General features: G+C 36.8%; 784 protein-coding genes, 9 tRNA genes, 6 rRNA genes, 1 other RNA gene, 4 pseudogenes, 1 CRISPR repeat array, 8 riboswitches and 2 other annotated features (2 of these 815 cut by a window edge). Of the genes and pseudogenes, 338 read left to right on the top strand and 466 right to left on the bottom strand.

Translation table 11 applies throughout. From position 1 onward, the window contains the following. Nucleotides 1-1,270 carry the 5' portion of a sensor histidine kinase gene (locus ACZ41W_RS13210; RefSeq protein ID WP_464312452.1) on the bottom strand. 416 nt of this gene lie to the left of the window's left edge, so only the first 1,270 of its 1,686 coding nucleotides appear in the window; it begins with the start codon at nt 1,268-1,270; the stop codon falls past the left edge of the window. A gap of 122 nt (nt 1,271-1,392) precedes the next feature. Between ACZ41W_RS13210 and ACZ41W_RS13205 the strand changes: the two genes are divergently transcribed. Then, nucleotides 1,393-2,454 (top strand): HD domain-containing phosphohydrolase, encoded by a 1,062-nt coding sequence (locus ACZ41W_RS13205; protein ID WP_464312451.1) that lies wholly within the window; start codon nt 1,393-1,395, stop codon nt 2,452-2,454. A 10-nt stretch (nt 2,455-2,464) separates the two neighbouring features. Here the strand turns inward: ACZ41W_RS13205 and ACZ41W_RS13200 are convergent, their stop codons facing one another. From ACZ41W_RS13200 to ACZ41W_RS13170, 7 genes are all read right to left on the bottom strand, one after another. Further along, nucleotides 2,465-2,848, bottom strand: coding sequence for a hypothetical protein (locus ACZ41W_RS13200; RefSeq protein ID WP_464312450.1), 384 nt, complete (start codon nt 2,846-2,848; stop codon nt 2,465-2,467). A 189-nt stretch (nt 2,849-3,037) separates the two neighbouring features. Continuing rightward, the gene (locus tag ACZ41W_RS13195) at nt 3,038-4,855 is read right to left on the bottom strand and encodes a hypothetical protein (RefSeq protein WP_464312449.1); all 1,818 of its coding nucleotides are present in this window, start codon (nt 4,853-4,855) and stop codon (nt 3,038-3,040) included. A gap of 24 nt (nt 4,856-4,879) precedes the next feature. Then, nucleotides 4,880-5,683 (bottom strand): TPM domain-containing protein, encoded by an 804-nt coding sequence (locus ACZ41W_RS13190; RefSeq protein WP_464312448.1) that lies wholly within the window; start codon nt 5,681-5,683, stop codon nt 4,880-4,882. Further along, nucleotides 5,676-6,716 carry a TFIIB-type zinc ribbon-containing protein gene (locus tag ACZ41W_RS13185; RefSeq protein WP_464312447.1) on the bottom strand — a complete coding sequence of 347 codons (1,041 nt, stop codon included), beginning with the start codon at nt 6,714-6,716 and terminating at the stop codon, nt 5,676-5,678. Before ACZ41W_RS13185 ends, ACZ41W_RS13190 begins: the two co-directional genes overlap by 8 nt. Nucleotides 6,717-6,725: 9 nt before the next feature. After that, nucleotides 6,726-8,081 (bottom strand): SPFH domain-containing protein, encoded by a 1,356-nt coding sequence (locus tag ACZ41W_RS13180; protein WP_464312446.1) that lies wholly within the window; start codon nt 8,079-8,081, stop codon nt 6,726-6,728. A 134-nt stretch (nt 8,082-8,215) separates the two neighbouring features. After that, nucleotides 8,216-8,860 (bottom strand): hypothetical protein, encoded by a 645-nt coding sequence (locus ACZ41W_RS13175; protein WP_464312445.1) that lies wholly within the window; start codon nt 8,858-8,860, stop codon nt 8,216-8,218. An 88-nt stretch (nt 8,861-8,948) separates the two neighbouring features. After that, the gene (locus ACZ41W_RS13170) at nt 8,949-9,419 is read right to left on the bottom strand and encodes a putative signal transducing protein (RefSeq protein ID WP_464312444.1); all 471 of its coding nucleotides are present in this window, start codon (nt 9,417-9,419) and stop codon (nt 8,949-8,951) included. A 427-nt stretch (nt 9,420-9,846) separates the two neighbouring features. Here ACZ41W_RS13170 and ACZ41W_RS13165 point away from each other — a divergent pair, with 427 nt between their 5' ends. Together ACZ41W_RS13165 and ACZ41W_RS13160 are read left to right on the top strand one after the other, a co-directional pair. Then, on the top strand, nt 9,847-11,037 hold the full coding sequence (locus ACZ41W_RS13165) for an S-layer homology domain-containing protein (RefSeq protein WP_464312443.1): 1,191 nt from the start codon (nt 9,847-9,849) through the stop codon (nt 11,035-11,037). Between the two features lie 29 nt (nt 11,038-11,066). Continuing rightward, on the top strand, nt 11,067-11,696 hold the full coding sequence (locus tag ACZ41W_RS13160) for an S-layer homology domain-containing protein (RefSeq protein WP_464312442.1): 630 nt from the start codon (nt 11,067-11,069) through the stop codon (nt 11,694-11,696). A 102-nt stretch (nt 11,697-11,798) separates the two neighbouring features. On the opposite strand, the gene ACZ41W_RS13155 is transcribed toward ACZ41W_RS13160, so the two are convergent. The 3 genes from ACZ41W_RS13155 to ACZ41W_RS13145 are packed head-to-tail and all read right to left on the bottom strand — an operon-like array spanning nt 11,799 to nt 15,479. Next, nucleotides 11,799-12,422: a hypothetical protein gene (locus ACZ41W_RS13155; RefSeq protein WP_464312441.1), complete on the bottom strand. Its 624-nt coding sequence runs from the start codon at nt 12,420-12,422 to the stop codon at nt 11,799-11,801. A 16-nt stretch (nt 12,423-12,438) separates the two neighbouring features. Continuing rightward, nucleotides 12,439-13,992 (bottom strand): stalk domain-containing protein, encoded by a 1,554-nt coding sequence (locus ACZ41W_RS13150; RefSeq protein WP_464312440.1) that lies wholly within the window; start codon nt 13,990-13,992, stop codon nt 12,439-12,441. 53 nt (nt 13,993-14,045) lie between these two features. Further along, the gene (locus tag ACZ41W_RS13145) at nt 14,046-15,479 is read right to left on the bottom strand and encodes a zinc-ribbon domain-containing protein (RefSeq protein ID WP_464312439.1); all 1,434 of its coding nucleotides are present in this window, start codon (nt 15,477-15,479) and stop codon (nt 14,046-14,048) included. A gap of 265 nt (nt 15,480-15,744) precedes the next feature. On the opposite strand from ACZ41W_RS13145, the gene ACZ41W_RS13140 reads away from it, so the two are divergent. Together ACZ41W_RS13140 and ACZ41W_RS13135 are read left to right on the top strand one after the other, a co-directional pair. Next, nucleotides 15,745-17,007 carry a sensor histidine kinase gene (locus ACZ41W_RS13140; protein WP_464312438.1) on the top strand — a complete coding sequence of 421 codons (1,263 nt, stop codon included), beginning with the start codon at nt 15,745-15,747 and terminating at the stop codon, nt 17,005-17,007. A gap of 113 nt (nt 17,008-17,120) precedes the next feature. Next, nucleotides 17,121-18,380, top strand: coding sequence for an ATP-binding protein (locus tag ACZ41W_RS13135; protein WP_464312437.1), 1,260 nt, complete (start codon nt 17,121-17,123; stop codon nt 18,378-18,380). Between the two features lie 28 nt (nt 18,381-18,408). Here the strand turns inward: ACZ41W_RS13135 and ACZ41W_RS13130 are convergent, their stop codons facing one another. The 5 genes from ACZ41W_RS13130 to ACZ41W_RS13110 all read right to left on the bottom strand — a co-directional run bounded on the left by ACZ41W_RS13130 (nt 18,409) and on the right by ACZ41W_RS13110 (nt 24,303). Next, a complete protein-coding gene (locus ACZ41W_RS13130) occupies nt 18,409-19,122 on the bottom strand; it encodes a hypothetical protein (RefSeq protein ID WP_464312436.1) in 714 nt (237 codons plus the stop codon). A gap of 23 nt (nt 19,123-19,145) precedes the next feature. Continuing rightward, nucleotides 19,146-19,853: a LytR/AlgR family response regulator transcription factor gene (locus ACZ41W_RS13125; RefSeq protein ID WP_464312435.1), complete on the bottom strand. Its 708-nt coding sequence runs from the start codon at nt 19,851-19,853 to the stop codon at nt 19,146-19,148. Nucleotides 19,854-20,038: 185 nt separating this feature from the next. Then, nucleotides 20,039-21,781 (bottom strand): transglutaminase domain-containing protein, encoded by a 1,743-nt coding sequence (locus ACZ41W_RS13120; protein WP_464312434.1) that lies wholly within the window; start codon nt 21,779-21,781, stop codon nt 20,039-20,041. 35 nt (nt 21,782-21,816) lie between these two features. Continuing rightward, nucleotides 21,817-23,343 carry an S-layer homology domain-containing protein gene (locus ACZ41W_RS13115; RefSeq protein WP_464312433.1) on the bottom strand — a complete coding sequence of 509 codons (1,527 nt, stop codon included), beginning with the start codon at nt 23,341-23,343 and terminating at the stop codon, nt 21,817-21,819. 30 nt (nt 23,344-23,373) lie between these two features. Continuing rightward, nucleotides 23,374-24,303: a stalk domain-containing protein gene (locus tag ACZ41W_RS13110; protein WP_464312432.1), complete on the bottom strand. Its 930-nt coding sequence runs from the start codon at nt 24,301-24,303 to the stop codon at nt 23,374-23,376. A gap of 424 nt (nt 24,304-24,727) precedes the next feature. Between ACZ41W_RS13110 and ACZ41W_RS13105 the strand changes: the two genes are divergently transcribed. Both ACZ41W_RS13105 and ACZ41W_RS13100 read left to right on the top strand, forming a co-directional pair. Beyond that, a complete protein-coding gene (locus tag ACZ41W_RS13105; protein ID WP_464312431.1) occupies nt 24,728-25,273 on the top strand; it encodes an RNA polymerase sigma factor in 546 nt (181 codons plus the stop codon). 35 nt (nt 25,274-25,308) lie between these two features. Next, the gene (locus tag ACZ41W_RS13100; protein ID WP_464312430.1) at nt 25,309-25,680 is read left to right on the top strand and encodes a hypothetical protein; all 372 of its coding nucleotides are present in this window, start codon (nt 25,309-25,311) and stop codon (nt 25,678-25,680) included. Nucleotides 25,681-25,785: 105 nt separating this feature from the next. Here the strand turns inward: ACZ41W_RS13100 and ACZ41W_RS13095 are convergent, their stop codons facing one another. From ACZ41W_RS13095 to ACZ41W_RS12980, 24 genes and pseudogenes are all read right to left on the bottom strand, one after another. Then, on the bottom strand, nt 25,786-26,019 hold the full coding sequence (locus ACZ41W_RS13095) for a hypothetical protein (RefSeq protein ID WP_464312429.1): 234 nt from the start codon (nt 26,017-26,019) through the stop codon (nt 25,786-25,788). A 185-nt stretch (nt 26,020-26,204) separates the two neighbouring features. Beyond that, nucleotides 26,205-28,270: direct repeats of the CRISPR family, unit length 30 nt; unit sequence ATTTCAATACATCTAATGTTACGGTTCAAC. Between the two features lie 170 nt (nt 28,271-28,440). Then, nucleotides 28,441-28,731 (bottom strand): CRISPR-associated endonuclease Cas2, encoded by a 291-nt coding sequence (gene cas2 / locus ACZ41W_RS13090; protein ID WP_464312428.1) that lies wholly within the window; start codon nt 28,729-28,731, stop codon nt 28,441-28,443. Next, nucleotides 28,731-29,726: a type I-B CRISPR-associated endonuclease Cas1b gene (gene cas1b / locus ACZ41W_RS13085; protein ID WP_464312427.1), complete on the bottom strand. Its 996-nt coding sequence runs from the start codon at nt 29,724-29,726 to the stop codon at nt 28,731-28,733. The genes cas2 and cas1b overlap by 1 nt, the downstream gene beginning before the upstream one ends. A 12-nt stretch (nt 29,727-29,738) precedes the next feature. Further along, nucleotides 29,739-30,212 carry a CRISPR-associated protein Cas4 gene (locus ACZ41W_RS13080; protein ID WP_464312426.1) on the bottom strand — a complete coding sequence of 158 codons (474 nt, stop codon included), beginning with the start codon at nt 30,210-30,212 and terminating at the stop codon, nt 29,739-29,741. Nucleotides 30,213-30,226: 14 nt separating this feature from the next. After that, the gene (cas3, locus tag ACZ41W_RS13075) at nt 30,227-32,719 is read right to left on the bottom strand and encodes a CRISPR-associated helicase Cas3' (protein WP_464312425.1); all 2,493 of its coding nucleotides are present in this window, start codon (nt 32,717-32,719) and stop codon (nt 30,227-30,229) included. 61 nt (nt 32,720-32,780) lie between these two features. After that, nucleotides 32,781-33,410 (bottom strand): type I-B CRISPR-associated protein Cas5b, encoded by a 630-nt coding sequence (gene cas5b, locus ACZ41W_RS13070; protein WP_464312424.1) that lies wholly within the window; start codon nt 33,408-33,410, stop codon nt 32,781-32,783. A gap of 90 nt (nt 33,411-33,500) precedes the next feature. Beyond that, the gene (gene istB / locus ACZ41W_RS13065) at nt 33,501-34,277 is read right to left on the bottom strand and encodes an IS21-like element helper ATPase IstB (protein ID WP_464311843.1); all 777 of its coding nucleotides are present in this window, start codon (nt 34,275-34,277) and stop codon (nt 33,501-33,503) included. Further along, on the bottom strand, nt 34,267-35,814 hold the full coding sequence (istA, locus tag ACZ41W_RS13060) for an IS21 family transposase (RefSeq protein ID WP_464311844.1): 1,548 nt from the start codon (nt 35,812-35,814) through the stop codon (nt 34,267-34,269). The genes istB (ACZ41W_RS13065) and istA (ACZ41W_RS13060) overlap by 11 nt, the downstream gene beginning before the upstream one ends. A 160-nt stretch (nt 35,815-35,974) precedes the next feature. Beyond that, nucleotides 35,975-36,076: pseudogene (locus ACZ41W_RS13055) on the bottom strand (type I-B CRISPR-associated protein Cas5b); the annotation flags it as partial. A gap of 2 nt (nt 36,077-36,078) precedes the next feature. Continuing rightward, nucleotides 36,079-36,999: a type I CRISPR-associated protein Cas7 gene (locus tag ACZ41W_RS13050; protein ID WP_464312423.1), complete on the bottom strand. Its 921-nt coding sequence runs from the start codon at nt 36,997-36,999 to the stop codon at nt 36,079-36,081. Then, nucleotides 36,992-38,728, bottom strand: coding sequence for a hypothetical protein (locus tag ACZ41W_RS13045; RefSeq protein WP_464312422.1), 1,737 nt, complete (start codon nt 38,726-38,728; stop codon nt 36,992-36,994). The genes ACZ41W_RS13050 and ACZ41W_RS13045 overlap by 8 nt, the downstream gene beginning before the upstream one ends. Before the next feature lie 23 nt (nt 38,729-38,751). Then, nucleotides 38,752-39,435: a hypothetical protein gene (locus tag ACZ41W_RS13040; protein ID WP_464312421.1), complete on the bottom strand. Its 684-nt coding sequence runs from the start codon at nt 39,433-39,435 to the stop codon at nt 38,752-38,754. A 69-nt stretch (nt 39,436-39,504) separates the two neighbouring features. After that, nucleotides 39,505-40,458 (bottom strand): helix-turn-helix transcriptional regulator, encoded by a 954-nt coding sequence (locus ACZ41W_RS13035; RefSeq protein WP_464312420.1) that lies wholly within the window; start codon nt 40,456-40,458, stop codon nt 39,505-39,507. Between the two features lie 279 nt (nt 40,459-40,737). Further along, on the bottom strand, nt 40,738-41,805 hold the full coding sequence (locus ACZ41W_RS13030) for a nucleotidyl transferase AbiEii/AbiGii toxin family protein (protein ID WP_464312419.1): 1,068 nt from the start codon (nt 41,803-41,805) through the stop codon (nt 40,738-40,740). 9 nt (nt 41,806-41,814) lie between these two features. Next, nucleotides 41,815-42,558 (bottom strand): DUF6577 family protein, encoded by a 744-nt coding sequence (locus ACZ41W_RS13025; protein WP_464312418.1) that lies wholly within the window; start codon nt 42,556-42,558, stop codon nt 41,815-41,817. A gap of 372 nt (nt 42,559-42,930) precedes the next feature. Continuing rightward, nucleotides 42,931-44,304: a 23S rRNA (uracil(1939)-C(5))-methyltransferase RlmD gene (rlmD, locus tag ACZ41W_RS13020; protein WP_464312417.1), complete on the bottom strand. Its 1,374-nt coding sequence runs from the start codon at nt 44,302-44,304 to the stop codon at nt 42,931-42,933. A gap of 174 nt (nt 44,305-44,478) precedes the next feature. Further along, nucleotides 44,479-45,165, bottom strand: a complete 687-nt coding sequence (locus ACZ41W_RS13015; protein WP_464312416.1) for an HAD family hydrolase — start codon at nt 45,163-45,165, stop codon at nt 44,479-44,481. Between the two features lie 131 nt (nt 45,166-45,296). Next, nucleotides 45,297-45,713, bottom strand: coding sequence for a thioesterase family protein (locus ACZ41W_RS13010; RefSeq protein ID WP_464312415.1), 417 nt, complete (start codon nt 45,711-45,713; stop codon nt 45,297-45,299). Between the two features lie 14 nt (nt 45,714-45,727). Further along, a complete protein-coding gene (locus ACZ41W_RS13005) occupies nt 45,728-46,270 on the bottom strand; it encodes a DUF6648 family protein (protein ID WP_464312414.1) in 543 nt (180 codons plus the stop codon). A 19-nt stretch (nt 46,271-46,289) separates the two neighbouring features. Further along, complete coding sequence (locus tag ACZ41W_RS13000) at nt 46,290-47,006, bottom strand: metallophosphoesterase (RefSeq protein WP_464312413.1); 717 nt, start codon at nt 47,004-47,006, stop codon at nt 46,290-46,292. A gap of 34 nt (nt 47,007-47,040) precedes the next feature. Then, a complete protein-coding gene (locus tag ACZ41W_RS12995) occupies nt 47,041-47,769 on the bottom strand; it encodes a tRNA 2-thiocytidine biosynthesis TtcA family protein (protein WP_464312412.1) in 729 nt (242 codons plus the stop codon). Beyond that, nucleotides 47,766-48,587 carry a GTP diphosphokinase gene (gene yjbM / locus ACZ41W_RS12990; protein ID WP_464312411.1) on the bottom strand — a complete coding sequence of 274 codons (822 nt, stop codon included), beginning with the start codon at nt 48,585-48,587 and terminating at the stop codon, nt 47,766-47,768. Before yjbM ends, ACZ41W_RS12995 begins: the two co-directional genes overlap by 4 nt. Then, nucleotides 48,584-49,531, bottom strand: a complete 948-nt coding sequence (mnmL, locus tag ACZ41W_RS12985; protein ID WP_464312410.1) for a tRNA modification radical SAM protein MnmL/YtqA — start codon at nt 49,529-49,531, stop codon at nt 48,584-48,586. Before mnmL ends, yjbM begins: the two co-directional genes overlap by 4 nt. 237 nt (nt 49,532-49,768) lie before the next feature. Beyond that, the gene (locus ACZ41W_RS12980) at nt 49,769-50,212 is read right to left on the bottom strand and encodes a universal stress protein (protein ID WP_464312409.1); all 444 of its coding nucleotides are present in this window, start codon (nt 50,210-50,212) and stop codon (nt 49,769-49,771) included. 190 nt (nt 50,213-50,402) lie between these two features. Between ACZ41W_RS12980 and ACZ41W_RS12975 the strand changes: the two genes are divergently transcribed. Continuing rightward, nucleotides 50,403-50,642 carry a hypothetical protein gene (locus ACZ41W_RS12975; protein ID WP_464312408.1) on the top strand — a complete coding sequence of 80 codons (240 nt, stop codon included), beginning with the start codon at nt 50,403-50,405 and terminating at the stop codon, nt 50,640-50,642. 181 nt (nt 50,643-50,823) lie between these two features. Here ACZ41W_RS12975 and ACZ41W_RS12970 read toward each other — a convergent pair whose 3' ends face one another. From ACZ41W_RS12970 to ACZ41W_RS12875, 20 genes are all read right to left on the bottom strand, one after another. Next, complete coding sequence (locus tag ACZ41W_RS12970; RefSeq protein WP_464312407.1) at nt 50,824-51,231, bottom strand: hypothetical protein; 408 nt, start codon at nt 51,229-51,231, stop codon at nt 50,824-50,826. A 93-nt stretch (nt 51,232-51,324) separates the two neighbouring features. Then, a complete protein-coding gene (rlmN, locus tag ACZ41W_RS12965; RefSeq protein ID WP_464312406.1) occupies nt 51,325-52,356 on the bottom strand; it encodes a dual-specificity RNA methyltransferase RlmN in 1,032 nt (343 codons plus the stop codon). Between the two features lie 37 nt (nt 52,357-52,393). After that, nucleotides 52,394-52,738, bottom strand: a complete 345-nt coding sequence (locus tag ACZ41W_RS12960) for a PilZ domain-containing protein (RefSeq protein WP_464312405.1) — start codon at nt 52,736-52,738, stop codon at nt 52,394-52,396. 89 nt (nt 52,739-52,827) lie between these two features. After that, entirely contained in the window at nt 52,828-54,465 is a 1,638-nt protein-coding gene (locus ACZ41W_RS12955) for an RCC1 domain-containing protein (RefSeq protein ID WP_464312404.1), read from the bottom strand. Between the two features lies 1 nt (nt 54,466). Continuing rightward, entirely contained in the window at nt 54,467-55,291 is an 825-nt protein-coding gene (locus ACZ41W_RS12950) for a bifunctional 5,10-methylenetetrahydrofolate dehydrogenase/5,10-methenyltetrahydrofolate cyclohydrolase (RefSeq protein ID WP_464312403.1), read from the bottom strand. Between the two features lie 81 nt (nt 55,292-55,372). Next, nucleotides 55,373-56,419, bottom strand: a complete 1,047-nt coding sequence (locus ACZ41W_RS12945; RefSeq protein WP_464312402.1) for an ABC transporter substrate-binding protein — start codon at nt 56,417-56,419, stop codon at nt 55,373-55,375. Nucleotides 56,420-56,478: 59 nt separating this feature from the next. Then, nucleotides 56,479-57,252 (bottom strand): ABC transporter permease, encoded by a 774-nt coding sequence (locus ACZ41W_RS12940; RefSeq protein WP_464312401.1) that lies wholly within the window; start codon nt 57,250-57,252, stop codon nt 56,479-56,481. Further along, on the bottom strand, nt 57,246-58,082 hold the full coding sequence (locus tag ACZ41W_RS12935) for an ABC transporter permease (protein WP_464312400.1): 837 nt from the start codon (nt 58,080-58,082) through the stop codon (nt 57,246-57,248). The genes ACZ41W_RS12940 and ACZ41W_RS12935 overlap by 7 nt, the downstream gene beginning before the upstream one ends. Nucleotide 58,083: 1 nt before the next feature. Continuing rightward, nucleotides 58,084-59,124, bottom strand: a complete 1,041-nt coding sequence (gene potA, locus ACZ41W_RS12930) for a spermidine/putrescine ABC transporter ATP-binding protein (RefSeq protein ID WP_464312399.1) — start codon at nt 59,122-59,124, stop codon at nt 58,084-58,086. A gap of 15 nt (nt 59,125-59,139) precedes the next feature. Further along, nucleotides 59,140-59,679: a helix-turn-helix domain-containing protein gene (locus ACZ41W_RS12925; RefSeq protein ID WP_464312398.1), complete on the bottom strand. Its 540-nt coding sequence runs from the start codon at nt 59,677-59,679 to the stop codon at nt 59,140-59,142. 186 nt (nt 59,680-59,865) lie between these two features. Next, complete coding sequence (locus ACZ41W_RS12920; RefSeq protein ID WP_464312397.1) at nt 59,866-60,777, bottom strand: chemotaxis protein; 912 nt, start codon at nt 60,775-60,777, stop codon at nt 59,866-59,868. Between the two features lie 241 nt (nt 60,778-61,018). After that, the gene (locus ACZ41W_RS12915; RefSeq protein ID WP_464312396.1) at nt 61,019-62,206 is read right to left on the bottom strand and encodes a glycine C-acetyltransferase; all 1,188 of its coding nucleotides are present in this window, start codon (nt 62,204-62,206) and stop codon (nt 61,019-61,021) included. Nucleotides 62,207-62,279: 73 nt separating this feature from the next. Next, nucleotides 62,280-63,362, bottom strand: a complete 1,083-nt coding sequence (locus ACZ41W_RS12910; protein ID WP_464312395.1) for an epoxyqueuosine reductase — start codon at nt 63,360-63,362, stop codon at nt 62,280-62,282. Next, nucleotides 63,355-65,004: an ABC transporter substrate-binding protein gene (locus ACZ41W_RS12905; RefSeq protein ID WP_464312394.1), complete on the bottom strand. Its 1,650-nt coding sequence runs from the start codon at nt 65,002-65,004 to the stop codon at nt 63,355-63,357. The genes ACZ41W_RS12910 and ACZ41W_RS12905 overlap by 8 nt, the downstream gene beginning before the upstream one ends. Nucleotides 65,005-65,021: 17 nt before the next feature. Then, nucleotides 65,022-65,582, bottom strand: a complete 561-nt coding sequence (locus ACZ41W_RS12900; protein WP_464312393.1) for an ArsR/SmtB family transcription factor — start codon at nt 65,580-65,582, stop codon at nt 65,022-65,024. Between the two features lie 85 nt (nt 65,583-65,667). Further along, complete coding sequence (locus ACZ41W_RS12895) at nt 65,668-67,260, bottom strand: PP2C family protein-serine/threonine phosphatase (protein ID WP_464312392.1); 1,593 nt, start codon at nt 67,258-67,260, stop codon at nt 65,668-65,670. Between the two features lie 45 nt (nt 67,261-67,305). After that, nucleotides 67,306-68,952, bottom strand: coding sequence for a uridine kinase family protein (locus ACZ41W_RS12890; protein ID WP_464312391.1), 1,647 nt, complete (start codon nt 68,950-68,952; stop codon nt 67,306-67,308). A 12-nt stretch (nt 68,953-68,964) separates the two neighbouring features. Further along, on the bottom strand, nt 68,965-69,789 hold the full coding sequence (locus ACZ41W_RS12885) for a hypothetical protein (RefSeq protein ID WP_464312390.1): 825 nt from the start codon (nt 69,787-69,789) through the stop codon (nt 68,965-68,967). A 7-nt stretch (nt 69,790-69,796) separates the two neighbouring features. Then, on the bottom strand, nt 69,797-70,696 hold the full coding sequence (locus tag ACZ41W_RS12880; protein ID WP_464312389.1) for an RluA family pseudouridine synthase: 900 nt from the start codon (nt 70,694-70,696) through the stop codon (nt 69,797-69,799). Between the two features lie 33 nt (nt 70,697-70,729). After that, nucleotides 70,730-71,560, bottom strand: coding sequence for a GNAT family N-acetyltransferase (locus ACZ41W_RS12875; protein ID WP_464312388.1), 831 nt, complete (start codon nt 71,558-71,560; stop codon nt 70,730-70,732). 120 nt (nt 71,561-71,680) lie between these two features. On the opposite strand from ACZ41W_RS12875, the gene ACZ41W_RS12870 reads away from it, so the two are divergent. Next, complete coding sequence (locus ACZ41W_RS12870) at nt 71,681-72,244, top strand: hypothetical protein (RefSeq protein ID WP_464312387.1); 564 nt, start codon at nt 71,681-71,683, stop codon at nt 72,242-72,244. 73 nt (nt 72,245-72,317) lie between these two features. Here the strand turns inward: ACZ41W_RS12870 and ACZ41W_RS12865 are convergent, their stop codons facing one another. After that, entirely contained in the window at nt 72,318-73,046 is a 729-nt protein-coding gene (locus tag ACZ41W_RS12865) for a pseudouridine synthase (RefSeq protein WP_464312386.1), read from the bottom strand. A gap of 13 nt (nt 73,047-73,059) precedes the next feature. Next, nucleotides 73,060-74,391: an RsmB/NOP family class I SAM-dependent RNA methyltransferase gene (locus tag ACZ41W_RS12860; protein WP_464312385.1), complete on the bottom strand. Its 1,332-nt coding sequence runs from the start codon at nt 74,389-74,391 to the stop codon at nt 73,060-73,062. A 139-nt stretch (nt 74,392-74,530) separates the two neighbouring features. On the opposite strand from ACZ41W_RS12860, the gene fba reads away from it, so the two are divergent. Beyond that, nucleotides 74,531-75,466 (top strand): class II fructose-1,6-bisphosphate aldolase, encoded by a 936-nt coding sequence (fba, locus tag ACZ41W_RS12855; RefSeq protein WP_464312384.1) that lies wholly within the window; start codon nt 74,531-74,533, stop codon nt 75,464-75,466. Nucleotides 75,467-76,145: 679 nt separating this feature from the next. Here fba and ACZ41W_RS12850 read toward each other — a convergent pair. After that, a complete protein-coding gene (locus ACZ41W_RS12850) occupies nt 76,146-78,524 on the bottom strand; it encodes an ATP-binding protein (protein ID WP_464312383.1) in 2,379 nt (792 codons plus the stop codon). A gap of 369 nt (nt 78,525-78,893) precedes the next feature. Between ACZ41W_RS12850 and ACZ41W_RS12845 the strand changes: the two genes are divergently transcribed. Further along, nucleotides 78,894-79,463 carry a hypothetical protein gene (locus ACZ41W_RS12845; protein ID WP_464312382.1) on the top strand — a complete coding sequence of 190 codons (570 nt, stop codon included), beginning with the start codon at nt 78,894-78,896 and terminating at the stop codon, nt 79,461-79,463. 120 nt (nt 79,464-79,583) lie between these two features. Here ACZ41W_RS12845 and ACZ41W_RS12840 read toward each other — a convergent pair whose 3' ends face one another. From ACZ41W_RS12840 to ACZ41W_RS12805, 8 genes are all read right to left on the bottom strand, one after another. Next, nucleotides 79,584-81,077 carry a TrkH family potassium uptake protein gene (locus ACZ41W_RS12840; protein ID WP_464312381.1) on the bottom strand — a complete coding sequence of 498 codons (1,494 nt, stop codon included), beginning with the start codon at nt 81,075-81,077 and terminating at the stop codon, nt 79,584-79,586. Then, nucleotides 81,074-81,742 (bottom strand): potassium channel family protein, encoded by a 669-nt coding sequence (locus tag ACZ41W_RS12835; RefSeq protein WP_464312380.1) that lies wholly within the window; start codon nt 81,740-81,742, stop codon nt 81,074-81,076. Before ACZ41W_RS12835 ends, ACZ41W_RS12840 begins: the two co-directional genes overlap by 4 nt. An 11-nt stretch (nt 81,743-81,753) precedes the next feature. Next, nucleotides 81,754-82,179: a potassium channel family protein gene (locus tag ACZ41W_RS12830; protein ID WP_464312379.1), complete on the bottom strand. Its 426-nt coding sequence runs from the start codon at nt 82,177-82,179 to the stop codon at nt 81,754-81,756. A 15-nt stretch (nt 82,180-82,194) separates the two neighbouring features. Beyond that, complete coding sequence (locus ACZ41W_RS12825) at nt 82,195-82,560, bottom strand: hypothetical protein (RefSeq protein WP_464312378.1); 366 nt, start codon at nt 82,558-82,560, stop codon at nt 82,195-82,197. Between the two features lie 203 nt (nt 82,561-82,763). Continuing rightward, a complete protein-coding gene (locus ACZ41W_RS12820; protein ID WP_464312377.1) occupies nt 82,764-83,462 on the bottom strand; it encodes a response regulator in 699 nt (232 codons plus the stop codon). After that, the gene (locus tag ACZ41W_RS12815) at nt 83,455-84,978 is read right to left on the bottom strand and encodes an ATP-binding protein (protein ID WP_464314291.1); all 1,524 of its coding nucleotides are present in this window, start codon (nt 84,976-84,978) and stop codon (nt 83,455-83,457) included. Before ACZ41W_RS12815 ends, ACZ41W_RS12820 begins: the two co-directional genes overlap by 8 nt. Nucleotides 84,979-85,126: 148 nt before the next feature. After that, a complete protein-coding gene (locus ACZ41W_RS12810; protein WP_464312376.1) occupies nt 85,127-85,762 on the bottom strand; it encodes a response regulator transcription factor in 636 nt (211 codons plus the stop codon). Nucleotides 85,763-85,772: 10 nt separating this feature from the next. Continuing rightward, nucleotides 85,773-86,222, bottom strand: a complete 450-nt coding sequence (locus ACZ41W_RS12805; RefSeq protein ID WP_464312375.1) for a hypothetical protein — start codon at nt 86,220-86,222, stop codon at nt 85,773-85,775. Between the two features lie 403 nt (nt 86,223-86,625). Between ACZ41W_RS12805 and ACZ41W_RS12800 the strand changes: the two genes are divergently transcribed. Continuing rightward, nucleotides 86,626-88,335 (top strand): methyl-accepting chemotaxis protein, encoded by a 1,710-nt coding sequence (locus ACZ41W_RS12800; protein ID WP_464312374.1) that lies wholly within the window; start codon nt 86,626-86,628, stop codon nt 88,333-88,335. 304 nt (nt 88,336-88,639) lie between these two features. Here the strand turns inward: ACZ41W_RS12800 and ACZ41W_RS12795 are convergent, their stop codons facing one another. Continuing rightward, a complete protein-coding gene (locus ACZ41W_RS12795) occupies nt 88,640-88,966 on the bottom strand; it encodes a peptidylprolyl isomerase (RefSeq protein WP_464312373.1) in 327 nt (108 codons plus the stop codon). Between the two features lie 265 nt (nt 88,967-89,231). Between ACZ41W_RS12795 and ACZ41W_RS12790 the strand changes: the two genes are divergently transcribed. Then, nucleotides 89,232-89,747, top strand: coding sequence for a peptidylprolyl isomerase (locus ACZ41W_RS12790; protein WP_464312372.1), 516 nt, complete (start codon nt 89,232-89,234; stop codon nt 89,745-89,747). A 29-nt stretch (nt 89,748-89,776) separates the two neighbouring features. Here the strand turns inward: ACZ41W_RS12790 and ACZ41W_RS12785 are convergent, their stop codons facing one another. From ACZ41W_RS12785 to ACZ41W_RS12775, 3 genes are all read right to left on the bottom strand, one after another. Further along, nucleotides 89,777-90,334, bottom strand: a complete 558-nt coding sequence (locus ACZ41W_RS12785; RefSeq protein WP_464312371.1) for a recombinase family protein — start codon at nt 90,332-90,334, stop codon at nt 89,777-89,779. 259 nt (nt 90,335-90,593) lie between these two features. Then, the gene (locus ACZ41W_RS12780) at nt 90,594-90,980 is read right to left on the bottom strand and encodes a hypothetical protein (RefSeq protein ID WP_464312370.1); all 387 of its coding nucleotides are present in this window, start codon (nt 90,978-90,980) and stop codon (nt 90,594-90,596) included. A 74-nt stretch (nt 90,981-91,054) separates the two neighbouring features. Beyond that, entirely contained in the window at nt 91,055-91,300 is a 246-nt protein-coding gene (locus ACZ41W_RS12775) for a hypothetical protein (RefSeq protein ID WP_464312369.1), read from the bottom strand. Nucleotides 91,301-91,485: 185 nt separating this feature from the next. Here ACZ41W_RS12775 and ACZ41W_RS12770 point away from each other — a divergent pair, with 185 nt between their 5' ends. After that, nucleotides 91,486-92,163: a BglII/BstYI family type II restriction endonuclease gene (locus ACZ41W_RS12770; RefSeq protein ID WP_464312368.1), complete on the top strand. Its 678-nt coding sequence runs from the start codon at nt 91,486-91,488 to the stop codon at nt 92,161-92,163. A gap of 32 nt (nt 92,164-92,195) precedes the next feature. On the opposite strand, the gene dcm is transcribed toward ACZ41W_RS12770, so the two are convergent. The 13 genes from dcm to ACZ41W_RS12705 form a co-directional block, all read right to left on the bottom strand. After that, nucleotides 92,196-93,392: a DNA (cytosine-5-)-methyltransferase gene (dcm, locus tag ACZ41W_RS12765; protein WP_464312367.1), complete on the bottom strand. Its 1,197-nt coding sequence runs from the start codon at nt 93,390-93,392 to the stop codon at nt 92,196-92,198. Between the two features lie 426 nt (nt 93,393-93,818). After that, nucleotides 93,819-94,556, bottom strand: a complete 738-nt coding sequence (locus ACZ41W_RS12760) for a hypothetical protein (protein ID WP_464312366.1) — start codon at nt 94,554-94,556, stop codon at nt 93,819-93,821. A gap of 499 nt (nt 94,557-95,055) precedes the next feature. Beyond that, nucleotides 95,056-95,298, bottom strand: a complete 243-nt coding sequence (locus ACZ41W_RS12755) for a hypothetical protein (protein ID WP_464312365.1) — start codon at nt 95,296-95,298, stop codon at nt 95,056-95,058. 12 nt (nt 95,299-95,310) lie between these two features. After that, complete coding sequence (locus ACZ41W_RS12750; RefSeq protein ID WP_464312364.1) at nt 95,311-96,267, bottom strand: hypothetical protein; 957 nt, start codon at nt 96,265-96,267, stop codon at nt 95,311-95,313. A 9-nt stretch (nt 96,268-96,276) separates the two neighbouring features. Continuing rightward, nucleotides 96,277-96,891 carry a hypothetical protein gene (locus ACZ41W_RS12745; protein WP_464312363.1) on the bottom strand — a complete coding sequence of 205 codons (615 nt, stop codon included), beginning with the start codon at nt 96,889-96,891 and terminating at the stop codon, nt 96,277-96,279. A gap of 3 nt (nt 96,892-96,894) precedes the next feature. Beyond that, a complete protein-coding gene (locus ACZ41W_RS12740; protein WP_464312362.1) occupies nt 96,895-97,080 on the bottom strand; it encodes a hypothetical protein in 186 nt (61 codons plus the stop codon). A gap of 120 nt (nt 97,081-97,200) precedes the next feature. Then, nucleotides 97,201-97,509 (bottom strand): hypothetical protein, encoded by a 309-nt coding sequence (locus tag ACZ41W_RS12735; RefSeq protein WP_464312361.1) that lies wholly within the window; start codon nt 97,507-97,509, stop codon nt 97,201-97,203. A gap of 72 nt (nt 97,510-97,581) precedes the next feature. After that, a complete protein-coding gene (locus tag ACZ41W_RS12730) occupies nt 97,582-97,944 on the bottom strand; it encodes a hypothetical protein (protein ID WP_464312360.1) in 363 nt (120 codons plus the stop codon). Further along, a complete protein-coding gene (locus ACZ41W_RS12725; RefSeq protein ID WP_464312359.1) occupies nt 97,944-98,906 on the bottom strand; it encodes a DNA adenine methylase in 963 nt (320 codons plus the stop codon). Before ACZ41W_RS12725 ends, ACZ41W_RS12730 begins: the two co-directional genes overlap by 1 nt. Before the next feature lie 195 nt (nt 98,907-99,101). After that, nucleotides 99,102-99,299 (bottom strand): hypothetical protein, encoded by a 198-nt coding sequence (locus tag ACZ41W_RS12720; protein WP_464312358.1) that lies wholly within the window; start codon nt 99,297-99,299, stop codon nt 99,102-99,104. A gap of 36 nt (nt 99,300-99,335) precedes the next feature. Beyond that, nucleotides 99,336-99,857, bottom strand: a complete 522-nt coding sequence (locus ACZ41W_RS12715; RefSeq protein ID WP_464312357.1) for a hypothetical protein — start codon at nt 99,855-99,857, stop codon at nt 99,336-99,338. A gap of 31 nt (nt 99,858-99,888) precedes the next feature. Beyond that, nucleotides 99,889-100,509, bottom strand: a complete 621-nt coding sequence (locus tag ACZ41W_RS12710) for a hypothetical protein (protein ID WP_464312356.1) — start codon at nt 100,507-100,509, stop codon at nt 99,889-99,891. Between the two features lie 110 nt (nt 100,510-100,619). Continuing rightward, nucleotides 100,620-101,156, bottom strand: a complete 537-nt coding sequence (locus ACZ41W_RS12705) for a hypothetical protein (RefSeq protein WP_464312355.1) — start codon at nt 101,154-101,156, stop codon at nt 100,620-100,622. 209 nt (nt 101,157-101,365) lie between these two features. Between ACZ41W_RS12705 and ACZ41W_RS12700 the strand changes: the two genes are divergently transcribed. Continuing rightward, the gene (locus ACZ41W_RS12700) at nt 101,366-102,568 is read left to right on the top strand and encodes a hypothetical protein (protein WP_464312354.1); all 1,203 of its coding nucleotides are present in this window, start codon (nt 101,366-101,368) and stop codon (nt 102,566-102,568) included. A 26-nt stretch (nt 102,569-102,594) separates the two neighbouring features. Here the strand turns inward: ACZ41W_RS12700 and ACZ41W_RS12695 are convergent, their stop codons facing one another. The 10 genes from ACZ41W_RS12695 to ACZ41W_RS12650 all read right to left on the bottom strand — a co-directional run bounded on the left by ACZ41W_RS12695 (nt 102,595) and on the right by ACZ41W_RS12650 (nt 107,743). After that, complete coding sequence (locus ACZ41W_RS12695) at nt 102,595-102,792, bottom strand: hypothetical protein (RefSeq protein ID WP_464312353.1); 198 nt, start codon at nt 102,790-102,792, stop codon at nt 102,595-102,597. Nucleotides 102,793-102,850: 58 nt separating this feature from the next. Next, complete coding sequence (locus ACZ41W_RS12690; protein ID WP_464312352.1) at nt 102,851-103,378, bottom strand: hypothetical protein; 528 nt, start codon at nt 103,376-103,378, stop codon at nt 102,851-102,853. A 32-nt stretch (nt 103,379-103,410) separates the two neighbouring features. Beyond that, nucleotides 103,411-103,902: a hypothetical protein gene (locus tag ACZ41W_RS12685; protein WP_464312351.1), complete on the bottom strand. Its 492-nt coding sequence runs from the start codon at nt 103,900-103,902 to the stop codon at nt 103,411-103,413. Between the two features lie 15 nt (nt 103,903-103,917). Then, nucleotides 103,918-104,133 carry a hypothetical protein gene (locus ACZ41W_RS12680; RefSeq protein ID WP_464312350.1) on the bottom strand — a complete coding sequence of 72 codons (216 nt, stop codon included), beginning with the start codon at nt 104,131-104,133 and terminating at the stop codon, nt 103,918-103,920. A 239-nt stretch (nt 104,134-104,372) separates the two neighbouring features. Further along, nucleotides 104,373-104,654 carry a hypothetical protein gene (locus ACZ41W_RS12675; RefSeq protein ID WP_464312349.1) on the bottom strand — a complete coding sequence of 94 codons (282 nt, stop codon included), beginning with the start codon at nt 104,652-104,654 and terminating at the stop codon, nt 104,373-104,375. 14 nt (nt 104,655-104,668) lie between these two features. After that, a complete protein-coding gene (locus tag ACZ41W_RS12670) occupies nt 104,669-104,878 on the bottom strand; it encodes a hypothetical protein (RefSeq protein WP_464312348.1) in 210 nt (69 codons plus the stop codon). Between the two features lie 39 nt (nt 104,879-104,917). Beyond that, on the bottom strand, nt 104,918-105,085 hold the full coding sequence (locus ACZ41W_RS12665) for a hypothetical protein (protein WP_464312347.1): 168 nt from the start codon (nt 105,083-105,085) through the stop codon (nt 104,918-104,920). Nucleotides 105,086-105,528: 443 nt separating this feature from the next. Then, nucleotides 105,529-106,662: a DUF3825 domain-containing protein gene (locus ACZ41W_RS12660; RefSeq protein WP_464312346.1), complete on the bottom strand. Its 1,134-nt coding sequence runs from the start codon at nt 106,660-106,662 to the stop codon at nt 105,529-105,531. A gap of 57 nt (nt 106,663-106,719) precedes the next feature. Further along, entirely contained in the window at nt 106,720-107,202 is a 483-nt protein-coding gene (locus ACZ41W_RS12655; RefSeq protein ID WP_464312345.1) for a hypothetical protein, read from the bottom strand. 4 nt (nt 107,203-107,206) lie between these two features. Continuing rightward, nucleotides 107,207-107,743, bottom strand: coding sequence for a hypothetical protein (locus tag ACZ41W_RS12650; RefSeq protein ID WP_464312344.1), 537 nt, complete (start codon nt 107,741-107,743; stop codon nt 107,207-107,209). A 111-nt stretch (nt 107,744-107,854) separates the two neighbouring features. Here ACZ41W_RS12650 and ACZ41W_RS12645 point away from each other — a divergent pair, with 111 nt between their 5' ends. Next, nucleotides 107,855-109,243, top strand: a complete 1,389-nt coding sequence (locus tag ACZ41W_RS12645) for a hypothetical protein (protein WP_464312343.1) — start codon at nt 107,855-107,857, stop codon at nt 109,241-109,243. A 2,356-nt stretch (nt 109,244-111,599) separates the two neighbouring features. On the opposite strand, the gene ACZ41W_RS12640 is transcribed toward ACZ41W_RS12645, so the two are convergent. The 14 genes from ACZ41W_RS12640 to ACZ41W_RS12575 all read right to left on the bottom strand — a co-directional run bounded on the left by ACZ41W_RS12640 (nt 111,600) and on the right by ACZ41W_RS12575 (nt 123,837). Next, entirely contained in the window at nt 111,600-112,055 is a 456-nt protein-coding gene (locus tag ACZ41W_RS12640; RefSeq protein ID WP_464312342.1) for a hypothetical protein, read from the bottom strand. Between the two features lie 97 nt (nt 112,056-112,152). Next, the gene (locus tag ACZ41W_RS12635; RefSeq protein ID WP_464312341.1) at nt 112,153-112,641 is read right to left on the bottom strand and encodes a hypothetical protein; all 489 of its coding nucleotides are present in this window, start codon (nt 112,639-112,641) and stop codon (nt 112,153-112,155) included. A 133-nt stretch (nt 112,642-112,774) separates the two neighbouring features. Then, nucleotides 112,775-116,605, bottom strand: a complete 3,831-nt coding sequence (locus ACZ41W_RS12630; RefSeq protein WP_464312340.1) for a hypothetical protein — start codon at nt 116,603-116,605, stop codon at nt 112,775-112,777. 36 nt (nt 116,606-116,641) lie between these two features. Then, complete coding sequence (locus tag ACZ41W_RS12625) at nt 116,642-118,204, bottom strand: S-layer homology domain-containing protein (RefSeq protein ID WP_464312339.1); 1,563 nt, start codon at nt 118,202-118,204, stop codon at nt 116,642-116,644. 129 nt (nt 118,205-118,333) lie between these two features. After that, complete coding sequence (locus tag ACZ41W_RS12620) at nt 118,334-119,167, bottom strand: hypothetical protein (protein ID WP_464312338.1); 834 nt, start codon at nt 119,165-119,167, stop codon at nt 118,334-118,336. Between the two features lie 14 nt (nt 119,168-119,181). Next, nucleotides 119,182-120,003 (bottom strand): hypothetical protein, encoded by an 822-nt coding sequence (locus ACZ41W_RS12615; RefSeq protein ID WP_464312337.1) that lies wholly within the window; start codon nt 120,001-120,003, stop codon nt 119,182-119,184. Nucleotides 120,004-120,147: 144 nt separating this feature from the next. Continuing rightward, on the bottom strand, nt 120,148-120,486 hold the full coding sequence (locus ACZ41W_RS12610) for a hypothetical protein (protein WP_464312336.1): 339 nt from the start codon (nt 120,484-120,486) through the stop codon (nt 120,148-120,150). A 15-nt stretch (nt 120,487-120,501) separates the two neighbouring features. Then, nucleotides 120,502-120,987, bottom strand: coding sequence for a hypothetical protein (locus ACZ41W_RS12605; RefSeq protein WP_464312335.1), 486 nt, complete (start codon nt 120,985-120,987; stop codon nt 120,502-120,504). A 17-nt stretch (nt 120,988-121,004) separates the two neighbouring features. Further along, a complete protein-coding gene (locus tag ACZ41W_RS12600) occupies nt 121,005-121,403 on the bottom strand; it encodes a hypothetical protein (protein ID WP_464312334.1) in 399 nt (132 codons plus the stop codon). 16 nt (nt 121,404-121,419) lie between these two features. Beyond that, entirely contained in the window at nt 121,420-122,058 is a 639-nt protein-coding gene (locus ACZ41W_RS12595; protein WP_464312333.1) for a hypothetical protein, read from the bottom strand. Between the two features lie 194 nt (nt 122,059-122,252). Continuing rightward, nucleotides 122,253-122,525, bottom strand: coding sequence for a hypothetical protein (locus ACZ41W_RS12590; protein ID WP_464312332.1), 273 nt, complete (start codon nt 122,523-122,525; stop codon nt 122,253-122,255). 21 nt (nt 122,526-122,546) lie between these two features. Next, nucleotides 122,547-122,801: a hypothetical protein gene (locus tag ACZ41W_RS12585; RefSeq protein ID WP_464312331.1), complete on the bottom strand. Its 255-nt coding sequence runs from the start codon at nt 122,799-122,801 to the stop codon at nt 122,547-122,549. 7 nt (nt 122,802-122,808) lie between these two features. Then, nucleotides 122,809-123,090, bottom strand: coding sequence for a hypothetical protein (locus ACZ41W_RS12580; protein ID WP_464312330.1), 282 nt, complete (start codon nt 123,088-123,090; stop codon nt 122,809-122,811). Between the two features lie 6 nt (nt 123,091-123,096). Then, nucleotides 123,097-123,837 carry a ParA family protein gene (locus tag ACZ41W_RS12575; RefSeq protein ID WP_464312329.1) on the bottom strand — a complete coding sequence of 247 codons (741 nt, stop codon included), beginning with the start codon at nt 123,835-123,837 and terminating at the stop codon, nt 123,097-123,099. Between the two features lie 387 nt (nt 123,838-124,224). Between ACZ41W_RS12575 and ACZ41W_RS12570 the strand changes: the two genes are divergently transcribed. After that, the gene (locus ACZ41W_RS12570) at nt 124,225-124,530 is read left to right on the top strand and encodes a hypothetical protein (RefSeq protein ID WP_464312328.1); all 306 of its coding nucleotides are present in this window, start codon (nt 124,225-124,227) and stop codon (nt 124,528-124,530) included. A 30-nt stretch (nt 124,531-124,560) separates the two neighbouring features. Here the strand turns inward: ACZ41W_RS12570 and ACZ41W_RS12565 are convergent, their stop codons facing one another. From ACZ41W_RS12565 to ACZ41W_RS12550, 4 genes are all read right to left on the bottom strand, one after another. Then, nucleotides 124,561-125,346, bottom strand: coding sequence for a hypothetical protein (locus tag ACZ41W_RS12565; protein WP_464312327.1), 786 nt, complete (start codon nt 125,344-125,346; stop codon nt 124,561-124,563). A gap of 170 nt (nt 125,347-125,516) precedes the next feature. Then, a complete protein-coding gene (locus ACZ41W_RS12560) occupies nt 125,517-125,660 on the bottom strand; it encodes a hypothetical protein (RefSeq protein ID WP_464312326.1) in 144 nt (47 codons plus the stop codon). A 249-nt stretch (nt 125,661-125,909) separates the two neighbouring features. After that, entirely contained in the window at nt 125,910-128,087 is a 2,178-nt protein-coding gene (locus ACZ41W_RS12555; protein ID WP_464312325.1) for a P-loop NTPase fold protein, read from the bottom strand. A gap of 84 nt (nt 128,088-128,171) precedes the next feature. Beyond that, nucleotides 128,172-128,411 carry an AbrB/MazE/SpoVT family DNA-binding domain-containing protein gene (locus ACZ41W_RS12550; RefSeq protein ID WP_464312324.1) on the bottom strand — a complete coding sequence of 80 codons (240 nt, stop codon included), beginning with the start codon at nt 128,409-128,411 and terminating at the stop codon, nt 128,172-128,174. A gap of 112 nt (nt 128,412-128,523) precedes the next feature. Between ACZ41W_RS12550 and ACZ41W_RS12545 the strand changes: the two genes are divergently transcribed. Continuing rightward, on the top strand, nt 128,524-130,512 hold the full coding sequence (locus ACZ41W_RS12545; RefSeq protein ID WP_464312323.1) for a tetratricopeptide repeat protein: 1,989 nt from the start codon (nt 128,524-128,526) through the stop codon (nt 130,510-130,512). A 21-nt stretch (nt 130,513-130,533) separates the two neighbouring features. Here the strand turns inward: ACZ41W_RS12545 and ACZ41W_RS12540 are convergent, their stop codons facing one another. Further along, entirely contained in the window at nt 130,534-130,968 is a 435-nt protein-coding gene (locus ACZ41W_RS12540; RefSeq protein WP_464312322.1) for a hypothetical protein, read from the bottom strand. Nucleotides 130,969-131,040: 72 nt separating this feature from the next. Here ACZ41W_RS12540 and ACZ41W_RS12535 point away from each other — a divergent pair, with 72 nt between their 5' ends. Then, the gene (locus ACZ41W_RS12535; RefSeq protein ID WP_464312321.1) at nt 131,041-131,808 is read left to right on the top strand and encodes a hypothetical protein; all 768 of its coding nucleotides are present in this window, start codon (nt 131,041-131,043) and stop codon (nt 131,806-131,808) included. A 769-nt stretch (nt 131,809-132,577) separates the two neighbouring features. On the opposite strand, the gene ACZ41W_RS12530 is transcribed toward ACZ41W_RS12535, so the two are convergent. The 23 genes from ACZ41W_RS12530 to ACZ41W_RS12420 all read right to left on the bottom strand — a co-directional run bounded on the left by ACZ41W_RS12530 (nt 132,578) and on the right by ACZ41W_RS12420 (nt 161,318). Further along, nucleotides 132,578-133,015 carry a hypothetical protein gene (locus ACZ41W_RS12530; RefSeq protein WP_464312320.1) on the bottom strand — a complete coding sequence of 146 codons (438 nt, stop codon included), beginning with the start codon at nt 133,013-133,015 and terminating at the stop codon, nt 132,578-132,580. 416 nt (nt 133,016-133,431) lie between these two features. Further along, on the bottom strand, nt 133,432-134,394 hold the full coding sequence (locus tag ACZ41W_RS12525) for a hypothetical protein (RefSeq protein ID WP_464312319.1): 963 nt from the start codon (nt 134,392-134,394) through the stop codon (nt 133,432-133,434). Between the two features lie 221 nt (nt 134,395-134,615). Then, nucleotides 134,616-135,272, bottom strand: coding sequence for a hypothetical protein (locus ACZ41W_RS12520; protein WP_464312318.1), 657 nt, complete (start codon nt 135,270-135,272; stop codon nt 134,616-134,618). A 218-nt stretch (nt 135,273-135,490) separates the two neighbouring features. Further along, on the bottom strand, nt 135,491-136,177 hold the full coding sequence (locus tag ACZ41W_RS12515; protein WP_464312317.1) for a hypothetical protein: 687 nt from the start codon (nt 136,175-136,177) through the stop codon (nt 135,491-135,493). A 13-nt stretch (nt 136,178-136,190) separates the two neighbouring features. Beyond that, the gene (locus ACZ41W_RS12510; protein WP_464312316.1) at nt 136,191-136,493 is read right to left on the bottom strand and encodes a hypothetical protein; all 303 of its coding nucleotides are present in this window, start codon (nt 136,491-136,493) and stop codon (nt 136,191-136,193) included. Nucleotides 136,494-136,580: 87 nt separating this feature from the next. Further along, a complete protein-coding gene (locus ACZ41W_RS12505; protein ID WP_464312315.1) occupies nt 136,581-140,504 on the bottom strand; it encodes a hypothetical protein in 3,924 nt (1,307 codons plus the stop codon). A gap of 121 nt (nt 140,505-140,625) precedes the next feature. Then, nucleotides 140,626-141,516 carry a hypothetical protein gene (locus ACZ41W_RS12500; protein WP_464312314.1) on the bottom strand — a complete coding sequence of 297 codons (891 nt, stop codon included), beginning with the start codon at nt 141,514-141,516 and terminating at the stop codon, nt 140,626-140,628. A gap of 18 nt (nt 141,517-141,534) precedes the next feature. Further along, nucleotides 141,535-141,789 (bottom strand): hypothetical protein, encoded by a 255-nt coding sequence (locus tag ACZ41W_RS12495; RefSeq protein ID WP_464312313.1) that lies wholly within the window; start codon nt 141,787-141,789, stop codon nt 141,535-141,537. Continuing rightward, nucleotides 141,782-142,225, bottom strand: a complete 444-nt coding sequence (locus ACZ41W_RS12490) for a hypothetical protein (protein ID WP_464312312.1) — start codon at nt 142,223-142,225, stop codon at nt 141,782-141,784. Before ACZ41W_RS12490 ends, ACZ41W_RS12495 begins: the two co-directional genes overlap by 8 nt. A gap of 24 nt (nt 142,226-142,249) precedes the next feature. Then, entirely contained in the window at nt 142,250-142,945 is a 696-nt protein-coding gene (locus ACZ41W_RS12485; protein ID WP_464312311.1) for a hypothetical protein, read from the bottom strand. Next, on the bottom strand, nt 142,942-143,622 hold the full coding sequence (locus ACZ41W_RS12480) for a hypothetical protein (RefSeq protein WP_464312310.1): 681 nt from the start codon (nt 143,620-143,622) through the stop codon (nt 142,942-142,944). Before ACZ41W_RS12480 ends, ACZ41W_RS12485 begins: the two co-directional genes overlap by 4 nt. 531 nt (nt 143,623-144,153) lie before the next feature. Beyond that, nucleotides 144,154-144,393, bottom strand: coding sequence for a hypothetical protein (locus ACZ41W_RS12475; protein WP_464312309.1), 240 nt, complete (start codon nt 144,391-144,393; stop codon nt 144,154-144,156). Next, entirely contained in the window at nt 144,374-144,703 is a 330-nt protein-coding gene (locus ACZ41W_RS12470) for a hypothetical protein (protein WP_464312308.1), read from the bottom strand. Before ACZ41W_RS12470 ends, ACZ41W_RS12475 begins: the two co-directional genes overlap by 20 nt. Nucleotides 144,704-144,852: 149 nt before the next feature. Then, nucleotides 144,853-150,657 carry an InlB B-repeat-containing protein gene (locus tag ACZ41W_RS12465; RefSeq protein WP_464312307.1) on the bottom strand — a complete coding sequence of 1,935 codons (5,805 nt, stop codon included), beginning with the start codon at nt 150,655-150,657 and terminating at the stop codon, nt 144,853-144,855. A 171-nt stretch (nt 150,658-150,828) separates the two neighbouring features. Next, entirely contained in the window at nt 150,829-151,782 is a 954-nt protein-coding gene (locus ACZ41W_RS12460; protein ID WP_464312306.1) for a hypothetical protein, read from the bottom strand. A 208-nt stretch (nt 151,783-151,990) separates the two neighbouring features. Further along, nucleotides 151,991-152,809 (bottom strand): leucine-rich repeat domain-containing protein, encoded by an 819-nt coding sequence (locus ACZ41W_RS12455; protein WP_464312305.1) that lies wholly within the window; start codon nt 152,807-152,809, stop codon nt 151,991-151,993. A 12-nt stretch (nt 152,810-152,821) separates the two neighbouring features. Then, on the bottom strand, nt 152,822-153,109 hold the full coding sequence (locus ACZ41W_RS12450) for a hypothetical protein (RefSeq protein ID WP_464312304.1): 288 nt from the start codon (nt 153,107-153,109) through the stop codon (nt 152,822-152,824). Between the two features lie 194 nt (nt 153,110-153,303). Beyond that, nucleotides 153,304-154,320 carry a hypothetical protein gene (locus ACZ41W_RS12445; protein ID WP_464312303.1) on the bottom strand — a complete coding sequence of 339 codons (1,017 nt, stop codon included), beginning with the start codon at nt 154,318-154,320 and terminating at the stop codon, nt 153,304-153,306. Beyond that, complete coding sequence (locus ACZ41W_RS12440; protein ID WP_464312302.1) at nt 154,298-154,567, bottom strand: hypothetical protein; 270 nt, start codon at nt 154,565-154,567, stop codon at nt 154,298-154,300. The genes ACZ41W_RS12445 and ACZ41W_RS12440 overlap by 23 nt, the downstream gene beginning before the upstream one ends. 186 nt (nt 154,568-154,753) lie before the next feature. Further along, nucleotides 154,754-155,245 (bottom strand): hypothetical protein, encoded by a 492-nt coding sequence (locus tag ACZ41W_RS12435; protein WP_464312301.1) that lies wholly within the window; start codon nt 155,243-155,245, stop codon nt 154,754-154,756. Nucleotides 155,246-155,260: 15 nt separating this feature from the next. Further along, nucleotides 155,261-155,653: a hypothetical protein gene (locus ACZ41W_RS12430; RefSeq protein ID WP_464312300.1), complete on the bottom strand. Its 393-nt coding sequence runs from the start codon at nt 155,651-155,653 to the stop codon at nt 155,261-155,263. A 198-nt stretch (nt 155,654-155,851) separates the two neighbouring features. Then, a complete protein-coding gene (locus ACZ41W_RS12425) occupies nt 155,852-158,677 on the bottom strand; it encodes a TrlF family AAA-like ATPase (protein ID WP_464312299.1) in 2,826 nt (941 codons plus the stop codon). 2,440 nt (nt 158,678-161,117) lie between these two features. Further along, the gene (locus ACZ41W_RS12420) at nt 161,118-161,318 is read right to left on the bottom strand and encodes a hypothetical protein (protein ID WP_464312298.1); all 201 of its coding nucleotides are present in this window, start codon (nt 161,316-161,318) and stop codon (nt 161,118-161,120) included. A 124-nt stretch (nt 161,319-161,442) separates the two neighbouring features. Here ACZ41W_RS12420 and ACZ41W_RS12415 point away from each other — a divergent pair, with 124 nt between their 5' ends. Further along, complete coding sequence (locus tag ACZ41W_RS12415) at nt 161,443-163,749, top strand: recombinase family protein (protein ID WP_464312297.1); 2,307 nt, start codon at nt 161,443-161,445, stop codon at nt 163,747-163,749. Between the two features lie 166 nt (nt 163,750-163,915). On the opposite strand, the pseudogene ACZ41W_RS12410 reads toward ACZ41W_RS12415, so the two are convergent. The 6 genes and pseudogenes from ACZ41W_RS12410 to tig form a co-directional block, all read right to left on the bottom strand. Further along, nucleotides 163,916-164,110 (bottom strand): annotated as a pseudogene (locus tag ACZ41W_RS12410) (peptidylprolyl isomerase); the annotation flags it as partial. A gap of 53 nt (nt 164,111-164,163) precedes the next feature. Next, on the bottom strand, nt 164,164-164,802 hold the full coding sequence (gene yihA, locus ACZ41W_RS12405; RefSeq protein WP_464312296.1) for a ribosome biogenesis GTP-binding protein YihA/YsxC: 639 nt from the start codon (nt 164,800-164,802) through the stop codon (nt 164,164-164,166). Continuing rightward, nucleotides 164,792-167,131, bottom strand: coding sequence for an endopeptidase La (lon, locus tag ACZ41W_RS12400; protein WP_464312295.1), 2,340 nt, complete (start codon nt 167,129-167,131; stop codon nt 164,792-164,794). Before lon (ACZ41W_RS12400) ends, yihA begins: the two co-directional genes overlap by 11 nt. Nucleotides 167,132-167,230: 99 nt before the next feature. Continuing rightward, on the bottom strand, nt 167,231-168,514 hold the full coding sequence (clpX, locus tag ACZ41W_RS12395) for an ATP-dependent Clp protease ATP-binding subunit ClpX (RefSeq protein ID WP_464312294.1): 1,284 nt from the start codon (nt 168,512-168,514) through the stop codon (nt 167,231-167,233). A 29-nt stretch (nt 168,515-168,543) separates the two neighbouring features. Continuing rightward, nucleotides 168,544-169,128 (bottom strand): ATP-dependent Clp endopeptidase proteolytic subunit ClpP, encoded by a 585-nt coding sequence (gene clpP, locus ACZ41W_RS12390; protein WP_464312293.1) that lies wholly within the window; start codon nt 169,126-169,128, stop codon nt 168,544-168,546. Between the two features lie 23 nt (nt 169,129-169,151). Continuing rightward, complete coding sequence (gene tig / locus ACZ41W_RS12385) at nt 169,152-170,438, bottom strand: trigger factor (protein WP_464312292.1); 1,287 nt, start codon at nt 170,436-170,438, stop codon at nt 169,152-169,154. 359 nt (nt 170,439-170,797) lie between these two features. Here tig and ACZ41W_RS12380 point away from each other — a divergent pair, with 359 nt between their 5' ends. Continuing rightward, on the top strand, nt 170,798-172,687 hold the full coding sequence (locus ACZ41W_RS12380; protein WP_464312291.1) for an ATP-dependent helicase: 1,890 nt from the start codon (nt 170,798-170,800) through the stop codon (nt 172,685-172,687). Here ACZ41W_RS12380 and ACZ41W_RS12375 read toward each other — a convergent pair. The 6 genes from ACZ41W_RS12375 to ACZ41W_RS12350 all read right to left on the bottom strand — a co-directional run bounded on the left by ACZ41W_RS12375 (nt 172,604) and on the right by ACZ41W_RS12350 (nt 178,519). Beyond that, nucleotides 172,604-173,230 carry a regulatory protein RecX gene (locus ACZ41W_RS12375; RefSeq protein ID WP_464312290.1) on the bottom strand — a complete coding sequence of 209 codons (627 nt, stop codon included), beginning with the start codon at nt 173,228-173,230 and terminating at the stop codon, nt 172,604-172,606. The genes ACZ41W_RS12380 and ACZ41W_RS12375 overlap by 84 nt on opposite strands. A gap of 39 nt (nt 173,231-173,269) precedes the next feature. Further along, nucleotides 173,270-174,028, bottom strand: a complete 759-nt coding sequence (locus ACZ41W_RS12370) for a hypothetical protein (protein WP_464312289.1) — start codon at nt 174,026-174,028, stop codon at nt 173,270-173,272. 14 nt (nt 174,029-174,042) lie between these two features. Continuing rightward, complete coding sequence (locus tag ACZ41W_RS12365; protein ID WP_464312288.1) at nt 174,043-174,408, bottom strand: hypothetical protein; 366 nt, start codon at nt 174,406-174,408, stop codon at nt 174,043-174,045. Between the two features lie 63 nt (nt 174,409-174,471). Then, nucleotides 174,472-175,182: a pseudouridine synthase gene (locus ACZ41W_RS12360; RefSeq protein WP_464312287.1), complete on the bottom strand. Its 711-nt coding sequence runs from the start codon at nt 175,180-175,182 to the stop codon at nt 174,472-174,474. Nucleotides 175,183-175,208: 26 nt separating this feature from the next. Continuing rightward, nucleotides 175,209-176,177 carry a nucleoid-associated protein gene (locus tag ACZ41W_RS12355; RefSeq protein ID WP_464312286.1) on the bottom strand — a complete coding sequence of 323 codons (969 nt, stop codon included), beginning with the start codon at nt 176,175-176,177 and terminating at the stop codon, nt 175,209-175,211. Nucleotides 176,178-176,287: 110 nt separating this feature from the next. Further along, on the bottom strand, nt 176,288-178,519 hold the full coding sequence (locus ACZ41W_RS12350) for a methyl-accepting chemotaxis protein (protein ID WP_464312285.1): 2,232 nt from the start codon (nt 178,517-178,519) through the stop codon (nt 176,288-176,290). Between the two features lie 397 nt (nt 178,520-178,916). Here ACZ41W_RS12350 and ACZ41W_RS12345 point away from each other — a divergent pair, with 397 nt between their 5' ends. Next, entirely contained in the window at nt 178,917-180,032 is a 1,116-nt protein-coding gene (locus ACZ41W_RS12345; protein ID WP_464312284.1) for a M20/M25/M40 family metallo-hydrolase, read from the top strand. A 78-nt stretch (nt 180,033-180,110) separates the two neighbouring features. Here the strand turns inward: ACZ41W_RS12345 and ACZ41W_RS12340 are convergent. The 18 genes from ACZ41W_RS12340 to ACZ41W_RS12255 all read right to left on the bottom strand — a co-directional run bounded on the left by ACZ41W_RS12340 (nt 180,111) and on the right by ACZ41W_RS12255 (nt 195,426). Continuing rightward, a tRNA-Arg gene (locus tag ACZ41W_RS12340) sits at nt 180,111-180,187 on the bottom strand. A 75-nt stretch (nt 180,188-180,262) separates the two neighbouring features. After that, a tRNA-Lys gene (locus ACZ41W_RS12335) sits at nt 180,263-180,338 on the bottom strand. Between the two features lie 9 nt (nt 180,339-180,347). Next, nucleotides 180,348-180,422 (bottom strand) — tRNA-Gln (locus ACZ41W_RS12330). Nucleotides 180,423-180,429: 7 nt separating this feature from the next. Further along, nucleotides 180,430-180,505: transfer RNA gene (locus ACZ41W_RS12325), tRNA-His, on the bottom strand. 26 nt (nt 180,506-180,531) lie between these two features. Continuing rightward, nucleotides 180,532-180,608: transfer RNA gene (locus tag ACZ41W_RS12320), tRNA-Arg, on the bottom strand. A 5-nt stretch (nt 180,609-180,613) separates the two neighbouring features. Beyond that, nucleotides 180,614-180,690, bottom strand: a tRNA-Pro gene (locus ACZ41W_RS12315). Nucleotides 180,691-180,770: 80 nt separating this feature from the next. Further along, nucleotides 180,771-181,262, bottom strand: a complete 492-nt coding sequence (locus ACZ41W_RS12310; protein WP_464312283.1) for a metallophosphoesterase family protein — start codon at nt 181,260-181,262, stop codon at nt 180,771-180,773. Continuing rightward, complete coding sequence (locus ACZ41W_RS12305; RefSeq protein WP_464312282.1) at nt 181,243-181,860, bottom strand: XTP/dITP diphosphatase; 618 nt, start codon at nt 181,858-181,860, stop codon at nt 181,243-181,245. The genes ACZ41W_RS12310 and ACZ41W_RS12305 overlap by 20 nt, the downstream gene beginning before the upstream one ends. An 89-nt stretch (nt 181,861-181,949) precedes the next feature. Then, a complete protein-coding gene (gene rph, locus ACZ41W_RS12300; RefSeq protein WP_464312281.1) occupies nt 181,950-182,660 on the bottom strand; it encodes a ribonuclease PH in 711 nt (236 codons plus the stop codon). Between the two features lie 64 nt (nt 182,661-182,724). Continuing rightward, nucleotides 182,725-184,878 carry an N-acetylmuramoyl-L-alanine amidase gene (locus tag ACZ41W_RS12295; protein ID WP_464312280.1) on the bottom strand — a complete coding sequence of 718 codons (2,154 nt, stop codon included), beginning with the start codon at nt 184,876-184,878 and terminating at the stop codon, nt 182,725-182,727. 36 nt (nt 184,879-184,914) lie between these two features. Then, nucleotides 184,915-185,916: an AIR synthase family protein gene (locus tag ACZ41W_RS12290; protein ID WP_464312279.1), complete on the bottom strand. Its 1,002-nt coding sequence runs from the start codon at nt 185,914-185,916 to the stop codon at nt 184,915-184,917. 116 nt (nt 185,917-186,032) lie between these two features. Continuing rightward, nucleotides 186,033-188,048 carry an NAD-dependent DNA ligase LigA gene (ligA, locus tag ACZ41W_RS12285; RefSeq protein WP_464312278.1) on the bottom strand — a complete coding sequence of 672 codons (2,016 nt, stop codon included), beginning with the start codon at nt 188,046-188,048 and terminating at the stop codon, nt 186,033-186,035. 4 nt (nt 188,049-188,052) lie between these two features. Beyond that, nucleotides 188,053-190,278, bottom strand: a complete 2,226-nt coding sequence (gene pcrA, locus ACZ41W_RS12280) for a DNA helicase PcrA (RefSeq protein ID WP_464312277.1) — start codon at nt 190,276-190,278, stop codon at nt 188,053-188,055. A gap of 34 nt (nt 190,279-190,312) precedes the next feature. Then, the gene (locus ACZ41W_RS12275) at nt 190,313-190,771 is read right to left on the bottom strand and encodes a YaaR family protein (protein ID WP_464312276.1); all 459 of its coding nucleotides are present in this window, start codon (nt 190,769-190,771) and stop codon (nt 190,313-190,315) included. Nucleotides 190,772-190,853: 82 nt separating this feature from the next. Continuing rightward, nucleotides 190,854-191,078: a hypothetical protein gene (locus ACZ41W_RS12270; RefSeq protein WP_464312275.1), complete on the bottom strand. Its 225-nt coding sequence runs from the start codon at nt 191,076-191,078 to the stop codon at nt 190,854-190,856. After that, nucleotides 191,075-193,276 carry a hypothetical protein gene (locus ACZ41W_RS12265; protein WP_464312274.1) on the bottom strand — a complete coding sequence of 734 codons (2,202 nt, stop codon included), beginning with the start codon at nt 193,274-193,276 and terminating at the stop codon, nt 191,075-191,077. Before ACZ41W_RS12265 ends, ACZ41W_RS12270 begins: the two co-directional genes overlap by 4 nt. A 45-nt stretch (nt 193,277-193,321) precedes the next feature. Further along, on the bottom strand, nt 193,322-194,206 hold the full coding sequence (locus ACZ41W_RS12260) for a DMT family transporter (RefSeq protein WP_464312273.1): 885 nt from the start codon (nt 194,204-194,206) through the stop codon (nt 193,322-193,324). Continuing rightward, nucleotides 194,203-195,426: a BaiN/RdsA family NAD(P)/FAD-dependent oxidoreductase gene (locus tag ACZ41W_RS12255; protein WP_464312272.1), complete on the bottom strand. Its 1,224-nt coding sequence runs from the start codon at nt 195,424-195,426 to the stop codon at nt 194,203-194,205. The genes ACZ41W_RS12260 and ACZ41W_RS12255 overlap by 4 nt, the downstream gene beginning before the upstream one ends. A gap of 243 nt (nt 195,427-195,669) precedes the next feature. Between ACZ41W_RS12255 and ACZ41W_RS12250 the strand changes: the two genes are divergently transcribed. Continuing rightward, nucleotides 195,670-196,818: a BREX system ATP-binding domain-containing protein gene (locus tag ACZ41W_RS12250; RefSeq protein WP_464312271.1), complete on the top strand. Its 1,149-nt coding sequence runs from the start codon at nt 195,670-195,672 to the stop codon at nt 196,816-196,818. A gap of 6 nt (nt 196,819-196,824) precedes the next feature. Here the strand turns inward: ACZ41W_RS12250 and ACZ41W_RS12245 are convergent, their stop codons facing one another. Next, nucleotides 196,825-198,207, bottom strand: coding sequence for an MATE family efflux transporter (locus ACZ41W_RS12245; protein ID WP_464312270.1), 1,383 nt, complete (start codon nt 198,205-198,207; stop codon nt 196,825-196,827). Between the two features lie 79 nt (nt 198,208-198,286). Beyond that, entirely contained in the window at nt 198,287-198,895 is a 609-nt protein-coding gene (locus ACZ41W_RS12240; protein ID WP_464312269.1) for an ECF transporter S component, read from the bottom strand. A gap of 103 nt (nt 198,896-198,998) precedes the next feature. After that, nucleotides 198,999-199,112: riboswitch (FMN riboswitch) on the bottom strand. A gap of 160 nt (nt 199,113-199,272) precedes the next feature. On the opposite strand from ACZ41W_RS12240, the gene nox reads away from it, so the two are divergent. After that, nucleotides 199,273-200,604 carry a H2O-forming NADH oxidase gene (gene nox, locus ACZ41W_RS12235; protein ID WP_464312268.1) on the top strand — a complete coding sequence of 444 codons (1,332 nt, stop codon included), beginning with the start codon at nt 199,273-199,275 and terminating at the stop codon, nt 200,602-200,604. Nucleotides 200,605-200,698: 94 nt separating this feature from the next. Here the strand turns inward: nox and ACZ41W_RS12230 are convergent, their stop codons facing one another. Beyond that, nucleotides 200,699-202,072: an MATE family efflux transporter gene (locus ACZ41W_RS12230; protein ID WP_464312267.1), complete on the bottom strand. Its 1,374-nt coding sequence runs from the start codon at nt 202,070-202,072 to the stop codon at nt 200,699-200,701. A 258-nt stretch (nt 202,073-202,330) separates the two neighbouring features. Between ACZ41W_RS12230 and ACZ41W_RS12225 the strand changes: the two genes are divergently transcribed. Then, complete coding sequence (locus ACZ41W_RS12225; RefSeq protein WP_464312266.1) at nt 202,331-202,678, top strand: cupin domain-containing protein; 348 nt, start codon at nt 202,331-202,333, stop codon at nt 202,676-202,678. A gap of 164 nt (nt 202,679-202,842) precedes the next feature. On the opposite strand, the gene purD is transcribed toward ACZ41W_RS12225, so the two are convergent. The 7 genes from purD to purE all read right to left on the bottom strand — a co-directional run bounded on the left by purD (nt 202,843) and on the right by purE (nt 210,208). Further along, the gene (gene purD, locus ACZ41W_RS12220; RefSeq protein WP_464312265.1) at nt 202,843-204,099 is read right to left on the bottom strand and encodes a phosphoribosylamine--glycine ligase; all 1,257 of its coding nucleotides are present in this window, start codon (nt 204,097-204,099) and stop codon (nt 202,843-202,845) included. Between the two features lie 67 nt (nt 204,100-204,166). Further along, entirely contained in the window at nt 204,167-205,711 is a 1,545-nt protein-coding gene (purH, locus tag ACZ41W_RS12215; RefSeq protein ID WP_464312264.1) for a bifunctional phosphoribosylaminoimidazolecarboxamide formyltransferase/IMP cyclohydrolase, read from the bottom strand. Further along, entirely contained in the window at nt 205,708-206,328 is a 621-nt protein-coding gene (purN, locus tag ACZ41W_RS12210) for a phosphoribosylglycinamide formyltransferase (RefSeq protein ID WP_464312263.1), read from the bottom strand. The genes purH and purN overlap by 4 nt, the downstream gene beginning before the upstream one ends. Next, entirely contained in the window at nt 206,316-207,356 is a 1,041-nt protein-coding gene (gene purM, locus ACZ41W_RS12205) for a phosphoribosylformylglycinamidine cyclo-ligase (protein ID WP_464312262.1), read from the bottom strand. The genes purN and purM overlap by 13 nt, the downstream gene beginning before the upstream one ends. Before the next feature lie 15 nt (nt 207,357-207,371). Continuing rightward, nucleotides 207,372-208,781: an amidophosphoribosyltransferase gene (gene purF, locus ACZ41W_RS12200; RefSeq protein ID WP_464312261.1), complete on the bottom strand. Its 1,410-nt coding sequence runs from the start codon at nt 208,779-208,781 to the stop codon at nt 207,372-207,374. A gap of 15 nt (nt 208,782-208,796) precedes the next feature. Beyond that, the gene (purC, locus tag ACZ41W_RS12195) at nt 208,797-209,501 is read right to left on the bottom strand and encodes a phosphoribosylaminoimidazolesuccinocarboxamide synthase (protein ID WP_464312260.1); all 705 of its coding nucleotides are present in this window, start codon (nt 209,499-209,501) and stop codon (nt 208,797-208,799) included. Nucleotides 209,502-209,722: 221 nt separating this feature from the next. Further along, nucleotides 209,723-210,208, bottom strand: a complete 486-nt coding sequence (gene purE / locus ACZ41W_RS12190; protein ID WP_464312259.1) for a 5-(carboxyamino)imidazole ribonucleotide mutase — start codon at nt 210,206-210,208, stop codon at nt 209,723-209,725. 245 nt (nt 210,209-210,453) lie between these two features. Here purE and ACZ41W_RS12185 point away from each other — a divergent pair, with 245 nt between their 5' ends. Further along, complete coding sequence (locus tag ACZ41W_RS12185; protein WP_464312258.1) at nt 210,454-210,654, top strand: hypothetical protein; 201 nt, start codon at nt 210,454-210,456, stop codon at nt 210,652-210,654. On the opposite strand, the gene ACZ41W_RS12180 is transcribed toward ACZ41W_RS12185, so the two are convergent. The 4 genes from ACZ41W_RS12180 to ACZ41W_RS12165 all read right to left on the bottom strand — a co-directional run bounded on the left by ACZ41W_RS12180 (nt 210,640) and on the right by ACZ41W_RS12165 (nt 214,005). Continuing rightward, the gene (locus tag ACZ41W_RS12180) at nt 210,640-211,305 is read right to left on the bottom strand and encodes an NAD(P)H-dependent oxidoreductase (RefSeq protein ID WP_464312257.1); all 666 of its coding nucleotides are present in this window, start codon (nt 211,303-211,305) and stop codon (nt 210,640-210,642) included. The two genes, ACZ41W_RS12185 and ACZ41W_RS12180, sit on opposite strands and share 15 nt — an antisense overlap. Nucleotides 211,306-211,634: 329 nt before the next feature. Continuing rightward, nucleotides 211,635-211,961 carry a TfoX/Sxy family protein gene (locus tag ACZ41W_RS12175; protein WP_464312256.1) on the bottom strand — a complete coding sequence of 109 codons (327 nt, stop codon included), beginning with the start codon at nt 211,959-211,961 and terminating at the stop codon, nt 211,635-211,637. Between the two features lie 15 nt (nt 211,962-211,976). After that, nucleotides 211,977-212,732 (bottom strand): TIGR03915 family putative DNA repair protein, encoded by a 756-nt coding sequence (locus ACZ41W_RS12170; RefSeq protein WP_464312255.1) that lies wholly within the window; start codon nt 212,730-212,732, stop codon nt 211,977-211,979. Then, entirely contained in the window at nt 212,716-214,005 is a 1,290-nt protein-coding gene (locus ACZ41W_RS12165) for a putative DNA modification/repair radical SAM protein (protein ID WP_464312254.1), read from the bottom strand. Before ACZ41W_RS12165 ends, ACZ41W_RS12170 begins: the two co-directional genes overlap by 17 nt. A 462-nt stretch (nt 214,006-214,467) precedes the next feature. Here ACZ41W_RS12165 and ACZ41W_RS12160 point away from each other — a divergent pair, with 462 nt between their 5' ends. The 3 genes from ACZ41W_RS12160 to ACZ41W_RS12150 are packed head-to-tail and all read left to right on the top strand — an operon-like array spanning nt 214,468 to nt 216,411. Continuing rightward, the gene (locus ACZ41W_RS12160) at nt 214,468-214,842 is read left to right on the top strand and encodes a response regulator (RefSeq protein ID WP_464312253.1); all 375 of its coding nucleotides are present in this window, start codon (nt 214,468-214,470) and stop codon (nt 214,840-214,842) included. After that, nucleotides 214,832-215,458, top strand: a complete 627-nt coding sequence (locus ACZ41W_RS12155) for a chemotaxis protein CheC (RefSeq protein ID WP_464312252.1) — start codon at nt 214,832-214,834, stop codon at nt 215,456-215,458. The genes ACZ41W_RS12160 and ACZ41W_RS12155 overlap by 11 nt, the downstream gene beginning before the upstream one ends. Beyond that, nucleotides 215,455-216,411 carry a diguanylate cyclase domain-containing protein gene (locus ACZ41W_RS12150; protein ID WP_464312251.1) on the top strand — a complete coding sequence of 319 codons (957 nt, stop codon included), beginning with the start codon at nt 215,455-215,457 and terminating at the stop codon, nt 216,409-216,411. Before ACZ41W_RS12155 ends, ACZ41W_RS12150 begins: the two co-directional genes overlap by 4 nt. Before the next feature lie 166 nt (nt 216,412-216,577). Here ACZ41W_RS12150 and ACZ41W_RS12145 read toward each other — a convergent pair whose 3' ends face one another. Further along, a complete protein-coding gene (locus ACZ41W_RS12145) occupies nt 216,578-217,378 on the bottom strand; it encodes a stalk domain-containing protein (RefSeq protein WP_464312250.1) in 801 nt (266 codons plus the stop codon). A 229-nt stretch (nt 217,379-217,607) separates the two neighbouring features. Beyond that, nucleotides 217,608-221,465: a phosphoribosylformylglycinamidine synthase gene (locus tag ACZ41W_RS12140; protein WP_464312249.1), complete on the bottom strand. Its 3,858-nt coding sequence runs from the start codon at nt 221,463-221,465 to the stop codon at nt 217,608-217,610. A gap of 393 nt (nt 221,466-221,858) precedes the next feature. Here ACZ41W_RS12140 and ACZ41W_RS12135 point away from each other — a divergent pair, with 393 nt between their 5' ends. Genes ACZ41W_RS12135 through pulA form a run of 7 tightly spaced genes read left to right on the top strand, consistent with a single transcriptional unit; the run spans nt 221,859 to nt 232,948 of the window. Further along, nucleotides 221,859-222,773, top strand: coding sequence for a LysR family transcriptional regulator (locus ACZ41W_RS12135; protein WP_464312248.1), 915 nt, complete (start codon nt 221,859-221,861; stop codon nt 222,771-222,773). Nucleotides 222,774-222,783: 10 nt separating this feature from the next. Further along, nucleotides 222,784-224,736, top strand: a complete 1,953-nt coding sequence (glgB, locus tag ACZ41W_RS12130; protein WP_464312247.1) for a 1,4-alpha-glucan branching protein GlgB — start codon at nt 222,784-222,786, stop codon at nt 224,734-224,736. Continuing rightward, nucleotides 224,733-225,872, top strand: coding sequence for a glucose-1-phosphate adenylyltransferase (locus ACZ41W_RS12125; RefSeq protein WP_464312246.1), 1,140 nt, complete (start codon nt 224,733-224,735; stop codon nt 225,870-225,872). Before glgB ends, ACZ41W_RS12125 begins: the two co-directional genes overlap by 4 nt. A gap of 8 nt (nt 225,873-225,880) precedes the next feature. Then, entirely contained in the window at nt 225,881-227,020 is a 1,140-nt protein-coding gene (gene glgD, locus ACZ41W_RS12120; RefSeq protein ID WP_464312245.1) for a glucose-1-phosphate adenylyltransferase subunit GlgD, read from the top strand. Then, nucleotides 227,017-228,456 (top strand): glycogen synthase GlgA, encoded by a 1,440-nt coding sequence (gene glgA, locus ACZ41W_RS12115; protein ID WP_464312244.1) that lies wholly within the window; start codon nt 227,017-227,019, stop codon nt 228,454-228,456. Before glgD ends, glgA begins: the two co-directional genes overlap by 4 nt. Before the next feature lie 10 nt (nt 228,457-228,466). After that, a complete protein-coding gene (locus ACZ41W_RS12110) occupies nt 228,467-230,908 on the top strand; it encodes a glycogen/starch/alpha-glucan phosphorylase (protein WP_464312243.1) in 2,442 nt (813 codons plus the stop codon). 15 nt (nt 230,909-230,923) lie between these two features. Beyond that, the gene (gene pulA / locus ACZ41W_RS12105; RefSeq protein WP_464312242.1) at nt 230,924-232,948 is read left to right on the top strand and encodes a type I pullulanase; all 2,025 of its coding nucleotides are present in this window, start codon (nt 230,924-230,926) and stop codon (nt 232,946-232,948) included. Between the two features lie 101 nt (nt 232,949-233,049). On the opposite strand, the gene ACZ41W_RS12100 is transcribed toward pulA, so the two are convergent. Together ACZ41W_RS12100 and ACZ41W_RS12095 are read right to left on the bottom strand one after the other, a co-directional pair. Beyond that, a complete protein-coding gene (locus ACZ41W_RS12100; protein ID WP_464312241.1) occupies nt 233,050-233,184 on the bottom strand; it encodes a hypothetical protein in 135 nt (44 codons plus the stop codon). A gap of 320 nt (nt 233,185-233,504) precedes the next feature. After that, nucleotides 233,505-233,816, bottom strand: coding sequence for a hypothetical protein (locus ACZ41W_RS12095; RefSeq protein WP_464312240.1), 312 nt, complete (start codon nt 233,814-233,816; stop codon nt 233,505-233,507). 365 nt (nt 233,817-234,181) lie between these two features. Here ACZ41W_RS12095 and ACZ41W_RS12090 point away from each other — a divergent pair, with 365 nt between their 5' ends. Then, nucleotides 234,182-235,993, top strand: a complete 1,812-nt coding sequence (locus ACZ41W_RS12090; RefSeq protein WP_464312239.1) for a heme NO-binding domain-containing protein — start codon at nt 234,182-234,184, stop codon at nt 235,991-235,993. Between the two features lie 83 nt (nt 235,994-236,076). Here ACZ41W_RS12090 and ACZ41W_RS12085 read toward each other — a convergent pair whose 3' ends face one another. The 7 genes from ACZ41W_RS12085 to ACZ41W_RS12055 all read right to left on the bottom strand — a co-directional run bounded on the left by ACZ41W_RS12085 (nt 236,077) and on the right by ACZ41W_RS12055 (nt 242,315). Continuing rightward, nucleotides 236,077-236,889 carry an ABC transporter permease gene (locus ACZ41W_RS12085; protein WP_464312238.1) on the bottom strand — a complete coding sequence of 271 codons (813 nt, stop codon included), beginning with the start codon at nt 236,887-236,889 and terminating at the stop codon, nt 236,077-236,079. Nucleotide 236,890: 1 nt separating this feature from the next. Then, entirely contained in the window at nt 236,891-237,685 is a 795-nt protein-coding gene (locus ACZ41W_RS12080) for an ABC transporter permease (RefSeq protein WP_464312237.1), read from the bottom strand. After that, the gene (locus tag ACZ41W_RS12075) at nt 237,682-238,680 is read right to left on the bottom strand and encodes an ABC transporter ATP-binding protein (RefSeq protein WP_464312236.1); all 999 of its coding nucleotides are present in this window, start codon (nt 238,678-238,680) and stop codon (nt 237,682-237,684) included. The genes ACZ41W_RS12080 and ACZ41W_RS12075 overlap by 4 nt, the downstream gene beginning before the upstream one ends. Then, on the bottom strand, nt 238,673-239,563 hold the full coding sequence (locus tag ACZ41W_RS12070) for an ABC transporter ATP-binding protein (protein WP_464312235.1): 891 nt from the start codon (nt 239,561-239,563) through the stop codon (nt 238,673-238,675). The genes ACZ41W_RS12075 and ACZ41W_RS12070 overlap by 8 nt, the downstream gene beginning before the upstream one ends. A 122-nt stretch (nt 239,564-239,685) precedes the next feature. After that, entirely contained in the window at nt 239,686-240,408 is a 723-nt protein-coding gene (locus tag ACZ41W_RS12065; protein ID WP_464312234.1) for a sensor histidine kinase, read from the bottom strand. Then, nucleotides 240,405-241,109 (bottom strand): LytR/AlgR family response regulator transcription factor, encoded by a 705-nt coding sequence (locus ACZ41W_RS12060; protein ID WP_464312233.1) that lies wholly within the window; start codon nt 241,107-241,109, stop codon nt 240,405-240,407. Before ACZ41W_RS12060 ends, ACZ41W_RS12065 begins: the two co-directional genes overlap by 4 nt. Nucleotides 241,110-241,130: 21 nt before the next feature. Beyond that, complete coding sequence (locus ACZ41W_RS12055) at nt 241,131-242,315, bottom strand: MFS transporter (RefSeq protein WP_464312232.1); 1,185 nt, start codon at nt 242,313-242,315, stop codon at nt 241,131-241,133. Nucleotides 242,316-242,626: 311 nt separating this feature from the next. Between ACZ41W_RS12055 and ACZ41W_RS12050 the strand changes: the two genes are divergently transcribed. Beyond that, nucleotides 242,627-244,090, top strand: coding sequence for a methyl-accepting chemotaxis protein (locus tag ACZ41W_RS12050; RefSeq protein WP_464312231.1), 1,464 nt, complete (start codon nt 242,627-242,629; stop codon nt 244,088-244,090). 146 nt (nt 244,091-244,236) lie between these two features. Here ACZ41W_RS12050 and ACZ41W_RS12045 read toward each other — a convergent pair whose 3' ends face one another. The 9 genes from ACZ41W_RS12045 to ACZ41W_RS12005 all read right to left on the bottom strand — a co-directional run bounded on the left by ACZ41W_RS12045 (nt 244,237) and on the right by ACZ41W_RS12005 (nt 256,338). Further along, nucleotides 244,237-246,240: a methyl-accepting chemotaxis protein gene (locus ACZ41W_RS12045; RefSeq protein ID WP_464312230.1), complete on the bottom strand. Its 2,004-nt coding sequence runs from the start codon at nt 246,238-246,240 to the stop codon at nt 244,237-244,239. A gap of 149 nt (nt 246,241-246,389) precedes the next feature. Beyond that, complete coding sequence (locus ACZ41W_RS12040; RefSeq protein ID WP_464312229.1) at nt 246,390-246,752, bottom strand: response regulator; 363 nt, start codon at nt 246,750-246,752, stop codon at nt 246,390-246,392. Between the two features lie 13 nt (nt 246,753-246,765). Beyond that, the gene (locus ACZ41W_RS12035; protein WP_464312228.1) at nt 246,766-249,318 is read right to left on the bottom strand and encodes an ATP-binding protein; all 2,553 of its coding nucleotides are present in this window, start codon (nt 249,316-249,318) and stop codon (nt 246,766-246,768) included. 327 nt (nt 249,319-249,645) lie between these two features. Further along, nucleotides 249,646-249,825: a hypothetical protein gene (locus ACZ41W_RS12030; RefSeq protein WP_464312227.1), complete on the bottom strand. Its 180-nt coding sequence runs from the start codon at nt 249,823-249,825 to the stop codon at nt 249,646-249,648. A gap of 6 nt (nt 249,826-249,831) precedes the next feature. Then, entirely contained in the window at nt 249,832-249,969 is a 138-nt protein-coding gene (locus ACZ41W_RS12025) for a hypothetical protein (RefSeq protein ID WP_464312226.1), read from the bottom strand. Nucleotides 249,970-250,105: 136 nt separating this feature from the next. After that, nucleotides 250,106-251,323, bottom strand: a complete 1,218-nt coding sequence (gene iadA, locus ACZ41W_RS12020; RefSeq protein WP_464312225.1) for a beta-aspartyl-peptidase — start codon at nt 251,321-251,323, stop codon at nt 250,106-250,108. 66 nt (nt 251,324-251,389) lie between these two features. Further along, a complete protein-coding gene (gene yfcC / locus ACZ41W_RS12015; RefSeq protein ID WP_464312224.1) occupies nt 251,390-253,138 on the bottom strand; it encodes a putative basic amino acid antiporter YfcC in 1,749 nt (582 codons plus the stop codon). A 337-nt stretch (nt 253,139-253,475) separates the two neighbouring features. After that, nucleotides 253,476-255,545, bottom strand: coding sequence for a sigma-54 interaction domain-containing protein (locus ACZ41W_RS12010; RefSeq protein WP_464312223.1), 2,070 nt, complete (start codon nt 255,543-255,545; stop codon nt 253,476-253,478). Between the two features lie 19 nt (nt 255,546-255,564). Beyond that, the gene (locus ACZ41W_RS12005; RefSeq protein ID WP_464312222.1) at nt 255,565-256,338 is read right to left on the bottom strand and encodes a SagB/ThcOx family dehydrogenase; all 774 of its coding nucleotides are present in this window, start codon (nt 256,336-256,338) and stop codon (nt 255,565-255,567) included. Nucleotides 256,339-256,668: 330 nt separating this feature from the next. Here ACZ41W_RS12005 and ACZ41W_RS12000 point away from each other — a divergent pair, with 330 nt between their 5' ends. Beyond that, entirely contained in the window at nt 256,669-258,024 is a 1,356-nt protein-coding gene (locus ACZ41W_RS12000; protein WP_464312221.1) for a hypothetical protein, read from the top strand. 149 nt (nt 258,025-258,173) lie between these two features. On the opposite strand, the gene ACZ41W_RS11995 is transcribed toward ACZ41W_RS12000, so the two are convergent. The 3 genes from ACZ41W_RS11995 to ACZ41W_RS11985 all read right to left on the bottom strand — a co-directional run bounded on the left by ACZ41W_RS11995 (nt 258,174) and on the right by ACZ41W_RS11985 (nt 262,180). Beyond that, nucleotides 258,174-259,361 (bottom strand): MalY/PatB family protein, encoded by a 1,188-nt coding sequence (locus ACZ41W_RS11995; protein WP_464312220.1) that lies wholly within the window; start codon nt 259,359-259,361, stop codon nt 258,174-258,176. A gap of 74 nt (nt 259,362-259,435) precedes the next feature. Next, complete coding sequence (locus ACZ41W_RS11990) at nt 259,436-261,484, bottom strand: efflux RND transporter permease subunit (RefSeq protein WP_464312219.1); 2,049 nt, start codon at nt 261,482-261,484, stop codon at nt 259,436-259,438. Then, nucleotides 261,485-262,180 (bottom strand): TetR/AcrR family transcriptional regulator, encoded by a 696-nt coding sequence (locus tag ACZ41W_RS11985; protein ID WP_464312218.1) that lies wholly within the window; start codon nt 262,178-262,180, stop codon nt 261,485-261,487. It abuts the gene before it with no gap. 185 nt (nt 262,181-262,365) lie between these two features. Here ACZ41W_RS11985 and ACZ41W_RS11980 point away from each other — a divergent pair, with 185 nt between their 5' ends. Next, nucleotides 262,366-263,082, top strand: coding sequence for an SDR family NAD(P)-dependent oxidoreductase (locus ACZ41W_RS11980; protein WP_464312217.1), 717 nt, complete (start codon nt 262,366-262,368; stop codon nt 263,080-263,082). Nucleotides 263,083-263,287: 205 nt separating this feature from the next. Here the strand turns inward: ACZ41W_RS11980 and ACZ41W_RS11975 are convergent, their stop codons facing one another. The 4 genes from ACZ41W_RS11975 to ACZ41W_RS11960 all read right to left on the bottom strand — a co-directional run bounded on the left by ACZ41W_RS11975 (nt 263,288) and on the right by ACZ41W_RS11960 (nt 267,473). Next, entirely contained in the window at nt 263,288-264,469 is a 1,182-nt protein-coding gene (locus ACZ41W_RS11975; protein WP_464312216.1) for a hypothetical protein, read from the bottom strand. Between the two features lie 315 nt (nt 264,470-264,784). After that, entirely contained in the window at nt 264,785-265,033 is a 249-nt protein-coding gene (locus tag ACZ41W_RS11970) for a CPF_0552 family protein (protein WP_464312215.1), read from the bottom strand. A 135-nt stretch (nt 265,034-265,168) separates the two neighbouring features. Further along, entirely contained in the window at nt 265,169-265,528 is a 360-nt protein-coding gene (locus ACZ41W_RS11965) for a YccF domain-containing protein (RefSeq protein WP_464312214.1), read from the bottom strand. An 877-nt stretch (nt 265,529-266,405) separates the two neighbouring features. Continuing rightward, nucleotides 266,406-267,473: an alpha/beta fold hydrolase gene (locus tag ACZ41W_RS11960; protein WP_464312213.1), complete on the bottom strand. Its 1,068-nt coding sequence runs from the start codon at nt 267,471-267,473 to the stop codon at nt 266,406-266,408. A gap of 240 nt (nt 267,474-267,713) precedes the next feature. Between ACZ41W_RS11960 and ACZ41W_RS11955 the strand changes: the two genes are divergently transcribed. The 3 genes from ACZ41W_RS11955 (at nt 267,714) to ACZ41W_RS11945 (ending at nt 270,223) form a co-directional block, all read left to right on the top strand. Next, the gene (locus ACZ41W_RS11955; RefSeq protein WP_464312212.1) at nt 267,714-268,583 is read left to right on the top strand and encodes a helix-turn-helix domain-containing protein; all 870 of its coding nucleotides are present in this window, start codon (nt 267,714-267,716) and stop codon (nt 268,581-268,583) included. 351 nt (nt 268,584-268,934) lie between these two features. Next, the gene (locus ACZ41W_RS11950; protein WP_464314290.1) at nt 268,935-269,252 is read left to right on the top strand and encodes a PadR family transcriptional regulator; all 318 of its coding nucleotides are present in this window, start codon (nt 268,935-268,937) and stop codon (nt 269,250-269,252) included. 2 nt (nt 269,253-269,254) lie between these two features. After that, nucleotides 269,255-270,223: a hypothetical protein gene (locus tag ACZ41W_RS11945; RefSeq protein WP_464312211.1), complete on the top strand. Its 969-nt coding sequence runs from the start codon at nt 269,255-269,257 to the stop codon at nt 270,221-270,223. Nucleotides 270,224-270,447: 224 nt separating this feature from the next. On the opposite strand, the gene ACZ41W_RS11940 is transcribed toward ACZ41W_RS11945, so the two are convergent. Continuing rightward, on the bottom strand, nt 270,448-271,887 hold the full coding sequence (locus ACZ41W_RS11940; RefSeq protein WP_464312210.1) for an RNA-binding domain-containing protein: 1,440 nt from the start codon (nt 271,885-271,887) through the stop codon (nt 270,448-270,450). 349 nt (nt 271,888-272,236) lie between these two features. Here ACZ41W_RS11940 and istA (ACZ41W_RS11935) point away from each other — a divergent pair, with 349 nt between their 5' ends. Both istA (ACZ41W_RS11935) and istB (ACZ41W_RS11930) read left to right on the top strand, forming a co-directional pair. Beyond that, nucleotides 272,237-273,784, top strand: a complete 1,548-nt coding sequence (istA, locus tag ACZ41W_RS11935) for an IS21 family transposase (protein ID WP_464311844.1) — start codon at nt 272,237-272,239, stop codon at nt 273,782-273,784. Then, on the top strand, nt 273,774-274,550 hold the full coding sequence (istB, locus tag ACZ41W_RS11930) for an IS21-like element helper ATPase IstB (RefSeq protein WP_464311843.1): 777 nt from the start codon (nt 273,774-273,776) through the stop codon (nt 274,548-274,550). The genes istA (ACZ41W_RS11935) and istB (ACZ41W_RS11930) overlap by 11 nt, the downstream gene beginning before the upstream one ends. A gap of 424 nt (nt 274,551-274,974) precedes the next feature. Here istB (ACZ41W_RS11930) and ACZ41W_RS11925 read toward each other — a convergent pair whose 3' ends face one another. The 6 genes from ACZ41W_RS11925 to ACZ41W_RS11900 form a co-directional block, all read right to left on the bottom strand. Beyond that, nucleotides 274,975-275,127, bottom strand: coding sequence for a hypothetical protein (locus tag ACZ41W_RS11925; RefSeq protein ID WP_464312209.1), 153 nt, complete (start codon nt 275,125-275,127; stop codon nt 274,975-274,977). Nucleotides 275,128-275,141: 14 nt separating this feature from the next. Beyond that, nucleotides 275,142-277,550, bottom strand: a complete 2,409-nt coding sequence (locus ACZ41W_RS11920; RefSeq protein ID WP_464312208.1) for an AAA family ATPase — start codon at nt 277,548-277,550, stop codon at nt 275,142-275,144. Between the two features lie 40 nt (nt 277,551-277,590). Continuing rightward, nucleotides 277,591-279,012, bottom strand: coding sequence for an HNH endonuclease (locus tag ACZ41W_RS11915; RefSeq protein ID WP_464312207.1), 1,422 nt, complete (start codon nt 279,010-279,012; stop codon nt 277,591-277,593). 155 nt (nt 279,013-279,167) lie between these two features. Next, nucleotides 279,168-280,289 carry a restriction endonuclease subunit S gene (locus tag ACZ41W_RS11910; RefSeq protein WP_464314289.1) on the bottom strand — a complete coding sequence of 374 codons (1,122 nt, stop codon included), beginning with the start codon at nt 280,287-280,289 and terminating at the stop codon, nt 279,168-279,170. Further along, a complete protein-coding gene (locus tag ACZ41W_RS11905; RefSeq protein ID WP_464312206.1) occupies nt 280,279-282,693 on the bottom strand; it encodes an HsdM family class I SAM-dependent methyltransferase in 2,415 nt (804 codons plus the stop codon). The genes ACZ41W_RS11910 and ACZ41W_RS11905 overlap by 11 nt, the downstream gene beginning before the upstream one ends. 12 nt (nt 282,694-282,705) lie before the next feature. Further along, entirely contained in the window at nt 282,706-282,978 is a 273-nt protein-coding gene (locus tag ACZ41W_RS11900; protein WP_464312205.1) for a winged helix-turn-helix domain-containing protein, read from the bottom strand. 169 nt (nt 282,979-283,147) lie between these two features. On the opposite strand from ACZ41W_RS11900, the gene ACZ41W_RS11895 reads away from it, so the two are divergent. Then, on the top strand, nt 283,148-283,513 hold the full coding sequence (locus tag ACZ41W_RS11895) for a hypothetical protein (RefSeq protein WP_464312204.1): 366 nt from the start codon (nt 283,148-283,150) through the stop codon (nt 283,511-283,513). A 47-nt stretch (nt 283,514-283,560) separates the two neighbouring features. Here the strand turns inward: ACZ41W_RS11895 and ACZ41W_RS11890 are convergent, their stop codons facing one another. The 12 genes from ACZ41W_RS11890 to ACZ41W_RS11835 all read right to left on the bottom strand — a co-directional run bounded on the left by ACZ41W_RS11890 (nt 283,561) and on the right by ACZ41W_RS11835 (nt 293,935). After that, nucleotides 283,561-284,223, bottom strand: coding sequence for a hypothetical protein (locus ACZ41W_RS11890; protein ID WP_464312203.1), 663 nt, complete (start codon nt 284,221-284,223; stop codon nt 283,561-283,563). A gap of 213 nt (nt 284,224-284,436) precedes the next feature. Next, nucleotides 284,437-285,321, bottom strand: a complete 885-nt coding sequence (locus tag ACZ41W_RS11885; protein ID WP_464312202.1) for an ArdC family protein — start codon at nt 285,319-285,321, stop codon at nt 284,437-284,439. Between the two features lie 195 nt (nt 285,322-285,516). After that, on the bottom strand, nt 285,517-287,205 hold the full coding sequence (locus tag ACZ41W_RS11880) for a hypothetical protein (protein WP_464312201.1): 1,689 nt from the start codon (nt 287,203-287,205) through the stop codon (nt 285,517-285,519). A 67-nt stretch (nt 287,206-287,272) separates the two neighbouring features. Beyond that, complete coding sequence (locus ACZ41W_RS11875; RefSeq protein WP_464312200.1) at nt 287,273-287,911, bottom strand: hypothetical protein; 639 nt, start codon at nt 287,909-287,911, stop codon at nt 287,273-287,275. A gap of 15 nt (nt 287,912-287,926) precedes the next feature. Next, entirely contained in the window at nt 287,927-288,811 is an 885-nt protein-coding gene (locus ACZ41W_RS11870; RefSeq protein ID WP_464312199.1) for a FliH/SctL family protein, read from the bottom strand. Nucleotides 288,812-288,841: 30 nt separating this feature from the next. Further along, on the bottom strand, nt 288,842-289,186 hold the full coding sequence (locus ACZ41W_RS11865; protein WP_464312198.1) for a hypothetical protein: 345 nt from the start codon (nt 289,184-289,186) through the stop codon (nt 288,842-288,844). Nucleotides 289,187-289,213: 27 nt separating this feature from the next. Continuing rightward, the gene (locus tag ACZ41W_RS11860) at nt 289,214-289,612 is read right to left on the bottom strand and encodes a hypothetical protein (RefSeq protein WP_464312197.1); all 399 of its coding nucleotides are present in this window, start codon (nt 289,610-289,612) and stop codon (nt 289,214-289,216) included. Nucleotides 289,613-290,734: 1,122 nt separating this feature from the next. After that, nucleotides 290,735-291,811 carry a hypothetical protein gene (locus ACZ41W_RS11855; protein ID WP_464312196.1) on the bottom strand — a complete coding sequence of 359 codons (1,077 nt, stop codon included), beginning with the start codon at nt 291,809-291,811 and terminating at the stop codon, nt 290,735-290,737. Between the two features lie 471 nt (nt 291,812-292,282). Further along, on the bottom strand, nt 292,283-292,513 hold the full coding sequence (locus ACZ41W_RS11850) for a hypothetical protein (RefSeq protein ID WP_464312195.1): 231 nt from the start codon (nt 292,511-292,513) through the stop codon (nt 292,283-292,285). An 11-nt stretch (nt 292,514-292,524) separates the two neighbouring features. Continuing rightward, nucleotides 292,525-292,788: a hypothetical protein gene (locus ACZ41W_RS11845; protein ID WP_464312194.1), complete on the bottom strand. Its 264-nt coding sequence runs from the start codon at nt 292,786-292,788 to the stop codon at nt 292,525-292,527. A gap of 41 nt (nt 292,789-292,829) precedes the next feature. After that, entirely contained in the window at nt 292,830-293,144 is a 315-nt protein-coding gene (locus tag ACZ41W_RS11840; RefSeq protein ID WP_464312193.1) for a DUF2958 domain-containing protein, read from the bottom strand. A 173-nt stretch (nt 293,145-293,317) separates the two neighbouring features. Continuing rightward, on the bottom strand, nt 293,318-293,935 hold the full coding sequence (locus tag ACZ41W_RS11835) for a hypothetical protein (protein ID WP_464312192.1): 618 nt from the start codon (nt 293,933-293,935) through the stop codon (nt 293,318-293,320). Nucleotides 293,936-294,157: 222 nt separating this feature from the next. Here ACZ41W_RS11835 and ACZ41W_RS11830 point away from each other — a divergent pair, with 222 nt between their 5' ends. From ACZ41W_RS11830 to ACZ41W_RS11820, 3 genes are all read left to right on the top strand, one after another. Beyond that, a complete protein-coding gene (locus ACZ41W_RS11830; protein WP_464312191.1) occupies nt 294,158-295,393 on the top strand; it encodes a hypothetical protein in 1,236 nt (411 codons plus the stop codon). 227 nt (nt 295,394-295,620) lie between these two features. Further along, nucleotides 295,621-295,806 carry a transcriptional regulator gene (locus ACZ41W_RS11825; RefSeq protein ID WP_464312190.1) on the top strand — a complete coding sequence of 62 codons (186 nt, stop codon included), beginning with the start codon at nt 295,621-295,623 and terminating at the stop codon, nt 295,804-295,806. Nucleotides 295,807-295,835: 29 nt separating this feature from the next. Then, nucleotides 295,836-296,900 carry a site-specific integrase gene (locus ACZ41W_RS11820; protein WP_464312189.1) on the top strand — a complete coding sequence of 355 codons (1,065 nt, stop codon included), beginning with the start codon at nt 295,836-295,838 and terminating at the stop codon, nt 296,898-296,900. 83 nt (nt 296,901-296,983) lie between these two features. Here the strand turns inward: ACZ41W_RS11820 and guaA are convergent, their stop codons facing one another. Together guaA and guaB are read right to left on the bottom strand one after the other, a co-directional pair. After that, nucleotides 296,984-298,516, bottom strand: a complete 1,533-nt coding sequence (gene guaA, locus ACZ41W_RS11815; protein ID WP_464312188.1) for a glutamine-hydrolyzing GMP synthase — start codon at nt 298,514-298,516, stop codon at nt 296,984-296,986. Between the two features lie 41 nt (nt 298,517-298,557). Further along, nucleotides 298,558-300,027 (bottom strand): IMP dehydrogenase, encoded by a 1,470-nt coding sequence (gene guaB, locus ACZ41W_RS11810; RefSeq protein WP_464312187.1) that lies wholly within the window; start codon nt 300,025-300,027, stop codon nt 298,558-298,560. 92 nt (nt 300,028-300,119) lie between these two features. Continuing rightward, nucleotides 300,120-300,218, bottom strand: a riboswitch (purine riboswitch). Between the two features lie 386 nt (nt 300,219-300,604). Between guaB and ACZ41W_RS11805 the strand changes: the two genes are divergently transcribed. The 5 genes from ACZ41W_RS11805 (at nt 300,605) to ACZ41W_RS11785 (ending at nt 307,729) form a co-directional block, all read left to right on the top strand. After that, entirely contained in the window at nt 300,605-302,362 is a 1,758-nt protein-coding gene (locus ACZ41W_RS11805) for an ABC transporter ATP-binding protein (RefSeq protein ID WP_464312186.1), read from the top strand. A gap of 2 nt (nt 302,363-302,364) precedes the next feature. After that, on the top strand, nt 302,365-304,470 hold the full coding sequence (locus tag ACZ41W_RS11800; RefSeq protein WP_464312185.1) for an ABC transporter ATP-binding protein: 2,106 nt from the start codon (nt 302,365-302,367) through the stop codon (nt 304,468-304,470). 16 nt (nt 304,471-304,486) lie between these two features. Then, a riboswitch (TPP riboswitch) is annotated at nt 304,487-304,586 on the top strand. An 86-nt stretch (nt 304,587-304,672) separates the two neighbouring features. Further along, the gene (gene thiT, locus ACZ41W_RS11795; RefSeq protein WP_464312184.1) at nt 304,673-305,212 is read left to right on the top strand and encodes an energy-coupled thiamine transporter ThiT; all 540 of its coding nucleotides are present in this window, start codon (nt 304,673-304,675) and stop codon (nt 305,210-305,212) included. A gap of 245 nt (nt 305,213-305,457) precedes the next feature. After that, a complete protein-coding gene (locus tag ACZ41W_RS11790) occupies nt 305,458-307,098 on the top strand; it encodes a DHA2 family efflux MFS transporter permease subunit (protein ID WP_464312183.1) in 1,641 nt (546 codons plus the stop codon). Between the two features lie 79 nt (nt 307,099-307,177). Then, nucleotides 307,178-307,729 carry a TetR/AcrR family transcriptional regulator gene (locus tag ACZ41W_RS11785; protein WP_464312182.1) on the top strand — a complete coding sequence of 184 codons (552 nt, stop codon included), beginning with the start codon at nt 307,178-307,180 and terminating at the stop codon, nt 307,727-307,729. 126 nt (nt 307,730-307,855) lie between these two features. Here ACZ41W_RS11785 and groL read toward each other — a convergent pair whose 3' ends face one another. The 12 genes from groL to gdhA form a co-directional block, all read right to left on the bottom strand. After that, nucleotides 307,856-309,475, bottom strand: a complete 1,620-nt coding sequence (gene groL / locus ACZ41W_RS11780; protein WP_464312181.1) for a chaperonin GroEL — start codon at nt 309,473-309,475, stop codon at nt 307,856-307,858. A gap of 67 nt (nt 309,476-309,542) precedes the next feature. Further along, complete coding sequence (locus ACZ41W_RS11775) at nt 309,543-309,800, bottom strand: co-chaperone GroES (RefSeq protein WP_464312180.1); 258 nt, start codon at nt 309,798-309,800, stop codon at nt 309,543-309,545. A gap of 257 nt (nt 309,801-310,057) precedes the next feature. Then, nucleotides 310,058-311,278, bottom strand: coding sequence for an EAL and HDOD domain-containing protein (locus tag ACZ41W_RS11770; RefSeq protein WP_464312179.1), 1,221 nt, complete (start codon nt 311,276-311,278; stop codon nt 310,058-310,060). 1 nt (nt 311,279) lies between these two features. Beyond that, nucleotides 311,280-312,191, bottom strand: a complete 912-nt coding sequence (locus tag ACZ41W_RS11765) for a DNA-3-methyladenine glycosylase family protein (RefSeq protein ID WP_464312178.1) — start codon at nt 312,189-312,191, stop codon at nt 311,280-311,282. A 178-nt stretch (nt 312,192-312,369) separates the two neighbouring features. Then, complete coding sequence (locus ACZ41W_RS11760; protein WP_464312177.1) at nt 312,370-313,056, bottom strand: DUF554 domain-containing protein; 687 nt, start codon at nt 313,054-313,056, stop codon at nt 312,370-312,372. A gap of 18 nt (nt 313,057-313,074) precedes the next feature. Then, nucleotides 313,075-314,745, bottom strand: a complete 1,671-nt coding sequence (locus ACZ41W_RS11755) for a formate--tetrahydrofolate ligase (protein ID WP_464312176.1) — start codon at nt 314,743-314,745, stop codon at nt 313,075-313,077. Between the two features lie 37 nt (nt 314,746-314,782). Then, nucleotides 314,783-317,602, bottom strand: a complete 2,820-nt coding sequence (locus ACZ41W_RS11750) for an AAA family ATPase (RefSeq protein WP_464312175.1) — start codon at nt 317,600-317,602, stop codon at nt 314,783-314,785. 63 nt (nt 317,603-317,665) lie between these two features. Continuing rightward, complete coding sequence (locus tag ACZ41W_RS11745) at nt 317,666-319,708, bottom strand: urocanate hydratase (RefSeq protein ID WP_464312174.1); 2,043 nt, start codon at nt 319,706-319,708, stop codon at nt 317,666-317,668. A gap of 168 nt (nt 319,709-319,876) precedes the next feature. Continuing rightward, nucleotides 319,877-321,325, bottom strand: coding sequence for a helix-turn-helix domain-containing protein (locus ACZ41W_RS11740; protein ID WP_464312173.1), 1,449 nt, complete (start codon nt 321,323-321,325; stop codon nt 319,877-319,879). Further along, nucleotides 321,326-321,505: a hypothetical protein gene (locus ACZ41W_RS11735; protein WP_464312172.1), complete on the bottom strand. Its 180-nt coding sequence runs from the start codon at nt 321,503-321,505 to the stop codon at nt 321,326-321,328. A 116-nt stretch (nt 321,506-321,621) separates the two neighbouring features. Continuing rightward, the gene (gene aroD, locus ACZ41W_RS11730) at nt 321,622-322,368 is read right to left on the bottom strand and encodes a type I 3-dehydroquinate dehydratase (protein WP_464312171.1); all 747 of its coding nucleotides are present in this window, start codon (nt 322,366-322,368) and stop codon (nt 321,622-321,624) included. A gap of 151 nt (nt 322,369-322,519) precedes the next feature. Continuing rightward, complete coding sequence (gene gdhA / locus ACZ41W_RS11725) at nt 322,520-323,863, bottom strand: NADP-specific glutamate dehydrogenase (protein WP_464312170.1); 1,344 nt, start codon at nt 323,861-323,863, stop codon at nt 322,520-322,522. 596 nt (nt 323,864-324,459) lie between these two features. On the opposite strand from gdhA, the gene ACZ41W_RS11720 reads away from it, so the two are divergent. Further along, entirely contained in the window at nt 324,460-324,624 is a 165-nt protein-coding gene (locus ACZ41W_RS11720; protein ID WP_464312169.1) for a DUF362 domain-containing protein, read from the top strand. 63 nt (nt 324,625-324,687) lie between these two features. On the opposite strand, the gene ACZ41W_RS11715 is transcribed toward ACZ41W_RS11720, so the two are convergent. The 3 genes from ACZ41W_RS11715 to ACZ41W_RS11705 form a co-directional block, all read right to left on the bottom strand. Further along, a complete protein-coding gene (locus ACZ41W_RS11715; RefSeq protein ID WP_464312168.1) occupies nt 324,688-325,140 on the bottom strand; it encodes a MarR family winged helix-turn-helix transcriptional regulator in 453 nt (150 codons plus the stop codon). Between the two features lie 82 nt (nt 325,141-325,222). Next, nucleotides 325,223-326,401, bottom strand: a complete 1,179-nt coding sequence (locus tag ACZ41W_RS11710) for an acetyl-CoA C-acetyltransferase (protein WP_464312167.1) — start codon at nt 326,399-326,401, stop codon at nt 325,223-325,225. A 111-nt stretch (nt 326,402-326,512) separates the two neighbouring features. Beyond that, entirely contained in the window at nt 326,513-327,157 is a 645-nt protein-coding gene (locus ACZ41W_RS11705; protein WP_464312166.1) for a redox-sensing transcriptional repressor Rex, read from the bottom strand. 163 nt (nt 327,158-327,320) lie between these two features. On the opposite strand from ACZ41W_RS11705, the gene abc-f reads away from it, so the two are divergent. Next, on the top strand, nt 327,321-329,225 hold the full coding sequence (gene abc-f / locus ACZ41W_RS11700; protein WP_464312165.1) for a ribosomal protection-like ABC-F family protein: 1,905 nt from the start codon (nt 327,321-327,323) through the stop codon (nt 329,223-329,225). Nucleotides 329,226-329,372: 147 nt separating this feature from the next. After that, on the top strand, nt 329,373-329,606 hold the full coding sequence (locus tag ACZ41W_RS11695; protein ID WP_464312164.1) for an acyl carrier protein: 234 nt from the start codon (nt 329,373-329,375) through the stop codon (nt 329,604-329,606). Between the two features lie 84 nt (nt 329,607-329,690). Here the strand turns inward: ACZ41W_RS11695 and ACZ41W_RS11690 are convergent, their stop codons facing one another. The 10 genes from ACZ41W_RS11690 to ACZ41W_RS11645 form a co-directional block, all read right to left on the bottom strand. After that, nucleotides 329,691-331,052, bottom strand: coding sequence for a short-chain fatty acid transporter (locus tag ACZ41W_RS11690; RefSeq protein WP_464312163.1), 1,362 nt, complete (start codon nt 331,050-331,052; stop codon nt 329,691-329,693). A gap of 527 nt (nt 331,053-331,579) precedes the next feature. After that, nucleotides 331,580-332,599: a tRNA (adenosine(37)-N6)-threonylcarbamoyltransferase complex transferase subunit TsaD gene (tsaD, locus tag ACZ41W_RS11685; RefSeq protein ID WP_464312162.1), complete on the bottom strand. Its 1,020-nt coding sequence runs from the start codon at nt 332,597-332,599 to the stop codon at nt 331,580-331,582. A gap of 1 nt (nt 332,600) precedes the next feature. Continuing rightward, complete coding sequence (gene rimI, locus ACZ41W_RS11680) at nt 332,601-333,041, bottom strand: ribosomal protein S18-alanine N-acetyltransferase (RefSeq protein ID WP_464312161.1); 441 nt, start codon at nt 333,039-333,041, stop codon at nt 332,601-332,603. An 11-nt stretch (nt 333,042-333,052) separates the two neighbouring features. Next, the gene (tsaB, locus tag ACZ41W_RS11675) at nt 333,053-333,745 is read right to left on the bottom strand and encodes a tRNA (adenosine(37)-N6)-threonylcarbamoyltransferase complex dimerization subunit type 1 TsaB (RefSeq protein WP_464312160.1); all 693 of its coding nucleotides are present in this window, start codon (nt 333,743-333,745) and stop codon (nt 333,053-333,055) included. Nucleotides 333,746-333,999: 254 nt separating this feature from the next. Beyond that, nucleotides 334,000-334,479, bottom strand: coding sequence for a tRNA (adenosine(37)-N6)-threonylcarbamoyltransferase complex ATPase subunit type 1 TsaE (gene tsaE, locus ACZ41W_RS11670; RefSeq protein ID WP_464312159.1), 480 nt, complete (start codon nt 334,477-334,479; stop codon nt 334,000-334,002). A 214-nt stretch (nt 334,480-334,693) separates the two neighbouring features. Next, a complete protein-coding gene (locus tag ACZ41W_RS11665) occupies nt 334,694-335,851 on the bottom strand; it encodes an amidohydrolase (RefSeq protein ID WP_464312158.1) in 1,158 nt (385 codons plus the stop codon). Between the two features lie 144 nt (nt 335,852-335,995). After that, the gene (locus tag ACZ41W_RS11660) at nt 335,996-338,305 is read right to left on the bottom strand and encodes a Tex family protein (protein WP_464312157.1); all 2,310 of its coding nucleotides are present in this window, start codon (nt 338,303-338,305) and stop codon (nt 335,996-335,998) included. Further along, nucleotides 338,280-339,408 (bottom strand): peptide chain release factor 2 gene (prfB, locus tag ACZ41W_RS11655; RefSeq protein ID WP_464312156.1). Its coding sequence is split into 2 segments (ribosomal slippage): nt 338,280-339,332 and nt 339,334-339,408, totalling 1,128 coding nucleotides; the frame shifts between segments, so codons are not numbered across the junction. The genes ACZ41W_RS11660 and prfB overlap by 26 nt, the downstream gene beginning before the upstream one ends. A gap of 65 nt (nt 339,409-339,473) precedes the next feature. Continuing rightward, entirely contained in the window at nt 339,474-342,212 is a 2,739-nt protein-coding gene (secA, locus tag ACZ41W_RS11650; protein ID WP_464312155.1) for a preprotein translocase subunit SecA, read from the bottom strand. A 107-nt stretch (nt 342,213-342,319) separates the two neighbouring features. After that, nucleotides 342,320-342,919 carry a DUF5317 family protein gene (locus ACZ41W_RS11645; RefSeq protein ID WP_464312154.1) on the bottom strand — a complete coding sequence of 200 codons (600 nt, stop codon included), beginning with the start codon at nt 342,917-342,919 and terminating at the stop codon, nt 342,320-342,322. Nucleotides 342,920-343,267: 348 nt separating this feature from the next. On the opposite strand from ACZ41W_RS11645, the gene ACZ41W_RS11640 reads away from it, so the two are divergent. Then, nucleotides 343,268-343,468 carry a hypothetical protein gene (locus ACZ41W_RS11640; RefSeq protein ID WP_464312153.1) on the top strand — a complete coding sequence of 67 codons (201 nt, stop codon included), beginning with the start codon at nt 343,268-343,270 and terminating at the stop codon, nt 343,466-343,468. Between the two features lie 78 nt (nt 343,469-343,546). Here the strand turns inward: ACZ41W_RS11640 and hpf are convergent, their stop codons facing one another. The 69 genes from hpf to rho form a co-directional block, all read right to left on the bottom strand. After that, the gene (gene hpf, locus ACZ41W_RS11635; protein ID WP_464312152.1) at nt 343,547-344,077 is read right to left on the bottom strand and encodes a ribosome hibernation-promoting factor, HPF/YfiA family; all 531 of its coding nucleotides are present in this window, start codon (nt 344,075-344,077) and stop codon (nt 343,547-343,549) included. Nucleotides 344,078-344,213: 136 nt separating this feature from the next. Next, a complete protein-coding gene (locus ACZ41W_RS11630) occupies nt 344,214-344,636 on the bottom strand; it encodes a hypothetical protein (protein WP_464312151.1) in 423 nt (140 codons plus the stop codon). Between the two features lie 48 nt (nt 344,637-344,684). After that, on the bottom strand, nt 344,685-344,864 hold the full coding sequence (locus ACZ41W_RS11625; RefSeq protein WP_464312150.1) for a putative motility protein: 180 nt from the start codon (nt 344,862-344,864) through the stop codon (nt 344,685-344,687). An 85-nt stretch (nt 344,865-344,949) separates the two neighbouring features. After that, complete coding sequence (fliS, locus tag ACZ41W_RS11620) at nt 344,950-345,423, bottom strand: flagellar export chaperone FliS (protein WP_464312149.1); 474 nt, start codon at nt 345,421-345,423, stop codon at nt 344,950-344,952. Nucleotides 345,424-345,629: 206 nt separating this feature from the next. Further along, nucleotides 345,630-346,004: a hypothetical protein gene (locus tag ACZ41W_RS11615; protein ID WP_464312148.1), complete on the bottom strand. Its 375-nt coding sequence runs from the start codon at nt 346,002-346,004 to the stop codon at nt 345,630-345,632. After that, nucleotides 346,001-347,917 (bottom strand): flagellar filament capping protein FliD, encoded by a 1,917-nt coding sequence (fliD, locus tag ACZ41W_RS11610; RefSeq protein WP_464312147.1) that lies wholly within the window; start codon nt 347,915-347,917, stop codon nt 346,001-346,003. Before fliD ends, ACZ41W_RS11615 begins: the two co-directional genes overlap by 4 nt. 125 nt (nt 347,918-348,042) lie before the next feature. After that, on the bottom strand, nt 348,043-348,444 hold the full coding sequence (locus ACZ41W_RS11605; RefSeq protein ID WP_464312146.1) for a flagellar protein FlaG: 402 nt from the start codon (nt 348,442-348,444) through the stop codon (nt 348,043-348,045). Between the two features lie 139 nt (nt 348,445-348,583). After that, a complete protein-coding gene (locus ACZ41W_RS11600) occupies nt 348,584-350,110 on the bottom strand; it encodes an aldo/keto reductase (protein WP_464312145.1) in 1,527 nt (508 codons plus the stop codon). Nucleotides 350,111-350,122: 12 nt separating this feature from the next. Next, nucleotides 350,123-351,808 (bottom strand): B12-binding domain-containing radical SAM protein, encoded by a 1,686-nt coding sequence (locus ACZ41W_RS11595; RefSeq protein WP_464312144.1) that lies wholly within the window; start codon nt 351,806-351,808, stop codon nt 350,123-350,125. Between the two features lie 20 nt (nt 351,809-351,828). Then, nucleotides 351,829-353,511, bottom strand: a complete 1,683-nt coding sequence (locus tag ACZ41W_RS11590; protein ID WP_464312143.1) for a radical SAM protein — start codon at nt 353,509-353,511, stop codon at nt 351,829-351,831. Between the two features lie 3 nt (nt 353,512-353,514). After that, the gene (locus ACZ41W_RS11585) at nt 353,515-354,306 is read right to left on the bottom strand and encodes a 4Fe-4S cluster-binding domain-containing protein (protein ID WP_464312142.1); all 792 of its coding nucleotides are present in this window, start codon (nt 354,304-354,306) and stop codon (nt 353,515-353,517) included. A 39-nt stretch (nt 354,307-354,345) separates the two neighbouring features. Then, nucleotides 354,346-355,350, bottom strand: a complete 1,005-nt coding sequence (locus ACZ41W_RS11580; RefSeq protein WP_464312141.1) for a radical SAM/SPASM domain-containing protein — start codon at nt 355,348-355,350, stop codon at nt 354,346-354,348. Between the two features lie 34 nt (nt 355,351-355,384). Then, entirely contained in the window at nt 355,385-356,212 is an 828-nt protein-coding gene (locus ACZ41W_RS11575; RefSeq protein ID WP_464312140.1) for a radical SAM protein, read from the bottom strand. Further along, nucleotides 356,205-357,536 (bottom strand): glycosyltransferase family 2 protein, encoded by a 1,332-nt coding sequence (locus tag ACZ41W_RS11570; RefSeq protein WP_464312139.1) that lies wholly within the window; start codon nt 357,534-357,536, stop codon nt 356,205-356,207. The genes ACZ41W_RS11575 and ACZ41W_RS11570 overlap by 8 nt, the downstream gene beginning before the upstream one ends. Further along, nucleotides 357,524-359,059 (bottom strand): glycosyltransferase, encoded by a 1,536-nt coding sequence (locus tag ACZ41W_RS11565; protein ID WP_464312138.1) that lies wholly within the window; start codon nt 359,057-359,059, stop codon nt 357,524-357,526. The genes ACZ41W_RS11570 and ACZ41W_RS11565 overlap by 13 nt, the downstream gene beginning before the upstream one ends. 8 nt (nt 359,060-359,067) lie before the next feature. Then, entirely contained in the window at nt 359,068-360,195 is a 1,128-nt protein-coding gene (locus ACZ41W_RS11560; RefSeq protein ID WP_464312137.1) for an FkbM family methyltransferase, read from the bottom strand. A 14-nt stretch (nt 360,196-360,209) separates the two neighbouring features. Next, the gene (locus ACZ41W_RS11555; protein WP_464312136.1) at nt 360,210-361,304 is read right to left on the bottom strand and encodes an FkbM family methyltransferase; all 1,095 of its coding nucleotides are present in this window, start codon (nt 361,302-361,304) and stop codon (nt 360,210-360,212) included. A gap of 21 nt (nt 361,305-361,325) precedes the next feature. After that, the gene (locus ACZ41W_RS11550; RefSeq protein WP_464312135.1) at nt 361,326-362,267 is read right to left on the bottom strand and encodes a glycosyltransferase family 2 protein; all 942 of its coding nucleotides are present in this window, start codon (nt 362,265-362,267) and stop codon (nt 361,326-361,328) included. Nucleotides 362,268-362,299: 32 nt separating this feature from the next. Then, a complete protein-coding gene (gene rfbF / locus ACZ41W_RS11545) occupies nt 362,300-363,088 on the bottom strand; it encodes a glucose-1-phosphate cytidylyltransferase (protein ID WP_464312134.1) in 789 nt (262 codons plus the stop codon). A 16-nt stretch (nt 363,089-363,104) separates the two neighbouring features. Then, nucleotides 363,105-364,547: a glycosyltransferase gene (locus ACZ41W_RS11540; RefSeq protein WP_464312133.1), complete on the bottom strand. Its 1,443-nt coding sequence runs from the start codon at nt 364,545-364,547 to the stop codon at nt 363,105-363,107. A 204-nt stretch (nt 364,548-364,751) separates the two neighbouring features. After that, nucleotides 364,752-365,564 (bottom strand): flagellin N-terminal helical domain-containing protein, encoded by an 813-nt coding sequence (locus ACZ41W_RS11535; RefSeq protein WP_464312132.1) that lies wholly within the window; start codon nt 365,562-365,564, stop codon nt 364,752-364,754. A 185-nt stretch (nt 365,565-365,749) separates the two neighbouring features. After that, nucleotides 365,750-366,562, bottom strand: a complete 813-nt coding sequence (locus tag ACZ41W_RS11530) for a flagellin N-terminal helical domain-containing protein (protein WP_464312131.1) — start codon at nt 366,560-366,562, stop codon at nt 365,750-365,752. A 221-nt stretch (nt 366,563-366,783) separates the two neighbouring features. Then, a complete protein-coding gene (locus tag ACZ41W_RS11525; RefSeq protein ID WP_464312130.1) occupies nt 366,784-367,596 on the bottom strand; it encodes a flagellin N-terminal helical domain-containing protein in 813 nt (270 codons plus the stop codon). Between the two features lie 134 nt (nt 367,597-367,730). Beyond that, entirely contained in the window at nt 367,731-367,955 is a 225-nt protein-coding gene (gene csrA, locus ACZ41W_RS11520) for a carbon storage regulator CsrA (protein WP_464312129.1), read from the bottom strand. Continuing rightward, complete coding sequence (fliW, locus tag ACZ41W_RS11515) at nt 367,955-368,401, bottom strand: flagellar assembly protein FliW (RefSeq protein WP_464312128.1); 447 nt, start codon at nt 368,399-368,401, stop codon at nt 367,955-367,957. Before fliW ends, csrA begins: the two co-directional genes overlap by 1 nt. Before the next feature lie 12 nt (nt 368,402-368,413). Further along, entirely contained in the window at nt 368,414-368,983 is a 570-nt protein-coding gene (locus ACZ41W_RS11510; protein ID WP_464312127.1) for a DUF6470 family protein, read from the bottom strand. A 14-nt stretch (nt 368,984-368,997) separates the two neighbouring features. Continuing rightward, a complete protein-coding gene (flgL, locus tag ACZ41W_RS11505; RefSeq protein WP_464312126.1) occupies nt 368,998-370,593 on the bottom strand; it encodes a flagellar hook-associated protein FlgL in 1,596 nt (531 codons plus the stop codon). 20 nt (nt 370,594-370,613) lie between these two features. After that, nucleotides 370,614-372,269: a flagellar hook-associated protein FlgK gene (gene flgK / locus ACZ41W_RS11500; RefSeq protein WP_464312125.1), complete on the bottom strand. Its 1,656-nt coding sequence runs from the start codon at nt 372,267-372,269 to the stop codon at nt 370,614-370,616. Nucleotides 372,270-372,311: 42 nt separating this feature from the next. Then, nucleotides 372,312-372,803 carry a flagellar protein FlgN gene (locus tag ACZ41W_RS11495; RefSeq protein ID WP_464312124.1) on the bottom strand — a complete coding sequence of 164 codons (492 nt, stop codon included), beginning with the start codon at nt 372,801-372,803 and terminating at the stop codon, nt 372,312-372,314. Nucleotides 372,804-372,875: 72 nt separating this feature from the next. Beyond that, on the bottom strand, nt 372,876-373,169 hold the full coding sequence (flgM, locus tag ACZ41W_RS11490) for a flagellar biosynthesis anti-sigma factor FlgM (RefSeq protein ID WP_464312123.1): 294 nt from the start codon (nt 373,167-373,169) through the stop codon (nt 372,876-372,878). 165 nt (nt 373,170-373,334) lie between these two features. After that, complete coding sequence (locus ACZ41W_RS11485) at nt 373,335-373,745, bottom strand: hypothetical protein (RefSeq protein WP_464312122.1); 411 nt, start codon at nt 373,743-373,745, stop codon at nt 373,335-373,337. A gap of 57 nt (nt 373,746-373,802) precedes the next feature. Beyond that, on the bottom strand, nt 373,803-374,561 hold the full coding sequence (locus ACZ41W_RS11480; protein WP_464312121.1) for a phosphoribosyltransferase family protein: 759 nt from the start codon (nt 374,559-374,561) through the stop codon (nt 373,803-373,805). A gap of 8 nt (nt 374,562-374,569) precedes the next feature. Continuing rightward, nucleotides 374,570-376,786, bottom strand: coding sequence for an SF1B family DNA helicase RecD2 (recD2, locus tag ACZ41W_RS11475; RefSeq protein ID WP_464312120.1), 2,217 nt, complete (start codon nt 376,784-376,786; stop codon nt 374,570-374,572). A 131-nt stretch (nt 376,787-376,917) separates the two neighbouring features. Then, entirely contained in the window at nt 376,918-378,111 is a 1,194-nt protein-coding gene (gene metK, locus ACZ41W_RS11470; RefSeq protein ID WP_464312119.1) for a methionine adenosyltransferase, read from the bottom strand. 116 nt (nt 378,112-378,227) lie between these two features. Beyond that, nucleotides 378,228-378,330, bottom strand: a riboswitch (SAM riboswitch). A 140-nt stretch (nt 378,331-378,470) separates the two neighbouring features. Beyond that, nucleotides 378,471-379,604, bottom strand: coding sequence for a hypothetical protein (locus ACZ41W_RS11465; RefSeq protein WP_464312118.1), 1,134 nt, complete (start codon nt 379,602-379,604; stop codon nt 378,471-378,473). A 32-nt stretch (nt 379,605-379,636) separates the two neighbouring features. Further along, nucleotides 379,637-381,289: a phospho-sugar mutase gene (locus ACZ41W_RS11460; RefSeq protein WP_464312117.1), complete on the bottom strand. Its 1,653-nt coding sequence runs from the start codon at nt 381,287-381,289 to the stop codon at nt 379,637-379,639. 54 nt (nt 381,290-381,343) lie between these two features. Continuing rightward, nucleotides 381,344-382,591 (bottom strand): patatin-like phospholipase family protein, encoded by a 1,248-nt coding sequence (locus ACZ41W_RS11455; RefSeq protein ID WP_464312116.1) that lies wholly within the window; start codon nt 382,589-382,591, stop codon nt 381,344-381,346. Between the two features lie 259 nt (nt 382,592-382,850). Then, nucleotides 382,851-383,288: a rod-binding protein gene (locus tag ACZ41W_RS11450; RefSeq protein WP_464312115.1), complete on the bottom strand. Its 438-nt coding sequence runs from the start codon at nt 383,286-383,288 to the stop codon at nt 382,851-382,853. A gap of 24 nt (nt 383,289-383,312) precedes the next feature. Further along, the gene (gene flgG, locus ACZ41W_RS11445; RefSeq protein ID WP_464312114.1) at nt 383,313-384,107 is read right to left on the bottom strand and encodes a flagellar basal-body rod protein FlgG; all 795 of its coding nucleotides are present in this window, start codon (nt 384,105-384,107) and stop codon (nt 383,313-383,315) included. 39 nt (nt 384,108-384,146) lie between these two features. Then, the gene (locus tag ACZ41W_RS11440; RefSeq protein WP_464312113.1) at nt 384,147-385,217 is read right to left on the bottom strand and encodes a flagellar hook-basal body protein; all 1,071 of its coding nucleotides are present in this window, start codon (nt 385,215-385,217) and stop codon (nt 384,147-384,149) included. Nucleotides 385,218-385,384: 167 nt separating this feature from the next. Beyond that, nucleotides 385,385-386,218, bottom strand: a complete 834-nt coding sequence (gene nadC, locus ACZ41W_RS11435) for a carboxylating nicotinate-nucleotide diphosphorylase (RefSeq protein WP_464312112.1) — start codon at nt 386,216-386,218, stop codon at nt 385,385-385,387. After that, the gene (nadB, locus tag ACZ41W_RS11430; RefSeq protein WP_464312111.1) at nt 386,196-387,683 is read right to left on the bottom strand and encodes an L-aspartate oxidase; all 1,488 of its coding nucleotides are present in this window, start codon (nt 387,681-387,683) and stop codon (nt 386,196-386,198) included. Before nadB ends, nadC begins: the two co-directional genes overlap by 23 nt. A gap of 4 nt (nt 387,684-387,687) precedes the next feature. Then, nucleotides 387,688-388,587: a quinolinate synthase NadA gene (nadA, locus tag ACZ41W_RS11425; RefSeq protein WP_464312110.1), complete on the bottom strand. Its 900-nt coding sequence runs from the start codon at nt 388,585-388,587 to the stop codon at nt 387,688-387,690. Nucleotides 388,588-388,816: 229 nt separating this feature from the next. Continuing rightward, on the bottom strand, nt 388,817-389,845 hold the full coding sequence (gene mreB, locus ACZ41W_RS11420; protein WP_464312109.1) for a rod shape-determining protein MreB: 1,029 nt from the start codon (nt 389,843-389,845) through the stop codon (nt 388,817-388,819). A 51-nt stretch (nt 389,846-389,896) separates the two neighbouring features. Further along, nucleotides 389,897-391,156 carry a UDP-N-acetylglucosamine 1-carboxyvinyltransferase gene (gene murA, locus ACZ41W_RS11415; protein ID WP_464312108.1) on the bottom strand — a complete coding sequence of 420 codons (1,260 nt, stop codon included), beginning with the start codon at nt 391,154-391,156 and terminating at the stop codon, nt 389,897-389,899. A gap of 325 nt (nt 391,157-391,481) precedes the next feature. Next, nucleotides 391,482-391,895: a F0F1 ATP synthase subunit epsilon gene (locus ACZ41W_RS11410; protein WP_464312107.1), complete on the bottom strand. Its 414-nt coding sequence runs from the start codon at nt 391,893-391,895 to the stop codon at nt 391,482-391,484. An 11-nt stretch (nt 391,896-391,906) separates the two neighbouring features. Continuing rightward, nucleotides 391,907-393,313 carry a F0F1 ATP synthase subunit beta gene (atpD, locus tag ACZ41W_RS11405; protein WP_464312106.1) on the bottom strand — a complete coding sequence of 469 codons (1,407 nt, stop codon included), beginning with the start codon at nt 393,311-393,313 and terminating at the stop codon, nt 391,907-391,909. A gap of 23 nt (nt 393,314-393,336) precedes the next feature. Continuing rightward, nucleotides 393,337-394,194 carry an ATP synthase F1 subunit gamma gene (atpG, locus tag ACZ41W_RS11400; RefSeq protein ID WP_464312105.1) on the bottom strand — a complete coding sequence of 286 codons (858 nt, stop codon included), beginning with the start codon at nt 394,192-394,194 and terminating at the stop codon, nt 393,337-393,339. Between the two features lie 23 nt (nt 394,195-394,217). Beyond that, nucleotides 394,218-395,729, bottom strand: a complete 1,512-nt coding sequence (gene atpA / locus ACZ41W_RS11395) for a F0F1 ATP synthase subunit alpha (protein ID WP_464312104.1) — start codon at nt 395,727-395,729, stop codon at nt 394,218-394,220. 17 nt (nt 395,730-395,746) lie between these two features. Then, complete coding sequence (locus ACZ41W_RS11390; RefSeq protein ID WP_464312103.1) at nt 395,747-396,289, bottom strand: F0F1 ATP synthase subunit delta; 543 nt, start codon at nt 396,287-396,289, stop codon at nt 395,747-395,749. Next, complete coding sequence (gene atpF / locus ACZ41W_RS11385; RefSeq protein WP_464312102.1) at nt 396,277-396,810, bottom strand: F0F1 ATP synthase subunit B; 534 nt, start codon at nt 396,808-396,810, stop codon at nt 396,277-396,279. The genes ACZ41W_RS11390 and atpF overlap by 13 nt, the downstream gene beginning before the upstream one ends. A gap of 46 nt (nt 396,811-396,856) precedes the next feature. Next, a complete protein-coding gene (gene atpE / locus ACZ41W_RS11380) occupies nt 396,857-397,126 on the bottom strand; it encodes an ATP synthase F0 subunit C (protein WP_464312101.1) in 270 nt (89 codons plus the stop codon). 51 nt (nt 397,127-397,177) lie between these two features. Further along, complete coding sequence (gene atpE, locus ACZ41W_RS11375) at nt 397,178-397,729, bottom strand: ATP synthase F0 subunit C (protein ID WP_464312100.1); 552 nt, start codon at nt 397,727-397,729, stop codon at nt 397,178-397,180. Nucleotides 397,730-397,747: 18 nt separating this feature from the next. Further along, nucleotides 397,748-398,476 (bottom strand): F0F1 ATP synthase subunit A, encoded by a 729-nt coding sequence (gene atpB / locus ACZ41W_RS11370; protein ID WP_464312099.1) that lies wholly within the window; start codon nt 398,474-398,476, stop codon nt 397,748-397,750. Continuing rightward, complete coding sequence (locus tag ACZ41W_RS11365) at nt 398,457-398,876, bottom strand: ATP synthase subunit I (protein ID WP_464312098.1); 420 nt, start codon at nt 398,874-398,876, stop codon at nt 398,457-398,459. The genes atpB and ACZ41W_RS11365 overlap by 20 nt, the downstream gene beginning before the upstream one ends. Nucleotides 398,877-399,013: 137 nt before the next feature. Continuing rightward, nucleotides 399,014-399,346: an AtpZ/AtpI family protein gene (locus tag ACZ41W_RS11360; protein WP_464312097.1), complete on the bottom strand. Its 333-nt coding sequence runs from the start codon at nt 399,344-399,346 to the stop codon at nt 399,014-399,016. Nucleotides 399,347-399,436: 90 nt separating this feature from the next. Beyond that, nucleotides 399,437-400,555, bottom strand: a complete 1,119-nt coding sequence (gene wecB, locus ACZ41W_RS11355) for a non-hydrolyzing UDP-N-acetylglucosamine 2-epimerase (protein ID WP_464312096.1) — start codon at nt 400,553-400,555, stop codon at nt 399,437-399,439. Between the two features lie 63 nt (nt 400,556-400,618). Beyond that, the gene (locus ACZ41W_RS11350; RefSeq protein ID WP_464312095.1) at nt 400,619-401,647 is read right to left on the bottom strand and encodes an MraY family glycosyltransferase; all 1,029 of its coding nucleotides are present in this window, start codon (nt 401,645-401,647) and stop codon (nt 400,619-400,621) included. Between the two features lie 13 nt (nt 401,648-401,660). After that, nucleotides 401,661-402,290 carry a uracil phosphoribosyltransferase gene (gene upp / locus ACZ41W_RS11345; protein WP_464312094.1) on the bottom strand — a complete coding sequence of 210 codons (630 nt, stop codon included), beginning with the start codon at nt 402,288-402,290 and terminating at the stop codon, nt 401,661-401,663. Between the two features lie 10 nt (nt 402,291-402,300). After that, a complete protein-coding gene (rpiB, locus tag ACZ41W_RS11340) occupies nt 402,301-402,747 on the bottom strand; it encodes a ribose 5-phosphate isomerase B (protein WP_464312093.1) in 447 nt (148 codons plus the stop codon). Between the two features lie 86 nt (nt 402,748-402,833). Further along, the gene (locus ACZ41W_RS11335) at nt 402,834-403,925 is read right to left on the bottom strand and encodes an L-threonylcarbamoyladenylate synthase (RefSeq protein ID WP_464312092.1); all 1,092 of its coding nucleotides are present in this window, start codon (nt 403,923-403,925) and stop codon (nt 402,834-402,836) included. Between the two features lie 245 nt (nt 403,926-404,170). Then, nucleotides 404,171-404,653: a hypothetical protein gene (locus ACZ41W_RS11330; protein ID WP_464312091.1), complete on the bottom strand. Its 483-nt coding sequence runs from the start codon at nt 404,651-404,653 to the stop codon at nt 404,171-404,173. 17 nt (nt 404,654-404,670) lie between these two features. Further along, nucleotides 404,671-405,945, bottom strand: a complete 1,275-nt coding sequence (locus tag ACZ41W_RS11325) for an ArsB/NhaD family transporter (RefSeq protein ID WP_464312090.1) — start codon at nt 405,943-405,945, stop codon at nt 404,671-404,673. 320 nt (nt 405,946-406,265) lie between these two features. Next, complete coding sequence (prfA, locus tag ACZ41W_RS11320; RefSeq protein ID WP_464312089.1) at nt 406,266-407,339, bottom strand: peptide chain release factor 1; 1,074 nt, start codon at nt 407,337-407,339, stop codon at nt 406,266-406,268. After that, nucleotides 407,332-408,240, bottom strand: coding sequence for a peptide chain release factor N(5)-glutamine methyltransferase (gene prmC / locus ACZ41W_RS11315; protein ID WP_464312088.1), 909 nt, complete (start codon nt 408,238-408,240; stop codon nt 407,332-407,334). The genes prfA and prmC overlap by 8 nt, the downstream gene beginning before the upstream one ends. Then, the gene (locus ACZ41W_RS11310) at nt 408,203-409,147 is read right to left on the bottom strand and encodes a DUF1385 domain-containing protein (RefSeq protein WP_464312087.1); all 945 of its coding nucleotides are present in this window, start codon (nt 409,145-409,147) and stop codon (nt 408,203-408,205) included. Before ACZ41W_RS11310 ends, prmC begins: the two co-directional genes overlap by 38 nt. Continuing rightward, on the bottom strand, nt 409,140-409,742 hold the full coding sequence (locus ACZ41W_RS11305; RefSeq protein WP_464312086.1) for a thymidine kinase: 603 nt from the start codon (nt 409,740-409,742) through the stop codon (nt 409,140-409,142). Before ACZ41W_RS11305 ends, ACZ41W_RS11310 begins: the two co-directional genes overlap by 8 nt. Nucleotides 409,743-409,803: 61 nt before the next feature. Continuing rightward, nucleotides 409,804-410,004, bottom strand: a complete 201-nt coding sequence (gene rpmE, locus ACZ41W_RS11300; RefSeq protein WP_464314288.1) for a 50S ribosomal protein L31 — start codon at nt 410,002-410,004, stop codon at nt 409,804-409,806. 132 nt (nt 410,005-410,136) lie between these two features. Next, nucleotides 410,137-411,624, bottom strand: a complete 1,488-nt coding sequence (gene rho / locus ACZ41W_RS11295; RefSeq protein ID WP_464312085.1) for a transcription termination factor Rho — start codon at nt 411,622-411,624, stop codon at nt 410,137-410,139. A gap of 209 nt (nt 411,625-411,833) precedes the next feature. Here rho and ACZ41W_RS11290 point away from each other — a divergent pair, with 209 nt between their 5' ends. Then, a complete protein-coding gene (locus ACZ41W_RS11290; protein ID WP_464312084.1) occupies nt 411,834-413,636 on the top strand; it encodes a stalk domain-containing protein in 1,803 nt (600 codons plus the stop codon). A 143-nt stretch (nt 413,637-413,779) separates the two neighbouring features. Here the strand turns inward: ACZ41W_RS11290 and kce are convergent, their stop codons facing one another. The 3 genes from kce to ACZ41W_RS11275 form a co-directional block, all read right to left on the bottom strand. Next, a complete protein-coding gene (gene kce / locus ACZ41W_RS11285; protein ID WP_464312083.1) occupies nt 413,780-414,595 on the bottom strand; it encodes a 3-keto-5-aminohexanoate cleavage enzyme in 816 nt (271 codons plus the stop codon). A gap of 12 nt (nt 414,596-414,607) precedes the next feature. Beyond that, nucleotides 414,608-414,994, bottom strand: coding sequence for a 3-aminobutyryl-CoA ammonia lyase (kal, locus tag ACZ41W_RS11280; RefSeq protein ID WP_464312082.1), 387 nt, complete (start codon nt 414,992-414,994; stop codon nt 414,608-414,610). Nucleotides 414,995-415,153: 159 nt separating this feature from the next. After that, on the bottom strand, nt 415,154-417,154 hold the full coding sequence (locus tag ACZ41W_RS11275; protein ID WP_464312081.1) for an S-layer homology domain-containing protein: 2,001 nt from the start codon (nt 417,152-417,154) through the stop codon (nt 415,154-415,156). Between the two features lie 183 nt (nt 417,155-417,337). Between ACZ41W_RS11275 and ACZ41W_RS11270 the strand changes: the two genes are divergently transcribed. From ACZ41W_RS11270 to ACZ41W_RS11245, 6 genes are read left to right on the top strand one after another with little or no spacing between them, the layout of a single operon-like run. Then, a complete protein-coding gene (locus tag ACZ41W_RS11270; RefSeq protein WP_464312080.1) occupies nt 417,338-418,105 on the top strand; it encodes an alpha/beta fold hydrolase in 768 nt (255 codons plus the stop codon). Continuing rightward, on the top strand, nt 418,102-419,691 hold the full coding sequence (locus tag ACZ41W_RS11265) for a UDP-N-acetylmuramoyl-tripeptide--D-alanyl-D-alanine ligase (RefSeq protein ID WP_464312079.1): 1,590 nt from the start codon (nt 418,102-418,104) through the stop codon (nt 419,689-419,691). The genes ACZ41W_RS11270 and ACZ41W_RS11265 overlap by 4 nt, the downstream gene beginning before the upstream one ends. 17 nt (nt 419,692-419,708) lie before the next feature. Next, nucleotides 419,709-420,875: a D-alanine--D-alanine ligase family protein gene (locus tag ACZ41W_RS11260; RefSeq protein ID WP_464312078.1), complete on the top strand. Its 1,167-nt coding sequence runs from the start codon at nt 419,709-419,711 to the stop codon at nt 420,873-420,875. A gap of 40 nt (nt 420,876-420,915) precedes the next feature. Continuing rightward, the gene (locus ACZ41W_RS11255) at nt 420,916-421,599 is read left to right on the top strand and encodes a response regulator transcription factor (RefSeq protein ID WP_464312077.1); all 684 of its coding nucleotides are present in this window, start codon (nt 420,916-420,918) and stop codon (nt 421,597-421,599) included. A 4-nt stretch (nt 421,600-421,603) separates the two neighbouring features. After that, nucleotides 421,604-422,671, top strand: coding sequence for a sensor histidine kinase (locus tag ACZ41W_RS11250; protein WP_464312076.1), 1,068 nt, complete (start codon nt 421,604-421,606; stop codon nt 422,669-422,671). 17 nt (nt 422,672-422,688) lie between these two features. After that, a complete protein-coding gene (locus tag ACZ41W_RS11245) occupies nt 422,689-424,176 on the top strand; it encodes an AMIN-like domain-containing (lipo)protein (RefSeq protein ID WP_464312075.1) in 1,488 nt (495 codons plus the stop codon). An 86-nt stretch (nt 424,177-424,262) separates the two neighbouring features. On the opposite strand, the gene ACZ41W_RS11240 is transcribed toward ACZ41W_RS11245, so the two are convergent. The 7 genes from ACZ41W_RS11240 to ACZ41W_RS11210 form a co-directional block, all read right to left on the bottom strand. Then, nucleotides 424,263-424,637: a hypothetical protein gene (locus tag ACZ41W_RS11240; RefSeq protein ID WP_464312074.1), complete on the bottom strand. Its 375-nt coding sequence runs from the start codon at nt 424,635-424,637 to the stop codon at nt 424,263-424,265. A gap of 112 nt (nt 424,638-424,749) precedes the next feature. Next, nucleotides 424,750-425,769 carry an electron transfer flavoprotein subunit alpha/FixB family protein gene (locus ACZ41W_RS11235; RefSeq protein WP_464312073.1) on the bottom strand — a complete coding sequence of 340 codons (1,020 nt, stop codon included), beginning with the start codon at nt 425,767-425,769 and terminating at the stop codon, nt 424,750-424,752. Between the two features lie 10 nt (nt 425,770-425,779). Beyond that, nucleotides 425,780-426,562, bottom strand: coding sequence for an electron transfer flavoprotein subunit beta/FixA family protein (locus ACZ41W_RS11230; protein ID WP_464312072.1), 783 nt, complete (start codon nt 426,560-426,562; stop codon nt 425,780-425,782). 59 nt (nt 426,563-426,621) lie between these two features. Further along, nucleotides 426,622-427,761, bottom strand: coding sequence for an acyl-CoA dehydrogenase (locus tag ACZ41W_RS11225; protein WP_464312071.1), 1,140 nt, complete (start codon nt 427,759-427,761; stop codon nt 426,622-426,624). Between the two features lie 143 nt (nt 427,762-427,904). After that, the gene (locus tag ACZ41W_RS11220) at nt 427,905-428,336 is read right to left on the bottom strand and encodes a hypothetical protein (RefSeq protein ID WP_464312070.1); all 432 of its coding nucleotides are present in this window, start codon (nt 428,334-428,336) and stop codon (nt 427,905-427,907) included. A gap of 111 nt (nt 428,337-428,447) precedes the next feature. Further along, entirely contained in the window at nt 428,448-428,918 is a 471-nt protein-coding gene (locus ACZ41W_RS11215; protein WP_464312069.1) for a hypothetical protein, read from the bottom strand. Nucleotides 428,919-429,049: 131 nt separating this feature from the next. Further along, nucleotides 429,050-430,423, bottom strand: a complete 1,374-nt coding sequence (locus ACZ41W_RS11210; protein ID WP_464312068.1) for an MATE family efflux transporter — start codon at nt 430,421-430,423, stop codon at nt 429,050-429,052. Nucleotides 430,424-430,699: 276 nt separating this feature from the next. On the opposite strand from ACZ41W_RS11210, the gene ACZ41W_RS11205 reads away from it, so the two are divergent. Then, nucleotides 430,700-432,232 carry a CAP-associated domain-containing protein gene (locus ACZ41W_RS11205; RefSeq protein ID WP_464312067.1) on the top strand — a complete coding sequence of 511 codons (1,533 nt, stop codon included), beginning with the start codon at nt 430,700-430,702 and terminating at the stop codon, nt 432,230-432,232. Between the two features lie 109 nt (nt 432,233-432,341). On the opposite strand, the gene ACZ41W_RS11200 is transcribed toward ACZ41W_RS11205, so the two are convergent. From ACZ41W_RS11200 to ACZ41W_RS11160, 9 genes are all read right to left on the bottom strand, one after another. Further along, a complete protein-coding gene (locus tag ACZ41W_RS11200) occupies nt 432,342-433,733 on the bottom strand; it encodes an MBOAT family O-acyltransferase (protein WP_464312066.1) in 1,392 nt (463 codons plus the stop codon). 16 nt (nt 433,734-433,749) lie between these two features. Next, complete coding sequence (locus tag ACZ41W_RS11195; protein WP_464312065.1) at nt 433,750-434,988, bottom strand: DHHW family protein; 1,239 nt, start codon at nt 434,986-434,988, stop codon at nt 433,750-433,752. 96 nt (nt 434,989-435,084) lie between these two features. Then, nucleotides 435,085-435,537 carry a Fur family transcriptional regulator gene (locus tag ACZ41W_RS11190; protein ID WP_464312064.1) on the bottom strand — a complete coding sequence of 151 codons (453 nt, stop codon included), beginning with the start codon at nt 435,535-435,537 and terminating at the stop codon, nt 435,085-435,087. Between the two features lie 2 nt (nt 435,538-435,539). Then, on the bottom strand, nt 435,540-436,361 hold the full coding sequence (locus tag ACZ41W_RS11185) for a metal ABC transporter permease (protein ID WP_464312063.1): 822 nt from the start codon (nt 436,359-436,361) through the stop codon (nt 435,540-435,542). Beyond that, the gene (locus ACZ41W_RS11180; protein ID WP_464312062.1) at nt 436,354-437,049 is read right to left on the bottom strand and encodes a metal ABC transporter ATP-binding protein; all 696 of its coding nucleotides are present in this window, start codon (nt 437,047-437,049) and stop codon (nt 436,354-436,356) included. Before ACZ41W_RS11180 ends, ACZ41W_RS11185 begins: the two co-directional genes overlap by 8 nt. After that, nucleotides 437,042-438,100, bottom strand: a complete 1,059-nt coding sequence (locus ACZ41W_RS11175; protein ID WP_464312061.1) for a metal ABC transporter solute-binding protein, Zn/Mn family — start codon at nt 438,098-438,100, stop codon at nt 437,042-437,044. The genes ACZ41W_RS11180 and ACZ41W_RS11175 overlap by 8 nt, the downstream gene beginning before the upstream one ends. A gap of 115 nt (nt 438,101-438,215) precedes the next feature. After that, nucleotides 438,216-438,941, bottom strand: a complete 726-nt coding sequence (locus ACZ41W_RS11170; protein WP_464312060.1) for a pseudouridine synthase — start codon at nt 438,939-438,941, stop codon at nt 438,216-438,218. Between the two features lie 259 nt (nt 438,942-439,200). Further along, nucleotides 439,201-440,532 (bottom strand): sensor histidine kinase, encoded by a 1,332-nt coding sequence (locus ACZ41W_RS11165; protein ID WP_464312059.1) that lies wholly within the window; start codon nt 440,530-440,532, stop codon nt 439,201-439,203. Between the two features lie 133 nt (nt 440,533-440,665). Next, a complete protein-coding gene (locus ACZ41W_RS11160; RefSeq protein ID WP_464312058.1) occupies nt 440,666-441,379 on the bottom strand; it encodes a hypothetical protein in 714 nt (237 codons plus the stop codon). A gap of 269 nt (nt 441,380-441,648) precedes the next feature. On the opposite strand from ACZ41W_RS11160, the gene ACZ41W_RS11155 reads away from it, so the two are divergent. Further along, on the top strand, nt 441,649-442,347 hold the full coding sequence (locus tag ACZ41W_RS11155) for a coenzyme F420-0:L-glutamate ligase (RefSeq protein WP_464312057.1): 699 nt from the start codon (nt 441,649-441,651) through the stop codon (nt 442,345-442,347). A gap of 118 nt (nt 442,348-442,465) precedes the next feature. Here ACZ41W_RS11155 and ACZ41W_RS11150 read toward each other — a convergent pair whose 3' ends face one another. The 5 genes from ACZ41W_RS11150 to ACZ41W_RS11130 form a co-directional block, all read right to left on the bottom strand. Further along, nucleotides 442,466-443,122: a GntR family transcriptional regulator gene (locus ACZ41W_RS11150; protein WP_464312056.1), complete on the bottom strand. Its 657-nt coding sequence runs from the start codon at nt 443,120-443,122 to the stop codon at nt 442,466-442,468. A 21-nt stretch (nt 443,123-443,143) separates the two neighbouring features. After that, nucleotides 443,144-443,626, bottom strand: a complete 483-nt coding sequence (locus ACZ41W_RS11145) for a COG2426 family protein (protein ID WP_464312055.1) — start codon at nt 443,624-443,626, stop codon at nt 443,144-443,146. A gap of 110 nt (nt 443,627-443,736) precedes the next feature. Next, nucleotides 443,737-444,540: a CHAD domain-containing protein gene (locus tag ACZ41W_RS11140; RefSeq protein WP_464312054.1), complete on the bottom strand. Its 804-nt coding sequence runs from the start codon at nt 444,538-444,540 to the stop codon at nt 443,737-443,739. 273 nt (nt 444,541-444,813) lie between these two features. After that, a complete protein-coding gene (gene trhA / locus ACZ41W_RS11135) occupies nt 444,814-445,449 on the bottom strand; it encodes a PAQR family membrane homeostasis protein TrhA (RefSeq protein ID WP_464312053.1) in 636 nt (211 codons plus the stop codon). A 198-nt stretch (nt 445,450-445,647) separates the two neighbouring features. Beyond that, on the bottom strand, nt 445,648-446,979 hold the full coding sequence (locus tag ACZ41W_RS11130) for a dipeptidase (protein ID WP_464312052.1): 1,332 nt from the start codon (nt 446,977-446,979) through the stop codon (nt 445,648-445,650). A 174-nt stretch (nt 446,980-447,153) separates the two neighbouring features. On the opposite strand from ACZ41W_RS11130, the gene lysA reads away from it, so the two are divergent. Then, nucleotides 447,154-448,446, top strand: coding sequence for a diaminopimelate decarboxylase (lysA, locus tag ACZ41W_RS11125; RefSeq protein WP_464312051.1), 1,293 nt, complete (start codon nt 447,154-447,156; stop codon nt 448,444-448,446). Nucleotides 448,447-448,595: 149 nt separating this feature from the next. Here lysA and ACZ41W_RS11120 read toward each other — a convergent pair whose 3' ends face one another. The 8 genes from ACZ41W_RS11120 to ACZ41W_RS11085 all read right to left on the bottom strand — a co-directional run bounded on the left by ACZ41W_RS11120 (nt 448,596) and on the right by ACZ41W_RS11085 (nt 458,737). Beyond that, nucleotides 448,596-450,413 carry a serine hydrolase domain-containing protein gene (locus ACZ41W_RS11120; RefSeq protein WP_464312050.1) on the bottom strand — a complete coding sequence of 606 codons (1,818 nt, stop codon included), beginning with the start codon at nt 450,411-450,413 and terminating at the stop codon, nt 448,596-448,598. Nucleotides 450,414-450,442: 29 nt separating this feature from the next. Next, nucleotides 450,443-451,246, bottom strand: coding sequence for an MBL fold metallo-hydrolase (locus ACZ41W_RS11115; protein WP_464312049.1), 804 nt, complete (start codon nt 451,244-451,246; stop codon nt 450,443-450,445). 11 nt (nt 451,247-451,257) lie between these two features. Continuing rightward, nucleotides 451,258-452,121, bottom strand: a complete 864-nt coding sequence (locus ACZ41W_RS11110; protein WP_464312048.1) for a hypothetical protein — start codon at nt 452,119-452,121, stop codon at nt 451,258-451,260. A 36-nt stretch (nt 452,122-452,157) separates the two neighbouring features. Then, nucleotides 452,158-453,621: a hypothetical protein gene (locus tag ACZ41W_RS11105; RefSeq protein WP_464312047.1), complete on the bottom strand. Its 1,464-nt coding sequence runs from the start codon at nt 453,619-453,621 to the stop codon at nt 452,158-452,160. Nucleotides 453,622-453,639: 18 nt separating this feature from the next. Further along, nucleotides 453,640-454,443, bottom strand: a complete 804-nt coding sequence (locus ACZ41W_RS11100; protein WP_464312046.1) for a hypothetical protein — start codon at nt 454,441-454,443, stop codon at nt 453,640-453,642. A gap of 98 nt (nt 454,444-454,541) precedes the next feature. Then, on the bottom strand, nt 454,542-456,308 hold the full coding sequence (locus ACZ41W_RS11095; protein ID WP_464312045.1) for a sensor histidine kinase: 1,767 nt from the start codon (nt 456,306-456,308) through the stop codon (nt 454,542-454,544). Between the two features lie 41 nt (nt 456,309-456,349). Next, entirely contained in the window at nt 456,350-457,048 is a 699-nt protein-coding gene (yycF, locus tag ACZ41W_RS11090; protein ID WP_464312044.1) for a response regulator YycF, read from the bottom strand. A gap of 129 nt (nt 457,049-457,177) precedes the next feature. After that, nucleotides 457,178-458,737 carry a peptidoglycan DD-metalloendopeptidase family protein gene (locus ACZ41W_RS11085; protein WP_464312043.1) on the bottom strand — a complete coding sequence of 520 codons (1,560 nt, stop codon included), beginning with the start codon at nt 458,735-458,737 and terminating at the stop codon, nt 457,178-457,180. Nucleotides 458,738-459,139: 402 nt separating this feature from the next. On the opposite strand from ACZ41W_RS11085, the gene ACZ41W_RS11080 reads away from it, so the two are divergent. Both ACZ41W_RS11080 and ACZ41W_RS11075 read left to right on the top strand, forming a co-directional pair. Continuing rightward, nucleotides 459,140-460,183: a DnaD domain-containing protein gene (locus ACZ41W_RS11080; RefSeq protein ID WP_464312042.1), complete on the top strand. Its 1,044-nt coding sequence runs from the start codon at nt 459,140-459,142 to the stop codon at nt 460,181-460,183. A gap of 49 nt (nt 460,184-460,232) precedes the next feature. Further along, nucleotides 460,233-461,207, top strand: a complete 975-nt coding sequence (locus ACZ41W_RS11075; protein WP_464312041.1) for an ATP-binding protein — start codon at nt 460,233-460,235, stop codon at nt 461,205-461,207. A gap of 276 nt (nt 461,208-461,483) precedes the next feature. Here ACZ41W_RS11075 and ACZ41W_RS11070 read toward each other — a convergent pair whose 3' ends face one another. The 11 genes from ACZ41W_RS11070 to ACZ41W_RS11020 all read right to left on the bottom strand — a co-directional run bounded on the left by ACZ41W_RS11070 (nt 461,484) and on the right by ACZ41W_RS11020 (nt 476,843). Beyond that, on the bottom strand, nt 461,484-462,107 hold the full coding sequence (locus tag ACZ41W_RS11070; RefSeq protein ID WP_464312040.1) for a hypothetical protein: 624 nt from the start codon (nt 462,105-462,107) through the stop codon (nt 461,484-461,486). Next, nucleotides 462,097-462,597, bottom strand: coding sequence for a zinc ribbon domain-containing protein (locus tag ACZ41W_RS11065; protein WP_464312039.1), 501 nt, complete (start codon nt 462,595-462,597; stop codon nt 462,097-462,099). Before ACZ41W_RS11065 ends, ACZ41W_RS11070 begins: the two co-directional genes overlap by 11 nt. Then, nucleotides 462,569-464,122, bottom strand: coding sequence for a hypothetical protein (locus ACZ41W_RS11060; RefSeq protein ID WP_464312038.1), 1,554 nt, complete (start codon nt 464,120-464,122; stop codon nt 462,569-462,571). Before ACZ41W_RS11060 ends, ACZ41W_RS11065 begins: the two co-directional genes overlap by 29 nt. Before the next feature lie 9 nt (nt 464,123-464,131). Continuing rightward, a complete protein-coding gene (locus tag ACZ41W_RS11055) occupies nt 464,132-468,172 on the bottom strand; it encodes a vWA domain-containing protein (protein WP_464312037.1) in 4,041 nt (1,346 codons plus the stop codon). 48 nt (nt 468,173-468,220) lie between these two features. Next, nucleotides 468,221-469,942 carry a hypothetical protein gene (locus ACZ41W_RS11050; RefSeq protein WP_464312036.1) on the bottom strand — a complete coding sequence of 574 codons (1,722 nt, stop codon included), beginning with the start codon at nt 469,940-469,942 and terminating at the stop codon, nt 468,221-468,223. A 3-nt stretch (nt 469,943-469,945) separates the two neighbouring features. After that, entirely contained in the window at nt 469,946-470,416 is a 471-nt protein-coding gene (locus ACZ41W_RS11045; RefSeq protein ID WP_464312035.1) for a zinc ribbon domain-containing protein, read from the bottom strand. After that, a complete protein-coding gene (locus tag ACZ41W_RS11040; protein ID WP_464312034.1) occupies nt 470,416-470,838 on the bottom strand; it encodes a hypothetical protein in 423 nt (140 codons plus the stop codon). The genes ACZ41W_RS11045 and ACZ41W_RS11040 overlap by 1 nt, the downstream gene beginning before the upstream one ends. Before the next feature lie 72 nt (nt 470,839-470,910). Further along, nucleotides 470,911-471,819: a M15 family metallopeptidase gene (locus ACZ41W_RS11035; RefSeq protein WP_464312033.1), complete on the bottom strand. Its 909-nt coding sequence runs from the start codon at nt 471,817-471,819 to the stop codon at nt 470,911-470,913. 59 nt (nt 471,820-471,878) lie between these two features. After that, a complete protein-coding gene (locus ACZ41W_RS11030) occupies nt 471,879-473,981 on the bottom strand; it encodes a hypothetical protein (protein WP_464312032.1) in 2,103 nt (700 codons plus the stop codon). A gap of 251 nt (nt 473,982-474,232) precedes the next feature. Further along, nucleotides 474,233-475,516, bottom strand: a complete 1,284-nt coding sequence (locus tag ACZ41W_RS11025; RefSeq protein ID WP_464312031.1) for an adenylosuccinate synthase — start codon at nt 475,514-475,516, stop codon at nt 474,233-474,235. Between the two features lie 148 nt (nt 475,517-475,664). Then, complete coding sequence (locus ACZ41W_RS11020; protein WP_464312030.1) at nt 475,665-476,843, bottom strand: class I SAM-dependent methyltransferase; 1,179 nt, start codon at nt 476,841-476,843, stop codon at nt 475,665-475,667. A 283-nt stretch (nt 476,844-477,126) separates the two neighbouring features. On the opposite strand from ACZ41W_RS11020, the gene ACZ41W_RS11015 reads away from it, so the two are divergent. Both ACZ41W_RS11015 and pepV read left to right on the top strand, forming a co-directional pair. After that, entirely contained in the window at nt 477,127-477,981 is an 855-nt protein-coding gene (locus ACZ41W_RS11015; RefSeq protein WP_464312029.1) for a zinc dependent phospholipase C family protein, read from the top strand. After that, complete coding sequence (pepV, locus tag ACZ41W_RS11010; protein WP_464312028.1) at nt 477,963-479,351, top strand: dipeptidase PepV; 1,389 nt, start codon at nt 477,963-477,965, stop codon at nt 479,349-479,351. The genes ACZ41W_RS11015 and pepV overlap by 19 nt, the downstream gene beginning before the upstream one ends. Before the next feature lie 120 nt (nt 479,352-479,471). Here the strand turns inward: pepV and ACZ41W_RS11005 are convergent, their stop codons facing one another. The 12 genes from ACZ41W_RS11005 to metG form a co-directional block, all read right to left on the bottom strand. Continuing rightward, on the bottom strand, nt 479,472-481,880 hold the full coding sequence (locus tag ACZ41W_RS11005) for an ATP-dependent DNA helicase (protein ID WP_464312027.1): 2,409 nt from the start codon (nt 481,878-481,880) through the stop codon (nt 479,472-479,474). Nucleotides 481,881-482,092: 212 nt separating this feature from the next. Further along, a complete protein-coding gene (locus ACZ41W_RS11000; protein ID WP_464312026.1) occupies nt 482,093-482,842 on the bottom strand; it encodes a lytic transglycosylase domain-containing protein in 750 nt (249 codons plus the stop codon). 327 nt (nt 482,843-483,169) lie between these two features. Next, the gene (locus ACZ41W_RS10995; protein WP_464312025.1) at nt 483,170-483,637 is read right to left on the bottom strand and encodes a hypothetical protein; all 468 of its coding nucleotides are present in this window, start codon (nt 483,635-483,637) and stop codon (nt 483,170-483,172) included. 7 nt (nt 483,638-483,644) lie between these two features. Beyond that, nucleotides 483,645-484,445, bottom strand: coding sequence for a hypothetical protein (locus ACZ41W_RS10990; RefSeq protein ID WP_464312024.1), 801 nt, complete (start codon nt 484,443-484,445; stop codon nt 483,645-483,647). Between the two features lie 73 nt (nt 484,446-484,518). Further along, the gene (gene tyrS, locus ACZ41W_RS10985; protein ID WP_464312023.1) at nt 484,519-485,748 is read right to left on the bottom strand and encodes a tyrosine--tRNA ligase; all 1,230 of its coding nucleotides are present in this window, start codon (nt 485,746-485,748) and stop codon (nt 484,519-484,521) included. 301 nt (nt 485,749-486,049) lie between these two features. Continuing rightward, on the bottom strand, nt 486,050-487,252 hold the full coding sequence (locus ACZ41W_RS10980; RefSeq protein WP_464312022.1) for an HD-GYP domain-containing protein: 1,203 nt from the start codon (nt 487,250-487,252) through the stop codon (nt 486,050-486,052). 35 nt (nt 487,253-487,287) lie between these two features. Further along, nucleotides 487,288-488,145, bottom strand: a complete 858-nt coding sequence (locus tag ACZ41W_RS10975; RefSeq protein WP_464312021.1) for a DegV family protein — start codon at nt 488,143-488,145, stop codon at nt 487,288-487,290. A gap of 20 nt (nt 488,146-488,165) precedes the next feature. After that, on the bottom strand, nt 488,166-488,714 hold the full coding sequence (locus tag ACZ41W_RS10970; RefSeq protein WP_464312020.1) for a GNAT family N-acetyltransferase: 549 nt from the start codon (nt 488,712-488,714) through the stop codon (nt 488,166-488,168). Between the two features lie 2 nt (nt 488,715-488,716). Then, nucleotides 488,717-489,589, bottom strand: coding sequence for a 16S rRNA (adenine(1518)-N(6)/adenine(1519)-N(6))-dimethyltransferase RsmA (gene rsmA, locus ACZ41W_RS10965; RefSeq protein WP_464312019.1), 873 nt, complete (start codon nt 489,587-489,589; stop codon nt 488,717-488,719). 12 nt (nt 489,590-489,601) lie between these two features. Beyond that, a complete protein-coding gene (gene rnmV, locus ACZ41W_RS10960; RefSeq protein WP_464312018.1) occupies nt 489,602-490,174 on the bottom strand; it encodes a ribonuclease M5 in 573 nt (190 codons plus the stop codon). 62 nt (nt 490,175-490,236) lie between these two features. Further along, nucleotides 490,237-491,007 carry a TatD family hydrolase gene (locus tag ACZ41W_RS10955; protein WP_464312017.1) on the bottom strand — a complete coding sequence of 257 codons (771 nt, stop codon included), beginning with the start codon at nt 491,005-491,007 and terminating at the stop codon, nt 490,237-490,239. Nucleotides 491,008-491,182: 175 nt separating this feature from the next. Continuing rightward, a complete protein-coding gene (gene metG / locus ACZ41W_RS10950) occupies nt 491,183-493,138 on the bottom strand; it encodes a methionine--tRNA ligase (protein WP_464312016.1) in 1,956 nt (651 codons plus the stop codon). Between the two features lie 109 nt (nt 493,139-493,247). After that, nucleotides 493,248-493,478, bottom strand: a binding site (T-box leader). Nucleotides 493,479-493,716: 238 nt separating this feature from the next. Here metG and ACZ41W_RS10945 point away from each other — a divergent pair. From ACZ41W_RS10945 to ACZ41W_RS10935, 3 genes are all read left to right on the top strand, one after another. After that, nucleotides 493,717-494,100 carry a YxiG family protein gene (locus ACZ41W_RS10945; protein WP_464312015.1) on the top strand — a complete coding sequence of 128 codons (384 nt, stop codon included), beginning with the start codon at nt 493,717-493,719 and terminating at the stop codon, nt 494,098-494,100. Between the two features lie 150 nt (nt 494,101-494,250). Beyond that, the gene (locus tag ACZ41W_RS10940) at nt 494,251-494,739 is read left to right on the top strand and encodes a hypothetical protein (protein WP_464312014.1); all 489 of its coding nucleotides are present in this window, start codon (nt 494,251-494,253) and stop codon (nt 494,737-494,739) included. Nucleotides 494,740-494,872: 133 nt separating this feature from the next. After that, nucleotides 494,873-495,115, top strand: a complete 243-nt coding sequence (locus ACZ41W_RS10935) for an AbrB/MazE/SpoVT family DNA-binding domain-containing protein (RefSeq protein WP_464312013.1) — start codon at nt 494,873-494,875, stop codon at nt 495,113-495,115. Nucleotides 495,116-495,154: 39 nt separating this feature from the next. Here ACZ41W_RS10935 and rsmI read toward each other — a convergent pair whose 3' ends face one another. The 10 genes from rsmI to murI form a co-directional block, all read right to left on the bottom strand. After that, nucleotides 495,155-496,000 (bottom strand): 16S rRNA (cytidine(1402)-2'-O)-methyltransferase, encoded by an 846-nt coding sequence (gene rsmI, locus ACZ41W_RS10930; protein ID WP_464312012.1) that lies wholly within the window; start codon nt 495,998-496,000, stop codon nt 495,155-495,157. 11 nt (nt 496,001-496,011) lie between these two features. Next, complete coding sequence (locus ACZ41W_RS10925) at nt 496,012-496,800, bottom strand: tRNA1(Val) (adenine(37)-N6)-methyltransferase (RefSeq protein WP_464312011.1); 789 nt, start codon at nt 496,798-496,800, stop codon at nt 496,012-496,014. A gap of 84 nt (nt 496,801-496,884) precedes the next feature. Further along, nucleotides 496,885-497,793 (bottom strand): PSP1 domain-containing protein, encoded by a 909-nt coding sequence (locus ACZ41W_RS10920; protein ID WP_464312010.1) that lies wholly within the window; start codon nt 497,791-497,793, stop codon nt 496,885-496,887. Further along, nucleotides 497,794-498,645 (bottom strand): DNA polymerase III subunit, encoded by an 852-nt coding sequence (locus ACZ41W_RS10915; RefSeq protein ID WP_464312009.1) that lies wholly within the window; start codon nt 498,643-498,645, stop codon nt 497,794-497,796. Nucleotides 498,646-498,690: 45 nt separating this feature from the next. Continuing rightward, nucleotides 498,691-499,014 carry a cyclic-di-AMP receptor gene (locus tag ACZ41W_RS10910; RefSeq protein WP_464312008.1) on the bottom strand — a complete coding sequence of 108 codons (324 nt, stop codon included), beginning with the start codon at nt 499,012-499,014 and terminating at the stop codon, nt 498,691-498,693. Nucleotides 499,015-499,154: 140 nt separating this feature from the next. Continuing rightward, nucleotides 499,155-499,715 (bottom strand): signal peptidase I, encoded by a 561-nt coding sequence (gene lepB / locus ACZ41W_RS10905; RefSeq protein ID WP_464312007.1) that lies wholly within the window; start codon nt 499,713-499,715, stop codon nt 499,155-499,157. A gap of 43 nt (nt 499,716-499,758) precedes the next feature. Continuing rightward, a complete protein-coding gene (locus tag ACZ41W_RS10900) occupies nt 499,759-501,192 on the bottom strand; it encodes an aminotransferase class I/II-fold pyridoxal phosphate-dependent enzyme (protein WP_464312006.1) in 1,434 nt (477 codons plus the stop codon). Nucleotides 501,193-501,309: 117 nt separating this feature from the next. Beyond that, nucleotides 501,310-501,540, bottom strand: coding sequence for a hypothetical protein (locus ACZ41W_RS10895; protein ID WP_464312005.1), 231 nt, complete (start codon nt 501,538-501,540; stop codon nt 501,310-501,312). Nucleotides 501,541-501,614: 74 nt separating this feature from the next. Beyond that, nucleotides 501,615-501,854, bottom strand: a complete 240-nt coding sequence (locus ACZ41W_RS10890) for a hypothetical protein (protein ID WP_464312004.1) — start codon at nt 501,852-501,854, stop codon at nt 501,615-501,617. Continuing rightward, nucleotides 501,844-502,659, bottom strand: a complete 816-nt coding sequence (gene murI / locus ACZ41W_RS10885; protein WP_464312003.1) for a glutamate racemase — start codon at nt 502,657-502,659, stop codon at nt 501,844-501,846. The genes ACZ41W_RS10890 and murI overlap by 11 nt, the downstream gene beginning before the upstream one ends. Nucleotides 502,660-502,815: 156 nt before the next feature. Here murI and ACZ41W_RS10880 point away from each other — a divergent pair, with 156 nt between their 5' ends. Then, nucleotides 502,816-502,983: a uracil-DNA glycosylase gene (locus ACZ41W_RS10880; RefSeq protein WP_464312002.1), complete on the top strand. Its 168-nt coding sequence runs from the start codon at nt 502,816-502,818 to the stop codon at nt 502,981-502,983. Between the two features lie 202 nt (nt 502,984-503,185). Here the strand turns inward: ACZ41W_RS10880 and ACZ41W_RS10875 are convergent, their stop codons facing one another. The 8 genes from ACZ41W_RS10875 to ACZ41W_RS10840 form a co-directional block, all read right to left on the bottom strand. Beyond that, the gene (locus ACZ41W_RS10875) at nt 503,186-504,259 is read right to left on the bottom strand and encodes a PTS sugar transporter subunit IIC (RefSeq protein WP_464312001.1); all 1,074 of its coding nucleotides are present in this window, start codon (nt 504,257-504,259) and stop codon (nt 503,186-503,188) included. Between the two features lie 316 nt (nt 504,260-504,575). Beyond that, nucleotides 504,576-505,097, bottom strand: coding sequence for a 3H domain-containing protein (locus ACZ41W_RS10870; protein WP_464312000.1), 522 nt, complete (start codon nt 505,095-505,097; stop codon nt 504,576-504,578). 17 nt (nt 505,098-505,114) lie between these two features. Further along, nucleotides 505,115-505,780 carry a GntR family transcriptional regulator gene (locus ACZ41W_RS10865; RefSeq protein WP_464311999.1) on the bottom strand — a complete coding sequence of 222 codons (666 nt, stop codon included), beginning with the start codon at nt 505,778-505,780 and terminating at the stop codon, nt 505,115-505,117. Nucleotides 505,781-506,174: 394 nt separating this feature from the next. Continuing rightward, nucleotides 506,175-506,291, bottom strand: a 5S ribosomal RNA gene (gene rrf, locus ACZ41W_RS10860). 327 nt (nt 506,292-506,618) lie between these two features. Next, nucleotides 506,619-509,534 (bottom strand): 23S ribosomal RNA (locus tag ACZ41W_RS10855). A 172-nt stretch (nt 509,535-509,706) separates the two neighbouring features. After that, nucleotides 509,707-509,782 (bottom strand) — tRNA-Ala (locus ACZ41W_RS10850). Nucleotides 509,783-509,992: 210 nt separating this feature from the next. Then, nucleotides 509,993-511,526, bottom strand: a 16S ribosomal RNA gene (locus ACZ41W_RS10845). The 16S, 23S and 5S rRNA genes sit together here with 1 tRNA gene alongside, the layout of an rRNA operon. A gap of 366 nt (nt 511,527-511,892) precedes the next feature. Beyond that, nucleotides 511,893-512,864 (bottom strand): 1-aminocyclopropane-1-carboxylate deaminase/D-cysteine desulfhydrase, encoded by a 972-nt coding sequence (locus tag ACZ41W_RS10840; protein ID WP_464311998.1) that lies wholly within the window; start codon nt 512,862-512,864, stop codon nt 511,893-511,895. 171 nt (nt 512,865-513,035) lie between these two features. Here ACZ41W_RS10840 and ACZ41W_RS10835 point away from each other — a divergent pair, with 171 nt between their 5' ends. Then, nucleotides 513,036-513,500 carry a nucleoside deaminase gene (locus ACZ41W_RS10835; protein ID WP_464311997.1) on the top strand — a complete coding sequence of 155 codons (465 nt, stop codon included), beginning with the start codon at nt 513,036-513,038 and terminating at the stop codon, nt 513,498-513,500. A gap of 123 nt (nt 513,501-513,623) precedes the next feature. On the opposite strand, the gene rrf (ACZ41W_RS10830) is transcribed toward ACZ41W_RS10835, so the two are convergent. From rrf (ACZ41W_RS10830) to ACZ41W_RS10820, 3 genes are all read right to left on the bottom strand, one after another. Further along, nucleotides 513,624-513,740 (bottom strand): 5S ribosomal RNA (rrf, locus tag ACZ41W_RS10830). 183 nt (nt 513,741-513,923) lie between these two features. After that, nucleotides 513,924-516,839: ribosomal RNA gene (locus ACZ41W_RS10825) — 23S ribosomal RNA — on the bottom strand. A gap of 346 nt (nt 516,840-517,185) precedes the next feature. Continuing rightward, nucleotides 517,186-518,719, bottom strand: a 16S ribosomal RNA gene (locus ACZ41W_RS10820). 903 nt (nt 518,720-519,622) lie between these two features. Here ACZ41W_RS10820 and trpS point away from each other — a divergent pair. Then, nucleotides 519,623-520,609 carry a tryptophan--tRNA ligase gene (gene trpS / locus ACZ41W_RS10815; RefSeq protein ID WP_464311996.1) on the top strand — a complete coding sequence of 329 codons (987 nt, stop codon included), beginning with the start codon at nt 519,623-519,625 and terminating at the stop codon, nt 520,607-520,609. 201 nt (nt 520,610-520,810) lie between these two features. Here the strand turns inward: trpS and ACZ41W_RS10810 are convergent, their stop codons facing one another. From ACZ41W_RS10810 to dnaA, 9 genes are all read right to left on the bottom strand, one after another. Continuing rightward, complete coding sequence (locus ACZ41W_RS10810) at nt 520,811-521,614, bottom strand: SigB/SigF/SigG family RNA polymerase sigma factor (protein ID WP_464311995.1); 804 nt, start codon at nt 521,612-521,614, stop codon at nt 520,811-520,813. Nucleotides 521,615-521,644: 30 nt separating this feature from the next. Then, nucleotides 521,645-522,043: an ATP-binding protein gene (locus ACZ41W_RS10805; RefSeq protein WP_464311994.1), complete on the bottom strand. Its 399-nt coding sequence runs from the start codon at nt 522,041-522,043 to the stop codon at nt 521,645-521,647. A gap of 21 nt (nt 522,044-522,064) precedes the next feature. After that, the gene (locus ACZ41W_RS10800) at nt 522,065-522,382 is read right to left on the bottom strand and encodes an STAS domain-containing protein (RefSeq protein ID WP_464311993.1); all 318 of its coding nucleotides are present in this window, start codon (nt 522,380-522,382) and stop codon (nt 522,065-522,067) included. Between the two features lie 209 nt (nt 522,383-522,591). After that, complete coding sequence (gene gyrA / locus ACZ41W_RS10795) at nt 522,592-525,060, bottom strand: DNA gyrase subunit A (protein WP_464314287.1); 2,469 nt, start codon at nt 525,058-525,060, stop codon at nt 522,592-522,594. Nucleotides 525,061-525,153: 93 nt separating this feature from the next. Then, entirely contained in the window at nt 525,154-527,070 is a 1,917-nt protein-coding gene (gyrB, locus tag ACZ41W_RS10790) for a DNA topoisomerase (ATP-hydrolyzing) subunit B (RefSeq protein ID WP_464311992.1), read from the bottom strand. 10 nt (nt 527,071-527,080) lie between these two features. Continuing rightward, on the bottom strand, nt 527,081-528,190 hold the full coding sequence (recF, locus tag ACZ41W_RS10785) for a DNA replication/repair protein RecF (protein WP_464311991.1): 1,110 nt from the start codon (nt 528,188-528,190) through the stop codon (nt 527,081-527,083). Nucleotides 528,191-528,192: 2 nt separating this feature from the next. Continuing rightward, complete coding sequence (locus tag ACZ41W_RS10780; protein ID WP_464311990.1) at nt 528,193-528,435, bottom strand: RNA-binding S4 domain-containing protein; 243 nt, start codon at nt 528,433-528,435, stop codon at nt 528,193-528,195. Nucleotides 528,436-528,445: 10 nt separating this feature from the next. Continuing rightward, entirely contained in the window at nt 528,446-529,552 is a 1,107-nt protein-coding gene (gene dnaN, locus ACZ41W_RS10775; RefSeq protein ID WP_464311989.1) for a DNA polymerase III subunit beta, read from the bottom strand. Between the two features lie 221 nt (nt 529,553-529,773). Then, on the bottom strand, nt 529,774-531,105 hold the full coding sequence (gene dnaA / locus ACZ41W_RS10770) for a chromosomal replication initiator protein DnaA (protein ID WP_464311988.1): 1,332 nt from the start codon (nt 531,103-531,105) through the stop codon (nt 529,774-529,776). Between the two features lie 617 nt (nt 531,106-531,722). On the opposite strand from dnaA, the gene rpmH reads away from it, so the two are divergent. The 68 genes from rpmH (at nt 531,723) to ACZ41W_RS10430 (ending at nt 600,814) form a co-directional block, all read left to right on the top strand. After that, a complete protein-coding gene (gene rpmH / locus ACZ41W_RS10765; RefSeq protein ID WP_464311987.1) occupies nt 531,723-531,857 on the top strand; it encodes a 50S ribosomal protein L34 in 135 nt (44 codons plus the stop codon). A 57-nt stretch (nt 531,858-531,914) separates the two neighbouring features. Then, nucleotides 531,915-532,247 carry a ribonuclease P protein component gene (gene rnpA, locus ACZ41W_RS10760; RefSeq protein ID WP_464311986.1) on the top strand — a complete coding sequence of 111 codons (333 nt, stop codon included), beginning with the start codon at nt 531,915-531,917 and terminating at the stop codon, nt 532,245-532,247. 11 nt (nt 532,248-532,258) lie between these two features. Then, nucleotides 532,259-532,468, top strand: a complete 210-nt coding sequence (gene yidD, locus ACZ41W_RS10755) for a membrane protein insertion efficiency factor YidD (protein ID WP_464311985.1) — start codon at nt 532,259-532,261, stop codon at nt 532,466-532,468. Between the two features lie 18 nt (nt 532,469-532,486). Further along, entirely contained in the window at nt 532,487-533,203 is a 717-nt protein-coding gene (locus tag ACZ41W_RS10750) for a YidC/Oxa1 family membrane protein insertase (RefSeq protein WP_464311984.1), read from the top strand. Between the two features lie 2 nt (nt 533,204-533,205). After that, entirely contained in the window at nt 533,206-533,841 is a 636-nt protein-coding gene (gene jag, locus ACZ41W_RS10745; RefSeq protein WP_464311983.1) for an RNA-binding cell elongation regulator Jag/EloR, read from the top strand. A gap of 53 nt (nt 533,842-533,894) precedes the next feature. Further along, nucleotides 533,895-535,262, top strand: a complete 1,368-nt coding sequence (mnmE, locus tag ACZ41W_RS10740; protein ID WP_464311982.1) for a tRNA uridine-5-carboxymethylaminomethyl(34) synthesis GTPase MnmE — start codon at nt 533,895-533,897, stop codon at nt 535,260-535,262. Nucleotides 535,263-535,272: 10 nt separating this feature from the next. Beyond that, nucleotides 535,273-537,162 (top strand): tRNA uridine-5-carboxymethylaminomethyl(34) synthesis enzyme MnmG, encoded by a 1,890-nt coding sequence (gene mnmG / locus ACZ41W_RS10735; protein WP_464311981.1) that lies wholly within the window; start codon nt 535,273-535,275, stop codon nt 537,160-537,162. Next, nucleotides 537,162-537,857: a 16S rRNA (guanine(527)-N(7))-methyltransferase RsmG gene (rsmG, locus tag ACZ41W_RS10730; protein ID WP_464311980.1), complete on the top strand. Its 696-nt coding sequence runs from the start codon at nt 537,162-537,164 to the stop codon at nt 537,855-537,857. Before mnmG ends, rsmG begins: the two co-directional genes overlap by 1 nt. Before the next feature lie 937 nt (nt 537,858-538,794). After that, a complete protein-coding gene (locus ACZ41W_RS10725) occupies nt 538,795-539,559 on the top strand; it encodes a ParA family protein (protein WP_464311979.1) in 765 nt (254 codons plus the stop codon). Nucleotide 539,560: 1 nt separating this feature from the next. Next, nucleotides 539,561-540,448 (top strand): ParB/RepB/Spo0J family partition protein, encoded by an 888-nt coding sequence (locus tag ACZ41W_RS10720; protein WP_464311978.1) that lies wholly within the window; start codon nt 539,561-539,563, stop codon nt 540,446-540,448. A 1,487-nt stretch (nt 540,449-541,935) separates the two neighbouring features. Then, nucleotides 541,936-542,847 carry a diacylglycerol/lipid kinase family protein gene (locus ACZ41W_RS10715; protein ID WP_464311977.1) on the top strand — a complete coding sequence of 304 codons (912 nt, stop codon included), beginning with the start codon at nt 541,936-541,938 and terminating at the stop codon, nt 542,845-542,847. 120 nt (nt 542,848-542,967) lie between these two features. Continuing rightward, nucleotides 542,968-544,398, top strand: coding sequence for a helix-turn-helix domain-containing protein (locus ACZ41W_RS10710; RefSeq protein ID WP_464311976.1), 1,431 nt, complete (start codon nt 542,968-542,970; stop codon nt 544,396-544,398). Between the two features lie 521 nt (nt 544,399-544,919). Then, nucleotides 544,920-545,339 carry a hypothetical protein gene (locus tag ACZ41W_RS10705; RefSeq protein WP_464311975.1) on the top strand — a complete coding sequence of 140 codons (420 nt, stop codon included), beginning with the start codon at nt 544,920-544,922 and terminating at the stop codon, nt 545,337-545,339. A gap of 12 nt (nt 545,340-545,351) precedes the next feature. Continuing rightward, nucleotides 545,352-545,735: a helix-turn-helix transcriptional regulator gene (locus tag ACZ41W_RS10700; RefSeq protein WP_464311974.1), complete on the top strand. Its 384-nt coding sequence runs from the start codon at nt 545,352-545,354 to the stop codon at nt 545,733-545,735. Nucleotides 545,736-545,835: 100 nt separating this feature from the next. Further along, the gene (locus ACZ41W_RS10695) at nt 545,836-546,612 is read left to right on the top strand and encodes a hypothetical protein (RefSeq protein WP_464311973.1); all 777 of its coding nucleotides are present in this window, start codon (nt 545,836-545,838) and stop codon (nt 546,610-546,612) included. A gap of 3 nt (nt 546,613-546,615) precedes the next feature. Continuing rightward, nucleotides 546,616-547,317 (top strand): OmpA family protein, encoded by a 702-nt coding sequence (locus ACZ41W_RS10690; RefSeq protein WP_464311972.1) that lies wholly within the window; start codon nt 546,616-546,618, stop codon nt 547,315-547,317. Nucleotides 547,318-547,323: 6 nt separating this feature from the next. Further along, nucleotides 547,324-547,399: transfer RNA gene (locus tag ACZ41W_RS10685), tRNA-Arg, on the top strand. An 88-nt stretch (nt 547,400-547,487) separates the two neighbouring features. Continuing rightward, nucleotides 547,488-547,952, top strand: a complete 465-nt coding sequence (locus tag ACZ41W_RS10680) for a nucleoside deaminase (protein WP_464311971.1) — start codon at nt 547,488-547,490, stop codon at nt 547,950-547,952. Between the two features lie 45 nt (nt 547,953-547,997). Then, nucleotides 547,998-548,087: transfer RNA gene (locus ACZ41W_RS10675), tRNA-Ser, on the top strand. Between the two features lie 8 nt (nt 548,088-548,095). Beyond that, nucleotides 548,096-548,360, top strand: an RNA gene (ffs, locus tag ACZ41W_RS10670) — signal recognition particle sRNA large type. A 121-nt stretch (nt 548,361-548,481) separates the two neighbouring features. Next, on the top strand, nt 548,482-550,383 hold the full coding sequence (locus ACZ41W_RS10665) for an HD-GYP domain-containing protein (RefSeq protein WP_464311970.1): 1,902 nt from the start codon (nt 548,482-548,484) through the stop codon (nt 550,381-550,383). Beyond that, nucleotides 550,376-552,226 (top strand): HD domain-containing phosphohydrolase, encoded by a 1,851-nt coding sequence (locus tag ACZ41W_RS10660; protein ID WP_464311969.1) that lies wholly within the window; start codon nt 550,376-550,378, stop codon nt 552,224-552,226. The genes ACZ41W_RS10665 and ACZ41W_RS10660 overlap by 8 nt, the downstream gene beginning before the upstream one ends. Nucleotides 552,227-552,319: 93 nt before the next feature. Continuing rightward, nucleotides 552,320-554,029 (top strand): DNA polymerase III subunit gamma/tau, encoded by a 1,710-nt coding sequence (gene dnaX, locus ACZ41W_RS10655; RefSeq protein ID WP_464311968.1) that lies wholly within the window; start codon nt 552,320-552,322, stop codon nt 554,027-554,029. 20 nt (nt 554,030-554,049) lie between these two features. Beyond that, complete coding sequence (locus ACZ41W_RS10650) at nt 554,050-554,388, top strand: YbaB/EbfC family nucleoid-associated protein (protein ID WP_464311967.1); 339 nt, start codon at nt 554,050-554,052, stop codon at nt 554,386-554,388. 8 nt (nt 554,389-554,396) lie between these two features. Next, complete coding sequence (gene recR / locus ACZ41W_RS10645; RefSeq protein WP_464311966.1) at nt 554,397-554,996, top strand: recombination mediator RecR; 600 nt, start codon at nt 554,397-554,399, stop codon at nt 554,994-554,996. A 179-nt stretch (nt 554,997-555,175) separates the two neighbouring features. After that, nucleotides 555,176-556,351: a hypothetical protein gene (locus ACZ41W_RS10640; RefSeq protein WP_464311965.1), complete on the top strand. Its 1,176-nt coding sequence runs from the start codon at nt 555,176-555,178 to the stop codon at nt 556,349-556,351. Next, nucleotides 556,342-557,520, top strand: a complete 1,179-nt coding sequence (locus ACZ41W_RS10635) for an ATPase, T2SS/T4P/T4SS family (RefSeq protein ID WP_464311964.1) — start codon at nt 556,342-556,344, stop codon at nt 557,518-557,520. The genes ACZ41W_RS10640 and ACZ41W_RS10635 overlap by 10 nt, the downstream gene beginning before the upstream one ends. Then, nucleotides 557,517-558,395 carry a hypothetical protein gene (locus ACZ41W_RS10630; RefSeq protein WP_464311963.1) on the top strand — a complete coding sequence of 293 codons (879 nt, stop codon included), beginning with the start codon at nt 557,517-557,519 and terminating at the stop codon, nt 558,393-558,395. The genes ACZ41W_RS10635 and ACZ41W_RS10630 overlap by 4 nt, the downstream gene beginning before the upstream one ends. Nucleotides 558,396-558,412: 17 nt before the next feature. Next, the gene (locus ACZ41W_RS10625) at nt 558,413-559,003 is read left to right on the top strand and encodes a hypothetical protein (protein ID WP_464311962.1); all 591 of its coding nucleotides are present in this window, start codon (nt 558,413-558,415) and stop codon (nt 559,001-559,003) included. 10 nt (nt 559,004-559,013) lie between these two features. Next, nucleotides 559,014-559,247, top strand: a complete 234-nt coding sequence (locus ACZ41W_RS10620; protein WP_464311961.1) for a hypothetical protein — start codon at nt 559,014-559,016, stop codon at nt 559,245-559,247. 5 nt (nt 559,248-559,252) lie between these two features. After that, entirely contained in the window at nt 559,253-559,639 is a 387-nt protein-coding gene (locus ACZ41W_RS10615; protein ID WP_464311960.1) for a hypothetical protein, read from the top strand. Between the two features lie 8 nt (nt 559,640-559,647). Further along, a complete protein-coding gene (locus ACZ41W_RS10610) occupies nt 559,648-560,088 on the top strand; it encodes a hypothetical protein (protein ID WP_464311959.1) in 441 nt (146 codons plus the stop codon). Nucleotides 560,089-560,098: 10 nt separating this feature from the next. After that, entirely contained in the window at nt 560,099-560,698 is a 600-nt protein-coding gene (locus ACZ41W_RS10605) for an SAF domain-containing protein (RefSeq protein ID WP_464311958.1), read from the top strand. 67 nt (nt 560,699-560,765) lie between these two features. Next, nucleotides 560,766-562,355: a response regulator gene (locus tag ACZ41W_RS10600; protein WP_464311957.1), complete on the top strand. Its 1,590-nt coding sequence runs from the start codon at nt 560,766-560,768 to the stop codon at nt 562,353-562,355. Nucleotides 562,356-562,620: 265 nt separating this feature from the next. After that, complete coding sequence (locus tag ACZ41W_RS10595; protein WP_464311956.1) at nt 562,621-563,766, top strand: THUMP domain-containing class I SAM-dependent RNA methyltransferase; 1,146 nt, start codon at nt 562,621-562,623, stop codon at nt 563,764-563,766. A 20-nt stretch (nt 563,767-563,786) separates the two neighbouring features. Further along, a complete protein-coding gene (locus ACZ41W_RS10590) occupies nt 563,787-564,887 on the top strand; it encodes a DUF5711 family protein (RefSeq protein WP_464311955.1) in 1,101 nt (366 codons plus the stop codon). A gap of 13 nt (nt 564,888-564,900) precedes the next feature. After that, nucleotides 564,901-565,614, top strand: a complete 714-nt coding sequence (locus tag ACZ41W_RS10585; protein WP_464311954.1) for a CvpA family protein — start codon at nt 564,901-564,903, stop codon at nt 565,612-565,614. A 14-nt stretch (nt 565,615-565,628) separates the two neighbouring features. Next, nucleotides 565,629-566,225 (top strand): sulfurtransferase-like selenium metabolism protein YedF, encoded by a 597-nt coding sequence (gene yedF, locus ACZ41W_RS10580; RefSeq protein WP_464311953.1) that lies wholly within the window; start codon nt 565,629-565,631, stop codon nt 566,223-566,225. 34 nt (nt 566,226-566,259) lie between these two features. Then, nucleotides 566,260-566,583: a putative Se/S carrier protein gene (locus tag ACZ41W_RS10575; RefSeq protein WP_464311952.1), complete on the top strand. Its 324-nt coding sequence runs from the start codon at nt 566,260-566,262 to the stop codon at nt 566,581-566,583. Between the two features lies 1 nt (nt 566,584). Further along, nucleotides 566,585-566,788: a DUF951 domain-containing protein gene (locus ACZ41W_RS10570; RefSeq protein WP_464311951.1), complete on the top strand. Its 204-nt coding sequence runs from the start codon at nt 566,585-566,587 to the stop codon at nt 566,786-566,788. A 205-nt stretch (nt 566,789-566,993) separates the two neighbouring features. Continuing rightward, the gene (gene rpsF / locus ACZ41W_RS10565) at nt 566,994-567,281 is read left to right on the top strand and encodes a 30S ribosomal protein S6 (protein ID WP_464311950.1); all 288 of its coding nucleotides are present in this window, start codon (nt 566,994-566,996) and stop codon (nt 567,279-567,281) included. 20 nt (nt 567,282-567,301) lie between these two features. Next, the gene (locus ACZ41W_RS10560; RefSeq protein WP_464311949.1) at nt 567,302-567,745 is read left to right on the top strand and encodes a single-stranded DNA-binding protein; all 444 of its coding nucleotides are present in this window, start codon (nt 567,302-567,304) and stop codon (nt 567,743-567,745) included. Between the two features lie 20 nt (nt 567,746-567,765). Next, nucleotides 567,766-567,987, top strand: coding sequence for a 30S ribosomal protein S18 (gene rpsR, locus ACZ41W_RS10555; protein ID WP_464311948.1), 222 nt, complete (start codon nt 567,766-567,768; stop codon nt 567,985-567,987). Between the two features lie 182 nt (nt 567,988-568,169). Continuing rightward, complete coding sequence (locus ACZ41W_RS10550; RefSeq protein WP_464311947.1) at nt 568,170-569,129, top strand: DUF2232 domain-containing protein; 960 nt, start codon at nt 568,170-568,172, stop codon at nt 569,127-569,129. Nucleotides 569,130-569,241: 112 nt separating this feature from the next. Beyond that, nucleotides 569,242-571,233 (top strand): DHH family phosphoesterase, encoded by a 1,992-nt coding sequence (locus ACZ41W_RS10545; protein WP_464311946.1) that lies wholly within the window; start codon nt 569,242-569,244, stop codon nt 571,231-571,233. Beyond that, nucleotides 571,230-571,676, top strand: a complete 447-nt coding sequence (rplI, locus tag ACZ41W_RS10540) for a 50S ribosomal protein L9 (protein ID WP_464311945.1) — start codon at nt 571,230-571,232, stop codon at nt 571,674-571,676. The genes ACZ41W_RS10545 and rplI overlap by 4 nt, the downstream gene beginning before the upstream one ends. Before the next feature lie 456 nt (nt 571,677-572,132). After that, nucleotides 572,133-573,050: an AAA family ATPase gene (locus ACZ41W_RS10535; RefSeq protein WP_464311944.1), complete on the top strand. Its 918-nt coding sequence runs from the start codon at nt 572,133-572,135 to the stop codon at nt 573,048-573,050. A 28-nt stretch (nt 573,051-573,078) separates the two neighbouring features. Then, complete coding sequence (locus tag ACZ41W_RS10530; protein ID WP_464311943.1) at nt 573,079-574,257, top strand: DUF58 domain-containing protein; 1,179 nt, start codon at nt 573,079-573,081, stop codon at nt 574,255-574,257. After that, nucleotides 574,244-576,622: a transglutaminase-like domain-containing protein gene (locus ACZ41W_RS10525; RefSeq protein ID WP_464311942.1), complete on the top strand. Its 2,379-nt coding sequence runs from the start codon at nt 574,244-574,246 to the stop codon at nt 576,620-576,622. Before ACZ41W_RS10530 ends, ACZ41W_RS10525 begins: the two co-directional genes overlap by 14 nt. A 51-nt stretch (nt 576,623-576,673) precedes the next feature. Continuing rightward, entirely contained in the window at nt 576,674-578,005 is a 1,332-nt protein-coding gene (gene dnaB, locus ACZ41W_RS10520; RefSeq protein WP_464311941.1) for a replicative DNA helicase, read from the top strand. Nucleotides 578,006-578,009: 4 nt separating this feature from the next. Further along, entirely contained in the window at nt 578,010-578,561 is a 552-nt protein-coding gene (locus ACZ41W_RS10515; RefSeq protein WP_464311940.1) for a GNAT family N-acetyltransferase, read from the top strand. A 229-nt stretch (nt 578,562-578,790) separates the two neighbouring features. After that, nucleotides 578,791-579,660, top strand: coding sequence for a 4-(cytidine 5'-diphospho)-2-C-methyl-D-erythritol kinase (gene ispE, locus ACZ41W_RS10510; RefSeq protein WP_464311939.1), 870 nt, complete (start codon nt 578,791-578,793; stop codon nt 579,658-579,660). A 21-nt stretch (nt 579,661-579,681) separates the two neighbouring features. Further along, complete coding sequence (locus ACZ41W_RS10505; RefSeq protein WP_464311938.1) at nt 579,682-580,347, top strand: GntR family transcriptional regulator; 666 nt, start codon at nt 579,682-579,684, stop codon at nt 580,345-580,347. Next, entirely contained in the window at nt 580,332-580,817 is a 486-nt protein-coding gene (locus tag ACZ41W_RS10500; RefSeq protein ID WP_464311937.1) for a YwiB family protein, read from the top strand. Before ACZ41W_RS10505 ends, ACZ41W_RS10500 begins: the two co-directional genes overlap by 16 nt. 2 nt (nt 580,818-580,819) lie before the next feature. Next, complete coding sequence (locus tag ACZ41W_RS10495; protein ID WP_464311936.1) at nt 580,820-581,566, top strand: GGDEF domain-containing protein; 747 nt, start codon at nt 580,820-580,822, stop codon at nt 581,564-581,566. An 86-nt stretch (nt 581,567-581,652) separates the two neighbouring features. After that, complete coding sequence (locus ACZ41W_RS10490; protein ID WP_464311935.1) at nt 581,653-583,065, top strand: sigma-54 interaction domain-containing protein; 1,413 nt, start codon at nt 581,653-581,655, stop codon at nt 583,063-583,065. A gap of 332 nt (nt 583,066-583,397) precedes the next feature. Further along, nucleotides 583,398-584,435, top strand: a complete 1,038-nt coding sequence (kdd, locus tag ACZ41W_RS10485) for an L-erythro-3,5-diaminohexanoate dehydrogenase (protein ID WP_464311934.1) — start codon at nt 583,398-583,400, stop codon at nt 584,433-584,435. A 13-nt stretch (nt 584,436-584,448) separates the two neighbouring features. Next, on the top strand, nt 584,449-585,711 hold the full coding sequence (kamA, locus tag ACZ41W_RS10480) for a lysine 2,3-aminomutase (RefSeq protein WP_464311933.1): 1,263 nt from the start codon (nt 584,449-584,451) through the stop codon (nt 585,709-585,711). Nucleotides 585,712-585,783: 72 nt separating this feature from the next. Then, a complete protein-coding gene (gene kamB / locus ACZ41W_RS10475) occupies nt 585,784-586,815 on the top strand; it encodes a lysine 5,6-aminomutase reactivase subunit KamB (protein ID WP_464311932.1) in 1,032 nt (343 codons plus the stop codon). Between the two features lie 15 nt (nt 586,816-586,830). Next, nucleotides 586,831-588,462 (top strand): lysine 5,6-aminomutase reactivase ATPase KamC, encoded by a 1,632-nt coding sequence (gene kamC, locus ACZ41W_RS10470; protein ID WP_464311931.1) that lies wholly within the window; start codon nt 586,831-586,833, stop codon nt 588,460-588,462. Beyond that, nucleotides 588,452-590,005 carry a lysine 5,6-aminomutase subunit alpha gene (gene kamD / locus ACZ41W_RS10465; RefSeq protein ID WP_464311930.1) on the top strand — a complete coding sequence of 518 codons (1,554 nt, stop codon included), beginning with the start codon at nt 588,452-588,454 and terminating at the stop codon, nt 590,003-590,005. Before kamC ends, kamD begins: the two co-directional genes overlap by 11 nt. Nucleotide 590,006: 1 nt before the next feature. Beyond that, on the top strand, nt 590,007-590,765 hold the full coding sequence (kamE, locus tag ACZ41W_RS10460; protein ID WP_464311929.1) for a lysine 5,6-aminomutase subunit beta: 759 nt from the start codon (nt 590,007-590,009) through the stop codon (nt 590,763-590,765). A 403-nt stretch (nt 590,766-591,168) separates the two neighbouring features. Then, the gene (locus tag ACZ41W_RS10455; RefSeq protein ID WP_464311928.1) at nt 591,169-591,396 is read left to right on the top strand and encodes a hypothetical protein; all 228 of its coding nucleotides are present in this window, start codon (nt 591,169-591,171) and stop codon (nt 591,394-591,396) included. Continuing rightward, nucleotides 591,397-591,517, top strand: a riboswitch (cyclic di-GMP riboswitch). Between the two features lie 25 nt (nt 591,518-591,542). Further along, nucleotides 591,543-594,623: an InlB B-repeat-containing protein gene (locus tag ACZ41W_RS10450; protein WP_464311927.1), complete on the top strand. Its 3,081-nt coding sequence runs from the start codon at nt 591,543-591,545 to the stop codon at nt 594,621-594,623. Between the two features lie 255 nt (nt 594,624-594,878). Further along, a complete protein-coding gene (locus ACZ41W_RS10445) occupies nt 594,879-595,109 on the top strand; it encodes a hypothetical protein (protein ID WP_464311926.1) in 231 nt (76 codons plus the stop codon). Between the two features lie 50 nt (nt 595,110-595,159). Then, a riboswitch (cyclic di-GMP riboswitch) is annotated at nt 595,160-595,255 on the top strand. Between the two features lie 30 nt (nt 595,256-595,285). Further along, entirely contained in the window at nt 595,286-599,179 is a 3,894-nt protein-coding gene (locus ACZ41W_RS10440) for an InlB B-repeat-containing protein (RefSeq protein ID WP_464311925.1), read from the top strand. Nucleotides 599,180-599,373: 194 nt separating this feature from the next. Then, nucleotides 599,374-599,775, top strand: a complete 402-nt coding sequence (locus ACZ41W_RS10435) for a GtrA family protein (RefSeq protein WP_464311924.1) — start codon at nt 599,374-599,376, stop codon at nt 599,773-599,775. Between the two features lie 103 nt (nt 599,776-599,878). After that, entirely contained in the window at nt 599,879-600,814 is a 936-nt protein-coding gene (locus ACZ41W_RS10430) for a glycosyltransferase family 2 protein (protein WP_464311923.1), read from the top strand. A gap of 8 nt (nt 600,815-600,822) precedes the next feature. Here ACZ41W_RS10430 and ACZ41W_RS10425 read toward each other — a convergent pair whose 3' ends face one another. Further along, nucleotides 600,823-603,432, bottom strand: a complete 2,610-nt coding sequence (locus tag ACZ41W_RS10425; protein WP_464311922.1) for a YfhO family protein — start codon at nt 603,430-603,432, stop codon at nt 600,823-600,825. Nucleotides 603,433-603,573: 141 nt separating this feature from the next. Beyond that, nucleotides 603,574-605,139: a methyl-accepting chemotaxis protein gene (locus ACZ41W_RS10420; protein WP_464311921.1), complete on the bottom strand. Its 1,566-nt coding sequence runs from the start codon at nt 605,137-605,139 to the stop codon at nt 603,574-603,576. A gap of 192 nt (nt 605,140-605,331) precedes the next feature. Continuing rightward, a riboswitch (cyclic di-GMP riboswitch) is annotated at nt 605,332-605,415 on the top strand. 22 nt (nt 605,416-605,437) lie between these two features. Between ACZ41W_RS10420 and ACZ41W_RS10415 the strand changes: the two genes are divergently transcribed. Continuing rightward, a complete protein-coding gene (locus ACZ41W_RS10415; protein ID WP_464311920.1) occupies nt 605,438-607,774 on the top strand; it encodes an InlB B-repeat-containing protein in 2,337 nt (778 codons plus the stop codon). An 83-nt stretch (nt 607,775-607,857) separates the two neighbouring features. Here the strand turns inward: ACZ41W_RS10415 and ACZ41W_RS10410 are convergent, their stop codons facing one another. Then, entirely contained in the window at nt 607,858-609,096 is a 1,239-nt protein-coding gene (locus tag ACZ41W_RS10410; RefSeq protein WP_464311919.1) for an AfsR/SARP family transcriptional regulator, read from the bottom strand. A gap of 626 nt (nt 609,097-609,722) precedes the next feature. On the opposite strand from ACZ41W_RS10410, the gene ACZ41W_RS10405 reads away from it, so the two are divergent. The 7 genes from ACZ41W_RS10405 to ACZ41W_RS10375 all read left to right on the top strand — a co-directional run bounded on the left by ACZ41W_RS10405 (nt 609,723) and on the right by ACZ41W_RS10375 (nt 627,822). Then, nucleotides 609,723-616,508: an IPT/TIG domain-containing protein gene (locus ACZ41W_RS10405; protein ID WP_464311918.1), complete on the top strand. Its 6,786-nt coding sequence runs from the start codon at nt 609,723-609,725 to the stop codon at nt 616,506-616,508. A 10-nt stretch (nt 616,509-616,518) separates the two neighbouring features. Beyond that, on the top strand, nt 616,519-619,554 hold the full coding sequence (locus ACZ41W_RS10400; RefSeq protein WP_464311917.1) for an S-layer homology domain-containing protein: 3,036 nt from the start codon (nt 616,519-616,521) through the stop codon (nt 619,552-619,554). Nucleotides 619,555-619,635: 81 nt separating this feature from the next. After that, complete coding sequence (locus ACZ41W_RS10395; protein WP_464311916.1) at nt 619,636-621,189, top strand: S-layer homology domain-containing protein; 1,554 nt, start codon at nt 619,636-619,638, stop codon at nt 621,187-621,189. Nucleotides 621,190-621,505: 316 nt separating this feature from the next. Beyond that, entirely contained in the window at nt 621,506-622,795 is a 1,290-nt protein-coding gene (locus tag ACZ41W_RS10390; protein WP_464311915.1) for a DUF1576 domain-containing protein, read from the top strand. Beyond that, nucleotides 622,792-623,136, top strand: coding sequence for a hypothetical protein (locus tag ACZ41W_RS10385; protein ID WP_464311914.1), 345 nt, complete (start codon nt 622,792-622,794; stop codon nt 623,134-623,136). The genes ACZ41W_RS10390 and ACZ41W_RS10385 overlap by 4 nt, the downstream gene beginning before the upstream one ends. Before the next feature lie 15 nt (nt 623,137-623,151). Then, nucleotides 623,152-624,753, top strand: a complete 1,602-nt coding sequence (locus ACZ41W_RS10380; RefSeq protein WP_464311913.1) for a S41 family peptidase — start codon at nt 623,152-623,154, stop codon at nt 624,751-624,753. Nucleotides 624,754-625,098: 345 nt separating this feature from the next. Continuing rightward, entirely contained in the window at nt 625,099-627,822 is a 2,724-nt protein-coding gene (locus tag ACZ41W_RS10375; RefSeq protein WP_464311912.1) for an Ig-like domain-containing protein, read from the top strand. Nucleotides 627,823-627,970: 148 nt separating this feature from the next. Here the strand turns inward: ACZ41W_RS10375 and ACZ41W_RS10370 are convergent, their stop codons facing one another. Then, complete coding sequence (locus ACZ41W_RS10370) at nt 627,971-629,767, bottom strand: O-antigen ligase family protein (protein WP_464311911.1); 1,797 nt, start codon at nt 629,765-629,767, stop codon at nt 627,971-627,973. 137 nt (nt 629,768-629,904) lie between these two features. Here ACZ41W_RS10370 and ACZ41W_RS10365 point away from each other — a divergent pair, with 137 nt between their 5' ends. Beyond that, the gene (locus ACZ41W_RS10365; protein WP_464311910.1) at nt 629,905-630,963 is read left to right on the top strand and encodes a Wzz/FepE/Etk N-terminal domain-containing protein; all 1,059 of its coding nucleotides are present in this window, start codon (nt 629,905-629,907) and stop codon (nt 630,961-630,963) included. Between the two features lie 19 nt (nt 630,964-630,982). Next, a complete protein-coding gene (locus ACZ41W_RS10360) occupies nt 630,983-632,404 on the top strand; it encodes an undecaprenyl-phosphate glucose phosphotransferase (protein WP_464311909.1) in 1,422 nt (473 codons plus the stop codon). Nucleotides 632,405-632,481: 77 nt separating this feature from the next. Here ACZ41W_RS10360 and ACZ41W_RS10355 read toward each other — a convergent pair whose 3' ends face one another. The 3 genes from ACZ41W_RS10355 to ACZ41W_RS10345 are packed head-to-tail and all read right to left on the bottom strand — an operon-like array spanning nt 632,482 to nt 635,976. Continuing rightward, entirely contained in the window at nt 632,482-633,615 is a 1,134-nt protein-coding gene (locus ACZ41W_RS10355; protein WP_464311908.1) for a glycosyltransferase family 4 protein, read from the bottom strand. Beyond that, complete coding sequence (locus ACZ41W_RS10350; protein ID WP_464311907.1) at nt 633,605-634,054, bottom strand: VanZ family protein; 450 nt, start codon at nt 634,052-634,054, stop codon at nt 633,605-633,607. Before ACZ41W_RS10350 ends, ACZ41W_RS10355 begins: the two co-directional genes overlap by 11 nt. A gap of 38 nt (nt 634,055-634,092) precedes the next feature. Then, nucleotides 634,093-635,976 carry a polysaccharide biosynthesis protein gene (locus tag ACZ41W_RS10345; RefSeq protein ID WP_464311906.1) on the bottom strand — a complete coding sequence of 628 codons (1,884 nt, stop codon included), beginning with the start codon at nt 635,974-635,976 and terminating at the stop codon, nt 634,093-634,095. Nucleotides 635,977-636,268: 292 nt separating this feature from the next. Here ACZ41W_RS10345 and ACZ41W_RS10340 point away from each other — a divergent pair, with 292 nt between their 5' ends. The 29 genes from ACZ41W_RS10340 (at nt 636,269) to ACZ41W_RS10200 (ending at nt 665,452) form a co-directional block, all read left to right on the top strand. Next, a complete protein-coding gene (locus ACZ41W_RS10340) occupies nt 636,269-636,742 on the top strand; it encodes a winged helix-turn-helix transcriptional regulator (RefSeq protein ID WP_464311905.1) in 474 nt (157 codons plus the stop codon). 5 nt (nt 636,743-636,747) lie between these two features. Continuing rightward, complete coding sequence (locus ACZ41W_RS10335) at nt 636,748-637,350, top strand: sugar transferase (protein WP_464311904.1); 603 nt, start codon at nt 636,748-636,750, stop codon at nt 637,348-637,350. Nucleotides 637,351-637,377: 27 nt separating this feature from the next. Then, entirely contained in the window at nt 637,378-638,271 is an 894-nt protein-coding gene (locus tag ACZ41W_RS10330) for an SDR family oxidoreductase (protein WP_464311903.1), read from the top strand. 10 nt (nt 638,272-638,281) lie between these two features. Continuing rightward, nucleotides 638,282-639,487, top strand: a complete 1,206-nt coding sequence (locus ACZ41W_RS10325) for a glycosyltransferase family 4 protein (RefSeq protein ID WP_464311902.1) — start codon at nt 638,282-638,284, stop codon at nt 639,485-639,487. Beyond that, a complete protein-coding gene (locus ACZ41W_RS10320) occupies nt 639,480-640,502 on the top strand; it encodes a polysaccharide biosynthesis protein (RefSeq protein ID WP_464311901.1) in 1,023 nt (340 codons plus the stop codon). The genes ACZ41W_RS10325 and ACZ41W_RS10320 overlap by 8 nt, the downstream gene beginning before the upstream one ends. Next, nucleotides 640,499-641,608 carry a capsular polysaccharide biosynthesis protein CapF gene (locus ACZ41W_RS10315; RefSeq protein WP_464311900.1) on the top strand — a complete coding sequence of 370 codons (1,110 nt, stop codon included), beginning with the start codon at nt 640,499-640,501 and terminating at the stop codon, nt 641,606-641,608. The genes ACZ41W_RS10320 and ACZ41W_RS10315 overlap by 4 nt, the downstream gene beginning before the upstream one ends. Before the next feature lie 2 nt (nt 641,609-641,610). Beyond that, nucleotides 641,611-642,735 carry a non-hydrolyzing UDP-N-acetylglucosamine 2-epimerase gene (wecB, locus tag ACZ41W_RS10310; protein ID WP_464311899.1) on the top strand — a complete coding sequence of 375 codons (1,125 nt, stop codon included), beginning with the start codon at nt 641,611-641,613 and terminating at the stop codon, nt 642,733-642,735. 39 nt (nt 642,736-642,774) lie between these two features. After that, nucleotides 642,775-643,911, top strand: coding sequence for an N-acetyl sugar amidotransferase (locus tag ACZ41W_RS10305; protein WP_464311898.1), 1,137 nt, complete (start codon nt 642,775-642,777; stop codon nt 643,909-643,911). Nucleotides 643,912-643,926: 15 nt separating this feature from the next. Beyond that, nucleotides 643,927-644,544 carry an imidazole glycerol phosphate synthase subunit HisH gene (hisH, locus tag ACZ41W_RS10300; protein ID WP_464311897.1) on the top strand — a complete coding sequence of 206 codons (618 nt, stop codon included), beginning with the start codon at nt 643,927-643,929 and terminating at the stop codon, nt 644,542-644,544. Between the two features lies 1 nt (nt 644,545). Next, nucleotides 644,546-645,313, top strand: a complete 768-nt coding sequence (locus ACZ41W_RS10295; RefSeq protein ID WP_464311896.1) for an AglZ/HisF2 family acetamidino modification protein — start codon at nt 644,546-644,548, stop codon at nt 645,311-645,313. A 15-nt stretch (nt 645,314-645,328) separates the two neighbouring features. Continuing rightward, a complete protein-coding gene (locus tag ACZ41W_RS10290; RefSeq protein ID WP_464311895.1) occupies nt 645,329-645,946 on the top strand; it encodes a CatB-related O-acetyltransferase in 618 nt (205 codons plus the stop codon). 6 nt (nt 645,947-645,952) lie between these two features. Further along, the gene (locus ACZ41W_RS10285) at nt 645,953-646,762 is read left to right on the top strand and encodes a 6-hydroxymethylpterin diphosphokinase MptE-like protein (protein WP_464311894.1); all 810 of its coding nucleotides are present in this window, start codon (nt 645,953-645,955) and stop codon (nt 646,760-646,762) included. A gap of 25 nt (nt 646,763-646,787) precedes the next feature. Further along, nucleotides 646,788-647,885 carry an O-antigen ligase family protein gene (locus ACZ41W_RS10280; protein WP_464311893.1) on the top strand — a complete coding sequence of 366 codons (1,098 nt, stop codon included), beginning with the start codon at nt 646,788-646,790 and terminating at the stop codon, nt 647,883-647,885. Nucleotides 647,886-647,888: 3 nt separating this feature from the next. Next, nucleotides 647,889-648,869: an NAD-dependent 4,6-dehydratase LegB gene (locus ACZ41W_RS10275; protein WP_464311892.1), complete on the top strand. Its 981-nt coding sequence runs from the start codon at nt 647,889-647,891 to the stop codon at nt 648,867-648,869. Between the two features lie 18 nt (nt 648,870-648,887). After that, nucleotides 648,888-650,057, top strand: coding sequence for a LegC family aminotransferase (locus tag ACZ41W_RS10270; RefSeq protein ID WP_464311891.1), 1,170 nt, complete (start codon nt 648,888-648,890; stop codon nt 650,055-650,057). Then, nucleotides 650,057-651,103, top strand: coding sequence for a sugar phosphate nucleotidyltransferase (locus ACZ41W_RS10265; protein ID WP_464311890.1), 1,047 nt, complete (start codon nt 650,057-650,059; stop codon nt 651,101-651,103). Before ACZ41W_RS10270 ends, ACZ41W_RS10265 begins: the two co-directional genes overlap by 1 nt. A gap of 16 nt (nt 651,104-651,119) precedes the next feature. After that, nucleotides 651,120-652,409, top strand: coding sequence for an ATP-grasp domain-containing protein (locus tag ACZ41W_RS10260; RefSeq protein ID WP_464311889.1), 1,290 nt, complete (start codon nt 651,120-651,122; stop codon nt 652,407-652,409). A gap of 17 nt (nt 652,410-652,426) precedes the next feature. Continuing rightward, nucleotides 652,427-653,428 (top strand): N-acetylneuraminate synthase, encoded by a 1,002-nt coding sequence (neuB, locus tag ACZ41W_RS10255; protein WP_464311888.1) that lies wholly within the window; start codon nt 652,427-652,429, stop codon nt 653,426-653,428. A 44-nt stretch (nt 653,429-653,472) separates the two neighbouring features. Continuing rightward, a complete protein-coding gene (locus tag ACZ41W_RS10250) occupies nt 653,473-654,453 on the top strand; it encodes a polysaccharide deacetylase family protein (RefSeq protein WP_464311887.1) in 981 nt (326 codons plus the stop codon). Nucleotides 654,454-654,503: 50 nt separating this feature from the next. Further along, complete coding sequence (gene neuC / locus ACZ41W_RS10245) at nt 654,504-655,667, top strand: UDP-N-acetylglucosamine 2-epimerase (RefSeq protein ID WP_464311886.1); 1,164 nt, start codon at nt 654,504-654,506, stop codon at nt 655,665-655,667. 3 nt (nt 655,668-655,670) lie between these two features. Beyond that, nucleotides 655,671-656,354, top strand: coding sequence for an acylneuraminate cytidylyltransferase family protein (locus ACZ41W_RS10240; protein WP_464311885.1), 684 nt, complete (start codon nt 655,671-655,673; stop codon nt 656,352-656,354). 55 nt (nt 656,355-656,409) lie between these two features. Further along, nucleotides 656,410-657,921, top strand: a complete 1,512-nt coding sequence (murJ, locus tag ACZ41W_RS10235) for a murein biosynthesis integral membrane protein MurJ (RefSeq protein WP_464311884.1) — start codon at nt 656,410-656,412, stop codon at nt 657,919-657,921. A gap of 65 nt (nt 657,922-657,986) precedes the next feature. Next, nucleotides 657,987-660,236: an O-antigen ligase family protein gene (locus ACZ41W_RS10230; protein ID WP_464311883.1), complete on the top strand. Its 2,250-nt coding sequence runs from the start codon at nt 657,987-657,989 to the stop codon at nt 660,234-660,236. Nucleotides 660,237-660,349: 113 nt separating this feature from the next. Then, nucleotides 660,350-661,840 carry a class I adenylate-forming enzyme family protein gene (locus ACZ41W_RS10225; protein WP_464311882.1) on the top strand — a complete coding sequence of 497 codons (1,491 nt, stop codon included), beginning with the start codon at nt 660,350-660,352 and terminating at the stop codon, nt 661,838-661,840. Next, the gene (locus tag ACZ41W_RS10220) at nt 661,830-662,897 is read left to right on the top strand and encodes a 4-hydroxy-2-oxovalerate aldolase (protein ID WP_464311881.1); all 1,068 of its coding nucleotides are present in this window, start codon (nt 661,830-661,832) and stop codon (nt 662,895-662,897) included. The genes ACZ41W_RS10225 and ACZ41W_RS10220 overlap by 11 nt, the downstream gene beginning before the upstream one ends. Then, on the top strand, nt 662,898-663,509 hold the full coding sequence (locus ACZ41W_RS10215; protein ID WP_464311880.1) for a hypothetical protein: 612 nt from the start codon (nt 662,898-662,900) through the stop codon (nt 663,507-663,509). It abuts the gene before it with no gap. 3 nt (nt 663,510-663,512) lie between these two features. Further along, a complete protein-coding gene (locus tag ACZ41W_RS10210; protein ID WP_464311879.1) occupies nt 663,513-664,172 on the top strand; it encodes a cyclase family protein in 660 nt (219 codons plus the stop codon). Nucleotides 664,173-664,187: 15 nt separating this feature from the next. Further along, nucleotides 664,188-664,427: a hypothetical protein gene (locus ACZ41W_RS10205; RefSeq protein WP_464311878.1), complete on the top strand. Its 240-nt coding sequence runs from the start codon at nt 664,188-664,190 to the stop codon at nt 664,425-664,427. 8 nt (nt 664,428-664,435) lie between these two features. Continuing rightward, nucleotides 664,436-665,452 (top strand): hypothetical protein, encoded by a 1,017-nt coding sequence (locus ACZ41W_RS10200; RefSeq protein ID WP_464311877.1) that lies wholly within the window; start codon nt 664,436-664,438, stop codon nt 665,450-665,452. Nucleotides 665,453-665,602: 150 nt separating this feature from the next. Here the strand turns inward: ACZ41W_RS10200 and istB (ACZ41W_RS10195) are convergent, their stop codons facing one another. The 3 genes from istB (ACZ41W_RS10195) to ACZ41W_RS10185 all read right to left on the bottom strand — a co-directional run bounded on the left by istB (ACZ41W_RS10195) (nt 665,603) and on the right by ACZ41W_RS10185 (nt 669,155). Further along, a complete protein-coding gene (gene istB, locus ACZ41W_RS10195) occupies nt 665,603-666,343 on the bottom strand; it encodes an IS21-like element helper ATPase IstB (protein WP_464311876.1) in 741 nt (246 codons plus the stop codon). Beyond that, a complete protein-coding gene (istA, locus tag ACZ41W_RS10190; RefSeq protein WP_464311875.1) occupies nt 666,336-667,889 on the bottom strand; it encodes an IS21 family transposase in 1,554 nt (517 codons plus the stop codon). The genes istB (ACZ41W_RS10195) and istA (ACZ41W_RS10190) overlap by 8 nt, the downstream gene beginning before the upstream one ends. 147 nt (nt 667,890-668,036) lie before the next feature. After that, nucleotides 668,037-669,155, bottom strand: coding sequence for a glycosyltransferase family 4 protein (locus tag ACZ41W_RS10185; RefSeq protein ID WP_464311874.1), 1,119 nt, complete (start codon nt 669,153-669,155; stop codon nt 668,037-668,039). Between the two features lie 521 nt (nt 669,156-669,676). Here ACZ41W_RS10185 and ACZ41W_RS10180 point away from each other — a divergent pair. The 5 genes from ACZ41W_RS10180 (at nt 669,677) to ACZ41W_RS10160 (ending at nt 685,410) form a co-directional block, all read left to right on the top strand. Further along, nucleotides 669,677-670,900, top strand: coding sequence for a YibE/F family protein (locus ACZ41W_RS10180; protein ID WP_464311873.1), 1,224 nt, complete (start codon nt 669,677-669,679; stop codon nt 670,898-670,900). A gap of 140 nt (nt 670,901-671,040) precedes the next feature. Further along, nucleotides 671,041-678,108: an S-layer homology domain-containing protein gene (locus ACZ41W_RS10175; protein ID WP_464311872.1), complete on the top strand. Its 7,068-nt coding sequence runs from the start codon at nt 671,041-671,043 to the stop codon at nt 678,106-678,108. A gap of 445 nt (nt 678,109-678,553) precedes the next feature. Next, a complete protein-coding gene (locus tag ACZ41W_RS10170; protein WP_464311871.1) occupies nt 678,554-683,164 on the top strand; it encodes a S8 family serine peptidase in 4,611 nt (1,536 codons plus the stop codon). Between the two features lie 201 nt (nt 683,165-683,365). Next, the gene (locus tag ACZ41W_RS10165) at nt 683,366-684,088 is read left to right on the top strand and encodes a hypothetical protein (protein ID WP_464311870.1); all 723 of its coding nucleotides are present in this window, start codon (nt 683,366-683,368) and stop codon (nt 684,086-684,088) included. Nucleotides 684,089-684,444: 356 nt separating this feature from the next. Next, entirely contained in the window at nt 684,445-685,410 is a 966-nt protein-coding gene (locus ACZ41W_RS10160) for an anti-sigma factor domain-containing protein (protein WP_464311869.1), read from the top strand. Nucleotides 685,411-685,643: 233 nt separating this feature from the next. Here ACZ41W_RS10160 and ACZ41W_RS10155 read toward each other — a convergent pair whose 3' ends face one another. Beyond that, nucleotides 685,644-687,359: a 5'-nucleotidase C-terminal domain-containing protein gene (locus ACZ41W_RS10155; protein WP_464311868.1), complete on the bottom strand. Its 1,716-nt coding sequence runs from the start codon at nt 687,357-687,359 to the stop codon at nt 685,644-685,646. A 467-nt stretch (nt 687,360-687,826) separates the two neighbouring features. Between ACZ41W_RS10155 and ACZ41W_RS10150 the strand changes: the two genes are divergently transcribed. Beyond that, nucleotides 687,827-689,659 (top strand): putative bifunctional diguanylate cyclase/phosphodiesterase, encoded by a 1,833-nt coding sequence (locus tag ACZ41W_RS10150; RefSeq protein ID WP_464311867.1) that lies wholly within the window; start codon nt 687,827-687,829, stop codon nt 689,657-689,659. Between the two features lie 2 nt (nt 689,660-689,661). On the opposite strand, the gene lipA is transcribed toward ACZ41W_RS10150, so the two are convergent. Then, complete coding sequence (gene lipA / locus ACZ41W_RS10145; protein WP_464311866.1) at nt 689,662-690,522, bottom strand: lipoyl synthase; 861 nt, start codon at nt 690,520-690,522, stop codon at nt 689,662-689,664. 17 nt (nt 690,523-690,539) lie between these two features. After that, complete coding sequence (locus ACZ41W_RS10140) at nt 690,540-691,526, bottom strand: lipoate--protein ligase (RefSeq protein WP_464311865.1); 987 nt, start codon at nt 691,524-691,526, stop codon at nt 690,540-690,542. A gap of 199 nt (nt 691,527-691,725) precedes the next feature. Here ACZ41W_RS10140 and ACZ41W_RS10135 point away from each other — a divergent pair, with 199 nt between their 5' ends. The 12 genes from ACZ41W_RS10135 (at nt 691,726) to lon (ACZ41W_RS10080) (ending at nt 709,006) form a co-directional block, all read left to right on the top strand. After that, entirely contained in the window at nt 691,726-692,460 is a 735-nt protein-coding gene (locus tag ACZ41W_RS10135; protein ID WP_464311864.1) for an NAD-dependent protein deacylase, read from the top strand. Nucleotides 692,461-692,563: 103 nt separating this feature from the next. Then, a complete protein-coding gene (locus ACZ41W_RS10130; RefSeq protein ID WP_464311863.1) occupies nt 692,564-693,355 on the top strand; it encodes a TIGR00266 family protein in 792 nt (263 codons plus the stop codon). 209 nt (nt 693,356-693,564) lie between these two features. Further along, nucleotides 693,565-695,070: a WG repeat-containing protein gene (locus ACZ41W_RS10125; RefSeq protein ID WP_464311862.1), complete on the top strand. Its 1,506-nt coding sequence runs from the start codon at nt 693,565-693,567 to the stop codon at nt 695,068-695,070. Nucleotides 695,071-695,176: 106 nt separating this feature from the next. Continuing rightward, nucleotides 695,177-695,692, top strand: coding sequence for a cob(I)yrinic acid a,c-diamide adenosyltransferase (locus ACZ41W_RS10120; protein WP_464311861.1), 516 nt, complete (start codon nt 695,177-695,179; stop codon nt 695,690-695,692). 102 nt (nt 695,693-695,794) lie between these two features. Further along, on the top strand, nt 695,795-696,298 hold the full coding sequence (locus ACZ41W_RS10115) for a hypothetical protein (protein ID WP_464311860.1): 504 nt from the start codon (nt 695,795-695,797) through the stop codon (nt 696,296-696,298). A gap of 140 nt (nt 696,299-696,438) precedes the next feature. Then, nucleotides 696,439-698,415 carry a diguanylate cyclase domain-containing protein gene (locus tag ACZ41W_RS10110; protein ID WP_464311859.1) on the top strand — a complete coding sequence of 659 codons (1,977 nt, stop codon included), beginning with the start codon at nt 696,439-696,441 and terminating at the stop codon, nt 698,413-698,415. Between the two features lie 11 nt (nt 698,416-698,426). Beyond that, a complete protein-coding gene (locus tag ACZ41W_RS10105) occupies nt 698,427-699,248 on the top strand; it encodes an alpha/beta hydrolase (RefSeq protein WP_464311858.1) in 822 nt (273 codons plus the stop codon). A gap of 173 nt (nt 699,249-699,421) precedes the next feature. Further along, nucleotides 699,422-701,995, top strand: coding sequence for an HD domain-containing phosphohydrolase (locus ACZ41W_RS10100; RefSeq protein WP_464311857.1), 2,574 nt, complete (start codon nt 699,422-699,424; stop codon nt 701,993-701,995). Between the two features lie 147 nt (nt 701,996-702,142). Further along, complete coding sequence (locus tag ACZ41W_RS10095; RefSeq protein ID WP_464311856.1) at nt 702,143-703,360, top strand: EAL and HDOD domain-containing protein; 1,218 nt, start codon at nt 702,143-702,145, stop codon at nt 703,358-703,360. Nucleotides 703,361-703,372: 12 nt separating this feature from the next. Continuing rightward, a complete protein-coding gene (locus ACZ41W_RS10090) occupies nt 703,373-705,208 on the top strand; it encodes a sigma-54-dependent Fis family transcriptional regulator (protein WP_464311855.1) in 1,836 nt (611 codons plus the stop codon). Between the two features lie 124 nt (nt 705,209-705,332). Next, nucleotides 705,333-706,439: a hypothetical protein gene (locus ACZ41W_RS10085; protein ID WP_464311854.1), complete on the top strand. Its 1,107-nt coding sequence runs from the start codon at nt 705,333-705,335 to the stop codon at nt 706,437-706,439. A 137-nt stretch (nt 706,440-706,576) separates the two neighbouring features. Beyond that, the gene (gene lon / locus ACZ41W_RS10080; RefSeq protein ID WP_464311853.1) at nt 706,577-709,006 is read left to right on the top strand and encodes an endopeptidase La; all 2,430 of its coding nucleotides are present in this window, start codon (nt 706,577-706,579) and stop codon (nt 709,004-709,006) included. Between the two features lie 122 nt (nt 709,007-709,128). Here lon (ACZ41W_RS10080) and ACZ41W_RS10075 read toward each other — a convergent pair whose 3' ends face one another. Further along, nucleotides 709,129-710,427, bottom strand: a complete 1,299-nt coding sequence (locus ACZ41W_RS10075; protein ID WP_464311852.1) for an L-cysteine desulfidase family protein — start codon at nt 710,425-710,427, stop codon at nt 709,129-709,131. 556 nt (nt 710,428-710,983) lie between these two features. Here ACZ41W_RS10075 and ACZ41W_RS10070 point away from each other — a divergent pair. From ACZ41W_RS10070 to ACZ41W_RS09925, 30 genes are all read left to right on the top strand, one after another. Next, a complete protein-coding gene (locus ACZ41W_RS10070; RefSeq protein ID WP_464311851.1) occupies nt 710,984-711,403 on the top strand; it encodes an OsmC family protein in 420 nt (139 codons plus the stop codon). A gap of 96 nt (nt 711,404-711,499) precedes the next feature. Further along, nucleotides 711,500-712,144: a glucosaminidase domain-containing protein gene (locus ACZ41W_RS10065; protein ID WP_464311850.1), complete on the top strand. Its 645-nt coding sequence runs from the start codon at nt 711,500-711,502 to the stop codon at nt 712,142-712,144. Nucleotides 712,145-712,195: 51 nt separating this feature from the next. After that, nucleotides 712,196-713,215, top strand: coding sequence for a DUF362 domain-containing protein (locus ACZ41W_RS10060; RefSeq protein ID WP_464311849.1), 1,020 nt, complete (start codon nt 712,196-712,198; stop codon nt 713,213-713,215). Between the two features lies 1 nt (nt 713,216). After that, nucleotides 713,217-713,894, top strand: a complete 678-nt coding sequence (locus ACZ41W_RS10055) for a pentapeptide repeat-containing protein (RefSeq protein WP_464311848.1) — start codon at nt 713,217-713,219, stop codon at nt 713,892-713,894. 158 nt (nt 713,895-714,052) lie between these two features. Next, nucleotides 714,053-714,532: a 23S rRNA (pseudouridine(1915)-N(3))-methyltransferase RlmH gene (gene rlmH, locus ACZ41W_RS10050; RefSeq protein WP_464311847.1), complete on the top strand. Its 480-nt coding sequence runs from the start codon at nt 714,053-714,055 to the stop codon at nt 714,530-714,532. A 51-nt stretch (nt 714,533-714,583) separates the two neighbouring features. Then, nucleotides 714,584-716,722, top strand: a complete 2,139-nt coding sequence (locus tag ACZ41W_RS10045) for an ATP-dependent nuclease (RefSeq protein ID WP_464311846.1) — start codon at nt 714,584-714,586, stop codon at nt 716,720-716,722. Then, nucleotides 716,712-717,866: a UvrD-helicase domain-containing protein gene (locus ACZ41W_RS10040; RefSeq protein ID WP_464311845.1), complete on the top strand. Its 1,155-nt coding sequence runs from the start codon at nt 716,712-716,714 to the stop codon at nt 717,864-717,866. Before ACZ41W_RS10045 ends, ACZ41W_RS10040 begins: the two co-directional genes overlap by 11 nt. A 144-nt stretch (nt 717,867-718,010) precedes the next feature. Next, nucleotides 718,011-719,558 (top strand): IS21 family transposase, encoded by a 1,548-nt coding sequence (gene istA / locus ACZ41W_RS10035; RefSeq protein WP_464311844.1) that lies wholly within the window; start codon nt 718,011-718,013, stop codon nt 719,556-719,558. After that, nucleotides 719,548-720,324 (top strand): IS21-like element helper ATPase IstB, encoded by a 777-nt coding sequence (gene istB / locus ACZ41W_RS10030; RefSeq protein WP_464311843.1) that lies wholly within the window; start codon nt 719,548-719,550, stop codon nt 720,322-720,324. The genes istA (ACZ41W_RS10035) and istB (ACZ41W_RS10030) overlap by 11 nt, the downstream gene beginning before the upstream one ends. Before the next feature lie 94 nt (nt 720,325-720,418). Continuing rightward, nucleotides 720,419-721,012, top strand: coding sequence for a 3'-5' exonuclease (locus ACZ41W_RS10025; RefSeq protein WP_464311842.1), 594 nt, complete (start codon nt 720,419-720,421; stop codon nt 721,010-721,012). A 59-nt stretch (nt 721,013-721,071) separates the two neighbouring features. After that, nucleotides 721,072-721,677 carry a dTMP kinase gene (gene tmk, locus ACZ41W_RS10020; protein ID WP_464311841.1) on the top strand — a complete coding sequence of 202 codons (606 nt, stop codon included), beginning with the start codon at nt 721,072-721,074 and terminating at the stop codon, nt 721,675-721,677. Nucleotide 721,678: 1 nt separating this feature from the next. Beyond that, a complete protein-coding gene (locus tag ACZ41W_RS10015) occupies nt 721,679-723,031 on the top strand; it encodes a B12-binding domain-containing radical SAM protein (protein ID WP_464311840.1) in 1,353 nt (450 codons plus the stop codon). Next, nucleotides 723,006-723,557, top strand: a complete 552-nt coding sequence (locus ACZ41W_RS10010; RefSeq protein ID WP_464311839.1) for a uracil-DNA glycosylase family protein — start codon at nt 723,006-723,008, stop codon at nt 723,555-723,557. The genes ACZ41W_RS10015 and ACZ41W_RS10010 overlap by 26 nt, the downstream gene beginning before the upstream one ends. Nucleotides 723,558-723,929: 372 nt before the next feature. Beyond that, a complete protein-coding gene (locus tag ACZ41W_RS10005) occupies nt 723,930-725,033 on the top strand; it encodes a hypothetical protein (protein ID WP_464311838.1) in 1,104 nt (367 codons plus the stop codon). Further along, nucleotides 725,018-726,739: an ATP-binding protein gene (locus tag ACZ41W_RS10000; RefSeq protein WP_464311837.1), complete on the top strand. Its 1,722-nt coding sequence runs from the start codon at nt 725,018-725,020 to the stop codon at nt 726,737-726,739. Before ACZ41W_RS10005 ends, ACZ41W_RS10000 begins: the two co-directional genes overlap by 16 nt. 327 nt (nt 726,740-727,066) lie before the next feature. Continuing rightward, on the top strand, nt 727,067-728,278 hold the full coding sequence (locus ACZ41W_RS09995; protein WP_464311836.1) for an ATP-binding protein: 1,212 nt from the start codon (nt 727,067-727,069) through the stop codon (nt 728,276-728,278). A 173-nt stretch (nt 728,279-728,451) separates the two neighbouring features. Next, entirely contained in the window at nt 728,452-729,066 is a 615-nt protein-coding gene (locus ACZ41W_RS09990) for a type IV toxin-antitoxin system AbiEi family antitoxin domain-containing protein (protein WP_464311835.1), read from the top strand. A 6-nt stretch (nt 729,067-729,072) separates the two neighbouring features. Continuing rightward, on the top strand, nt 729,073-729,768 hold the full coding sequence (locus ACZ41W_RS09985) for a nucleotidyl transferase AbiEii/AbiGii toxin family protein (protein WP_464311834.1): 696 nt from the start codon (nt 729,073-729,075) through the stop codon (nt 729,766-729,768). Between the two features lie 158 nt (nt 729,769-729,926). Next, nucleotides 729,927-730,172, top strand: a complete 246-nt coding sequence (locus ACZ41W_RS09980; RefSeq protein ID WP_464311833.1) for a type II toxin-antitoxin system prevent-host-death family antitoxin — start codon at nt 729,927-729,929, stop codon at nt 730,170-730,172. A gap of 3 nt (nt 730,173-730,175) precedes the next feature. Then, complete coding sequence (locus tag ACZ41W_RS09975) at nt 730,176-730,484, top strand: type II toxin-antitoxin system RelE/ParE family toxin (protein ID WP_464311832.1); 309 nt, start codon at nt 730,176-730,178, stop codon at nt 730,482-730,484. Nucleotides 730,485-730,805: 321 nt separating this feature from the next. Beyond that, the gene (locus ACZ41W_RS09970; RefSeq protein WP_464311831.1) at nt 730,806-731,366 is read left to right on the top strand and encodes a histidine phosphatase family protein; all 561 of its coding nucleotides are present in this window, start codon (nt 730,806-730,808) and stop codon (nt 731,364-731,366) included. A gap of 145 nt (nt 731,367-731,511) precedes the next feature. Continuing rightward, the gene (locus ACZ41W_RS09965; RefSeq protein ID WP_464311830.1) at nt 731,512-732,027 is read left to right on the top strand and encodes a DUF6886 family protein; all 516 of its coding nucleotides are present in this window, start codon (nt 731,512-731,514) and stop codon (nt 732,025-732,027) included. 29 nt (nt 732,028-732,056) lie between these two features. Further along, nucleotides 732,057-732,542, top strand: coding sequence for an N-acetyltransferase family protein (locus tag ACZ41W_RS09960; protein ID WP_464311829.1), 486 nt, complete (start codon nt 732,057-732,059; stop codon nt 732,540-732,542). A 367-nt stretch (nt 732,543-732,909) separates the two neighbouring features. Next, on the top strand, nt 732,910-734,226 hold the full coding sequence (locus tag ACZ41W_RS09955) for an RNA-binding domain-containing protein (RefSeq protein ID WP_464311828.1): 1,317 nt from the start codon (nt 732,910-732,912) through the stop codon (nt 734,224-734,226). Between the two features lie 189 nt (nt 734,227-734,415). After that, a complete protein-coding gene (locus ACZ41W_RS09950) occupies nt 734,416-735,120 on the top strand; it encodes a DUF1905 domain-containing protein (RefSeq protein ID WP_464311827.1) in 705 nt (234 codons plus the stop codon). Nucleotides 735,121-735,208: 88 nt separating this feature from the next. After that, nucleotides 735,209-736,231 (top strand): helix-turn-helix transcriptional regulator, encoded by a 1,023-nt coding sequence (locus ACZ41W_RS09945; RefSeq protein ID WP_464311826.1) that lies wholly within the window; start codon nt 735,209-735,211, stop codon nt 736,229-736,231. A 176-nt stretch (nt 736,232-736,407) separates the two neighbouring features. Further along, on the top strand, nt 736,408-737,628 hold the full coding sequence (locus ACZ41W_RS09940; protein ID WP_464311825.1) for an RtcB family protein: 1,221 nt from the start codon (nt 736,408-736,410) through the stop codon (nt 737,626-737,628). Between the two features lie 257 nt (nt 737,629-737,885). Then, the gene (locus tag ACZ41W_RS09935; protein ID WP_464311824.1) at nt 737,886-739,337 is read left to right on the top strand and encodes a DUF2828 family protein; all 1,452 of its coding nucleotides are present in this window, start codon (nt 737,886-737,888) and stop codon (nt 739,335-739,337) included. Nucleotides 739,338-739,471: 134 nt separating this feature from the next. Next, complete coding sequence (locus tag ACZ41W_RS09930; RefSeq protein ID WP_464311823.1) at nt 739,472-741,259, top strand: hypothetical protein; 1,788 nt, start codon at nt 739,472-739,474, stop codon at nt 741,257-741,259. A gap of 362 nt (nt 741,260-741,621) precedes the next feature. Beyond that, entirely contained in the window at nt 741,622-742,995 is a 1,374-nt protein-coding gene (locus ACZ41W_RS09925) for an MFS transporter (RefSeq protein ID WP_464311822.1), read from the top strand. A 104-nt stretch (nt 742,996-743,099) separates the two neighbouring features. Here ACZ41W_RS09925 and ACZ41W_RS09920 read toward each other — a convergent pair whose 3' ends face one another. Beyond that, nucleotides 743,100-743,996: a MerR family transcriptional regulator gene (locus ACZ41W_RS09920; protein ID WP_464311821.1), complete on the bottom strand. Its 897-nt coding sequence runs from the start codon at nt 743,994-743,996 to the stop codon at nt 743,100-743,102. A 328-nt stretch (nt 743,997-744,324) separates the two neighbouring features. Between ACZ41W_RS09920 and ACZ41W_RS09915 the strand changes: the two genes are divergently transcribed. From ACZ41W_RS09915 to ACZ41W_RS09905, 3 genes are all read left to right on the top strand, one after another. Beyond that, entirely contained in the window at nt 744,325-749,586 is a 5,262-nt protein-coding gene (locus ACZ41W_RS09915) for a DUF7601 domain-containing protein (RefSeq protein WP_464311820.1), read from the top strand. A 175-nt stretch (nt 749,587-749,761) separates the two neighbouring features. After that, the gene (locus tag ACZ41W_RS09910; protein ID WP_464311819.1) at nt 749,762-750,064 is read left to right on the top strand and encodes a hypothetical protein; all 303 of its coding nucleotides are present in this window, start codon (nt 749,762-749,764) and stop codon (nt 750,062-750,064) included. A gap of 96 nt (nt 750,065-750,160) precedes the next feature. Continuing rightward, nucleotides 750,161-751,108, top strand: a complete 948-nt coding sequence (locus tag ACZ41W_RS09905) for an aminoglycoside phosphotransferase family protein (RefSeq protein ID WP_464311818.1) — start codon at nt 750,161-750,163, stop codon at nt 751,106-751,108. A 106-nt stretch (nt 751,109-751,214) separates the two neighbouring features. On the opposite strand, the gene ACZ41W_RS09900 is transcribed toward ACZ41W_RS09905, so the two are convergent. Together ACZ41W_RS09900 and ACZ41W_RS09895 are read right to left on the bottom strand one after the other, a co-directional pair. Beyond that, nucleotides 751,215-751,694 (bottom strand): flavodoxin family protein, encoded by a 480-nt coding sequence (locus ACZ41W_RS09900; RefSeq protein WP_464311817.1) that lies wholly within the window; start codon nt 751,692-751,694, stop codon nt 751,215-751,217. Nucleotides 751,695-751,753: 59 nt separating this feature from the next. Next, entirely contained in the window at nt 751,754-754,507 is a 2,754-nt protein-coding gene (locus ACZ41W_RS09895; RefSeq protein WP_464311816.1) for a tetratricopeptide repeat protein, read from the bottom strand. Nucleotides 754,508-754,661: 154 nt separating this feature from the next. Here ACZ41W_RS09895 and rsmH point away from each other — a divergent pair, with 154 nt between their 5' ends. The 10 genes from rsmH (at nt 754,662) to ACZ41W_RS09845 (ending at nt 765,147) form a co-directional block, all read left to right on the top strand. Beyond that, nucleotides 754,662-755,717, top strand: a complete 1,056-nt coding sequence (gene rsmH, locus ACZ41W_RS09890; RefSeq protein WP_464311815.1) for a 16S rRNA (cytosine(1402)-N(4))-methyltransferase RsmH — start codon at nt 754,662-754,664, stop codon at nt 755,715-755,717. Between the two features lie 270 nt (nt 755,718-755,987). Further along, complete coding sequence (locus tag ACZ41W_RS09885; RefSeq protein ID WP_464311814.1) at nt 755,988-756,371, top strand: YxeA family protein; 384 nt, start codon at nt 755,988-755,990, stop codon at nt 756,369-756,371. 511 nt (nt 756,372-756,882) lie between these two features. Next, nucleotides 756,883-758,121, top strand: a complete 1,239-nt coding sequence (locus ACZ41W_RS09880) for an MFS transporter (RefSeq protein WP_464311813.1) — start codon at nt 756,883-756,885, stop codon at nt 758,119-758,121. Nucleotides 758,122-758,283: 162 nt separating this feature from the next. Beyond that, complete coding sequence (locus tag ACZ41W_RS09875; RefSeq protein WP_464311812.1) at nt 758,284-758,724, top strand: LytTR family DNA-binding domain-containing protein; 441 nt, start codon at nt 758,284-758,286, stop codon at nt 758,722-758,724. A gap of 10 nt (nt 758,725-758,734) precedes the next feature. Next, nucleotides 758,735-759,244 (top strand): hypothetical protein, encoded by a 510-nt coding sequence (locus ACZ41W_RS09870; RefSeq protein ID WP_464311811.1) that lies wholly within the window; start codon nt 758,735-758,737, stop codon nt 759,242-759,244. Nucleotides 759,245-759,603: 359 nt separating this feature from the next. Then, nucleotides 759,604-760,137: a hypothetical protein gene (locus ACZ41W_RS09865; RefSeq protein ID WP_464311810.1), complete on the top strand. Its 534-nt coding sequence runs from the start codon at nt 759,604-759,606 to the stop codon at nt 760,135-760,137. Nucleotides 760,138-761,481: 1,344 nt separating this feature from the next. Then, the gene (locus ACZ41W_RS09860) at nt 761,482-761,781 is read left to right on the top strand and encodes a hypothetical protein (RefSeq protein ID WP_464311809.1); all 300 of its coding nucleotides are present in this window, start codon (nt 761,482-761,484) and stop codon (nt 761,779-761,781) included. A gap of 327 nt (nt 761,782-762,108) precedes the next feature. Then, entirely contained in the window at nt 762,109-763,449 is a 1,341-nt protein-coding gene (locus tag ACZ41W_RS09855; RefSeq protein ID WP_464311808.1) for a sensor domain-containing diguanylate cyclase, read from the top strand. Nucleotides 763,450-763,730: 281 nt separating this feature from the next. Beyond that, the gene (locus tag ACZ41W_RS09850) at nt 763,731-764,189 is read left to right on the top strand and encodes a hypothetical protein (RefSeq protein WP_464311807.1); all 459 of its coding nucleotides are present in this window, start codon (nt 763,731-763,733) and stop codon (nt 764,187-764,189) included. Between the two features lie 217 nt (nt 764,190-764,406). Continuing rightward, nucleotides 764,407-765,147, top strand: a complete 741-nt coding sequence (locus ACZ41W_RS09845; protein ID WP_464311806.1) for a hypothetical protein — start codon at nt 764,407-764,409, stop codon at nt 765,145-765,147. Between the two features lie 11 nt (nt 765,148-765,158). On the opposite strand, the gene hydE is transcribed toward ACZ41W_RS09845, so the two are convergent. Then, entirely contained in the window at nt 765,159-766,238 is a 1,080-nt protein-coding gene (gene hydE, locus ACZ41W_RS09840) for a [FeFe] hydrogenase H-cluster radical SAM maturase HydE (protein WP_464314286.1), read from the bottom strand. A gap of 446 nt (nt 766,239-766,684) precedes the next feature. Between hydE and ACZ41W_RS09835 the strand changes: the two genes are divergently transcribed. The 7 genes from ACZ41W_RS09835 (at nt 766,685) to ACZ41W_RS09805 (ending at nt 773,026) form a co-directional block, all read left to right on the top strand. Next, complete coding sequence (locus ACZ41W_RS09835) at nt 766,685-767,482, top strand: inositol monophosphatase family protein (RefSeq protein ID WP_464311805.1); 798 nt, start codon at nt 766,685-766,687, stop codon at nt 767,480-767,482. Nucleotides 767,483-767,495: 13 nt separating this feature from the next. Then, on the top strand, nt 767,496-769,499 hold the full coding sequence (locus tag ACZ41W_RS09830) for an amylo-alpha-1,6-glucosidase (protein WP_464311804.1): 2,004 nt from the start codon (nt 767,496-767,498) through the stop codon (nt 769,497-769,499). Between the two features lie 95 nt (nt 769,500-769,594). After that, entirely contained in the window at nt 769,595-770,314 is a 720-nt protein-coding gene (locus tag ACZ41W_RS09825) for a LytR/AlgR family response regulator transcription factor (protein ID WP_464311803.1), read from the top strand. Beyond that, complete coding sequence (locus ACZ41W_RS09820) at nt 770,311-771,588, top strand: sensor histidine kinase (RefSeq protein WP_464311802.1); 1,278 nt, start codon at nt 770,311-770,313, stop codon at nt 771,586-771,588. The genes ACZ41W_RS09825 and ACZ41W_RS09820 overlap by 4 nt, the downstream gene beginning before the upstream one ends. Nucleotides 771,589-771,756: 168 nt before the next feature. Further along, nucleotides 771,757-772,122 carry a hypothetical protein gene (locus ACZ41W_RS09815; RefSeq protein ID WP_464311801.1) on the top strand — a complete coding sequence of 122 codons (366 nt, stop codon included), beginning with the start codon at nt 771,757-771,759 and terminating at the stop codon, nt 772,120-772,122. A gap of 198 nt (nt 772,123-772,320) precedes the next feature. Continuing rightward, on the top strand, nt 772,321-772,464 hold the full coding sequence (locus ACZ41W_RS09810) for a cyclic lactone autoinducer peptide (protein WP_464311800.1): 144 nt from the start codon (nt 772,321-772,323) through the stop codon (nt 772,462-772,464). After that, nucleotides 772,451-773,026 (top strand): accessory gene regulator ArgB-like protein, encoded by a 576-nt coding sequence (locus tag ACZ41W_RS09805; protein WP_464311799.1) that lies wholly within the window; start codon nt 772,451-772,453, stop codon nt 773,024-773,026. The genes ACZ41W_RS09810 and ACZ41W_RS09805 overlap by 14 nt, the downstream gene beginning before the upstream one ends. A 109-nt stretch (nt 773,027-773,135) precedes the next feature. Here ACZ41W_RS09805 and ACZ41W_RS09800 read toward each other — a convergent pair. Continuing rightward, nucleotides 773,136-773,387: pseudogene (locus ACZ41W_RS09800) on the bottom strand (ABC transporter ATP-binding protein); the annotation flags it as partial. A gap of 288 nt (nt 773,388-773,675) precedes the next feature. Here ACZ41W_RS09800 and ACZ41W_RS09795 point away from each other — a divergent pair. Both ACZ41W_RS09795 and ACZ41W_RS09790 read left to right on the top strand, forming a co-directional pair. Beyond that, entirely contained in the window at nt 773,676-774,431 is a 756-nt protein-coding gene (locus tag ACZ41W_RS09795; protein ID WP_464311798.1) for a hypothetical protein, read from the top strand. A gap of 177 nt (nt 774,432-774,608) precedes the next feature. After that, nucleotides 774,609-775,439: a rhodanese-like domain-containing protein gene (locus ACZ41W_RS09790; RefSeq protein ID WP_464311797.1), complete on the top strand. Its 831-nt coding sequence runs from the start codon at nt 774,609-774,611 to the stop codon at nt 775,437-775,439. A gap of 491 nt (nt 775,440-775,930) precedes the next feature. Here ACZ41W_RS09790 and ACZ41W_RS09785 read toward each other — a convergent pair whose 3' ends face one another. Next, complete coding sequence (locus ACZ41W_RS09785; RefSeq protein WP_464311796.1) at nt 775,931-777,673, bottom strand: ABC transporter ATP-binding protein; 1,743 nt, start codon at nt 777,671-777,673, stop codon at nt 775,931-775,933. Between the two features lie 233 nt (nt 777,674-777,906). Between ACZ41W_RS09785 and ACZ41W_RS09780 the strand changes: the two genes are divergently transcribed. After that, nucleotides 777,907-779,340 carry a hypothetical protein gene (locus ACZ41W_RS09780; protein ID WP_464311795.1) on the top strand — a complete coding sequence of 478 codons (1,434 nt, stop codon included), beginning with the start codon at nt 777,907-777,909 and terminating at the stop codon, nt 779,338-779,340. Here ACZ41W_RS09780 and ACZ41W_RS09775 read toward each other — a convergent pair. Beyond that, complete coding sequence (locus ACZ41W_RS09775; RefSeq protein WP_464311794.1) at nt 779,337-780,266, bottom strand: helix-turn-helix domain-containing protein; 930 nt, start codon at nt 780,264-780,266, stop codon at nt 779,337-779,339. The genes ACZ41W_RS09780 and ACZ41W_RS09775 overlap by 4 nt on opposite strands. Before the next feature lie 249 nt (nt 780,267-780,515). Between ACZ41W_RS09775 and ACZ41W_RS09770 the strand changes: the two genes are divergently transcribed. The 6 genes from ACZ41W_RS09770 (at nt 780,516) to ACZ41W_RS09745 (ending at nt 785,282) form a co-directional block, all read left to right on the top strand. Next, on the top strand, nt 780,516-781,136 hold the full coding sequence (locus ACZ41W_RS09770) for a CPBP family intramembrane glutamic endopeptidase (RefSeq protein ID WP_464311793.1): 621 nt from the start codon (nt 780,516-780,518) through the stop codon (nt 781,134-781,136). Between the two features lie 54 nt (nt 781,137-781,190). Beyond that, entirely contained in the window at nt 781,191-782,135 is a 945-nt protein-coding gene (locus ACZ41W_RS09765; RefSeq protein ID WP_464311792.1) for a TraB/GumN family protein, read from the top strand. Between the two features lie 449 nt (nt 782,136-782,584). Continuing rightward, nucleotides 782,585-782,905: a hypothetical protein gene (locus ACZ41W_RS09760; protein WP_464311791.1), complete on the top strand. Its 321-nt coding sequence runs from the start codon at nt 782,585-782,587 to the stop codon at nt 782,903-782,905. A gap of 580 nt (nt 782,906-783,485) precedes the next feature. Continuing rightward, a complete protein-coding gene (locus ACZ41W_RS09755) occupies nt 783,486-783,935 on the top strand; it encodes a hypothetical protein (RefSeq protein ID WP_464311790.1) in 450 nt (149 codons plus the stop codon). Nucleotides 783,936-784,123: 188 nt separating this feature from the next. Next, a complete protein-coding gene (locus ACZ41W_RS09750; protein ID WP_464311789.1) occupies nt 784,124-784,612 on the top strand; it encodes an RNA polymerase sigma factor in 489 nt (162 codons plus the stop codon). Nucleotides 784,613-784,721: 109 nt separating this feature from the next. Continuing rightward, nucleotides 784,722-785,282, top strand: coding sequence for a hypothetical protein (locus tag ACZ41W_RS09745; protein WP_464311788.1), 561 nt, complete (start codon nt 784,722-784,724; stop codon nt 785,280-785,282). A 214-nt stretch (nt 785,283-785,496) separates the two neighbouring features. Here ACZ41W_RS09745 and ACZ41W_RS09740 read toward each other — a convergent pair whose 3' ends face one another. Continuing rightward, complete coding sequence (locus ACZ41W_RS09740) at nt 785,497-787,062, bottom strand: alpha-amylase family glycosyl hydrolase (protein WP_464311787.1); 1,566 nt, start codon at nt 787,060-787,062, stop codon at nt 785,497-785,499. 257 nt (nt 787,063-787,319) lie between these two features. Here ACZ41W_RS09740 and malQ point away from each other — a divergent pair, with 257 nt between their 5' ends. The 5 genes from malQ (at nt 787,320) to ACZ41W_RS09715 (ending at nt 794,353) form a co-directional block, all read left to right on the top strand. Next, the gene (malQ, locus tag ACZ41W_RS09735; protein WP_464311786.1) at nt 787,320-788,801 is read left to right on the top strand and encodes a 4-alpha-glucanotransferase; all 1,482 of its coding nucleotides are present in this window, start codon (nt 787,320-787,322) and stop codon (nt 788,799-788,801) included. 148 nt (nt 788,802-788,949) lie between these two features. Next, nucleotides 788,950-789,966 carry an ABC transporter permease gene (locus ACZ41W_RS09730; RefSeq protein WP_464311785.1) on the top strand — a complete coding sequence of 339 codons (1,017 nt, stop codon included), beginning with the start codon at nt 788,950-788,952 and terminating at the stop codon, nt 789,964-789,966. Continuing rightward, the gene (locus ACZ41W_RS09725) at nt 789,963-790,919 is read left to right on the top strand and encodes an ABC transporter permease (protein WP_464311784.1); all 957 of its coding nucleotides are present in this window, start codon (nt 789,963-789,965) and stop codon (nt 790,917-790,919) included. The genes ACZ41W_RS09730 and ACZ41W_RS09725 overlap by 4 nt, the downstream gene beginning before the upstream one ends. A gap of 74 nt (nt 790,920-790,993) precedes the next feature. Continuing rightward, nucleotides 790,994-792,802, top strand: coding sequence for a glycoside hydrolase family 13 protein (locus tag ACZ41W_RS09720; RefSeq protein ID WP_464311783.1), 1,809 nt, complete (start codon nt 790,994-790,996; stop codon nt 792,800-792,802). A gap of 99 nt (nt 792,803-792,901) precedes the next feature. Further along, complete coding sequence (locus tag ACZ41W_RS09715) at nt 792,902-794,353, top strand: aminoacyl-histidine dipeptidase (protein ID WP_464311782.1); 1,452 nt, start codon at nt 792,902-792,904, stop codon at nt 794,351-794,353. A gap of 105 nt (nt 794,354-794,458) precedes the next feature. Here ACZ41W_RS09715 and ACZ41W_RS09710 read toward each other — a convergent pair whose 3' ends face one another. Next, nucleotides 794,459-797,224 (bottom strand): nuclease-related domain-containing protein, encoded by a 2,766-nt coding sequence (locus ACZ41W_RS09710; RefSeq protein WP_464311781.1) that lies wholly within the window; start codon nt 797,222-797,224, stop codon nt 794,459-794,461. 73 nt (nt 797,225-797,297) lie between these two features. Further along, nucleotides 797,298-798,491, bottom strand: a complete 1,194-nt coding sequence (locus ACZ41W_RS09705) for a Fic family protein (RefSeq protein ID WP_464311780.1) — start codon at nt 798,489-798,491, stop codon at nt 797,298-797,300. Between the two features lie 407 nt (nt 798,492-798,898). Here ACZ41W_RS09705 and ACZ41W_RS09700 point away from each other — a divergent pair, with 407 nt between their 5' ends. From ACZ41W_RS09700 to ACZ41W_RS09680, 5 genes are all read left to right on the top strand, one after another. After that, on the top strand, nt 798,899-800,149 hold the full coding sequence (locus ACZ41W_RS09700) for a hypothetical protein (protein ID WP_464311779.1): 1,251 nt from the start codon (nt 798,899-798,901) through the stop codon (nt 800,147-800,149). Between the two features lie 14 nt (nt 800,150-800,163). Next, a complete protein-coding gene (locus ACZ41W_RS09695; protein WP_464311778.1) occupies nt 800,164-801,075 on the top strand; it encodes an ABC transporter ATP-binding protein in 912 nt (303 codons plus the stop codon). Between the two features lies 1 nt (nt 801,076). Beyond that, nucleotides 801,077-802,279 carry a hypothetical protein gene (locus ACZ41W_RS09690; protein ID WP_464311777.1) on the top strand — a complete coding sequence of 401 codons (1,203 nt, stop codon included), beginning with the start codon at nt 801,077-801,079 and terminating at the stop codon, nt 802,277-802,279. A 131-nt stretch (nt 802,280-802,410) separates the two neighbouring features. Continuing rightward, entirely contained in the window at nt 802,411-804,483 is a 2,073-nt protein-coding gene (locus tag ACZ41W_RS09685; RefSeq protein ID WP_464311776.1) for a C25 family cysteine peptidase, read from the top strand. A 403-nt stretch (nt 804,484-804,886) separates the two neighbouring features. Then, nucleotides 804,887-805,165, top strand: coding sequence for a hypothetical protein (locus tag ACZ41W_RS09680; RefSeq protein ID WP_464311775.1), 279 nt, complete (start codon nt 804,887-804,889; stop codon nt 805,163-805,165). 174 nt (nt 805,166-805,339) lie between these two features. On the opposite strand, the gene ACZ41W_RS09675 is transcribed toward ACZ41W_RS09680, so the two are convergent. Beyond that, a complete protein-coding gene (locus ACZ41W_RS09675) occupies nt 805,340-806,509 on the bottom strand; it encodes a cation:proton antiporter (protein ID WP_464311774.1) in 1,170 nt (389 codons plus the stop codon). Between the two features lie 126 nt (nt 806,510-806,635). After that, a riboswitch (Fluoride riboswitch) is annotated at nt 806,636-806,716 on the bottom strand. Between the two features lie 124 nt (nt 806,717-806,840). On the opposite strand from ACZ41W_RS09675, the gene ACZ41W_RS09670 reads away from it, so the two are divergent. Further along, the gene (locus tag ACZ41W_RS09670) at nt 806,841-808,043 is read left to right on the top strand and encodes an ATP-binding protein (RefSeq protein ID WP_464311773.1); all 1,203 of its coding nucleotides are present in this window, start codon (nt 806,841-806,843) and stop codon (nt 808,041-808,043) included. 440 nt (nt 808,044-808,483) lie between these two features. Here ACZ41W_RS09670 and ACZ41W_RS09665 read toward each other — a convergent pair whose 3' ends face one another. After that, nucleotides 808,484-808,903, bottom strand: a complete 420-nt coding sequence (locus ACZ41W_RS09665) for a hypothetical protein (RefSeq protein ID WP_464311772.1) — start codon at nt 808,901-808,903, stop codon at nt 808,484-808,486. A 369-nt stretch (nt 808,904-809,272) separates the two neighbouring features. After that, nucleotides 809,273-809,472: a binding site (T-box leader), on the top strand. Between the two features lie 152 nt (nt 809,473-809,624). Between ACZ41W_RS09665 and proS the strand changes: the two genes are divergently transcribed. Continuing rightward, nucleotides 809,625-811,073, top strand: coding sequence for a proline--tRNA ligase (gene proS / locus ACZ41W_RS09660; protein ID WP_464311771.1), 1,449 nt, complete (start codon nt 809,625-809,627; stop codon nt 811,071-811,073). A 35-nt stretch (nt 811,074-811,108) separates the two neighbouring features. Here proS and ACZ41W_RS09655 read toward each other — a convergent pair whose 3' ends face one another. The 5 genes from ACZ41W_RS09655 to ACZ41W_RS09635 all read right to left on the bottom strand — a co-directional run bounded on the left by ACZ41W_RS09655 (nt 811,109) and on the right by ACZ41W_RS09635 (nt 815,435). After that, complete coding sequence (locus ACZ41W_RS09655; protein WP_464311770.1) at nt 811,109-812,296, bottom strand: tRNA-specific 2-thiouridylase; 1,188 nt, start codon at nt 812,294-812,296, stop codon at nt 811,109-811,111. A gap of 1 nt (nt 812,297) precedes the next feature. Next, entirely contained in the window at nt 812,298-813,176 is an 879-nt protein-coding gene (locus tag ACZ41W_RS09650) for a DegV family protein (protein WP_464311769.1), read from the bottom strand. 22 nt (nt 813,177-813,198) lie between these two features. Next, on the bottom strand, nt 813,199-813,729 hold the full coding sequence (gene pgsA / locus ACZ41W_RS09645; protein ID WP_464311768.1) for a CDP-diacylglycerol--glycerol-3-phosphate 3-phosphatidyltransferase: 531 nt from the start codon (nt 813,727-813,729) through the stop codon (nt 813,199-813,201). Nucleotides 813,730-813,900: 171 nt separating this feature from the next. After that, the gene (locus ACZ41W_RS09640; RefSeq protein WP_464311767.1) at nt 813,901-814,566 is read right to left on the bottom strand and encodes a hypothetical protein; all 666 of its coding nucleotides are present in this window, start codon (nt 814,564-814,566) and stop codon (nt 813,901-813,903) included. Between the two features lie 185 nt (nt 814,567-814,751). After that, the gene (locus tag ACZ41W_RS09635; protein ID WP_464311766.1) at nt 814,752-815,435 is read right to left on the bottom strand and encodes a hypothetical protein; all 684 of its coding nucleotides are present in this window, start codon (nt 815,433-815,435) and stop codon (nt 814,752-814,754) included. Between the two features lie 169 nt (nt 815,436-815,604). On the opposite strand from ACZ41W_RS09635, the gene ACZ41W_RS09630 reads away from it, so the two are divergent. The 5 genes from ACZ41W_RS09630 to msrA all read left to right on the top strand — a co-directional run bounded on the left by ACZ41W_RS09630 (nt 815,605) and on the right by msrA (nt 820,332). Beyond that, on the top strand, nt 815,605-816,627 hold the full coding sequence (locus ACZ41W_RS09630) for a diguanylate cyclase domain-containing protein (RefSeq protein ID WP_464311765.1): 1,023 nt from the start codon (nt 815,605-815,607) through the stop codon (nt 816,625-816,627). A gap of 25 nt (nt 816,628-816,652) precedes the next feature. After that, nucleotides 816,653-818,032 (top strand): A/G-specific adenine glycosylase, encoded by a 1,380-nt coding sequence (mutY, locus tag ACZ41W_RS09625; protein WP_464311764.1) that lies wholly within the window; start codon nt 816,653-816,655, stop codon nt 818,030-818,032. Between the two features lie 15 nt (nt 818,033-818,047). Next, nucleotides 818,048-818,842, top strand: coding sequence for a GNAT family N-acetyltransferase (locus tag ACZ41W_RS09620; RefSeq protein WP_464311763.1), 795 nt, complete (start codon nt 818,048-818,050; stop codon nt 818,840-818,842). 13 nt (nt 818,843-818,855) lie between these two features. After that, nucleotides 818,856-819,752, top strand: a complete 897-nt coding sequence (locus ACZ41W_RS09615) for a YegS/Rv2252/BmrU family lipid kinase (RefSeq protein WP_464311762.1) — start codon at nt 818,856-818,858, stop codon at nt 819,750-819,752. A 106-nt stretch (nt 819,753-819,858) separates the two neighbouring features. Continuing rightward, entirely contained in the window at nt 819,859-820,332 is a 474-nt protein-coding gene (gene msrA, locus ACZ41W_RS09610; protein ID WP_464311761.1) for a peptide-methionine (S)-S-oxide reductase MsrA, read from the top strand. Nucleotides 820,333-820,522: 190 nt separating this feature from the next. Here msrA and sdaAA read toward each other — a convergent pair whose 3' ends face one another. Together sdaAA and sdaAB are read right to left on the bottom strand one after the other, a co-directional pair. Further along, nucleotides 820,523-821,407, bottom strand: coding sequence for an L-serine ammonia-lyase, iron-sulfur-dependent, subunit alpha (gene sdaAA, locus ACZ41W_RS09605; protein ID WP_464311760.1), 885 nt, complete (start codon nt 821,405-821,407; stop codon nt 820,523-820,525). Nucleotides 821,408-821,527: 120 nt separating this feature from the next. After that, nucleotides 821,528-822,202: an L-serine ammonia-lyase, iron-sulfur-dependent subunit beta gene (gene sdaAB, locus ACZ41W_RS09600; protein WP_464311759.1), complete on the bottom strand. Its 675-nt coding sequence runs from the start codon at nt 822,200-822,202 to the stop codon at nt 821,528-821,530. 455 nt (nt 822,203-822,657) lie between these two features. Between sdaAB and ACZ41W_RS09595 the strand changes: the two genes are divergently transcribed. The 3 genes from ACZ41W_RS09595 (at nt 822,658) to ACZ41W_RS09585 (ending at nt 826,813) form a co-directional block, all read left to right on the top strand. Then, complete coding sequence (locus ACZ41W_RS09595; RefSeq protein WP_464311758.1) at nt 822,658-823,359, top strand: NPCBM/NEW2 domain-containing protein; 702 nt, start codon at nt 822,658-822,660, stop codon at nt 823,357-823,359. A gap of 842 nt (nt 823,360-824,201) precedes the next feature. Continuing rightward, the gene (locus ACZ41W_RS09590; protein WP_464311757.1) at nt 824,202-826,007 is read left to right on the top strand and encodes a DegV family protein; all 1,806 of its coding nucleotides are present in this window, start codon (nt 824,202-824,204) and stop codon (nt 826,005-826,007) included. Nucleotides 826,008-826,018: 11 nt separating this feature from the next. Further along, nucleotides 826,019-826,813, top strand: coding sequence for a DUF1295 domain-containing protein (locus ACZ41W_RS09585; protein ID WP_464311756.1), 795 nt, complete (start codon nt 826,019-826,021; stop codon nt 826,811-826,813). A gap of 801 nt (nt 826,814-827,614) precedes the next feature. Here ACZ41W_RS09585 and ACZ41W_RS09580 read toward each other — a convergent pair. After that, on the bottom strand, nt 827,615-829,171 hold the full coding sequence (locus ACZ41W_RS09580) for an ABC-F family ATP-binding cassette domain-containing protein (RefSeq protein ID WP_464311755.1): 1,557 nt from the start codon (nt 829,169-829,171) through the stop codon (nt 827,615-827,617). Nucleotides 829,172-829,378: 207 nt separating this feature from the next. Between ACZ41W_RS09580 and ACZ41W_RS09575 the strand changes: the two genes are divergently transcribed. From ACZ41W_RS09575 to ACZ41W_RS09565, 3 genes are all read left to right on the top strand, one after another. Then, nucleotides 829,379-829,978: an NUDIX hydrolase gene (locus ACZ41W_RS09575; RefSeq protein WP_464311754.1), complete on the top strand. Its 600-nt coding sequence runs from the start codon at nt 829,379-829,381 to the stop codon at nt 829,976-829,978. Nucleotides 829,979-830,087: 109 nt separating this feature from the next. After that, nucleotides 830,088-831,047, top strand: coding sequence for a hypothetical protein (locus ACZ41W_RS09570; protein WP_464311753.1), 960 nt, complete (start codon nt 830,088-830,090; stop codon nt 831,045-831,047). A gap of 3 nt (nt 831,048-831,050) precedes the next feature. Continuing rightward, the gene (locus tag ACZ41W_RS09565) at nt 831,051-831,698 is read left to right on the top strand and encodes a response regulator transcription factor (protein WP_464311752.1); all 648 of its coding nucleotides are present in this window, start codon (nt 831,051-831,053) and stop codon (nt 831,696-831,698) included. Here ACZ41W_RS09565 and ACZ41W_RS09560 read toward each other — a convergent pair. After that, nucleotides 831,679-833,391, bottom strand: coding sequence for a sensor histidine kinase (locus ACZ41W_RS09560; protein ID WP_464311751.1), 1,713 nt, complete (start codon nt 833,389-833,391; stop codon nt 831,679-831,681). The genes ACZ41W_RS09565 and ACZ41W_RS09560 overlap by 20 nt on opposite strands. A gap of 293 nt (nt 833,392-833,684) precedes the next feature. On the opposite strand from ACZ41W_RS09560, the gene ACZ41W_RS09555 reads away from it, so the two are divergent. After that, nucleotides 833,685-834,050 (top strand): YegP family protein, encoded by a 366-nt coding sequence (locus tag ACZ41W_RS09555; protein WP_464311750.1) that lies wholly within the window; start codon nt 833,685-833,687, stop codon nt 834,048-834,050. Between the two features lie 344 nt (nt 834,051-834,394). Beyond that, nucleotides 834,395-836,263 (top strand): DEAD/DEAH box helicase, encoded by a 1,869-nt coding sequence (locus ACZ41W_RS09550; protein WP_464311749.1) that lies wholly within the window; start codon nt 834,395-834,397, stop codon nt 836,261-836,263. A gap of 575 nt (nt 836,264-836,838) precedes the next feature. On the opposite strand, the gene ACZ41W_RS09545 is transcribed toward ACZ41W_RS09550, so the two are convergent. From ACZ41W_RS09545 to ACZ41W_RS09530, 4 genes are all read right to left on the bottom strand, one after another. Next, nucleotides 836,839-838,332 carry a polysaccharide deacetylase family protein gene (locus tag ACZ41W_RS09545; RefSeq protein ID WP_464311748.1) on the bottom strand — a complete coding sequence of 498 codons (1,494 nt, stop codon included), beginning with the start codon at nt 838,330-838,332 and terminating at the stop codon, nt 836,839-836,841. A gap of 12 nt (nt 838,333-838,344) precedes the next feature. After that, nucleotides 838,345-838,674, bottom strand: coding sequence for a DUF1904 family protein (locus ACZ41W_RS09540; protein ID WP_464311747.1), 330 nt, complete (start codon nt 838,672-838,674; stop codon nt 838,345-838,347). Nucleotides 838,675-838,696: 22 nt separating this feature from the next. Beyond that, nucleotides 838,697-839,893 carry a class I SAM-dependent rRNA methyltransferase gene (locus tag ACZ41W_RS09535; protein WP_464311746.1) on the bottom strand — a complete coding sequence of 399 codons (1,197 nt, stop codon included), beginning with the start codon at nt 839,891-839,893 and terminating at the stop codon, nt 838,697-838,699. Between the two features lie 240 nt (nt 839,894-840,133). Then, a complete protein-coding gene (locus tag ACZ41W_RS09530; RefSeq protein WP_464311745.1) occupies nt 840,134-841,807 on the bottom strand; it encodes a SulP family inorganic anion transporter in 1,674 nt (557 codons plus the stop codon). A 195-nt stretch (nt 841,808-842,002) separates the two neighbouring features. Here ACZ41W_RS09530 and ACZ41W_RS09525 point away from each other — a divergent pair, with 195 nt between their 5' ends. The 4 genes from ACZ41W_RS09525 to ACZ41W_RS09510 are packed head-to-tail and all read left to right on the top strand — an operon-like array spanning nt 842,003 to nt 845,657. Then, entirely contained in the window at nt 842,003-844,054 is a 2,052-nt protein-coding gene (locus tag ACZ41W_RS09525; RefSeq protein ID WP_464311744.1) for an LTA synthase family protein, read from the top strand. A 21-nt stretch (nt 844,055-844,075) separates the two neighbouring features. Further along, the gene (gene sfsA, locus ACZ41W_RS09520) at nt 844,076-844,783 is read left to right on the top strand and encodes a DNA/RNA nuclease SfsA (protein ID WP_464311743.1); all 708 of its coding nucleotides are present in this window, start codon (nt 844,076-844,078) and stop codon (nt 844,781-844,783) included. Beyond that, entirely contained in the window at nt 844,780-845,076 is a 297-nt protein-coding gene (locus tag ACZ41W_RS09515; protein ID WP_464311742.1) for a LysO family transporter, read from the top strand. The genes sfsA and ACZ41W_RS09515 overlap by 4 nt, the downstream gene beginning before the upstream one ends. After that, nucleotides 845,073-845,657 (top strand): LysO family transporter, encoded by a 585-nt coding sequence (locus ACZ41W_RS09510; RefSeq protein WP_464311741.1) that lies wholly within the window; start codon nt 845,073-845,075, stop codon nt 845,655-845,657. The genes ACZ41W_RS09515 and ACZ41W_RS09510 overlap by 4 nt, the downstream gene beginning before the upstream one ends. Nucleotides 845,658-845,769: 112 nt before the next feature. Here ACZ41W_RS09510 and tpx read toward each other — a convergent pair whose 3' ends face one another. Further along, complete coding sequence (gene tpx / locus ACZ41W_RS09505; protein WP_464311740.1) at nt 845,770-846,270, bottom strand: thiol peroxidase; 501 nt, start codon at nt 846,268-846,270, stop codon at nt 845,770-845,772. A gap of 181 nt (nt 846,271-846,451) precedes the next feature. Between tpx and ACZ41W_RS09500 the strand changes: the two genes are divergently transcribed. From ACZ41W_RS09500 to ACZ41W_RS09490, 3 genes are read left to right on the top strand one after another with little or no spacing between them, the layout of a single operon-like run. After that, entirely contained in the window at nt 846,452-847,303 is an 852-nt protein-coding gene (locus ACZ41W_RS09500) for an inositol monophosphatase family protein (protein ID WP_464311739.1), read from the top strand. Beyond that, the gene (locus tag ACZ41W_RS09495; protein WP_464311738.1) at nt 847,300-847,932 is read left to right on the top strand and encodes a flavodoxin family protein; all 633 of its coding nucleotides are present in this window, start codon (nt 847,300-847,302) and stop codon (nt 847,930-847,932) included. Before ACZ41W_RS09500 ends, ACZ41W_RS09495 begins: the two co-directional genes overlap by 4 nt. Before the next feature lie 25 nt (nt 847,933-847,957). Continuing rightward, nucleotides 847,958-848,776, top strand: coding sequence for a carbon-nitrogen hydrolase family protein (locus ACZ41W_RS09490; RefSeq protein WP_464314285.1), 819 nt, complete (start codon nt 847,958-847,960; stop codon nt 848,774-848,776). On the opposite strand, the gene ACZ41W_RS09485 is transcribed toward ACZ41W_RS09490, so the two are convergent. Then, nucleotides 848,748-849,491, bottom strand: coding sequence for an HAD-IB family hydrolase (locus tag ACZ41W_RS09485; protein WP_464311737.1), 744 nt, complete (start codon nt 849,489-849,491; stop codon nt 848,748-848,750). The two genes, ACZ41W_RS09490 and ACZ41W_RS09485, sit on opposite strands and share 29 nt — an antisense overlap. Nucleotides 849,492-849,706: 215 nt before the next feature. On the opposite strand from ACZ41W_RS09485, the gene ACZ41W_RS09480 reads away from it, so the two are divergent. The 8 genes from ACZ41W_RS09480 to ACZ41W_RS09445 all read left to right on the top strand — a co-directional run bounded on the left by ACZ41W_RS09480 (nt 849,707) and on the right by ACZ41W_RS09445 (nt 858,400). Further along, nucleotides 849,707-850,312: an acetate uptake transporter gene (locus ACZ41W_RS09480; RefSeq protein ID WP_464311736.1), complete on the top strand. Its 606-nt coding sequence runs from the start codon at nt 849,707-849,709 to the stop codon at nt 850,310-850,312. A 142-nt stretch (nt 850,313-850,454) separates the two neighbouring features. Beyond that, a complete protein-coding gene (locus tag ACZ41W_RS09475; RefSeq protein WP_464311735.1) occupies nt 850,455-851,453 on the top strand; it encodes a LacI family DNA-binding transcriptional regulator in 999 nt (332 codons plus the stop codon). A 241-nt stretch (nt 851,454-851,694) separates the two neighbouring features. Beyond that, nucleotides 851,695-852,819, top strand: coding sequence for a sugar ABC transporter substrate-binding protein (locus tag ACZ41W_RS09470; protein ID WP_464311734.1), 1,125 nt, complete (start codon nt 851,695-851,697; stop codon nt 852,817-852,819). 115 nt (nt 852,820-852,934) lie between these two features. Next, on the top strand, nt 852,935-854,440 hold the full coding sequence (locus tag ACZ41W_RS09465) for a sugar ABC transporter ATP-binding protein (RefSeq protein WP_464311733.1): 1,506 nt from the start codon (nt 852,935-852,937) through the stop codon (nt 854,438-854,440). Beyond that, a complete protein-coding gene (locus ACZ41W_RS09460) occupies nt 854,437-855,426 on the top strand; it encodes an ABC transporter permease (protein ID WP_464311732.1) in 990 nt (329 codons plus the stop codon). The genes ACZ41W_RS09465 and ACZ41W_RS09460 overlap by 4 nt, the downstream gene beginning before the upstream one ends. Nucleotides 855,427-855,428: 2 nt before the next feature. Next, nucleotides 855,429-856,370: a ribokinase gene (gene rbsK, locus ACZ41W_RS09455; protein WP_464311731.1), complete on the top strand. Its 942-nt coding sequence runs from the start codon at nt 855,429-855,431 to the stop codon at nt 856,368-856,370. Nucleotides 856,371-856,645: 275 nt separating this feature from the next. Continuing rightward, entirely contained in the window at nt 856,646-856,954 is a 309-nt protein-coding gene (gene trxA, locus ACZ41W_RS09450) for a thioredoxin (protein ID WP_464311730.1), read from the top strand. Nucleotides 856,955-857,089: 135 nt separating this feature from the next. Further along, on the top strand, nt 857,090-858,400 hold the full coding sequence (locus ACZ41W_RS09445; protein WP_464311729.1) for a redoxin domain-containing protein: 1,311 nt from the start codon (nt 857,090-857,092) through the stop codon (nt 858,398-858,400). A 59-nt stretch (nt 858,401-858,459) separates the two neighbouring features. Here the strand turns inward: ACZ41W_RS09445 and ACZ41W_RS09440 are convergent, their stop codons facing one another. Continuing rightward, a complete protein-coding gene (locus ACZ41W_RS09440) occupies nt 858,460-859,365 on the bottom strand; it encodes an NAD(P)/FAD-dependent oxidoreductase (protein WP_464311728.1) in 906 nt (301 codons plus the stop codon). Nucleotides 859,366-859,619: 254 nt separating this feature from the next. Between ACZ41W_RS09440 and ACZ41W_RS09435 the strand changes: the two genes are divergently transcribed. The 3 genes from ACZ41W_RS09435 to ACZ41W_RS09425 all read left to right on the top strand — a co-directional run bounded on the left by ACZ41W_RS09435 (nt 859,620) and on the right by ACZ41W_RS09425 (nt 862,360). Continuing rightward, a complete protein-coding gene (locus ACZ41W_RS09435; RefSeq protein ID WP_464311727.1) occupies nt 859,620-860,405 on the top strand; it encodes an ABC transporter ATP-binding protein in 786 nt (261 codons plus the stop codon). Then, the gene (locus tag ACZ41W_RS09430; protein WP_464311726.1) at nt 860,398-862,062 is read left to right on the top strand and encodes a hypothetical protein; all 1,665 of its coding nucleotides are present in this window, start codon (nt 860,398-860,400) and stop codon (nt 862,060-862,062) included. Before ACZ41W_RS09435 ends, ACZ41W_RS09430 begins: the two co-directional genes overlap by 8 nt. A gap of 70 nt (nt 862,063-862,132) precedes the next feature. Continuing rightward, nucleotides 862,133-862,360 carry a hypothetical protein gene (locus ACZ41W_RS09425; RefSeq protein ID WP_464311725.1) on the top strand — a complete coding sequence of 76 codons (228 nt, stop codon included), beginning with the start codon at nt 862,133-862,135 and terminating at the stop codon, nt 862,358-862,360. A gap of 70 nt (nt 862,361-862,430) precedes the next feature. Here ACZ41W_RS09425 and ACZ41W_RS09420 read toward each other — a convergent pair whose 3' ends face one another. Beyond that, nucleotides 862,431-863,090, bottom strand: a complete 660-nt coding sequence (locus ACZ41W_RS09420; protein ID WP_464311724.1) for a lactate utilization protein — start codon at nt 863,088-863,090, stop codon at nt 862,431-862,433. A gap of 210 nt (nt 863,091-863,300) precedes the next feature. On the opposite strand from ACZ41W_RS09420, the gene ACZ41W_RS09415 reads away from it, so the two are divergent. From ACZ41W_RS09415 to ACZ41W_RS09375, 9 genes are all read left to right on the top strand, one after another. Then, nucleotides 863,301-865,742 (top strand): ATP-dependent Clp protease ATP-binding subunit, encoded by a 2,442-nt coding sequence (locus tag ACZ41W_RS09415; protein WP_464311723.1) that lies wholly within the window; start codon nt 863,301-863,303, stop codon nt 865,740-865,742. Between the two features lie 358 nt (nt 865,743-866,100). Then, nucleotides 866,101-866,763 carry a TetR/AcrR family transcriptional regulator gene (locus tag ACZ41W_RS09410; protein WP_464311722.1) on the top strand — a complete coding sequence of 221 codons (663 nt, stop codon included), beginning with the start codon at nt 866,101-866,103 and terminating at the stop codon, nt 866,761-866,763. Nucleotides 866,764-866,872: 109 nt separating this feature from the next. Continuing rightward, nucleotides 866,873-868,339 (top strand): DUF6937 domain-containing protein, encoded by a 1,467-nt coding sequence (locus tag ACZ41W_RS09405; RefSeq protein WP_464311721.1) that lies wholly within the window; start codon nt 866,873-866,875, stop codon nt 868,337-868,339. A gap of 56 nt (nt 868,340-868,395) precedes the next feature. Continuing rightward, the gene (locus ACZ41W_RS09400; protein ID WP_464311720.1) at nt 868,396-870,798 is read left to right on the top strand and encodes a glycoside hydrolase family 2 protein; all 2,403 of its coding nucleotides are present in this window, start codon (nt 868,396-868,398) and stop codon (nt 870,796-870,798) included. Nucleotides 870,799-870,842: 44 nt separating this feature from the next. Further along, nucleotides 870,843-872,186, top strand: coding sequence for a glycoside-pentoside-hexuronide (GPH):cation symporter (locus ACZ41W_RS09395; protein WP_464311719.1), 1,344 nt, complete (start codon nt 870,843-870,845; stop codon nt 872,184-872,186). 42 nt (nt 872,187-872,228) lie between these two features. Continuing rightward, on the top strand, nt 872,229-874,625 hold the full coding sequence (locus ACZ41W_RS09390) for an alpha-galactosidase (RefSeq protein ID WP_464311718.1): 2,397 nt from the start codon (nt 872,229-872,231) through the stop codon (nt 874,623-874,625). Beyond that, nucleotides 874,615-875,784 carry a galactokinase gene (locus ACZ41W_RS09385; RefSeq protein ID WP_464311717.1) on the top strand — a complete coding sequence of 390 codons (1,170 nt, stop codon included), beginning with the start codon at nt 874,615-874,617 and terminating at the stop codon, nt 875,782-875,784. Before ACZ41W_RS09390 ends, ACZ41W_RS09385 begins: the two co-directional genes overlap by 11 nt. Before the next feature lie 189 nt (nt 875,785-875,973). Then, nucleotides 875,974-876,960: a UDP-glucose 4-epimerase GalE gene (galE, locus tag ACZ41W_RS09380; protein ID WP_464311716.1), complete on the top strand. Its 987-nt coding sequence runs from the start codon at nt 875,974-875,976 to the stop codon at nt 876,958-876,960. A gap of 91 nt (nt 876,961-877,051) precedes the next feature. Then, the gene (locus ACZ41W_RS09375; protein WP_464311715.1) at nt 877,052-878,617 is read left to right on the top strand and encodes a UDP-glucose--hexose-1-phosphate uridylyltransferase; all 1,566 of its coding nucleotides are present in this window, start codon (nt 877,052-877,054) and stop codon (nt 878,615-878,617) included. Between the two features lie 62 nt (nt 878,618-878,679). Here the strand turns inward: ACZ41W_RS09375 and ACZ41W_RS09370 are convergent, their stop codons facing one another. Further along, nucleotides 878,680-879,855 (bottom strand): stalk domain-containing protein, encoded by a 1,176-nt coding sequence (locus tag ACZ41W_RS09370; protein WP_464311714.1) that lies wholly within the window; start codon nt 879,853-879,855, stop codon nt 878,680-878,682. A 32-nt stretch (nt 879,856-879,887) separates the two neighbouring features. Then, nucleotides 879,888-881,258: a D-serine ammonia-lyase gene (locus tag ACZ41W_RS09365; protein WP_464311713.1), complete on the bottom strand. Its 1,371-nt coding sequence runs from the start codon at nt 881,256-881,258 to the stop codon at nt 879,888-879,890. Nucleotides 881,259-881,476: 218 nt separating this feature from the next. Here ACZ41W_RS09365 and ACZ41W_RS09360 point away from each other — a divergent pair, with 218 nt between their 5' ends. Further along, nucleotides 881,477-881,986 (top strand): hypothetical protein, encoded by a 510-nt coding sequence (locus tag ACZ41W_RS09360; RefSeq protein ID WP_464311712.1) that lies wholly within the window; start codon nt 881,477-881,479, stop codon nt 881,984-881,986. Between the two features lie 128 nt (nt 881,987-882,114). On the opposite strand, the gene ACZ41W_RS09355 is transcribed toward ACZ41W_RS09360, so the two are convergent. Then, nucleotides 882,115-883,308, bottom strand: a complete 1,194-nt coding sequence (locus ACZ41W_RS09355) for an ATP-binding protein (protein WP_464311711.1) — start codon at nt 883,306-883,308, stop codon at nt 882,115-882,117. A 305-nt stretch (nt 883,309-883,613) separates the two neighbouring features. Between ACZ41W_RS09355 and ACZ41W_RS09350 the strand changes: the two genes are divergently transcribed. The 10 genes and pseudogenes from ACZ41W_RS09350 (at nt 883,614) to ACZ41W_RS09305 (ending at nt 899,024) form a co-directional block, all read left to right on the top strand. Continuing rightward, complete coding sequence (locus ACZ41W_RS09350; protein ID WP_464311710.1) at nt 883,614-890,051, top strand: RHS repeat-associated core domain-containing protein; 6,438 nt, start codon at nt 883,614-883,616, stop codon at nt 890,049-890,051. A 15-nt stretch (nt 890,052-890,066) separates the two neighbouring features. Beyond that, on the top strand, nt 890,067-890,924 hold the full coding sequence (locus tag ACZ41W_RS09345) for a hypothetical protein (protein ID WP_464311709.1): 858 nt from the start codon (nt 890,067-890,069) through the stop codon (nt 890,922-890,924). A 285-nt stretch (nt 890,925-891,209) separates the two neighbouring features. After that, nucleotides 891,210-892,025 (top strand): hypothetical protein, encoded by an 816-nt coding sequence (locus ACZ41W_RS09340; RefSeq protein WP_464311708.1) that lies wholly within the window; start codon nt 891,210-891,212, stop codon nt 892,023-892,025. Nucleotides 892,026-892,079: 54 nt separating this feature from the next. Further along, complete coding sequence (locus tag ACZ41W_RS09335) at nt 892,080-893,471, top strand: RHS repeat-associated core domain-containing protein (protein WP_464311707.1); 1,392 nt, start codon at nt 892,080-892,082, stop codon at nt 893,469-893,471. Then, nucleotides 893,468-894,070, top strand: coding sequence for a hypothetical protein (locus tag ACZ41W_RS09330; protein ID WP_464311706.1), 603 nt, complete (start codon nt 893,468-893,470; stop codon nt 894,068-894,070). The genes ACZ41W_RS09335 and ACZ41W_RS09330 overlap by 4 nt, the downstream gene beginning before the upstream one ends. A gap of 372 nt (nt 894,071-894,442) precedes the next feature. Beyond that, a pseudogene (locus ACZ41W_RS09325) lies at nt 894,443-894,823 on the top strand (RHS repeat-associated core domain-containing protein); the annotation flags it as partial. 75 nt (nt 894,824-894,898) lie between these two features. Beyond that, nucleotides 894,899-895,531, top strand: coding sequence for a phage tail tip lysozyme (locus tag ACZ41W_RS09320; protein ID WP_464311705.1), 633 nt, complete (start codon nt 894,899-894,901; stop codon nt 895,529-895,531). A 35-nt stretch (nt 895,532-895,566) separates the two neighbouring features. Next, entirely contained in the window at nt 895,567-896,448 is an 882-nt protein-coding gene (locus ACZ41W_RS09315) for a hypothetical protein (protein ID WP_464311704.1), read from the top strand. Nucleotides 896,449-896,731: 283 nt separating this feature from the next. Continuing rightward, on the top strand, nt 896,732-897,838 hold the full coding sequence (locus tag ACZ41W_RS09310) for an RHS repeat-associated core domain-containing protein (RefSeq protein ID WP_464311703.1): 1,107 nt from the start codon (nt 896,732-896,734) through the stop codon (nt 897,836-897,838). Between the two features lie 40 nt (nt 897,839-897,878). Beyond that, a complete protein-coding gene (locus ACZ41W_RS09305) occupies nt 897,879-899,024 on the top strand; it encodes a hypothetical protein (protein ID WP_464311702.1) in 1,146 nt (381 codons plus the stop codon). A gap of 182 nt (nt 899,025-899,206) precedes the next feature. On the opposite strand, the gene ACZ41W_RS09300 is transcribed toward ACZ41W_RS09305, so the two are convergent. The 4 genes from ACZ41W_RS09300 to ACZ41W_RS09285 are packed head-to-tail and all read right to left on the bottom strand — an operon-like array spanning nt 899,207 to nt 903,669. Then, the gene (locus tag ACZ41W_RS09300) at nt 899,207-900,949 is read right to left on the bottom strand and encodes an NADH-dependent [FeFe] hydrogenase, group A6 (protein ID WP_464311701.1); all 1,743 of its coding nucleotides are present in this window, start codon (nt 900,947-900,949) and stop codon (nt 899,207-899,209) included. Nucleotides 900,950-900,962: 13 nt separating this feature from the next. Next, nucleotides 900,963-902,756, bottom strand: coding sequence for an NADH-ubiquinone oxidoreductase-F iron-sulfur binding region domain-containing protein (locus ACZ41W_RS09295; RefSeq protein WP_464311700.1), 1,794 nt, complete (start codon nt 902,754-902,756; stop codon nt 900,963-900,965). A gap of 11 nt (nt 902,757-902,767) precedes the next feature. Then, nucleotides 902,768-903,163: a (2Fe-2S) ferredoxin domain-containing protein gene (locus ACZ41W_RS09290; RefSeq protein WP_464311699.1), complete on the bottom strand. Its 396-nt coding sequence runs from the start codon at nt 903,161-903,163 to the stop codon at nt 902,768-902,770. Then, a complete protein-coding gene (locus tag ACZ41W_RS09285; protein ID WP_464311698.1) occupies nt 903,163-903,669 on the bottom strand; it encodes an NADH-quinone oxidoreductase subunit NuoE family protein in 507 nt (168 codons plus the stop codon). Before ACZ41W_RS09285 ends, ACZ41W_RS09290 begins: the two co-directional genes overlap by 1 nt. Before the next feature lie 430 nt (nt 903,670-904,099). On the opposite strand from ACZ41W_RS09285, the gene ACZ41W_RS09280 reads away from it, so the two are divergent. From ACZ41W_RS09280 to larB, 5 genes are all read left to right on the top strand, one after another. Further along, nucleotides 904,100-905,110, top strand: coding sequence for a hypothetical protein (locus tag ACZ41W_RS09280; RefSeq protein WP_464311697.1), 1,011 nt, complete (start codon nt 904,100-904,102; stop codon nt 905,108-905,110). Nucleotides 905,111-905,266: 156 nt separating this feature from the next. Then, the gene (truA, locus tag ACZ41W_RS09275; protein WP_464311696.1) at nt 905,267-906,040 is read left to right on the top strand and encodes a tRNA pseudouridine(38-40) synthase TruA; all 774 of its coding nucleotides are present in this window, start codon (nt 905,267-905,269) and stop codon (nt 906,038-906,040) included. A gap of 100 nt (nt 906,041-906,140) precedes the next feature. Continuing rightward, nucleotides 906,141-907,487, top strand: a complete 1,347-nt coding sequence (larC, locus tag ACZ41W_RS09270; protein WP_464311695.1) for a nickel pincer cofactor biosynthesis protein LarC — start codon at nt 906,141-906,143, stop codon at nt 907,485-907,487. Between the two features lie 103 nt (nt 907,488-907,590). Beyond that, a complete protein-coding gene (gene larE / locus ACZ41W_RS09265; protein WP_464311694.1) occupies nt 907,591-908,433 on the top strand; it encodes an ATP-dependent sacrificial sulfur transferase LarE in 843 nt (280 codons plus the stop codon). Continuing rightward, the gene (larB, locus tag ACZ41W_RS09260) at nt 908,414-909,160 is read left to right on the top strand and encodes a nickel pincer cofactor biosynthesis protein LarB (RefSeq protein WP_464311693.1); all 747 of its coding nucleotides are present in this window, start codon (nt 908,414-908,416) and stop codon (nt 909,158-909,160) included. The genes larE and larB overlap by 20 nt, the downstream gene beginning before the upstream one ends. 66 nt (nt 909,161-909,226) lie before the next feature. On the opposite strand, the gene ACZ41W_RS09255 is transcribed toward larB, so the two are convergent. Beyond that, nucleotides 909,227-909,652: an acyl-CoA thioesterase gene (locus ACZ41W_RS09255; RefSeq protein ID WP_464311692.1), complete on the bottom strand. Its 426-nt coding sequence runs from the start codon at nt 909,650-909,652 to the stop codon at nt 909,227-909,229. Nucleotides 909,653-910,006: 354 nt separating this feature from the next. Between ACZ41W_RS09255 and hcp the strand changes: the two genes are divergently transcribed. The 4 genes from hcp (at nt 910,007) to ACZ41W_RS09235 (ending at nt 914,880) form a co-directional block, all read left to right on the top strand. Continuing rightward, nucleotides 910,007-911,656, top strand: a complete 1,650-nt coding sequence (hcp, locus tag ACZ41W_RS09250; RefSeq protein ID WP_464311691.1) for a hydroxylamine reductase — start codon at nt 910,007-910,009, stop codon at nt 911,654-911,656. A gap of 308 nt (nt 911,657-911,964) precedes the next feature. Continuing rightward, nucleotides 911,965-912,210, top strand: a complete 246-nt coding sequence (locus ACZ41W_RS09245; RefSeq protein ID WP_464311690.1) for a hypothetical protein — start codon at nt 911,965-911,967, stop codon at nt 912,208-912,210. A 246-nt stretch (nt 912,211-912,456) separates the two neighbouring features. Continuing rightward, complete coding sequence (locus ACZ41W_RS09240) at nt 912,457-913,740, top strand: MFS transporter (RefSeq protein ID WP_464311689.1); 1,284 nt, start codon at nt 912,457-912,459, stop codon at nt 913,738-913,740. 45 nt (nt 913,741-913,785) lie between these two features. Then, nucleotides 913,786-914,880, top strand: coding sequence for an ArsR/SmtB family transcription factor (locus ACZ41W_RS09235; protein WP_464311688.1), 1,095 nt, complete (start codon nt 913,786-913,788; stop codon nt 914,878-914,880). A gap of 167 nt (nt 914,881-915,047) precedes the next feature. Here ACZ41W_RS09235 and ACZ41W_RS09230 read toward each other — a convergent pair whose 3' ends face one another. The 4 genes from ACZ41W_RS09230 to ACZ41W_RS09215 form a co-directional block, all read right to left on the bottom strand. Next, the gene (locus ACZ41W_RS09230; RefSeq protein ID WP_464311687.1) at nt 915,048-915,869 is read right to left on the bottom strand and encodes an ABC transporter permease; all 822 of its coding nucleotides are present in this window, start codon (nt 915,867-915,869) and stop codon (nt 915,048-915,050) included. Continuing rightward, the gene (locus ACZ41W_RS09225) at nt 915,836-916,618 is read right to left on the bottom strand and encodes an ABC transporter permease (RefSeq protein ID WP_464311686.1); all 783 of its coding nucleotides are present in this window, start codon (nt 916,616-916,618) and stop codon (nt 915,836-915,838) included. The genes ACZ41W_RS09230 and ACZ41W_RS09225 overlap by 34 nt, the downstream gene beginning before the upstream one ends. Continuing rightward, nucleotides 916,611-917,450: an ABC transporter ATP-binding protein gene (locus ACZ41W_RS09220; protein WP_464311685.1), complete on the bottom strand. Its 840-nt coding sequence runs from the start codon at nt 917,448-917,450 to the stop codon at nt 916,611-916,613. The genes ACZ41W_RS09225 and ACZ41W_RS09220 overlap by 8 nt, the downstream gene beginning before the upstream one ends. Nucleotides 917,451-917,569: 119 nt before the next feature. After that, complete coding sequence (locus tag ACZ41W_RS09215) at nt 917,570-918,652, bottom strand: ArsR/SmtB family transcription factor (RefSeq protein ID WP_464311684.1); 1,083 nt, start codon at nt 918,650-918,652, stop codon at nt 917,570-917,572. A gap of 127 nt (nt 918,653-918,779) precedes the next feature. Here ACZ41W_RS09215 and ACZ41W_RS09210 point away from each other — a divergent pair, with 127 nt between their 5' ends. The 4 genes from ACZ41W_RS09210 to aroC all read left to right on the top strand — a co-directional run. Beyond that, entirely contained in the window at nt 918,780-919,589 is an 810-nt protein-coding gene (locus tag ACZ41W_RS09210) for a Cof-type HAD-IIB family hydrolase (protein ID WP_464311683.1), read from the top strand. A gap of 265 nt (nt 919,590-919,854) precedes the next feature. Beyond that, a complete protein-coding gene (gene aroB / locus ACZ41W_RS09205; RefSeq protein WP_464311682.1) occupies nt 919,855-921,051 on the top strand; it encodes a 3-dehydroquinate synthase in 1,197 nt (398 codons plus the stop codon). Then, nucleotides 921,029-922,501 carry a 3-phosphoshikimate 1-carboxyvinyltransferase gene (locus tag ACZ41W_RS09200; RefSeq protein ID WP_464311681.1) on the top strand — a complete coding sequence of 491 codons (1,473 nt, stop codon included), beginning with the start codon at nt 921,029-921,031 and terminating at the stop codon, nt 922,499-922,501. The genes aroB and ACZ41W_RS09200 overlap by 23 nt, the downstream gene beginning before the upstream one ends. Next, nucleotides 922,491-922,746, top strand: partial view of a chorismate synthase gene (gene aroC / locus ACZ41W_RS09195; protein WP_464311680.1) — the start only. The gene runs 845 nt beyond the window's last position; 256 of the gene's 1,101 nt are visible here — the first part of the coding sequence; the start codon lies at nt 922,491-922,493; its stop codon lies off the right edge, out of view. The genes ACZ41W_RS09200 and aroC overlap by 11 nt, the downstream gene beginning before the upstream one ends.

Raw genomic sequence — 922,746 nt, 5'->3', positions numbered from 1 at the left:
TCAGCACGCTATCGATCGCCTCATGCAAATCTGCATCTTTAAATTCCGATTGATCGATCCTCGAGAAATTTTTGATGCTTCTCACGATCTCAATAATCCGCGTAGACGCCTCTCCAATCAGTCCAGATGTGCTCTTCATCAAGGTGAGTTTTTTCTGCATCGGTTCAGAAGGCTCGAGTTTTTCCACTTGAGCTATGGCCATATCCAGCATTTGTGCATTGCTTTTAATCGCGCCAATTGGCGTGTTGATTTCATGTACAACAGCGGCTGCAATCTGCCCGATAGAAGCCATTTTTTCACTTTGAATGAGCTGATTGCTTTGGGATTCAATAATTTCACGATTTCTCACGAGTTCGTCGTTTTGCATTTGAAGTTCTTCATTTTGCAGCTCGAGTTGATGGTTAAATGCCTGATGACGCTCCATAATCCTATTGGAATAGCCCATCATCTCTTTGATTTCAACTGGAGGCTTCTTCATCTCTAGTTTTGCCTGTTGCGTTTCAATGGACTCATTGTCCGACATTTGTTTGAGTTGACGATTCATGATGTAAATCGGCTTCACAATGCCATTTGACATGAGTTTGCTGACGAGTTTTACGATGAATATGGATAAAAGTGCAAGTAGTATGAGGAATATAACCACGAGTACTACGAGCATCTCAAAGAGTTTCGGATTGAGTTCAAACAGCACCGAGCCTATGGCGTTACCGGATGCATCTTGAATGATAATTTCGTTAGAGGCGAACTTTTGAAGTTCTTCATTTGGCGCAAAATCCGTTTGAGTTTTTGCTTCGCTTGGGATGGTTAAGATGTGATCATCTATTGTGGTCTTTATTTGAATCAAGCTGAGGTCAATGCCAAACTGGTTGGAGTTTTCATAAACTTCCTTCGTCAGCACCATGATGCGTTTATAGTCATCTTCCGATTTTGCAATAATCGCGGCATCTTCCATCTCGATGGATTCAATGGCCATGTCCATCGGAATACTTTCTTCTTCATCAATCATCGTCTGAAGGTTTGCAGCGACTTCATCGAGGGTATAATTTTGCATAAAACTATGATTCGTCTGACTTTTCATCGCGGTATCAGCCACGGCTATTTCATAGCGTTTTAAAAATTCAAACGTGGCGGATTTGGTCATGTAATACCCAATCGGCGCATAAGTCAACTGAGTCACGATCATGATGACCCCCATTGTAATTGCTAAGGTAATTAAATTTGCAACGATCATCGACCGTTGAATTTTCCGTTTTATAGAAATTTTTGACATCCTTCACCTAACCCTTCACGAATCCTTTACATCTTATGGTGTTTTTACACTTTGAACTATGGTAGAATACTTATTAACATTATAACTGTTTTATGTTCTTAAAAACAAGATTAGGAGTCATTATGAGTAAAATATTACTAATCGACGACGAAACGATGATTACCACCACTTTATCGACATTGATCGAAATGATGCTCGATTATGAAGTGAGTACGTTCAACAATCCTCAAACACTGATAGAAAGTGGCCTTTTAGAAACTGAAAAGTTCGACCTTGTGATCTCAGATTTTATCATGCCCTATATGAATGGTCTTGATTTACTATCTTTAATCAAAGAAAAACAGCCTCACATCGTTCCCATCTTACTGACGGGATATTCGGATAAAGACAGTGCCATCAAAAGCATCAACGAGCTTGGGCTGTATTATTATCTCGAAAAGCCTTGGGATAACAACGAGCTCATCAAAGTAATACAAAATGGCATTGAAAAAGCAAAGCTAGAGAATGAGCTCAGTCAAAAACTTGTGGTAATCGAAAAGAAAAATCACGAAATTTCAAGGCTTTACGACCTTCTCAGACGTGATTTTGATAAAGAAATGGGCAATGTTCTTGAATTTGTGGTGAGTCTCACCAATCTCGTCGAAGCCAAAGACGAATACACGGAAAACCACACGCGTCGCGTGTCAGATATCGCCATCGCTCTTGGCAGAAAAAAATCACTTTCAGAGCAGGAATTGAGACAACTTGAAATTGGCGCTATGATTCACGACATCGGCAAAGTCTCAACGCCTGAGTCCATTCTCAACAAACCCGGTGCGCTGACAAAAGAAGAATTTGAAATTATGAAGAATCACCCTGAAGCGGGAGCCAAGATCATCAAGCCCATCAGCGCCCTTCAAAAGGCTTCTGATATGGTGCTTTCACATCATGAAAAACTCGACGGAAGCGGGTATCCGCATGGATTAAAAGAACTAGAAATTTCCATTGAAACGCGCATCATCACCATAGCAGATATTTTTGATGCCCTCTATACAGATCGTCCTTATCGAAAAGGCATGCCTCTTGAAAAAACGCTTGCTATCTTAAAAGAAGAAGCTGATCTCGGAAAACTCGATCAAGAACTGGTTTCATTTGTAATTGAAATGGCAAACTCTGGTGAAATACAGGCCATTTACGGCGAATAAACACTTAGGATTAAGCCCGCATCATTGCGTCGCCTAAGAAAAATAATAATGTGCCTGAAAGGCCCCACCAGATGAGAAAGGATAGGCTACTTGCCGTCATAAAACCATCGTGTTCAAGTTCTCGAATCTTCGAATCGCGCATCTTTGACATGTTGTAGTTATAGTCGTTTCGCATGCCAAATTGTCCAAGTACTGAGCTCAGTCCAATGAGTGCAATAATAGCGCCGATGATGCGCATGGAAGCACCCATTTCAATATCTTTTATCTGATAAAGTACAAAACTGATGAGCACGCCTACTGAGGATAAAATGGCAATTTTGAGCATCATTTTACCGACGAATTTTACAACTGCTTGTATGGTTTGATTGACCTGTTGATGTGTGATCTCTTTCATGAGAATACCTACCTTTCACTGGTATGATCCGCTTATTGCGCTGTTTTTATCAGTTTACTGCGGGAATCCTCAAAATGACTTAACAAAATATTAAGGAATGATAAATTAAATGCGGCAAATATTAAAAAAGACGCTAAAACTACACTTTGAGATTTTTAGATCTCGTGCGGTTTAAGCGTCTTTTGATTTTTATAATTCTGTAGAAATGGTATAAAACATGCGATGATCTTGATTGTTGACAAACCAAGTGATGTGCTGATTTTGTACAATTGGTTGCATATCGCTTAAATGAAAATACCGATAGTGTGCGACTTCTTTTATCAGCACCCCTTTGGCATCTAGCCACGCCACTTTCAGCCCAAGTGAACGACCTTCAAGTGTGAACTCTTCCCAAAGCACTGCGAACAAATTATCATGAACGTGAACCAATTTTGGTTTTGAAGATTGATATTTTGTACCGGTATATTTCCCTACAACAGTCGTTTGAACTTGAGAATCGTCCATACTCGTCTTTGGCAATGATGTGATTAAAATATCCCGTTGATCAATCGTCAATCCTTCCAAATCATAACTCGTATATTCTTTAACTTTTGAATGGTCCACGCTGTTCATCGCCACCAAATAATGTGACTCAGACACTTCAAATCCACCGACTTCAACACCTGTTTGATTCGCTCCAATAGTGCCCGGTATTTTAAATAAGTCGACCGAACTTGCACTTTCTCCTTGAAACTTCGTCAGAACAACCGAGCGAGGATAAGCATCCCCATGATCGACAAAAACAGGATCTTCACCATCAAATTTTACATATTGATCGAATGAGTGGCTGACATGATTGGTCTGGAAAAGTCCCAAATCATTGGTTACCGTCATTTTTTCCGTGTCTATCCGAACAGTCAATTGCGATTGATGATTGAGTCCGTCAGAAGATGTATAGCGCTCACGCCCAGTATGAAGAATCAACATACGACCTGATTCGTCCATTCGCGACGACCCAGCATCAAATGGAACCGTGGTAAAGCAATCGCCGCCCTTTATTGACACACTGCCAATGCGTTTAAAAGACTTATCATACTTAACAACTCGAATGACTTCTTTTTGGCTATTTTCTTCTTCATTTGAATTCCCAAATACCAAATAATTATAAGTCTTTCCACTATAAAAACCTCCAAAAATCGGAAGTTCTAACGCTAATGACTTTGTTTGCTTCTGTTTAAAATTTTGGTCATAGTTTTCAATGAGAATGGCATCATCACTATCAATATCAATAACGGTCAGTGTTGCATCGCTATTTTGATACAAATACGACCTTGCCACCGATTGCCATCTATTGTGATACTCACTTAAATTATTTTCATTTAGATGGGATTTGACATTCACGCGTGTTACATTTTTAGGTACCTTTGAACGAATGGCAATCATTTGATCTTCAGGAACCCATTTAACCTCTGCACCTGACAAATCAGATAACGCTTTAATGCTAAAATAGGTTTTATTGTTAATCACATACGAATCGAGTGTCTTCACCTGACCATCTATTATCACTTTCGAACGACTTAAATAAGCTTTTTGTCGATAATAACCAGATGTGCCACTTCCATATTCATACTTTTCTGATGCATTTGACTGACCTGTTGTGATCTCAATTTGCTTAGATTGTGCATTCCAAGTCCAGCTAAATTCACTAGGTGTACCGCTAAAAAGCTGCGCTACGTCTCTGAGCATTAAATAATTGCTTCCCTTGATATTATAGGCATCTAGCCATTGGCTATCGCCATCCACCATGACTAAGCACTCACTTAAAGTCGCTGTCGTAGATGCAGAAGTCGTCGTAGTAGTCGCAGTAGCTGCGGCAGTTGCAGTAGACACGTTATCGTTGGAAACAGTACTCGCTACCGCGAACTGACTATTTATATTTATGGATACCATCATCACAATCGCTAAGCACCATGGAAGTATCCTTACGATAGATGACGTTTTGATTGCTCTACGTTGATCCAGATGCATTTATTGAATCTCCCTCAAATTGTTTTAAAATTTCTTACCGCCACCACCATGGCTCGTACCGCTACTCCCTCTATGGGTGGTAGAGGTATTGTTAGAATTTTGCTTTGGAATCGGCGTTTTTGAGATGCTTTCTCTGATATACGTATCCTCAGAACGTCTCAAATCAAATGATCCAGCAGACTCGTACGTTTGAAAATGAGTCGTATCTCTTCCTTTGCTATTGATGGATAACCCTAAAGTCGCAAGCACACTCACTGCCAGTGCTGCAAGGTATACCCACGGCGTGGTAACGAGCATGCCCACTTTTTCCAAATAGCTCATAGAATCCGTTGCATCATAAGAGGATTCGACCGTCACTTGTCCCGCTGGAATTCCGCGATCGAGGTACGTCTGAACATCCTCTAAAAAGACCTCACAACTTTCAAAGTAGTCTCCATCCGAGAGATATTCTGCGATTCGATCTGTCATCACATCAATACGACTGTCCGTAAAAACTTCAATCCCCATCCCTGTTGTAGACAGCCAAACTTCTCGGTCGTCCATATTGATAAGCATTAAAATGCCACTATTTCGGTCGTCCAGCCCATAGCCATTTTCATCATAAAAATCATCTGCATACGCCATAGAAGACTTACCATTCATCTGGTCGGTAATCACGATGACCACCTCGAAAGCATCTGTTTCGTTAATGCTTTCGATTCTTTGCGTTAAATCCATTTCTTCATCTGAAGTCAATGCTTCATATTCATCAATCACCACAGTTCCTTGAGCGAAGCTCACTCCAAGACATAAGATGATCACCATTAGGCACATTATTTTTTTATACAAACAAAGCACCTCCCAACACTGCAAGTACCCACGAAGCCGCAAATACAGCTGCTGCAAATGCCAATCTTTTTTGATTGCTAATCGGCGTCTCTCCTACGACTTTTCCCGTCTGTCCATTGATGATGAACATGTGATTTTTGCCATTATACACGTTATTCAGTAGATAAATAGGCATCAATGTGTATTGATGGTCGATTTGCGCGGCTTGAAAAGACTCGTGACTCGCTGAAAAATGATGATATTTATTAATCGATTGTTTAAACTTTTCATTCGCATACCCTTTGACGCGCATCAGCATGGTCTTTTGAGCATCGAGCGCTTCAACATCGTATCTCTCTGCTAAAAATCCAGATAAATACTGCATATTAAAAGGAACAAGTGCTTGATAATCATAGGGTTCAATTTTATGCATATATTGATCATCTAGTTTTTTTGAAGCATCCACCGGAACCTTCTCATACGCCACAGAGCCCTCGCGATAAACGCGATAAAACTGAGTTCTGGTATAGCGATAATCATGATCTTGCCATGAATTTACAATGGTACCTTCACCTTCAAGCATCCCATCAAGGGTTGAATCGAACATCCAAAAGGGTGCATAGATGCCTTTGATTTCTTCGACTTTTCGTTTTTGTTTAAAGGCATTCGGCGCAAAAAACCGCTTCTGAATCCACTGTTTATAGAGCGTTTCCGCTTGTTCTTGAGATAATTTAAACGGAATGACGTACTTCGGCTGAAATTTTCCTGTAAAACGCGATTTAATCACCGTTGGACTTTTGCAATAAAGACAAAATGTCGCCGTAGTTGTTTCATCCGCTAAAATGTCCGCGCCGCAATTTTGACAGTGATAGACATCTAATTCCGGTTGTTCGACATTGAGTTCTTCATCGTTTTGTGCTGTCGACGGCGCAGCTTCAAGCTGCACCAAATCAAAACTATTGAAACAATAATCGCAATCCCATTTCTGAGATTCTGGATTAAACGCTAAGGGCGCCTTACACGTTAGGCAGGCATAGTTTTTAACAGTTTCCATAGCGCCTCCTTAAGGTCGTTTGGTTCCACAATTGAGACAAAATGAGCCAGTCTCCATCTTAGTACCACACGAAGGACAGAACCATCTCGGTGATTGTTCTGGTCGAGCTGACCCACAGTTTACACAGAATTTTGCTTCTGCTGCACTTTGAGTGCCACACGAACACGTCCATCCACCTGCTACTGGCTGTGCGCCAGATTGCGGCTGAATGCCTGATTGCGGTTGAGCAGGGGCTTGTGGCTGTGCGCCTGCTTGTGGCTGTATGCCTGATTGTGGCTGTGCGCCTGATTGTGGCTGAGCGCCTGCTTGTTGTTGAGGCATTGCTCCGAATCCAGCGGCTGCATTCATACCCATGGCCATACCTGCAAAGCCCAACATCGCGCCGCCTTCATTGGAACCAGCCGCTTCGAGTCCAGCTGCCATACCCGCAGTCATACGCGCTGCTCGTGTATTTGGATCGAGTAAAAGTGAATCGCTTGCATATTGATCCAATAATTCATTTGTTTTATCGTCAAAGTGAATACCTGCAATTCCGACACTGTTAATAAGGAATCCGCGTTTTGCAAGCCACTCAGCATCAAGAACTTGCGCCATGAAAGTACCTAGTTCCATTTGTCTCATTTGAATCTCAGATACCGTGATGCCTTGTGTTGAAAGGTTTGCAAGCGCTGTTGAATATGCCATGATAAATTCATTGATGTATTGCTCAGCCAAATCATCCGATTCAAGCACGTCTTTACCTGTTTTACTACATACTTCAGAATAGAATAAAATTGGATCGGCAATCTTGATGGAATACGTACCAAAAGAAGTCACTTTACATGCGATAATTCTCCCCGGAACGAGCACGCGGTCTGCAAAAGAAACCGGATTTTTCGTCCCAAAGCGAATATTCGGAATTTCCATTTTATTGATATAATATACAAACTGTTTCGTTGGCGTTGATCCACTGTGTTTAAAGCGTTCCCACGAATCTGAGATCGTATTTAAAAATCCACCTGGTCTAGCGATGGCATTTTGCCCTGTGTTACCATATCCAGAAACATTGACACCCTCTGCTGACTTGAAGAAAATGGAAGGCGCACGGCTGTTATCTACTTGATAGTATCCCGCCTCGTCCGTTGCAGAGATGACTTTTCCACCATCGACCAAAATCATGAACGTATTTTCAGGTACGTGAATCACCGAACCGTTGCTAATGATGTCTGGGGTTCCGTTGTTTGTATTGCGCTTGTCGTCTTTTCTCACCATAATCCCCGGTGATGCCAACACAGTGTTATCCATTTTAAGTGGCTCAATCGTCTCTAACCACTGATCGGCAAGAGCGCCTCCTACTGCCTGAACTGCTGCTTTAATAATCCCCATAAATACCCATCCTTTCTCAACTTAATTGTTGTTTTGAATTCATGATGATACATCGAAGTATCATGCTTTAATTATAATGCGTCTATTGACAAGACTTTCATGATGCTGTGTCTAAGTTGTTATTTTTTAGTTCGTTATCCCCGCTGATAAGAATCAAAGAGCCAGATGCGGTCGTTAATTTCCGTTACGCCTGTTTGACAGTACTCACAATACGTACGCTCTCCGTTTTTTACGACAGGTGCGCCACAATTGGGACAGTTATGCCCTTTTAAAGACCCATCTCCAAGCACATTTTTGTTCTGTAAGTAAATGGCTTTGATCGTGTACTTGTGCTGTGTTTTAGGTGTGTCAGGGCTTCTATTTCCAATCGCATATCGATATTCAAGGGCGATATCCACATCGATTTCATAGCTGCCTTGCGCGTGTCGATACCGATTGATGGCGGATTTGTGTATCGCAATATCGTCAAAATACCACCGTTCGTTTTTTGAGCGATGATCCAAGATAACCGCGTCAACATGCTGAATGAGGTGCTCTGAATAACTCGGCTTAACCTCTAAGTGTTCCATTTCAATTGCGCTAAGAATCTCCACGAGGGTGTTCTCTGCTTGACTTAAAAAAGCGCCTGCATCAAATTCCGGAAAATCCCTACGAATGAGTTCACTATACGTCTGCGTCAAGTTTTGAATCTGCCTTGGCCGATTTTGTGCTTCTGCAGTTAGTTGTTTTTCAGCCATGCGCATCATATTGATGAGTGCTCTTAAATTCTTAAACAGCATGTAGCCCTCTTTCTTGAAATTTTCTGAATAAACTGTATGATTCAGGATTACTCTTATTTTATCATAGCGCTACCGGATTGAATATGGACTAAAACATTTTTATATATGAAATGGCCATGATCATCGCCGCTGCACCAAACATCGTGAAAATCAGTATCTTAAGTAAATTTCTTCTTCGATGGTCTAATTTTTGATACTGTTGACGATAAACCCTCATTTCTCGATCGTCATACTTGTTATACATTTTATTGGATTGAACTGGCGATTGATTTTTTTTATGACTTTCTATCGCATCATGTCCCCAAAACCTTTGTATTAAGGATTTCGCTGTTTCTTCATCCGCTTCATTTACACAGATCGAGGTACCCATATAATTTGTACCGCTATATATCTGAAGATATGAACCTGTACCTTCGTTTTTAATCGTAGAAACAATGCCATTTTCCTTTAATAACGTAGATACAAAGGATATTTCGCTTTCAAGTGTGGATTCATACACTGTTACCAATTGTACCGCTGGTTGCTGCGCCTTATTTCTATCATCTTGACTCTCTCTCATAAAATATCTCCTTTGATTCATATTATTAAATCAAATGTACCATATAAATATTAACACTCTCTTAAAAAATGATTATGACTCAGTTTTCAATAATAGGACCCTTCAGCAGATATTATGATGTCTCATTTTGACGCAACTTATTAATCAATTCAAAGTTTTGATTATTTGCAATATAATTAATATATAAATATTCTATAATTCTATTTTAAATCTCGCACACAACTAAATTGAATCAAATAATAAATTTGCGCAAACAGCAAAATAATCACTTTGCTCTATTGACTCTTGATTTTAAGCTCAGTTTATGACATGATAAGAGTGATGTAACAACTTAAAAAATGTTAAGCATTACTTGATGTGTCATTCCAATTATTAACAACTCATGTGCTTCTTTTAACCAAGTCAATGTTACAAATGGGAGGTTTAGTTGAAAAAAGAAATATCCTTATTGGTCGTTTTCATGTTATTCATCAGTTCCATTGTATCGCCAACATTTGCAAGTGATGCAGATGAAGAATCTTATGGCGAACTTTTAGCAACTTTAGGTGTTATTGCAGGTGATGAATCAGGTAATCTTAAAGGTGCTTCAAAAATCACCAGAGCGGAAATGGTTGCTATTTTAGTTAAATTAACTACTCCAAAAAATGATTCATTCGTACTACCAAGTACGCCATCATTTAAAGACGTTCCAGTGGATCATTGGGCATATGAATTTGTCGAACGCGCGAAAGCGAGCAACATTACACAAGGGATATCTTCAGATGTCTTTGGAGTAAATACCTATGTGAATTATGAGCAAGCACAAGCATTCTTGTTGAATTTATTGGATTTTAGCTATGAATGGGACGACGTTTCTTACATTTGCAGGAACGAAAGAATCTATATTTATGGTGTGCAGCCTTATGGAAAATCTGTTTCACGAGATATCGTTTTTGAACTTCTCGCTAAGGCACTTTTTGCCAAAAGAACAGGTGGTCAATTATTATGTACTTATGTAGCAGAGACGAGCAATTTAGGATGGGAACAATCTGATCTAGAGTATCTTGCCAACGGAATGCAAGCACTTGCATATACGGATGATGAAGTAGAATTCAAAAAAGTTCTGGACACAATTGATTTAACCACATGCACTTTCGACGAAAAATTGACCCCTTTAAGCGATCCAATTTGGAGCGAATGGAGTCCTTTTTACTCAAAACTATATGGTGTGTTTTTCTCCGGCGTTAAATTTGCTTCATCCACAAGTACAGCATTAAAGGATACAGCGAGCGACGCAACGATTAAAAACGGAAGTGTTGCCTTAAATTTGTTAATGCCAAGTTATGGTCAAACGCCTTTTCGACTAGAAATCGGTTCAAAGACGGCTACAATCCATATGCTATATCCTGATAAAACACTTCGAGTTGAAGATGTACAGCAATTTAAAGTGGATAAAGTATACAAATCAACAGCCTCTAAAAAAATCACATCAAAAACAATTGTTACCAACTTTATCGTGGACATGACTGATAGTGCAACGGGTTTCAAATACAAACTTGCCGTTGCTTTTAAGCCTAATGGCGATGTTTTGGGTGGCGTTATATTTGGAAAAGATTTAACGGTTTGGTTGCAATACTAGAAAATTATTTATTTTAAAAGGAGTATTTTATGAAAAAGGCAGTACTATTTATGTTCATTGTTGCGCTCATTTCTTTCAATACGCTCTCCTTTGCCGATGGCGTTGATTATGGCGCTGGTCTCCAAAAATTAGGCATCATCAAAGGCGATGCAAGCGGCAATTTAAACGGTGAAAAATCATTGACACGTGGAGAACTCATTGCCATGATCAGTGTAATTACGATGAAATCTAACGATACATTTGTCCCACCTGCAAAAGCATCCTTTAGTGATGTTCCTACAACGCATTGGGCCTACAAATTTGTAGAGTTAGCCAAAGCGAACAATCTGACACAAGGCATTGGAAATGGTAAATTTGGAATAACTGATCAAGTAACATATCGTCAAGCACAAGCATTTATGTTAAATGTTTTAGGATACGAAGTCGCTTGGGATGATGTTGCAGAAATCGCATTTGAAGTAGAACTAACTTGTGAAGGTGCAGGTACAAACAAACCATTTACTAGAGATATGATGTTCACAATTTTATGGAGAAGTTTAAACAAAATCGTTCTTGATGAAAATCTTCCGCTCATCCAAAAAATTGCAAATAATCAATTCATTCCAATTAGCGAAGCTGATGTAAAATACGTCATCGACGGTCTCATTTATCAGGAATAGGTTTCCTTATAATCACCACAAATACCTTCGTTAACGATTATCAAGTTAAAAAAAGAACCGGAGAACATTGTTTGTTTTCCGGTTCTTTTGCAGTGCTCTTAATCAATTCACATCCATTCCGCTTTTCATAAGCAATAGTTTTAATGATTTATAAATTTTGTCGAACTCTTCCTTATTTTCTAAATGGTCAGCATACATCTTTTTAGGATCAGAACCCATAGGGACCAAATCATTGCACATCCCTAATAGACTCATATTTAAATCATAGGCAGTTAAAAATACTCGCTTTGTGTATGGCGAATGAAAGCATTTATCGTACGATTGGTGGTAATCCCCCCACAAATAGTCTTCCTCTCCCTCTTCATCTTGTTCGCCAACTGGAGGCCAGATTTCGTCATAAAATTCTTTAAAACGATCATCCAATTCAGATGTTTCATTAAATATACCATATACATTTAAATCTATAGTTCCATCTTCCATAAGACCAGGGCCTCTATAGTTATACCAATAGTTTGCTTGTTCATCAAGTACTGCATTATTTTCTGATACAAATTCTAAAAACTCAGCGACATCGTTATAAAATACTTTTTCTCTTTTTTCATTTTCCTTATAAATACCGAACCCCACTATGATGATGATAATGGCAATTCCTAAAATAATTTTACTTTTATTTGATATCCTTCTCTTATTGGGATTCTCGATATCCTTCTTTTCCGAACTGATCATAAAATCGTCTCCCCTGTTATTCATTTGGATAAATATACCCTACTATTTTTCCATATTCTGTGGTGCTTAATGTCCGATACTGAAAAAGAACATCTGGATTTTTTCCTCTAAACAACGATTCCGAAATTGTGATGGTATTATTACCAATTCCTTCAACAATCGCAACATGACCATAACTAAATACAGCAATTGCGCCTAACTTAGGTGTATTTCCGTATTTGTATTTTGGATTGTTTGTTCCATAGTAGTTCTTGTTTGCATTCCACCATTGTGAAGCGTCTCCAAATCGACTTCCTACACCTGAAATTCCATATAACTCAAGAATTCTACCACACACATACCAAGTACAGTTTCCTTGTATCACCTTTTGATACTCTGTATCGAAAGCACCTGGCGAGAAGTTTGGATAAAATATATTTGATTTTGAGTAGTAATTTTTATCCGAAGTTGAAGGGGCAACTGTTCTCGGTGTCCAAGCGGATGATTCAATGGTCCATCTTTGATTCACATCTGACGTATCCAGTGTTTTAAGTTCAATATTGCTACCGTTTATTCCTAAAGCAAGATCAGAATAATGAACCGGCTGAATCGAGTAGTAGCCATCTGACAATTTGACGAGCTTCCATTCTTGATCTTTCCAATATGATTTTGAGTAATCTACATTCAACTTCCATAAGTCTATGTTCGTTCCGTTTTTACGCGTCGAATAATCGTTACCACCTATATCCACCACCAGATTAGGTGAGCAAACAGACCATATGCGATAGGCATTTTCAATTTTTTCTATTTTAAATAACTGTGCTGAATTTCCAACATAATTCGCCAATTGCAGGTTCGTTCCATTCGCAGTTCCATAATTGGCAACATCCAGTGATGAGTTTGTACTCGCTTGTTTGATACTATAAATACCCGTTGACAACTCAGCATTCGGTGCAGGTGTTGGTGTTACAGGCGCTGGAGTAACCGGTATTGGCGCTGGAGTAACCGGTATTGGTGCTGGTGTCACGGGTGCTGGAGTTACTGGTGTTGGCGTCACCGGCGCTGGTGTTACTGGAGCTGGTGCTGGTTCCGGTGTCGCTGGAGCTGGCGTTACAGGCGCTGGTTCTGGTGTCGCTGGCGGTAAAGTGAAATTCGCTTGTGAGGATGGTCTAGAAACATGAACAGAAGTCGTTGTCGAATTCCAATAAACTGTCGCGCCTAAACTTTCAGAGATAAATTTAATTGGCACAAATGTCCTGTTATTAAACAGAATTGCTGAAACTTCCAACGTCACCGCTTTACCATTAACAAAAGCGACTTTGCTTGAAATCGGTAAAATCATTTCAATCTGATTGGATTTTGCAATCACGCTCTCCGATTGAGCATCCCATTTCGTTTCCAGACCAAAGGATTCTAAAATCACCTTCAAAGGCACAAGAACTCTACCGTTGACATTGATTGGTTGGACATCTAAAACAAGTTTTTGATTATCTACATAAATTTCAATACTTTGATCTGCACCATAAGAAAATGTCGACATCATGCCAAATAATATCATCAGCAATCCCAACATCACGCATATTTTTTTCATGACTTCCTCCTATTTATACTCTGAACTGTGAATTAAGAATCGTGCTCATTTTATTATGCATCGAATCTCATACTTTCCTGTTCGACAAAAATGGCATTCAACTCTTCAACCATCTTCAGTATTTCTTGATGCATTGAATCATATTTCAATCCGAACTTTAACACTTCCTCAGCAGCATCGTAATTTTTACAGTCGATGAAATATCTTGCCTGTCGTACATGCTCATTTAAGCATTTTACCTTCATTTGCCTAGAGATTTCACTTTCTGGATTGCTTTTGTAAGTCTCAAGCCATGTATCATACATCTCTTGAAAATAATTTGAATCAAACATCAATTGAGTTTGAAGATCTAAGTGCGGTTTATTTTCACTAACTTGAGTATTCACTTCATTTTGTGTATTTAAACGACTATGACTTTGATGATTTTGTTGACTTTGATGACTTTGATGACTTTGATGACTTTGATGATTTTGTTGACTTTGATGATTTTGACCTACTACTTGTTTCGATAAATACATCCCCAAAATAACTCGTGCAGCTATGGCTACCACAATAATAAACATTGGAACCATTGTCGTCTCCAGTGTTCCCCGCATCATTTCAAGTTCATAACTACTCGAATAAATTTCTTCGTTTAACACGTAAAGCAACATGTAATAAAGAACACAAGTTAAACCAGTCACCAATAACGCAATATTGCCCAGCATTTTAGTGACCTTATTTTTAATGACGATCCATCCTGCAGCAGCAAGATTTATTCCTATAATGGCAAGTGCCATTGTTTTATAAAGCATCGATAATCCTGCAAGATCAGAACTTGAAACGTAGTCATTGAACGCATTCAATAGATCGGATATTTGAAACAGCGAATAGTAGACCTCTATCCTCTCAGAAGAACCGAAAAATTCAAATACATCATTAACAGAATTCATGCTCGATACATAAAGCCATTTTTGAGTTGCTAATAAAGCAATACCGATATAAGCAATTACTAGGATAAATTTTAACGACTTTAATTGGCTGACTACTTGTAAGGATTGTGAACTCTGTAAATGTTGTGTATTCTGTGAGTATTGTGTATTTTGTGGCACCGTTTGTTGATTTGCACTCACTTTTGCGCCACACATTTCACAAAAAATCGAATCCGATCTTAATGAAGCTCCACAGCTTGTACAAAATCGAGGTGAAGAGACAACATTTTGAACCATTGGCCTTTGAACACGTGTCACTGAAATTGCCATGTAGTTGATATAAACAATCCATCCGCTAAATGCCGCTAAAAGAAGAAGAATAACTGTAAATATTGCTCCTCCCATCTCAAGATTGACGAAAAAATAAACGCCCCAAAGGCAATACCCTATAATACAGACATTTGAAACAATATACACGATGCTCCATGTTTTATTCTTTTCAGTAGGATTTTCTCGAAATCTTTTTGGCTGCATCAATGCTAATACCATCATGACGATCATAACAATAAAAAACATAATTTTTCCCCCATTTCATTTTTGTACTGTCCCATTCATTTCATCATTGCATTATGCTAAAATGCTGATCACTGTTCATCAGTTTGTCTCTGACCGCCTCTATTTTATGACTAAATATTAACATTTACAACCCATATTGCCTATTTGGTGTACTTTTATGTCTATTCCGTTACAATTAATCGGCAAACGAATCAAATTCACGTGCATTTTTAATGGGTATTGCACCTGAATGAGTTAATAGATAAAATGAGGTAGAGGTGATTCGATGCTGTTATATTTTATTCAAGATACGCTATTACTCATGATGGGTGTGTACATTCTGTCACGATTTGTTGATGCAAAAAAATTCCCGGTTTTTAGAACCATCATTCTCTTTGGCATGAATGTGATCCTGATGGATATCTGGTACCCAGATTCTTTTAAGCTGTATATTGACTTGTCATTAAGTGTTTTTTCCCTACTGTTTTTAGTTTATTGGCTTCATTATTTTACGAAATCCATAATAGATTCCTTGGTCATTTATTGTCTTTGTAGTATTTATAGACTAATAATTAGCATTCCTTTGGGGCTAGTATTTAGCTTTTTATTTCCTGATGAAATGATGAAATCGGGACCACCCAATTTCACTTTAGGCATAATATTGATTGCTTTTATCATGATTACGACTTATTTTATCGACCGAAAATGGCCACTAGTAAAATTTTCAATCAAGGTAATCGAATTAAAACCTAACATAAAGCTGGTAATTGTCAGCATTTTCATGTGTTATCATCTTCTAACTGATATTGTTATCACATATACAAACCACCTCGTTAGCTCTACCTCCCTATTAGACATTCTCTTTTTTTATACAGAAGTCTTACTGGCTTTTTTTGTATTTAGATCGTACAAGCAAAATCAATTGGCGCAAGAAAAATCACTTTTTTACAATCAATACGTAGAGGGTGTCTATCATCTACTAGATGACTATCAACAGTCCTATCTCGACCATAAAAAGCATCTCGAAACATTTTCAAGCGACAGTTTCACCGTTACTAATGATCACAGCCATTTTTCAAATTTAAGTCAATTGAAAAACAAAGTCCTCGCAGCGTTTTTATATGCACAAACTTTAGAGGCAAAGAAAGTAGGCGTTCAGATTGCGCTTCATATAGAATCATCGATGGAAACATGTACACTCAGCAACTATCAAATCATCGAAATTTTCGGCATCGTGGTCAACAACGCCATTGAAGCTGCTAAAAATACACAGGATGGCGCAGTAAATCTTCTCATTTCTGATATAATGCATCCTTCATCGTATAAAAAAACATACAACGTATCTGTTTCGAATAGTTGTATGCCTTTATCGCCAAGTGATATTCAAAATTTATTTAAAAAGGGATTTAGCTCGAAAAACAAACACTCAGATTCTAAAAGAGGGATCGGACTTTACAAGCTAAAACAGCTCATGCATCACCGCGGAGAACTCAATGTCGAATATCATGAAACGTCTTCAACTTTTGAGATTCAATTGTCATTTTCATAAACGACTTCTCGCGTAAAGCTTTGAAACTCAAAAATATGTTTCTTGGACGATGCTTATTATTACAGTTTTGCTCCTAATTGAGTTGATGGATTAAATGAGGAAGAGGTGATTCGATGCTGTTATATTTTATTCAAGATACACTATTACTCACTATGGGGATGTACATTCTGTCACGATTTGTTGATGCAAAAAAGATACCTATTTTTAGAACATTTGTTATTTTTAGCTTAAATGTATTTTCTATGGATATCTGGCATTCAGTTTCTTTTAATCTGTATAGTGAATTTTTATCAAATGTTATATCCTTGCTTATTTTCGTTTACTGGCTTCATTATTTTACAAAATCTACAATAGATTCCTTGGTCATTTATTATCTTAGTACCATTTATCGATTGATATATCTTCCATTGGGTTTAGTTATTAGCTTTTTGTTTCCAAAAGAAACGATGAATCCAGGATTACTCAATTTCATTTTAACCACAACAATGATAACATTTATCATGACTACGACATATTTTATCGACCGAAAATGGTCACTGGTAAAATTTTCGATTAAGTTAATCGAATCTAATTCTAACATTAAGCTGATAATCGTAAGCCTTTTCTTGTGTTATGATTTTCTCAATGATATTGTCACCACATATTTAAACTCTTTCATCGGCTCTACTTCGCAATTAGACATTCTCTTTTTTTCTACTGAATTATTACTGGCTTTTTTTGTATTTAGATCGTACAAGCAAAATAGATTGGCTCAAGAAAAATCACTTTTTTACAATCAATACGTAGAGGGGGTCTATCATCTACTAAATGACTATCAACAGTCCTATCTCGACCATAAAAAACATCTCGAAACATTTTCAAGCGACAGTTTCACCGTTTCTTATGATCACAGCCATTTTTCAAATTTAAGTCAATTGAAAACTAAAGTCCTTGCAGCGTTCTTGTTTGCACAAACTCTAGAGGCAAAGAAAGTCGGCGTTCAGATTGCGTTTCATATAGAATCATCGATGGAAACATGTACACTCAGCAACTATCAAATCATCGAAATTTTCGGCATCATGGTCAACAACGCCATTGAAGCTGCTAAAAATACACAGGATGGCGCAGTAAATCTTCTCATTTCTGATATAACGCATTCTTTATCACATAAAAAAACATACAACGTATCTGTTTCGAACAGTTGTATGCCTTTATCACCAAGTGATATTCAAAATTTATTTAAAAAGGGATTTAGCTCGAAAAACAAACACTCAGATTCTAAAAGAGGGATTGGACTATACAAGCTAAAACAACTCATGCATCACCGTGGAGAACTCAATGTCGCGTATCATGAAACGTCTTCAACTTTTGAGATTCAATTGTCATTTTCATAAAACGACTTCTCGCGCCAAGCTTTAAAACTCAAAAATACGTTTCTTGGACGATGCTTATTTCAATTTGTGCGTGGTCATTTTTGCGAACGAACAAATCGCAATTCAGGTGATGCGTCATCTCTTTCTTAAACTGATTGGTTTTATAATAAGGAAATTCAAATGATGTAAATTCTACTATGATTGTGAGTTTACACAGTTTCTCTTTAATTTCACTGGATATAATGAGGCGTCCATTTGGTATATCTGACACATGCGCCTCTTTATTGTCTTTTAAACTTTCTAAAAGTCGATTCAATACATTTACTAAAACTAAAAGCACTTCATATTTTCGGTCAAATGCTCGTTCATGATGAAGACTTTGATCCACCTCTAACTCGATTCCAACTTCATCAAATTTCATTCGATATGAAAATATTAACACCATCAGAATAGAACTTTGAATTTGACTGATTGCCTGCCAATCAAACTGATCATTCATTTCCGTAAGATACGTCTGAACGTCTTCATTTGAATACATGTCAGGATGACTTTTCATCATACTCAAAGTGGCGTAATGATTGCGATAATCATGATTCACTTTTCGAAAATCTTCAAAAATAACATCTAATATCGGGATGAATACTTCCAGAAGCTGATTTTTTTCAATTTCATTTTTATCTTTAATTCGCTGTGCTGAAATGTACATTAATACAATGGTCAATACACCTACAAGCGCTAAAAAAAGAGATAAATACCGTTCCATGATCATTCCTCATCTCGTCACGATTAAAGTGAAAAATACTCTTTCACACTCTGTGTAAAGTTTCTACCTATTGGAAGTTCTGTTTTTTGTCCTTGTAAATGGATCAATTTGTCTGAGAAGTTTACAGCTTTTATTTTCTCGCGATTCACGATAATCGACTGGTGAATCTGTAAAAACTGATCGGAAAGTAGGATTGCAAAATCCTTGAGCGGCATGGATTTATAATCTATATAGGATTGATCAAAATGAATCCGTATCTTACGACTTAAATACTCGACAAAATAGATATCCTTCTCGTTAATCCATTGATTGTGGGTTCTGAACTTGAGCAAAAGTTTATTTTCACTAACGGGTTTCGTCGTCTCCCACGAATCCATCAACTTGCTCACCACACTGATTAAGGTAGTTTCTGAAAAGGGTTTGGTTAAATACGAATGACAGTGTGTAAATCGATACGCTTCAAGTTCTTTTGTGGCATCTGCAGTAATGAAAATAACCGGAGTCATATAATGCTTTGGGTGCTCCCTCAGCCTTTTGATCACGTCAATTCCACTGAAATCCGGAAGTCCAATATCTGCAATAATCAAATTGATGTCCTTTTCATTTCCAATTTTAATGGCATCCATCCCATTGTCTACCGTATATATGTCTTCAACTTTAAATGTCCGAAGGATTGCCTCTTTAATCAAATCACTGAGCTTTTTACAATCTTCTATCACAAGTAACTTCATCACCATGACGCTCCTATCTGGATTTTGTCCGCGTATCTAAAGATAAATGAAACTGATTCTCTTTCTAATCATATAATAAAATCCGTTAATAATCAAATCGTTTCACGTTCAAATTCAACTGACAAAAATAAGGAACAGCGATTTAAATCACTGCTCCTATCATAACATTCAAAGGTGTTATTTCATCAATATTCCACATAAAATCTATAACCACCCACACTTTGTTCATAACTGCCCCTAACGGTAAAATAATTGATGATACCTCTATCAGAATAAAAATATAATGGACCAAGTCCTCCATAGGCACTGCCGTTTTTAACTTTCACAACAAAACTTGGCGTCTGATTTTTCATATTGGCGATGAGGATTTTGATAAAATCTTCTTGTGTCTGTGCTGTTTTACCAATCATCTGCTGCCAATCAGGTTGATATTCAGGCATGTTATAATCAGCCCCATTCCAGTAGTGTGTTTGTGTCAATGACTTAGCTAAAATATCAAAGTATCTTCTTGAAATGCTCTTTGGATTTTTAACATTTGGCAAGGGGTCATCCCATGTGACGTCGACAAATCGCCATTTTCCGTCGTAAAAAACGCGATTCCACAAATGCGTGTCACTCGCAGCGATTCCATATTGCAGTGTTGAAGGAATCCCCGCACGAATACACATTTCATGTAATAAAGTCGCGTAGTCTTGACACACCCCTGTTTTTGCAGAGAGCGTAATGTTATTGCCATAGGTATATTTTTGATTCGCACTTGCGATTGCCTGTTCTGTTCGTATAGCATCCGCCGTATCATAAGTAAAATAATTCGTGTTGTATTCCAGTGTTCGCACAATGTAATCGTGAATCAATTCTAGCTTTTGTTTTGGCGTCTTGCCAGATAATGCCAGAGTCTTTAAGGCCTCATTGACGAGGTCTTTCTCAATCGCAGGTGTTTTTTCTGGCAACATATCTTCAAATAGGTTTATCGTTTTTTTCGTATGATCATATCGAACTGAGGTGATGGACTTAAAAGCTTCAAGGTCTATTAAAATCAACTGATCGCCTAATTCATATAAAGCATTTTTAAAGTGGATCTCATCAGACTCAACACTTAATGTTAAATAGCGTTTCATCGGTTTTATAGTTCCCACCGTTTGATGATCCGTCACACTGACCGGAGACTCTAAAACTGTTTCAACTTCTCTGAGTTCAGTAGGTTCACATTTAAGATAAACGTGCGGGTCAATATATAAATACGAAAATAATGAACTATAGCGTATGTCAAATCCTGTGTTGCAAAACGCATAGTAAAAGCGGTCGCCAATCTTATAGACGCCCTTTTGCGGTTGAGCACCGAAGTGTATCGTATAATCTGTCGCTGTAAGTGTCGTCGAAGTGTTTTCACCTATATCTGTGAACTTTAATGTTTTAGGATTTTGAGGATCCGTTATATGAATTGTACTTGTCGAGGCATCCCAATTAATTTGATAACCTAATAGCGTCGCAACATCCTTCATTTTAATGTGATTTCGCCCCTCAATCAGATAACTTTGTAGAAGATAATTTTGTCCATTGATGTTCACACTCATCTCGTTGGGTATTGCCTTTCTTGTCTGATCTCTCGGTAAATTGTCATCATCCCAGTCATGGATGTAGCCATCTCTTTTTATCAACTGCGTCACTTTGGTTTCAGAGTCCCATTGAATGTTAAATGCCATTTTAGAGTTGCTCAGAAGATACGCAATATCTGTGAGTTTTAAATACGTCGCACCTTCTATCACATACGAATCTACCTGAGTAAGTAAATCGTCTACAATCACAGCTGATTTTCCAACTTTAACGGCAACATAATCCTCACTTGCATAATTCGCTGTAGATAACAATGGCACTATAATAAGGGTCAATACAACTACATAAAAAATACATCTCAACCGTCTCAACATGAGTTAGGCCTCCTCAATGACTTAATTTGAACGACTTAATTTGAACTTTTTACCAAATCAAAAAGTTTTCCCATCAAAATAATGGCTTCTTCACGAGTCACTGCATTTTTAGGGTTATACCTTCCATCCGAGTACCCTTTAATCAAACCGAGATTCGCCGTAATACTAACAGCTTCTTGTGCCCAGCTTGAAATGGCTGTTTTATCTGTAAATGAGAGCGTGTTTTCCTTTGAATATTCGACATGATGTACATTTAATGCATTTACAATAATCGTTGCAAGTTGTTCTCTTGTCACTGTATATCCAGCGCCAAAATCGGTTGCTGTAACCCCTTTCATATATCCAGCATTATAAGCCATAAACTCAGTTACATTTCCACCATCTTTAATAGGAGAACCTACATGCTCGGGATAATAGTCATTCACTTGAAGGTAAATCTCTACAAGCACAGATGCAAGTTCACCTCTCGTAAGAGCTTTCTGATAATTTTCTTGAATATTAATCGGAATGATATTCTTTTTAATACTTTGAATTACAGATGCCTGCGCCCATTTTGAAGTACCCTTTTCCGGATTTTCTTTTGAAAGATTATAGGGTACGGATATATCGATTTTTTTTGGTTCTTTAAATATAAACTTGTGTCTTAACGTTTCATATACATTCGTTCCTAATTCCACTTTTTCTTTGGTGTATGTTTCAGGATTGAAACTTGTTGTATGAAGTTCTTCATACTCTTTATAATGACTATTTTTCTTTAGATCCTCATCCCCAACTAAGAAAAATGCGCGTTTCGGTGCAGTTCCGTTTTCTTTTCTTAATTTCAGTTCATCTCCCGGTGAATAAAAATACTCTTTTCCATTAATGGTCACCACTAACGATAAACATGAGTAGTCCCATCTCACAATATTGCAAAGCCTATTTTCAATCCCAAAATCAGTCAATAATTTGGATGTCATCAGATTAATATCGTCCATATTTCCCGATTTATTCATGATCAAATGAGAAAATCCAACCCTATCGTATTCAGCATATTGATAGTTTTCCACCATATAATCATATACAAGTTCAAGTATTTCCAGTTTGTCTTGAGTTATTTTATAAAAGTCATTTGCTACTTTTAGGGTTTCTTTCTTAAAATCATCGAGACCAGTTTTATCGTAAGGTTCAGTGACATACCGCGTGTTATGAGCAAACAGTATATGGCTATTTCCAAAACCATTCATGACATCATCGCCATATATTAAATTATAGTAAATGCCTGCACGATCTAAAACATGTTCCTCTATGGCAATTACCTGTTGCTCAGAATACTTAACTGTATTGATAATCGTGAGGCCTTTCGTTCTTAATGCTGCAAATAGAAACTCTTCGATTTCTTTTTCTGACGCAAAATAATCAATGTTATAAGTAAAGTTTAACTGTTCAAAACTCTCAAGGGGGAGTCTCAACAAATAGCTATTATCTGCAAATGAATGGATGCTCGATTCACAAATAATGACCAAAGCTAACAGCCACATGCTGATCACTTTCAATAACTTTTTACGACTCTTTTCACTCAACATAACGCCTCCTGACATACAAAGCTTCACTTTTTACTCCGTCAATCCTACCAACTTCATTTCGTAGACATCTTGATAAGCATCTCGCTGAATCACAGTTTTTACCACGCCATACCCTCGCACGATCCAGTCTGTTCTAATCTCTGGAAATTCATAACTCACTATACCTGCGTGAAATTTTACCGTGTCCACTGTTTCAACGATCATAGCAGTATACTGAGTTTGATTGATTTTTACGTCTTGCGTTTTAATAAATTTAGCTGTGGATTGAATAGACACTTTTGAAATTTTATCCACTTTTGACTCAAGTGAGGTTGGTATGCCTAAATTTTTAAGAGAATATTCATACTTAGAGGTCCAAGACTCTCCTAATTTAGCCTTCTTGATGATTGTGTTTGTTCCTGCGATATTGACGATATTACCCCCATCATAAATCCCTGTTCGTATCAAGGCGTCATCCTTAATCACGTAGGTTTCTGCTGGTCGTTCATTATCTTTTAATGTGTAGCTTGTCCCCTTACTATCCATCATTGACCACGAGTAATAAATTTTGTGTTTCGTTTCATTGCTTCCAGTTTGTTTAATTGTTAACACATAATTATTGGGTTCATTTGATATATAATCTTTAGGCGTTAAAACGATCGACGCTTCAATGATTTTATTGGGATCATGTTTTCCAATAAAGACACTTCTGCTCTTTCCATCCCATGCAATGTTTTTTCCAAAAATAGTAGCGACTGATTTCACAGGTAAATAAGTGGTTCCATTGTAACTAAATACCTCCACAGGTTTTCCATTCCCATCGGTTGGGAATATCTCCGTATCATCAACAAACAAACGAATACCTGATGAAATGGTGATTTTCTTTTCAAATGAATCCGCAATGGATGGATCTATTGCGCTAAATACAATCGCCATGATTAACATCCCAATAAAAATATGCTTCATATCTCGTTTTTTCATACTTCCCTCCACCTTTATGGTTTATAAACCGCCTGCTTCAAATCACGGCTCAATGTGTCCTTAGACAAATTGACATACCACATCTTAAATTTGTCACTAAGCATTTTATCCTTATATTATTTCTTATTCGTAATAATTTCAATGGTAATTGTCTATTTGGTCGTAATCTTTGTCTATTCCGTCTCTACAGCAGATCAATTTCTACTACTAAAAAGTCTATAAAATTACCATTGGAACTATTTTTTTGATACTATTAAATAGTCCGTTAAGTGAATGGGGATTAAATGAGACACTTCAGTCTATTTGAAATTATAGAATGCTCTAGATTTGCTTTGATATTCTAACCCATTAGAATTTTTTTAATATATATGCAATAAAACGCTATTTCATTCGTCTATAGAGTATAAGCGGAGGTGAACCTAACATGAGTCAAGATGACATACATCATCTATATGAGTTTTTCATAAAAGAAGGGCAGAAATTGCAAAACTACCTTTTAAAAAAATCTAAGCGCATCAATGAGATGGATGCACAAGATATCGTCGACGAGGTCATGTTACAGCTTCTTTCCGCAATCGGTATGCGAGGACCTGTCCAGAACTTACCTGCTTATGTCTATCGAGCCCTTCAAAATAAAATGCTAGATACTTTCCGCCAAAGCGAGCGCACGACTTCACTTTCGTCTACACTGAATAATGAAGCCGGACTCACCATTCTTGATCAGTTAAGAGATCCTCAAGATGTCTCTTCAAAAGTTGAGAATAAAGAGCTCGCTAAACGGCTCACCGAGGCAATTGAAAAACTCGAACCGAAGCAACGTGCCATATTTATCGCAACGGAGTTTGATGGAAAATCATTTAAAGAACTTTCAGAGCTGTGGAATGAACCCATCGGAACACTTTTATCCCGAAAATCACGCGCCATGAAAGCGTTACAAACACACATTCAAGACCTAGATCCACGAAAGTAAATTTATTCATTGATTCATTTGAAAGGAGATTCATTATGACTACAATTAGAAAAACATTTACCGCTTTACCAAAATGGACACAAATTCTGTTTTTCGCGCTACTTTCCATAGCAGGAATTGTCTTTTTCGGCTTTATCTTCGGCTACATCATCATGTGGCTCTGGAATCAACTCATGCCCGAGATCTTTAAACTCCCGACCATTTCGTATTGGCAAGGTATCGGACTCTTTATCCTCGCTCGCATACTACTCGGCTCATTTGGCTCCAACAACTCACACAAATCCGAAGTAAGATCCAACAAAAAAACCACCACAGCTTCATGCGACCCCGACTGGGAACACTATAATGCTTGGTGGGAAAATGAAGGCAAAGCTGCCTTTGAACTGTATACGAACTCGAAAGAATAGTTAATTGATGGACCTAATCCCCGCATGGAATGTGGGGATTTTTTTTGTATCTAAACAATTTTCACAAGTTGATTTATGAGCAATATCAATCTAATTTGTTGAATTCTATGTAAATAGGATACTTTCAATGTCTTCTTCTGATTCAATATATAAAGCTCCAATATATTCGTCATTTTTTACATAAACGTTTTTACCCATATAAGTGAACACTCCATATAAGCTTCCATCAACATCATTAAGTGTTTCAACAAATTTCATTCCGTCAATTCCTTTTAGTTTAATTATGCTCTTATCATATAATTTCTTATCTGTTACGGTACAAATATTGTAAGTAAACATCTTTATCACCTCCAATTGATCATTACGGGATTATGATCAAATCCACATCTAATTTGAGCATAAATTCAATCACTGATGCAATGTAACTACTTATCAAATCTCATCAAATTCATGGAGTTGTAGAAACTGTTCATGGTTGGGTAAATTACTGATAATCGGTAAAACACTCAATGATCAAACACTCGAATTCAATACATCTAATGTTACGGTTCAACAGGGTACCGAGTACCCGATGCGAGAAGATTTTAAATTTCAATACATCTAATGTTACGGTTCAACCAATAGAGGCTGCGGTAAAACGTTTGGGTGTAAATAATTTCAATACATTTAATGTTACGGTTCAACGACATTTAAAAAAGAAGATGCATGCTACTTTAACACATTTCAATACATTTAATGTTACGGTTCAACAGTGATTAGTGTCTTGCCTTTTGCGTCTTTTCTATCATTTCAATACATTTAATGTTACGGTTCAACGTAGGTCTTCTAGATAAAACATATCAAGTTAAAATATTTCAATACATTTAATGTTACGGTTCAACAATTGGTAATATCACTGGTATATATGGTGGGTACGCATTTCAATACATTTAATGTTACGGTTCAACGACCTTATATGAAATGGTTAATCGAGTCAATATTTAATTTCAATACATCTAATGTTACAGTTCAACAGGGGGCATGTAATGGGCTGTATGACGTTTATTAAATTTCAATACATCTAATGTTACGGTTCAACGAAAGAAGGTCTTTCTATACCGTCCGTTTCATCTGCATTTCAATACATCTAATGTTACGGTTCAACAACAAAGGTTTAAACGCATATATTTATCCTAGCTAATTTCAATACATCTAATGTTACGGTTCAACGGTGACATTTGCGAAACAATTTGCGCTGGATCAACTATTTCAATACATCTAATGTTACGGTTCAACTTTCTTGATACACAACAATCGCTTTCACATTTCCGTATTTCAATACATCTAATGTTACGGTTCAACATAAGACTTTCCACAATGAGGACATCTAATATAATTTCAATACATCTAATGTTACGGTTCAACGGCGTTTTAGCAACGGGCGCAACAACCGTAAACGCTAATTTCAATACATCTAATGTTACGGTTCAACGATGAGCGCAAGTTTAAGATACTCGCGCGGTACAAATTTCAATACATCTAATGTTACGGTTCAACGCAAAACTGATGGTGGCGGAAAGTGGATGATTCAGATATTTCAATACATCTAATGTTACGGTTCAACGTGTAACAAGCCAGAAAACACATTCAGCAAAATGCATTTCAATACATCTAATGTTACGGTTCAACAACCAGTTGTAGTTTGCCGATGGCTCGACTAGAAATATTTCAATACATCTAATGTTACGGTTCAACGTTGTCACACCGTAGATTAAGTTTGCCCCGAATGATATTTCAATACATCTAATGTTACGGTTCAACATAATAAAGCGACCACATTCTTCTCCTCGGATTATATTTCAATACATCTAATGTTACGGTTCAACGAAGTTATACTCCCACGCTTTGCCATCGTTACATGATTTCAATACATCTAATGTTACGGTTCAACCCATACTCGACGCATTGAGTCATGCAGATTAAGGGGATTTCAATACATCTAATGTTACGGTTCAACTTCGGAAACAACGCAACAAAAAGGAGTGATGAAGATATTTCAATACATCTAATGTTACGATTCAACACGAACAAGAAGTTGTATATGCGTTCCTAGATTTCAAATTTCAATACATCTAATGTTACGGTTCAACAGCATTACAAAATCAAATTGCGCAGCAAGACCGCCAATTTCAATACATCTAATGTTACGGTTCAACTGTTTTTACTGCTTCGCGTCTCTCTCGCTCAAGCCCATTTCAATACATCTAATGTTACGGTTCAACCGGAGGAATGGCGAGAGTTATCTCGAAACCAACACTATTTCAATACATCTAATGTTACGGTTCAACACAGGTGTTTCAGTCCCATTTACTTTTAAAATGGTTATTTCAATACATCTAATGTTACGGTTCAACCCAATTGGACCCGCTAAACTTCCTATTGCAGCTCCTATTTCAATACATCTAATGTTACGGTTCAACTGAAGGGCTGCTCATTAGAAGATACCGCCAAAAGGATTTCAATACATCTAATGTTACGGTTCAACGACAACTAGGCGCATCACAGTTACAACAAGCACAAAATTTCAATACATCTAATGTTACGGTTCAACTACCGAAAAATACACATTTCTATCTTGGTACAATTCGCTATCTATATGATTTTTAAACAGTTTCAGTAATTTTGAAAAGTGATTTTGAATAAACTGGAAATTGCATCACAAATAATATCTAAACGGTTGCTAATGCATTGTTTTCAGCTTTATAGAATAAAGTAACACTTTTATACAAACAGGTCTGTTTCTAGAAAGTTAATCAGCTTTCCAAGTGACTCTTCTTCAAAATAGTGGTTACTAAGTAATTTAATGATGACAACATGATCTACGTCTTTATGGATTACTTTTTTGAGCTCATTTTTCAAACATATGATTTGCGATGGTGATATTTTTCCTCTAAAGACAGAAAGCTGATAATGAGTCAGATATTTTTTGCAAATTTTAAATACCTTTTGACATCTCTTTTGATCCACATCATACATGACAAATACATAATTGTAATTATATCCTTTTCCCATCACATACCTGCTTTATCTCGAAACGTAACAAATTCAACATCCTCTAAAAGATATTTTGTAAGCTTATAACCTTCATATTTTATTGCAGCTTCATAACTAACTGCACGTCCCAACTTTGCATGTTCGAACGTTGAATTTAGCTTTCGCTCTAACTCAATAATGTATTTCTTTCTGCCCGCTTCATTTAAGTGGCAATAATTTAGTGATTTATCAAAATGCTCACTGATATGAATCATTTTTTTATTAATCATATTGATTATTACAGGAAAAACAATAATTAGCTTAAATACTTCCGAAATATCTAGTGATAATGAAAATCGACCTTCACTTGGTTCATGTAAAAAACTGATGCATTGATCTAAATGCGTATGATAAAGTTGACTCACAGTTTTAGAATATAGCCAACTATTTCCAAATGAAATCATCGCATTCAACGGATTATCTGGTGGTCGTTTAACTCTTTTATCAGAAATAAAAGCTTTGTCAATAATTACATTTATGGATTGATAAAAATACTGCCAAATTTCACCTTCAGCTGCCAACAAACGCTTGCTATCAACGATTTGATTAATGTTGTCAATACTTTCTAATTTATCGATTATTTCATCTAAAATAATCGGATCTCTATACTTCTTGCTTTTTAATAAATCAATTGTGTTTAGTCGTATTCCCTCTACAAAAGTATTCGCAATTTTCATACGATTTTGCTGATAACAAACCGCTTGTTCAACTCTGAGTTTGCCACTTAAATACTTATCCCTCGGATAAAAACTCCCACTATAGTGTCCATAGTAATTAAAAAAATGTACCACTATACCATGATGCGATAAAAAATCTAATAATTTAGTATTCACATTAACCTCATTCATCAAGTAAAGATCTTTAATACCTTCAATTGGCAAATGTGTCAGTCCTTCATTCGACCTAAAAGTAAGAGAATTATCTTTTCGACTCAATGTTCCCACCGAAAAAATATATCGTGTTGTTCCAGACATATCTAAAACCTCCTAAATAAAACAGTAGGAATAATATGCACATTTTTTACATATTAATTTTGACACAGCAATTGGTGGTCTCTTTAATGTGATTAAATTGTTTATTTTTTCTTGAATCAATAAGATTTCAAGTTCAATTTCCGATGTCAATTCAAGTTCAAGCGTTTTAGGTGACTTATTACATTTTTCATAACAAATTAGCTTTCCTTTTTTTTCAATGCCTTTTTGTTTTAGAATATACAAATAAAAATAAACTTGCCATTTTGCTGCGATTAGATCACTATTTGACTTTTTGTATTCAATGAGATAATCTCCTTGAATTTTATCAATCTTAACATTCTCAACACTTATTTCAGTTTTATCACCCATCAACTTAGTTTCATGCATTGCCTTTCCTATTTTCACGAGCTCACTATTGTCTTCAAGATTCAGACGATTACCCGCTAAATAGCATTGCCTTTGACAATGAAAGTAATAATTTACCAACGTACCCGTAACTTTTATAAGATCATCTCCTCTGGTGAAAAAATGCCCTTTCCATTTTCGTCATTATAGGCTTTTCGATTAAACTTACCCTCTTCTATGAATTTGCCATGCCCAAGTAGAAACACCTGTTTATTAATGTCTTCTTTGTAACTCAATGGAAGATACTTAACACTATAAGTGAAATATGAAAATAATTTTTTATGTCTCGATAATAAAATTTGTTTGCGAGGGTATGAGATTTCCTTATCTTTTAGTAGTGCGTCATATTTAGTCCAAACCTCATGTCCTTCAATAATGACGCCATCAACTTCGATCGTTTGCGGAATAAAAATAGTTATGTTTTCCTGATCAATTAGCCTCAAATGCTTATGAATTTCAATATAATTCAAATCTGATAATAATTTAAAGTAATTATGGATATTATTGGTGGTAAACCGTTGCTTTTCATGTGCCAATATCTCTAGGACTGAATCAAAATACTTCTGATAATCTTTCTCACAAAACCACTTTCTAGCTTCAGTTTGTCTTAGTGTGAAGTTAATCCTTACATCATTTTTATAAATCAAAGCTTCATTAAATAAGTCAAAGAAATATATTGGTGCTTCGCTCAATCGACACGAACGGTTAATTCGACCAGCAAACTGCTCCTCACTATCAATAATCGAAATATCTTTGTATCCGATGTTCATATCAATATCTACACCGGCTTCTATAACTTGAGTTGCAATAACGACTACTTTATTTAGACAAAAGTTGCCTTCTGAATCTTGATTTTTTAACCGACTAATTAATTTTTCCCTATAATAGACTGGATCATCACCCGTGAGTTCGAGAATCTCATAATCTTCTTTTGTATTTCTTGATTTAAGTAAATTATAAAAACTTCGAGCAGAGACTTTATCAATAAATTCTATTAAAATTCGCTCTTCGTTATATTCAATTTTGGAGCAAATCTCATCACATAGAATATCAAGTGTTATTGGATCATGCTTCAACAACTCAAATTTGGGAACTGTACGGTATTTAAACAATGGATGTTCAAAATATTCTTTAGGATTACAAATTAACTGGACGCCTTCATGTGAAGTCAATTTAGAAATTTTAGGTAATGTTGCTGACATAATAATAAATTTGATATTATACAGCATGCCTGCCATATGGATAACTTCTATAAGTTCTTGCCAGATCATGTTTTTATAACTTTGAACTTCATCTATTACAACGACGCTATTTCTTAAATGTGAAAGCATCAAATGTGATTCTCTAGAAACACCCACAAGTGCACTGAAAAAATGAACATGACTCGTTACAATCAATGGATAATGCAACATAATTCGATCAAGATATGATTTGTTATAATCCTCAGTTTCATCCACTTTTATCGCCTCAAGACTGTTGATTACTGCTAAACTCGATTCTTCAAAGAGTGATGATAATGTAATCGCGGTTTGCTCTACTAAAGTATTAAATGGAAAAACATAAAAAATGCGTTTGATTTCTTTACACTGTTCAATAGCTTTAACTGCTAAATTTATTGAAGTTAACGTTTTACCGCAACCAGTTGGTGCTTCTAAATAAAATACTGTTTCCGTATTATTTTTCAAAAAATTTATTTCTGCCTCTAAAAATAATTTGCTTCGCAAATTGTTAATTGGTGCGCCTTGATTTTCTACTTGAGTATGTGAGGCCCTAATTTTTTGAATCATTGAATTTGAATAATATTTGTTTGTAAAAACTGCTAAATTTTCTATTTCACCAAAATTATTTACTTCACTTTGACTCATGTATTCTCCAGTTGCGTAAAAATCACAAGTCACAATAAATGAAAATAACGTCTTGCATAAAAACCAGAAACTTAAAGCCGTATTTGGTGAACTACTATCCTTATTTCTTAGCGTTTTGTTAATTAAATACAGTATTTGTTTTTTATCTTGAATTAAGAGTTCTACCTCTAAATATTCATTGATAATTGTTGGCTCATTTTCAACTTTTTCTAAAGCTGTTCTTATTGCATCTTCAAAACATTCTAAATTATTCAAATAGCCATGATGCCTTGATATAACGTATGCAAAATTTAGCCATATTTTCAAAAGAACTTGCTGTTCCATCTTTGTATAATTTTTAGTAATAACCTTTTCCTTAAAAATATGAAGATAAATAAGTGCAGAGTATATACTATGAAAACTATCTTCAGTGGCTTCATTTCCAAAATAGGTGTTTTTCATTTTTTCAATTTGAAAATTTCTGTTTATCTTTCCTATATCATGTAGCAAAATTGCACTTTCAAATAAATTTTTAACTTCGTCATAAACTGATGAATTTTCAATTCCACAGTTTTGTAAGTAGTTGGTTATAACAGCTAATTGATCTGTCATATCTTTAGTTGTTTTGGTTAGTTTATTATAGTACACAAATGTTAAATTGGTGTGTTCTGCTAAAGTCTCCTTATGCTTATCTCTTACATGTGCAAAATAAGGATATGTATTCTTTAAATAACGATTGATCATGTTTATGTATCTCCTTTTATAAAAATAAGGTCATGTAAAGGTCACATGACCTTATCTTTCCCTACATAAAACAAATAATATCTGTACCGTGACTATAAAGGGGGTTCACTGTTTCTAAAATCATGCGGTTGCTGAGTCCTAATTTTTTAAACTCATACATGCCGTGCATATTAATACCAACAGGCATTTCATCTTTAAAAGTATACGCATTTGAATAATCTAAAGTATCATCATCCAGTTTAACAGATTCGCACGGGTATAAACTTGAAATATACTCAGGTTTTTCCACATGCTCAAGGTCGACAATCAATGCATTTTCAATGGTTGCAAAATGGTCATTTTTTCCTAAATAGGGTGTATAAATCGACTCGCCACTTAGTAAATTGTTCGTGAGGTTTTCTAAAATTTGTGCTTCTATAGGCGACTCTAAATTCAAAAAAATCCTCCATCGCACGTCTTCTAACCACTGCTCTCGTACAATCAAATTATTACCTTGTTCATCACTTGCATAGCCTACAGAATTATTGAATACTTGTATCTTTTTGCTAAAAATACCTTGTTGGGCGTATATTGGTATAATGGCAATCTCTAGTGATTTCAGCTTATCATAAAATTCTGGATAAGTTGCTTTTCCTTGATTATTATAACCACCCAGACCAATTACTGCACCTAAAAGCCCTAAAAGTGCCATTTTATTGAATATTCCTATTCGGTGGAGCCTCAGTTCCGGTGTGGCGTGAGCCACTTGTCCGGAACCATTGAGCCACCAGCGAGTTTTTAGTTATTCGCTTAATCGTTTATCTAGACCATAGACTTCTCGCATGGATAAATCTTTTGTAGGATCTACACTTTCGATGTTTATCTTGTATGAATCATGTACGATGCGATCTAGTATTGCATCTGCTAAAGGTGAATCATCTCCACCAAGTTGATCATACCAACCTTCGTGTCGGTATTGTGAACAGAAGATTGTAGATGAGTGTTTTCTTCTTCTGTGCAAAAGTTCAAATATGTCTTTTGCTTCCGTAGCTGTAGGTTTTAATAGCAACCATTCATCAATAATCAGCAGCAAAGGATTAGAATATTTTGCCATTACTTTTTTATAGGTACCTTCGTTTCTTGAATGTTCAAGATCAAGAAGTAAGTCAGGAAGTCGCACATATTGTGTTTTAAACTTATGTTTACAGGCTTCCATGCCAAAAGCATTAGCAAGATATGTTTTGCCACTTCCAGTCGCACCTGTTATAAATATATTTCTAAATTCAGCTATATACTCACAAGTTGCAAGACGTTTAATCAAGTCTTTGTTGATTTTTCGACCTGAGGAATAATTAATATCTACGATACTTGCGCCGGGTTGTTCAAACTCTGCATTTTTTATCAAACGATACAGTCGATTATTTTTCCTTCTTGTGTACTCAATATCAACCATCATTCCAATACGATCTTCAAAATCAATATCTTTCATTTGAGGATCGGTAATTTGTTGACGATAAGCATCTGCCATTGCGGTTAATCGCATTTCTATAAGTTTATCAATAGTCGAATTATTTATCATTATTTTTACCTCCATAGTAGTTAGATCCGCGTGTTACACCGAATTTGTTCTTTACGATCTGCTCAGGTATAGGCTTTGGCTTATCAAGTATCCTAGCGGCAAGAATATTTTTGATACTCTTGTAACTTGGACTCGAAGTATAACTCAAAGCTTTTTCACAAGCTGCTTCAAGGCTTTCTTCAGAATGTCTCTCGGCTAGCCTGAGTAATCCCATGCAGCTTTTATAGGTTTGTTGCTCCACGCGACTGGAGGCAAGAATAGCGCTGATAACTTTATGTGTATGTGTGCCAATTTGTTCGGCCCATTTTCTAAAGCGATCGCCATTCCATTCAAGATACTTTTGATGATCTAGAGGCATATGCTCCAAGATGGTACTGTATTGACCCTTGCGTCCATAAAGTCGCTTGTGGGAGGCAATACGGTTATGATTGTAAAAGATTTCGATGACTCTATCTGTTACCCGCACATCTACTTTACGTTTGATATACTCATACGGAACGGAATATAGCATTCCATCCAAAGATATGTGATAATTAAACTGAACGGTGGCTTGTTTCCAGTCTGCCAGTTCGTAAGAGGTAGTGGGTAGTGGGCTTAGGAAAGGCAACTCTTCGTAGTGGAAGAGACTCCACCTGCTGCCTTCTTTCTTTTGGAAATCCTTTGAGTTAAAAATCTCAAGTTTTTCTTTAATCGCAGCATTGAGTTCCACTAAAGTGAAGAACTGTTCATTTCTTAAAGCAGCTGTAATCCAAGTAGAAATGTTACCAACGGTACCCTCGACATTTGCTTTGTCTTTCGGTTTTCTAACCCTTGCTGGAATGATTGCAGTACCATAATGTTCAGCCATTTCATGATACGTGGCATTGAGTTTTGGCGTGTACCAATCTTTGGTGTGAACTACCGCTGTTTTGCAATTATCTGGAACTAGAATCTTAGTAACACCACCAAAGTAGTTGTACATATGAACATGGGCCGTTATCCAAGCACGTTGCTTTTCATTGATGAAGGCTTCAACATACGCGTATTGACTATAAGTCATGACACTAACAAAAAGATATGCATCTATGACTTCGCCGGTATCGGGATCAATTATTTTGGCTGGATCACCAGCCCAATCTACCTCGACTTGTTCTCCAGGTTTTCGACTAATATGCATAGTTGCACGACGCTTTTGTTCATCCTCTTGAAGGTAACGACAAAACTGAGAGTACATGAGTGGTGTTTCACCGCTAAGTCTGCATTCTTCCATGTACTCAGCCCAAAGCAACTTCTTGCTTACACCGTTTTTAAGCAGTTCGCCTCGGATGTACGCATAGTTGGGTTGGCGCTTGCCATGAGGCTCTTTCTGAGCAGGGAAAAGTAATGTTTGCCACTCATGGTTGGTTCTTGTGTTACTCTTTGTCCACTGGACACCTAATTCGGTCGCTTTTTTAACTATTTTTGCGACTGTGTTGCGCGAACAAGAACAGCTGAGCGCAATATTTCGCTCACTAAACCCAAGACTTTTAAGTCTCAGAATTTCATTATAATCGGTCATTAAATGACCTCCTTTACATGTATTTACATCTTTTGGATGTATGATTACAGTATAAAGGTTTTATTTCAAATGGCTCACACAACGGAATGGTGGCTCAATCTAAAACGGAATGATGGCTCAATTATATCGGACAGGTGGATCAATTTAGTGCGGATTATTCAATTTTATGAATATGGCCATACGTAAAATACGCATAGGTATTAACATCTGGTCTTTTAAAATGTGCTGTCTTCCCTGAAAGTTCAAAACATAGTGTTTTCATACTTAAACTTCTTTCTCAGTGATAATGTGATATTTTCGATAATTTTGGTTTGTACTGTCATCAACAATTTGAATTAATGCTGGGTTATAATAAACTTCTATCGCTTCAATCTCTTCAACCTCTGATAAAAATGCCATTAACTTAGTAACATTAAGAAAATTTGTATCATTATCTTTTTCAAATGTCACATAAGGAGTAAGTATAGGAAGTGATTTGTTAGATGCCTCATTAAGTTCAACAAAGATTGCGTATTCGTTGTCACATCCAAATTTACTATTCGTTGCAAATGCGGTTGCACAAATTCTTGATGCTTCTTTGAATTTTTTATAAGCATCATTAGTATAGCCTTCGAAACCATCAATAATCTCAACATAATTTCTATAATTATTAGGATTCACTGTAAATGGATAGCAATAGTGCGCTTCATCTGATGTTATTTTTGTTCCTAGTGAAGAGTTCCCTGCATCTTCATTTTTTGAATTTCTAAATGGTGATAAAATGTCTTGAACCTCTACCCTTGTGTCATCATAAAGATTAAAACCTTGCCCAATTTGGACTGCTCCAGTAATTGAAAAATTTGATTTTTCTTCTGCAAATGTCGCCCCAAAATTTAGAACATCCAGACAAGAAAAAAGATTTTTTAATACCACATTATTATCTTTTGATACTTTTTCATTAAATATATATTCATAACGCTCTGATAAAGACCTTGGAGAAACATTCCCTTTTAACTCCTTAAATGATTTAATGTAAAGTACTTTTTCACCTTCAGAATCCCATTTTACTTTCATTGGATACTTAAGTGCTTTATCACTACCAAAAATTTCTCCTTTTGATGTTGATTTAGGTCTACCAGTAAAATCGGCATTCCAATTTGACATAATACTTGAAACCCTAATCAATCCATATACTCGTCTATTCATTTTCTAGTACCTCCCTTTTTTCGTATAGTAAATTATTTGATAGATATCCTGATAAAAAAGCGTCATCAACTTTTGAATCTTTTTTGTCATATGCAAGTAAAGCCGCATATAGACGGTTAAATTTTTTAAAATTCATCCCAATATCATGCGCATATCGCTTAAACCAATATGTTAATTCCTCGTTTAATTGAGCCACTGTTTTTCGGTTTAAAAATGATTCAATAACATCATGATTTTTTTTACTTGCTCCTGATCTTGATAGCAAATAGTAAGCAAGTTGCCCAGCAGCAAACGAATATACTTCTGAATTTTCTAAGTACTGCTCTTCTTCACCCTCTATTAGAGTTTTAACTTGTTCCCTATACATTTGAATTGTATTCACTTGTTCCTCCCCTTTACAGAATTTTTTAATAGAATAATATACATTAAAGGCATCTACACCTTTATCTTTTTTGAGTGCTTCTATTACTAAAAAAAATCCATATTTCTCTATAAATACATTCAAATTATGCTCAATCCCTTTATAAAAATAGTCAAAAAGCAAATTTCTTGATTGTAATAGTAATTCAATTTGAATTTTAGTTATAAACTTGCTCGGTTTGATTTCTTTACCTTCAACAAAATAATTTCGCGTCAGTTGTCCTAGAAAAAGAAATTTATCAACTGCTGTTTCTAGGTTACTTTTATTGCCGAAAAGTAATTGTTCATATGACTTAATTTTAACAATGCCTGTTTCAATATCTTTTCTTACAACTGCTAAATGATTTTCTGTTTTATAATCGGATCGCACGTCATAAACTGGAATAATATCATAATCTTTAATGACTACACTGCCATTATCTTGTTCTAAGTAAATTAAGTTTTGACTCTCCATGCTGTTTTGAAGATTAGAATTTAACTGCCCTTGCAACATTTCTCCCATAATCTGAAATCGTGTGCCATATCCATGATTTTTTAGATACAAACTGTATTTATATCCTAATAGAGCATCTTCTAATGAAACCATATATGGCGTATTTCGCTTCATCGTTTTATGTTCTAAGTAGGGTTTTTTAGTATTTAATCCCATGTTGAAGTTTGATAAACCATAGATATGACCGTCAACATCAATATTGTACACATCACTATTAAAAATTTTGTGATACAGGTAGCGGTTACTTTCTCTTTGATACAGCTCATATTCAAAATCAAAGAATACTTTAACATAAAAAGTGAATTTTTCATTATACTCTAAAACTTCTGATTCTATTAATTCATAATTTTGACATATGAAATCACGACAATAGATATATGCTGTTTCATTGAAATCACCAACCAACATCTTTTGTACGCTTTCGTTATTTAATTTCTCACCAATCAGACTTTGAAAATAACTTGCACTTAAACTTATAACTTGGTCTCTTGCTAGTGTTTTATCTGTGCCTATTAAAGTGTCTTTCTTAACAAACCAGGTTAAATAGTTATTACTGTGAATAAGTTTTCTAGGTTCTGTTTGAATTGCTTTATTTGACTCAAGGTATTTAGATATAAAATCTCTTCTTTGAAACCATTTATAAGCTTCATCAATCGGTATTTCATCTTTACTTTTTTCAATTATGTGTGATGTTAGCGTACCATCTGGTTTAATACAAATATACAAACCCGCATCCAGTTTATGTTGATCGCTGATGAAATCATCTCCATACTGTTCATAAGATAATTTAAAGCCTTCTAATAAATTTGCAAGCACTTATTTCACCTCCTCTCAAATATCTAAATACAGAATCCACTTCCTAAACTAGCTGATTTTTCAAGTATCGAGGTCGTATACGCTAAATACGCCATTTTTAACGAAGTTTCATCTGTTCCAAATCCAATCAAAAATTTATTACCTACCATTTGGCCTTTTTTATATCTTAAAGCAATTGGTTTTGTATTTTTAACCTGAACATAATTAATGAATCCATGCTCTATTTTCGGTATGTCTCCATAGTAAACTTTAAATTTTGTCACTAAATTTTTCTCAATTTTTTCTTCAATTACATCTAGCCCTAATTCTCTAGTCCAATAACGTTTACCAAGTGTACATACTGTCGGTGTCGACGTATACAATTCAGTTTTAAAATTAAATACTTTTTGTTTTCGTTGCGAAGCTACGATTAAAAAATCTTCATTTACAAAATCACTTAATACACGAGCAAACTCAAATGCCGTTTCTTTTACAGGTGTTCTTAGTTTAAAATAGTATACTCGATTCTCTAGAAACATTTTGTTTTCAGCTCTCGGATAAAGATAATCAAAACAGAAGAGTTTTACTTCTTTTGATGCATGAAGTTCTGAAAGATAACCTGATTTATGCATGACACACTTAATCAACTCACCTTGCTTTTCCCCTACCTGATTCAATGCAATATCCCTCTTTAATAAAACAGTTACTACAATTTCATCGTATTCCACCTTTTACCTCCTATTCTAAATCATCCTCTGTGATTTAAGTTTATCTTGCATTAGTTACAAAAAACGGGTTTAAGTAAAATTCTTATTATAAATTTTTTTCACTGTTTCTAAATAGTGTTTTTTCAAATTTGACGGTTCAATGATTTCAACACAATCTTTTAAACTCAACAACCAAGTAATGGTTTCATCATCATCAGAAATAATCCCCTCAAACAGCACTGTCCTCTCATCTATTCGAGTGATATTTTGATGATCAACCCATTGTTTTTCGCTTATAATGACATCAAATGGCGAACTTATTTTCAGTTTTACATTTAATTGTGTTCCAATATGAATGCCCAAAGTTGATGCCATAATCTGCGACAAGTCATACGTTTTATTTTCTTCATAAATACTTTCAGTATATTTTACATCTTCAATTCTACTCAGTTTGAAAATTCTTACTTCTCCTCTGAGGTGGCAATGAGCTACTAAATAAGTACTTCCTTTAAAACCAACAATTTCATACGGATCAACCATACGATCTTTCACATTTTTATAGACATCACTATATAAAATTTGAATCTTTCGTTTTTCGTTTATAGCCTTATTAAGTTTTGTTTCTTTTTTTCGGTCTTCAATCGTATGTACATTTTGTCCGTGTGCTGATTTGAAATAATCATTTGGCAGCGGCTTTTTTTCTTGCGTCTGCTTATTATATATATTTTGAATCTTATCACACAATTCATTAAGCTCTAAAGATATTTCCGGTCTCGTTTTTTCAATAACTTCCTTTGCAATGCGTAGCGCATTGAGTTCACTATCATCTATTTTAATTTTCGTGTCATAATTTGTTAATGTGTATCCCCCATATTTCCCGGTCTCAGAGTGTATGTAATAATGATGATCTGCATTTATGTCATTAATATAGCTCGTAATTGTTTTTTTATCCACATTTAAGTAATTTGCCAATTCTTCACGCGATGCTTGTTGTCTATTTTGAAGATAATCAAGCAATTTTTGAATTTTAGATGCCTTAGACATAGTATATACCTCTTCAATAAAATGATTTTTTTATTATAGTCATCTAATAATTATATTTTACCAGTTCTAATTACAGTATACCCTTTAAGATTCAAAAAGAATAGTTCTAATTATTATGATATAAATTATAATCAGAAGCTGAACTTCAAGTACTTTGTTTGTAATTATTGTAAACATCACATTAATTTCATAAAAGCCATTCACGTTCCTCCTATTTTGTTTTTTTATATAGAAAAAGCACCTGTTGAATGGAACCTTCAATCAAGTGCTTAACTATCTTTATTTACTTTTCCGATCTATTGCCTTCTTCCAGTAGAAGAATCCTTCTGGGGTAATCTTTTTAATGGTTGTAAAATACTTTGTAAATCCATCTATATCGATTTTATCTTTACTCAAATCGATTGAGGCATCAAACTTTTCGATGGCAACATCTTTATGCGTCAAAAGTACAGAGCAATACGCCGCTTTTGATGCACATAATAATGCATCTTCAATAATAAAATTTTTAGAAAAAATATGACTTTTCACCCGCTTTACGCCAAGTTCTAATTGTTTAAATTCTTCTTCCTTGTGTGCACCTCTCATCGCAATGACAAAAGATGTATCATAAATATCATTCAGTACATCCTGGATTGTGACATCAGTCAAACCTCGATAGTTCAACTCATTTTGTGCAATTCGATTAAATGTTTCTTTTACATGCCCCCAATTTGAACTTCGATCAAATAAATTGCTAACATCAAACAACTGCTTGATGATTTCCAGTTCTTTATCTGTGCCATATGGAATCCCTGTCGTTTTAGGTGCAAATGCCGTTAGTTTATCGCCTAAGATACAGTTTATCGATGGCATCACAACGTTTACAGGTTCACCACTTGATATTAAAAATGCACTCTCAATTGGCTGAGTTACCAATTCTTCGTATGGATTTTCTTCAAAAAGAATATCTAAAAGGATATATTTTTCAGTATTGTCTAAAATGGATGTAAAGTAAAATTTGTAATGGGCTTTAGGTATACCGTTTGTATTCCTTCGTTCGTTTTTTTCGACTCTTTGGAATACAAAATTATCATTTATGATTGCATCTAACAATGTATCCAAACCTATATCATTTGGAAGAATTATATCTATATCAATAGAAAATCTATGTACCTCTTCTAAAAGAAGGACAAGCGAAGTTCCACCCTTGAATATCAGATTGATTCCACTAGAAACGAGTTTTTCTAATAAATATAACGCATGGATTTCTTTTTCAATCAATTCACTGTTGCCTTTAGATTTGCCTTTTTTGAAATGATTACTTCTATCTTCAATCCACTCTCGTGTAAATGTTTTTCTATCGATCATGACCTCTCCTTATGCGTCCTGACGTATACCGATCTCATCTTGAACATACTTTTCAATTTTGTCTTTTATACCACGATTACGTGCATACCTATAAAGCGTTGTAAGATTAACTTCATAGGAGTTAAACGCTTGCTTAAAGATGTTCTTCATTTCATGCCCTTGATAAGCTGTTAATAGTATTTTGTCAAAAAAAAGATCGACAAGTATTTTCTCCAATTTTGCTACTTTGAATTTACCAATTTCCTGCACTGGTGCTTCTTTTACTAATGGCCTGATGATAATCGCATTTTCACTCAGAATATAATTTTCTACATCTTTCTCCGTCGGATTCATGAAGACATTATCCTTCTTTTCTTTCAGTACGTTATAGACTGAATGCACCACTTCTTTATCGACTTCAAATATTGTAAATGCGTTGTAAATCTGATGATTCATAAAATTATCTAACCACGATGTCTGCCAAACACTCATTTCTATATATGGAAATCTATTATTGATTATGTTGTATTGCATCTTTGTGCTTCGTGATAACTCAGGGTGATATTTTTTTCTATGATCTAAAACATACACGCCTCTTTTGACACTGCTTAATAGCCCCACTTTTTTTAGTGCATAAATGCGCCATCTAAATGTATTTTCATTTAGATCCGCCTCATGTATTCTGTAAAATTCAAAAAGTTCTTTTGATGAAAAAGGGTTTCCATATCCAAATTGCTTAATAATACCGTCCGTCATCAACTTCATGTCGCTCATAAATCTCCTCCGATTTCAAACAAACCGGAATTATATTTTTATTTTCCGGTTTGTTTGGTACAGTTAATTATAGCACAAACGTTTATTTACAACAAGTTTATCTATATGTTTTAAAGATTTAAAATGTACATTTAGAAATCAAACAAACCGGAAAATATTTAGATTTTTCCGGTTTGTTTGATTTTAATTCACTCTTTATCATATTTCGCTCTTTATCCTTCTTTTAACAAAGATTTTTATTTTTGAAATAGAAAAAGGATACCCGTTATATGGCATCCCTAAATGTCTTGACTACATTATTCAATTTCATCTATAAATTGCATTTTGTATCCTGTGTCCAAAAGATAACAAATTCTATAAATAAGCCCATTTCTACACGGATTTCTTTTGTAACTTCACCACACACTCCACTCCCCCCGTCCAAGGGAACATATCAACAAGTGTGATTTCATCCGTTGTATATCCGCAGCTTCCAAATACCAACAAATCGTCTAATAATGTAGACGGATTACATGAGACATAGATGATCTCTGGGATGCCATAAGCTGCAACGGCACGAGTGGTCTTCTCGCCCATGCCACTTCGCGGTGGATCCACTACGATAACCTCTGGTTTTTCTGTCACTTCAGATAGTTTTTCAAAGACATCTCCGCAGATGAACTCGCAGTTGGTAATGCCATTGAGCGCTGCATTTTCCCTCGCTGCCACCACTGCATCTTCCACCCATTCGATGGAAACTACTTTTTTGGCGCGCTTCGCCATGATCTGACCGATGGTACCTGTACCACTAAATAGGTCAAAACACACCTTTCCGTCGATTTCAGGAATCTGATCAAGCGCTGTTTGATAGAGTTTTTCAGCCCCATACGTATTTGTCTGAAAAAAAGAATAAAGCGTCACTTTAAACGTTAAATCAAAGAGTTTTTCGACGATATAATCACGGCCATGCAAGATACAAATCTCGCCTGCTACAACATCTCCAAGGCCATCGTTCTTCACATAAAGGAGGCTTTCCACTTTCCCCGTCAACGGAAGACTTAGGATCAATTTCTTGAAATCTTCTTGATCAAATGCATTGCCTTCAGCGTCACACGGTTGTGTCGTCGCAGACAGTGCTATCATGATTTCGCCGGTTGCTTTCGCTTTTCGCACCACCAAGTGACGGAGAAATCCTTCATTTGAACGTTTGTTGTATTTTAAAAGTCCTTTTGCCTTGGCATAAGCCAGTATTTCACGCAAAACAATGCGGTAATCTTCATCCATCAGATGGCAACATGGCACATCCACCACATCGTGATGGTGCCCTTTTTTATGCATCCCCAACGTGAGTGGTCCATCCTTAAATTCATCTCCAAAGGAAAATTCCATTTTATTTCGGTATTCAAAATGCTCTGGGCTTGGAATAATCGTCTCGATTTTATGCATCATATGCGCTTCATGGAACAAGTTCTTCACCATGTCGAGTTTCACTTTAAGTTGATTCTCATAGTTAAACGTCTGAAGCATGCAGCCGCCGCATTTTTCAAAGTGTTCACAGAACGATGCTTGCTCGTATTCAGCGCGTTCAATCACTTCGAGCAAACGAGCTTCCACTCGATCGCCTCTTTTTTTACTCACGCGCACCTGTAAAAGTTGACCTTTAAGCGCACTCTTTACACGCACAGGTTGATCTTCATAATAGCCAATTCCGAAATTCGGATATTTCATCTTTTCAATTCTTAATGAGATTTCTTGTCCTTTTTTCAAACCGATTTCCTTTCCGATAACAAAATATTATCCACTTCAAATCGTACAGACGTTCCCATCATTGGATCTTCAAACCCAACACGTGATTCGCTCTGTACATACTTAAAATGGATAAGTAAACTACACTATAAAATTGCACCATAGTCTATACTTACAAAATTTAATATACAATCTCTACAAAATCTCTTTAAAACTATAAATAAACAGTTCTGCATCCTCTTTAATTTGATCCATATACGGCTCAGAAAGTTCATCATAAACTGCGATGACTCTCATACCTGCATTTTTCGCTGCAAGAACCCCCGCATGTGTATCTTCAAATACCAAACAATTTTCAGGACGGATTCCCAAATCATCGGCCACTTTCAAAAAGATATCGGGACTTGGCTTCCCTTTATCCACTTCACAAGAGGTGCGCATGGATTCAAAATAGTGATGAATCTCATGAGCATTGATGACTTCTGTAAGGAGCTCTCTTGAATTACTGGTGCCGATCCCCATCTTGATATCGTGGGCATTGGCATACTCGATAAGAGGTCGTACGCTATCTTTCAGCTGAATTTTATCTCGATAGAGCGCTTTCGCCATATCGTTCCATTCCGCTTGAATGGCTTCCACCGATTCAGTCATACTAAATCTCGTCTTAAAATAATTCGCGGTTTCTCTAAAGCTCATGCCTTCAATGTCTTTAGTCAGATCATCTGGAAGCTGTATGCCGCGTTTGGTTAAAAAATCAATGTCAATTTGCTTCCAAATCCACATTGAATCCACCAAGGTCCCATCTAAATCAAAGATGATGGCTTTTATATCTTTAAAAATTTCGTTCGAATGAATCGGCTGCTTATTCACTTCAGATGTCATTTTATCTATCTCCAATCTTCATTCTTCATTCTTCATTCTTCAAGTTCCAATTTAAGTCAACCATTGGCCTAATGAAACAATTCATCTAAGAATACATTTTCCATAAAAATGCACATTATTTGGTTTATTTATCAACCTTCAAATTCATGTTCGCGTTTTTCAGCGATTTCTTCAAGTTTTCTAAGTGGGATAATCGAGCGTGTATGAAGACCTGTTCCGATTTGACCAAATTCATCATAAGCTCTCATAGATAAGATGTATTTGCCACATTCAATGCGAACCAATTTCACTTCTACACTAACCGTTGAACCTAACATGGTCGGTTTAAAATGCTCCACTTCCACATGATGACCCACGGATACGACGCCTTCTGGTAAGAGAGGGTCTATGAGTCTTGAACTAGCTTCAATCATAAAAGCAACCAATCTTGGTGTTGCGAGTAAATTTTCAATTTTACCACTGCCATAATTTAAGGATGTGTCTTCATGCTCCACTTTCTTTTGCAAAGTCAGTGTCAAGCCAACGTGAATATTGTCATAAGCCGTCATTGAAATGCCCCCTTTTAATAAATTTTAGTGTTCACATACTCCTCAATCACCGACGCCATTCTCTCTTCAATAAAGCAATTGGCTTCTTTGAGTTTATAGAGAATTTTACGGTCTTTTGAATGTAATACCACTTTTTCGTAGTCACTAAACCTTATTTCGTAAATCTGTCCTTCGAGGGTTCTTGAATTCATGTGAATAAAATAGGATTCAACGCCCTTATAATCCACAAACTCAAGCATATTTAAGCTGATTTTATCTTTTTTTAAATAATAATCATACGCTCGATTTTTTAGATACGTGTACGTTCTAGGATCTCGAAATTCATAAGCATCTGCATCAATCATGCGTTTTTTCGCCATGGTGTTAAAGTAATGATACTTAATCACACCTTCTTCAATGGAGGTCACGTCAAAACTCACTTTTTGATAAGGTGCCATCATTTCATAATTCTCAATAATAAATGCTTCCTTGGAGATCTCACCTATTTCTAACTTGCTAATAAGCTCTAACCGTTTATCGCACAACGTTCTAATCTGATCTTGATTTAAATCTTTCAATGGACTCGCCTTTCTAATCTCACAGGAGTTTTAGCAGTTTGAAGTCTAAAAAATCACAAGACGTCAAAAAGTAATCAATCCCTCTAAATTTGCCATTAATGGCATTCTTAAAATTGGGTTTACCATGTACATGTCCGTAAACCACTTGTTTCACATGATATTTTTCAAAAATTTCGGTAAATCCCGAAGCTTCTTTTCGTTCATTTGTAGGTGGATAATGTAATACACCGATTATTTCTGTAAATCCTGCATCCAGTGCCATTTTGATGGAATTTTCAAGTCTCAAGAGTTCTCTCTTATAGACTTTTTCATCTTCAGGCGTAAATTCTTCCCCTGGACATAACCATCCTCGCGTTCCACAGATGGCGATCTCTTTTGTCTCGCCCGTCTCTTCACACTTATGTGTATAGACATCAAAACCATTATGAATAAAAGAAAGATGTTCATATGCCGCAGACATCTTTGCTTTAGATACCCACCACAAATCATGATTTCCTTTAAATATCAGCTTTCGACCCGGTAGCGCATCAATCCAATCGAGATCTGCTTTCGCATGCGGAAATGTCATCGCCCATGAACTATCACCAGGGATGATTACCGTATCATGCTCCGTTACCTGCTCAGTCCAATCTGCTTTTATTTTGTCAAAATGAGATTCCCAATGTGCACCAAATACTTCCATTGGTTTATCCGAACTAAATCCCAGATGTAAATCTCCAATCACAAATAATGCCATATATCACCTTTCTCATCTATTGTCGTTCACAGCGTCATTCTGTTTTCAATAACAACCGTTCTAAATCCACGTTTTGTAGTGCCTGAATTACTTTATCCGAAAACTCTGGCGCTGTCAATTCGATTGTTTCTATCAACTCCTGAGCTTGACTTCTCAAGCGTTTATGCGCAAAAGTACACTGATCTTTCATTAAGGGGATTTCTAAAAGTTCGACGCCCTTTCGAATGGTTGTTTCTCCAACAAAAACCAACGGCCGAATGAGCTTTATCTGAGATTCTTCCTCAAATGAAACAGGTGCAATTGACGCGAGTCTTCCATGCTGAAGGATATTCATCAGAAATGTTTCCACTTCGTCGTCTTTCGTATGTCCCAGTGCAATGGTATCAAAGCCATTTTCCATGGCAAATCGCTTAATAATCCCTTTTCGTATGCGTGAACACGTATAACACGGTGCAAATTCAGCTGTTTGAGAAAGTTCTTTGGCATAATGTTCACGGTGAATGTACAGCTTCATCCGCTCTCTTTCGCAGAACTCGATAAAAGCTTCTGTTTCATCAATCAACCCATTGTCGACAAATAAACCTGCCACTTCAAAATCGTAAATGTTATATTGACTCAATATAGATAAAGCTAGAAAGAGTATGGCGCTGTCTTTACCTCCCGACACACCCACCAAAATGCGGCTTTTCGGCGGAATCATTTGAAACTGATCAATTGCTCGCCGGATGTCTTTTATAAAAAGACTTTGCATCCATCGATTCATATAAGTTGCCCTTTATCAAATTGATGATATCTTGGAATGGCGTTCTTAATTTCTGTGAGGAGCACTTCAAATTCAAAAATATCATCTTTATTTTTAATGATGTCAAATCGTCTTTGAAACTCAGTTGCTTCCCGTTCTTTACCTTGATTGAAGAGAATCTGAATATTGTTGATAATCTCTCTAAACGTATTGGATTTTTCTTCAAACAAAAGTTGAGCATTGACTACTTCTCGACTGATTTCTGACATTTCCTCGTCAAGTCTTGTTGCAGCAAGCGCTGAATTTTTTAGTCTCTCAATAATATCATCCGGTATATGGGATTTATATTTGTAGTTGAGGGAATGCTCTATCGTCGCCCAGAAATTCATCGCGAGTGTTCTAATTTGAAGCTCTGCAAGGATTTCTTTTGTTCCGACTGCCGTTTGAACAGGATATTTAATGATCATGTGGAAACTCTTATATCCGCTGTCTTTCGGATTTTTAATATAGTCCTTTTCATATAAAACCGTAAAGTCTTTACCACTGCGCTGACGGATTAGCGCCACCACTGCGTAAATATCGTCGATAAATTGACACATGATGCGAATGCCAGCGATATCTTCCATTTGTTCTTCTAAGTCTTCCATTGGAATACTTCTGCGTTCTGCTTTCTCTATAATACTCGAGATTTTTTTCACGCGACCCATGACGAATTCTATCGGCGAATACTCGTTCATTTCTCTATATTGATTTCGAATTGCTTTGAATTTAACTTTAAGCTCCTCCACTGCTTGCTCATATGGAATGAGGAGCGTTTTCCATTCTTTTATACCATTCATTGATTACCTCCTATGATGACGATTTCATTCGCTGGTTGATAGAGATCTCCTTGCTGAACATTCATTTTTGTCATTTGATCTTCTAGCATGTTTTGAAGTTTTCTCCAGCTCATCCCCCAGTTACAAAAAAGCGTTACCTCTTCAGGTGCACGTCCAAATAATCTTTGTACAACAGTATCTGGATGAAGCATTCTTAAGAATGTAATGACGCGTTGGATATACGTTTCGGGATCAATTAAATTGAGTTCTCCGTTTTGATACCAATTTCCTAATACGGTATCTTTTAAAATATATAATGAATGTATCTTAACAGATTCTATTTTTAATGTATTGAGTAGTTTGGCAGCTTCGTACAGATCGTCTTCCGTATCCCATGGTAAATTTCCAATGAGATGCGTACAGATTGAAAAACCAAAAGGTTTGATCTTTAAAACCGCATCGATAAAATCAGCGAGTCCATGACCTCGATTGATTTTTTTTAATGTATTGATGTTAATACTTTGAAGTCCTAACTCAATCTCTATGGTAACCTGTTTGTTTTCTTGAATCTCTTTTAAAATTTCCAAATGCGCAAGCGAGACACAGTCAGGACGCGTGGAAATACTAAGCCCCACAACACCTTCGATACACGCTTCTTCCACGACTTTCCGAAACTGTTCAATGGGCATATACGTGTTGGTATAATTTTGAAAATAGGCAATATACAGATTGGCGTGATACTTGTCTCCGATGATGCGAATGTTGTTTTCGAGCTGTTCTCGAATGGATAGCGATGCACATTGTGCTTCAAATCCTGCACCTACCTCGCCACAGAAAACACATCCTCCGGTACCGATTCTACCGTCCCGGTTTGGGCACGTAATCGGCAAGTTAATGGGAATTTTATATACTTTTTCGCCATATTTGCGAATCAGTGCTTCACTGTATTTTTGATAATGTGCCAATGGTTCTATCCTCTTTTCACGTATGCATATATGCCTATTTTATCATAAATTCAGCCTAAAATGAACTTTTATTCAATTTTAGCCCGTCTCGTCCGGTCTATTTTCACTGACTTCCACGCAAAAACTCCACACAAAAAATATGCCTCTGCTTACAAAATCAGCCAAATGCTGTTTTCATAAGAAAGGCATACGATTCACTTACATGATATAACACGGTGCTTTACATGGTACGATGCTTTAAACACGTTCTTTTTCTAATGCGATCTCGCTTAAGTTATCGCATACATCATCCGTAAAATTAAGCGGTACAATGAAGAATTTAACAGGAATTTTCGTATTCATCTGGAGTCTTCGAATCATATTTTGTTGCTCACTATGTTCTAATGATTCTCCCATGATAATATCTGTAATTTTGTTTTTTTCAGCAAATTCAGAGAGTGTTTTTTCGATATCTTTTGCTTTGACTACCGTTAGTGCTGCATGTTTAGATTTTGAAACTTCAAACAAATAATCTAATGCATCCTTTTCCTCTAGCTGTCCAAAATACTTCCAGTTCTCTTTAACGACGTGGATGACGTGAAGTTCATCAGCTTCACTTCTGACGAGATTGACACCGTACTCAATCAACCGTTCACACGATTTTTGTTGCGTCACACAGACCATAATTTTCTTGTGCTTCATTTCAAATCTCCTTCCAGATTTCTCTGCACTCATGTTTATTATAGCAAATTCACTCCAAAATAAAATTAAATAATTCTACACAATTCGTAAACTTTTATCATCGGTCCATGATGACTTCGACCAATTCCTCATGTATAATAGGGTAAGATCATTAGAAAGTAGAACATGAAACACATGGAGGAAAGAAAATATGAACCGCTATACCAAAGTGATTGGTTTAACTGGCTCAATGTTCATCAAAGAACATGAAAAGATCAAACACCACAAAAATAAAATTCGTACAATCAATGAAGAGACTGTTGCTAAAGTTTTTAAAACCGAAGATACAGAAATCGTCATTTACTTTGAAGAAACAGATACTGAGATCCTCATCGACAATTTCACTGATCAAGAAACCATCAAAAAATATTTAGGTAAACGCTTTATCTAGATTTCAACGAATGTCTGTGATGTCAGCAATCTTGAAGATACCCAAATCTAATCTTACAAACCAAAAAATAAATAGATCCTAGCAAACCATTTAGTATACGGCATTTCAGTGCTCGTATCGATGATTCGTTAGGATCTTATTTTCTTAGGCGTTGAGGCATCACACCTCATGAGTCGTATGGTTAATTCATATATTTTTTCAAATTCTCAGGAACTTCTGAATCGAGGTTCAACGTCACGATAAAGTCGATGCTATGTGCGTTTGAAAGATCTTCAATACGCGAGAACCAACTATTCAGCTCTTCATCAGACATTTTTACAGTATTCATAATACCGTCTATAAAAATCTTTTCTATATCATAGTTATTGGAGATGAGCCCACACACGAATCCCAAGAATTCACATGTACTTTTGATTGGAAATTCGCTTAAATTAATAAAGCGAACATCATGATGTAAATCATACATTGCACGATTGTCATCATCGATAAAAATCATATTACCCTTTGATGCAAGCATTTCGCTATTTGCTCTGTTAACAATATCTTTTGACTTGCCAGAACCTTTTTTTCCTGCAATTAAAGTAACCATTTCAATCTCCTCCTTTTTTAAAAACACCTTAATGTATTATTCTAGATACAAGAGTGTTTCTCCTTCAAAACATTAAAAAATATTTTAAATATTTTATTCGTCTTTTTGAAGCTTGCTATTTCGAAGTTGACCACATGCGGCATTGATATCTGAACCAAGTTCGCGTCTAATAGTTGTGTTTATATGATATTTGTTTTCCAATTTCGATTTAAAGGCTTGTATCCGTTCATTGTTGGCTGGACGATAAGCCTTTTCTGCTACAGCGTTAACCGGTATCAGATTCACATGTACGAGTTTTCCCCTAAGGAGGACGCCGAGTTGTTCTGCATGAAGATCCGTATCGTTGATATTTTCAATCAATGCGTATTCAAACGTCACGCGTCTACCCGTTTTTTCGATGTAATAATCCACCGCCTGTATTAACGACTGTATCTGATACTGCTTCGATACTGGCATAATTTCCACACGCTCCTCTTGAAATGGATTGTGTAGCGAAATCGCCAGCGTAATTCCGAGTTTTTCATCGGCGAGTTCATAGATTTTAGGCACAATACCACAAGTAGAGAGCGTAATGTTTCGGATGGATAAATTCAAACCCGCTTCATCTGTGGCCATTTTCAAAAATCGCACCGTCTCTTGATAGTTATCCAGTGGTTCACCACTTCCCATCAATACGACGTTGTTGACGCGTTTTCCCGTTAGATTCTGAAGCGCGTAAATTTGACCTAGGTATTCACCGGCTGTTAAGTTACGAACGACACCGTGAAGTGTAGAAGCACAAAAAGAGCATTTCATCCGACACCCTACTTGAGTTGAGATGCAAACACTGTTTCCGTGTTTATACGTCATAAATACCGATTCCACCATGTTGCCATCTGCTAATGCCCCTAGTGCCTTAATGGTGCCATCTTTTGCTTGATGGTGCTCGATGATTCGATAATTGTCTAAAAGACCCTCTGTTCTGATTTTATCGCGAAAAGACGCTGGAATATTGGTCATCTCATCGATGGTCTGAACGCCTTTACAAATCCATTCGTACATTTGCTTTCCACGAAAAGGTTTTTCTCCTTTTTGAACAATCCACTCAATCAGTTGATCTTTGGTTAAATTTCGTAAGTCTTTCATTATTTTTCCTATTCTAAAAATTCCGATTCAAAATTTCCTATTCGATATGTTCTTTCTCAAACTGATCAATATATAACGAGAGAACGTCTGCTAAGCCCGTAAATTCGCACCCATAGATAAACTGATCATCTTCTTGCCGCTTGCGAATGATCTTTAATACGCTATAAAATTGTTTGCCATTTCCAAGATCTAATTTAGCGTTAAAATAATAGTTCATTGGAAGTTCTGTTTGTGCGATAAAGCCCACGCCACCTTTCGAAATATCGACAATTTCTACAGGAAATGACTGTGTCTCTTTAATCACTTGATCTTGATTGTATACTTGATCAATATTGATCACTGCATTATAGGATACTCTGTGATTTCGTCTGCGCTCTTTCATTGTACGCCTCCATCCAAATAAAATTAATTGATAGTTTCATTATACATGATAATCACACGCTAAGCGTGATTATTTCTTACGATTATTTCTTACGATTCTTCAACTTCTCTAAAGTCGTGAATGTTTTCAAAATACTTTTTCTTTTCATATTTACCCAATAAATCCGTTATAATAAACAAATCATATTGTGGAGTTAACACGTAACATTTTTTTCCGTTATTTGCCACCATTATCGGATTCTCTATTCCTATAAGTTGCGTTGGATCAAAAATTGGACGCGAACCCGGTCCATTGAAGTTCCCCCATACGACAATCACGCCATTATTGAGCGTCGCCATGGTGACGGACTCTTTTACCGCTAAACTGACCACTTCCGCAATCGGAACTCGTGTCGGCGTGTGAACTTCCGTTTTTCCTTTAAATCCAAGCTGACCGAACGAATTGCTTCCAGCGCCTAAAACATAGCCTTCATTTGTGATAACTTCAGTAAATTTATCCCCTGCAAAGACGTGTTTCACATTTTCATACAGCGTTTCAATCGGATAGAGTATCGGCGATTTGTGACCAACTCCAAGTTGACCATAAGAATTGTCTCCCCAACCCATAACCACACCATCATGCCTAAGTGCAAGTCCAAAATTTGCGCCACAAACAATCTGTTTAATGCCTTCAAGTCCTTGAATCTTTACTGGAAGCATCGCATCCGCCATATCATCTCTCATGAGCTGATTGAAACTATTATCTCCCCAAGCAAATACATAGCCCTCAGAATCCAGTGCAGCAGCAAAATTCTTACCAGCAGAGATCTGAACGATATTTTCAAGTCCCCAGATCAGTTTAATGTTCTTCTGAGAAGTTTTATCCCCAGTACCGAGTTCACCGTGACGGTTGTTACCTGAAGCGCCCACTGATCCATCGTGAAATAAAAAGATATTGAATCCCTCTCCGCATGCAATCTCAGCTACACCATCGTGCAACGAGTTATATCGCATTTCAGTATACGGGTTCAAACTGCCAATACCGAGCTGACCAGACTCATTTTTACCTCTGCAGAGCACTTTTCCACAGTTATATACGACAAAATACGACCCGTCATAAGCGGAGATAGAGCTGATACCCTTTTCTTCAACGACGCGAATTTCTTTTTCACAAAAATCCGACCAATTGCCATTTTTGTCTTTGACTTTTAACCGTATCGTATAAAAACCAGGTTCTTTAAAAAGCACTTGGCGATTTTCCCATTTCACTTCAGCGATTTCACCGTCTTCAACGACGCAATCTTTATGATCATAAGAAATCGGTGTCGTCGTTGTGAAACCTGAACTTGGATGCATGGTAAAAAAAGCAACGGGTTTTATTTTGCTGACGTCGTTGAGTCTCAATAATGTTAAATACGTATAATTACCATTAATATAAGAATTACCGCCAATTTCATTGATCAAACCTTGACTTTCTTCTGCACCGAGTTGACTCACCACGAGAAACTTTCCATCCAATGAAAGGGAGTATCGCTTGAAATTCATTTGTTCAGCGTGTTCTATTAAAGGCATTAATTTCTTAATATCTTTCGCATAATCACCGTGATTTTCTCGATAGACTGCTGCGGCCTCCATGATCAATTGATAATCACTATACACGTCAATTTCTTTTTCATCTTTTCCTTTGACTAAAAATGCTACTGCTCCAACGAGCGAGCTCACTGCGAATAGAATTCCAAATAGTTCCACATTAACCCCTTTTAAAATGTTCGACTAAGTTTAACAATAATACTGCATTTGTGACTGGGCCAACGCCACCCGGAACGGGTGTAATCATATGCACATAGTCCACTAAATTTTCAAAATCCGCATCTCCCACTAAATTGCCATCCACTTCATTCATCCCAACGTCGATGACAATTGCCTTTTCGCTCACCATGTCCTTGGTTAAAAAGTTGGGAATTCCAACTGCGACGATGATGATATCTGCTTTTCGTGTATGTTCTTCAATATCCACTGTTTTAGAATGGCAAATTGTCACGGTTGCATTGTTATGCATCAACATAACAGCGAGCGGTTTTCCGACGATATTGCTTCTCCCAATAACGACAATATACTTGCCTTCAAGATCAATTTCAAGCTCTTTAAAGATGGTCATAACAGCCAGCGGTGTACACGGCCTTGTTGCTTTCTCGCCTTTAAAAAGTTTTCCTGCATTCATCGGATGAAATCCGTCTAAATCCTTTTCAGGTTGAATGGCCATGATGACTTTTCCTTCGCTGATATGCTCTGGAAGTGGCATTTGAACTAAAATACCATCTACAGAAGGATTTTGATTCAGACCTTCAATCACCTTAAGGAGTTCTGACTCCGAGATGGTTTCGTCTAAGCGAATCAACTCATAATCAAATTTAACGCTGTAAAGGGTCTTTTCAAGCATTCGAAGATACGATTCCGAAGAGGGATTGTCCCCTAGCATAACGGCCACAGCTTTCGGTGCCCGCATGCAATCCGAGCATCTCAGTTTTGCTCTCTCTTTTACTTTTTTTGCAATTTCTCTGCCGTCAATGATCATTTCCGTCTCCTTCTGTAGGACTTGATATAACGAAAAAGCCCATTAAAAATGGGCTTCTTTGAAGTTAGGGTTGAACATGTGCTATTTTGCTTTAATTTCTGTCCAGATTCTGTCATATTCTGTTATAAAATCACCTGGATCAACGAAAATCTCAAAGTTCTCTAAAAGCGCTTCATCTGGATACGCATAAGTTGTGCCCATTAACGATGGATCAAGCTCTTTCATCGTCTCAGTGTTACAAGTTGCATACCCTACATAATCTGCATTTTTAAAACCGATATCTCCTCTGCAAAGGAAGTCGATAAATTTGTGTGCCGCTTCAATATTTTTAGATCCTTTTGGAATGACGATGTTATCAAACCACATATTGGATCCTTCTTTAGGAAGCGCGTACTCAAAATAGTCATACTCTTGAATCACTGTACTCGCTTCACCCGACCAAACAACAGCCATAGCAGTCTCTTCGTTGATCAGCATATCTTTTACGTTATCTCCAACATACGCAAGCACAAGTGGTTTTTGTTTGATAAGGAGTTGTTTTGCTTCTTCAAGTTCCTTAGGATCACGTGTATTCATGGAATATCCAAGTTTTTTAAGGGCAACCATGATGGAATCTCTTTGAGAATCTACCATTGTAAACTGACCTTTATACTGTTCATCCCAAAGAACATCCCACGAATCAACTGGTTCTTTGATCAATTTGGTATTGTAAATGATCCCTACAGTTCCCCAGAAATAAGGAACAGAATACTTGTTTTCTGGATCAAATGCTAAGTTTTTAAAACGATCTTGGATATTGGCATAGTTCGGAACTTTTGTTAAATCAATTTCTTCCAGCATGTTTTCCTTAATCATTTTTTCTATCATATAGTCAGATGGAATGGCAATGTCATATTTTGTACCGCCATTTTTAATCTTTGTATACATTTCTTCGTTTGTTGCATAGGTTTCATAATTGATTTCAATACCCGTTTCTTCTTCAAATGTATCAAAAATATCTTCATCAATGTAATCGCCCCAGTTGTATACATTGAGAACGATTTTATCACTGTTATGACAACCAGATGAAAGTGGTAGCACCATTGCTACAAGTAGGATGACAGCGACTAATTTACCGAATTTTTTCATATCATTCTCCCTTCTCTCTAGTCGATTACATCTGTATTCGTATCGATCTAGTTCGTAATTTATAGTTCCTCAATGTTGGTACGTTTATTTAATATCAATAATAATATCAATACCGTTAAAAACATCAAAGTTGATAATGCGTTAATTTCAGGTTTAATGCCTCGACGTGCCGTTGAATAGATGGCAATGGAAAGGTTGCTGACACCATTTCCAGTATTGAAAAAACTCACGACGAAATCATCAATCGAAAGGGTAAAGGCAATGAGAGCGCCAGTAACGATCCCCGGTTTAATCTCTGGGTAAATGACTTTTCTAAAGGCATACCAAGGGGTTGCACCAAGATCCAGTGCTGCTTCAAGCATCTCGTTTGGCATTTGTTTAAATTTTGGTAGAACTGACAATATGACGTACGGAATACAAAATGTCACATGTGCAATAATCATGGTCACAAGTCCAAGCTCAATTTGAAGTGCAACAAAAAGCGTCATCAGCGAGATCCCTGTTACGATATCCGGATTGAGGATGGGAATCGAGTTCACATTGAGCACTAAATTCTGTTTCCAGCTCTTCATATAGAAGATGCCAAATGCTGCAAATGTTCCGATAATCGTCGCGATAATTGCCGCGATAAAAGCAACAATCACCGTATAGTAAAGCGATTTCATCAGATAATCGTTTTGAAAGAGTTTCTCATACCATTCAAAGGTAAACCCTTTCCATTTTGCCGTAGACTTTGAGTCGTTAAATGAAAAAACCACAAGTACGACAATAGGTGCATACAAAAATCCAAAGATTAATAGTGTATAGAGTCTTTTTGTAAATTTGCCTACCATAGATTGACACCTCTTTCTTCAGGTTTTTGACCACCCACGCGATTCATAATCGCCATAGAAAGTAAAATCAGTGCCATCAAGATCATGGCAATCGCCGATCCAAAATGCCAGTCATGTACCACAAGGAACTGTTGTTCAATGAGGTTACCGATGAGCATATACTGACCGCCATAAAGTAAGTTAGAGATGACAAACGTACTGACCGCTGGCATAAATACCATTGAAACCCCAGAAAAAACACCTGGAAGTGATAGAGGCAAAACGACTTTCATAAAAACAGTCTTTTTATTTCCACCCAAGTCTTCTGCTGCTTCAATCAAATGCTTGTCCATCTTTGTTAAGACCGTATAAATAGGCAATACCATAAATGGTAAGAAGTTGTACACCATACCAAGAAGCACTGCACCTTCAGAATAAAGGAAGGTCATCGTCGGTAATCCTAAAAAGTGCAAGATGCCATTTAATACACCGTTTTTTCCAAGAATCGTCATCCATGCATACGTTCTTAATAAGAAGTTCATCCACATTGGCACGACAAACAGCATAATCGCAATTGTACGATATTTAGGATTCATCTTTGACAGAATCATCGCCATCGGATATCCAATTAAAAGACAAATAACTGTCGCTTCTATGGCAATTTTAACTGAACGTCCAAGAACCATTAAGTAGATCGGTTCGACTGAACGTTTGAAGTTGTCAAATGAAAATTGTAACTCTCCATCAGTTCCAGGAGCTGCAAAACTAAAAGCCAAGACCATGAGAATTGGAACGATGATGAACATCAGCATCCAAACAAGGTAAGGCCCCGATGAAAGCTTTTTGATCATCTTAGCCCTCCTTACTCATAATATGGATATCATCTGGCGTAATGAGAATGCCCACTTCTTTTCCTTCTGGTTCCATCGTTGTACTGTGTACCATCCACTCGCGATCTTGCTCTTTAATGAGCATTTCATAGTGAACGCCTTTAAATACAACGGATTTAACCACACCCGTTAAACAGCATTCACTTGGTGCAACCAGCCGAACATCTTCTGGTCGGATTACGACGTCAATTGGCGTGTTGTTTCCAAAGCCTTTATCGACACAGACAAATTCTTTTCCAGCAAACGATACGCGTAAATCTTCAATCATAACGCCATCAAAAATATTGCTTTCTCCAATGAAGTCTGCCACAAATGCATTTTCAGGTTCGTTATAGATATCTGTTGGAGAACCAATTTGTTGAATTTCGCCTTGATTCATAATAATAATTTTATCGGACATCGTGAGTGCTTCTTCTTGGTCATGTGTTACATAGACAAAGGTAATTCCAAGCTCTCTTTGCATATTTTTCAGTTCAATTTGCATTTCTTTTCGAAGTTTTAAATCGAGTGCACCCAGTGGTTCATCTAACAAAAGCACTTTAGGTTCATTGACAAGTGCGCGTGCAATGGCGATTCTCTGTTGTTGTCCACCTGATAACGAGTGAACACTTCTTTTCTCGAATCCCTTAAGGTTAACGAGTTCAAGCATCTTTGCCACTTTTTTCTCAATTTCTTTTTCGTTAATTTTCTTAATATGAAGTCCAAAAGCGATGTTTTCATAGACATTCATATGTGGAAATAATGCATATTTTTGGAACACCGTATTGATTTGCCTTTGATACGGTGGTAAATGTGTGATGTCTTTTCCTTCAAAAAATAAAGAACCTGATGTAGGCGTTTCAAAGCCTGCAATCATACGAAGTGTCGTTGTTTTTCCACATCCACTTGGTCCAAGAATGGTTAAAAACTGGTTCTTTTTAACCCAAAAATCAATATTTTTAACTACTGGTACACCACCAAATTCTTTGGTAATATTCAATCCTTTTACAATTTTATCACTCACTATTGCCTCCAAAAATTAGAAATTTGGGGGGGTCCCAACTAAGAGAAGCATCGCTTCTCTCTTCCCTTTATTGATGATTTCATGTCCTTTATTTGCCTTATAATAGAACGTATCACCCGTTTTTGCGACGTATTTCTTACTGCCAAGCTGAATGACAACAGATCCTGACATGACGTATCCGAACTCTTCACCTTCATGCGGTTCATGTGCTTCATATGAACCGTTAGGTGCTAACGTCAACAAAATGGGTTCCATCATATTCTTTTGCGCATTAGGAATAATCCACTCTAATTTATAGCCTAATTCTTCGTTTTCTTTTTCAAAAAAATCTTCTGTTTTAAAGACGATTTTCTCTTCAACAGACTCACTAAAAAATGCTTGTAAATTCGTTCCTAAACTTTCTAATATATCGACCAAACTCGCAATGGAAGGAGACGTCATATCTCTTTCAAGTTGCGATATAAATCCTTTGGAAAGCTCACAGCGATCTGCAAGTTCTTCTTGGGTAAGGTTGTTTTCAAGTCTTAGCCGTTTTATTTTTTCACCTATTTGCACAACCATTGCTCCTTTTTTGTGTTTACTATCATTAAACTTTTCACTCGATTTATTATACTCGCATGTTCATAGTCCGTCAATATATAGTCAAAAAAAACCTGTAAAATTATGATAAATTTTATGCATAATTTCACAGGTTTTATTTCATTTTTTTTATATTCTTTTTAACGAACTTTGATGGATGATTTAACCTTTTACATCGAGAATTTTGTCGATTAGTTTAACCAAATTTTCAATCTCCGGTTTACTCATTTGTGCATCTGCTCCAACAGCGTCACCTTTATGCATCAAATCATTTGTGATAAGAGATGAGAAGATAATCACTGGTAAATTTCTAAGAATCTTATGTTCTTTTACACGTCTCGTCAATGCATGACCATCTAGTTGTGGCATCTCAATATCCGTAATCAAAAGGTCAATTTCTCTCTTATACCCATCACCGTACTTATCTGCAACCATCATGAGATAGTCATAAGTTTGCATTCCGTCATCAAAGAATTTGAGTTTTGTAAATCCAGCTGAAGTTAATGTATCGAGTAACACTTTGCGAATCATTGGGGAATCGTCTGCAATGGCAACTTTAATATTAGAACGATCTTTTACTTCGATGTTCTTAGCGCGATCCATATTAATACCCGTACTTGGATTGATGTCCATCACGATTTTTTCAAAATCTAAAAGCATGATAATTTGATTATTTAAATTGATGTTTCCAATAATCAATGAATTCGCACTCAAATCATCCGGTTTCATAATGGCATTCCAACCAATACGATTGATGCCAAGAACAGTTTCAATGGCAAACCCAACTTTGATTTTATTAAATTCACACACCAAAGTCATACTATTTTTCACATTTTCATTTTTCTTATGTTCAAGGACATACAATAGGTCAATAATGGAAATCATCTCACCACGAATCAGTGAAATTCCTGAAACTGCAGGATGTGAATTTGGAATTTTTGAGATATTTTCTATTTGAAGCAATTCCTTAACTTTAATAACGTTGATTGCGTAATGTACGCCTGCTACGGTAAAATGAAGAATTTCAACTTCTCCGGTTCCGCTTTCTAATAAAATACCTGGTTTATTATCCATAACTGAAACATCCTCCATATAATTAATTTAATGGTGTCATACATACTTACATGTGTGATTTTATTTATTATTATATCTTAATATCCTCTTTTAGGATATATGCTAAATAAGGTTTAGCAGAATTTTTGTTATAGGCATTATACCCACAATCGTTCCTTAAAACACAATTCTTTGCTTTAAATAAATTAAGGTGCACCCAAACTGTGGATGCACCTTCTAAAGATTATTTATTGACTACGTACTAGATTAATTTCATTTCTTCTCCAACTTGCTTAAATACTGCAACAGCACGTGCAAGTTGTTCTTCCGTATGAGCTGCAGTCACCATGCAACGCACGCGACCCGTTCCTTTTGGTACAGTTGGGAATATAATAGGAGAAACGAATACGCCAAGTTCCAACATGCGTTTTGAGAACGCGACAGTTTGAGCTTCATCGCCAATAATAACTGGTGTGATAGGTGTTTCGCTCGCTCCTGTGTTAAAGCCTAATTTTCCAAGTTCTGATTTAAAGAATCTTGCATTGCTCCAAAGGCGATCTGTATACTCAGTTGTTGAGCTAAGGAGTTCTACTGCTGCACTGATTGCGCCTACTGCTGCTGGTGGTAAAGATGTACTAAATAAAAGTGGTCGTCCTCTGTGTAATAACCATTCTTTCATGACTTTGTTGCCGGCAACATAGCCGCCAATCACGCCGATTGCTTTTGAAAGTGTTCCGATAGAAAAATCTACACGTCCGTGTAAATGGAAGTGATCAACTGTTCCACGTCCACTTTCTCCAAGTACACCCGAACCATGTGCATCATCTACATAAGTCATACAATTATATTTTTCAGCAAGATCAACGATTTCAGGAAGTTTAGCGATGTCGCCATCCATACTAAACACACCATCTGTAATAATAAGGCAATTCACATATTGATCGCGCTTTTCTTTTAATACGCGCTCAAGATCTGCCATATCACTGTGTTTGAAAACGGCTTTATCAGCTTTTGAAAGCTTAACGCCGTCAATGATACTTGCGTGGTTTAATTCATCTGAAATAATCAAATCACCTTTATTGGTAATTGCTTGGATTGCACCTGCATTACAATTGAATCCCGATTGAAATACCATCACGGCTTCTTCTCTTTTAAACTCAGCAAGTTGTTTCTCTAATGCTTCGTGAATATCCATATTGCCTATGATCGTTCTTACGGCACCGGAACCCACACCATATTTTTCAATGGCTTCAATGGCTGCTTTTTTGAGTTTTGGATGATTGGCAAATCCTAAATAGTTATTTGATGATAAGTTGATAACTGATTTTCCGTTTAAAATAACTTCTGGTTCATTTGCACCTTCAAGAATTGGAAGTACTCTGTATACACCTTGATCTTTAAGTTCTTGCACTTGATCTTGTAAATACTTTAACTCATGTACATTTGACATAGTTGCGCCTCCGTAAGTGATTATTCGGTATTAGTATATCACCATCTGAATCGTCTGAAAACATGAAATGATGTTACAATTTTTTAGTACATTTTAGTTCTTCCTTTTTAGTTGATAATTGTTTCACCGCCCACTGATAATAAAAAACGCACTTTTCATCATTTAAAAGGGATTTTTCAAAGCTTTCAAGTCGTTTAAGATGTTTTTCATTTTGTGAATGACCAATCTGGATCAGTGCATTTCGCTTATACACCCAGTGGCTCCTCCAAGCAAACCCCATTTGACCGTAGATGTGTTTAAATGATTTTTGTGTCATTTCTAGCAGTTCAAAGCAATCCACCCAGTTTGAAGAATGAGATCTAAGTATTTCCGCACTCCCAATTTCATTCGCAGAAAGCGGACACACTTTTTGACAAATACTACAACCATAGATCGTATTTTGAATTTTTGATAAAAGCGCTTCTTCTATGTGTGTTTTTGTTTGAGTCAGCGCTGAAATACAGTTCGTCATGTCGATCTCTGATTTGTCCTCACAAACATTTGTCGGACATGCTTTGGTACACATGTCGCACGCTTCGCACACCGGATGCAATAGCGTATGTGGCAAATGCTCCGGTAATTTATAGCAAGATGTTTCAAATGGTAATTCAAAAGGATACACCAAATATCCAATAAAAAAAGATGCGCCATAGCGATCGTTAATTAACATATGATGTTTTCCTAGTTTACCCAATCCTGTTAAAAATCCCACTTCTTTATCATTGTAAGGCGATTGATCCACATAGCATGCCACTTGATTCAGCTTTGTACTCGAAATCTGAGTGCTTTCATCGCGCAACACCAGCTCTTCAATCTGCTCCGCCAACGCCTTAAGTCGTTCTCGCACCAGCACATGATAATCAAATTCCCAAGAAAAAGGTTCCACTTTTCCCCAAACAGTGGTATCATCCTGCGGTTTCGGATAAGATGCATTTGAATAAGGCACAGCTATGGCAACCACAGTCTTGGAAAGATTCCCAGCGAGTATGCTATTGTTGATATCAAAATATGTACGCGAAGACACTTTTTGTCGATACGTATCATCGATTGAAATAATGCCCCAACACTTTAGCATTAGGGCATTCATCATCCGTTCTAATTCTTCTTTATTAATCATTTTGTCCCTCGATTTCAATCAGCGTAATGCTTTCAGGCCACAATGACAAATGGTTGGTATTTATATTGGCAACATGATCATTGTAAGCCCATATTGTCTTGAGTCTTGCAATCGGCAAATATGGAACGTCCGAATTTTGAATTTCGTGCCACTTCGCATAATACGCATCTCGCTCAGCTTGTGACGATGCATCATCTATTTTTACAAATAGCGCCTCTGCATCTAAATTAACATAACCAGAATAATTGCTATTTTTTGATATTTCTGGTGATCCAAACAGGTGACTTGGATTATGTCCATAACTCATCAGCCACCCCATATTCCACATAGAGTAACGCTTACCAGACTCTAGAGTCGCTGTCATCGTTTCATAATCTCCAAAAACCAACTTAACATCAAATCCTAATTTCTTCCAAGATTCAGCTGCGTATACCGCTAGATTGTATGACCATTGAGAATCGGCAAACACATACCATTCAAACGAAAGCGTCTCGCCGTTGCGTTCTCTAACTCCATCACCTGTGGTATCTTTCCAGCCATAGTCTTCAAGCAACTGAATCGCGCGTTCTTCACTATATGCATAAGTATCTGCAGGAAGCGTACTCATTGCATACTCTTCTGGACAAGATGCAATAAAAGGAATAGTTTCAGCATATCCACCAAATTCACTTATAATAAACTCTTCTCGATTCAAACCATAAATAAGCGCTTTTCGAATATAAGCTTCTTTAAACAGGGGATTGCTATGATCCATACCAATAAAAATATTAACTGCGGATTTCTCAGTAATGATGTTGGCATAATCTAGTTTTTTCATTTCATTGACAATCGCTTTTTTTCTCGGAAGTTCTAATAAGTCAATTTGCCCCTGTTCAAATGCACTACGTGCTTCATCTAAATTCATCTCCAAAATCTCAACGCCAGAAATTTGGGCAGATTTTCCCCAATAATAAGGATTCGTTTTAAGGACAATTTTTTCATTCTCTACGTATGCATCAAAACGCATTGGACCAGTTCCCATGGGTGCTTTCATATCATTAACAAAAACATTCCATGAAGGAAATTGGTAATAGGACTCTGATAAAATAGGAATCGCAAAAAGTTCTAAATTTTCATGTTCCCATTTATTTAAGGTTAACTGTACGGTTTGTTGATCTATCGCTACGATTTCACGAATCACCGCTTTAAATCTTTGGTATTCACCTTGATACGCTTCGCTAAGAATGATGTTATACGTAAAAATGATGTCTTTAGATGTGAGTGGATGTCCATCTTGAAATTTGATGTCATCTTTTAATGTGATGGTATAAGTTAAGCGGTCTTCGGACACTTCAGGTAAAATTGCCAATTGGTCGATCAACTCACCTGTAGCGGCATCAACTTTATATAATCCCTCAAAAACCAACATCTTTACCCATTTTTGCGCAGTTGTGCTCGACAGCAGTGGATTAAAGTTTCCTTTTACAGAATCCGTTGCAACGACAAAGGTATCCACCCTCGATAATGCGGGATTTTCAACTATTGCTTCACTTGTTGTGTTGATTTCACCTACATTCTTCTTATTGAATGATGCGCACGCGACCAACATCACGACCATACAAGCCATGCACAACAACAAAATTACCCTTTTGAAGCTTTTCATTATAATCTCCCCTGCCACTATTCTTTGTCAGGCATTGCGAAAACCATTGTCGCCAAACTATGTCTAACTGCGCCTTCTCTTGGATCTTCTTTGCCCACTAAAAAAGAATCTACCATATTATTGAGCAATGTATTCAGCTCTTTTGACTCGTCCTCAGTTAAATAAAAATCTGAGTAATGTGAAATTTTTCGTGTAATTTGCCCTTCATAATGCTGTATTGAATCATAAAATTCTTTAGAAACACTTTCAAAGAAAGCCAGCGATATACTGCTGATAGAACTGTTTAAAGTCGGATCTGGAGCCACTGCATTGCTGTCAATCTTGATGCTTTTAGCCACTGGACAGTAATACTTTTCAACGACACCCATTTTCGTTACTTCTTCAACGAGTTCGATAATCCCTACTTTTTCAAGAACTTTGATGTGATAATTCACTCTACCATGTGGTTCATTTAAGCTTTCAGCGATTTGCTTTGCTGTCTTAGGTTCATTGTCAAATGCTTCTATTATGTTCAGCCTATTTTGTTGCGATATCGCCTTGATTTGTTCTAAATCCCTCAATACCATAAAATCTTTCATTGATCCCTCACCCTATTATCCCTCAATTTTGGTGCGCTTTAAACACACATACATTATAGTTGCATTCATTTTTTGAGTCAACTCACTATATTTCAACTAAAACATAGGTAATATCGTCATTCAATGTTTTTCGATTTGGATTGACTACTTTTAAGATAGACTCGTTGAGTTCTTCTATCGACAAATGTCTGTTGATTTGCAGATGATGAACTAAATCTTCAACTTCCATGGTTTTGTTTTTCTCTTTATCTACTAAACCATCCGTATAAAATAAAAGTCGGTCGCCCTTATCTAATTTGATCCGCTCACTGCGGTATTCCGGAGTCACCAATCCTGCTAGTTTACAAATTGCAAACCCCTCACTACGATCTAAAAATTCAGCTTTTCCATTGCGTTTAACACGTATTGGACTGCAGTTCAAACCACCAGTACAATATGTGAGCATCCGCGTATTGAGATTCAGTGTCGCGTAAAATACGACCATATGCATCTCATCCGGAAAATTTATGCGATTAAACTGATTGTAAAAATATTCAAGTGCTTTTTCTGGCTTTAGACTTCTCATCAATTGAAGATTGCGATCATTGGTTTTTAACATATTGTTGCAAAACATGGTCAAGAGAGCTGCTGAAATCCCATGGCCCGAGACGTCTAACAAAAAAATGGCGATGTTGTCTTCATCAATTTTATAGTGATCATAAAAGTCTCCACTCAACTGCTCGCATGGAAAATAGGAAGAAATGATTCGCACATCTCTGTACATTGCATCCGCTGCCGGCAGTAAGGATTGTTGAATACTCTTCGCATACTCTATTTCTGCAATGATTTTATCATTTGCCTCAGTGACTTGATAGGTTTTCTTATCGATAATCTTTTTGAGATTCAGCGAGTAGAGATTAAACTGCTTGAGCAAAGAATCTTGTTCTCGCTGCGGTATGATGACATTATTTCTATTGACGTGAAAAAAGAAGAAGCCAAGTCCTACCGCCAACAAAACATAACTATCAATCTGTGCTTCATATCCAAGTGGCGAAAGTGCCAATACGACCTGTGAGATGAGCATCACAAAAAAAGCAAACAAAATTGCATGTGAGTTGTTCGTTCGATCCGCAAGTACCAGTTCGTAATTCAGAACAATCAACATCGTCACAGATAACCCATCTGTAACAAACAAAATCGAATCCAAGTCAAGTTTTAAAAACATAACAGCATGAACACTAGCAATTTGAAGTATCAATACCACTAGGCAAGATACAATCATCCATCGAATTTTCATGCAAATTCTACTGATATCCACTTTTAAATGCAAAAGAAGCATCCCTAAGATTAGAAAAATCCGACCAAATCCCAAATATAGCGCTATATAGGCTAAGTATTTTTCTGGATTAAACGCAATGAGCATCAAAGCAATCATGTAGTCTAATGTGAGGATAAACAGTAATAGTGATATGGTGATATATCTCTGATCAATTTTGACACGGCTGGTATAGTAGGTTGTATTTGCTAGTACGCTGTTAATCACTATGTTCACTAAAATAACTACTGAAAAATAATAGGGCATAATTGCCGACAATTGATTGAATAAAAACAGCTCATTTATGGCTATAAGGGCTAACATCAAGGCAATTGCTACTATATAGGTCATAACACCTAATTTTTTATCATCATCGCGAACCATCTAAGCCTCCTAAGAGTTGATCTTATTCTGCTATTCCATAGATGTCTATAAGTCAAATCCACTGCCACCGATAAATTCTTTTAAAATAGAAACCTTCGGTACCAACGCTTCTTCTTCAATGGTTTTAAAATATCCTAAGAATTTTCTCAGCAAGAGTGCTTCTGCGTATTCTTCTTCTGTTTCTGTAATTTGCTCAAGTAGAGGCATTGCATGTTTTTTGAGTACAGCGAGTTCATATGGCAGTGCAGTGTTAAAAATCTCGTCCGCTTCTTCTTGATAAGGGAAGATATTTTTTTCTTCGCCACGTCGTACAGAAGACCACATACCGATGGTGCGTTTTGCTGAATGTCCTCTAAATTGATTGTCTCGAACAATCCGTCTGAGAAGTCTCGCTTGAGTTGTGGGAATTCGATTATGTTCGTCAATATTGAGCTGTGTCAATGCACTGACATATATTTTAAACTTATCGCGTTTAAAGATTTTGGATGTAAGTGCTTCATTTAATCCGTGAATTCCTTCGATAATGATGGGTTGTTCTTCTGTTATCTGGATGGTATTGCCCTTATATTCTCGCTTGCCCGTCTGAAAATTAAACGTCGGTAACTGTACCGGCTTGCCATCAAGCAAATCCGTTAAATCTTGGTTAAAGAGTTCAACGTTTACCGCTTCAATGGATTCAAAATCATAATCGCCATTTTCATCTCTTGGTGTAAACTCACGATCGACAAAATAATTGTCCGTTCCAAGTGTAATTGGATGGAGTCCATTGACCTTAAGTTGAATTCTCAAACGATTGGCAAAAGTCGTTTTACCCGACGAAGAAGGTCCAGCGATGAGAATGACGCGCTTTTTCTTTTTCGTAATTTCGTCTGCGATATAGGCGATTTTTTTCTCGTGTAATGCCTCAGCGATTTGAATGAGTTCTTTGTACTCACCACTATCAATCATGGCATTGAGATTACTTACATAACCAATCCCCATAATATCTGACCATTCTTCAGATTCTTTAAACACTTCCGCAATTTTAGGAGACTCTTCAAACTTAGGGACAGAAAATGGACTGTATTTCGTCGGGTGCATCAAAATAGCGCCATCATCGTACTTAATCATATCAAAAATATGGATATATCCTGTACTCGGTACCATGTAACCATAAAAGTAATTGACTACACCATCCAATTTATAGAGTCGAATATCTGATTTAGGGCGATATTTTAAAAGATCTACTTTAGAATACATATGAGAGGATTCGAAAGCTGCCGAAGCCTCTTCATTGGAATAAATATCTTTCGTGATACTCATATCTTGTTCCACGTAATGCTTCATTTTAGCGAGAATCACTTCATAGTCTTCATGTGTCAAACGGCGTTCATAATCAAACTCACAATAAAGGCCCTTACTCAAACTATGCTCAATTCTAACGCGGATGCCTTCAAAACAAGCCATAGCAGCTCTTACCATTAAAAAAGATAGACTTCTCTGATAGATTTTTTCACCATCAGAATGCTTGAGGTCAACGAACTCAATCTCACATGACTCTTCAATCACATGTGATAATTCCCTCAATGTGTTTTTACATTTTGCAGCGACAATTAACGGCACATCTGGTCGCTGAATTTTTTTTGAGATGACTTCATAGGTATCGCCTGCTTGTACTTCAAAAACACCATATCCCTTCACAGTCACTTTCATCGTAAACCCCTCCTACAAAAGATTTGTTTCTTTAGATGATTCCGCATCACCATATTGTGTATCGTCAGCAAGGATGAACTCCATAATTGTCTCATTGACCATTGAGTACTTATATCGGTGAACATCAATTCCCAATATTTCTAAACACGTTCTAAAATCATCTAACACGTGGTAAGGATTGCCATAAACCCTTTGAATTTCACTGATGCTGACACCTCTAAATCCATGTCCTACTAAAGAGTCATGTCGAATTTCAATCAGTTGGTTCATTTTTTCGGAGTTCATCAGCTTAATAATAGGATCGACCACATGTCCGTTTTTATCATATTTCTTGAAATATGAGTTCAAAGCAAAAATGAGATTGTTGTTAAATATTTTGTAGTGATTTCTGAGAATTTTAAGAATCTCTTTTTTCTGCAAAAATTTAATTTGAAAGGTAAAAGGTCTCGTCGGCAGTTGGCTTTTTATAAACATATACTTATAAATGGCTTCCTTAAAGCGATACACTCGTCCTAGAAAATCGATATACTCTTCATTGACGATTTGAAATTTAAGATTTTCAAGCAGCTCAGACATCAATGCATCAGGTTGCCCGTCATTGAGATCGTCTAAATTGTCAATGAGCTCTGCGCATTCGGGTACCTTTTGTGCTGCCTTTGATAGGTTCCTCAACTCTTTTCTAGCCATGTAAAAATCAAAGTTCACCGCATATCTACACGAGTTCATCAACACGCCAGCATCTGTATTTTCAAGGCCCATTTCTTTTAGCATCTCATATGCGCCGCAGTAGTCGTAACGCTCAATTAACTTTTTAATCACTTTTATCGATTCTACCATAAAGACCTCATTCTTGAGATTCTATAAACGCCTCAATCTCTTGGGAATTTGCTTCAAACGATCGAGAGTCAATGACCAATCGATTGCTATGAAGCAGTTGATTGTTGATACCATCCACTCGTCTTCCACCATATTTTAAATCTCCCACAATGGGATGACCCAGTAATTGCATAGAAGCCCTGATTTGGTGGCTTCTACCGGTTAATAGTTCTACTTCAACAAGCGTATAATCGCCAAACTGCTTGAGTGGTTTGTATTTTGAATGGCAATACTTCCCTTCGTCGGTATCTCTAGAAACGATGCGCACTTTATTTTGGACTTCGTCCTTAATCAAGTACCCCTTTACTTCTCCTGCTTTTTTAAGATGCCCATGAACCACACAAATATAATACTTTTCAACTGCTCGTTCCCTCATTAAGTGATTATATTTTTTTAAGGCTTCATAGGTTTTGGCGAAGATCACGACACCACTGGTGTTCTTGTCAAGTCTATGAACGGGAGCTGGTCTAAATGTGTTCGTACATAGATCTTTTAAATAAAAATGCACCATGGTTGCCAAGGTGTTTTTATACTCTGTTTTGTCAGGGTGCGTCAATACGCCTTTGGGTTTATTGAGAACTAAAATTTCATCATCTTCAAAGACAATATCTAATCCTAATTTTTCTGGTTTAACTGGTATAAATGGTTTCATCAACGAATCGATGGTTTCTTCTGACAAAAATATTTCCAAAACGTCGTTTTCTTTTAAAAAATAGTCTTCTTCTGTCATGCGTTTTCCATTGATTTTAAACACTTTCTTGCGAATTAATTTATAGATATTGCTGCGAGTCGTATTGTTAAAGTATTTCAATAAAAATCGATCGAGTCTTTGTTCAGATTCATTTTTAGTAATTTCAATTGTTCTCATAAGTCCCCTTTTTAATAGTGTATTGTCAACATGCTAATAGTGTATTGTCAACATGGAATATCCCGTCACCTGTTGATAGCCCATTTTCTCATATAACTTTCTCGCATTTGGATTGTTGTTTTTCACGAGTAAGTATGGCGTTTTACCTCTGCGTATCAGCTCTTTTGTCAGTTCTCCCGTAATCCAGTGTCCAAGTCCCTTTTGTCGATACTGTGCGTTGACATAAATTCCAGATAAGATCCCCATGTGTTGAGTTTCATCTTCGATTAAGCCCTGTGCCACAATTTGCTGTTCTTTGACGATTAAATAATAATTGCCTTGATGAATCAAGTGCTTAAAAGTTTTTGCAATATCATTAATCGCTTTAACTTGTCTTCCAAAATGCGTCTCGACTTCAATAAAAAATCTCAAATCCGTTAACAAATCGTCTATACGATTATTTTTACCCGTAATTACTTCAAATCCATCTATTATTTTTGTCTGGATATCATTATTTTCATATATCATTAATGTTGATTTGTTCTCAGTAATGGATTGAACTGCTCGGCACATGAGCTTATAGATGCCGTCTGTACTCATCTGAGATCCTTTTACAAATCTAGGTTTAAAGTGTTTAATGGCTTTTAAAAGCTGCAAATTGCCCAAAATTTTGGGATCGTCACAATGAAGCGCCAGCACGCTTTTATTTGAAAAATAAAATAATCCTTTTAATGCGTCGGATTCAAGATACCCATAAAATGTCCCTTGCAAGTTGCCAAGGCTCATTTCTTCTACGGGCTTTACGAGATAAATCGTTTCTTTTTTATGCATTTTTATATATTCTACCATCATAGGTAAATGTGTTTGTTCTAATCGAATTAACATAAAGACACCTCATGAAAATTGTAACACGAAAGTAATCAATTTGGGAAGAACTATACTTTGAGAATCCTCTAAATTGTGCTATTCTATTAAGAGAGCATCACTTTTTGGAGGAATTTTGAAATGTTTGAAAAATTAAAAGATTTTTTATATGATATGAGCGATATTTTTGTTTCATTACTCATTATTGCCGTCATTTTTTTAGCTGTCTCATGGAAAATTTCAGATACATTGAAAGTGGATATTGATGAAGAACAAGCGGTTAAAACAACAAACGCTACAGATTCATCTTCCATCGTCGTAACACCAGTCGAATCAACTGAAGCGACATCCGAAGGCGTTACAGAAACAAATTCGGATGCAACTACCACAGAAGCAGCAACTCAAGCACCTACACAAGCGGCGACTCAACCTACGACACAAGCTCCTACCCAACCGACGACTCAACCAGCCACTCAACCGACAACACAAGCAGCAGTTTTAGAAAAATTTGTCGTATCTGAAGGCGAACTAGGTAACACCATTGGAAAAAATCTTCAATCACAAGGATTTATATCGAGTTCAAATGCCTTTGTAAAACGTCTTATAGAGATGGGATATGACAGCAAACTCAAAGCTGGAACCTTTAAAATCAGCAAAACTTACGACTTAGATACCATTATTAAGATTTTAGCTGGTGAACGTTAATCCATACGGATCATCTTCATTAAAATAAGCCAACGTATGAACTCATGAGTTTACGTTGGCTTTCATTATGTGCTTAAACACCTGCAGTTAATTGCTGAAACTCGTCCTCAGTCAACTCTCGATACTGTCCAAGTTCAATTCGTTCATCTAAGATCAATTGATTCATTGAGACGCGTTTTAGATAAACAACTTTACTCCCTGCCGCTTCAAACATCCTTTTAACTTGATGGAATTTTCCTTCGTGAATCGTCAGTGTCACTTCTGTCAATCCTTCAATTTTGTCACCAATCACAAGTTCTGCTGGTTGACACGCATATCCATCATCAAGGACGATGCCCTTTGCAAACGCATCGATATCGCGTTGACCTACTTTGCCAGCTACTTTTGCAAAATACGTCTTCGGTACGTGTTTTTTAGGCGCCAGCAAATTATGTGTCAGCTCGCCATCATTGGTTATGATCAAAAGGCCTTCAGTGTCTATGTCCAGTCGTCCTACGGGAAAGAGTTCATAATGCTTATAATCTTCTTCTATTAAATCAATCACCGTCTTATGAAAGTTATCCTCTGTTGCTGAAATAACCCCTTGAGGTTTATTCATCATTAAATAAACGTGCTTCTTGTATTCAACGACTTCGCCTTTATACGTTACTACATCTAAATCGGCATCGACTTTTTCTTTTCCCGTGCGAATCACGACGCCATTTACTTTGACCTGACCGTATTTGAGAGCATCTCGCATCTCACTTCTAGTTCCCTTGCCCATATTGGCTAACAATTTATCAATTCGAATCTTCTCGCCCATTAAAACTCCCTCTTTATAACATTCGCCAAGAAATTGGCAACATATTTTTCACTGTTCCTGCTGAAATTTTTGCAAATCCCACCGGATAACCATCTGTGCACACGAGGTGTAATCCTTCCGTTTTGACCTCGGTGAAAATGGTTTCACCTTTCAAGTACTTCATGATATCCACGCCGCTAGAAGGTAAGTCCAGACAAGGTGTGAATTGTTCCTTCTTTAGATACATGGCAAGTGCTTGACTGGGAGTAAATCTGCCTTTTTTTATTTCACCTAATAACAATCCTTCTCTAACGACTTTTAGCCCTTTCGTTGGAAATTGAATTTCTGGTTTTAATAAAACGCGCTCACCTTCCATGACAAAATGTCCCGTTAAAGGTTGCTTGAGATGATGCGTCATGAATGCTTCCACTTCAGCTGGCGGATCACAACTGTGATTCATTTCATCGAAACTGTGCGTGCGCATCTTCTGATGTCCGTAAACACTTCCGATAAAATGCCCTTCGCCTTTGTGAATATGCGGCCAAATATGCGCCATATGCTCGGCATTTACCTCAGAATCAATACCATTTAACGCCACCGTTCTCGGTGAAAAAACAGATGCATTTTCCAAGAGGTGCGCGATTTGTTCTTCATTTTCTTGTGGCGCAAACGTACAGGTCGAATACACGATGTGCGTTTGATCTTTCACGAGATCCTCTAGTTGATCGATAATCGTTCTTTGTATGTCATGGCAAACTTGTGGACCATAGGTTTCCCAAGATTTAACGGCTTTGGGATCCTTTCGAAACATGCCTTCGCCAGAGCAAGGGGCATCGACTAAAATTCTGTCAAACCGGTGGCCCATGACTTGTGCGATTTTATCTGGACTTTCATTGAGTACAATTACATTGCGCAGACCAAATTTTTCTGCATTTCTAAGGATGGCTTTAACGCGGGTTTCATTGATATCATTGGTCACCAGCATGCCTGTATCTTCTATCGCAGTGGCAATTTGCATGGATTTACCACCTGGTGCAGCGCAAAGATCCAGACAGCAATCGCCTTTTTCCGGTTTCAATGCATTCACAGGTGACATGGCAGAGGGTTCCTGAACATAAAACAGTCCCGCATAAAAATAGGGGTGTTTGGTCACAGGATCCTCTGAATGATAATAGAATCCATCTTCTGTCCATGGAACAGGCGTCAATTCATAAGGAAAAATTTCTAAAAAAGTTGCAACATCTATTTTTAAAGTATTCACTTTCAAACTCGTATAATGGGTTTCTTCTAAGGACTGGATAAAGTCATCATATGAAGCACCGAGTAATGCTTTCATTCGCTCTGTAAATTGTTCTGGTAATTTCATTGTGACTCCTTGGCAATATTTTTGCATATGGACTAGCAAATTCAAACATCATGCTTTATAATATCATATATAGCAGGGCATTGTTAGTAGGTTCTACTCAAGATTTGCACTTAATCCATAATTAAAAGGAGTGATTCGAGTGCCATTAGTTACTACGAAAGAAATGTTTAAAAAAGCCTATGAAGGCGGATATTCTGTTGGTGCTTTTAACGTTAATAACATGGAAATCATCCAAGGTATCGTTAAAGCTGCTGCTGAATTAAAATCACCAATTATTTTACAAGTTTCTGCTGGAGCAAGAAAATACGCAAGCCCAGCATACCTTAAAAAACTTGTAGAAGCTGCTCTTATCGAGCACCCAGAGTTAGATATCGCATTACACTTAGACCACGGTGAAGATTTTGAAATCTGTAAACAATGTATCGATGATGGTTTTTCATCAGTAATGGTAGATGGTTCACATTTATCTTACGAAGAGAACATTGAACTCACTAAAAAAGTGGTTGAATACGCTCACGCTAGAGGCGTAGTGGTTGAAGCGGAATTAGGAAGACTTGCTGGTATTGAAGATGCTGTAAATGTATCTGCTGAAGATGCAACTTACACGGATCCAGAACAAGCAGTTGATTTCGTTAACAGAACAGGTTGTGACTCACTTGCAATCGCTATTGGTACAAGCCATGGCGCATACAAGTTTGCTGCAGATTCAGATCCTAAACTTGATATCGAGCGTCTTAAAAAAATCTCTGATTTACTTCCAGGTTTCCCATTAGTTTTACACGGCGCATCTTCTGTAGTTCCAGAATATGTTGAAATGTGTAATGAATACGGCGGTAAACTCGTTGATGCTAAAGGTTGCCCAGAAGATCAATTAAGAGAATCAGGTAGATACGGTATTTGCAAAATCAATATCGACTCTGACTTAAGATTAGCGCTTACTGGTACGATCCGTAAGCAATTTGCTCTTGACCCAAGTAACTTCGACCCAAGAAAATATTTAGCTCCTGCTAGAGAAGCTATCTACGGAATGGTAAAACACAAAATTATCAACGTACTTGGTAGTGATCAAAAATAATTCAATAAAAAATGCTGATAAGGCGGCCTTTGGAGACAAGGGCTGTTTTATTTTTTTGCGCGCTGTGCCCTTAGTCATCTTGATAGACATTCCGTCTCACTTGGTCCTCGTGCGCTTCGCTTCTGCGGAATCGTTCGAAGGCATGTCTATCAAGATGCCTATGGGCACTTGTGTGCAAAATTGACCATGGGTGTTCAGATGTAGATGAAAGGATAAATGAGGGCTGAGGCGTACAACTGATGACATACTTTCTCACTTGGTCCTCGTACGCTTCGCTTCTGCGGAATCGTTCGAAGGGTTGTCTCACATGGTGCCTAGGGGCACTTGTGTGCAAAATGACCATGGGGTGTTCAGATGTAGAAGAAAGGATAAATGAAGGCTGAGTTGTGCAAATTGATTACGAGATGTTTATAGCGATGGATTTATGAATGGATCAATGGTACAAAATAGGCAATACTATGCCGCGTAACCGAAGGGTGTACCTCCAAACGATTCCGCAGAAGCGCAGCGCACGAGGACCAAGTGCGGGGGTACACCATTCGGGTGCACGGCGTAAATGTCTATTCAGTAGCGCGGCTGAATTTTCGTTCGGTTGCGCGGCGTAAATGTCCATTCAGTTACACGACAGAAAAAGCCTCCTTTAACATAACTCAAAGGAGGCCACATCATTCACTCTATTTCACTTGACTATAACTTCATTGAGTTCATTGAAGCTACAATGGATCATTGTCCCATGGTTTTCTTTTGGATATGGAATGGATTCTAAGAACACTTTGCCACCGAAAGTACCTGTGACGAGGTTAAAGACGATACTAAGTCCAAGTCCTGTGTTGCCATCGGATCGCTTCGTCGTATAGAACGGTTCAAAAACATGTTCCTGAATTTCAGGACTCATGCCAACGCCGTTATCGGCAATGGTTAATGTCACGCCATTAATTGTTTTCTTGATTGCGATGGACACTTTTAAAACTTCGCCTGACTCTCGACTCTGTGCATGTTTAAATGCGTTATGAAGCAAATGCGTGATAATTTGTGTAAACGCTCCAGGATATGTCTTGAGTTTCAAATCATCTTCACAATCCACTTGAACTTCTACTTGACCCAGATTAAACTCGGATTTCAAACTTGCAAGGCTCATATCAATCAAAAGTTTAAGCTGAATTTCAGCAATTCGCTCGCTATAATTTTCAATGCTAAGCAGTTTAAAGTGTTCAATTATCGCAATGGCTTTACACAAATTTCGATTTAGTATTTCAAGCGATGGTATAACAGTTTCATCAATACTCACATCGTCTTTAGTGACATACTGATCTTGTAAATAACTGGTGAGTGTCACTGCATTTCCAATCGGTGTATTGAGTTCGTGAGCAATCCCTGCGACAAGCCTACCAAGCGCTGCATATTTGTCCGTCTGCATAATATCAAAAAAGGCCACTTCTAAAGCTTTTGATTTTTCTTCAACTCTCAAAGTCAATTTCTCGTTTTCTTTTTCAAGTAAGTATGCAATTTGTCTTTCAGCTATAATTTGGTCTGTAATATCCGACGAGGTTCCCATAATAGATGCCAACGATCCATTTTCGTCAAAAATCGGAATGAGCATCGTCACCAGTTGTCTCGTTTCACCATTATCTGCATCAAAACTACTTTCTACAGTTTTTATCTCTGGATTATTGACGTATCCTACAAAAATATCCCTCCAGAAAAGTTGATCTTTTTCTTTTTTAAATAAGACTTCAAATGATTGATTGAGAAGCGCTTCCTTAGATTTTCCAACGAGGTTTTCTAACCTTAGATTGCTCGTTGTAATTTTCCCATCAAGTGATAATGTAAAAATCATATGCTCTGAGTTTTCTACGAGGGTTCGATACTGAGATTCACTATATCGCAATTCACTGAGGGCGGTTCGAATATCATCAAACATGCGATTAAATGCCTTAACCAACACGCCAATCTCATCATTTCCTTCAACAATATAAGGTAAACTCAGTTGATCATTTAAAACATTTTCAGCACCGACAACCAAATGGTGAAGACGTGTCGTAATCGATTTCGAAAGAGTAATCCCTATGATTAAACTCAATGGAAATGCCAAAAGAAGTATCCCTGCAATGGTCATCCCCATTTTTTTAAGGGCACTGAACATTTCAGAAGCTTCTGGCCTGGCGATTAGAAACCACCCATTATCAAGCTCCTTCCACGCGATAATTTCTTCATCCAGAAGGGAGCCACCTTTTAAATATTGAATCCCTGATTTTTCTGAAAGCAATAAAACTTTATTGTTTTGATACCAATTTTGAATTGACTCAGGTTCAACTTCACTTGGGATGACAATTTGCTTTCCTTCTTCTGAAATAAGCATTACAAAACCAGTATTATAGACTTTAACTTGTCGCAACCGTTCTTGGAACGGACCCATAAAGAATTCAGCTCCCGTTACTGCGACAACTCGTTCATCTACGATAATCGGGATTGAATATGAAATGACATCCGCTTGCCATGGTTCCCAAAAATAAGGTTCCGTCCAATATTCACCATAGGTAATTGCTTCTCTCCACCAAGGTTCACTTGAAAACCCATCGCGAATCACGTCATATTCAGGTTCTCTAACAAAAGCGCCCGATTCATATGTATAAGAAACCGTGTGTTTCCCGGGAACGACATTTGAGTTAAATAAAATCCAACCAGAAATATTATCAAAATTGGTCATTGCGGATTGAACGTGTGGAATCAAACTCGTTTTATATTGATCCATATAGCTAACTTGATCTAGATTTGAACTTGTCGCTTGATCAAAATCAATCGTATTGATAACTGTATTTCGCAGCGAAAAAGAAAGTCGCTTCACTCGAAGTAACTCTGCATTAAGCGCCTCAGATTCTTTATTTAAAATCGTCATAAGGTTTCTCTCTGCTTCAACTTTTAAAGCGCTACTAAATTGAATTGTGATTAGAAAAGATAAAATCGCAATAAAAACTATAGATGTCAATGTAATTGCGATGGTGATTTTTGTGCTAATTTTCATTTGATATCCCGTTTTCAAACCCCTTATTCGCCCCATGTCTATCTCACAATCCTTCCGTAAAGTCACTTAATCTTTATATATTCAATAGTACCCAGATTACTTACATAAACACAATTGCATTAAAATTTTTCCATTGCTCAACTTCATTTCGTACATTTTGAGCGTATTAATTATTGGACTTATCTTGAATGTGACAATTTTCATTCAAAAATTCCTATCTTTAATACAAACCAATATATATGATTTTTAATATGCTTAATTCCAATATGTAATTGAATTTTTATATGCGATTACATACCAACATATGAATGCATTTCTATATGTGGTTGATTCTTCATATGTGATGGAATCACTGAATGTCTCAACCATATGAGATATACTGATTTTATTTGGGAGGACACAGCATTGAAGACATCAAAATCATTTTATGATTGGCTATTTATTGGAACACTTTTATTTTTCGGACTCAGTTTGATTCATATTTCATTTGCACTATTGGGCATTCTCTGTGCGATCACGCCTTTTGTCCTTGTCTCAAAAACGGGTAAAAAGCGTTGGTGCCAATCCTATTGTCCAAGAGCGAGTCTTTTGACGACTTTGTTCAATCGATTTTCGCTAAAATTGACACCCACTAAGTGGCTATACGCTCCAAATACCAAGCGATATGTGCTGAATTTATTTTGCATGAATCTCGTGATGATCGTATTATCAACTATGATGGTTGCTTCAAATCGAATGCCAGCAATGGACTATGTGAGATTTCTCATGGCTTTTCCCATTCCGATAGAGCTTCCACAATTATTGACTTTCAATATGCCCGAGGTTGTCATTCATCTGAGTTATCGCGTTTTCTCAATTATGTTTACCTCGACAATTCTCGGTTTACTGCTTGGGTTTCTGTTCAGACCAAGATCATGGTGTGCAGTATGCCCAGTTCAGACGCTTACAACGACAATGATTCAAACAAACTCCTAGACCGGCGGAAGATTTCCATCATTAAGAAAAATGCTATTTTTTGACCTTAAAAAATAAAACACCAGATTCTAAGCATTATCACAAAGTGATTGCATAAGAATCTGGTATATTTCAAACCATCTAATTTCGTTTTAAAATTCTTTTCATCAGAAGTGATGCCCCTGAATAAACGCCTATAATCACGATAAATATCTCTAGTCTTCCGAGTACCATCCCTGTAATAAGAATATAGGTTGATGCGACATCAAGCGTTGGTACAGTAATACCGATTGATAAACCTACTGTTCCAAGCGCAGATGCAAATTCAAACATCGATTCAATCAATCCACTGTTTGAAGTCACAGAAAGCAACAATGAACCACAAATGTAAATCATCATGTAAAATGTTACAAACCCGCGAACATCATCAACAAACTCTTTTTGAATTGCCGTTTTCCCTTGTGCTCTTACATAAAAAGGTGTTGTTATTTTTCTTTGCGGACTTATTCTTTTTCGAAGATTATCATACGCTGTTCTCATCAAAATATAGACCCTTGTCAATTTCAATCCACCAGCAGTTGAACCTATTCCGCCACCTATCAGCATGAGCACGATTAGAACGCCTATTGAAAATGGTGGCCAATTTACATATGAAACAGTAGAATACCCAGTTGTAGAAAGTGCCGAGACTACGTTAAAAACAGCTATTCGAATGCTTTCTCCCCAACTCTTATAAAGTTGGAAAAATAGTGAAAAGCTCACAGCGATCGTGGAAAGTGTTATAACCCACATCATAAATCTCATTTCACTGATTTTCGAGACTTGTTTTAGTTTTCCCTTCATGATTAACAATAAAACTGCAAAGTTCGTCGTTCCAATAATCATTAAAAAGATTGTGACAGCTTCAATCCCGATACTTTTATAGGCGCCGATACTATCCACTTCAGTTGAGAATCCACCCGTTGACAAAGATGACATTGCATGTAAAAGGCTCTCAAAGCTCGGCATACCAAATACGATGTACAGCAAGGTGCCTATAATTAATAAGACAACAAACATTAATGTCGTTATGCGTGCAGTCTTCTTTAAATTAGGCATCAATTTATCTGGATGCCCTTCTGCACTAAATAAATTCATAGACTGCTTACCTTGAATAAACATCACCATTACCATCACAAATCCTAATCCACCGCAAAATTGCATAAAACTTCGGTGAAACAAGAAAATATCTGGAATTTCTGCCACATTCATGACAGACAATCCCGTTGTCGTCCAGCCACTTACGGCTTCAAATAAAGCTTTATCAAATGTTAATTGTTTTGAAATCACAAAAGGCATCGCACCCGCTACAAATCCATAAATCCATCCAAATAATACCGTTAGCTGGCTATGCTGTAACATTTTCATCCATTGTGTTTCATTATCATCTCTTTCAAGCACGGAACACAAAATAATCCCTAAAACGATTGACCCTAAAGATGGAATCAAAAATGATACGGTATATCTCACATCCTCAGGATATATTGGAAGTAATAGCAGTGGCACACCAACAAGTATTCCAATTAGAATCATCAGTTTGGCAAAATTATTTGCATTCCGAAAAAAACCTTTAATCGTTCCAATAATAGGTGTCATATTTTCCCCGTCAACTCCTTAATAGCTTCCATTTCACTGTCTATCGATGAAATCAGCACCAGTTTGTCTCCAAACTCAATTCTCGTATCTCCTCTTGGGATAAAGCTTTCATCCCCTCTAACTACACACCCTACAATTACATGCTCGGGTAAATTGACTTCCCAAATTTTTTTTCCTACGCAAGGCGACGTTTGTAAAATTGGGACCTCTGCAATGTTAATTCTACCTTCTCCGCTTGGGATTTTGGTTACAATTCCCTCGTAAAAAGCTTGTTGTTCAATAATATTCGCGATAGCATTTACTTCACAAATAACAGAATCCACTCCCATTTTATAAAAGAATTCTGTTTTTAATGGATCATTCAAAACTGAAATGGTCTTTTTAACATTGAACTTTTTCTTGCAAAGTTCACAAATTACCAGATTGTCTTCATCTCTGTTTGTCAAAGAAATGACTAGATCTGCGTTATGGACATTTGCATCTTCTAGAATAAATGGTTTGGTTTCATCTCCATAAATGACATTAATTTTTTCATTTTCAGCTAGTATTTTGCACTTCTCCATATCGTTGTATACAACCGTGACTGCATATCCTTTTTTCAGTAAAGATTGTGCTAAGAATTTAGCTCGATTAAAACTTCCTATTAAAACTGCATGTTTTTTCATGTTCCACCTCACTATTTTTGATTAATCCGCTTGCTGACTTCTGCTTTTGATAATAATAATGGACTAATTGTCGAAATTCCCTGTTCATTATAAACGTCTACCCGCTCAGGATCATACAATCTAATCACTACATGATCTACAGTGTGATAACATTTAATCATTTGAGCTATCATCACATTTGTATTGTCTTTATTTGTTACGACTACCACTGTTGTCGCTTTACTGATTTGAGCCTCTTCTAAAACTTTATAATCTGTTGCGTCTCCAATGAGTGTTAATCCTCCATAAGCAGGCGATAACTTCCTAAACGATAACTTATCCCGATCAATGACTAATACATCTTCATTTTCATCGGATAATTCATTTGCTAAACTCGCACCTAATCTTCCACATCCAATAATGATCGTATATTTTTTTAAACTCATATTATGTTTCATGTTCATCCTCCAATATTAAGTCAATGCTTTATCAATCATTTTATAAACGCCTTCTTTTTCACACTCTTCACAATCTGAAAGCTCATATGCACAGTGCCCACTAGAAAAAAAAGTTCCATAATGTTCTAAATTGTGCCGAGCTGGTAAATACGTTGAATCAAGATCCCATGCAGCTCGAAAATGCTTCATGGCAAGATTGTGATCAGATTTTTTTTCGTACAGAATTCCGTATAAATTCTGAGGTTCTGGCGAATGGGGGTATTTTCCGATTAAAATTTTTAGCATTTCTTCACTTTCATCCAGTTGATTGCTCTTTAACAACTCTATTATTTTAGAAATTAATATTTCTTTATCATTCGATTTATGATTTAAAAAATTCACTATTTTCACCTCCAGCTATTGTTTATGCTTTGTTTCTAATTATAGTTTAATCTTTTGTCTGTGAGTTTTGTGTGAGCGTTCAGCAAATCCTGTGATGATTGCGTGAGAAAAGCCACTAGAATCATCATTCTAGTGGCTTTACATCATTACTCATTATGATATTGACATTGATATTTCAAATAATTGGCTAGATTTCTAAAAAATTACATGTCTTTAAGTCTATATCCCACACCAATTTCAGTGATAATATATCGCGGTTTTGCTGGATTTTCTTCAATTTTCCTTCTCAGACCTGCCATCAGAGTTCTCAATGCTTGAGTATCTGTTCCATATGAGATTCCCCATATTTCCTGAATAATATACTTCGTCGTGAGTATTTTTCCCATATTCTTAAACAAGAGCGACAATAAATTAAATTCCATCGCTGTTACATGTATTTCTTCATCGTTTTTATAAATCAACCGTTTACCAAGGTCTATTTTCAACTGATCAACCGTTAAAATTTGACATATTTCATACGTGTTTCTTCTACTGCTATGCCGCAATGCCACACGAATTCGTGCCATTAATTCTACAGCAGAAAAGGGTTTGGTTAAAAAATCGTCTGCACCTAAATCGAGCGCAAACGCTTTATCTTTATCTTGTTCGCGTGCTGAAATAATAATGATGGGAATATCCGACCATTCCCTTACTTTTTTTATTACTTCTAGTCCATCAAAATCCGGCAATCCTAAATCTAATAGAATCAAATCGATCTGCTCTGTAACCATAATACCAAGTGCACCTTGAGCTGTTCCGATACTTTTATACTTATAGGATTCATGATCAAGTGCATAACAAATAAAACGATTAATCTGATGATCATCCTCAACAACTAAAATAGTTACATCTGAATTATTCATCCTTTTCCTCCATTGGTAATGTAAATATTACTTCAACACCTTTTGAATGCGTGCGATTCATTATTTTTAACGTCCCATGATGTGCCTTTATAATTGCATCACAGATTGGCAATCCTAACCCCAAACTTGACTTTTCAGGTGATTTTGAAGCGCTTGAAGTATAAAATAGCTCAAAAATATGTGGATAGTCTGCTTGTGATATCCCTGATCCACCATCACGAATAATAAATTTTACATGTTTATTAAGATCATCTTGTTCAACAACAATGCTTATTTCATCTTCTGGATTCGTATGTTTATATGCGTTATCGAGTAAATTGAGCAAGAGTTGCTCAATCAACTTTGCATCTATAGGTATCATCACAGGTTCGTCCGGAATTCTAACATCAATCTCTCTGTTTAATGCCTTAATAGAGAATCTCTCTAACGCACTACTGATGACTTCTTCGACAATCTCAATTTGCTTTCCAATGACGAGTTTTCCCTCTTGAAGCCTTGTCAAACTCAAAATATTTTCAACAAGTGAATAAAGCCAATTTGCATCATTGTATATTGAGTTTATTAATGTATTGCATTGTTCATTGTCATACTGCGTTAATATATCCGATAGCATTTCAGAAGTTCCCATAATGCTCGATAACGGTGTTCTTAGATCATGCGAAATCGACCGAAGAAGTGTTGTTCGGTACCTTTCTTGAATGGCTTGATCTCGTTCCTTAACACGTTGTTCCGCAACGCGAATTCGATCCATCGCCAAAGAAGTACTCTCAATGACTGAATGCAAAAAATTAAACTGTGTCTCTGTCATTTTACATCCCGTTTCCGTTGGAATCCGTATAATCCCCAAAATATGCTCGCTACCATAAATTGGCCAATCGTGAAATTCTTCTGTTTTATCACAGCCCACTCGAAGATTTTCAATGTTGTGTTTCAGTTCAGTTTTTCCAACGACTTCTCTTCTTATTTGCACATCCGAGTTCCGCCTTTGAATGTATGTATTTTCAGGCATTCCGTCTTCGTCAAAACACAAAAGTCCAACGTTTGTATTTAAATATTCACTTAATGTCTTGATTACAATAGAAGTAATTGCTTCAATATCAATGGCATCTGTAAGGTGATTCGTTAACTGATATAACGCAAGCGTTTCTTGTTCTTTCTCTTGAGCAATTAAAGCATTTTTTTTAGAAATAGAAGTAAGTGTGCACGTAATAATCGATGTAAATGTCATCACAGCGAATGTGATTAAATAACTAGAATCATGTACAGATAGAGTAAAATAAGGACTCGTAAAAAAATAGTTAAATGTAAGTGTCGCAATAATTGATGCCACTATGCTAATGGGAATACTATCCACTTGCCACGCGAGTATTTGTATTGCCAAAATATAAATAATCACAATATTTGTTTCTGGAAAACCAAACATATTAAAAGCGCCAGCTACAATCGTTGCGATAATCATCACTAAAAACATCATACCGATTTTTTGAATTACTCTTGCTTTTTTGTACTTATTCATACTCTTCAAATGAGTATCCTCCTATTTATCGCTCACTTTAATTTATACTTTATCTCATGATATTGACTTTATCAATAAAAATGACATGAAAAACCCCTTATGTTCGTCCTATAAACATAAGAGGTCAAAAAAGTTTCTATTGTTGCTCCTATTTTTTAGCAAGTTCCCAAAACCACACTAAAAACGCTTGTCGATCCGTGACTTCACAGCGTTTATAGATGTTTTGGATATGTTTTTTGACTGTTCCTTCACTAATAAAAAGCTGGTCGGCTATTTCTTTATTGCTGGATCCTTGAATAATTTTGAGTGCAACGTGACATTCTCGTGTGGTAAGTCCTTGACTGACGAGAATGGGTTGTACGAACGCTGGTGTATTCCAGTTACTTGGAAGTTCCCTTTCTCTTTCATCTGCTATGCCCCTTACACCGCCACTTGAAAGCTCTGATGGGATCTCTGCTGGAACGAGAAATCTTAAAACGGTATACCAAAGTCCACCATAAATGGCCGGTAGCATCGCTTCAACCATTTGTGTTGAACCCTTTGTGCTATTGGCAAGTAGACTTAAAAGTGTGCTTAAAACACCTGCAACAAGACCATTTTTCATGGCAAATGGAGATAACGATTTTAGAGTCATGCCTTTTTTCCACTGCGTCAAAGTTAGAATCATTATGCCTAGAAAAACTGACAGAATCGGTATAGGCCGAAAGAGATTTCCAATCTGCCACTGAAAAAGTATCATGAGTATGACAAAATAAATCATTAACCCCATTTTCTTATTCAACATGCATCCTCCTCTACTCAAGTGAAGCGATGACGGCTTTTGCTTTCGCCTCAATTGGGAGTAAAATAAAAGTAAAAACAAGCGCATAAATCAACGTAATACACGCAACACCGCAGCTTTTTACAAGCATTTCGGTTGAAGCATCCACTGTGTACATGGACATGATGGAGACAAATCCACTCAACGTTCCAATGATTCCAGACAACAATATCGCCTTAATCATGAGTTTCACAGCAGATAGAATGCGTTTAGACTCAACCAGTGAAAATGAATTCACTTTTTCCGCCATCATTTTAAAACCGTTCAAAAAGTCATTAAAAAGTCCCGAAGCCATGACAATTGGTAAAGAAAGCCCTACAATAACAATCAGACTTGGAATGTCTAAAAACGCACCAAAAGTCGAAGAAAACATAAACAACACGCTCATCAAACTGATAAAAATTGCAACTCCAATATAATACATAAGACACCTCACTTTTTTTGATTGAATCACCTTTGTGATCCTAAGTCCAGTGTACCCCTCAAAAGTGCTTTTGAGAGGTCGAATAAAAGGCGTATTAAAGGCGTATATCGGGAATACTCCCTTATTTTCTTCCATAGTACCACTAAATGTCTTCAATGACTATAGCGATTAGCATCCTCATTAAAACAAATTCGTGCCTATTTTTTTCTTTATTATCCTGTTTAAAGGGTATTAATATATAAAAGAAAAGAAATGCGATATGAAAGCGAGGATTTTTTGATACTTTTCTGTAAAACAACGTTGAATTTTAAGATAACAATATGGAAATTTGATATTTTAGATTGTAATTAGTATATGATTATTATAGTTACTTACTGTGCTATAGATTACATTGGAGGATTATATGAAGCATTTGAAATTAAAAACCAAAATAATTATATTAGCCGTCCTTATATTAGCTGTTTTCATGAGCTTTATCTTAATTTTTGTTCTGCCTAAGGCCAACGGATTAGTCGAAGAAAAAACCGTACAAAAACTTGAGCAATTAGTGGACTTACCGCTTTCTGAGATACAACGTGAATATGACCTGTATCAAAGTGGCGAAATCAGTGAAGCGGATGCTAAACAGAACGCACTTGAAGTTATTCAAAACTTTAGGTATGAAGAAGTTGAGTACTTTTGGGTCAATGATTTAGATGGTATCATGTTAATGCACCCAATTAAACCTGAACTAAATGGTACCAATGTTCTCACTATTCAAGATCCAGACGGCAAATACTTGTTTCAAGAGATGGTCGATGTTGCTAAATCCACAGGAGAAGGCAATGTACGTTATCAATGGCCAAAACCAGGTAGTGAATCACCTCAACCCAAAATTTCTTTCATAAAAGTATTTGAACCTTGGGGTTGGGTTGTAGGAACTGGCGTATATGTCGATGATTTAAAAGCAATTGAACAAGGACTTTTTAGAGATGTCATGATTGCACTTGCAGTTATAATCGTATTTTCAATCATCATTATGGCCTTTATAATCTTACCACTCAATAAAAATTTGAAGAAAATTACTGAAGAAACTTCTAAATACGCAGCACTTGATTTTTCTGAAAAAATGACCATCTTATCAAGAGATGAGCTTGGTGGTATTTCAGCTTCTTTTGAAAAAGTGAGAAGCGAATTGATCCATATGGTAACGAATCTGAAGTCAATTTCAATTCAGCTAAATCAAAGTGCACAGGACATCGGAGTTAGCTCAGAAGCGCTTGAAGAAGCTTCTGAGTCAACCTCATTATCTGTAACGGATATTTCAGCAGTTATCGAAGAGACGAGTGCTTCTATGCATCAAGTGAATCAGACGATAGATGAAGCAAGAGATGCCATAGAGGTTGTCGCTTCAAAGGCATCTGATGGTGCACTTAATGCTTCAGCGGTTAGCACCCGTGCTGTAAAACTCAAGAATGATGCTGAGCTATCAGAAAAAGATGCCGTTAGAATCTACGATGAAGTCAAAGAAAAGTTGGAAATAGCCATTAAAAAAGCAGAAGAAGTAGATAAAATTAACGAGTTTCTTGAAGGTATTCTCAGAATTTCATCTCAAACTCAATTACTTGCACTCAATGCCTCCATAGAGGCTGCTAGAGCGGGAGAGGCAGGAAGAGGGTTTGCAGTCGTAGCAGGTGAAATCAGTAAGCTTGCTGATGAATCCACAGATATGGTTAGCAGTATAAAAGTAACTGTCGACTTTATAAAAAATACGGTAGGAAGTTTAGTCACAGATGCAAATAGCATTTTATCATTTGTTGAGGAACGTGTTTTGAAGGATTACAAAAAGCTCATTGAAATTGGTGATCAGTATAATGTCGATGCAAATGTATTTAACGATATCATGTTAGAGCTTAGTGCAATTTCTGAGGAATTAAGTAGTTCGATGATGACGATTGCTACCAGTGTCGGTGAAGTTTTTAAAGCGACCGAGCAAGAAGCTGAGCAAATCGACAGGATTCAAGCTATGACTATAACTGTTGCAGAAAACGCTTCTTTGGTAAGTAGAAGCACTGAAGAAAACCATGCAATCGTAAACGAATTAAACGATATGATTGCCAAATTCAAAGTTTAGACGAATAAAAGCATCATCATACAGAAACACAATCATAAAAAAATCAATCACATAAAAGCAATAAAACCTGCCTATCAGAGCTATTCACAATGTGTTTAATCATTGGTGTATTACTCTATGGCAGGTTTATTTATTTGCATATTTATTTGCATATTAACTTGAATATTAACTTGAATATTAACTTGAATATTAACTTGAATATTAACTTGAATATTAACTTGAATATTTACTTGATATTAACGAGTTAAGGTAAAACAACTAATCTTCGTCTAATCTAAGAATTATTCAGATTTATATGCTTTGATTAAAATTTCTCAATCGCACCAATTTCATAACCATTTAACACCACTTCCATGGATTCAATCACAACGTCAGTTAATGGACGGTCGCTATGGTTGGTTTTTACGTTTGCGATTTGATCAACGAGTTCAAGACCTTCAGTCACTTTTCCAAATGCTGCATAGCTGCCATCTAAATGCGGAGATGTTTTGTGCATTACAAAGATTTGACTGCCTGCGCTATTCGGATTTGCCGATCTCGCCATTGAAAGCACGCCTTCTGTGTGTTTTAAAGCGTTGTTTACGCCATTGTTGATAAATTCGCCTTTAATGCCATAACCTGGACCACCCATACCCGAAGTGGTGGGTTAAATAAACCGCCATTCAAAATCCTTTATTTTTCTTACTAAAATTAGGTTTTTAATTTCCAAATGACCATAAAAATGACATGTAGATTTTACCCTATTTCAACTTTTAGAAAAAATTTAGATTTCTTATTTTGATTTATTACTATTATACAACCCATAATATAATATCAATTACTAATTGACCAGTATGTATTTATATTTTATCTGCAAACTGGTATAATTTATTTATGTAAATTTAGGAGGTTTTAATATGAATCCACAAGTTAAAATAGTTGTTAAAGAGTTTGGTACAATGGTTGCAGAGTTATACCCGGAAATAGCACCTAACAGTGTTAATAATTTCCTTACATTAGCATCTGAGGGTTTTTACAATGGTCTGATATTCCATAGAGTTATAAAAGGTTTTATGATTCAAGGTGGGTGTCCATCCGGCTCTGGAATGGGTGGGCCTGGGTATGGTATCAAAGGTGAGTTTCTAAAAAATGGCGTGAACAACAACCTTAAACATACAGAGGGTGTATTGTCTATGGCAAGGTCACAAAGTCCAAACTCTGCAGGCAGCCAAATCTTTATTATGCACAAAACATCACCGCATTTAGATGGTTCTTATGCTGGATTTGGTAAAGTTATTGAGGGTCTTGAAATTGTAGACCAAATAGCTAATGTGAAAACAGCATATGGAGATAAACCATTAACTGATGTTGTTATAGAGAGTATTACAGTTGATTTAAATGGTTATGAGATTGGACCAATTGAAAAATTTTAAGTAATAAGGGAGTGCATTTGCACTCCCTTTTAATTTGTTTCTGCTAATAACTGATACAGTTTTTGTCTAGAAACTCCAAGTTCTTTTGCTAACTCCGATTTAGATTTGATTTGTCTACTATTATATAAGGCTAATTTGTCTTCAAAGTTTTTAACATCTTTCTTTTTTCTTCCTTTATATTTACCTTCCCTTTTGGCTACCTCAATTCCCTCTCGAATTTTCTCTTTTTGCAAGGTAGATAAAAACTCGGAAACCGCCCCTAATATTGCTATTTGCATTTTTCCTGTTGCTGTAGATGTGTTTATTCCCTCGTGGATACTGATTAACTCAACACCTTTTTTATCTAATAATTCCATAGTTTTCAATAAATCAGATAAACTCCGTGACAAGCGAGAAAAATCAAGTATGATAATACTGTCACCTTCTCTAGCGTAATCTATCATATCCTCAAAACCTTCTCGTTTAAGATTGAAACCTGTTTTACCCTCATCTACAAACCATTTATCTATTTGATACTTTTCTAAAACTTCTTTTTGTGATTGTAAATTTTGATTAGCACTAGATACCCTAATATATCCTATTCTCATATGCACCTCCGACTATGGACAAAGCATACCGCGCTTGTGTCTAATCATCAAGTGTTTTATGACATACAGTAAATTTTATTAAATAATAGTCTATAAGTACAAAATTATGAATCTAAACAGTAGTTATTGCAACAAGTAAAAACTAAGCATTTTCTGATATAAAAACTATAGTCTAAAATAACATTTTATTTAGACTAAATAAAAAAGTAGTCATAATTCAAATAAAAAAAATACAGCACATAAGCGCTGTATTAACAAATTATTGGCATTTTTTGCATATATACTTATTAAGCAATACTTCTGCATATTCACTATCATATTCATATACAAAATCTAATGAACTTGAAAAACAACCCTTATCTTTATATTCTTCTGTATCAACTTGTGTCATATCTTCAATCAAATTTACTTCATCACATTTTACACACATGTTAACACATTCTAAACAAGCCAAATAATCCAAACTATCATTATTCTGCAATAATAATAACTCATCTAAATGGACTTGATTACCACATTTTTTACAAACATCTGCACAAAATTTACAATATACTTCACCTGAAACACTATGCTCCAACATATCTTCTTGAGATATTATTGCTTCACAACTAGCGCAATTTATACTAGACTCTTTACTTTTATCCATATGTCAACTTCCCCTTATATAAAATATGTTCATATTATAACATAAAAAGTTGTCAAGTTTGACCACTTTAAAAATTACCTTTTTTTGTTACTTTGCGATACTACACTAGCAGCTAATGTTTTAGTAGTTTCAGCTGACCTTGGATTACTTAAAGCTTTTGCTGCTTTTGATTCCATTGCACTACTTGTTTGCTTACTTGAATTAGCTTGTGATAAAACCGAGCCTGATAATTCTCTCTGAATTTTTGATGCACTTGAATTATTTAATGTTTGTGCCGCTAATTTAGTTGTATCTGGACCTGATTTCTTATTATTTGCCATATAAATACCCCCTTTCTTTTTTTTTATGTACTTCCGAGCATATTATACTACCATTTAATACATTGTCAATATATTGTGGTCAAAATTCCCCAACCACTATATATTGTATTTGTGTAAGTTTATTTACTGTTGTGTCCATTCTCAAAAACTGGTAAACTGGTCTAAAAGGTAAATAGGAGGACACAATGATAATTAAAACATATTCTTACCGATTCGCAGAAGAAATTTTACAGCATCCAAATTACATACAGGTCTATAATGAGATTATTAGCGTGTGTGAAAAATGTCCATTACCGCTCTATAATGGTAAATCGGCTAGACAACCGAGACTTAATATAGTACAGCAAATTATGAACACATATTTTAAAATGATGTTTACCCAACTAGGTTGGGAGCCTGAACCATTAGCAACACCTCTAGATAATGCAGATGCACTTCGGTCAGATTTTAGAAAATCATTTGTTAACCAAGAGACCGGTGAGATTAATTTAACCGCGCAAATTGAAGTTGAGTTTGGTAATGTAGCTAGTAGTTATCGAAACTATTTCAAATTTCAACTCTCATTTTCATATGGATTAACTGATGTATGTATTATTATTCTACCGTCTCAACAACTTTCTACCCGAATAGATAGTGGTGTTTCCAATTATGAAAAAACAATTAGAGAAATACCATCTGCTAAACTATCAGTTACAGTACCAGTATTAGTAGTTGGATTATTTGATAGAAATGATGCTGGGGATTTAGAACTAGAATGGAATGTTAGAGAAATCGAAGAAGATTTAGATATTCTCAAAGGAGATAAGTTAGGCAATATATTAGCGCATCGAGAAATTGTTCAATCTTATATAGATAGTTTATAACACAAAAGCAGGTGGATTTATCCACCTGCTTTCTATTTTTCTGATTCTATTATTTTTGATATTGTTTTACCCATTTCTTCAATCAATCCAACCACTAGTGCATTACCCATACAAAAATACCTCATTCGCTTTGGCATACCTGTATTAGTCCAATCGTCATCAAAACCATTTAATCTCTCGGCTTCAATTTCTGTTAAAACCCTTATTACACCCGTGTCTAAATCTTCTATAGCATGGCTACTTCTATTTGTGGATGCCTCAGATGTTAACATTGTTCTACCTGGTCTGTCTAATGGGTCAGGAAATATAACAGGACCCTCAGTATATTTATATTCAAACCCTGAACTGCTTGTTCTAGGCTCATTTTTAGAACCTTTTAAATACCGCCACTTTTCTTCATTTTTAATCTGATACTCATCAATATCTACATTGGATTGTACAATATCTCTCAACAATGTTGGGGTTTTATACACAGGTTCAGTTTTAGCAGTAACAACTTCATTACCCCTCAATATACCACTATTGTCAAAATTAAATGAAAAATTATCTGAAATACTTTGTAAATCACTACCATCAATTTCTAGTGTTTTATACTTAAAATCTTGCTCTACCTTAAATGTTGCAGCAAACATTCCTTTATCTCTAATAATATCTTCTAATTTAAATTTAGATTGTTTCTTGCCAAACTTTGTATTGTTTTTATATGCATATATAAAAACTCTTCTTCGTCTCTGAGCAAATCCATAGTCTGCAGCATTAATTACTCGCCACTCAACAGTATAATCTAAAACTTGAAAACATGACAACATTACAGCAAAATCTCTACCCCTTTGTTTTGCTGGGGATTTTATTAATCTATCTACATTTTCTAACAATACAAATGGCGGTTTTTTTTCCTTTAAAATATCATTAATCTCCCACCATAAAACACCTTTTTTACCAGCAATACCTTTTGCACCTGTTGTGCTAACCGAGTAATCTTGACAAGGAAATCCCCCTACCAATAGAGTATGCTTAGGTATTTCATTTTTTACTTTTGCTATATCTTCATTGACACAGATAGTTCCATTTTTTTCAAAATGACTTCTGTAACAATCATATGCGTGTTGCACATTTTTCCCTGGTTCCCATTGATTTGCCCAAATAACTTTATACTCTGGGTCAGCTTTTCCTAAACCTAAATGAAAACCACCGACACCGGCAAACAACTCCACAACTTTTTTATCCATACTACACCACCCATAATTAAGCAAAAAATGAGAAACCTTATAGGTCTCTGACAATTTCGCGTATATTGCAAATCTTCATTATACATCATAATTTAAACTAATACTTAAAACTACTTTTTTTATGGATTTCATTAAAAACCACTTATTATTATACCGCAAATGTTGAGTTTATCGCAAGGTTAGTTGAGTTTTAGTTTTCATTATTTCAGTTTTAAACTAGACTATTCCAGTTTTCAACTTGGTGTGTTCAGTTTTTGTTTAGATGAGTTGAGTTTTTTACTTCTCGAGTTGAGTTTTAGAGTTGGTTTGTTCAGTTTCTGTTTAGACTATTTCAGTTTAAAATAAAATGTGTTGAGTTTTTTAATAACTCAACACCTATCTACCTTAATAATATACTTTTCTACAAAACACCATTTTATTATCATTTTATTTGTGTTTCTCTTTAATTTTATCTATAAACCACTGATAATCCACTTTACCCATAATTAACCCCAAAATTTGAGTGTTTCCATCCTTAATTTCATTCAGCACCCAAGCCATCTTCTCTTCATCTTCTATAACCTTTTGTTTGTCTTGCTCTAACTTGAATTTACTATGACTATGTAGGTAGTCAATTTGTGTCATACAATCCATCATACTATAGCGATATTTGACTTTACTATCTGCTGATGGTAAGCCATCTAGAACCATCTCATCTATATAATCAGTTAGTTTTGCTCTACCCGATGCTAGATAAAAACTGGCTTTTGCATCTGCAATTTGCCCCTCTCTTATTAACCTTAGTGTTTCATTTCCCAATTTACTTTTTAACCTTTTATTGGCTTCGGATATCACTACCTTAATGGTCTTTTCTCTTTTTTCATACATTTCTTCATAGTTTTCATCGTGTGCAGTGATACCCATTTCTTCTAGTTCTTTCTTTATTAATGCTGTTCTACCATTTTCTAAATGGTATTTATACCGAGCTGCAGCATCTATCCTCAACCATTCACAATCATTTACATACTCTACTATTTCACCCAACAATACCAAAGCCTTTTGAGTGTTTTCATACTTCTTCTTTAAATCTTTGTTTTTAGGTTCAATCACCATAACTCTTTTGAAATCTAATAATTCTTCTTCTTTCTGTTTTACTAAATGTTCCAACTCTTTTTGTATTAACATTGCGCTACCTCTTTCCTTTACTGTTACCTAATTTGATTTAAATTTTTAACTCAGCGACCTAATTTTAAAACTCAAAATTGTTTTATAAAAAAGGTAAAGTTTATTTTTTTGAATAACCTTAACTTTTAAAAAATTTATTCTTAACTAATATATTTTAAACTGACCATTTTTTGCTTATTTATGTCCATTTGATTTTGATTTTTAAAAAGTTTCAAATTTTGATATTTTTAATGTTAAGTCAATTTTTATTACATAATTCGACACAAATTATAGAGTTTATTTAGAAAAAACACATATTATCAAATAACCCTATTAAACAATCAAAATATCAAAAATTAATCACTCACAACTTAAATACTAACCACATTACTTATTAATCTAGATAAATGTACAGAATCTCCATTTAATTTAAAGCATATTTTAAAAATTAAAAGTAATAAAACTAAACTACATAAAATATGCAAAATAAAAGTTGCTAATATTGATTAGCACCATCTACTTAAACCGCTTTTAAAACCATTCCATTTCTTGTTTTAACTATATACTCCTGTTTTCGCTCTACCTCTTTGCGATACACCAAATAAGCATTTTCTGTTAATTGATGACATATTAAATCTATATGGTTACCTCTTGCTAATTCTTCTAACCGCCTGAGTTCTGGACTTGAAAACATACATCCTAACTCTTTATAACCTAACCCTATCATTTCATCCCTGCTGACTGATTTTTTAACCTCATACATTATATCTACCCCTTATAAAACAACTTCTTTTTCAAATGCTTCAAACAACTCTTTCTTGACTGTTTCAAAATCCTTAAACACCAATGGATGTTTATCTGCCCATCTATTAGCATCTTGTTCTGTTGCACCTTTTACTTTAACTGGGCTTATAACATTAAATGTCCCTGAGTTTAATATATCTACCCAAGGTAATAAAACCCAAGGTTTTACACTATTATCTGTTATACCATAATGTACACCTATTGATTTTGACACTATATTGTCAAATAATATAACACCATAAAAATAACCAAATTCCTTTTCATCTACCTTATCAACTATACAGTTTACACGATAGTATTCGGTCAATTTTGCTTTTAATGCTTCATAAAGTTTCTTTAATGCTGATTCAGTCAATCCTATTCTGCTGTATAGGTCTGGTTTTGGTTTTTTTTCTACTTTTGTATCTGCTTTTGGTTCTGCTTTTGGTTCTACTTTTGGTTCTGCTTTCGGTTCTGCTTTATTACCACTTATTGGTTTAAAAGATGCTGGTAGCTCATATACCCCAAGTTCTTTAGTCGGTAGTGTTTTTTTCTTAAATGCTTCTGATTGCTCAATTTTTGGTTTTACTACCACATCACTTTTATACCCGATAAACATCGCTTTTGAATTTGAGTTAATTTGTCTACATACAGAAGTATATGCACTTTTTAAACCCTTTACTTGTTTTAGTGGTACATGTTTATACCACTTAGGAGCAACTATATATGCATCAAAATCAGCGGTACCAATAAACACCTTTGTATTTTTTTCACCCCATAATTCTATACTCTCTATCTCAGTAACATCTTTTAAAACAGGTAGAGTTTTACCATACATTGTTAAAACTTGTTTTAAAATCTTCTCTATAGCACCTCCATTTATTGCTTGTGCAATAAAATAAAGATTATCAGGTTGTTTAACCTTTAATTTAACTATATATCTATCCATTTTAACCCCCTATGATACCACTCTATAATTTCCAGATTTCACAACATCCATCACTTGTCTAACAAATTGCATAGATACTAAATCTGTAATTTGTTTTCCATATGTTTTTAAATCATTTATTTCTATAATCTCTAAATTAGAAAATTGGTCAATTAATGACTTATCAATAGGTCTGTGATAACTATAATTCTCTGTTCTATAAAACAAATAATATTTTTCAGCAAAATATTCTTCTTCAACTACTAAATACTTTTGCCCATTATCCCAACCATAATCTACTCTTTGTTGTAAATTTCTCTTATAATCACTTTCAGTTTCAAAAATTCTTCTCTTTTTACTTCTTGTTAACCACTCTAAATGAATACATTCTGGAACAAGGCAATTTTCTAATAGAAAATCTTTATACTTATAATATTCTCGCATTTTTTCCTCTTGTTGCTGATAAGCTGTATAATATGGGCTTAGATAGTTTCGATACTGCCTATCAAAAATTTTATAGTACTCTTGAGCTTTATCTCTACAGTTTTTCGCTCTCTTATTGATGCTATATAATGCTTGTTCTAGCATTTCAAATGTAATAATATTATTCTTCAAAGCCTCTTTATATTTAATTGGTGTTTTCATTCACTACCCCTCTTGCACAGTAATAACTATATGACCCTCTGGTGCTAACCACATATCTACTATATTTAAAACATACTCGGCTAGTAATAACTCCTTAACCTCACTAACATCTGGTAAATCAAGCTGTTTCAAATTATTATTCTCATATAATCTAGCAATATCATCCTGTTCCATTTTTAATTCAATCATTTTATTACCTCACAATCCTTAAACTTGACACTATTTTTTAACTTTTTTTATTCATTAGCTGCTTTTTAGATTGGTTAGTGTTTAACTATCAAGTCAAACACTAATCATAATTAAATTTTCTTACCTCCACTGTTTTTCAATGTTCTTGATATCGCTCATTTTCTTTCTAATATTGGTTTTATTTGCAACACCAAGCTTTTCAGTATTATTACAATCTACTCCATAGAGAATACCATCATATACCAATAAGCAAATTCCACCGATGTTATACACTAAACCTAAAACACAATTTAAACATTCCTGCAATTCTTCAGTATTAAAATCACATCTACTCTCAGGTATATAGGTCTCTATAGTATCACCATTAACCACCTGCTCTATAGAACACTCCCAACCTGTTACATAATATAAACCATTTGAATATCTCATATATATTCCTCACTTTCATCTTGTTATTTAATATAGTTTTATTTGTCCAAATTATTTGTCCAACCAATTGTTTTACTGTAGCGAGGATTGATACACCAATCCTCTCAAATTTGCTTTCATTTCTGTTACTAGTTTTTTCAAAATATAACTAGATATAATATCATCAGCAGAAATATCTAGAAAACCCATTAAAACAGTTCGCCTATCTATTACCGCTACTCCATAATCAAAATACTCATTTTTGTATAACCACCGCTCTAAATCTAATCTAGACATATCTACTGCTAACCCTACCTGGACTATTCCTACATACGGGTGGATATAGATGATAAAACCATCATTATCTATTCGGATTACCGCAAGTCCTTGTATATCAAGGACTTGTCGGTTTGTATATCCTAAAATCTGTAACCGCTGATTTAGTTCATCTATCATTAGGCTGCCTGCTTTAACTGTATTATTTCAAATGTCTGTGGGTCATAATTTGTAATTAAAACCTCTACATCAGGTGATGTTTTATCTTTTCTCTGATGAGATGCATTTTTATAACTGACATCCAAATAATGCACATTATATTTTTTAGACCAATCTACTAATTGAGTGTGAGTTAAACCCTTAGACTCAATTACATTTGATAAAGCAAATCTAATACCTTTTGAGTGCAAATCATCTATATAATTTAATAATCTCTGTTCATGATAACTTGACCAACTTTTGGTATAACCTGTGTCAGTTAACAAATATGGTGGGTCCAAATATACTAAACTCTCACTATCTAAACCATCTAAATTGACTAAAGTAAAATCAGTTTTGTGATACTCTAAATCCTTACCTCGCATAGCATTTGCAAAATTTCTTAAGTTTAATGCTTGGTTATCATTAAAAAACCTTTCACCCCAACTCAAACTTAGTTTTTTATCTTTAGATTGGAATGATTTATTTACACTTGATTTTCCATTTAATTTCGCCTCTTGACTAAATCTAAGTTGATTGGAATAACTCGCAGATACTAAAGCAAATAAAACAAATAGTTCTCTATTTTCGGTATTATAGTAATCTAATAATTTCAAAAAATTCTCCCTATTTTGATTTCTATTATCTACTTTAAATTCTGCTGTTATATCTCTAATTTTCTTAATTAATTCATCAGAGTCTGAGTCAATTATCAACTTGACTAAATCTAACACATCACCTAATAAATCATTAAATACATATTTATTAGCAGATACATTCGCTGCCATTACACAACTACCCGCAAACAACTCTATATAAGTTGTAATTCGCTTAGGAAATAATGGTAAGAGCTGTGGTACCAATCTCCTTTTGTTACCTGTGTAATTTAGTGGACTAGCAATATAATTATTTTTTACTTGTGTTTCATCAACTTTTTTTCTCATCAAAACCATCCTTATATTGTTATTTATTCTATATTTTGGAAGTTCTAGGTTGAAAAGTGCACTTAATAAACCCTCATCCCATACACTTCAATGAAGCCTTATTTTTACTTATATTCAATTATTTGGTAATTTTAGGGTGTGATGTAGCCTTGTTTTTTGTAACACCACACCCTATTCAGTTTTATATGTTACCTATTAGATTGCCATTAGATGTCTGTACAATGGCTGTTCTTCTTGTTTTTCCTTTTGGTTCAGTGTAAATACAGATGCTGTCCTGAGTGGCTGTTGAGTTTTTATTATTGGTTTTGATTCATCTGCTGTTTTAACATCTTCTGTTGTTTTAACATCTTCTGCTGCTTTAACCGCTTTCTCTTTTGATGCTTTTAACCTCAATAATGTGTTTTTTCATTTTCTTTTCTCCTTTTCTTCCTATTTAATACCTTTAGTATTTATGCACTTGGTTTTTAAATCCACAGTAATACTTATTTTCTGGAAACCTAATATTATTCCATCTGCAATTGCTTTAATTAGCATTGATACTTTTTCATCTATCATGTCAAGTTCATAGTCAAAATATAATGCACCCATTTTATACAACTCATTGTGGGATTCATTATCTAAATATTCACCAAATTGGCTAATAATCCCCTTTATATGCATCTCAACTCGTTGGATTGATAATTGCCTATTAAATTCCCTTTTTTCTAATTGACTCTCAAAATGCTTATCAACAATTAGTTGCGCTATTTCAATCGGTAAATCCTTTAAATCTCTGAACATCTCATATTTTATGTTTTCATCAACATAAAAATTGTTTAATCTACTTCTATTAATACTTTTATCAATAATTTCCCAAATCTTACTTTCTTGTTGTGATTTATTTCCCTGTTGTCCATTTCCTTGGTGTTGTGAAGTGATTCCCAATTGTCTTCTCATTTTTCGATTCATCATTTTTTTAATCTCCCTTTTTTTTTAGTTTTTATTAGTTAATACCAGCCATTTGTTTGGCAAGCTGCTTACTCATTTCTACAATCATATTTTTAATTGGATTCTCTTTAAAAAAGCTTTTGTTTTTATCGCTTGCACTTAATTTACTCAAATCTACTGTATTACCATACAAATCATAAACATCTATTTGTTGTAATTTCAGATTATCTATGTGAGCAATCGAGTATTTATTAGCACTCTCAAATTCAACACCTTTTTTCTTTAAATCTTCTTCTAATGGGTCAACAAACTTTACCCAATTCTTTGATTTACTTGGCTTGATTTTTAATACTACATAATCACTAGCTTTAAATGTGCCATATCTTGCTGGTAATCCATATTTGTTAATATAAGTTCCACCTACATTTTTTACTGTTAAATCAGCAACCTTTTGAATTTTTTCAAAACTGTCACATAACCAACACAACCCATCAATTGCGAAAACTTTTAATTCTCCATCTGAAATTATTGATTTCGCATTTTCTACTTTAGTAAGGTGGTATACTACCTCTGGAGCGAAGTTTAATTTTTTGTACACATTTCCAAAACCCTTAATATTATTAACTGATTTACTTTCTTTAATCCCCATTTGTCTTCTCATTTCGCGATTCATCATTTTTTTCTCCTTTTTTAGTTACCAATGTTTTTACTTGGTATATTATTTGTTTGTTTCATTTCTGATAGTCTGATAATATCCTTGATATTTTAGGGTAGATTTAATACCCCTTAATCTTCTTGTAGTCGCTTTTCATAGAGTTTTACAATCAAAACCTTTATACAGTATAGGTCATTGTATTCTAGCAATCTGGATAATGATGCTACTATTTTATTGAACCAACACACATATTCAAAATTTTTATAATATGCCACTAAATAATGGTTTGAAGATGGTACACTGTAATTTATAAAACCATTATTTATTTCATACAATATTTCTGTTTTTAAATCTTCTGAAAACTCATCAATTTTCAATAAAACACTTAACAGCCAACTGCTTTCACTTGGTGCATTTTCCCAAACAGAATACTCGGTTAGTAGTTCATCTATTTCTGAGAGCCAATATTTATTCAATTTTTCAAAACCCTTTGACTCATTAAAACTAACCAATTCATAATATTTATTACTTCTATTTACTTTTACTTGTGACATAAACTCTTTAGTTAATAAAATTTCATCCTCATCTGATATTGGTTTATACCAACCTAAATTTACACTTTGGTCATCTAATTCTGTCAATATTTCTTTGTATCTCTCATAACTCATTTTTTTATTCTCCTTTTATTTTTAGTTTGTTTGCTACTTGGTACACTCTTAGGATACTATACTTACAAACATATTTAATTTGTCGCTTTTACGGGTGAATTTTGGTATAATAGCGATAATTGTTGTAATAAAGTAAGCAAAAAAACAAAAAAAACCCGAAGTTCCAGGTTTTTATTAATAGAATATTTAAATTGTGTAAGGGGTATATCATGAGTAGTAATTTTGAATTTATAAAAATACCATCTTTCAGAAGTATTTTACTTGAAATCAATAATTATATTAGTGAAATCAATAAAATAAAACAACTAAGTGATAGTAGCAATTACAAAGATGAGAAAATTTTTTATTCTAATATAGATTATATTACTCCTATTCTAGACAATATAGGTGCTTTTCTACAAAACAATAAATTTTTACCTGAACTCTCTGTCAATAATCAAGTGATATCACTTAATAATTTCTATGTTCCTATATATAAAAAGGTAAGAAATAGTGATGGTAACATAGAGAAAAGAAGAATTACCAAGATTAAGAACAAATTTAAAGTTTTAACTATACACACTAGTATTCAAAATGAAACATATTCATTAGTTGATATTGATTACAGTTTGACAAAAACTGAAATAAATACTCACCTACTTTTATGTTATCAATATCTATTAACTTACTCTAATAATCTAAATATTGTTATATCAACTTTTGAAACTAAGTATTTAGATATGATAATAAATAATGTTGATATAAAAAATACTAATTTCAAGAAATCCATAACAAACCTAAAAACAACTATAAATGATATTATACAAAATAATACAAACAATATTGATGTAATGAATAATGCAATAACCCTAATTTATAAACTTCACTTTTTTATTCATTATAATTTATTGGTTGATGCTTCTAAACTTACTCAATATGATATTTATAGTTATGCGGGTAAGAAAAGAACAACTTTCCAAGACTATCTAAATTTAAACAAAAGCAATCTACCCGATGTAATTTCTCTTCAAAACTTAAGTATTATTTTTGGTTTACCAATAGAGTATTTTATTCCAAATATTCAAGAACCATATAATGACATATCCAGACTCGTAGGTATAACTGAAGTCAATCTTCATAAATTAGAAATCTTGAATGCTGCTTATGATATTGAAGCACACAAAGTCCCTTATAATCAAATATTGAATTTATTAATTACATTACTAGGAGATAAATCTACCGATATATTGCTGACTTTAACAAACTACATTACTAATTGCTCTATAGATGATTTGATTACATCTAATAATGATGAAGATATTTATTACAAATTACCATCAGATTATATCGATGCAATTGTAAAACATAACTTATTAAAACAAATTGACCTTATTAAAAATCTTTATACTGAAAAAAATTTAAAAAAGAGTTAGAGCAAATTTGCTCTAACTCTTCTTCTTTAATCCCCACAATATTGCTCGCGCTCCCAATCTTTTACTAATCGCTTACAATCTCTTATCGCTGTTTCTACATTTGTTTTAGTTGCTCTACCATATGGTTGAGTGTTTTGGTCATCTGCTGCAAAAACATTTCCATTTCTTACATAACACATTATACCAGTTGATTCAAAATAAACTCCATCTGCTTTTAATTTCATAATTTTACCTCTTTCTTCTTTTCTTTATTTATTAGACTTATAGCTTTATTTAAAACCCTCAGAACCGCACCGCCCATAAACCATCATATTCTGTCATTGTATTCGGATTTATTTTAGTCCTAAAATAATTATAAAAACAATCCCATAACTGAGAGAAATAATCCACTAAAATATCACTATCACTGATATTTTCATAATCCTCAAACATATCATTAATGAATAGTATATCGCTAGTAATTGGAATACCAGTAGTACAAGGTATAGTACCCTGTATTTCATTTACATAAATAAACTCATTTTCATATACTGCATCGTCATCAACAATAGTCAAAGTTTCAAATGCTCGCTCTGTTATATCAACCAGACCAAATTCATATAGTTGGTTAAATGGTTTTAGTTTATAGGTTTTTCGCTGCATTATATGTTTAATACTGGCTTTTACTGGGTCATAAGCAAGCACTTTCAATGCTTGCCTATTTTCAATCACATCACCGACTGCAATTATTACTCCTACACCGCAATTTTCCCTTTTTATATCAAAACCCAAAACTTCTAAATGATTTATTAATGACTCTAAATTATACATAACCACCTCTATCCTATTATGTTGCTAATATACTAAAACCTAGCTAACTCTATTCCATGCACCTTGCGCCCTTCATATTCTACCAAACTAAAATCATTCCAAAGCGCATCTATCAAATCATCTACAAAACCTCCATCAATATAAAAATCATCAAATAATGCTAGGTTTAGTTCATTTGGTCTATAATCCGGATGTTTTGCGTGTAATGCAATTAGACTAATACCACCATTATAATAAAATGCATCCTGAGGATGTCTAATATTTCTTTTTAATGCTTCAAATACACCTTTTGTAATATCAAATACCCCTAAACTATATAACTCAGTTAATGGTTTTAGAATTCTATTTTTATCCATAACCATACTAGGTTTTATTTTACTTGGGTCAAGAGCTAAAAGTTTAACTGCTACTCTACCCTCTTTTGGTGTGCCTACAGCATAAATTATTTTGGTTCCATTCCTTAAACCTGATATATCAAACCCCTTTTGTTCTAGTTCCATCTGTACATTCATTAATAAAGACATAATATTAACCCCTTTCTAATAACCACTTGGTGGTAGGAAATCTCTATAATCTGCACCATAAATCCTAGGTATCTCATATATACTCAATTCTACCAAACCATTTTTCTGAGCATATGCTCTATATATCTGCATTCTCTCTTCTACTGCTTTACCACCAACACCTGCTAGAGCATAATAATTTTGACCTGCACTAGGGTTAAAGCATTCCTCACATCGAACAAAACACACCATTCACTTCCATTCCTATAATTAAACTCGGAAACAAAAAAAGTAGATTTTGGTAAACCTATACTATCACCATAAATATGGCGCCTATTCAGATAATCATTACCTATAACCCTTGTTTTTGTTGAACTACCATTATAATTCAATAAATTTTTAACTGTTTTTATCATCTTAAAACCCTCTTTCTATCCCTATGAATTGTTGGTGTTTGATACTAGTCAAACACCAACTATATAATGAACATATTAACCTATTTGCTTATAACCCATTTCTTCAAAATAACCTATATAATCATTTATTCTTCTGGTAACCGATTGTGTTATAGGCATATATTCAGCTAGATTGTTTGGTATCATATAACCTTGTGTTCCAACCAATCTAAATATCAATGTGTTATAATAATAAAAATCAAAATTTGGATGATTAATTTCCAATCTGTCTTTACTACCCGATTTAACAACCTTATTTGAACCTCTATACTCTGCTAATTCTTGTGTTGTTTTCAACATTTCTCTTTTCTTTACCATATTAAACCTTCCTCTCACTGTCCCTCATCCGGACATTCAACTTCAAACACTTCATCATAAATAATATCTGTACTATTTATACTGTCTAACTCTTCAGCTTCTTTAATTTCAACTAACCGCTCTGGGATTTGTTCATCTACCTCGGTGTTTTTTATAAATATCACTAAACCAATTATTGTTACTATTAATACTACTAACCCGACTACCGCGATTTTTTTCTTCATAACACCACCTCTATAATTTCCTTAAAAACTTCAATAACACTACCATAAAAATATTAAATCAAGTATATCTAACACTTCTTCAGTATTCATTGCCTCTGCTTGTGCTAATGCTAATTGCAGCTCAGCATCCGAAAAATAATAGTATATAAAAATACCGCAACACATTAGTACTGCCACAAGTAAAAACATTCTTACTTTTAATTCCATTTTCAACACCTCGCTCTACCCTATCAAAAGTTATTTCTTTTATAATTAATATATATTTTTATGTCCATTATTTTTGTCATATTGATTTATTTTTTGTTGTTCCCCCTCTTGTACCAATTTACAATAAACCTGTTTAAATTCAGATGTCCCCGATATTTCGGGTTTTAATGTGTTATAGGTTAAAAAAAGAATCCTAAAATACAATAGGATTCTTTTTTTTTGCTTTTAAATTGTTTTTATTCTAATAGTTGGTTAAACCATAAGAATCTAAATTTAAGATTCAAATAATACTCAAAAAATTGAAAATATACCCCTCAATCCCTTATAAACACTCATTTATTGTTATATGTCATTAAACCTTTATAGTATATAGGTTTTATCAAAAAATAGAAAAAGCAGCTCTAAGCTGCTTTTAGTAAAACATATAATGATAAGATTTTACATTAGGATGTAGCATTAGTAAGCCAAGGACTGTCAGTTTTTGCTAATAATCTAGCATTTTGATATGACATTTCAACCGTTAAAACAGTAGCGCCAAAATAACATTTGTTATCAGTATCACATTCCAGTACCAATACAAAATCAGGTTGTCCTTGATATGAATTACCTAAGTAAATAGGTAATAAAAACTGAACATCTCCATTATAGAATTGGGGTACTACCATTTTATAATTTCTTTTAGCTAATTTCTTAATTATAGATTCATTACCCTTAAATCTCATTACTAATTCGGGCAAATCATACTCTATTTTTGTAGCCTCTTTGATTCTCTCAAACCTATCTTCAAAAACATGCTTCCAATTCAATCTTAAATCATAATCCGGATTATAAATTACTTCTTCAATTGTATCAAAGTATGTTGCTATTTCTGGAGTTACATTACCAAACATTGTTAAAATTTTCCTATCATCTTCCAAAACTATAACCGGATTTTTGTACATTGTTACTTGTGTATCTAATACCAATACATCGAATTTTTCAACTATGATATTTATATCTTGACCAAATTTTCTATCTAACAGTCCAGTATTAAAAATGATATAATTACCATCTTTTGAATTGATTAACTTACCTTGCACAATTAATCTCTTCAGTGTGTATTTAATATAAGATGCTAGTATGGGATGATTTATTTTTGATTCAGTTTTATATTTCCAGTTCTCAGGTTCAGCCATCTGACATAAATTTTCTAGGAATGTTATCATATCATTAAAAACATTAAACACTAAATTACCCATAGTTATCATATTTTTTCTTAAAATACCTTCGGTTAAATCAGAAAATATACTAATATCTGCTAAATACCAAGGTGCAACACCCTCTTTTGTGTTTGTATTCTTGTTGAATTTTAACCACACAGAGTCACCATAACTATCTGAATAACTTGTTTTAAAGTATGCTTCATTAGATATTCCATTTTTTGAAATTGAACCATTATTCAAAAAAACAACATTTTTATCATTAAATTCACTTTCAATTTTGGTTACAATTTCACTCGTAGGTTCATCAAGTGCACATAAATCTTTAATTAACTCATATTTATTGCGGTGGCAAAAAGCAAAACTGTTAATATTCATTAATATACCCCTTTAATTTATTTGAGTAGTTCTCATTTTTATAAATTTACTCGATTATTATTTGTATACTTTGGATATTATTTTTTCCATTTCTTCATCTAGTCCATACCGCACTTCACTTTTTTGTTTACCTAACTCTGTCTGATATATACTAATATCTCTATAACTCCCAAACTCAACTTTAGGTGTAAACAATATACTACCCTCTGTATAGACATCAAGCTGTCTATTATACTTTTCTGCAATATCATTTAAAACAGATTGTATTTTCCAATCAAAATCATCACAACCATCTTCAGTTATACCAGTACTTTGACCATTATATATCTGATATAAAACACTACCCACTTCAAAAGTTATAGTTATCATTTTTGCATTATAATATTCCAAGAACTTTTCAGGATGTACATTATTTTCTATGGTTGAAGCCGTAATTGCTTTATTATTATAATAAAGAGTTACACCTGTAAATACATTAGTTATACTTAGTAATTTTTTTATTTCTTCTACTTGTTTCTCATTAATTTCATATTCTGTCATTATTCTACACCGCCATTTTTATAATTTTTACTATTCTATTTTTGCTATGTTTTATTAGGTACTTCTTACAATCACCGCAAACATTCTTACCCTTGAACAGTATTTCTATCTCTTTTCTGCTACCACACATAATACACCAATCTACCAAGTCTTTTACATAAGTAAAATTTTCACTTGCCACTTTTTGTTTTGGTGTTTTTGCTTTTGTATATCTCTTAGATAACCGATTGATTCTATACACCTTGCTACCATCTATTATTGATTTACATTCTAGACAGATTTTTTTACCCCTATAAGTTTTGAACTCAGAAACATCAGTATCACATACAAAACACACATTTGGTTCTACATACTCAAATAGCGGTTTTAGAACAAATGCATCAGGATAGTCTTCAGATATGTAAAATTCAATATAATTAACTTTATTTTCTAAATCTAGATACCGCAACAACTCTACAGGTAGCTTGAAACTCTCCCGCTCAAACAAAACCTTACATTTTGACTTTTTTGTTTTGGTGTTCTTCAATACCCTAATTTTCATTTCAGATACCCCCATACTGTTATATTATAAAGTATTCACTAGCGGGTTGCAAAAGGTTTGCATTATGGATGTAGATTTTATATGATAAAGAAAAATGCTGGGGGTTATAGTATGAAAACTAATGATGATTTACTAAATTACCTATTTAGAATAAGACTACCTAAATACCGGGGTGAAAGAGAATTCTGTGAGTTTGTAAGCAAAGAATTAGAAGAATACATAAAATGTATCAAAGAGTTGAGTATAAATGGTCAAAGGACCCTATCTGAGAACTTTTATATTAAACTCTATAAGTTAATACCCCTTATTGAAGATACCGCTAGCGCTGTAAATACTTCTTTAGCAGAATATGATAAGGCTAATTATGCTGCAGCTTACTCTATAATATACAACATTATGGATAATATTTATGAATCCATTGAATTTGTAAATATCAAACATCATTATAAACACAACTCATTCTATAGAGTCAGAGAAGTTGAATATGAAAGAAGTGATTTTAGCAGATTTGATATTTTTCATACCCCATTTAATAAAAGGGCTTATGTTTCTACTAGCCGATTTTCTCTACCCGGTATGCCATCTTTATATCTTTCTTCTGCTCCCGAACTATGTTGGTTCGAATCAAATTTACCAAATAAATTCTATATTGCTGAGTTTGAGTTCGCAAACTACTATTATATGCACAATTTTAAACTACTTGATTTTACACATAGACCTTTACATCTGTGCATTGATACAAATTTAGCTACACTCAATCAAAATAAAGATGAACAAGAAATTAGAGAAAAAATCTTAATTGAGTTTCTTACTATGTACCCTCTAAGACTTGCATCTTCTATTGCTGTTGAAACTAAGGGAACTCCCTTTATCCATGAGTATGTTGTACCTCAAATGGTACTTGCATGGGTTAATAAAACTAACCTCTTTCAAGGTATAAAATTTACTAGTGCAACTTATACCAAAGAAGCTCATGACTATAATGCTTATAATATTGTACTTCCTATAAAGGTACTTAACAAAGATGGTGTATGTGAAACTACCGCTAATTATTTTAAAATTTCTAAACCTGAGTACTATAACATTTACAAATTCTTCAATGACTTTGAGATACTTATTGCAACCGAAAACATACTAGAATATTTCAGTAGTGAACATTTGAAAGGTAATTATGCACTTTATGAAATTGAAAATCTTTTGATTACCCTATATGACTCTTTAAAAGAAATCATTAAAAATAAAACAACTCATAACAAAGCTCTTTATAGAGTAGTAGATAGTGTTTATAGTAATCTCTCAAATATTTCACATACTCTAGAACAGTTTAATAAATATCTATATGATAAAAGTTTTGATTCCTATTCAGAAGAAAATGCAATCATTTACCACCAAAAATTAAGAGATTTTTTATTGAAAGAATTAAGTAATATAAATAGATTTTCTTTTCTTAGAATGAACAAGTTTGAAGATTTTCAACTCCTATACCCTAAGAATGACTAAAGAGAGGATTTACCTCTCTTTTTCTTATAGCTATTTTGCTCTGTTAAACTTATACGATGATTATTGCGCTCTCTGTTTTACACGGGTGAATTGGTACATTCTGTACAAAACCCACCAAACCAAAATCATCATTTCCCTTTCATATTAATATACTTTTTGCATACACAGGAGTAGTTTTTAATCACTTATAATAAAATACTAGATTAAACCCTTTATGACACTTAAAGCAGTGAAAATTGTATGTCTGATTTTAAAAATTGTATGTTCGCTTTTCTTGAAACACTGTAATTATAAGTGTTTCAATTTTTATAAAATACCGAGCTTCAGATGATATCCATATAAATACATTCTAAATTGATTCTAAAATCAATCTAGAATGATTATAAAATCTATTAATAATGATTATATAGTCTATTTAAAATGATTATATAATCAATATATAATCAAAATATATTCTATATAAATTCTAAATATATTGATTTCCTATATATTTACCATCTGAAGAACACGGGTGGAATCTGTGCCTAAAGGCACAACAGCACCAGCATCTGTAAATATTCCCCTTATTACTCTACCTAGTAAATATCTACTCTTAAAGATTTATATAATACCCTAATTAAATAACTCTATCCTAACTACTGCTAACCGATGAAAATATAGATACTAAAATTTGTATGCTCGGTTTTAAAAATTGTATGTTGATTTAAGTTAAAACCATTAAAACTTAAAGGTTTTAACTTTGGTCGGGTAGAAATAGAAGAAGTATAAATGAGATTATCGGGGAGCATTTAGATTAGAGAAAATAAGGTATACGGGTGGAGTTTGTGCCTAAAGGCACATTAGCACCAACCTTAGGCAATTCAGTTTAATACCCCTAATGTCTTTCATACATAATACTAGTTAAACCACCTAATTCCTTACAGCTACTTTTCTACTAACTTAACAGCTATAACCGCTTCGCTCAATACCCTTATAATCATTACAACCGCTCTAATACTATTTCTCTTACTTTTACTGCTGACTACCGCTCTACTATCTATATTACCAAACTAAATTACTTTAACTCTGTCAAACCGCTTCGCTCGATGTTGTCTGAAATTTGTATGTTAGATTTTGAAAATTGTATGTTGATAATAACCGAAACCTTGATATATCAAGGTTTCTATTTTTGAAAATATGTAGTTGATGGAAATTTGAAGAAGATGATTTACTTGGCCAATATTGCACAGAATATACCCTATAAAAATAAAGGCTTATATTATTCTACCCTAATGAAACCTTTATAATATCTACTTAAATACTGAGATTTAAACTACTGAAATTTGTATGTTCAGTTTTGAAAATTGTATGTTCTAATTATCTAAAACCTTGATAATTCAAGGTTTTAATAATACTGGACCTAGTTTGTGCAAATAGGGCCAATTTTAGATGATACCCCTTAAATGCTTTAAAACCCTTGATAACACTTAACCCTATTATTACTTCTAACCCTTTATATTACTGCTTTTAACCGCTTCGCTCTACTTGGCTTTAATGCTCGGGGATTTTGTTTACAAAATCCCCTCTTTACTACTTCCCGGCGGGTAGAAGAAAGTAGAAAGAGAGCGGGAATTAGTAGTTGAGAGAGCGGGAGTTAGCAAAATAGTAAAATACTATTTTGCTAGTGATTATGAGGATTTGACCATATAGCAGATTAGATAGAGAAGATATATAAGACTTTTTCAGTCATATATACCTTAGACTGTGTTATATTGCCAGAATGGCTAGGAACACACAACCCTTATAAACAATACCCTAATAACATCCAATTCTAAATCTAACCTATTTGAATCTCTATTATCCTCTTTAACCTATTTAAATATATCACCGCTCACGGGCGATACTGCTCAAAAAAAAGATAGCAGCCTGACAGCTGCTATCTAGTGATTACACATATGTATTTATTATCTTATTTGATTTAAACCCTTTTATGTTTTATAAACAAAACCCCTTACATTAATTAAACTTCATAAACCCTACATAACTTATTACTACACAATCATTTAATTATCTATATTACTTAATCATCTAATAGACTTAACTTGCCTAACTTGCCTTAAAATCCCCTTTTTTCTTTATTCTTCAATATTCTTTCAACATCTTCTTTCAATATCATCGCCTCCGAAAAAATTTTAAACATTCTTAAAACATCTATCTATAATAGATAATCATTTTTGTCCACATTTATGTCCATTTTTCATTTTGTACCGTAATTTTTTTATAAATTTTTATAAAAAGACACTCAAACCTTTATAGAATATAGTAAAAAAAATTTTCAAATAAATAAAAAAAAATTTAGGTCTCCCTAAATTTAAGATTATCTGTTTATGCAAAAAGCATTTTCAACAAAAATGGTTTTTATCTCTTTATCCATAACATCAAAAACTAAATCATCATGTATTAATATATCATAATCAATATTATTAAATGGATGTGAATACATCCGCTTAACCCCTTTTACTAATAGACAACCATTTCCATATTTTACACTGGAATTATTTAATATTAAAAAATCTTTATAATCCTCATATACTTCCTTAGTTATGTCTATTACACCTTGATTATAAGCATTTGTTAGTGATTTTAGTTTTAAAAATGTTGATGGTGAATTATCTCTTGGTTCAGTCAAGGATTTAAACAATTCCACCCTGGCTGGTGCTACCAAATACTTATAATTTATTTCACCATTACTATTTAATTTACCCTCTACAACTATCAACATAGATTTTCTATCTAACCCATTTTTTTTCAATTTCTGTCGTATGTTCTGCATCTCACTACCTCACATTCACTTTATTATTAGGTTTAAACCCAACACAGTTAATTACTATGTATTAGGTGTGGTAAGGAGAGGAACCACACCCATTTTGTTACTTGATTTTTTCTATCTTTAACCCAACTATATGGTAGTACTTGAAATCAAAACCCTTAAAATCTATTACATCACCCGCTTTAAACATACCAAGCAATTCACCCTGTGTTGGTTCTCCTAGTGGATTTAATGTTTCTAACCCAACTATATAACCATCACCTGCTGCTATTTTGTATTTACTGCTTAAAATTGATTTAGTGTATCTACCCTCAGCTGCTGTTGATAGTATTTTACTATCATTCAAAAGGCTTAATTTTACTCCTTTTTGAACTACTTGTTTATAATCACTATCTGATAATGTGATTATATCTTTATCTCCCCACACATTGATTACCTTAGTACCTAACTGCATATATGGGATTTTTTCAAAATTGGTTCGCTCTACCACATATGTTTTCTCAGTAAGCGCGGTGTTTGCATTAGCAAACACACTTACATTACTTATTACCATTAACCCCATTAATAACATTATTAAAATCTTCTTCATTGTCTCTACCTCTTTCCTAGTTTTACTAATTATCTAATTAATATATATTTTTATGTCCATGATTTATGTTAAAGCAATTTATTTATTGTTAAAAATAAAAATGCACCCAAATTAATGGATGCATTTTTTCATTTTACCAACCTGTACCATCTTGGATACTTACATTTGGTACACCATACTCTGTTGTTTTATCTCCATATTCGCTACCAGTTTGGCTGTTATGTTCGAAGTATGCTTTAACTGTACCTATACCACTACCTAAATCTCTTGATGGTAAAGAATAATTTAGAATTGTATGGCCCCTGAAACCCTTACTATAAAACTCATTTTTATTTATTGGTGTTTCTAAACCTTTTACTGCTAATGGTATTGCATCACTGCTAAAATAATTATCTATTTTATAGGTAGTTGAAATTTCTTTAATTACCAATACTGTGCTATCTTCTGAGTACCACCCCTCATTTAGTGTTAAATTATCTATACCTTTGACAGTTGCTGCTTTAGTTTTAAATTCTGCTTCAGTAAGAGCTTTACCCTCTTTGTGTGCAAAATTACTCAAAACCGAACCACTTCCTATTAACTGTAAACCCTCAAGAGCACTATATAACTCTGGATTATTTGATTTGATAGTATTTATTGGTGTATTATCTACTGCTGTTACTACACCACCTCGCACTGTTAGTGCATAGGTTTTACTAGTATCTGTTGATTTAGTGTATTTGATATTTCCTATTTTTTTACTTCCATAAACCTCTGGACCTGTATAGGTTGCACCATTATTATTTGCATTTGCTATTTCCAATTTTGAAAAACCTGATGCACTATTGAAATCCCATTTTGTTAGGTAGTCTGTATGGATTTGATTAATATTGACTGTGCTACCCCAAGCTGATTTAACATTTTCAGCTAAATCTATCGTGTAAGACTTAACCACTAACTCACCTTTTTCACTTGATGCTTTGGCTTTCTTAATATCAAAATTACTTGTAACCATACCGCCTTTTAAAATCATAGGTTGCAACCCTGTTAGACCAATTTTAGTTGCTAATTGTCTCGCTCTACTATCTATTGTTGCTGTTGGTGTGGTTATTTTTGGTGTTACAAATACATTGTAATCCATTGTATGATAACTTGCGACAGGGACTGTTCTAGCAATATCTCCTGCTACAAATCTGATACTGTTTGCACCTGCATTATCTTGGTACATCATTGCTACCTCAGGATACACTGACAAGGACTTTTTAGTGTCTAGTGTAATAGATGTCAAACCATTATCAACATTTGATTTTGGAATTATCTTAATTTTATTATCAATTATGCTCGGTTTAAATCTTTCGAATGTTACTGCTACTGCATCTACTGCAGGTGTATAAATCGCTTGGTTAGGTGTTATTGTCTGTGGTCCTGATATTCTACCCCTAGTTTCTGTATCTGTGTAGGTGTATGGAGAACTTAACAGAACCCCATTACTATTGCGAGTGTATCTAATACCGGTGCGGGTTACAGTAACATCATAAGTAGTGCTGTAATAGTTGTTAAAATCATTAACATTAAGTGTTTTTAAATTTAAGGATGTTGATTTCTCAATAATTTCACTACCCTTATAAGATACACCTTTATTACTTGCTAATATGTCGCTAATACCACTTATTGAGTTATTTCCTACCCAATTTGCTAATGATAGACCAAAACCGCTTGTGCTTTTAATTAAATGCTTATCTGCTCTTAAATCTATATCTGCGCTAGGATTACTTCGAGTTAAACTATAACTACCATGTGTAAATGTCTTACTATACAACCAATCATTATATCTTGTATCTACACCTTGTTTACCATTTGCATTTATTGGCGCATACGATAAATTTGTCGGATTTAGATAACCTGTATAACCTAGCGATACTGCTATTGGGTCATCCTGTGTTAGATTACCCAATGACATAGTTGATTTTAACCAATTTGAAGTACTTGCTGGTACATATTTACTAAGTCGCCACTCTGGTACTGCATCTGTTATACCTGCTGATGCACTGTATGGTACATATTCAACCCATCGAACAAATAAATTATCTACCAATGATACTATTAATTTATCCTCTATTTTGGTGCCTTGTTGCTTGATACCGCCTGTTGGCATCTTACTTAAATCTTTAGAAGTTGAAACCTTATATTCTTCTACACTTAAACCCTCTTTAGGTGCTATTTGCATTTCTATCTGCGCACCACTTATCTGTATTGGGTCTACTTCTATTTTCGATTTGATTAACTTGTTAGTACCCTCTTGTCTTGTTTCAATTATATTTACCTGACTGCTTGATGGTAATATAATGTAGTGCTCATAAGCAATGTAGTAATCATCACCTTGTTTTAATGGTATTTCAGATATTGAAGTTAATTGTTTTGGTTTACTCAAAATATCACCAAATCTAGATTTTATTAAGTCATCTATTGTTCCAGAAGATGAGATAATACCACTGCGAGCATAAGAACCACCGACTAACATATAGATTTGAAAATAAAAACTATTAATTTTCTGTTTTGTTTCAAATGTTGATTTTACTGCATCTTCTTGCATTGCTAGAGTTAAATCTTTGTGTAATGTAGTCAGTTTATTATAATTTTCTTTATCATATTTTTTAAAATAGTTAGTATAAACATCTATATCTACCCCAACACCCTCAGCTAATGACAAAGCATAATAATCTATATCTTTAGCTGTTATTTCTCCTATATTAGACTTTGGTAGACTATTCCAAACCAAGCTGCTAGAGTCCATTAACAATTTTGAAATTACCATATCATTCAATACTGCAACACCTCTGATATGTGTTTCTCCATCCGGAAAATATATATATGATAAATCTGGTGGTGTATAACCCCCACCTAGCGATAACTCAGGTATCAATTCTTTTGTTACCACATGTTTATATATAATTTTTCCATCTTTCACATCATCAACTACCGAGTATGTCCTATAAACTAATGGTATATCATTAATAGTTTTTACTGGTAGTTCATACTCACCGACTCCCATAGAGTTATAAATTTTACCACCCGGCTGGATTTGTTTTTTTATCTCATTTCGAGCATCAGATGTTGTACTACCATCTATTTGGTAAACTGGTGTATTGCCTTTTAGATTAAGAGCATTTACATCATACAGTAAATACTGGCTATTACCCGTTGTATCAAACAAGGGTGTTAATGCTGTTATAATACTAGGATTATAGTACTCTCCTGTACTGTTTGATTTTATTTTGTCTGTTTTGATAAAACCTTTGTCATAACTATATTGCCAAGATATTAGGTCTCTCATTGTCATTGCAGAATAGATTCCATCGATGAAAGAATAGGACACTGGTTCAATGTAGATTTTGTAAATACCCTTTTGTTTCGAACCTTTTCCATCATTTAATATACCATTTCTTAAATCCTGAGGTTCTATTTTTTGACCTAGTTTAGCTGTTATTTCAGATAAATTTGTAAATGTATATGTCCCAGTAGTATCTGGTGATAAAAGCCATTTATCCCATTCACCTTTAGCAGTTTTAAAATCTAAAACAGTTCTTCTAATATCAGGTAAAGTATTATCTACTACATACTTGTAGTTCTTCGTGTTTGTTTCAGAACTAAAATCTTTTATTTTAAGATTTTCATTATACATATAGTCAAAAACTGAATACGTGGTATATTGCTCAATTTTGTATCTTGCTCCACTACCTTGTTTAAAAAAATCAGTTGGTTTCCCTATTTTATAAATATCACCTAATTTAAAATTATCTTCGCTACTTGCCCAATATACTGCAACTCGCATTCCTAAATCATTATATGCAGGTATATTCCAAAGCGCGCTACCTTTACCCGCACTCGGGTTACTTGGTAGTGCATCATTATTACCTGTTGCGTATGTTGGAATTGTTGATACTAATAAAATTAATACCAATAAAATACTAGTTAGTTTCCTCATTTTGAACACCTCTATCCTTATAAAACATTAATCAATCTAATCAAGTTGCCCAGTACTAGGTCCTTGCCAAATCCATTGTTTCCCGTTATATTTCAACCAATCACCAGGACCAAAAGTTTGACCCTCAAATGGATTTGATATTTCTCTGTTAGCTTGAGAGGTTAACTCAGACCTAATACAAAGCCATTGACTCGCAAAATAACCCATACCTGTTTTAGTATCAACCAAATATGGTTGACCATTAATTAATTTTAAATCCTCTTTTGAACCCTCCCAAAATGTGCCATTATCACCGTGTTCTAAAAAAGTTCCATCTGCATAGCGCATACCTGTATAAATATTAATACCTTGGTCATAACCGATTATTATTGCTCCAGAAAATACCCTTGCTGTTAATACTACACTGCGACCATCTTTAGTTATAAATGTATCCCCTGCCTGAGGTAAGATAGTTCTGTTTTTATCATCCTCACGGATGGTTATTGGCGCTCTTTTTGTTTCTGAAACTTTACCCTCTATGACATTAAGAGCATTTACTATTATTGTTGCTGCTTCAGCGCGAGTTAAATTACTTTGAGGTTTGAACACATATTTACCATTACTTACACTACCTTTTATAATACCCTCTCGATACATATAGGCGATTGCCTGTTGGTTTTTACTATTTACTTGATTGAAGTCACTGAACCAACCTTTTGCACTCTGTATGTCTTGGTTTTCAACTACCACTTTAGATGCTTTAATATATGAATCCTTAAATAATAAATTAGCTGTTATATATGCTACACTCTCTCTATTAATTGGTTTTGAGTAATCTACCCCTGATAAATCCACATTTTTTATAGTTAAATACTCTACATTTTTCTGATACCATTGACCACTGCTTGGTATACTGCCTAAAGTTGTTTTATCACCGAGCGAACCCACTAACATGCTTATATATTCTGCATTTGTGATTGTCCCTTGGGGTTTAAATGTTCCATCTGGATAACCTTTTATTCCACCTCTTCCAACTAGGTCATTAACATAGTTGTAAAACCAATCTGTTGAATTAACATCCGCAAATTTGATATTTACTGGATTTGCCTTGTATTGTGGTGTTGTTATTGTTGCTGTTACACTACCACCTAATGATTCATATTTTGTTTTAAGGGCATTTAGATTTTGAATTATTGCATCTTTTGGAAAGTTAATATTTTTTATTACTGTTTCTACATTTTCTATTATTTTTCCTACTGCATCTAAATCACTTGTTTTATTCAATTCAGTTTCTATTTGCTTTAATGAAACCGCTAATTTCCCTACTGTAGATGCTAAATCTTGATTCTTAACAATTAATCGCTGCAATAAAACTATTGTTGCTTCTGTTTCCTTTAAATACTCAGTTAAACCATTAATTTGGTACTCCATTACTGCATTGTCTGTAATTGGTAATGTAGTGTCTGCATAAACAGGCATCAAGTTCCCACTCAACAACTGACTTGCTAAAAGACTTGTAATTACTACATTCCTAAATATAGCCTTAACATTTGTTCTTTTTCTGTTACCTGTAAAAGTACTCTCCACAATTATTTGGATTTGCTCATTATCAATTTTCATAAATCTCTACCCCTTTTCATATTTGATTTTTATCAGGTATATACCAATATAATTTTATTTGTCCATTTTATCGCGCTATATGTCCATTGACTATTTGGTTTTTGAATGAGAGGGGTTAAAACCCCTCTCTTAAAATATTCCACTAGTTAAATTTAACAAACCTGCTACTAAATCACCTATTTGTCCTGCTATTAGATACATTATGCAAATTGCTAACAATACATAAGTTAAGGCCCTTCTTTTAAAATAAACTAAATAAACATTTCTATATTCACCGGAAGTCATTGTACTTTCTGTTTCTTTTATTACAGAATAAGCCTCATAACTTATGCCCCATGGTCTACTATTACTTCCTGATTTCTCTGCTTTCGCTTCTCGCCACAATGGAATACCCATATAAACTAAATCTAGGATTGTACTACCCACCAATATTAATATGATAATAAATGCACCTATTCCAAATATAGTTCTTAATGCACCCAACAATGGGCTTATCCATTTATAAGCTGTAAATAAATCTGCTTTACTGTTATCAAATATCAGAGGTATCATAAATGCTGCTACCTCAGTATCAGTTGCTTGAATTTCTGTCATTATATTTTGTTGAGTTGCACTGTCAATAGTTGAGTTTTTTAACCCATCTATGAATTTTGTCATCATTTTCTTAACTTCTTTTTCATTTCCATTCTTGAATGCATCTACACTAAAATATATTTGAGTACCATCTGACTCCATAAGTGTTAATTTTGAATTACCCTCTGGTGATTTTGTTTCTGCTTTTACTTCGATTTTTGCATTTCCACCTGTATTTTGATTTCCACTTACTTCAGTTATTATTTTTGTTAACTCTTCAATATCAGTTGAATTAACTGATATTGGTGTTGTATCTGCAAAAACCATACTAATTTGACTTATTATTAAAACCGCCAGTATCAATACTGATACTATTTTTCTATTTTTCATTTTATCTACCCCTCTTATACTAAACCTGTTAACATACCTAATAATTTAATTCCTACTGCTATACCTAAATCTGTAAACACTGTTGATGTTAACAACATCACACAGGCTGCATACAAAAATAAAAACATTGACCTCAATTTAAAATAACTAAACACCATTGATTTTATTGGTGTTGTTGATTGACCCATTGATGTTGCACCCATTGGGCCACCCTGATTATCAATACAAGCTGCTATAGCTTCATCTGAAACCCATCTACCTATTGCTGACAATCCACCACCTAATTGTTTTGATTGTTGTTGCTGTGGTTGTCTATTCATTCCCATTCCCATTCCCATACCGCCACCGCGACCTGACATTGGGCTACCCATAGGACCATCAAAACCACCCATACCGCCCATATTCATACTGCGACCACCTTGCATATTAGCCATTCCACTCTTTCCACCATCTAATAAATCTCTAACTGGTGGAAATGCTATATACACTAAATCCAAAACAGTTATAAATGACATACCAATAAAAGCTGAAGCCAATAATATTGCCATTCCAAAATTCATAGCCTTAGCTATTGGAAATAAGATTTGATTGGCTTTGTTCATACTCTCTGCATCTACCGATGCAGCTTCGAATGCATCACCTATCAAATCTCCTACTGATTTTTCTGTTTCTTGTGTTTCTTGTGTTTCTATTGGCGCAACAGCGCCAACGTATGCATTTTGTTCTAATTGCTCTGTTGCATTTGTTGTTGTCCCTACACCATTCAAATCATCTGCGAAAACCGGTGTAATGCTCATTATTGCTAATAAAACTAAAATTAATATTTTCGATTTCATTTACACACCCCTATCAATAATTTTTCTAAATCTAATTAATATAAAAATATTTGTTAGGGTTTTATGTGATGGGCATTTATTTTATGTCCAAACCAAAATATAAAAATAGAGAGGTTTTAACCTCTCTACTTACATTCTATCTATTTAGTTTTCAATTATTCTACTCCATATTTCTTTAAAATCCTTACTCAGTTTTGTTTTATCTAAATTGTTTTTTAAACTTCCTTTTACTCCATCTAACTGCTCAACCCCCTTAAAACTTAAAGCATCTACAACCCGAAACTGTGTATACTCATTCAAATCTAACCAATGATGATTAACAATATATACTATGGTATACAAATCATTTATATCATTTTGGGCTAAATATACAGTTAGTATAGTGTCTAGCAGATTACTAATATTTTTTATTTCTATACCTTTTGATGTTCTTAACTCCATATAATCTATATTAGTTATAATATCTAATAAATTATCACTCATATTAAACCCCTATAATCATTTAGTCATTTGATGATAATACTCTGTTATATCTACAAGATACTGTTTGTTTTGCAATATAAACTTTTCATCTACCTGTGCTGATTTGTCTAACAGTTCAGGCATTCCATATACAGAACATAATTGAATATGTGGTATACCTCTAGTTATCACATAAACTGCTTTACCCCATATTTCTTCTAATGTTACATTTAAACCCATTCTATTTGAATTACTATATACTTCGAGCGGATTATAAGTATACAAAATACTATGAACCATTGGAGTAATATGATTATATAATTCTGTTTTAGTCATATATTTATAAATATTTTTTATTGCTTGTGGTTCATTCAGATTATTAAAACCATAAACCAGAAGATAATATTTATTTCCTTTTTTATACATTGTTAAAAATAATTTATCTGTTTTGTCCATTATTATACCTAGACCATAGTTTTCATCTATATACTCATTTCCTCTACTATCTCTTACTATTCTCATTTTAATACCCCAACTTTCTAGCTGACTAAACCTATATCCTGAATATCCACATTTGCTCGCATTAATAATGTTGCTAATGTTCCATGATGAACCATAAAACCACTTTCTACTAATTTAAATAAATCACTTCGCTGTAGTGAAAAATCCAATTGCTTATATCTGTTATAATCTACACTATTTCTAGGGTTATAACCTCTCATTATCTTAGATATATCTATCAAACCCTTGCGACCGCTCATCATTAAACTTAATAATCTTGCATCCATTTTTGTTAAATTTACTAACTCACCTGAAGCTGTATATACATAAATATAATTCTCAACACCTTTGTAATCTGGATGGTTAATAACCAACCTGTTAAAATAAATTTCTTCTAAATTATAAACATCACCATTAAAAAACTTAATCTTATCCATATCCTTTACCTCACTATTATTTAATTTCTATATCTTCTAAACTTATTGGCTCGCCACCATTTGGTGGATAAATGTCTAAAAATGTTTTGTGTATCTCTTTTAAACCATTAATTCTGGATACCTCTGTATAGTGTAGTTTCAAAATTGCATTCTTCGGAATTTCTACCCCATTAACCATTGATGGAAATGTAGTTGCTACCAGGAAAACAACTTCTACTACTGTTTGTTTATCAGCTCTAGCCCGATAATTTACACAGTTTTGCATTTCAAGAATTATACATTGTAAACCACTTATGTTATATTCCTTGAATTTGCTGAATTTCTTATATTTTGTCCTAAAACCTTGTGTACCCGGTAGAATAAACTCATCATATGTTGTAACTCCTATTTTATATGTTTCAACCTCTTCTTTAGTTGATAATTGATATTCTTCGGTTAGATTACAATATATTTTTTTTTGAGTACATCCTTGATTAATAACATCAATATTATGAACAATTATAGGTCTACCATAATTATCAGTTGGATGATAATTTATTGTATTATAAAACTCCCTATAAATTTGTTCCTGTGTTAAATAACCTTCACTCTCATATTTATTGAAATATGCAACTAAAGCATTTTTTCTAAATTCTATAATATCCTCATATCTCATTCTTAATATCACCACCCGGATTTTAATTTGGTTTATATATAATATATCTACAGATGTCCATTTTTTATGTCCTATTAATTGTTTTAGTGTCATCAGAAATAAAAAAGTGTTGGTTCTCAAACCAACACTTAGATAATATCTATATTAAACTAGATTCATTTAAAACCCTGAATAAAGTGCATTTTAGATATAATTTATACCTTTAACCAACTCTCCCAATCACCATCTAACTCATTTTGATACATTTCTAGAATATATTTAATATCCTCACAGTATAGATTAGACTTTGGATTTATGAGTAGTTTATATGTTTTTGAACCTATAAAAACTTCAGCTGCACTTTCTTTTGATACCCCATTATCTATTGAAATCATATAAACTATATTATCAATCAATAAACTAATGATGATTTCAATTTTTCTATCTAGTGGAACAATCGCCCATTCTTCTGCTGTATATACTGTCATTATAATACCCCTATCATACTATTAGGCATTCAAATCCCACTCTTCATCGTTTCCCACAATTTCCATTTCTACCAAATAGATAATATTCTCAATTGATTTCCAATAGAAATCAGTTGCAGGTAACAACAGGTATCTATATGTTCTCAGATTTTGAAGTGTTTCCAATGCTTCTGTTTCAGTTGTTGCTTGTTTTGATTCTATTAAATACTTTATTAATTCTGCTACTCGGCTTGTGGTCATTCTCTCAATTTCTGCTTGTGTTATTCTACTACCCATACTGCTCCTACCAAGTTTTGACTTCTTCAATTTCTTTAGCTAAATACCCTTGTAATGCAAGCATTACAACATCCGATTGACTTTTTACTTCTCTTACCGCCTTCAAATTCAAAGCTTTTAACATTTCTTCTGGTAGATAGATTAGTTTTTGCTTTGTTCCACCGCGACCTCTATTTTCTTTCTTATCTTTCTTTTTTTGTGTTCTTTCTTTTTTCTCTTTTCTATCTTCTTCAACAACCGCTTGTTGTTGTAATAATGCTGCTATTGGCGATGTTCTTAGTTTTTCCATTTATCTCTACCCCTTTAACTTCTTGATTATTTTATCTGTTATAATTTTGTACTCTATTGCGACTCCATGACTTGGTAGATATTCGCTAATACATTTTCCTCGATGATTTGGACCTAACTCACTGTATACCTTAACTGAATATGGAATTACCCCTAAACTATCTGTATCACTGATTTTATAAAGATATTCTTTATCTACCCTACTTCTACTATTAAACATAGTCCCAACTGTTTTTACTAGTAATGTTGGATTTACAGCTTTTATGTCATCTATGACCACACCAGTCTGCTCCCAACTCATTAACCCCATTGGGTTTGTTGTTATCGGTACTAATACCATATCCGATGCAATTAATGTTTGCACTGTTATTAGATTAGCCGCTGATGGTGGGGTGTCAATTACTACAAAATCATAGTAATCATTCAATAATATCAATTTATCCTTTAAAAAGGATAACGACTTTTTATTGATTTTACCCTCTACACTACCTATTTGCTCGCTATAGGGGATTAAATCTAACCCCTCTCTATCTGTACTATAAATCGAGTTACCTAAATCACCAACAAATAAATCTAGAACACCGCGCTCTGGGTCTGTAATACCCATTGACTTTGTAAGACTACCCTGATAATCCATATCTATTAACAAAACCCTGTATTGTCTTTTTACCATATTTATCGCTATATTTAATGCTGTTGTTGTTTTTCCACTACCACCTTTTGTTGCTGCTACCGATATTATTTTCATTTGATATACCTCACTCATATTTTTATTATGAATTCGGTATACCGCGCATCGATTACTACAGTCAATATTATTTTGCTATTTTACTAGTAATTTAATATTATGCTATCGGATTAATATTGAAATAGCAAAACACTAGCAAAATAGTAAAATAGCAAATTAATATCTTACTATCAAAATGATAGTAACACCCCTTAATTTCATTTTTTGCTCATTTTTTATATCTACCCTCATATTCCTACTGGTTATATACTAAAACACCCTTAAAACCCGAATACGGGCTATTAACGGGGTGCCAGGTGTTATAGTAATGGTATAGATAATAAATTATAGGTTTTAGTTGATTTTATGATAAAATTTAATAAAAATAATATGAAATTGAGGTAGTGGATGATAGAATTAGATAGAAATTTAAAAGAAGCAATTGGAGAGTCATATAAATATATAGAAATAGATGATAGTCAAACAGATATGTACATAGATATTCTAAAATTACCCCATAAATATCTTCTAGATTTTGAACTAGGTCGAGAACCTGCTACTCATATTTGGCAGCGAACAGTTAATAGGAGCGGGCTTCTATTCATTATCTATTACAAAATAGATGCTGAGTTATCTGGTGGATATGATGCTAATACATTTGCTATAGATAGGCTCCATATGGATATTTCCAAAATTATAATGCAGAAAGGGTAGATTTAATCTACCCTTTCTTTGTTCTTATATTTAAAATTTAATCCTATCAATTGTACTTTTATCTATCACATATGTCTCATCTTCAAATACTTCTTTTGGACAATGATTTACTTTACCAGTTAAATGGTCTCTCCTATTTACCGAGTTATTAATTTTATTTACAGCTCCAAATACCTTTCTCATTAAATTCCGATTATTTATTAGTTCTGTTTTTGTTAGTTGTATACCACCAACTGCTGAACATGCTGTATTATAAATATCTAAAACATCTGTCAATATATAATCTTCAAACCGCTCTAACCCATATACTAACTGTTCTCTAGGCACTCTATAAACACCCTCTCTCTTATTGTCATTATTAGTAAATATCTTCATTACAACTTTATTTTGTATCATCACCGCATACGGTAAAATTACACCATCTCTACCATACTCATCTATTCTGTCATTTAACTGCAAATGATAAATCCTCATTGGGGTTTTATACATCAATTTTACTTTCCGAGCCATAAAATCTCTTTCTTTATCATAATACCCCTCTCCTTTTATCCATGTCTCACTTGTTGCTCTGTCCAACTCTAAACCACACAAAGGATTAGTTTTATTTTTTCTATCCTCAGGAGTTGCATACAGATACATATCTATTTGATATTTAACTGCATCATTTAAACTGTTTTCTTTATCAGGTACCGCAATCCAAAGTGGGTAAAAAATCTTACAGGTTTCCTGTACTATCATATTAGCTATTTTATCATTCTCAGCACCACTACCAGCATTATAAGGTTTTGTACTACTATATTCATATTTGATACTCATACTATCACTCCTATTCCATTGTATTTACATAAGTAAATTTCTATAGTTAATAGTATTACCAACTGTCCACATTTATGACCATTTTTTCCATTTATGCTCATTTTCAAATACTCCATTATAAAAACAAACAAAAAGAAAAAACCCAATATTTTAAAGGTTTTCTCTTTTATCTAACCGAACAGTTTAATTTCTTCTAATTCTACACTACCCAATAAATTCTCAGCATATGCTATATAACTACTGGCATAACCATCTACTTCTAACATTCCGACCAAATCAATATAATCCTCACCTATATTTGTTTGAATTACCATATACCCACAGTCATAATCATTTAGTGAAAATATCGACTGAATAAGCGGGGAGCAACCATAGGATATATTTAAGAATTTAGTTTTGAATGAAATTATGTAGTTATCTTTGGCTGGGTCTAATTTTGCTCTACCATTTATATTACCTCTGCATCAAATACTAATAATTATTATACCTTTGTATATGTGCATTGCAAGTATGCTGGTTTTTGTAAAGAGCTACTTAATAGTGGACTAGAAAAAATAATTCCACTATTTTTCTTCAAGAACAATGTTATGTTGTAATCTAACAATACCTAACTCCATTTTTTTTTCAAACCCCTCAAGAGTACTAATAGCATCAGCAACTAAAAACTTATACATACCTATTTTATTGTCTCTATATTCTTTTGCTTTGTTTAGTCTCTCTGTATAACCGTTTACTAATTCTTCTAAAACTACTTTTTCTGGTTCATAAACTAAATATTGTTCTTCAACACCCTGCGAATCTAAATCATATCTATGGAGTAATGACCTAAAAAACCACCTTTGCTTATTCATTGGTGCTTCATCTAACATTTGCCAAAGCTTTTCTTTCTGTATTTTGTCTAATATTGACACCTCTATATAATCATCATTATCAATTGACAGTTTGTTTGAAGATAATTTATTATAAAAATCATCAATTGATAATTCTTTAGTGATTATGTTATTAATTAGCTGATTTACCTCAATTCTACATACTTTTTCTTTTGTTGATGCATAACAATCTTTTAATTTTCTGAAAAACTTTAATATTCTATTAGGGTCTGGAGCAATTGAAATATTATAACCTTTGTAGATAAGTTCATTTATTTTCAATTTATTTACTCTTTTTCTATAGCCTGCATAATCAGCTTCAATGTAATTTATATCAATTTTATCAATGAAAGAGTCGAAAAATACATCTAAATTCAATTCTTCATTCAATAAACCCTGTATCTCAAAGTTTACTAATAATGCGTATGCTGCAATCAAATCTACTAAATCAGTATAGACACCTCTTTCTAAGTCCAGTAACAATGTGTTTAGATAACTATCAAACTCATCTTTTGTGTAATCCCAATAGTTAGAGTGTAACATAAGTAATGCACCATTGTCTTGAGACACAATTGGCACAATATTAAGCATATCTATTTTAACTAAAGCAGATACTTTTTCAACATCCAACTCACCGGCCCAAATATATTTTACCCATAACTCAAAATTTGCATCATGGAGAGGAACTAAAATCTGAGGTTGCTTAAAAAATAAACTTTCAAATGTCATTTTTTTCTTTATCTTTGCTTTCAAAACTGAAGTACCCATAATACTATATGATAATAAAGCAAATTCAATTTCGCTTTCACACAAATCACCCATTGATTTTTGTAAAAAAACTACTATAAATAATTCTGAAACATAAAAAATATAATCCTGTTTTTCTTTCATCTCACCATTTATAGTGATGCTGTCGTAACTATAATTTTTATATTCAGGTTCGCTTTTTATTAAATCAATGAGCGGCTTTAATTTAAACAAAGCTTGTCTAACTACCCGCAAGTTAACATATTCTAGTTTTAACATTATATCCTTTATTTTGCTTAATAAATACTCTCTCTCAATAATTGAATACTTCATTTCCAACAAGAAATATTTTACAGCTTCATCCATATCAACTTCAAGAGTCACCGTTTCACCTATTACTTTTTCTCTTATTTTCAAGTAATCTTTATCATTTGTAACTTCTCGTATCGTTAATATATTTTGACTATCTTCATTTTCATCTATGTCAGTTGTTTCTTCATTCTCCTTTTTAGAAGGTTTATCTTGTGTTACAATTGATTCCTTAATAATTAATCTCTCTGTTTTTCCTATCCGATTATCATTACTTATGAATATTACCCTCAAACTGCTGTTTTCTAAATGCTCAGAGACAAATCCAAAAACCTCATCAAGACCTAATATAGACCGCTCTAAATCTTCAAAAATAAGGATTTTTGTTACATTTGACTTTTGTTCTGTTAACCAATCTTTTATTATCAAACTAGTTAAATCCTTAAAACCAACACCAAAAGTTGAAGTTAAACCTTTATCTATAAAAGAAATCAATTTTGTGTTTTGAATTTTTTTTAAAAATCCTTTACTTTTTTCAATAACATTCACATCTTCAGAATTGTTTAATACCAATGATTGTGCAATATTCTCTTTGATTGCTTCCACCGATGTTATACCGAATAAACTAACTAATATAACACTGTATTTTGGATTATCAATAAAATTTACTAACCATTTTTCCCTTATAAAGTATGATTTACCACATCCCCACTCACCATTTATCATTACTGCATAATGAGGCGCTGGCGCAGCATCTTCACCTAATCCTATGTATCTGTTCAATGTCTCTAAAACCCTTTTATTATGCTCTACCATAAAACCCCCCTATATACCGCTTTTAATAAATTATAACACTAATTACACCATATAAAAAAGAGAGGTTAATACCTCTCCCAAATACTACTTTCTTAAATCTTCTATACAAGTGCGACAAACCAATTTACCACTAAATGATACTGTATTTCTTGCTTCACCGCATAATACACAGACTGGCTGGTATTTTTTAAGTATTATGTGCTCACCCTCTGTAAATATCTCTAAAGCATCTTTCTCGCCTATTGTTAAGGTTCTTCTTAGTTCTATCGGTATTACCACTCTACCTAACTCATCTACTTTTCTTACTATACCAGTTGATTTCATTCTAATTCTCCTAATTTTATACTTATTATTTATTTTAACATATTGTTGCTAGCTACCCTAATATTTTACATCATGATATAATAAAATAAAAATGATTGTGAGGTAAATACTAATGGATATAATTAACAAGGTTAAGCAATACCCTACCCAACAATATGTAAATGCACCTATCCACATTAACAATATTACTATCCACATTTCAAAAGACAATACATATATAGATTTCACTATTAACAATATTTCTAAAACAGTACTAAAATCAGTATATTTTAAAATAGAATGCTTTGATGATGCTAATGACCCTGTTAGTGAAAATAATACTATTATCTATAACTCATTAGATATAAATATTAACCCTAACAAATCAATTAACACACCTGAACCTATTAAACTTATTGATAATACAGTTAGAAAAATCAACTTGATTATTGATAAAGCTGTTTTTGAAAATGGTGATGTTTTTAGATATACTCCAGAATTAATGGTTGATATTAAACCTTTTGAAGCATTAGCTAGCAATTATAATATTGATGAGCTTGATTTTGCTAAGAATTTCCTTAAGTTGAAAAATACCGAGAAAATCAAGTTTATTCCTTATCTACTGTCAAATGAATATTGGGCATGTGGTTGCGGATATTTAAATGGTAGTCAAAATGAATGTAATTACTGTAATAATCAAAAAGATAATATTCTCCGTTTATATAATATCACCGATATAAAAACAGAATACAAAGCAGAAGTGGATAGACAGAACACATTAGTTTTAAGGCAAAAAGAAGAAGCGAAAAGAGTTCAACTCGAAAAAGATAATTTTAAAAAGGAGAAAAAAAGAAAAAACAAAATTATTATCCTCACTGTCACTGCACTAGTAATTATTGGTTTTGGTAGTTACAGTTTTATGCAGTATGATAACTATAACAAAGCATTATATGATATTGAAACTTCAAATTACCTTGAAGCAAGGACAAAGCTTGAAAAATTCCCTGATTATAAAGATTCTTTAGGCTTAATTACCGAGGTAGAATATCAACTTGGTTTACAATATCTAAATAACAAACAGTTCGACCTCGCAATTATTCAATTTGAAAAAATACCAAATTTCAAAGATACTACAAAACAATTATTGTTAAGTAAGAGAGGTAAAGCTAAAGAATTATATAACAATAAACAATTCAAAGAAGCTTTTGATTTATATAATACTATCCAAATGGATGACCAGGATAAGCTGATTTTTGCTAACACAAAAATTGAGCTCGCCAAAGTTGCTATTACTAATGCAGACTACCCTACTGCTTTACAATATCTACTTAATCTAAGTTCTCACACCGAGTATACTTCATTATTTAATCAGGCAAATTATGAGTTTGCAAAACAGATGATTGCAACAACCCCAGAACCAATTGGATTAGACAGCTTAAGACAGATATATGAAACTATACTTGAAGTGGATGATTCATACCTGGATTCTAAAGATATGAAAAATCAATATGCTGAAATCTACAAAGAAGCTAATTATTATGAGGCTGTTAATCAATTTAACATCAAAAATATGTATGAAGCTAGAGAAATGTTTATAAAGTTTCCTGATTATGCAGATACCCAAGAATATCTAAATTCTCTATATTTTAAACTTGAAGGGTCATATGGAAATAAAGGTAATAACAAAGTTTATGAGTCATTTAAACTACTTCCAAACTCGAGAATTGAAATGAGGATTTTCCAAGATGTTTATACCTTTGAATGGCTCAAAGCCGAAGATTATAAGTTTGTGATGAATTTTGGTCTTGTTAACTCAGATTCATATAGGGAAATACTATCTTATGAGAATAATGTAATCAAAATATTGAACTCCTATGATGGTCAAGTTGATGCATACTATAAAATAAGCGAGGTTCCTTCTTCACCTGTGAATCTTAATATTCCTCAAAAATCTGCACCAGCAATAGGGATGACACCCGATGAAGTTAGAAACTCTTATTGGGGTAACCCTAAAGAAATTAATAAAACCACAACCGCTTATGGTACTTCGGAACAATGGGTTTATAGTGGTTATAGATATATTTACTTCGATGATGGTGTGGTCACTGCTATTCAAGAATAATCAAAGGGTAGACAATTTTGTCTACCCTCTTCTTTTTATCTCACTTATTACTTCATCCACACTCAACAACCTAACCGCAACCTGTGTTGTTGCAAATACTAAAACTTGGTGCTGTTCCAGCTTCAAACCATGTTCTTTTATAAAACCGCTACCCATTACTTTTATAGGACCACCATAAGCTGACTCTATTACCTCTATATCATTTTGCTGCATTAATCTACCCAAGACTTCATTATACTTCTCTTTCTTCACTAACCGCTTTTGTACAAAACATTTATAACCCTTTAATTCCTTACTATCTAACCGAACTACTCCCCGGATTATTCCTTGATAAACCGAGTCATCATAATCTTTCAGAGCATTGAAACACCACTCTCTCCAGACTTCCTGGATTAAATTATCAATATCTTCTCTCAATTCCTTTTCTATTACCCTTATTTTATCTAAACCGCTCATTATATAAACCCCATTTGCTTTTGATACCGCTTTTCTTTATACTATCTATATTACAACATACCGAGGTAGATTATGAATGATATATTTAAACTAGCCAATAAATCTATTACTGCAGATAATATTTTACCTGTTCTCGCATTTTATGAAAACCCTAAAAACTACAAAATCAACATTGAACTACCTAAATACAATGACTACATAACCCTTGTTAATTCTTATAATGTCAAACCCGAACACTTCTATCTAACTCAAAACCCTTTATCACCGGTGGTTTACTATGATGGGGTTTATACCCTTATAGAGCTATACGGGCTAACGCCCGATATGCTCAAATTTGTTCAGTTTGATAGACAGTTAGGTAAAATGGACAAACTTGTAAGTGAGAGAAAATTTGAATTAATCTTTGCTCTTTTAGATAACCGATATGCATCATTTGTATTTTTTAATACCCTTTCGTACTATACTAATTCCGAATTTCTAGATATTTTTAAACTTGTCTACTCTCAACAGGAATATGACTTTGATATCTATAATGCAGAGTTATTAAGTAAACTCAAAGCCTTGAAACACCATATACCCGAACTAGAACCACACACCTCAGAAGATGGTTATATTACTATTTACAGAGGTGAATCCTCACAATCTACCCATTATACTGATGCTCTCTCATGGACTCTATCACCTCGCCATGCTCGGTTCTTCGCTAACCGATTCGACTATATCGGGATTGTATATAAAGCTAAGGTAAAAGCAGAAAATGTATTAGTTTATATAGACCGGGAAGAAGATGTTTTAGTAGAAAGCGGGTATTTAGAAGAAGTAGAAGAATATAAAGAATAAGCAAAGTGAGGCATAAAGCCTCACTTTTTATATTGTGAAAATTGAGAAAGGTGGTATACGGGTGGAGTTTGTGCCTTAAGGCACATCAGCACCAACACTTGCTGAGATTTGATAATACCCCTCATACTATTACCTATGTTACTACAAAACAGATGCTAAAACCCCTTAAATACTTATACAGACTACTCAAAACCTAGTTAAAACCCTTTTATTTGTTCTTACTTCAATACTTATATTCTAACCGACTTACTCTACTCTCTATAATAATTCACTTATATACTTGCTAACCGCTTCGCTTACTTCAAACTACCTAACCGCTTAGCTGACTTTTAACTACCTAACCGCTTAGCTTACTCCAACTAGTTATACATATTGACATACACGGTGCAAATTGTGCCTTTAGGCACAGTTCCACAACACCAAAACATCACAGTTCAAAACCCTCACAAACCCTCACAACACCATAGTTCAAAACCCTTACACCACTTTAACTTCTACCACTTCTCTAAACCATTACTAAATACAACCGCTTCGCTCTATTTCGAGATAACCGCTTAAACCCTTTATTAAACTTACTTAAAATAAATACCTAGATAACACTGCTGCTATCTAGGTATTTAATGATTACTTAGTGGATTTTTGAAGATTATTTAGATTTTAATTTTGTAGTTATTAGATTTAATGAGTAGATTTAATTAAGTTTCAATTAGATTGAAAAATATGTAGTGCTTGGTGGAGTCTGTGCCTAAAGGCACAAATGCACCAAACTTTAACTATAATGTTTAACTATCAATGCACAACAAATTGAATAAAAAACTCCTTTTGGTAAAGACATTTCTAAACCATCTATTAAGTTGTAATATTTGTTATAGATTTCTTGAACCCAATCTTCATCATATATTATTTGCTCTATGATATGCTTCTTTGAAAACCCTTTAGACTTAAAATACTCTACTTCTTCAAGCATACTATTATAAATTTGATTTACCAATTCATAACCATTTAATAGACTACCATCAATCATTATTATACCTTTATCATCACTAATCTTTAGGTAATCATATAAATCATCTACTATGCTATTAGCAAAATCCTCCATATATGGTGTAATTTTAAACTCTTTCTCTATACCATTGAAAATTACTTTTATAATTTTTGAAGAATCTTCACACTCATCATCTAATACAATAATATATAATTTTTCCATATGTAACACCCCCATATTGTTATAACAACATTATAAGCTATTTCATTGATATATGTAATACCCTATTGCTTCTATTGCTTCTATTGCTTCTAAATCCCCTTTTCTCCTTATTTCTTTATCATTTCTTTATCACTTCTTTATCACTTCTTTATCACTTCTTTATCATCACACAATATCTTCATCGCACCTCCGGAAAAAATTTTACAATCTACCTTAACCACTCCCCCTACTATATTTATTCATTTATGTTAAGATTTATGTCCAAAACAGAAAATGTACTTTTTATTTTTTTAATTTATGTCCAATTAGAAAATAAAACCTATATAAAATATAGGTAAAAAATAATCAATAGGTAAATATTAAGATTTCGCAGCATTTGGTTTCGGGCAGCAAAAAGGTTTTGCTTTAGCAAAACCTTATAAGCTCAACATATTTAAATATTGTGGCTCTATTAAACCTGATTGTAATATAATCATTTTAATTGTAGCATCAGGTAATTTTGTTTTATCTTTGATTTTAGTTAGCAAATCTGATACATGATGTGTTGAAGAAATCTTATATCTACCCTCATATACTGATTGCAATACATATACTACCCGATTGATATAACTATCTGACAACCCATATTGATTTTGTAATTTCAACTTCATTTTCTTTAAATCTAATTGACTTGCTTTTCCTACATAAAACATTAGAGATTGTACTAGTTCAGGAATTATATTATCATTAGATTTTTTTAATTGTGTTCCTACATTTTTTGCAATATGCGCGTCTAATGCATTATAGTATTTTATCAAATAATTTTTAATATCTATTATACTCAAACTAGTTATAAATGATAACTGTGTAATAGTGTTTTGGTCATTTGGTAATGATAACAGGGCAGGTGTTTTATAATGTTTATTTACCAACATACAAATATCTATTACTACATTACTTATATTTAGATTATACTTTTCTTCATTCTTCATTATGTCAGTATAGGACTTATCATAATATACATCTAATGCTACCAGTTGCAATTGTTTTTCAAACCCATTCATTGCTAAGGCATTTTTATATAACTGTTTTTTTACCCCTTGACCTAGGTAATCAGACCTAACCTGTCTAATATATGACTCTGCTGTTTCGGGTAGAAAATTAGAAATTTCTTTATTTGTTAATCCGCGATGAATAAGTAATATAATTTTATCTTTAGTTTGTAACTCATTGTTTGCAATTTGAATAGCATCAATATCAACTCTATCTTTTATTATATTTTGTATATACTCTCTCTGTTCTTTTAACTCTTTGATTTTTGCATCTAAAATAGCATATTCTTGCTCTAGTTCATTCAAACCCTTATTTTTCATAGTTTTTATAAATTCCTCTTTCAACATCTCACACCTCGAAAATTGTATGTTATATTTTTAAAAATGTATGTTCAGTTTTGTTTCAAATAGTGGTCGGTGCTCAGAAATGAGCACCGACCATTATACTAACAGGATAGGGATAGTGATAGTGATAGCCAAAAGTGAGGTAAATTGGCTTCATATCTAATATAATTTTTACTGTCCAGTAATTTTCAATATCTGTTAGTTTTTTTATAATTTTTGTCCATTTAGATTACCCATTTTATTTCTTCTTTTTTCAATTGGTCTAGATAATTATCTAGACCTAAAATATCCTCAATTTTTGTTAATAACTCATCATCTGCCATCACATTTACTACATTTTCTTTTAAACCTATATATTTACTTGCTAATTCCTGCATTTTTGCTGCAGCATCTAAAAATAGATTTTTAGCTACTTTGTCATTATTCATATTAGTTTTCAATAATTGTATCAACCTGTAAATATCTCTACCTGTCTCTAAATAAATGTATTCTCGGGTATTTAAAAATTCATTAATTAGCAAAGTATCTTCATTTTTGAGTTTTAAAACCATAGAATCTGTAAAATCAGGAGTTTGTAATTTTGCTGCTGATATTGTGTACTGTGTTTTCTCATCCTCATCTTCAACTATTTTATATTGATTAGTTTGTCTATTTAACTCACTTTTTTGCATTCCTATTGCTGTGGTAATAATATAATTTTTTAAATTTCCACTTTTGCTTTTCGCTTTTTCCAAGATTTCTCTTCTATTTAGTTTTATATAAATGTCCGACATTACCTCAGCATAGTTATTGTCTTTAGTTATCAAATCTAACATATCAGTTTTTGATACCAATGTTTCCATTACATCATATTGATTTATATTTACACTGAAAGTTACCATAGATTCTACCTCTTCCCACTATCCTAATCCTAATTAAAAATGGACATCACAAAAAGGTTTTCAAACCCTTTTTATAAATGTCCATTAACTACTATCCTACAAAAAGTATATACTTTTATTTACCTCAAGTCAAATAACCGAGCCATTTTGCGAAAAATTAAAACCTTTATAAAATATAGGTTTTGTTGTGTTGAAATAATTGTAATATAAATGTAATATTAATTCACATCTATTTGTATGATTTTACCACCTGGACCAGGTATGCGGCTATCCCATACTATATCAGTAATTACAAAATCTAATGGAACAAGGTCTTGCATGCAAAACACTTCAATTTCATGAATATCACCATCTACTGGAATATGCAAATCTTTAAGATGGTTTTTTAAATCTAACAAATTACTAAATTCTTCTAGAACTGAAACTTCACCATCTTTATAATGCAACCTATAAGGTTTTATTTCTACCCATTCGATATAGTAAGGGTGGAAATTGAAACCCTCAAGTTCTTTCCTAATATACTTTTGAACATCACCATTGATTAATACTACCTCATTAGGATTAGGTTCAAATCCCGCAATACAACCCCTAGTCAAATCATACTCCAAATCGCGAAAACTGCTGTAACCCTTTAATCTGCAGTATCTTGTCAATGTCGATTGGTCCATGTTAGTTAATACAAATGCTAAAAATTTAGGCATTTTTAATGCTTTGTCCCATATAGATTGAGGGACACCAATATCATTATCACCACCCTCTAGCAAAATCACTGAACCATCATTTTTATACTGTACTGTGGATGTCAAAAGGATTTTTTCAACAAATTGGTTGATTTCTTCCTCAGTTAATAAAAAATTGCATTCTTTTATACAGTTAGTCAAAATATGTCTCAAACTCATCATCATTTTATTTACCCCCTTAAAAATCTAATTCTTCATCTCCATTATATGGCTCTAATACTGCATCAAATAGGCATTGGATGTGTTTGTTGTAGTATTCTAAAAAAACAAATAGTAGTTCCTCAGGGTCAATATCATTCTTTAACAATGCAATTTCTTCTTTGTATTCTTGATATAACCTTAGATAATAAACTTCGTCAGCGCCATAAAAGTACATTTCCTTTAATCGCTCAATCTCTACCGATATTGCGCCTATTAAATGATAGGCTATTATTTTGCTGTGCTGAAGTTCTTTAAAACCTTTGACTGTAATTGAAACCACCCCCAAACCCTACACATTGTAAACTGTAGTATATCGGATGATTTCACCGGTGCCAATAAAAAAGAGTAAGATAAAACCTTACTCTAATTACTTTCTATTATTTTGACTCCTATTATTTCCATTTTTTTGTTGTTTTTGGCTGTTTTGTGTATTTTGCCTTCTAGGTCGATTCTGCGTGTTCTGCATTTGGTTATTTTGGTTTCTATTTTGAGTTGCATTTTGCTGCGGTTGATTACTTTTATACTGATTATACAACTGAGCACCATACATTACCGCAAATACCATAGACCATGGTCCAAACAGAGGTGCTAATGACATAAACACATTTACCCCTAATGTATAACCAAATGCTGATGTTAACATTTTTACAGGTCTCGACTGCCAAATACCACTGAGATAATCATTTGCGGGTAGTTGTATTGGTTGTGATTGTCGGATTGGTCTACCAAAACCCAAAGGTCCATTGTTATCAGTAGATTTTTTTGTTAGATTATCTCTGTTATATTCCACATCTCCTACCCGAAGGTACATTAGATTTTTAAAGTACCTAAAGTATTTTACAAAATCTTTACTTCCAAACTTTCTAAGATTTACTTCAGTGCGAACTCTGTTTTTCTGGTGATTATCTTCAACTACAAATTCTTCTAAATTCTCAAAATCTTTAATGATATTATAATTAAAAGCATTTGACATAATTGCATTATCTAAATCCATTTTTATACCAACCGGAACTGTACCTTCTTCAAATATAAAATTTGGAATGTACTGTCTATTATTAACAAACAGATAACCTTGTTGAGTAATTTTAAATGATTTAATATTTTCTAAACCACCATATATTTCAATTAAACTTTGCTTTAAAAACTCTGTCATTTTCTTTGTAGTTTCATATTTTGATACCACTCCGAATGATTTAATATCACTACCCAAATTAGTAGGATATGGAGTATTATCAGCAGTAATTGTTATTGGTGGGGATTCAATGACTTGCTGTACTGGTCTAGATTGTTGATTTGTTCTAATCGGTTGAGTATTTGGTTGTTGCATTGGTCTAGCTGGTTGTATTGGTGGCTGTGGATTTGATACATCATTAGTTGGTATTGGTTCTAAATCATCATATACAACATCTTCTGCATCCATATCTGCTACACCATCCATATTCCAAATACCACTACTATTTGATTGTGTATTGGTTTCAGCTTTGACTACCAATACTTCACCTGCTCTACCCTCTACTAAAATATTTTTAGAATAAAATGAGTCAATATCTGAATCATATAGATATTCTTCGATACTGTTATACTTTTTTGAGAGACCAGATACTTCTAAAATCTGATTCAGATACTCATAACCGCGACTCAAATTACTTATACCCTCTGGGCCAATGGTTTCCATAAAACCCTCAAAACCAACACCTTTTGGTACAGTTCCACCGCCTTTTACTACTAAATCCTCAAAAGCTTTTTCGCCAATATTGGCTCTCATATCCTGCACATATTGTGAGTCCATATCTGCAGAGTTTAAAACCAAATAAGATTTAAAAACTGTACAACTATCAGCATCATTCAATTTGCTACCTGTAAACATTCCAAAATGTCTGTATTCAGTCACTTTTGATGCTAATTCTCTATTTTGCTGTTGTAATGCATACAAACTATCTAAACCCTCTGCTGTTGCATTTGCACCACCAACTAATTTTGTCGCATTAGAAGCTGTTGTGAGTGGAGTAAATACCGCTTGTGTCGGTGATGGTTTTTTATCATATTTCCAAGTTGCTGCCTTTTGATACAGGCAAAATACACTTGTATTTGAATTAGGCATCTCTGCTACCATAGAGCCTTGAAAGTCCTGACCTAAGTTGTTTATCCATTTGAGTAGTTTATTGCACCAGTTTAGTAATTGTGGGTCTGTATTTTTATCTTTTACTATATTAGATAAAATGTTATAAAAAACCTCAAGTTCTGAATATACCCTTAGTAATTCATCTAGTACAAAAAATGCTTGTCCAGCTCCAGGAGTAGTAATTTTCTTATCTTTTTGTAGTTTTGCTGAAACCATCGTGAGTTGTAATATCTTTAAATAGGCTAATAAACCCCAAGTAGAATCAGATGTAGATTCTGCTAACTCAGATGGTGCATTTTGACCTAAACTTTGAATTGCTTGTATTTTAGCTTCTGCCAATGATACCATTATTGGATTTGCTTTTAAATACTCTATTGGCGGTGTGTTTAGGTCCCAAGCTGCTACCCTTAAACCATTAGCATTTGCTACCTCATTTAACACATTAGCCATATCTGGTTTTGCATCCATATATATTAATGGACAACCATCAGATAATATTGTTCCTAATAAACCCAAGGTTAAAACACCCTTACCTGCTCTTGGACCCGCTAGTATATTGATTACCTTAGCATCATTTTTTGTTAGGTTGATAGTCAAAATCTCGTCATCTACAGTTTGACCTAATATACAATTTCTGATACTGATTTTCTGTCCTCTAGATTTTTTATGATTTACCGCATCATAGGCAAACAATGGCATTGATTGATATAAATCCTCATTTAAACACAAGTTTATTTGACTAACACCTGTCGGTTTTACTTTTCTTTGTGTTATTTTTGCACCACCCGCTAAATACTTATCTCCACCATTTGAAAAACTAGTGCAAAATCTATTTAAATCAAATTTTGCATTTCCTGCGCTAAATTTGAACTTGAGCATTAATAATGACTTATCACCGCTTTGAGCTAACTCAGTTATTAAAAATACAGTACATAATTTATCTGTTATTTCATTTAGATTTTCGCCTTTTTTATATACTTCAATAAGTTTAGATTTTACTAATTTTGATATCTCATTTTCAAGAGTTGTTTCTATCTCTTTAACATTACTACTTATTTTTTCTTTTATATCCCAACTCTTAAATTTGTAGTTTAAAGACCTACCGGACATTACCGCTAGATGAAATAATGGGAAATATGTTCCATTTAAAGGTTGTTTATACAAATCATCTACTGAGATATTCTCTAAATTACCCTCGACTACTACTGAATGTTTACTTGAAGAAACTGCTAAATCATATATTTTTGAATACTCTTTTGATTTTTTTACTACTGTTAAACCATTAGAAACACTTAAAATACCCTCTGGAACCAATAAACCAACTGGTTTTTTTAAACCAAAACAAGATAAATACAAATCTCTATACACTTTCATTATTTTAGATAAATTTAAGTTTATTGCTACTTCATCTACCTCTACTTCTGCTTGCTTTTCTTCTACTTCTGTTACCTCTACCACCTTTTGACTATCTAAAAACCATTTGTGCAACCGCTGTGTTTCCTTTACTTCTCCACCTGTATATTCTTCATCTATTGCATAACCTTTTTCTTTATCTGTGTTTCGCACAAATACTGCTGGGTTTCCATTTGGTAAGCGCTCTATTTCTCGGACAATTAAATCTACTTTATATCCTAATGTTTTTAATTGCTCTGATATGGGTTTATCTTTTACAATTTTTCTGTCATTATACAGTTGTTGCAATGTTACCATATCTAACTCTGCTATCGAAATATGACTCAATCGGGCAAACGATTTTTTTAGCAGATTATAAGTTTTTGTGAATTTATCTAACCCATATTTCTCTAATTCAAACTCATCATGTAATCCTAAATGCATATAATCAGATTTTAATAACAAAATCTCTTCGAGATTATTATAAATATGATGTTTATAAACCGCATCTATCATTGGTTTATAATCCGCTACATTTAATCTCTTATTTTCAAAATCTTTATATATACCCTCTAACTCTTTATCACCAAAAGCTTTAAAATCTAATAGATGATTATAACCCTTACCTGTTACATAATGCTCCTGTAATAACCCATTTGCTGATAAAACCAATCGCCTTAAATTGTTTGTACTTACCTTGTTTCTATCTATTATTGGTCTACCATTTACCAATTCTTTAGTTTTTGCTAATGTTCTTAATACTAATTGTTGTTTCATTCAATCCACCCCTAATCTGTCTATTTTATACTCATAATAGTTTTTTATGCTTCTGTTTTTATCTACCAAACTGTGTTATATGTCCATATCAGACTCAAAAAACTAGAAAAGTAGTTATTAACTACTTTTCTTTAAAATCACTAACTAAAACTACCAATTTTCCGACCGATTCATCATATACCATTTTAAAGAACTTATAATTTGGTAGACCCTCTTTAATCACATCATTTTCTTTAATGATTGTATCTGTCAATTTACCATCTACATCGACTGTTGATAATTCTGATTTATTTACTAAACCTGAATCACTTAAAAATATCAAACCCATAAAAAATATATACAGAATAAAAAATACTAAAAAAACCTTTGATACAAAACTTAAAATAAAACCCAATATCTTGTTGCTTAATTTCCCCTTTTTATTTTTCTTATCATTCTTTATTTTATTTAATCTAAACTCAAGCAGGGTTAACTCTTTGTTGTATATATTTTTCAATCTTTGTATTTCGAACTCTCTTTTGGTATCCTCGGCATTTTGCACAATACTCGATTGCAACATATCTAATCTACTGTGAAATGAAGCAAAATAGTTTAGTAAATTAGATAACTGTTTATCTTCTCTAATAAAAGCTTCAAAATTATTATCTGTAATGTCTTCACCTGTTACTAAATGTAGAAATTCTTTTAATTCCTCAGTTTCAGATAATTCTATATCTTCTATTTTTTGATTCTTTAGTATTTTAAACCTTTCCAGATAATACTGAGATTTTGCAATTATTTCATCCTGTTCTTTTTCAGATAGGTTTAGAATTCTCTTTTTAATCTGATTATGATAATGTTCTTCATCTAGACCAATATTTACAGGCTCAAATCCTTCCAAAAACTCAACTTTCTTATCTGGTGTGTTTTCTAATATAGTGTCAAAATCAATGATTTCTAAAGAACCTGTGTTATCTTTTTTCTCAACATTATCATCGTCATCAAAATCTATATCTAAAAATGTTCCATTCATACCACTACCCCATTCCTGTTAGCTAATAATCTCAATAATTTTAGTTAATTGTTTTACTATACTCTTTTTAGGTTTAAACTCTTTATTAATAAAATCAATTGCAGTAGCATATTTATTATCATCTAAACCAGTTAATACTGATGCTGTGTATAGGATTTTATCATACTCAGCAGTTCTATAAATCAAGTTAACCGCTTCATTTTTATCTATTTGATTATGTTTACACATTTTTCGGAGTTCCTTTAGTAAATCTAATAATTTATCCTCATCCATTGTTCTCACCCCACAAGTTCTTTTGTACCTCATAATCTATTGTTGTTATTAATAACCTTAAAAATTTTAAAATTTTAGGCTTAGATACATACCCCTTAGTTTCTAATAAAATATCTATACAAGTAGCAATCACTTGCTTTAAACTGAAAAATCTATCACTAATTACAGGCATTGCATATTTCAAATCTACTAAATTTTGAAGAATTTCTTGCTTTTTATCTTTTTCATTAGATTTATCTGTACTTGATAAATAAAGTTCATATAGTTCTAATAATTGCTTTTCAAATCGCATTAAAGTTAATGCATCCAAATCATTTGTTGTTTTTACTCTACCCTCTATTCCTAATCTGTAAGTCAAAGGCTCAAACAATTTCAACCCCTCGACCTTTTGGTTTAAAATTAAATCTAAACTATTCAAATCCTTAATTTTTGACATATTATAACCTCACTTTCAAACTACCTATTCTACTCCTGTTATTTCCTCTGTTACTTCCTCTGTTACTTCCTCTGTTATTTCCTCTTCTGACTGCTCTATCTCTGTATCTAATACAGATACCGCATAATCTACACCCTCGATTATGGTATAACTACCGCGCGATAATCTAGGTAATTTCATAGATACATTTATGGTTATTGTTTCTCCTGGTTCTACAATTTTACCAACACTATCAAAGTCTAGTCCTACTTCACCGCTGTTACTTGATGCTGTTTGTTTTAATGTATAATCATCACTGTAAACACCTCTTATCCAACCCTCTGATAATCTTACATTTATATTATCTATTACTAATGCTACCTCTGAATTATTAGTAAAATAAAGGCTTTCAGCCTGTACACTACCTCTTGATAACCGAAATTTGAATGTTTGACTAGCATCATACTTTATTTCAATTACTGCGCTAGTTGTAGTTGTTGGCTCTATTGTTTCTAACGATGGAACTTGGGCTTCATGGCTCACTTCCTCTACTTCTGTTGTTGGTTCTGTTGGTTCTGTTGGTTCTGTTGGTTCTATCGGTTCAGTTGGTTCTATTACTTCTGTTGGTTCTATTGCTTCTGTTGGTTCTATTGCTTCTGTTGGCTCTGTTGGTTCTAATGCAAATGATGGTAATACCCCTATCATTGCTATACATAAAATAAATACTAGTATTTTCCTCATAATCCCCACTCCTTTTGATACTTCTTAATTGTTTGCTGCGATATACCTGTGTGCTCCTGTATCTCTTGTATATCTAACCCTTGAAATGACAACTGTTTCAAATTTCTTAACTGTTTATCTGTTAAGCGCTGACCTGTGGTTTTACCATTCTGAGGTTCTAACCAGTTCTTAACCCTAAATGCTTTTATCTCATTATCAGTCATATACTCAATGGGATAGCTTAGTTTTATGTTTGGATGATAATAACTATCAATTTTTTTACTTATCCCTTGTTGGCAATAACCCGATACTCTAGCAATTGCATTTTGGCTGTAACCTAAACCACTACCTATATGATTTAGGTTCTCTATCTCATTTAATAATAATGGCGAACTATATTTTGGATTTGTTTCTTTAAACAATACCTTCTTCCTAGCTTCACTTTTTATCAATTCATAATAACCCCTATTATGATGTCTTCTATGCAATGACATCAATATCTCTAGCAATATAAAATGTTCATATTTTCTTAAATCTGGGTCGCAGATACCTTTTTTATTGATTAACTTTACTAAGTTATTTTTGTCTGTTTTAATATATTTTTCTCTTACATCTCTGTATATAAAACCATAATAGCCCGACCATTCTGTATCTAACAGACCATGATAATCTGGTTTTGGGTAACTGATTTCTAACATACTCATTTCCTCACTTTACTGATATTTTCCTTTTGTGTTTTTACCGCGCATCCTAATTCGCCGCCATTACAATAGTAATCATAGTTATTTGTTATATGATTAAAGACAAACCCCCTATGGAAATTATCTATATCTATTACCTCACTAGTTTCTTCACAACAGCAAAAAACTGCTTTACAGTTTTCATTTCTATCTAGTTTTTTAGTTGCATTATGACATTTCGCACAAACTCCATTTATGAGTATTTTCTTTTCTTCTAAACAAATAGAACATTGATTTTCCTTTGTTCTAATATTTTAAATAAATTTTTCTTTTTTATTTACATCCACTAACATATACTCACCCAATTTATTAATAACTAGATATAAACACATGAACAACAAACCTTTAACTACCCAACTGACCGATGTAAACATTACTATAAAAAATATTAAACCATTCAAAACTATGAATAAATTTGTCTTTATTTTCCTACTCAATGTTAAATACATATAATCACTACCCCTATCCTGCTATTATTCAACTGTCGCATTATTCCATATATTTAATCCCTAATTTCTTAATCAATTCCTCTACCAATTCTTTATATTTTTCATCTTTTTGATACTCGGCTAAAACTACAACTACTTCAGGACCCTTTTTCATCAATTTTGTAGTTGTAATTCCACCTAGTAAAACTTTACTTTTATATATATTTTCTTCATCCTCTGCTGTTAATTTCATACTTATGCGCTTCACTGTTCTGGTTATTCTATTTCTTTTCAATTTCATTTTTAACCCCTCCTGCTATCAACTTTTCTTTAATATCACTCAATGCTTTTTGTCTACCCTTATCACTTGAATATTGATGCTCATTATGATAAGTTAAATCATTTTCTTTAAAAACCTCTTTTAAAAACCGCTGTCTTTCACCTCTTATTACATACCTATGCAACCTGCGAAGTGTTTTCAAATACTGCCTCTCAAAAATATAGACATTATCAGGTAACCGGTTTAATTTACCTCTATCATTCTGTTTTGACTCTTCTAAAGCCAACATTTCTAATACAATTTCATCTAAATTATCAATTAACTGCTGCATATTTCACCACCTCGCTCACTTGTCTAATTAATATATTTATAACTGTAGTCTTTTATTGTTTTCTTAATTGTTTTATTGTGTACATACTTTTAATTTATGTCCAATCAAAAAAATAAAAATGAGAGGACTTATACCCTCTCATTTTTTCTTTATAATAACTGCTCTAAATCTTCTAACTCTGTATCCTCAACTTCTTCTTCAACTTCTGCTTTCTTTTCCATAGTTTTCTTTGCTGCCATTACCAGAGCTAATACTAGCAATAACAGAAGTATTAAAAATATTATAGAAAACAGTATTATGGTTTTTGTTGTGATAACTGATTTTTTAACTACCTGTGTATCTTGTGGTTCTGATTTTTCAGTTGTTGGCTCTGAAGATTCTTCTGTTGGCTCTTCTAAACCTATTTCTCCGTTTGTATCTTCTAACCATGTTGCTTCAACCAATAACTGAATATCTACAATACCCTCTAGATTATCTTCATCTAACTCAATATTTTCTGTGATTATAGCTTCTGACAAACTAAACTCCGATTCTCTACCCTCAGATTTAACTTGTACTTTTATTGTACCTAACAACTCATCAGTAATAGGATTTTTCATTGATATTTCATATTTTCTTAGTTCTAAATTGACAAATTTATAATAACCATTAACATCTGAATAATCTACTATTAATCCTGGATTAAGCTCAAACTTTACCCCTTTTAATGGTTTACCATCCCTACCCAAAACTTGTCCATTTATATTCCCTCTCTTAACCTCTACCTTTTGCTCTACCACAGGTTTTTCTATTTTATCCACTATTACAACATTTTGTTCTGTTGTTGATTCAGTTTTAGGCTCTGTAACAGGTTCTGTAGTAGGTTCTGTTACCTTTTCTGTTGTTGGCTCTGTAGTCGGTTCAGTTGGTTTTTCTGTTGTTGGTTGAGTTACAGGCTCAGTTACTGGCTCTGTTACTGGCTCTGTTGGTAATGGTGCAGGTTCTGTTGGTTGTGGTGCTACTGGTTCAGTTGGTTGTGGTGCTACTGGTTCTGTTGGTTGTGGCGCTACTGGTTCAGTTGGTTGTGGCGCTGGTTGTGTTGGTGCCTCAGTTGTTGGTGGTGTTAAATCCTCTACCTGCCACTGTGCTGTTAATGTGTCATCACCTGCTACAACATAATCAGTTATAGTTTTATCTATTAAACCCTTTAAAACACTTAACCAACCTGTAAAAGTATATTTCTTATTATTTAATATCTCATCATAAGTTGGGATAGTTAAAACATTTACTTTTACTTCATTTTGCAAACCACTGAAATTACTTGGTAAAGTAACAATATTAGGATTTAAACCCTTATTAAAACTTACATTGTAATTCCAAATCGCTGTTAATGTAAGGTTTTTAGTTAAAACAATACTATCACCACTACTATAAACATTACCATCCTGGTCCATCCAATGGACCAACTTGCTGACGTGCGCTAAATCGACATTTCCGACTATTACTGTATTACCCTCATATGTTGTTACACTGTTTGGTAATACTGGGTTTGCTGTGGTTAAGCCTTTATTATATACAATTGAATAGTTTGGTAGTGGTGTGTATTCTGCTATTAATTCCTCAGAAGTACCTAAATCAATTTGGATTTGCACTACACCTGTATTACCTAACTCAATACCCCTATTTAACCAATATCTGAGTGAATAACCCGGTATATTTGTGATGACCGGTGATGTTCCTGGTGTGCTACCTAAATTGTCAAAATTCACATCTTCTAAATAAAATGAATCTGTAAATGTGTATTCTACTCTATTTGCAACTATCTCACCCGGTGTTGGACCACCTATTACTCTGTAAATCAGATAACTTTTTGTTGGGTCTAATGGTGGTATTGCTTCAACTGTCCATTGTGCTACCAATATTTCATCACCTTTGATTGTGAATAATGGCTCTGTACCTGCTAACAATCCATGATTGATTGACTGATAACCTGTGAAAGTATATTTATTACCACCTGCCTCTACCTGATAACCGCTAGGTAATCCTAAAACCCCTGCTTTTAGTTCATCCATAGTGCCACTGAAACTAGCAGGTAGTGTTATTGCATCAGGATATACACCCTTATCAAAACTTACAGTATATGTTGGTATTGCTGTATAAGATGCTGTAATAATTGTGTCTGACATTACATTGGTATAACTACCTAACCAACCGCTAAAAATATATCCTGCTCTTATTGGGTCTTTGGGTGGAATTGCATTACCACCCTCATTTACTATTTCTGTTTTCAAAAAAGTTAAATCCCAATCAAAAAATTTAACTAAATATGTTGTTGGTGGTGGTACTATACCCTGTTTATAAACAAAATTAAGATTCAAATTTTGACCTTTTGTTAATGTTAATGTCGGTGTTCCTATTAACTCTGTCATTGGTGCAGGTGGTATTGGTGCTGGCATAATCATTTTGTGTACACCTTCTAACACCCAACCCTCATTATCTAACAATGTTTGTACATCTACTGGTAAATTAGGGTCATTTTTTATAGTGTAAGTTTTTTGAGTTCCACCTGCTAAATCAAAATCTACTGCTGTATAACTATCCCTCAATGACATAAAATGCATTGGATTATACAACATCCAAAAGTTATTTGGGGCCATTGCCATTGTTCCATCTAGATTTTGGAACTGGATATTGTAATTAACTGTTGTTGGTTGCTCTACCCATATTGCATTTAGGTTTACAACATCACCCCATATAAAATCTTTAAAATCATTAACCGCATAATCTACACTACCATCAAAATTACCATCCTCATAATCTGAGTCAAAACCGACTAATGTGTAACCGCTGCAACCCCAAGGTTGCATTATTTGAACATTTGTGAAGTTTAGCTCTGTGTAAGTGTGTGTGCCTGTTCCATTACCCCAATCTATTATTCCCTCTGTTGTCATTGGGTCATAAACTAATTGGATTTGTTGTGGTGTTTCCCATATTGCATATAATGTCCCATACAATGCTGATGCTTGATATTGGTTTCCTGCTATAAATGTTGCTAATGTATCAGCAGGATTTTTAGACCAACCCAAAAAGTTAAAACCATCTCTCACTAAATCATTTTGATTTGGTACTGTAACCAATGCTATTGGATTGCTTTCATTGATATCAGATGGAGCTGTACCCCCTGTGTTACCATTACCATCAAACTGGATTATTTGCATTGGTAATTGTGCCTCCCATATTGCATACAATGTTCCATATAAATTAGATGCCCAATATTGATTACCAGCTAAAAAGATTGCTGATGTATCAGCAGGATTTTTAGACCAACCCAAGAAGTTAAAACCTTCTTTTACTAAATCATTTTGGTTAGGTACTGTAACCCAAGCTGTCGAATTGTGCTGTGTTATACTACCTGGTGCAGTACCACTTGTGCTTCCATTACCATCAAATTGGATTAATGGTGTCCACTGTGCATATAATATTGCAGGATTCCCATGTCTTGTTGTCAATGTGTTTATCTCATATTTCCATTCTCCACTATCCCACACCACACCTGCTCCAAATACTCCTGGTGCATATACTGTACCGCTACCATTAGCTGCTGAGTTCCAGTTTTTAAACACATAACCCTCTTTTACTAATGTACCCCTATCTTTAATTGCTACATAATCAAAAATACCTGTTTTTGTTTCTATTGGTGCTACCCCACCAGTATTACCATTACCATTATATTGAATTGGTAAATCTGCTATATCTCCTAATACCCCATCCATATTTACTGATAAACTGTTGATATCAGTTAAAACAAACTCTCCCATATAAGTTTGATTTGGATATAACCAAGTACCTGTATTATCACTAATCCAATATCTAAGGTATTTTCCACTAACTTGTAATGTTGTTTTTAATTCTTCGCTTATATTTTTTATTGGTATGCTGTCTGTATATAAATATTTTGTAGTTTCTATTGGCATTAATGCATCATCATAACCTGCTAATCTATATACTAATTGAGCCCCATTTGCTGGGTCTGGTGCTACATAATCTGTATAACTAACTGTTAATACACTATCTGTGGCTAAATCCCCAACATTAATTTTTAGTAAGTTATTATAACCTGTTACACTTACACCTAAAGCGATTTGATTAAATACATTTGTATTAAGGCTTAGACCATTTAGTTTAAAATCAACTAAATATTTCTTAACCCCTTCACCAAACACATCTGCTTCAACTACCCATTTTCCATAATAAGCATCTTTTGATAAACCCATATATCTGCTACTCAAAATACTAATATTTTGACCTGTTAATGCTTTTACTTCATTTAAATATAAATCCCTTACACCGCGATTATTATTAGTTTTAACCGCACCATTCATATAGTAATAATCAACTCCATTTAATCTGTTATCAAATGTTGATGCAGGGTCTATACTATCAGTTAATGTAAAATAATATTTTGCTGTACCTAAAACATCATTACCATTAACACCTTTAAAATCCACTGTTCTATCAATACCATTCTCTTCAACCGCGATAGTTAATTTTATTGGTGTTTTTACTGATACATTCAAAATATAGTTTTTAGTGGTATCAGTTATATTAAATTGATAATCTGTTTTAGCTGTTGTAGATGTACCAAAATCCTCATAAATCCTTGATAATACTGTATTTGTTGATTTATCTTTTAATTCCACAAACTCATACTTATCATACCCACTAGGTGCTACTGCGCCATCTAAGTCTTTTGTTCTCTCAAATCTAACACTAATATCTGAAATTTTCGCTTTATCTACCCATAAATCTATTGTTTCTGCTAAATGTGGTCTGTATTGTTTTGTTACCGCATCATTATAAGTTACATCCACATATATTTCATAGTCATTTAACATACCCAAGTTTGTATAATTTAATGGTAAAGTACTTGTTAAATCAATACTTACAGGGTCTAAATCTCCAAATATCCAACCTCTATCTGTTTTTGTATATGTGCCTATACCATTTGATTGATATAAAGATAAAAGATTTGCATCTCCTGTTATATTTGTTGTTGAATTAGTAAACTCAATTCTTTTAACCACATTGAAACTTGACATATCTAAATCTGTTAAAGCTATTGGTAATACTATTTTGCTACCCTGTCCTGATAATGTTGTTCCACTAAATTTATATGATACATATGGTGGTAATGTTGGAATTTCAAAACCACTGAAATTATTACCCTCAATTACTTTTACTGTTGATGGTAATACTAATGTGTTTAACTCAGCACCAGCAAAAGCTCCATCTTTTATTGTTTCTACACCCTCAGGTAAAACTACCTCTGTATATGGATTATCTCTGAACATATCCCAGATTACTGTCATACTACCCTCTACAACTAATCTAGTTATATTATTTTCGCGAAATGCACCATATATACCACCACCAGTTGAAATGTAGTTATAATTTGATTTACTAACAAACTCGCCTGTAATGCTATTATTCCTGAATGAGTTAGGTCCAAAATTAATCTGATTTACATTGTTGTTGAAATTTACCCCTGTTATCAAACCTTTACCTGTTATTGTGCTACCATCAAAATCTCCACCTGTAAAAGCTTGCTCACCGATGTTTAATGTTCCATTTGTTGCAGGAATATCAATTACCCCTTGTAACCCTGTAAATGCAAATGCTCTATAACCTATATACTCTAAATTTGGATTACCATTAAAATTAACCCCTATAATACTTTTATTATTTGTAAAAGCATTATCCGCTACACCTATTACTGGTTTACCACTATAATCTAGTGGAATATCAATTACTCCTATACCACCAGATAATATACCCGATACATAATAACCAGTTCCCATATCTACATAATCTAACACTGTATCAGCATACACGGGTGATATTGGCATTACACCGGATATCATCACTAATGATAAAAATATCGCTAAAACCCTTTTAAACTCTAACTTTATACTCATTTTCTATACCTCCATGAAATTCTCACTATCACTATCTCTATTAATATAAAAATAACTGTAGGGTATTTTAGACATTTCAATTGTTTTTATGGGTATGTACATTTAATTTATGTCCAATTTTTGTTTTAAATTTTGGTAAAAAAAAATGACCCTTTTTAGGGTCATTTGCTCTTATTTCAACTCAAACTCTGCTACTATTTCATAAACAGTGAATCCATCATTATAACCTAATCTAGAATATAAATTTATAACTTTTCTAGTCATTAAATATAACTTTTGTTCATTACTGTATTTTTCAGGATTGTTTTTAATATAATAATATAAATTACCTCTTTCATTGAAATAACTTTGAGATAACTTATAACTATCTGCTAAATCTAATTCAACATTATTAGCTCTATTAATCAAATACTGACAATGTAAATCAAATTCCTTAATGTTTTCATTTATATTGTAATAAAAACCATTCCCCTGTTCATTAATATCAAAAGACATCCATGTATATTCGTTATCAAAAGATTGTGCTGATGCCCATCCAAAAGATTGTGCTGATTCCCACAGTTTTCCGTCTAAATAAAGAACTTTACCATCCAAATCATAGCCAGCTCTAGAACTTTGAACAATAGATATATTTTGTCCATTATTTGATGTTATAATGTTTACCGATTTAAAACTATATAAATCAGCAATAAATTGAAGTAACATCAAATTATAAATTTTATTGTCAAATTTATTGTCAAAATTTAAATGTTTTATTCCATCTGTCGTATTTAAATATAATGTTTTTCCCCATCCCTGTAATATTGCAATATCTCCAAAAATAATTATTTCACATTTTTTATTTTCTAATTCAATTAATTCATCTTCAATTTCAGACAAATGAATATCAAATTCTAAATCAAATTCACTATCAAATTCATAATCAAAAATTGCAATATTAGACTCTCCTTCTGTCAATTTTTTTATAAAACCAATTAAATTAACATCTTCACATTTTTTAAGCTCATTTATATCTTTATAAACAGTGAAATATTTAAACTTATACTGCTCTTTTGGTTTTCTACCCCTCTTTTTCAGTTCTTGCTTTGGTTCTACTTTAGCTTCTACTATTTTTTTTCTTTTCATAACCAATACCTCTCTCTATACCTTATCCATTATTGACCTTGAGTGGTCTTACATAATATATTTATTTCTGTCCATTAAAACTGTCTTTTCTATTGTTTTGTTGAATATCTTTGATTCTATCTGTCCATACTATTTATAAAAATTAGTTATTATATAGGTTTAAAACAAAAAAATGACTCTACACTAAGTAGGGTCATTTTTTCATTTTCTAGATTTTTATCCATTTATTTGATACATATCTATAAGTCCCTGCGCCATATTTATCATATACTGCTTTAAATGCGTTATCACCGTTGACCACATTATTACCTAATTCTACATTACTACCTATAACTAAATAAGTTATTTTTGTTTGTGTTCCTGTATTACCAAAGGCATTGTCACCAACCTTTACATTACTACCCAAATGTACCTCTTTAAGTTTATTACCTCTAAATGCACCTTTTCCAATACTTGTAACCGAACTAGGTATTTTTACTACCTCAATATTATTTTTCTCAAATGCACTTTCACCGATTGATTTCAGACCCTCATTTAATACCAATGTCTTTATTTGATTGTTTCTAAATGCATCTCCATATATTGCAAATAAACTACTCGGTGTTGTTAACTCAGTTATATTATTACCCGCAAATGAACCATCCCATAAGGTCTTTACACCACTACCCAAATTCAATATTGTTATACCACAATCTGCAAATCCATATTTGTGTACTAATAAAATGCTATCGGGTAACTCTAATGTTGTTATACCCTTGTTTTCTTTATATGCACTAACACCAATGACTTTTACACCATTTTCAATTGTTAAACTAGTTATACCATATGCTTGAAAAACTTCATTTCCTATACCCCTTACTTTGACACCATCAACTGTACTTGGGATTACTACATCACTACCGCCTGTATAACCACTGATAACCGCCTCAGTTTGGTTTACCATATCTACTGTATAATAACCCAAATCTGCAAATGTAGGCGCTGTCATTAGCATTATCGCCAATATTATCGCTATTGATTTTCTCATACTCCACACCTCTTATTCATATTGCCAATGCCCATAATAACCGAAATCACCGAACTCGATAAAAACCTCTTCATTTTCTTCATCTTCAGGTCCATCATATGGACAACCATACCAAGGCAATACTGCAACTGGTCTATCTTCACAATCATAATCACAATCATATACATAAACACCTGAACCAGTATATGCAATATTTTCTACTGCTGCATCCATTACTTCTTGGATGTCATCTGAAAACATACTAAAATTTCCTGCGCCTGTACCATAATTAACATAATATTTTATTTTTTTACTACCCATAATCTAAACCTCACAATACTATATTTTTACTATGTTTCATCCATTTACAAATCAAATAACATAAAACCCTTTAACCACTTGACTATTAACCTAACTCAATATGAATTTTTAAGTCTAATCTTTATCTAATTATTCAACTACCTAAATCTAATCTGGTAATTTAATTAAGTAGCAAAAACACCTGAAAAATTATACTACCTAATTCGCAACCGGTCATTATCCCACTGATACATTTGTTTGTATACCCTACCATTCAGTATCGCTATTATTTGATTATAAATATCTCTTTTCACATCATTTTGATTCTTAACACTAATCTTAAGTTTTTTCAGTATCTGTTCTACAAAATCATCTAAATACCCTAGTATTAACACTCCCTGCGTATCTTCATTTTTCATTACAAAAGTTATTTCTTCTATACATTTAACTCTTTTGTAGTAAGGTAATGAAACATATAATTTATCTTCTAAATAGAATCTTATATCTTTTGGATTTAATTCAACCCTTAAAACAAAAGGATTAAAACTAATATACCGCTCTAATTTTGATTTCTCTACAACCCTATCAAAATCAAATCCATTTAGAAGCAAAGCTTCATTTTTTTCTTCTAAATCTTTCATTACTGCATATAAATCTAAACTAAACCAACATCCTAACTCTCCATTATTTGCAAAACAATCAACCCTCTCTAAACCATCTAACACTGTTACCATTCCCTCTTCTATTCCATACCGCATATGTTTATACTCATTACCCTCTAATACCAGTTCCAACAGCATCGAGATATCCATAGTACACAAATCTATACTATCAGGAGTGCCTGCTAATATACCCTCTAGGTCATCTAAAACCTGATTTACCCATTGGTCATAATCATTATGGGATTTACCCTCAAAACTAAAAGTGTTTTTATAGTCCCTTATTATTGATACATCTAGTTTGTCGAGATTAAATGTAATTCTGTTGTCCTCAATCAACACAATTCTCACTATTTCTATTTCTCTTTCTTCAAAATCTACTTCATCCTCTGAAAAAACATCGAGGTTTTTGCTCTGTGAATTATAATTATTAACTGTTAAAACCCAATTACTATCTACACCCATTGATAATTCTACACTCTCTAAGATGTAGCGAAGATTATCTTGCAAACCACTCCGAAACTCCAATAATTCATTATCTATATTCTTCTTATTCAACTGTTTTAGTTTCATTTCTCTCTACCCCTAACATTAAATATATTAATTTTCTCAACTGCGCTTTCGCTTCTGTACTACCATTATAGGACTTCAATACTTCAGATACCTTAGCATCTATATTATCGCCATAATGAATATAAAGAAGCTGGGGATTTGATAAATTCAACCCCTCTGTTTCTATATTTTTCTTTTCTACTACCTCATCATTCTCAATTCTGAAAACCCTTAAATAATAACCCACTTCAAATACATAACTTTTCACTGCTACACCCCTCTCTTGGCTTTTATAATTAATATATTTATAAGTGTTCCTCATTTATGTTTTATGTATTCTTTTTTTGTCCTAGTTCATATTTGTACCGCTTTAATATCTAGTCTAATACTGTGTTTTTTACTTTTCTAATGAACAGGTAACCAAATAAAAAAAGGTAAAGATTTTGATTAATCTCTACCCCTCAATACTATTACCATCTTCTATACTGTCTTTTAAATCATACCCAAAATTGCTTGATTCTTCTTCTAATCTACTTCTTAACTCCAATATATCATCACCGCTTTTTAATACTGAATCTAATAACAAATAATAATTCTTAATCAACTTATCTTTATCTACCAAAATCAACAACTCATTGCTTGTGTCCTTAATAATATGGTATTTTTCTACTATTACAGTTTCTATTTTTTGTTTTAAATTGCCTTTTATTTCCTCACGGATTTTATTTCGCAACCACTCCGATTTGTCTTTATACCAATTTGATTGACAAACCGCACTTAATTTTTCTATATCATCTGCTGAAGTTATTTCTAAATCAAAATCTTCTTTTGCCTTTTGTCTAACCCAAGCTGCAAAATTAACTACACCACAGTTTTTATCGAACTCATACATCATTTCATCTTCTAAATAAGCGATTGCCTTTTGATACATTATTAGTTTTTTCATTAGTGATACCCTCTATTATCTTAACCCTACATAATCATTTAAACCCTCAACTACACCACAATCATTACAGATTTCGGTTTTATTATCTCTGCGAGAGATTGCTGCTAAACCCTCTTTTATACTACTACCACACAAAGGGCATTTCTGTTCCTCAGTCTTAACCCTATAAAACACCATAATATCTTCAACTACTTTACCATCTAATAACCGAGAGTATACATTACTCCATTCAAACTCGCTAGTGTCAAGCTCAGGTCTGGTCATTGCTAAAGTCATTTTAGTACTTTCCATCATTTTTTCTACAAACCCTAATGTATATAAACTGTCTGTTTTCCAATCATTTTCACACTCACTAAAATCCTGATTCTTCTTATCAAATGTGTTTCTTGCTAATACTTCAATTATCATAAATTTTTACTCCTTAGTTTAATTTGTTATCAGCATTCATTGAATTATTCTTCTTTATATTATACCTCTAGAGGTATAATGTCAATGTAAAGAAAGAGAGCAGGTGATTCACCTGCTCTCCAATTATGTTTACACGGGGGATACTGTGCCTTTAGGCACAAAAATACCCAAACAATGCTCAAATTCTTTGAATCAAAACTACTCTCTAAGATGATATCTTTCTTCTCTCTTTTGAAATGCTTCTTTTCCACCCTCTAGTATATCGCATACCGCATTCCTAATTTCTTTATCTTCAAGACCACCTGACTTATATGTTATTCTAACTCCTTTATCATCCTCAACATCCTCAAACCTAGCAACAATTATCTGCTCTGCATCTGTATTTACAACTAAGTTAGGATTGTGTGTAGCTATTATTATTTGCCTTCTTTTCTTTACATCCCTTATATCATCCTTCAAGTCATTATAAACCGATTTATTATCCAAGTTATCTTCGGGTTGGTCAATAATAATAGGTTTGCTGCTTTTATCTAATTTCAAAAATAACTTCATTAAAACTAAACCCTTTTGACCAGGCGACAACAAAGACAATGCTTTATTATTATACTTAATGTCATAATTAACTGAATAATAATCATCAAACAGAAAGTCATAAAAATCCGAGATTGTGTAACTCTGCTTTAATAACTTAGACTCTGAATCTTTACCAAAGTGTTTTAATATAAATTGTTCAAGGTTATCCACTTCAAATAATGATTCTGTTAACTTAAATAATACACTATCTAATGTTTCATTATTAGAGATATTTTGAAGATTATCTGTGATTTCTTTGTAAATACCCCCAAGCGCCTTCATTATATTTTCAGAACTATAACCAGAACCATGGTTTATTATTTGGTCTTCTTTTATTTTAAGTTTTTCTAAATTAAATGAAATACTTACATCAAAACCTATAACACCCTCTTCTACTACTTTTTTTAATTCAACATACTTATCTCTCTGCAACAGCTTCATTTTTAGTAAACCTAAATACTTGCTTCTCCTATCATCTTTTCCTAATTCTAAACTAGTTTCATAATGAGCCATTCTATTGTACTCTGAATGCAAACTAGCAAACTCTCTACTCAGCTCATTCCTTTTATTTAACCAATTGGTTATTATTTTTTGCTCATCCTCAAAATTTGAGTTTTCCTTCTTTAATGGTTCTAATTCAAGCAAAATAGTTTGTAATTCACTTTGTATTTCTGTTATCTTAGATTTGGATTTATCATATGCCCTTTGCAATTCATCTAACCCATTCAATGTGACCACAGGCTTTACCACATCTTGAACTAATTCGCTAATCCATTCATAATCATTAGCCCTATTTTGAACTTCTTCTTGTAATTTTTTCTGTGTGGATTTAATTTTTTCTTCCACCCAATTAATGAATGATTCAAGCTCTACTAATTGTTGCTGTATTTCAGTTTCTACTTTCTTTAAGTTAGACTCTTTTGTCAGCAACTCCCTGAATTTATTATTTTTATCCTCATCAAATCCAGATGAATGTTTTGGCTCATCCAAAATATGTCCTTTTAGTTCACTTTCCTTTGATTTTAAAGCTCTATGCTTTTCAGCCTTTACAATTAGTTTACTGCTATTTTCTTCAACAGTTTTATTGATAATTCCAATTTCCTTATCAATGTCTTCATATTGTCTATAAAATTCTTTTATTGATGTATCATTTGAATTGATTATTTCTCTTATAAAACTCTGAAGTTGTTCTTTTTCTGAAGAGTAATTCTCTAACTCTTTCAAAGACAAGTATCGCACTTTTGCACTAGGAATTGAACTATTTGAAACACTAAGAGTGCTAATTGTTGTTGAATAACTTTCTAACCCCTCAAATGTAATCTCTGACTCCAAATTACCAAGTTTACCATCTTTTTTAACTCTAAAATAAAATGAACTAGGGTTTTTAACATCAGCTTCGAAAATACCTTCTTCACTTGATAGAGCTATCATATCTAATAAAGCTGTTTTACCAGAGCCTTTCTCACCGATTATTGCTACTAACCCCCTATTTAAATTAATTAACTCATTACTAAACCACTGATTCGCATTCTTAAAGCAAATTGATGAAATTATATTAGTTTTACTCTCTGAAAACTTTGGATTGTGCGATTTTAGTTGAATTCTATCCAAGGGTTCATACTTTATCTGCATTAAACCATTAAAACTAAAATCTGCTTTAATCCAAGTGTAACAGTCATATTTATCAGCTTTAAATGACTGAAAATCATGAATATCCATTGAATGTATTATTGGCTTATCACCAAACATTTCTGTTTTTGCCTTTTTTTCTAATGCTTTTTCTAAGCTAGGAGCTGCAGTGAAAAAAGCATCTGCTTTATCAAAAAGTTCTCTCTTATAATGCTTAATTTGAGTACCAACTTCCATATTGGACCACTCTTTATACCCTAACATTATGAAAGTTTTATCTTTCCAAGTATTAGTTTTTAACAACTCAAATACTTTTTTAGTTGATGGTATAAACTCTTTAAAACCTTTTGCTATTGAATTATCAGTAGAATATTTAGCCATATTATCTTTGCTAAGAGGAACTGTATTATGTTCATCTAAAGAACTCAATTTAACATTATTAATAAATTGGTCTTTTACCAATTGAATTTCATTACCATAATCTGTTTCATCGATATCAAACAGAATATGAAGATTTACTTTCTGAATATCATGTTGGCTTGCAGTAGCAAATGTATCTACCCTAAACTCTAATATTAAGAAAATCTTTTCAATGTTTTTAAGTCGCCCTTTAAACTTATATTCCATTACTTTTTCATAACCATCTGTAAAATAATAATCATTTATACCTAGTACTCTTACATCCTCTGGTAAACTCTCTAGCGAACAAATGAACTTCTCCCAACCCTCAGGATTATCTCCATCATAATTATTCACTATTGATTTTGGTGTATGTATATGTAAATCCCATCTATTCCATTCAGAACCCCTATTTAAACTCATATTGCCTCCTCTGGTTTTCTAATAATACTTTATGGTCTAAGTATACTTAAAAATTTAATGTATAACCAGAACTAAAATTTGATACATTGTTTCTATTATTCATTCATTATTCAAATAGGTACAAGGTGATTTTAAGATATATTTTTACCCTCTCAGAACCCATTTATCAATTACTAACTTATTAGGTAACCAATTTATAGCTGATATATATATACCGCTTAAAACCCAAATTTGAGCCTTTAAAGTGCACTTGATTTATTTGGTGGAACTGAGCCTAAAGGCTCAAAACTCACCAGTTCCTGTCTTTTTACCCTTTATTGCTTTTTATTCAATAATAACCGCACTCTCTAATACCCATATCTAATGACTACACTCAATCTCAATTACTTAACCACTTTTCAATACACTTTACTTGCTTTACTATTCTAACCGAACAACCGGGCAGCATTATTTTAAAAGTAGACAAGGTAGAGTAAAATGCTCTACCTTGTCTATTTGGTTTAAATGTTAAGGTGGTGCTATATTGTGCTGTTTTTGCTCTATTACTAGAACCCCTTTATCATTATTTACCCTGTATGCTTTTAACTCCACTTAATACTACTTCTTTAAATCTTAGCTTTATATCTCTACTTAAATCTAAACCGCACTATATTGCACATCATTACCCTTAATAGTCTAAGATGCTAAAACCCTTTCAAATAATACCCTTACTATCATAATAGTTAAATCCTTTACTCTGCTTCGACTTAACTACTTTTTCTACCTTTACTGCCTTTACACTCCTTACTCTCCTTACTCTCCTTACTCTCTTATTACCGAAATACCGCCTAAAAACATACGGCGGTATTTCTCCATTATGATTTATCGGGGAGCACTTAGAGTATTGGTAATCGGGAAGAAGTAGTTGAAAATAAAGAGAAGTATTAGGTAGTCGGTGAGCAGTTAAAGTAATTTGAAATTAGATAAATAGGAAGTTTAAGGTGGTTGAATATTACTAGGAAGATTTCAATGAAGATGCTGGTGGAACTGAACCTATCGGTTCAAAACCTCACCAATCACTGCCTTAATACACTATTTACAACAATTACTTATAGGCTAATACTGTGCAATTAGGTGCTTTTATACCCTTATAAACATATAAACCAAATTATTCAGTTCTTCCATTTAACCGCTTCGCTTGTTCCTACTTCATTACTTTTTTTTGCTTATTACTACCGCTTCGCTTACTTTAACTTTCTTATATCTATTACCTTTACTGCCTTTGATAACCGCTTCGCTCTACACGACTTTTACTGCACAATTTGGCACAGAACCTAGAGGATGATTAATACCCCTCATATTTTCTTATTTATAATACCCCCTTATACTTTCTTTCTCTTAATACCCTTACAAACATTGTTATTACTTACTTTAACCGCTATACTTATTACTACTTAAATTTATCTAACCGCTCTGAACTTACTTATCTATCTAACCGCTCTTAATACTTGCTAACCGCTCTTTCTTCTCTCTCGCTCGGGTCGGGTAGTAGAGAAAGCGATTTTAGAATAAAATCGCGGGAATCAGGTAGTTGAGATATTGAAAAAACTAAGCAAAATGCGCTTAGTTTTTAATAGGTAGATTGATGATGTTATAGTAATAGGTGGATTTGTGCCTTTAGGCACAATATTGATTTATTTGCTCTATTACTCAAAACCCCTAAACCCTTAAAACCCCTCTTAATTATGTATTATCTTATTTGACCCAAACATTTAAAACCCTTTTGTATTCTACCCTTATAAACATATAGGCTGATTACAGATACACAAACATCACAACTACTTAACCAGTTAACCACATTACCTCACAACTTCCTATCTTACCTATCTTGTCTATATCTCCTAATGAACCTAATATGCCCCTTAAATCCCTATTTTCTCTATCTTTTATCAACTTCATCGCCTTCTCCTTTCTCTCAACTTCATCATCGCTTTTTTTCTTTATCTTCCATTATCATCATCTCTCTTTTAATATTAGTCTAATGTGTTTCTATTTATGTCCATTTCAAAAAATGTACTTTTTCATTTTTGTCCATAATTTGAATAAAACCTATATGATACCTAAGTAAAATAATTTTCAAGAACTAAATATTAAGATTTCTTAATATTTTAAACTTAATGACAAATTCTATTTATTTTATATTATATTACAACACTCAAATTACTGTAAGTATTGAAAACACTACATTTAATCAGTTTAAATGAATTTTTCAATATATGTCAATAAATAACACAAAAAATTGTATGTTCGGTTTTGAAAACTGTATGTTATTTCTATATTGAAATTGAAAAATAACACCTTTCAACACATTTATACTGAAAATTGTATGTTCAGTTTTAAAAATTGTATGTTGTATTTTAAATCTAAAAACACCAAACCTAAGTATTTATTAGGTTTGGTGCTATACATACTCAACATCCACAAAAGCCATTATTGCACTGTATTTATAACCGCTGGCTTTGTTATTAAATAGAAACTCCATTTGCGATATCAACAATTCTCTGTTGTTTTCTCTCAGCTTATCCCTTGCCAATAGAAATAAATCATATTCTGATATAAACTTAGGTGCTTGAACTACCAATCTTTTATCTAACTTATCCAAATTAACACCCCCTCTACATACATTATACCGCCTTTTTTATCGTTTGTATCGTGTCCCGAAATTTTCTTAAAACCAATTTATACCTGTGGTATAATGGCAATAATACATTATGTTTGAGGTTAATATGAGCAAAATTCAGTATATTAGTAAAGACAGTAAAAAATCATATAAAATTATTAACAACAAAAAAATTGCAGTCTATATTCGTGTATCAACAGAACATGAAAATCAAAAAGAGTCTTTAGTAAATCAAAAGAAATTATTTGACAGATTACTAGGTGTAGATGAATATGATATGTACTGTGATGAGGGTCTATCAGCTGCTATAAAACTAGAAAACCGATTGGCATTTAAAAATATGTTAGAACAATGCGGTTTAGAAACATCAGAAGCGCATAGTAAAGAAGATAAATTGAGGGAGTTAAATCAAGAACCCACCAAAAATAAAGGTACCCTTACTGTTGCAATAAATAGTAAAAAACCCAAATATAACTTTATATATGTAAAAAGCACAAGCAGATTTGCAAGGTCTTATGATGGCGCTACTATTCTAACACTTCTTAAAGAAAAAAATGTAGGTGTTAAAGTCACATCGAATGGACTCAACAGTTTAGTTGATTCAGATTGGAAGCATTTTTTAGCAGCATTATATACAGATACTGTTTTTTCAAAATCTTTATCCGAATCTGTTAAATCAGGTTTTATTGAGAAACATCAATCTGGAATGTTAACAAATGTTAGATATTATGGTGCAAAGCCTGTTTTAAACAAAAAAACCGTAGAGAAATATGAAATCATTGAGAATGAAGCTGAAGCTGTTAGATTAATTTATGAATGGTATTTGAATGGGATAATAGATGAAAATGGTAATTTATTATCTCAACCACTTGGATTTAAAACAATCGCTATTGAACTAAATAAAAGAGGTTATCCTACCTTATTAGGAAAACCATGGAATCAAGGCACTGTTCAAAAAATAATGGGTAATGAAAAATATAAAGGGTATTTTAATGGTGGTAAATATGATGCTAGTCGAATAGATAATCCTGGTCGAAATAGTAGTAAAATCAGAGATAAATATGAATGTTACCCTCATGAGGGTATTCCTGCAATTGTAACTCCGGAACTCTGGGATGCTTGTGCTGAAAAGAGATTAAATAAAGAAAGTGCAATTAATAGAATTGAGAGTACAAACCAATCAACAAGATATGGCGGATTAGTATATTGTGGTTTATGTGGTAGCAAATACAAACATAATAAAACCATTAGGAATAAAAAAATACTTCAATTAGTTAAAAAAGTTGATAATGCAGTAAATGAATTGGTAAAAAATGAAGAATTAGCAATCCCAAAAGATTCTATATTCTATCAAAATGATAAAATTTTAAAATTAGTTTTACTAAAAAACTCAGACAACATCAATGAATTATCGCCTTCTGATAAAAATAGACTAGATAAAATCATAAAGGAATTAAAAAAAACTAAAACTAATGATTTTGATACTTTTATAAAAAATAACAATATCAAAACCGAATTAGACCTAAGAGATAGCAATATGGTTGGTTACTATGTCTGTAAAGTAAAAAAAGACCAATCGTCTGCAAAATGTAATAATCACAATGTGATGGATGAACAACTAGATGAAATGATAGAAGAAATGTGTAATGGTGGTTATGCTGCATTAATCAAATCTGAATTCATTTATAATGTCCAACTATGTGTAAGTAAAATAGGTGTAGAATTTAGCAATTTAATAGATGATAATAAAGACATTGATAAAATTACTAGTTTAAAAAATGAACTTAATGCTAAAGAATCAGAAATTAATGAAAAAATAAATTTATATGGTAAACTCGGTGGAGATAACCTATATTTAGAAAATGCTATAGATTTGCTAAATAAGGATATAAGAAATTTAAAGGTAGAATTAACACAATTACAGCGCACACCAAATACATCAATTAATATTATCAGTAAAAAACTCCAATTAATTGAAGATTTATTAAAAGAATTTACCCAACTAAAAACAAACTACACCCAATGGGAAATATTCCAAAAAATTGCGCGTATTGTTGTATATCCAGATAATAATTATTTAAAACCTAACAGATATAGTAAACCTAAACTTCATATAATATATAAAAATCAACTTGCATCTGAGGATGATTTAGGTTTTACACCACTTGGTAATGTAGTTGATAACAACTCAAATGATTATGATATTGACTTAACTAATGATGATAATGATTTTAAAGATACACCTTATTTAGAATCATTTAAGAACAAGAATAAATGGTCAGGTAAAGTTGCTGAAGAAGATGGGTTAATTATAGAAATGGGAACAATAACAGGTAAAACTATACAACAACAGATTCAAGAATACCTAGACCGACAAAAACTAAAACTAGAAAAATTTAAAGAGGTGCTATAATGCACCTCTTTTTGTTCTGGTTAATTTGGAAAAATGTGTAAGTTGATTTTTTTAAATCCAAAAGTTGAAACAACATAATAAAACAGGAGAGTTTTTGACAAATCCACAATGTCAACAACAACTGAAAGCCTTTATTTTACTTACATTCAGAATGGAGGACTATTTAACCTAACACAGTACCATTTGGACAGCCGCCTTGGATCATAAAACCTTTAATCACTCTATGGAAAATAAGGCCATTGTAATAACCTTCAGATGCCAATGTTAAGAAGTTATTCACACTTGTCGGTGCGATTTCAGGATATAACTCAGCGATCATTGTGCCATAGTCTTTTACATTGATTTTCACTTGTGGATTCATAAAAACCTCCTAGTTTTGTTTTAAATAACTTATTTTTCTATATTATAACCCAATTAAGCTCTTTCACCAGAATCAACTTGACGTTCCATATGGATGTCAATTTCATTGGCTTCAAACAATTCATTCATGGCGTCCCAAACATCGTATTTTCCATCACGTGTCTGTGCGGATACAGGGATAATCACTGCATCCTTATCCATATTTAATTCTTTTCGAATCATTTTAAGTTGTGCTGCTACTTGATTCTTACTCAGTTTATCCGCTTTTGTGGCAATGACGATGCCGTTAAAGCCCGCTCGGATAATCCACTCGTACATCTCCTTATCCTCACCGGACGGTTTATGACGAATATCAATGAGCTGAAAAACTTCCACGAGGTTTTCTCGCGTATTGAGATAGGTTTCAATAATTTTACCCCAACCAGCTTTCTGATCTTTGGATACTTTTGCAAAACCATATCCCGGCAAATCGACGAAACGAAAGAGTCCATCGATGTCATAAAAGTTAACGAGCTGCGTCTTTCCTGGAGTCGAACTTGTTTTCGCAAGTCCTCTACGATTGAGCAACATGTTAATCAAAGATGATTTTCCCACATTGGATCGCCCTGCAAAGGCGAACTCAGGGAGTGCATCTTCAGGATATTGCGACTTCGCCACTGCGCTGATGACAAACTGGCTATTCTTAATTTTCATTGAGTGTTCCCTCTCTTACCAATGCATGAACCAATACTTCATCCATAGTTTTCACTGGCACAAATTCAATTTCTTTTTTGATGGCCTCAGGAATATCCTCTAAATCTTTCAAATTATCAAATGGGAAAATGATTTTTTTGATTCCTGCACGTCTTGCCGCTAAAGATTTTTCTTTAAATCCGCCAATTGGAAGCACCCTTCCTCTTAACGTAATTTCGCCTGTCATCGCGACAAATCGATTTACTGGGATACCTGAAAGTGCCGAAATCATCGCCGTTGCCATGGTAATCCCAGCCGAAGGACCATCTTTAGGAATAGCACCCTCTGGAATATGAACATGAAGATCCAAATTCTCATGGAAATTTTCATCAATGTCATAGTGAGATGCAACCGTACGGATGTAGGATAAGCCTGCTTGTGCAGATTCTTTCATAACATCTCCAAGTTGTCCCGTCAATTGAAGTTTTCCCTTTCCCTTCATGGTGTTCACTTCAATAGATAGCGTATCGCCGCCAACAGCCGTCCATGCAAGACCTGTGACAATCCCCACTTGATTTTGTTCTGCCACTAAATCATAGTGATATTTCGGTTTACCTAGATATTTATCGAGATTTTTATCTGTAATTCGAACGGATTTAACGTCACCTTTAACCACTCGAACGGCTGCTTTACGGCAAACATCTGCGATTTTACGTTCAAGTTCACGAACGCCAGATTCTCTCGTATATTGTCGGATGATTTCATTGAGTCCATCATCTGAAATGGAAAGATGGGATTTGGATAATCCGTGTTCTTCCATTTTCTTTGGTACTAAATATTTTTTTGCAATATTGAGTTTTTCAAACTCTGTATAACCAGAAACTTGAATCACTTCCATACGATCTAACAAAGGTCTTGGAATCGTCGAAAGGGAATTCGCCGTAGTTAAAAACATCACTTTTGATAAATCAAATGGCACTTCCAAGTAATGGTCAGTAAACTCTTTATTTTGTTCTGGGTCCAACACTTCTAAAAGTGCAGAAGCTGGATCGCCTCTAAAATCGCTAGATAACTTGTCGATTTCATCAAATAAGAACACAGGATTTTTAGTGCCTGCTTCTTTGATGCCGTTAATGATACGACCTGGTATTGCGCCGATGTACGTTCTTCTATGTCCTCTAATTTCAGCTTCGTCACGTACACCACCTAAAGACATTCTTACAAATTCACGATTGAGTGAACGCGCAATGGATTTTGCGATCGATGTCTTACCAACCCCTGGAGGTCCTACTAAACAAATGATTGGTCCTTTCATACTTTGAGTTAAATCACGTACTGCGAGGTACTCCACCACGCGTTCTTTAACGGACTCAAGTCCAAAGTGATCTTCATCTAGCACAGCTTGCGCCTTTGTCAAATCGATTTCGTCTTTTGTCTCTTTTTTCCAAGGCAAATCTAAAATCCAGTTGACATAGCTTCTGATGACTCCACTTTCAGCTGAAGATGGAGACAATCTTGAATACCTGTCAATTTCAGCCGATACTTTTTTGTCAATTTTCTTAGATAATTTAAGCTTTTTAAGTTTTGTGCGCATTTCTTCAATTTCATCTTCTTGCGCTTCTTCTTCTCCAAGTTCGTCGCGAATCGCTTTAATTTGCTCTCTCAGATAATATTCTTTTTGAGATTTGCTAATTTGGCTCTTCACTTTATCGTTGATATTTTTTTCAACTTCAATGATTTCAATTTCACTGAGTAAAAGTTTAAACAAACTTTCAAGTCTCGCCTTAACATCAATTGCATTGATGAGCTCTTGTTTTTGATCCGTTTTCAGTGTCAACTGCGCAGCAATTGTATCTGCTAGTCTTCCCGGTTCATCGATCACAGATACGGATAAGACGATTTCAGCGCTCGTACGATTACTTGTTGCAATATAACGTTCAAATGCCGTGATACAGCTTCTCATCAGCGCGCGCGTCTCTTTATCGATTTCTGTTGAATCTTCATACGCCGTAATTTCTACCATGAAGTACGGATTTTCTTCTAAAATGGTGTTCACTTGAGCTCTTTGAATACCCTCAACGAGAACTCGGATGGCATCACCCGGTAATTTAAGCATCTGCTTAATTTTACAAATAGTTCCAATTTTATAAAAATCAGTCGACTCAGGAGAATCGTTGTCAATGTCAAATTGTGTTGTTAAAAATATGCGTTGGTCTTTTGCCATTGCTGCTTCTAACGCTTTAATCGATTTTTTTCTACCCACATCAAAGTGAAGGACCATATTGGGAAAAATCGATAATCCTCGCAATGGAATCAAAGGAATATTAATGATACTATTATTACTTTCCACTATTCTCACCTCTTTTATAGATTTGATTACGATTTCATACACTCAAATACTGTAAAATTGTATTGTGCACGTATAGCAAAAAACGAGCTCTCGCTCGTTTTAGGAAACACTTTCTTTACCCTTTTTTAGTTCCTTTTTTGCGGATTCTTTTTTAGAATCAAGGACGAGGGTAGGCAATTGATGGTTGCGAATTGTCTCTTTTGTGACAATACACTTTTTAATGTCTTCCCTAGAAGGGATTTCAAACATTATCTCCATCATCATGCTTTCAAGAATGGATCTCAAACCACGAGCACCAGTCTTTCTTTCAATTGCCATTTGCGCGACTTCAACAAGCGCGTCGTCTTCAAACTCAAGTTCCACGTCATCCATTTTCAGCATCTTTTGGTACTGCTTAATAATGGCGTTTTTAGGTTCTTTCAAAATACGCACAAGCGCGTCTTGATCAAGTTCATGAAGCGATACAACAATTGGAACACGACCGACAAACTCAGGGATCAATCCGTATTTTAAAAGGTCTTTAGGTTCAATCTTATCGAAAAGTTCCCCTAATGAAATATTCTTTTTGCTTTGAACTGCCGCTCCAAAACCAAGTGCCTTCTCGCCAATTCTAGAATTGATGATGGATTCCATGCCATCAAATGCGCCCCCACAAATAAATAGGATATTCGTGGTGTCCACTTGTAGGAATTCTTGGTGTGGATGCTTTCTGCCACCTTGTGGCGGTACATTCGCAACAGTTCCTTCAATGATTTTAAGAAGTGCCTGCTGTACCCCTTCACCAGAGACATCTCTTGTAATAGAAGGATTTTCAGACTTTCTCGTAATCTTATCAATTTCATCAATATAGATGATACCCTTTTGAGCACGTTCTATATCATAATCTGCTGCTTGCACGAGTTTTAAGATGATATTTTCTACATCTTCGCCTACATAACCTGCTTCAGTTAAAGCCGTTGCATCTGCAATTGCAAATGGAACGTCTAATATCTTAGCAAGTGTTTGTGCGAGTAACGTCTTTCCAGAACCCGTAGGTCCAATGAGAAGGATGTTACTTTTTTGAAGTTCTACTTCGTCATCACCCGTTACATGCTGTATTCTTTTATAGTGATTGTACATGGCAACCGCGAGAGTTTTCTTCGCTTTGTCTTGTCCAATCACATAGCTATCTAAAATTTCCTTAATCTCAGACGGTTTTGGGAGCGATTCAAGTACCCAATCATCGCCTTCATCCTTCTTAAAGACTGAAAGCTCTTCCTCAAGAATTTCATTGCAAAGCTCAATACATTCATCACAGATATAGACATTAGGTCCAGCTATGAGACGCTTGACTTGCTCTTGAGTTTTTCCGCAAAAGGAGCACTTTAAAGTTGGTTTATCCATTCATTACCTCATTTCTCTCATACAAACGCTTAACGTTTATCAAAGACTTTGTCGATAAGTCCATACTCTGCTGCTTCTTGTGCCGTCATAAAGTAATCTCTATCGGTATCTTTTTCTATCTGTTCGTAAGGTTTTCCCGTCTTCTCACTTAAAATTCTGTTCAAATCTTGACGCATTTTTAAGATGCGATCTGCCTGAATTTTGATGTCTGACGCTTGTCCTCTTGCACCACCTAATGGCTGATGAATCATCACTTCTGCATTTGGCAAAGCAAATCGCTTTCCTTTTGCACCAGCTGCTAACAAGAATGCACCCATACTTGCCGCCATACCTACACAAATAGTGGATACGTCTGGTTTGATGTATTCCATCGTGTCAAAAATGGCCATCCCAGCAGTGATAGAGCCTCCAGGACTATTAATATAGATATTGATATCTTTATCTGGATTTTCAGCTTCTAAAAATAAAAGCTGTGCAACGACTAAATTTGCCGTGATATCATCGATTTCTCCACTAATAAAGATAATTCGATCTTTTAAAAGTCTTGAATAAATATCGTATGAACGTTCACCTTTGCTTGTCTGTTCTATGACATAAGGGATATAGTTTGCCATTTTGCACCTCCGTGTTACTAAAATTATACCAACTTAGCGTTATCCACTAAGAAATCTACCGTTTTACGTGTTTTAAGGTTAGATTTAAGGTAGTCGTAGTTGTCTCTTTCAAATATCTTCTTAACATCTTCTAATTGACGTTTTTGCATTTCAGCAATTTTAACGAGTTCTGCTTCAACATCTGCATCTGTCACTTCGATATTTTCTTGGTTCATAACTTTTTCAATCACTAAACCTGTTTTAACGCGTGCAAGTGCATCGTTTCTCATTTGATCTTTCATCGACTCAATTGTGCTACCTGTAAACTGCATGTATTGATCAAAGCTTAATCCTTGGTATCTCAATTGTTGGTCAAATTCACGGATCATGCCATCGATTTCAGCATCTACCATTTTAGCAGGGATTTCGACTGTTAAAAGTTCTGTTACTTTATCGATGACTTTATCTCTTTGAGCAGCATTTGCACTTTCAGCTGCAGATACTTTTAATTCTTCTTTTAAGCTATTTTTGTAAGCTTCTAAAGTATCAAATTCTGATACATCTTTTGCAAACTCATCATCAAGAGCTGGTAACTCTTTGAATTTAATTTCGTTTACTTTTACTTTAAAAATAGCATCTTGTCCAGCTAATTCTTTTGCATGGTATGTTTCAGGGAAAGTTACTTTCACTTCTACATCATCACCAGTATTTGCGCCGATTAATTGCTCTTCAAATCCCGGAATAAAACGACCAGAACCGATTACGAGTTCTTGATTATCCGCTGTGCCGCCTTCGAATTGCTCTTCGCCAACAAATCCTTTGTAATCGATGATACAAGTATCGCCTTCTTGAACTGCTCTATCTGTTACAGAAACTAAACGCGCGTTCATGGTTCTTGTTTTTTCGATTTCAGCAAGAATCATCTCATCTGTTACTTCTGCACTTACTGTTTCAACTTCAATGCCTTTGTAACCTTCAAGTGTAAACTCAGGTGCAACTGTAATCACTGCAGTAAACACTAAATCTTGTTTCGCGCCTACTTCAAGGACATCTACATCAGGACGTGCAACTGGCTCAATTTTAAGTTCATCAAGTGCTTTTTCATAGTGAACTTGTAAAAGTTCGTTGACAGCATCTTCATAGAAAACGCCTTCGCCGTATTGTTTTTCGATGATTGTTTTTGGTACTTTTCCTTTTCTAAAGCCTGGTACTGAGAATTTACCTTTGTTTTTGTTGTAAGCAGCAAGTACGGCTTTATCGAATTCTTCAGCTGGAACAACCGCTTTAATCGTTACTTCACTGTTTTCTTTTTTCAAAATTTCATAGCTCATTTTAATAGCCTCCCGATCATTATATACTTAATATTGCTCTCTTTTGCGAGCCTTAAATATTACCTGTGGAAATTGCATATTTACCTTTTTTAATTGCGAAAATCATGTATTTTTAAATTCATAATCACTCAATTACGCCATTTTAAAATTAAATTCTCATAAATTAACATATGCAATTTTCTAACCTCATTAACCTATTTATATTAACGTATTTGGCGGAAAAAGTAAAGTTTAATAAGGAAAATCACCTTAATTATACCGTAAATGTACCGTCTAGCAAGGGTTTATTGCAAAAGTTAACCTCTTGTTATATATTATTCATAAATCATTCACACATTCGAGGCGTTTTAGGAGTAAAAATGAGCAAAAATTCACTTACAGAGGCACAAATTGAAGCATCAAAGCATACAAAAGGTCCAGCACTGACGTTGGCGATTCCAGGAAGCGGCAAGACAACTTTATTATTACATCGATTGATCCATCTCGTAGAAAAAGAAGGTGTGTCGCCACATTCCATCTTAACATTGACCTTTTCAAAAGCCTCTGCAGATGATATGAGCCAACGCTTTAAGTCTCAATTTGGACATTTACCTTACAACTTTCAATTTATGACCATTCATAAATTTGCCTACTCCATTTACAGAACGTATTTAAAAAACTCAAATACGACCATGAAACTCATCGAGGAGGGCAACCTCAAGTACCAAGTCCTCAACGAAATCTATAAAAAACACCATCACGAACCTCTTTCAGAAGACGATTACGAGACGCTTTCTAATCATATTGGCCTCATCTACAATCTAAAGCTCTCACGGAAAAAGCCTGAATCTGCACCTGATTTTCAGTGGGAAGATACATTTGAAATGGCAGCGGATTATCATATTTATAAACGCGACCACCAGCTCTTTGATTTTGACGATATGCTCGTCAGTGCCATCCGCATACTGGATAAAAATCCTGAATTGCTTAAACGGATTCAATCACAGTACACTTATATTCAGGTGGATGAAGCTCAAGACACTTCAAAACTTCAGTTTGAACTCATTGAAATGCTTTTGACCCCTGAACACAATCTCTTTTTGGTAGCGGACGATGATCAATCCATCTACGGATTTCGCGGTGCATATCCTTCGTATTTACTGGATTTTCCCAATAAGTTTGAAAATGCTAAACTGTATTATCTCGCACACAACTTCCGTTCTGATGCACATATCGTCGAGACTGCTTCTGAGATTATCAGGGCCAATCAAGAACGTTTTGATAAGGACATGAAGCCATTTTTCCCAGCTGTTGAAAAGCCCCTTGTGAGGCTGTTTGACGATTTGCCTTCGCGCAATCAATTTTTAATGGACGCACTTAAAAACAACGAAGGGACCCAAGCGATTCTGTTTAGAAATCGCGTATCTGCACTTAGCGTAATCGATGCTCTTGAGCGCCATCAGCTGCGTTTTCAAATTAAAGAAGCGCCAACGAAAGAATTTCACCACTGGCTGTTGGAAGATCTATTGAGTTTTTTCACACTCGCACTCATTCCTCAAGATATGGACAGTTTTTTAAGAATTTCCTACAAGACAAATGCCTACATTTCAAGAGAAATGGTCAATTACGTGAAAAGTAATAATCGTGGCAGAAGTATTTTTTCAACTTTGGTGGAAATTCCTTTTTTAGAAGACTATCAAACACGCACGCAAGAACGGTTCCAAGAAAACTTTGAAAAACTCAAGAATCTCAGACCCTATGATGCCATTCATTTTATCGAGACAGAACTCGGTTATCTCGATTATTTGAAAAACAATGCACAGCGACTGGGGATGACGATGAACTTTGCCAGAACCCGTCTAGATGCCTTTAAAGCGATAGCAAAACCTCTTAAAAGTGGATTTGATTTTATTAACAGAATCGCCGAACTCAGAGTGTACCTTCAAGAGAATTTCAACAACTCAGAAGAACGCATCGTCCTTAGCACACTTCACGGCTCAAAGGGACTTGAATTTGACGCCGTCTATATGATCGACGTCAATCCACAGATTTTTCCAGGATTTAAAGCAACAGAAAACGCCGCCCTTGAAGAAGAGCGACGTCTATTTTATGTCGGTATTACACGTGCTAAAAAGCATTTTGAACTTCTACACGTCGAGTTTATCAATGGCAGCTATAATGCCAACTCAAAATTCATCGACGAACTGCTCAGCAAGCCGTTTACTGACCGCCGTTTTAACAACGCCACTGGAAAACCCGCGATTAGCTAAAAATGAAGCCAGTTTATTGTAAATACTCACTTTATACTTGTAATCTACTTTCAAGCGATCCCAATCAATTTTGGTGTTCGCTATTTTTTTATTCAGAATTTCGTCAACCGTTTCCTCGGCTGAGACGAGCTCGCCTTCATCTTCAAGGTTGTTATATGCCGTCTGAATCAGGTCTTCCAAGATCCCTTTTCGGTAGAGCATTTGTTTCATTCGATAAGCGCCATATCGACTTTGTTTACTGCGTATTAACGTCTCCGTATACGTTAAATCATCTAAAAATCGGCATTCAAGCAAATAATCTACGATGCGATTGGCAACGATCTTCGGATAAGCCTTACTCGCCAATTTACTTCGAACTTCTGAAACGGTGTACATTTTAAGAGACAATAAATAAAGGGCATAATTGAGCCCTTTTTCATAGAGTTTCTCATCATCTACAGGATTTGAGTTTATCGATTGATCCATGGTCTCATCCATGGATTGATCTATAAACTCGCTACGAACAATTTCATTTTCCGAATCATCTAATCTCCGATTTTTCATAGAATATGCTTTTACGCCTCCGTTTTAGATTATATCCGGTTAATTTTTATCGCCTCTAGAGCTTTTATCTTCCACTTTGACTTTAACCCAGTCGATTTCAACAGAGTTACCACTTCCAGTTCCATATGGATGCATCATAATGCGAATGGCACTTTTGTCGAGTTTATAGCTATAGAGTTTGTACTCATCGTTATTGATTTTATATGTGATGTGATTGGTTCTTCTATCAAAAATCAACGTTTCTTCAAACCACTCATCATAAATCGGCGTAATGATTTTATAATTTTTATTGTACTCCCAATCCGCTGCTAAGAGTCTAAAAACATCTTTTCCAGGTCTTGTAGATTCGTTAACCAAGTCATATGAATACTCCACGAGAACAACACCATCCCCCAGTGCTGAGGACCAAGACCCATCTGCTCTTTCAGGAACAAGTTCTAAATCTTCAGATTGATAAAAGGCAAACCCACCTGCAAACACATTGGGACCATGTTTTAATTTCACGCGTCGAGTGACCGTCAGCACGTCATTGCTTTGAAGCTCAATTGGACGACTTAACATATAAGGAACTGCGCCACCATCATCATAAGACAGCTCTAATATGCCATTTTTAAGAGCAATCAGATCGTAGTTGCGCTTATACTCATCCCACGCACTAACAAGCCAAAATTCCTTATCCATCTCATCGAAATTAAATTCATAAGTTTCAATTTTTACGGGTTCTGTTACGTGATCAAATATGGTATATCCCAAATACACGACAATCACAAATAGTAAAAATACAAATACTCTCTTCATACGTGTCACATTCCTTATTTAATTTTGTCTGCAATTTCTTCCACATCTTTTAAACCGATGATAAATTTATACTTCGGTTGAAATTTCTCGAATTTTAACTCAAATACAAATTGAATCACATCCACAGATTGCCAAGTAATTGAAATGTCCTTCACCCAAGATGAAAGTTTAATTTCAACGAGCTTCTCCATAAGTAAAAATCTCAGTCTTGGTAAATCGACAAATCCTTTTGGCGTCGCTTTTAGATAATTAAACGTCGAAACGAGTATCGTCTCTCGTACGCGCCTAAAAATCAAGAATTGACGAATATTTTTATAACTTTCAACCATGAGGAATATGATTAAAGTTCCTATACCCGCTATGATATAAGCATTTAGCATAATCTCACTCCATTCTACTTTCAATCAATTAAATTATCGGCTCAAACTCCCTAAGTCTTAACGCTAAAATGCTTCCGGATTATTTTCCGCCACCATTTGCCTTAATTGTTTTAACTCAGTTTCAGATAAATAGCGCCATTTACCCAAAGGCAAATCATCTAGTTGTATATTTAATACCCGAATGCGTTTTAACTTAATCACTTCATACCCGAGTGCATCACACATTCTTCTGATCTGACGATTGAGACCTTGGGTCAAGATAATCTTAAATGTCATCTCATCCACTTTTTGAATCTCGCAAGGGCGAGTCACTGTATCGAGGATGGAAACACCTGTTGCCATTTGATGGAGAAATTTTTTAGAAATCGCCTTGTTAACAGTGACGATGTACTCTTTTTCATGATAAAATCGAGCTTTCAAAATTCCGTTGGATAAATCGCCGTCATTTGTCAACAAAATAAGCCCCTCTGAATTTTTATCTAATCGCCCGACAGGAAACACGCGAGTTGGAAAATTCAAGAAGGTAATGATATTATCCTTCACCTCTAAACTTGATGTACATTCTATTCCCACGGGTTTGTTAAGTGCAATTACAACCTTTTCATCCACCGCTTGGACTTTTTTACCGCAATAAACGACTTCATCTTGCGTCGACACTTGCGTACCAAGAACTGCCACATTTCCATTTACAAGAACATTTCCCGCTTCTATTTGACGATCCGCCTCTCGCCTGGAACAAATGCCAGAATCACTGAGAAACTTATTAAGACGCATGCTGACTCCTTTCAAAATAGGGTTCACTAAAGCAACTCTCCTAGATTTTTCAGTTCTATTGTCACAGAACCATCTGGATGGTTGATAATATCAAAATTTTCACTTCTCGACACGTATTCAAACGGCATGATGATCTCTACCCCACTTGCCGTTTTGATTTTCTGTGTCCGCTTTAACTTTTTTCGTTGTGCTTCATTGATTTCAATAGTTGCAGGTTCAATCCCGCGTTCATCGAGGGCATTCAAATAGGACTCTCTTGCTGCTTCTGTGTCAAAACAACTTGCAGCGATGGCCTGTACATCAATTTCTCCACTTTCATCCAAATGTTCTGTGACCATGCGTTTTACTTGGGCACTTTTGATTAAAGGCTGATCTTCATATTTTTCGATGACTTTATCCGCTGTTTTTGTAATCAAGTCAATTTTGCGTTTTGCTGTCAGTTCGCTTCTCATCCCAAGTACAGCTTCAGAAATATAACGGGTTTTATTCCCATCGAGCGTCACTTGCTTGTCCTTAATCAACACTTTTCCATCCGTCAAATTGATTAAAAAGCCTTCTTCGACTTTTTGTGATTTATAAGGTAAAGTCGTCACTTGACGCACGATTTTGTTGATGATGAGCTGATCTTCAAGCTCAACTGCATGTGCAAAGCTCGTTCTGAAATTGAGTTTTAAAAATCCAATATAATCAATTCCATCGCGTTCAAATTTTAAGCACATTAAATCACAAGGCTTAATCTCTTCTGATGATTGCATCGCGATGAAAAATAAGTCTGCTACCTCTAAAGCCACTTCTTTAAAATCCATGAGAGAAGAAGTGATCTTTTGTGCCGCACTTATTTCTGAAGTGGAAATATCTAAATGCTCGAAAAAACCTTCGATGTGTTTACCTGCATAGTCCATGATCTCTAGATCCAGTTGCATGGGTTTTTCCGATAACAACTTAACGTCACTGCTGGCGTCTAATACGTGTAAAAATGCTTCTATTATTTGCATACTATACCTCTTCAAATGAAATCCTACTTAATAGAATATAACAGGCGACCAGGTTTTTCAAGAAAAAAGGCATTTGTATCTCATGGACACAAATGCCTTAGGTGGTGTTTTTAGTTTTCCACTTTAAATCGGTTGGTTTCGCTTTCGAGAACACCCGCCATATTTTTAAGCTCCGTAATACTTGCAGCGATTTCTTCAAATGTTGCCACTTGATTTTCGATATTCATACCAATGCGTTCTGATGATTGAACATTATCTTGCATGATATCTGATAAGCCATCCACTGCTTTTGCCATTTCTTCTGAAATCTGAGATTGTTGCTCAGATCCGTGGCTGATATTTGAAATTTTCTTATTGATGCCTTCAATGAGTTCAAGAATTTTAGTGAAACTTACATTGGTATCATATGCTTCTTTAACCGTTTTTTCCACTAATGCTTTCTCTTTCGTCATAGTCACACTTGCACCTTGAATATGCGTTGAAATTTGATTGATAATATCGTTGATTTTGTATGCAGAATTTTTACTTTGTTCTGCCAGTTTTCTTACTTCATCTGCAACCACGGAGAATCCTCTACCATGTTCACCTGCACGCGCCGCTTCAATCGATGCGTTAAGTGCCAAGAGGGATGTTTGCTCAGCAATGGAATTGATGATATTGACGATGCTGACGATTTCTTCTGATGACAATTTTAACGTGTCAATCACTGTTGCCATGGATTCAGAAGATACTTTCACTTGTTCCACACTTTGAACAACGCTTACTAATTTATCAACACCTTGTTTAGACGCCGATAAAACTTGTTCAGAATCCGTAGCAACCATAGTCGCTTCTTTCGAAATCATCTGTGCACTACTTGAAAGTTCTTGAATACTCGCAGTTGTCTCTTCAACAGCACTTGCACTGTTTTGAATGCCGTCGATCATCCTTTGAACTTCGACACTAATTTGTTCGATACTTTCGTTTGCCTGTTCAATTGCATCGTGAATCTCGTCAGTATAGTTCGTTAACGTACTTGAACTGCTTTTAACTTGAACCACAACTTCTTTGATTTTGCAAACAAACTTGTTGAAGAGCATCGCCATCGTACCCATCTCTTCTTTTGTTTGAATATTTAAAGTCTTCGTTAAATCGCCTTCGCCTTCTGAAATATCTTCTAGCATTAAGTTCACATTTCGAATTGGTCTTGAAATGATGTTTGCGAGTAACACTGCAAATCCAACTGCCAATGCGATGATGATGAGTACTGTAATAATGAGAACTCCAATGACCTTAGCTACAGAGCTCTTCAATTGGCTATCTAAATTTTCGATCATTTTATTACTAATTTCATCTACTTTTTTACTTGACTCAGCCAATGCACCAAAGTAACCTTCTGTTTCATCACGTCCAATGGTATCATCAAGCGCAACGAGTTCTGTGAAAATAGCCACATAACCATCGGCGATTTCTTTGTAATCCGCTTTGTAACTATCTGTATATTCCCCTAAAGCCACTTGAGTATTTGGATAGCTCAACTGATCTTTGATTTGCTCCATAAATCGTTTTTCTTGTGTATAAAGGTAATTCACATGTGCAATGTCAAGATTTGCAATTGCTTGAGTTAAATTCTTATCTTCAGGTAATGTCGATAACTTTGTCTTTAATTGCTTACGCATTTTATCGATTTGACCAACGATACCATACATGTCAAATCCACGTTTTTGAACATTTACATGAATGTTCTCAAAGTTTTCTTTATACTTATCTACTTCAGCTTGTAGTTCCTGAACACTTTTCAAAAGTGCTTTATCGTCTTTAATGAATTTTTCATTTGCAAGTTCTTTCAGTTTTTCGCTAGCGATTTTATAATTATCCGCAAATGCCGTTGTTCTTTCAGTCTGTAACACTTCCCCTTCTGGGAGTTTCGAAGCATCTTTAAAGAAATCTTCATTGGTACGATCGACCATCATAAAGTCTCTTTGTGCTAAATTCATCTTTTGAACGGCTAAACTAATTTCACTTTGATCTTGAATAATTGGCAAATATGAATTTGCAACTTTCGAAATTAAACTATAAGAAGAGATGGTAATGTAGATCAATGATAAAATGATAATTGTAAATCCAGCGAGGATTTTATTTCGAATTTTCCAGTTCTTAAATCCAAAATCGAATCGTTTTTTGCCGTCAGATTCATAATCTGACTCGCCTTCACCTTTAAAGAAATTCTTTATTTTAAGTCCTAAATCCGACTTTTCACCTTTAGGTTGTTTTTCGCGTCTAGGTCTTTTTTCCCGTTTTGGTGGTTTTTCTTCAATTACTTCTGACTCAGAATCCTCTTTTTCTTTCTTAAACTTGATCATGTAACTCCTCCTGTTAGCCAATAATATCACCTGAGTTTAATTATACAGATTTATTTGTAAATTTACCATAAAAAAATCATTTTTTAGGGATTGATTCTGCGATTTTCCAACACTCCTCTAGCACTCATCAAATGTTTTAAAATCAATTCGTGTGTCTAATTAAGAGGCGAATTGTGCGTTTGATTGTTACAGAATATTAATATTATGACATTTTTTTGTCATTCTCACAATAGTTTCATAAAAAAAACGACTTATTTCCTCTAGCAATTGATACATCTGAGCCTAGAGCGAAACTCGCTTGTAAATTTACTCTAAATCGCAATATACATTTGAGTTATGTCAAAGATTGTATTAAAATTAATCATATCAATATGTCTTTTCGATAACAGGAGGAAATATGGTAAACGAGCAAAGAATCGTCGATTCATTTATGCAATACGTCAGAATTTCAAGTCCAACAAAGCAAGAGAGAGCGTTTGCTGATTTTATCTCAGGAGAACTTCACAAGTTAGGCTTTACTGTTGAAATGGATGATGCGGGTGAAAAAGTTGGAAGCAATTCTGGCAACGTCATCGCAAAACTCAAAGGAAACACCTCTGGTGAAACCATCCTTTTTAGCTGCCACATGGATACTGTATCGCCAGGCGTCGACATCAAACCCGTCATCCGCGAGCAAGTTATCTATAGCGATGGCACCACTGTTTTAGGTGGTGATAACAAAGCGGGAATTGCTGCAGTTATAGAAGCGATGAAAGTGATTACGGAACGTGAACTACCTCATCCCGATATCGAAATCGTCTTTAGCATTTATGAAGAAGGTGGCTTACACGGGGCTAAAAACGTTCATTTCGATCAACTCAATGCCAAACAAGTTTTCGTGCTCGATAGCGGTGGAGAACCTGGGCAGATTATCGTCAAAGGACCCGCACAGGATCGTTTAGAGTTTAAAGTGATCGGAAAGCCTGCACATGCTGGCGTGTGTCCAGAAGAGGGGATTAGCGCCATTATGGTGGCAAGTACAGCTATTAGCAAGATGAACCTCTTGAGAATCGACGATGAAACAACTGCCAATATTGGAAGAATCGAAGGCGGTACCGTCACCAACATCGTTGCTGCCGAAGCGGTCGTCATTGCTGAAGCAAGAAGTTTATCAAATGAAAAACTCGACAGACAATCTGCTCATATGGTCGCTTGTTTTGAGGAAGCAGCACGCGAATTTGGCGCTCAAGTGGAATCAAAAGTAACGCGTATGTATTCCGCATTTAATGTCGACGAAGAGGATGTCATCGTACAAAAAGCAGTAAAAGCTTGTCATAATATCGGACTTAAACCATTTACTGCATCAACAGGCGGCGGAAGTGATACCAATATCTATAATGCCAACGGTCTCAAGGCAATCAACTTAGGAATTGGCGAAAGAAAAGCGCACACACTTGAAGAACATTTGAGAATCGCGGATTTAGTCGCTACTGCAAAGCTCGTCTTGGCGCTGATTCAACTCAATACACATTAAAAATACCACTCACCATTAGACAAGGTGATCAAAATAAAAAGTACCAATATCCTTTTGAGATATTGGTACTTTTTTAGGTGGCGCACCCTACGAGATTCGAACTCATAACCAACGGATTCGAAGTCCGCTACTCTATCCGATTGAGCTAAGGATGCACACTGCTATAACAATTATAGCACTAGCAAATAAAAAAAGCCACCCCGATTATTTATCAAAGCGACCCTTTAAGATGGTGATCCATCCGCGATTCGAACGCGGGACACCCTGATTAAAAGTCAGGTGCTCTACCGACTGAGCTAATGGACCCTGTAAAAATGGCTGGGGATACAGGATTTGAACCTGTGAATGACGGAGTCAAAGTCCGTTGCCTTACCGCTTGGCGAATCCCCAATAAAAATGGGGCGGCTGATGGGAATCGAACCCACGTGTGAAGGAGTCACAGTCCTTTGTCTTAACCGCTTGACGACAGCCGCCATATGATGTTTCGCCAGTAAATAAATGGCGCGTCCGTAGGGACTCGAACCCCAAACCCCCGCCTTAGAAGGGCGGTGCTCTATCCAGTTGAGCTACGAACGCACGAATGGTCGGGGTGGCAGGATTTGAACCCGCGGCCCTCTGGTCCCAAACCAGATGCGCTACCAAACTGCGCTACACCCCGTCGTTAACTGACGAATTTTATTATACATGAATTGACTATATGCGTCAACCTTTTTGCAGATATTTTTTTCAAAAGTTTTTTTACAGTTTATTCATATTTATCGGGACAATTTTTAACTCAAAATGATCCTCATAAACCTCTAAAATACCGACTGTTTGAGGATTTCCTTGCCGAGGTGTAGAGGCTGAACCCGGATTAAAATACGTAATACCCGATTCAGTTTCATATGCGACTGTGTGCGTATGTCCAAAACACACAATATCTATTTTAGCTTCAATTGCTCTAAAATGCAAGCGTAACATGGAATTTTTGACATTATAAACGTGACCATGCGTCAAAAGGATGCGTTTCCCGTGTATCTCAAGGATTAGATCCTCGGAAACATGGGAAATCATATCACAATTGCCTTTGACTGCTTGGACGTGAATGCCTGTTTTTTTGTGGATTTTTGCAGCATCTTTATAGAAATCCCCCAGATGCCAAATTTCATCAAAACGGCTTGAAGATTCCTCGATAAACGCTAAGACAGGCTCAACAAGCCCATGCGTGTCACTAACAATTAGAATTCTCATAATAAGCCACAATCATTCCTTTCAAGATTTGTAGCGCATTCCCTCTATGGCTATTTTCATTCTTTTCAGCTTCACTTAGCTCTGCAAAAGTCTTCCCTAATTTGGGCACATAAAACAAAGGATCATAACCAAATCCATTGGTCCCTTTCGGTTCGAAACCAATGATTCCTTCAACAGTTCCCCTTGCAACAAGCGAATCACCATTTTCAAATAGCAACGTCAACACCGTTACAAAACGAGCCGTTCTTTTCTCTTCTGCAACCCCATGTAGCAACTGTAAGAGTTTGTCATTATTTTTAGCATCTGATTTAGGCTCGCCGGCAAATCGAGCTGAATAAACCCCTGGGGCACCATTCAAATAATCAACCTCTAAACCCGAATCGTCTGCCAAAGACATGATTCCCAACTTATTTAGAACTGCTTGTGCCTTGATCAAAGAGTTTTCTTCAAAAGTTGCACCATTTTCCTCTATCGGTTCATCGCCATATCCCGCTTCATCCATGGTTATGAGCTCAAATCCAAAATCCTTTAAAATCGCCTGTATTTCCTTCAATTTATGTTGGTTGGCCGATGCCAATACCAGTTGTCTTTTTTCCATTGGTGAATCCTCACTTTCTTGTGCTGCACACCTGCAACAGTTCACACATCATACTCTTCATCAAAACGATACTTTACTACATCCGTTTATCAGCCCATTAACGCGTCTTCTTGCGCTTTTGTCAACGCTTGAATACCCAGTTCTGCCATCGACATCAACTCATTCATTTGAGCACGTGTAAAGGGTCTTTCTTCACCAGTTCCTTGAATCTCAATATATTCTCCTTCACCCGTCATGACGAGGTTCATGTCCACATGTGCACTTGAATCTTCTTCATAACATAAATCCAAAAGGATTTCTCCATTAACAACGCCAACGCTCACTGCAGCGACCGAGCTGATGATGGGATTTTCTTCGATTAGCCCCGCGTCAAGCAAGGTCTGTACTGCATCACAAAGCGCAACATAAGCACCTGTAATCGATGCAGTACGCGTACCACCGTCCGCTTGAATGACATCGCAATCAATCCAGATGGTTCTCTCTCCAAGCTTTTTCATATCGACAATGGCGCGTAACGAACGACCAATTAAACGCTGAATTTCTTGACTTCTTCCGTCGATTCCCTTTGTATTTCTTTGTTTTCGTTGTCCTGTAGAGCCTGGAATCATGCCGTACTCAGCAGTCACCCAACCCGAACCCGCACCTTTTAAAAACGGAGGAACTTTTTCTTCTATTGTCGCTGTACAAATCACTTTCGTTTGCCCCATCTCAATTAAGACAGATCCTGCAGGATGAACAATGAAATTTCTCGTGATTTTCACCGGTCTTAACTCATTATTTTCTCTACCATCTATTCTCATTTTTTCTCCTTTTTGTCGTACGACCAATCAATCCGTTATTACTTGATCGGTCACACCTTTGTCATTACTTCATAAAACTAACAATACCACGCGCCATAGCTTGTGCTGCTTTTAACAAGTATTGATCGTCTAACAATTTGTCTTGCTCATCTGGGTTGGTAATAAAACCAAGTTCGCATAATACGGAAGTCATCTTCGTTTCTCTTAAAACCACAAGACGCGGTAAACTCGCAATCCCTCGATCAAAAGCACCAAGTCCCTTTACGAGCTCCGTCTGAATGCTCTTTGCAAGTCCTTTATCACTCGTCATGGATTCGTCGCCATAAAGCACTTCAACACCTGATGTTGCTGAGTTTGTAAAGGCATTGATGTGAATGCTGACAAATAACGTTGCATCTAAGTTGTTTGCCATTGTCGCTCGATCATATAGATTGACGTACTCGTCTGTACTACGGGTCATATATACTTTAAAACCTAGACTTTTAAGCTCACTTTCAAGCATCAAAGCTGCTTTTAATGCCATATTTTTTTCTTGTCCTTTTGTGCCTATGGCACCTGGATCTTTACCACCGTGTCCAGCATCTATCACGATGAGCGTTTGTTTATGTTCAGAATTTTGAATCACTGTATTCGTAAATTCAAGTTTAATTTCATTCGTTGATACTATTTTTTTATAACTGGTATTTTCACCGAGGATAATATCGATTTGATACGTATTTGCTTTTTCTGTAACTGTCATTTTTTCAACGATGTTGTCGTTGACCTCTTGCACAAAGGCCCCAAGTGCCACCTTTGTTTTGGGAATCTCCACGGTCAACTGACGTGTACTTTTATTAAATGTTGGTTCATAAGTGAAAGCAGACTCTAATTTAACCGTCATTCGGCTTTTATCGTCACTTTGCTTGACGTAGTCAAAATTATAAATCGCTTCATCTGTTACGTATACAAGCACTTGTGAGCCTCTTGCTTCCACATAGAAATCCTCATAGGAGACTTTCTTATTGAGTTCAATAATCACTCTCGTAACGTCCATCGAAGGATCGTATAGATCACTATTGGCGGTATTGAGTTGTTGATAGGCTACTGCTTCAATTTTTCCGTTTGAAATCGGAAGTACTTGGAATGCACCATTATTCGCTTTTAGGTTACAATTGAGAACATCAATGGTTATTTGTTGATTGTTGATGTCCACATTATAAGTAGGCGTCTCGCTGGTATCAATCACGATTGTATTGGTGCTATAAATTTCTTCCATTTTTACTTCGTTCATGACGTTGACAAATTGAACGACCCACTCTTTGGTCTTTGCATCGTAAAAAATATCATGACCTCGCTTGGCATCTTGATAAACCGTCAAACGCGTCGTATATGGATTGTTGCTGGACTGAGTCAGTTCCACTTTCTCAATTTGAGGATCTTCAAGTAAGTATTTACTAAAACTCTCCTTCGTCAATTTCTGAGTCCACGTTTGATTGGTCATCTTAACATTTGAAGGGGGCTTTAACTGAGTATTTTGAAACTCAACGACCAACTTATCCTGACCGCCAATCTCAGTTCCCTCCACAACAAACGACGTAATCTTTGCTTCACCTGTCATTTTTAAACGAATCTCTGGATATCCCGTTGGCATGGAAAATCGCATACCCGTCAAACTTTGTGGTTTTTCATTAATTGCAACCGTTCTCGTCGCATCGATCCACGAAGCACTCAAATCCAACATTTCACTGACGAATTTAAGCGGCACATACGTCCGACTAATTGCTTCACCGGAAATGCTCTTATACGTCATAATTTTAGGTGCAACGCCATCCGGCAAGGTAATTTTTTTACCATTTACAGTGGCAGTCGCGTTATTTATTTGCATCACGACGGATTTTTGTTGAGTTGAAAACAAAATTTCTTGCGTTTGTGCATTCCACGAATATTGAATGCCCAACTCTTTTAAAATCGCAGAAATCGGCACTAAACTTCTCCCGCCAATGATGATTCCAGGGGCATCCGAAAAGATATCCTCGCCTTTAATCATGATATTAACAGGTTCATAAAGCCCCGAAGTTCCCGTCATCTGATCTATTAACTCAACCGTTTCAAACTCTGCAAATTTATTTGCAAACGTCACTTGATACGGGACACTCACAACAAGTAAACCTACGATGAGCACGATACAGATCAATTGTTTTATAACTGCTTTCAACTTGTGATTCAAAATAACCGTCATGCCTTTATCCTTTCAAATTTGTTTTAACGAATACGCTTATTTAACAACTTTATAAAGTTCGTCTGCACTAGGCGCCTCTATCACTTCATAAACGGCACTTTCGCCCTCTCCCATAACGAGCAGAGTTTCCAGTTCTTCTGTGATGTATCCAATATTGGCATAAGAAATATTTGCCTCAATAAGCGCCTTTTCTAAATTTCCAGCCAACTGTTTATCTACCGACATCAACATTGAGCCACTGGATATCAGTTGCAGCGGATTCAAATGAAAATGATTGCAGATTTTTTCAGTAATTGGGTCGACTTTTAACTGATTCCAATATATGCGACAGCCCACTTGACTCGCCTCACACATTTCGTGTACCGCACCTAAAATACCACCTTCGGTAACGTCGTGCATCGCATGAACGCCTACTGCTGCGCCAATTCTCCCCTCTGGTACAACGCTAATTTGAGAGATGAAATTTTGGGCAGTTTCAAGCTCGTGTGGACTCAAAATTTCTTTTAACACTTCCGATTGATCTTGAGCAATGATGGCTGTCCCTTCAGTCGCTACTTGTTTGGTCATATATAAATAATCGCCAGGTTTGGCACCGGCAGTATGAATCAACTGATTTTTAAACGTTTTTCCAACTGCTGTTGCAGAAACAATCAAACGATTTACAGCAGATGTAATTTCTGTATGGCCCCCGATAATCTCAACATTCATGTCGATTGCTGCGCGGTTCGCTTCTCTTTGAATGGATTGAATGGTTTCTTTCGATGTGCCCTCAGGACACAAAAGCGTCAACAAGATACCTACAGGTTCAGCTCCACTTGATGCAATATCATTGAGGCAGACATGAACTGCTAAATGACCAAGTTGAGAACCACTTCCTGTAATAGGATCCGTCGTCAAAACACAGGCATAATCTCCAAATTCAACACCTGCGCAGTCTTCACCAACACCAGGTCTGATCAAAATATCCTTTCGAACCGGTTTAATTTCAGAAAAAACAGCACCTACTAGATCTTCATTTTTAAGCTTGCCAATTTTCATATTTCGCCCTCAATTCTACCGATTTTTCTCGTTAAAACGGCTTATATTTGTTGAAATCATTTTGTTGAAATCATTTTGTTGAAATCATTTTGTTGAAATCATTTGACTTGTGTGTTTTATAGATTTTTGCCAATCAGAGCATTAAACGCCTCTTCTGATAAGGTTGTCACGCCGAGTTCTCTGGCTTTATCTGCTTTTGAACCCGCATTTTCACCCACAATCACATAGTCTGTTTTCTTTGAAACACTCCCCGCTGCCTTACCGCCATGTTGCTCGATGGTCTCTTTGATTTCATCACGAGAGTAATGAGCCAAAGTACCTGTAGCAACAAGCGTTTTACCCGCGAGAATGCCCCTCACAGCCTGAGTTTGTTTTGAGGTCATATTGACACCTGATTCTACAAAACGCGATAAGAGCATGCGATTTTCGGGCATCTCAAAATAACTGACGATACTCTGTGCCATTTTATCGCCAATTTCATCTATTTGAGTCAACTCTTCAACTGTTGCTTCTTGCAAATCCTTCATCGTTGAAAAATGCTTTGCAAGTGTTTTCGCTGCCTTTTCTCCAATTAACGGAATGCCTAGGCCTACAACCAATCGATAATAATCGTTGCTTTTACTCGCTTCAATTGCTGTAAATAGATTGTCTAATGATTTTTCGCCGAATCCTTCCAAATGCATGAGTTCTGATCGATGCGCTTCAAGCGTATACACATCAGCAATGGACTGAATTAAGCCTTGATCAATAAAAAGTTCTGCTAATGCTTCTCCAAATCCATCAATATTCATCGCTGTTCTCGATACAAAATGCATTAAAAGTCGCTTTATTTTTGCAGGACAGTTTTCATTGACACACCTTAGTGCAACTTCGCCTTCATTTCGAATCGTCTGAGTTCCACATACAGGACATTTTTTTGGCAATTGAAATGCAACAGAATCCACCGGGCGCTTATCAAAATCGACTTTCACAACAGCTGGAATCACGTCGCCTGCTTTTTGAACAAAAACCGTATCTCCAACGCGAATGTCTTTTTCATCGATGTAATCTTGATTGTGAAGCGTTGCCTTGCTAATAACAGAACCCGCTACTCGAACGGGTTCGAAGATTGCAAGCGGCGTAATCACTCCGGTTCGACCCACTTGTACCTGTATTTCTTTGATAGTGGTCGTGGCAAGTTCAGCTGGGAATTTATATGCAATTGCCCATCTCGGGCTTTTTGCAGTACTTCCAAGCAATTTTCTCTGGTTAAAATCGTTGACTTTTATCACCAATCCATCAATTTCGTATGGCAGTTGATGTCGGTGTTCTACCATATTCTGTGTGTAAAGCACGACTTCTTCGATAGATTGAAACTCCACGAGATGCGTCGTCTTAAATCCTAGATTTGACAACTTCTCAAACGCCGTCGTCTGCGAACTTGCCCCTAATGTCTCACCACCTTGAATGACATCAAAGACAAATACATCCAGCGAACGGCTTGCGGCCACTTTAGAATCCAGTTGTCTTACCGAACCTGCTGCTGCATTTCTAGGATTGGCAAATGGTTCTTTTCCCAAAAGGTCTTGCTGTTCATTGAGTTTGATAAAGTTCGCCTTTGAGAGATAGACTTCTCCTCGCACTTCAAGCGTCCCAGGCATATCAATCTGTAGCGGAAGCGACCGAATCGTTCTTACATTTTCTGAAACGTCTTCGCCTGTTACGCCATCTCCGCGAGTTGCGCCGCGAACCAATTGACCTTCTTCATAAAGTGCTGCGATGGTCAATCCATCGATTTTATATTCTACTGTGTACGTTACTTGTTGATTGAGTTCTTTGCGAATACGCTGATCAAAGGCAATTAAGTCGGTTTCATTATACGCATTGTCCAAACTCAAAAGTGGAATGGTATGCGTGACCTTTTGAAAAGCACTTAAAACAGTTCCACCTACGCGATGCGTCGGCGAATTCACATGATCGAGTTCAGGGAATTCAATTTCTAACCCCTTAAGTTCTTGCATAAGCGCATCGAACTCTGCATCTGTAATCGCAGGTCTATCTTGATCGTAATATGCATGATTATGTTGATTGATCTCATTTCTCAGTTGATGAACGCGCATTTTCGCGCTTTCAATCGTGTGTTCCCTCATCATAATATCACCCTATAATTTTTAATGGTGCAATGGTATAATCTAATTTTTTAATGCCATGTGTGTCAAAAACAATGGTCGCTACCTTACTCGTCTCGTCAATGGTAATAATCATTCCCGATCCAAATACTTTGTGCATGACCTTGCTACCCGTTTCATAGGCACATGTCTTTACCGATTCGCTCTCTACAGAAGCAGCGGTGCTCGCGCCTGTTGGATTGAAGTAAACGTTTTTCTTTGGCGTCTTGATATCAAAAATTGAAGGCTCTTTTGCCTTGTTTTCTCTTAGAACGGATGCCAACGAGCGTTCTCCAGTCACTTCTATGATGGATTGATCCATCTCGCTTAAGAAGATACTTGGTTTTCTCGCCTCAAAACGGCCGTAATGATTCCTGTTTTTAGCATGCGAGATAAACAGTTGTTTTTCTGCTCGCGTAATCCCTACATAACACAATCTGCGCTCTTCTTCTAATTCTTCTGGGTCATCTACCGCTCTGAACGATGGGAAGAGATTGTCTTCAAGACCGACCAAGAATACCACCGGAAATTCGAGTCCCTTTGATGCATGGAGTGTCATCAGCAAAACACCCGTTTCATTTTCTTCGATGTTATCCTGATCGCTTTTCAATGTGATTTCAGCAAGAAAATCTCTCAATCCCGCCTGATCTTGTCGTTTTTCAAATTCTTCAATAACAGCTTTCAACTCGTAAATATTGTCAATTCTACCATCTGCTTCGTCTGTTTTCTCACGTTCATACGCAGCGATAATGCCCGTCTCTGCCATCAGTTCGTCAAAAATAACCCCTGAAAATTCTGTATCAATTTTTGCCCTTAAACCGGTCAAAATTTTATAAAAATGCAAGATCGCCTCAGCTGTTTTTCCGCCTAAACCCTCTATGTCATGAACATGTCCACACGCTTCAAGCAAATTTAGCGCATGGTCGTTGGCATATTGAGTGATTTTTTCAATCGTCTTGTCTCCAATGCTGCGTTTAGGTTCATTGATGACCCTTAAAAAGCTTACATCATCATAAGGATTTACCAGTAACTTAAAATAAGCAAGGACGTCTTTGATTTCTTTTCGCTCGTAGAACTTTAGGCCCCCAACTACTTTGTAAGGCATTTTTTCTGCAATAAGCGCTTCTTCAAGTACGCGCGATTGTGCATTGGTTCGATACAATACGGCAAAATCCGATCGCGTATACTGATCTTCTCTAACGAGTCGCATCATTTGTTTTACGACAAAGCGCGCTTCGTCTTTTTCATCATATGCTTGGTAGTATTTGATTTTCTCTCCAGATTCCGCTTCTGTCCAAAGATTTTTTTCGCGTCTTCCCGGATTGTTTTTGATGACGCCATTTGCCAGTGCCAAGATATTCTGAGTTGAACGATAGTTTTGCTCAAGTTTAATAATTTTGGCACCTGGATAGTCTTTTTCAAACTCTTGAATGTTTCGAATATCCGCTCCACGCCATTTGTAGATAGATTGGTCGCCATCTCCTACGACAAAGAGATTTTTGTGTTTCATGCTCAATAGTTTCACAAATAAATACTGCGCCTTATTGGTATCCTGATACTCATCCACGTGGATATATCTAAAACGGCTTTGGTAAGATTCGAGGACGTCTGGATGATTCTTAAAAAGGTCGATTGTCTTAATCAACAAATCATCAAAGTCCATCGCTTGATTGGCCTTTAACTTCTCTTGATACATTTTATAAAGCTTAATGAAATCTCGTTCTCTAGGATCTTTCATAAAGTTAAACTCATACTGCTCAGGCGTTACCATATCGTTCTTGCAGCCAGAAATTTTGTATTGAAATGACTGAACCGGAGTTTGCTTCTCATCTAAGTTGAGCGCTTTAAAACAATTTTTAATCAGCGCTTTTTGATCTGAGGTATCGTAGATCACGAAATCACGAGAATAGCCGATGTGATGACCATCTCTTCTTAAAATCCGCACACATAATGAGTGAAACGTTCCTACCCACATTTGCGACGTCACAGGACCTATTAACGATTCAATACGCGTTTTCATTTCATTGGCTGCTTTATTGGTAAAAGTAATCGCCATGATGTTTGAAGGAAATACATCATGCGTCTCAATCAAATGTGCAATTCGATTGGTTAATACTCTGGTTTTTCCAGAACCTGCCCCTGCAACCACCAAAATAGGGCCATCTACTGCCAATACTGCTTCCCGCTGCGCAACATTTAAGCCATCTAAATTCATATCTGCCTCCTAAACTGAATTAAAGCCCCATGGCCTAAATCATAATATTAACAAGTAATCCACGTATTTCACCCACTGCTTTCAACACGTTAATTTCTTTATGTTCTCTTTTAATAATTAAATTCGTAAGTTCCACGAGTTTCGCATCGATTTCAGCGATGGTTCTTAGAACTTTCGTTCGCCCTGTTCTTGAAAATCCACGTCTTTCTCGGATTTCAAGGCCTTTATTCACCGTCTCTTCAATAAAACTCTTGATTAAATCTTTATATGCATATAAATTCTCAACAGTTCTATTTTCCACAAGCGCTTGACCTTTTTTATCAATTTCATCCAAGGCTTCTTGTAAAGCTTCTTTTTGCTTGTCATAGTCTTTTACCGCTAAAATCTCAGTAAAACTAATTTTAGGAACGTCATCTGTTTTCGGAACGCCTGTTGCTGGAACAGTTGACGTCTTTGTACTTCTAGACGATTTGGACGATTTATCAACTTTCATAGATGCCTCTTCAATAAAAAAGATTTGAGCTATGCCCAAATCTTATTATACCTTATTTTATGTGATACTTGAATGGTAAAATCTATTTCATTTTCGACGACGTCGTCATTTCAATGACTGAGGTAATCTTCGAGATCAGTGCGTAAATTTGTGGAGGAAGTGCATCTCGCAAGTCGGTCTTAATCATATGCTTCGCTTGATCTTCATCTTGTTCAACTGGGATATGGCGCGCATTTGCCTCCTGTATAAAGGTCTTTGCAATGCCTTCAAAATCGTCCTCAATTTCATGATACGTCACTTTTTTCATACTTTGAAATCAAATCCTTTCTTACCGTCTTCATTCCAACTTGAACGACTAGCATCCTCATGTTTCAGAGTTTGTGGTTTCAACGATATCTTGCGAGCTTCAAGCGCCTCTTGAATCACCAGTTCGCCCTTTTCATAGCCCATCTGGGAAAGTTCATCTAGCGCAGCTTGCATCGGTTCTCGAATAGATTCCGCCACATCTCCCATAACCGTCACATTTAACGTTCCTTGAGTGACTTTGACTTTGATACCAAGTTCTCGATGCGCATCCACTTGAACACCAAAGTACACTTCTGTATTTTGCCAATCCAACTGTTGATTTTTACTTGCACCTTTCATATACACTTTCATATTGCCCAGTTCTTCTCCACGAAGGACGGGAATATTGAAAAAGTAAAACGGCTGATCTTTTTGCTGAGAATCGTTCATCATTTGCTGACCAGAAAAATTCATCAAATTTTGTTCAGCTGAAGCATCGACCCGACGGTCTTGAATGTCGTCTTTCATCAACTTCAAGAGCAACTCTTTTACATTGCTCTGTTGCCAATCACGTGCATTTGATTTTTCCAGATGTTCAGCAACTTCCATTTCGTGATTTAATCCTAAGAGACGTAGCGTTTCCAGCATTTCTCTCGCCGTTCGATTGCCCTGTTGATCACGCGAGCCCTCGATTTGTTGACGCACAATCTGTTGAACCGATGTTTGCTGAGCCTCTCGATTCATCAGGTTCATCTCCAATTGATCGAGTTTACCCTTTGCCATTACCTGAATTTGTCTTTGAGAAGGATTAAACTGGATGTCTTGAAGAAGCTTCAAAGCGGATTTTGCAATCTCTTGTGCCTTAGCCACATTGCCTTGTTTCAATAAATCTTGAGCTTTTTCCAGTTCAGACGACATCATCAAGAGTTTTTTTTCTGTAAACATATCTGTCAATAGGCCCATTTCACTTTTCATAAGCAATGTATTGAGTTTTTCAATGACTTTGGAAATCATCTGGGCAGAAGTTTCGCTAGGAATGACTTTCCCTTCAGTAGTTGCTTGTGACAACGCCTGATTGACTTTTTCAAGCGTTTCCATACTTTCATTTTTAAAGGTATCAAACGCTTTTTTTGCTTGAATCGTCTGTTCAGTTGTGGATTCTACCAGATAGGTTTTAAGATTCAAACTTTCTGAAAGCGTTGCAACAATCTCATCTGACTGAGTTAATAGAGCATCCACGACTTGTTCGATATGCGATAACCAAGGATCTTGCTCATCGAGACTCTCTGCATCCATCCTTAAGTCTGACGCGCTTTCAGTTTCGGCACGTTTAGATATTTCAGTGTTACGAATAGCATCCGTTTGTTGTATCGATTCCGCGTTTTGACTGGTTACATGCGTCAAGCTGTTTTCACTATTTGAATCTTCAACTGAATGACCACTCACACCTATTGTCGACTGCATGTTTTTATTTAAAGTTGTCACAGCAGCTTTTTCATCATGTGTGACTGCTGATTCGTTCACTCCAACCTTTGAAGATAAATCAGTTGAATGTCCAGAAATGTTTGATACGTCTTCTAACGCCTTCATTTGCGCCATTTTACCTTCTATTTTCGGCAACATTTCCAGCGCTTCTGGATGTGTTTTAATATAGTGATCCAAGAGTTTGATCAACGTGCCTAACGATTCTTTATTTAAAGAAGTCGTATTTCCCGTCTGGATTGCCTTAACAATTTGGCTGACTTCGATTACAGCATCACGTAAAGAAGCGCCTTTTTTAATCGCAAGTTTTAACGCTTCTTTGACTGTTGGATCTAATCGCGTCGCTTCAATAACCTCTATCGCATCCTCTCCCTTTAAGACTGCTGCTTCCTCAGCGGTTACCTCTCCAAGAGATTGGAGCACTTTTTCATCATGCGTCACCGCTTGATGAAGCGCCATTAGATTATCTTCTGTGGGTTTTATTCCCTTATATAAAGCAATTTCAATGGTTTCAGATTTTTGAGCATCTGTTCCCTTCGCATCTTTTAAAAAATTCGAGATTTGTTTTTCTTCATCTGCCGATAAATTGACGTGATATTGATCCAACACTTTGGAAACACTCTTCGGCAGTTGTGATTGATATTCAGATAATATAACCTCACTCGTCGACTTCTCTTTTTGAGTCTGTTGAGTCGCCGCGGGATTACTTAATGATTGTAAAAGCGCACTGATTTTCATGTCATTCACCTCTACACTACTTATCGGACATTTCTTCAAAAACCATTAACGATTTTTCTGCTCATGAAGGGACGTCACCGTCACAGAAAGCATGACAAAAACACCCCCGATAAACTGTTTGACAGTTACCGTATTGCCAAGATAAAAGTAACTAAAAATCATCGTTACAATTGGTAAAAAATTTATAAATACCGACGATTCAGTAATCCCCAACAAATCCATTGCCTTTGCATAGAAATAGAACCCTAAAACCGATGCAAAAATCGCCAAGAATACCAAGTGTGCAATTCCTTCAGCACCTAAAGCAGACCAGTGATTGGTTTCAAATGGTACTGCTAATATAAAGAACGGCAAACTGTAGAGAAACTGATAAAAAATGATGGTTAAATACGAGTATTTATCAAACAGTGGTTTAGATGCCATGGAATAAACAACCCACGATAACACCGCGCCCAACATCATCAAATAACCAATAGATTCTTCTGCTTTAAAGAACTCGCGCCATTTGATATCCACGATCAGCATGACGCCGATAATAGAGACAACAATTGCCACAAGGTCAATCCCCGTAATTTTGCGTTTATAAATCAACGCTTCAAAGATCAATGTGAACATCGGTATTGCCGCGATAATAAGCGCAGATGGTGATGCAGATATATACTTAATTCCCGTGTTCTCAAAATAGAAATAAATCGCAATTCCAATTCCACCTGCGAGTACAAAGAGGATGTGATCTTTCTTATCAATTTTTAGGGAGGTTTTGGTCCATTTCATCATCAAAAACATCACACATGTGGCAAAGATAAAACGCACAGCTCCAATGGTCATTGCCCCTAAGTCATCCAATAAAAACTCCGTACTCACAAACGAGATTCCCCACGTAATCACTGGAATCATAATACTTAACAGACCTTTTGCCTTTTGATTCATACTTCCTCCCTCAAATCACGATGTCTTTTTTGAATATGATGTGCTGCTAAATATCCCGATGAAAATGCCCACTGTAGGTTATATCCACCTGTATCCCCATCTACATCAAGCACTTCCCCAACACAATAAAGTGCTGGATTCATTTTGGACGACATGGATTTGGCATCCACTTCATCCGTTGATACCCCTCCCGACGTAACCATCGCTTGATTAAATCCAATTAAACTTTCAATTTCCATCTCATAGCGTGTAAAGGTATCTACTAACCATTTGCGTTGATTTTTAGATAACACTGCCAATTTCGTCTCCCGATTAAATTCAGCCTGTTCCAGTAATTTTGTCTTGAGCGCTTCTGGTAATTGGATGTGATTATAAAGCATCGCACACGGTTTATCCCCTTGCAATCGCGCCATTTCTTGAATCATTTGATCCAGTTCATCTGGCGACATCGACGTAAAATTTATTCGAATCCAATCGCCTCGATCTAGCGATCGACTATTGTTGATGATGACGGGACCACTCAGTCCAAAATGAGTGAATAACAATGCACCTTTAAATTTTTTCAGTTTGTTCTCAACGGTGATTTCCACATGATCTACAGAAATCCCCTGTAAAGCGGTCAACTGTTTATTTCTCGTCACAATCCCTGTCAAAGCCGGTTTAACCGGAACAATAGAGTGTCCCAAACTCGCAGCAAAGGCGTATCCATCCCCTGTAGTGCCAAGCGTCGGATAAGATTTACCACCCGTTGCAATCACTAATTGACGACACGTATATGACGCACGATTAGTCGTGACGACAAATTGTTTCACCGCCTCTTGCCACTGAACCATCTCCACACTTTCTTCAACATGAATTGAAGCATGACGGCAGGCATCTTTTAAAACGTTTACCACATCTTGAGAAGATAAGCTCGCCGGAAACACCTTCCCATCTGACCGTTCAATACAGCTTAATTCACGCGATTCGAAAAAATCAATGACCGCTTGATTGTCATGTGCCGTTAGCGCTGGTTTTACAAACGCCTTTTTTTGATTATACCGGTCATAAAAATGTCGAATGTATCCCCCGTGTGTTAAGTTACATTGGCCACTTCCAGAAGCTAACACCTTCATCCCTACGCGTTTATTTTTTTCTAATACAAGGACATTTAATCCTTTTAAATGCGCCGTACAATATAACCCAGATGCACCTGCACCTATTACAATCACATCAAACATTTTTCAACCTCTTTACGTTTCATTGTTCTTATTATAGCACAATTCGTCCGATTTCTAATGACTGATTCCTTTCAAATTTCTATGACGGATTCCCTTCAAATTTCTAATGACTGTTTCCCTCCAAAAAGGATATAATGACTTTATACATCTTATAAAACTTATAACCCTTACAAAACTTACACAATTATGTAAACCTTCAATTTTAAATGGAGTTCAATTTGATTTCTTAGGAGGAACCGAGTGATGCTGAATCGCGATTCTGCGCTCAAACTCATCAACAGCTTACGCAGTGGCACTGCGCCACTTTTTCATACAGATGTCGTTTCAACCGGTCGTGACCAGGAATTAAAGTCACTTTTTCAAACCTTGCCATTGATTCAAAGTGGATCAGGGAGTGTCAAATTCGTTCTTGGCGATTATGGCGTTGGAAAATCCTTTTTAATCAACACTTTCAGGGAGTATGCCCTGAACGATGACTACGTCATTGCATCGTTTCAAATCAACAACGGGTATCGTTTAAATAAAATCGAAGACTTGTATTATGCCATTATGCACAATTTGTACTTAAAAAGCGCGCCAGATACCAAATCGTCATTTGATCAGATCTTTGATCTGTGGATTCACAACCTTCAAAACGCACCGATGGTCGATCGCAAGCGCTACGAAGTCAATACAGTATGCCAAGAACTCGCAAAATATAACGCCAACTTTGCAAGGGCCTTTTTAAGTTTTATGCGAGGTCGTATCCAACGTAATCAAGAGATGATTCAAGTGAGCAGTGCATGGTTAACCGGAGAACGACATATTTCTCCTGAATTGAAGATGAAATATGGACTTACAGGAACGGTTGACAAAGCCAACACGCTTGATTTTATCAAAGCATTTACGCGACTCATTAAATTGCTCGACTACAAAGGGCTTATCGTCATCATTGACGAAGTTGATCTCGTGTTACACGAAAGAAGCGACATCCGCCAAGTTGCCTATGGCAATTTAAAACTGCTCATTGATTTAGCAACGTCCGGGGATATGACCGATATTCTCTTTTTATTTTCAGGTACGGAAGAAATCGTCACGAATCCTGAAAAAGGACTTTCAAGTTACGAACCTCTCAAACAACGTTTGAACATTCACTCTGCTACAGAAGCACTCGTTAGCCGCGACCATTTGATGGTACTTAGGCCCCTAGATAAAACACAGCTCATGGAACTGACGCAAAAAGTGATTGACCTGTATCAAATGAATCAACTGTTACCCGAAGACATACAGGTAGCATCTATTTTCGAAACGGTACAAAGCAAGTTACTGGCTTCTCATGATGACGAAAAAAAACAAGTAACACGTCCTTATGTTACTTGTTTAATCGAAGTTTTAGATCACATGAAATTATAATAAATCTTAGACCAATCTAGCGTGATGATAAATATCCATTTTGACATACATGATGCCATTGAGAATCAACCGTACCATCATATCAAATCCAATTGCAAAGAAGATGACATTGACTGAAAGATGGAGCCAATATGCAGCCACAACTGCAATAGGTACCCGTACAAGATAAAGACCTACGCCCGCTGTTACCATCGGGCTTTTTGTATGTCCAGCGCCACGAAGGGCCCCCCCTAACACACTGGCCATATTTTGAGGCACTTGAGCAATCCCACAGATAAAAAGATAAAACACACTGAGACGAATGAGTTCTTGATCATTGGTCATAAATCCTAAAATTGCCGTTGGGAATAATACAAGCGCTCCGCCTCCAAGGATGGAGATTAAAATAGCACCCATTAAAATTTCTTTTAAATACCTTTTTGCAAGACCGGGATTTCCTGCACCTAAGTATCGACCGACAAATGCCGTCGCAGCCACTTGGAAACCAGCAGCTGGCATATATGCAATACTTTCCGCTTGAAGGCCCAATTGATATGCCGCGTACGCATCCTCGCCATAGGTCAATATCGCACGAATCACAACGATGGCGCTAATCTGCCAAAATAGCGATTCAAGCGCACTGGGAATTCCCGTCTGATAAATACTCTTAATTGTCTCTTTTGTAAATTTAAAAAACCGACTTAATCGTTCACCTGACAACATACCGTTCTTTTTAAGCAAAAACCAAAGTCCTAAGACAGCGGCCAATCCTTGTGATAACGACATCGCAATCGCCGCACCCATGAGTCCCATTTTAGGAAAACCCACAAGTCCTTCCACCAAAATCACACCAAAGAAAACGTTGAGCAAATTCATAACGCCTGTGATGATCATCGGAGTCACCGCATCGCCTTTTCCTTGAAGCGCGCCTGAAACCACCAGAACAATACCAAGAAACGGCATTCCAAATGCCACAACTTTTAATACCTCGGCACTCACAACTAACAAATGTCCACTTGCACCGAAAATTTTCAACCAAAATTCAGGTGCGATGAGCATCGTCGATAAAAATGCTAAAGAAATAAGAAAAATCGATCCAACTGACTGAGCAGTTGTCGCTTTAATTTTATGCATATCACCAGCGCCATACGCCTGTGCGATAATCACTTGTACGCCGATTGCAATTCCCTTAAAGACCGCCCAAATAATACCACGGACGCGTGTACTAAGTCCCATTGCACTAATAGAAACCGCTCCTAAATTGCCGATGAGTTTCATAGAAACAATTCCTATGAACATTTCGAGCATACTGGAAATTAATATAGGGATGATCATTTTGGTAATTGCACTGCGAATTTCTTTCTTAGATTCGACTCCATTTTTTGATGTTGATTCTGATGCACGCTCCATAAAACGCCTCTGAAATAATATTTCGTTACCCTAATATTTTAACAGAATTTTAAGCACCTGTGAATCAAAATTCATCATTTTATCGATTTAAACCTTTGTGTAATACCGGAGAAATGCGTTTATACAATAACAACGTAAGTACCGAAAGTACAAATCCCTTAACAATGTTAAAAGGCAATACGCCGTAAATTACCATCGTCATCACTGAATCGATCGCAGGATTCACCACAGTCCCCATCTCAATAATCGCGTCTAATGGCCATACCTGAGCATAAAACGGAATGAGTACAAAGTAATTCGCTAAAGCACCTACTACTGCCATTGTTACTGTACCAACTGCCAAACCGATAATCGCAGATTTTTTTGTTTTATGTTTCATATAAATAAGCGCTGACGGTACCACTAAGGAAATACCAATGACAAAATTTGCTAGTTCTCCTACTCCGCCTGTTTTTGTCTGGAGCAAATGCAAAGTATTTTTAATTGCTTCAATTGCAATACCCGCCAATGGTCCCATTGCGAATCCGCCAATTACAGCCGGAAGATCGCTTGCATCAATATTTAAAAATGCCGGGAAAAACGGAAGGGGTGTGTCGATTTGGAACAGGACAAATGCAATCACGCTGAGCATTGCGATTTTTGTCATTTTGGGTACCGATAAAGTTCTTTTTTTGCTTTGAGTTGTCATACCTAATTCCTCCTAAAGTGTTTGTGTATTGGCTTTATGATTAGGCTTTAGGCATAAAAAAATACCCTAAAGCATGCACTTCAGGGTAAAATGTACATATCATAAATACCTTCTTCCATCCAGACTATACTGTCGGCTCTGGAATTTAACCAGATCAACCTTTCGGCTCGCGGGCTATACCGCCGGTGGGGAATTACGCCCCGCCCTGAAGATTCTTTACGAACTGAGTATAGCACGTGAAAAAAGACGTGTCAATATGACAATTTTTTCACATTTTTGTTGTTTAAAGCACTCTTTTTGTGGTATAAAGAAATTGGAACGTAATTAAAATGATTACAAATATGAATTCATTAAATATAATTAAGGAGACTATTTTTATGAGCAAAGTTATTGTAGTAGGCGCAAATCATGCAGGTACAGCAGCAATTAATACGATTTTGGACAATTCTAAAGAACACCAAGTGACGGTTTTTGATGCCAATAGCAACATTAGTTTTCTCGGCTGTGGGATGGCACTTTGGATTGGCAATCAAATCGATGGGCCAGAAGGTTTATTTTATGCTACTAAAGAAGGCTTAGAAGGAAAAGGCGCTAAAATTTACATGGAAACACCCGTTGATCGCATCGATTTTGCAGAGAAAAAAGTTTACGCAACAAGAAAAGATGGCCAATCACTTGTGGAATCATATGATAAATTGATTTTAGCAACTGGTTCATTGCCGATCATTCCAACAATTGAAGGCATTGAACTTGAAAATGTGCAAAAAGTCAAACTTTACCAACACGCTCAAGAAGTTATCGAAAAACTCGAAAATCCAGAAATTAAAGACATCGTCGTGGTGGGCGCTGGTTATATTGGTGTTGAACTTGCAGAAGCATTTGAACGACATGGTAAAAACGTGACACTGATCGATATCGCTCAAACAACTTTACCTGCTTACTATGATCCTGAATTTACTTCATTAATGGATGCAAATTTAGCGGAACATGGGATCAAACTTGCACTTGGAGAAACTGTCAAACGCCTTGAAGGATCAACAAAAGTAGAGCGCGTCGTAACGGATAAAGGCACTTATAAAGCAGATATGGTGATTATGGCCATTGGTTTTAGACCAAATACAGCACTCGGCTCTGACCATTTAGAAACTTTCAGAAATGGTGCTTACCTTGTCGACAAAAAACAACAAACATCTGAGCCAGGCGTTTATGCGATTGGCGACTGTGCAACTGTATTTGACAACTCTATTCAAGCGACAAATTATATCGCACTCGCAACCAACTCTGTTCGTTCAGGTTTAGTTGCAGCACACAATGTACTTGGACACAACATCGAATCAGCTGGTGTTCAAGGTTCTAACGGCATTTCCATTTATGAACTTAAAATGGTTTCAACAGGTTTATCTTATGCAAAAGCAAAATCACTTGGCATTCCAGCGACATTTTCTGATTTTGAAGACTATCAAAAACCAGAATTTATCAAAGAGCCAAATCATAAGGTTAAACTCAGAATCGTTTATAACGCTGAGACAAGAGTAATTATCGGTGCACAAATGGCATCTAAACACGATATGTCTATGGGAATTCACCTTTTCTCTCTTGCCATTCAAGAGCACATTACAGTAGACAAATTGGCTTTAACAGATTTATTCTTCTTGCCACACTTTAACAAACCTTATAACTACATTACAACAACTGCATTGAGAGCTTAATAAATTAAAAGGTGTTCCAAAGCAAATGAACGTTCTTCTTGTTAGACCAAAACTAACATCACGAAAATTCATACCGCTACACGGAACACCTTTTTTATGCGATTTCAACAGCTATGTTCTTCTTGATGACTTTACGCTGCCATTTTCCTGTCATATAAATGCCTAAGCCAATTATACAAGTCACTAAATTACTGATAATCATGGCATACCAAATGGAATCCGGTCCAAATCCATCGAGTTGACTCAGTGCGTACACCATCGGAATTCTCAGAGCCCACAAACGCCCCATCATGAGAACCATGGCCGAAAGCGTATGCCCTGACCCCTGAAAAACGCCTACGAGAATTTGAAAATAACCCATGAGCGGAATGGAATAGATAATCATATTGAGATAATCCGTTCCATACTCTATCGTCAACGGATCCGAACTAAAAGCACTCACAATTTGTCTGGTAAAAGGGAGCATGATGATGCCACCTACCACAAGAAATAGTGTCGAGAGTTTCACACTGCTCCAAACCGCCATTTTAGAGCGCTTGATGTTATCCGCTCCTAAGTTTTGCCCGACGACAGTTGCAAGTGCACTGCCTATCCCCATGGCCGGCATCATAATCAAAGAACTGATGCGATTGCCTACGGCAAAAGCAGTTAATGTAATATCGCCGAACGACACCAAGAAAATATTGAGTACAGTAAATCCAAATGCTGTCGTGGCTTGTCCAGTGGATGATGGGAGGCCAATACGCACAATTTTACTTAATATTTCGCGATTAAACTTAAGATCGCCCAATTCGAGTTTCATACTTTGCTTTTTACTAAACGTCGTGAGTATGCCGTATATTGCAAACACACCCGTTGATAAAACAGTTGCAAGCGCAGCACCTTCAACACCTAGGTCTAGTGTAAAGATAAAGATTGGGTCCAAGATCACATTGAGACCCGCAGAGAGCGCCCCAATAATAAGCGGCGAAACCGTATCCCCCTGTCCTTGTTTGATGGCATTATAGGCATTGAGCAAAAATGAAGTTGGCATCCCCAAAAACATGATACTCAGATACGCATGTGCATTGGCGTAAAGTTCACCCGTCCCTCCCATCCACCTGATAATTGCAGGAGAAAAAAGATATCCTAAAATGCCTAAACCAAATGATAAGACAAATAAAAATGAAATCGATTGACCAGCCGTTTTTTTCGCTTTTTCATGTTCATGCGCACCTATATATTGAGCAATGATTGACGATGTCGCGATGGCCATTCCAATTCCAAATGATGACATCAGAAAGATCAACGGCCAAATAAATTGAACCCCTGCTACCGCATTTCCTGGAATTTTACTGATAAAGTATGTATCTGTTAGGTTGTAAAGTGTTTGAATTAAATTATTGAGCATAATAGGAAGCGACAACATTAAAATGACTTTGTCCATTTTTCCCGTCAGAATCAATTCTCTTTTTTGCAAGTAGTCCATAACGCCTCCATAGCAGCATATTATTAAAGGTCATTTTCATCAGAATATTTCGGTACACTAAACATCAACATCTGCATTATAACACGAATCCAGAACGGTTTCAATTATTTCGCATAGCGTAACATCATGTTGTCACGGTTATATAGCTCGCAAGTTAAAAAAAATCAAGAGTTTGATAGCGTACAGTAATTTGATATAATACAGATAAGATTACACAATTTTACCCCTAAATCAGCATTTGAATAGAGGAGGTTTTTTATGATCGTCGGAAATTTTAATAACTTAACAGCGACACCTGTTGCAAGTTCTGCGGCCAAAGATGCTGCGATGAAAGTACTCGTATCACCCAAAGAAGGCTGGGAAGGCCACGTTATGCGCGTCATAGAACTAGGGCCACACGGATATTCTCCAAAACACGAACATGACTGGCCACATATCAATTACATCATTGAAGGCGAAGGTTCCCTATTAATCGGCGAAACGCTTTACCCTCTCACAGCAGGTGGATATGCCTATGTACCAGAAAATACCCTTCATCAGTTTTCTAATACGTCCGATCGTCCATTTAAATTCATCTGTATCGTTCCTGAAAAAGGGCATTATTAATTCGTCACAATAGAACATTTAACAGTTACAACAGAGCGTCCAACAATTACAATCAAATTTGCATTTAACTATAATAAAAAAGGGTCATTCACATTCCGTTAAGAATATGAGTGACCTTTTTGATTGAACCCCAAAATTTCCATTAAAGTTAGGATGCAATTTTCTCAGTTTAACTGACCAATATCACGACGATACATCTTGTTTGAAAAACGAATTTTTTCAGCGCGTTCATACGCCAAAGATCTTGCCATTTCAATCGAATCTGCCAGTGCCGTAACACCTAAAACACGACCACCATTTGTCACGACATCGCCATTTTTAAGCGCTGTTCCACAATGATACATCACGCCACTTTCAAATGGTTGATCCAAACCTTCGATGATACAGCCTTTTTCATAGGATTCTGGATAGCCGCCAGAAGCAAGAATCACACAGACCGCAGATTGCGATGTCCACTCTAAAGTCACTTGATCTAAAGTCTGATTCAATATCGACTCAATCACATCGATTAAGTCATTTTTCATGCGAATGAGAGTCACTTCCGTCTCAGGATCCCCAAACCGCACATTGTATTCTAAAACGCGAATATCCTCTCCTTGCATCATGAGTCCAACAAAAAGGATGCCCTTAAATTCAATTTCATCCTCTTGAATCCCCGTGATAAATGGATTCAAAATATCCGTTTGGATGTGTTCCATACGAGCATGGTCAATAAAACAACTTGGTGAATAGGTTCCCATACCGCCTGTGTTAGGTCCTAAATCTCCGTCAAATGCCTTCTTATAGTCTTGAGCTGGCTGCATAGGTATGATGGTTTTTCCGTCGACAAAACACAGTACAGATGCCTCAACACCTGTTAAATACTCTTCCATCACAACAGAATTGCCTGCGTCGCCAAATATTTTTTCTCCCATCATGTCTTTTAACGTTGCCTCAGCCACGAGTTGACTCTCAGCAATGACGACACCTTTACCAGCTGCCAGTCCATCCGCTTTAATGACCACGGGCATATCAAAGCGATTAAGGGCTTCTATTGCAGTTTCAAGCTCTGTATGAGTTTCATAACGTGCAGTTGGAATCTTATGTTTAATGAGAAATGCCTTAGTGAAATCCTTGCTGCCTTCAAATTGTGCTGCCTTTTGGTTCGGTCCAAAGATGCGTAAATGATGCGCTTCAAAAAGATCCACGATGCCCATGACAAGCGGAACTTCTGGTCCAACGATGGTTAAATCAATCGATTCTTGAATCGCAAACGCAAGGAGCAATTCTAGTTGGTCTACTGCGATGTTCACGCAAGTTGCATATTCTGCAATTCCAGCATTTCCCGGCGCAGCATATAGCTGGGGCTTTTTATCACTCACGCTCAACTTATGCACAATTGCGTGTTCTCTACCGCCACTTCCAATGACTAATATTTTCATGCATTTTCTCCTAAATGATTCGTGCTTTTTAATGATTCGTGCTTTTTAATGATTCGTGCTTTTATGATTAGTGTTTAAAATGTCTCATTCCAGTAAATACCATTGCAACGCCATATTTGTTCGCTTCATCTATCACTTCTTGATCGCGCACCGAACCGCCCGGCTGAATGATGGCAGTGATACCTGCTTCAGCTGCAGCTTTCACACCGTCGGGGAACGGGAAAAAAGCATCTGAAGCAAGTACCGCGCCTTTTGTAGGGAAGTTCGACTGACTAATCGCGTTTTCAGTTGCCCATACGCGGCTAACTTGTCCTTGGCCTAGACCAAGTGTCATGCCTTCTTTCGTAATGACAATTCCATTTGATTTTGCGTGTTTACACACTTTCCAAGCAAAGAGTAACTCTTCAACTTCTTTTTGCGTCGGAATGCGGTCTGTCACTGTGACAAGTTCACCTTCTAAAAGTGCGGTGTCCATTTCTTGAATAAGCAGTCCGCCTAACACTTTTTTCATATCTCTTTGCTGAGGACGAATCGGTTCCATAATGGATGGTAATTTAAGGACGCGTAAATTTTTTTTCGTTTGAAGGCAAACAAGTGCATCTTCATCATAATCCGGTGCAACGATGATCTCTAAAAAGATATCTTTCATTGCTTCTGCAGTTTTTAAATCAATTTTTCGATTCGCTGCGACAATGCCACCAAAGATCGAGACCGGATCACACTTATATGCTTTTTCATACGCATGAAAAATATCAAATCCCGTTCCAACACCGCAAGGACTTGAGTGCTTAGAAGCTACAATTGTCGGTTTATCTGTAAATTCTTTCAAAAGTGCAATCGCACCATTGGCATCATTGATGTTGTTATAAGATAATTCTTTACCATTTAACTGCTCCGCATCTGCAAGTGAACCTGAAATTTCAAAAATTTCTCGGTAAAAAGCTGCGGATTGGTGCGGATTTTCTCCATATCTTAAATCTTGAACTTTTTCATACGTAACGGTCATCTGGTTCGGATACGGATTGCGATTTCCCTTTTTAACCAAGTAATCTGCGATCATCGCATCATATTGTGCCGTATGTTGAAACACTTTCAATGCAAGATCGTATTTTGTATCATATGATACCATTTGATATTGATTGAGTTCATTTAGAACCACTTTATAATCTGACGGATCTACGATAACCACCACATCTTGATGATTTTTAGCGGCAGATCTTAACATCGTTGGTCCGCCGATATCAATGTTTTCAATCGCCTCTTCAAACGACACATCTTTCTTTAACACCGTTTCTTTAAACGGATATAAATTAATGATGACATAATCAATCGTCTGTATATTTAGTTGTTCAATCTGATTCATATGACTCTCATTCGAACGCATTGCAAGGATGCCGCCATGTACAGCTGGATGCAAAGTTTTCACTCTACCATCTAAACACTCGGGAAATCCCGTTATATCGCTGACATTCAACACTGGTACCCCAGCTTCTTTCAGCGCCTTTTCCGTTCCACCTGTAGAAATCAGTTCAACGCCCATATCAAATAATGATTTCGCAAACTCAACGATCCCCGTTTTGTCCGAAACACTGATCAATGCTCTCTTTTTCATATTGCCTCCACTGAGTGACCAATTTTAATTCGACCACATGCAATTTCATTTAACGTTTGCTTCAATAATTGGTGTTCTACGGATAATACTTTTTCACTTAATGTAATCGCCGTGTCCTCTTCATCTACTGGCACTGTCATTTGAGCAATAACCTCGCCAGTATCTACCCCTTCGTCGACAAAATGAACGGTCGCACCACTGATTTTATCGCCAGATGCAATCACAGATTCATGGACTTTTAACCCATAAAATCCCGCACCGCAATGACGCGGAATAAGAGAAGGGTGAATATTCACAATGCGTCTTTTATATCGTTCAATGATGCACTTAGGTAATATCGCTAAGTATCCTGCAAGTACAACAAGATCTACGCGCTCATTGATCAGTAAATCCAGTAACGCAGTTGCACGCTTATCTTCATCTGGATGAGATCCTTTTCCAATATAATAAGCGGGAATATGGGCATTTTCAGCACGTTTTAATCCATGCGCTTTACGTCGATTGGATACAACACACGCAATCTCCAAGTCCAGTTTGCCACCGGACACAGCATCGATAATCGATTGAAGGTTTGTACCACTTCCCGATACCAAAACGGCTATTCTCAAGCGTTGCATAATACAATTCCTTTTTCGCCAGCGATGATTTTCCCCATCACAGTTGCCGTTTCTCCATGTGATCTAAGAATTTCAAGCGTCCGATCTACATCACTTGGAGAAACCACACAGATATAGCCGATTCCCATGTTAAAGGTTCCAAACATCTCATCTTGAGCGATTTGACCTTTTTCTTGCATAAAGTTAAAAATAGCAGGTACTTCCCACGTTCCCAAATGGATTTGTGCACAGTGATCATCCGGAAGAATTCTCGGGATGTTCTCATAAAAACCGCCACCGGTCATATGAACCATCCCTTTCACTGCAACTTCTTCAAGTAATGATAAAATGGATTTCACATAAATGCGCGTTGGCGTTAAAAGAACGTCGCCCAATTGCCCACCTAATTCAGGAATATGACTGTGAATATCGAGTTGAAGGGATTCAAATAACAATTTTCGAACCAAAGAATATCCATTTGAATGAATGCCACTTGATGCAAGACCAATGAGAACATCCCCTTCTTTGATGGTACTTCCCGTGATGATTTTCGGTTCATCCACCACGCCTACGGCAAATCCTGCCATATCATATTCGCCGTTTTCATAAAAACCTGGCATTTCAGCAGTTTCTCCACCTAAAAGTGGCATCGCCGAAAGCTTGCAACCATCTGTAATCCCCTTAACAAGCAGCGCTGCATTTTCCGCTTTCAACTTGCCCGTTGCTAAGTAATCTAAGAAAAATAACGGTTTTGCGCCTTGACATAAGATATCATTTACGCACATTGCCACAAGATCTTGGCCGACCGTATCGTGTTTGTCCATCATAAATGCAATTTTAAGTTTTGTTCCTACACCGTCAGTCCCTGCAACGAGAACAGGACTTTCAAACTGACCGCTTAAACGTAACAAACCGCCAAAACTACCCAAATCACCAATAACATCTGAATTAAACGTTTCTTTTACGTGTTTTTTCATGAGTTCTACAGCGCGGGCACCTTCTTTAACGTCCACTCCTGCTTCTGCGTAAGTTAATTTATTCTCTGTCATGCGATTCTCCCATCCTCACTCAAATCTAAATTTATCTGCACCATTTGGTACATCCATCGGATAATTTCCGTCAAAACACGCTTTACATAAGCCTGAAGAACCAAAGCCAATTGCAGCATCAAGACCTTCAACACTGATATATGCAATGCTATCTGCACCAATCCATTCCGTCAACGCTTCGAGCGTATGCGTCGCTCCAACCAACTTATCTCGATCTGGAGTGTCTATGCCAAAATAGCAAGGATGCTTAACAGGTGGCGAACTCACGCGAATATGCACTTCTTTTGCACCAGCTGCTTTGAGCATGCTGACAATTCGTTTGCTCGTCGTTCCCCTAACGATGGAATCGTCAATAAGAATCAACCGTTTACCATCGACAATTTTTTTCATGACATTGAGTTTTAAGCGTACAGCCAGCTCTCTAGATTTTTGATCTGGCTGGATAAACGTACGACCCATATATTTATTTTTAATCATTCCAATACTATACGGAATACCCGATGCTTCCGCGTAGCCAATAGCTGCCGCAACCCCAGAATCGGGAACAGCAATGACCATATCCGCATCTACAGGACTTTCTTTTGCTAAAATTTTACCCGCTTGTTTTCTCGCATCAAAGACGTGTTTACCATCGATGATGCTATCTGGCCTTGCAAAATACACATACTCAAACGCACAGATTGCTTTTTGAGCACCTTGATGATAGCGAATGGATTCGATTCCATTTTGATCGATGACCACGATTTCACCTGGTTCTATATCCCTGATAAATTCTGCACCCACCACATCATGCGCACAGGTTTCTGATGCCAACACATATCCGCCATTGATTTTCGCAAGCGATAGCGGTCGTAAACCATGCGGATCTCTTACGCCAACGAGCATATGATCAATCATAATGGTTAATGCAAATGATCCTTTGATTTCCTTTACCGATTCTACTACAGCTTCTTTCATTCCCAAATGATAGTTTTTTGCAATGAGATTGGCAATCACTTCTGAGTCAATGGAAGTTTGAAAGATCGATCCTTCATCTTCAAGTCGTGCTCGAATCTCACCTGCATTGACGAGATTGCCATTGTGAGCAAGCGCGATGCTGCCACCTTTATATTTAACTACAAGTGGTTGAGCATTGGAAACATAGGATTCTCCTGTAGTTGAGTAACGTACGTGTCCAATGCCGATGTCTGCTGGCAAGCGCTCTAGTATGTCATTATTGAACACCTCTTGAACGAGGCCCATTTCTTTATAATATTGCATTTTATCGCCTTTTAACACAGCGATTCCTGCACTTTCTTGCCCTCTATGTTGTAGTGCGATCAATCCAAAACACAACATTTGTGAGATTGCTTCTTCACCAGGTGCATATATACCGATGACACCACATTCTTCATTTAATTTATCTTGTTCGAGAAAATCTTCCATGTACGCCTCCGGCGATTAGCCTTGAATTCTTTTTAAGACCTCTTGATACGTTTCTTCAACGTCTCCTAAATCTCTTCTAAATCGATCTTTATCCATCTTTTTGTTGGTTGCAGCATCCCACAATCTACATGTATCTGGAGAAATCTCATCTGCAAGAATCACTTCTCCTTTAAATAGACCGAATTCCAATTTGAAATCGATGAGTTTTAGTCCGTGAGCACTAAAAAACGCCATGAGCAGTTCATTGATTTTAAGCGACATTTCTTTGATACGCGCCACTTGTTCAGGTGTTGCAAATTCCATTGCGTAGATGTGGTAATCATTGATCATCGGATCGCCCAGTGCATCGTCTTTATAACAAAATTCTAACACGGTTTCTTTCATTGGAACACCTTCTTCAAGTCCCAAACGCTTTGCAAGCGAACCCGCTGCAACGTTTCTCACGATGACTTCAAGTGGTAAAATTTTAACTGCTTTGACATATTGTTCTCTGTCGTTAATGAGTTTTTCGAAATGTGTTGGAATCCCTTTTTCTTCTAACATCTGAAATAATAATGCACTCATTTTATTGTTCACTACGCCTTTATCGAGAATGGTGCCCTTTTTCTCGCCATTGAAAGCTGTTGCATCATCTTTATATTCCACCCAGTAATGAAATTCATCATCTGTTTTAAATACTTTTTTAGCTTTTCCTTCATATAATTGTTCGCCTTTTATCATGATACGCCTCCGGACTTTTAATTGTAAGTTGTTTAAGTTCGTTTTACACGCATTATTCGCGCATTTTCCATGCATTTTTTCTCGGATTTTACACACATAAGATTGTATTGATTTAGTTTTTCCAACAACTCATTGAATTTCCGTTGAGAGCAGTTGAGGATGTTCACTTTACTATTTAATTATTTAATTGTGTAATTGTGTAATCAATTAATCGTTTATTGTTAATATTTCGACTGAATTTGCTCATCTTTTAAGATAACAGCTTGTGCCATCTCAGATTTGTAAGCACGCATTTTTTCTCTTAATTCTGGATATTTAGTAGAAAGGATTTGTACCGCCAACAGTCCTGCATTCTCCGCGCCATCAACAGCAACGGTTGCAACTGGAATTCCACTTGGCATCTGTACGATGGATAAAAGGGAATCTAATCCATCCATTGTCGACGACTTAATCGGGATACCAATGACTGGTAAAACTGTAACACCTGCGATAACGCCTGGTAAATGTGCAGCCTTTCCAGCGGCTCCGATAATCACCTCGATGCCATTAGATTCTGCATTCATAGCATACTCAACTGCCAAATGTGGTGTTCTGTGAGCTGATAACACTCTTGCCTCTACGGCGATGTCAAATTTTTTTAACACGTTAATACAACGTTCCACAACTGGAAAATCCGAATCACTTCCCATTAAGATTGCTACTTTCATCACGCCTCCAAATCCGAATAATTTTTGTTTTTGTTAATAGTTCATTCGTCTATTTTTATGATATAAAAGATTCCATTTGACGTCAAGTTAAAACCGAATGATTTTACAATAAATAAATTTAATATTCGATTATGTTGAACATACACTCACTTTCACTTGGTCCTCGTGCGCTGCGCTGCTGCGGAATCGTTCAAGTGAGCGTATGTTCAACTAAGATGAGGGGAGATGGTGGAGAATGCGTGTATATGTTCAGCAAAGATGGGGGAGATGGTGGTGGATGCGGGCATATATTCAGCAAAGATGGGGGAATAGGTGGAAAATGCGGGTATATGCACTCCAAAGATGGGGGAATAGGTAAAAATTGCGGATATTTGCACAGGAAAGATATGGGAAATAAAAAAGTGCTTGGTGGGTTTCCAAGCACTTTGTTTTTAAGATATGGCTGAGCGGATGAATTCGTCAAAAAGGGGCTTAATTGTTGAGCGTATGCGCGATTTGTTGACGATAATATCTGGAAATATCTGATGAGGAACTTCTTTTAGACAGGCATCGTTTTCAAGACCAAATGTTACACCCTCATCTTCACCAATTGAAATCACCTGAAACCCAAGTGATTTTAAAGTTCTTGCGACTGGTCGAACGATGCTATCTTGATAATAACGCAGAGTTTCTGGCGTCTCTGTCATTCCTCCGTGTCCAACAATACCGATTTTGATTGTTTGAAACTTCAATTGAGAATGCGTTTGTGTTAACCACGCTCCATACGCGATTTCGTTGAGTTTTTCAAACAATATGATCAATTTAGATGGAAGGGGAGAATAATGTGGAACTACCATAAAAATTGCATCTGATGCGAGGATATCGCGGTATAAAAGATTAAAATCCGAGTCAAAGGGACAAATATGATTTTCAGAGCATGCACCGCACAATTGACAAGGCGTTAGCGAATAATCTTGTAAAGATCGTAATTCAAACTCCAGTTGAGAAGCGTTTGGATATTCGATTAAGATCTCTTCAGCCAAATTACATACAATAGAAGATACACTTTCATGTTGTTTTTTTCTAGAATTAGATGCAGATAGACATAGTACTTTCATAAATCACCTCATGCAAGATATTGTGATAGTTAAATAATATGACCCATTTCCAAATCCCCACATACCTTCACTTAGTCCTCGTTCGCTTCGCTTCTGCGGAATCGTTCAAGTATGTGGGTAATCAGAAATTGGTGTATTAAATTAAATGAGACGTATAGTTTGACATTGATTCTGTACAACCACATGCAACCTCTAGTTAGCGCGCCATCATACATGTACCTATACACGCTTGAACGATTCCGCAGAAGCGCAGCGCACGAGGACCAAGTGAAAGCGTGTATAGGTACAAGTATGATGGAATTCCAAACAGTACACGATTGCAGTTGAAATTAATTCGCTGACTTTTTCTTTTTTGGTTTCGGTAAAGGTGTGATTGGAACCAATATCTCTATCGCCTGTCGAGATAACGCGACATCTTCTATATCCAATATATAATGTTCCTTTGCTCCTTGGTACGGAAAACCACAGTCTGAATCCGCCATAAGCGTTTGTAGCGCTTCATGTTTTTTGATGTAAACCGTGTTGTCACATACCAACAAAATAGGTTTGTCATCCACATAAATCATATACTCTCCAAACATTTTTCGAAATCGAACATAACCCACACCTTGAATTTGCTCACAAACAAATTCAGCATAATCTAAAGTCGTACCCATGAGTTCCTCCATATTTTACGTCTTTGGTGACGATTGTTTTTCAGTTAGAAATTTCCAGTATTTTTTTGGCATCATCTGACTCTGCAATTTCGGGTTCTTTCGTTCTTCTATTGCGATGTGATCATAATATGCCTTCCACATCAACTGATACCGTTCTTCACAACTGGATAAATATAGGTCTTCAACAGGATCTAATTCGCTGAAATGAACGGTTTCTTTGTTATAAAACGCCGCTTTCTTTCGCTTAGTATCATGAATTACCCATAACTGATCCCCTAAGCGTTCTTTAAAATGCGGCACCATGAGTCCCAGCAAATCATAAGTAGGTTCAAACTCTGCATAAAAAATACCGCGTTCGAGTTCTACAAAACGAATAAATCCAACCATTCTGTGCGACTCTCTTGCCACTTGATTAAAACATTTATAGATCTCGAGTATATAAGGATCCGAATAATTTTCCATCGCCTGACTGCCTAATTTATATGCATGCTTTAAACACCTAAAAAGCTTTGTTCCAAATTGAGGATCCTCCGATAAGTACGCGTAACCAATACGCCGAAATGCCTCTTCTCCAAATGTTTCAATGATGGACTTAACAACTCGCCCAGCTTGTTCTTCATCCACTTTGAGTTCAGTCACTTGATCGAGAAGTCCATATTGATATGATTTTTGACTAACAAGCTCACCTTCTTCACACTTAATTTTAGCATGAAACATTTCATAAATTCCAGACAAAACCCCTTCAAAAGTACCATCATATAGATAAATCACGTCGATCCCCTCCAAACTGTCCAGGATAGAGCTCAAACAGAGAAAGCTGGTTGCTGATGTGTTTTGGCTGATCTAAAAGCAATAACTTCAACCGCTCTGGTTGCATGTCCATGGAACCGAAATACTTACCAGAACAGGTTATAAAATACTTCGCACGCTTCATCACGACGCCAATCTTTATAAGCGAATCAAAAGTAAGCGGCGCAAATCGACGCGAAGCCATAATTCTTCGAGCTGTGATGTTTCCGATTCCAGGAATCCTGAGAAGCTCCATAAAACTTACTTTATTGATCTCCATTGGAAATAAATGCATATTTCTAAGTGCCCACTGAGCCTTTGGATCAACGTCCATGTCAAAATTTGGTGCAGCTTCATTGAGAATTTCATTAGCCGTAAAGCCATAAAAACGCAATAACCAATCCGCTTGGTAGATGCGATGTTCTCTCAACATAAGTTGCGGACGAGAGTATGACTGAGTTACCAATTCCGTATTTCCCACAGGAACGTATGCAGAATAATAAACCCGCTTTAATTTAATGCGGTTATAAAGCGCTTCCGTTACTTTGATGATTTTATAATCAGGTTCATCCGTTGCGCCCACAATTAACTGGGTACTTTGTCCTGCAGGAACAAAAGTCGGAGTGTTTTTAATTTTTTTCCCCGTTACCTGATATTCAGTCATTTTTTCGCGAATAAACTGCATCGGCTCAATCATCTCTGTGCGTTTTTTTTGAGGTGCAAGCAAACGGAGTCCTTGTGTTGTGGGTAATTCAATGTTAATGCTCATTCTATCCACATATTGTCCAGCGAGTTCAATCAATCGCTGATCCGCTCCAGGAATGCCTTTGAGATGAATATATCCATTGAACCGTTCAATTTCCCTAAGTCGTTTGACAACTGCCAATAGCAGCTCCATGGTGTGATTGGGATTTTTCACAACACCAGAGCTCAAAAACAGACCTTCTATGTAATTTCGTCGGTAAAAATTCATCGTGATGTCAACCACTTCATCTGGAGTAAATTCAGCGCGTTTCATTTCACTATTAGACGAGCGATTAATACAATAAGCACAATCATAGATGCATTTGTTCGTAAACAGTATTTTGAGCAGGGAGATACAACGTCCATCTTCTGAAAAACTATGACAAATTCCAGGTAAAGCTGTATTGCCAAGCATACCTTTGCTCGCTTTTCTTTCGCTACCGCTTGACGAACATGAAACATCGTATTTTGCAGCATCCGCTAGAATTGTCAGTTTATCTAAAGCATCCATTACACACCTCTCAAAATTCATTCACAAACAGTGCAGCAAATCATCCTTTTCATTACCATTACACAATTGAAATTCTCTCGATCAAAAACGCTCACCTGAGTTCACTAAACAGAGTTACGCAGGTAAATCAATCAGATTGATGTTGTTTTGGTAGAATTGAATAGATTAAGTTACTTTGGCCAAATGACGCATGTCAAGTTACGTCAATCGAGGTACAGAGCAAATCCTTGCGCACAGAACATATGTTCTTTTTATCATTATATGCTTTTTTTAACCAACTGTAAATAGAATAAATTTTCGCTAAAACTTAATGGTTTCACATGAGGTAATATGTTAAAATGACTTATGAAATGACTGCATAATTAGCTCGTTTACGATTGCATTGATATGATTGCGATTGAATTGGTTCTTATCGCTCTTTTTGGTTCCTATTGCTCTTTATTAAAGAAAGAAGGTATATATATGAAATTCATTGTTGCAGACGACTCTATTTTTGTTAGAAACATCCTGACAAAGACCCTTGAGACTTATTTTCCTGAGGCTGAGATTACACTTTGTAAAAACGGCATAGAAGCGCTTAATGCTTATCAAAACTCGACGCCTGATTGGTTAATTACCGACCTTTTGATGCCTGATATGTCTGGACAAGAATTATTGGTACAACTTCAAACTCTTGAGCTAAAAAGCAATCACATTGTCATTTCAGCAGACGTACAAAAAGGAACACGTGATGAGGTAGAAGCCCTAGGGATTAAAGCCTTCATTAACAAACCTTTAACTGGAGATAAATTAACTCAACTCGTTACGCTTATTCGAGGTGAATCTTATGATGAATGAATTGCAAAAAGATTTGTTAAAAGAATACGTCAACGTCTTTATCGGGCAAGCAGCAAGCATGCTTTCTGAAATGGCCAATCAACATGTCATTTTGACGGTTCCTGAAGTGGACATCATCAACATGTCTGAAAATAATGAAACTACAAGTCGCAAGCTTTTTAATCACGGGCACATCGTTTCATCTTCCATGAAATTTGGTCACGAATTTTCTGGTCGTGCCTTGCTGATCTTTCCTGCGAAAAAGGCAAAAATGTTGGTGGATGCCTGTATGGGAACTGAAGAAAGCGAATACGCAAATGAAGAAATCCAACTTATTGATACTGATTTTGACGTACTAAAAGAAATCAGCAATGTCATCCTCAACTCTGTTATCGGCGAATTTAGCAACTTACTTGGAACAACCGTCGAATTTACCGTGCCAGATGTCGAACTGGTCTTCGTATCAGAAGACGAGCAACTTTCCTATCTCAAATCAAATGTCTATATGTTGATGCTCTATACGAGCTTTACACTTGCAGAGGCAAAAGTTGAAGGTGTGGTCATCGTTGCTTTAGGTCTTAACTCGCTCAATAAACTCATGTCAAAAATTAACGAAGTACTTGGAGAGATGTCATGAATCGGATGTTTTACGAAATACTCAACAAACTCACCCTAGGAATCGTTTTGCTCGATCAAGAGAAAAAAATCGTTTTTTGGAACCACTGGATGGAAAAAAAGACTACACTGAAACACGATACCGTCTTCAGTTTAACCATCGATCAGGTTGCACCAAAATTCCTTAGACCTAAATATCATAGAATCATCGACTCAGTTCTAGAGTCCGGACAATCTCGATTTTTATCTGGCGCTGTTCACGGTGCGTTCTTCTCAGAATACGAACACGATTCAAATTGCTCACTGCAACAAAACATTCAGATTGAGCGCATTGAAAACAACTTCATTTTAATTCAAGTTGAAGACTTAACAGGGCATTATATGAAGGTTCAGCAGATGAAAAACTTCATTCAACACCTTGAAAAAGAAAATGACGAAATTCGTCAAACAGAAGAAGAATCTCGTCAAATGGCGATGCACGACGTCTTGACAGGGTTACCAAATCGCCTGTATCTGATGAATCAACTTCAAAGCAGCATCGAAGAACATAAATTAAAGCACAGCGAATCGATCATCGCCGTATTTTTCGTCGATATGGATAATTTAAAAGAGTACAACGATACGCATGGACATCGAATTGGTGACGCCATTTTACGCGAAGTTTCAAATCGGTTAAAAAATTCAGTCAGAAGCACAGATACCGTAGCGCGTCTTTCAGGAGATGAGTTTATTATTATTACAGAAAGCTTGCTCGATCAATGTGATATAGATAAGGTTGCTAAGAACATCATGGCTCAGTTTTCTGATCCATACGAGATTGAAGGGCTCGTATTTCATCTGTCCGTCTCAATGGGCATTAGTATCTACCCTCAGAACGGCGATAACGCTGAAATCCTTTTAGATCGTGCAGACAAAGCGCTCTACACCATCAAAAATTCAGGCAAAGCGGGATATGCATTTTATGAGGAGTCCTAGTGGACTTTGCTTTTGGATGGTCATACAACTCTCGCTCATATAATATGTACACAAAAAAGTCAAAGACCAGCTCAGTTCTCGGGATGTTTTCTTTTACAAGAAAAACAATTGAACAGGGCTGGTCTTTATTATTAGTAATTTTCAGTTTAACTTTACAACTTAATGATTATCTGTAAAAATAATCGCCTTCAATCAACTTATAAAACGAATTTGCCTTATTTGGAAACGGAACGCAATTAAAAAACAGACAATCTTCTGCAACTACAACACCTAAAAGTGCTCTTTTAGCTGCAATAACGCAGGACTCTGACGGTTCCATCGTAGAAAATCCCGATTTATAAGCTGGTGGGAACTGTCCACGTTGGAAAATAACGTCATAAATTGTGTTCGGGAAAGATGGACTCGCAACGCGATTTAAAACGACGTTTGCCACTGCGATTTTCTTATCAAGTGATCCGCTGCGCGTCTCAGCTTGTATAATTCTCGCTAGCCATAGAACATCTTCTTCCGTAAAATTAACTTTTCTCACTTCAGACGCTTGAACTTTAAAACTTTCGTGCTTCAATCTGGCATAGATCAAATCTTCATCCAAATCGTATTGAATGCCTAACTTTTCAGTTAAGACAGCCAAAGGCACATACACTCTACCTTCATCTAATATTGCATTATATTGCATTTTTTCTTCTTTGTTATTGACCAAAACTACGTTTGAATCCACTTGGAAGTTCACATAATCTTCGCCAATTTTGAGTACGACAATTTTTGCATTTTCTAACCAATCGACTTCAACACCCATTCGTTCAGCAAACTCTGCTGCCAATCCATAAACAATTCCCGATTCCTGGATGACGAGGTCATCATGGTTAATAACTTTGTCATTTACTGAGACTACAACATCACTCGCAAAACTCATACCCGTTATGAGCAGCACCGTGAATAGCATCAGAAATAAAACTTTGATTTTCATAAATCCTCCTTAATTTTTTGGTAAGAAATTTGCGAACAAGTGTGAAAATAAAATAAAAAAGACCTGCAAATTTTCTTATCAGCTTTTGTGACTTTTTATGAAAATTACTATGTGGATGATTTTAGCACATTTTTTCAAAAAGGAAAAGACATATTTTTTAAATATGCCTTTAGCCATTGCAAATACTATATTTTTTAATTGCCATTTATTAACCATTTATTCGTTAGTTCTATTTGAAGTATTTTACACCAGAATCAAAGATGTCAAAACTTTTATTACCATAGATGTTTTTATATAAATTATCTCCAAACCTCTCTACGTGACCCATCTTTCCAAAAACTCTTCCATCTGGCGAAAAAATACCTTCTATCGCATGACTTGAGCCGTTGATGTTATACTTTCCATCCATGGTCGCATTGCCCTGATGATCGACATACTGAGTTGCAATCTGACCATTTTTTGCTAACACTTCCATCCACTTTTCATCTGCATAGAATCGGCCTTCGCCATGGGAAAATGCCGTTTGATACACATCACCTACAGTTGCTTGTGCCATCCAAGGTGAGCAAATTGACGACACGCGGACATTTGCCATACGCGCAACGTGGCGACCTATGGTATTAAACGTCAACGTTGGAGAAGTTTCGTCCAAATCTCGAATTTCTCCATATGGCAGTAAGCCAAGCTTAATCAATGCTTGGAATCCATTGCAAATGCCCAACATGAGTCCGTCTTTTTCCTTCAAATGTCGCATGATCGCTTCTGATAAATGTGGATTCTTGAACACAGCAGCAATAAATTTACCTGAACCTTCCGGTTCATCTCCTGCACTAAACCCACCTGGTAATGCAACGATTTGAGCGGATTCAATGGCTTTTTTATACGCTTCTATTGAATCTCGAACATCATGTGGTCTTAAGTTTTTAAACACGATGGTCTCAACATGAGCCCCCGCTTTTTCAAACGCTCTTTTTGTATCATACTCACAGTTTGTTCCAGGAAAAACCGGAACAAAAACTCTTGGTTTTGCAAATCGTTCAGATGCAATCAGGATGGATTTTTTATCATATGCATACGATTTCACTACATTGAGAGGTTCATTTTGGCAACAGTTTTCTTGGCGAGTGTGCTCATTAGGCTCTTGATGTACCTGAGGAAAGACATCTAACAAGGTTTTTTCCCATGCGTTTAGCGCTTCCTCTCCAAAGATCATCTGATCATTGGCCACAAAATGAAATACGGGATGCGTTACACCAATTCGATGAAGAACTGCTGATTTTTCAAGTACATTTATACGAGATATGATCTGCGATTCAAATGCATCCATTTTTAATCGATCCACTTCAAGAATCAATCCACCATAACTTTCTTCGAAGTAATCCGAAGCATGTTTGAGGTGAACATTGAATCCAATTTGATTACCAAATGCCATTTTAGATAATCCCGATGCAATTCCGCCGTTCCCTACCGCATAAGCTGATAGGATCATGTGTTCGTTCATTGCTTCAAAAATGCCGTCATAAGCGACTTTTAACGTTTCTATATTCACCATTTCTGCGTCATCACGAATTGGTTTAAAGTAATAAAGTACCGAATCCGTTTTCTTGAACTCAGGCGAAATAATCTGTTCTGTTTTTCCATGTGTCACTGCAAAAGAAATGAGTGTTGGAGGCACTTCTAAGTCTTTGAAAGTACCTGACATTGAGTCTTTTCCACCTATTGCAGCGGTTCCAAATGCATGTAGTGCATAGTTTGCTCCCAATAAGGCCGCGAGTGGTTTTCCCCATTTTTGAGGATTTGTTCCCAGTTTTTCAAAGTACTCTTGAAATGAAAGCCTTGCCTTTTTATAATCACCACCCACTGCAACGAGTTTTGCCATGGATTCAACCACTGCATAAAGTCCACCATGAAACGGAGACCACTTTCCAATCTCAGGTTGATAGCCATAACTCATCAAAGAAACCGTCTCAGTTTGTCCATTTTCAACGGGAATTTTAGCCACCATCGTCTGGATAGGGGTGTTTTGCATTTTACCACCAAAAGGCATGAGAACTGTCCCAGAACCAATGGTGTTATCAAATCGCTCGACCAATCCCTTTTGAGAGCATACATTGAGCGATTCCAGTGTATGAAACCATTTGTCACGAATTTTAACATCTGATAACTGTAAGTCGTTTTGCGTCTTTTTGAAGTTGCTTATTTCATGAGGCGATGCAATCTCGACAGTTGCTTTCGAGCGTACGCCATTGGTATCCAGAAAGGCTCTCGACAAGTTTAAAATGGCTTGACCATTCCACTTCATAATCAATCGGCCATGATCTTTCACTATCGCTACCGCTGTTGCCTCTAAATTTTCCATATGACACAGTTCAATCAATGCGTCGACATCTTCTGGAGCTACCACAATTGCCATGCGCTCTTGTGATTCAGAAATCGCTAACTCTGTACCATCTAGTCCTTCATACTTTTTAGGAATTAAATCTAAATCAATTTCTAAACTATCCGCTAATTCTCCAATGGCAACAGAAACGCCACCAGCGCCGAAGTCATTACATTTTTTAATCCGTCTCGACACCTCGGGATTTCTGAATAATCGTTGAATTTTTCGCTCTTCTGGGGGATTTCCCTTTTGAACTTCCGCACCGCACTCTAACAGACTTTCTTCGTCATGTGCTTTTGAGGACCCAGTCGCGCCGCCTACGCCATCTCGACCTGTACGACCGCCAATCAACAAGATGACATCGCCCGTTTCCGGTTGCTTTCTCACAACGTGATTCAGCGGAGCTGCACCGATAACGGCACCGACTTCCATGCGTTTTGCCATAAAACCTTCATCGTATACTTCCGAAACGAGACCCGTTGCTAACCCGATTTGATTGCCATATGCGCTAAATCCTGCTGCTGCCTTCTGAGTGATCATGCGTTGCGGTAATTTTCCTTCAATGGTTTGTTCCATTGGAACCGTTGGATTGGCAGAACCTGTTACGCGCATACTTTGATAGACATAACTTCTCCCCGATAGAGGATCTCGAATCGCTCCCCCTAAACAAGTGGCTGCTCCGCCAAATGGCTCTATTTCTGTTGGATGATTGTGCGTTTCATTTTTAAACATCAATAACCACGGTTCTTCAACGCCATCCACATCCACGGGTATTTTGATGCTACATGCATTGATTTCATCGGATACATCTAAATCTTCAAGCGCACCTTGTCTGCGAAGATATTTCGTCTGAATCGTCGCTAAATCCATCAAAGTCACTGGTCGATCTGCTTTGGGATATAAAGTCGATCGCATATGCTGATACTGTTCAAATGCTTGATGAATTGGCGCAGAGTATGGACCATTTGGCAACTGAATGCCTATAAGCTCCGTCATAAACGTGGTATGTCGACAATGATCCGACCAATACGTATCGATCACCTTGAGTTCTGTTACAGTTGGATCTCGTTGCTCTTCTTCTTTAAAATAACGCTGTACGTGCTCTAAATCTTCAAAAGACATGGCAAATCCCATCTTTTGTCTGTATGCCGCAAGAGCATCTGTCGTCATGGAAATAAATCCAGTGATCGTTTCAATGGTCATTTCATCCATTGCAGATCGGATCAGCGTTTGTGGTTTTTCAAGGGATACTTCATGTGCTTCTACCGGGTTAATCATGAAGCGTTTAATGCGTTCTAAAGCCTCCGGCAATATACCTTCAGGTGTGGTTTGGATGACAATGATTTTCGACGAATGAATTTCTGGTCGATTTTTTAAAGTGACAATCTCGATGCACTGTTTTGCAGAGTCCGCCCTTTGATCAAATTGTCCTGGCAAAAGTGAGATTCGAAATGCACGTTCATTGGGATTCAGTGTTAAGATTTCTTCTCGAACGATATCGACATTAGGTTCTGAAAGGACGGATTTTTTAATCACCTCTAAATCTTCCGTTTGTACATTCTCTAGGTCATAGCAATTTATTAGACGCACTTTCTCAATACCTGAGATGTGCAGTGATTTGACAAACTCCTCCATAAGGCCAATTGCCTCAACGTTAAAACCTTCTTTTTTCTCAACCAGTATTCTCGTAACCACTTCAACCTCCAAAATTCTTATTCATACATAGAGTGTATCATATTCAAATAGATAAATAAAATTAATGATACTAATCTTATGTATAAGTTTAGCTAATCAAACTCCAATAAACATTTATTGAATATCTACTGAACATTTATTGAACATCTCATTTAAATGTATTTGAAGAACTGTTCGGATAAAAAAACATAATTCTGCATAATTATGACTTGTTTTTTTAATCATCTTGTTATAATCTTATAGGAATAGCTTTTAGCTTTTATCATAAGTGACTCGCTTTTTTGTTTAGTTGCTTATAACCGCGGTATAATAGCATTAGTACGACTAATTCAAACTTAAGCACGACTTATTCAGACTTAACTTAGATGAACCAAATGGTCAAGTTTAAATTATAGGGGGACGTCCATGCTACCGGCTCATAACTCAATCATCAATTTTGAACTGTACAAGATTTTTTATCATGCAGCTCACTCACTAAATTTTTCAAAGACTGCCGAAACACTTCACGTAACGCAATCCGCCATTAGTCAGGCCATCAAGTCACTCGAGACACAGCTCGATGTGGCCTTGTTTTACAGGCAAGGGCGAACCATTACTTTAACCTACGAAGGGGAAGTCCTTTTTCAACACGTTGAAAAGGCATTCAATTTTATCCTATCAGCTGAGCATTCCCTTCAAAATATCAAATCTTTAGAAGAAGGAACGATTTTCATCGGTGCAAGTGATACCATTACGCGGTATTTACTGATGGATGTAATCAAGACATTTCACGCAGACTTTCCAAAAGTAAAAATTGCCATCAACAACCGACCTTCACCTCGATCTGCAGATAAACTCAGAAAAGGCGAGCTCGATTTGGCAGTCATCAACATCCTTCCCAACAGTCAGTACGAAGGATTGCATATGGAAACCCTGTTGTCTCTTGAGCACGTGTTCGTTCATACTGAACCACCCAAAAAGAAGAAATCTCATTTGAGTGATATGGCAAATTTTCCCCTTATTTGTTTGGAACAACAGTCCACCACTCGAAAAATCATGGAGCAGTTTTACGAAATGCACCAAGTAGCACTCGTTCCGAATTTTGAGTTCGGCTCTTATGATGTCATATTAGAAGCCATACAGGCCCAAATGGGCGTCGGATTTGTTCCAAAAGCAATCGTAGAAAAACAACTAGATCAATCTATTTTATACGAACAGCCACTTTACGAAAAAATCCCTTCTATAGAAGTGGCCCTTTTACTCAATCAAGAAAAACCATTATCCCTTGCAGCCTCAAAATTTATCGACATCTTGAGGGCGCATTTTGGGGTTCAAAATTAGGAGGTCAAGCATGTCTCAAAACCCTTTACACGCGTCTGAATCCTTTCATGAAATCGTCAGAGAAAAAGGATATTTCTACTTAAATGACGGCGATTTAGATGTTCATTTATTTCACGAAGGCACCAATTATCATAGCTATCATTTTTTTGGTGCACATAAAATGACCTGTTATGACATAGAGGCTGTTCGCTTTATCGTCTGGGCACCCAACGCGAAAGAAGTCCATCTCGTCGGTGATTTCAATCAATGGAACGACACCAGCATGCCTCTAAAGCGCATCAAGGACAGTGGTGTGTGGCAAATTTGCGTCGCAAATGTCCAAGTATTCGATTGTTATAAGTATCGCATCACAACCATCAAGGACACCGTTCTCTACAAAGCCGATCCTTTTGCTTTCCACGCAGAAGAAAGGCCACATACCGCTTCAAAGTTCTACGAACTCGAACACTATCATTGGCACGATGAACAATGGCTCGACCATCGAAAGAAGAACGATCACCATCATCAGCCGATGAGTATCTATGAGGTCAATTTGCTTTCGTGGCGTAAAAAAGAAGATGGTTCACAGTACTCGTATCAAGATCTCGCTGATGAACTTATCGCTTACGTCAAAGAGATGAACTTTACTCATATCGAGCTCATGCCGATCATGGAACATCCATTTGACGGATCTTGGGGATATCAAGTGACAGGTTACTTCGCTCCAACGAGCCGTTATGGAACGCCTAAGGATTTTATGTATTTCATCGATCAATGTCACCAAAATGGCATCGGTGTGATTCTAGATTGGGTGCCTTGCCACTACTGCAAGGATGCACATGGGCTATATCACTTTGATGGCGGACCTGTATTTGAATCCATCGATTACGATCGCGCGAACAACGACCAATGGGGCACGATTAACTTTGATTACGGGAAGCCCGAGGTGCAATCCTTTTTGATCTCGAACCTCCTATACTGGATGAATCTGTATCATATCGATGGCATCCGAATCGATGCAGTTGCTTATATGCTCTATCTGAACTTCGCTGGAAAACCGCTTAAAAATAAGTATGGCGGATTTGAGAATATCGAAGCGATTGATTTTATCCGTAAGATGAACACTGTGGTATTCAATGAGTATCCAGATGTGCTGATGATTGCCGAAGAAAGTACTGCATGGAGCAAAGTCTCCGGAAAAGTTTCTGACGGTGGCCTCGGTTTTAACTTTAAGTGGAATATGGGATGGATGAACGATATCCTCGAGTATATGAAACTCGACCCCGTTTATAGAAAAGGTTTTCACAATGCACTGACATTTACCATGACTTATGCCTTTTCAGAATTTTTTGTCTTACCATTGAGTCACGATGAAGTGGTACATGGTAAACACTCCCTTTTAGATAAAATGCCTGGATATTATATCGACAAATTTTCAAATTTAAGATTGTTATTTGCATATATGTATGCACATCCGGGTAAAAAGCTATTATTCATGGGCGGTGAATTCGCTCAATTTATTGAGTGGAACGAATGGAAAGCACTCGATTGGCACTTACTCGAATACGATACCCATCGCGGGATGCAGCAATTTGTCAAAGCACTCAATGCCATTTACCAAACAGAACCTTGTCTTTACGAACTGGATACCACATATGACGGTTACCAGTGGATTGAAGTAGATAACGCTGCCGAGAGTACGATTTCTTTTGAAAGACTCGATAAAAAGGGCAACAAACTCATCGCCATCTTCAATTTCACTCCCGTATCACGAAACGCCCATCCGATAGGCGTCAGCAAACCGGGAAAATACGAAATACTCATCAACACCTGCGACTCTCAATACGGCGGTAATGTTGAATCGCCCGAGACAATTGTTAAAGCTACAAAAGAATCTGCTTTTGGTCATCCGTATTCCATACGCGTTCAATTGCCAGCATTAGGCGGATTATATATTAAATACAAGGAGGATTCATCCATATGAAAGAGGGAAAAATGATTGCGATGCTTTTAGCAGGCGGACAAGGTTCGAGACTTAAAGCGCTCACCAAAGAAATCGCCAAACCAGCAGTTCCCTTTGGTGGTAAATATCGAATTATCGATTTTCCACTTAGCAACTGTTCTAACTCCAATATATTTGATGTAGGGATTTTGACTCAATACAAACCTTATCAGCTCAACTCACACATCGGCATAGGAAATGCATGGGATTTAGACCGTCACGAAGGAGGCGTGCGTATTCTCCCACCATATACCAACGAAACAGGCGGTAGATGGTACAAGGGAACCGCAAATGCCATCTATGAAAACATCAGTTTCATCGATGAGCTTGATCCGCAATACGTCCTCATATTATCAGGTGATCACATCTATAAGATGGATTATTCTAAAATGCTGGATTTTCACGTTGAAAAGAAAGCAGATATCACCATTTCCGTCATCGCAGTCCCATGGGAAGAAACCTCGAGATTTGGTATTTTAAATGTCGATGAAACGGGTTATATTACTGAATTTGAGGAAAAACCAAAACACGCAAAATCCAACCTCGCTTCAATGGGGATTTATATCTTTAACTGGAAGACACTTCGCTCTTATTTGGTTTCTGATGAAAAAAATCCCGATTCTTCAAACGACTTTGGCAAGGATATCATTCCAAGTATGAAGCGCGATGGCAAACGCATTTATGCCTACCAGTTTAAGGGGTATTGGAAAGATGTCGGTACAATTAAAAGCTATTGGGAAGCCAATATGGATTTATTATCTGATGAGAATGAACTAGATTTATACGACCGTCAATGGAAAATATACTCTAAAAACAAACATTTGCCGCCTCATTATATTGCAAAAGAAGCGTGCGTTCAGAACTCACTTATCAATGAAGGCTGCCATATTGAAGGTTCAGTGGAAAATAGCGTTCTCTTCAACGAAGTGGTCGTACAAAAAGGTGCCAAACTCGTCAACAGCGTCATTTTATCTGGTGTTGAAATAGAAGATCATTGCGAAATATACAATTCTGTCGTCATGGAAAATGTCAAAGTTAAATCTGGGACCGTCATCGGAACACCCGAATCGACCCAAGTCTTTCTCGTAAGTAAAAATCGTATCATTGAATCAGAATGAGGTGACGTATGAAAAACTGTCTAGGAATTATCAATTTAAGCGAACAAGATAACCAATTCGGCATCTTATGCCAAAGCCGACCTACTTCGATGTTGCCTTTTGGTGGTCGCTATCGACTCATCGATTTTGCACTCTCAAATATGGTCAACAGCGGAATAACTGGAATCGGTGTTTTTACTGGAAATAGAGTACGTTCTGTGATGGACCACCTCGGTGCTGGTAAACCGTGGGATCTCGATAGAAAAATCAATGGTCTATTTCTCTTTACGCCAACTTACGACTACAATACAGTCAATCAGCGCATTGGAGACATTGAACTCTTTTATGAAAACAATTCATTTATCCACTCTGCAAAACAGGAAAATCTCTTTTTCATGAAATCCTACATGCTGACGAATATCGATTTAAGCGAAGCTTATGAAGACTTTGTTAGTTCGGGGGCAGATATCTCTATTGTGTACAAACGCGTGACTGATACGAACAATCGTTTTATTGGATGCGACAAAATCAATCACGATGCAAGTGGAAATTTTGAAAGTATTGGAACCAATTTAGGCATGGAAGATTCCTTTAATCTATCGCTCGAAATGTATTTCATCAAAAAATCGGTGTACTTTGATTTTCTCTATGATTCCATCGAAAAAGGAAATGCGAACTTCTTGAAACAAGCCATTTTAAATAGTCTCAATAAGTATAAAGTGAAGACTTACGAGTTCAAAGGATATTTGGCTTGCATCAATACCGTTCGCAACTATTTTGATGCCAATATGGACATTCTCAATCCCGATATCGCTCATGAGCTCTTCTTTAAGAATGGACAAATTTTCACAAAAGTCAAAGATGAGCCATCAACTTATTACAAGAAAAACGCTAAAATCAAAAATTCATTTGTGGCCAATGGTTGCCAAATCGATGGATATGTGGAGAACTCCATTATATTTAGGGGCGTTAAAATTGATAAAGGCTGCATTGTCCGCAATAGCATCATCATGCAAAAGGCCAATATCGACCAAAACGTGCACCTCAATTATGTCATATTAGACAAACACACCACGGTTAATAAAGGCGTCACACTGATAGGCGATCCTTCTAGTCCTTATATTAGTGGTAAAAACGCGGTCATTTCAAAGGAAGGTGAATCTAGATGAAAGTAGCATTTGTCGCATCCGAAGCAGCTCCTTTTGCGAAAACAGGGGGGCTTGCCGACGTTGTAGGTTCACTTCCAAAAGCACTGATGAATTTAGGCGTTGACATCTCTGTATTTATGCCTTTACACGTTCGCATCGCTCAATCATACAAAGATCAGATGACGTTTATCGGCAGCACATCCGTGCATATGGGATGGCGCGTTCAATACGTCGGCGTGATGAAACTCACCCACGAAGGCGTCGATTACTACTTTATAGATAATGAGTTTTACTTTAAGCGTCACGCTTTGTATGGTGAAGGTGATGATGGGGAGCGGTATATTTTCTTTTCAAAGGGCGTTTTAGCGGCACTTAAAATGCTCGGCGAAAAGCCAGATATTATTCATACGAACGATTGGCATACATCCACCATCAATGTGTTATTGGATTATTATCAGCGACACGACGTGTTCTATCAAGACATTAAGACAGTCTTTACCATTCACAACCTACGCTATCAAGGCGTCTTCGATCCTTATATCATGGGCGATTTAATGAATCTTCCTTACGATTATTTTGATGAAGAAAAACTCAAATTTTATAACAACATCAACATTCTTAAGGGCGGTCTTGTTTATAGTGATGCGATTACAACGGTTTCTGATAGCTATGCACACGAGATTACTTATCCGTATTTTGGAGAAAACCTCGATGGTGTGATCAATAAGTATAAGGACAAACTCTACGGAATCGTCAACGGCATCGATTACGAAGTGTATAATCCAGAAACAGATCCCAATATTCCCGTGCATTATTCTTTTGAGACTTTTGAGAAGAAAAAAGAAATCAAAATGCACCTTCAAGTCAAATTTGGTTTGCCAGTTGATCCAAACATTCCCATGCTCGCAATCGTATCGAGACTCGCAGATATGAAAGGTATGGATCTTGTGGCACATATTATGGAAGAATTGCTTCAGCTTGATGTTCAAATTGTCGTTCTCGGCACAGGTGAACAGCGATATGAGGATTCTTTTAAATACTTCCAGTACCGCTATCCAAATAAAGTGGCTGCCCGTATTTACTTCGACCAAGAGGAGTCTCATGCCATCTATGCAGGATCGGATATTTTCCTAATGCCATCGCTGTTTGAGCCATGTGGACTGAGTCAACTCATCGCCCTTCGCTATGGAACGATTCCGGTGGTTCGACAAATCGGCGGGCTTCGTGATACCGTCATTCCTTATAATAAATACACGGGTGAAGGCAATGGATTTGGGTTTACCAATTACAATGCTCACGAGTTGCTATTTACCATTAAAGATGCTTTAAACTGTTACAAAGATGAAGAAGTATGGCGATATCTCATACAACATGCCATGGAAGCTAATCATAGTTGGGAACATTCGTCATCAGACTATTTAGCGATTTACGCTAAAATTTTAGGAAGAAATTCATAAGAGGTGAACGATGAAACTAACGCTTCTCGATTTTAAAGATGACTACATGAAAGCCATCAAAGGAACCACTGCTAGACAGCTTGAAGATACGTCAGCACTGGAAAGATACAATGCGCTTGGCGAACTTATGAAAGACTACATTGGCAATATTTGGGCCAATACCAACAAAACCTATCGCAACGAGCAGTCCAAACAGGTTTATTACTTTTCAATGGAATTTCTGACTGGTAAATTTTTAAGAAATAACTTAACCAATCTTGGCATTTTAGACGTAGTTAAGCAAGGATTAAAAGAGCTCAATATCAATCTCGACGATCTCGCTGAAATCGAGATGGATCAAGGTCTTGGTAATGGTGGACTCGGACGACTTGCGGCTTGTTTTATGGATGCCATGGCCTCTACCTCCATTCCAGGTCACGGATGTGGTATTCGCTATAAAAATGGATTGTTTGAGCAACGCATCATCGATGGTTATCAAGTAGAGTTTCCTGATCGCTGGCTCGTCAATAACAATGTATGGGAGTATAAACGTCCAAACAAGGCGGTTCTCGTTAAATTTGGCGGACAAGTTGAAACCTATATGGAAGACGGCAATTTAAAGTTTAAACATGTAGGTTACGAAGCTGTCAAAGCCGTTCCCTACGATACACCAATCGTAGGATTTGAAAACAACACCGTCAATACGCTGAGACTTTGGTCAGCTGAAGAAGTGGAAGATACCATGGACTTTCAAAACTTTTCTCAAGGAAATTATTCACGCGCCTTTGAGAAAAAGCATTCCGTGGAAATCATCACGCAAATCCTCTACCCAAATGACGCTTACGACGAAGGAAAACTCCTGCGTTTAAAACAAGAGTACTTCTTTGTCTCAGCAGGTATTCAAAGTATCTTCACCACTTTCAAAAAAATGAATCTCCCAATTGAAAAATTTAGTGAAAAGATTGCCATCCATATCAACGACACGCATCCCGCACTTGCCATTCCAGAACTTATGCGCATTCTCGTTGACGAAGAGCATCTCGACTGGGAAACCGCATGGCGCATCACAACCACGAGTATTTCTTATACGAATCACACCATTATGTCAGAAGCTTTGGAAAAATGGCCATTTTATATGATGAAAGAACTTCTTCCTCGTATCACCATGATCATCGAGGAAATCAATCGCCGTTTTATCGAGCAAATACGCACCTTGTATCAATATTCAGACGACGAAAAAATCCTTCGCATGGTCATTTTAAAAGATGGCATGGTTAAGATGGCGCACTTGGCGATTATTGGTTCACACAGCATCAATGGCGTTGCAAGTCTTCATACTGAAATTCTCAAAAACAAAGAACTCAAGGATTTTTATGACATCTATCCAAATAAATTCAACAACAAAACCAATGGCATTATGCATCGACACTGGTTGTTGAACTCCAATCCAGAACTCACGGATTTTATTCAAGGTCTAATTGGAGATGGCTTTAAGAAAAATCCGATTGTTTTAAGAGATTTACTCAAATATCGTGATGATAAATCCGTTCAAAACGCTCTGTTTGACATTAAGCACCACAATAAGGAGCGTTTGGCGAAATACGTATTAGATCGACAAGGCGTTAAACTTGATCCATACTCCATCTTCGATATGCAAGCAAAACGCATTCACGAATACAAACGTCAACATTTGAATATTCTCCATGTCTTGCACCTTTATAACCAGCTCAAAGACAATCCAAATCTCGATATCGTTCCGAGAACTTTCGTCTTTGCTGGAAAAGCAGCACCAAGCTATTATGTCGCGAAGCAAATGATTAAACTGATTAATACAGTAGCAGATTTAATCAATAACGATCGCTCCATCAAAGATAAATTAAAAGTTGTCTTCTTGCCAAACTATGGTGTATCATTAGCAGGTACGATGATGCCAGCTGCTGACGTAAGCGAACAAATCAGTACCGCTTCAAAAGAAGCTTCTGGAACTGGCAACATGAAGTTCATGATGAATGGCGCAATCACACTTGCCACACTCGATGGCGCGAATATCGAAATTATGAACGAAGTCGGCGAAAGTAACATCGTTATTTTTGGATTAAGAGATGAAGAAGTCTATGAATATTACCGAACAGGGTCATACAACGCACATGCGCTTTATGAATCCAATGCGAATATCAAACGCGTTGTCGATCAACTGACCAATGGATTTTTGCCGACGGCAAGGGATGAGTTCCTTCCAATCGTGGAACGTCTATTGAGATTCAACGATGAGTTTTTTGTCCTAAGAGACTTTGAGTCTTATTGTGATGCACAGGAAAAGATTGGTCTTTTCTATCGCGATAAATCCCATTGGGCTAAAATGTCCCTTTCAAATATCGCTTGTTCTGGTGTCTTTTCAGCGGATTACACCATTGAGAAGTATGCTTCAGGAATTTGGAATATCAATAGAAAACCTCTTGATTTTAAACTATAGACAAAAGGTGATTTTATGACAATGAAAGATTACCCAATCAGCGAAAAACAATTGGGAGCAATTTACGAACCACATCAAACGACTTTTAATGTATGGGCTCCCGCTCACAAACATGTCAGCTTAGCTATTTACGAATCTGCTAAGTCACCATTTAGAGAGCTATTCCCCATGCATCCTGATCAGGATGGCGTCTTTAGCATAATCATGCAAGGTGATTATCATGGCAAATACTATACGTATATATTAGATCATTCCGCTGAAGTGACAGACCCCTATTGTCTGTCATCATCATCCAACAGTTTGAGAAGTGCCGTTGTCGATCTTGAGCGCACGCATCCAGACAACTGGAAAGACCACTCAAGACCAACAGGCGCTTTAGGTTGCGATGCCATTTTGTACGAAGTCCACGTGTGTGACTTCTCCGCTTCAAACAGCAGCGGAATGACACACAAAGGCAAGTATTTGGCATTTACCGAAGAAGGTACGACGTATAACGATGTTGCTACAGGATTGGATCATCTTGTAGATCTTGGAATTACACACGTTCATCTTATGCCCGTATACGATTACATCACTGTTGACGAAGAACTTGACGATGATAAAAACTATAACTGGGGATACGATCCTGAACATTATAATTCTCCAGAAGGCAGTTATTCGTTAGATCCTAACGATCCAACTTCTCGTATTAGAGAGTTAAAAGCTGCAATTATGGCGCTTCACGAAAAGGGCATCAAAGTCGTTCTCGACGTGGTTTATAACCATACGTATCGGTCAGAAGCCTCAAATTTCAATACCCTTGCTCCAAATTACTACCACCGTACAACAGAAGACGGCATCTTTTCAAACGGTTCTGGATGTGGCAATGAGTTCGCTAGCGAAAAACCCATGGCACGTAAGTTTATTGTCGATTCACTTAAATATTGGGCGACAGAATTTAAAGTCGATGGATTTAGATTTGACCTCATGGCACTTATTGACATCGAAACCATCGAAATTGCCCGAAAAGAGCTCCTCAGCATCGATCCAGAAATCTTAATCTACGGAGAACCGTGGATGGGGGGATTATCCGTCCTTCCAGAAGATAAGCGAATCTATAAAGGCGTTCAATGCAACAAGGGATTTGCACTTTTCAACGACGATTTCAGGGATGCGATTAAAGGTGACAATGACGGTTGGGGAACCGGATTCGTCCAGGGAAATAAAGATACAAAACATAAAATGCACGTCGGTATCGTGGGTTCTGTTCCATATAGCACTGAGTACATTGGTTTTGCATCGCATCCATGCGAGTCTATTAATTATTTCAACTCACATGACAATTTAATTCTCTATGATAAAATCAAAGCCTCTATGCCAAATGCGTCACATGAAATGCTCATTAAGTTGAATAAACTCTGTTTTTCAATTTTGATGACCTCTCAGGGTGTACCGTTCTTTCATGCAGGCAATGAGTTCTTAAGAGATAAAAAAGGTGTTCACAACTCCTATAACTCCCCTATTTCCATTAATGCAATTGATTGGCAAAAGAAAGCCAATCATCTGGAGTACTATCAATTTGTCAAAGACCTCATTCGACTCAGAAAAGACTATCCTTGTTTTCGCATGAAAACCGTTGAAGACATTCGAAAAAGAATTCATTTTATTGAGTTCGGTTCATTTGAAGAAGCTTATAAAGCGGGAATTGTCTACATCATTCGAACCTGCAAGGACGATTGTGCAAAAGACAGCTACTCGAACAGCGAAACCGCTGCCTACAGACAAAACTACGATTGCCTTTTGGTGGTCCACAATCCGAGTCATGATCCAATGCTGTTATCAGTAGCTATGTTACAGGAAGCGTTACACTCGTTTTGCGAGGAAGAACATTCAAGCAAAACAACAAAATCGAAGAAGAGCAAAACCTTTGAAATCGAACTCGATCTCATCTTTGACGATTCTGGTTATAAATATCCTCCAATTGACCTCGAACCCGCAACGCACCACTTATTGAGAGTTGCACCCATGAGTTCAAGCGTCTTTGGCATCACCAAAAAATAAACGAAGGGTCTGATACTTCTCTTTTCAGAGTGAGTTCAGACCCTTTTTTGCTTTTATACTTCTTAGAAAAACACATTATGACTTTAAAACAATCACTCTATTTAACAGCGTGATCTCGCCCCTTTCAAAGGGCCAACTTGATAGCCAAATCCCGTCCAACCAATTTCAAATTGTCCGTAGCTGTCTATCATGTGTTGTTCTAATACAAAATCCACACCATCGATGTGTTCAATCACATCATCTTCTTTTTCCTGGTCTAGACCTAGACCAAATCTTGGGCCACCTCAGCCAATCCCCGCGAGATATACTCTTATCTTGCTCGGACCGTCAGGTTGTTTTTCTAATACGCCTTTGATACGCGTAAGCGTATCTTCGTTTATTTTGATATGCATACCTGCCTCCTTGTCTTTAATTTAACTATACCCGTGTTTTTATATTTTATCCGTAACTAAGTCACACTTCAAAGAAATCCCATTTATAACACTTTAAATGTCACCAGCAAGGCAAAAAAATAAAACGATACGCAAGCATATCGTTTTAACCATTGGTCATTTCATTAACCGCAGCTAGAGCAAGAACCACAAGCTGATGGTTGTTGAACCACAGGTTGTACTACATAACCGTTTCCAACGAACTCAACTTTAATTTCTCCAACTTGATCAAAAACGCTTTTTTCTACAACAAAGTTGATGCCATTGATGACTTCAGTTACGTCGCCTTCGTTGATGTTATCTAATCCAAGACCAAAGCTTGGACCACTGCATGCCATGCCAGCGATAAATACTCTGATATTTTGTGGTTTATCTGCTTGAGCACTTAATACTTCAGAAATTTTATCACAAGTTTCTTGATTTGTAGCAATATACATAATCATACCTCCATTTAATCTTAATCGTACACGCCGTATAAAACCGTGTCTGTACCATCTAATGTGATTATAATATAATTCCGACTAAATTAGTATAGTTAATTTTAAATTTTAAAGAAACTTTACACTTTTTTCATTTTTACACTCAAAATGACCTCGTTATAAATTTAAAATAATCCCAATTTAAGAAAGGAAATTATGGTTTTTCCATTCGTATTTGATATAATAGTCTCAAGCCTCCATGTGTAATTTATTCAATATCCGAGTGTTAATCTTCTCTAGATATGGGTAAAATACAGTGGAAAGCTGTAATAGTTAGAATTTACTACAAGTCCAATAATCACACAATAGAAAGGAATACATTTATGAAGGGTACCGTTGTTAACGTCTGGCTAAACACATTGAAAAAACTCTATGGTGAAGAAACACGAAACAACATTTTGATTAAGCAGGGTTGGGATCCAAATCGAATGATCACGCCACTTGAAGAAATCGATGATAAAAAAATCTTGAGCTTTATTGAAGCATTTGCCTCACACCAAGGAATGACCAAAGAAGCCATGTGGAAAAAAATCGGCGAAAATAATATTGACTCGTTTTACAATTGGTTCCCGTCGTATTTCGATACCAGCTCCGCACTAAGTTTTATGAATATGATGGATAGAATTCATTTACATTTAACCAAAATCATCCCTGGTGCAAAACCACCAAGATTGATTATGGAAGAAATTGATGATAAAAACTATCACTTAACTTATCAATCAAAACGCGGACTTCAAGACTATTTGATGGGTCTTCTAATTGGTGTAGGACAACATTTTGGCGAAAAAATCGAAGCCACTGTTTTAGATAAAAAAGTGGATAACGGCGTTCACATCGTAAAAATTCATTTGAAATTTGAAAAAACACCAAAGCGCGTGAAAAAATTCAAGTTTTCAAAATTCCTGTCCCTTGGTTTTATTAAAAATCTCGGTGTAAAAACCGCTTTAATTCCAACAGCACTCACAACGCTCTTAATATTCTTAACGACTGGGGTCGATCAACTTCCACTCCTTATCGGTGCTCCACTCTTAATCTTAGTAACGAGCGGTATTACAGGCGCTGTTGTTATGAAGCCAATGCTCGATATGCAAACTGAACTTAAAAATATCCAAAAACTTCAAATCGCTGACGATACACACATTAAAACTGGCGACGTCCTCGAAGTTGCATATGATGAAATTGCACAAACTAAAGAAAGCCTTCGAGAAGAATTTACTTACTTTAAAGGCGGTATGGACGATCTTTATTCATTTACAGGTAAATTCTCATCTGTTGCAAAAAATATGAGCGAAGTGTCTGATCTCATCTCAAGAGCAGTTCAAGAAGTTGCTGAAGGTGCAATTCACCAAGCGACTGAGACAGAAAGCTCCGTTAGCATTCTTGCAGACAATATCGAAACGTTAAATACCATCAGCCAACGTGAGCTTGAAGGTAAAAACAACCTCGAAGCAGCTGTTACTCAGATTGAATCCTCTTTTGTCAGCCTTGAAAATGTCTCTGAAAACTTAAAAGAGGTCAAAGACAAATTTGCGCAAGTCAACACTCAAGGTCAAACACTCGGTACAAAAGTGAAAGATATCATCACCATTGTGAGCACAGTTGAAAGTATCGCGGAACAAACCAACTTACTGGCTTTAAATGCATCGATCGAAGCTGCGCGTGCTGGTGAAATGGGACGTGGATTTAGCGTGGTTGCTGAAGAGATCAGAAAGCTCGCTGAAGATTCTAAAAATGCCGTTACAACCATCAATCTCAGCCTAAATGAATTTATCCATGGCGTGAATCACATGGTAAAACAAGTGAACGATCAGTTCGTCGAACTGGATAACGGCACGAAAACCATGACAACGGTGACAGAAGAAAGCAAACAAGCTGCACAGCGTATTCAAACTGTTTCTTCTTCCATTTCAGAAATTTCTAAGCAACTGTCTGATGAAACGGATAAAATCAACAAAGTGTTTGAAAATATGCACACACTTGCTGCAATTGCAGAAGAAAACTCTGCAACTTCACAGGAAATGAGTGCAAATGTTACAAACTTCTCAAGCGAAATCGTGAAACTCACTGAAAACATCGGTGAGCTTGAAACCGTTGTTTTATTCCTTAAAAACGAACTCAAACGCTATAAAATTTAATTTTCAAAAAAGATTGCCCTATAAAAACAGAACCACCGATGAACCAGAGTGTCAGAAACAACACGCTGATTCATCGGTGGTTTTTAATTTCCAGAACTGGTGTAATGCTTCAAACTCATTCGCCAAAAAACATAGGCCATCGTCATCAACACGCATCCAACAATTGGAGACAAATAGATAAAAAAGGATGGATACTGCGTCATATCTGACTTTTCAAGAAAATACTGCGCCGGAAAATAATTCACAAAAGCAAACGGCACCATATAAATCATGAAGAATTGAACTGAGCGGTGAAAAATGCTGATGGGATAACCGGCAAATTTTCGCGTATTCCAATATAGAAGTTCTTTCACGCTGTTTGTCTCAAGCAAATAGATATTCAGAGTTGCGAGAAACAAAAAAATTGCACCTTGAATCAACACACCTCCCATGAGGCTTAACAAACAAAACACAACTGATGATAAATCCCAGCAAACACCCACTTGACCTGCTGACAAGATAAACAAACATACCCCTAGCAGACCGTGTCCAATTGCAGCGAACCAGTCAGCATCCGAAAATATAAGTTGAAACAAGATGCCCCTAGGTCTTAGAAGATAGCGATCAAATTGTCCACTTCTGACGGTTTCTCCAAAGTCTCTCAATCCCGTAAAAAAGATGATCAAGATTCCATAAGTCAAAAACAGAAAACTAAAGAGAAATAACATTTCGTAAATATTCCATCCATTGATTTGATTAAATTTTAAAAGCGTCAAATAAATGACAATGATGCCCGTCGCTTCTCTCATAAACACGGCAAACGATCTGAGTATTGCATCCACTTTATATTGAAACCACGATTTCATGATGATTTGCGAGTACTTTCCTATTAACTGTAACACGTCACGTTCGAACATTTTAACCTCCTTGAACCACCAATTGTCTTTGTCCTTTTTGCCAGAGTAAATGCCCAACGGAGTAAATCAATACAATCCATACAAACTGAAGCGCACACTTTTCTCCAATCTGAATCAAGGATAATCGACCAAAATAAATTTGTATCGGAGTAAAGTACACAGACGAAAAAGGCGTCCATTCAATCATACGTTGCAACCATATTGGTAAAAACCAAATGGGAATCATCACACCAGACAAAATATTGATCATGACATTTTTTAAAGTGGATAGACTCCAAACATTTACAAGCCAAAACGAGGTCATTTGAACGACAAAACTCATTGACCAAAGGATGCCATACCCTAAAATGACACTGACTAAAAACAATAGAAACATAGTTAAATTAGCTGGCATTTCCAGTCCAAACATCCATCCAGATACGATCACAGAGGGAATAAGATGAAACACGAATCGAAATATGACACATCCAATATTATCCGCCATCAATCTCCCTGGAATGCTAATGGGTAATAACAACTCTGTGGCAATGCTGCCATTATATATTTTTCGTGGCAAATAAAAATCATTGGTATAAAATGCCGTATCGAGGCACATCGCCAAAATAAAATGCGTGGTCACCATCTGAAACGTGATGCCATCCACTTCGCCTCGCTCTGCATAAAGCGCCTTATAAATCCCCCAGAAGATAAAAATACGTACGAGCGTATTGATCATACTCATTAAGTGTTCGAATCGATAAGCGCCGCAGTTGAGAAAGCTTTTTTTGCCAAATGCGAAATAGGGTTTTAATCTCATCTGACTGTCTCCCCACTATAAATTTTACGAATAAGACTTTCAATTTCTGGTTCTGTAACATTGATATCTTTGATCTGATAATGTGTCAGCAGATACTGCATCAGTTCATCGATTTTAACTTCTTGATTATCGAAAGTAAACCTCATTTTACGACCATCTAATTCGTCCAATGTATCAATATGCACATGATGGATAGGCGGAATCTCCCTTTTTTCAAAGAATTCAACATCTAATTGTCGCGTCGTGCCATAAACCTCACGGATTCTTTCTATAGATCCATCGTAGATTTTTGTACCTTTATCAATAATAATGATGCGATTGCACGTCTTAACGATGTCTTCCATGTCATGCGTCGTAAATATCATCGTGATTTGCTCACGTTCATTGAGCTCGCGGATAAATTTTCGGATCATTTCCTTTCCAACAACATCCACGCCAATGGTGGGTTCATCGAAGAACACAATTTGAGGAGAATGTAAAAGCGCTGCTACAATATCTGCTCTCATGCGTTGACCCAAAGATAGTTGTCGAACGGGTTGATGAAGATAACTCCCCATTTCAAGCATTTCCGTGTATTTTTTTAAATTGATTTGATAGCGATCATCTGGAATCCGGTAAATTGCTTTTAGAAGTTCAAAACTATCCATCACGGGTAAGTCCCATTGCAATTGAGATTTCTGCCCAAAGACGACACCGATTTGCCCTACGTAATGTCTCCTATTTTTATATGGACTGAGTCCACTGACCTTGATGTCTCCCTGTTCAGGGCATAAAATTCCAGAGAGCATTTTGATCGTCGTAGATTTTCCTGCACCATTAGGTCCAATAAATCCCACCATTTCTCCCTTTTGAATCGTGAAATTCATGTCTTTCACGGCTATTTTTTTTTCAAATTTAGGTGATACTAAGTTGGCGAGCATGCCTGTGACGCCTTTTCCGCGCTTGTTGACTTTAAATGATTTACCAACATGGCACACCTGAATAATTTCATGCATTTTTCTCGTCTCCCTTTAAGTAATAGATCACATCCGCGAGTTCAGAGCGTTGAACGTTCATATCTAAAAACGTACATTGAGTAACAAGATTTCGAACCAATTCAAGTGAAGTCACGTGATTGGAATTATAGTAGATTGTGAGTAACTGTCCATTAAGTGTATATCGCTTAATAGGCAAATCTCCTAGGTCAGGAATGATATCCTCCAGTTTCAACGTCATCTTCTCTATCGGGGCATACTGTTTCAACAAAAGAACCATGTCACCATCATAGTGAATACGTCCATCACAAAGTAAAATAACGCGCTTGCAAAATTCCGAAACATCCTCCAGCTTATGCGATGTCATGATGACAGTCAATCCAAGTCGTTGCCTTTCCTTCAAAAGATTCATTAAAACTTCTTTTGAAAAAGCATCTAAATGATCCATCGGATCATCGAGCAACACAACCTCCGGATCATGTATCAATGTCGTCATCAGTTCAACGCGTCGTTTCTTTCCTTTGGATAAATGTCGAATGAGTGTCTGCTCCTCATGAACCAGTTCAAATCGTTTCAAAAGACTTGAATAAGACCGTTTGAATGTTTCTAAATCCATTCCATAAACGATTTTCAACTGTTCAAAATGCTCTTTTACCGTCATATCTTGCGATAAAGCCATCTGTTCTTTTAAAAAAACACCCATCCTAGGGCTCCTATTTTCAATCGGATTTTCACCCATCACATACACACGTCCCGCTACAGGTTTTAAAAGACCACACATAAGCTTAATCAAAGTTGTTTTACCACACCCCTGTGCACCTACCAAGCCAACTGAAACTCCCTTAGGAATATGTAACTGAATTCCTTTTAACTGAAATTTTTCCACTTGATCCAAACAAATCATCTGAACTCCTCAATATAAAAATAACCCCTTGAGCCATTTAAGACAAGGGATTGGGATAAACTGCATGTATTTAGGGACAAACACCCTCTAAGCAAACAAAATATGTTGCGGCATCACTCGCATTACGCAGGGATAAAAACACCCACGCAAAAATAACCGCTCTCTTCATAGAAATCAATGAGCCCATCACAAGCATCAATCAATGCCTTTACTTGTAACAAACCCAATCCATGTACCTCGGCGTTTTCTTTCGTCGATACAAGAGTCGGATTGTCTGTTAAAACAGAATGAGAAATTCGATTCTTAATTTGAACGGTTTCATAGCCTTTTCGTTTGACAATATGTATCGTCATCTCTGGGTGACTCTCCCTGAGACTTGCATCAATGGCATTATCCAATAAATTGGTCAAAATCGTTGAAAAATCGATTTGTTTCAATTTTGAAAAAGTTAAATTCTCAATTTCTGCTTTAATTTTAATGCCCTGTTCCCTAGCAAAAGTCATTTTTTCATTTAAGATATGATTCATCAAGTCATTACCTGTCTCAACATAACTATGAACCGTATTCAGTTTTCCCAAAACTTCAGAAGTATAATCTTTTGCAGCCTCATAATGATTAGCGCTTAAATAAGAAGCAATTACCATCATATGATTTTTCATGTCATGCTTTAACTTACGCGCGTTTTGATGCAGATGACGAACCTCTTGAGCTTCATTATCACAAAGTTCTTGATGCCGCTTGATTTGGTTAAGCTCATAGATTAAATCCATTTTTTCAGCTTGGCTTTTCATATATTCCTTTTCCAAATTTTCATAAGAACTCTTCATTTGTCTGAGCTTTTTCACAGTCGCATATACCTCATCAACATTTTCTTCGATGTCTCCATATAATTTTTACCAATGGGAACCATCGCACCTCCGGATAGATGAACATGTGCTGAATCCATCATTTTGACAGCTTCTTGGTTAATCAAAAATCCTTTATGCACTCTGATAAAACCATAAGGTTCTAGTGTTTCTTGCACAGCAGCAAGTGTATTTCTAAATCGATACTCGCCCTCTGTACTAAAAGCGATTAAGTAATTTCCATCTGATTCAAAATACTCAATTTCAGATAATTTCAACCAAACGGTTTGTCCCTCTGTATAAATACTAAACCGCCTTTGGCGACTTTGAAGTTCACGCTCGCAATCGCTTATCACTCGCTCTATTTCTTCACTAAAATAGCTTTTGCGAACAAATCCAAATGGATGATACTGCAAACTGTCATAAACGAGTTCATCATGGCTCGTGACAAATATAAGAAGTGGCGCTAATACCTGTTGTTTTAGCACCTCGGCCACTTCTAATCCCGTCATCATCGGCATGTCTATATCCAAAAACAACACATCACAAGGACTCGTCTGCAAGGAGTCTAATTGCAAGGTATTAAGCAACTCTATCCCCGATACAAATCCACTTACGTCAATTGAAGGTCTTAGCACTTGGATAATCGACATCATTTGATGGAGGATCTGCTCATCGTCGTCGCAAAAAAAACATTTCATTTATTAAAACTCCTTCGTTTTCTATTCCACAGCTGTTGCTTTCTTTTCTGGCTTAAGTCCCACAAGCAAAATGAAAGCGGCTACCAACGAAAGTGCTGCACCATAGACAAACGGCGCTGCACTACCCACTTGATCCCATAAAATACCTGCAATAATACTCGCTGGAAGTAGTGCAATTCCCACTAAAGTTGAATGAAGCCCCAATAACGTCCCACGCAAGTCACGAGGGGCAATCTCTGAAATAAACGCTTTTTCAACACCAGAAACCATCGCTGTATATAGACCATAGATGATAAACGCAGCGATAATCATCCATTTAGAAGCTGCAAATGCAAACATCAAATAAACGAGAGCGAAAACAACATACCCCATCACAAGCACGCGTTTTCTTCCAACAATGTCTGATCGCTTTCCAAAGGGAATGGCAAAAATGGATGCCACTGTATTATACACCAAATAGAGCAAAATCATATCGGTTCCTGAAAATCCCACATTTGTCGCTCTTAGCAATAAAAATGTATTTGACGAATTCCCCAAAGTAAATAAAAACGCGACGAACAGATACAGCTTTAACTTCGAATCTAGTTTTTTCATATTGTTCCAAAATGGTTCTCTTGCGGAGACATTTTGGTGTTCTTTTTTCTCTTTGATAAAGAAAAACATCATCAGTGCCATAACCATAGGAATCATAGAGATCCAAAATACCGTTTTGTATCCATTTTTACCTAACTGCGTCAGGAGAATAAATGCCAATAAAATCCCCACTGCTGATCCCGCCATGTCAAACATTTTATGAATGCCAAAGATCTTGCCTGCACCATTTTTAGGGTCTTTCAAATCAATGACACAGTCAGACACCATGACATCTCTTGGAGCGGTTCGAACACCTTTTCCAAATCTATCGATGACGCGCGCAAAGAGAATGCCCATCCAAGAAGTCGATACAATAAGTGCAAGTTTATAGATAAATCCAGTCGCATATCCGAAAAAAGCGATGGGTTTCTTTTTGTTATAGCGATCACTCAGATACCCACTGTACACTTTTAGCAAACTTGCAATACTTTCAGCAATGCCTTCTATAATCCCTAAAATGGTTGGTGTAGCACCTAGCACTGTGGTTAAATAGATTGGAATGAGTGGATACACCATTTCACTCGATAAATCGGCAAAAAAACTCACAAGCCCAATTAAAATGACATTTCTCATTTAACAATACTCCTCTCAGTATTTAGAAATCTTCGATACAACTTAGAAACACTCGATAGAAATGAGCGATCTTAAGTATGAAATTCTTATTTGTTTCGCTATTCTTTCGCTAGTTTTTGGTAAAATTTCACAAATATATTCAGTTACATAATTCCTGTAAATTTGACTTAAACGTTCTAATTCCATCATATCAGAAACGGATGAATTTGGTAACTGAACCTTCTAAATTTATTGTTATTCCGTAACAAATTTGGTTATAATTACTGTACATGACTATTTTTTCACACTTATATACAAAGGAGACTATGCCTATGCAACAATTCGAAATGACACGGCGCACCAACAAACGCGTAATGATTGCCTGTTTTTTACTCATCTTACTCTCGGTATCGGCTTATACGATGGAATATATCAGGGGTACACGCTCACTCACATATGTCGTACTCATTAGTTTGAGTTTACTTGCACCTATTTTGTTTTCCTATATTTTTTATAGAATGCCAAAATTCAACGATGCATTCAAGGCCATTGCACTTTATAGTTTTATCTTTTCGTGGATGATCATGCTGGCTTTTTCACCGAAAGTCATTCAATTTGTCCTCATATTCCCATTGATCATCATCTATGTTCTCTATAATGATTACAAATTGATTCGCAATGCCTCTATACTCATCTTTCTTTTCGCCATCATCAAAGTCATCATCAATGTGCAATACTATAAAATGACAGATTCATTTATGTCAACCGAATACACAGTGTTCATTCTAGGCATCATTGCATTTTCATTTGCTACGATCAACACAGTCACTTTCTCCACTAAAATTCGAAACGCACAACTTGAAACAATCGTCGAAGAAAAAGAAAAAAATGAACTTTTACTCATCGAGATGAAAGAAGTCATGGACACCATTCAACGCACGACAAAAGAAGTATATGGAATATATGGCGAACTCATCCATATCTCCGATTTGACAGCTGATGCAATCGATCAACTCACAGGTGGCGTAGCTGAAATTTCAGATAGTGTTGAAAATAATTGTCGTTTCTCTATGGATATGCAAAATAAACTTCTTAAAACCTCTGAACAATCCCTTCGCGTGGTTGAAAGAATCAATCAATCTGCCGATCAAGTTCACAGCAGCAAGGCAACATTTGCCGAACTCGATACCTATGCAGATTTGGTCAAAGCGAATAATAACAAGGTATATGACAAAATGAAGGAACTCGAAATGAGTTCCAATGAAATAAAATCCATCGTGGATATTATACAAAAAATCGCTGCACAAACCAATATGCTCGCCTTAAATGCTTCCATCGAAAGTGCTCGAGCAGGTGAAGCAGGTAAAGGTTTTGCCGTTGTGGCAGATGCTATTCAAGCTCTTGCACTGCGTACGACGGAGTCACTTGAAGGTATTTTATCCATTATCGGTCGCCTTGAAAAAAGTTCTTCTGAGTCCTTGATTACTGCTGAAGAATCGCTACACTTTGGCGAGACCATTCAAGATCTCATTCATACGTCTCGTGGTATTTTCGAATCGTTCGACGACACGATCACAAAAGTGAATTTAGAAATCACTGAAACAGTTCGAACCACTGAAGATGTCATTCACAATAACCAATCTGCAGTCGATCGAATCGCAACAATCAGTGAATCCATCAAAGAATCCGCAACACATGCCCATGACGTGTCGAAAAAAACAGCCCATAACAAAACACTCACACTTAAGGCTAAAACCTACATGGACGAACTCGCACTTCTCGTTGAAAAAATTTAGAATTCAACATGCACAACTAAAAAATAACCGACACACATACTCCTTCATACCAAGAGTCCTCGACCAAAGTTCGTGGTCTGCGGATTGGTATTACGGCGTATGTGTGTCGGTTATTATTTTGTCGTGCGATGGATTTACATCAAACTTTAAACTGTAAATCGCTTCATTTCATCATTTAATTTCACAATGTCTTCATTTAAAATCTCGATAGCATGACTAATTTCCGTTACGCGTGATAATTGTTCTTCTGTAGATGCATTGATTTCTTCAGTAGATGCAGCAGATTCTTCACTGATAGCTGCCATAGACTCAAGCGACTGAATCAACTCGTCTTTTAACGTTTCAATGCGTTTTGCTTCTTGAATAAATGCACCGATAATTGAGGTTACTTTATTGACGCTGTTATCGATTCGATCAAACACTTCTACCGTTTCACCCAGATTAAGTTGAGCTGCAGAAACCGATGATTGCGTCTCTATAACGGTGTGGCTTGTGCCATCAACGACGTTGACAATACCACCAATAATGCTATTAATTTCTTGAGCCGACTGCGAGGATTGCTCTGCTAATTTTCTAATTTCATCTGCAACAACTGCAAATCCTCTACCAGCTTCACCTGCTCGAGCTGCTTCAATTGACGCATTCAGCGCAAGCAAATTCGTCTGTTCAGAGATGCCTTTAATTGTAACGACGATGTTCTCAATTTCCTTTGAACTTCTTGTTAACGTCTGTACATTGGTAACAACTTCACCTGTATTTCGTACAGTATCCATAAAAACATTTTGAAGTGCACTAATTTTGCTTCGACCTTCATGATTTGCTTCAACCATATGATCTGAAACCGTTTTAGCTTCACCGAGTTTAACGAAAATTTCATTGATACTCGTTCCTAGTGCATGTCCAGTGACCAATCGTTCATTGACATTCGATGCCATTTCAGTGGAACCATGTGCAATTTCTTCTACCGCAAGTGTTACTTCGTGCGTCGTACTACTCAATCCTTCAACATTATGGTGAATGAGTTCTGAAGAACTTGCTACAGAATGAATTCGATTTGCCGTTTCATGAATTAAGTGTTGTATATTTGAGGTCATTTTCTCAAAATCGCTCGCAAGCACGCCTATCTCGTCTTTAGAATTGTACACGACATGCGTTGAAAAATTACCATTACCCACTTGATCCATACCTTCTTGAATCATTTTTAAAGGTTTTGACACCCATTTTCCAATAATTTGTTGAATAATCAAAATGAGCAATACAATTGTGATGGCAATAATCGCCACGTTACTCACTAAGATCGATCGAATAATTTCGAGTATATTCGTTCTTGGATATGTCACAATCAAAGTTCTATCCTGATCTTGTTTAGCAAATGCATACATGGATTTACCATTATCATCGATGGTCATGAGTTCTCCAGGATTTTCTACCACTTTGTCGATCCACGATACTTCAGTTGTTGCTTTTCCAACTAACTCTGGATTGGCATGTTGCGTAATGATTCCAGAAGGATCCACAATCAATCCATACCCACCATCTCCCACGATGAGTTTTTCAAGTGTTTTTTGAATATCTAGTTTTTGCAGTAAATCTTGAATGGCTGTTGGTTCTAATCCAATCTGAACGACCCCTGGTTGATCAATTCTGGCAACGCCAATATATTGGAACAACGTGTTGTCTGTTCCTCTTAACGAAGGTTCCTGTGCAAGAGCAGCGTCTTTTACGCCAATTAGATCCACGAAAGGCTTAGTTTGATCCGTTGTTTTAAAGTCAAAACCATAAAAACCTGGAACGTTCCCATAAAGTAAGACGCCTTCTCCATCGGTAACATGAAGTTCTGGTACGCCAAGATTATTTGCAAGCTCCGTCATCTTATCCGTTTCTAGCCACGTTGGATCAATGGCGATGATTTCTGCTACAGAACGTGTCAATGCAATATTTTTTTCATTGATTGCTTCTTTTGTAATCTGAATCGTCTCTTCTGCGGATAAAATTTCACGTTCGATATTGCCAATTTGATCTTCTAATTCATACTGAATGACCGTTTCAACGGCATTGCTTGCTCTGTAAATATTGAAAGCTCCCTGTAGTATAACTGCTACTACGATGATGATCCCCGTCACCAATAAGATTTTTCCCCTTAATTTCATAGTTAACCCCTCTCCCAATTTTAAAGTTAAAACGAAATACTGAATATTCAGTATTTCAACAGATTGATAATACCCTTAAACCATTATAATAAGCAAGATTAAATATTAAATTTTGTTATTATTTACCTGCATTTTTAAAACTATATTATTTATTTGCATAATACTTCGTTAAATACCTTGATGACATTTTCCGCATCAATCGGTTTTAAAATATAATGTTTTGCGCCACTTTTAATCGCCTCAAATACCATCTGTTTCTGATTATGTGCGCTAATCATGATGATCTTTGCCTCTTGATCTACTCGTATAATTTCACTTACAGCACTAATGCCGTTCATTAGAGGCATCGAAATATCCATGGTTACCAAGTCCGGTCTAAATTTCAAATACATCTCAACTGCCTGCTTCCCGTTAACAGCTTGTCCTACAACTTCATGACCTACCGATTTTAATATCGTCTCAATATTACGACGCATCATCATCGAATCGTCCACAATCAAGACTCTCGCCATATGATCAACCCCCTTATTCATTTAAATTTTGAATTGAAACAAAGTGTATCTCCAACTGATATTTCTCTACTTCATAAATCATACTGGTAATAACGCGTTCGATATGTTGACTGTTTTGGCCTCGACTCTCAACCATCACAGGCGCTCCCATCGCCACTGCATAGGACTCTCCATCAAACTGATTGAGCGCATTTCCAACTATAACATTACTCGTTTCGGAGATGACATCGTGAAGCAACTCCGTTTGGTGTATCTCATCCAATGTTAAAACATCCTTTCCAAGTTGTCTTGTCAAGACTTCATTCATACTCACTAAAACCAAAATTTCCAATGGTTTTCCTATTGGAATGACTGTTGTATAATCTAGTAATCGAATATTGGCATCATGATGGATGACAGAAGGTTGAACCGATGTGTCAGGTAAAATCTTCGTCCATATAACCTTTGATGCAGTTTCGACGATTTGATTCATAAACTGAGACATTTGCGCCTCAAACTCAATTGATCTGCGATCATTCTTAAACGGGATTTGAATTGTGAATGTCGTCCCTCTGTTCTGTTCACTTTCTACAAAAATACTGCCTCCCATTTTTTCAGTTTCGTTCTTCACAGCTGATAACCCAATCCCTTTTCCAGAAATAAGAGAATGATGATCCTTTGTGGTCAGTCCTTGTTCAAAAACGAGTTGAATCAGGTCAGCTTCATTTAAATTTTCAAGCAACTCGGGATTTAAAACTTCCATTTTTTGTCTTAACCGAGTCACATCAATCCCTCTTCCATCATCTTGAATGACGAGTTTAAATGAATCTTGATATGTCTCGATTCTACATTGAATCTGGGCAGTTTCAGGTTTATCAGCAAGAATACGTTCTTCAATCGATTCAATTCCATGATCGACACTATTCCTAAATAAATGAATCAAACTTCGTATAAAATACTTGTACTCATTTGGGTCCATTAAAAAATCATCGCCTTCAATTTCAAAAGGGTGAATGGATTTATCAAATTGCTCAGCTAATTTTTGAACATAATCTGAAAAATAAGACAGTTGCTCTTTGAAAGATTTCAGTCCATTCTGCTCATTCATCTGCCCTGTTAGATAGTTGCGATTCGTATAGTTTTCGATAATATCAACATCTTCTTTAAGCAGTGATAACAAAGTTTCTTCTGAAAGTTCAATGCACTGCTGTTGTTTCATTGCAAGAATTAACTGATCTTCAAGTTCATTTAACGCCACGACAGTATGCTCAAAATCAAATAAACTAAAACTTCCTTTAAATGTATGAATTTCTCGAGTCAAAGCTTCATGGTGACACTGAAACTCATCTTTTTGAACCTCCTGAGCAAACTGTTTATAGTCTTCTATGAGTTGATTTAAGTCAAATGAGTGAATCAAACTTTTGACGATCATTTTGAGTTGTTTTTGTTCTGTTTCCATTAAATTCGTCAACCGTTTTTTGTCCGTTACATCTGTCAATATTACCATTAATAATTGAGTATTTTCAGAAGAATAAATCATCTTATAAGATAGCAAAACAGAAAGTTCGTTTATTTCTAGTGCATCTGGCAATAGACTTAGGAGAACTTCTCTCTCAGATACCGGACCATTAAAAATCTGATTTAATAATTCTTCAACAAACTGACGATCATCCGAACTTTGATAAAGTAGCTCACTCATTCGGCAATCTTCAATGTTTTTTTTGAATATATCTTTACACATTTTGCTATAGGTTGGCTGTATCTTCAATTGATCATCAAAATATAGAATCCCTTGATCAATTTGGTTAAATATGATCGACAGTTCCGTCATTTTCTGTTGAATCATACTGTTTTTTACTTCAAGCAAGTCAATCTGACTTTTAATCAATGTCACCAAGTCATTGGTATGAGTTGCAATCAAATCAATTTCCTTTAATGGGTTTTGAAGTTCAATTGGATGACTGAGTACTGTTTCGACATCACCTCGACTTAATAAGGTGATTTTTTCATCTAACTTCGTCAATGGCACAACCAACGAATGACTCAATTTCCACGCTAATAGCTGAGCTACAATGTATACAATGATAAATGCAATCAAACTCACTATAATTTCAATAATGAATATCCAATAGATTATTTTAGAATTAAGAGAAATTGCAATTTCCCCCTGAGAATTTGTGGATGTTTTTTCAAAGGCAACTACTCGAATTGGATTGATCCATCTAATCAGTGGATTTTCATTGCTTGTAAGAATGACTTGATCAAATAAATTGGACTCTTGATTAGATTCAAACACAACGACTTCATCTACTTTTACAGCATAGTCTAATAAGTTGATGGAATTCTCTTCATTTTCGGCCTCTACGAGTATATATGGCTCTCCAAGGAACGAATACGTGATTTCATACTGAGACTGTAACGCTTGAACCATCTGCTTTAAAACGCCTTTCGTAAAATTCTCACTAATCAGTCTAAAGCCAACACTCAAATGAATCACCATAATTATGACAAAGACACACAAACCCACGATGCTGATCCAAGACAAATTCTTTGAAAATTCTTTTCTCATACTCATGTTCTTTTTCAACTCACCACATCCTCACTCGCATCCGCATTCATACATGTAATATACCCATTTTTTATGACCTCAAAATTTAATAGCGCAACATGAAAATAACCGACACACTCACGCCTTCATACCAAGAGTCCTCGACCAAAGTTCGTGGTCTGCGGATTGGTATTACGCTTTTCATATCTGCAAAATCAATGGGCACAGCTAAAAATAACCGACACACTCACCCTTCATACCAAGAGTCCTCGACCAAAGTTCGTGGTCTGCGGATTGGTATTACGGCGTGTGTGTGTCGGTTATTTTAGTTAGTGATAATTGAATTTTAAACTCATTGAAAAATCTTTAATAGAGTTGGTAAAAGAGGCCATGCTCTGTACAGTACCAGTAGAGTGTGCCATGTGTGGTGACTTTGGGAAGTCTTGTTTGAAGATTCCATTCAGGGTATAGCTTTCTAACAAGTATTGTGTCGCCTGTCATAATATTGCCACACTGTGAACATCTATAAAATTTCGTTTTCTTCATGTTTCCTCAGTCAATTTCATTTGATGAAATTTCACCGGAAAGTAATGTTTCAAGTGGAATTTCAAGACATTCAGCAAGTTTTGTTAATATAGATATTTCCGGATATCCCATATCACGTTCCCATTTAGAGATTGATAAAACCACCTCCAACTCTATTATAGCGGATTAAAGGGTGCACACACAATCGACGTATCGTAGAGAGAAAGAATAAAAAATAGAAACCCTATTTTCTCAACAGGGTTCCTATTTTTATTTTGACACTTTAAAAATGAGAGGGATCTCAAGTGTTAGACGATTTTTTCTCGAATGTTCCAAAAACTACAGGGTTTCCCGATTTGACAACCCATTTTCCCTTTGCCATAACATCTGTCAGTGAAAGAGTTTGTTCATCTAACAAACAAAGATCTGCATCAAACCCTTCTTCAAGATGGCCCTTTTTTGATAATTTTAGGATGCGCGCGGGATTCGCTGTAATGGCACGTAAAGCGATTTCAAGCGGAATCTGTTCATTAAAAACGCACTCCTTAATTTCTTTCAACAAGCATTTTGCCGAGCCAACACCGAGTCCAATAAATTCCTTTTCCTTATTAAACATCGGAAGACTGCCTTGGGCATCCGATGACAATGTAAACTGATTGACAGAAACACCTTCCTCTAAAAGACGTTTGATTCCTTTACAAACGCGCACCTCTCCATCGAGTTCTTCCCATAAATCCGTATCTTCTGATCCAGTGAAATCAATCGTTCCACCCTTTTTTGCAAACTCGATGCACGCTTCAAAAAGTTCAGGATTTCGATTCACATGCGTCGGTAAATACTGCGATACTGGAATTTCAGTTTCTTCAAGTGCTCGGAATAAATAATCCATTTTGCGTTTCCCGTCACCTAGATGAATGTTGACAACACCTGCTTTACCAGAGAGCATCCCACCAACGCGGGCTTCTGAGGTTGTTTTGACAAACTCTTCGAACGTTGGTTGTGATGAACGATGGTCAGAAATAGCCACCTCTCCTACGCCGATGATTTTATCAATGGCAATGAGATCTTTCATAATGGATTCTGTGAGTGATTGTACTGGAATTTGATACGACCCCGTGTATAAGAAAGTTGAAATACCTTCTGTTTCAAGCGCTCTCGCCTTAGCGACAAGCGACATCATATCACGTGTGACACCATCCGTCCCCAAACAACCCACAACAGTTGTAACGCCTGATGTCGTTAAGTCTGTTAAAGTGATTTCAGGCGTTCTCGTATGGTAACCGCCTTCTCCACCGCCACCAAGCAAATGAACATGCGAATCCACAAATCCAGGTGTAGCAATTTTTCCACTCCCATCCACGATGTGAACAGATAAATGACAGTCCGTGCGCTTCAGAGCTTCCCAAGCAGTGGCAATGTCATCATCATACGAAACAACTTGATCGCCTACTATAAGGAGATCTTTTCTGCCACGTTTCTCAGGTGTATAAAGCGATACATTTTTAATAATGGTTATCATGTCGTTCTCCTTTTTCAACGCAATCCATTTGTTTATGCAATATAGCAAATGGAATCGCTGAAACTATTATTGGAAATTAATCAATACTGCCAATATCACAAAGATGGTTCCAATCGCGAAGAAGAATCCTTGCATTTTAATTTGGAATTTTGCCCATTTCATCCAGTCAATACGCGCAACACCCAGAACACCGATTAAGCTCGCTGATACAGGCGTAAAGGCATCGACAAATCCAGCACCCAACTGATATGCTAAAACTGCCACTTGACGACTGACACCAACAAGATCCGAAAGCGGCGCCATAATTGGCATTGTAAGGGCTGCTTGACCCGAGTTCGAAGTAACGACTAAATTAAATAAACTTTGGAATGCGTACATAATCCATGCCGCCACGACATTTGGAAGTCCTTTTAATGCCGTTCCAATACTATGAAGGACAGTATTGAGAGCTGACGCAACCGTTGCATCTGCACCACCAAGTACGAGTAAGATCCCCTTTGCCATACCGACTACAATAGCAGTACCTGCAAGGTCGGATGCACCGCTTTGGAAAGCACTTGCCATCGAATTAATGGTCATGCCATTTAATTTAAAGATAATAGCCGTTACACCCGCTAAGAATCCCATCACAAAGAATTGTGAAGCGATTTCTGGAATATAATACGCTTTTTCAGTCACGCCCCAGATAATCCAAATTAACACGCCCAACATTTCAAGAAGAATGAGTTTTTCACCCCATCCAAATTTTTTCTCTTCTTCAGTCGTTTGTGCCATTCTTTCTCTAAAGTAGTTATCCGCTTGATGCATCACCGATTTTTCTGGATGTTTACGAATGCGCTCAGCATACACCATCATATAAATCGCAGCACCTAACGTCACGACAAACCACATAACCAATCTGAATGAAGCTCCAGATAATACCGGAACACCTGCAATTCCCTGTGCTACTGCCACGCTAAATGGACTCATCCAAGAAGTGGCATTTCCCACTTGAGAAGCGACAAAGGTTACCGTTACTGCCACGATGGAGTCATACCCCAGCGCAATGACAAAAGGTACCATAATCATGGCAAATGGAATAACTTCTTCCGACATCCCAAATGTCGCACCACCTAGTGAAAACATGAAAAAGAGAAGTGGTAACGCAAGACGCTCTAAGCCTCTTGTCTTAGAAATAAATGCGTAAATTCCAGCATCTATTGCACCTGTTTTCATGATGATCCCAAACGAACCACCTACTACCAAAATAAGTGCAACGATTCCCACTGCCGAACCATACTTGCTACCAGTAACTAAACCTTCGAAAATATAGTTCATCCATCCAAATCCATTGTAGTCATCCGTTCCCCAAACATTGGCTACTTTATGGAGTTTTTCACTTGTATCAAAAACAGAGTTTCCATACAAGTCATAGATAACAGCATCTGTCAATCCAAGTTCGTCTAATTGACTTTGATCCCACGCTTGTGCGTCGGTAGCAACGAATGCCTTTAATGCCTCTACATCCATTTCAAGAGCGGTTAGCTGCGTTTCATCTTGAGCAAGTTTTTCAAGTTCTGTCTTTAAAAGTTCATTGTCTAATGCATAACTATACCTAAAAGACTCTGAAATTAAGACGGTTTTTTCGCTTATTTCACCATTTGCATCTTCATAAGTAACTGTTTCTGTGTTAAATTTCCCCGCTGGAACCAAAAATGTTAAAACCCAACAAAATAATACCACAAAAAAAATAATTGCGTAGGTATGAGGTGTTTGAAATCTCGTCAACCCCTTACCAATTTTTTCAATCCCTTTCTCTGATTTTCGATTCGCCATTGCCTTCCTCCTCATGATCATAAAAGAACTTTTGTTATCCTGTGAAAATTACATGTATGCAATTTTCCAACCCTCTTATTAATAAGCATAAAGCATGCCAAATTTTATAAAGCACTCCATAAAACATCAGAAGAAAGGGATATCCTCGCTGGTACGATGTAAAAAAAACAAACATTTTCTTAATAGATTCATGCCATCTATGAACGAAACGTCTAATTCAACCAATTAACCACACGTTAAAAACTCATTCATCGCCTATTCGACCTATTATTAACCAATTAAACACACTCATTCACATTTCAGTCGACAATTCTCAATTTGAGTCATCAGTCCTCAATTAGCTGCGCTGATTTTTAATCGTTTCTCGACCTAATTCCGTTAAATGAGTCCCTGCTCGACCAACACCTTTTGCAATCAGTCCATTCATTTCTAGCCAATCCATTCGTTTTCGAACGCGATTCGGTGTCAAACTTGGCATCACCTCACTCGCCATTTTTGAAATGAGATTTCGGCCGATACACTGGCCTTGCTTCATTTGACTTTCAATGATACGCAAAATGAGAACATCTTCTTTGGTTAACAGAAATGCGTCCTGATGTTGACTTTCATCGACCCATGCAAATGATTTTGAGTCACTTGGCTGCAAGGAGGCATGTTCATCGTTTAATAACGCTAGGTAATCTTCCGGTAAATCCGACCAATTCACCACGCCCTCTTCGCAGACTACTTGCAAATACTCAATTAAGTTTTGAAGTTCTCTCACGTTTCCCGACCAACTATACCGTGATAATCGACTCATCACTTCCGGAGACATTTTCAACGAACGATTTCCAGACGATGTGGAAAAGTAGTCTATAAGTGGATTCAAGTCATCAATTCGCTCTCTAAGTGGTGGAATGCGCAGATACAGCTTTCGAAGACGATGATACAAATCTTCCCTAAATGCGCCATCATGACACATTTGTTTTAAATCTCGGTGTGTAGCCGCAATGACGCGCACATTAATGGAGATAATTTCTGCGCCACCCACGCGTCGTATTTCCTTTTCTTGAAGAACTCGAAGCAGTCGCGCTTGAATTCGAGGTGAAATATCTCCAATTTCATCTAAAAAAATCGTGCCACCATTGGCTTCTTCAAATAAACCTTTCTTTCCGCCCTTTTTCGCCCCGGTAAATGCACCTTCTTCATATCCAAATAGTTCACTTTCAGCGAGTTCTTCTGGTAACGCACTAAAATTAATCGCTAAAAACGGTCCATTTGCCCTTGGAGATGCATTGTGAATGGCACTGGCAAAAATTTCTTTTCCGACACCACTTTCGCCTTGAATCAATAAACTCAAATCTGTTGTGGCGAGTTTTTTCGCAGTCTCAATACAATTTTTAATGACGTCAGACTGTCCAACAATATGATCCAACTGATACTTTGCAACATGTCCCCGTTTGGTCATCATTTGACGTAACTTTTTCTCCATATCAAAAGTATCTTTGGTATTTTTAAAAGTACAGACATATGACTTGAGTGGGTCAATGGCCATTTTTCCAATCACATATTGATTGTCGCCAATTTTACCCACCATTTCATCTTGGGCCTGTGTCTGCGTTAAAAACTTGTAAATGGAAGGCTCTCGAATTAAATTTGACAAAGGCCTACCGATTGCCCTCGTCGATCGAATCCCAAAAATCGCCTCACACGTCTCATTAAAAACCGTAATTTTCTCATGTTGATCAAATGCAATTAACCCATCATTCACATGATTGAGGACTTTATACAAATATCGATTTGAACGATTGGTTTCTTCTGCGTGGTCATGAAGCCGTTTATTCAGTCTTATAATGGTTTCAACGTACTTCGCGCTGATATAATGCGCCTTTTCATCGAGTAAATTCAACCGCGTCAAAATCTCAATAACAGTAGAAATATCAATAATTCTTGCTCCTAAGTCAATTTTATTGGGAATTTTAGGCGGAATAAGTGCTACTTCAGCAGGCGTTATGGCATACTGAATGGTTGAATCATACTCACATCCAGGCGCATATGCTTGATATCGGAGATGATCGACTCCCACTTCCGTGAGAAGTTTAATAATTTCACGCGCATTTTCAATGAGGTCATTTACCACAAGCACTGTTGTCTGATTGGGAATATTGAAAAGTTGATCGAGGTGCGCCATATTCAGCGACCTTTTTGCAACGATCACTGGGCATTCAGGATCAACTAATTCACGCGCTATTTCATACATTTCCATAGAACTAAACACGACTAAATCCGCACGAATCAACTGATCGACGCCGCTTTCAGTGGCATATCCCACAATTGACATATAATCTTCTAAGATGGCGCTTAATTGATTGCACAGATCGTTTTTGGTCGCTTCCGATTCCGTTACCAGTGCCAATACTGTATTCATTGATGCCTCCATAAGTCACTTAAGATTCCCTCGATTTCAATACTCCTACTGGGGCCATGTACACGACAAACTCATTTTCGCCATCCAATCCCAAGTATTGATCAATGGCTTTTTGATCATACGCCGCAATGGCACAAGTGCCACATCCAATTCCTTCGCAAGCCAAATAGAGATTTTGGCAAAGGTGTCCAGCATCTAACAGCATCGCCTTGTGCGCTTCCATCAAATACCGCCATTCCCCTCTATAAGGAACACAACTCCAAATAAACGTCACCGCACATTTGGCAACGAAAGATTGTTCTAAAGAACAGTGATGTATGTGCTCAATGGAAAAATCATCATCAAACATAAATTCCAATCGGTGGCTCAAAGCAAGGTACCGATACACGCCTTTTTCCAGTCCTTCTACGCGTTGAACCACTAAATACGTCTCAAATGGATGCCGCGCACCTGCAGAAGGCACGGTTCTGAGCGTCGCATAATTTGTTCCTTTAATGGACTTTACACCTTGTGTCGCATAGAGCAAAAAACTGAGTTCTTCTAAGGAAATAGATGCCTCCGCATAAGCACGCGTGCTTTTTCGATCCTGAATCGCCTGAAACAAACTGTTTTGTCTCATGATGCGTTCAGACTCTTCTGTTACCTTAGGTAAATCAATGGTTTTTGCCAATCGCTTGTGTGGCTTTTCAAGGGGTGGTTGTGGTAGTTTGAGTTCCTGATCCGATTTCAATTCATCTTTCCATTCGCCAAAACCCGATTTCATAAAATTACGTAATGCGATAAATCTACTCATGTATTTGCCTCCTATGAATTTCAAGCCTCTATTATCTTAAATTTACTAGCTTCCACACTACTCATACTTATCATGATCCGCTATCATAGCATTCCTTGTTTCATTCTACTTAAGTGTAACACCTAAAGAGCCACAATCTCAAGTAACATTTCTCAATCGCCCCACTACCACAGTTACGCGCTCCACAACAAGAGTCCTCGAACGAAGTTCACGTTCTGCGGATTGTTGTTCCACGCGTAACTGTGCTCGTTGGATTTGATGTTGAAATAAAATAAATTTTGTGATATTATTTTTAAATAGTTTTTAAAAAATAATATTTAGGAGAATGTTATGTTGAGAAAAAAATTTCTACTAATTGTTACTATGATGGCGCTACTTAGTATTTCTAGTATCGTCTATGCTTCTGATTACATAGAAGAGGCTGAGGAATTAAAATCACTCAATCTTTTTAACGGATCCGATCGAGGTTTCGAACTTGATAGAGCACCAACAAGAGTTGAGGCAGCTGCAATGCTCGTTAAATTTCTAGGTAAAGAACAAGAAGCGACACAAAATCAATTTTCACATCCTTTTACGGACGTGCCAACATGGGCGAATCCTTATGTCGGTTATTTGTATCACCAAGGTATTACAAAAGGTCTAAATGCTACGACTTTCGGATCAAAAGCTAATATTTCTGCTCGTGATTTTACTGTTTTCATATTAAAATCGTTGGGGTATCAATCAAATGATTTTGAATATCAAAATACCTTAGATTTTGCAGCAGCTTTAAGACTTGTTACGCCTTATGAAGCTTCCACGTTAAAAGATTCTCCATTTTCAAGAGGACATATGGCACATATTGCTTACAACGCCTTAGCAACAAAACTAAAGGACGATACCAAACTCCTAAAAGATGTTCTCGTAGAATCAGGTACAATTGATACCAAAACAATCGAAAATACTTCTTTAGCTTCTTCGTATCATGCTGAGATTAATCAGACTGAAAGTGAAATTATTGAATTCAATGATGATTTTTTCAAATTAAGAATTAAACCTGTTAATGCTCGAAAAACTTCTACTGATACCTATTTCGAGGTAGCAAATGGACTCCCTGTGTGCAACGATCATAACCTTGAAGTGGAAATTTCATTTTTTAAAGATAATCAATTTATCTATAAGTCAAATACAATCACTGGTCTATATACATCTGAAGAAGGAAGACTTATGGGTCATGGAATTTATATTCCAGATATAAGTTACAACAAAATAAAAATCTCCGTTGTTCCAATTACAGAAGAAAATTCAAATTCCCATATCAAAATAACACATTATAGTATAAATGAACTTAAATCCATCGAAGAATCCATCAAAAATTCTTATGGCTTTATAGCTCCTAACCCTTTAGAGTTATCTGACAAAATTTCAACTTCATACTTCAACACTTGGATTTCTATGTTCGCATCAAAAAAATACGCTTGGAATGATTCAGAAACTCCTTATGTATTTAAGGCTTACTTTCATATATCTCCTAAAACAAACTGCACAATAACCGTAAATAATGAAGCGACTTCGTCTTCTATGGTAAAATTTTCTGAATCAACAGGAAAGATTGATCTTCCATTACTTAAATCAAATGAATTTTACGCATTCATCTTATACAATTTATCTCGCGAAATCACGGAAATAATCGTTATCGACAAGTAGACACATACTTGAAAACACAAGCAACCCAGACATTTTAGCGTCCGGGTTGTTTTTTTCTTTCAAATGACAATCAGACAATCTAATCTAACATTTGATCTTATTAATCTTATTGGATCTTTCGTCTTATAAATTTTACTAATCATCTTTACTCATCGTCTATCCATCGCTTCTTTCAACTGCTTCATAGCTCTCTCAAGTGTTGCTTGCGGGCATGCGATGTTCATTCGCTGAAAGCCTTCTCCACCAGCACCAAAAATGGTTCCGGTATTGAGCCAGAGTTTTGCTTCGTGGGTGATGAGTGCATCTAATTCAGTTTGAGTCAGTCCTAGACTTGAAAAATCTAACCATAACAAATACGTCGCTTGAGGCTCCACAAGTCGAATCTGCGGGAGTTCATTTTCTAAAAATCGTTTCACAAATTGGATATTGTCCATCAATTGCACTTTGAGCGCTTTGAGCCATTCTTCACCATGCTCATAAGCGGCTCTACACGCAACAAATCCCATGACATTGGGAACACCAAGCCCCATGCGCGTTACTTCTTTTTTAAAGTTTGCCCTCATGAGTTCGTTGGCGATAAAGATGTTCGATTGCTGAAGTCCCGCTAAATTAAACGTCTTGGACGGTGCTGTACAGGTAATGGTCATCTCTGAGAATTCCGGTTTTAGTGCACTAAACACATGATGATGATGTCCCCATGCATCAAAAACAAAATCTGCATGAATTTCATCTGAAATCACTTTGACATGATGTTTGTAACAAATCTCACCGAGACGAATGAGTTCTTCTTTTGTCCAAACCCTTCCAATAGGATTATGAGGATTGCAAAGAATGAAAAGTTTGACATTTTCGGAGATCAACTTAGCTTCAAAATCCTCAAAATCAATGGTGTATTTCCCTTCATGGTAGAGGAGTTGGCTCACGACCAACTTTCGGTGATTGGAAAGTACCGATTCTGCAAAAGGTGGATAAACCGGTTGTTGGATGATAACTGCATCGTCTTGATTGGTCAGTGCTCGAATCGCCGTACAGATGGCATTGACCACACTTGGACACATGACGAGCCACTCTCTCTTAGGCGAAAATCCGTGATGACGCTTCATCCATCCTCCCACCGCATCAAAGTAATGATCCGAAATTGCATCCGTATAGCCAAATATACCGTGTTGACATCTTTCCACCATGATTTCGATGACTTGATCTGGTGCCATAAAATCCATGTCCGCAACCCAAAGTGGAATCAACCCATCTGGCTTTCCCATTTGAATTGCTGCATCATACTTGATAGAGTCCGTGTTGTAGCGCTGAATTTCACGTGAAAAATCGATTTTTTCCATCGTCACACCTCTTTCTTTTAAATATATTAGGCTTAGAAATCGCACTGAAAAGGTAATTATGCAATTTCCACAGGCTATTTCAATTTTTTAAGGAGCGTCGGAAGCAATGAAAGACTTAAAAATGAAGACAACACCATAGAAACCCACATCAATGAAGCCACGTAAAAATGGACTTTCAGTGGCGAAATGAAGAGCACACTCAATCCAATTGAAAAACCAAGTGCATTGGCAATAATTGGACGACTTGAAAATCCATAAGCTTTTTCAACCGCCTCTGAGCTACTATACCCTTCATCTTTATAGGTTTTGTAAATAGAGGTAAAATGGATCGCGTAGTCAATACCTACTCCAATGGTGATGCTAAACAGTGTCGTCGTAAATAGGTTGAGCGAAATACCCGTCATCCCTAAAAAAGCAAACAAAAACACCGTCGTTATGAATATCGGAATCATGGCAATCACACTTGATAAAAAATGTCTCAAGCTTAGTAGGAGCGAAATGAACACAAGTCCATATGCCACTGCTAAACTCAGCGCTTGCCCATTAATCATATTTTGATTGAGTTCATACATCGTCAGCTGCGAACTCGCGAGATCAATTCCATCAAAATCATCTGTGATACTTGCGATGGCTTCAATTGTGTCATTGCTCAAATCCTTTGGAAAAATCATCACTTTCATGTAGTGCTCACTGACGAATTCGGAATACAGTTCGGACTGCTGTAGCATTGAAAAATCAGGTTTGACACCTTTAGGCAATTGACTCATGATTTGATCTGAAATGGTCACCATAGAAAACACTTTAGATACATGCACATCGCTGGTCAATTGCTCCGAATAGGCGCGCACTTTCTCAGACAACATCGGCTCAAAAGGATTGCCATCGTGTTGGATCAATGCAAATACAGGTATGGTTCCGCCATTGATGTCCATAATTTTGTCAAAATTTTGAGCAACTTCTGTGGAATCTTTATACATCATCAGTTGATTGAACTCAGTGTTAATCATGGGAATTGTGAAAACAGATACGATTAACAGCAGGATCACAACGATAAAGGAAGGTCGCCCCCACGTTTTCTTAAACGGTATATCCAAAGAAAGTTTGCCCTGTTTTTTATGAATATCAAGATGCTCAAAGCTGTTGATTAACGGAATTACAAGCCACGTTGCAACGCCTGCTAGAGTAATTCCAAGCGACGCATAAATCGCAAGGTCATAGATTGCCTTTGTGTTCATAAACAATAACGAAATAAATCCAGCTACAGAAGTCACAGTGGTGATGATCATCGGAACGCCCACCATTTTAAGCGATTCCGCTAAACTCTCTCGCATGGACTTTCCATTTTCTAAATGTTCTTGAATATGAGAAATAAAATGCAAACCATCTGCACTACCGATAATAATGGTGAAAATCGGCGCAAGAACCGTTAATATGGAGATATTATTTCCAATAAGACCTGCAAATCCCAAGGTCCAAAGTGCTGCGATACCTGCTGGCATGACTGATAAAATCGTTCCTTTGACAGATTTCATCTGGACTCTAAAAATATTAAATAAAATGAAAATCGCAAACGGTGGAATCACGAGTAAAATGAACAATAAATAATCAAATATCTTCGTCTGCATGTACTGATTGCCGCTCATATAGTAGGTGAGTTTTTCCTCTTCTAGAAAAGATTCAATCTCCTTTAGATCCCCATATCCAAATTCATGGCTCGGAAAAATCGTTATAACTCCATAGGTTTTTCCATCTACTTCTTTGATGGACGAAAATTCCGTCAGATCAAGTGATGCAATCAGCTCTTTCGGAAAAGGCAACGTAGCATTTAACCCTTTTACCGCGCGAATGCTTTTGATCTCTGTTAAATAGGTCTCAAGCGCTGCTATTTTGTCCTGATTTTTTTCAACATCCTCTACCATAATCAGGACTTGGTCTGACGTTGAAAACTCCTTTTCAAGGTTTTCTAGATGTTCAAGATACTCACTGTTTTCAATCTTGAAAATATCAAAATTCGTCTGTATATCGAGATGGAATATTCCCCAAATCGCCATTAGATTGACCAAAATAAATAGAACCATCAGTGGTTTTTGAAATTTATAGATAAAATCAATATATCGTTTCATTTAATGACCTCCTTGGCGAACACCTTCTAAATGGCGAGCACCTTCTAAGTTGCAAACGCCTTCTATGTATTGCTTGATGAGTTTTTCGATCCATTCATCCATATCTGTGACTTGATACTGGTCCGTTAACACAAATGTCCAAATGGCATCCGCAAGGAAGATTTTTAACATTCGATTAAACAGATTGGCATTATCAATATGTGCGAGTTGTCCCTTTTCCTTAAACAGATCAAAATAGTGATAAAAAATGCTGGAAACATCGTGGAATTGACCCACGAGCAATTGATTGCGAAGAACATCATTGTAAATGAGCTCTTTTACAAAAATTCGAAAGATATCGTGATTGCTCTGAATAAAAAAAATTCGATCTTTCAAAAAATATCTAAAAAAGTCTTCAATCGTTTCAAAAGACTGATGTTCAAGTTTGTTCTTCACATCCTGTTTCATGACTGGAACAAGATATTTCATGAATTTAAGCAAAATATTCAACAGGAGTTTTTCTTTAGTTTTATAATGTCTAAAAATCGTGCCCTCTGCCACTTTCGCCCGATTCGCAATTTCTTTTGTACTGGTATTGGCATAGCCTTTTTCAGAAAATAGCGCAATGGCAGCCTCGTCTATTTGACTCAGTTTTAACGTTTCTTTTTGAGTTTGTCTGGTTTCCTCAAGCAAATGATCGATAATATTTTGACTCACGTGTGACCTCCTTTGTTAAAAAAGTGAGTGCTTACTCACATTTTCAGTATACACCCTTCATTTCTTTTTACAAGAGAGAAATTGACAGATTTAGATTCCATTCACATCTAACGGGTTCCGTGATAAAATAATGACGCAATCATGCACATTTTGAAAAATTGCTCAATAACACTGGAGGTTTTCATATGAACGCCATCGTCACTGGAGGTACCCGCGGCTTAGGGCTTGAAATGGTTAAAACGCTCGTAAATCTGCATTATCAAGTTGTGGTTATCGACTATAAACAGCATCAAACACTTCCCGATTCCGTCGATTTTTATGAAGTTGACCTTGCTCATCCCGAGCACATCCAAGCCTTTTATCAAGACTATCAAAAGAAATACGGCATATGTCACGTGCTCGTGAACAATGCAGCTATTGCACATTTTGAAAAACCCTTAAAAGAGGTGACCGATGAGGAAATTTACCGCTTAATTAGCATCAATTTAAATGCTACAATTGCCATGTCCAGAGGTTTTATCGCTCTAAGAGAGGAAAACAATAGTCCTCTTTATGGACGGATTATCAATATCGCTTCAACAAGATGGCAACAAAATGAACCCCACAAAGACCTGTATGGTGCATCAAAAGGTGGTATCGTTAGTTTTACGATATCTCTTTGTAATTCGCTGGCAGGTACTGGTATTACTGTGAATACCATCAGTCCCGGCTGGATTGAAACGGGCGATTACGAGAAAATCGCACCTCACGATCATGCCTTTCATCCATCTGGTAGAGTTGGGCGACCAGAGGACATCGCAAAAGCACTCACATACTTAGTCGATCCAGAGAACGATTTTGTCAACGGCAACAATCTCGTAGTCGATGGTGGCGTCAGCAAAAAAACGATCTACCCAGAGTAGCAAAAAACCAAGCTAGAATGCGTCTCATGACACATGTAACTTGGTTTTTTTGATCATTTTGTCAATTTTTTGTTTCATAAGATTGATTCGTATGATTGATTCAAATGATTGATTTATATGATCGATTCAAATGATTGATTCATATGATCGATTCATGTGATCGACCCTTAAGGCTCATTTATTTGGCTGTTCTCTTATTTGAGTCTTATGGCATTTCTACCTGATACGTCTTTCCCTTGCCACCTTTCATATCGCCCTGTGTGACATAATACCATTCCTCAACAGTACCATCTTGTTTAGTATACCGAATCAGATAAGCTTCGTCTGCATGCAGAACCATTGGATAGTTATCATGTGGTAGGTAATCGCCTGTTCGGTCATATGCGTTTATCACGTCATACGCACCTTCAAGCCGCCAAAATTCTCGATAGGCATAGTCTTTGAAACCACTGAGATCCACTTTTCCAAAGTAACTCGCCTCATAATCCACTGCATCAATGCGCATCGTCTCAGTTGAAATCGGCTTCGTTAAATACACAAAACCCGTCAAATCTTCTGTGGTCAAACGCTCTCCGTAGGTTTCTTTTAAATCCACCACCATGACCTGTTCATCTTTAGGCACATCAACACCAATATGATACGCGCCGTAAATTCCCATAATGGATGCATTTTCAAGACGATCAAATGCCCATTTGAAATTCTCAATCATCATCTCTTCTCGATAGGCATCATCACTATGACCATAATAGAGTTTTCCTTGTTTGATCACCTCTTTAGTTCGTATGTAAGCATCCGAATCTTTCATTTGATGATCCTCTAAATACGCCAAATAGCGCTCTCCCGTCGTATCATATTGATGTCCTACGTCCGTCCCATGAAAAATGGTTTCTGGATAGCGCTTTTTAATTTCCTGATAAAACGCTTTGACATCTTCAGAATGACACGCCGTCCCTTCCCAATCAGAATACAACATGTCCAGCTGTGTATCATCCGCATCTTGCATCCATAGATTTAGAAGCTCCGCCGTATAATAAGCAGTTTCAATAAATAAATGTCTCATCCCTTCATTCTCATACAAATTCCCCCAGAGCTCCAATTCTCGATCAAGAATGGCTTTTTTACCATGCATTTCTCCCACAAGATAAATGGTTCCCTGATTTTTAGACGAAGTGTCCTCATTTGACGAGCTATTCTCATTTATGGAATTGTTTGCATTCGACGAATTGTCTAATTTACTGGCATCGCCTGATTTTGCGCCACAACCACTTAACGTCCCCATCATTAAAATGACGACCAGCATCAAAACCACAAATTTTAATCCACCACTCTTGACTACATGCCTTTTCATACTTGGATGCATCATCCAGTTTTTAGTTATCACCTGCATCGTATTCACGTCCTCATTTGATTTTTTTGATTCTTTTTTGATTGCATTTTTGATTCATTTTACTTTGTTTCTATTTAGTTTGTTTCAATTCACTTAATTTTCATCCTGATACAATAACTAGTATAATGTCCTTTTTACTCAATATCTAGTTATATTCTAATTATTAATATATTTCTAATGTAATTTTAAAGAAGTCCATTTCGGGGAGTATCCAGCTACTCAAGTTGCTCAAGAAAAAAACTGACAAGAAGTTGCAAACTCCTGTCAGTTCATATTTAATACCGATTATTGAAAATTACAGATTGAATCTCGCTATTAAAACTCCATTTTTCTAACTGTAATGGTCTCAAGAGCAGAAAGTTCCGATTCAATCGAGCCAATCTCTTTTTCAGTGCCTGGTAAAAACTCTAAAATAATGAGTCCATTGGAACTGCAATTGGTTGTAGATGCTTCATGAAGTCCTAATCTCGTCTTGATAAAACAACCGTATTTGGTCAATAATTCTTGTACTTTTACCGCTTCGTGAACGCGATCGCCTACTTGAATACCTAAAATTATTCTCATAAACCCTCCCATAAAATCTGTTTTTCGATAAATTCATTATACCCCAAACAATGGGTTTCTATCAAACACCGTATTTCATGGAAATTCATCAAAACACAACAAAACACGTCATGCACACGTCATGAACTCGTCAATTTAGTAACTCGCACCAAACGGTACAATTGCTAATTTAGCCAGTTTCAAATGCTGAAGTGCAAATGGAATCCCCACGATTGTAATACTTAAAATCAATGCCCAAACCAAATGGTGCACGCACAAAGCCCAACCTGCGAGAAAAATCCAAATAATATTACCCAATAATCCAAATGCTCCAAAGTCACCCACATTGACCTCTTTTCCAAACGGTACGAGTACCAAACCCGCAATTTTAAAGCACTGTAAACCAAAAGGAATCCCAATCACAGTGACACATAACAAAAGCCCCGAAACCATCCATCCAATGGCAGAAATTAATCCACCAAATATAATCCATATCAAATTGCCTAAAATACTCATCAAAACCTCCAAATTTATTCATTCATCTTAATTTCAATTTATTATAACGCGAAAGACTCCTTTTGAAGTTAAAACAATATAAGAAAATGATTAAAATTGAGTCGTTCTCGTGCAAAGCTAGTGACTATATGTGAAACGCGATGTACAACACAAAATAATGCTTTATAACTCAAAATAATGCTGTATAACTCAAAATAACACTGAATAACTCATAATAGCTGATACACACATGGAAAATAACAAGAGTCCTCGCCCTACGGTCTGCGGATTGTCATTTTCCGTGTGTGTATCAGCTATTTTGTGTCAATACGTTTAGTATTTACTTGAGTATATCAACTATTTGTTTGAAAATACGCTATATTTCAGTAAACATTGCTTATTCCATGAATTAGATCTCGGTTTTTAAACTAGACTGCAATGTTTATTTCATTGAGTTCCCCATCGTATTCACTTGACAATATACTCACCCTTTTCGTGCTGTAAATTCAAACTACGAAATAGCAAAAATCTCTCATACTTGATCAGTAAATCCATGCTAATTTTAATAAAAATAGCTGAGATACATGGAGAAAATGACAATCCGCAGACCGATAGGGCGAGGACTCTTGTTATTTTCTCCATGTATCTCAGCTATTTTGTTTCATATTACAAGCATTTCACTAGAAAATATTCATCCGCTTCATACTTTACAATTCACTAAGAAATAGCAGAAATTCTCACATTTGATCAGTAAATCCATGCTAATTTTAACAAAAATAGCTGAGATACATGGAGAAAATAACAATCCGCAGACCAATAGGGCGAGGACTCTTGTTATTTTCTCCATGTATCTCAGCTATTTTGTTTCACATTACAAGCATTTCACTAGAAATACACTCTATTTAAGCAGTTCCTGCTCTTTCGCAATCTCATGTAGTATGTCTGAAAACGGCCCAGATTTCGACTCTAAAAGTCCGTGCGTCGTATCTTCCATCATGTACATTTTCTTGTATGGTGCATTGAGTTTACTAAAATACGCTTGCGCCTGTATATAATTGGTTTGATAATCCTTGTCACCATTGATATTGTAATAAGGCACTTCGTAATCTTTTTTATCTAGCAGTGAAAATTTCTTAAATTCATCCGACAGAAGAAAATTCATATACACCGTACCGTCTGATTTGAGCAATTTAAACCAATCAATGAGCGAGTAATTCGGGTTAAAAATCACCGTTAAAGGGATATTGTAATCCGTACCATCCACCATCATGCCATAGCCATAGGTTTCCATAAGTTGATTACGCGTCTCGAAATGCGTTTTTGACAAATTCTCAGGGTCAAGTAATGCCAACTGTTTAAGTCCTTCTGCATCGTCACCTACCCACTCTGTCGCGGCCGCTTTAAAAGCCACTTCATTTTCATAAAGATCCACCATCTGACCGGTTCCAATGTAAGCATCATAATAATGAGGATATTTATAAGCCAGATTCGCACCGAGATAACTTCCCCACGAATGCCCTAGCAGCGTAATTTTCTCTTGACCTAAGTGCGAGATTAAAAATTTCGTCATCGCAAGGCCATCACTCATCATCAAATTATAGGTAAGTTCCGTGTCATTTTGACTTTCATCATAACTTTTACCACAATTTCTCTGATCCCACGTCACAACCGTATAGACATCCGCCCATTTTCTCGTAAAGGCATAATCAATTGGACTCGTTGTCGAACCTGGACCGCCATGTAAATAGAGCAAAACGGGATTCTTCACATCTTCTCCATAAATGTTAATCCACTGTTTCGTACCGTTAATCTCCACATACATCGACTCATTGATACCGCCCTCAGGCGTCTGACTGTTAGTCGATTTTCCAATCCCCCGTACCAATAAAAATAGTAGGATGATGACCAGAAGCGTGTAAGCTAACCATTTTAATATTTTCAGCGCTACGGCTGCGACTTTTTTCATTTAAGTGCCCTCCAAAATATTTGAAATTGTCCTGCAATTTAATGTCTTATTATTTTAATTTCAATGGTATTATATCTTTTATCACGGTACATGTACAGAATGAAAATTTGCTGTTCCATTCAAAATTCGTTTAAAATTCAACAAATGCAACCACAAGTTGACAAAATGAACGCCCGAATTGATAGCGTTTATCGGAAAATGCATTATAATTAAATTAACAAACGAAAGGAAATGAACATTATGACACTCGGCGAAAAATTGTCTTCACTCCGTAAAAAACATTCCTATACTCAAGAACAATTTGCAGAATTACTCGGTGTTTCTCGACAATCTGTTAGCAAATGGGAGTCGGATACGAGTTATCCAGAGACGGATAAACTCATTCGCATCAGTCAGCTCTTTCAGTGTTCACTAGATTATTTATTGAAAGATGACATCGAAACACCTGAAGATGCAAATTTTACGCGCTACTCAAGTACAGATTCGATCCATTACTCAGATGCATCTTCATCTCTTTCAGACTTAAACGATGCTTCAGATTCGTCATTTATTACGTATAAATATCGTGTAAAGCTTCCAACTCCTATTGATAAAAAGAGCAAACACACGATTGCAGGGCTGCCGCTTTGGCATATCACTTCAAGTCCAAAACAAACTTCAAAGGGCATTTTTGCTTTGGGGTTTAAAGCTCGCGGTATTTTTTCACTTGGCTTTTTAAGCTTAGGCGTTTTTTCATTTGGATTCTTGTCTATCGGGATCTTTTCACTGGCTCTTTTTGCACTTGGTGTTCTTTCCATTGGTTGTTTTGCACTGGGATTAATAGCAATTGGCAGCATCAGCATCGGCGTGATCTCTATCGGTGCGTTATCCGTGGGAGAATTTTCAATTGGTGCGCTTGCCATAGGCAAGTATTTTGCCATAGGCGATTCAGCATATGGAGCAATTGCAATCGGCAAAACCACAGCAAATGGCTCGCTATTTAATAGTCTCCATAAGCTTTCCGAACTGTCGAGTGCTGACATAACGCATATTAAAAACCTCCTCGACGATACTGTCCCGAATTATCTAGAATGGGCAAATCGATTGGTACAGCTATTGTTGAGTATTTGATGCATATTTAATTATTACGCCGATTTATACTTTTAGCTATTCTTATAACAGCTGTCTGTTTTGAATAGTCCATACTTGAAACTGCGATACATCTATTTTAGTCTACTTATAATAGGCCCTATAGAATAGACTTCTTAAAAAAGATTCTATTTATTTGGTCTTTTTTTATGTCGATGTGGTGTGAATGATGCAATGGGCGTGTTCTTCAGTTTTCACTGTGATGGCTTAGCCGATTCATACTGCAAAACGAACTTTGTTTTAAAATTCTTTATATTTTATAATTGACAATACTGTGCGTCGTACACTATAATGTGATTAAGAGGTGATGATTTGGAAAATTTAGAACTTATTATGGATGGTTTAATGACTGAACTCAAGCGCGGAACGCTCGTGCTCTCCGTTCTCAGTCAGCTCCAAACACAAGAATACGGCTATTCTTTGGTACAAAAACTCGAAGAAAAGGGCGCTCCCATCGAAGCCAATACGCTCTATCCGTTGCTTAGAAGGCTTGAAAAGCAAGGACTTCTCATAAGTGAGTGGGATACGTCGGAAAGTCGACCTAGAAAATACTATTTACTCAGCGATGCAGGACGCACTATTTATCAAAATCTCATCGTAGAATGGAAAAATATGCGTCAGCAGATCGAAAATTTAATTGAGGAGGGATGAGGATGAAACTCATTGATCATTACATTTATGCGGTTACAAAACACTTACCAGAAGCGATTCGGGAAGAGGTGGGGTTAGAACTTCGCTCTAATATACTGGATATGTTGCCTGACAATCCAGACGAGACGCAGGTTATTCGCGTTCTTGAAGATATGGGGAATCCATCAGATTTGGCGATGAACTATCAACCAAAGAAAAAATATCTGATTGGGCCTACTGTTTATCCGAAGTATATTGAGATTCTGAAGCTCGTGCTTGGTATCGTTGCCGTTGTGTTTACGGTGCTTGGCTGTCTCAAATGGTTTTCACTTGGCGTGGATCAAGCTAACGAGTTTGACATGGTTCATTTTCTCTCGGATATCTTTGGTATGGTGGTAGAAGGGTTGCTACAGGCGGCTTTATGGGTGACATTGGTCTTCGTTGTCATTGAAAGAAATAGTGCGTTTGAAGGCAGTTCGCCATTTAAACAAAGAAAGTGGACGATTCAAGATTTAGAAGCGCCTATTGAAGCAAAATCTAAGATTTCAAAATCTGAAGCGATTGTGAGCATCTGTTTTAACCTTGTGTTTGCAGCGATTGCGTCGCTTAATCCCAATACGATTCCACTTGTATTTAGTTTTAATGGAGATGCAACGATCATTCCGTTATTTGACGCAGAACGTTTCAAACTATATGCACCTTTTATCATTGGATTATTTTTAGCATCCGCTGCATTTAATATTTACAAGTTAGTACGCGAAAGATGGACGTCGAAAATGGCCATCATCAACGCGGTTCTCAATGTAGGTGTCATCGTCTTAGCTTCTATGATGCTGACAGATGGCACATTGTTCTCAGAGGCTTCTAGAGATTTCATGACGCAACATTTTAACGGCAATTGGATGAAAATGACGCCACTTGTGACTGCCGCTGTCATCGGGATTCTTTCGATTTGGGACAGTGTTAGTGCCTTTATGAAGGCGAGAAAATAGGGAGTGTATGTATGCCCCGAAGTCATACACAGCAATCAAATAACAAGAGTCCTCGACCTACGGTCTGCGGATTGTTATTTGATCGCTGTGTATGACTTTGGGGATTATTTTTTGCATCATTTGATCGCTCTTCATTTAAGCAATCAAATACAAAGCCCCTGAGTGGGGGAATCCATGGAAAAATGACAATCCGCAGACCGCCATTTTAAGTTTCTTATCTAAGCTCATTGATGATTACTTCTTACATATTTTTGCTTTGAACTCTGTGGTTTATCCGGTATCGTCATAACCAGTAATCCAGATTCAAGTAATGGTGCAAGTATCGCTGTTCTAAAATGCTCTCTGTCACTGATTCCGATATATTCTTGAATTTCTGTTCTTGTACGTGGAACCTTGCAAAATTCAAGTATTAATATGGCTTTTTCTGACAACTCAACTTGCGGGGTGACTTGAGGGGTGACTTGCGGGGTAACTTGCGGGGTAACTTGCTCGGTCGTGATTTGAGTTTTGAAAATAATTTTGAATATATTAGATTCAATTAACTCTGCTTCCCCACCAAAGTAAGCCCTACTGTATTTGTGAATATTTCTAACACCAGAACCTAATTCGTCAACATATCCAATCTCCTTGAACACCTTTGCAATGGTTGGATTTTTGGGAAAAGGTGAAAAGTTATTTGGATCTATAACGCCCATTCCATGGGACTTATTTGCATTTTCTGTGAACACGGTATCATTCCCTATAATAAGCTTTGTCGGAAATGGATTAGAATAATCTCGATGAATTAAAATATTTGAAATCACTTCTCTGAAAATTTTGTCTCTAAGACTAATACTTATATCCCCTTCAAGATAGAATGGATCTGGTAGATGTTTTGTTATAAATGCCATTAGTCTGTCATATGTCTCAATTAAATTTGTTCTTATATCATCTCGGTCATCATATCTATCAAGATTGATCTTTCTTAAAATTGCATCCACTCTATGATAGGGAAGAACCGAATTGATCGTTTCATCTTTTCCAAATATAAGAACACAGGCAAGATTGTAGCCTTCAATATTATTTTTATAATCATAGCTGTACAGACCTGCACTTTTTAAAAGCTCATCATCACTCATCGTAACCCAAGGATGTTCGCTGTTTCTAAGACTTGCTCGCTTTCTTGCAAGAGCAACTAGATCTCTTCTTAGATCATCTATTTTTAAAAACTGAAAAATATCATTCTCAAAATGTGTCGTTTGCTTTCTTTGATATAACGCTGCAACTTGGTTCGTATGATTTGTAATATCAAAATCTCCATCTTCATTTCTGTCAAATATTTTACCACTGCACCTATGAACTTGAGAGCTTTCAGGTACTGCAATATAAAGAACCATTTTCCCATCTATTTCAAAATCAATTATATCCAAATAATAAGTCGGATTAATTTTGTTGGCATTATTAACAGAAGTCACAAAATCAATTTTAAGTTTTTTAACTCTCTCTTTATCAACACCGACAATTTCACCATTGTCTTTTACGCCAAGAAGAATCTCGCCGCCAAATCTGTTAAGGAATGCACACACAGACTCAAACAAATCCTTATTAAGCTCTGATCTACTTTCTTTAAATTCAATATTTATTCCTTCGCCTTTTGAAATCAGGTTTCGAATTTTTTCAATCATAAAAGCTCCTTTTCATTCAACAAAAGCTATTACACCTTTACCCTTTACAGAATGATCTGTGTTCCATTCGTGAAATCATGTTTCGTATCTTAGTCATTCTGTTGATTAATTGCAGTTCTTTTTCTGAAACAACGAAGTGATATAATCAAATTTGATTGTTTTATTTATATTATATCTTATAAATATTATGAATAATCCGCACTAAATTGATCCACCTGTCCGATATAATTGAGCCATCATTCCGTTTTAGATTGAGCCACCATTCCGTTGTGTGAGCCATTTGAAATAAAACCTTTATACTGTAATCATACATCCAAAAGATGTAAATACATGTAAAGGAGGTCATTTAATGACCGATTATAATGAAATTCTGAGACTTAAAAGTCTTGGGTTTAGTGAGCGAAATATTGCGCTCAGCTGTTCTTGTTCGCGCAACACAGTCGCAAAAATAGTTAAAAAAGCGACCGAATTAGGTGTCCAGTGGACAAAGAGTAACACAAGAACCAACCATGAGTGGCAAACATTACTTTTCCCTGCTCAGAAAGAGCCTCATGGCAAGCGCCAACCCAACTATGCGTACATCCGAGGCGAACTGCTTAAAAACGGTGTAAGCAAGAAGTTGCTTTGGGCTGAGTACATGGAAGAATGCAGACTTAGCGGTGAAACACCACTCATGTACTCTCAGTTTTGTCGTTACCTTCAAGAGGATGAACAAAAGCGTCGTGCAACTATGCATATTAGTCGAAAACCTGGAGAACAAGTCGAGGTAGATTGGGCTGGTGATCCAGCCAAAATAATTGATCCCGATACCGGCGAAGTCATAGATGCATATCTTTTTGTTAGTGTCATGACTTATAGTCAATACGCGTATGTTGAAGCCTTCATCAATGAAAAGCAACGTGCTTGGATAACGGCCCATGTTCATATGTACAACTACTTTGGTGGTGTTACTAAGATTCTAGTTCCAGATAATTGCAAAACAGCGGTAGTTCACACCAAAGATTGGTACACGCCAAAACTCAATGCCACGTATCATGAAATGGCTGAACATTATGGTACTGCAATCATTCCAGCAAGGGTTAGAAAACCGAAAGACAAAGCAAATGTCGAGGGTACCGTTGGTAACATTTCTACTTGGATTACAGCTGCTTTAAGAAATGAACAGTTCTTCACTTTAGTGGAACTCAATGCTGCGATTAAAGAAAAACTTGAGATTTTTAACTCAAAGGATTTCCAAAAGAAAGAAGGCAGCAGGTGGAGTCTCTTCCACTACGAAGAGTTGCCTTTCCTAAGCCCACTACCCACTACCTCTTACGAACTGGCAGACTGGAAACAAGCCACCGTTCAGTTTAATTATCACATATCTTTGGATGGAATGCTATATTCCGTTCCGTATGAGTATATCAAACGTAAAGTAGATGTGCGGGTAACAGATAGAGTCATCGAAATCTTTTACAATCATAACCGTATTGCCTCCCACAAGCGACTTTATGGACGCAAGGGTCAATACAGTACCATCTTGGAGCATATGCCTCTAGATCATCAAAAGTATCTTGAATGGAATGGCGATCGCTTTAGAAAATGGGCCGAACAAATTGGCACACATACACATAAAGTTATCAGCGCTATTCTTGCCTCCAGTCGCGTGGAGCAACAAACCTATAAAAGCTGCATGGGATTACTCAGGCTAGCCGAGAGACATTCTGAAGAAAGCCTTGAAGCAGCTTGTGAAAAAGCTTTGAGTTATACTTCGAGTCCAAGTTACAAGAGTATCAAAAATATTCTTGCCGCTAGGATACTTGATAAGCCAAAGCCTATACCTGAGCAGATCGTAAAGAACAAATTCGGTGTAACACGCGGATCTAACTACTATGGAGGTAAAAATAATGATAAATAATTCGACTATTGATAAACTTATAGAAATGCGATTAACCGCAATGGCAGATGCTTATCGTCAACAAATTACCGATCCTCAAATGAAAGATATTGATTTTGAAGATCGTATTGGAATGATGGTTGATATTGAGTACACAAGAAGGAAAAATAATCGACTGTATCGTTTGATAAAAAATGCAGAGTTTGAACAACCCGGCGCAAGTATCGTAGATATTAATTATTCCTCAGGTCGAAAAATCAACAAAGACTTGATTAAACGTCTTGCAACTTGTGAGTATATAGCTGAATTTAGAAATATATTTATAACAGGTGCGACTGGAAGTGGCAAAACATATCTTGCTAATGCTTTTGGCATGGAAGCCTGTAAACATAAGTTTAAAACACAATATGTGCGACTTCCTGACTTACTTCTTGATCTTGAACATTCAAGAAACGAAGGTACCTATAAAAAAGTAATGGCAAAATATTCTAATCCTTTGCTGCTGATTATTGATGAATGGTTGCTATTAAAACCTACAGCTACGGAAGCAAAAGACATATTTGAACTTTTGCACAGAAGAAGAAAACACTCATCTACAATCTTCTGTTCACAATACCGACACGAAGGTTGGTATGATCAACTTGGTGGAGATGATTCACCTTTAGCAGATGCAATACTAGATCGCATCGTACATGATTCATACAAGATAAACATCGAAAGTGTAGACCCTACAAAAGATTTATCCATGCGAGAAGTCTATGGTCTAGATAAACGATTAAGCGAATAACTAAAAACTCGCTGGTGGCTCAATGGTTCCGGACAAGTGGCTCACGCCACACCGGAACTGAGGCTCCACCGAATAGGAATATTCATATTAAAAATTCATCCTGATTACTGTACATTTTTATACTGTTGAATCTATTTACGCTCTATCTTGTTATTTTCTTCCCATCCTCTCCTCACATTTAAGCCGCCAAATACAAAGCCCCTGAGTGGGGGAATCCATAGAAAAATGACAATCCGAAGACCGAAGGGCGAGGACTCTTGTTATTTTTTCCCCATCTCTCCCCCTCATTTAAGCAATCAAATACAAAGCCCCTGAGTGGGGGAATCCATAGAAAAATGACAATCCGCAGACCGCTAGGGCGAGGACTCTTGTTATTTTTCTATGGATTCCCCTACTCAGGGGCCAAATTTCAATGCTTAAATCTTCACTCCCACTCGACAACTTTTACGATATACCTCACGTCAAATGGCTTATTTTCAACAACTCTCAAATCACTCAAATCATATAAATCATATAAATCTGTGTAATCTCGATTTTTTTGGGACTTTTTTGGTACACCTGTCAAATTAACATCCATTTCTCCATCTCTAATTATATTTGCACACTTATATTACTTTGTGCAGAATCGAAATGAATTCCGTCAAAGAACTTTATCAGACTTATTACTAATTCTGATAAAGTTTTAAGTTCAGACTCGGTAATCAAAGGGGTATGACTATCAATTGCTGAAGGGTTCCCATGAGAAAACATATTACTGTAATGAACAAACATATAGTTAAGTTTTTCATGCCAATTATTTTCATTAATTCCATCTACTTCTCTGAAATCTTTAAATGGATTATTACCAACTGACAAGTCATCTTCAAATTTCTTTATAAAGTCACTTAAACCAGGAGTCATAAACTTATTGTTAGATTTTAAATAGGCAAACTTAAAACTAAAGAAACTCTCAAAGACAATCCTTATATCATTTGGAATAGTATGAATCGCTTGTTTAAAGTCAATATTTCCATTTATGAAATCTAAAATTTCATGCAATTTCACATAGTAAAGAGTCGTGAAATTCGCAAAAGTATCTGGCATAACTTCAATATTTGAACCCAAATCACTATTTCTAATGATATATGCACTAACTTTTTTAGATTTTATATGCTTCATAAAGTTTATCAGTATTTTTAAAAATTTATAACTATGGCTACTCACAAATAATTGTTGAGCATTTGAAAACTCACTATAAATGACCTTAGCAGTGTGAAACAACCTATCTTCATCCATGCTAGATATTGGGTCATCAATATAAACGACAACTTTTGAAAGTTCTTCAGCTTTTACTTCCGATTTTATCTTGCTTAAAAAATAAGCGAATGCAAGTGTCGTTTTTTCACCTTCACTCAATGAATGCTTTAGTGACTTTGAGTTTTCTCCATCAGGATATTCAACCTTGATTTCTTTATCAATACTGACATTAAATCTAAATATATTCATGTCTTTTAAAAACTGATTTACATATTTTGATTCTATCTGCAAATTAGCTAATTCAGTATTTATTAACCCATCTATTTGTTTAATTCTATTTTCTTTGTTTCTTTGGTCTGTTTGTAATTGGTTTAAAGTTGAAATAGGATTATCATTCTTAGTTTTATCTTCTACCAGTCTGCTAAACTTCTCATAAAATAAATTCTTCAATTCATCTTCAATCTTTTGAGATTCACTATCATTGCTTAACTCTGCGATAGTATTGTTAATGATAATGTTTATATTGGATATATGGGTATTGTAAGACTTCATTAATGACAGTATTGACCCGTTGGAAAATCCAATTTCCTTTAAGTTTAGAAGTTTTGTTTCAATCTGTGCCTTTATACTATTTAATGCTTCTAACAATTCTAGTTTTTCACTGAAAAGTGCTACGGTTCCATGCTTACTAGCTATTCCATTGTATTTCTCTAACATGACAAATAGATTTGCATTGTTACTATTATTTACATTATTGATTAAATTATCAATTGATTTTATATACAATTTTAACGAACCTTCAAGTTCATCTTTCTCTTTGTTAAAATATGCCTGATAATCGGAAATCAATTTTTCTATAGTGCTTCCAATATTCGAATGACATAATGGGCATTTTTCATCCTTTGTTTCTTTAAGTAAGGCTAACCCATTCGAGTACCAAGTATCAACAAACTTGATTTCTTTACTTCGAAATTCATTTACTTTATTTAGTATGTAATCTTTAGCGTTGTCCTCAACACATTTATTAAGACTGTCGAAAATCAAGTCAAAGTTAATATTCTCTAATTTACTTATCCCTGAGTTGAGAATCCCAATATCTGTTCCAATATTTTCATTATTGGTGATTTTAAATCTTTGAATTTTATTCTCAATTTCCTTATTTATTTCAGTTTCACTTCTTAATGTCTTCTTGTATTTAGTCGAAGGCGTAGAAAGTTTGATTCTTGTTATAGGGTTTTTCTCTAAAAACTCTTTTTTTACTATACTCTCAACACTTGCAATTTCTTCATTAAGCCCTTTTATATGTTTTTTCAAGCCTTCAGAATTGTCTTTACCTAATTGAGCATTAATCTCATTTTTTTCTGCTTTTAACTGTTCAATTAATGGAGTAGTTATTTGAGTCTGGATTGATTGGTCAATGTTGAATTTTTTAGCATCCGCATTACTACCATCATATAGATAATTTGAAACAAAGAGTGAATTGAATACATATATATCTTTTGTATGAAAACCTTGTGTAGTAATATTCTTATAACTCGAATCAATTTTTAGGGATATTTCTGCATTAGTTTTAAAGAGATTCTTTTTAATGTCTTCTTTAACAGATACATCTTCAAATCTACTATATAACGAAATGAGTTTTGAAAATATTGTCTTTCCTGAACCATTTTCCCCAAAGATAAAGTTTAAATGGCTAAATTCAACTGGTAATATCATATTCTTGTAAGAACCTACATTTTTAATAGTTTTCACTTCATTAATCAAGTCATCGCCCCCTTTTCATAGCAAATAATTCAAATTGATTCTAATTATTCAAGAATTCTTTCACCTCATCTAATGAATAAACTTCTTTTCTTGAGTGCAAAATCATATGACAATTAGGACAAACAGGAACTAAATCATTTTCAGGGTCAACTTCGTATTCATCATCTATTTCAGCAAGTGGTTTTACATGATGCACATGAATCTTTCCAGCAAATTCTTCACCATATACTTCACCAAAATCAAAACCGCAGATGATGCAGCTAGTGCCATGAATTTCTATGCAAGCTTGTCTTGCCTTGGGATTTCTCTCATAAGCATTTACTACTATCTGCTTTTTAAAACCTTCAGTATACTTTTCAGCTTCTTCTGATGGGATTTCTTCTGGTATTAACACCTGATTTGATTTCAAGTCAATTAATGCCATTATTTCTTCATATTTATTTGAATCTAACTTCTGTTTACTTTGAGTAAATTTGTTGAAATTAGGGTCAATTCTTCTTATCTCTTCAGAAGTTATTGGTTCAAAGACTCTAATACTATTTGTATCAAAGACATAAGCACCATTATAAATGCCATCTATTGGTTTTTCATGTTTCGTTATTCTAATCAGTTTAGCACTAGCAATAACAGCATTATCTATCTGAAATAATATAAGTGTTCCTGAAGGAGTATTAATTCCTGTACTTCTGAAATTGTAATATCCATCTTTCTCATAGATTAAAGTGTTTAGGAAGAATGATTCCTGAATCTCTTTGTAATCCATATCAGGAAACTCAAATTTTGAACTCATTGGAAGTAGTCTTATCTCTTTGATTTTAGGGTTATTCCAGTGATACAAGAAAACCATGAAAAGATAGTTGTTGAAGCTTTTAAATTCATCGTGATTATTCTTATACTCAATAAGAAGTTTTCTTTTTTCTTCAAGGTCTAAATGGCTTTGAAACTTGATTCCAAGTTTACTTAAAAAGAAATCAACATGTTCTTCAGAGAACACATTTAAATATTTATCAGGGTAATAAGCAGTAAGGATTTTATTCTTAAACATTGGCGAAATAGGATTTTTTAGTATTGCCTGAGTGTCGTCATTCTCTCCAGCAATTAATAAATCATTCAATGCTTTCTTAATGTTAACAAAGGCTTTACCTGTATCTAAATCAGCATCCCATTTTGGAATAGTCTTATAAACGCCTTCAGCTTTATTGTAATAGACACCGAATTTCTTATCAGCAGTTGACCCGCCTTTTATGCTTCCAAGTTCTCTTAGCTTTGTTTCAAGCCAATAGCAAAATGATTCTTTACCGCTACCAACTACATAATCATCCATGAGCATATTATGAAGTTGATTAGCTGGAAATTTTGCTACAAAATCTCTTCTTAAGACTTCCAAAGACTCATATTTTGCTATTGTCAAATCATATTTAGCAACTAGAAATTCGCTTATTGACTCCGTGATTGGTTTCATAATATCACCAGCCTTCTTATTTGCAGATTTGGAGGTGGCTTATATTAAGCTACCTCCAATATTTTAATTACAAACTTATTAATTTAGATTACAACTTTTAATCTTAGTAAAGGATATTAATTTATAGCTTCGGTTAGAGGATACCATATTTAACATTATCCAAGTAATATTTTGATTTTATCATGTATTCTATTCAGCCTAGACTCTAGTTTCCATAATTTCAAATACGAATCTACTATTGTATTTTGGATGTCTATACTTATATTTCCACTGTCATCAACAGGTAATTTTACTGGAATACTAGACATATGAAGAATGTCCAGCTTACCATTATTAGACTCTGCCGTTTTGTATTTATAGGTCACTTGATTCAGATAAATCATTAAATAATTTGGATTTATTAACTCTTTGTATTCTTGCCTTATAACAATCCTTCCACACTTTTCAGAATATAGATAATCGGTATCTCTATAAAAAACAACACCCGCATAACCATTTGTAGTCCAAGTTAAATCTCCTGAATTTCCTTTTTTGTGAAATCCATCAAAAAATTCTTTTGACACCCTTCCCATCAGCCCATTATTCTCGGTTGCCGATGAGTAAACCGGATAACCATTTTTATCGAAGTTTCTATAAATTGATTCTTCACTAATCTGGTTAGAACCTTTATTCAATAACGCAATATCTTCTATCTTTTCTACTTTAAAGTTATCAATTAAGAGTTCGAAATCATATTTCGATTTAACTTTATATATCATATTCTCCAAATCATTTCCTAGTTGATATAACTTCTCAAACTCACTTGCAATTTTATTCTGAATATCTACATCAATATTTCCATCAGGTAATGTTGGTAAATCAAATTCTATTATCGACATTTGTTCATTGTACAACATTGGTTGACTACTAGATTGCAACGAACTTGACATAATTAAGTCTTGTTGAGTATATACAAACCACTTGTAATTTACTAAATCTCTGTATTCATTTTTCAATATCAGTACACCACAATGGTCATTAGGGAAAAACTTGTAGTCTCTATAAAACATTGTACCTGTATTTACACCATCTTTACTCCATGTTACACAAGGTTCATTAACAATAACTGATTCGCCGTTTTTCTTGAATTTTGAGAGCCACAATTCATCAGCATACCATGTAATTCCTTCGTTAACCGTTTGTGCCGTGACACAAGGTAAATTTCCAGAATGTGAATAAACCTCTTCTTCGGTGATACGTGTACCTGTTTTAACATGAAAGATATCACTAATTTTCACTTTCAAGAGCATCACCCCCAAATAAACCCTTTAATTCACTCATAATATCATCTACCAAATGTTTAATTTCATCATAGCTGATGGGCTTAATTGCTTTTTTTCTAAAGTATTTTTCAGGAACTAGAGTTAATGCATACACTATTTCCTCAATGTTTTTATCATACCATTTACCATTTTCAGAATCGTATTCAAACCCTAACTCTTCCAATATAATTTGGAAGTCTTCATCCACTTCGCCATCTTTTGTAATGTAATCATTTTTTGTGAATTTTTTTAATGTACCATTTTTATTCATAGGAGCTTTCTCTTGAAGTATTATATAATTTTCAGAAGACAACACTTTATTATCATTAAGTTCATCCCATAATACACCATTTATTTTTTTAGCATCTACAGTGGGGTTTTTTACTGTTTTCTTTTCCATTATTTCTTTAAAAGAGATATAGCCATATTTCTTGCCAGTAATTTTTTCATTCCACTCATTATAACTTTCAAATTTATTATCATCTTCTTTTGCTTCATATATTTGTTCAATTTGAGAAAGATTAAAAGCACCATGAACATCTTGATAAGTCGCCATCTCATTATGCAAATAACTACCATCATCTGCCTTCAGATTAGTTGGAAATCGTTTATCTGAATTAGCATAGCCATCATTGTCTACAATATAAGAATAAACCCTCTCATTTTGTAATACTCTATCCTCTAATGAGTTCAAAGGCTTTACTCTTTTCTCTAAGAACAGTACATATGTTTTCCATTTTGTATACGGTGCAAACGAAAACTTAGGCAGCGAAATTATTGCGTCAATTTTGCACTGCTTAATTATATATTCTCTGAGCGGAGATAGCGTTGGTGCTTCCATTATTCCTTCAGGAACTATAACAAGTGCCTTTCCTCCTACTTTTAGAAGTTCAATGATTTTTATTATAAAATTCAATTCTAATCGCTTATTGTTGTTTGTCTTTAAAAACTCATCATCACTATTGGGGTCATCTAAGGCTATATCTCCCTTACCGTAAGGTATATTTGTGATAATATAGTCTAACTCCTTCCTAAGTTCAGTTGAACTTAACGTATTGACACTTCTAATATCAGAAAAACCATCTCCAGCCAACGTCATATTAATTCTAGTCCTACCAATGTTATTATGACGTATGTCATATCCTATTATAACTTCGCTAGCGAGTTTAGATGTGTCAATTTCAGGATGCTTTTCATCACATTCCTTTTGGATATATTTAAAGGCTTCTGTTAAAAAGCCCCCAGTTCCACATGCTACGTCAGCTACAGTTTTCTTGTTTTGAACTATATCCTCAATATCTTTATCGGTCAAAAACATTCTAACTAATGGTTGAATGATATGTCTTCTTGTAAAGTATTCACCTAATAATGATTTCGTCTTTTTACTTGCAAGTGTTTCATAGACCTCCCCAAATAAATCAATCGCTAAATCAGTCTCAGGTATTACTCCTATTTCTTTGTGGATTTTCATAATTATAGATTCATTTGGGTCAATTTTTTCATTAAACTCTCTCACATCAATGTTCGACAATGCATTCTTAAAATTAAATGTCTCTACATCTTCTTTATTTTTAATTATAAATACATCATAGTATTTTTCCTTTAAATCTTTGTTTGGTTTATTACCAATTATCGTTTCAACAAACTCCAATATATCTGTAGGTTTAGTAAATGAACTCCATTTTCTCTTCTCTTTTTCTAGAATCATTTTTAAGGCAATAAATGAAACTGTGAAATTAATCGACAATTCATCGTTATTCTGGATTTCTGGTATTTGTCTATAAAGGGTTTTTAGTTTATTTATGACAACATGTAAGTTCTTCTGTGTAAACGGCTTTTCAACATATTCAGACAATTTGAACTCGTTCTCATTTGGATTATCATAAACTAATTTAATGATATGTTTTCCAATGAAGAAATCAACTTTTTTCCCATTAATAATCAAAGGTTCCCATTTATGGTTTTTCAATACTCGGACCTCAATATTGGGCACATGTCCAATAACAATTCTACAAGTGACTTTACCTGAACGATTTAATCCGTTAGCATACATAATGGCTTGGTCTAATGCATTTTCCTTACTTCCAACTTTTTTATTCTCAATAATTAAATCTACGTTACTATTCCCAAATAAATTGAAGATAAGAACATCAAGTTCACCTTTTGATTTACCCTTTACTGATTCAATTTTACTGTCAATCTCCTTAATTCCAGTTTCATTAAATCTTACGATTTCTTTATCGTTTATAACTTTCAAATAAGCTTCTCTAACTTCAAAATCAACATTGTTCTCTTTACCTTTAGGTATAATTATTTCTATCGTGTCATTTATTATTAAATCTAATTCCTTCTTTGGAAATTCTAATTTCTTAATAATCATTTGTTTTCCCTCCTATAGTATAGTCGTCTCAAATAATTTGACTAATTTTAAACCTTTCTCAGTAATTGAATATTTTCCTCTTTTATTTTGAAAAGGTATAACACATTCTAAATCAATCAATTCATTAATAATCCTGTTAGTCTTAACCTTTGAAAAATGAGCTAAGTCAGCAATTTCCTGTTGCGAGAGTGATGCGTAGGAATCCTCTTTAATTTTTATCTGGTTTTCTTTTAATAACTTGAGAATTGTGTATCTGTCATTTGCAAATATTTCAAGACTCAACATAAGCACCCCTCCATTTCATAATCACTACTACATTATACCTTATAAAATTTGGAATTTCATCTTTTATGGTGTACATTTTTAAACTTTTAAATCAAAATTCCGAGTGAATTGAATAACTTCAATGTGATATAATGAACACACCTAGACAACGTATATGGAGGATTATTAGATGGATTCTAAAAAAATAACTGAAGAAGAAATGAGAAGAGAAGTCGAAAGACTTAAAATTGAATTAAAACCTATGGCAGATAAGCTAAATTCTCAGATTAAAGACGATGCTGGAGTGTACGCTGACAATATCTATAATCAGCTTAGGACTGTAAACAAAATTAAAAGTATTGCATTTAAGGCTAAAACGAAGGGTGAAGAGCATCTGGTTATCCTCTCTTTAGAAACTGTGAATGAGCAAAATGAAGTAGTGAAAGCTGATTTTGAACTGCTTTCATTTGAAGCATTTGAATTTGCAGACTATATTGCAGCAGCGATTGCAAAACTTGGCAAAGACACAGAATTCGCAGAATTTATCACATTATAAGATTAGACCCAAGGGCTTTCCCTTGGGTCTCTTTTCTGCTAAGAACTCTATCTCCAACTACTGAATTTCCTTAAATCTTCATCAATCTCTAAATAATCATTAAGGCGATTTTTATCGAGAATGTCTATGACATTTTCTTCAAGTTCAATGATGCTTTTGCTATTAATCGTTAGTTTCTTTAGGTTGTTTAGATTCTCCTCAAGATATTTTCGTTCAAAGAATTCAATATTTTCGAGCCTTTCATCTACAGAGCTGGTAAGCCATTCGCAATTTTCTTCAATTTTTTCGATAATGGCATCCTTTATATCATCTAGACTATCTAAGAATTCGTTATAAAACAAAATGTCATTCGCATATTCAGCTTTTGCCCTAGAATGAAAATCATGACCATGATATAGTCTGTCCATGTATTCAATCTCCAACGAAACAATATTTTCGATTTTAGCCACTATACTATGTCTTCTTGAACCATCTGCTAGACCAATAACATCGTAAATTCCACAGCCTTTATCTTGGAAGAACTGAACATCATCCAAATCATATTTGTAATCATCTTCACCCTTCAAATTACTATTTAGATACTCAACCACTTTCACTCTAAAGCATTTCTCGTTATCACTTGTTACCCAAACGAGGTTAGCAAAAGCAACATTACTTTCGTTATAGACCTCCATAATCAACTTGTACTCATTAAAGCTTAATTTTTTCATACTTAATCACTCCTTTTTATAGTTTTCGTAAATACGGTATATTCACATCCTCATCTACAACTTCATTATATGGTTTTTTACTATTTAAATTCTTTAATTGAGGAATTATATTTTGATTGTCTTTTCAAAATGTTATCTTACAAATCGTATAGAGATTCCTGTCTGTGTGTATAATTCGTAAAAAAGACTCCTTAATCGGAGTCTTAAGTTTTGTTATGCAACTTCTTCAACATCAACAACATCGTAGGTCTTTAAAATCAAGTCAACCGCTTTTGTAGCCTTATTGCTAGCAGATACAAGTAAAGTAGTATCATCTTTTAACTGTTTTAGCCAGCTTCTAAGATAAGCTATATTGTTATTTTCTGCTTTCTCTGTTTGAATTCCAAGCATAGACATAATTAGATTTGCACCAAGTTCAGCACACAACTCTTCTCGGGAGTATGAATCGCTTGCAAAGGTGTGAGAACTAACCTTGTCATCAAATCTGCCAAGAATTTTCCCAGTTGAATGAACACATTCATGAGCAAGGGTTGAGTAATATTCAGTAATGTCTCTGAATTGATTCTTTGCTGGAATTCTGATGTAGTGACCTTTCGGCGAGTAATAAGCTTTATTTCCACCTTCTACTTCATCAAAGCCAACCCCAGCTTCACTCATGTAATATTGCAAAGCTACTTCTGCTGTTTCAATCGGTTCATTTTCAAATGTTTCATAATTGCTTTCTAGACCATAAACATCATCAATGCTATAGACTGTGTAATAACGTAAAAGTGGTATTGTTTTGGTTTCAATTTCACCTGTTGACTTATCTGTAGTTTCAAACTCATTGAATTTGAAGAAAACTACCATTTGCTTTCTACAACCTTTCTTAAGTTTCACTTCAGGATTCTTTTTCTGTAAATCACAGATTTGTGTCCAAGTGACGAATTCGCTACCTTCTAGTAACCACAAGTTAATCCCATTATAAAATCTTCCCGTCACGTAATTCCGTGGTCTTTTTCTAGTCCATGGCATTCTCCAAGGATTACAGCCATTTACTATCGCATCCTCAATTTTCTTAATCATTTTCTCATTGATAATTTCATAAACTTTGTTCATATTCATTCCTCCCATAATGCTTCCTAAAATGTAATTCATGCTGACGCACCGCTATTCTCATTTGTTTTGATAATTCTATGCAGTTCAACTATTAATAATTCAAATTTATGAGCATTAGACAGTACAAGAATTTCACGTTGCCAAAGGAAACAATTTAAGCAACTAAAAAAGAAGCCCACTTCTGGGCTTCCGAAACTATTGGCTATCATGAGAAAAAAGTAATTTGAAGAACTCATACTTGTTACGTGTATTGATTTTAGTAAGTTTGACCTGAATTCTATTTGCTAAATCACCGAAACCTTGGTCTTTGAAATCTCTATCCATTCTTTGCTTTGCAGTCTCTAATGTCTTCATAACATAGTTAAATTTAGATTTTGTGCAAGTATAGATATTAAAGCAAACGTCTATTTTGGAATCTAATTCCTTTAGCATATAGTACGCCATCCAAATTCTATTGAAGATTACTGAGGCTTCAAGTGCATCGCTAGTATTATCTACAATGGCTATGGTCACTTCCAACTTGCTTTTATGAATTGATTCAACATAAATTGAGTTATTGATTAGAATTTCAAATGTTGGGTTCAATTTGACCGCCATCTTAGTATCATCATCAATTTTGTAAGAACTAATATGGTACATCCTTTTCAAAGCATCTATTTTCAGGTCAATATCATCGAGAACCTCTTTTAAAACCTCCTGTTTGTAGGCATCTTCTTCAAGATTTAAGTTCTCGCTACTATTTAGAATTTTTCTATCTAGACTTCTCAAATAGCCTGAATATGCCATTTTTCTTTGAAGGTATCGTGATAGCTGAAACTCATTGTTCATGTGGACATGTCTAATATCCGTTAGCTTTCTTTCGATGGTTTCAACAGATTCTTGCTGTTCGTAACCCGACTGAAGCATAACTTCATCAGCCTTAATTGCATTTTTTAAATGCTTTCGAATTCGTCTGTTACTGTGTTTGAAGAAATTGTTATCCAAATTCATAATAATGTTCATAAGTCTGTGAACTGCTTCAACATCTTCGACTTTGCTATGTTTTGAGCGACCATCAACTTCGCTTACAAAGTCATACATCACATCGAAGAGGCTTAATCCATTTTCTGAGCTTAAGCGAATGACCTGATTGTAAATGGCTATTTTTTTACTACTTGATATATCTAAAAAGCTATCCACAATCTTCTTCTGTGCAACCGCATTGCTTTGTTCAACAATATCAGCAGCAGTCTCTCGTGTGATGTTGTGACTCATCAAGAATTTTAATTTCAGTTCCTTCATCGAGGTTGAATTTTTACCGACCTTTAGATATTCATTATAGATATAATGCTTGCCGTATTGGCTGATAATATAATCAACTTTGAACATCGGTTCTTTTGACTCAAATATTTCAATATAGGGCTTTAAATAGTCATGTAAAATTTTGTGTGCTTGTACTGCATGGATTGTTCTATATGTATATAGCTGATTTTCGCTAATTTCAACAGCTTTAAATCTAGCTGAATTTTCCCTATTATAGTCTAGTTGCTTAACAGAATTAACCCCTGAAGCCAATACTATCCCCATGTTTTTAATCTGCTTCACTAGGTATTTAAATTTGACCAACTTGCTAACCACATTGACAAATGAATCAAATTGAAGAATCGGCTTAAACATTGAAGCCAAATCCTCCAAGAAGATATTATGACTCAAATATACAACCCTAATTACCAGTTTTTCCGTTTCATTTAAGTTGGTATCGTTTATTTCTCTTGTCCAGATTGTCTCTGTGCTATTATCTGAAATGTTCTCATAATAGTCATTTAAGCTGTTCATAGTTTTGATAATGCTACTCTTATAGTTTTTCTTATAATTCGTGATTTCATCGTTTGACATCATAGTCATCACTCCCTCCCTCAAAATTTTTACGTCATAACATTTCCCTCCTTTCCAAACCGTCGCAAAACTTTCTTTAAACTCTCCACTCGTTGACTCTAAAAGCCGGATTTGATTCTTCTGTATCCAGTGTGATTTCTGTCTTGATATCTATCGGTATACATCTCACTTCTAGAAGTTTGAAATCATGTTCAGCATCCTTAATCTCCTGAATTGAATAAAATCTTGACTTCCAAGGATGATAACTCATTTTGCGTTTAGCTTCAAACGTAAATTGAATATGATAAGTTGGATTGTAAGTAAGCTGAAAGTCTTTGTATAATCTGTATGTTATCCCCGCCCTGAAATATTCTCCAAAATATTTATCTTTGCAAAATACTAAGAATTTATTGATTAACTCTGCATTGTCTTCAATATCTCTTTTAAAGGCTATTTGTTCAGCTTCTGTATCTTTTTCCAGCAACTCATAAAAGTCCTTTGACTCAAATTCAGCCATCCTATTTTCAGCCTCTGTATAAAATTTATCAAGTAAGTTAAAAATAAAATCATCAATCTTGTCTTGGATTGATTTGTTTTCAGTTGAAGACCTCGCCTCATATATAATATCCAGCATTTTTTCCATAGTACGCTTTTTTTCGCTTATACTGCTTGTACTTTCGTAGATATTTTGCAAATCGCATAACTGACTATTAAGTCTTGTAATTTTTTCTTTCATAATAACCGTCCTCCTTCATTTTGATGGTAAATATATTGTTGTATTTCCAGTTGCTTTCTCATAATTTACATGAGAGCATTTGTCTTCATATTTATAAGAATCCGTAAAGACTTCTACGCTAACGCTAATCATTTCTGTTTCTGAATGTTCAATGACGTGTTCAAGTTTTTGAACAGCTATATGAATCATTTCATGGTTACGCTGATGATACTGACCAAAGGAATTTTTAAGTGTATCAAGCATTTGTTCAGCTTCGTCTCTACTTATATTTAAGCGAATATCTGGAGCCGAATAGCCCTTAAAACCCTTTTCTTCCAGTGTTTTTAACTCCATTTGAAGCATCTTTATCTCAGAATTACTGATGGCTTTAAAATAATTCGCCTGTTTTTCTGATTTTGCATTCTCTAGCTGAATTTTCAGTGAAGCTTCTCTCACAGATACTTCTTGCCTTTTTTCATCAAGTAGTCTCTGTGCCTCTTGTTTGAATGCTTTTCCGCCTTTACATTTTTCAAATTCATTTTTCAAACTTTCACCCGTTAAAAACCGACCTTCATCAATAACCTTCTGTGGAACAATTTTCGAAAGCTTACTCATACCCTTAGCATGTGTAGAACCTCCGCTGGACTTCCAATCGCATCTAGAGTCATTGTGAATCTTATACTCCTTACGAAACTTGTCAGTCGTCTTGAAAATACCTTTTTCAGCGGTGTCAATTTCTTTAATGTAGCCTACTGATTTCAGCTTAGTTAAAAGAGTTTGATTGCCCAGTCTTAAAATATCATCCTTCGAAAGTCTTCCATCGCTAAAAAGAAAGTGTTTACCGATACTGTTCACTTTGCTATTATTCCAGTTGAGTTTGTTCGAAGACGATTTTGATTTATTGCCTTTAACCGTTCCCAACGTCATCACCCCCATTACTAATATATAAATCTATATTTCATCACCTTCAAAATCACTTAAGTCAAGCATTTCAATTTTCTTTGAATGTGAATACTCGATAAATCTTTCAGCCTTATTCTTTAAGTCAATTTTTAGTTGCTTTACCTCTGCCAATTCAAATTCCAGTGTTTCTGCTATATCACGATATTCATCAATTAAATCCATTAGAATCATGAGTTGATTCCTATAGCCAGCGTTTTCCTCATGAAGTTTCTCATTTTCAAGTTTAAGAATCTTCATTTTGCAATTTTCTTCAGCTTGAAATATTGCTTCTTCTGCTTCTTGGATACGTAAAAAAGCATTGTCCTTTCTACTTGTAATCTTTTCTAAATCCATCTATTTCAACCTCCTTCACAATTTTTTCTACCAGTCTGCCATTGCCTCTTCTTCCTCAACGCTTACTTCAATTCCATTCTTTATTTTATTATTTGGCTTTGGATTATCAGGAACATTTGAGTCGGATTTATCTGAAGCTAACATTGACGAAGAATACATAATTGGCTGATTGCGACTTGAAAGTGCGTGTGTCATATTATTGATAATCAACAAGTCTCTATCAGCGTTGTTTAAAAGCATAGTGTTCATCATTTTAAGTGACTTGATTTCCATTCTTGGATTGTCTGAATCAGGGGTTACATCACCAAAATCCATAAGCAACCGCAATGCTTTCATTATTGTTTTAGTCATATTGTCCTGTTTTTCAAGGAAATCAACGATTTCATCGTCTCCAATATTTATGTTAATTTTCTTTCTTTTAGTCATCTTGAGAACCTCCTTTTCCAATAATTTATTTTGTCTAAAAATAATATGCTTTTTTATCCATACTTAGTCGCTGAAAAATGTCGAACGATGTATATTACGCCATATTTTTATGAAGCGATTACCGTATGATGACCATACTTCATTTTGAAAGTGGTTTATCATTACATACTAAACGTATAAATTTGTATAGTGGCGTATGTGGAAATACATTTGATTGCATTGTATAAACTAGCTTTTTATGGCTGGCTTTGTGAATAAATTTCTTGTGTACTAATCTTTGTTTTAGGCTTTTGGATTTTAATGGGTTAAAGTCTCCCGATGGAGACTCCGAGAAAAGTTCTGGTCTGAAATCGTTAAGAAATGGCTTGCAAAGCCATTTTAGATTCAGAATTTGTTCGACTTTAGGAGAACAAATAAGAACCGTAGTGGAAGCTAGAAAGACATGATGAGCAACTCATCATGTCTTTCTGGTTGGAACGAAGTCTGTAGTGAAATCAATTAAATTGCTGTCTTAGCAATTTGATTGATGTAACGGAAGAGTTTCGATGCCAAACGAGGCACCTCGTGCCGAAAGTGAAGCTTAAGCGAAACGTGTGCGGAGCATTTATCGAAGATAAAGGCGGAGTCTCCATCCCTAAATGCTACTTTAATTTTCTCCTGATATATGCCTCCAGACAGGATTTCCAAGTCTGTAGGGGCATCACTAAACATACTATCGAAATGCTAAGCTGCAATAGTATGTTTTGGAGACGCTATCAGGAGAATTTAAAGTTGTTAAAGTAGGTGTTTGAGACCCAATTATTTATTACTTTTGCGTATAAAGTTACAAGCGACTCTTTGACTCCAAAGCCTCCTACAAGCATTTTGATAAGAGACACGCCTTGTTATTGCGAAGCAACTAAAAGGCTGTTTACTTTTTTTCAATCAATTAGTGATTAGCTTTAAGCCCGACGATAGGTTACTGTTTATAGCTGAGGTTCATTTCTAGAGTATAGATTTATATATTCTTTAATTAATAAACTTTTATTGATATTGTTGCAGTTTTTGCACGAAATTCAGAGTTTGAATCTCTAGCCATTGATAAAACAGCATTTATATTAGATAAAAAATTACTGGCACACATTAAAAAGGTGTATCAATATCAAAGTCATCGTTATAATATTCATCATATGTCAACTCTAGAAGTGGATTATCTAATGCCAATTTATTCGCTTGTTGCTGAAAAAATATCTCCTCTGGAACTTCATCAAAGGCTTTATCTTCCTCATCTTTTCTTAAAATCTTTGAGAATATTTTTTCTGATATATCCGTACCAAAATTTAAAGCTACAAATTCATTTGTAAATTTCTCGATTTTATAGCCCTTTTGATATAGTTGATTTGCCATCATTTCAGCATGTTCAAGGGTAAAATGGTGATTTAGCGACAGGTATGTCATCTTGTGTTGGTCTTCAATTCGAATTTGCTTGTAGTTTTTATCAGCAATTGAAAATTCTTTATTAAAGAATCCTAGCAAACAGAGCAGATTAACCACTCTGGATGCAGTCGTATGATTCGGCTTGTCATTGTTAACTAGCATTGCCAGATATCGAACTGAGATAGAAATGGTGTACGGTTCTTCTTTTCTCATCTTTTCTAGTCCTTCAGCATTAAGTAATTGTTCTTGTCCATACTCCAAAATTTTATAGAGGTAAACACGATGGTTCTTTAGAATTTTGTTTAAGTGCTTATAATCAGATACTTGGTTTTCAAATGTATCTTTAAGGTCTTTATACTTCTCAATTTCAGCCATAAGCCTATTTCTATTATCTTGTAAGTAATTGTCGTAATGTCTCTTATATGCCCTCTCATTTGCCTCCCTGTGCCTCTTATGAAGCTGATTAAGGCTATTCTTCATAAAATTTTCTCTATGCCGAATAAATAGTTCTTCACGCATGTCCTCGTTCCATTCAGTTTTGCCTTGATAGACTTTAAGACCGCCAACAGACTCAATTTCTTTGTATTTGCCAAACTTCTCATGAATGAACAAGTCGACCATATAGTCAGTTCTGTATTTATATCCGAAATCTTTAAAGTCGTTATGCCAGTTTTTAACATCACAAGAACCAATTAAATTCTCATCAGAATTAAAGAAATACCAAACAAAATCTTTGGTTTTATGTGCTTTATATTCTTTTCTTTTTCTACCTTTATTAGCCATTGCCTTCACCTCCATAAATTATTCCAATAAAAAAATCGATGTCTCATTTCGAACACCGATTTGTATGTTAAAACCATAATTTAGGTCAGAACAACCTAAATATGCGAATAATTTATATCGTATTAAAATATAATTCTCTTATACGAAGTAAAATTAACGTTTCATTATCGGCGTTTGAAATTGTTATGCTTAATTAGTGTTCCACCACTCATTTAAGACTTCTCATTTAAGCTATTATACAAATCATCAGTAAATCTATTCGATGTAAATTGTTCGAGAGGCAAGATTCCATATCTTGTCTCTTTTTCATTTCATTTAGATATATCTAAATCTATTGTAACTTTTATATTTTTTATAATTCTTTTATAAAGGAACTGAAATTAAATATGTTTGACTTCATAACCCCATCAGCCTCTTTGTTGCAAAAGAAAAGCCTGACTATAATAGTCAAGCCCTTCTTCAGAAAATGTTTTAACCATGTTCTTTGTCTATAAAGAATATGGACCCATTTGAAACACTCAGTGCCTCCAATACTATGACACTTTGGTAGCTTACGTTCTCGAATATAAATTTTTCACCGAATATATAGTAGTTCACACCGTAGGATTTTACAATCGATTCCAGTTGGTTAACACCATAATTCCAAGCTTTAAAGTGACAATCATAAGATTTACCTTCACTTAAAGTTATTTTTCTATCCATATGTTCCTCCATTAATTGAACACACAACTTCGTGTAATTGATTTTCGAGTTGTTTCTAGTAACTCATCAAACTCTCTATAGAATTTTGTCTGATACATTGCTACTTCCCAGTCAAGTTTAATTCTAGAACGACCACCATCTGTATTATTTACCTCAAGATGACCTTTTATATTGACGATTTTACCGTCTTCAATTAGGCATTTAAAAGTTAATACCTTATTGCCGAAATTGTTACATACATCGCTTTTTTTAATAATCAGGGTCTTCTTAATCATGTGCTTTCCCTCCTCAACGGGCTTATAACCCTTCCTCAATTTCAATCGTTCTTAATATTAGCAAATTTTGTAGGTCTGAAGTAAAGGTCTCTTTCAACACTAAAAACACCTCTTATTAGCAATGATTCCAGTTCGGTTAATACGAAGTAACCCCATTCAGAACAGTCTGGGGCAGCATCGTTTTGAACATAGCCGAAAAATAAAACATCATTATCTTGTTCTTCAGCTTCAACTACAAACCAAGTGAAGTTGAATAGGAAAAATTTCAGCATAACCATCTTTTCATCAGTCTTGATGTTCTCTGTTGTGTAAAGTGCTGGTAGAGTTGCTAATAGTTCTTTTGTTAGTAGTTTCATAATCCATTCCTCCGCTTTATAGTGTTCTATACATAAAGAAACAGAGCTAACCCATAATTATTTCAGCCAGTAGCAATTCCTACAATTTTGTTTCCAGCCATTTTAATTACAGATTTCTCTGTTCCATTGTTTTTTATTTGATACACTATTATATTTTGTTTCGGAGTAAATATTCATATCATTTGATGCAAACTCATGACTCTTTCATAAAGCTTCTCTACCTCTGTAAATGTAATCTCAGCAAATTCAGGAAGCATCCCAGTTACTTTTCCACGTTCAACAAATCTATATGAATTCCCATTGGCAAGATAACCTATAAATGATTCTCTTTCTTCAATTTCATCTTTTACAACAAATGACATTGCTACAGCAACAGGTAAGTGAAATCCACATTTATCATTGTAGGTGAAAACAATCATATTTTTATGATATCTAACATTCAAGATTCCGAATCGATAAAGTCTTTCAATAATCTTCGCCTTCAAGTCATATAGAATATCAGATGCTAGTGTTGGATTATCAATAACATCATTGATTTTAATGGCATCAACCTTGACACCATTATAGTATTCTAGACCTTTCACATACTCCGAGTAACACAAATCTCGCCTTCTATACTTGCTATAAATCCACAGCCTATTATCTTTAGGTCGGAATCTCACCCTTATTAAATCATTCTCTTGAATCAAATAATCTTCAGCATCAAATCCAGAAGTTTCTGAGGCTTTTTTAAGCCTTGCTAGCCTGTTCAAATTTTGCAGTCCTTTCATGATTTCATCTAATTCATCCATTGTCTCTCCTCCTTCAATTTTATTGTTCTCTATATTTTATTAAGTTAGGAGAAAATGATAACAATGAATGCCTATTATAAAACGATTTTATGTCCTAGCCTTATATCTTTGTAGCTAGGTGCATCTATTTGAACACTATAAGTGTTTTGTATTTTCAAATTCTTTATTTGTGGATTCAAGAATGCTATAATCTATCTAGTAGAAATACGTGGAGGTGTTAAATTGGAATTGCTAGAAATGATATATAGACATAAGAAACTCCAAAGTGAGTACACTACTTTAGGAAATGAACTTGTAAATGGAGACACTTATTATGACATTCGAGCCAAATTTGTAGAGGACTTGGCTACTGCAATGTCTGACTTAAAGAAAAAAGACCCTGAATTGTTTAAAAAAGCATGTTTGATGAATGCAATTAAAAATAAAGTCGTTATCAATGGCATTGATATTACCGATATCTTGTTTAATGGCATATGCGAAAATCTTTTCGATGGCGATAAAAAGTCCGAAATCCCCCCATACTTGAACAACCTATTTGAGATATATAAAAACGGACTATTGAAAGATGTTGATGCGTATTTTGATTTGATAGTTAGCCTTGAAATTTCTGATGACTTGCGAAAAGATGTGGTTCTAATTATTGAAAACAAAGTCAAATACACTGTTCTAAGCGACTCCGTTGAAGTTGAGATAACTAAAGATGATACTTTCGATGATTTGATTGAAAAGCTAGCAAAGTATCCAGCAATTGAAATCACACCTGTTGAAGATGCAAGTGTCAACGTTATTAAGCATTTGGAAGGCGAACGCATTACTAAACAAGTCTATTACAACTACAAGAACAATCAGGATATCGAGTTTTCGAAGATTTTTTTCTTCAACATTTGCATTTACCTAGGTCTTGAAATTAACTTTGTTGAGACATTCTTGCTTCAGCATGGGCTATCAATCAAAGAAAGTAAAATGAGCTTGGACAAGACTTACCGATATATATTTGAATATGGACTCGATAAAGAACTGAGCGAATTATACTTGATTCTTATTGGCTATCGAAAAAAAGACGTAGCACGAAATATCGATATAAAAAAGAACTATTTTGGTCTCATTAATGCGAACAGAGATAAAGATGAGGATGCCCTTCATACTGCAAACATACATTACTGTGTCAAGAAACTTGATAAGGCAATCGAAACCCTTAAATCTTCACTTAGCAAGAAGTACAACTCGTTTCTAAAGCATGAACATAATTATAATGAAAAACCGACTAGCACTAATTTAGCCTTACTAACAAAGGCAGAGAAAAGCTTACAACGGGTTAAGGATAAAATGCTTATGTCTGGGATAGACGTATTTGGAAAAACCGTTGAAGGCACAAAATGGGAAAAAGAATTAAGTTTCGGTGAGTTAGAGGAAATAAGGGAAGAATTATTATCCAAGTTGCACAATTTGAAGCATTAAAAATCAAGAACCCGATACGGGTTCTATTTTTTTACCTAAAATGTTATCAACAATAATTTCTTATGTAACATAGTATTTTCAATGCTTTCAATTTGATGCTTACCCCTAAAAAGTTAACTTCAAAACTCAATCACTTTGTGTTATACTCTAATTCCGGCATAATGGAATTATAAAATATAAAAAACGTTACTCTTAACTCATCAAATACAAAGGAGATGAGTTAATTAATGAAAGAAAATATAGCAACGTTTAGATTTTATACAATTAAAGATGTTTCGAATATGCTTGGCATTTCTCAATCTTCAGCACAAAGAATGATAAGAGAATTGAATGCTGAACTTGAGAAACAAGGTTATATTGTACTAGCTGGTAAAATTGGTAAAACATATTTTGATAGCAAAATTAAATTTTAAAACAAGCTTAAACTAAAAGGAGTGATTTCATGTCAGCACATAAAACGAAACTAAAAAACGGTAAAGAAGTTTGGGTAGCAAAGTTTAGATACACCGATTACAAAGATGATGTTATACAGAAGAAAAAACAAGGTTTTAAAACAAAGAGAGAAGCACTCGAATATGAGAGAGACTTTCTAGATAAAATGAATCCTAGTATCAACATGCAATTTTCAATCCTTGTTGAAAAATACTACGAGATAATGGCACTTAAATTAAAACCAACCACAATGGAAAATAAGAAACATTTGATTGATTCGAAAATACTTCCTTACTTTGGTAAGAAAAAAATATCTGAAATTAATAATGGTCATATTAATGAGTGGCATCTTGAACTATCTAAACTTGGATATAAAAAAACATATATTCGTAGCATTAGAAATCAAATCTGTGCAATTTTCAATTTTGCAATGCGAAATCATAAACTCCCTGAAAACCCTGTACTTTCGGCAGAAAATATGGGACAGAAAAATGCAGACAAGATGGATTTTTACACCCTTGATGAATTCAATCAATTTATTAGTTCTTTTGAAGATAATTCAACTCTGAATATCATCTACAAAATTTTATTTTGGTCAGGTATTCGTCTTGGAGAATTGCTAGCTTTAAAACCCAATGATTTTAATTTCGAAAAAATGACATTGCGTGTAGATGAAAACCTTCAGGTAGTAAAAAAAGAGAAAATATTGCAAAAGCCAAAAACTAAAACATCTATAAGAACAATTGATATACCCGATAATCTTGCATTAGACATTCAAAAGTATATTGCAAGCATAAATGACATTAAAAAAGATGATTTGATATTCAATGTATCAAAGTCCCACCTCGGCAACCATATGAAAAAAGGTGCTGAGAAGGCTGGTGTTAAGCGAATAAGAGTTCATGACTTACGTCATAGTAATGCAAGTCTCCAAATAGATTTAGATGTCAATTTACTCGTTATTGCCCAACGACTTGGTCATCATTCGTTAAAACAGCTTGATGAGACTTATGGGCATATTTATAAAAATAGATATCGTGAAGTAGGCATTGCATTAAACAATCTTTACAAGTAATTAAGTGGTACATTTCTGGTACACTTAGTAAAAACAAAACCTCAAAAACCCTTTAATTTCAAGGTTTTTGAGGTTTTTATTTGTTATTCCCACTCAATCGTACTTGGCGGCTTACTCGTCACATCATAAAGTATGCGATTCACCCCTTGTACCTCATTCACGATTCTCGATGAGATTTTGTCCAGTACTTCATAAGGCAATCTCGCCCAGTCTGAAGTCATGCCGTCGATTGAAGTCACTGCTCGGATGCCGATGGCGTGTGAATACGTTCTCTCGTCACCCATAACGCCAACAGATCGAACGTTAGGAAGAACTGTAAAGTATTGCCATACCTCTCGATCGAGCCCAGCTTTTGCGATTTCTTCTCTTAAAATTGCATCTGATTCTCTCACAAGATGAAGCGCTTCTTCCGTGATTTCGCCGAGGATGCGAATGGCAAGACCCGGACCCGGGAACGGTTGACGCCATACGATATGACCTGGAACGCCTACCTCTTCACCCACACGTCTTACTTCATCCTTAAACAAATCGCGAAGTGGCTCGATTAGACTAAATGCCATATCTTCAGGAAGACCACCCACGTTGTGATGGCTCTTAATTACTTCAGCTGTATCCGTACCGCTTTCTATAACATCCGGATATACCGTGCCTTGAACGAGATATTCAATCCCTTCAAGTTTATTTGCCTCTTCTTCAAACACGCGGATAAACTCTTCTCCGATGATTTTTCTTTTGCGTTCTGGATCGGACACGCCTTTTAATTTGCTCATAAAACGTTCTTTTGCATCTACCCTGATGAAATTCATGTGAAACTCATCTGCAAAGACTTTTTCCACTTCATCGCCTTCATTTTTACGAAGTAAACCGTGATCCACGAAAATGCACGTGAGTTGATTGCCAATTGCCTGATGCACCATAGTCGCCGCAACAGACGAATCCACGCCACCCGAGAGGCCACAAAGTACTTTTTTATCGCCTACTTGTTCTTTGATTTTTTGAATCATATTTTGAGCAAAATCGCCCATATTCCAATCGCCTACGCAACCACACACGTCGTATAAAAAGTTGCGAATCAGCGTTCTACCAAATGGTGTATGCTCCACTTCTGCATGAAACTGAACCGCATAGAGATTTTTCTCTGTATGACGCATCGCAGCCACTGGACAATGATCCGTCGTCGCAATAATTTCAAACCCTTCAGGCGCTTCCTTCACATAATCAAAATGGCTCATCCAGCATTGCGCACCGGTTTCCACATTTTCAAACAAATCTTCATGATTGGAAATGCTCAGCTTGATTTTACCGTACTCTTGTTGTTCTGCACGCTCCACTTTTCCGCCAAGTGTGTGTGCCATAAGCTGCATGCCATAACAAATGCCCAAAATTGGAATCCCCAGTTCAAAGATTTCCGCATTTAATTTGGGTGAATTTTCAAGGTAAACCGAATTGGGACCCCCTGTAAAAATGACCCCTTTTGGCATTTTTTCTTTCACTTTATCAACGGCGTGTTTCCACGACACAACTTCACTATAGACACCAGCTTCTCTGACGCGTCTGGCAATCAATTGATTATACTGACCACCAAAATCGACGATCATCACGAGTTCATTATTCATTCTATCCTCCAAAAGACTTACTTTTTCTTCTCACTTACATATTACTTATCCGAACTTGAAATGCTGTAATTTGGTGGTTCTTTTGTAATCGCCACATCATGTGGATGGGATTCTTTTAGACCCGCATTGGTGATGCGAATGAATTTGCCGTAAGTCTGAAGGTCTTCTATTGTAGCGGTTCCGCAGTAGCCCATACCTGATTTTAAGCCGCCAACGAGTTGATAAATGATGTCTTTGAGGTAGCCTCTATATGGCACACGGCCTTCAACGCCTTCTGGAACAAATTTTTTCGTGTCATTTTGGAAATAACGGTCTTTTGAACCTGCTTCCATGGCACCTGTCGAGCCCATACCGCGGTATGTTTTAAAGCTTCTTCCTTGATACATCACGATTTCGCCTGGACTTTCTTCAGTTCCGGCAAAGAGTGAACCGAGCATGACCACATGTGCGCCTGCTGCGATGGCTTTTGGAATATCGCCTGAATACTTAATTCCGCCGTCTGCAATCACAGGAATTCCATAAGGCTTCGCTGCTTTTGCACAGTCGTAAACTGCCGTGATCTGAGGAACGCCGATCCCTGCCACAACGCGTGTTGTACAGATTGAGCCCGGTCCAATTCCTACTTTAATACAGTCCGCTCCCGCTTTGATCAAATCCAGCGTCGCTTCTGCTGTTGCCACATTGCCTGCTATCACATCAAGCTCTGGATAAGCTGTTTTAATTTTTCTAACCGATTCTATTACATTGACGCTATGGCCATGCGCCGAATCCAGTGCAACGACATCGACACCCGCTTTTACAAGCGCTGCCACGCGATCCATCATATCTGAACCAATTCCAATCGCTGCACCTGCAAGGAGTCTTCCTCTTTCATCTGTCGCGCGATTTGGATATTTCACTTGCTTCTCTATATCTTTTATCGTAATAAGTCCCATCAATAGACCATGATCGTCTACAAGTGGTAACTTTTCAATTTTGTGTTTTCGTAAAATCATGCCTGCATCTTCTAAACTGATATCCGCCGGACCTGTAATTAGTGAATCCTTTGTCATGACATCGCCGATATACGCTTCCATATCCGGCTCAAAACGAATGTCCCTGTTTGTGATAATGCCCACCAATTTGTGCTGCTCATCCACAATTGGTACGCCAGAGATGCGGTAACGCGACATGAGTTGCTCAGCATCTTTCACTTGGTGTTTTGGCGTGAGTGAAAATGGATCGACGATGACGCCATGTTCACAACGTTTCACCTTATCCACTTCAAGTGCTTGTTGTTCAATGCTCATATTTTTATGAATGATGCCAATACCGCCTTCGCGTGCAATGGCGATGGCGAGTTTTGCTTCGGTTACAGTATCCATCCCTGCGCTGATGATCGGTAAATTGAGATTGATTTTCTTCGTGAGTTTTGTTTTAACACTGACTTGATTTGGCAATACTTCTGAACGCTGCGGAATTAATAACACATCATCATATGTCAATCCCGTCTTGACTAACTTTTCTTCCATAACTTCCCTCCATAGCATAGTTCGAACAAATAAAAAAGACAACCTCATGGTTGTCCTTAGGTTCGTTCTAGCGCTAAATGAAAGCTCGTCGAACTATTTAAGATACAACCCATAGTGCGATTTAGGCAACCGCGTAGAGACTTCCAAGCCATTTCATTTGGAATTATATGAGTGCATTGTCTTCAGTTTTGTGCTTAATGTTACTAAACAAAATAACACTTTTGACCCGCTTTGTCAACAAAGGAAGCGCATTTGTCAAAAGAATTCCTATTAAGATTTGTCAATAATTAGTAAGTTGTCACAATAAAACACCCTCAACATTACATTTTCATGACGCGCATATTTCCACTTCCCATCACCATAATATATGATAAAATAATTAGGCAGTGTCCCTAACTATTTCCGTCGTTACGAAATAGACACTGCCATTTTTCATTTTACAAAGAACGTATGTTCCGGTATAATGAATAAGTGTTCACCCGTTCAGAAGCTGTCGACAAATCGTCGAGAGCTCGCACGAACCATCCAAACCCCTCTCTGTAACTCTTACTGTTTTATTGCCACTACGGAGGAAAAAATGAGTGATTTCAGATTTATCAGCCCCTTCATCAAGAAACACCTAGGCGCTTACTTGCTCGGTATCTTTCTACTGATCCTGATCGATGGCCTACAACTTATCACCCCGCTGATTATCGGTGCATTTACCGATGCACTCAGTCAAGGCACCCTTACTATGCCCTTAATTGGACGCTACATACTTTATACCCTGATCATTGCCACAGTGGTGGCGATTGGTCGATATGGATGGCGCATGACGATTATCGCCACCGCTAAAAAGATGGAGTATTGGCTTAGAAACGAGGTCTTTGCCCATCTTGAAAAAATGAGTCTCAATTACTTTAACCACCACAAAACAGGCGACCTCATGGCGCACTGTACCAACGACATCGCCTCTGTGCGAAATGCCTTTGGAAATGGTGTTATCATGCTGATCGATGCAATATTCATGGGTCTCATGACCATTTTTATCATGATCTTTAAGATTGATTTTAAGCTTACCATTGTTGCCTTGATCCCTCTACCACTCATCGTGGTGTTTATCATCGGTCTTGGAAAGCAAGTGCGTAAGCGCTTTCAAAAGGTTCAAGAGGCCTTTTCGGATTTGACGGATGTCACACAAGAAAATTATTCGGGCATTCGCATCATCAAGTCTTTCGTTCAAGAATCATCGGCACTAAATCATTTTAATGAAAAAAATCAAATCAACTTCGATAAGAACATCCATTTAGTCCGACTCTTTGGAGTTGTGCATCCTCTCGTGGGATTGATTGCTATGCTCAGTACGCTCATCGGCATGATTTATGGCGGATTCCTCGTAATCGATGGTCAAATAACCGTTGGCGCATTTGTAGCATTTCTAACGTATATTGGCATGTTATCATGGCCAATGATGGCACTTGGGTTTGTGTACAATATGCTACAAAGAGGACAAGTTTCCTTAAAAAGGCTCAATACAATCCTTGAAACCCCTCCAGAAATTATCGATTTATCCGTAATTGAATCCTTAAACGGTCAATATACCGTGACGCCAGAAATAGAAGTGAACCATCTCACTTTCAGATATCCACATACCAAAGCAGATGTCTTAAAAGACATTTCGTTTGAGCTCAAAAAAGGCGAAACGTTGGCCATTGTGGGCAAAACAGGTAGTGGAAAAACCACTTTAGTGAATCTATTATTAAAACTATATAATGTAGAAAATGGATCGATCAAAATCGGCGGATATGACCTCAATCAAATTCCCGTTCACAAGATACGTGACATGATTGGTTACGTTCCTCAAGATAATTTCCTCTTCTCTAAAACCATTCATTACAACGTCGGTTTTGGTTTAGATGAGATTTCAGAGGAAGATGTCGCGCACTATACAAAAATTGCCCATATCTACGATGAAATCCAAGCATTTCCTCACGGATTCGAAACAGAATTGGGAGAGCGCGGCGTCAATATGTCTGGTGGTCAAAAACAGCGCGTTTCCATTGCACGGGCTCTTTCAAAAAAGCCAGAAATCATCATACTGGACGACTCACTATCTGCTGTAGATACCAAAACAGAAGAGAGTATCTTAACCCATTTAAAAGAAACCCTTAAAGAAACGACGAGTATTCTCATCGCCCATCGTATTTCCACGATTAAGCATGCGGATCAAATCATTGTTCTATCCGATGGGGCTATCGCCGAAAGAGGTACACACGATGAACTTATCGCCTTAAATGGCATCTACACCGACATGTATAACAAACAACTACTTGAAGAAAAGCTATCGGAGGTGTAGACATGGCAGATACTATTCATCGCGAACAAACCATCGAAAAATCATTTGATGCAGGCATCATGAAGCGACTCCTGCGATATGCAAAACCTCAAACCATCTTATTGCTCATCAGCATCGTCATGATGTTGCTTGTCACTGCACTGGATTTAGCCATTCCCTATTTAACAAAAGTGGCGCTGGACGATTATATTGCGCCTAAACAGCAGTTAATCTATTTAAATCCTGAGTCTGCTGAGAAGAGTCAATTAACTGCTCAAGATTTCTATTTTCCAAGGATATTGGATTTTAGTGATGTAAAATCAACACATCAACCCGTCACCGTTTATAAAGACGAACAAGATCAGCTGTTGATCATAGGACTCACTCCAACGGATTCATTAGAAGGATTTTCTGTGGATTCTAAGCAGCAAGCGATCACTTTAGCGGGAAAGACCTATGCCTATAGACCTCTTGAAGGCGAGCTTCAGACGGCATTAAACGCCCACAATAAAAGTCAGATTGTCTTTTTAACAGCTTCGCTCGCAGGCCTTCTGATATTAAGTTTCTTTTTTTCATTTGGGCATACGTATCTGTTAAACTTCGCAAGTCAAAAGATCATCTACACCATGAGAGAAGAGCTATATAGCCACCTTCAAGATATGGATTTAAGCTTCTTTGATAAAAACCCCGTGGGCCGATTGGTAACGAGAGTTTCCAACGACATGGAAAATATCAACGAGATGTTTACCAATGTCATCGTCACTTCCATCAAAGACTTTATTCTTCTGATTGGAACAGTTGTGGTCATGGCGGTAATCGACCTAAAACTTACGTTAATCTGCTTTAGTACAATGCCACTGGTAATTTTAGCAGCTTCTATTTTTAGACGAAAAGCACGTGATGTTCAAAGAGAAGTGAAAGTCAAAATCGCCCGCATCAATGCCACTTTGGCAGAAAACATCAACGGTATGAAAATTATTCAGATTTTTAACAAGGAAAAGGGCATTTACAAGGATTTTGATGCCATTAACGAAGATTTTCTCAACAGCTCCATCGAGGAAACGCATGTATATGCCATCTTTAGACCGACGATGAACTTTGCTTATTCCATCTCACTGGCGCTACTTCTTTGGTTTGGCGGTGGTGAGGCCATCAAAGGTGCTGTTCAACTGGGCGTATTGGTTGCATTTATCACCTATACCCAACAGTTTTTTAGACCGATTATGGATTTAAGTGAAAAATTCAATATTTTACAGTCTTCCATGGCAAGTGCTGAGCGCGTTTTTTTATTGCTAGATGAAAAAAGCAGCATCGAAAACTGTCAAATGCCTTTACAGATTGAAAAAGACTTATTTAAAGGAGAGATTGAATTTAAAGACGTCTGGTTCAGTTATATGCAACATCCTGAGACCGATGAGGACTATGTGCTCAAAGGCGTGAGCTTCAAAGCCAAGGCAGGCGAATCCATCGCTCTTGTTGGTGCAACGGGTTCGGGTAAGACGACGATTATCAGTTTGCTCAATCGTTTTTACGATATTCAAAGAGGACAGATTTTACTGGACGGCATCGACATTAAAAAGATGGATATTCACCATTTAAGAGAACATATCGGCATTGTTTTACAAGATGTCTTCTTATTTTCAGGCGATATTAAGAGCAATATTCGCCTTTACGATCAATCCATCTCCATGGAGACCATCGAGGAAATTTCCAAGTACGTCAACGCACATGGATTTATCTCAAAACTTCCGAAAGGATATGATGAACCTGTGGTCGAGCGTGGAGCGACACTCTCTGCCGGACAACGACAACTCTTGTCTTTTGCAAGAGCATTGGTCTTTAACCCAGGCATCTTAATTCTCGACGAAGCAACTTCAAATATCGATACAGAGACAGAACTCTTAATACAAGATGCCATCAATAAGATCATTCAAAATCGAACGACTTTGATCGTGGCACACCGTCTCTCAACCATTCAACATGCGAATCAAATCATCGTCATGAGCAAGGGCGAAATTAAAGAGATGGGCAACCATCAAGAACTCTTGTCTAAACGCGGCATGTACTACGATTTGTACCGCTTACAGTACAGTGAAGATTTACAAGAACCACAAAATGTGGTATCATAAACACGAAACTAAAAAATGATTCACCTAGGGGTGCTTAAAAGCTGAGAGCGCGTATGCGTAACCCTTTGAACCTGAACTAGTTAGAGCTAGCGGAGGAAAGTGTGGAATAATGAAAATCAGACCACGCCTGTATTCCAGGCGTGTTTTTTATTATGCACTAAGAATCATTTAGATGCGAAATACATTTAAATGGAGGTTTACTATGGAAAGAAAGAAAGGTTTTTCTACGAAAATGCTCGTGGAAGGCGCGATGATGATCGCAATTGCAACAGTTTTAAGTTTTATCAAGTTCAAAACACCCCTTTGGCTCAATGGCGGTTCAGTTACCGCTGGCAGTATGGTGCCACTCATCATCTTTGCATATCGCTGGGGTGGCGTTCAAGGAATGTTTGTTGGAGCAGTTTACGGTCTTTTACAATTTGCCATTGAACCGTATGCAGCGCATCCACTTTCAGTGATCATTGATTACCCACTTGCCTTTGGTTTGATCGGTATGGCAGGATTTTTCATTAAGCAAAGTGCTTCTGTCTCAAAAGTGGTGACAGGCATTACCATTGGATTAACAGGCCGATTCTTAGCACATTTTCTCTCAGGTTTTATCTTCTTTGCTTCATATGCACCTGAGACGATGCATCCAGTTTGGTACTCTTTCGTATATAACGGTTCTTACATGCTCCCAGAACTGATCATCACAGCTTCTGTCTTCCTATTGATGAGAAAGACGATTGACGTTATTAAGTAAACGTTATTAAATACGTGATTTATGAAAATGAACCTCCATGAGATTGACCCGAAAGGTCGATGCTCATGGAGGTTATTTTATTGCGATTCATAATTGACAAATGTCCTCACTTCATATAAAATGAACAGTGTTCATATAAAGAAATTCTATTTTTTTAGTCCATTATGAACGTTGTTCAATTAAATCAGCATCTGGTATGTTCATCTTATTTACACAAAATCAAACATCATAGAAAGGATATTCACATGAAAAAAAATCAAACATTGGTTTTAGTTTTATTTTTACTCGGTATATTCATGGGGGCCATCGACAGCGGAATCGTCTCCCCTGCACGTGAAATTATTCAAGATGGATTTGGCGTTGCAAGCAAAACTGGCATTTGGATGATTACCATCTATACATTGGCATATGCCATTTCTATGCCTATTACGAGCAAGATGGCTGACCGAATCGGCCATAAAAAAGTCTATGTATTTGGTATTGCCGTTTTCGGTATTGGATCACTTTTATGTGGTATGACCAATTTCATAGACAGCTTTCCACTACTACTTACTGCACGCGTCATTCAAGCTGTGGGAGCAGGTGGCATCTTGCCAATCGCGACAACGGTTATTGGGCAGAGTTTTCCAGAAGAAAAACGCGGTATGGCGCTTGGTTTCGTCGGTATGATATATGGCGTTGCCACCATTATCGGGCCAACACTGGGAAGTTTCATCATCGATATCGCTGGCATGGATCACTGGGGATACATCTTTTTTATCAATGTCCCAATCTCAATCGCTATCCTCATTTTAAGCATCTTCATTCCCAACTATCAACCAAAAGAAAAAGCCCCTATTGATTTCTTAGGTGCTGTGATCTTAGGTGGGTTTATTGGAAGTCTTATGTATGCACTTACAAATCTCGATTTTTTCCATTTCACCGAAAGCATTCAATCTGCTGAAGTCTATGTGTTTTTAGCGAGTGCTGTGATTTTGTTGCCGCTCCTTGTATGGGCTGAAAAGCGTGCAAAAGACCCGATTATTAACTTAAATTACTTTAAAGATGCTCAGATGATCATCATTTTAACCATTGCATTTGTCACAGGTGTCGGTATGATGGGGATGGTTTTCGTGCCACAGTTTGCTGAAAACACGTTGAAAATTGCCCACGGTAGTGGAGGGTATCTCGTTACACTTTTAGCGGTCTTTTCTGGAATTGCCGCTCCAATCAGCGGAAAACTCCTCGACAAAAAAGGCGCTGCCTTCGTCCTCAAATTTGGATTTTTATTTAACATCGTCGGCACCCTCTTCTTATCCTTTGTTGCTTCTAAGACCATGTCGCTTTCGACAGTAGTGATCGGCCTGATGTTCATGGGATTTGGCGTTGGTTTTACCATGGGTGCACCACTCAATTATCTCATCCTTAATCGCGTTAAGAAAGAAGAAGGCGCTTCAGGACTTGCGACCATGTCCTTAGTGCGTTCAATTGGCGTGGCTATTTCACCGAACATCATGATTGGATTTATCGCCAATGCTGGAACGAACGTGTTTCCAAATATCATGGAAGCTGTCTTTCCAGGTAAAAGTCAAATGTTCAATGCTTCTGGCGGAAGCGTCAGCGCTGACATGGTTCAGTATATTCAATCAGCCGATGTGACGAACATTGCCGAGAGATTGGAAGTCTTCTTAAAATCCATCCTACCTGGAAATGTTCAAGGCATGGTGATTCCAACGATTCAAAAGTCCACTGACCTCATCACAGAAACATTTCAAACAACAATCAATTCAGGATATGGTCAGATGTTCTTAGCGACTGCGGTCGTGGCAACCGTTGGATTCGTATTGACATTTATCTTGAAAAATTCAAAACAGTCTTCTAAAAACTCGCAAAACCATGTAAACTAGAAGAGAACCATGGTAACCTATGGAAATTAAAAAAAGAGCATGAACACTCATGCTCTTTTTGAATCTTAAGGAGTTTGTGATGCCAAAAATTATTGAAGATCCTGAACAGAGAATTTTAGATGCTGCTGAGGAAATTGCCCTTAACCATAGTTTAGATGAACTGAATATCCGAAACATCGCAAATAAATGTCAAATGGCTGCAGGTACGATCTATAATTACTATCCCAACAAAGAATGCATCATTGAAAAACTCATGATTCGGCACTGGGAAGCTTTTTTTGACATTACCGATCAACTTGCCTTAGACAATCGAGATTTACTGACAAAAATAAAAGAACTCTACAAGCACTTCGATCAATATACTGCGGATTTTCACACCACTTTTTTTAGCAAACAATCCGTTACGATTAAAAATACACACTCTAGCAACACACTCAGAAATGATTATATGAAGCTACTCATATCGAAAATTGCAAAAGTCGTCGAAATGAGTTCGGATTATTCCAATAGCACAATAGATAGCAACGTTCTTGCAGAATTTATTCTGTCCAATTTTATGGCGCTCTCTATGTTCCATCTCTATCAGTACGAGACTTTTGAATTGGCTATAAAGCACATTATTGGTCGATAAAATGCTTCGTCATTCAATCATTTTATATTGCAACATTCAAAAGGGCCGTTACATCATTGTGTAACAGCCCTTTATTTTTATTCAATACAAACTCTAACTTTGATTCAGTCTAACTTTCATTCAGCCTTACATCATACCGTTCATTGAACCCATTGGCATTGCTGGTTCATCTGATTTGATATCCGCGATGCCTGCTTCAGTTGTTAAGAACATTGCTGAGATAGATGCTGCATTTTGAAGTGCTGAACGCGTTACTTTTGTTGGATCCACGATACCCGCTTCGATCATGTTCACATAAACGCCTTTAAGTGCGTCAAAACCGATGCCATAAGCTGAATTTTTCACTTTTTCAACAACTACTGAACCCTCTAAACCAGCGTTAATCGCGATTTGACGAACTGGTTCTTCAAGTGCTCTCGCTATAATTAATGCACCTGTTTTTTCATCGCCTTCAAGTGTTTCAACGAGTTCAAGTACTTTTCCAATTGCGCCGATGAGAGCTGTACCACCACCAGGAACGATCCCTTCTTCAACAGCAGCTCTTGTTGCATTTAATGCATCTTCAATTCTAAGTTTCTTCTCTTTCATTTCAACTTCAGTTGCTGCCCCTACTTGGATAAGTGCTACGCCACCTGCGATTTTTGCAAGTCTTTCTTGAAGTTTTTCTTTATCGAATTCAGACGTAGTTTCGTCGATTTGAATTTTAAGTTGACGCACGCGTTCATCGATTAGTGCTTTATCGCCCATTCCGTCGATAATCGTCGTTTTGTCTTTGTTGATCTTAACAGATTTTGCACGACCGAGCATTTCCATAGAAGCCGATTTTAAATCGTATCCTAATTCTTCTGAAATCATCACGCCACCTGTAAGAATCGCAATATCTTGAAGCATTTGTTTTCTTCTATCGCCAAATCCTGGCGCTTTCACTGCGATACATTCAAATGTACCACGGAGTTTATTCACGATTAATGTCGTAAGCGCTTCACCCTCAATGTCATCCGCAATAATCAAAAGTTTTCCGCCGCTTTGAACGATTTGCTCAAGCACTGGTAAAATTTCTTGGATGTTGTTGATTTTCTTATCTGTGATGAGGATATATGGATTGTCCATATTCGCTTCCATTTTTTCTGCGTCTGTTACCATGTAGTGAGACACGAATCCACGATCAAATTCCATCCCTTCAACCACTTCAAGTTGAGTACCAAATGTTTTAGACTCTTCAACAGTGATAACGCCGTCTTTTCCAACGCGCTCCATCGCTTCTGAGATTAAATCTCCAATTGCAGGATCTGCAGCTGAAATAGACGCAACGTCTGCGATGTCTTTTTTATTTTCAATAAGAACGCTCTCGCTTTTAATGACTTCTACAGCGGTCACAACAGCTTTTTCAATACCGCCTTTGAGAATCATTGGATTTGCGCCAGCAGCAACGTTTTTAATACCTTCTTTAATAATTGCTTGTGCCAATAATGTCGCAGTAGTCGTACCATCACCAGCGACGTCATTTGTACGTGTTGCTACTTCTTTTACAAGTTGTGCGCCCATGTTTTCAAACGCATCTTCAAGGTCGATTTCTCTTGCAATGGTCACACCATCGTTTGTAATAAGTGGTGCGCCGAATTTTTTATCTAGGATTACATTTCTGCCTTTAGGTCCAAGTGTCACTTTTACCGTATTTGCTAACTTGTCAACGCCAGCTTCTAATTTCTTTCTAACGTCTTCGCCAAACATAATATCTTTTGCCATTTTGCTTGCCTCCATTTAAAATTGAATTTTATGTGTTCTGTCTTGTGTTGAGGATACTACCTTGTGCTTATTCCATAATCGCTAAAATATCTGCTAATTCACAAATTGTCACTTCTTCGCCTTCAACTTTGATCTCTGTACCTACGTATTTTTTGAAAACAACTGTGTCGCCAACTTTGACTTCACTCACTTCACTGCTCACTGCTAACACTTCAGCGAGTTGTGGTTTTTCTTTTGCTTGTGATGGAAGTACAATCCCGCTTGCTGTTTTTTCTTCAGCTTCTAATCTTTTGATGATGACACGTTTACCAAGTGGTCTTAACATGTTACGTTCCTCCTATAAAAAATAATCTAATTGGATGCCTAATGGCTCTATTTTGCACAAAGTGTTCCTGTAAAATATCATATAACAGTCGCACTCAAAAATCAATATTTTTTTAGCACTCTTTAATCGAGAGTGCTAATAATTTATCAATCGGTTTTCAACTCAACCTGAAAATCTATTGTCTATCTCCATAGGTCTAACGTTTATCGTCTAACGTTTATCGTCTAATGTCAATCTTCATATGTCTAATATCATGCCTATAATTCTGAAAACAATTTATTGGACTCTTCAACGGAATCAATATACAATCGATTCAGTTCAACAGTTGAAATTCCTAAGCTTTCCGCTAACTGATCAATGGATTCCCAATCTGCCGTTTCAAAGTTTTTCAAAAGCACCAAAATATGATGAAAGGCATTGCGTTCACCCAGTAAAGCACCTTTTAAGTCTTCCTTTAAAGGCAGCGGATCTAACACTTCAAATATGGGTTTATCCATAATGGTGTCAATGAGAGAAAACATCCCAAGTAAAAAGGCTTCTGTTGAGCGTTCTTTCATCTGAAACTCGCCTGATAACTTTTCAGCAAAAAGCGCACGCGTCAGCGATACGCGCATCAATTCGCTTGGTTTGTCATTACTTAGGTCTCTCAGCATAATGAGTGTCACCCATTTTCGAATTTCGTTGATACCTAAAAGTGTTAAAGCATGACTGATGGATGTAATCTCGCTCACTGTATAAAATGCAGGTGAGTTAATGAGTCGTAATAATTTATATGAAAGTGAAAAATCATTTTTAACGATACCTGTGAGTTTGTTAAAGTCCGGTTCTTCTGTCATGGTCTCTTTTAAAACTTCCATGTAGCGATAGGTAGAGACATCCAGACTTTTTCCTTTACAAATGACAGGTCGTTCAAAAAAATAACCTTGAAATAATTTATAACCAAATGCAAGTCCTTGATTAAAATCCTCTAGCGTTTCCACTTTTTCTGCTAATAACACCACTTTTGAATCATTTGAAAACCGCTTGCCAATCGCTTCTCTTTCGTGCTTTCCAAGCAACATAAAATCAACTTTTATGATGTCAATATAAGGTAAAACCGCTTCAAACTTTACATCTCCAACATAGTCGTCCAAAGCCAATTTATAGCCATTTGACTTAAACTCTTTACATTTTGCCACTAAATCATCGTCCACTTCAGCGGATTCGAGAATCTCAATCACAAGTTGGTCTGGATCAAACAACGTGGGTAAGTTATCCATCAACAATTTTTTTGTGAAATTGATATACACTCTGCGTCCATCCGTCAATTTACCGATTCCAAAGTTTAAAAGTGCGTCAATGACAACGGATGTCGTGGCGAGATCACCGTCTATATTTGCATCAAAAGCATTGTATTGACTGCTTCTGTATAAGATTTCGTATGCGACAACTTGCTTTTTTGTATTAAAAATCGGTTGTCTTCCTAGATAAACTTCCATCTTACACTCCTTGCGATTTATTAGTCTTTAAATCGGTCTTTAAATGTGTCTTTGCTTGCGCATCCAACCGGTAAGCTTCAAATAAATACTGTTGTGCGATGCCCGCATCCTGTGAAAAATATGTTTTGATAAAGGCTTCATGCCCTTTATCGACGTGGTAAACTTCTAAAAGCATCTTTTTAATCCAGGTATCCACCGGAAACGCCTCGAGCTTGTAATATCCAAACAACGCAACGCACTGCGCGACTTTCTCGCCTACACCGTAAAATTGTTTTAGCCAGTCCACTGCCGCCTCGAAAGAAAGCTCAAAGGGTTTATCTAAATTTAATCCCTCATCTACAATGCGCTTACACGCTGAAATAACCGCCTTATTACGATATCCAATGGCCTTTGCAACGAGCGTCTGTTCATCAAATGCGCTCAGCTTCTGCGCATCTGGGAAGGTATAATACTGCTTTTCAAAAGTCCCTAATTTGAATGTACCGATGAGGTCACCATAACGACAAGCTAAATCTTCAATCGTCATTTTGATCTTCGGAATATTGTTGTTACTAGAGAGTATAAATGAAATCAGGATTTCATACGGATCTTGTTTCATCATGCGAATTCCTGAATGCAACGTAATGGCGCGATTCAAATAGTCATCTTTTAATGCCAGTCGGCTCAAGACCGCTTCATAGTTCCGTTCTAAATCAAAATAATGCTGCACCTCTGAAAGTGACATCGAAGCACCGTAAACCTCACAGGCATAGGTCGCTTCATCGAGTTCTTTGATGACGAGAACGGATCGTTTGACAACTCCAATTACAGCATTTTCAATAACTTCCCATCGAAACGCCTGACCACATCCCACTGTTTTTTTCACATCAAAATAGTGTCGACTTAAATGATAGGTATTCTGAATTTTTAGCACATGAACCTCTCTAGATATAGCATAAACATAAACACATCAAACACAGCACTTGTCCCTGTTTATTATACTATATTTCCCTATAAATAGATAGAAACTCCTTCTCCCCGACAAACTGAAAGACCCTAGAAATACCAACGGTTTCTAGGGTCAAATCCATTTATAACAAAGATTTCATTTATTAAAATAACTGTTGGATAAAATGATAAACAATCGGTAGAAGTACTGCTGGAAGCATATTGCCCACCTTGACTTTATGTGGCAAAATCATCGACAAACCAAGTCCGACGATCAACAGTCCACCTGTAGCAGACATCTGCACAATAACCGTATCTGTTAAAACCGACGTCAAATGACTCGCGAGGATGGTGATTGTGCCTTGATATAAAAACACAGACACTGCGGAGAACATCACGCCAATTCCCAGCGTCGAAGCCAGTACAACTGAGATGATCCCATCTAGAACAGACTTGGCAAATAAGGTATCGTGTTTCGCCAAAAGACCACTTTCTAAAGAGCCCATAATCGCCATCGCACCCACGCAGTAAAGCAAACTCGCTGTGACAAACCCCTTACTAAACGTCGAATCTGATTTTGCAAAGCGCTTTTCAAGTCGGTCTCCTAATTGTTCTAATCTTTTTTCAATGTCAACGCCTTCCCCTATGAGAGTTCCAATGACAATGAAAAAGATGATTGGCATCATATGCGCTTGACCTTCCAATGCACCGGTTAAACCAATGAGCATCACACACAGACCGACACCTTGAATGATGGTTTGACTCATTCTTTCAGGCAGTCCACCTTTAAGCAACACACCTATGATACTTCCTATAATAATTGCGCCTGCATTGACCAGCGTTCCTAGCATACCTTCACCTCGTTTGTACTAGAACAATCCAATAATTTCTCCATCTTCTAAAATATCAATTTTATTAGCAGCTGGTACTTTTGGAAGTCCTGGCATTCTCATAATATCGCCTGCAAGTGGAATAATAAATCCTGCACCTGCTGATACTTTCACATCGTTAATCATAATTTTAAATCCTGCAGGCGCTCCCACTAAATCTGGATCATCTGACAATGAATACTGTGTTTTCGCCATACAGATTGGCAGATTTCCAAGACCGTCTTCTTCAAATTTCTTGATATTTTTAAGCGCCTTGCTACTAAATTCAACGCCTTCTGCACGGTAAATTTCCATGGCAATCTTCTCAATTTTTTGAATAATTGGGAGTTCGAGTTTATAAAGTGGCTTGAAGTTCGCAACGCCTGATTCAGCGAGCTCAACCACTTTTTCAGCGAGTTTCACAGCGCCTTCTCCACCTTTTGCCCATACTTGTGTCAACACAACTGATACGCCGATTTCACGACATTTTTTCTCAAGAAGTTCAAGCTCCGCTGGTGTATCGGTTGGGAATTCGTTGATCGCAACAACGGCTGGTACATTGAATTTACGAACGTTTTCAACGTGTACTTGAAGGTTTTTAAATCCATCTGCAAGTGCCTCTAAATTTTCGATGCCTAAGTCATTTTTACCAACACCGCCGTGTTTTTTAAGTGCACGAACCGTTGCGACGATTACAGCTGCATCTGGTTTTAATCCCGCATAACGGCATTTGATATCAAAGAATTTTTCTGCGCCTAGGTCTGCTCCAAATCCTGCCTCTGTTACGACATAGTCTGCGAGTTTAAGAGCTGTTTTTGTTGCAACAACAGAGTTACATCCATGTGCTATATTGGCAAATGGTCCGCCGTGAATAAATGCAGGTGTATTTTCAAGTGTTTGAACTAAGTTCGGTTTAATAGCATCTTTTAATAACAGTGCCATCGAACCTACTGCATCTAAATCTTTCGCCGTAACCGGTTTATTGTCATATGTGTAACCGATGATCATCTTCGACAATCTCGCTTTTAAATCTTCAAGATCATCTGCTAAACATAAAATCGCCATCACTTCTGATGCAACAGAAATGTCAAAGCCATCTTCTCGCGTCACACCATTGGTTTTTCCACCAAGACCAATCACCATATTTCTCAGTGCTCGGTCGTTCATATCCATTGCACGTCTCCATGTAATGCGACTTGGATCGATATTGAGTGCATTGCCATGGTGTAAATGGTTATCAATAAGCGCAGACAACAGATTATTTGCCGTTGTCACTGCGTGAATATCTCCTGTAAAGTGAAGATTGATGTCTTCCATTGGCACAACTTGAGCATAACCGCCACCAGCAGCGCCACCTTTTACGCCGAAACAAGGTCCCAACGATGGCTCTCTAAGTGCTGTAAATGTCATCTTGCCAATTTTGTTAAGTCCCATGCTAAGGCCTACGTTGACAGTGGTTTTACCTTCTCCTGCTGCAGTTGGATTAATCGCCGTTACGAGGATTAATTTACCGTCTTTTTGGTCCTTTTTACCTTTTAATACATCCAAGCTTACTTTTGCTTTGTAGTTTCCATAAAGTTCTAATTCGTCTTCAGAAACACCTACTTTTTTAGCGATTTCTTTAATGTGCATTTTTTGTGCTTCTTGAGCAATTTGTACGTCTGTTTTCATGTGAGTCCCCTTTCCATCATTAAAATCTGTCTTATTTTCATAACATTTTTTCAAGATCATCTATTAATTTGATTGTTTCGGGTGTTCCAATTATTTCAGCATGTTGTTTAGCCATTTTTAAATAATGCCTACCCATTGCTTCATTTCCTTGTTTTAATAAAATAACGCCTAAATAGCCTTCTGCTTCGCTTCGTCGCCACACAGTATCCACAGATTCATAGTTCGCCAGAGCTTCTTCAAAATAGAGTTTTGCTTGCTCATACTTTTCCATCTGATAAGCAATCATTCCCGCATTGGTATTGAAGATGGAACTTCCCCTCATGATGTTGTGAAGTCTACATAGCTCAATGGATTTCTCCACATATGAAAGTGCTTCTTCGAGTTTATTTTGACGCCGATACGCTTCAGAGATGTAATTATATGCAGCCGCAATATTGAGAACATATCGTCCCAATTTTCCCAGCCTTTCAAAACATTGTATCGAATTTGAAAAAAATACACAAGCTTCTTCGTAGCGTTTTTTCATCAAACTCATAATGCCCAAAAGTCTTAAGTACACAGCTTCGTTTTTTGCCGATAACGTCATCGGAGCAACTTGATTCATGACATCATCCATATCTTGAATTTGCTCTGTTTGAATCAAATAATAGAACCATTGAACATAGGCCTTAAAGAGCATTTCATCATCGTGAATGTCTCGACTCTCTTCAATGAGTTCTTTCACGAGCTCCATGCCTTCTTGATAACGCCCTTGACGGATATCATACCTCGCTTTGAGATGTATAAACTGGATTTTTAACTTTCTCGAAGTTTCTTGATCGAGTTTAGAAAATAACTGTTCCAACTCCTCAAAGTAATCATCTGGCGTCTTATCCAGCAGTGTATTCACAGGACTGGTCAACTCCGGATACAGTTCATGACTAAAATCAAAGTACGTTTTCAAATACCGGATATAAAACTCCAAGTGTTTTTGTGTATTTCCCGCGCTGCTATAATGATAAATCAACTTCTGATAGGTCAATGCATCTCGACCATCGCCAACAAGCGAAGCCTCTATCAAAGCGCCTACGCGATTATGCAAAATGCGTTTCTTGCTCACGGGAATCTGTTGATAGACGTGCTCTCTTAATTTATGATGGGTAAATTTCAATTTAATGAGATCATCGCCATCGGATTCTTTGAGCAAATACCGTTTTTTAAGCACCTGTATGCACTCTAATATTTCATCTTCATCTAGATTGAGGAGTCGCTTTAACAGGTTGAATTCCACTTCGTCAAAGAATAGCGAAATCATCACTAAAACCTTCATCTCATTGGGCTCAAGTCCAATAAAGCGAGAATCTAAAATGCTCTTATATCTCAATTGACCGAGATCTTTCTTTTGAGCTAAGGCCATGGTGCCTTCTACAATGAAAAAGGCATTTCCCTCTGATTCATGATATATTTTTTCTTTTAAAGCATGCTCAATGGGCTCCTCCGAGAGAAAATCCATGAGTTCAAACGTCTCTTCTTTTGAAAAGCGTTCAATTGGAATCATCGTCAATCGATCGTATTTATAGAGCTGCGCAATAAAGGACTCCATATTTGAAGAATATTCATTTCTTAACGTCCCGACAAAGACAAATCCGTCAACGTGAAGCATCATGCTTAGTAGAAGTTTCAAACTTGGCGCATCCATCCACTGCATATCGTCTATATATAGGATGATGCGCGTCTGACGCAGCAATCGTTCAAAGAGCTTGAGCATCAGTTTTTCTAAATAATCCGCATTGATAGATTCCGTATTTTCGGTAAATTCAAAATGCGTCCAATCTTCAAATCCAGGAAAAAATTTTGAAAATACCTGTCGCATCATCAGTGGAATCTCGATTTTCTCAACTTCCAACAAAGTCGCTATTTGAGTAAATACATCATTCCACGCCTTATATGCATAGTTGGTTTCCGCAGGATAACACGACATTTTCAGTTTTTTAAAGGTGCCCTCGTATTTATTGAGGCTTTCTTCGATTAATTTGGTCTTTCCAACGCCTGCTTCACCCGTCAGAATCAACGCTTGTTTATTCTTTCCTAGCGCAGACATGTGAAGCATTTTGTTGATGTGCTCCGTCTCTTGTACGCGTCCATAATAAGCAGCCGTCGTGACGTCGGATTCGCCAGATTCATAGACGAGGCTATAATAAAGATCTCTCGTAGATTTATCGGGTTGTATCCCCATCTCCTCATCTAATGTGGTTTTAAACTGCGTATAGAGTTCTGTAATTTGTTTGAACTGACCGAGTTGATGATACAGTGTCATGAGCTGCCTAACAACAGACTCATCAAAATCATCAATTCTTCTCATCACGAGGGCCAATTGAAGGGCTTCTTTATAATCGCCCTCCTGAATCACCTGCCGTATCGCTTCTTGAGCCAGTCTCATATATTTTTGATTCAGCGTATTTTCAACGTCTTGTCGCCAGCGCTCAAACTCATCCGATTCTTTCAGCGTAAAGTTTTCGAGGAATTTTCCTTTGTAATGCTTTAGAAAGTACGCATCTTCTCGATCGACGTCGACCAGTATACCGGATTGATCATCGAGTTCCATCACGTGTTTATTGGGACAGCGGAACAGCTCAATTTCACCCTCTCGATTGTCATTGATATCCTTTTTCAACCGATAAAGGGAATTTCGCATGTTTTTTTTCGCAATTTGCTGTTCCACATCACACCAAATAATGCTGACGACTTCATCACGTGTCACGCGCTTTTCATAGGCAATATAATACAGCATGGCTTCACTTTTTTTCAGTGAAATTTCCACGCTGGTTTGATCCATTTTTAAACTGGGTTTTCCGAAAAGTTGAAGTTCTATGCGCATGCCATTCACCTTTAAAAAAAGCTGCTTTTCTTTCGATCAGCAGCTTTTAGAGATTCTTTATAACTACTTACCACCTTTGATGTAGCTTTTTTCCACAAGCGATTGAATCATCGCTTCATCTGTTAAATAAGGAAGCGTAATGTGATCATTCGGTCTTGTTTGATTGTATGCAATACTCGTTTCAATGGCATGGTCATTTCTCGCCCAAGCACGTCTTGCAACACCACCCATAACATCCCATGGCATGGAGTTTTTAAGGATTTCATCCACGCGTTCGCTGCCGTCAAGAACCATACCAAATCCACCGTTGATAGACTTGCCAATTCCAACGCCGCCACCATTGTGAAGTGCAATCATGCTCATGCCTCTTGCAGCATTTCCTGCAAAAATATGTGTCGCCATGTCAGCAGTAATATTTGAACCGTCTTTAATATTCGATGTTTCTCTAAATGGTGAATCCGTTCCACCTGTATCGTGATGATCGCGGCCGAGCATCACTGGGCCTATTTCACCGTTTCTTACCATTTCATTGAATTTAAGGGCAATTTTTAATCGGCCAAGTGCATCTTGATAGAGAATTCTCGCTTTTGAACCCACGACCAACTTATTTTTCTTCGCATCGCGAATCCAAACCCAGTTGTCTCGATCTTGGAATCGTCTATTTGGATCGATACAATTCATCGCCGCTTGATCTGTTTTATCAAGATCCTCGTCTTTTCCACTTAAACAAACCCATCTAAATGGTCCATAGCCATAGTCAAAGAGTATTGGTCCCATTAAATCTTCTACATAAGATGGCCAAATAAATCCATCGAGTTCGTTGATGCCATTTTTACAAATTTCATTCACACCTGCATCGTAAATCGCCTTCATAAAGCTGTTGCCGTAGTCAAAGAAGTATACGCCTCTTGAAGTTAACACTTTGATGGCTTCATAGTGTCTTACAAGGGTTTCGTTAACGAGTTTGACAAATTGTTCTTTGTCTTTTCCAAGTAAACGCGTTCTTTCTTCAAATGTGATTCCAGCTGGGCAGTAGCCCCCTTCATATACGTTGTGACACGATGTCTGATCCGATAATAAATCGATATGGATGTGTTTTTCAACTGCGTATTCCAACAAGTCGACAATATTGCCGTGATATCCAATTGCAATCGCTCTACCTTCTTCTTGATAGCGTTTAGCTGCCGCAAATGTCTCTTCTGGCGATCTCGTCACTTCACTGATCCAGCCTTGAGAATAGCGCGTCTCAATTCTCGATTCGTCAACTTCTGCGATGATTCCCACACCACCAGCGATTTCAACTGCTTTACCTTGTGCGCCACTCATACCGCCAAGACCTGATGTCACGAACAATTTGCCTTTTAAATCGTCTTGTTCAGCGATGCCAAGTTTATCTCGACCTGCATTGAGAATGGTCGAATACGTTCCGTGAACGATTCCCTGTGGTCCAATGTACATCCAGCCACCCGCTGTCATCTGTCCATAAGACGTCACGCCAAGTGCGGCGCCTCTATTCCAATTATTTAAGTCGTCAAAAATACCGATTAAAAGTCCATTTGTGATGATGACTCTTGGTGCATTTTGTGGAGATTGGAACAATCCCGCTGGGTGACCCGAAGACATCACCAGTGTTTGCTGATCCGTGAGCACTTCTAAGTAGCGCTTAATCAAATGATACTGCATCCAGTTTTGGCACACTGCACCTGTTTCACCATATGTGATGAGTTCATACGGATAAAGTGCAATGGCAAAATCCAGATTGTTGTCGATCATCACTTGAATTGCTCGACCTTCCACTGTTTTTCCTTTATATTCATCAATGCCCTTTGCATAAATATTGCCACATGGTCTAAATCGATAGCCATAAATTCTACCCGTTGTCATGAGTTCTTCTAAAAACTCAGGTGCCAACTGTGCATGCCATTTTTCAGGCACATATCGAAGTGCGTTTTTAAGTGCAAGGGCAACTTCATCTTGCGTGAGTGTCAAATTTCTTTTTGGTGCGCGTCGAATCCCCTGAACAAACTCAGGATACGCTGGTAACTCAGTAAAAATATCGTCTAACTTTACCAACATTGCATTTGAAATATCATGATTTGTCATCATTGAATCTCCTCCGTTTATCAGTCATTTGCAAAATAAAAGGCTGAGAAATCCTCAGCCTTATCGTCTAACCTAAAAGATTTCTATTATGCTTATTTTAATGTGTGAACGTCTATTTTTAGTCCACATTTAAAATGCAATCACATAATTATCGACTCTATAGGTATTATATTACATTTTCATGATTTTGTGTACTTTTAATGCCGTTTGTGCAGCAAACCGGTGTTCTTCTAATTCAAGGTCAATTTTCATGATTTCTTGAATACGACCCAAACGATAAAGTACGGTATTATAATGCGTAAAGAGACTTTCAGACATTTTCTTCAAATTGCCATTGCAATCAAAATAAATCTCAAGCGTCTTGACGAGTTCAGTATCCTTGCGTTGATCATAGATCACAAGTGGCTCAAGGATGTCTTTATAGAAAATTTCGAGTTCCGACTTAATGGCCATATTGGATAAAATCTTATAGATTCCCATCTCTTCAAAAAGAACCACGTCTTCTCCGATGTAATGCATAGATGCATCCAGCGCACGACTGGCTTCCTGAAGACTCTTGTGAACTTGATTTAAGCCTTTATAGATTCTGCCGACCCCGATTTGAGTTTGGTATTTTTTCATTTTAGAACGCAAAATTTCATGAATATACTTCACATACTTTTTAACAACTTGAGTGCCTTCATTTTCCTTTAACATGACGAGCAAATACAGTTGATCACTTTTGTTGAGAATCATATACGAACGTCCCATGTCCTTGCAAATCATCTCAATGAGGTATGCGATTTTTAGTGATTTTTCCGTTTCGTCCATCGATTGACGATTGCTGACATTGATGTCAAACATCACGTAGAAGGCATTTTCAGAAAATCTAAAATTTCCAGCCCTTTCAATGGCTTTTGAACGTCTCGTCTCATCCATGGAGATCAAATCATCAAAGAACTCCAGTTTATATTTATTTTCAACTTCTTGAACCGAAATTTTCTTTAAAAACTCCAGTGCGATGATATTTGAAGCCGCTTCAAGTCCCAGTTTATCATAATTTGAAATTGGGTGATCTTTTCCATACGTCACGATATGACCGTAAATTTGATTTTTAACAAAGATCGGCACAATGAGTCTTTGCACTTCTGAATCTTTAAATGGAATGGTGTCCCAAATAATTTTGGTGTTTTTACCATCGAGCTGAACGCTTTCAATGTTTTCGTATAAAACCGTATAATCGTCTTCAAATTCGCTCTTAATAAAGTACGTATCTTCAAAATAATAGTCCCTGATAAATACAGGTGAAGAGATGGTTTTAAAAATACTTTTGAGAATATCGTCAATATTTCCACCGCTCACGACGACGTTCATAGTATCTTTGTGCAAATTTTCTACTCGCTGTAAAACTGCTGACTGTCGTTCAAACATCAAGTTATACACCGTTGAAAAAACATCTGTGAAGGTCACTTCATAATCCATGTCAATAACAGGAAGTCCAATTTCCGTACAGACTGCGATCACTTCAGGATCTAGCGCTTCAAGATACGGTGTGACTTTAATAAAAACCGCTGCGACGTTCTTCTCGGCAATTGCACGAAAGAGTTCTGTTTGTTCATGTAATGTAAGTTTAGAAAACACTTATCCTGTGGTTAATATAATTTGACCGCTTTCAAGCCATTCTAATATATGCTGGTCGAGCATGACATTTACAGAAGTCACCGATAGCGATACATCATTGGGTTCTGAAAGCATACGACTCGTCTTAAAAATTGGAAGTTCGAGCACTTCCTGCAATAGGACATTAGACTCGCTGATCATTTTTCCTCCTATTTAGAACTTTTTTATAATTACATTATAACAAATCGTGTAAAATATACAACAATGACTTTTTTTGTTGTATGATTTTTATAAAATTGTCCTTGTTTTGGAAACGTTTACAAAAGAGACCTAATTCGTCTTATTTTTTCAATGGACATTTGTCCAGGTGCTGTGGTGCCTACGATTGAAGCATATGTCATAGCCGAGCCAAATTGATATCCGATGACTCTTGAAATTTTTCCGATTTCCCCCATGCAAATTCCAATCATCTGTAGATCTTCTGAAATTTGAACAGTTTGATTAACTTTAAACATCCTCAGTACATCAGATGAATCGTTGGCCATATAGGCAAGTTTGAGGAGATCCGCTCCCATCATTTTTGCCTTTTGAGCAGACTGAAGCATCTCTTCTTCAGTCGGGGTCTTTTCAAAATCATGATGTGAAACAACCATCTTACAAATGTTCCCCTCACAGGATTTTTGAATCTCCAAAAGGAATCCTGCTTCTGAATTGAGTTCCACATCGATAAAATCAAATAAACGCGACTGGATGACACTCTGAATTACGCGACTTCTATCGTCATCACAACACTCATTTTGACCGCCTTCTTTTACACTTCTAAAAGTAAATATAAGTGGAACAGAGTGATGATAAGGTCTAAATAGCTCTAATGCCCTTGATAGTTGCGCACTGTCCAAAATATCTTTAAAATAATCCCCACGCCATTCAATCACATCTGGATTCGATGCCATGCATCGCTCTAACTCATCACTCATTGATTCAAGATTTTCAGAAAGTAACGGAACACAAATAAGTTGATTGCTTGCATCAAACTTTTTTCCTTTCACTTCAATTGTCCTCATACTGACTCCTCCATCTATTGATCGAGCATTCTATGTATCTATAGCATATCAAATTTTACGCGCCTCCGAAAGCAAATCACTTCAAAAAATAAACTAGGCGTACACTGAGTACGCCTAGTTGTATGAAAGATTGCGATGCAATCTATAAATCTTAGTAATTTCCTTGAGCTAACATAGCTTCTGCAACTTTTTTGAAACCAGCGATATTTGCACCAGCAACAAGGTTGTAACCAAAGCCATATTCTTCAGCAGCTGCAGCAGAATTGTTGTGGATGTTAATCATGATTTGCTCAAGTTTAGCATCAACTTCTTCAGCAGTCCAAGAATATCTCATAGAGTTTTGGCTCATTTCAAGAGCAGAAGTAGCAACACCACCAGCATTAGCTGCTTTAGCAGGTCCAACGATTACGCCGTGTTCCATCATGAAATCAACAGCTTCGTTTGTACATGGCATGTTTGCAGCTTCACATAAGAATTTAGTTCCGTTAGCAACGATTTTCTTCGCGTCTTCGATTCTAATTTCATTTTGTGTTGCACATGGGATACAGATGTCTGCTTTAACGCTCCATGGTTTTTCACCTGGGAAGAATTTAGCAGTTGGGAATTTTTCTGCAAATGGAGCTGCGATATCTCTACCACTTGCTCTTAAATCAAGTAAGTAGTCGATTTTTTCGCCTGAAATACCAGCTTCATCGTAGATATATCCATCTGGACCAGAGATTGTGATAACTTTACCACCAAGTTGAGTTACTTTAATTGCAGTACCCCAAGTTACGTTACCAAATCCTGATAATGCAACTGTTTTACCTTCAAATGTTTCGCCTTTAGCTTTTAACATTTCTCTAGTAAAGTAAGTAACACCAAAACCAGTAGCTTCTGGTCTAATTAAAGAACCACCGTAAGATAAACCTTTACCAGTTAACACGCCATTTTCAAACGCGCCTCTGATTCTTCTGTATTGGCCATATAAATAACCAATTTCTCTTCCGCCAACACCGATGTCACCAACTGGAACGTCGATATCTGGACCAATGTGTCTATATAATTCAGTCATGAAGCTTTGGCAGAATCTCATAACTTCAGCATCTGATTTACCAGTTGGATCGAAGTCAGAACCACCTTTACCACCACCGATTGGAAGACCAGTTAATGAGTTTTTAAAGATTTGTTCGAAACCTAAGAATTTAATGATACCGATGTAAACTGATTTGTGGAATCTTAAGCCGCCTTTGTAAGGTCCAATAGCGCCGTTAAATTGTACTCTGAATCCTCTGTTTACGTGAAGTTTACCAGCATCATCTACCCAAGGTACTCTAAAGATGATTTGTCTTTCAGGCTCAGCGATTCTAGCGAGAAGATTTGCTTCTACATATTCTGGATGTCTTTCAATCACAGGTTCTAATGATTTAAATACTTCTTCTACTGTTTGTAAGAATTCTGGCTCATTCGCATTTCTAGCTTTAACTTGCTCAAATACTTCTTGAATGTACTTCATTTCAAACATCTCCTTTAAAATGATATAAGGTTATCCCTTCGACCGATAGGCGATAGGTCTCTCGATTTAGAGTTTGTTAAAAAAATAATTAACTCCTCAACGTCTTAATCTTAACACAATAAAAAAGTAGTGTAAACCAATTTAACCCCTAAATCTTTAAACTTTTTTTAACAAAAATCAGAAAGAATTTGACCCACTATGTTACTTTCAGTCCCTTGTGTTCCGATGGTTTTGCAAGTCGCAATAACTTATGTAGATATATCTTGTTTTGAATTGTTTTTTGTGCTCAAATTTGAACACGTTTTTCTATAAATTTAAATGAAGTTACTATTTTTTTTGAAAAAATCAAATATTTTTTGAAGTTTTTTTTGCAATTTTTTAAATACTCGCTTGCAATTTGAGCGCAACATTCTCTTGCATCAAAATTCAATTTGAACGTCATGATGGATCACAAGTGTTTTATTAATAATGATTATCACTATAGTTTGTGAAATTTGCTGTTTTATCGTCTAGATTAAGTTGTTCTTTAAAACATCCGGGTATTATAATGAGGTGTCAGTTGTAAAACTCACGAAAATAATAAGGAGGTACTTACTATGTACGTAATTAATGATTCTTGTATTTCTTGTGGCGCTTGTGAACCTGAGTGTCCAGTAAACGCTATTTCTGCTGGTGATAGCATCTATGTAATCAGCGATGCTTGTATCGATTGCGGCGCTTGTGCTAATGTTTGTCCAGTAGACGCTCCACAAGCTCAATAATTAATTTTTTAAAAAAAGTGCCTTTACTCACGATGGTGAGTAGATGCACTTTTTTTATTGTCTTTATTTGACTTCATATTTTTCAGTGTGATATTGAACGATTTTACTAATAAACTTTAAAATGGCCTTTTCTTCATTAATTGAGACATCGCTGAGCATAAAATCCAGTTCCTTCTGTTGAGCGACTTTAATTTCTTCATAAATGGTCTCTCCATAGGCTGTCACTTCAACTATTTGACCCCTCTTATCGCGCTCGTCGCTTCTCTTCGTCACGAGTTTGAGACTTGTCAACCGTTTCAGCGTCGTGTTGAGCAGATTTCGATCGATTTCAAGGTGTTTAATCAATGTGTTAATCCGGACTTCTCCACCTTCTTTAATCTGCTTTAACATCAGTATTTCCAGCAAGTTCAGTTTAATACTCAGATGTTTGCGATAAAATCCATTTTTGTCCTGAGATAACGTTTTGATATTGAGTCGGTCCATCATATGCGATATTTCTCTTGAATAATTTGCCATATTCATCTCCATAACAATTAAAGGGAATTGCATTGGCAATTCCCAGTTTGGTTAAAATTATGTGTTCATAACAACGTGCTATTTATCGTTTAATGATCAGTGCTTCACCCATTCCGCCGCCGATACAAAGCGTCGCCAAACCATAACGTCCTTCTCTTTTAATCAGTTCATGAATCAGCGTGACTAAAATTCTGTTCCCAGAAGCGCCAATTGGATGACCTATTGCAATTGCACCGCCATTGACATTGACTATTTCTTGGTTAAATCCAAGTTCTTTACCAACCGCCAATGCTTGTGCAGCAAAAGCCTCATTTGCCTCAATTAAATCTAAATCGGCAACTGTAATTCCCGCTCTCTCAAGCGCTTTTTTAGTCGCTGGTACAGGACCGATGCCCATAATTTTAGGATCTACACCTGCAGATGCATGTGCAGCAATGGTACAAAGCGGTTGAATGCCAAGTTCATCTGCTTTCTCTTTGCTCATGACAATCACCACAGAAGCGCCGTCGTTAATTCCTGAGGCATTACCTGCTGTAACAGTTCCACCATCGCGTTTAAAAGCAGGTTTTAAAGCTGCTAATTTCTCGAGTGTCGTTTCTTTTATATATTCATCTTCGTCAAAACGAATTGGATCCCCTTTTCTATTTGGCAAAAATACAGGTATAATTTCATCTCTAAATCGGCCTGTTGCACGTGCTTCAGCTGCTTTTTTCTGAGAATTATACGCTAATTGATCTTGCTCTTCTCTCGTAAGACCCCACTGTTCAACGATGTTTTCTGCCGTCATACCCATATGATAATTGTTGAACGCTTCCCACAAACCGTCCATTACCATGGTATCGTATAACTCTCCATTTCCCATGCGCTGTCCCCAACGGGCATTTTTAATGAGGTAAGGTGCCATACTCATATTTTCTGTACCACCGGCAATCACAATATCATTTGTTCCAGCGACAATTGACTGATACGCAAGAGATACTGCTTTTAATCCGGATCCACAGATCATGTTAATCGTCGTACAAGGAACTTCAACTGGATAGCCATTTTTAATCCATGCTTGTCGCGATACTCCTTGTCCATAACCGGACTGTAAAACCGATCCAAGAATAACTTCATCCACTTTTTCAGGTGCTAAATTTATTTTCTCTAACGCACCTTGAATGACAGTTGCACCAAGTTCAGCTGGCGTAATGTCTTTAAGTGATCCACCAAAAGAGCCAACAGCTGTACGTACTGCACTTACAATAACTACTTCTTTCATTTTTGCCTCCCATAAAATTTTAATTCAATCCCTATGGGTTATTTTATCAAAAAAACGGGAGAAGGTCATCCCTTATCCCGCTTATTTTAAAAAAATATTCGTTTCTTGCCTCTAGCCTTTGTTCGGCGCCGGCGTATCTTTTAAAAAGTACGACAATGTCAACAAATTATCTACCAAATGGATATTCTCAACGACAACATCTTTGGATACTTTAAGGTCTACTGGTGCAAAATTCCAAATTGCTTTCACTTTCGTCTTTTGAATTTTATTTGCAACTTCTTGAGCACCATCTCGACTGGTACAAATATAAACTACTTCAACGTCATTCTCATTAACAAATGCCTCAAATGCATCCATGTCCAAAACTTCAACATTGTTAATTTTTAGTCCAATCACTTTCGGATTGACATCAAAGAGTGCTTTGAGCTTGAAGCCGAGTTTGCTAAAGCTCGCATAATTTGCCAAAGCTTGACCAAGGTTTCCTGCGCCGATGATCACGACGTTGTACTCACGTGTTAATCCAAGTATTTTGCCAATTTCACTATACAAATCTTCAACATTATATCCATAACCTTGTTGGCCAAATCCACCAAAATTGTTTAAGTCTTGTCTAATTTGAGAAGCTGTAAAACCAATCATTTTACTGAGTTCTTTTGAGGAAATTCTCTTGATATCGTTATCCAGTAATTCTTTTAAGTAACGGTGATACTTCGGTAAGCGTCTAATAACTGCAACTGATATATTTTTATCTTTCATTAACCCACCTCGTTGTCAGGACTTTTTTAGATTATACACTCATTGTAAAAGAATGTCAAATAAATAACAAGCTTGTAAAATAGCCGAGAGTCTTTCTATTTACGGTTATATAAGCTATAATAATGTGGCAATGAACTACAATAAAGGACCTACAGGAGATCTTATGATTGCACTTTCTTGTACCGGATTATGCAAATCCTTCGGTATCGATACAATTCTAGACGATGTTTCATTCACTGTCAATGCGAAAGATAAAATTGGCTTAATTGGCGTTAACGGAGCTGGCAAAACCACTTTAATGAAAATACTCACAGGCCATGAAACGAAGGATTCAGGAGATATTTTTTTTGCTAAAGACATGACCATTGGTTATTTAGAACAAAATACCAACCTCAATATCCAGCAGCCTATTTTTGATTACTGCGAAGAGGTTTTCTCTGATATTTATGCCATCGAGCAAAAAATGCGTCACCTTGAAGAGCAAATGGTGCACGATCATAGCGAATCACTGCTAAATGAATACAGTCATGTTCAAGCAACATTTGACCAGCTTGACGGATACTCAATCAATAGCAAAATTCGAGGGGTACTCACTGGACTCGGGTTTTTGGAGTCTGAGTTTTACAAACCCATCAACCAATTGAGCGGTGGACAAAAATCGCGCGTCGGCGTCGCAAAACTTCTTTTAAGAAAACCGGATATTCTATTTTTAGACGAACCGACCAATCACTTAGATATTTCTGCAATCAAGTGGCTTGAGTCATTTTTACAAGACTATCCAGGTACCATCCTCATGATTTCACATGACCGTTACTTTTTAGATCAAATCGCAACGCGCATCTTTGAAATTGAGGCTTGTGAACTGACAGAGTACAATGGAAACTATACGCGATTTATGACACAAAAGAAGGCCAACTATGAGGCTGAACTTAAAAAATATGAGTCCCAGCAAAAAGAGCTCTTAAAACAAGAAACATTGATTCGCAAATTTAAAGAGCGTGGTACCGAAAAACTTGCCAAACGAGCGAAATCTCGTGAAAAGCGATTGGCACATGTCGAGCTTATCGAACAGCCAAGACTGTTCAAAGCGCACTTTCGAATTGACTTGAAATCCAGTGTTAAAAGCGGATACGACGTCCTGACTGCGCACGAACTCTCTAAATCTTATGAAGATAAGCACGTATTTGATCACGTCAATTTTGAAATCTATAAGGGCGATAAAATTGGACTCATCGGACCAAATGGCGTTGGTAAGACCACGCTTTTCAAGATCCTGCTCGGTCAGATTGCTGCTAGTGGCGGGGAATTAACATGGGGACATCACATCGTTTCAGGTTATTATGACCAAGAACTCAATACGCTGAACGAAGACAATACCGTGCTTTCAGAAATTCACGATGACAATCCAAATCTCACGCTGACAGAAGTGCGTAGTTTACTTGGTGCCTTCTTATTTACCGGAGATGATATCGAAAAATATGTCTATCAGCTCAGCGGTGGCGAAAGAAGCCGGTTATCATTATTAAAACTCGTCTTATCTAGTGCAAATTTACTCTTTTTAGATGAGCCGACCAACCATTTAGATTTATATTCTAAAGAAACGCTTGAAGAAGCTCTCATTAACTACGACGGTACGCTCATGACAATTTCCCATGACCGTTATTTTCTCAACAAAATTTGTACGAAGGTCTTTGAGCTCACTTCCGACGGCATAGAAGTTTTTTGGGGAAATTACGATTACTATCAGCAAAAGTTATATGAAAAAGACTTGCTCATCATCGACGAATCAGAAGAACCCACGTTAACGAAAACCAAACAGAAGGAAATTGCACGAAAAGAAAAAGAGAAGAAACAAGAAATTAAGAAAAACAAACAAGCGCTCGCAGATTTGGAAAAATCACTTTCCGATCTCGAAGAAAGACTTCACGTTTTAGAACAAGAACTTTGTTTACCAGATGTCTACTTAAACCATGAAATCGCCCTTGAAAAACAACGTGAAATCGAGTCGACTAAGATGAAAATTCAGACGCTCTATTCTGAATTGGATGAATTGTTAGATATATTATAAATTCTTTATAACTAATCACGTGATATCATGAAAAACCATGTAGACAAATCATTTTTTTTCTTTATAATAAAACTAAGAAATCTAGATAATTTGAACTAATTACACTAGACATTAAGATTGAGCTTTATAGAATTTTGGGAGGTACCTATGTTTAAAAAAATAAAGGCAATTATTGTGGAGCAATTGGGCGTTGTTGATCCAAGTGAAATCAAACAAGAGTCATCTTTCGATAGCATGGATATCGATTCAATAGATGCCGTTGAGATTATTATGGCAATTGAAGATGAGTTCGAAGTTGAAATTCCAGACAGTGTTGCTGAAGAATTTTCATCTATTTCCGATATCATGAACTACTTAAATAGCCAAGGGATCGAAAGTTAATCCGATCTTTACTCAAAACCGTTGAAATCAAATAAAGAGATCACATCAATAGGATGGATCTCTTTTTATATTGCAAATTTAAACTTATACAAATAATGGCACTAGGAAGTAAAAACCTCCTGCGATAATAATGCCTGTTACAAGCAATACAACTGCACAGTAACCCATGATATCTCTCGCGCCTAATCCTGCAATTCCAAGTGCTGGTAATGCCCAAAATGGTTGAAGCATATTGGTCCATGCATCTCCCCAAGCAATAGCCATTGCAGTAACACTATGAGCAACACCAAGTTCTGCTCCAGCAGGCATCATGATAGGTGCTTGTACTGCCCATTGACCACCACCTGATGGTACAAAAAAGTTTACTATTCCTGCAGATAAAAAAGTAAACAGAGGAAAAGTATGTGCATTGGATATATTGACAAAAACATTGCTAATTGCACCTGCTAAAGAAACGCCATCCGGACCTTTCGCAGTCATCATACCCATTAAACCTGCATAAAACGGAAATTGTAAAATAATACCGCCTGCACCTTTTGCCGCTTGAGTAATCGCATCAACATATCGTATAGGTGTCCCGTGAAATAGTACACCTAAAATTAAAAATATCATATTAACCGCATCAAGTGTCAAACTAAATGATCCTAATTTAATAAAGTAGCGAACTAAAAATACGGTTCCTAAAGCTGCCACAAACCAAGAAAGCGGTTTGAAATTCTCTAATTTTTCAGCAGGTGTTGAGGCTTTTTTATACTCAAACTCTTTTTCATTTAAAATATCAGCTGATACTGATACGACATCTTCACCTTTTGGATGCATTAACGCATTAACAATAGAGACTACAACAATAATCGTGGCAACCATGATTAGGTTCCAAGGAGAGAAAATCGTTGTCGCGGTTGATATCGATTCAGTTATCGCTCCTCCGCTCACTTGATTAACAGATTCTGTATATGTTGCAACTGTTAATGGAATTGAACCTGATGTTCCTGCATGCCACACGACAAATCCTGAATATGCTGATGCAATTAACAACCGATAGTCCACTTTTAATCCTGTTTTCGCCACTTCTTTTGCCAGTAACGCACCCACTACTAAACCAAATCCCCAATTTAACCAACAACAAAACATGGATATCACCGTGACAAATACAATAGCTGTCATCGGTTTCTTAGGAATTCGAGCCAATTTACAGATCCATCTTTTGACCAATGGTGCACTTGCAAAAGCCGTTCCTAAAACTAATACCAACGCCATTTGCATGGAAAATGCCAAAAGACTCCAAACACCGGCACCCCAAGCGTCTGCAACTTGAAAAATATCCATCTTTGTGACTGGGACTGCTGCAATCAAAACAATTAGAGTTAAGATAATGCAGAATAAAAAAGCATCTGGTAGATAACGTTGAACGAGATTCACGCAACCATTTGTAAATTTTCTAAACATATTGACCTCCTCTTTAATATACTTGTTAATTTTTCTACAATTAGGATATCAAGAGTTTTCATGCCTTTCAAGGTATGAATATGACCTTTTAGTTAGGAAATTTTGATGCTTTAGTAACATTTCAAAGATGTCTTCTTAAGGTTCGCTATTGAGGTCAATATATAACAAATTTGTAGTTTTCGTGAAGTAAACGTCATATTTTAGCACGCTTACTTCTGACTTAAATTATGTATACCAATCACACGCGTTTTTTCTATACATTGTTTAACATAATTTTGCATAATATACATTTTGTCCACATGAAATCACACTTATCCACCGTTTTTCATCATCTTATCCACAATATCCAAATTATGAAAGTGTCAATTTTCAGAACATTCCACATTATCCACAGAGTTGTCCACAAAAGTATCCACGTAAAAACATGCATAGTCATGTGACAACATGGTTAACATAACACGAAATCTCCGAAAATTTCGGAACTTTTGAGGCAAAAAAGTAAATGGGACTCTCGTCCCATTTTCATTTTAATATCTTCGTTCGCCTATTTTTAAGTTAGGGACTGCATTTGTTGCAGCTGTTCCAACTTGTCCAGATAAAGCAGCATAATATCCTGCACATCCGATCATCGCCGCATTATCCGTGCAAAGAGAAAGAGGCGGATAGTAAAGTTGAATGTCCTTTATTTGAGAAAGTTCTTCTCGTAAAGCGCTATTAGCAGCGACACCACCTGCGATTACCAAAGTCTGATAACCCGTTTGTGCCAACGCTTGCTCCGCTTTGGCTCTCAATACTTGTACCACTGCTGCCTGAAAACTTGCACACACGTCGGGAACGTGGATTTCAATTTGTTTCATTTTACAACTGTTTAAATAATTCAAAACGGCTGATTTTAATCCACTAAAACTAAAATCAAGGTGATCTTGATCCATCATGGCTCTAGGAAAATCAATGGCTTTTGGATTGCCTTCTTTCGCAAGACGATCGATTAAAGGTCCTCCTGGATATCCAAGTCCAAGCGTTCTAGCAATTTTATCAAAAGCTTCTCCCGCCGCATCGTCGCGTGTTCTTCCGATAATTTCAAAATCTGTATAAGATTGAACATTCACAAGATGTGTGTGCCCCCCCGATACCACAAGGCACACAAACGGTGGTTTCAAGTCAGGATGAGCGATATAATTTGCTGCAATATGCCCTTCAATATGATTGACTGGAATGAGGGGCTTCTCAAGTGCATACGCAAGGCCTTTTGCCGTAGACAAGCCCACTAAAAGCGCACCTACAAGCCCAGGTCCATAGGTAACGGCAATATGGTCCACCTCATCAAAAGTCACTTCTGCTTTTTCCAATGCGTGTTCGATGATTTCGGATATTTTATCCAGATGATTTCGAGAAGCAATTTCAGGAACCACGCCTCCGAACTCTTGATGAATTTCTATCTGTGTATAGACTTCATTTGACAAAATCTCTCTACCATTTTTTAAGATGGCACATGCAGTTTCATCACATGATGTCTCAATTGCTAATGTAATGATTTTCTCTTTCATGTTAAAGTTCCTTCCACATCACAAGTGCATCCTCACCTGTATCTATATAATATTTAGGTCTTTTACCAACGCTGACGAATCCAAACTGTTCATAGAGGGCAATGGCAATGGCATTGCTCACACGAACTTCAAGCGTCATGTGCTTAAACCGTCTTTCTGTGGCAAAATCGATCATAGCTTGGACGAGAGGTTTGCTGTAACCTTTTCCTCGCTCGTTTGGCGCAATGGCGATATTGGTAATATGAATTTCATCGATAATCAGCCACATGCCCCCAAAACCGACAATGCGATCCTCTTCACATATCACAATGTATTCTGCCAATGCATTTTCAGTCATTTCTTTATAAAATGCATCTTTCGACCAAGGCGTTTTAAATGAATGCACCTCAATATCAAATACCGCATCGACGTCTAGCTCCGTCATTTTTCTTATCGTTAACATAAGACCCCCTATTAGTGGTCGCGTTCTGCTTGCGACTTGCGCATATAATTCGCCCGAATGGTATGAACATTTGTCTGTTGTCCCTCAATACTTTCAGGAAATACATAGTTAGAGGCTTTGGCATACAGTTCATTTTCATTTCCCAATATAAATGACGCATCGCCACCACATGCGAGGTTTGCTTGAAGTTGGTCTTTATAATTCACAATTGCATCCCCTACAAGAAGGATCTCTGTTGCTGGATATTTATCTTTTAAATACTCCAGTAAAGAAGTGAGCGATTCTACACCTTCTTCAAGCGTTTCAACTTGGCCATCTCGCCATTCGTACACCCCGAAGTACACATCTTCCCGCTTTGCATCGATAATCGGTACAATGAGTCCCGTATGATGCTTATAGCCACAGGCCATCAAATACATGCTCGTAAAGCCATAAATTGGTTTAGAAAATGGTTGCGCGAATCCCTTTACGGTTGCAATTCCTATCCTAACACCCGTGAAAGACCCTGGCCCTTCACAGACGTAAAATGCATCGATCTCTTTTATTTTAAGTTCTGTTTGCGACATTAACACTTCAATAATAGGCATTAACTTTTGTGAATGTGTATTTTTCGAATTGATAAATACCTCACCTAACAATTGTTGATCATTGAAAACAGCCACACTTGCCGCTGTGGATGACGTATCAATTACCAATGCTTTCATAACAATCTCCTATCGTGCTTTTCTATCTTACTTTTCTATCTTACTTTTCAATCTTACTTTTCAATCTTACTTTTCTATCTTACATTCTCACGGTTTATTTTTTTCTATTATAAATTCTCGTTTTCAAATCATCATTATTTTCGTTCATGTCAATCCATACGGATTCTGACCGTACTGATACTGATGTTGATACTGATGCAGATGTTGATGTTAATTCAGTTTTATGGTTTATGTTTCACGGTTCGCTTTAAGCGTTAGCGTCTTTCCATGGTTAATACCCGATTTCCATCCACAGTCAACGAAAGGTTGATCCAAATACTCTTTTCAGGGATCATTTCTTCAACCTGATTGGCCCATTCCACAATGCAAATTCCCTGTCCAAATAGAAAATCATCAAACCCTATCTCCACCATTTCATCTGCATCAAAAATACGATAGACATCAAAGTGGTGAATTTCAATGGGTTCACCGTTCAACTTTCCGGTGTAAGAATTCATGAGATTAAATGTCGGACTTGTGATGTAATCATCGACGCCAAGTGCAGCGCATAAATACTGTGTAAACGTCGTTTTTCCAGCGCCTAAATCTCCCACGAGACAGATCACTTGCCCTTTGTTTAACACCTTTACTAATTGCTCTGCAAATTTTTTCGTATCTTCAAGACTTTCTAACTCTAATCTCAATGGTTCTTGTTCAAATAATTTCTCTTCTAATGGCTTTTCTTCAAATTGCATGGGATGCTCCTTACGTTAAAATCTTACTCTATTGTATAACAATTGATTTCATTTATCAAACTTGAAATCCCAACAAAAAAAGTAGAGACGTCATTCACAAGGAGTTCAGTCTCTACTGTATATTTACTATTGGCGCAATCATCCGGAAGATGTTGATGTTGATGACGCTGATAATCTTGAAGTTGATTGCGATTTGCTGCGGATCTCTCCACTCTTATGCTTGATATACCACCACACCGTTAACGAGTGTATGTGTTACTTTTGCTTGTAAATCAAATGGATGCGCATCCCAGATTACGATATCTGCATCTTTGCCCACTTCAAGTGAACCCACTCGATCTTCAATGCCTAAAATTTCAGCTGCATTAATAGAAATACATTTAAGGGCTTCCATTTCATCAAGACCTGCTTTATGAGCAAGTGCAGCAGCCATTGGCAAGTATTCCAAAGGAATCACTGGGCTATCTGTCATAATTGCGATTTTTACGCCTGCTTTGTGCAGAACGCTCGGTGTATCAAATGTTTTTTGATTGAGCTCAAATTTTGATTTATTGCCAAATGATGGTCCAATAACCGCAGGGTATCCTTCTTTTGCAAGGTGTTCAGCAATTAAATGTCCTTCTGTACAATGCTCAAGTGTCAACTTCACATCAAATTCTTTTGCAATTCGAATAGAAGTAAAGATGTCATCTGCTCTATGCGCATGCGCTTTGAGTGGAATTTCTTTGTTCACAACTGGAAGCATCGCCTCTAGCTTCATATCATATGCTGGCAATTTACTTGCGTCATCACCCGCAGCTTCTTTTTTATTCTTATATTCAACAGCTTTTGCAAGCGTTTCTCTTAATTTTGCAGCCGTACCCATGCGTGTTGATGGCATCTGATTTTTCTCAGCATAGACGCGTTTTGGATTTTCTCCAAATGCACATTTCATCGCAAGTGTTTCTTTAATCACCATATCATCGATGCGATCGCCATGAAGTTTTACCACAGAGAAAGTTCCTCCAATGACATTGGCACTACCGGGACCTGTTGCAGCTGTTGTTACACCGCCCTTAATCGCGTTTTCAAACGCTTCATCTCTTGGATTAAGTGCATCAATTGCTCTTAAATGAGGTGTAATTGGATCCGTCATTTCATTGCCATCTGCGCCTTCAAATCCAATTCCCTCTTCCCACATACCAATATGACAGTGAGCATCAATAAATCCAGGAAATACTTGTTTGCCTGCTGCATCAATCACTTGAGCATCAAGCGGCGCTACTAAATCCGTACCTAACTCTTTAATCTTTCCATTTTCAACTAGTATGCAACCATTTTCAATGATTGAACCAGCCATTGTGTAGATTTTCCCATTCTTAATTAGCAACATAGTTGTCCTCCTTAGATAATGTTTCGCATCTCTAAATATCATTATATCACTTGTCACAATTTTGTACAGATAATAATGGATAGATGTATAAATTTTTTTTTATGGCTACAGACCTGATTATGTCTTTCTCTTTAAGAGCAATATTTACGCTTGCTCTTTCAAGTTTTTCATCGTGAGCCCAATCTTATTTCGATTGAGGTCAAGGGTTAAAATTTGTACTTTCACCGTGTCACCAACAGAAAGCACTTGCATTGGATGCTTAATAAAACGGTCACAAATCTCAGAAATATGCACGAGTCCATCTTGTTTCACGCCGATATCAATGAATGCGCCAAAATCCACGACATTTCTAACGGTACCTTGCATGATCATGCCCACTTGCAAATCTTCCATTTTAAGGACATCGCTTCTAAATAGGGGTTTCGGCATCTCTTCACGAGGGTCACGACCCGGTTTCTTAATTTCTTCTATGATGTCCTTTAAAGTCATTGCACCGATTTCGAGGTGTTTCGAAAGTTTTTCGATCCCCGCATCGTATTTCATCGCATCCGGTTGATTGCCCATGATGCCTGAAAAGACGATGACCTTTTCAACAATGTCTCGCACCGCGCCATTTTCAATATCTTTGGCAGTATATCCAAGGGTTTCAAGAAGTTTTTGTGTCGCTTCATATGACTCAGGATGCACAGCTGTATTATCAAGTGGATTTGTCGCTTTTGGAATTCTTAAGAATCCTACTGCTTGTTGATACACTTTATCCCCTAAGCGTTTGACTTTGAGAAGTTCCTTTCTCGACTTAAATCGGCCATTTTCATCGCGATACGCTACGATGTTTTTAGCAAGCGTCGACGAAATGCCAGAAACATAACTGAGTAGCGATGGCGTGGCTGTATTGAGGTCAACGCCTACACTATTTACACAGTCCTCAACGACGTTTGTCAATTGTTCTTCTAAACGTTTTTGATTGACGTCGTGTTGATATTGGCCTACTCCAATGCTCTTTGGATCGATTTTTACGAGCTCCGCTAATGGATCTTGAAGACGTCTTCCAATTGAAATCGCGCCACGGATTGACACGTTAATATCCGGATACTCTTCTGTTGCAAGTTTTGATGCCGAATACACCGATGCACCTGCTTCGCTGACAATTGTATAATACACTTCTTCATCGAGGGTCTTGAGCAGTTCTGCAACGAGTTGTTCTGTTTCACGAGAAGCTGTACCATTTCCAATAGAAATGAGATTTAATCGATGTTTTTTAATGAGCTCCGCAATTTTCTCTTTGGACTGCTTCACTTCATTTTGAGGTGCATTGGGATAAATCGTTGCATACTCCAGCAATTTCCCCGTTTCATCAAGAACCGCTAGTTTGCAACCTGTTCGATAACTTGGGTCGATGGCAAGCACGCGCGCATCTTTTACCGGTGGTACCAATAGTAAGGACTTCGTATTTTTCCCAAATACCTTGATCGCCTCTTCTTCGGCACGTTCTGTCAATAAATTTCTCACTTCACGTTCAATTGAAGGTGAAATTAATCGTTTATAAGAATCTTCCAAAGCCATTTGTAAGTAAGGTGCTGAAATCGACTGTGGATTAACAATCACGGATTGTCTCAATCGATCTAAAATCAACTCATCCGGACTATTAATCTTCACCTTTAACATTTTTTCTTGCTCGCCACGATTGAGTGCTAAAATGCGGTGATTGGCAACTTTAGAAATCGGTTCCGAATACTTGTAATACATTTCATAGACCGTTTGTTGCGTCTCGTCTGTGGCAACGGATTCCATTTCGCCTTTTGTTAAATACAGTTGGCGTATAAATGCTCGATTCTCAGGTGAATCTGAGATGCGCTCAGCAACGATATCCATCGCGCCTGCAAGTGCTTCTTCAGCGGTATTCACTTCTTTTTCTGGATCGACAAAGTCCAAGGCCATCTCAAGTAAATTTCCAGACTGTAAAGCTTGATTCCATAAAATATCTGCAAGCGGCTCAAGTCCTCTTTCGATGGCTTTTGAAGCGCGCGTGCTCTTCTTTTGTTTATAAGGACGATAGAGATCTTCCACCGTTTGAAGAACAGTGGCTTTTTCAATATCTGCCTTCAGCTCAGGCGTTAATTTACCTTGTTCTTCTATGATTCTAATGACTTCAAACTTTCTCGCCTCTAAATTTCTGAGGTATTTCAATCGATCATCAAAATCTCTAAGAGTTTCATCGCTGATACCACCTGTCGCTTCTTTTCGATATCTCGCGATAAAAGGAATGGTATTGCCTTCATCAATTAACTGAATCGTCGTTTCGACTTGACTGATTTTAAGCGATAATTCCTTCGCCAATTGCTGAATGATGAGTTTTCCATTATTTGCATCATTAGTTGTACTCTTATTTTCCCCGTCATTTCCGCTCTCTGCTTGATAAAAAGGACGATTATTCACTGATGATTTTAAGTTCATGTTGACTTGCCTCCTTGAGATATGCGTCGATAAACAAATCGATTTCTCCATCCATTACCGCTTGGATATTGCCCATTTCCGCATTTGTTCTATGATCTTTTACGAGATTGTAGGGATGAAACACATACGATCGAATTTGACTTCCCCAAGTGATCTGTGAGTAATCTCCTGCCAAATCTTCAATTTTGTCTTTATGTTCGCGTTCTTTTAACTCAATTAACTTACCCATGAGCATTTTCATGGCGGTTGCACGGTTGGAAATCTGAGAGCGTTCACTTTGACACTGTACGACAACGCCCGTTGGAATATGCGTAATTCGCACAGCAGAATCCGTCGTATTGACGTGTTGTCCACCCGATCCCGATGATCGGTACGTATCAATTTTCAAATCCACCGGATTGATATCAATGGCAACTGAATCGTCAAGTTCTGGCATGACGTCCACAGAAGCAAACGAGGTGTGTCGTTTACCAGACGCATCAAAAGGTGATATTCGAACGATACGGTGTACCCCTTTTTCCGATTTTAAAAAGCCATAGGCATTGAGTCCATCAAAAGATAAAACGGCACTCTTAATCCCAGCTTCTGTGTCATTTTGTAAATCGAGCATTTTTACCTGGTAGCCTTTTTGTTCTCCCCAGCGCTTATACATTCTGAGAAGCATACCGGCCCAATCCTGTGCATCTGTTCCGCCTGAACCAGCATGAATGGACAATATGGCGCTGTTGGCATCGTAGTCCCCTTTAAGAAGCGTTTCTAGCATCAATTGATCATAATTCGCTTGAAGTTCGTTAAAGCTTCCTTCAACTTCAGCTTCAATGCTGTCGTCAGAATCCTCTAACGCCATCTCAATGAGCCCTTCCAGTTCTTCCGCTCGGTGAAATAGATCTTCAAATTGATCCACTTTGTTTTTAAGCGCCTTTTGAAACTTCAGCTTACTTTGTGCCGTCTCATTATCGTTCCAAAAATCTGGTGCAGTCATATCCATCTCAATTTCTTCAATACGGTATCTTACTTGAGCAATGTCAAAGTGACACCTCAAGCTCAGCGATTAACGCCTTTAGTTTTTTTGATTCTCTACCTAGTTTTTCCAGTAAAATCATTCACTCAACCCCTTCATACGACGAGGCCAGATTGATTCGTCAATTCTGGCCTCTCTGATTATCGCCTAGTCTTCTAAAGATGAACCACAGCATTTTTTATATTTTTTTCCGCTACCACATGGACACGGATCATTTCTACCCACTTTTTTATCCGATTTTGCCGGTTTTTTTGTCGTACTGCCATCACCGGTTCCCGATAAATTGGTAACACGCGCCACTACTTTACGTTCTGTGTCTGTTTGAATATTGGCATGGAAAAGTGCTTTAACTGTCTCTTCTTGGATATTGGCAACCATCTCATCGAACATATCAAAACCTTCCATTTTGTATGCTGCAACAGGATCTTGCTGACCAAATGCCCTGAGGCCAATCCCTTGTTTTAAATCATCCATCGCGTCAATATGATCAATCCAGTGTAAATCCACAACTCTGAGTAAAATCGCACGTTCAACATCTCTCATGCGCTCTAATCCGATTTCATCTTCTTTTTGACTATAAAGTTCTTTTGCTTTATCTAAAATGATCTCTTTTAGAGATGCTTTTGTTAAACTTTCAACATCCGTAAATTCGATTGCACCTTGTGGTAAAAATAGCGGATGTAAATGATTCAATAAACCTTCTAAATCCCACTCTTCTGGATACTTATACCCTTCAGTAAACATCAAGATTGCACGATCAATCGCTTTATCAAGCATATTCATGATACTTTCGCGTATGTCTTCACCGTGAAGCACCTTATTACGTTCACCGTAGATAATTTCTCGCTGTTTATTCATAACGTCATCGTATTGAAGCACGTGTTTACGAATGCCGAAATTGCGACCTTCAACTTTCTTTTGTGCATTTTCAATGGCTTTTGAAAGCATCTTGTTTTCAAGCTGCATTTCGTCGTCAAAGCCAATTTTCTCAACCATCGCTTTGATATTGTCACTTACGAACATTCTCATTAAATCATCTTCAAAAGAAATATAAAACTGGGTGGAACCTGGGTCTCCTTGACGGCCTGCACGACCTCTTAACTGATTATCAATACGACGAGACTCATGTCTTTCAGTACCAATAATATGAAGACCTCCCACTGATTTTACTTTTTCTGCTTCTGCATCGGTGATTCGTTTATGTTCTTGGTACAGCGCATCGTATACTGGTTTTGCTTCTAGCACTTCTGGATCTTCTCCAATAATTGGACTCGAAACGCGATTGACGATATGTTCATCGTAACCCTTTTTAATCATATCGCGCTTTGCCAAGAACTCTGGATTTCCTCCTAGTACAATATCCGTACCACGACCAGCCATGTTGGTTGCGATGGTCACCGCGCCAAATCGGCCAGCCTGAGCGACGATCTCAGCTTCTCTTTCATGTTGTTTCGCATTAAGCACTTCGTGTTTAACACCATTTTTTTTCAGCATCATGCTTAAAAATTCCGAAGTCTCAATACTAATCGTGCCGACGAGTACTGGTTGACCTTTTTGACTGCACTCTTGAATATCTCTGAGCACTGCGTCAAATTTGCCCTTTAAACTTCTATAAATGGCATCTTCTTTATCTTCTCTGGCAATTGGTCGATTGGTTGGCACCATGACAACGTCCATATTATATATGTGTCTAAATTCTTCTTCTTCCGTTTTAGCTGTACCAGTCATCCCCGCAAGTTTATTGTACATACGGAAATAGTTTTGGAGCGTAATCGTCGCAAGTGTTTGAGATTCTCTTCTTACTTCGATATTTTCTTTCGCTTCAATTGCTTGATGAAGTCCATTTGAATACCGTCTACCATACATGAGACGACCTGTAAACTCATCTACGATGATGACTTCTCCATCTTTCACAATATAATCCACATCGCGTCTCATCAAATAATTCGCACGAATCGCTTGATTGACGTGGTGAAGATATTCGATATTTTCAGGATCACTTAAATTTTCTATGCCAAAATAAGCTTCAGCTTTTTTAACACCATTTCGATTTTCACTACCATCTTCTACGATACCGTATTTATCTTTGACAATTCCATCTGTCAATGAAATGGATTTTGCCTTTTCATCTATTTTAATGTCTTCTTCGGCATTGAGCGTTCTAGCAAACATATTCGCAATTCTATAAAGATCCGTCGATTTTGCACTTTCACCTGAAATAATCAGTGGTGTTCTCGCTTCGTCTACCAAGATACTATCGACCTCATCCACGATGGCATAATTAAGAGGTCTTTGAACCAATCTTCCAGCTTCCATTACCATGTTGTCGCGAAGGTAATCAAAACCAAATTCGTTGTTTGTTCCGTAAGTTATATCTGCACGATAAGCATTACGTCTGTCTTCACCTTCAACGCCATGTACAACACACCCTACCGTCAAACCTAAAAATTCAAAAATTTTCCCCATCCACTCACGGTCACGCATTGCGAGATAATCATTGACCGTTACAACATGTACGCCTTTTCCTTCAAGCGCATTGAGGTATGCTGGGAATGTTGCAACAAGTGTTTTACCTTCACCTGTTTTCATCTCTGCAATTCTGCCTTGATGTAGCACAATTCCACCTAAAAGTTGAACGCGATAAGCTCTCAATCCAAGGGCTCTTTTTGCACCTTCACGGCAAACTGCAAACGCATCAGGTAAAATGTCATCGAGCGTCTCGCCATTTGCCAATCTATTTTTAAGAGTTGGCGTCATGTCTCGAAGTTCGCGATCTGTTAACACCGTATACTTCGACTCTAACGCTTCAATTTGATCGACTATTTTATCGATCTTTTTCACTTCTTTTTCATTAATATCGCCAAAAAGCAATTTCATCAAGTTCATAATTAGCCCTCTATTCTCATTTCTTTATTCATGTTTATTAAGTCTCATCACTTCACATTTAAACTGAATTTATGCAATTCTCACAACTATCAACTATCTACTATCTACTATCTGCGCATTTTAGGATTGTAAGTGAATTGTAGCATCGATCCTTTTGATTTCAGCGAAGCAAGCAACATATCATACTGTATCACCCACGCAATTCCAATGGATACAATCAAATCACCCACGCTTAAAACTTTTGCAAGTGGATATATCTCTGGAAGTGCGATCACTTTTCCGAGATAGCGACTAAGTGGAACGGCCTTTGTCACATCCATATAATTCACGACATTTCCAACTTTTAAAGACTCTACAAATGAATCAAATCCGAGCGCGGTCATTTTTACAGTATCAATTGGCATGAGAAAATGATTCATCCCCATGATGACAAGATTCATCGCAAGCCCAAGAAAAATCAACTTCATTCCAAATCGACTGAAATTCATAAGCGCTATAATGGCAATAATCACCATTGCAGCATAAGGAAATACTTGAATAATATCTAAATTAATATGTGCCAATTTTAAGATGTATGGAACTAAAAATAATACGAGAGCAAACAAACTTAATGCCCACCCTTTATATCTCACTTCCAAGAAATTTGAGATTCGGCCATTGCGAATCATTCCGACGATTAATCCAATTACGATTGCTTCTATGTACATAGCACACCTCATCAGTAGTGAATATTTTCCATTCTTTGTTATTTTATCACACTTTAACAAACGATGGAACGTCTATTCCAATTAACTACGACTGTTTCATTATAACATTCCATTTCTAAAAGATTCTCGGTGAAAATGTAAACAAACTATAAATTTCACAGAGCCACATCGTGTAGATATTATGTTAACCTCAGGAATAATCATGTGGAAAGTACTAAAATCAAGAACTTTAATATCTCATACATAAAAAAATATAATTATCTTTATAAAATTATTTGTGTATTAGATAATAGTATGCTATAATCTTCTCATAACTGTAAAAAATTACCATTATTTAGGAGGATACCATTGGAAGCTGCTAAAAAATTAAATCCCTATTCAGTTCAAAAAGAAACTGTCTACATGAATTTAACAGAAGTTGAACCTTGTGAATGCGAAGCCATCTCTCTTGTCAAATGCCAAATCTGTTCAAGTGAAACAACCGTAAGAGAATTTAAAGAAAAATACATTTGCGAAGCCTGTGTCCAATATATCAAATCTTCATTTTGATTAAAGTTTGCATTTTGAGCAATACATAAACACAAAAAAGACGACTCCCACGGGAATCGTCTTTATCATTTTATATGATTATAAATACGGTTCTATCAAACCAAAATCTCCATCTTTCCGTTTATAAACGACATTGATTTCTTCAGTGTCGCCATTGAGAAATACGAAGAAGTCATGACCGAGAAGCTCCATTTGTAATACGGCCTCTTCTGGCATCATTGGTTTTACGCCAAATCTCTTTGTTTTAACAATAGTTTGTTCTGGCACAAGTTCTTGTAAATCAGGAATTTCTTCAAATCGAATGGATTCATTTGCATGGAATCTCTTTTCGATTCTCGTTTTGTGTTTTCTCATTTGTTTTGAAATTTTATCAATTGCATCATCGATAGAAGCATACATGTCTTCTGTGATTCCTTCAGCTCTAAAAATAGTGCCATTTTTCAATGGAATTGTCACTTCAACGATATGTCTGTTCTTTTGAGTGCTAAAAGTAGCGTGTGCTTCAACGTTTGCATTGAACATCTTGTCAAATTTACCGAGTTTTTTCTCAACTTGATCTCTGATTGCTTCTGTTATTACTAGGTTTCTTCCTGTCACGATTACTTTCATATGCTCAACCCCTTTACTTTTAATACTACCTATATACCCACGTATCTTATAAATAACCACCAGATAAAAAAAATCTTGCTCAAATAATTCTTCCAGTGGAACAGATACATTTACTTATCATTTACTTATCATTAGCTTATTTATTGGTTTTTTTATAAGCACTTATCACTTGACTTTGTTTGTTTATTTGAAATCGGTTATGCAGGGTTTTAGCCTTAAGCGGTTCATATTGTCGCCTCAAATCAGCAAGCTGCGCCATCAAGCTTTCAACAAGTCTGATTTCGATCTGGATCGGCTTAAAACTCTTTTGCTCATCCAAAGACAAGTTTTCTACACTTTTAATACCCGATATTTTCTTATAGAGATCAAACTTCGATATAAAAAGCAAATCCAGTTCTTGTACAGAATGTTCAAGGCCTTCTATTTTATCAAAAATCGCTTCGAGTAAACTTTGACGATTGGTATCTTCAAGCATATGATAATGCTCAATCGAATATAGAATCTGTTGTTTCTTCTCAATTAATATTGCCAACATTTCATCTACAATTGACGGTTTCATCGGTTTTCTCCATAAAAATTAAGGTTAAGCACAATTGCTCAACCTTAACTATAATTTGATATCTAAATTTTGCCCCAGATGCGGTGAAACTGACATTTCCATCATTTTAACAACTGCTTCCATGGACTGTGCGTCTTGCATCACAGCTTTTTGAAGGTTAGAAATCGTCAGTGCTTGCTTTAAACTTGTAAGGGCAACTGCTTGGTAAGAAGATGCTTGAATATCCATCTAATCCCTCCCATCTTGACCGGTATCTAATTACTAGTATACCCGATAATGCCCAAAATTAACAGCACATGTATTAAAATTAAAACTATTTAATACTAAATGCTTGTTTCCATGTGTCTTTAAAATCTTCAGCAATTTCAAGTGCTTCTTGAAACTCAGCTTCATTTTTTGTGATATTTGCATTGATCAATTTATAATTGAGATACTCATAAAGGGCGTCTAAACTGACACTTAATGGAATATCCATATTGAGTGTCGCTCTGAGTTCTTCAACGATCATCTCAGCACGCTGAGTATTGTAATTTACAACTTCATAGTTTTTACTCTCTAACCCTAGCATGGCTTTCTTGATAAATTTTACAATGCCTTCATATAGCATATACGTCAATTCTTCTGGTTTTGCACTGATAATTTTGCTTTCCAGATATTGATCCATTTTATCGTTCATATAAGGATTTCTTGCTTTTACTTCGTCTTTTTTCTCGTCTGGTTTGTCATTATTCTCTATTTTAATAAAATTTCTTGGTTTCGAATAATTGTATGGATTCATAACAGCCATGTTCGCCTCCCTAAGGTTACACTCAAAAGAACCTTAATCACTCATTAGATTTACTACCTTATATATCGGCAACTTCAGCTAAAAAATTCAATTTTATCGTGCAATTTTTATCGTAATTTTTCATTTTAAGGTTTTTCAATATTTTGAGTTTTAATTCTTTGATTTTTTAAACTAAATGAAGCTGACAATTATCAGCTTCATTTAGACTATTTTTTATTGTCTATCGACAAACCACTATACATCGATTTTGATTGCATATGATACTGATCCATTGCATTTTTATTGCGTTGTACTTTTAATTTTTCATTTTTACTGTCCATCAACTCTTTTTCAAGTTTCACTTTGAATGCATCCATTTCTTGTTTACATTTTAGTTCGATGGATTCAAACTCTTGGTATAGCTGTCGCGCTTCATCCGTAATGGTTTTATCCTTGTATTGTTCAAGTTCATGAATTAATCTACCACGTACATCCACTGCACCTTGAACAATATCCATATCACCAACTTGTATAGCACTTAGTATAATTTTGCTTTGAACGATAATCTCATGAAGTTGTTCTATAACGATGTCCTTCATCATGATGCGCTTCCTAACATGCCTGAAAGTGAAGACTGTTGTGCGTTCATTTTGCTAAGTGCAGATTCCATTCTACTGAACATATTGTAGTAATAAGTTTCCTTATCTGCTAGATACTCAACTAAATCGGCAATTTTGTCATCGTACTCGAGAAGTTTCTTAGAGAAGACGTTGTTTGCATAAGTCGTATCATTTTCAATACCTGCTTTTTCAAGCAAAATTCCTTTTTTACCGCTTGAGTCACGTTTTGTACGGACATAATCGTTCAAAATATCCTCTACTCTGCTTGCGATTCCATTCTCTTTGTAACGTTCGTTGGTACGAGTCGTATCCCCATATTCTGCATCTGATTTTGCAGTAAAGAGTTTTACCACTTCGTCAAAATTTGTTTCAAGACTTTGTTTGAGTTGATCTTCATTGACAGTGAGTTTCCCTTTATCTAGATAACTTGCACTGCTAATGCCAATTTGACTGAGAGAAAGGCCAGAGCCTTCTACCACATCCACCATGGCATTTCGCATCGAGCTAACAAACGTACTGAGTTCACTTGAACCTCTTAAGATCCCTGATTTTGCTTTAGTTTCCCAAAGTTCAATCTCTTTTTCAGTCATGTCTTCTTTTTCATCATCCGTCAGTGGTTGATAACTGTAATTTTTTTTCTCAGTGAGTTCTGTATTAATGGTATCCATGATTTTGTTATACTCAGTGACAAAGTTTTTGATGTTATCAATAATATCTTTTGTATTCACAGATAGGCCGATGTTGATCGCTGATGCACTTTCAGCTTTTAATGAATATGCAATGCCATCAAGGCTAAAATTATTGCTACCTTGGATGATTTCTTGACCGTTAATTGTGAGTCTCGCATTTTTTGCTGCTACTTTTGAAGAACCATCTGTTGGACTTACGCCTAACTGTGATGTACTGGATACATTAAAGAGTTTTGATAAAAATGCATCTGAAGAATTGGCCAAATCAACAGCATTTGCAGTTCCTTCAAGTGTTGATTGAAGTTTAAACTGGTCATTTAAACTATCATAGGAAAGTGTTGCACCAGTTCCTGCCTTATTAATTTTATCGATCATTTGATCGAGGGTATCCGTCGTCGCAAGCGTAATGTCTTTGCCATTGATTTTAAGTCCCGTTAAGTCAGCAGCTGAAAAATTAAATAAGCTTCCGATTGATTTTGAACGATAATCGATATTGGATTCGCCGCTTGTCAATCCAAGTGCAGTCATAGTTTCTGTATTACCAGTATACTCAAGCACTTTAACGGTTGAACCCTTCATATCAAACTCGAGTACACCTGCATTTTGAGTCACGACATTTGAGTAATCGGCACCAAACGCAGTTTTAATTTTATCGTTCAATAGCGTAGCTAGTTCAGCTGGTGTCGTAATCGCATTGAGTTCTGTACTACTAACGGCGATTCTTTTAGATGTAGATCCAATCGCCAAAGTTAACTCTAAATCTTTACCTGCTAAATCTGTTTTTAAATCGGCGATTGTAATCGCGTCTGTTTTAATTCCTTTTAAGTCGCCGATTGCACCTGTTAGTGTATCTTTCGTTGCCAACTGATCAATCTTATCAATGACAACACTTTTAGCAGTATTTGCTGATGACGCTGTAACGGAAACTGCAGACGACGCAACGCCCCCACTTGTTACGGAATAACTAAACTTGCTAAATGAAGTTGAGGACGATAAATTGCTTCCCGGCTTTAAGATATCAAAATAAGAAGACTGTAGATTTCTAAGTTGTTTTGTAATATCTCTATAAGCTTCTTGTTGCCACACGACACTTTCTCGGCTTTTTTTAACTTTATTCATCCTTGTATTTTCTGCTTTCATCAGGTTCTTAATCATAGAATCTGTATCAAAACCCGATGCCATACCAGTAATTCTCATTGTAGACATTTACATCACTTCCTTTTATATGTCCCTATCATCGATCGTCTATACGACTATACGATTCATCAAATTGCTTTCATGCACAAATGTCATATGCGCAATACATTCATTATGATTTGAAAATAGGATGATTATGCCTTTTCATCTACAAAAAGGCCCGCTAATTCCCACATTTTTGCGATCATATCCTGTATTTTTTTCGGAGGAAATTCACTGATGACTTCGTTTGTTACAGTATCTTTGATCGTATACATCACTGTATGTGTCACTTCGTGAACTGCCCGTTCAATTCTTCTGTTATAAATTTCAAGTGTTTTATTTGCCTGTTCTACTGATTTTTGAAACATTTCTTCATTGATGTCTTTTTCTTTTTCTTCGCCCTGTGCCTGTGAGACTTTTTTTACATTTGTCTCATAGTTCACTTTCTCGATCGGACGTTTAGGAACAGGCCCACTTTCAACAGTTCTAACTTGAGCTTCCGTGCCCACCGCGCCAGATTGAGTACTTCCAAGATTGATTTGATTAATCTTCAAAATACCATCTCCTTTCCACAATATACTCTATCAGTAATATCGGTTGATACCCAATAAAACTTAAGTGTATTCTAAATTATCTGAAAATAATTTTTGATGCTTTCAACACCTCTTGTGAATTCAACGTTACGTACAAAATTTAAAAAACCCACGGGGCGTCATTGTCAAAATGAAGCTTAATGATATCAATGCCCATTGACTGATACGATTGAAGGGACTCGTAAATTTCAGAGTCAAAATTGTAATTTGAAATCACAATACACTCAGGTTGAATGATCGATATCAGTTCGGGATTCTCAACAGGATAACCATTTAATTGATCCCCCCACCTGCTTGAATTGCTATCAAAGACAACTATTTCAAACTGATGGATATCAAAAAATTCCCCTAACAGCTGCAATACTTTTGCAGTGTAACCCCCTGCCGTGTAAAAAGCGATTTTTTTATAGTTTGGTTTAATAAGTAACGTTTCAAGTCGTTCTTTATAATGTTGCCGCGATGCCGACGTATCTTCTATCACTTGATACATCTGATCAAGCTGTGTTATAATTGGCAAATGCTGTGTACATATTTTTTCACATTGACCACATCGAATGCATGGATTGTCACTGTTTTCTGGTTGTATTTTCAGATCAAGAATCAATTTTTTCATCATGGAGATATGCGTCAATAATTTCTTGTCCGTTCTACCATACATGCGATCGCTTGTTTTAAGCAAACTCATATTATAGGATTGCATCATTTCTGGAATTGGAATCAATTTCGGGCAGGATGTCCGGCAATACCCACAGCCCGTGCACAATCCACCAATTTCACTAAACTCCTTGACGACTTTGTTTCTCCAGCTTACATCTAAATCATTTGAATCAGTAGAAATATTAAAAGGTTTCAAGTTTTCATGTAACTCATTGGTATTTGAAACACCTGAAAGTACAGATGTCACATGAGGATGACGAATGACATATTTTAGTGCTGACTGTGCTAAAGTATAGTCAGGATCATCAAAAACACCTGAGAACAACTCATGATTCTCCGGTATAATGCCTCCTGCCAAAGGATTCATCACCGTAATCCCCATTTGTTGTTTGTATGCTGATTCTATCACGGCATCCATTGTACTGTGATTTAAGAGATTATAAGATAAAGTGACCCCTTCAAAATACCCATCATTGATGATATCAATCGCTTCATGGGGAGTGGCGTGATTAGAAAATGTAATGTGTTTTATTAACCCTCTATTTTGTGCCAAAAGCGCGCCCTCATAAGCACCGCCAGGTTTCATGATATCTTTGTAATGCGCTTGATCCATAATGGACCAAAGGTAAAAAAAGTCAATTTGATTCACATCCATGGTTTTTAGAGAGTTTTCAATACGTCTCAGTACATCATCAGCGGTATTATCCTGAAAACTTGATGATTTAGATGTGACAAAATATGGATTTTTCATCATTTTGAACGCATGGCGATAAATGTGTTCACATTGAGATTTTGCATAGTTATGAGCAATATCAAAATAATTCATTCCAAGACTATTTGCCTCTGCAACGAGCTCGGCACAACGAAATAAGCCCGCTTCATCCTCTAAATCACTCGGATTAAATCGAGTGCTCCCAATACTCATCTCAGATATTAATTTACCAGTCGCTCCGTAGTATCTGTAATTCAAAGGTCCTCCAAATTATAAACTCAATTCTAAATCAAAGTAATTTGCAAAGTCACGCCAGAACGCTTCGTTCTCTATGATTGTGTTATACTTCATTTTAACAACATTCATTTCCTCTTCAGAATAATCAAGCTTCTTCATGCATTGATATAAATAATAACAAGCAAATGCATGATTTGGAATCAACATCAATATGGATTCGAACTTCTTCATTGCCAACTCGTATTTGCCCATTCGCATATAAGGGTTATGAACAAAATTAATATCTAAGTTGATGGTGTAATTGATGTTGTGGTTTAGGCGTTTTTCCAAACTATCATTTTTAAAATGTTCATTAAAAAATGATATTCTACTAAAGTCAAATTCTTTAATCTGACCTTTCTTTAACGCTGTATTTAAAAGACTACTTCCTGAAATTGGCGTCGGACTTGATATGGAAGCCCAATGAAATTTTGCATTTCTCAAATATTGTAATGACTCTTCAACATCTTCTAGTGTTTCATCCGGAAAACCGGTTACAATGAAAACACGTACAAAAATGTCTGTTTCACTAAACAACTCAAAAACTTCACTGGCTTTAGCAAGTGATAAGGGTTTATGAATAATTTCTTTAAGAACACGATTTGAACCTGATTCCAACGCTAAATGTACTTCTTTAACTCTATTTCTGACAAAACATTCCACCAACTCTTTATTGATAGGTGCAACAGCTAATCCATTAATAAATCGAATATCCACATTTTTCGAACCTGCATAATCACAAATTTCAATGGCTCTTTTAACATCAAATAAGAAATGATCATCGTTAAATGAGATTGTATTAACGCGCCTTTTATCTACCCAATAATCAATTTCATCTTTCACACGTTGAATGGAGTTTGCCCTAATTTTTTTACCATGTACACTACTGCTTGCACAAAACACACAATTATACGGACATCCACGGGAAGTCATCATAACAGCTTGTCTGTTAAATGAAAACTCTGGGTCTAACACACTGCTATGATATTCTAACAACGAATCTCCATACTTTTCAAAGTATGCATCATAGTCGTAAAATGGAATTTCGTCCAAATCTTTGACTTCGTATTTTTCCAAATTCATTTGTTGATGATTGCCCAACTTCTTCTTAGTCATAAAACTAGAGCTCTCGATAATCGTGTTCATTAAATGATTTGAACAGACTAATTTGGAAATTGGTATTTCACCTTCTCCTAAACACAAAGCATCAACGACACATTCTGGATGATTTAAAATGAGCTCATATTTATTCGTAATTGGATGCCCACCAGCAATTAACAGAATTTCAGGATATTTGTCTTTTATTTTTGAACTCAAGCTTATCAATGTCGGTACCGACTTGTCAAACAATGTTGAAAAAACAATTATATTAGGCTTGTTTTTTTGAATGGACTCATCAATTTTAGAAAACAAAACTGTCTCAAAATTCAGCAGAAGTCTTTCTAGTGACTGCTTAATATCACCAAGAGACAATTGCCTAATAAATTCAATATTCAAATCAACTATATCAGACACTATGTCAGGACACTGTGCTTTTACATATGCTTCTATAGATAATACTCCTAAAGGAATATTGCTGGCTCCAAACAACTCCGTAATATTAATTGTAGGTTGTTTTACAAGTTGATTTAAGCTATCTAAATTATGACTAATATTGGCGATAAAAAGTACGCTTTTCATCTTACCTCCCACTTTGAAATTTATATAGAAATAGGTAAATTGAAGTAATGCACATATTTTCTCCAAGAATCATCATTCTTAACAATTCTATTATACTCTACTCGTACTTTATTCATAACATCTTGTGCATAATCCAAGTGATTCATACACTGATATAAATAATAATATGCGAATGCATGATTTGGATAATTTTCAATAATTGCTTTAAAACGTTCCATTGCAAGATCATATTTCTTCATTCGCATATATGGATTGTGAACAAAGTTTACATCCAAGTTAATTGTATAACGGACCTCACCATTTAAGTGTTCAGCTAACTGTTTGTTCTCAAAACTCTGATTAAAAAATGAACTTTCACCTGGAAGGTATTCATGAATTTGACCACTTGCTAATGCATTCTCTAAAAGCCTACTTCCAGAAATAGGTGTTGGCGTTGAAATTGAAGCCCAGTGAAAGTTAGCAGTACGTAAAAATTCTAAAGACTCACGTATATCGTCTATTGTTTCAGATTGAAAACCTACCACCAAAAAAACCCTTACGAAAATATTCGTGTCCAAGAACAAATCAAATACTTCCTTTGCTTTCGCAATAGAAAGTGGTTTTTTGATAATTTCTCGCAATACACGTTCTGAACCTGATTCCAACGCGAGTTGAACCTCTTGAACCTGATTTCTCACCATGCAATCAACAAGCTCCTTTGTAATAGGCGCAATAGCCAATCCATTGGGAAATCTAATATCTAGCCCTTTACTACCTGCATAGTCACAAATTTCAATCACGCGATTAATATCAAAAAGAAAATGATCATCAATAAATCCAATTGTTGTAATTTGATGTCTGTTGACCCAGTAATCGATTTCATCTTTTACACGCTGGATAGAATTATATCTCATTTTTTGTTCATGAACACTTTTCGAAGCACAAAATACACAATTATAAGGACAACCACGCGAGGTCATAACTACCGCTTGTCGATTAAATGAATGCTTTGAGTCCAAAATGTTATTGTGCAAAGTTAAAATTTTTGAACCATATCTATTAAAAAAACCTTCATAATCATACATAGGAATATCATCTAGATTTTCTACCATGATTTTTGTAAAACTTTTTTTGGCGATACATTTATCTCTTGTTGCAAAATAGCTACTTGAAACAACATGCTCTTTCGCATTTTCTGCAAGAACCAACTCAAGAAAAGGAATTTCACCTTCACCCATGCATATCCCATCTAGTCTATTTTGTTCATCAATCAAAATATCTTGATACAAATTATTTGCAGGATGTCCTCCAGCGACAAGTAGCACGTTAGGATTTTTTTCTTTAATTAAACGACTCAATAAACCAAGAGTAGGTACAGATTTGTCAAACAATGTTGAAATTCCAATAATATCAGGCTTAAAACAGTCCATTTCCTCTGAAATTTTAGAAAATACGAATGTTTCAAAATTCATCACAATGTCATGAATGTTGAGGTCTAAATTTCCCTCTGAAATTCTCAACATAAATTCCGTATTAAGATCAATAAGTGATGTTTCAACGTCATGACAACGACTCTTTACATAAGCGTCAATGGATAGCAAACCGAGTGGTAAATTACTTGAACCAAATAGTTCAGTAATGTTTTTCTGCTTTGAACGATCCATGTCAATCAAACTTTCTAAATTATGGCTCAAATTTGAAATAAATAACACTCTTTTTTTCATAACTTACACCTGTTCTGCTGCGGGGTATCTCTTGCTGTTTTGTGAATCAAACCCATTACATACTTTGCAAGCTGTAAGCGGACGTGTATTGAACATTTCAGCAATCTTTCTTTTATCTTCTAACGACATTATTTGGTCTCGTAAGTCAATATATTCGTCTTTTGGTATATCTAACATGCCCAAATCCAAAGCGAAAAGTGATCGAATACAGTTGTGTAACTTTCCGTTGTAAAGGTGCAGATTCTTCATAGATATTTGCCAACAGCTTTCAAAAACATGCTTTAATTCATCATTTGAATAACCTCGATCTACAAAGTCACCACTATCAACCCAACCACCATAATGCTGAATATCGCCAAAAAAGACCTTGGTCACATAGGGAATATTCCTTTGATTGAAAATTTGTTCAATCTCTCTAATCTTATACGACAAATTTCCATAATCACTTAACTGAACTTCAAATAATTCAGCGTTTTCTTCAAGAATTTTTAATGTTTTTTCATTTGGAACAATGGTTCCGTTTGACATCAATATGATTTTTTCGAATTGGTCTTTATAACGAATTGCCTCTGTTAAAATATCATGCATATCTGGATGCATAAATAACTCTCCACCAACGAATTGAAGCCACTGTATTCTATCATAAATTTGAAAAGCACTCTTCATGTCTTCAAAAATAGCATTTTTATCGATTGTAGGTGGATTGTCATACATTGTTATACAATTGCAACACAGTTTGCACTTTAACGTGCATTTAAGTGTAACTATAATCGCTAGTCTTCTTGCTTCAAGCATAAATGCCTCCCTGTTTAACCTTATTATCGAAGTGAATTTCTACTCTGATTTTACAGAATCCTCTTCATCGTTCATACGTTTTAAAATCGCCTCAGCATACGCATCTATGTCATCGTGAGGTGAAACATTAGCAGGATTACAAGTTCGGCACGCAAGTAATTTATTTCCTGATAAATTGTTTTTTTGAAGAATTCTAAGTTTTTTTCCATTCCAAACATCAACGATAGAATCTGTTTTAATATTGCCAAGAGTAAACTCAGGAGAAACATGTGTACAACAAGCACTAATTAATCCATTTGAATAGACTGTTAGATTTTTAAACAAATGTGTGCAAACTTGGCGAATTCCCTTTCCTTCTAGAATAGACACGTTATTCACTAATTGTGTACTTTTTTGGTCATATCCATCTAAATCAACAACTGTTTCAATGTTGATATGATCACATATTGGACTATAAATTTCGTAAAATCTGTTCACTTTTTCCTCAGAATCAAGTGCGATATTCACGGTTTTTATATAGACATTACACTGTTTTTTGTGTTCATAAAAATGTCTAAGCGTTTCCGTGAGTTGATTGACATTCACTTTTACACGCGCTACTTTCTCAAAGGTTTCATCATCAATCGCTTCCAATGAGACAGACAAATTTGTTAAACCTGCCTCAATGAGTGCTAAATTCATCTCAGGGGTTAAAAGAACGCCGTTTGTGATAATCTCAATCGTATTGAAAATATTGGCATCATGTGCATATTTCACCATTCTAACGATATCTTTATTCATCAGTGGTTCACCATTTCCGATAAAACCAATTTTTTTAGGTTTAACCGGAAATAATTTAGCATCATCAATCAGCTTCTTAAATGTTTCAAACGACATCATGTCTCGAATCTGAGTGTGATCATTGGGATCATTTACTCCGCAAAAAATGCATTTCAAATTACATTTTCCCGATACTCCAACCGTTATAGAAAGAGGCGCTCCTAGCGGTGCCATTTCACCGATATTTATTCGATTGTGATTAAAATAAGTTTCTTTAATTGCCATTCTTACCTCACTTATCATCCAACTCTTTTCAGTATTAATTTACAACATTCTTTTTTAAATTTCTCAAATCCTCTTCTGTTAACTGGATAGCCGCTGGTATTCTTTTGCTATTCACATTGAATCCTAAACAATAATTACATGCGTTGATAAAATGACTCCCAAATCTTTCTGCGGCTTTCTTCTTATCCTCAATCGACATTGAATCATTGGTTAAATCGACATACTCACCCTCAATAAGCTGTATTTCTTCTTTTAACGACGCTTGAACAGGACAAAGATACATTTTTCCATTTTTTATATAAGGTGCACCACAGTTTCCAGAACGACAATTCTCAAAAACATGTTCCACTTGCGCTGGTGTATAATTTTTGAAAGAAAAATCTCCAAAATCAACCCAACCACCGTAATATTGATCTTCACCATGATACGTATCAATTCTATAGTTAATTCCATGATGAGTCAGTAACTCAATTAGCTCTTCCTTATGTCGAGATAAATCACCATAATTATCAATAATAAAAAACACCGGTTGGTTTTTACAAGCCTCTAAAATTTCTTGACTTGGCAAAATAGTGCCATTTGTCAATATATTGAGTGTTTTATACTGTTTCTTATATTGAAGTGCTTCACCAATTAAATCGACGATATTAGGATGTAGTAAGGTCTCTCCACCCTCAAAATCAAAATGATCTACCTCATCATATATTTGAAAAAATAAACGCATTTCATTTATCAAATTTTCAATAGGATAATTTTGACCCTGTTTGTGAAAAGGTGTTTGTGTTATGCACTTTTTACATTTCAAAGTGCAAATCGTGTTTATAATCAATACACCCATAGATGTTCTCATACCACTAGTCATTTAATTCACTCCTTAATATAATGTTTTGCTCAGAAATACCCAACGATAGCATCTGTTTCATAATACTTTCAGTATGGTTTTCATAAACTGAAGCAATGACAATCGCTATGTTTTCTTTATTGTTTTTCTCTAACAAAGAACTTGGTAACTGACATAATAGATTATCAATCTTGAGTTGATTTTTCGTCTCGCTATTATCTAAAAATCCAGTTACGGGTATATTATGAGCTGAGAGAATCTTTGCTGCGTTTTCTCCATAACCTCCCGTAGGCACGACAAATAATTCTTTAAACTCAAGTGACTTTACTCGATTGACTAAAGTTTGATTTTCAAATTCGATGGTTTTTATGAGTCCCTCTTTCGCACCAAAACTCATGATATTTTCATATAGCACTGAAAATAAAGGATATGGTAATTGTTTAATGACGCTTAATTTCGACTTAAGCGCATCTAGTTTATTTGCAACATCCTCAACATCTTCTTCTAGATACTCAAAATCACTGAGTGAAATCTTAAAGTATCTCAGTAACAAAGTGTAAGTAACTTCGATTAAATCTTTTGTAGTAAATACCTCTGATTTGTATGATAAAAAATTCATTAACTCAACAATAGCATAAAACAAACCTTTTGCATGTTGGTTTGATTTTGCCATCGTAGAGATACTTCCATGTCTCAATCGATAGTAATATAATTTTTGATCGATATAATGGATTGACTCGAAGCTAATAAAAAGTGATAGTACTGCAGATGTATCCCCATTCACAGTTCCTTCAGCTTTCATATCATTCATTCTTTTTCTAGCGTTAGCATCTGTTTTAATTGCATACATCCACATTGACGCTAAAAAGGTATTTTGTCCTGTAATATACTTAATTGCATCTAAATATGGGACGTCGTTAATTCTACTCGCATCAAACGGTGGATTGTTTCTTGCGATTAATCCTTCTTCTGCAATACACTTATAATCAATCATGATTAAATCGGGGTGTTTGTCATAAGCGACTTTACCAATAAGAGAAAGTGCTTCAGGCGCAAGATAATCATCGCTATCTACTGAAATAACGTACTCCCCTCTTGAAAGTACAATTGCTCGAACAGCTGCTCTTCCCAGTAAAGTTGGTCGTTCAAGTGCTTCAAATGTGATAATATGTGGATATTTTTCTGCATATGCTGCACATATTTCTGGCGTTCTGTCGTCAGAACCATTGTCTACTAAGACGATTTCATAATCTGTAAAAGGTTGATTGATAATACTGTTTAAACATTCCTCTATATAATTTTCAACATTATATGCTGGGATGCACACGCTGATTAATGGTTGCATATACTACTCCTGTAAATTTTTTCTAGTTCCATTAGCAACTCTGTTTCATGACTATAGTATGCATTTAATAATAGCCAAGTTTCATTTAGTACTTGAATATTCATTTCAAGAGCAGAAACGTAGAGTCTTAAATATAATAAATGAAAATCTAATGGTTGAGAAATAAACAACTGCTCTATTAGTTCCTGAGACTCTTTGATCATGCCTTGATCAATCCAATCAAGAATTTGATTTTTAAGCAACTCTATGTCCTCGACCTTTTCAGTGGATTCAATCAATTGAATCATATCGTTTTTATTTTCCATCAGTTTGATTTTCTGTTCCTCATCTAAACTGCAAAAAAGTACATACCATTTTGGGATTCTAAGTGCATCATTCCAGTAATATAGGTCATCTCGAAAAAATGAACAATCCACTTCTTTTGAAAATCCTAGATAGCTCATCAATAGTTTTTCGACTATGATTGAGCTAGGTTTTAATTTTGAGAAGCACAGAATATCTGCTAACTCGTTTGAGTTGACACCATTTTTACAATTCCACTGTTTGATAAAATTAAGTAACGGCTCTATTTGATTCATCAATCCTTGATAGCCAATTATTCTTTTAATCTCGAAGATTCTCGGTTGCATGAATACCTGTTGAATAAATTTGCGTTTATGGTCGATTTCACTATCCATAGAACTCAGCATCATATCCATCAAATCCTTGATATGTCCTCTAGCAATACTTTGAATCAATTGAATCCCCTCAGCTGAGTCAGCTCTCATCTTCTGAAGTAGTTCTAATCCAAGTTCATAGATCTCTATCAAATCAAAAATACGTGTATAATCAGGTGTATGGTTGGTAAATTTTGATTGCCCTTTAATACGATAGAAATGTAAACATTCAGACGTGAAAACAACCGTATTGGCTTGATTTATCAAAGACAACGAAACAACCGTATCAATTGCATGTAAGGTTTTACCAGGATATTTGTGAAACCAAGTTGCAAACTTTTCATAGAAAAATTCAGTTCTAAAAATCTTCCCCCATAGAGGTCTTAACTGTCCATATGCACTTCGAATACAATCAACCGATAGGATCTCTCCAACATGAAAAATCCGATCTAACGGCTTATTCTCTGTGACGATCTCCATACTAGATCCGTCTTTAAACATCTTTGTACCAGCCACAACAATATCCGCTGAATTCGCTTGAGCCGATGCAACTAATTTTTTCACATAATCTGGATGTACAAAATCATCCGAATCCAGCATTGTTAAATATTCACTATCCGGTCGTGTAAAATGATGCGGTTCAACAATTTCAAAAACCCCATTCACATCATTATGAAACACTTTGATTCGATGATCTCTAAGCGCATATTCTTGAATAATCTGATACGTCGAATCGGTTGAACCATTATCACGAATATAATACTCAATGTTTCTTTCAGTTTGAGATAATACACTTTCAATCGTGGTCCTGATGTAATGTTCATCATTATAAGCAATTGTAAAAAACGTTATGATTGGTTTTGACATATGTGCTCCTATTCTCTTGGTATTGCATAAAAAACAGTTTCACAGTGTTGATTAAAACTTTGATTTCCATGATGTCTCATATAATATTGATAGTTCAAATTTAAGTTCATAATCCATTTAGGAATCACAAACAAATCTTCAGGTTTGTGATAAACACAAATTGCAAGTTTGGGCATATATCTTAAAATCGTTTCTTTTGCTCCCTCTAATGCCTCTAACTCACTTCCTTCAATATCCATCTTAATAAAAGTAACTCTAGGCAACTGTAAACTATCGAGTCGAATCGTCTCTATCATTTCACAGTCAATATGATCGCATACTTCAGATAATCCAACGATTGAACTAGATGCCCCCATACTTTCATTCATGGCAATCCTTCGTTCTTGATTACTGAGTGCTTTTTTCTCAATACGAATTCTAGTATCTTTTGAAAAATCCTTTTGAAGCGTCTGTTCTAATAATTTAAAGCATTCCTCAAATGGCTCAAGTGAAACTATGGATTCGTATTCATTATGGCAAAATGAAATAAAAGCTTTAAGAGTATCTCCATTGAACGCGCCAGCATCTACAAAACTTTCTAGCTGTATATCCTGTGTCAATTCATTAAAATATTGATTGCCCTGAACCACTTCGTTGAAGTACATCGTTTCAAACGTAATTCTCCCTTTGATCACATTTAAGAAAGTGTGTTTTGATAACGGATCTTCCAAAGCATCATATATTTTTTTACACGCATCAAAATGGCCAAGGTACAACTCTTTTACCGCGCGACTCTCTTCAAACAAAGGTGGATCATACACATTTAGTTGATAAAAATCTGATGGATCAAAAGACTGACTCAGTTGATTTTTCACCTCGTCATAATACTGTTCACCCACTGCAATTGCCACTTGAAATCCAGATTCTATCTCTAAAATCAATTGCTGTAAGGACTGAACAATCAAACCTTCAATCTCTACCCCCAACTTGTTAGAATCTGAATCGCAAATCCCCAAGACTTGTATATTCATCTCTCTAAACTTTCGAACGGCAATGCGTCCAAGAGCGCCTGCACCATATACGACAATAGGCTTGTTGGGTAATATAAGCGGTTTCATATCCAGCTCTTTAATCGCATCTATTGTTAATTTTTCCATATACAACCTCTAGTTTATAATGCATATAGTACAGTTTCGCAATAATATAAATTATTTATTGAAAAATCTTTATAATGACGCAAATAAAATTTGTATCCCAAATTCAGCGATTCAATATACTCACTTAGATCCAAGATATCTGCGACTTTATGATAAACACAAATCGCCAATTTAGGTTTATATTTTTTGATTGTTTCTGTCGCACCAAGAAGCGCATCATACTCGCTTCCTTCAATATCCATTTTAATAAAAGTGACTTTTTCAAGATTAAGTTCATCAAGAGTCGTAATCTCAAAAGTGTTGTCTGATGACGCAGAATTATCGATTTTATTGCTACCACCTGGCAATGTACTATCAAAATTTACTTGACCATTTCTTGAAAAAAGCCCCATATTATAAAGTTCTATTTTGTCACGGAGTTCTGGATATTTTGAAGCAGTTTTTACGAGTCCTTCAAAGCATTCTTTAAACGGTTCAAATGAATAAATTTTGTTAAATCTACCTTGTTTATATTCAATAAAAGTTTCAAGTGTATCTCCGATATAAGCGCCCGCATCCACGAAATACTCTTCATCTGATCCATCTGTTAGCTCATTGAAATATTGTCCCAATGAAAATGCATCTATGAAAAATTGATTATTTTCACTCACGTTCCCCTTTAACACTTGAATCATGACCTCTTGACTTTTCTCGTCACTTAATTTTTCATATAACGCGTTTAGTCGCTCTTGTTGAGTGTGTATTAAATTGACAAATTCTTCTCTTTGAGTATTGTTAAATGGACATTCATTAAAGAATAGTTTTGATGCCTCAATTTTATTTAGAAGCATTGATCGTATTTCATCAAATGCCTTTGGGCCTGTTGCAATTGCAACACTATAATTATCTATGTCTTTAATCGAACTATCAAAATCCGACACCACTCTATCTTTAAATACCGTTCCTACTTTAGCAGGATTCGAATCACAAATAGCTAGAATCTCCCATCCATTATGTCTACAGTATTCATAAAAAATTCCTGCCACTTTACCCGTACCATAGATAATCAATGGACTTACAACTTTTTTACCTGTTTCATCTAGTTTTAGAATTTCATCAAAATTGATCATAATGCCTCCAATTATTCGTTTTTATGCTCTTGATAAATACTGATCCATCCACTCTTTTTCAAAATCCTTTAAAAACTCCGACTGATAAAATTCATCATAATGTTCGATAAGTGTTGTTTTTATATGATTTAATTGCTCTTTGCATTCCTCAAGGTCATTACGGATAATTTTATTGCACATCGAAATCATATATGACCACTCTGTGTATCTTACAAAATCCGCAATTTCTGGTAAGACTTCAGATAGATACTCCGTCCTTTCTTTAAACGCTTCAAAGTACTCATCTAACTGCTTTGGTGTCAATAATTTATCGTTTGTTGTAAATCCTGAGTTGTTGGTTTCATGTCGATAAAACGTATAATGAGGAACTCCATGCGCTACGACTTTTTTTGCATGTGCGAAATATCGATACCCCACGATGATGTCATCATAATTACCGTGTTCTCTAAACCGAATTTGTTCAAATAACTCGCGTTTTAAAAGTTTGGTAGGGAGTGCTACATTGTACTTCTTACGATTTAACAGTTCAATGACCGATTCAGCAGCGTTCATAACTAGCAGTTCATCAAATACACAATTGGGTTTTTCAATCCCAAATTCGTTTTTATTTGATCCACATAGCGCGATATCTGCATCATGCCCAGTGATTAAGTCATATAAAAACTGTAGCATATTAGGATGTGCAATATCGTCATCATCCACATACATGATGAATTTTCCCGTGGCGATATCAAGTCCTGCATTTCTACCCGATCCAATATTGCCACGATCTCTGTGAATAACTTTTATTTGAGGGTTTAAAGCGGCATACCGATTACAAATCTCTCCACTTTGGTCAGACGACCCATTGTTGACGATAATATATTCATAGTTTTTAAATGTCTGATTTAAAATGCTCTCTATTGCACGAGAAACGTATTTTTCGCGATTGTATACCAGCATAATCACACTGATCTCTACCATGATTCCTCCTATTAACGATTATCAATTACGGATTATTTATTGTCATTCCACTTTTTCCAAGGCGCTAAATCGTTCATCCACAAGTGTTCCAATAAACTTCTATCCCTTTGAGTGTCCATACACTGCCAAAAACCACCATGTTTATATGCGTATAGTTGTTTATCTGCAGCCATTTTTTCCATCGGTGTTCTTTCTAGGACACAGTTAATATCCTCATCTAAATAGTTAAACATTTCAGGCTCAAATACCATAAACCCTGCATTGATCCAGCCACCATCTTCTTTCGCTTTTTCAGCAAAACGATCGACTAACCCTTCTTCAGTTACGTCCAATACCCCAAATCGTCCACCAGGTTGAATGGCAGTAATTGTCGCAATTTTTCCCATCTTTTTATGATGTTCAATGAGCTCTATTAAATTCACATCACTCACACCGTCACCATAAGTCAGCATAAAGGGTTCATTTCCAATATACTTTTGAATTCTTTTAACCCTTGCACCTGTCTGTGAGTTCAAGCCGGTATCAACGAGTGTCACTTTCCACGGTTCAGCGATATTCTGATGAACGGTCATTGAGTTACAATCTGTAAAGTCAAATGTAACGTCTGACATGTGGAGGTAGTAATCTGCAAAAAACTCCTTGATCATGTATCCCTTATATCCTAAACAGATAATAAACTCATTAAATCCATAAGAACTATAAATTTTCATAATATGCCATAGAATTGGCCGATCGCCAATTTCGATCATTGGCTTTGGCTTTAAATGACTTTCTTCACTTATACGAGTTCCAAATCCACCCGCTAAAATTACGACTTTCATCTCATTTCCCCCAAATTTATGACTTTAAATGACTTATATTTTGATACTGTATTTTAAGTTGATCATTTAATCGAACAGTCTCTTCCAGAAGTTCTTGATCAGATGCCTGCTTGAGAATCTTCTCTATCCATCTGCCTGCCTCATCGAAGCGTCCAAGTTCTTTGTAGCCAAGTGCAATATTAAAAGCAATATCATAATCATCAGGCGTTTCATCAAATGCTTCAGTCAAAAGTGCTATACCTTGCAGAAAGCTTCCATCAATAATATCGGCTATTCCTTCATATATTTTCAGTTGATGCACATCTGATATCGAGCGAAGATTCGACGATTTGAGTTTTACAAGCTCATAGTGGCCATTTACTAGATCACTTTCAACTTTCTTAATTTCCGCATCCATATTCTGAATGAATTGTTCTTTGATTACCTGGTATCGTTTTTGAGAAAGAGTGTAGACTATCGACTTTTGGTAATGATCAAATGCCTGATGGAGATTCCCTAGCACTTCATAGATTACCCCAATATTATAATGTGGTTGATAAGAATTAATGCCCTCCATATTGCCTTCTTTTTCACCGATACATTTTTTAAATGATCCAATCGCCTCATCAAAGCGTGCATTATTCATATAAATAAGCCCCATTAAAAAATTGTAATCCGGAGAAAGCCCATAAAAATCACGATATTGCTCGAATCTAAGCGATTCAGCATATCGTTCACACTTGAGATGTGCATAACCAAACGACTCCACCAAATCCTTTGCATATTCTAAATTCAAATCTACTCCGAGTAAAAGGGCTTCATTAAAGCTGTTAAACGACTCTGAATAGCGCTTCGCTTTAAAATAAGATTTTCCCAATTGATAATGCAAATAAGGATCCGTTGGATGATCTTGTAGTGCTTCTTTTAACATCGTGATATTTCGTTCTAATTTATTTGTCGTTGCAATAACTTCCTTGGTATATCCAATATGATTGGCGACTATATCTATGTCAAATGTCTCATAGGCATTTCCATCGCGACGAACAATCTGCTCGTGGATAGCGCCTTCATAACAAAATATCTTCCGATTAAATACGCGATTGACGCGTTCGATATACTTTTGAGTCACTTCACCTTCTTCATATGGATTGATGCGTTTTATTCTACCCACTTGATTTTGAAATGTTCGAATGCTTTCAAGGCACTTATCTCGATCGAAATTTTGAATCATTTCATCCGCATCTAGTACAAGTACCCAGTCATAGGCTGCCTGATCTAAAGAGAAATTACGAGCTTTTGAAAAATCATTGCACCACTTAAAATCATAGACATCCTTCGTGTAGCTAAGTGCAATTTCTTTAGTAGTATCTGTCGATCCTGTATCCACGATCACGACTTGGTCCACTAAAGGTATCACCTGTTTCAAACAATTTTCAATTCCAGCAGCCTCATTTTTGACAATCATACATAAACTAATCATAGCAACCTCATATAGTTGTAAGGAAAATATCTTTCTTTATTGGGATTCACCATATATTTGTTCATATCTCCTAAAGTATCTCTTGTTTCATTATATCACTATTTATATATAAAATTCTATATTTCAACTAATAGAACCGTTTTCTCTCATTTATGGTAAAGCAAAAAGGCCAAAGAATATCTTTGACCTTTTTGAGCACTCCTACTATCTCAATAACTGTAAAACACCTTGTGGTGCTTGGTTTGCTTGAGCAAGCATTGCTTGAGCAGCTTGAGTAAGAATGTTTTGTTTTGTGAAGTTCATCATTTCTTTTGCCATGTCTACGTCTCTGATACGTGATTCAGAAGCTTGTAAGTTCTCACCAGCATTATCTAAGTTCTTGATGGTGTGTTCTAATCTGTTTTGTGCAGCTCCTAAGTTTGAACGAGTTGTAGAGAGGGCTTTGATTGCTGTGTCTACTGTCGTAATGGCAGTATTCGCATTCGCTTGAGTATCAATTGCAACGGCATTTACAGACAAACCTGTTGAAGTTTGTGCTGTAATAGAAAGAGACATTGTATCTGATGCATTTGATCCGATGTGGAATAACACACCTGTCAAAGTACCATCTAAAAGGTTTCTTTCATTGAATTGTGTTTTACCACCAATTCTGTCAAGCTCAGTTTTAAGTTGTGTTACTTCGGCGTTGAGTGCAGTTCTATCAACGGTAACGTTTGTATCGTTGGCAGATTGAACTGAAAGTTCTCTCATACGTTGTAAAATAGCATGAGATTCATTGAGTGCACCTTCAGCAGTTTGGATCAATGAAATACCATCTTGAGCATTTCTAGATGCTTGTGTTAAGCCTCTGATTTGTGCTCTCATTTTTTCAGAGATAGAAAGACCAGCAGCGTCATCGCCAGCACGGTTAATTCTGTAACCTGAAGACAATTTTTCCATTGATTTTGTGCTTTCGCCATTAGTAATACTAAGTTGTCTGTGAGTGTTCATCGCCATTAAGTTGTTATTAATTCTCATAACGTTTCCTCCTTGAATTTAAGTCCAGAATCCATTCTGGAATAGGGTGTCAATAAATCATCATTCGGCCGATATGACAATCTATTAATCTATTATCATTATCGGCTAATTAACAGATAACTTTAATCTCCTAAATAAAAAAAATGCGACACTTTTAAAAAAAGGTGTCGCATCAATTTCCTTACTTATCTCAACAACTGTAAAACACCTTGTGGTGCTTGGTTTGCTTGAGCAAGCATCGCTTGAGCAGCTTGAGTAAGAATGTTTTGTTTTGTGAAGTTCATCATTTCTTTTGCCATATCTACGTCTCTGATACGTGATTCAGAAGCTTGTAAATTTTCAGCAGAGTTGTCCAAGTTTTTAATGGTGTGCTCTAATCTGTTTTGTGCAGCTCCTAAGTTTGAACGAGTTGTAGAAAGGTTTTTGATCGCTGTGTCCACTGTTGTAATCGCAGTGTTTGCATTTGTTTGAGTATCGATTGCCACCGCATTGACACCAAGACCAGTTGCTGTTTGAGCTGTAATTGAAAGAGACATTGTATCAGATGCATTTGAGCCGATGTGGAATAATACACCTGTCAAAGTTCCATCTAAAAGGTTTCTTTCATTGAATTGAGTTTTCTCACCAATTCTTGTAAGCTCTGCGTTAAGCTGTGTAACTTCTGCATTAAGTGCAGTTCTGTCTACAGTAACGTTTGTGTCGTTGGCAGATTGAACAGAAAGTTCTCTCATACGTTGTAAAATTGCATGAGATTCATTGAGTGCACCTTCAGCAGTTTGGATCAATGAAATACCGTCTTGAGCATTTCTAGATGCTTGTGTTAAGCCTCTGATTTGTGCTCTCATTTTTTCAGAGATAGAAAGACCAGCAGCGTCATCGCCAGCACGGTTAATTCTAAAGCCTGAAGACAATTTTTCCATCGCTTTTGTGCTTTCGCCATTAGTAATACTCAGTTGTCTGTGTGTGTTCATCGCCATTAAGTTGTTATTAATTCTCATACCTATATCCTCCTTGAATTCTATACCAGATTCCGTTCCGGTAAAAATAATTGATTATTCCATGTTTAATATATCGGATTAAGCTTCATGATACTTTAGAAATTTTTAAACATTTTTTTATTTCACCGAATGTATGTGATCAGAAATTCGTGGTGATGATATACGTACCAAAAAATAGAAAAAGCCAAAGAACAAGTCTTTGGCGAATTTTTCATTCATTCCTATCTCAATAACTGTAAAACACCTTGTGGTGCTTGGTTTGCTTGAGCAAGCATTGCTTGAGCAGCTTGAGTTAAGATATTTTGTTTTGTAAAGTTCATCATTTCTTTTGCCATATCTACGTCTCTGATACGTGATTCAGAAGCTTGTAAGTTCTCACCAGCATTGTCTAAGTTTTTGATGGTGTGCTCTAATCTGTTTTGTGCAGCTCCTAAATTTGAACGAGTTGTAGAAAGGTTTTTAATAGCAGTGTCAACTGTAGTAATAGCAGCATCTGCATTTGTTTGAGTATCAATTGCTACTGCGTTGACACCAAGACCAGTTGCAGTTTGTGCTGTAATTGAAAGAGACATTGTATCTGATGCATTTGATCCGATGTGGAATAAAACACCTGTCAAAGTACCATCTAAAAGGTTTCTTTCATTGAATTGAGTTTTGCTACCAATTCTTGTAAGCTCTGTGTTAAGTTGTGTTACTTCGGCGTTAAGGGCAGTTCTATCAACGGTTACGTTAGTGTCGTTGGCAGATTGTACTGCAAGTTCTCTCATACGTTGTAAAATAGCATGAGATTCATTTAATGCACCCTCAGCTGTTTGGATCAATGAAATACCATCTTGAGCATTTCTAGATGCTTGTGTTAAGCCTCTGATTTGTGCTCTCATTTTTTCAGAGATAGAAAGACCAGCAGCGTCATCGCCAGCACGGTTAATTCTGTAACCTGAAGAGAGTTTTTCCATTGATTTTGTGCTTTCGCCGTTTGTAATACTCAATTGTCTGTGAGTATTCATTGCCATTAAGTTGTTATTAATTCTCATAACGTTTCCTCCTTGAATTTACAACCAGAATCCATTCTGGAATGTGAAAAGACATCTATAATCAAAATCACTACGACAAAAATAGCAATTTGACTACCTTAATTACTATATCGGCAGTTTTTTAATTCTCATTACTATTTTATCATGTTTTTTGATAACTTTTCCAGTATATTTTCTTCAACGACAGCATTTTTATTTTCATTTTTAATGGTCTCAAGGACCTCGCTCCTGAAAACACTCACTTCTTTAGGTGCCTCAATGCCAATTTTTACTTTTCCGTCTTCGATATTCATAATCTGTATTTCTATATTACCCGAAATTATGATACTTTCACCTTTTTTTCTCGTTAAAATCAACATTATTTTTCTCCCTCAGTTGAGACTTGGTTAAAAATTTTGTATTTGATATCATCTCGGTCTGGTAAAATCGCCTGACAGCCACGATTATTCGCGTTGTTTACCACAAGTGGCGCTGCTAAATTCATCGTCGTCTGAGCGATCTCTTGAGGAATATTCACAATTGCATAGATGGATAGATCTTCTGGATTTTCAATCGCCATTGAATCCACCACATCATCTGGGATCTCAAAATCATAATTTGGAGCAAATAAAAACGGATCCGTAATCACAAATGCTAAGTTTTCATTTTCAATAGACTGTAAATAATGGAATGGAAGTTCTTCATTACCTGATAAAACTATGATGAATTTTGTGTGGGTTTCAAATCCTGGGATGCCATTTTTAAAGTATATAATATTTTCTTCTTTGTATTCAATCTCACCCATATGTTTTGTCGACAATTGCATAATTCCATCCTCCTAGACACTTAGTTTAAATTGGGGTTCTTCGTATCGAAAATTAATTGATGCATACTGCTTTACATAATACTCCATCTTCCATGGTGTATATGAAAAATCCATCTTTTGAGGGGTCGTTTGATTCGTCACTTCGCCTCTAATTAAATTGATATCTACCGTTCCACGATCAAGGGAAATCTCTGGTCCTGATTGCGGCATAACGCCATATACAAATGATTTTTCAAACATCTCAAATGCATTATATATTGCATGATCCGGTATTGGATCGGATTTTATGTGAATATTGATAAAATCATTTCCTTGTGAGACGATTCGATCAATGCCTTTTGCCAATACCTCTTGTGAATACGCATTGGCATCATCTCTAAATGCTTTGACATTTTTTAAGTTTGCATCGGCAAATGCCGCAGATTGATCGATGATAATCTGCGGTTTCGTCGTTTGAATCTCAAGCAAGGGTTTCGTCGTCTGAATATCCAAAGTCTGTTGAGGCGGTTTGGAATACTCCAAAGAAGCATTTTGACGATTCCATGCGATAATGGTCGGTTGAGAAGAAATCTGTAAAGGCACGTTAATCCCTCCTCTTAATTAATAAAATCCACCAAACTCGGTTGAATGACTTTTGATCCAACGGATAATGAAGCTCGGTAAATGTTTTCAAGATTTTTGAAATACATAATGGCTTCTGCCATGTCAACATCTTGTATTTTACTGAGCAAGCCCGTAAATGTAATGCCGTTTTCTTCATTACGATCTTTGACGAATCCAAGACGATTGTCTCGACCGCCAATTTCTCCAGCAGCTGTAAGCACTTTTTCTAGATGCTTATCTATTGCAGAAATCTTTGCTTGTAAAGTTGGATCATCCTTGACGTTCAGTGCATCAATCAATTCAAACATATCCGTAATGAGTTCACTTTTATTTGAAACAACGTAATCTACTGCAATTTTATTGGTCTCTCCATCGTTGAGACCCGTTATGTTAAAATTGATCGTACCACCGTCGACCACACTTGCAGTCACTGGACTCGACGGTCCAAAGGCTGCATTTAGCTGTGTATTGATCGCCGTTTGTAATTGATTAGCGTCATTTATCGTTGAAAAATCCAGTGTGATTCTTGCGTCGATTCCATTTAATTTGACAATCATAGTCTCTATATCTGTTCTCGCTGCAATTGCGGCATTGGTTACCGTTCCTGTACCTGTTATAGTGGCACCGGTACCGTTGGTTCCAGGTGTATTTGAAATCGGTGTAACACCCGCTGATACGATTGCACCTGCATTAATCGTCGTTGCTGCTCCAGGCGTTTTCGCTTGAACGACAAGCTGATTATTGAGATTAAAATACACATCCGCAACATCTTGTAAATTATGTGTGCCGTCAAAAGAGAGCTTTAATGTATCTAAAAATCTTTCTTTTGTCAATGGATTCAGTGCTGTATTTTCAAGTAGACTCTCATCGACGTTAAACGTACTTCCACCGACGGTAATATCCAGTGTATCCGCTGTAAAATCATGGCTCATATCAATGGTCGCCAGAAATGTACTTTGTGTAGCCTTTCCAGTTTCAGCTGAGCTATTACTAATGAGGCCATTGAAAAAGCTATTATTGGTTAAGGCCCCAAATATATCTACTGGGTGTGTTCCAACGGCCATGACTTCACCGATTGCCACTTCATAGGCAGGTGTCTCTTTTGCTGCAACACGAGCTGAAGTCATATCAATATTAAAAGAACCGTCTGGTTTGAATAATTTTTTGTTCGTTTCAAGTCCAGTAAAAATATATCGACCCGCATTTGTGGCATTTCCAACAACAATCAATTCGTCTTTTAGTTTTTCAACTTCTGTTTTGATCTTTTGTGTATCACCTGCTGTATTGGTTCCATTTGCTGCCTGAATGGTAAGTTCTCTTACGCGCTGTAAAATATCTTTTACGCTCATGAGGGAAATTTCCGATACTTCAAGCCAGCTAAGAGCGTCGTCGACGTTCTTTTTATATTGTTCTGTTTCGCGAATATCTGTTTTATATTTTAAGACTTGCGTAATGCCCACAGGATCGTCAGAAGGTCTGTGAATACGCTTTCCAGTGGACAATTCTGTTTGTTTTTGAGCCATGCTCACAAGGTTGCTATTGGAATTCCACAGCATGTCCTTAATTAACATTGAATTTGTAACTCTCATACCTTCAACTCCTTACTTGACTATCTTCCGACAGTTCCTAAACGATTGACGATTAAATCCAGCATTTCATCAAAGACATTGACCATACGCGCGTTTGCATTATAGGCAGTTTGGAATTTAATCATGCTGGCCATTTCTTCATCTAAAGATACGCCCATAATCGAATCTCTTGCGGTACTATATTCTTTTACCAATAATTTTTGGTTGGTGGTCATACGATTGGCTTCGCCAGCATCTACTCCTAAGTTGGAAACCAACGATTTCATATAATCTTCTGGTGCACCCCATTCATAGAGTTTTACGTCATGACGTGTTGCGATTAGTTTGATGATGTTGGTTGCATCGCCTGGAATATCCGATGATTTTGTGGCAGCTGCAATTTTATTGAGATCCTCTAAATCTTTAGCGATGGTTACTTCGTTTGCTTTTAAACGATCTACGATATAATACTTATCGTTAATCAATCTGATCGCTTTATCTTTATACATAGGATTGTTCCCTAAAATATTGCTGATGTTGCTACTCATTTTATCGCGTTTTTCATCCTCTGTCATCGTCGGCAAAACACCTGCCATTACATCAGATGTAATCTCCGTTGCAGGTCCATCGTTCAGACCTTTTTTCAGCATATAGTCTTTATATTCAGCAGTTGTCATGTTATCTTTTGTAAACATATACGTTCCAGTGCTTTTATCAAGTCCATATCCAGTTTCATGAACACTGTTGAAAGTCGCTGTAAAGGTATCGATAAACTCATTAAGTTTACTGATGTAATATGGAATCCCTTTTTTATCTCCCGTAATATTATCACGGACTTCCTGTAAGCCGATTAATTTACCAGATTCAATGTTGAGTTTATTTCCGTTGCTCCATTCAACATCCATGATATCTGAGTCGTCATCTTCATTCAGTTTTTTATCTCTCGGTACAAGTTCCAGCGAATCCACACGATAATGTGCTACGAGTTGTTGTCCACCTACAAGGACGAAAAATCGATTTTGTTCATCTTCATAATATTCGACGTTCATGAGTTTAGAAAGTTGGTCTACTAGGACGTTTCGTTGGTCGCGCACGTCGTTTGCAATACCGCCTTCAAGCTCTGCTTTGTAAATCGTCTCATTAAGCTTTGCAATTTGTTCTGAAAGAGAGTTGATCTCACCAACTGCTGATTTAAACTGATAGTTCAAATCGGATTGTAGATTTTTAAGCATGGTGGAGATCCTTTTGGTTCCCTCTGATAACGCGATGGTATTTTGTCTAACGAGCGTTCTTGCTGTTAAGTTTTCAGGATTTTTTTGTAGACTTTGCAAAGACTCATAGTATTGATCTAAAAGTTTAGCAATACTTGAATCCGACGGTTCATTAAAAATTCCTTCTATTTCAGTGAGGACACTCGAACGCGCTTCCCATTCACCTTGTACACTATTTTCAGCTCTAAGCTTATAATCCAAGTAACTGTCGCGAATCTGTTTAACGGCTGTGACGTCAACGCCTACGCCCAATGTTCCTAAGCCACCAGGTAACACATCAGGTTTGTATGCTTTTGTATTCATCAATTGTCTTGAATAGCCTTCAGTGTTGGCATTTGCAATATTGTGTGAAACTACCCCTAAAGATCGTTGATTCGCAAACAATCCCGATAAGGCAATATTGAGTCCTAAAAAACCTGCTGCCATAGTACCATTCCTCTCTTTCTAAATGTTCAACAAATCATGTGATTAAACGCGAACGTCAAAGATATTTTTACGTTCTGTTTCTTCATCCGTAGCTTTACGGTCATATCTTCCGGTATCAGCACCAGCTGCCATGAGGTTGATATTGAAGTTGATTAAATCCAGTTTATCTTCCAGCAATTTGCTATTAAACTTCACTTCATCCGCAACATTTTTCACTAAAACCATCAATTTGTTTTTAGCATCTAATATCGGTGTGCGATCTTCGCCTCGCATCAATTGAGCCAGTTGAGTCACATTTTCCACAAAGTCAATGTGTTCATCGTGCATGATTTTGTCCACGACTTTTTCTCTAAGCTCTTCTAATTTAAAGAGCGAAACGACCAAGCCTTGTTCTTCAGTAATCAGTCGTTCGAGTTGATCGATATTCTGACCTTTGATGGCATCTCTTTTTTTATAGGAAAGTTCAAGTATTTCTTTATATATTTCAGACTCTTTTTCTAATGTCTGTACCAGTTGTTCAGCACCTTTAGTCATAAAGTACGCTCCTAATAAATTAATAACCGGACAATATGTCCGGCAATAGTATGGGGGATAAGAAATCGGCGGTTAAATTTTCGATCCTATACCGGATAATAATTTATCAACTATATCTTCTGCTGAAGGTTTATAATTGCCAGATGCAATTTGACCTTTGAGCGCTTCAACTTTTTCGCTACGAACATCCGGCACTTCAGATAATGCTTTTCTTGCAATTTGAATTTCTCTTGCTTCGCTAGAAATCTCAACTTTGTCATTTACAAAGCTTGATTTCTCAACATTTTCAGTTTGTTTGACGTTTTTTCCATACGTTTTTAATACGTTTTGTACATTTTGTACATTCAATTGATGATTAATCTTCATAAAAACACCCCCGTACTGCCGATTTCTCTACTAGGTATATCGGCATATGCGGAGGTAAGTTTAGTCTGAATTTATAAAAATTCCGTTATTTTTTTTGAGAAGTGAACAATTGTGCGAGATTCTCATCATTAAAATGATGCGATTTTCTAAGTTAACCCTCACACGTCAACGTCGATCGGGTTTGATATGCATTCCAGCGGTGGATTGTTTATCTGCTTTTCCATTAGAATCATCTGTTGAATGAATTCCAGCTTTTAAACCTTTCGCGATTTCTTGAACACAATTCTTGCAAAACCGCGCACCATCTGTTGGGGCATTGCATCTTTCGCAAAAGGCAATGGTGGCACTACCACCTAAGATGATTTTCCCCTCTTTGATCCACTTAAGAACAGCATCTGGCTTAACATCGGTACTTTCGCACACTTTAATCAAACTTGAGGAAGGGTTATCATAGATATATTCTCTCACGCGAATAAAACCATCATCAACAGCTTCGTTGCACCTTGAGCATAACGTTTCCCCCGCTGTGGATGAGAATAATCGATTACATTTTTTACAATGAACTAACTCTCCCATGTTAAGTCATCCTCCCTTGAATCTTTACACTGTTAGTGCTCAATGAACGCCAGTGTATCAGCGTCCTCGTGCTACTGTAACACATTGAATTTGCTCACATCCGCATTCATATAAAACCTTTGAACACGCATTCAACGTCGCACCTGTTGTGTAGATATCGTCAACTAATAGGATGTTTTTACCCTTTAAATCTTGTTTCATGCGCTTATTTAAGAAAAAAGCTTGCTCCAACATATTTTTTCTCGACGATTTCCCAAGATTCTTTAATTTTTGCGTCTGGCGTTTGCGAACAAGTGCATCGCAATAGGCCTTAGGCGCCATTTGGCGACTGATGACTTGAGCAAGCAGTTCCGCTTGATTATATCCTCTGCTCCAGCGCCTTGTGAAATGCACGGGAACTGGCACGATGTAATCAAATGTTTGAAGCGTTTGATCCGAACGAATCAGTTCACACAACAAATCCCCCAAATAGCGACTTTGGTACCGCTGGTTTTTATATTTTAGCCCCATGAGAAGCACCTTAAGTGTTCCATCATATTCACCATAAGCGCGATGCTTCTGAAAATAGACAAATTGCTCCTGACATTCTTTACACTTAAAATAGTAATCTTCATGTTGTTGATACGTCAGCTCTATATTGCGACCACACTTTTGACAGATTTTTGAACTCATCGGATGGATATCAGAAGCACACGTTTCACATAACGGACGCTCTGAATATGGCGGCAGTTCACACGAACAAGCATTACACGTCAAATTTTCTGGAAATAACCATTGTAGTGCGATTTGTTTGATTCGATTTAAAGAATTTCCCATGGTTGCCCCTATTCTAAATATGCTTTGTATTTTTTTAGCTTTTGTGTCAACCCAGATTGACGCTTCATCTCATGTGTCCGACGAATCATCTCGCCAAGTGCGCGTTTATCTCCCACGAGTACGACGAGTTCCCGCGCCCGTGTAATGGCAGTATATAGGATATTTCGGCTCATGAGCATCGGTGGTATAAAGGCCATTGGCATAATCACCGCTTTAAACTCACTTCCTTGACTTTTGTGTACGGTGATGGCATATGCCAATACCAGCTCATCTACTGTTGGAAAATCATAAACAACCTCGCGCTCTTGATCATAGATGACGGTAAGCGTCCGCTCCACTTCGTTTATTTCGGTGATAAAGCCAATATCGCCGTTGAAGACGCCCTTGCCTTCCTCGGCGTATTTGCTCGTCCACTCTAAATTGTAATTATTTTTAATCTGCATGACTTTGTCCCCTTCACGCAGTTTTCGCTTGCCAAATGTGCGTTCAACTTTCTTTTTATTTGGCGGGTTGACAACACTTTGAAGCATATCATTTAACGCTTCGACCCCCACACCACTGCTTTTAACAGGAGATAAAACCTGAATATCTTCCATTGGGTTAAAATTATAATAGTTGGGGAGTCTTTCAAGAACGAGATTCTTAATCTCTGCCAAGATGGATTCTGCATTCGACTTTGGAATAAAGAAAAAATCTTTGTCCGCTTTATTTAAAACAGGCAGCTCTCCTCGATTGATCATATGAGCATTCACGGCGATTAACGAAGATTCGCTTTGCCGATAAATTTCCGTCAAACGATGTGTCTGGATCCAGCCACTATCAATTAAGTCTTTTAAGACACTTCCTGCCCCTACAGATGGCAATTGATCGGAATCCCCTACAAAAATAACATGTGTTCCAAGTTCTACAGCATCTAACAGTCGATACATCAAGATGATATCGACCATCGATATCTCATCGATAATTAAAACATCTGTCTTCAGTGGACTCTCCGCGTTTTTTTGGAAATTGTTTTCACCTTGAAACTCTAATAGACGATGAATGGTTTTGGATTCCCTTTGTGTGGTTTCCGTCATTCGCTTAGCCGCTCTGCCAGTTGGTGCTGCAAGCAATACTTTCTTCTCTTTCACTTCATAGGCTTCTATGATTGCATTAATAATCGTCGTTTTTCCAGTTCCAGGACCACCGGTTAAGACAAAGACCCCTTCGCTAATAGAAGCTTTTACAGCTTCTTTTTGTTTTTGCGCCAGTAAAATCCCTCGTTTGGATTCAAAATTCGTCATAAATTCGTCAAATTCGTAAAAAGAATACTGCGCCGCATGGGTGGCAAGCTGATAGAGTTTACCTGCCACTTGTTGCTCCGCATAATATAAACTTGGTAAATAAACGGCAACGACATCATTTTCCATTTGCTCGACAAATACCTGTCCCGATATGACCATTTGCTCAAGCTCTTGACTAACTTCTTCCATATTGACGGAGAGTTCTTGCTGCGTACGCTTTAATAAAAATTGCTTTTCGCAATACGTATGTCCACTTGTGGCCTCGTAATTGAGAATATACGTCATGCCGGATGCAATTCGAAATGGCGAATGGAAGTCAATGCCAAGCTTCATGGCAATTTGATCCGCTTGTTTAAACCCAACCCCGACCATTTCATCTGCAAGTATGTATGGGTTTTTCTGAATTTTAATGATGGCTTCATAACCAAATCGTTTATAAATGCGCATCGCCATGTTCACAGATAAATTGAGTCCTTGAAAATACATGACAAAATCTCTGAGTTCATATTGTTCTTTATAAGACTGAACAATTTGCTCGAGTTTTTTCGGACCAATTCCCGGAATTCGGATCAGTTCATCAGGACTATTTTGGATGACGTCCAATGTACGTGTCCCAAATGCTTCTACCAATAGTTGAGCGGTGGTATCTCCAATTCCCTTGATAATGCCCGACGCTAAATACCGGTAAATTTCATCCGATTCAGTTGGTCGAATATGTTCTGCATACTCGACGTTGAGCTGTTCTCCATAAAATGCGTGCACTTCAAGCTTACCCCAAACGCGCATGCGATCCCCTTCTCGAATAAAAGGGACAGTCCCTTTGATGCTGAGGAGTTCGTCATCTACTTCCATAATGGCGATGACATACCCATTTTCTTCATTATAATAAATGATGTCGTATACGACGCCTTCGTATATGATCTTATCCTCTTGTGATTGCATAATATGCCTCGACTTTTCCCGAACTTATGTTCATATTTTATCATAATTCGTGCTTCTAAGACATGAAAAAAGCAGAAACAAGGTGAATTGTTTCTGCTCTGTGTTAAATAAATTGTGTTGAATGAATGATATTATTTACCGAAAGCTTCACTTCTAAGAATGTCTGCTTTGTCTGTTTTTTCCCAAGGCAATTCAACATCTGTTCTACCGAAGTGACCGTAAGCTGCTGTTTGTTTGTAGATTGGTCTTCTTAATCCAAGGTTGTTGATAATTGCGCCTGGTCTTAAGTCGAAGTGTTTATCTACTAAATCCGCAATTAAATCTTCCGATACTTTCGCAGTGCCAAAAGTTTCTACCAATATAGATACTGGATGCGCAACGCCGATTGCATAAGCAAGTTCAATTTCACATTTTGAAGCTAAACCAGCTGCAACGATGTTTTTTGCTACGTATCTTGCCGCATAAGCCGCAGAACGGTCTACTTTTGTTGGGTCTTTACCCGAGAAAGCACCACCGCCATGTCTTGCATAGCCACCGTAAGTATCTACGATGATTTTACGGCCTGTTAAACCTGCATCTCCTTGAGGTCCACCGATTACAAATCGGCCAGTTGGATTCACAAGAATTCTTGTATTCACAAATAAATCTGCAGGAATAATCGGTTTGATAACATGCTCAATTAAATCCGCTTCAATTTGCTCTCTTGTGACTTTTGCACTGTGTTGTGTTGAAATAAGAACGGTATCAATTCTCGATGGTCGACCATTTTCATCGTACTCAACCGTTACTTGAGTTTTTCCATCTGGTCTTAAATATTTTAATGTGCCGTTTTTTCTCACTTCAGATAATCTTTTCGCCAATCTGTGTGCTAAAGAAATAGGAAGCGGCATGAGTTCTTCAGTTTCATCACAAGCAAAACCAAACATAATCCCTTGGTCGCCTGCTCCAATTGCTTCAACAGCATCTTTCATGCTGCCTTCTTTGCTTTCAAGCGCTTGGTTAACGCCCATTGCAATATCATCTGATTGCTTGTCAATTGCAACAAGCACGCCACAAGTATCGCCGTCAAAACCATATTTTGCTCTTGTGTAGCCAATTTCTTTAATCGTAGAACGTACGATGCCTTGGATATCTACATAGCAATTCGTCGTGATCTCTCCAGCAACGAGCACCAACCCTGTTGTAACAGAGGTTTCACAAGCAACACGAGCGGTTGGATCTTGAGTGAAAATAGCATCCAAAATAGCATCTGAAATTTGGTCACAAATTTTATCTGGGTGACCCTCAGTCACCGATTCAGAAGTAAACAATCTTTTTCTAGACATATAAAACACCTCCATAAGTTTTAGTACTGCATAAGCAGTTCAATCCTTTTATCGCATTTGATGAATCGTAGGCATAAAAAAAACCTCTTCGCAAGAAGAGGGTGTGTTTTATTACAATCTCATCTTCCAGGTATCCGTACTACCCGTAGGATTTAGCACCGTGTATAACCGGTTGCTGGACTTCATAGGGCCTATTCCCTCCATCTCTCTTGATAAGGATTACTATTAAATTTACTTGACCATAATAGCACACATCTGAAGCTTGTACAACACAAAAATCATATTTTTTTGACTTATTTTTATGTGCTTTGGAGTTTAGTATAACTAAACTCAGTTTTTCCAACGCCTCGACAGCCCAGCTACTGTGCTAAAAAATCAAATAAATTTTCATAATGACTATTGATGAAATCAAAGATGACTGGATCGTCTGTTTTGATCTCACACACGAAATGAAGACTTTCTTCATACGCATGTTTTTCCCTTAAAACGGCATCAATCGACTTCAAATTATCTTCTGAAAATGAAGCAATGAGCAGCTGACGGTTTCGTGTGAAAAAATACATGGCATAAATGTCCCCGTTTAACAGATAAGGATTCTCCTTAACGTGGTCGTTATGTGCATTAAACTCAATAAATAATTGTCCTTGATAATAACTTTGACGCATCATCTCAGGATTATCCTGAACAAATTTTCTCTCAAAAAAGGCATCTTTTAACTGTGTCACGATAATATACTCAGGTCGATTAAGATTAAAACTAGCTTCAATGCTGCTAATCGTCAGTTCTTCGAGTTTTTCTATCGCACACACGCGTTTTTGGGATTTGTCAATTTGAACTTCAAATACCACAATTCGATACCGCTCTTCGTAATCCACCACTGACTCCGTTCGGTACGTCGTTCTTTCTTGTTCATCACGGAGCAAAAAATTGGTGTTTTTAATCAGCGTATAGGGCTGTTCAAAAAAAGTCGTGTTTTCGATGAGCAGCTGATCTGTCATCAAATGACGTATGGCCTCAACATCACACCCGACAATCCGCATCAATAGATAATTCAGTAGTTCTGTATCTTGACCCAACTCGGGCGTAAGCTTATAAAGTAACTGTTTGACTTCTGCCTCAGTGAGTTCATCCCGAAATGCACTGAAATACTCCTGAAACACTTCAAAATCCACGTGTTCTTCAATGCTTTCTGGGTGTTTATTATAAGCCGTGAGCACGAGATGTACATACTCTGGCTTTGACAGTTTAACAAATCGTCCACCCAACCCTCCAGTTACTGATAAAATGTGATTCTGAAGGGTTTCATCCGTGGGATTATAGAGATGATGATACCCATCGATTCCATAGAGTTCATAATCTAAGTGAAAGATCTGAACCAATCGATTGCCTAGTTGATCTTGCCAATATGCGACAAGTCCAACAACCCCCATCAATCGCGTATTCGTTGCTTCAATGGTATTCAGTTTCATTCCGGTAAATAGATTGAGGTCCATATTGAGCAATCACCTTTCGTCCATATGCGTCATTATACGCTCACTTTATCCAGTATTAATTGTTTATATTTTTCTAATTTCACCTGTGCAGCCTGATGATCTGCATCACAAATTGAAAAATAAATTTTAAGTTTTGGCTCAGTTCCCGATGGCCTTAGAACCATCCACGAAGTTTCATCAAGATAGAATTTTATAACATCTGCTTTCGGCAAACCAGTTTCATCTTGAAGGTAGTCGATTTTTCGCATATAGTCGAGCATATCAGACGACTGTGTTCTAAATCGATTCATGATAATGCCCATGTTCGCGCCACCTTCTTTACCTTGAAAACTCTTTGAAATCGTCTCATCCACATAGTAACCATGGCGTTTAAAAATCGACATCAACACATCGTAAAGACTCAAGCCTTGCTGTCTATAATACTCAGCCATCTCAATTGCAATGAGTGTTCCCATTACGGCATCTTTGTCGCGAACATGCGGATCAAATAAATAACCATAGCTCTCTTCATATCCCATGATAAAATGTTGCGAATCCAGTTCAATTTGTTCACCGATAAATTTAAATCCAGTGAGTGTTTTTTTCAACGTCACACCGTAATGTTCTGCTTGAACTTTTGCTAAATCAGATGAAACCACTGTATTTACAACGTAGTGATCCCGCGTCAATCCCTTGCGAGCAGATAGGACGTACTCCATAAATAAAGAGCCTATTTGATTGCCGTTGAGCGCCATATATCCATGATCTGTTTTTAACATCAATCCGATGCGATCACAATCTGGATCTGTTGCGATGAGCAAATCAGCTGAGCACGATTCTGCTGTTTTAAGTGCCTCTTCAAATGCACTGACATTTTCGGGATTCGGTTGTTTGCAGGTTGGAAATTCACCATCTGGAACCATTTGATTGGTAACTTTTACAAGGCCTTTGAAGCCCATCTCATCTAATACACGCGTAACTGAGTATCCACCTGTTCCGTGAAGCGGTGTATAAACGACTTTCAGCTGCGAATGAGCAATGAGTTCAGGTCGAATTGCCACTTTTTTGACCATTTCAAAATAAGGCAAATCCACTTCTTCACTGATGACTTTAATGTGGTCATGTTCCACGGAATCGATAATTTTCACGTCTTTAAAATCTGTGATAGCCTCAACGTGTGCAACAAGTGCATCTGCTAAGTGCGGAACCAATTGACAACCTGTTTCGTCATAAACTTTATAGCCATTGTACTCCGGTGGATTATGACTCGCTGTAATCATCACCCCACCCATACAGTTCAGTTCTCTAACGGCAAATGAAAGCTCCGGAGTCGTTCTGACTTCGTTAAATACATAGGCTGTAATGTGATTTGCTGCCATAACGCGAGCTGTTTCAAAGGCGAATTCACGTGACATTCTACGAGAATCATATGCGATTACGACAGATTGATTTGCCGAGATGTGTGGCTTTCTTTCAAGCAAAAAGTTGGCAAATCCTTGAGTGGCTTTTCGAACGATATAGGCATTGATGCGGTTTCTACCGGCGCCAATAACCCCTCTCATACCAGCAGTTCCAAACTCTAAATCTCTATAAAAACGATCTTCTATTTCATCAGGTTGATTGCTTATTTGTTCTAATTCATTTCTAAAGGCGTCATCAAAATACGGATTCTCTAACCAATTTTTATAATGCTCTTGAGCGTTCATTTTACTTTCTCCCTTCTATTGGTAACGTTTTCAACTTCAACATTTTATCATAGATTATTTTGGAACGCTAGGGTTCCAAACATCATTCATCAGAATCAAATACAGATTCACTAAAAACAGTTTTTGCATTTTTTTCGGAAGAAGTAGAACACTCTTATTGGGAAGAATGGAAAATAACCGCTTCGCAATGGATTTTTCGGTTTTACACAGTTGCTCATAATTGGTTTGATAAATGGCATCCACTGTATTGACGAATTCATCGTAAGACCGCCATTTAAAACGTTCTAAGTGAATTTCAGACGCTAAGAATTCATAATATCTTAAGAAAACTTCACCGTAACTCAGATCGTCTTCAATTTTGAGCAACGAAGCAATCATAGGGACGATCTCTTCAAAAATCAGGCGTTTATTTTTTTTGGAAGTATTTAAAAAAGTGCTTAATTTTTCAACGGTTGCATCGGATATATTCAAGAATTTTTTCACGATAATGGATTCGTCCATCATATTGGTTACATAGTACTGAGTGCCAAACAATCCTTTGATGACGCGCTCCGTGTCAAAATAGCCCATTCGAATGTTGTAAGCAGCTTTTTCTGGATCGACTTCCATCGACCGCCCTAACGGTTCAGATGGACTAATCATAGTCACTTTATGCTGATGCGTCCGTTTGACACGCTTAATCCTACCAGTAGCATTGAGTCTGATGGCGATGATGTCGTCACACCCTCTGTCGATGAGCATATTAATGGGTAAATTATCATAAAACGCCCCATCAATCATGCGTTTGTCATCGAATTTTTCATCTTTAAATGCAGGTAAATTAGACGATGCAAAGATATAATCGTGCATTTTTCCCTCTGGAATGTCCGCTTTAAACAAGGTAACAGGTCTCAAATCCGTTAGGGAAAGTGCAACTAAACCAAAGTCCACATCAGATGCCCTGACCTTATCTTCGCTGACAATCGCTCTCATTTTATCTTTAAATGGCGAAATATCCACACCACCTTGTTTTAACATATCGATGATAAATGCTCGAACTTTTTTGGCATCCTCTTTAAACTCGTAGTTCAATATTTTACGTATCAATTCTGCATCCCCATTGACCACATCATTGAGCTCCGTCGAAAGCCATATTTTTTCAGCTCGATCAAGTCCTTCAGAAAGAATGAGTGCGCCATTGATCGCCCCAATAGACGTTCCTGTGATCACTTGGTAATCGATTCCCAAATCTCTCAATGCTTTTAGTGCACCAATATGATAAGAACCCTTTGCGCCACCACCTTCAAGTGCAATGCCCCTCATATGTCCTCCTCTAGTATGTCTCGTTTTATATCTAGTTGTAAGTCTTACTTAACTAAGTTTCATTTAACGTCTTCACTTTGTAAGATTGTTGCATTCTCTACTTGCAAAATGCAGCCCTATAGCATATATACCATTCTGATTTTCACTTTAATCTCGCAAAAAATAAAAAAACTATAAGCCGTTAATTCTAACAGTTATAGTTTATAGTTTTATTTTATAGTTTTAGTTTATAGTTATAATTTGAGCGCCCCAAAACGGTTTATCCTTTTATATCCACAGAAGATTGTGGTGTGACTTCTTCCGTTTCACTCGTCGCCTCTGTCTCTGCTGCACTTGTTGCTTCAACTGCATTTCCATAAGCACGCACCATATTATTGTAAATCATATCCGAAAGACCGATTCCGCCTTTTTGACTGATGGTCTTAGACATTTCTTCATCTAACATTTCTTCAAAGGTCGTACGAGCTTGACTCTTTTCAGTTAATCCACCTTCTTGAACGGTTTTTCTCATTTCTTTAAAGAGTGTATTGAGAAAATACGCTTCAAATTCTTGGCTGGCTTCTTTCAATTTTTCTAAATCTTTACTACCTGCAGCTTTTTCAAGTGTTTCTTTAAAAGCGTTTGTCTCATTGACTTCTTTTTCTTGAGAAAGTGCTGTCGAGTAAACATTACTGATCATCGAGCTATCTATTTTCATCATAGCCTCCCATTTACTAAGCTACTATCGTTTTAGGTTATTTGCAACTTCGAGCATAGAGTCGGCTGTTTGAATAGATTTTGAGTTGATCTCATAAGCTCTTTGAGCCGTAATTAAATTGATCATCTCATCTACCACTTGAACGTTACTGTTTTCGATAAATCCCTGCCATACTTCCGTTTTGTCGCCCTCTTCTATTCCTTCAAATGCGACTCCTGATGCATCTGTTTCTTTATAAAGGTTTTTTCCAATGGCTTCAAGTCCTGTTGGATTGACAAATTTATTTAAAGATAATTGTCCGATATCCTCATAATCTTGTCCACCATCTCGTTTTACTTTGATAAATCCTTGGCTATCGATGCTGAGTTCAGATACATTTTCACCTAAAATGACATTGCCATCAAGACCTTGCACATAGTATCCATCGGATGTAACAAGTTGTGCGCCTTCAGCTGTAGAAGCAATCTTAAAACTACCATCTTTTGTATATCTTACGTTTCCATTGTTATCAATAACTTTAAAAAAGTGTTCGCCATTGATTGCTAAATCCGTTTTATTCTCTGTTTGTTGTAAATTTCCTGTTGTGAAATTTCTAAGTGTTGCCGAAATCATAACCCCATGTCCAATTTCAATTGGAACTGGTTTACCTTCATCTTCTAACTTCTCTGATGTAGAGAGTTTTTCATACATGATGTCTTTGAACTCTACACGTTGCCCTTTAAAACCAATTGTGTTGACATTGGCTAAGTTGTTGGAAATTGTGTCTATTTTAAGTTGAAGATTTTTCATTCCCGATGCTGCTGACCACATTGCTTTCATTGAATACGCCTCCTAATGACCTTCTATTGGATTAAACGACTAGACTCTACCAAGTTCAGTCACACATTTTCCGATCATTTCATCTATCGTCGTGATGACTTTTTGACTGGTTTCATAATTTCGATTCATTTCAATTAAATGAATCATCTCACTAACAGCGTCCGAATTTGAACTTTCTATAAATCCTTGAGATATTTCACCTTCAAATTCCTTCTTTTCTCCCACTAGATTGGCTCTTTCTTTGTAATAACCCGTTCCAACTTTATAGACATCTGCAATATTTGAAAAAGCAGTGAGCTTCAATTTGCTGGTAATTTCACCATTTTGAATGACTTCGCCGAATTCATTGACTGTGAAATTATCTGTTTCTATGATGATTGGTCCATCTGTTCCCAATACCTTTGCGCCGTCCATTGTAACAAGCTCACTGTTTTGGTTGATGGTAAAGGAACCATTTCTCGTATAATACTCCCCTTCATCTGTTTGAACTGAAAAGAATCCCTCTCCCTTTATGGCTAAATCAAAGGGTTGATTGGTCATTTCAAGTTGACCTTGTTCAAAGTCCGTCAATACTGAATATCCTCTCACGCCAGCACTCATGGTACCGAGTGAGGTTGGAGACGTCGCCATCACCAATTGATCGGCTTTTGTGCCTCCTATAAGGACATTGCCACTTTCATCTACATCAAAGGTTTGATCTCCTACATAGATAGGGCCTTTTAAACCAAGCACCTTATTTCCTGCTAAATGATCTACGGTGCCACCAATATTTCTATAAATGGTTCTTAAATAACCATCTGTATCTTTAAAGAAAATTGCACTTTTACTATAATGAATGCCATTAGGTGTCTCAATTCGAAAATATCCTTTGTCGGTTTCAACATGCATTTCTTCACCAAGGAGTTCTTTTGTCACTGTACTCGTGCCCATTTCACTTGGAATATTACTACCGTTGATTCGACTCAACATGCGGGCATTAAACGATTCAACTTCCACTCGATCCTTCTTAAAGCCTGTGGTGTTGACGTTTGCAAGATTGTTACCAATCACGTCCATCTTATGAATATTTGTAATCATGCTCGATCCTGCAATGTATAAACCCTTAACCATAGTCATCCTCCAATAGTATTCACAAAGGATATCGTCACAAATGTCCGTTAACTTTAGGGGATTTTCGGTGGATTTTGAGGAAAGTTTGTGGCAAAATTGTGCCTATGAGGTGAAAATCATAGTAGCTACATAGCAAAAAAGCCTACGCTCTCGCGTAGACTCTTCAGCTATTTAAATCTTAAACTCAAATCCATTGCCTTAACAGTATGCGTTAATCCCCCCACGGATATAATATCCACGCCTGTTTCCGCAACTTCTCGTAATCTTGTTAAATTCATATTCCCACTGGCTTCTAGAACTGCTCGGTGTCCATTGATTTCAACTGCTTGTCGCATCATTTCGGTGCTCATATTATCGAGCATAATGATGTCGGCTCCCGCTTCAAGCGCTTCAACTAAGCCTTCAATCGATTCAACTTCTATCTCAATTTTAAGTGGATGTGGCTTATGTAGTCTCACTTTTTCGATTGCTCGTGTGATTCCGCCTGCTGCCTCAATGTGGTTGTCCTTAATCAAAATTCCATCCGACAAATTGAAACGATGATTGGTGCCGCCACCGTCTTTCACAGCGCGTTTATCTATCAGACGTAAACCGGGTGCAGTTTTTCTCGTGTCCACAATTTTACATGGTAAATCAGCAACTGCTTGTACGTACTTTCTCGTTTCAGTGGCGATGCCGCTCATTCTTTGGATAAAGTTAAGTGCCGTTCTTTCGGCTAACAGCATTGCTTTTGTTTGTCCGCTCATCGTCGCTACGATGTCACCTTTTGTTACCTCATCGCCATTTTGATAATGGCACTCTATTTGAAATGTCTCATCTAAAAGTTCAAACGTCCGAACAAAAATATCCAGTCCCGATAAAATGCCTGATTCTTTTGCTATCAGCTTTGCACTTGATTGATGCTCTTCATCAAATAACCATTCTGAAGTCATATCGTAACTTGTTCGATCTTCTTGTATTGCACGTTTGATCCATTCGTCAAATAAGTTGTTTGTTTTCATCATCATACTCCTGTAAGGTTTGCATTAACATGTGGTGAGTAACTAATAGCATATTCTGTTTTTGGATGGACTCAACTGTTAGATCACACAACTCTTTTGGATGTTTTAGTGTTTCTTCAATCAATTTTACCATCTTCCGAATGGCTGGATATTCTTTTACAATTCCCATGTTTTCATCCATCCACTGGCGAATTCTGAGAGGATTGATATCATAAAATGGCATCTTTGTATCAATAGAACCTTTTGTCTCGTCCATCAGATCCTGATTCGTCTCAAGGCGTCCTTTACCAATTGCTTCTGACACTTTTTTTGCAAATACAATGGCCTCCAATAATGAGTTGCTCGCCAATCGATTTTTACCGTGTACGCCTGTATAAGAACATTCACCCACAGCATATACATTTGGCAAATTGGTACGCCCATTTAAATCTACTGTGATTCCACCCATGGCATAATGCGCTCCTGGAGCAACGGGAATGAGGTCTGTCTCTAAATCCAGTCCTTGCTCTTGACAATAGGCATAAATAGTGGGAAATCGCTGTGACATTTTGTCGTTGCCAATATGACGGACATCTAAAAACACATACGGAATCGTCTGTTTTTCTAGCTCTTTTAAGATTGAAGCCGACACGACATCTCTCGGCGCTAACTCTTTTAATGGATGATACTTTTCCATAAAACGCTCACCAGATTGGTTCAGGAGCATGCCACCATCTCCCCTGACGGCTTCTGATATCAAGAAGCCCTTTTGAGGTCCTTTCACATTATAAAAAACAGTGGGATGAAACTGAATCCAGTTGAGATGCGATACGTGAACGCCCGATTTGATGGCCAATGCAATACCATCTCCAACAATTTTTTCACTATTACTGGTTCGCGAATAAAGTCTCCCCATGCCACCCGTTGCGATAACAACTGACTGCACATGAAATAAGCTAGGTTCACTACCACATAGAACTTTCAATCTAACCGTGTGATCCTCTGCTGACAGCAATTCGTAAACAAACGCATCGGTAAAAATATCAATATGATCTCTTTCTAAAACGCGTTCCCAAAGGGTTTCAAGAATTGCTTTTCCAGTATAGTCTCCAATCCTCAAGATTCTAGGTAAATGATGCGCACCTTCCATCCCCATGAGATAAGACCCATCTGGATTTTTATCAAACTTTACGCCAAGTGCTTCAATAGCTCTTATTTCTTCTTGTGCAAATACTGTTAGTTGCCGAACTGCATTTTCATCGTTGACAAAATGACCGCAAGACATCGTATCATTAAAATGACTTTCCGGAGTATCATTAGGTCCTATTGGTGCAGCGACACCTCCCTGAGCGAGATAACTGTTGGTATCTTTGATGGTTCCATTCGATAAAATCGCTATGCGTAATGACGGATCCATGCTCAAAGCGCAGTAAACACCGGCTAATCCCGCACCAATAATTACGACATCGTATTGATTTGTACTCATCGTCTTACGACCTTTCAATCATTTTGAATATGGCATTTTTTGCTTTCTGAGCAATTGTTTCGTCTAAAATAATCTCGTTGCTATCTTCAGATAACACGCGATACACGTCTTCTAGCGTTGTTTTTTTCATATTTGGACAAATCATGTGGTCATTTAATGGAATAAACTCTTTTTCAGGCAACATCACCCTCAAAGATTCCACAACGCCCATCTCAGTGCCAATGATGATTTGTTTTGCGTCCGTGCGCTTACTCATCTCAATAATCTGTGCGGTACTTCCAATGTCATCCGACACTTCTAAAACTTCAGGTTTACACTCTGGATGGCTAAATAAAACTGCCTCTGGATACTCAGCGCGTCTTTTTTCAGCCATTTCTCGTGTAATGATGTGATGCGTTGGACAAAATCCACGCCAGATATGAATGGTCTTCTCAGGACACAAATTTTGTGTATACTTTGCTAAATTTTGATCCGGAACAAAAATAATCTCATCAGATTTCATCGACCGAATAATTTTTGCAGCATTTGAAGATGTACAGCAAATATCACTCACTGCCTTTACGTCTGCAGATGAGTTAACATAAGTCACCACTTGTGCCTGTGGGTATTTATTTTTAAGTTCGAGTACATCGTCGCTCGTCACCATATCTGCCATTGGACAACCAGCTCCCAAATTAGGAAGGAGGACTTTTTTATTCGGCGCTAAAATTTTAGCGGTCTCAGCCATGAATTTCACACCACATAAGACGATTCTATCACACTCTAGATTTGCTGCTATTTTAGAAAGTTCAAGAGAATCCCCGACAAAGTCAGCCACTTCTTTCACTTCCATACTTTGATAATGATGTGCCAATATGATGGCTTTTTTTTCTTTTTTTATCTCTAAAATTTGTTGTTTTAACATAATCACCTCTCGGGCTAGCCCTTTTTGTATATACAGCTGTCTTGTCAACTAATCAAACTAAATATATCACACTCATCTTAAAACATCAACCTACAAAAATGAACGCTTTCACCGAGTCAAATGGTTTAAAAATTAACAAATACACGCACTCTCGACTTTCACTACAGGGCAAAAATAAAAGCTACGAATTCTTAACGAATCAGTAGCTTTTGTTACAATAAGAAAATTTTTACACGTATTTCTTACGAGCGGATGTCATCATGTTTTTTTCAAGGATATCGAGGTGCTCGAGACTCATTCCCGTTCCTTTAGCAACGCAGCTTACCGCATCATCTGCAATATAGGTCGGAATCCCAGTTCTCTTTTCTAATAATTTATTGAGACCATATAAAAGAGATCCTCCACCTGTCATGACAATGCCTCTTGAACTAATATCAGATGCTAACTCTGGAGGCGTTTTCTCAAGTACAAAATGGACTGCATCTGCAACTGCATTGACAACTTCTTGTAGGGCTTCTTGCATTTCTTCACTAGAGATTGAGATGTTTTTTGGTAAACCCGTAATTAAATCTCTTCCTCGACAGTCCATTTTGATGGCTTTAGTTCTTGGATATGCCGTTCCAATATTTATTTTAAGCTCCTCAGCGGTTCTCTCACCAATCAGGAGATTATGTTTCTTTCTCATATACTTAATAATCGCTTCATCAAATTTATCGCCAGCGACTTTTATAGATGTACTCACAACAATTCCACCAAGAGAAATAACTGCGATATCTGAAGTCCCTCCACCAATATCAATAACCATGTTTCCATCCGGTTTTGAAATATCAAGACCTGCTCCAATAGCTGCAGCAATAGGCTCTTCAATTAAATAAGTTTTGCCTCCGCCCGCTTCCATCGTTGCGTCTAGAACCGCTCTCTTTTCAACTTCAGTAACACCACTTGGCACGCAAATGATAATTTTCGGTTTAAAAAGTCTTCTTTTACCACATGTTTTGTTAATAAAGTATCTCAACATTCTCTCAGTTACGTCGTAATCTGAAATTACACCATCTTTTAATGGTCTGATTGCAATAATATTGCCCGGAGTTCTACCTAACATTTTTCTTGCTTCATTTCCCACTGCAAGTACGCGATCGGTATTGTTATCGATGGCAACTACCGAAGGTTCTCTTAAGACAATGCCTTTTCCTTTTATATAAACCAATACGCTCGCCGTACCTAAATCTATTCCAATCTCAGAACCTACACCAAACATTCTATTCCACCTTCCATAAAGTATTATGATCTATACAGTTTAATGCGTCGATTAATCAATACGTTTAATTTTAGCGCCTAATGACATGAGATCTTTTTCAATTTGAGGATAGCCTCTATCGATATGGAAAATTTCATCCACTTCTGTTATGCCTTCAGCAATCAAACCTGAAAGAACCAGTGCAGCACCTGCACGTAAATCCGTCGCTTTTACTTGTGCGCCTTGTAGTTGCTGAACGCCTTGAATAACAGCACTATGTCCTTCGATTTTAATGTTTGCACCCATGCGGTTGATCTCTGCAACATGTCTGAATCTATTTTCAAAAACGGTTTCAGTAATGACACTCGTTCCTTCTGACACAGCCAATAACGCCATAAACTGAGCCTGTGCATCTGTTGGAAAACCAGGATAAGGAAGCGTTGTTAAGTCAACGGCTTTGAGTGGTCCATTGGTATATACGCGAATACAATCGTCATCATCTTCTACAATCGCGCCCATTTCTCTGAGTTTTGCAGTGACAGGTTTTACGTGACTAGAAACGACATTTTCTATCGTAATATCACCTTTTGTCATTGCTGCTGCCACCATAAATGTTGCAGCAATAATACGATCTGGGATGGTTTGATGACGTGTACCATTTAATTTAGCAACACCTGAAATTCTAATGGTGTCCGTTCCAGCCCCTTTTATATTTGCCCCCATTTCATTGAGGAAGTTTGCCAAGTCAATTATTTCAGGTTCTTTTGCTGCATTTTGTAAAACAGTCGTTCCCTTCGCCATTGTTGCTGCCATCATAATATTTTCTGTTGCACCAACGCTTGGGAAGTCTAAGTATATTTCATTTCCAATTAATCCATTCTCAGCTTTTGCCTCAATGTATCCATGACCCAAAGTCACTTCAGCGCCTAAAGCTTGAAAACCTTTTAAGTGTAAATCAATAGGTCTTGCGCCTATTGCACAACCACCTGGCATGGATACTTTTGCGATTCCTTTTTTCGCCAATAGCGGTCCCATCACTAGGAATGAAGCTCTCATCTTTTGAATGAGATCATAAGGTGCTTCACATTTAAGTTCTTTTGCAGGTTGAATCTCGATGACTTCTTTTGCACGGTCATAATCAATAGTCAATCCAAGTGATTCTAGTAAAGTTGCCATTACTTCTACATCAATTAATTCTGGGACACTTTCAATAATACATGTTTCATCCGCTAATATCGAAGCTGCCATAAGTTTCAAAACTGAATTTTTTGCACCTTTTATTCTAACAGACCCCATGAGTGGTCCACTTTTTTCAACGAGTAACTTAGCCAATATGATCCTCCATTCCAAACAAACAAATTGCTCTATATAAAAGTATTTTCATAATTCCAAAGATATTTTAGTAAACTAGTTTAAACAGTTTTATAGTCATTTAATATTATATAGAAAAATGCAAGTACTATCTATACCTTTTTCACTTTTTTTGAAATAATTTTGTAATTTGACAACCGTTTTGTAAAAAAAAGTGTTTAAACATGTCAATTTGTCCTTTTTTGTAAATTTTGCACAAAAAAAAGCCCGTACACAAAACATTCTGTCTAATCAGAACCGATTATTTTGTGTACGAACTTATTCATTTGATCTTTATTTATGAGCTTTATTTATGAGTTTCACTTAACTTAATTCTATTGATCGCACGTTCAAGTGCAATTTTGGCACGAAGGATATCCACGCCTTTTTCTGCACCAGCAGTCATACGCTCTTCAGCGCGTTTTCTTGCTTCTAAAGCGCGTTCAACATCAATATCTTCAACCCATTCAGCAGAATCTACGACCAAAGTCACTTGCTCTTCTGTTACAGTAATAAATCCCGAAGTTACTGCAGCCCATCTAAATGATTGATCATCTTGTTTGACTCTTAAGCTACCAATTTTGAGTGGTGCAACCAGAGGTTCATGGTCATATAAAATTCCAATGTCGCCTTCTGTTGTACGTGCGATAATCATTTCAGTTTCGCCACTAAAAAAGTATTTATCAGGTGTCACAACATCCAGCTTGAATTTATTGCCCATCGTGTCACCTCCTATTGTGCTTTACTTTTCTTATACTTTTCAACTACATCGTCGATGTTACCGCAATATAAGAAGAATTGTTCAGGAATTTCATCATGAAGTCCATCCAATATCTCACGGAAGCTTCTAACCGTTTCTTTAATCGGTACATAAGCACCTTTGAAACCGGTAAATTGCTCTGCAACATTAAATGGTTGTGATAAAAATCTCTGAATTTTACGCGCTCTACTAACGACAAGTTTATCTGCATCGGATAATTCATCCATACCGAGAATCGCGATAATATCTTGAAGTTCGTTATAACGTTGTAAAATCTCTTGAACGCCACGTGCTACTGTATAATGCTCCTGACCAACTACGTCTGGAGTTAAGATTCTCGACGTAGAATCCAGTGGATCAACTGCTGGATATAAGCCTAACTCAGAAATTTTTCTGGATAAAACAGTTGTTGCATCAAGATGCGAGAATGTTGTTGCAGGTGCTGGGTCTGTTAAGTCATCCGCAGGTACATATACCGCTTGAACTGACGTAATGGATCCTTTTGTAGTCGATGTGATTCTCTCTTGGAGCGCTCCCATGTCCGTTGCAAGTGTCGGTTGGTAACCAACGGCACTCGGCATACGGCCAAGGAGGGCAGATACTTCTGAACCTGCTTGAGTAAATCTGAAGATATTATCAATGAACAAAAGAACGTCCTTGCCCTCTTGATCTCTAAAATATTCAGCCATTGTAAGTCCTGTTAATGCAACACGCATTCTTGCTCCAGGTGGCTCATTCATTTGACCAAATACAAGTGTCGTCTTATCGATAACACCAGAATCTTTCATTTCATGATATAGGTCATTACCTTCTCTTGTTCTTTCACCAACACCTGCAAATACAGATAAACCACCGTGATTTGTCGCGATATTGTTGATTAACTCTTGGATAATAACGGTTTTACCAACACCAGCGCCACCGAAAAGACCGATCTTTCCACCTTTTGAATAAGGTGCAATTAAGTCGATGACTTTGATACCTGTTTCAAGCATCTCAGATGAGGTTCCTTGCTCTGCAAATACTGGCGCTTCTCTATGAATTGGCCAGTGTTCTGTAACTGATTTATCAATTTTTTCGCCTTCATCGATTGTTTCGCCTAGAACGTTAATAAGTCTTCCTAGAGTTGGTTTTCCAACTGGAACAGATATAGGCGAGCCTGTTGATACTGCATCAATTCCTCTGATTAATCCATCTGTCGAGCTCATAGAAACGGCTCTCACGGTATTGCCTCCGATATGTTGCATCACTTCTGCAACGACGTGGATATCTTTATAATCAATTTTAACAGCATCATAAATATTAGGAAGCTGATCCGCTTCAAATCTAATATCGAGTACAGGTCCTATGATTTGCACGATTTTACCAATCGCTTGATCCATACTCTTCCACTTCCTTTCAATTATTATTTGAGTGCTTCTGCACCACCAACGATTTCTGATAATTCTTGTGTGATTGCCGCTTGTCGAGCTTGGTTAAACGACAAGGTCAAGTCGTCAATTATTTCTTCAGCATTATCCGATGCATTTTCCATCGCAATTCGTCTTGCCGCTTGCTCTGAAGCAGAAGACTCAATTAATCCGCCATATATTGTACTTTCAACATACTTAGGAATCACGTATTTCAAAACTTCTTCTGGAGAAGGTTCATAATTTACAAACTCCGAAGGTTCATCATTTTGCGATGTTTCAGGACGCTCTATCGGAAGCAACATCAAATCGGTTGCCACCTGAGAAATCGTACTTGCAAACCGCGTGTAAACAAAGTGAATGGCATCTATTTCGCCTTTTAAATACATACCAAGAGCTGCTTTTGCAATTAAACTTGCATGCGTATACTCTGGTTTTTCAGAGATATACAAAAAGCTGTCTACGATATTGTAACCCATTTGATTCAAGACGTCGTTTGCCCTTTTACCAACGACGATAAATTTCGCCGCTTCTTTTGACTTAACTGATTCGAGTGCTTTTTTGATGGCGTTGATGTTATAGCCTCCGCAAAGCCCTCTGTCAGATGTCACCACAATGTATAAAGGTTTTTTTACATCGCCATTTGAGATATACTTGCTCTTAATACTTTTATCAGAGCTCAGAATCTCTTTAACAGCTTCTTGAATCGTGTCAAAATATGGTTTCGCAATGTCCATTCTATCTCTAGCACGCTTTAACTTTGCAGTAGATACGAGTTCAAAAGCTTTCGTGATTTGCATGGTACTATTAACGCTGCGAATTTTTCGCTTGATATCACGAGTACTACTTGCCATGTTAATCCCTCCTATAAGGAAGCTTATTCTGCTACAAAGCTTGCTTTAAATTCAACGATTGCTTTTTTAAGCATCTCTTCAATTTCAGATGACATGTCACCTGTTTCCTTGATCGATTTGCCAATTTCAGGATAACTTTGATTTAAAAACTCCAGTAATCCCGCTTCAAATTTCGTGATATGCTTAGGCTCAATATCTGACATATAGCGATTTACAATCGCGTAGATCGTCATAACTTGATTTTCAACGGCAATCGGTTTGTACTGAGGTTGTTTTAAAACCATCATGAGTCTTTCACCGTGTGCCAGTGTAGCTTTAGTCTCTTTATCAAGTTCAGATCCAAACTGAGCAAATGCAGCAAGTTCTCTATATTGAGCTAATTCGAGCTTGATTTTTGACGCAACCTTTTTCATTGCTTTAATCTGTGCAGAACCGCCAACACGCGAAACAGAAATACCTGCATTAACAGCAGGTCGCTGACCAGCAAAAAAGAGTTCTGATTCCAGATAAATTTGTCCATCCGTGATGGAAATAACATTCGTTGGAATGTATGCAGATACGTCGCCTGCTTGTGTCTCAATAATTGGAAGTGCAGTAATTGAACCACCACCCAATTTATCACTTAACTTCGCAGCACGTTCTAATAATCTACTATGAAGGTAGAATACATCTCCAGGGTAAGCTTCACGTCCTGGTGGTCTCCTTAAAAGCAAGGACATTGCACGGTAGGCAACAGCGTGTTTGGACAGGTCATCATATACAATCAAAACGTGTTTTCCTGCATACATCAATTCTTCTGCCATTGCAACACCTGCATAAGGTGCAATATATTGAAGTGGTGCTGGATCTGCAGCCGTTGCCGAAACAACACATGTATAGTCCATTGCACCGTGATCTTCTAGTTGCTTAACAATTTGAGCAACTGTTGAATTTTTTTGTCCAATTGCGACATAAATACAGTAAACATCTGTATCCTTTTGATTGATAATCGTATCAATCGCAATGGCAGTTTTTCCTGTTTGTCTATCGCCAATGATAAGTTCACGTTGACCTCTTCCGATCGGAATCATCGAGTCAATCGCTTTAATACCTGTTTGTAAAGGTTGGTGTACTGATTTTCTATCAATAACGCCTGATGCTTTTGCTTCTATTGGGCGGAATTTATTTGTAGCAATCGGACCTTTTCCATCGAGAGGTTGACCTAATGAGTTGACAACTCGACCGAATAATTCTTCTCCTACAGGAACTTCAACGATACGTTCTGTTCTTTTTACTAAATCGCCTTCTTTAATTTTTTCATCAGATCCAAATAAAACAACACCAGCACTATCTTCTTCTAAGTTGAGTACCATTCCATATACTTCATTAGGAAACTCAAGTAACTCCCCTGCCATACAATTTTGTAAGCCATGGACTCTTGCGATACCATCACCAACTTGAAGAACCGTTCCAGTGTCCTCTACTTGAAGCTTAGACTCATACTTTTTAATCTGTGATTTAATCACAGAGCTTATTTCTTCTGGTCTTAGATTCATGCCGAACACGCTCCTATTTAAATGATTATTTGAGTTAAACTTTCAAGCATCCCTTCAAGTTTAAACTTAACCGACCCATCGATGAGTTTATCGCCCACCCTTACAACTAAACCGCCTAAAATTGCCGGATTAATCACCGACTGAATTTCAACGCTTTTTCCAGTTAGATGAGTCAATCGTTCTTTTAACTTCACAAGTTGCTCTTCCGTTAATGGAACTACTGATTCCACCGTCGCTTTGACTATATTATGATAATCATCTACTCTTTCATCAAAGTCTGCTTTTATCTCTAATAAGTCTGCTCCTCTTTTCTTATCTATAATGATCATTAAGAAGTTGAGCAAAGATGGCGAAATATGATCTTTAAAGGTTTCTTGTAAAATCATTTTTTTCTCATCTATACTAATTTTGGGGGTTTTGATAATTTCAAAAAACTCTGGATACTCAATACATTGGTTCATCACCCATGTAAACTCACTTTGAATATCCTTTAAGCGACCTTCCTCATGAGCAACGTCAAACAATGCCTCAGAATAAGTTCTACTTACTAATTTTGCCATTGAGTCTCACCCACCTCACCAATGAACTTATTGATAAGTTCCTTGTGGTCTGCCTCATTTAAATCTTTTTCAACCACTTTCGAAGCAGCCAGAATTGTAAGCTCTGATATTTGACCTTTTAGTTCATTCACTGCTTTTACTCTTTCTCTTTCAAGTTCTCTATGTGCATGCGATTTCATTGTTTCCACTTCAGATTCTGCTGTTTTAACAATTTCAAACGCTCTATTTTCAGCACGTTGAGTATACTTTTTAACAATTTCTTTACCCTCATCATCTGCAAGTGCAAGACGACCTTCGTAAGCTTCTTTTAACTTTTGAGCTTCCACATCCAGTTGTTTTGCATGCTCCATTTGATTTTTAATTTCTTCTTCTCTCTTTTTCATAAAATTGGTCACAGGACCAAATAAGAATTTTTTGAGAATTAAGAAGAGGATAAACGTGTTCACTAATTGAAAGAGAAAGGTCCAGTCAGGATGAACTAGTCCAAGCCTTAAGCTCGCGGTAACTATCTCAACACTCATGTTAACCTCCTGTTTTCTTTGACACTATTTATAATCTTCTATGCGATTAGAGCATACCTACTAATGGATTTGCAAATAATAAGATAAGTGCGATAACCAAACCGTAGATACCAGTTGTTTCAGCAACAGCTGCGCCTAATAACATCGTTCTTACGATATCGCCTTGTACTTCAGGTTGTCTTCCAACTGCCTCAGCACCTTTACCAGCAGCATATCCTTGTCCGATTCCAGGTCCGATACCTGCGATCATTGCTAAGCCTGCACCAATTGCAGAACAAGCTAATACTAAAGCTTTTCCAGTGATTAATGTTTCCATAATATTGATCCTCCTTAATAGTTCATGTGTACTTTATATTTTAATCAATCATTATAACCCTAAAAGTGGGTTAGCAAATAATAAAACAAGAGCAATAACAAGTGCATAAATACCTGTTGTTTGAGCAACCGCTTGACCTACTAACATAGTCTTAATAATTTGCGATTGCATTTTTGGCCTTTTTCCTGTAGCTTCTGTTCCTTTACCGGCTGCATAGCCTTGTCCAATACCAGGTCCAACTCCTGCAATCATCGCAAGTCCAGCTCCAATAGCTGATGCTGCAATAATAAGAGCATTTCCATCTAAATTGACAAGTGGATTACCAAATAACATAATGAGTGCTACAACCAGCGCTAAAATTCCTGAAGTTTCAGCAACTGCAGCTCCTAGTAGCATAACCATTGTAGTTTCTCTGATTGCTTTTGGATTTCTCGATACAGCTTCTGCACCTTTTCCAGCAGCATATCCTTGTCCTACACCAGGGCCGATACCTGCTATCATGGCAAATCCAGCACCTATTGCGGATGCGCCAAGAACAATCGCTTTCGGATCAAAACTCATTAGCCAATTTAAAAAATCAATAATAAAATTGCTTCCTTCCATGAGATTTCTCCTTTTAATCTACTCCATAGCGCCTGATATAAATACCATGCTCAACATGGAAAAAATAAACGATTGCAATAAACCTGCAAATAAATCGAAATAAATATGCAGAACGGCTGGAATACCAGCTTGCAAAAGTGGTACGGTTAATCCAAATAACATATTGGTAAAGCCACCTAAAGCACTGTACAGAAGCGTCATAATGATGACACCCGCTGTAATATTACCAAACAAACGAAAAGCAAGTGAAACTGGGTTTGCTAATTCGCCGATGATATTAAGCGGCAACAACAGTGGCATTGGTTGTAAAAAGCCTTTGGAATAATTGAGTAATCCTTTACTCTTAAGACCAAAAAACTGAGTCAGCACAAATGTCGTAATTGATAAACATAAGGTTGTATTCAAGTCTGCTGTTGGTGGTCTCAAACCAAAGAGACCAATAATATTGGAAATACCAATAAATAAAAGCAAAGTTCCAACAAAAGGAGCAAATGCAGCATTATGTTCGCCCATTGTCTGCTTCGTCAAGTTGTTGATTGTCTTTACAAGCGCTTCTACAATTACTTGCAATCCCTTGGCTTCTTTCTTCATATTTCGAGTTGCAACAATCGAAAATATGAAAATCATCGCTAAAATTAACCAGGTTACTGTAACTGTTTCTGTTACCGGGATATCCCCTAGTCCGGGTACATCGTGAATTGTAAACGCAATGCGTGGTCCAAAACCTTCACTGCCCACTAGATTCATCCTCCTTTCTCTTAAAAATGTTTCTAAAGTAATTCTTATCCCCTATCATATTGGTGACCATAATGATAAGTTTAATGCTTACTAGACCTAAAATGGTGCCAATTACATTTATATAAGGTGCAACAATCGATACATAAAGTACCACTGCTGTCACGATATACCTAAAAAAGTATTTTGCCGTCGTATAGGTTTGTGCCTTACTTGGTGGCATGTACACTGCCTGTTTCAGTGTATTTGCAAGTTCAAAAAAATTTAAAACGCCAATAAGCGATCCGAAAATCAAACCGAGTATCATTGGCATAGGTTCCTTTAATGTCAACAAACTGACAATTACGCATACTGCTATGACTATTGCCAATTTTATCAAAACTGATTTTTGTAATTTTCGTATAGACTCCATAATCCACCTTATTATCATTATCCATTTTAAGTATTTTTACTCATAAATCGCGGACATTCAATCCGTTCATATTTAGAAAGATCCACACACTTTGTCTCATTATATATATTCCTCACTTTTGGTTTGAGTAAAAATGATTAATGGTCTTGATGGTTTTGATGTTCTTTTTCTCTCTGAACTTTTTCTCTCTGAACTTTTTTTTCAAACTCATCCACATAGGAAGAAGCGGACTGTTCATTTTTGTAGTCTTTTGATCGATTGATGGACAACGCGTATAAATTTCTAAAAGCACTCCCTACACCGAGTAATACAAAAATAATAAGGAATATGCCGCTGGTTTTAAAAAATCGATCTAGGAAAGCACCAATCAAAACGCACCCTAATATAGGGACCAACATCATGATCCCCACATGTGAAACTAAGGCTAAGTTTTGAAATATGCTTTTGTTCGATTTATTCCAGGCTGACATATTCCCACCTCATTTAGTTATATAAGATAGTACTCTTCATTATAGCACAATGTAATTCCATCATTAAAGAGAATATGAAATATTCTAATGCTATATTTGTTTTTTCCATAACTTGATGGCTTCTACAATGCGTTGACACGCTTTACCATCACCATATGGATTTGCTGCAGCTGCCATCTTGCGATAAACAGCTTCATCTCGAATGAGTTCATTTGTTTTTTGATAAATATCTTCAAATTCCACACCGGCGATTACAACTGTTCCCGCTTCAACCGCTTCAGGTCGTTCAGTTTCAGTTCTGAGCACCACAACTGGTTTCCCAAGTGCAGGCGCTTCTTCTTGAATGCCGCCAGAATCCGTCATAATGAGATAACACTTGTTTTGTAAATTAGCAAACGACACATATTCCATAGGCTCTGTCAAATGTATTCTTGGATGGTTAGACAAATGTCTATAAGCAACTTCTCTTACAGTTGGATTCATATGAACCGGAAAAACAAGTTCGACATCCTCATTGTCCTCGACAATTTTTCGCATTGCACCAAAGATATTCTCCATTGGTTGTCCTTGGTTTTCACGTCTATGCGCCGTCACTGCAATGACCTTTTTGTGTTCAAAGTCAATTTGATTTAACGTTTCATCTTCAAATCGATACCCATCATCAATTACAGATATAAGTGCATCAATTACCGTATTTCCCGTTTTAACTATTGATTTGGGATTAATACCCTCTTTTATTAAATTTATAACATTTCCTTCAGTAGCGGCAAAGTGTAAATTTGCCAATCTCGAAGTCAAAATGCGATTCATTTCCTCTGGAAATGGACTGTACATATTTCCGCTTCTCAGACCAGCTTCCACGTGACCTACCGGAATTTGTTGATAAAACGCTGCAAGACCGCCTGTAAAGGTCGTAGATGTATCTCCGTGAACCAATACAATATCTGGCTTGACCTCTTTTAAAACGTCTTCAATTCCAAGGAGTGCTCGACTTGTAATCTCACTGAGTGTTTGCCCCGATTTCATAATATTCAAATCATAGTCAGGGGTAATTTGAAATACCTCTAGAACTTGGTCTAACATCTGTCTATGTTGTGCCGTCACACATACGATGGATTCAATGGCTTCATCTTTTTCTAATGCTTTTACGAGCGGCGCCATCTTGATTGCCTCTGGTCTCGTCCCGAACAGCGTCATAACCTTGATCATCTCTACAACCTCCTAATTAATTCTTAAAAAAACAAGCCTTCGAGAATTCGAAGGCATTTAAAACTATTCATCAAGATCGTCTTTCTTTTTCATGAGAACAGAACGATTGATCGGTATGAAAACGACAACAGCTGCAACACCAAGAATAATTGCCGCATGTAGCCAATTTTGTTTGAGCAAAGCAATAGCGCCTGCACCCAACATTGCACTAATAAAATACATGGAGAGTACCGTTTTTCTTTGCCCTAAACCAATCGACATCAATCTGTGATGTAAATGCCCTTTATCAGCTTCCATAATTGGGCGTTTATTAATTAGACGTCTTAAAATGGCAAAAGCCGTGTCAAAAATAGGCACACCTAAAGCTAAAATTGGAACGACAACAGTAATGGCAGTCGCGCCTTTTAATGCGCCGTCAACCGATATCGCTGCAAGGACTAATCCGAGAAAAAGTGCCCCTGCATCTCCCATGAAAATCTTAGCTGGGTTAAAATTGTAAGGTAAAAATCCAATCGCACTTGCCGCTAAAATCACTGTAATCATAGCTGCATCTTGGTGATGATTTAAAATCGCTATATAGCTCAAAGTCACTGCTGCAATTGCAGAAATTCCCGCTGCAAGTCCATCTAATCCATCAATTAAATTCACAGTGTTCGTAACACCCACAATCCAAATGACCGTAATCGGCAACGACCAGTGTCCTAGATAAATAAATCCACTATCTCCAAAGAAATTGGTGAAATAATTAATTTCATAGCCTGCTTTTACCAGAATCACTGCTGCTAAAATTTGCATCAATAACTTAGGTTTTGCACCAAGGGGTTTTACGTCGTCGATCATACCTGTAATGAGTACCACAAGTGATGCGATGAGCAATCCAACCAATTTTCCAGTTGGGATATCTGAAAATAAAAACATGCTGATAAAGAATCCCGTAAAAATGGCAATTCCACCCCAAAGTGGCATGGGTTTACTGTGCATACGTCTCTCATCCTTAGGAACATCCACAGCACCAAATTTATGCGCAATTTTAATGACGATTGGCGTCATTAAAAAACTTACTAAAAACGCTACAATAGCTGATTTAATCATTTTTCACCTCGAATTATTTCGTGCCGAACAAACGATCTCCTGCATCGCCCAAACCTGGAACAATGTAAGCGTGATCATTTAATTTTTCATCAATTGCCGCAATGTAAATATCGACATCTGGATGTGCAGCCTGAACGGTTGCAATTCCTTCTGGGCATCCAATTAAGCATACCAACTTGATACTCATACCACCGCGGTCTTTTAAAAATTGGATGGCTGCACTTGCCGATCCTCCTGTTGCGAGCATTGGATCTACAACGATGAGATCTCTTTCGCTAATATCCGTTGGAAGTTTACAATAATATTCCACTGGTTCAAGTGTTTCAGGATCTCTATAAAGTCCAATATGTCCCACTTTTGCAGCTGGAAGTAAATTTAGAAAACCATCTACCATACCAAGTCCAGCTCTTAAAATCGGAATAATGCCTAATTTTCTACCAGACAACATCTTGGTCTTCGTTTTGCAGATTGGGGTTTCGATCTCAATATCTTCTAAAGATAAGTCACGAGTTACCTCATAAGCTAGCAACATGGATACTTCTTTAACAAGCTCTCTAAACTCTTTTGACCCTGTATTTTTATCGCGAATCAAGCTGAGTTTATGTTGAATTAACGGGTGATTCATTTCAAATACTTTACTCATCTCTCACCTCTTATAAATATTTATTCTCGATCTCTTTAATTTTATCTACGCGAGATGCATGTCTTCCGCCTTCAAATTCAGCTTCGAAAAACGCATCGATAATTTTAAGTGCCAAACCTTCTCCCACAACGCGCTCGCCAACTGCGATAATATTGGCATTATTGTGTTTTCTCGCCATTTCTGCGCTGAACGTGTCGCTTACTGGGGCAGCAATAATACCTTTTACTTTATTTGCAGCAATTGAGATTCCCAGTCCTGTACCACATACGAGAACACCGAGTTCACAGTCTCCTGATGTAATTGCCGTTGCTACTTTGAGTGCATAATCAGGGTAATCACTTGACACCTTGCTGTCCACTCCAAAATCTACAACCTCATAGCCTTTCTCCATTAAATGTTCCTTAATGACAAGTCTCAGATTATAACCGCCATGGTCAGAGCCTATTGCAACCCTCATTTGCTTCCTCCTTTTAATTGTATACTCACTATCTTGTGTACTAAAATTCCTAATCCATTATAATTTTAATGGGAGTAAAAAGCAACCTAAATTCTTGTTATTTTGCCATCTGAGGCTTTTTTTAAACGATTCATAATGGCATGACCGATTCCCGAATCACTCACGCCTCGTACGAGGATCACATCACATTTTTCATCGTCAAACCCTCTAAGCGAATCAAATAACACGCGTGCAAATTCTTCCCAATTTTTAGAACTTCCCGCAGACTGAAGGATCACATTTCCTTCTAGGTGTTTATCTTGTTTGAACAATTGCTTGAGCACCTCAATATCTTCTTGGAAAGATAAAATACCCACTTTCTGTAAGTCTTGAACTCTCTGATTCGCCTCTTCAAACAACACTTTTATAACAGATGCTGTACTCCCGACTACCACATGAACTTCAGCATCCGGCGCATAGTGTTTGTATTTCATTCCTGGTGATTTCGCTTGGCCAGATTCATCAATCTTATCCGATTTAATGGCTTGATCCACCTTACAACTTCCCGTTACCAAGGCAATCTCTTCAGCGGTTACTTTACCAGGTCTCAATATAATCGGTTCATCTCCTGTCACGTCGAGTACCGTTGATTCTAACCCGACGATACAATCCCCGCCATCTACAATACAGTCTACGCGATTCATCATGTCTTGTATCACATACTTGGCTGAGGTTGGACTTGGCTTCCCCGACAGATTTGCCGAAGGTGCCGCAATGGGTTTTCCTGAAAGTTCAATGATCTTTAAGGCAACTTCATGTGCTGGCATGCGCACTGCAACCGTACTTAGTCCACCTGTTACCTTCAACGAAATGTCTGGATGTTTTTCTAAAACAAAGGTAATCGGACCTGGCCAAAATCGGCGCATCAGCTCATAGGCATATGGCTTAATGTGAACTGCCAGTTGATCGAGCATCTCATAGTTTGCGATATGCACAATCAATGGGTTATCTGAAGGTCGCCCTTTCGCTTGGTAGATTTGCGATACTGCCAAATCGTCAAGAGCATTTGCCCCAAGTCCGTAAACTGTCTCTGTTGGAAAGATGACAGTCCCGTTGGTTTCCAATATTTTTGCTGGAAGTTTAAGAACTTCCTCAAGTTGTTGACCCTTATCTATCGTTACAATTGTCGTTTGTTTCATATTGCCTCTTCATTATTTCAGTTTATATATGCAATCCACTATTTGCATTTTTTCACACAAGTACATTCTATCTTCTTATCTTCATTATCTTCTTGCTTTTTTATCTTCTTATCGTTCATCATTATCATATCAAATTATGTCTACGATTACACCATGAATCTCTACAAAATAACAGGAAATGCACATCGTAAAAAAGGTACTATCTGACACTTTACTCAAGTGTCAGGTAGCACCTTAATTCCTAATTATTTTAAATTGTCTGGCTCTTTTCTGAAATAAAGACGATCTGATTTATCTTTAATCGTTTCGAGATCCGTTTCAAATTGCTGAATTCGTTCGAACATTTTAACGACATCTTCTCCTGGTACATTGTAATATAAAAATAAATCCTCAAATTTCTTCATCGCTTTATTCAACGCTCTGTTGAGGTTGACAAATGTCTCGATATTGTGGCTTTTCAAAGCGCTTTTAAACTGTTCAATATCGATATCGATAATATCCACTACATCTTGTTCGCTTTCATACGCTTTCAATGGAAGTGGATACGGCTTGATTCTCTCAAGAAAATAATTGCCTTCTCTATTCACATTGTACACATACTGTATTTGAAAACCGCCAATATCAAAATTGACATAACAGAGTTTGCTATCTATCACATGTACTTTTGCACCCATTTGCTGTAATTTTAGGGTTTGTGTCATGACTTCTGCATTAATAAGCTGTCTCATAATAACCTCCTCTTAATTTACAGGTAAAATAGAATCAAATAGATACTTGATATGGCAACACTCACGATCATAATTGGAAAGCCTGTTTTCATATAGCGACCAAAAGTGAGTTCATGTCCATGTTTTTTCAAAATACCACTTACTACGACGTTAGCAGATGCTCCGATAAGTGTACCATTACCACCAAGACAAGCGCCTAAAGAAAGTGCCCACCAAAGAGGTGTAACATCAAACGACGACATCAAAGCAATACTTTGTATCAAAGGAATCATCGTCGCAACAAAAGGGATATTGTCAAGGAATGCGGATAAAATAGCCGAGCCCCATAACACAAACATAGCTGTAGCAAATAAGTTGCCTTTTGTAAGTTGGATGAGTTGTTTTGCAAGAAAATCAATTGCGCCTACTTCCTTTAAGCCACCCACCAATACAAACAGTGCAGTGAAGAAGAAAATAGTCGGCCATTCAACTTCAAGTAATATTTCTTCAGGATCGCGTTTGCTAATCAACAGTAAAATCGCCGCTCCAAATAAAGCAACTGAAGCTGAATCATATCCAAGCGTTTGATGCAGCGAGAATCCAACCACCGTTAACAAGAGCACGAAAATACTTTTTTTCATCAGCGGTGCATCTTTAATGGCAAGATTTTCATCCAAAAGCATAATTTTTGCTTTTTTACTCGCATCCGCTGTAAAATGTTTGCCATTTGTAATTCTCATAAGAAGAATTAAAACAATCATAATAACAAAAATGACAGGACCCAAATTCACAATAAAGTCCACAAAGCCCAATCCGGTTTTGCTACCAATCATGATGTTCGGTGGATCCCCGATCAGAGTCGCCGTTCCTCCGATATTTGCTGCAAAAATCAACGGTACCATAAACGGAATTGGCGACATTTCGAGTTTATCCGTAATAACCAATGCCACAGGAACAATTAAAAGTACGGTTGTGACATTATCAAGTAACGCCGATGACACTGCAGTGATGATGGTAAAAAGCACCACGATCTTCCAAGGGTCACCTTTTGCAAGTTTTGCGGTTTTTATGGCAACATAACCAAAAATACCACTTCGTTTCATAATATTGACGATAATCATCATTCCAATTAACAGACCAATTGTGTTGAAATCTATATGTTCAATCGCAACTTCTTGATCGATTACTTTAAATACAATTAATAATACTGCACCTACTAAAGCAATAGATGTTCGATTAATTTTTTCTGACATAATAATGACATATGTCACAGTAAAAATCAAAACAGCTAGCACTAAATGATCAAAAATCATTTTCCATCTCCTCTTTCAACTAGAATCACGAGCGCATCATCCGATTCACTTCATCCGATTCACTCATTTAATCAAATACATCTTTTGAAAACCTTTCTTCAAATTATGTACTTGCTAGATTGGCGATATGTGCTACTGCAAAATACAAAGCATTCCCCATAATTATATTGTGGTGCATCCCAAAAGACCTCCCAAATATTGCTTTAGAAATTTTCTCCCAAAAAATTTCCAAATTTAAATTCACTGAATCAGTATACTCCTTGAAAATTAATTAAACAACTATTTTAAAAATTCTTAAAATTCTCGCGTATTTTATTTTCTTAAACTTCTTCAAGTGCTTTAAGTGCTTCCGTTTGGAAAAACGTAATGAGTTCATCAATCATTTCATCAATTTCTCCATCCATATAACTATCCAGCTTGTAGAGTGTAATGGGAATTCTATGATCTGTGATTCGTGCTTGCGGGAAGTTGTAAGTTCTAATCTTAGCACTTCTGTCTCCCGTACCCACTTGACTTCTTCTTTGTTCAGCAATTTCGGCATTTTGCTTGTTCAGTTCCATCTCATATAGGCGGGCTTTCAATACTTGCATCGCCTTCTCTTTATTGGATAATTGAGATTTACCATCTTGGCACGAAACTACGAGACCTGTAGGCAAATGGGTAACACGCACAGCTGAGTCTGTTGTATTAACACTTTGTCCACCGTTTCCAGAGGATCTAAATACGTCGATACGCAAATCTGTCTGTTTAATATCCACTTCAACGTCATCCACTTCTGGTAATACAGCTACTGTAGCAGTTGAGGTGTGGATACGCCCTCCTGATTCTGTTTGAGGGATTCTCTGAACACGGTGTGTGCCGCTTTCGTATTTTAATTTCGAATAAGCGCCATTTCCTTTAATTAAAACAGACGCTTCTTTGATTCCGCCAACGCCCGTATCATTTGTATTAAGGACTTCTACTTTCCATCTTTTGCGCTCTGCATAACGCATATAAAGTCTCAAGAGTTCCGCTGCAAAAAGACCTGCTTCATCACCACCTGCACCTGCACGAATTTCCAAGATAACATCTCTTTCATCGTTAGGATCTTTGGGTAATAGTAATTTTTTAACATCCATCTCTAATGCGTCTATTTGACCTTCAAGTTCTGTGAGCTCCATCTTAGCGAGTTCTCTAATCTCTTCATCGTCGCTTTCTCTGATCATCTCTTTTGCGTCTTCAATGCCCTGCTTCGCAGACTTGTATTCGCGATACTTCATCACGATACTTGAAAGTTCCGAATGCTCTTTCATGAGTTTTTGCCAGAGTTTTTGATCGTTAATCACTTCTGGATCCGATAATTTTAAACTTAACTCTTCGTATTTTTGTTCTGTAAATTCCAACCTATCAAACATGATTCTTAACCTCCAATGTTTGCTTTCTTCCATATATAAATCTCGGTATATGATTTAAATCATTAAAATGTCCTACGTGATTGTAATGATGCTGTTTCAACAAAGATTCAATCGCCTCACACTGATCGTGCCCCGCTTCAAAAATCAACAGCCCTTGTTCCGATAAATGATGCCACGCTCTGGGAATAATTTGTCGATAAAAATCCAGTCCATCAAGTCCACCAAAGAGCGCGAGATGTGGCTCGTGTTCAAACACCTCTGGTTCAAGTCTATCTTGATCGGGGATGTAAGGTGGATTTGAAACTATAATGTCAAAAATTTCATCCTCTCGTATGCCTTCAAACAAATCACTGAGTACCCAGCGAATTGGCTTTGCATTTGGAAAAAGAGATTCATTTTCTTTTGCAACTTTTAGTGCCTCTGCTGAAATATCTAGACCGACGCATTCAAATGCAGTGAGCCGTTGATTCAATGTGATGACAATCGCCCCACTACCTGTGCCAACATCTAGCAGTTTACCTGATTTGCCACGTGCATATTCTTCAATATACGAAACCAAAACTTCAGTTTCAGGCCTTGGAATCAAAACGCTTGGGGTTACTTTAAAATCAACACCATAAAAATTTTGAACCCCTAAACAATACTGAAGTGGCATCCGATTGAGACGATTTTCAACAATCAGTTCAATCTTCTCAATTGTCTCATCTGACAACATCTCATTTGCTTGAAAGATTAAATCCAGATGCGAACATCCAAGAACGTGTGCCAAGATCTGTCTTGACTCCGAACGACTTACCTCGGTAACCGTCGATAATCTACTTTCAATTTCATTTAATTTTTCTGATACAGCTACCATTATGGCCTCACAAGCAAGCGCAATCGCCATCTTGACATTTAGCATCTTCCTCTAAAACTTTTAAGAATGCCGCAATTGCCACTTCAAGCTGTTGGTCATCCGGTTCTTTTGTCGTTAATTTTTGTAACATGAGACCTGGATAACTAAGTGCTTTTACCACTGGATGATTGGATTTTCCCGCAATTCGAATCATCTCGTATGAAAGTCCTGCAACGACAGGAAACATCAACAGTTTAGTTCCTACTCTCATGAGTACGCTGTCCCAGCTGATAAACGTAAAGATGATAATACTAATCATCAATACAAAGAATAGAAAACTCGTACCACATCTAGGGTGAAGCGTTGTAAAGGTTCTTGCATTTTCAACCGTTACATCTTTTCCGCTTTCATAACAATGAATCGTTTTATGCTCAGCACCGTGATATTGAAAAACACGTTTAATATCTTTCATCTGAGAAATAATGAGAATGTACAATACAAAAATCACAATTTTCATGACGCCTTCTATGGCACTGAGTACCATTCCATTTCCAACGATGGTTTTTAAGACTCCAACTAAGGCAGTCGGGGCTGCACCAAATAATAAAAGGGCAAATACAACAGCGAAAATCATGGAAAATGCCATGATAATATCATCTGCTTTTTTACCAAATTTTGCATATAACCACGTCTCAAATTTTCCTTTTTGTTCCGCTTCATCACCTTCAACAAAGAACTCAGCAGAATACGTCAATGCCTTAACGCCCACAATCATGGACGAAATCAAGGCATATACACCTCTAATCAAAGGTAATTTGAGAATTTTTGCTTTGCTCCCTTTTACCGGGTCGACTTTGAGCGTAATATCGCCATCAGGTTTTCTGACTGCAATGGCAATGGTTTCTTTACCACGCATCATGACGCCTTCAATGAGCGCTTGTCCACCAATGGATGTCTGTTTTGCTTCACTCATCTAAATTCTCCTTTAGAGCTTTATAGTGAAAATAGCAGTTCGCACATAAAGACTCATATTCAACTTGGTTCTCGCCGTCAATCACCACTTGTTCACCTTTGAAAATAAACTCTCCATTGACTTTTCTTGCATTTAAGACAGCTTTTCTGCCACATCTGCAAATGGTCTTTAACTCTTCAAGGCTATGTGCTAATAACAAGAGCCTTTCCGAACCTTCAAATCCATTCATAGAAAAATCCGTTCTAAGTCCATAACAAATAACAGGGATATGATCTAAAACAGCGATTTCAAACAACTGATCTATTTGATATGCTTTTAAAAATTGTACTTCATCTACTAAAATACATTGTACATTTCCATGATCTTCTAACCATCTTTTAACCACTTGTCGAATATTCTCTTCGGGTTTGATTAAAAGATCTACTTGTTTCGTGATGCCCAGTCTAGAGACGACTTGATCGCCGCCTTTGGTATCTGTATAAGGTTTTAAAAGCATTGCGCGCATGCCGCGCTCTTCATAGTTGTGCATAACCTGCATTAATGCAGTGGATTTTCCACAATTCATTGCACCGTATCTAAAGTATAATTTTGACATATTATCTCCTTAAAAACAAAAAAGGCTAGGATTACCCCATCCTAACCTATTTACCAGCAACTTATTTAAGATTGTATTTTTCTTTAAATTTCTCTGCTCTACCACCACGTTCTACTTGTTTAGTAGTACCAGTGAAGAATGGATGACATTCAGAACAAATCTCGATTCTGATTTCACTTTTCGTAGAACCAGTCTTAAAATTATTGCCACACGCACAGTGTACGTCTATTTGTTGGTAATCTGGATGAATATTTTGTTTCATGTTGCTCACCTCGCTCCTCATATTATTTATATCAATTTACGATAATCAAATTTCAAGCCTTATCATTATAACATAGCGTTTCAAAAACATCAATGACAATTCTTTAATAATTTCACTTCACTTTTATATGGTTTAATCTTTGTTGATAATCTGGAAAAATGCTTGATTATCTTTAGTTGAGAGCAAGGTATCTATGAACTTTTCAATGATCTCACTATTATTAAACTTATCCAGATTGCGTCTGATTTTCCATACGGCTTCTAATTCTTCTTCGGTTAAAATAAATTCTTCTCGTCGCGTTCCTGATTTTCGAATATCAATTGAAGGGAAAATACGTTTTTCTGATAGCTTACGATCTAAAATAAGCTCCATATTTCCCGTGCCTTTAAACTCTTCAAAGATGACATCATCCATTCTTGAACCCGTTTCAACCAGTGCTGTTGCAAGAATTGTCAGCGACCCACCTTCTTCGATGTTTCTCGCTGCTCCGAAGAATCGTTTAGGACGGTGAAGTGCATTTGGGTCCAATCCACCTGACAATGTTTTACCGCTTGACGGCATTACAAGGTTGTATGCACGCGCAAGACGCGTAATGCTGTCGAGTAATATCACGACATCTTTTTTCTGTTCGACTAAAGCTTTCGCTCTATGAAGTACCATTTCAGCTACTTTAATATGATGTGATGGCAGTTCATCAAATGTACTCGAGATGACATCTGCGCGAATCGACCGCCTCATATCCGTGACTTCTTCAGGTCGTTCATCTATTAACAGTACAATCAGTTCAACTTCTGGATGATTTTCGTTGATTGCCCTTGCTATTTTTTGCAAAAGGATTGTTTTACCCGACTTTGGAGGTGCCACAATAAGCCCTCTTTGCCCTTTGCCTATTGGCGAGACAATATCGATGATGCGCATCGAATGATCTGAATTTTCCCTTGAAAGTCTAAAACGTTCTTTTGGAAACAAAGGCGTCAAATCGTCAAATTTTGGTCGTCTTACATTGGATTGTGGTTTTAAACCGTTGATACTCTTTACGTATAATAACGCTCTGAACCGCTCACCGGCATTCGGTTGACGCGTTGTGCCTGCGATTTTATCTCCTGTACGCATGGAAAACTTGCGAATTTGCGAAGGTGACACATAAACATCCAACTCGCTTGGTAAAAAGTTTTCAAATCTTAAAAACCCATAACCTTGCTCGGTTATTTCAAGTACTCCCTCTGACTCCGCTCGACCAGATAAATCGTATTCAATTTTTTTCTCAGAGGCTTCCTTGGCTTCATATACGCCTATCCCATTAAGCGAATGTTCATCATCCATGGCAAGTTTAACTATCGGTGCACCTGCTAATACTTCAACGTCTTGACGATCTTCACTATCATAGGTTTCTTCATTTTCGTAAGATTCATCATTTTCGTAGGACTCTTCGGGTTCAATAAATGCATCTATTTCCGAAACAAATGGCTCTTCATCCACTGAAACCCCTTCAGAATTGCCATTGATAATTAAATCAATTAATTCATCTTTTTTGAGCTTTAAATACCCTTCAAAACCCATTACTTTTGCAATTTCTCTTAAATCGGCCACTTTTTTCAATTGAAGCGCTCGAATATCCATAATGCCTCCACTCGCCGGGATTCTCTATATAAACAATTTATTAGACTTTCGTCTACACGGTTGACTGTTTCAATTTTGACGTTTTCTTCTTTTATTTATAGAATTTCTAATTTGGAATTGACCTGTTTTATGATATATTTTATATAAGCGATTCGCTTTACGAATCCATGTTAACACACTTTTAGAATTGAATCAAATAGTGGGGGTTTATGCGTAAAAAACTGTTCATTTTGATTATCAGCATACTTATTTTAATCGCTTTCGCTTCGATGGCTTATGCAACACCTACTCAAGGCGATCCAAGCATCGATGCATCTGTATCCATTTCAAAGCAACCTATGGATTTTGAGCATACACCATTTATGTTAAATGGTGAAATTATGGTGCCTGCTAAGACATTCTTTGAAAAACTCGGCACTCAAATTTGGTGGTACAACAACAGAAATGAACTTGTCACCTATCAAGACAATACTTTCATCAAGTTTCACGCCAATTCAAAATGGGCACAGATTAATGGGAAGTCAGTGGAGATGTCATTGCACGCCATGATGCTGAAAGAAGAACTTTTCATCCCAGCTTCATTTGTGATTGACTACTATGGACTGAACTATGAACTCGATTCGTTAACACATAATCTTTCCATTAATTATCGAGAAGATGTCCTTGAATACCGACAATTTGGATACCGTCATTTTAGGAGAGTGAACCTTGCGCATTTAGGGTTTAGTTTTTACATGCCTGAGTATTGGCAAACGCTTGATAGCACTCTGAACACATATGGTGTTGAAGGCTCGTATGAGACCTATCGATTAACTTCAACGGTATATTCACAAGCGCTCAACACATCAAGAAGCGCTTTTAAAAACAATGTTCTTAGCGATTTAAGAGCGCAATATGGCGATGCACTTCAGATTGTTTCTCAAAATACTCAAAAATTTGGAGAATACGTTTCAGAAATCATACAGTATGACTTGTACTCAAACGGTGAAGTCGGTCATTACATTGAATACCTCTTTTATGAAAATAATAACGGCTATCGGTTAAGTGGTTATTATGCAGATTCCAATGATCAGGCTGAAAGTTTAGAAGTATACGATACCATTGCAAAAACCTTTAGCATACCAAAGTTATCCATTAACGAAAGCTTAGAACATTATACGGAACTTCCAAATTATTTTGCATATGGCATCCAACTCAGCAACTCGCTTTATTCAAATATGCCTGTGAAAAATCAATTTGAACTTACCGGAGTCGTTGATCAGAATAAAGTTAAGGGTTTTCACGTAATCGTAACCAAAGACGCCAATAAAACAAGTTATTATATTCCCGTGAAAGAAGGTGTTTTTGGCTCGAAAATTTATACGCCATTTGGATTAGGGAAACACAATGTAAAAGTGATCGTAGACCTGGGTGTTTCGAAAAAACAATCCATCGGATTTTTAGAGCTTCCAACCGCTACATTGGATGACTTTGTAAAAGACGCCCAAGCTTTTAGATTTGATGAAGCATCTTCTGATATTGTTCTGAAATTCAGTGTTTTAAATACTTCTAGCGAACCAATCCGGAATATTCTTCAGTCCATTTACGTAAATTACGACTATACTGAAATCTATTTCATTACAAACTCTTTGACTTTTAATTTAACCAATCAATATAGCAAAGCAAAAGAACTTTATGAGTGGATCGTCGAAAATTATCAGTATTTAGACGGCATGAGCGGCTCACAACTTCGCGATGCGAGAGAGATGGCCGTTGTAAAATCTGGAAACTCAATTGAACTCTGTTTTCTCTATACCGCTTTACTCCGTTCAACAAATATTCCCGCAAAAATCATGCGTGGAAACACCGGTCAAGAAGTTCTATATTGGGTAGAAACGTATCTCAACGGTGAATGGACAATTGCATCGATTGCAGAAGATGTAAAATCAGGAAGCGGAACTGCTAATTATTTTTATCTCGATCGAACTATGCATTATGATCGATTTGATCAAGTAGAAGCACTCGATTTCTAAGTACCATGTGACTGTTAAAAATGTGGCTGTTAAAAACGTGACTGTTAAATAAAAAAGGTTTTGTCAAACGAAACGCTCTCATCTCATGATAGCCTTCACATGACAAAACCTTATTTTTTTAGATTTTACTTGAATGGATTGCCTTATTTTTTAAGCCCCAAGATTGCTCGAGCTTCATCAGGCGTCGCAACTTCTCTACCCATTTCTTTTGCAATCCTTACGATTCTCTCTACCAATTCAGCATTGGATTTTGCCAATTGGCCTTTAGCATAATACACATTATCCTCAAAACCCACGCGCACATGACCACCTAATATAATCGCCATGACTGCAAGTGGCAATTCACTTCTACCAATTCCAGCTACCGTCCATGTCCATCCTTTTGGCAATTGATTCACCATATACATTAAATCTTCTGGAGTTCCTGGACACGCTCCTGGAACGCCCAACACGAAATCTACGTGAAGGGGTTCTTGAAGCAACCCTTTTTTAACAAGTGCTTTGGCATTTTCAATCATACCGCGCTCAAACACTTCAATTTCAGGTTTTAAACCAACTTCTTTCATTCGCGTTGCAAATTTAATCATATACTCTTCAGAGTTCATAAACACATCTGGTCCAAAGTTGCAAGTTCCACAGCTAAGCGTTGCCATTTCAGGCGCAAGCTCAACGGGTTGCAATCTTTGTTCAGGTGTATGCCATACTGCGCCACCTGTTGATGGCTGAAAAATAATGTTACATTTTGCTTCTATTTTTTCTTTAATTTCTCTATACACTTCCATATCTTGTGTTGGGTTGCCTTCGCCATCTCTTGCATGAACATGCACAATAGACGCGCCGGCTTGATAACAAGCATAGGCATCATTAGCTATTTCTTCAGGTGTTAATGGCAAATTGGGTTGTTGATCTCTTGTAACTTCTGCTCCTGTCAGCGCAGCCGTTATAATCAATTTTTCCATGTGATCCTCCCCTTATTTTCTCTGTTTATTTTTAGGAACGACACAAGTGCCAACTGCTCGACAAACCACAATCGGCTCTTCTAACACATCACAAGCTGATTCATTGAGATCAGGTCTTGGGATAATGACTTTTCTCGCTTCAAACGTCATTTTTCTCGACGAATTTCCAACATGTGTAATTTCACCCACTGCTTCAATATAATCGCCAGCGTATACAGGTGCTAAAAATTCGACTTTTTCATACGCAGCAAAAAGACCTTCATCTCCATCTTGACGAATCAGTAATTCTGTTGCAACGTCGCCAAACAAATTGAGCATTTTTGCGCCATCAACTAAGTTTCCGCCGTAATGAGCGTCGTGCATACTCATACGCATTCTAATCATTGCTTTTTCAGACATAATAAAATCCCTCCTGTTATAGTTTCCCTCACTCTCTATTTTAGTAGACAAAAAGAGGCAGGTCAACTGAAACGTTGCCTACCTCTTAATTTCATCTAATAATTCCATCTATAAATAATGACTGTGGAATAACCGCATTATGAATCGTTTTGATCTCCATTATTGCGTTTGTATCGTGATTTTTACAACCTCAAACACCGTATCTGTAATAGCTTTTCCTTCCACGTATAAAATCATGCCCGCTTTATAATCCGAAGCTCTTTGAATGGCATTTACCGGGAAAGTCAATGTTCGAACTTTGTTGTTTTCATCAATCACCAATAGAATATTCGAAGACGATACCACTTGAGTAACCGTTACTTTAAATCCCGTTGGTTCTGCGACAATTTTTCTTCCAAGCTGAATTCTCGTGATTCCGCCAATTCCTACATCTGCAGTCACTTCTTGATCCAATCTTAAATCGTAAATCGTTAAATTGTTCTTTCCAGTTTCATCAATTATTTTAACTTTGCTTGATAGATTGAAAACTTCTTCTGTGGAATCAGCAGAAGTAATGGTTAATGTTGGTTGTTTTTTAATAAAAATCCCTGTGAGTTTTCCAACCACAGTTTTTACCTGACCTACATAATCAATCTTAGTCACATTGCCGTATTTTAACGTCACTTTTACGATATCATTTGCTTTAAATGCTGAAGTCTTGTGACTATAGACAAGAGGCGTTGTATAGGCATATTTATACTCAGTTCCATTTTCCATGGTGACATCGACAGTCCCTGGTTTCAAAACATCCACCGCAGCATTTAAAACACCTGAAAACTCATAGTATTCTCCATATGCCACAATTCTACGAGCACCAGTTGTATCAACATAAACATAAAGTTTGAATTTATCTTTTAAGTCTGTTGCTTTTGCAGGAATGCCATTGATTGTCACTAACGTATCGTTGAAAACACGTCTAAAATCATTTGTTTTAGCATCTAATGCAATTCTGAGTGATTTTTGTGTTTTAGATTCATCTAAATAATCCGTAAGATTAGAAAAAGTTCCTTCGACAACAGTTAAAGCTTTCTCTAAATTCGCCGCACTGACTACATTGTCTTTGACAGTGAGCGTAATTTGAGCACCTATCGTTACCATGTTAAAGGATGCTTTATTTCCTGCCGCTGTTATTTTTGCGTCTCCAAGGACAAATGTTTCTGTTTTTCCCGTTAATGGGACAATTGAAATGGATTGATCCAAATCATTCACTGCTGTAATTTTTCCACTAACCGTTCTTTCAACGGCAATTGGAGTCACATCAGTCGGTTGGGTTGTCGGTTGGGTTGTCGGTTGTGTGGTTGGTTGTGTCACTGGTTGTGTTGTCGGTTGTGTCGTTGGTTGTGTTGTTGGTTGTGTTGTTGGTTGTGTTGTTGGTTGAGTTGCCGGTTGTGTCGTCGGCTCAGTTACAGCAGCAGGATTAACCCCTAATGCCTTTCCAAACCCTTCCATCAACACCGCTAAAGTTGCTCTATTAATGGTGCTCGTTGGATTAAATTTGCCATTTGCATCGCCTTTACTTGAAATAATGCCTTTTTCAACTAGGAAGTTGATGTATTTGATGGCACTTAACGGAATGTCCGATTGATCTTTAAACGGTAAAACGATGACTTTATTGAGATTTTCTTTTTTATACACATTGAGTGCTTTTGCAATAAAAGTAGATGCATTGACTTTTTTGACGTTTGTCAAAGTATTTCCAGTTATTAATACTTTGACTTCATCTAAAGCAACAATTTGATTTTCAAGTGCATAAGCCAGTGCAGGGTATACATCTGTTCCGTAAGGAGCAAACATCTCTGGGATGCTTAATGCTTTCAAACTCAATTGGTGTTTCGCAACAAGGGCTGTCATATCCACCGATTTGAGATACCCAGCAACATTAACTGTACGGTAGATTGCGATTAAAGACTCAAGTCCAGTGACAACGGAGTCCGGTCTAAATTCATTATTTGCATATGCTGGTACCGTCTGATTTTTCATGACGTTTTCTATAGACTTACTTGCCCAATGGCTCGCTGTGACGTCAGTCGCTGCCAGCGATATCACATTTCCGCCAACTAATGCAAGCGCTAATAATAAAGCAACCAATTTAGTGGTTCTTTTTTTGATTCTTTTCTGCATGTCTACCTCCATGTCTTCACATCACGTATGCGTGTGTTCACAAAACTTTATTTTCTGAATCCATTATATCACGCATCCATCTGTCACTTTATTAAATTTATTTTACTCATATTGTAATTCCACTGTAATTCCACTTGCTTTTTATGATAAAATAAAGAATAATACGCAAAAAGAGGTCTTGAAATGCCAATATTTAATTATGAAAATACCGACGTTCACTACATTCGCAAAGGAGCTGGTCAACCTATTGTATTTTTACATGGTTGGGGTGCGAATTTAGACAGTTTTACGCGACTTATAGACACCGTTCAAAAGACTCACGAAGTCATCGCTTTAGATTTTCCCGGCTTTGGAAAATCACAAGAGCCCAATCATCCATGGAATTTAGATGACTATACACAGATGACACATGCATTTTTGACAGCCCTAAATATTCATCAGCCCATTTTACTGGGCCATAGTTTTGGCGGGCGCGTCTCGATCAAATTGAGCCAACTACGGCCACTCAAAGGCATTATTCTCATGAATAGTGCGGGAATCAAACCTGAGCGGAAATCCAATTATTATTTTAAAGTATATGGATATAAGTTTTTTAAACAAGTGGCTTCTCTGCCAATTTTCAAATGGGCATTAAAAGAGCCTCTTGAAGCTTATAGAGAACTTCATTCGAGTGCCGATTACAAAGCCGCGACGCCTATGATGAAGCAGGTGCTTTCAAAAGTTGTCAACGAAGATTTGCGTGATCTCTTACCTAAGATCACTGCGCCTACTTTGCTTATTTGGGGTGATCAAGATGGTTCAACCCCTTTAGAAGATGCAAAAATAATGGAATCACTTATTCCAGACGCTGGGTTAGTGGTTTATGAAGGTGCTGGCCACTTTTCATATTTAGAACAACCTGAACGCACAATTACAATTATTCAGACGTTTTTAGGAGGGTTAAAATCATGATATTAACCATCGCGGGCTTACTGCTCATCGCCATTTCCGTTTTTTATAAAACGTTTTCCGATGTTCACAAATTTCAGCAGTATGGCTATTATACAAACCAATACCTAGGTGCTATCTTCAAGTCTAAAAATAAATGGGTGAAACCTCATGAAAGTTTTTACCTGATAGGCGTTCTCATCTTATTTTTAGTCGATCATGCATTCGTTCGCATTTTAGCGCTACTTTTACTGGTCTTAAATCTATATTTTTATAGATTGATCCAACGTGCTTATCCAGCAAAGAAAAAGTGTGTTTATACGCCGAGAGTCAAAAGAATGCTCATGACGACGCTATTGTGCATCGGTTTATGCATTATCGCAATTGGTTTTATGCCGACTTGGACAGGCGCTATATGGGGAATATTCGCATATATCTTGAGTTTCTTATGGATTTACCTAGCGAATTTCATCAATAAACCGATTGAAAATGCGGTGAATCAATACTATTACAAAGATGCATTGAGAATACTGAATCAAAATCCCAACTTAATCGTCATTGGGATAACGGGTAGTTATGGAAAGACCAGTACGAAAAACGTTCTATACTCAATCTTGTCAAAAGACTTCAACGTGCTGATGACACCTGAGAGTTTTAATACAAAAATGGGATTAACGCGCACGATTCGAGAACATTTAAAACCAACGCATCAAATTCTCATTGCAGAAATGGGCGCAAAGGAAGTTGGAGATATCCAAGAGCTGTGCGAGTTCGTCCATCCAACTTACGGCGTGATTACCTCCATCGGTCCACAACATTTAGACACGTTTAAAACGTTTGAGAATATCATTTCTACCAAAGGCGAGTTGTTTAAATATCTCAATCCAAATGGGACTGCATTTGTCAATGTCGATGATGAAAATGTACGCAATATCCAGCTAAGAGAGGATGTTAAATCCATTCGCTATTCCGTCAGTGATCACTCAGAATTTGCACCTGATTATTATATCGAATCGACAACTGTTGGCAGCAATGGATCGAGTTTTACATTAGTTCAAAAATCATCCGGCAAAAAATTTAGATTAAGTACAAAACTGCTTGGAAAACACAACTTGTCCAACGTATTAGCGGGCCTCGCGATCGCCATCTCACTTGGTGTTCCATTTGAGAGATTGCCTGCACTTACAGCTGATTTGAGACCCGTTCTACACAGACTCTCTACGAGAAGAGTGAACGATCAATACACCATTTTAGACGATGCTTTCAATTCAAATCCTGTGGGCTCTAGTATGGCACTTGATGTTCTTAAAAATTTTGAGGGCAACAAAAAAATCGTCATTACGCCTGGCATGATTGAACTTGGAGACCAAGCATATGAACTCAATAAAAAATTTGGTGAGAAGATTGCAGATGCATGTGATTATGTTATTTTAGTCGGGAAAAAACAAACGGCTCCTATTCAAGATGGGTTAAAAGAAAAGCATTACCCAGATAACAAAATTTACATCGCTTCAAATATCAAAGATGGTTTTAGGAAATTAGGTGATATCGTCGCACTCAATGATGTTGTGCTTATAGAAAATGATTTACCTGATACATTTAACGAATAAACGTAAAAGGAGTTTCCATGATAAATATAGGTGTGTTTTTTGGTGGAACGAGTGTTGAACATGAAGTCTCTGTAATAACCGCGCAACAAGCGATTGCTCAACTTCGAAAAATGCCGAACTATCGCGTTGTACCCATATATATTTCCAAAAAAAATCGTTGGTACACAGGCGATTACTTACTTGAAATCGAACATTTTAAGGACCTCGGCAAAGTACTTGAATCCTCTACACGCGTTCAACTCGTAAAAGGCAATCGCAACGCATTCTTAATTCACGACCCTGTCAAAAAATTTGAAAATCCAATCGTAGATTACATCGATGTGGCGTTTCCAATTATACACGGAACAGGCGGTGAAGATGGCAGCTTGCAGGGACTACTAGAACATTTAGATATTCCATATGTCGGATGTGGTGTGTTGGCGGCTTCCATGACAATGGATAAGATCGCGTCTAAGCTCTTCCTTCAAAGCACGGGCATTCGAGTGGTTGAAGGGGAATGGTTTTACGCACATCACTGGCTCAGTTATCAGAGCGACATCATCGATGATATTGAAAATAAACTTCACTATCCAATGATTGTAAAGCCAGCAGATATCGGTTCAAGTGTTGGGGTTAAATCGGCAAAAAATCGTTCTGAACTCATTGAAGCCATCGATCAAGCGCGTTATTTTTCAACGCGTATTCTAGTGGAACGCATGCTTATCGGCATGAGAGAAATCAATATATCTGTCCTAGGCGACAGCGAAAAACTCGAGCTGTCTGTCTGCGAAGAACCTCTCTCCACACATGATTTTTTAACGTATGAAGATAAATACGTCAACGAAGGACAATCCAAAGGGATGTCCTCTGCAAAACGTCAAATTCCAGCGCTTTTAACAGACTCATTAAAACATGAAATTGAACGCATGGCAGCTGAAGCATTTATAGCACTTGATTGTGCAGGTGTCACTCGGATCGATTTCATGATTGAAAAAGGAACGGAACTTCCTTATATCAACGAGTTCAACACAGTTCCTGGATCACTGGCATTTTATCTATGGGAAGCAAGTGGAAAAAGTTTTCAGTCCATGCTAGAAGAGATGATTGAAGCGGCTTATCGAGCTTACAGACGAAAAGAAAGTATTACGAGATCAAATGATATCAACATTCTGTCAAAGGCAGATTTGAAAGGAATTAAGAAATAAATACTTTACTGGAGTTTCAAGACTCATTTGAGGAGGCATTATGGAAAAAATACTCATTGTTGAAGATGACCTTCAAATTCAAACGCTGATTCGGGATTATGTTAATGCATCTGGATACATTGCAATAACAGCATCCGACGGAGAAGAAGCGTTACATAAGTTTGAATCTGAGAGCCCACATTTAGCGCTTTTAGATATCATTTTACCAAAGGTCGATGGATTTGAAATCTGTCGTAAAATTCGAAACGAATCCAACATTCCAATCATTATGATCAGTTCCAAAAAAGAAGATACGGATAAAATCTTAGCACTTGGACTTGGTGCAGACGACTTTATAGAAAAACCTTTTAGTCCACGTGTTCTCATCGCGAAGATTCAATCTCAGTTTAGACGTGTCAATGTACTTTCTGGAACACCTCCAGCAGAGACCCTTTCCGTAAAAGATTTAGAACTGGATATCAAAGCGCGTACTGTGACACTAAAAGGTGAATCACTTCCCTTTTCAGTGAAAGAATTTGAAATTTTACATTATCTTATGCTCAATAAAAACCAAGCTCTTTCCAGAGAAAAAATCTTTGATGAAATCTGGGGATACAATGAATTTGGTGATATCAATACCGTAACGGTTCACGTTCGAAAAATAAGAGAAAAAATCGAAACAGACCCATCCAACCCTGAATACATTGAAACTGTATGGGGTATCGGATATAAGTTTAAAGGATAACTTTATGAAAACGCATAAATTTAACCTGCGAGCAATCCTCCTATTGTTCATGCTCGGATCGATTCTTGTATCTATGGGATTTTTTGCATATATCTTCATCACATTCAATATGAAACTATCCCTCTCACATTCTCTTTTAAATACACCTATTCTTTGGTTTGGGATATTTCTCGTCATTATCATTGTTTTTTACATGATGGTTATCTTGCTGATGAATCGCTATGTTTTCGAGCCGATATTTGAAATCAAGCGCGCGGCTGAGCACATAAAATCAGGCAACCTAAACTATGTGATTAAGTATGAAGCTGACAATGAAATTGGTGATTTTTGCAAAGAGTTTGACAAGATGAGAATTCGACTTCGCGACACCATTATGGAGCAACATGAAATTGAAAAGAGGCGTAAACGCTTTATTGCCAGTATTACTCATGATTTGAGAACGCCGCTTACTTCAATTAAGGGATATGTTGAAGCGATTCAAGATGGTATCGTAAAAGATCAAGAAACGTATGAAAAATATCTCGAGACCATTGCAGATCGTGCAGATTATCTCAATCACCTAATTGATGATCTTTCTGTCTATACCAAGCAAGAACTTGGTGAATTTACTTTAAATACCGAACGAATCCATTCGGGAATCATTCTCAACAATTATTTTGATCACAAGCAACGCGAGTTTAAGGATTTACCTGTTGAACTCATTTTAAACAAGCCATTCATATCAGCTTATATCAAAGTCGATCCATATCGCTTCAATCAAATTTTAGAGAATCTTATTGGAAATGCAAAAAAATATGCTAAAACAAAAATAGTTGTCTCAACGAAAGTCGTTCAATATCATCTTCAAATCTCGATACATGACGATGGAGATGGCATTCCTTCAGACGTTCTTCAAAATATCTTTGATCCCTTTTTTATGGTGAATAAAGCGAAAGATCAAAAGGAAAAAGGCGGTTCAGGCCTTGGACTTGCTATTGTCAAGCAATTAACGGAAGGACAAAATGGTAAAATAAGCGTCAGCAGCAACTTCGGTGAAGGCACAACTTTTGTCCTTGATTTTCCACTAGATTAAAGGAGGAATCACCTACTATGAGGTGTCCAAACTGTAGCTATACCAATCCAGATGCTTCAAAAGAGTGTAAATTATGTGGGTATCAATTTGTTTCTGCTAAACCCATATCAGAGTTGCCCCACACTCTGGATAAAGACAAAGGTGAACCTTCTCAAAATGCATCGATCACAATGGACTCAGAAAGTCAAAATTCCAAGCCTTTGTCCTATACATCCGAACTCGATGTAGATACCATTCGACACTTGCTTAAGCGAGAAGACGAGGAGGCGACAGCACCACTCACTCAACAACCTGAACCTTCGCGTGAATCGGCTCAGTCAAAGTCAGACGACATGAAGTCACCAGAAGCGAAAATGGAGGATGTGGGAGCGTCTTTGTTTGAACCATCGAACCATTTAAAAATCATCTTATTGACCTTGTTTGTATTGATTGTCTTGGTGATTTTTCTACAGTCAAGTTTGGCTGATATGACTTGGAATTATCAGTCCTCTAAAAAGTCGTCAACTGAACTCACCAAAGAGACGACGACTGAAGAGAGTGCGACGAATGAGACCACTTCCAACGATGATATTTCAACACTTTCCTCAAAACCAGTGGATCATTTTTTTACTCAGCTACCGGACTATCTACAGCAAGGGAATTTGCTTATTTTAAATGCCCTTTCAAACTCTGAAGAGGGTGTTCGTCTCTTAACCGAATTTTCAAAGGTTGGAACTTTAGTTCAACTCAATTCATTAAATACTGTGAGTTCTCAAACCCTTGATCAACAAGCCTTTTATGTCATCGAATCCTTAATGGATTATTCAATCAATGGAAGCAATCAAACCATTGTCGCGAGTTGGTATTTTGAAGTTCTCAACGACAGTGCACAATGGAAAATCAAGCAATTTGCGTTTGATATTCCCGTGCTCAATCTTCATTCAACCAATTATGAAGCACTGTTAACGGTTATTAAAAATAACAGCGCACAGCAAGCAGTTGATACAGTTGATTCACTTAAGGAACAAGAACCTAAAACAACTGAAGAAAATGAAGACGATAGCGCTTCTACACCACCTGTTCAAACGACAACTGAAAAAACAACTGAGCCAGAACCTCTAAAAGGGTTTAAAACAAGCGGTGGATTCTCAGGAGGTGAAGCAGTGGCATCACAAGATATCAGTGCCGTTCGATACGGTCATCACGATTCCTTTGAAAGATTGGTCTTTGATTTAAGCGATTGGAATTATGGAAATGAAACCGTTGCATCAAGTCAAGTGGGACCTTATCAAGCGACGATTAACGCAGAACAAACCGTCATAACCATTACTTTAAATGGTGCGGCAGATGCTTCAGCTCGACAAAAGGGAATCAATTTAAAAGGAAGTCCAAACATCCAAGGTGTCACGTTTACACAAGGCGACGGCGATGCTGTTGAAATTGTCATCACACTGAATCGGGCGAGTCAATACAAGGTTTTCACTATGAAGTCTCCTGGAAAACTCGTCGTAGACATCGCTCAATAATCATCATAGGATCTCAATAAACAAGATTCAAAAGCACAAAAAAAGCTGTTGCAAAGTTTGATTTGCAACAGCTTCTTATTTTGTTATTATAACACGAGTTTTACGACTGCAAAGATAATCGCTAGTGGAATGAATAAGAGAAAAACTGAACAGATAATCAATCCAACTGTTCCCATTACGAGACCGATAATGCCTCCAACTAATCCAAATACTAAACCGATGACACTTCCTATCACACCGAAAATACCACCGATGATGCCTCCGAATAGCCCGCCAAATCCACCAAAGATGCCACCAAGTGCTGTACCAATTGTTCCAAATACGGTTCCAATGATACTACCAACTGGAATAAAAACTGCGACGATTCCTGCTAAAATTAAAAACGGAATCATTTTTTCTACTGAATAATGTTTTTTGTGCAATATCCATGCAACTGCAACAATCACTAAAAATGTAAACATACACATACCCTCCATCTATTTCAACTAATGATTTACTATCCTTATCATAACGGACAATCATGTAAATCACGTTAGTCATAGATTAGAATTTGGTAAAAATGTACGGAAGTGATTAATCTTCAATTTTTTTAGTCGCATTAATTTTTTTGATTTCTTCTACAACAAATGGCAATACTTTATGAACATCGCCTACAACACCAAGATCAGCTACTTCAAATATCTTCGCGCCTTTATCTTTATTGATAGCGATGATGAGTTCAGCTTCTTCCATACCAGCAACGTGTTGAATCGCTCCAGAGATACCACAAGCAAAGTATACATTTGGACGAACCGTTTTACCTGTTTGACCCACTTGACGATCGTGATCTAACCAACCGCTGTCAACAGCTGCTCTTGATGCTGAAACCAAGCCACCGAGTTCATCTGCTAACGCATATAAAAGTTCAAAGTTTTCAGCGGATCCAACGCCACGACCACCTGAAACCAGAACTGTCGCTTCTTGAATATCTTGTTTTTCTTCAGTTTCTTTTTCAAAAGAAAGGACTTCGATGAATTTTTTGTTTTTCTCTATTGTCACAGGGAACTGAACAATTTCACCTGTTCTGCTAGCATCTCTTTCCATTTTGGTCATTACGCCAGGACGAACGGTAGACATTTGTGGTCTGTGGTCTGGACAGATGATTGTTGCCATGATATTACCACCAAATGCAGGACGCGTCATTAAAAGCATTCTTTCTTCTGAAACATCTAAAGATGTACAGTCAGCTGTTAAACCTGTTGATAATCTTGCAGATACCCTTGGAGCTAAGTCACGACCTATTGATGTCGCGCCAAACAACACGATTTCTGGTTTTTCACTGTTGATGGCTTGAACAAGTGCCTGTGTATAAGGTTCTGTTGAATAAAGATCAAAATGTGCATCTTCCATCACGAGGACTTTATCTGCTCCGTATTCAACCAATAATTTACTGTGTTTGCTAATCTCTTTACCCACAACTGCAGCGATGACTTTAACGCCTAACTCATCTGCAATTTTACGTCCTTTTCCAAGAAGTTCTAATGAAACATTATGAACTTCATTGAAGCGTTGCTCTACATATACGAGCACGCCACTGTAATCATTTATATTCATGGGAACCCTCCTAGATAATGAATTTCTCTTGTAATTTGTCTACGATTGCAATCGCCAACTCTTTTGGTGACCCTTCAACCACTTTACCAGCTGATTTTGCCCCTTTAGTAAACGATTTTTTAACTTTTGTAGGCGAACCTTTTAAACCCATGCGCTCTAAATCTGCATCGATTTCATTGAAGCCCCATGTTTCAATTTCAAGGCTTCTATGCGCGTCAAGTATCCCTTTAACAGACATGTAACGCGCTTCGTTTAATTCGCTTAAAGCTGTAATCAGACATGGATAAGAAACTTTTATCTTTTGGAATCCATCTTCAAATGTTCGTTTAACAATTGCGTGATCGCCTTTGTGTTCAAATGCAGACACATAAGAGATTTGTGGTAAATCTAAGTGTTCTGCGATTTGTGGTCCAACTTGAGCGGTATCCCCATCAATTGCTTGTCTTCCTGTAATCACTAAATCATATTCTAATTTTTTAAGTGCAGCTGCAATCGTCGTCGATGTCGCAAGTGTATCTGCGCCAGCAAATACTCTGTCTGTGAGTAAAATCACGCGATCTGCACCCATGGCATAAGCTTCCTGCAAAGCAACTTTTGCTTGTGGGGGACCCATCGTTACCACGGTAATATGTGCACCGTATTGATCTTTTAATCTAAGTGCTGCTTCTAATCCAGCTTTGTCATCTGGGTTAATGATACTTGGAACGCCATCTCGAATCAGCGTACCTGTTTTTGGATCCAACTTAACTTCGTTGGTATCAGGAACTTGTTTTATACATACAACAATTTTCATCGTTTGCCTCCATTTACACAATTATAGAACTGAATGTCTTTTGACTATGAATGATTGGATTATTTTAATTCAGATGAAGAAATAACCATTCTTTGAACTTCGCTTGTACCTTCGTAAATCTCGGTAATTTTAGCGTCTCTCATCATTCTTTCCACTGGATATTCACGTGTATATCCATAGCCACCAAATAATTGAACTGCTTTAGTCGTCACTTCCATTGCCACTTCAGATGCGAATAATTTTGCCATTGCAGCATCTTGAGCATAAGGCATTTTGTTGCCTTTTTTATAAGCAGCATTGTACACGAGTAAACGTGCAGCTTCAATTTTTGTTTTCATATCAGCAATCACAAATTGCGTATTTTGGAATGCAGCAATCGGCTTTCCAAATTGTTTTCTTTCTTTGACATATTTAACCGCTTCGTTATAAGCGCCTTGAGCAATACCAAGTGCTTGTGCAGCAATACCGATACGGCCTCCATCAAGTGTCATCATGGCAACTTTAAAGCCTTTGCCTTCTCCACCTAACATATTTTCAACAGGGATTTTACAATCTTCAAAAATCAACTCACATGTACTTGAACCGCGGATTCCCAATTTTTTCTCTTTTTTTCCAATGGTAAATCCTGGTGTACCTGCTTCTACGATAAATGCTGAAATACCTTTAAGTCCAAGAGAACGATCAGTCATCGCAATTACGATATAGGTATCTGCATAACCCGCGTTGGTGATAAATATTTTACTGCCATTTAAAATATAGTGATCACCATCTTTAACTGCCGTCGTCTGTTGTCCCGAAGCATCCGTACCTGCATTTGGTTCAGTCAAACCAAACGCTCCAATTTTCTCGCCTTTTGCAAGGGGCACTAAATATTTTTGTTTTTGCTCTTCTGTACCAAATTCATAAATTGGTGCAGCGCATAGAGACGTATGTGCAGATACGACAACAGAAGTCGTTGCACATGAAACGCCTAATTCCTCAACGAGGTTGATGTATTGCCAGTATGAACCACCAGCACCACCGTACTCTCTTGGGAATGGGACACCCATCATCCCAAGGGTTGCCATTTTTTTAACAGTTTCTTCTGGAAATCTTTCTAAGTCATCGATTTCTGCAGCGATTGGTTCTACCTCATTTTTCGTGAATGTTCTAAACATATCACGCATCATGAGATCTTCATTTGTTAATTCAAATTTCATTTGCTCCCTCCGTTTTGTTAAATATTTAACTTTGATGCGAAAAAAAATAAACTATCCCCATGCGACCATTTTAACATTAATTGTTAAAATATCCAACAAGATAATTTATTTTGGTCCGTAATTTAATGGCTTTATTCCTTCGATTATATAAAAAAGTGACTCATCGTTTTGAGCAAAAAAAGCATGATTGCTATGGCAATTCCTAAATACAGATACCGTCTGCTGTTGCGTTTGCATACTAAGTTCTCATATCGATTGCGATATAAATTCTTGTTTTTATAGGACAGATCATCTTCAAAAACATGATACGTTTCCTTAGGCTCTGTTATCACGCGCTTGACTTCGCCTGAATATAGCGCATATGCCACTTCAAAATCTTTTAAAGGCACCAACAGTAAATAACCCTCTCCATCGCCCTTGCCATCTTCATCCACTCGTTTTTCAACACGCGTTCGAATTCCGATTTCATACAGGACCTTTTCAGTCTCAAAAAAACAAGCGTCATCCTTTGCCTGCTTATCTTCAGCTAATATTTTCCATTGATATAGAAACTGCAAATTACTTTTTTCACACATAAGGCCCTCGATGAACGAACAATTTTGTCTTATTGTATCACAAACAACAACTTTCTACATCAACAAGAAACTCTTAAATCTACAGTAAATTCTTAAATCTACAAGAATTCCTTACATTCTGATTTTCTTCTTTAAATATTCACTTTCAAGTTTGACGATTTCAAGATAGATTTTAGACCCATCTACAATAAAATTTTTATCGATTAAGAGTCCTTCATCTGAGATCATCTCGGCGATCTGATCGACAAGGCTTTTATCATTCCATTTTTGAAGAAACTTTCCCCAAAATGAAAACGTCGTCGTTTTTTCTTCTATAGAAATGAACAACCGACCATCTTTTTTCAAGATGCGTCTCGCTTCTCGAATGATGGATGAAAGACCATCGTCAAGTTTGGAAATACAATCGATCACGACTTTATCCACACTTTCATCTGGGCATGTTAATTTGCCGTTTTGCTTGATAATGTTCATACTCAGCTCATTACCATGATGCATCACGACACCGTCGCGTTTCCATTCTAATATAATATCTAACGGTGAAAATCCATTTGGACTTACCGATTTAAATCTTTCTATGTTCATCTTTAACTCCTTGAAATTCATGTGTTAAAAATACCATAGAACAGTTGCAAATACAATAAAATCCATGTTAACAATATCGTACGTTTTATTAATATTCATTTTAATGATTCGAAATAACTCCACGCATGGTTTTAACAATTGACCTCATTTAAATCAAATTCGGGTTTTGTCTTAACAATTAAACCAAACCAAATGTAGACGATGATTCCCTTGAATATGCTGCTAATGGTAATACTCCACCAAATACCATTGAGTCCTAAAAATGTCATCTTGCTAAAATACAGCGCCATGGGAATTCTCAGTAAATTAAAGATGATGCTGGTAATTGCTGCAGGTTCTGTCTTTCCAATGCCGTTAAAAGCTCCAGAAGAGGTGATTTCAATGCACATAAAAAGCTGTGACAACGCGAGAATCTTCAGATAATCCACTCCTAAGGCAATGGCATCTGGCTCTCTAACAAAAATCATAAACAGCCATTTTGCTCCAAAAAACAAGAGGACTGTATTAAAAATTCCAAGAATAATCGCAGTTTTAATCGCCGTTCGATACCCTTCAACCACTCTGCGATACTGTTTTGCACCATAATTTTGCCCCACAAAAGCCCCTAGAGCAACGGCAAAACCCGAAGCCGTCATCCATGAAATGGATTCAATTTGTGAGCCCACCTTTTGCACGGCAATTGGTAGTGCTCCATACTCGGCTATAATGCGTGCAATCACGATGGATATCAGCGTAAACAATGCACTTTGAATCGCAGGCGGCCAGCCAATTTTAAATAGATCCAGTATATCCCGAATCGCAAACTTTTTAAAAAATGTGAAATGCTGAAACAATACGTGCTTGAATCGGATATTGTATATAAAAAATAAAAAAACCACCATTTGAGCAAAAACCGTCGCCAAAGCAGCGCCCAATACGCCCATCTCTGGAACCGGACCAAATCCGAAGATTAAAACTGGGTCTAAAACGATGTTGACCACTAATCCAACTGCATTATACTTAAAAGGCGTTTTACTGTCGCCACGACCATTAAACACACCTGTGAGTACTTGGTTACAAAATGGAAAAAGCATTCCAAGACAAACAACGACCAAGTAGTCAAGCGTCATTTGGTCAACTGATGCACTTTTCGTGTTAAAAAAAGCGATAATTGGTGAACGAAACGCGATGATGACGCCTCCATAAAATAGTGCTATAATAGCGGTCACATCGATACCTGCACGTGCAATACGCTCTGCTAATGCATGATCTTTAGCTCCGGTAGCCTGTGCCACTCGAATCTCAGTACCCGTTTTACTCAGCATAATAAAGGCCTGAGATAACCACATAAAAAAGCCTGCAATCCCCACAGCTGCAACTGCATTGGATCCCAAGAAACCGATCCAAAACATGTCCGTTAAATTATAGGCCATTTGAATAAAGCTCGTCCCCATAATGGGTATGGCCATTTTTAACAATCCATTAAAAATAGGTCCCTGGGTTAAATCTATCTTTTGATCGCTCATCTTTTTCCCCTTAACTTTCGTCGATTATATCTCTCGATTATGTATACATCCATCATATCATCGTGTAAACCGAGCTATTGCTCTCTTTTCATTTACAATCGGTTTCATTATAGCAAAGCTATTTATTTAGGGCAACTAAATATTAATAAAAATTGCATCTTGCCACTTTCCAGTTTAGTGAAAATGACTTCGATTTATCACCAATTTGTAATGTATTCGTCATCTCTTTGGTTTATAATGTTAGTGTTACTTCTATTATGAAAAGGAGATCCAATAGTGTCAAAAAAGCTTACTAGATTCCCCTTAAAATTTCAATTGAAAACAGCCTGGCTACTCTGTTTAACACTTCTACTATCCAGCATCGTACCTATTCAGTTCGCTGATACCAACTCATTTATAGATGTAGAAAATCATTGGGCAAAATCTTATATCGATACGCTTAAGCCGCTTGGCGTCATCAACGGCTACTCTGATGGACGCTTCCTACCGGAAGAGTCGATTAAACGCATTGAGTTTATCGCCATCGTCGTCAATGCCCTCAAAGCGGACAAACGCAGTCCACTTCAAGGTGAATATTGGGGGACGCCATTTGTGGAATCCGCCTTGAATCTCAAACTCATCTCGGATTTAGAATATGGTGGATTGACCGAGAAGTCGCTCGACCAGCCCATTACGCGCGAAGAAATGGCCAGCATCGTCGCGAATGCCTTTTTACTCAGTAGCGCAAAACCTAGTGAAACAGAACTCGAAAAAGCAAGACAATCCCTTAGTGATATGGCAACCGTATCCGAAATGTATCGTGAACAAGCCGTCATCGCCGTGGCACTTGGCATTATCACTGGATACAAAGAGGATCAAACGTTTCGTCCACTCAATGAATCAAAACGCGCAGAAGCAGCTGCCGTCACCTATAAGTTATTGACAAAGCTCGGCGTTCTAAGTGGAACAACACCTACAACACCTAGTACGACGAAAAGTATGAACATCAAGGGCATTACCATTGGCATGTCGCTTGCAGATGCGCTTAAACTTTCCGGTCAACCGATTCGTGAAGACAGTAGTGAGTATGGATTTAAATGGCTTGTTTTTCACAACAATTATAAAAATTATTACATGATTGGCGTCGAAAACAATCAAGTCGTTGCAATATATGCCACTTCTAATCTCATTGAAGGCATTGCACTTGGCAGCACTAAATCTGAAATGACGACACGATATGGCGCACCACTGGACTTTATTTCAAAAGGTTCAACTTCGTATGCTCAGATTAACGACAGTGAAAGCGCACTCTATTTATATGATCAAGTCTATATCACCGCTTATTTTGATCAATCCAATGGCGGTAAGAGTTTTGCCGTGAAAATCATCAATCGCACGACAGAAGAAAAAATGAAAAGCCATTATGGGGCACTCACGGATGAACTCAGACTTTCCTACGAAAGACAAATTCTTGATTTGGCAAACGTCTATCGCACCGAGCAAAATCTCAAAGTATTTACTGGACATGAGAGCCTTTCCAACGTAGCGAGAAATCACAGCAAAGACATGGCCATCCGAAAATTCTTCGATCATAAAAATCCAAGTGGGTATCAATTTTACGATCGCATAACCGCTGCAGGTCTCAATTTCCGTTCTTCTGCTGAGAATATCGCCGCTGGATACCTCAATGCATTTTCTGCGCATTGTGGTTGGGTCAACTCTCCTGGTCATAAGGCCAATCTCATTGGAAATTTTGATTTTCTCGGAGTTGGCGTCTATTTTGGAGGCGACTATAAAATTTATTATACTCAGAACTTTTTAAGACCTTAACGACCTTAGGGTATAACGAAATCTGATTATAATGAGATCTTAAAATAAAAACGGTTCACATCCCTTTGAGCATCAACTCATCGGAGTGTGAACCGTTATTTTATTGTGTTTAAAATCTAAAATACAAAAATGGATTGTAGGATTGACCAACCATAAGAATCGTCGCTAAAATCAAGAAGACGATATCTGCAATCAAGCGCAAATGTTCAATGTGCGTTTCTTTGGCAAATTTTCTCAAGACCTTTGAAATAATTGGCGTTGACACCAATGATGCAAAGATTAAGAAGAACAGGTTACTCTTGATGTGAATCCACGTGAGCATGTCAATGACAGGCGCTCCAGCAAATCCAAACATGATTTGTAAATAATCGAGTACTTTTGAGAAATCGGTAAAATAGAAAAATACCCATCCCACAAGCACTGCTACGATTAAGTATAAATGGCTAAAAATTGCAGGCAATTTCGCAAACACTTGATCCAAGAATTTTCTTTCGATGAAAATGAGAAGTCCGTAATACACGCCCCAAAAGATGAAATTCCAACTCGCTCCGTGCCACAATCCCGTTAAAAACCATACGACAAAAATATTGCGAAGGTGGTGGTGGCGATTGCCTCCGAGTGGAATATAGACATAATCTCTGAAGAATGAACCCAATGACATATGCCATCTCCGCCAAAATTCGGATGCGGATTTTGAAATGTAAGGATAATTAAAGTTTTCTTTAAAGTTAAAACCGAACATTTTTCCAAGTCCAATGGCCATGTCTGAATATCCAGAGAAATCAAAGTAAATTTGGAAGGCATATAACAAAATGCCAATCCAAGAACCTACGACAGTTAAATTTGAAAAATCTCCATTTAAATAATATCCAGATAGTTGCCCCGCGGTATTGGCGATGATAACCTTTTTCGCAAGACCTAGACAAAATCTCGAAACCCCTTGACTGAAAAGCGAAAACGTTTCTTTTCTATTTTCAATCTCTTCAGCGACATCTACATAACGAACAATTGGACCTGCCACCAGTTGAGGAAATAAGGAGACGAATAATAAAAACTTCATAAAACTATTTTGAACTTTTGCCTCACCTCTAAATACGTCGATTGTATAAGACAACGTTTGGAATGTATAAAAGGAAATTCCAATTGGAAGTGCGATGCTCTTGTAAGGCAAATTCATTGAAAAGGCAAAATTTAAATTTTCGATGAGAAATCCATAGTATTTAAAAAAGCCTAGAAGACCTAAATTAATTGTAAGCGATGCAATTAATCCCACATAGCGAAACTTATTATTAAAATTTCGATGAATGATCTGGCCACACGTATAATCGACGATGGAACTGAAAATCATCAGTGAAATCCAAATAGGTTCTCCCCATCCGTAAAATACCAGTGAGAAGAAAATAAGAATCCCATTTTTAAACTTTCTCGAAGGAACAGAGTAATAGAGAATGAGCAGCAGTGGTAAAAAATAATATAAAAACGATAAACTGGAAAAGACCATTTTTTTCTCCCCTAAACTAAAATACTTTTCTCAACATTTCATCATACACATCATAAAGCGTAATATCTGCATTGTTGATAAAGATAACATCTTCAATTGCATGTTCCTCAATATAAGCCTTTAAACTTCCTTGCCAATATCTAGGATCAATGATGTGAACCTGTTGATAATGATTCGTTAAATAAGGTGAAAACGCATTTCCATAAGAATCTTTTACAACAAGAACTTTCCCAGAAACAGCATCAGATTCCGTCTCTAGGACAGCGACAGATGCATCACCACCGAGGAATACGCCATAAGAAGGTGTCTCCCCCATTAATTTTTTAGAAATCGCATAAGGGACTGGATCCAGCGTCGTCACCTTTTTATTTTCATCCATATAGGAACGCGTCATCGTAACAGGATATAGAGGTAGATAAGCCTCAATCGTATCTGGAAACGCCTTAACGGCCTCGTTATTCGTCATAGAATAAAAGGTACCGACAAAATCTTTTATTTCAAGTTTTTCAAATGCCTCTAAAGCAATAGGTTCAATGCCCTTTGCTTCACAGAAAGTCACATAGCCATAATAAGCGCCTAGTCCATTCCAGTGATGATCCGTGTTGAAAAAGGTGTACTCGCGTTGATGTTTCCATAATACATCCACAGTATTGACAAAGTGGACACTTGGGTCCATTAACGCTTCAATGCGTTGAATCGATTCGCTTGGATTATCTGTAAAGGATTGATATTTCCCCGTTACATAAGATGCTTGAGTGGGTGCGACCAAACTGAAAACTTGGACATTGGGATTTTCTTTTGCAAAATCACTAATTGCTTGTGCATAAGAAATCTCAGAAGGTTCATTTTTCTTAAAACTTCTAAAAGCATGATCCTCTAAAATAAAATAGTTAATTTGGATCCCCGCTCCATTGGCAATCTTTGATGAATCCTCCATTTCAGGTGAAGCACCTGCCATGTTATCACCGCTTACCGTTTGAACTTGAACATCCGTTTTAAATCCTCTTACAGATTCAAATACTTTTGATGCTTCAATCATTTGATCTCGAAACATAAACTGATCGTTGAGATATGCGTCGATTTGACTGGTTAACTTCTCTTTAAAAAAACCATGAACACTGAGTTCAGGCTTTGTTTGAAGGGGTCTATTTTCACTTTTTGAGGTTTCAAGATTGGTATGAAGACCCATATTGAGAATGCCTACTGCCACGAGTATCGTAGCAAAAATTATTGATTTTAATCGATCCAATTTCATTATTTCACCTTTTTAAATCATCGTTTGATAAGTAGATACACTTATTTATACTACCATTCGACCTATTAAAAATCAACCACAGAAAGTATTAACAAGTTAGTAACAATCTGATTTTTGGCAATCTGGGCAGATGCCAAACAATTCTAAACGATGTTCCAAAATTCGATACTGTGTTTCTGTTCGAACCGCTTCATCATATCCCTTAAGTGGACAGCCATTTAGCACTGTAATCTTATGACATTTAACACAGACTAAGTGATGTTTGTGTTCATTGGAGCGCATTTCATAAGTAGAACAATTTTCGAGGCCATACACCTTTTTGTCAACTAATTGACTTTTCACAAACACGTCGAGTATGCGATAAACCGTAGATAAGTTCATGGTATCTTCCAAAGGATACTGCTCTCTCAGTTCTCGGTAAATGACTTCAGCTGTCACTGGATGTTCTGAACGTTCTAAATAGTCAAAAACCAGTTTTCTTTGCTTTGTACTTTTGATGTGATGCGCTTTAAAAATAGCGGTTACGTCACGTTTCTTCGGCTTCATCATCATCACCTCGCTAATTTATAAATAAAAGCACCTGTGAAAAATACGGCATTCACCATGACGATACTTGCTCCTGACGGCCAATCCATCCAATATGACCCAATAATTCCCACTACAACAGAAATTAAAGAAACAAAGGTCGCAATGGCAATTGTCCACTTGAAATTACGGGAAAATTGAAGCGCGGTCACAGCGGGAAAAATAATCATACTAGAGATCAACATCGTACCCACTGCACGAATACCCAGCACAATCGTTATGGCTGTTAACATGGCAATTAAATAATTCATTCTCTTCGTTTTAATCCCTATAACCTTTGCAAATGCTTCATCATATGTCACTGCAAATAAATCATGGTAAAAAAATACAATGGTAAATACCACAATTGCAGACAAAATTAATGATAACCAAACATCAATTTCACCAATCACGAGAATACTTCCAAACATAAAACTAAACAAATCCACATTAAAGCCCTGTGATACGCTGGTAATCAATATACCTAGTGCAACTGAAAATGAGGATACAAGCCCAATTGCCGCATCTCCATAAACAGATGCACTCTCATTCATCTTAAGAATTAAGATCGATGCCAACATGACGACGGGAATCGACACAATTAAAGAGGATTGATTGAGTAATAGTGCAATTGCTACAGTGGCAAAGCTCACGTGTGCCAATCCATCTCCAATCATCGAAAATTTTTTAAGCACGAGAAAAACCCCTAACATGGAACTGGAAATAGCAATTAGGATTCCTACAATGAGCGCTCGCTGCATAAAACTGTATTGAAAAACATCTGTAATGACGTGCATCCAATCACTCATGGTTGCCTCCTCTTTGATGATGACTGGTATACTTTGACACATCGTCGAAAAATAACACGTCACGGTCCATCACCATTATTTTTTTTGCAAACTTTTTAACGCTGTCTACGTCATGAGAGACCAGTAAAATCGTCGTTTGATCCTCTAGATTGATCTGGTTAATCAACTGATAAAACTCATCTCTCACTTTGGGGTCTAGGGCACTCGTAGGTTCATCCAATATCAATAATTCTGGTTGATTGACAAGCGCTCTTGCTAGTAAAACCCTCTGTTGCTGACCACCTGAAAGATCGCCAATACGCTTGTTTTTAAGCGCGTAAATGTCTAACTTATTTAAAATTTCATCAATTTTCTCGTGATGTTGCTTTTTGAGAATTTTGGGGAAGTTCATCGTCGACAGCAACCCAACGCCTACTATTTCTTTGACCACAGCAGGAAATAACCGATCGTTTGTCAAAACAACTTGAGGCAAATACCCCTTTCTAACCTGTTCATTTTGATACGAAATCGTCCCACTTTCTATCGGAATCAGACCTAAGATCGCCTTAACAAACGTCGTTTTTCCCGAGCCATTTGCGCCGACGATGCCGATGTAATCACCGCGTTCAATACTTAACGAAACATCATTAAGTATCCGATTATTCCCGTATTTTACGGATAATGATTGTACTGTAATTTGTTTATTCATGATATCCCAATCCTTTTTTTAATCTTTCCAAATTTCCTTTCATGATGTCAATATAAGTGATTCCTTGTTTCAACTCATCTTTCGAAACATTGTGTGCGCCGTGCAACAACAATAGCTCGACATCTGCTTCTTCAGAAAGAATATTGGCAACTTTCGGGTCGATTAATTCCTCATAAAATATCGCCTTTGCTTGAGTGTGTTCAATCGTCTCTATAAGAACTCCCATGTTTTTTGCAGTAGGTTCTGCATTGGGAGAAAATCCTTCATATGGCGAAAGGTGATCCAGTCCGTAGTGCTGAGCAAAGTATCCGAAAGCAAAATGGCCTCCTGATAAAATGGTCTTTGAATCCGTTTTCTGAAAGGTCTCTATAAATGTCTGATCTAGATCCTGTAATTGAGAGATTAATGCCTCTGCATTTGCTTCAAAGTATGCTTGTTGAGACGGCATCATTTCAGTGAGATTCTGAGTAATGGTTTGCACCATTACAACGGCGTTTGTTGGATCTAGCCAGTAATGTGGGTCGTATTCCCCCTCCAAATGCTCGTCTTCATCTACATCCTCATGTTCACCTACATCCTCATGTTCACCTGCATCCTCATGTTCACCTTCAGCTTCATCCTCGTGAACATGAACATGCGTACTTTTCAATAACGTAATCCCCGAACTCAGATCAACTACTTTTGCTTGCATATCTGACTTGTCTTTCACGAGTTCATGTGCCCACGGCTCCATTAACTCATTTGTATACAAAAACAACTGAGATTCTTTTATGGTTAAAATGTCCTTTGGTGTCGGCTCAAATGAATGTGGTTCAACACCACTCGGAATAATGAGTGATACATTGACATATTTTCCACCAATTTGTCTTGCAAAATCATATTGAGGAAAAAGAGTGGCGATGACCGTGAGCGCAGATGCATCTTTCTCTTCTTCAACAATGGCATTTGAGGAAGCATTGGAATCTATCTGGGCACCCAGTGACTGACATCCCATTAAGGATCCCATCATCACAAATAGGGTAAAATAAGCTACAAATCGTTTCATTTTCATCTAACATTCCTCCTTGAATCCCATCAGTTGTCGTCAATCATTTATCTTCTATCGTTAACGCTGTATTAAAAATTAAAAACGCAAATGCAATTGATTTGCATTTGCGTTTATTATATCACGATTTTGGTGAATTTGAACCCTTTTTTTGAATGAGTTGCTGTACTTCTTCTGGGCTAAGTTTTTTCCATTTCCCCACTTTCAGATGTCCGAGTTGTAAGTTCATCAGGCGCACGCGCTTTAAAGAAACAACTTGGTAACCTAACGCTTCACACATTCGACGTATTTGGCGGTTTAAGCCTTGAGATAGGACGATGCTAATAGTTGTCGCATCTATTTTTCTCACTTTGCATGGCTTGGTCTTTTCATGCTTTTTCTTAACCGGGTTGTAAATCGTAATTCCTTGTGACATCTTTTCAACAAAATCCGGGGTGATCTTCCCGTCGATTGTCACCACGTATTCTTTCTCATGTTGATTCTCTTCTCTGAGAATTTCATTGACAATATTGCCATCGCTCGTCAGTATAATCAAGCCTTCAGAGTCTTTATCCAACCTTCCAACAGGAAAAATGCGCTCTGGATAGTTGATGTAGTCGATGATGTTTCCTTTAACATGTCTTTCCGTGGTGCAAGTCACACCGACCGGTTTGTTAAACGCTAAGTAAACATGCTGTTTTTTACTTACAATGCGCTTGCCATCGACTTCAACCCGATCTTGTTCAGCTACTTGTGTTCCAATATCTGCTACTTTCCCGTTAACCTTTACCCTTTTTTGTAAAATAAGTGCATCGGCTTGACGTCTTGAACAAAATCCAGACGCGCTAATAAATTGGTTTAATCTCATGTTTTTTCCTCTTCGTTATTGATCTGTGGAAATTGCATAATTACCTTTTCAGTGTGAAAATCATGTATTGATAAATTTAAAATGGCTCAATCACGGCATTTCAAAAATTGAGATTCTAATAAATTAGAACTCGATTCTAATAAATTAGAACTCGATTCTCACATATAAGAATTATGCAATTTTCTAGTCTATCTAAACTAAAAACAACTTTCAAGTCACATTTGTTTTACGTTTATCATATCAATAAGAGGCGTTTGTTTCAATACTTCGTCGACATAAGAGGTAACTGAACATAAACTATTGTACCAACCCCTAATGTTGAAGCAACTGTCAAGGACCCATTTAACATTTCTGCCATCACCTTCGCTACTGTTAATCCCAGTCCAATACCTTCTCGACATTCTGAGGCCTCTTCATCTAGATGAAGTGTGATCCGATTGATACATTTCACTTGCTCATCAGACATTCCAATGCCAGTATCCCTTATAACCAACATTAAATCAAAGTGATCGACATCTATTTTTTGATATAAAACTTGAACTTCCACAACACCCGTTTCCGTATATTTCACGGCATTTTTCAGTGTATTCGTTAAAATGTGTTTCAGTTTCGCTTCATCTCCCTTGGCCTGTTCGGGTAGATTCGACTCAATTGATATCGTGGTCTTTAATCCTTTTTCTACCGCAAGAGGCTCTAGGTACAGCTTCATCTCATCCATCAAATTCGTCAAATTAAACGGTTCATTGTTTACTTGCATCATGCCTTTTTGAATATTGGCAAACTCCATTAAATTACTCATTGGTTCAAGTAGCGTTTTAAAATACCGTTCGGTAGCAGCGACATAATCATCTGCTGGATGTGCCATATCGATTGTTTTTAGCACTTCAAATGTTTCCAAAATCCTCTGAATCGACGGTTGAATTTCTCTGCTAAGATTGGACAAATAGTTGGTCTCAGTTAACTTGACGAGCTCAGTTTGTCGAATGGCTACTTGATATTTTTGGATGTAATCACTCTTCACCTTTGCCTCTAATAAAAGCAGTGAAATCATTTGTGCCATTTCTATCGTTTCTGTATGCCATATACAAGGGTGATAAATTGCATCAAGTCCTATAATTCCAATGCAGGTATTTTGATTTATTAAAGGAATTGTTAAAACAGATTGTGTTCCTTGTAGTTGATAAATCTCTCGAAAAATACTGTCATTGATGTCTTCCATTCTCTGAAAACACATCACACGTGCATCTCTTATCATTCGTAACCAATCTTCAACCGATTTGTATGAGACGTTTTTGATGTTCATCGATTGAATTTCTTCTGTATTCCGAATCCATTCATGCGTACATGTAATGGTTTGATTGTCGTCATTGAGTTCAATTAAATAGGTTCTATCCACATCAAAGTACTCGCCAACCGCCTTTAAAGTCCAAAAAACGACTTCGTGATAATTGACTGGCGTTAACTCCGATAACAGTTTCGTCATTTTCATTAACATATCTAAAAAATTCTGTTGTTTATCCATTTTTCTTTTCGATTCAGATAAAGGATCCGATAGAGCCTCAAACTGAATCTCCTCATTCATCTTATTCATAAATGCCTCCGGGCAATGTATAAAATTTTCTAAGATGTTTAACCTATACCACAAAAAAGAAAAAACTCTCATTTCTTTCGAAATAAGAGCAAGTAGTGTTGGAGGAATATAGAAATAGAAAGTCTTTCTTTTATTAACAAAGGCGCGCGTATTGTATACACTGCGATTCTTTTTCGAGATGATAACCGACAAATCCACGATCGATTAACGCCCGTTGATCTTGAATATTATTCATTTGAATGCTATGACCACTTTTTGAATCGATAATGGATTCCTTTTTTAAATCTTTATGTAAAATAAACCGCCAAAGTCCGGGAGTCCCATATTTTTGTTTGAGCGCTTCTATTTTTAGTCCAGAAGACATGATGTTGTAGAGGCTGAAAAAATTAAACGGTGAAACAGTACAAAATACATGTTCCATTTGGTAAGGTTCAATGATTTCCATCACTTTCTCAAGCGTCAAAGATTGCAGTCGATTACCTCGATACTCAGGGTCGACAAGTGTTGTTTCAAGGTGAACTACTTTCGTGAGTTCTGACGACTCTAGATGAATATCATGTCCCAAATTTCTCGATTCATTTCCAGGAAAACTTATATATCGATAAGCAATGAGTTGTTCTTTTGAATTAAAAACACCAATTATTTTGCCTCCTGACACAAGGTCGGCTAACATGTCTTCTTTTGAATCGCGATACAAGATGTCTTTGTTCGGAAGTTTCTCATACACAAGGTTTTGTAGCCTCATCACTTGATCAAGTCCATCTTCATTTACATATTGCATCGTATACGGCTCAATTTGACGGGTGTTCGCCTTTCTCTTAATGACATATCCTTGATTCAAAATCATAGTAGCCTCCTTTCTAAAGGGCATTTTCTAACAGGTACGATTTATCGGGTTTGTTTAATCGGGTACGATTTATCGGGTATCTCTAACGGTTAATTTTGCTATTCCATCTGACAACTTATCAACAGATATGAAGTTGTCAATATTATAACCTGACAACTTGCATCAGTCAAGTAAGTTGTTTGTAAAAAATGTTTTTTAATCATATATCAAGTGATATAATAGAGTGAAAAAATAATCTCATTGAGAAAAATCAAGTTCTGGAGGCAATTATGAGTGAAAGCAGCTCAAAAAAAGTGAAACATCCTGAAGTTCAAATAGACCAACAATCATTTCTTCGCATTCCAATTAAGACACATGTGATTATGCGAGAAGACCTTTTGATTCCAGTGATTCAAAAGTATGCAGCTGAGCATTTAACAGAAGGAGATATTTTGTTTGTAACGGAGAAAATCGTTGCCATTACTCAAGGTCGCGCTATCCCTCTTAAAGACATTCGTCCTAGAAAATTAGCGCATTTATTGGCAAAATTTGTTACAAAAACACCTGCTGGAATCGGTCTTGGTATGCCAGAAACGATGGAGATGGCACTCAGAGAATGCGGTATTCCGAGAATTCTTTATGCGTCTGCAGCAAGTGCAGTTACGAAACTTTTGGGAAAAAAAGGGGTGTTTTACGATATTGCAGGGTATAAAGCCAAATCTATTGATGGCCCGACACCTAACACGTTGCCACCTTATAATCAATACGTTGTACTCGGTCCAGATCAGCCGGATCAAGTCGCAAAAGAGATCAGTGCTTCTTTAAATGGTGCACTCGTTGCTATTGTTGATATCAACGACTTAGATGGTGAAATTTTAGGCGTATCACACCCATCAATCGATAAAAAATTACTCGTTCGCATCTTAAAGGACAATCCACTTGGCCAAGATCAAGAACAAACACCACTTGGTATTATCCGCAAAATTTAGATGAACTGACAATTTGGATACGTCCATTCAGAGCACAAAAAATAAAACCTGCATTTCGCAGGTTTTTTTACGTTTACAAGTATTCGATTAAAGGGTGTTGATTGTAGATTCCCCAGTTTTAGAGTTCGTGTGATTTTTTAACGACATATTTTTCAATGCGTTCGATATTTTCAGAGGCATTTCCCACATAATAGATGATGTCGCCTTCGAAAAAGCTCATTTTAGGGCCTGGCGATAAAATAAGTTGACCATTTCGATTAATCCCGATAATCGTCGCACCTGTTGCTGCCCAGAATTTGACTTCACCAATGGATTTTCCAATGAGATGACTGTCTTCTGGAATTTTAAACTCTAAAGGATGAATGATCCCCACGTGCTTCATGATTAAAGCCTGTTCAATTAACGTGTCCAAACGCTCAAGTACAGTATCTTCAATCACTCGTTTTTCATCAATCATCTTACTAATATCTTCTCTAAGGGATAAAATGCGATCTTTTGAATGGTGTTCTTTAATAAAACCTTCCGCTGCAATTTTGGACTTGATGAGGATTCCTTTTTTCTCAATTACTTCAACGACTGTCAGCTCTTCCAGTAATTTAAGTGCCCGCCGAATGGTCTCTGGAGACACACTGTATTTACCTGAAAGTGTGGAACGACCTTTGATGATTTCTCCAACTTTCCACTCGTCATTTAATATGCTGTAGGCAATGTCTAATGCAATTTTTTCATAGCGAGATGTCTTACCATTTAAAACTTCAACTGACTCTTTATCCATCACAACTTAATCCTCTTTTCACTAGAATAATCCGTTTATAATGCCATGACTCAATGTTACAATTAAGATTCCTGCAATAAAATTGCCGATGAGAATCGCTGGAAATGCTGTTTTAAATCGAAGATCTAACAAGACCGCTGCCAATGTTCCACTCCATACACCCGTTCCAGGAAGTGGTATCGCTACGAATATAAGGAGTCCCCAAAATCCGTACTTAATGATTTTGTCGCTCTTTTTTAAACTTCTCATGCTGAGATGGTCGACCATTTTCTTAAAAATAGCTTTTTGACTGATGAATTTAAACACAGGACGAATCCCAAGAAGTAAAATTGGAACTGGAAGCATGCTCCCTAGAAAGCTGACAATGAAAGAATGAATCGGTGCGAGTCCGTTTGCAATGCCAATGGGAATTGCCCCTCTTAATTCTATTATGGGTACAGCCGCGAGCATGGCTGTTTTAAACTCTATTGATACTATTTTTAATAAACTTATAATCCAATCCATTTTATATCCTAACTATGTGTGATTTATGGTGATATGATGCGGTTTCGCTTATAGTATATCATATACTTGACGCGCTGCTCTACTATAAAAATAATCGAATCCGTGTAAGGTTAACCCAATAACTCAAGCTTTGATATGACCTCGCAAGTATTTGCATAAGCTTGTTTTGCTCTAACTGAAAACAACGTATAGTCCTCTACTAATTGATTCAACAACATCGGATCATCCAGTTTAAACTGACCGACAAATCTCAAATCGACGCAGATGTCATGCAAACGCTTTGCTTCACTTTGAAAGTGTGTCAAAGGTTCAATTAACAATTTCAGCTTGGTAAAATAGCTTGGGAACATCTCATAGGCATACACCCATTTTTTAGCCAACATTCGCTTTCTGTGGATGTATTTTTCTTCAGAGAATTGACTTTCATCTAACTGGATGAATTCATTTAACAAATCCAAGTGGCTTTTTTGAATCATCGTCGTTAACGTAATGTCCGTTGGATGATCGAATGGATTTACGGACGCATCACAATCAGCAAACACGATGTTTAAATCAGAAAATCGAGTGTAATAGTCACTGTATGGAATTTGAAACGCTGCTATCATTTCTTGTCTGACGCTTGTTTTCAACTCATTGAGGCGATGACGTGTGGTAGAGGACATACAATCAACATAACCATTTTCAAATACGTCAATCTCTCGGATAAGAGATGTTAAATTGAAAAAATATTTACTCATTAAATCCGAATCAATATACGCCTTAGCTTGTATGTAATCCTTGAAGAAAAATAGGATTGCGCGCAGTTTTCGAATGGATTCGCGATAGTGATGAATGGATTCGTGATCAAATCCACTTTGAATCATTTTATCTTGCTGCTGATCTATTTCGGTTAACAGTTGTCGGATGATTTCCATTTGACACCTCCACTGAATTTTTATATTGAGTCATTTTAAATCGTTCTTTATATTGTGCTCATCTGTTGTTCTCGTATGTTGTTCTCGTATGTTGTGTTCGTATATTGAACTTATTATACCATTAAGCGAATCCTTTTGTTATAGTGGTTTCTCATTTCAAAGAAAAAAACCTTCATCGTGCCAATCACATCGCAGTGATGGTACAGTGAAGGTTCAACATCAAATTAGAAAACAATGAACTGGGATTTAGATTTTGTGTTCAATCGCCTATGTCTATATAAAGATATAACTATTTACAAGGATAAAATGGGAAAGGCTTCCCGCCAAGATAAAGAGATGAAAAATTTCATGAAAACCAAAATTTCCAATTTTAATACGAGTGGATTTGGTCGCATAAAAAATCGATCCCACTGTGTATAAAAGACCTCCAGCTACCAACCAAATAAAACCGCCTGTTGGTAAAGCCTTAAAAATAGGAACGATGAAAATTAGACTTAACCAGCCTAAAAATAGATACATTCCTGCGGATAACCATCGTGGCATATTGATAAATAAAATTTTTGAAACGGTTCCAATAAGCGCTAATCCCCAAACGAGACCCAGGAGAATCCAACCTTGTTGCCCTTTTAAAACCGTCAGACAAATAGGGGTATATGTTCCTGCGATTAGCACAAAAATCATGGAGTGATCCATTTTTCTTAAACGTTTTATGGTTTTTTCAGATCCTTTGAACCAATGATAAATCGAAGATGCACTATATAGAAGAATTAAACTCACTCCAAAAATAACGCCTCCGATAAAATAGGTCATGTTGTGCTTAATAACGGCATTGGCAATCATGGCAATCAGTGCAATCAAGCCAAATCCTGCGCCTATTAAATGTGTAATGGTATTAATTGGTTCTCTCATAAGCTCCCTCTTTTCAACTACGTCATCAATGTAGTATTGATAACTACATTATCTATTAAAGATAATATATCACATAGAGGCTATAATTTCAATACCTATTTGTTATAATCTTGTATTTTTTGAGAATTTTATAGAATCCCATAAAGAATGAGTACTGATGACTCTAATGTGAGTATCATGACTCTAATATGTGTTTGATTACTCAATAGATATAATCTGAGTTGCATATTGACGCACTCCGCTTGTTGTCATCTTTTCTAGTGTTACGACGTCATATCGGAGCGTAAGAGTCGAATCTTCCTGATATTTTGAAAAGGATACTGTAAAATTTTGAGTGACTTCATCTAATGTACCTTTCACTTTTTGCCCATTCACCAGACACACCAAGCCGAAAGAATCTTCAGCATCATTTGAATCTGTCCGTCCTTTTGAAATATCCCACTCTTCAAAATTTAAATGACAGGATAAGACGATATCTTCTCCATATTTTTCTGTGTTCATTGGCTCTTTAAATTGAACAGACATCGCTTGGTGATGCGCATTTTTTTCAAAACTCGTCTTCAAAAGTCGATAATTGTTATCCCATAGGATTTTATTTAAACGTTCATACGTGTATCCGCGTGACTTCATTTCTTCAATGATTTTTGACACATCAGAAATATCCTCAATACCATCTGGCATGCCCGCTCCATCAAAATCAGATCCCAATCCGACATAGTCATCTCCAACGAGCTGAACGACGTAGTCAATATGATTCACGACAGTTTCTACCGTTACAGGTTCTTCGCCTAGAAATGATCGACAATAGACGATGTTGACCACACCCCCCATTTCTGCAATGGCCTTAATTTGATCGTCTGTGAGATTTCGAACATGAGGCTTAATTGCTGAAACACCTGAATGACTGGCTAAAATAGGATGTTTGCTCATCTGTACGACATCCCAGAACGATTTTTCACTCATGTGTGACACGTCGATTAACAGGGATAGGTCATTCATGCATGTGACAAAATCTCTTCCCATTTCCGTCAGTCCATTGTTTCCCGGTAGATTGGGGTAAAACTGTTCAAGCGTCCCGTCACAGATGAGATTTGAGTAATTCCAAACAGGCGCGATGACGCGAACTCCAAGGTCTCGAAACTGCCTCAAAAGTCCTTGATAATTGGATGGCGTCAAAGCGTAATTTCCTTCAATCGTTGGAATGGCCATAGATTGTTGCATCTTAAGTCCTTCTTCAATCTCACCAATGCTTCGACATATTTTAAAGCGAGATGCGTGAATTTTCTCTGTATACTCAAGGGCATGAATGCCCGCAAGCAGTTTATTTAGGCTTTCGTTTGGGGTCTCACTCCCCTCACAAAAGGAGGCAAAATACGCAAGGGAGACAGGGCTTTTTTCAAATTTGGGTAAATCAATATGAAAAGGCGTCTCTTCACCTATATCATAAATGGGGATGAGTGAAAATGGATCTACTATCTTCATTAGAGTATCGTTGTGACAGTCAATTGCACAATATGTGTCGGTTTTCATAATGAACCTCCTATCAGTTTCTCGCCTTCATTATAACATGTTCCTCAGGTCCGATTGCAAAGATTCAATCGATTTCGCGCTGTTTTCTGAATATTTTGAAATATGGTTTAATTGTCTTTACAAACCTATTTTTGAAAGGTATGATTTTAGTATAAACGCACTGAGGAGGTTCAAATGAGTGCATGGATTGAAAATCGAAATGGCTCACTTTATATAGAAGATTGTCGAGCGAGCGATTTGGCTCAACACTATAAAACACCTGTTTACATTCTTTCTGAAAACTGTATTCGTCAAAAATGCCAGATGGTACGAGAACAATTCACACAGAAATATGAGCGCACTCATGCCGCTTATGCAAGTAAAGCGCTCCTAACTCGATCCATTGCAAAAATCATGAATCAAGAAGGACTCTACTTAGATGTTGTCTCTGGTGGAGAATTATACACGGCACTACAAGCGGATTTTCCATCGGAAAAAATTATATTTCACGGTAATAATAAGTCCCTCGAAGAACTTGAGTATGCCATCCATCATCAAGTCGGTCGCATTATCGTTGACAATATGTATGAACTCATTGCACTCAACACGCTCTGTACGGCAATGAATCGAAAAACCCACGTCCTCTTTCGCGTCACACCTGGCGTTAAAAGTGATACACATCACTATATTACAACAGGTCACTCCGATTCTAAGTTCGGTTTTTCACTAGATGATACGTCTTTAAAAGAAGCCATTCAAACTGTTACCGATCAGCCGCTCATTGAATTTCTAGGGTTTCATTTTCATGTTGGGTCACAGATTTTCGATGTTTCTTCACACGTTGAAGCATTGGAAATCGTGCTGAATGAACTCACGCTTCATCAAATTGCCGTTCAGGAACTCAATATAGGCGGTGGGTTTGCAGCAAAATATATCGAAACAGACAAACCAAAGGATATTGCTCATTTCGTTGATCCCATCATGGCACTCATCGAACGTTTTAGCGATGCCCATGGAATTGAACGCCCAACTGTGTTTATTGAGCCTGGTCGATTTCTCGTTGCTGAAGCTGGCGTAACACTTTACACCGTAGGCGCTATAAAAAGTCGATTAAGCGGCAAAATTTTTGTCTCTGTTGATGGCGGAATGACCGATAATTTACGACCTGCTTTATATCAAGCTCAGTATGAGGCAAAACTCGTAGAAAAGCTCAATGAACCTAATATTCAAACCGTGACGCTTTGTGGAAAATGTTGTGAATCGGGTGATATTCTCATAGAATCGCTGCCACTTCCCGTTGTTCGCGAAGATGATATTATTGCCGTCTTTACGACAGGCGCTTACCATTATTCCATGGCTTCTCACTATAATAAACATCCAAATCCACCAGTGGTGCTCGTCAATCATGGCGATTCCCATATCATCATCCGTCGTGAGTCCTATGAAGACCTACTTCGTCTCGATGAAATCCCTGCACACTTGAAATAAAATAAAGCACTTATAGCGATTTATCCCGACGGGTACGCCTATAAGTGCTTTCGTTTTGTGGATATCTATGCTTTTATCAACAGGTTATCCACACAAGTCCCAATTTTTCATGTTTTTCATATTTTAATCAACATTTTTTATTTTAATTTCTAAATTAAGTTATAAATAAAAAGCCAAATAATCAAGAATAGCCCTAGTAGCCACTGAATGCGATACACATTCAAAATCAAACCGTTCCATCGATAATCCTGCTTTGCATGATTCAGCATCAGTGCAGCGGGAAATGATAAAATCAACGCGCCAATTCCAAACAATCGCGTTCCATAAATCGGAATATTGATCCCATAGATGACATCCCAAATATCATATGAACTTGAGATAATTAAAATGAAAATCAGGATTCCCGATATCGCCAAGCTGTGTAGCAAGAAAATAAATCGAGGTGTCTCATGTATGCGATGCACTTTCAGATCCGACCATTTGGTCAACAAAATTAAAAGTCCTAAAGCGTTGCAAATCGTCATAAAAATAATCAATGATCCCGCGACGATCTTACTTTGAAAAAATGACGTGCGCTCGTAGATGGAATTTCCTACAATCAGATACTCCAATTGTCCGGATTCATTGGTTCGAAATTCTGCAAACGTCTCATTTTCTTCACAATAGAAAATGGTCTCGCTAATTGGTACATAGACATCCGAATCGATCTCAATGCCGGTTGCTGTGGCTTTAATTCTCACTTGATGAATAATTCTCGTGAGTTTCTCAATCGTCTCTTCAGAGGCATTGACAGGCGAATAAACGCCTGTAAATTTAGACAAATCTTCAATTGGATAAGGCTCCTCTACAGCGGTTTTTTTGAAATCTTCAATTAAGTCCCCTAAGACCACGTTGGTAAAACTCTCACGTGCCTCTAAATTATTGGAGTTATACGTTAAAAAGATTCCTAAGTTCAACTTCGGAATGACCAATAATCTCGAGTTAGAGCCCGGAATACCCCCATCGTGAATATAGGCTTCATATTTTCCATATTTCACAACTGTAAAACCATAGCTTTTACCTGAAATATATGGATTATTGGCAATTTGTCTTGTGAACATAGCTTCTTTCATATCTTCAGATAAGCTATTTGAAGTCAGCCTCATCAAAAATTTTGTCATGTCATCTACCGTCGTAATGAAATCTTCTGATGGTAAATACTTGGTATTAAAATGAGAAAGTGGTGTTTTACTACCTCCGTAGACAGAGTAATTCTGAACCATTTTGGGGCCAATGACATTTCTTCCCATAAGAATATCCCCAGAAACGGTCATCTCCATAGGCGTCAAAACATGTTCTGCCATATAGTACTCATAACGTTCCCCTGATATGCTTTCAATGAGCACTCCAGCGAGTAAATATCCAACATTGGATACGATGGTATAGTTATCCTTTTCAATGACCGGTTTTAAACGGTAGGTTTCAAAAAATTGCTTTGCATTGTCTGCAAAACTGAGTTTCATCGTTCGAAGTGGATCCTCTTGATTCGCTGAATCGGCTTTTAAAGCCGCGAGTCCCGTTGTATGTGTCAATAAATTTTTATAAGTCAAATCGCACAGATAGTCGTTGTCTTTTAAGTAGTCTGGTAGATAGGCTTCAATAGAATCATCCACAGAAATATTTTCATTTTTTAAAAGCTCTAAAAGGGCATATGTGGTCAATACCTTAGAAATAGAACCCGTCTGAATCAACGACAAACCTGTATCCATAGGGGTTTTTGTCGTTATATTGGCATCGCCATAAGCGGCTTTCATCTGTACCATGCCATTTTTAACAACCGTTACCATCATACCAGGTATATTGTAATTCACCATCTCGACATTTATTTCATGATCGAGTCCCTCGTCCTCTGTCGTTGCAAATGCACTTCCCATTACCAAGGAACAACAAATCAATAGGACTAACCCAAATCTGAGAGTTTTTTTCACGCGTCACTCCTTATCACACACACGATTGCTTATTTCACAATCTTATATAGTTTTCCTACTTTATCTCGATACGTTAAATCTAAATTGATGTCCTTTCCTACAATAATCCCGCTAGACTCCAAAATGCCTCTTACGGTCTCATAAGCTAAATCTGGAAAGTTGTTTTCCTTACTCAAATGGCCCAATAAAATGTTTTTTGCCACGCCATAGTCGATGATCTCTCTCGCAATATAGCCTGCGTCCTCGTTACTCAAGTGACCAAATTCACTTAAAATACGACGCTTGAGATAAATCGGATATGGTCCTATTTTAAGCATCTCAATATCGTGGTTAGACTCAATCATTAAAAGGTCACAGTCCTTAAAATTCTCAATCACCGCATCGTTAACTGCGCCTAAGTCAGTTGCAATTCCGATTTTGGACTGCTCATTTGTAAAGGTATAGCAAAGTGGATCCACAGCGTCATGAGTAATTCGCGTGGACTGAATTTGAATATCTCCAATCGTCAATGAATCAATGGTTTCATAAACGTGTAGAAGAGAGGGATCAATTTCACCCACCTTCGTTTGAATCGCTTCCCAAGTTTTTTCAGTTACATACAAGGGAATCTTAAATTTGCGCATCAAAACACCCAGTCCACTAATGTGATCTGAGTGTTCATGTGTAATCAATATGCCATTAATCGAATGAATATCGACATGAATCGTTTCAAGCGATGCCTTAATATATTTCCCACTCATTCCCGCATCCACGAGAATTCGAGTGGTTTCTGAACCAACAAACTGACAGTTTCCTGAACTACCGCTGGCTAGAGAACAAAAAGATAGTGCCATAAATGCCTCATTTATTCAAAATAATTGACTGCGCGTACGTAAAATACTTGTCCATCCGCTAATTTCAACTGATAATAGGGCAATGCTTCACCAGAAACCAAATTGTTGACCATGAGGCTTGCATCGTTTAACTTATAGACAATTTTAATGTTCGTTACCTCATCTCCTTCATCAAGATCCGGTAACAACTCGTAAAGTACGCGGTCTACCGTGATTATATCATACTTAGTACCTGGTGTAGTACTAGTATTCACGATGTTTTTTCTTGAAAATCCAACAATTTCATCCTCGTAGAACCAAACGAGCAACTTAGATTCATCAAACAAATACGTTTCATAATACTGATAAAATTGGACAATTGTATATCGCCCAAGCTGTCTGATTTGAACTTTGTCATAATTTAGAGACATATTTTTATTTTTAAAATACATCGCTGACTTTTCAATGTATCCACCTTTAGTAGAAGGTTGGTCTATCCGTTTGAATCCCTTCAGATTATTGGGAGAGTCATGTTGAATGCGGCTAAAATGTGCTGATTTCCCAATAATGATTTGATTTTCATCGAGTTTCAAGATATCTGTTGAATTAAAATACTGTTCACCGTCAAATTCATATGAAATTCCCAAAAGACGATCGACAAAAGTCCCATCGTACGTTTCAAAAGTAATATTCGCAGAACGAATCGACCTCGGAAATGATAATTTTTCTTGATTGATGCGAATTTCCTTAGACTCATATAACTGTATCATATCTTCAATATTATTTTTCAAATCTGCATGAAAGCGAACTTTTTCAATCACGTAGGTATACCCTAAAAAAGCATTTGTCATCAATAAAACGACAATGAGAATCGTCTTGATTTTTCTCCAATTCATAGATAGACTCCTTGTTCATATTAAGCTCTCAATCCATTACAAATACGCTGTTATAAGATCTCCTGAAAAAGCATCAAAAATATAGGTTCTTTGATCTATGACTACTTGCCAAACTGGTTTTACGGTGCTTTGACCATTGTCTATCCATTCTAAGTAAGTTAAATCAATGCTTTTAATTTCACTTCTCAACGGGAAATAATAATCAGTAGGATCTAGCACTTCTTCTCTTTTTTCATTATCTTGTAAGTAGAAAACCACAATTTCTAATGAATTATCATTGATACATTCATCCACAGCATAAAGATTGCCTTTACTCATCGTGAGTGCCGTTTGATACTCTCCAGCAAAAATTTTGATATTTTTATCGACAGACACAACTTGATTGTCTTGAACGGTGATTTTCACAGGTGCTTCATCCGAACTGAAATGCGTCATAGAATATGCATTTAATTTATAATTAAAGTAGAACTCATACGTACTGGATTCTTTACTATATGTGAACCGCTCTAAATAGAGACCTTCAGGTATCACGCCAAAATTTTCAATTCGACCTATTGCAAGCGAAAACGCCTCTTTAAATGTCGTCTTTTTTGCACTGACATGGTCGAGTTTCTTTCGATAAGATATCAAGCCCTCTTTCGTCACCGTAAGAGATTTATCGCCATATCCGTACATCAAAATAATCGATTCATTGACATCTTTTAGCTTCTTAACGAAATCCAATCGATTGCCAAAAATAGCGCTCGATATGGAGGCCACTTCCTCTGTGAATTTGGTTTCATCTAAACTCACTTCGTTTTCCACAAGTAGGCTCGGTACCGCAAAATCCTGTTCAACGGGAATGAGTTCGTAATTTAATCGATCATATGGAGATTCCACTGTTGAGTCGAGACTAAAACGCTCTGCTATTTTGCGATATTCCACAATGCCACGATCTTTTAAATCGCGGATTAAAGGTTCGACATCATGTGCTTTTGCCTTATTGGTAAGTTGAAAATACTTCTGATTGACTTCGTCATAAACATAGAGAGACCGTTCATTTCCAACCTTTAACACGTATTCTTTGGGTGTCATTTTAAGCGTGGTATTCACGGATTGTTTTTCAGAAAATAAACTTAGAAATTCATCTACTGAGAGATTAAAGGGCATGCGAATTAAGACGCTTTTTCCAGAAAACGCCTCGTTATACTCTGCTTTTGTTATCTCTTTAACCGATTCAAACTCTAAAAAACAGCTTTCAATATAGGGTCTGACAACACTCCAAATTTCCTTTTGATCCGCCAAATCATATACTTTTGTATATGATAGACCCCCAAAGCTTACTAAAAAACTTTGGGGGTTTATATACTGGGATAAATTTGAAGATGAAATATCTGCCACATCGCTAGATTTGCCATTTATGATCAATCCGTTAAACAAATTCATATAGGTCAAAACTATCGAAGAAAGCACCAAAGTAACCAACAAAATGGACTTTAATAATTCTCTTGTGCCTTTCATCTAGGACTCCCGATTATTCTATTTAGTGTTACCAATCAAAGGCATCACTTTAATGATTTCTTGATTGTCAATCACATCAAACTCAAACTCTTTAATCAATTGCTTCTCGTCATCGATAAAACGAAGAACATAATGACCTGTTGATAATTTACCAACTACTTTTGAATAACTTGGACCATTGATTTGATCCACATACACTTGTTTTTCAAAATAAGTTGAAAACTCAAATTGAATCTTCTCAAGCTCTTTTCGCTCTTCTGCTACAGCAATTTTTAGATTTGTCCATCTCTTATATGCCGCATGAGCTTCCGTATTTAGCTTGGCAAGTTCTTCTGTTTTTCCTGCAATGGATGCAAAATTATATTTTTTATTGAGGACTTTGATTTCTTCATCTTTGCTGCTAATACTTTGATTGAGCTCATAATAGCGATTGATGAGCTGAGTTTCTTTTTTATAATTTTCAGAGTATACAGGCGCCGATGTATCGTATGTTGCATTGTATTTGATTTGTCGATCCATGTTTCCTATTGCTGATGACACGAGGTTCATAACAGAAACTTTTAGATCACTTCCTAAGTTTTCAGCAAAGGTTAATTTATTTTCAACGCGTACAAGTGACATCGTCAGAGGACGATCTTTCAGTTTGTTGCTCACGATATTCACAGTCACAATGACTTGTTTTTCATTACTGATTATCTCAGTACTTGGCTCTACTATAATAATTTGATCTGCCGTCACAGGATGATTGCTCGTCGCAAACGCCATCTGGCAGGATAATATGAGAACCAAAATCAATGTTAGTGAAATACACTTGCGAAACATAGTCGCCTCCAAAAATAAATTTGATGAGTCATAGAAACTCACATTATTATTATACACAATTCTTGTTACAGAATGATTACACGCATCTTAAAATGACATTACACATTTGATTCTAATGGCAGGGTCAACGTCACTTTCGTCCCATGATTGAACTCTGATTCGATTCGAATACGCCCGTTATGCGCTTCTAAGATCTCTTTTGCGATAGACAACCCTAAACCAGTGCCTCCTCTCGCTCGTGATCTCGCCTTATCCACTCTATAAAAACGTTCGAAAATACGACTCATATCCTCTTCAGGAATCCCTATACCACTATCTTGAATGACAATTTCGAACTCGCCATTCTGCTCGCCTTGTCTCAAATCGATGATAATTTCTCCTGCTTCAGGTGAATACTTAATGGCATTCGATAAGATATTTAAAATAACTTGTTCAATTCGGTCTTTGTCTAGTAATGCTTCAAATGCAAAATCCGAATAATGATTGATAATTTTTTGCTTGCTTTGTTCAGCTGTCACTTTTAGTTTAAGAACACAATTGTCGATAATTTGATTGACTGAATACTTCGCTTTTTTAAGTCGAATTGAATTCGAATCAAAATTACTGAGTTCAAGTAAGTCACTGACAATTCGAGACATCCGATCCGCTTCTGTATTCACGACTTCTAAAAACATCTTCTGAGTTTCCGCGTCATCTACATGTCCGTCTAAAATCGTCTCGGTGTAGCTCTTGATACTGGTGATCGGCGTTTTTAACTCATGAGATACATTGGCGACAAATTCTCGCCGCATATGTTCAAGTCTCTCTGCTTCTGTGATATCTTGGAGCACAAAGACGATGCCTACCTTGTTTGAATGCTCGTCCAAAAACGGCGCAAAGTTTACCTTTAAAGTAAGACCCTTCGCATTGATACTCTTAGAACCTACGCCTGAGTCCATACGGGCAGAGTTGTAAATGGACAGCAAATCACCAATCAGTCCATCGTCAAACTGATCGCCATCGGATAACATCTTAATGGCCTTTGGATTTGAATGGATAATAGCACCTTCTGCATTAATGGCAATCAGTCCATCTTCCATATAATTGATGATGGCTTCAAGTTTGCTCTTTTCGCGCGTTATTTCACTGACGTTATTTTTTAGTTCTCCAGCGAGAAAATTGAACGTACTGGACAACACGCCAATTTCATCATCTGATTGAATCTCTACAATTTGGTTATAATCCCCTTCAGCAAGCAAGGATGCTCGTTTGGTTACCTCATTAATGGGTTCGGTGATGCTCTTTGAAATAATAAACCCAATGACAATCGTCACGAGAAGCGAGATCAAAATCGCCCTGAAAATAATCATTCTCGCTTTGCTAATGGATTGATAAATATCATTTAAATCATATCTCAGATAGACAATTCCCAGTTGTTGGTCTTTTTTGAAGATGGGATAGACCTTGTCTTTTGTCTTGACGGAATCACTGATTTCAATGTTTTTCTCCATGGTATTTCCAATTAAACCTTGAACCACTAAGTTATCATCTAAAATATCCGTGATGTCTCTTCCCAAATTTTCGGTACTGGTCGCTAAAATTTCATGGGATTTATTTTCAATAATAAAGATTTCCTCGCGAAGACCGATGTCCACATGTCTGTCGATAATCTCCTGAAGTTCGGATTTAACGGTTGTTAAATCATCTGTTTCAAGTTTAGAAAGCTCAGACATGATAATTTGAGAAATATCATCCAGTCGCTTTGAAACGACCTCTAAGTTGTATTCTTCAAGCGATTGAACAATCAATACGCCTGCAATGATCATCGCGATGAATACCAATAAAAAATATATAATTGTAAACCGCGAACGAATACTCTTAAACATGAGACTCCTAAAAAGCGTGTGTATCATGAATCCAATAAGGATTAACTTCTTTTAAAGTAATACCCAACGCCACGCTTCGTCATAATATACGTCGGTTCACTTGAATCGTCTTCCACTTTTTCTCTTAAACGTCTGACAGTAACGTCAACAGTTCGAATATCACCAAAATACTCGTAACCCCAAACGTCTTTTAATAGTTGTTCTCTCGTAAAAATTTGATTGGCCTGAATCGCAAGGAATTTTAAAAGTTCAAATTCTCTAAGTGTTAATTCAATCACTTGATCGTCTTTACTTACTTCATATCGGTCTAAATCGATGACGAGTTTTCCAGCGTAAATCATGTTTCCTGCACTGGTTCCACCCTCGATTTCCACTAATGACAATCGACGAATATTGGCTTTTACACGTGCAATTAACTCCCTCATACCAAATGGCTTTGTAATATAATCATCTGCTCCAAGTTCGAATCCAAGAACTTTATCCACTTCTTCTTCTTTTGCTGTCAACATAATAATCGGCATGTTGAAAGCTTCACGAATGCGTCTACACACTTGAAATCCATCAAGTTTAGGAAGCATCACATCTAAAAGCACCAAATCCGGTTGAAATTGATACACTTTTTTGAGGGCTTCTTCGCCATCAAAGGCCGTTTCAATTTCATAGCCTTCTTTCACTAAATTAAATTTTATAATATCTGAAATCGGTTTTTCGTCATCCACAATGAGAATTTTCTTATTCATAGGTTTTCCCCCTTGTTCACATACTTATATCATTCTATAAGTACTTGATCGTTATGAAACGTTATAAAACAACACTTACTATTGTATCTGATTCAACGAAAAAAAGCGAGTCATAGACTCGCTTTATCATTAAAAATTAACATAATTACGTGGATTTTTCGGAACACCGTTGATTCTCACCTCGAAATGTAAGTGAGGTCCCGTACTATTTCCTGTGTTACCACTCGCTGCAATGGTTTGACCTTTATATACTTTTGTACCCTTTGTTACATACAGAGCACTACAGTGAGCATAAAGCGTCGTCATGTTACCGCCGTGGTCAATGATCATGTACTTACCATAAGAACTTGAATATCCTGCATAGGTAACTGTTCCACCATCTGCGGCAAATACTGAATTACCAACATCCATTGCCACGTCAATACCCGTGTGTCGTCTATAAGATCTCCAAACACCAAACTCAGAACTTACATATCCCCTTGACGCTGGTCGCATCAAGACGCCTGTTCCTTTTTTAGCCGGTGCTGCTTTTGTTCCTTTGTAAACGACTTTTGCAGTTGGTGCTGACACCACTTGCTTTGACAAAATCGTACGACCGATTTCGCGTCCGTTTTCTTTGATGACTTCTGCAACAATTGCATTTTCACCATAGATTCCGTTGACTTTTGTTTTTGTTTCGCCTTTATAAAGGTTAGAAGATTCTTCATATTGCACTTCAAATGCCACTTGTTCTGAATAAGAAGCTTCTTCTACTGTACATACACTGATAATTGGTTTAGGAACCACTAAACTGATTTGTTGACCAATTTGAATGGTTTCTGCTTTGATATCTGGATTGGCTTTTTCAAGGTCATATGGATTGATTCCATAGAGCTGAGCAATGGTCCAATAGTTTTCACCCTGTTGAACGGTATGCATCTTTTCTTCTTTCGTGCCTTTCACAATATATCCGAGTGCTGTTTCTGGTGTATCATATGCTTTAAAATCTACTAAAGCCACATGACCTTCTTGAATCATGACTTCTTCTGAAAAATACATGCGTTTTACAACAGTACCATCAGTTGGCGTAAATTTCTTTTTTAACTGGTCTAAAACACTTTGTGCTTCAGCAGCTGTTTTAAAGTTCGCTATTACTTTGCCATTGACTAAGAGTTGTTGCGTCGTAATTGCAAAGAAATCTGCTGTTTTATACTCGTCTTTTGTCGTTTTCACGAGTACGTCTTCTTTTCCATCACTTTCTGACTTAGCGACATCAATGACATGTTGCTTGCTTGATACATTGGCTTCTTTTTTATCATCTAATGATGACAAAGTCGCAACTCCGATCACAGAAACCGTTAAAATCGCGGCAACTCCTGCTACGTAAAGTTTGTAAGGCTTAATCACTGTCCACCCTTTTTGAGTGAGTGCTGACGCTTTGTTCATGATCGGTTCTAATTTTTTGAAGTTTATATTCAAATTGTGCTTTGTATTCTTTCGATCGGCTGAACCTTTTTGATCTTTCGATTTTATGCTCTTAACAAGTACTGATACTTTCTCTCCAAACTGGTGAAACGGTTTCGCGATGCCAGTTAAAAATTGAGAAAATTTTACACCGTTTTCTGATGGTGAAGCGTTCTTGACGATATACTTCGTGTTTGGCTTCTTGTAAACATACTTATTTGAGACATATTTCTTATTTTTCCCCATCCTAGACTCCTTTAGCAATGGCTATTTTTCAATGGTTCTGTCTCTTTCTAGTTATAAATACCTCCTTAATTATAGCACATAATTCCCATAGATTAAATGAAAATATTTTCAAATGGTAAATTATGGGATTTTTTGTCTATATGTGCTTCTTCATTTCCACAAACTTTCTATATCTTGTGGTTTTTGACTGAAATTTTTTTGTAATATTCTTTTTTTTGAGAACTTAGCCCTCTCAAAGGATTCAAATAGTAATAAACTATCTCTTCAATCAATGCTATAATAACTATGACAAGTAGAACGTCGCACTTAAATACTTGTATAAGTGCATCATACCATTTTAAAACTTAAAATAGAATCGGTCAGAAAGGAGAGCAGCATTGCATCGCAATCTGCAAATCACTTATGGGTTTTTTTAGACAACCACCTGAGTTTGATTTAGGTGAATTGAGCATTGAAAACATGTTTATCACAGAATTTATGCCATCTGCAAGTGGCACTTACGTTAAAGTTTTTCTCTTGGCCATGCTGCTTTCTAAAGAAGAAAATCAAAAATATCGATACGACAACCAAACCATCGCCAGCATGCTCTCGCTCCCCATTCAAGATGTGCATGAAGCATGGAGTTATTGGGAAAAAGTAGGACTTGTGATTCGACACTTTCACGATGAAAAACAGCAGTACGACATCGAATTTATATCATTGCGCTCGCTCTATATTAAGAACAGCTACGAACGTAAAAATGCACAGGGAAAAACCAATCGCACAGCGAGTAAAAATACAACACCTAACCCATTTAAAGAAGAAAGTCGTGTCTTTCAAACACTCACTCAGTCGATTGAGAAGGCCATTGGACACCCGCTTAATTACGTGGATCATCGGGAAATTAGCGATCTATATGAAAATTATACGCGTGACGGCGAAATGATTCTCAAAGCATTCACTTATTGTTATGTAGAAAGAAATATTCGTAATATTAAAACCGTAAAATCTACTTTGTTATCCTGGATTAATGCCGGATTGAGTTCAAGCGAAGAAGTAGAAACCTATCTAAAAGAAAATGCAGTTCGGTACGGAATCTACAAAGAAATTTTAAAACTCTTGGGCATAGCCTTTAGACAGCCCAATGCGAGTGAAAGGACTTTGATCGACAAGTGGCTAGATGAGTTTTCAGTCGCTCCAGGCGACCTTTTTGAAATCATCAAGGATTTATCTAAAAAGACGCTGAATATCAACTTCAACTATATTGATAAGATGATGGACACCCTTCATCAAAACAATGTTCATACCTACGCCGATTTTGTTAAATTTGAAGGCGAAAAAAGTCAAAAGAATGAAGGAAAGGAAAAGAGTCCTTCTGCAAGTAAACGCAAAAATTATACGATTGAAAAAGAAAAAACCTATACAGATGAGGAACTTGAAACCATCTTGCTCAATAAACGTAAGTAGGTGTTCAAGTCTTCTCTTTCAATGATGCATTTAACGAAAGGGGTTACACATGAACAGCGCTTATCACGAGATTTTAGAGTCTTATCGGACTCAGCAAGAAAAGAACAAACGCGATCGAAAAGAGCGAAAGCAGATGCTCTATGAGAAAGTGCCGCAAATTGCACAAATCGATTTGAAAATGAGTCAAATCAGTTCTGAGATTTCAAAAATCGTCTTAAAAAGACCCCATGAAGCCGATCGATTGCTCAATGCGCTCAAAAAAGAACTCGATCAACTTAAGAGTGAAAAAGTCGTGTTGATGACCGATCATGGCATACCCATCGATTATTTAGAGACTCATTATGCCTGTGAAAAATGTCAAGATACGGGATTTACCGAGGATCAAAAGCGCTGTAAGTGCTTTAATCAAAAACTCATCGACAAAGCGTATGAAATGTCTGGAATCAGACAGCAATTATTGCATCAAAACTTTGATCAGTTTAACCTCAACGTGTTCTCGAGTTCAATTTTACCGAAAGAACAACTGACACAGCGAGAAAATATGATGCATATTTTGTCGGATTCTGAAAGTTTCGTTAAAAACTTTCCGCGTGGGCAAAACCTTTTCTTCTTTGGATCGAGCGGCCTTGGGAAAACTTACCTTTGTAACTGTATCGCCAAAGCCTTGATTGACAAGGGGTATTCCGTTATCTATCAGACGCCATTTAGCATCATTCACATCATCGAAAAGAAGACTTTTACCGATAAGGGAAATCCTTTTTTCGAAATGGCCTATCAGCAGCTTTTTGACGTCGATTTGTTAATTATCGATGATCTTGGAACAGAAACGGCGAATAGTTTTACGATTAGTGAATTTTATAACATCATTAATACGCGCATACTCAATGAAAAAAGCACGATTATTTCTACTAATATTAAATTGTCGGAAATTGCAAGTTTTTATAATGACCGTATTGATTCACGCATCAAAGGTCACTATCAAATGGTCAAATTCTATGGTCCGGATATTCGTTGGGAACGTTAGGTAAAGTTTTATAGATGAACGATTCGTGATTTGTCTATTGATTCATGTATTGAATTGCTTATTGATTTATTGATTTATTGATTTATTGATTCATTTATTGATTTATTGATTTATTGATTCATTTATTTATTGATTCATTTAAACGTCTTCATGTACAAAAATATGTAAAAAACACGGTTTGAGTGGTTGAGCCCACTAACCGTGTTTATTTTTTTGACTTTCATCAAATTAATTTTCAGATTCATATTGATTGAATGATCCGATTTTCATCTGTGACTATCGCTTAAGCCTCTCAAACGCCAATACAATCTCCTTGATGACTGCTGCAAAGGTGTCGTGATCATATCCATAACTTGATAGTCTAAATCGCATCGGTGGACTGGCCTGTGGATTGGTCTGTACACTGCTCGATGAATGATTCTGTTGGGGGGGTAAATCGTCATTTGAATTTGAAATCTCAAGTTTAGAATGCTGATACCCCTCTTTCATACACAAGATAATGCCAATCACCCGATTTGAATCATAGTCATTCTCAGCATTTTCAATTGCTTGAACCTCCGTTAGGTCGATGTCACAGGTCGAAAACAATGCCTCTTTTGTTGTGAAAAAAGCGGCTTGAGTAAACAATTCTTTTGAACGTACTCGGTTGCCATCAATCTCGATGAACTGCCCAGAAAAGTCTCTTCCAGAACTGGAGATGACACTATAGAAAAGCGTGACAATAAAAGCACTTGCTATCAGAAAATACACATAAAGTACGGTGGATTTTGTCTGTTCATCTTGGACAAAGATGTGAATCATCGCAAGAATCGTCAACATACCTGGAATCGTGATGCGCAGGTGTTTCTTAAATCGATTCGCAAAATGAAGTGGATTCAATGGTCTGGATTCAATTTTCATGTTTTCCCTCCATCAAAGCACCACAATTTACACAGAACTTCGTATCCAGCTTGTTTTCATGCCCACAACTCGTGCAAAATTGCCTTGATTCTTGATTCGGTAGCGTCGCAGCTTGGTTCGGTAGACCTGTCACTTGTTTCAGAAGTACCGACTCTTGTTTCATGCGTTTATCTGCTTTTGGACGAGGTGTTTTAAGCTGAAGTGCCAGTGCCCGAAGCTTTCGAACGACCCATTTATGAGTCACGATATAGAGAATTTCTAAAACCACAATTGCAATCGATACATAAAGAAGGAGTCGATACTGTTCATGCGTCTTTAGGAGCTTTAAAGATTCGCTAAAGTTTGAAACAGATAGATCAATATACGCTTTTGTCTTGATAAATTTTCCCGTTAAAATCACCATATAACTCGAATACACCAGCAAAGAAAAACTCATGACAAGAAGACATACTAAGATCACTCTATCCACGATTTTTTTCATCTTCGTCATCTTTTACCTCCTCGTGTTTCTTCCAAAATACAGCAGCATATAGGATTAAAAGTACACTGAACGCGCCCATGATGATCATGAGGTGCTTGGTCTTAAAATGACTAAAAATATCCCATTTGTTAATCTGTGAAAAGAGATTCGATTTTTCTTCTGATGGTTCTTTAGCCACTTTTGGATCATAGATATACTGTGTTTCATTTCCAGCGATGTCTTTTGCAATGATGATCATGTCTTCGCCCTGTTTGATCTCTGCTGTAAACATGCCATTTTCTTGCAGGGGCGTTTCAACGCCATTGATCCAAACGCTATTTCCATCTTTTAGATAACCAACGAATCGAATCATCCCTTTTGAGATTTGATCACTCGTCTCAACAACGAGCTCTGGTGGAATATGATCGACAAAAATGGTTCGTGTCACTTTTCTCGTAATGCCCTTGTCTGTGTATTCAATGACCACTTCATTATCGAAATCCTCCAGTTGGATATCGTACTCACCAGATCCATTTAAGGTCATATTCTCCGTTTTTTCACCTACGGTAACTTGAACGGGAATGGCACTTAAATTGGTATAATGCATCTTTAAGTGGTTCTTATTTGTTGCGGCGAGCTCTTCTAACTGAATATTAGATGCATCTAAACTCAGTTCTTTCACAAGCGTGGAAACATATACACCAGACTTTTTCAAACTGAGCTCCACTCTGAGATGTTTTGTTTTCTCAAGATAGGACAAACTCACTTCTTCATCTGGATCAAATTCAAAAAAAGTACTGGGTTCTTTTTCTTGATCTTCAAAAATCGCCACCAATATGCGCTCTGCATCATAATCGAGGTTCGGCCAAGCCACTTCTACTCGATGCTGCGTTTCGTCGATTGTAAGCTCGAAATCTTGCATCGAGGCCTTTGCTGTATTGGTCCAAGAAAACGGATTGGAAGTCGCAGTATCAAAATAATCGATCCCATCGATATTAAAAAGCGCTTTGACTTGGATCAGATATGGGTCATAAGATGCAAGTTTGGATAAATCGACTCTTAAAGATTGAACTTCGTTGGTATTGGCTATTCCTGTGTAGAGAACCTTTTCAGGTCCTCCCACTTCAGTCACTGCCGATACCACCAAATTCACTGGTAACGATTCTTTGTGCGTCACTGTAAAAGACACGGGTAAAGAGCCATTTTCCACTGCTTGAATGGTCAATTGCTCGACCACAGGATTTTCGTGATATTCCTGAACGGCAATCTCCACAAAAGGATTGTCTTTTTTATCAAGTCGCATAGACCATGCCCCTGCTTTAGGTGCCTCGATCTTATAAAATACGATTTTATCATCATAGGTTTTCGTCGAATCTACGGCGTGATATGCCTTTCCAGATGGGTCGACAAAAATGACATTTGGAGTAGATTTTTCCCATACGATTGTTACGACGATGTCCGATTTGCCATCAATGACTTGCCACTGTAAATCTTCTGCAAATGTTGGTAGGTTCAGTAACAAGAGCACGATCAAAATTAATAGGGTTTTTTTCATAAAGCCACCTTAATATTTCTTGAATTCAAATTTTTCGTCATTATTAAACCACAAATGAAAACCAGACTGTTTTCCCTTTCCATTTTTACCATCCACAATGATTGAGAATTGAAGTTTGTTTTGACTGTTCATGTAGACGCCGAACATAAATTCTCCACTAACATCCACATCTTTTTTAAGAACATTCCAGCCGATATCAAAATCTACTTCTCCTCCATATTTTGTGCCCGTGTAAGGATACCCCAGTGTCATTTCACCCGTTCCATAAAGACTCATATCCACGCTATTCATTTCAACTTCCGTGCCAATCTTCACGACGCTCATCATGCCGTATTGCGTCACATCATTGTATCCAATCAATGTATTGGTATAATCAAATTTTCCGAGTACCAATCGAATATTCCCGATATCCATCAGCGTCATAAGCTTCGCATCTGCTGTAATATCGATGTTGAACTCGCTAATGGACGTTTTAACACTGGCATCTTCTAGTTCGATAAGCGGGAAACCTTCCTCCAGTTTGAGAAGTTTTTTGATTTTAGGCAAGTAATCCGTAAGATCTGCCACTTCTGCTTCAAACAAGATTTCAATCGCCTTTTCACTGACATCTTCTTCATTTGGTCGGTTTGCAAAACCCTCAAGTTTAAACCCAAAGTCCTTAAAAGTCACAGGAATTGGTGTTCTAATCACCGTCCACTCGGGTCCTTCAGATTGCATCCCAATGGAATCAAATCTGCCATTTGCAATACCAAATTGAACAGTCAAACCTTCGATATCTCCCAGTTGCTCAAGTCCAACGTCTATTTCTACATCGTAATTATTTTGAGTGGTGTCAAATTCAAATGAAAAGGCATTGAGACCAAGTGGCAATTTGCCAAGTTTAAACGTTGGAGAACGTTCATCATTGACATTTTCATACTCGATTTTTCCATCAAAACCTATCGCTTGACTGGAGATGAGCATACTACTTTCCATCGTCATCTTTTCTTCTGGAATGACATTTGGGAAATGCTTAAAAAGAACATCTTGCATCGGCAAAGCCAACTTTAAATTGAATCCATTCAGTTCAACAAATTCTGGGTACACTCTGAAATTCCCTGAGAGAATCGTCAAATAATCCAGTTTCAATGACTCAATCGGATTCATGCTGTACGGAAAATCATCATAGTCTTCAGCATCAAACGGATCTGAATAGATATAAAAATTCGTCAATTTTCCTATATTTGATGCAATTCCCCTTTGTCCCAAGGTCTTAGCGAGTCCCACACTGGAATAATCAAAGGTAATGTAACAGCCTTTTTCATCTACGACTCTGAGTTTTGATTGACTCAAATCTTTTGCATACTCGATGATGACATTCCCTTTAAATCTCAAATAATCATTCATCACAACGTTTCCAGAAAGAATCAAATGACCTTCTGGGCTGTATTTTTTACTCATCGCCTTAAAGCGATAATCGCCATACTGAAACTCTGCTGGTTGATAATTGGCATCGACGACGGTTAATTCATTTTCCAGTTTAAACGCACCTTCTTGCATCTTCACATGTAAATCGTAGGTACCAACCTTCATATGCGCTGGGATCATGAGTTCAATCGTGGTTTCATCAACAACCGTCGCTTCTAGAGTGAGGCTTTTAGGCCCACTGACTTGAACCTCCACTTTTTCAGACGTTTTGAGTTTTTCACCTGATAATTGAATTGTCTGCTCTTTTGCGATGCTGTAGATTTGCTTTGTAATGAGTCCATTGATTTTCGTTTGATTGCTTTCTGCTATTAATTTCTCTTCTATTTGATCTACAACACCTGGTATGTCGCCAACAGAATAACTCTTTTGAGCCGTAGCTAGTGAACCGTCCATCGACAAATTCAAGACGCGATTGATCTCGTTGACATTTTCAACGGTGTACTCAAGGGCGTATTGATTGGTTGCTTGTGTATGGATAAAATCATAGAACGAGTTCAGTGTCACTTCATTGTCAACGTAGATAAAACTTCCATTGCCCGCCTCGGCGATGTTGTACAAATACTCGCTATTCACACTGCTGCCAAGGCCGACTGTATAGACTGTTAATCCGTTGTTTTCAGCTAATTGTCGAACATTCTTAAAGATTTCTTCCGTGTCATACTGCGTACTGTCCATCCCATCTGTCAATAAAATGACCACATTGTTTTCATCAAAACTATTTTCAAAACGACCGTCCATTTGCATTAAAGCGCCATACATATTGGTGCCTCCAAACGCGCCAATCTGATCGGCATAGGACGCCACAACACCTGGATCTGCTGAAAAATCAGATGAGAACGTGATGGTATCGTCAAATCCTACAACCGAAACCGCTTCGTTATCATTCATTTGATTTGAAAACTCGATAATGGTATTTTTTAAAATATCGACATTCTCGTCCATACTGCCTGAAACGTCGCATAAAAGTACGATATTGGATTGATTGTAGTTCACTTTCTCAAATTTAAAGGCATCTAGGTTCTCATAAGTGTCCATGACGTTTAGACTGTCTTTTAGATCCACACCTTTAAGCTCGTCATTTTCATTGATTTGGACTTTAACTCTCATCGACGGATAATTGGATGCATCAATGTGTCCAATGGTGATGGTTGCGGTTTTTTTCACAACAGCCACTTTCATAAAATCGTTAAATGAGAGATTTTCTTGATTTTGAGTTTGATCTTGATTTTGATTCGCCAGTGGTTCAATCCATTCATTTGCATCAAATGGCACAGAATGATCGAGTACGGTATCCACATAGCTTGAGATTTCTTTAACGTGATCAATTTTATTTTCTGAAGAAGTGATGACCTCTAAAAGCGCTTCCATTGGCACTTTATACGCATCGTCATTTGAAGCATATGACGTTTCAATGGCAGTCGAGATGTGTTCATTTGCAGAACTTTGATTTCCCAAAGCTTGATCTATTTTGGAAAGCTGCAAATACGCTTTACTTGTGGTATTGGTCACTTCGTCCTGTACGTGCTCGTATATGTCTTTTTTCATCATTTCAAGAACGCTGTTTTTTTTGTACGACTCCAAGACATCTAATGTTTCTTGATACGCTTTTCTCACCCTTTTGGGTTCATCGTCTAGTTTTTTGTCGACAATCCAATCGACCTGATCCATGACGAGATTGTAATCTTGTACTTTAAATTGATCATAAGCCTCTGAAAAATCGCCTTCATTCACCATATCGTTGAGATAAAGTTCTGATACGATCATCAATTCTTCTGTACTTGCGCTCTCATCAACTGCTTTCGCAATTTCATCGTACTCTCCAATTAAGAGATAGCCCTTCAATCGTGTAATTCTCAGATTTTCATTGGTATTAAACGACAAGTCAGCTGCCATTTCGTTGTTCATTTTTTTAACGATCTTCTCGATATCCGAATTTGCGTTTTCTTCAATGGAAAGAGATTCTTGTTGACTCATCTGATAATACGTCTCTATTTCAGATGCATATTTCGCAATTTTTCGAAGGGCATCTGAACCAGTTGAATCCTCTTGATCAAATTCATCATCTAACGATTGATGGATTCGTTGAATGAGCGCTTCTTGTTCTGCTTGGCTAGAATTTTGTCCTACTTGAGCAGAATTTTGATGGGCGTTTGCCATATACGTTTTGAGCTGTATCCATTCATCGAGTTCAGAATTTCCCAGCATTTCATAATGAACGAGCGCTTCTTCATAAGCGCCTGACAGTACTGCAATTCTCGCTTTCAGCAACGTACTTTCTGAAGCCTCTTCCGGAGATTCGACGACAGGTAAACGCTCCATGGCATCTTGAGCAGCACCTAAGTTTCCTTCTACTAAATATTTTCGAATCAACTGATAGTCTACGCGTTCTTTACTCGCATAAAATCCCAATTGATCTTCTTGATATAGACTCAAGCTCGACATGCCAAAGAAGACGGCACAACCTAAGAGCAATCCCAAGATTGAAATGGATTGAAATTTATAATACTTTCGTTTTATCGTTAGAATCAATAAAACGACCCATGTGATTAGTGTCATGATTAGTAAAATTGCATAATCATTCATCTCATTCTCCTAAAAAAGACCACCTGTAAGGGTGGTCTATTAATTTTATTACTCATAGATCAATTCAAATTTATCCTTTTTCATCATTCGATAAAAAGTATATTCTGAGTCGGAATCCGATTCAGAATAAAAGACAATATCATAGATTTCAAAGAGACCAACGACATCCGATTCCGTTGAAATTTTTTCGTGTTTTGTCTTTTCTACGAAGTACAGTTCTTCATCTGAAATGTAATACAACGTGCCATTTGCATTGTTCACAACCCAATTGGTTGGATCATCGCCTACTTTTGTCGATTTTTTCCCATTGAAATACATGATTTCATAATCTTCGTTGATATAGTAAATCTGTTTTAAGTCTGAGGATGCATCGAAACTGCTCATATCATCAACATCGTATTCCACGATTTTATCGGGATTTTGAATGTTTTTAATTAAATAAAGTTCTCCCTCATGTCCACATAAAATCGATTGATTGTCTTTTGAGACGATATAGCCTTGATTGATATCATCCGTAATTTTTTGAGCGTCTTTATCATCGTCCAAGTAATAAAGTGCTTCTTGATCCGTATAAATCTGACGTGTTAAGTCTTCAAATCCTGTAAAAAGACAACTACCTATTTCAGATGTTAAACGATTGACTGATTGAGCGACTCCATTTGTATTCACGAGTTCGAGTGTTGACCGGTTCATCTTGATTTCATCAGCGCCTTTTATCGATATATACTCAGAACCCTCTTTGCTATAAACGACTTGAGATAAATCCAGGTTAAACGTCAAACGGAAATCATAGACATCGTTCAACAGTTTATTCTCCTCTTTCTTCGTCATCACTGTGACGTCAAAGGAACCATCTTCGTTGCTAATTTTTGCATGGTACACGTATTTTCCATCGTCTGACAAAGCGAGTGGATAGAGGTTCTTTCCGATTTTTACTGGTTCTTTACCAACGACAGCTGTAAATCCAGCAAAAGACCCATCTTCATCGTCATAATCTCCGACAAATCCAATTCGATCCCCTTCTGGCGAGAGCACAAACGGACCATTTGAGACCTCTGAATATGCATCCATGTATGCTTCATCAGTAATTTCAATGGTTTTATCCGATTTCATATCATACACCATTAAATCGCCTACTTGATCTTCATAATTGGTCAGGTAAGCAATTCGATTACCCTTCGCGGATAACTTGTACGAATAGACATCATCTTCAACTTCTATCACTTCGTCGTCATAGAAGACATATAATGTTCCATTTGAGTCTGTAAAAGCAACCACGGATCGATCCAGCGAATAAGCCGAAGTATAAAATCCTTCTTCGAGTTCAACTGCTTCTCCATCAAAGGAACAGATGGCTGTTTCTCCATTCGTCTCAATGTGCAAAATGCGGTGATCATAAAGATCATTTGAACGCGATGTCCATTTAGAGACGATAAACACTGCAAGGCATACGATTACAATTGGGATGATCAACTTTAGGTTCTTTTTTAAATGCATTGTGACTTTACCGGATTTTACTTGTTTGACTTTTTCAAGTTCACTATTTAAACTCGCTGACAAATTCGTTTGACTAAGTGGCGCAACACTCTGCGACGACGCTGGTTGCGATGGTATTGATTGAGTCGATGCTTGCGCTTGTGTTGGTGCTTGTGGCGATGGTGCTTGAGACGGTGCTTGAGATAGTGGTTCTACAGGAGGTAATTTTCCTCCACATTCTATGCAAAATAAGCTATCAGAAGTATTCTCTACTCCACAAAACTCACACTTCATATGCTACTCCTTCACAATTTTATTCCCGCAACTCCCGCAAAACTTAGAATTTTCTTCAAGTTCTGCATCACAAACAGGGCATTTATTGGTCTTTACTTCAACTTCTACGGCTACTTCTACTGCCAGATTTTTCTGACCACAATCTGGGCAGAAATTGACGCCTTTTCCAAACTCCGAACCGCAATTTGTACATTTTACAGTGCCTTGAATTTGTAAAATTTCAGCTTCGAGTCTACCAATTTCACTGAATATTGTTTGAATTTCTTGAATAATCCCCTGAAACGCTTCGATTGGATTTTCAGCGTAATTTTGATAATAAAATTCGCCCATTGCTTCAAATTTTTTTGATTTTAAATTGTTCAAATCCGAGATTTTTGATTTTTTTGAAGCCACTTCTGTTAAATTTTGCGTCATTTTAATCGCATCTTTACTTGCTGTAACGACTTTTTTACTGATGTCTTTAAATAGATCCATTATTTCACGTCCTTATAATTTTTTTGTATGATTTGATCGATAAATCCAATTTTTACAGTTCCTTGATTCAATGCTTTAACGCCTAGAACTAAGAACAGTACAGCTTCAAGATAGTTGAGAACTGTCGAGAAAAATGATGTAATTCTGTGAATCATCATCACATCGTAATCCACTTCAAAAATATCTACAAAGCTTGTAAACACTTCAATTGTTCTTGGAATCATGTCGATGAGCATGCCAGCAAATGCAAAACTCATTAGTAAAACTGTTGCTTTAATCGTCGCAATTTTGAGCCATTCATTTTCTTCAAATAAAAGCACGTATGCAAGCAATAAGAGCGATATCAACATGCCCCCGAAGAGATTTCCAAAGTAAACCCCTGCTCCAAACAATCCAACGGTAATGCCTAATTTTGATTTCATTTTACGTCCCCCATTTAATAATATATTTTGTGTTTTATTTGAATGATGCAAGATCATTACAATTAAGGTTGATTATTGTATCGAATCATAATACTCTTCTAGCGATAATTTCGAGTTGTAAACTTCCTGAGCTAAACTCACACCTACATATCTAAAATGCCAAGGTTCGTACATGTAGCCTGTAATTTCAGTTTTGTCGGATGGATATCTCAAAATAAAACCATAGACATGTGCATTTTCAGCGAGCCATTTTCCTTCATCTGTTTCGCCAAATTCACCAACAAGCTCATATCCCACACTTTCAGAAGTGACATCCATTGCGAGTCCCGTTTGGTGCTCACTTTTCCCCGGTTGCGCACTAAACTGATCTGCAGATGCTTGACCATATTGACTCACATAATTATTGTAAAGAGATTTTTGGCGTTCGTAAGAACGATAACCACTCACTGCATAGATTCTGTAACCATTATCTTTAGCCCCCTGAAACATCTGTTCAAGTGCCGTAGCCGCTTCTTCTCTCATGTATTTCTTAGGATTATCACCCGAGAATGAAAATTTCACATTTGGAACCACTAAGTCTTCAGGAATGTATTCCTGAGGTAACTGGTTAAGCTTATTGACCAAAACCGTCATCGACGACGGGTGACTAATTGTACCCACCTGATTTTTGTCGTAGTTATAAACTTCCTCTAAAGTGAAAGTCGTGTCTGAAGGCTTTTTCACTGTGCTACTTGAAGGCTCAGTTGTCACTTGAGCAGTTTGACTTTCAGTCGTCTCCATGGCGGCATTTTCAGTCGTCTCTAAGGTTGTATTTTCAGTTGTTTCTGTTTGTACACCATTCGTCATACTTTCTGTAGTGACAGGTTCAGAGGTTTCTACAGTGATATAGTGTTCAGTCTTATCTTCTTTATTATTGAGTAGGGTCATTTTTAACACCACTACGACTGCAGCGATGAGTAGGATGAGTGTCATGACAATCATCGCGCGTCGTTTCCTAAGATTTTTTCTTTTATAATGATTAATTGGGGTCACCTTCTATTCTAATTTTGTAAAAAGATATACAGCGGTAAATAGGTTCCGAAATATTTCGTCAGAACATGACTGTAGTCCACAAAGTGTTCACCTTTTTGCAGTGTAATGACGTTGTCAACTTGAGTTGCATTGCTAGAGTTCATCTCGAGTATAAACCGCTTACCGGATACAAAGTTCAGTACGATGACATTTCCAACCTTTGCATAATAATCGCATTCATCCGAAGAAGTCACGCTGCTGCTTTGACTTAAATAATTCACAACTGCTTGTATATCAGATTTGCTTGCAGGATAGTTGTCAAAATCACCGTATTCGAACGGTGGAAGTAAAGTGACATTAAATCCCTGTGATAAAAGCGTATCGCTGATGGAATAGCTTGTAAATGTTTCGTCATAAGCTTCCACAACTTGCCATGTCCCACTTGATTTTTTTAGTATAACGTTCTTGATATCTTGACTATCACTTCCCGGTGTACACATTAAAAATGCCCAAGTTCCATCACTTTTTAAGTACTTCACAAATATCGATTTACTCGAGCCAAGAAAACTACTCGTCACTGCTGCGATATTGGTGCGATCCGCATTTCCCTTTGGTAAAAGCGAATTTGTTGGAATGGTAATGGATTCGTTATACCCATATGCACTTGCTGCTGCATTATAATCCGTATAGAGTTCACCCGATATGCCATCGTGTACCAAATACCCTTCATCCGTCTGGATGCATACAAAAGGCATGCCATTTTTGATGAAAATCTTAAAGGAATCATAGTTACCGCTATTATATGGGAGTGTCAATTGACTTGGTGTGATAAATTGTTGAAGCGTTGTGGAATACGGCATTCCATTATACGAAATGAGATGCATTCTCTTTCCTTGATCTTCATGATAATTCACCATCGCCAATACAACGCCATTTGCAAAAGCGATCGCTTCATCTTGTTTTACTTTTGATGCTTCTTCAGAGGTTGCTTCGTTTATGATGTCATTCACTTCCGTTTGCTGTGAAACCACAGCTTCTTTTTGATCATCTGAATACGCAAAGACTTTTAGACCCATAAGATCCATCGCATGCTCTTGAGCATCCTCAGTGATCATTGCGAGTAATGTCCCTGCAAAAGCTTCACTATTGTGATATTTAGAGAAGAACGCTAAAACTTCATCATCCGATATATATTCCCCTCTCTCCATTAAGTCCCATATATCATATTGGTCAATGGTCATATCACTGGTCGCACTGATATCTGAGCGTTTTGATTCGAATATTTCAAGCATGATTTGACGCAGTTCTTCTACATTAACAGCGCCTTCGAATTTCACACCCTTAGATGTCAGCTTCACTTTATGGATTGTGAACCCTTTAGGTACCTGTAAGTCATCTTGCAATAAATCATTAAGATTCAACTTATCCGATGCTATGCTTTTGAAAAGTGGCACTCTCCACTTTCCGATAGACATGCCTTCATTAGAAAGATCAAGTTGATTGTCATCTACATCAAGATCCAGTGCCATTGTAACAGTGGACTGAACCATACCATTTGATAACTGAAAGTATAATTCGCTTGTTTCGCTCGAAAAGACCATCTCGTCAATTTCGCTTCCAAGAATGCTCACATCTGAGAGATTTTCTTTAAGATGATCTTTTATAAATCTGTTAATTGCGGCGTCAGGTACAACGACTGAAAATTCATCATCACTAAATAAATCCAGTAAGACCTCACTATTAAACGCCTCTTGATCAAACTTCCCAACAGATGGCATATCAATTTTGGAACGGGTAAAATAAACGCCTGCTCCTACCACTAAAATCATCAGAATCGCTGATGTTGAAAGAATGGCAATTTTGAGCTTTCCATGCTTTTTCTTTTCTTTTTTTGCTCCAGCAGTTGTTGTTTGTGGTATTTCTTGTGGTGCGGCTTGTGGTACAGCTTGCTTTATTGGTTCTGGTACGACTTCTGGTTTAATTTCTGGTTTGATTTCTGGTTTGATTTCTGGTTTATTTTCTGGCGCTGCATCAGGTACTGGTTCATTTGTCATTTCAGGAGTTGCTTCGGGACCTAATTGAACTTGATCATCGCTCAATTTTTCGGGTTCAATTTGCAGTGAAACATTCATGTCGACAAGTGGCCCCCCACATTTGTTACAAAATTTTCCCTTCTCAAACTCGAGATTACAGGTCTCACATCTTCTCATTCAATACCTCGCAATTTTTGATTTTAAAAAAACAATATAGTATCATTTTAACAATTATTTCAATTTATTAAAAGAATTTATTATAGAACTATGCGCTTTATAAAAAAAACGTTGCCCACCTTTCGATTGGCAACGTTTATACATTCAGCATGATACATTAATAGATGGATATATTAATAGATAGACCCTCTGATAATTGTTTCTGTTCTCTTTGGTCCAACAGAGATGATCTTCACAGGGACACCTGTCAAAGTTTCAATTCTGTTGATATACGCTTTTGCATTTTCCGGAAGCGATTCAAACGACGTGCAGTTTCTTAGATCCTCTGTCCATCCTGGTAGTTCTTCATAAATCGGTTCACACTTACTTAAAATGTTAAGACTCGCTGGAAAATGCTCTAAGATTTCATCGCCATATTTGTATCCCGTACAAATTTTAACGGTCTCAAATCCTGTAAGTACATCGAGTAACATGAGCGCAATACACGTCATGCCATTTACTCTAGCAGAATACTTCACCACAACCGTGTCAAGCCAACCGCATCTTCTAGGTCTTCCAGTCGTCGTGCCAAACTCATTGCCTGCTATTCGGATGCGATCACCAATCTCGTTATCAAGCTCCGTTACAAATGGACCCTTGCCGACACGTGTCGTATACGCTTTCGTAATCCCAACAACTTCACCGATTTCATTTGGACCAATCCCTGAACCTATGGTAAATCCACCTGAAGTAGGATGTGAACTCGTCACATAAGGATACGTTCCGTAATCCAGATCGAGCAATGTGCCTTGCGCGCCTTCAAGAAGCACTTTTTTACCTGATTTAAGCGCATTAAATACAATTAAAGAGGTATCTTTCACAAATGGACGCACTCTCTTTGCATAGTACGTATATTGACGCACTAAAGCATCTGCATCAAGAGGTTCGCCTCCATAAATAGCTGTAATCATCTTGTTTTTCGCTTCAATTTGTTTTCTAAAAAGCGGTTCAAAGATTTCTTCGTCGATAAAATCACACATACGAATGCCGCTTCGCTCCACTTTATCCATATATGCAGGCCCAATGCCCTTTTTAGTCGTACCGATCATGTCCGCACCCCTTGACTCTTCAGCCAATCGGTCGAGCTCTCTATGATATGGAAAAACAACATGTGCGCGATCTGATACGCAGATAGAATCCGTTGAGATTCCTTTTTCGCGTAAACCGTCAATTTCCTTTAAAAACCCTTCAGCATCAAAAACAACACCATTTCCAATGACATTGACTGTATTGTCATTTAATATACCAGAAGGGATTAAATGAAGTGCGTATTTTTTATCTCCTACAACCACAGTGTGACCTGCATTGTTACCACCTTGTCCTCTAACGACGACATCCGCTTCACTGGATAGATAATCGATGACTTTTCCTTTGCCTTCGTCACCCCATTGAGCACCTACAACAACTACTGTTGACATAACAACACCTCTTTCAATTATATTTGATTCTTTTTTGACTCATTGATCTCAATGGGTTAAAAAGAAGTTCCGCTTTTTCACCACAACCATCGTACCAAAAGTTCACAGGATTGTCAATTAAAGCCCGAATGTTTTCGTTTTGTTTTTGTTAAATATTCGTATTTTTTACGAAGTAAGGGGATAAAACCGCATCAATTCTTGGATTGACCGACCAAGCGTTTTTAAACGCTTCATAAGTTGTGTAATCTTGAGATAATTGTAAGGTTGATTTTTCTTGTAGCGTTGCACGTATGAGGATGTTTTTCGGCGTATGAACCATGTCGATGAACTCTAATAACTGTACAGAGTAACCTGAAGCTTCCAGCGCGCAAGCTCTTAGTGTGTCCGTGACCACAGTTGCAACTTTGTCGCGCACGACGCCATATTTAAGGAGTGGTTTCATTTCTTCGTGATCGAGTTGAGAAAAAAGCTCATGCTGACAACAAGGCACTGCATAAATGACTTTTGCATGCCATTTGACAGCTTTTCCAATCGCCTCATCCGTAGCTGTATCACATGCATGTAGCGATACCACCATATCAATCGTCTCATTTGATTCATAATCTTTGATATCCCCCATTAAAAATTCAAGGGTATCATATCCGAGTTCTTCAGCAATCCCATTGCAAAATGAGATGACATCTTCTTTTAGATCCAAACCGATGATGCGCACTTCTTTTTTCAGTATTTTTACCAGGTAGTAATAAAGTGCAAATGTGAGATAGGCTTTGCCGCATCCAAAATCCACTATGGTGATTTGATCTGGCAAATAAGGCAAACTATCCTCTACAAACTCTAAGTACTTATTGAGTTGACGGTATTTGTCGTACATTTTTTTATAGACTTTGCCATTTTCGTCCATGATTCCCAAGCGAATCATAAAGTCGCAAGGAGTGCCTTCTTGAATGAGATATTGTTTTTGTCGATTGTGACTGAGCGAAGTCATCATGCGCGTTGCTGGTTTTTTTAGCACCGTTCCAGTGCCGTCTTTACTCATGAGGATTTGAAGATCTGCATTCACGGTAAAAAGCTGCGCTTGTTTAAAATAGGTGACCATCAAGGTTTGAATGCGCTCAATGGCTTCACCTTGATTTACATTTTCGTGTAGGACCTTTTTGTCATAATAATAAGTGATATGATACACACGCTCTTCTTTGATCAATACGGGTTTAATATCGACTTTCGTATACGTCTTTTCAACGCCTTTTTTCACTTGACTCAAGACGCCAAAGATCAGTTCGTCTCGTCTAATGGTTTCTTCTATTATAAGGGGATGGTATTTTGCCATTTAGTTTTCCTTTCTACCTATCATAATCACGTTGACACATCCTATCTTGTGATTTTTTTGATGGTTACACAGTTTTAGGTTTTCCCATTTTATTGTATCCTTTTGAGCGTAGAGTGACAAGACTCCTAAGCGGAATCTCCACTCCTCATTTCTATAGTTTATGGAAAATAGATTTATCCATGACTTTCAATTTCATCCATACCGCTCATGCTCAAAAAGTTGTATAATAATAAAGGGTCTGATTTCAAATCTTCCCAACTACAAACGACATTCGAGGTGAAATATGCCTGATTTCTGGAGTCACCATCTGGGTGCGATGTACATTGAAAATCATTTCAATCGTCAACCAAAATGGTGTGACCACTGGCAACCTATGTATCTTTTAGGTGCACAAGGTCCTGATATCTTCTATTATATCAACAAACTCAATCCACTCACCAAACATCATTATAAATCCTTTGGAAATGCTTTACACGAAACCCATATTCAAGAAACGTTTCATCAAATGCTCGAATATGTCCGTTCTTATCCAAAGGAGGGAAACATCGCTTATGTTGCTGGGTTTATCACCCATTATATTCTCGATGTGCATTGTCACAAAATCATCTGTCAGCTCGGTCCTGATGATACGAGTCATAAACGGGTGGAGATGAATTTTGATGCGCTCTGTATTGAAAAACATTGGAAAAAACCATTATTAGCTCTCGAGCCTAAAGACATTCAATGTAGCGATGAGCAGATGTACCAGACATTTATACCCTTTTGGAATCACATCCTTGATGCAATTTTTAGCAAAACAATTCCCGCTAAACATTTAAGACGAGTAGACCTTGATTTTATTCATTTACAGACGTTACTGGTTCGCGATACACTCTCTAAAATACCGTTTAAAAGCGCGTTGTCATCGATTTTTCATTATGATTTGTCGCTTTTACAGTATCATACCATTTCAGATCATGTCCTTATCGCTTATCCACAGTATGAACATGACTATCAAGAAGGGCTTGCACATGCCATTGAGGCATTATCTGATTACTTTAACGTCATTGAACATCATGATTCCATAGAATCATTTATCGAAAAACATATTATTTTTGATTATTTAGGGGAGGATCTTACATGTACAAAGCCATTTTAAATGAAAACAAAGCTCAAATGATTCAATCATTACAAGAGGTCATTCGCATCAAAAGCGTGAATGCACCTGCAGTCGGCGACATGCCATTTGGAGAAGGCATTCAGCACTCTTTAGAGTATATGCTCTCCCTTGGTAATCGCATGGGATTTAAAACGAAGAATGTTGATAACTATGCTGGATATATCGAATTTGGTGAAGGTAAAGAGATGCTCGGTATTCTGTGTCATTTAGATGTGGTACCTGAAGGAGATGGTTGGTCACACGGCCCTTATAGTGGTGATATTGAAGATGGAAAACTCTATGGTCGAGGCACTTTAGACGACAAAGGACCTGCCATTTCATCGTTATTCGCTATGAAAGCCTTGATGGATTCAGGATTTAAACCAGACAAACGCATTCGCTTGATTCTCGGTACCAATGAAGAAAGTGGCAGCAAATGCATGAAGTACTATCTTGAAAAAGAAGAAAAACCAACAGTTGCCTTCAGTCCTGATGCAGATTTTCCGGTGATACACGGCGAAATGGGCATCATTGGATTTGATTTTTATACAAAATTCGAGGATATGGATCCAGATGGTGGTATTGAAGTGCTTTCCATTAAAGGTGGCAATGCACCTAATATGGTTCCAGATTACGCTGAGGCTAAACTCATCGAGACAACTCCCATCGAATCGATCGTTAAGGCATTTAGCGAATCGAGAAATACGCGCATCGATTACGAAAAACACGATGACTATGTTCTATTAAAATCATACGGCATCAGCGCTCATGGAAGTACACCTGAAAAAGGACTCAATGCCATCTCGCAATTGATTTCCTTGCTGAATCTTTTAGACATTCAAATTGGCGACCAATCGAATTTTATTCGCTTTTTAGCGAACAAAATCGGCATGGAAACAGATGGAAAATCATTAGGTGTTGCGTTATACGATGCCTACAACAACCTTGTTTTAAATCTTGGAATGATTGATATCAATCAAGAGACTGGTAGTGCGACAATCAATATTCGCTTTCCTATTACCGAAAAAGAAAGTAAAATTAAAAACAACCTTGAGACGCTACTAAGAGGAAGCTTCATTTCACTTGAAAACTGGAAGTGTTCACAGCCCCTATTCTTCCAACCACATCATCCACTCGTTAAAACACTGATGGATGTGTACATCGAAAAAACAGGCGAAACAGAAGCACGACCAATTACCATCGGTGGGGGTACGTATGCACGTTCCATTCCAAACGCAGTGGCTTTTGGCGCATTGTTCCCTTGGGCAGAAGACAGAATGCACCAAAAAGATGAATACATCGGCCTTGATGATCTCGACAAGATGACCGAAATATTTGCCGAAGCAATCTATCGCTTAGCTAAAAAATAGAGTATCTCACTAAAAATCTCTACATTTTCTTAATAGAAAAGCTGCTATCTGTGAAATGATGTCATTTTCATAGTTAACAGCTTTTTTGTGCTCATTTTTAGTTCGGTGAATGTTATGGGATTACAATTCTTCCACTGTACTGTCATTTTCCCAAAATTCATTCAAAACTTGTTGCAATTTTCCCTTCTGTATCGCTTGAAATCCCCAATCTTTTGGCAAAATCCGCCGATAGGAAAACGATTCATAGCGTTTATCCAAAAGAACGATGACACCGCGATCCGTTTCACTTCGTATAACGCGTCCAGCACTTTGGAGAACCTTGTTCATTCCTGGAAATTGATAGGCAAACTCATAGCCTCGATTCATTTCATAATCAAAGTAGTGTTTAATCAAATCATTTTCAAAACTAATCATCGGAAGTCCAACGCCTACGATTAGCACGCCAATCAGCAAATCGCCTTTTAGATCGACCCCTTCAGAAAAATGCCCTCCTATGACAGCAAATGCAATTAACGAACGCGCATCTTGATCTGGGTCTTCTCTTTTTGCACGATGCGTCTCAAAATTTCCAAGAAACTCAACTTTCTCATCATCTGTCAGTTCTCGACTTTGTAATAACAAATCGAATGTCTCTTCATATAAAAGAGAAAAAACTGTATAAACTTGCTGCATATACGCATATGATGGAAAAAACACGAGATAATTTCCGAGTTTTGAAGTCGCCATCGTTCGAATGGTCTCGACAATTGAGGCAATTGAATCCTCTCTGTCTTTATATTTCACGGAGATGTCTGATGAAAAGAGCACTTTTCGATTGTTCGGATCAAAAGGAGACGGTAAACACAACACCTTATATGGTGCTGCTCCGGTTAACAACGTCGTGTAATACTCGAGCGGAGATAATGTAGCTGAAAAAAAGATCGTCGCTCGACTATTTTGTAAAAATCTTCGAATTTGATTGGACGGATTCACACAAAATAATTTGATTTTTGTATCAGATTGCGTGCCATTTACCAGATACGTCACATACCCGTTGTCATAGAGCTCGCTAATCCTTAAATATCCAACAAGATCAAAATACGCATCGAGAACCGCTTCATAATAAAGCGCCTGATGATTTTCTCCAAGCCATTTTTCAAGAACGGGCATGCGCTTTTTAATCTGTTCAAAAACCTCGCTCACTTCGTCTTCATGCACATACACGCCTGATTCATCACATCGTTTTCGAACTTCAAGAAACATCTTGTTAATGCCATCAAAGGCCTTTTTTAAAGCTTTATCTGTCTCAGCGATCTGTTTTTTTACTTCGTAAAATTTCTCCTTATTCAGCTCAGCAGAATACATCGTTCGAGATCGATCCACTAAATTATGCGCCTCATCAACTAAAAACACATAATCTTCTATTGGAAATTCAAAAAAACGTCTCAAATAAACGCGCGGATCAAACGCATAGTTGTAATCGCAAATAATTAAATCCATAAACAATGAACAATCGAGTGAAAATTCGTAAGGACAAATTTTGTATTTCTCAGCATACTGCTGGATCACTTCTTTTGATAAAACATCTTCACAATTAATCACTTCCCAGAGCGCATCTAAGCTTTTATCAAAATAGCGCTTGGCATAGGGACATTTATCCGGATAACAGGCAACGACATCATTTAAACAAATTTTATCCTTTGCGGTTAGTGTCACCGACTTAAAATGAAAGGGCGTCTCGGAGACCTCCCGCATGAGTTTCACTGCATCTTCTGCAACAACTTTTGTGATGGTCTTCGCTGATAGATAAAAAATCTTTTCAACGAAGCCCTGACTCATCGCCTTGACTGCCGGAAATAGCGTCGACATGGTTTTTCCCGTGCCTGTTGGTGCTTCAGAATAGAGAATACCAGAATCTTTGATTGTATTGTATATAGAAATCGCGAGTTGCCTTTGTCCTTTTCGGTAATCAGTAAATGGAAACGGAAGCGCATCTAGACTCACACGACGCAGCTGCGTCCAATCGTATTTAAAAATGAGCCACTTCTTGTACCGTTCTGCAGTATCAAGTAGAAACTCCATAAGCTCTTTAGCTGTTTTACTTACTCTAATGCGTTTAATTTCATTGGTTTCAAACTGGGCGTAAGTCAACTGAACATCAATCGAATCCAAGCCGAGATCTTCGCATAAGATTGCACCATATAATTTCACCTGTGCCCAATGAAGCGGAAATGTTTCTTCAGTAATCGTTTCTAAAAACTGTGATACACCTTTAATTTCATCGACGACAATCCCCGTCTCAGTCGTCAAAATCCCATCTGCTCGTCCGTTGATCAGCAAATCATAACAGCGTCCATCATCGCCCACTAACTGAACCGTCTTTTGTAATGAAACCTCACTTCTATAATCAGACCCTTGGGATTTTTGAATCTTCTGATGTATTTTTTGACCTTCGAGCATTTTCGAACTTCCTTGAAAACGCGTATCGAGATCCCCACTTCTATAGACAAATTCAACAAGTCCACGGACCGAAATTTGAAACTTCTCCATGTTAAATCCTTTCATTTGAGAAAGATTAAATCAAAACAGTGAACAGATGTTCGGTTTAATTGTATCAGATATTCCCCAAAATGGCAAAAAAGTTGAACCCACCACGAGAATTCTCATAACGGATTCAACTTTCTTCTGTTCAAGCGAATAAACATCAGACTTCACTTTCGCTTCATCCGATACTTTTTATACTATTAAAAATTTTCAACCTACTAATTGCCGTTAAACGCCACATACTGATCTTGTTTATCGAGTACCTTTGTGGAATACGTCGTCGCATACGTTTTATTGGCTTCATAATATTTTTTTAAATTAGATGCCCCTCGGTTATACTCAGATAAAACTCGGTCATAATTTGCACCATAATCATTCATCAACTTGTCGAGATACTTAATCCCCAGCGCTAAGTTATACTCAGGTTCAAAAATACGATCTGGATTATAAGCAATTCCTAATTCACTTCCAAACGAATTGGCTAACCACTTTTCAGTGCTTGGAATAATTTGCATATACCCTCTATCTTGACTACTTCCAACTTTGTTCTTATCAAATCCACTTTCAATATCAATAATGGATAGGATGAGCGAGTACGGAATGTCATACATATCAGCATATTTTACCATTACCACTGCACTTTCGTATTCAAGAGGGGTTTTTTCTGATATTTCTTTTGCTTTTTCAAGCTGTGTAGATTCTAGTGCGTCAAAATCAACAAACTGTGCATATTTTTTGTATTCCTCTATCATGGGTTCTTGTATACTGATCATTTGCTTAGCAATGGATAGCTCACCAGATAACGTCTCAATTTTTTCACTTTGCGTATCAATCATTGCCTTTAAGGATTCTTTTTCTTTTTCGAATGCTTCAATTTTTTTATTCGCCTGAACCTGAACAGTGAGCACGATTACTAATAATAGCAAACTTGCTATGGTTCCTAAAAAAATCTTCTGTTTCGTTTTCATAAATTCACCTTTCTAAAAAATATGAACATAGCAAGTCGCTATGTTCCTCTTATGACTTTCAAATTATATCATATGATTTTTTAGTGTCAATTAAGAAAATGTAACTTATGTTGTTAACCACTAAACAACAATTCGAATTGGTAAAATTTGTAATCTGTTTACGCGTTGAAAATTCTACATTTATCATCGATTGTTAATATTTGTTAATTATTTGGTTGTGTATATACTACAAATGGAAACCCATTTTTTTACATTTATGCGCCAACCTCACTAAAAAAGCGAGCTTGAACACAATTGGTTCAAGCTCGCTTTTTATGTGAATTTTTCTTATTTATGCATGGTTTTATAGTACTCTACTTCATATAAGACAATTAATTCATAAAGTGATTCTCTAGAAACACGTTCAAATAAATCATCAACTTCTGATAAACAGTATTGTTCATTGTGTTCTTGAAGAAGTTCCGCGATTCTTTCTTTGAAAAAACCATCCATATATTCGGCTACTTTCGTTGCAATCAGAGCCTTTAGCTCATCACCCTCTTCATTCGTCACTGATTTTTCAATCTCTGAATAGATTGGATCATGATGGACATTGACATCAAACACTCGCACTTCCTCTAAATATTGTTGAAGCACTTGATCAATTGCTTCAGAAGGTGTCGGAATTTCTTCCCGCGTTTCGTCTTCCACAACAACTTCAGTCGTCTCTAATTCTTCGTTATTTGAAGGACTACAGCCAGTAAGTGTAAACACTATAAACAAAATCAACCCACACATTTTTATCATTTTCGTCATAGTCACCTTACTTATTAAATTTATTGTTTTGATACGCTTGCATCTTTAGCAATCGGTTGGTATCAATTTGATTGTTTTCCGCCAGTACCTCTTCAGATCGAATCACTTTGGACTCTTTCTTTTGTAATTCGCTGATCAACACGCTAATGGTATCGGATATTTGAGATTGTTTCGCAATTTTATACTTCTTTTTGATGAGTTCAATATCATGATTGGCAAATGCCAAGATGATATTGGCTTCTTTTGAACTGATTTTTTCATCTACAAGTTCTATCACTTGATCCACTAACGAACTATTTGTTATTTTTTTGCTAACAAACTCTTTTTGTTCAGTGGGCGCATCCCCTAAAATATACGCAGCCATTTGCTGTCTTCGCTCTTTTTCAGCATCTAATTTAGGGTGAACAGATTCTTGACGTAAGTCTCCTTGAGGTAAGTCTCCTTGCGCTATTTTCGCAGTAGATTTCTCAGATGATTTTACACCGGAAAAGAAACCCGCTTGAAAATCATCGGATTCTTCTTCCAGTGGCTTAACAATTTCAAGCACTTCATCCGTTCTTACGACATTGCTTTCATAGCGTGAAACGGGATCTGTTTGATAGTCTTTCGAGAGATATCCCTTGATTCGAAGCGAGTCAAACGCACGCTTTGCAGTATTCAATCCACACCCCATATAATGTGCTAATTTTTCAGAAGATAATTTAACTTCTTCCCCTTGGCTCATTAACACCAGAAGGCACATTTTTTCATAAATGTCCAAATGGTCATTATCAAAGATTTCTTTCTCGATCGAATCCCAAAACTCCATATTTCCTCCTGATCAGCAATACACGATTTTCATATCATCGCTCAATCGTCATAAATTTGTCTCTTAGCGACCACTAATCCGTAAGTTGAACTCTATGGAACACTTTCTTACCTTTTCGAATCATCAGTGTATCGTCTTCAAAGTCCGCCAGTGTGATAATTTTTCCAAAATCCGTTACAATGACATTTTGAACAGCAATACCATTTTGCTGAACCAAACGACGTCCTTCTCCTTTTGATGGAATAAGACCCATCTCCAGTAATAAATCTAAAAGTGGCAGTCCGGATTCAAATTGACTTCTAGACATTTCAACGGTTGGAACATTTTGAGAATCTCCCGCTCCTGAGAATAGGGATCTTGCAGCATCAAGCGCTTTTTTCGCCTCTTCTTCACCGTGAACAATCTTGGTAAATTCGTATGCTAGAACTTCTTTTGCATGATTAATCTCAGAATCCTGAAGTGCAGCAAGTCGACGAACTTCATCCATTGGTAAAAACGTCAATAATCTAAGACAATTTTCGACATCCGCATCTTCAATATTTCTAAGGTATTGGAAAAGTTCATATGGAGATGTTTTATCCGGATCTATCCACACGGCACCTTTCTCAGTTTTTCCCATTTTTTTGCCATCGCTGGTCAACAATAGTTTGAAAGTCAATCCATATACCTGTTTGTTTTCCATTCGGCGAACCAAATCCACACCAGCAATGATGTTTGACCATTGATCATTTCCACCAAACTCCATTTGACAGCCAAAACGTCTTTGTAATTCTAAAAAGTCATACGCTTGCATGATCATATAGTTAAATTCTAAGAAACTCAATCCTTTTTCTAGTCTTTGCTTAAAGCATTCAGCTGTAAGCATGCGATTCACAGAAAATTTACTGCCGATTTCACGTATAAACGGAATATATTCTAATCGATCGAGCCATTCGCCATTATTTGCCACATAGCCATTTTCACCATCGAGCACTAAATACTTTTCCATTTGCTTTTTAAGCATCTCACCATTATAAGCAATATCTTCAGGCGTTAACATTTTTCTCATATCCGTTTTTCCTGAAGGATCTCCAATTTTCGCAGTTCCACCACCAACAAGTGCAATTGGACGATGTCCCGCTTGTTGCATATGCATCATGACCATAATCTGAATAAAGTGACCTAGATGCAAGCTGTCTGCAGTTGGATCAAATCCAATATAGAAGGTAACGCGTTCTTTTGATAAAAGTTCTCTCACTTCGTCTTCATGAGTGATTTGCTCAATAAATCCTCTTTCTAATAGTACATCATATACATTTTTCATCTTTCCACCTCAGTTTACAAAAAATAAAAAGGGTTCTCTCCACCGAAGGACGAGAGAACCCGTGTTACCACCTTACTTCATATGAAAAATCGACTCTTTCATACCTCATTAACAGTTAACGCCTGTGTACGTAACACTTTCGTATTAAGCTATTGGGGTGTAATTCAAAATAACATTGTCTAAGTTTTCACCACCCACCTAGATCTCTTCATTCAACGTGTCTTTTTACTGAATCCCAAATCATCGCATATTATTTAATTACTGAAAGTATAATGAATTTTAACCAAAATGTCAATCGTCCTTATGATAATATTGCCTCGACATGGACAGAACGATCCTTGGCTAAATCGACAAAATCTTCACCTACTTTAACCGTTGGTCGAGTCGGGTAATTGGCATCTACATAGACGATACGCCCCTCTTTGCCGTTCGTCAACCGGACATCTTTTCCGATATAATACTCAGCCAATTTGTTAATAAAAACATAACAAACTTCAGAATCAAACAACTTTCCACTGTACCATGACAAATAATCCGCTGCCATCAGTGGTGAAATGGCTTTTTTATAAGGACGATCCGTAATCAGTGCATCAAACACGTCACACACCATGATAATCTTTGCAAAATCATGGATTTGATTTTCTCTCAATCGAAGTGGATAGCCAGATCCATCAAGTCTCTCGTGATGATGTAACGCTGCATATTTAATATTGCTCGAAACACCCTTAGTTCTCAATAAAATGCTATATCCAAACTGCGCATGTTTTTTGATGAGCTCATATTCGTCCACTGAAACATTGTTTGGATTTTTGAGTACAAACTCAGGAATATTGAGTTTTCCAATATCAAATAGTAGCCCTGCTTCTCCAAGTTCTAAGATTTCTTCGTGAGAATATCCCAACCATTTGCCAATCATAGACGCTAAAATGGACACGCGAATCGAATGTTCAAACGTATAATCATCTGTTTGTTTTAATTGTTTCAATCTCATCAGCACGTCATTATTTCGTATCATATCTGGAAGTGTTTCTTCCACATTTTTACGAATACGCTCTAAATCCAACTCACCTTCATCGCGAATTTGATTGAAAACATTTTTATTATCTTCAATTGCGCGTTTGTGTTTTATGTCAATCGGGACATTTCCTTCACCCGTGAGTACATTAATCTCCATGTTTCGATTCACAATACTTCTTTGTGCAGGTTCGTAAACATGTTGATCAATCTCTTCAAGGTCACTTAATAATTTTTCCAAATCAAAATTATTGCCTTTTGCATCAGCTGATTTAATTAAGTTGTTAAGATTCATCGTCACTTCTTCATATGGCTCATCTTCCGCTTCCATAATAAAGATTTCCATGATGCCCATTTTGTTAATCAACGCAATGTGGCGTTGTGATAATTTTGTTCCTCTACTTAACAGCTCGACAATACCTTCCGCATCTACTATTGGTGATGCCAATATCATCCCTTCAACTAACTCGTTAAATTCAACCTTTCTCACGCTTCTCACCATCAACTTTCTTATATTTTAGGCGGTCACTCTATCTCATTTTTGAAAAACAATGTAATCAATCCTGGACCACAATGCGCACCAATTGCACAACCCAATTGGTTCACAATAAATCGCTTTGTACCATATACCGTCTCAAAATGTTCTTGAATCAATTTTGCATCTGCTTCATTGAGTGCATGTGCAATGCCCACAATTTGACGATCTAAATCCTTACCATTTTTCTCAATATAGTCAAAAAATGCACTGAGTACTTTTTTCTTACCTTTTACTTTTTCAAATGGCACCAATGCGCCATCTACGACGTGTAAAATCGGTTTAATATTTAAAACATTCCCGATAAATGCTTGTGATCGCGTCACACGTCCCCCTCTAAACAAATATTCTAAATTGTCCACTGAAAAAACGTGTTCCATGTGTGGGGTGGTTTTGCGAACATATGCAACGATTTCTTCCACCGTTGCCCCATTGTTTGCAAGCGTCGCCGCTTCTGCGACGATTACGCCAAGTCCTAGCGATACACATTTCGTGTCGACAATCGTCATGTTGAAATGAGGATAAGATTCTTTAACTTCTTCATAAGCTAACATGGCTGTTTGATATGTACCCGAAAGCACAGAAGAAAACGCAAGGTAAATATATTCGTCATCTGATTTTGCGTAGGATTCAAATCTTTCGATAAAATACGCCAGAGGAATTTGAGCGGTTTTCACCACACTGCCTTTTTTCATCTCTTCATAAAACGCATCAGATGAAAGCGTCACGCCATCTAAATATTCTTGATCATTGACAAATACAACAATTGGATATACCTCTATTCCCAACTCTTCGGTTAATGTGCGTGGCAAATCGCTCGCACTATCTGTAACAATTTTAATGCTCATAGCTGCCTCCATTAGTCTGTTTACACTTTGTCGTTAATTAAAACAAAGCGTTGGTGATCTTCCCATGTTCCATTAATTTTTAAGTATTTTTTTGAAATGCCTTCTGATTCAAACCCTAGCTTTGTCACAACTTTGACGGACGGATGATTATGCGGCATGACATTGGCTTCAATTCTATGCAATTTGAGCTCATTGAATGCTATATCAACGACTTTTTTCACGGCTTCTGTCATATAAGATTGACCGACATAGCGCTCTGACAATTTATACCCTAGATAGCAGGACTTAAAAACCCCGCGGATAATATTTGTCAAAGCCACCGTACCAATCAGTTCGTCTCGTTCCTTTGTGAAAATCCAAAATCTAAGCATCTCGCCTCTTTCAAATGCAGCCAAATCCAAATTCAAACTCATCACTTGAAACTCATGAGAATAAAATCCCTCTGTGCGCATGGGTTCCCAAGGCATTAAGTAGTCCTTATTGTCGAGATAATACTTGAGAACAGTCTCAGCGTGTGTGCCATCTAAAACTTTTAAAAATAACCGTTCTGTCTCGACAATTCTATACATGGTTAACCTCCGAACTTCACCTTATAAATTGCATTTGAAAGTTTTGCAAATTCGTCTATCGTCAATGCTTCACCACGGGTGTTTTCTGGAATTTCCACTGCATCCAGCGCTTGCTTTGCTTGAATCTTTGAAATTCCCAAAAATCCACTTGATAGAGCATTTAAAAGTGTCTTTCTGCGTTTTCCAAACGCATCTTTAACCGTTAGGAAAAATGTCTCCTCGTGATCGAGTTGAACGGGTGCCGACTCTCTCACTTTAAGTCGAATCACCGTAGAATCCACATTGGGCATCGGCATAAACGAACCTCTAGAAACTCTGGTAACAATACTTGGTTCTGTATAGTATTGCACCACCACTGATAGCGCGCCATAATCTTTTGTAGAAGGTTTAGCTAAAATTCTATCAGCGACTTCCTTTTGAATCATGACGATTAAGTCCGAAACCGGCACGCGTTCTTCTAAAAACATCATAATGATCGGTGTCGTAACATAATACGGTAAATTAGCAATTAACTTCGGACGCTTTGTACCAAACGCTTCTTTTATAATCGCATTGACATCTGCTTTTAAAACATCTTGATGAATGATGGTCAAATTCTGATGATGCCCCACCGTTTCACTTAATACGGGAATCAGCGTCTTATCAATTTCAATGGACACGACCTTTTCAGCATGTTCACAAAGCGCATCTGTCATTACGCCAATTCCAGGGCCAATTTCTAAAATCACATCCTCTTTCGAAATTTCTGATCCTTCCATAATTCGCGTTAAGACATTTTCATCAATGATGAAATTTTGTCCAAGTCCTTTGCTGAATTTAAACCCATATTTCTCCATAATATACTTAATTGTTCTTGGCGAGGTTAATCGCTCCATAGTAGCTCCTTCTTAGTCGTTTGACTGGTTTAAATAACCCAACCTTTCAATCGATTCAATAAATTCTTCTCGTGTCACACCATAATGATTGAGGCGATTGAGAAATTGTTTCGCATTACAATAACCAATTCCTAGCAATTTTCCAAGCGCATCTCTTCTCTCTTGTGAATGTGCAAAGCCTTCAAGCTCAAATATAAAAAGGTCCGTCTTTGAAAAAAGATTCTCCGTATTTAATTTCAATGTTCGTACTTTTTCAAGTGCAGCGACAATCGCCTCTGGTGAAGCGTTTTCAATACCAATATCGCCCTTATACTCTGCTTCGTTACGACTTAGAAAAGCGTGTTTACAATTGCCTTTCACTCGTTTTGAAACGCGTTCTCGAATACGTTCTCCAGCAAAGTCTGGATCTGTAAATATGATGATGCCAGTGGTCTTAGCAGCATGCTCAATGCGCTTAAAGGTTCCTTCAGAAATACCAAAACCATGTGTAATGATGATTTCAGCCTGAACGGCACGTTTTACCGCCGACTCGTCATCCTTTCCCTCAACAATAATGGTTTCTTTAATTAGTTCTCGTTCTTTCACAAAACTCTTCCTTCATTATATATATTTCAATCTTCACTTCTTCAAATAATGGCTAAATGCATTTAACCAATGCGAAAAAATCTCTTTGCATTTTCAAGCGTGATTCTTGCCATCTCTTCAAATGAAATGCCTTTTATTTCCGCCATTTTTTCACACGTATAGCGTACAAACATCGGTTCATTGCGCTTTCCACGTTTAGGTTCAGGTGTTAAATAGGGTGCATCTGTCTCAATCAGCAAATGATCCAGAGGGACTTCTTCCACAACTTCAACGGTCTTTCTTGCATTTTTATACGTCAATGGCCCTGCAATCGAAATCATCGCTCCGAGTTTGACATACTGTCTTGCCAACTCCTTACTACCAGAAAAACAATGCATCAACACGCCTGTTTCAAAGGCTTTTTCTTCCTTAAGAAATTTCAGCACATCCTCATTGGCATCTCGATCGTGAATAATGATCGGTAATTTCAATCGCTTCGCCATGCGAATTTGTTCGACAAACCATTTTTGTTGAACCTCTCTCGGCGATAAGTCGCGATAATAATCCAGTCCAATTTCTCCAATGGCCTTTACGACGTCTTTCTTTGCTAAATGTTCTAACATCATCAATAGTTGGTCGTCTAAAGATTCTGCATCGTGAGGATGAACACCAACTGCCGCATAGATAAATGGATATTTTTCAGCAAGTTCAATTGCATGTACGCTCGATTCAAAATCTGCACCTGGATTGACGATAAATGATACATCGTGTTCTTGAGCACGCTTGATAACGAGCTCTCGATCTGAATCAAACTGAGATGCATCTATATGTGAATGCGAATCAAATAACATCATTACTCCTCCAAATATCCATTTTTTGTTCAGATACAACCTTGTTTTTTACAGATGGATACACTTTCTATTATGCCTGATTATTCGCAAAAAAGAAATACCTCCACCACTTCTTTGGTAGAGGTATTTTTGAACTTAGCATGAATTTTTATACAAAACCTATATTTTAAATCAATTGTTACGAAACACAACTTCCATCTTCAATCGTCGCCGTTACAAGTACGAGTTGCTCACCAGTTGTTGCGGCTAAAATCATTCCCTGCGATAACTCGCCTCTCAATTTTACCGGTTTTAAGTTGGCAACGAGAATAACGTCCATTCCAACCATTTGATCTGGAGTATAGTGTTTTGCTATTCCAGAAACAACTTGCCGCGTCTCTTCGCCTACTTTCAACGTCAATATGAGCAATTTATCTGCGCTTGGGTGTTTTTTCGCCTCAAGTACCTTTGCCACCCTCAAATCGACCTTTGCAAAATCGTCAATGGTTATTTCAGGTTTGATCGGTTTCGTTTCAACTTTAGGTGCTGCTGTTTCTTTTGATTCTACAGCAGGTTGTTGTGCTTTAGAAAGCGCCTCAAGTGCTTCAAGTTCCAATTTTATATCAATTCTTGGGAAAAGTGCTTCTCCTTTTACGACTTTCGTACCCACTGGGTATACGCCAAATTGAGACGTCGTATCCCATTCGGTGAGTGGACCTTCAGCGATGCCAATTTGTTCCCAAATTTTACGTGATGTGTGGAATAAAAATGGTTGTATCAACACAGAAATCAATCGAATGCTTTCAACTAAATGATACAATACCGCATCTAATTTGGGCGCGTCCGCTTCGTCTTTCGCCAAAGCCCATGGCATTGTCTCATCGATATACTTATTCGTGCGACGAATTACTTTCCAAATTTCTTCAAGTGCACCAGAGAAATCGAGATTATCGAGTTTTTTGTCCACCAAACGGCTCGCTTGAGTGGAAATCGCAACTAAATCTGCATCAAAAGCGGTTGCCTCTACTGCTTTCGGTACAATGCCATCTCGATATTTTTCCACCATGGATATCGTTCTCGATACCAAGTTTCCAAGATCATTGGCTAAGTCCGCATTAATACGATTGAGTAAAACTTCATTCGTAAATAAACCATCCTGACCAAATGTATACTCTCTAAGTAAAAAGTATTTCAGCGCGTCCACCCCATAACGGTCAATTAGAACAACTGGATCAACGATGTTTCCAACGGATTTTGACATTTTTCCGCCTTCGAGTAATATCCATCCATGACCAAATACTTTTTTCGGTACTGGAATATCCAGCGCCATTAAAATTGCAAACCAGATAATCGTATGAAAACGCACGATTTCTTTTCCTACAAGGTGCACATCTGCAGGCCAATACTTCGCAAATTTTCCATCTTTCACTTCAGGATATCCAAGTGCTGTAATGTAGTTACTAAGCGCATCCAACCATACATAAATCACGTGTTTTTCATCAAGCGGAACCGGAATTCCCCAATCAAACGTCGAGCGAGAAATACACAGATCCTCAAGACCTGGTTTGATGAAATTGTTCACCATTTCATTGATGCGCGATTTCGGCTCAAGTATATCGGGATTCTTTTCAAATAACTCTAATAGCCTATCTTGATAGTTTGATAACTTAAAGAAATACGCTTCTTCTTTTGTGATTTGTACAGGTCTGCCACAATCAGGACAGTTTCCATCCTTTAATTGAGAGTCTGTCCAGAACGATTCACATGGTGTACAGTAAAGTCCTGCATACTCACCTTTATAAATATCGCCTTTTTCATAAAGAATTTTAAAAATTTCTTGTACGCGTCTCTCGTGATCGGCATCTGTTGTTCGAATGAAATCATCATATGAAATTTCCATTGTCGCCCATAATTTTTTAATATCCGCTACCACTTCATCTAGAAATGCCTTTGGATGCAATCCTTTGTCCTTTGCAACATTTTGAATCTTTTGACCATGTTCATCTGTACCCGTTAAAAACATCACATCATAACCAGTTGCGCGTTTATATCTCGCAATCGCGTCCGCAGCAACCGTTGTGTAGGTGTGTCCAATGTGAAGCTTTGAACTCGGGTAATAAATGGGAGTTGTTACATAATAAGTTCCTTTTGACATATATACCTCCTAATTCTATGTGTTCCTTTAATAAACATCTCACTCGTTTTTTCTAGTTGCTTAACCCATTCCTTAATTTTATCCAAAAAATATAAAAACTTCCTCCCAGCAAAGGGACGAAGCATGCGTCGTGTTACCACCCTATTTCGAAATTACATCACTGCAATTTCCTCATGTTGACTCTGTCAACCGTACGATAACGTGTACAATCCGGAATGTGCTCAATACCTTCACACAATCAGTTCAAGGGCCATGTTCACTCGCTCCCGTTATCGACTTACACCAACCGTCGACTCTCTAAAAACGCTTGTCAAGTTACTCTTCCTATCCTTACTTTTTCCTCTAATTATGGCAATTTTAACACAGCTAGGGGGAATCCGCAACCTAAAAATTTTGTAACATCTAAAAAACATATTGCTAAGTCTTCTATTATATGATATTAATATACTAGTTTTTATATGTTGTATGTTCAACTATTAAAACATACAATATATAAAAACAGAATACAAAAAACCCGAGGACATGATTCAAGATTTTAAGCTTGATATCTCCCTATTTATGTTATTAAGAGGTGTTAAATGATTACTCAGTTTCATCCATTACTCGACCACTACGCAAAAGGTAAAATAAATTCCGTCAATATAGATACAGATTCCGATGTGATTTCTGTGGCTGTTATGAATAACGAGGCTTCAACAGAAGGTGAAATCATCTTTAAAGACGTGAAGGCCTTTTATTATATCGACCACGATACACCATCTGAGATTCCGTTTACAAGTGATAGTCTCAATACCATTTCCTATGATCTATACGGGTTTGGTGAATTTTCTGCAGTCAACCCAAAGAGTGAAGAAGAAATTTTTGTCTCAATCCCAAACTTTGCCGTAAACATCAATGATTCTTCTTTATTTATCGACGCAAGTAAAATCAGCATTAACAACCAAGAATTTCGCGTTCGTTAATTGAAAACAAATGATTCAAGGGGCTTCTTTCGCATTGTGAATGAAGCCCTTTATTCTTTCTTTTGTGACTTTTTTGATGTATAATCTTTATTAGATATGCATTATTTTGAGTCACCCAAGACTCATTGAATAAAATCCTTAGGAGGCACTATGGAAAGTCAATTGGTTTTTACGTTTAAAGATCTATTATTATTGATTTTATGGGGCAGTTTAGTCACTTTGTTTGTCTACCTGATACTCATCTTACGTCGTGTTTTAAAAATAGTAAAAAGCGTCAACCTCATCGTCGATGACAACAAAACGAGTATTGATTCTACCATGGCTGTCGTTCCGGAACTTGCAAAACACGCAGAAGTCATTTCAAGTGAAGTGGCTCACGATATCCAATCGTTCAGAACCACTATCGATAACATCTCTGAAACGACTGAATCTGTTACTGGAACAATAAAGGAAAATAAAGGATTTGCAGACGGATTGGCTTCATTTATGCATTCTGTATCCATTGGAAAAGTCCTTTATGACAAGTACTTTTCTAAAAAAGTAAAAGATATCAAAGAGGCAGCTAACGACGTCAATGAGACAATTATAAAGGCAAAAGAAAAGGATCATACTCAAAGTACGGAGAGTGAAATGGAGTAACGTCCATATTTTACCATTTATTTACAAAAATGTTTTTTTAATGTTATTTCTTTTTCCAATGCGTGCGTTGACTTTTAAATCGGATTATACTATCATGTTTTATGAAGAAGAGATGAATTCTTAGGAGGTAAAAATGAAATCGACAGGAATCGTAAGAAAAGTAGATGAACTAGGAAGAGTAGTTCTCCCAATTGAACTAAGAAGAACATTAACAATCGGCGAAAAAGATGCTTTAGAAATATTTACTGAAGGCGAAACCATTATCCTAAAAAAATATGAACCCGCTTGTGTATTTTGTGGTCAAGCAAAAGGCGTGAAAATGGTTAAGGGTAAAAATATTTGTCCTGCATGCGTGGATGAAATTAAAAACTTTTAGAAAGCAAAGGCACCGATGTTTTTACATCTGTGCCTTTTTTTATTGTTCATCTTCGCTAAGTAACATCGCATAGACATCCGATTTTTTCAAATGACGTTCGGATGCCACGATTTTCATCGCATCCTTTTTATCAATCCCCGTCTTGATTAATCTTCGAACGTGTTCAATTGCCGTTTCATCGGGATCATATTTCATCAAATCCCGTTCATTCTCAATATACCCTTCAACAATTAATACCATCTCACCTTTAGGGTCATTTTCTTGGTAATACTCATAGATCGATTCAATGGTTCCACGGTGGAACGACTCAAACTTCTTAGTAAGTTCTCTCGCTAACACAAGGTTGCGATTCCCGAGTACATCTAACATCACTTTTAAAGTATCCTTTAATCGATGGGGAGACTCGTAAAATAAAATCGTTCGTGTCTCTTTTTCAATTTTCTCAAGTAATGCTCTTTTTTGTTTTTTATCACGACTTAAAAATCCTTCAAATACAAACCGTGTTGTATCCATACCAGATCCAACTAGCGCAGTAGTAAATGCCGTCACACCTGGGATCACTTCAAACGATTGATCATTTTCGATAAACAATCGAACAAGACCCTCGCCAGGATCCGAAATACCAGGCATCCCTGCATCTGTAACCAAAGCAACACTTTCACCATTTTGTACTTTATGCAAAATATCTTTCCCAGCAATCTCTTGATTGTGCTCATGATAACTATATAAAGGTTTTGAAATTCCAAAATGATTGAGTAATTTTAACGAATGCCGTGTATCTTCTGCGTAGATGACATCTACAGCTTTGAGCGTTTCCAATACGCGATACGTAATATCCTCTAAATTGCCAATAGGTGTTCCACATAAATAAAGCTTTCCAGCCATATAAACTCCTCTTACTTCAAATCAATAGTTGCTTGCTCTCCAAAAACACTGATATTAGCCATTCGATAAATGTCGTAGATTTCATCTGTATACTGCCCATTTCTCTCGTAGACAATCAACGGATCCATAAATTTCAAATCGGATTGCCCCCCTTTAGAACACATCAGTAAAAAAATATTGGGTTTTTTATCATAATAGGGCTGAATCATGCGAATTTCTTTAGGTTCAAGTTTATACTTGCGACACAAAGTCAAAATATCTACCATTCGGTTGGGTCTATGAATCATATAAAAACGCCCTCTAAAGCGCAATAATTTACTCGCTTGTGAGAGAATATCCTCTAAATTACAAAGAATCTCATGACGCGATATCCGTTTTTTAAGATCCTCATTTTGAAGTCCTCCCTCTCCCGACATATATGGAGGGTTTGTGAACACAACGTCCATCGATCCATTTTCGATGTACTGACTTGAATTTTTTAAATTGTCATGAATAATCTGGATTTTATCCGATAATCCATTCATTTCAACACTTCTATTGGCCATATTGGCAACTTCATCCTGAACTTCAAACGCGGTAATCTTACTAAAACTTCCTTTTTCCGTTAGTAAAATGGGAATAATCCCTGTACCCGTTCCAAATTCAACTGCTTGTTCTTTTGATTTTAATTTAATAAAATGCGATAAAAGTACTGCATCAATCCCAAAACAAAAGCCTTGAGGATTTTGAATGATTTTCAATCCATTTAACTGCAAATCATCTATGCGTTCATTGGGCTTTAGCCACTTTTCAAATTCCATTATTCAATCTCCATAAAAAATTGCACGATTAAAAGTTGACATAAGAAGACGTTTTGAAAATCAACTCTCAAAACGCCTTTATTATTAGTCTTCTAATTTTTTAAGTTCTGCAAAATCAACAGGTTCAGTTGTTAATAAAGTCGGTGCTGCTGGTGCTGAATTTCGATTCACTTCTACCACTTTGATTTCATCTTTTGTATAAACCACTAAATCTTCACTGAGTTCTTCAGGTTTATCTTTAAGATAGTGTCTCACTTTTACCTGTTCGAGCAAGATATTGGTATCCACGACCAAGGCATTGCCTTCTGGCGTTTTTACTTTGTCTCCACGATTTGGCATGCCAATACGAATTTGAACATACGTATCGTACTCGTATTTTAAACAACACATGAGACGGCCACATAAACCAGAAATTTTCACTGGATTTAGGGATAAATTTTGATCTTTTGCCATTTTAATAGACACAGGAGCAAAATCGCCGAGCCAACTTCCACAGCAAATTTCTCGACCACAAGGTCCAAGTCCTTTAACCATCTTTGATTCATCCCGAACGCCAATTTGTCTAAGTTCGATTCGCGTTCTGAAAATTGCCGCTAAATCTTTTACAAGTTCTCTAAAGTCAATTCTTCCATCAGCTGTAAAATAGAAGATTACTTTATTATTATCAAATGTATACTCTACATCAATTAGCTTCATATCGAGTGAATGTGCCTCAATTTTTTCTGCACATACACGCATCGCTTCTTCTGCTTTCACTTTATTATTTTGGTGATTCGAATCATCTTCCTCTGTTGAAACTCTTAAAACAGGTTTTAATGGGCTAATAATCTGCTCTTCAGGAATCTCTCTTTTTCCAATAACGCATTCCCCATACTCAATACCTCTTGCAGTTTCAACAATCACATGATCACCCTGATTCACTGCTACATCTAATGGATCGAAATAATATATTTTACCTGCTTTTTTAAATCTCACACCTACAACAGTGATCATCTATGCCTCCCTATTTAAACACTTGAACAACAACTTGTCCACAGTAAGATCAAAATTCATATTACTTTTGATTTTTTGATCAATTTCTTCTATTAATTGAATGAGTTCTAAATTCAATTTTCTTGAAATACACTCAGATGATTTTCGAATGACTTCTTTATAATTAAGTATAGATAAATTTTCATTGTGAATCAATTGATAATTATGTGTTTCTCTAAAAACTAATACATCTCTTAAAACGGATGAAAAACTATATAGAAACGCAGAAATTGAGGTCTTATCTTGCTTGAGTAAATGACCATATTCAAAAATGCGCCCACCATCTTGTTTACAAATACTATAAATCAAATCCACTGCCTTATTGACCGCGTCGTCCGTTTGTGAACATGAAGTCAAGTCCGATATGATAAATGTTTGACATCTTGATTTTACAGTGTCTAGCAACAACTCCGGTTGACAAGTCAACAACAAAAAAACAGCATATTCAGGCGGCTCTTCTAATACTTTTAACATGCGATTTTGAGCACGATCCGTCATCAAATGTGCCTCATTAAAGATGACTATTTTATAATCGCTCTCAAAAGGCCTAATGAATATGAACTCTTGAAAAGACTCAATTTGCTCATTCTTAATAGATGCACCATCAGGCGTGATCATCAACAAATCCGGATGATTGCCTGAATCCAGTTTTTTACATGACGAACAGGAACCACAACCTGTGTGTTCCTGTTTACATAAAATCATTTTTGCAATTTGCTTAGCGATTTCATCATCTGCTGAACCCACCATCAAATAGCTGTGAGACAAATGATGATGCTTAATAGCCTCGCTAAAAAAGTTCATAACACTCATTTTTTCAATTCCAATACTTTTCTCAGATTTTACTTGCCGTGATTTTTACAATTTTAAATACTCTTCAACATCCATCACAAATACAGTTGCACCACCTACGGATATTTCAAGTGGCATCCCCATTACGCTATTGTCTCCCATTAAAGAAGTCGTCGTCGTAATTTCTTTTCGAGTTTTACATGTATCTTCAATAATTTTAAGCGCTTCATCCACTCGCTCTTTAGGAATTCCAATAATCAACGTTGTATTTCCGGATTTAAGAAAACCACCTGTTGAAGCGAGTTTTGTTACACCAAAATCTGCACTGGTTAGTTTTTTGACTAACGAATGTGCATCTTCATCGTGAACAATTGCAATAATTAATTTCATATGAACTCCTCCATTCTATGGAAACTTAATCGTGCTCATTTATAGTATACCACATCATGTGTTCTTCACTCATTTTTTAAGCCTCATTTTTTGAGAATGCGTTTACACAGACTCAATCAAGTACAGACAGAGCAGAATAATTACTCAACGCCACCGATTTTATTAAATGGTAAAAATCTAAAGATGACTTTACCAATAATGTCTTCTTCATCGACAAATCCCATTTCGCGGCTATCGTAGCTTACATTTCGATTGTCACCCATGACAAAATACTTTCCTTCAGGAATGGTTTGAAGTGGAACATCTTTGTTAGTAGTTGTGCTGATATAAGGTTCATCAAGTACAGATCCATTAACAATTACAACCCCTTCAGAAATTTCAATTGTATCATTTGGTCCTGCAATAATTCGCTTAATTAAATTTTTACGCTCTCCTTCTTTATGCATAATTCTTTGCAAAAAATTGAGATTGTCATAATCTTCTTTCGAAAGTGTTAACTGCGATTTAAATGAGACAATGTCACCTTGTTCAATATTTCCTACTTTCAACATAAACAGCATATCTTTTTCCACAAGAGTTGGATACATGGAGGTATTATAAACTGTTGTTGTTGCAAAGAAAAAATTATAAACTAAAAAGATCACTAGTGTAATTAATATCGCTTGTACCCATTCCATTAACTCATTTTTAACTTTGGTCATTACCGCACCTCATTCTTATATTTACCCACAGGGGCACTTCTATTTAACACTTAACTACCTCAATCCGAGTCTTTTCTTTTGGAAACAACTGAATCACCATCTCGCTAATGACCTCACCTGGCACAATTATTGGGATTCCAGGAGGATAAGGTGTCACATATTCACAAGAAATTTTTCCGACTGCATCGTCAATCTCGAGACATTCTCGGGGTTGACGAATCGCGTCATACACACTCAGTTGTTGACATTTATGCCTTTCTAAAAATTGATACATGGCATTATAATCGATTTGTCCAGTCTGTTTTAGTGTGAATCCTTGATTTTCAGATGGTTCCGCGATCCATTGACCATATGCGTGTTCAATCTCAAATAACGCTAATTTGAGCTTATCAAAATCCGACTTCATATTGGCAATGCTCGTCATAAACAAAATCGTATTATTCGTTTCATACTCGCATTGAATTCGATGCGTTTCACGTAAAGCTCTTGAAATTGACGGACCGTCAAATACCCCTTCACAATAATAGGCTTTGGGAATCACTAAAAGCATCTTAGTAATATCCATCTGCTTAAAATGATAAAATCTCATGTATTTCAACTGACTCGTTTCAGTATAAAAATCCTGAACATGATTTTCTAGCGCATGTGCAAGCGAGCTTCCGTTTTTTTCCATAATTGTCAGCATTGAATCGATTGATGCCATTAATACATAGGATGGACTGCTCGATTGTAAACTCTTTAAATACCATCGAATGCGATCCTTCATAAAATCATTTAAAACTGCATTTTTAGAAAAATGAATACAAGACGTCTGTGTCATCGCAGGCAAGGTTTTATGAAAACTTTGAACAACGACATCAGCACCTAATTCAAGAGCAGATTTAGGACCTGTTTTGTGTAAAATCAAATGCGATCCATGTGCTTCATCCACTAAGACAGGTATTTTATTGGCATGACAAAATTCAATCATGTCCTCAATAGAATAACATAACCCTTCATAAGTTGGATAGGTTAAAATGCAAATTTTAACATCCGCAACAGAATCTTTACATTTTAAATGTTCTGATAATATAAAATCCTGAGGTACTCCAAACTCATTATCAACTTCAGGATACATGTATATAGGAATTAAATTATTCATTTCAATAGCATTATATATGGATTTGTGAGCATTTCTGTTCACCAAAACTTTATCGCCAGGCTCTGTGCATCCAAGGATCATACTCAAAATACCAACCGTACTCCCATTTACCAACATATGAGATTCATACGACTGATAAAAATCAGAAATCGCTTGCTCTGTCTCGCGAATGCAACTCTCTGCATCGTGTAAATGATCTGCACCTGGTATTTCGGTGATATCATACTTCAAATAATCATCATTTAAGGCTGTCAAACGACCATTCTTGTGGCCGGGCATATGAAATGATATTAATTTTTCATTTACGATTGACTCTAACGCCTGAATTAATCGCATTTACACCCCTCCATGTTCATGATTCGTTTAATGTGGAATTCGCTCACTGTATAATTCGCTCACTGTATGATTCATCGATTTTTTTTATAACCCCAGCTCATTTTTTCATGTTATTTATTATGTTATTTTCTTTATGTTATTTTTCTTCATACTGTTTTTCTTCATACTGTTTTTCTTCATGCTATTTTTTCTATTGTCTCTTTTGTTATGTTGATGTAACTGTTTAACATTTTGTTGTTTTTTCTTATAATAAATGATGTCTCGAAACAAATCACGTGTGGATACAAAAAACAACGATAGAAAAAACACTATTACAATACCAGATGCAACCCATTCGAAAACTGCCATGTACACCATCCCATTCTCAGATTCGTTTACTTATAAACTTCTGCGATCTATCGACACATACATGATTATGAACATTATTCGAACAAATCATGTTTTTTCAATATATTAAAAACTTTGTTATCTATTTTAATCAGCTCGAGTTTTAATTTTTTTTGAGGCATTTTCAATTCTTTCGCAATTGCCTTAGGCTCAAGTCGCTTACAATCTATGCCATAGTGTAATCGAAACAATTGTTCAGAAGACTCATCAAAAACTGCTTCCTCTAAAATAAGTCTCAATTTTTCATTTACTAGCTCAATCAGTTTAGGATTCACTCGAAACCTCCTCTAAAATCGCCAACAATTCTTTTGACTTTTGTACATACTCTTCTGATTTAGTATTTCTAATTTCAATAGTGCCACGTTCTTGCGAATCATTTATAAGATGACTTGAATGAAGTGTGTTTTTTAATTGTATCGCCGTTCCCATGTTGCCATCAAATATTTCAATTTGATTCTGATAATACTCTAGAATATATTTCTTTAAAAAGATAAAATGCGTACATCCTAAAACAATCCCATCTGATTTTGGCGCATGTTCTTCCAAATAATCATAAACACATCGTCTAACATAGGTTTCATCGGCTAAATGATTTTCCACGCAATCCACCCATATAGGAGCCGGTACCTTAACAATTCTATGTCCATCACCAAGTTGATCAATCAATCGTTGGAATTTTTCTTCTTTCAACGTCATCTCAGTAGCAAAAACATGAATTTTCCCTTTAACTTGCTCAAGCGCCGGTTTAACAGCTGGCTCCATTCCGATTATTGAAATGTCATACAAATCTCTTAATCGCGATACAGCAGCACTTGTCGCCGTATTACATGCAATGACAATAGCCTTTACGCCACTTTCAATCATTTCATCACATATGCCTTTTGATAATTCAAAGACTTCTTCCTTCGTCTTGATGCCGTAAGGAGCATGCGCAGAATCTCCAATATATAAAAACGATTCATTTGGAAGCACTTTCTTAATTGCGCTTAAAACAGAAATGCCTCCCAAACCCGAATCAAAAATGCCAATTTTTTGTTTCTTATGAACCGAATCCGTTCTACTTTGATTATCTCTATCCAAAATCAACACCACCATCTCTAACACTTAATTGCTACACACCATTATAGCATATTCACAATAATAATTCATGACAATAATTCACGGCACATGCCCGATAACAATTGTAAATCCTCATTGTACGCGTTATAATTCTCTTATAACACAATAGGAGTAGCTATGGAAAAAATCAATTGCAAAACGTGCAAATATTATTATATTACATGGGATCCTAAAAATCCAAATGGCTGTAAAAAGTTTGGTTTTAAATCTTTCTACCTGCCATCCGACATCGTCTACCAATCTTCTGGAAACTTTTGTCAAGCATACGAATCCAAAACAAAATAGATGATTCTTTTGAATGTAATTTACATGACTGCTCACTCAGCATGTACTCATTTGAAAGAACCATCTATTTATTTTAATTCCCTAATCTATCCACCAGAAAAACCCTTTTAGCAATTTTGATCCAATAGATCCATTTGATTCAATAGATTAATTTAATTCAATAGATCCATTTAATCTAATATTATAATTATTATCCAGTTTATCAATTCTGATCTAATTTTAAATCTCCATACTTGATCCAATTCTTCTTACGCATCCATTCACTAATTCCCAATGAAATAATCAACGGTAAAATAAAATGCATAATCGCAACTAGTACAATAAATTTTACGTTTCCAAGCTCAGCACCCATTTCAGCATATGCACCAAATTGACCAACAAGGCCACTTGTGCCCATACCAGCTCCGATGCTATTGCTTTTCATCTGAAGCAAAGTTGTACTAATAGGTCCTAAGATAGCACTTGCAACAATCGGTGGTATCCAAATTTTTGGATTGCGAATGATATTTGGAACTTGTAACATCGATGTTCCAAGACCTTGAGCAATCGCTCCACCAAAACCATTTTCGCGATAACTAATCGCTGCAAATCCAATCATTTGACAACAACACCCAACAAGGGAAGCACCACCCGCAATTCCAGATAAACCAAGAGATATAGCCAAAGCTGCACTACTTATCGGTAATGTCAATACAATTCCCATAAGTACAGAAACTATAATTCCCATTGGGATAGGTTGCAATTCCGTAGCTGTGTTAATCACTTCGCCAATGCTTTTCATAAAAGTGGCAATCACAGGACTTACTAAAACACCTACAATCCCACCAATTAGAATTGTTGCAGCTGGTACCAATACGATATCTACTTTCGTCTTACCTGCTATTAATTTTGAAAATTCTGCAGCAGCTAAAGCCGATACAAACGCACCCAATGGTTCACCAATCGTAATAAGCATTTGTCCAGCTTCATTAAAAGTGATACAACCCGTGCCAATGACACCTGCAACAATAGATGCAAAAATACCAAGTGGCGGCGCTTTAACACTATTTGCTACAGCTGCTCCAATCGCTGGCCCCATCATGACTTGAGCGAATCGGCCAAAATTCACAAGCATTGATATATGTGTTAATTCACCAATTTGCTTAAGAATTAATCCAATTATTAATGAAGAAAATAAACCTAAAGCCATACCATTTAATGTTTTAATCAAATAATTCTTCATATACAATTCGTGCATCTTTTTAGCACTAACCATCTGTGCATTTCTGTTGCACATCCTCCTTATTCATTAAAATAATCCTTCTATCGATAGTCCTCATACAAATAATGTTATAATAAGTACCCTATTCTAAGTAACTATATCAAAGTTAATCTTATTAAAATTAAATCTAACACATCTTAATCAAATCTAATTAATTCTAGTTCATTCTAATTTATTCTAATTCATTCAGTACTAATTTAATCTTTAACTATGTGACATAACATGTGTCTTGTCACATGGTGATAAAAAAAATCGTTCCTAAATACAAAACTATAAAATTCAGACTTACAATTGACTTTAATGACGCCTGTGAATAAAAAGTGATTTTCCGTTAATTGTCCACATTAACAAAACCTTTTCTTGATAACTCTTGAATGATCAAATTGTAAATTTTTTCACTTGGTACTTCAATTGTATGAAAATGCTCACCGCTTGTTAAGATTGAAAGTGGTTTCGCGTTAGAAGACCTCACTTTTTCAATAAATCTCTGAATATCCGCTTTATCATTAATTAACAGATTTCCAATAATTTCACCATAAACTGGATGATCCACAATGACGTCAATAATCTTACCACCATATTCTACAATAATCTGTAACTCTTCCTCAAGTTGATCAAGACCTTCATGTTTTGAAATAAAGGTCTTGATTAATTGTTTTTTATTATCTGATTTTGATATCATATAACCATTTGTTGTCGCCATAATTAAAACGCCAGCTGCTCTTAAAAGTGCGATATCTTGAACGATGACTTGCCTTGAAACTTTAAAAATATCCGCCAACTCAGTTCCAGTAATCGGTTCAGAGCTACTAACAATGATTTCTTTAATTGCCTTACGTCTTTCTTCGGACATATTTCCCCCAGTATCAACTAACCAAAATTAACTAAACTCTTAATATTATTATTCGAATTGGTTATATGTTTAATGAGTGCTTCTTTTGTTCGCTCAACATCATGTTCTCTTAACGCATTTACAATATTTTTATGTTCATCAAGAGCACACTCCATCCGCCCTTCAACTTTTAAAGAACTATTTCGAGCTGACTTGATAAAAAGTTGAAAATCATTGAGTATTCCTTCTAAATATCTACTTTTTGCAATATGATAAAGCGTTTCATGAAATTTTGTATTTAACTCAAATAACTTGTCTACGTCTTTTTTACTTGAATAAAATTCCATTAAGTCATAAATTTCTTCTAACTGTTTTATCTCTATATCCGTAATTCTTTCTGCAGCCCATTGTCCCACTAGCCCTTCAATGCATAGCCTTATAGTCAAAATATCATCAATATCTTCTTTTGTAATTCCTTTTACTACGACACCTCGATTTGGAATATTATCAACGAGACCATCCAGTTCAAGCTGTTTAAGCGCTTCCCTTACTGGTGTTCTACTAACGCCTAATTCATCTGCTAATTTAATTTCTACTAACTTATCGCCACATGCATATCGTCCATTCAATATATCTTCTCTTATTTTTTCAAATATTAATGAAGTGAGCGATTTATTTTCTTTCTTTTGATCAAAAAGATCCATAGTAGCCTCCGATTAATTTATCTATCTCAATGAATTAGACAATTTCACTAACTTATCATACTTTATTCTATCCATTATTATTTAGGGTGTCAAGTAACTTAGCTTTCTCAGATTTTACAACCTATTCATATTATAAATTTTTTACTTTCTCAGTTCAAAACTACTATTGCTTATTAAGTTATTAATGTAAAAATATGTTTTCTATTATTGCTTAATATTAGTTAATGGTACTTGTTTTTTAACAATTGACTCTCACTAGACAAATAAACATTCTAGTTTTCTTAGATAAATGCTGCTACAATTAAGTAAAATTTCAATGTCTCGATCACCACTAAACAAACTATCAAAAAAAGCAATAAAAAAAGTTCTTGAAATCAATCAAGAACTTTTTTAAAACTAGCGACGTTCTACTCTCCCAGGCAGCTACCCGCCAAGTACCATCGACGCTGGAGGACTTTACTTCTGTGTTCGGTATGGGAACAGGTGTTTCCCCTCCGCCATCATCACTAGATAAAATTTTACGTAGTAAAATTTGCCGTAGGTCGGTTTTTCGTAGAAAAACTGATTAGGCTTGTTTACAATTTCAGCCGTAGGTCAGTTTGCGAAGCAAATTGACTAGGCTACGCTCATATATGCTTCTGCTTCAGCAAGCGTCCTCGGACTTCGTCCTGCGGATTGCTTACGCACAACATATATTCGCTCCTTATATAAATCATTTATGCTTTCACATAAAAGAATCTACACAAAGTTAAGGTTATCAAACCCTAGGTTATTATACCCTAGGTCATCAGACCCTGAAAATCACATATAGAGGTTCATTCAAAAGTGTTTGGATCGTTAGGTCAAGTCCTCGATCTATTAGTACCTGTCAGCTGAATGCATTACTGCACTTACACCTCAGGCCTATTACCACATTATCTTCATGGGATCTTACTCCATTTCTGGATGGGAAATCTCATCTTGAGGGGGGCTTCGCGCTTAGATGCCTTCAGCGCTTATCCCGTCCGAACTTAGCTACTCAGCTGTGCCATTGGCATGACAACTGATCCACCAGCGGTTCGTCCATCCCGGTCCTCTCGTACTAAGGACAGCTCCTCTCAAATTTCCTACGCCCACAGCAGATAGGGACCGAACTGTCTCACGACGTTCTGAACCCAGCTCGCGTGCCTCTTTAATGGGCGAACAGCCCAACCCTTGGGACCTACTTCAGCCCCAGGATGAGACGAGCCGACATCGAGGTGCCAAACCTCCCCGTCGATGTGGACTCTTGGGGGAGATAAGCCTGTTATCCCCGGGGTAGCTTTTATCCGTTGAGCGATGGCCCTTCCATGCGGTGCCACCGGATCACTAAGCTCTACTTTCGTACCTGCTCGAAATGTCTCTCTCGCAGTCAAGCTCCCTTTTGCCTTTACACTCTTCGCGCGATTTCCAACCGCGCTGAGGGAACCTTTAGGCGCCTCCGTTACTCTTTAGGAGGCGACCGCCCCAGTCAAACTGCCCACCTGACATTGTCCTAAACCAGGGTAACTGGTCATAGTTAGAATAACGTTATATCAAGAGTGGTATCCCAACGGCGACTCCGCTAAGACTAGCGTCCTAACTTCTCAGTCTCCCACCTATCCTGTACATGATATACCATTATCCAGTGCCAAGCTGCAGTAAAGCTCCACGGGGTCTTTCCGTCTAGCTGCGGGTAACCGGCATCTTTACCGGTACTACAATTTCACCGAGTCTATTGTTGAGACAGCGTCCAAATCGTTACGCCTTTCGTGCGGGTCGGAACTTACCCGACAAGGAATTTCGCTACCTTAGGACCGTTATAGTTACGGCCGCCGTTTACTGGGGCTTCAGTTCTGTGCTTCGATTGCTCTAACACTTCCCCTTAACCTTCCAGCACCGGGCAGGCGTCAGCCCCTATACATCATCTTTCGATTTAGCAGAGACCTGTGTTTTTGGTAAACAGTCGCTTGGACCTATCCTCTGCGGCCGACTCTAGCTCTGAACCTGAGTCGGCACCCCTTCTCCCGAAGTTACGGGGTCATTTTGCCGAGTTCCTTAACAATAGTTTTCTCGCTCGCCTTAGTATTTTCTACTCTCCCACCTGTGTCGGTTTACGGTACAGGCACCTGCTCCCTCGATAGAAACTTTTCTTGACAGTGTGATATCTGCTACTTCGCTACTATTTTCACTCCCCATCACAACTCACCCTTACAAGAGGCGGATTTGCCTACCTCTCAGACTCGTTGCTTGGACGCACTCAACCAATCGTGCGCTTAGCATAACCTCCTGTGTCATTCCCTCTCTCAAACGGTTCTCGGTGGTACAGGAATCTTTACCTGTTGTCCATCGCCTACGACTTTCGTCCTCGGCTTAGGCCCTGACTTACCCTGAGCGGACGAACCTTCCTCAGGAAACCTTGGGTTTTCGGCGGACGGGATTCTCACCCGTCTCTCGTTACTCATGCCAACATTCTCTCTTCTATACAGTCCACAAGTCCTTACGATCTTGCTTCGCCCCATATACAATGCTCCTCTACCAATTGCCTAAGCAATTCCATAGCTTCGGTAGTAAGTTTTAGCCCCGGTAATCTTCGGCGCAGAATCACTCGACTAGTGAGCTATTACGCACTCTTTAAATGTATGGCTGCTTCTAAGCCAACATCCTAGTTGTCTGTGCAATTCCACATCCTTTTCCACTTAACTTACATTTTGGGACCTTAGCTGATGGTCTGGGCTGTTTCCCTTTTGACTATGAATCTTATCACACACAGTCTGACTCCTGAGTATAAGATATCGGTATTCGGAGTTTGATAGACTTCGGTAGCCGGTGAAAGCCCCTAGGTCATTCAGTGCTCTACCCCCGTATCTCTTTACCTCAAGGCTAGCCCTAAAGCTATTTCGAGGAGAACCAGCTATCTCCGGGTTCGATTGGAATTTCTCCGCTATCCACATGTCATCCCAACCTTTTTCAACAGATATGGGTTCGGGCCTCCAAGAGGTTTTACCCTCGCTTCACCCTGCACATGGATAGGTCACCCGGTTTCGGGTCTACGCCATACAACTATTTCGCCCTTTTCAGACTCGCTTTCGCTGCGGCTCCGTTCCTGAAGAACTTAACCTTGCTGCATAACGTAACTCGTTGGCCCGTTCTACAAAAAGTACATGGTCGTTCTTTAACGAACTTCCATTGCTTGTAAACATAGGGTTTCAGGTTCTTTTCACTCCCCTCTCGGGGTTCTTTTCACCTTTCCCTCACGGTACTATTCTCTATCGGTCACTAGGTAGTATTTAGCCTTGGCAGATGGTCCTGCCTGCTTCCCACAAAATTTCTCGTGTTTCGTGGTACTCCGGATCAGTCTCGCATACCTTCTCTTTTCGCTTACGTGGCTCTCACACTCTTCGGCCTACTTTCCCAAGTAGTTCTGCTAAGATACAGCTTTGCTTTGTTGACTGTCCACACCCCTTCGTCCGAAGACTCAGGTTTGGGCTCTTTCCATTTCGCTCGCCACTACTCTGGAAATCACTTTTGTTTTCTCTTCCTTCGGGTACTTAGATGTTTCAGTTCCCCGAGTTCCCTTCCTATAGCCTATGTATTCAGCTATGGATGACTGGACATTACTCCAGCCGGGTTTCCCCATTCGGACATCTACGGATCTACACTTGCTTGCAGCTCCCCGTAGCTTTTCGCAGCTTACCACGTCCTTCTTCGGCTCCTAGTGCCAAGGCATTCGCCCTATGCTCTTATTAACTTGACCTACATGTGGCACGTAATGTCATCATGCGCTCGTGAGAAACGTTAGTTTCTAGAGCGTTGTGACTTACTGTGTCATCATTCGATCTTTTTTTACACTTTTTTCATGTCTTCTCTATATGCAATTTTCAAGGTACGATTTTTTAATCACATATCCTTTAAAGACATGTGATTCATGGTGGAGATTAAGAGATTCGAACTCTTGACCCCCTGCGTGCAAGGCAGGTGCTCTCCCAGCTGAGCTAAACCCCCATGAGATAAAATGTTTCACATTTTATCGAACCCGACGTGGGAAACGTAGTTTCCAGGAGGGCTTATCCTCACACACTTTCGGCTCTTTATGTGAACCATCGTTTTCTATTCATTTATGAAGTTCTTATTTCCACTCTTTGATAATCTCTTATCTTTAAGCAGTCACAAGACCCTCAAAATTGAACAGCGCAAATGTCTATTTCTCCTTAGAAAGGAGGTGATCCAGCCGCACCTTCCGATACGGCTACCTTGTTACGACTTCACCCCAGTCATTGATTTCACCTTCGACAGCTTCCTCCCTTACGGGTTGGACCACTGGCTTCGGGCGCCCCCAACTTCCATGGTGTGACGGGCGGTGTGTACAAGACCCGGGAACGCATTCACCGCGACATTCTGATTCGCGATTACTAGCAACTCCAACTTCATGTGGGCGAGTTTCAGCCCACAATCCGAACTGGGATCGGCTTTTTAGGATTCGCTCCAGATTGCTCTTTCGCTGCCCGTTGTACCGACCATTGTAGCACGTGTGTAGCCCAGATCATAAGGGGCATGATGATTTGACGTCATCCCCACCTTCCTCCGTGTTATCCACGGCAGTCTGTTTAGAGTGCACAGCTTAACCTGTTTGCAACTAAACACAAGGGTTGCGCTCGTTGCGGGACTTAACCCAACATCTCACGACACGAGCTGACGACAACCATGCACCACCTGTCTTCTCTGTCCCGAAGGAAAGATCCGGCTAAGGATCGGTCAGAGAGATGTCAAGATCTGGTAAGGTTCTTCGCGTTGCTTCGAATTAAACCACATGCTCCGCTGCTTGTGCGGGTCCCCGTCAATTCCTTTGAGTTTCACACTTGCGTGCGTACTCCCCAGGCGGAATACTTAATGCGTTTGCTGCGGCACCGAGCTTTGACACCCGACACCTAGTATTCATCGTTTACGGCGTGGACTACCAGGGTATCTAATCCTGTTCGCTACCCACGCTTTCGTGCCTCAGTGTCAGTTACAGTCCAGTAAGTCGCCTTCGCCACTGGTGTTCCTCCTAATATCTACGAATTTCACCTCTACACTAGGAATTCCACTTACCTCTCCTGCACTCAAGCTAATCAGTTCCAAAGGCTTACATTGGTTGAGCCAATGCCTTTCACCTCTGGCTTGATAAGCCACCTACGCACCCTTTACGCCCAGTGATTCCGGATAACGCTTGCCCCCTACGTATTACCGCGGCTGCTGGCACGTAGTTAGCCGGGGCTTCCTCCTATGGTACCGTCATTTGTTTCTTCCCATAGGACAGAGTTTTACAACCCGAAGGCCTTCTTCACTCACGCGGCGTTGCTGCATCAGGCTTGCGCCCATTGTGCAATATTCCCCACTGCTGCCTCCCGTAGGAGTCTGGACCGTGTCTCAGTTCCAGTGTGGCCGATCACCCTCTCAGGTCGGCTACTGATCGTCGCCTTGGTGAGCCGTTACCTCACCAACTAGCTAATCAGACGCGGGCCCATCCCATACCGATAAATCTTTGTCGACTATATCATGCGATGCTACCGACTTATAAGGTATTAATCACCGTTTCCAGTGGCTATCCCTTTGTATGGGGCAGGTTGCCCACGCGTTACTCACCCGTCCGCCGCTTTCATAAACTTCACTTGGACCGAAGTCCTCACTCCACTTAATCTCGCTCGACTTGCATGTGTTAGGCACGCCGCCAGCGTTCATCCTGAGCCAGGATCAAACTCTTAAAATTAATTTTAAAGTTTGCCTGTTATCTCATAAATGAGCTAACTTGCTTTTTTTGTATAAACTTCTTGCAAAGTTTATCCGGAAACAACTGTTTAGTTGTTTTTATACTTTTCTTTGGAGTGTCTCATTAAATTGCTCTAACTCGACTCTTCAAAAGAATTGCGTTTTTGGTTTTTTTCATTTGCGCTATTCAATTTTCAAGGTCCTGTTTGATGTCATTGGTTCTATTTGTTTCGTCATTACCGCCGACAACTTTTACAGTATACCAGTGATAAATAACCTTGTCAACGCTTATTCCGAAACTTTTTTTGTTTTTTTTACAATCACTATATATAGTATTAGGATTAATATATAGCACAAAATATACAATCTATGTGATCATGTCAAAGTCATTAATTCCAAATATCCCGCCCGTATGAATAAACAAAATATTCTCACATTGATTCAACTCTCCACGTTTTATTTGCTGATATAATCCATAAAAAGCTTTACCTGTATATACAGGATCCAGTATGATGCCTTCATACTTTGCAATATACTTAATAAAGTCTATCTCTTTTTTCGTAGTTACCGCATAACCCAATCCCTGAAATTTATCAACTATTAAGTGATGCCCCCATGTGGGTTCCATCACTAATTGAATTCCCAATAAATTGATTGTTTCAAGTATGATTTTGTTGACTCTAACTTGAAAATACTCACTACTACCACCAACACTATATCCAATAATACGCTTATCTTTATTATTTAAATGATTCCCGAGTAATAACCCAGAGTACGTTCCTCCTGATCCAATTGCACATACTATTGTATCAAATTCGACATTTTTTGAACTTTCAAATGTCGTGATTTCATTATATGCTTCCAAGTATCCAAGTGTTCCTACACCATTTGAAGCACCTAAAGGAATGATATAGGCTATTTTTCCTTTTCTATTATAGTCTTCTTTTATATCATTCATGATTGTTTCATGTTTTATAAACTCTTCATCATCTACATATGTGATATTTGCACCTGCAATAATATCTATTAAATGATTGCCTATATATTTCATTTTATTACTTTTTTTAAGCACTAAATGTACATCAAGTCCACATCTTCTCGCAGCGATAGCGGTTGCACGAGCGTGATTTGATTGCAAAGCACCGCATGTAATAATAACATCCGAATTTTGATCAAGCGCTTCTTTAATAGAATACTCTAATTTTCTAACTTTATTTCCCGATAGTTCCAATCCTGTCAATTCATCGTGCTTCATATATATGTTCACGCCGAGTTCTTTGGAAATATACTCTAATTTTGTAATTGGTGTGTTTAATTGAGCTAAACTTATTTTTTCCATCATACTATTCGTACGTTACAAACTTGTAACTCCTCCATCAATCATATTTAAATCTATTTTAAACTATTCTCTATTCATTAGATAGTATCAATCAATTTACAATTTTTATTGAATCACTCTAATTTGGGTAATAATCATTTAGAATATGCTACGTTTACGAGGAGATTGCTTATGAATATATATATGAAACTTGCAGTTGAAGAGGCATTAAAAGGTATTAAATTACATGATGGGGGTCCATTTGGTGCGGTAATCGTCAGAAATGATGTTGTCATTTCAAAAGGGCATAATAAAGTTATATCTACAAAAGATCCAACTGCACATGCTGAAATTGTTGCTATTAGAGAAGCTTCACGTATATTAAATTCATTTGATTTGTCTGATTGTGTTCTCTATACGACTTGTGAACCCTGTCCAATGTGTTTTAGTGCAATACATTGGGCTAGAATTGGAACTGTATATTATGGTGCAACGCGTCAAGACGCTTCTCAGATAGGTTTCGATGATGCAATTCTGTATGAAATGCTCGCTGGTAATACTGATTTATACACAATTAACTTACAACAAATGAATTCTGCAGAGTGTTTACATGCGTTTAAAATATATGATGAGGATTCTGAGAAAACACATTATTAGTAGAATATTTAGTTTATAAGACTTATTATAAGTGTGTTTTCGAGTTATGACTTAAGTGTTTAGAATATAAATTCAAAAAAAGCAATAAAAAAAGTTCTTGAAATCAATCAAGAACTTTTTTAAAACTAGCGACGTTCTACTCTCCCAGGCAGCTACCCGCCAAGTACCATCGACGCTGGAGGACTTTACTTCTGTGTTCGGTATGGGAACAGGTGTTTCCCCTCCGCCATCATCACTAGATATGAAATTGTTTACAATTTCAGCCGTAGGTCGGTTTGCGAAGCAAATTGACTAGGCACGTAGTAAAATTTGCCGTAGGTCGGTTTTTCGTAGAAAAACTGACTAGGCACAAGGTTATTATACCTTAGGTCATCAGACCCTGAAAATCACATATAGAGGTTCATTCAAAAGTGTTTGGATCGTTAGGTCAAGTCCTCGATCTATTAGTACCTGTCAGCTGAATGCATTACTGCACTTACACCTCAGGCCTATTACCACATTATCTTCATGGGATCTTACTCCATTTCTGGATGGGAAATCTCATCTTGAGGGGGGCTTCGCGCTTAGATGCCTTCAGCGCTTATCCCGTCCGAACTTAGCTACTCAGCTGTGCCATTGGCATGACAACTGATCCACCAGCGGTTCGTCCATCCCGGTCCTCTCGTACTAAGGACAGCTCCTCTCAAATTTCCTACGCCCACAGCAGATAGGGACCGAACTGTCTCACGACGTTCTGAACCCAGCTCGCGTGCCTCTTTAATGGGCGAACAGCCCAACCCTTGGGACCTACTTCAGCCCCAGGATGAGACGAGCCGACATCGAGGTGCCAAACCTCCCCGTCGATGTGGACTCTTGGGGGAGATAAGCCTGTTATCCCCGGGGTAGCTTTTATCCGTTGAGCGATGGCCCTTCCATGCGGTGCCACCGGATCACTAAGCTCTACTTTCGTACCTGCTCGAAATGTCTCTCTCGCAGTCAAGCTCCCTTTTGCCTTTACACTCTTCGCGCGATTTCCAACCGCGCTGAGGGAACCTTTAGGCGCCTCCGTTACTCTTTAGGAGGCGACCGCCCCAGTCAAACTGCCCACCTGACATTGTCCTAAACCAGGGTAACTGGTCATAGTTAGAATAACGTTATATCAAGAGTGGTATCCCAACGGCGACTCCGCTAAGACTAGCGTCCTAACTTCTCAGTCTCCCACCTATCCTGTACATGATATACCATTATCCAGTGCCAAGCTGCAGTAAAGCTCCACGGGGTCTTTCCGTCTAGCTGCGGGTAACCGGCATCTTTACCGGTACTACAATTTCACCGAGTCTATTGTTGAGACAGCGTCCAAATCGTTACGCCTTTCGTGCGGGTCGGAACTTACCCGACAAGGAATTTCGCTACCTTAGGACCGTTATAGTTACGGCCGCCGTTTACTGGGGCTTCAGTTCTGTGCTTCGATTGCTCTAACACTTCCCCTTAACCTTCCAGCACCGGGCAGGCGTCAGCCCCTATACATCATCTTTCGATTTAGCAGAGACCTGTGTTTTTGGTAAACAGTCGCTTGGACCTATCCTCTGCGGCCGACTCTAGCTCTGAACCTGAGTCGGCACCCCTTCTCCCGAAGTTACGGGGTCATTTTGCCGAGTTCCTTAACAATAGTTTTCTCGCTCGCCTTAGTATTTTCTACTCTCCCACCTGTGTCGGTTTACGGTACAGGCACCTGCTCCCTCGATAGAAACTTTTCTTGACAGTGTGATATCTGCTACTTCGCTACTATTTTCACTCCCCATCACAACTCACCCTTACAAGAGGCGGATTTGCCTACCTCTCAGACTCGTTGCTTGGACGCACTCAACCAATCGTGCGCTTAGCATAACCTCCTGTGTCATTCCCTCTCTCAAACGGTTCTCGGTGGTACAGGAATCTTTACCTGTTGTCCATCGCCTACGACTTTCGTCCTCGGCTTAGGCCCTGACTTACCCTGAGCGGACGAACCTTCCTCAGGAAACCTTGGGTTTTCGGCGGACGGGATTCTCACCCGTCTCTCGTTACTCATGCCAACATTCTCTCTTCTATACAGTCCACAAGTCCTTACGATCTTGCTTCGCCCCATATACAATGCTCCTCTACCAATTGCCTAAGCAATTCCATAGCTTCGGTAGTAAGTTTTAGCCCCGGTAATCTTCGGCGCAGAATCACTCGACTAGTGAGCTATTACGCACTCTTTAAATGTATGGCTGCTTCTAAGCCAACATCCTAGTTGTCTGTGCAATTCCACATCCTTTTCCACTTAACTTACATTTTGGGACCTTAGCTGATGGTCTGGGCTGTTTCCCTTTTGACTATGAATCTTATCACACACAGTCTGACTCCTGAGTATAAGATATCGGTATTCGGAGTTTGATAGACTTCGGTAGCCGGTGAAAGCCCCTAGGTCATTCAGTGCTCTACCCCCGTATCTCTTTACCTCAAGGCTAGCCCTAAAGCTATTTCGAGGAGAACCAGCTATCTCCGGGTTCGATTGGAATTTCTCCGCTATCCACATGTCATCCCAACCTTTTTCAACAGATATGGGTTCGGGCCTCCAAGAGGTTTTACCCTCGCTTCACCCTGCACATGGATAGGTCACCCGGTTTCGGGTCTACGCCATACAACTATTTCGCCCTTTTCAGACTCGCTTTCGCTGCGGCTCCGTTCCTGAAGAACTTAACCTTGCTGCATAACGTAACTCGTTGGCCCGTTCTACAAAAAGTACATGGTCGTTCTTTAACGAACTTCCATTGCTTGTAAACATAGGGTTTCAGGTTCTTTTCACTCCCCTCTCGGGGTTCTTTTCACCTTTCCCTCACGGTACTATTCTCTATCGGTCACTAGGTAGTATTTAGCCTTGGCAGATGGTCCTGCCTGCTTCCCACAAAATTTCTCGTGTTTCGTGGTACTCCGGATCAGTCTCGCATACCTTCTCTTTTCGCTTACGTGGCTCTCACACTCTTCGGCCTACTTTCCCAAGTAGTTCTGCTAAGATACAGCTTTGCTTTATTGACTGTCCACACCCCTTCGTCCGAAGACTCAGGTTTGGGCTCTTTCCATTTCGCTCGCCACTACTCTGGAAATCACTTTTGTTTTCTCTTCCTTCGGGTACTTAGATGTTTCAGTTCCCCGAGTTCCCTTCCTATAGCCTATGTATTCAGCTATGGATGACTGGACATTACTCCAGCCGGGTTTCCCCATTCGGACATCTACGGATCTACACTTGCTTGCAGCTCCCCGTAGCTTTTCGCAGCTTACCACGTCCTTCTTCGGCTCCTAGTGCCAAGGCATTCGCCCTATGCTCTTATTAACTTGACCTACATGTGGCACGTAGTGTCATCATGCGCTCGTGAGAAACGTTAGTTTCTAGAGCGTTGTGACTTACTGTGTCATCATTCGATCTTTTTTTACACTTTTTTCATGTCTTCTCTATATGCAATTTTCAAGGTACGATTAAACTTAACGAAGTTAAGTTTTAAAAAGCGAAGCTTTTAGCGATGAAATCGCCGTAACTTGTAACGAACGAATTTTCAAGGAAAATTTGGGTGGTTACTTGCTTGATGTTTCCATCTAGCAGTTACTTACTTTGCTTTCTTCTTTTGAAGTTCCTGTATCTCTACAAGACCCTCAAAATTGAACAGCGCAAATGTCTATTTCTCCTTAGAAAGGAGGTGATCCAGCCGCACCTTCCGATACGGCTACCTTGTTACGACTTCACCCCAGTCATTGATTTCACCTTCGACAGCTTCCTCCCTTACGGGTTGGACCACTGGCTTCGGGCGCCCCCAACTTCCATGGTGTGACGGGCGGTGTGTACAAGACCCGGGAACGCATTCACCGCGACATTCTGATTCGCGATTACTAGCAACTCCAACTTCATGTGGGCGAGTTTCAGCCCACAATCCGAACTGGGATCGGCTTTTTAGGATTCGCTCCAGATTGCTCTTTCGCTGCCCGTTGTACCGACCATTGTAGCACGTGTGTAGCCCAGATCATAAGGGGCATGATGATTTGACGTCATCCCCACCTTCCTCCGTGTTATCCACGGCAGTCTGTTTAGAGTGCACAGCTTAACCTGTTTGCAACTAAACACAAGGGTTGCGCTCGTTGCGGGACTTAACCCAACATCTCACGACACGAGCTGACGACAACCATGCACCACCTGTCTTCTCTGTCCCGAAGGAAAGATCCGGCTAAGGATCGGTCAGAGAGATGTCAAGATCTGGTAAGGTTCTTCGCGTTGCTTCGAATTAAACCACATGCTCCGCTGCTTGTGCGGGTCCCCGTCAATTCCTTTGAGTTTCACACTTGCGTGCGTACTCCCCAGGCGGAATACTTAATGCGTTTGCTGCGGCACCGAGCTTTGACACCCGACACCTAGTATTCATCGTTTACGGCGTGGACTACCAGGGTATCTAATCCTGTTCGCTACCCACGCTTTCGTGCCTCAGTGTCAGTTACAGTCCAGTAAGTCGCCTTCGCCACTGGTGTTCCTCCTAATATCTACGAATTTCACCTCTACACTAGGAATTCCACTTACCTCTCCTGCACTCAAGCTAATCAGTTCCAAAGGCTTACATTGGTTGAGCCAATGCCTTTCACCTCTGGCTTGATAAGCCACCTACGCACCCTTTACGCCCAGTGATTCCGGATAACGCTTGCCCCCTACGTATTACCGCGGCTGCTGGCACGTAGTTAGCCGGGGCTTCCTCCTATGGTACCGTCATTTGTTTCTTCCCATAGGACAGAGTTTTACAACCCGAAGGCCTTCTTCACTCACGCGGCGTTGCTGCATCAGGCTTGCGCCCATTGTGCAATATTCCCCACTGCTGCCTCCCGTAGGAGTCTGGACCGTGTCTCAGTTCCAGTGTGGCCGATCACCCTCTCAGGTCGGCTACTGATCGTCGCCTTGGTGAGCCGTTACCTCACCAACTAGCTAATCAGACGCGGGCCCATCCCATACCGATAAATCTTTGTCGACTATATCATGCGATGCTACCGACTTATAAGGTATTAATCACCGTTTCCAGTGGCTATCCCTTTGTATGGGGCAGGTTGCCCACGCGTTACTCACCCGTCCGCCGCTTTCATAAGCTTCACTTGGACCGAAGTCCTCACTCCACTTAATCTCGCTCGACTTGCATGTGTTAGGCACGCCGCCAGCGTTCATCCTGAGCCAGGATCAAACTCTTAAAATTAATTTTAAAGTTTGCCTGTTATCTCATAAATGAGCTAACTTGCTTTTTTGTATAAACTTCTTGCAAAGTTTATCCGGAAACAACTGTTTAGTTGTTTTTATACTTTTCTTTGGAGCGTCTCATTAAATTGCTTTAACTCGACTCTTCAAAAGAATTGCGTTTTTTGGTTTTTTTCATTTGCGCTATTCAATTTTCAAGGTCCTGGTTGATGACTGTCCAATACAATCCATTTGCGCCTTTTTCAAGGAACATTTTTCATCTCGTATTCAATATAATTATCGGTGACAGCTATAATAGAATATCATACTTGTAAGTTCATGTCAACAATTAATTTCATTTTTTTAATTTCAATTGTTTTGCTAAATTCTCTCAACAAGCGACTTGATAATCTTACACTAAGGTGCTTATATAAGTCAACACCATTTGAACAAATATATCATTAACCCTTTGTAATTGTTTTGTTTATTGTCAATATTCACTCTATTAAATCAATAGAAAATTTGAATCCCTATTTGGATTTATATGAATACTTTTATGGACTAATAATAGATGAATCTTTTATTTGGACTAATAATAGATGAATCTTTTATATGGACTTAAAATAAATGAATCTTTTATATAGAATAATAATAGATGAATCCTTTATTTGGACTTATAGATAAGTAGAAAAAGTAACAGTATGCCTCATAATATCAAGTTTTTTATATGCTTAAATGACTCAATTACATTGTAATTAAAAGGTTTATTGTGATAAAATATGACATATCATTGTCAATTGATTTATTTGAAATTCAAATGATTTATTTATACGACGATGTGTCATTTTGAAATTTGATTCACAAATTAAGCTTATGATCCATCATACTGAAGATGGTCATCGCGCTTATTAAATATGGAGGTAACATGAAACGTGTTTTTTCAGGTGTTCAGCCTACTGGACAAATACATCTTGGCAATTACATCACAATGAAAAATTTTGTTAAACAACAAGATGACAAAGATTGTATCTATTGTGTTGTAGATATGCACTCAATTACAGTGCCACAAGATCCAGAAAAACTTAAAAAAAGTACCATTGAACTCGCTGCACTCTATCTTGCAATCGGTCTTGATCCAAGTAAAATTACTTTGTTCATTCAATCCCAAGTTTCTGCTCATGCAGAATTGGCATGGATTTTGAATTGCTTTTCATACATGGGTGAACTCAGTCGTATGACACAATTTAAGGACAAATCTGCTGGAAAGGATATTGTGACAACAGGATTATTTACTTATCCCGTTCTCATGGCATCTGATATTTTACTTTATGATACAAATTTTGTTCCTGTAGGAAATGACCAGAAACAACATCTTGAATTAACTCGTGATATTGCAATTCGCTTCAATAATAGATTTGGAGATACATTTGTAGTACCGGATCCATTGATTGCTAAAATGGAAGATGGTGCGAGAATCATGTCGTTGGATGATCCACTCTCAAAAATGAGTAAAAGTAATCCAAATGAATTTTCAAAAATTACTTTATTGGATTCAGAAGCACATGTTAAAAAGTCTATTATGCGTGCAACAACTGATTCGGAAACTGAAATTCGTTATGATTTGGCAAATAAACCTGGTGTAAGTAATTTATTAACGATTTACTCGCAATTTTCTCCATATTCTATCTCTGAATTAGAGGCAAAATTGGCTGGATGCGGATATGGTACTTTAAAGAAAGAACTCGTTGAAGTGGTAAATGCAGAAATTCATGACGTTCAATCTGAATTCAATCGCATCATGGCGGATGGAATTGTATATGATGTTCTCAAAAAAGGACGTGAAAGAGCTGAAGAAATATCTCAAGAAGTCCTTGATCGCGTAAAAAAAGCCGTTGGATTTATTACTTTTTAGTGAATATTAAATGTACATTCACGCATTAAGATATTCATACATCCATTCTTAAATGATTTTTTGTTTGAATCTCTATCATTAAAATAGCGTGATTAAACCATTTTATATTTAATGATTCAGGCTTTTCGCACTGAAAAATAATTATACAATTTTCAAAGATAAAAAATTAGGCGCTTCCGAGGATTCTCGAAGCGCCTATTATTATATTTCATTCAGTTTAAGTAATTCTTTTCTAAACTTTTTAATGATTTTCTTTTCCATCCTCGACACAGTCATCTGAGACACGTTGAGTTCATCAGCCACTTGTATCTGAGTTTTGTTTTCAAAAAATCGATCATTGACTATTTTAATCTCAACCTCGTTCAATTTTTTGAGACACATATTGATGAAATCTCGATTCTCGATAATATCAAAATATTTATCGTCTCGTCCAATGATATCTTGAAGCTGAATGTCTTTATCATCTCCTGATGCATCATAAGTTAAATCAAGAGACTTCGGTGTATAGACTTGTGAAGCTTCCATCGCTTCAATCACTTCCTCTTCAGTGACATTTAAATACTCTGCAATATCACTAACCTTTGGAATGCGCTGCAAATCTTGTTGAAGTTTTGATTTTGCTTGATTGATTTTCTTGGACAACTCTTGAATTCTTCTTGGTACTCTTACAGACCAACCTTTATCTCTAAAATACTTTTTAATTTCTCCAATAATGGTTGGTGTTGCAAAACTCGAAAATTCAAACCCTCTATCTATATCATATCTCTCAATGGCATAAATTAACCCAAGCGAAGCAACTTGAAAAATATCTTCATATTCAATACCTTTGTTGATATATTTCTTAGCCAAGATTTCTGTGATATACATATGACGTTTTATGAGTTCATTTCGAATGGCAATATCTCTATTATTTTTATATAGACAAAATAATTCTTTTGTTCCAAGTGCTAAAAATTCATTGTTTAGTGAATCATCACTCTTTATGTCTACTTGCTTTCTTTTCATGAACATCATCCCCTAACCGAAGAAGAACATTTATTCAACGATCTTACTCATTATAATTTTTGTACCACAACCTTCACTTGTTTCAATTTCCACTGTATCCATTAAAGATTTAATTATAAAAAGTCCAAGGCCGTTTTCTTGTAAATCTTCAGCGTTTGGTTTTTTGTATTGATCCATACTAAAACCTTTTCCTGAGTCAACGATTTCAATTTTTAAATTATCGAGTTCTTTTATAAATTCCAGTTGATACGTATCCGTCGTTCCTGAATGAATAATTGCATTATTACATGCTTCACCAACTGCCAACTTTATATCTTCAATTGTCTCGATATCAAATCCCATTTGATTGGCAACAAATGAAGCGGTCAGTCTTGCAACACTGACATATTCAGGTTTACTTGGCAATGACATATTAATTGATTCCCTCATTATGTTAGTCCACCTTTACTATTAATTACGTATAGAGAATATTCTATCGAGTCCAGTTAATGTAAATATTTTTAAAATACTTGGTTTGAGTTTTTCAAAATGAACTGTATTATTATTGATTTTTACGTTTTTATAAAAGCTAATTAATACACCTAACCCAGTGCTGTCAATATATTCAAGGTTTTCACACTTAAAGATAAAATCTGATTGTTTTTTTTCATTTAATTGAATTAACTCTTCTTTTAAAATGGCTTTAGAATTAATATCGACTTCTCCTATTAATTCAACTTCCCAACTTTTAACAGATTCGTTGTAATTTGTATTTAATCTTAAAGACATTTACAATCCCCCTTTGGTTATTTTACTCAGACATAGGTTTCTTTAATTTATTATACACTAATTTGAAAAAAAAGCTAAAAAATTTGAAAAAGGAAATTGAATTTTCAAAATATTTTATTAAAAACCAATTTCCTTATATCTATTTAGCTTGTTTGTTATTTTTTTAATACTATTTTTTTGTGATAAAAATCATCTTTATACGTTGATCATTATTCAACTGAATTGACTAATTCTTCAGTCACTTCTGCTTCTTCAGCAATATCATCGTCTGTTTCAGATAGTCTCGCGATAGAAACAATTTTTGTCGTATCATCGACTCTCATGACTTTCACACCCGATGTGATTCTTCCTGTGACTGAAATTTCATCTACTTTGATTCTAATTAATACACCACCATCGTTGATAATCATCAAATCATCGCTATCTTCAACCACCATTGCACCCACGACATCACCCGTTTTGCCACTAATGTTGTAGGTGATAATGCCTTTTCCACCTCTTGATTGCGCTTTATATTCAGTGAGTGGTGTTCTTTTTCCATAGCCGTTTTCGGATACAACCAATAATTTTGATTCATCTTTTACAACTTCCATCTCGACGATATAGTCTTTACCTGTTAAATTGATCGCGCGAACACCAGTAGCCATTCTTCCCATTGAACGTACATCATCTTCATGGAATCGAATTGCTTTACCTTTCGTCGTGACAATAATTAAATCGTCATTTCCGTATGTTCTACGAACAGATATCAACTCATCTCCATCTTTCAGATTAATTGCAATGAGACCCGATTTACGAGATGTATCAAATTGATCCAAAGTCGTCTTTTTAATAACCCCATACTTCGTACAAAGTGTTAAATATCCCTCGCCAAAATCTTTCACTGGTAGAACTGCATTAATTTTTTCATTTGGCTCAAGAGGCAATAAATTCACAATTGCCGTTCCTTTAGAGATACGTGATGCATCTGGTATCATGTACGCTTTTAAGCGATATACTTTTCCAAAATTTGTGAAGAACAATAGATAGTCATGGGTAGATGTTGTGAAAATATGCTTCACAAAATCTTCTTCCCTCGTTGAAAGTCCCGTCTTACCTCTTCCGCCTCTTTTTTGCGAAACATACTCGCCAGCTGATACGCGTTTAATGTATCCTGCATGTGTTAATGTAATGATGACTTCATCTTGTTCAATTAAATCTTCATAATCAATTTCATCTGGATTCATGCTGATTTCTGTGCGTCGTTCATCATTATAAGATTTTTTAATTCGAAGTAAATCTTCTTTTATGATATTCATCAACATGGCGTCATTTGCCAATAACTCGTTGAGATAATCAATTAGCTTTAGAAGCTCTTGATATTCATTTTCAATTTTTTCTCTTTCGAGTCCCTGAAGTCTTCTAAGACGCATGTCTACAATGGCTTTGGCTTGAATTTCAGATAACTCAAAACGATTCATCAATTGTTGTTCAGCGTCATTATAAGCACTTCTAATAATTTTTATAATTTCATCGATATTATCGATGGCGATTCTAAGACCTTCTAAAATATGTGCTCTTTCTCTCGCTTTTTTCAAATCATAAGTAACTCTTCGTTTTTCAACGATGCGTTGATGATTGATATAAGCTGAAAGCATTTCTTTTAAGTTCAATACTTTTGGCTCGCCATCTAGAAGAGCAAGCATGATAATACTAAACGTCGTTTGAAGTTGACTGTTTTTATATAGCTGATTGAGCATGATATTCGCATTGACATCTTTTCTAAGCTCAATGACGATTCGAATGCCGTTTCGATTACTTTCATCTCTTAAATCAGTGATGCCTTCGATTCGCTTATTTTTAACGAGTTCTGCAATGCCTTCAATCATCTTCGATTTATTGACTTGGAATGGAATTTCAGTCACGATAATTCGAGTTTTGCCATTTTTCATCTCTTCAATTTCTGCTTTAGATCTTAAAATGACTTTTCCACGCCCTGTTTTATATGCGCGTTTAATGCCTTCAATGCCCATGATTTCAGCAGCTGTTGGAAAATCCGGACCTTTTACGCATTCCATTAATTCATAAATATCTGTATCTGGATTATCAATTAATTTAATTGTACCATCAATAATTTCCCCTAAGTTATGAGGAGGGATCGAAGTTGCCATACCAACAGCAATTCCATTTGAACCATTGACCAATAAATTTGGAAAACGACTTGGAAGTACCACTGGTTCTTTTTCAGTTTCATCAAAGTTTGGAACGAAATCAACTGTTTCTTTATCGATATCTCTTAAAAGCTCTCCAGATAAACGCGTCATTCTTGCTTCCGTATAACGCATGGCCGCTGCGCCATCTCCATCGATTGAACCGAAGTTACCATGACCATCAATTAAAGTATATCTCATGGAAAAATCTTGGGCAAATCTAACGAGTGCACCATAAATTGAGGAGTCACCATGTGGATGGTACTTACCCATAACCTCACCGACGATACGTGCTGATTTTCTATGTTGCTTTTCATGCGTAAAATTGAGTTCACTCATGGCATATAATATTCTTCTATGAACTGGCTTTAAACCATCTCTTACGTCCGGAAGTGCACGACTGACGATAACACTCATGGCATAGTCCATATAAGATTTTTTCATTTCATCCATAACATCAACCAACAAAATCGTTTGATTGAGGTTCATTGTTTCATTGACATCATCTGAAGAATCTTCGTAGGATGGCTCTAAAATGTCATCATCTAATTCTTTTTGATCATCACTCACTCTTTATTCCTCCTAATAAGTATCAATATTTTTAACATATTTTGCATTGAGTTCAATGAATTCTCTACGAGGTTCTACTTTTTCACCCATTAAAGTTGAAAAAATCATATCTGCTTCAACTGCATCATCCATCGTAACTTTCATAATAGTTCGAACAGATGGATCCATTGTAGTTGACCAGAGCTGCTCTGCATTCATTTCACCAAGACCTTTGTATCTCTGAATAGAAACGCCTTGTCTTCCAATTTCATTCATTAAATTATTTAATTCTTTATCAGAATATAAATAATAAATACTTTTCCCTTTTTTCACTTTATAAAGTGGTGGAATTGCAGCATATACATGTCCTTGTTCTATTAATGGACGCATAAATCTAAAGAAGAATGTTAATAAAAGCGTTCGAATATGCGCGCCATCGACGTCGGCATCGGTCATGATAAAGATTTTATCATAACGCAACTTCGTCACATCAAACTCATCGCCTATCCCACAGCCAAATGCTGTAATCATTGCACGAATTTCTGTTGAACTAAACACTTTTGAAAAATTCGCCTTTTCAACATTCATGATTTTACCTCTTAAAGGTAAAATGGCTTGAATATTTCGATCTCTTCCTAATTTTGCAGAGCCACCAGCGGAATCCCCTTCGACGATGAAAATTTCACATTTTGAAGGATCTTTTTCTGAGCAATCTGCTAATTTACCAGGCAATGTTAAACCATCGAGTGCACCTTTTCGTCTTGTAAGTTCTCTCGCCTTACGTGCAGCTTCTCGTGCTTTTGCAGAAGTTAAACACTTATCGATGATAATTTTCGCTTGATTTGGATTTTCTTCCAAATAACTTTCAAGCATTTCAGATGCAGCAGATTCTACAATAGCACGGATCTCACTATTTCCAAGTTTAGTTTTTGTCTGGCCTTCAAATTGTGGTTCTTCTAACTTAACAGAAATAATAGCAGTCATGCCCTCACGAACATCTTCACCTGTTAAATTTTCATCTTTTTCTTTGATAATGCCTTTTTTACGACCATAATCATTGATAAGTCTTGTAAGCGCTGATCTAAATCCGACTAAATGCGTTCCACCTTCATGTGTACTGATGTTATTGGCAAATGTAAAGATGTTTTCAGAATAGCCATCTGTATACTGAAAAGCAATTTCTACTGTATTTTCTTTGTTGATTTGTTCAGAATAGACAACATCATCGTGAATCGGTGTTCTGTTGGCATTCAAATATTGAACAAACTCTTTGATACCACCTTCGTAAAAGAATCGAGATGATTTTTTACTACCTTCTCTGTTATCCGAAATAATGATTTCAATGCCTTTATTTAAGAAAGCTAACTCTCTTATTCTAGACTCTAAAGTTGAAAAATCATATTCGAGGGTTTCAAAAATTAGGTGATCTGCCTTAAAAGTAGTTTTTGTTCCCGTAATTTTATCATGTTCAAGTTCACCGATGACATGTAATTTCTCGCAAGTCATACCACGTTCAAAACCTATTTTATGAATTTTGCCATCTCGTTTAACTTCGACTTCAAAACTTTCTGAGAGTGCATTTACGACTGAAGCACCAACGCCGTGTAATCCCCCTGAAACTTTATAGCCTCCGCCACCAAATTTACCACCAGCATGGAGGACTGTATGAATGACTTCAACTGCAGGAATTCCCATTTTCTGATGCATATCAATTGGCATACCGCGACCATCGTCTTCAACGATCACAATATTACCAGGTTCTATACTCACAGTAATTTTCTTACAATATCCAGCTAATGCTTCGTCAATACTATTATCCACGATTTCATAGACAAGATGATGCAAGCCTCTGATACTGGTTGAGCCAATATACATTCCCGGTCTTTTCCTAACGGCTTCAAGACCTTCTAAAACTTGTATCTGGTCAGCATTATATGCTTGATTAGACATGTATAACCTCCTAATGGTTTAAAACACTTCCATTTTTTATTTTAATAATCTTTGAAGCATTGATATAATCATCCAACAAATTTTTAATATCAGTCGTTGTAATAATGGTTTGAACATTTCTAAGTGCGTAAATTAAATCTTTCTGTCTATTAATATCAAGTTCACTCATGACATCATCAAGAAGCAAAATAGGATACTCACCAACATCGTTTTTAACAATTTCAATTTCTGATAATTTTAATGAAAGTGCTGCTGTTCTTTGTTGACCTTGAGATCCATAAGATTTAATACTCATACCATTTATTTTAATATCCATATCATCTCTGTGAGGACCTACAGAAGTAAATCCACGTTTAATATCTTGATCCATATTTTTACTCATTTTATTCATGAGATTTATCTTCACGTCTTCTAAGGATAGAATGTCATCAACCTCAGTTTGATAATCAATTGACAAAATTTCTCGACCTTTTGTAACTTTAGAATGAATGTCATTACTGATACGATTCAGGTCTTGAATAAACTGATGTCTCCTTAAAATAATTCTAGATCCTTTATCACTTAACTGGTAATCCCAGACATCAAGTGTTTCTTTTAATTCTGGTTTGTATGGGATTCTCTTTAATAGTTCATTTCTTTGAAAAAGAATTTTGTTGTATTCGATGATATCTGCACAATATAGTTTACTAATATGAGACAATTCTCGATTCAAAAACCGTCTTCTCTCATTGGGACTCTCTTTAATCAATTTTAAATCATCTGGATAAAAAAGAATGATGTTCAAATTTCCTAGAAGCTCCGATATCTTAGTAATATTCACACCATTGATCAAAAATTCTTTTTTAGATTTTTGATTAATTCGATATTCTATGGTCTCTTCTCTTCCATTTTCACGTTCAATTACAAGTTTAACATGCGTATAAAGTTGATCAAATTTGACTAAATCACTATCTTTCGTCGTTCTAAATGATTTTCCAAAACTAGAAACATAGACAGATTCCAATAGATTCGTCTTACCTTGCGCATTATCACCAATGATGATATTGAGTTTTTGATCAAAATTTACTTTAATCTGATCGTAATTTCTGTAATGTTTCAGCGTGATGGATTTGATTATCAAAATTAACCCCTCTTAATGACTTTTAAAATAACGACTTCTGATTGACCATCTTCCGTTGGAATCGTTACATCGATTAAATCATCATGAACAATTTTTTTGCCTCTTTGAGTGCATACTCTTCCGTTTACTTTTACGTATTCTTCAGAAATCAGTAATTTTGCTAGTCCACCTGAATCAACTACTTCAGCAAACTTCAACAATTGATCCAATTTGATAAATTCTGTTTCTATAAATACTTTTTGCATAATGCCTCCATTATTTTGAGATACGGCATGGTAATACGAGATACGTATAATTGTCACTATCTATTGGTTTAATAATACATGGGCTGATACTATTGACAAATTCTAATCGAATTTCTTCGCTATCAATAATCTTAAGAGCATCCATTAAATATTTAGGATTAAATCCAATTTCCAAATCTGGACCATCTAACTTAATCGCTACTTTTTCTGTAGAACTTCCCATTTCTGAATTGGAAGTCATTCGAATATTGTCATCTTTAATTTCAAGTTTTATCGCAACATTTTTATTTTCTCTTGCCATTAAGAACGAACGATCAATTGCCGTTAAAAGATGATCCGTATCTGTAATCACAGTTGATTTGAATTCATTAGGGAGTATTTGATTGTAATTAATAAATTCTCCAGCAAGTAATCTAGAATAAACTTTTAAGTTCTGAGCAGAAAATAAAACTTGTTTCTCATCGAAAGAAATCCTAAGATCATTTTGACCTTCTGTTTGAGATAACAGTTTATTGATTTCATTAAGCGTTCTTCCTGGTACAACGGCTTTTTTATGAATATCCGTTTTAACAATTGCACGCTTTATTGCCATTCTAAATCCATCAATTGCTACCATATTAAATTTACCATTTTCAATTTCTAAAAGAGCACCTGTTAGTATAGGACGTGATTCATCTTGAGAAATTGCAAAACTTGTTTGACGAATCATATTGGCAAATAATTCTTTATCAATTAAAAATGAATTTTGATCGTCTATGGTTGGAAGTTCTGGATATTCATTTCCTGGTAATCCAACGATTTTGTAATTTGAATCTCCACATAGGATATCTACTACATAATTTTCAGAGATCATAAAGGTAATTTCTTCGTTTGGAAGTTTTCTGATGAGTTCTGAAAATAATCGAGCAGGAATTACAACGGATCCTTCTTCAGTAATGCTCGCCTCTATTGAAGTCTCAATGCTTAAATTTAAGTCGTTACCAATCACTTTTAACTGATTGTTTTTTCCTTCAAAATAAATACCAGAAAGTATAGGAAGTGTTGTTTTAGTAGAGACAGCTTTTGAAACCATATTAATTGCAGCTGAAAGCTGATGTTGTTGGCATTTGAAAATCATGTAGTCCTCCTATAGATAAATAATAATATAAACAAATATAGTAATAGTAGTAGGCACTGTTAGCATGTGGAAATGTCTATCAAACGATTGAAATAGCTTAAGAAACAATTCGAAAATAACTGTTGATTAAAATGATCAGAAATTCAAGTTATCAACAATGGGATAAAAAAGATTTTTTGAAAGTTATCCACAAATCATTCATACACATAATCACATCAAAGTTACTCACCTTTGATTTCTTTGATGATACTATCTACTTTATTTTTTAAATCAAGATTAGACAGCATTTCAGAACTGATTTTTTCACAAGCATGAATAACCGTTGTATGATCTCGACCGCCAAATTCTTCCCCTATTTTAGGTAAAGATAAGTCCGTTAATTCACGCGTAATATACATAGCAACTTGTCTCGGATATGCAATTTGACGCGTTCTCTTTTTCGATTCAAAATCATCTTTCTTCATATTAAAATACTCAGCGACGGTAGATTTTATATAATCTACATCAATTTTTCTAACTTGCGTCGTAGAAAAAATGTCTTTGAGTGCTTCATTTACTAAAGATATGTCGACTTCCCGTTTTGTCAGTGTTGAATATGCAACTACACGATTGAGAGCACCTTCGAGTTCACGAATGTTTGATTTAATCTTAGTCGCAATAAATTCAAATACTTCACCAGGAATGTCTATTTTATCGCGTTCTGACTTCTTCTTTAAAATCGCGATGCGTGTTTCATAATCTGGTGGCTGAATATCTGTGATGAGTCCCCATTCAAATCGTGATCTTAAACGATCTTCAAGTGTTGGAATTTCTTTAGGTGGACGATCTGATGATACAATAATTTGCTTATTTGCTTCATATAGTGCATTAAAAGTATGGAAGAACTCTTCTTGCGTTCTTTCCTTACCCGCAATAAATTGAATATCATCGACGAGTAAAACGTCTACTGTACGGTACTTATTTCTAAACTCTTCATTCTTATCATCTTTGATGGAATTAATGAGTTCGTTGGTAAATTTTTCGCTTGAAACGTAATACACTTTCGAATTTTTGTTTTGCGAAAGAATATAGTGACCAATTGCATGCATTAAGTGGGTTTTTCCAAGCCCAACACCACCGTAAATAAAGAGTGGATTGTATGATTTTGCAGGTGATTCAGCAACTGCAAGTGATGCTGCATGTGCAAATCGATTGCTATTACCTACGACAAATTCATTAAAGACATATCGTGGGTTCAAATTTGTGTTTTCAAATAAATCATTTGACTTAAGATCTTTCTGAGAGGAATTGTCGATAACATTTTCTTCAGGAATGATGTATTTAATGAGATAGTCTTTATTGGTAATAAATTTAATGGTATTTGAAATCAAGTCATTGTAACGCGTCTCAAGTATATTGCGATTCAAATTACCCGAAGTTTGAAGAATGATGGTATTTCCTTCAATTGTGATAGGTTCAATATTTTCAATCCATGTACTAAAACTCAATGGCATGAGCTCCGTTTTCATATTAGTTCGTGCCTCTTCCCAAATTTCGGCTAAATTTTGGTCCATGCTTTATCCTCCTATAAAGTCCCGTTTATCCACATCAAAACACGATAAGTGTTGATAAATATAATCAAAATTGTGTATGATAAATCTTGTATAAAATGATGGTATCTTTGTGGATAAAAAATCCGTTAATTGAGTTATCAACAGAAAAACGGTTGATTTATCAACAATATACACAGTGAAATATTCAAAAAGTCAAAAAAAAAATGATAAACAATCAACATATTATAGTTATCCACATTTTTTAGTCGACAAGTTGGTTAAATTGTGAGTACAAATCATTTTATCAAATTTTAGATGTTTTTTCAAACTTATCCACAAAAAAGGCGAAATATAATTTTTGTTGATAACTTTTGAAATGGGAACTTTTTTAAATAAATGTGGATAAATTTCAAAAAAATTAAAAATTCTGTTGACGAGCTGTTGATAAATACTATATATTAAATTTTGTGCGAATAAGCGCACTATATATAGTAGAAATTCAATTTTAGAGCTAAAATTATGAGTTCTGTGCATTCGCTTGACAGAGTAAAGTGTTCAAGTTATAATGTTTTAGCAGACTTGTGAAAAAAATATGTTTATATATATGTATATGTAACGTGAGTAAGGAGGTGTCTGAGATGAAAAGAACTTATCAACCAAAGAAAAGACAAAGAAAAGTTGAACATGGTTTCCGCAAAAGAATGAAAACAAGTTCAGGCAGAAACGTAATTAAAGCTAGAAGAAGAAGAGGTAGAAAGAAATTATCTGCTTAATGGATTAAAAGACCGCAGTCAGTGGTCTTTTTTTGCAATTAACGCAATGGAGGCATCATGACTCTTGAACATTTAAAGAAGCCTTCAGAGTTTTCTAAGGTCTATAAGAAAGGAAAATCCTACGCGGATAAGAATATCGTGGTTTACTATATGCCAAATCAATTGGGATATACACGCGTTGGTTTTTCTATTAGTAAAAAGGTTGGAAATAGTGTTGTTAGAAACAGAGTGCGACGATTGTTGAATGAGTCATTTCGGACTCAACTTAAGTTAAATGGTAACTATGATCTGATTTTTGTCGCAAGAGTTAGATCAAACTCGGTTGATTATCATGAGATTACTCGATCGCTTAAGTATATTTTTAAGAAGACGGGTATATTAGAAAAATGAGTGTATAAAATATGAAAACAATTTTAATTTTACTCATTAAGTTTTATAGAAAGTTTATTTCTCCTCTATTGGGAAGTAATTGTAGATTTCAACCTACTTGCTCTCAATACTCTTTAATGGCCATTGAAAAATATGGTGCATTTAAAGGCAGTTGGCTCAGTATAAAAAGAATTTCTAAGTGTCATCCGTTCCATCCTGGTGGATATGATCCTTTAGAATAAAAATAGGAGGATATACAATTGACGATTTTTGCTCAATTTTTTGGTTACATTTTAGGATTAATTTATGGTGTCGTAAATGATTACGGTATCTCAATTATCATTTTTACATTATTAACGAAGTTATTATTAATGCCGTTTACGATTAAGCAGCTTAGATCAACAAAACAAATGTCGGCATTACAACCGAAGATGAAAGAAATTCAAGAAAAATATAAAGATAACAAAGAAAAGCAAAATCAAATGTTAATGGATCTGTATAAAGAACATAAATATAATCCATTAAGTGGATGTTTACCTTTAATTATTCAGTTCCCAATTATCATTGGATTATTCACTGCGATGAGAGAACCTGGAACTTATGTATTTGTTAATAATCCTGAATTATTGCAAACGGCTACGCACGATGCCTTTTTATGGATTAAAAACTTATCAGAGCCTGACTTAATGAGTAATATTTTTTCTACAGGTCCACAGTGGCTGCTATTAATGCCTGGACTTATGCCGCTTATTTCAGCAGTACTCACTTATTATCAAATGTCGACGTCAACACCATCGACAGGTGGATCAGATGCAATGAACAAACAAATGAAAATTATGCAAACCATTTTCCCAGTAATGATTTTAGTATGGGGTAAATCATTTACAGGTGGATTAATGTTATATTGGACAGTAGGTAATATCTTTACAATTGTACAACAACGTATTATGAGAGGACCGATTAAGGGGGACAATTAGCAATGAATTTTGTTGAAAAATCTGGAAAAAGCGTTGAAGAAGCGTTGAGACTTGCATTAATTGAGCTTGAAGCAACACGCGAACAAGTAGAAATTGAAGTATTAGATGAAGGTTCAAAAGGTTTTTTAGGAATTGGCGCTAAAGAGACAAAAATTCGAGTAACAAAGAAAAATGATATTAGAGAAACTGCAAAATCATTTTTATCACGTATTTTAAAAGAAATGAATATTCAAGCTGAAGTAACGGTTGAACTCGTTGAAGAAACTTTAAACATTAATATGATGGGTGAAGACATGGCCATACTCATTGGTAAACGTGGTCAAACTTTAGATTCATTACAATACTTGGTAAGTTTGGTAGTCAATAAAGAAAAAGAACAATATTATCGTGTTATTTTAGATACAGAGAATTACAGAGCAAAAAGAAAAGAAACTTTAGAAACACTTGCAGATAAATTAGCAATGAAGGTTAAGAAAACTCGTAAAAATGTCGTACTTGAGCCAATGAATCCATATGAAAGACGTATTATTCACTCGGCACTTCAAACGAATCCAAGTGTGAGTACGAAATCTGAAGGTGATGAACCATTTAGAAAAGTAGTTATTTATTACGATTATAAAAAGAATAAAACAAGCTAATTCTCATAACCCAGTTAAACACTGGGTTATATTTTAATTTACAGGAGAACTATATGATTAATGATACGATTGTAGCAATTTCAACACCCATTGGTGAAGGTGCAATTGGAGTTGTTCGAATGAGTGGACCAGATGCATTTGCTATTAGCGATCAAATTTTCAGACCTAGAAATAACCGTGAGATCAAAAACAGAGAAATGGTTTACGGGCATGTTGTGAGTCAAGATCGTGTCATAGATGAAGTGATGCTCGTAAAAATGAAGGCACCTAATACGTATACGAGAGAAGATATCGTTGAAATTAATTGTCATGGCGGCATTATTTCATTACGCGAAGTATTAAATGTATGCTTGAAACATGGTGCTGTGATGGCTGAGCGTGGCGAATTTACTAAACGTGCTTTTTTAAACGGCAGAATTGACTTAGCTCAAGCAGAATCTGTGATGGATTTAGTGAGTTCAAAAACAACCAAAGGCTTTGATTTAGCATTTCATCAGTTAGAGGGGTTTTTATCTAAAAAAATTAAACAAATTCGCAATGATCTCATCTCATTGATGGCAAATATAGAAGTATGCATTGATTATCCTGAAGAGGATATTGAAGAAATTACGTATCAAGAAATTGAAGAACGTTTGTCACAAATTGAGCATGCATTAGATAAGTTATTAAGTCAGTCTCAAAATGGTAAGGTTATACGTGATGGATTGAAGACTGTTATTGTAGGTAAGCCAAATGTCGGTAAATCAAGTTTGATGAATGCCTTGTTAAGAGATTCAAAGGCAATTGTAACTGAAATTGCTGGAACAACACGTGATTTAATAGAAGAATTTATGACCATTGGAGGCATTCCAATAAAACTCGTGGATACAGCGGGTATTCGAAAAACTGATGATGTCGTTGAAAAAATTGGTGTTGAACGATCTAAGTCAATGTTTAATGCGGCTGATTTAGTGATTTTTATGCTGAATGCATCTGAATGTTTAACTGATGAAGATATTGAAATAATGGAGTTGGTTAAAGAAAAACACGCAATCGTTTTAATTAATAAAACGGATTTAGAATCTAAAATAGATGAATCTGTCATTCATAGTCATTTAAAAGATAAGCGAATTCTAAAGATTTCAATTGAAAAAGAAATTGGATTAGATAGTGTTGAAACTGCTATTAAAGATATGGTATTTAATGGTGATTTGATGGTTGATGAAAGTGAAATGGTAAGTAATACTCGTCATATACATTTAATTGAAGGTGCTTTGAAAAATGTAAAAGATGCTAAAGCTGCTATCATCAATCATATGCCGTATGATTTTGTTGAAGTAGATGTGAAGGATGCCATTTTTGGTCTTGGTCAGATTACAGGTGAATCTGTTGAAAAGGATCTATTGAATAATATTTTTAGTCAATTTTGTTTGGGAAAATAAGGAGTTATAAATGGTTAGAACGTTTGATGCAGGATATTTTGACTGTATTGTTGTTGGTGCTGGGCATGCAGGCTGCGAAGCTGCACTTGCAAGTGCTAGGATGGGTGTTAAAACTCTGATTTTGTCAATTAATTTAGATTCAATCGCGATGATGCCATGCAATCCTTCTATTGGAGGCACTGGTAAAGGTCATTTAGTTAAGGAAATTGATGCACTCGGTGGCGAAATGGGTCTGAATATCGATAAGTCATTTTTACAAAGCAAGATGTTAAACAGCAGTAAAGGCCCCGCTGTGCATTCATTAAGAGCTCAAGCTGACAAAAATCAATACCATCGTGAAATGAAAAAAGTTTTAGAAAATCAAGAGAATTTATACATTAAGCAAGCTGAAGTGACCAATCTTGTTTTTGAAAATGATCATCCTGTAGGTGTCATTACTAAAACAGGTGCTTTTTATAGAGGCATGTCAATTGTTCTTGCAACAGGGACTTACTTAGGTAGTAAAATTTTTATTGGTGATGCTGTTATTTCCAGTGGTCCTAATGGTTTAGCGGCTTCTTATGAGCTTGTTGAAGACATGAAAGACAAGAAAATTGAACTACGTCGCTTTAAAACGGGAACGCCTGCTAGAATTGATGCAAGAACTTTAAATTATGATAAAATGGAAATTCAATGGGGCGATCAAGATTATGATCTGTTTTCTTTCATGAATGATCATGTGGAATTAAAAGAACTGCCTTGTTGGTTGACGTATACGAATAATCAAACACATGAAGTCATTTTAGGAAATCTAGATAAATCTGGGATGTTCACAGGCACCATTGAAGGAACCGGACCAAGGTATTGTCCATCTATTGAAACTAAATTGATGCGTTTTGCTGATAAAGAAAGACATCAGTTATTTATTGAACCTGAAGGAAGAGATACAAATGAGATGTATGTTCAAGGCATGTCAACGAGTATGGCTGAGGATGTTCAACTTGCTTTTATGAGAACGATTCCAGGTCTTGAAAATTGTGAAATTATGAGACCGGCATATGCCATTGAGTACGACTGTATCAATCCTATGGATTTGACTCTTTCTCTAGAGTTTAAGCAAATACCAGGATTGTTTTCAGCGGGTCAATTTAATGGCTCTTCTGGATATGAAGAAGCGGCTGCACAAGGTTTAATAGCGGGTATTAATGCTGCTTTAAAAGTAAAAGGCAAAGAGCCGTTTGTTTTAGATCGATCTGAGGCATACATTGGTGTCTTAATTGACGATTTAGTGACAAAAGGTACAGATGAGCCATATCGTATGATGACATCTCGATCAGAATATCGATTGTTGTTAAGACAGGATAATGCAGATTTAAGATTGACAGAGAGAGGCTATCAAATTGGCCTTGTATCTGAAGAGAGATATAAAAAATTTAAAGATAAATGTGCTATGGTCGAAGCTGAAATGGCGAGAATTGCTTCTACTAATTTAAAAGCCGATCAATTGAATCTTGTTCTTGACCGGTTAAATTTACCAAGGGTAACACAAGGTATGAAAATTTTAGATATTCTTAAAAGACCTGAGGTTTACTATGAACACTTATCTGAAATTGATGAGAGTCGTCCTGCTGATTTAACGAAAGATGCTATCAAACAAATTGAAGTTTCTGTTAAGTACGAAGGGTATATAAAAAAACAACTACAACAAGTTGAAAAGTTTAAATCTCTGGAGGAAAAGAAAATTCCTGCTGAAATTAATTTTAATTTAATTGATAGCTTACGTCTAGAAGCGCGTCAAAAACTGACAGAGATTCGCCCTTCTTCTATCGGTCAAGCATCAAGAATTTCAGGCGTTTCTCCAGCAGACATATCGGTTTTATTGGTTTATTTAGAACATTATAGAAAGCGAGATAAGTCATGATGAACTGGTTTCAAAGTGCAAATATGGATGTTACAGAGGAACAACTCAAACAATTTGAATGTTATTATCGATTGTTGATTGAAGAAAATGAAAAGTATAATTTGACCGCAATCACTGAGCGAGATGAGGTGTATATAAAACATTTTTTAGATTCGATCTTAGTTGAAAAATTACCTTTTGATTTGCAGAATAAAAAAATCATAGATATAGGTACAGGGGCTGGTTTTCCAGCAATTCCCTTAAAAATCATGAATCCAAGTTGCCAAATGACTGCGTTAGACTCTTTGAATAAACGGATTCATTTTTTAGAGATGATATGCGCTGAACTAGGATTGAATCAAGTTGAATTAATTCATGGTCGCGCTGAAGATTTTGGACAAAATACAAAATATCGCGAAGTCTTTGATTTCGCAGTGTCACGAGCTGTTGCAGAGTTGAGATTGTTACTTGAATATGTCATGCCTTTTGTTAAAGTAAATGGATATTTTTTAGCTTATAAAAGTCTTAAAACTAAATCAGAGTTAGAAGATGCTCAAAATGCGATGGCTAAGCTTAAATGTAAATTAGTAGATATTCAAGAATTTATTTTACCTAATGATTGTGGCAAAAGAGATATAATGATTATTCAAAAGATTGGAACTATAGAATCTAAGTATCCACGAAAAGCAGGAATTCCTAAAAAATCACCTTTATAGGTGGTTTTTTTATTTCAAATATTTTGGTCAAATTGAGAATTGTTAAATTTATTTTTTTGTAATTAGACTGTCTATACGTGATTTTATCATGTTTGAGTAGTTGTTATTTACATTGTGTGATTTAAAATTTTTAACAACAAAATAATTTCGAATTGTTTTATAAAAAATACAATGAAATAATATAAAATAAAATAAATATAGAATAGATAAATTAAAGATAATAAAAATATAAAATATATAAAAACAATATATCATAATAATAAGATATACTAAATAAAATACAAAAATTTGTCATGACAGTTTAGAATAGATCTCAATGATCTTTTGTAAAAACATATAGAACGTTGAGAGTGATAATAATTATATGTAAGTGATGAAAAAAAGAATTGAAAAAAGCAGTTGGCTAAAGGATATGAGATTGACGATATGAGTCAGTAGTAAATAGGTAAAAGTATTGAAATGCAGAATGGGTTTTGTAGTGGCAATATCATGTAGTATACGTACATATTGACTGAATCGAACGATTTTAACTCAGTTTAAACTTATTGAATGGATTTTTTTGTCTGTTCAATTTTGGATGAATGGTTTATAAATAACCAAACGAGATGCTAAAGAGGCGCTGAAGAAGATGTTAAAGAAGATGCTAAAGGAGTTGCTAAAGGAGATGCAGAAGAAGATACTGAAGAAGATGATAAAATTAAATACTAAAAAATATCAATGAATAATGTAAATAATAAGTCGGTATTCTTATAACGCTTTAAATAAAGTTGGTTAAATATGTTGTGTAGAAAATTAAAGAGCCATGTTATGAATGTGCATGTCAAATGAGATCTAATAATCACGTTTTTGGTGTAATTATTAGTGTGAAATCGCTATTTAACTTTTAAATAAAAATGATTTGAAGTATAATAAAGATAGTCATTTCAATGGAGGAAGTATGGGAAAAGCAATCGCTATTTTTAATCAAAAGGGTGGTGTTGGTAAGACGACAACTGCTGTAAATTTTTCAGCTGCTTTAGCTGATGCAGGTAAAAGAGTTTTGTTGATTGATAACGACCCACAAGGAAACTTGACAAGTGGTGTTGGAATTAATAAAGAAGAGTTGAACTCATCTATATACAATGTATTGTTAAATGAAGTTAGTATTGAAGAATGTATCTTACACACTGCTTTTGATCATTTAGATATTGTACCAGGAAGTGTTGAATTGGCTGGCGCGGAAATTGAACTGATTGAGTTTGAAAATAGAGAGTATTTGTTAAAAAATCAGATTGCAAGAATTAAAGATCAGTATGATTATATTTTAGTGGATTGTCCTCCTTCTTTAGGTATGTTGACTATTAATGCGTTAGTTGCTGTGGATAGTGTTATTATTCCTATTCAATGTGAGTATTACGCATTAGAAGGCGTGAGTCATTTGGTGAATACCTTTAATTTAGTTAAAAAGAGTATTAATTCAAAATTAGAAATTCAAGGTGTTTTGCTGAGTATGTTTGATGGAAGGACCAATTTGTCAATTCAAGTTGTTGAAGAGGTGAAACGTCATTTTAAAGGTTTAGTGTATCAAACGATAATCCCTAGAAATATTCGTTTGGCTGAAGCGCCAAGTTTTGGATTGCCTGTAATTCATTATGATCGAAAGTCTAAAGGTGCTGAAGCATATATAGAATTGGTTGATGAATTTTTAAGTTTGGAGGAGTAAGATGAGTGTTAAAAAATCCGGTTTAGGTAAAGGACTTGGGGCTTTAATTCCTAACGAATCTATGGAAGCTTTTGAAAATAAAATCAATGAACATGGCGAACTCATACATGATATAGATATCAATCTTATTATGCCAAACAAGAATCAGCCAAGAAAAATATTTGATCCTGAACGTATCCAAGCTTTAGCCACATCAATAGAAGAACATGGTTTGCTACAGCCAATTGTTTTAAAAAAAGCTGGTGGGTTATATGAAATAATCGCTGGAGAGCGAAGATGGAGAGCTTGTAAACACATCGGATTAAAGAAAATCCCAGCTATAATTAAAAATGTCGATGCTGTTACAATTGCTCAACTGGCTTTAATTGAAAATTTGCAGCGTGAAGATTTAAATCCAATCGAAGAAGCAATGGCTTATAATCGTTTAATTGACGAGTTTGAACTTACACAAGAAAAAATGAGTAAAATTGCTGGTAAATCAAGAGTATATATAACAAATACAATTCGATTGCTGAAGCTGGATGAATATATTCAAGATGCAATTTCAAACAAAGTCATTACAAGTGGGCATGGAAGGGCTTTGTTGAGTCTTGAAAGTGATAAAATACGAAAGAAAGCGTTTGATAAAGTTGTTTCTGAGCAGTTAAGTGTTCGTGCTACTGAAGAATTGGTAAAAAATAGCGATAAGTTGTTTAAAGATAAAGAGCTTCGTTCAAATAAAACGATAGATAAAAATATTGATGTATTAAATTTTGAGTCACAAATATCTACTGTCTTAGGAACTAAAGTACAAATTAAAGAAAAAGAAGGCAAGGGTAAAATTAGTATTGATTTTTATTCGATGGAAGATTTAAACAGATTAATCGACTATTTTGAAAAAATTAAGTAACCAAATAGTAACTAGATGTTTCACGTGAAACGTCTAGTTTTTTTATTAGTTAACAAAATACAACTATCTGTGTTGAAGGTGATTAATTAGTTGAAATATGAAGGTGAGGAATACGACCTCAATAAGTAATATAATAGGAAGATTTAATTCTTAGAAAACGGATCAACTAGTCTTATTCACAGGTACTTTATTAATCAATACATAAATGACTGTTCAATTAGAAAATGATTCCTTTGACTGATAACAATAATAATAAAAAATTGAATGATATGGAAGACTTTAATTACTTTTTGTTTTGAATGAACGATCTAATAGTAAATTCATAAAATCTATATAGCAAATCAAATAAATTGTGTGGCTTTGAAATATATTAGTATTCAAGATTAGATGGAGCTAGTCACATAGGTACAAAATGTTTCACGTGAAACATTTTTTATTCTGTATCATTGATTAAATATGAATTACATCAACAAAATAAAGTCTATCTCAGGTATTATGATTCGATCAATAAATTAAACTGTTGAACATGATTTGTATGATAAATCAATTAAGTAATCGTTCATAAAATCAAATACAATACTTTATGAATTGAAATGTTTTTAAATCTATGTGTTCGAAATAATTATGATAGCATTTTCATAACATTCATGTGAATAAAAGTGAGCAATCGAAACAAAACTTAGTTTAATAGATCTAGAGTGTATCTATGTTTGTTCAAAAGCTACTAAACAAATATTAATTACTTCATCCCTGCATACTATAAAGACGACTTATAAAGTAAACTGTATATAATGACTATATAAAGAATCATATAAAGAACCATATAAAGAACCAAATAGGAGAACAATGGAGGAAAGTCATTAAGAAATAGAAAAATAGTTATAGAAGACAAATATGAATGATTGTTTTCTATGATAGGTTGAGTTAGAAGGATTGAATTATTTATTACATGTTTTATAGGTGATTCAGTGATGAATGAGTAAACTGTTTTAAGTATGAAAATTACAGATTAGATTGAGGATAATACTCTTAGGGATGGCATGCATATTAGGTTGTATGTGTAAAATTACATTCATTTTATAAAAAGAGGGTTGTAAAATTTATACTTGAATAAATCGATTAGTTAAGAGTTATAATTATTGAATTAATATTAAATAGGAAAAAAGTAAGAAATGAGCCATTGAAAACTATGTGTGTGTAATTAAAGTACTTAGACTAGTTATATCAAGTATAACCATCCCAAAATTTAATCAAAATGTTTCACGTGAAACATTATTTTTATTGTTACTATCAAAATCTAGTGTGAGTATGGTAAAATAAGAATATGAAAACAAGTACTTTCTAGTTATTTAATAAATCAAAACTCTATTTATTTTATTGTGAATGGAAAAGTAGATAATTCATGAAATCAATGAATCAAAAAAAGAATACTCAAAATAATTAGAACGATTAAATCCGAAAGAATTTAAGTGGTAAGGGAGCTTTTTATGCTAAATACTAAACGTAGAATTTTGTTTATAATAAATCCAGTAGCAGGAAAAGGTAAAACAATTGAAGTTTTACCTTTGATAAAACAAAAGTTTGATGTGCATTTTGATAAAATCGAGTATTTAATTCATGTCTCAAAATGTGAAGGTGATATATCTAGAGCTGTTAATCAATACTATAATGAGGGATGGAATGAGTTTGTTGCAATTGGAGGCGATGGATCTTTATCTGAACTGATAAATGGCTTTAAGTTTCCTGTTGAAAGAATGCCGTCAATTGGAATAATACCGATGGGTACGGGTAATGATTTTGTTAAGAACTTGCCAGAAAAAAAGTATCTAGATTTAATTTTCGATGCAATCATTCATCAGTCAACTTCTATTATTGATGTTGGAATAGTGAACAATTTCAATTTTATCAATGTTTGCTCGTTTGGTATAGATGGTCCAATTATTGTTGATACGAATCGTTATAAAAAATGGTTACCTGGAAAATCGTCTTATATGGTAAGTACGATGAAAGCAGGAATAACTTTTAAAGCTAGTCAGGTTTCCGTTGTTGCCGATGGTAAATACTACGAAGGTGACATGCTTTTGATTGCAGTGGGGAATGGTAAATATTTTGGAGGCGGGATGAATATTTGCCCTGATGCGTTATTGAATGATGGTCTATTTGATGTGTGTTTGGTGAACGGTGTTAAAAAAACAAAATTCATTAAAGAAATGCCAAAAGTATATTCTGGTAAATTAAGCGATCTAAAAGAAGTTATCTATTTAAAATGCAAGGAAATTAGTATTCATGTAACAGGCAGCCAATATTATATTAACGCAGATGGCAATCTACTTGGTCAGACACCTGCTCATTTAAAAATTGTAGAAAATGCTGTAAAAATATATACAAATGACTATTGATTTCCAATTTTTGTAAATTATATAAGGTCTAAATTAAAAGTTATATTAATTTTTGGAGTACGGATTTAAGACGTATTAAAATTTGTTACAGCTCAATTTTAAAGGAAAATAGGTGTTGGAATGGATAATGAGTTAGTAAAAGACGCAAAAGTACAATTTATTGAAACCGGTCGTATAAATCAGAAAATAGTTTCTAAAGAAATCTCAATGTCATGGTACAAATGCAAACTACAAAACCTTTACCCAAATAGTCAAATTAAAAGTTGTGGCAGTTCATCAGATCATTACTTTGAAGATCAATTTGTAAAATTCATAGATTCAATTATAAAGGACTCCTATCAATATATACTTGTTAATAATGAACTCGTGAAATGTTCATCACGATTATGGGATTCAAACCTCGAAAAAATCGACTCTCTTGATGATGCACTTATTGGTACAAATGCAGGTTATATTTCATTTAAGTCTAAACAGACGTCAATTGTTTCATTGAGTGAACATTACTTAGACGCGCTATCTCAATATTATTCGATAGGATTTCAAATAAAAGAGGATGATCAAAATAAAGGTATATTGACCTTATTTACACAAATTAAACCAAACGAGTATGAAATTGCAAAAATTGTGGAATTTTTACACAATTATGAGTATCAGAAGAATAAAGCTGTAGGGAAAGCAACAGCAGTAGAAACAAAGCATCAACTAGGTGACTTTTTGTCAGCGCCTGATGATTATGTGGAAGAAATTAGTAGACAAATTGAAAAGATGATAGCAAACCCTCTTCCGAAACTGGTCATTGGTGGAGTAGGCTCTGGTAAGACATCAATATGCACGTATATGTCGCTGCAGTTAGGTATGAATCCAGTAATTGTAGATCTAGTGAGTTTGCCTAACTTCATTCAAAAACAAACGCTAAAAAGTTGTTTGTTTCAAAATGAAACAGTCATTATTGAAGGGGTATATCGTGCAAACTTAGATACAATTATGCTGTTAACTGTTTACAGCGATTCAATTCTATCAAACTTTCAAAACTCAAAGTATAGTGATTTCAAGTGTAAAAACATAATACTGTCAACACTTACAGATGAATGTATCTTAGATTTTACTTCGGAGAGCGTCAACAAATTGTATACACAATTATTAGATAAATTCAAACTGAACTCGCTCAAGCTAAAAAACTATCATGATTTTACCAATGAGGATCTAAATATACTTGAGTTGATTATAAAAAAGCGAGCATGTATCGTTAGTGAAACAGAAAAAAAACAATTATTGAATTTAGCGAAAGGTATGAGTTTTCATCAAGTGGTGAGTTTGATCAATAGCTTAGCTATTTATGATCAATCATCTGACAAATTCAGATTAAACGCACATAAATTGACACCTAAAATTAAATTTGAATCATTAGAAGCGCATGAAAAGGACTATATTCTAACAGTTTACAATCAATTAGACTGTAATGTACAACTTACGGCTGAAGCGTTAGAAATTGGAAGATCCACATTATATAGGAAACTTGAAAAATATCATGATAAGCCTGTATCAAAATGAAACTTCACTAGGTAGGCTGAAGAAAATGAGTAAAATCTCATTCTAATACACCTAATTAGATTCTAAAAATGATACAAATCGCTGACGTTAGTCCTCTGACTTAAGTAAAATGATTGTACCAAATAGAGAAAAAATTCCTGAAGTATAGACAAAAATTTGCTAACTAATCATTTAAATAGAATGAATGGTTGAAAAATGTGAGATTAGCAACAACAAATAGTGTTTTTCATAAAAACCAAGATTGTTTGTTATCAATAAATCAAACGACTAACTGTAAGTGTTTACAGAACATTATCAGTGCTGTCGTTTTTTTGTTAAGTATACAGTATATAACTTAAAACGCTATTAATACTAGCTTATTCAGTATAAAAATGCATTATATTTCTGATATCGATTCATTAAAATAGTATTTGAAATCTACAGGATTATTATGTAAAATTAATATAACGCTGTAAGGCATTATATAACACGTGTGGTTTGATTTACTGTAAATTAACAGTTAACTTATAGGAGGAGGTTCGATGTATAAAGTAAGCGAAGTTGCAGAAATCTTAGGCGTTGAAAAAACAGAAGTTTTTGAAAAACTCATTTCGCACAAATCATTAATAGATCCGAATCTCTTTAAAATAGATGGAGTTACTTATTTTGATGATAGAGGATTGGAGATTTTAAAAACTCTTTTTTCAAAGCAATCAGATATAAGCTCAGTAAATAGTCATGAGAAAACGGATATGAAATTAAGCAAATCAATTTCCAAGTTTGATCGCGAGCGAGATGTCTTATATGATCAAGTCGAAATACTAAGAAACGAGTTAGTAAATCTAGATTCTGAACTTGAGTTAAAAGATGATATTGTACGAAAGTATCAGATTAAAATGATGGAAGAGATGGATTTAATTAATAAGTTACAGAGTGCTCTAATGAAAAAAATAGATAATTAGGTGGAATGATCTATGTATAGGGTAATTGAAGTTGCTAGGATGCTTGGAGTTAGTAAAGTAACGATTTATAAAAAGGTTAATAAGAACAAGAAGGCTCTGAAAAATCATATTCACACACGGAGTAACATTACATATATTGATGATGCTGGCGTGGAAATTATAAAAGAAACTATTGAAGTTATGGCAAATAATGGCTATGGTAGCGGAAATGAAATCGACGAGATTAAGAAAGAGTATATTGATGATTTAAATGAACTTATTGAATTGTTAAATTCTCAAATTCATGTAAAGAAAAAGCAAATTCAGAATAAAGATGAGATCATTGAAAACTTCAAAACACTCTCTAAGAGTAATAGGGGTAAAATACAATATCTAGAAAGTCAAATAAACTCATAATATTAGGATCCATCCTTTAAAGATGAATCTTAGTTATAAACTTAATTAAATGAATTGAAAGAGATAATCATAAAGCAAGTCTAATACCTAGGAGGTTACTGTGGTACCTAAGAAATCAATCTTTGAAAGAATGGGTTTAATTGAACCCAAAAACGATCAAGACATTACTGAGTATGAATCAAATTCTGAACTAGAGTATGATGCGATTCCTGAACCTGAACATATTCCAGATTTATCAGATTTAATGAATCATGATGTAAAACATCCAGAATCAGAAAATAATGAAATGAAAGTAACAGTTGATTCATTGGAGCATTCAACTTATGAAGAGCCAAAACAAGCAATTAGTGCTGAGACTGTCAAATTTGAAACGGTGAATCCAGAAAAGTTTAGCGAACAAAAAATGGATCAAAATATTAGTGACAAATTAGACTTAATTATTGGTGCATATGAAAAAAATAAAATGATGACAATTGACGAAATTTATAGAAATGCCCATTTGGACAATGATGTTAAAAAGACTATTTTTATGGCAGATGTCTATTTAAAAGCAGTTCCTGAAAATTTACCGATTGATATTAAGCGTGAAACAGTTCTCAATATCATGAATATATCAAATATTAGCTTAGATGAGCTTTTGAATGATGCTTATAGAAGAATTGATTCATTGAATACAGTTTTAGAAGAGACTGTTGCAACAACGCAAGATGTTTTTAATCGAAATGATGCAACAATTCGAGAATTAGAAAAAAGAATTGAAGATCTAAAGGAAATTAATAAAAATAGAAAGAAATTCCAAGAAGATCAAAATACTATGATTGAGTATGAAATTCAAAAAATTATCAATTTAGTAGAATTTGTAAAGCCAAAGAAGTAATGTATGGTAGAGTATAGACTGACAAAAAAAGGCAAGATTGTTTTAAGCATTTTTTCATTTGTTTTGTTAGTTGGAATCGCGATGTCCGCTTACTACATCGTTCAGCATCTGACAAAGTCAGATGAGAGCCCTGTAAATTCAAATGGTGTAGAAACAATTGATGCCATGAATAAGGAAGAAACCTCAGATGTGACCACTACTACTGAAAATTCATCTGATGCTACAGATATTGAAACTTCAGAAGAAACAAATGGTGAATCCAATAATCAATCCAATAGTGCTTCAACAAATGATTCTGGTAATCGTGGAACGATTTATACAAAGGAACAATTAGCAGAGTTAAAACAGTTTAAATTGATTGTTCATTATGATAAGGATTCAAAATTCGTCACACTCTCAAAAGAGGACAGTGACACACTGCTCTTATTACTCAATCGTTATCCTGATGAAGAGATGGCTGTTGTAGGTTTTGCAAATGGTTATCCTGATTTTGATCAAACGGAACAAAGGCAACAGCTAAGTCTAGAGATGGCCAACAGCGTGAGTCAATCGATTGTCAATCTCGGATTCCAAAGTAAGATGATAAAAATCTACGCACTAGGTGCTAATAATCCATTAACGATTGATGAGGGGAAACAGAACCTTAATAATCGCGTTGAGATTTATTTCTTAAATCACTATCTTGGTATGAAGCATACTAAGTAACTATTAGCACTCGTAGCTCAGTGGATAGAGCGATCGCCTCCTAAGCGATAGGTCGGAAGTTCAAGTCTTCTCGGGTGCGCCATGAGTATGTAATCCCTGTGTTTTAAAAGACTCAGGGATTTTTTGTAATCTATTTACAATGACATAGAAATCTTAGGAGTTGAAATCTCATGATTGAAACAAGTATAAATGAATATATGATGAAGGAAGCAATTAAAGAAGGTAAAAAAGCACTTCTATTTGGGGAAGTACCAATAGGAGCTGTAGTTGTGAAGAATGGAAAAATTATTGGAAGAGGTCATAATAGTCGAGAGGTTTCAGAAAGTCCGCTTGCCCATGCAGAAATGAACGCAATGATGGATGCTGCAAGGAATCTAGGGAGTTGGAGATTGACAGAATGTGATATCTATGTTACAATTGAGCCCTGTCCTATGTGTACTGGAGCGTTATTTCAGTCAAGAATACGGACTATATATTATGGTGCAGGTGATCCCAAAGCCGGTGCATGTGGATCGGTATTTAATTTATTTGATTTTGAGCAGCTGAATCATACATGTGTGGTTGTTCAAGGTATTTTAGAAGATGAATGTCGTTTGATGATGCAAGATTTTTTTCGAAGTAAACGTAAGAAATAAATGTATTGACGGCATGTACAGAATTGAATTAAAATGTATGTTATTGGAGAGATGTCCGAGCTGGCTAAGGGGCACGCCTGGAAAGCGTGTAAGGCTGTCATGGCCCCGCGGGTTCGAGTCCCGCTCTCTCCGCCAAAGATATGCCGTGCTAGACGGGGAGGTAGCGGTTCCTTGTAACCCGCAATCCGCTGTAGCGGGGTTGATGCTTAAGCTAAGGACACTTATTGTAGAGTCTGCGCTTGTTAAGTAATGTTGAGAATTGGGTCTTGCGCAATAGATACTTGTGAACCCCGTCAGGTCTGGAAGGAAGCAGCGGTAAGCGAGAACATCTATGTGCCGCGAGGTCGCCTGGTTTGAGTTAACTGGCAAGTTAACGTCCATAGTAATTGCTCGAAGTTAAGTGCACGGCGTAACAAAAAAATCATCAGGCATCGATGTATGCAGGATGATTTTTTTATTTTTATGAGTTGCTTTTCATTTTGGTCATTATCTAATATAATTTATTTATGATGCAATTAAAGGGGATTACATGAAGCGAGATGATGTTAAACAAAAAAATAATCGATATTTTGAATATCATATAGCATTTAGAATTTTATGTATATTGTTGGTAAATACGATTATTTTGTCAATTTTATTTATATTGCCAATTGGAAAATATCAAATAAGAAGCATTCAATCCGTGGATCGTCTATTTTCAGTCATTGCGATTGCAATATTCATTGCTTTTATTGGTGTGTATTCAATTATAAAAATTTATCAAAATGATAAAAAACGCATGTTTTATCTACTTGGTAATACTTTTACAAGAATACAATATAAAGAGTTTATTGAATTAAACCACGAATATATTGATAAGACAAACATATTAAGTCGTGATAAAGAAGCTTTTGAAGAAGATAGTAAGCAGTATACTCAATTACTTGATCAAAGCGCGAGCATTTCAGAAGAACTCAACCAGCTGGATTCCTATATAACTTTAATAAAAGAAACATCCAGTGAATTAACTAATTTTTATGATTTGTTATCTAATCAATTGTCTGCATTTGTATGGGTAACTGATTACGAAGGTAAAATATTAGTTATGAATCAATTTCTAATGGATGAAGTCAAGCGATTTGACAAGAAAAAAAACCAAACAGAAACCGTTCAAATATTTGATATTTTAAGCATACAAGAGTCACAATTTGAGTTGTTTCGAACACGTGATTTTAACCATGTCATGATGCATTTTCAAGATGGAAAAGCACTTTCAGGAAAGAGTAAACGAATTTTCGAAGATGAAAAAATAAAATATATTGTATTCTCTTCTGAAATCTCAAATGAAGAAAAAATGTTATTGAATAATTACTTAAAAAGAAGTCGAGATTTACATTTTATTAGTGAAATCAGTAAATTAACTACAAGTCAATTAAGTATGGAAAGTACGTTACGTGATATAGCAGATAAAATAGCATTTATTGGTAATTTTGATACATGTTCAATAAGACTTGCAATTAAGAATAATATTCTCGAATTAAAAGCACTCGGAGGATATACGAAAGATTTTGTGTTGAATACGCAGGTGGAAGTCAATGAGAATTTCAATGAATCACACATGAGTTATTCATTTAGAGAGAATAAAATTCTTTTACTGAATTCACTATCTGATTTATTATTCGAAGATGAAATCGTTCGAAAAATTCTTCAAAAAGACCGAAAAGTTGCATATATTCCTTTATCAAATTACAATCGAACAATCGGAATCTTAGCATTAATTAGTGAAACTGAATTTGATTCTGAAAAACTGATCTTATTGGAATCCATTTCAATAAACGTCACCATTGCACTTGAAAAATTGATGCTCTATGAACAGCTTAAATCAAACTATTTTCAAACAGTTGAGGCCTTTATTACGGCTTCGGAACTCAAAACGGATAAATTTAATGGACACTCGAGAAGAGTCGCAGAAATTTGTCGCATTATTGGAGAAAAACTTTATTTAACCCAACAAGAGATAGACGAATTATATATCGCTGGTTTACTTCATGATATCGGAAAACTAGCATTCTCTGAAGATTCTACCGAATACGCTCTTGATGTAGATCAGCATGGCTTATTGGGAAGACAGATGGTAGAACGAGTAGGATTGACCCAGGGAATTTTAGATGGGATTGAACATCATCATTTGGATTACAATCTTCAAAATGATCAAAGTTCAACTATGACGGAGCAACCTTATTATGCGCAAATTATTCGAGTGGCAAATGATTTTGATTTATATATGAGCTCTATGGAAGAGCATACTGCAATAGATCGTTTTGTAACAGAAATGCATCAATCCATTGGAATCAAGTACTCGCCTCAGTTTGTGCGAATAATTGATAATTTACTTTCTGAAAAAAATCTTGCTCTGACAAATTTATATTCACAAGAGGTTATCAATGAATAAAAGCTATCAAAATCGAATTCAAAAGTTGATATTTCTATTTGTTTTTATGCCATTTACAGTGTTTTCAGTTTTGTGTGTATTTTACTTAACTAAAGCACAACCAATTAGCATAAAAATAACTATAATTCTTTTAGTAGTATTAGTGAATATATCGCTCTATATTTTATCTATTTATAAATTACCAGGGATTTTTTTGCTTGAATTTCAAAGGCTGAGTCAGTCAAATGCTTTTGATTTCAAACATTCTGGTGAATGCAAGAAAATAGAAGAGTTGATCTTAGAAAGATTGGAACTATCAAAGTCTAAAAATCAACTACACGAGCACATACAAACTACATCTGAAACAGTTGATGCATTATTAGCAGAGTTAGATCAGTTAAAGATGTCGATTCATGAATTGACTCAAAATAATCAAGCTCAAGAAGGCATTAATCGTACGATAATCAGTTCATCCAATCAATTTGTACTTCAAATAGACGAAGATGGCAATATCCAAAAGGTAAATGATGTATTCACGTCTCGATTAGGTTATAGTGAACCTGAAGTGTTAGGAACGAATATTTTAGCGCTTATTGAGCAAAAAGAAGATCAAAGTCAAACCTGGAAACAAATAGTCAATGATGCTATTCATAATCCAGTTTATGTGTCTATTAAGCTTAAATCATCTATGTCCATTTCAAGTGAATTTGTGAATTTGACTGCATCAAAGCTCGAAAATGGAACTTACCTTTGTATTGGTAAAGCCATTAATGACGAGATTTCGTTGCAAAGTAATATTCTGAGAAAAAATAGGGAATTAGAGTATGTCAATCAAATTAACTCATCGCTGATCAGTAACTGGGATATTAAGGATTTGTTAGACAACATCATTAAGAGAATTGATTATCTTTTCAATATTTATGTTGGTGGTATCTATATTTTAAACTCAAATAAACAATGGGAATTAAAAGCGTATTCTTCTGATACCTTAAATAAAACAATGATTACAAACATCAATATTGAAAATTATATTTCACGTGAATTAATTGAAAATCCCGAAATCAAGACTGTAAAAATCAATTACTTAGATATGAATTACTTGACGTTACTTCCTCTTGAAGTGGATCAAGAAATTATGGCAATCATGGCAATTGGAACGGTTAAGCAAATGAGTCCAAATGATATGATGATTCTTAAAATGTTTAAAAATCAAGCTGCAATGGTCATTCAGCGATCTATCATCTATGAACAACTAAGAAAACAGTATTTTGGAACGATTGAAGCACTTGTCAACGTTATTGAAGCTAAAGATAAATACACAGAAGGGCATTCACGTCGCGTTTCGCGATTTGCGGTGGTTATCGCAACTAAACTTGGTTATTCAAATGAAGAGATCGAAAATGTTGAAATTGCAGGTCTTTTGCATGATATTGGAAAAATTGGAATCGATCAAGCTATATTGTGTAAACAAGGTGAATTAACGGATTATGAATACGATGAAATCAAAAAACACCCAACAAAGGGGATTCAGATTCTTCAATCCATCAATTTCGAAGAAAATATAAAAGATGCCATTTTATATCACCATTTGCGATATGATTTAAAAGGTTACCCAATGGCAGAAAAACAATTAGAGAGTTTGCCCGCATATGCCAGTATTATTGGGATAGCGGATGCATTTGATGCCATTACATCTGCGCGATCGTATTCAAAAGCTCGTACGAAAGAAGAAGGTTTATTAGAACTCGTTAAATATAAAGGATCACAATTTGCCCCTGAACTTGTGGATGTATTTGAAAGTTTAATTACGGAAGAACCTGAGAAGATACAAGAAATTATTGAAGATACGGCTTTAAGTGATTGACAACAAAAGTTAGAGTAAGCGCATTAATGGATACATGAAATGAATATCATGTCATTTAGACAAAGTTCGAATTACAAGCTAAAGGAGTAAATTATGTCATATCAAGCACTTTATCGGCAATGGAGACCCATTGAATTTGATGAAATTATAGGTCAAGATCATATCACAATTCCATTGAAGAACCAGATTATGTCAAATAGTTATGGGCATGCATATATTTTTTCAGGGACAAGAGGAACAGGAAAAACATCCACAGCAAAAATCTTCGCAAGAGCTGTAAACTGTTTAAACAATACGGATGGAAACCCATGTAATCAATGTGAGAACTGTTTGAGTATATTGGAAGATCAATTCATCGATGTTGTTGAAATGGATGCTGCTTCAAATAATAGCGTAGATGATATTCGTGAGTTGAGAGAGCATATTAAGTTTACACCGTCAAAAGGTCGCTATAAAGTTTATATCATCGACGAAGTCCACATGCTTTCTCAAGGCGCATTTAATGCGCTATTAAAGACATTAGAAGAACCACCAGAATATGTTCTATTCATTTTAGCAACGACAGAACTTCATAAAATACCTGCCACGATTCTATCCAGATGTCAGCGTTATGATTTTAAACGCGTCTCATTTAGCGAAATTCTAACGCGTCTTGAGCATATTTGTAAAAAAATGAACGTTCAATATGATGTAGAGGCTTTAAAACTTATCATTCAAAAGAGTGATGGCGCAGTGAGAGATACCTTAAGCGGTTTAGATCAATGTTTGAGTATTGGTGGCAATTCGCTAAAAATTTCGGATGTTGTTGAAATATTTGGCATTGTAGAGAAAGATCAGATTTTAAATCTCATTCAGTTTCTTGAAAGCAATCAAGCGGGTGAAGTTTTAATTATAATAGACAGTATTTTAAAGCAAGGAAAAGACATACAACAATTTATCAATGCAATGATAGAAGTGTATAGAGATCTCTTAATTATGACGATGGTCATAGAAAATCACACTTCTTTAATAGACGCCTCTGATGAGTATATTGAAAGTGTAAAGGACATTTCTGTAAACTTAACACCTGTTCATCTGTCGCGATCGCTAGATGAATTGATTGAATTATCTAAGTCGATTAAATATGCTCAGAATAAGCGTGCACTTTTAGAAGCATCATTGATGCGTTTAATTTATCCAGAAACACAACAGAGTTATCAAAACTTAATTGAACGAGTAGAGCGTCTTGAAAAGAAATTATCACAAGCAGGTGTGAGCATGCCAATGCCTGCAAATACTGCACCTTTACATGAATATAAACGAGAAAGCGACGCGCAACATACAACAACTTCAAAGATGGATTCAACTATAAATGATCAGCCAGCAGTTGAATCATCAAAGAAAGAAGAGATTGATCGTTTTATTGAGTTTAAAGAAGGTGAATGCACGATAGAAGAAGTATCCGAGCAATGGCCAATGTTTATGGAGGTCATATCCAGAGACAAAAAAGGGTTGATTCCAACATTACACGGATCCACACCTGTTAAAATGATGCATAACAAATGTCATATCGGATTGTTGCCAGAAAGTAAAATGTTTATGTCTCTGCTCAATAATGCATCAAATTCTGAATATCTAAATCATTTAATTTCAAAATTAGTTAAGAAACCAATTTCCTTGGAATATGATATAATAGATGGGTCGGAAAATAGTACCCATTCTGAAAACAGTGCCAATGAAAAAAAAGGACACTCAAGCACCGATAAAGAAGCACAAATTAAAGACTTTTTTAAAGACTTTAATAATGTGCTCGAAATAAAATAATAAATTTACTGGAGGCAAATATGGCAAAAGGTAGAGGACCAATGATACCTGGAAATATGAATAACATGATGAAACAAATCCAAAAAATTCAAAAAGAAATGACAGATGCACAAGAAAAATTAGAAGTTGAAAATTTTGAAGCAACTGCTGGTGGTGGTGCCATTAAAGCAACTGTAAATGGTAAAAAAGAGCTAGTTGCAATTGAATTAAAACCTGAAATTGTAGATCCCGATGATATAGAAATGTTGCAAGATCTCATTATCGTTGCTGTGAATGAGGCTTTAAAAGTAGCGGATGAAACCATGAATAAAACGATGGGGAAATATACAAGTGGTTTAAATATGCCTGGTTTGTTTTAGGAGCTATTATGTCTAGATATATACCTGCTATCGGCCGATTAATTGATGAGTTTGCAAAATTGCCCGGAGTTGGCAAAAAAAGTGCGCAAAGATTGGCTTTTCATGTTGTCAACATGGAACAAGATCAGGTAGTGAACTTTGCAGAAGCAATTTTAGACATCAAGAGAAAAGTACGATATTGTGAAAAATGTTTTAATTTAACAGATCAAACGCTCTGTGATATTTGTTGTGACCATAAACGTGATCAAGAGATCATGTGTGTAGTCGAATCACCTCGTGATTTGATGGCAATTGAGAACACAAAAGAGTTTAATGGTTTGTATCACGTCCTGCATGGTGCAATTTCACCAATGGAAGGGATTGGTCCAAATGACATTAAGCTTAAAGAACTTATTGTTCGGTTACAGTCAGACGAAACAAAGGAAATTATCATTGCGACGAATCCATCTATTGAAGGTGAAGCAACAGCTATGTATATCTCTAAATTGCTCAAAGGAACAGATATCAAAGTGACGCGTCTTGCTCATGGAATACCTGTTGGTGGTGATTTAGAATATGCGGATGAAGTAACACTTGCGAAAGCTATTGAGGGTAGGCGTCAATTGTAATTCAATAATTGTATTCAATAATTGTATTCAATAAATCATAAGATAAAATAAATATTTTCACTAAATTGAATCGTTAAAAAGTAGGTCTCATACAAAAGACCTACTTTTTTTATTTGTACAGTTTACAAAATATGGAAATTATGGTATATTAATTCCATATTTTGGAAATGAGGGTTGATATGAATTTAGTATGTTATTTTACAGAGGCTCAAAAAGAGTTGTTTACTACGCTAAAGAGATTAATAAAAGGCTCTGAATTTCAATGGATTGATTGCCAGCTTCTACCAATACCTGAAAACGAACGGTTTATTTGGATTGTGCTTTCGCAACCAGATCAAAAGACGCTCGAAAAGATAAATCAACATCATAGCGATCCGCTCATTTGTCATATTGGCGTTAGAGATCATGTGTTTGTCTCAAAAAATATAATGAAAATTTCATGCGAGATGGACTTAAATGAGAAGTTGCAGGCCATTTTAATGGATCATCAAGAGCAACTTAAGCGACATTACCTCCAACAACTGCGCATGGAATCAGAAGATCTTCAGTTTATCGAAAATTACTCAGCTATTCCAATGATTAAAAATAAGGACGCTTCTAAAATCAAACATAAAAAGAAAAGATGGATGGAAAATGCGACATTTATAACGGTAATTGATAGTCCACGATGTGCGAAGCACCTGGCACAACATCTGTCAAAAAAAGCAACTGGAAAAGTATTGCTAATTGATGGAAACTTATTAAAACCAAGCATGGATACCCTTTTTGATATGACACACATCACAACGCCCATCAAAAGTCACTTAACGGGTATCGATAATACCGGACTCAATTTATCTTTAGATGTGTTAGATAAAGGATTAACATTTGACCCACAGATGGATCGATATGTAAAGAAAGTGACGCCTCACTTACATCTACTGTTAGGAAATTACAATATGTATAACTATGAACATTATGATGAACACAAAATAAAACAGCTTCTTGATCAACTCAAAACTTTTTATCAAGTCATAGTTTTAAATGTCGGTTCATCTTTATACGATGTGATGACAATGATTGGGCTACATATGAGCAATATCAATGTATTTGTTACAGAAGCTCAATTGCATGAAGTTAGGTATCAATACAACGCGATAAAACTATTGAACGCGAAACAGGGAATTCCTGAGAGTAAGAATGTTGTGTTAGCTAAGTTGCCGGATACTCGTTTCCTTAAGAGTGGTTATAATCCTCTGCAAAGCGTGTACAAATCTTTATTTAGATCACAATATATTGGAAGTATTTCTGAGTCCTGTAAAATGAGAGATGCTTTTGTCAAAAAAATCGTTGAAAGGACAAAGATATGGGATTGATTCAGAGCATTAGTAAACCTTTTGACTGGCAAAATGTGCAAGAAAATAGAGCACACACAACTGTGGTAAATCAACTATTAGATGAAGTCGTCACTGAATTTTCAACACTGATTTCAGATATTGAAGCAGGAAAAGTATCAAATTCTGTGTTGAAAAAGGAAATTGAAAAAAAAATTATGAGTCAAAAGGGGATTTTTAATCCAGATGCAATAAAAGAGCTTCTGTTTGACACCATTTATGGATATGGACTTTTGCAAAAATTAGTCGATGATGATTCTGTTTCAGATATTGATATCCCTCAGTTTGATTATGTCCTGTGTAAACGGAATGGATGCATTGAGAAATCACCTTTGAAATTTGAAAATGAAATAGATTTTGAACGTTTCTGTAAATTGCTCATCATTCGACATGGTGGACTCATCAATGAAGTGGACAATCACTGCCGTGTAAGCGATAGAGAGCGGCATTTACGAATAAATGTCTGTATTCCACCGCGAAATGTCAATGGTGCATCTTTAAACATTCGAAAGCATTCATCGAGTTTATGCACTTTAGAGATCTTGATGGAGAAAAAAATGTTCAATCACGAGGCACTAAGCTTGCTTAAAGAAATCAATCACAAGCGAAGGAATTATTTAATTTGTGGAAAAGGAGCAGCAGGTAAGACTACTTTGCTGCGCGCGTTGTTGAATGATGGGGATGAAATGGAAAGAGTGTTGATATGTGAATCAGATTCAGAACTTTATCCACAGAATAAAAATGTCATTGTGCAATACATCAAAAAAAATGAATTTGGTGGAAAAACATTAACTTTGACGGATTTAATACGTGAAGGATTGACCATGAGTTTAGACGCGTATTGCATTGGTGAAATTGTTGGGAGTGAAGCATGGGATTTTATCAAGGCAGGCTACACGGACCATCGAATTATGGGAACAATTCATGCAAGTTCTGCAATTGACGCTCTGGATCGTTTGTTAATGCTGATTGAAAATGAAACGCGAATTGATCAAAGCAAGTTGATGCAGATGATGGTAAAAAGTGTCGAATACATTATTTATCTGAATCAATTTGAGGTACATGAAATTATTCAGCTAAAGCATTTTTCAGATTCGTCCAATAAAGTGGACTATGAATGTCTATTTAAAATTGCAGGTGATGATCGATGATGTTTATTATAATAGGACTTAATTTAATCGGAGTCATATGGGGCGTATTTGGCATCCTTCATTTAAATAAGAATGCCATCAAAATGAGCATGAGTGAAGAAATATATTCGTTTAAAACTAAAAGAACCTTCATGGATTATATCCAAAAACGGTATCTGAATTTTACTTTTTTAGATGAAAAAATCACCTTAACTGACCTCGGATTATTCTATAGTCTTTGGTTGATGATTATGACTTTGGTGACAATGATGGTTTGTAAACAGTGGTTCATCCGTGGAAGTGCCCTCTTTATAGGAATTTTACTACCAATATTTGCGATGGAAAAATACATCAAGTGGGTGGATTTATCTATTGATAAAGGGATCTTTAACTTTTTAACACAAGTAAATTCAAGACTTGTAAAATCAGAAGACATCATGATCGCCATAAGAGATTCACAAAATGCCATTGAAAATCGATATATTAATCAATTAATAAAAAAATTCAATCAAGCAGTCAAAATGGGCGTATCGCCTGCTAGAGCATTCAAAACATTGCAGGACAGCACCAAGAATGAGTATATAAAATATATTTTTTTAAATATTGAAATTGTCTACAAGCGTAGAGGTAATGTAGCAGAATTAATGCGCGCCATCGAAAATGAATATACTTCCATACAAGTTGAAATTAACAAGCGCAAAGTTGAACTTGAACACGATCGAAATCTGATGTTATTTAGTTTGTTACTCGTGGTATTTACAACAGTTAAAATCGTTAAGGATCATGATTATATAATGGGGTTTTTTATTCGACACATCGGTTTTACAGTAGTCCTTACATTGTTTTTTTGTATAGGAATGACAATTATTATAACGGCAAATCCCAAACACTATTAAGTAAAGGAGGACGCAGTGTGGTATTACTTTTAGTGAATAGTTTGGCAGGATGTCTAATTGCAAGTATCCTTTTGGAAAATATGAAGGTTAAACAGGTTAAACTAGCAGACACGAGCAAGCTCAAAAAGCCCCATAACTTTCAATATCCACAAACAAGTTTGGCTAAAAACTTTTATAGAATGTACAAATATATGTACGTTCAGACATGTTCTGGAACACGTGCAGAGGATATTTTAAAAAACCTGCATCAGATTGTCGTGGATAAACATCTAAAAAAAATACTCATTCAAATGTCAGTGATTATTTCTCACAACAATGACACAAAATTAGGCATTGCCTATTTGAAAACACATTTTTCACATGAAGAAGGGATGATTCTTATTGGGATTTTAGAAGGATCCCTGGTTAGTGGACTTTCAAAAGAATCTTTTCTTCGATTAGATCATATGCTGTTTCAAAAGTATTTAGCACAAATGCGCAAGGATACCAAAAAAATACGTAAAAAGTACTTCGCTGCAGTGGTTTGTTTTGTTATATCGGCTTCAGGTGTTATTTTTTTACCTCTTATAGATCAAATGTTTCAGTCCGCCCAAATAATTTTTAGATAAGGAGAAAGAGATGCTATTAGAAACGGTTTTAAAGGTTAAAACAGCGCTTAAAAGAGGCTGTGAAAAGTTTTTACACGATGAAAAAGGTGAGTTTGGCATGAGTGCGATTATTGGAATTGCCATTGGTTTGATTGTAGCTGCGTTTATCTTAATTCCTGGAATCCGTGCTTTTGCGACGGGGATTATCACAGACATGCAAACTTGGTGGAGTAACTCCATTAGTGGCCAAATATTTCCGAGATAATATTTATGAGTATTGAAAATACCATTATATTGGGAATATCTTTGATATTGGTTTGCCTATTATTTGTGTCTTTATTTGAGTATATATTGCCAATGTACTCAAAATTGCAATTTTCAAGTGTATGTCGAACGTACTATTTACTAGCTGAGGAGCAGAATGGATTGGCACGAGAAGATGTGGATCGTTTAAAACAAAAACTGATTGAACTAGGCATTGATCAAATCAAAGTAACGTGTTCAGACAAGCTCAGTGTAAAAAAGGGATCTTTGAATATCCTCAGCGTAACTGGCGTATACCGATACTCAAGCATTAAAAATTTGACCCGTCGACAACAATCAGAGGTGATTTTTAAGTTTGAAGAAGAGTTTTTGTCTAGAAAAATCAGTATGTAGGAGCATCCGTGATAAATAAAACAAAGGTCAAAGGACTATCCGAAATTGGATTAACGATTGTCATTTTCTTTATGTTGGTGGGGGTAATATTTCCCATGACATTATGTATGCAAGAACTTGCCTTTTTTAAAATGATACAAGAAGACATCATTGTCACCATTGAAAAGGCAAGTTATGATGCCCTGTTAAACCTGCGCTTTGATGCATTGACAAAAGGCGTGATTGATAATAATTCACTCCTCATCACACAAGTGAAAGAGAGCATCACACAAGCATTTCCAAAGAAACACCGGCTTACTCTATTAGAAGTTGAGTATGGTGAAAAGGATGGCCATAAAGGCTGTCATATTGTCTGTGAGTATGATTACATGCCTCAATTTATTTTCCAAGGGATATTTGTAAAAGAGATGAAAGCGGATGTGTGGTACGAATTTCCAATTGATAATTAAGAGGTGATCCATGAAAAAAATAAGTGTGATTATAGCGTTAGTAATAGCCAGTTTATTGTTGACTGGATTAGAATTAAATCGATTAAATCAAGCTAAACAGATGAACTTAGCTTCAGTTTTAGTCACGAGTTGTGATTTGACAGCGGGCAAAAAAATAGAAAGTGAAGATTTAAAAGTCATTGAAATTCCCGTTGAAAGCATCAGCGAAACTGCATACAGTGCAAAAGAAGATTTATTGGGAAAAACAGTGACGTATAATTTGTCCTCAAATACACAGATTATTGAAGAAATGATTACAGAAAATGCATACTTAGTACCAAATGAAGGAAACAGCATGACAACACTTAAACTCAATCCAGAAGAAGCGATGTGTTGGACGATGAGTAAAGGAGAGCGTGTATTGGTGAAATATATAGACCTCGAAGGACACTTGTCGGAGCTTGGAGAAGTTATGGTAAAAGGTCGGTATGATCAAAGTCTTTCAGAGAATAACTATCAGACCAGTGTACCAGTCTATTTGCTTGTTGAAGGTCGATTTGAAATCATTGATGCCATTGTCTCAAAACTGAATATGGGGCGGCTTGAAATTGTGAAAAAAACTGAAAATTAGGACATCTTTGTGTTGTTCGATGTTATTTCTTTGATATAATGGTCATATGATACTGGAGGGATATTGTATGGACTATAGCCATCTTTCAAGAGAATCGTTGATACATGAAATCGAACAGCTCAATAAAGAAAACGAGCGCATTCGCTTAGAGCAAATTGGTGCACAAATCGGAGCACAGGATTTTATTAATGATATCCAATCGCCGGTATTTATCGTAAATGGAGATTATAGCATTCAATGGGCGAATAAAAAGTGTTCTGATTCTTATCAAAATATTTTGAACAAAAAGTGTTATCAAGTTTTTATGGGATTTGAAGATGTCTGTCCTGGATGTTCTATGCAAGAATGCAGTCAAAATGGTCGTCAAAAACATTTAATTGTAAAAAATGAACGTGAGCACTCTACGAGACATGTCGTCGTACACAAAATTCCACTTTATCGAGACGATCAATACATTGGCCTCATGGAAATACACTATGAGGATGTTCTCTATACCAGTCAACACTTTGAAACACTGGATCAGATTCATCAGTTGAAGTTAGAACTCGAGCGAATGAACAGTCGAAATGAGTACCTTAAGGATTTTACAATTGGATTTGCAAAATCGATGAAAATCCCACTTCGATCCTATATGGGCTTTTTTAATCTTTATGAAGACTGTCAAAATGACCTTCTTAAAAGCGATTATCTTCAAATCCTTAAGAGCAATTCAGATAACTTATATGAGTCGCTTAATCGGTTTTTAATGTTTTCAGAGCGTGAACATGTTGAAATTGGTGGTATGAAGGAAGCATTTTCCATTAGGAAAATCATTGAAGAAACAGTGAATCAAGTGGTATTGCCTTCTCAAATTGCACAAGAGGATCATTATGAACTAGATTACTCAGAAACCATTCCAGATGTATTAGTTGGGGATGCGCTCATTTTAAAGAATGTCATTGCCTATTTATTAGAATTTATACAATTCATTTCTGATACAGAGAAGGTATTAATCAGGGTTTCCGACGTCTCTCAATCACATTCAAAAATAATTTTGAAAATGGTCATGTCAGTGAACTATCAGTTTGAGAAAAATCAAAAGTTGTTGCCTTATTTTGACTTAGATCACAATGTTGATTTTGATACGGTTGAGGACTATTCACAAGCGTTAGGTCTAATGTTAGCCGATAAAATGAGCAAAAAATTAAATGGGACATTGGAAATCAGTACAGGTATTGAGGGAAAATTATTCATCGAACTTATTAGCACTTATAGAAAAGTTATTCCTAAAGAATATCACACGACAAAGACAACGGAAACACTCACAAAACAAAAGAAAGTCATTTTGATTGCAGACTATGAAAAACCAAACTTATCATTAGAGCTATTTCGACTGTACGATATTTTCTTTGCCCATACAGGGGAAGAAGCGATTCAAAAGTACTTTACGATCAATCCAGATCTAATGATATTGAATGTGATGATTGAAGCGTGTGACGGATTTAAGGTGTATGATGAAATCGAAAGAAGACGGAAAGAAATCAAGCCCATTATTGCGATTTCCAATAAATTGGTAGACAATGAACGAGAATTTTTTAGAGACTATGGTTTTAGTGATTATTATCCGAAACCGTTAGATGATGCAAAGCTGAAAAAAATTTGTGACAATTATTTTTAGGCAGGATTAGGGGCGCGCAAGCGTCCTTTATGCTATAATGAAATAGATTTGAGAAAATGAATTTATTAAGTGTGGAAATTGCATAATTACCTTTTCGGTGTGAAAATCATGTGTTGATAAAATTAAAATGGCTCAATCACGCCATTTCAAAATTTGAGATTCTAATAAATTAGAACTCGATTCTAATAAATTAGAACTCGATTCTCACAAATAAGAATTATGCAATTTTCTAAAGTGATTGTATGATTAAAATGGATGGTGAAAAATGAAATTTAGATGTATGGCAACCGCTGTATTCGGTATGGAAGCAATTGTTGGACAAGAAATTAAATCCTTAGGATATGAAAACGTCGTTGTAGAGAATGGTCGTGTGTTATTTGATTCAGATGCGTATGGTATTGCAAAGGCGAATATTTGGCTTCGAACAGCTGAACGTGTTCACATTATCGTAGGCATGTTTAAAGCGACAACGTTTGAGCAACTTTTTGATCAAGTGTATAAGTTGCCTTGGGAAGTTTATTTAAATAAAGAAGCCACTTTTCCAGTAAATGCGAAGTCGGTAAAGTCTAAACTATTTAGCTTATCTGACATTCAAAGTATCAGTAAACGTGCAATTGTAAAAAAATTGTCCGGACTTTATAAAGTGGAGTGGTTTAAAGAAACTGCAGAAACTTATAGCATCACCGTTGGAATTTTAAAGGATGAAGTAACGGTTAGTATTGATACATCAGGCGCTGGACTTCATAAGAGGGGCTATCGTGAACGTGGAAATGATGCGCCTTTAAAAGAAACTTTAGCAGCTGGCTTATTATTGGTGAGCAAATGGCAGCCTAAAATTCATTTAATTGATCCATTTTGCGGTTCTGGAACGATTGTAATTGAAGCTGCCATGATGGCGAAAAATATTGCACCTGGATTAAATCGAAAGTTCGATAGTGAATTATGGCCGTTTATTGATCCTGCGATTTGGAAGCAAGCTCGAAAAGAAGCCTATGAGGCCATTTTACATGATGTGGATATTAAGATTGAAGGTTATGATATCGACCCACGATCTATTAAAGTTGCTAGAGAAAATGCTGAACTAGCAGGGGTTGAGGACATTGTCCACTTTCAAGTTCGCGATGTTAAAGACTTCAGTACGAAAGACCAGTACGGTTATATCATTTGTAATCCACCATATGGTGAGCGTTTAAATGAACTTGAGGATGTTAAGAAATTATACAAACTCATGGGAAAAATATTCTTGCCGTATAAAACGTGGTCTAAGTATATCATTACTTCTTATGAGGAATTTGAAACGACGTTTGGTGAAAAAGCGACAAAAAATCGTAAACTATACAACGGTCGAATCAAAACGTATTTCTATTTATACTTTGGCGAAAAGCCACCGAAAAAATTGTCTGAAATTTAGACTTATTTAGAGGCGAATACATGAAAATAGGGCGTGGACTTTCTTTAACGATATTACTCATTTGCATATTTTTATCCGTTCAGTTTGAGAACGTCATTTCTCAAGCATCCAAAGTAGTAGCAGATAATTATAAGCGAACCCATCAAATATTTTTCAATCTCAACAATGACTTTGAAAATCGCGCTCAGGTGATTACTACGTCAGATGCTTACATTATCGCTGGTCGAACTGCGGTTCAATATATTTCAGATGAAGGTATGTTGCTGTGGGAAAAGGATATTTCATCAAAAAATGTCTGTATCGCTGAAGGGGACGATTATTTTGCCATAGCGGAACAAAAAGCGGGCGATATATTTTTAGTCGATTCGAAAGGGAATATAGTAACAAAAAGATATGGATTAGGGACAATTTTGTCTGTTAAATGTTTTGAAGACTATATTGCAGTGGTTAAAGACAATCAAGAATTTTTGCTGTTAGACAGTCAGTTGAAAACACTTTGCAGCACAGTACTTCCAAAGGGAACCGTCATTGATTATGAGGTCGATGTAAAATCTCAAAACGCCATTATTGCGATATTGGATTTAAGTCGAAATGAGTACAATACTAAGGTTGTTTTAACTTCATTTAATGGAACGATTGTAGGAGGCAGTAACATAGAAAAGCAAATCGCATATGATGTTGCCGTATTTGATCAGCAGCTTTATGTTTTAACGGATCAAGGCATCTCGTATTTTGGATTTGATGGAAAATTAACTGGAAATTATAAAGCAAAACAAACGATTTCAAAATTTATTCTCGCAGAGTCACCTTGGCTGTTTTTCGTCCCTAACACGGGAGAAAATCAGACGGTTTCAACGCAAAAAAATAAAATTGTACAGGTGGCAACAGATAATAAAGTGCTTCAAGAATTCAAACTTCCTATTGAAACGATCAAAGGCATGTACCAAATTGGAGAAAAGCTATTGGTCTACGATGAAAAAGAGCTATTTATTTTAAGTAAGGAAGGTAAAATGCTTGAATCCTATCGCGTAAAAGATGAGATTAAAAACGTACATGTAATCAGTAAGCACAGTTTTGCAATAGAATTTATCAATCACTTAGATGTCTATAACTTGAAATAATAGGAGGAATCATATGAATTGGGTTGATATTGTGGTCATTGTCATCATTGGAAGTGCCATGTATACGGGGTGGAAGAAAGGACTGATTTACGCAATCATTGAATTTTTTAAGTGGATTGTAGCGGTTATCATTGGGAAACTCTTTCATGTTCAATTTACCGCTTTCTTAGTGAAAATTTTTGGCGATCCAACCCCTAAAATTTCAAAACAAGTGAGTCAATATTTATTGAAAAAACTTCAACTTCAGTCTGGGGTGGATGCCCCAATGGGTCAAGAACAAATGGATCAAGCTGTTGGAGTTTTAAAAATTCCTATGGGATTTGCAGATAAAATCAAAGACAGTTTGCATGATAAGGTTGCCGCAACGACGACTGATTTTGTCAACACCGTGTCTGCACAGATGAGCGAAATGATATTAAATGCCCTTGGTTTTATTGCACTTGTTTTATTCGTTGTGGCGTTATTGAGCTTTTTACAGATTTTTAGTCAGTTTTTATCAAAATTGCCTGTGATTCATACATTTAATAACGGCGGAGGATTAATCGTCGGTTCTGCTCTAGGAGTTGTAAGTGTTTACTTTGGCATGACCATGCTAACCTATCTAAGTGTATTTAATTGGGCAGATCAGATACTAAATGCCGTTGAAAAATCTCAGTTTGCGATTTATTTTTATAAGTACAACATTTTGCAATATGCTTTTCAATATATGGTATTTAAGTTGAAATAATGAGGTGATTTCTAATGGAAATAAAAATTGATGCAAGAGGGCTTGCTTGCCCTAAACCAGTTATTGAAACAAAAAAAGCTTTAGAGGGCATTCAAGAAGGGAACATTATTACAGTGGTGGATAATTTAATTGCACGGGATAATGTCTCAAAGTTGGCAAAGAGCCTGAAACTTCATTTTTGTGTCTCTGAAAATGAAGGTGCTTATGAAATTAGTATTTTTAAAGGTGCATATGCACAGTCGCCAGAAGAAACCGTTCAAAAAAGACCAGATTTAGCCAATATGGCCGTGTATGTGAGCCGAGATGTCATGGGAGAAGGCGATCGAGAACTAGGAGAAGCGCTGATTAAAAGCTACTTCTATGCTTTATCAGAAAGCGAACCTTACCCAAAGGCCATTGTTTTTGTCAATTCTGGAGTCAAACTGCCTACGACCAATACACAGGTCATTGAGCACTTAAAAAAACTCGTTGAATTTGGAACAGAAATTCATGTATGTGGCGCATGTCTTGATTATTATGGACTTAAAGACATGCTTCAAGTTGGAAGTATTTCCAATATGTACGCCATAGTAGAAGTATTGAACGAAGCGAACAACACGTTTACGCTTTAATCAACACAACTTAACTTGTAGAAAGGTGAGAATTATGACGTTTTCACAAATTGAAACAAACGATCATCAAGAGGATGATTTGGTAAATGCAGAACAGACACATTATGTCATCACCTTTACATCGACACATCAAGCGATTAAATTTGAAAGAATGCTGTTACCGAATTTTGATATTGAGCTGATTCCAACCCCAAGAGAAGTGAGTGCAAGCTGTGGGCTGTCGCTCAAATTTACATCTCATGATCGGGCACAACTTCTAGAGGCCATATCAATAGAAAATAAACAGGGCATTCAGCTCTATATATTCACTAAAAATGAGAATCACTACGATGTAAAACCATTAAAATGGGAGGATTAAAATGCCGCTGAAACTCGAAATTGGCGATAAAATTACGACAAAAAAAGAACATCCTTGTGGTGGCAATTCCTTTGTCATATTGAGAGTTGGGATTGATTTTATTATAAAATGCGAAAAATGTGAAAAAGAAATCTGGATTCCACGTGTAAAAATTGAAAAACGCATCAAAGACATTTATCGAAACGGTGAAAAAATACAAAAGTAATGAATTGTAGGTAGTCAGTTTATTAATGTGAATATGCCTTTACTTTAGATGTACATAAGCCTTTACTTTAAATGTTGAATAAATGCAATATAAAAAAACTTGTCAAGCATATGGACAAGTGATATAATTCTAATGTTGTAAGTGCGACAACTGTCGCTACTTCTCTGCCCGTATAGGGCCATTATGTCCACAGGGAGGTGTAAATATGAGAAATTATGAGACTATTTTTATTTTAAAACCATCTATCGAAGAAGAAAAAAGAGTTGAGGCGATTGAAAAATTCAAATCAATTATTGCTGCAGATGGCGAAATACTAAAAGTTGAAGAGTGGGGTAACAGAAAACTTGCTTATGAGATTGAAAAACTCAGAGAAGGTTATTATGTATTAGTTAACTTTAATGCGAACCCGACGCTTCCGAAAGAACTCGAAAGAAATTTTAAAATTTCTGACGACGTGATTCGTTATATCATCGTAAATTTAGAAGACAAATAAGATAAAATGGGGGCTCATTAATGAATAGTGTAGTATTAATCGGGCGTTTGGCAAGAGACCCAGAACTTAGATTTGTTCCCGGAAGCGGGATGGCAGTAGCCAATTTTACGATGGCAATCGATAAAGGACTCACACGAGAAAAAAAGCAGGAATTTGAAAGCCAAGGTAGACCAACAGCTGATTTTATTCGAATTGTTGTTTGGGGAAAACAGGCTGAAAATTGCTCTCAATATTTAGCTAAAGGTAAACTCGTAGCAATTCAAGGATCGATTCAAACCAGCACTTATAAATCAACAGCAGGTGAGACACGATATACGACTGAAGTGCTTGCAAATCGAGTTGAATTCCTCGAATGGGGAGAAAAATCACAGTTATCACCAGGTAAGAGCGATGATTTTTCATTCGAAGGTAGTAACTTCGAAGATTTTCAATCGATTGAAGATGATGATGACGTTCCATTCTAAGTAGAAGGAGGAAAAACACTATGGTAAAAAGACGTAGAAAAAGAAAAGGTTGTGCTTTTTGTCAAGATAAAGTAGAATCTATCGATTATAAAGATACAAAAAAACTTCAAAAGTATCTTACTGAAAGAGGCAAAATATTGCCTAGAAGAGTAACTGGTACTTGTGCAAAACACCAAAGAATGGTGACAAGTGCAGTTAAAAGAGCTAGAATTATCGCTCTTTTACCTTTCGTAAATGATTGATGAATAGAAAAAACGCCATCCTAACGGGGTGGCGTTAATTTTTTTTGTAACATCTCGTCAAAAAATCTTGAAATAGTGTATAATCAATAGTACGAGTGTATATTATGTAAATTGGAATCCCAGTTCTTTGAGTGATTCATATACCGACGATAAATTTTAGTTAATCAATGGAGGAAAGCAACTTGAACAAGACGAAACAATTAACGGAAGCAGGAATTTTTTCTGTGATTATAGCCATTGGCATGATATTGATGTTCTATTTACCGATTGGACAGACGTTGTTAGCCTTTTTGATTCCTTTGCCAGTCATTATTGCATCGGTCAGAAATGAATCGAAGTACACCGTATTATCCGTCGTTGTAGCGTCGTTTGTAGCGGGATTTATAGTAACTTTTATGGCGAGCTTTACACTGGGCGTATTTATTTTTTCAGTTGGTTATCCACTTGGATTAGCGATAAAACGACGTGCGAGCAATTTAAGAACGGTGTTGATCGGCACTTTAGGTGTCATCATTGGACTATTATTAATGATGTCGGTAACCGAACTTTTAACGGGTATTTCTCTGCAAGAAGCTTTAGATGAGATGTTTCAACTAAGCAGAGAGATGCAGTCTGAACTCGTCGGCGTAACAGGAAATCTTGGAGACGCGTCAGAAGAAAGCATTGAAGCCATCAACAAAACTTTTGATTTATTGGAAAAAATGCTCAAAATGTTAATGCCTGCGATTATTATTGTTTTTTCAATGATATTAGCTTCTATCAATTTAGTACTGTCCAAGCAAATTCTTAAAAAAATGCACATTGATCATGTCCCTTTGGGAGGGTTTGAAGACTTTAAATATCCAAGGCATCTCGCTTACGGCAGTGCAGCCATGTTAATACTCTCGTACGTTATTGGAATGACTGGATTCATGGATGTTGAGATGTTATTATCCAACCTCGTTTATCTCTTTACCATGATGTTTGCAGTTCAAGGCGCAGCAGTATTGTATGCCCTTATTAAAAAGCGATTAGGTAAATTTGCATCAATCATCATTATTGTACTTTTTGCAGTTTTCGGAATGCTTCAGTACATGGCATTATTTGGGTTCTTTGATGTCTTAATCGACATTCGAAAATTGAGCAACAAAAAAACAGAATAAATAGAAGCAATGATGAATAAAAGCACTAATAAATATCAGCAATAATAAATAGATTGATAAATCATCAGATGCAGCAATTTTAAGGATTGATGATACGATATGGGGTAGACATATGGGAAGTAATAAAATGAGTAACCCGTTCAAAGAGACGATGAATCTCTATCTAATAGTCATTGCCATTAACGTGATTTTACTCGCGTTATATAACTTGCTATTGGGAATTGCCGGGCTGCTCGTACTCATCAGCTTGATTATTTATAATAGCCTTTCAAGTCGAGCAAAAATTCACAAGTGGAAAAAATATATTGAAGCTTTATCAACGCATATTGATAGTGCAGCGCGATATGCTGTATTCAATTTACCAATTCCACTGGTAGTAACGGACTTAGATGGCAAAATCAATTGGTACAATTCGAAGTTTTCCGAAACTTTGTTAGATAGTAATGCGATTGGTAAGAGTATCATCTCGTATATTCCCTCTATTACAATGGAACAATTGAAAAGCGGGGAACATATTGATAATGTGCGAGTGGGTGATCGAACTTTTAGCGTCTATGCCAATATGGTCAATCTTGAAGAAGACATTCCACAAAATTATGTGGTGATGCTCTATTGGTTTGATACAACTGAGTATTCAGAGCTCAAAATGAAATACGATGAAGAAAAACCGGTTTTAGCCCTCATCAATGTCGACAATTTTGAAGATGTTATGAATGAGACAAAAGAAGAAAAAATACCATTTGTGACTTCAGAAATTGAAAAACGTGTGAGCCTTTGGGCAACCCGTATGAATGGTATGATTAAGCGATATCAAAAGGACAAATACCTCATTATTTTCGAGTCAAAATATCTTGAAAATTTGGAAGCGAAAAAGTTTTCAATTCTAGATGATGTCCGTGAAATTGACGTAGGCAATCGAATTCCAGTGACTTTAAGTATTGGAATAGGCGTTAATGGAACGACCCCTGTTCAATTAGAAGAAGATGCGTATGCTTGCTTAGAGCTCGCACTCGGACGTGGTGGAGATCAAGCTGTCATTCGCAGAAAAAATGCATTTGAATTCTACGGCGGAAAGACGAAAGCTGTAGAAAAACGCAATCGCGTGAAGGCAAGAGTGATAGCACATGGTTTTAGATCGCTCATTGACGAAAGCAATCGCGTCATGATTATGGGACATAAAAATCCAGATATGGATTCATTTGGCGCAGCACTAGGCATCTATAGATGTGTTCTCAATCGAGGTAAAGAGGCCTTTATCGTGCTAAATGAAGTAAACGAAAGCATTCGCACAGTTTACAAAACTGTTGAAAATAAAGAAGCGTACAAATTTCTAAGTTCAGATGACGCAATCGATTATTTAGATGAGCGTACACTTGTGGTGGTAGTCGATACACATAAACCAAGCTTAACGGAGTGCCCAGAATTGATTGAACACTCCAATCGCGTGGTGCTCATCGATCATCATCGAAGAAGCACAGAATTTATCGATAAAGCAGTCCTAAAATACATGGAGCCCTATGCTTCGAGTACATCTGAACTCGTGACAGAAATTCTTCAGTACATGGAAAATAAACCGAGAATTGAAAAAGAAGAAGCAGATGCGCTCTTGGCAGGCATCACCGTGGATACAAAGAATTTTACATTGAAAACAGGTGTGCGAACTTTTGATGCTGCAGCGTATTTAAGAAGACAAGGTGCAGATACCACAAGAGTTAGACAGTTGTTTCAAGACGATTTGCAGACATTTATTGAAAAAGCGGCTATTGTTGGAACTGCCATTCGTCATCGAGAATCTGTAGCAATCTCTACAGCGTTTATACACAGTGAAAACATACAGTTAATTGCAGCCCAAGCAGCAGATGACTTGCTCGACATTAAAGGCATCATTGCCTCCTTTGTCATTGCGAAAAAAAATGATGGTACCGTGTTTATTTCAGGACGCTCGCTCGGCGACATCAATGTCCAGATCATTCTTGAAAAATTAGGTGGTGGTGGACACCTTGAAGTAGCAGGTGCTCAGTTTCATGATACCGATATTGAAACCATTAAAGAAAAATTAATCGTCAGTATAGATCAATATTTTGAGGAAGGTGTGACAAAATGAAAGTAATTTTATTAAAAGACATTAAAGGAACAGGTAAAAAAGGCGAAATCATCAATGCAAGCGATGGACATGCACGTAATTTTCTCATTCCAAGAGGATTAGCAAAAGAAGCGACGGATGGAAGTGTACGCGAGTTAGAACATCAAAATGCATCAAAAACCAAACGCGAAGAAGAAGCGTTGGCACAGGCAAAAGAATTGGCAGAGAAAATTAGCCAACTGGATGTAACGATTAAGACAAAAGCTGGAGATGGTGGAAGATTATTTGGATCGATTACAAACAAAGACGTTTCTGACTTGATTAAGAAAAAATACAACATCGACTTGGATAAAAAGAAAATCATCATGGACCAACCGATCCGTACACTTGGAACGACAAATGTAACTGTGAAGGTATATCCAAAAGTGAGCACACAACTTAAAATTCACGTTGTAGAAGAGTAGTTCATAGAAGCGTTATTCATACCAAAAGTTCATTGCGACAGGTAATGAGGCAATTGCCACAAAGTATAAGAAACGCAGGATGAATTAAAACGAAATTGTAATGATTTAGTACATTCAATACGAGAATATAAAGAAATCTTAAAGCACATTTATCTTGAAAAGTTGTATGATGAATTTAAGACAACTGGGCATGACAGACTGACAACTGGGAGTGACATAACGACACCACGGAAATGACAGAATGACATCTAGGTAGGACACAGCGGCATCTTGGTAAGACACAGTGACAGCTAGGTAAAACAAAAGCCTTCGGGCAACAGCTTAATAAGAAGATCTTCGGATCTTCTTATTTTATACTTAAAATTATCTGATATTTCAGAAAAATGCGTTAAAGAGGCTTCAAAAGGGTTAGAATAAAAGTAGAGTCATCATCATTACAAAATATGGGGGGTACATATGATTGAATCCGTTAAAAAAGAAATTAAGAAAACCTTAGTGGGAAAAGATGCAGCAATTGAAGGCATTCTCATTGCTTTATTGTCTGGTGGACATGTGTTAATTGAAGATTTACCTGGTTTAGGTAAAACAACTTTGGCAAAGGCGTTTTCATATGCGCTTAATTGTAAGTATCGAAGAATTCAGTTTACACCTGACTTGATGCCTTCAGATCTCATTGGGATATCCATTTATTCCAAAGAAAAGCAAGAGTTCGTCTTTCATGAAGGCCCTCTTTTTACCAACATCTTATTAGCAGATGAAATCAACCGAACATCGCCAAAAACTCAGTCGAGTTTATTAGAAGCTATGGAAGAAGCACAAATCACAGTTGATGGAAAGACTTTGACGCTTGAAAAGCCATTTATCGTCATCGCAACAGAAAATCCAATTGAGCTGCAGGGCACATTTCCACTACCTGAGGCGCAATTAGATCGTTTTATGATGCGAATTTCATTGGGATATCCAACTACCGATGAAGAAATTGAGGTATTATCTCTTAAAGAAACACCTGCAGCCATTCAACCAGTGGTGACACAAGAACAATTAGCGCTCGCTCAGGCTCAAATTGAAAAAGTATACGTGGATCCAGCACTTAAGAAATACATTGTTAAACTCATTAAGGCAACACGCGACCATTCATCTATTAAGTTAGGCGCAAGCCCAAGAGCATCAGTTCATTTGTTTAATGGAGCGAGGGCAAAGGCGTACCTCGATGGGAGAGATTATGTCATCGCATCAGATATTAGCCAACTTTTTGAAACCATTATTGCGCATCGATTGATTCTAAAAGGTGAAGCGTTGCATCGTGGAAATGGACTCAAAGCATTGATGCAGGAGATCGTGGAATCGGTGGAAGTGCCAAAAGTGACTCGTTAGGCAAAACAATTATTGGGGGAAAGTGCCTATGCTCAAAGCAAAAAAATGGTTTTTATATGGCCTATCGGGTCTCTTATTGATCGTTGCCATATTATCCGGGGGTAAAACACTCTATCATTATTTCATCATTTTTATGTCTGTTTTACTGGCTTCACACTGGATACTTCGACACAACATCAAGAATTTATATATACAATATTTTACCAATGAACGCAGCGTCACTGTGGGAGACTCTATTAATATCGATTATAAAATTACCAATACGAGTATTGTACCCATTTTGCATACGCTCATTGAATTCAAAATGGATAAAAAGTTAAATGCAGACGCTGCTTTGAAAGAAATTGCTTATTTTAGAAATTATGACAAAATTAATTTTTCAAAAGACATCATTTGCAAGCACCGAGGATATTATAAAATTGGCCAAGTCAATGTTGAGATCTACGACCCACTCATGCTTGAAAAAAAAGCCATTGTCTATAACAAAGAGATTGATATCACCGTGTATCCCAAAGTCGTATCTTTGAAAGAACACGTGCATCAATCACAAGATTTGTTTGGTACGCTTAAATCTCACGAAAGAACACTAGAGGATCGAACAAATTTAATTAACATTAGACCTTATGTTCCTGGGGATCAAATTAAAAATATTCACTGGAAAGTCAGTGCTAAAACAGATCGTCTGCATACTAAGGAGTTTGAACAGACGGTGAATACGAAAAGTATCGTTCTTGTAGATGGTGCTTATGATGCTCAAATGAACCTAGAAAAAGAAGAAACGCTGGTCTCTTTTGCGGTTTCTTTAGTCAAGGGACTCATTGATCGCGACATCAAAACGAAAATTGTCCTAAATAACGGATATGCTCAACAATTTGAAGCGGAAACCACAAAAGATTTTCAGATGGTTCTAGAGATGTTTACTGCATTTGAAAGTAGTTCTGATGTTGAGTTCGCGCACTTTATGAAAATGCAAATGGAAGAATTTAGAACAGATCATGGCATGCTCAATGAAGCAATTGTCATCTTAACGCAATCGCTAAGCCCTTCTGTTCTTGAACTCTTACAAAACAACCAACAGAATATTCACCTTTACACATTTGATCCTAAGACGGTGGAATTGCGTGAATGCTATGAACGATTAGCAGATAATAAAGTCAAAATTCACTATATCGATCAGTTAATGGACGTGGCTTATGAAAATAAATAATCGATCTTCAAAATGGGTTTCTGGATTTCTCATGTGTCTATCTTTCATCATGATATTTCATTTTTTTAGTCCATTTTCATTAGATGGACTGGTTTTGATGAGCGCAACGACCCTTACGTATTGGGGCATCTATCTCTTAACTACCTATAAATCAATTGCATTAAAAGGACTTGGCATTGCCATTGCACTGATTTTGTTGATTTATAGTGCGGATTTTGTCTTAACACTTGCTCAAGGCAATCAAAGTGATGTCTATATTGAGAAAAGTCAAAATAAATCCAGTCCTACATCCAATTCAGAATCAAACGTTCAGGCGGTAAGACATAATATCAAGATTGTTCACACCTTGAAAGATGCAGTCGATTATCATAAAGTGATTCGATTTGGGAATTGGATGGTCAATGAACGTATTGAAAAAACCATCATAAACGGTGAAAAAATAGGACTCAATAAAGCATATGAACTTTATTTTCTGATGAGCATTGTCGCACTTTTAACGTTAATGATCTGGACGATTCTTGCCGTTAAGTGGTTAAACTGGATTGTTTTGATGCCAATTATCGGATTTATCGTCATTTGGTATTTCTATTTAGATTTGCCATGGACTTATAGTGGACTTTACTTTGCAGGCGTCTTATCTTTTTTTATTTTCATTCAGAGCGAAAGACAACTCAGTCAATTGGATGGCTATCGAACCTCGTACTATAAATCTGGAAGAGTGATGCGCATCACCATCCTTTTTGCGGGACTTATCATACTTGCTGGTAGTTTCATTTCTGCGTTTTTTCCTGTGAAACAAGTCAACTTTTTTGTCGATCTCATTACGCCGAATATCTGGGGAACTCGAAGTGGTTACGAGAGCAGTCAGTTCAGAATGTATTCCTTAAACGAAACGCCATACAAAGGCAGCAATGATATTTTAGGTGGACCCGTAGACCCTATCAATAGTGTGGACCCACTTTTTTGGGTGAAATTTGACCAACCGATTACTGAAGCTGTCTATTTAAAAACATCCATCAAAGATTACTACGATGGTTTAAAATGGATGAATAATGGAATCGTCTATAAAAATGGATTTAAGTACTATCTCAGTGATGAAAACAACCAAAAAATACTCAAGTCCGGTCAATATAACGGCATCAGTGGGACTGTGAAACTTAATCCGGATGAAATTAAAACGACCACGCTATTTACACCAATGGGACTATTTGAAACGACTTTAGGGGATGAAAAGGTCTATGTTTCTGCGGAAAATGAAGCTTTTTATAAAGCGGGCTTTTTTATCAAGCATCTCAAAGAATACAGTTTTAAAGCCAGTCAGAGCGATTTCTTTATCTCACCAGATGTTGATTATTTGCAGCTTTCTGATCGAATCGAGAGAAAAACTCTTGATTTGGGACTTGAACTTGGTTCATTTGCAAAAACGGATATTGAAAAGATTCAGCTCATTACCAATTTCTTATCTCAAAATTACGAATACACTTTAACCCCTGTGAGTAATTATAGTAGACGGGATTTTGTTTCTCAGTTTTTATTTGAAGGCAAACGTGGTTACTGTACGTATTTTGCATCCTCATTGGTGATTTTGTCACGTGCCAATGGGATTCCAGCTCGTTATGTGGAAGGTTTCCGCGTAGATCCTGATGAAGTCCATTCGGATGGTTCTTTTTCAAAGGTGACGGAAAAAGACGCACATGCATGGGCAGAGGTGTACTTGAAAGACTACGGATGGGTTATTTTTGAAAGCACACCATCCTATAGCGAGGCGCAATCAACTGTAGAAACTCCAACTTTGGCGATGCTGACAGATGAAGAGAAGGAAAACGTCGCAGTTACAGCGGATCCTTCGATTGAAAATACAAATTTCGGACCAGTTGATGTAGAGGGGCTTTTAATGGAAGGCGATGGGGGTCTGAAGAAAGGATCTGAAATAACGGTTGGCAAACGACGCGATCAGTCCATATCTTGGATTTGGTTTTTCTATATCGGTCTCGGACTTGTGGCGATTATTGGAATGACACTCTTTTGGATTTTGCCGATAGGTTTTATGAAACGTCAAAATACACATGCTTATGCAGTTAGAAGTATTTACTTCTTGACATATCTCATGACTCAAGCAAAAGACGGAAGTCATTTTGACCCAGAAGTGATACTGGAAAATGGTCACTATCTCACCCGGGAAAAAACGCTATGGTATAAAATTCTTTATGCACCAGCAAACAAAGTCAGTTCACAGGAAATTGTTGAATCAATTGACTTAAGTACGCGGTATACGAAGATCGCCAAGGAAAATTATATCCTGAAAAAAGGACGTTTTTCCTATCTTAAATTACGCTACTTTAAAGTTCACATAATGATTCCATAACATGCTATAATGGTTCATATGAAGAATCTAATGAAGTAGGGGTACAATCACATGAACTTAAAAACCATGCCACATGATATTAACGCTGAGCAAAGTGTTCTCGGTTCATTAATATTGGATAGTGATTTAATTGGCGATGTTTTAGATGTTATCAGTTCAGAGGACGAGTTTTATCACGAAGCCCATAAAGAAATATTTAGAACCATCAAATTTTTATTTTCAAATGGAAAAACTGTTGATATGATCACCATCGCAGATGAGTTGACTAAAAATCAACTCATTGATGCTGTTGGTGGATTTGAATATTTAACTGAGTTATCTGATGTAGGAACGTTGATTTCCAACGTGGTCAATCACTCAAAGATCGTGCATGAAAAATTCATGCTCAGAAGACTCATTCGCGCTTCAACTGAAATTGTTGAAAAAGGGTACGAATCACACGATGCAGAGCTCCTGCTTGAAGAAGCAGAAGCCAGTATTTTTGAGATTTCACAAAATCGAGATAAAAAAGGATTTCAGGAAATTTCGGATATTCTTCAGCTGACATATGAAAAAATTGTTCAGCTTCATGAAGATCCAAATGCACTTACGGGAATTCCAACCGGTTTTGACGCTTTAGATGAGATGACCAATGGCCTTCAAAGGTCCGATTTTATCTTGATTGCTGCGCGTCCTTCCATGGGAAAGACAGCCTTTGCACTGAATCTGTGTCAACATGCTGCTGTTAAAGAAAAGAAGAGCGTTGCGATTTTCAGTCTTGAGATGGCGGCAGATCAGCTGGTTCAGCGTATGCTGAGTGCACAGTCACTTGTCTCGATTTCCGATATTAGAACGGGACAAGTAGAAGATGACGATTGGTTTAAATTGGCACGGAGTAGTGCACAACTTGGAGAAGCCAAAGTATTTATCGATGACACGCCGGGGATTACCGTCGCAGAAATAAGAAGTAAATGTCGCCGACTGAAGATGAATCATGGACTCGATATGATTATGATCGACTACTTGCAATTAATGTCTGGCGGTGGAAAACAAGAAAATAGACAACAAGAAATTTCGACGATTTCTAGATCTTTAAAGGGAATCGCGAGAGAGATGAACTGCCCAGTGATTGCGCTTTCACAGTTATCCCGTGCGTCCGAACTGAGAGCAGACCACAGACCGATTCTATCCGACCTTCGTGAATCCGGAGCGATTGAGCAGGATGCCGATCTCGTTATGTTTTTATACCGTGATGAATATTATAATCCAGATACAGTGGATGAAAAATTAAAAGGCATCGGAGAAGTCATTATCGCCAAACAAAGAAATGGTGAGACTGGAAAGGTCTACCTTGCATGGCTTGGTAAATACACGAAATTTGCGAATACTTCTCAAATGAGGTGATGCCATGGAGCTTGTATTTAAAAAGTTAAAGCGGCAAGACACCTATGGATTTGCCAAATGGGGAAAACATGATGATCCCCGGTTTTTTCATTACAATTTTCCATTTCGGTATAAAGCCGAGTACGATGCGTGGTATTTTTCAAAGCAAAAATTATTTCGAAAGAAAGTCTTTGGACTCTTTTCCAATGGTGATCCGGTGGGGTTTATTACGCTTAAACACATCAACTATTTGAAAGGAAGAGCTGAACTCGGTGTGGCAGTGGATCCAAACCACTTGTCAGAAGGTTATGGTTCTGAGATGATTAGACGGTTTCTCAGTTATGTTTTTACGCATTATCCAATTCATACCATGAGACTCAAAGTCGCGCATTTTAACTTGCGCGCTCAAAAGAGCTATGAAAAAGTGGGTTTTGTCAAAATAAATGAAGTGAGAGAACCTTTTGAAGAACAATCCTACAAGGATTTGATCTACTCAACCTATCCAGATCAGTTCGATCTAGATGACGATATTTTATATACGACTTTTTATGTGATGGAAATTAAAAAGCATCCATGATAAATACAAACATTCATGGTAATGAATAGCATGTGTGTCAAATGAAATGATTTATAAATACGAACACTTATAATGGCTGACAGAGTACGGTAAAAAAACACGTAATTTGTCAGCTTTTGTTTTAAATTTGGTCTAGATTAATCCCTTGAAATAGACTATAATTTACTTAATGTATTTTTTATGTATTTTGTATTCATTGTAAAACATCAACGATCTTGGAGGCCATTTCATGTTGGATACAGATAAAAGTATTCAAATTAAATCTCGTGCAAAAATTAATTTATCTCTGGACGTCTTAGGACGACGAGACAATGGGTATCACGATGTGGAGATGGTGATGCAACAAATCAATCTTTATGATATCGTAACCATCGAAAAGAGTGCAAGTGGCATTACTCTGACTTGTTCAGATCATTTTTTACCGACAGATGATAAAAATCTGGCATATCGAGCAGCGCAATTGATGATGGATTTATTCAGTTTAGAGGTGGGTTTTCGCATTCATATAGAAAAGAATATTCCCATTGCTGCAGGTTTAGCTGGGGGAAGCACCAATGCGGCAGCTGTTATCACTGGCATCAATGAGCTCTGTCAGTTAGGATTGTCTACTCAAAAACTTCAAGAAATTGGCTTCCAACTTGGCGCAGATATTCCCTTTTGTTTTATGGAAGGCTGTGCTGTTGCAAGAGGTTTAGGTGAGCAATTGACACCTATTCGCGGTTTTGAACACGCTTGGATGGTACTCGTTAAACCCAATTTCGGCGTGTCTACAAAAGAGGTGTATACACAGTTAAATTTGGATGCGATCACAGAACATCCAGATACTTCGCGAATGATACAAGCACTTGAAAATCAGAATAAATTTGAGATTTATACACAGATGATAAACGTCTTAGAGTCCGTTACGCTCAAATTGTATCCTAAAGTATCCGAGATTAAGTCCACATTGAGTGAATTTGGAGCGGATTCTGTGCTGATGAGTGGTAGTGGACCGACTGTATTTGGTTTTTTTAGTACATATGAGCGCGCTAAAACGGCACATAAGAAATTAAAGATGATTTACCCACAAAGCTATGTGGTTTCAACATATAACGGATAAATGAGAGAAGGAGAGATGATTTTGAATTTTGATAAATTAGAGATTAGAAATTATAAACCATTGGGAGAAGTTGTATTTGAATATCTCAGAAATGCGATTTTGGCGGGAGAATTGAAACCAGGCGAGCGTTTAATGGAAGTGACCATAGCCGATCAACTCGGGGTGAGTCGTACGCCAGTTAGAGAAGCTATTAGAAAACTTGAAAAAGAAAGTTTTGTCATCATGATTCCGAGAAAAGGCGCGTATGTAGCAGATTTGACGAAGAACGACATCATTGAAGTCCTTGAAATCCGAAAAGAACTTGAAGGCTTTGCAGCTTACTTGGCGGCTGAACGCATGTCCGATGCAGAAAAAGAGAGTTTGGCGCGAATTGTGGAAAGTTTCAACGATTCAATGGAAAGCATGGACAAAAAAAATATGATTGAAGCGGATAACGAGTTTCACTCCTTGATATTTGAAGCGACTAAAAATCAACGACTCATCGCCATTATTTATGATCTACATGACCAATTCCAACGTTTTAGACTCATCTATTTCAACGAGTTTAACAACTTCAAAGAAATTCAAGAATCACATAATCGCATATTTGATGCCATCATTAAAAAAGACGGTGCACGTGCTAGAAAAGAAGCGGAAAATCACGTGGAAAGCATTCGTACGCTAGTTAACAAATGGATAGTAGAATAGGACAAGATATGATTGCGAGCGAAATAAGCCAGAATAAGCAAGTTTTATCGATACAAGTAGATTCTGTGATTATTAGTCCTGAAGGGGAAACGCAGGAGATGACTTTGTATACGGAAGCGACATATAAAGTCGAGCGAAACAAGCAATATCTCATGTACGACGAGACGGAAATCAGCGGTATGGATGGAACTAAAACGCTTTTATCGTACGATGGGACATCGGTTCATATCAGACGCTATGGCGATGTAAAAAGCAACCTGAAAATTCAGTTACAAGAATCTTTTGAGAATTTTTATACGACACCTTATGGCACATTCATCATGACCACTTATGGCGAATCATTTAAGTGGGATGAGAATAGAATTGACATCGAATTATGTTATCAGCTCACAATAGAAGGGGATCACGAATTGCCTTCCACTGTAAGAATTAAGATACGGCAATTGAATACTTCCCTGTTGGAGGAATAAAGATGTCTGTAAGATCTCAAAATAATAGTGAAGAGAATTTTTCCCGACACCGACTGTATCAAGTGGTACTGTTGGTGGTTCTTTTAAGCGTCATACCGACGATGTTGGTCGTGTTTACAGATTTGAAAACACTTTCTGAAGTGTATTTTGTCATGGCGATTTACACTACATCGCTTTTTATGTTGGGATTTTTATATCTACTTAAAGTTGAACGGATGAATTACAATGAAATGAAAGCCTTTATCAAGAAAGAGGGCATTATTTCTGAAGAGTTAGTCAAAATCAACACAGAAGAAAAACTTAAAAATATACTTTCACTTGAATTTGAGCGGTGCTATGACAAAAATAGCGAGTCTTCCATTATTTTTTTTGATATTGATGATCTGAGTATCATCAATCGCCAATACGGATTCAACACGGGCGATCAGGTGATCATTCAGCTAATATTGACCATGCGTAAGTACATTTCAGAGTCTGAGCGTATTCGAAATACAGGTGCGATGGTGGCGAGAATCAAAGGGGATACATTTGCCCTTGTGATGCCAGATGTCACAGCTAAAGATGCTTACATTGAAGCTGAACATTTAAAAATGCTCATAGACACCATGAAGTGGGGAATTCATCAGGCGATTACATGTCGTTTTGTGGTACTCCCCATGAATCAATGGTCTTCTGAAGACAAATTTTTAGAACTGGCATATGAAAAATTGCATATGGCAAAGGACTACGGAAAAGGTGTTATCCTATAAAGAAACATGCCCAAAATTAAGCGAACGCCCAATTTTGGGCATATCTATATCAATTGAACACAATTTTAGTTGAAACGAGGTGATCCATGCGGCTTATGTTAACTTTAGAACATATTAAATTATTACTTGAACATGTTAGTGATGGCATTCAAATTGTTGATAATAAAGGCAATCTGGTCTATTGTAATCGTAATTCTGCCCTTCTGGATGACATCAATATTCAAGAATCAATCAGCAAACATATTACTGAAATATATCCTTCTTTAAAAGAAGAAGAAAGCACGCTCCTAAAAGTGCTTGCAACGAAGGAACCGATTCTCAACAGAGAGCAAACGTATCGCACATACAAAGGTAAAAATATTGCGACGATTAATAGTACACTTCCGATTATTCATCACCAAAAAATCGAAGGTGCAGTTGAAATTTCAAGAAATATTACCTCGTATAAAGAATTAACTGAAAAAGTCATAGATCTTCAAACGCGTGTCCATAATACGGAAGAAAGCGAGAGGCGACACAGTTTTTCTGCGAAAGGGTATAAGTTTACAGATATAATTACGACTCATGCGGAGTTCAATCGTGTGAAAACGATTGCGATGAAAGCTGCTAATACTGAAATCCCCGTATTGATTTACGGAGACACTGGGACGGGAAAAGAACTTTTGACGCAAGCCATACACAATGCCAGTCGTCGGAGTTTAAAGCCTTTTATTGCGCAAAACTGTGCAGCACTTCCAGGATCTTTGTTAGAAGGTATCCTTTTTGGAACGGTAAAAGGTGGATTTACAGGTGCTGTCGATCGTCCCGGTTTATTCGAACTAGCGGATTCTGGGACACTTTTTTTAGATGAAATCAATTCCATGCCAATGGAACTTCAAGCGAAACTCTTAAGGGTGTTGCAAGATGGTAAAATAAGGCGCATTGGAGATACAAAAGAAAGGCAAGTGGATGTCAGAATTTTAGCAGCCACGAACATTGAACCCAATCATGCAATTGAGCAGGGGTTGATTCGAAGAGATTTATATTATAGGCTCAATACAGTCACTCTTTGGATTCCTAAGTTAGCGGATCGCAAAGAGGATATCCAGCTTTTGACACAGTATTTTATTCGCAAGTATAATGGACTTCTTTATCGGAGCATCAAAAGTGTCTCAGATGAAGTGATGAAGTTGTTTTTAGCCTACCCTTGGGAAGGGAATGTTCGAGAACTAGAACACGTCATTGAAGGTGCGGTGAATTTTGTAGACACAGATATCATTCAAATTTCAGATTTACCCTATAATTTAAAGGCGTTTAATGATCAAATCAACGAACCAAAGACCATCACTTGTGAAGCAGATGCATCTGAAGGATTGGTTCTTGCACTGGAAAAGGCAGAAGCGCATATAGTAAGAACTGCCCTAGAAGAATGTGGGGGCAATATTGCAAAGACCGCTAGACGCCTTCAAATTCCTAGACAAACACTTCAGTATAAACTCAAAAAATACGAAATCGAATGAAGAACAAGCGAGTGCTCAATTTTGGGCACTTGTTTTTGTTTTAAAACACATGCTTTGTTATATAAGTTAGTAGCCTCCAAAATGAAGTTATTCGATATACTCTGTATTTTCAATACTTACAAGCATATTCTAACCCGAATTCACAATTGGGATATGCTTTAAAATCGTCGAGACAACTTACAAAAAGTCTGTTAAAAGTTTGGCATAGATTTTGCATGTATATGAATGGTACGAAAATTTGAGATGACAGTAACGAATACGATGGTGATTGATTATCATCGATTCGTGTAAGTAAGAGACAATTAAATTAAGAGATGATTTTGGAGGCAAGTATGAAAAAAGGATGTAAATTTGGTACACACCGCGTAATTGAGCCAGTGGGCATTTTACCACAACCAGCTCAAAAAATTTCAAACGACATGGAAATCTATGACAATGAAATTTTAATTGACGTACAGACATTAAACATCGACTCTGCATCATTTACACAGATTAAAGAACAAGCAGGTAGAGACGAAGCGAAAATCAAAGAAATTATGATGAACATCGTTGAAACACAAGGAAAACACAAAAACCCAGTGACAGGTTCAGGCGGAATGCTCATTGGTACTGTGGCTCAAATCGGTGACGCTCTTATTGGCAAAACGGATTTAGCCGTTGGCGATAAAATCGCAACATTGGTTTCCTTATCGTTGACACCACTCGTAATAGAAGAAATCCTAGATATTCGTATGAATATCGATCAAGTAGATATCAAAGGTCAAGCAATCTTATTTGAAAGTGGTCTATATGCGAAAATTCCATCAGATATCCCTGAAAATTTAGCACTTTCAGTACTTGACGTAGCAGGTGCTCCAGCTCAAACAGCAAAACTCGTTAAACCAGGTCATACCGTACTTGTAATCGGTGGCGGCGGTAAATCGGGTATGCTGTGTTTATATGAAGCGAAAAAACGTGCTGGCGTAACAGGTCAAGTAATCTGTTTACAACACAGCGATGCAACAAAAGAACGCGTGATGGGTGCTGGAATTGCCGATGATTTTATCGTAGCAGACGCAACAAATGCAGTTGAAGTGCTTAGAAAAGTTGAAGAAGTGACAAATGGTAAAATGTGTGACATCGTAATCAACTGCGTTAACGTTCCAAATACAGAGATGTCTTCTATTTTAGCGACAAAAGACGACGGTCTTGTATACTTCTTTAGTATGGCGACAAGCTTTACAAAAGCAGCACTTGGTGCTGAAGGCGTAGGCAAAGACGTGACAATGATCGTTGGAAATGGTTATACAAAAGGACATGCTGAAATTACACTACAAATTATGAGAGAAAGTGCTGTTTTAAGAAAAATCTATGAAGAGCTTTACGCATAAGGAGGCGGGTATTATGAGACACTATACTGAGATCGAAATGTGGAAAAATGCAACACAAGCAGAATGGGATTCATGGGAATGGCAAGTAAGAAATAGAATTACTACATTGGAACAACTCAAACAAGTGGTAACACTCACTGAAAAAGAAGAAGAAGGCGTAATCAAATCCCTTGAAATTTTAAGAATGGGAATCACACCTTACTATGCACTTTTAATGGATAAAGAAGATCCAAAATGTCCAGTGAGAATGCAAGCAGTTCCTACTATCTATGAAACTTACAAATGTTCTGCTGATATGGATGACCCATTACACGAAGATGGCGATTCACCAGTTCCAGGGATTACACACAGATATCCAGACCGCGTACTGTTCTTAATTACAGATATGTGCTCAATGTACTGCCGTCACTGTACAAGAAGAAGATTTGCTGGTCACAATGATGGTGGCGTTCCAAGAGCGAGAATTGATGCAGCAATCGATTATATTGCAAGAACTCCAGTTGTAAGAGACGTATTACTCTCAGGTGGCGATGCGCTTTTAGTTTCAGATGATTTACTTGAGTACATCATCAGCAAATTAAGACAAATTCCACACGTAGAAATTATTCGACTTGGTTCGAGAACACCAGTTGTGTGCCCACAAAGAATCACACCTGAACTCGTGAACATGCTCAAAAAATACCATCCAATTTGGTTAAATACACACTTTAATCACTCAAAAGAAGTGACTCCAGAAACTAAAAAAGCATGTGCAATGCTTGCAGATGCAGGTATCCCGCTTGGTAACCAATCGGTATTATTAAAAGGAATCAACGACAGCGTTCACATCATGAGAGATCTCGTACACGATTTAGTTATGATGAGAGTAAGACCTTACTACATCTATCAATGTGACCTTTCAACTGGTATTGAACACTTTAGAACGCCGGTTTCAAAAGGAATCGAGATCATCGAAGGTTTACGCGGCCATACTTCTGGTTACTGTATCCCAACGTTTGTTGTTGACGCACCAGGTGGTGGTGGTAAAATTCCAGTTATGCCACAATACATGATTTCGCAATCACCAGAAAAAGTGATTCTCAGAAACTATGAAGGCGTAATCACAACTTATGCTCAACCATCAAGCTATGACTTCGAAAAAGAAGGCGCAGTTGAAACGCAAGAGCAAAAAGATCACAAATTATTTGGCGTTGGCGGTTTATTACAAGGCAATAGAATTTCAATCGATTTAAAAGAACTTGAAAGAACTCAAAGAAGCCACCACGACGAAGAATAATAGCATCCCCCTTTTAAAAAGTAGAGAAAGATCATACAGTATACGGTATAAGGAATGATTACGGAGGCTTGCATGCAATTACTAGACTTATTTGAAACGGAATATCGAATTGTTTCCATCGTCGGTATGGCTAAGAATGCAGGCAAGACAGTGACACTCAATCAGATGATTGAGGAAATGAACCAACGCAACCTGTGTGTTGGATTGACGTCTATAGGGAGAGATGGAGAGCGTCAAGACATCGTCACAAAAACGGATAAACCGATGATTTATCTGAAAAAGAATTCAATCGTCGCTACGGCAGAGATGCTCTTTAACCTTTCAGAAGTTAAAATGGCAGTTCTGGAAGTAACAGAGCATCATACTGCTATGGGCAGAGTCATCATCGGTCGGACATTAAATGATGGTTATGTTCAAATAGGCGGTCCTTCAACAAATGCTGCCATTCGAAAAGTTTCAGAGAAAATGCTAGAATACGGCGCAGATTATGTCGTGGTGGACGGCGCACTTGATCGGACATCGTCCGCTTCACCAGCGATTACTGATGCCTGTATTCTTTCCACTGGAGCAGTTGTCAGCAGAGACATGATGAAAACAGTTGAGCAGACAGCTTATAAAGTTTCTTTGTTTAATCTTCCTGAGGTTGAAGATGAAGCCATCTGTGAGTTGTGGGAGCAAGCAGATGCGCTGAAACGCCCTATTTTAGTTAAAAATAGTGGAGAATTTGTTGTTTTAGAGGATGTGGCAACTGCCTTAAACGCAGGCAGAACCATTGCAAAAGCTATTGATGATGAAGTTAAAATGCTCATTATTCCAGGGGCTTTGGTGACGAAAACCGTTATGGAAATCATCCATACGACACCGCATTATAAAAACTTCGAATGGATCATTGGAGATGCCACTAAAGTCTTTATTGATTACAAAGACTGGCTTTATTTTATGCGCGTCGGCGTGCATATTAAAGTACGCCGCGCGATTAAATTAATCGCATTGACCATCAATCCCTATGCGCCTATGGGATATTATTATGATTCAGGTTCTTTTAAACAGGCATTAGAAGCGAAAATTTCACAGGTTCCAGTGCTTGATGTGATGCAGATGTAAAGATAGGAGGACGAGATGAAGTTAGGGTTTATCAGCAAAAAAAACAAAGAGGATTTAGACCTGAATTTTGTCTTTGATCGGCTTCAGTTGGCATCACCATATGGCGAACTTGCGAAAAAGAGCATGATTCCATTTTCAAGGAAAGAGCACCATTCACTCAATAAAGCTTACGACGAACTCGAGGCAAATCTCAAGATTTTTGAGCACAATCGTTCAGAGGTGCTTGAGTTAAAATCACTCTTGAAAGACATCAAGCAGCTTGATACGACATTTGATCGAATCTTAGTAGGAGAACCGCTTTCTGTGACTGAGCTTTTTGAAGTGAAACAAATGGTTCTTCAGATGCAAAAAATTTCCATTCAGCTAGAACAATTACACTGGGAGAAAATTGTCGGCGCATATGTCCTTCTTCCAACAGAACCTATTATAGACCTGTTAGATCCTGAAAAGAGTGGCGTCAGCACGTTCTATCTTTATAGTATCTATTCAGAAAAATTGACTTTTGTAAGAAGTGAAATAGAAAGAATGGATAAAACCATTAAGCAAGAACTCAAGCAATCCATTGAAGCACTAATTGAAGAGGGATTTCCAGTAAGTCCAAATGGAGACATCAGAATCTCCATACGCGATCAGGAAATGCTGTCAAAAGTAAGTACAGATATGAGATTTGCATATAAATCCGATGTACCCATGTATACCATCTTTACCATTCGACAAAATGAACACTTGATCAAAGAAAAAGAACAACTTCTAGTGGAAGAAGATGATGAAGAACTAGAAGTGCGCTATCAGCTGACAGAGAAATTAAAACCCTATTTAGAAGTCTTACAAACCAACACCGAATGTATTGGGCAGATAGATCTTCTAATAGCCAAAACACAATTTTCTGTGGCATTTAGCTGTGTCAGACCACTTATTCATGAAGATGAGACCGTTATCATAAGAGGTGGTCGCCATTTAAAAGTGAGCAGTAGCCTAGAGAAGTCCGGTAAAAAGTTTACACCAATCAACGTTTCCCTCAAAAAATCGGTGACGCTTATTACAGGGGCTAACATGGGCGGAAAAACAGTCTCGCTGAAGCTCATTGGACAAGTGGTTGCTATGGCACAATTTGGTTTTTTCGTTCCTTGTGAAAGTGCAGAACTACCTATTTTCGATTTTATCTTTGTTTCAGTAGGAGATTTTCAGTCCATCGATATGGGACTGAGCACATTTGGTGGGGAGATTGTGGAAATTGAAAGAGCCATTGAACGCGAAGGTGAATTTGGACTCATTTTAATTGATGAACTTGCAAGAGGCACCAATCCGCTAGAAGGATATGCCATCTCAAAAGCATTGATTGAACATTTGAAAACGCTGTCTTCTCGAGCAGTCATCACCACGCATTTTGACGGATTGACCAGTGTACCTGAAACTGCGCATTATCAAGTCAATGGACTTTCACATATCGATTTGGAACTGATTCGAGATAAAATTGAAAAAGAAGGCGTTTCATTGCTACACGAATACATGGACTACAGACTTTCAGAAGTGAGTCAAATGAAAGAAATTCCCAAAGAAGCGATAAGAATTTCTGAACTTATGGGATTAGATAAACGCATCATTAAACGTGCGAAAGAAATATTAGGAGGATCACATGGCGAGTAAATTAAATTTGGATTTTAGTATCGTCGATAAAGCGCGTCAATCAGCTAAAGTTATCGCTGAAGACACGCAAAAATTCATTGATCGTCATACAACTGTTGCGGTAGAAAGAACTATCGTTCGTCTACTCGGCGTTGACGGCATTGACGACATAGAAAGACCCCTACCAAATGTTGTGGTAGACAATATCAAAAAAGGCGGCGGACTTGCAGAAGGTGCTGCTTATTGGTTAGGTAATGCAATGGTTGCACTGGGAAAATCTGCTCAAGAAATCGCTGAGGGAATTGCAGCGAATGAAATCGACTTAGTGACAGTACCGGCTCAAAATGATGAAAAAATCGTTCAAGTGATTGAAGTTGAAGCGAAAAAAATGGTTGAGCGCATTAAAAACAATCGTGCAACTCGCGACGAATTTTTACGTACAATCGGAGAAGGTCCTAAACCTTACTTGTATGTTATCGTTGCAACTGGTAATATCTACGAAGACGTTTTACAAGCGCAAGCTGCTGCAAGACAAGGTGCGGATATCATTGCAGTTATCAGAACAACTGCTCAAAGCTTACTCGACTACGTGCCATATGGTCCAACGACTGAAGGTTTTGGTGGGACGTATGCAACTCAAGAAAACTTTAGAATCATGAGAAAAGCACTAGATGAAGTGGGTCAAGAAGTGGGTAAATATATCCGTCTTTGTAACTATTGTTCAGGTCTTTGTATGCCAGAAATCGCTGCAATGGGCGCAATTGAACGACTTGATGTCATGTTAAACGATGCGCTTTACGGCATTTTATTTAGAGATATCAATATGCAAAGAACGTTAGTCGATCAATATTTCTCGAGAATCATCAACGGATTTGCAGGCATTATCATCAATACAGGGGAAGACAATTATTTGACAACATCAGATGCGATTGAAGAAGCACATACGGTACTCGCATCACAACTCATCAATGAGCAATTTGCGTTTTTAGCGGGTCTACCTGAAGAACAAATGGGTCTTGGACATGCATTTGAAATGAACCCTGATACGGAAGATGGTTTCTTATTAGAACTTTCTCAAGCACAAATGGCAAGAGAAATTTTCCCAAATGCACCGCTTAAATATATGCCTCCAACAAAATACATGACGGGTAATATTTTTAAAGGACACATTCAAGATGCTTTATTTAACGTCGTATCTATTATGACGAATCAAGGCTTACAATTATTAGGTATGCCAACTGAAGCCATCCACACACCACTTTTACAAGACCGTGCGCTTTCAATTGAAAATGCGAAATACATCTTTAACAATATGAGACATTTCGGCGATGAAATCGAATACAAAAAAGATGGCATGATTCAAAAACGTGCACAAAGCGTTTTAAAAGAAGCAGCTGACTTACTTGCAGAAATTGAAGAAATCGGTATTATGTCCACAATTGAACAAGGCAAATTTGCTTCTGTAACACGTAAAATGGACGGTGGTAAAGGTCTTGATGGCGTTACTCAAAAAGGGAATCGCTATTTCAACCCATTTATCCCAATGATGTTAGGAGGTAAATAACATGAGCGTGAATAACGGTTTGGACTTAACGAAAATAAAACCTTATGGCGACACCATGAACGACGGTATGATGCAGTTTTCATTTACGCTACCCGTTCCATGTAACGATGAAAGTAAAGAAGCAGCAAAACAACTTTTAATTAAAATGGGAATCGAAGAACCGGCTGTGGTTTCTGCGCAAGATTTAGGTGTAGGTTATACATTTTTTATCATGTATGGCAAATCCACTCATACAGTAGATTACACGCAAATCGAAGTGCCTAAAGTAGATTCTGACGTGATGGATAAATACGAAGTGGAAGCATATATTGAAGAAAATATTAAACGTGATGTGGTGATTGTCGGTGCATGTACAGGTACAGATGCCCATACAGTTGGTATTGACGCGATTATGAACATGAAAGGCTTTGATGGACACTATGGACTTGAAAGATACCACGGTATCAAAGCGTATAACATGGGCGCACAAGTGCCAAATGAGGACCTCATTGCAAAAGCCATCGAACTCAATGCGGATGCGATCATTGTGTCACAAATCGTAACACAAAAAGACGTGCATATTATGAACATGACCAATTTAATTGAGTTACTTGAATCTGAAGGCATTCGCGATAAACTCATCGTATGTGCAGGCGGACCGAGAATTTCTTATGAGCTTGCAAAGGAACTTGGATTTGATGCAGGTTTTGGAACAGGTACGTATGCTGAAGACGTCGCATCGTTTATTGTACAAGAAGTAGTGAAGCGTGAAAGTAAATAATTTCGACGTTTGGTCATAAAATGATGATATGAAAGACAACGAGTTTACATAACTCGGCGCATCATCGTTCACACAATATAACTAAAATAATTGAATTTACGTTGTTTTAACACAATAGAACTCAGCGAATGAGCATAACAGGATAGTTCAAAATAAGAACTAAAAAAAGTCCTGTATACCGCTTATTCGCTGAGTTTTTTTGTCACGTAGGTGTCACGCATACGTTATCATTTTGTAACGAGTGGGGGGTATCTATTGGATATACAAAGCGATAGGTGATTTTGATAAATTCTTCAATTGTATCATTCAATAATCAATAATCAATGGTCAATGATCGATTATCAATTGTCAATTGTCAATTGTCACAGATCATTTGTATGACTCCGCAAAAGGAGGAAATCGTATGAAAGCTGTAAAAGAACAATTCTTAGGTGCTAATTTTCTCGTTTCCATTTATCGAACTGAAAATCATACGTTTCAAGGTGTGATTGAGTGGCTCGACACAGGCAAAAAGATTCATTTCAGAAGTGAAAGAGAGATGCTCAATCTCATAGAAAATGCGCTGATGGAACAAATGGCGCTCGGCGATTTGAGGAAATGGGAAGATACAAAGAGCATCACCGTTGTTTAGAACCGAAAAAGGCAAACTAGGTGAAAGCTTAGGACGCAAAGTCTGGAGTCTAAGGCAATAGAAATTTCAATCCATTAGATGGATGAGAGAATTGATTTGCTAAGATCGTCCGATTACCAAATGTACATTTGGCAAAGGAGACTTTTATGAAAAGGACAGTGAAAAAAGTAAGCGCACTGCTTCTTATAGCAGTGATGATTTTAGGGATGATCCCAGTTGTTACAGCGGTTCCAGCACCGACAGTTGTGCTGGATAAAACGGCTACTTGGATTGCACCGACAAGAGAGTATGAAGTAAAATTGAATATCCAAACCAATGAAAGCATGACACCAGTAGATGTGGTTGTCGTACTGGATTTATCCTCTAGTATGAATAAAGATAAACTTGCAGCAATGAAAGATGCATCAAAAGATTTTGTGAAAGATGTATTACCAGTTGAAAATTATAAACAAAATAGAGTAGCTTTGGTAACGTATAGTGACTCAGCAGAAGTTGAACAAGAATTCACAACACACCAAGGCCAAGTCGTAGGAGAAATTGAAAGTTCTAAAGTCGGTAAAGACGATGGAACCAATATGCAAGCCGGTATGCTCCTTGCAAAAGAGATGCTTTCAAGATTTGGCAGAAGCAATGCATACCAAGCAATTGTTTTCTTCTCAGATGGCGTTCCAACTTTCTATATGAATATGAGCAATGATGACTATACAAATTTATATAGAGTGGTACAGCCTGCAGGCGAAAACATCGTTGAACTAGAATTTAGATATATTCGTTATTCAACCGATCGATATGAACTATATGATGATGATCATCAAGACAGATACCCAGGATTTATGGGATCTGGAAGTAATTATGAAGCTAATGGAAGAGCTAAACTTATCACAGAAGGTCTTGCAGCAGAGGCAAATGGCGTGAGCATTTATACCGTGGCATTAGTGAACGGCATGAACAGTACCAATTTAGGATATGCACGTTCAACGCTCAATCCAACTGGCTCTGAAAAATATCAAGTAAAATACTATGAAGCACCTACAACTGCTGAATTAGACGAAATATATGAGTCCATTCAACTTCAAATCGGCAGAATTGGTTCAAATGGCGTAGTGACTGACGTGATTCCTGAAGGTTTTGCACTCGTTGCAGGTAGCTTTGAAATCAATGGCTTACCAGCAGGTGCACCAGAAGTCACATACAATGAAACAAGCAAAATGATTACTTGGAATTATGGCGATGTCATGAATGAAACTGAAGATGAATTGACATATAGAATCAGTGCATTACCATATTACTATGGCGTACTCGATACCAATGAATACGCACAATTTAGTTATATTCCTAAAAATAGTGAAGTGCCTACAATTTTAACTTTCCCAGTACCTGAAGTGGCTGTTGCGCCATACGCTGTGGATGATACGTACTCGATTTTTGTAGGAGATTCATTAAATGATAATGTATCCGTCAATGATCTCAATGAACTCGTGATGGATAGTACAGAATACAGCAGTGTAATCAGCTACGAACTTGTAACACCACCAACTGCTTATCCAGCATTTGTTCTAAATGCAGATGGAAGTTTCGCATTTGATGGAACAGTTCCAGAAGTGCTTACATTTGTTTACAAAGTTAAAGTGGAATTAACAGGACCATCAGCATTAGCAGGCACTTACTACAGTGAAACTGCAACCGCAACCATCAATGTGCTTCCACTTCCTGAATATACTTTGACGATGTCACAAGTCGGATCAGGAACCATCACTCCAGATATTGGCCCACATGTTTATACGAAAAACACCATTGTTCCACTCACTGCAACTCCAGCAGAAGGATGGAAATTTAATGGTTGGACAGGCGATTTAACAAGCAGTACAGCAAATGAAAACGTTACAATTCTTGGAAATATGGCGATTCAAGCAGAATTTATTGAACTTTACACCTTAACAGTTAATGTCGTTGGTCAAGGATCCGTCGTTGAAACTCCAGACTTACCATACTATGATCCAAATGCTGAAGTAGCTTTAGTAGCAATTCCAGAAGCAGGCTGGGAATTTGCTGGTTGGTCAGATGATTTAACAGGTGACAATGCAAATGAAACACTTGTTATGAATGGACATAAAGTTGTTACAGCAACTTTTACAGAACAACAAATTCCACCAGAACAATATACACTTAATATCAGTATCGTTGGATCAGGTACAGTTGTTGCAGACCCAGAACTTGAAGCATATAACTCAGGTACAGAAGTAGGTCTTGTGGCAACACCATCAGTAGGATGGGTATTCCAAGGTTGGTCGGGCGATTTAAGCGGATCAGATCTTACAACATCCATTATCATGAATGGCAACAAAGCAGTCGTTGCAACATTTGTTGAAGAAGAACTTCCTCCAGAACCTGAATATTACACATTGACCGTTAGCATCGTGGGTTCAGGAACAGTTTCTTTAACACCTGATTTAGAGTCTTATGAAGAAGGAACAATCGTTGGGCTCATTGCAACACCAGCAGAAGGATGGGAATTCGCTGGTTGGTCAGGTGACTTAAGTGGAACAAACCCTAGCGAGTCTCTCACAATGAATGCTGATAAATCAGTCGTTGCAACATTTGTTGAAAAAGTCATACCAACAGAACCACCTACAGAACCACCTACAGAACCACCAACAGAACCACCTACAGAACCACCTACAACTCCACCAACAGAGCCACCTACAACTCCACCAACAGAGCCACCTACAACTCCACCGACAGAACCAGTTACAGAACCTCCAACTCAACCTGAAACTGAAGGACCAACACCAAATCCAACAGTGAATGGTACCGTCATCGTCAACTATGAAGATACAGAAGGTAATTTGCTTTCATCTTCTAGCATCACAGGTGAAGTTGGTAGTTCATACTCAACAGTAGAACTTGCATTTGAAGGCTATTCTTTAGTATCAACACCGGCTAATGCAAGTGGCATCATTACTGAAGGTACAACTACAGTGACTTATGTTTATTCTAATGGAGTCGTTGTCAATGAAGAAGAAACACCACTAGCAGCTGCAACAGAACCATTTGATATCGATTCATTCAGTACGCCACAACTCGTACCAAATGAAGAAGAGCTTGTAGAGGAGGAAACACCGCTTGGTGATGCATTACCACAAACTGGTCAACTTCCAGCAGAACTCTTCTATGGACTCGGTGGTGTCATCTCAGCAATTGGGATTTATCTTAAAAAGAAAAAATAAATTTTTTAGCACCAAGAATCAGGTTAATAAATAAAATTAAAGTTTACTAACTGAATTTGTTAGAAAATACAAAACCGGATTATCCGTGTATGCATTGCAAATACTGAAAAGTAAAAGCAGTGTGACACGAGATGATCCGGTTTTTGTGTTGTCACAAGGATGTCACATAGATGTGCATACGGTGTCACAATCATTTGGTAAGATATTGATAGTGGTGATAGACCACAGCAAATTCCGAGGATGGAGGTGTATGGATTGGGATCTATTCCAAAAAATCATTTCGGAACAAATTTTTTAGTAACCATTCATCATCAGGAAAATCAGAGCTGGCAAGGCGTGATTGAGTGGTTAGATACAGGTAAAAAGATGCATTTTAGAAGTGAACTTGAAATGCTCAACCTGATCAGTACAGCAGTAGCTGCTCAGTCCACTGTGGAAAGTCCCATGAGAAACTGGACAGATAGTAAAGTTATCAATGTCGTTTAAGCATTTACATAAATGACTTGAAAGAAATGCATTACAAGTAGCAAACACCTATAATGCAAGGGCAAACTCAGTGAAAGCTGAGGACGCAAAGTCTGGAGTCTAAAGTTTGAGTGAATCACGAAAACCAAGACCGTCCGACTGCCAAAGGAAATTTATTTGGCAAAGGAGAAAAACACATGAGAAACACGATGAAGAAAGTAGTATCAATGGTATTGGTCGCAATTTTAGTACTTAGCGGCATACCGACAATGAGCTTCGCTGAAACAGGCGACACGTTCCAGTATAAAGGAAATGGTTATCAAGGTTCTTCGCTTGATTTCACAGATGGAAGTGGAAGAGAAGCAATAACTATGATGTTTGATGTCGTTAAAAATCCAGGAAATGTGATTTACAATGCATATTGCGTGGATAAATCAACTGAGATTAAAAAGAATGCATTTTATAACGCTAAGTTTTTAGAAGATATTTCTTACATTGGAAGCAATGCACCAAAAGTAAGAACTATTATCACAAACGGATTTTCTAACGTAAACTTAGAAACATTAGAAGCTAAGGTAAATACATTTAAAAACTCAACTTATTTTTTTAATAGTTATTGGACTTATAAAACTAATTGGTTAGGTTTTACTGTAAAAGATAAGTATTATGAAGGAAATAAATTAAGTACTGAAGATGCGATTGCAGCAACACAAGCAGCTGTATGGCATTATTCAAACGGAAGTACACCAAGATGGGAAAACAATGCAGAAAATGTTAGAGCAGTTTATGATTACTTAATGAGTTTACCAGGTACTCCAAAACCAACTGCAGCAAACATTACAGTATCTGCACCAACAAAAGAAATCAAAGATGGTAATGTTGTCATTAGTTTTAAATATTCAAATGCTGGTACAAATCCATCAGTTGAATTTTCATTAACAGGCTTTACAAAATCAGAAAAAACAACAGCAGGTGAAACAACAGTAACTTATACTAAAGCTTTAAATAGTATGGTTGCAGCAGATTTCCAAGATTTTACATTTAAAGTAAAAGGAACTAAACAAGTAACAGATGTATTTGCATTTGATCCAGTAAATGGAACAAATACATCACAAACATTGGTGTCATTAGGTTATACATTTAATGTTCCAGTTGAAAACCAAGTAAATGGAACAATCAAAGGATTAGCTGATCGAGTTACAGTTACTTTTGAAGCAAAAGGTGGCTCAGCTGTTCCAGCTCAAACAATTGATTATGCATCAGCAATTAACCCACTTCCAACTACAACATTAACTGGTCATGCATTTGGTGGATGGTATACAGATGCAAATAACATGACAAATGCAACTAAATTTACAACTTCTACAATCGTAAGAAATAGCATGACAGTATTTGCAAAATGGACGCCAAATGAGTACACAGTAACATACAATCCAGATGGCGGAAATATGACTGAACCAAAAACTGTAAAAGTGAAATACAATCAATCAGTAACCTCTACACCAACACCAACAAAAGAAGGATATGACTTTAAAGGTTGGTTCTTAGCAGATGGAACAACTGAATTTACAGTAGCAACAAAAGTATTAGATAACATGACTGTTAAAGCAAAATGGCAGTTAAAAGAATATACAGTGACTTATCATGGAAACGGCACAGAATCTGATCCGGCTGCTGTTAAAGTACAACACGGCAAAACAGTTGGTTCGTTACCAGTAGTTTCAATTGAAGGAAAAACATTCTTAAAATGGACAACTGCAGATGGTACTGAGTTTAAAGCGAACACAGTAGTCACTTCAAACTTAGACGTTACAGCTCAATGGAAAACAAATCTTTACAAAGTTAACTATGATTCAAACGGTGGCTCATATGTAGACCAAGCTGAAGTACCTTATAACGCATATATCCGACCACTTCCAGTACCGACAAAAGAAGGATACGAATTTAAAGGTTGGTTCTTTGAAAATGGTACAGAGTTTACTCAAGATACAGCAATTAAAACAACTATTAACGTAACAGCAAAATGGGAAGCAAAAGACTATACAGTAACATTTGATGCAAATAAAGGAACATTTAAAACAGGTTCATCAACACCACAAACTGTTAAATATAACACTGCAGTTTCAGCACAAGAAGTTGAAAAAGAGGGTTATACATTTGATGGTTGGTATTTAGGAAATGATAAATACGATTTCTCAACACCAGTTACTCAAAATATCACATTAGTTGCACACTGGACTGCAAAACCAGTAACAGTGACATTTGATGCGAATGGCGGAAATCCAGTACCTTCATTTGATTCAGTAGTAGACGCAAAAATTGGCACATTGCCATTAACTGAAAAAGAAGGTTATGAATTTGCTGGCTGGTATTTACCAGAAGGCGTAGCACCAATCAATAGCGAATACGTTTTAAAAGATAGTATCACATTAAAAGCACACTGGACTCAAATTAAATACAATGTAACATTTGATGCAGCTGGTGGTTCACCTGTTGAAAGCAAAGAAGTTGCTCATGGTAATGTAATTGATCCAGTTCCAGGTTCTTCTAAAGAGCACTACCAATTAGAAGGCTGGTATGCAATGGATGGTACAAAATTAACATCTGATCTTCAAATTAAACAAGATTACGCATTTACAGCATTTTGGACTCCAAAAGCTTATACAGTAACATTTAATCCAAATGGTGGTTCATTAAATGGCGCAGCTTCAGATGTTGAAGTTGAGTACAATCAACCAGTAGGCTCAATTCCAACACCAGAGAGAGACAAATACAATTTCATTGGTTGGTTTACTGAAGATGAACTTGTTGAATTAACAGGAGACTATTTAGTAACAGGCGATGTGACATTCTATGCAAAATGGGAAGCAAAACCAATTGAAAAAATAACACTTACTTTTAATTCAAATGGTGGAACAGCAGTTGATTCAGTAGAAATTGAAAAAGGAACTGCACTAGGTTATATTCCACAAACATCAAAAGATGGATTTACATTTGAATATTGGTATGATGAGAATGGTGATCAATTAACAGTTGAAAGAATCTTTGAATCAAACACAACATTTAATGCACAATGGAAAGAAATTCCAGCAGCAAAAGTAACTGTAACATTTGATGCAAATGGTGGTTCAGCAGTTGAACCAGTTACAGTAGATAAAGGAACAGCACTTGGAACACTTCCAACAACATCAAAAGATGGCTTTGACTTCTTAGGATGGTTTGTAGGAGAAACACCATTTACAGCTGAAACAGTAGTAAGTGAAAACGTAACAGTTGTTGCACAATGGAAAGAAAAAGCAACAGAAAAACCAACTGAAGATCCAGTGGTACAAGTAACCGTAACATTTGATGCAAACGGTGGTTCAACTGTCGCTCCTGCAACAATTAACCAAGGAACTTCATTAGGTGAACTTCCATCAACAACAAAAGAAGGATTTACATTCTTAGGATGGTTTTTAGGTGAAACACCATTTACAGCAAGTACTGTTGTAACTGAAAACATTACTGTAGTTGCACAATGGAAAGCAATTGAAACAGAAGCACCTACAGAAAATCCAACTGAAGCTCCAACAGAAGCACCAACTACTGCACCAACAGAAGCTCCAACAGTTGCTCCAACAGAAGCACCAGTTGTACCAGTAGGTCCAACACCAGTTGAAGCGACTAAAGGAACAGTTGAAGTATCTTACCAAGATACACAAGGAAAAGTATTATCATCTTCAAGCTTTACAGGTGATGTTGGTAGCACTTACTCGACAATCGAACTTGCTTTTGAAGGCTATACATTAGTAGAAACACCTTCTAATGCAAATGGAACTATTTCAGAAGGTACAACAACAGTCGTTTACGTATACACAAATGGCGTTGTAGTAGAAGAAGAAGCAACACCACTAGGCGATGCGACAGCTCCATTCGATATCGATAAATACGGTTCATCAACTCCAGAAGTGATTATTGAAGAAGTTGAAGAAGAAGAAACACCACTTGCAGATGCACTTCCTAAAACTGGTCAAATTCCTGCAGAATTATTCTACGGAATTGGCGGTTTGATCACAGCAGCTGGCGTATTCTTAAAAAAGAAAAATGACTAAGTCATTAAATGACAAAGTCACTAAGTGACTAGTACACTCAGTCATTAAGCAAAGAGCAGGTATTCAAAAAACGGATACCTGCTCTTTTTATTTCAGTATGAATATATTATAATGAATATATAAAATTTAGAATTAGACTGCTACACAGATTAGACTGCCACACAGATTAGATTCCACATATTAGAGGATAAACAATGAAAATTTCGAGTCAAAAGGCACTCATCGTAAGACAACTCAGTAAATACTTAATCACAGGATTTACAGCATTTGGACTGGAATATCTTCTGTATCTCGTCCTCTATAAAGGGTTTCATATTCACTACATCCTTTCGAGTATGGTGGTCTATGCCCTGGTGTTTATGTTTTCCTTTTTGACGAATCGCAAATGGACCTTTCAATCAACGGGTGATATCAAACGACAAACCATATTGTACTTGATGTTGTTTTTATTTAATCTCGTAGTTTCAAATCTATTTCTACTTAAGTTCTTCACAGAAGTTGTTGGAATGAGTCCGCTGATTTCTCCATTTTTCAAAATGGCATGTGTCGTGTGCTGGAATTTTGTGATTTACAAATGGATCATTTATAAGGATTAATTGTCAGAATTAATTATAGTACGAACTGGGAGCATGTTTCATTTTGTGAAATCGATCGAACTGGATATATATGTTGATAAATAAAGAATCAAGAGGTGCTACGATGAAGATACTCGAAGGAAAAACATTGGCCATCATCATTCCCGTATTCAATGAAGGGGATGCACTTGTACATCATTTCACTGAACTCAATCGTATTTTGAAAGAAGATGGCATCACTTGTGAATACTTATTTGTAGATGATGGCTCGACAGATCACACATGGAAGGTACTTCAATCATTATCCAGTCAATATGATTCGGTAAAAGCCATCCATTTTGCGCGGAATTTTGGGAAAGAAACAGCCCTTCGTGCAGGGATAGAGTCGATTGATGCAGATTACTATTTGACGATGGATTCTGATTTACAGCATCCTCCGAAGTACATCAAACGCATGCTTGAAATAATGGATACAGAAAAAGCGGATATCATCGATGGCATTAAAGCCACGCGTGGTCATGAAACCTTAAAAACCAAATTCTTGGCAAAAGGATTTTATAAGTTTTTAAAGATCATGTCTGACATGGAAATGGATAACTCTTCTGACTTTAAACTCATGAATCGCTCGGTAATTGAATCCTTAAGAGCCTTTCATGAACGACATGTATTTTTTAGAGGGATTGTCAATTGGGTCGGATTTAAAGTCGTAAAAATGCCGTTTCACGTCGATGATCGACAAGAAGGCAAGACGCATTTTAGCTTTACTAAGCTTGTTTTCCTAGCATTTGATGCCATCATTTCATATACGAGTAAACCCCTACATCTCGTTATTTATAGTGGTCTTATATTCTTTATATTTGCATTGATTATGGGCGTGCAAACGTTATACAATTACTTTACTGGTCAGGCCATTAACGGTTTTTCAACGGTCATTCTACTGATTCTGATTACGGGCTCAATGGTGATGTTTTCACTTGGAATCATCGGTCTTTACATTTCACGCATTTATGACGAAATAAAAAGACGCCCTCGATATATCATCGATAAGCGCCTTGATTAATCCGACTTTTATTGATTCAGAGATGGAATTTGTTTTTTCTCTCGTCTTAATCGGAGCATGTAACATGCTATGACGACTAAGATAGAAACAAGAGAAAGTGTAAGTCCTAACAGGAATCCATCTGGAACATAGCGAAATTCAACTGTATGAGAACCTTTTGCAAGTGGAATGCAAATAAACGCATTCTGAATGGCAAAAGGTTTTATTTTTTTCCCATCAACACTTACAGACCAACCTTTTTCGTAAGGGATGGAAGTGAACAAGATGCCATTTTCAGATGCATTCACAGTGCCTTTGATATGCGTCGATTGAAATGACTCTATTGTCATCGTATCTTTAGAGAGTTTCTCATATACAGTCTCAAAGGCTTCGTGGTCAAATGTAACGGGCTTCACAATAAAGAATCCCGAATACTGGGCTTGTGTTTCAAAATTGATCTGAACGTCCTCTCCTTTTTGAAGGTACCCAAGGTCGATGATGAGGCCGCGTCTCATTTCATATTCGGTTGCTTGACCGTGTACCGTAATGGTTGTTTTATAAGCGTGATTTGCATGCATATACACATACATCTGTTTACTTTCAGGCGCTTTTAAATGTAGCGTCACGTTTCCTACTTTTGTCGCATCTTCATTTGTATAGGAATATCTGCCATCATGCGGTGCAGCGACATTCATGTTGACATAATCTGCAGTGAGGATATCAACCGGTCGAAAGAGTGAAAGATCATTTTTAGTTGCTGCCCGTACAAAATCTTCTTGAACGTCGAAGACATCAGAAGATTGTGTATTCCATGTGTAGAATGATTGATCCACCATAAATCCAAGAGTCGATGGATAGTTATTGCGATAGACGTGAACTTGATTGCTGTCGAATACTTTTGTCATTGTAGCGCTTGGATAATCACCATCTTGATTTCTGCCTAGAAGATAATTCATATTGAGAATCAAGTTCACAACGGGTGTATTACTTGAGTATAAATAGCGATTAGACTCTGGTGATGCAGCAAGTCCAATGCGTTGCATGAGCGTCGTCACATTGGCATTGGCTGTGGAAGAAAACATGGAAGCACCTTGATAACCATAGAGTGTCGGATCGTTGGTGGTATACCATTTTATCATATCCGTTCGCGTAAACTGATCGGATTGAGTATCAATGTATTGAACGGCGGCATCGACATCTTCCTTAAGGTATGGATACATTTGTCTGCTTGAACTATTGGTACTAGTGGTTCCAATAATGCCGGAAAGAACCACTTCACCGATGATCAAAATAGACAACCCGATTGCAAATGTATGCTTCGGTAAGCGTTCTCTATGGGAAACAACGACCAACACGCCGTATAAAAGTGTTAGTCCTAAGCTAACTAAAAACATTTCATCTGGCATTGGAACGGTTAATCCAAGCATCGATCCGAGTTTCCAGTCGATGAGTAAGAATAAAATAAATCCAAATAGAATAATCCCTACATTTCTCAGTCGAACGCTTTTATAAGACTTAAAGCCTTCATATCCCCAGCTAATGAGTAAAAAAGACAATAAAAATGAAAATCGGTAAGGCACTTCGTTAGGAAAATGAAAACCATGCCAAATATAATTCAGAACATTGAAATTAAAGCTCAGCATGAAAAAGACAGTCAACAGGAAAGCGGAGACTTTTTTTCGAAACGGAATCTCTGGAGAAGCAAAAAAGAAAGCCATGAAAAATAAGCTCGCAAATCCTGAAAAAATATTTGGTAGACCGCTTTTAACGGTAGGTGCAATAGTCGGAAGCAAATTGTTGACCAGTGCAAGCGTTTCAAAATACGGTTTAAATACTTGAGGGAATGTGCTATTTACCGCATGTGTTAATTGTAATCCTTTGTAAGTAGGAATCAATACAACAGAAGCGATGCCAATTGCCAAAAGTGAGGCAATTCCCATGGTAAGCGTTTTATGAAACAACCACTTAAGTTGAATTTTCTGGTTTTGACAAATCAGCAGAACAAAAAAATAAAAGAGAAGAAAGAGACAAATAAAAAATCCAATATAAAAGTTACTGATGAGCGCGAGACTGAGTGTGAGCGTGTAAAGAATCCATTTTTGATGCTGAATCAGCTGATGAACACCTAAAATGATGAGCGGTAATAGTGCGACTGCATCGAGCCACATAATGTTCCAGTAATAGCCCATGTTAAAGCCGCAAAATGCGTATAGTAGTCCAAATAAAGTGATGGAAATATCGTTTTTATCAAAGACGCGCTTAATGTAGATGGAAAAGAAAGTTCCCGCGAGTGCAATCTTGAGTCCAGTTGCCAGCATCATAAACTCTCTCAAATAGGCTTTTGGAAACACAATGGAAAGTAGATAAATCGGGCTAAACGCATAATATGCCATGATGAGGAAAAAGTTGACGCCTAATCCCGGATGCCATGAATAAAAGAGCGATTCCCCTGATTGTAACTTGTGATGCAGCTCCTGTAAAAACGGATAGTACTGATGCCAACTGTCGATGACCATAATTTGTTGATCGCCAAACGGAAAAATCTCTATAACTGCGAATCCAATAAGTATAACGACATAAGCAATTAAAAAAGTGCTGATAATCCATCGATTGCGTTTGATAAAATCTTTAAATGCCATATAATCCCCCTGTTAGCGATCTATATTGATCTTCTATATGGATGAATGAAAATGAAGTGTTAGAATATATCAATCTCGTTTAATTATATAATAGAATGGTCATGATTTGTATCTATAAATATGGGAGATCGTTAAAAGTTATTAAAGTTTAAACTGATGTGTGTGACGATTGAGATTTTCTGCTTGTGCATTGAGCTCTTCACTTGAAGCGGCGGTTTCATCTGCCGTGGTACTTGTTCTTAAGATACTGTCAGAAATATGCTGCATCCAGTTTGAAATTTCCATAATTGCAGTGGACTGACTTGTGTTGATCTTGTCAATTTCAAGACTGCTGGCTTTAATCTCTGAAACATGCTTTTCAATCGTCTGAAAGTCGCATAGCATAATTTCTGATTGATTAAGTCCAGCTTTTGCTTGTTTAAAGACACTTTCGATTAAACTTGCGGTTTCTTTTGAAGACTGAGAGGATAATTTTGCTAAGTTTTGAACTTCTTCAGCAACCACTGAGAAACCTTTTCCAGCTTCGCCGACACGTGCAGCTTCTATAGCGGCATTGAGCGCCAATATATGTGTTTGAAAGGCTAAATCATCAATGACCCGATTAATGCGTTTCATTTCGAGCGCCGATTTCTCTAAATCCTGCATCGTGTGAACCAGTTGGGAAGCACCGTTTGTCCCACTTATCACTTCAGAAATGGCATTTTCTGAAAGCATTAGCCCATTTGAAGCGTTTTCAGCGCTTCGCCTTGCATCCCTTTCAAGCTGTGCAATAGAAGTCGTGATGCCTGCTGCTGCATGGGACTGTTCACTGGCATCTTGAGAAAGTTGCAAACTCATCTCACTTAGATGTGCAGCACCTTCTGAAACCTGTGAAGCGGTTTGCTGAATTTGTATGGCAATTGAGCGTAGCTGATGCTGCATCTGCTGAATAGAGGCAGATAATTTAAGCACTTCACCTTTGCCGATATCGGGCATACTGCTTTGAAGATCTCCATTTGAAATAGCAGTTGTCGCCGTCAGCATGGTCTGTAAAGGCAACGTAATCCATTTTCGAATAAATAGATCGATGACAAATATTGTGGATAGCATTAAAACAAGTGAAATAATAAGACTTCTAATAAATTGCTTAATAAAAAACTGGTAATTTTGTTCAATATCAAAATCCGTACCTATAACAGCGACCACACGTCCACTATCATCTTTTACTGGAAAATAACTGCTCATGAGCCTTCCAAAGTCGCCATTTTCGTATTTTCCAGGGATTTCTTCTCCGGAGGTTTCAAGCATTTCATAGATAGATTCATAGTCAGATTCTACTGGCGTAGAAAGGGGCGTAAAAAGCGGATTTCCAGCTTCATAGCCATCTGCAAAATAAATCCATTGTCCTTCAAGTTTAAGGGACAGATAGACGAATTTTGCCCCTGTCACACCTTGAATGGTTTCAATTTTTGATTTTATTTGAGTATAAATATCTGAAGTTGAATCGCCAGCCGTGGCAATTTCAACATAATCCTCTAAGGATTGTTCAACTTCAGGTGCTATAAAATTTTTTACTTGAACAGCTCTTGAAATGGCAGTTTCTTTGACAAGGGCCATAGAATCTCGATAATGACTAGCAATTAAAGCAACTGTAACAATCACTATGATGATAGCAGTTACAGTTATCATTCGAAAGCGGATACTCGTTTCATTTTTTAAGATTTTCACAGTGACCTCCTTGAATTCATCGATGGTATTATACCCGAAGAGAGAAAAGAATAACAAAGTACAGTTAAATGACAGTGTCACGCGTGACATTATCCACAAGCGTTTGTATCACTTTAAACAAGGTATAAATTAAACGTCGAGGACTGAGGAATGGATCGTCGATGGTTTGTTTTGTTTTAGATGTTTTACTTTGTATAAGGAGGATGTGATGAAACAGTTTTCTAAAATGGGCACTTGAATACTGTGGAGCAAATAGTGCAACCGGCCTTTCTTTAGTCATTAAAGAGAGGAGTATGTTATGAAAGTAGGTAAAAAATTTGTAATGATTTTACTCAGCTTGATGTTGATTGTCGGGGGACAATCGTACACATTTGCTGAAGAAACGGATTGTGGCCCAATCCCGATTCCGCAAGTTTTAATATCAGCAATTGCAGAACCATCAAATGGTGGTACAGTCTCAGGTGCGGGTATGTGGAATCTTTTTTCAATTTGTCACTTAACCGCACAACCAGCCATTGGATATTCTTTTGATCACTGGGAAATGAAGTTACCAATGAGCAGTAATTACCATTCAATTACTGAGATGGATCGATTTTTTAATGGAATTGAAATATCCAATCATCCAGATGGAACAAGTGACTTAACACTACCAGCAGTATCTCCACTAGATTTTAAAGCAGTGTTTAACATGGAGTATTACACATTGACTTATGGTTCAAATGATTTGAATCTAGGAACAGTTACGGGAACTCCAGCAGATGAGTATCCTTACGACAGTCCAATAACGCTTATTGCAAATCCGCTCGAAAGTGCACGATTTGTCAACTGGACTGAAACAGGAACAACAACTGTTTTTTCAACAAATAGCACTCTAAATATTGGAATGCCAAACCATGATCTCTCATTAACAGCGAATTTCGAACCAATTCCAATGCGACATGTCCAGACAGTTGTCGACCCTGAAGGAACTGCACAAATCGTCGGAGGAAATGGGTATTATCCTGAAGGCGAACGAATTACCATTACAGTGATACCTGAAAATGGTTATTGGTTTCAATATTATTCGGTTGAACCACAGCCGATGATTACGATTAACAGTGGGATTGAACCAATGAAAAATTCCAATTATTGGTCATATCCAAATTCTTTTGAAATCACCGTTCCAAGTTATGATATTATCGTAACCACACATATGTATGAACTTCTTGAGTATCATCTAAACCTTTCTGTTTCTCCAGAGGGCTCTGGAACTGCAGAAACATCTGGTATATATGAAGATGGCGAAACCGTCACTATGACAGCTACACCAAACAGAGGGTATCAATTTGTCAGATGGGAATTTGATGAAAATCCATTTGTCGTCTTGTTAGACGGTGGATCAACGCCTCCTCCAGTACCTCCAATTCCAGGCAATCCTTGGGTTGTATACGACAATCCATTGACACTCATTATGCCATGGTATGATTTAAATGGAACCGCTATTTTTGAACCAATCCAAGGTTATAATGTTGAAACCATCGCAGATCCAATGGAAGGTGGGAATTTAACTGGTGCTGGACTCTACTACCCTGGTGAAACATATACATTAACTGCTACTCCAAACACAGGGTATGAATTTGTGAAATGGACTTGGGTTTATGAAGAAGAAATCATTGAACCGAAAGAAACAAGTGAGTATTCAACACTTGATACGGGTTCAGAACCCATTCCAAATGAAAATGATAACCCAACATTATCCGATGTCATGGGAGAACGAGGTGTGATTTATACAGCACACTTCAGAGAAATTCCAAAACACAATGTGACATTAATCGATGAACCTATTGGAACCGGTACATTGAGTGGTAGTGGCGTCTACATGGAAGGAGAAACCTATACCATTTCAGCTGTACCAAATACCGGATATCTGTTTAGTCATTGGTCATGGGAAGTCATTGAAATCCCTGAAATAGAGATGCCTGTTTCCGTTGGTTCACAAGTCCAAATTCAACTGGATTATGAAACCGATGCAGCTTACACAAGTGATCAAGCGACCATGACTGCAGTTATGGGAAATAGAGACATCACTTATACCGCTCATTTTGTACCAGTACCAATTGTAAATGGTACAGTGAGCATCCATTGGACGCACAATGGAATGGATATCGTTGCACCAGAAACAATTACTGGTCAGATTGGAACACCATATACAACCAGTCCAAAAGTATTTCCAAACTATACTTTAAATGAAACGCCAGCCAATCAAAATGGTGTTTATGTAGAAGGAAACATTGATGTTATTTATCAATATACCTATGTAGCACCTGAAATTCCAACAGAACCTCAAACAGAACCTGTAACAGAACGAGAAAGAGAACCACAACCTGAACCTGAAACTATACCAACAACTGAACCAGCAACTCAGCCAACCACAGTAGTCATTGAAGAAGAAGTGACGCCACTTGCAGCGTTTGATATTGATCGTTTTTATGTAGATGAACCAGATGAAGCAGTTGTGCCAGTGGTTGAAGTAGAAGAAGAAACTGTACCTCTTGGAGATGCATTGCCACAAACAGGTCAACTTCCTGCTGAGCTATTCTATGGTTTAGGAGGAATTGTTGCAAGTATTGGCGTATGGCTTCGTAAGAAAAGATAAACACTCATAAGCCGTATTAGATGAATCAAAAAGGCGTATCCTGATTGGGATACGCCTTTAAATCGTGTTGAATAGATCACTTATTATAGAATAGATGCTTTAAGAGGATTTTCTCCATCTGCCGTCATGTGCTTGATTTGAGTAATGTGAAGATCTTGCTGTAGTGGGAATGAACTGAGAACACGTTGTAAAATTTGTTCCATTAAAGGGGTATCCACTCCTGGCAACAAGATCACCATTTGTGACTCGTTCCACTGGGTAAACGTATCTCCGCTACGCAAGTGCTCCATAAAGTGTTGTTTCAGTCGGTAAAGCTTTAAATCTTCTTGCGACTGAGAATATCCTTTTGTTCGACTGATGTTCACAACGCCGATGCTAAATGCAGCCTTTGACCGTTGACTCCTGCGTCTTTCGAGTTCATAAATAGACTTAAATACTTCGGGTTCGCAGAAAAATGCATTTTCAAGGGTGATTTCAGATTCTAAAGACTCAAATGGTGAAGTTCCCATATCCGCATCCGCTGATGGTGCGTGTGATTTTAAGAGCTTTTTGTAGAGCAATTTCATTTCAGTTGAGGGTTTTAACCCCATTTCTTGATAGTAAAATCCCGTAATGTATTCATAATGCTCGAGAGCCTGCTTTTGTTGATTTTTCTCATAGAGTGCTTCCATTAAGTAGATATGAAAAGGTTCTTCATAGACATCTATTTTAATAGCGCTCTGACAAATTTCAATCATATCGTCGTACAAACTCAGTCCACGCATTAATTCAACGGCATTCGTAACGGTTTTTAGGTACAGTCTTCGATAGTGATTCCTCACAGAAAATACCCAGTGTTGATCGTAACAGTCTGGTAAATAATCGCCTTTATAAAGAGATAAAGCTTCTTTATAGTTCCTTAGTGCTACTTCTGGTTGATTTGATTTTGCTAAATCGCCTTGCTTGATCAGAGATTCAAAAACATCGATATCTACTTGATACTGAATTTGATCGTTCCATTTATAGTACCCATTTGTAAATAATAAGGTATTCATATGATCGGAACTATCTTCTTCAAGTAATGATTGACGTAGTCGATGCATTTGTCTTCTGAGTGTGCTTCGAGGATCATTGTAAGATTCAGAGACCCAAAGTTGATCCGAGAGAGATTCTGGCGTAAAAGAACGATCTCGGTGTGTGAGCATAAACTTGTAAAGTTCCCAAATCTTTTTAGAACCAGATGAGTTAGAAACTAGAGAATGCCCATTTTTCAAGACGTCAAACTTTCCGAGCGTTTCTATTATAAAATTTGGTTGTTCTTGATGCCTTTTAGACAGGTGCATGAAAAGTCCTCCAAATTCAGTGTAATTCTCACTTTAATTAGACTACAAAAATAATTTGTCTGTATTATAACATTAAACATTGGAAAAGAAAATAACCCATTGAAACTAAAAATTGACCACTTAGTGAAAAAAAGAAGCGCTTCACTTAATTATTGCCCTGTTTTCATAAATTTAAACCGCATGTATTGGCTTTTTTATAAGTATTTCAAAATAAATCACTCTTAACAGATTATTCACAAAGGGGTCATAACTAATACACAACTGCCTTTTATAATAAAACCATGTTAAGCGATATTCAGATTGTTTAACACACAATAAACCCCCAAAATATTTATGTAAATTGCAACAAAACCCCAATGATGAATTCCGAGTGGGTAATCCCCCAAATTTTCCCACTCGAGAGATTCCCCCCTTCTTAACTATATTTATTAGTTGGAGACTTAATTCGATGAGAATTTAAGTCTTTTTTTTTACTTTTTTTTGATAAGGACACTTCATGAAGCCTGCAACAAAGATGTCATGTTACAAATTGAATACAAAATAGGTGCTATACATAAAGAAATGATATACTTAAACCGATAATAACTAAGTAGACTATCTATGGTGATATTAAGGGGTGTATATATATGAAAAGAAAACTAACACTAATTTTAGCGTTATTGATGATATTGACGACATTACCACTTACAGAGCTCGCATCATATGCAGTGAGCGTAGGAATTACAGGGAGTTTGACGCGTGAAGTCACGAGTATTAAATACTCCATGACACATGAAGTCTTTGAACGTCAAGGGGGATATTTAGAAATCTTTGGTGAAAACTTAAAAGATGTAGCCGTACTCTTTGATACAAGTGATGGTTATTCTGAACTTGGATCTCGAACCACCAATACAGAAGATTTTATTAAAATTACGCTCACCAGCGTCCAAGCGGCTAAAATTTTGGGAGATGTCCGCATTGGTAACAAAATATTCAACTTAAATACAGGATCTTTCCCTAATATTCAGAGTTCGGATAAGCAAACCGTGAATAAAGATGCGACTAATCCACTTGAAAAAGAAATTAATTTCAAGGGGAATTATTTGAATGCGCTTAATACTGGTGCAATTACAGGGACTTACGGTGTGGGTCTTGCGACGACGAGTATGGGAACAGGACAGACAGCAACCACCCTTAAACTTAGTAATATCACCAATCCAGGCGCACTTGGATATCAAAATATCGTTTTTAATAAAACGACAGGAACAGACCCTGTTATTAAAGTAGAATACACTTATAAAAATGCGTTTAGAATTATAGAAAATCTCGGTGTTGATGATGTGCGTATGTTCCCAAATACGGGTGTTAAAGCTGACCCAACTAAAGGGATTGAAGCGGATGAAGTGTATTTTAGATCGGATAATTTTTCCGATACACGCAATTATCAAGTGTACTTTTTAAAAGCCTTAGATGGATCAGATAAATATACCGATGTGAACAAGGCACAATTTGTTTCACTCGGACTCAATGTCAATGGCAATGAGGACGTTTTAACAGTTAAAGTTCCGAGTCATGTGGATTTTGAAAGACGCAACTACTATGTTGTCGTAACAGACGTTCAAAATGGACAGGTTGTTGCAGAACAAGTGGTCAAGAAAACCGATGGAACATTTGATGAATTCACAGTGATACAGGCGGACTATAAACCTTCTATTGTAGGGATATATCCTGAAAAAGGTCCTGACACAGGCAGTTCTGTTGAAATTAAAGGAAATTATCTATTAACGCTTAATATCCCAGACCTCGGAGGCACAAATGGCGCATTTAAAGAAGCACCAGCTGGCCTTTCAAGTGATGAAATCCTCCTTTTAAAATATACCGACGGTACGTATAAAGGAGAAAACGTCACCATTGAACGTCAAATCAATATGCAGATCGGTAAAAAAGTAAAATTCTTACGTGATGCAAACAACGCCTTTCAAATCGTTAAAGGTGCTACCGACCAAGTGATGGTCATGACGGGTAGCGTCTCCGATGCGGAAACGGCACCACTTAAAGACGTCGTTGTGGAGATGAAAACCACGCTTAAAGTCAAAGACAACCTCAACGGTAACCTCGGTAAAGAATTTGTTTTTAGCCAAGTGATTTATAAAAAAGAAGGATTTGAATTTGAACCAAGTACATTTACACCTATTATCAACACCGTTGCTCCGAATGTTGTACAAATTGAAGATACTGCAAGTGGGTATTCGAAACTTAAAAATGACACACTCATTTCATTAAAAGGCGACAAATTCTTAGTAGACCGTGTGGTTGAAGCGGATGGCACTGTTGTTGTAAGAAAGCCAACTGTTTTAGTGAAAAAGAACAACGATAATACGTTTAACAATTTATATCAGATGGGATTTTTCCCAAATGAAGAATATACCTATACTATAGCAGGAAACAGCTATACCGTTGTAGGGGTTATTAAATATAAATTCAATGAATCCGATCCGGCTGAACAAGTGCTCACGTATGCTGACGGACGACCAGTCCCTCTGGAAATGACGGTTCTCGACAAGACTGGGAAAGTCGTGGACGGTACATCTAATAATCAAATTGGAACCAAAATTCTCATTCGCGTACCGAATGTAGCGTTGATTCGGGATGGCGGAATTAAACATATTCAAATTACCAATCCAACGAGAAAATCGGATATTTTTGGCTATTCAGCCATCAAATCGGATTTTATTGAGTTTGTCAAAACGTCAGATATTCCTGTTATTGAAAGCGTTAAGCCAAACATCATCACCGTCGAAGGTGGGGAGGAAATCGTCATTACGGGCTCCAACCTTCAAAATGGCATGAAGCTCTTTTTAGACGGTGAAGAAATCAAAAGTTTTACAAGAGAACTCGATAAAACGGGCAATAAAACACTGGTTACTTTTAAAGCGCCTCCAGGAAGAGAAGGAACAACACAGCTCCAAATCCTCAATCCAAGTGGCGGGCTTGCTGTAAGTGATTTTACCTACGTAAAAACATTTAATAAAAACCCTGTATTTGATAGTTTTTCTCCGAAAATTGGAACTTATGGCACACTGGTCATCATCAATGGCGACAATTTCTTAAAACCGGATCCAACTGCGGTGAGTGAACGTGGCGTCGATGCATTCCGATTAATCGGTACACGCGTTGTAATGGATGGAAAAGAAGTCAACAGCTATAAAAAAGATCCAACGGGTTCGATCGTATTTGATGCGTATGTGTCTCCGGATGAAGAAGCCATCATTACGACGGAAGTCGGCAAGGCAATTTATTCAGATTTTTATGAAAATGCATCTGTTTTCAATCAATCCACTGGTGAAATGGCGTCGTTTTCAAATGACGAGTTTGACAATCCAGCCATTGCAACTTCCACTCAAAGTTATGCCATTCGATATGAAAATGGTGGGTTCCAAGCGTACAATGCCAACAATCAGCTAGTGGGCGCTGTGACGATTAGTTATACAGCAGCTACAGGCGTTACGTTAATTGCAATAGCAGGTGGTCCTGTATTTGAAGCGAAAATGAACAATCAAGTTGCGCGTATTGATCTCAATCAAGAGGGTAAAAAACAAGTTTTCCTAGCGGATTATGCAGACTCGGTGACGTTTAAATCGCCTGATAACGAGCGATTCACGCTTTCTTATAACTTCGCAGAAGAGCCTGTTTTAACAAATGGTCGAGATAAATCGTATATCTTAAAATACAAAGCACCCAATTTATTTGTTGCAGAAGATGCTCTAGGCAATCAAAGACCTGTTCTTGTGACGGATTTAGGACTTGAACTAGATGGTACTCCACTTAGCATGATTACGCCATATACGGTCAATGTGACAAATGGCAGAATTGAAGGAAATTTAACCAAAGTTCTTTCTAAAAATCAAATACTCTTTGAAGTTCCATCTTTGACAACTGGAAAAGGATACAAGGATTTAATCGTCGTCAATCCAGATACCAAAAGTGCAAGCAAACTTGAAGAAGAAGGTTTCTACTATATTTCACAATCGACATCTAATCCTGTCATAACTGATATTCAACCTCCAAAAGGATCGGTTGATGGTGGTTTCTATGTCACCATTTCAGGTCGTGATTTTGAAGATGATGTGCAAGTATTTATTGACTCTGTCTTAGTTCCTGCTCAAGATACGTATGTGTCATTAGATGGTTCTTGGATTAAAATCAAGATGCCAGCATCCATTAAAGATTTAGACAAGGAGTTCGGCGTAGATGAACTGGCTGTACCAGTCGTCGTCGTCAATCCGGATGGAGGAAATACCGGAAGAGATAAAGGTTTTATCTATATTATTCCGCTTTCAGATCCAGTGATATCTCGAATCGTTCCCAATAGTGGATCGTCTAATGGTGGTGAAATTGTTGAAATCGTCGGTTACGAATTTAGATACTATGAACCGTACGAAAATACAGTAGGAGGTCCAAACTACGATCCGGGAGATGTCTTTGTGGATCAATTTAAAAACGGTGTTTGGGATGACTTACTTTCACCAAGTGTCGATCCAAATGCCATCACAAAAGTACCGAATATTACCAATCCTTATTATACGCATCACTATGAATCGGTGATCTTGCCAAAGATCTACTTTGGTGAGAATGAAGCGAAGATCGTCGAATACTCAAAGGGATTTATTAAAGTCATCACGCCACCTCATGCAGCAGGTGCTGTAGATGTTTATGTCATTAACAACGATTCAGGCGTCAGCAACAAAGTAAAATACACCTATATGGCGACCACTCCGATTCTATCAAAAGTAGTGCCAGATTTTGGTCGACGTCAAGGTCAAGAACCAAAAGACTTATATGGCTCCAAAATGTATCGTTCCATTATCTATGGATATGCACAAGATGATGCAACACAAACGCAACTTCTCAATAATGTCCAAGCACTTGTACGTTTTGGGGATATTGATAATCGTGAAATTCAGAGAATTGCACCAAATTCAGGTCTCATCAACAATCAACGGACAACTGTTAATCTAGAGGGCGGCCTGACCGTCAGTTATTATGGGGATTCTGGTGAAGTCAAGTTGACTTTAACCGAGAACAATGTCATTTACACGAGAACATTTAAATACAATAATAATACCGTCTATGTGCCACTGGATATGCTTAAAAATTCAGCAGGCGATTACTACGTGCCTTATGGACTTAAAGGTGTTGATGCAAAAACGTACTCAGGTAACGTGTATGAATACATTAAACTTGAGATCAGCGACAGACGTCTTTTTGTAGAACGTGGATATGCACCAGAAGTTAATTATGACAATGAATACCACGTCAATTTAATCACACCTTCATACTTTACAATCGGTTCCGTTCCATTGACGTTTTTTAACATCGACGGCGGAAAGGCGACAAAGAGCTTTACGTACACCAATCCAGCCAGTGAGCCAAAGATTCTTAATATTGAACCACAAGTACTTTCGTTTGATAAGACTAAATGGTTAGTGGAATCCTCTTACGACGGTGGAATTGACATTGAAATTATAGGTAACGACTTCCGTGAAGGCGTAAGTGTTTATATTGGCGCTTATAAAGCGACAATTAAAGAGCTGACGTCCAAACAGATCAACGGAGTCACTTATGATTTAATCGTGGCAACCGTACCAAAAGCATCCGTCAACGATGTCAACCAAGAGTATCCAATTATGATTGAAAATCAAGATAAAGGTCTTGCAACTTCTAATAATTTAGAGGATTTGATCGGAACAAACTACGGGACTGAAAAACTTCCGTTCTACTTTGTGTATAAAAAGCCGCTATCAGGTCCGAGAATTGATACCATTACGCCGACGAAAACTTCCATCTATGGGGGCAATAAAATCGTCGTTAAGGGGAGTGACTTTAGAGAAGGTGCTTATGCCATCATCGGAACAAGAGCGGGGATACCTATCTATAATGGGGTGATTTCAGAACGTGGAAGCGTGTATACATTTACAACGCCAACGAACATGACGCTTGGAAAGAAAACCGTTCAGATACTCAACAACGATTACGGAATCGCCATTAAAACAGATGCACTTACCGTTGTCTCTGCACCGACGGTGAATCCAGTAGTTTACGATGTAGATGGCAATATCATCAACCGAATCCACGTCACTGGAAATCAAAAGATTATGTTAAAGGGTACTGGATTTATGGAAGGTGCCAAAGTCTACTTTGGTGGGGAATGGCTTACAGTAGGACCAAAAGATAAGGTACCTGAAGTAGAACAAGGGGTTTATCGTGATGACTCCATCCATTATGTCAAAGGTGGTACGCAAGCTACAAGCGTTGAGTTTGTGGATAGCAACACCTTGATTGTGACAACACCAGTCGTGGATTTTGAAGATAAAATTTCCATCGTCGTACTGAATAGTGATGGAGGTATTACTGATAATTCTGCTAAGATTGAATTTACAGTGCCAATACCACAAGATCCACAAAACTTGAAAGTAGCAGTGGTAGACAATAAGTATATCAAGCTCTATGACTATGTATCGAATACGTCTAATTATTTTGAAATTTACGTATACATTGGAACGAAAACGGATACAGAGTTACTCAACAAAAATTATATTGATTTTAAATATTTAGGCATTACCAATATAGAACCTTATAAGATCACTTCACTTCCGGGACTTGAAAATATGGCAACAGCTGAGCGAATCGTGTTTGTTTTAAGAGGTGCGAACAAATTTGGTTTATCTGGATTTTCCAATATGGCATCGTTAACCTTCCAAGACATTAAAGATATCAAAGAGTTGGGACCAGAAGATGTCGATGGTGATTTAGGGGTACCTGCAGGTCAAAACTTTACATCGTCAGAAAATGGCGGAATTTTGAACGTAAATTTCGCATCCAAAATCACCAGTGGACAAATCGTCGTTGACGTCAGCGATCAAGTTAAATCGACGACGACCATTAAACGTTTGGTTTTACCAGAAGCACTTGTGGCATCTAACCTATCGAGCATCATCGTGAATTTTGGTGCAACACAGTACCGATTGACACCTGTTGCACTGAATACATCGACCTTTAAATCGGTAGCGGATTACTATAACGCCTATGCTAGGCTGACAGAAAATACGTCGAAGTCCACAGAAAGATTGTATTTAACGCCAAATATTCGCGGTAAAAAACAAGTTTCTAAAGTCACATCAATTGAATTTGACGCCAGTGCAAACGAGCAAGTAAAGGCATTTTCACAACTCGCAGGTACCATGGATGTCACGTTTACCTATGACGCGATTGGGCTGACAATGTCACAAGAATCCCTCGTTGGACTCTATAGATACAGCACGAAAACCAACACCTATATTCCTGTAGCTGCAACAGTAGACACGAAAAATAACAGAGTCATCGCGAGAATTGATGAATCGGGTGATTATGTTTTACTAACAAATATCAAATAAGGAGGCAAACATGAAAAAGCTCTTATCTCTCTTCATCATAATCTGTATGTGCACATCGTGGATTGCCTTTAGTGACGAATCCTTTGATGTGCCCGTTCCTGAGTTTCGCGCTGTGAAAACAGACGTTTCAAAGGCCAATACTCTGACGGGCGCTGCGAAAGCAAAAGACATCATATCCAACTCGTATTACACAGATATTTCTGGCACATATGGCCACCGATCGATCGTTAAAATGGCGGCATTTGAAGTCGTTAAACAATACGGAGATAAAAAATATTATCCATCACAGGCTATTACTGGCTATGAAGCCCTTGGAATGCTTGTTCGCTTAAGAGGGAATGAGGCAAATGTCATGCAGAGAGTTTACGCTCAGACCGGCTCCTCTACAACGCCAGATAAGATGAAACTCATTATGAACCAAGAATATTTAACAGAAGCACAAATACTGGGAATCATAGATGATAAAGAAATTTTGAATCTTAATCAAACTGTCACTAAAGAAAAGATTGCCGTTTGGATATCACGTGCTATAAGTAAGAGTCCAAATAATTTACCAACCACTGTATTCACTTATTCAGATTGGGCAACGGTTACACCTGTCTATCGCGCACTTATAGAAGATCTTACGACAGATGGGATCATCAAACTCAGAAATGATGGGAGTTTTGGTCCAAAAACCACAGTTTCTAGAGGTGAAATGGCAGTGATTTTAGATGCTGCTTATGAAACACAGTATGCGGCACGAGGCATTGCATCTGGATTTGGTCTTGTCATCGGGATTAAACCTGAAAAAGTGTATGACAATGGCAACGTCATCAACCGCAATACCATCACGGTGAAAAATACCGACGGAACCGTTACAAAACTCGTCAGTGAAACACATAGTAAACTCGGAAAACAACTGGATTATGTGACCTATAAAAATGCCATCGTTTCAAACAATGCCAATATCGCCATGGGAGATGAAATTGAGTACTATACCATCGGTGGAGAATTGAGATTTGTCGATGTGCTAGATCATAATCTCGTACTAGAAAAAATTAATGCGAATAGTTCTGCAGACATTTATACGACGTTTCATTATGGAACGCTCATCGATATTCGCACCAAAAATCAAGTGAAAAATGGAAAAGCCATTATCTCTGAAATTTATCGCGTAACAGATATTACGGGGGATGTTTACGACATCATCGTAGATGAAGATATGTACTCTGGACAACGCGATGACATTATCACATATAAAAATGGCTCCGTTGGCGGCGTCAAAAAATTGGCCATCGGCGACGTTCTTGAATACCTCGTCAATGAAACGAAACAAGTGCTGTATATTAAAGTGGCACCGCTGGATAAGAAGAGCATTTCTGGTACTGTTCGCGAGATCACACCTCTTGCAGAAGATGGCCCCGCAACGATGACCATCTATGGTTATGACGAAAAACTTTATCAAGTACCACTGGCATCTTATGCCAACTTGCGTATCAACAGTCGCGTCACCACACTGAGTAATTTTGTTTATGGAATGCCTGTAACCGCTGAAATTTCAAATGGTTACATCATATCTGTGGATGGAGAATCCTATAGTGGAGAACCGGGATACATTCCGAAATATGGGAAAATGCGCATCGGAAAAGTGGTTGATATTTATAATAATAGTATTCAAGTTGAATTATCTACAGGCGTATTAGAACTTTATGCCATTAATGGTAGTACTACATTTTCTAAGGATGGAAATGTCGTTTCCAAGAGCGCTCTAAAAGTAGGTTTACCAATCAAAGTATATTTTGATGATATTTCTAGCATGATAGCGAGTAAGATAGAAATTGAAGCACCAGAGGTTTTATTTGAGATTATTTATAAAGGTAAGATAAAAAATGTAAACGCAGCTAAAAAAGAAATCATATTTACTGGATCAGATGGATTATCAAAACCAGAGTATATTTCAAATAATGACTGGATTTCAGCTGAATCATTCACAGTTGATTTGAAGACAAATACGGATACTGAAATATATGTAGGGAATCAAAAACTTAATATAACGGAACTTCAACGTCAGTATGGTAACTATGAGGCGTATGCAGTTGTTAAAAAAGTATATGGTGTTTCAACTATTGTAAAACTCACTGTAAAAACAGGTGGCGAAACCCTATATTCAAGTACTGTTAGAAGTGCTGATCATACGCAAAATAAATTTGAAATTGCAACAAAAGAGAATTTTAACATCACTGAAGGAACTATTGTTATCAAGGATGGCCTTGTAGTACCAAATTCCAAACTGGAAAAAGGAGACACTGTCTTTGTAGTATCTGAAAGAGTTGAATCAAGTCGTAATGCTATGATTGTAAAAGTGGTTACACCTTATGACAATATATTTAATCGTATCCGAATCGGTGCAATAGAACAAGTCAATCCGAATACGATTACATTGAGAAATCATACAGGTTATACCAATAATGTTTTAAATTCACCGAATCCAAATGAATCAGGCCCATACAATTTGGATACTGATTCAGAAATTATTGACATGACTGATAAAGATAAGTTTAAAAGTATTAAGCCTAAAGACTTTTTTAATGATTCGTATGCTAAAACTGAAAATCAGGATAAAAACTATCGACAGGATTTACCTGGTCTTCAATTCAAGCGATATTATACATTCATGGTAGTTAATGAATATGATAATAGTATTATAGCGATGCATTTAAGACATAAAGGTTTATTGATTAATCAAAATATCGATGATTCTGTCTATAAGGAAGAGGATGTTGCAAAAAAACTTAATGAAACATTCGCTAATGCAAAACTCTCTAGAGGGATTGTCACCGATAAAGATTTAACATGGAAGTTAATTCAAATTACTGATGCACATCAAGTTGCAAATTATACTGGGCAGTGGGTGGCTACAACAGCCAATATATCTATCAGATACACGGATTCAATAATAATAAAAGGAAATAAGGTTATAGCTATTGATGATATAAAAAAAGGTGATTATATCTACACTATGAGTATTGATAATACAGCTCTTGTCATCTTTGTAGCTGATTAAAAACTATGTTACTAAAATTGGCTGAATTTTATACATGTTAATTCAGCTACTTTAGTAACTATTGAGAGTTAGGAGAATGAGATGAAGAGAAAGATCAAAATAAATATGGTGATTTTACTGATTTTAATCAGCATTGTTACACCATTTTCACATGGACAAGTCATCTGGATAGATGGTGGTTTAATTGGTGATCTCACAGTGTCTGGAACCTATGAGTATCAGGAGCTTTGCTTTATCACTGGTGAACCTGTTCTTTTAAAAGGACTTGTTAAAGTTCCTGAAGTACCAAAAGACAAGAATAAGTATACACTGGGCTATTCTTTTGAACTAAGTAATGTTGAAAAAGGGATTGAGTTAGAACGGAAAATCACTTTTGATGTCACGAAAGAAAATAATGATAGTATTAAACAAACGAGTTACAAAAAAAAATTGAGTAGTCCTAAACAATATACAGAGACGATTACAACAACAAATAACGTTTTTACATTAGATAGTAATAGTTTTTTTGAAACAAGTGCTATAACACATCATTCAGCAATAGACTATATCTCCGGTAATGTAAGTGCAGAGAAATTGTACTATATTGATGGAAATTTTTTTGAAAATAATGGAACTGTCAAATATACTATAGATGCAAAACCAATTGTTGGGTATGATCATCTATATGGCAGCAATATGACTTATGTCATTCATCAAAAAATTGAAACAAGAAAAAAAAATCCATCTTACGATGCAAACAATACAAGTTCAAAGCCAGAAATCATCTGGACTGGAACTGTAGATATTGGTATGTCATCTGGTGTAAATGTTAGCTTTGAGAAGCAATACACTGATCCACAGTCTATAGATATTGATTCTCAGTATTTTCAAGTAAAAACAACCGAAAATGTACTTGTATACAAATATGTATTACCATCTATAAAGGATGGTGTAGTTAACGAGAACGAAAAAAAAATGTACACGGGTGAACTTAAATTGAGTAGTGATGAAATACTTGATAAAAAATCACTCAATGTCACTCATATAAGAGATATTGGCGGTCATGCAGCACAGGAGGAAATTGAACTCCTAACTTCTCTCCAAATTTTTGATATAGAAAAGGAGTATTTTGTACCAAATGCGCCAATTTCTAGATTGGAGTTTGCAAAAGCAATTGTCGTTGCAACAAATGGAGTTCTGCCAGAAACAAGTAAGACGGAATTTTACAAAAGAACCAGACCAGGAGTAGAAACGCCATATTTAGATATTTTGCCGAGTGATCCAGATTATAATTATATTAAGTATATAAAAGATAATGATATTATGTCTGGGAAAGACAGTAAATTTGATCCTAGCAATACAATAACACGTTCAGAAGCAATCGCTATAATGATACGAGCACTAGGTCTACAATATAAAGCACCAAATCCACCATATAAAACTGGATTCGTAGATGATAATGAAATTCAAGCGTGGGCAAAGGACTATATTTATGTTGCCAACGAAATTGGACTTATCACTGGTACACCATATGGTCAGATTTTACCGAATGAACCGTTGAAAAAAGCAGAAGCTGCAGCTCTGATAACGAGTTTTATCAACCATTTGAAGGACAACATGCGATATGATTATCGAGAGAAGATTCTGAATAGATGATAGGTAATATTCAATAGGTAATAGGTAATCACAATGGGCAATTGAAGACACTCCAGTTACATCAAGTCTGCAGAATTGACAAGTTTAATAGTGACATAGTCATAATTAAAAGATATCAACTTGGTTTAAACCTCGCTATAGCTGAGAGCGTTCGCATTCGGTATAGCGAGGTTTTTTATAAGGCTTTTTATAAGGTTTTTTATGAGGTTTTTTATGAGGTTTCTTTGAGGCTTTTCATGTCAAATATATCGTGTTCAAGGTTTACGCTAGGGGCATTTTAAATTATAATAAGAGAAAAACAAACAAAGAGGTGTAAATGGTCATTTCCAACATGATACAAGAAAGAGAACTACATAAAGAGCATAAACTTGCGATTCTATTGGTGTTCCCAATTCTATTACTGCTATTTGGCGTGTACCATGCACTCATGCGAGAGAATGGACTCATTGATTTGGAAGTAGGTCTATATAAGATTATTCAGTCGCCGACTACTTTAATCACGGATTTTATCGTAGTTGGAGGTCTCGGAGCAGCCTGTATCAATGCATCGTTGATTGCATTTTTTAACCTTTATCTACTCAAACGATTTAAAATGAGGATTAATGGACTGTTAATCGCGGCATTTTTTACCGTACTAGGCTTTTCCTTTTTCGGAAAGAACATCGTCAATATCCTTCCTATTTATTATGGCGGGTATTTATATGCAAGATACCAAAAGATTCCCTTTAAAAATATCATACTTGTCATCATGTTTAGCACAGCGCTTGCACCAATTGTGAGTTTTATTACGTTTGGGGGGATTTTTGAAGAAGGCTTTAGTTATCTCATGGGACTTTTAACGGGTATTGGCATAGGTTTCATCATTGTGCCACTTTCTTCACACATGATTCGCTTTCACGATGGATATAATCTTTATAATATTGGATTCACAGCTGGAATCATTGGAACGATTGTCACAAGTGCCTTGAGAAGTTTCAAGGTGGAAATTGCACCAGTCTCTCTTATAAGCGACACAAATGATCTCGGTCTCATTCTCGTGTTAGTGGTCTCATTTTTGTACTTAATTGCCATTGCAATCGTCATCAATAAAAATATACTAAAAGAATATAAGGCGATCTTTGAATATAAAGGAAGAACCATTACAGATTTCACTTCGCTCGTCGGATACGGAATGACCTTTTTCAATATGGGCGTCATGGGGCTTGGAGCGATGGCGTTTGTCGCATTGCTCGGTGGTACGTTTAATGGACCAGTTTTAGCGGGTATCTTTACTGTGGTTGGATTTTCAGCGTTTGGAAAGCAACCGAGAAATTGTTTTCCCATTATCGCAGGGGTTTTATTAGCTGGATTATTTTTTAAATACGATTTTTCAAGTACGACTTTTATCATCTCTGCATTATTTTCAACGACGATTGCACCGATCGCTGGGGTTTATGGACCAGTTGCAGGACTTATCGCCGGTGTTTTACACTTGACAGTTGTGACAAATATCGGTATTATCCATGGAGGGATTAATCTTTACAATAACGGGTTCGCTGGCGGTATCGTTGCGGGCTTTATGCTACCGATTATCGATGCATTTAAAAGGGGGAACTCTAAGACGTGAGACATGAAATTAAGAAAATCTGCAAAATTGTCGATGAATTAACGACGTTATTTTTAAAAGAAGATACCAATGAAGTTGATTTCAAGATCATCACAAGTGATGAGAAAACAACTCTAAAAATCATTGATTATCATACACAGTATACAGATGAACAAATTGAACACTTGAAAAATATTTTAAACAGGCAAAGACAGTCTGAAATTGAAGAATACTACTGGCAACTTGCCGGAGAAAATGATTCTGAAGACGAACTGACGCTCATCAGTGCAATGATCGACACAGCAGTTGTTGAAAAAAGAGAAGGTAATCTGTATTTGGAGATCGTTAGAGCGAATAGATAAATAAGGAGTGAAACCATGGCAAAGACAGAAAAAAAGACCTTAAGCCCAAAAGAAAAACTCATGATGAAAAAAGTGAGAAAACAAAAGAGGCGGGCATTATTTAAGAGTATATTGGCGATTTTATTGGTACTTTTAATGGTAGGCATGGCGTTGACACCTGTATTTAGTCAATCAAAACGACAATTGAATCGTGTAGACGATTCTGCAAGGAGTGAACAGTTCAATTTTTCAGTGTCGCAACTATTGGTATCTGATCGTCAAATACAGCTATCCGATGGTGTGACGACTAAGGTCATCACTACAACAAATACAAAGACAGATACAGATTTTCACAGTTACATTGACTTTATGATGGAAACAGTGCAAAGTAATTATTTTAAAGATGTTGATAAGCAAGCGTTAATTGAGGGTGCTTATAAAGGAATTTTTACAGCGCTCGATCCATATAGCACGTATTTTACGCCTAAAGAGTATCAAAGTTTTAATACCACTTTAGAGGGCGAGTTTAGTGGGATTGGTGTCTATATTACCGATGGGAAAAGTGGATTTGTTGAAGTCGTTTCCCCTGTAAAAGGCACTCCAGCTGATAAAGCGGGATTACTTCCAGGAGATTTGATTATCGAAATAGACGGCATCAATGCATCCGGGTTTACGACTGAAAAAGCAAGTACATTGATTCGTGGTGAAAAAGGCACTCATGTCATATTAAAGATTAAACGTGTAGGATCAACAAATCCAATCACAGTTGACATTATAAGAGACACAATTGTGATAAAATCCGTTGAATATAAAGTGTTAGATCAAAAAGTATCAGATCAAAAAATCGGGTACATTTTAGTGAAAGAATTCGGTCAAAAGACGAATGCGGAATTTGATGCTGCAATGGCATACATGGTCAATCAAAACATTCAAAAGATCATCGTCGATGTGCGAAATAATCCAGGTGGATTATTAGATTCTGCGATTCATTTAAGTGACTACTTTATTCCAAAAGGAAAAGAGATTGTCAAAATCGATTATAAAGGAACCAATGATCGGGTTTATCGTGCGAATACCGACAAGACACCGGCAGAAGTCGTAGTTCTTATCAATAAAGGCTCTGCAAGTGCTTCTGAGATTTTTGCTGGAAGCATTCAACAAACGGGTAGTGGTAAAGTCATCGGCGAAACGTCCTTTGGAAAAGGTACAGTTCAATCTTTACTTCCTTTAAATAACGGTGGTGCAGTGAAGATGACCATAGCGGAATACAAACTTGCAAATAATTATACAGTTAATGGTGTAGGGATTGTTCCAAGTACAGAGGTAAAAGCACCAGCTGTGATGACCACAGAAATTGAAGCAAACTTAGCACCATTAAATATAAATGATGGACAATCTTCATTAAATATCTATAGTGCTCAACAAAGACTGAAGTTATTGGGCTATACCGTTACAGCAGATGGAAAGTTATCGACACAAACCACAGCCGCAATTCAATTATTTCAATCACATTATCAACTTAAACAAAGTAAAATTTTAGATAGTGCGACGATGGAAGCTTTGATAAAAGCGACAAAAGTCAATGCTGAGTTGAAATATGATCCACAGCTTGATGCAGCAATTCAATCATTTAAGTAATGATATTCTCACCTGTTGATTATTCGGTCACAGGTGTGGTATATAGGTCATGTCATGTAAATGTAATCTATTGTAATGGATGTGTAACAGACAACAGCGTTATTATCCGATATAATGTGCTTGTGGTGATGGGTCTGTAGTTTTACAGTTCTATTACAATAAAAAACTTTAATTGACCTAGCTTCTACAGAGATGTTATAATCAATAATAGGATTTTGCGATATCCCAACGCGGATGATGCGATTCTGAGGCTGAGCTTTGGCCTCAGAAGGGGGTTATTGATCAAAACTCTCTTCTGTAATAAGAAGCAAAAAATTAAACCTATTAAAAGGGAGGAATTCACAGATGAAAAGAGTATTATCTTTAGTATTAGCATTCGTGCTTGTACTAGGTATGATCCCTACTTTCGCTGCTGGTGAAACTGGTGCTCAGTTATTACAACAGAACAAGTTTGTATCAGGCGATCAAAATGGTGATCTAATGGTTAACAAAGCGTTAACTAGAGAAGAATTAGCTGCTTTAATTGCAGAATTAAACGGCAAAAAAGAAGAGGCTGCTAAATTTGCTAAAACTGCTGATTACGCAGACGTAGCTAAAATTGCAGATTGGGCTAAACCTTTCGTTGCTTACGCAAAAGAAAATGGTTGGATGTCAGGTAGAACTGGTAACATGTTCGATCCTAAAGCTGGCGTTACTGCTCAAGAATTAGCTGCTGTACTTATGAATGCACTTGGTTACAAAGTAACTGATGCTAACTATGCTACAGTTGTTGCTGATGCTGCTAAATTAGGTATCAAATTCACAGCTGAAGGTTTCTTGACTAGAGGTCAAGCTTTCGAAGCTATGTGGGTTGCAGTATCTGAAGTTAAAATGAACGGCAAAGAAACAACTCTTGGCGTTGCATTAGGAAGACTTCAACCAACTACTCCAGTTGTAACAGACTTAGCTGTTAAATCAGTAGCTGCTGCTAACTTAAGAGAAGTTATGGTAACTTTCAACAACGAAATCGATGCTAAATCATTCGATAAAACAAGTGTAACAGTTGGTGGCGTTGCTGCTGATGCTGTTGCAGTTGAGAAAAACGTTGTAACTGTTTACTCAACTATGGCTAACCAAAAAGAGTACACTTTAGCGATTTCATCTATCAAAGATGTAAACGGTAAAGAACTTAAAAAAGTTTCTGAAAAATTCACTACTAACGATTTCGTAGCTCCAACAGTAGAAAAAGTTGACGTTTACGGAAACAAAAAATTAGTTCTTACTTTCAGCGAACCAGTTAGCCCAGCTACTGCTAGCACTTTAAGCAACTACAAAATCGACGACAAATTATTTGGCGCGATGATTACTGTTGAAGAGAGAGTTGTAACTCTTACATTAACAAACAGATTAGCTGATGGCGCACACACAATCGCTGTTAACTCAAATGTTGTTGACTTCGCAGGATTCAGATTAATCTCTAACAACACTCAATTCGCTGTTGCTAAAGATGAAACTAAACCAGCTTTGGCTGAAGTAGTTTCTGCATCACAAACAGATGTTGTTGTTAAATTCTCTGAGCCAGTTGAAGGTACATTTACTGCTTCAACAAGCGTTCTTTCAGCTACTGTAGCAGCTGTTTCTACAGATGCAACTGGTGCAACTTACAAATTAACATTTGCTTCTCCTTACCTTCCATTAGCTGGAACTGAAATCACTTTGAAATCAGTAACTGATAACTATGGTAACAAAGCAGATGACATTAAATTCAATGTTGTTCCTACAGCTGATATTACAAGACCAGAAGTTAAATCAGTAACAGTTTCAGAACAAAACGAGTTAATCGTTGAATTCAGCAAAGCTGTAAACAAAGCTACTGGTACTTACACAGTTAAATCAACAGACAAAACTCCAGTAACTCAAAACATGAATGCTGCTGCTTACTATGTTGATACAAAAACTGGTAAAGAAGTAAAAACTAAGATCGTATTAACTACTGTTGCTGCTGCTGGTTTAAAAGCTGCAGATTACACAGTTGAAATCACAGGCGTTAAAGATTTAACTCCATTTGAAAACGTAATGATTCCTTACGCTGCTACAATCAAAGTTGCTGACTTAACAGCTCCAGTTATTAGCGCTGTTAAATACACAGCTCAAACTGATAAAGTAGGCGTTGCATTATACGTATACTTCAATGAAAAAGTAGATGTTGCTACTGCAACTGCAAAAGCTAACTACTCTTACGTATTAGCTGGTACTACTCCAGTTTCTTTAGGCGATTCACACGAAGTATCAGTATTAGCTGATGGCACAACTGTGAAAATCCAATTACCAAAAATGACTACTATCAAAGCTGTAACAAGCTTAACAGTAGTAAACGTTGCTGACTTAGCTGGCAACAAAGTTGCTTCTTCAGTAGTTCCAGTTGTTGCATTTGATGCTGCTTCATTAGCATTCAGTGCTCCAGAAGCTATTGCTACAAACAAAGTTGTAGTAACAGTTACTACTGGCGATATCAACCCATTAACATTAACTGCTTCTGACTTTATGGTTAAAACAGCTACTGATTCTATCTATGTAATCAATGCTGAATACGATGCAGAATACAAAGAAATCACTTTAACATTAAACGAAAACTTAACTCAAGATGCTAAAAATGATCTTGACTCAACATTCGTTGTTGTTAATGCAAACTCTAACTTATCAGATATCTATGGAAACAAATTCAATGCATCTACAACTACAGCAATTAACATTGGTACAGTTGTTGATAAAATTGCTCCAGCAGCTACTAAGTTAGCAAGCGCTACATTATCAGGTACTACAGTAACTATGGTTGTTGAATTAACTGACAACGTAGTATTCCCTGGTACTCCAGAAACAACTGCATTTATCGTTGATGTAAACGGTAAATTATACACTGTAACTGGCGCAACATGTGCAGATAAGAAATTAACTGTAACATTTACTGTTGATCCTACAGTTGTAAAAGTTGGCCAAACTGTAAAAGTAAGCTTCTACAAAACAGCTGCTTATGCAGATGCTAATGCTAACAAATTAGCTAACTTCTCTTTCGAAGCTGCTATTAAGTAGTTAGATTTATAAGTTAACATTAAAGCCCTCTGAGAAATCAGAGGGCTTTTTACGTACAAAGGTTAAATATAAGCAAATAAAAACACTCTTCATGATTTTATTGGAATTCAATCAGAAGAGTGTTTACTATTTTGATTAGTAGAACATATTATAAGATTTCAGTTTGCTTTGATTTAAAAGTAACTAATGAAAGTGCCAGCAGTGTCCAAAACACGGGTGATACATGGACTGTTGAATCGTTAAAGAATGCTGCAATATAGTATGAAATGATAGCACAGAGCGTTGCGGATTGCATGGTATTATATGCTTTAAATTGCGTTGTTTTTAAATCTTTATAAGAACGTCTTACTAGGATGAGTAAATAACTGATGAAACCTATTAGGTATATTATTCCGCTATTGATGGCCATTTGAATGTATTGATTATGTGGTTTGTCAACAATCATATTGTTGGTTCCGTAAGCAGTCATTTTACCAAGATAATCAGATTGAGGAAATACAGTTGCGAAAGTATCTGGACCGTGACCGAGTAACGGTTTATCTAATATAATCGGAAGTGACCTTGACCAAATATATCCTCTAGCAGAACCAAGCGTCTCATAACCTTTAAATCCGATTGATTCTGGTTTGCTAATAACATCGAATTTATTGTAAGGATTAACATATTCAAGCTGTTCATTTTGATATCCAAATTGCCATGTAGTACCTTCGTACCCAATGGCTAAAAAGATGTCGGTGTCGGTTTTAGATAAATTAGATCTTAAGGACAATAACTTCTCATGATCGAAGTACAATTTGCCAGATTCATCAAATCCTATAGGAAAAACTTGTTCACCATTTAGTTTATAGGCGACCTCCCAGCTTTCAGAGTTGTGATTCAATACGATTATCTCTAGTTGATCTTCATTAATGCTCATATCAATAACGTTATCGTGAATATTGATGGATTGAATAGACGTTTGTATAGGTTGATAAGCTGTGATGCTTTTTAATCTCATGGTGATGAAACCGTTGCTGAAAAATTCGAAACCAACAAATAAGATGATTAAACTGGCTGTTAAAACTGGAAAAGTCCACTTTCTTTTAAAGAGTAGATGACGATTAATCCAAATAAACAAAGGTGCTATTAAGATTAAACTGATCAAACCGCTACGTGCAGTTGATCCAAACAAGTTGAGTAAGATTAAGATGGATAAAATACCATAGGCTAACTTGTTCTTAATGCCCTTCTCGTGTAATAAGAGTGAAACGATAAAAGGAAAACTCATAGAAATGTAATAAGCTACATAGTTATAATGATAAAGTGTTTGCACGATGGTTTTGTATTCTACAATATAATTAGCAGTATAGGGTATATTTTTCATGTTTAGTGCAGTTATAAAAGGTTTGGTAAGTTCGTTGATGATGATGTTAATACCAAAATACTGAAAAATTCCGATGACACACAGTAAATAATTTGAGAGTACAAATGCTCTTATAAAGTATTTTTTATTTTTATCTGTCCATGGATGACTATAAACGAGTAAAAACATACTAAAATAGGAGAGCCAAGTCCAAACCCCTTCATAACGATGTAAAAAACCACGGTTAGAAACGTAAGTATTCGTTGAAAATATGTGGGATAAAAGTGTAATCGACATCATGGCAACAGTGATGAGGATAACGGGGTCTTTCCAGTTTATGCACTTATCGACAACGCCTTTTTTCACTAATAATAGAAGTGAAAAGAAACCACTTACAACAATCGCGTAGGACTTGAATAGCGAAAAGCTATCAAAATAAACGGTTTCAGAGGAATACCAACTGAATTGATCCATAGGATAATGAACCATTGTGACTCTGATTAGTAAGGGAATGACCGCTATAAAAAACAAGATAAGTATAAGACTAAAGGATTCATACCAACTCTTAGTATGTATCAAAGGTTTGCTATTGTTTTTCTTCATAAAACTCCTTCTTTCTTTTAACGTTATTTTTATTTTATCACACAGTTGATTAAATATAAACCTTTGTGTACTTTGATTTTGTAGGGATTTAGTGTATAATATTATAGGTATTTATCACATCTAAATAAGGAGTTTTTATGGAAGGTAATAATCAAAACAATCATTCGAACCATCAACATGACGATGAGATATCTTTGAAGGAATTATTAGTTGCTTTATTTAATTATAAAAGGCTTATAATAGGCGTAACGGTTATTACATTGGTTTTGGGTGGCGTGTATGCATTCGCCTTAGCAAAACCAGTTTATGAATCGTCAGTAAGCGGAGTCATTAAGATTCCTGAGACGGCAGACACTAAATATGGCGTTTATAATTATCCGTCGACGAATAAGATGGATTATCTAAGTGCCGCTACAAGTCACTCTGTTTTAAAATCAGTTATTAAGGACTTGAAACTAGATACAACTCCTCGAGCATTGAAGGGAAAAATCAACGTCACCTCTGAACTTGAATTAAATGGTTTTTACATTTCTGTCAAAGCAGGGAGTGCTTCTGAAGCTGAAAAAATAGCGAAATCTGTCGCTAAGAATATGGTGGACGAGTTAGCTCTTACGTATAAAGAAAATGCAATACAGGCATTTATTCGTGATTTAAAAGTTCAAGACGATCGCAATTTAGAAGAGATGGATCGAAATAAGCAAGTGTTAAAAAGTATGGAAGAAGAACTAAAAACAATTCCAAAGGTGATTACGCTGAACAAACTGGTAACATCGGATCCAGTACTTGCTGCTGAGATAGCAAAAGAACGTGGGGTCGATTTAAGTAATCTATCTAAGGAATACATGTTGGAAGAAATCGTCAATGAGAACTATACTCTAGCAGAGCAAAAAATCATTGATCTTAAAAAAGCGATTAACGACATGGAAATATATATCAATAACAGCCGAAAAATGCAAGAAGAATTAAAAACTGAACTTGCAGCACTCAATCTATATTATGAAACAGGAGATGAATCCACTTTAAATCCTTTGATATTAGATGTGATTCACTCTAAAGTAGTGATTAATAATCAAGCGAATACCAACGATGAACCAGTTGCACCAAGAAAGATGTTGATTGTGGCAATAGCGACAGTGCTAGGTCTTATGTTAGGTGTTTTCTCAGCGTTATTTAAACATTATTGGAAGTCAAACTAAACAGTCATGGAGGCACAAAGTGGTAAATGAGAATTTGAAAGCATTGAATCGTTTACAAATCGTTTTAAATGTATTTCTAGTTGCACTTTCCTTTTGGACATCTTATTATATTCGATTTTATACAGAGATTCTATCGCCTGGAAATCTCGTCACCACGCCTTTTCAGACAGTGTTGCCTTTGTTGATTGCCTTGCCTACCACGATGCTTTATTATCATTTACATGATCTTTTTAAGATCAATCGACACATGGGAATTTTTGAAGCGCTTATTCGCATTTCAAAAAGTAATCTTTATACTTTAATTACCATCATTGCGATTTTGTTTATCTTTAAAATCAATGATTTTTCAAGATGGACACTTTTATTACATGCTGTGATTAATACGTTGTTGACGACTATACTTTATTTTTTCATGATACAGCTCATTACCAAACTGTATGCAGACGAATCGAATCGTCGATCGTGTTTAGTCGTTGGCACAAATGAGATTAGCGAAAGCTTCCTGAAAAATATTGAACAAAATGCGATGTGGGGTCTAAATGTAATTGGAGTACTTTCAGATGAATCTACTGTACAAAATGAAAGCAAGGTTGAATATGAGTTTAATCAATATCCGGTAATTGGCAGTGTTTTAGACGTAGGAAAAAAGATTGCAGAATATCGCGCTGATGTCGTGATCATCGCTATACAAGCAAGCGCATACGTACATTTACCAGATATTATAAAGGCTTGTGAGAAAGCGGGTGTTAAAACACATATTGTTCCGCTCTATCATAAGTATGTACCAGCAAAACCCTATATGGATGATATTGACGGATTACCTGTGGTTGATATACGTCATGTCCCTCTTGATAATGTACTGAAGAGTTTTATGAAACGAAGCTTCGATATTATTTTTTCATTGATGGCGCTTACAATTGCTTCTCCCATTCTACTATTGAGTGCGATTCTGACAAAGCTCACTTCTCCTGGGCCGATTATCTATAAACAGGAGAGAATTGGTCTCAACAGAAAGCCATTTTTGATGTATAAATTTCGGTCGATGAAGGTACAAGATCCTAGTATGGAGAAGACCGAGTGGACGAAAAAAAATGACCCACGTAAAACCAAGTGGGGTGAATTTATGAGAAAGACAAGTATCGATGAGTTACCACAGTTTATCAATGTATTAAAAGGGGATATGAGTGTTGTTGGACCGAGACCGGAAAGACCTTTTTTTGTGGACAAATTTAAAGAGGAAATTCCAAGATATATGATTAAACATCAGGTTCGTCCTGGAATTACAGGATGGGCTCAAGTAAGTGGTTGGAGAGGTGATACGAGTATTGAAAAACGTATCGAACACGATCTTTATTATATTGAAAACTGGACATTTGCATTTGATATAAAAGTGATTCTATTGACCTTATTTAAGGGATTTATCAATAAAAATGCCTATTAAAATATGCGTATCAAGACATAATAATAACCGTTAGTGGACTGTTTGTTGAGAACATCAGAGTCACTAACGGTTTTTGTTTATTCACTATACATAGCTTCGATTCGCGTGATCATCTCATTGATGGTAAAAGTTGAGATGTATCTTGCTCGTGATGCCACTTTCATTTTTTCAATGATGGTTGGATTGTCGAGCATGATTTCTAGTTTGTTACAAGCATCCTGAATATCGCCAAGCTCGTATAGATAGCCATTATATCCCTGATCAACAGCTTCGTTATTCCCGATGACATTTGAGGCTAATATAGGACATTGGGACTGCATAGCTTCAATCAATGTGTAAGGCATGCCTTCGTAGAATGAAGTTGAGAGAAACACGTCAAATCGTTCCAAAAAGGCATACACATTTGTTTGATGACCTGCAAAGTATAAAGATCGATCTAATTTCATCTCTTTGGCTTGCATTTTAGTCTGCTCTAAGAAATCGCCATCGCCTACCCAAATAAAAAAGACATCTTTTCTGCGATTACATATTTCTCTTGCGATTTTTAGAAACTCTTCAGGATTTTTTTGACCAAACATCCGAGCGATACAACCAACGACAAAAGCATTTTTGGGTATAAAATCAAATTTCATCTGAGGATGTTCTTCTGTCTCTTTGACGGATAGTGCGTTATAAATCACTTTAAAATGATCTGCTTTATGTAGTTTGTGCTTTATAGCGAATTGTTTTTCACCCCTTGAAACGTTTAAAGTATTAGTGGTTGCAAATCGCGCTAAAAAGCGCTCAATACTTAAATACAATAAATATTTGGACGTTTGATTGCCAGGATTTTGCATAGAGTATGCATGTGGTGTATAGTAGATTCTTTTTACTCTGTGAAGTTTAGCTGCTACTCTACCAACAACACCGGCTTTTGAACTATGACAGTGCACAACATCCGGCCGTATCGTCTTAATGAGTTGATTCACTTCTTTAAAAGCCTTAAAATCATTTTTTAAGCTGATTTCTCGTTTGAAGTATGGAACAGGGACAAACTGAATGTCCTTTTTCCATTTTTCAACTGTAGAAAGAAAGCGATAGTCCATTCGATCCACACCATGAGCAACGACAATATCAAATTTATCTTTATCAATGTATTCGATAATGTCATCTACGTGTTTTCCAACGCCGTCCATTACCGTTTCTGCGATGAGTAAAACTTTAATTTTCATTCGTATGTGCCTTTCTTAATCGTGAAGTGAGTGTTACAAGTGCAAAACCTGTTAAAACACCAAAAGAATCAATCATGACATCAGTTAATCGCGCAGCTCTTCCAGGTACGAAAGACTGGTGAAATTCATCTAACCCAGCAAATGCAATACATAATAATATAGATGTAATTATAGCATACTTCATTGATTGATAATAAGTGACAACATGATAAACAAGTAAAAATAAGACAAAATACTCAATAAAATGAGCAAATTTGCGTATCAGCTTGAGTTGATTTGACAACTCTGGTGCGTCGTATTGTTTGAGTTTTTCATCTATAGTAGAATCGACATCGTAACTTGCAGTTTTTATTGTTGTGAATAATTCACCTGTAAGATACCAAGATTTGACGCTATCAAGATGTGACATCATGAAGATGAGACACATCCAACTAATCACAAGTATCCACCTTAATTTGATATGAACTCGAATAATCTTTACCTCTCTTTTTCAGCATTTACCTCAGCTGGTGATTTGAATGTTGGAACAATTTGTTTGATTTTTTGAGTTAATGCTTCGCTTTGGCCATATAATTTTTTTAAACAATCAAGTTCTGAGGTTAAAGTATCGTAAGTCAAAGTCAATGGTTTTGCAATAAAGATTTTATCGTTCTCAGTTCGATTCAATCCTTCTTCTGACATAAGAAGTTCTTCGTACAGTTTTTCTCCTGGTCTCAATCCGGAGTATTCGATCTTGATGTCTTCATCTGGTTTAAATCCTGATAACCGTATTAAATCTCTTGCAAGAGTATCAATTTTAACAGGTTCACCCATATCTAGGACAAAGATTTCTCCGCCATTTGCAAGTCCACCAGCTTGGATGACGAGCTGTGCAGCTTCAGGAATCGTCATAAAATATCGGATAATGTCAGGGTGTGTAACCGTTACAGGACCACCGTTTTGAATTTGTTTTTTAAATAGTGGAATGACGCTACCGTTGCTACCTAACACGTTGCCAAATCTCACTGCGGCATATTCGGTTTTCACATCTGATTTTTGAGAATAACTTTGCAAGATCATTTCACAGAGGCGTTTTGATGCACCCATGACATTTGTTGGATTTACAGCTTTATCAGTTGATATTAAGACAAATTTTTCTACTTGATATTGGTTGGACAACTCCACCATGTTTTGTGTACCAAAAACATTGTTTTTAACAGCTTCTTCTGGTGAATCTTCCATAAGTGGGACGTGTTTATGTGCTGCAGCATGAAAAATGACCTGAGGATTCTCCTTTGCAAGAATCATTTCCATACGGCTACGATCTCTCACGGATGCAATGATGACAGCGAGTGACAAGCTTGGATATTTACTACGTAACTCTTGTTGAATGTCATAGGCATTGTTTTCATAGATATCGATAATGATAAGTTTAGAAGGTTCGTATTTGACAATTTGTCTACAGAGTTCAGATCCGATTGAACCGCCGCCACCCGTAACAAGTACGGACTTGCCTTTGATATAGCCACTTATGATATCGTTGTTGAGTTTGACTTGTGCACGACCGAGTAAATCTTCAATTTCAACAGGACGAATCTTCGATACTGTTATTGCACCGTCGATTAAATCGTGAACGCGTGGGAGAATACTGACCATTGCACCGGTTTCTTTCGCTGCATGTATGGCTTCCTTACGCGCTTCATCTGATGCAGAGGGAATCGCGATGACGATGGCTTCGATCTTCTCTTTTAGTGCAATTTTTTCGAGTTCAGTTTTTCCGCCGAATATTGGAAGACCTTGTAATTTTTGTCCTTTTTTTGTTGGATTGTCATCTATAAAACCAATAGGTGCATATATGCCATGGGGATTGGTATTCAGTTCTTTTAATGTAATAACACCAGCTTGGCCAGCACCGTAGATGAGCGTGCGCTTTTTAAGCTGAATCTTTCGAATTTCTTTTGGATTGACATGAAAAAACATGCGATAAGTAAAGCGTGATCCACCGATAAGAGCCACATCAAAGATAAATGATAAGACCATAACACTTCTTGGAATGATGATGTCAGCAAACTCAGTCTGCCTTGACATAAGGAATAATAGCGCCATGCTCAGTGCAGAACCAGTAGCACAAGCTAAGACAATCTCCTTGATCTCGGTGATGCCTGCAAAACGCCACATCTTACTATACATTTTGAAAAAAAGCATCACGATGAACTTGATGAGAATCATACCGAGTAAAACCAACAATATAGACTTTGACCATGGTACATTTTGATAGTTCATCTGGTCAAAAATAATCAGATATGAGAGTGTGATGGAAAGTCCAAAAGATAGAATATCTATTGTTGCAAGTGTCAATTTTTTAATCGCGCGTAAAGTCATATGTCATCCACCTATATAAAAAAATTATGTATAAAATCATACAGATACAGTTTACCATATGTTGACAATAAAATGTAGAGATTCGTTAAAAAATCGCATATTTAAGTACGAACAATATAGAAGATAGTCATTGTGACAAAAGTGTTATATTTTATTGACGAGACTCATGTAAAATGGTATTCTAATTATAGTGTTCAATCATTGAACGAATCCTTTTTAATGCAAGTTTAATATTGAAAGCGAGCACGACTCTTCTCTATAGTGTATAATATAATTTAATGGAGTTAAAACAATGGAATTATTTGAAATCAATATGCTCGAAATTATTCAGAAGCATGACTATATATCACAAAGGGACATATCGAGTGAAGTAGGCATTTCTCTTGGAATGGTGAATATTCTGCTGAAGAAATTTGTGAAAACGGGTTTGATTAAAGCTGAGAGACTCGATGGCAATAAAGTTAAATATATGCTGACACCAAGTGGGTTCACTTATTTGTCAAAAAAAACCATTGATTTTGTGGCTAGGTCGTATCAAGCAGTCATCAAGATTCAAAACCACATGAGCCAAGTGATCGAACAAAATTATTCAGAACATGAACAAGTAGTAATCTTGGGCATTCGCGATGAAATCGGCGAGATTTTAGAAGGCATACTAAAAAAGCGAGGAAACCCATATATTTGGGTGATAGATACTGTGAACCATCCTAAGTTTATTCAGTGGCAAGATCCACAAGGGGATGGGATTTATATATTGAAGGGGTAATATTTATGTATTTGAAAATAAAACGTTTAATTGATTTCATTTTATCCGCCTTAGGGCTGATTGTTTTATCACCGCTATTGTTAATACTTATTGTGGCGATAAAAGTGGATTCGAAGGGTCCAGTGCTATTTAGACAAAAACGTGTAGGGATCCATAAGAAGCATTTCAATATATTAAAATTTCGAACAATGAGAATAGATACACCTAAGGATACACCGACTCACCTTTTAGAAAATCCAGATCAATGGATCACGACTGTTGGAAAATTTCTAAGGAAAACGAGCTTAGATGAACTTCCTCAAATTATTAATATTTTAAAAGGCGAGATGAGTATAATCGGACCAAGACCTGCGCTATGGAATCAATTTGATTTGATTGAAGAAAGAGATAAATACGGTGCAAATGACATTCCAGTTGGTTTAACTGGATGGGCACAGATTAACGGAAGAGATGAACTTGAAATTGAAATAAAAGCGAAATTAGATGGTGAGTATGCACGAAAAATTGGCCTTAGAATGGATATGAAGTGTTTTTTTGGCACAATACTCAGTGTTTTAAAATCTGAAGGTGTTGTAGAAGGCGGAACGGGAAATAAGCGCTCAAAATAAAGTTTAGCTCAGAGAGGATTTGTATTAATGATTTTAATTACGGGGATAACTGGACATTCTGGAAAGTACTTTTTAGAAGAATTGAAAAATAATCAATACAAAGGACCTATACGTTGTATTGTACGAGATAAAAAAGAAACAGAGTTATTTAAAAGAACTGGACTAAATATTGATGTAAAAATTGGAGATTTAACTGATTTAGATTTTGTGACACAAGCGATGCAAGGAGTCGAAACAGTTATACATATAGCATCTATTTTCTTTTCGAGAATTGTAATGGAAGCTGCTATAAAAAATCAAGTCAAAAGAGCCATTTTTGTTCATACAACAGGGATATATTCGAAATACAAGTCAGCATCTGAAGAATATCAATCTATTGAAAGTGATATTCAAGAGATGATTAAGAAAAATGATTCAGACATTCAATTAACTTATCTACGACCTACTATGATATATGGTTATTTAAATGATCGAAATATGATTGTATTCATTAAAATGGTTGATAAATTAAGATTGTTTCCAATTATCAGCGGAGGGAAAAATCTTTTACAACCTGTTCACGGAAGAGACTTAGGCAGAGCATATTATCAAGTCTTAATGAGCCAACATGTGAAGACAGGCGATTTTATCTTGTCTGGAGAGCGAGCAATCACTATGAAAGAGATGTTTGTTCTAATCAGCGGCTTCTTAAACAAAAAAACGCACTTTATTCATGTACCAATGTTCTTAGCGGTCTTTGGAGCAAAACTGATTAAACTGTTCAGTATAGATAAAATTGATTATGTTGAAAAAGTATTAAGAATGGGTGAAGATCGACATTTTGATCATGAAAAAGCAAAAGAAGCATTTGGATATCAACCTATGCCTTTTGCAAAAGGCCTTGAGGGTGAAGTGAAAGAATACTTAATGAGTAAAAAATAGCGAGTGTGTGATGATGAAAATCTTAGTTGTTTGTCAATACTATTATCCAGAGCCATTTAGAGTTACTGATATCTGTGAAAGTTTAGTTCAAAAGGGACATGAGGTGACTGTATTAACGGGACTACCGAATTATCCTGAAGGTGTGGTACTTGAACCTTATAAGAAGGGACAAAAACGACAAGAAACATTAAATGGTGTTGAGATTATTCGAACTCATGAAATCGGTAGAGGCAAAGGAAGTGCAAGATTATTCATGAACTATTTGAGTTTTGCGCTTTCAGGAACAGTGAAAGCTCTAAAATTAAAAGATTCATACGATGTGGTTTTAGTCAATCAGCTTTCTCCAGTATTCATGGGAATTCCAGCGCTATTCTATAAGAAAAAGCATCATAAAAAAATTTTGTTTTATTGCTTAGATCTTTGGCCTGCAAGTTTGTCTGCTGGCGGTATCAAAGAATCCTCAATTATTTATAAAATCTTTAAGAAGATATCTCGATGGATTTACCAGTCAGCAGATGAACTTTTGATAACATCAAAGTCATTTGAACAATATTTTGATGAAGAACTACAATTGACTAATGTGCCTAAGAGCTACTTGCCACAATATGCAGAAGATCTTTTTGAAGAGGTTAAATCGACAAAAGAAAATACTAACCATTTTAATTTTGTGTTTGCTGGTAATATTGGTGATATGCAAAGCGTGGAAACAATTATAAAGGCTGCGAATGAATTGAAGGCAGTTGAACACATTAAAATTCATGTTGTAGGAGATGGCTCAAAATTAGCCTCTTGTAAAGAACTCGCGTTAAATTATCAACTCAACAACGTCATCTTCCACGGAAGAAAGCCTGTTGAAGCGATGCGTGAATACTACGAAATGGCGGATGCCATGTTGATTACATTGCGTAAAGATAAGTTCCTATCCTATACATTACCCGGGAAAGTTCAATCCTATATGGCAGCTGGAAAGCCGATTATTGGCGCGATTGATGGCGAAACAAGTCGCGTGATAAAAGATGCAGAATGCGGCCTTGTGTGTGATGCGGAAGATTATCAAACACTGGCAAACTACATTTTAGAATTTTCAAATTTGAAATCGTATGATCATTATGCGAGACAATCAAAACAATATTATCAAACTCAATTTAGTAAAGAGAGTTTTATGAACCTATTAGAAAATAAATTGATTGATCTGAAGGAGAATTCACATGTTTAAAAACAAAACCCTACTCATAACAGGTGGTACTGGATCGTTTGGCAATGCAGTGATGAAGCGATTTTTAGATACAGATATCAAAGAAGTGCGCATTTTTTCAAGAGATGAAAAAAAGCAAGATGATATGAGAAAGCTTTACAATAATGACAAGCTTAAATTTTACATAGGTGATGTCAGAGACCTTTCAAGTGTGAAAAATGCCATGTACGGAGTGGATTATGTTTTTCATGCAGCTGCGCTTAAGCAAGTGCCTTCATGTGAATTTTTCCCTATGGAAGCGGTAAAAACGAACATTATTGGTACTGATAATGTATTGACAGCATCCATTGAGATGGGTGTTAAAAAAGTGATATGTTTATCCACAGATAAAGCAGCTTATCCGATTAATGCCATGGGCATATCGAAAGCTATGATGGAAAAGGTATTTGTATCAAAAGCTAAGACGATTGCACCTGAGCATACTTTGATTTGTGGAACGCGCTATGGAAACGTTATGGCATCTAGAGGATCGGTGATTCCACTCTTTATTGACCAAATCAAAAGCAGCAAACCGCTGACAATTACCGATCCAAACATGACGCGTTTTCTCATGAGTTTGGATGAAGCAGTTGAGCTTGTGATCTTTGCATATGAGCATGCAGAAGCAGGCGATATCATGGTTCAAAAATCACCAGCATCTACCATTGCAGACCTCGCAACTGCTGTTAAAGAACTATTTGGCGTAGACAATGAAATCAAAATCATCGGAACACGACATGGCGAAAAGTTATACGAAACATTGTTAACCAAAGAAGAGTACTTAGTTGCAAAAGATATGGGCGGTTTTTATAGAGTGCCTGCTGATAAACGCGATCTTAATTATGATAAATACTTTGTTGAAGGGGATCAAAACCTAACAACTGAAGAAGAATATAATTCTCATAACACAGAAAGGCTCAATGTAGAGCAGATTAAAGAAAAATTGTTACAGCTTGATTATGTAAGAGAAGAGCTTGAAAACTGGAGAAAAGCATGAAGATTTTAGTCACTGGATCCAATGGATTTATCGGTAAAAATTTAATCTCTGAGTTAAATCATCAAAATTGTCACGAAATTATGGCATTTGACCAAGAAACAGATCCAAGCTTACTAGACACATATTGTGAACAAGCAGAGTTTGTATTTCATCTAGCAGGAGTGAATCGTCCGGAAAAAACAGAAGATTTTATGACAGGAAATTTTGGTTTTACATCAACTTTGTTGGAAGGACTAAAACAACATCACAATACCTGTCCTGTGATGATTTCATCGTCGATTCAAGCAGCTCTTGATAATCCATATGGAGAAAGCAAGCGAGCGGGTGAAGAATTGATATTTACGTATGGTCAAACAACTGGTGCACGTATACTTGTGTATCGATTCCCAAATGTCTTTGGCAAATGGTGTCGACCAAATTACAACAGTGCCGTGGCGACTTTTTGTCATAATATTGCACGTGACTTGCCAATACAGGTCAATGATCCCAATGTAGTTATGAATCTCGTGTATATAGATGATGTGGTATCCGAACTGTTAAATGCACTTGAAGGTAAAGAGAGACGATGTTTAGAATTCTGCGAAGTTGAGACGACTCATGTGGTGAAGCTTGGGGAGATTGTGAATCTTTTACAAAGTTTTAAAGCGAGTCGATCGGACCGCATGATTCCGGATATGTCTGATGCGTTTGTAAAAAAGCTTTATAGTACGTATTTAAGCTACCTTCCAAAAGAAGCGTTTTGTTATGAGCTTAAGATGAATTGTGACCACAGAGGCTCTTTTACCGAATTTATTAAAACACCAGATCGTGGTCAAGTGTCTGTGAATATTTCGAAACCTGGAATCACGAAAGGAAATCATTGGCATCATACAAAAAACGAAAAGTTTTTAGTGGTCAGTGGACAAGGCGTGATTCGCTTTAGAAAAATGGATGAAGATGAAGTTATCGAGTATTATGTATCAGGTGACAAACTTGAAGTAGTAGATATCCCAGTTGGTTATACGCATAATATTGAAAATTTGGGATTAACCGATATGGTGACGATTATGTGGGCCAATGAAGCTTTTGATCCCAACAAACCAGATACGTATTTCTTGGAGGTTTAATTATGAAAAAGCTAAAAGTGATGACGGTAGTGGGGACGAGACCAGAAATTATCAGATTGTCTGCTGTCATCAATAAACTAGATGCATCAGAAGCTGTGGAACATATATTGGTACATACAGGTCAAAATTATGACTATGAACTGAATGAAGTGTTTTTTAATGATTTTCATTTGAAAAAGCCAGATTATTTCTTAAACGCTGCAACAGGAACCGCGGTTGAGACAATTGGAAATATTTTAGTGAAAATTGATCCGATTTTAGAGGAAGTTAAACCGGATGCATTTCTCGTCTTGGGAGATACAAACAGTTGCCTTTGCGCTATTGCAGCGAAGAGACGTCATATCCCAATTTTCCATATGGAAGCAGGTAATCGTTGCTTTGATCAACGTGTGCCAGAAGAAACAAATCGCAAAATCGTGGATCATACATCCGATATCAACTTAACCTATAGTGATATCGCGAGAGAATACTTACTTCGCGAGGGATTGCCTGCAGATCGAATCATCAAGACGGGAAGTCCGATGTATGAAGTGATTCATTCGAGACTGGCTGATATTGAAAAATCAGATGTTTTAGAGAGATTAGAGCTGAAAGAAAATGAGTACTTCGTCGTTTCAGCACATAGAGAAGAAAATATCAATTCAGAAATCAATTTTCTGAACCTCGTTGAAAGTTTAAATGAAGTAGCCGAAACGTTTAAGCTTCCTATTATCATCAGTACACATCCTAGAACACGTAAAATGATTGAAGCGCATGGCGTAACATTCCATCAATTGATACAAGCGCTTAAACCACTTGGTTTTAATGACTATGTAAAACTTCAAAAGCACGCAAAAGCAGTGTTGAGTGATAGTGGCACCATCAGTGAAGAGTCGTCTATTTTGGGTTTCAAAGCACTGAATATTCGTGAAGCACACGAACGTCCTGAAGCGATGGAAGAGACATCTGTCATGATGGTGGGTTTACAAAAAGAGCGTATTTTACAGGGACTTAAAGTGCTTGAAACACAAGAAATTGGAACGCTGAGACACGTAGCAGATTATAGCATGCCCAATGTATCGGATAAAGTCGTGAGAATCATTTTGTCGTACACAGATTATGTAAATCGTACGGTTTGGAGAAAATAGAGAGTCAAAGTGAAGTTTGACGTGATTGAGGAGAAAAATATGAGTAAACGTGAATATCAAATGTGTTCAAACTGTGTGATGGATACAACTGATAGTAAAATAGTGTTTGATGAAAAAGGTGTTTGTGATTATTGTAATAGTTATCACACGGACATCTTAACAGACTGGAAGCCAAATTTTGATGATTTTGAGGAGCTTGAAAAAATTGCAGCTCAAATTAGAAAAGATGGAGAAGGAAAACCGTATGATTGTATTTTAGGGTTAAGTGGCGGAACGGACAGTTCATATTTGGCATATATTGCGAAAGAAAAGATGGGACTAAGACCACTCGTCTATACTGTTGATACGGGTTGGAATTTAAATGTTGCTGTTGAAAATATCGAACGATTAGTCAAAGCGCTTGATTTGGACCTATACACTGAAGTTGTTAAATGGGATGAGATGAGAGATTTACAACTAGCGTTCTTTAAAGCGCAGGTCCCTTACCAAGATTTACCTCAAGATCATGTTATATTTGCGGGGCTATATAACTATGCTGTAAAAAACAATATTAAGTATGTTTTGTCAGGATCTAATATTGCAACAGAATGTGTAAGACCACCGATTGAATGGGTACATCTAAATGATTTAAAAATGATTAAAGACATTCATCATAGATTTGGAAGCGTGAAACTAAAAACGATGCCACTTTGTAGTATGTTTAAGTATCGACTGTATTATGCTTATATTAAAGGCATGAAACGCGTTGCTCCATTAGATTTAATTCATTATGATAAAGATGCAGCAGAGAAGATTTTGAAAGAAAAATTTGGATGGGAAAAATATGAAAATAAGCATTATGAAAATATTTTTACTCGTTTTTATGAAGGCTATTACTTACCACATAAATTCGGATATGACAAACGTAAATGTTATTTTTCAAATTTAGTACTTACTGGCCAAATGACTAGAGATGAAGCTATAGCGAAATTAAATGAGACCCCATATGATGAAAAAATCATGCAAGAAGATAAAGAATACATTGCTAAGAAATTAGGAATTTCAGTAAATGATTTTAATCAGATGATTGAAGGCGAAAATAAAACATACAAAGATTATAAAAATTCGTTGGGATTAATTGAGTTTTCAATCAAAATGGCAAAAAAATTAGGTGTAGAAAAACGAAATTTCCGTTAAAAATAGAGGTGTCTAGTGATAGGTGTAATTGATTATGGCATAGGGAACGTGGGTTCCATTGTAAACATGCTTAAGAAGATCGGAGCAGAAGCAAAACTCATAAGTACTGTTGACGAAATCGCATGCATGGATAAGCTGATATTACCTGGTGTTGGGTCATTTGACGCTGGGATGAAGAAGCTGAGAGAAAAAGGTCTTGAAGAAGCGATTATTCAACATGCGAAGGTAAACAAGAAACCTTTAGCTGGAATTTGCCTTGGAATGCAAATGCTTGGAAGATGTAGTGAAGAAGGTGTTGAAATTGGACTTAATCTTATCCCTTTTGAATGTAAAAAATTTAATTTTCAAGAGCGAAAAGATCTTAAAGTGCCTCATATGGGATGGGATATCGTGGAAATGTCAGATGTGAATAATCCAGTGGTAAGAGGCCTTGAAGGCGTTCAGAGATATTACTTTGTGCATTCGTATTATGCTGTTTGTGACTCATCTATGTATGAACTTATGTCGTGTGATTATGGATTTGAATTTTCTGCAGCTGTTCATTTTGAAAACATCTATGGTTTTCAATTTCACCCTGAAAAAAGTCACAAGTTCGGTATGGCTTTATTAGAGAATTTTGCAAGAGGTGTATAACATGTTTCAACGACCAAGAATTATACCGTGCCTCACCATGATTGATAGAGGATTAGTAAAGACCACACAATTTAAAAAGCCTAGATATCTGGGAGACCCAGTCAATTCAGTCAAAATTTTTAACGGCAAGGGTGTGGATGAACTTTGTATTTTAGACATTCGAGCGACAGCAAATGGTAAATCGCCAGATTTTGAGTATCTTAAAGATATTGCTAGTGAAGCTTTTATGCCGCTAAGTTATGGTGGTGGGATTACAAAATTATCAGAAATTGAAAAGTTATTCTACATTGGATACGAGAAAGTTATTATTAATACGGCGTTAATAGAAGGACCTGAGTTGATAAAAGAGGCTGCACAGTTTGCAGGTAATCAAAGTATTGTCGCATCAATTGATGTTAAAACGGATTTGTTTGGACGACGACATGTTTATACACGTTCTGGCGAAATGAAGGCAAAATATTCACCAATTGAACTTGCAAAGTTTGCAGAATCGTTAGGAGCGGGTGAAATCCTTTTAAACTCCATCTCAAATGACGGCATGATGAAAGGATACGATTTGGATCTCATCAAAGAAATATCGCATGCAGTAGAAATCCCAGTTGTTGCATGTGGCGGTGCAAAAGATGCCGCGGATCTTAAATTAGCTTTAGATGCAGGTGCACATGGCGTTGCAGCAGGTAGTATGTTTGTCTATTATGGGAAGCAGAAAGCAGTTTTGATTAATATGCCTGAAGAGAAGGAGCTTAGTTATTTAGAAATATATAAATAAAAATGGAGGATTTTGATGATTATAGAATATTATTTTTCGAAATTAATGAAAAAATTGAGATTACGTTCTATTCTAAATTCAAAGATTCACAAGACTTCTGGGGTAGCATCAGGGACACAAGTTATTAATTCAAGCATGGGAAAATGCTCATTTTGTGGATATGATTGTTCAATTGTTAATACTGATATAGGATCATTTTGTTCAATTGCATGTAATTGCGAAATTGGTGGTGCATCTCATACTCTTGATTGGTTATCTACGTCGCCTGTTTTTAACAAGCATAAAGAACAAATAAAAACTAAGTATTCGTATCATGATTATAATCCGTTATCGGGTCGAACTACTATTGGTAATGATGTCTGGATTGGAGCGAAGGTTTTAATTAAATCAGGCGTTACAGTGGGGCATGGTGCTGTAATTGGAATGGGAAGTGTAGTGACTAAAGATGTACCTCCTTATGAAATTTGGGCAGGTAATCCAGCAAAGTTTATTAGAAAAAGATTTGATGATGATACAATAAATGATTTGCTACAAATAAAATGGTGGGATTTTGAGGATGGAAAATTGAAGAAGCATGCCGTATATAGCAATCAAGTATCTGCATTTATTGAGTCTGTTAAAAATGAAAAGTAGGAAAATATGAGTAAATATGAGATCAAAGAATTAATTGACAGTGCGATGTATGGCACATTTAATCTATTGTCACAAGTTAAATTTAATATAAGTGAAGATAAAAAACGAGTAAAAAATAACATTAAGTTTAAAGATTTGCACAAAGGACAGCGATGTTTTATTTTAGGAACAGGACCTTCGTTAAGAGAAATTGATTTATCGATGTTAAAGAACGAAATTGTATTTGGTGTCAATTATTTGTATAAAGGAAATATCCCAAGTGATTTGAATATTAATTATTATTGCTTATATGATGAACATTTTTATGATGAATCTCATATCATAGAAACAAAAGAAATGTTTAATAAACTAAATAACACCATTTTTTTTGTTAGGACAAATGCAAGCAAAGTAATTGATATGAATAATATGCAAAAAGGTAATATTTATTTTCAATCATGTAAGTTGTTTCAACATAAGGACTTAATTCGAGTTGATTTAACAAAAAATGTTACAGCTCCTTATAATGTGATACTTGGTTGCATTCAAACTGCAATTTATATGGGCTTTAGCGAAATTTATTTGTTGGGAAGCGATTTCAATTCTTTCGCAAATATTAAGATTGAACATTATTATGACGATTCGTTAGAAACATCCCCTGTGAGAGAAAATAGCATTGGTTATGAAATGAAATATTATGCGATGGTTGCCTATCATCATTATGCATTAGACAAGTTTTCCAGAGATAATGGAATTAGAATTTACAATGCTACTAAGAATAGTTTGTTAGATGCATACGAAAGAAAAAATTTGGAAGATGTATTACAGAAAAAATGAATAAGCGATGAAAGTGTGGTATTAAATGATTTTTTTTAGCTTTTTCTTAGTGTTTTTATTCTATTTTAATTTTATATATGTAGCAAACTGTATTTACTATATGGTGTTTTTAGTAAGTATAATCAAAGCAAAAGGCAAAATCAAATTCATCCATAATAGTCGTGCTATTTTGTTTATGTTTTTGTTTTTAACTTGGGTTACAATTACAACATTTTCATATGCAATTTATTCAAATAAAATGGATATGAGAACAGTAACGCAATTTATTTTTACTTTTCAATATATTATTCTAGTATTATCGCTCAATGTTAATTATGATCATTTAAAGAATTGGATATATCGTTTCTCGGTATTGATGTCATTTCTGATTATTGGTGTCGCTTTATATGAGATGATTCGCATGAATAGATATTCGCTATCTATATTGTTTCGAAACGATTTAGCGTATCAATTATTTCCAGGTTGGCCAAATTCGATACCCATACCACTTTTATTTTCATTACTTATTTCTTTGAAAAATAAGAAACCTTTAGTTTTTAGTATATCGATTATGTTAGGGTTGATATTAACAACTTCAAGGGGAGCTTATTTAGGCGTTTTGCTTATTTTAGTATATTACTTTTATAGTAATGTAAAAAATAAAAGAAAATTTATTTTAATATCTATTGGATTTGTACTCATTTCGACTACTTTTGTGAGTAGTTGGCTTGCAAGTCATCCTTATGAGGCTTCAAAATTATTTAGATCTTCAGATAGAGTTGATATTTTCATAACTTCAATGGAGTATATTAATTTAAATCCAGTTGTAGGTTATGGTGGTAATACAATTGAACAACTTGGACACATTAAAATTAACTATAAGACGAAGCTCATCATTCCACACACTCATAATTGGGTATTGGAAACTATTTTGAGATATGGAATAGTAGGATTTGTGTTATTTAGCGCAATGTTAATTGCGATATATAGATCAATTAAAGATAAAGACTGTAGATTTTTATTTTTTCTTTACGTTTTCTTAGCACTCTTTCAAACGTTTATGAGAGATTTTGTGTTTATTTTTATGTTGACAATAATGTCAAGTAATCGAATTAGAATATTAAATAAACAAAGTGAGGATTAATCTATGAAAAAAATATTAGTTACTGGAGCGGATGGCTTCATTGGAAGTCATTTAACTGAAGAACTCGTTAGACAAGGACACAAGGTAAAAGCCTTTGCATATTATAATTCATTTAATACTTGGGGGTGGTTAGATACACTTCCAAAAGAAATTATGAAAGAAGTTGAGGTTTTTACTGGTGATGTAAGAGATCCAAATGGTGTTAGAGAAGCGATGAAAAGTATGGATGAAGTGTTTCATTTAGCAGCTCTCATAGCTATTCCATTTAGTTACCATTCACCAGACACTTACGTCGATACGAATATCAAAGGAACTTTAAATGTTCTTCAAGCGGCTAAAGATTTAGAACTGTCTAGATTATTAGTAACGTCGACATCAGAAGTATATGGAACGGCTCAATATGTTCCAATTGACGAAAAACATCCATTTCAGGGACAGTCTCCATATTCAGCTACAAAAATAGGTGCTGATAGACTTGCAGAATCTTTTTATCGTAGTTTCAATATGCCAATCACCATTGTTAGACCTTTTAACACTTATGGTCCAAGACAATCTGCTAGAGCTGTAATACCTACCATTATTACTCAGTTGTTAGCAGGTAAAACTGAAATAGAGTTAGGTTCATTAACGCCAACACGAGACTTTAATTATGTTAAAGATACAGTAAATGGTTTTATTGAGATTGCTAAGTCTTCCAGAACAATTGGTGAGGAAATCAACATTGCTACTCAACAAGAAGTGTCTATCGGTCAATTAGCTGAGGAATTGATTAAACAAATTAATCCAAATGCAAGAATTATCTGTGATGAACAAAGACTAAGACCAGAAAAAAGCGAAGTAAATAGACTTCTTGGATCAAATGAAAAAATAATGAGGCTAACAGATTGGAAGCCAAATTACACTTTCGAACAAGGTATCGCTGAAACGATTGAGTTCTTTAAGTCCAATTTGGAAAAATATAAAACAGATATATATAACATTTAATGTGTGGAGGTGATTTGAATGTCTCAAAAATTTATTCCTTTATCAGTACCAAATTTAAAAGGTAAAGAGCTTGAATACGTAACGCATGCTGTTGAAACTGAATGGGTTTCAACTGGTGGACCATATGTGAGTGACTTTGAAAAGAAAATTGCGGAATATGCGAAATGTAAGGGAGCTGTATCCTGTCAAAATGGAACATCAGGTATTCATATGTCTTTGATGCTTTGCGATGTAACTCAAAACGATGAAGTGATTGTACCAACATTGACTTTTATTGCGGCAATTAATCCAATTAAGTATATTGGTGCTGAACCGATTTTTATGGATTGCGACGATTCACTCACCATGGATACTGTTAAACTTCGTCATTTTTGTCAAAATCAATGTATATTTGAAAATGGAAAGTTAATCAATAAAGCAACTAAAAAACAGATTAAAGCGATTTTAGTAGTACATGTTTTTGGAAATATGGCTAACATGGAAGAGATTATGTCGATTGCTAAGCATTATAATTTGAAGGTTATTGAAGATGCTACAGAGGCTATTGGCACCTATTATGTAGATGGTATGTATGCTGGAAAACATGCAGGTACAATTGGTGATGTTGGTATATATTCGTTTAATGGAAATAAAATTATTACAACTGGCGGTGGTGGTATGATTGTTTCCAATAATGAAGATTTACTAAAACGCGCGAAACATTTAACGACTCAAGCTAAAAGTGATGAACTCTATTTTACACACGATGAAATTGGATATAATTACCGGATGACGAATCTACAAGCAGCATTAGGACTGGCACAATTAGAGCAATTGGAAGATTTTATTGAAACTAAGAAAAAAAATTATGAGTATTACAAGGCGGAATTTGATGCGGTTGATGGACTAAAAATTCTAGACTTTGGTAAAAATATCCGACCAAATTATTGGTTTTATGCATTATATGTTGAGAAACCCTATGTATTAGATCGAGATCAAATGATTCAATTTTTAGCGACAAAAAAGATTCAAGCTCGACCTATTTGGGGACTGATCAGTGAGCAAAAGCCATATGTAGGAAGTCAAACCTATCAGATTGAAGAAGCAAATCGCTATTTACAAAGAGTAGTCAATATTCCTTGTAGCACAAATCTTACTTTAGAGGATGCAAAATACGTTGTTGAGTGTTTAAAAAACCCTGAGGTGTGATGATGGATATAACCGAATTCTTAATAGATGAAGAAACCACAATGATTGATGCAATGAGTCAGTTAGATCAGGTGGCAAAAAAAGTGCTCTTTGTTGAAAAAAACGAAAGATTTGTTGCAGCAATAACCGATGGTGATATTAGAAGATGGATTTTGCGAAAGGGAAATTTAGATGCGAAAGTTAAGGACATTGCGAACTACAGTCCTAAGTATATTTTCGAGTCCGAAAAGACTAAAGCCAGACAGTTTATGCGAGATCATTCAATTGAGGCTTTGCCAATTCTAAATGACGCTTGTAAGATAATCTCTATCATTTTGTGGAATGATGAAGAAATTTATAGTAAAAGTGATATTAATTTACCTGTGGTTATTATGGCAGGTGGGTTGGGAACACGGCTTTACCCGTATACAAAAATTTTGCCCAAACCATTAATACCAATTGGTGAAATTCCTATTGTTGAACACATAATGAATCGGTTTAATAGATATGGTAGTAATGATTTCTATCTAATTATAAATCATAAAAAAAACATGATCAAAGCGTACTTTAATGAGATTGAAAAAGCCTATCAAGTTAACTATATCGATGAAGATATTCCACTTGGGACAGGTGGTGGACTCAGCTTGTTAAAGGGAAAAATTGATTCTACATTTATTTTGACTAATTGTGATATCCTCATTGAAGAGGATTATGAAAAAATATACAACTATCATAAAAAAGAAAATAATTTGATTACAATGGTATGCTCGCTAAAAAACATTAAGATCCCTTATGGCGTAATTGAAATTAGCGAGACTGGTGAAATTGAAAGTATGAAAGAAAAGCCCGAGCTTTCTTTTTTTACTAACACTGGAATGTACATTGTCGAACCAATTGTTATTGAAGAGCTTAAAAACAATGAGAAGATTGGTTTTCCAGATATCATTGAACGTTATCGATTAAATGGATGCAAGGTTGGTGTTTATCCCATTAGTGAGAATAGTTGGATGGACATGGGTCAAATTGATGAAATGGAAGAAATGAGAAGACGATTAGAAAGCGAATGATAGGATGGCTGAAAAAATGAAAAAAAGAGTGTTAGTATATCCCTGTGGAACAGAAATTGGGCTTGAAATATTTCGAGCTGTTGAACATTCCATTCACTTTGAATTAGTGGGTGGATCAAGTTCGTATGATCATGGTCGATTTGTATATTCACAGCATATAGATAATTTACCTTTTATAACAGATTCAAGTGATGCAGAAGAAATCATTAGATTTGATGAGATGATAAGGGATCAAAATATTGATTTCATTTATCCTGCAATGGATGGTATTATTTACAAGTTTTCAGAATTTAGACATCTTCTAAAACCAATCGTAATTGCCCCAGATTTTAATACCGCAAGTATTACAAGATCAAAGAGTAAAACCTACGATTTGTTAAAAAGTGCGATGAATATTCCGAGGTGTTATCATTTTGATGATATGAACTTAGAGTTCCCATTGTTCATAAAACCGGATGTAGGACAAGGTTCTGTAAACACCAAACGTGTTAATAATCAGGAAGATTTGAATCGATTTTGTATGGACATGGATCCTAGTGGTATGCTTTTACTTGAATATTTGCCTGGTGAAGAATATACCGTTGACTGTTTTACAAATAACGACGGAAAATTAATTTATGCTGGTGGTAGAACGAGGAAAAGAGTTAAGGGCGGAATCAGTGTAAATGCAATAGGCGAAAAAAATCCAGAACTTTTAAGATTAGCAGAAATCATCAATTCAAAGTTGAATCAAAAAGGTGGATGGTTTTTTCAAGTTAAAAAAAATATAGACGGCGATTTTTCATTGCTTGAAGTTGCGTCTCGAATCGCCGGAACTTCTTCCTATACAAGGAATTTAGGCATTAATTTGCCTTTGTTAACGCTACACTTATTTAATGGAAATCATATAGATCAAGTCTTAGTAAATGAATATGAAATAGAACTTGATAGAGCGCTTTACAATCGATTTGTAAGCAATATTAAATATGATAAAGTCTTTATTGACTTCGATGATACAATTATAGTAAATGGAAATGTTAACTTGCAAATGATCATGTTTATATATCAATGTATAAATGAACAAATTCCTATAATATTAATCACACGTCATGCAGGAGATTTGGAAGAAAATCTCCGCAAATTTCATTTACAAGGAGTTTTTGATCAAGTTATTCATATTGGTAGTGATGATGAAAAATACTTGTACATTGATACGCCTCAATCCATTTTTATTGATGACTCATATGGCGAAAGAGCGAAAGTAAAAAAACATACTGGAATCCATGTATTTGATACTCATATGATGGAGTGTTTAATTAAGAAATAATGATCAAGGAGAAACTTATGAGCCCCAAAACATTAATTATAGCAGAAGCTGGCGTTAATCATAACGGTAGTATGGATTTAGCATATAAAATGATACTAGCAGCAAAAGATGCTGGTGCAGACATTATCAAATTTCAAACATTTAAAGCGGAAAATGTCATGTCAAAGTTTGCGGAAAAAGCTGAGTATCAAAAAGAAAGTACAGGAAATCAAGAAACACAATTAGAAATGGTAAAAAAATTAGAATTATCTTTTGAGGAGTTTATTACGCTTAAGAAGTATTGCGATCAAGTAGGCGTTTGTTTTATGTCTACTCCATTTGACCATGACAGTATCGATTTTTTATCGAGTTTAGATATGGATACGTGGAAAATTCCATCTGGAGAAATTACAAATTTACCTTATTTAATCAAAATAGCAAAATTGCAAAAGAAAGTTATTCTATCAACTGGCATGAGTACAATAGAAGAAGTTAGAGAAGCGGTTAATATTTTGACAAAATATGGTACAAATGATATTACGTTGCTACATTGTACGACTGAATATCCGACACCTTTTAGCGATGTCAATTTGATGGCAATGAAAACACTAGAAAATGAGTTTAAATTAAAGGTAGGATATTCTGACCATACAAGGGGAATTGAAGTTCCTATTGCAGCAGTTGCATTAGGTGCAACTGTTATTGAAAAACATTTCACTTTAGATCAAAACATGGAAGGACCAGATCATCAAGCAAGTTTAGAGCCACACGAGTTGAAAAAAATGGTAGATTCTATTCGAAATATTGAATTAGCCTTAGGTGATGGCATTAAAAAACCTGCAGAATCAGAAATAAAGAATATTGTGATTGCTCGTAAAAGTATTATCGCAAAAAGAGATATTTTACCAGGAGAGGTTTTTACTGAGGATAATATTACTGTTAAGAGGCCAGGTTCAGGGATAACGCCTATGAAATGGTTTGATATAATCGGAATGACAGCGAAAAAAGAGTTTAAAGAAGATGAATTGATAGAGATATAGTTCGACAGTTTTTAATATGAATCGAGTTTAAAGTGAGGAACGTAATGAATGATCATAATAATAAAGTGACAATTGTAATGTATCATTATGTAAGAGATTTAGTTAATTCAAGATATCCTGAAATAAAAGGACTTGATATTAATTTGTTTAAAGAGCAGCTTCTGTTTTTACAAAAGCATTATAATTTTATCAAGATGGAAGATGTAATTGAGTCGGTATGGAACGATGAGCCACTTCCTCCAAAATCGGTACTATTAACTTTTGACGATGCATACAAAGATCATTACAATTACGTATTTCCTTTGCTAGATGAGATGGGAATACAAGGAAGTTTTTATCCACCGGTAAAAGCGATCGCTGAAAATTCAGTGTTGGATGTGAATAAAATACATTATATTTTAGCATCAGAGCACGATAAAAACAAAATCATTCTAGATATATATAAACTCTTAGATAACTATAGATTGGATTTTAAGCTAGAGAAAAATGAAATATACTTCAATAAGTTAGCAAAAGAGAGTCGATTTGATTCAAAGGAAGTTGTTTTTATAAAACGTTTGTTACAGTCGGAGTTACAAGAGGAACTAAGACATTTAATTACCAATCAACTTTTTGATAAGTATATTGGCATGGATGAGAAAAGTTTTAGCCGCGAATTATATATGGATGAAGATCAATTAAGGTGCATGTTGAGAAACGGCATGCATATTGGTTCGCATAGTTATAATCATTACTGGTTAGAAACATTAAGTTATGAAAAACAAGAAGAACAAATCACTAAATCATTAGAGTTTCTGACAAAATTAGGGGTTAGTAAAAGTCTATGGACTATGTGCTACCCATATGGTTCCTACAATGATGATACAATCAAAATATTAGAAAAAAACAAATGTAAGCTTGCGTTATCAACTCGTGTAGGTGTTGCAAATTTATCAGTAGACCATAAATTTAAAATGCCTAGATTGGATACAAATGATTTGCCTAAAAATAGACATGAAATACCTAATGTTTGGTATACAACTTAATGAAGTATAACCGTTCAATGCGTTTAATTGTAAAAGAAAGTTGATGATTTATGAAAAAAATATGCATTTTAACAGCGACTCGTGCTGAATATGGATTGTTAAAACCCATAATTAAGAAATTAATTGAAATGGCAGAATTTGATGTAAGAATTGTTGCGTCTGGTGCACATTTATCTCCAGAGTTTGGTTTAACATACAAAGAAATAGAAAACGATGGATTTGTAATTGATGAGAAAATTGAGATTTTATTGAGTTCTGATACTACATCTTCAATTTCAAAATCGATGGGACTAGCTATGATTAGTTTTGCAAGTTATTTTGATCGACTTAAACCAGATTTATTAATTGTTTTAGGGGATCGTTATGAAACGCTTGCGGTTGCAAATGTTGCCATGATTCAAAATATCCCTATTGCACATTTATATGGTGGAGAAACAACAGAAGGTGCTATTGATGAGTCGATTCGTCATGCAATTACTAAGCTTAGTTTTTTACATTTTACAAGTACAGAATCTTATCGAAAACGCGTCATTCAATTAGGTGAACATCCGGATAGAGTTTTTAATGTTGGCGCGATTGGCATTGAAAATATACTGAGAGAAACACTATATTCTAAAGAAGAATTGAGTAAAGACTTAGGGGTGGACTTAAGTCTTCCTTATGCTGTCGTTACTTTTCACCCTGTCACACTTGAAAATAATAGTTCAGAGCGACAAATTATGGAATTGTTAGAAGTGTGCAAAGAAAATTCTCATCTGAATTTTATTATTACAAAAGCAAATGCAGATGCTGACGGACGTATTATTAATCGCCTGATAGAACAATATGCACGAGATAATGATCATATACATGATTTTACATCATTAGGGATGAGACGGTATTTAAGCAGTTTGAAATACTGCTCATTTGTTGCAGGAAACTCATCAAGTGGCTTAGTTGAAGCGCCTTCTTTTGGAATTCCTACAATTAATATTGGTGACAGGCAAAAAGGAAGAATACAAGCATCAAGTATAGTAAATTGCGAACCGACAAGAGATTCAATTAATAATGCATTTAAACAGGTTTTGTCTGATGAATTTATATCAGTTGCTAAGCAGACACAAAATCCGTATGGAGATGGAAATACTTCAGATAAAATTGTTGATATTTTAAAACGAAATTTGATCAATAGTAAAATTGATTTGAAGAAAAAATTTTATGATATTGAGGTATGACAAATGAAGAATCTAGCAATAATCCCTGCTCGATCTGGATCGAAAGGATTAAAAGATAAAAATATCAAAGAGTTAAACGGGAAACCTTTACTTGCATATTCAATATTAGCGGCTAAAGCATCTAATTTATTCGATGAAATTATTGTCTCTACTGATTCAGTTTTGTATGCAGAAATTGCGAAACAATGGGGTGCAAGTGTACCTTTTTTGAGATCGAATGAGTTGTCGAGTGATACTGCTTCTTCTTGGGACGTTGTTAGAGAAATTATTGTGAGATTAAACGAGTCAGGAAAAAATTATGATACGGTCGCATTGTTACAGCCTACATCTCCTTTACGAACAGTGGAAAATATTGTACAAGGTTATCAATTGTTTGAAAGAAAAAATGCGAAATCAGTTATTGGTGTATGTGAAGTAGATCATTCACCTCTTTGGTCGAATACACTATCAGAAGATTTATCTTTAGAAAGATTTATTAGACCTGAAGTAAATGGACTACAGAGACAAGAAATTCCAACATATTATAGGATAAATGGTGCTCTCTATATTGTAGATACAGCATTTATTTTACAAACTAAGGATATCTTTAGTGAAAGAAGTTTTGCGTATATTATGGAAAAGCATCAATCGATTGATATTGATGATGAGTTTGATTTTGTTATCGCAAATGCATTGATGAAAGGTTAGTATTAGCTTATTCTGACTTATCTTTAATCACTCAAAAACTAGAAAGAAGTTGAATATGAAGAAATTTACAATTATTGTAATGATTGCAACAATTGCATCAAAATTTTTAGGATTTTTTAGAGAACTTAGTTTATCAAGTATGTATGGAGCATCAAATATTAGTGATGCCTACCTTGTTGCTATTTCAATCCCAACAGTCGTTTTTGGATTTCTCTCAATGGGTATTTCTGCAGGGTATATTCCTTTAAGCAATACTGTTATTAATAAAGAAGGCGACGTTAAATCACATCAATTTACAAGTAATGTAATTAATATTTTGATGATTATTTGTACGATTATGATTGCAATAGTATTGATTTTCACAAAACAAATTGTACTTGTCTTTGCCTCTGGATTTGACGGAGAGACGTTAAGAATTGCAGTCCAATTTACACGAATAGCTGTTTTTTCAATTTATTTTTTTGCTCTTGTTTCCGTTTTTTCTGGTTTTCTACAAATCCGAGATAATTTTTTAATTCCTGCAATTATAGGAATTCCATATAATCTAATTTTAATTGGATCTATTTTGGTTAGTAAAAGTTCAAACGAAATCATTTTATCTTACGGTTTTGTTATTGCTACAATATCGCAACTTTTTCTTCTATATCCATTTGTGTTGAAAAAAGGATATAGACATAAGCTAACAATTAAATTTAATGATCCTTATGTGATTGATATGTATAAAATGGTAACTCCGATTATGCTAGGAGTATCTGTTACTCAATTAAATCTATTAGTAGATAAGACGATAGCTTCAAGAATAGCTGTTGGAGGCATATCGGCACTTAATTATGCAAATACATTAATCAGTTTTGTTACAGGAATATTTGTCTTGTCTATTGTAGTCGTTTTTTATCCTAAAATCTCGAAATTGGCTGTTGAAAATGATAGCGAGGGATTAAATCGTGTACTAAAAGAATCAGTTTCGACTACTTTTCTGTTTGTTATTCCTTCTTCAGTAGGTTTTATTGTTTTTAGTAAAGAAATTATTCAACTTTTATTTGGAAGAGGTGTGTTTACTGATCAAGCAATTCAGTTAACTTCAGAAGCATTGGTATATTATTCAATTGGAATTGCTGCAATTGGACTAAGAGAAATACTTGTCAAAACACTATTTGCCCTCAATGATACAAAGACGCCAATGATTAATTCTATATATGGTGTAATCCTTAATGTCATATTGAACATCATTTTATCAGCTTACATGGGGATAAAAGGCTTGGCTGCTGCAACCTCTATTAGCACTATTTTTACTGCGACATTATTGTTTATTAAAGTGAGAAAAACGCTTTCATTTCAGCTCGCTAATTACTTTGAGGTTTTTACTAAAATCTTAGTTTCAAGTATTATAATGGGACTTGTCGGTCATGTTGTTTATAGAATGACAGTTTCAATCTGGAGTTACTATATTGCACTTGCTGTAGCAATAATTGTTTGTGTTATTGTTTATTTTTTAGTGCTAGGTATCTTAAATTTTGGAAAAATAAAAGAATTAAAGCAGTTATTAACTAAAAAACTAAAAAAATAGAATGGTTTTATGTATATTTTTAAGGAAACTTTTGCGTAAAATAAAATAGATGTTTGAGGTTTGATTTGGAAAAAAAACGTTCTTCTAAATGGATATCAAGTTTATATGTACTATTGTTGCTAACGATTAATATTACTCAAGTAGTTAATATTACTCAAAATTCGAAATTCAACTTAGCTTTTTCTGATATATTAATTCCAATATTTCTAATTGGATCATTGACTCTATTAAAAACGAAAAAAATTCAGCAAATTTTTAAACATGTATTTATTTGGTTTATTCTACTATTATGGATTCTACTATGCGGAGTGAATGCACTTTTAAATGATGCGCTAGTGAATGCAGGTTTAATAGGTATTTTTGAAGAATTGGTAAAAACCGGAATATGTATCGTTTATTTTATGATAGGTTATTGGACACTTAATGAGATTAAGTTTAACTTATTTAAGAAATCTTGGTACTTATCAACCTTGATTTTTATTTTTGGTGGCTTTGTTATTTATGGTCTTTCAAGTAGAGGCATTTTGAATTGGTCGAGTAATCCTAATTACTCTTCTATGTACATGGGAACTGATTCTGATCCAAATCACGCAGCAACTTTTCTTTCGATTACTTTTTTTACCTTTGGTCTTTTTTCTCAATTTGCAACTCATAAAAGAGATAAAATGATGAATTATTTAATGATGTCATTATCTATTGTTGCATTACTTTTCACAGGTTCAAGAGGTGGGATGATTGGTTTTGTGATGGGTTTTGTTATAATCGTTATATATTATCTTTTTAAAAATTGGAAAATTTCATTAGCATTGGTTTTGATTGTTGGTATTCTGGGGATGACCTTCTTACTAATCGATCAATACACAATGGATAATTACTTCACAAAAAGAATGATTCATAAGTTGGTTAATATAGAAGCTGGAGTAGGAGAAAGAACAAGTTTAAGTAAAGTAGCTCTGTTAATGGGTTTAGATCATCCTATAATGGGAATCGGGCGTGGAAATTTTAGTCTCAACTCATTCAATTACTTTAATAAGATTGGAGTTGAATACATTGATAATATTCCACATAACACCTACTTTGGATTGTTTGCAGAAACTGGATTAACTGGGTTAATACTATTTTCTATGCCAGTCTTGTTAGTTTTGTTTGCGTTTTATCGTAGATATACAAGTAAAACCCATTCAATTAAGAATGAGTTTAGTACCATCGTTTGGCTGATTGCATCCTTGGCTGCAGTTGGAACACAAGCTTTTGTTTTAAATGTTGAAAATAGAAGGTTATTATGGTACTTGGCAGGCGTTTTACTATTTTCGCTTGAATCCGGAATTTCTTTTTCTAGTAACTCGGTAAAACAGAAATCAAAAGATAACTTATCTCTACTTTTGATACCACTGGTAATAATTTTTGCATGTCTGATGTACGCGTTACCAAATAAGGTATTCGTTCCAAGCGATGTAAAATCGATTTCACAATCATATGATTATGTGATTCCATATAAGGATTATAAAGCTGGGAAATTATACAATGTTGGATATGCATTATCAATAAATCAAAAAGAAAATGATGAAGAACTTGTATTACTTCATATCATTGAAGAAGATACGAATAGAAATAGAATAATATTAAATACTTATCATTATAAATGTGCAAATGGAGTAGCAATAGGAGAATTTATCCCTCAGAGATCAGATTCAAAAATAATATTGAACTTTAAAACTATAGATTCTCAATTGGATCAGTTTTATGTTCAACCATTATTTTTACATGACAAAAGTTTTGTTTATGATCTTACAAAATCATATTTTCTAAGAACAGATGAGACTGAGTATAAGTCAATTAGAAATAACAAGGTTGAGTATAGTGAATGGGTACAAAAAACAGATTTGGTAAATGGTATTTCTAAAACTTTTGGAGAGTTATTAAGTGTTCAGTCAATTAGGACGAGTGTATCAGATGATCTTTCAACAAAAGTTATCATTTCTATACGTGCACTTAAAGAAGTTAAATACAATGTATACCCACTTCTCTATGGATTTCCAAATGATTTGCATATTTTAAAAGATGACGATATTTCATTTGGTGGAGAATTGTATAAATTAGATAATATGGATCAAGTTCATTATTGGGAAGATAGTGAGATTAGAGAGTTTGTTTTTACGATTCCTAGAGAGTATGGTATATATAATTTAAAACTTGGACTGAGTTACATTGAGAATAACGAGACGAAGTATTTATATACTAATAATAGCGAAGTTGAGAATGAAAAATTATTGAATTTAGGATGGTTAAATCTAGATGAACAGCTTGAAGATTAGAGCTTTAATATAGATCATTAATCTGAAAAGGTGTTTCATTTACTTGGCATAGACATGAGATAGAGTATTTGATAGTATTTAGATAGAAAAAATATGTAATAAAGGATGTCCTAATGTTAAAAAGAGTTGAAATGATAATTGATAACCTTGATTTTTCAAAAACGTTTATCTATGATGATTTTAAAAAACGAGGAGTTTCGTATAATCAGTATTTTTTTGAGTGTATTGTTTTATCTAAGTACATTGAGAATAATGTAATTAATGATTCAATTATTGTCATAATGGAAAATTCATATGAATTGTCTCAATTTTATTTTTCTGTGATGATGACGGAAAAGAAAATTATGGTTATTGATCCTCAAAAAGGAAGTAATGAAATCAAGGGTATTTTAGAGTCTATTCCTCATACATTTTTAGTAGTAGATGATAAATTATCAAGTAATTTTTATTATGGACATTCTGTGGTTACAATGAGTGAAGTATTCAATGAGTTAGTCAAAGAAAAAAATGAAGATATAGATGTGAAAAAGAAAGTGATTGAAAGAATGCACTTAAGAGAGGATAATTGTCCATTTCTTGTGACATATACTTCAGGAACGTCGGGAGTAACCAAAGGAGTCGTTCATACACTCAACAACTTATTTGAAACCGCATTGGCTTTGAATGATAAAGTCAAAATCGCTGATGAAGGTGTTTTTTTACATGTTATGCCCATGACCTATATGGCAGGTATATTGAATTCCTTGATTGGTCCATTTCTAGCTGGAAATTCAATTGTTCTAATGCAAAGATTTTCTGTCATTACTGCAAGGAAATTTTGGGAGATAGTTATCCTTTATAATGCAAATGTTTTTTGGCTATCACCATCAATGCTGATGATGATTGATCAATTAGATAGGAGTGATAAGGGTGAAATCTATTGTAAACAACATAGAATGATCTTTTTAGTTGGAACAGCAGCACTCACTAGTAAAATTAGAGATCAATTCAATAATAGATATGGTGTAAATGTTTATGCAAGCTATGGATTATCTGAAACTTTGTTTATATCTGTTGAAACGGATGAATCATTAGCATTGTCGGAAGGTAATAGTGTTGGAGAATTACTTAATGGTGTAGATTTGAGACTTGATGAAAACAATGAAATTCGTATTAAAGTTCCATGGATGTTCTTGGGCTACACAAATGAAAACACAGAATCGTATTTTAATGATGGTTTTTATATGTCGGGAGATTTAGCAAAATTAGTTAAAGAAAATCTCTATATAACGGGAAGATCAAAGGATTTGATTATTAAAGGTGGAATGAATTTAAGTCCTGCTTTAATTGAAGCAATCGTTATTGAAAATGATGAAATTTTAGAATGTGCTGTAATTGGCGTATTTGATAAAACAGGTGAAGAAAAAATTTGTTGTGTTTATGTTAATAAAACTACAAATTTTAAGTCAGATGAAACTCAAATTAAAAGGTTGGTATTAGATAAATTAGGCAAGAATTATATGATTGATTACTTTTGGAATGTTAAAGCTCTAAGTCGTAATATTAATGGAAAGATAGACAGAAACCTAATTCGAACCGAGTGGGAGGCACAGAATGTCAACTAAAACCGAATTAATGGATGTAACCTTAAGAGATGGAAGTTATGCAATTAATTTTCAGTTTTCTGAATATGAAACGGAGAAAATAGGAAGAGAATTGGATAAAGCTGGAGTTCAATATATTGAGGTTGGGCATGGTATGGGATTAAATGCGAGCTCAGCAAAAAATGGAACAGCATTCTGTACAGACGAAGAATATTTGAAAGCAGCGCAATTAGGTATTACCAATGCTAAATATGGAATGTTTTGCATTCCAGGAATTTCAGAGGTTGAAGATTTAGATAAACTTGTCCAGTTTGGAGCGTCGTTCGTTCGTATTGGAACTAATATTGATGATGTTCATAAATCTGAACCATTTATTCGGAGAGCTAAAAAGCTAGGATTAGAAGTAATGGCAAACTACATGAAATCATATACAGCCTCCCCATATGAGTTTGCAGAAATGGTTAAGTTGTCAGAAGAATATGGAGCAGATGTAGTTTATATAGTTGATTCAGCAGGAAGTATGAGTCATTGTGAGATAGAGCAATACTATGATGCAATCAGAAGTGTGAGTAAAATAAAAATTGGATTTCATGGGCACGATAATCTCGGCCTAGGAGTTGCAAATTCATTATTCGCTTATAATAAAGGATTTGATTTTATCGATACTTCCATCATGGGAATGGGAAGAAGTGCTGGAAATGCTGCCACAGAGTTGATTGTTGCTAATATTATTAGGCGGTATAATGATAATCGATATGATTTGAAAAAAATATTGTCCTGTGGTGAAAAATATGTAAGAAATCTTTGGAGACACGGGCTGAGTTCGTTGGATGTTTATTGCGGACTGGCGGAATTTCATACGAGCTATATGAAATATATCCATAAAATATCTACTAAATATCGAGTGAATCCATTAGATTTGATAATGGCTTATAGTAATTATGACAAAGTGAATATGGATGAAAAAAAATTAGAAGAAATAGCGCAAACTTTAGTTAAAGACGAAGAACTTATTATGACAGAGTTTGGGTTTAATGAGTACATTGGAAATGAACAAAAAATTGGAGATGAAAAGTAAATGGTTTTAAAATTTGATCATATTTCTTTGATTGCAAATAGAGAATCAAAAGATTCAATAATGGATAACTTTAAGTCCACGTATAAGTTTCAAGAACTCAACTTAATGAATGTTCAAATCAAGAAGTTATTTATGAAAGAATGGCAGAATACACATGATTTGATATTTTTTGATGCAACGGAAGACCAACTTCCAATCGAAGTTATTTTATATGATTCAGTTCTTGATAAAACCAATGTAACGATTAACCAAAATACAATATATGGAAGTTATTCAAATTGTAAAACAGCGGTTAATTTTTTAAAGTGTATTTTTGGCAATAAAGTAAAATTTGAAAATAATATAATAACTTGTAATATGAGAGGCGTTTTAGATAAGCAAGATATTCATTTGGTTTTATCACCTTCCAATGATGTTGAAGTGTTTCTTGACTCTGCTGGCTATGGTGCTGTAACAGTATTTGTTAATAATTGTGCTTTTGAAAATTCACCGAGTACTTTAGTAACAGATTTTGAAACAACAATTGTTAATCAAAAAGCCTTACAAATTTGCTTTGCAAAATGTGATGCGATTAACATTATCTTTGAGCTAATTAAAATGGAAAGGAAGTAGCTTATGAAAATAATTGATTTAACATTTTGTATAGAAACTGAAATGCCGACATGTGGCACCCCTTGGCATCAGACCGTTGAAATAGAACCAATGGGATTAATCGATACAGTAGGTCGAAACACTCACAGATTGCTCATGGGATCACATGCTGGAACACATATGGATGCACCTTATCATTTTATTAAAGATGGAAAGAAAATGGAATCTTTGGATGTAAATTTAATGGTAGGTCCTGCAACAGTCGTTGATTTTAGAAGATTTAAAGCTGGATCAGTCGTTACTCTAGATGATGTTAGCGAATTATCAATTACGAGCCATATGATATTCGTTTTCGCTTGGTATCATCATTGGAAAACACCTCAGTATTATAAGGCTTTCCCATATTTTGAAACAGATGCTGTCCAATATTTAGTAGACCATGGAATGAAGTTTATGGCTTTAGATACACCATCTCCAGATGATGGAAGCTCTATTTCGAATTCAAAGTCAGTCGATTCACCAAATCACCAAATTCTGTTGGGTAATGAGATTATGATGGCTGAGTATTTAAATAATACTGAATCATTATTAGATGGCAAAAAGTATGAATTGATAGCATTGCCATTAAAAGTTTTAGGTTCTGATGGAAGTCCTGCAAGAGTTTTAGCTCGTGAAATTGAATAGATAGTTGGAGGATATATGATAAAAGAATGGATCAGTGAATGGTTTGTAAATAATGGAGTATCACTTAGCGATGTTGAAAATAACATGGGTAGTAATTATTTAGAAGTTGGGTTTTTAGATTCTTTAGGGTTTCTTGGATTGATTTCGGATTGTGAAGACCATTTTTCAATGGTTTTCTCTGACGATGATTTTAGTAACGATTTGATGTTTACGATAAATGGGTTATCTGAAATTATTAGTAATAAGGTTTCCTAGGTAATATTATGAATAGATTTGATGAGAAATATACAATTAGATTGGCGAATTATGAAGAAATTGATGAAGTGATGAATTTTATTAATATTCATTGGAAAAGAAATCATATTCTTGCAATTGATAGGAAGTTTTTTGAATATGAAATGGTAGTGGATGGAAGAGTTAACTTTCTGATTGCAAAAACGCATGAATCAAACGAAATTGAAGGACTTCTAGGTTTTTTACCATGTTCTGAATGTGCTGAAAAATTAGACGTTTGGGGAGTTGTATGGAAAACGATTGACGGAGCTGTTCCAATGCTTGGAATGGAGTTAAAAAAAAGACTTATGACGATTATCGGTGCAAGAACAGATCTAGGTGTTGGCGCAAATGCTGAAACATCCGTACCGTTATTAAGTAGGATTTATAAGTATTATACTGCTAAAATGAAGCATTTTTATATGCTGTCGGATGTGGAGCAATTTACTATAGCAAAAATCGAAAATAGACCTGTTCAAAAGCATCGAACAGATATAAGAACCGAAGTAAAGAAATTAGAAACGATTGAGTCGTTGAAAGAATTTTTTGATTTCAAAAATGTTTCTAATCAAATTCCTTATAAAGATGCATGGTATTATAATAGACGTTTTTATAGTCATCCGGTATATACGTATAATGTATGGGGACTATCGGATGATAATCATAATAAGGCACTTTGTGTGACAAAATCACAATTCTATAAAGGCGTTTCAATTGTAAGAATTGTTGATTACTTAGGTTGTCATCAGTTATTTTCTGGTTGTGGGGAATTTTTAAATCATTTACTCAAAGATAATGAATATATAGATTTTTATTTCGATGGATTTAATCCTCAGTACGCATTAGATGCTGGGATGGTTGAAAAAACTGACGATGATATGAACATCATTCCAGATTATTTTTCGCCTTTTGAACAAAAAAATATTGATATTTGGGTAGATAGTTCTAATCGAATAGACACTTGTTGCTTTTTTAAAGCGGATGGTGACCAAGATAGACCTAATTAATTGTTTTATAATAAATAAAGACGCATTACCTGAATATTTTCATATCAAAAAGTCATCAAATTCATGAGTGAGAGCCAGTACAAGCATATACGAGAGCCACTGTGTTCAAAACAGAGCCACCACCATACATGTGATGGCCCTGCAATCAGTTTACTTAATACCGTGACGTTCTCTCATTGAAATTTTACCATCAATTGTAATTGTATAGGAGTCATGAACAATTCGATCTAGAATTGCATCAGCCAGTGTATCCTCACCAATTTTCTCATGCCATCCTGCTGGTGACGATTGAGAGCAAAATATTGTTGAGTTGTTTTGGTGTCTAGTTTCAATTATTTCAAGTAAATCAAGTGCTTGTGCTCCTCGCAGTGGTGTTAATAGCCATTCATCGAGGATGAGTAACTTTACTTTCTTATAGCTTTTCATAACTTTTTTGTAGACGCCTTCACCACGCGCAATAGCAAGTTCTTCTAGCAACTCAGGAAGTCGTATATATTTAGTTGATAGATCGTTTCTACAAGAAGCATTTCCAAATGCACATGCCATGTAAGATTTTCCGTTTCCTGAAGTTCCACTTATGATGATATTCTTTTTATCATGAATGTAGCCGCATGTTGCGAGTCTTAATATTTGTTCTTTATTTAGTTTGCGATCAGCGTGGTATTCTATATCTTCAATACAGGCATTTGAATATCTAAATCCTGCTTTCTTGATGAGACAAGTGATTTTATTATTTTTACGTCGATACCACTCTTGATCTACTATTAAACCAACACGTTCTTCAAAGGTAAGAGACTGATAATTATCATCTGAGATTTGATTTTGAAAAGCTTCAGCCATTGCTGTTAAGCGCATTTCGCTCATTTTCTTAATTGTAGCTTGATTAATCATGTTTTTTCCCTCCATAGTAGTCTGCGCCTCTTGTGTAGCTGAATTCACTACTTCTAGGGAGCTCTAAAATATATTCATTTTTCCTATCTAACTTGTCTTGACCTGTTTTTAGGATGGTTTGAATACTTTTCAAACTTGGACTCGAAGTATACGTTAAGGCTCGATTACAAGCCTGTTCAAGTCTTTCTATGGAGTATTTATCTGCAAGTTTAACGATTCCCATTGCTGCTCGATAGCCTTGTTGTTTAACTTTGTGTGCAGCAAGAATTGAGTGCATTGTTATTTGAACATTTGGTCCAATATTTTTGGCCCATTCTGTAAATCTCTCAGAATCCCATTGAAGATATTTTTTATGATTATCAGGCATGTGATCCGGTAAAGTTACACGCTGATTTGGTAGCCCATGCAATCGCTTGTGGCTTGTAATACGATGATCTTCATAAAAAACTTCTATCGTTTCCTTGGAAATACGAATATGAACTTCACATTTAATGTATTCATGCGGAACTGAATAGTGCATTCGATCCGCACTTATGTGATAATCATACTGTACGGTAGCTTTCATCCAAGTGGCTATCTCGTATGAGGAAGCGGGTAATGGCATGAGAAAAGCTTTTTCTTCTTCCATAAATGCTGTTAATCTGCTTCCTGGCTTTTTTTGAAATGGTCTGGCATTAAACTCCTCAAGTTTTTCGCGTACTTCCTTATTGATTTCAGTAAGCGTAAAAAACTGTTGATTTCTGAGTGCGGCAATTATCCATGTTGTAATGTTGCCAACTGTACCTTCAGCTGATGCTTTATCTCTTGGCTTCCTAACCCGAGCAGGCAATACGACTGTGTTATAGTGTTCAGCCATCTCTTGATAAACCTTATTTATGATGGGATCGTATTTTGAAGCCTTTTCGACTCCCGTTTTAAGATTATCTGGAATAAGAATACGCGGAACACCACCAAGGAACTTAAAAGCGTTCTGATGAGCAGTAATCCAACTTTCACTAGTCATGTTTGTGAAAGCTTCAACATATGAGTATTGACTACATGGAAGCGTTGCTACAAAGATATATACCGGTGTTTTGGACCAGTCAAAATCATTTTCAAGTGATAAAGTTGTGCCTGCCCAGTCGACTTCCATCATTTCACCAGGTTTTCTTGAAATCCGCATGGTCGCTTTGGTAACTTGAGCATACTTCCTATAATGCCTTGAAAACTGACTGTAGCTAAATGGAATTTGTCCAGCTGAACGTGTATTTACTGTGTACTCAGACCATAACAGACTAAGTGTAACACCGTTTTTAGCGAGCTCTTTATGAATCAGCTCACAATCTGGCATTTGTCGTAAAGAAGGCGTTAAAGTTTTTTCGGGAAAAAGCATCAGATGTAAATCTTGATCGCATAAATTTTCCGTAATTGGCCACTCGACAGACATTTGCGTAGATTTCTTAAGGACATCTGCAACGGTGTTACGTGAACATTGACAGCTTGTAGCAATCCATCTGTTGCTCATACCTTGACTTTTAAGCCTTAGTATTTCTCGGTATTTGGTCATTATTTGACCTCCAATATAGTTATTTGTGCCTTTAGCACATGGAATAACTATACCCACTGGCTCTTGGGTGAACGAGGTGGCTCTAAAAAATGCACAGGGTGGCTCTTACTCATGATTTCAGTTGCTCTGATGAATGAAAATATTCAATTACCTGCGTCTTTGTATCTGTTCATAACACTTCACTGTATTTTCCACCATTTTCTCTAAAGAAAAATGACTTGATGTTTCAATAGCATTTTCAGACAGTGCAGAGATGTCCTTTTCAAGGGCATCTTTTATTGCGTGAATCAGGGCTTGTGTGGATTTTGGTTCGATGAGCCAGCCGTTGATGCCTTGTTTGACGATTTCACAGACGCCACCGACATCGGAGGCAATGACAGGGATGCCGCAGTTCATGGCTTCTATAAAAGTATAGGGAAGTCCCTCATCAATGGAGGGAGCTATAAGTAGATCGATTTGATCGTATGCGGTTGTGATTTGATCTGCTGCAAGATGACCATGGTAAGTGACACGGATATGGTGAAGGTCTCGAATACATTTTTCAATAGCTTCGCGGTATTCACCATCACCATAGATATGAAACGTTGGAAAATTAGGATCAGACAAGTCTTGACTCGTAAAATTTTGATCAAAATGTTGAAGCATTTCTATGAAATACTCAACACCCTTTTGATGGACCAATCGTCCTACAAAACCAATATGTGAAACTTCTGTACGAATACGTCTACTTGTATCAAACTTTGAAAGATCAATTCCATTGTAGATATGTTTTGTTTTTTGTGGATGAAATCCTTTTTTGATGAGTTCATCCACAGATTTTTGAGATACAGCTAATGTGATTTCGTCGATATTTTTGAACGAAGTGAAAAAAAGTTCAACGAGTTTGACAAACTTAAAATGAGGCAGTATCCAGCCGTGAGTTGTGGAGATGACTTTATATTTTGAACGGTGAATGAGCCGATTGTAAAGCGTGATATAACGTCCTGTTGCAATCCCGCGTGCGGCTTGTAGATGTAAAATATCTGGATTTAGGTCTCTTATAAGGCGGGCGATTTTAAAGAAGTTTTTTGGACTTCGACTTATAGGAAACACATGAGTCGAAAGCTCAGGAGTTACACCTTTATCGATGGGATTACCTTCAGTACAGATGAGATACGGTGCGTATTGATCGATAGGTAAATGATTGATGAGATCTAGTGTGTGTTTTTCGCTACCACCGTAAGTAGTGCCATTTAAGATTAGATAAACAATGTTTTGTTGGTTCATAAAGCGCTCCTTGTAGGTTCTTTGGTGTTGAATAGTGATTTATGAGTGACTGCTTTCTTGTCTTAGCAAATTGTATTCATCCACATTATATCATTTTTATTTAACCTCACGATAACTTATATTTCACATTGAAGTTATATAATGACAACTGGTGCTAAATGTTATTTGCGTCAAATCTACTCAATTCAACGGGTAGGTTGAACGGTGAAATTATATGTTTTTTTACAACAAAATCGCTCAAAAAAATAGTAACAAAGTAACAGAAAATGATGATATAAAATTGTGAGAAATTACGGATTTATTGATTGCTAGACACTTCGATTTTCAACCATATAAAAAAGTTTTTGTGAAAAGAAAACAAATTGTAAACACTTTGATTGACTTATAGAAGGATTTTTTATAACTTGTAATAGAGAATTACGAAAATATTACAAATTGTAAATGATTTTTTATGATATAACTATAGAATGGTGCTCAAAACTGGTAGTAATTTATAGAATTAGACTAGGCGGTAAACAGGAATGAAAAACGGCAATCAGCATATTCAAAAGAAAGAAAAAATCAGTACGCAATTCATTACGAAAACAACAAGTAAGAATGCTCGAATAATCCAAGGGGTGGTACTAACTCTTGGCATTTTTGCGTTTTTTGCTTTTGCGTATTGGCTGAACCTTCCAGAAGAAGGCGCGCATGCGACATCGGCAAGTAAAGTGATGTTCGCGACTGCGCAAGTGACGGAGATATTATCAGATAACGCAAGTCCAGATACATGGACTGAGGGATTAAGAATTGGAACACAGGAACTCAATCTTGAGTTAAAAAGTGGTGAGTATAAAGGAAAAGAACTTTATATGATCAATTACCTCAATGCGTACAATAATATTGATTTAAAAGAAGGTACAAAAATTATCGTTAGACTGGATTACGATGAGCAAGGCGAACCGTACGTGACATCAATTGTCAATTATAACAGAGGACCGATGCTCATAGGACTTGCGGTGATCTTTATCGGAAGTTTGGTTGTGATCGGTGGTAGAAAAGGTATCGCTGCAACGGCTGGATTGGTCTTTACAATTTTCAGTATCTGGTATGTTTTGATTCCTTTATTAAGGAAGGGATTTCCAACGATACCAAGCGCAATCTTTATTGTAGCAGTTACGACATTTATCTCACTGGTAGTCCTTAATGGATTTACAAAGAAGACTTGGATCGCAGTTGTTGGGTGCGTTGGCGGTGTTGCAATCGCGGGATTAATCGCCATGATTGCAGGAAAAGTTAGCCCAATTAACGGTTTTAATATGGCAGAAGCAGAAGAATTGGTTTTAAGATCATCGGATGAAGGCTTAAAAATAACTGGACTTTTAGTCAGTGGTGTATTAATCGCCTCTCTTGGGGCAGTAATGGACGTCGCGTTAACCATTACCTCAGCAATCGCAGAACTTAAAGAGATGAATCCAAAAGCGAAAGCCACTGAACTGTTTAGATCAGGCATGAATATTGGAAAAGATGCGATGGGTACCATGGCAAATACATTAATTCTCGCTTTTGCAGGTGCATCACTTAATATGTTGGTACTTTTTAGAATGTTTGACTATCCGTACTTACAAATCTTTAATAGCGACATGATGGCGATTGAGATCATTCAAGGTCTTGCAGGTTCTATTGGAATCGTACTCACTGTACCGCTTGTGGCATTTTTAGGAGCGACATTTTACGGGAACAAACATTTAACGAAGAGTCATTAGTAAAGGATAGTAACATTCATTACCAATAACAAAGCATTTAAGTCCATTTACTATATGGATATTCTTGTATAAATCACTTATACAATTCACATATCACATAATTTTTATCAAAATTAACAAAAATTTATCAAGGGGGCAACATGAAGACGATGAAAAAACATCTCAGTTTGGTGATGGCGATTTTAATCATTATCACCTCGATGGGCGTGCCTGTATCAATTGCTGATGCACCAGCGCAGGCAGACCACATCATTATTAGTCAAATTTATGTAAATGGCGGTACTACAGGTTCCACATACAAAAATGACTTTGTAGAACTTTATAACCCAACTGGATCTGCACAAGATTTAAACGGTTGGTCCGTTCAGTATGCAGCAGCAGGTGAAGGTAAAGTATTTGCTGCTGTAGCACTAACAGGGACAATTCAACCAGGTGCATATTACTTAGTCAAACTAGGTGGTGGTTCAACTGGAATAGATCTACCCGCTTTTAGTGCGTCTGGAACGAATAACATGAGTGGTTCGGGTGGAAAAGTTGCTTTAGCTAAAAAAGCAACTGCAGTTACTGGAAAGGCAGATGTTGATGTAGTTGACTATGTTGGATTTGGTTCTGCATTCGATTATGAAGGAACAGGAGCAGCTGCAGTTCCATCATCAAATACAACACAGTCAATCATTCGTGCATTTGAGGGCGTAGATACAAATAACAACAATACAGATTTTACAAGTGGAACAGTTAACCCAAGAAATAGTGCACAACCAGCAGAGACAAAATGCGCTGCAGTTACAGCAAGTGTGCCTGCAGGGGTCGTTTTATCAGGAACAAAAGTAACACTATCAACAACGACTGCAGATGCAGTTGTGCAATACAACACAGAAGCAGCAGATGCAGTAAACTGGACATCAGGTTCGGTTATTTATATCACAGGAGACACAACTGTTTATGCAAAAGCATTAAAAACAGGTCTTGAAAACAGTGATGTAAAAACATTTGCATACACAATAGATACAAGAGCGCCACTTACAACAGCGGAAGCAAAAGCAACGGCCTTGGATACTGAAAATGTCATCGTTAAAGGCGTTGTAACGTATATTTCTGGTAAAACGGTATACGTTCAAGATACTACGGGTGCAATTGGACTTTACTTAACTTCTAATGCAACGAACTTAAAAGTTGGTGATTTAGTAGTAGCCAAAGGAAAACGCGCTTTATTTAATAATCTAATTCAGTTGTCGGGGATCAGTGAAGCATCTATCGTAGTGGAATCTTCAAATAACGCTACACCTGACAGAGGAACTGCGACGATAGCAGACATAATTGCAACGCCTACGGATAAAACACTTGGTTATAACCGTATGTGTGAATTCGTAAAAATTAGTGGTGCAACCCTTTCTTCATTAAGTGAATTATCACAAGGTACAGACAAGCTTACAATAGACCCAGTTACATTAGCATCTTTCCCAGGTGTAGCTGAGGGAGATAAAGTGGATGTTACTGTAAGAGTTTATGGTGCCTCTACAGGCGTAAAAGCACAAGTTGTTACCATGTCAAAACAAGGTGCTGCAGATAAATTATTTGTGTCATCTACACCAGATGTAGCAACTGTAAACAGCGGTGAAAAAATCACGATCACTTGTAGTGATGCAACTGCAAAAATCTACTATACACTTGATGGATCTACTCCAACAACAGCGAGTACACAATATTCTACTCCTGTTGAAATAACAGGCGCTATCGGTGCAAAAGTGACTTTAAAAGCAATAGCAAAAGCAGATGGCAAAACAGATAGTGACCTCTACTCTAAAGAATTCACGATCAAAGATCCAAATGCTGTAATGAATATTAAAGAAGCTTTAGCACTTGGTACAACAACGACTGAAAATGTAAAAGTTAAAGGTACACTTGTTTACCTCGTTCAATCATATAAAAATCCAGTGATTCAATCAGAAATTGATGGAAAAATGTATTCTTTATATGTATTTGGTAGTGCACCTACAGGCGCAAAAATTGGTGATGAAATTCAGTTTACTGGAAAGTATTCCATGTACAATGGTGTTCCACAAATGACACCAAACAAAACAGATGGATCTTCTATTATCAAAACAAGTGACGTTAGAATTGCGCCACAAGAAGTGACGATTGCAGAATTGAAAAAAGAATGCAAAAACATGCTCAGCAGATTTGTCAAAATTAAAAATGTAACTTTAAGTGCATATGATGCAACAAATACCACGGTTTCAAATGGTACAGATTCAATCAACATTTATAAGGCAGTTCCTTATCCAAGTCAAGTCGTTGCAGGAGATGTCGTAGATTTATACGCAGTCGTAACTCTTGATAAGAGTGGAAACGCTCAATTGTATACGGGTCCAGCTGAAGATAATGGCATCGCAGTATATGATGTTGCAAACGATACAAAAGCACCAGTTGTAACATTAAATGAAAGCTATTTAGCTGCTAAACCTGCACAAGATTACAATGTAAGTGTTAAAGCAGAAGATAACAAAGGTATTAAAGATGTAAAAATCACTTACACAATCGGTAAAACAGTGAAATCTGATGTTGCGATGACTTTTGACAAGGCAAACAACAATTACCGTTTTACAATACCAGGTACAGAAATCGTTGGTTCAGAAGATGTGATTAAATTCACTGTAACTGCAACAGACGTTTCAAATTTAACAACAACTTCAAAAGAACAAAGCATTATCATTGATAATAAACCACAAATCACATCCGTTTTACCTGCAAGAAATGCAAGTACTGGCGATGTGAAAAATCCATTAATCGCGGTAACTTTAGGTAATGCGGATACAAATCCTATAGTTAAAGTAACCATTAAAAAAGATAAAGAAGTAATAGTAGCAGATCAGTTAATGACTGCTGTTGAACAAGACAAAAAATACAGTTACCAAACAAGTACCCTTGCTGATGGTACGTATAATGTAACAGTTACAGTTACACGTACTGATAAACAAACAAATTCTACAACTTGGAATTTCGTAGTAGGAACACCTAAATTTAGAGCATACTTTGGTCAGTTACACGCCCATACTGCTCAATATTCAGACGGTTCAGGTACTTTAGCAGATGGTCTAAACTATCTCAAATCTTTAGATGCAAGTGAATCAGTAGATTTTGCTGCATTTACAGATCACTCGAACTACTTTGATACAACTGCAACACCAAATGTTGCAGGCGCTATGAATGATGCGTCGCTTATGACTGCAGACAGTTTAGCAAAATGGAACACATATAGAAATGACGCATATGCTTTCAATGAAGCAAATGCAGGTTCTAAAGTAGCTTTACCAGGTTATGAGATGACATGGTCAGGTGGCCCTGGACATATTAACACATTTAACTCAAATGGTCTCGTAAGTAGAAATAATAAAGATTTAAATAACAAGTCAGCTGATGCAGGCTTAAAAGCATACTATGCAGAATTGATTAAAAATCCAGATCCAATGATGAACTTATCACAATTTAACCATCCAGGTGTAACGTTTGGTACATTTGCAGATTTCGCTTACTATTCACCATCAATTGACAACAAAATGGTTGCAGTTGAAGTAGGTAATGGTGAAGGTGCAATCGGTTCAGGTGGATATTTCCCAAGTTATACAGAATATACAAAAGCACTTGATAAAGGATGGCACGTTGCTCCAACAAATAACCAAGATAACCATAAAGGTAAATGGGGTAATGCCAACACAGCAAGAACTGTTATCATTACTGATGAATTCTCAACAACAGGTCTTTTGAGAGGTTTGAAAGACAGATCAGTATACGCTACAGAAGATAAAAACTTAAACATCAACTATACTGTAAATGATCAAAAGATGGGTAGCGTGATTGCAGAAGTACCTACAACTGCTTTACAGTTCAATGTAAAAGTAAGTGATCCAGATAGTGATGATGTTATTTCAAAAGTTGAAATTGTAACAAATAGTGGAAGAGTAGTAGCAAATGGAACTTTTGTTACAAATGATGTAGAATGGAACTTTGAGATGCCATCAATTCAAGGTTACTATTATGTAAGAGTGACTCAAGCGGATAAAAATATCGCTGTAACAGCACCAGTTTGGATTGGACAAGCGCCACTCGTTGGTATTAGTTCACTCGAATCAGCAACAAGTATGCCGGTTACAAACGAAGCTCTAAGCTTGAAAACAACGTTATTTAACAACGAATCATCACCTGTAACTGTTTCATCTGTAGAGTACAGTGTGAACGGTAAAGTGGTAGCGTCAGAAACTCCAAATGCTCAAGTTGCAGCTACTGGAACATATGCACACACTTTATCATATACGCCAACGAAAGCAGGAAACATGGTTGTGACTGCTAAAGTGACAATCTTAATTGGTACTCAAATAAAAGAATTTACGCAAAGCATTACTTTAAATGTAAGAGATGCAAATAAACTCGTATATGTAGGTATTGATGCAAGTCATTACAATGAATATGTAAACGGTAACTACAAAGCAAGCATGGGTAACTTTGCAAACTTAGCAGTTCAAGCGGATGTTCGTGTCGTTGAACTTAAAACAAGTGAAGAGTTAATCGCAGCTACTCAAAATCCAAAATACAAAATGTTAATTTTAACACCACCAACGAGAAGAAATGGTAGTGCGATCTTATTTGGATATAAGAGCTATTCAGAAGCAGAAGTTGCAGCGATTAAAGCATTTGCTGAAGCTGGAAATACCCTCATCATAACAGGTTGGGGTGATTATTATGAAAGTTACGACAAATATGCAGATGGAAAAGATACACCGTTTAAACTGCCAGCTGCAGACCAAATGTCAGCAACTCAAAATGTATTATTAAATGCTATTGGATCATCTTTAAGAATTTCAGATGATGAGATTAAAGATAAAGTTAATAATGGTGGTCAAGAACCACGTCTTTACCTCACTAACTACAATATGGCAAATCCTTTCGTAAAAGGCGTTAAGCCAGATGCGCAAAAATATTCAAATTACGGTGGATCTACAATTTATACAATTGATGCGAACAAACAACCATCTACTGTAATTCCGTCAACTGTAAGTCCTATCGTATATGGTCACTTAACAAGCTATTCGTCAGATGATGATGGAGATGGTACAACAGGTATTAAAGGGGTTTCTGTTCCTAAATACTCGGATAAATACATGGTAGCAGCGTCTGAAACCATCACGTATCCAAATGGAAAGACAGCAACAATTATCGCAGCAGGTGCAGTATTCATGAGTAACTTCGAAGTTAAAGCAGAACTTGATAACTTCACTACACCTGAATATAGTAACTACACAATTTCTGAAAACATCGTAAACTTTATCAATCCAGCGACAATTACATCGATTAAAGATGTTCAATCTGCTGAAGAAGGCGAATCATTTACAATTAGAGGTATCGTTACTTCAAATGCATCTGGATATGATAAAGATACTGCATTCTTTGACTGTATCTACGTTCAAGATGCAACAGCAGGTATCAATGCATTCCCAGTAGCTGGAGATGTAAGAGCTGGTCAAACAGTTGAAATCAAAGGTGTGACAAGTTCATACAATGGCGAACGTCAAATCGCAGTTCAAAAAGTAACCATTATTGATGAATCAATTAAGGCGTTACCAAGACCAATTGTACTTGCAACTGCTCAAGCTGCAAAAGCAAGTAATTTAGGTAGTATCATTCAAGTATCAGGTAAGATCACAAACCTTGCATATGCTAATGGCGTGATTGAAAGCATCTTTGTAAAAGATGGATCAGGTATTGAATGTCGTGTATTCATTGATGGTTATATCACAAAGGCAAAAACAATTGAAAATTTAGCAGTTGGTGCTAATATAACTGCAGTTGGTTTATCTTCTATTGATACTGAAGGCGCAAGAATTAGAGTCCGTGATCGTGCAGACGTTGTTTGTACACCTGGCACAAACACAGATCCTGTAGCACCACAACCTAATCCAGTAGAACCAACAAAACCAGTTGAGCCTACAAAACCAGTAGAACCAACAAAACCAGTTGAGCCTACAAAACCAGTAGAACCAACAAAACCATCTACAGGAACTGTAGAGATTAAAGAAACAAAACAAGAAAAGGGTCAAACTGTTGCTCCAGTTCCGGTAGAAGCAGTTAAAGAACTTGTTGCAAAAGTAGATGCTAAAGATGAAAAAGCTGTGCTTGAAATCAAAGTTGATACTAAAGCCGACGAGAAAGAAGTTAAAGTTGTAATCGATGCAAAAGCATTTGAACAAATTGCAAATGAAACAAGCGCAAGCGTAAAAGTAGCGACAGGCGTAGGTAGCGTACAATTTGATAAAAATGCAGTAGATACAATTGGAAATGCAGGTACAGGTAATGTAAGTGTTGAAATTGCATCACTTGATACAAAAGCACTTTCTGAAGAAGTTAAAAAAGTAGTTGGTGATCGTCCTGTTTACGACTTTATAGTGACAGTTGGCGACAAAAAAGTCTCTTCATTTGGTGAAGGAAACGTTCAAGTAAGCTTACCATATGAGTTAAAAGTTGGTGAAAATCCAGAATCAATCGTAATCTACTACGTAGATGACAATGGTAACCTTAAAACAATGAGAGGCAATTACAACCCTGCTACAAAATCTGTTGAATTCGTTACAGATCACTTCTCTAAATATATGATTGGTTACCAATCTGTGTCATTTAAAGATGTGAAAGCAAATGATTGGTTCTTTAGCCCTGTAGCATTCGTTACAGCTAGACAAATTGCAAGTGGTACAAGTGCAGATTCATTTAATCCAAACAAAAATATCACAAGAGCAGAATTCTTAGTGATGATGATGAATGCATTTGGCATCCAAGCAGACAAGTCATTAACAACAAACTTTGCTGATGCTGGTAACACTTACTACACACCATACCTTGCAACAGCTAAGGCTATGGGAATCACAACGGGTAAAGGCAATAACACGTTTGCTCCAGATGCTTTAATTAGCAGACAAGAAATGTTTACAATGCTTTACCAAACATTGGTATTAATTAAAGAATTACCTTCAAACACTGGCGTTCAGAACTTTGCAAGCTTTACAGATGCAGCTTCAGTGGCGTCATATGCAAAAACTGCAATGCAAGCGTTAGTTGAAGGTGGTTATGTAACAGGTAATAACAATCAACTTAATCCAAATGGCAATGCAACTAGAGCTCAGGTAGCGGCTATTCTTTACAACTTGCTCAATATTAAATAGTTAAACAGATAAGTGGTTAAATTGTAAAGATACCAAACAGAAAGACTTGATAAATGTGATTTGCATTAGACGGCACTAAGAGAAATCTTAGTGCCGTTTTTTATTTGAAAGAGTACGATGCATAGAATTGAGATGATTCATTATATCTATATGATGTAGATAATGTATTTTTATTCTCAAATATAGACTATATATACAAGATATTGAGAATAGATAGCAGATTGAAGGTAATCGTATTTGAAATTGAAAAAATTGAAATGTTGAAAGTGCTTGTATGTGTTGAAAAACAATTATAAAAAAATTTTTATATATTTCTGAATTCGTTGCCATTTTCGGTTTACTTTTTTGTAATCAAACGTTATAATGAATATTAACGTAATGTTAATTGTGTGAACTTTCTGAAATGAAAATGAACACAGTGTGACAAATAGTTGAGGAGGTCAAGATGAACAAAAAGAGAATATGGTCTGTTTTACTTGCTGTATTGATCGTAATGAGCACAGTTTCACCGGCATTTGGTGTAACGATTGACAGCTCATTCAAAGTACCAGTTACGCAAATAACAGAATCAAACAGTAATGATTCGGTTCGTTTAATTGTCGAACTGAAAGGGGAACCAGTTATTGAGTCTGCTATTAATGCAGGCGTTAGTTACACTGAGCTTAACTCAAATGAAGTTGAAAAACTAAATGATGAGCTAGTTACCGCTCAAAATCAGGTATTTTCAAAAATTCAATCATTGAATGATGACGTTGTTTTACAACATACATTTACAGCATCGTTTAATGGATTTAGCTGTGACGCAACATATGCTGATATAGCTAAAATAAAAGCTTTGCCAAATGTTAAAAATGTTTATATCGCAAAGCAATATACACTTCCAGAGCCTCAAATGAACAATAGTAAGCCGATCATACATACCAACTCAATGTGGGATGTAGGTTATAAAGGTGAAGGGATGGTAGTAGCAGTAATTGACTCTGGAATTGACTATATGCATCCAGATTTTAAACTTACAAATGATGCTACAGGCAGAATCACAAAATCTTTTGTAGAAGCAGTAGTGGCAAATCAAGATCTTGCGGCAGAAAATTTTGGTCTTACTAAGTCAAGTGGATCAGTTGTCTACACTGCAAATGATTTTTACAAATCTGCTAAAGTGCCTTTTGCATATGACTATGCTGATAGAGATGCGGACACAAAACCAGATTTGCAATACTCTGAAGCATCTGAGCATGGTGGTCACGTATCAGGTACAGTAGCAGCTAACGGCGCTATAAAAGGGGTTGCTCCAGAAGCTCAAATATTATCTTTAAAGGTATTTAGTGACAAGGATAAATATGCATCAGAAGATACAATTGTAGCAGCAATTGACGATGCAGTAATTTTAGGAGCAGATGTTATCAATATGAGTTTGGGTTCTACATCTGGCTTTACAGACGGACAAGATCCAGAACAAATTTCTATTTCTAGAGCTGAGAAGGCAGGTTTATTAATATCTGTTTCTGCAGGTAATTCTTATAGATTTGGTCAAGGAAATGCCAACTCATATAATTATACTTGGCACTCAAATCCGGACACAGGTTTAGTAGGATCACCAAGTGCTGGTGCGGATACTTTCTCTGTAGCTTCATCAGAAAATACAATAGCAACATTACAATACATTAAAAGTTCAGAAGGTCTAAAAATCAAGTTTCAACCAACAGGCAATGCAGATCCAGTAACTGTATTTAATCAAGGACCTGTAGAATATGTGTATTGTGGTTTGGGCGGAACAGATGCAGACTTCGCTGGAAAAGACTTAACTGGTAAAATCGCACTAATTAAAAGAGGATCATATAATTTTACTGATAAAATATCTAACGCGGAAAAACACGGTGCTGCGGGAGTTATTGTATTCAACAGTAAGTATGAACCAGGTTTAATTTCAATGGCATATCCAGATAATGCAACAATCCCTGCTATGTTTATTAGTCAAGCAGATGGAAATGCACTTAATGCTGCTACAGTAAAAACTGTAGAATTTGACCCAGCTAATTGGGCTGAATTTGCCAAACCAGATGCACTTGAAATGAGTGATTTTTCATCTTGGGGTCCAACACCTAGTTTAGAATTTAAGCCTGAGATTACTGCACCTGGTGGAGATATTTATTCAACGGTAAATGATGGTAAATACACAACTATGAGTGGAACATCAATGGCTGCTCCTCATATCGCTGGTGCTTCAGCAATAGTAATGCAGTATATTGACAAGAAATTCCCTACAATGACTGAACATAATAAGGGAATATTTGCCAAAGCGCTTATGATGGGGACTGCAAATCCGATTGTAGATCCATATGGAACTTATTACTCTGTAAGAAAACAGGGAGCAGGTCTATTAAATTTAGATGCAGTTGTTAATACAGATGTATATCCTCATGCAGTAGGTGCTAAAAAAGAAGCCAAAATAAATATGAAAGAAGTTGGTGATGTATTTGAGTTCCAAGTGGCACTTGAAAACTTTTCATCAAATGATCATCAATATGTAATATCTGGTTCCACATTAACAGATGCTCTATTAGATAATACATTTAGACTTTTAGATGACATGATGTTAGAAGGAACTGTAATAACTGTATCTGGAAGTAATTTGATTGCAGCACAGTCAACAACTGTGGGCGTAATAACAATTACACCAGATGTAGATGCATCAACTATCAATGTTTATAATACAAAAGAATTAGTTAAAACAACAACTAATACTCCAATAGTTATTGTACCGGTAGCTGGAAATAGCACAAATACAATTACTGTGAAAGTTGATATTTCAAATGTAAGTGGCTCATATGAATACGCAGATAAGAAATTCATGCCAATGAAAGATGCACTTGAAATTTTATGTAACAATGGATATTTTGTAGAAGGCTATGTTGAATTTATTGATATGTTTGAAGCTGGTATTCCAAATCTAAGTATTCCATACTTAGCGTTTAACGGAGAATGGGATGCTGCACCTGTATTTGATCTGTCTGCTTATGATAAAGCTGATGATGGCTCTGACCTAAGTGGATTCTATTTTGATGAAAAAACAGGAACAGAATATCATCGAATGGTGAGTGATGTACTTACAACAGTAGATTCAAATATGAAAAAAACAACTACCTGGAGATATTTAGGTTTTAATCCAATAACAGGTAATTGGGATTGGGATACGGTTGCATTTTCACCAAACAATGATCAATATAAAGATACAGTTTCAATGTCATTTTCTCTATTGAGAAATATCAAAACAATGAATGTAAAAATACTAGATGCAAATAAGAATTCTTTAGGCTATATCAGTTTAAATAAAATAAAAAACATGAGAAAACCTTATAGTGGACAACCATTCTATATAATGCCTGATAGTACATTAGATGATGAAAAGTCTCTGATTTGGGACGGTAAAATCAATGACAAACGAGTTGCTGATGGTCAGTATTATTATGAAATTGAAGCTTCAGTAGATGGTTTTGGTACACAAATTTACACTTATCCAGTTGTTATTGACACAAAAGCACCAAAAGTTTCATCAGTTAGTTCAACAAGTCCTTCAGTTGTTACAGTAACAGCAACTGATGAGCATCAAATAGCATATTATCTTTTAATGAATCAAACTGGCGAAGTGGTAGCTGAGTCTGCATTGAATACAATTGATGTTACTGGACTTAGTTTAAACGGATATCTTTTATCGGCTGTTGATTATGCAGGTAACGAATCTATTTACGGCTTAACAGTTGGAAATGCTGGAGCAATTACGCTTACACTTGTATATAGCACACCAGCGCCAACACCAGATCCAACACCAACACCAGTTACACCAGATCCAGGTGCAGGTTTACCAACAACACCAGGTACTCCTGGAACACCAACAACACCAGTTACACCTACTACACCTACAACTCCAGCAACACCTGGACAAGTAGATCCTGCTAAATTAGGCGTGAGCACTGGCGCAACTGGTACAGTTGTAACTCTTCCTGCTGATGTAGCTAAAGCGGCTGTTGAAGCAGCAAAAGGTGGCGCAGTGGTTATTCAACTTCCTGCTTCAGTAGATGCTACTAAACCTGTAAGCGTAAGCTTACCAAATGCAGCACTCGAAGCAGCTGCAAAAGCTGGTTCACCAATCGTTATTCAAGGAACAAACGTTACATTTGAATTACCTGCTGGATTCGCTGATTTTGCTGGTAAAGATGTAACGGTTCAAATGGCTCCTAAAGCTGTTGAAAAATACAATGTTGAAGAAGGTGTTACACCACTTAACGTTGCTTATGAATTAGACGTTTTAGTAGATGGTAAAAAAGTTGGTACATTTAAAGCTCAACCTGAGTTATCATTTAAAGTTCCTGCTGGAACAATAAACCCACAAAACGTTGGCGTTTGGGTTCAAGAAGCAGATGGTTCATGGAAATTTATCATGACAACTTTCGATGCACAAACAGGTATGTTAACTGCAAAAGCTCCACACTTTAGCGCTTATGCATTAATGTCTTACAGCAAAACTTTTGCTGATATCAAAGGACACTGGGCACAAGCAAATATCGAAGAAATGTTAGCTAAATTCGTTGCTTCTGGCGTATCTGAAACTTCATTTGCACCACAAGCTAATATCACTAGAGCTGAGTTCGTTGCTATGATCGTAAGAGCTATGGGCGAAACAAACTCAGGTAAAGGCACATTTAAAGATGTTGCTGCTGGCGAATGGTATGCTGGTTACCTTGCAAAAGCTGCTGATTTAGGTTTAATCGCTGCTGATAAAGATGGTAACTTCAGACCTATGGAAAAAATCACTCGTCAAGATATCGCTGCTATCACTGCGAAAGCTCATGCAATCATCAACAATGTTGACTTGGCTGATCATTCACCAAGCGTAACATTTACAGATGCTGCTAAGATTTCTAGCGAAAACTTGAAATATGTTGGCTATGTTCAAAAAGAAGGTATCATCGTTGGTTACAACAATGCATACAGACCACTTGAGTTAGCTACAAGAGCTGAAGCAATTTCAATTATTCGTCAAATGCTTTACAAATAATAGGAACTAGAAATAGTGACTGTTAATAATAAGTAAATGACTAAGGAGACATTGTGAATCTAATAATAGATTTACAATGTCTCCTTTTATTTTTTGAAAAAACCACCTAAATTAGTGAATCGGTTTGTATTATATACTGGATGTTTGAAAATTGATGCTTCAAACACAGCATGATTAGTAAAATAATTTAGGAGGATGAAAATGAAAAAATCAAGTATTGAAGTATTAAAAAAGGGTATCTCTAAGGGCAGTATATTCATTTTGGTGATGGTTTTAATTATGATGAATAGTTCAATAATTGTAGCGGCGCAAGTACAGTCGGGAACGATGGAGACAGATGTTGCAACTCAGACATATTCCACACTATATGTAGATGGATCACAGGATTTTACATTCGTAGTAGATTCAAAAGGTAAAATCATTTCAGTGGTTAAAACTACAGATTCAAGTACAAAGTACCCTCAACTAATCGGCGTAGAGATTCAAGAGGGTTTAAAATCAATTTTTCTTGAATTAAATGTAGCGAATGCATTACCTATTCTCATAGGGCTTGATTCTGACGGTCAAGCATACGAATTTCTTTTGAATGATATTGGTGTTGCGCTCATGGGTTCACCTGTTTACTTACAAAGATTGAATGCTCAGCAAACTGATAATATAAAAAGAGTAGGAAATAGTTTGCTCATGCAGTATTATAGAGAAGAAGTTGAAAAGCTTACAGGGCTAAAAAACTTATCGAAAGAACAGTTTGAAGTGTTCTTAGTGAGTGAAAAATTTATGACATTGCTTGCGGCAATCAGTGATTCAATTGAATATAAAAAAATAAATCAACAGATTTTTGAACAACTTGTTTTAGAAAGTAACAAGAATAATCAAGACGATGACGACGATGACGATGATGACGATGAAGATGACGACAAATAAGTCGTTGATCTGTCAGGGGAGATAAATGAATATGGCGATTCTGATGAAAAAGAGAATTCCATTCTGTTAGATGAAATCATTCTCTGGAAAGAAGAACTTCATAAATTTGGTTTATCATTTAGACGAATTATCGATACGAAGCCAAAGCATACAGATACTTGCAAGAGAGCGTGTCAAATAGCAGAAGCCTCTAGTCAAAACGATGAAATTGTTTCTCTATTATATAAAAAATTAAGATTGCCTATCTTGATGATTCATCATTACGTGAAAGTCAGTGTCAAAATTATCGAAAAAAGTAAAGTGTTTATACTTTCTATGATGCTAGTGTTTATCAAAGATTTGGAGGAGATACAAAAATGGATCAAAGTAAAGTAATCTCTTCTAAAATGTATAGTGGATTGGCATTGGAAATAGAGGATGATAATGTCATCATGCTAACGGAAAATAGCGAGTTAATGCGCATAAAATTTAAAAAGGGGATTCATGTTGGCGATCAAGTGTATTTTTTTGATGAAGATATTTGTTCGATAAAAAATCATGTAGAAGGCTCTGATCGACTTAGAGTGGTTCGCTCAATAAAGCTTATTGTAGCAGCAGCGTTATTTATTTGTGCAATTCTTTTTGGTCAATCACATTCATTGGAAACAGCAGCAGTTTTAAGTATGGATATCAACCCAAGTATCGAATTTGAATTGGATGCTCGAGGCTATATAAAACGCGTTGTTTATTTAAATGATGAAGCTAAGACTCTAGTTCGTGAAGATGAAGCATTGGAACATTTGTATCTAGAGGTACTAAAGAATATGATAGTAGCTGCCAAAGATTTGGGTTATGTTAGTGATAAACACGATATTTTGATTGGTATAGCGCCATTGAATGATCAGGGACAACGACTCGTGTCAAAGATTAAAGATGATTTAAGTCTAATGGCATCAAATGGCGAGATAGGGATTGCTGTGAGTCATCAGTATGAAACATATGAAATGAGAAAGGGAAGTTTGGGAAGAGCGCTATTAAGTGATCAATACAAAAATCTTTCCGAGTATGAAGTCGAGCATTTAAGTATTAAGGATATTTATAAAAAAATAGATCCTCATTCAGAAAAGATGAACTGGGTCATAGAAATTGATGAAAACAGTTCTGAAGATATTAAAGAGGATCCAGAAGAGATAGAGAGTACGGAGACACAAAATGAGATAAACAGTACAGAGGATCACCAAAAAGATGACTTGGAAAGTGAAGATGAACGTGAAAACGATGAAGACGTTGAAGAATTGGATGAGTTAGAAACAGATGAGTTTGAAGTGGACGATCATGATTAAGCCGCATCGCGGTAAAGACTTCGCGTTTGGAGAGTGATCCTATCTTTAGGCTTTTACCACTCACAGAGTGCAAATTGAAAGAAATGAACCATGTATTGCATCATAAAAAAGCCACGAAGAGAGATAATCGTAAAACGCTCCACAGCCGCATCGCGGCGAGGACTTCGCGTTTGGAGAGAATCTATCTTCGTGGCTTTTATCTTGCACGGCTCATTACATCAATCTAACGAACCTTATTTTTTCACATCAACAGCTCTTAAAGTTGTATCAGGAGTCAATGTTCCTTTAGTTTTTAAGTCTTCTGCTAATAAGTTTCTTAATAATGGTTCATTGTAAGGGTTAGACCATTTAAAGTTTTTAAGTGTTACGTACTCATCTTGACCACCAGATAAGAAGTCATTTGTAACAACTAAGTAGTCTTTGTTCATGTCGATTAAAGAACCATCAGCCATTTTAACTTCAATGACTCTGCTGTATTCTGGTTTAGAAGAATCATAAGTGAAAGTTAAACCAGAAATTTGAATCATACCTTTTTTAAGTGTACAGCCTTGTTCCAATACAGCTACGATATCTTTACCTTTCATAGTTGTAGTTACAGGTGTATTATCAAATGGCATAATTTCAAAGATTTTTTCCATTGTTACAGGACCAGCTGGAACTTCAATACGGATACCACCAGCGTTTGTGAATGCAACGTCTGCTTTCTTAGAAGCTCTTAAAACGTCAGCGAACCAGTTACCAGCAGGTGAAGTTGTATTGTAGTCTTTTGTCATTGGAGCAGTTAAAGTACCTACTAATTTATTGAATGTAGGTGCTAAGTCTGTATTGTATTTTGCAACAAGTGCTTCGATCTTAGCATTTACTGGGATTCCTAAAGTACCTTTTTGAACGCCATAAACTTGTGAGCTACTTTCAAGAACTTTGTCGTTTACTGTATCGTAAGTTAATTTGATGTTACCAATCATACGACCATTTTTTGAAGCCATGATTACTGGAATGTTGTTTACTTTACCAGTTACAACGTTGTGTGCATGACCACCGATAATTGCATCAACACCTTTAACAGTGTTTGCAAGATCTGCTAATTCACCAGTGATTGCTTTTGTTTTGCTATCTTGAACAGCTGGTAAGTGAGATAATACAACGATTAAATCAGCGCCTTCTTTTTCAAGTGTTGGAACTAAAGCATTTACGATTTTAGTTGGGTTTTCAAAAGTATATTTGCCAACGAAATCTTTGTGAGCTGTTGTAGCAGTATCAGGAGTAGAGATACCGATGATACCTACTTTAACGCCGTTAACTTCTTTGATCATGTATGGTTTTGCCCAAGAAGCAAGTTTGCCATTTTCATAAACGTTAGCAGTTAACATTTGGTATTTTGCATTTTCAGCTTTCATTGTTTTGAAAACTGTTTCAATACCCCAGTCAAACTCGTGGTTACCAACTGTTGTAGCTGTGTAGCCAACTTCATTGAAGAAAGCAACAACTGGTGAGCCGTAAAGTAAGTTTGACATTGGTGTACCTTGGAAAGAGTCACCAGCATCTAAAATGATCGTTCCATCTGGATTTAAGCTTTCATAGAAATCAATGTAAGCAGCAAGTTTAGCAGCGCCTGCTTCAGAACCAGCTACTAAGTTTCCGTGGAAGTCATTTGTTGAAAGAATATCGATATTCACAACTGGATCAACTGTTTTTGCAACAGGTGTCACTACAGGTGTTGTAGCAGGTTTTTCAGCTACTTTTTTGGTTACATTAAGCACTTGACCAACTTTGATGAAGTTAGGGTCTTTAATGTTGTTAAGTTCTGCCAATGTTTTGTAATCCATTCCGTATTTTTCAGCGATCTTCCAAAGAACATCACCATCTTGCACCACATATGTGTCCGCAAACATTGGAATAGATGTGATGAGTAGTACAACTAATAATAATACTGACAACTTTCTTTTCACGATAAACCTCCTTAAGTTACTATAAGTTTTGTGTTTATGCTCGGCGCAAACAGTCATAGGTTGAGCATTCACTTCTCACGATGAGTCATCTTTTGCCTAAAAATTGTGATAAAAATAGGAAAAATGATTGAATGTTCGAAACGATATGATGCTTTTGCGCACATGAATATACATACACTTCTTATGTTATTCTAAAACACAGAAAATTTCAAATAAATCCTTCAAATTTGTAACATTTCACTAACAAAAAATCTTAGACAGTCATGCAAATATAACTACATAATCGAATTCGTTGTCATCAATTTTCATAAATTAAATTAAGCAGTTTCCTAATCTGAAAAAGGTGCTTAAATTTAACACAAAACAGGTATATATTATCATAATCTTGTAAAAATAAAGGCTTTTTAACCTAGAACCTTTTTTAAACCTAGAATCTTTTTAAATGTAGAATCCATTCGGAGGTGCTTATGGAGAGTAAAACATATGAAAAAATGATACTTAGTCGCATTGAAAGTAGCATTAACATCATACTCCCATTGGCATCTCTGATTTGTTTTGTTGGTGCATACGCAGTCTATGTTGTTGAGTCAAAGCTATTTTTTGTGACCTATAATGCTGCCATTGGTGCTGTGTTATTATTTCTTTTTTTTGCAAGAGAACTTGTGAGTATACGCGCAAAAATCATCGTGTTAATTGTAACATCACTTGTTCAGGGGATGGCATCTCTTTATGTATATGGCATCAATAGCTCAGGCGTAGCCCTTCTTACCATCAGTTTGATTCTAACCATCGGATTTTTTACATATAAAACAGGCCTTATTTATTCGCTTGTTTTATTTGGGCTTTATATAACCTTTCCAGTAATGATACATTTTGGGTGGATTGAGTACCGTGGTGCACATGAAGCACTTTTAAACAATCCATTTGAGTGGGGAATACACGCATTGGTACTACTCATGCTTGAGATCATCTTACTAGTTGTTTTTGGCGCAATTAAAAAGTACTTGTTAGACAGCATGATGGATGTTGATTTACATCTGGATAAAATTTATCATTTAGCGTATTATGATCAATTAACAAAACTGCCAAACGGCAACCGTTTTATTGAAGAAATGGATGAGAAAAAGCCAAAGACTGGTTTTTTAGTCCTTCTAAATATTCGCGGACTCAATCTAATTAACTCCATTTACGGGACGGATCTTGGCGATCGAGTCATCTGTCATGTGGGGGCGGCTCTTGAAAAAGAAAAACAAATCGATGAGTGTGTGGCAAAAATCGCTGGTAATGAGTTTGTATGGCATAGTCTTTCAAAAAATTCAGACGATATGCTGATTAGAATTGGGAAACTTGCAGATGTGATCAATCTAGAAGCCGATGAAAAGGATATTCCCACGAATATTCATTTTAATGCAGGTTTTGTTGAAATTGACGGAGAGTATGACAGTATTTCTGAAGTGATACAAAAAGCGGCAATGGCGCTTGAACAGGCAAAAATTCATAAAAAATATAGCGTGATGAATTATGATTATGAACTGGATGAAAAATTTAGAAGTGAAGAGAAGATTAAGAATTACTTGGCACAAGGGATTAGTCATAATGAATTTTATATCAGTTATCAAGAAAAACGCGATTGCACGGACAATAAAGTGGTGGGAGTAGAAGCCTTGGCAAGGTGGGAATCTCCGACGCTTGGCTCGGTGCCACCATCGACATTTATCCCGATTATTGATAAGGCAAATTTAAGTATTGTTTTTGGCAATATGGTGATTCGAAAAGTTCTTGAAGAATATCGCGCCTTAGTGAAAGTCTATGGTGAAGACATCTCTGTGTCGATTAATATATCGCCGACACATATTGCATCGCCTGAGTTTTCAGACTTTGTGATACAAGAGACAAAGAAGAAGGGAATCAATCCACATCACATTACTTTAGAAATTACCGAAGACAGTTTGATTGAAAATTTAGATTTAATGGCGGATGTTCTGAGACAATTAAGAATAGAAGGATTTAAGATTTCTTTAGATGATTTTGGAACGGGATATTCGTCACTGAGTTATCTATCTAAACTTGGCTTTGACGAACTCAAAATCGACAAATCATTCATTCAACAACTCAGTGATGATCAGAAAACAGGCACGCTCATACGAACCATTATCAACTTAAAAGATACCTATGGCATCAACATCGTCGCAGAAGGTGTCGAAACGAAAAAACAAAGTGATATGCTTCTCAACTTCGGCTGCAATGTGCACCAAGGGTATCTTTTTTCAAAACCATCGCCACTTAAAAACCCTAAGTGACGTTATAAATACAGCTCGTGCGCATTGTATGAGCTGCGAACAAGTGGTGAAGAAGCGACATGATCGATACCAATCGCTCTCGCGTATTGACCATAAGCATCAAATGCTTCTGGTGTGATATAAGCAATAAGTGGCGCATGTTGGCTAGATGGTGGCAAATATTGCCCGATAGTTAAGATGTCCGTGTGAACCGCTTTTAAATCCTCTATGAGCTTGTGCACCTCAGGCTGTTCTTCACCAAGACCCAGCATAAAACCAGATTTTGATAAAATAGAAGGTGCATATTCTTTAACGCGTTTGAGAAGCTCTAGACTTTGCGCATAATCCGCTTCAGGTCGTACACTTTCGTATAGACGCTCAACGGTTTCAACATTGTGATTAATGACATGTGGCTTTGCATCCATCACACATTTTAATGCATCAAAATCACCTTTAAAGTCAGGAATCAGCACTTCGATAATCGTATCAGGTGACGCCTCGCGTATGGCCCTGATGGTTTCTGCAAAAATGTAAGCGCCTCCATCGGATAAATCATCTCTCGTAACCGAGGTGATGACCGCATGCTTTAATTCGAGTTCTTTCACTGCTTTTGCAACGCGATAAGGTTCATCCAGGTCGGGCGGCAGCAATTGACCGCTTTCGATATTGCAAAAACGGCAATGGCGGCTACAGACACTTCCTAAGATCATAAAAGTTGCAGTTTTTTTAGAAAAACACTCCAGTCGATTTGGACAGTTTGCCCCGTGACAGACGGTGTTGAGATTGAGAGATTGAATGAGCGATGTTACTTGGTTCAGATTCTTAGGATTAGAAATCTTTACTTTTAACCAATCGGGTTTTTTGGTGTAAGGGATTTTCGTCATTGGAAAAGCCTCCTGGATTATATTTCAGTCATAAATGCAACAAATTCATCTACTGGTATGCCTTGCAAATAGGCATTGAAATCGACTAAACTTAATGCAGCGTGAATCGCAGCAGCCTCATGAGGCACACCGATAAGTGTTTCGCATAATTCAGTTGTTTCTTTAGTTGCATAGAAATCCCCATGTAGTGAAAGGTGCTGAATAACACCTTTTCGTACCGTCAGACCGAGCTCAACAAGACCGGAAGGGAACTTACGGATATTTTCATAGTCGTATTTGGGTGAATCACCATAGTTCCATTGCCAAGTTTCGTATTTATCTTTCACGAGTCGATTGACTGCTTGAATATCAGACTCTGTAAGCTCATAAAAGCTACAATCTGCAAATGTTTCGTGAATATACGCATATATTTCTGAACGAAATGTCTCAACTGTCATGTCTTTGTTTTCAAGATGAGCCTTGATATTTGTCACGCGCGCTTTGACCGAACTAACGGATTTATCCTTGAATTTTTCCTCTTTTGGCGTTAAGGCATTGACAAGGTTACCGATCATAGAGTCAAATAGAAGTGTTCCATGATGTAGGATTCTGCTCTTCAGACGATACTGAGCATTGCCTGAAAACTTTTGTCCATGGATGACAAGGTCATTTCTACCAGAAAATTCTGCTGGAACTCCAAGGGTTTGAATATAATTTAAAATGGGTTTAGTAAATTTTTGAAAGTCTGCAAAACTTCCCTGATCTTTTTCTATAAACGTAAAATTGATATTGCCCGGATCGCAGAAAACGGTTCCGCCTCCTGACATGCGTCTCACCACAGGGATTTTGTTTTCTTCGACGTAGGGTATATTGATTTCTGTATAAGTATTTTGGTGTTTCCCGATTAAAATGGAAGGAACGCTTGTCCATAACATAAAAAATTCGTCTTCATATTGCGAAAGTAAGTATTCTTCAAGTGCTAAATTAAAATAGGCGGATTTAGAAGTGTTGATGACAAGTTTCAATAGAACCTCCAGTTGTAAGTTTTTGATTAATGGATTCTGGTATGTTTCATTAACCGAACATACTCATACTAACAAATAATAAGGCACATATCAAGCCACATATCAAGGGAATCCACAGGTGGTGTCAAACGCTATATAAGGATCGTATAAATAATTAAGCATATAATAGCAAAACGCCCATAAGACAGGAGTGATTAAAATGGCATATCGCGATTTAAGAACATTACTAGAGGAAAGTCATAATATTGTATTTTTTGGAGGTGCAGGTGTTTCCACAGAGAGTAACATTCCAGACTTTAGGTCCGCAAATGGACTTTATCACACTTCTGGAAAAGTCATCTCACCTGAAGAAATTCTCAGCAGACGGTTTTTTATGAAAGAACCAGAGTCTTTCTTTAAATTTTATCGTGAATCGATGATTTACGAAGAGGCTCAGCCAAATGATGCCCACAAAGTTTTGGCTCAGTTAGAAGCTAACGGTAAATTGAAGGCCGTTATTACTCAAAACATCGATGGACTTCATCAAAAAGCTGGATCGAAAAATGTTTTAGAACTTCATGGTTCTATTCACAAAAATACCTGTATGGATTGTGGAAAAAAATATGGATTGGATAAGATTATCCACAGCGAAGGAATTCCACATTGTAATATCTGTGGTGCAATGATTAAACCAGATGTTGTTTTATATGAAGAGAGTCTGAATATGGATGTGGTCGATCGTGCGATTGACTACATTGTTGCTGCCGATGTGCTCATTGTCGGTGGAACTTCACTGGTAGTTTTTCCCGCAGCAGGTCTGATTGATTATTATCGAGGGAATAAACTTGTGCTTATAAATAAAGGCAAAACATCTCGAGACAGTTGGGCGAAGATTCACATTGAAGACGCCATTGGGAAGGTATTAAGAGAAACTTTTGAGAGCGATGAGCCATGAGAACGCTTTAAAAGTTATATTTTGTAAATAATTGAAAGTGTAAATGTCATGTGATAAAATAATTTCAAGTCTACAAACCCAATTATATTGTTCAGGAGGCATTATGAGAGCGCACGATATCGATTATGAATTATACGGCGATGATATGCAATTTGTTGAAATCGAGTTAGATCCAAGTGAAACGGTGATGGCTGAAGCTGGCGCTATGATGTACATGGAAAATGGTATTGAGATGGAAACGGTTTTTGGCGATGGTACCGATCAAGGTGGCGGATTCATGGGAAAACTCATGGGCGCTGGAAAAAGAATGATTACAGGCGAAAGTTTATTTATGACACAATTTACAAATAATGCAGGAGATCGTAAAAAAGTGGCATTTGCAGCTGCATATCCAGGCAAGATTGTACCTGTTGATTTGACTTCTGTAGGTGGAAAGTTGATCGCTCAAAAAGATGCTTATTTGTGTTCTGCAAAAGGTATTTCCATTGGCATTGCATTCCAGAAAAAAATTGGCGTAGGCTTCTTTGGTGGTGAAGGTTTCATCATGCAAAAATTGGAAGGTGATGGGCTGGCATTTTTACATGCTGGTGGTACGATTATTGAAAGAGAACTTGCTGCAGGTGAAGTGTTAAGAGTCGATACAGGTTGTTTAGTGGCACTTACTGGTTCGGTAGATTATAATATCGAGATGGTTAAAGGTGTTAAAAGCGCGTTGTTTGGTGGCGAAGGTTTATTCTTTGCGACATTAAGAGGTCCAGGTAAAGTTTGGCTTCAATCGCTTCCGTTCTCTAGAATGGCAGATCGAATCCTCGCCAATGCACGTTCTTATGGCGGCAAATCAACAGGTGAAGGTAGCATCCTCGGTGGACTCGGAAACTTACTTGATGGTAATTGATGCTGGCGATAGAGACATTCGCGAGCAAAACTAAATAGATGTAGACAAACGCTTATTTGAAAGAAGAGAAACGAGTGCTTCTTGATAAAAAATAAGCGTTTTTTTTCGCGTGTTTTATCGGATTTTGATAGTATTTAACAGGCTAAATACGTTATAATAATCATAAGTGTATCAGACTGAGACATGTCAGTAATTTGAAGGGAATTCTTATGAAAATAAACCGCAAAAAAGAAAAAATCCGTAGCGAAGCGGATTCAATTATATCGAGTGAAATTGATGGCAATCGTCTTCAAAATGGCCGTTTAAAGAGATGGGTGCGTCATTTTATATTTTATATGAGTTTGTTGCTCGTCGTTGTCATCATCATGAAAGTTTCACTCAATAATGATCCCCCTGGAAAAATTGTTGATGAAAGCGATGCGCTCATTGAAGATGAGAGTGTGAGCTCTGGTTGGCATGCATTTCAAGATAGTAAAACAGGGCTTTATGGGTTTATGGACGACGATGAAGTAGTGATCGACGCAAAGTATGAGCAAGCTTGGGATTTTTATGGCGGAAGAGCCCTTGTCAAAGTTAAACCAAAAGAGGATGAGCTTACGTTAGGTGTGCTCGCAGAAGGTGTATATGGTCTAATTGATCCACGGGGAGACTATGTGATTGAACCCAATGGTTATATTGTCAGAGTGGATACTTGGCGCTATTTAGTGACAGATAAATTGGAATTTTGGACGGGATATGGCCTCAATGGCGATGCAGTTGTGAAATATAAACTCGTCAATGGAGATGGACAGGTGCAAGGACAAGATGGATATTATTATGCTTACCCTGTTGAAGAGAATCTCTTCGTTGCCAACAATGGTATAAAATCGTATTTTATCAATCGAGATGGAGTGCCTATTAAAAAATATTCAGAATTCTATTTTCCAGTTAAAGCCACGCGTGACGGCGATCAAATCGTCGTAGTCCCAATGGACGACACACTTGAACGAATGAAATGGATCATCCCTTATGAAGGTGGAGAGATAGAAACCGTAAAAAAATCGGGGGATCTTGATGGCGGAATGACGTATCAAACAGACATCCTATCAACATATATTGGAAGCAGTATCTTCTATCCTCAGTTTTCACTAGACAATTTGTATGTCCAATCTAAACTTAATAAGGCACTCTTTGAAACTGCTAAAGAGTATATCGGAGATACGTTATTTGGTGAAGAGGCTGTCGTAGATTTGGCAACCGTCGATCATATAGACGCAGTGGTTAATTACGACTATGAGCTGAGTCGAGTGGGCAATTTACTGAATTACGAAATGAAAGGGTATTTTTATGGATTTGGAGCAGCACACCCAAATCCGTACTGGGAAACGCTCTATTACGATCTCGGAACGGGAGATTCACTTAAACTTGAAACTCTTTTTAGATTAGATGTCGATTGGAAACGTGTCATTGCAAATTTCGCCGATGCTCAGTTTATTAATGACAAAGATATTCAACTTTATCTAGATGCCAACGCATCTACAGAAGAACGTATTGAAGCTTTGACAAATGGGCAATTTTCCGTGACTTTTGAAAAAGATTTGATGCAAATTCATTATCATATATACGAAGTGGCACCTTATGCTGCCGGTTTTCCAACGTGTGAAATACCACTTTCTGTCTTGGATCAGTATTTTGATAAAGAAGGGCAATTTTACAAAGCTCTTCAGCATGAATAGTGAACAGCATAGTATGAGTCGTAAGCAGCATGAATCATAAGCAGCATGAATCATAAGCAGCATGAATCGTAAGTAGCATGAGTCGTAGTTAGGAGAGGAAAATTAGATGGAAAAAGGTTATATTCAAGTATACACCGGTAATGGCAAAGGTAAATCAACTGCAGCATTTGGACTTGCTTTAAGAGCGGCTATGTCTGGAAAATCGGTCTACGTTGGACAGTTTGTCAAAGACATGAAATACAATGAAACAAAGATAACTGAACTTGTTCCAAATATTGAGATTGAGCAGCTTGGAAAGGGATGTTTTGTGTTTAAATCTCCTGAAGAAAGCGATGTCATCGCTGCTGAAGAAGCGCTTAGTAAATGCGCAGACCGATTGAAATTGGGAACTTTCGATGTGGTCATACTCGATGAAATTTTTATTGCGCTCCATTATCAATTGATACAAGTTGAAGACGTGATTTCAGCGCTAATAGGTAGAGCGCCTCATGTGGAAGTGGTCTTAACGGGGCGATATGCACCTGAAGCAATTATCGAGATTGCAGATCTTGTCACTGAAATGAAGGAAGTGAAGCATTATTATCACGCAGGCGTTCTTTCGAGAGACGGGATCGATCACTAGCATGACTCGATCACTAGCGTGACTCGATCACTAGCGTGACTCAATCACTAGCGTGACTCAATCACTAAAATTGGCTTATATTTTTATTACAGGGAGGACGAAATGTCGGGGAGTTTTTATGGATATGTGCTGTTAGCAGCATTTTGCACGATGATGTTGTCAAACGATTTTAGAAGACGGATTTTTTCAAAAGAAACCATCGTCTACACGATTAAAAATCAAAGCAAGTACAGAGTGATCTATTTTTTAATGGGAATGACAATCCCAGTGATTATTTTTCTTTCTGCAATTTATTTGAAAATTGATCTTTTTACACGGATTCTAATGATCGTGATATCGATTGAAATGTCCATCATATGGGCCATCATTGAACTGTTAGATGTGATTGTGACAACTTCGCATATTGGCAAAGTTTGGTACACGGCGTTTGATCAGATGGAATACTATTCATATGAGTTTGTTGGAAAAGAAGTTGCGCTCGTTTACAAGCGTGGCAATAAAAAAAGAAGAGAAATGATCTCCATTTCACAAGAGGATGTTGAGCCGATTAAAAACATCATGGCAGAGCATAAAGTAAAGCTTATTTCAGGTCGTCGAAATGCTTAATAACAGAATCAATAGACAATCGTAAATGACATAAGTTGCACAAAATAAGTTAAGTTACAGGACGATAGTCCTATATTCGGTTGTTTGTAAATTATAATCGTGATATAATGTTACAAATATTTAAATATATGGTGATAAGTATGCAAGATAGCGTGTTAATCGATCGACTGGCAGAAGTGAATAATGATCCTAAATCATTTATCGAAAAAAATTATCTAAAACTAGATTTCGATCTACTTGCAGATACAGATGAAAAGGCAGAACTCTATTTTTTAATGGGGAGATGTTATCTACTTGTTGGAACGTTGGATTTATCCATTCAACTGCTTTATCGAGCGCTGGATTACTTTGAAGACAACAATAAACCATTAGGGACATATTTGTGTTATAGCAATTTAGGCGTTTTGTATCGAGAAGAACGAAAATTTCAACGGGCACTTGAAAAATTTAATAAGGCCTATGATTTGAGCTTAGATTTAGAGGATTTTAAATTCGTTATACAGTCTTTGATCAACATGACCACTGTGTATACGTCCATAGGCAATGTTGAGAAAGCGAAAGAGATTATTAATAAAGCGCTTGAGTATAAAGATAAGATTGAGAATACGAAACTCTTAGGAGATCTTTACAACAATTATGCGCTCATTTATATGGAAGAGAAGGCCTATGAAACCTCTCTTGAATGCCTCATGACAGCTTATGATGTATATAAAAGGCTTTATGGGGATACTGCACACCCGAGTATAACACTTGTTCTTGTAAATATTGGCGAAAATTATTTGTTGCTCAAAGAGTATCATAAGTCAGAGAAATACCTACTTAAGACACTGAAATACGCGACGCAATCCCAGATGCTCTATCTTGAGATTGAAAGTCATCTACATCTTTCAAAATTATATGAAGAGATTGGCAATTTCAAGCTTGCTCTCGAGCATTATAAAAAATACAACCTGTTAAATGATAAGGAACTCGGAGAACAGACTCAGCAGGAAATCAACAATTTGAAGGGTCGTTTAGAGGGTGAATCTAAAAAAAATCGTGAAGAAATCAATTTCTTAAAAAATGTTGAACTTAAGAGTAAGACCAATGAGCTGGAAAAAACGTTGAAAAATCTGGCGCATATTGGTGTCATCGGTCAAAAACTCACGGCATCATTAGATTTACAGCAAATCTATGAAATTTTGAGGAACTCTGTCTATGAACTTATGAGTGCAGATGTTTTCGGCATTGCGCTATATGATGAATTAGAAGGGGTTTTAAAATACGAGTATTTTGAGGAAAACGGATTGCCGCTTTCGAGTTTAAAAATCAACGTTCGCACAGAAAATTCCCTAGGATCCTATTGCATCAAGGAACATTCAGATATCTATATTTGTTCGTTGTATGAGGAATATAGTCAATACCATCTAGATTCCAATTTTTTATTTATGGGAGATAGAAACAATAAAAGTAAGAGTATCATCTATGCGCGGATGATTATTGAAAATCGATGCATCGGACTGATTACGATGCAAAGTTATCGCATCCATCAGTTTTCTGAATCCGATTTTGAAGTCATCAAAGCACTTGCTTCTTATGTTGCCATCGCCATATCCAATGCACAGAAGAAAAATATCATCAGCGAAAAAGCCAATGCGCTTGAGTACCTCAGCTATAATGATCCGTTAACTGAACTTTACAATCGACGATATTTTAACGAATTAACCATGCGCTATGAACTTGAGAATGACACATTGCCAATTGGGTTAATCATAGGTGATATGAATGAACTCAAGTTTATCAACGACCATTATGGTCATCAATTAGGTGATCGATATATCGTTGAGGTATCTAAAATTGTTAAAAAGAATGCAGATGGTCATCCGGTGTTTAGACTAGGTGGCGATGAGTTCGCCATTTTAGTGGAGCGAACTTCCGAGCCTGTACTTAAGAGTATGATTAGCCGAATTCTTGAAGACTGTAGAATGGTTCAAATTGGACCAGTTCCACTGAGTATTTCGCTTGGTTATGAAATTAAACACAGTAGAGATCAATCGCTCAGCGAGATTTTTTCCATGGCGGAATCTCTAATGTATAATGAAAAACGAAAAGTGTCTCCAATGGGGAGACGCAGATAAAAGGAGGATTTATGAGCCAATTAGACATCATTGAAGTACACATGAAAGCGCTTAATAAATCGCGAACAGTTCGAATTTGGAAGCCTTTGGAATATGATATTAAAACAGATGTACACTATCCTGTTATCTATATGCACGATGGGCAAAATTTGTTTGATTTATCTTTAGCAAAGCACGGTGCGATATGGGATGTTCATACAACCATTGAACACCTGATGAAAACAAAGTCATTTGAAGGTGCGATTGTCGTGGGAATCGATTGTGCGCCGGGACTTGAGCGACTTGACGAATACTCTCCGTGGGTAACTGAACGCATGGAAGATATGAAGGCATCTGGCCATTTTCAGCGTGAAGTTGGAGGAGAAGGTGAAGCGTTTGCCGAGTTTTTGGTACATCAGTTAAAACCTTATATCGATAGCACATATCGGACGAAAGCGGATCGAGATCACACGACGATTGCCGGGAGTTCTATGGGTGGACTTATGTCGCTATACTTTGGTGCAAAATATCCGCATGTTTTTAGTAAAGTATGTGCCATGTCGACAGCTGCTTGGTTTGCAGATCAAGCGCTCTTTGAACACATGAGACAACTCGATGTGAACATGCCAACAAAATGGTATCTCGACGTTGGAACAAAAGAAACGAGCAGCGATGAAATTGAAAATTTCAATCAAATCTACATCGATGGGACACGGGCGCTGGAAAGACATTTACTGGAACTTGGCGTTTCTCGTGTCCAAGTCAAAGTCGTCGTAGAAGAGGATGGAACCCATTATGAAACCGCGTGGGCAAGAAGATTGCCAGGTGCGCTTGAGTGGTTGTTTGGACTTTAGTGTGGGAATATGTTGAATTTTACTTGAGATTTGTTTGAACTTTGCTTGAATTTTGCTTTGGAACATAGACAAAACCTTGTATCCAAGTAGTATGTAAGTTATAATGAAAGAAATACGAATCGTAATATATGCCCGAAAGACTATATTACGATTTTTTGTGCGGATGTGGTGACGTGAGTAGAATAATTAAAGGCATGTACTTGACTCTTTTTCTAATGTTGGTGCTCATCGTAGCAGTTACCAATATTCAGTATGTCAATTCAAAAAAAGCGCTGTCCGTAGAAGCTGAAAAAAATGCTTCACTGGATATGAAGCTATCGACCACGTTAATTGGGAATTGGATTGACGCGAGAAGTGAAATTATCACGAATGCTTTGAGATATTCCATGAGAAACTTGGAAAATCCTGAAGCCATTCGAAAATTTTATCAAGAACAAACAGATCAACACCCGGAGTATTTGTCGATTTTTATCGGACTTCCGGACGGAAATTACATAGACAATATAGGTGTATACAACGATGCGGGTATACATTATCAAGATTGGTATCAACAAGCAGTTGATAGCAATCAATTGACCATTATTAATAAGTATGATTCAGCCTCGAATGGCAAACAGATCTTAACATTATCCAAGTCTTTTTATAATCGTGACGAGGAACTTTTAGGCGTCATTGGAGCCAATGTTGAGCTAAAAGATCTCAATGAGATTTTAGGCTATCGTAAGCATGCAAAAGGTGAATGGTTTTTTATTTTAGATAGCAATAACCAAGTTGTGAATAGCAATATCCGCGATTTTGATCAAACGGTTACAAATGATACTCTTGAAAAAGAAATGGAAGCATTATCCCATCTGAATAAATGGAAACAGTCTCTTGAACAGGACAAAACAACATTAAGTGATGAGCTTTTGACGGCGACTGTAGACGGCCGAGAGGGGTATTTTTATTACTCTGAAGTTGAAAATGTACACTGGAAAGTGCTGTGCTTTATTCCGAAAGATGTTTACTTTGCGTCTCAAAGCAGCATGAGAATTTTAAATATCGCACTCATTGTATTTGTTACGGTTCTCTTTGGCTATATGTTTTTTAATCAAAGAAGACAAATCACTAAGCCGTTGATGGAACTGGAACGCCAGATTGCAAAGATTGATGTTGAAAAGGATTTCGGCTATTACCTATACATTCGTTCTTCCTCTGTATTAATGCCTTTAACGCAGAAAATCAATGAGCTGTTAAAAAGCACATACAGCATGATCCGTCAAATATCAGATGATAAAGAAGAATTCCAAGCGCTGAATGAAGAACTCGAAGCCTCTGTAGGGCAACTTGTAGCGATGGAACAAGAAGCAAGTAGACAAAAGATAAATTTTGAAGCGCTATTTAAAAATTCAAGCAACGCAATTGTGATGTTTGATCATGAACTGAACGTTTTAGACGTGAATGATCGATTTGAGTCGTTTTATGGATACCCATTAAGTCAAATTATCGGAAAAAATTTAGATGAGATGGTATTGTCAAAAGAAAGCTTGAACCAAGGGACACATGAACTCACCAAGATGATTCTTAAAGGTCAAATTGGTTATGAAGAAGGCATTCGATATGGCGCGGATGGTCGAACTTTAGAAGTTTCGGTGCAAAGCGTCCCTATCTTGATTGGAGATTATGTGGCAGGTGGCTATGCGGTGTATTCAGATATATCAGAGCGTAAAGCGAGAGAACGCAATATGCAGTATATCAGCACACACGACGATTTGACCGATCTTTATAACAGAAGTTTTTACGATTTATCGCTCAAAAAATTCAATCACGAATCCTATATGCCTTGTGGCTGCATTATGCTTGATCTCAATGGTCTGAAAATAATCAATGATGCATTTGGACATGTCGTTGGGGATATGATCTTGGTTGAGGTATCAAACCGAATTAAGGAATTGATGGATCCATCGTACATCGCTTGTAGAATTGGCGGGGATGAATTCGCAATACTTGTACCAAATTCAGAATCATCTAAAATGGAACAATTGGCCAACGATCTAAGAAAGGCTTGCTCCGACATCAAAATCGGTGAAGTGACCATATCTGTTTCAATTGGTTGGGCGGAGCGTCATTCCACCCACGAACCTGTATGGATGCTTCTTAAAACGGCAGAAGATTATATGAATCGCAATAAATTAACGGAAGTTCCAAGTATTCGAGGGAAAGCGGTTTATGCGATAATCAACACCCTTCACGAGAAAAATAAACGAGAAGAACAACATAGTATTCGCGTGGGGGATTTAAGCTATAAACTAGGAAAAGCACTTGGTGCTTCTACACGAGAGCTCAATGAACTAAAAACTATGGGTTTACTGCACGATATTGGCAAGATTGCTATTGATGAGAATATTCTCAATAAACCTGCAGCATTGACAGCAGATGAATATGAAGAAATTAAGAAACACCCCGATATCGGATTTCGTATCTTAAAATCAGTAAGTGAAATGACAGAGATCGCCGAATATGTATTGGCACATCACGAATCTTGGGATGGAAGTGGTTATCCGAGAGGATTAAAAGGAGAGGCGATTCCGTATTTATCGAGAATTATCGCCGTGGCGGATACTTATGATGCCATGACCAGTGACCGAGCATACAGAAAAGCATTGCCTAGAGAGGTTGCAATAGCTGAAATTAAGAAGTTCGCAGGAATCCAATTTGATCCAAAGATTGTAGAAACGTTTATCACCCATATTGATCAATTTGAATAAATAGTGATGAAAATAATATAAAATGGGCTATTTATAGTCCATTTTTATTTTTGGTGGGGTATACATGATATAGCTAACGAAACACTTGAATAGTGAATACAATATATTGTGTTTCTTATGACTATAAATGACCGGATGGGAGACTGTATGTTTATTGCGCGACAACCAATCTTTAAGACAAATTTAGACGTATACGGTTACGAACTTTTATTTCGATCGGGAAGTACATCAAATGCATTTGACGGAACTTCAGCAACAACTGCCACAGCAGGCGTTTTAGGAGGATTATTTGAATCTGGAATTGACGCCATTGTAGATGATAAACGCGCTTTTATTAATTTCGATGTGGATTTAATTAAAGCAGATGCCATTGAACTTATTGAAAATAGTCGATTGGTCATTGAAGTCCTCGAAGATGTCATCGTTGATGATACGCTGATAGAACGCGTGAAAGAATTAAGGGCGAAAGGCTATAAAATTGCACTGGATGATTTTGTGGAGTCGTATCATGAATATCCACTAGTGCCTTATGCGGATATTATTAAATATGATTTGATGTTGACGCCTCTTGAAACCATACGCCCTTATGTTGCGAAAGCACTTGAGCATCATAAAATTTTGCTTGCTGAAAAAGTTGAAACAGAAGAAGTTTACAAGCAAGCAAAAGAGATGGGTTTTACCTTGTTTCAAGGATATTTTTTCAGTAAACCGTCTATTGTTGGAAAATCAAGTAGCAAATCGACGACGAAAACGCAGTATGGTCGCATTATCATGGAACTTAAAAAAGAAGAGCCTTCATATCAAGCGTTGGCGGAAATTATCGAAAATGATGTGAATCTCGCCTATCGACTCATGCGTGTCATTAAGACGCGTGCGGGTGATGATTTGATTTATTCCATTAAACGCGCTTTGACCTATATGGGGCTTAAAGAAATTGAGCGTTGGATCAATATATTGATGATTCAGGAGATGAGTCATAATAAGCCAAAAGAATTGATGATGATGACGCTGGTGCGCACCAAATTTTCAGAGGCGATTGCCAATAATAGCAATCTAAAGAAAATTAAATATGAAGCATCCATGATGGGACTTTTTAGTGCTATCGACGCAATGCTCGATCAAAATATGGCAGAAGCGCTGGGGGATATTTCACTACCTGAATCTGTGAAAGAGGCACTTATTCATCAAAAAGGGCTTCTTATGCCAGTTCTAAATTTGATTTATGCCTATGAAAAAGCTGATTTCACACTGGTTTCAGAATATGCTAAAGCCTTGGAAATCGATGAGATAAAACTGGGTGAAGTCTATTTTGATTCCATCAAATGGGCGCAAGAAATTGTGAAAATGATGACGCTATCAAATTAACCGGAGGAAAATGTGTCGCTGAGTAAGATTATAGCTAGTGTTCAAATGATTTGTGAAGCGATCGCCAGTGTGGTGAACATCGATGTGACCATTGTTGATGAAAAGCGGGTTCGCCTCGCGGGCACAGGTCGATATAAGGAAAGTGTGGGCAGTGTAGTCAGTGACAACTCTGCCTTTTGCTATGCTCTAAAAGAGAATGTGGGATTTATCATTGAAAATCCTGGCGCGCATCAAGCGTGCCAAAATTGTGATTCAAAAGACAAATGCACTGAACATGCTGAGGTTTGTTGTCCGATTCGCCTCGAAGGAAATCCTATTGGGGTGATTGGATTGATTGCATTTACTGAGGATCGTCGCAATGCACTGATTGACAATCAAAAGAATCTCATGAGTTTTCTCGATCGTATGGCGGATTTGATCGCGTCAAAACTTAAGGAGCATGAAAGCCATGAAGCGCTTGAAATGCTAGCATCTGAGCTAGAAGTGATCATTGATAGCCTCGATACGAGCTTAATCGAATGCGATCGAAGTGGTCACATCTTAAGAGTGAATCAAAAATATGTGAATGTCTTTGGTAAAAAATTTCCACCTCAGCCTGAACATCTAAGTGACTTATTTATAGATAAAGAAGTGCTTCGAATATTGAGCATGCGTACCAATGAGAAAAATCAGTACTATACATTTGACGGCGGAATACAAGGCGTTTACGACGTCATGCCGATCAAAGTGAGCGCTGAAATCAGGGGCTATCTCATCACCATACGGTCGATCGAGGAAGTTCTCGATACCGTCAGCGAAATGATGTTGGATTCTGCACCGGTATGTTTTGATCATATTATCGGTCAGTCTGAATCCATCGTTCAAGCGAAGTCCTTAGCGGCTAAATTTGCCACGAGTGCCTCAACAGTGCTCATTTTGGGAGAAAGCGGAACCGGTAAAGAACTGTTTGCTAGGGCGATTCATCATGCAAGCAAACGCGCTAAAATGCCGTTTGTCGCCATAAATTGTGCTGCGATTCCCGATCATTTACTTGAAAGTGAATTGTTTGGGTATGAAGAAGGGGCATTTTCTGGGGCAAGGCGTGGCGGTAAACCGGGAAAATTTCAATTGGCCAATCATGGAACGCTTTTTTTAGATGAAATTGGCGATATGCCACTTCACTTACAGTCGAAAATACTTAGAGCGATTCAAGAAAAACAAATTGACCGTCTTGGAAGTGGTTCGCCGATTGAAGTGGATGTGCGTATTATTGCAGCGACACATCAAGATTTGGAAGCAAAGGTTTTAGAGGGAACGTTTAGACAGGATCTCTATTATCGATTAAATGTGATTCCGATTCAAATTCCGGCTTTGAGAGAGCGGAAAGACGATTTGCTTCTGACAACGGAGTACATGGTCAAAAAATGGAGCCAGAAGTTTGATAAAAAAATTCCGAAGATATCCGATGAGTTTTTAGGGGCCATTCAAGCGCATAATTGGCCTGGAAATGTGAGAGAGCTTGAAAATGCTGTAGAATATGCCATCAATTTATGCGATGAAGACTTGCTACAGGCTTATCATTTGCCGAAGCGCTTAAGAGCGGTTATGGCGTCTCAAGAAAACCAAGCCCATCAAGACCATGAAACACATCTTGGGCGCCAACGTGAGTGTGTTGATTCTTGTAAGTCACAGTTTTCGCCTTTTGTGGATGAAAATGGAAAAGTGCTCACAATCGAAGCACTTGAAAAGGCTGCAATTGATCGAATGATCGCGCAGTACGGAAGTTCAGGTGAGGGGTTGATGCAAGTGGCGAAGCAACTAGGTATTAGCCGAGCGACTCTGTATAGAAAGCTCAAACTAAAAGAGTGATGTTTGCAAAATATTCTAAATTTTTTCTTAAATTTTGAATGTTTCATATTATATTTTTCATGTGATAAGCCGATATATCTGTTAGAGTATGGATACTCAATTGCAGCACACATGGAGGTGTAAAATGAAAATTGCGAGTTATGAATTAGAGCAACAAGCGACTTCAACTTACACGCGAGTAGAGAAGTTGGAGGTGGATATTCAAAATATCCGAATCACTCAAAGACCCGTGTTACCACCCATTGAAGTGGCTATATCTGATGATGCTTTACAAGTGACAAAAGCAGAAGCAGAAAACCTATTCAATTTATCTGACGAAGATAAGGCTAAGATCAAGATGATTGAAGATTTTATTTCCTATCTCACAGGTAAGCGATTTAAGTTTAAACAGTTTCTTAAAATGGATGAAGATTCCCACGCGAAAACCAGTCGTTATTATGACACTCCGAGGACAGAACATGTCCCGAGGACAGAAAATGTCTCTAGAGCGGAGAGTGTTCCTGGTACAGCTAATTCAGCAACTGAGACCTCACCTGTTAGATCTGGTGGATTGCCACCAAATGCAACACTGAATATTGGGATGATTCATGCAAAACACGTCGTATCAGAAAGTGAAAACATGACATTTCAATCACAAGGCGTCGTAAAGACTGCAGACGGAAAAACCATTGATTTCAATGTGAACTTAGAACTATCACATGAAAGTCTACAGATGCAAGAATTAGACATGGTTTCCGCTTCGATTATGGTCGATCCACTCGTCGTGAATTTCGATGGAAAAGGCGTGGCATTCGGCGAGGATTCTATTCAACTGGATATTACACTTGATGGAAAAGCCGATGTTTTTAGAAATCTTGCAGCAGGTAGTGGATTTTTAGCGTTTGACCGAAACAATAACGGCAAGGTGGACGATGGAACGGAGCTATTTGGACCAACTTTAGGTAGCGGGTTCCAAGAATTAGCAGCGTTTGACGGCGATCAAAATGGATGGATTGATGAGTCTGATGCGATTTTTAAAGAACTCAAAATTTGGACGGTAAGTCCATCTGGAGAAAAAACGCTCATCGGTTTAAAAGAAGCAGATGTCGGTGCCATTTTCCTCGGTAAAGTAGGTTCTGAATTTAATGTGCGTTCTGAAGGCGACACCGTAGCCAAAATACGAGATTCCAGTGTGTATCTTAAAGAAAATGGTGGCGCAGGCGTCATTCACGAGATTGATTTGAAAATTTAATTCTAGCATCCAATGAAGCGAATGTAAATTGAATATGATTAAATATAAATGTGAAGGATTTTAGCAATCCTTCATTTTTTTTGTCTGACTTGCGAGTTATCGGGTATAAAAATTGTAATCCAGGAAGGAGGTCCACCATGAAAACGAAAGAATACAGTCCGATATTAAACGTCTTAGGAATGTCTGAAACAGTTCTGTTTAAAGGAAATGAAGTTTCGATAGATGTAAAAGAAGATCCTTCCCGTAATTTAGAGAAAGAACTCATTGCCGATTCTATGGTTGCCATTGGAGTGGCAATTAGAAAGAGAACCTCCAGCGCCTCAGGTGGCGTGAGCGATTACTATCGCTATGGTGTGTTACTTGAAATTCGAAGTATCAAGCGTGAAAACGGCTTTTTTTACATCAATGTTAAAGCATTACAACGCGTGAAAATACTCAATTTTGTACAAATGGATACGGGTATTAAAGCAGAGTATGCAATGAGTGATGTTGAAGTGGATTTACCACAGCAAGCACTCAATGAAATTTTTAATACAATTAAGCAACAAATGATGGAAATCAGTGTTTATACGAAAGGCATTGATTCATTTATTTCCTATGTGGAAAATATCAAGGACATTGAGCAGGTATCGGGGTTGATTCTCCAGTATCTAAATGTCTCAACTGACGATCGTCAACGCGTTTTAGAGGCGAAAACCATGAGTGAAATGGGATTGAGGCTGATTGACACGTTGATTAAACAAAAGGAATTTTATCGATTCCAAAAGGAAGTGGGAGATAAGTTTTCTCAAGAAGCGAATAAAAACTATCGAAAAGCGTTCTTGCGTGAGCAATTGAAGGCGATTCAAGACGAACTGGATGACGAACCACAAAGTCAGAAAAACAAAAAAGAGTATGCGACGCGCATTGATGAGTCTGCTATGCCGCCTGATGTAAAAGAGGTTGCGAAAACAGAATTACTCAAATATGATGCGCTGCCTCAACAAAGTAATGAAAAAAGTGTTGTAGGGAACTATCTTGATTTGCTATTGGCGCTTCCGTGGGAGAAAACTGAAGCTCAAGAAATTGATATTGCCATGGCGAAGACCATCTTAGATGAGGACCACTACGGCCTTAAGGAAGTTAAGGAACGGATTATTCAGCACTTAGCTGTTTTAAAACTCAAAAAAGACAAGCAGGGGACGATTTTGTTGTTGTTAGGGCCTCCGGGAACTGGGAAAACGAGTCTTGGTAGAAGTATTGCGAGAGCGCTCAATCGCCCTTATGTTCGAGTGAGCCTAGGTGGAATGCGAGATGAAGCGGAAATCAGAGGCCATCGTCGTACGTATGTGGCAGCGCTTCCGGGACGAATCATTCAAGGTATGAAGAAAGCTGGTGCGACAAATCCGATCTTTGTCTTAGATGAAATTGATAAACTACAAGTTGGCAACAGTGGTGATCCAGCCAGTGCGCTTCTTGAAGTGCTCGATCCTGAGCAAAATAATACATTTGCAGATCACTATTTAGAGGTACCGTTTGATTTATCAGATGTCTTCTTTATTGCCACTGCAAATTCAGCTAAAACCATTCCGGGGCCATTGCTTGACAGGATGGAAGTAATTGAACTGAGCAGTTATACCAGTTTGGAGAAGTTTCACATTGCCAGTGAACACTTAGTATGTGAAGTGGTCGAAAGTGTTGGATTGACTAAGACGGATCTTCGATTTGAAGATGAAACCATTCGACATTTGATTGAAGACTATACGAGAGAATCCGGTGTACGTGGACTCAAGCGGGTCATGACAACGGTTGCGCGTGTTGTGTCTGAAAAAATAGTCACAGATGAGGTTCAAATACCTTACACCGTCGTCAGTCAACAACTGGATGAACTCATTGGGAAACCACTGGTCAAAACCAATTTAGCGGGTCAGAACAATCCGATTGGCGTGGTTACAGGACTTGCGTGGACGCCAGTTGGAGGCGATATCTTATTTATTGAAGGTGCGTTTATCAAGGGCACTGGGCAGCTCATTTTAACGGGGAATTTGGGAGATGTCATGAAGGAATCTGCAAGAATCGCCTTGAGTTTAGTGAAGTCGAGACTGGGGAAATACGCAGATGACTTTGATTTTGGATCGAAGGATTTGCATCTACATGTGCCATCAGGTGCCATTCAAAAAGACGGCCCTTCTGCTGGAACTGCGCTTTTCTCGGTGATTGCCTCTTTGGTAACGCAATTGAAAGTACCGTCAGATTTGGCGATGACGGGTGAAATTACACTCTCTGGACGTATTTTACCAGTGGGTGGGATTAAAGAAAAAATCATCGCTGCACATCGATCGGGTGTCAACTGGGTCATTTTACCAAAAGAAAATGAACGTGATTTGGAAGATGTACCTGTTGAAGTGAGAGAAGGCTTGCATTTTCAGCTCGTATCCACGATTGAAGAGGTCCTCTATGCCATCTTCGGATTCGATATCATCAATGGTCTTCTCATTCAAGACCCTGTATCAAAAATGCACGGCATCACATCCAGTGGCGAGCGTGAAAATCGATCGGTTCCATTTCATATGAAACCTAATGAATAATTAAAGAGGAGCTTTGCAGAATCTTAACGTTATCCTGCAAATGCTCCTCTATTTTTTTGGATGTTCTAATCTAAGTGGCTAGCAATGATTCGTTATAAAATGATTGACTATATAGTGATTGACTAAAAAGTCGCAGCTTCCATGGTCATGATTTTGAGCACCACTTGGTCCACGGTATCCATAGCCTCTCTTGAGAGAATACCAAGGTTTCGGATGGAGATGTCGGCGTTTTTTCCGATAATTCCATTGCCAGAAGGTGTGATAACGCGGTCGATGGCTAAGAGTGCTGACTGAACAGCTGCTGAAGCAGACGTTGCAAGTTTTAATGAACAACCGAGTTTTGCACCATCACAGATCATTCCAGTGGTGTTGGCAATCATGTTTTGCACAGCACCGTGGATTTGCTCATTGCTACCGCCCATAAGCCATGTAAGGGCTACAGCAGCGCCTGTTCCTGCAGCAACGCCACAACCGCAAAGTGCAGAGAGTCTGCCGATGTTGTGTTTGATGACGCTGTTGACAAGGTGCGAGATGACTGCAGCGCGCGCCATTGAATCTTGAGAGACTTTTTCATGTCGAGAAAATGCCAAGATGGGAAGAAGTGCAGTTAATCCGTTGTTGCCACTGCCGTTGCTGCTCATGACCGGTAAGAGTGCACCGGACATTCTCGCGTCAGATGCGCCTGCTGTGAGCGACATCGCATCGCACATGAGCCCGTGTGTATGATATTTGCTTCTTGTAAGGGTATGGCCGATTTTCATGCCGCATGCATGTGAAATGCCGTATTCTGCGATGGCTTCATTCATGGTGTAGCCTTCGAGTAAAAACTCAATATCTTTAAATGGAAGTTGTTCAGCAACAGAGATAATCTCATCGATGGTCATTTCGTAGACGGGATTATCACAGGTACAAGAAACATCTTGAACAGCTGCTTTATATAAGATGCCTTGAGTGGATTCGAGGTGCGTGAAAAGGTCGTGTCTATCTTGAATAATGGCCTTTCCAAAATGGTCTGGGCAGTTGACAGTGGCTTCAATATAGACTTTTTTTGACGTATCTGCAATCGAAAGTTCAATTTGTTTATTTTGAATCAAGATCATAGCGCGATCAATATCAGATTGGTTGACATTTTTAAATACTTCGAGGCCATTTTGGCTATCGCAAGAAGTGATTCCAAGCGCAATGGCCATCATCAGCCCCACTTGATTGGTTCCAGGAATGCCGACGCCAAGTCCGTTTTTGAGGATATTAGGAGAAACTGCCACTTGAATGTGGATAGAATCGAGTTTTTCCATGATTTGTCCACAACACAATTCTTTTGCCTTTGCAACTGCCAAAGCCACTGCAACGGGTTCTGTACATCCCATAGCCGGTTTGACCTCTGCTTTTAATGTTTCAATCACGCGCTCACTTAATAACATACTGACCATCCTTTATTTGTAAAATGAATAACCTCTGAAAATTAATTTATAGCTTGTTAAAATTATTAAATGCTTTATGGAAATTAAAGCATCATGTTCTGATTTTAAATTTTGCTTGTTCTGATTTATTAGATGCAAACATCGTGCCAATAGAGCTCAAGTAGGGTGAAGTTGAGTGGAAATAGTGTGATATCAATGGATAGAGTCGATTGAATGAAGGGAATAGTGGAAGATTAATCATTCTCAAAATGAGAAAACCGAAGATTTAATCTCAAATTGAGAATTTTGTATCGGGACAATTCGCAATTTGAGACGTAAAAATGATACGATGGTCAAGCACTCTAAGCACAAAATTCAGCAAACTAAGCGATATAATTCAATTAATCAGTTCGATCAATTCGATTAATGAATCGGAATAATTCAATCAATCGAATCAACTCTAACAATTGAATCAATCGACTGATTTCTCAAGATATGATAAAATAAGTAAAAGAGTACCTAAGAATCATCAATGATCAATCATCGACGAACGATGACAAGAGAAAGGATGGAAAACATGGAAAAGAAAGAAGTCAAACTGGTATTTGAAAATACATTTAATGGTGAACTGATAGCGCCAAAAACTTCAATCAATGTTGGAAGTTCAGTGGGGACAGTTGCACCTTATGATATGTTACTCGGCGCACTGGGTTCTTGTTTATACGCCACTTTTCTCGATATCATGCGAAAAAAACGCATTCAATTCGATCACGCCGAGATGGTCATTACAGGCGAAAAGCGAGAAGAAATTCCAACCACACTAAAATGGGTTCATGTTGAAATATCAGTATTTGCGCCAGATAAAGAAGTCGGCGTCGAGCGATCGTTCCAACTTGCGACAGAGTATTGCTCCATCTATCAAACCATTTCACATGTAGCTGAAATGTCATACGCAGTCAACATTTTGCCCAAAACGGACGATGAATCCATGTGTTAGGAAATTTCTATCGTGACAAAACCGATAGATGTGGTAGAAGATCCATCTGATTATTTAGAGAATTCACCTGATTACTTTAAAGAAAGTGTGTGAAATATGGCAAATAACATAAATATAAATAACAATAGTAAGATTACAACGGGTTTTACAGGGCCGAGCCAAAGCTATTACACGGCGATGAACCGTTTTCAGGACATCCTACAAAGTAAACTCGGCATCAATCCAGTCTCTACTGCAACGAGCGCGATTGGTGCAAATACAGCCGTCAACATCTATGAAGGCAATACGGCCAACAGTGTAGAAGCGTATTTTGATGATGTTACTTTACAAAGCGGCGCTTCTGCAGATGCCATCAATGAAAAACTCAAGGGTACAGCCATGGAAGGTCTTGGATCGGCATTTGCAGATGCTGAGCAAAAATATGGCGTCAATGCATGGTTTTTAACCAGTCTTGCCATCCATGAATCCGCCTACGGAACCAGTACAATCGCCAAAGAAAAAAACAATCTCTTTGGTTTTCGCGCGTATGATGCCTCGCCTTTTAAAAGTGCGAAGACGTATTCAAGTCCAGCTGAAAGCGTGGATTCTGTTGCAAAATACCTCTCTGAGAAGTATTTAACAGAAGGGGCTGTCTATTATAACGGCGTGTCTGTCGACAGTATTGGGAAAAAATACGCCACTGATACCAATTGGGCCAATGCGATAAAGAAACATATGGTCAATTTGTTGGTTTCTGAGTAGTAAAGAATTGTTTGAAAGTGTACTTTTTTAAATGAAACCATTGGAGGTATTATGTCAAAAGTTTATTTTAAACGCGTTGAAAATAAAAAGTATCAGCAATTGAGTGATGCAGCGAGAGAGTTGTTGGAAATCCTCGTGAGAGAAGAACAACATGAATTTGCTGGCACAGTTCCCATTAAAGTGCATTTTGGTGAAAAAGGCAACCACACGTACATCCCTTCAAATTGCTATCTTGGCGTAATCGATTATCTCAAGTCAAATAGCATCGAAAGTGCTTATATTGAAACAAACGTTTTGTATAGAGGCTCTAGAACCACGAGAGACAATCACATTGCAACGGCGTTGGCGCATGGATTCAATCAGCTGCCAATCATCATCGCAGATGGCGATCACGGTGAAGCCTATGATGAAATCCCGATCCATCAAACGTATATTGATTCGTGTAAAATTGGCAAGGCATTTTCAGATTACTCGCAGTTTATTGTGATGAGTCATTTTAAAGGGCATGGTTCCGCTGGATTTGGCGGGGCACTCAAGCAGCTTTCCATGGGATTTGGCGCAAGAGGTGGCAAACTCGCACAGCATTCGGGCATCAGTCCTAAAGTGCGCGATAAAAAATGTGTGGCATGCGGTCTGTGTGTGACGAAATGTGATGTGCATGCCATTGAGATGCGTGAAACTGCTTATATACACCCTGAAAAATGCGTGGGCTGTGCAGGTTGTATCGCGATATGTCCAACCGGTGCGATTGTCAATGATTGGAGCAGCAGCAATTTTAAAGAAAAAATGGCAGAGTATGCGTATGGCGCACAACTCGGCAAAGACAACATCTACATCAGTTTTTTAATCAATATTACAGCGGATTGTGACTGTATGGGTCAACATATGGACGAAGTAGCGAAAGACATTGGCGTCTTTATTTCCAAAGATCCAGTGGCAATCGATAGTGCATGTTTAGATATTTTGCAAAAAGAATCTGGCGAATGTTTGTTCAATGACGGTCGTGCCACCATTGTTCACGCAGTAAAAATTGGATTTGGCACAGGTCAATACGAACTAGTAGAGGTATAAAATGGCGAGTGTGCCTAAAAAGAAAAAAAGTGGCTTTATTTTTGAGCCGTCTATTGCGGAGGACCTTCCACTTATGGGGTCACTCGTAGATGTACTTGAAGATGAAGCCTTGATTGAAAGCGTTAGAATTGAGGATGAGGTGATTGAGCCTTGTCATTTTCATAAAATTTGCGTCAAAGAAGTGGTCTTTAAGAATGTGACATTTAAACAGGTGGACTTTACTGGAATTGAACTTGTGGATGTGCGTTTTGAAGGATGTGACTTGTCGAATTCTAATTTTGGACACGCCATTGCGCACAAAGTCATCTTTGATCAATGTAAAATGATGGGGACGAGTTTCAATGACGCCATGTTTAGCAGTGTGAAGATGATCGCATGTCAAGCGAAGTATGGCAATTTTAGATATGCAGAGTTTAAGAACGTCCTAATAGACAAATCTTCACTGGTTTTAAGTGAGTTTCAAGGCGCTGTATTTAATGAGATTCAGTGGGTTGACTGTGATTTGACAGAGTGTCAAATGTCAAACACCAAACTCAGTGGAATGGACTTTAGAACGTGCATCATCGAAGGCCTCGGAACGAGTATCCCCGACCTCTACGGCGCAGTCGTTACGCCACTTCAGGCAGTATCCCTCAGTCGTCTGATGGGAATTGTAGTGAAAGATGAAGGACAGGCGTAAGTGAGAGCGTAAGAAATGGAAGCGATAAAAGAACATAAGAATAAAACCAAAAGTTATTAAGAATTAAAGCGCTTTATGAGTTTAAGGACTATAGTAATTATAATATTCAAATAAAAAGTTTCACGATTTTAATTAATTAAGAATAAAAGAGGAATCGCATGAGAATCACATGTATCACTGTGGGAAAAATCAAAGAAAAATTTTATCAAGACGCTGTGGCAGAATATGCTAAGCGTCTTTCTAAGTATTGTACGCTGTCGTTTGTGGAAGTGGCAGACGAGAAAGCACCTGAGACACTCTCAGATAAAGAGATGGAGCTAATCAAAGACAAAGAAGGCGAACGCATCCTAAGTAAAATAAAGGACTCTCAATACGTCATCACCCTTGAAATTGCCGGCAAACACCTCACTTCTGAAGACTTTTCAGAAAAACTCGCAAACCTCGGCCTCGAAGGCAACTCCGACGTGGTATTCATCATCGGCGGAAGCTTGGGACTATCCGATGCTGTCCTAAAGCGTTCAAACTTTGCACTGTCGTTTTCTAAAATGACCTTTCCGCACCAGATGATGAAAGTCGTGCTGCTAGAACAAGTGTATCGGGGGTTTAGGATTATGAAGGGGGAACCGTATCATAAGTAAGTTAGTGTTGTCGTTTATATAAAATAAAATATGTTTGATAGGGGGAGATCAATGTACTTAAAATATTTGCAAATAGTTAATTATAAAAATTTAAAAGCAACCAAGTTTGATTTTAAAAAAGGTGCAAACACTATTATTGGAGAAAATGATTCCGGTAAATCAAATGCAATGACGGCATTGAGAATATTATTAGACGACTCATATTACTACAGTACTAAAAGATTGAAGGAATCAGACTTCGCAGATTCATTAGATGATTGGAAAGGTCATTGGATTATTATCTCAGCATATTTTGATGAGATTACATATGATGAAAAAAACAATGAAATTTGCAAAGATATGATACCAGATATAGAAAATGAAGATTTTTTAAAATCATTTATTAGATGTGAAGACTATGATTATGGGACAGTCACCTTATTCATTAGACCTCATAAAAATATTAGAAAGAAATTAGCAAACGCAGATTCAGCAGAAGAGTTTGATGAAATTAGAAGTAAGATAAAGCTAACAGACTATGAATTTTCTTATACATCAAGATCTCAAATTGATTTTACAAACAATGAAGAATACAAGAAAATTGTTGGGGATTTGGACGGGAATCAATGTGCTAATCCTGATGAAGACGATGCAGCAATCTTGGGTAGTAGAGTAGATATATTGGAAATATGGAAATATATTTCAGTTGAATTTGTTGATGCATTACGTGACGTTGCTTCTGACTTAAAGAAACCTAAAAATCCAATAAGACGAATTGTTGATACGATAAAATGTGATATATCAGCAGATGATTCTGAAGATATCAAGACTAAAATAAATGAGGTTAATAGAAAAATATCTGATGTTGATCAAATTTCAAGCATTGGGCATCAAATAAATAGAAAACTTAATGAGATGATAGGCATGGTATATTCCCCAGATGTAACTCTACAATCACAGATGAAAGATGATATTGCTGCACTATCAAAGTATTTGACAATGACACCGTCTGACAAGCAGGACATTGATTTGTTAGGTTTGGGGCACCTGAATATGTTATATATTGCTTTGAAGCTAGTTGAATTTGAAGTTAATCGTAATCAGGAATTAATGAATGTAATGATTATCGAAGAACCAGAGGCTCACATACATACCCACATTCAAAAAACACTATTCGCAAATTTGCAAGTTTCAAAAGACTTTACACAAGTTGTAATGACTACACATTCTACGCATTTATCAGAAGTAGCTGAGATTGATAAAGTAAATATTCTTAGAACATGTGGGAATTTTTCGGAAGTTATGCAACCGGCTAATGGATTGAATGAGTTTGGTGAAAATGAGTTCAAGTTAAAGGATGTTACTTTAACTCAATGTCTTGAGAGATATCTAGATGCAAAGCGCTCAGTGTTACTCTTTTCAAAAGGGATAATATTGGTTGAAGGTGATGGAGAAGAAATACTTATACCGACATTGGTGAAAGAAGTTATGGGAGTATCTCTGGATGAACTTGGGATTGGTTTAATTAATGTTGGAAGTGTTGCATTTGAAAATGTTGCATGCATTTTCCATGAACAAAGACTTAAAAGGTATTGCGCTATTATTACTGATTTGGATCAAGTTATAGCTGGTGCTGAAAAGTGTAGTGTTGAAGCAGCTAAAAGAGGTAAATCTAGACAAGAAAAACTGGATAGGTTGTTTGGTTATAATGAGTTTGTTGATATGTTCTACGCACCTCATACATTAGAAGTTGACTTTGCTAATGAAGAAAAAAACCGTAATTTCATTGAAAAAGTAATTGATCTGCATTATACAGATCAAGCTACTATTGATAAGCATAAAGCAAATTTATCTGGGGAAAGTAGTTCAAGATATGACTCGATACTTACCCTAGCAAAAAGCATGGGTAAAGGATGGTATGCTACAGTTTTGGCAAATACTATTTCAGCAGCTGCAATAATTCCATCATATATCCTAGAGGCAATTGCTTTTGCATGCCAAGAAATTATCAATCAAGATATTATACTGAAAATGGCAAAATATTCGCTGTATGAATACAAGGAATCTTCTAAAATCAAGTCTCTTGTTGAAGTGTATTGTAATATTAAAAATGATGATGATAAGAGGGATTTCATAAATGAGTTTTGCTCTAAATTACCGAATGATGTAGTTACAATTTTTATAAGTATGGTGAAGAAATATGGGATATGAATTTCTGAATGATTTAAATGATATTCAAAAATCTGTATGCGAAAGTGATGAAAATTTTATTTTGACCGCATGTCCTGGTAGTGGAAAGACAAGAACAATAACCTATAGATTAGCTTTTTTAGTTACCCAATATCCAGAATCAAAGCTACTTAATATTGCGATGACATATACAAACAGGGCGGCTATTGAAATCGAAAAAAGATTGATAGAAATGGATATAGATACCAAAGAAATTTGGTCTGGAACAATACATCAATTTTGTATGAAATATATTATTAGGCCATATTCAATGTATCATAGTAAGTTAAGTAAGGGATATAAGGTTATTGACGAATATGTAAAAGAGAAGTATGTAACAGAAATTGCCGATAGTCTAGGCATTAAAGGATATATAAATGATCTATATGATAATGATACAGTAATGTCTAGGTATTGTGAGTTCATTGAGGATAAGAAAGAAATTGATTTTGATAAAATACTGGAATATTCATTAGAGTTAGTAGAACAAAAAGAATTCATTGCTTCTAACATCTCACGATTAATAAGAAGTATACATGTAGACGAATATCAAGATACCAATGAAAAACAATATCAAATATTGTCATCGATCATAAAAGCAAACAATAAAATAAATATACTATTTGTTGGAGATGTAAATCAGGCAATATATAGGGGATTGGGAGGAGTTGCAAAAACCCCTGAGGAGATTAGAGATTTATTTCCTGTTATGTTTAAAGAGTGCTGTTTACATGGATGTTATAGATCCACTCAAAGAGTTGTAGATTATTATGTGAATTACGAGGTTGAATCTACAGGTGTAACATCAGTTTCACAGATTAAATCTGAAATCGGCAAAATATGTTATGAAGCAAATATAGATAAAGATGATTTGGCTAGACATATTTCGGAGATAATAAAAGATGAATTGAAAAAAGATATATCTGAAAGTGAAATATGTATAGTTGCCCCACAGTGGTATCAAATATTTCCAATGGCGAATAAATTACGTGAATTATTACCAGAATGCAATTTTGATGCTCCGGATATTACCCCTATTAAATATGATCCGTTAAATGTTTTTTTTCTTATTGCAAACCTATTATTCACTCAAAAATCTGGTCATCAATTGAATAATCCGCACTAAATTGATCCACCTGTCCGATATAATTGAGCCATCATTCCGTTTTAGATTGAGCCACCATTCCGTTGTGTGAGCCATTTGAAATAAAACCTTTATACTGTAATCATACATCCAAAAGATGTAAATACATGTAAAGGAGGTCATTTAATGACCGATTATAATGAAATTCTGAGACTTAAAAGTCTTGGGTTTAGTGAGCGAAATATTGCGCTCAGCTGTTCTTGTTCGCGCAACACAGTCGCAAAAATAGTTAAAAAAGCGACCGAATTAGGTGTCCAGTGGACAAAGAGTAACACAAGAACCAACCATGAGTGGCAAACATTACTTTTCCCTGCTCAGAAAGAGCCTCATGGCAAGCGCCAACCCAACTATGCGTACATCCGAGGCGAACTGCTTAAAAACGGTGTAAGCAAGAAGTTGCTTTGGGCTGAGTACATGGAAGAATGCAGACTTAGCGGTGAAACACCACTCATGTACTCTCAGTTTTGTCGTTACCTTCAAGAGGATGAACAAAAGCGTCGTGCAACTATGCATATTAGTCGAAAACCTGGAGAACAAGTCGAGGTAGATTGGGCTGGTGATCCAGCCAAAATAATTGATCCCGATACCGGCGAAGTCATAGATGCATATCTTTTTGTTAGTGTCATGACTTATAGTCAATACGCGTATGTTGAAGCCTTCATCAATGAAAAGCAACGTGCTTGGATAACGGCCCATGTTCATATGTACAACTACTTTGGTGGTGTTACTAAGATTCTAGTTCCAGATAATTGCAAAACAGCGGTAGTTCACACCAAAGATTGGTACACGCCAAAACTCAATGCCACGTATCATGAAATGGCTGAACATTATGGTACTGCAATCATTCCAGCAAGGGTTAGAAAACCGAAAGACAAAGCAAATGTCGAGGGTACCGTTGGTAACATTTCTACTTGGATTACAGCTGCTTTAAGAAATGAACAGTTCTTCACTTTAGTGGAACTCAATGCTGCGATTAAAGAAAAACTTGAGATTTTTAACTCAAAGGATTTCCAAAAGAAAGAAGGCAGCAGGTGGAGTCTCTTCCACTACGAAGAGTTGCCTTTCCTAAGCCCACTACCCACTACCTCTTACGAACTGGCAGACTGGAAACAAGCCACCGTTCAGTTTAATTATCACATATCTTTGGATGGAATGCTATATTCCGTTCCGTATGAGTATATCAAACGTAAAGTAGATGTGCGGGTAACAGATAGAGTCATCGAAATCTTTTACAATCATAACCGTATTGCCTCCCACAAGCGACTTTATGGACGCAAGGGTCAATACAGTACCATCTTGGAGCATATGCCTCTAGATCATCAAAAGTATCTTGAATGGAATGGCGATCGCTTTAGAAAATGGGCCGAACAAATTGGCACACATACACATAAAGTTATCAGCGCTATTCTTGCCTCCAGTCGCGTGGAGCAACAAACCTATAAAAGCTGCATGGGATTACTCAGGCTAGCCGAGAGACATTCTGAAGAAAGCCTTGAAGCAGCTTGTGAAAAAGCTTTGAGTTATACTTCGAGTCCAAGTTACAAGAGTATCAAAAATATTCTTGCCGCTAGGATACTTGATAAGCCAAAGCCTATACCTGAGCAGATCGTAAAGAACAAATTCGGTGTAACACGCGGATCTAACTACTATGGAGGTAAAAATAATGATAAATAATTCGACTATTGATAAACTTATAGAAATGCGATTAACCGCAATGGCAGATGCTTATCGTCAACAAATTACCGATCCTCAAATGAAAGATATTGATTTTGAAGATCGTATTGGAATGATGGTTGATATTGAGTACACAAGAAGGAAAAATAATCGACTGTATCGTTTGATAAAAAATGCAGAGTTTGAACAACCCGGCGCAAGTATCGTAGATATTAATTATTCCTCAGGTCGAAAAATCAACAAAGACTTGATTAAACGTCTTGCAACTTGTGAGTATATAGCTGAATTTAGAAATATATTTATAACAGGTGCGACTGGAAGTGGCAAAACATATCTTGCTAATGCTTTTGGCATGGAAGCCTGTAAACATAAGTTTAAAACACAATATGTGCGACTTCCTGACTTACTTCTTGATCTTGAACATTCAAGAAACGAAGGTACCTATAAAAAAGTAATGGCAAAATATTCTAATCCTTTGCTGCTGATTATTGATGAATGGTTGCTATTAAAACCTACAGCTACGGAAGCAAAAGACATATTTGAACTTTTGCACAGAAGAAGAAAACACTCATCTACAATCTTCTGTTCACAATACCGACACGAAGGTTGGTATGATCAACTTGGTGGAGATGATTCACCTTTAGCAGATGCAATACTAGATCGCATCGTACATGATTCATACAAGATAAACATCGAAAGTGTAGACCCTACAAAAGATTTATCCATGCGAGAAGTCTATGGTCTAGATAAACGATTAAGCGAATAACTAAAAACTCGCTGGTGGCTCAATGGTTCCGGACAAGTGGCTCACGCCACACCGGAACTGAGGCTCCACCGAATAGGAATATTCACATCAATATTTGAGGAGAAAGATTGCAGATGAGATTATTACAATTATCACTAATGATTATGATATTGGAATTAAGGAATATATAGGAAAACTTGAAATTCTAAAAGCAGTTAATGCAACTTCGATAAGTATGGAAGATGGTATCCAAACATTAAAGGATGCAATAGGAAATGTTTTTACAATTATGGGAGTTAGATTGGAAGATGAGTTAGCAATTTTATATGGTGAATTTTTTGAGAAAATCGAAAAAAAAATTGATAAACATAAGTTGGATTATAGTTTTAATGCAATTGTTAAGAGCTTTGAAGATGAAAATGGGATTGTGATAAACACAATTCATGGAATTAAAGGTGAAGAATATATTACTGTAATTGCTTTCGATTTATTAAATGGTCATCTACCGCATTGGAATTACATATATAATCCTGATATGAAGCCTTTGAGGATAGAAGATACAAATAAGCTTCTTTACGTATTGTGCTCACGAGCAAAAAAAAATATTTATCTCTTTTCTGAGATGGGACGATATACAAATAAAGGTTGGGAACTGACTGCAACAAATGAATTATCTGAATGTTGTTTTGAGTACGATCAAATTGTCTAATAATTTAGAAGACTAACTAAATATATAGATCAGGTATAAACTATTTATGGGAGGTTCCTATGTTTGTTACATTTGATGGACCCAATGGGGCAGGAAAAACGACTGTTATTAAAAAATTGGAAAAATACTTAATCTCAATGAAAAAGCTAGTTTATGTTACAAAGGAACCAACTGATACTGAGATTGGGAAATATATACGAGATTCTGAGGAGAGTTATTCATCGTATACACTTGCAAATTTGGTTACAGCTGATAGACACAATCATATTAAGTCTGAAATTTTACCCAATTTAAAAAAAGGATACATAGTTTTGTGTGATAGATATATAGCCTCTTCATTGATATTGCAGTGTTTAGATGGACTGAGCATGATAGAGGTGATGAATATAAATACAGGAATATTGAAACCTGACTTATCTGTGATTATTCATGCAAATGAAAAGACAATTATTGAGAGGCTATCAAATAGATCGTCATTAACAAGGTTCGAAAGAGATTTTAACAGTAAACGTGAAATAGAATTGTCGTTTAGTGCTGGTAAGTTCCTAAAAGAATTAGATTATAATATTGAATATGTTGATACAGAAGAGTGCCTTGAAAATAACATTAAAAAAATAGGATCAATTATTTTAAAGGAACATGATTTTTCAATAGGGGGATTATAAAATGAAGGTTGTGTTGATTAATTCACCAATATATGATCACTTTGAAACAGAAATGGCTGGTAATGAGTATTTACCTCCTTTTGGTCTAGGTTATTTGGCTACTAAAATTAAAGAAGAAAATTGGGATGTAACTATTTTAGACACAATACAATTAGGTCTTAATATTAATCAGATTTTGAAGAGATTGCATGAAATAGAACCGGATATCATTGGAATCAATATTTTTTCCGTTAATATTTCGATAGTTAAAAGCATAGTTGAATCATATAATGCGAAAGCAAAGTTTATTATTGGTGGACAATGCACTAAGTTTATTTATAAAGAAATCATAAAATGGGATACAATTAATGACTTAGTTGTGATTATAGGTGAAGGAGACTTAATTATTAGTGATGTAATAACAGATAGGGTTTCTGAATCACCTTTATGTGAAAGCACAGGAAGAAAAGTATTCCAAGTAGATAGCAAATCAAATTATTTTCCAGAGAATATTAATATTTTACCACTAAATAGAAGATTACTAAATGAGAATTATGTGGTAAATCACTTTGGTTTGAAAGAAAGGTCAATAGTTACATCAAGAGGATGCATTTATAACTGTGCTTTTTGCGGAGCGGCAAAAAGCTTAAATCCAAATAGTAAAATAAGACTAAAGGACAAGTCCGTGATTATATCAGAAATAAGCGATCTAGTGCGAACAGATTCAACTATTCAATGCATTAGGGTTTTGGACGATTTGTTTTTGAGAAGTCAACAATCGATTCAAGATGCTATTGAAATATTTAGTCAATTTGATGTTTTTTGGAGAGCTATGGCACATATCAAAACATTTGAAAACACACCAAAAGAAATTCTCATAGAAATGAAAAATAGTGGTTGTAAAGAATTGTTTATTGGAATTGAATCTGGATCTGAAAAAGTTAGGAAAATGATAAATAAATCAGGAACAGTGGATGAGATAATAAATACAACAAGAAAAATATTAAAATGCGGAATTGACATTAAAGGTTATTTTATTTTTGGATTTCCTATGGAGTCTAAAAGAGATATGGAATTGAGCTTAAATCTTGCAACTTCTATATATGAATATTCGCAAAATGCTGATGGAAACTTTAGATCAAGTGTTTTTCAATTTAGACCCTACCATGGAACAGCATTATTTAATGAGTTTGTTAAAACAGGTATAGATTTAGATTACCAAGAAAATAAGGTTTTATCCTCTGTGATGGATAGAGGAAATTTCAATATACATACTAAAAATTACAGTAGATGTGACGATAATATATTGTATGAGTTTATTTATAAAACCAGTAAACTTGGAGGAATAAATGATCAAAGAGATAATGAATTGTAGTATGTGTAATATGTGTAATAATCAGAGACCATTATTAGATAAGGTTGAAGAATGTGATGTAATGTGGGTGGGACTTTCAGCTAAAAAGGTTGAAGATGTATTTGATGAAATACCTTTGTCTGTAACTACTATATCTGGAAAACTTATTAATGAAATGGAGTCGGAAGTACAAGGATGTAAATTCTACAAAACTAATGTAGTAAAATGTTTGCCATTAAATAGTAATGGTAAATTAAGATATCCAACGAAGAAGGAAATGGATCTTTGTATTGTCAATCTAAAGAAAGAAATTGAGTTACTTGAGCCTAAAGTGATTATATTGTTGGGAAAAAATGTAATTGAGTCAGTTGAAAAAAGCATGAAAATTGTATTTGATAAATTCGATGACTATGAGTATAAAATATATAAGCATGGGGAGTATAGTTTTTTACCTATTCATCATCCTTCATATATTAGTGTTTATAAAAGAAAAAATAAAGAAACCTATGTTGATGCTGTTAAAAATATAATTTTATCATCAATTTAAGTAGTGCAAGAATGTATTATTAATTGATTATTTGAAAATTTTGATATTGTAAAAAGGTAAAGGGTTAAAAATTAGATTATAAAATCTAATGTCTTTTAGTAGTATTTGTGAAGTTGACTCAGTGGATATATAAATGAACTTAATTAAGTAGGTTATTTAATGGTTAAATTTGGTGCTTATATTTTTTGACACTCCCCCAAGTGCGATACCCAGAACCGTATCACAAGTGACTGCGGTTTTATCAGTGATTAATTATTTTTGTGTTAATAGTTAGGAAAATATAAAATATTTGTTTTAGTATCACTTGTTTATAATTTACAATGATAGTACAATATAAATGTAGTTTCTTTTATTTTATATAGGAGTGATGATATGGCTGAGAGTGGATTAAATGCAGGTGTTCATGCAACAAGTGGTTTTGAAATGCAGAAGCATTGCGCATTGTATCTTATTTTAGAGAATTTTAATATAATTCACGATAGAGAGTATTTTGTTTCGATTGAACATGCAGATGACGTGATATTTTGCTTTTTACATAGAAACGAGATAGAGTATATAGATGCATATCAAGTCAAGAAGAGTAGTAAAATCGGGACTAATAATAAAGCTTGGAGAGAAATAGTAGAAAAGTTATTAACTACAGGTAAAGAACTTTCAAGTAAAGATATTGCAAAATCAGCAGAATACTATCATAAACTTTCTTTCTTAAGTAACCAGACATCTACTATTAAAGCAGAAGTTACAGATAAGGTTACTGAAGAGAAAAAAGAGTTTGGTATTCAAGTTAATGAAAGCAATGTGTTTGTAAAATTTGATAAATTTCCTATTGAATTACAAACCGATATTATTAGTAAATTAACAATTAAAGATAAAAGAATGGTAGAAGAGCTTAGGAGTTTGTGTTTTGAGTACATTGATCTTAGTAGAACTGTTAAGAATCAAAAGGAATGCCTTGTAGGTAAATGTGCAAGTATTTTTGGAAAGAATGTACCAGATCCTGAGGCGGCTATTGATACTTTGATGAAAGTATTTCGTAAAGTAGAACATACTTTTAACCAAGGTTCGACGTTTGATTTGTTGGACGAGTCGAAAAGGGTTTATTCTGTTGAGATAAATGCTGCGTTTAGGGTAATTACTGAAAAGGCATTAGCTTTTGAAACTTGGCGGAACTTAAAGTCTGAGTTATCAGAGGCACTTAAAATACCTATTTCTAGAAGAGATGATTTTGAAAATGAGTTTGATAACAGCGTTGACTGTTTTAAAGACTTGACACAGGTTGAACATCAAAGGATTCTAAAATTTGTAGAAATAAATAGTCATTTTCTCGATGAATATTTTCGTGAGGAAGAGTGCGTAGCAGCTTTGTATAGTATGTACAAAGATAATAATTCGTATAAGCTCGACGAGTTAGTTATCAAAGCAACAATTTTTGCGGCATGTATGAGAGTGAGGGATCAAAAATGCAGAACAAATTGAAGTTTAATAGGTTCTTGGTTTATTCTGATGATAAGTGCTTTACAACTGAGTTTGGCGATAAAGTCAATATTGTGATAGGAAAGAATACTTCAGGTAAAAGTACATTTTTGCAAAGTCTATTATTCACTCTTGGAATTAATGATGTTAAGCACAATTTACAACCTCTTTTGAATGAAAACGTAATTTTTAGATTGGATTGTATACTTAAAAAAAATGAAGTGAACACCAATATAACTTTTGTAAGAGATAATTCTATTTTAATAGTAAAAGATGGAGAGCGAATTTTTCGTTTTAATGGCATTGACGGGAATAGCTCTGAAGAACATAAAAAGCTAAAATCATACTTGAGAAAGCGGTTTGATTTTGATTTGATACTTGAAAGTAAAGGTGAACTTAAAGAAGCACCTTTAGAGACTATGTTTTTACCATACTATATTTCTCAGTCTGTTGGTTGGGTTTATTTGCAAAGGTCATTTTCTAATTTGGATTACTATAAAAATTTCCGAGATGACTATTTCGATTATTATTTAGGTATAGTTAAACCTTCGGATAGAGTTGAAAAAAGTGCATTAGAATCTAAATTAAGACAAGTAAGACATGAGTTGCATTATTTTGAAACAATGATGAATGATGATGTTCAACTCACAGCTTCGCAACTTAATGATGAAAATTTCCAAAATGAGGCTATGGATTATTTGCTTAGATTTAATGAGAAGAAAAGAGAGCTTAAAGAACTTGAAAATGCTCATACAAAAAAAAGTAACCAATTGAGTCTCATTGAGCAACGAAGAAAAGTACTACAGTATGTGGGAACAAATCAGAATAGACAAAATCCAGTTGATGGAGAATGTCCAACATGTCAAAGAAAGTTTGATTTTAAATTAGATGAATTCTATATGTATCAACAGAGCATAAATGATACCAACAAGCAGAAAGAAGATTTAAAGTTACAGATAATCGAACGAACAAGTAGCGTAAATAGCTTATTCAAGAAGATTACTAACTTAAGAAATGAAATTGAACAGATGTATAACGTTGTCTGTGAATATCAAAACACTCAGATTAAATTTGATAAATGGCTAGATTCTAAAGCTACATTAAAACTTGGAGTGAAAATAAAAGCCAAAGTTATTGAGTTAAAAGAAGAAGAAGAGACTCTTTTAAAACTCATAAGAGACTTTAAAACGGATGAGGATGTAATAAGAACTAGAGTTTTCAAAGAGAAAAGATTTAAGAAGATTTTTACTAGAAATCTACAAGCTCTTAATGTAAAGCCGTTAGAAGAAGTACAATATAATGATTTATACAAAATTTCAGCTTTTCCTTCACAAGGTGTTGAACTACATAAAACTGTAATGTCTTATCATTTTGCATTTAATGAACTTGCGTCTGAAACAGATAGCATTCATAGATTACCTTTTTTATTAGACGCGGTATTCAAAGAAGATATTGAAAATGAAAATAGAGAGTTAATAAACAAATTTATTAGAGACAATAGTCCAAAAGATACTCAAACTATATTTTCAGTTGCATTTGCAACTAATCAGGAAATTGCCATTCATGATATGACAAAGCATTATGGTGAAGACTTAAAAATAATTGTAATCGCTGATTTGAAGTATATAAGATCTCTTTTACACTATTCAAATAGTGAATATGAACAACTAATTCAGGAAACGAATGAGCTGATTGTAGAAGTAAATTGATTTTTTTATCTATTTCTTAAGACAAGAAGAAATTTGAATATTTTAGATTGAAACTTACTAAATAAATTGACATAAATAAAATGAGTAGAAAAAACTACTACAACAGCGATACCCAGGAACGTACCACAAGTAACCCTTGAGTTGTGTTTTAAATAACATTCATCCAAATTTTCACTAAGCAACGATCAAAGCGACATTTGAGAAAACAGATCTTGCACGTCATTTCTTTTGATTAAAGTCTCTTATAAAAGACAAAACCTCAAAATACCACACAAAAGTCTTGTACAAAAGACTTTTATGTGGTATTTTTAATTTGAGGTGATGGCTATGATGATTAAACGTGAGAAATACTTAGAAGAAATAAGAAAAGTAATGGGAAAACAAGTCATCAAGGTGCTGCTTGGTATGCGCCGTGTTGGGAAATCGACATTGCTTATGCAGATACAAGAAGAACTACTGAATCAAGGTATAGATAAGGATCAGATGATCAGTCTCAACTTTGAGTGGCTGGAATTTGAATCGCTCAAAGAATATAAGGCCCTCAATGAATATATTGAATCAAAAAAAATAATGGGAAAGAAAACCTACGTCTTCTTAGATGAAGTTCAAGAAGTTGATGGTTTTGAAAAAGTTGTTAATTCTTTGAATTCAAAAGGTGATACTGAAATCTTTATCACTGGCTCTAACTCAAAGTTACTCTCTGGAGAACTTGCAACGTATCTAACAGGTCGCTTTTATACCATAGAAGTATTGCCTCTGTCGTATATGGAAGTATATGAGAGTTTTACAAATTTAGAGGTTGGTTCATTTACAAAAGAGACTGTTTTTTTAGAGTACCTCAAAACAGGTGGAATGCCTGGAAAATTCCAATTTGATGAAGAACGAACTGCTAAAAACTATCTTATGGACATGTATCAGTCCATTTTATTAAGAGATATTGTCAAACGATATAATGTGAGAGATGTAGATTTACTACAGCGTTTTATGTCATATCTAATCAATAATATTGGTCAAATCTTCTCAGCAGGAACCATAACAAATTATCTTAAAAGTGAAGGGCGTAAACTCTCCAAAGAAACAATTTATAATTTCATTGAAGCTGCTAAAAGCACCTATCTAGTCCATGGAGTACCACGCTATAATATCAAAGGTAAAGAGCTGATGAAGACGAATGAGAAATACTTCATCAATGATTTAGGGATAAGAAATCTTTACTTTGATAATGAAAGAGATATCGGTCAAGCTCTTGAAAATATTGTTTACCTTGAACTCAGAAGAAGAGGTTATGAAATTTATGTTGGAAAATACGATGATAGAGAGGTTGACTTTATCGCTGTAGATGGAGAAAAGACAACCTATTTTCAAGTGACGTATTTATTAGCAGAAGAAACGACGATTGAAAGGGAGTTTTCTGTTCTTGAATCAATTGATGATAATTTTCCTAAAATAGTAATTTCAATGGATCAGGTAAATCGATCGAGAAACGGTATTGAGCATAAAAACATCATCGACTTTCTTTTAGAGGATTCTTGGAATTAATAAAGAGTTTGTTAACACTCATTTGTGTGGGATACCCAGAAGCGTATCACAATTATGGTAAAAAATGCATAACATACTTCGTAAAAAAGATCTCTTTAAAAAACAAAAGAGGTCTTTTTTACTTGAAAAATAAGTCAACAAATGTTATTGTGTAAAAAAGACCACTTTAACGATTGAAAGAGGGTGATTTTACGGATGTAGAAGCTTATAAAAAAGTATTTGATAAACATAATGGTATTATCAAGCTATCAGACTTTACTGCAGCTGGTTTTCACAATACCGAACTCAATAAACTGATTGAAAAGGGATTGGTTGAGAAAATAAAGACTGGTTATTATGAATGGATTGATGGAGATATAGTTTCGGATGCTGTTGTAATTGGGAAACTATTTCCTGAAGGTGTTGTATGTTTAGATTCCGCACTATTTCTCTATGGTTATACACAAAGAACCCCTTCTGCATGGCATGTTGCAGTGAGCAAAAATAAAAAGAAGTCTAAATATAAGATCAACAATCCACCAATGCATATTTATTTTTTGATTGATGGCTATATGGAACTTGGACTCTCTGAAATTATGTTTGAAGGACATCATATGAAAATCTTTGATAGAGATAGAACCATTTGCGATGTCATTAGGTATGAATTTAAGATGGATAAAGAGGTTTTTAATTATGCCATTATGACTTATGTCAAAGACTCAAAAAAAAATATCCGGAATTTGCTTGATTATGCAGAAACGATGAATATAAAGAATAAAGTAAGTCGAATTATAGGGATGTGGATGTAATGACTAATGAAAAAGGTTATTGATCGTATCTGTCAAACAACAACAGAGAATGAATTCATTCAATTTGAAATTAAAACAATAGAAAATATAGCTGAAATGAAAACTTATCACGGTGTTAGATTAAAAATGCTCGCAATTATTGCAAATACAAAGACTCCATTTGATATTGATATAGGTTTGGGAGATGTTATTGCTCCAAAGGTTAATGAAGTTGAAATTCCTACTCAGTTAGATGGTTTTGTTCCTCCTAGGGTGGCATCCTATTCACTTGAATCAACGATTGCAGAAAAACTTCAAGCAATGTTTGATCGAATGGAAACGACGAATAGAATGAAAGATTATTATGATATATATTATTTAGCGAGTCATTATGATTTTGAGGGTGAAATTTTGAAGGAGGCAATTAGTCGAACATTCACCAATAGAGGCACGGAGTGTACGATTCGTTTATTTAATAGAATAGCATCGATGAATAGGGTAGTAAGTATGATTACTCGTTGGAAGTCTTTTACTAAGAAATCGTTAACAACTTCACTTGATTTTGATATTGTGATTCGGTTAATCGTTACATTTATAGAACCACTGATCTATTCAATTGAAGAAGGAAATTCAATGCAGAAAAATTGGTCGAAAGACTATCTCGATTACACTGAAATTACGACCGCATTCGCCCGCAGTCGTAACGAGGTTCAGCCTGTGTGATGTCGTTGATTTTACAAGTATTTACATCAAAAGGTTTACAGATGAGATAATTTCATGTAAGCGAAGAATCAAGGATTAAGCATAAGGATGTGCTGTAAAATGTGCGTTGTATTTTACAGCACATCCTTGTATAATTTTAATAAAAGGAGGCGATGAAAATGTCTAATATTCGACCGGTTTCTGATTTGAGAAATTATAACGACGTATTAAATGCTTGTAAAGAAAATTCACCAGTTTATCTCACAAAAAAAGGACATGGGAAATTTGTGCTCATGGATATTGAAGATTATGAAAAAATGAAAGCGACTTTGAAATTAATGGCACATATAGAAGAAGGTGAAAAATCCGCAAGAGAGGATAGTTGGATCTCAATGGACGATATTCAATCTGCCTTAGGATTATAAAATATGTACAAGATTCAATTTTCGCCACTCGCTAAAGAAGATCTTATTAAAATCAAAGGTTATTTAGAAGGAGCATTCGATAATGAAATTGCTTCTGAAAAGATAAGGCACTTACTTGATAGTATCAGGAAGTTTGAAACGTATCCATTACTGGGTAGACCTCTGATGAATAGCATCGATATTCCCACAGATTATATGTACTTTGTCGTAGAGAAAAACTATGTGTTCTACCGTTTAGAAAAACAAACAGTAAAAATTATTCGTATCATAGATACAAGGCAAGATTACATCAATATTTTGTTCGGTAAGTGAAAAACCGCACTCAGATTTTGCACGCAGAAGCGTATCACAATAACCCTTGAGTTGTGTATTCTATTCCATTTGCATAAAGTCTTCCACAAAAGACAAAAACTCATAACACTACACAAAAGTCTCATATAAAAGACTTTTAAGTGGTGTTTTTAAGTTGTGCTATGATGAAAATCCATTTCAAAAGAACAAGAAGAACAAGAAAAACAAGAAAAACTTTGAGGCATACTTCATTCATTTGGTCGTTTTTTCTGATAAAATAGTTATTAGGACAAACGTATAACAAGGATCTGTCAATACAACGATTACACAATGGAGGTATACATGACGCATTACTATCTTGTACGGCACGGCGAGGCGGATTATAGCGAAATGATGGAAAAGGGGTTTTGGGGATTTGGGCGTTCATTTGCACCGCTTTCACAAACTGGAATCAATCAAGCAGAAGCCACGGCTCAGGACAAGCGTCTCACAACCGCTGAAATCATCGTTTCATCTCCCTATACGAGAGCACTTCAAACAGCAGCCATTATTTCTCGGGCAACGGGACTAAAAATAGTCGTCGATGTGGATTTGCATGAATGGGAACCGGATAAATCCAACCAGTACACCACTTCGGAAGAATCCTTTGCGCTTGCGGATGAGTTTAGGTTACACAAAGGCGTCTATCCAAAGGGACAAGACATGAAATGGGAGACGTTAGATGAGATGAGAAGCAGAATGCGACGCGTTGCAGATAAATATGCAGGCTATAATCGCGTGATTTTAGTAGGTCATGGCATGGCGTTTAGAACGCTCGCTTACATTGAGCAGATGAAACCGGCTGAAATCATAGAATGTCATTATCAGAGTGGACAAGCGGACTGTGAGTATGCATTTTGTTAGAGACGTTTCTAACAGTGTGTACGATGCGTTCACTCAATCAAATAGCATCGACCCTATTCGACTGCATTCGACCGCGGTCGTAACGATATTTACTTTTGTGATATTAGTGATTTTACAAGTATTTATACATTCAGGAGGTCTACAGTTGAGATTATTTCATGTAAGCGAAGAATCAAATATTAAGCAGTTTGTTCCACGAATTCCATACAGAAAAGATATGGATCAATCAAAAGGATTGGTTTGGTCGTTAACAGAGGCAAGCTTACCAAATTGGTTAACGCCACGTGACTGCCCTCGTGTTGGTTATAGAGTCACAGATGAAACGACGATCGATGATATTTCAAAGTTTTTTTCTTCATCTTCACAGCATTGTGTTTCTATTGAACATGCATGGTATGAAAGAATGGCTAATACAACACTTTATGTCTATGAATTTGATGCCTCAAATTTCTACTTTGATGAAACCGCAGGATTTTATGTCAGTGATCAAACAGAAATCCCCATAGCAGTCGTTAAATATGACAATTTATTTGAAGAACAATTTAAGCGAAACGTTGAAGTGCGAATGGTAAACAATCTTTGGAAGTTAGCTGAAGAAGTCAGAATCTCTTCATTAAAATGGTCATTGTGTCGCATGGGAAATGCGCAACCCGCATCATGAGCAAATTATTTTACTTTTGGAGGAGATGTATGTATTTATTGAGAGAAGCAAAGCATGAAGATGTTCAAACTTTAAAAAGGCTATATCGTTATTTTGTCTTGGATATGAGTAGATTTGAACCGAGCGATGATAATCTAGATGACGAAATTTTATTTTGGATTGAAACATCACTCATTGGAGAGAAATCCGTTATATTTGTAGCAGAAAATGATAAAGGAATCAGTGGCTTTGTACGGATACAACAAAAAGAACGGAAAAATGAGAATGGAAATGAAATCATCCATTATGCTAAGTTAAGTGATTTGTATGTTTTGCCAGAAGCTCGGAAGAACGGGATTGCTAGCAAACTTGTTAATGCATCAATTGATTGGGCAAAAAAGCGTAAGTTGCTTGATTTGATATTAAATGTATATGAGAAAAATGAACCAGCACGTGCGCTGTATACATCTTTTGGATTTCAAATTGACGATACAATCAGTCATAATCGTGTAAGGATGAAATATATTTTTACATAATGAGGATAACGAACTAAATAGAAAGGATTGCAAATTCAACATATATTACTTAAATCGGTCTTTGCACCACACAAAAGTCTCATATAAATGACTTTTGTGTGGTGTTTTTAAGTTGCATGATGATGAAATCCATTGCAAAAAGAACATGAAGAACTTTGAGGCATACTTGATTCATTAGGTCGTTGATTATTATCAGTCGCCAGTCGATGTTGTCCATCTATTGGTGACTGTTGCTATTTTTGGATAATGGAAAAGTGATAGCATCAGTTTTTTTATTGACCGAAGAGATGTAACTTGAAGTATGGAATTATATATGATATTCTTATGTCGGACGATTAAATATCGTCCGATAATGGAGGTCGATTCTATGTTCTTAGAAGGCGAGAGAAAGAATATTGAGTACAAACTGGAATATTCAAAGACGATACTAAAAACAGTGTGTGCATTTGCAAATTTTCATGATGGTATGATTGTAATTGGCGTAAGGGACGACGGTACCATTGTTGGTGTAGATAGGGTTGAGGAGTTAAAACTAAATATTGAAAATGCCATCAATGATGCGATTATCCCAAAACCTTATTACGAATTTGAAGTTCATTCTTTAGAAGCATTGAAACTACTTGTTGTTAAAGTGTATAAAGGAGATCATTCACCGTATACATACCAAAACAAAGCGTTTATGAGAAGGGATACGTCGACGGTTCAAGTAGATGCGACTATGTATCAAAACCTAATTCTTGCAGGTCGAAATTTAGGATTTGAAGATTTAATTTCGATCGAACAAGAGTTGACTTTTGACTATTTGAGTCGGCTGATGAAAAAACAACTTAAGATATCTACCCTGTCAGAGGATCTTTTAAAAACTTTGGGATTAATAGAGAATAATCAATACAATCATGCAGCTTTATTGCTTTCTGATCAGAATAATCTGAAGTGCTCTTCTGTTCAAATGGTTGCTTTTTCAGATAGAACTGTGAATAGAATAAAAGATAAAATAACGCTTGAATCGTGTTCGCTGCTTCAACAATTTGATGAGTGCATGTCTTTTTATAAAAAACATATTAATATGGGTGAAATCATTGAATCGGCTTATCGAAAGACAGTTGAGGATGTACCAATGATCGCATATAGAGAAGCTGTTGCGAATATGCTCGTTCATAGAGATTACTCTGTTGAAGTAGATGCGCGAGTTGAAATTTTCTCAGATAGAATTGAAATTATATCACCTGGTGGTTTGCCAATAGGGCTATTAAAAGAAGAGTTTATTGAAGGTAGAATATCAAAGGCTAGGAATAAAATCATTGCAGACATTTTTTTGAGACTTAAAATTATCGAAAAACTGGCTACGGGTATTCGCCGGATTAAAGAACAGTATATTGACTACGATGTTAAACCTCAGTTTTTAACAAGTGAAAATACCGTTGTGATTATATTGCCTTTCGTCAATCAATCTTCAAATCAGATAAAGGAACATTTTTTAGTAAATGAAAGCGCATTGATTGGCAAGGAAAATGAGATTTATACCATCATTCAGAAGTTTCCTATGATTAAACGAATGGATATTCAGAGACAAATCAAGCTAGAAAAATCTCAAACAATTGAACTGATCAATAAACTTAGAGAATCGGGAAAGATCATAAAAGTTGGAAATGGTCCTTCTACGGGTTATAAAGTTTTAGAGTAAAGGTTATAATTGTCGGAAGATACCGGAAGAATACCGGACGATATGCAATCGAACGCAACCGACCGGTAGACTAAATCAGGTTAATTTCCAATAGTTCAAGAGATTTATTGGTGATGGGCGATGTCGCGCAATTTGAACATCAAGTATAAAATATAATCGCCCCCTTTGCTGATGAGTAGATGATGACTTATGAAAAAAAGTTTATCCAATAAAGGAGATACGAGAGACATGGAGCATGTATTTATAGCAAATTGCTTTAAAGAAGGAAATAGAACGTTTATAGCGGTTCCTTTTAATGTTTGGGAGACGTGTGAAATAAAAGGGATGGTTCCTGTTGAGGTTGTCATTGAAGGGCTTTCCTTTGAATGCAAGCTCGTACCTAAAGGTCATGGAAACTATTTCATCCCAGTTGGAAAAGATGTGATGAGTCAGTTAAGCGTTAGCGATGAATATGCTGTTCAACTTAAAATCTTAGACAAATTGACAAGAATCAATCACAATAGCCCATATACTAAAGAGAATCCTATTCGCCTTATTGACCATATTAAATATGTGAAACAGCCGATGAATGCGGATTGTGGACAAACGTGTGTCGCGATGCTCTCTGGATTACCCGTAGATGACGTACTGAAAATTATGAAAAGTACAAAATGGCAGGGAAGCCTCAGTAAAGTGCTCGAAACACTTGATTATCTGGGATTGACATATCATCAAGCGGTGTATACGCGCGGCCGTGAGTTTAGTCTTCCCAAATGTTGCATTTTAAACGTGAGAGGAAATGAAAAAAGCCATCTGTTGGTCTATTTTGATGGCGTATTTTATGATCCAACATATGGAATAATGCACAGTTACAATAAACAAGACATCATTAGTTATATAGAGATTAATTTTTAATATAAATCGTTTCAGTTAGCCTTAAAAAAAGTTCCTCAAAAAAAGTTTAATATTTTATGAATCTACTAATTCCATAATGAGGTATTCAATGCCAATCAAAAAAAATGATAAACCCAACAAGACAATACAGTGTATCCGACTTTTAAAAATCCTTAAATCCAAAAGGTACTGTAAAAAATCTGAAATTGCCTATTTATTAGGGGAAGAAACAACAAGAAATATAAACAATTATAAAAATACTTTATATGATGCGGGTTATCCGATTCATTTTAGGCCAGGTCGAAATGGCGGCTATTATCTGGAGTTTGATTCAATATTACCAAGCATGAGACCGAGTGCATTACAATTGAAGTCTCTTTCTGTTGCTTATGATTATCTTTTAAAAGAAGGAAACATTCCTCATAAGCAATTATTGCTCGATTATCTAGGGGGTGTTTTTTTGGAAAATGAACAATCTCCAGATACAGATGAACTTGCGCTATATGGACACTTTCCATTGAGTATGACGTCAGAAGAACTTGAAAGAAGATATTACATACTTCAAACTGCCATCGATTCAAAACGAAAAGTAAAAATTTTGTATCGTGGATATGTACGTGATGGTGAAAGAGTGATTCATCCGTATAAACTATTTAAGTTCACCAATTGGATGATTTTTGCACGAGAAGATGGTGACTACATGAGTCAGCAGATGCTTTATAACAAGTTTAAATTGCATCGTATACTTGAAATTGAGTTATTGGATGAAACTTATAAAATTCCTTGGGATTATCAGGAGTCGGACTATTTTGATCAAGAGGGAATGGTAGAACCTCTCACACATGTCAAACTTATTATCAAGGGTAGACTAGGGAGAATGCTCGATGAAAAAATCTATGGACAAAATCAAGTTGTAACTTGCTTAGATGAGAAGACGCGCATGTATTTATTCGAAGCTGATATGCGTAATCAAATGGTCATTCGAAAGTTTATACTCTCCTTTGGATCTCAATGTGAAGTAATCGAACCCGTTGAAATTAGAGAAGAAATCATACGCGAAGCCAGAAATACGCTATCTAAATATGAACGATATGAGCAACCAGAGAACAAAAATAATACATGCGAATCATAAAATAGCATAAAAAATCAAAATAAGATTACAATGAAGCATTAAAAAAAAGATAAAAAAAAGATGAAAAAAACAAAATTATTTATTTACTGAACAATCTTTATGTAACAATTCGAGTTATGATTGGTTCATAGTTTGAAAAGCAAATGATAATATCATAGCAAATGAAGGAAAATACCATGAAGATTAACGGAAAGTACAGTGAAGCAATTATTTACGCAAGCACGATTGAAGAAAGTGCAATTGAACAAATCAGAAGTATTTGCGATATAGAAGCCTTTGCCAATTCCAAAATTCGAGTTATGCCAGATGTGCATTCTGGAAAGGGATGTGTTATCGGGTTTACTGCGAACCTTGGCGAAAAAGTCATTCCCAATATTGTAGGTGTGGATATTGGCTGTGGGATGTTGACGGTTAAGTTAGGACAGGTCGAAATTGATCTTGAGTCACTGGATCAGTATATCCATCAAAATATTCCAAACGGAAAGGCGATTAATGAACATAAGCAAACTGACTTTATATCGACACTTGAAGAGTTGAGATTATTAAAGGAAAACCGTCAAGATTTGTCGAGATGGAATCGAGCGCTTGGGACTCTTGGAGGGGGAAATCATTTTATTGAAATAAACGAAGATGCGGATGGCATGAGATATCTTGTCATTCATTCTGGCTCAAGAAATTTGGGGCATGTAGTCGCAACGCACTATCAAAAAGAAGCGATTGCTTACCACTCAGGATATGATGAAATTTATCTTGAAAGTCGTCAAGCGTTGATTGAAGCGTATAAAGTACAAGGCCGCAAGCGAGAAATTCAAGAGGGAATCACTGAACTGAAGCGTCTACATTTTAAAGAAAAGCAATTACCTGATCAAATGTGTTTTTTAGAGGGCGAAAAACGAGAAGATTATTTGCATGATATGTTGATTTGTCAGCAGTTTGCGACATTAAATCGAGAGCTTATTGCCAATAAAATATTAGAGTTTTTATTTCGACATACCGCATTTGAACGCTTTCATACCATTCATAACTTTATTGATTTTGAAGATCAAATCGTTAGAAAAGGCGCTATTAAAGCAAATAAAGGACAAGAAGTCTTAATTCCCCTGAATATGAGAGATGGTTCAATTCTTGCAGTGGGAAAAGGAAATTCAGAGTGGAATTGCTCAGCACCACATGGTGCTGGGAGATTGATGTCGCGTACACAGGCAATGGAATCCATTGAATTTGAGGCGTTTAAAGACGCGATGAAAGAAGTTTATTCTACTTCGGTCACACACAAGACGGTAGATGAATCGCCAATGGCATATAAACCCCTTTCGGACATCCTCGATCATATCGGCGAAACAGTTGAAATTACAGCCATTTTAAAGCCAATTTACAATTTTAAATCCCAGCATTAGATACAGATACAAACGGTATTTAATTATTATAACAACTATTTAGTTTGAGTAGCTAAAAAGTAAGAACCCAAAACACCCATAAAGACGCTAACAGCAATAAATACATCCTTAAATGTAAATGCGTCTTGTTAAGCTATGGATAGTGGCAGAGCACTTTGAAATTGTGTCTAGGCATAGGCATTGACTGCAATCAAATTAAATGAAAGTGTCGCAAGTTCGAATCTTGCCACTATCCGCTTTTTTCGAAAGGAGAACCAATGAATTATTTAGATACTTTAAAAACATTAAACAATCAAACTAAGACCATTAACGGAGCTAATGCGCTAAAGTCAACGAATTCTTCATTGGTGGACTTATTTGGTTCAATAGGTGCTTTAAGAAATAGAAATCCATTAGATATTGAAACGATGTTTAGTCAAGCGTTTGCAGAAGATCCTCTGCTTGCAACGAAAATGCTATTTTATTCTAGAGATATCCGAGGTGGTTTGGGAGAAAGAAAAGTTGCACGAATTCTATATAAACATTTAGCTTATCTTCATCCTGAGGTAATTCGAAAAAATCTTTCGTTGATTAGCCATTATGGTCGTTGGGATGACTTACTTGTATTATTTGATACGCCGTTGTTTAAAGACGTGGCCATTTTAATAAAAACGCAATTAGAAGAGGATATGATATCTGAAACGCCTTCTTTGATGGTAAAATGGCTTCCGAGTATCAATACGTCATCTGTAGAAACAAGAAAAGCTGCAATTCAGTTACATAAGGAACTCGGAATGAGTGCAAAAGAATACCGCCAAACATTGTCTTGCATACGTAAAAAAATGGATGTTCTTGAAGTTAGAATGTCATCAAACGATTGGGAGAATATTCAATATTCTGCAGTGCCTTCAAATGCAATGAGTCTATATAGTAAAGCATTTGTAAAACATGACGATCAGCGATTTTTGGAGTATATTCAAGCTGTCAAAGATGGAAAAGAGAATATTAATGCGTCTGTACTTTACCCATATAACATCATTGAAAAAATACTTTATGAAAATGATAAAGAAAATCACGCTGTTCTTGAAGAACAATGGAGACATTTACCGGATTATATTGATGGAGACGAACGCAATATACTTGTTATGGCAGATGTTTCTGGGTCTATGGCGGGCCGACCTATGGCTACCTCCATTGGACTTGCCCTTTATTTTGCTGAAAGAAGCAAAGGTATTTTCGCAGGACACTTTATGACATTTAGTCAAGATCCAACGCTTGTAAAAGTCACAGGAAATACGCTATATGAACGTGTGATGAACATATCAAGTGCATGGGGATGGAACACTGATTTTGAAAAAGCGCTTTCACTGATTTTACAAGCAGCAGTCAATAATCGTGCAAAACAAAAGGATATGCCAGAAACATTAATCGTCGTATCCGACATGCAGTTTGATGAGTGTCATACTAAACAAGATGATAAATGGACTTTCTATCAAAATATGGAGAAGCATTACAAGTCACATGGATATAAAATTCCTGAAATTGTCTTTTGGAATGTTAACAGTCTTACCAACGTATTTCAAACACTGGATGATTATAAAGGCGTGAAATTTGCAAGTGGCCAATCGCCATCAGTATTTTCGTCAGTGATCCATTCAGTTGCATTGACGCCATATGACTTTATGATCGAAGTTCTCGAAAGTGAACGATATAAGGATGTAGTAGTATAAGATAGCCTCAATCAATCACGTTACACGTGGTTGTTTTTTTATTTTGGCACTCAAAAAGAAACTATGCAATTCCCACAGGTATTTGCTATAATGAAAAGACATAGTAAATACTTATAAAATAAAAAGGAGATTTTATGTTTAAAAGACCTCTTTCGGTATTGTTAATTATAGTGATGATGATGGGCTTAGTGCCACTCGGTGCAGTGAGTTTTAGTTCTGCTTCATTTGCAGCACCAGTAAAAGTGACTTCGGCCAAGATTATGGTGGATGGAAAAGAATTCACTTGGGATAAAGTGAAGTACGGAAAAGAATATGTTCACAGGGGAAAATACGTCTATGTACCGCTCAAGGCATTTACGACGGCGTTCAATTTGAAATATCGTCTGGAAGCGCCTCTTAATAAAGGATTTGGTTACTCGTATCTCGTGGTGATCGATCACACTTTGCTCTGTAATACGACGATCAATGGTCTGATGCCTAAGTTAACAGAAGAGATGGATGAAGGTCGCATTGCGATGGTCAATAATCAAATCTACATTAGTATCAGTGAACTTCAAAGTGCAGCCGTTAAAACCATGACCGAAACGACATCAGGTTCAGTTATTACAGTTAAATTTAAAACGCCTTCAGTCATGAGTCGCATCAAGGAAATACAAGAGATCGTCAAACCATTCTTGGTTTCTCTTTCTATTGATAACACGGATACACCGGATGAAGATTTCCAGTTAATTGAAATTGGTCGTCTTGAAGCTTTCAAACCAGGTGAAGGCGATTATAAAGGCGGAAAGTTCTTCAGATCCTATGGCAATTTTTCATTTGGCGAAGACGGGATCGGTTTTTCGTTTAATAAACAAGATGATGAAGCATATAATAAAATTATGACACTGACAAAACATTTTTTAGGAGACAAAGCGAGCTTAGTTGAATCGGAATACCTGAAGTACTTTGTCAAACAAGGCGAAGAAATTAAACTCAATCAAACTGCAATCGGTTCAGATTTCACTTCTTATTATGGATATCAGTATAAAGAATCTGCCGACAAAACGCGCACGTATTTAGTTTTCCAAAACCATTCGAAAATCGCTTTAGAGCTCAGTGATTTTGTGAGAACTATGGCGGGCGGTGCGATATATTTTACACCGCTTTCGGAGTACTACCGAGTAGAAAGCACGTACTTGAGAAACAATACAGCGTTGGTATCGATTTTTGAAAACTATGTAAAAAATAACTATGGAAAGACAAGTGAGCGATATCATACGTATTTCAATGATCCGTCATTAAATCTCTACGGAACGAAAGCATCCGATTTGACGCCAAGTGATATGAAACTGATTGTGAGACCGATGGAAATCTTACTCGTTCAGGATCATCACGATGGTGATGATGCGTATTATCATGAACGCAGCATGTTTGATTTGTTATATGATCATGAAATTTGGGAAAGCTACGCAGTTTATGTACAGGACAAAGCAGTGGGCATCACCCTTGGAATGGGACTTCCAAATTACACACAGCTCGCAAAGGATTTGATTACCTTTACAACTGGTAAAAAAGAAGATGCAGCTGAGATTATCGGATATCGAGACACCGTGATGAAAGCATATTACAGACATGCCATTAAGACGGGAGACACAGAGGGTTACAAGTTCAATACAGATGTGTACCCATATGTCAATAAACCGTATAAACTTAAAAGCGGAACAGTTGTTTATATGGATTTCCACGGTTACTACACCAATTCACTAGGACCAACTGTCTATATCCAAAAAGAGTTTAAAGAGTTTAAACAGTCCTATGCGAAAGATGGATATGACAATCCATATAGCGAGTATATTTTTCCTGAGTGGAGAGAATTTGATGAAAAAGGTCGCGAAGTCAGAACCAATGCACCAGAATTTAGTTGGGGAAAATACGCGAAGTAAAAGAAAATAATTTTAAATATGCAAAGATAAGTCATATTAAGATGAGAGGCTTAGTTCAATATACACTTGAATTAAGCCTTTATTTTTGCTATATTGAAGGTAAATAAACCAAGGAGATGGAGGTCATTTATGATTAACTACTATGATTCGCTAATTGTTCGTTCTCAATAACGGGATAGCTATGCCCATTTTTAGGAAGATCAATTTAAGTGAAAATCATGTGGTTAGGAATAAAGGCGCATTCTCTAAGGGTCATTTTATATGACGATGTAAGTAAAAGAGGTGTTTTTATACCTCTTTTTATTATTTTTTGAATGTACGATTTATACCTTCCACGGATTAAGAATAACCGGAGGGTCAGAATGATGAAACATATTAGAAAGATGAAACATATTAGAAAGATAAAAAGACTTAACTTAAGCTCAATGCAAACTTTTACACTCGTTTGGTTTGGGCAATTTATATCGACGATGGGTACTGCCATGACTCGATTTGCTTTGATTATTTGGGCATATACACAGATGGAGTCAGCGACAACGACTGCTCTATTGGGATTTTTCTCGTATATGCCGTATATTCTCATGTGTCCTATTGCAGGCGTTGTGGTGGATCGATATGATCGAAAGAAAATTTTGATTGGAGCGGATTTAGTTGCGGGTCTTATGACGACGACGCTATTGATACTCTTTATGACGGATCAGCTTCAGGTGTGGCATCTTTTTTTTGCAGAAGCAGTCGCATCTGCAGCTGAAGCCTTTCAAATTCCAGCGTTTTCAAGTACTGTTTCGCTCCTCGTACCAAAAGAAAATTACACGAAAGCCAGTGGAATGCGTTCATTTTCAGCCTATAGTGCCAGTGTCTTAGCACCTGTTCTAGGGAGTATTTTGGTACTTTCCATGGGAATTTCAGGTGTTATGATGATAGATGTTGTGACGTTTGTCGTGGCAATTAGCATCTTATTAGGTGTCGCATTACCAAAAATAGACAGTTCAAAGAGTAAACATTTAATCGAACATCATTTTAAGTCGAATTTTAAAGAGGGAATTCAGTATTTAAAGAAATTCAAAGGACTTCTTCAACTCATGTCACTGTATGTCGGTATGAATTTTTTTGCTTCGCTGACATACTTTGGCATATTACCAGCGATGATTCTTGCAAGAAGTGGTTCGGATCATTTAGCGCTTGCGTCGGTTCAATCGGCAATTGGAGTGGGTGGAATACTAGGAAGCGTTGTAGTGAGCTTGAGTAAAAGTCCATCAAATCGTGTAAAAGCGATTATCTTATCGGGAATAGGTTCGTTTCTATTCGGAGACTTGCTATTGTCGATTGGACAAAATGTGACAGTCTGGGCAGTAGGTGCGTTTTTATCGAGCTTTTTTCTACCGTTTATGAGCAGTGCGTATGAGTCGCTTTGGCAATCAAAAATTGAACCGAGTTTTCAAGGTCGCGTTTTTTCAGTTCGCGATATGATACAGATGGCGTCTATGCCCATTGGATTTTTACTAGGAGGTTACCTTGCAGATCATGTCTTTGAACCTTTGATGCTCCACGGAAGCGCATTTTCTTCTCAACTCAATTGGCTTCTTGGTTCGGGCAAAGGAACGGGTATGGCATTGATGTTTTTGATGACGTGTATTTTAGGAACGTCTGCATGCGCAATGGGATTTTTCAGTAAAAATCTACTTGAACTAGAATCCAATACACCGGACTATACGGAAGTGACAGAATGCGAATAAAAAATGTGAGTAAAAGACTTAAGTAAAAAAGACTTAAGTAAAAAAGACGTTATGGCGCTGCCCAATTTGAGCACGTGCCATGACGTCTTTGATTTTTTACTACATTACTCCTGTTCAACGATGCAGATGCCTTTTCCGCCATCATAAAGATCTTGATGCGCTTTGAGCAAAAGCGACTGCGTATCGTCGATGATGGTTCGGATTTGCTCGCGATTGATGCTATGTGAAATAACGGCGCTTAAATAGATGTCGATGGGTTTATGGCAGCCGAGGTTTTGATAATCAATATTATGAACAGCTGATTTGACCTCACTTGCAAGTGCTTTCAAAGTTTCAACTTGTCCCTTAGCAAAGATGACAAATTCATCCCCACCTGCACGCGCCACGCTAAAACCGAGTTCAAATTTTTCAAGGGATGTTTCAAGTATTTTATAAAGGGTGACAATGACTTTGTCGCCGACTTCATAACCATCCACGTCATTAAAGGCTTTAAATTGTTTGAGATCAATTCGGAACAGCCCGTATGCATCGCCAGACAGGGTAGAATCCATCATCTGGTAAGCTTTCTCTAGTAGCATGTCCATATTGGGCATGCCTTTTTTAATAGCGAGCAAATTAGATTCGTTCATTTTAGAAATATCAATCGTTTGATTCATGTGAAATCCCTCCCGTTTAATATGATCGAGTAAGTAATCAATTTGGAGTGATTTTATGAGTGTTTGTTTAAATAAATGGTCCAAAGCCATGCGTTTTTCAGCAAGAGCTGTCAAAAAATGCGTGCTTTCAGTTTCGTTAGACAGAAGTTTTCGAATCTCATCAAGGCTAAAATCCAGCGCCTTTAACGTGGTAATCCACGTGAGTTTGTGAAGCTGCTCGATGCTGTACTGGCGATAGCCATTTTCACCATTGACATTTTCTGGAGAAAACAGTCCGATTGAATCGTAGTGTCTGAGCATTTTCGTCGAAACGCCTGCTAATTTTGCCATTTCACCAATTTTCATAAAATCATCTCCTTAAGTGGGATTTCGGCCGAAATCGCTTTAAGCATGTGGTACTTTATTGTTTCTATTTACATTATAAAGGTTCCCATAATGGGAAGGTCAATAGATTTATTAAATATTCTGCAAAATCTTTAAAACTTCTTTACATCAGTAGTCAATAGAAAGCTCATCATGTATAATAGAATGGCATGTGTCAATAAACGATACAAAAATGGAATGATTACAATTAAACTGGTAGAAATACATGAGTCTACAATTACTTGACTTAAATTACTAGTTTTTATAGATCGGTGTACTCATCTAATGAAGATAAAATAAGGAGAATTAAATGGTAAGAAAGTTTAAACAGTCAAAACTCACTCAGAAGTATCTAAATTTGTTTTTAGTATTTGTCCTTCTAGTTGCAGGATTTGTACCATCGCACATGAATATTTTTTCATATGCTGAGGTGTCAAATTTGTTGCTGAATAAGACGGTGACGCTAAAACAGGACGGTGTGACCATTCCCGAGAATGGATCGCTGAATTTTGAAAAAAATATCAATTTGAAATTTGAGTTTCAAGTGCCTGTAAAGGGTGATGTGGCAGAGGGGGATACCAATTATATCCATCAAAATGATACTGCGACATTTCTCATAGCAGAAGGATTTACACTCACAAGTCCACCGACGTATACGCTGTCGTATGATAGTAAAAAAGTTGGAACTTTGACGATCACCAACGAACCTGGGAATCGCCTAGTAGCAAATATTTTATTTGATGGAGATACAGCGGTTTTCGACGGAAGTTATAACTCAGTTAACTGTTATTTTGAGGCTTCTTTACTATATAACGGTGCATCAGCAGGTGCTTCCGATCAAGACATTAGCATAACAGTTTTAGAAAAAACGTACACAGTCCATATACCAGCGCTTCCGATTACCGTATCGGGTCAAAAGCAAGGTGCAAAAAATGGTGAAACCATTGACTGGAATGTTAAATTAGAAGCAACACAAGGTGGCAACCAAGTGGATTTAGGGGGATATACGTTTTCCGATGACCTTGGAACAGTGGGTTCGCTTAAAAGGACTTTTAAGATGGGAACGTCATCAGATGTGCTTTCAGCAGTTGAAATGACCCCGCAACCTGTTCTAAATGGCTCAACTTATACGTATGAAATTCCTCAGAGTACAACAGGACCAATTTACATTTTTTATACGACGAATATTGCGCAAGATTTTGTCACAAATGGCACAAGAACGATTACCAATACAGGAAAGCTTTTTAAAGAAAGTGCGTTGATTTCGACTTTTTCGAAAAGCATCTCTTTTCAAAATCAGTGGATTGAAAAAGCTGCTGCAGAAACGACTGTGGTGGATGAAGGTGGTAAAAAAGTTGGATACATCACATGGCGTATTATTGCCAACCACATGGAAGCGACACTACCAAACGCAATTATTACCGATGTCTTGGACTCTAAATTAGAGTTTGTGTCAGCTAAATGGACGACTTGGGATAGCGGGACGAGTCAGTGGAACGCTGCATGGACGGATATTTTAACAAGACCTGTGGATGATGAGTATGCATTGTCGACAGAGAGTATCGGAGGCATACCAAACTTAACCAAAAATGTCATGTTGGAAATTAAAACAAAAGTAAAAGAAGAACACAATGTAGGCCATCAAGTCCAATCGATTTCTAATCGCGCCTATATCTCGTGGGACGGACAGGGAAACATTGGAAGTAGCAATGTTGCAGTGAATATCGGGATGTATCCGATCACTAAAAGTGGCGGTGCATATGATCCGACTACACATAAAATTCCTTGGACCGTACAAGTGCTGGCATCGGATCAGAACGCGGACTTAAGAGTGATGGATTTATTGGTATATGGAACTTCTTTTAATGCTGCAACGGCGACAATTGTTGGAAATGCAGCCAATGGTCTGCTACAAGTTACAGCAGGAGATTTAGCAAATTTAACGCCTGCTTATCGACAAAAGTATGATGCGACTTCATTTGTTGGATCGGGACTTAAACCAACGGTTTATACGATTGAAAATGCAAGCGGTGTCGCAATCGCCGATTTATTGGTCGTAACAGAGAGCAATGATAATGGAATCGATGTTTCAGGCGGAACGCGTACCTTTACGTTTAATTCTGTTGTGACAGATCCAGCTGTATATGCGGCAAACACCACTTCTGGAAGCAGAATCAATATCAACAACACAGCAACGCTCTTTAGTGCAAATGAAAAACTCAATGCGCGACAAGCAACTGTAGCAACCAATTCAGAGATGATGCTAAAAGAAGCGTTAACTGTAAGCGACGCAGCAGATCCACATGCGAATCGCAACAAGGCAAGTGCTAATGCGTCAAACAGTTTCAACTATGTAGACAAATCAGTGGTATTTAGACTATTGATCAATAAAAATGACCTTTCAAACTTGACAAACGATCTCACCATGGATTCAACGCAAACATTTGGAAAAGTTACGGTAACAGATCAATTGCCAACTGGTTGGGAGTTTGTTGAAATCGTACCGGGCAAAAACTTTTTAATGTATCAAGGTGATCGAAGTGGTGCTGGCGTTATTACCGCTCAAGAAACAGACCTATCGAGCACATTACCAAATTTCACAAGTGATTTTACAGTGGACGGAACTGCGACGTTTACATTCGATCAGATTTCAGATCCATATGTTATTTTAGTCAAAGCACGTCCAACAGCGGTGACGCTTTTAACGTATTTTAATAGTAATAAGACGACTAATATTTCAAACATCTTAAAACTAAAAGGTGAAAACTGGACGGGGACGTCTACTACAAAGTCAGTTGCTGTCGTGAGTGAAGTGATTGGTAAGAATTATCAAGCTTCATCGCCAGCAGATGGTATTTTATCGTGGACGGTGGATTACAAACCGTACTTGTTGAACTTGGCAAATCAAGCAACGCCTCTTTTAAGAATAGAAGATACCCTTCCGCAAGGGATGGAACTTTTATCTGATGCTAAAGGAAATCTTGATTTAACTGGAGATCATTTTGCAGTGCATGAAATGTCACTTCAATCCGATGGAACGTATACCTTAGGAGACGCAGTACCATTGACACTGGGAGAGAATCTACTTTATGATTCCAATACGCGCGTATTGACGTTTAATATACCAGAAAATTCGCCTGAAAAAGGCTATCGATTAACTTATAAAACAGAGATTGTTGCCAATGCAAACGTCACTTTGAACAACACCGTTAAACTTATTGGTTCCAATATTTCTGAAGTTAATAATAACAAAAATTACAGCGTAAGTTCTTCTGACGCTGGGGCAACAATGGTGCGAAGCGGCTGGGTCGAGATCACTAAATTAGGATCAGGTACACCACTCGCTGGAGCAAAATTTGCCATTTTTACATCAGATAGGTCGAAAATTTTCAGAAGTGGAACGACAGATGCTTCTGGAAAATTGACGCTTAGAGGATTACCAGTTGGCGACTATATATTGAAAGAAACAGCTGCACCTGCTGGATATGAACTCATGAATCGCGAGTACGCAGTACATGTTGAAAAAGTGGGCGGTGTGACGACGACAAGCATTGATGGTGTGGTGAATAACAAAATTTCCATCATCAATCATCTGAGCAATACCACAGGGCATTTGAAAATTAGCAAAAATGTTACAGGCAATGACGGAGATTTAACAAAGTCATTTGATTTTTCACTGAGAGCAAATGGCGTAGTTGGCACTTACATGTATGAAAAGACGCTGGCAAATGGCGTGATTGTATATGGTGACGTGACGTTCTCATCCGAGTTGGCGTTGTTTTCGCTGAAAAATGGCGAGTCGATTAAAGTCATGAATTTACCAACAAACACGAATTTCATAGTAACTGAAAGTTATGTGGATTTTGGTGGGTATACAACAACCCTTTCTGGAGACTGTGCAGAAACCACTGGAAATGTTGCAACTGGAACAATCGCAGTGTCTGCGACTCAAAATGTGAATTATAACAACCATAAAGATATTTTCTCCGATTTGAAAATTACGAAGAAAGTAGCTGGAAATGCAGGCGATACAAATAAACTCTTTAGCTTCAAGGTTCAGATTGCCAATGCTTCACCTTTAACAGATACGTATGTCTATACAGGAATCGGTGGAAAAGAAGATGGCTCCATTCACCTTGTGAATAATGAGGCAATTATCACATTAAAACATGGTCAAGGAGTCTTGATTAAAGATCTTCCTAAAGGCGTGAATTATACCGTAACTGAACTAATCGATTCAACTGACATCTATGACATCAAAGTAGACGGGACTGTTTCAGATCATGCTAATGGAACCATCTCTGGAAACGGACTCCTTGCACATGAGTTTGTAAACAGTAAAAGTTCTTACGGGAATTTAAGGGTTGAAAAGCAAGTGCTTGGTGTAGGTGGTGAGTTAGATCGTGAATTTGAATTTACACTCAAAATTTCACCACTTGAAGATAGTGAACGCGATTATGTGATTCGAGATGCTCAAAACGTGAGTGTTCAATCGGGTAAAATGACTTTTAATGGCTCAGGAGAAGCAACTTTCAAATTGATTCATGGTCAATCCATTACGGTGGAGCATTTACCAAATAATTCGACTTATGAAGTGATTGAGAAGAATTATGTGGATTATGATACGCATGTTGATGGTTTATCCACAGGAAAGATTCTTGGGATGAGTACGCCAAGTGTTGTGTTTGAAAATACCAATAACACGCATGGTAAACTACATGTGGAAAAATTGGTGTCCGGTGTGGGCGATACGGATAAGGCTTTCCGTTTTAAACTAGTAATCTCACCGGCTTTAACAGGAACATATCCGGTTCAAATGACGACAAATAAAGCGACACATGTTGCAAACATCGTGTTTACAAATGGTAAAGCTGAATTTGAGTTGAAGCATACGGATGTTTTTGAGATGGAGCTTCCAAAAGGGACTACGTATGAACTTTCAGAAGTTGACTATGGATTTGAAGGCTATCAAATGAATGTCGTTGGGGATTTAAAAGGAACCATTCCACTCAATTCAACGGTATTTGTAAAAGTCATTAATCACAAGCCTTACGTAAAACCAGAACCAACACCTGTACCAAATCCAACACCTGTACCAGAACCAACACCTATTCCGACAGAACCAACAACTGTTCCTCAGCCGACTACAGAAGTCGTAACAACGGAGCCTTCCACTGAAACGACCACTGAAAAGAAAGAAGTAAACGAAAAGACATTGGAAGACCAACCAAAAGAAGGTAAAATTCCAGTTAAAGAAGGTGAAAAACCAACTGTCACAAAACCACCAACGAATGGAACCATCGATTTAGATGATCGTGGTAACTGGACATATACTCCAAACAAAGGGTTTAAGGGAGAAGATTCATTCGTTATCACGGTTCAAGATGAAGATGGCAATGAAGAAGAAATTTTCATTGATATAGATGTTGAAGAAATTCCATTAGATGCGGGAAATGGCGGATTTTTACCTAAAACTGGACAAATCGCGGCAAGCTTTTTCTATCTAGTGGGCATCACACTCATCGTGGTCGGAATTGTGATCAGACGAAAAAAAGGAAAACAACTCGACTAAAGTAGAATGATTATCCAAGAAAGTCAGATTGAATATCTGAATAAAAATTAGACTTACTAGGCGGCGGCAGTGAAAACTGCCGTCTTTTTTTGACTTTTCACAAAATTCTTGATTAATTCTTGCAAAAATGGTTATATAATTCCATAAGGAATGTTATGTCTGGAGGTGCATGTGAATGAATGTGTTTAACCCTACTGGCAGTGTTGCGAACATGTGGAAAGCTTTTAATAATATGCCATCCAATACGACCGTTTTAGATAGAGTGACTGAGAAGGAAAAGGCAGAGGAGCAAGCGCATATTGATCGCGCACTTTCTCAAGCGACGAGCAGAGAATATATCCTGTCGAAGAAGACGGACGGGGCGGTGTTTAAGCGGCTTGAACAAGCTAAAAAAGAACAAAGCGACCATACTCAAGAAAATATCAACGCCATCAGACGTTTCATTGGTAAAGGGATGAAAATAGATGCTTATGTTTGATCGTGAATGTTGACATTAAACTCAGTTTACAAAAACACGTTTCCGCTTGGATTCGTGTTTTTTTCGTTATATGATAGAGGTCAAAGGGGTGATCAGATGGACCACATAACAGACAAAAATCACATTGAACGATTTAAAGACATTCCAGAAAGTCAGAACTGGAAGCAGATTCAACAAGTAGAAAAAGGTTGGTCCTCCGATCAAAAGTATCATATCGTAACAGAAGATGGACAACAGCTTTTGATGAGAGTCGCTTCAATAGATGATTTGGAAGCAAAAAAACAAGAATACACCATGATGCGTAGGCTGGATACTTTTGATTTTCAGCACTCGCGACCATTTGCTATAGGGCGTTGTCAGGAAGGTGTGTATACACTATTTAACTGGATTGAAGGTGGGGATTTAGAAAGCGAACTCCCTCAAAAATCTGTTGAGATGCAGTACCGATTAGGTGTTCAATCTGGGCGCATATTGAGGCAAATACATACGATAGAACCTCAAGTGACATCTGAATCATGGGAAGTTAAGTTTAATCGAAAACTGGACAGAAAACTCATGATGTATCAGCAGTGCGAACTGAAATATCAAAGAGATGATGCTTTAATCGCTTATATTGAAGCAACACGGCCCTATCTTCAAAACCGCCCGATGACGCTGCATCATGGTGATTATCACGTTGGAAACATGATTTTGTGTGGGGATGATGCTATCGGAGTAATCGATTTTAATCGATATGATTATGGTGATCCATGGGAAGAATTCAATCGTATCGTCTGGGATGTAGATGTGAGTCATGCATTTGCAACGGGTAAAATCGATGGATATTTTGACGGGGAAGTCCCAGAACTGTTTTTTAGACTTTTAGCACTCTACATTGCATCGAACACACTCTCTTCATTGCCATGGGCGATTCCTTTTGGAGAGGGTGAGATACAGACTATGAGGCGACAAGCAGAACAAGTACTCCGCTATTATGATGATTTTAAGAACATAGTTCCCTCGTGGTATCAGGGGCATCTTAAAAGTAGGTATTCAATAAAATGACACAAAAAAGTGCAGCACCAAGTCAAAGGGATACTATCGCTTGTGACTTAGGAAGCTGCACTTTATGATTAAAATTTTTTAGGAAAATTTTTTATTGCTAAAATTTTTATTTAAGAGTTTGGCAAAATGACACGATTTTTTCATCGTTGGCGTCTGCTTTTTTAGATTTTGGATTGACCAATGCGAGCGTAGAGACGATTTCGCTCTCATTGAGAGATTCCCTAAACTTATCGAGGCATTTTTTAGTATCGCCACCACCCGAACAGGTGTATAGGGCGATTTTTTTGTCTTTAAAAGTATTTTCATTTAAAAAAGTCTTAATAGGCGGCGCATAACTACTTGCCCATATTGGCGTCCCGATAATAATCAGATCATATTGATTTGGATTGAAATCATAAGGTTCAAGTTCAGGTGTATCGCCCATGACAACACTTTTTCCACCCCACAAAAACTTGCTAAAGGTTCCTGTAGGGTATTCTTTTTTTGGCTTAATTTTGTAGACGTCGACATCTAATTGCTCTGTGATTTTTTCAGCGACGTACTGTGTATTACCTTCGAGTGAATAATATATAAGTGCTTTTTTCATAAAATCCTCCAAATAAATAACATCATATGACACCTTTATTATACCAATCTTTATGAGCCTTAATCAATTTCGTGTAATGTTAATGTTTCGCTTTCTTCAGCTACATCCTCGGAATCTTCTTCATTTATATCGACCATTTCATCAATATCAACTATTTCATTAATATCAACGTTTCCATTCATATTGAAATTTTCATCAGTTTCGACATTTTTGTCAGCGCTGCCATCGTCACGATACTTCATGTTCTGTACTGCAGCGATTGCAGCTGGATGGGTGGCATCGTAGTATTTCAGAGCAAGCTCATATTGATTTTGAAATAAAGCGATACTTTCATCCACCTTGCCAAGAGTCCACAAGGAGAGTGCATAATTGTTCAAAGCGCGTAAAGTAGCGGGATGATGATCCCCGAAGCGATTCAGTCGCCAATGGTAGATGCTATAAGACAATTCGAAAGCTGTTTCAAAGCGTTTGAGTCGACGATGAGAATTGGCTAAATTGCTCATGGCACCGATTGTACCTGGATGATTTTCTCCAAGTGTTTCCAAACGATTCTGGTAAACTTTTTGTGCTTGTTCATAAGCGGAATTGTATTGTTTGTTTTGTCGGTAGGCATTTCCAAGCTGATTATAAGCTTTGATCGTTAATAAATGTTGAGGACCAAGAAGTTTTTCGCGTTCTTGTGCAACGACTTCAGCAAGTGCTACCGCTCTGTCAAATTGATGTGTTAGTCGATAGGAATGAGACAAACTACTGATCGCTGCAAGTGTTAAAGGATGAAGGTCGCCGTTTATTTGTGTTCTCAATCGAACGACGAGTTCAGATAATTCGCACGCTTTTTCGTAAGCACCAGATTGACGATAGGCATTTGCCAATGTACTCATGACCAGTATCGTAGAGGGATGAGCTTCACCGAACTGTTCTTTCTTGATCTCGTAGACCTCTTTTGAAAGTTGAATCGAGGTGTTAAAATCCCCTATTTTGCGATAGGCAATGGCGAGATTGATTTTTGCATCCAGTGTATCGGAACGTTCAAGATAAACCTTTGAAAGTTCAAGCGACTGTTGATAATTTCCTAGTTTTCGGTAGGTTATTAACAGCAATTTAAGCGCTTTCAAAGTATCTTTGTGCGTATCGCCTAGAAGAACCGTCAACTCATCGTAAGCATTTGTGACGTAGGGTTGAGCGAGTTGGTAATCCCCTGAATAATATAAAACAATCGCATCGTCCAGCTTCAAAAGTGCATGAACAACTGAGTTAGGAAATGTTTTTCCAATTGAGTGCTGCAAATATTCAAGAAGCTGCTTCGCATCATCATACTGACATTGATTGAGGAGTTGTTGAAGTTTTGGTGAGAGGGTTTGTTGGACCCATTCTCTACAGTGAAGTTCATGATCAAATCCACTTTGTAAATGATACGAAATAGATCTTTTTAGTATGTGAGCTTGCATTGGTGCATCTTGTTTTAGCAAATTTTCATAATGATGGATCATATATCGTATCACGTTCATTTGTGTGGTGCGAGGACAATTGGGATAAATTATTTGACGAATGGACGAATGAATTTTAAAGTAAACACCATCTTCTGAAAGAATAAATGAATAGTTTTTAACGGCATCTATCGTCGTAAATGGAATACTTGGTAAAAATTCGCGCACCAGTAAAGTGAGAATATCTTCTGTCCATTCTTCTAAGCAAGAAAGCATATAAATAAGGGCTTTTTTGTGATCATCCATATATTTGACAAACCGACTGACAAGGTCAAAGGTATTGGAACCAAGATCTTCAATACTAGGGGCCATATTTTTATCTATAAGTGAATGATATCGATCCACACAAATATCTAGAAAGAGTGGGATTCCACTGGTTAACTGATAGATTTCAGTACTTAATTGAGAATCGATAACGCCTGCTTCGCGTAAGAAATATTCAGCATCACTTTCAGATAGATTGCCAAGGAGGTGTTGATCGAGAGTGCCTTGCCACTCAGGATTGATGGTTTCCCATTTGAGCTTGTCGCGACCTGCAATCACCCAAAGTGTGTTCTTGAAATTTGCGATTAAACCTCTTGTTTCGTCACGAATCCATAAATCATGCATCAATGGATTGCCCACGCTAGAAAGTTCGTTGACTAAAACCTCATAAGTATCCAGAAAAATAACGAGAGGTTCTACAGCTTTTTCCATATTGGCGTCCATATCACACGCTAGATAAAAAGGTAAGTTTTTGTAGAGTATTTCGGGTTTATCCACTTTAATTTCATTGAGTTCTCGCGAACGATTGGATAGTTTATTGCGAATAGCGGCTCCGAGATTATCGACGCCCTTAATAAGGCCGATAACAGTTCCCGCGCCAGGAAGTGCCGAAGTGATATCCAGTAGAGAATTTAACATTGGACTACTCGAAATAAAGCTTTGAACTTCTTCTTTTTGAATGGGATATCCCAGTTTTTGCATATAGCTAAAGTAGGCTAAATCAAACAAGTGAAAGTCAAAGTGATAATTTCGCTGGAGAAGATTTCTAATTTTTGTGAGTGTGGCGAGCATATCTGAACTTTCTTCAAGGTCAATGGACAAATAAGTAGGCTTTTGAATCTTTTGATCAAGTTCTGTTTTGAGCTGTCGAATGAGACTGGTCTTCCCGATTCCACCGATACCATAATAAGTAATAACCTTGAGATCACTATCTCCGGTTAGTAACTGTTGTTTTTTCATGAGCTGATAAGCATCCCAGAAGACTTTCCTAGGTTCTTCACGATCGGTAAAAAGCTTATTTGCCTGTGGAATTTTATTTTTATCATTTCTCTTGATTGCCATAAGTGGATACCCCCCTATCGCTATTCTATCTTTTTTCAGGGAAGAGGTAAATATTTTCCCTGTATACAAATACGGTGTTTTTATATATGATAGATGAAGAAAAAACCAAAGCGAAACGAAAGTTATACGAAAGCAATACGAAAGTGAGGCAAGTATGGATCAACAAGAACCTAAACACAAGCGAAGAGAACGATATAAGGGAACACATCCCAAATCGTATAAAGAAAAATATAAAGAGCATCAACCGGATAAATATGGCAATACCATTGAACGCGTTATTGAAAAGGGAAGCACACCTGCAGGAATGCATATTTCAATTTGCGTCAATGAAATTATGGATTTCTTTCAAATCAAGCCTGGACAAGTTGGACTTGATGCCACTTTAGGGTATGGTGGACACTCTTTTGAAATGCTCAAGAGACTGGATCATCAGGGACATCTCTACGCGCTCGACGTCGATCCGATAGAGCTACCCAAAACGCGTGAAAGATTGGCAAGTAAGGGATTTGGTCCGGAAAGTATCACGATTAAACAACTGAACTTTTCAAATATCGACGAGGTCATCGCAGAATCAGGCAAATTGGACTTTGTTCTCGCAGATCTAGGCGTATCATCTATGCAAATTGACAATCCGGATCGTGGATTTTCCTATAAATTTGATGGACCATTGGATTTGAGACTCAATCCTGAAAAGGGAATTTCAGCTGCTGAAAGACTCGAAGATATTACGGTTCAAGAGCTTGAAGGCATGCTTCTTGAAAACGCAGATGAACCCTATGCAGCACAAATTGCAAAAGCAGTTGTATCCGCCATTCGAAAAGGGAAAAAAGTGGACACCACCACGGCTTTAAGACAGATTATCGAAGAAACGCTGTCATTTTTACCGGCAAGTACGCGTAAAGAAGATATCAAAAAATCTTGCCAGCGCTCATTTCAAGCGCTTAGAATTGACGTAAACAGCGAGTTTGAAGTTCTGTATGAATTCTTGGAAAAATTACCCCATGTCCTAGCTCCAGGCGGAAAAGTGGCGATTCTTTCATTTCACTCAGGCGAGGATCGTCTGGTTAAAAAATCCTTTAAACACTACCTACGGGAAGGCGTGTACAGCGAGGTTGCACCCGAATTTATTCGCCCATCCCAAGAAGAGTGCAACCGAAATACCCGTGCTAAATCCACTAAGATGCGCTGGGCAATTAAGTCACTCGAATAATTCTCGCGAGTCAGTCGCTCGAATAAGTATAACTGAAGTACCTTACAACAATGTAAGGTGCTTTTTTATTTTGTAAGGTCAAGTTATGGATGGCCGCCAGTCAATGGGTTAAGATATAAATGTAGAGTGCGTTATACATTTATATATCAAGCGTTTAAGAAATTTGTTATTAAAGCATGTAAAGAAAATTAAGAGGCAGAGACTAGAATAGATGAGGTTAGAAAACGAGTTGTTCTGGTTTGTGAAATGATAAGAAAGTGAGAGATGAAAATGAAAAAAGGTTTAAGCTATGTGGTGGTGTTGGCAGTCGTGGCAGCATTAGGAATCAAAATAAGTTATGGATTTGTATCAAGTAATGATTACTATATTAAAATTACAAAAGAAGGGTCAGAAAAACAGGCGTACGAGTATCTCAATCCTAGATCCCTTTCTGAAGAAGGAATTCACTATAACTACACCATGAAAGCCTACAATAAAAATGGTGACATGATTCAAGTGTCATTTGACTCAAGGCGTTCGCTAGAAGTAGGTGCTTATTACAAAGTAACTGTCACGCTTCCGGACATGGCGAGAGTCAATTCGATTGAATCTATTGCGACTGTAAATTTAGATGAAGTGCCATCTAAAACTCGAAAAATATTGAACTCAATCTAAACCGATGTTAAACTGATGATGTAGTAGAAACCATGATGGACAAATCACGATAGACAAATCACGATAGATTATGTTAGATTGATTCATTCTACTAGAGAGACTTAGATTAAATAGGAGATTCCGATGCTTGGCATGAACGGTTTTTTTGCAGAATTACAGAGATTTTCAGGAGTTTTGGACAATGACGGGAGAGGTCTGTCCAAAATTATATACCGAAAGTCTTTTTAATACGACCAAGTTAAGGTATATATTTTCAGAACCTCACCCCAGGCGGATGCGCTTGGGGTTTTTGTTTATCTGTGAAAATTGCATCATTACCTTTTCGGTGTGAAAATCATGTGTTGATAAAATTAAAATGGCTCAATCACGCCATTTTAAAAATTGAGATTCTAATAAATTAGAACTCGATTCTAATAAATTAGAACTCGATTCTCATAAGTAAGAATTATGCAATTTTCTAATTTAAATTACGAATCAAACAAATACGAATCATTAGAGGAGACTGAAAATCATGAATTCATCAAATACAAACACAAATAAAAATAAAAATAAAAACACAAACCAATCTTCACAGTTTAAAGAGGCGTTATCAAAAAACATTCCGAGAAACTATCTATTCACCTTCATCCAAAACGTGGATTTAACTCGAGGAATTTGGATGATTTACCTCGCTTCAAAAGGCATGAGTCTAACGCAACTAGGCATCTTGGAAACAATTTTTCACCTCACTTCCTTGGCAATGGAAGTTCCAACGGGAGCGATTGCAGATCTTTACGGAAGACGGACATCACGTATCTTAGGGCGAATTTGCTCAGTTATCAGTGTGATGTTGCTTCTTTTTGCCAATAGTTTTATCTGGTTTGCCATATCTTTTGTCATAACAGCACTTTCTTACAATATGGAATCTGGTGCAGGAGATGCGCTCGTCTATGATTCCATGAAAGCGACAGGAAAAGAACACGACTATATGAAAATTAGCGGCAATAAAGAAATGCTTTTTCAACTCGCCAATGTGGTTTCATTTTTAGCAGGGGGCTACCTTGCAACAAAAAGCTATCACATGGCGTTTGCGTTTACCATCATCATCGGTTTGATCAGCGTTGGATATGCCTTTAAATTCACTGAACCACCAGTGGGAGGGAGTGTACCTGAAGAAAATCGCTATAGCTTATGGAAACAACTTAAAGAAAGTTTTGCCATTTTAAAAGGTCATAAAAGGCTCCTTTTTCTGATACTTTTCTCACAATTTCTCATGAGTTTTACCACAACTGTTTTCTTCTATCTCCAAAACTATATGAAAGGGGATGGATACAGCGAATTCGTCATTGGATCTCTTTATGCGGTAACGGGAATCCTTGGAGCAATTTTAGCGCCACAAGTATTTAGGATAGAAGCCGTCATTAAAGAACGAGGCATTCTCCTTTCCATGCCGATCTTGATTTCTGCAAGTATGTGGGGCATTGCACTGGCAAAATATCATTTTCTATTTTACATTCCGATTTCACTCGCAGAAGGTTTGATCTTTGTAGCACTTGGAGATTATATCAACAAAGTAATTCCAAGTGAAAAAAGGGCGACACTGCTTTCCATGGCGAGCATGGTCTTTAGTTTTTTCATGATTTTTCTATTTCCGGTAGTTGGTGTTCTAGGGGATTTTATATCGCTAAAAGGCGCATTTATTGTTATGGCTGCGTTGGGAACCATCTTGACGGTTGCGAATACGTTTTATCATATGCGATCTGAAAAGTAATCCGAGAATTAATCTAAGAACCAATCTACAAACTGAAGGTGAATAAAATGATCATATGTTCTTACCATGTAGTGCTTAAAATAGACCAGTTACTGAAAGCGCATTGAAACTTTATAAAGTTATTTATATAATACAAATAGCTTAACGAGAGGAGATAGTCCATTGGATGTAAAAATCATTATAGATGAACAATATCATAAACCGTGTCTCACCATACATACGGATCGAATTACGCCTGAGATTCAGGAGATCATCGACCGTCTCAAGTCGGACACAGAAGAGCAATTACTTGGCTATCATGAAGGAGAAGTTTTTATTATTCCACCAGAAACAGTTCTAAGTTTGAGAACAGAGTCGGGTAAAATCGTCGCTTTATGCGATGACGGGACTTTTGCATTAAAGAATAGATTGTATGAACTGGAAGAAAATCCTCCTAATAAATATTTTGTTAGAATATCCAATTCGGAAATTGTCAATTTTCAAAAGGTAAAAAGTCTTGATTTGAGTATCACAGGAACGATTACATTAAAATTTAAAAATGGCGATAAGACCTATGTATCTAGGCGATATGTTGACAAAATCAAAACACATTTAGGGATTTGAGGTGAAATCAATGAAAGAATATATAAAAAAAATACTGAAAAAATCGCTTATGGGCATGTTCATTAGCGTGTTCATATTACATGTAATCTTGATTATTCAGTCACTCGATCAGCAGTCGTTAAATTTAGTCCTCAACAATCGATTCAAGTGGTCGGAACTGACCATTTATCTCTATCAATTTGCCATCACATGTTGGACGGGTTTTATGATTCCCATTTGTTTTGAGCTATTTGATGATCATGGCTCTAAACTGCATTTAAAGCTTTTCGCCAATGTCCTTGTTACTTTCTCTATTTATTTTTCATGGATCACCTTTAATATGGGACTACCGACTTCACCTTGGGGAATACTTGCAATCTTTGTCATTTTTCTGGTTGCAGATTACTGGGTACTCTACGGACTTCAATACGTAGCGATGAAGAGAAAAGTCGATTTAATGAATCTAAAAATTAAATCACAAGACGGAACTTTCATCAGAGAGGGAAATCAGTTCAATGAGTATAAAAGATATCCACAATAGACTTTTATAAGTTGATGGATGTGTTCATGATATATGCGAAATACGTAGTTCTTTTTACTACCCAATGTACAGACAACTTTTCACTTGGTCCTCGGCTTCGCCTGCGGAATCGTTCATACGTTGTCTGTACATTGGGTAGTTAAGAGAACTGCGAGGGAATCACATTATATGTGAGAACCAAGAACATTTGAGAATTCAAGGCTCACACTTAATCTGCAGACTCACCCATGTATCATATGTGAGAAAAGTAGAGGAAAACAGTTTTTCATTTTTCTATTTGCAGATTACTGGGTACTCTACGGACTTTAATACGTAGTGATAGAGAGAAGAGCAGATCATCAGAGAGGGGAATTAGTTCAATGATTATAAAAGACATCCACAATAAACTTTTAAAAGTTGATGCACGTAAATATATCATAGGGGTATTGATCCTTATGTTACTCATTTCAATTCCTATTATGAATAAAACGAGCAACCTTGATCAAGCGGATGAATGGATTGAACATTATGGCGTATTGGGAATTTCATTTTCGCTCGTACTGGGGGCAGTATTTGGAATTATTCTATATTTTATCAAGATGTTTTTTCTATTTGTAGTTCCCGTGAGTTTACTCAACGGTCTATTTAAAAAAATGGAAGACTATATGCGTACTTTAGTGATTCTAGGACTATATCTCATTGCCTATGCTGGGTTAGTGTTCATTCAAGGTGATCAATCTATATGGAATATGCCATTACTTTATTGGTTGAATCAAATCGTCGCGATTGTTTCATACGTTTACACGTATCTTTTGTTTGATCAACGACGAGACATTCGACCGATTATGGCAGTTTTGATTCTGATGGTTGGGGGTAAAGTGATGGCGTATCTTCAATTATTCTTTTTGATGTGAGGATGCGAATTACGTAATTCATTTAACTACCCATTGCACAGACAACTATTCACTTGGTCCTCGGCTTCGCCTGCGGAATCGTTCATATGTTGTCTGTACATTGTGTAGTTAATAGAATTACGAGGGAATCGCATCATATGTGAGAACCAAGAATATTTGGGAATTTAAGACTCACACTTAATTTGCAAACTCACCCATGCATCACATGTGGCGAATTATAGAGGAAAACAATCGGAAGAAACCATGTACATGGTTTCTTTTATTTTATTCTCACATTTACTCGATCTTTAACTCCCCAGTGCACGGACAACTTTTCACTAAGTCCTCGGCTTCGCCTGCGGAATCGTTCATACGTTGTCTGTACATTGGGTAGTTAATAGAATTACGAGGGAATCGCATCATATGTGAGAACCAAGAATATTTGGGAATTTAAGATTCGCACTTAATCTGCAAATTCACCCAGGCATCACATGTGGCGAATTATAGAGGAAAACAATCGGAAGAAACCATGTCCATGGTTTCTTTTTATTTTATTCCCAAATTTACTCGATCTTTAACTCCCCAGTGCACAAACAACTTTTCACTTGGTCCTCGGCTTTGCCTGCGGAATCGTTCATACGTTGTCTACACATTGGGTAGTTAAGAGAACTGCGAGGGAATCGCATTATATGTGAGAACCAAAAATATTTGGGAATTTAAGATTCACGCTTAATTTGCAAACTCACCCATGCATCACATGTGGCGAATTATAGAGGAAAACAATCGGAAGAAACCATGTCCATGGTTTCTTTTATTTTATTCTCACATTTACTCACTAAATCGAAATAAATACACAAGAACACTCCAATAAACATGCATTCACTTAGTCCTCGGCGTTGCCTGTGGAATCGTTCATGCATATTTATTGGAGTGTCTTAAAGCGCGGACTTTACCTCATCCTCAAACGACCAAATCCCTTGATCTTCAAATACGCATACAGGCCAATTCTCTTACACCCCTCACCCACCTAGCGCACAGACAACGTATGAACGATTCCGCAGGCGAAGCCGAGGACCAAGTGAGTAGTTGTCTGTGCGCTAGGTGGGTGCGTGTGAAAGCGAATTCCGCAGGCGAAGCCGAGGACCAAGTGAGTAGTTGCCTGTGCGCTAGGTGGGTGCGTGTGAAAGCGAACCCCGCAGGCGAAGCCGAGGACCAAGTGAGTAGTTGTCTGTGCGCTGGGTGGGTGCGTGTGAAAGCGAACCCCGCAGGCGAAGCCGAGGACCAAGTGAAAAGTTGTTATATGTTTATCCATGACCAAATCGGGTATCAAAGTACCGTAAGCAATTAGCAAAGTGAGGTGACAACATGAACATTAAAATTCAACCGGAAGTTCGAAACTTTCTTAAAAAGGAACGACAAAGCGTTATCATGATCCGTTCAAGCGGCAAAACGCTTACAAAAAACAATCAAGAAGATTTTAGGGAACCAGAAGTGCGTTTTAACTTGCCTGAAAATGGAGAAGAAAAAAAATACAATCGCTATCTCGTCGATGACATTTTGTTTTTCTGTGACAAATCATTGAGTTCAGCTCATGGTATCACACTTGAAAAAGTATCGATCCACAATCAAGATTTATTTTCTGTTCAAACAAAAATTGAATCATAGGAGCATTTGATTCACTGATTTTGTAATTTATGCTATTGGAAAAAGTAGAATTTTTAAGTGAAAATACTACAAAGTCAAGCATTATACCAAAATACATAGCAAACAAATAACAGATGGTATCAGCTGTCTGTTATTTTTTTATTCATATTGCATATAGTTTTACATATTAGGTATAAATAAACCAATTAAATATGATTCTATAGTGAAAACGCAATAAACGCCTACTGTAAAATCATGTTATCTAAGTTGGAAAATTGCATAATTCTTATATGTGAAATTATATGATACCTGATTTTCGCAATTGATCAAATGAAGGGATTTAGGCTCATGATAAATTTTATTAAGCTGTACAAGCGAAAAAAACCTATTATTGCTGCGGTATTTGTCGGAGTTGTGTTTAGTATGGTCATTTTTGGATTTGCACTTTATGAATCCAATCGAGTTCAGCAGCTTAAAAAACTTGAAGCGACCGAGCAGTTTGCCCATTTTGATAATATGATGAGCACGAAAATTGTAACCATATCCAACTTAATCAAAGGATTTGAAGCCTATTTGAATACCTGTCCAGAAACAAATGATGCATCAATTTATGCCTATCTAGACTTCTTGATGCGAGATCAACTGGACTTTGTAAATAATATTGGCATACTAAAGGGAACCACCATTCAATGGAATTATCCATATGAAGCTAACAAATCATCCATCGGAGTAGACTTAGCAGAAAATGAATCTCAACGTAAATCCGTGTTGGAAGTTAAAGAAACGCTGAGATCCTCCTTTCAAGGCCCCGTTAAACTTGTTCAAGGTGGTGAGGGCTATATTGTGAGGAGTCCACTTCTCGACCATCAGGGTAATTACTGGGGAATGACAAGCTTGGTTATAAGAAAAGAGTCTTTTGAAAAGCTATTTGACGAATATCAGACCGTTCTTGGAATTGACGTCATCATTTTATCAGGAGAGGATGTCCTCTTTGGGGAATCCAATTTAATCACCAAGGATTTGGAATGGTTCCAATATAATGGAAATCTCTTTGATTGGAAAGTGGGAATTGATGCGGGCAAACAGTACCGTCCAGACCAATTTAAAACAGTGCTTCTATTTGTTGTGAGTTTTATCGTCTTTGACCTAATAACAGCGGCGACTTATTTATCCATCAAAGCTAATGAAGTGATTCGAAAAGAAGCCATACACGACCAATTGACTGGTGCGAGAAATCGAAATGGACTACCTGAAGACATGGAACAATTCATGTCCTCCTCAAACCGCAACGAACATAAAGTGGGCATTATCATATTAGATCTCAATCAATTTAAATACATCAACGACACATTTGGTCACATGGTGGGAGATATCGTTCTAATTGAAACGACAAAAAAACTCAAATCAATTGCGAGAAGCGGGGACATTGTTTATCGCGTTGGTGGAGATGAGTTTTTAATCATCGTACCAGTCATTTCAGATGAAATGGCCCTTGTTCAAGCAATGCACCGGATTAAAGAACATCTCTTCTTCGATATCACCGTTAAAAATAATACAATTCAAGTGGGTGCAAGCTTAGGTCATGCTCTGTACCCTGATGATGGTACGACTTTTGATGAAATCTTTCAAGTAGCAGACAAAAGGATGTATCAAGATAAGCGACAAGAAAATTCTAATCGTAGTAAGTAAATGAACTTCAATTTCCCATTTTCGAATCTGAATGATTCAATAAATTTAAATTTATAGTTTGTTAAAATAATAATTATCTAAAATAGGGTGTTTGAGGTATCATTTCCAATCAATTAGATGTAAAATAGAGATAGAATCACGAATAAACAACCTATACAATTCAACGAAGCATCTAAAGGATTTGTGCATAAATCATTTACACAGGTCCTTCTTTATGAAACTGCTTCATGATTAGGTTTAGAAAATAGTAGGTTAAACTGCAAATTTGAGACGAGGAAAATATGTACGACATACGCGATATACTAAGAAAAGCAATCGACATTACAGAAAAAAAGAAAAGTGCTTATTTACGACTTCAAGAAAACAGTGGCGACATTCGAATGCGACTGCTTATTGGCGTGCTCATACGGTCGGCGAATAAGGATATTGGGCATTATAAAAAAATCATGGAAAATATAACAGATGCAATTGCTGAGACGATTGATTTTAGCGTGTTTGATAAGATTTCTTCATTGGTCAATCAGTTCGCAAGAACCATCACGCCCATCCATATTACTGAACGTAAAGTTCTGATGGAGTACGCACTCAATCAGGAGAAGGCAATCTATGCACTTTTAGTGGATATCCAGGGAAGAATGGTCGTTAGCGATACAACGACTTCGATCGCATATTATGTACTACTAGAAATCATCGATGATAAAAGAAAATTTATCGAAGAGCTCGAAACCATGCTGCGCTAATGGATGAAACGATATCGATTTACGCAAATGAATAAAACGATATCGATTTATGCAAATAAATGAAATGATATCGATTTACGCAAATGAATGAAATCATCTCGATTATGATTAGATGAGTTATACAAAAAAATAAAATGATGGTATAATAAACTCAACTTATTGTTTGACAATTCAGATAATATGGTATCAAATTCGTATGACATTAAGGGAGGTAAGAATGAACGATCAAAATACACCACAGTCTGCATCTCAACACTCTGCAGCGTCACAGTCTACACAGCAGTCAACGCCTACATCTGCATCTAAAACCACAACAGGCAGACAAAAAAATAAAGTGATGTATGCTCTGAGCATTCATATGAAGTACGGTGAAGTATTTCATCTAGAAGGACTGAACAAAGAAGAAAAGGATCGCTATTTTGAACTGGCTCGCAACGAAAACGATGCCATGCTCGTAGAAGATAAGGCGAGTATCGTACACTTGCTTAGCCGAGATATCGCGAAGATATCCGTAAAAGCGTATGACGAAAAGTATGAAAAAATCTATCATCCGATTGAAAAGTTGCTATTCTCGGAAAGCAGCATGGGAAGACGTGTTTTTTCCATCATTATCAAGTCCTTTATTGCCATTGCATTCTTAGCAATTATGGGCATGTTTGGACTCGCAGTGATCGAAGGAAACATCATGGACGTCTTTTTCGACGGAGAATTGTTCACGCAGACCATCCTTAAAGGATTCGATCTTGTGAATAAAATATTCTTATTTACGATTATTCTCATGTTCGTATTGAACGTGATTGACATTGCACTCGGCAGCAAAGCACATTACTTTATCAATCAAGACGGCGCTGACCCAGTGGAATATTCCAGACTGAGCAACGCCCTCGTGACTGTCACTTTCTTAGTGGTATTCATCATCATCAAAACCATCCTGAGCACAGTTGCAGGGATGATTTAACCTCATTTCAGTTATTCAATGACGATGAAATCAGGTTCATCTAGTTGAACTTTTGACGCGTGGTCGCCACGCCCCATATTGACTTTAAATCCTGCACTCTTGATGCGGCCTTCAATACACATTCTACAATGTGCGGCTTCATCACCAGTGCAGATTTTGTCTTTATACAGTTCATATTTTTCACGTACAGCAAGCGGTGAAAGATTTGGCATAACAACATTTGCGCCAGCTTTTAGCGCTTTTTCTCTGCCCTTTGGATCGAGTGTTCCCATGGCAGTTGTAGAAGGTAGAAGTGCCTTTGGCAGAAGCAAACGCGTCAAAGCGAGCATCGTCAACACTTTGTCCACAGTGCCGCCAGTTGAACCCTTTAGAGGTGTTTCGTCGTGTGGAATAAATGGACCAATCCCCACCATTTCCGGCGAGAGCGTCTTTAAAAATCGTAAATCAAGGAGAAGGTCTGCATCTGTCTGACCAGGTAAACCCACCATAAACCCTGCACCAACTTGATAGCCAAGAGATTTGAGGTCATTGAGACAACGACGTCTATTTTCAAAACTCATATTTGGGTGAAGGGATTCGTAGAGGGATTTAGAGGCCGTTTCATGTCTGAGCAAGTAGCGATCCGCGCCAGCCTCTTTTAACGCAGCATACATCTCATAACTTAGTTCACCGATAGAAAGTGTAATGGCGCAATCTGGATGTTGTTTTTTGATGGCTTTGACCAAATCCACCATGACCTCTTGTGTAAAATAGGGATCTTCCCCACCTTGTAGGACAAACGTACGATATCCCAACTGATACCCTTCCTTACAGCAAGCAAGTATGGTCTCTTGATCGAGTCGATAGCGATCGACCTTGGCATTCTTTCCTCGTATCCCACAATAATTGCAATTTTGCTTACAGTAATTTGTAAACTCAATGAGCCCACGCATAAATACATCATCTTGATAAAATGCTTTTCGCTTTTCAACGGCACGCGCCATGAGGTATTGCTTCGCATCAGCATCTGATTCGACCTCAGTTATTAACCTGAGTAACAAGTCATCAGATAAATCTTCCTGTTCGTATAACGTATCAATTAAATTTTTCAATGATTTCATGAAACCCTCCATATGATTGAATCAAATAACATCATGTGCAGTTGACTCTATGTTTACCTACATTTAAATCGCATCAAAAAAATAAAAGCTTCTTGAAAAGAGACATTCTCTCGCCAAGAAGCATGCACACAAAAAACGCGTCAATCAGCTCCCTTTAAGATTAGAATACTCTTTTCTTTTAGGTTGATTACTTTATCAAGCAAGGGGAACAAATAGACTAAGGATGTCCTCTGAATATTTGAAACGCACGTTGCTTGTTAATAATTTATCAAAACGACACTTAAAAGTCAAGTTGCAAAAACGTAATAGACGAAAAAAAGTTCATTTCGTATAATAAAAGAAGCATTAATAAATAAAAGAGGCATCAATAAATAAATGAAGCATCAATAAATAAAAGGAGCATTTACAAACTATCAATCGTTTTACTGGAGGTCCATATGATTGAGCAAATTAAAAACAGCTTAATAGAGATTGTCAAATCCCTTATTGAAAATCCTGAAGTTGTTGAAATAAGTGCAAAAGGCAAACAAGATATCGTCACCAATCTAGACTTTCAAATGGAGCGCCGCATCAAAGAAGCCATCATGAAAGCATTTCCAGAAGATCATTTTATCGGAGAAGAAGAAAATCACTCAGAGCTTACCAATCAACGGACGTGGGTGTGTGACCCTATCGATGGAACTTTGAATTTTACCTGTGATATCCCATACTACGGTGTACAGGTAGCGTTGCTTGAAAACAAACTCCCGATACTGAGCATCATCTATTTGCCTGCATTAGGTGAGATGTATTTAGCAGAAAGCGGAAAGGGAATGCTTCACTATCATCTTCAAACGAAAGCATATCGGAAAGTGGATACCGCCTTATCACATGCGGATAAAACCCTTTCAGAAGTCATCGTTTCATTTGGCGACTTTTCAAAATCCAATCCATCCTCTAGAGGATTTCAATTAAAAGCCATGGAAATTCTCGCAGAAAAAGCCATGAGAGTCAGAATTCAAGGTGCATCATCCGTAGATTTTGCCTTTGTAGGCGCTGGAAAAAATGGATGCCACATTGTGTTTTCAAGCAATGTCTGGGAACTCGCGCCAGGGCTTTTAATAGCAGAAGAAGCAGGCTGTATCGTCGGAACCATCGAAGGAAGCGCACATGGATTTAATGGAAAAGGCATTATTGTCGCTGCAAATGAACACATTTTAGAAGAAGTATTAAAACACTTAGGTGAGATTAATTAAGAGGAGGCACATCATGAACCAACCTGAAACGACACAGAATTTTCAGCCTAAAAGCAAACCACAATCAGAGATTATGAACCATGAATACCTGATGACAAACGGACTCGGAGGGTATAGTTTTGGCACGTGGGATCAAGTCAATTGCCGAAAATATCACAGTCTATATACCGTTAGTTATAACCCACCCATTGAAAGAATGCACTTAATATCTAAGGGCGAAATGGCGATTTCACAAAGTTCAAATCGAATTGTCTTGAACACTGAAAACGTTTCCAATGTTGAAAATCCAATGACATCCACTTATTTTATAGAGGGAAATCATCAAGGTGTCATCGAGCAAACCTTTTTCATACCCGAGATGCAAATTCAAGTAAAACAAACGCACGCATTTCTCTATGGAAGCAATCAACTGGCAGTGCGATACGAGATAGATCTACCCGATCAGATACGAGCAAACGATCAGCAGGGATACACATTTGACTGGACGCCTTGGTTGAATTTTAGAGATCACCACGATGTGATCACGCCGATGATAGAGGATTATCAAATTGAAGTGTTAACGGGCAATATTTTGAAAATAACGGCTCATGAAAAAACCATTTATATACAGTATTCTCAGGGAACATTTGAATCCAATCGCATGTATTCGGATAAAAGCTATTATCCAATTGAGACACAGCGCGGTTATCCAGATGAAGAGCAACACATCATTTTGGGAATGCTGCGTGTACCCCTTCAAACTGGGTATAATTGTTTGGATGTGACGATCAATTTAGAACCGAATTTTATGCCAGTAGAAGAAATTTTTAAAAATCGAGTGGATCGCTATCATACATTAACAGATATAGCATCGAAACATCTAGCATCGAATCAACCCATCAATCAAGATGCTCTTAAGCGCCTCTATCAAGCGGCAGATGACTTTATCGTATATCGCGCGACAACGGGAAAGAAAACCATCATAGCGGGGTATCCGTGGTTTACCGATTGGGGGCGTGATACGATGATCGCCATACCGGGATTGACGCTCGAGACTGGAAGGTACAGCGAAGCACTTGAGATGATCGAAGGATTTCTTCAGATGTCGAGTAACGGCATTATCCCGAATAATTTTCCGGATGAAGGTCAACCGCCGATGTATAATACCTCGGATGGAACCCTATGGCTATTTAATGCACTGTATCTCTATTTGGAGAAAACCCAGGATATCGATGCCATCAAACGACTTTATCCAAAACTTGAAGACATCATGGAGCATCACATCAAAGGGACGATTAACGACATCTATATGGATGAAGATGGTCTTTTAAGTACTGGAAATGAAACCACCCAGCTTACTTGGATGGATGTAAAAGTCAATGGTTGGGTAGTGACGCCGAGACATGGTAAAGCTGTTGAAATCAATGCACTGTGGTACAATGCCCTTCGCATCATGCAGTCGCTTAGTGAACAGTTACACAAAACAAACAAAGCCAATCGATACGAACAAATCGCTTTAAAAGTCAAAACTGCTTTTAATGCATCGTTTTGGAACGAAACGGATCAGAATTTATATGATCTGATCATCGACGGAAATCCAGTGGATATCCCAAGACCTAACATGATCTTTTCAGTGAGTTTGCCATTTGCCGTTTTAGAGAACACAAGATGGAAAACAATTGTCGACTATGTAGAGAAGCACTTTAAAGTTCCTTACGGACTTCTGACGCTACGACGTGAAGATGAAAATTTCCACGCAGTTTATGAAGGCGATCTCTTGAGTCGAGATGGAGCATATCACAGAGGCACAGCATGGGGATGGTTAATCGGCCCGTATTTAGAGGCTCATTATAAAACGTACCATGACGAATCAAAGATTCAAGCAGAGCTCGAAAGTCTGTTGACACATCTCGATGAAGGAATTCATGGAAGCATCTCAGAAATTTTTGAAGGTGGCGCACCACATGCGCAAAGGGGATGTTCAGCACAAGCATGGTCAGTAGCAGAGGCGATTCGCATGATTCACATGATAGAATAAGGTTCGTCGAATCCTCGTGAGGGTTCATGTAGTTTGTTTCAGAAGCTATTTATGATAGAATTGAGTAAGATGTTGCACGAGAAGGGGGAACAACCATGTATGCCATTGGGGTTTGTGATGACAAAGAGATCATCCGTTCGGGACTTTCAAAAGAAATCAAAAAAATCGCAGCAAAATTAGCAGTTCCAATTCACATCGAACTGTTCAACAGTGGAGAAGAAGTCTATGACTTTCTGAAGGCAGACAAGAATCTAGATTTATTGTTTTTAGATATAGAATTATATGAACTGAGTGGGGCGGATTTGGGGCTGCTCATTCGAAACGCCATGGGCAATGAGCGCCTTCAAATCGTATATATTTCAGGTAGTGAACGGCATGCCATGAAACTCTTCGAATCGAGACCTCTCAACTTTCTCGTAAAGCCGATAGATACTGTCAAATTACAGTTTATACTTGAAAAGGCCTTTTTTCTCAACCATCAAGTCAAAGTCTATGGTTATAAAACAGGGCATACCAGCAAGAAAGTGCCTGTAAATGACGTGCTTTACTTTGAAGCGGAAGGCAGGAAAATCAAGATTGTCACTATGACGGAAGCGGATTATTTCTACGGGAAAATCGATGAAGTCAGCGATGAATTAGCCGATTGCTTATTTTTAAGAATTCACAACTCGATTTTAGTCAACTATCACAACATTATAGAATTCTCATATGATTACGTCATCTTAAGCAATCACAGCAAACTGATGATTAGCCAGAGTTATCGAAAAGAAGTAAGACACTTTCAAATGAAAGTGGAGGAGGCACTGAATTCATGAATTTAACGAATTTTCAATGGGTGTATTTATTAACGAGTTTTTTCGGGACTTATACAGTTTATAAATTTTTAGATCTCTTCTTTGAAGAACGCCGAACGACAAAATGGGTGAATATTGGAAGTTATGTACTTTATACACTCATCATCTCTTTGATGTTTATGTTCGTCAATATTCCAGTGATTCTCCTTGCGACCAACTTATTGACATTATATGCACTTACGTATAATTATCATGCATCAATTAAAAGCCGGTTATTGTCAGTTTTTTATATCAGCTTTATTTTCACGTTTGTGGAAATCATAGTGGTCGTTGCAATGGGGTATCTTGGAAAATCAATCGTTGAAACGACGACGATTGATAACTCTCTTGCACTTGTTGCCAACAAATTAATTGCCTATATGGCAGTGCTCTTATTTGGAAACTTTAAGAGCATTAAAAATCAAGTGAAGATTCTTCCGCTCTACTGGATGTCGGTATTTTTTATTCCGATTATGTCGTTATACTTGGTCGTCGTGTTATATCAGTCGGTTAGTGAAATGACACCGCTGATTTTTATATCCTTGATGACCGTATTTTTAATTAATGTCATCGTCTTTTACCTCTATGACACCCAACATAAAAACAGTTTGAAACTCATGGAAAATGAACTGTTAACTCAACAAAATAGATATTATGAGAATCAGTTTGAACTGATGAAAAACACCGAAGAGTGGTATAGTTCTATGAAACACGAATGGCGAAATCATATGAACATGCTCAATGAGCTTTCAAAAAATGATAGCACCAGTGAAATTCACGAGTATATCGGTGAAATTGTCTCTCACTATACTGCGACAACCGATCGAATCTCAACAGGAAATCAAGTGATTGACAGTATTTTAAATTTTAAAAGAAGTGAAGCGGCTGAAAAACAAATTGCAATGAAATACGATTTGGAAGTCCCTGAAGTTTTGAATATTCCAACGTTTGATTTGTCCACGATCTTGAGCAATCTCATCGACAATGGTATGGAAGCACTTGAACGATATGGAAAAGAACGTGAACTGACAGTGACGATTCGATACGTCAAAAAGCGCTTGTTAATCGAGACAGTCAATGCGTTTGATGGAGAAATAAAGCGTGAAGGCGAAAAATTAATAACGACGAAATCAAAAGGAACTGGTCACGGACTTGGCCTTGGTATCGTGAAAAAAACAGTGGAAAAGTACAATGGTGAAATGCATATTCATCACGATCAACAGATCTTTAAAGTGAAAATTCTTTTATTTGCATAACGAGCAAAAACACCCCAAAATCAAAAATCAATCAAAACAAATCTTAGTTTATTACAAAAACAGCTTAGTTTATTACAAGTAGCCCCGTTCTTAGTATTTGTTTGTGCAGTTCTTTATTGGAGTACCGATGAAGAATATTTAAGTTATTAGCATTAGGAGAAATAACTGATGAGGATATTATCATTCGTTTTTGTTTTATATGGTGTTGTAAGTATCAATGAATCACTCGACAACTTACTTCACAGTGAAATTTTAGAATTTGTGAACTATAGTATTCATCCATATTTTAACGGTTTGGGCATTGTACTGGGTATTTTATTCGTTCTGTCTGGAGTTGGAATTTTGTTAAAGAAAAAGTATTCGTATTATCTATCCGTTCTTTTATGTATATTTTTTAGTTGCTATGTTTTTATATCAATTGTCTTGATGATTAGGCAGCATGTTTATGACGTTCTAATTTTGGCTTTGTTTTTTTTATCAATTTACTTATCTGCAGCCGGATATATATTAAAGCACAAATCTTATTTTAATTAAATTCTGGATAAAAATAGAGATAATTTGACATGGCATCAAACTACAAAAAACACCCCAAAATCAAAAATCAATCAAAACAAATCTTAGTTTATTACAAAAACAGCTTAGTTTATTACAAGTAGCCCCCTAAAGTGTAAATTTTATGGTAGAGTGTGTGCAAGCAACACCACTATAAAATTTTATTGAGGGGGTTTTTTTATGAACAGAAAAATGGATATTCTTTTATCCAAAATGGCGTTATCGGGAACTAAAAATAATGTGAATACGACCTGCTTCTTCTTTCTGAATCAACCGAAATTACCACAAAATAGTGAGAAGTTGAAAACACATGATCATCGATGATATTGCAGGAAAAATTACGGACCGCTGGGTAGACAGAAATGTCATCCAAGAAGAAGATCAAAGCCTATATGCATACGGCATCAAATATGGAGTGACTCAAGTCATTCATTTACTCTCAATGAGCATTATAGGGCTACTTTGGGGGATGTTAGTAGAAGTCATCGTCTTGATGATTGCTTACATCCCTTTAAGGGTTTATGCAGGTGGATATCACGCAGGAAGTGCCTCAAAATGTTTTATTTACTCAATTATTGTACTAAATATTCAAATGATGATTTTTAAATATGCTGAAATACAGCATGTGCTTTGGATTTTGGGAATTTCAAGTGCCTTGATCATATGGCTTTCTCCAGTGGAATCGCCCAATCATCCGCTCAATAAATTTGAACGAAAACGCTATAAACAAACGGCTTCTGTACTGGTCATCGTCGAAGCACTTTTTGTCATTGAACTCTACTTTGGACTCTGCTCGTATAAGCTGTGTGAAGTCATTACCATGGCAATTTTTACCTGCAGCGTGTTGTTGGTTTATGGCAAATTGAGCTTAATGAGAGCGCAGTGAAGGCGGTATAAAAAGATAAAAGGATTCATCCCAACCCGTCAATAGGTAGTACACTACCATTAACAGGGAAAAGATGAATCCTTATTTTTTATGTTTTATGTTTTATTTTTTACCCTTGAAGCTCATCCGGAATATACCCTCTGAACTGAGCGTGATAGAGTCTGCTATAGAGAGCACCACGTTCGATGAGCGCATCGTGTGAGCCACGCTCTGCGACGCCTTGATCGGTCATGACCAAGATTTCGTCGGCGTTCTTAATCGTCGAAAGTCGGTGCGCGATAATCAGTGTCGTGCGACCTTTTGAAAGTGCTTCGATGGATTTTTGGATGGCGCTTTCATTTTCATTATCAAGGGCAGATGTTTTCAAACTAAAATAGAAATATCAGCATTTGATGAATTTGATACAAGTAGTCAAGAAGTTATATCATAAACGCGGTCGATTAGCACATCAGGATACTGCAATATGATGTTTAAAGTGTGATAATTTTGCACAAAATGGCTTTTTAAAATAAATTAGTAAATAAATATGAATATTTAAAAATGTATTATTTGTATATTTTTTCTGATTGACATATATTTTTTTTTTTTTTATAATATCGTTAACATAGTATTGAAATAAAAATAGCAAATAGAAAGGGTGGGAAATAGATTGAAGAAGGTATTATCAGGGTTATTGATAGTTGTACTTATCTTAACAAGTATTACTATTACATCATTTGCAGATGCGCATGATAAGAGTGAAGACCATTTTATTAATTTGGTTCAAGAAGATTTCATATACAAAAAATATTCGAGTAACATTATTTTTAATAAAGTTTATGATGTTTCAAAAGTATTTGATGGTAGTAAAGTTATAGGATTAAGTATTACATATAATGTAAACCTTAATACTAAAACTGATAGTGTGCGTATGGAATCTTTGTTGAATTATACGTATTTCTTTAAGGATAAATATTTATTTGCAACAGTTACAGATTATAGTAAAATAGCAAGCTCTGGAAAAGCAGAAATTTCAGTTTATTATGATGGAAAGTTGTACAATAAATCTTTTAAAAATGCTAATCATAATTTAGTGAGTGAAATACGCACTATTAAAGCTAAAAAAACAGAGCAAAGTATGAGAATATCATCAATTAAATCAGACATCACAACAAATGGAAATACAAATTGTAGATCTGTTCCGGGATGTGTTAAGTGGGTAACATATCCAGGACATATGGATGGTAGTTGCCAGTTTGCTTGTGAAGGTGCATGTGATATCGGAGGTGCAGCAATAACAGGTGTAGTAGGACCTGCCCAAATGGCAATAATAGTTGCGTGCAAAGCAGCTTGCTATGCTCCTTGTTATGTTGCGGGATATTCACTATGTGAAAAAAGCGTATGGTACAATGTTTGTGATTATTGATACGCAAAAAATAAATACTAAAAATAAGTAATTGCTATTTTCATATTTCAATACTATTATTTCCAAGTATATTCGAAAAATTGTAACTTAAAGTGAAAGGAGCAAGAAATATTCTATAAGAGTTTTCTTAATAAATATATGAAAAAATTTGTAATAATGTTTTTATGTGTATTTTTAATGTTTGCATTAATGTATTTAATTTCTGATTTGGACTTCAATACAGAAGACAATTTTGAAAAACAAAATAAGGTAATAACAAAACTAAATAATGAAATTATGTCTAATGAATACACAGCACTAATTTTTTTAACAAATCCTTCGTGTGAATGTAATAGTGATCAATTACGTGTGATTTCAAATTTGTCAGCAATGAATATAAATGTAAAATTTAAGTTGATCGCAAACGCAGAATCGGAACTTTTAAACAAGATAGATATACTTCATAATTTAGGAATTGATGTTGTTCCGGACAAAAATGGAGATATATTTACAATGTACAAAATATTTGACAAGGAAACATTATATTATCAAAATGGATTTGCTTTAGTTGATCAAGATGGAAAAATAGTGGAATCTCAATTGACTGATTTGTATGCGGATGAACTTATTGTTACATTGAAAACAGTAAAATTAATCGATACTGACATTGTAAATAGTATGGTTGTTACAGATGTTCAGAATTCTCAAAGTTCAGAAAATGTAGTGATTGACGTTGAAACTGTTGATGTAACAGGATTGAAAAATAAATTTGACAAGTTAATTGTGATTGACGTACGATCAAAAGAGGAATTTGATAGAGGACATTTGGACGGTGCTTTGTTATACCCACATGATGAATTACTAGGTAACTCAAGTTTAGTATCTAGTGTTTTCAATAATCAAGTTGTATTATTGTACTGTGGTAGTGGAAAAAGAAGTGAAAAAGTTATTGAAGTTGTCAATAAAACTTGTAAGAATGCTTTGATTTTTCATATGTACAAAGGGTATGATGGAATGTCTGATAAGTAGAAGGAAGTTTAAATTGAAATTAAAAATAATTTTAGTTATAATAATATCAAATTGTATTGATTGAGGTGAATTGAAAATCATATTTAATAGATGAGTGATACCAATTATGAGGAGACCAATTATGTCGAAAATTTCAAAACTAGGTTATGCATTATTTTATACACTATGTTACATAGCGATTCTATATGTGAATAAGAACCTACAAATTAATCATTTAGGATCAATATTAATCAGCTCGTTACTTGTGGTGTTGTTAATAGATTCCATTCAGACAAAATTTAAAGATTATCCAAAAGAACAATTCAAAAAAGTACAAATAATGATAATCCTACTAGGTGTTTTGTCCTTAGTGGCAGTTTCATTAATATAAAAAATTGATAATAAAAAAATAACAAAGGATTCATCCCAACCCGTCAATAGGTAGCATACCACCATTAACAGGGAAAAGATGAATCCTTATTTTTTATTTTTTATGTTTTATGTTTTATGTTTTACCCTTGAAGCTCATCCGGAATATACCCTCTGAACTGAGCGTGATAGAGTCTGCTATAGAGAGCACCGCGTTCGATGAGAGCATCGTGTGAACCACGCTCTGCGATGCCTTGATCGGTCATGACCAAGATTTCGTCGGCGTTCTTAATCGTCGAAAGTCGGTGCGCGATAATCAGTGTCGTGCGACCTTTTGAAAGTGCTTCGATGGATTTTTGGATGGCGCTTTCATTTTCATTATCAAGGGCAGATGTTGCTTCATCAAGGATGAGGATCGGTGGATTTTTGAGGAATACACGCGCAATCGCAATTCGCTGCTTCTGACCTCCAGAGAGTTTCACACCACGTTCGCCTACAAATGCATCATAGCCATAATCTAGACCACTGATAAACTCATGAATATTCGCTTTTTTAGCGGCTTCAATAATTTCATCATCTGTCGCATCCGGTTTACCATACGCAATATTATCACGAATCGTGCCATAAAAGAGAAACACATCTTGTTGAACGATGCCGATTTGATTTCTCAAGGAGTTCATGGTGATTTTTTGAATATCCGTACCATCAATGGAAATCTGTCCACTTTGAATGTCATAAAACCTCGGAATCAGCTGAGTAATCGTCGTCTTTCCAACTCCTGAAGGGCCTACAAGTGCAATCGTCTTACCATGCGGTATCAATAGACTGAAATCGCTCAGTACAGGTTCGCCAGTGGCCTCATATGAAAAAGTAACGTCTTTAAATTCAATTTCACCTTTCACGGAATTTAGTGATAACGCATCTTCTGCATCTACAATTTTAGGTTGCATCTCCATAATCTCGATAAAGCGCTCAAAACCCGCGCTCCCTGACTGGAACTGTTGAGTAAACTGAATCAGTGCTCGAATCGGTTTCGTGAAAAACGCGATAAATAGTAAAAATGCCACCAAGTCACCATAATCAATCGCGCCTACGTACACGAAAATACCGCCTGCCACCATGGAAGCCAAAGTCATCATGTCGATAAAAAAGCTGTTCCCTGCTGAAAATGAAGCAATCGCCTTAAACGAATCTTTTCTCGAATGGAGATGCGCATCGTTTGTCGTATGGAATTTCTCGATTTCAAAAGCTTCATTGGCAAATGATTTTGAAAGACGGATTCCTGAGATGCTGCTCTCAAGCTGTGCATTGATATCGGCCATTTTAGCGCGCACACTTCTAAATGTCACCATCATGGATTTTCGTTGACGAATGGAAAAGATGATCGTAAAAATCACAAAAATAAAGATAATCAGCGTGAGTGGAAGATTGATTTGACAGAGCAAGATAAAACTTCCAATCAGCATCACCAGTGAAACAAACAGATCTTCAGGACCATGATGTGCAAGCTCCGTCACCTCGTTGAGGTCGGATGTGAGTCGATTCATGAGTTGCCCTGTCTTAATATTGTCAAAAAATGAAAATTCCAACTTTTGAATGTGCATAAATAAATCTTTTCGCATATCAAATTCTATTCGAGAGCCTAAAACGTGTCCCCAATAGCCCATGAAGTAATTGAGACCAATCTTGAACACATAAAGCAAGAGTACGATGGTCGAATAAATAACGATGAGCTTTAACTCCTTGTTGGGAATCAAGTCGTTGATAAATGTCCTAGAAAACATCGGAAAGAGTAGGTCGATGCCGGCCATTGTAAAAGCTGCCAGCAAGTCCAGTATAAACAGCGTTCGATGGGGCTTATAGTATTTGACGAATTTTTTGATCATCTAGTCATCTCCCTTTTCCATAAAATCTATACAAATTGCAGGCTCAACGATATAATGTTTAGCCTTGCGAAATATCTCTGTTTTTTATTATAGTACGAAAAAAGGGAATTGGCTAGGATAAAAAGTTTTTATTTAATACATACTTTCTTCGTCTTTAATATTATCTTAATATATTTTCTATAGCCTAGAATCATCAAGTGACAAATAAAAATTGACGAAAAGAGGCTAAGGATATGCAGTGTGAAAATGAGAAAGTAACAAGTGTAAATTTAAAGGGAACATTTAAAAGAACATTTAGGAAAACATTAAAAAGAGGCGTTGCGTGCATGTGTCTTGTGAGTGTGTTGGTGTCAACAGTGGCTTGTTCTAACACATTAAAAGGAAGTGATGCACCAAAGGAAAAAATCGATGTGGTGATGTGGAATACATATGGAGATCGGTTCCCAGCTGCTTCTGGGTTCACACTTATGGAGCATGCAGCTAAAACATATGAAGAAAAAACAGGGGTTGAGGTCAATTTGATCAATGTGAACGCCAACAGTCAGGAAGCGTATTTCGAAGCACGAGAAGAACTTCTATCCTCTGATGATCAGCCTGAAATACTGTTGTTTAATACGCGTTGCGTGGATGAACTGCATCAGATGGAAACCATGAAGGATGCATTGTTACCACTTGAGGGTGTTATTGAGAACTACGACGATGTGTTTGATGGTATGAAAAGTGAGCGATATAGTGCTTTATCGGTACTCGCATATGGAAATATGATGAACCGGACACTGGTTGATTCATTTGGTCAGGACTCAAGTGTCGCATTTTTATCGACTCAAGAAGTAGAAGATTTGTTTATGAAATGGGCAGACACATCGGTTGCGACGATGAACATCTTTGACTATGAATTGTTTTTGCAAATGGGATTTTTCAATTTATTTTATTTGACCAATGATACCATTCAATTTGACCAACAAGCGATGATGGATAAAGTGAAAAAATGCAAAGCATTTATAGAAACATTACCAAAACGTGAGCTCACGAAAGATGAGATTCTAAATTTTAATACAGATACCAGCAGTGAATTATTTGTATCGGAAGCGGAAGAATATGCAGCAATCGCAGATCAAAGACCAGTCAATTACTTGACACAAGCAGCATTTAACGCCTTTGATTTAATAGATTTTTCAAAACAGATTGCCGAGAAAGAGTCTGGATTTATCATTTCGGATTATAGCCTTTCTGTGGCGGTTGGATTTGGCATATTGAATAATGGCTCTGAAGAACAAGCAAAAGCCGTGGATTTCGCCAACTATTTACTTAGTTCCGAATTTCAAAGAACTTTAAAGGATTATTCAACAGAGCGACTTAAAATGTCTGGAACCGTTCTAAAATCAGTTCAGGAAGAACAGTATCAAATGGCTCAAGATAACAGCTTGACGCTCAATGGAAACCCAATACCTGAAAGCGTGATACACGCGCACAAACAGCTCATGAATCAGTACAATCAACCATTGGCGCTTCAACACATGGCACTCTCCAGTCAATCTGGGTACATTGGAAACAAGTTAATGGAGATCACAACAGACTATATATGGGGCGGTCAGATAACAGAAGAGTCCCTTAAAGCGACACTAGAGCAACTTGAAGTTGAAGTGCAGGAGATGGTAAAACACTAAAGTGTAATTCCCCGTTTGTCTAGCATGCGATTAAGGAGTGTTTTTAGCTGTGGTTGATTGAGCACATCGTGGTAAAAAGCAGCTGTACGAAATGATTGAAGATAAATTTCACTATCGTAGTTGAGGTTTAGTTCTGCAAAACCCTTGCGAGCATATAGATGACCACATCCAAATTGACTTCTTGTAAGATTGTTATATTCAATTCCCTTGACAGCATAGTCAAGGGATTTTTCATATTGCTGATTGAGATGGAAAATCGTTGATGCAGTATAGTATATTTTTGATGGTAATATACCTTGGTTAAGCTCAGGAATTTTGTCTAATATTCGTACACAGTGCTCAATTAATTCAAAGGACATAAGGGGATTTTTTAGATCACTTTCTATGGATGCCAAATTCATCAAAATTTGAAGTTCAAGTTTGTTATATACATGATCTGCGTAGTTTTCGTAGTTAAATTCACTTATAGTCATCCTTAATCCTTTTAAAAACAAATCCTTTGCTGCTTCGTAATCAGTACCTTCAACATAAGGGATAGAACCTTCTATTAAATAAATCATTTGCTTTAGAAGGTTTCTATAATAAATATTCATTTCAGATTTTTCAAGTTCAGTTAATGTATGTAAATATTCACGCGTTTTAACCATATCGCTCGCCTCAGAAGCTGCGTCAAACTTCGCCAGTAGTGAATTAAACTCTTTATAATCATCCATCCGACAGTTTAAGAAAACTTGTGAGATATCTTGTTTATAGACCACACTGAGTAAATCAAGTGTCTCTGGTTTGGGATAGACTTTTCCATTTTCAAGGCGACGAATTGTGTTGACATTGATACCAGTGAGTTCACAAATATCACTCTGCGTTAACTTTAGTTTTTTTCGAATGTCTAAAATAGATTTACCAAAGATGATGGTGTTATAGTACATGGAGCCTCCGAAAGTTACCCATCATCTATGATGGGTGTATTTAAGAATAAAAGAATTTATAATCTGATTATACTTGAAAACATAGCAATCAACAAGGACGTTAACCGATGTGAGTTTATAGAAAATACCATCTAACCCCAAAAACTAACCGATTAATGGAATGCCATTGAATTTTTATATTGAAATTTATAGAATATAATTGTATTAAAGAAAAACAAATTATTTATTAGCAAAATTAGGAGAAAATCTATGTCTGAATTAGAGAATAATATGTCTGAATTAGAAAACAATATGAGTGAACTAAAGAACAACCTGAATGAACAGAAGCCCAATATTTTGAAGGAAAAATGGTATCTGCGCCTACATCAAAAAGTGAGTCATCTTCCCTCTCTTGCTTTTTTACTTCTTATGTGGGTAACCGCAGTGATTGTTACCTGCTTATTTCAACCATTATTTTTTTTGATGCATAATAGTTCTGACGCTTTGGCATCAAAAGAATCCTTGCTTAGCGTAATTATTGGGGCTGTATTAATCGCACCAGTTACAGAAACGTTACTATTTCAGTTTATTCCAATAGAGATTTTGTTTATGCATAGAAAAAGAAAAGGAAAAAACAAACCTAGTTTTGTTAGTATTGGCATTTTTTCAGCGGCATTATTTGCAATACCACATTTTTTAGCGTATGTTGATACATTAGGTGTCGGTTTTGCAGTGGTCAAAGCGTTAGACGCATTTGTAATAGGCTTGATTTTATCGTATACGTATTTAGTGTTTAAAATCCAGTCAGGACCACCATTAATCGCAACCACTTTACTTCACTCAATGATTAATTCTGGATTCATGGCGTTTGCTTTAATCTTGGCGATGTAAGAATCATATGTGACGGATGTCATTTCAATAATAAACCAATAAGAGGAGCAAACCATGATATCAAAAAAATTTCAAAACCAATCTAAAGCTATTATCCTAACACTAATTATTTTACTCATCACAATGCCTTTGATGGCGGGTTGTAGTAAAGCTCAAAACGAAGAGGATCTAACCGGCGTCATGTGGAAAGTTGAAAAAGGCGATACGACAGTTTATTTCTTAGGGGGAATCCATGTCTCTGAAGAATCCATGTATCCGATTAACGAAAAAATTACTAAAGCGTTAGAGGTTTCGGATGAAGCCTATTTTGAAATTGATTTTGGGAAACAGTTAAGCAAAGAAGAACTTGAAGAAATAGCAAAAGATTCACGCCTAGAGATGGGAAATAATCTAAAGGATTTATTATCTGATGAAGAGTACACATTGTTAAGAGACAAATTGACTGAAGTAGATATGGACATCAACGCAGTGCGCAATTTTAAACCGATGCAGATTAGTATGATATATAGTTCTATAATACTCCAAAAGGCGTTAAAAGAAGCAGTGCCAGTAGACCAGTATATTTATAATCTAGCACAAGAGCAAAATAAACCGATATATGGACTTGAAGAAGCAAAATATGAATATGATGTTCTGTATAATATGAGCCTTGAATTGCAGGTCGAAATACTGCTTAAATCTTTAAAAAGTGAAGAATATATTGAGGAAATAAAAAAAATTATGGGTTATTGGAGTGCAGGAGATTTAGAAGAATTAGAAGAATTGTGTGAAAATGAATCTAAATCAGAAAATACAAATTGGGATCAAGCATTGATCGACGAATATCAAGAAAAAATACTCTTCATTAGAAATGAAAAAATGGCAGATAAAATAGATGCAATACTCAAGCAAAACGACGGAAAAACGTATTTTATCACGGTTGGCTTAGCGCACTTTGTTGGGGAAAAAAGCATCGTAGAGCTGCTTGAAAACATGGGGTATGATGTGAACCAGTATTAGTTAAATAGAATTGTGACAATAAAAACACCTCTCAGTTCGTTCAAATCAGTGAATCGATTGAGAGGTGTTTTGTTTACTATCTAAGATTCATTATCCGTGATAGGCGTAATTCAGAGTAACTTTATAATATGTAAATAAATGAATCTTTTGGATATGATATAAAAGCAAAAATACTTAAAACCTTTTAAGTCAAGTTTTATTTTAATAAAAGAATCTTAGTTTATTACAAAAACAGCTTAGTTTATTACAAGTGTCAACTAAAATTATTTATTTATGATATAGTGAGTTCAGTTGAAAATAATTTTTTAGGAGGATATTGTGGATACTAGTTGAGAGAAAATATGAATAGATGGAGGGTTTAGATAAATATTTAGTAACTAATATTTATACCATAATTAAAGTGAGCGATTTTATCAAGGTTGATAACCGATAAAAAACAAGGTGACAATATGAAGAGTAAGTTGAGGATTATTTTTATATCTATTATCATTATCATTTTCGTTCTGTTGGTTTGGTTTTGTAAATATGCATCAGTTGAAAATACTCTAATCTTTAGTGGAAATAATTCTGAGAATCAAATTATAATGAATAGTAAAATAGAAACGGAAATACAAAAAAATTTGACTCATTTGAAAACTGAAATTTTAAATACGTGGGAGCTTTCTCAAAGTGATGAAAATAAGTATGATACAAACATATTTATGGATGAGGATTTCGATAAAATTTTGACGACGCGTAATGAGGTGACATCTTGTAAATGTATTGAGTGACAACTCATTTTCCGATGAAGGGGTCATTCAGTTGCTAAAGGACATTTTTCAGTTTAATGATAACGAAAACATAACTGTAAGAATTATCAAACCTATAGAAGCAGGCACAAAAAATGCAGATTACTTATTTGTTAATGTACCTTGTTACTGGGAAGTTAAAAAGTATAATAGTACTGAAAATGAATACCAACTAGTTCAGACAAATAATCTTCTATTTGCGAATTAATTGACTCTGAAACATAATGTTGGTAATGATGGGAGTTCTCAGATTGAACTTTCAGAAACACATAATGAGTTATATCATCATGAAAATTTAATGAATACAAATATGTTTGTTAAGCTATTTGTAAATGAAAAATATTCCACTGAAGCGTTGATTGATAAGATAATTTTAGATGATAACAAAAGCATAAGAATTAAAACACCGGTAAAACCATAATGATTTGATGCTTATAGCTTAAATACTAAAAGGATCTCTAATAAGTATTTCAAACTACATTTGTGGATGCTGTCTTTAAATAAGAAAACAGTAAAAAATGAGAATGAAATTAGAAAATAAACTGGATATGGAAGGATTCTGATGAAAAAAAGACAATTTTTAATCATGATCTCGATAGTGGGAATTATTGCAATTATCGTTATTATTATGACTCTAACTATCGATATCAAAAAATTTCAGTTTCAATTTGAAGTTGATAAAAGCAATTCTTCTTTAGATGTAGAAAAAGTGACTTTCAATGGAAAATTGATTCAATTTCCGTTTAGTTTTTATTATATGAATGGTACTCTGAGTATAGACGACAAAGTCTATAGTGTCGAAAAGTATAAAAGAAAATCCAATCCTTATATTGAGATGTATGATATGGACTTATTTGACAAAGAGAATTCTGATTTCTTTAATGGCAAGGCCCATTTAGTAGGAGACATCATCCATAACAACGTAGAAAGTATGTATATTTTGATTGACATAACAAATGAGAAGACTGGCTTTACAAAAGGTGAGTTCATAAATTGTTATACTGAGCATTAATAAGAATACTTTAAAAAAACACCTCTCAGTTCGTTCAAATCAGTGAATCAATTGAGAGGTGTTATGTAATCTGTGGAAGATAAATAATATATAATGGCACTTAGTTGTGTGATATAATAATGACAATTACAAATAATTATAAACAGTCACAAATAGTCACAAATAATAAACCCTGAATGAGGTGAATGATGCTACTATTTTTAATGGTCATAGAAAATACTGAATCAAGAGACCTGCTAGAGAGGATTTATCGCGAATATCATAAGGAAATGTACTACATCGCTAATAAAATATTAAATAATTCTCATGATGCAGCAGATGTGGTACAAACATCCATCATCAAGTTAATTCCTTACATAGAAAGAATAAATGACATTAAGTGTAACAAGACAAAGTACTTAATCGTTACTATAGTTAAGAGCACAGCAATAGATCTTTACAGAAAAAAGATGAACCATCCGATGATAGAACTTGAAGAAACTGAAGATATACCGGATTTAATCTCAGAGTCCACGGAGAATATTATCATAAGATTGAGTGACGCTAAAATACTCGCAGAAAAACTGGCAAAACTATCATCAGAATATGCCGATGTGTTGACACAAAAGTATTACTTCAAGTTTGAAGATGCCAAAAATGCTGAGATTCAAAATATATCTCTTTCATTGGTATCCTAGTGTAGCAAATAACACTTCTGGATATATAATGCCAAAAATCTACATTCCATCAAATTATGAAACTTATATGTATAAATTTAATATTTAGTAATATAAGGAGTTTTTCCCTATGAAAAAAATAAAGCAAATTATCCTGATTATTATTCTTATTGTACTTTTTTCGATTGCCATGTTATGGTTACAGAGCTATATTGCAGATTATTCTGTAATGATTAAATACATTGACTCAGTTGAAGAATTGAAAACTTTTTTTGAAGAAAAAAAAGTGCTTATTCCAAATTATTCATCGAGTTTAGATAATCCATATATACATGTGGCATCAGAAGAATTTTCACTTGAAAGAAGCAAGCAAAAAGGTGATTGGGATGGTTATAATGTTATAATAAGGCCAATGAAAATCTCGAATTCAGAGTTTTTTACAATAACGATTTCAGCATCTAAAGCAATAGAAAACATTGACCACCAACTTAAATGGATTGTTAATGATGTTACATCACATTATACATCAAGTGAAAACTATCCAGAAGGTGACTACACACATATCTTGGGAGAATTTCAAAAGGATGAAACAATTTATCAATTTAGTGGTGATATTTTTGGCAACTTTGATGAAGATAGGGAAAGAGCAGCGAAAAATGAGCTAATGTATCTAATTAATAGCATGAGATGAATAATCAGATGAACTATAGTTCATTTCTCTGCAAATTGTATCTCGTGAACCACTTGAAACTGGCCACATCAAGTTGTATGTGTATATGAACAGTAACGTTCCATCTCCACTAAAAAATGGAAATCCACCTTGAAGGTGGATTTTTCATTTTTGGGTGGAGACTCGTCCGAGGTAAACGCAGTTTGCTAGCGCGATAAAAACCTGAAGTTTTTCATTATTTCACCACGTAAAACCCAATGGACACAGGCGCAAATTTCAGAGAAACGGATTGACCATTATATGCATCAACAGCAGTTGAAGTGGTATAGTCGGTTAAGCTTTTCGCTGCGTAATCAAAGGTTACGGTGGTTTCTTTATCAGAAGTATTCATGACGATCAGCATCTTTTGGTCGTCTTTTTTGATTTCATATGCGATGAAATCACTGCCAGAAGCCACTAAAGTGAAGGTGTCCATGTACTGGTCGCGAATGTCTTTAAGGGTTTTAACATAATCTAAAAGGGCGCTGTTTTCAGTGTTCTCCCATGCCATCATCTGGCGGTTATCAGGATCATAGGCGCCTTTCATACCGATCTCTGTCCCGTAGTAAAGTACTGGAATCGCCGGATAAGTGTATAAGAAAGTCAGTGCTTCTTTGGTGTATTCTTCAGACATGCGTGGGTTATTGCTCATAAATCTTGAATTGTCGTGATTGTCGATAAAGAGTGCATTTTGCGACGGATGTGAAAACTCAGATTCTTTTTTTAGCGCATTGACTAAAGATGCGGGCATCGTTTGAAGTTTAAAGGCATTTTCGATACCATTGAAAAGTGAGTAGTTTGTGATGCTGTCGATACCGTCTTGGTGATAGGCTTCAAGCGTCTTTGCATTTTGATCCCACACTTCGCCAAGTAAGAAAAAGTCGGGATACTTGGCTTTGATGGTACTAGAGAATGTTTTCCAAAAATCGTGAGAGACATGGCGAACGGTATCGAGTCTAAAACCGTCGATGCCAGTTTCCTCAATCCACCACAGGGCATTGTCGATAAAGTACGCTTCAACTTCTGGATTGGATTGGTCGAGATCGGGAAGTCCTGCGAGCCAGCCCATCTCTACTTCAGTTTTGTCTTTCCAGTTGTTGATTGTCTTATTCTCGTGAAACCAGTCTTGTTTTTCAGGATCTTTAAGCCAAGGCGAATCATATCCTGTATGGTTGACGATGTAGTCGAGGACGACTTTTATATCGCATTTGTGCGCTTCAGCCACCAAAGTTTTAAATGTTTCTAAATCGCCAAAGTGTGGGTCCACTTTGTAAAAATCATAAATCCAGTATCCATGATACCCATTTGGTCCATTTTCCATGATAGGCGTGATCCATAGAGCATTTGTGCCAAGTGATTTGATGTAGTCAAGTTGATTGATGATGCCTTGTAGATCGCCCCCTTGAAAGGCTTTCGGGTTGTTCTTGTCCACATCTGGAAGATTGTCATCGGGGTTGCTATCAGCAAATCTATCCACCATGAGGAAATAGATCATATCGTCTTTGGTGATGCAAGAGGTAGAAACTTCAGGCGTATTGGCACTCGCATCACTGGTCGCTTCGCTAGTTGCTTCGCTTGCTGTGAGAGTGTTTTCCGTGATGGGTGCTGTGGTCTGGGTGTTGGTTTTAGCTTGGCAACCTGTTAGTGAAAAGGATGCCGATACGAGCAGGAGTGTTGTGGTGAGGCAAATGAAAACGTTCTTTGTGTAGCTTTTCATGGTAAAACGCTTATGAGATGCTCTAAAATGAATGTGTCTGCGCATGAAGTGAACCTCCTTATGGTTAAAAAGCGCAATCGTTTGCGCAAATTTATGAATAAAAGCCTAAGAAGAAATGAAATTAATTGCTTTCTTCTTTAATTTTAGGGTATTCATTGGTATAATTCAACTTTAATTATCGGAGTCGTGTAAAATTATTTGTATGTATAATGAATGAAATGACACGATTGCATTATTGACAAGGTCAAAAAAAGTGAATATAATTGGATTGTGCAAACGGTTGCAAAGAAAAGGGGCTATATATGAGGAAGAGAAGCAGTGGTATTTTACTACATATTTCATCCTTACCGGGTGATTACGGCATCGGTGATTTAGGAAAGGGTGCATACGATTTTATTGATTTTATGGTGGAGAGTGGTCAACGCGTTTGGCAGATTCTACCGATTGGTATTACCGGATTTGGAGATTCACCGTATCAATCATTTTCAGCATTTGCTGGCAATCCTTATTTTATTGATCTTAACGAACTGATTGATATGGGTTATTTAGATAAAAAAGTGGTCGATAAAACAGACTTTGGCAAGAATCGCCATAAAGTGGATTATGAGAAACTTTATCAAAACAAAATGCCACTTCTTAAGCTGGCTTTTGATCACGCAAAAGTAAAACTTTCTCATGAACTAGAACGTTTTTATGAAAGCGAAAAAGCGTGGCTCGAAGATTTTGCCCTCTATATGGCGATAAAAGCTAAAAATGGCAATAAATCTTGGATGGAGTGGGAAGCTGGTTATGAAAACAGCAAGACGCCAAAAGTAGAAGCATTTAAGAGAACCAATGCAGAAGATATCCAATTTTGGGTGTTTACGCAGTACTTTTTCTTCAAACAGTGGTATGCACTCAAAGCTGTTGCTGAGGATAAAGGGATACAGATTATTGGAGATTTGCCGATCTACGTTGCGGAAGATTCAGCGGATGTGTGGGCAAATCCAAGATTATTTAAACTCGATAAAAAATTCAAACCGATGTGTGTTGCAGGCTGTCCACCAGATGCATTTTCTGTAACAGGTCAGCTTTGGGGCAATCCTATTTACGATTGGGCTTATATGGCTGAACAAAAATACACATGGTGGATTAAGCGTATTGAGTACAGTTTAAAACTCTTCGATGTGATTCGAATTGACCATTTTAGAGGCTTTGAAGCTTATTGGGAAATTCCATATGGCGATCCTACAGCTGAAAAAGGCAAATGGGTAAAAGGCCCTGGAAAGGCACTATTTGAAGCGGTAAGAGAGGCACTTGGCGATGTCAATATCATCGCTGAAGACCTTGGATATCTCACAGATGAAGTGATTGAACTTCGTGAATTTACAGGTTTTCCTGGGATGAAAATCCTCCAGTTTGCCTTTGATTCTCGCGAAGAAAGCGACTATTTACCGCATAATTACGAAGAAAACTTTATCGCATATACAGGAACGCATGACAATGAAACAGTTTGTGGCTGGATGGATACGGTGGCGAAACACGATCGACGCTTTGCCATTGATTACCTAAAACTCGACAGAGGCGAAGGCTATCACTGGGGCTTTATCCGTGGTATTTGGAGCTCGGTTGCTTACCTCGCCATCGCTCAGATGCAGGACTTTTTAGGTCTAGACAATCGAGCGCGCATGAACTTTCCATCGACCTTAGGTGGTAACTGGCTGTGGAGAATTACGAAACATGACTTATCACCTGCGCTTGCAGAGAAGATTCATCATGTGACGAAGATCTACGGCAGATTATAATGATTCGTACCCCCATACGATAAATTCGAAAAATCGCAATTGCGCTTAACAGGTGATTGCGATTTTTTAACAATTACAGAGTATCATTAACAATTCTTAATACAAAACTAAGAGTGTTCTAATTATTCAGAAAATTCTAGGTGATATAATGCTTAAAACGGAAGGGGGCGTTATTATCACTAAATATCTATTTAGAAGGGTTGTTAATGGACTAATCATCATTATATTATCAACGATGTTTTTGCACTTTTTTATCAGTACACTCCCAAGTGATGAAGCGAGAGCGTATTTGAGGTTTGGCGAACAAGAAATCACTCAAGAGTATTACGACAAGGTCATGGAGGAGTTCGGCTATAACAAGCCATGGCATGAGCGGTACTGGATTTGGCTTAAACGCGCAGTAAAAGGAGACTTTGGACTCTCTCTTCAACATCAAAAGCCAGCGATGCAAGTTGTGGGGACGCATCTTTGGAAATCGCTACTTTTAAATTTTACAGGTTTAATCTTGATGCTGTTGATCTCGATTCCGATAGGTATACGGACAGCTCAGAAGAAAAATTCTATCTTTGATCATACGATGACTTGGGTGGCGATTATCGGAACATCCATTCCAACTTTTTATTTTGGTCTTTTAATGATTTTTAAAATTGCTACGCGTTTTCAGCTACCTATTAGCGGGATGCACAATGTATTGTTTTTAGCGAAAGGGTATCCGTCGCAGATGGCAGAATGGTTTGATGTGGCAAGACATATGTTCTTACCCGTAATAACTATCGCAATTACCGGTTCGTTTGGCGTAATCCCATATGTGAGAAACGCAGTAGGCGATGTCCTCGATCAGGATTATATCCGTACAGCAAAGTCTAAAGGACTTAGAGAAAGAACGGTTTTATATAAACACGCCATGAGAAATGCCATGATTCCTATGATTTCTCTTGTGGCGATTATGTTGCCGGGAATGTTTATCGGCAATATCTTCATCGAAGCAATCTTCGCTTGGCCGGGGATTGGTTCGCTATTTATCGAAGCGCTTTATTGGTATTCATCCAATCTTATTTTATCTTGTGCGGTATTCTTTTCAATTGTGACAGTGTTTGGCAATATTCTCGCAGACCTAATGTATGCGATATTTGATCCAAAGTTACGCACGGAGGTAGGATTATGATGAAGAATACGAATGAGAAAAAAATGGAAAAATATGTGAAACGCCAGCAAAAATCAGCTTCAGATGGTCCTTGGAAACAAGTGGCACGCAAATTTATGTCCAACCCAGTGGCAGTCGTGGGATTGGTCTTGTTTATTGCGGTGATGCTGTTGATTTTCTTAACGCCTGTATTTTCAAAGTACGGCGTCTATAGCTATGATTCCTTTAATAGAAAAGCGCCTCCAAGTTCAAATCACTGGTTTGGAACCAATAACTACGGGCAAGATATCTTCTTGTTGGTGATGGAAGGTGGTAAGCGATCGCTTTTATTTGCTGTGGTTGCCACTTTTATATACTCCATACTCGGGATTGGTTTTGGCGCAGTCGCTGGATTTTATGGTAAAAAAGTAGACTATCTCATCATGAGAATCATGGATTTTATCCAGTCTTTACCGATTCTACCGGTGGTGTGTATAGGGGCGATTTTATCGAGACATTCCTTTGATAATGAAACGTCTTGGATGTTATTTATTATGGGACTCTATGGACTTATTTCATTTCCGTCGCTTGCCACTATGGTGCGTGCGCAATTACAGTCTCTGATGAAGGAAGAGTTTATGGAAGCGGCGAAGCTGATGGGAATTTCGAAGGTGAAACAAATTACGAGACACTTACTGCCAAATGTCTTTGGAACGATTATTATCGCATCGACCATTATGATGTGTAATGCTATTATTTTAGAGCTTACTTTGGCGTTTGTAGAGCTTGGCTTTTCATTCACTGAATTTACGCCTCCACTTCCAACGTGGGGAAACCTCATACCAGGGCTTCGAGGGTTCAATACCATCAAGTTTAAATACTGGTTATGGCTGTTCCCGATGGTCTTCATCTCACTTTCAGTGGGAAGTATCCGCATGATTGGGGAAGGGTTCAAGTCGGCGTTTGATCCAAAATCACAACAGAATTCTATCTAAAAATGCAAGTGAAAGTGATTTCTAAAATTGAGCAAAATACTCATAGTGAATTTATGAAAACAGGAGAGAACACTATGAATATCCACGGTTTGTACCATGAAGCAAAAAGTAAATATGCCTATGCGTATGATGAACAGACAGTTCATATCAGGCTGAGAACGGCGAAGGATGATATAAAAAGCGTCAAAGCACTTTGGGGCGATCCCTTTAACCGACATCGACGCGCTGAGCACTCGAAGGTGATGGAGAAAGAATATACAGATCTTCATTATGATTATTGGTTTATCGCGATTTCACCAGAGTATAAGCGCATGCGGTATGCATTTTTGCTAGATGATACGACTTTTATGGGTGCTCATGGCACGATGGATTTAAAAGTTCATCCTGAATCGATTCATTCATTTGGGGATTATTATAATTTTCCTTATCTCAATGCAGAAGATGTCTTTAGTGCCCCTACATGGGTGAAAGACACCGTTTGGTATCAGATTTTTCCGGAGCGTTTTGCAAATGGTGACGCTTCGCTCGATCTACCTCATACGCTTCCTTGGGGGAGCCAGACAAAGGTGACCAACGAGATGCATTTTGGTGGGGATTTAAAAGGCGTTATTGAGAAACTCGATTATATCAAAGATCTTGGTGCGACGGGGATCTATTTTACGCCGATATTTGAAGCACCGACGACACACAAATACGACACGATTGATTATTTTAAAATTGATCCGAGCTTTGGCGACAATGCGACGTTCAAACTGCTGGTTCAAGAGGCGCATAAACGAGGGATTCGCGTGATGCTCGATGCTGTGTTTAATCACTGTGGATTCAAGCATCCGTATTTTCAGGATGTGGTGAAACACGGTTATGATTCTGAGTATGCTCAGTGTTTTCACTTGCTCAGTGAGCCTGTCATTAACTTTCCGCTGAACGAACAGGGATTTCCAAAGCTTTCTAGGGAATTCAAAGAGGGCATGCTCAATTATGAGACGTTTGCATTTACACCCAATATGCCAAAATGGCGCACAGGCAATCCAGTGGCGCAAGCGTATCTCTTGGACGTAGCGACGTATTGGATCGAGGAATACGATATTGATGGTTGGCGATTAGATGTTTCTAACGAGGTTTCACATGAGTTTTGGCGTATGTTTAGACAGCACGTGAAGGCCATTAAACCGGATGTATTTATATTAGGAGAAAACTGGGATGATTCGACATCTTGGCTTCGAGGCGAACAGTTTGATTCGGTGATGAATTATGAACTGACCTATCCAATCTGGCATTTACTGAGCAATGAAGCGGAATACGCCGATTATGATGTACAGAAATTTCAAAACGATGTAAGTAAATTACTCGTGATGTACCCGAAGAATATTACGCCGTATCTATTCAATTTACTGGATAGTCATGACACGTCTCGTCTGAAGACGATGCTCCACGATGATGATGCCCTAGTAAAATTAGCCTTTTTAATGCAAATGTCCTTTTCAGGTTCACCAAGTGTCTATTACGGTAGTGAAATTGGATTAACAGGCGTGCATGATGGCAATAGACAATGCATGACATGGGATGAAAGCAAGCAAAATACAGATCTGAGAAATCATGTCAAGCAATTAATTCACCTGCGTTCGACCTATGATGCCATGAAAGCGGTGGATGTGAAATGGATCAAGGCGTCAGAACTTGGTGTGCATAAAGTGGATACTCAACTCTTAGCTTACACGAAAGAAACCGAGCAGCATAAACTAAAATTCATTCTTAATTTGTCCGATGAACCTTGTCAGATACGCATCCCGTCTGATTGTACGGAAGACATTTACGAGAATCGAAAAGTTGAGCCGTCAAGTGAGCATGTGCTTCCTGCAAAGGGATGGTTGATTTTACAATAAACATAGATAGACGAAATATTCTATGTTAAAATAAACCTGAAAGACTATTTAGACGATCGTTTATGAAATAAGTCGTATGTATAGAAAAGGGGACTTTTTATGAAAGATGTGTTAAAGGGTTTAAATCCAGAAAGTGTATTTAGAAATTTTGAGGCATTGACACAAATTCCGAGAGAATCGGGAAATGAAGCCGCTGTTGCGAGCTATTTAGAAGCATTTGCAAAGAACTTAGGACTTGAAGTGATCAAAGAACCACTCAACAATATCATCATAAAAAAACCGGCAACGCCTGGTTATGAGAAAGCGCCAACGGTGATTTTGCAAGGCCATACAGATATGGTATGCGTAAAACTCGATACGTTAGATTTTGATTTTGAGACACAACCGATTCCACTCGTCGTAGAGGGTGACTGGATCAAAACAGAGGGAACGACACTTGGAGCGGACAATGGCATAGCGGTTGCCATGGCGATGAGCATCTTGGAAAGTAAGACTTTAGAGCATCCGAACCTCGTTGCGTTATTTACGACATCTGAAGAAACGGGCATGGACGGCGTCATGTCGCTGGATCCAGCGCATGTATCGGGGGATATTCTCATCAATATTGACTCTGAAGAAGAAGGCACACTTTTGGCTTCTTGTGCAGGTGGTGTGAACAATATCACTGAAATTCCCGTGAAATGGGCACAGCCAGAACACACACACGCTTATACACTCACTGTTTCGGGATTAGCAGGGGGTCACTCTGGAATCGAGATCGGTAAAAATAGAGCCAATGCAATTAAACTCGCGGGTAGAATCTTATCGGCATTTAAGGGACATTTCCCATTTGAACTCTTTGAAATATATGGTGGCGAAAAAATGAATGCCATCGCGAAACGCTGTGTGATGAAATTCGCCGTTTCAAGCGAAGATCGCTACCTATTGGAAGATTTGGTGGCGTCGCTCGAGCAAACATTTAAGACGGAGTACGAAGTAGCAGATGGCGGCATCAAACTTGAACTGGCACCTTGTGAGCTTCCTAAACAAGTTTACGATGTGAAGACGAGAGATGCAATTGAAAAGCTGCTTAGATTGACACCGTTTGGCGTGTATACCATGAGCGCAGGCATGCCAGGATTGGTAGAGTCGTCCAATAATCTCGGCGTACTTGAACTCACTGAGCAAGGTGTAAAACTCACTAATGCAATCAGAAGCTCCGTCAAATCGAAAAAACAAGAACTCAATGAAGTGATGGCACTCATCAGCGAAGCAGTGGGCGGAATCAATTCCCTTGTGGCCGATTATCCAGAATGGCCATTTAAAGTGGAATCCCCTATCCGCGATTTAATGGGTGCAACGTATAAAGATTTAACTGGAACCGACATCAAAGTAGACGCAATCCATGCAGGACTTGAATGTGGCTTCTTAAAAGAAAAAGTCGGCGACATCGACATGGTATCCCTTGGACCAAACATGCACGATGTACACACACCATTCGAACGCCTCAGCATCAGCTCCACTGCAAGAACATATGAGTTTTTGTGTGAAGTGTTGAAGAGGTTGAAGTAATTGAATTTATGATAAGTGAAAATAGTGTAAATTAAAAATGACGATGCCCTCACGATGTTGATGTGAAGGGGATCGTCATTTGTTTTATTTGGGTGAACAGTCTAACTACTCTATCCCAATTAATCTTTGCCACTGTGCTAATTTCTTTAGCTGATACAAACTGAGCTCGTCTTTAACGAGTTCTAAATCGCTTGAAATCTGCTCATAGAGAGAACGCGAAGCGTCGATTTGATTTGATTTTGCGAGAATAAGTCCGTAGAGACGAGAGAACTTATGCTTGTCTAGAGGCGTGATGTCTTTTTTCGATGATGCTGATATAAACAAAGGTTCTGCAAGTGCAATGGCCTCTTCAAATTTGGAATTCTCACAATAAGTACACGCGAGATTTAGCCCTGCAAGAATCCGTCTAATATGATCGGGCTCTAAAGTCTCTTTATAGCAATCATACAGTGTTTGAAAAGCCTTTTCTGCATTTTCATAATCATCCAAATCATAGTAAAAAGTTGCTAAATTACTGAGCCTTATTAGTGTTGAGCTATTGTCTTCTCCTAAAACACTCTTGCTTTTTTCGTAACATTCTAATCCCAATGACAAACTGAGTTCTAGTTCGCCACTTTCAGAGTACAAAACACCCAAGTCGCTTAGTCGAGTTAAAGTTGTTTTGTGCAACTCACCTAAAACTTCTTTTGAACTTTCATATAAGATTTTTCCTAATTCTAATGCTTCTTCTAATTTTTTTGCCTTATGAAGATATAAGCATGCGAATTTTCCAGATTCAAGCGTGTCAACATGTCCACGTCCGAGAACTTCGTAGCGTTTTTGATAGACTGTTTCCAATAAAGCAGAAGCGGCATCATACTTTTTAGCACTTCCCAGTGCAGTTCCATAAGAATGCCCTGTTTTCAGAGTCTGTATATGATTTTCTCCCAATACCCTCTTTTGTTGGACATAGAGTTTGCTATAGTAATGACTGCTTTGTTCGTAATTGCCAAGATCTCCGTATAAATAACCAAGATCATCCATGCCCCGCTGTGTATTAAGATGATTTTCACCATACTTAGTGAGCTTTTCTTGATAAAGTACCTCAGCAACGTGAATGGCTGACTCTATTTTTTTAGCAGGTTCAACTGTTAACTGGATAGCATCATCAAAAAGAAAACGGTAAATTTTGAGAGTTTTTTTATCTGCTAATTGTGCTTTGTTTTTTTCCTCTTGGATGAGATAGGCAAATGAAAGCCCTCTATTATAAAGAAGATGTTCATAACTAAAATCAACAACTGAGAGCGTTGGTTCATCTTTTAATAAATCCTGACTGAAACTGCTTTGCGCATTAGATGATATATTCTTAGGTTCAAGTATTTTAGTATTATTGAGGACGAAAGTGCTTCTTTCAAAAAGATTATATAAGTCATACGTACTTCGATCAATCGGAGAAAGATCGGCCGGATCTTCTATTTGACGTAAGAGCTCAGAAAAATCATTTGTTTTGAGGAAGTTTTTTTCTGTGTCGATGAGCTTCATAAATTCATTTACGTTATAAAGATAAATCGATTCTAAATCCTTTGGGTACGTCGAAAAAAAGGTACTGATGGACTTAGAGATTGCATCGTATGCCGCTTTTACATCGTGTTTTGGATAGGACCGTTCTTCACCTGAAAATGCCAAAATCCGGTCATAATTCAGTTTAAGGGTCTCTTGATCGGTTTGATTGATATCACTTAATATAAAATTCAACAAGCCAAAATGAATAATTTTTAAGTCGTTTCGATCAATATTATTTTTTATCACGGTATCTGGATCAGTCAGTACAATTAGATTGATGATTTCAAATTCAGTTCCCAAGATGGCTTTTAGTATTCTTCTTGAACGTCCAACTTGGCTGATAATATTGACGGACTCGATATTTCCTTTTTTGGTGACTTTATGAGTCGATCCAGAGCTATCAATGACGATTTCTTTTGCGCTGTAATCTTTAACCTCAAAGGTATACACTTTTTTGCCATCTACGATGAGAAAATCTAGTTCTAATCGTTCAGAGTCTCCTGGTTCAATTAAGTTTAAATTTGATAAAAACTGAAGTTTGTTCTTTTCGATTTCTCTTTTAACGAGTTTCTCGCCGTTATCGCCTTTGAGCATCCCCATCATCGTTAAAAATAATGAGTTATCAGCTGCAAATTTATCAATTGGAGTGATTGGAAACTGCTCCGTAAAGGACGTAAATTTCTCGCTGCTTATCTTATTTAAAAAATCAGTTAGCCAGTTCATCATGGAGAGTAGTTTTGTACTATAGTCGTTGAATTCACTGTTTTTATAATCACGCATCGTTGAAAAAGAACCGTTTTTTACGGCATTTACAGAAGCGACAATGGTATTGAGTTGAGTGATAGAACTTAGAATAACTTCTTCAAAACGATCTTTCCGGTTTCTTTGTACATTGATACGTTCTTGGACAATTTTCTGGACGAGCGTCTCAAATTGCTCGTTAAAAATCGTATAAGAATCTTCCATTTGCTGTTTGAAATTCCATGGAAAGGTACTGATATAATCGTTCTTCAGACGTCTTTGGCGTTCGTTTTCAGCTTCAGCATCAACCTCAACTTCAACTAATGTAGATGGTTCGGTATTAACCACGATAGATGATTCAGTTTCAACAACTACCGGTCTTTGCGGAAGTGGACGATAAGACATTTTTTTATACTGCTTTTCCTCAGTGGTGCCATTAGACAATCCGAGACTGTTGATTTTATTAGATGAATTTTCAGGTTCTTTTATAGGTTTTATTGCGGGTGCTTTTTTGGATTCATTTACAGGACTCTGATCATTATTAGACGGTTCTTTTCCCTTAAATAGATTTTTTAAAAAGTTAGCCATTTTCACCTCAAGGTTTTCTTTTTTTAACTATTATAGCACATTGTTAAGATGTTCGATAACGGACCAACGTGGTTTATTTCCAGTTGTTCAAATTTACTTCATAAACGTGTTTTCTTCCGGATTTTGAAGAAGTAATTAATGCCATTTGTTCAAGAAGATTAAGTGAATTTCGAACTTTAGAATGACTGAGATGTGTAATTTCAACTATATCGTAGACACTTAATTCAGATTCACCAAACAGTTTGTTTTGTACAAGTAGATATAGAATTAAACTTACACGTTCATCTATTTGAGAGTTAGAATTTTGTAGCGCTTGAATTTCATTTTCGTAGTACGCGAGTTTATTTGCACTTTCTGATAAGGAATAATTAAGTTCTTCTAGTGATTCGGTTAAAACATGTAAAAAATATTGTACAAAACTTGTTATCTCTCCTTTATTTTTAGGATCGTTAACAGTATCAAAATTTTTGTAATAACGATTGATATCTTTTTTGATTGTATAAGCAAGTCGATAAGCAATAAGAGGATGTAATTCTCGAGATAATAAGTAACTACTTATAAATCGACTTATTCTTCCGTTACCATCATAAAATGGATGGATATGACCAAACATATAGTGAAATACAGCAGCACTGATAAACGGATTGTAGTGTTCATTATCTATAATAGAAAGACATTCAGTCATTGTCTCAATTATTTTGCTTTCAGGATTAAGGCCTGTGTGTAATGTTTTACCGGTTTTACTTTGTACATAAACAGGGTCTTTTCTGAAAATCAATCCATCGGGAATATGGTCGATATTGTCATCCGCGACTTCATTAAGTACCAGTTCATTATACAAAATTCGGATGTCAGTACAATTTTTAAGTGCAATGTCCTCTTCTGTTAATAGTTCATATTTCTTTACAAGACCATACAATCGACTATTTTTGCTCAGATCGTCTAATATCTCGCTGATTTCTTTTCTCGTACTGATAACACCTTCAATTTCATTCGTCATCTTAATTTCATCTATGAGACACTTTTTAGTAAATTGTTTTAATGCAATACCAGGTAAAGTATCTGCTTTTAATGACAATTGATGATTCAATTTTAAAATTGACGTGATAGATTGTAAAATATCATGATGAATTACTACAAAAGCATGATGTTCTCCAATCTTAAAATTAAATCGATAGGTGGATTCACTTTGAAATCTTGTAATGTAAGTATTCTGATACAGTTCTTTGTCTTCATAAAACATACTAGAAAGTAATCGATATTTCATAGAAAGCCTCCAATACTCGTTTAACTTATTATAAATCACAAAATATAACAAGTAAACACAAATATAAGTAATTTGTTTGTTCAAAACAAAGGTAAAACAGCATGATAATGGTTTTGCTTTCGGTGTGATGTTCAAAAAAACTGAAATGTGACGAACAAAGTGTTAAATAAATTTCATATTTAATGTTTGGTTAATATTTTGTTAATGTCTCCTAAATTATAATAGAAAAGAACATACATAGTGTTATTACCATAAACATCAGAGCTAATCAAAACAACTAAAAATTTGAAAAGGGAATTATAGAAAGAAAGCAGGCGAATATGCTATTAAAATGGTTGCTATATTTAAAAATAAGGAGTAGGCAAACATGGCTTATAATTCTTGTTCTATGTCTAGCAAGTTTGCTTATGATACAAAGTATTGAAGAGAAGAAAGAACACCGGTATTTTGCAACGAATTATGCAACAGATTCGTTTATGACCATTTCTCATGTGAAAAAAGCAGAATCATTAACTGAAAGTGAAAAATTAAGGAATCCCAAAGCAGAGAGTTCATTTCAATTATTAGATGAAGTTGGAGAAAAAATTTGGAATCTAAGTTATTCAGAGGATTACAGAGAGATGAATCGACTAATTACTTTGATTACAATGTTACATTTACGTGAACAGTATCCAGACACAAAGGCAAATTTAGATGTAAATGCAACCATTCAACCAATATGGAGCGATATTGCGAAGGATATACCTTATGAATCAATTGATTTTGCCGTAAGAGAAAAAGGTGTGGGAACAATTCCAACGAATATGTATTTACTAATGGCTCAATACCATCATTATTTATACATGAATAATCTGGATATGTTATTTAATGATGAGTTGAGCACGATAAACATCTTATATACCTATTTAGATACACTATTACCATTTGCAATCGTCATTCTTTCTATATTTTTAGCTTATAACACAATCAATATTCCGAAAAAAGATGGCAAAATAAAGCTGTTGATTAGTTCAGGCTACGACCGAAAAAAGTTGTATTTATCCGTTTGGGCTAGCAATTTATTTCAAATCCTTTTAATTTTAATGATTCCAATCTGTTTGCTATATAGTGGGAGTGCTTTAAGTGGAGAAAATATGAGGCTAAATTATCCAATGGTTGTGAGATCAAATCCACTTACAGAAATACATGGAATTCCAAATTTCTATGATTGTTCACTAGAAGTGGGGAGAATAAGTGAACTTTATCCAAATGCAATTGGGAGAATCCCACCATTGAATGATCATTTTGTTTATGGGGGAGACTTTAACTCCAATACTCAGGTGATTCCATTTTATCAATTATTAATGCTTTCATTATGTCTTGCTATTTTATTTGTCGCTTTTTTATCGGCGATAGCCATTTTTATATCTGCACTTATTCAGAGTAGCATTGTATCTTTAACGATAAGCGGAATCGTATTTATGTTGGGTTATTTAGGAACAATGCATTTGACTAAAATGGATCATATTAATTTGAGCCCCTTCACGATGTTTAATCCTGTACGGATACTTGAAGGTGTTTATAATACCACTTTTATTTCAAGTGGGATCATTCTATTGCTGTGTACAGTAGTGTTGCTGTTTTCGGGGTGTAAAGTGTTTGAACATAAAAATATTTAGTTTGGAGGCTTAATTTGAATGATAAATTAGTAGAAGTAAAAAATTTGTGCAAATCATTTAACAAAAAATTAGTCCTTGATCATATAAGTTTTGATGTTGGAAAAAATGAAATAGTTGGATTTATAGGCCCAAATGGTGCAGGAAAATCAACTACTATGAAGTGTTTATGTGGTTTGATTCATCATGATGAAGGAGACATCTTGATGAATGGATTCGATGTTAAAAAGCAACGTAAAATGGCGATGAAAAGTATGGCTTCGATGATTGAATATCCAGGTCTATTTTCAGAACTTACCGGTAGAGAAAATATTAAGATGGTCTCGCAGCTTAAGCGAATCCCTTCTCACAGAATAGAAGAAGTCATTCATTTTGTTGACATAGGAGAAGCGATAGATAAGAAAGTGTCAAGATACTCTCTTGGAATGAAGCAAAGACTAGGGTTGGGGATTGCAATTTTAAGCAAACCTAAGTTTTTGATTTTAGATGAACCAACCAATGGTTTAGATCCTACGGGGGTTATCAATTTAAGAAACACCCTGAAAGATTTAATTAAGCACGAAGATATGTCAATTTTGTTTTCATCACATCAACTAGGAGAAATAGAACGGCTTGCAGATAGGATTATCTGCATTAATAATGGAAAAATTGTGGATGTTCCAGTCATGCAAAGTATGCAACTCAATTACATGATACAGTTCAAAGATCCATTGATTGATGCAGTTCAATCGTTCTTAGTTTTGAATGGGACTCAACTAGAACGAATCTCCTCGAATGTAATTAAAATTTCCATAGAATCAGATAAAAGACTAAATGAACTTCTCAAATACTTTGTCTTAAAAAACGTTGAAATCGTGGATATTTATCGGGAGACTGTAGATATTGAAATGCTGTACAAGTCTGTATACAATGTGGAAAGCGAGGTCTGATATGATTGCAAGTATATTTAAATTGCATTTTAAACGGACAAAAAACAAAATAATCGTATTCATTATTGTACTCTATTCAGTACTATTTTCGATTTTTACTTGGTACTCTAGTTCTGATTATTTAGAATCAGAGGGCAATTTACACATGAGTAGGAGTCGAGTCGCAAACACACAAGCAATGACTTTGATAAAATTAAGGGAATTTAATTCAAGAGAACTTGCAGACGAAGGGGCTGATAAAAAAATCGAGTTTTTTTCAGAGCTTAGTAAGCATGAATTAACTGTTGGTAAATTTCTGTTAAGTGGTAATAAAGACAATGATCGTTTTATCAATCTTACGCTGAACAAAATTTATGGTCTATATATAACTTCTATTCAAGACGAAGTTATACCTTTACAAGAGATTAAAGGCCACGGTTTTACTTTTGAGGAATTACGTGCACGGGAAGCGTATACGCTTTTTTTAGATGGATACAAAGAGGATCTCGTATTGAATCCGTATGAAGTAAATAGTGCAAATATGAGTATGCGATTTTTTAGTGGCATCAATTTGATCGTATTAACGAGTTTGATCATCTTATTAATTTTTGATGGGTATTTAACACATATTCATGATGGAAGCTATAAAATTATGTATACGCTAGAGTATTCAAGGAAGCAAGTTTTTATCTCAAAGGTAGCTGTGGAATTGATTATAGGCGTTACTATGTTTATAGTGTCATTTTGCACAATCAATATGATAGGATTTTTCATCGGTGGACTAGGTGATTGGAAATACCCAATGATGTCAAAAGGGCTTTCCGTGGCTTCACAAATAAACTCGGTAAATTCATTCTCAATTTTACCTCTTCACCAGATAGTAACGGCTAGTTTTGTATTGTATCTTTTTATGTTAGCATCACTAATTACATTGATTTTGCTCATTTCGTTGAAAACAGATTCAACAAATGCAAGTATAGGAGTGTTCTTTTGTATAGTGTTTCTATCAGTGCTACTAAATGCCACACAATCTGAAAGTTCGATTATAAAGGGTCATTTTCCGTATTCGTACTTATTTATAGAAAATGTATGGTCGGTTAAAGAACAGTTTAACCTTTGGTATGGATATGTATCAAACATAACTCTATTATTAGTTTCTTTGATCTATATGCGATTTGAAATCGAAAAAAAAGATCTACTTGGAGGTACAGAGAGTCAATTCTAAACAACCAATCTTAGTTTATGACAAAAACAGCTTAGTTTATGACAAGTAGCGTCAAAAGATGGGGGATTTGTGTTATAGTTGGGGTGAAATAAAATATTATCACTGGGGGGAATTGATAATGGGAGAGGGTTATGATGCGGCGATTTTTGAAGAATAGATATAGATTAGTCTATAAAGTTTTTATTGTATCGATGTTTACAATTCTTGGAATTTGTAATTTACATAGTTTTTCGCTTGATCAGAGTCCAATCTTAGCAAGTGATGAGTTTGAGTTTTGTGAACGATTAAATGAATCCATTAAGCAATCAGTTCCCATAATAATAAGTGAGGATGAAACAAATGAAGGGTTTAATCATTTTTTAAATCAATATCAAAGTAATGCAGATGAAAATCTTGATAGCGACGAGGAAGCTTTAGTAATTCAACCTGTAATAAATGCAGAACAAATAGTTGTTGCTAAGATAGATGATAAAAGAATCCTTGCAATGGCAGCTCATATGAGTTGTTTATATGACTTACCTTTGTTTATTTGTTCAGATTCATCGAGTCAAAAATGTCAGGATTTATTGTACGGGAATAAAAAGTCCATTTATATTGGAGAGCATGAGATTGGCTCAAAGGGTGACTCTTTTGCAACTTATGATGAGGTGAAAAATTTATATGACAGGTGCTTAGCAAGCTCACAATTGACTGTCTATATAGAGTCGGAATCATTATATGTTTCAGGTCTTTATCTAGCATCCTTACGGGGTGGTAAACTGTGTTTTGATATTGACGAATACGTTACAACTGAGCAATCACAGTATTTTGCATGGGTTGTTTCTCAGAAGGATTTTAACGCAACAAAGTTAGAAAACATTCAAAAACAACTAGATCTAAATCATGACGAATGTATGGATATCAGTCTTGGAATCATTACGGGTAAAAACGCACAACAAGCCAATCTATTAGTTGTAAGAAGTTATTATTATCCGAGAATGAATCCTGAGAAGCACGTAACGGCAGTAGATGTTTTAAATAGAGATGATTACTCTAGCGAGTTATATGGCGATTGGAGCTATACTCGAGTAGGTGGGCGTAGTGCAGATAAAGAAACGATAAAAGAGCTATTCGCTGAGAGTTCGTATATAAAACTATATGGACATGGCTCACCAACTAGTTTCAAAATAGATGATAGGAGTTCGTTAAAAGGAACGGATATTCCACTTCTCAATTCGCCTATTGTCATTTTTGAAGCGTGTTATACGGGTAAATTTGATGTGGTGAATAGTATTGCTTTAGATATTATTGAAAAAGGTGCTGTGGCTTTCATTGGTTCGGTAAAGAACGGAGGCGTTACAAATCCCAATATTGAGTGTGTAGGTTCACATTTTTATACGACACAGGATGTAAGAATCGGAGACTTTGTCACATATCATAACTTAGGTATAAAAAACAGCATTGAGAATTATGAACGTGCTATTTTAATTGGCGACCCAATGTGGCATGCATTTAAGACGGTTGGAACACTAAATAAAAATCAATATTCTTTTGAGTTGCCTGCTCATACTCTTTTTGATTCGATTGTCCCGATAAAGGTCAGTTCAAAATTGAAAATTAAAGGTTTCGATATGTGGCAATCCAATGCGAATAGAGTTGTTTTTGCTGAATGTCTTGGAGATGAAGTCGCTTTCGATTTAGAAAAAGGGCCATCTATAGTAAGATTGCTTAAAAAGGTGCTGAAGCAAATTTATATATCGTATAGTTTTGTGTTTCAGGAGTTGTTTTCAGTAGATTTGATTTTGGTTGCGATAATCGCAATCGTATTTTTAGTATTAAAATACGGTAGTGAAAAGTATGTGTCGTTAGAACGATTCGACTTAGTTATTCTCAGTATGAGTTTGTTGCTATTTTATTGTTTTGAGCACTTTGTTATTCAAATAGATTTTCAAATCTTTAAGTATATCACACTTTCATCAATTTTTTACATCGTTATTAAATCCAAAGGATCATTTAAAATTTTACTAGGAATTGAAGGAATTTTATTTGTATTATTTGGTTTAGTTCTTCATTTCTTTAATGTTGAAACTTCAATGTATTATATCTTAGGAGTTGGGGTTACTACTTTTGTTGTCGTGACTGGATTGATTGTCAACGGAATGTGCATTTTAACATTAAAGATGAGAACGTTAATTTACAACAATTCGCCTTTTAAGGATGCATAAAATGGAAAGAAAAAAATGGATGTTAACTGAATGACGCTGTATATTCAGACACAAATTATATATATGATAATAGGGTGGCAAGCATTTATCTAGTCTATGAAGACTATTTTGAAATTTTGCATGTAGATGTGGACATAATGACGGAATCCTCAATTGAGATACAAGTCGATAAAAATATTGATAAAGTCTATAATGCATTTTCATATGATGAGATTTATGCAAATACGAAAAACCTTGGAGCATATTGTTTTATCATTAAATGCGAGACAAATACTTAAAATGTAAAATCAAGTACTATTTTAATAAAAGAATCTTAGTTTATGACAAGTAGCGCCATATGATGGGGGATTTGTGTTATAGTTGGGGTGAAAATAATATATTATCACTGGGGGGGGAATTGATAATGGGAGAGGTCAATGATCAATATAAGCGTAATCGAAGTAGAGTTCTCAATTGGATGCATGTGTTGATACTTATCTATGTTCTTATCACTAGAGAGATGAATCTCGACTTTTTCTGGAGCAGGACAGGAATTTTTGCCCCATATTTTATATATGGATGTATTGGTATTATTCGTTATTATCAAGGAAAAACGTCTAAACTACCAAAAGATGATGTATTCATTGTATGGTTTACGACTGCCTGTGAGATTGGACTCGTGATTTATGTATTGGTTCAATAAATTCTTTGATAAAAAATGATGAAAAACGTTGTCAGGTTAAATAAAATGACGATGTCTTCAGGATGTGAACATTATGTTTCAACTGAAGGCAATCGTCATTTTTATCTTGTTATATTTCAATAGTTTCACTAAGTAAAATATATGTTGTAGCGTTTTGTTGTTAATAAAGACTTATTATAACCATTTTTTATAAGTCTGATCAATCCCAATTGCGCCAAGTGGTGCAGTGATGAGGATTGCTAGGACTGCCACGGCGAGGATCGTATGACCTGCTTCGATGCCAGCAGCTAGTGGCAATGCGCCAATTGCAGCTTGTACGGTGGCCTTTGGTAGATAGGCAATGGAGCAAAAAAGGCGTTCTTTTAGATTGAGCGAGGTTTTCATTAAACTCACTTGTACGCCGATAACACGAACCGCGAGAGCCAGTAAAATCAATAAAACAGCGGATAATCCAGCTTCTGTCACGTAGTGGATATTGACTGCGGCACCGACGAGTACAAATAATAGGATTTCAGCGCCCACCCAGATCTTAGAAAATTTTCCTTTGAGTCGTTTTGCAAGGACTTCATACGCCTGTAAAATAGTGCCCCCCATGGCCATAACGGCAAGGAGTCCCGACACTGGAAAATAAGGTTTAATAAAGGCTTCAAATGAAACAAATAAGAAAGCAATACTGAGAATAATCATCACTTTAATCGTATCGCGCATGTGAATTCTTTTAAATACTTTTACGAGGATGAATCCAGTCATAATGCCTAGCGCAAGTCCAGATAGGATCGCGATGGGTACTTCGATTAAGGACATGGCATTAAATGCATGACCGTCGTGAATCCCCATAAATGCGGTAAACAAAATGATAACAAAGATATCGTCAATAGACGCGCCAGCCATGATGAGTTGTGGAATGCTTTTGTCTTTACCGTGTCCAGATTCCATAAGGTGTAGCATGCGTGGAACGATGACTGCTGGTGATACTGCTGCGATGACAGTACCGAGAATCGCCGCTTCTAGTGTGGTTATGTGTAACACCATCGGTGCAAAGATCACAAACGCCCCTATTTCGAAAAGTGCTGGTACAAAACACATGAGAATCGCCGGACGACCGACTTTCTTCAGGTCTGCGAGGTCAATGGCAAGCCCTGCACGCGTTAAAATGATAATCAGTGCAATCTGTCTAAGCTCTGTAGAAATATTGAGTATATCGTCAGAAATAAGATCCAGCACATAAGGCCCAAGCAGGATGCCTGTAAAAATCATCCCCACGAGTCCTGGCAGTTTCAATCGGTTTAGGATGCCACTCAGTGAAAATCCTATAATCATAATCAGTGCTAAACTCAATAACATAACAGTTTCCTCCGTTAATCAATGTGGTGTTAATTGTTGTTGTGCTGCATACATATCGCTATAAATTGTATAAAAAGTTATGACGAAATATCCAATAAAAAAGCTGATAAATCTGCAACGTAAAATAAAGTCACAGAAGTCATCAGCTTATCAGCGGTTTAAGTGGTTGTTCAATCACTTTGGGAGAACCTCATTCCCATCTTTGACATCATAGCACAGATAGAGGTGAGTTTCAAGGGATGGACGGATATAGAAGTTTTCCTATTGTTAATCGGAAAATTATTGATAATCATCATTTTTTAGACTATAATTAGAAAAAAGGAGGGAGTATATGATTAACCGAAAGCGATATATGGATCAACTTATCCAATATAGAGACAATGATTTTGTAAAAGTGATTACGGGTGTTCGAAGGTCTGGTAAATCGTCACTACTCTCACTTTATAAAACATACTTGCTAGAACAAGGTGTAGAAGAAAATCAAATTGTTGAGATTAACTTTGAAAAATTCATGTATGATGATTTAAAAAACAGTCATAATTTGCATAAGTTTATAGAAGCAAAAGTCGTAAAGAATAAGCGGATGACATTTTTGATTGATGAAGTACAAGAAATTGAATCGTGGGGAAAAGTCATTAATAGCCTTAGAGCGAGTTTTGATGCAGATATTTATGTAACAGGTTCAAACTCGAGAATGTTCTCTGGAGAGCATTTAACCTATCTTTCTGGGCGCTACATTGAAATAAAGATCTTTCCTTTATCTTTTAAAGAGTTCCTTGAATTTAAATCCTATAAAGAAGAATTTGCAGAAAATTTTTTTGATGAATACCTTCGTATTGGGTCATTTCCAGCAGTAGGTCTTGCAAAGCAAGAGGAAGTAGTGGAAGCTATATTGTCAGGCTTATTTGATTCAGTCTTCACCAGAGACATTATCATGAGAGGAAATATAAAAGATGAAGGTGCTTTTTATAAAGTAGCTAAGTTTGTATTCGAGAATATTGGAAATAATCTGTCTGCCAATGGTATAAAAAATACGATGCTATCTCATGGTCATAAAATCACTTCTGATACTGTGGATAATTACCTTCAATTAATGTGTGATGCCCACATGCTCTATCAATGTGAACGTTATGATATTCGAGGTAAAGAACGTTTAAAAACCAATGGGAAGTATTATGTTGTAGATACAGGTTTAAGAAATAAACTCCTTGGATATAAACAGGGAAATTTAGGACATATCGTTGAAAACCTCGTTTACATTCAACTGCGAAGAATGGGTTATGAGGTGACTGTTGGAAAAAATATGTCTTATGAAATAGATTTTATAGCAATTAAGGGTACAGCGAGGTTGTATTTCCAGGTGAGTTTAACAGCACTTGATGATGCGACATATGATCGTGAAATCAATTCACTTATTAAGATTAATGATCAATTTCCTAAGTACTTGATTACTATGGATAAGGTAGATCTGTCAAAAGAGGGAATTGTACATTTGAATTTGATGGATTTTCTGCTTGAAAAATACAATTTTTAACTTTTGATACCAGTAATGACAACGGTTAGAAATGCTTCGGAACTATTAGTAGGAGTTGAAACTTTTATTGTCATTAAAAGCCAATTCATAATTTGGAATCCGATTTTTAGTTACTTGAACACAGGTGAATGGATAGTTCCAAAATTAATTCTATTTGCAGGCGGAGCTCTCTTGATATTAGTCTCAATATCAATTGTATCGACCCGGCGAAAATCCTACAGAAAAGAATTGTCGTGAGATTTAATGGTTGTTCACGCACAACACCACCGGCGAAAATTCCATGTAAGTGGGACGACGCTTCACATAATGGTGATTCATGAACGATTCCGCAGGCGCAGCCGAGGACCAAGTGAAGGAAGCACCATTATGTGAAGCGTCGTCCCATCATACTCCATAGTTTTCCCCCACACCTTAATAAACTCAATGAGGAAACTTCTTTATTATGTCTTATCGTATAGATATGTTTTCTTAGTTTTTATACTTCCTAATACAATTCCTAATGGCATATTAATCGCAACTAAAAAAAATGTCACCCTTTCGAAATTCATTATACTACCAAGTAAAAACATCATTGTTCCAATAGTGAAAAAAACAATAAAAAAATTCAACTGGCGTCTAAGTCTCTTCTTGGTTTTTTCCCAACTATGTTTATTAACCTTTTTTTGTAATTTCATGATCAATCCAGGTAGGTTAAAAAATATATAATATGAAAAACCAATGAACAACGATAAGACTGATCGCTGACTGAATAATTCATATCCAGCGCCACCAATAAGTAAGAATAAAGTGAAACTAAAACCTAAATAATACCTTGAATATTTAATCAATGCATCAATATTTTCATCTAAGAAATTAAACATTTAGATACCTCCTATTTTAATGATGTTACCATAAAGTCTTCGATAATTCCATCACTTCAACATATAACATGTACTTTGGTTAAATGTTGCATCAAATTTGCGCTTATCTTGTTGTTACAATCCGTTCATGCACAACGCCACCGGCGAAAATTCCATGTAAGTGGGACGACGCTTCACATAATGGTGATTCATGAACGATTCTGCAGGCGCAGCCGAGGACCAAGTGAAGGAAGCACCATTATGTGAAGCGCCACCCCATCATACCCCATAATTTTCCCTCACACCTTGACAAAATCAAAGGGACGGATTATATTAATTGAAGAATGACAAATTAGACACCCACAAGTCTGCAAAAATCTTTGGGTGTAGTATAAGGCTATGAAAAGGCCAGTAAGTGCAACGATATCTTTAGAGAATGGGATTCACCGGCTGAAAGATCCCTAGAGTAAATGGCACTGAACCTACCTTTGAGCATGTATTAATCGTACACGGGAAGGACCGTTATATCCTATACGAGTGAGTAAAGCAATTTACTAATTAGAGTGGTACCGCGAGTCTTCGTCTCTAGCAATAAGAGATGAAGGCTTTTTGTTTTTTTGAAAGTAAAAGTGGATAAAGAGGACATCATCGAGTGTTGTTTTATCGGTGAATAAGAGAAATCAAGTAAATAAGAGTAATCATATAAACACGAGAAATAAAATGAATCTTAACGGAGGTTATAATGAGTAAGCAAAATGAAAAAGAATTTGTAAAAGACATTACCAAAATGGAAGATGATTTCGCACAGTGGTATACAGATGTCATCAAAAAGACGGACTTAGTAGACTATTCACCTGTAAAGGGTTTTATGGTCATCAAACCATACGGTTATGCACTTTGGGAAGGGATTCAAGCATTTTTAGACAGACGTTTCAAAGAAACAGGTCATCAAAATGTGTATTTCCCACTCTTAATTCCAGAGAGTTTATTAAACAAAGAAAAAGAGCACGTTGAAGGTTTCGCGCCAGAAGTGGCTTGGGTAACACATGGCGGTAGTGAAGAGCTTGCTGAACGTCTTTGTGTACGACCAACATCTGAGACGATTATTTGTTCTATGTACTCAAAATGGCTCACAACTTATAGAGAACTTCCATATCTTTATAACCAATGGTGTTCGGTTGTACGCTGGGAAAAAGCGACGCGTCCATTTTTAAGAACGTCTGAATTCTTATGGCAAGAAGGTCATACGCTTCATGAAACACAACAAGAGGCGCAAGAAGAAACACTTAGAATGCTCGGCATTTATCAAGAGATGGCTGAAGAACTTTTAGCAATTCCAATGGTTGCCGGTCGAAAATCAGATCGTGAAAAATTTGCTGGTGCTGAAGCGACGTACACAATCGAGGCGCTTATGCATGATGGTAAAGCGCTTCAATCGGGAACTTCACACAACTTAGCGCAACACTTTACGAAAGCGTTTGAAATCACATTCCAAGGCAGAACAGGCGAACTTGAACATCCACATCATACATCATGGGGCGTATCGACTCGTCTAATCGGCGGCGTAATCATGGTGCATGGCGATAACAGAGGTTTGGTATTGCCACCAAGACTTGCACCAATTCAAGTAGTGATTATTCCAATTGCACAGAAAAAAGAAGGCGTACTTGAGCACGTTAATGCGCTATTTGATGAACTTAAAGCAGCGGGTATCCGCGTGAAGTTAGACGACAGCGCGGAGTATTCACCAGGCTGGAAATTCAATGAATATGAAATGAAAGGCGTGCCACTCCGTTTAGAAGTGGGTCCTAGAGATATTGAAAACGGCGTGATGATGGCAGCAAGACGCGACACGCTTGAAAAGATGACGTTAAACCGCGAAGGGGCTGTTGAGACCGTTAAAACGTTATTGGATACGATTCATTACGACATGCTTGAAAGAGCAAGAAAAAATAGAGATGAGAAGACGTTTACATTTAGCACATACGATGAATTCAAAACTAAAATGGTAGAAACACCTGGTTTTGCTAAAACGATGTGGTGTGGCGACGAAGCGTGTGAAGCACAGGTAAAAGCAGATACAGGCGTAACGATTCGCTGTCTTCCATTTGAACAAGAAAACTTGGGCGATACGTGTCCATTCTGTGGCAAACCAGCGAAACACATGGTTTACATGGCAAAAGCGTACTAAGAAAATCAATATAAAAAAGTGGCGAATCCCCACATTTATTTATAAGATGTGATGATTCCACCACCGATTAAACGATCGCCAATATAACAGACCAATGCTTGTCCTTTTGAAGGTGCCCGAACGGGACTTTCAAACGTGAGGCGAGCAGCGGTCTTTATTTTTTTGTTCTCTAGAAGACAGGTTGTCTTTGAACTATTTGAGTGAATGATTTCGCCTACTTCAACTGTTAATTCTGGTTTGAACAGTTCATCTGACTTCACAATGCATAATTTTCCTTCGTAAACCGCTGACCACTGGCTGACGATGACGGAGACTTCAAGCGTATTTTCGTCAGGCGATTCCTGAAGCAACGACGCTTGTAGCTTGGGTGAAATGAGGTTGAAATCTTCACAGTCGATGGTGTGATATAAAAGATCCTCTTCGCTTCCAAGTGTAACGATCTGTGAATGGGCATTCAGCTCTGTTACGACGTATTTTCCATTGAGATATTGTCCGTTTAGGTCTTTGCCCAGTCGCCTTTTTTGCCCAATGGTGAAGTGAGCGGTTCCTTGATGATGCCCCACGATTTCTCCTGTGGTGAGGACAAAGTCACCAGGGGACATGGCCGGATGAGAGTGTTCTTTAAGATAGAGCGCATGGTTTTTGTGTTCGATGAAGCAGATGCCCATACTGTCTTTTTTCTCGGCGAGTTCAAGATGATAGGACGCAAATGTCTCGCGAACAGCGGCTTTACTTTCCATATCGCCAAGGGGAAAAATCAGCCGACTCAGCGTCTCTTGATTGAGATGATAGAGATTGTACGATTGATCTTTGCGCTTATTTTCTGAGCGATAGAGTTCGTATTCACCTGTATCTTGGTTATACACACACTTTGCATAGTGTCCAGTTGAAAAATACTCAGCGCCATGTGCGACTGCATCTTCAATGAGTCGCCCATATTTGAGTTTTTCATTGCAGATTAGGCATGGATTGGGCGTATTTCCTTGTGCATAAGCATCGTGAAAGTTTTTAATGACAAGATCATTAAAATAGGTGCGATAATCGAGTACCAAGTGTTCTATTTCTAGGCATTTGGCTATTTGGCGTGCAGATTCAATTTCGCTGGATTGGTGGTCAAAGAGCCACATGGTAACACCGATGACTTCGTGACCTTGCTTTTTAAGTAAAAGGGCGGTGGTGCCACTATCGACACCACCGCTCAATCCTACTGCTATTTTACTCATATTAATTGACCCTTTCAGTTCCAACAAATGCCACTGCTATCATATCGGGACCAACATGTGATGCAATCGTCATTGAAAGTTCACTGACGATAATTTCTACGTTTGGTTTGATGTCTCGAATCTGCTGAACAAGCTGTTCTGCGTCATCTGGACAATTGCCATGGCCAACGATGATAAACTGTGTGAGTGATGGATCAAAATGTTCGTTAACTTTTGAAGCTAAAAGTGCGATGGATTTTTTACGGCCTCTGACATTGCCATAAGGTTTGATTCGTCCTTCATTGTCGAGTCCGAGTGTCGGTTTGACGTTGAGAACATTTCCTACCATAGCTGAGGTAGAAGAGATGCGACCGCCATTTTTTAAATATGTGAGGTTGTCTACACCAAACCAATGTTGTGTTTTGAGTTTGACAGAATCTGCCCATGCGGCTACTTCTTCTGCTGATTTTCCAGCTTGTGCGAGTCGTACGGCTCCAACAATTAAGACGCCAAGTCCAATAGATGCAGAGACAGTATCGACGATCTCGATTTTTCGCTCTGGATAATCTTCAAGCGCATTGAGTTTGCCAATCATAGCTGAGTTCATCGTGCCGCTCATTCCTGAAGAGAGTGGTAAGTATACGATGTCATTGCCTTCGGCGAGTTCTTTGCGAAAAACTTCTTCAAAACGAAACGCGTTGATCTGTGAAGTAGTCGGCATGATGCCTTGTCTTAAAAGATTGTAGAATTCCGTCTTGTCATAAGATTTACCCAAGTCATCAATTACGTCTCTGTCTTGGATGCGTATCGGCATGCCAATGACGTGTAAAAGCGATGTGTGTGCTTCTACAAATTGAAGGGGTAAATCACAGCAGGAATCTGTTATGATTTTTAGGTTCATTGAGCGCCTCCAGTTTCTTTTCTTAGTGATGTGATTTTCTCCTAATCATAAATGTCACATAGGAAGAAAAGGCTGTAAGTTTGAACCCAACTGCGAGAATTAAAAGATATTGCAACCACTTAGCATCTGGCATCCAAAGTAACAATACAATGGAGAGGCTAAATACAACAGTTGCGAGCTTGCCAAAAATGTTTGACGGAATAATGAGTTTTTCTTTACGTAAGTATAAATAGATACCTGTACAAATCATAAAGAGTTCTTTGACCAACATAATGAGCAGGACCCAAAATGGCACATAGTGATCGATATACAGCGAAGTGAGCGCTGTTAGCAGCATGAGTTTATCTGCTAGCGGATCAAATACGGTACCAAATGGAGTAATCAGTTGATATTTCCTTGCAATGTAACCATCCAAAAAATCTGTTATCCCGGCAATAATAAAAATAATAAGTGCGAATAAATGTGCATAAGACAAATTAGAAAAATAAACAAAATAAAACACTGGGACTAAACAAAGGCGGATGGCTGTAAGAATATTTGGGGTGTTTTTCAACCGTTTCACTCCTCTCGAGTATGGAATACAAAATTACACTTAATTTGATTATAAACGAATTAGAAGTTGTTTTCAATTGAAGTTGTCAATAGAGGAGAATATACAACGAAAACATAAAAAAACACATTCGTAGATAAAGCTAGAATGTGTTTTAAGTATTTGTGATAACCATTAATGTCTATGAAAGGGTTCGTGTTCAAACAATGGTTGATGTTCTCGTAGTGGTTGATGTCCATGTACTTGTTCGTGTCCATGTAGTTGTTCATGGCGAGAAAAATGTCGCATAAGCTCGTGTCGAAGTTTTTTAAATTGTTTGATATTGCCTTCATATATAAGTGTCATGTTGTCCAGATCAAAGAAATCCGTCGCTTGCACCAGTCCCGGATGTTTTCCGATGTCTAAAACACCATGCTTTTTTAGAAGCATATAGACAAATTGAGAGCAAAAATAGTGATTTTTACGAGGAAGTGGACGATTCACTAGTACGCCAAAAAGGCCTAAAAAATTATAGTGGTAGCGATGACGATGTTTGTAAAAAAATCGAATATCGCGATTAAGGCCGTTGAATTGCCTTCTCGTTACTGGAACTCGGTATATTTTACATTCAGCAGCATCATTTTTTTTATAGACGCCTTCAAATAAATTTTCTTCTACAAATCCACCTGAAAATGGATTGTCTGGATTCACTCTTCCGAAACTGTACATTCTCGAAAATGTATCATCAAAGCTAATGGACGTGTGCACATAACTCGAAGGGGTGAAATGCTTGATCGTTCTTGCAAGCCACGTTCCAGTTTTTGAAAATACAAGATATATGTAATCTTGTTGTGTTGGCATAAAATTCTCCAAATTATGAGACTTTGTCGAAATAAAAGTACTAAGATACAACTACTAAAATACAACGACGTAGTTAATACTGAGAAATTATATCATTTTTTTTAGTATAAGACTAGGACAGAACTCTAATTAATGGAAATTTAAGAATGATGAAACGAGGTAAGCGTTGAAGGAAAGGCAAATTTTTACCTACCTACAATATCTTGGTAACCTTCAATTTCTGAACGATTTGCACCATATGGTTCAATATAATAACGACCTTCGGACTCTTCAATCATTATGAGACCGTTAGCTTCAGAAGAAATACTAACGTTCAGGTAATATAACATAGGGTAGTCTTCCTCGTTAAAGGATTCAGCTCGGTCAACTTTTAGTTTGTGATACCAATTTGAACCGTAACGATTTGCCATTAGAGCGTTTGCTTCATGTAAATACCCCTCGATACGCGTTTGATCTCTAACTGGATCTCCATATTCATCTAAATACTTACCGTCTTTAATACAAGATAACAGCAAATCTACATCTTCATTTTTGATTGCCTTAAAAAAATTTCTGGTCACTGACTGTGGTGTTTTATTCATATCGCTATGAGGACCATCAAAATTTGAAGTGCTTATAAACAAGTATACCGAGCAAATTGAAACTATAGCAATAATTAATGAAATGATTGGATGTAATTTAATTATTTTAGAAATCCGCTTAAATGAAAAATTCTGCACATGATTTTGTTTTGAATCTGAAAAAAACATTTGAGTAGGCTTAACGGTGCTTTTTGATTTATTTGTTAGGTTGTAATGAATTTTCTTTCCACAATGATAGCAATAACTACAATCGTCGTTGATTTTAGTTCCACATTCGCTGCAATACATAATGTCCTCACTTTATATAGATGGTGTAATTTTCAAAATATAGATGATGTAATTTTCAAAGATATTATACTAAGAAATTCACAGTAAGTTAAGCATTATAAAATTTTCAGTCTTCAAATCACTGATTTGGGTATATACTAAAAAGAGAATGATGAAATCGGAGGATGCCATGTCTGAAAAACAAAGTACTCAAGTAAATGACAATACTCAAGAAAAGGACCGCACTCAAGAAAAGGACAACACACATAAAAAACGTAAAAAAGAAACTCTAGAGATGAGTCAAGAAATGGGTCCTGAGATGAAACTTCAAATGGAGATATTAAATGTACTCTTTGAAGGTGCATTTATTGTCAGTGAGATGGGGACGATTTTGCACTGGAATCAAGGGGCAAAGCGATTGACGGGGTATAGTGCTGAAGATATGCTTATGACGAATTTTTCTGAGGATATCCTCAATTTGATGGATGATGCAGGTAGACAACTGTGTCTTGGTAATTGTCCGGTAGAACTTACTTTTTCCGATGGCGTACAACGTGAAGTAGATGCGTATACAAAACATAAACGCGGGCATCGCGTCCCTTTAAAATACAGAGTTTCTATGTTAGAAGCCCTTCCAAATGGCGAGAGATCTGTGCTCGTAACGATGGCACCAGTAATGGAGTCGGTTAAGACTTCTGAACGATTGAATGCTGAATCGCAATTGCTTTTGATGGATCCTTTGACAGATCTTCCTAATCGGACCTATATAGATCTTATTTTAGATGAAAAAATCAAGATGTTTGAGCGATTTTCATTTCATTTTGGCGTTGCACTTGTGGATATTGATAATTTCGAAGGCGTGAATGCAACTTTTGGAAGAGCATTGAGCGATGAAGTGTTAAGTGTACTTGCAAGAACATTTAGAAATTCATTTAGAGGGGCTGATTTTATCGGCAGATGGCAAAATGATGAATTTTTATTTTTCTTCTCGGGTGTCACCAATGAACACATGCAGAAGTTATGTGAGCGTATTCGTATTCTCGCAGAGGGAAGCGTTTTGCGAAATGAAACCTTTAGAGATATTGAATTTACAGTCTCTGTGGGTGGAACTGTGATCCGAAAAGGAGACACACAGCAATCCGTGATGGATCGAGTTGCAGACCGTTTAAAACGTGCAAAATCCAAGGGTGGTAACACGTGTATGACACGTTAGCAGTTATTATATAAAAGGAAGATTAATGAGTTTGAAGAAAAAACAGAATTTAGTGAGTTCAACTAATTTCCAACCACCAACCGATTTGCTCGAATGGTATGATGGTGTTAAAAGGGATCTCCCTTGGCGTCATGATATTACGCCCTACAAAGTGTGGATTTCGGAAATTATGCTTCAACAAACGCAAGTGGTGACGGTTTTACCGTATTACCACCGATTTATGGAGCGATTTCCAACTGTAGAATCCCTTGCAAATGCAAATGAAGAAGAAGTATTTAAATATTGGGAAGGCCTTGGGTACTATTCCCGTGCACGCAATCTGATCAAATGTGCACGAATCGTAGCGACTGAATATCGTGGTGAGTTTCCAAATCGTGCAGCAGCGTTAGAGAAACTTCCAGGGATTGGTCCTTATACATCTGCTGCAATTGCATCGATTGCTTTTAATGAGTGCATCGCAGCGGTTGATGGCAATGTGTTTCGAGTGTTGTCGAGAATCTACGAAAATGACCTCGCTGTCAACCAGCCTAAGAATGTAATGATTTTTCGTAATCAGGCCAATGAGTTGATGAAGGAGCTCATGCAACATCATGAAAGTCGACCTGTTGGAGATTTTAATCAAGCGATGATGGAGCTTGGAGCCACAGTGTGTACGCCGACACAGCCTAGATGTGAACTATGTCCATTTCGTGTGACTTGTAGGGCCAATCTGCACCAGACGACGAAAGACTATCCCGTAAAAATTAAAAAGGCGAAAAAAATTGAACAAAGAGTGGCTATGATCGTGATGCTTCATCAAAATCAGGTGTTACTCATGAGAAAAAATGATTTGGGACTATTATCTGACTTATGGGGATTTCCAGCATTTGATCTTGATGAATATCGTAAGGAACAAGGCATATCCAAAGAGTCGCGAGTATCACAGGAGTTGCAAGTTTCACAAAAACTGCAAATTTCACAAGAGTTGAAAGTTTCACAAAAACTGCAAATTTCGCAAAAACCGCAAGTTTCACAGGAATCGCAAGTATCAAAAGAATCGGAAGTTTCACAGGAACTGCGAGTATCACAAGCTTCGGAAGTTTCTCTAAAGTCAAAGAATTCTCATGAGTCATTGGACAAGCAACTAGTCGAGATATGGGTTCAGGAGACTTTGGGGTTACAGTCCACAGTTTCGCATACTAAAAAAGGCTTTAAACACGTGTTTACACACAGAGTCTGGCATCCAGAACTTTTTTTTATGTGGACAGAACATGCAATCACGCTGGATTATCCACAGGTGATGTGGGTGAATTTGGATGACTTGTTGCATTCAAAAATAGATGAAGCAATTTCAACAGCCATCAAGAAGCAGTTTCAGGTGATTGCAGAGGTAACTATTAACGGTTTATTTAAAGCTCGTGGATAAGTTAGGAGTGAATCGATGTTTATAAAAGCGCGTGCTGAAACACTGTATGATTTTGTCAAAGAAGATACAACACGTAATTATTTTATCTGCTATACACTCAATCATCAAAATCCATATCAAGATGCATGGACATATTCTGAAGGCCATGAGATCAAAGTTGCAGTCTTTTTAAGAAAAACAGGGAATATTCAGATAGCCTATCAAGAGGGTTTTGATTTAAAATGTTGCAAAAATCACATGGAAAATTTACTGATGTCTATTGACTGGAAACAAGCAATCGTCCATACTGAGGTTATGCAGTTGCTGTCGGATATGTGTTTCGAAACAACCATTCGTGAAGGCGCATGGATTGCAAGGTGCACACCGGAAAATTGGCATAGCAAATCGGTTGAGTTACAATCACCCTATCAACTATCTTTGTTGTCTTCTGATGACATGGATGAAATCGTATCCGTTTATCGAGATGTGTTTGAACATTTTGCAGCGGATCAATACATGACGGAAAAACTTAATTGTAGACGAGGTCGAGCTGTTGGCGTCAAATGGAACAATCAATTGGTGAGCGTTGCACAAACAGATTATGAATCTGAATCATCGGCTCTTATTGTCGGTGTTGCAACGAAAAAAATTTTTCAAGGAAAATCTATTGGTCGCATGTGTTTTCAATCTCTCTGCGAAGCACTTGTCCGTGAAGGTAAGACGCTTTATTTGCAATATGATTCTCCCGTTGCTGGCAAACTCTATCATAGTACTGGCTTTGAAAATTATGAACGCGTCTATCATATAACTAAAAATGAAAATAAATCATAACAAGAGGTTAATTATGAAAGTATTATTACTTTACAATCCAAAATCAGGTACTCGCAGTTTTCCTGCGCAACTGGACTATGTCATCGATCGTTTTCAGTCCGAAGGCATGCAAATTATTCCTTACAGAATGAAAAATATTCAGGAGGTTGAAGCGTATTTACAGACGCTCGATTTTAGTGAATTTAAAAAAATCATCGTGTCAGGTGGTGACGGTACGGTGCATCAAGTGGTCAATTTAATGATGAAGCATAAAATTGATTGTCCATTAGCGCTTTTTCCATCAGGTACAGCTAATGATTTTGCGCAGTACTTTGAAGTACCAAAAGATGTAGCTGGTATGACTGAGATTGCCCTTACCGATCATTATGTGAACTGTGATATTGGTAAAGCCAACGATAAGTATTTTATCAACGTGGCAAGTTTCGGTAATTTAGTCGATATCAGCCAACGTGTTAACGAACAAGCAAAAAACGTCATTGGCGTTTTGGCATACTATATCAAAGGCGTTGAGGAAATCTCGAAATTGAGAACGTTTGATGCGACTGTTACGATTGATGGCGTGGAGTATAAAGAAAATATTTATTTTGCGCTTATTATGAATGGACGTTCTGCTGGTGGATTTAGAAAATTAGCACCTTATTCAGATGTTGCAGATGGACTTTTAGATGTCATTATATTTAAAAAATGTCCAATTCTCGACTTAATGCCTTTAGCGGTACAAGTTCTAAATGGCGAACATCCAAAAAGTGATTATATCCAATATGTTCAAGGTCGACACATCTATGTGCACTGCGAAGATGTCATTACATCTGATTTAGACGGTGAAACAGGACCTGAACTTCCGATGACGATAGAAGTCCTTCAAGGTGCATTAAAAGTGAATTCACTTATTTTGCAAAAAGAGCAATAAAGGATAGGCAGAACAATAGAACGGGTGAAAAAACAATACAATATACAATATACAATCATGTTATATTATTATACAATTTCCATAATTGTGAGAAAGGATGAATTCTATGAAGAAAATCGTACTTGCAGGTGGTTGTTTTTGGGGAATGGAAGCTTATTTTAAACGAATCAAAGGCATTGAAAAAACAGAAGTTGGGTATGCAAATGGCCATACTTTAGAACCATCTTATAAAGAAGTTTGTTCCAATACGACGGGACATGCTGAAGTCTTAGTTGTGGAATATGATGAAATGATGATTTCGCTAGAAACGATTTTAAGCAAACTGTGGAAAGTCATTGATCCAACACTTCTTAACCGCCAAGGTGGGGATATTGGTTCGCAATATCGCACAGGCATTTATTATGAAGATGAAGCGGATCTTCCTGTCATTCTCGCTTCAAAAGAAGAAGAACAAAAGAAGTATGAAAAGCCAATTGTCACAGAAGTTGAGCCGCTCAAATACTATTATCCAGCTGAGGAATATCATCAGGACTATCTGACAAAAAATCCTGGTGGATACTGCCATATTCATTTGGATTAGAGACAAAGAAGAGTCCTATAAAAGAGATCTATAAAGATTCATAAAATTCAAAACAAATGAATCCATCTAAACATTTGATTCATGAGAGTGAGTGAAATAATGAAAGGTAACCCATACGAGTTGCAATATCTGTCGTCTGACAGCTGCACTTGTAGAGGTTACCTTTTTTAATGTGGATTCATCATTTCAATTATTTTTTTTCTCCAAATAATTCAGTATTGATTTGAATGCCTGTTTTAGTAGTGGCAAGTCCACCCATGGACGTTTCTCTTAGGGATGGTGGAAGTGCCTTTCCAACTCGATACATGGCATCCACAACTTCGTCAAAAGGAATGATGCTATTAATCCCCGCGAGTGACATTTCTGCACAAAGAAGCGCATTGGCAGCACCCATGGCATTTCTCTTTGCACATGGACTTTCAACGAGTCCGGCGATTGGATCACATACGAGGCCGAGCAAATTTTTAAAACACATGGCAGCAGCATTGAAAACTTGCTCAGGTGTACCACCGAGCATATGAACCACTGCGCCGGAAGCCATGGCAGATGCAGTTCCAACTTCGGCTTGACAACCACCTTCAGCACCTGATATCGTAGCGTTTCTTGCGACGATGGTTCCAACTAGGTTTGCTGCAAGCAATCCTTCTAATAACTTTTCTTCTGAAAAATTAAAACGTTCCTTGGTGGTCATGAGAACAGCTGGCATGACACCACACGAGCCTGCTGTTGGCGAAGCGACTATTTTCCCCATAGAGGCATTGACTTCCATCGTGCTTAGCGCATAGGCTGCAGCTTTTGCAATCGTCGAGCCACACACTGTCAGGGAGGATTCCATACGTTTTTTTAACAAAACGCTATCATTTCCAATAATCTTGCCTTTGATCTTGTCTTCATCATCTTCAATGCCCAATTTCACTGCGGCACTCATGACGCGAAGGACATTTTTCAGATAATCTCGGATATATCCATAACTTCTTCCAGTTTTTTCGATTTCAACGGATAATGAGACATCGTGCAGTTTTGCATTGTTCTGCTTGCAATACTCAATAATCTCAGCTCCTGATATAAATTTCATAGGCGGTCTCCTTACTGTATTTTAGAACGATCATAAAAGAACATAAAAGATCATAAAAGAACATAAAAGATCATAAAAGAACACGATACATTTCGAGGGGGTTCAATGTCCTCGAAAAGATTAATCATAGATTTTCTCTATCATATTAACAAAGAGCATGCCGTCAATGTGAATGAGTTCATCAAGCAATTCTTTATCGATATTTTCATCCGTTTCAATGATGCCAATGGCCTTCTTTCCCTTTTCTTCGCGATAGAGTTTCATAAACGCGATATTGATACGATGTTCGGACAAGAGCGTCGTAATCTTGGAGAGCATGCCGGAATTGTCTTTGTGATGTGTAATCAATGTATTGAAATCGCCCGTATATTGTACGTCAATGCCATTGATGCTTGTGATCATCATCTTGCCGCCACCAATTGAAATTCCAATGATAACGTACGTTTCAAGTCGGTTGGTTTTAGCTGTGATTTTCACTGTATTTGGATGTGCAACGTCCTCTTCAGATGTGATAAATTCATACTTCAAGCCACGAGTGTTGGCGATTTTAAAAGCATCGACGATGCGTTCGTCATCGGGTTTTAGCCCCAAAAATCCCCCTAAAAGTGCAATGTCTGTACCATGACCTTTATAGGTTTTTGCAAATGAGCCATAGAGTGTGAAGCTCACTTCAGTTATAGGAACTTTAATGATATTCAGCGCCGTGTAGCCAATACGACACGCACCGGCTGTATGTGAACTAGATGGACCAATCATCACAGGGCCAATGATGTCAAAGATGTTGTAATCCTTCATGGAAGACCTCCAATGTTTTGAAAATGCATTTATCACTATCATAGCAGACATGGTGGGAGATATAAAGCATAAAAAAAGCAAGTCCCCTTTCACTAAGTCCTCGGCTTCGCCTGCGGAATCGCTCAAGGGTACTTGCTTCTTTTTATGCTTGTGTATCGACATTTTAAAGCTAGGAGTCATGATGAAAATCATAAGATCACTCTCGTTTGTTTTCTGCTACTCAGCCTGTGGAAATGATTAAAGGTACTTGCTTCTGAATAATTTACGAAGGAAGTGGTTTAAATACATAACGCTTAATTGTATGTTCCTATTAATTTTATGAAGGCGATGTTGTATTGTTACGGACGATTAATAACCTTTGAGTACAAAACAAGAGTGAATTTGTTTTTTTATTGACATAAAATTATATTTTTTCTAAAATTAAGTATATCAATAAATAACAGATGGGGGATTTTATGAAGAAGATTAAATATTTTTCATCAGGATTTTTTTCAGCTTTTTTAGTAATGGCGCTTTTATTATCGGCAGTATCGTTTGCAAATTCATCTACGCTTTCAGCAACCATTAGTGATATCAAAGTATACTTAGATGGTAATGCATTTATTTCAAAAGATAGTGCAGGGAATGAATTAAAACCTCTTATTATTAATGGTAGTACTTATTTGCCTGTTAAAGCTATTTCTGAAGCAGTAGGAAAACCGGTTACATGGGAACCTAAAACGCGGTCAATTTATATAGGAAAAAATGACCTTGGTACACCTGCTATATATTTATTACAATTAAAGTCATTCTATCGCTCAAGGGATACCTATTATGTTGAAAAACCGGTTGATAATCTAGGTAGAGTTTATGATAGAAATAAAAGTATGACTTGGACGTATGATGGATATGTAATATACAACATTGATGGAAAGTATTCCAGACTTACAACTACTTTTGGAATGCTTGAAGAACGAAAAGATAGTACTTCTCAAAATATTGTAAGAATTTACGGTGATGACCAATTAATTTATACATCTGACATTATGACCGGGGGCGTAAAACCAATTGCAATTGATGTTGATATTTCTGGATTTAATCAACTGAAAATTGAATTTAAAAATTCGAATTCTTTAAGTACAAATGCAGCCCTTTTTGATATTGCACTATATCCTTGAAAATAAAAAACAAGTAATTTGATTTTTAACACCATATAATGAAAGTGGCAAGATAAAGTCTGTATGATTTGATCTTGTCACTTTTTTTTACACACAAACAAATTTATTAAACGAACTGGTAAATAGTCCAGATACGATAGAAGTTGCTATGGAACTAATCTCAAAGTACTTCATATAAGCATAAAAAGAAGCAAGTACCCTTTCACTAAGTCCTCGGCTTTGCCTGCGGAATCGTTCAAGGGTACTTACTTCTATTTATGCTTGTATATCGACATTTTAAAGCTAGGAGTCATGATGAAAATCACAAGATCACTTTCTTTTGTTTCCTAACTATTCTGCCTGCGGAATCGTTCAAGGGTACTTGCTTCTTTTTATGCTTGTGTATCGATATTTAATGTTGGATGAAATGATGAAAATCATAAGATGACTTTCTTTTATTTTCGGCTACTCAGCCTGCGGAATCGTTCAAGGGTACTTGTTTCTTTTATGCATGTGTATAGACATTGTAGAGCTGAGTGAAATTAGTTATGTTAATTAATGTTGAAATCAGTACTAAGTTTCGACTTGAATCACGTCTATTCAAGTGCACATATAAGATGCACCTGAACGATTCCGCAGGCGAAGCCGAGGACTTAGTGAAGGAGCATCTTATATGTGCACTTGACAATAGGTAAGCATAATGAAACTTATAATTTGAAAGAAATTTTGATAGACGAAGCAACGATTGGGTATACATTGTAATGATTACAAATTAACAAGCAATTTGATAAACAAAATGACAACAATAGACGACCTATGCGGTAATAATTGAATTTGAGTATGTAGATAATATGAGGTGAATGATGAGTACGTCTGTTATTAATGGAATTGATTTTTACAATTATTTTAGATCGGGTGTAGAACGCGTTAGAGAAAATCGTGAACTACTCAATCAAATCAATGTGTTTCCTGTAAAAGATGGAGATACTGGGACGAATTTGATGGTAACCATGAGTTCGATTGCGGAAGAAACTGAGGTGTCATCGGATTTTAATGTGGTGATTCATTCTATGTCAAATGTGGCTTTTGAAAATGCGCGTGGCAATTCAGGCATTATTTTTGCAAGTTTTATCAATGGATTTTACCGTGCATGTGGACATTTAAAGACGTTGACCATTGAACAATTTGCTATGGGTGCAGAAGGAGCAGCGAAGGAAGTGTATTCAGCTGTGGATGCACCTGTAGAAGGAACGATTCTAACCGTTGTAAGAGAATGGGCGAAATACCTGAATACCAATAGAGAGAAACATCGTTATTTTGAAGATTTACTGATAAATGCTTATGAAAATGTGAATAAAATCTTGGATGAGACGCCAGAGATGTTGGATGTCCTCAAAAAAAATCGAGTGGTTGATGCAGGTGCAAAAGGATTTGTGTTGTTTTTGGAAGGCATCAACAGCATTGTACAAGGGAAGAAAAACGACAAAGAGGTTCCCGTAATCAATAGACATCAAATGATACATGAACATACAGCAGATGAAGAGTCATTTGAACAGTTTCCAACGCATCGCTTTTGTACGGAAATACTGGTTTATCAAGATATTGAAAATAAGGCTGAAATATTGAGGTTGATTAGTGATTTAGGGGATTCGGTCATTGTTACTGGCAATCAAGAAATTTCCAAAATTCACGTGCACACCAACTCGCCTGCAATGGTGACAAAAAGACTGATTGAGGCGAATTATCGCATTCGTAAGTCAAAAGTTGAGGACATGTATTTGCAGTTTGATGTGAAGCAAAATCCAAAAGCAAAAATTGCAATTTTGACGGATTCAATTGCGGACATTGAAGATAAACAACTTTTAAAAGAGCAAATACACACGTTGCCTATTGCGCTAATTGCAGATGATAGTGTCTATTTGGATAAATTGACTGCCAATCATGAGAACATTCATGCCATTTTAGACAATAGTCAGAGTTATCCTACGAGTTCACAACTGGATGAAAAACAAATTATGATTCGACTAGAGTCGCTTCTCGAGGTTTATGAACACGTGGTGATCGTTAGCGTTTCTAGTAAATTAAGTGGTACTTGGTCGAGTTTTAAAAATGCGATTTTAAAAGTGTCTGGAGCAGAAGAACGAGTAACGCTCGTGGATTCGAAACTCAATTCCGGCGCGCAGGGGCTTGTCGTATTAGAGGCAGCTAAACGCGCCAATCGAGGAGAGAGTTTAAAGATCATTTTAGAGGGCATTCGAAATGACATTCAAAATGCATCGATATTAGTGAGTTTGGATACGTTTAAGTATGCTGTTAAAGGCGGACGTGTTCCAAATACCATTGGAAATATTCTGTTGAAACTGAATTTAAAGCCGATTATGTCTCTTAATAAAGACGGAGAAGGAACTGCTTTTGGATTAGCGCTTAGACGCAAAACAATCGATCGGATGATTTTTAACAAGGTAAAACGTCTGGTGAAACAAGGTGGAATGGATCGTTATGCGATTGTGCATATTGGAAATCAGCCACTCGCTGAAAAATACAGAAGAACATTTGAAGAATTGACGGGAAAATCTCCTGAAATATTTACGGAAATATCGTCGATTACAGCGATACATGCAGGTATTGGAGCTGTTGCAATTGCCTGTATTACAAATGACAAAAGATGAGGTGAGTATTTATGAACATTGAACTAGAAGTCGTACTCGTGGTGTTAGGCTATTTTCTAACATTCTTTATAATTGGTACCGCTATAAAAAATAATAGTATCGTGGATATGGCTTGGGGCCTAGGGTTTGTTGTTGTTGCGGCGTTCGCAATGATCAGAACTTCTAGCTACCATTGGATTTCTCTGACTACGACAGGTCTAGTCACTCTGTGGGGCGGAAGATTGTTTTATCATATCGTTAGAAGGAACTGGGGTAAACCAGAGGATTTTAGATATGCCAATTGGCGAAAAGAATGGGGAAAATGGGTGATACCACGCGCATTTTTCCAGGTCTATTTACTTCAAGGGCTTTTTATGCTCATCATATCACTTCCTGTGGTTTGGATTCATAAAGCGCTTAGTTCAACCACATTTAACTCCGACATCTCTGCGTCGAATTGGTTGTTCATCGTCGGTGTATTGATTTGGATGACAGGCTACTTTTTCGAAGTGGTTGGTGATGCGCAATTAAGGGCATTTAAACAATCGAAAGAAAGTAAAGGAAAGCTCATGACAACAGGACTTTGGTCGCTGACGAGACATCCGAATTACTTTGGAGAGGCCACAATGTGGTGGGGAATTTTCTTAATTGCCCTGTCATCAGGTGCACATTGGTTCGCGATCATCAGTCCACTGACGATTACGCTGTTGCTTCTATTTGTATCCGGAGTGCCACTTCTTGAAAAGGCTATGGAGAACCGTCCGGGCTTTGATGAGTATAGAAAGAGAACCAATAAATTCTTTCCATGGTTTCAAAAGACAAAATGATTTTAGATGATTTTATATTATGATGATCAGATTGAATAACATGTTAATATAAGACACAAGTAAAAGTACCTCTTCACTTGGTCCTCGGCTTTGCCTGCGGAATCGTTCAGAGGTATTTTACTTGTGTCTTATTTAAATATTTTTCGATGAAACATCTATTAAAGACACCATCATCTAAAATTATTTTACATTTTGGATAGTATTTCATTCACTGTGACTTTCATCATTTCCTCCAGCCTTTAAATGTCAATACACAAGCATAAAAAGAAGCAAGTACCCTTGAACGATTCCACAGGCTGAGTAGCCGAAAACAAAAGAAAGTCATCTTGTGATTTTCATTATTTCATCTAGCTTTAAAAGGTCGATACACAAGCATAAAAAGAAGCAAGTACCCTTGAACGATTCCGCAGGCTGAGTAGCAGGAAACAAACGAGAGTGATCTTGTGATTTTCATTATTTCACCCAGCTTTAAAATGTCGATACACAAGCATAAAAAGAAGCAAGTACCCTTGAACGTTTCCGCAGGCGAAGCCGAGGACCAAGTGAAAGGGAACTTGCTTTTTTTATGCTGTACATCACATTCAAACTCAAACAACTGAGAAAATCACAAGATGACTCTCTTTTGTTTCAGATGTTGCAGTGGATCAAGTGAAAGGGAACTTGCTTTTTTTATGCTGTACATCACATTCAAACTCAAACAACTGAGAAAATCACAAGATGACTCTCTTTTGTTTCAGATGTTGCAGTGAATCAAGTGAAAGGGAACTTGCTTTTTTTATGCTACACATCCCATTTTAAACATTAAACAATCTTCGTCGTCCACTGCTCCAAATTCCAAACATCTGACACGATGTCTCTGTAGAATTCTGGTTCGTGGGAAATGAGTAAAATCGTGCCTTTATAGGCAATGAGTGCACGTTTAAGCTCTTCTTTTGCATCGACGTCTAAGTGGTTAGTCGGCTCATCTAGTACAAGGAAATTCGTTTCTTTGTTGATGAGTTTGCAAAGTCTGACTTTTGCTTGCTCACCACCGCTGAGAACGACCACTTTGCTCTCGATATGTTGAGTGGTTAAACCACATTTTGCAAGGGCTGCACGGATTTCATATTGTGTATAGGATTGGAAATCTTTCCAAACTTCTTCGATACACGTATTGTAGTTCGCTTCTTTGATCTCTTGCTCAAAGTAGCCTGTATAAAGGAATTCACCTGTTTCAACAGAACCCGAAATACTTTTGATTTCACCCAAAATACTTTTTAATAAAGTCGTCTTACCAAGACCGTTGGCACCTGTGATGGCAACCTTTTGACCACGTTCTAAACGCAGATTGAGTGGACGACATAAGGCTTCATCATAACCGATCACCAAATCTTTGGTTTCAAAGATGAGTTTTCCTGAAGTACGTGCTAACTTAAAGTTGAATTCTGGTTTTGGCTTTTCACGCGCCAACTCGATTTTATCCATTTTATCGAGTTTTTTCTGACGCGACATCGCCATGTTACGCGTTGAAACACGCGCTTTATTTCTCGCAACAAAGTCTTCAAGGTCTGAAATTTCTTGTTGTTGCTGTTTAAATGCAGATTCTAATTGTTTTTTCTTCACTTCATAGATTCTCATGAAGTTATCATAATCACCTACATAGCGATTGAGTTCTTTGTTGTCCATGTGGTATATGAGATTGACAACGCTATTTAAAAATGGAATATCATGTGAAATCAAGATAAAGGCATTTTCATACTCTTGAAGATATTTTTTTAACCACTCAATATGTTCTTCATCTAAGTAGTTCGTCGGCTCATCGAGGAGTAAAATGTCCGGTTTTTCAAGAAGTAATTTTGCGAGCAAAATCTTCGTTCTTTGTCCACCACTGAGGGAATCCACCGTTTTATCAAGTCCTACTTCGAGTAAACCTAAACCACGTGCAACCTCGTTGATTTTGGAGTCGATGACATAAAAGTCATTGTGGTTGAGGATATCTTGAATGGTGCCGACGTCTTCCATTAATAGGTCGAGTTCTTCTTGAGAAACTTCGCCCATGCGCATGTACATGTCGTTCATTTCCGCTTCCATATCAAAAAGGTATTGGAAAGCGCCTTCAAGTACGGATTTGATCGTCGTTCCTTTTTCTAAGCTCGTATGTTGGTCGAGGTAGCCAGAACGCACGCGGCTTGACCATTCTACTTGTCCTTCATCTGGCTCAAGTTTGTGGGTGATAATGTTCATAAAAGTCGATTTACCTTCGCCATTTGCGCCGATTAAACCGATGTGTTCCCCTTTCAATAAGCGGAATGATACGTTGTTAAAAATAGCACGATCTCCAAAACCGTGGCTGAGATTTTTGACATTTAAAATACTCATGAGGCATCCTTTCTTGTATGTGTTAAAACTCAGGTCGATAAATAAATGACTGCGCAACTTGAATCTATGGCAGCATTTAATCGAATGGACCTTCTATTGAATCAGCAATACAAAGTGGCTTGCTGATAAGTTTCTTCTAATAAATCCTTTGATATTATATAATAAAAGCATGCTAAAAGGCAAAATAAAATAAATGAGGTAAATATTTTGAAAACACCTATACAAGTAAAATCCGTGAAAGAGCTCAAATCTTTAAAATATCTTAAAGCATTTGAAATAGAATATATTGATAAAAAAGGTCAAATGAGAACATGGGAAATCGCATCTCGAAATGGCATTGAACGCATTGAAAATGAGCTGTTCAGTGGCAAAGTGTATAGTGACGGTGCCATGATATTTGCAACAAACCCTGAAAAGACGCACGTAGTTTTACTCAAAGAATTTAGAGTGTCTGCAGGGAAATATCTGTACATGTTACCCGCTGGTCTTTGTGATGCAAATGAGTCTATTGAAATTACAAGTGCAAGAGAATTTAAGGAAGAAACGGGGATGAATTTCCAGTTTGTGAAAGCCTCGCCAGCGCGATATATTTCGGTGGGAATCGTCAATGAGCGAATTGAAGTGGCATATGGTTATTACTCAGGGACGCCTTCGAAAGAGTATCTAACGGATGAAGAAGACGCAGAGGTTGTGTTGGTCGATAAAAAAATGGCGAAAGAGTTGCTCGAACAGGAGGATGTAACGCTTAGAACAGCACTTTTGCTTGAGAGTTTTTTTGGTTTAAATTCATTTATAAATGAAATATAATAAAAAGTAGGAATATTGTCATTTTAAAACAAAGCTTTTAAATCAAAGATTTTAAATCAAAGCTTTTAAACAAACAGTACGTGATCAACTTCTTATAAAGGGGTATCTTTTGGTGAGAATTTTAGATTATCATGCGTTCATTTTGGCAGTTATTACAATTGTGATGCTTTTCGTTGGAATTTTTTATAATCTTAAACTTGCGACTAAGTTTAAAAAGAGTGTCATGCTCTATTTGGTGCATTTTTTGACGCTTTTTGTCCTTGTTTCAATGGGGGCTTACATGATGAGTGTTGCGGTTGAGAATATTCCAGTTACTTATACGTATAGCATCATCAGTCAATTAAGCGCCTTGGCAGCGTGGATCACCTTAATGGCGGGGATACTCATTCAAGTGAGTATGAAAGACAAAACGTTTTTCCAAGATATCACAGTCAATTTGTTTAACTCTTTTTCGGTGTTAGAGGAATTGGTATTTGTAGTGGATCTGGATGGTACGATTACGCATGTCAATCATATGGATGTCTTTAAAAAGCTATTTGGAGAGATCAAAACACTATCCGAACTCATGGTTTTTATGGATCATGAGGGGATTGCCACTTATGAAGCGTTAGATCAAAAAATTCAGCTTTTAGAGCATATTAAGGGTGAAGTTCATCACTCATCACTCAATAAATGTTTCTATTTTGATTTACGACCGGTTCTAACATCGGGAAAACAACTTGTAGGCTATACAGTCGTCATTCAAGATATCACAGAGATTAAAGAATCCGAAAAAACATTGGAACAACGAAATATTTTTTTAGAACAAGCGAACGTAAAACTCACCCATTATGTAAGTGTTTCGAGTGCTTTAGAAGCGGAAAATGAACGATTGGTGATGATTGATCATATTCAGACCACTTTAATTCACCAGATAGAACAGTCGTTAACCCATCTAAAAAGGATTCAAGAAGTGAGTTTTAAGGATGAAACCTATACCGAGGAACTCAAAGATTTAAGTACGGAACTTCGAAAAATTTATAAAGGCATTAGAAATTCAGTTGATAAAATGTCGAGGAAGGACGTCTAAATTATGATAAAAATTCTCTTAGCGGATGATCATTTACTTTTACGAACCATGTTAGAAGAGATGTTGAAAAAAGAGGGTGATATCCAAATCATTGCATCTTGTAGCAATGGGGAAGAAGTGATGAAAACGTGCAAAAATGAACTCCCAGACATTGCGTTATTGGATATAGGGATGCCCATAAAATCAGGTGTTGAAACTTTAAAAGAACTAAAAGAGATCTATCCAGAAGTGAAAGTGATCTTACTGACGACGTTTGAAGATGAGATCAACATCAAACATGCCATACAATTGGGTGCAAATGGTTACTTAATTAAAGATATGTCCCCAGAAGTACTCCTTTCCACAATTAAAAATGTCTATCATAATCAAATTGTCTTTCACGCGTGTGTAGCGCCTTTTCTAAAGGCAGCTTCTGAAGCGTATGTGATTAATAGCGAAAAGAAAATCGCCATTGACGAGATGCTCTTTGATCAAGTGGATATTAAAATTATGCAGCTAATTGCACAGGGAAAGACGAATAAAGAAATAGGTGCCACTCTGTGTTACAGTGAGGGCACCATTAAAAATAAAATCAGCAAATTATTATCAATTACGGGATATTCTTACCGAACGGAGCTATCGGTATTTGCAATTAAGCACTCACTTGTTTAGGAATGTTCGCGTGAATTGAAAAGCCTGATTCACCATCTGATGAAAATTGAACGGATCCAGAAAGTAAGTGAAACCGGTTTGCAATACCTTGTAGTCCATGATTGTGAGTGATATTCGAACAACCCTTGCCATTGTCGATGGTATAGACATTTAAACCTTGGTCGGTGTATTTTAAAATAATGAAGAGTTTACTTGCTTGACCATGTTTGATGGCATTGGTAATTGCCTCTTGGCACATACGATAAACAGCTTCGGTTTGTTCTCCAGTTGTCTCGTATACATTCCCGATAATGCTTATTTCAACATCGATACTATCGTTTTTTAAATGATGGAGGATTTTGGAAAGGGTACTATCATTCCAAGTCGTAGAATCTTTTTTAAATGTATTTCTCAAATCATTTAAACTGCTAATCATAAGCTCTTCAATTTGAAGGGCTTTTTCTTTTGCGATTTCCGGTGGTTGTGTGGCAGCTACTTCAGCCGATGCTAGGACGACTGTGATGCTGTGACCGAGAATATCGTGAATGTTTTGAGCGAGTTTTGATTTGTTTCGCGCAACGTAAAGGGCTTTTGAGTCACGTGCCATCTGATCGAGCTTCTTATTGACAATTTCTAGAGCGTGATTTTGTTCAGATAGTCTCATTTTTTGATCGACGAGAAGTGAAAGATCTTTAACGATGATGATTTTATGATGTTTTCTATTCACTTGATCGAATACCAAAGTTCGATTCAGTTCATCGGTTAATTCGAGTAAAGGCATTTTATCAGTGGTGAAAAAAGTATAAAGTGCCTCTCGGTCTTTTTCAGAAAAACAAGAAACTTCATTTAAAAAGGACTCAACAGTTACCGGTGATGCACTTAGGTTAAATAGGGTATCAAATGAGGCATTGCTTTCCAAAATAGAATGATTTTGGGCAATAAAGACAATCCCTTGAGTCACTGAATCAAAGAGTTTCATTTGAGATAGAGGTGATAAATCAAAAAAACGATATTTAAGTGTTGGAATCGCGAAAAATATCAATGAAATCGAAGCCGCGATGGGTGAAAAATCAAAGACTGGAAAAGGGAATATCCACTCGAACAGATCCATTTTAAAGAATAAATAATAAAAATTTGCCATGACAGGCAAAAGAACGAAAACAGCAAATACATTGCCGAGGCTCTTTTTACCATTAAAAATGGGCTGAGAGGTGAAGCCTTTTGTCAACATGGCGATGCCTGCGATTAGATAAAGATAATGGACACTTTGTGCAAAATAAAAAGTAGTACCAAACGAGTCTCTATAAATATCAAAATACGAGTAGAACGTCATGTGAAGTGGGTTTGTCAAAATAGCCACAAAAGAGGCAAGTGGCAAAATACTACCTAAAATGAGCGCTTTTTTAGAGGGCATTCGTTTCTTTTGATAGATGTAGGCAAAAATTAAAAGAAATGGCCCCAAAGAATCAATTGCAAAATACTGTAGTAAGATAAAGATCCATCTCAGCTCAATGACAGGCGAAACCGTTTTGAGAATTTTCGCGAGTAACCACAATGCAATCATCCCAACAACCGCTAAGTAACTATAAAGTAGCGGTGTTTTTTTTGCCCGATGATAAATATAGGAAGTAAAGACAATGAGCAACGACAATGTGACTAAATGTGAAAGTAAGATGGTGTTAAATTCATGAGCGAGCTTTAAGCTAACTTGCATATCATCCTCCCCATTTGATGATGTGAGTTCACCTTTATTATAAATCATGCAGATGGAATCTACAATCTATCTAAGGAGCTGTGGCTCGATTTGAGTAGTAAGGTAAGGGATAAAAATGACGATTGGATGTATTTTAATGACTAGAGAAATGACCTCTGGCACTTATATCAAAGGTGTGACACAAGTACTCTATAGATAGAAAATACATTTAACGATAATATGTAGAAACCATTTGACGAGATATTGAGCGTACATTTAACGAGAGCTAGAAAATACAATTAAAAGGTGAGAATATGAATCGATCCATTTTTGAGATTAAACAAAATCCATTGAACAGATACTATTTTACATTTAAAGATGTAGGTGAAACTGTCAAAATCACATCTCAAACTTTTGAGAGCCGTTCGTCTTTAGAGGCGTGTTTATCACAGATACGCGAATCGGTCGTCGTGGCACAAATTAGCGATGAAGAAAATGAACAACTTACGCCGCCCTATTTTTTAATTCGCCCAATGGGTACATTTTCATTGATGGGCTTTCAAGGTGAAACGATATTTTCCAGTACCGTATTTGATAGCAGGGAGACTTGTTTTGAAGCCATCCAAATTTTGAAAAAAACAGCGCAACATGCAGGTGTTGTAGATTATACTGAGAAATGATATAAAAAATATATAAACGCTAGAATAAAGGGTATATTTAACCGTAAGCACCTAAGGTTGTCGCTTTCGCAGTAAGCGCAGCCATATGTGATTATCACTTGACGCATGATCATATCCTGACGAGTGATCATATCTAGACGCGTGTTGTTGTCTATTGATACAAATCATTTGATATAGTGATTCAAATGTGTCAAAATAATAATAGGTCATTTTCTGACTATATGATATAATAGATAATTGGTGGGCTCAAAAACGAGCTTTTACCACAGATTAACATGGAAGTGCTATTCAAAGGTTAGTATGTCTGACCTTTGTTTATTTTATAGATAGGAAAGGAACAATGAATGGAAAAAATTCAATTTAGTGAATTAAACTGCTCAAAAGAAATTTTGAAAGCTGTTGAAGATATGGGCTTTGAGGAAACAACGCCTATACAAGCAATGGCAATCCCTGTAGCATTTACAGGACGGGACCTTGTTGGACAGGCGCAGACAGGAACAGGTAAAACAGCTGCTTTTACAATTCCGATGTTAGAGAAGATTGACTTATCAAACAAAAATGTACAAGCATTAGTATTATGCCCAACGCGTGAACTTGCAGTACAGATTTCGGAGGAAGTGAATCGAATTGGTAAATATTTGAGAGGTCTTCATATTTTACCAATCTACGGTGGACAAGATATCGAAAGACAAATCAAAGGTTTAAGATCAGGCGCACAAGTGGTTATTGGTACGCCAGGTAGAGTTTTAGACCACTTGAGAAGAAAAACGCTTAAAATGTCAAATCTTAAAATGCTCATCTTAGATGAAGCAGATGAGATGCTGAACATGGGCTTTAGAGAGGACATTGAACTTGTTCTTGACGAAGTGGATCACGAAATCCAAACGCTTTTATTCTCAGCAACAATGCCAAAAGAGATTATGAACATCATCAACAAGTACCAAAGAGATCCTGAAATTTTAAAAGTTACACATACTCAGTTATCGGCACCGAGCATTGAGCAAGTGTATCTTGAAATGAAAGATCGAGATAAAATGGAAATCTTAACACGCCTTATCGACATTTACAATTATAAATTATCGATTGTATTTTGTAACACAAAAAAGCGTGTAGATGAAGTAACGGACATGCTTCAGGCAAGAGGTTACATGTGTGATAAAATTCATGGCGATATGAAGCAAACGCTTCGTATGAATGTTATCAACAAATTTAAACGTGGCGATATTGAGATTCTTATTGCAACAGACGTTGCAGCGAGAGGGCTCGACATCGATAACGTAGAGGCTGTATTCAATTACGATATGCCATCGCATGAAGAATACTATGTTCACCGTATTGGTAGAACGGGCCGTGCTGGTAAAGAGGGAATTTCATTTACATTTATTACATCAAGAGATTTCCACCTTTTAAGAAGCATCATGAGATATACAAAATCGGATATTAAACCACATCCAATTCCAAAAATTAGCGATTTACAAGCGATGAAGCGCGAACTCTTTATGAGCAAAATCAAAGAGAGAATCGAAGCGGGCGTCGATCGTAAATATGTTGATTTTATCGAAGAATTGACAGATAGTACGTATTCAGCTGTTGAAATTGCTGCTGCATTGTTCCAAATGGAATTAGAACTTGAAAATATTCAAGAAATCGATTCAATTGATAATGCAAAATCACCATCGCGTGATAGAGGCAGTCGAAATGATAGAGAGGGCGATAAGAACTCGAAGTCAGGCAAAACAAGACGTTCAAGTGCTGGTATGATTCGTATGCACATCAATGTGGGAAATAACCACAATGTAAGACCAAGAGATATCGTTGGTGCTATTGCAAACGAAGCAGGCATTGAAGGTAGATTGATCGGAAGCGTGGATATTTTTGATAGCTTTACGTTTGTTGAAATTCCAGAAAGTCATGCTGAACGCGTGATGGAAAAAATGGACAAGCGCATGATCAAAGGTAAACCAATTTCGATTGAACCTGCTAAAGATGGCAAAGGTAAAGGCGGAAAGTCTTACTCAGATGCACCTAAGGGCGGCAAGAGAAAAGACGATAGAGGTTACAGCAAAGACAGAGACTCTTCAAGAGAAAAATCAGGTAGCAGAGATAAATCCGCTTACCGTGAAAAATCAAGTTCACGTGACAAAGCACCTTCACATGACAAAGAGTTTTCAAAAGATACAAAAAGAAGTAAAAAGGTTAAAGATAAAGAGTAAAGCATAAAAGAAGCAAGAATCCTTTCACTAAGTCCTCGGCGATCGCGGATACAAAAGAGAGTTGCTTTGTGATTTTTCAGTTATATTAATTTAAATGTGATATACTGCATAAAAAAAGCAAGAACCCTTTCACTAAGTCCTCGGCTACGCCTGCGGAATCGTTCAAGGGTTCTTGTTTCTTTTTATGCATGTGTGATTCAAATTTAGGTGAGCAAATGATGAAAATCACAAAGCAACTCTCGTTTGCATCCTACTATTATGCCTGCGGAATCGTTTAAGGGTTCTTGCTTCTTTTTATGCTTGAGTCATTATTTTGAGGTGAGGGAAAGGATGGGAAGAGAGAGCGAGTAAATGGTTGAGACATAGAAGCAGATAGCTCCTTGATCTTTCACATTTCATCGACGTAATTGTCTATTTAATGGGCATATTTTCTCGTTGCATTAATAACTTATGAACAAGCAAAAAAATAAGACGCTTTAAACGATTCCGCAGGCGAAGCCGAGGACCAAGTGAAAAGCGTCTTATTTTTTGCTTGTTTTGATTTTATTTAATCGAGTAATTCGCTCGTTTCAACTCTACTTGATTTCTGCCCCTCGCGAATACACATTGGTATTATTCTTCAAACTCGAAGCATTTAAATCGAGAAGTTCGTCTAAGGAGACAATTTCAAATCCGTCTTTGATCAGTCCATCGATGATGGCGCTGAGCGCTTGCGTGGTATAAGGATTATTATCGTGGAGCATGATAATGGCACCATCAAATGCGTGATCGAGTACGTAATTCTTAATGTACTCAGAATCTTGGAATTTCATATCAAGTGGATCAATTGACCATAAAATTGCAGGCATGTTCCCACTTTCTAATACAGCTTCGTTGTATATACCGTAAGGTGGTCTGTATAAAAATGGCGTAAATCCTGTAATGTTTTGAATCACTTGATTGGTACGGTTGAATTGAATAGTAAGGTCACTGTTGCTCAAACGAGTCAATTGTGGATGATTCCAGCTATGTGAACCGATGAGATGCCCATCGTCATAAATACGCTTGGTCAGGTCGGTATAAATAAAGGCTCGTTTTCCGATTAAAAAGAAAGTGGCTTCTTCATTTCTGGATTTTAATGTATCTAAAATGAGGGGCGTATAAATCGGATGAGGTCCATCTTCAAACGTTATAGCAATCCTTTTTTTAGCGGAAACGGCTGGGTCTGTATTGGAAGCATCATCTTGATCAGTGGTGGATTCCGTTACAGCTTCTGTCGTTTCGACTATAGGAGAAGGATCTTCGGGCTCAGTGGTTGAAACTTCAGATTCTAAGGACTTTTCTTTAAGTTCAATATGCGCAGTGAAAACATCAAATGGTACCGTTAAAATGGGTTCTCCGATAAACGCAGGACCTAATTGATATTTTTCAAAGAAGATTTGAACCCCGCCTTCAACGAGTAAAAAATGTTTGAAGTTAGCTTCAAGAGGTTGACTTCCCTTAGTTACCCACTCTTTGTCAAGTGTGAGATTGAGAACATTTTCATTAATCAATGCTTCGTAAACGTATTGAGAGAGCACTTCTAAATAGGCAGAGGATCCTTTAAATATATCCTTTAGTGATAATAAACGCTCTTGTTCGATGTTGAAATTATACGTGTAGATGGTTTTTTCTGGTTGTAAACTGCCAAGGTACTTACTCTCAGTAAATAAAATTGAGATATGACGTGACGTTTGATAGGTGATTTCATAATCCATATGAAGTTCATAGGGCAAATTTTCATCAGTAACAATCTTGATATTGGCAGTTTCTTGCTTAAATAATTCAATGCGATTCAAAGAAAAGCCAGCGATAATTTCGTCAATTTTTGCATATCCAGTCACAGGATAATGCACGGAAACCGTTTGTTTATCATTCTGTTCAATGATTGAACAAATTCCAGACTCCGATTGTTCGCTTGCTCCATTTTGGATTGTAGATTCTGGTCTAATGGGATCGTCAATTTGTTCGTAATGACTCGTACACGCACTTAAAACAAATAGAAAACTCACAAGACACATACATAAAATAGATATTTTTTGAATTCGCATGGTTAAACCTTTCTAAAATGAAATCCCATTTTCATAATACTTTTTAGGATTGAGTTCGTGAAAATAAATACAGACATCTTTATAGCCCTTTAAATGAACTGCATCTGTGATTAATTGCATAATTGCCTTTTCTTGTTCAAGGGGGCGTTTAAACCAAAAGATATTGACAAAGGGATAACCCCCATTATTTTCAATTCCGTTTGAAATAAACAATGTTTCTTGCCATTCTACCGTAAAATGGTCGATTGGACAGTTGATGATATCCGATGCGTTGACCAGTAATTCCTTTTCAAATTCAACGAGATCTTCTTTTCGAATGCCTCTGAATACGAGATGTGGCATAAAACGCCTCCTACTTCATATTTTATTTGAGAACTTTGATAAAAGCAACTTTTAGGTAATTGCTTTCCTCGTAAAGAGGGTGAACTCTAAAATCTTTTGGACATTGATGCACTTCAAGAATTTTAAATTTTGCATGTGCTTCATTAAAGGCTTTTCCGATGATTTGCTTAAACTTATCAAGTGAAATGGTACTTGAATTGTTGGAAGCTACGATAACGCCTTGATTTTTGGTAATTTGAATGACTTCTGCGAGTAAACCAGCATAGTCTTTCTCCGCGCTAAAAACAAAATCCTTTGATTTGGCATAGCTTGGTGGATCAAGAACGACCATATCGAATTGAAGTCCCTTCTTATGCGCGTACTTGAAGTAGTGGAAAACATCTTCCACCAGAATTTCATTGTGTTCAGGTGAGAGTTGGTTGATTTCAAAGTTTTTTCTGGTATATTCTATGCTTCGATTGGCAAGATCGACACTTGTCGTTGATTTTGCACCACCGAGTGCAGCAAATACAGAAAAGACACCCGTATACGAAAAGGTATTGAGGACAGTTTTTCCTTTTGCATAGGTATTGCGTATGCTTTTTCGTACTTCGCGTTGGTCCAAAAAGACACCGACCATTGCGCCGTCGTTAAAAAAGACGGAAACATTGACGCCATTTTCTTTTACAATGATAGGAAATTCAGCAGGTTTACCTTCTAAAAAGCCATCAGTTGTCTCCGTATCGAGCCCATCAAAGCGAATTTTTTCGTAGATAGCATCGAATTCAACCGATTTTTTGAGCGCTTCAAGAATCAATGGCTTAAATTGATAGATGCCGCGATTATACCAGTTAATAAGATAGTAACCATTATAAAAATCAATGGTTAAACCGCCGATGCCATCTCCCTCGCCGTTAAATACACGGAAAGCAGTAGTCTTTGGATTACGATACAAAGGAAGTCTTTTCTCTAATGCTTGGTAGAGCTTTTTTTGAAAGAAAGTTAGATCAAACTTTTCTTTTTCATTTTTTGATAAAACCCAACCCAACCCTTTGTTTTGTTTACCAAAATAGCCAGTGGCAAGATATCGTCCTCTTTCATCGACGAGTTTTAGAACAGTTCCTTCATCTACCAAAGTATTTTCAATCATTTGGTAGCCGATGATGGCTTCTTTAAAGATGAGTGGATACTGATTTTTGTACTTTTCCACGTGCTTTCCGTGAATTTTAACTTCGAACATACGAACTCCTTTTTTTTGAACATACTAAATTGAATATACATAATTGAATATACATAATTAAATATACATAATTACTTATACATGCTTACAAATACATACTTACAAATACATGCTTACAAATATACGCTTACACATGATTACTTACACTTACTTGTTGATACGTACTCTCATAATTATTATTAGTATTTTTTAAAACGCGCATAAATCAGCCTGAAAGCGCTTTTTAGTGCATAGATCAGTCTACTTAACGAGCTCTTTGTGATAGGCTTCAGCGTAGATTAAAGCTTCTTCAAATGTTGGGAAGACATGATGTTCACCAATTTCATCGATGAGACCGGCTTTTAATAAGACATCATACGGCTGTTGTTTGAGTCCAGAAATCACAAGTTTGATTTTGTACTTTTTACATACTTTCATAAAACGCTTAATGGCATGTATTGCAGAAGCATCCATTGCAGGGACATTTCGCATACGAAGTATAAGTGTTTTTGTATTGCCACTTACTTCATTGATAACCTCTAAGAATTTATCTGCAGCACCAAAAAACATCGGTCCGTTAATTTCATAAACTTGAATTTGCTGCGGTAAACGTTTGAGAAGTTCGCGGTCAAATGACGGCGTAAAACTATCGTCATCTTCAGCAGTATCGCGGATCAATTCTTTCACTTCAGTGACATCCGCCATGCGTTTCATAAAGAGTAATGAAGCCAATACCATGCCGATTTCGATTGCTTTTACAAGGTCAACAAGGACTGTGACAAAGAAGGTGATGAGAAGTACGGCCACGTCGCTTTTTGGCGATTTAAGGAGTTGTAAAAACTCGCGCCATTCACTCATGTTATAGGCAACGACGATCAAGATGGCTGCCAGTGCAGAGAGTGGAATCATTTTAGCAAGCGGCATAAAGAGTACCATAATCAAGAGGAGCGTGATGGCATGTACCATACCCGCTACAGGTGTTCTACCGCCGTTGTTAATGTTGGTAACAGTTCTTGCAATTGCACCTGTTGCTGGGATTCCACCGAATAATCCCGATGCCATATTGGCAATTCCTTGCCCAATGAGCTCGGTGTTTGAGCGGTGTTTTCCACCAATCATACCATCTGCAACCACCGCTGAAAGTAATGACTCAATTGCTCCTAAGATAGCAATGGTAAACGCAGGACCGATGAGATATTGTATTTTTTCGAGGCTAAATGCTGGAAGTTTTGGCATCGGAAGTGCAGAAGATAACTCCCCGAACTTACCGCCGATGGTCATAACTTCGATTCCCGTTAATTGAACCACTAAAGTGGTAACAATGAGTGCAATTAGCGTCCCAGGAACTTTGATTTTTTTCTTTGGCCAGAAAACAATTATAGCAAGTGCTAAGAGACCAATTAAAATCGTATATAAATCCACCGTGTCAATTGCCTTGAAATATGCTGACCATTTTGGTAAAAACTCAGCTGGAACATCTTTTATTTGAAGGCCGAGAAAATCTTTGACTTGCGATGAAAATATGGTAATTGCGATACCACTCGTGAAGCCCGTTGTAATGGTGTGTGGTATAAATTTGATGACGCTTCCCATTCGAAAAACGCCCATAAGGACCATCATCAATCCGCCCATCATCGTGGCCATGATAAGTCCGTCAAGTCCGTATTTAGCGACGATACCAAATACAATGACCATAAAGGCACCGGTAGGTCCGCCAATTTGGACGCGGCTACCCCCTAAAAATGAGATTAAAAATCCAGCGATGATGGCTGTGTGCAAACCTTTTTCAGGCGATACGCCAGAAGAGATGGCAAGGGCTATGGAAAGAGGCAATGCGACAATTGCAACGATAATACCAGCGATGATATCGTTCATAAATTGCTTCTTTGAATAGTCTTTAATCGTCGTAAAAAATTTTGGATGAAAAATATTCATTATAACCTCCTTGCGAAAAGTGTATGCTGTTTAGGCACCTCCTCTATTGTAGCATTTATAATAGGGGGATGCACGAAAATATCATTTCAAATAATTCACAAAAAGCAGGGTACCGAATGCAGAATAATAGCGTATAATGAAAATAGTGTGACGTCATTTTGATTCAATTTGGAATCGGTTAATTTTTGGAGGAATATGTTAAAAAAAACGCTCAATCGGACCAATCGAATTGCCTTTGCGAAGATGTTGGCAATTTACTTAATCATCATCATTGGCACAGAAGCCATTTTTAGAAAAAGTTTAGTGGACACATTTGTGTGGATTGCTCAAAATCCCTTTTTATTCTCGATGAATTTATTTACGTTATTGGCAATTTCGGGAGTGGGACTCTTAGTCACTAAAAAAATACATTGGATCACATACACAGTCGGGACTTTAGCGGCAGTTCTCAGTTTCGTCAATATAGCCAAGTTTTCCTTGAGAAATGTCCCTCTATTATATGAAGATTTTTTCTTAGTTAAAGAGGTTTGGATCTTATTGCCACAAATCGTTAATGCAAAGATGCTGATTATGGTAGGTGTCGGCGTTGTGTTTGCTGTTTTATTGGCATTTTTAACGGCAAAATTTTTTAAAAGTCATCCTTTAAAAGATCACAGAGTAGCAGCACTGGTGCTTACATTTGTGAGTGTCGGATTTTTACTCATCGGCCAAAATATCAATTCGGCAGATATTTCCATTATGAAAACGGGATTTATCTATTCGCTGTCTAACAATACACGTCCGCAAGTCATGATAGAGGCAGAAGCGCTTGAAGAAGCTACAGACATTTATACCGAGTATGTCAATGCATACAATGAGCGAACCACTGAGAAAAAACTCACTGAAAAGCCCAACATCATCGTGGTACAATCAGAAGCTTTTTGGGATCCGACAAAGCTCGGTGTCGAATATTCGCAAAATCCTGCGGTAAACTTTCAATCCCTTCGATCAGAGAGCCGATACGGTGAGTTATATGTACCCGTTTTTGGAGGCGGAACATCAAATACAGAATTTGAAATTCTGACAGGATTGACCATGAAAAACTATTCAAGTGATTGGTACATGGTCTATCCAAATGAAATACATTCGCCGACGATTTCGCTCGCATCTATTTTAAGACATCAAGGCTATAAAACGGTGGGGATTCACCCATACATGAACTGGTACTACAATCGTGATGAAGTTTATAAGCACTTGGGATTTGATGAGTTTAAGACACTCGAATATATGAATGACGTTGAAATTGTTGGAGAGTTTGCATCCGATCACTATACGACGAACATGATTATTGATGAAATAGAAAAAAATGAACAACCGTTATTTAACTTTGTCGTGACCATGCAAAATCATGGACCGTATGGAAATGCAAGATTTACCCCTGAAGAGTTGACTGTAAAAGTTAAAGATCGACTATCCGATTCAGCGACGTATTTTCTCAATAACTATGCACAAGGGGTGTATTTATCAGATATTGAGTTAAAACGCCTCGTGGAGTATTTAAAACAAAGTGACGAACCGACGATTTTACTCTTTTATGGCGATCATTTGCCGATGCTAGGGGATGATTACCAAGTATATCGCGAGTCGGGTTATGTAGGAAATGAATCCAATGAGGTACTACAGGCAGATATGAGAATTATGGGGGTATCGTACCTTCTTTGGTCGAATTTCGATCAAACATCAAAGGAGCTTCCAGCGATGAATATTTCCAATATGACAGAGCGTTTGTTGCGCGATGCAGAACTGGAAGTGCCGGATTACCTAAAAGCGCTTGCCATCGCCAGCGAGAAAATGCCTATTTTTCAACGTGGCGTTGGATATGATGCAGAGGGCAACGAAGTGACTGCTTCAGATGAACTCTATCAAAATACGCAAGCACTGAACTACATGATTCTTGAAAAGTTAAAAAATAAAAGTGAAATTGAACCTTGGGTGATAGCTGATAATGCGCATTATAATGAAGCGCTCAAGACGATTGTCATGGAAAATGCCACAGTCGAAGATGAGACAACGACTTTTACCGGTAAAGCCTTTTATGAAAAAATGACTGTTCTGATCAATGGAGAAGAAGTGAAATTTAAATGGATCAGCGACACGTCATTTTCCGTTCATCGTGCACTCAATGAAGACGATTCTGTACAGTGCATCTTAAAAGATACGGAAGGAACTGAAATCGCAAGGTCAAAAGCATTTAAAATTGCCGATTAAACACGTTTAAGGAGACTTTTTATGGTACTTTACAAAATTTCAGATTTAGTGCCAGCTATTTTCGTGAGTAGACCGAATCGTTATTTAGCAGAAGTGTTAGTTGGAGACAAGCGAGAGCTCGTTCATGTTCATGACCCAGGTCGATTAACAGAGCTGCTTTATGAAGGCAATGAGTGTTTGATTCGATATGCAGGCAGTGCCACTCGAAAAACGGAGTGGGATATGATTGCCGCTAAGAAAGAGTCGGAGTTTGTCTTAGTACATTCAGGGTATCACCGTTATTTAGCGGAAGCCATCTTACGTTCCGATGAGATCAATCCATTTGGACCATTTACTCAGATTCGCGCCGAAGTCAAGCATGGTCAATCTCGCATCGATTTTCGTGCTGAACGATCTTCGGATGAACGTGTCATTTGGGTAGAAGTAAAAGGGTGTTCATTATCTGAATCTGGCGTAGCTAAGTTTCCCGATGCGCCTACAGTGAGAGGTGCCAGACATCTTGACGAACTGATCCAGATCAAAGAAAGTGGAGAATCAGCAGGCGTTTTGTTACTGGTTTTAAGCGAATCGCAGGTGTTTATTCCAAAAGCTGATACCGATCCAAAGTTTGCTGAAACTTTTTATCGCGCAATGGATGCAGGTGTGGAAATTCAACCAGTTAAAGTGTTGTTGCAACCAACTGGAGAGTTGGTTTATCAAGGAAAGATTCCAGTAGGAGGACGCGTATGAGCAGCATACTGTTGTATTTAGGGTTACTGATTGTAGGTGGATTTTTAAGCTACAAGGGATGGATTCATCAGAAGTTGATGGGGAAAATAGACCATTTGCAACTGGCATGCCTCTTTGCACTTCTCTTTATTATGGGGATGAGAATTGGAATGGATGATCAGATTTTGGATGCCTTTGCTAAAATTGGCTTGCATGCCGTGCTCTTTTCAATAGGCACTGTTTTTGGAAGTATTTTGATCGTACATGTGTTGGTGAAGCTCTTTAATAAAAACAAGGAGGTGCCTAAAGCATGACTATAAAAATTATTTTAGCGGTAATTGCTGGAGGCGTTGTAGGCTATTTTGTTCCACACAGTTTTTATGGGGTAACAGATCACCTCTTGACGATAGGACTTTGTCTCCTGCTCTTTTTCGTGGGAATCGACATCGGTAAAAATAAAAACATCTTTAAAGATATTCAAAAAACAGGTATTTTGTTCTTTCTCGTTCCTGTGGGTGTCGTGATTGGCAGTTTGTTAGGCGCACTTGTTGTCGGTTCTTTGTTGGGATATCCGCTCAATGAATCGGGCGCTGTGGCTTCGGGTTTGGGATGGTATTCTCTCTCGTCGGTGCTCATTGCGCCGTACTCTTCTGAATTGTCCGTGTTGGCTTTTCTTGCCAATGTGGTGAGAGAAATTTTCGCCATTGCGCTAATTCCAATTGTTGCAAAGTATCTAGGATTTATTCAGGCCATTGCACCATCTGGGGCAACTGCCATGGATACCACTTTGCCAATTGTATCTAAAAATACCAACAGTGAAACCGCCATTCTTTCATTTTCAACAGGCGTAATCTTATCCACACTCGTTCCAATATTGGTGCCGCTTTTCCTTTAATGGGTTCCACTTTTTCTTTAGTGGATGGTCATGAGTAAAAAAAACCTCAGTTTTCAATCGCATCTACCTAATTGCGAATGAAGCTGAGGTTTATTTGTGTCAATTTTTATGTCTACATGTTATGTACAAATTCGAGTACTTTATCATAGTCTGGATGTGTACCAACTTCTTGAACATATTCAACATAGCGAACTTCATTTTTTTCGTCAATCACGACGATACCACGAGCTAACAAGCGGATTTCATCGATTGCAAAACCATATTTAAGACCAAAATCCAGTGCTCTGTGGTCAGACACGACGATTGAATTTTCAATGTGATTTGCGACGCAGAATCTGCCAAGTGCAAAAGGTAAATCCACGCTAATCGTTACGACTACAACATTTGGATTTTTAGTTGCTTCTTCATTAAAATGAATGGTTTGAAATTCACAGATTTTTGTATCCACTGATGGTACGACGCTGATGATCTTGATTTTTCCATCGAGTTCGGATAACTCAAATGGAGACATATCTTTTTTCACTGCTTTAAATGCAGGTGCCTGCATACCTACTTTAATTTCTTCGCCTAATAATTTGATTGGATTACCGCCCATTGTTATATTTGATCTCATGTTACCCTCCATATTTTTGTGATTACACTGTATAGTTAGCCAAAAAAAAGAGGTCTAAACACAAATTTGTAATCTTTACAAAAAGTTAAAAAAACTAACGATTTTCAGAGGAATCGTTTATAATAATGATGAGATTCAGAAAATATGATAAACAAAGAAAATATGAAATAGAGGCATTTACATGACAGATAACAAACAACAGGTAGACGCACAGATGAACACATACATCCAACCTGCGATTAGTGCGATGTATCATCCAATTATAGCGCTCGCTCAAGAAGCGGGAGGATGGCAAAAAGAAAAATTTAGATCGAAGCACTTGTCCATAGAAACGAAAAGTACGTCAGTGGATTTAGTCACCGAAGTCGATCTTGCATGTGATAGAGGGATTGTCCGTCGCATTCAAGAACTTTTTCCAAATGATGATATTTTATCAGAAGAACAAGGCATGCAAAATAAGGCACATGTAAAAGATAGTTCAGGATATTGCTGGATTATTGACCCGCTCGATGGCACGACAAATTACAGCATTGGTCATCCAATCTTTGCAGTATCCATCGCTAGGTGGTATGGAGATACGCCGGTATTTGGAGTGGTATACCTTCCGATGTTAGGTGAACTGTATTATGCAGAAAAAGGGTGTGGCGCTTATCAAAATCACGAAAAAATGCAAGCATCTCAGCGCGATCAACTCGTGGAATCTGTAGTAGCAACAGGGTTTCCATACGACAGGGCAACTGCGAATAATAATAATTCTAAAAATATCGAAAAAATGATCCCGCTTGTAAAAGGGGTTCGACGCTTAGGTGCTGCAGCGTATGACTTGTGTCTCGTCGCAGCGGGTATCTATGATGCGTATTGGGAGCTTAGACTCAGTAAGTGGGATTTGGCAGCAGGCTATCTCATGATTTTAGAAGCTGGTGGAGAATGTACCTTTACCGTTGAAAATGATAAATATAATGTGGTTGCAGGTGCGCCGATGTTATGTAGACGCATCCAGTCTATTTGCAACTTGACAAATGAGGCCGAATGAATAAAAAAGAGCAAGTAATTACACAAAAAGACGTTATAATAGTGATGGGAAGTCATCGCCGACATGGCAATACCGCCAATTGGTCACAGGCGCTGAAGCGCGAACTTGAATGGCGTGGCATTGAAGCAGCTTATGTGGATGTCAACGAGTTAAACGTTAAGGATTGCATCGATTGCGAAGTGTGTAAAAATAAGTGGGGAACCTGTGTCCACGAAGATGATATGCAGCGTTTTTACGAGCAGCTGAAAGTAGCAAAAGTGGTGGTTTTTGCAGCACCTGTCTATTTTAATGGACTTCCAAGTAAGCTAAAAAGAGTAGTGGATCGATTACAAATGATTTTTATGTGTGATTTTTCACATAAACGTCCTTATGTAACAGATCTTCTCTCAGAGCATAAAATGGGAATTATTTTTTCAAATGGTGGCGCGCCTTTTTATGAAGATCAGTTTAAGGGGAGTGAACTCTCATTAAAACTCGTGTTTAGTAATTTGAGAATGCCACTAAGTGAACACATTCAGATGAGTCATACAGATAAACTGCCGATTGATTCGCGTGAGGAAGGACATCAGTCCGTTCTGCGTTTAACAGAGGCAATTGAAGCAAAGATAGGGGGCAGTCAAGTTGAGTAATCAGTTGAAAATTGGTTTAATCCAAATGTTATCATATAAAGATAAAGAATCATCCGTCAAAAAAGCGATTAAGAATATTGAACACCTCGCCAATTTAGGGGCGAAGATGGTGGTGTTGCCTGAGATGTTCAATTGTCCCTATGAGACGAATAAATTTGCTCAATACGCGGAGACAGAGGGCGGTGAAACGTGGACGCTTTTAAGTCTCATGGCACGAGTGAAGAAAATCTACATCGTCGGAGGAACCATTCCTGAGATTGATCCAAATGACGGTGGCAAAATTTATAATACAACGTTTATCTTTGATCCCGAAGGCAAACAAATTGGAAAGCATCGAAAAATTCATCTATATGATATCGATATTGAAAATGGACAGTACTTTAAAGAATCGGAAGCGCTTCATTCAGGTAGTGACGTAACTGTGGTCGATACGATTTACGGAAAGATTGGCGTGGCAGTTTGCTATGATGTGAGATTTCCGGAATTGGCACGCCTTATGGTAGATCAGGGTGCAAAAGTGTTGGTGTATCCAGCGTCATTTAATATGACCACTGGACCCGCTCATTGGGAGCTTCTTTTTAGAATGCGCGCCATCGACAACCAAGTGTTCACAGTTGGATGCGCACCGGCACGAGATTATTCGAGAAGTTATATTTCTTATGGAAATTCAATTGTCGTAGACCCATGGGGAGATATTATTGGAAGATTGGATGAAAATGAAGGTTACCTCATCGGAGATATTGATCTAGATGAGGTAACTCAAGTTCGAGAACAATTGCCGTTGTTAACACATAGACGTGAAGATGTCTATCAGGTTATTCAAGTAAACTCTGCTCATCGATGATTTTAACATTGGCATCAAGTTCGTAAATCAAATCTTTACGTTCAATGATGACCTTGGTTTTTTTCAGTAGTTCTGGTGATGATTTTAAATTGAGTAGCAGTTCTTTAGCAGGATTGATGGCAATGGGGTTTCCTACTCTACAGAGCATGGACAAATCACCATTGGTATCGCCGTATGCGTAACTTTTACTCAAATCGATGTCGTACGCTTGAACCAAAGCATCGATGGCTTTGTTCTTGCTATCCGCATCCCACATGGGAATGACTTCACCCGTGAAATTGCCATCGGAATCAACTAAATAACTGGTACCACGGTACCCGTCAATATCATATTTTTCAGCCATTTTGGACACGAGGAAATCAGGACTCCCTGAGATAAAAAATACCTTGTGTCCTTGTTTTTTGTGCCAAAGGATGCGGTTGCGCGTGTATTTATACACAATATCCCCATTAAGTGCGATGACTTGATGTGAGATAAACTCCAAATCAGCCGCTTTTTTTCCTTTGAGGGCATCGTAGTAAATTTCCACGAGTTTAAGCATATAATCATCGTATTCCCCAACGCGTTTTCGCCATTCGATAAAAGCATCGCGAACGCTTGTATGCCATAGAGCAGGATCGATCACTTCGTATTTGACCATCTTTTTAAAATGCTCAATGAGCAGGGAATTTCTATATAAAGTACCATCTATATCTAAAAATGCGGCAGTATTCATGCTGTCCTCCTTCAATAAGTGTGTCAATTCTAACCTAAAATTGGTTCGATGTGTTCTTATCATTATACCCATGATTTCGTAAAAATCCAGCAAATTTACATTTAATTCACAAGTCGTCATTTGATGGATTAATTTCTTGATTCAATGGGCTTTTTATGGTAATCTGTGTGAGGTTATATTCAATTATTATTTATTATTTTTGGGAGGGTTTACCTGTGGATCAAAATGAAAGAAAAATTTTTACGGCAGATCCGTCTGCACTAGGCCTATTCGGGCTTGCAATGATTACTTTTGTAGCATCTAGTCAAAAACTTGGTTGGACAAGTGGCACATCTTTCCTCGTACCTTGGGCAATTTTCTTAGGAGCGTGTGCACAAATTTATGCTTGCGTAAACGATGCTAAAAAAGGCAATGTATTTGGTGCGACTGCATTTGGCGGTTATGCATTTTTCTGGTTAGCAGTAGCGATGACTTGGATGACAAGCAATGGCGTTTTCGGTAAAGAAATGGCTGCAAATGCGGATATCAAACAATTAGGTTTTGCATTTTTAGGCTATTTAATTTTCTCAATCTACATGACAATTGGTTCGCTTGAAACAAACAAAGTGCTTATGATTATCTTCGTTTTAATTGACTTATTATTCTTAGGTCTTTCACTTAGCACAATTTGGGGTATTGAGGCTGGCCACGTACTTGCAGCTTGGAGCGAATTCTTTATTGCATTATTTGGTTTTTATGGATCTGCAGCAAATGTTTTAAATGCAACATTTGGTCGCGTATTCTTACCAGTTGGAAAACCACTTGGAATCTTTAAAAAATAATCAAATTCAATCTATGAAGCGATGACTATGACAAGTAGCATCGCTTTTTTTTATTCAAATAAAAAAAGAGTGTTGACAAATTTATTAAGGGACAGTAATATTAGGTTAAGCGTTTAACTAAGTTAAATTAGGAGTGTTTGTGATGGTAACAATCAATCAAATCGCCAAACTAGCTGGAGTTTCCATCGCGACTGTTTCAAATGTGATTAACAACAAGCCAGGAAAAATCTCAGATGAAACTAGAGAGCGAGTGCTCCAAATCATTAAAGAAGAAGGCTACATTCCAAACCGCATTGCAAGCTCCATGGTGACGAAGCAAACAAAGACACTTGGACTCATTATTCCTGATATTTCGAATCCATTCTTCCCGGATCTGGCAAGAGGTGTAGAGGATTGTGCAAATGAAAATGACTACACAGTCATTCTTTGCAATTCAGATAACCAACTTGAGAAGGAAGAAACGTATCTTGAGATGCTTCAAGAAAAGATGGTGGATGGCATCATTATCAGTGCATCGAGATCAAGAACCACCGTGAGTCATGAGCTTTTAAATTCAAGAGTACCGATAGTTTCAGTTGACCGAATGATTGCAGAACTCGATGAAGATGCACAAGTGGTGGTCGACAATGAAGAAGGTGTTTTTTCAGCAGTCACTTACCTACTGGAAAAAGGATATCGCAACATCTGTCATTTGTCAGGTCCGATAGAACTCAAAACAGCTAAAGATCGATATAACGGTTTTTTAAGAGCCCATCAGGCAGCTGGGATAGAGCCTATGAAAGACCATCTCTATGCGGGTTCATATACCACAGACTGGGGATACGAGATTTCTAACAAAATCTTAGAGAGCAGAACGGACATCGATTGTTTTATCTGCGGTAATGACTTAATTGCACTTGGCGTTTATCGAACGCTACACGAACGAATCATAAGAGTTCCAGAAGATATAGCCGTGGTAGGCTACGATGATATTTATGTTTCTAGTGTCGTTTCACCAAGCTTGACGACGATTAGACAGCCCAGTTATCAAATGGGTTACCGATCAGCCGAAACCCTTATTTGTAAGATTAAGACAGATCGTTTTAAAAAATATACAACGCCACTCAAAGCAGAGTTGATTATTCGCAACAGCACTCGGTAGGGAGTGGGATACCCTTAAAAATCAAGGGTATCGCGTGAATGGTTAAACGTTTAACCTAAAGTAATAATCCATTGTTTAGAAAGTATATGACGCATTCCATGAACGTATTATGCAGCATCACATCATTTTGTCAAATACCATCACGAATCTGATCAAAGATAGTATGGTTTTGAAATAAACAGTTCTAATCTTGGGGAATTAAACATGTTGTTTTAAACCCAGAAATCCAAGGAGGCAGAAAATGAAGAGAGTTATTAGTATTTTATTAGTAGCAGTATTGATTTTAGCAACACTCAGTGGTTGTACAACAACCAAAGCGGAAGGAACGGAAAGTAGCACGGCAGTAGAAGATTTACCAGCAGCAGATGTTGCTGAGCAAGGCTATGATTTTTATGATGGCGCAATGACTTATGCAGATGCAATTGCAGAACTTGGACCTATTCCGAAATTGGATCAACCGCTTCAATTGGGATATGTTTGCAAAGCGTTTGAAAATGAATTTTGGAGAATGCAAAAAGAAGGTGCTGAGGCAATCGTTGCAGATCTTCAAGACCAAGGTTATGACATTACAATTGACGTTAGAGCAGCTCAAGGCGAATCAGATGAGCAAGGTCAATTAGCTGTATTTAACGATATGATTAATAAAGAATACGATGGTATCCTCGTTTCAGCTATTTCACCAGGTAATCTTGTACCAGGTGCTGAAGAAGCAAATAAAAAAGGCATTGAAATGGTTGTTTCAATGGATGCATTTATGCCACAAATTGAAAGTACAGTTGGCGCATGGCATTACCAAGCAGGTCAATTAGCTGCAGAATATATCAATGAAGCAATTGGCGGCGAAGGTCAAGTAGCGATCATTCAAGGTTTGCCAAAAGCATCTCCAGCGATCTCAAGAACAGAAGGTTTTAAAAAATGGTTTGAAGAAAACAATCCTAAAGTTGAAGTAGTAGCTGTTCAAAACGCTGACTGGGATAGAATGAAAGCAAAAGACGTAACAGATATTTGGTTAAAACAATATCCAGATTTAAAAGGTATTTACGCAAATAACGATACAATGGCAATGGGTGCGCTTGAATCAGCAAGAGCAGCGGATAAAATTGGCAAAATCATCATCGTCGGAACAGATGGGACTTCAGAAGCAAAAACACCCATTGCAGATGGAGAATTAACAGCGACAATTGACTCTTTCCCATATTATATGGCTCAAATTTCTACTGAAATGTTAATTAGAAAACTCGCTGGACAAGATGTTCCTAAAGTAATTTATTCTCCTCAAGTAGTGGTGGATAAAACAAACGTGGATAAAGATGCTCTCGAAATCATGAACTCAGTTGGTTGGGATGGCATGAAGTTCGAAGAATAAAACAGACGATTTCCAAATAGAAGATATAATCAATGTGAATGATCTTACTTTTGAAATGGGCAATGTACCAGATTGCCCATTTCGAAAGATAACCAGAGTCGAGGATGGTAAGTCAATGGAAAATCAAGACAGATATATAAGATTTGAAAACATCACCAAATCATTTTCTGGACAGCGTGCTCTAGAGGACGTGTCATTTGGAATCAAGCGAGGCGAAATCCACGCGATTATGGGAGAAAATGGTGCAGGTAAATCAACCCTTCTGAATATACTTCATGGCGTATTAAAACCAACAGAAGGCCAAGTATACATCGACGATGAAAAAATGGAATTTCATAGTATTCACGATGCCATTCAATTCGGAATTTGCAAGGTTCATCAGGAAATCAGCGTCGTTCCAGAATTAACGGTGTATCAAAATCTCATGCTTGGAAGCGAAGTTTCTAAAATGGGGTTTATGAATAAAAAAGCAATGATTGAAGAAACGGACCGCATCTTAAAACGTTTGGGATGCACCTTCAAAGCAACAGATAAAATCAGTTCGTTAAGCGCGGGACACAAGCAAATGATTCAGATTGCCAAGGCGTTACGTGCCAACGCGAAGATCATTTCATTTGATGAACCAACGGCTTCTTTAAGTAATAATGAGGTTGAGATTCTATTTAAAATTATGAGAGAGCTCAATCAACAAGGCATTACGATTTTATATATCAGTCATAAATTAGATGAAATATTTAAAATGTGCGATCGTGCGTCGATTTTACGAGATGGCAAGTACATCAAGACATTTGATATGAAAGAGACAAGTAAAGAAGATTTGATCAAAAGCATGGTTGGTAGAGATGTCTCTATGTTTGCAAAACGCACGAAACCGTGTTGTGCAAATGAAAAAGAAATTGTATTAAAGGTTGAAGAGTATTCAGGAGAGACATTTTCAAATATCAATTTTGGCCTCAAAAAATCTGAAATTTTAGGATTTTTTGGATTAATTGGTGCTCAGCGAACAGAGCTGATGCGTACGATCTTTGGTGCAGAGTGCGCTACAGGCGGAAAATTATATGTAAAAGGGCAAGTTGTTCAGCATAAAACACCTTATGATGGCATAAAAAATAGAATTGCACTGGTATCTGAAAACAGAAAAGAAGAAGGTTTCATTTATGATTTCAGTAACTCAGATAATATATCGTTGGCATCCCTTGATAAATATTCCGTGAAGGGTTTTGTAAAACGAAAACTTAAAAATGACAATGCAACACAGCAGGGAAGCTATGTAGGCCTCTATCCGAATCAACCGGATTTTTATACCAGAAATTTATCCGGTGGAAATGTTCAAAAGGTGATCCTGGCTAAGTGGTTATCGACGGATGCGGATATTATCATTCTAGATGAACCAACGAAAGGCATTGACGTAGGGGCAAAAACGGAAATTTATCGTTTGATGGAAGAAATCGTTGCTGCAGGTAAGTCCATTATCCTCATTTCTTCAGAACTCACTGAAGTAATGGGCATGAGTGATCGTATCATGGTGATGAATGAAGGCAAAATGGTTGGAGAGGTTTTACGGGAAGATTTTTCTGAAAACAATATATTATCCTTGGCAATTGGAGGTCATTCAAAATGAAAACATTTATAAAACGAAATACGAGAGAACTCAGTATTGTGGTTGCAATCATTGTGATGGGCATCATATTTGGTATTCACAGACCGATTTATCTCTCGGCAAATAATATTCAAGATATTTTTGAACAATCGATTATCTATGGACTCATGGCAATTGGTATGACAGCGGTTATCATAACTGGTGGAATCGATCTTTCTGTTGGTTCTGCGTTGGCACTTGTTTGCGTTATTATATCGAGCGCGGCTGTTGCTGGTGTGCACCCGATGGTGTGTCTATTCATTGGTCTTGGATCAAGTCTACTTCTTGGAGCACTCAACGGTGTTTTAGTGGCAAAACTGAAATTACAACCTTTTATAGCAACTTTGGGTGCGATGTCTGTTTATAGAGGGGTTGCATATTTATTATCAAAAGGATATCCAATTTTAAATGTACCTACAGCCTATCGTGATTTAATCAATGGTTCAGTGGGTGGCGTTATCAAAGTTTCAGCGTTATTCTTTATCGCATTTGCCATTTTTATGTATGTTATCATGACAAAACTAAAGATAGGAACGTATATCTATTCAATTGGTGGAAATGAAGAAGCTGCTCGACTTTCAGGAATTAAGCTCAACAGCGTAAAAATCTTTGTTTATGCCATTGCAATGATCGGAACGGGACTTGCAGCCATGATTCAAGTGGCAAGTTTAGGCACAGGCGATCCAACCACTGGACAGGGATATGAACTCAATGCCATTGCAGCGGTTGCAATTGGTGGTACCAGCATGGCAGGTGGACGTGGAACCGTTGCGGGAACAGTCTTGGGCGCGATTTTATTTGCAGGATTAAGAAACGGTCTTATCGTATCGAATGTAGCGACATTTTGGCAATACGTTGCAACCGGTATTGTGATTATCATAGCGGCTTATATTGAAGTGATTCAAGACAAGGTGTCTAAATGGTTTAAGTCACATAAAAAAACTGAATTAAGTGAAATGGAATCGTGATTATGACAGAAAAAAAAGAAAAGGGCTATGCCGTCGTTTGTGGAAGTCTGAATATGGATCTGGTTTGTAGAGGTCCGAGAATTCCCGTAGCAGGTGAAACCATCTTGGGATACGACTTTACCACAACAACAGGCGGCAAAGGTGGCAATCAAGCAGTTGCCTTATCTAGACTCGGAATACCCACTCATATGATCGGTTGTATTGGACAAGATGCATATGGGGATGAAATTATAAAGGTTTTAAAAGAAAAAAGGGTCAATATTGATGCTGTTAAAAGAGTGGATAAAGCAACAGGTACGGCACATATTATGATTGACGATCATGGTGAAAATAACATCGTCGTCATTCCATCGGCGAACTATACGATGTCGTTGGACCTTGTGATGGAAAGCGAATCACTCATTCAGGGTGCAAGTATTCTCGTATCACAATTAGAAATCAATCTTGAAGCAATTGAGCAGTTTTTTAAACTGGGCAGACAGTATGATATCATGACAGTGCTCAATCCGGCACCAGTGCCACCAGAAGGGCTGAGCGATGAGTTATTATCATTAATCGATTTGTTAACACCGAATGAAACTGAGATGAATCTCTTAACTGGAATAGAAGTTCACGATGCCGATAGTTTTGTAAAAGCGGCTAAAATCCTTCATTCAAAAGGCGTGAAAGGCGTCATCTGTACAATGGGGGCTAAAGGTGCCTATTACAGCGACGGCCATATGATCTTACATGAACCCGCTCACAAAGTAAGAGCAATTGATACGACATGCGCAGGCGATAGCTTCACAGGTGCTGTCCTCGTCAAATTATTGGAAGGCAATTCTATGGGAGATGCGCTCCATTTTGCTTCAAAAGTATCCGCAATCACCGTGATGCGAAAAGGTGCTCAAGAATCCATTCCGTCGAGAGAGGAAGCTGAGCAGTTTCATATGGGTCAAAAATAATCCTCCACTTTTAAAGAGAGAGCCAGTGTATGGGCTCTCTTTTTAATTTGTACAAAAGGTGACATGATCATTAGCAAAGTTGTTTTATTCAAAGGTTGATTTGTTGGTGGTTTTGTTTTATTATTTTAGGGTACCTAAATAATAAGTTGTAAGTCATGTGTGAGACACAACACGTCAATGTGACTCAGTCACAGATAAACGTAGCTTAATCCGTATAATAGAATTAAGATGACTATTTGAGAAAAAAACTAACAGATAAAACGAAGGAGTTCATAATGAGTATTTTACAAATTACCAGTGAAAATTTTGAATCAGAAGTATTAAAATCAGATGTACCCGTTATTTTGGATTTTTGGGCACCATGGTGTGGACCTTGTAAAATGGTAGCGCCAGTACTTGAAGAAGTAGCAAAAGAAGTGGCTGGAAAAGCAAAAGTTGGAAAAATAAATGTTGATGAAGAACAAGAACTTGCAGCAGCATTTAAAGTGATGAGCATCCCAACATTGGTTGTGATGAAAGATGGAAAAATTGCCAACAGTTCTGTCGGTTTTAAACCAAAAGATGCCATATTAGCGATGCTCTAAAGAGCTTCGCTTTTTTTTTAACAGTCTTTGATGAGTCATTGTCCATTCATAAATTGAGCGACATCACTTTTTTAATGAGTAACATCATTTCTTAAATGAGCATCTTAACTAAATTTATCAAATATGGAGCGTACTATGTTAAATGGCTTAGTTGGAACGGAAAGTATTAGTTTTATCATCGTCTTTTTAGAGGGTATCCTCTCGTTTTTTTCGCCTTGTGTGATCCCATTGATACCTGTGTATATCGGTTATTTAGCTGGAAGCACAAATAAGCGCGATGCCAATGGCAACATTTCGTTTGATCGAAAGAAAACGCTATTCAACACCCTGTTTTTCATCTTAGGAGTCTCGTTTTCTTTCTTTATTTTAGGCATCTCATTTACGACAATCGGTGGACTCTTTGCGGATAACAAAATGCTCTTTACACGCATTGGTGGTGTCTTAATCGTTTTAATGGGACTTTTTCAACTTGGCATCTTTGATCTTTCATTTTTACAAAAGGAAAAGAAAATTAACGTCAATTTTATGAAGCGTGAAATGAATCCAATCACAGCGATTTTATTAGGATTTACGTTTAGTTTTTCTTGGACGCCATGTGTAGGACCAGCCCTTTCATCGGTTCTAATCCTCGCATCAGGGGCTTCAACAGCTTTAATGGGTAATCTTCTTGTTTTAGTTTATGCCGTTGGTTTTCTGATTCCATTTATGCTTTTAGGGCTATTCTCAAATCAAGTGTTGAATTTCCTAAAATCTAAGCAAAAATTGATGAAGTACACGATCAAAGTGGGTGGGATTCTCTTAATTCTCATGGGAATTATGGTGTTTACAGGTTGGATGAACGGCGTGTCTAACTATCTGAATTCGTTTACAGGAATAGAACAAACAGCACAAGAAAAGTCAGATACCAGTGGAGAAGCCGTAACTGAGGAAGGTTCAAGCGAAGCGTATACAGAATCGACTTCTGAAGCTAGCACTGAATCCAACACATCCGAAGAACTCCTTCCAGCGATTGATTTTACTTTAACGGATCAATATGGTAATACCCATACACTCTCAGATTACAAAGGCAAAGTGGTATTTTTAAACTTCTGGGCGACATGGTGTCCACCGTGTAAACAAGAAATGCCGGATATTGAAGCGCTCTATAAAGAGTATGGACTCAATGAAGACGAGGTTGTTTTCTTAGGCGTTGCAAATCCTAAAACAGATCAAAATCCTAGTGGATCAGATGGTAGCATAGAAGATATCAAAGCGTTCTTAGAAGACAACCAGTATACGTTCCCAGTGGTGTTTGATGAGACGGGTGATGTTTTATTGGATTACCGAATTTCAGCATTCCCGACGACCTTTATGATCAATAAAGAAGGTAACGTTGTGGGTTATGTACCGGGGATGATGACAAAAGATATTATGATCAACGTGATCGAGCAAGTATTAGATATGTAACAGAGACATTAAAAAAGGAGACGTTCGCGTCTCCTTTGCTTTTTATCTTTAGATGATGGTTAACTTGCCACTTCTTCGGATTCTTCCTCGTTCATCGGTTGATCTTTATAGAGTGTGCGCAAGTATTTGACGATCTCTGTTCCAGCTTTCGACCCTTCATAAACGGCTTTTGAAATTTGAAGGAGTCCCCCTGTGCAGTCGCCTGCAGCGTAAAGTCCTGGAATATTTGTTGACATATTTTCATCGATGACGATGCGATTGTTATTTGTATCTGCGCCGATTTTTTTAGCGAGGGCTGTAGAACCCGCAACGCCAACTGCTACGAAAAGTCCAGCGATGTTAAGTGATGAACCGTCCTTAAATTGAACGTGACTGATGAGTTCGTCACCGTGAATGGCTTCTATTTCTTTGGTAATGACTTGAACTGTCTCAGGAACTGAAGTCGTCATATCCTTACCATTGGTTAAAATCGTCACTGATTTTGAAGTGGCAACGAGTTCCATTGCTTCGTGAACTGCATATTCACCTTCACCTAATACAGCTACATCTTTACCTCGATAGAAAAATGCATCACATACAGCACAGTAGCTGACTCCTTTACCTTCAAAATCCCGAATGCCTTTTATAGAAGGCGTTACGCGTGATGAACCAGTTGCAATCACCACGGTATCTGCTTCGTGCATTTTGTGTTTTGTCGTCACAGTGAGTTTATTCATATATGAAATGCCTAAAACTTCATCGTTGATAAACTGTACCCCTAACCGCTTGGCTTGAGCGATGCCATTTTGAATTAAATCTTTTCCTGAGATAGGATGCTCGAATCCGTAGTAATTTTCGATTTCAGAAGCTTTTCCTAGAGCACCATAATCTTTACCGATAATTGTCGTTTGAATGCCTGCACGTGCAGTATAAAGTGCTGTAGAAACTCCTGCTGGGCCATTGCCAATAATAATCACATTTGCCATCTAAAAAGACCACCTTTCAACGTATCTATTTTCTCATTTTCAAATTTATTATACCAAATGGATGAAAAGCGTTCTGTGACGTAATCACATCCATTATTTTATTCACATCAGTTTCAATATAACACTATCAAATAGTATAAATCAAATCTATTAAGACATTTTTAACACTTTGTAAATCGTTTTATTAGGACTAGCTGATAAAATTTTGACAAATAGGTTATACTGAAGTTATGACAGAGTTGGGAGGAATATATATGGAAGCAATTCGCATAAGAGATTTAAAAATGCGCTACAAAGATTCGGGTGATTATGTGCTAAAAGGGGTTAACTTAGATGTTCAACCGGGGCAAATCGTGGGATACATAGGACCAAATGGTGCAGGAAAGAGCACGACGGTTAAAGTAATGCTGGGAATGATTGAACAGTATGACGGAACAGTTGAGATTATGGGAGAGGATATTCGAAACAATCCAGTGGAACACAAGCGAAAAATTGGGTATGTACCTGAGATTGCGACAATTTATGAAAGTTTGACGGGATTTGAGTACCTTGCGTTTATTGGCGAACTTTACAAACTGAATATGAAGGAAGTCAAAGAAAAAGGCGAGACGTTGTTTGAGTTATTTGGCATCAAAGAGGCCATTGACAACCGAATTTCTTCTTATTCAAAAGGAATGAAACAAAAATTGATGATTATTGCCAGTCTGATTCACAATCCGGACATTCTTTTTTACGATGAACCCATCACAGGACTAGATGCAAACAGCGTGATGGTGTTCAATGAAATCATGAAACAACTCGCACAAAAGGGGAAGACGATTTTCTATTCGTCTCATATCATGGAAGTAGTAGAAAAAATCAGCGATCGCATCATCGTGCTCAATAACGGCGTCGTCGTTGCAGATGGGCATTTTAAAGAGCTTCAACAAGCGAGCCACGAGGAGTCTCTTCAAGAAATTTTCAACCAGTTAACGGGCTTTAGTCAACATGAAGAAATCGCAACTCAATTTGTTGCTGTGGTGGAGGGCATCCATGACTAAAGACTTTTTACTGATTCGGTTTTTAAGGAAATTTGAGAAGTTGTTTAGTCGATCTAAGATCGATTTTGATGTGCTTTTGGCAATCCTTAAACTTAAACTCACCATGGACGATCGGAAAACGTACAATTTGTCGCCAGAATCCAGTGGGAAAAAGAAACTACAAGGAACAAAAGCAGCACTTCTCATGCAAGCCATTGTCGGTCTGTTTATGGGTATTGTGATGTTTATACCATCAGACTTATTTTTCAAAGTCTCAATCGTTTTCTCTATGAATTTCTTTTTTATGATCATGTATATGCTTTCGGATTTTTCCAATGTCCTTTTAGATATACGAGATAAGAACATCATTATGACGAAACCTGTGAATAGTGAAACTATGAATGCGGCAAAACTCATCCACATTACGTATTATATGTTTTTGATGTTTGCAGCACTGAATATTTCAAGTATCGTTATAGGTACGGTTAAGCACGGCGCATTATTTTTGTTAGCTTACGTGTTTGTCATGGTCTTTTTATCCTTGTTCATCATTTTCTTGACGACCATCCTCTATTCATTTATTCTAGAGCGGTTTAATGGAGAAAAACTCAAAGACATCATCAATGTATTTCAGATTATCTTGTCAGTGGTCACCATCATTTCTTACCAATTTATGGGGAGAATTTTTGAATTCATTGATTTTACAATTCAGTATCAAATAAAGTGGTATACGTACTTATTGCCACCAGCTTGGTTTGCGGGATTCTTCAAACTATTTGTGGAAGGTGATTTTTCAAGACCTTTCATTATTATGTCGATTTTGGCATTTCTCGTGCCAATCTTGCTTGGAATCTTCTTAATGAAGCGCATTCTACCGAACTTTGAAAATTATTTATCGAGTTTACAAATTGAAAGTGGATTGTTTATCCGAAAAGATACGTTAAGTGCCAGGGTCAAAGAATGGATTTTTAAAATCATTGCACGCGATCATATTGAACGTGCCTTCGTTCGATTTACACACTTTAATCTCAGTCGTGATCGACGTTTAAAACTCATGATCTATCCGAATTTTATTATGGGATTGATATTTCCGGTGATTATGTTGTTCTCAATTTTTACAGCAACTGACAATATATCGGAAGCATTTTCGAATTTGCAAGGCTCTATGACGTATACAGTGATGTATTTTGCCGTGATTTTTGCCTTGAGCAATTACGAGTTTATCAAGTACAGTGAACACGCAGAAGCATCCTTTATCTATAAGAGTTTTCCAATTGACAATTATCAAGCGCTCATAAAAGGATCGATGAAAGCCTATTATTTAAAATATGGTCTTCCGATTCTTGTGATTATGAGTGTCGTGTTTGGCATCTTATGCGGTGTGGAATCCATATTAGGACTTGTACTGATTAATGTCATTAGCATTTTCATGTGCTTTGTGAGGATTAACTTTTTCCCAGTAGAACTTCCTTTTTCACGTGTGATTGGTACAACTTCTGAAAAAAACCTCGCTTCTACACTTATGAACTTTGTGATAATTGGTGCATTTGCTGCATTTCACAACTTTTTCATCAAACATTCTCCTATTTTGACCATTTTTACTATGTGCTTATTAGTGGGCTTTATGGTGATTTATCCAAAAGTACGACCTTCAAAAGGCGCTAAGGTGATTTCATAATTTATGATAAATCACTGTTCAATGTACCAAAATTCATGTAAAATAGAGTCATGAGTTGTTAGGAGGCAGTATGGCAGAGAATATTTTAAAAGTTCAAATCGAGCAGACTGAAGACTTACCTTTTTCGGAAGAAGCCATTTTTAAAGCAGTTGCTGAAAATTTAGATCGAATCAACACGGAGTCGAACGAAGCTTGTTTACTTGTAACCGGTCCAATGGCTATGATCTTATATTGGGAAGGCGATAAAGTGATTGTAGAACGCGTCATGAGATCTGAATCGTTAAAAGATGCGTTATAGCAATAAAATAAATAAAGCTCTTACCAATGATGGTAGGAGCTTTTTTAATAAATCCTTTTGATCCATCCGATTAATAGCCAAAATGACCATCAATGAAGATGACGTGGATGCGGTCTTTATTACGCTGAAAACCGATCGTGGTATAGGCGCAGCAGATTCTCGCAGGTGATTTACAATCCGCACAGCTACTTGTGGTGGCGCATGGTGTGGCCATGTTGAGACGGACACAGTTTGTAGGCGCTGCGATTTCACGATTTCTGAGTTTGGCTTCATCTAGGTTTTTAACGATTTTATTGAGACCAGCAACTACGATGACGCGATCGGGTCCGTAAATCATAGCAGCCACTCGATTGCCTGAACCATCGACATTATAGAGTTCACCTTGTTCAGTGATGGCGTTTGAACTACAAAGGTAGGCATCCGCTGTAAAAGCTTTTCGGTGAATGGTTTTTAAATCATCTGCAGACAAACCGGGTGCATATCGATCGTAAAAGACGTAATCCGACTGACGAATCCAGTCAAGAAGACCTGTTTCAAAGAGTGTTTGAGAGCCACCAACAGCAATTGTCGATTGAGTCGGAATCAGTGTTTGAATTAGAGATTTTAAAGCGTCTATAGAGTCTACGTAATAGCCATTCATGTTGTTTTTCTTTAGATTTTCTATGACGCGACTGACTTTGATCTGTTGAATCTTTTGTAGATTTGGATCTACTGGATTTGAGTGAATCATAAAGCCTCCTTAATGGTTGAGCGCTATACTTCGCATTGCTAAATATTGTATAAATACAGTTTACTCGTAGTTAACTTGTTTGACAACTGAAAGATAGGGTTTTGAGACTCAAAAATTTTACAAATTAGATATGATTTAGAAGATATTGTAAGTTATAATGGATAATATATTTGAAGACAACGACAATAAAAATAGATAAGGTGTGAGCATATGAAAAAATGTACAAATTGCAACAAAAATGTGGCAATGATGAGAACGGCTAAAATTGAAAATGGAAAAACCGTTTACATGGATCTTTGTCTGGAATGTGCACAAAAAATGGGCTATCCAGTTATGGATGAAATCATGAATCAAATCAACCTGTCTCCTGAGGAAATGGACAATCTCTCTAAACAGATGAACAAATTGTTCCAAAATATGGATCATGATGAAGACAACCCTTTGATGAATTTCATGACATTTGGCGAAAATGAAGATTCTTATGGCGAAGATGAAGACGATGATGATGATCATGACCATGATCTGCTTGAAGAGTATAGCGATGAAGATGGAGAAGATGACGAACAATCAAGTCATGAACATTCAAATCATGAACATTCAAATCGTGGTTTTGATTTCTTTATGCCGAGAAATGAGTTTGATAGCTATGATTTTACATCAGATACTGGTAGTGATCAAAAATCAAAAGGACGTTCAAACGACAATAAAAATAGCAAAAAACTGAAACTAAAAACACTCAGCAAATATGGAACCAATCTCATTGAAAAAGCGAAAGCAGGCGAAATTGACCGCATCATCGGTCGTAATCGCGAAATCGACCGCGTGGTTCAGATTCTCAACAGACGTAGTAAAAACAATCCGCTCTTGCTAGGTGAACCAGGTGTTGGTAAGACTGCGATTGCAGAAGGATTAGCTGTGAGAATCGTAGAGAAACAAGTACCTGAAAAATTACTCGATACTGAAATCTATCTATTGGATATGACCGCTATAGTCGCTGGAACGCAGTTTAGAGGACAGTTTGAGGGACGTATGAAATCCATCATTACTGAAGCTTCAAAACATGGCAACATCATCCTCGTAATCGACGAAGTGCATAACATTATGGGCGCTGGAGAGGTTCATGGTGGCGTGATGAACGCTGCGAATATCTTAAAACCAGCACTTGCTAGAGGCGAAGTTCAGATCATTGGTGCGACAACCCTCGATGAGTATCGTAAGCATATTGAAAAAGATGCGGCTCTAGAAAGACGATTCCAACCGGTTGTGGTAGATGAACCTTCCATTGGAGATAGTATTGAGATCTTAATGGGCATAAAAGATTATTATGAATCGTATCATAAAGTCATCATTAGCGATGATGTCATCGAAGCTGCAGTCAAACTTTCGGAAAGATATATCACCGATCGATTTTTGCCGGATAAAGCAATCGATGTCATCGATGAAGCTGGTTCGCGTGCAAACTTAAAAAATCATGGTTTAGTTGAGCTAAAAGCGCTTAAAGAAGATTTACAAAAAGTTGAAGCGAAACGCGCAGAGGCCGTTGAAGCAGAAGATTTTGAAAAATCGGCAGATTTACAAGTGGAAATTTTAAGAATGACTGACCGCATTGAAGCGCTTGAAAGTACAAGTCAAACGGTTGAACTCACTGTGGAAGACGTGGCTTACGTGATTGAAGCGTGGACCAAAATTCCAGTGAACCGCATCACGGAAGAAGAAGCTGAAAAACTCATTGAGCTTGAACATCGATTACACCGACGTGTCATTGGGCAACAATCGGCAATTGAAGCCATCTCAAAAGCAGTTCGAAGAAATCGATCGGGATTCCGTAAGAAAAGAAAACCGTCGTCGTTCATCTTTGTAGGACCAACGGGCGTTGGAAAAACAGAGTTGGCGAGAAGTCTTGCAGAGGAATTGTTTGGAACTGAAGATGCGATTATACGTGTCGATATGTCTGAATACATGGAAAAACATACCGTATCAAAATTGATTGGTGCGCCTCCGGGATATGTAGGCTATGAACAAGGTGGACAACTTACCGAAAAGGTGCGACGCAAACCGTATTCCGTCATCTTATTAGATGAAATCGAAAAAGCACACACAGACGTTTTCAATATTTTACTTCAAATTTTAGAAGATGGTCGATTAACAGATGGTCAAGGAAGAACCGTTTTCTTTGAAAATACAGTGATTATCATGACATCAAATGTTGGGACGAATATTAAAACATCTGGAATTGGGTTCGGAAGTGAATCACAGATTCGCATGGAAAATACCATTCGTGAAATGCTTCGCGAAACATTTAGACCAGAGTTTCTCAATCGTATTGATGACATCATTGTATTTAAGCCACTTTCAAAAGATGAGCTTAGACAAATTGTGGATTTACAACTTGCAGAAGTATCTGGTGAAGTCAAAGAAAAGAAAATGGCACTTGAAGTATCTGACGACGTCAAATCGCTGATTTTATCAGAAGGATTTGATGAAAAGTATGGAGCACGTCCACTTAGAAGAACTATCCAAAGATTAATTGAGGACGAAATTGCTGAATTGTACATTCGCAAGCTCATCAAAGAAGGCAACTTACTCAAGGCAATACTTGAAAACAATCATGTAAAAATCTCAGTTGCTGAAAATGAAGTGTTAGAACATTAAAATGAAATAGATCTTATTGAAAAACGCATCCTCTACTTCCCGTAGTGCGAATGCGTTTTTTTTTGTAGTTTTTTTACGAATAAGATGGAGCCGACAATTGTATGAGTTTAAATACACGTTGACAAAAAAAAGACACATGATAGAATAAATATCGAGATGATAGACTGACTATCAAGCGGGACGAAATAAGCTTGATGCGTTCTGAATAAAGACATATAGACTAGATAAAGCATAACTTAGAAAAAGCATAACCTAGATAAAGCATAGCACTGAAAAGTAGAGCATAGATTAGACAATTGATAGAAGTAGGTACAACTGGATACAATTACAAGCTGAAATTAAGAAAGGATTCGTTTATATGAGCATGGATTTAAAAGATAAACGTAAGCAAGAAGTGGAACAGCTGAAGGAAGGTCGAAAAGAAGAAGTGGTTTTAGCTGCCATTGAAGTGTTTAAAGAAAAAGGCATCGACAACACGAAGATGACAGATGTTGCGAAAGAAGCGCAAATTGGCGTGGCTTCCGTCTATCGATACTTCAAAACGAAACTGGATTTGACCATCGCAGTGGCGATGATGGTATGGCAGCAAGAAATCAACGCTTTATATAAGCAATATGAAGAGGCTTCACAACAAGCCGAAACGGGTTGGCTTGGCGTTAAGCAGATCTTGTCTGTATTTATTGAATTATACGATGCACATCCAGACTTTTTAAAGTTTGTCCACGAATTCGACGTGTATCTAGTGAGAGAACAGGCTGATAGCGAAAAACTCGAGTGCTATGAAAAATGCATCGTCGACTTGAAGTCCATGTTGATTCAAGCCATAGAAAGAGGTATCCGCGATGGCAGTATTCGCTCAGACCTCGATCCTGAAAGCTACTATTATACAGCGACACATGCCCTGATGAGTTTAGCGCAAAAATTGCTATTAAGAGGGCATATTCTTAAAAGTGATGCAAATATAAGCGATCATCAGCAACTTGAAATGTTGATTGATATGTCACTTCATTATCTTAAATAAATGGCTCGACCATTGACATGGCTCGACCATTGACATGGCTCAACCATCCACTTGATTCAACCATCCACTTGATTCGAACGATATGAATAAAAAGAAAGAGGCGTCCATCATGGAAAAATCTAAAATGATCTTCAATAATAGAATACCTGAAAAGGTCTATCGAAAAGCAGTGCGTTCAAAAAAGAAACACCTGAAAAAATTTGGTGATGATACACAAAAACAGTATCCCCTTACCTCTGAGCCACTTTCGTCTATGGCACCTTTTATTCCCATTCAAAACATCACCATCGCAGCAAATGGAAAGGGAAATTTGTCATTAGACCCTAAAAAAGACATCATCATCGGAAATATCCGCATGGGATTTGGACATTATCGAATTTCCATGGCAATCGCATCCGCAGCTCACGCCATGGGATATACGCCTTATTGGTTTGACCTACATGCCTATCAAGAAACAACAGGTGGAAAAGTCATTGCACATCTCAATCAACTCTATTCCATGGGTTCGAGATGGTCGCAAAAATATCCACTATTCAATAAATACTATTGGGAACCACTGAATTCAGAAGGTTTTAGAAAGCTCAGCTACAATGCCATGGATCAAAAAGTCGCTGAACTCATGGTGCCTGTGTATGGTGAGATTCCGAAGGATATGCCATTTATTGCGACACATGTATGGCCTTCTCAAGCAGCTGTTCACGCGGGTGTCAAGCGCGTAGTCAATGTGATTCCAGACAACTGGCCAATGGCGCTACATCTTTCAGAAGGTGCCATCCATACGGTTCAGACACCTTCAGCATATTTAGGATATAAGACACTTAAAGGAATGGACGGCAAGAAAATCCTTCATCCGATGCCAGAAAATGCACTATATGATACAGGGCACTACATCGATCACGAGCTAGTGGCGAATTTACCTGTAGATTGTGAAAAACGTCTCAAGCGAATTCAAAACGGAGAAGCAAAGCGTATCCTGTTAACAGTTGGTGGTGCTGGGGCGCAGCGAGAAATCTTCGCAGACATCATCAAGAGTTTATTACCTCTTGTTGATGACAATAAAATCGTTTTATATATCAATGTAGGCGATCATAAAGGCGTTTGGGATGGACTTTGTGAAGACATCAAATCACTTAAAAGTCGCTCAGAACTTTATTTTAATCAGTGGGATAAAACAGCTAAATTTGCTGAAATAGCAAATGAATCGTCTGAAGTGACAGGCATTCACGCATTTTATCATTCCAATATTTTTGAAGCCGTATATGCATCCAATTTACTCATGCGTTCGACAGATCTTCTGATCACAAAACCAAGTGAATTGGCATTTTATCCGGTGCCGAAACTCATGATTAAGCGCGTTGGAGGCCATGAAGCATGGGGCGCGATACGCGCTGCTGAAATCGGAGATGGCACCATTGAATGTGAATCCACTGCACTTTCATTGCAAATGTTGGACGAGATTATTCACAGCCCATCCCTTTTAGAAAAAATGGTTCATCACATCCTGAAAGCCAATGAAATCGGTACCTATAATGGCGCATATGAAGTGGTAAAATTGGCAACGCAAAGACAGTTATAGACCATAAACGTGTGCAAGATCTCAATACACGGCGTTACCCCAGTGAAGGAGGAACTATGAAAATAAACTGGAACGATGGTTGGTATTTCAGCCCAAGTTTTCAAGACGTTTCACATACAAACCTAGTTGAAAATATGGTAAAGGTGCGAATTCCGCATACTGTGGCAGTTACCGACTTTCATTATTTTACAGAGCATGAATATCAGATGTTAGCGGGATACAAGAAACTCTTTTCAGCACCTGATGAATGGAACGGCAAAACGGTTCAGATCACTTTTCAGGGGGTAGCGCATGAAGCCACGGTCTATTTGAACGGCGTAGAACTCCTAACGCATTCTGGAGGCTATACCGCATTTACCGTAGACTTGTCCCAGAATCTCAGATGGAATGAAGAAAACGTCCTCGTAGTGAAAGCCAATAGTTCTGAATCGTTGAACATACCACCGTTTGGATATGTCGTTGACTATATGACCTATGGTGGGATGTACCGTGAAGTGGTGCTGGAAGTGAAGCCACATATACACATTAAAGATGTGTTTCTATTCTCAAAAGAGGTCCTGTCGGATGCGCCTGTATTGGTAGCAGAGACAACACTTAGTGAGGCGTGTCTTGGTCAATCCATGAAGCTGCGTTATGAAGTGATCGGACCGAATCAAGAGTGGTTACTAGATGAAACCAAGACCATTCAAGTAAAAGAGCTCAACCTGAGCGAGACGTTTAAGCTATCAAAAGTGCTATTGTGGACACTGGAAAATCCAACAATCTACGATGTAAAAGTAACTTTAGAGGTGCTGCAGTCCCCTTCAATTCAACAAGAAAAGGACTGCTACCAAACCAGATTTGGATTTCGTGAAGGAACGTTCAAAGCAGATGGATTTTATCTCAACGGTCAACCGCTTAAACTCAGAGGACTCAATCGCCATCAAAGCTATCCTTATGTGGGATATGCCATGCCAAAGCGACCTCAAGTGCTCGATGTACACATATTAAAGCACGAACTGGGGATGAATGCGGTTAGAACGTCACATTATCCACAGTCTCAACACTTTATGGACGCATGTGATGAGATGGGATTGTTGGTATTTACAGAAATTCCAGGTTGGCAGCACATTGGGGATGAACAATGGAAACAAGTGGCACTACAGCAGGTTCGCGAAATGGTGCTGCAATATCGCAATCACCCTTCCATTATCCTGTGGGGGGTGCGCATTAACGAATCCAAAGACGACGATGCCTTTTATATAAAAGCAAACGAAATTGCACATCAACTCGATCCGTCTCGTCAGACAGGTGGCGTCAGATGCATTCGAAAAAGTCATTTATACGAAGACGTGTATACCTTCAACGATTTTTCATTTAACGGAAGTACAAAGGGAATTGCTCCGAAACGCGACGTGACACCGGACGTTTCAAAAGCCTACCTCGTCTCAGAATACAATGGTCACATGTTCCCAACAAAGAGTTTTGATCCGGAAGCACACCGCACTGAGCATGCAAGACGGCATGCGGTCGTGGTGGATGCGCTTTATGGTGGAGAAGGCGTTGCCGGTGGATTTGGCTGGTGTCTCTTTGACTATAACACCCATAAAGACTTTGGTAGTGGCGATCGAATCTGTTATCACGGCGTGCTGGATATGTTTAGAAATCATAAACTCGCAGCATCTGTGTATAGTAGTCAATCCGATCATCGCCCGATTTTATGCGCGAGCTCAGATATGGCGATAGGAGATTTTCCAGAAGGTGGCATCGGAAGTGTCTACGTTTTTTCAAACGCAGATGAGATCAAACTCTATAAAAATGACGCATATGTCAAAACATTTCAGCCGGCTAGAGGTCAATTTCCTCATATGCCACACCCACCATTTGTACTCGATGACTTCATCGGAGAACTCATGGAAAAGCGGGAAGGATTCAGTCATCATGTGTCAGAAACAATCAAATCCGTGTTAATGGCAGCATCGACATATGGTCAGTCGAAATTGCCACTTAAATATAAGCTTCGAGCACTTAAATTGATGATGTTTCATGGGATGAATTTCACGAAAGCCGAGCAGTTGTTTTATGACTATGTAGGCAATTGGGGCGGTGCAGCTACGGAATATCGAATTGAGGCGATTAAAAACGGTCAAGTGGTAAAAAGTGTCCGAAAAAAACCAACACAGTCCGTGCTGTTGGCAGTGGATTCAGATACGACCAGATTAATAGAAGGCGACACGTATGATGTAGCCACCATTCGCATCCGAGCGACAAATGAAGAGGGCGAAGGGCTTGCATACTTCACTGAACCCGTGAGTTTAGAGGTAGAAGGTCCACTTGAACTCATCGGTCCAGCCACAGTTCCAATGCGTGGCGGTATGTGTGGTACCTATGTGCGCACAACCGGAGTCGCTGGTCGTGGATCGCTCATCATTCGCTGCGGCAAACTGGTTCAAAAAATGGATTATCACATCGAAAAGTAAATACAGGAACGGATGATTGCAATTAAAATTAGGGGAGGAATCACATGAAATCAGCGACAAAAGAAAAAGTGTCCTATGGAATAGGCGCCATTGGAAAAGACATGGTGTACTCATTGGTAGCAGGATTTTTAATGTACTACTACAACACGGTTTTAGGGATAAGCGCAACATTTATTGGGGTTTTGTTTATGGCAGCGCGAATATTCGATGCATTTAACGATCCATTTATGGGGATTGTAGTGGAAAAAACACATACGAAGATGGGTAAATTCCGTCCATGGCTGATAATCGGCACAGTACTCAATGCCGCAGTGCTCGTAGCCATGTTCTCAGTACCTGAAAGTTTAAGTGGCATGGGGCTGCTCGTGTACGCATCTGTTGCCTATATCCTATGGGGGATGACATATACCGTGATGGATATTCCATATTGGTCCATGATTCCAGCGATTACATCACCGGGGAAAGAAAGAGAAAATTTATCCGTCATCGCAAGAAGCTGTGCAGGGGTTGGATTTGCACTTCCTGTGGCACTTACCATGGTAATCGTACCGATGCTTGGTGGTGGAAGCGAGCGAAAAGGCTTTGCACTACTCGCGATGATCGTCAGTGTATTTTTTATCTTGGCGTTATCTGTAACCGTTAGAAATGTCAAAGAAAAGACAAAACAACTTGAAAAAAGCCCAACCATCAAAGAGATGTTCTCATCGATTTTCAAAAACGATCAGGCACTTGTAGTGGTAATCGCCATCGTGGTTTTCAACAGCTCACTTTATTTAACGCAACAACTAGCGCTTTACTTCTTTAAATACGATATTCAAAATGCAGCACTCTTCGGCGTGTTTGGAACAGTTGGCGGCGCAGCACAGATTTTATCTATGATGATGCTTCCAGTCTTAAGAAAAAAATTCAGCAGCAAATCGCTTTTAACAGGTGCCATCGGTTGCACGCTCGTTGGTTACTCGATGTTGTTTATCCTTGGAACAATGGGTATACAAAATATTGCATTGTTGAGTGTCGCAGCAGTCATTATCTTTATCGGATTTGGTTTAGCAACCGTTTTAACCACTGTATTTTTAGCGGACACCGTGGATTATGGCGATTGGAAAAATAATCAGCGAAATGAAAGTGTGGTCTTTTCACTTCAAACCTTTGTGGTAAAATTGGCTTCCGCATTTTCAGTGCTCATTGCAGGCGTTGGACTTGATGTGATTCACCTAGACATACACGCGAAAACGCAAACCGCATCGACGCTCCTTGGACTGAGATTCTTGATGATCGTAGTACCAATGGTTGGACTGATTGCATCCATCATTTTCTTTAGAAAACGCTATCATTTAGATGAAGCAAAAATGAATAAAATCTCAGCGGAATTAAAAACGAGAAAATAGTCAACACGAGAAAATAGTCAACACGATCAAAGAGGAGTTGTTATGAGCGATCAAATGAGTGTTCAAGTCCTTCACTATCAAGGCACCTTTGCACTTCAAACGAAAAAGACGAGTTATCTCTTTCACACGTTGCCAACAGGTCATCTGGAACATCTGTATTACGGGTGTCATTTAGACATCGATCAACCGGAAGAACTTGAAATGATCAAGGAAGCTTTGAAAGAAAAATGTACCTATCTTCAGGGCAATCTAATTGCTTATGATGAATCTCAGCAGACCATTGGACTTGAAAGCCGAAAACTGGAAATCTCAAGTCTTGGAAAAGGCGATGTTCGGGAACCATTTATCGTCTTAGAATACGAAGATGGAAGTCGATCCAGTGATTTCCTCTTTGAATCCAGCCGAGTGACTCAGGGAAAATCTCTACATGCGACGCTACCGTGTGCAGCCGTCTCTGATGAGGATGGGCTGACGTTGACGATTCGCTTAAAAGAGCGTCACCACGAGGTGTATCTAGAGCTCGACTATCATGTATATGAAGGGAGCGATGTACTCACAAAAAGAGCGAGAGTGCTCAACAAGGGGAACTCTCCGGTAGTGATTCATCGACTCATGAGCAATCAACTGGATTTTGATCATTCGGCTTATCACATCACCAATTTCTCAGGTGCATGGGCGAGAGAGATGAATCGCTCACAAGTACCTGCGATGCCAGGCAGTCATATGTTTGGCAGTCATGCGGGTGTATCGAGCAATCGCATGAATCCATTTTTTATGGTAAGTGAACATGAAACAGGTGAAACCTATGGCAATTGCTATGGGTTTAACCTCATTTATAGTGGCGATCACATGGGATGTGTTGAAACGACGGGCCTCAATAAAATGAGAGTCCTTCAGGGCATTCATCCGATGCATTTTAGATGGACAGTTCTACCAGAAGAAGTATTTGAGTCGCCAGAAAGCGTTATGGTGTTCTCGGATACAGGCTACTCTGGAATCAGTCAAAGCATGCATGATTTTATTCGAAACCACATCGTCAGGGGCGAGTGGCAATACAAAGAACGACCTATTTTACTGAACAGCTGGGAAGCGGCGTATTTTGATTTTAACGAGGGGAAACTGTTAAAACTCGCAAAGTCAGCGAGAGATGCGGGGATTGAACTTTTCGTCATGGACGATGGGTGGTTTGGTCAACGCGACAACGATACCTGTGCACTGGGCGATTGGACAGTGAATCTGAAAAAACTCCCAAACGGCATTAAAGGTCTATCGGATAAAATCCATGCACTGGATATGCAATTCGGCATCTGGGTTGAGCCTGAGATGGTGAGCGAAGACAGCGATTGCTACCGTCAACATCCGGAATGGGCGATGAAGGTTCCTGGTCAACATCAATCCTTAGGTCGTCATCAATATATCCTCGATTTAACACGTGAAGAGGTTCAAAATTTCCTGATCCAGTCTATGTCTGACATCTTTAAAACAGGTGGCATCGACTATGTGAAATGGGATATGAACCGTATTTTCACAGATATTTATAGCAGCAATTTAGCACCCTATCAACAAGGCGAGTGTTTACACCGTTATTATATGGGACTTTATCGCGTGATGCGCATCTTAACGGAGACATTCCCACACATTTTGTTTGAGAGTTGTGCTTCAGGAGGCAATCGATTTGATCTCGGGATGCTGTGCTACATGCCACAAATCTGGGCAAGCGATAACACAGACGCCATCAGTCGATTGACCATTCAAGAAGGCTATAGCTTTGGATATCCCCCTTCAGTGTATACCGCGCATGTATCGGATTGCCCAAATCATCAAACCCTGCGAAATGTGCCATTAGCCACTCGATTTAATGTGGCGAGCTTTGGCGTATTGGGGTATGAATGTCATCTCTCGGATTACAGCAAAGACGAGCTTCAGAAGGTAAAAGAGCAAGTAGCGCTTTATAAAAAGTGGCGGAACGTTCTCCAATTTGGAGATTTCTATCGACTCTCACATCCATCTCAAGGCAATAGTCGTAGCTGGATGATGGTATCCAGAGATAAAAGTCATGCGGTGTGTGGGGTATTTCAGACACTTGCAGAGCCAAATCGTCCTCAGCTTAAACTCGTGACGAAGGGGCTCGATCCATCGCGCCAATATCAGATCACCAACCTCCCTGAGAAGGTTGACGTGCGCCAGTTTGGCAGTTTGATCAACATGGTGGCACCGATTCACATCAAACAAGATTCGCTGGTGCATAACATCGTCGCAAAATATTACAAACTCGATGGTGAAGCTGAAAGGTATACGCTTTCAGGTCAAGTGCTTAACACCATTGGAATCGCTCTCAAACAAGGTTTTTGTGGAACGGGATTTGATGCATCCGTTCGCGTTTATCCGGATTTTGCATCACGACTTTATTTTATGGAGACCCTTACAGATGAAAAATAAACTCATGAACAAACATCAATCTTTATTTTCTAAGAAAGATCAAGCCTCCTTGCGTGTTTTCTTTGCGCCAGGTCGCGTCAATCTCATCGGAGAACATACAGATTACAATGGCGGACACGTCTTTCCATGCGCATTGACAAATGGGACTTATGCCGTCGTTACAGAAAATGGCGACAAACAGCTAAGACTTTATTCGGAGAATTTTGAAGACAATGGCATTGGACATTATCCGCTTGGTCATTTCTCATATAATCAAGCAAATGGTTGGTGCAACTATGTATTAGGTGTGTTTGATCAATTTGAAAAACTTGGATACACATTAGATAAAGGATTCGATATCCTCATTTATGGCAATATCCCAAATGGTGCTGGACTTTCCTCAAGTGCTTCGCTAGAACTGGTGATTGCGACCCTAATCAATACATGCTACGGCTTTAATTTACCGATGATTGAACTCGTAAAACTCTGTCAACGGGCTGAAAACCAGTTTATCGGGGTGAAATGTGGCATCATGGATCAGTTTGCCATCGGCATGGGGAAAAAAGACCATGCCATCCTACTGAATACTGCAACGCTGGAATATCAATACGCACCTGTTCAGATGGACGACCATCAAATCGTCATCATCAATACCAATAAAAGACGAGGTCTTGCTGATTCAAAGTACAATGAAAGACGCATGGAATGCGACTATGCTGTTAAAATGATCTTGCCACATTATCGAATCACAACGCTAGGAGAACTCAATGCATCACAGTTTGAAACCGTGGCATCTTGTATCTCGGATACTGTGACGAGAAAAAGAGCGAAACACGCCGTCATGGAAAATCTCAGAACACTGGAGGCTGTAAACGTCCTTCAGGCAAATGATTTAGCAGCCTTTGGTCGATTGATGAACGCGTCTCATATCTCACTTCGAGATGATTATGAAGTGTCGTGTATTGAGCTAGACACACTGGTATCTCTCGCTTGGGAACTTCCTTATGTCATCGGAGCGCGTATGACGGGTGCTGGGTTTGGTGGTTGCACGGTAAATATCGTCGAAAAAGCCCATGTTCAAGAATTTATGGACTACATTGCTCCGAAGTATTATGAAAGTACAGGCCTTCATGCAGAATTTTACAGCGCTCAAATCGGCGATGGCGCTAGAGAGTTATAGGCGTATAGGTTGTACTAAAAACGTCATGAAAACGTCACTAGCGATATGAAAATAAATGCGAGTATAATGAAATAGATAACGCTATAGATCAACTACGCTATGAATGGCGAGTAGTATCTATAATTAAGTTATTACGAAAGTCAAAATGAAAGTCAAAATGAAAGCCAAAATGAAAGGAAATGAATCAATATGATACTAGTATGTGGTGGTGCAGGTTATATTGGAAGCCATATGGTCTATGCCTTAATAGAAAAAAAATATCAAGTGGTGGTAGTCGATAGTCTCGTGACTGGCTATCGCGAGGCGCTACATCCAGAGGCGCTATTTTATCAAGTGGATATTCGAGACAAAGAAGCACTTAGACGCGTGTTTGAAGAGAACACCATTGATGCAGTGGTTCATTTTGCAGCATTTTCGCTTGTGGGTGAAAGTGTCAATGAGCCGCTTAAATACTACGATAACAATGTCGGAGGTTCAAAAGTGCTATTAGAAGTCATGGCGGAATTTGGCGTTCAAAAGATCGTCTTTTCTTCTACTGCGGCAACATATGGCAACCCTGGAATTGACCTCATTTCTGAGGCGACACCGACGAGCCCGATTAATCCTTATGGCGAAACCAAGCTCGCCGTGGAAAAAATGTTAAAATGGTCGGATCAAGCATATGGTATCAAGTCTATTTGCCTCAGATATTTTAATGTGGCTGGCGCGCATCTCAGTGGCGTCATCGGGGAATCCCATAGACCGGAAACGCATTTGATTCCACTTATTTTACAGGTACCACTTGGACAACGTGAGTTTATCAGCGTCTTTGGCGATGATTATGACACGCCAGATGGCACGTGTATTAGGGATTATATCCATGTGAGTGACTTGATTAAAGCACATCTTCTCGCCATGGAAAAACTCTTCAAAGCGCCAGAAAGCGGGATCTACAATCTCGGAAATGGCAATGGATTCTCAGTACTTGAGATGATAGAGGCAGCAAGACGCGTTACAGGACATGCGATTCCAGTGGTGGTAGCCGAAAGACGTGGAGGCGATCCAGATCGATTGGTGGCATCCTCTGCACTTGCAGAAAAAGTGCTCGGCTGGCATGCTGATGTGACAGACGTTGAAGACATCATCCGTTCAGCGTGGGTATTCCATCAAAATCACCCCCAAGGATTTCATAAGTAACCCCCAATCAGCAATATCAAAAGTAACCCCTCATCAAAAATATCAACACCATTAACACCATCAACAATATCAATAACATAAGGAGTTTACCATGACCATTCATCAAAGAGTGAACCAACTCATCCAATATGGATTGAAGGCTCAACTGATACACATTGACGATCTCGCATTTACGCGCAATCGAATCTATGCATATTTGAAGATTGAACCCTGTGAAATAGCAGAGGATCAAAGCATTGACGCTATTTTATCACATGGTGATGATGCGAAAAGTGACTCTGCGAAGCTCCTAGATTCATTGCAATCTGTACTTCGTGGGATGATGGAGTGGGCAGTAGAACAGGGACAACTGGAATCGCTGTCGCCGGACTATGCGGACTTATTTGATGCTGGACTGATGAACTGTCTCATGGGAAGACCCTCAGAAGTGATTGCGACTTTCAATTCGCGTCGCTCAGAAGATCCAAATCTCGCGACGCATTACCTCTATCAAATGGGGATGTATTCCAATTACATTCGCATGAATCGCATCGAGAAAAATATCGTCTGGCAGTCGCCAACGCCCTACGGTGCGCTGGATATCACCATCAACCTGTCAAAACCTGAGAAAGATCCCAAAGCGATTGCAGCGCTTGCCAATCAACCGAAATCACAACATGAAGCCTATCCAAAATGCTTGTTGTGTATTGAAAACGAAGGGTATGAGGGCAGACTGGATCACCCAGCCAGACAAAATCTCAGGCTGGTGCCTTGTGAACTTGCCGGTGAAAAATGGATGCTTCAATACTCACCTTATGCCTATTATCACGAGCACTGTATCGTCCTAAACTCGGAACATGTTCCTATGAAGATGACGCGCGCAACCTTTGAACGACTCGTGGATTTTGTAGAGTGGCTCCCACATTATTTTGTGGGCTCCAATGCAGACCTACCAATTGTGGGCGGTTCCATACTGACACACGATCATTATCAGGGTGGGCAATATGAATTTGCCATGGCGAGAGCGGAATCTGAAAAAGAGTATGATCACTTTGGCTCTCAAGGTGTACGAGTTAGTCGTGTTAAATGGCCAATGTCAGTGATTCGTATCAGTGGAGCGTCGAAAGAACAGGTCGTGGAGACGGCGCATCAAGTGTTTGTCAAATGGCAAAGCTATTCAGATGCATCACAGAACATCATCAGTCATACAGATGGGACGCCTCACAACACAGTGACGCCGATTGCAAGACGCAGAGGGTCGCTATATGAGATGGATATCGTCTTAAGGAATAACCGCACCACAGCGGAACACCCTCATGGACTCTTCCATCCACATGCGGAGATTCACCATATCAAACGTGAAAACATCGGACTAATTGAAGTTATGGGACTGGCAGTGTTGCCGGGTCGACTTGAAAGTGAACTCAATCTTCTAGCAGAGTGTCTCGTCAGTGGTCGAATGTCACCAGACAATCGAGATGCGCTCGCACTTCATCTTGATTGGTACGAGACTCTACAAAAGCATACTCCACAGCCTTCTACAAAAGAAGAAGCCATGGCGCTACTCAAAAGAGAAACTGGCGCGAAGTTCCTCATGGCACTTGAACACGCAGGCGTGTTTAAGAGAACAGAAGAAGGATTGGAAGCATTTGATCGGTTCATGGAAAGTTTAAAATAAACAAAAAAGGATTCACCTCTCCACTTTAATGTGGTTTAAGGTGAATCCTTATTTTTATACCCTTACTTCGGTTCAGCCACTGTGATGGCATATGGCCACCACACCTGAACTGCGTGCATCAGAGCATTGGCTTCATAGTAGCGGTCGCGCCCCATCGGCGTGCCATCTGGATAGTAAAAATCCCAATTGTTTGGGTCGTACACTTCGAAATAGGTTTTATCGTCTACTTCCACATAGCCCTTCACCACTAAGAAATGACCGCTGTCAAACACGTAGAAACGGTTGACACGAGTGGCTTCTGTAGAATAAGGAACCTTTCCAATCTCTGTACACAGAAGCGAGATTTCACCATTTTTAAGAGAGGTCTTGAGAAGGTTGATGTTGTCTTGATAAGTACTTTTGTTAAAAGAAAGATATTTATAATCAATTCCCACGGAATCATAATAAGCCGTAATCGTGTTGGTATACCACCAGCCACCCTCTAAGAGGTACTTGTTACGCGCCATCTCTGCGGTGTCTGTAAAATTTGGATTGAGCCACTTCGCCATCATAATCGTCGAAGAAGGTCCACAGTTGTTGCCGCTGTATGTTCCAGTATCTTGTTGGTTGATATACCAATCATAGGAACGGTTGTTGCCAACATAAGATTTGAACGTTGTGCCCAGTCCCCATTCGACATAGTGATCTTTCACCCATTGTTCGTGGAGGGTATCTGTATGACTGATATTGGATGTCTCGTCAGTGGCAGTAGACACAACCACATAATGATCGCGATCAAATTGAAGTGCTGGGAAATGGTACTTTGTTTGTAAGTCGTAACCTGTAAGCCATGCAACGTCGTAGTTTAACGCTTTAAAAAGTCCCGACATGGGTACATAGGCACGCTCATTTCGGATAAATGGTGCGACGTCCAAAGTTGAAGATCCCGAAGGGGTATAGATGCCGGTGCTGTTGATTTTAAACAGGATTTGCTGTGCATCTTTTGAGATTAGGATGGTACGATCAGCACCATTCCACTCCACAGAAAAGCCCAATTTTTCAGACACAATCTTTAGTGGAATAAAACAGCGGCTGTTTTCGAGGATGATTTCACCGTATTCAAACTCATCCCATGATTGCAGCTCTTGATTGAGCATAAATCCGATGGTATCTTCTACTGTAACCACTGCAAATGCAGGTGAATACGTCGATAAAATAACCATCAGACAGATGAATATCCACGATAATCGCTTTTTCATGTAAACCTCCTAAATATATTCGAAATTTTTTTTTAAAATTCAATTTTAATGGATTCGCCACGTTTTATAAAATCTTGCATCACCTCTTCAGGTACAAGACCGCCGCCTGTTGCCCATGAGATGTGATGTGCGTCTCTCATGTGTTCAAGTAAACCGGCTTCTTTGAGATAATGGAAGCCATTTTGACTATAAAATAATTGAATCGGACCAGCAAAGCCTGCAAGGGCAGAGGGTTCCAGCTTAATTTGTTCAGAAAGAGAGAGCATGAATACCATCCATAAGAGTTTGTCATCGGATACGGTATAGATGCCGTCGATCAGTGGCGTCATCACTTTTCCTACGAATCCAGAAGCCCTTCCAACGGCTAATCCGTCTGCTTCAGTGAGCGTATCTAACCCCATATCAAACGTGCTGATGGCATCGTGTTTTTGAGTTGCCATGCCAAGCAGCATGCACGGTGCGTGAGTAGGTTCAGCGAAGAAAATGCGAACGTGATCTTGATAGAGGCATTTGAGACCATAGGCAATCCCGCCAGGTGCGCCACCAACGCCACAAGGCAAGTAGACAAAAAGGGGATGAGCTTCATCGACAGCTATTTCTGAAAGTTCAATTTGTTCTTTCAAGCGAAGCGCTGCTACGGCATAGCCAGTAAATAAGAGACGTGAATTTTCATCGTCAATAAAGTAGGCATTTGTATTGCCCTCAGCAATTTTTCTGCCTTCTTCCACCGCTTTTGAGTAGTCTGAGCTGTGAAGTACGACCTCGGCGCCTTTTTCTCTTAAAAGATTGATTTTCCATGGTTTTGCGTCGTGTGACATATGCACGATGACATGAAAACCAAGTGCTTTTCCAGAGATGCCGATGCTGAGTCCTAAGTTTCCGGTTGACCCAACAATGAGTGTGTACTGCGAAAATAATGCTTGAGCGGCCTCAGACGTCAATACAGAATAATCCGAATAATATTCAACGCCTTCGCTGATGTCGCATGTTATCAAGCCCGCTTCCAGTGCCAACGACTCGGCAAAACAGATGATTTCATAGACGCCACCTCTTGCTTTTACAGACCCTGCAATGGGAAGATGGCTGTCGAGCTTAGCATCCCAAGAACCGAGAATACTACCGCCGATAAACGTGATGAGGCTTCTTTGGAACGTGAGAATGTCTTTCAATTCAGATTCGATGATGCCATTTGTTTCGACCGTTTCTGGAAAAAGCGACATAAAAACCGGTGCAAATCTGCGAAGTCGTCTGTCTGCTGATTCAATATCTTCAAGTGTAGGCAAATCCGGAAATTGATGCTGAATCTCAGCAATTGCCGCTGAATAATTCTTTTTCATTGGATTGATCCAAACTTGTTCCTCGTATGTCTTCAAAAGTGTTTCAATGGATTGCTTCTGTTTCATTTAACACGCCTCCATGTGTAAGTTTTTATCCTGATTTTGATGCGTTTTCATATGGATAATAATATCTTATCAGATTTTCATAAACCGCTGAACAGTTTCACAAAAACTTAATATACAACCAAACGCATAATCGTTATAATGGAAATGAAATACATTGAACCAGATGATTGATGTTGAACCACATCATAAATAGACCTGTTGTAAAGGAGAATAAACGTATGATGCAAGTACTCAAGAAAAATAGACAGACGATCCTAATGGTTATCAGTTTGTTGTTGATTGTTTTATTTTTTACCCCATGGGTGAAGAATAACCCAAATTTAACAGCGGTGAAATATGAAGAGATGAAAAAGTCGGGCTTTGATATCTTTAGAGGGTATCAGGCAATCGTAGGAAAACTCGATAGTTTACTTGCGGCTATGGGTCATGGTGGACTTGGAAAACTTCTTTATATTGGATACTTTTTAATTTTGTTGCCAATATTAGGCATAGCGAGTTTGGTGATGAGTGGACTTAGAGTAAAAGGCGCATCTGTGATGCATGCCGTTCACTATGGATTCACCTGTGTGCCGATGGCGCTGATATTTTTGCTCGTAGTGCTGATCTCCGATGTACGCGAATTATTCTTTAGCATCTTTGGATTTGGATTTGGCTATTACCTCTCAATGATTTTATCTATCGCTGGTATTGTGTTATTGGTTGCGACGAGAAAAAAAGTGGTTAAATAATAAAATGAACCGACTCTCAAAAGTTAGACTTCAATTTCTAACTTTACGAAGGTCGGTTTTTTAGTGTGCGGCAGAGTGTGCGACAGTATGATAAATGTAAATATTACGCTTAGCACATGTCGTTGATGCTAGTCGTTCAACAACCATTCAAGAACATTTATTTGCTTAATTCCATTGTGAGAAATGAGAGGGGCATAATCCATTGTAAGCAAAAGTTTTGGATTGTGATCTTTGATAGCATTTAGAGAAGAAAGTTCCCTTTTTAGAGTCTGTTCTTCCATGACGGTCTGAGTGACTTGATAGTAGGTTACACCGGTTTCGTTTATGGCGATGAAATCAACTTCCGCATCGCCTACTTTTCCTATATAAACTTCATAACCTCTTCTTAAAAGCTCAAGGTATACGACATTTTCTAGAATGTGCCCCATATCTGCATATCGTGTCCCCAAAAGAAAATAGCGAAGTCCGATATCGGCGACATAATATTTAGATCCAGTCGTAAGATATTGTTTTCCTTTTACATCATATCGACCTACTTTATAAACTATAAAACTATCCGCTAATGCACTTAGATAACTTTCTACAGTGGGAACACTGATCTTTCTTCCTGACGATGTCATCGAATTTGCAATTTTTGTCGAAGAACATAGATTACCGATATTGTCAAAAATAAACTCCACAACACTTTGAAGCAAAGTTGGATCTGAAATTTTCTTTCTGGTGACAATATCTTTAAGAAGAATGGTATTGTAGATGCCTTCAAGATATAGCCGAATGTCCTTTTTTCTATCTAATTCAAGAGTTCCGGGGAAAGAACTATTCTGCAGATAGTTCGTGTACAAAACCGCAGTATTTGTGTTGTTTGGGTAAGCTGAAACATATTCCTTAAAAGAGAGTGGTTGCATCTTTATTTCAACATATCGACCTGACAGGAGGGTTGCAAGTTCTCCGGATAATAAAAATGCATTTGATCCAGTTATATACAGATCCACATTTTTCTTTGCATAGAGCCAGTCTACACCTTCTTGAAAATGATCCACTTGTTGGACTTCGTCAAGAAATACATAGTTCATTTTATCTTTGATCAGTTTATTTTCAACATATTCATATAATTTTACGGATGTGCGTATATCCCTAAAATCACCATCTTCCAGATTCACATAGATAATTTGCTCTTCATCGACGCCATGACCCTTTAAATCGTTCTGGAATATTTCAAATAGCGTTGATTTACCACAACGACGGATGCCAGTTACAACTTTAATTAAGTTTTTATCCTTAAAACGAATCAAATCTTCTAAAGGTTCTCTCCTCACAATCATTGCATCACCTCATTCATATTTGTAAACTCACATTAACATATTATCGCGTAAAAGTCAATTTTGTAAAACACATTTTACAAAAAATGTAAAGGCTGTGTTTTTTTATGCGCGAAGAGTGAGTTGGAGTTTTGCAGCTTTGACTTTTTTTAGCAACACAGTAAGTCAGAGTATAAGATTGGAAGATAACTGTATGAAAATAATGTTATAGAAACAACAGTTTGATAATTGTAAAATTCCAAATAATCTGTATAATGAAATAGTTGACATATTGTTGTTAACAAATATAAATATTTTGGAGGATTTACATGAAATTGGGCAAAAAAATCGTTTCATGGCTACTAGTTATCAGCTTGATTATTCCGTCGTTTTCCGGAATACAATTAAGCTTCGCCGATGAAACCGCATCAGATGGAGAAAGTACAGAGCATGCAGTGAGCATGGAAGAATTGCTAGGGTTGGATGCAAATAGTCCGATTAGCACGACACCGGCGAATATACAAGTATTGCCGTTGGTGGATGACATGTTAAACAACTACAGTTTTTACAACGAGTTGTCAGCGGAACAAAAGCAAATTTTATGTGATTCAGAAGGATTAAGTGATGCAATCATGAATGATCCACTTCTTCAAAACGTCACCTTAAGAAAAGCTGTTCAAGCAGCGAGTCTAAGCAATCAAATGACATTTACTTTGAAGCAAGCTTTAACACTTGTAAATTACTACTCAGATTCCAAATTGTTGATTAATGTTCTTCAAGTTTTGGAACAACAAATTAATGTGTATCATCATGATGAATCAAACGTTGATAGCGTTATTCAGCTTATTTTGCTAGGATATGATGCAACTGCAGCTTCAAAAGCTGTATATGCTGCTAAAACATTAGAACTAGATGTATTGGTAATTATAAAAAACGAACATACATATGACATTTCAAAAATGCCAAAAGAAAATGTTCACCTTGATGGCAATGAAAAGTACGTTTTAGATCAATATCACATTGATTTTGAGAAGATTCGTCAAATTGAACAATTCAGTCAAAATTCAATCTTGGATATATTATCGATCATTGTGAACTACACACCAAAAAGTAAGTCTAAGTTGATACAAGCTTCAAATATTGAAAGTAACGGTGTCAATACTGCAACTTCTGATGCGGGAAATGTACAAATTCCAACATATAACAAAGAATACACTGCGCCATTTTCTTGGAGCCCAAATGGTACAAGTGTCAGTACTTTTGATGGTACGTTATATACGCAAACCCCATCAGAATCATTACCGGGGAGAAACGGATTCAATGTTGCAATTGGTCTTTCTTATAACTCGAGAGAGTCAAAAGTTGCAGATGAGGATTTTGGGCAATTAGATGAACAGACATATTCTGGCGCTGACTATGATGTGCATATTTCAAAATCCGGAGTATATGTTTATAGAAATGGAACCTATGAACCATATGGAAATCTTTATTACAAGAGTATTGGAACACATACGAACATAACTTTTGGTAGGATGAAAGAAATAACAGCACAATTTCCGGTATACGTCAGTGTAGGTAAAGACTATATAGGAAATGATTTGTATGAAATCTATGAAGCTACTGTGAATGAGGAAGATGGCTATAACCATACCGAAAAAATAGTGGATAAATTGAATTATTTGAGTTATAAAGATAAATTTGAAAATGTTGGAATGGGATGGTCTTGGGGCTTTCCAAGTATAGAAAAGACAGAAAGAGAATTTAGAGGGGTTAAACAAACCGCAAATTACTTACACCTCGGCAATGGACAAACCTATAAAATTATTAATTATGAGGATAATCGATATAAGTTAGAGAATTACGGATTAGAAGATATTTCAATATGGAAAGATTCTACTTATACGCAATCATACACTGGAAAAATTTCGGAGTATGCAATTTATATGAGAGTGGGAACCACTCAGTATTTTGCTGAAGATGGAACTCTGATGGCGATGATTGATCGCTATGGAAATAAAATTGAATGGATTTATGAAACAGTCGGTGAACAGCGTGTGTTAAAGAAAATCATCGACACAGTTGGAAGAGAGATTGTATTTAACGAAACAATAACAGAAACTGGTAAAAAAGTAACTGTAACTTTTCCAGATCAACGTGTGATGACATTTAATCATGTATTTGCACCAGGCTATACAACTGAGTATTTGCTGAGCGAATATATTGATCCAACTGGAAAAAGCACCAAGTATAACTATCTACAAAATAAAAGTGCATATTCTTTTGTAGATCCTTATAAAGAAGACTTTAAAAATGATTATTTCTATCTAAATCAAATTGAATATCCAACGGGTGGAAAGCAAGTATTTGGATATAAAAAGTTAAAAACTTATCTTGGCTCGTCAGGAACTCAAGAAATCATGCGAGTGACAAGTCATCAAATCATTGACAGTCATCAAATGAGTCAAGAAATAAAGTATGAGTATGATGAACCATGGGCGGTTAATGGAAGTAGTCATTCAACAAAAGTCACTTCAAATAATCTTATTAAAACACTTGTCCATGAAACGTATGGTTCGGTTTATAATGAAATCACAACGACGTTAAGCGGAAAATTATTGTCAAATACGTTTTACCATCATGATGATAGAAAACAGCTTAAAGGGGTAAAAAAATACATTTACAATTTAGACAATAATAATTTTTCTGAAATAAATGAAATTTATACTTACAACAGTGTTGGTGACTTAATTTACCATCGTGATGCAGATGGAATTGAAACGCGAAATGAATATGGAAATTATCATTTGTTAGTTTCAAGTGTTAAAAATTTAAAGAATTCAAATTACGCATCAACTTATTTTGAACTAGGTAATAATGATAAAAATTATAGATCTATCAAGCAATCAAACATCGTTGATGGTGTCGATCAGTCTGTGACGACGTACTTTGACTACGACACATATGGCAATGTGACACACTTGAAAACACAAAAGTCAGACGAATCCACAGAAACATTTTATGAATATGGCTCTGAGTATCAAGGTGCATACCTGACTAAAACAACTCAGACCACCAGAACAAATGGTTTTAATCAAGGGATCAACGAACAAATGGTTACTGCTGAAACTTCATACAAGTACGACTTTAATAACGGTCGATTAATTGAAATTATCAGTCCACTCGGCGTAAGCACAAAAGTATCTTATGACGCGTTAGGAAGAGTCATACAAACGAACGTTGACGGTACAGTGATGTCATCAGCTACGTATGACGATGTGAATAATAGCACGACAGTAACATCAGCATCAGGTGTCCGTACACAGTATCAGTATAGTGCGCTAGGTAGACCTTTATCGACGACGAATCTCGATACAGGAAAGTCGACAAAAAATATTTACAACGAACAAGGTCAAGTCATCAAAGTCGTTGATCCGATGGGATTTGAAACCAAAATGACCTATGACGTCCTTGGAAGAGTCATAAAAACAGAAGCTCCAGATGGAAGTAGCCAATCGGTTAACTATCTCGATGACTCATTTGCAAAGATCATCACAGACGAAACAGGTGCTCAAACTTATGAGCAAACAGATAAGCTTGGTCAAGTTATTCGCGTGGGAAAAATTTCAAATGGATCTATGATCTACCGCACGATGGCATACGATGGCAATGGCAACGTCATATCAGAGACGGATTACAAAGGTAACAAGACGACTTACGCCTACGACTCACTCGGAAACCTTTTACGTGTAACCAATGCGCTTGGTGAAGTGACTACGATTACACCAAGCTTATTCGGGTCACCAAGAAAAGTCGTAACCGCAGGAGGCAGTGTCACATCATACGAGTACGACAACCAAGGACGCTTACTCAAAACCACCAACCCTGTAGGAAAAACAGAACAATTTGTCTACGACAAAATGGGAAATGTCCTCTACAGCAAAGACTACTCAGGTAAAATCGTACAGTATCAGTACGACCATCTCGGACGAAAAATCAAAGAAATCGACGGAAGTAAAATCACAGAAACGGTCTACGATATAGAAGGCAGAATCACAGAAATCAAAGACGAAAACGGAACCATCCGACAAAGTTATTCGCCAGATGGACTGTTGCTCACTAAAACCATGCCAGATAGCAAAACCATCACCTACACCTACGATCAAAACAGCCGAATGGTGAGCATGACGGATTACTTTGGCAAACTCACAAGTTACGGCTATGACAGTCGCAACCGCATGATCTCAGTGACGAGAGATGACAAAGTGACGCAGTACAGCTACTATGCAGATGGACTATTAAGACAGACTATCTATCCAAGTGGCATCATCGAAGTGAACACCTACACCACAGATGGGCTCTTGGCAACAAAGGTGACGACCAAAGCAGGTAATGTCAATGTAAGTAGTTATACCTATAATTACGATGTCAATGGCAACCGCATCTACGAAACGGGATCAAACGGTACCAAGACCTACACCTATGACACGCTCAATCGCCTGACAAAAGTCGCTTATGACAACGGCAACGCAACGAGCTACACCTTTGATAAGAACGGAAATATTCTAACAAAATATGATGAAGTGCCGTCTTTAAATCCATATACGTCGAAACAAACGACGTATAGTTATGACAGTGCAAATAAACTCATAAAAACTCAGTCGCAATTGCTACATTCAGTTCAGTTTTCACAATCGTCAAAAACATTAGAAGTAACATCAAATGTGGATATTGAAAATCGTTCACTCAATGTGGGTGATAGCGTAACATTTAAAGTAGTTGGTAAAATTAATGGAAAACCTGCCCCTGCAAGTCAATTACAGAATCTAAAAATAACAAGTAGCACTAATACTTCAGCGAATTCGTCGAACGTTATATTTGACACTAGTAAATTGCTTGTTGATGGTACCGTGACAATGAAGTATATTAAAATTATTGATGTTAGTGACATAATTTATAGACCTAAAGAACTTAGCATGGATATAAATTTTTTGTGGAATGGAGCGAGTGTTAAAAAATCAGTATCCTTTACAAAGATTAAATCTTTAGATGTAGTAGTAGATGGAAAATCTACAGTTAACGGTATTACGACGATCTCGATGTCGGTTTTAGCTAAACAAAATGGAGAAATGGCTAGTGCCGATGAATTTTCATCGATGGTCATTGAAATTACACCAGCTGAAGTATCGAGATATATTACTGTAAAACAGACCGGAAAAGTAGTCACTTTAAACCATGACGGAACAAGTCCTCTTCCAAATGTTCAACTAACTTTCAAATGGGAAGGTTTAATAGCAGTTCAATCATTTACAATAAGCAATGGAACGGTGCCTAAACCGCCTCGAGGAACGACTCCTCTTCCTGGACTACCTAAACCACCTGTTGTTGTTATGATGTATACTCCATGCATTTTACAAGCAATGAATATGTCCGCGGTATCAGCGAATAGAACAGCTTCTCAACTTGTAGGACTGTACACAAGTTCGATTGTATTTGAACCAATTGTAAATCAAGTAACTAATCCACAACCCGAAACCACCACCTACACCTATGACGACAATGGCAACCTCACCACAGAGTCGCACACGGTAGGCACTCAGCAAACGACAAAAACCTACCAATATGACCACAAAAACCGCATGACCGCATTCAAAGACCCAGCAGGCAAAGTCTCAACCTACGCCTACTACCCAGACGGTCTCAGATCACAAAAGACCGTAAATGGCGCGACGACACAGTTTTACTATGCAGGCGCAGACATCATCGACGAAGCGGTTGGCGGTCAATTATACGCAAGCAATATCCGCGGATTTGGACTCATCGGTCGTAGCTCAGGCGGCCATTACTACACATTTATAAGGGACGGCCACGGCGACGTCAATAAAATCCTTGACGAAACAGGTGCCGAGGTCTCAAACTATCAGTATGACGCCTACGGCAATGAAATCAAAACCGCATCACAAACCAACACCCTTTACAATCCATACCGCTACTCAGGCGAGTACTTTGATGAAGAATCAGGGCTTTATTATCTGAGAGCAAGGTATTATAGTCCGGAGATTGCGAGGTTTATTACTCAGGATACGTATGTCGGAAGTTTGAGAGAACCTTTATCACTGAACTTGTATGCATATTGTAATGGTAATCCAATAACATTTAGAGATCCTAGTGGACATCGTGCGGGGGATGTATTTGAAACTAGAGATGAAGCGGCAATTGATTTTGCAACTATTTATGCTACTGAAGAAGAAGGCGTTAAAAATAATTTTGAATGGGCGACTTATATTTATAAGAATAAGGATGGTAAATATTTATACTTAGAACCCTGGCACGGTGAAGTGACTGTACCTGGAGAAAGGGTATCTGTTAAAATGCCACTATTTTATAAGGTTCAATTGAATAAAGAAGATGAGTTAGCTGCCGCAATTCATACTCATGGAGCGTACGAATATCCTTTAGATTTGAAGTTTTCAGTTGATATGGATATGAGTTGGTCGGGAAGAAGACTAACGCAACTTTGTCCGTTATATCTAGCCAATGCCGCTGGAGAGCTATTGTTATATGATCCTGATGGGTTTAATCCTGAAAATTTAGAAGAGGGTCATCCACAAATATTTTTAATTGCAAGTGGCCTTCCTAAGTTGGAAGGTGTAAAAAATGGAGAGACGGGATATCAATATTATAAGTACAAAAAATATAAATGGTGGCAGATCTCAGGATGGTGGGCGTATTCTAAATATTACTCAACTGGATTATACGATCCAAAATAAATAGGAGAGATATACATGAAAAAAATATATGGAAAAAGTATTTTAATTTTGATTGCCATTCTTGTGCTTTTTATCGGTTATAAGTTTAATGTGGTTGAAAAGGATGTTACAGATTATAAAATTTCTACTGAAATAGAAAATAGTATATTACAAGATGTTGACGAAAAAGTTGAAAATAATAGCATGAAAACGGTGTCAATTAAAGATGTGATCAGTAGCAATGATTGGGCGAAATTAGATGCGCCAGAACCATTTGGTGGTGATTGGAAAACCTTACAAGATCAAATAATCAGTTGGAGACTTAATTCGAGCAGACCAGGAAATACGATAAACGCTAAAGAATCAGAGTGGAAATGGTTTCGGAATTATAGTTATAAGAAGTTATATGTAGAAGACGGTTTTTTTGTAAGTGTTCACGGATTTGAAGAGAATGGGGGTGTTTTTTTCTATCCTAAGGGAGATAAAAACAAAAAATATCTTGTATACAATGGGAATATCATAGACTTTTTTGTCTTGAATGACGAATGTTACATGATTGAATCTCAATACGCAGCGGATCCAAGCAATGGCAAAATATTAAAACTAGTTAATCATCACTCAAAGTGGACTGCAGATGAAGTGTTAGAAATTGGATCAGATCCTTATTGTTTTGTTATCAAAGAAGAGTCTATTATGTATTTGGTAACATATGATAAATTATTAATACTTAGTAATAATAAAATTACTGAAGTGGCCGTAGAAAATGCATTCTGGCAAAATTTGTATCCGAACTCAATCGTATTTGAAGGTGATGTTCTCTATATTGGAATGCGCGGCTGCATTGCGCAAGTTGATTTAGAGAGTAAAGCAGTGTCAATGTGGAAACCCAAATAATAAAGGGTGTTATTAAATTTATTAATACATGTGAAGTCAAAGTGGTAACAGTATATGTTGCCACTTTATTTCATCTACACCTTTTTTCTGACTAATGTTAGAATTTCAATTTGTGGTTTTCTTCACAACTGAACTGAATATAACAAAATTAAACACAAATGTATATAAACAACACAACCGATTAAATATAGTTTTTTAGAAATAACAGTTAATTTGTTGTAAATATCAGAATTATCTGTATAATAAAAAATATGGACGATTTTATAAACAGATTGGAGGTAGTGAGTGGCAACTTGTTTTACGATACATAGAAAGATCACGTTTAGAAAATTAACGGTATTAGTACTTGCTGTATCATTGATTTGTCTAAGCTCAGGGTGTTCCAGTGAAAATAATACAGTGACGGAACGACCAATATCTGAAAAACAGTCTGTTCAAAATAAAATTGAAACAGTTTGTTTGGATGAATCAGCATATGTGTATTTTACAGATCGATATCAGGTGACATTTAATATAAATCAAATAAAAATTAATCCAAAGGCAAGACGCTTCGTCTATCTTGGATTGATGTCTTTTGATGAAATAGCACAAGTCATTCAAGGTTATCCCTCAGAACAAAAATATATTACACTTGAAGCTTTTAAGAATTCAAATTGGCGTGCAATTCAAAAGGATTTTGATTATCTAGGGAAAAATTCAATTGAGGTGTTAAAGAGTACGGATGATGATTGGTCACCTCGATTTGGTAAAAGGGGATATTTTTATTACAAAGATCCTATAACAAAAAAAATCATAGGATTTGGAAATCATGTTTGTCATCATCTAAGTGTACCCAATAGTTTGCTGTTTAATATGAATGATTCTACTATTCAGATTAGTGATTTGATAAAACAAATAAATTTGCCTTTTGAATGGAAGATTGAAACACGTGATACTGGATGGTTTTTTTGGGAAGCAGAAAAAGACTGGGATGTAGAAGAAACTTCATTTTACATTTTTGAACTAGACGATTTTTGGATAGGAGTAACTGCGGATCGAAAAGGAAATATTCATCCAGATGACTATACAGATATTATATTACCATATCGTCTTGGTCTTTAATCAGAGGATTAAACTAAAGATTTATATTGATAATAAGTAAGGTTTCTTAATTTAATGAGTAATATTCAGTCAAACCCATGGAATGTAAAATATTCTATGGGTTTGTATTTATCAACACCAGAAACCACCTCCTACACCTACGACTTAAGTGGCAACCTCACCACCCAAATACACACGGTAGGCACTCAGCAAACCACAAAAACCTACCAATACGACCACAAAAATCGCATGATCGCATTTAAAGACCCAGCAGGCAAAGTCTCAACCTACGCCTACTACCCAGACGGCCTCAGATCACAAAAGACCGTAAATGGCGCAACCACACAGTTTTACTATGCAGGCGCAGACATCATCGATGAAGCGGTTGGCGGTCAACTTTACGCAAGCAATATCCGCGGATTCGGACTCATCGGTCGCAGCTCAGGCAGCCATTACTACACATTTATAAGGGACGGACACGGCGACGTCAATAAAATCCTTGACGAAACAGGTGCCGAGGTCTCAAACTATCAGTATGACGCCTACGGCAATGAAATTAAAACCGGCGCACAAACCAACACTCTTTACAATCCATACCGATACTCAGGCGAGTACTATGATGAAGAATCAGGGCTTTATTATCTGAGAGCAAGGTATTATAGTCCGGAGATTGCGAGGTTTATTACTCAGGATACTTTTGCAGGGAATTTGCAGCAACCGTTATCGCTGAATTTGTATGCATATTGTAATGGAAATCCGCTCAGATATGTAGATCCTAGCGGGCATTGTCCAGAAATTTTGAAAAATATAGTTGATGGATTTTATAATGCAGGATCAAAAATATATGATGTGATGAAAATGTTTTTTAATAAAGCATCCGGTGTTGCTAGTAAGGGTACGAGTAAAACTGGAGCAACTACAGTTAGTGAGAATGGACTCAATTTTATAGCAAATCATGAAGTCAATATAAATACACTATTGTTGGATGATAAGGGTAAAATTTTGGGGGTAAAGACATCTATCAATAATACAACCATTGGTTATGGTTACGATTTGACACAAGACCCACTGAGCTTGGGTATTGGAACAGCCTCCACCATAAGTGCAAAATTCGCATTGGAGTTATTGACGGGGGTAGCAAACAATATGGCAACAAAAATTGTTGACTCACCACTAATAACAATTCAACTAAGTCAACAGCAGTTGGATGCTCTAGTAGCTCTACGATATAATGTCGGTTCATTGAATGTTATAGATAATTTGATAGACCATATAAACACTGGAGCTTCGTATGAGGTGATTAAGGCGGACATAGATGCTTACTATGATGAAATTGTTTCAAAAAACCCTGAGAACGCAAAATATCGTCAGGGATGGCAGAATAGAACTGATGAAATACTAAATCTATATTTTAATGGTGATTATGGTGTAATGCCTTTGAACGTAGTGGAAGGAGTTTATAAATGAGAAGTCACAAATATGCGCAACTAATTCTATTGGTCGTTGTGATAAGTATAATATTTTTATTCTGTGATGGTTGCTCAAGTAAAGAAAAAGTTGAAGAACCTTTATCTAATGAATCGGCAGAAACAACAAAGAATGATAACGAATTAAGTATGGTTTCTGATTCAAGGGATATTGTGGAGTCAAAAGTACAAGAAATATGCGTTTTGGATGATAACGATTTTAAAATAATTGATAATGGAACAAATATTGTTTTAGGAGGAAATTATGATGAATTAGAAACATTAGAAAAATTAGTAAGTGCTAGACTTTCTGCTGAAAATAATGTAAATGACATTTTTGTATATGATGATTTTAAAGTCGTAGTTAATCCACAGGGAATGATTGTGGGTATTGATTTGACTACATCAAAATTTGAAACAAAAAGAGGTATCAAAGTAAATGATTGTCTGTCAGATGTTTTAGTTAAGTATGGTGATTTTGATAATTCAAGTGCTAACGAGCTACGCGAGGTATATATATACTATAAGGATGATATGATTTTGACTTTTTACGCAGACACTGCTGGAATAATCGTAGGGATTAAATATGAATATATTTGATTCATAAGTTAAATGTTAACAAATCCCATAATGTAATCTAGAAGTAGTATGTATTTAGTAAACAAAAGAATGCTGTTTAAGAAAACTAACTCATGAGTATGGTGATTTGGAGAGTGTACTAAATTAGACAAATTCCGTATGAATTTATTTTATCTGCCTTAAACAAGAATAAAAAAATTACACAAAAATAATGAGGCTTACACAAATATAATTTTAGATGGATTGTGTAGAAATGGCTATACAGAAAACTTTTTTGAAGGGTTTCGTTTGAGAGTAAGAATCACCATCGAAACGATGAGTGAAAAAGACGGCGGTTTACTTGAACTGTATGAGTAGACGCCGTTTTTTAATGCCCCCCAATAAGAAAATGGACTGCTATCATTAGCAGGCGCAGACATCATCGATGAAGCGGTCGGCGGTCAACTATACGCAAGCAATATCCGTGGATTCGGACTCATCGGTCGCAGCTCAGGCGGACATTACTACACATTTATAAGGGACGGACACGGCGACGTCAATAAAATTCTTGACGAAACAGGTACCGAGGTCTCAAACTATCAGTATGACGCCTACGGCAATGAAATCAAAATCGGCGCACAAACCAACACCCTATACAATCCATACCGCTATTCAGGCGAGTACTTTGATGAAGAATCAGGGCTTTATTATCTGAGAGCAAGGTATTATAGTCCGGAGATTGCGAGGTTTATTACTCAGGATACGTATGCGGGGAGTTTACAACAGCCGTTATCGCTGAACTTGTATGCATATTGTAATGGGAATCCGCTCAGATATGTAGATCCGAGTGGGCATTGTCCTGAAGATTGGATGAATGCAATAAAAAGCGTAGGAAAAACTATGTATGAGTTAGGTGTAAAATTCTACAGAGAATGGAAGCTTGCAAGTATTCCTGTTTATGCGATTCCATTAACTGATAAAACACGATTGACTGATGAACAGCAAAAATCAAATGCAGAATATATTTATTATTATCTAATTGACAAAGGCTGGACGGTAGAAGCTATTTGTGGGTTACTTGGGAATATTCAACAAGAAAGTCAAATGAATCCCGGAGCATGGCAAGATCAAAATAATACTAATTTAGGGTATGGTCTTGTTCAATGGGATGATGCAAGTAAATTTCTCAATTGGGCAAACTTAACTGTTGATGAAACAAATGAAATGGCAGTAAATGATCCAAAACGACTTATGAATTTACAATTGGATTTTATTGTATGGAGCAGTAACTCTAAATTGAAATCTGAAAAGAAAGAATGGTTTCCTACATTGGGATACGGTTCTCCAGATGAAATGTCCTTTGAAAACTATATATTATCCAAAAAAGATGTAGGTGATTTAGCATTAATTTTTCATGCCTCTTATGAACGATCAAGTGACGATAACAATAGAAAGCAAAATAGAATTGATTACGCAAAACAATGGTATGAATATTTTAAATAATAATACTAATGTTAAAAACAAAAGGAGATTTACTTATGGTAAAAGTAAAAATGATTAGATGCCTAATCGTTTGTATAATTGTATGTTTTTGTGCTACAGGATGCAATCATATAGAACAAGATTTAGCTGCAAATTCAAGTGATGAAAATACTTTGGAAAATGTATCCGATAAAAATGATGAAAATGTAAGTGTTGATTATGAAAGTTACATTGGAAAAATTTGGGTTGTAGAAGAATGGACTGGGGGTAGGTATGACAATCCTTCGTTCTTTCTAACTAAAATTCAAAACGGTTATGTAGAAGGCTGGTATTCAATAGATTCAATAGCAAAACCTGATTTTTATTTCTATTCTTTTAAGACTTCAAAATATTTAAAGAAATTAGAAGGTACATTAAACAAAAATACAATTGAAGTACAATTTTCAGATCAGTCTGGAAACAATGGGGAGTTTGTTTTAGATCTTAGTAGTAATGAAAGAATAAAAATGAATTTAGTGGATAATAAAAAGGCAAAAATTACCGAAGAAAGCAATTTTAAAGAAGAAATGGAGTACAGACCTTTAAATCTAAACAATATTGAACATTTCTATAAAATTGAAGAATGTTCGTTATCAACAGAAATGGATAATTGGGGAAGAGTTTCATTGATTTCTGGAGAGATATGCACAGAAGATAAAATTCACCCAGTAGTTTATTTGGCAAACGAGGATGAAAATATTCTCTATGATTTTGATGCACCATTCAAAATAGGCACTCGAATTACAAAAACAGAAATTAAGGATGTTAATAAGGACGGACTTGATGATGTAATTATAAATACAATGTTTATTGAAGATAAAGAATTAGAACCAATAATATGGACGTTTATACAACGTAATGATGGTAAATTCTATGATAGTAGCTTAGAAGAAAATTAAACATAGACAAAATGACAATAGTATTTATGATTCGTTTATCAAACTTAATAAGTTGTGTATTAGAGAATGTTATCAAGATAAATTTTGTTAGAACAAATTAATACTGAACCATTATTGAAAGTGATGTTTTGAATAAACGTAGACGAGTACCTAAAATGCACGACGTTAATCCATTGAAGTGATTAGCGCCGTTTGCATATAAGAATTAGTTTTACAATATTCTATCTACGTCTAAAGTTCAAATTGGTTTGCTAAAAAAAGCACCACTTCGTATTGCGAAGTGGTGCTTTTTACTGCGATAAAGTTATTTTCATTATCCGGTCTCAGATCACAAAAGACCGTAAATAGCGCCACCACACAGTTTTACTATGCAGGCGCAGACACCATAGATGAAGCGGTCGGCGGTCAACTTTACGCAAGCAATATCCGCGGAATCGGACCCACCTACCGCAGCTCAGGTGGCCATTACTACACATTTATAAGGGACGGCCACGGCGACGTCAATAAAATCCTTGACGAAACAGGTGCCGAGGTCTCAAACTATCAGTATGACGCCGTTAGGGGTGAAATCAAAACCGGTGCACAAACCAACACCCTTTACAATCCATACCGCTACTCAGGCGAGTACTTTGATGAAGAATCAGGGCTTTATTATCTGAGAGCAAGGTACTATAGTCCGGAGATTGCGAGGTTTATTACTCAGGATACGTATGTAGGAAGTTTGAGAGAACCAGTGACGTTGAATCTTTATGCGTACTGTGGTGGAAATCCAATTAAATTTGTAGATCCTAGCGGACATACCTTAAAAATTGCATCAGACAATCCAGAAATTAGAAATACATTTGAGTGTCTTTTAGAAAAATTGACCGACTATGATCTGTTTGTTGATGAACAAGGATTTATTTCTATTATTGGTATTCCTGTTAAACAAGATAAACCAAATGGAAACAAATTAATAGAAGATTTGATAAATTGTTCTGCAGTTATTACTATTATGTATAAAAAAGGTAAATGTGGCTTTAAAGATAATAAAATTGAATTTGACCCTGATTACAATATAGATGTTTATGTTACTGATTCAAAAACGGGGACAAATTATTTACAAAAAACTGAATCGTTTATTAATTTAGGACATGAACTTGGTCATGCTTGGACATATAATTATGGAGACTTAAATATGAAAAGTGTAAATTATGTATTTAAAATAGGTGAGAAAAGTACGATTTTTTTTGATAAGTATACATTTAAGTATCCTGTGTTTAAGGTAGAGTTATTTCCATTTGAAGAGTATTATAATTTGGGATTATTACCTGATGAAAACGGAAATTATTTTCAGTTTTCAGAAAACAATTTAAGAAAAGAAAACTTTCTTAAACTAAGGGGTGCTTAAGGAAGTGCCAAGAACTGATACAAAATAAAGGAGGTTGTAAATGAAACAAATTAGGACAGTCATTTACTTTGTACTTATTATAGCATTTATGATGATATTGACAGCATGTTCGAGTAATTCGGATATAGATAAAGTTGATTCGTCATATGAGTCACCAGTAGAAACATTTTCTGTAAAATTTCCCAAAGAATTCAGCCTAGAAAATGATGAGTTTGAAGCGCAACTGGAAGGAAATTGGAAAGACTTATGGAAGTATGTGCGATATTTAGGAAAGAAAGTTCCAGAGTGCCTAAATCCAGAAAATCGAGACTTTTTTATATGGATTAACGACGAGTATGAGATATTGCAAGGACCGAGTGGGTATCTATATTTTTCGAGTGCAACAAAAAAGGATGGAATTTGTATAGCAAATGCTTGTAATATAAGTTCAATATTGCCATATGATGTTCCTAAGAACAGAGCAGCCATTGAAGATTATTTTGGATCAAATTATCGTGTGATAGAAAAATCTAATATTGGTGACTATGCCTTGCAATATGATTTCAAAGATTATTATGTGCAGTTTTACTTTACTGATCAGGATTTACTAAGTAGCGAATACGAGTGTATCATTCAAATGAACGAAAGTGAACCTATAGATATCAATAAATTAAATAAGTACAAACAATATGCTGACTATCAGATAGATCGAACTATTTTGAATGATTCGAAATGGGAATTGATAAAAAATGAATTAGAACACCTCGGTCAACCGGGGATTTTATATACGAGAACGGATCAAGACAACTGGATCATACAACCTAAAAAAGGTCAATTAAGTCGATTTTATTACAAAAATACAGCAACTCAGTATTTAGCTGAAATAGATGTAACTCACAGTTTGTGGAGCGTTTGTATACCTAATAAAGTGCTCCTTCAAATGAATGAAGATAATTTATCAATGGAACGTGTGACAACTTATTGGAATGTGCCATACGAATGGAGTTTGTACTATCCGTCGAGAGAGGACTTTCTTTGGCAGTCAGAACAAAATTTTGATACATTAGAAGAATGGAATCCGTTTGATTATTCTTTTTACGTTTTTTATTTTGATGGTTTCTGCGTGCGCATAACTGCTGATAAAAATGGAAATGTTCATGCAGAGGACTATTCTGAAATCAGAAGATATCCGGATATAGAGTTTTAAGAAGTGTACAACTATACTCAATTTACTACACACGCTCTTAATAAATTTTAACACAATAACTCCCATAATACCCATACAAAAAGCCGATTCCCCAGTAGGTTGGAATCGGCTTTTAATCTTACTTCACTAAATCAATTGACTTTTCATCTGTTTCATTTCAACTTAGGTATTCACCATTCCCCTTAAATCTTCTTCCTAGGCACATAGTGCGTATGGAGGAGTTGATGAGCGCGTTCGTTGTAAGGTTCACCGATGTATTCATCGTAGAGTTGTTTGATATATGGGTTGTCGTGGGATTTGCGGAGGACTTTGTTTTTGTCTTCAGCATAAATCGCCATTTGACGTTTTTTGATGATCTCGATATCACCGTGGTGATAAGGTTGACCACCGCCGCCGATACATCCGCCTGGACACGCCATAATCTCGATGGCATCAAACTGAGATTTGCCATCGCGAATATCTTCAAGAAGACGTCTTGCGTTGCCAAGGCCGTGAGCAATACCGATTCTCAAATTCATATCGCCAACTTGAACAGTCGCAGAACGAATGCCTTCAAGACCTCTGAGCTGTTGGAAGTCCACTTTTTCAAGCGTTTCACCAGTAATCCAGTCATACGCCGTACGAACAGCCGCCTCGATAACGCCGCCTGTTGTACCGAAGATAACAGATGCACCTGTACTGTGTCCGAGCAGTTGATCAAAATCAGACTCAGGGAGACCAGCAAAATTAATACCGGCTTCTTTTAACATAAGAGCAAGTTCCCTCGTCGTCAAAACAATGTCGACATTTTGTTGTTCGTCTTTTGTAAGCTCAGGACGAGCAGCTTCCGCTTTTTTAGCAAGACAAGGCATGATGGATACCACCACGATATCTTCAACTGGGATATTTGCCTTTTCGGCATAATAGCTCTTAATCATAGCACCGAGCATGATTTGAGGTGATTTACAAGTTGAAGGGATATCCAGCATATCTGGAAATTGGTGTTCAAAGAATTTAACCCAAGCTGGACAACAGCTTGTAAGCATTGGAAGTGTTCCCCCGTGCTGAATTCTGTGAATGAGTTCAGATGCTTCTTCCATAATCGTCAAGTCAGCACCAAAATCTGTATCAAAAATGCTGTTAAATTCCAGTGCTCTAAGTGCACTGACCAATTTACCAGTAGTAATGGTACCCGCAGCCATACCAAATTCTTCACCGATGGCCACCCGAACAGCTGGAGCGACTTGTACCACTACGTGTTTTTTAGGATCGGCTAAAGCATCCCATACTTTATCAGTGTTATTCACTTCAGTGAGAGCAGCCGTTGGGCAAACTGCAACGCATTGACCGCAGAACGTACAAGAAGTATCTGCCATGTCGAGATTAAAGGCAGGTCCTACAAATACATTGAATCCGCGATTAACAGCAGATAAGATACCACAAGTTTGAACGTCGTTACACATGGTTTCACATCGACGACACATCACGCATTTATTTGGATCTTTTACAAGTGCATAAGAGGAGGTATCTTTTTCATAATTCATCTTTTCACCTGAATAGCGAATTTCACGGATACCCAGATCCGAAGCGAGTGCTTGAAGCTCGCATTCTAAATTCTTTGGACAGAGCAAACAGTCAAATGGGTGATTGGAAAGTAAGAGTTCTACAGCAGTGCGGCGTGCAGAGATCGCGCGGATGGAGTCCGTACGAATCACCATGCCTTCAACACATGCTTCTGAACACGATGGTGCCAGTGCAGGTCGCCCTTCGACTTCCACAACACAGACACGACAAGATGCATTTTTATTGACGATGCCAAAATCTTTTAGATCCATATGGCACAGTGTTGGTATTTTCATGTTGACGAGTTTTGATGCTTCTAATATCGTCATGCCCTCTGGTACTTGTAAGGGCATGTCGTTAATGGTGATATTGACCATTTTCATATGAATACCCCCCTTATGGTTTGAGAATTGCTTGGAATTTACAAGCTGTATAGCATGCGCCACAAGCAATACATTTTTCTTCATCAATGACGTGTTTTTGTTTTGGTGCGCCAGCGATACAGTTCACTGGACAGACACGTGCACACGCAGTACAACCAATACATTTATCTTCGATTACTTTGTATTTAGCAAGCGCTTTACATGCACCAGCAGGACATTTTTTATCTTGAATATGAGCTAGGTATTCATCGTAAAAATATTCAATCGTACTCAATACAGGATTTGGAGCTGTTTGACCAAGGCCGCAAAGTGCACTTTCCTTGATGGATTTACCAAGTGTTTTGAGCTTCGTGATATCCTCCATTGTGCCTTCGCCTTTGGTAATCTTGTCGAGAATCTCAAACATGCGTTTTGTTCCAAGGCGACATGGTGTACATTTACCACAGGATTCATCTTGTGTAAATTCAAGGTAGAATTTTGCGATGTTCACCATACAGTCGTCTTCATCCATGACGATCATACCACCGGATCCCATCATGGAACCGATGTTCTTGAGACTTTCGTAGTCGATTGGTGTATCGAGATCGGCCACTGTGATGACGCCACCAGAAGGTCCACCTGTTTGCACGGCTTTAAACGCTTTGCCACCGATGATCCCACCGCCGATATCGTAGATAATCTCGCGTAAAGTGGTTCCCATTGGTACTTCCACGAGTCCGACGTTGTTCACTTTTCCAGCAAGGGCAAATACTTTTGTACCTTTTGATTTTTCAGTACCGATAGAACTGAACCAATCAGCGCCCTTAAGTAAGATTGGTGCAACGTTGGCAAATGTTTCCACGTTGTTTACAGAAGTTGGTTTTTTATTATAGCCTTCCACTGAAGGGAATGGTGGTTTTTTCGTCGGTTCGCCACGGTGCCCTTCCACAGAATGGATCAATGCAGTCTCTTCACCACAGACAAATGCGCCTGCGCCAAGTTTGATGCGAATATCAAATGAAAAATTCGATCCAAAGATATTTTCGCCGAGCAGGCCGTATTCTCTCGCTTGAGCAAGTGCGATTTCAAGACGTTTGATGGCAAGTGGATATTCTGCACGAATATACACGATACCTTCACTAGCGCCGATTGCATATCCTGCAATCGCCATCGCTTCTATAACAGAGTGAGGGTCGCCTTCTAGGATTGAACGGTCCATAAAAGCACCCGGGTCGCCTTCATCTGCATTACAAATGACGTATTTTTGATCGGAGACAGTTTTTCTCGTGAGTTCCCATTTGAGTCCTGTTGAGAAGCCGCCGCCGCCACGACCACGTAAACCACTGGCTTTCACGATTTCGATGACTTTTTCAGGCGTATAGTCAGTCAGTGCCTGACCAAGTGCTTCGTAACCGCTAAAAGCGATGTATTCGTTGATGTCCTCAGGGTTGATAAGTCCACAGTTTCTGAGGGCAATCCGGTATTGTTTCTTATAAAAACTCATTTGATCGTGTTTGCTTAAACTGATCTGAGTTTCAGGTTCTTTATAAAGCAATCGCTCAACACGCCTTCCTTTGATGATGTGTTCAGAGACGATTTCACTGACGTCTGCTACTTTGACTTGGACATAAAAAACATTATCCGGATGAATTTTCACGATAGGTCCTTGACCGCAAAAGCCAAAGCATCCCGTCTTAATCACAGCCACTTCGTCTGAGTAACCCGCTGCTTCGATGTCTTTTTTAAATTGGTCAACGATTTCTAAGCTTTCAGATGAAACACATCCTGTACCACCGCAGACCATAATATGCGTTCTTTGTGTCGCCATATTTAGCCTCCTTATAATGCGCTGTGATAGGTTTTGATAAGCACATGATCGTCGAGGATTTCGCCTTTTTCAATGTGCTTTTCAATGATATCGGTGACAAATGCTTTGTTGACATTTCCATATATTGTAGGTTCATGACCTGGCATGTTGACTTGAACCGTTGGTTCGCTGTGACAGTAACCCATACACCCAACTTGTACGACTTTGATAGCGTCGAGTTGTCTGTCGCTAATCTGTTTCACAAATTCGTTGAGAACGTCACGACTACCAGCTGCGATGCCACATGTGGCCATACCAATTAAAATTTCGATGGTTTGATCGTCAGATTCACCGGATTCACGGAGTTTCACTTTTTTAATTTGGTCTTCGCGTATTTTCTTGAGTTCTTCAAGTGTTTTAACAGCCATTATGATTCACTCCCTTCCTGTGATTTGAAATCGTTGATAATTTTTTGAACATCTTCTGGTTTAACGTGTCCAAAGACTTTTTCATTGACCATTACGACTGGTGCGAGCCCGCATGCGCCAATGCATCTGACATCTTTGAGTGTGAAGAGTCCATCGCCTGTACTTTCTCCAGGTTTAACGCCAAGTTGATCGGAAAATTCGTGCATAACCTTTTCAGAACCTTTAACAAAGCAAGCAGTACCCATGCAAATGTTAATTGTGTACTTCCCTCTTTTAGTCTGTGAAAAGTACGAATAGAAGCTCACAACACCATATACTTTTGCAGCGGGAATATTGAGTTTCCGCGCAATATAGAGTTGTAGTTCACTTGGTAAATAACCAAATATCTCTTGCGCTTTGTGTAAAATCGCAATCAGAGATTCTTCTTCGTGATGATGAAGTTCAATGAATTGATCGAGCGCAATGACTTTTTCATCAGCTGGGTCAAGATTTAAAATATCTGACATAGTGACCATCCTTTCATTTTATTATTGGCCCATAATAATCCTGTATTTTTATACAGACGCCAATCTATATATACCTAATTTAGATGCGTTGACTCAGAAATTTTTATTAAAAAGGCATTAATTTTTGGAACAGATGGGCATTTCACACATCTCTATTTTTAAGAGATTCTAGCGACTAGGAAGGTCTGTAATGACTGTTTATGCACACTCAGTGTCTGGATTGTGATGCACTCGTTTGAGGGCTTATGAGTTGTTATGAAAATGTCTTAATCTCCTGCTTGATTTTTATTTAAAAAGGATTACACTATATTTAGTCCAGTGCAAATGGATGTTCACCCCAAAGTCTTAGATTCACTAAACTTTGGGGGTTACTTATTTACAGAATTTTACGTTGTAGAGCAATTTTTGATGAGACAAGGAGATGGCAATTATGTCATTTGTGAGAAGTGGTCCGAGAATTCTAATCGTCGAGACCAAAGATGAGAGTTTATTTAGAAGTTTTTTATGTACGCATTTTTCAAAAGTGGACATTGGAGAAAAAATTAAGACGTTTGAAGACATCATATCTTTGATGAGTCATCATCAGACGTTAATCTATATATCTGAAAATGCCAAAGAACCTATTCATGATTTTAAAGTGGAAAAATGTATTATTCTTGAGGACAGTGCACAATCGTTCCTCATGAAAGCGCTGAACTGTAGTGCTTCTAATGTGATTTCGTATGTGCGCCGTGCACCGAGAATTATCATTATGAAAGTTATTGGCAATATTGAAAAAACGGTTGAAGAAATTGCAGATGATTTTAAAGCGACTGTTGAACCAACGAGAACGGTGTTAAATAGCTACAGCGAGGGAACGGTGATTCTCTTCACGAAAGGCAACTTAAATAAAAAACTCGAGTTTCATGATTTATATGAAAAATCAGTGTATACGCAAGAGCATTTTTCAGACACAATTAACATGCTCGATCATCATTCGCTCAAATACATCAACCGCAGTGGTACAACCAATGACTGGTGTAATCTAACCATTAATATTCGAGATAAGTATGAAGAATATAAGTCCCATTATAACCGCTTGATCTATGTACTGGACTGCTTAGGTGCAGGGATGATTTTAAAAGAGGGTTGGAGTGAAGATACGGGATTGTTTTTCTCGTCAAATGCAGGCTATAAAGTCGTATTATACACGTATTTGAGTGCAGTCGAGATCAAAAAAGTGCTCATAGCTCTAGAATATATGGAAAATCACGAGAGAATTGTGGATTTTGATTTATTCGATAAAAAGAAAAAAGTGCATTGGGACGAAATTAAGATCAAAGGCATCAATCAAAGAGAAGATTTAAGTGCGCATTATCGTCAAATTCTCTATCGCAGTTTAGAGCCAGATGATATTGAGTATTTGAGATCACAAGAAGATTATATATTTGCATCAAGATAAGTGCCAAACAGAGTAGCGAATGATTTCTAATTGAGAAGAAGTCTTGCTACTCTTTTCTTTTATGTTAAGATAGTAGTAAGATGAATTATTTCGAGTGCAGTAAGATAATATTGAGAGAATGGTAAATGTGTTTATACACGAGTTAGGAGAAAGCCTATGGCGCATTTAGAACCGGTGACGTATCGATTGGATGTTCGTTACGAAGGGACGAGATATAAAGGATGGCAAAAACTCAAGCAGTCGGATATGACGATTCAAGGGAAAATTGAAAAGGTATTATCACAGCTTTTAGAGGAACCCATAGAAATACAGGGATCAGGCAGAACAGATGCGGGTGTGCATGCCATGAATCAAGTGGCAAGTTTTTCTACAGCAAAAAAAGTGAGAGTGGAGGATCTTAAAAATCAAATGAATCAGTATTTACCTGATGATATTGTGATTTTAAAGGTAGAGGTCGTACCAAGTGGCTTTCACGCGAGATTTCATGCGACGAGAAAACACTATGCCTATCGTCTATGGACGGATGCGACGCCGCCTGTGTTTGAGCGCCATGTAGTGGGCATTCATAGCGGAGAAAGTTTAGATGTCGCGCAGATGAAAAAAGGGGTATTAAAACTTTTAGGAAAGCACGATTTTAAAGGCTTTTCATCGGATAAGACGAAAAAATCCACCGTTCGTACGATTGAGCGTATTGATATCACGAAAAAAGAACGAGAAATTGTGTTTGATTTTTACGGAGATGGATTTTTATATAACATGATTCGCATTTTGGTTGGAACATTAGTAGAAATTGGCATGCATAAAAGAAGCGTCGATAGCATTGATGAAATATTTATAACTGGAAGGCGTGAACTTGCAGGGGAAACGGCACAGCCACAAGGGTTGATGTTGATGGAAGTTTTTTATGAGTCGATAGCGGATAGAAAATAGAAAATAGAAGCAAGTAGCGTAATAAATAAGCGGATTTGCAGTCTGATGAGCGGTCTGAAAAATAGACTGACATATAGGATGATGAACTTAGGAGGAAAATGTGAAAACACTGTACTATGAATGTTTCGCAGGCATTAGCGGCGATATGAATTTAGGTGCCATGCTGGATCTTGGCGTTTCTGCCGATTATTTACGCAGCGAACTCTCTAAATTAAACCTCGATCATGAATTTGAGTTGAAGATAGAAAAAGGACAAAAACACGGCATTACAGGGACTTCTGTGATGGTGATGGATCTCAATCATGAACATTTACATGACCATAAGCATGAGCATTCACACGATCCTCATTTTCATGAGGATGAACCGATACAGGCGCATCCCCATGACCATTCGCATCCCCACGACCATGCACATGACCATTCACATGACCATGCACATGACCAGGCACACAACGGTCACGACCACATGCCTCATGTCCACGGTAGAACCTATGGAGATATTCAAAAGCTCATTCAAAACAGTTCGTTAAGCGATGCCATTAAGAGCCTGAGCTTAAAAATTTTTGATTTAATCGCACATGCAGAGGCGAAAATTCACGGAAAGTCTGTTGAAGAGGTGCATTTTCATGAAGTTGGTGCCATTGATTCCATCGTGGATGTCGTAGGCGCTGCAATTTGCTACGATCATTTAGGAATTACTCAAGTGATCACTTCGCGCGTGGAAGTGGGCGGTGGATTTGTAAGATGTGCACATGGACTGATGCCAGTGCCTGCCCCTGCGACGATGGAGATTTTAAAAGGGGTGCCTATTCAAAATCGTGTCGAGCGTTTTGAGATGACGACTCCCACAGGTGCAGCAATTTTAAAGGCATTGACCCATAAATTTACAGATGAAAAACAGTTTATTACAAAAGAAATCGGATATGGACTAGGGAAACATGATTTAGACATTCCAAATCTTCTTCGGGTGATGATTGTAGAACCGATAAGTGAGGGGGAGCAGCCGAGAACGTCTCAACTTGAAGGTCAAACACTACTTGAAACCAATATTGACGATATGAGTTCTGAGTGGCTTGTTTATGCGGAAGAAAAACTTCTTGAAGCTGGGGCACTTGATGTGTTTAAAACGCCCATCATTATGAAAAAAGGTCGCCCTGCGATTAAGTTAAGTATATTGGCGCGTAATCGAGATATTGAGAAACTTCAGGAAATTGTATTTTCCCAGACGACTTCCATAGGCATGCGCATGATTGCAGTGGATAAGGTGAAAATTGAACGCAAATATGAGACGATATCAACTGAGTTTGGGCCGATTTCATTGAAAAAGGCGTATTATAATGGAAAACTCGTCAATGTAAAACCTGAATATGAAGTGATAAAGCGCATTGCCAGTGAAACGGGATTGTCGATCAAAGACATCTATAAGCGCATTCAGCGTGAATTTTAGTTTGGATATATAGATGCGTAGATTCAAGAAAAGAGTCTCAGATTTGAAATAGATTTGACTTTTACTCGGATCGATTTAGCGATAGATAAAGGAGACAAAACACGTGAATCCAATATTCAGTTTAAGACAAAGTTCAGATAAATTTGATCGACTTTGTGTATGTATAGAAGCGATTGAGACGATAGCAGTGGCGTTTTCTGGTGGTGTGGACAGTGCATTTTTGCTTTATGTTGCATCTCAGTTAAAAGGCGATCAAGTGGTGGCGATTACCATGAAATCCCCTTATATCGCCAATTGGGAAGTTGAAGAAGCAGATGCATTTACGCAGTCGTACGGAATTTTACATCATCACATCACTGCGGGGATACCCGATGCCGTTAAGACAAATCCAGTTGACCGGTGTTATCTGTGCAAGACGGTGATCTTTTCCACGATTCAAGAAACGGCTAAAAAACTGGGATATCAGACCGTGGTGGATGGTTCCAACGCAGATGATACCAAAGATTATCGACCGGGCATGCGTGCACTCAGAGAATTAAATGTACAAAGTCCGCTTTTAGAAAGTGGCGTGACAAAAGCTGAGATTAGAGAGTGGTCCAAAGTTCTCGGACTACCGACTTGGGACAAGCCAGCGTATGCGTGTTTGTTGACGAGACTTCCTTATGATGTTCCCATTGTCATGGAGGATCTGCGGATGATTGAAAAAGCAGAATCGTATTTAATCCAAAGTGGCATACGCGCTGTGCGTGTGAGAAAACAGGGGAATTTAGCGAGAATTGAAGTGACAGATGCCTATATGAGTACTTTCTTCGATGTAGAGAAGATGCATTTGATTGCTGAAGTCCTTAAAGGGTTTGGATTTGAGCAAGTGACACTAGATTTATCCGGCTATCAAATGGGCAGTTTTAATAAAGGGGTGATTGTCGATGAAAACGGAAGCAATTAAGCAATTATTATCCGATGTTGCAAGTGGTAAAACTCAAGTGGAGGATGCGTCTAAAATTCTAGAGACGATGCCGTTTAGCGAGCTTGGTTATGCCATGATCGACCATCATCGCGCGCATCGAACAGGCCATCCTGAGGTGATTTATTGCGAGGGAAAAACAGTTGAACAAGTGGTGGGGATTGCAAAGCACATGGTGGAAAAAGGATCTGACGTCCTTGCGACACGTGCGAATGAAGCGATGTTTCAAGCAGTCAAAACAGAGATACCGCATGCTGAGTTTAACTTAGCGGGACGTGTTATCACCATTCGAGAACAGCCTAAAGTACTGTCTGACGAGTATGTTGCCATTGTTGCAGCCGGAACCTCGGACTTACCTGTGGTAGAAGAAGCGTATGAAACGATTCAAGCGTTAGGATTTCGTGCTGAAAAGATCGTAGATGTGGGCGTTGCGGGGATTCACAGATTGTTTGCGCGTTTAGAGGTGATTCGAGGCGCTAAAGTGGTGATTGTCGTGGCGGGGATGGAAGGTGCATTGGCAAGTGTCGTAGGTGGACTTGTTGAAAAACCCATCATTGGCGTACCAACCAGTGTTGGATATGGCACGAGTTTTGGCGGTGTGAGTGCCCTTTTGACGATGCTCAATAGTTGCGCGTCGGGGATCACTGTAGTGAATATAGACAATGGATTTGGAGCGGCATTTGCAGCCGCCCAAATCATGAGACTTTAAATTTAGAAATAAAAGTGCTGAGTCTGATTTAAATTAGTCTGATTAAACGTTACTTTTAATCAAGCGTTATTTAAGTTGATTAGCAAGTTCAAGGAGCATGAGCTCTTTGCTATCCGTTACAGGTGGCAAGGTGATTCCATGCTCTTTTTTTACGCCGTTGTCATCGACGCAAACAAATGTGATGAAGCCATCTGCAGAAACAATTTCATCGTTGACACCAGTGACACATCCGTAAACGGTGATGCTACTTTTTCCTACTTTTACAACATGCGTATTGAGCTGGATAATTTGTCCTTTTTTAGCGGGTTTTGAAAACTTCATACCGTGTAATTTAAGACATACAATCTCTTCAGGATTGCCGTGAAGCGATGCAGCTGCGATGAAACAGCCTTCTACAAACCATTCTGCCATTCTCCCAGCAAACAGCGTCCCGTGGTGGTTCAAATCTTCTGATTTTACCAATCGACTCATTGAAAATTCTTTTTTCATCATGTGACTCACTCCCATAAGTTAATTTCATTGATTCACAGTTTCCATACTCCCAATATTGAAACTGTAGCATCAATTTACCATATCTATAGTCATTCGTCACTATCATCTTAAATAATATTATTTAATCGAAAATACGCGTAAAAAAATTAAGTCAAACAGACTTATTTTGGAATTATATAAAATGTCAAGTGAGTGTCAAAGTCGCTATGAAAGGAGAAAATCTATTAAAAAAATCAGTTGCGTGTGAAATGTAACGTATGTTACCGAATGAATGATTCAAATACTCTATGATAGGTTTATCAACACAATCAAACAGTCAAAAATAAAAATGATGATAAAAAAGGAGAGAAAATTATGAGTATGTTTTGTTTTCAATGTCAAGAAGCCGCTGGTGGCAAAGGATGTAGTCGAGTAGGCGTATGTGGTAAAACAGACAACGTCGCAAATTTACAAGATTTATTGATCTACACCCTCAAAGGCGTATCAGAGTTTAATCAACAAGCAAGAAAAGCAAATTTAAACACAGCAAAAGCAGATTACGTATTACTCGATGGCTTATTCGCAACAATTACCAATGCGAACTTCGACAAAAACGCCATTGCAAGTAAAATTGAAAATGCCCTCTTAGTGAGAGAAGAAATCAAATCGACATTAAAAGAAAATGGCGTTTTAGAAAATAAGGCATATCATGCATCTGCGACTTGGTTTGCACCAAAAGCAGAATTCGAAGCGAAATCGCAAGAAGCACAAGTAGGTGTTCTTGCAACTGAAAATGAAGATGTGAGAAGTTTGAGAGAACTCATCGTTTACGGATTAAAAGGAATGGCAGCGTATGCTGAGCACGCAGCGAACTTAGGCTTTAAAGATGAAACCATTTACACATTTATTGAAAAAGCGTTATTAGCGACTCTGGATGATTCGCTTTCTGCGGACGATCTAGTAGCGTTAACACTTGAAACTGGTAAATATGGTGTTAATGTTATGGCACTTCTCGATCAAGCTAATACAAGCACTTACGGAAATCCAGAAATCACTGAAGTAAACATCGGCGTTAGAAATAATCCGGCAATCCTCATCAGCGGTCACGATTTAAAAGATATGGAAGAATTATTGGCTCAAACTGAAGGAACAGGCGTTGATGTGTACACACACAGCGAAATGTTGCCAGCTCACTATTACCCAGCGTTTAAAAAATACACGCATTTTGCAGGGAACTACGGAAATGCTTGGTGGAAACAAAAAGAAGAATTTGAGTCATTCAATGGTCCAATCATCTTCACGACGAACTGTATCGTTCCACCGGCAGAAAGCTATAAAGATCGCGTTTATACAACAGGTTCTTCAGGTTTTGAAGGTTTTAAACACTTGCCAAACAGAGTCGATGGAAAAGCAAAAGATTTCAGCGAAGTAATTGCACATGCAAAACGTTTGCCATCCCCAACTGAGATCGAAACTGGTAAAATCATCGGTGGTTTTGCTCACAATCAAGTATTGGCACTTGCTGACAAAGTAGTCGATGCAGTGAAAACAGGCGCAATCAAACAATTCTTTGTTATGGCGGGTTGCGATGGTCGTATGAAATCAAGAGATTACTATACAGAGTTTGCAGAAACACTTCCAAAAGATACTGTGATATTGACAGCGGGTTGTGCAAAATATCGTTATAACAAATTGAACCTCGGCGATATCGGTGGTATCCCAAGAGTGCTTGATGCAGGTCAATGTAATGATTCTTATTCACTTGCAGTAATTGCTCTTAAGTTAAAAGAAGTATTTGAGCTCAATGATATCAATGAACTTCCAATTTCTTATAATATCGCATGGTATGAGCAAAAAGCTGTGATCGTGTTACTTGCATTGTTGTTCTTAGGCGTAAAAAACATTAAACTTGGACCAACATTACCAGCATTCTTATCGCCAAATGTTGCAAATGTACTCGTAAACACATTTGGAATCAACGGCATCACAACTGTACAACAAGACATCGTTCAATTTTTAGGTTAATAAATTTTCCTATAGCTCGATATAACTTCCTTTGAAAATGATAAACGAGTTGGCTTCTGATCTAACATATGGTTAGATGGAGGTCAACTCGTTTTATTTTAGCGCAAGTTCAATATTTTGAAGCAACTTCTAATCTATATGAGTTTCCAATTGTAGATGAATTTCTAATTTTATATGAATTTTTTTGTTCTGCAGCATTTGATTCTTTACTTTTAATGCAAACGTGTTAAAATATAAGTATAGATAGTTAATTAATTAACAATTATAATTAAACTGTACATGTTAGGACATGAAAGGATGTGACTGATATGATGTTAGAAAAACAAATGATTGAAAATTGGACTTGTGAATTTGTTCAACAAGAAGCGATTGAACGCATCTCTCGTGAGGATGAAAATAGCTTTTTATTTGTAAATGATGGTGAAAAAAATAACAATATGAATTACTTCGTTGAGCAATTTCTGGCGGAAAATGAATGGTTGCTATCTTCACCTATCGGGAATGAAGAACAAGAATGGCTTTCCAACGCGTTAGGTGAGTTGATAAACGTTTAAAGTGACAAAAGTTTAAAGTGATAAAAGGTTCAATTATTAACTAATTAGATAAATCTCTAATTGCGAGCGCTGATTCGGTAGAATTCAGTGTTTTTTTATGCTTTTATGAGGTGTATGTTTAACAATTAGATAAATATCTAATTTAAGCATTGACTAATACAAATATCTAAGTATAATGTAAATATAGAAATGTATCACATACATACAAACGACTTTTAGAGAAACCAATTTTAAAGGAGCGATTATATGAAACTCATGAAGGAAAAAAACTTTAGACGATTGATCATAGGGAACGTGACGTCGAGCGTCGGGAGCAACATGCAACAATTTGCGTTATCGTTATATGTGTTAGCAATTACCGGTTCAGCGACGATATTTGCCTCAATGGTGGCGATTTCCATCATTCCTAGACTTTTATTATCCCCTATTGCAGGCGTCTTTGGCGATTGGTTTGATCGCAAAAAAAGCATTGTGCGATTGGATTTGTTTAATGGGCTATTGATTGGAATTTACGCGTTGTACTATTTTATGAATGACGGTTTATCACTTGCGAGTATTTATGTGCTCGTTGTAATTCTCGAGATGGTAGAGATCTTCTTTGGATGTTCTATGGCTGCGGTTGTACCGAGTATTGTTGAAAAAGAAAAATTACTTGAAGCCAATCAAATCAAAGCGATCTTCTCAAGTGTTTCAAACATCATCTCGCCGCTTGTAGCGTCTGCACTTTATGCATTTATGGGACTACAATTGATTTTAATTTTTAATGCCATCAGCTTTGTCATTTCTGCCATCAGTGAAATGACCATAGAAATTCCAAAACTCAATAAAAAACCGATCAAGTTGGATTTAAAATCGTTTGGAAAAGATTTAAAAGAAGGTATACTGGTAGTGAAAGAATCAAAAATTCTTAAACTCATCATTGGTTTAGGTGTGGTATTAAACTTTTCATTCTCTGCAATTTTTAGCGTGGGTTTAATTTATACCATAAAAGAAACGCTTAATGGCACTGAAATGCAGTACGGAACGGTGATGGCAGCGATATCAATTGCCAGTTTAATAGGTCCTATATTAGTGGGAAAAGTGGTTTCGAAGATGAAAATCGGCACGATGACGATTCGAACATTTTTATTGATTAATACCTTAATTCTTTTAATCGGTGTGGTTTCATCCAACTATTTTATTGGGTTATTTAACAGCAATTTGATACCGCTTGTGATTTTAAGTCTCATTTCATTTGCAATTGTCATTCTGAGCACCATCGTCAATATTGCCATCGGTACACTATTTGATCAGTTGGTACCAATTGAATTTATGGGACGTGCAGCGAGTATTATGAATCTTTGCCTCATGATCGCAATGCCAGTTGGGCAAGTTCTATTTGGATTCGGTGTCGATAAAATCTCAGTCAGTGCGACGATTGCCATTTTTTCAGGAATTGTTTTTGTAGCGTTAGCGTATTTTGCACGACCTTTTAAAGCCATGGATGATGAAATTGAAGCGGTAGCTGAACTTGCTGGTGAAACAGCATAATTCAGAGTGGATCATAAGAACGTATAATAGATAGGAGTGTCGTAGATGGAAAAATTTAGATTTCATAAGATAGAGAGTAAAATCAATGATTTGCTTTTATTTCCAGAAGTTGTCTCTATAAAAGATTTGCAAGATGACGATTTGTCAAATTATTCGTCGATGGTTTCTCAAGACATCATCGATCATTATCTTCACATGAAATCTTTACTTGAGCCCTACGCAGTCCGTATTAAAAAGTACTATTTTACCGATTCGTCGATGGCACATTTTTTCAGATGTCCCTACCCATTTTTCGGGTATCAAGACGCCGACGCGTATTTAGAATTTCTCAGCAAGTTGGATGAACGTCAAGTAAGTGAAGCCATCTTAGCTTATCTTTATAAAAAAGAGATGTTTGAACCGTTCTCTGACGTCTGCATCGAGGCAATTCAGCCATATTTAGCAGATGCGAACCTCATGGCAGAGTTCATCGATTCAGTCGTCAATGAAGATGAAGAAAAATGGAAGATGATGATGCTGTTAAGGCTACCATTGGAGTCCATGACGGATTGGATCGAGTTGATTAAAGAGTTAGAGCCGATTTTTGAATCGTTATATAAGCCCCATGAAGAAAAAGTGGAGCAGTATGGATTATCGCTGGTTCAAAGGCTAAACAAAAACATCGAACAAGCACTTTCTGAAATCACCAACGGTATGGTTCAAAGCGGAATTTTACCTGAAGGAGATGTACTGGTATCCTATATCAATACGACCAGTATTATCATATATGCCAATGATCGCAGGGTTTTCAGTAGTTGGGGACTCGAGGCGGAGGCAACTCTTGCCAAAGTAAGAGAGCTGCAAAAGGAAAGTCAGTTAGAACGCATTGTAACGTTTAAAAACCTTGGGGATAAAACCAGATATGAAGTGCTGATGTGTATTGCAAATGGCATGCAGTCCTTAAAGGACATCGCCACCAAGCTACAAGTCTCATCGGCGACCATTTCCTATCATATCAATAACTTGACCACGGGAAAGCTGATTAAAATCGTACATGAAGGCGATAAACACTACCTTTATAAAGTCAATGAAGAGTGGATTCACACGTGTTATGAAGGCTTACTAAATGATATGAAAATTAAAGAGGAATCGACAAAATAATCAAGAGTGATTGCCACTTAGCGAAATTCGCTGAGAAAGACAATCACTCTTTTTTTAGTTCGCCGCGCAATCCAACTGAGGAAAGCGTTTGGTAGCTATTCAAACATTATTCAAGTTGCGATACAAGTTGCAATACGAGTAGCGATTCAGTGTAACACAGATAATAATCAAAATAACTCAAGAATGCCTCGTTTGATGGCCATTTTTTCTGTGATAGAGAACACGACAAATCCCACGAGCATGATACCAAGTCCCACGAGGCATTCGCCGTAGAGTAAGGACAGGTGACTTCCAAGGGATTCGCCAGCTTGCAAGAGTCGACAGAGTTCGATACTACGCGTCAGTGGCAGCACGTGGGCGATGCGCTGAATCCAGAAGGGGAGATACTCAAGTGGAAAGTTAGCGCCAGTTAATCCAAGAAGCGTCATGGAAGCGATGTTGAGGATGAGATTGAGATCTCGCGTCAGGAGCCCAAGGCTTGAGATTAAAAGACCAAATGACATCGCTGAAAATGCAGCAATGAAGATGACCAAGATAAAAGCTGGCACTTGGCTCAATGGCAATGTAAAGCCAAATAACAATGCTCCTGTGATCAATCCGATGAAGACCGTGAGCAAGCTGTCGAAAATATGCAAAATAGCACGAGGAACAAAGATGCTCATGCGGTTGGTTGGAGACGCAATGAGAAGGAGCAATGTGCCATAAGATTTTTCTGCAGAGAGCTGTGAACCGACGCCGAAAATGGCGTTGAAGTAGGTCATCACGAGGGCATTTCCAATAAACCAATAAGTGCTGTCATAACTTTGGTTGGCATAAGAAGCAATCAGCGTAAAGCAAATCATTTGAAAAAGGGGACCGCCGATATTTACCATGAGGTAATTTTGATAGCCCATGGCGCCGAAGATGTTCTTATAGGGGATGACGGCGTTTCGAAGTATGCGTTTGAACCAATCCATTAGTACACCTCCAAAGTGGCATCGATTCGACATTTCACATCGATGCGTCTAAACAAATAAATCGCTGAAACGGTATAAATCACAGTCAAGATCAATATGCCGATGAAATACGGCAAAATTTGCGATGAAGATGCGCCTTCGATGGCACCTCTTAATATTTTAACGGCCCATGTTGGCGAAAAGAGGTACGAGAGCGGCAACACAAATTTTGGCAACAATTCAAGTGGAAACATCATCCCGCATAGGATGAAAATAGGCGCTTCGAAAAAGTTCATCAAAGTACGAGCGTTTCTTGATAGGGTAAAGAGCCCAGCAAATAGATAAGCGATTGCCACGAGAGACAGAATCATCAACACAAATCCGAGTAGAAACCATGAAAGGTTTGCGATGATCAAGGGCTTGTTAAAAAATAAAACCACCACTGTGACGCTGATGCCAAAACTGATTAATCCCCAAAGAGAATTTCCGATGATTTTACCAAGGACGATCCATTTGAATCCGACAGGTGCTGCAAAGAGGTTCTCCAGTGTGCCATACCAACGTTCTCTCATGATGTCACTTGCTGAGGAAAAGCAGATACTCGACCAAAACGTCGAAAGTCCACTACCGATGACGGCGTAGAGCATAAAGTCTTCAGTGGAACGCTTGAGATACATCATGCCAAGGAGTAGACCGAAGATGATGGGCTGAGCGATGACGCAAAAACGAAACATCGGTCTTCCGATGGAGGTTCTAAACTGTTGAAGGCCACTAGAAATTAAGACGTTCACAACGTTACGCATTTTGACCTCCAATAAGTTCGATGTAGACGTCTTCTAGTGAGATTTCCACATCTTTGATCTGATTGAGTCGTTCTTGTTTGATGCGTGTTCGCATCTGTTCTGTGATGCGAGACTTGAGTCCGTCCACCGTGTCAAGCGCTATGAGTTCGCCGTGATTGATAATGGCGATTCGATCACAAAGTTCCTCGGCTTCTTGCATATAGTGTGTTGTTAGTAGAACGGTTTTTCCTTGATTGGCGATGTTTTTGACGATTTGCTTGAGTTCTCGTGCGCCCACTGGATCGAGTCCAAGGCTGGGCTCATCGAGAAAAATCACTTCTGGATTATTGAGAAGCGCACGAGCGATTTGTAGCCTTTGTTTCATCCCTTTAGAATACGTTTCAACCTTATGGCGCTTGGCGTGGGATAGCCCAACTTGATCTAGGAGTCCATCGATGAGTTTGGGTTGCTCGCGACGAGGAATTTTATATAAGTCCGCAAAAAATTTTAAGTTATCTTCAGCGCTTAAACGCCAGTAAAGGCTGCGCTCCCCTCCAAAGATAAAATTAATTTTAGAGCGGATGTGTTTTTCTTGTCCGAAAGTCTCGTACCCTAAAACTTGGGCGGATCCATCCGTAGGCGCTAGTAGCGTTGTTAATATTTTGATGGTCGTCGTTTTACCTGCGCCATTGGGTCCTAAAAGTCCAAAAATCTCGCCAGGATAAATGTCGAAATTGATGCCTTTCAACGCTTCGACGATTTTCTTTTCTTGATTCATCAGACCAACTTTGGTGTGATACGTTCTTTTTAGATTTTGAACGGATATAATGGGTTTTACTGTTTGATTGATCATGGTCTCATCCTCTCAATGCATATTAGACGTTCGTCTTATTAGATATACATCTAATATACAATTTGGATGAAGCCCTGTCAATAGACAATAAAAAAAGTTCAGCTAGGATTCGCTGAACTTTATTGCGTATGGGATGCCATGGCACTCGATGCTGGCGCACTCGAAGCTGGCGCAGATTGAATATACTGAAGGGTCTCTTGATTGAGCGATTTAAGTCTACTCAAGTTAGTGCTAAAATACTTGATCTGTTTTTCTTGTTCCATATGAATCAATCCATGCTGTTTCAAAACCTCAAGGTGATGAGACACCGTCGCTGTGGTGAGGCCAGTTGCATCGGCAATTTGCTTGCCGTACATGGGTTTCATGTAGAGCATTTGAAGGATTTTGAGGCGATTTGCATCGCTGAGAAGTTTATGTTGTTCTGCAAGCGAAAGATGCACGTCTTCTTTATGGCTATTGAGTCGAATCAACGAATGGACGTAGATCATGCGATGAGCGCTAGAAAGTCTTAATCGATAAGGACTGAGATAATAAATGATTACAAATTCATATTCCTCATAGTCGGCAATGTTCCAAAAGGGTTTGCTCATAAGCTCTTGTGCATATGAGAGGGGGTGCCTGTCAGTCATATTTTCTGAAAATAGCTGTTGAGTCTGTTGATAAATGCCTGCTTTTCGTTGATTTTCTAACGTTTCGCTAAATGCTGGGCATGTGTCAATGTTCGTGGCAAGTTGCCTAAAACGATGGAGCAAGTCATCAAATTTGAATAAAAATTCATAAATCTGCGCTGCATCTTTGACCTCATGTTCGAGGAGAACTCGATAAAAAGCTTCAGGTGAGTGTGCGCAGCTATTTAATGTCTCAGGTGCAATCCTTGAACCGAGGAAATAGAACCATTTATCGGTTAAATTTAAAGTTTCAATGGCATCGAAGTAACTTTGGATATCACTTCTTTCTTCAGTGATGAGGGCAAATTCCATCCAACTAAAGAGAAAGTCTTGATGCTGAAAAAGGAAGGTCATTTCCCACTGGATATCTTGTATTGCTTCTACGTGAGTTTGAATGTCTTTTAGTCCATCAAGTGGTAATAACGGCTGATGGTGATATTCAAATGATAGGCTAATCATGGCTGAGAGCACTTCAAATACTCGACTTTCATGAATTTCTAAACGATGTTTAAACGGTTGCTTATAGTACGCCATGTGCTCACCTCCTTCTGCGTTATTATAATATAGAAAATGAGAATGTTAAAGAGATTTAGTTTTTTTATGACGGAATGAATCTTTTGTTTCCCGAAAGATTCAGCTATACTAAAACTGGAGGTACGGTATGAAAAGTAAACAGATCAAAGTAGTCGTTTCGGATTTGGATGGGACATTGCTCAATCCAGATCACGTGGTGAGCGATTACACGAAAGAAACTATTCGAAAACTCATTCAGTCAGGCATCCATTTTATGATTGCAACAGGACGTCATCACGTAGACGCTGCGCGAATTAAAAAAAGCATCGGTGTAGACGCGTTTCTCATCACTGCAAATGGTTCAGTGGTACAAAATCTATCAGGTGAGAAGATCTATGAAGCGCTCATAGCACCTGAAATTGTGAAGCAAATTCTTGAAGTTGATATAGAAGCAGGTGTTTTTAAGAACATTTATCAAGGGGATCACTGGATGATCGAAGAAATTGATGATATTTTTAAAGATTATTATGCAAAAGGCGAGTTTGAATACCAGCAGGTTGTTTTTCAAGACTATTATCATCAGCCCATCAGTAAAATCTTCTTTACATCTCAAGTTGCTGCAAAACTAATCCCCGTAGCAGCGTTGATCAAAGAGCGTTTCAGCGAATTTGTCGACGTGACGTTTTCGATTCCGGAGTGTCTAGAGGTGATGCCAAAAGGCGTCAATAAAGGAAAAGCAATCCTTGAAACCTTACATCATTTCGATGCGTCGGCTGAAGAAGTGGTGGCATTTGGAGATGGGCTCAACGATCTTGAGATGCTGTCAGTGGTTGGAAATGGATTTATCATGGGAAATGCAGACGCTTTGCTAAAAGAGCACCTTCCGGAGAATGAAGTCATTGAGTCCAATGCCAATGATGGCGTTGCCAATAAATTGAGAGCATTATTGGCATTGTAACAGCTATATAAATACATGAAAGTACTTTATTATTTGACTATCGACTATCGACAGTGGACAATAGATAATTGACATTAGACTATCTATTCTAGACGATCTATTATCTACTATATACGATAGATTATCGATTATCATTCTTATAATAGGGTATTTTTTTTATAATGAATTTTCTCGCAATTAGGACTGATTTTTCATATAGGATGTTTCTAAATCCTATTGTTCAAGCCCAATGTCAACTGTGTTATAATAGTCTCAAGGAGTGCTTATGAAAAAGAAAACTTATGAGGTTCAGGTCGAATTAAATGAAAATACAGAGGACAAGTCCTATACCATTCACATTGAAGGTGGATGTATTTCCAATGCCTTTTTAAAGCAACTTGTAAAAGATCGAGACCATGCCATCATCACGGATAGCAGTGTGTTTCAATCGTTTACGGATTATTTTGAAGGATTGAATTTTATCGCCGTTCCAAGTGGCGAATCGTCTAAAAGCATGACCGTCTATGAAGATTTACTCAATCAGATGTGTGAACTCGGTCTATCGAGACATGCAACGGTGATTGCATTTGGCGGAGGTGTGGTAGGTGATTTGGCTGGATTTGCGGCAGCGACTTACATGCGGGGTGTGAAGTACATACAAATTCCAACGACGCTACTTGCCATGGTTGACAGCAGTGTTGGGGGAAAGGTTGCGCTGAATTTAACGTACGGTAAAAATTTAGTGGGGGCATTTTATCAACCTTCTGCAGTGTATATTGATCCTAAGTTACTAGACAAACTCCCGATTCGTCAGTGGTCAAATGGACTTGCTGAAGTCATTAAATACGGACTCGCGTTTGACCGGTATCTATTTGACAAAATTGAACGTGCAGTCAATGATATTTTGACGATTATGTCAGCACAATATCTGAGTACACATAAAAATGAATTAGAAATTGAACGGGCAACCGTTTTTGAAAAATGTAAAAATTTATCGCCTGTCATGCACGAAATTTTACCTCTTGTCAGTGAGTTAATTGCCGGATGTTGTGAGATCAAAGCAAAGATCGTGGCAGAAGACGAGCGCGATCTTGGTGTGAGAAATTTATTGAACTTCGGACACACGGTGGGTCATGCCATTGAACAGTATTACGAATATGATCAATACTTGCACGGAGAAGCGGTGGCCATTGGCATGGCGGTACAAGCGAGAATGAGTCTTCATAGTGGAGATATTTCGGATTACAATTATAGACGTGTTGTGGATTTGCTTAAGCGATGTGGTCTACCAATTGGACTTCAGACCGATATTAATGAATCCAAACTCTTTGAGTTTATTAAACACGATAAAAAGTCGAGCGAAAACATGTTTACTTATGTTGCGCTAGACGATATTGGCGAAGCTGTCATTGTACATGAACCGCCTGAAATTGCATTTTCAAAGTTTATTGGAGGTCTCAATGCCCAATCGGGAAAATACTAATGAGAGTCAGATCACGATGAGTCGATCAAAAGACAGTGTGGTGTCTTTAAATCGTGCCCATCTAAAAGGTTGTTTGAAAGTCCCCTCGTCAAAGAGCGTCGGACATCGCGCAATTATCTGTGCGTGCTTATGTGAGGGCGTTTCACAGGTGAACAACATCTCCATGTCAGAGGATATTGAAGCAACTTTAAATGCCATGAAACAGTTTGGCGCAAAGGTGCATATGCTGTCTCGTGTAGATGGCTCTGTGGATTTAGAATTAAGTAATCCTCACATTCAAGCCTACTACGAAACAGGAGCTGCGCCTATTAAACAGCCACTTGTTATCGATTGTAACGAATCGGGATCAACAGCGAGATTTTTAATCCCGCTTTTTTTTCTGAATGAAGAGAAGACGGTCTATACAGGAACTGAGCGCCTATCCGAGCGCCATTATGATGCATATTACACCCTTTTCGACGAGCAGCGCATCCAATACCAGACAACTGGAAAAACGCGTGGACTCCCTCTTACTGTTCAGGGGAGTTGGCAGTCAGGAGATTATAGTGTGCGAGGAGATATCAGCTCGCAGTTTATCAGTGGATTGATGTTCGCTTTGCCTTTGCTATCGGGAAATTCGCGGATTTGTTTGTCAACGCATCTAGAGTCGCAACAGTACGTGATGCTCACGGATGCATGCCTAAAGGCGTTTGGTGTCGAGGCTCAGATTGAAATTCCAACTGTCGAGATTCCAACTGAAGAGATATCGACGGAAAAAGTATCAATCGAAGCAATACCGACGGAAGAAATGGCGCGAAATGAGAATCGCTTTCCAATCATTCATATTCATGGAAATCAACGCTTTCAGAGTAGGACGTATACTGTAGAAGGGGACTATTCTCAAGCGGCATTTTGGTTAGTGGCCAACTACCTTGGCGCAGAGATTCGTTTAGAGGGACTCAATCGCGATTCGCTTCAGGCAGATCGCGTGATTGAATCCATCATCGAGACCATCATCGAGATCACCATGGAATCCAGCAGTCAAACAATAAAGAATAGAAAATCATCGAATCAAGGCGTTGATTTGACCATAGATGTCTCACAGTCGCCAGATCTCGTGCCCATACTTACAGTGATGCTTGCGTTAACACCAGGAACATGGGAAATCGCCGGTGCAGCGAGACTTCGAATCAAAGAATCTGATCGACTAAAGGCCATTGCTACAGAGCTTAGTAAGTTAGGCGCGGATATTGAAGAACGACCAGAAGGTCTATTCATACGAGGTAAACAGCGGTTACATGGTGGTGAAGTGGATTCTTGGAATGATCACCGAATTGCAATGGCACTCGCCATCGCAGCGACGTGTATTGATGAAACGGTTATTTTGAACGGCAGTTCGTGTGTGAACAAATCCTATCCAGAATTTTGGGAACACTATAGAAAAGTGGGAGGACAGTGCCATGGCAAGTAGTTTTGGAAATCATTTAAAAGTGACTTTATTTGGAGAATCACACGGCTTCGCTGTGGGATGTGTCATTGAAGGACTGCCACCCAATGTGTTGTTGGACATGGCTTGGATTGATCAATGCCTTGAAAAGAGACGACCTGGACGAAATCAATGGACAACAGCACGATCGGAGACGGATTCATATGAGATTTTAAGTGGCATCTATCAAGAAAAAACCACTGGCACACCGCTATGTGTGATTTTTCAAA

This window comes from Fusibacter fontis (assembly GCF_055378735.1).
The sequence above is the reverse complement of the archived record's forward strand: the minus strand, read 5'-3'. Positions and strand labels throughout refer to the sequence as shown.

Bases quoted from the DNA above. Each gene is read 5' to 3' on its own strand.
- ACZ41W_RS13205 (WP_464312451.1), top strand. From the start codon at position 1,393: ATGAGTAAAATATTACTAATCGACGACGAAACGATGATTACCACCACT.
- ACZ41W_RS13200 (WP_464312450.1), bottom strand. From the start codon at position 2,848: ATGAAAGAGATCACACATCAACAGGTCAATCAAACCATACAAGCAGTT.
- ACZ41W_RS13195 (WP_464312449.1), bottom strand. From the start codon at position 4,855: ATGCATCTGGATCAACGTAGAGCAATCAAAACGTCATCTATCGTAAGG.
- ACZ41W_RS13185 (WP_464312447.1), bottom strand. From the start codon at position 6,716: ATGGAAACTGTTAAAAACTATGCCTGCCTAACGTGTAAGGCGCCCTTA.
- ACZ41W_RS13180 (WP_464312446.1), bottom strand. From the start codon at position 8,081: ATGGGGATTATTAAAGCAGCAGTTCAGGCAGTAGGAGGCGCTCTTGCC.
- ACZ41W_RS13175 (WP_464312445.1), bottom strand. From the start codon at position 8,860: ATGCTGTTTAAGAATTTAAGAGCACTCATCAATATGATGCGCATGGCT.
- ACZ41W_RS13170 (WP_464312444.1), bottom strand. From the start codon at position 9,419: ATGAGAGAGAGTCAAGATGATAGAAATAAGGCGCAGCAACCAGCGGTA.
- ACZ41W_RS13160 (WP_464312442.1), top strand. From the start codon at position 11,067: ATGAAAAAGGCAGTACTATTTATGTTCATTGTTGCGCTCATTTCTTTC.
- ACZ41W_RS13155 (WP_464312441.1), bottom strand. From the start codon at position 12,422: ATGATCAGTTCGGAAAAGAAGGATATCGAGAATCCCAATAAGAGAAGG.
- ACZ41W_RS13150 (WP_464312440.1), bottom strand. From the start codon at position 13,992: ATGAAAAAAATATGCGTGATGTTGGGATTGCTGATGATATTATTTGGC.
- ACZ41W_RS13145 (WP_464312439.1), bottom strand. From the start codon at position 15,479: ATGTTTTTTATTGTTATGATCGTCATGATGGTATTAGCATTGATGCAG.
- ACZ41W_RS13140 (WP_464312438.1), top strand. From the start codon at position 15,745: ATGCTGTTATATTTTATTCAAGATACGCTATTACTCATGATGGGTGTG.
- ACZ41W_RS13135 (WP_464312437.1), top strand. From the start codon at position 17,121: ATGCTGTTATATTTTATTCAAGATACACTATTACTCACTATGGGGATG.
- ACZ41W_RS13130 (WP_464312436.1), bottom strand. From the start codon at position 19,122: ATGGAACGGTATTTATCTCTTTTTTTAGCGCTTGTAGGTGTATTGACC.
- ACZ41W_RS13125 (WP_464312435.1), bottom strand. From the start codon at position 19,853: ATGAAGTTACTTGTGATAGAAGATTGTAAAAAGCTCAGTGATTTGATT.
- ACZ41W_RS13120 (WP_464312434.1), bottom strand. From the start codon at position 21,781: ATGTTGAGACGGTTGAGATGTATTTTTTATGTAGTTGTATTGACCCTT.
- ACZ41W_RS13115 (WP_464312433.1), bottom strand. From the start codon at position 23,343: ATGTTGAGTGAAAAGAGTCGTAAAAAGTTATTGAAAGTGATCAGCATG.
- ACZ41W_RS13110 (WP_464312432.1), bottom strand. From the start codon at position 24,303: ATGAAAAAACGAGATATGAAGCATATTTTTATTGGGATGTTAATCATG.
- ACZ41W_RS13105 (WP_464312431.1), top strand. From the start codon at position 24,728: ATGAGTCAAGATGACATACATCATCTATATGAGTTTTTCATAAAAGAA.
- ACZ41W_RS13100 (WP_464312430.1), top strand. From the start codon at position 25,309: ATGACTACAATTAGAAAAACATTTACCGCTTTACCAAAATGGACACAA.
- ACZ41W_RS13095 (WP_464312429.1), bottom strand. From the start codon at position 26,019: ATGTTTACTTACAATATTTGTACCGTAACAGATAAGAAATTATATGAT.
- cas2 (WP_464312428.1), bottom strand. From the start codon at position 28,731: ATGGGAAAAGGATATAATTACAATTATGTATTTGTCATGTATGATGTG.
- cas1b (WP_464312427.1), bottom strand. From the start codon at position 29,726: ATGTCTGGAACAACACGATATATTTTTTCGGTGGGAACATTGAGTCGA.
- cas3 (WP_464312425.1), bottom strand. From the start codon at position 32,719: ATGATCAATCGTTATTTAAAGAATACATATCCTTATTTTGCACATGTA.
- cas5b (WP_464312424.1), bottom strand. From the start codon at position 33,410: ATGGCACTTTTAGGGCTTTTAGGTGCAGTAATTGGTCTGGGTGGTTAT.
- istB (WP_464311843.1), bottom strand. From the start codon at position 34,277: ATGATAAATAATTCGACTATTGATAAACTTATAGAAATGCGATTAACC.
- istA (WP_464311844.1), bottom strand. From the start codon at position 35,814: ATGACCGATTATAATGAAATTCTGAGACTTAAAAGTCTTGGGTTTAGT.
- ACZ41W_RS13050 (WP_464312423.1), bottom strand. From the start codon at position 36,999: ATGAATAGACGAGTATATGGATTGATTAGGGTTTCAAGTATTATGTCA.
- ACZ41W_RS13035 (WP_464312420.1), bottom strand. From the start codon at position 40,458: ATGTCTAAGGCATCTAAAATTCAAAAATTGCTTGATTATCTTCAAAAT.
- ACZ41W_RS13030 (WP_464312419.1), bottom strand. From the start codon at position 41,805: ATGATCGATAGAAAAACATTTACACGAGAGTGGATTGAAGATAGAAGT.
- ACZ41W_RS13025 (WP_464312418.1), bottom strand. From the start codon at position 42,558: ATGAGCGACATGAAGTTGATGACGGACGGTATTATTAAGCAATTTGGA.
- ACZ41W_RS13015 (WP_464312416.1), bottom strand. From the start codon at position 45,165: ATGACATCTGAAGTGAATAAGCAGCCGATTCATTCGAACGAAATTTTT.
- ACZ41W_RS13010 (WP_464312415.1), bottom strand. From the start codon at position 45,713: ATGACGGCTTATGACAATATTCACGTTGGCTTGACACTGACTTTGCAA.
- ACZ41W_RS13000 (WP_464312413.1), bottom strand. From the start codon at position 47,006: ATGGCATTATTTGTGATTGGAGATTTACATCTGGGATTTAGTTCGGAT.
- ACZ41W_RS12995 (WP_464312412.1), bottom strand. From the start codon at position 47,769: ATGAATCGATGGATGCAAAGTCTTTTTATAAAAGACATCCGGCGAGCA.
- yjbM (WP_464312411.1), bottom strand. From the start codon at position 48,587: ATGAATGGTATAAAAGAATGGAAAACGCTCCTCATTCCATATGAGCAA.
- ACZ41W_RS12980 (WP_464312409.1), bottom strand. From the start codon at position 50,212: ATGAAGCACAAGAAAATTATGGTCTGTGTGACGCAACAAAAATCGTGT.
- ACZ41W_RS12975 (WP_464312408.1), top strand. From the start codon at position 50,403: ATGAACCGCTATACCAAAGTGATTGGTTTAACTGGCTCAATGTTCATC.
- ACZ41W_RS12970 (WP_464312407.1), bottom strand. From the start codon at position 51,231: ATGGTTACTTTAATTGCAGGAAAAAAAGGTTCTGGCAAGTCAAAAGAT.
- rlmN (WP_464312406.1), bottom strand. From the start codon at position 52,356: ATGAAAGACTTACGAAATTTAACCAAAGATCAACTGATTGAGTGGATT.
- ACZ41W_RS12960 (WP_464312405.1), bottom strand. From the start codon at position 52,738: ATGAAAGAGCGCAGACGAAATCACAGAGTATCCTATAATGCAGTGATC.
- ACZ41W_RS12950 (WP_464312403.1), bottom strand. From the start codon at position 55,291: ATGATCATTGACGGCAGAGAAATTGCAAAAAAAGTAAAAGAGAGAGCA.
- ACZ41W_RS12945 (WP_464312402.1), bottom strand. From the start codon at position 56,419: ATGAAAAAATTCGGTAAATTAGTCGCTGTCATCCTACTTGTAGCAATG.
- ACZ41W_RS12940 (WP_464312401.1), bottom strand. From the start codon at position 57,252: ATGGTAGGCAAATTTACAAAAAGACTCTATACACTATTAATCTTTGGA.
- ACZ41W_RS12935 (WP_464312400.1), bottom strand. From the start codon at position 58,082: ATGATCAAAAAGCTTTCATCGGGGCCTTACCTTGTTTGGATGCTGATG.
- ACZ41W_RS12920 (WP_464312397.1), bottom strand. From the start codon at position 60,777: ATGGATAATAAACCAGGTATTTTATTAGAAAGCGGAACCGGAGAAGTT.
- ACZ41W_RS12915 (WP_464312396.1), bottom strand. From the start codon at position 62,206: ATGTCAAATGTACATGAGTTAAAGTATTTACAAGATCAAGTGCAAGAA.
- ACZ41W_RS12910 (WP_464312395.1), bottom strand. From the start codon at position 63,362: ATGATTAATAAAGAAGAATTAGAACGGATGATGAATGCCCTAATGCTA.
- ACZ41W_RS12905 (WP_464312394.1), bottom strand. From the start codon at position 65,004: ATGAAAAGCTTCAAAAGGGTAATTTTGTTGTTGTGCATGGCTTGTATG.
- ACZ41W_RS12900 (WP_464312393.1), bottom strand. From the start codon at position 65,582: ATGAAAGATTTTATGGTATTGAGGGATTTAGAACAAATCAAGGCGATA.
- ACZ41W_RS12895 (WP_464312392.1), bottom strand. From the start codon at position 67,260: ATGGTTCGCGATGATGATAAAAAATTAGGTGTTATGACCTATATAGTA.
- ACZ41W_RS12890 (WP_464312391.1), bottom strand. From the start codon at position 68,952: ATGAAAGTGACTGTGAAGGGATATGGTGTTTTTGAAGTACAAGCAGGC.
- ACZ41W_RS12885 (WP_464312390.1), bottom strand. From the start codon at position 69,789: ATGGTAGAATCGATAAAAGTGATTAAAAAGTTAATTGAGCGTTACGAC.
- ACZ41W_RS12880 (WP_464312389.1), bottom strand. From the start codon at position 70,696: ATGAGAACAATTGAAATTACTAAAAATGAATCTGAACAAAGACTCGAT.
- ACZ41W_RS12875 (WP_464312388.1), bottom strand. From the start codon at position 71,560: ATGTTAATTCGATTAGAACAAACACATTTACCTATGATGGTAGAATAT.
- ACZ41W_RS12870 (WP_464312387.1), top strand. From the start codon at position 71,681: ATGTTTGAAAAATTAAAAGATTTTTTATATGATATGAGCGATATTTTT.
- ACZ41W_RS12865 (WP_464312386.1), bottom strand. From the start codon at position 73,046: ATGGGCGAGAAGATTCGAATTGATAAATTGTTAGCCAATATGGGCAAG.
- ACZ41W_RS12860 (WP_464312385.1), bottom strand. From the start codon at position 74,391: ATGAAATTACCAGAACAATTTACAGAGCGAATGAAAGCATTACTCGGT.
- ACZ41W_RS12850 (WP_464312383.1), bottom strand. From the start codon at position 78,524: ATGGGGCGAATAAGGGGTTTGAAAACGGGATATCAAATGAAAATTAGC.
- ACZ41W_RS12840 (WP_464312381.1), bottom strand. From the start codon at position 81,077: ATGACACCTATTATTGGAACGATTAAAGGTTTTTTTCGGAATGCAAAT.
- ACZ41W_RS12835 (WP_464312380.1), bottom strand. From the start codon at position 81,742: ATGAAAAAACATGCAGTTTTAATAGGAAGTTTTAATCGAGCTAAATTC.
- ACZ41W_RS12830 (WP_464312379.1), bottom strand. From the start codon at position 82,179: ATGAAACATAATATGAGTTTAAAAAAATATACGATCATTATTGGATGT.
- ACZ41W_RS12820 (WP_464312377.1), bottom strand. From the start codon at position 83,462: ATGAATAATTCAGATGTAACTATTTTAGTTGTTGAGGATGATCATCAG.
- ACZ41W_RS12815 (WP_464314291.1), bottom strand. From the start codon at position 84,978: ATGAATAAGTACAAAAAAGCAAGAGTAATTCAAAAAATCGGTATGATG.
- ACZ41W_RS12810 (WP_464312376.1), bottom strand. From the start codon at position 85,762: ATGTTGAATAAGAAAATGGGGTTAATGATTTATTTTGTCATACTCATG.
- ACZ41W_RS12805 (WP_464312375.1), bottom strand. From the start codon at position 86,222: ATGTATTATATTGGAGTTGCAATTTTTATCAGTTTGATGAGCGTGTTG.
- ACZ41W_RS12800 (WP_464312374.1), top strand. From the start codon at position 86,626: ATGAAGCATTTGAAATTAAAAACCAAAATAATTATATTAGCCGTCCTT.
- ACZ41W_RS12795 (WP_464312373.1), bottom strand. From the start codon at position 88,966: ATGGGTGGTCCAGGTTATGGCATTAAAGGCGAATTTATCAACAATGGC.
- ACZ41W_RS12790 (WP_464312372.1), top strand. From the start codon at position 89,232: ATGAATCCACAAGTTAAAATAGTTGTTAAAGAGTTTGGTACAATGGTT.
- ACZ41W_RS12785 (WP_464312371.1), bottom strand. From the start codon at position 90,334: ATGAGAATAGGATATATTAGGGTATCTAGTGCTAATCAAAATTTACAA.
- ACZ41W_RS12780 (WP_464312370.1), bottom strand. From the start codon at position 90,980: ATGGATAAAAGTAAAGAGTCTAGTATAAATTGCGCTAGTTGTGAAGCA.
- ACZ41W_RS12775 (WP_464312369.1), bottom strand. From the start codon at position 91,300: ATGGCAAATAATAAGAAATCAGGTCCAGATACAACTAAATTAGCGGCA.
- ACZ41W_RS12770 (WP_464312368.1), top strand. From the start codon at position 91,486: ATGATAATTAAAACATATTCTTACCGATTCGCAGAAGAAATTTTACAG.
- dcm (WP_464312367.1), bottom strand. From the start codon at position 93,392: ATGGATAAAAAAGTTGTGGAGTTGTTTGCCGGTGTCGGTGGTTTTCAT.
- ACZ41W_RS12760 (WP_464312366.1), bottom strand. From the start codon at position 94,556: ATGTTAATACAAAAAGAGTTGGAACATTTAGTAAAACAGAAAGAAGAA.
- ACZ41W_RS12755 (WP_464312365.1), bottom strand. From the start codon at position 95,298: ATGTATGAGGTTAAAAAATCAGTCAGCAGGGATGAAATGATAGGGTTA.
- ACZ41W_RS12750 (WP_464312364.1), bottom strand. From the start codon at position 96,267: ATGGATAGATATATAGTTAAATTAAAGGTTAAACAACCTGATAATCTT.
- ACZ41W_RS12745 (WP_464312363.1), bottom strand. From the start codon at position 96,891: ATGAAAACACCAATTAAATATAAAGAGGCTTTGAAGAATAATATTATT.
- ACZ41W_RS12740 (WP_464312362.1), bottom strand. From the start codon at position 97,080: ATGATTGAATTAAAAATGGAACAGGATGATATTGCTAGATTATATGAG.
- ACZ41W_RS12735 (WP_464312361.1), bottom strand. From the start codon at position 97,509: ATGAGATATTCAAATGGTTTATATTATGTAACAGGTTGGGAGTGTTCT.
- ACZ41W_RS12730 (WP_464312360.1), bottom strand. From the start codon at position 97,944: ATGATAGATGAACTAAATCAGCGGTTACAGATTTTAGGATATACAAAC.
- ACZ41W_RS12725 (WP_464312359.1), bottom strand. From the start codon at position 98,906: ATGAGAAAAAAAGTTGATGAAACACAAGTAAAAAATAATTATATTGCT.
- ACZ41W_RS12715 (WP_464312357.1), bottom strand. From the start codon at position 99,857: ATGATGAATCGAAAAATGAGAAGACAATTGGGAATCACTTCACAACAC.
- ACZ41W_RS12710 (WP_464312356.1), bottom strand. From the start codon at position 100,509: ATGATGAATCGCGAAATGAGAAGACAAATGGGGATTAAAGAAAGTAAA.
- ACZ41W_RS12705 (WP_464312355.1), bottom strand. From the start codon at position 101,156: ATGAGTTATGAGAGATACAAAGAAATATTGACAGAATTAGATGACCAA.
- ACZ41W_RS12700 (WP_464312354.1), top strand. From the start codon at position 101,366: ATGAGTAGTAATTTTGAATTTATAAAAATACCATCTTTCAGAAGTATT.
- ACZ41W_RS12695 (WP_464312353.1), bottom strand. From the start codon at position 102,792: ATGAAATTAAAAGCAGATGGAGTTTATTTTGAATCAACTGGTATAATG.
- ACZ41W_RS12690 (WP_464312352.1), bottom strand. From the start codon at position 103,378: ATGTATAATTTAGAGTCATTAATAAATCATTTAGAAGTTTTGGGTTTT.
- ACZ41W_RS12685 (WP_464312351.1), bottom strand. From the start codon at position 103,902: ATGTCTTTATTAATGAATGTACAGATGGAACTAGAACAAAAGGGGTTT.
- ACZ41W_RS12680 (WP_464312350.1), bottom strand. From the start codon at position 104,133: ATGGTGTGTTTTGTTCGATGTGAGGAATGCTTTAACCCTAGTGCAGGT.
- ACZ41W_RS12675 (WP_464312349.1), bottom strand. From the start codon at position 104,654: ATGGTAAAGAAAAGAGAAATGTTGAAAACAACACAAGAATTAGCAGAG.
- ACZ41W_RS12670 (WP_464312348.1), bottom strand. From the start codon at position 104,878: ATGAAGAAAAAAATCGCGGTAGTCGGGTTAGTAGTATTAATAGTAACA.
- ACZ41W_RS12665 (WP_464312347.1), bottom strand. From the start codon at position 105,085: ATGGAATTAAAAGTAAGAATGTTTTTACTTGTGGCAGTACTAATGTGT.
- ACZ41W_RS12660 (WP_464312346.1), bottom strand. From the start codon at position 106,662: ATGAATATTAACAGTTTTGCTTTTTGCCACCGCAATAAATATGAGTTA.
- ACZ41W_RS12655 (WP_464312345.1), bottom strand. From the start codon at position 107,202: ATGACAGAATATGAAATTAATGAGAAACAAGTAGAAGAAATAAAAAAA.
- ACZ41W_RS12650 (WP_464312344.1), bottom strand. From the start codon at position 107,743: ATGAAAATTAGGGTATTGAAGAACACCAAAACAAAAAAGTCAAAATGT.
- ACZ41W_RS12645 (WP_464312343.1), top strand. From the start codon at position 107,855: ATGAAAACTAATGATGATTTACTAAATTACCTATTTAGAATAAGACTA.
- ACZ41W_RS12640 (WP_464312342.1), bottom strand. From the start codon at position 112,055: ATGCAGAACATACGACAGAAATTGAAAAAAAATGGGTTAGATAGAAAA.
- ACZ41W_RS12635 (WP_464312341.1), bottom strand. From the start codon at position 112,641: ATGAAGAAGATTTTAATAATGTTATTAATGGGGTTAATGGTAATAAGT.
- ACZ41W_RS12630 (WP_464312340.1), bottom strand. From the start codon at position 116,605: ATGAGGAAACTAACTAGTATTTTATTGGTATTAATTTTATTAGTATCA.
- ACZ41W_RS12625 (WP_464312339.1), bottom strand. From the start codon at position 118,204: ATGAAAATTGATAATGAGCAAATCCAAATAATTGTGGAGAGTACTTTT.
- ACZ41W_RS12620 (WP_464312338.1), bottom strand. From the start codon at position 119,167: ATGAAAAATAGAAAAATAGTATCAGTATTGATACTGGCGGTTTTAATA.
- ACZ41W_RS12615 (WP_464312337.1), bottom strand. From the start codon at position 120,003: ATGAAATCGAAAATATTAATTTTAGTTTTATTAGCAATAATGAGCATT.
- ACZ41W_RS12610 (WP_464312336.1), bottom strand. From the start codon at position 120,486: ATGAGTGATAATTTATTAGATATTATAACTAATATAGATTATATGGAG.
- ACZ41W_RS12605 (WP_464312335.1), bottom strand. From the start codon at position 120,987: ATGAGAATAGTAAGAGATAGTAGAGGAAATGAGTATATAGATGAAAAC.
- ACZ41W_RS12600 (WP_464312334.1), bottom strand. From the start codon at position 121,403: ATGGATAAGATTAAGTTTTTTAATGGTGATGTTTATAATTTAGAAGAA.
- ACZ41W_RS12595 (WP_464312333.1), bottom strand. From the start codon at position 122,058: ATGAGATATGAGGATATTATAGAATTTAGAAAAAATGCTTTAGTTGCA.
- ACZ41W_RS12590 (WP_464312332.1), bottom strand. From the start codon at position 122,525: ATGACAGTATATACAGCAGAAGAATGGGCGATTGTTCCACTAGATAGA.
- ACZ41W_RS12585 (WP_464312331.1), bottom strand. From the start codon at position 122,801: ATGGGTAGTAGAATAACACAAGCAGAAATTGAGAGAATGACCACAAGC.
- ACZ41W_RS12580 (WP_464312330.1), bottom strand. From the start codon at position 123,090: ATGGAAAAACTAAGAACATCGCCAATAGCAGCATTATTACAACAACAA.
- ACZ41W_RS12575 (WP_464312329.1), bottom strand. From the start codon at position 123,837: ATGAAAATAATATCGGTAGCAGCAACAAAAGGTGGTAGTGGAAAAACA.
- ACZ41W_RS12570 (WP_464312328.1), top strand. From the start codon at position 124,225: ATGATAGAATTAGATAGAAATTTAAAAGAAGCAATTGGAGAGTCATAT.
- ACZ41W_RS12565 (WP_464312327.1), bottom strand. From the start codon at position 125,346: ATGAGTATCAAATATGAATATAGTAGTACAAAACCTTATAATGCTGGT.
- ACZ41W_RS12560 (WP_464312326.1), bottom strand. From the start codon at position 125,660: ATGGTAATTCAAACAAATATAGGTGAGGATTATATTGATTTGGTCGGA.
- ACZ41W_RS12555 (WP_464312325.1), bottom strand. From the start codon at position 128,087: ATGGTAGAGCATAATAAAAGGGTTTTAGAGACATTGAACAGATACATA.
- ACZ41W_RS12550 (WP_464312324.1), bottom strand. From the start codon at position 128,411: ATGAAATCAACTGGTATAGTAAGAAAAGTAGATGAGTTAGGTAGAGTG.
- ACZ41W_RS12545 (WP_464312323.1), top strand. From the start codon at position 128,524: ATGGATATAATTAACAAGGTTAAGCAATACCCTACCCAACAATATGTA.
- ACZ41W_RS12540 (WP_464312322.1), bottom strand. From the start codon at position 130,968: ATGAGCGGTTTAGATAAAATAAGGGTAATAGAAAAGGAATTGAGAGAA.
- ACZ41W_RS12535 (WP_464312321.1), top strand. From the start codon at position 131,041: ATGAATGATATATTTAAACTAGCCAATAAATCTATTACTGCAGATAAT.
- ACZ41W_RS12530 (WP_464312320.1), bottom strand. From the start codon at position 133,015: ATGGAAAAATTATATATTATTGTATTAGATGATGAGTGTGAAGATTCT.
- ACZ41W_RS12525 (WP_464312319.1), bottom strand. From the start codon at position 134,394: ATGTTGAAAGAGGAATTTATAAAAACTATGAAAAATAAGGGTTTGAAT.
- ACZ41W_RS12520 (WP_464312318.1), bottom strand. From the start codon at position 135,272: ATGGTAACTTTCAGTGTAAATATAAATCAATATGATGTAATGGAAACA.
- ACZ41W_RS12515 (WP_464312317.1), bottom strand. From the start codon at position 136,177: ATGATGATGAGTTTGAGACATATTTTGACTAACTGTATAAAAGAATGC.
- ACZ41W_RS12505 (WP_464312315.1), bottom strand. From the start codon at position 140,504: ATGAAACAACAATTAGTATTAAGAACATTAGCAAAAACTAAAGAATTG.
- ACZ41W_RS12500 (WP_464312314.1), bottom strand. From the start codon at position 141,516: ATGAATGGAACATTTTTAGATATAGATTTTGATGACGATGATAATGTT.
- ACZ41W_RS12495 (WP_464312313.1), bottom strand. From the start codon at position 141,789: ATGGATGAGGATAAATTATTAGATTTACTAAAGGAACTCCGAAAAATG.
- ACZ41W_RS12490 (WP_464312312.1), bottom strand. From the start codon at position 142,225: ATGTCAAAAATTAAGGATTTGAATAGTTTAGATTTAATTTTAAACCAA.
- ACZ41W_RS12485 (WP_464312311.1), bottom strand. From the start codon at position 142,945: ATGAGGAAAATACTAGTATTTATTTTATGTATAGCAATGATAGGGGTA.
- ACZ41W_RS12480 (WP_464312310.1), bottom strand. From the start codon at position 143,622: ATGTTAGAAATCAGTTACCCAAAACCAGATTATCATGGTCTGTTAGAT.
- ACZ41W_RS12475 (WP_464312309.1), bottom strand. From the start codon at position 144,393: ATGAAATTGAAAAGAAATAGAATAACCAGAACAGTGAAGCGCATAAGT.
- ACZ41W_RS12470 (WP_464312308.1), bottom strand. From the start codon at position 144,703: ATGCAGCAGTTAATTGATAATTTAGATGAAATTGTATTAGAAATGTTG.
- ACZ41W_RS12465 (WP_464312307.1), bottom strand. From the start codon at position 150,657: ATGAGTATAAAGTTAGAGTTTAAAAGGGTTTTAGCGATATTTTTATCA.
- ACZ41W_RS12460 (WP_464312306.1), bottom strand. From the start codon at position 151,782: ATGAAAAGAAAAAAAATAGTAGAAGCTAAAGTAGAACCAAAGCAAGAA.
- ACZ41W_RS12455 (WP_464312305.1), bottom strand. From the start codon at position 152,809: ATGAGAAAATCAATAGCGATAATATTGGCGATAATGCTAATGACAGCG.
- ACZ41W_RS12450 (WP_464312304.1), bottom strand. From the start codon at position 153,109: ATGGGTAGTAAAAAAATAAAATATTATGTTAATTATGGTACAGGCGCA.
- ACZ41W_RS12445 (WP_464312303.1), bottom strand. From the start codon at position 154,320: ATGAAACTAAAACAGTTGAATAAGAAGAATATAGATAATGAATTATTG.
- ACZ41W_RS12435 (WP_464312301.1), bottom strand. From the start codon at position 155,245: ATGAAAAAACTAATAATGTATCAAAAGGCAATCGCTTATTTAGAAGAT.
- ACZ41W_RS12430 (WP_464312300.1), bottom strand. From the start codon at position 155,653: ATGATAATTGAAGTATTAGCAAGAAACACATTTGATAAGAAGAATCAG.
- ACZ41W_RS12425 (WP_464312299.1), bottom strand. From the start codon at position 158,677: ATGAGTTTAAATAGGGGTTCTGAATGGAATAGATGGGATTTACATATA.
- ACZ41W_RS12415 (WP_464312297.1), top strand. From the start codon at position 161,443: ATGAGCAAAATTCAGTATATTAGTAAAGACAGTAAAAAATCATATAAA.
- yihA (WP_464312296.1), bottom strand. From the start codon at position 164,802: ATGAAAATTAAGAATAGCCAGTTTGTCATCAGCGCAGTGGCGAAGTCG.
- clpX (WP_464312294.1), bottom strand. From the start codon at position 168,514: ATGGATAAACCAACTTTAAAGTGCTCCTTTTGCGGAAAAACTCAAGAG.
- clpP (WP_464312293.1), bottom strand. From the start codon at position 169,128: ATGGCAAACTATATCCCTTATGTCATAGAACAGACAAGCAAAGGTGAA.
- tig (WP_464312292.1), bottom strand. From the start codon at position 170,438: ATGAGCTATGAAATTTTGAAAAAAGAAAACAGTGAAGTAACGATTAAA.
- ACZ41W_RS12380 (WP_464312291.1), top strand. From the start codon at position 170,798: ATGAGCAAAAATTCACTTACAGAGGCACAAATTGAAGCATCAAAGCAT.
- ACZ41W_RS12375 (WP_464312290.1), bottom strand. From the start codon at position 173,230: ATGAAAAATCGGAGATTAGATGATTCGGAAAATGAAATTGTTCGTAGC.
- ACZ41W_RS12370 (WP_464312289.1), bottom strand. From the start codon at position 174,028: ATGAAGAGAGTATTTGTATTTTTACTATTTGTGATTGTCGTGTATTTG.
- ACZ41W_RS12365 (WP_464312288.1), bottom strand. From the start codon at position 174,408: ATGCTAAATGCTTATATCATAGCGGGTATAGGAACTTTAATCATATTC.
- ACZ41W_RS12360 (WP_464312287.1), bottom strand. From the start codon at position 175,182: ATGCGTCTTAATAAGTTTCTCAGTGATTCTGGCATTTGTTCCAGGCGA.
- ACZ41W_RS12355 (WP_464312286.1), bottom strand. From the start codon at position 176,177: ATGCAAATAATAGAAGCATTTTTACACGTATTAGACGCCAGCAGTGAC.
- ACZ41W_RS12350 (WP_464312285.1), bottom strand. From the start codon at position 178,519: ATGATCAAGTTTAAGAAAGAAAAAGAGGATTCTGAGTCAGAAGTAATT.
- ACZ41W_RS12345 (WP_464312284.1), top strand. From the start codon at position 178,917: ATGGTAAACGAGCAAAGAATCGTCGATTCATTTATGCAATACGTCAGA.
- ACZ41W_RS12310 (WP_464312283.1), bottom strand. From the start codon at position 181,262: ATGAGAATTCTAATTGTTAGTGACACGCATGGGCTTGTTGAGCCTGTC.
- ACZ41W_RS12305 (WP_464312282.1), bottom strand. From the start codon at position 181,860: ATGGAAAAAAGACAACTGGTATTGGCATCGGCCAACCAACATAAATTG.
- rph (WP_464312281.1), bottom strand. From the start codon at position 182,660: ATGAGAATAGATGGTAGAGAAAATAATGAGTTAAGACCGGTGAAAATC.
- ACZ41W_RS12295 (WP_464312280.1), bottom strand. From the start codon at position 184,878: ATGACGGTTATTTTGAATCACAAGTTGAAAGCAGTTATAAAACAATTG.
- ACZ41W_RS12290 (WP_464312279.1), bottom strand. From the start codon at position 185,916: ATGAAAATTGGCAAGCTTAAAAATGAAGATCTAGTAGGTGCTGTTTTT.
- ligA (WP_464312278.1), bottom strand. From the start codon at position 188,048: ATGATGAGGGAACACACGATTGAAAGCGCGAAAATGCGCGTTCATCAA.
- pcrA (WP_464312277.1), bottom strand. From the start codon at position 190,278: ATGAATTTAGATGGCTTAAATGTTGCGCAGCGGGAAGCAGTATTGGCA.
- ACZ41W_RS12275 (WP_464312276.1), bottom strand. From the start codon at position 190,771: ATGAAAGTTGATAAATCGTCCAAATCGTCTAGAAGTACAAAGACGTCA.
- ACZ41W_RS12270 (WP_464312275.1), bottom strand. From the start codon at position 191,078: ATGAAAAAAGTGACGTATCATGAAATTGAGGACGATTTTGAAGGCATT.
- ACZ41W_RS12265 (WP_464312274.1), bottom strand. From the start codon at position 193,276: ATGAAAATCAGTGCGCTTTTACAATCATTAAGTAATCCCGCGGCGACT.
- ACZ41W_RS12260 (WP_464312273.1), bottom strand. From the start codon at position 194,206: ATGAATCAAAAGGCAAAAGGTCTGTTAAGTATTATGATTCCAGTGATT.
- ACZ41W_RS12255 (WP_464312272.1), bottom strand. From the start codon at position 195,426: ATGTTTGATGTGATTGTAATAGGTGCAGGTGCATCTGGGTTATATTGT.
- ACZ41W_RS12250 (WP_464312271.1), top strand. From the start codon at position 195,670: ATGCTGAATCGCGATTCTGCGCTCAAACTCATCAACAGCTTACGCAGT.
- ACZ41W_RS12245 (WP_464312270.1), bottom strand. From the start codon at position 198,207: ATGGAGCGTGCATCAGAATCAACATCAAAAAATGGAGTCGAATCTAAG.
- ACZ41W_RS12240 (WP_464312269.1), bottom strand. From the start codon at position 198,895: ATGACAACTCAAAGCAAAAAAAGAACTTTATCGGTACCCAAAATGACA.
- nox (WP_464312268.1), top strand. From the start codon at position 199,273: ATGAGCAAAGTTATTGTAGTAGGCGCAAATCATGCAGGTACAGCAGCA.
- ACZ41W_RS12230 (WP_464312267.1), bottom strand. From the start codon at position 202,072: ATGGACTACTTGCAAAAAAGAGAATTGATTCTGACGGGAAAAATGGAC.
- ACZ41W_RS12225 (WP_464312266.1), top strand. From the start codon at position 202,331: ATGATCGTCGGAAATTTTAATAACTTAACAGCGACACCTGTTGCAAGT.
- purD (WP_464312265.1), bottom strand. From the start codon at position 204,099: ATGAAAATATTAGTCATTGGAAGTGGCGGTAGAGAACACGCAATTGTG.
- purH (WP_464312264.1), bottom strand. From the start codon at position 205,711: ATGAAAAAGAGAGCATTGATCAGTGTTTCGGACAAAACGGGGATCGTT.
- purN (WP_464312263.1), bottom strand. From the start codon at position 206,328: ATGCAACGCTTGAGAATAGCCGTTTTGGTATCGGGAAGTGGTACAAAC.
- purM (WP_464312262.1), bottom strand. From the start codon at position 207,356: ATGACAGAGAATAAATTAACTTACGCAGAAGCAGGAGTGGACGTTAAA.
- purF (WP_464312261.1), bottom strand. From the start codon at position 208,781: ATGGAAGATTTTCTCGAACAAGATAAATTAAATGAAGAATGTGGTGTC.
- purC (WP_464312260.1), bottom strand. From the start codon at position 209,501: ATGATAAAAGGCGAACAATTATATGAAGGAAAAGCTAAAAAAGTATTT.
- purE (WP_464312259.1), bottom strand. From the start codon at position 210,208: ATGAAAGTAGCAATCTTAATGGGAAGTGATTCGGATTTTCCAGTTGTG.
- ACZ41W_RS12185 (WP_464312258.1), top strand. From the start codon at position 210,454: ATGTTCAGCAAAGATGGGGGAGATGGTGGTGGATGCGGGCATATATTC.
- ACZ41W_RS12180 (WP_464312257.1), bottom strand. From the start codon at position 211,305: ATGAAAGTACTATGTCTATCTGCATCTAATTCTAGAAAAAAACAACAT.
- ACZ41W_RS12175 (WP_464312256.1), bottom strand. From the start codon at position 211,961: ATGGGTACGACTTTAGATTATGCTGAATTTGTTTGTGAGCAAATTCAA.
- ACZ41W_RS12165 (WP_464312254.1), bottom strand. From the start codon at position 214,005: ATGGATGCTTTAGATAAACTGACAATTCTAGCGGATGCTGCAAAATAC.
- ACZ41W_RS12160 (WP_464312253.1), top strand. From the start codon at position 214,468: ATGAAATTCATTGTTGCAGACGACTCTATTTTTGTTAGAAACATCCTG.
- ACZ41W_RS12155 (WP_464312252.1), top strand. From the start codon at position 214,832: ATGATGAATGAATTGCAAAAAGATTTGTTAAAAGAATACGTCAACGTC.
- ACZ41W_RS12150 (WP_464312251.1), top strand. From the start codon at position 215,455: ATGAATCGGATGTTTTACGAAATACTCAACAAACTCACCCTAGGAATC.
- ACZ41W_RS12145 (WP_464312250.1), bottom strand. From the start codon at position 217,378: ATGAAAATCAAAGTTTTATTTCTGATGCTATTCACGGTGCTGCTCATA.
- ACZ41W_RS12135 (WP_464312248.1), top strand. From the start codon at position 221,859: ATGCTACCGGCTCATAACTCAATCATCAATTTTGAACTGTACAAGATT.
- glgB (WP_464312247.1), top strand. From the start codon at position 222,784: ATGTCTCAAAACCCTTTACACGCGTCTGAATCCTTTCATGAAATCGTC.
- ACZ41W_RS12125 (WP_464312246.1), top strand. From the start codon at position 224,733: ATGAAAGAGGGAAAAATGATTGCGATGCTTTTAGCAGGCGGACAAGGT.
- glgD (WP_464312245.1), top strand. From the start codon at position 225,881: ATGAAAAACTGTCTAGGAATTATCAATTTAAGCGAACAAGATAACCAA.
- glgA (WP_464312244.1), top strand. From the start codon at position 227,017: ATGAAAGTAGCATTTGTCGCATCCGAAGCAGCTCCTTTTGCGAAAACA.
- ACZ41W_RS12110 (WP_464312243.1), top strand. From the start codon at position 228,467: ATGAAACTAACGCTTCTCGATTTTAAAGATGACTACATGAAAGCCATC.
- pulA (WP_464312242.1), top strand. From the start codon at position 230,924: ATGACAATGAAAGATTACCCAATCAGCGAAAAACAATTGGGAGCAATT.
- ACZ41W_RS12095 (WP_464312240.1), bottom strand. From the start codon at position 233,816: ATGTATATTGCTACAAATCAAGAAACTTGTGATAAAATTTCTGAAGTA.
- ACZ41W_RS12090 (WP_464312239.1), top strand. From the start codon at position 234,182: ATGAAGGGTACCGTTGTTAACGTCTGGCTAAACACATTGAAAAAACTC.
- ACZ41W_RS12085 (WP_464312238.1), bottom strand. From the start codon at position 236,889: ATGTTCGAACGTGACGTGTTACAGTTAATAGGAAAGTACTCGCAAATC.
- ACZ41W_RS12080 (WP_464312237.1), bottom strand. From the start codon at position 237,685: ATGAGATTAAAACCCTATTTCGCATTTGGCAAAAAAAGCTTTCTCAAC.
- ACZ41W_RS12075 (WP_464312236.1), bottom strand. From the start codon at position 238,680: ATGCATGAAATTATTCAGGTGTGCCATGTTGGTAAATCATTTAAAGTC.
- ACZ41W_RS12070 (WP_464312235.1), bottom strand. From the start codon at position 239,563: ATGATTTGTTTGGATCAAGTGGAAAAATTTCAGTTAAAAGGAATTCAG.
- ACZ41W_RS12060 (WP_464312233.1), bottom strand. From the start codon at position 241,109: ATGAAATGTTTTTTTTGCGACGACGATGAGCAGATCCTCCATCAAATG.
- ACZ41W_RS12055 (WP_464312232.1), bottom strand. From the start codon at position 242,315: ATGAGAAATGTCATTTTAATTGGGCTTGTGAGTTTTTTTGCCGATTTA.
- ACZ41W_RS12050 (WP_464312231.1), top strand. From the start codon at position 242,627: ATGCAACAATTCGAAATGACACGGCGCACCAACAAACGCGTAATGATT.
- ACZ41W_RS12045 (WP_464312230.1), bottom strand. From the start codon at position 246,240: ATGAAATTAAGGGGAAAAATCTTATTGGTGACGGGGATCATCATCGTA.
- ACZ41W_RS12040 (WP_464312229.1), bottom strand. From the start codon at position 246,752: ATGGCGAGAGTCTTGATTGTGGACGATTCGATGATGATGCGTCGTAAT.
- ACZ41W_RS12030 (WP_464312227.1), bottom strand. From the start codon at position 249,825: ATGAAGAAAACGAAATTTTATAGATGTTCACAGTGTGGCAATATTATG.
- iadA (WP_464312225.1), bottom strand. From the start codon at position 251,323: ATGATAACCATTATTAAAAATGTATCGCTTTATACACCTGAGAAACGT.
- yfcC (WP_464312224.1), bottom strand. From the start codon at position 253,138: ATGGCGAATCGAAAATCAGAGAAAGGGATTGAAAAAATTGGTAAGGGG.
- ACZ41W_RS12010 (WP_464312223.1), bottom strand. From the start codon at position 255,545: ATGAATACAGTATTGGCACTGGTAACGGAATCGGAAGCGACCAAAAAC.
- ACZ41W_RS12005 (WP_464312222.1), bottom strand. From the start codon at position 256,338: ATGAGTAGATTTATCGCATTACGTAATTTTATGAAATCGGGTTTTGGC.
- ACZ41W_RS12000 (WP_464312221.1), top strand. From the start codon at position 256,669: ATGTTGAGAAAAAAATTTCTACTAATTGTTACTATGATGGCGCTACTT.
- ACZ41W_RS11995 (WP_464312220.1), bottom strand. From the start codon at position 259,361: ATGGAAAAAATCGATTTTTCACGTGAAATTCAGCGCTACAACACGGAC.
- ACZ41W_RS11990 (WP_464312219.1), bottom strand. From the start codon at position 261,484: ATGAAACGATATATTGATTTTATCTATAAATTTCAAAAACCACTGATG.
- ACZ41W_RS11980 (WP_464312217.1), top strand. From the start codon at position 262,366: ATGAACGCCATCGTCACTGGAGGTACCCGCGGCTTAGGGCTTGAAATG.
- ACZ41W_RS11975 (WP_464312216.1), bottom strand. From the start codon at position 264,469: ATGCAGGTGATAACTAAAAACTGGATGATGCATCCAAGTATGAAAAGG.
- ACZ41W_RS11970 (WP_464312215.1), bottom strand. From the start codon at position 265,033: ATGAGAATAATTTTAGGTATTCAAGTAGGCGATCGCGTTCACGAAGCG.
- ACZ41W_RS11965 (WP_464312214.1), bottom strand. From the start codon at position 265,528: ATGAGTATTTTAGGCAATTTGATATGGATTATATTTGGTGGATTAATT.
- ACZ41W_RS11960 (WP_464312213.1), bottom strand. From the start codon at position 267,473: ATGAAAAAAGTCGCAGCCGTAGCGCTGAAAATATTAAAATGGTTAGCT.
- ACZ41W_RS11955 (WP_464312212.1), top strand. From the start codon at position 267,714: ATGACACTCGGCGAAAAATTGTCTTCACTCCGTAAAAAACATTCCTAT.
- ACZ41W_RS11950 (WP_464314290.1), top strand. From the start codon at position 268,935: ATGGATGGTTTAATGACTGAACTCAAGCGCGGAACGCTCGTGCTCTCC.
- ACZ41W_RS11945 (WP_464312211.1), top strand. From the start codon at position 269,255: ATGAAACTCATTGATCATTACATTTATGCGGTTACAAAACACTTACCA.
- ACZ41W_RS11940 (WP_464312210.1), bottom strand. From the start codon at position 271,887: ATGATTGAAAAAATTCGAAACCTGATTTCAAAAGGCGAAGGAATAAAT.
- istA (WP_464311844.1), top strand. From the start codon at position 272,237: ATGACCGATTATAATGAAATTCTGAGACTTAAAAGTCTTGGGTTTAGT.
- istB (WP_464311843.1), top strand. From the start codon at position 273,774: ATGATAAATAATTCGACTATTGATAAACTTATAGAAATGCGATTAACC.
- ACZ41W_RS11925 (WP_464312209.1), bottom strand. From the start codon at position 275,127: ATGGATGTTAATTTGACAGGTGTACCAAAAAAGTCCCAAAAAAATCGA.
- ACZ41W_RS11915 (WP_464312207.1), bottom strand. From the start codon at position 279,012: ATGAAACCAATCACGGAGTCAATAAGCGAATTTCTAGTTGCTAAATAT.
- ACZ41W_RS11905 (WP_464312206.1), bottom strand. From the start codon at position 282,693: ATGATTATTAAGAAATTAGAATTTCCAAAGAAGGAATTAGATTTAATA.
- ACZ41W_RS11900 (WP_464312205.1), bottom strand. From the start codon at position 282,978: ATGTTGAGTCTTGAAATATTTGCAAATGACAGATACACAATTCTCAAG.
- ACZ41W_RS11895 (WP_464312204.1), top strand. From the start codon at position 283,148: ATGGATTCTAAAAAAATAACTGAAGAAGAAATGAGAAGAGAAGTCGAA.
- ACZ41W_RS11890 (WP_464312203.1), bottom strand. From the start codon at position 284,223: ATGAAAAAATTAAGCTTTAATGAGTACAAGTTGATTATGGAGGTCTAT.
- ACZ41W_RS11885 (WP_464312202.1), bottom strand. From the start codon at position 285,321: ATGAACAAAGTTTATGAAATTATCAATGAGAAAATGATTAAGAAAATT.
- ACZ41W_RS11880 (WP_464312201.1), bottom strand. From the start codon at position 287,205: ATGACTATGATGTCAAACGATGAAATCACGAATTATAAGAAAAACTAT.
- ACZ41W_RS11875 (WP_464312200.1), bottom strand. From the start codon at position 287,911: ATGAAAGAAAAAATTACAAGACTTAATAGTCAGTTATGCGATTTGCAA.
- ACZ41W_RS11865 (WP_464312198.1), bottom strand. From the start codon at position 289,186: ATGGATTTAGAAAAGATTACAAGTAGAAAGGACAATGCTTTTTTACGT.
- ACZ41W_RS11860 (WP_464312197.1), bottom strand. From the start codon at position 289,612: ATGACTAAAAGAAAGAAAATTAACATAAATATTGGAGACGATGAAATC.
- ACZ41W_RS11855 (WP_464312196.1), bottom strand. From the start codon at position 291,811: ATGGCTAATAAAGGTAGAAAAAGAAAAGAATATAAAGCACATAAAACC.
- ACZ41W_RS11850 (WP_464312195.1), bottom strand. From the start codon at position 292,513: ATGGATAGAAAAATAACTTTAAGTGAAGGTAAATCTTATGATTGTCAC.
- ACZ41W_RS11845 (WP_464312194.1), bottom strand. From the start codon at position 292,788: ATGATTAAGAAGACCCTGATTATTAAAAAAAGCGATGTATGTAACAAT.
- ACZ41W_RS11840 (WP_464312193.1), bottom strand. From the start codon at position 293,144: ATGAAACTACTAACAAAAGAACTATTAGCAACTCTACCAGCACTTTAC.
- ACZ41W_RS11835 (WP_464312192.1), bottom strand. From the start codon at position 293,935: ATGGATGAATTAGATGAAATCATGAAAGGACTGCAAAATTTGAACAGG.
- ACZ41W_RS11825 (WP_464312190.1), top strand. From the start codon at position 295,621: ATGAAAGAAAATATAGCAACGTTTAGATTTTATACAATTAAAGATGTT.
- ACZ41W_RS11820 (WP_464312189.1), top strand. From the start codon at position 295,836: ATGTCAGCACATAAAACGAAACTAAAAAACGGTAAAGAAGTTTGGGTA.
- guaA (WP_464312188.1), bottom strand. From the start codon at position 298,516: ATGAATAATGAACTCGTGATGATCGTCGATTTTGGTGGTCAGTATAAT.
- guaB (WP_464312187.1), bottom strand. From the start codon at position 300,027: ATGGAAGAAAAGTTAGTCAAGACGGGATTGACATATGATGATGTGTTA.
- ACZ41W_RS11805 (WP_464312186.1), top strand. From the start codon at position 300,605: ATGAGTGATTTCAGATTTATCAGCCCCTTCATCAAGAAACACCTAGGC.
- ACZ41W_RS11800 (WP_464312185.1), top strand. From the start codon at position 302,365: ATGGCAGATACTATTCATCGCGAACAAACCATCGAAAAATCATTTGAT.
- thiT (WP_464312184.1), top strand. From the start codon at position 304,673: ATGGAAAGAAAGAAAGGTTTTTCTACGAAAATGCTCGTGGAAGGCGCG.
- ACZ41W_RS11790 (WP_464312183.1), top strand. From the start codon at position 305,458: ATGAAAAAAAATCAAACATTGGTTTTAGTTTTATTTTTACTCGGTATA.
- ACZ41W_RS11785 (WP_464312182.1), top strand. From the start codon at position 307,178: ATGCCAAAAATTATTGAAGATCCTGAACAGAGAATTTTAGATGCTGCT.
- groL (WP_464312181.1), bottom strand. From the start codon at position 309,475: ATGGCAAAAGATATTATGTTTGGCGAAGACGTTAGAAAGAAATTAGAA.
- ACZ41W_RS11775 (WP_464312180.1), bottom strand. From the start codon at position 309,800: ATGTTAAGACCACTTGGTAAACGTGTCATCATCAAAAGATTAGAAGCT.
- ACZ41W_RS11770 (WP_464312179.1), bottom strand. From the start codon at position 311,278: ATGGAAGTTTATCTAGGAAGACAACCGATTTTTAATACAAAAAAGCAA.
- ACZ41W_RS11760 (WP_464312177.1), bottom strand. From the start codon at position 313,056: ATGCTAGGAACGCTGGTCAATGCAGGCGCAATTATTATAGGAAGTATC.
- ACZ41W_RS11755 (WP_464312176.1), bottom strand. From the start codon at position 314,745: ATGAAAACAGACGTACAAATTGCTCAAGAAGCACAAAAAATGCACATT.
- ACZ41W_RS11750 (WP_464312175.1), bottom strand. From the start codon at position 317,602: ATGCGCATAGAACTTCAACTTTTCGGAAAACCCAGTTTAAAAATGGAT.
- ACZ41W_RS11745 (WP_464312174.1), bottom strand. From the start codon at position 319,708: ATGATGACAAATCATGATATTTCAAATGCAATGTTGGTAAAGTTAGAC.
- ACZ41W_RS11735 (WP_464312172.1), bottom strand. From the start codon at position 321,505: ATGATCAGCGAGTCTAATGTCCTATTGCAGGAAGTGCTCGAACTTCCA.
- aroD (WP_464312171.1), bottom strand. From the start codon at position 322,368: ATGAGGACAATTGAAGTGAAAGGAAAAAAGTTTGATGCAAGCAATCAA.
- gdhA (WP_464312170.1), bottom strand. From the start codon at position 323,863: ATGAAGTACATTCAAGAAGTATTTGAGCAAGTTAAAGCTAGAAATGCG.
- ACZ41W_RS11720 (WP_464312169.1), top strand. From the start codon at position 324,460: ATGTACGTAATTAATGATTCTTGTATTTCTTGTGGCGCTTGTGAACCT.
- ACZ41W_RS11715 (WP_464312168.1), bottom strand. From the start codon at position 325,140: ATGGCAAATTATTCAAGAGAAATATCGCATATGATGGACCGACTCAAT.
- ACZ41W_RS11710 (WP_464312167.1), bottom strand. From the start codon at position 326,401: ATGAAAGAAGTAGTTATTGTAAGTGCAGTACGTACAGCTGTTGGCTCT.
- ACZ41W_RS11705 (WP_464312166.1), bottom strand. From the start codon at position 327,157: ATGAAAGATAAAAATATATCAGTTGCAGTTATTAGACGCTTACCGAAG.
- abc-f (WP_464312165.1), top strand. From the start codon at position 327,321: ATGATTGCACTTTCTTGTACCGGATTATGCAAATCCTTCGGTATCGAT.
- ACZ41W_RS11695 (WP_464312164.1), top strand. From the start codon at position 329,373: ATGTTTAAAAAAATAAAGGCAATTATTGTGGAGCAATTGGGCGTTGTT.
- ACZ41W_RS11690 (WP_464312163.1), bottom strand. From the start codon at position 331,052: ATGTTTAGAAAATTTACAAATGGTTGCGTGAATCTCGTTCAACGTTAT.
- tsaD (WP_464312162.1), bottom strand. From the start codon at position 332,599: ATGAAAGAGAAAATCATTACATTAGCAATTGAGACATCATGTGATGAA.
- rimI (WP_464312161.1), bottom strand. From the start codon at position 333,041: ATGTTAACGATAAGAAAAATGACGGAGCTAGACGTCGATGCGGTATTT.
- tsaB (WP_464312160.1), bottom strand. From the start codon at position 333,745: ATGAAAGCATTGGTAATTGATACGTCATCCACAGCGGCAAGTGTGGCT.
- tsaE (WP_464312159.1), bottom strand. From the start codon at position 334,479: ATGCAATTTGAAGAAAAGCCATTAGAAGAGAAATTATTTGAACAAGAA.
- ACZ41W_RS11665 (WP_464312158.1), bottom strand. From the start codon at position 335,851: ATGTTGCTAATTAAGAATGGGAAAATCTACACAATGGCTGGTTCAATC.
- ACZ41W_RS11660 (WP_464312157.1), bottom strand. From the start codon at position 338,305: ATGAACTTAAAATCATCAGTGAATAATCGTCCTTTTTATCAAGCAGAG.
- secA (WP_464312155.1), bottom strand. From the start codon at position 342,212: ATGAACTTGATGAAATTGCTTTTTGGCGATATTAATGAAAAAGAAGTG.
- ACZ41W_RS11645 (WP_464312154.1), bottom strand. From the start codon at position 342,919: ATGTACATAGAAGCAATCGTAATTGGATTAATCGTCGGAATGATTCGC.
- hpf (WP_464312152.1), bottom strand. From the start codon at position 344,077: ATGAAAGTAATCGTGACAGGAAGAAACCTAGTAATAACAGAAGCAATC.
- ACZ41W_RS11630 (WP_464312151.1), bottom strand. From the start codon at position 344,636: ATGAAACCGTCAATTGTAGATGAAATGTTGGCAATATTAATTGAGAAG.
- ACZ41W_RS11625 (WP_464312150.1), bottom strand. From the start codon at position 344,864: ATGGATATTCAAGCATCTTCTTACCAAGCAGTTGCCCTTACAAGTTTA.
- fliS (WP_464312149.1), bottom strand. From the start codon at position 345,423: ATGGCTGTTATGAATCCATACAATTATTCGAAACCAAGAAATTTTATT.
- ACZ41W_RS11615 (WP_464312148.1), bottom strand. From the start codon at position 346,004: ATGATGAAGGACATCGTTATAGAACAACTTCATGAGATTATCGTTCAA.
- fliD (WP_464312147.1), bottom strand. From the start codon at position 347,917: ATGTCTACAATGAGAATTACTGGTATGGCATCGGGTTTTGATACAGAT.
- ACZ41W_RS11595 (WP_464312144.1), bottom strand. From the start codon at position 351,808: ATGAAAAGCGTACTTTTTATCGCCAATATTAGTCATAATTTAGATAGC.
- ACZ41W_RS11590 (WP_464312143.1), bottom strand. From the start codon at position 353,511: ATGAAAAAAAGAGTGTTATTTATTTCAAATTTGAGCCATAATTTAGAA.
- ACZ41W_RS11585 (WP_464312142.1), bottom strand. From the start codon at position 354,306: ATGCTTGAAGCAAGAAGACTAGCGATTATAGTTACACTTAAATGCACG.
- ACZ41W_RS11580 (WP_464312141.1), bottom strand. From the start codon at position 355,350: ATGGCAATTAAAGAAACTTATTTTAATCACAATCGAATAAATATCGGT.
- ACZ41W_RS11575 (WP_464312140.1), bottom strand. From the start codon at position 356,212: ATGACTAGTGGTATGAGAACATCTATGGGTGTATTGATTATAAACACG.
- ACZ41W_RS11570 (WP_464312139.1), bottom strand. From the start codon at position 357,536: ATGCAACCATTAATCAGCGTGTGCATCCCAGCATATAATGTTGAAAAT.
- ACZ41W_RS11565 (WP_464312138.1), bottom strand. From the start codon at position 359,059: ATGTCAAAACCAATCATAACGTTTTTTACAATTGCTTATAATGATGAA.
- ACZ41W_RS11560 (WP_464312137.1), bottom strand. From the start codon at position 360,195: ATGGAAAAATTAACAATAGATGCGATTAAAGAGCTGGATATGAAACCG.
- ACZ41W_RS11555 (WP_464312136.1), bottom strand. From the start codon at position 361,304: ATGATCAATTTTGATGAAATTCTAAAACTAGATGAAACAGGTAAAAAA.
- ACZ41W_RS11550 (WP_464312135.1), bottom strand. From the start codon at position 362,267: ATGGTAGAGATCAGTGTGATTATGCTGGTATACAATCGCGAAAAATAC.
- rfbF (WP_464312134.1), bottom strand. From the start codon at position 363,088: ATGAAAGTCGTAATTTTAGCGGGTGGATTTGGAACTCGTATAAGTGAA.
- ACZ41W_RS11540 (WP_464312133.1), bottom strand. From the start codon at position 364,547: ATGATTAGTTTATGTATGATTGTCAAAAATGAGGCTGCTGGAATTGAA.
- ACZ41W_RS11535 (WP_464312132.1), bottom strand. From the start codon at position 365,564: ATGAGAATTAATAACAACTTAATGGCGATGAACACTCACAGACAACTT.
- ACZ41W_RS11530 (WP_464312131.1), bottom strand. From the start codon at position 366,562: ATGAGAATTAATAACAACTTAATGGCGATGAACACACACAGACAACTG.
- ACZ41W_RS11525 (WP_464312130.1), bottom strand. From the start codon at position 367,596: ATGAGAATTAATAACAACTTAATGGCAATGAATACTCACAGACAATTG.
- csrA (WP_464312129.1), bottom strand. From the start codon at position 367,955: ATGTTGATTTTAACGAGAAAAAAAGGTGAAAGTATCATAATTTCGGGT.
- fliW (WP_464312128.1), bottom strand. From the start codon at position 368,401: ATGCAATTGTCGACAAAACATATGGGTGAGATTGAATACAAAGAAGAA.
- flgL (WP_464312126.1), bottom strand. From the start codon at position 370,593: ATGAGAGTTACAAATTCAATGTTAATTAAGGACATGCTGTGGAATTCC.
- flgK (WP_464312125.1), bottom strand. From the start codon at position 372,269: ATGGCAGCAGGTTTTTTAGGACTCAATATTGCCTTATCGGGATTGTTT.
- ACZ41W_RS11495 (WP_464312124.1), bottom strand. From the start codon at position 372,803: ATGACTAAAGGTGCTGAACAACTGGTACAGACATTAGAAAAAGAGTCT.
- flgM (WP_464312123.1), bottom strand. From the start codon at position 373,169: ATGAAGATTAATCATCAATTGAATGTACAAAATGTACAAAACGTATTA.
- ACZ41W_RS11485 (WP_464312122.1), bottom strand. From the start codon at position 373,745: ATGGGAGAGTTAGTTCATTGTAAAAAATGTAATCGATTATTCTCATCC.
- ACZ41W_RS11480 (WP_464312121.1), bottom strand. From the start codon at position 374,561: ATGGGAAATTCTTTAAATCGAATCAAACAAATCGCACTACAATGGTTA.
- recD2 (WP_464312120.1), bottom strand. From the start codon at position 376,786: ATGCAATCACAAGAGGATAAGATCATATACGAAGGCGTCGTATACGAC.
- metK (WP_464312119.1), bottom strand. From the start codon at position 378,111: ATGTCTAGAAAAAGATTGTTTACTTCTGAATCGGTGACTGAGGGTCAC.
- ACZ41W_RS11465 (WP_464312118.1), bottom strand. From the start codon at position 379,604: ATGGACCTCAATCTATTTACCGGAATGAAACTGAATACCATTGAAGCA.
- ACZ41W_RS11460 (WP_464312117.1), bottom strand. From the start codon at position 381,289: ATGAACGCTCAAGAGCATTATAAAAATTGGTTAGAGAATCCGTATTTT.
- ACZ41W_RS11455 (WP_464312116.1), bottom strand. From the start codon at position 382,591: ATGAGGGGCATTGCACTTGAAGGTGGTGGCGCAAAGGGTTCTTATCAT.
- ACZ41W_RS11450 (WP_464312115.1), bottom strand. From the start codon at position 383,288: ATGAAAATAGATAGCTCGATGATCAGTAATGTTTACTCGACAGCACTT.
- flgG (WP_464312114.1), bottom strand. From the start codon at position 384,107: ATGAAAGCAATGTGGTCAGCAGCATCGGGAATGAAAAATCTTCAACTT.
- ACZ41W_RS11440 (WP_464312113.1), bottom strand. From the start codon at position 385,217: ATGGTTAAGGGTTTATACATTGCAGGATCGAGCATGATTACAAATATT.
- nadC (WP_464312112.1), bottom strand. From the start codon at position 386,218: ATGAAAACAAACAACTTATTTGACGAATGGATCAAACGTGCAATACAA.
- nadB (WP_464312111.1), bottom strand. From the start codon at position 387,683: ATGAGTACAAATCAATACGATGTCGTAATTATTGGTGCGGGATTAGCC.
- nadA (WP_464312110.1), bottom strand. From the start codon at position 388,587: ATGTTAAAACAACAAATTTTAGAGATAAAAAAAGAAAAAAAAGCCATC.
- mreB (WP_464312109.1), bottom strand. From the start codon at position 389,845: ATGTTTGGTGTAGGTTCTGAGATTGGAATAGATTTAGGTACGGCGAGC.
- ACZ41W_RS11410 (WP_464312107.1), bottom strand. From the start codon at position 391,895: ATGGGCAATAAATTCAAGCTGGATGTTGTGACACCTGATAAATACTTT.
- atpD (WP_464312106.1), bottom strand. From the start codon at position 393,313: ATGGATCAAGCGATTGGTAAAATCGTGCAAATCATAGGACCTGTACTC.
- atpG (WP_464312105.1), bottom strand. From the start codon at position 394,194: ATGGCAAGTAGTACTCGTGATATCAAGCGAAAAATTCGCAGCGTTAAT.
- atpA (WP_464312104.1), bottom strand. From the start codon at position 395,729: ATGAATCTAAGACCAGAAGAAATAAGCTCTGTGATTAAATCACAGATT.
- ACZ41W_RS11390 (WP_464312103.1), bottom strand. From the start codon at position 396,289: ATGGCAAAATTAGTAAGTAGAACTTATTCTGAGGCATTGTTTGACGTT.
- atpF (WP_464312102.1), bottom strand. From the start codon at position 396,810: ATGAGTGTTGAGATAGTTACCGCGAGCTTAAGGCTTGGACTAGTTCAT.
- atpE (WP_464312101.1), bottom strand. From the start codon at position 397,126: ATGGAAACATTAATCACTGGAAAAGCTTTAGTATTAGCTTGTTCTGCA.
- atpE (WP_464312100.1), bottom strand. From the start codon at position 397,729: ATGGAAGGAAGCAATTTTATTATTGATTTTTTAAATTGGCTAATGAGT.
- atpB (WP_464312099.1), bottom strand. From the start codon at position 398,476: ATGAATCTAGTGGGCAGTGAAGGTTTTGGACCACGCATTGCGTTTACA.
- ACZ41W_RS11365 (WP_464312098.1), bottom strand. From the start codon at position 398,876: ATGGAGTCTATACGAAAATTACAAAAATCAGTTTTGATAAAATTGGCA.
- ACZ41W_RS11360 (WP_464312097.1), bottom strand. From the start codon at position 399,346: ATGTCAGCCTGGAATAAATCGAACAAAAGCATATTTCAAAACTTAGCC.
- wecB (WP_464312096.1), bottom strand. From the start codon at position 400,555: ATGATCAAGGTTATGACGCTGTTCGGGACGAGACCAGAGGCAATCAAG.
- ACZ41W_RS11350 (WP_464312095.1), bottom strand. From the start codon at position 401,647: ATGATTAAATCAGCTATTGTAGCGTTTTTAGTAAGTTTTTTAATGACG.
- upp (WP_464312094.1), bottom strand. From the start codon at position 402,290: ATGAGTAAAGTATTTGAAATGAATCACCCGTTAATTCAACATAAACTC.
- rpiB (WP_464312093.1), bottom strand. From the start codon at position 402,747: ATGAGGGTTGCAATAGGCTCTGACCATGGCGGTTATAATCTGAGACTT.
- ACZ41W_RS11335 (WP_464312092.1), bottom strand. From the start codon at position 403,925: ATGAAACAAACGACAATTGTAACGATAGATAAGGGTCAACAACTTGAG.
- ACZ41W_RS11330 (WP_464312091.1), bottom strand. From the start codon at position 404,653: ATGAGACAGCTTATTAATGCAGAAGTCATGACACAAACCCTAAAATTA.
- ACZ41W_RS11325 (WP_464312090.1), bottom strand. From the start codon at position 405,945: ATGATTTTTGATCATTTAGTGCTAGCTGTTTTGATTTTTACTGTGACA.
- prfA (WP_464312089.1), bottom strand. From the start codon at position 407,339: ATGTTTGATAGGTTGGAATTTACAGAACAAAAATACGAAGAGTTAAGT.
- prmC (WP_464312088.1), bottom strand. From the start codon at position 408,240: ATGCTAAATGTCAAGATGGCGATTGCGCTTGCTTGTGAGGCCATAATG.
- ACZ41W_RS11310 (WP_464312087.1), bottom strand. From the start codon at position 409,147: ATGAGTGAAGCAAAACAGACATCCATTGGTGGACAAGCGCTCATTGAA.
- ACZ41W_RS11305 (WP_464312086.1), bottom strand. From the start codon at position 409,742: ATGTCAAAATTATACTTTAGATACGGTGCAATGAATTGTGGAAAATCC.
- rpmE (WP_464314288.1), bottom strand. From the start codon at position 410,004: ATGAAACAAAATATTCATCCAGATTACCAACAAATAGACGTACACTGT.
- rho (WP_464312085.1), bottom strand. From the start codon at position 411,624: ATGGATATTCGAGCGCTTCAATTGAAAAAAGTGGCCGATTTAAGAGAA.
- ACZ41W_RS11290 (WP_464312084.1), top strand. From the start codon at position 411,834: ATGCGTAAAAAACTGTTCATTTTGATTATCAGCATACTTATTTTAATC.
- kce (WP_464312083.1), bottom strand. From the start codon at position 414,595: ATGGAAAAATTGATTATAACGGCTGCGCTGACAGGAGCAGAAGTTACA.
- kal (WP_464312082.1), bottom strand. From the start codon at position 414,994: ATGTCTGAAAAAGCAATGATTAGAATGCGTATGAGTATGCACGACGCT.
- ACZ41W_RS11275 (WP_464312081.1), bottom strand. From the start codon at position 417,154: ATGCAGAAAAGAATCAAAAAAAGAACCACTAAATTGGTTGCTTTATTA.
- ACZ41W_RS11270 (WP_464312080.1), top strand. From the start codon at position 417,338: ATGCCAATATTTAATTATGAAAATACCGACGTTCACTACATTCGCAAA.
- ACZ41W_RS11265 (WP_464312079.1), top strand. From the start codon at position 418,102: ATGATATTAACCATCGCGGGCTTACTGCTCATCGCCATTTCCGTTTTT.
- ACZ41W_RS11260 (WP_464312078.1), top strand. From the start codon at position 419,709: ATGATAAATATAGGTGTGTTTTTTGGTGGAACGAGTGTTGAACATGAA.
- ACZ41W_RS11255 (WP_464312077.1), top strand. From the start codon at position 420,916: ATGGAAAAAATACTCATTGTTGAAGATGACCTTCAAATTCAAACGCTG.
- ACZ41W_RS11250 (WP_464312076.1), top strand. From the start codon at position 421,604: ATGAAAACGCATAAATTTAACCTGCGAGCAATCCTCCTATTGTTCATG.
- ACZ41W_RS11245 (WP_464312075.1), top strand. From the start codon at position 422,689: ATGAGGTGTCCAAACTGTAGCTATACCAATCCAGATGCTTCAAAAGAG.
- ACZ41W_RS11240 (WP_464312074.1), bottom strand. From the start codon at position 424,637: ATGTTTACATTTTTAGTGATTGTTGCAGTTGCATGGATATTGCACAAA.
- ACZ41W_RS11235 (WP_464312073.1), bottom strand. From the start codon at position 425,769: ATGAATATAAATGATTACAGTGGCGTGCTCGTATATGTAGAGCAACGC.
- ACZ41W_RS11230 (WP_464312072.1), bottom strand. From the start codon at position 426,562: ATGAAAATTGTTGTATGTATAAAACAAGTTCCTGATACCAACGAAGTT.
- ACZ41W_RS11225 (WP_464312071.1), bottom strand. From the start codon at position 427,761: ATGAAATTTGAATTAACAAATGAAGATCTCATGATGCGTGATATGTTT.
- ACZ41W_RS11220 (WP_464312070.1), bottom strand. From the start codon at position 428,336: ATGTGTGAAAAAAGTAATTTGCAGTTTCTATATCAATGGAAAATATTA.
- ACZ41W_RS11215 (WP_464312069.1), bottom strand. From the start codon at position 428,918: ATGAACATAGAAAGATTTAAATCGGTAAGTCCAAATGGATTTTCACCG.
- ACZ41W_RS11210 (WP_464312068.1), bottom strand. From the start codon at position 430,423: ATGAGCGATCAAAAGATAGATTTAACCCAGGGACCTATTTTTAATGGA.
- ACZ41W_RS11200 (WP_464312066.1), bottom strand. From the start codon at position 433,733: ATGGTCTTTTCCAGTTTATCGTTTTTATATTATTTTTTACCACTGCTG.
- ACZ41W_RS11195 (WP_464312065.1), bottom strand. From the start codon at position 434,988: ATGAAATTGGATCGATTAAAATCAATAATTTTTGCTACGATACTCGTG.
- ACZ41W_RS11190 (WP_464312064.1), bottom strand. From the start codon at position 435,537: ATGATGAAGCCGAAGAAACGTGACGTAACCGCTATTTTTAAAGCGCAT.
- ACZ41W_RS11185 (WP_464312063.1), bottom strand. From the start codon at position 436,361: ATGAGTGATTGGATGCACGTCATTACAGATGTTTTTCAATACAGTTTT.
- ACZ41W_RS11180 (WP_464312062.1), bottom strand. From the start codon at position 437,049: ATGAATAAACAAATTACAGTACAATCATTATCCGTAAAATACGGGAAT.
- ACZ41W_RS11175 (WP_464312061.1), bottom strand. From the start codon at position 438,100: ATGAAAATGAAACGATTTGTAGCTTATTTTACCCTATTTGTGATGATG.
- ACZ41W_RS11170 (WP_464312060.1), bottom strand. From the start codon at position 438,941: ATGAGATTAAACCAATTTATTAGCGCGTCTGGATTTTGTTCAAGACGT.
- ACZ41W_RS11165 (WP_464312059.1), bottom strand. From the start codon at position 440,532: ATGAATAAGATGAATGAGGAGATTCAGTTTGAGGCTCTATCGGATCCT.
- ACZ41W_RS11160 (WP_464312058.1), bottom strand. From the start codon at position 441,379: ATGATTTTGAATCAAGGATATGTCATTAAGAGAAAGGCGAACACCCGT.
- ACZ41W_RS11155 (WP_464312057.1), top strand. From the start codon at position 441,649: ATGAGTGAAAGCAGCTCAAAAAAAGTGAAACATCCTGAAGTTCAAATA.
- ACZ41W_RS11150 (WP_464312056.1), bottom strand. From the start codon at position 443,122: ATGGATAAAGAGTCAGTTGAAGTTTTAAATGGTAAGACATCTCGCTAT.
- ACZ41W_RS11145 (WP_464312055.1), bottom strand. From the start codon at position 443,626: ATGGATTGGATTATAAGTTTATTAAAAATAGTATCAATAGAGTTTAAA.
- ACZ41W_RS11140 (WP_464312054.1), bottom strand. From the start codon at position 444,540: ATGGAAATCATCCGACAACTGTTAACCGAAATAGATCAGCAGCAAGAT.
- trhA (WP_464312053.1), bottom strand. From the start codon at position 445,449: ATGAGAGAACCAATTAATACCATTACACATTTAATAGGCGCAGGATTT.
- ACZ41W_RS11130 (WP_464312052.1), bottom strand. From the start codon at position 446,979: ATGAAAACCGACACATATTGTGCAATTGACTGTCACAACGATACTCTA.
- lysA (WP_464312051.1), top strand. From the start codon at position 447,154: ATGAGTGCATGGATTGAAAATCGAAATGGCTCACTTTATATAGAAGAT.
- ACZ41W_RS11115 (WP_464312049.1), bottom strand. From the start codon at position 451,246: ATGGCACTATCTTTTTGTTCTCTAGCCAGCGGTAGTTCAGGAAACTGT.
- ACZ41W_RS11110 (WP_464312048.1), bottom strand. From the start codon at position 452,121: ATGAATTGGAGAAAAATCAAGACGATTCTCATTGTCGTTTTATTGATG.
- ACZ41W_RS11105 (WP_464312047.1), bottom strand. From the start codon at position 453,621: ATGAAAGGCACAAGAGAATTATTAAAGTCCATTTTGTTGGTTACTTTG.
- ACZ41W_RS11100 (WP_464312046.1), bottom strand. From the start codon at position 454,443: ATGTTTCGCAAGTGTATTTCACTAACATTGATTTTGGTTCTCATATTA.
- ACZ41W_RS11095 (WP_464312045.1), bottom strand. From the start codon at position 456,308: ATGTTTAAGAGTATTCGTTCGCGGTTTACAATTATATATTTTTTATTG.
- yycF (WP_464312044.1), bottom strand. From the start codon at position 457,048: ATGAATAAGAAAATTCTCATTGTGGATGACGAAAAACCGATTTCAGAT.
- ACZ41W_RS11085 (WP_464312043.1), bottom strand. From the start codon at position 458,737: ATGGGGAAAAATAAGAAATATGTCTCAAATAAGTATGTTTACAAGAAG.
- ACZ41W_RS11080 (WP_464312042.1), top strand. From the start codon at position 459,140: ATGGGTTTTTTTAGACAACCACCTGAGTTTGATTTAGGTGAATTGAGC.
- ACZ41W_RS11075 (WP_464312041.1), top strand. From the start codon at position 460,233: ATGAACAGCGCTTATCACGAGATTTTAGAGTCTTATCGGACTCAGCAA.
- ACZ41W_RS11070 (WP_464312040.1), bottom strand. From the start codon at position 462,107: ATGAAAATTGAATCCAGACCATTGAATCCACTTCATTTTGCGAATCGA.
- ACZ41W_RS11065 (WP_464312039.1), bottom strand. From the start codon at position 462,597: ATGACGAAGATGAAAAAAATCGTGGATAGAGTGATCTTAGTATGTCTT.
- ACZ41W_RS11060 (WP_464312038.1), bottom strand. From the start codon at position 464,122: ATGAAAAAAACCCTATTAATTTTGATCGTGCTCTTGTTACTGAACCTA.
- ACZ41W_RS11055 (WP_464312037.1), bottom strand. From the start codon at position 468,172: ATGAATGATTATGCAATTTTACTAATCATGACACTAATCACATGGGTC.
- ACZ41W_RS11050 (WP_464312036.1), bottom strand. From the start codon at position 469,942: ATGAAGTGTGAGTTTTGTGGAGTAGAGAATACTTCTGATAGCTTATTT.
- ACZ41W_RS11045 (WP_464312035.1), bottom strand. From the start codon at position 470,416: ATGGATCTATTTAAAGACATCAGTAAAAAAGTCGTTACAGCAAGTAAA.
- ACZ41W_RS11040 (WP_464312034.1), bottom strand. From the start codon at position 470,838: ATGAAATCAAAATTAGGCATTACCGTTGGATTGTTTGGAGCAGGGGTT.
- ACZ41W_RS11035 (WP_464312033.1), bottom strand. From the start codon at position 471,819: ATGATTGTCATGACACTCATCCTACTCATCGCTGCAGTCGTAGTGGTG.
- ACZ41W_RS11030 (WP_464312032.1), bottom strand. From the start codon at position 473,981: ATGAATGTTTCACTGCAAATTGAACCCGAAAAATTGAGCGATGATCAA.
- ACZ41W_RS11025 (WP_464312031.1), bottom strand. From the start codon at position 475,516: ATGTCAACAGTAGTTGTTGTAGGTGCTCAATGGGGTGACGAAGGCAAA.
- ACZ41W_RS11020 (WP_464312030.1), bottom strand. From the start codon at position 476,843: ATGGCAAAATACCATCCCCTTATAATAGAAGAAACCATTAGACGAGAC.
- ACZ41W_RS11015 (WP_464312029.1), top strand. From the start codon at position 477,127: ATGCCTGATTTCTGGAGTCACCATCTGGGTGCGATGTACATTGAAAAT.
- pepV (WP_464312028.1), top strand. From the start codon at position 477,963: ATGTACAAAGCCATTTTAAATGAAAACAAAGCTCAAATGATTCAATCA.
- ACZ41W_RS11005 (WP_464312027.1), bottom strand. From the start codon at position 481,880: ATGGAGAAGTTTCAAATTTCGGTCCGTGGACTTGTTGAATTTGTCTAT.
- ACZ41W_RS11000 (WP_464312026.1), bottom strand. From the start codon at position 482,842: ATGAAAACGAAACAGAAGATTTTTTTAGGAACCATAGCAAGTTTGCTA.
- ACZ41W_RS10995 (WP_464312025.1), bottom strand. From the start codon at position 483,637: ATGACGAAAATGATAAAAATGTGTGGGTTGATTTTGTTTATAGTGTTT.
- ACZ41W_RS10990 (WP_464312024.1), bottom strand. From the start codon at position 484,445: ATGGAGTTTTGGGATTCGATCGAGAAAGAAATCTTTGATAATGACCAT.
- tyrS (WP_464312023.1), bottom strand. From the start codon at position 485,748: ATGAAAAATGTATATGATGTACTATTAGAAAGAGGATTTATTGAGCAA.
- ACZ41W_RS10975 (WP_464312021.1), bottom strand. From the start codon at position 488,145: ATGAGCATTAAAATTGTTACAGATAGTGCGAGCGATTTGCCACGCACA.
- ACZ41W_RS10970 (WP_464312020.1), bottom strand. From the start codon at position 488,714: ATGTATAGAATTGTCGAGACAGAACGGTTATTTTTAAAAGTTTTAGAT.
- rsmA (WP_464312019.1), bottom strand. From the start codon at position 489,589: ATGGAGCGATTAACCTCGCCAAGAACAATTAAGTATATTATGGAGAAA.
- ACZ41W_RS10955 (WP_464312017.1), bottom strand. From the start codon at position 491,007: ATGATGTTATTTGATTCGCATTCACATATAGATGCATCTCAGTTTGAT.
- metG (WP_464312016.1), bottom strand. From the start codon at position 493,138: ATGTCAAAAGGAACTTATTATGTAACAACTCCCATTTATTACCCGAGT.
- ACZ41W_RS10945 (WP_464312015.1), top strand. From the start codon at position 493,717: ATGATTACTCAGTTTCATCCATTACTCGACCACTACGCAAAAGGTAAA.
- ACZ41W_RS10940 (WP_464312014.1), top strand. From the start codon at position 494,251: ATGGAAAGTCAATTGGTTTTTACGTTTAAAGATCTATTATTATTGATT.
- ACZ41W_RS10935 (WP_464312013.1), top strand. From the start codon at position 494,873: ATGAAATCGACAGGAATCGTAAGAAAAGTAGATGAACTAGGAAGAGTA.
- rsmI (WP_464312012.1), bottom strand. From the start codon at position 496,000: ATGGCTGGAAAGCTTTATTTATGTGGAACACCTATTGGCAATTTAGAG.
- ACZ41W_RS10925 (WP_464312011.1), bottom strand. From the start codon at position 496,800: ATGGAATTTGAAAAGTGGCTAAAGCCCAATGAACGCATAGATGATTTG.
- ACZ41W_RS10920 (WP_464312010.1), bottom strand. From the start codon at position 497,793: ATGATCACTGTTGTAGGTGTGAGATTTAAAAAAGCAGGTAAAATATAT.
- ACZ41W_RS10915 (WP_464312009.1), bottom strand. From the start codon at position 498,645: ATGAGTGTTATGAACTTTTTTAGCGAGGCTATTAAGCATCATCATTTG.
- ACZ41W_RS10910 (WP_464312008.1), bottom strand. From the start codon at position 499,014: ATGAAATTAATTATTGCAATTGTTCACGATGAAGATGCACATTCGTTA.
- lepB (WP_464312007.1), bottom strand. From the start codon at position 499,715: ATGACCAAAGTTAAAAATGAGTTAATGGAATGGGTACAAGCGATATTA.
- ACZ41W_RS10900 (WP_464312006.1), bottom strand. From the start codon at position 501,192: ATGCGATTAATTCAGGCGTTAGAGTCAATCGTAAATGAAAAATTAATA.
- ACZ41W_RS10895 (WP_464312005.1), bottom strand. From the start codon at position 501,540: ATGGCAGTTTTCGAATGGGTTGCATCTGGTATTGTAATAGTGTTTTTT.
- ACZ41W_RS10880 (WP_464312002.1), top strand. From the start codon at position 502,816: ATGGAAAAAATCAATTGCAAAACGTGCAAATATTATTATATTACATGG.
- ACZ41W_RS10875 (WP_464312001.1), bottom strand. From the start codon at position 504,259: ATGTGCAACAGAAATGCACAGATGGTTAGTGCTAAAAAGATGCACGAA.
- ACZ41W_RS10870 (WP_464312000.1), bottom strand. From the start codon at position 505,097: ATGTCCGAAGAAAGACGTAAGGCAATTAAAGAAATCATTGTTAGTAGC.
- ACZ41W_RS10865 (WP_464311999.1), bottom strand. From the start codon at position 505,780: ATGGATCTTTTTGATCAAAAGAAAGAAAATAAATCGCTCACTTCATTA.
- ACZ41W_RS10840 (WP_464311998.1), bottom strand. From the start codon at position 512,864: ATGGAAAAAATAAGTTTAGCTCAATTAAACACACCAATTACAAAATTA.
- ACZ41W_RS10835 (WP_464311997.1), top strand. From the start codon at position 513,036: ATGAATATATATATGAAACTTGCAGTTGAAGAGGCATTAAAAGGTATT.
- trpS (WP_464311996.1), top strand. From the start codon at position 519,623: ATGAAACGTGTTTTTTCAGGTGTTCAGCCTACTGGACAAATACATCTT.
- ACZ41W_RS10810 (WP_464311995.1), bottom strand. From the start codon at position 521,614: ATGAAAAGAAAGCAAGTAGACATAAAGAGTGATGATTCACTAAACAAT.
- ACZ41W_RS10805 (WP_464311994.1), bottom strand. From the start codon at position 522,043: ATGAGGGAATCAATTAATATGTCATTGCCAAGTAAACCTGAATATGTC.
- ACZ41W_RS10800 (WP_464311993.1), bottom strand. From the start codon at position 522,382: ATGTCTTTAAGATTAAATACAAATTACAACGAATCTGTTAAAAGTTGG.
- gyrA (WP_464314287.1), bottom strand. From the start codon at position 525,060: ATGAACCTCAATCAAACGATTTTGTTGGTTGATGTTATGGATGAAATG.
- gyrB (WP_464311992.1), bottom strand. From the start codon at position 527,070: ATGTCTAATCAAGCATATAATGCTGACCAGATACAAGTTTTAGAAGGT.
- ACZ41W_RS10780 (WP_464311990.1), bottom strand. From the start codon at position 528,435: ATGCAAAAAGTATTTATAGAAACAGAATTTATCAAATTGGATCAATTG.
- dnaN (WP_464311989.1), bottom strand. From the start codon at position 529,552: ATGATTTTCAAATGCCAACAACATCAGCTTTCAGCTGCAATTAATATG.
- dnaA (WP_464311988.1), bottom strand. From the start codon at position 531,105: ATGGACCAAAATTTAGCCGAAATTTGGGAAGAGGCACGAACTAATATG.
- rpmH (WP_464311987.1), top strand. From the start codon at position 531,723: ATGAAAAGAACTTATCAACCAAAGAAAAGACAAAGAAAAGTTGAACAT.
- rnpA (WP_464311986.1), top strand. From the start codon at position 531,915: ATGACTCTTGAACATTTAAAGAAGCCTTCAGAGTTTTCTAAGGTCTAT.
- yidD (WP_464311985.1), top strand. From the start codon at position 532,259: ATGAAAACAATTTTAATTTTACTCATTAAGTTTTATAGAAAGTTTATT.
- jag (WP_464311983.1), top strand. From the start codon at position 533,206: ATGAATTTTGTTGAAAAATCTGGAAAAAGCGTTGAAGAAGCGTTGAGA.
- mnmE (WP_464311982.1), top strand. From the start codon at position 533,895: ATGATTAATGATACGATTGTAGCAATTTCAACACCCATTGGTGAAGGT.
- mnmG (WP_464311981.1), top strand. From the start codon at position 535,273: ATGGTTAGAACGTTTGATGCAGGATATTTTGACTGTATTGTTGTTGGT.
- rsmG (WP_464311980.1), top strand. From the start codon at position 537,162: ATGAACTGGTTTCAAAGTGCAAATATGGATGTTACAGAGGAACAACTC.
- ACZ41W_RS10725 (WP_464311979.1), top strand. From the start codon at position 538,795: ATGGGAAAAGCAATCGCTATTTTTAATCAAAAGGGTGGTGTTGGTAAG.
- ACZ41W_RS10720 (WP_464311978.1), top strand. From the start codon at position 539,561: ATGAGTGTTAAAAAATCCGGTTTAGGTAAAGGACTTGGGGCTTTAATT.
- ACZ41W_RS10715 (WP_464311977.1), top strand. From the start codon at position 541,936: ATGCTAAATACTAAACGTAGAATTTTGTTTATAATAAATCCAGTAGCA.
- ACZ41W_RS10710 (WP_464311976.1), top strand. From the start codon at position 542,968: ATGGATAATGAGTTAGTAAAAGACGCAAAAGTACAATTTATTGAAACC.
- ACZ41W_RS10705 (WP_464311975.1), top strand. From the start codon at position 544,920: ATGTATAAAGTAAGCGAAGTTGCAGAAATCTTAGGCGTTGAAAAAACA.
- ACZ41W_RS10700 (WP_464311974.1), top strand. From the start codon at position 545,352: ATGTATAGGGTAATTGAAGTTGCTAGGATGCTTGGAGTTAGTAAAGTA.
- ACZ41W_RS10690 (WP_464311972.1), top strand. From the start codon at position 546,616: ATGGTAGAGTATAGACTGACAAAAAAAGGCAAGATTGTTTTAAGCATT.
- ACZ41W_RS10680 (WP_464311971.1), top strand. From the start codon at position 547,488: ATGATTGAAACAAGTATAAATGAATATATGATGAAGGAAGCAATTAAA.
- ACZ41W_RS10665 (WP_464311970.1), top strand. From the start codon at position 548,482: ATGAAGCGAGATGATGTTAAACAAAAAAATAATCGATATTTTGAATAT.
- ACZ41W_RS10660 (WP_464311969.1), top strand. From the start codon at position 550,376: ATGAATAAAAGCTATCAAAATCGAATTCAAAAGTTGATATTTCTATTT.
- dnaX (WP_464311968.1), top strand. From the start codon at position 552,320: ATGTCATATCAAGCACTTTATCGGCAATGGAGACCCATTGAATTTGAT.
- ACZ41W_RS10650 (WP_464311967.1), top strand. From the start codon at position 554,050: ATGGCAAAAGGTAGAGGACCAATGATACCTGGAAATATGAATAACATG.
- recR (WP_464311966.1), top strand. From the start codon at position 554,397: ATGTCTAGATATATACCTGCTATCGGCCGATTAATTGATGAGTTTGCA.
- ACZ41W_RS10640 (WP_464311965.1), top strand. From the start codon at position 555,176: ATGAATTTAGTATGTTATTTTACAGAGGCTCAAAAAGAGTTGTTTACT.
- ACZ41W_RS10635 (WP_464311964.1), top strand. From the start codon at position 556,342: ATGGGATTGATTCAGAGCATTAGTAAACCTTTTGACTGGCAAAATGTG.
- ACZ41W_RS10630 (WP_464311963.1), top strand. From the start codon at position 557,517: ATGATGTTTATTATAATAGGACTTAATTTAATCGGAGTCATATGGGGC.
- ACZ41W_RS10620 (WP_464311961.1), top strand. From the start codon at position 559,014: ATGCTATTAGAAACGGTTTTAAAGGTTAAAACAGCGCTTAAAAGAGGC.
- ACZ41W_RS10615 (WP_464311960.1), top strand. From the start codon at position 559,253: ATGAGTATTGAAAATACCATTATATTGGGAATATCTTTGATATTGGTT.
- ACZ41W_RS10605 (WP_464311958.1), top strand. From the start codon at position 560,099: ATGAAAAAAATAAGTGTGATTATAGCGTTAGTAATAGCCAGTTTATTG.
- ACZ41W_RS10600 (WP_464311957.1), top strand. From the start codon at position 560,766: ATGGACTATAGCCATCTTTCAAGAGAATCGTTGATACATGAAATCGAA.
- ACZ41W_RS10595 (WP_464311956.1), top strand. From the start codon at position 562,621: ATGAAATTTAGATGTATGGCAACCGCTGTATTCGGTATGGAAGCAATT.
- ACZ41W_RS10590 (WP_464311955.1), top strand. From the start codon at position 563,787: ATGAAAATAGGGCGTGGACTTTCTTTAACGATATTACTCATTTGCATA.
- ACZ41W_RS10585 (WP_464311954.1), top strand. From the start codon at position 564,901: ATGAATTGGGTTGATATTGTGGTCATTGTCATCATTGGAAGTGCCATG.
- yedF (WP_464311953.1), top strand. From the start codon at position 565,629: ATGGAAATAAAAATTGATGCAAGAGGGCTTGCTTGCCCTAAACCAGTT.
- ACZ41W_RS10575 (WP_464311952.1), top strand. From the start codon at position 566,260: ATGACGTTTTCACAAATTGAAACAAACGATCATCAAGAGGATGATTTG.
- ACZ41W_RS10570 (WP_464311951.1), top strand. From the start codon at position 566,585: ATGCCGCTGAAACTCGAAATTGGCGATAAAATTACGACAAAAAAAGAA.
- rpsF (WP_464311950.1), top strand. From the start codon at position 566,994: ATGAGAAATTATGAGACTATTTTTATTTTAAAACCATCTATCGAAGAA.
- ACZ41W_RS10560 (WP_464311949.1), top strand. From the start codon at position 567,302: ATGAATAGTGTAGTATTAATCGGGCGTTTGGCAAGAGACCCAGAACTT.
- rpsR (WP_464311948.1), top strand. From the start codon at position 567,766: ATGGTAAAAAGACGTAGAAAAAGAAAAGGTTGTGCTTTTTGTCAAGAT.
- ACZ41W_RS10545 (WP_464311946.1), top strand. From the start codon at position 569,242: ATGGGAAGTAATAAAATGAGTAACCCGTTCAAAGAGACGATGAATCTC.
- rplI (WP_464311945.1), top strand. From the start codon at position 571,230: ATGAAAGTAATTTTATTAAAAGACATTAAAGGAACAGGTAAAAAAGGC.
- ACZ41W_RS10535 (WP_464311944.1), top strand. From the start codon at position 572,133: ATGATTGAATCCGTTAAAAAAGAAATTAAGAAAACCTTAGTGGGAAAA.
- ACZ41W_RS10530 (WP_464311943.1), top strand. From the start codon at position 573,079: ATGCTCAAAGCAAAAAAATGGTTTTTATATGGCCTATCGGGTCTCTTA.
- ACZ41W_RS10525 (WP_464311942.1), top strand. From the start codon at position 574,244: ATGAAAATAAATAATCGATCTTCAAAATGGGTTTCTGGATTTCTCATG.
- dnaB (WP_464311941.1), top strand. From the start codon at position 576,674: ATGAACTTAAAAACCATGCCACATGATATTAACGCTGAGCAAAGTGTT.
- ACZ41W_RS10515 (WP_464311940.1), top strand. From the start codon at position 578,010: ATGGAGCTTGTATTTAAAAAGTTAAAGCGGCAAGACACCTATGGATTT.
- ispE (WP_464311939.1), top strand. From the start codon at position 578,791: ATGTTGGATACAGATAAAAGTATTCAAATTAAATCTCGTGCAAAAATT.
- ACZ41W_RS10500 (WP_464311937.1), top strand. From the start codon at position 580,332: ATGGATAGTAGAATAGGACAAGATATGATTGCGAGCGAAATAAGCCAG.
- ACZ41W_RS10495 (WP_464311936.1), top strand. From the start codon at position 580,820: ATGTCTGTAAGATCTCAAAATAATAGTGAAGAGAATTTTTCCCGACAC.
- ACZ41W_RS10490 (WP_464311935.1), top strand. From the start codon at position 581,653: ATGCGGCTTATGTTAACTTTAGAACATATTAAATTATTACTTGAACAT.
- kdd (WP_464311934.1), top strand. From the start codon at position 583,398: ATGAAAAAAGGATGTAAATTTGGTACACACCGCGTAATTGAGCCAGTG.
- kamA (WP_464311933.1), top strand. From the start codon at position 584,449: ATGAGACACTATACTGAGATCGAAATGTGGAAAAATGCAACACAAGCA.
- kamB (WP_464311932.1), top strand. From the start codon at position 585,784: ATGCAATTACTAGACTTATTTGAAACGGAATATCGAATTGTTTCCATC.
- kamC (WP_464311931.1), top strand. From the start codon at position 586,831: ATGAAGTTAGGGTTTATCAGCAAAAAAAACAAAGAGGATTTAGACCTG.
- kamD (WP_464311930.1), top strand. From the start codon at position 588,452: ATGGCGAGTAAATTAAATTTGGATTTTAGTATCGTCGATAAAGCGCGT.
- kamE (WP_464311929.1), top strand. From the start codon at position 590,007: ATGAGCGTGAATAACGGTTTGGACTTAACGAAAATAAAACCTTATGGC.
- ACZ41W_RS10455 (WP_464311928.1), top strand. From the start codon at position 591,169: ATGAAAGCTGTAAAAGAACAATTCTTAGGTGCTAATTTTCTCGTTTCC.
- ACZ41W_RS10450 (WP_464311927.1), top strand. From the start codon at position 591,543: ATGAAAAGGACAGTGAAAAAAGTAAGCGCACTGCTTCTTATAGCAGTG.
- ACZ41W_RS10440 (WP_464311925.1), top strand. From the start codon at position 595,286: ATGAGAAACACGATGAAGAAAGTAGTATCAATGGTATTGGTCGCAATT.
- ACZ41W_RS10435 (WP_464311924.1), top strand. From the start codon at position 599,374: ATGAAAATTTCGAGTCAAAAGGCACTCATCGTAAGACAACTCAGTAAA.
- ACZ41W_RS10430 (WP_464311923.1), top strand. From the start codon at position 599,879: ATGAAGATACTCGAAGGAAAAACATTGGCCATCATCATTCCCGTATTC.
- ACZ41W_RS10425 (WP_464311922.1), bottom strand. From the start codon at position 603,432: ATGGCATTTAAAGATTTTATCAAACGCAATCGATGGATTATCAGCACT.
- ACZ41W_RS10415 (WP_464311920.1), top strand. From the start codon at position 605,438: ATGAAAGTAGGTAAAAAATTTGTAATGATTTTACTCAGCTTGATGTTG.
- ACZ41W_RS10410 (WP_464311919.1), bottom strand. From the start codon at position 609,096: ATGCACCTGTCTAAAAGGCATCAAGAACAACCAAATTTTATAATAGAA.
- ACZ41W_RS10405 (WP_464311918.1), top strand. From the start codon at position 609,723: ATGAAAAGAAAACTAACACTAATTTTAGCGTTATTGATGATATTGACG.
- ACZ41W_RS10400 (WP_464311917.1), top strand. From the start codon at position 616,519: ATGAAAAAGCTCTTATCTCTCTTCATCATAATCTGTATGTGCACATCG.
- ACZ41W_RS10395 (WP_464311916.1), top strand. From the start codon at position 619,636: ATGAAGAGAAAGATCAAAATAAATATGGTGATTTTACTGATTTTAATC.
- ACZ41W_RS10390 (WP_464311915.1), top strand. From the start codon at position 621,506: ATGGTCATTTCCAACATGATACAAGAAAGAGAACTACATAAAGAGCAT.
- ACZ41W_RS10380 (WP_464311913.1), top strand. From the start codon at position 623,152: ATGGCAAAGACAGAAAAAAAGACCTTAAGCCCAAAAGAAAAACTCATG.
- ACZ41W_RS10375 (WP_464311912.1), top strand. From the start codon at position 625,099: ATGAAAAGAGTATTATCTTTAGTATTAGCATTCGTGCTTGTACTAGGT.
- ACZ41W_RS10370 (WP_464311911.1), bottom strand. From the start codon at position 629,767: ATGAAGAAAAACAATAGCAAACCTTTGATACATACTAAGAGTTGGTAT.
- ACZ41W_RS10365 (WP_464311910.1), top strand. From the start codon at position 629,905: ATGGAAGGTAATAATCAAAACAATCATTCGAACCATCAACATGACGAT.
- ACZ41W_RS10355 (WP_464311908.1), bottom strand. From the start codon at position 633,615: ATGAAAATTAAAGTTTTACTCATCGCAGAAACGGTAATGGACGGCGTT.
- ACZ41W_RS10345 (WP_464311906.1), bottom strand. From the start codon at position 635,976: ATGACTTTACGCGCGATTAAAAAATTGACACTTGCAACAATAGATATT.
- ACZ41W_RS10340 (WP_464311905.1), top strand. From the start codon at position 636,269: ATGGAATTATTTGAAATCAATATGCTCGAAATTATTCAGAAGCATGAC.
- ACZ41W_RS10335 (WP_464311904.1), top strand. From the start codon at position 636,748: ATGTATTTGAAAATAAAACGTTTAATTGATTTCATTTTATCCGCCTTA.
- ACZ41W_RS10330 (WP_464311903.1), top strand. From the start codon at position 637,378: ATGATTTTAATTACGGGGATAACTGGACATTCTGGAAAGTACTTTTTA.
- ACZ41W_RS10325 (WP_464311902.1), top strand. From the start codon at position 638,282: ATGATGAAAATCTTAGTTGTTTGTCAATACTATTATCCAGAGCCATTT.
- ACZ41W_RS10320 (WP_464311901.1), top strand. From the start codon at position 639,480: ATGTTTAAAAACAAAACCCTACTCATAACAGGTGGTACTGGATCGTTT.
- ACZ41W_RS10315 (WP_464311900.1), top strand. From the start codon at position 640,499: ATGAAGATTTTAGTCACTGGATCCAATGGATTTATCGGTAAAAATTTA.
- wecB (WP_464311899.1), top strand. From the start codon at position 641,611: ATGAAAAAGCTAAAAGTGATGACGGTAGTGGGGACGAGACCAGAAATT.
- ACZ41W_RS10305 (WP_464311898.1), top strand. From the start codon at position 642,775: ATGAGTAAACGTGAATATCAAATGTGTTCAAACTGTGTGATGGATACA.
- ACZ41W_RS10295 (WP_464311896.1), top strand. From the start codon at position 644,546: ATGTTTCAACGACCAAGAATTATACCGTGCCTCACCATGATTGATAGA.
- ACZ41W_RS10290 (WP_464311895.1), top strand. From the start codon at position 645,329: ATGATTATAGAATATTATTTTTCGAAATTAATGAAAAAATTGAGATTA.
- ACZ41W_RS10285 (WP_464311894.1), top strand. From the start codon at position 645,953: ATGAGTAAATATGAGATCAAAGAATTAATTGACAGTGCGATGTATGGC.
- ACZ41W_RS10280 (WP_464311893.1), top strand. From the start codon at position 646,788: ATGATTTTTTTTAGCTTTTTCTTAGTGTTTTTATTCTATTTTAATTTT.
- ACZ41W_RS10275 (WP_464311892.1), top strand. From the start codon at position 647,889: ATGAAAAAAATATTAGTTACTGGAGCGGATGGCTTCATTGGAAGTCAT.
- ACZ41W_RS10270 (WP_464311891.1), top strand. From the start codon at position 648,888: ATGTCTCAAAAATTTATTCCTTTATCAGTACCAAATTTAAAAGGTAAA.
- ACZ41W_RS10265 (WP_464311890.1), top strand. From the start codon at position 650,057: ATGATGGATATAACCGAATTCTTAATAGATGAAGAAACCACAATGATT.
- ACZ41W_RS10260 (WP_464311889.1), top strand. From the start codon at position 651,120: ATGAAAAAAAGAGTGTTAGTATATCCCTGTGGAACAGAAATTGGGCTT.
- neuB (WP_464311888.1), top strand. From the start codon at position 652,427: ATGAGCCCCAAAACATTAATTATAGCAGAAGCTGGCGTTAATCATAAC.
- ACZ41W_RS10250 (WP_464311887.1), top strand. From the start codon at position 653,473: ATGAATGATCATAATAATAAAGTGACAATTGTAATGTATCATTATGTA.
- neuC (WP_464311886.1), top strand. From the start codon at position 654,504: ATGAAAAAAATATGCATTTTAACAGCGACTCGTGCTGAATATGGATTG.
- ACZ41W_RS10240 (WP_464311885.1), top strand. From the start codon at position 655,671: ATGAAGAATCTAGCAATAATCCCTGCTCGATCTGGATCGAAAGGATTA.
- murJ (WP_464311884.1), top strand. From the start codon at position 656,410: ATGAAGAAATTTACAATTATTGTAATGATTGCAACAATTGCATCAAAA.
- ACZ41W_RS10225 (WP_464311882.1), top strand. From the start codon at position 660,350: ATGTTAAAAAGAGTTGAAATGATAATTGATAACCTTGATTTTTCAAAA.
- ACZ41W_RS10220 (WP_464311881.1), top strand. From the start codon at position 661,830: ATGTCAACTAAAACCGAATTAATGGATGTAACCTTAAGAGATGGAAGT.
- ACZ41W_RS10215 (WP_464311880.1), top strand. From the start codon at position 662,898: ATGGTTTTAAAATTTGATCATATTTCTTTGATTGCAAATAGAGAATCA.
- ACZ41W_RS10210 (WP_464311879.1), top strand. From the start codon at position 663,513: ATGAAAATAATTGATTTAACATTTTGTATAGAAACTGAAATGCCGACA.
- ACZ41W_RS10205 (WP_464311878.1), top strand. From the start codon at position 664,188: ATGATAAAAGAATGGATCAGTGAATGGTTTGTAAATAATGGAGTATCA.
- ACZ41W_RS10200 (WP_464311877.1), top strand. From the start codon at position 664,436: ATGAATAGATTTGATGAGAAATATACAATTAGATTGGCGAATTATGAA.
- istB (WP_464311876.1), bottom strand. From the start codon at position 666,343: ATGATTAATCAAGCTACAATTAAGAAAATGAGCGAAATGCGCTTAACA.
- istA (WP_464311875.1), bottom strand. From the start codon at position 667,889: ATGACCAAATACCGAGAAATACTAAGGCTTAAAAGTCAAGGTATGAGC.
- ACZ41W_RS10185 (WP_464311874.1), bottom strand. From the start codon at position 669,155: ATGAACCAACAAAACATTGTTTATCTAATCTTAAATGGCACTACTTAC.
- ACZ41W_RS10180 (WP_464311873.1), top strand. From the start codon at position 669,677: ATGAAAAACGGCAATCAGCATATTCAAAAGAAAGAAAAAATCAGTACG.
- ACZ41W_RS10175 (WP_464311872.1), top strand. From the start codon at position 671,041: ATGAAGACGATGAAAAAACATCTCAGTTTGGTGATGGCGATTTTAATC.
- ACZ41W_RS10170 (WP_464311871.1), top strand. From the start codon at position 678,554: ATGAACAAAAAGAGAATATGGTCTGTTTTACTTGCTGTATTGATCGTA.
- ACZ41W_RS10165 (WP_464311870.1), top strand. From the start codon at position 683,366: ATGAAAAAATCAAGTATTGAAGTATTAAAAAAGGGTATCTCTAAGGGC.
- ACZ41W_RS10160 (WP_464311869.1), top strand. From the start codon at position 684,445: ATGGATCAAAGTAAAGTAATCTCTTCTAAAATGTATAGTGGATTGGCA.
- ACZ41W_RS10150 (WP_464311867.1), top strand. From the start codon at position 687,827: ATGGAGAGTAAAACATATGAAAAAATGATACTTAGTCGCATTGAAAGT.
- lipA (WP_464311866.1), bottom strand. From the start codon at position 690,522: ATGACGAAAATCCCTTACACCAAAAAACCCGATTGGTTAAAAGTAAAG.
- ACZ41W_RS10135 (WP_464311864.1), top strand. From the start codon at position 691,726: ATGGCATATCGCGATTTAAGAACATTACTAGAGGAAAGTCATAATATT.
- ACZ41W_RS10130 (WP_464311863.1), top strand. From the start codon at position 692,564: ATGAGAGCGCACGATATCGATTATGAATTATACGGCGATGATATGCAA.
- ACZ41W_RS10125 (WP_464311862.1), top strand. From the start codon at position 693,565: ATGAAAATAAACCGCAAAAAAGAAAAAATCCGTAGCGAAGCGGATTCA.
- ACZ41W_RS10120 (WP_464311861.1), top strand. From the start codon at position 695,177: ATGGAAAAAGGTTATATTCAAGTATACACCGGTAATGGCAAAGGTAAA.
- ACZ41W_RS10115 (WP_464311860.1), top strand. From the start codon at position 695,795: ATGTCGGGGAGTTTTTATGGATATGTGCTGTTAGCAGCATTTTGCACG.
- ACZ41W_RS10110 (WP_464311859.1), top strand. From the start codon at position 696,439: ATGCAAGATAGCGTGTTAATCGATCGACTGGCAGAAGTGAATAATGAT.
- ACZ41W_RS10105 (WP_464311858.1), top strand. From the start codon at position 698,427: ATGAGCCAATTAGACATCATTGAAGTACACATGAAAGCGCTTAATAAA.
- ACZ41W_RS10095 (WP_464311856.1), top strand. From the start codon at position 702,143: ATGTTTATTGCGCGACAACCAATCTTTAAGACAAATTTAGACGTATAC.
- ACZ41W_RS10085 (WP_464311854.1), top strand. From the start codon at position 705,333: ATGAAAATTGCGAGTTATGAATTAGAGCAACAAGCGACTTCAACTTAC.
- lon (WP_464311853.1), top strand. From the start codon at position 706,577: ATGAAAACGAAAGAATACAGTCCGATATTAAACGTCTTAGGAATGTCT.
- ACZ41W_RS10075 (WP_464311852.1), bottom strand. From the start codon at position 710,427: ATGTTATTAAGTGAGCGCGTGATTGAAACATTAAAAGCAGAGGTCAAA.
- ACZ41W_RS10070 (WP_464311851.1), top strand. From the start codon at position 710,984: ATGGAAAAGAAAGAAGTCAAACTGGTATTTGAAAATACATTTAATGGT.
- ACZ41W_RS10065 (WP_464311850.1), top strand. From the start codon at position 711,500: ATGGCAAATAACATAAATATAAATAACAATAGTAAGATTACAACGGGT.
- ACZ41W_RS10060 (WP_464311849.1), top strand. From the start codon at position 712,196: ATGTCAAAAGTTTATTTTAAACGCGTTGAAAATAAAAAGTATCAGCAA.
- ACZ41W_RS10055 (WP_464311848.1), top strand. From the start codon at position 713,217: ATGGCGAGTGTGCCTAAAAAGAAAAAAAGTGGCTTTATTTTTGAGCCG.
- rlmH (WP_464311847.1), top strand. From the start codon at position 714,053: ATGAGAATCACATGTATCACTGTGGGAAAAATCAAAGAAAAATTTTAT.
- ACZ41W_RS10045 (WP_464311846.1), top strand. From the start codon at position 714,584: ATGTACTTAAAATATTTGCAAATAGTTAATTATAAAAATTTAAAAGCA.
- ACZ41W_RS10040 (WP_464311845.1), top strand. From the start codon at position 716,712: ATGGGATATGAATTTCTGAATGATTTAAATGATATTCAAAAATCTGTA.
- istA (WP_464311844.1), top strand. From the start codon at position 718,011: ATGACCGATTATAATGAAATTCTGAGACTTAAAAGTCTTGGGTTTAGT.
- istB (WP_464311843.1), top strand. From the start codon at position 719,548: ATGATAAATAATTCGACTATTGATAAACTTATAGAAATGCGATTAACC.
- tmk (WP_464311841.1), top strand. From the start codon at position 721,072: ATGTTTGTTACATTTGATGGACCCAATGGGGCAGGAAAAACGACTGTT.
- ACZ41W_RS10015 (WP_464311840.1), top strand. From the start codon at position 721,679: ATGAAGGTTGTGTTGATTAATTCACCAATATATGATCACTTTGAAACA.
- ACZ41W_RS10010 (WP_464311839.1), top strand. From the start codon at position 723,006: ATGATCAAAGAGATAATGAATTGTAGTATGTGTAATATGTGTAATAAT.
- ACZ41W_RS10005 (WP_464311838.1), top strand. From the start codon at position 723,930: ATGGCTGAGAGTGGATTAAATGCAGGTGTTCATGCAACAAGTGGTTTT.
- ACZ41W_RS10000 (WP_464311837.1), top strand. From the start codon at position 725,018: ATGCAGAACAAATTGAAGTTTAATAGGTTCTTGGTTTATTCTGATGAT.
- ACZ41W_RS09995 (WP_464311836.1), top strand. From the start codon at position 727,067: ATGATGATTAAACGTGAGAAATACTTAGAAGAAATAAGAAAAGTAATG.
- ACZ41W_RS09985 (WP_464311834.1), top strand. From the start codon at position 729,073: ATGAAAAAGGTTATTGATCGTATCTGTCAAACAACAACAGAGAATGAA.
- ACZ41W_RS09980 (WP_464311833.1), top strand. From the start codon at position 729,927: ATGTCTAATATTCGACCGGTTTCTGATTTGAGAAATTATAACGACGTA.
- ACZ41W_RS09975 (WP_464311832.1), top strand. From the start codon at position 730,176: ATGTACAAGATTCAATTTTCGCCACTCGCTAAAGAAGATCTTATTAAA.
- ACZ41W_RS09970 (WP_464311831.1), top strand. From the start codon at position 730,806: ATGACGCATTACTATCTTGTACGGCACGGCGAGGCGGATTATAGCGAA.
- ACZ41W_RS09960 (WP_464311829.1), top strand. From the start codon at position 732,057: ATGTATTTATTGAGAGAAGCAAAGCATGAAGATGTTCAAACTTTAAAA.
- ACZ41W_RS09955 (WP_464311828.1), top strand. From the start codon at position 732,910: ATGTTCTTAGAAGGCGAGAGAAAGAATATTGAGTACAAACTGGAATAT.
- ACZ41W_RS09950 (WP_464311827.1), top strand. From the start codon at position 734,416: ATGAAAAAAAGTTTATCCAATAAAGGAGATACGAGAGACATGGAGCAT.
- ACZ41W_RS09945 (WP_464311826.1), top strand. From the start codon at position 735,209: ATGCCAATCAAAAAAAATGATAAACCCAACAAGACAATACAGTGTATC.
- ACZ41W_RS09940 (WP_464311825.1), top strand. From the start codon at position 736,408: ATGAAGATTAACGGAAAGTACAGTGAAGCAATTATTTACGCAAGCACG.
- ACZ41W_RS09935 (WP_464311824.1), top strand. From the start codon at position 737,886: ATGAATTATTTAGATACTTTAAAAACATTAAACAATCAAACTAAGACC.
- ACZ41W_RS09930 (WP_464311823.1), top strand. From the start codon at position 739,472: ATGTTTAAAAGACCTCTTTCGGTATTGTTAATTATAGTGATGATGATG.
- ACZ41W_RS09925 (WP_464311822.1), top strand. From the start codon at position 741,622: ATGATGAAACATATTAGAAAGATGAAACATATTAGAAAGATAAAAAGA.
- ACZ41W_RS09920 (WP_464311821.1), bottom strand. From the start codon at position 743,996: ATGAAAATTGGTGAAATGGCAAAATTAGCAGGCGTTTCGACGAAAATG.
- ACZ41W_RS09915 (WP_464311820.1), top strand. From the start codon at position 744,325: ATGGTAAGAAAGTTTAAACAGTCAAAACTCACTCAGAAGTATCTAAAT.
- ACZ41W_RS09910 (WP_464311819.1), top strand. From the start codon at position 749,762: ATGAATGTGTTTAACCCTACTGGCAGTGTTGCGAACATGTGGAAAGCT.
- ACZ41W_RS09905 (WP_464311818.1), top strand. From the start codon at position 750,161: ATGGACCACATAACAGACAAAAATCACATTGAACGATTTAAAGACATT.
- ACZ41W_RS09900 (WP_464311817.1), bottom strand. From the start codon at position 751,694: ATGAAAAAAGCACTTATATATTATTCACTCGAAGGTAATACACAGTAC.
- ACZ41W_RS09895 (WP_464311816.1), bottom strand. From the start codon at position 754,507: ATGGCAATCAAGAGAAATGATAAAAATAAAATTCCACAGGCAAATAAG.
- rsmH (WP_464311815.1), top strand. From the start codon at position 754,662: ATGGATCAACAAGAACCTAAACACAAGCGAAGAGAACGATATAAGGGA.
- ACZ41W_RS09885 (WP_464311814.1), top strand. From the start codon at position 755,988: ATGAAAAAAGGTTTAAGCTATGTGGTGGTGTTGGCAGTCGTGGCAGCA.
- ACZ41W_RS09880 (WP_464311813.1), top strand. From the start codon at position 756,883: ATGAATTCATCAAATACAAACACAAATAAAAATAAAAATAAAAACACA.
- ACZ41W_RS09870 (WP_464311811.1), top strand. From the start codon at position 758,735: ATGAAAGAATATATAAAAAAAATACTGAAAAAATCGCTTATGGGCATG.
- ACZ41W_RS09865 (WP_464311810.1), top strand. From the start codon at position 759,604: ATGATTATAAAAGACATCCACAATAAACTTTTAAAAGTTGATGCACGT.
- ACZ41W_RS09860 (WP_464311809.1), top strand. From the start codon at position 761,482: ATGAACATTAAAATTCAACCGGAAGTTCGAAACTTTCTTAAAAAGGAA.
- ACZ41W_RS09855 (WP_464311808.1), top strand. From the start codon at position 762,109: ATGATAAATTTTATTAAGCTGTACAAGCGAAAAAAACCTATTATTGCT.
- ACZ41W_RS09850 (WP_464311807.1), top strand. From the start codon at position 763,731: ATGTACGACATACGCGATATACTAAGAAAAGCAATCGACATTACAGAA.
- ACZ41W_RS09845 (WP_464311806.1), top strand. From the start codon at position 764,407: ATGAACGATCAAAATACACCACAGTCTGCATCTCAACACTCTGCAGCG.
- ACZ41W_RS09835 (WP_464311805.1), top strand. From the start codon at position 766,685: ATGATTGAGCAAATTAAAAACAGCTTAATAGAGATTGTCAAATCCCTT.
- ACZ41W_RS09830 (WP_464311804.1), top strand. From the start codon at position 767,496: ATGAACCAACCTGAAACGACACAGAATTTTCAGCCTAAAAGCAAACCA.
- ACZ41W_RS09825 (WP_464311803.1), top strand. From the start codon at position 769,595: ATGTATGCCATTGGGGTTTGTGATGACAAAGAGATCATCCGTTCGGGA.
- ACZ41W_RS09820 (WP_464311802.1), top strand. From the start codon at position 770,311: ATGAATTTAACGAATTTTCAATGGGTGTATTTATTAACGAGTTTTTTC.
- ACZ41W_RS09815 (WP_464311801.1), top strand. From the start codon at position 771,757: ATGAGGATATTATCATTCGTTTTTGTTTTATATGGTGTTGTAAGTATC.
- ACZ41W_RS09810 (WP_464311800.1), top strand. From the start codon at position 772,321: ATGAACAGAAAAATGGATATTCTTTTATCCAAAATGGCGTTATCGGGA.
- ACZ41W_RS09805 (WP_464311799.1), top strand. From the start codon at position 772,451: ATGATCATCGATGATATTGCAGGAAAAATTACGGACCGCTGGGTAGAC.
- ACZ41W_RS09790 (WP_464311797.1), top strand. From the start codon at position 774,609: ATGTTTGCATTAATGTATTTAATTTCTGATTTGGACTTCAATACAGAA.
- ACZ41W_RS09785 (WP_464311796.1), bottom strand. From the start codon at position 777,673: ATGATCAAAAAATTCGTCAAATACTATAAGCCCCATCGAACGCTGTTT.
- ACZ41W_RS09780 (WP_464311795.1), top strand. From the start codon at position 777,907: ATGCAGTGTGAAAATGAGAAAGTAACAAGTGTAAATTTAAAGGGAACA.
- ACZ41W_RS09775 (WP_464311794.1), bottom strand. From the start codon at position 780,266: ATGTACTATAACACCATCATCTTTGGTAAATCTATTTTAGACATTCGA.
- ACZ41W_RS09770 (WP_464311793.1), top strand. From the start codon at position 780,516: ATGTCTGAATTAGAGAATAATATGTCTGAATTAGAAAACAATATGAGT.
- ACZ41W_RS09765 (WP_464311792.1), top strand. From the start codon at position 781,191: ATGATATCAAAAAAATTTCAAAACCAATCTAAAGCTATTATCCTAACA.
- ACZ41W_RS09760 (WP_464311791.1), top strand. From the start codon at position 782,585: ATGAAGAGTAAGTTGAGGATTATTTTTATATCTATTATCATTATCATT.
- ACZ41W_RS09755 (WP_464311790.1), top strand. From the start codon at position 783,486: ATGAAAAAAAGACAATTTTTAATCATGATCTCGATAGTGGGAATTATT.
- ACZ41W_RS09750 (WP_464311789.1), top strand. From the start codon at position 784,124: ATGCTACTATTTTTAATGGTCATAGAAAATACTGAATCAAGAGACCTG.
- ACZ41W_RS09745 (WP_464311788.1), top strand. From the start codon at position 784,722: ATGAAAAAAATAAAGCAAATTATCCTGATTATTATTCTTATTGTACTT.
- ACZ41W_RS09740 (WP_464311787.1), bottom strand. From the start codon at position 787,062: ATGCGCAGACACATTCATTTTAGAGCATCTCATAAGCGTTTTACCATG.
- malQ (WP_464311786.1), top strand. From the start codon at position 787,320: ATGAGGAAGAGAAGCAGTGGTATTTTACTACATATTTCATCCTTACCG.
- ACZ41W_RS09730 (WP_464311785.1), top strand. From the start codon at position 788,950: ATGCTTAAAACGGAAGGGGGCGTTATTATCACTAAATATCTATTTAGA.
- ACZ41W_RS09725 (WP_464311784.1), top strand. From the start codon at position 789,963: ATGATGAAGAATACGAATGAGAAAAAAATGGAAAAATATGTGAAACGC.
- ACZ41W_RS09720 (WP_464311783.1), top strand. From the start codon at position 790,994: ATGAATATCCACGGTTTGTACCATGAAGCAAAAAGTAAATATGCCTAT.
- ACZ41W_RS09715 (WP_464311782.1), top strand. From the start codon at position 792,902: ATGAAAGATGTGTTAAAGGGTTTAAATCCAGAAAGTGTATTTAGAAAT.
- ACZ41W_RS09710 (WP_464311781.1), bottom strand. From the start codon at position 797,224: ATGGCTAACTTTTTAAAAAATCTATTTAAGGGAAAAGAACCGTCTAAT.
- ACZ41W_RS09705 (WP_464311780.1), bottom strand. From the start codon at position 798,491: ATGAAATATCGATTACTTTCTAGTATGTTTTATGAAGACAAAGAACTG.
- ACZ41W_RS09700 (WP_464311779.1), top strand. From the start codon at position 798,899: ATGATACAAAGTATTGAAGAGAAGAAAGAACACCGGTATTTTGCAACG.
- ACZ41W_RS09690 (WP_464311777.1), top strand. From the start codon at position 801,077: ATGATTGCAAGTATATTTAAATTGCATTTTAAACGGACAAAAAACAAA.
- ACZ41W_RS09685 (WP_464311776.1), top strand. From the start codon at position 802,411: ATGATGCGGCGATTTTTGAAGAATAGATATAGATTAGTCTATAAAGTT.
- ACZ41W_RS09680 (WP_464311775.1), top strand. From the start codon at position 804,887: ATGGGAGAGGTCAATGATCAATATAAGCGTAATCGAAGTAGAGTTCTC.
- ACZ41W_RS09675 (WP_464311774.1), bottom strand. From the start codon at position 806,509: ATGTTATTGAGTTTAGCACTGATTATGATTATAGGATTTTCACTGAGT.
- ACZ41W_RS09670 (WP_464311773.1), top strand. From the start codon at position 806,841: ATGATTAACCGAAAGCGATATATGGATCAACTTATCCAATATAGAGAC.
- ACZ41W_RS09665 (WP_464311772.1), bottom strand. From the start codon at position 808,903: ATGTTTAATTTCTTAGATGAAAATATTGATGCATTGATTAAATATTCA.
- proS (WP_464311771.1), top strand. From the start codon at position 809,625: ATGAGTAAGCAAAATGAAAAAGAATTTGTAAAAGACATTACCAAAATG.
- ACZ41W_RS09655 (WP_464311770.1), bottom strand. From the start codon at position 812,296: ATGAGTAAAATAGCAGTAGGATTGAGCGGTGGTGTCGATAGTGGCACC.
- ACZ41W_RS09650 (WP_464311769.1), bottom strand. From the start codon at position 813,176: ATGAACCTAAAAATCATAACAGATTCCTGCTGTGATTTACCCCTTCAA.
- ACZ41W_RS09640 (WP_464311767.1), bottom strand. From the start codon at position 814,566: ATGCCAACACAACAAGATTACATATATCTTGTATTTTCAAAAACTGGA.
- ACZ41W_RS09635 (WP_464311766.1), bottom strand. From the start codon at position 815,435: ATGTATTGCAGCGAATGTGGAACTAAAATCAACGACGATTGTAGTTAT.
- ACZ41W_RS09630 (WP_464311765.1), top strand. From the start codon at position 815,605: ATGTCTGAAAAACAAAGTACTCAAGTAAATGACAATACTCAAGAAAAG.
- mutY (WP_464311764.1), top strand. From the start codon at position 816,653: ATGAGTTTGAAGAAAAAACAGAATTTAGTGAGTTCAACTAATTTCCAA.
- ACZ41W_RS09620 (WP_464311763.1), top strand. From the start codon at position 818,048: ATGTTTATAAAAGCGCGTGCTGAAACACTGTATGATTTTGTCAAAGAA.
- ACZ41W_RS09615 (WP_464311762.1), top strand. From the start codon at position 818,856: ATGAAAGTATTATTACTTTACAATCCAAAATCAGGTACTCGCAGTTTT.
- msrA (WP_464311761.1), top strand. From the start codon at position 819,859: ATGAAGAAAATCGTACTTGCAGGTGGTTGTTTTTGGGGAATGGAAGCT.
- sdaAA (WP_464311760.1), bottom strand. From the start codon at position 821,407: ATGAAATTTATATCAGGAGCTGAGATTATTGAGTATTGCAAGCAGAAC.
- sdaAB (WP_464311759.1), bottom strand. From the start codon at position 822,202: ATGAAGGATTACAACATCTTTGACATCATTGGCCCTGTGATGATTGGT.
- ACZ41W_RS09595 (WP_464311758.1), top strand. From the start codon at position 822,658: ATGAAGAAGATTAAATATTTTTCATCAGGATTTTTTTCAGCTTTTTTA.
- ACZ41W_RS09590 (WP_464311757.1), top strand. From the start codon at position 824,202: ATGAGTACGTCTGTTATTAATGGAATTGATTTTTACAATTATTTTAGA.
- ACZ41W_RS09585 (WP_464311756.1), top strand. From the start codon at position 826,019: ATGAACATTGAACTAGAAGTCGTACTCGTGGTGTTAGGCTATTTTCTA.
- ACZ41W_RS09580 (WP_464311755.1), bottom strand. From the start codon at position 829,171: ATGAGTATTTTAAATGTCAAAAATCTCAGCCACGGTTTTGGAGATCGT.
- ACZ41W_RS09565 (WP_464311752.1), top strand. From the start codon at position 831,051: ATGATAAAAATTCTCTTAGCGGATGATCATTTACTTTTACGAACCATG.
- ACZ41W_RS09560 (WP_464311751.1), bottom strand. From the start codon at position 833,391: ATGCAAGTTAGCTTAAAGCTCGCTCATGAATTTAACACCATCTTACTT.
- ACZ41W_RS09555 (WP_464311750.1), top strand. From the start codon at position 833,685: ATGAATCGATCCATTTTTGAGATTAAACAAAATCCATTGAACAGATAC.
- ACZ41W_RS09550 (WP_464311749.1), top strand. From the start codon at position 834,395: ATGGAAAAAATTCAATTTAGTGAATTAAACTGCTCAAAAGAAATTTTG.
- ACZ41W_RS09545 (WP_464311748.1), bottom strand. From the start codon at position 838,332: ATGCGAATTCAAAAAATATCTATTTTATGTATGTGTCTTGTGAGTTTT.
- ACZ41W_RS09540 (WP_464311747.1), bottom strand. From the start codon at position 838,674: ATGCCACATCTCGTATTCAGAGGCATTCGAAAAGAAGATCTCGTTGAA.
- ACZ41W_RS09535 (WP_464311746.1), bottom strand. From the start codon at position 839,893: ATGTTCGAAGTTAAAATTCACGGAAAGCACGTGGAAAAGTACAAAAAT.
- ACZ41W_RS09530 (WP_464311745.1), bottom strand. From the start codon at position 841,807: ATGAATATTTTTCATCCAAAATTTTTTACGACGATTAAAGACTATTCA.
- ACZ41W_RS09525 (WP_464311744.1), top strand. From the start codon at position 842,003: ATGTTAAAAAAAACGCTCAATCGGACCAATCGAATTGCCTTTGCGAAG.
- sfsA (WP_464311743.1), top strand. From the start codon at position 844,076: ATGGTACTTTACAAAATTTCAGATTTAGTGCCAGCTATTTTCGTGAGT.
- ACZ41W_RS09515 (WP_464311742.1), top strand. From the start codon at position 844,780: ATGAGCAGCATACTGTTGTATTTAGGGTTACTGATTGTAGGTGGATTT.
- ACZ41W_RS09510 (WP_464311741.1), top strand. From the start codon at position 845,073: ATGACTATAAAAATTATTTTAGCGGTAATTGCTGGAGGCGTTGTAGGC.
- tpx (WP_464311740.1), bottom strand. From the start codon at position 846,270: ATGAGATCAAATATAACAATGGGCGGTAATCCAATCAAATTATTAGGC.
- ACZ41W_RS09500 (WP_464311739.1), top strand. From the start codon at position 846,452: ATGACAGATAACAAACAACAGGTAGACGCACAGATGAACACATACATC.
- ACZ41W_RS09495 (WP_464311738.1), top strand. From the start codon at position 847,300: ATGAATAAAAAAGAGCAAGTAATTACACAAAAAGACGTTATAATAGTG.
- ACZ41W_RS09490 (WP_464314285.1), top strand. From the start codon at position 847,958: ATGTTATCATATAAAGATAAAGAATCATCCGTCAAAAAAGCGATTAAG.
- ACZ41W_RS09485 (WP_464311737.1), bottom strand. From the start codon at position 849,491: ATGAATACTGCCGCATTTTTAGATATAGATGGTACTTTATATAGAAAT.
- ACZ41W_RS09475 (WP_464311735.1), top strand. From the start codon at position 850,455: ATGGTAACAATCAATCAAATCGCCAAACTAGCTGGAGTTTCCATCGCG.
- ACZ41W_RS09470 (WP_464311734.1), top strand. From the start codon at position 851,695: ATGAAGAGAGTTATTAGTATTTTATTAGTAGCAGTATTGATTTTAGCA.
- ACZ41W_RS09465 (WP_464311733.1), top strand. From the start codon at position 852,935: ATGGAAAATCAAGACAGATATATAAGATTTGAAAACATCACCAAATCA.
- ACZ41W_RS09460 (WP_464311732.1), top strand. From the start codon at position 854,437: ATGAAAACATTTATAAAACGAAATACGAGAGAACTCAGTATTGTGGTT.
- rbsK (WP_464311731.1), top strand. From the start codon at position 855,429: ATGACAGAAAAAAAAGAAAAGGGCTATGCCGTCGTTTGTGGAAGTCTG.
- trxA (WP_464311730.1), top strand. From the start codon at position 856,646: ATGAGTATTTTACAAATTACCAGTGAAAATTTTGAATCAGAAGTATTA.
- ACZ41W_RS09445 (WP_464311729.1), top strand. From the start codon at position 857,090: ATGTTAAATGGCTTAGTTGGAACGGAAAGTATTAGTTTTATCATCGTC.
- ACZ41W_RS09440 (WP_464311728.1), bottom strand. From the start codon at position 859,365: ATGGCAAATGTGATTATTATTGGCAATGGCCCAGCAGGAGTTTCTACA.
- ACZ41W_RS09435 (WP_464311727.1), top strand. From the start codon at position 859,620: ATGGAAGCAATTCGCATAAGAGATTTAAAAATGCGCTACAAAGATTCG.
- ACZ41W_RS09430 (WP_464311726.1), top strand. From the start codon at position 860,398: ATGACTAAAGACTTTTTACTGATTCGGTTTTTAAGGAAATTTGAGAAG.
- ACZ41W_RS09425 (WP_464311725.1), top strand. From the start codon at position 862,133: ATGGCAGAGAATATTTTAAAAGTTCAAATCGAGCAGACTGAAGACTTA.
- ACZ41W_RS09420 (WP_464311724.1), bottom strand. From the start codon at position 863,090: ATGATTCACTCAAATCCAGTAGATCCAAATCTACAAAAGATTCAACAG.
- ACZ41W_RS09415 (WP_464311723.1), top strand. From the start codon at position 863,301: ATGAAAAAATGTACAAATTGCAACAAAAATGTGGCAATGATGAGAACG.
- ACZ41W_RS09410 (WP_464311722.1), top strand. From the start codon at position 866,101: ATGAGCATGGATTTAAAAGATAAACGTAAGCAAGAAGTGGAACAGCTG.
- ACZ41W_RS09405 (WP_464311721.1), top strand. From the start codon at position 866,873: ATGGAAAAATCTAAAATGATCTTCAATAATAGAATACCTGAAAAGGTC.
- ACZ41W_RS09400 (WP_464311720.1), top strand. From the start codon at position 868,396: ATGAAAATAAACTGGAACGATGGTTGGTATTTCAGCCCAAGTTTTCAA.
- ACZ41W_RS09395 (WP_464311719.1), top strand. From the start codon at position 870,843: ATGAAATCAGCGACAAAAGAAAAAGTGTCCTATGGAATAGGCGCCATT.
- ACZ41W_RS09390 (WP_464311718.1), top strand. From the start codon at position 872,229: ATGAGCGATCAAATGAGTGTTCAAGTCCTTCACTATCAAGGCACCTTT.
- ACZ41W_RS09385 (WP_464311717.1), top strand. From the start codon at position 874,615: ATGAAAAATAAACTCATGAACAAACATCAATCTTTATTTTCTAAGAAA.
- galE (WP_464311716.1), top strand. From the start codon at position 875,974: ATGATACTAGTATGTGGTGGTGCAGGTTATATTGGAAGCCATATGGTC.
- ACZ41W_RS09375 (WP_464311715.1), top strand. From the start codon at position 877,052: ATGACCATTCATCAAAGAGTGAACCAACTCATCCAATATGGATTGAAG.
- ACZ41W_RS09370 (WP_464311714.1), bottom strand. From the start codon at position 879,855: ATGAAAAAGCGATTATCGTGGATATTCATCTGTCTGATGGTTATTTTA.
- ACZ41W_RS09365 (WP_464311713.1), bottom strand. From the start codon at position 881,258: ATGAAACAGAAGCAATCCATTGAAACACTTTTGAAGACATACGAGGAA.
- ACZ41W_RS09360 (WP_464311712.1), top strand. From the start codon at position 881,477: ATGATGCAAGTACTCAAGAAAAATAGACAGACGATCCTAATGGTTATC.
- ACZ41W_RS09355 (WP_464311711.1), bottom strand. From the start codon at position 883,308: ATGATTGTGAGGAGAGAACCTTTAGAAGATTTGATTCGTTTTAAGGAT.
- ACZ41W_RS09350 (WP_464311710.1), top strand. From the start codon at position 883,614: ATGAAATTGGGCAAAAAAATCGTTTCATGGCTACTAGTTATCAGCTTG.
- ACZ41W_RS09345 (WP_464311709.1), top strand. From the start codon at position 890,067: ATGAAAAAAATATATGGAAAAAGTATTTTAATTTTGATTGCCATTCTT.
- ACZ41W_RS09335 (WP_464311707.1), top strand. From the start codon at position 892,080: ATGAGTAATATTCAGTCAAACCCATGGAATGTAAAATATTCTATGGGT.
- ACZ41W_RS09330 (WP_464311706.1), top strand. From the start codon at position 893,468: ATGAGAAGTCACAAATATGCGCAACTAATTCTATTGGTCGTTGTGATA.
- ACZ41W_RS09320 (WP_464311705.1), top strand. From the start codon at position 894,899: ATGAATGCAATAAAAAGCGTAGGAAAAACTATGTATGAGTTAGGTGTA.
- ACZ41W_RS09315 (WP_464311704.1), top strand. From the start codon at position 895,567: ATGGTAAAAGTAAAAATGATTAGATGCCTAATCGTTTGTATAATTGTA.
- ACZ41W_RS09305 (WP_464311702.1), top strand. From the start codon at position 897,879: ATGAAACAAATTAGGACAGTCATTTACTTTGTACTTATTATAGCATTT.
- ACZ41W_RS09300 (WP_464311701.1), bottom strand. From the start codon at position 900,949: ATGAAAATGGTCAATATCACCATTAACGACATGCCCTTACAAGTACCA.
- ACZ41W_RS09295 (WP_464311700.1), bottom strand. From the start codon at position 902,756: ATGGCGACACAAAGAACGCATATTATGGTCTGCGGTGGTACAGGATGT.
- ACZ41W_RS09290 (WP_464311699.1), bottom strand. From the start codon at position 903,163: ATGGCTGTTAAAACACTTGAAGAACTCAAGAAAATACGCGAAGACCAA.
- ACZ41W_RS09285 (WP_464311698.1), bottom strand. From the start codon at position 903,669: ATGTCAGATATTTTAAATCTTGACCCAGCTGATGAAAAAGTCATTGCG.
- ACZ41W_RS09280 (WP_464311697.1), top strand. From the start codon at position 904,100: ATGTCATTTGTGAGAAGTGGTCCGAGAATTCTAATCGTCGAGACCAAA.
- truA (WP_464311696.1), top strand. From the start codon at position 905,267: ATGGCGCATTTAGAACCGGTGACGTATCGATTGGATGTTCGTTACGAA.
- larB (WP_464311693.1), top strand. From the start codon at position 908,414: ATGAAAACGGAAGCAATTAAGCAATTATTATCCGATGTTGCAAGTGGT.
- ACZ41W_RS09255 (WP_464311692.1), bottom strand. From the start codon at position 909,652: ATGATGAAAAAAGAATTTTCAATGAGTCGATTGGTAAAATCAGAAGAT.
- hcp (WP_464311691.1), top strand. From the start codon at position 910,007: ATGAGTATGTTTTGTTTTCAATGTCAAGAAGCCGCTGGTGGCAAAGGA.
- ACZ41W_RS09245 (WP_464311690.1), top strand. From the start codon at position 911,965: ATGATGTTAGAAAAACAAATGATTGAAAATTGGACTTGTGAATTTGTT.
- ACZ41W_RS09240 (WP_464311689.1), top strand. From the start codon at position 912,457: ATGAAACTCATGAAGGAAAAAAACTTTAGACGATTGATCATAGGGAAC.
- ACZ41W_RS09235 (WP_464311688.1), top strand. From the start codon at position 913,786: ATGGAAAAATTTAGATTTCATAAGATAGAGAGTAAAATCAATGATTTG.
- ACZ41W_RS09230 (WP_464311687.1), bottom strand. From the start codon at position 915,869: ATGTCGAATCGATGCCACTTTGGAGGTGTACTAATGGATTGGTTCAAA.
- ACZ41W_RS09225 (WP_464311686.1), bottom strand. From the start codon at position 916,618: ATGCGTAACGTTGTGAACGTCTTAATTTCTAGTGGCCTTCAACAGTTT.
- ACZ41W_RS09220 (WP_464311685.1), bottom strand. From the start codon at position 917,450: ATGATCAATCAAACAGTAAAACCCATTATATCCGTTCAAAATCTAAAA.
- ACZ41W_RS09215 (WP_464311684.1), bottom strand. From the start codon at position 918,652: ATGGCGTACTATAAGCAACCGTTTAAACATCGTTTAGAAATTCATGAA.
- ACZ41W_RS09210 (WP_464311683.1), top strand. From the start codon at position 918,780: ATGAAAAGTAAACAGATCAAAGTAGTCGTTTCGGATTTGGATGGGACA.
- aroB (WP_464311682.1), top strand. From the start codon at position 919,855: ATGAAAAAGAAAACTTATGAGGTTCAGGTCGAATTAAATGAAAATACA.
- ACZ41W_RS09200 (WP_464311681.1), top strand. From the start codon at position 921,029: ATGCCCAATCGGGAAAATACTAATGAGAGTCAGATCACGATGAGTCGA.